Annotated in this window: 814 protein-coding genes, 9 tRNA genes, 1 other RNA gene and 5 pseudogenes (2 of these 829 cut by a window edge); 409 read left to right on the forward strand and 420 right to left on the reverse strand. The window is 64.7% G+C overall.

Features of this window, described 5'->3' with window-relative positions; translation table 11 throughout:
* From ACEN98_RS04600 to ACEN98_RS04620, 5 genes are all read right to left on the reverse strand, one after another.
* A protein-coding gene (locus tag ACEN98_RS04600) for a DUF6861 domain-containing protein (protein WP_413381851.1) crosses the window boundary here: on the reverse strand, positions 1-263 show its 5' end (the start). 1,162 nt of this gene lie to the left of the window's left edge; only the first 263 of its 1,425 coding nucleotides appear in the window; the start codon lies at positions 261-263; its stop codon lies beyond the left edge, outside the window.
* Positions 264-463: 200 nt separating this feature from the next.
* Positions 464-1,326 (reverse strand): IS5 family transposase gene (locus ACEN98_RS04605; protein WP_413381855.1). Its coding sequence is split into 2 segments (ribosomal slippage): positions 464-984 and positions 984-1,326, totalling 864 coding nucleotides; the frame shifts between segments, so codons are not numbered across the junction.
* A gap of 306 nt (positions 1,327-1,632) precedes the next feature.
* Positions 1,633-2,181, reverse strand: a complete 549-nt coding sequence (locus ACEN98_RS04610) for a DUF2726 domain-containing protein (protein WP_413381858.1) — start codon at positions 2,179-2,181, stop codon at positions 1,633-1,635.
* Positions 2,182-2,191: 10 nt separating this feature from the next.
* Positions 2,192-3,946, reverse strand: a complete 1,755-nt coding sequence (locus ACEN98_RS04615) for a methyltransferase domain-containing protein (RefSeq protein ID WP_413381861.1) — start codon at positions 3,944-3,946, stop codon at positions 2,192-2,194.
* Between the two features lie 468 nt (positions 3,947-4,414).
* Positions 4,415-4,499, reverse strand: a tRNA-Leu gene (locus ACEN98_RS04620).
* Positions 4,500-4,639: 140 nt separating this feature from the next.
* On the opposite strand from ACEN98_RS04620, the gene ACEN98_RS04625 reads away from it, so the two are divergent.
* Complete coding sequence (locus tag ACEN98_RS04625; protein ID WP_413381864.1) at positions 4,640-6,598, forward strand: APC family permease; 1,959 nt, start codon at positions 4,640-4,642, stop codon at positions 6,596-6,598.
* Positions 6,599-6,604: 6 nt separating this feature from the next.
* On the opposite strand, the gene ACEN98_RS04630 is transcribed toward ACEN98_RS04625, so the two are convergent.
* The gene (locus ACEN98_RS04630) at positions 6,605-6,976 is read right to left on the reverse strand and encodes a hypothetical protein (protein WP_413381867.1); all 372 of its coding nucleotides are present in this window, start codon (positions 6,974-6,976) and stop codon (positions 6,605-6,607) included.
* Between the two features lie 386 nt (positions 6,977-7,362).
* Here ACEN98_RS04630 and ACEN98_RS04635 point away from each other — a divergent pair, with 386 nt between their 5' ends.
* Entirely contained in the window at positions 7,363-7,968 is a 606-nt protein-coding gene (locus tag ACEN98_RS04635) for an FxDxF family PEP-CTERM protein (RefSeq protein ID WP_413381871.1), read from the forward strand.
* 4 nt (positions 7,969-7,972) lie between these two features.
* On the opposite strand, the gene ACEN98_RS04640 is transcribed toward ACEN98_RS04635, so the two are convergent.
* The 6 genes from ACEN98_RS04640 to hutC all read right to left on the reverse strand — a co-directional run bounded on the left by ACEN98_RS04640 (position 7,973) and on the right by hutC (position 13,496).
* Positions 7,973-9,733, reverse strand: a complete 1,761-nt coding sequence (locus ACEN98_RS04640) for an ArnT family glycosyltransferase (protein WP_413381874.1) — start codon at positions 9,731-9,733, stop codon at positions 7,973-7,975.
* A gap of 180 nt (positions 9,734-9,913) precedes the next feature.
* Positions 9,914-10,183, reverse strand: a complete 270-nt coding sequence (locus ACEN98_RS04645) for a type B 50S ribosomal protein L31 (RefSeq protein WP_056124537.1) — start codon at positions 10,181-10,183, stop codon at positions 9,914-9,916.
* Positions 10,184-10,347: 164 nt separating this feature from the next.
* Entirely contained in the window at positions 10,348-10,644 is a 297-nt protein-coding gene (locus ACEN98_RS04650) for a hypothetical protein (RefSeq protein ID WP_413381877.1), read from the reverse strand.
* A 124-nt stretch (positions 10,645-10,768) separates the two neighbouring features.
* Positions 10,769-12,031, reverse strand: a complete 1,263-nt coding sequence (gene rho, locus ACEN98_RS04655) for a transcription termination factor Rho (RefSeq protein WP_413343042.1) — start codon at positions 12,029-12,031, stop codon at positions 10,769-10,771.
* 138 nt (positions 12,032-12,169) lie between these two features.
* A complete protein-coding gene (trxA, locus tag ACEN98_RS04660; RefSeq protein WP_036236119.1) occupies positions 12,170-12,496 on the reverse strand; it encodes a thioredoxin TrxA in 327 nt (108 codons plus the stop codon).
* Between the two features lie 280 nt (positions 12,497-12,776).
* Positions 12,777-13,496, reverse strand: a complete 720-nt coding sequence (gene hutC / locus ACEN98_RS04665; protein WP_413381880.1) for a histidine utilization repressor — start codon at positions 13,494-13,496, stop codon at positions 12,777-12,779.
* 130 nt (positions 13,497-13,626) lie between these two features.
* On the opposite strand from hutC, the gene ada reads away from it, so the two are divergent.
* Both ada and ACEN98_RS04675 read left to right on the forward strand, forming a co-directional pair.
* Positions 13,627-14,709: a bifunctional DNA-binding transcriptional regulator/O6-methylguanine-DNA methyltransferase Ada gene (gene ada / locus ACEN98_RS04670; protein ID WP_413381883.1), complete on the forward strand. Its 1,083-nt coding sequence runs from the start codon at positions 13,627-13,629 to the stop codon at positions 14,707-14,709.
* Positions 14,706-15,392 (forward strand): 2OG-Fe(II) oxygenase, encoded by a 687-nt coding sequence (locus ACEN98_RS04675; protein ID WP_413381886.1) that lies wholly within the window; start codon positions 14,706-14,708, stop codon positions 15,390-15,392. Before ada ends, ACEN98_RS04675 begins: the two co-directional genes overlap by 4 nt.
* A gap of 82 nt (positions 15,393-15,474) precedes the next feature.
* Here the strand turns inward: ACEN98_RS04675 and ACEN98_RS04680 are convergent, their stop codons facing one another.
* Positions 15,475-16,176, reverse strand: a complete 702-nt coding sequence (locus ACEN98_RS04680; RefSeq protein WP_413381889.1) for a transposase — start codon at positions 16,174-16,176, stop codon at positions 15,475-15,477.
* A gap of 262 nt (positions 16,177-16,438) precedes the next feature.
* Here ACEN98_RS04680 and ACEN98_RS04685 point away from each other — a divergent pair, with 262 nt between their 5' ends.
* Positions 16,439-16,939 carry a hypothetical protein gene (locus tag ACEN98_RS04685; RefSeq protein ID WP_413381891.1) on the forward strand — a complete coding sequence of 167 codons (501 nt, stop codon included), beginning with the start codon at positions 16,439-16,441 and terminating at the stop codon, positions 16,937-16,939.
* A gap of 9 nt (positions 16,940-16,948) precedes the next feature.
* On the opposite strand, the gene ACEN98_RS04690 is transcribed toward ACEN98_RS04685, so the two are convergent.
* Positions 16,949-17,587, reverse strand: a complete 639-nt coding sequence (locus tag ACEN98_RS04690) for a glutathione S-transferase family protein (protein WP_413381894.1) — start codon at positions 17,585-17,587, stop codon at positions 16,949-16,951.
* 171 nt (positions 17,588-17,758) lie between these two features.
* Here ACEN98_RS04690 and ACEN98_RS04695 point away from each other — a divergent pair, with 171 nt between their 5' ends.
* From ACEN98_RS04695 to ACEN98_RS04735, 9 genes are read left to right on the forward strand one after another with little or no spacing between them, the layout of a single operon-like run.
* Positions 17,759-19,429, forward strand: a complete 1,671-nt coding sequence (locus ACEN98_RS04695) for an amidohydrolase (RefSeq protein WP_413381897.1) — start codon at positions 17,759-17,761, stop codon at positions 19,427-19,429.
* Positions 19,426-20,079: a hypothetical protein gene (locus ACEN98_RS04700; protein ID WP_413381900.1), complete on the forward strand. Its 654-nt coding sequence runs from the start codon at positions 19,426-19,428 to the stop codon at positions 20,077-20,079. The genes ACEN98_RS04695 and ACEN98_RS04700 overlap by 4 nt, the downstream gene beginning before the upstream one ends.
* 55 nt (positions 20,080-20,134) lie before the next feature.
* Entirely contained in the window at positions 20,135-21,841 is a 1,707-nt protein-coding gene (hutU, locus tag ACEN98_RS04705; RefSeq protein WP_413381903.1) for a urocanate hydratase, read from the forward strand.
* A 17-nt stretch (positions 21,842-21,858) separates the two neighbouring features.
* Entirely contained in the window at positions 21,859-23,403 is a 1,545-nt protein-coding gene (gene hutH, locus ACEN98_RS04710) for a histidine ammonia-lyase (protein ID WP_413381906.1), read from the forward strand.
* A 13-nt stretch (positions 23,404-23,416) separates the two neighbouring features.
* A complete protein-coding gene (gene hutG / locus ACEN98_RS04715) occupies positions 23,417-24,217 on the forward strand; it encodes an N-formylglutamate deformylase (RefSeq protein ID WP_413381909.1) in 801 nt (266 codons plus the stop codon).
* Positions 24,214-25,575, forward strand: coding sequence for a formimidoylglutamate deiminase (locus tag ACEN98_RS04720; protein ID WP_413381912.1), 1,362 nt, complete (start codon positions 24,214-24,216; stop codon positions 25,573-25,575). The genes hutG and ACEN98_RS04720 overlap by 4 nt, the downstream gene beginning before the upstream one ends.
* A 25-nt stretch (positions 25,576-25,600) precedes the next feature.
* Complete coding sequence (locus ACEN98_RS04725; RefSeq protein WP_413381915.1) at positions 25,601-26,218, forward strand: HutD family protein; 618 nt, start codon at positions 25,601-25,603, stop codon at positions 26,216-26,218.
* A complete protein-coding gene (gene hutI / locus ACEN98_RS04730) occupies positions 26,211-27,422 on the forward strand; it encodes an imidazolonepropionase (RefSeq protein ID WP_413381919.1) in 1,212 nt (403 codons plus the stop codon). The genes ACEN98_RS04725 and hutI overlap by 8 nt, the downstream gene beginning before the upstream one ends.
* Positions 27,423-27,452: 30 nt before the next feature.
* A complete protein-coding gene (locus ACEN98_RS04735) occupies positions 27,453-28,955 on the forward strand; it encodes a glycine betaine ABC transporter substrate-binding protein (protein WP_413381922.1) in 1,503 nt (500 codons plus the stop codon).
* Here the strand turns inward: ACEN98_RS04735 and ACEN98_RS04740 are convergent.
* The 6 genes from ACEN98_RS04740 to ACEN98_RS04765 all read right to left on the reverse strand — a co-directional run bounded on the left by ACEN98_RS04740 (position 28,943) and on the right by ACEN98_RS04765 (position 32,739).
* A complete protein-coding gene (locus tag ACEN98_RS04740; protein WP_371767179.1) occupies positions 28,943-29,110 on the reverse strand; it encodes a hypothetical protein in 168 nt (55 codons plus the stop codon). The genes ACEN98_RS04735 and ACEN98_RS04740 overlap by 13 nt on opposite strands.
* Before the next feature lie 243 nt (positions 29,111-29,353).
* On the reverse strand, positions 29,354-29,845 hold the full coding sequence (locus ACEN98_RS04745; RefSeq protein WP_413340336.1) for an N-acetyltransferase family protein: 492 nt from the start codon (positions 29,843-29,845) through the stop codon (positions 29,354-29,356).
* Complete coding sequence (locus ACEN98_RS04750) at positions 29,842-30,783, reverse strand: DMT family transporter (RefSeq protein ID WP_413381925.1); 942 nt, start codon at positions 30,781-30,783, stop codon at positions 29,842-29,844. Before ACEN98_RS04750 ends, ACEN98_RS04745 begins: the two co-directional genes overlap by 4 nt.
* Positions 30,784-30,831: 48 nt before the next feature.
* Positions 30,832-31,287 carry a glycine zipper 2TM domain-containing protein gene (locus tag ACEN98_RS04755; RefSeq protein WP_036236083.1) on the reverse strand — a complete coding sequence of 152 codons (456 nt, stop codon included), beginning with the start codon at positions 31,285-31,287 and terminating at the stop codon, positions 30,832-30,834.
* 14 nt (positions 31,288-31,301) lie between these two features.
* Complete coding sequence (locus ACEN98_RS04760; protein WP_413381928.1) at positions 31,302-31,733, reverse strand: DUF962 domain-containing protein; 432 nt, start codon at positions 31,731-31,733, stop codon at positions 31,302-31,304.
* Between the two features lie 43 nt (positions 31,734-31,776).
* Positions 31,777-32,739 (reverse strand): LysR substrate-binding domain-containing protein, encoded by a 963-nt coding sequence (locus ACEN98_RS04765; protein WP_413381931.1) that lies wholly within the window; start codon positions 32,737-32,739, stop codon positions 31,777-31,779.
* 157 nt (positions 32,740-32,896) lie between these two features.
* Between ACEN98_RS04765 and ACEN98_RS04770 the strand changes: the two genes are divergently transcribed.
* The 6 genes from ACEN98_RS04770 to ACEN98_RS04795 all read left to right on the forward strand — a co-directional run bounded on the left by ACEN98_RS04770 (position 32,897) and on the right by ACEN98_RS04795 (position 40,659).
* Positions 32,897-33,112: a hypothetical protein gene (locus ACEN98_RS04770; protein WP_413340342.1), complete on the forward strand. Its 216-nt coding sequence runs from the start codon at positions 32,897-32,899 to the stop codon at positions 33,110-33,112.
* Positions 33,113-33,114: 2 nt separating this feature from the next.
* The gene (locus ACEN98_RS04775) at positions 33,115-33,969 is read left to right on the forward strand and encodes an alpha/beta hydrolase (protein WP_413340344.1); all 855 of its coding nucleotides are present in this window, start codon (positions 33,115-33,117) and stop codon (positions 33,967-33,969) included.
* A gap of 139 nt (positions 33,970-34,108) precedes the next feature.
* Positions 34,109-35,320, forward strand: coding sequence for an efflux RND transporter periplasmic adaptor subunit (locus tag ACEN98_RS04780; RefSeq protein WP_413381934.1), 1,212 nt, complete (start codon positions 34,109-34,111; stop codon positions 35,318-35,320).
* Positions 35,321-35,347: 27 nt separating this feature from the next.
* A complete protein-coding gene (locus ACEN98_RS04785; RefSeq protein WP_413381938.1) occupies positions 35,348-38,560 on the forward strand; it encodes an efflux RND transporter permease subunit in 3,213 nt (1,070 codons plus the stop codon).
* A 1-nt stretch (position 38,561) separates the two neighbouring features.
* On the forward strand, positions 38,562-40,067 hold the full coding sequence (locus ACEN98_RS04790; protein ID WP_413381941.1) for an efflux transporter outer membrane subunit: 1,506 nt from the start codon (positions 38,562-38,564) through the stop codon (positions 40,065-40,067).
* A 100-nt stretch (positions 40,068-40,167) separates the two neighbouring features.
* Positions 40,168-40,659 carry a DNA-deoxyinosine glycosylase gene (locus tag ACEN98_RS04795; RefSeq protein ID WP_413381944.1) on the forward strand — a complete coding sequence of 164 codons (492 nt, stop codon included), beginning with the start codon at positions 40,168-40,170 and terminating at the stop codon, positions 40,657-40,659.
* A gap of 5 nt (positions 40,660-40,664) precedes the next feature.
* Here ACEN98_RS04795 and ACEN98_RS04800 read toward each other — a convergent pair whose 3' ends face one another.
* From ACEN98_RS04800 to ACEN98_RS04810, 3 genes are all read right to left on the reverse strand, one after another.
* Entirely contained in the window at positions 40,665-41,150 is a 486-nt protein-coding gene (locus ACEN98_RS04800; RefSeq protein ID WP_413381947.1) for an RICIN domain-containing protein, read from the reverse strand.
* A gap of 397 nt (positions 41,151-41,547) precedes the next feature.
* Complete coding sequence (locus tag ACEN98_RS04805) at positions 41,548-41,865, reverse strand: CcdB family protein (protein WP_413381949.1); 318 nt, start codon at positions 41,863-41,865, stop codon at positions 41,548-41,550.
* On the reverse strand, positions 41,865-42,122 hold the full coding sequence (locus tag ACEN98_RS04810; protein ID WP_413381952.1) for a type II toxin-antitoxin system CcdA family antitoxin: 258 nt from the start codon (positions 42,120-42,122) through the stop codon (positions 41,865-41,867). Before ACEN98_RS04810 ends, ACEN98_RS04805 begins: the two co-directional genes overlap by 1 nt.
* Before the next feature lie 285 nt (positions 42,123-42,407).
* On the opposite strand from ACEN98_RS04810, the gene infA reads away from it, so the two are divergent.
* Positions 42,408-42,671 carry a translation initiation factor IF-1 gene (gene infA / locus ACEN98_RS04815; RefSeq protein WP_413381955.1) on the forward strand — a complete coding sequence of 88 codons (264 nt, stop codon included), beginning with the start codon at positions 42,408-42,410 and terminating at the stop codon, positions 42,669-42,671.
* A gap of 49 nt (positions 42,672-42,720) precedes the next feature.
* Here the strand turns inward: infA and ACEN98_RS04820 are convergent, their stop codons facing one another.
* Both ACEN98_RS04820 and ACEN98_RS04825 read right to left on the reverse strand, forming a co-directional pair.
* A complete protein-coding gene (locus tag ACEN98_RS04820) occupies positions 42,721-43,899 on the reverse strand; it encodes a tetratricopeptide repeat protein (RefSeq protein ID WP_413381958.1) in 1,179 nt (392 codons plus the stop codon).
* Positions 43,900-43,981: 82 nt separating this feature from the next.
* A complete protein-coding gene (locus ACEN98_RS04825; protein ID WP_413381961.1) occupies positions 43,982-44,854 on the reverse strand; it encodes an HDOD domain-containing protein in 873 nt (290 codons plus the stop codon).
* 150 nt (positions 44,855-45,004) lie between these two features.
* On the opposite strand from ACEN98_RS04825, the gene ACEN98_RS04830 reads away from it, so the two are divergent.
* Complete coding sequence (locus tag ACEN98_RS04830; protein WP_413337818.1) at positions 45,005-45,574, forward strand: DNA-3-methyladenine glycosylase; 570 nt, start codon at positions 45,005-45,007, stop codon at positions 45,572-45,574.
* Between the two features lie 4 nt (positions 45,575-45,578).
* On the opposite strand, the gene ACEN98_RS04835 is transcribed toward ACEN98_RS04830, so the two are convergent.
* Both ACEN98_RS04835 and ACEN98_RS04840 read right to left on the reverse strand, forming a co-directional pair.
* Complete coding sequence (locus tag ACEN98_RS04835) at positions 45,579-47,261, reverse strand: methyl-accepting chemotaxis protein (RefSeq protein ID WP_413381964.1); 1,683 nt, start codon at positions 47,259-47,261, stop codon at positions 45,579-45,581.
* An 80-nt stretch (positions 47,262-47,341) separates the two neighbouring features.
* A complete protein-coding gene (locus ACEN98_RS04840) occupies positions 47,342-47,800 on the reverse strand; it encodes a cache domain-containing protein (RefSeq protein ID WP_413342364.1) in 459 nt (152 codons plus the stop codon).
* Between the two features lie 297 nt (positions 47,801-48,097).
* On the opposite strand from ACEN98_RS04840, the gene ACEN98_RS04845 reads away from it, so the two are divergent.
* The 3 genes from ACEN98_RS04845 to ACEN98_RS04855 are packed head-to-tail and all read left to right on the forward strand — an operon-like array spanning position 48,098 to position 51,648.
* A complete protein-coding gene (locus tag ACEN98_RS04845; protein ID WP_413381967.1) occupies positions 48,098-49,504 on the forward strand; it encodes a KamA family radical SAM protein in 1,407 nt (468 codons plus the stop codon).
* A 16-nt stretch (positions 49,505-49,520) separates the two neighbouring features.
* Positions 49,521-50,828, forward strand: coding sequence for an MFS transporter (locus ACEN98_RS04850; protein WP_413381970.1), 1,308 nt, complete (start codon positions 49,521-49,523; stop codon positions 50,826-50,828).
* On the forward strand, positions 50,797-51,648 hold the full coding sequence (locus ACEN98_RS04855) for a fumarylacetoacetate hydrolase family protein (protein WP_413381973.1): 852 nt from the start codon (positions 50,797-50,799) through the stop codon (positions 51,646-51,648). The genes ACEN98_RS04850 and ACEN98_RS04855 overlap by 32 nt, the downstream gene beginning before the upstream one ends.
* Positions 51,649-51,741: 93 nt before the next feature.
* Here ACEN98_RS04855 and ACEN98_RS04860 read toward each other — a convergent pair whose 3' ends face one another.
* On the reverse strand, positions 51,742-53,076 hold the full coding sequence (locus ACEN98_RS04860; protein ID WP_413381976.1) for an aspartate aminotransferase family protein: 1,335 nt from the start codon (positions 53,074-53,076) through the stop codon (positions 51,742-51,744).
* Positions 53,077-53,168: 92 nt separating this feature from the next.
* Between ACEN98_RS04860 and ACEN98_RS04865 the strand changes: the two genes are divergently transcribed.
* The 7 genes from ACEN98_RS04865 to ACEN98_RS04895 all read left to right on the forward strand — a co-directional run bounded on the left by ACEN98_RS04865 (position 53,169) and on the right by ACEN98_RS04895 (position 60,578).
* Positions 53,169-53,723 carry a carboxymuconolactone decarboxylase family protein gene (locus ACEN98_RS04865; RefSeq protein WP_413381979.1) on the forward strand — a complete coding sequence of 185 codons (555 nt, stop codon included), beginning with the start codon at positions 53,169-53,171 and terminating at the stop codon, positions 53,721-53,723.
* Between the two features lie 117 nt (positions 53,724-53,840).
* On the forward strand, positions 53,841-54,404 hold the full coding sequence (locus tag ACEN98_RS04870) for a transcriptional regulator (protein WP_413381982.1): 564 nt from the start codon (positions 53,841-53,843) through the stop codon (positions 54,402-54,404).
* An 8-nt stretch (positions 54,405-54,412) separates the two neighbouring features.
* Entirely contained in the window at positions 54,413-55,444 is a 1,032-nt protein-coding gene (locus ACEN98_RS04875; RefSeq protein WP_413381984.1) for a sensor histidine kinase, read from the forward strand.
* Positions 55,441-56,178, forward strand: coding sequence for a LytR/AlgR family response regulator transcription factor (locus ACEN98_RS04880; RefSeq protein ID WP_413381988.1), 738 nt, complete (start codon positions 55,441-55,443; stop codon positions 56,176-56,178). Before ACEN98_RS04875 ends, ACEN98_RS04880 begins: the two co-directional genes overlap by 4 nt.
* A gap of 25 nt (positions 56,179-56,203) precedes the next feature.
* The gene (locus ACEN98_RS04885; protein ID WP_413381990.1) at positions 56,204-57,229 is read left to right on the forward strand and encodes a S41 family peptidase; all 1,026 of its coding nucleotides are present in this window, start codon (positions 56,204-56,206) and stop codon (positions 57,227-57,229) included.
* A gap of 191 nt (positions 57,230-57,420) precedes the next feature.
* Positions 57,421-59,121: a tetratricopeptide repeat protein gene (locus ACEN98_RS04890; RefSeq protein ID WP_413381993.1), complete on the forward strand. Its 1,701-nt coding sequence runs from the start codon at positions 57,421-57,423 to the stop codon at positions 59,119-59,121.
* Between the two features lie 179 nt (positions 59,122-59,300).
* A complete protein-coding gene (locus ACEN98_RS04895) occupies positions 59,301-60,578 on the forward strand; it encodes an MFS transporter (protein WP_413381997.1) in 1,278 nt (425 codons plus the stop codon).
* Positions 60,579-60,583: 5 nt separating this feature from the next.
* On the opposite strand, the gene ACEN98_RS04900 is transcribed toward ACEN98_RS04895, so the two are convergent.
* Genes ACEN98_RS04900 through yjgA form a run of 4 tightly spaced genes read right to left on the reverse strand, consistent with a single transcriptional unit; the run spans position 60,584 to position 62,658 of the window.
* Positions 60,584-60,781, reverse strand: a complete 198-nt coding sequence (locus tag ACEN98_RS04900; RefSeq protein ID WP_105376471.1) for a hypothetical protein — start codon at positions 60,779-60,781, stop codon at positions 60,584-60,586.
* A 2-nt stretch (positions 60,782-60,783) separates the two neighbouring features.
* Positions 60,784-61,452, reverse strand: coding sequence for an alpha/beta hydrolase (locus tag ACEN98_RS04905; RefSeq protein WP_413381999.1), 669 nt, complete (start codon positions 61,450-61,452; stop codon positions 60,784-60,786).
* The gene (gene mog, locus ACEN98_RS04910; protein WP_413382002.1) at positions 61,449-62,069 is read right to left on the reverse strand and encodes a molybdopterin adenylyltransferase; all 621 of its coding nucleotides are present in this window, start codon (positions 62,067-62,069) and stop codon (positions 61,449-61,451) included. The genes ACEN98_RS04905 and mog overlap by 4 nt, the downstream gene beginning before the upstream one ends.
* On the reverse strand, positions 62,053-62,658 hold the full coding sequence (yjgA, locus tag ACEN98_RS04915) for a ribosome biogenesis factor YjgA (protein WP_413382005.1): 606 nt from the start codon (positions 62,656-62,658) through the stop codon (positions 62,053-62,055). The genes mog and yjgA overlap by 17 nt, the downstream gene beginning before the upstream one ends.
* 93 nt (positions 62,659-62,751) lie before the next feature.
* Between yjgA and pmbA the strand changes: the two genes are divergently transcribed.
* The 3 genes from pmbA to nfsB all read left to right on the forward strand — a co-directional run bounded on the left by pmbA (position 62,752) and on the right by nfsB (position 65,914).
* Positions 62,752-64,104 (forward strand): metalloprotease PmbA, encoded by a 1,353-nt coding sequence (pmbA, locus tag ACEN98_RS04920; RefSeq protein WP_413382008.1) that lies wholly within the window; start codon positions 62,752-62,754, stop codon positions 64,102-64,104.
* Positions 64,105-64,195: 91 nt separating this feature from the next.
* Positions 64,196-65,200, forward strand: a complete 1,005-nt coding sequence (locus ACEN98_RS04925; protein WP_413382011.1) for a DUF4214 domain-containing protein — start codon at positions 64,196-64,198, stop codon at positions 65,198-65,200.
* Positions 65,201-65,260: 60 nt separating this feature from the next.
* The gene (gene nfsB, locus ACEN98_RS04930) at positions 65,261-65,914 is read left to right on the forward strand and encodes an oxygen-insensitive NAD(P)H nitroreductase (protein ID WP_413382014.1); all 654 of its coding nucleotides are present in this window, start codon (positions 65,261-65,263) and stop codon (positions 65,912-65,914) included.
* A gap of 30 nt (positions 65,915-65,944) precedes the next feature.
* Here the strand turns inward: nfsB and ACEN98_RS04935 are convergent, their stop codons facing one another.
* Positions 65,945-67,081 carry a M14-type cytosolic carboxypeptidase gene (locus tag ACEN98_RS04935; protein ID WP_413382017.1) on the reverse strand — a complete coding sequence of 379 codons (1,137 nt, stop codon included), beginning with the start codon at positions 67,079-67,081 and terminating at the stop codon, positions 65,945-65,947.
* Positions 67,082-67,187: 106 nt separating this feature from the next.
* On the opposite strand from ACEN98_RS04935, the gene ACEN98_RS04940 reads away from it, so the two are divergent.
* Complete coding sequence (locus ACEN98_RS04940; RefSeq protein ID WP_413382019.1) at positions 67,188-67,442, forward strand: DUF2442 domain-containing protein; 255 nt, start codon at positions 67,188-67,190, stop codon at positions 67,440-67,442.
* A gap of 104 nt (positions 67,443-67,546) precedes the next feature.
* Here the strand turns inward: ACEN98_RS04940 and paaX are convergent, their stop codons facing one another.
* Positions 67,547-68,476 carry a phenylacetic acid degradation operon negative regulatory protein PaaX gene (paaX, locus tag ACEN98_RS04945; RefSeq protein WP_413382021.1) on the reverse strand — a complete coding sequence of 310 codons (930 nt, stop codon included), beginning with the start codon at positions 68,474-68,476 and terminating at the stop codon, positions 67,547-67,549.
* Positions 68,477-68,578: 102 nt separating this feature from the next.
* On the opposite strand from paaX, the gene paaA reads away from it, so the two are divergent.
* The 13 genes from paaA to ACEN98_RS05010 all read left to right on the forward strand — a co-directional run bounded on the left by paaA (position 68,579) and on the right by ACEN98_RS05010 (position 81,150).
* Positions 68,579-69,568, forward strand: a complete 990-nt coding sequence (paaA, locus tag ACEN98_RS04950) for a 1,2-phenylacetyl-CoA epoxidase subunit PaaA (RefSeq protein WP_413382024.1) — start codon at positions 68,579-68,581, stop codon at positions 69,566-69,568.
* Between the two features lie 110 nt (positions 69,569-69,678).
* Positions 69,679-69,963 (forward strand): 1,2-phenylacetyl-CoA epoxidase subunit PaaB, encoded by a 285-nt coding sequence (gene paaB / locus ACEN98_RS04955; protein WP_056124395.1) that lies wholly within the window; start codon positions 69,679-69,681, stop codon positions 69,961-69,963.
* A gap of 8 nt (positions 69,964-69,971) precedes the next feature.
* Positions 69,972-70,727 carry a 1,2-phenylacetyl-CoA epoxidase subunit PaaC gene (paaC, locus tag ACEN98_RS04960; protein ID WP_413382028.1) on the forward strand — a complete coding sequence of 252 codons (756 nt, stop codon included), beginning with the start codon at positions 69,972-69,974 and terminating at the stop codon, positions 70,725-70,727.
* The gene (gene paaD / locus ACEN98_RS04965; RefSeq protein ID WP_413382031.1) at positions 70,727-71,254 is read left to right on the forward strand and encodes a 1,2-phenylacetyl-CoA epoxidase subunit PaaD; all 528 of its coding nucleotides are present in this window, start codon (positions 70,727-70,729) and stop codon (positions 71,252-71,254) included. Before paaC ends, paaD begins: the two co-directional genes overlap by 1 nt.
* A gap of 7 nt (positions 71,255-71,261) precedes the next feature.
* Positions 71,262-72,341: a 1,2-phenylacetyl-CoA epoxidase subunit PaaE gene (paaE, locus tag ACEN98_RS04970; protein ID WP_413382034.1), complete on the forward strand. Its 1,080-nt coding sequence runs from the start codon at positions 71,262-71,264 to the stop codon at positions 72,339-72,341.
* Positions 72,342-72,476: 135 nt separating this feature from the next.
* Positions 72,477-73,268, forward strand: coding sequence for a 2-(1,2-epoxy-1,2-dihydrophenyl)acetyl-CoA isomerase PaaG (paaG, locus tag ACEN98_RS04975; RefSeq protein ID WP_413382037.1), 792 nt, complete (start codon positions 72,477-72,479; stop codon positions 73,266-73,268).
* A gap of 2 nt (positions 73,269-73,270) precedes the next feature.
* Positions 73,271-74,761, forward strand: coding sequence for a 3-hydroxyacyl-CoA dehydrogenase PaaH (paaH, locus tag ACEN98_RS04980; RefSeq protein WP_413382041.1), 1,491 nt, complete (start codon positions 73,271-73,273; stop codon positions 74,759-74,761).
* Positions 74,751-75,182, forward strand: coding sequence for a hydroxyphenylacetyl-CoA thioesterase PaaI (paaI, locus tag ACEN98_RS04985; protein WP_413382044.1), 432 nt, complete (start codon positions 74,751-74,753; stop codon positions 75,180-75,182). Before paaH ends, paaI begins: the two co-directional genes overlap by 11 nt.
* 15 nt (positions 75,183-75,197) lie before the next feature.
* Positions 75,198-76,508, forward strand: coding sequence for a phenylacetate--CoA ligase PaaK (gene paaK / locus ACEN98_RS04990; RefSeq protein WP_413382047.1), 1,311 nt, complete (start codon positions 75,198-75,200; stop codon positions 76,506-76,508).
* 10 nt (positions 76,509-76,518) lie between these two features.
* Entirely contained in the window at positions 76,519-77,724 is a 1,206-nt protein-coding gene (gene pcaF, locus ACEN98_RS04995) for a 3-oxoadipyl-CoA thiolase (RefSeq protein ID WP_413382050.1), read from the forward strand.
* A 1-nt stretch (position 77,725) separates the two neighbouring features.
* Positions 77,726-78,319: a phenylacetic acid degradation protein PaaY gene (gene paaY / locus ACEN98_RS05000; protein ID WP_413382053.1), complete on the forward strand. Its 594-nt coding sequence runs from the start codon at positions 77,726-77,728 to the stop codon at positions 78,317-78,319.
* 146 nt (positions 78,320-78,465) lie between these two features.
* A complete protein-coding gene (gene paaZ / locus ACEN98_RS05005; RefSeq protein WP_413382056.1) occupies positions 78,466-80,511 on the forward strand; it encodes a phenylacetic acid degradation bifunctional protein PaaZ in 2,046 nt (681 codons plus the stop codon).
* A 45-nt stretch (positions 80,512-80,556) separates the two neighbouring features.
* Entirely contained in the window at positions 80,557-81,150 is a 594-nt protein-coding gene (locus tag ACEN98_RS05010) for a cupin domain-containing protein (RefSeq protein WP_413382059.1), read from the forward strand.
* A gap of 15 nt (positions 81,151-81,165) precedes the next feature.
* Here the strand turns inward: ACEN98_RS05010 and ACEN98_RS05015 are convergent, their stop codons facing one another.
* From ACEN98_RS05015 to argH, 3 genes are all read right to left on the reverse strand, one after another.
* On the reverse strand, positions 81,166-81,837 hold the full coding sequence (locus ACEN98_RS05015; protein ID WP_413382061.1) for an HAD-IA family hydrolase: 672 nt from the start codon (positions 81,835-81,837) through the stop codon (positions 81,166-81,168).
* A gap of 16 nt (positions 81,838-81,853) precedes the next feature.
* Positions 81,854-82,093 carry a hypothetical protein gene (locus ACEN98_RS05020; protein ID WP_413382063.1) on the reverse strand — a complete coding sequence of 80 codons (240 nt, stop codon included), beginning with the start codon at positions 82,091-82,093 and terminating at the stop codon, positions 81,854-81,856.
* Between the two features lie 92 nt (positions 82,094-82,185).
* Positions 82,186-83,580 carry an argininosuccinate lyase gene (argH, locus tag ACEN98_RS05025; protein ID WP_413382066.1) on the reverse strand — a complete coding sequence of 465 codons (1,395 nt, stop codon included), beginning with the start codon at positions 83,578-83,580 and terminating at the stop codon, positions 82,186-82,188.
* Between the two features lie 309 nt (positions 83,581-83,889).
* Here argH and ACEN98_RS05030 point away from each other — a divergent pair, with 309 nt between their 5' ends.
* The 3 genes from ACEN98_RS05030 (at position 83,890) to ACEN98_RS05040 (ending at position 85,862) form a co-directional block, all read left to right on the forward strand.
* Positions 83,890-84,036 (forward strand): hypothetical protein, encoded by a 147-nt coding sequence (locus ACEN98_RS05030; protein WP_413382069.1) that lies wholly within the window; start codon positions 83,890-83,892, stop codon positions 84,034-84,036.
* A gap of 94 nt (positions 84,037-84,130) precedes the next feature.
* Entirely contained in the window at positions 84,131-84,574 is a 444-nt protein-coding gene (locus ACEN98_RS05035; protein WP_413339232.1) for a GNAT family N-acetyltransferase, read from the forward strand.
* Between the two features lie 82 nt (positions 84,575-84,656).
* Positions 84,657-85,862: a cyanophycinase gene (locus tag ACEN98_RS05040; protein ID WP_413339230.1), complete on the forward strand. Its 1,206-nt coding sequence runs from the start codon at positions 84,657-84,659 to the stop codon at positions 85,860-85,862.
* Here ACEN98_RS05040 and ftrA read toward each other — a convergent pair.
* Positions 85,831-86,814: a transcriptional regulator FtrA gene (ftrA, locus tag ACEN98_RS05045; RefSeq protein ID WP_413382072.1), complete on the reverse strand. Its 984-nt coding sequence runs from the start codon at positions 86,812-86,814 to the stop codon at positions 85,831-85,833. The two genes, ACEN98_RS05040 and ftrA, sit on opposite strands and share 32 nt — an antisense overlap.
* Positions 86,815-86,903: 89 nt before the next feature.
* Between ftrA and ACEN98_RS05050 the strand changes: the two genes are divergently transcribed.
* The 4 genes from ACEN98_RS05050 (at position 86,904) to ACEN98_RS05065 (ending at position 90,085) form a co-directional block, all read left to right on the forward strand.
* Positions 86,904-87,302, forward strand: coding sequence for a rhodanese-like domain-containing protein (locus tag ACEN98_RS05050; protein ID WP_413339226.1), 399 nt, complete (start codon positions 86,904-86,906; stop codon positions 87,300-87,302).
* Positions 87,303-87,389: 87 nt separating this feature from the next.
* The gene (locus ACEN98_RS05055) at positions 87,390-88,802 is read left to right on the forward strand and encodes a M64 family metallopeptidase (protein WP_413382076.1); all 1,413 of its coding nucleotides are present in this window, start codon (positions 87,390-87,392) and stop codon (positions 88,800-88,802) included.
* An 85-nt stretch (positions 88,803-88,887) separates the two neighbouring features.
* Positions 88,888-89,400, forward strand: a complete 513-nt coding sequence (locus tag ACEN98_RS05060) for a hypothetical protein (RefSeq protein WP_413382079.1) — start codon at positions 88,888-88,890, stop codon at positions 89,398-89,400.
* 154 nt (positions 89,401-89,554) lie between these two features.
* Positions 89,555-90,085: a hypothetical protein gene (locus ACEN98_RS05065; protein ID WP_413339221.1), complete on the forward strand. Its 531-nt coding sequence runs from the start codon at positions 89,555-89,557 to the stop codon at positions 90,083-90,085.
* 49 nt (positions 90,086-90,134) lie between these two features.
* Here ACEN98_RS05065 and parC read toward each other — a convergent pair whose 3' ends face one another.
* On the reverse strand, positions 90,135-92,474 hold the full coding sequence (gene parC, locus ACEN98_RS05070; protein WP_413382082.1) for a DNA topoisomerase IV subunit A: 2,340 nt from the start codon (positions 92,472-92,474) through the stop codon (positions 90,135-90,137).
* 113 nt (positions 92,475-92,587) lie between these two features.
* A complete protein-coding gene (locus ACEN98_RS05075; RefSeq protein ID WP_413382085.1) occupies positions 92,588-94,588 on the reverse strand; it encodes a DNA topoisomerase IV subunit B in 2,001 nt (666 codons plus the stop codon).
* A 295-nt stretch (positions 94,589-94,883) separates the two neighbouring features.
* Here ACEN98_RS05075 and ACEN98_RS05080 point away from each other — a divergent pair, with 295 nt between their 5' ends.
* Positions 94,884-95,852, forward strand: coding sequence for a gamma-glutamyl-gamma-aminobutyrate hydrolase family protein (locus tag ACEN98_RS05080; RefSeq protein WP_413382088.1), 969 nt, complete (start codon positions 94,884-94,886; stop codon positions 95,850-95,852).
* 11 nt (positions 95,853-95,863) lie between these two features.
* Here the strand turns inward: ACEN98_RS05080 and ACEN98_RS05085 are convergent, their stop codons facing one another.
* Positions 95,864-96,316 (reverse strand): Lrp/AsnC family transcriptional regulator, encoded by a 453-nt coding sequence (locus ACEN98_RS05085; protein ID WP_413382091.1) that lies wholly within the window; start codon positions 96,314-96,316, stop codon positions 95,864-95,866.
* Between the two features lie 81 nt (positions 96,317-96,397).
* On the opposite strand from ACEN98_RS05085, the gene ACEN98_RS05090 reads away from it, so the two are divergent.
* On the forward strand, positions 96,398-97,015 hold the full coding sequence (locus tag ACEN98_RS05090) for a LysE family translocator (protein ID WP_413382094.1): 618 nt from the start codon (positions 96,398-96,400) through the stop codon (positions 97,013-97,015).
* A gap of 78 nt (positions 97,016-97,093) precedes the next feature.
* On the forward strand, positions 97,094-97,444 hold the full coding sequence (locus tag ACEN98_RS05095) for a hypothetical protein (RefSeq protein WP_413382097.1): 351 nt from the start codon (positions 97,094-97,096) through the stop codon (positions 97,442-97,444).
* 1 nt (position 97,445) lies between these two features.
* Here the strand turns inward: ACEN98_RS05095 and ACEN98_RS05100 are convergent, their stop codons facing one another.
* Positions 97,446-98,120, reverse strand: a complete 675-nt coding sequence (locus ACEN98_RS05100) for an ArsR/SmtB family transcription factor (RefSeq protein WP_413382100.1) — start codon at positions 98,118-98,120, stop codon at positions 97,446-97,448.
* Positions 98,121-98,193: 73 nt separating this feature from the next.
* On the opposite strand from ACEN98_RS05100, the gene ACEN98_RS05105 reads away from it, so the two are divergent.
* Together ACEN98_RS05105 and ACEN98_RS05110 are read left to right on the forward strand one after the other, a co-directional pair.
* Positions 98,194-98,499, forward strand: coding sequence for an NIPSNAP family protein (locus tag ACEN98_RS05105; RefSeq protein ID WP_413382103.1), 306 nt, complete (start codon positions 98,194-98,196; stop codon positions 98,497-98,499).
* Positions 98,496-98,828, forward strand: coding sequence for an antibiotic biosynthesis monooxygenase family protein (locus tag ACEN98_RS05110; protein WP_413382106.1), 333 nt, complete (start codon positions 98,496-98,498; stop codon positions 98,826-98,828). Before ACEN98_RS05105 ends, ACEN98_RS05110 begins: the two co-directional genes overlap by 4 nt.
* Here ACEN98_RS05110 and ACEN98_RS05115 read toward each other — a convergent pair.
* The 6 genes from ACEN98_RS05115 to ACEN98_RS05140 all read right to left on the reverse strand — a co-directional run bounded on the left by ACEN98_RS05115 (position 98,818) and on the right by ACEN98_RS05140 (position 104,472).
* Positions 98,818-99,264: an SRPBCC family protein gene (locus tag ACEN98_RS05115; protein WP_413382109.1), complete on the reverse strand. Its 447-nt coding sequence runs from the start codon at positions 99,262-99,264 to the stop codon at positions 98,818-98,820. The two genes, ACEN98_RS05110 and ACEN98_RS05115, sit on opposite strands and share 11 nt — an antisense overlap.
* Before the next feature lie 89 nt (positions 99,265-99,353).
* A complete protein-coding gene (locus ACEN98_RS05120; RefSeq protein ID WP_413339187.1) occupies positions 99,354-100,472 on the reverse strand; it encodes a YbdK family carboxylate-amine ligase in 1,119 nt (372 codons plus the stop codon).
* The gene (locus ACEN98_RS05125; RefSeq protein ID WP_413382112.1) at positions 100,462-101,652 is read right to left on the reverse strand and encodes a cation:proton antiporter; all 1,191 of its coding nucleotides are present in this window, start codon (positions 101,650-101,652) and stop codon (positions 100,462-100,464) included. The genes ACEN98_RS05120 and ACEN98_RS05125 overlap by 11 nt, the downstream gene beginning before the upstream one ends.
* 193 nt (positions 101,653-101,845) lie before the next feature.
* Positions 101,846-103,015, reverse strand: a complete 1,170-nt coding sequence (locus ACEN98_RS05130; protein WP_413382115.1) for a vWA domain-containing protein — start codon at positions 103,013-103,015, stop codon at positions 101,846-101,848.
* Positions 103,016-103,024: 9 nt separating this feature from the next.
* Positions 103,025-103,621 (reverse strand): GNAT family N-acetyltransferase, encoded by a 597-nt coding sequence (locus ACEN98_RS05135; protein WP_413382118.1) that lies wholly within the window; start codon positions 103,619-103,621, stop codon positions 103,025-103,027.
* Positions 103,618-104,472, reverse strand: a complete 855-nt coding sequence (locus tag ACEN98_RS05140; RefSeq protein WP_413382121.1) for an AAA family ATPase — start codon at positions 104,470-104,472, stop codon at positions 103,618-103,620. Before ACEN98_RS05140 ends, ACEN98_RS05135 begins: the two co-directional genes overlap by 4 nt.
* 229 nt (positions 104,473-104,701) lie before the next feature.
* Between ACEN98_RS05140 and ACEN98_RS05145 the strand changes: the two genes are divergently transcribed.
* From ACEN98_RS05145 to ACEN98_RS05155, 3 genes are all read left to right on the forward strand, one after another.
* Positions 104,702-105,040 carry a c-type cytochrome gene (locus tag ACEN98_RS05145; RefSeq protein ID WP_413382124.1) on the forward strand — a complete coding sequence of 113 codons (339 nt, stop codon included), beginning with the start codon at positions 104,702-104,704 and terminating at the stop codon, positions 105,038-105,040.
* Between the two features lie 10 nt (positions 105,041-105,050).
* Entirely contained in the window at positions 105,051-105,407 is a 357-nt protein-coding gene (locus ACEN98_RS05150) for a c-type cytochrome (RefSeq protein WP_413382127.1), read from the forward strand.
* Between the two features lie 94 nt (positions 105,408-105,501).
* On the forward strand, positions 105,502-107,007 hold the full coding sequence (locus ACEN98_RS05155; RefSeq protein WP_413382130.1) for a SulP family inorganic anion transporter: 1,506 nt from the start codon (positions 105,502-105,504) through the stop codon (positions 107,005-107,007).
* A gap of 117 nt (positions 107,008-107,124) precedes the next feature.
* On the opposite strand, the gene ACEN98_RS05160 is transcribed toward ACEN98_RS05155, so the two are convergent.
* From ACEN98_RS05160 to ACEN98_RS05170, 3 genes are all read right to left on the reverse strand, one after another.
* Complete coding sequence (locus tag ACEN98_RS05160; protein ID WP_036238314.1) at positions 107,125-107,550, reverse strand: DUF1841 family protein; 426 nt, start codon at positions 107,548-107,550, stop codon at positions 107,125-107,127.
* 71 nt (positions 107,551-107,621) lie between these two features.
* The gene (locus ACEN98_RS05165; RefSeq protein ID WP_413382133.1) at positions 107,622-109,166 is read right to left on the reverse strand and encodes a retroviral-like aspartic protease family protein; all 1,545 of its coding nucleotides are present in this window, start codon (positions 109,164-109,166) and stop codon (positions 107,622-107,624) included.
* A 134-nt stretch (positions 109,167-109,300) separates the two neighbouring features.
* Positions 109,301-109,990: an RNA pyrophosphohydrolase gene (locus tag ACEN98_RS05170; RefSeq protein WP_413339204.1), complete on the reverse strand. Its 690-nt coding sequence runs from the start codon at positions 109,988-109,990 to the stop codon at positions 109,301-109,303.
* Positions 109,991-110,199: 209 nt separating this feature from the next.
* Between ACEN98_RS05170 and ACEN98_RS05175 the strand changes: the two genes are divergently transcribed.
* Together ACEN98_RS05175 and ACEN98_RS05180 are read left to right on the forward strand one after the other, a co-directional pair.
* Entirely contained in the window at positions 110,200-111,933 is a 1,734-nt protein-coding gene (locus ACEN98_RS05175; protein WP_413382136.1) for a proline--tRNA ligase, read from the forward strand.
* Entirely contained in the window at positions 111,933-112,583 is a 651-nt protein-coding gene (locus ACEN98_RS05180; RefSeq protein ID WP_413382139.1) for a lytic transglycosylase domain-containing protein, read from the forward strand. The genes ACEN98_RS05175 and ACEN98_RS05180 overlap by 1 nt, the downstream gene beginning before the upstream one ends.
* 103 nt (positions 112,584-112,686) lie before the next feature.
* Here the strand turns inward: ACEN98_RS05180 and ACEN98_RS05185 are convergent, their stop codons facing one another.
* The 3 genes from ACEN98_RS05185 to ffh all read right to left on the reverse strand — a co-directional run bounded on the left by ACEN98_RS05185 (position 112,687) and on the right by ffh (position 115,712).
* The gene (locus tag ACEN98_RS05185; RefSeq protein WP_413382142.1) at positions 112,687-113,580 is read right to left on the reverse strand and encodes a LysR substrate-binding domain-containing protein; all 894 of its coding nucleotides are present in this window, start codon (positions 113,578-113,580) and stop codon (positions 112,687-112,689) included.
* Between the two features lie 125 nt (positions 113,581-113,705).
* Positions 113,706-114,110, reverse strand: coding sequence for an SWIB/MDM2 domain-containing protein (locus tag ACEN98_RS05190; protein ID WP_160409423.1), 405 nt, complete (start codon positions 114,108-114,110; stop codon positions 113,706-113,708).
* A 234-nt stretch (positions 114,111-114,344) separates the two neighbouring features.
* Positions 114,345-115,712, reverse strand: a complete 1,368-nt coding sequence (gene ffh, locus ACEN98_RS05195) for a signal recognition particle protein (protein WP_413344018.1) — start codon at positions 115,710-115,712, stop codon at positions 114,345-114,347.
* A 253-nt stretch (positions 115,713-115,965) separates the two neighbouring features.
* Between ffh and ACEN98_RS05200 the strand changes: the two genes are divergently transcribed.
* From ACEN98_RS05200 to ACEN98_RS05240, 9 genes are all read left to right on the forward strand, one after another.
* Positions 115,966-116,940 (forward strand): ABC transporter substrate-binding protein, encoded by a 975-nt coding sequence (locus ACEN98_RS05200; protein WP_413382146.1) that lies wholly within the window; start codon positions 115,966-115,968, stop codon positions 116,938-116,940.
* Positions 116,941-117,042: 102 nt separating this feature from the next.
* Entirely contained in the window at positions 117,043-117,879 is an 837-nt protein-coding gene (locus ACEN98_RS05205) for an ABC transporter permease (protein WP_413382150.1), read from the forward strand.
* Position 117,880: 1 nt separating this feature from the next.
* On the forward strand, positions 117,881-118,675 hold the full coding sequence (locus tag ACEN98_RS05210) for an ABC transporter ATP-binding protein (protein ID WP_413382153.1): 795 nt from the start codon (positions 117,881-117,883) through the stop codon (positions 118,673-118,675).
* Between the two features lie 174 nt (positions 118,676-118,849).
* A complete protein-coding gene (locus ACEN98_RS05215) occupies positions 118,850-119,653 on the forward strand; it encodes an inner membrane protein YpjD (protein WP_056124239.1) in 804 nt (267 codons plus the stop codon).
* A complete protein-coding gene (locus ACEN98_RS05220) occupies positions 119,650-119,955 on the forward strand; it encodes a PP0621 family protein (protein ID WP_413344304.1) in 306 nt (101 codons plus the stop codon). The genes ACEN98_RS05215 and ACEN98_RS05220 overlap by 4 nt, the downstream gene beginning before the upstream one ends.
* 8 nt (positions 119,956-119,963) lie before the next feature.
* A complete protein-coding gene (locus tag ACEN98_RS05225) occupies positions 119,964-121,649 on the forward strand; it encodes a two-component system sensor histidine kinase NtrB (protein WP_413382156.1) in 1,686 nt (561 codons plus the stop codon).
* A 17-nt stretch (positions 121,650-121,666) separates the two neighbouring features.
* A complete protein-coding gene (locus ACEN98_RS05230) occupies positions 121,667-123,097 on the forward strand; it encodes a sigma-54-dependent transcriptional regulator (protein ID WP_413382159.1) in 1,431 nt (476 codons plus the stop codon).
* A gap of 450 nt (positions 123,098-123,547) precedes the next feature.
* Entirely contained in the window at positions 123,548-126,460 is a 2,913-nt protein-coding gene (locus tag ACEN98_RS05235) for a ribonucleoside-diphosphate reductase subunit alpha (protein WP_413382162.1), read from the forward strand.
* Between the two features lie 89 nt (positions 126,461-126,549).
* Entirely contained in the window at positions 126,550-127,653 is a 1,104-nt protein-coding gene (locus tag ACEN98_RS05240; RefSeq protein ID WP_413382165.1) for a ribonucleotide-diphosphate reductase subunit beta, read from the forward strand.
* Between the two features lie 61 nt (positions 127,654-127,714).
* Here the strand turns inward: ACEN98_RS05240 and ACEN98_RS05245 are convergent, their stop codons facing one another.
* Entirely contained in the window at positions 127,715-128,428 is a 714-nt protein-coding gene (locus ACEN98_RS05245) for a DUF6445 family protein (RefSeq protein WP_413382168.1), read from the reverse strand.
* Between the two features lie 402 nt (positions 128,429-128,830).
* Here ACEN98_RS05245 and ACEN98_RS05250 point away from each other — a divergent pair, with 402 nt between their 5' ends.
* From ACEN98_RS05250 to ACEN98_RS05305, 12 genes are all read left to right on the forward strand, one after another.
* Positions 128,831-131,578 (forward strand): type VI secretion system Vgr family protein, encoded by a 2,748-nt coding sequence (locus ACEN98_RS05250; protein WP_413382171.1) that lies wholly within the window; start codon positions 128,831-128,833, stop codon positions 131,576-131,578.
* 13 nt (positions 131,579-131,591) lie between these two features.
* A complete protein-coding gene (locus ACEN98_RS05255; RefSeq protein ID WP_413382174.1) occupies positions 131,592-132,734 on the forward strand; it encodes an esterase/lipase family protein in 1,143 nt (380 codons plus the stop codon).
* A 9-nt stretch (positions 132,735-132,743) separates the two neighbouring features.
* A complete protein-coding gene (locus ACEN98_RS05260) occupies positions 132,744-133,316 on the forward strand; it encodes a hypothetical protein (protein ID WP_413382177.1) in 573 nt (190 codons plus the stop codon).
* Positions 133,313-134,716: a T6SS immunity protein Tli4 family protein gene (locus tag ACEN98_RS05265; RefSeq protein WP_413382179.1), complete on the forward strand. Its 1,404-nt coding sequence runs from the start codon at positions 133,313-133,315 to the stop codon at positions 134,714-134,716. The genes ACEN98_RS05260 and ACEN98_RS05265 overlap by 4 nt, the downstream gene beginning before the upstream one ends.
* A gap of 3 nt (positions 134,717-134,719) precedes the next feature.
* Positions 134,720-134,986, forward strand: a complete 267-nt coding sequence (locus ACEN98_RS05270; RefSeq protein ID WP_413382182.1) for a PAAR domain-containing protein — start codon at positions 134,720-134,722, stop codon at positions 134,984-134,986.
* Positions 134,987-135,090: 104 nt separating this feature from the next.
* Positions 135,091-136,161: a T6SS immunity protein Tli4 family protein gene (locus ACEN98_RS05275; protein ID WP_413382185.1), complete on the forward strand. Its 1,071-nt coding sequence runs from the start codon at positions 135,091-135,093 to the stop codon at positions 136,159-136,161.
* Positions 136,162-136,163: 2 nt separating this feature from the next.
* Positions 136,164-137,210, forward strand: coding sequence for a T6SS immunity protein Tli4 family protein (locus tag ACEN98_RS05280; RefSeq protein ID WP_413382188.1), 1,047 nt, complete (start codon positions 136,164-136,166; stop codon positions 137,208-137,210).
* Between the two features lie 14 nt (positions 137,211-137,224).
* Positions 137,225-137,905 (forward strand): peptidoglycan editing factor PgeF, encoded by a 681-nt coding sequence (gene pgeF, locus ACEN98_RS05285; protein WP_413382191.1) that lies wholly within the window; start codon positions 137,225-137,227, stop codon positions 137,903-137,905.
* Positions 137,906-138,057: 152 nt separating this feature from the next.
* A complete protein-coding gene (locus ACEN98_RS05290) occupies positions 138,058-139,323 on the forward strand; it encodes a glycosyltransferase family 4 protein (RefSeq protein WP_413382193.1) in 1,266 nt (421 codons plus the stop codon).
* On the forward strand, positions 139,320-140,975 hold the full coding sequence (locus ACEN98_RS05295) for a glycosyltransferase family 4 protein (protein ID WP_413382196.1): 1,656 nt from the start codon (positions 139,320-139,322) through the stop codon (positions 140,973-140,975). Before ACEN98_RS05290 ends, ACEN98_RS05295 begins: the two co-directional genes overlap by 4 nt.
* Positions 140,976-141,682: 707 nt before the next feature.
* Positions 141,683-143,038, forward strand: a complete 1,356-nt coding sequence (locus ACEN98_RS05300; protein ID WP_413382199.1) for a transcriptional regulator — start codon at positions 141,683-141,685, stop codon at positions 143,036-143,038.
* Between the two features lie 76 nt (positions 143,039-143,114).
* The gene (locus tag ACEN98_RS05305; RefSeq protein ID WP_413382202.1) at positions 143,115-143,642 is read left to right on the forward strand and encodes a YggT family protein; all 528 of its coding nucleotides are present in this window, start codon (positions 143,115-143,117) and stop codon (positions 143,640-143,642) included.
* A 227-nt stretch (positions 143,643-143,869) separates the two neighbouring features.
* On the opposite strand, the gene ACEN98_RS05310 is transcribed toward ACEN98_RS05305, so the two are convergent.
* The 8 genes from ACEN98_RS05310 to ACEN98_RS05345 all read right to left on the reverse strand — a co-directional run bounded on the left by ACEN98_RS05310 (position 143,870) and on the right by ACEN98_RS05345 (position 150,925).
* Positions 143,870-144,808: a carbohydrate kinase family protein gene (locus ACEN98_RS05310; RefSeq protein ID WP_413382205.1), complete on the reverse strand. Its 939-nt coding sequence runs from the start codon at positions 144,806-144,808 to the stop codon at positions 143,870-143,872.
* Positions 144,809-144,816: 8 nt separating this feature from the next.
* Positions 144,817-146,235, reverse strand: a complete 1,419-nt coding sequence (locus tag ACEN98_RS05315) for a DUF3426 domain-containing protein (RefSeq protein ID WP_413382207.1) — start codon at positions 146,233-146,235, stop codon at positions 144,817-144,819.
* 3 nt (positions 146,236-146,238) lie between these two features.
* A complete protein-coding gene (gene prmA, locus ACEN98_RS05320) occupies positions 146,239-147,189 on the reverse strand; it encodes a 50S ribosomal protein L11 methyltransferase (protein WP_413385949.1) in 951 nt (316 codons plus the stop codon).
* Positions 147,189-148,580: an acetyl-CoA carboxylase biotin carboxylase subunit gene (gene accC, locus ACEN98_RS05325; protein WP_413382210.1), complete on the reverse strand. Its 1,392-nt coding sequence runs from the start codon at positions 148,578-148,580 to the stop codon at positions 147,189-147,191. The genes prmA and accC overlap by 1 nt, the downstream gene beginning before the upstream one ends.
* A 73-nt stretch (positions 148,581-148,653) precedes the next feature.
* On the reverse strand, positions 148,654-149,118 hold the full coding sequence (gene accB / locus ACEN98_RS05330) for an acetyl-CoA carboxylase biotin carboxyl carrier protein (RefSeq protein WP_413382213.1): 465 nt from the start codon (positions 149,116-149,118) through the stop codon (positions 148,654-148,656).
* An 86-nt stretch (positions 149,119-149,204) separates the two neighbouring features.
* Positions 149,205-149,642, reverse strand: coding sequence for a type II 3-dehydroquinate dehydratase (aroQ, locus tag ACEN98_RS05335; protein WP_413338106.1), 438 nt, complete (start codon positions 149,640-149,642; stop codon positions 149,205-149,207).
* Between the two features lie 106 nt (positions 149,643-149,748).
* The gene (locus ACEN98_RS05340; RefSeq protein WP_413382216.1) at positions 149,749-150,303 is read right to left on the reverse strand and encodes a redoxin domain-containing protein; all 555 of its coding nucleotides are present in this window, start codon (positions 150,301-150,303) and stop codon (positions 149,749-149,751) included.
* The gene (locus ACEN98_RS05345; RefSeq protein ID WP_413385950.1) at positions 150,296-150,925 is read right to left on the reverse strand and encodes a hypothetical protein; all 630 of its coding nucleotides are present in this window, start codon (positions 150,923-150,925) and stop codon (positions 150,296-150,298) included. The genes ACEN98_RS05340 and ACEN98_RS05345 overlap by 8 nt, the downstream gene beginning before the upstream one ends.
* A 121-nt stretch (positions 150,926-151,046) precedes the next feature.
* Between ACEN98_RS05345 and mpl the strand changes: the two genes are divergently transcribed.
* From mpl to corA, 8 genes are all read left to right on the forward strand, one after another.
* Entirely contained in the window at positions 151,047-152,381 is a 1,335-nt protein-coding gene (gene mpl / locus ACEN98_RS05350) for a UDP-N-acetylmuramate:L-alanyl-gamma-D-glutamyl-meso-diaminopimelate ligase (RefSeq protein WP_413385951.1), read from the forward strand.
* Positions 152,378-153,034, forward strand: coding sequence for a YqiA/YcfP family alpha/beta fold hydrolase (locus ACEN98_RS05355; protein ID WP_413382218.1), 657 nt, complete (start codon positions 152,378-152,380; stop codon positions 153,032-153,034). Before mpl ends, ACEN98_RS05355 begins: the two co-directional genes overlap by 4 nt.
* Positions 153,031-153,624: a chorismate--pyruvate lyase family protein gene (locus ACEN98_RS05360; protein ID WP_413382221.1), complete on the forward strand. Its 594-nt coding sequence runs from the start codon at positions 153,031-153,033 to the stop codon at positions 153,622-153,624. Before ACEN98_RS05355 ends, ACEN98_RS05360 begins: the two co-directional genes overlap by 4 nt.
* A complete protein-coding gene (locus tag ACEN98_RS05365; protein WP_413382224.1) occupies positions 153,621-155,669 on the forward strand; it encodes a ribonuclease catalytic domain-containing protein in 2,049 nt (682 codons plus the stop codon). Before ACEN98_RS05360 ends, ACEN98_RS05365 begins: the two co-directional genes overlap by 4 nt.
* Positions 155,670-155,853: 184 nt before the next feature.
* Complete coding sequence (locus ACEN98_RS05370; protein ID WP_413338113.1) at positions 155,854-156,705, forward strand: TonB family protein; 852 nt, start codon at positions 155,854-155,856, stop codon at positions 156,703-156,705.
* A gap of 11 nt (positions 156,706-156,716) precedes the next feature.
* Entirely contained in the window at positions 156,717-157,538 is an 822-nt protein-coding gene (gene aroE, locus ACEN98_RS05375; RefSeq protein ID WP_413382227.1) for a shikimate dehydrogenase, read from the forward strand.
* Positions 157,535-158,275, forward strand: a complete 741-nt coding sequence (mtgA, locus tag ACEN98_RS05380; RefSeq protein WP_413382229.1) for a monofunctional biosynthetic peptidoglycan transglycosylase — start codon at positions 157,535-157,537, stop codon at positions 158,273-158,275. The genes aroE and mtgA overlap by 4 nt, the downstream gene beginning before the upstream one ends.
* Positions 158,276-158,467: 192 nt before the next feature.
* Positions 158,468-159,433, forward strand: coding sequence for a magnesium/cobalt transporter CorA (gene corA / locus ACEN98_RS05385; protein WP_413382232.1), 966 nt, complete (start codon positions 158,468-158,470; stop codon positions 159,431-159,433).
* Position 159,434: 1 nt separating this feature from the next.
* Here corA and ACEN98_RS05390 read toward each other — a convergent pair whose 3' ends face one another.
* From ACEN98_RS05390 to thiD, 5 genes and pseudogenes are all read right to left on the reverse strand, one after another.
* Complete coding sequence (locus ACEN98_RS05390) at positions 159,435-159,920, reverse strand: heme-degrading domain-containing protein (RefSeq protein WP_413338086.1); 486 nt, start codon at positions 159,918-159,920, stop codon at positions 159,435-159,437.
* A 169-nt stretch (positions 159,921-160,089) separates the two neighbouring features.
* The gene (locus ACEN98_RS05395) at positions 160,090-160,503 is read right to left on the reverse strand and encodes a hypothetical protein (RefSeq protein ID WP_413338084.1); all 414 of its coding nucleotides are present in this window, start codon (positions 160,501-160,503) and stop codon (positions 160,090-160,092) included.
* A gap of 92 nt (positions 160,504-160,595) precedes the next feature.
* A pseudogene (locus tag ACEN98_RS05400) lies at positions 160,596-161,873 on the reverse strand (NRAMP family divalent metal transporter).
* A 16-nt stretch (positions 161,874-161,889) separates the two neighbouring features.
* On the reverse strand, positions 161,890-163,191 hold the full coding sequence (gene hemL, locus ACEN98_RS05405; RefSeq protein WP_413382235.1) for a glutamate-1-semialdehyde 2,1-aminomutase: 1,302 nt from the start codon (positions 163,189-163,191) through the stop codon (positions 161,890-161,892).
* Positions 163,192-163,230: 39 nt separating this feature from the next.
* Complete coding sequence (thiD, locus tag ACEN98_RS05410) at positions 163,231-164,052, reverse strand: bifunctional hydroxymethylpyrimidine kinase/phosphomethylpyrimidine kinase (RefSeq protein WP_413382238.1); 822 nt, start codon at positions 164,050-164,052, stop codon at positions 163,231-163,233.
* A 94-nt stretch (positions 164,053-164,146) separates the two neighbouring features.
* Between thiD and ACEN98_RS05415 the strand changes: the two genes are divergently transcribed.
* The 6 genes from ACEN98_RS05415 (at position 164,147) to ACEN98_RS05440 (ending at position 173,606) form a co-directional block, all read left to right on the forward strand.
* Positions 164,147-164,299, forward strand: a complete 153-nt coding sequence (locus ACEN98_RS05415) for a rubredoxin (RefSeq protein ID WP_029755924.1) — start codon at positions 164,147-164,149, stop codon at positions 164,297-164,299.
* A gap of 161 nt (positions 164,300-164,460) precedes the next feature.
* Positions 164,461-164,862, forward strand: a complete 402-nt coding sequence (locus ACEN98_RS05420) for a response regulator (protein WP_413382241.1) — start codon at positions 164,461-164,463, stop codon at positions 164,860-164,862.
* A 22-nt stretch (positions 164,863-164,884) separates the two neighbouring features.
* A complete protein-coding gene (locus tag ACEN98_RS05425; RefSeq protein WP_413382244.1) occupies positions 164,885-165,253 on the forward strand; it encodes a response regulator in 369 nt (122 codons plus the stop codon).
* A 1-nt stretch (position 165,254) separates the two neighbouring features.
* On the forward strand, positions 165,255-165,731 hold the full coding sequence (locus tag ACEN98_RS05430; protein WP_413382247.1) for a chemotaxis protein CheW: 477 nt from the start codon (positions 165,255-165,257) through the stop codon (positions 165,729-165,731).
* A gap of 107 nt (positions 165,732-165,838) precedes the next feature.
* Positions 165,839-168,181, forward strand: a complete 2,343-nt coding sequence (locus tag ACEN98_RS05435) for a methyl-accepting chemotaxis protein (protein ID WP_413382250.1) — start codon at positions 165,839-165,841, stop codon at positions 168,179-168,181.
* A gap of 19 nt (positions 168,182-168,200) precedes the next feature.
* Positions 168,201-173,606 (forward strand): Hpt domain-containing protein, encoded by a 5,406-nt coding sequence (locus ACEN98_RS05440; RefSeq protein WP_413382253.1) that lies wholly within the window; start codon positions 168,201-168,203, stop codon positions 173,604-173,606.
* An 89-nt stretch (positions 173,607-173,695) separates the two neighbouring features.
* Here the strand turns inward: ACEN98_RS05440 and ACEN98_RS05445 are convergent, their stop codons facing one another.
* The gene (locus ACEN98_RS05445; protein ID WP_413382255.1) at positions 173,696-175,144 is read right to left on the reverse strand and encodes a cryptochrome/photolyase family protein; all 1,449 of its coding nucleotides are present in this window, start codon (positions 175,142-175,144) and stop codon (positions 173,696-173,698) included.
* A gap of 220 nt (positions 175,145-175,364) precedes the next feature.
* Here ACEN98_RS05445 and ACEN98_RS05450 point away from each other — a divergent pair, with 220 nt between their 5' ends.
* The 6 genes from ACEN98_RS05450 to ACEN98_RS05475 all read left to right on the forward strand — a co-directional run bounded on the left by ACEN98_RS05450 (position 175,365) and on the right by ACEN98_RS05475 (position 180,000).
* Positions 175,365-175,979, forward strand: a complete 615-nt coding sequence (locus ACEN98_RS05450) for a YqgE/AlgH family protein (RefSeq protein ID WP_229482057.1) — start codon at positions 175,365-175,367, stop codon at positions 175,977-175,979.
* Positions 175,980-176,081: 102 nt separating this feature from the next.
* On the forward strand, positions 176,082-176,477 hold the full coding sequence (ruvX, locus tag ACEN98_RS05455; protein ID WP_025511860.1) for a Holliday junction resolvase RuvX: 396 nt from the start codon (positions 176,082-176,084) through the stop codon (positions 176,475-176,477).
* On the forward strand, positions 176,461-176,997 hold the full coding sequence (gene pyrR / locus ACEN98_RS05460; protein ID WP_413382258.1) for a bifunctional pyr operon transcriptional regulator/uracil phosphoribosyltransferase PyrR: 537 nt from the start codon (positions 176,461-176,463) through the stop codon (positions 176,995-176,997). Before ruvX ends, pyrR begins: the two co-directional genes overlap by 17 nt.
* The gene (locus ACEN98_RS05465; protein WP_025511864.1) at positions 176,990-177,955 is read left to right on the forward strand and encodes an aspartate carbamoyltransferase catalytic subunit; all 966 of its coding nucleotides are present in this window, start codon (positions 176,990-176,992) and stop codon (positions 177,953-177,955) included. Before pyrR ends, ACEN98_RS05465 begins: the two co-directional genes overlap by 8 nt.
* Complete coding sequence (locus tag ACEN98_RS05470; RefSeq protein WP_413382263.1) at positions 177,952-179,238, forward strand: dihydroorotase; 1,287 nt, start codon at positions 177,952-177,954, stop codon at positions 179,236-179,238. Before ACEN98_RS05465 ends, ACEN98_RS05470 begins: the two co-directional genes overlap by 4 nt.
* Positions 179,239-180,000: a lysophospholipid acyltransferase family protein gene (locus tag ACEN98_RS05475; protein WP_413382266.1), complete on the forward strand. Its 762-nt coding sequence runs from the start codon at positions 179,239-179,241 to the stop codon at positions 179,998-180,000.
* Between the two features lie 118 nt (positions 180,001-180,118).
* On the opposite strand, the gene ACEN98_RS05480 is transcribed toward ACEN98_RS05475, so the two are convergent.
* Positions 180,119-180,964 (reverse strand): symmetrical bis(5'-nucleosyl)-tetraphosphatase, encoded by an 846-nt coding sequence (locus tag ACEN98_RS05480; protein ID WP_413382269.1) that lies wholly within the window; start codon positions 180,962-180,964, stop codon positions 180,119-180,121.
* Positions 180,965-181,196: 232 nt separating this feature from the next.
* Between ACEN98_RS05480 and ACEN98_RS05485 the strand changes: the two genes are divergently transcribed.
* The 6 genes from ACEN98_RS05485 (at position 181,197) to ACEN98_RS05510 (ending at position 187,119) form a co-directional block, all read left to right on the forward strand.
* Entirely contained in the window at positions 181,197-182,291 is a 1,095-nt protein-coding gene (locus tag ACEN98_RS05485) for a glycosyltransferase family 4 protein (protein ID WP_413337415.1), read from the forward strand.
* A gap of 86 nt (positions 182,292-182,377) precedes the next feature.
* A complete protein-coding gene (locus ACEN98_RS05490) occupies positions 182,378-182,704 on the forward strand; it encodes an H-NS family nucleoid-associated regulatory protein (RefSeq protein WP_056130024.1) in 327 nt (108 codons plus the stop codon).
* A gap of 198 nt (positions 182,705-182,902) precedes the next feature.
* Positions 182,903-184,285 (forward strand): phosphomannomutase/phosphoglucomutase, encoded by a 1,383-nt coding sequence (locus tag ACEN98_RS05495; protein ID WP_413382272.1) that lies wholly within the window; start codon positions 182,903-182,905, stop codon positions 184,283-184,285.
* Positions 184,285-185,256 carry a lipopolysaccharide heptosyltransferase I gene (waaC, locus tag ACEN98_RS05500; RefSeq protein ID WP_413382275.1) on the forward strand — a complete coding sequence of 324 codons (972 nt, stop codon included), beginning with the start codon at positions 184,285-184,287 and terminating at the stop codon, positions 185,254-185,256. The genes ACEN98_RS05495 and waaC overlap by 1 nt, the downstream gene beginning before the upstream one ends.
* The gene (waaA, locus tag ACEN98_RS05505) at positions 185,256-186,518 is read left to right on the forward strand and encodes a lipid IV(A) 3-deoxy-D-manno-octulosonic acid transferase (protein ID WP_413382278.1); all 1,263 of its coding nucleotides are present in this window, start codon (positions 185,256-185,258) and stop codon (positions 186,516-186,518) included. Before waaC ends, waaA begins: the two co-directional genes overlap by 1 nt.
* A gap of 103 nt (positions 186,519-186,621) precedes the next feature.
* Positions 186,622-187,119 (forward strand): YcxB family protein, encoded by a 498-nt coding sequence (locus tag ACEN98_RS05510; RefSeq protein ID WP_413382281.1) that lies wholly within the window; start codon positions 186,622-186,624, stop codon positions 187,117-187,119.
* Positions 187,120-187,175: 56 nt separating this feature from the next.
* Here the strand turns inward: ACEN98_RS05510 and ACEN98_RS05515 are convergent, their stop codons facing one another.
* From ACEN98_RS05515 to ACEN98_RS05545, 7 genes are all read right to left on the reverse strand, one after another.
* Positions 187,176-188,099 carry a M48 family metallopeptidase gene (locus ACEN98_RS05515; protein WP_413382283.1) on the reverse strand — a complete coding sequence of 308 codons (924 nt, stop codon included), beginning with the start codon at positions 188,097-188,099 and terminating at the stop codon, positions 187,176-187,178.
* Between the two features lie 44 nt (positions 188,100-188,143).
* Positions 188,144-188,926 carry a lysophospholipid acyltransferase family protein gene (locus ACEN98_RS05520; protein WP_413382286.1) on the reverse strand — a complete coding sequence of 261 codons (783 nt, stop codon included), beginning with the start codon at positions 188,924-188,926 and terminating at the stop codon, positions 188,144-188,146.
* On the reverse strand, positions 188,923-189,480 hold the full coding sequence (gene gmhB, locus ACEN98_RS05525) for a D-glycero-beta-D-manno-heptose 1,7-bisphosphate 7-phosphatase (RefSeq protein WP_413382288.1): 558 nt from the start codon (positions 189,478-189,480) through the stop codon (positions 188,923-188,925). Before gmhB ends, ACEN98_RS05520 begins: the two co-directional genes overlap by 4 nt.
* Before the next feature lie 5 nt (positions 189,481-189,485).
* A complete protein-coding gene (glyS, locus tag ACEN98_RS05530) occupies positions 189,486-191,582 on the reverse strand; it encodes a glycine--tRNA ligase subunit beta (protein ID WP_413382291.1) in 2,097 nt (698 codons plus the stop codon).
* A 19-nt stretch (positions 191,583-191,601) separates the two neighbouring features.
* A complete protein-coding gene (gene glyQ, locus ACEN98_RS05535) occupies positions 191,602-192,513 on the reverse strand; it encodes a glycine--tRNA ligase subunit alpha (RefSeq protein WP_413337406.1) in 912 nt (303 codons plus the stop codon).
* Positions 192,514-192,612: 99 nt separating this feature from the next.
* The gene (gene lnt / locus ACEN98_RS05540) at positions 192,613-194,190 is read right to left on the reverse strand and encodes an apolipoprotein N-acyltransferase (protein WP_413382294.1); all 1,578 of its coding nucleotides are present in this window, start codon (positions 194,188-194,190) and stop codon (positions 192,613-192,615) included.
* Between the two features lie 16 nt (positions 194,191-194,206).
* Positions 194,207-195,085, reverse strand: a complete 879-nt coding sequence (locus ACEN98_RS05545) for an HlyC/CorC family transporter (RefSeq protein ID WP_259450082.1) — start codon at positions 195,083-195,085, stop codon at positions 194,207-194,209.
* A gap of 153 nt (positions 195,086-195,238) precedes the next feature.
* Between ACEN98_RS05545 and ACEN98_RS05550 the strand changes: the two genes are divergently transcribed.
* Positions 195,239-195,688, forward strand: a complete 450-nt coding sequence (locus tag ACEN98_RS05550) for a (2Fe-2S)-binding protein (protein ID WP_413382297.1) — start codon at positions 195,239-195,241, stop codon at positions 195,686-195,688.
* A gap of 163 nt (positions 195,689-195,851) precedes the next feature.
* Positions 195,852-198,098: a molybdopterin cofactor-binding domain-containing protein gene (locus tag ACEN98_RS05555; RefSeq protein WP_413382300.1), complete on the forward strand. Its 2,247-nt coding sequence runs from the start codon at positions 195,852-195,854 to the stop codon at positions 198,096-198,098.
* Between the two features lie 103 nt (positions 198,099-198,201).
* On the opposite strand, the gene ybeY is transcribed toward ACEN98_RS05555, so the two are convergent.
* From ybeY to miaB, 3 genes are read right to left on the reverse strand one after another with little or no spacing between them, the layout of a single operon-like run.
* A complete protein-coding gene (gene ybeY / locus ACEN98_RS05560; RefSeq protein WP_413382304.1) occupies positions 198,202-198,672 on the reverse strand; it encodes an rRNA maturation RNase YbeY in 471 nt (156 codons plus the stop codon).
* The gene (locus tag ACEN98_RS05565) at positions 198,653-199,747 is read right to left on the reverse strand and encodes a PhoH family protein (protein WP_413382307.1); all 1,095 of its coding nucleotides are present in this window, start codon (positions 199,745-199,747) and stop codon (positions 198,653-198,655) included. Before ACEN98_RS05565 ends, ybeY begins: the two co-directional genes overlap by 20 nt.
* Positions 199,744-201,105: a tRNA (N6-isopentenyl adenosine(37)-C2)-methylthiotransferase MiaB gene (gene miaB / locus ACEN98_RS05570; protein WP_413382310.1), complete on the reverse strand. Its 1,362-nt coding sequence runs from the start codon at positions 201,103-201,105 to the stop codon at positions 199,744-199,746. The genes ACEN98_RS05565 and miaB overlap by 4 nt, the downstream gene beginning before the upstream one ends.
* A 687-nt stretch (positions 201,106-201,792) precedes the next feature.
* Between miaB and ACEN98_RS05575 the strand changes: the two are divergent.
* A pseudogene (locus ACEN98_RS05575) lies at positions 201,793-202,104 on the forward strand (hypothetical protein); the annotation flags it as partial.
* A 218-nt stretch (positions 202,105-202,322) separates the two neighbouring features.
* Here the strand turns inward: ACEN98_RS05575 and ACEN98_RS05580 are convergent.
* The gene (locus ACEN98_RS05580) at positions 202,323-203,165 is read right to left on the reverse strand and encodes an HDOD domain-containing protein (RefSeq protein WP_413382313.1); all 843 of its coding nucleotides are present in this window, start codon (positions 203,163-203,165) and stop codon (positions 202,323-202,325) included.
* On the reverse strand, positions 203,162-203,494 hold the full coding sequence (locus tag ACEN98_RS05585) for a hypothetical protein (RefSeq protein WP_413382316.1): 333 nt from the start codon (positions 203,492-203,494) through the stop codon (positions 203,162-203,164). The genes ACEN98_RS05580 and ACEN98_RS05585 overlap by 4 nt, the downstream gene beginning before the upstream one ends.
* Positions 203,495-203,631: 137 nt before the next feature.
* Here ACEN98_RS05585 and ACEN98_RS05590 point away from each other — a divergent pair, with 137 nt between their 5' ends.
* Positions 203,632-204,183: a DUF1697 domain-containing protein gene (locus ACEN98_RS05590; protein ID WP_056130069.1), complete on the forward strand. Its 552-nt coding sequence runs from the start codon at positions 203,632-203,634 to the stop codon at positions 204,181-204,183.
* A 79-nt stretch (positions 204,184-204,262) separates the two neighbouring features.
* Here ACEN98_RS05590 and ACEN98_RS05595 read toward each other — a convergent pair whose 3' ends face one another.
* Positions 204,263-204,535: a hypothetical protein gene (locus ACEN98_RS05595; RefSeq protein WP_413337396.1), complete on the reverse strand. Its 273-nt coding sequence runs from the start codon at positions 204,533-204,535 to the stop codon at positions 204,263-204,265.
* A gap of 510 nt (positions 204,536-205,045) precedes the next feature.
* Between ACEN98_RS05595 and ACEN98_RS05600 the strand changes: the two genes are divergently transcribed.
* On the forward strand, positions 205,046-207,010 hold the full coding sequence (locus ACEN98_RS05600; protein WP_413382319.1) for an AAA family ATPase: 1,965 nt from the start codon (positions 205,046-205,048) through the stop codon (positions 207,008-207,010).
* 202 nt (positions 207,011-207,212) lie between these two features.
* Here the strand turns inward: ACEN98_RS05600 and ACEN98_RS05605 are convergent, their stop codons facing one another.
* Positions 207,213-207,842 (reverse strand): glutaminyl-peptide cyclotransferase, encoded by a 630-nt coding sequence (locus ACEN98_RS05605; RefSeq protein WP_413382323.1) that lies wholly within the window; start codon positions 207,840-207,842, stop codon positions 207,213-207,215.
* Between the two features lie 9 nt (positions 207,843-207,851).
* Positions 207,852-209,072: a helix-turn-helix domain-containing protein gene (locus tag ACEN98_RS05610; protein WP_413382326.1), complete on the reverse strand. Its 1,221-nt coding sequence runs from the start codon at positions 209,070-209,072 to the stop codon at positions 207,852-207,854.
* Positions 209,073-209,157: 85 nt separating this feature from the next.
* Here ACEN98_RS05610 and ACEN98_RS05615 point away from each other — a divergent pair, with 85 nt between their 5' ends.
* Both ACEN98_RS05615 and ACEN98_RS05620 read left to right on the forward strand, forming a co-directional pair.
* Positions 209,158-209,928, forward strand: a complete 771-nt coding sequence (locus ACEN98_RS05615) for a DUF899 domain-containing protein (protein ID WP_413382329.1) — start codon at positions 209,158-209,160, stop codon at positions 209,926-209,928.
* A gap of 2 nt (positions 209,929-209,930) precedes the next feature.
* Positions 209,931-210,515, forward strand: coding sequence for a DUF2182 domain-containing protein (locus ACEN98_RS05620; protein WP_413382332.1), 585 nt, complete (start codon positions 209,931-209,933; stop codon positions 210,513-210,515).
* On the opposite strand, the gene ybaL is transcribed toward ACEN98_RS05620, so the two are convergent.
* Both ybaL and ACEN98_RS05630 read right to left on the reverse strand, forming a co-directional pair.
* Positions 210,492-212,183, reverse strand: a complete 1,692-nt coding sequence (ybaL, locus tag ACEN98_RS05625; protein WP_413382335.1) for a YbaL family putative K(+) efflux transporter — start codon at positions 212,181-212,183, stop codon at positions 210,492-210,494. The two genes, ACEN98_RS05620 and ybaL, sit on opposite strands and share 24 nt — an antisense overlap.
* Before the next feature lie 126 nt (positions 212,184-212,309).
* The gene (locus tag ACEN98_RS05630; RefSeq protein WP_413341208.1) at positions 212,310-212,945 is read right to left on the reverse strand and encodes a TetR/AcrR family transcriptional regulator; all 636 of its coding nucleotides are present in this window, start codon (positions 212,943-212,945) and stop codon (positions 212,310-212,312) included.
* A gap of 94 nt (positions 212,946-213,039) precedes the next feature.
* Here ACEN98_RS05630 and ACEN98_RS05635 point away from each other — a divergent pair, with 94 nt between their 5' ends.
* From ACEN98_RS05635 to ACEN98_RS05655, 5 genes are read left to right on the forward strand one after another with little or no spacing between them, the layout of a single operon-like run.
* Positions 213,040-214,221 carry a lipid-transfer protein gene (locus ACEN98_RS05635; protein ID WP_413382338.1) on the forward strand — a complete coding sequence of 394 codons (1,182 nt, stop codon included), beginning with the start codon at positions 213,040-213,042 and terminating at the stop codon, positions 214,219-214,221.
* Positions 214,222-214,231: 10 nt separating this feature from the next.
* The gene (locus ACEN98_RS05640; protein WP_413382341.1) at positions 214,232-215,353 is read left to right on the forward strand and encodes an acyl-CoA dehydrogenase family protein; all 1,122 of its coding nucleotides are present in this window, start codon (positions 214,232-214,234) and stop codon (positions 215,351-215,353) included.
* Complete coding sequence (locus ACEN98_RS05645; protein ID WP_413382344.1) at positions 215,353-216,513, forward strand: CaiB/BaiF CoA transferase family protein; 1,161 nt, start codon at positions 215,353-215,355, stop codon at positions 216,511-216,513. The genes ACEN98_RS05640 and ACEN98_RS05645 overlap by 1 nt, the downstream gene beginning before the upstream one ends.
* Positions 216,514-216,541: 28 nt before the next feature.
* Positions 216,542-217,813: a DUF445 domain-containing protein gene (locus tag ACEN98_RS05650; RefSeq protein WP_413385952.1), complete on the forward strand. Its 1,272-nt coding sequence runs from the start codon at positions 216,542-216,544 to the stop codon at positions 217,811-217,813.
* Positions 217,814-217,825: 12 nt separating this feature from the next.
* Entirely contained in the window at positions 217,826-218,152 is a 327-nt protein-coding gene (locus ACEN98_RS05655) for a putative signal transducing protein (protein WP_413382347.1), read from the forward strand.
* 3 nt (positions 218,153-218,155) lie between these two features.
* Here the strand turns inward: ACEN98_RS05655 and ACEN98_RS05660 are convergent, their stop codons facing one another.
* Positions 218,156-219,325 (reverse strand): mandelate racemase/muconate lactonizing enzyme family protein, encoded by a 1,170-nt coding sequence (locus ACEN98_RS05660; protein ID WP_413382349.1) that lies wholly within the window; start codon positions 219,323-219,325, stop codon positions 218,156-218,158.
* 92 nt (positions 219,326-219,417) lie between these two features.
* Between ACEN98_RS05660 and ACEN98_RS05665 the strand changes: the two genes are divergently transcribed.
* Positions 219,418-220,317, forward strand: coding sequence for a LysR substrate-binding domain-containing protein (locus ACEN98_RS05665; RefSeq protein ID WP_413385953.1), 900 nt, complete (start codon positions 219,418-219,420; stop codon positions 220,315-220,317).
* A 52-nt stretch (positions 220,318-220,369) separates the two neighbouring features.
* Here ACEN98_RS05665 and ACEN98_RS05670 read toward each other — a convergent pair.
* From ACEN98_RS05670 to ACEN98_RS05690, 5 genes are all read right to left on the reverse strand, one after another.
* A tRNA-Met gene (locus ACEN98_RS05670) sits at positions 220,370-220,446 on the reverse strand.
* A gap of 79 nt (positions 220,447-220,525) precedes the next feature.
* Positions 220,526-220,602 (reverse strand) — tRNA-Met (locus tag ACEN98_RS05675).
* A gap of 86 nt (positions 220,603-220,688) precedes the next feature.
* Positions 220,689-221,642, reverse strand: a complete 954-nt coding sequence (gene miaA / locus ACEN98_RS05680; protein ID WP_413382352.1) for a tRNA (adenosine(37)-N6)-dimethylallyltransferase MiaA — start codon at positions 221,640-221,642, stop codon at positions 220,689-220,691.
* Between the two features lie 8 nt (positions 221,643-221,650).
* Entirely contained in the window at positions 221,651-223,624 is a 1,974-nt protein-coding gene (mutL, locus tag ACEN98_RS05685) for a DNA mismatch repair endonuclease MutL (RefSeq protein WP_413382355.1), read from the reverse strand.
* Positions 223,625-223,762: 138 nt separating this feature from the next.
* Positions 223,763-224,683, reverse strand: a complete 921-nt coding sequence (locus ACEN98_RS05690; RefSeq protein WP_413382358.1) for a peptidylprolyl isomerase — start codon at positions 224,681-224,683, stop codon at positions 223,763-223,765.
* Positions 224,684-224,864: 181 nt separating this feature from the next.
* Between ACEN98_RS05690 and ACEN98_RS05695 the strand changes: the two genes are divergently transcribed.
* Positions 224,865-225,509 carry a VTT domain-containing protein gene (locus tag ACEN98_RS05695; protein ID WP_056130107.1) on the forward strand — a complete coding sequence of 215 codons (645 nt, stop codon included), beginning with the start codon at positions 224,865-224,867 and terminating at the stop codon, positions 225,507-225,509.
* Between the two features lie 135 nt (positions 225,510-225,644).
* Here ACEN98_RS05695 and ACEN98_RS05700 read toward each other — a convergent pair whose 3' ends face one another.
* Complete coding sequence (locus ACEN98_RS05700) at positions 225,645-226,049, reverse strand: hypothetical protein (RefSeq protein WP_413382361.1); 405 nt, start codon at positions 226,047-226,049, stop codon at positions 225,645-225,647.
* 6 nt (positions 226,050-226,055) lie between these two features.
* On the opposite strand from ACEN98_RS05700, the gene ACEN98_RS05705 reads away from it, so the two are divergent.
* Positions 226,056-226,724: a carbonic anhydrase gene (locus ACEN98_RS05705; RefSeq protein ID WP_413382364.1), complete on the forward strand. Its 669-nt coding sequence runs from the start codon at positions 226,056-226,058 to the stop codon at positions 226,722-226,724.
* 12 nt (positions 226,725-226,736) lie between these two features.
* Here the strand turns inward: ACEN98_RS05705 and ACEN98_RS05710 are convergent, their stop codons facing one another.
* The 4 genes from ACEN98_RS05710 to tsaE form a co-directional block, all read right to left on the reverse strand.
* Positions 226,737-226,967, reverse strand: coding sequence for a hypothetical protein (locus ACEN98_RS05710; RefSeq protein ID WP_413382367.1), 231 nt, complete (start codon positions 226,965-226,967; stop codon positions 226,737-226,739).
* 105 nt (positions 226,968-227,072) lie between these two features.
* Entirely contained in the window at positions 227,073-227,906 is an 834-nt protein-coding gene (locus ACEN98_RS05715) for a D-hexose-6-phosphate mutarotase (protein ID WP_413382370.1), read from the reverse strand.
* A 37-nt stretch (positions 227,907-227,943) separates the two neighbouring features.
* The gene (locus ACEN98_RS05720) at positions 227,944-229,359 is read right to left on the reverse strand and encodes an N-acetylmuramoyl-L-alanine amidase (RefSeq protein WP_413382373.1); all 1,416 of its coding nucleotides are present in this window, start codon (positions 229,357-229,359) and stop codon (positions 227,944-227,946) included.
* Positions 229,323-229,811, reverse strand: coding sequence for a tRNA (adenosine(37)-N6)-threonylcarbamoyltransferase complex ATPase subunit type 1 TsaE (tsaE, locus tag ACEN98_RS05725; protein ID WP_413382376.1), 489 nt, complete (start codon positions 229,809-229,811; stop codon positions 229,323-229,325). The genes ACEN98_RS05720 and tsaE overlap by 37 nt, the downstream gene beginning before the upstream one ends.
* 31 nt (positions 229,812-229,842) lie before the next feature.
* Here tsaE and queG point away from each other — a divergent pair, with 31 nt between their 5' ends.
* Positions 229,843-230,946, forward strand: coding sequence for a tRNA epoxyqueuosine(34) reductase QueG (gene queG / locus ACEN98_RS05730; RefSeq protein WP_413382379.1), 1,104 nt, complete (start codon positions 229,843-229,845; stop codon positions 230,944-230,946).
* Here the strand turns inward: queG and ACEN98_RS05735 are convergent.
* The 3 genes from ACEN98_RS05735 to ACEN98_RS05745 all read right to left on the reverse strand — a co-directional run bounded on the left by ACEN98_RS05735 (position 230,943) and on the right by ACEN98_RS05745 (position 234,055).
* The gene (locus tag ACEN98_RS05735; protein ID WP_413382382.1) at positions 230,943-231,296 is read right to left on the reverse strand and encodes a DUF3052 family protein; all 354 of its coding nucleotides are present in this window, start codon (positions 231,294-231,296) and stop codon (positions 230,943-230,945) included. The genes queG and ACEN98_RS05735 overlap by 4 nt on opposite strands.
* Before the next feature lie 140 nt (positions 231,297-231,436).
* A complete protein-coding gene (locus ACEN98_RS05740; protein ID WP_413340077.1) occupies positions 231,437-232,030 on the reverse strand; it encodes a response regulator transcription factor in 594 nt (197 codons plus the stop codon).
* Between the two features lie 30 nt (positions 232,031-232,060).
* Positions 232,061-234,055, reverse strand: a complete 1,995-nt coding sequence (locus ACEN98_RS05745) for an ATP-binding protein (RefSeq protein ID WP_413382385.1) — start codon at positions 234,053-234,055, stop codon at positions 232,061-232,063.
* Positions 234,056-234,319: 264 nt separating this feature from the next.
* Here ACEN98_RS05745 and ACEN98_RS05750 point away from each other — a divergent pair, with 264 nt between their 5' ends.
* The 4 genes from ACEN98_RS05750 (at position 234,320) to ACEN98_RS05765 (ending at position 237,427) form a co-directional block, all read left to right on the forward strand.
* Positions 234,320-235,339, forward strand: a complete 1,020-nt coding sequence (locus tag ACEN98_RS05750; protein WP_413382388.1) for a TRAP transporter substrate-binding protein — start codon at positions 234,320-234,322, stop codon at positions 235,337-235,339.
* A gap of 423 nt (positions 235,340-235,762) precedes the next feature.
* Positions 235,763-236,293: a methylated-DNA--[protein]-cysteine S-methyltransferase gene (locus ACEN98_RS05755; RefSeq protein ID WP_413340082.1), complete on the forward strand. Its 531-nt coding sequence runs from the start codon at positions 235,763-235,765 to the stop codon at positions 236,291-236,293.
* Positions 236,266-237,171: a site-specific tyrosine recombinase XerD gene (gene xerD / locus ACEN98_RS05760; RefSeq protein ID WP_413382391.1), complete on the forward strand. Its 906-nt coding sequence runs from the start codon at positions 236,266-236,268 to the stop codon at positions 237,169-237,171. The genes ACEN98_RS05755 and xerD overlap by 28 nt, the downstream gene beginning before the upstream one ends.
* 73 nt (positions 237,172-237,244) lie before the next feature.
* Positions 237,245-237,427 carry a hypothetical protein gene (locus ACEN98_RS05765; protein ID WP_413382394.1) on the forward strand — a complete coding sequence of 61 codons (183 nt, stop codon included), beginning with the start codon at positions 237,245-237,247 and terminating at the stop codon, positions 237,425-237,427.
* A 71-nt stretch (positions 237,428-237,498) separates the two neighbouring features.
* Here the strand turns inward: ACEN98_RS05765 and ACEN98_RS05770 are convergent, their stop codons facing one another.
* The 3 genes from ACEN98_RS05770 to ACEN98_RS05780 all read right to left on the reverse strand — a co-directional run bounded on the left by ACEN98_RS05770 (position 237,499) and on the right by ACEN98_RS05780 (position 243,074).
* The gene (locus tag ACEN98_RS05770; RefSeq protein WP_413382397.1) at positions 237,499-240,600 is read right to left on the reverse strand and encodes an efflux RND transporter permease subunit; all 3,102 of its coding nucleotides are present in this window, start codon (positions 240,598-240,600) and stop codon (positions 237,499-237,501) included.
* A 3-nt stretch (positions 240,601-240,603) separates the two neighbouring features.
* A complete protein-coding gene (locus ACEN98_RS05775; RefSeq protein WP_413382400.1) occupies positions 240,604-241,791 on the reverse strand; it encodes an efflux RND transporter periplasmic adaptor subunit in 1,188 nt (395 codons plus the stop codon).
* A 311-nt stretch (positions 241,792-242,102) separates the two neighbouring features.
* Entirely contained in the window at positions 242,103-243,074 is a 972-nt protein-coding gene (locus tag ACEN98_RS05780; protein ID WP_413382403.1) for an endonuclease/exonuclease/phosphatase family protein, read from the reverse strand.
* Positions 243,075-243,112: 38 nt separating this feature from the next.
* Between ACEN98_RS05780 and ybaK the strand changes: the two genes are divergently transcribed.
* The 3 genes from ybaK (at position 243,113) to ACEN98_RS05795 (ending at position 245,162) form a co-directional block, all read left to right on the forward strand.
* Positions 243,113-243,604 (forward strand): Cys-tRNA(Pro) deacylase, encoded by a 492-nt coding sequence (gene ybaK, locus ACEN98_RS05785; RefSeq protein WP_371768992.1) that lies wholly within the window; start codon positions 243,113-243,115, stop codon positions 243,602-243,604.
* A gap of 75 nt (positions 243,605-243,679) precedes the next feature.
* The gene (gene plsY, locus ACEN98_RS05790; protein ID WP_056130155.1) at positions 243,680-244,321 is read left to right on the forward strand and encodes a glycerol-3-phosphate 1-O-acyltransferase PlsY; all 642 of its coding nucleotides are present in this window, start codon (positions 243,680-243,682) and stop codon (positions 244,319-244,321) included.
* Between the two features lie 172 nt (positions 244,322-244,493).
* Positions 244,494-245,162 carry a DsbA family oxidoreductase gene (locus ACEN98_RS05795; protein WP_413343727.1) on the forward strand — a complete coding sequence of 223 codons (669 nt, stop codon included), beginning with the start codon at positions 244,494-244,496 and terminating at the stop codon, positions 245,160-245,162.
* A 7-nt stretch (positions 245,163-245,169) separates the two neighbouring features.
* Here ACEN98_RS05795 and ACEN98_RS05800 read toward each other — a convergent pair whose 3' ends face one another.
* From ACEN98_RS05800 to ACEN98_RS05810, 3 genes are all read right to left on the reverse strand, one after another.
* Entirely contained in the window at positions 245,170-246,015 is an 846-nt protein-coding gene (locus ACEN98_RS05800) for an endonuclease/exonuclease/phosphatase family protein (RefSeq protein ID WP_413382407.1), read from the reverse strand.
* Positions 246,016-246,123: 108 nt separating this feature from the next.
* Entirely contained in the window at positions 246,124-246,825 is a 702-nt protein-coding gene (locus ACEN98_RS05805) for a tetratricopeptide repeat protein (RefSeq protein WP_413382410.1), read from the reverse strand.
* A gap of 6 nt (positions 246,826-246,831) precedes the next feature.
* Positions 246,832-248,943, reverse strand: coding sequence for a bifunctional 2',3'-cyclic-nucleotide 2'-phosphodiesterase/3'-nucleotidase (locus ACEN98_RS05810; protein WP_413385954.1), 2,112 nt, complete (start codon positions 248,941-248,943; stop codon positions 246,832-246,834).
* A 317-nt stretch (positions 248,944-249,260) separates the two neighbouring features.
* On the opposite strand from ACEN98_RS05810, the gene ACEN98_RS05815 reads away from it, so the two are divergent.
* Genes ACEN98_RS05815 through ACEN98_RS05825 form a run of 3 tightly spaced genes read left to right on the forward strand, consistent with a single transcriptional unit; the run spans position 249,261 to position 252,164 of the window.
* On the forward strand, positions 249,261-250,493 hold the full coding sequence (locus ACEN98_RS05815) for a CmpA/NrtA family ABC transporter substrate-binding protein (protein WP_413382413.1): 1,233 nt from the start codon (positions 249,261-249,263) through the stop codon (positions 250,491-250,493).
* A 13-nt stretch (positions 250,494-250,506) separates the two neighbouring features.
* Positions 250,507-251,361, forward strand: coding sequence for a nitrate ABC transporter permease (ntrB, locus tag ACEN98_RS05820; protein WP_413382416.1), 855 nt, complete (start codon positions 250,507-250,509; stop codon positions 251,359-251,361).
* Entirely contained in the window at positions 251,358-252,164 is an 807-nt protein-coding gene (locus ACEN98_RS05825) for an ABC transporter ATP-binding protein (RefSeq protein ID WP_413382418.1), read from the forward strand. Before ntrB ends, ACEN98_RS05825 begins: the two co-directional genes overlap by 4 nt.
* 98 nt (positions 252,165-252,262) lie before the next feature.
* On the opposite strand, the gene tsaD is transcribed toward ACEN98_RS05825, so the two are convergent.
* Positions 252,263-253,300 carry a tRNA (adenosine(37)-N6)-threonylcarbamoyltransferase complex transferase subunit TsaD gene (gene tsaD, locus ACEN98_RS05830; RefSeq protein WP_413382421.1) on the reverse strand — a complete coding sequence of 346 codons (1,038 nt, stop codon included), beginning with the start codon at positions 253,298-253,300 and terminating at the stop codon, positions 252,263-252,265.
* Between the two features lie 91 nt (positions 253,301-253,391).
* Positions 253,392-254,453, reverse strand: coding sequence for a 3-deoxy-7-phosphoheptulonate synthase (locus ACEN98_RS05835; protein ID WP_413382424.1), 1,062 nt, complete (start codon positions 254,451-254,453; stop codon positions 253,392-253,394).
* Positions 254,454-254,551: 98 nt separating this feature from the next.
* Between ACEN98_RS05835 and ybiB the strand changes: the two genes are divergently transcribed.
* From ybiB to ACEN98_RS05910, 15 genes are all read left to right on the forward strand, one after another.
* The gene (gene ybiB / locus ACEN98_RS05840) at positions 254,552-255,526 is read left to right on the forward strand and encodes a DNA-binding protein YbiB (protein ID WP_413382426.1); all 975 of its coding nucleotides are present in this window, start codon (positions 254,552-254,554) and stop codon (positions 255,524-255,526) included.
* Between the two features lie 147 nt (positions 255,527-255,673).
* Positions 255,674-256,885: an NAD(P)/FAD-dependent oxidoreductase gene (locus ACEN98_RS05845; RefSeq protein ID WP_413382429.1), complete on the forward strand. Its 1,212-nt coding sequence runs from the start codon at positions 255,674-255,676 to the stop codon at positions 256,883-256,885.
* Between the two features lie 106 nt (positions 256,886-256,991).
* Positions 256,992-257,204 (forward strand): 30S ribosomal protein S21, encoded by a 213-nt coding sequence (gene rpsU / locus ACEN98_RS05850; protein ID WP_005665410.1) that lies wholly within the window; start codon positions 256,992-256,994, stop codon positions 257,202-257,204.
* A 129-nt stretch (positions 257,205-257,333) separates the two neighbouring features.
* Positions 257,334-257,783 (forward strand): GatB/YqeY domain-containing protein, encoded by a 450-nt coding sequence (locus ACEN98_RS05855; protein WP_413337597.1) that lies wholly within the window; start codon positions 257,334-257,336, stop codon positions 257,781-257,783.
* Positions 257,784-257,934: 151 nt separating this feature from the next.
* Positions 257,935-259,737 carry a DNA primase gene (dnaG, locus tag ACEN98_RS05860; protein ID WP_413382432.1) on the forward strand — a complete coding sequence of 601 codons (1,803 nt, stop codon included), beginning with the start codon at positions 257,935-257,937 and terminating at the stop codon, positions 259,735-259,737.
* 269 nt (positions 259,738-260,006) lie between these two features.
* A complete protein-coding gene (rpoD, locus tag ACEN98_RS05865) occupies positions 260,007-262,217 on the forward strand; it encodes an RNA polymerase sigma factor RpoD (RefSeq protein ID WP_413337599.1) in 2,211 nt (736 codons plus the stop codon).
* Between the two features lie 99 nt (positions 262,218-262,316).
* Positions 262,317-262,395 (forward strand) — tRNA-Ile (locus ACEN98_RS05870).
* Between the two features lie 736 nt (positions 262,396-263,131).
* Positions 263,132-264,046, forward strand: coding sequence for a WYL domain-containing protein (locus ACEN98_RS05875; protein ID WP_413382435.1), 915 nt, complete (start codon positions 263,132-263,134; stop codon positions 264,044-264,046).
* A 10-nt stretch (positions 264,047-264,056) separates the two neighbouring features.
* On the forward strand, positions 264,057-264,512 hold the full coding sequence (gene brxF, locus ACEN98_RS05880) for a BREX-3 system P-loop-containing protein BrxF (RefSeq protein ID WP_413382438.1): 456 nt from the start codon (positions 264,057-264,059) through the stop codon (positions 264,510-264,512).
* Between the two features lie 22 nt (positions 264,513-264,534).
* Positions 264,535-268,275 carry a DUF6079 family protein gene (locus ACEN98_RS05885; RefSeq protein ID WP_413382441.1) on the forward strand — a complete coding sequence of 1,247 codons (3,741 nt, stop codon included), beginning with the start codon at positions 264,535-264,537 and terminating at the stop codon, positions 268,273-268,275.
* A 49-nt stretch (positions 268,276-268,324) separates the two neighbouring features.
* Positions 268,325-268,747 (forward strand): hypothetical protein, encoded by a 423-nt coding sequence (locus ACEN98_RS05890; protein ID WP_413382444.1) that lies wholly within the window; start codon positions 268,325-268,327, stop codon positions 268,745-268,747.
* Between the two features lie 96 nt (positions 268,748-268,843).
* A complete protein-coding gene (locus tag ACEN98_RS05895; RefSeq protein WP_413382447.1) occupies positions 268,844-271,621 on the forward strand; it encodes a DNA methyltransferase in 2,778 nt (925 codons plus the stop codon).
* A gap of 2 nt (positions 271,622-271,623) precedes the next feature.
* The gene (locus tag ACEN98_RS05900) at positions 271,624-274,446 is read left to right on the forward strand and encodes a DEAD/DEAH box helicase (RefSeq protein WP_413382450.1); all 2,823 of its coding nucleotides are present in this window, start codon (positions 271,624-271,626) and stop codon (positions 274,444-274,446) included.
* A gap of 2 nt (positions 274,447-274,448) precedes the next feature.
* Complete coding sequence (pglZ, locus tag ACEN98_RS05905; RefSeq protein WP_413382453.1) at positions 274,449-276,476, forward strand: BREX-3 system phosphatase PglZ; 2,028 nt, start codon at positions 274,449-274,451, stop codon at positions 276,474-276,476.
* Positions 276,473-277,195: a hypothetical protein gene (locus ACEN98_RS05910; protein WP_413382456.1), complete on the forward strand. Its 723-nt coding sequence runs from the start codon at positions 276,473-276,475 to the stop codon at positions 277,193-277,195. Before pglZ ends, ACEN98_RS05910 begins: the two co-directional genes overlap by 4 nt.
* A gap of 869 nt (positions 277,196-278,064) precedes the next feature.
* Here ACEN98_RS05910 and ACEN98_RS05915 read toward each other — a convergent pair.
* Positions 278,065-278,508, reverse strand: coding sequence for a hypothetical protein (locus ACEN98_RS05915; protein ID WP_413382460.1), 444 nt, complete (start codon positions 278,506-278,508; stop codon positions 278,065-278,067).
* 14 nt (positions 278,509-278,522) lie between these two features.
* A complete protein-coding gene (locus ACEN98_RS05920) occupies positions 278,523-279,530 on the reverse strand; it encodes a hypothetical protein (protein WP_413382463.1) in 1,008 nt (335 codons plus the stop codon).
* 923 nt (positions 279,531-280,453) lie between these two features.
* Here ACEN98_RS05920 and ACEN98_RS05925 point away from each other — a divergent pair.
* On the forward strand, positions 280,454-280,606 hold the full coding sequence (locus tag ACEN98_RS05925) for a hypothetical protein (RefSeq protein WP_413382466.1): 153 nt from the start codon (positions 280,454-280,456) through the stop codon (positions 280,604-280,606).
* Positions 280,607-280,677: 71 nt separating this feature from the next.
* Here ACEN98_RS05925 and istB read toward each other — a convergent pair whose 3' ends face one another.
* Together istB and istA are read right to left on the reverse strand one after the other, a co-directional pair.
* Complete coding sequence (gene istB / locus ACEN98_RS05930; RefSeq protein WP_413382469.1) at positions 280,678-281,463, reverse strand: IS21-like element helper ATPase IstB; 786 nt, start codon at positions 281,461-281,463, stop codon at positions 280,678-280,680.
* Positions 281,460-282,518 carry an IS21 family transposase gene (gene istA / locus ACEN98_RS05935; RefSeq protein WP_413385955.1) on the reverse strand — a complete coding sequence of 353 codons (1,059 nt, stop codon included), beginning with the start codon at positions 282,516-282,518 and terminating at the stop codon, positions 281,460-281,462. Before istA ends, istB begins: the two co-directional genes overlap by 4 nt.
* A gap of 10 nt (positions 282,519-282,528) precedes the next feature.
* Between istA and ACEN98_RS05940 the strand changes: the two genes are divergently transcribed.
* Positions 282,529-283,728: a hypothetical protein gene (locus tag ACEN98_RS05940; RefSeq protein WP_413382472.1), complete on the forward strand. Its 1,200-nt coding sequence runs from the start codon at positions 282,529-282,531 to the stop codon at positions 283,726-283,728.
* A 17-nt stretch (positions 283,729-283,745) separates the two neighbouring features.
* Positions 283,746-284,288 (forward strand): hypothetical protein, encoded by a 543-nt coding sequence (locus ACEN98_RS05945; RefSeq protein WP_413382474.1) that lies wholly within the window; start codon positions 283,746-283,748, stop codon positions 284,286-284,288.
* Positions 284,289-284,456: 168 nt separating this feature from the next.
* Here ACEN98_RS05945 and ACEN98_RS05950 read toward each other — a convergent pair whose 3' ends face one another.
* A complete protein-coding gene (locus ACEN98_RS05950; RefSeq protein ID WP_413382477.1) occupies positions 284,457-286,118 on the reverse strand; it encodes a hypothetical protein in 1,662 nt (553 codons plus the stop codon).
* A gap of 410 nt (positions 286,119-286,528) precedes the next feature.
* The gene (locus tag ACEN98_RS05955; RefSeq protein ID WP_413382480.1) at positions 286,529-286,858 is read right to left on the reverse strand and encodes a hypothetical protein; all 330 of its coding nucleotides are present in this window, start codon (positions 286,856-286,858) and stop codon (positions 286,529-286,531) included.
* Positions 286,859-286,993: 135 nt separating this feature from the next.
* Here ACEN98_RS05955 and ACEN98_RS05960 point away from each other — a divergent pair, with 135 nt between their 5' ends.
* Entirely contained in the window at positions 286,994-287,197 is a 204-nt protein-coding gene (locus ACEN98_RS05960; RefSeq protein WP_413382482.1) for a helix-turn-helix domain-containing protein, read from the forward strand.
* 234 nt (positions 287,198-287,431) lie between these two features.
* On the opposite strand, the gene ACEN98_RS05965 is transcribed toward ACEN98_RS05960, so the two are convergent.
* Both ACEN98_RS05965 and ACEN98_RS05970 read right to left on the reverse strand, forming a co-directional pair.
* Positions 287,432-288,496 carry a hypothetical protein gene (locus ACEN98_RS05965; protein ID WP_413382485.1) on the reverse strand — a complete coding sequence of 355 codons (1,065 nt, stop codon included), beginning with the start codon at positions 288,494-288,496 and terminating at the stop codon, positions 287,432-287,434.
* 2 nt (positions 288,497-288,498) lie between these two features.
* Complete coding sequence (locus ACEN98_RS05970; RefSeq protein WP_413382488.1) at positions 288,499-289,029, reverse strand: hypothetical protein; 531 nt, start codon at positions 289,027-289,029, stop codon at positions 288,499-288,501.
* A 509-nt stretch (positions 289,030-289,538) separates the two neighbouring features.
* Here ACEN98_RS05970 and ACEN98_RS05975 point away from each other — a divergent pair.
* The 5 genes from ACEN98_RS05975 to ACEN98_RS05995 all read left to right on the forward strand — a co-directional run bounded on the left by ACEN98_RS05975 (position 289,539) and on the right by ACEN98_RS05995 (position 295,289).
* Entirely contained in the window at positions 289,539-290,453 is a 915-nt protein-coding gene (locus ACEN98_RS05975) for a hypothetical protein (protein ID WP_413382491.1), read from the forward strand.
* 1,263 nt (positions 290,454-291,716) lie between these two features.
* The gene (locus tag ACEN98_RS05980) at positions 291,717-292,127 is read left to right on the forward strand and encodes an Hcp family type VI secretion system effector (protein ID WP_413382494.1); all 411 of its coding nucleotides are present in this window, start codon (positions 291,717-291,719) and stop codon (positions 292,125-292,127) included.
* 38 nt (positions 292,128-292,165) lie between these two features.
* A protein-coding gene (locus tag ACEN98_RS05985; protein ID WP_413382497.1) for an IS3 family transposase occupies positions 292,166-293,280 on the forward strand; the annotation gives its coding sequence in 2 pieces (ribosomal slippage) (positions 292,166-292,412 and positions 292,412-293,280; 1,116 coding nt in all).
* A 35-nt stretch (positions 293,281-293,315) separates the two neighbouring features.
* Entirely contained in the window at positions 293,316-294,575 is a 1,260-nt protein-coding gene (locus ACEN98_RS05990; protein ID WP_156133736.1) for an IS256 family transposase, read from the forward strand.
* A gap of 363 nt (positions 294,576-294,938) precedes the next feature.
* Positions 294,939-295,289 carry a hypothetical protein gene (locus ACEN98_RS05995; protein WP_413382499.1) on the forward strand — a complete coding sequence of 117 codons (351 nt, stop codon included), beginning with the start codon at positions 294,939-294,941 and terminating at the stop codon, positions 295,287-295,289.
* A gap of 50 nt (positions 295,290-295,339) precedes the next feature.
* On the opposite strand, the gene ACEN98_RS06000 is transcribed toward ACEN98_RS05995, so the two are convergent.
* From ACEN98_RS06000 to zorA, 6 genes are all read right to left on the reverse strand, one after another.
* Positions 295,340-295,822 carry a hypothetical protein gene (locus ACEN98_RS06000; protein WP_413382502.1) on the reverse strand — a complete coding sequence of 161 codons (483 nt, stop codon included), beginning with the start codon at positions 295,820-295,822 and terminating at the stop codon, positions 295,340-295,342.
* Positions 295,823-295,882: 60 nt separating this feature from the next.
* A complete protein-coding gene (locus ACEN98_RS06005; RefSeq protein ID WP_413382505.1) occupies positions 295,883-296,938 on the reverse strand; it encodes a hypothetical protein in 1,056 nt (351 codons plus the stop codon).
* Positions 296,928-299,990, reverse strand: coding sequence for a DEAD/DEAH box helicase (locus tag ACEN98_RS06010; RefSeq protein WP_413382507.1), 3,063 nt, complete (start codon positions 299,988-299,990; stop codon positions 296,928-296,930). Before ACEN98_RS06010 ends, ACEN98_RS06005 begins: the two co-directional genes overlap by 11 nt.
* A gap of 233 nt (positions 299,991-300,223) precedes the next feature.
* Positions 300,224-301,996, reverse strand: coding sequence for an EH signature domain-containing protein (locus ACEN98_RS06015; protein ID WP_413382510.1), 1,773 nt, complete (start codon positions 301,994-301,996; stop codon positions 300,224-300,226).
* Positions 301,993-302,721, reverse strand: a complete 729-nt coding sequence (zorB1, locus tag ACEN98_RS06020; protein ID WP_413382513.1) for a type I Zorya anti-phage system protein ZorB1 — start codon at positions 302,719-302,721, stop codon at positions 301,993-301,995. Before zorB1 ends, ACEN98_RS06015 begins: the two co-directional genes overlap by 4 nt.
* 3 nt (positions 302,722-302,724) lie before the next feature.
* Positions 302,725-305,130, reverse strand: a complete 2,406-nt coding sequence (gene zorA, locus ACEN98_RS06025) for an anti-phage ZorAB system protein ZorA (RefSeq protein ID WP_413382516.1) — start codon at positions 305,128-305,130, stop codon at positions 302,725-302,727.
* 499 nt (positions 305,131-305,629) lie between these two features.
* Here zorA and ACEN98_RS06030 point away from each other — a divergent pair, with 499 nt between their 5' ends.
* Together ACEN98_RS06030 and ACEN98_RS06035 are read left to right on the forward strand one after the other, a co-directional pair.
* Positions 305,630-308,113: an AAA family ATPase gene (locus ACEN98_RS06030; protein WP_413382518.1), complete on the forward strand. Its 2,484-nt coding sequence runs from the start codon at positions 305,630-305,632 to the stop codon at positions 308,111-308,113.
* On the forward strand, positions 308,110-309,396 hold the full coding sequence (locus tag ACEN98_RS06035) for an McrC family protein (protein ID WP_413382521.1): 1,287 nt from the start codon (positions 308,110-308,112) through the stop codon (positions 309,394-309,396). The genes ACEN98_RS06030 and ACEN98_RS06035 overlap by 4 nt, the downstream gene beginning before the upstream one ends.
* Before the next feature lie 64 nt (positions 309,397-309,460).
* Here ACEN98_RS06035 and ACEN98_RS06040 read toward each other — a convergent pair whose 3' ends face one another.
* Entirely contained in the window at positions 309,461-310,432 is a 972-nt protein-coding gene (locus tag ACEN98_RS06040; RefSeq protein WP_413382524.1) for a tyrosine-type recombinase/integrase, read from the reverse strand.
* Between the two features lie 653 nt (positions 310,433-311,085).
* Positions 311,086-311,382, reverse strand: a complete 297-nt coding sequence (locus ACEN98_RS06045; RefSeq protein WP_413382527.1) for a hypothetical protein — start codon at positions 311,380-311,382, stop codon at positions 311,086-311,088.
* A 165-nt stretch (positions 311,383-311,547) separates the two neighbouring features.
* On the opposite strand from ACEN98_RS06045, the gene ACEN98_RS06050 reads away from it, so the two are divergent.
* The 6 genes from ACEN98_RS06050 (at position 311,548) to ACEN98_RS06075 (ending at position 320,404) form a co-directional block, all read left to right on the forward strand.
* On the forward strand, positions 311,548-312,624 hold the full coding sequence (locus tag ACEN98_RS06050; RefSeq protein ID WP_413382529.1) for a hypothetical protein: 1,077 nt from the start codon (positions 311,548-311,550) through the stop codon (positions 312,622-312,624).
* Positions 312,625-313,303: 679 nt separating this feature from the next.
* The gene (locus tag ACEN98_RS06055) at positions 313,304-314,500 is read left to right on the forward strand and encodes an AAA family ATPase (RefSeq protein WP_413382532.1); all 1,197 of its coding nucleotides are present in this window, start codon (positions 313,304-313,306) and stop codon (positions 314,498-314,500) included.
* A 59-nt stretch (positions 314,501-314,559) separates the two neighbouring features.
* Complete coding sequence (locus tag ACEN98_RS06060; protein WP_413382535.1) at positions 314,560-316,926, forward strand: S8 family peptidase; 2,367 nt, start codon at positions 314,560-314,562, stop codon at positions 316,924-316,926.
* Positions 316,927-317,045: 119 nt separating this feature from the next.
* A complete protein-coding gene (locus tag ACEN98_RS06065; RefSeq protein ID WP_413382538.1) occupies positions 317,046-318,053 on the forward strand; it encodes a caspase family protein in 1,008 nt (335 codons plus the stop codon).
* The gene (locus ACEN98_RS06070) at positions 318,050-319,321 is read left to right on the forward strand and encodes a hypothetical protein (RefSeq protein WP_413382541.1); all 1,272 of its coding nucleotides are present in this window, start codon (positions 318,050-318,052) and stop codon (positions 319,319-319,321) included. The genes ACEN98_RS06065 and ACEN98_RS06070 overlap by 4 nt, the downstream gene beginning before the upstream one ends.
* Positions 319,322-319,333: 12 nt before the next feature.
* Positions 319,334-320,404: a ComEC/Rec2 family competence protein gene (locus ACEN98_RS06075; protein WP_413382544.1), complete on the forward strand. Its 1,071-nt coding sequence runs from the start codon at positions 319,334-319,336 to the stop codon at positions 320,402-320,404.
* Positions 320,405-320,493: 89 nt separating this feature from the next.
* Here the strand turns inward: ACEN98_RS06075 and ACEN98_RS06080 are convergent, their stop codons facing one another.
* From ACEN98_RS06080 to ACEN98_RS06095, 4 genes are all read right to left on the reverse strand, one after another.
* A complete protein-coding gene (locus tag ACEN98_RS06080; RefSeq protein WP_413382547.1) occupies positions 320,494-321,816 on the reverse strand; it encodes a tyrosine-type recombinase/integrase in 1,323 nt (440 codons plus the stop codon).
* A 288-nt stretch (positions 321,817-322,104) separates the two neighbouring features.
* Positions 322,105-322,887, reverse strand: a complete 783-nt coding sequence (locus ACEN98_RS06085; protein WP_413382550.1) for a hypothetical protein — start codon at positions 322,885-322,887, stop codon at positions 322,105-322,107.
* Between the two features lie 183 nt (positions 322,888-323,070).
* Entirely contained in the window at positions 323,071-324,465 is a 1,395-nt protein-coding gene (locus ACEN98_RS06090) for an FAD-containing oxidoreductase (RefSeq protein WP_413382553.1), read from the reverse strand.
* Between the two features lie 101 nt (positions 324,466-324,566).
* The gene (locus ACEN98_RS06095; RefSeq protein ID WP_413382556.1) at positions 324,567-325,532 is read right to left on the reverse strand and encodes a helix-turn-helix transcriptional regulator; all 966 of its coding nucleotides are present in this window, start codon (positions 325,530-325,532) and stop codon (positions 324,567-324,569) included.
* 79 nt (positions 325,533-325,611) lie between these two features.
* Here ACEN98_RS06095 and ACEN98_RS06100 point away from each other — a divergent pair, with 79 nt between their 5' ends.
* Together ACEN98_RS06100 and ACEN98_RS06105 are read left to right on the forward strand one after the other, a co-directional pair.
* On the forward strand, positions 325,612-326,289 hold the full coding sequence (locus ACEN98_RS06100; protein WP_413382559.1) for an NIPSNAP family protein: 678 nt from the start codon (positions 325,612-325,614) through the stop codon (positions 326,287-326,289).
* Positions 326,290-326,299: 10 nt separating this feature from the next.
* The gene (locus tag ACEN98_RS06105) at positions 326,300-326,764 is read left to right on the forward strand and encodes a DUF1579 domain-containing protein (RefSeq protein WP_413382562.1); all 465 of its coding nucleotides are present in this window, start codon (positions 326,300-326,302) and stop codon (positions 326,762-326,764) included.
* Here ACEN98_RS06105 and ACEN98_RS06110 read toward each other — a convergent pair.
* A complete protein-coding gene (locus tag ACEN98_RS06110) occupies positions 326,736-326,954 on the reverse strand; it encodes a hypothetical protein (protein WP_413382565.1) in 219 nt (72 codons plus the stop codon). The two genes, ACEN98_RS06105 and ACEN98_RS06110, sit on opposite strands and share 29 nt — an antisense overlap.
* A gap of 105 nt (positions 326,955-327,059) precedes the next feature.
* Between ACEN98_RS06110 and ACEN98_RS06115 the strand changes: the two genes are divergently transcribed.
* Positions 327,060-328,418 carry a GGDEF domain-containing protein gene (locus tag ACEN98_RS06115; RefSeq protein WP_413382568.1) on the forward strand — a complete coding sequence of 453 codons (1,359 nt, stop codon included), beginning with the start codon at positions 327,060-327,062 and terminating at the stop codon, positions 328,416-328,418.
* Positions 328,419-328,510: 92 nt separating this feature from the next.
* Here ACEN98_RS06115 and ACEN98_RS06120 read toward each other — a convergent pair whose 3' ends face one another.
* A complete protein-coding gene (locus ACEN98_RS06120; protein WP_413382571.1) occupies positions 328,511-328,681 on the reverse strand; it encodes a hypothetical protein in 171 nt (56 codons plus the stop codon).
* A 96-nt stretch (positions 328,682-328,777) separates the two neighbouring features.
* Between ACEN98_RS06120 and ACEN98_RS06125 the strand changes: the two genes are divergently transcribed.
* Positions 328,778-329,794 (forward strand): GGDEF domain-containing protein, encoded by a 1,017-nt coding sequence (locus ACEN98_RS06125; protein ID WP_413382573.1) that lies wholly within the window; start codon positions 328,778-328,780, stop codon positions 329,792-329,794.
* A gap of 14 nt (positions 329,795-329,808) precedes the next feature.
* Here ACEN98_RS06125 and ACEN98_RS06130 read toward each other — a convergent pair whose 3' ends face one another.
* The 4 genes from ACEN98_RS06130 to ACEN98_RS06145 form a co-directional block, all read right to left on the reverse strand.
* The gene (locus ACEN98_RS06130; RefSeq protein ID WP_413382576.1) at positions 329,809-330,390 is read right to left on the reverse strand and encodes a DJ-1/PfpI family protein; all 582 of its coding nucleotides are present in this window, start codon (positions 330,388-330,390) and stop codon (positions 329,809-329,811) included.
* 172 nt (positions 330,391-330,562) lie between these two features.
* Complete coding sequence (locus ACEN98_RS06135; protein ID WP_413382579.1) at positions 330,563-332,428, reverse strand: putative bifunctional diguanylate cyclase/phosphodiesterase; 1,866 nt, start codon at positions 332,426-332,428, stop codon at positions 330,563-330,565.
* Positions 332,425-332,913: a YfiR family protein gene (locus ACEN98_RS06140; RefSeq protein ID WP_413382582.1), complete on the reverse strand. Its 489-nt coding sequence runs from the start codon at positions 332,911-332,913 to the stop codon at positions 332,425-332,427. The genes ACEN98_RS06135 and ACEN98_RS06140 overlap by 4 nt, the downstream gene beginning before the upstream one ends.
* A 2-nt stretch (positions 332,914-332,915) precedes the next feature.
* Positions 332,916-334,925, reverse strand: a complete 2,010-nt coding sequence (locus ACEN98_RS06145) for a TonB-dependent receptor plug domain-containing protein (protein ID WP_413382585.1) — start codon at positions 334,923-334,925, stop codon at positions 332,916-332,918.
* A 283-nt stretch (positions 334,926-335,208) separates the two neighbouring features.
* On the opposite strand from ACEN98_RS06145, the gene ACEN98_RS06150 reads away from it, so the two are divergent.
* Positions 335,209-335,655 carry a glycine zipper 2TM domain-containing protein gene (locus tag ACEN98_RS06150; protein WP_413382588.1) on the forward strand — a complete coding sequence of 149 codons (447 nt, stop codon included), beginning with the start codon at positions 335,209-335,211 and terminating at the stop codon, positions 335,653-335,655.
* Positions 335,656-335,691: 36 nt separating this feature from the next.
* Here ACEN98_RS06150 and ACEN98_RS06155 read toward each other — a convergent pair whose 3' ends face one another.
* Positions 335,692-336,978, reverse strand: coding sequence for a cytochrome P450 (locus ACEN98_RS06155; RefSeq protein WP_413382591.1), 1,287 nt, complete (start codon positions 336,976-336,978; stop codon positions 335,692-335,694).
* A gap of 38 nt (positions 336,979-337,016) precedes the next feature.
* Positions 337,017-339,302, reverse strand: a complete 2,286-nt coding sequence (locus tag ACEN98_RS06160) for a CHASE domain-containing protein (protein ID WP_413382594.1) — start codon at positions 339,300-339,302, stop codon at positions 337,017-337,019.
* A gap of 151 nt (positions 339,303-339,453) precedes the next feature.
* Here ACEN98_RS06160 and ACEN98_RS06165 point away from each other — a divergent pair, with 151 nt between their 5' ends.
* Both ACEN98_RS06165 and ACEN98_RS06170 read left to right on the forward strand, forming a co-directional pair.
* Complete coding sequence (locus tag ACEN98_RS06165; protein WP_413382597.1) at positions 339,454-339,927, forward strand: hypothetical protein; 474 nt, start codon at positions 339,454-339,456, stop codon at positions 339,925-339,927.
* A gap of 53 nt (positions 339,928-339,980) precedes the next feature.
* Positions 339,981-340,598: an LON peptidase substrate-binding domain-containing protein gene (locus ACEN98_RS06170; protein WP_413382600.1), complete on the forward strand. Its 618-nt coding sequence runs from the start codon at positions 339,981-339,983 to the stop codon at positions 340,596-340,598.
* Positions 340,599-340,742: 144 nt separating this feature from the next.
* On the opposite strand, the gene ACEN98_RS06175 is transcribed toward ACEN98_RS06170, so the two are convergent.
* Positions 340,743-341,360, reverse strand: coding sequence for an EF-hand domain-containing protein (locus ACEN98_RS06175; protein WP_413382603.1), 618 nt, complete (start codon positions 341,358-341,360; stop codon positions 340,743-340,745).
* Between the two features lie 286 nt (positions 341,361-341,646).
* Here ACEN98_RS06175 and ACEN98_RS06180 point away from each other — a divergent pair, with 286 nt between their 5' ends.
* The gene (locus ACEN98_RS06180; RefSeq protein ID WP_413382606.1) at positions 341,647-343,098 is read left to right on the forward strand and encodes a DEAD/DEAH box helicase; all 1,452 of its coding nucleotides are present in this window, start codon (positions 341,647-341,649) and stop codon (positions 343,096-343,098) included.
* 72 nt (positions 343,099-343,170) lie between these two features.
* Here the strand turns inward: ACEN98_RS06180 and ACEN98_RS06185 are convergent, their stop codons facing one another.
* The 9 genes from ACEN98_RS06185 to ACEN98_RS06225 form a co-directional block, all read right to left on the reverse strand.
* Complete coding sequence (locus tag ACEN98_RS06185; protein WP_413382609.1) at positions 343,171-344,841, reverse strand: histidine kinase famiy protein; 1,671 nt, start codon at positions 344,839-344,841, stop codon at positions 343,171-343,173.
* Between the two features lie 91 nt (positions 344,842-344,932).
* Positions 344,933-348,688: a glycosyltransferase gene (locus ACEN98_RS06190; protein ID WP_413382612.1), complete on the reverse strand. Its 3,756-nt coding sequence runs from the start codon at positions 348,686-348,688 to the stop codon at positions 344,933-344,935.
* Positions 348,672-349,979, reverse strand: coding sequence for a class I SAM-dependent methyltransferase (locus tag ACEN98_RS06195; RefSeq protein ID WP_413382614.1), 1,308 nt, complete (start codon positions 349,977-349,979; stop codon positions 348,672-348,674). Before ACEN98_RS06195 ends, ACEN98_RS06190 begins: the two co-directional genes overlap by 17 nt.
* Positions 349,976-351,196 (reverse strand): ABC transporter ATP-binding protein, encoded by a 1,221-nt coding sequence (locus tag ACEN98_RS06200; protein ID WP_413382617.1) that lies wholly within the window; start codon positions 351,194-351,196, stop codon positions 349,976-349,978. The genes ACEN98_RS06195 and ACEN98_RS06200 overlap by 4 nt, the downstream gene beginning before the upstream one ends.
* Positions 351,196-351,996: an ABC transporter permease gene (locus tag ACEN98_RS06205; protein ID WP_413343391.1), complete on the reverse strand. Its 801-nt coding sequence runs from the start codon at positions 351,994-351,996 to the stop codon at positions 351,196-351,198. The genes ACEN98_RS06200 and ACEN98_RS06205 overlap by 1 nt, the downstream gene beginning before the upstream one ends.
* Before the next feature lie 101 nt (positions 351,997-352,097).
* Complete coding sequence (locus ACEN98_RS06210; protein WP_413343389.1) at positions 352,098-352,877, reverse strand: Crp/Fnr family transcriptional regulator; 780 nt, start codon at positions 352,875-352,877, stop codon at positions 352,098-352,100.
* A 7-nt stretch (positions 352,878-352,884) separates the two neighbouring features.
* Positions 352,885-353,211, reverse strand: a complete 327-nt coding sequence (locus ACEN98_RS06215) for a VanZ family protein (protein WP_413343387.1) — start codon at positions 353,209-353,211, stop codon at positions 352,885-352,887.
* Between the two features lie 33 nt (positions 353,212-353,244).
* Positions 353,245-354,513, reverse strand: coding sequence for a tetratricopeptide repeat protein (locus tag ACEN98_RS06220; RefSeq protein WP_413382621.1), 1,269 nt, complete (start codon positions 354,511-354,513; stop codon positions 353,245-353,247).
* Positions 354,510-356,345, reverse strand: a complete 1,836-nt coding sequence (locus ACEN98_RS06225; RefSeq protein WP_413382624.1) for a CHASE2 domain-containing protein — start codon at positions 356,343-356,345, stop codon at positions 354,510-354,512. Before ACEN98_RS06225 ends, ACEN98_RS06220 begins: the two co-directional genes overlap by 4 nt.
* A 171-nt stretch (positions 356,346-356,516) precedes the next feature.
* On the opposite strand from ACEN98_RS06225, the gene ACEN98_RS06230 reads away from it, so the two are divergent.
* The 6 genes from ACEN98_RS06230 (at position 356,517) to ACEN98_RS06255 (ending at position 366,575) form a co-directional block, all read left to right on the forward strand.
* Positions 356,517-357,845, forward strand: a complete 1,329-nt coding sequence (locus ACEN98_RS06230; RefSeq protein WP_413382627.1) for a FecR domain-containing protein — start codon at positions 356,517-356,519, stop codon at positions 357,843-357,845.
* 220 nt (positions 357,846-358,065) lie between these two features.
* Entirely contained in the window at positions 358,066-360,771 is a 2,706-nt protein-coding gene (locus tag ACEN98_RS06235; RefSeq protein WP_413382630.1) for a DUF4214 domain-containing protein, read from the forward strand.
* Positions 360,772-361,142: 371 nt separating this feature from the next.
* On the forward strand, positions 361,143-362,945 hold the full coding sequence (locus ACEN98_RS06240) for a type I secretion system permease/ATPase (RefSeq protein WP_413382633.1): 1,803 nt from the start codon (positions 361,143-361,145) through the stop codon (positions 362,943-362,945).
* Complete coding sequence (locus tag ACEN98_RS06245) at positions 362,945-364,327, forward strand: HlyD family type I secretion periplasmic adaptor subunit (RefSeq protein WP_413382637.1); 1,383 nt, start codon at positions 362,945-362,947, stop codon at positions 364,325-364,327. The genes ACEN98_RS06240 and ACEN98_RS06245 overlap by 1 nt, the downstream gene beginning before the upstream one ends.
* 2 nt (positions 364,328-364,329) lie before the next feature.
* Positions 364,330-365,667 carry a TolC family outer membrane protein gene (locus ACEN98_RS06250; protein ID WP_413382640.1) on the forward strand — a complete coding sequence of 446 codons (1,338 nt, stop codon included), beginning with the start codon at positions 364,330-364,332 and terminating at the stop codon, positions 365,665-365,667.
* A gap of 338 nt (positions 365,668-366,005) precedes the next feature.
* Positions 366,006-366,575 carry a DUF4214 domain-containing protein gene (locus ACEN98_RS06255; RefSeq protein WP_413382643.1) on the forward strand — a complete coding sequence of 190 codons (570 nt, stop codon included), beginning with the start codon at positions 366,006-366,008 and terminating at the stop codon, positions 366,573-366,575.
* An 88-nt stretch (positions 366,576-366,663) separates the two neighbouring features.
* On the opposite strand, the gene ACEN98_RS06260 is transcribed toward ACEN98_RS06255, so the two are convergent.
* Positions 366,664-367,536, reverse strand: coding sequence for a sulfurtransferase (locus tag ACEN98_RS06260; RefSeq protein ID WP_413382646.1), 873 nt, complete (start codon positions 367,534-367,536; stop codon positions 366,664-366,666).
* Positions 367,537-367,747: 211 nt separating this feature from the next.
* On the opposite strand from ACEN98_RS06260, the gene ACEN98_RS06265 reads away from it, so the two are divergent.
* On the forward strand, positions 367,748-368,626 hold the full coding sequence (locus ACEN98_RS06265) for a MipA/OmpV family protein (protein WP_413382649.1): 879 nt from the start codon (positions 367,748-367,750) through the stop codon (positions 368,624-368,626).
* A gap of 282 nt (positions 368,627-368,908) precedes the next feature.
* The gene (gene dnaE / locus ACEN98_RS06270) at positions 368,909-372,403 is read left to right on the forward strand and encodes a DNA polymerase III subunit alpha (RefSeq protein WP_413382652.1); all 3,495 of its coding nucleotides are present in this window, start codon (positions 368,909-368,911) and stop codon (positions 372,401-372,403) included.
* Between the two features lie 49 nt (positions 372,404-372,452).
* On the opposite strand, the gene ACEN98_RS06275 is transcribed toward dnaE, so the two are convergent.
* On the reverse strand, positions 372,453-372,869 hold the full coding sequence (locus ACEN98_RS06275) for a hypothetical protein (protein ID WP_413382655.1): 417 nt from the start codon (positions 372,867-372,869) through the stop codon (positions 372,453-372,455).
* A gap of 312 nt (positions 372,870-373,181) precedes the next feature.
* Between ACEN98_RS06275 and ACEN98_RS06280 the strand changes: the two genes are divergently transcribed.
* Entirely contained in the window at positions 373,182-374,723 is a 1,542-nt protein-coding gene (locus ACEN98_RS06280; RefSeq protein WP_413382658.1) for a methyl-accepting chemotaxis protein, read from the forward strand.
* Here the strand turns inward: ACEN98_RS06280 and ACEN98_RS06285 are convergent.
* Positions 374,674-375,483, reverse strand: a complete 810-nt coding sequence (locus tag ACEN98_RS06285) for a glycosyltransferase family 2 protein (RefSeq protein ID WP_413382661.1) — start codon at positions 375,481-375,483, stop codon at positions 374,674-374,676. The genes ACEN98_RS06280 and ACEN98_RS06285 overlap by 50 nt on opposite strands.
* Before the next feature lie 124 nt (positions 375,484-375,607).
* Here ACEN98_RS06285 and ACEN98_RS06290 point away from each other — a divergent pair, with 124 nt between their 5' ends.
* From ACEN98_RS06290 to waaF, 3 genes are read left to right on the forward strand one after another with little or no spacing between them, the layout of a single operon-like run.
* Positions 375,608-376,849 carry an O-antigen ligase family protein gene (locus tag ACEN98_RS06290; RefSeq protein ID WP_413382664.1) on the forward strand — a complete coding sequence of 414 codons (1,242 nt, stop codon included), beginning with the start codon at positions 375,608-375,610 and terminating at the stop codon, positions 376,847-376,849.
* The gene (gene msbA / locus ACEN98_RS06295) at positions 376,842-378,572 is read left to right on the forward strand and encodes a lipid A export permease/ATP-binding protein MsbA (RefSeq protein WP_413382667.1); all 1,731 of its coding nucleotides are present in this window, start codon (positions 376,842-376,844) and stop codon (positions 378,570-378,572) included. Before ACEN98_RS06290 ends, msbA begins: the two co-directional genes overlap by 8 nt.
* Positions 378,569-379,627: a lipopolysaccharide heptosyltransferase II gene (gene waaF / locus ACEN98_RS06300; RefSeq protein ID WP_413382670.1), complete on the forward strand. Its 1,059-nt coding sequence runs from the start codon at positions 378,569-378,571 to the stop codon at positions 379,625-379,627. Before msbA ends, waaF begins: the two co-directional genes overlap by 4 nt.
* 31 nt (positions 379,628-379,658) lie before the next feature.
* Here waaF and ACEN98_RS06305 read toward each other — a convergent pair whose 3' ends face one another.
* Both ACEN98_RS06305 and ACEN98_RS06310 read right to left on the reverse strand, forming a co-directional pair.
* On the reverse strand, positions 379,659-380,615 hold the full coding sequence (locus ACEN98_RS06305) for a VirK/YbjX family protein (protein ID WP_413382672.1): 957 nt from the start codon (positions 380,613-380,615) through the stop codon (positions 379,659-379,661).
* Positions 380,616-380,763: 148 nt separating this feature from the next.
* Positions 380,764-383,016 carry a family 1 glycosylhydrolase gene (locus ACEN98_RS06310; RefSeq protein ID WP_413382675.1) on the reverse strand — a complete coding sequence of 751 codons (2,253 nt, stop codon included), beginning with the start codon at positions 383,014-383,016 and terminating at the stop codon, positions 380,764-380,766.
* A gap of 179 nt (positions 383,017-383,195) precedes the next feature.
* Here ACEN98_RS06310 and ACEN98_RS06315 point away from each other — a divergent pair, with 179 nt between their 5' ends.
* Complete coding sequence (locus ACEN98_RS06315) at positions 383,196-383,432, forward strand: hypothetical protein (protein ID WP_413382678.1); 237 nt, start codon at positions 383,196-383,198, stop codon at positions 383,430-383,432.
* Between the two features lie 249 nt (positions 383,433-383,681).
* Here ACEN98_RS06315 and ACEN98_RS06320 read toward each other — a convergent pair whose 3' ends face one another.
* Positions 383,682-385,190, reverse strand: a complete 1,509-nt coding sequence (locus tag ACEN98_RS06320) for a class I adenylate-forming enzyme family protein (protein WP_413382681.1) — start codon at positions 385,188-385,190, stop codon at positions 383,682-383,684.
* A 63-nt stretch (positions 385,191-385,253) separates the two neighbouring features.
* Here ACEN98_RS06320 and ACEN98_RS06325 point away from each other — a divergent pair, with 63 nt between their 5' ends.
* From ACEN98_RS06325 to ACEN98_RS06350, 6 genes are read left to right on the forward strand one after another with little or no spacing between them, the layout of a single operon-like run.
* Entirely contained in the window at positions 385,254-386,981 is a 1,728-nt protein-coding gene (locus ACEN98_RS06325) for an NAD(P)H-dependent oxidoreductase subunit E (RefSeq protein ID WP_413382684.1), read from the forward strand.
* Positions 386,978-389,776, forward strand: coding sequence for a formate dehydrogenase subunit alpha (gene fdhF, locus ACEN98_RS06330; protein ID WP_413382687.1), 2,799 nt, complete (start codon positions 386,978-386,980; stop codon positions 389,774-389,776). The genes ACEN98_RS06325 and fdhF overlap by 4 nt, the downstream gene beginning before the upstream one ends.
* Complete coding sequence (locus ACEN98_RS06335) at positions 389,773-390,639, forward strand: formate dehydrogenase accessory sulfurtransferase FdhD (protein WP_413382690.1); 867 nt, start codon at positions 389,773-389,775, stop codon at positions 390,637-390,639. The genes fdhF and ACEN98_RS06335 overlap by 4 nt, the downstream gene beginning before the upstream one ends.
* The gene (locus ACEN98_RS06340; protein WP_413337389.1) at positions 390,636-391,346 is read left to right on the forward strand and encodes an ABC transporter permease; all 711 of its coding nucleotides are present in this window, start codon (positions 390,636-390,638) and stop codon (positions 391,344-391,346) included. The genes ACEN98_RS06335 and ACEN98_RS06340 overlap by 4 nt, the downstream gene beginning before the upstream one ends.
* Entirely contained in the window at positions 391,343-392,086 is a 744-nt protein-coding gene (locus ACEN98_RS06345; protein WP_413382693.1) for an energy-coupling factor ABC transporter ATP-binding protein, read from the forward strand. The genes ACEN98_RS06340 and ACEN98_RS06345 overlap by 4 nt, the downstream gene beginning before the upstream one ends.
* Before the next feature lie 8 nt (positions 392,087-392,094).
* Positions 392,095-392,904 (forward strand): extracellular solute-binding protein, encoded by an 810-nt coding sequence (locus ACEN98_RS06350; protein WP_413382696.1) that lies wholly within the window; start codon positions 392,095-392,097, stop codon positions 392,902-392,904.
* Positions 392,905-393,039: 135 nt separating this feature from the next.
* Here ACEN98_RS06350 and ACEN98_RS06355 read toward each other — a convergent pair whose 3' ends face one another.
* The 8 genes from ACEN98_RS06355 to hemF form a co-directional block, all read right to left on the reverse strand.
* On the reverse strand, positions 393,040-394,143 hold the full coding sequence (locus tag ACEN98_RS06355; RefSeq protein ID WP_413337386.1) for a glycosyltransferase family 9 protein: 1,104 nt from the start codon (positions 394,141-394,143) through the stop codon (positions 393,040-393,042).
* Between the two features lie 355 nt (positions 394,144-394,498).
* Positions 394,499-397,345, reverse strand: a complete 2,847-nt coding sequence (gene galA / locus ACEN98_RS06360; RefSeq protein WP_413382699.1) for a beta-galactosidase GalA — start codon at positions 397,343-397,345, stop codon at positions 394,499-394,501.
* A gap of 75 nt (positions 397,346-397,420) precedes the next feature.
* Positions 397,421-398,896, reverse strand: coding sequence for a ribonuclease G (gene rng / locus ACEN98_RS06365; protein WP_056328307.1), 1,476 nt, complete (start codon positions 398,894-398,896; stop codon positions 397,421-397,423).
* A 90-nt stretch (positions 398,897-398,986) separates the two neighbouring features.
* A complete protein-coding gene (locus tag ACEN98_RS06370; protein WP_413337384.1) occupies positions 398,987-399,607 on the reverse strand; it encodes a Maf family protein in 621 nt (206 codons plus the stop codon).
* Positions 399,608-399,611: 4 nt separating this feature from the next.
* The gene (gene rlmH, locus ACEN98_RS06375; RefSeq protein WP_413382702.1) at positions 399,612-400,082 is read right to left on the reverse strand and encodes a 23S rRNA (pseudouridine(1915)-N(3))-methyltransferase RlmH; all 471 of its coding nucleotides are present in this window, start codon (positions 400,080-400,082) and stop codon (positions 399,612-399,614) included.
* Positions 400,083-400,088: 6 nt separating this feature from the next.
* Positions 400,089-400,775: a ribosome silencing factor gene (gene rsfS / locus ACEN98_RS06380; RefSeq protein WP_413337383.1), complete on the reverse strand. Its 687-nt coding sequence runs from the start codon at positions 400,773-400,775 to the stop codon at positions 400,089-400,091.
* Positions 400,775-401,434, reverse strand: coding sequence for a nicotinate-nucleotide adenylyltransferase (locus tag ACEN98_RS06385; RefSeq protein ID WP_413382705.1), 660 nt, complete (start codon positions 401,432-401,434; stop codon positions 400,775-400,777). The genes rsfS and ACEN98_RS06385 overlap by 1 nt, the downstream gene beginning before the upstream one ends.
* Positions 401,431-402,342 carry an oxygen-dependent coproporphyrinogen oxidase gene (hemF, locus tag ACEN98_RS06390; protein WP_413337382.1) on the reverse strand — a complete coding sequence of 304 codons (912 nt, stop codon included), beginning with the start codon at positions 402,340-402,342 and terminating at the stop codon, positions 401,431-401,433. The genes ACEN98_RS06385 and hemF overlap by 4 nt, the downstream gene beginning before the upstream one ends.
* A 456-nt stretch (positions 402,343-402,798) precedes the next feature.
* Between hemF and ACEN98_RS06395 the strand changes: the two genes are divergently transcribed.
* From ACEN98_RS06395 to ACEN98_RS06405, 3 genes are all read left to right on the forward strand, one after another.
* Positions 402,799-405,171: a dockerin gene (locus tag ACEN98_RS06395; protein WP_413382708.1), complete on the forward strand. Its 2,373-nt coding sequence runs from the start codon at positions 402,799-402,801 to the stop codon at positions 405,169-405,171.
* 60 nt (positions 405,172-405,231) lie between these two features.
* Complete coding sequence (locus ACEN98_RS06400; protein WP_413382710.1) at positions 405,232-405,816, forward strand: VPLPA-CTERM sorting domain-containing protein; 585 nt, start codon at positions 405,232-405,234, stop codon at positions 405,814-405,816.
* 120 nt (positions 405,817-405,936) lie between these two features.
* Positions 405,937-406,230, forward strand: coding sequence for a GIY-YIG nuclease family protein (locus tag ACEN98_RS06405; protein WP_413382713.1), 294 nt, complete (start codon positions 405,937-405,939; stop codon positions 406,228-406,230).
* A gap of 108 nt (positions 406,231-406,338) precedes the next feature.
* On the opposite strand, the gene purD is transcribed toward ACEN98_RS06405, so the two are convergent.
* From purD to ACEN98_RS06420, 3 genes are all read right to left on the reverse strand, one after another.
* Positions 406,339-407,610, reverse strand: a complete 1,272-nt coding sequence (gene purD, locus ACEN98_RS06410) for a phosphoribosylamine--glycine ligase (protein WP_413337379.1) — start codon at positions 407,608-407,610, stop codon at positions 406,339-406,341.
* A gap of 16 nt (positions 407,611-407,626) precedes the next feature.
* Positions 407,627-408,352, reverse strand: coding sequence for a YebC/PmpR family DNA-binding transcriptional regulator (locus ACEN98_RS06415; protein ID WP_413382716.1), 726 nt, complete (start codon positions 408,350-408,352; stop codon positions 407,627-407,629).
* A 104-nt stretch (positions 408,353-408,456) separates the two neighbouring features.
* Positions 408,457-409,227 carry a DUF2182 domain-containing protein gene (locus ACEN98_RS06420; RefSeq protein ID WP_413382719.1) on the reverse strand — a complete coding sequence of 257 codons (771 nt, stop codon included), beginning with the start codon at positions 409,225-409,227 and terminating at the stop codon, positions 408,457-408,459.
* Between the two features lie 167 nt (positions 409,228-409,394).
* Here ACEN98_RS06420 and ACEN98_RS06425 point away from each other — a divergent pair, with 167 nt between their 5' ends.
* Genes ACEN98_RS06425 through ACEN98_RS06440 form a run of 4 tightly spaced genes read left to right on the forward strand, consistent with a single transcriptional unit; the run spans position 409,395 to position 411,866 of the window.
* Positions 409,395-410,321: a DMT family transporter gene (locus tag ACEN98_RS06425; RefSeq protein WP_413382722.1), complete on the forward strand. Its 927-nt coding sequence runs from the start codon at positions 409,395-409,397 to the stop codon at positions 410,319-410,321.
* A gap of 21 nt (positions 410,322-410,342) precedes the next feature.
* Complete coding sequence (locus tag ACEN98_RS06430; RefSeq protein WP_056130395.1) at positions 410,343-410,723, forward strand: methylglyoxal synthase; 381 nt, start codon at positions 410,343-410,345, stop codon at positions 410,721-410,723.
* A gap of 19 nt (positions 410,724-410,742) precedes the next feature.
* On the forward strand, positions 410,743-411,723 hold the full coding sequence (locus ACEN98_RS06435) for a quinone oxidoreductase family protein (protein ID WP_413382725.1): 981 nt from the start codon (positions 410,743-410,745) through the stop codon (positions 411,721-411,723).
* Positions 411,720-411,866, forward strand: a complete 147-nt coding sequence (locus ACEN98_RS06440) for a hypothetical protein (protein ID WP_200948778.1) — start codon at positions 411,720-411,722, stop codon at positions 411,864-411,866. Before ACEN98_RS06435 ends, ACEN98_RS06440 begins: the two co-directional genes overlap by 4 nt.
* Positions 411,867-411,965: 99 nt before the next feature.
* On the opposite strand, the gene ACEN98_RS06445 is transcribed toward ACEN98_RS06440, so the two are convergent.
* Positions 411,966-412,604, reverse strand: a complete 639-nt coding sequence (locus ACEN98_RS06445) for a DUF4136 domain-containing protein (protein WP_413382728.1) — start codon at positions 412,602-412,604, stop codon at positions 411,966-411,968.
* Positions 412,605-412,820: 216 nt separating this feature from the next.
* Between ACEN98_RS06445 and pepN the strand changes: the two genes are divergently transcribed.
* The 3 genes from pepN to ACEN98_RS06460 all read left to right on the forward strand — a co-directional run bounded on the left by pepN (position 412,821) and on the right by ACEN98_RS06460 (position 416,879).
* On the forward strand, positions 412,821-415,478 hold the full coding sequence (gene pepN, locus ACEN98_RS06450) for an aminopeptidase N (protein ID WP_413382731.1): 2,658 nt from the start codon (positions 412,821-412,823) through the stop codon (positions 415,476-415,478).
* A 145-nt stretch (positions 415,479-415,623) separates the two neighbouring features.
* Positions 415,624-416,625 (forward strand): class 1 fructose-bisphosphatase, encoded by a 1,002-nt coding sequence (locus ACEN98_RS06455; protein WP_413382734.1) that lies wholly within the window; start codon positions 415,624-415,626, stop codon positions 416,623-416,625.
* 178 nt (positions 416,626-416,803) lie between these two features.
* A tRNA-Thr gene (locus ACEN98_RS06460) sits at positions 416,804-416,879 on the forward strand.
* A 159-nt stretch (positions 416,880-417,038) separates the two neighbouring features.
* Here ACEN98_RS06460 and ACEN98_RS06465 read toward each other — a convergent pair.
* The 3 genes from ACEN98_RS06465 to ACEN98_RS06475 are packed head-to-tail and all read right to left on the reverse strand — an operon-like array spanning position 417,039 to position 418,436.
* Entirely contained in the window at positions 417,039-417,416 is a 378-nt protein-coding gene (locus tag ACEN98_RS06465) for a hypothetical protein (RefSeq protein ID WP_413382737.1), read from the reverse strand.
* The gene (locus ACEN98_RS06470; RefSeq protein ID WP_413382740.1) at positions 417,413-417,934 is read right to left on the reverse strand and encodes a penicillin-insensitive murein endopeptidase; all 522 of its coding nucleotides are present in this window, start codon (positions 417,932-417,934) and stop codon (positions 417,413-417,415) included. Before ACEN98_RS06470 ends, ACEN98_RS06465 begins: the two co-directional genes overlap by 4 nt.
* 10 nt (positions 417,935-417,944) lie before the next feature.
* The gene (locus ACEN98_RS06475) at positions 417,945-418,436 is read right to left on the reverse strand and encodes an Hcp family type VI secretion system effector (protein WP_413382743.1); all 492 of its coding nucleotides are present in this window, start codon (positions 418,434-418,436) and stop codon (positions 417,945-417,947) included.
* 271 nt (positions 418,437-418,707) lie between these two features.
* Here ACEN98_RS06475 and ACEN98_RS06480 point away from each other — a divergent pair, with 271 nt between their 5' ends.
* From ACEN98_RS06480 to ACEN98_RS06490, 3 genes are all read left to right on the forward strand, one after another.
* Positions 418,708-419,715 carry an MBOAT family O-acyltransferase gene (locus tag ACEN98_RS06480; RefSeq protein ID WP_413382745.1) on the forward strand — a complete coding sequence of 336 codons (1,008 nt, stop codon included), beginning with the start codon at positions 418,708-418,710 and terminating at the stop codon, positions 419,713-419,715.
* A 15-nt stretch (positions 419,716-419,730) separates the two neighbouring features.
* Entirely contained in the window at positions 419,731-421,011 is a 1,281-nt protein-coding gene (locus ACEN98_RS06485; protein ID WP_413382748.1) for a hypothetical protein, read from the forward strand.
* A 225-nt stretch (positions 421,012-421,236) separates the two neighbouring features.
* Complete coding sequence (locus ACEN98_RS06490; RefSeq protein ID WP_413382751.1) at positions 421,237-421,998, forward strand: hypothetical protein; 762 nt, start codon at positions 421,237-421,239, stop codon at positions 421,996-421,998.
* Here the strand turns inward: ACEN98_RS06490 and ACEN98_RS06495 are convergent.
* Genes ACEN98_RS06495 through ACEN98_RS06510 form a run of 4 tightly spaced genes read right to left on the reverse strand, consistent with a single transcriptional unit; the run spans position 421,995 to position 427,291 of the window.
* Positions 421,995-422,609 carry a PEP-CTERM sorting domain-containing protein gene (locus ACEN98_RS06495; RefSeq protein WP_413382754.1) on the reverse strand — a complete coding sequence of 205 codons (615 nt, stop codon included), beginning with the start codon at positions 422,607-422,609 and terminating at the stop codon, positions 421,995-421,997. The two genes, ACEN98_RS06490 and ACEN98_RS06495, sit on opposite strands and share 4 nt — an antisense overlap.
* Before the next feature lie 50 nt (positions 422,610-422,659).
* Positions 422,660-425,776, reverse strand: coding sequence for an efflux RND transporter permease subunit (locus ACEN98_RS06500; RefSeq protein WP_413382757.1), 3,117 nt, complete (start codon positions 425,774-425,776; stop codon positions 422,660-422,662).
* Between the two features lie 10 nt (positions 425,777-425,786).
* A complete protein-coding gene (locus ACEN98_RS06505; RefSeq protein ID WP_413382760.1) occupies positions 425,787-426,935 on the reverse strand; it encodes an efflux RND transporter periplasmic adaptor subunit in 1,149 nt (382 codons plus the stop codon).
* Positions 426,936-426,940: 5 nt separating this feature from the next.
* Positions 426,941-427,291 (reverse strand): DUF3147 family protein, encoded by a 351-nt coding sequence (locus tag ACEN98_RS06510; RefSeq protein WP_413382763.1) that lies wholly within the window; start codon positions 427,289-427,291, stop codon positions 426,941-426,943.
* Positions 427,292-427,460: 169 nt separating this feature from the next.
* Here ACEN98_RS06510 and ACEN98_RS06515 point away from each other — a divergent pair, with 169 nt between their 5' ends.
* Entirely contained in the window at positions 427,461-428,942 is a 1,482-nt protein-coding gene (locus tag ACEN98_RS06515) for a DUF1800 domain-containing protein (RefSeq protein WP_413382766.1), read from the forward strand.
* 17 nt (positions 428,943-428,959) lie between these two features.
* Positions 428,960-430,204 (forward strand): DUF1501 domain-containing protein, encoded by a 1,245-nt coding sequence (locus ACEN98_RS06520; RefSeq protein WP_413382769.1) that lies wholly within the window; start codon positions 428,960-428,962, stop codon positions 430,202-430,204.
* Positions 430,205-430,458: 254 nt separating this feature from the next.
* On the opposite strand, the gene ACEN98_RS06525 is transcribed toward ACEN98_RS06520, so the two are convergent.
* The 5 genes from ACEN98_RS06525 to lplT all read right to left on the reverse strand — a co-directional run bounded on the left by ACEN98_RS06525 (position 430,459) and on the right by lplT (position 437,515).
* Complete coding sequence (locus ACEN98_RS06525; protein ID WP_413382772.1) at positions 430,459-431,211, reverse strand: 2OG-Fe dioxygenase family protein; 753 nt, start codon at positions 431,209-431,211, stop codon at positions 430,459-430,461.
* Positions 431,212-431,252: 41 nt separating this feature from the next.
* Positions 431,253-433,241 (reverse strand): TonB-dependent receptor, encoded by a 1,989-nt coding sequence (locus ACEN98_RS06530; protein ID WP_413382775.1) that lies wholly within the window; start codon positions 433,239-433,241, stop codon positions 431,253-431,255.
* A complete protein-coding gene (locus ACEN98_RS06535; protein WP_413382778.1) occupies positions 433,241-433,726 on the reverse strand; it encodes a DUF6702 family protein in 486 nt (161 codons plus the stop codon). The genes ACEN98_RS06530 and ACEN98_RS06535 overlap by 1 nt, the downstream gene beginning before the upstream one ends.
* Before the next feature lie 58 nt (positions 433,727-433,784).
* Complete coding sequence (locus ACEN98_RS06540; protein WP_413382781.1) at positions 433,785-436,127, reverse strand: M1 family metallopeptidase; 2,343 nt, start codon at positions 436,125-436,127, stop codon at positions 433,785-433,787.
* A 173-nt stretch (positions 436,128-436,300) separates the two neighbouring features.
* The gene (gene lplT, locus ACEN98_RS06545) at positions 436,301-437,515 is read right to left on the reverse strand and encodes a lysophospholipid transporter LplT (RefSeq protein ID WP_413382783.1); all 1,215 of its coding nucleotides are present in this window, start codon (positions 437,513-437,515) and stop codon (positions 436,301-436,303) included.
* A 142-nt stretch (positions 437,516-437,657) separates the two neighbouring features.
* On the opposite strand from lplT, the gene ACEN98_RS06550 reads away from it, so the two are divergent.
* Complete coding sequence (locus ACEN98_RS06550; protein ID WP_413382786.1) at positions 437,658-438,863, forward strand: diguanylate cyclase; 1,206 nt, start codon at positions 437,658-437,660, stop codon at positions 438,861-438,863.
* A 16-nt stretch (positions 438,864-438,879) separates the two neighbouring features.
* On the opposite strand, the gene ACEN98_RS06555 is transcribed toward ACEN98_RS06550, so the two are convergent.
* From ACEN98_RS06555 to ACEN98_RS06575, 5 genes are all read right to left on the reverse strand, one after another.
* The gene (locus ACEN98_RS06555; RefSeq protein ID WP_413382789.1) at positions 438,880-440,154 is read right to left on the reverse strand and encodes a glucan 1,4-alpha-maltotetraohydrolase domain-containing protein; all 1,275 of its coding nucleotides are present in this window, start codon (positions 440,152-440,154) and stop codon (positions 438,880-438,882) included.
* Between the two features lie 187 nt (positions 440,155-440,341).
* A complete protein-coding gene (locus ACEN98_RS06560) occupies positions 440,342-441,205 on the reverse strand; it encodes an NmrA family NAD(P)-binding protein (RefSeq protein ID WP_413382792.1) in 864 nt (287 codons plus the stop codon).
* A 448-nt stretch (positions 441,206-441,653) separates the two neighbouring features.
* Positions 441,654-441,812, reverse strand: coding sequence for a hypothetical protein (locus ACEN98_RS06565; protein WP_413382795.1), 159 nt, complete (start codon positions 441,810-441,812; stop codon positions 441,654-441,656).
* A gap of 48 nt (positions 441,813-441,860) precedes the next feature.
* A complete protein-coding gene (locus ACEN98_RS06570; protein WP_413382798.1) occupies positions 441,861-442,700 on the reverse strand; it encodes a phytanoyl-CoA dioxygenase family protein in 840 nt (279 codons plus the stop codon).
* A 35-nt stretch (positions 442,701-442,735) separates the two neighbouring features.
* Positions 442,736-443,773 (reverse strand): hypothetical protein, encoded by a 1,038-nt coding sequence (locus ACEN98_RS06575; RefSeq protein WP_413382801.1) that lies wholly within the window; start codon positions 443,771-443,773, stop codon positions 442,736-442,738.
* Positions 443,774-443,873: 100 nt separating this feature from the next.
* On the opposite strand from ACEN98_RS06575, the gene ACEN98_RS06580 reads away from it, so the two are divergent.
* The 6 genes from ACEN98_RS06580 to ACEN98_RS06605 all read left to right on the forward strand — a co-directional run bounded on the left by ACEN98_RS06580 (position 443,874) and on the right by ACEN98_RS06605 (position 452,589).
* Positions 443,874-444,365 carry a DUF3828 domain-containing protein gene (locus tag ACEN98_RS06580; RefSeq protein ID WP_413382804.1) on the forward strand — a complete coding sequence of 164 codons (492 nt, stop codon included), beginning with the start codon at positions 443,874-443,876 and terminating at the stop codon, positions 444,363-444,365.
* Positions 444,366-444,500: 135 nt separating this feature from the next.
* Positions 444,501-446,009, forward strand: a complete 1,509-nt coding sequence (locus ACEN98_RS06585) for a hypothetical protein (protein WP_413382806.1) — start codon at positions 444,501-444,503, stop codon at positions 446,007-446,009.
* Positions 446,006-447,487 (forward strand): hypothetical protein, encoded by a 1,482-nt coding sequence (locus ACEN98_RS06590; protein WP_413382808.1) that lies wholly within the window; start codon positions 446,006-446,008, stop codon positions 447,485-447,487. Before ACEN98_RS06585 ends, ACEN98_RS06590 begins: the two co-directional genes overlap by 4 nt.
* 20 nt (positions 447,488-447,507) lie before the next feature.
* Positions 447,508-447,981 (forward strand): hypothetical protein, encoded by a 474-nt coding sequence (locus ACEN98_RS06595; RefSeq protein WP_413343842.1) that lies wholly within the window; start codon positions 447,508-447,510, stop codon positions 447,979-447,981.
* An 18-nt stretch (positions 447,982-447,999) separates the two neighbouring features.
* The gene (locus ACEN98_RS06600; protein ID WP_413382810.1) at positions 448,000-451,725 is read left to right on the forward strand and encodes a tubulin-like doman-containing protein; all 3,726 of its coding nucleotides are present in this window, start codon (positions 448,000-448,002) and stop codon (positions 451,723-451,725) included.
* Positions 451,726-451,734: 9 nt separating this feature from the next.
* Complete coding sequence (locus ACEN98_RS06605; protein ID WP_413382812.1) at positions 451,735-452,589, forward strand: hypothetical protein; 855 nt, start codon at positions 451,735-451,737, stop codon at positions 452,587-452,589.
* Positions 452,590-452,595: 6 nt separating this feature from the next.
* On the opposite strand, the gene ACEN98_RS06610 is transcribed toward ACEN98_RS06605, so the two are convergent.
* Positions 452,596-454,383 carry an FAD-dependent oxidoreductase gene (locus ACEN98_RS06610; protein WP_413382814.1) on the reverse strand — a complete coding sequence of 596 codons (1,788 nt, stop codon included), beginning with the start codon at positions 454,381-454,383 and terminating at the stop codon, positions 452,596-452,598.
* A gap of 102 nt (positions 454,384-454,485) precedes the next feature.
* Positions 454,486-454,905, reverse strand: a complete 420-nt coding sequence (locus tag ACEN98_RS06615) for a PACE efflux transporter (RefSeq protein ID WP_413382816.1) — start codon at positions 454,903-454,905, stop codon at positions 454,486-454,488.
* Positions 454,906-454,994: 89 nt separating this feature from the next.
* On the opposite strand from ACEN98_RS06615, the gene ACEN98_RS06620 reads away from it, so the two are divergent.
* From ACEN98_RS06620 to ACEN98_RS06635, 4 genes are read left to right on the forward strand one after another with little or no spacing between them, the layout of a single operon-like run.
* The gene (locus tag ACEN98_RS06620; protein WP_413382818.1) at positions 454,995-455,882 is read left to right on the forward strand and encodes a LysR family transcriptional regulator; all 888 of its coding nucleotides are present in this window, start codon (positions 454,995-454,997) and stop codon (positions 455,880-455,882) included.
* A 60-nt stretch (positions 455,883-455,942) separates the two neighbouring features.
* Positions 455,943-457,352, forward strand: coding sequence for a metallophosphoesterase (locus ACEN98_RS06625; RefSeq protein WP_413382820.1), 1,410 nt, complete (start codon positions 455,943-455,945; stop codon positions 457,350-457,352).
* Complete coding sequence (locus ACEN98_RS06630) at positions 457,342-458,595, forward strand: cytochrome-c peroxidase (RefSeq protein ID WP_413382822.1); 1,254 nt, start codon at positions 457,342-457,344, stop codon at positions 458,593-458,595. The genes ACEN98_RS06625 and ACEN98_RS06630 overlap by 11 nt, the downstream gene beginning before the upstream one ends.
* On the forward strand, positions 458,592-458,945 hold the full coding sequence (locus tag ACEN98_RS06635; RefSeq protein ID WP_413382824.1) for a hypothetical protein: 354 nt from the start codon (positions 458,592-458,594) through the stop codon (positions 458,943-458,945). The genes ACEN98_RS06630 and ACEN98_RS06635 overlap by 4 nt, the downstream gene beginning before the upstream one ends.
* 104 nt (positions 458,946-459,049) lie before the next feature.
* On the opposite strand, the gene ACEN98_RS06640 is transcribed toward ACEN98_RS06635, so the two are convergent.
* The 4 genes from ACEN98_RS06640 to ACEN98_RS06655 form a co-directional block, all read right to left on the reverse strand.
* Positions 459,050-461,035, reverse strand: coding sequence for a diguanylate cyclase (locus ACEN98_RS06640; RefSeq protein WP_413382826.1), 1,986 nt, complete (start codon positions 461,033-461,035; stop codon positions 459,050-459,052).
* 300 nt (positions 461,036-461,335) lie between these two features.
* Entirely contained in the window at positions 461,336-463,138 is a 1,803-nt protein-coding gene (locus ACEN98_RS06645; RefSeq protein ID WP_413382828.1) for an ABC transporter ATP-binding protein, read from the reverse strand.
* Entirely contained in the window at positions 463,128-464,879 is a 1,752-nt protein-coding gene (locus ACEN98_RS06650; protein ID WP_413382830.1) for an ABC transporter ATP-binding protein, read from the reverse strand. The genes ACEN98_RS06645 and ACEN98_RS06650 overlap by 11 nt, the downstream gene beginning before the upstream one ends.
* 148 nt (positions 464,880-465,027) lie before the next feature.
* Positions 465,028-465,882 (reverse strand): phasin family protein, encoded by an 855-nt coding sequence (locus ACEN98_RS06655; RefSeq protein ID WP_413382832.1) that lies wholly within the window; start codon positions 465,880-465,882, stop codon positions 465,028-465,030.
* A 210-nt stretch (positions 465,883-466,092) separates the two neighbouring features.
* Here ACEN98_RS06655 and ACEN98_RS06660 point away from each other — a divergent pair, with 210 nt between their 5' ends.
* From ACEN98_RS06660 to ACEN98_RS06670, 3 genes are all read left to right on the forward strand, one after another.
* A complete protein-coding gene (locus ACEN98_RS06660) occupies positions 466,093-467,382 on the forward strand; it encodes an amidohydrolase family protein (protein WP_413382834.1) in 1,290 nt (429 codons plus the stop codon).
* Positions 467,383-467,512: 130 nt separating this feature from the next.
* On the forward strand, positions 467,513-468,043 hold the full coding sequence (locus ACEN98_RS06665; protein ID WP_413382836.1) for an N-acetyltransferase family protein: 531 nt from the start codon (positions 467,513-467,515) through the stop codon (positions 468,041-468,043).
* Positions 468,043-468,555 carry a GNAT family N-acetyltransferase gene (locus ACEN98_RS06670; RefSeq protein WP_413337657.1) on the forward strand — a complete coding sequence of 171 codons (513 nt, stop codon included), beginning with the start codon at positions 468,043-468,045 and terminating at the stop codon, positions 468,553-468,555. The genes ACEN98_RS06665 and ACEN98_RS06670 overlap by 1 nt, the downstream gene beginning before the upstream one ends.
* A 6-nt stretch (positions 468,556-468,561) precedes the next feature.
* On the opposite strand, the gene ACEN98_RS06675 is transcribed toward ACEN98_RS06670, so the two are convergent.
* The 3 genes from ACEN98_RS06675 to ACEN98_RS06685 are packed head-to-tail and all read right to left on the reverse strand — an operon-like array spanning position 468,562 to position 474,424.
* Positions 468,562-469,638: an alpha/beta hydrolase gene (locus ACEN98_RS06675; protein WP_413382838.1), complete on the reverse strand. Its 1,077-nt coding sequence runs from the start codon at positions 469,636-469,638 to the stop codon at positions 468,562-468,564.
* Positions 469,638-472,574, reverse strand: a complete 2,937-nt coding sequence (locus ACEN98_RS06680) for an esterase (protein WP_413382840.1) — start codon at positions 472,572-472,574, stop codon at positions 469,638-469,640. Before ACEN98_RS06680 ends, ACEN98_RS06675 begins: the two co-directional genes overlap by 1 nt.
* An 8-nt stretch (positions 472,575-472,582) precedes the next feature.
* Entirely contained in the window at positions 472,583-474,424 is a 1,842-nt protein-coding gene (locus ACEN98_RS06685; RefSeq protein ID WP_413382842.1) for a glycoside hydrolase family 13 protein, read from the reverse strand.
* A gap of 525 nt (positions 474,425-474,949) precedes the next feature.
* Between ACEN98_RS06685 and ACEN98_RS06690 the strand changes: the two genes are divergently transcribed.
* The 8 genes from ACEN98_RS06690 (at position 474,950) to ACEN98_RS06725 (ending at position 492,484) form a co-directional block, all read left to right on the forward strand.
* A complete protein-coding gene (locus tag ACEN98_RS06690; RefSeq protein ID WP_413382844.1) occupies positions 474,950-477,817 on the forward strand; it encodes a TonB-dependent receptor in 2,868 nt (955 codons plus the stop codon).
* Between the two features lie 201 nt (positions 477,818-478,018).
* Complete coding sequence (locus ACEN98_RS06695; protein ID WP_413382846.1) at positions 478,019-479,530, forward strand: tryptophan halogenase family protein; 1,512 nt, start codon at positions 478,019-478,021, stop codon at positions 479,528-479,530.
* Between the two features lie 258 nt (positions 479,531-479,788).
* Positions 479,789-482,449 (forward strand): TonB-dependent receptor, encoded by a 2,661-nt coding sequence (locus ACEN98_RS06700; RefSeq protein ID WP_413382848.1) that lies wholly within the window; start codon positions 479,789-479,791, stop codon positions 482,447-482,449.
* 349 nt (positions 482,450-482,798) lie between these two features.
* Positions 482,799-485,609: a TonB-dependent receptor gene (locus ACEN98_RS06705; RefSeq protein ID WP_413382850.1), complete on the forward strand. Its 2,811-nt coding sequence runs from the start codon at positions 482,799-482,801 to the stop codon at positions 485,607-485,609.
* A 124-nt stretch (positions 485,610-485,733) separates the two neighbouring features.
* On the forward strand, positions 485,734-487,491 hold the full coding sequence (locus ACEN98_RS06710) for a DEAD/DEAH box helicase (protein WP_413382852.1): 1,758 nt from the start codon (positions 485,734-485,736) through the stop codon (positions 487,489-487,491).
* Positions 487,492-487,691: 200 nt separating this feature from the next.
* Positions 487,692-489,029, forward strand: a complete 1,338-nt coding sequence (locus ACEN98_RS06715) for an MFS transporter (protein WP_413382854.1) — start codon at positions 487,692-487,694, stop codon at positions 489,027-489,029.
* 69 nt (positions 489,030-489,098) lie between these two features.
* Positions 489,099-490,739 (forward strand): alpha-D-glucose phosphate-specific phosphoglucomutase, encoded by a 1,641-nt coding sequence (locus tag ACEN98_RS06720; protein ID WP_413382856.1) that lies wholly within the window; start codon positions 489,099-489,101, stop codon positions 490,737-490,739.
* A 62-nt stretch (positions 490,740-490,801) separates the two neighbouring features.
* Positions 490,802-492,484, forward strand: coding sequence for an alpha-amylase family glycosyl hydrolase (locus ACEN98_RS06725; RefSeq protein WP_413382857.1), 1,683 nt, complete (start codon positions 490,802-490,804; stop codon positions 492,482-492,484).
* A 126-nt stretch (positions 492,485-492,610) separates the two neighbouring features.
* On the opposite strand, the gene ACEN98_RS06730 is transcribed toward ACEN98_RS06725, so the two are convergent.
* Both ACEN98_RS06730 and ACEN98_RS06735 read right to left on the reverse strand, forming a co-directional pair.
* Positions 492,611-493,210: a response regulator transcription factor gene (locus tag ACEN98_RS06730; RefSeq protein ID WP_413382859.1), complete on the reverse strand. Its 600-nt coding sequence runs from the start codon at positions 493,208-493,210 to the stop codon at positions 492,611-492,613.
* Positions 493,207-495,315: a sensor histidine kinase gene (locus ACEN98_RS06735; RefSeq protein ID WP_413382861.1), complete on the reverse strand. Its 2,109-nt coding sequence runs from the start codon at positions 495,313-495,315 to the stop codon at positions 493,207-493,209. The genes ACEN98_RS06730 and ACEN98_RS06735 overlap by 4 nt, the downstream gene beginning before the upstream one ends.
* A 134-nt stretch (positions 495,316-495,449) precedes the next feature.
* Here ACEN98_RS06735 and ACEN98_RS06740 point away from each other — a divergent pair, with 134 nt between their 5' ends.
* The 3 genes from ACEN98_RS06740 (at position 495,450) to ACEN98_RS06750 (ending at position 499,693) form a co-directional block, all read left to right on the forward strand.
* The gene (locus ACEN98_RS06740) at positions 495,450-496,802 is read left to right on the forward strand and encodes an MFS transporter (RefSeq protein ID WP_413382863.1); all 1,353 of its coding nucleotides are present in this window, start codon (positions 495,450-495,452) and stop codon (positions 496,800-496,802) included.
* A gap of 151 nt (positions 496,803-496,953) precedes the next feature.
* Entirely contained in the window at positions 496,954-498,822 is a 1,869-nt protein-coding gene (locus ACEN98_RS06745) for a glucokinase (protein ID WP_413382865.1), read from the forward strand.
* Positions 498,823-498,889: 67 nt separating this feature from the next.
* Positions 498,890-499,693: a DMT family transporter gene (locus ACEN98_RS06750; RefSeq protein WP_413385956.1), complete on the forward strand. Its 804-nt coding sequence runs from the start codon at positions 498,890-498,892 to the stop codon at positions 499,691-499,693.
* Positions 499,694-499,794: 101 nt separating this feature from the next.
* Here the strand turns inward: ACEN98_RS06750 and fabF are convergent, their stop codons facing one another.
* Complete coding sequence (gene fabF, locus ACEN98_RS06755) at positions 499,795-501,063, reverse strand: beta-ketoacyl-ACP synthase II (RefSeq protein WP_413382867.1); 1,269 nt, start codon at positions 501,061-501,063, stop codon at positions 499,795-499,797.
* A gap of 128 nt (positions 501,064-501,191) precedes the next feature.
* Between fabF and ACEN98_RS06760 the strand changes: the two genes are divergently transcribed.
* Positions 501,192-502,202 carry an AraC family transcriptional regulator ligand-binding domain-containing protein gene (locus ACEN98_RS06760; protein ID WP_413382869.1) on the forward strand — a complete coding sequence of 337 codons (1,011 nt, stop codon included), beginning with the start codon at positions 501,192-501,194 and terminating at the stop codon, positions 502,200-502,202.
* On the opposite strand, the gene ACEN98_RS06765 is transcribed toward ACEN98_RS06760, so the two are convergent.
* The 3 genes from ACEN98_RS06765 to ACEN98_RS06775 all read right to left on the reverse strand — a co-directional run bounded on the left by ACEN98_RS06765 (position 502,190) and on the right by ACEN98_RS06775 (position 507,566).
* Entirely contained in the window at positions 502,190-503,680 is a 1,491-nt protein-coding gene (locus tag ACEN98_RS06765; RefSeq protein WP_413382871.1) for a pectinesterase family protein, read from the reverse strand. The genes ACEN98_RS06760 and ACEN98_RS06765 overlap by 13 nt on opposite strands.
* Before the next feature lie 84 nt (positions 503,681-503,764).
* Entirely contained in the window at positions 503,765-504,787 is a 1,023-nt protein-coding gene (gene ahr / locus ACEN98_RS06770) for an NADPH-dependent aldehyde reductase Ahr (protein ID WP_413382873.1), read from the reverse strand.
* 64 nt (positions 504,788-504,851) lie between these two features.
* On the reverse strand, positions 504,852-507,566 hold the full coding sequence (locus ACEN98_RS06775; protein WP_413382875.1) for an alpha-1,6-glucosidase domain-containing protein: 2,715 nt from the start codon (positions 507,564-507,566) through the stop codon (positions 504,852-504,854).
* Between the two features lie 198 nt (positions 507,567-507,764).
* Here ACEN98_RS06775 and ACEN98_RS06780 point away from each other — a divergent pair, with 198 nt between their 5' ends.
* Positions 507,765-509,393, forward strand: a complete 1,629-nt coding sequence (locus ACEN98_RS06780; protein ID WP_413382877.1) for an alpha-amylase family glycosyl hydrolase — start codon at positions 507,765-507,767, stop codon at positions 509,391-509,393.
* Entirely contained in the window at positions 509,393-511,255 is a 1,863-nt protein-coding gene (gene glk / locus ACEN98_RS06785; protein ID WP_413382879.1) for a glucokinase, read from the forward strand. The genes ACEN98_RS06780 and glk overlap by 1 nt, the downstream gene beginning before the upstream one ends.
* A 124-nt stretch (positions 511,256-511,379) precedes the next feature.
* Here glk and ACEN98_RS06790 read toward each other — a convergent pair whose 3' ends face one another.
* Positions 511,380-512,597 (reverse strand): MFS transporter, encoded by a 1,218-nt coding sequence (locus ACEN98_RS06790; protein WP_413382881.1) that lies wholly within the window; start codon positions 512,595-512,597, stop codon positions 511,380-511,382.
* Positions 512,598-512,672: 75 nt separating this feature from the next.
* Between ACEN98_RS06790 and ACEN98_RS06795 the strand changes: the two genes are divergently transcribed.
* Together ACEN98_RS06795 and ACEN98_RS06800 are read left to right on the forward strand one after the other, a co-directional pair.
* Positions 512,673-513,467 carry an AraC family transcriptional regulator gene (locus ACEN98_RS06795; RefSeq protein WP_413382883.1) on the forward strand — a complete coding sequence of 265 codons (795 nt, stop codon included), beginning with the start codon at positions 512,673-512,675 and terminating at the stop codon, positions 513,465-513,467.
* 184 nt (positions 513,468-513,651) lie between these two features.
* A complete protein-coding gene (locus ACEN98_RS06800) occupies positions 513,652-514,368 on the forward strand; it encodes an IS1595 family transposase (RefSeq protein ID WP_413382885.1) in 717 nt (238 codons plus the stop codon).
* A gap of 33 nt (positions 514,369-514,401) precedes the next feature.
* Here ACEN98_RS06800 and ACEN98_RS06805 read toward each other — a convergent pair whose 3' ends face one another.
* The 3 genes from ACEN98_RS06805 to ACEN98_RS06815 all read right to left on the reverse strand — a co-directional run bounded on the left by ACEN98_RS06805 (position 514,402) and on the right by ACEN98_RS06815 (position 516,875).
* On the reverse strand, positions 514,402-515,391 hold the full coding sequence (locus ACEN98_RS06805) for a hypothetical protein (protein ID WP_413382887.1): 990 nt from the start codon (positions 515,389-515,391) through the stop codon (positions 514,402-514,404).
* Positions 515,392-515,452: 61 nt separating this feature from the next.
* Positions 515,453-515,902, reverse strand: coding sequence for a hypothetical protein (locus ACEN98_RS06810; protein ID WP_413382889.1), 450 nt, complete (start codon positions 515,900-515,902; stop codon positions 515,453-515,455).
* Positions 515,903-515,972: 70 nt separating this feature from the next.
* Positions 515,973-516,875 (reverse strand): LysR family transcriptional regulator, encoded by a 903-nt coding sequence (locus tag ACEN98_RS06815; protein WP_413382891.1) that lies wholly within the window; start codon positions 516,873-516,875, stop codon positions 515,973-515,975.
* A 147-nt stretch (positions 516,876-517,022) separates the two neighbouring features.
* Here ACEN98_RS06815 and ACEN98_RS06820 point away from each other — a divergent pair, with 147 nt between their 5' ends.
* Positions 517,023-518,414, forward strand: a complete 1,392-nt coding sequence (locus tag ACEN98_RS06820; RefSeq protein WP_413382893.1) for an amidohydrolase family protein — start codon at positions 517,023-517,025, stop codon at positions 518,412-518,414.
* A gap of 22 nt (positions 518,415-518,436) precedes the next feature.
* On the opposite strand, the gene ACEN98_RS06825 is transcribed toward ACEN98_RS06820, so the two are convergent.
* Positions 518,437-520,116, reverse strand: a complete 1,680-nt coding sequence (locus ACEN98_RS06825; RefSeq protein ID WP_413382895.1) for a serine hydrolase — start codon at positions 520,114-520,116, stop codon at positions 518,437-518,439.
* Between the two features lie 192 nt (positions 520,117-520,308).
* Between ACEN98_RS06825 and ACEN98_RS06830 the strand changes: the two genes are divergently transcribed.
* Positions 520,309-522,429: a TonB-dependent receptor plug domain-containing protein gene (locus ACEN98_RS06830; protein WP_413382897.1), complete on the forward strand. Its 2,121-nt coding sequence runs from the start codon at positions 520,309-520,311 to the stop codon at positions 522,427-522,429.
* A gap of 4 nt (positions 522,430-522,433) precedes the next feature.
* Here ACEN98_RS06830 and ACEN98_RS06835 read toward each other — a convergent pair whose 3' ends face one another.
* The 3 genes from ACEN98_RS06835 to groES all read right to left on the reverse strand — a co-directional run bounded on the left by ACEN98_RS06835 (position 522,434) and on the right by groES (position 524,991).
* Positions 522,434-522,868 (reverse strand): hypothetical protein, encoded by a 435-nt coding sequence (locus tag ACEN98_RS06835; protein WP_413382899.1) that lies wholly within the window; start codon positions 522,866-522,868, stop codon positions 522,434-522,436.
* Between the two features lie 147 nt (positions 522,869-523,015).
* Positions 523,016-524,662, reverse strand: coding sequence for a chaperonin GroEL (gene groL / locus ACEN98_RS06840; RefSeq protein ID WP_413382901.1), 1,647 nt, complete (start codon positions 524,660-524,662; stop codon positions 523,016-523,018).
* A 38-nt stretch (positions 524,663-524,700) separates the two neighbouring features.
* Entirely contained in the window at positions 524,701-524,991 is a 291-nt protein-coding gene (groES, locus tag ACEN98_RS06845) for a co-chaperone GroES (RefSeq protein ID WP_413382903.1), read from the reverse strand.
* A 364-nt stretch (positions 524,992-525,355) separates the two neighbouring features.
* On the opposite strand from groES, the gene ACEN98_RS06850 reads away from it, so the two are divergent.
* The 4 genes from ACEN98_RS06850 (at position 525,356) to ACEN98_RS06865 (ending at position 526,654) form a co-directional block, all read left to right on the forward strand.
* Positions 525,356-525,586 (forward strand): hypothetical protein, encoded by a 231-nt coding sequence (locus ACEN98_RS06850; protein ID WP_056130612.1) that lies wholly within the window; start codon positions 525,356-525,358, stop codon positions 525,584-525,586.
* Positions 525,583-525,894 (forward strand): cell division protein ZapA, encoded by a 312-nt coding sequence (locus ACEN98_RS06855; RefSeq protein WP_056130616.1) that lies wholly within the window; start codon positions 525,583-525,585, stop codon positions 525,892-525,894. Before ACEN98_RS06850 ends, ACEN98_RS06855 begins: the two co-directional genes overlap by 4 nt.
* Positions 525,895-525,938: 44 nt before the next feature.
* Positions 525,939-526,119: non-coding RNA, 6S RNA (gene ssrS / locus ACEN98_RS06860), on the forward strand.
* 70 nt (positions 526,120-526,189) lie between these two features.
* On the forward strand, positions 526,190-526,654 hold the full coding sequence (locus tag ACEN98_RS06865) for an EVE domain-containing protein (protein WP_413382905.1): 465 nt from the start codon (positions 526,190-526,192) through the stop codon (positions 526,652-526,654).
* A gap of 113 nt (positions 526,655-526,767) precedes the next feature.
* Here ACEN98_RS06865 and ACEN98_RS06870 read toward each other — a convergent pair whose 3' ends face one another.
* The 3 genes from ACEN98_RS06870 to ACEN98_RS06880 all read right to left on the reverse strand — a co-directional run bounded on the left by ACEN98_RS06870 (position 526,768) and on the right by ACEN98_RS06880 (position 529,901).
* Complete coding sequence (locus ACEN98_RS06870) at positions 526,768-528,093, reverse strand: ISNCY family transposase (protein WP_413382907.1); 1,326 nt, start codon at positions 528,091-528,093, stop codon at positions 526,768-526,770.
* Positions 528,094-528,198: 105 nt separating this feature from the next.
* Positions 528,199-529,011 carry a prolipoprotein diacylglyceryl transferase gene (gene lgt, locus ACEN98_RS06875; protein ID WP_413382909.1) on the reverse strand — a complete coding sequence of 271 codons (813 nt, stop codon included), beginning with the start codon at positions 529,009-529,011 and terminating at the stop codon, positions 528,199-528,201.
* Positions 529,012-529,013: 2 nt separating this feature from the next.
* On the reverse strand, positions 529,014-529,901 hold the full coding sequence (locus ACEN98_RS06880) for a LysR family transcriptional regulator (RefSeq protein ID WP_413382911.1): 888 nt from the start codon (positions 529,899-529,901) through the stop codon (positions 529,014-529,016).
* A 116-nt stretch (positions 529,902-530,017) separates the two neighbouring features.
* On the opposite strand from ACEN98_RS06880, the gene ilvD reads away from it, so the two are divergent.
* The gene (gene ilvD / locus ACEN98_RS06885) at positions 530,018-531,691 is read left to right on the forward strand and encodes a dihydroxy-acid dehydratase (protein ID WP_413382913.1); all 1,674 of its coding nucleotides are present in this window, start codon (positions 530,018-530,020) and stop codon (positions 531,689-531,691) included.
* Positions 531,692-531,917: 226 nt separating this feature from the next.
* Here ilvD and ACEN98_RS06890 read toward each other — a convergent pair whose 3' ends face one another.
* Positions 531,918-532,142: a TIGR04438 family Trp-rich protein gene (locus ACEN98_RS06890; protein ID WP_413340530.1), complete on the reverse strand. Its 225-nt coding sequence runs from the start codon at positions 532,140-532,142 to the stop codon at positions 531,918-531,920.
* A gap of 175 nt (positions 532,143-532,317) precedes the next feature.
* Here ACEN98_RS06890 and ACEN98_RS06895 point away from each other — a divergent pair, with 175 nt between their 5' ends.
* The gene (locus ACEN98_RS06895; protein ID WP_259449906.1) at positions 532,318-532,632 is read left to right on the forward strand and encodes a c-type cytochrome; all 315 of its coding nucleotides are present in this window, start codon (positions 532,318-532,320) and stop codon (positions 532,630-532,632) included.
* A 106-nt stretch (positions 532,633-532,738) separates the two neighbouring features.
* Here ACEN98_RS06895 and ACEN98_RS06900 read toward each other — a convergent pair whose 3' ends face one another.
* From ACEN98_RS06900 to folD, 6 genes are all read right to left on the reverse strand, one after another.
* The gene (locus ACEN98_RS06900; RefSeq protein WP_413340526.1) at positions 532,739-533,875 is read right to left on the reverse strand and encodes a branched-chain amino acid ABC transporter substrate-binding protein; all 1,137 of its coding nucleotides are present in this window, start codon (positions 533,873-533,875) and stop codon (positions 532,739-532,741) included.
* A 91-nt stretch (positions 533,876-533,966) separates the two neighbouring features.
* The gene (locus ACEN98_RS06905) at positions 533,967-534,350 is read right to left on the reverse strand and encodes a hypothetical protein (RefSeq protein ID WP_413382915.1); all 384 of its coding nucleotides are present in this window, start codon (positions 534,348-534,350) and stop codon (positions 533,967-533,969) included.
* Positions 534,347-534,772 (reverse strand): DNA polymerase III subunit chi, encoded by a 426-nt coding sequence (locus tag ACEN98_RS06910; protein WP_413385957.1) that lies wholly within the window; start codon positions 534,770-534,772, stop codon positions 534,347-534,349. The genes ACEN98_RS06905 and ACEN98_RS06910 overlap by 4 nt, the downstream gene beginning before the upstream one ends.
* Before the next feature lie 14 nt (positions 534,773-534,786).
* Positions 534,787-535,413, reverse strand: a complete 627-nt coding sequence (locus ACEN98_RS06915; protein WP_413382917.1) for a DUF4124 domain-containing protein — start codon at positions 535,411-535,413, stop codon at positions 534,787-534,789.
* 5 nt (positions 535,414-535,418) lie between these two features.
* The gene (locus ACEN98_RS06920) at positions 535,419-537,521 is read right to left on the reverse strand and encodes a M3 family metallopeptidase (RefSeq protein WP_413382919.1); all 2,103 of its coding nucleotides are present in this window, start codon (positions 537,519-537,521) and stop codon (positions 535,419-535,421) included.
* A gap of 145 nt (positions 537,522-537,666) precedes the next feature.
* A complete protein-coding gene (gene folD, locus ACEN98_RS06925) occupies positions 537,667-538,524 on the reverse strand; it encodes a bifunctional methylenetetrahydrofolate dehydrogenase/methenyltetrahydrofolate cyclohydrolase FolD (protein ID WP_413382921.1) in 858 nt (285 codons plus the stop codon).
* A 295-nt stretch (positions 538,525-538,819) separates the two neighbouring features.
* Between folD and aceE the strand changes: the two genes are divergently transcribed.
* The 3 genes from aceE (at position 538,820) to lpdA (ending at position 544,809) form a co-directional block, all read left to right on the forward strand.
* On the forward strand, positions 538,820-541,516 hold the full coding sequence (gene aceE / locus ACEN98_RS06930; RefSeq protein WP_413382923.1) for a pyruvate dehydrogenase (acetyl-transferring), homodimeric type: 2,697 nt from the start codon (positions 538,820-538,822) through the stop codon (positions 541,514-541,516).
* Positions 541,517-541,656: 140 nt separating this feature from the next.
* Positions 541,657-542,982, forward strand: coding sequence for a dihydrolipoyllysine-residue acetyltransferase (gene aceF / locus ACEN98_RS06935; RefSeq protein ID WP_413382925.1), 1,326 nt, complete (start codon positions 541,657-541,659; stop codon positions 542,980-542,982).
* A 9-nt stretch (positions 542,983-542,991) separates the two neighbouring features.
* Entirely contained in the window at positions 542,992-544,809 is a 1,818-nt protein-coding gene (gene lpdA / locus ACEN98_RS06940) for a dihydrolipoyl dehydrogenase (RefSeq protein WP_413382927.1), read from the forward strand.
* Positions 544,810-544,860: 51 nt separating this feature from the next.
* Here the strand turns inward: lpdA and ACEN98_RS06945 are convergent, their stop codons facing one another.
* Together ACEN98_RS06945 and ACEN98_RS06950 are read right to left on the reverse strand one after the other, a co-directional pair.
* On the reverse strand, positions 544,861-545,898 hold the full coding sequence (locus ACEN98_RS06945; RefSeq protein WP_413382929.1) for a S41 family peptidase: 1,038 nt from the start codon (positions 545,896-545,898) through the stop codon (positions 544,861-544,863).
* A 234-nt stretch (positions 545,899-546,132) separates the two neighbouring features.
* Positions 546,133-548,511 carry an alginate lyase family protein gene (locus ACEN98_RS06950; protein WP_413382931.1) on the reverse strand — a complete coding sequence of 793 codons (2,379 nt, stop codon included), beginning with the start codon at positions 548,509-548,511 and terminating at the stop codon, positions 546,133-546,135.
* 478 nt (positions 548,512-548,989) lie between these two features.
* Between ACEN98_RS06950 and ACEN98_RS06955 the strand changes: the two genes are divergently transcribed.
* Positions 548,990-550,639 carry a tetratricopeptide repeat protein gene (locus tag ACEN98_RS06955; RefSeq protein ID WP_413382933.1) on the forward strand — a complete coding sequence of 550 codons (1,650 nt, stop codon included), beginning with the start codon at positions 548,990-548,992 and terminating at the stop codon, positions 550,637-550,639.
* 87 nt (positions 550,640-550,726) lie between these two features.
* Here ACEN98_RS06955 and ACEN98_RS06960 read toward each other — a convergent pair whose 3' ends face one another.
* Both ACEN98_RS06960 and ACEN98_RS06965 read right to left on the reverse strand, forming a co-directional pair.
* Complete coding sequence (locus tag ACEN98_RS06960) at positions 550,727-551,173, reverse strand: potassium channel family protein (RefSeq protein ID WP_413382935.1); 447 nt, start codon at positions 551,171-551,173, stop codon at positions 550,727-550,729.
* A 118-nt stretch (positions 551,174-551,291) separates the two neighbouring features.
* The gene (locus ACEN98_RS06965; protein WP_413382937.1) at positions 551,292-553,709 is read right to left on the reverse strand and encodes an alginate lyase family protein; all 2,418 of its coding nucleotides are present in this window, start codon (positions 553,707-553,709) and stop codon (positions 551,292-551,294) included.
* A gap of 352 nt (positions 553,710-554,061) precedes the next feature.
* Here ACEN98_RS06965 and ACEN98_RS06970 point away from each other — a divergent pair, with 352 nt between their 5' ends.
* From ACEN98_RS06970 to ACEN98_RS06980, 3 genes are all read left to right on the forward strand, one after another.
* Positions 554,062-554,940: an NAD(P)-dependent oxidoreductase gene (locus tag ACEN98_RS06970; protein WP_413382939.1), complete on the forward strand. Its 879-nt coding sequence runs from the start codon at positions 554,062-554,064 to the stop codon at positions 554,938-554,940.
* A 176-nt stretch (positions 554,941-555,116) separates the two neighbouring features.
* Entirely contained in the window at positions 555,117-555,764 is a 648-nt protein-coding gene (locus tag ACEN98_RS06975; protein ID WP_413382941.1) for a CCXG family PEP-CTERM protein, read from the forward strand.
* 86 nt (positions 555,765-555,850) lie between these two features.
* Positions 555,851-557,173, forward strand: a complete 1,323-nt coding sequence (locus ACEN98_RS06980; RefSeq protein WP_413382943.1) for an amidohydrolase family protein — start codon at positions 555,851-555,853, stop codon at positions 557,171-557,173.
* Here ACEN98_RS06980 and aqpZ (ACEN98_RS06985) read toward each other — a convergent pair whose 3' ends face one another.
* Positions 557,174-557,920 (reverse strand): aquaporin Z, encoded by a 747-nt coding sequence (aqpZ, locus tag ACEN98_RS06985; protein WP_413382945.1) that lies wholly within the window; start codon positions 557,918-557,920, stop codon positions 557,174-557,176.
* Positions 557,921-558,054: 134 nt separating this feature from the next.
* Positions 558,055-558,783 (reverse strand): aquaporin Z, encoded by a 729-nt coding sequence (gene aqpZ, locus ACEN98_RS06990; RefSeq protein ID WP_413382947.1) that lies wholly within the window; start codon positions 558,781-558,783, stop codon positions 558,055-558,057.
* A 158-nt stretch (positions 558,784-558,941) separates the two neighbouring features.
* Between aqpZ (ACEN98_RS06990) and ACEN98_RS06995 the strand changes: the two genes are divergently transcribed.
* The gene (locus tag ACEN98_RS06995; RefSeq protein WP_413382949.1) at positions 558,942-560,555 is read left to right on the forward strand and encodes a DUF4139 domain-containing protein; all 1,614 of its coding nucleotides are present in this window, start codon (positions 558,942-558,944) and stop codon (positions 560,553-560,555) included.
* Here the strand turns inward: ACEN98_RS06995 and ACEN98_RS07000 are convergent, their stop codons facing one another.
* The 8 genes from ACEN98_RS07000 to ACEN98_RS07035 form a co-directional block, all read right to left on the reverse strand.
* The gene (locus tag ACEN98_RS07000; RefSeq protein WP_413382951.1) at positions 560,556-564,116 is read right to left on the reverse strand and encodes a pectinesterase family protein; all 3,561 of its coding nucleotides are present in this window, start codon (positions 564,114-564,116) and stop codon (positions 560,556-560,558) included.
* A 25-nt stretch (positions 564,117-564,141) separates the two neighbouring features.
* Positions 564,142-564,687: a PEP-CTERM sorting domain-containing protein gene (locus tag ACEN98_RS07005; RefSeq protein WP_413382953.1), complete on the reverse strand. Its 546-nt coding sequence runs from the start codon at positions 564,685-564,687 to the stop codon at positions 564,142-564,144.
* Between the two features lie 309 nt (positions 564,688-564,996).
* A complete protein-coding gene (locus ACEN98_RS07010; RefSeq protein WP_413382955.1) occupies positions 564,997-567,231 on the reverse strand; it encodes an NADP-dependent isocitrate dehydrogenase in 2,235 nt (744 codons plus the stop codon).
* A 249-nt stretch (positions 567,232-567,480) separates the two neighbouring features.
* Complete coding sequence (locus ACEN98_RS07015) at positions 567,481-568,269, reverse strand: LytR/AlgR family response regulator transcription factor (RefSeq protein WP_413385958.1); 789 nt, start codon at positions 568,267-568,269, stop codon at positions 567,481-567,483.
* Between the two features lie 29 nt (positions 568,270-568,298).
* Positions 568,299-569,408, reverse strand: a complete 1,110-nt coding sequence (locus tag ACEN98_RS07020) for a sensor histidine kinase (RefSeq protein WP_413382957.1) — start codon at positions 569,406-569,408, stop codon at positions 568,299-568,301.
* Between the two features lie 12 nt (positions 569,409-569,420).
* Entirely contained in the window at positions 569,421-569,726 is a 306-nt protein-coding gene (locus tag ACEN98_RS07025; RefSeq protein ID WP_413382959.1) for a hypothetical protein, read from the reverse strand.
* Positions 569,727-569,918: 192 nt separating this feature from the next.
* Positions 569,919-570,104, reverse strand: a complete 186-nt coding sequence (locus ACEN98_RS07030) for a hypothetical protein (protein ID WP_413382961.1) — start codon at positions 570,102-570,104, stop codon at positions 569,919-569,921.
* A 134-nt stretch (positions 570,105-570,238) separates the two neighbouring features.
* Positions 570,239-570,892, reverse strand: coding sequence for a TetR/AcrR family transcriptional regulator (locus ACEN98_RS07035; protein ID WP_413382963.1), 654 nt, complete (start codon positions 570,890-570,892; stop codon positions 570,239-570,241).
* 123 nt (positions 570,893-571,015) lie between these two features.
* Here ACEN98_RS07035 and ACEN98_RS07040 point away from each other — a divergent pair, with 123 nt between their 5' ends.
* The 5 genes from ACEN98_RS07040 (at position 571,016) to ACEN98_RS07060 (ending at position 579,005) form a co-directional block, all read left to right on the forward strand.
* Complete coding sequence (locus tag ACEN98_RS07040) at positions 571,016-572,152, forward strand: HlyD family secretion protein (protein ID WP_413382965.1); 1,137 nt, start codon at positions 571,016-571,018, stop codon at positions 572,150-572,152.
* Positions 572,153-572,165: 13 nt separating this feature from the next.
* Positions 572,166-573,776 carry a DHA2 family efflux MFS transporter permease subunit gene (locus tag ACEN98_RS07045; RefSeq protein ID WP_413382967.1) on the forward strand — a complete coding sequence of 537 codons (1,611 nt, stop codon included), beginning with the start codon at positions 572,166-572,168 and terminating at the stop codon, positions 573,774-573,776.
* A gap of 20 nt (positions 573,777-573,796) precedes the next feature.
* Entirely contained in the window at positions 573,797-575,251 is a 1,455-nt protein-coding gene (locus ACEN98_RS07050) for an efflux transporter outer membrane subunit (protein WP_413382968.1), read from the forward strand.
* 168 nt (positions 575,252-575,419) lie between these two features.
* A complete protein-coding gene (locus tag ACEN98_RS07055; RefSeq protein WP_413382970.1) occupies positions 575,420-577,132 on the forward strand; it encodes a dipeptidyl-peptidase 3 family protein in 1,713 nt (570 codons plus the stop codon).
* 232 nt (positions 577,133-577,364) lie between these two features.
* The gene (locus ACEN98_RS07060) at positions 577,365-579,005 is read left to right on the forward strand and encodes a methyl-accepting chemotaxis protein (protein WP_413382972.1); all 1,641 of its coding nucleotides are present in this window, start codon (positions 577,365-577,367) and stop codon (positions 579,003-579,005) included.
* On the opposite strand, the gene ACEN98_RS07065 is transcribed toward ACEN98_RS07060, so the two are convergent.
* Positions 579,006-580,028, reverse strand: coding sequence for an NADP-dependent oxidoreductase (locus tag ACEN98_RS07065; protein WP_413385959.1), 1,023 nt, complete (start codon positions 580,026-580,028; stop codon positions 579,006-579,008). It abuts the gene before it with no gap.
* Positions 580,024-581,289, reverse strand: a complete 1,266-nt coding sequence (locus ACEN98_RS07070) for an MFS transporter (RefSeq protein ID WP_413382974.1) — start codon at positions 581,287-581,289, stop codon at positions 580,024-580,026. The genes ACEN98_RS07065 and ACEN98_RS07070 overlap by 5 nt, the downstream gene beginning before the upstream one ends.
* Positions 581,290-581,367: 78 nt before the next feature.
* Between ACEN98_RS07070 and ACEN98_RS07075 the strand changes: the two genes are divergently transcribed.
* The 4 genes from ACEN98_RS07075 to ACEN98_RS07090 all read left to right on the forward strand — a co-directional run bounded on the left by ACEN98_RS07075 (position 581,368) and on the right by ACEN98_RS07090 (position 585,339).
* Complete coding sequence (locus tag ACEN98_RS07075; protein WP_413382976.1) at positions 581,368-582,327, forward strand: AraC family transcriptional regulator; 960 nt, start codon at positions 581,368-581,370, stop codon at positions 582,325-582,327.
* Positions 582,328-582,433: 106 nt separating this feature from the next.
* The gene (locus ACEN98_RS07080; RefSeq protein ID WP_413382978.1) at positions 582,434-583,123 is read left to right on the forward strand and encodes a hypothetical protein; all 690 of its coding nucleotides are present in this window, start codon (positions 582,434-582,436) and stop codon (positions 583,121-583,123) included.
* A 216-nt stretch (positions 583,124-583,339) separates the two neighbouring features.
* The gene (locus ACEN98_RS07085; RefSeq protein ID WP_413382980.1) at positions 583,340-584,371 is read left to right on the forward strand and encodes a BON domain-containing protein; all 1,032 of its coding nucleotides are present in this window, start codon (positions 583,340-583,342) and stop codon (positions 584,369-584,371) included.
* A gap of 131 nt (positions 584,372-584,502) precedes the next feature.
* Complete coding sequence (locus ACEN98_RS07090) at positions 584,503-585,339, forward strand: HDOD domain-containing protein (protein ID WP_413343510.1); 837 nt, start codon at positions 584,503-584,505, stop codon at positions 585,337-585,339.
* Between the two features lie 6 nt (positions 585,340-585,345).
* On the opposite strand, the gene ACEN98_RS07095 is transcribed toward ACEN98_RS07090, so the two are convergent.
* From ACEN98_RS07095 to ACEN98_RS07115, 5 genes are all read right to left on the reverse strand, one after another.
* On the reverse strand, positions 585,346-586,152 hold the full coding sequence (locus ACEN98_RS07095) for a helix-turn-helix domain-containing protein (protein ID WP_371769137.1): 807 nt from the start codon (positions 586,150-586,152) through the stop codon (positions 585,346-585,348).
* Positions 586,153-586,200: 48 nt separating this feature from the next.
* Positions 586,201-586,923 carry a DUF4198 domain-containing protein gene (locus tag ACEN98_RS07100; RefSeq protein WP_413382982.1) on the reverse strand — a complete coding sequence of 241 codons (723 nt, stop codon included), beginning with the start codon at positions 586,921-586,923 and terminating at the stop codon, positions 586,201-586,203.
* Positions 586,924-586,955: 32 nt separating this feature from the next.
* A complete protein-coding gene (locus ACEN98_RS07105; protein ID WP_413382984.1) occupies positions 586,956-588,098 on the reverse strand; it encodes a DUF4331 family protein in 1,143 nt (380 codons plus the stop codon).
* On the reverse strand, positions 588,095-588,889 hold the full coding sequence (locus ACEN98_RS07110; RefSeq protein ID WP_413382986.1) for an isocitrate lyase/PEP mutase family protein: 795 nt from the start codon (positions 588,887-588,889) through the stop codon (positions 588,095-588,097). Before ACEN98_RS07110 ends, ACEN98_RS07105 begins: the two co-directional genes overlap by 4 nt.
* A gap of 92 nt (positions 588,890-588,981) precedes the next feature.
* Complete coding sequence (locus tag ACEN98_RS07115; RefSeq protein ID WP_413382988.1) at positions 588,982-589,890, reverse strand: LysR family transcriptional regulator; 909 nt, start codon at positions 589,888-589,890, stop codon at positions 588,982-588,984.
* 105 nt (positions 589,891-589,995) lie between these two features.
* On the opposite strand from ACEN98_RS07115, the gene ACEN98_RS07120 reads away from it, so the two are divergent.
* Together ACEN98_RS07120 and ACEN98_RS07125 are read left to right on the forward strand one after the other, a co-directional pair.
* On the forward strand, positions 589,996-590,550 hold the full coding sequence (locus ACEN98_RS07120) for a cysteine hydrolase family protein (protein ID WP_413382990.1): 555 nt from the start codon (positions 589,996-589,998) through the stop codon (positions 590,548-590,550).
* Between the two features lie 73 nt (positions 590,551-590,623).
* Positions 590,624-591,571, forward strand: a complete 948-nt coding sequence (locus ACEN98_RS07125; protein ID WP_413382992.1) for a choice-of-anchor A family protein — start codon at positions 590,624-590,626, stop codon at positions 591,569-591,571.
* A 131-nt stretch (positions 591,572-591,702) separates the two neighbouring features.
* Here ACEN98_RS07125 and ACEN98_RS07130 read toward each other — a convergent pair whose 3' ends face one another.
* Positions 591,703-592,872, reverse strand: coding sequence for an MFS transporter (locus tag ACEN98_RS07130; protein ID WP_413339646.1), 1,170 nt, complete (start codon positions 592,870-592,872; stop codon positions 591,703-591,705).
* A 103-nt stretch (positions 592,873-592,975) separates the two neighbouring features.
* Positions 592,976-593,590 carry an IMPACT family protein gene (locus tag ACEN98_RS07135; RefSeq protein ID WP_413382994.1) on the reverse strand — a complete coding sequence of 205 codons (615 nt, stop codon included), beginning with the start codon at positions 593,588-593,590 and terminating at the stop codon, positions 592,976-592,978.
* A gap of 128 nt (positions 593,591-593,718) precedes the next feature.
* Between ACEN98_RS07135 and ACEN98_RS07140 the strand changes: the two genes are divergently transcribed.
* Positions 593,719-595,560, forward strand: coding sequence for a glycoside hydrolase family 13 protein (locus tag ACEN98_RS07140; protein WP_413382996.1), 1,842 nt, complete (start codon positions 593,719-593,721; stop codon positions 595,558-595,560).
* 7 nt (positions 595,561-595,567) lie between these two features.
* On the opposite strand, the gene ACEN98_RS07145 is transcribed toward ACEN98_RS07140, so the two are convergent.
* From ACEN98_RS07145 to ACEN98_RS07160, 4 genes are all read right to left on the reverse strand, one after another.
* Positions 595,568-597,640: a putative bifunctional diguanylate cyclase/phosphodiesterase gene (locus ACEN98_RS07145; protein ID WP_413382998.1), complete on the reverse strand. Its 2,073-nt coding sequence runs from the start codon at positions 597,638-597,640 to the stop codon at positions 595,568-595,570.
* 15 nt (positions 597,641-597,655) lie between these two features.
* Complete coding sequence (locus ACEN98_RS07150) at positions 597,656-598,186, reverse strand: YfiR family protein (protein WP_413383000.1); 531 nt, start codon at positions 598,184-598,186, stop codon at positions 597,656-597,658.
* 2 nt (positions 598,187-598,188) lie between these two features.
* Positions 598,189-600,213 (reverse strand): TonB-dependent receptor plug domain-containing protein, encoded by a 2,025-nt coding sequence (locus ACEN98_RS07155; protein ID WP_413383002.1) that lies wholly within the window; start codon positions 600,211-600,213, stop codon positions 598,189-598,191.
* Positions 600,214-600,407: 194 nt separating this feature from the next.
* Positions 600,408-600,483: transfer RNA gene (locus ACEN98_RS07160), tRNA-Lys, on the reverse strand.
* 162 nt (positions 600,484-600,645) lie between these two features.
* Here ACEN98_RS07160 and ACEN98_RS07165 point away from each other — a divergent pair.
* Both ACEN98_RS07165 and ACEN98_RS07170 read left to right on the forward strand, forming a co-directional pair.
* Positions 600,646-601,629, forward strand: coding sequence for a diguanylate cyclase (locus ACEN98_RS07165; protein ID WP_413383004.1), 984 nt, complete (start codon positions 600,646-600,648; stop codon positions 601,627-601,629).
* Between the two features lie 248 nt (positions 601,630-601,877).
* Positions 601,878-602,315 carry a hypothetical protein gene (locus ACEN98_RS07170; RefSeq protein WP_413383006.1) on the forward strand — a complete coding sequence of 146 codons (438 nt, stop codon included), beginning with the start codon at positions 601,878-601,880 and terminating at the stop codon, positions 602,313-602,315.
* Positions 602,316-602,327: 12 nt separating this feature from the next.
* On the opposite strand, the gene ACEN98_RS07175 is transcribed toward ACEN98_RS07170, so the two are convergent.
* Positions 602,328-602,807 (reverse strand): MarR family winged helix-turn-helix transcriptional regulator, encoded by a 480-nt coding sequence (locus ACEN98_RS07175; RefSeq protein WP_413383008.1) that lies wholly within the window; start codon positions 602,805-602,807, stop codon positions 602,328-602,330.
* Positions 602,808-602,877: 70 nt separating this feature from the next.
* Between ACEN98_RS07175 and ACEN98_RS07180 the strand changes: the two genes are divergently transcribed.
* Positions 602,878-604,374, forward strand: a complete 1,497-nt coding sequence (locus tag ACEN98_RS07180; protein WP_413383010.1) for an FAD-dependent oxidoreductase — start codon at positions 602,878-602,880, stop codon at positions 604,372-604,374.
* Here ACEN98_RS07180 and ACEN98_RS07185 read toward each other — a convergent pair.
* The 7 genes from ACEN98_RS07185 to tssI all read right to left on the reverse strand — a co-directional run bounded on the left by ACEN98_RS07185 (position 604,347) and on the right by tssI (position 613,605).
* On the reverse strand, positions 604,347-605,732 hold the full coding sequence (locus tag ACEN98_RS07185; RefSeq protein ID WP_413383012.1) for a hypothetical protein: 1,386 nt from the start codon (positions 605,730-605,732) through the stop codon (positions 604,347-604,349). The genes ACEN98_RS07180 and ACEN98_RS07185 overlap by 28 nt on opposite strands.
* Positions 605,729-606,301: a TetR/AcrR family transcriptional regulator gene (locus ACEN98_RS07190; protein ID WP_056130846.1), complete on the reverse strand. Its 573-nt coding sequence runs from the start codon at positions 606,299-606,301 to the stop codon at positions 605,729-605,731. Before ACEN98_RS07190 ends, ACEN98_RS07185 begins: the two co-directional genes overlap by 4 nt.
* A gap of 46 nt (positions 606,302-606,347) precedes the next feature.
* A complete protein-coding gene (locus tag ACEN98_RS07195; RefSeq protein WP_413383014.1) occupies positions 606,348-606,929 on the reverse strand; it encodes an energy transducer TonB in 582 nt (193 codons plus the stop codon).
* Positions 606,930-607,179: 250 nt separating this feature from the next.
* Positions 607,180-607,255, reverse strand: a tRNA-Lys gene (locus ACEN98_RS07200).
* A 657-nt stretch (positions 607,256-607,912) separates the two neighbouring features.
* A complete protein-coding gene (locus ACEN98_RS07205; RefSeq protein WP_413383016.1) occupies positions 607,913-608,167 on the reverse strand; it encodes a PAAR domain-containing protein in 255 nt (84 codons plus the stop codon).
* A 141-nt stretch (positions 608,168-608,308) separates the two neighbouring features.
* A complete protein-coding gene (locus ACEN98_RS07210) occupies positions 608,309-608,938 on the reverse strand; it encodes a hypothetical protein (RefSeq protein WP_413383018.1) in 630 nt (209 codons plus the stop codon).
* Positions 608,939-609,048: 110 nt separating this feature from the next.
* Positions 609,049-613,605 carry a type VI secretion system tip protein TssI/VgrG gene (tssI, locus tag ACEN98_RS07215; protein ID WP_413383020.1) on the reverse strand — a complete coding sequence of 1,519 codons (4,557 nt, stop codon included), beginning with the start codon at positions 613,603-613,605 and terminating at the stop codon, positions 609,049-609,051.
* Positions 613,606-613,772: 167 nt separating this feature from the next.
* Here tssI and ACEN98_RS07220 point away from each other — a divergent pair, with 167 nt between their 5' ends.
* Positions 613,773-614,096, forward strand: a complete 324-nt coding sequence (locus ACEN98_RS07220; RefSeq protein ID WP_413383022.1) for a tyrosine-type recombinase/integrase — start codon at positions 613,773-613,775, stop codon at positions 614,094-614,096.
* Positions 614,097-614,175: 79 nt separating this feature from the next.
* On the opposite strand, the gene ACEN98_RS07225 is transcribed toward ACEN98_RS07220, so the two are convergent.
* From ACEN98_RS07225 to ACEN98_RS07275, 11 genes are all read right to left on the reverse strand, one after another.
* Positions 614,176-614,251, reverse strand: a tRNA-Lys gene (locus ACEN98_RS07225).
* 55 nt (positions 614,252-614,306) lie between these two features.
* Positions 614,307-616,079, reverse strand: a complete 1,773-nt coding sequence (locus ACEN98_RS07230; protein ID WP_413383024.1) for a GspE/PulE family protein — start codon at positions 616,077-616,079, stop codon at positions 614,307-614,309.
* A gap of 1 nt (position 616,080) precedes the next feature.
* Positions 616,081-616,869, reverse strand: a complete 789-nt coding sequence (locus tag ACEN98_RS07235; protein ID WP_413383026.1) for a spermidine synthase — start codon at positions 616,867-616,869, stop codon at positions 616,081-616,083.
* A 72-nt stretch (positions 616,870-616,941) separates the two neighbouring features.
* Positions 616,942-617,724, reverse strand: a complete 783-nt coding sequence (locus tag ACEN98_RS07240; RefSeq protein ID WP_413383028.1) for a hypothetical protein — start codon at positions 617,722-617,724, stop codon at positions 616,942-616,944.
* Positions 617,721-618,572 carry a hypothetical protein gene (locus ACEN98_RS07245; RefSeq protein WP_413383030.1) on the reverse strand — a complete coding sequence of 284 codons (852 nt, stop codon included), beginning with the start codon at positions 618,570-618,572 and terminating at the stop codon, positions 617,721-617,723. The genes ACEN98_RS07240 and ACEN98_RS07245 overlap by 4 nt, the downstream gene beginning before the upstream one ends.
* Positions 618,573-618,712: 140 nt before the next feature.
* Entirely contained in the window at positions 618,713-619,600 is an 888-nt protein-coding gene (locus tag ACEN98_RS07250; protein ID WP_413383031.1) for a hypothetical protein, read from the reverse strand.
* A gap of 3 nt (positions 619,601-619,603) precedes the next feature.
* Positions 619,604-619,963 (reverse strand): hypothetical protein, encoded by a 360-nt coding sequence (locus tag ACEN98_RS07255; RefSeq protein WP_413383033.1) that lies wholly within the window; start codon positions 619,961-619,963, stop codon positions 619,604-619,606.
* 15 nt (positions 619,964-619,978) lie between these two features.
* The gene (traN, locus tag ACEN98_RS07260; RefSeq protein ID WP_413383035.1) at positions 619,979-621,436 is read right to left on the reverse strand and encodes a conjugal transfer protein TraN; all 1,458 of its coding nucleotides are present in this window, start codon (positions 621,434-621,436) and stop codon (positions 619,979-619,981) included.
* Complete coding sequence (locus ACEN98_RS07265; RefSeq protein WP_413383037.1) at positions 621,436-622,998, reverse strand: hypothetical protein; 1,563 nt, start codon at positions 622,996-622,998, stop codon at positions 621,436-621,438. Before ACEN98_RS07265 ends, traN begins: the two co-directional genes overlap by 1 nt.
* On the reverse strand, positions 622,995-623,519 hold the full coding sequence (locus ACEN98_RS07270) for a hypothetical protein (protein WP_413383039.1): 525 nt from the start codon (positions 623,517-623,519) through the stop codon (positions 622,995-622,997). The genes ACEN98_RS07265 and ACEN98_RS07270 overlap by 4 nt, the downstream gene beginning before the upstream one ends.
* Complete coding sequence (locus ACEN98_RS07275) at positions 623,516-624,673, reverse strand: hypothetical protein (protein ID WP_413383041.1); 1,158 nt, start codon at positions 624,671-624,673, stop codon at positions 623,516-623,518. Before ACEN98_RS07275 ends, ACEN98_RS07270 begins: the two co-directional genes overlap by 4 nt.
* 173 nt (positions 624,674-624,846) lie before the next feature.
* Between ACEN98_RS07275 and ACEN98_RS07280 the strand changes: the two genes are divergently transcribed.
* The 3 genes from ACEN98_RS07280 (at position 624,847) to ACEN98_RS07290 (ending at position 627,664) form a co-directional block, all read left to right on the forward strand.
* Positions 624,847-626,313, forward strand: coding sequence for a GspE/PulE family protein (locus tag ACEN98_RS07280; RefSeq protein ID WP_413383043.1), 1,467 nt, complete (start codon positions 624,847-624,849; stop codon positions 626,311-626,313).
* Positions 626,310-626,945: a thiol-disulfide isomerase gene (locus tag ACEN98_RS07285; RefSeq protein ID WP_413383045.1), complete on the forward strand. Its 636-nt coding sequence runs from the start codon at positions 626,310-626,312 to the stop codon at positions 626,943-626,945. Before ACEN98_RS07280 ends, ACEN98_RS07285 begins: the two co-directional genes overlap by 4 nt.
* A gap of 308 nt (positions 626,946-627,253) precedes the next feature.
* Positions 627,254-627,664 (forward strand): hypothetical protein, encoded by a 411-nt coding sequence (locus ACEN98_RS07290; RefSeq protein WP_413383047.1) that lies wholly within the window; start codon positions 627,254-627,256, stop codon positions 627,662-627,664.
* A gap of 5 nt (positions 627,665-627,669) precedes the next feature.
* Here ACEN98_RS07290 and ACEN98_RS07295 read toward each other — a convergent pair whose 3' ends face one another.
* The 30 genes from ACEN98_RS07295 to ACEN98_RS07440 all read right to left on the reverse strand — a co-directional run bounded on the left by ACEN98_RS07295 (position 627,670) and on the right by ACEN98_RS07440 (position 654,310).
* Entirely contained in the window at positions 627,670-628,245 is a 576-nt protein-coding gene (locus ACEN98_RS07295) for a M48 family metalloprotease (protein ID WP_413383049.1), read from the reverse strand.
* 274 nt (positions 628,246-628,519) lie between these two features.
* Entirely contained in the window at positions 628,520-629,056 is a 537-nt protein-coding gene (locus tag ACEN98_RS07300) for a hypothetical protein (RefSeq protein WP_413383051.1), read from the reverse strand.
* Entirely contained in the window at positions 629,053-629,442 is a 390-nt protein-coding gene (locus ACEN98_RS07305) for a hypothetical protein (protein WP_413383053.1), read from the reverse strand. The genes ACEN98_RS07300 and ACEN98_RS07305 overlap by 4 nt, the downstream gene beginning before the upstream one ends.
* Before the next feature lie 15 nt (positions 629,443-629,457).
* On the reverse strand, positions 629,458-632,973 hold the full coding sequence (locus ACEN98_RS07310) for a conjugal transfer protein TraG N-terminal domain-containing protein (protein WP_413383055.1): 3,516 nt from the start codon (positions 632,971-632,973) through the stop codon (positions 629,458-629,460).
* 15 nt (positions 632,974-632,988) lie between these two features.
* Positions 632,989-633,150 carry a hypothetical protein gene (locus ACEN98_RS07315; RefSeq protein WP_413383057.1) on the reverse strand — a complete coding sequence of 54 codons (162 nt, stop codon included), beginning with the start codon at positions 633,148-633,150 and terminating at the stop codon, positions 632,989-632,991.
* Between the two features lie 41 nt (positions 633,151-633,191).
* Positions 633,192-633,683: a hypothetical protein gene (locus tag ACEN98_RS07320; RefSeq protein ID WP_413383059.1), complete on the reverse strand. Its 492-nt coding sequence runs from the start codon at positions 633,681-633,683 to the stop codon at positions 633,192-633,194.
* A gap of 18 nt (positions 633,684-633,701) precedes the next feature.
* Positions 633,702-637,316 (reverse strand): conjugal transfer protein TraG N-terminal domain-containing protein, encoded by a 3,615-nt coding sequence (locus tag ACEN98_RS07325; RefSeq protein ID WP_413383061.1) that lies wholly within the window; start codon positions 637,314-637,316, stop codon positions 633,702-633,704.
* A 4-nt stretch (positions 637,317-637,320) separates the two neighbouring features.
* Positions 637,321-638,817: a conjugal transfer protein TraH gene (locus ACEN98_RS07330; RefSeq protein ID WP_413383063.1), complete on the reverse strand. Its 1,497-nt coding sequence runs from the start codon at positions 638,815-638,817 to the stop codon at positions 637,321-637,323.
* A 7-nt stretch (positions 638,818-638,824) separates the two neighbouring features.
* Positions 638,825-639,769, reverse strand: coding sequence for a conjugal transfer protein TraF (gene traF, locus ACEN98_RS07335; RefSeq protein ID WP_413383065.1), 945 nt, complete (start codon positions 639,767-639,769; stop codon positions 638,825-638,827).
* Between the two features lies 1 nt (position 639,770).
* Positions 639,771-640,295, reverse strand: coding sequence for a signal peptidase I (gene lepB, locus ACEN98_RS07340; protein WP_413383067.1), 525 nt, complete (start codon positions 640,293-640,295; stop codon positions 639,771-639,773).
* Positions 640,292-640,450 (reverse strand): hypothetical protein, encoded by a 159-nt coding sequence (locus ACEN98_RS07345; RefSeq protein ID WP_413383069.1) that lies wholly within the window; start codon positions 640,448-640,450, stop codon positions 640,292-640,294. The genes lepB and ACEN98_RS07345 overlap by 4 nt, the downstream gene beginning before the upstream one ends.
* The gene (locus ACEN98_RS07350; protein ID WP_413383071.1) at positions 640,447-640,824 is read right to left on the reverse strand and encodes a hypothetical protein; all 378 of its coding nucleotides are present in this window, start codon (positions 640,822-640,824) and stop codon (positions 640,447-640,449) included. The genes ACEN98_RS07345 and ACEN98_RS07350 overlap by 4 nt, the downstream gene beginning before the upstream one ends.
* Positions 640,817-643,402, reverse strand: a complete 2,586-nt coding sequence (locus ACEN98_RS07355) for a TraC family protein (RefSeq protein WP_413383073.1) — start codon at positions 643,400-643,402, stop codon at positions 640,817-640,819. The genes ACEN98_RS07350 and ACEN98_RS07355 overlap by 8 nt, the downstream gene beginning before the upstream one ends.
* A gap of 58 nt (positions 643,403-643,460) precedes the next feature.
* A complete protein-coding gene (locus ACEN98_RS07360; RefSeq protein ID WP_413383075.1) occupies positions 643,461-643,862 on the reverse strand; it encodes a hypothetical protein in 402 nt (133 codons plus the stop codon).
* 5 nt (positions 643,863-643,867) lie between these two features.
* On the reverse strand, positions 643,868-644,533 hold the full coding sequence (locus tag ACEN98_RS07365; RefSeq protein ID WP_413383077.1) for a TraV family lipoprotein: 666 nt from the start codon (positions 644,531-644,533) through the stop codon (positions 643,868-643,870).
* Positions 644,533-645,870: a TraB/VirB10 family protein gene (locus tag ACEN98_RS07370; protein ID WP_413383079.1), complete on the reverse strand. Its 1,338-nt coding sequence runs from the start codon at positions 645,868-645,870 to the stop codon at positions 644,533-644,535. The genes ACEN98_RS07365 and ACEN98_RS07370 overlap by 1 nt, the downstream gene beginning before the upstream one ends.
* A 1-nt stretch (position 645,871) precedes the next feature.
* A complete protein-coding gene (locus ACEN98_RS07375; protein ID WP_413383081.1) occupies positions 645,872-646,795 on the reverse strand; it encodes a type-F conjugative transfer system secretin TraK in 924 nt (307 codons plus the stop codon).
* An 8-nt stretch (positions 646,796-646,803) separates the two neighbouring features.
* On the reverse strand, positions 646,804-647,400 hold the full coding sequence (locus ACEN98_RS07380; protein ID WP_413383083.1) for a TraE/TraK family type IV conjugative transfer system protein: 597 nt from the start codon (positions 647,398-647,400) through the stop codon (positions 646,804-646,806).
* A 13-nt stretch (positions 647,401-647,413) separates the two neighbouring features.
* Entirely contained in the window at positions 647,414-647,836 is a 423-nt protein-coding gene (locus ACEN98_RS07385; protein WP_413383085.1) for a hypothetical protein, read from the reverse strand.
* Complete coding sequence (locus tag ACEN98_RS07390) at positions 647,833-648,279, reverse strand: hypothetical protein (protein WP_413383087.1); 447 nt, start codon at positions 648,277-648,279, stop codon at positions 647,833-647,835. Before ACEN98_RS07390 ends, ACEN98_RS07385 begins: the two co-directional genes overlap by 4 nt.
* Positions 648,280-648,349: 70 nt before the next feature.
* The gene (trbC, locus tag ACEN98_RS07395) at positions 648,350-648,868 is read right to left on the reverse strand and encodes a type-F conjugative transfer system pilin assembly protein TrbC (RefSeq protein WP_413383089.1); all 519 of its coding nucleotides are present in this window, start codon (positions 648,866-648,868) and stop codon (positions 648,350-648,352) included.
* A complete protein-coding gene (locus ACEN98_RS07400; RefSeq protein ID WP_413383091.1) occupies positions 648,843-649,865 on the reverse strand; it encodes a TraU family protein in 1,023 nt (340 codons plus the stop codon). Before ACEN98_RS07400 ends, trbC begins: the two co-directional genes overlap by 26 nt.
* Before the next feature lie 8 nt (positions 649,866-649,873).
* Positions 649,874-650,527: a conjugal transfer protein gene (locus ACEN98_RS07405; RefSeq protein WP_413383093.1), complete on the reverse strand. Its 654-nt coding sequence runs from the start codon at positions 650,525-650,527 to the stop codon at positions 649,874-649,876.
* On the reverse strand, positions 650,524-650,988 hold the full coding sequence (locus ACEN98_RS07410; RefSeq protein ID WP_413383095.1) for a lytic transglycosylase domain-containing protein: 465 nt from the start codon (positions 650,986-650,988) through the stop codon (positions 650,524-650,526). Before ACEN98_RS07410 ends, ACEN98_RS07405 begins: the two co-directional genes overlap by 4 nt.
* Complete coding sequence (locus tag ACEN98_RS07415; protein ID WP_413383097.1) at positions 650,973-651,212, reverse strand: hypothetical protein; 240 nt, start codon at positions 651,210-651,212, stop codon at positions 650,973-650,975. Before ACEN98_RS07415 ends, ACEN98_RS07410 begins: the two co-directional genes overlap by 16 nt.
* Before the next feature lie 9 nt (positions 651,213-651,221).
* Positions 651,222-651,746 (reverse strand): hypothetical protein, encoded by a 525-nt coding sequence (locus ACEN98_RS07420; protein ID WP_413383099.1) that lies wholly within the window; start codon positions 651,744-651,746, stop codon positions 651,222-651,224.
* Positions 651,743-652,432: a DsbC family protein gene (locus tag ACEN98_RS07425; RefSeq protein ID WP_413383101.1), complete on the reverse strand. Its 690-nt coding sequence runs from the start codon at positions 652,430-652,432 to the stop codon at positions 651,743-651,745. The genes ACEN98_RS07420 and ACEN98_RS07425 overlap by 4 nt, the downstream gene beginning before the upstream one ends.
* An 8-nt stretch (positions 652,433-652,440) precedes the next feature.
* The gene (locus ACEN98_RS07430; RefSeq protein ID WP_413383103.1) at positions 652,441-653,061 is read right to left on the reverse strand and encodes a hypothetical protein; all 621 of its coding nucleotides are present in this window, start codon (positions 653,059-653,061) and stop codon (positions 652,441-652,443) included.
* Positions 653,062-653,068: 7 nt separating this feature from the next.
* On the reverse strand, positions 653,069-653,398 hold the full coding sequence (locus ACEN98_RS07435; RefSeq protein ID WP_413383105.1) for a DUF5658 family protein: 330 nt from the start codon (positions 653,396-653,398) through the stop codon (positions 653,069-653,071).
* A 390-nt stretch (positions 653,399-653,788) separates the two neighbouring features.
* A complete protein-coding gene (locus ACEN98_RS07440; protein ID WP_413337047.1) occupies positions 653,789-654,310 on the reverse strand; it encodes a glycine zipper 2TM domain-containing protein in 522 nt (173 codons plus the stop codon).
* A 388-nt stretch (positions 654,311-654,698) separates the two neighbouring features.
* Between ACEN98_RS07440 and ACEN98_RS07445 the strand changes: the two genes are divergently transcribed.
* The 5 genes from ACEN98_RS07445 to ACEN98_RS07465 all read left to right on the forward strand — a co-directional run bounded on the left by ACEN98_RS07445 (position 654,699) and on the right by ACEN98_RS07465 (position 659,853).
* Positions 654,699-655,148 carry a barstar family protein gene (locus tag ACEN98_RS07445; RefSeq protein ID WP_049809485.1) on the forward strand — a complete coding sequence of 150 codons (450 nt, stop codon included), beginning with the start codon at positions 654,699-654,701 and terminating at the stop codon, positions 655,146-655,148.
* Positions 655,149-655,212: 64 nt separating this feature from the next.
* Positions 655,213-655,824, forward strand: coding sequence for a phosphoribosylglycinamide formyltransferase (purN, locus tag ACEN98_RS07450; protein ID WP_056136065.1), 612 nt, complete (start codon positions 655,213-655,215; stop codon positions 655,822-655,824).
* A gap of 18 nt (positions 655,825-655,842) precedes the next feature.
* Positions 655,843-657,144 carry an RsmB/NOP family class I SAM-dependent RNA methyltransferase gene (locus tag ACEN98_RS07455; RefSeq protein WP_413383107.1) on the forward strand — a complete coding sequence of 434 codons (1,302 nt, stop codon included), beginning with the start codon at positions 655,843-655,845 and terminating at the stop codon, positions 657,142-657,144.
* Between the two features lie 9 nt (positions 657,145-657,153).
* Positions 657,154-658,491, forward strand: coding sequence for a mechanosensitive ion channel family protein (locus ACEN98_RS07460; RefSeq protein ID WP_413383109.1), 1,338 nt, complete (start codon positions 657,154-657,156; stop codon positions 658,489-658,491).
* A 150-nt stretch (positions 658,492-658,641) separates the two neighbouring features.
* Positions 658,642-659,853: a fatty acid desaturase gene (locus ACEN98_RS07465; RefSeq protein ID WP_413383111.1), complete on the forward strand. Its 1,212-nt coding sequence runs from the start codon at positions 658,642-658,644 to the stop codon at positions 659,851-659,853.
* Here ACEN98_RS07465 and ACEN98_RS07470 read toward each other — a convergent pair.
* Complete coding sequence (locus ACEN98_RS07470; protein ID WP_413383113.1) at positions 659,844-660,161, reverse strand: hypothetical protein; 318 nt, start codon at positions 660,159-660,161, stop codon at positions 659,844-659,846. The genes ACEN98_RS07465 and ACEN98_RS07470 overlap by 10 nt on opposite strands.
* Before the next feature lie 185 nt (positions 660,162-660,346).
* Here ACEN98_RS07470 and ACEN98_RS07475 point away from each other — a divergent pair.
* Positions 660,347-661,209, forward strand: a protein-coding gene (locus ACEN98_RS07475; RefSeq protein ID WP_413381855.1) for an IS5 family transposase whose coding sequence is annotated in 2 segments (ribosomal slippage) — positions 660,347-660,689 and positions 660,689-661,209 — 864 coding nt in all. Because the reading frame shifts where the segments join, the coding sequence is not laid out codon by codon here.
* Positions 661,210-661,226: 17 nt separating this feature from the next.
* Here the strand turns inward: ACEN98_RS07475 and ACEN98_RS07480 are convergent.
* From ACEN98_RS07480 to radC, 6 genes are all read right to left on the reverse strand, one after another.
* Positions 661,227-661,505, reverse strand: coding sequence for a hypothetical protein (locus ACEN98_RS07480; RefSeq protein WP_413383115.1), 279 nt, complete (start codon positions 661,503-661,505; stop codon positions 661,227-661,229).
* A 144-nt stretch (positions 661,506-661,649) separates the two neighbouring features.
* A complete protein-coding gene (locus ACEN98_RS07485) occupies positions 661,650-662,774 on the reverse strand; it encodes a hypothetical protein (RefSeq protein ID WP_413383117.1) in 1,125 nt (374 codons plus the stop codon).
* Positions 662,775-662,911: 137 nt separating this feature from the next.
* The gene (rpmG, locus tag ACEN98_RS07490) at positions 662,912-663,079 is read right to left on the reverse strand and encodes a 50S ribosomal protein L33 (protein ID WP_029755886.1); all 168 of its coding nucleotides are present in this window, start codon (positions 663,077-663,079) and stop codon (positions 662,912-662,914) included.
* 13 nt (positions 663,080-663,092) lie between these two features.
* Entirely contained in the window at positions 663,093-663,329 is a 237-nt protein-coding gene (gene rpmB, locus ACEN98_RS07495; protein ID WP_025511730.1) for a 50S ribosomal protein L28, read from the reverse strand.
* Positions 663,330-663,487: 158 nt separating this feature from the next.
* The gene (locus ACEN98_RS07500; RefSeq protein WP_413383119.1) at positions 663,488-664,027 is read right to left on the reverse strand and encodes an NADPH-dependent FMN reductase; all 540 of its coding nucleotides are present in this window, start codon (positions 664,025-664,027) and stop codon (positions 663,488-663,490) included.
* A gap of 34 nt (positions 664,028-664,061) precedes the next feature.
* Entirely contained in the window at positions 664,062-664,736 is a 675-nt protein-coding gene (radC, locus tag ACEN98_RS07505; protein ID WP_413383121.1) for a RadC family protein, read from the reverse strand.
* Between the two features lie 1,202 nt (positions 664,737-665,938).
* On the opposite strand from radC, the gene ltrA reads away from it, so the two are divergent.
* From ltrA to ACEN98_RS07545, 8 genes are all read left to right on the forward strand, one after another.
* The gene (gene ltrA, locus ACEN98_RS07510; RefSeq protein ID WP_413383123.1) at positions 665,939-667,642 is read left to right on the forward strand and encodes a group II intron reverse transcriptase/maturase; all 1,704 of its coding nucleotides are present in this window, start codon (positions 665,939-665,941) and stop codon (positions 667,640-667,642) included.
* A gap of 114 nt (positions 667,643-667,756) precedes the next feature.
* The gene (locus tag ACEN98_RS07515) at positions 667,757-668,212 is read left to right on the forward strand and encodes an FKBP-type peptidyl-prolyl cis-trans isomerase (protein WP_025511734.1); all 456 of its coding nucleotides are present in this window, start codon (positions 667,757-667,759) and stop codon (positions 668,210-668,212) included.
* 19 nt (positions 668,213-668,231) lie between these two features.
* Positions 668,232-669,176 carry a 4-hydroxy-3-methylbut-2-enyl diphosphate reductase gene (gene ispH, locus ACEN98_RS07520; protein WP_413383125.1) on the forward strand — a complete coding sequence of 315 codons (945 nt, stop codon included), beginning with the start codon at positions 668,232-668,234 and terminating at the stop codon, positions 669,174-669,176.
* A 20-nt stretch (positions 669,177-669,196) separates the two neighbouring features.
* Positions 669,197-669,739 (forward strand): adenine phosphoribosyltransferase, encoded by a 543-nt coding sequence (locus tag ACEN98_RS07525; protein ID WP_413337036.1) that lies wholly within the window; start codon positions 669,197-669,199, stop codon positions 669,737-669,739.
* 108 nt (positions 669,740-669,847) lie between these two features.
* Positions 669,848-670,777: a branched-chain amino acid ABC transporter permease gene (locus ACEN98_RS07530; protein WP_413383127.1), complete on the forward strand. Its 930-nt coding sequence runs from the start codon at positions 669,848-669,850 to the stop codon at positions 670,775-670,777.
* Positions 670,778-670,788: 11 nt separating this feature from the next.
* A complete protein-coding gene (locus tag ACEN98_RS07535) occupies positions 670,789-671,994 on the forward strand; it encodes an ABC transporter permease subunit (protein ID WP_413383129.1) in 1,206 nt (401 codons plus the stop codon).
* Complete coding sequence (locus ACEN98_RS07540; protein ID WP_413383130.1) at positions 671,991-672,758, forward strand: ABC transporter ATP-binding protein; 768 nt, start codon at positions 671,991-671,993, stop codon at positions 672,756-672,758. The genes ACEN98_RS07535 and ACEN98_RS07540 overlap by 4 nt, the downstream gene beginning before the upstream one ends.
* On the forward strand, positions 672,758-673,480 hold the full coding sequence (locus tag ACEN98_RS07545) for an ABC transporter ATP-binding protein (protein ID WP_413383132.1): 723 nt from the start codon (positions 672,758-672,760) through the stop codon (positions 673,478-673,480). Before ACEN98_RS07540 ends, ACEN98_RS07545 begins: the two co-directional genes overlap by 1 nt.
* 118 nt (positions 673,481-673,598) lie before the next feature.
* On the opposite strand, the gene phaP is transcribed toward ACEN98_RS07545, so the two are convergent.
* Positions 673,599-674,174, reverse strand: a complete 576-nt coding sequence (gene phaP / locus ACEN98_RS07550; protein WP_036239861.1) for a TIGR01841 family phasin — start codon at positions 674,172-674,174, stop codon at positions 673,599-673,601.
* Between the two features lie 324 nt (positions 674,175-674,498).
* Here phaP and ACEN98_RS07555 point away from each other — a divergent pair, with 324 nt between their 5' ends.
* From ACEN98_RS07555 to pbpG, 3 genes are all read left to right on the forward strand, one after another.
* Positions 674,499-675,359: a DMT family transporter gene (locus ACEN98_RS07555; protein WP_413383133.1), complete on the forward strand. Its 861-nt coding sequence runs from the start codon at positions 674,499-674,501 to the stop codon at positions 675,357-675,359.
* Between the two features lie 11 nt (positions 675,360-675,370).
* A complete protein-coding gene (locus ACEN98_RS07560) occupies positions 675,371-676,066 on the forward strand; it encodes a nitroreductase (protein WP_413337031.1) in 696 nt (231 codons plus the stop codon).
* A gap of 180 nt (positions 676,067-676,246) precedes the next feature.
* Positions 676,247-677,383, forward strand: coding sequence for a D-alanyl-D-alanine endopeptidase (gene pbpG, locus ACEN98_RS07565; RefSeq protein ID WP_413383135.1), 1,137 nt, complete (start codon positions 676,247-676,249; stop codon positions 677,381-677,383).
* 3 nt (positions 677,384-677,386) lie between these two features.
* Here the strand turns inward: pbpG and ACEN98_RS07570 are convergent, their stop codons facing one another.
* Positions 677,387-678,175: an IclR family transcriptional regulator gene (locus tag ACEN98_RS07570; protein ID WP_056136110.1), complete on the reverse strand. Its 789-nt coding sequence runs from the start codon at positions 678,173-678,175 to the stop codon at positions 677,387-677,389.
* Positions 678,176-678,301: 126 nt separating this feature from the next.
* On the opposite strand from ACEN98_RS07570, the gene ACEN98_RS07575 reads away from it, so the two are divergent.
* From ACEN98_RS07575 to ACEN98_RS07605, 7 genes are all read left to right on the forward strand, one after another.
* Positions 678,302-678,688, forward strand: a complete 387-nt coding sequence (locus tag ACEN98_RS07575; RefSeq protein WP_413383137.1) for a diacylglycerol kinase — start codon at positions 678,302-678,304, stop codon at positions 678,686-678,688.
* Between the two features lie 28 nt (positions 678,689-678,716).
* Positions 678,717-679,355 carry a peroxiredoxin gene (locus tag ACEN98_RS07580; protein WP_413337028.1) on the forward strand — a complete coding sequence of 213 codons (639 nt, stop codon included), beginning with the start codon at positions 678,717-678,719 and terminating at the stop codon, positions 679,353-679,355.
* Between the two features lie 161 nt (positions 679,356-679,516).
* A complete protein-coding gene (locus ACEN98_RS07585) occupies positions 679,517-680,290 on the forward strand; it encodes a sulfite exporter TauE/SafE family protein (protein WP_413383138.1) in 774 nt (257 codons plus the stop codon).
* Positions 680,291-680,438: 148 nt separating this feature from the next.
* Positions 680,439-681,281, forward strand: a complete 843-nt coding sequence (cysT, locus tag ACEN98_RS07590; protein ID WP_413383140.1) for a sulfate ABC transporter permease subunit CysT — start codon at positions 680,439-680,441, stop codon at positions 681,279-681,281.
* Position 681,282: 1 nt separating this feature from the next.
* Entirely contained in the window at positions 681,283-682,197 is a 915-nt protein-coding gene (cysW, locus tag ACEN98_RS07595; RefSeq protein ID WP_413383142.1) for a sulfate ABC transporter permease subunit CysW, read from the forward strand.
* A gap of 3 nt (positions 682,198-682,200) precedes the next feature.
* Complete coding sequence (locus ACEN98_RS07600; protein ID WP_413337024.1) at positions 682,201-683,274, forward strand: sulfate/molybdate ABC transporter ATP-binding protein; 1,074 nt, start codon at positions 682,201-682,203, stop codon at positions 683,272-683,274.
* Positions 683,271-684,203: a CysB family HTH-type transcriptional regulator gene (locus tag ACEN98_RS07605; RefSeq protein ID WP_413383144.1), complete on the forward strand. Its 933-nt coding sequence runs from the start codon at positions 683,271-683,273 to the stop codon at positions 684,201-684,203. Before ACEN98_RS07600 ends, ACEN98_RS07605 begins: the two co-directional genes overlap by 4 nt.
* A gap of 125 nt (positions 684,204-684,328) precedes the next feature.
* Here the strand turns inward: ACEN98_RS07605 and ACEN98_RS07610 are convergent, their stop codons facing one another.
* The 4 genes from ACEN98_RS07610 to ACEN98_RS07625 all read right to left on the reverse strand — a co-directional run bounded on the left by ACEN98_RS07610 (position 684,329) and on the right by ACEN98_RS07625 (position 687,551).
* Complete coding sequence (locus ACEN98_RS07610; RefSeq protein WP_413383146.1) at positions 684,329-685,372, reverse strand: quinone-dependent dihydroorotate dehydrogenase; 1,044 nt, start codon at positions 685,370-685,372, stop codon at positions 684,329-684,331.
* A gap of 67 nt (positions 685,373-685,439) precedes the next feature.
* Positions 685,440-686,168 (reverse strand): arginyltransferase, encoded by a 729-nt coding sequence (locus ACEN98_RS07615; RefSeq protein WP_413337021.1) that lies wholly within the window; start codon positions 686,166-686,168, stop codon positions 685,440-685,442.
* Between the two features lie 61 nt (positions 686,169-686,229).
* Positions 686,230-686,952 (reverse strand): leucyl/phenylalanyl-tRNA--protein transferase, encoded by a 723-nt coding sequence (aat, locus tag ACEN98_RS07620; protein ID WP_413383148.1) that lies wholly within the window; start codon positions 686,950-686,952, stop codon positions 686,230-686,232.
* A gap of 14 nt (positions 686,953-686,966) precedes the next feature.
* A complete protein-coding gene (locus ACEN98_RS07625) occupies positions 686,967-687,551 on the reverse strand; it encodes an NUDIX hydrolase (protein WP_413383150.1) in 585 nt (194 codons plus the stop codon).
* A 172-nt stretch (positions 687,552-687,723) separates the two neighbouring features.
* Between ACEN98_RS07625 and ACEN98_RS07630 the strand changes: the two genes are divergently transcribed.
* Positions 687,724-687,800, forward strand: a tRNA-Met gene (locus tag ACEN98_RS07630).
* Positions 687,801-687,948: 148 nt separating this feature from the next.
* A complete protein-coding gene (locus ACEN98_RS07635; RefSeq protein WP_413383152.1) occupies positions 687,949-688,371 on the forward strand; it encodes a T6SS immunity protein Tdi1 domain-containing protein in 423 nt (140 codons plus the stop codon).
* A gap of 3 nt (positions 688,372-688,374) precedes the next feature.
* Here the strand turns inward: ACEN98_RS07635 and ACEN98_RS07640 are convergent, their stop codons facing one another.
* The 18 genes from ACEN98_RS07640 to ACEN98_RS07725 all read right to left on the reverse strand — a co-directional run bounded on the left by ACEN98_RS07640 (position 688,375) and on the right by ACEN98_RS07725 (position 707,849).
* Complete coding sequence (locus tag ACEN98_RS07640) at positions 688,375-688,503, reverse strand: hypothetical protein (RefSeq protein WP_413383154.1); 129 nt, start codon at positions 688,501-688,503, stop codon at positions 688,375-688,377.
* Positions 688,504-688,587: 84 nt separating this feature from the next.
* Complete coding sequence (locus ACEN98_RS07645; RefSeq protein WP_413383156.1) at positions 688,588-688,791, reverse strand: hypothetical protein; 204 nt, start codon at positions 688,789-688,791, stop codon at positions 688,588-688,590.
* A 78-nt stretch (positions 688,792-688,869) separates the two neighbouring features.
* On the reverse strand, positions 688,870-689,748 hold the full coding sequence (locus ACEN98_RS07650) for a DNA-3-methyladenine glycosylase family protein (RefSeq protein WP_413383158.1): 879 nt from the start codon (positions 689,746-689,748) through the stop codon (positions 688,870-688,872).
* On the reverse strand, positions 689,745-690,653 hold the full coding sequence (locus ACEN98_RS07655) for a DMT family transporter (RefSeq protein ID WP_413383160.1): 909 nt from the start codon (positions 690,651-690,653) through the stop codon (positions 689,745-689,747). Before ACEN98_RS07655 ends, ACEN98_RS07650 begins: the two co-directional genes overlap by 4 nt.
* 264 nt (positions 690,654-690,917) lie before the next feature.
* Positions 690,918-692,015, reverse strand: a complete 1,098-nt coding sequence (locus ACEN98_RS07660; protein WP_413383162.1) for a M48 family metalloprotease — start codon at positions 692,013-692,015, stop codon at positions 690,918-690,920.
* Between the two features lie 14 nt (positions 692,016-692,029).
* Positions 692,030-692,479, reverse strand: coding sequence for a dUTP diphosphatase (gene dut, locus ACEN98_RS07665; protein ID WP_258848851.1), 450 nt, complete (start codon positions 692,477-692,479; stop codon positions 692,030-692,032).
* A 25-nt stretch (positions 692,480-692,504) separates the two neighbouring features.
* Complete coding sequence (gene coaBC / locus ACEN98_RS07670; protein ID WP_413385960.1) at positions 692,505-693,725, reverse strand: bifunctional phosphopantothenoylcysteine decarboxylase/phosphopantothenate--cysteine ligase CoaBC; 1,221 nt, start codon at positions 693,723-693,725, stop codon at positions 692,505-692,507.
* A 19-nt stretch (positions 693,726-693,744) separates the two neighbouring features.
* Positions 693,745-694,266, reverse strand: coding sequence for a signal peptidase II (gene lspA, locus ACEN98_RS07675; protein WP_413338381.1), 522 nt, complete (start codon positions 694,264-694,266; stop codon positions 693,745-693,747).
* Positions 694,267-694,319: 53 nt separating this feature from the next.
* On the reverse strand, positions 694,320-697,208 hold the full coding sequence (gene ileS, locus ACEN98_RS07680) for an isoleucine--tRNA ligase (protein WP_413383165.1): 2,889 nt from the start codon (positions 697,206-697,208) through the stop codon (positions 694,320-694,322).
* Positions 697,209-697,301: 93 nt separating this feature from the next.
* Complete coding sequence (locus ACEN98_RS07685; protein ID WP_413383167.1) at positions 697,302-698,273, reverse strand: bifunctional riboflavin kinase/FAD synthetase; 972 nt, start codon at positions 698,271-698,273, stop codon at positions 697,302-697,304.
* A gap of 164 nt (positions 698,274-698,437) precedes the next feature.
* On the reverse strand, positions 698,438-699,670 hold the full coding sequence (locus ACEN98_RS07690; protein ID WP_413383169.1) for a hypothetical protein: 1,233 nt from the start codon (positions 699,668-699,670) through the stop codon (positions 698,438-698,440).
* 69 nt (positions 699,671-699,739) lie between these two features.
* The gene (locus ACEN98_RS07695; protein ID WP_200948779.1) at positions 699,740-700,171 is read right to left on the reverse strand and encodes an ExbD/TolR family protein; all 432 of its coding nucleotides are present in this window, start codon (positions 700,169-700,171) and stop codon (positions 699,740-699,742) included.
* Positions 700,172-700,252: 81 nt separating this feature from the next.
* Positions 700,253-700,681 (reverse strand): ExbD/TolR family protein, encoded by a 429-nt coding sequence (locus tag ACEN98_RS07700; RefSeq protein ID WP_371767846.1) that lies wholly within the window; start codon positions 700,679-700,681, stop codon positions 700,253-700,255.
* A 3-nt stretch (positions 700,682-700,684) separates the two neighbouring features.
* On the reverse strand, positions 700,685-701,617 hold the full coding sequence (locus ACEN98_RS07705; protein WP_200948780.1) for a MotA/TolQ/ExbB proton channel family protein: 933 nt from the start codon (positions 701,615-701,617) through the stop codon (positions 700,685-700,687).
* Positions 701,618-701,701: 84 nt separating this feature from the next.
* Complete coding sequence (locus tag ACEN98_RS07710; protein WP_413383171.1) at positions 701,702-702,364, reverse strand: energy transducer TonB; 663 nt, start codon at positions 702,362-702,364, stop codon at positions 701,702-701,704.
* Positions 702,365-702,933: 569 nt separating this feature from the next.
* The gene (locus ACEN98_RS07715; RefSeq protein WP_025511494.1) at positions 702,934-704,460 is read right to left on the reverse strand and encodes a SpoVR family protein; all 1,527 of its coding nucleotides are present in this window, start codon (positions 704,458-704,460) and stop codon (positions 702,934-702,936) included.
* 11 nt (positions 704,461-704,471) lie between these two features.
* Positions 704,472-705,743: a YeaH/YhbH family protein gene (locus ACEN98_RS07720; protein WP_413338370.1), complete on the reverse strand. Its 1,272-nt coding sequence runs from the start codon at positions 705,741-705,743 to the stop codon at positions 704,472-704,474.
* Between the two features lie 183 nt (positions 705,744-705,926).
* Positions 705,927-707,849, reverse strand: a complete 1,923-nt coding sequence (locus ACEN98_RS07725) for a PrkA family serine protein kinase (RefSeq protein WP_036233941.1) — start codon at positions 707,847-707,849, stop codon at positions 705,927-705,929.
* A 742-nt stretch (positions 707,850-708,591) separates the two neighbouring features.
* Here ACEN98_RS07725 and ACEN98_RS07730 point away from each other — a divergent pair.
* From ACEN98_RS07730 to ACEN98_RS07750, 5 genes are all read left to right on the forward strand, one after another.
* Positions 708,592-709,608, forward strand: a complete 1,017-nt coding sequence (locus tag ACEN98_RS07730) for an adenosine deaminase (protein WP_413383173.1) — start codon at positions 708,592-708,594, stop codon at positions 709,606-709,608.
* A 5-nt stretch (positions 709,609-709,613) separates the two neighbouring features.
* Positions 709,614-712,145: an ABC transporter permease gene (locus tag ACEN98_RS07735; RefSeq protein WP_413383175.1), complete on the forward strand. Its 2,532-nt coding sequence runs from the start codon at positions 709,614-709,616 to the stop codon at positions 712,143-712,145.
* Positions 712,146-712,182: 37 nt separating this feature from the next.
* The gene (locus tag ACEN98_RS07740) at positions 712,183-712,611 is read left to right on the forward strand and encodes a group II truncated hemoglobin (protein ID WP_413383177.1); all 429 of its coding nucleotides are present in this window, start codon (positions 712,183-712,185) and stop codon (positions 712,609-712,611) included.
* A 1-nt stretch (position 712,612) separates the two neighbouring features.
* Positions 712,613-713,938: a DNA recombination protein RmuC gene (gene rmuC / locus ACEN98_RS07745; protein ID WP_413383179.1), complete on the forward strand. Its 1,326-nt coding sequence runs from the start codon at positions 712,613-712,615 to the stop codon at positions 713,936-713,938.
* Positions 713,939-714,052: 114 nt separating this feature from the next.
* The gene (locus tag ACEN98_RS07750) at positions 714,053-714,592 is read left to right on the forward strand and encodes an REP-associated tyrosine transposase (protein ID WP_413383181.1); all 540 of its coding nucleotides are present in this window, start codon (positions 714,053-714,055) and stop codon (positions 714,590-714,592) included.
* Between the two features lie 79 nt (positions 714,593-714,671).
* Here the strand turns inward: ACEN98_RS07750 and glp are convergent, their stop codons facing one another.
* The 4 genes from glp to ACEN98_RS07770 form a co-directional block, all read right to left on the reverse strand.
* Positions 714,672-716,540, reverse strand: a complete 1,869-nt coding sequence (gene glp / locus ACEN98_RS07755) for a gephyrin-like molybdotransferase Glp (protein ID WP_413383183.1) — start codon at positions 716,538-716,540, stop codon at positions 714,672-714,674.
* A 4-nt stretch (positions 716,541-716,544) separates the two neighbouring features.
* A complete protein-coding gene (gene moaA / locus ACEN98_RS07760; protein ID WP_413383185.1) occupies positions 716,545-717,663 on the reverse strand; it encodes a GTP 3',8-cyclase MoaA in 1,119 nt (372 codons plus the stop codon).
* Positions 717,656-719,017: a chromate efflux transporter gene (chrA, locus tag ACEN98_RS07765; protein ID WP_413383187.1), complete on the reverse strand. Its 1,362-nt coding sequence runs from the start codon at positions 719,015-719,017 to the stop codon at positions 717,656-717,658. The genes moaA and chrA overlap by 8 nt, the downstream gene beginning before the upstream one ends.
* A 240-nt stretch (positions 719,018-719,257) precedes the next feature.
* On the reverse strand, positions 719,258-722,437 hold the full coding sequence (locus ACEN98_RS07770) for an Rne/Rng family ribonuclease (protein WP_413383189.1): 3,180 nt from the start codon (positions 722,435-722,437) through the stop codon (positions 719,258-719,260).
* Between the two features lie 829 nt (positions 722,438-723,266).
* Here ACEN98_RS07770 and ACEN98_RS07775 point away from each other — a divergent pair.
* Genes ACEN98_RS07775 through ACEN98_RS07790 form a run of 4 tightly spaced genes read left to right on the forward strand, consistent with a single transcriptional unit; the run spans position 723,267 to position 726,393 of the window.
* Positions 723,267-724,283, forward strand: coding sequence for an RluA family pseudouridine synthase (locus ACEN98_RS07775; RefSeq protein ID WP_413385961.1), 1,017 nt, complete (start codon positions 723,267-723,269; stop codon positions 724,281-724,283).
* A gap of 38 nt (positions 724,284-724,321) precedes the next feature.
* Positions 724,322-724,981, forward strand: coding sequence for an HAD-IIIA family hydrolase (locus ACEN98_RS07780; RefSeq protein WP_413383191.1), 660 nt, complete (start codon positions 724,322-724,324; stop codon positions 724,979-724,981).
* The gene (locus tag ACEN98_RS07785) at positions 724,978-725,376 is read left to right on the forward strand and encodes a Rieske (2Fe-2S) protein (protein ID WP_413383193.1); all 399 of its coding nucleotides are present in this window, start codon (positions 724,978-724,980) and stop codon (positions 725,374-725,376) included. Before ACEN98_RS07780 ends, ACEN98_RS07785 begins: the two co-directional genes overlap by 4 nt.
* 15 nt (positions 725,377-725,391) lie before the next feature.
* Entirely contained in the window at positions 725,392-726,393 is a 1,002-nt protein-coding gene (locus tag ACEN98_RS07790) for a S49 family peptidase (protein ID WP_413383195.1), read from the forward strand.
* Between the two features lie 223 nt (positions 726,394-726,616).
* Here the strand turns inward: ACEN98_RS07790 and ACEN98_RS07795 are convergent, their stop codons facing one another.
* Positions 726,617-727,045: a hypothetical protein gene (locus tag ACEN98_RS07795; protein ID WP_413383197.1), complete on the reverse strand. Its 429-nt coding sequence runs from the start codon at positions 727,043-727,045 to the stop codon at positions 726,617-726,619.
* Positions 727,046-727,264: 219 nt separating this feature from the next.
* Between ACEN98_RS07795 and ACEN98_RS07800 the strand changes: the two genes are divergently transcribed.
* The gene (locus ACEN98_RS07800; RefSeq protein ID WP_413383199.1) at positions 727,265-727,981 is read left to right on the forward strand and encodes a pseudouridine synthase; all 717 of its coding nucleotides are present in this window, start codon (positions 727,265-727,267) and stop codon (positions 727,979-727,981) included.
* Between the two features lie 169 nt (positions 727,982-728,150).
* Positions 728,151-729,155, forward strand: coding sequence for a phospholipase A (locus ACEN98_RS07805; RefSeq protein WP_413383201.1), 1,005 nt, complete (start codon positions 728,151-728,153; stop codon positions 729,153-729,155).
* Positions 729,156-729,438: 283 nt separating this feature from the next.
* Here the strand turns inward: ACEN98_RS07805 and ACEN98_RS07810 are convergent.
* Positions 729,439-729,555, reverse strand: a pseudogene (locus ACEN98_RS07810) (IS21 family transposase); the annotation flags it as partial.
* 90 nt (positions 729,556-729,645) lie between these two features.
* Here ACEN98_RS07810 and ACEN98_RS07815 point away from each other — a divergent pair.
* Positions 729,646-730,319 (forward strand): annotated as a pseudogene (locus ACEN98_RS07815) (IS3 family transposase); the annotation flags it as partial.
* Between the two features lie 376 nt (positions 730,320-730,695).
* Positions 730,696-731,739: an acyltransferase family protein gene (locus tag ACEN98_RS07820; protein ID WP_413383203.1), complete on the forward strand. Its 1,044-nt coding sequence runs from the start codon at positions 730,696-730,698 to the stop codon at positions 731,737-731,739.
* Between the two features lie 241 nt (positions 731,740-731,980).
* Here ACEN98_RS07820 and ACEN98_RS07825 read toward each other — a convergent pair whose 3' ends face one another.
* Positions 731,981-734,218 (reverse strand): tail fiber domain-containing protein, encoded by a 2,238-nt coding sequence (locus tag ACEN98_RS07825; protein WP_413383205.1) that lies wholly within the window; start codon positions 734,216-734,218, stop codon positions 731,981-731,983.
* A 710-nt stretch (positions 734,219-734,928) separates the two neighbouring features.
* On the opposite strand from ACEN98_RS07825, the gene ACEN98_RS07830 reads away from it, so the two are divergent.
* The 26 genes from ACEN98_RS07830 to rfbC all read left to right on the forward strand — a co-directional run bounded on the left by ACEN98_RS07830 (position 734,929) and on the right by rfbC (position 765,391).
* Positions 734,929-737,322, forward strand: a complete 2,394-nt coding sequence (locus tag ACEN98_RS07830) for an SLBB domain-containing protein (protein ID WP_413383207.1) — start codon at positions 734,929-734,931, stop codon at positions 737,320-737,322.
* 94 nt (positions 737,323-737,416) lie between these two features.
* A complete protein-coding gene (locus ACEN98_RS07835) occupies positions 737,417-738,427 on the forward strand; it encodes an NAD-dependent 4,6-dehydratase LegB (RefSeq protein ID WP_413383209.1) in 1,011 nt (336 codons plus the stop codon).
* Between the two features lie 7 nt (positions 738,428-738,434).
* Positions 738,435-739,601: a LegC family aminotransferase gene (locus ACEN98_RS07840; protein ID WP_413383211.1), complete on the forward strand. Its 1,167-nt coding sequence runs from the start codon at positions 738,435-738,437 to the stop codon at positions 739,599-739,601.
* On the forward strand, positions 739,598-740,752 hold the full coding sequence (neuC, locus tag ACEN98_RS07845; RefSeq protein ID WP_413383213.1) for a UDP-N-acetylglucosamine 2-epimerase: 1,155 nt from the start codon (positions 739,598-739,600) through the stop codon (positions 740,750-740,752). Before ACEN98_RS07840 ends, neuC begins: the two co-directional genes overlap by 4 nt.
* Positions 740,753-740,760: 8 nt before the next feature.
* Positions 740,761-741,837: an N-acetylneuraminate synthase gene (gene neuB, locus ACEN98_RS07850; RefSeq protein ID WP_413383215.1), complete on the forward strand. Its 1,077-nt coding sequence runs from the start codon at positions 740,761-740,763 to the stop codon at positions 741,835-741,837.
* Positions 741,834-742,484 carry an acetyltransferase gene (locus ACEN98_RS07855; RefSeq protein ID WP_413383217.1) on the forward strand — a complete coding sequence of 217 codons (651 nt, stop codon included), beginning with the start codon at positions 741,834-741,836 and terminating at the stop codon, positions 742,482-742,484. The genes neuB and ACEN98_RS07855 overlap by 4 nt, the downstream gene beginning before the upstream one ends.
* Positions 742,481-743,530 (forward strand): nucleotidyltransferase family protein, encoded by a 1,050-nt coding sequence (locus ACEN98_RS07860; RefSeq protein WP_413383219.1) that lies wholly within the window; start codon positions 742,481-742,483, stop codon positions 743,528-743,530. Before ACEN98_RS07855 ends, ACEN98_RS07860 begins: the two co-directional genes overlap by 4 nt.
* A 397-nt stretch (positions 743,531-743,927) precedes the next feature.
* Positions 743,928-744,623, forward strand: a complete 696-nt coding sequence (locus ACEN98_RS07865; protein WP_413383221.1) for a cytidylyltransferase domain-containing protein — start codon at positions 743,928-743,930, stop codon at positions 744,621-744,623.
* Between the two features lie 231 nt (positions 744,624-744,854).
* Positions 744,855-746,063 (forward strand): Wzz/FepE/Etk N-terminal domain-containing protein, encoded by a 1,209-nt coding sequence (locus ACEN98_RS07870; protein WP_413383223.1) that lies wholly within the window; start codon positions 744,855-744,857, stop codon positions 746,061-746,063.
* Positions 746,064-746,153: 90 nt separating this feature from the next.
* On the forward strand, positions 746,154-747,449 hold the full coding sequence (locus ACEN98_RS07875; RefSeq protein ID WP_413383225.1) for a nucleotide sugar dehydrogenase: 1,296 nt from the start codon (positions 746,154-746,156) through the stop codon (positions 747,447-747,449).
* Positions 747,450-747,454: 5 nt separating this feature from the next.
* Positions 747,455-748,513 (forward strand): Gfo/Idh/MocA family protein, encoded by a 1,059-nt coding sequence (locus tag ACEN98_RS07880; protein WP_413383227.1) that lies wholly within the window; start codon positions 747,455-747,457, stop codon positions 748,511-748,513.
* 59 nt (positions 748,514-748,572) lie between these two features.
* Positions 748,573-749,154: an acyltransferase gene (locus ACEN98_RS07885; protein WP_413383229.1), complete on the forward strand. Its 582-nt coding sequence runs from the start codon at positions 748,573-748,575 to the stop codon at positions 749,152-749,154.
* Positions 749,151-750,254, forward strand: a complete 1,104-nt coding sequence (locus tag ACEN98_RS07890) for a DegT/DnrJ/EryC1/StrS family aminotransferase (protein WP_413383231.1) — start codon at positions 749,151-749,153, stop codon at positions 750,252-750,254. The genes ACEN98_RS07885 and ACEN98_RS07890 overlap by 4 nt, the downstream gene beginning before the upstream one ends.
* On the forward strand, positions 750,251-751,522 hold the full coding sequence (locus ACEN98_RS07895; RefSeq protein ID WP_413383233.1) for a lipopolysaccharide biosynthesis protein: 1,272 nt from the start codon (positions 750,251-750,253) through the stop codon (positions 751,520-751,522). The genes ACEN98_RS07890 and ACEN98_RS07895 overlap by 4 nt, the downstream gene beginning before the upstream one ends.
* Before the next feature lie 25 nt (positions 751,523-751,547).
* A complete protein-coding gene (locus ACEN98_RS07900; protein WP_413383235.1) occupies positions 751,548-753,011 on the forward strand; it encodes a hypothetical protein in 1,464 nt (487 codons plus the stop codon).
* Positions 753,012-753,032: 21 nt separating this feature from the next.
* Positions 753,033-753,644: an imidazole glycerol phosphate synthase subunit HisH gene (gene hisH / locus ACEN98_RS07905; RefSeq protein WP_413383237.1), complete on the forward strand. Its 612-nt coding sequence runs from the start codon at positions 753,033-753,035 to the stop codon at positions 753,642-753,644.
* On the forward strand, positions 753,641-754,408 hold the full coding sequence (locus tag ACEN98_RS07910) for an AglZ/HisF2 family acetamidino modification protein (protein ID WP_413383239.1): 768 nt from the start codon (positions 753,641-753,643) through the stop codon (positions 754,406-754,408). The genes hisH and ACEN98_RS07910 overlap by 4 nt, the downstream gene beginning before the upstream one ends.
* Positions 754,405-755,526 (forward strand): N-acetyl sugar amidotransferase, encoded by a 1,122-nt coding sequence (locus ACEN98_RS07915; protein WP_413383241.1) that lies wholly within the window; start codon positions 754,405-754,407, stop codon positions 755,524-755,526. Before ACEN98_RS07910 ends, ACEN98_RS07915 begins: the two co-directional genes overlap by 4 nt.
* Positions 755,527-755,528: 2 nt before the next feature.
* Positions 755,529-756,587: a hypothetical protein gene (locus ACEN98_RS07920; protein WP_413383243.1), complete on the forward strand. Its 1,059-nt coding sequence runs from the start codon at positions 755,529-755,531 to the stop codon at positions 756,585-756,587.
* On the forward strand, positions 756,584-757,708 hold the full coding sequence (locus ACEN98_RS07925; RefSeq protein ID WP_413383245.1) for a glycosyltransferase: 1,125 nt from the start codon (positions 756,584-756,586) through the stop codon (positions 757,706-757,708). Before ACEN98_RS07920 ends, ACEN98_RS07925 begins: the two co-directional genes overlap by 4 nt.
* A 68-nt stretch (positions 757,709-757,776) precedes the next feature.
* Complete coding sequence (locus ACEN98_RS07930) at positions 757,777-758,922, forward strand: glycosyltransferase family 4 protein (RefSeq protein ID WP_413383247.1); 1,146 nt, start codon at positions 757,777-757,779, stop codon at positions 758,920-758,922.
* A 182-nt stretch (positions 758,923-759,104) separates the two neighbouring features.
* Complete coding sequence (locus ACEN98_RS07935) at positions 759,105-761,897, forward strand: YjbH domain-containing protein (RefSeq protein WP_413383249.1); 2,793 nt, start codon at positions 759,105-759,107, stop codon at positions 761,895-761,897.
* Between the two features lie 100 nt (positions 761,898-761,997).
* Complete coding sequence (gene rfbB, locus ACEN98_RS07940) at positions 761,998-763,056, forward strand: dTDP-glucose 4,6-dehydratase (RefSeq protein ID WP_413383251.1); 1,059 nt, start codon at positions 761,998-762,000, stop codon at positions 763,054-763,056.
* A complete protein-coding gene (gene rfbD, locus ACEN98_RS07945) occupies positions 763,057-763,944 on the forward strand; it encodes a dTDP-4-dehydrorhamnose reductase (RefSeq protein ID WP_413383253.1) in 888 nt (295 codons plus the stop codon).
* Between the two features lie 18 nt (positions 763,945-763,962).
* A complete protein-coding gene (gene rfbA, locus ACEN98_RS07950) occupies positions 763,963-764,832 on the forward strand; it encodes a glucose-1-phosphate thymidylyltransferase RfbA (protein ID WP_413385962.1) in 870 nt (289 codons plus the stop codon).
* A 7-nt stretch (positions 764,833-764,839) separates the two neighbouring features.
* A complete protein-coding gene (rfbC, locus tag ACEN98_RS07955; RefSeq protein WP_056328472.1) occupies positions 764,840-765,391 on the forward strand; it encodes a dTDP-4-dehydrorhamnose 3,5-epimerase in 552 nt (183 codons plus the stop codon).
* Between the two features lie 226 nt (positions 765,392-765,617).
* Here rfbC and ACEN98_RS07960 read toward each other — a convergent pair whose 3' ends face one another.
* A complete protein-coding gene (locus ACEN98_RS07960) occupies positions 765,618-765,938 on the reverse strand; it encodes a hypothetical protein (RefSeq protein WP_413383255.1) in 321 nt (106 codons plus the stop codon).
* A gap of 342 nt (positions 765,939-766,280) precedes the next feature.
* Here ACEN98_RS07960 and flhB point away from each other — a divergent pair, with 342 nt between their 5' ends.
* From flhB to ACEN98_RS07975, 3 genes are all read left to right on the forward strand, one after another.
* Positions 766,281-767,465 (forward strand): flagellar biosynthesis protein FlhB, encoded by a 1,185-nt coding sequence (gene flhB, locus ACEN98_RS07965; RefSeq protein WP_413383257.1) that lies wholly within the window; start codon positions 766,281-766,283, stop codon positions 767,463-767,465.
* A gap of 256 nt (positions 767,466-767,721) precedes the next feature.
* Positions 767,722-769,851: a flagellar biosynthesis protein FlhA gene (gene flhA, locus ACEN98_RS07970; RefSeq protein ID WP_413383259.1), complete on the forward strand. Its 2,130-nt coding sequence runs from the start codon at positions 767,722-767,724 to the stop codon at positions 769,849-769,851.
* A gap of 242 nt (positions 769,852-770,093) precedes the next feature.
* On the forward strand, positions 770,094-771,248 hold the full coding sequence (locus ACEN98_RS07975; RefSeq protein WP_413383261.1) for an MraY family glycosyltransferase: 1,155 nt from the start codon (positions 770,094-770,096) through the stop codon (positions 771,246-771,248).
* A 74-nt stretch (positions 771,249-771,322) separates the two neighbouring features.
* Here ACEN98_RS07975 and ACEN98_RS07980 read toward each other — a convergent pair whose 3' ends face one another.
* Positions 771,323-771,562 (reverse strand): hypothetical protein, encoded by a 240-nt coding sequence (locus ACEN98_RS07980; RefSeq protein ID WP_413383263.1) that lies wholly within the window; start codon positions 771,560-771,562, stop codon positions 771,323-771,325.
* Positions 771,563-772,008: 446 nt separating this feature from the next.
* Between ACEN98_RS07980 and flhF the strand changes: the two genes are divergently transcribed.
* From flhF to ACEN98_RS08010, 6 genes are all read left to right on the forward strand, one after another.
* Complete coding sequence (gene flhF / locus ACEN98_RS07985; protein WP_413383265.1) at positions 772,009-773,460, forward strand: flagellar biosynthesis protein FlhF; 1,452 nt, start codon at positions 772,009-772,011, stop codon at positions 773,458-773,460.
* Complete coding sequence (locus tag ACEN98_RS07990; RefSeq protein ID WP_413383267.1) at positions 773,453-774,337, forward strand: MinD/ParA family protein; 885 nt, start codon at positions 773,453-773,455, stop codon at positions 774,335-774,337. Before flhF ends, ACEN98_RS07990 begins: the two co-directional genes overlap by 8 nt.
* A 30-nt stretch (positions 774,338-774,367) precedes the next feature.
* Positions 774,368-775,087 carry an RNA polymerase sigma factor FliA gene (locus ACEN98_RS07995; RefSeq protein ID WP_413383269.1) on the forward strand — a complete coding sequence of 240 codons (720 nt, stop codon included), beginning with the start codon at positions 774,368-774,370 and terminating at the stop codon, positions 775,085-775,087.
* Positions 775,078-775,821 carry a flagellar motor protein gene (locus ACEN98_RS08000; RefSeq protein WP_413383271.1) on the forward strand — a complete coding sequence of 248 codons (744 nt, stop codon included), beginning with the start codon at positions 775,078-775,080 and terminating at the stop codon, positions 775,819-775,821. The genes ACEN98_RS07995 and ACEN98_RS08000 overlap by 10 nt, the downstream gene beginning before the upstream one ends.
* A gap of 9 nt (positions 775,822-775,830) precedes the next feature.
* Positions 775,831-776,565 carry a flagellar motor protein MotD gene (gene motD / locus ACEN98_RS08005; RefSeq protein ID WP_413383273.1) on the forward strand — a complete coding sequence of 245 codons (735 nt, stop codon included), beginning with the start codon at positions 775,831-775,833 and terminating at the stop codon, positions 776,563-776,565.
* A gap of 182 nt (positions 776,566-776,747) precedes the next feature.
* Entirely contained in the window at positions 776,748-777,149 is a 402-nt protein-coding gene (locus ACEN98_RS08010; RefSeq protein ID WP_413383275.1) for a hypothetical protein, read from the forward strand.
* Here the strand turns inward: ACEN98_RS08010 and ACEN98_RS08015 are convergent.
* The gene (locus tag ACEN98_RS08015) at positions 777,146-778,192 is read right to left on the reverse strand and encodes a M35 family metallo-endopeptidase (RefSeq protein ID WP_413383277.1); all 1,047 of its coding nucleotides are present in this window, start codon (positions 778,190-778,192) and stop codon (positions 777,146-777,148) included. The two genes, ACEN98_RS08010 and ACEN98_RS08015, sit on opposite strands and share 4 nt — an antisense overlap.
* A gap of 349 nt (positions 778,193-778,541) precedes the next feature.
* On the opposite strand from ACEN98_RS08015, the gene ACEN98_RS08020 reads away from it, so the two are divergent.
* Entirely contained in the window at positions 778,542-781,010 is a 2,469-nt protein-coding gene (locus ACEN98_RS08020; protein WP_413383279.1) for an EAL domain-containing protein, read from the forward strand.
* Positions 781,007-781,171: a hypothetical protein gene (locus tag ACEN98_RS08025; RefSeq protein WP_413383280.1), complete on the forward strand. Its 165-nt coding sequence runs from the start codon at positions 781,007-781,009 to the stop codon at positions 781,169-781,171. Before ACEN98_RS08020 ends, ACEN98_RS08025 begins: the two co-directional genes overlap by 4 nt.
* 11 nt (positions 781,172-781,182) lie before the next feature.
* On the opposite strand, the gene ACEN98_RS08030 is transcribed toward ACEN98_RS08025, so the two are convergent.
* The 3 genes from ACEN98_RS08030 to flgA form a co-directional block, all read right to left on the reverse strand.
* Entirely contained in the window at positions 781,183-781,653 is a 471-nt protein-coding gene (locus ACEN98_RS08030) for a flagella synthesis protein FlgN (RefSeq protein ID WP_413383282.1), read from the reverse strand.
* 7 nt (positions 781,654-781,660) lie between these two features.
* On the reverse strand, positions 781,661-781,966 hold the full coding sequence (flgM, locus tag ACEN98_RS08035) for a flagellar biosynthesis anti-sigma factor FlgM (RefSeq protein WP_413345134.1): 306 nt from the start codon (positions 781,964-781,966) through the stop codon (positions 781,661-781,663).
* 261 nt (positions 781,967-782,227) lie between these two features.
* Positions 782,228-782,929 carry a flagellar basal body P-ring formation chaperone FlgA gene (gene flgA / locus ACEN98_RS08040; RefSeq protein WP_413383284.1) on the reverse strand — a complete coding sequence of 234 codons (702 nt, stop codon included), beginning with the start codon at positions 782,927-782,929 and terminating at the stop codon, positions 782,228-782,230.
* A 164-nt stretch (positions 782,930-783,093) separates the two neighbouring features.
* Between flgA and flgB the strand changes: the two genes are divergently transcribed.
* The 11 genes from flgB (at position 783,094) to flgL (ending at position 794,230) form a co-directional block, all read left to right on the forward strand.
* Positions 783,094-783,522, forward strand: coding sequence for a flagellar basal body rod protein FlgB (flgB, locus tag ACEN98_RS08045; protein WP_413383286.1), 429 nt, complete (start codon positions 783,094-783,096; stop codon positions 783,520-783,522).
* Positions 783,523-783,524: 2 nt separating this feature from the next.
* Positions 783,525-783,923 carry a flagellar basal body rod protein FlgC gene (gene flgC / locus ACEN98_RS08050; RefSeq protein ID WP_036233823.1) on the forward strand — a complete coding sequence of 133 codons (399 nt, stop codon included), beginning with the start codon at positions 783,525-783,527 and terminating at the stop codon, positions 783,921-783,923.
* Between the two features lie 28 nt (positions 783,924-783,951).
* Positions 783,952-784,659, forward strand: a complete 708-nt coding sequence (locus ACEN98_RS08055) for a flagellar hook assembly protein FlgD (protein WP_413383288.1) — start codon at positions 783,952-783,954, stop codon at positions 784,657-784,659.
* Between the two features lie 43 nt (positions 784,660-784,702).
* Positions 784,703-786,250, forward strand: a complete 1,548-nt coding sequence (locus ACEN98_RS08060) for a flagellar hook protein FlgE (RefSeq protein ID WP_413383290.1) — start codon at positions 784,703-784,705, stop codon at positions 786,248-786,250.
* Between the two features lie 126 nt (positions 786,251-786,376).
* Positions 786,377-787,117 carry a flagellar basal-body rod protein FlgF gene (flgF, locus tag ACEN98_RS08065; RefSeq protein WP_413342351.1) on the forward strand — a complete coding sequence of 247 codons (741 nt, stop codon included), beginning with the start codon at positions 786,377-786,379 and terminating at the stop codon, positions 787,115-787,117.
* Between the two features lie 103 nt (positions 787,118-787,220).
* Positions 787,221-788,003: a flagellar basal-body rod protein FlgG gene (gene flgG, locus ACEN98_RS08070; RefSeq protein WP_413342349.1), complete on the forward strand. Its 783-nt coding sequence runs from the start codon at positions 787,221-787,223 to the stop codon at positions 788,001-788,003.
* A complete protein-coding gene (locus ACEN98_RS08075; protein WP_413383292.1) occupies positions 788,000-788,689 on the forward strand; it encodes a flagellar basal body L-ring protein FlgH in 690 nt (229 codons plus the stop codon). Before flgG ends, ACEN98_RS08075 begins: the two co-directional genes overlap by 4 nt.
* Positions 788,690-788,800: 111 nt before the next feature.
* A complete protein-coding gene (locus ACEN98_RS08080) occupies positions 788,801-789,907 on the forward strand; it encodes a flagellar basal body P-ring protein FlgI (protein WP_413383294.1) in 1,107 nt (368 codons plus the stop codon).
* Positions 789,908-789,921: 14 nt separating this feature from the next.
* Complete coding sequence (gene flgJ / locus ACEN98_RS08085; protein WP_413383296.1) at positions 789,922-790,881, forward strand: flagellar assembly peptidoglycan hydrolase FlgJ; 960 nt, start codon at positions 789,922-789,924, stop codon at positions 790,879-790,881.
* A gap of 153 nt (positions 790,882-791,034) precedes the next feature.
* Positions 791,035-792,984, forward strand: a complete 1,950-nt coding sequence (gene flgK, locus ACEN98_RS08090) for a flagellar hook-associated protein FlgK (protein ID WP_413383298.1) — start codon at positions 791,035-791,037, stop codon at positions 792,982-792,984.
* Positions 792,985-793,000: 16 nt separating this feature from the next.
* The gene (gene flgL / locus ACEN98_RS08095) at positions 793,001-794,230 is read left to right on the forward strand and encodes a flagellar hook-associated protein FlgL (RefSeq protein ID WP_413383300.1); all 1,230 of its coding nucleotides are present in this window, start codon (positions 793,001-793,003) and stop codon (positions 794,228-794,230) included.
* Between the two features lie 38 nt (positions 794,231-794,268).
* Here flgL and fliR read toward each other — a convergent pair whose 3' ends face one another.
* From fliR to fliF, 13 genes are all read right to left on the reverse strand, one after another.
* Complete coding sequence (fliR, locus tag ACEN98_RS08100; RefSeq protein WP_413383302.1) at positions 794,269-795,090, reverse strand: flagellar biosynthetic protein FliR; 822 nt, start codon at positions 795,088-795,090, stop codon at positions 794,269-794,271.
* A gap of 94 nt (positions 795,091-795,184) precedes the next feature.
* A complete protein-coding gene (gene fliQ / locus ACEN98_RS08105) occupies positions 795,185-795,454 on the reverse strand; it encodes a flagellar biosynthesis protein FliQ (protein WP_056136270.1) in 270 nt (89 codons plus the stop codon).
* Positions 795,455-795,464: 10 nt separating this feature from the next.
* Positions 795,465-796,208 carry a flagellar type III secretion system pore protein FliP gene (fliP, locus tag ACEN98_RS08110; protein ID WP_413342992.1) on the reverse strand — a complete coding sequence of 248 codons (744 nt, stop codon included), beginning with the start codon at positions 796,206-796,208 and terminating at the stop codon, positions 795,465-795,467.
* Complete coding sequence (gene fliO / locus ACEN98_RS08115) at positions 796,208-797,017, reverse strand: flagellar biosynthetic protein FliO (protein WP_413383304.1); 810 nt, start codon at positions 797,015-797,017, stop codon at positions 796,208-796,210. Before fliO ends, fliP begins: the two co-directional genes overlap by 1 nt.
* Positions 797,014-797,439 (reverse strand): flagellar motor switch protein FliN, encoded by a 426-nt coding sequence (gene fliN / locus ACEN98_RS08120; RefSeq protein ID WP_413344683.1) that lies wholly within the window; start codon positions 797,437-797,439, stop codon positions 797,014-797,016. Before fliN ends, fliO begins: the two co-directional genes overlap by 4 nt.
* A gap of 18 nt (positions 797,440-797,457) precedes the next feature.
* Positions 797,458-798,441 carry a flagellar motor switch protein FliM gene (fliM, locus tag ACEN98_RS08125; protein WP_056136276.1) on the reverse strand — a complete coding sequence of 328 codons (984 nt, stop codon included), beginning with the start codon at positions 798,439-798,441 and terminating at the stop codon, positions 797,458-797,460.
* A gap of 30 nt (positions 798,442-798,471) precedes the next feature.
* Complete coding sequence (gene fliL / locus ACEN98_RS08130; RefSeq protein ID WP_413383306.1) at positions 798,472-799,011, reverse strand: flagellar basal body-associated protein FliL; 540 nt, start codon at positions 799,009-799,011, stop codon at positions 798,472-798,474.
* Positions 799,012-799,237: 226 nt separating this feature from the next.
* On the reverse strand, positions 799,238-800,527 hold the full coding sequence (locus tag ACEN98_RS08135; RefSeq protein WP_413383308.1) for a flagellar hook-length control protein FliK: 1,290 nt from the start codon (positions 800,525-800,527) through the stop codon (positions 799,238-799,240).
* Positions 800,528-800,557: 30 nt separating this feature from the next.
* Positions 800,558-800,998, reverse strand: a complete 441-nt coding sequence (gene fliJ / locus ACEN98_RS08140; RefSeq protein ID WP_413383310.1) for a flagellar export protein FliJ — start codon at positions 800,996-800,998, stop codon at positions 800,558-800,560.
* A gap of 36 nt (positions 800,999-801,034) precedes the next feature.
* The gene (gene fliI, locus ACEN98_RS08145) at positions 801,035-802,423 is read right to left on the reverse strand and encodes a flagellar protein export ATPase FliI (RefSeq protein WP_056136284.1); all 1,389 of its coding nucleotides are present in this window, start codon (positions 802,421-802,423) and stop codon (positions 801,035-801,037) included.
* Positions 802,420-803,100 carry a flagellar assembly protein FliH gene (locus tag ACEN98_RS08150; protein ID WP_413383312.1) on the reverse strand — a complete coding sequence of 227 codons (681 nt, stop codon included), beginning with the start codon at positions 803,098-803,100 and terminating at the stop codon, positions 802,420-802,422. Before ACEN98_RS08150 ends, fliI begins: the two co-directional genes overlap by 4 nt.
* A gap of 44 nt (positions 803,101-803,144) precedes the next feature.
* Positions 803,145-804,155, reverse strand: a complete 1,011-nt coding sequence (gene fliG / locus ACEN98_RS08155; protein WP_413383314.1) for a flagellar motor switch protein FliG — start codon at positions 804,153-804,155, stop codon at positions 803,145-803,147.
* A complete protein-coding gene (gene fliF / locus ACEN98_RS08160; RefSeq protein WP_413383316.1) occupies positions 804,155-805,840 on the reverse strand; it encodes a flagellar basal-body MS-ring/collar protein FliF in 1,686 nt (561 codons plus the stop codon). The genes fliG and fliF overlap by 1 nt, the downstream gene beginning before the upstream one ends.
* Before the next feature lie 168 nt (positions 805,841-806,008).
* Between fliF and fliE the strand changes: the two genes are divergently transcribed.
* On the forward strand, positions 806,009-806,395 hold the full coding sequence (gene fliE / locus ACEN98_RS08165; protein WP_413343704.1) for a flagellar hook-basal body complex protein FliE: 387 nt from the start codon (positions 806,009-806,011) through the stop codon (positions 806,393-806,395).
* Positions 806,396-806,398: 3 nt separating this feature from the next.
* Here the strand turns inward: fliE and ACEN98_RS08170 are convergent, their stop codons facing one another.
* The 15 genes from ACEN98_RS08170 to ACEN98_RS08240 all read right to left on the reverse strand — a co-directional run bounded on the left by ACEN98_RS08170 (position 806,399) and on the right by ACEN98_RS08240 (position 820,543).
* Positions 806,399-806,704 carry a plastocyanin/azurin family copper-binding protein gene (locus ACEN98_RS08170; protein ID WP_413383318.1) on the reverse strand — a complete coding sequence of 102 codons (306 nt, stop codon included), beginning with the start codon at positions 806,702-806,704 and terminating at the stop codon, positions 806,399-806,401.
* The gene (locus ACEN98_RS08175) at positions 806,701-807,216 is read right to left on the reverse strand and encodes a DUF4142 domain-containing protein (RefSeq protein WP_413383320.1); all 516 of its coding nucleotides are present in this window, start codon (positions 807,214-807,216) and stop codon (positions 806,701-806,703) included. The genes ACEN98_RS08170 and ACEN98_RS08175 overlap by 4 nt, the downstream gene beginning before the upstream one ends.
* Positions 807,217-807,294: 78 nt before the next feature.
* A complete protein-coding gene (locus tag ACEN98_RS08180; RefSeq protein WP_413383322.1) occupies positions 807,295-807,987 on the reverse strand; it encodes an RNA polymerase sigma factor in 693 nt (230 codons plus the stop codon).
* 109 nt (positions 807,988-808,096) lie between these two features.
* Positions 808,097-808,855, reverse strand: a complete 759-nt coding sequence (locus tag ACEN98_RS08185) for a flagellar brake protein (RefSeq protein WP_413383324.1) — start codon at positions 808,853-808,855, stop codon at positions 808,097-808,099.
* Positions 808,839-809,204, reverse strand: coding sequence for an EscU/YscU/HrcU family type III secretion system export apparatus switch protein (locus ACEN98_RS08190; RefSeq protein WP_413385963.1), 366 nt, complete (start codon positions 809,202-809,204; stop codon positions 808,839-808,841). Before ACEN98_RS08190 ends, ACEN98_RS08185 begins: the two co-directional genes overlap by 17 nt.
* Positions 809,191-810,297, reverse strand: coding sequence for a flagellar hook-length control protein FliK (locus ACEN98_RS08195; RefSeq protein WP_413383326.1), 1,107 nt, complete (start codon positions 810,295-810,297; stop codon positions 809,191-809,193). Before ACEN98_RS08195 ends, ACEN98_RS08190 begins: the two co-directional genes overlap by 14 nt.
* An 8-nt stretch (positions 810,298-810,305) precedes the next feature.
* Entirely contained in the window at positions 810,306-810,629 is a 324-nt protein-coding gene (locus tag ACEN98_RS08200; protein ID WP_413383328.1) for a flagellar protein FliT, read from the reverse strand.
* Between the two features lie 14 nt (positions 810,630-810,643).
* On the reverse strand, positions 810,644-811,102 hold the full coding sequence (gene fliS / locus ACEN98_RS08205) for a flagellar export chaperone FliS (protein ID WP_413383330.1): 459 nt from the start codon (positions 811,100-811,102) through the stop codon (positions 810,644-810,646).
* 21 nt (positions 811,103-811,123) lie between these two features.
* The gene (gene fliD, locus ACEN98_RS08210; protein ID WP_413383332.1) at positions 811,124-813,769 is read right to left on the reverse strand and encodes a flagellar filament capping protein FliD; all 2,646 of its coding nucleotides are present in this window, start codon (positions 813,767-813,769) and stop codon (positions 811,124-811,126) included.
* Positions 813,770-813,955: 186 nt separating this feature from the next.
* Positions 813,956-814,309 (reverse strand): flagellar protein FlaG, encoded by a 354-nt coding sequence (locus ACEN98_RS08215; RefSeq protein WP_413340502.1) that lies wholly within the window; start codon positions 814,307-814,309, stop codon positions 813,956-813,958.
* A gap of 87 nt (positions 814,310-814,396) precedes the next feature.
* Positions 814,397-815,842 carry a flagellin gene (locus ACEN98_RS08220; RefSeq protein ID WP_413383334.1) on the reverse strand — a complete coding sequence of 482 codons (1,446 nt, stop codon included), beginning with the start codon at positions 815,840-815,842 and terminating at the stop codon, positions 814,397-814,399.
* Between the two features lie 251 nt (positions 815,843-816,093).
* Positions 816,094-817,671 (reverse strand): GGDEF domain-containing protein, encoded by a 1,578-nt coding sequence (locus ACEN98_RS08225; RefSeq protein ID WP_413383335.1) that lies wholly within the window; start codon positions 817,669-817,671, stop codon positions 816,094-816,096.
* 121 nt (positions 817,672-817,792) lie between these two features.
* Complete coding sequence (locus ACEN98_RS08230; protein WP_413383337.1) at positions 817,793-818,440, reverse strand: response regulator; 648 nt, start codon at positions 818,438-818,440, stop codon at positions 817,793-817,795.
* Positions 818,437-819,915 carry an ATP-binding protein gene (locus ACEN98_RS08235; protein ID WP_413383339.1) on the reverse strand — a complete coding sequence of 493 codons (1,479 nt, stop codon included), beginning with the start codon at positions 819,913-819,915 and terminating at the stop codon, positions 818,437-818,439. Before ACEN98_RS08235 ends, ACEN98_RS08230 begins: the two co-directional genes overlap by 4 nt.
* Positions 819,916-819,922: 7 nt before the next feature.
* Positions 819,923-820,543, reverse strand: coding sequence for a hypothetical protein (locus tag ACEN98_RS08240; protein ID WP_413383341.1), 621 nt, complete (start codon positions 820,541-820,543; stop codon positions 819,923-819,925).
* 71 nt (positions 820,544-820,614) lie between these two features.
* Here ACEN98_RS08240 and greB point away from each other — a divergent pair, with 71 nt between their 5' ends.
* Both greB and ACEN98_RS08250 read left to right on the forward strand, forming a co-directional pair.
* Complete coding sequence (gene greB / locus ACEN98_RS08245) at positions 820,615-821,181, forward strand: transcription elongation factor GreB (RefSeq protein WP_413383343.1); 567 nt, start codon at positions 820,615-820,617, stop codon at positions 821,179-821,181.
* A 76-nt stretch (positions 821,182-821,257) separates the two neighbouring features.
* Entirely contained in the window at positions 821,258-821,923 is a 666-nt protein-coding gene (locus ACEN98_RS08250; RefSeq protein ID WP_413383345.1) for a biliverdin-producing heme oxygenase, read from the forward strand.
* A gap of 13 nt (positions 821,924-821,936) precedes the next feature.
* Here the strand turns inward: ACEN98_RS08250 and ACEN98_RS08255 are convergent, their stop codons facing one another.
* A complete protein-coding gene (locus ACEN98_RS08255) occupies positions 821,937-822,527 on the reverse strand; it encodes a hypothetical protein (protein ID WP_413383347.1) in 591 nt (196 codons plus the stop codon).
* A 432-nt stretch (positions 822,528-822,959) separates the two neighbouring features.
* On the opposite strand from ACEN98_RS08255, the gene ACEN98_RS08260 reads away from it, so the two are divergent.
* From ACEN98_RS08260 to ACEN98_RS08280, 5 genes are read left to right on the forward strand one after another with little or no spacing between them, the layout of a single operon-like run.
* Entirely contained in the window at positions 822,960-823,976 is a 1,017-nt protein-coding gene (locus ACEN98_RS08260; RefSeq protein WP_413383349.1) for an SGNH/GDSL hydrolase family protein, read from the forward strand.
* A gap of 9 nt (positions 823,977-823,985) precedes the next feature.
* The gene (locus tag ACEN98_RS08265) at positions 823,986-825,848 is read left to right on the forward strand and encodes a carbamoyltransferase (protein ID WP_413383351.1); all 1,863 of its coding nucleotides are present in this window, start codon (positions 823,986-823,988) and stop codon (positions 825,846-825,848) included.
* Complete coding sequence (locus ACEN98_RS08270; protein WP_413383353.1) at positions 825,835-826,203, forward strand: hypothetical protein; 369 nt, start codon at positions 825,835-825,837, stop codon at positions 826,201-826,203. Before ACEN98_RS08265 ends, ACEN98_RS08270 begins: the two co-directional genes overlap by 14 nt.
* Before the next feature lie 10 nt (positions 826,204-826,213).
* A complete protein-coding gene (locus ACEN98_RS08275; protein ID WP_413383355.1) occupies positions 826,214-826,438 on the forward strand; it encodes a hypothetical protein in 225 nt (74 codons plus the stop codon).
* Entirely contained in the window at positions 826,374-826,763 is a 390-nt protein-coding gene (locus tag ACEN98_RS08280; protein ID WP_413383357.1) for a hypothetical protein, read from the forward strand. Before ACEN98_RS08275 ends, ACEN98_RS08280 begins: the two co-directional genes overlap by 65 nt.
* Before the next feature lie 153 nt (positions 826,764-826,916).
* On the opposite strand, the gene ACEN98_RS08285 is transcribed toward ACEN98_RS08280, so the two are convergent.
* From ACEN98_RS08285 to ACEN98_RS08300, 4 genes are all read right to left on the reverse strand, one after another.
* Positions 826,917-829,163 carry a RelA/SpoT family protein gene (locus ACEN98_RS08285; protein WP_413383359.1) on the reverse strand — a complete coding sequence of 749 codons (2,247 nt, stop codon included), beginning with the start codon at positions 829,161-829,163 and terminating at the stop codon, positions 826,917-826,919.
* Positions 829,164-829,305: 142 nt separating this feature from the next.
* On the reverse strand, positions 829,306-829,509 hold the full coding sequence (gene rpoZ, locus ACEN98_RS08290) for a DNA-directed RNA polymerase subunit omega (protein WP_056443456.1): 204 nt from the start codon (positions 829,507-829,509) through the stop codon (positions 829,306-829,308).
* Positions 829,510-829,703: 194 nt separating this feature from the next.
* Positions 829,704-830,339 carry a guanylate kinase gene (gmk, locus tag ACEN98_RS08295; RefSeq protein ID WP_413383361.1) on the reverse strand — a complete coding sequence of 212 codons (636 nt, stop codon included), beginning with the start codon at positions 830,337-830,339 and terminating at the stop codon, positions 829,704-829,706.
* 153 nt (positions 830,340-830,492) lie between these two features.
* On the reverse strand, positions 830,493-831,380 hold the full coding sequence (locus ACEN98_RS08300) for a YicC/YloC family endoribonuclease (protein ID WP_413383363.1): 888 nt from the start codon (positions 831,378-831,380) through the stop codon (positions 830,493-830,495).
* A gap of 173 nt (positions 831,381-831,553) precedes the next feature.
* On the opposite strand from ACEN98_RS08300, the gene ACEN98_RS08305 reads away from it, so the two are divergent.
* From ACEN98_RS08305 to rph, 3 genes are read left to right on the forward strand one after another with little or no spacing between them, the layout of a single operon-like run.
* Complete coding sequence (locus tag ACEN98_RS08305; protein WP_413383365.1) at positions 831,554-832,540, forward strand: serine/threonine protein kinase; 987 nt, start codon at positions 831,554-831,556, stop codon at positions 832,538-832,540.
* Positions 832,541-832,549: 9 nt separating this feature from the next.
* Positions 832,550-833,479 carry a PP2C family protein-serine/threonine phosphatase gene (locus ACEN98_RS08310; RefSeq protein ID WP_413383366.1) on the forward strand — a complete coding sequence of 310 codons (930 nt, stop codon included), beginning with the start codon at positions 832,550-832,552 and terminating at the stop codon, positions 833,477-833,479.
* 29 nt (positions 833,480-833,508) lie between these two features.
* On the forward strand, positions 833,509-834,243 hold the full coding sequence (rph, locus tag ACEN98_RS08315) for a ribonuclease PH (RefSeq protein WP_413383368.1): 735 nt from the start codon (positions 833,509-833,511) through the stop codon (positions 834,241-834,243).
* Between the two features lie 229 nt (positions 834,244-834,472).
* Here rph and ACEN98_RS08320 read toward each other — a convergent pair whose 3' ends face one another.
* From ACEN98_RS08320 to ACEN98_RS08330, 3 genes are read right to left on the reverse strand one after another with little or no spacing between them, the layout of a single operon-like run.
* Entirely contained in the window at positions 834,473-835,039 is a 567-nt protein-coding gene (locus ACEN98_RS08320) for a DUF4337 domain-containing protein (protein WP_413383370.1), read from the reverse strand.
* Between the two features lie 3 nt (positions 835,040-835,042).
* Complete coding sequence (locus ACEN98_RS08325) at positions 835,043-836,341, reverse strand: nitrate/sulfonate/bicarbonate ABC transporter ATP-binding protein (protein ID WP_413383372.1); 1,299 nt, start codon at positions 836,339-836,341, stop codon at positions 835,043-835,045.
* Between the two features lie 13 nt (positions 836,342-836,354).
* A complete protein-coding gene (locus ACEN98_RS08330; RefSeq protein WP_413383374.1) occupies positions 836,355-838,088 on the reverse strand; it encodes an ABC transporter permease in 1,734 nt (577 codons plus the stop codon).
* A 351-nt stretch (positions 838,089-838,439) separates the two neighbouring features.
* Here ACEN98_RS08330 and ACEN98_RS08335 point away from each other — a divergent pair, with 351 nt between their 5' ends.
* From ACEN98_RS08335 to ACEN98_RS08370, 8 genes are all read left to right on the forward strand, one after another.
* Positions 838,440-839,144 carry a response regulator transcription factor gene (locus ACEN98_RS08335; RefSeq protein ID WP_413383376.1) on the forward strand — a complete coding sequence of 235 codons (705 nt, stop codon included), beginning with the start codon at positions 838,440-838,442 and terminating at the stop codon, positions 839,142-839,144.
* On the forward strand, positions 839,125-840,501 hold the full coding sequence (locus tag ACEN98_RS08340) for a sensor histidine kinase (protein ID WP_413383378.1): 1,377 nt from the start codon (positions 839,125-839,127) through the stop codon (positions 840,499-840,501). Before ACEN98_RS08335 ends, ACEN98_RS08340 begins: the two co-directional genes overlap by 20 nt.
* 69 nt (positions 840,502-840,570) lie before the next feature.
* Positions 840,571-841,164 carry an RdgB/HAM1 family non-canonical purine NTP pyrophosphatase gene (rdgB, locus tag ACEN98_RS08345; RefSeq protein WP_413343858.1) on the forward strand — a complete coding sequence of 198 codons (594 nt, stop codon included), beginning with the start codon at positions 840,571-840,573 and terminating at the stop codon, positions 841,162-841,164.
* On the forward strand, positions 841,161-842,393 hold the full coding sequence (gene hemW / locus ACEN98_RS08350; protein WP_413343856.1) for a radical SAM family heme chaperone HemW: 1,233 nt from the start codon (positions 841,161-841,163) through the stop codon (positions 842,391-842,393). The genes rdgB and hemW overlap by 4 nt, the downstream gene beginning before the upstream one ends.
* A 64-nt stretch (positions 842,394-842,457) precedes the next feature.
* Complete coding sequence (locus ACEN98_RS08355) at positions 842,458-843,051, forward strand: transglutaminase-like domain-containing protein (protein WP_413383380.1); 594 nt, start codon at positions 842,458-842,460, stop codon at positions 843,049-843,051.
* Between the two features lie 31 nt (positions 843,052-843,082).
* Complete coding sequence (locus ACEN98_RS08360) at positions 843,083-843,475, forward strand: VOC family protein (RefSeq protein ID WP_413383382.1); 393 nt, start codon at positions 843,083-843,085, stop codon at positions 843,473-843,475.
* Between the two features lie 93 nt (positions 843,476-843,568).
* On the forward strand, positions 843,569-843,934 hold the full coding sequence (locus ACEN98_RS08365) for a response regulator (RefSeq protein WP_413383384.1): 366 nt from the start codon (positions 843,569-843,571) through the stop codon (positions 843,932-843,934).
* 81 nt (positions 843,935-844,015) lie between these two features.
* A complete protein-coding gene (locus ACEN98_RS08370) occupies positions 844,016-844,744 on the forward strand; it encodes an aquaporin (protein WP_413383386.1) in 729 nt (242 codons plus the stop codon).
* On the opposite strand, the gene ACEN98_RS08375 is transcribed toward ACEN98_RS08370, so the two are convergent.
* From ACEN98_RS08375 to ACEN98_RS08390, 4 genes are all read right to left on the reverse strand, one after another.
* Positions 844,713-845,543: a M28 family peptidase gene (locus tag ACEN98_RS08375; protein WP_413383388.1), complete on the reverse strand. Its 831-nt coding sequence runs from the start codon at positions 845,541-845,543 to the stop codon at positions 844,713-844,715. The genes ACEN98_RS08370 and ACEN98_RS08375 overlap by 32 nt on opposite strands.
* Before the next feature lie 309 nt (positions 845,544-845,852).
* The gene (locus tag ACEN98_RS08380) at positions 845,853-847,268 is read right to left on the reverse strand and encodes an efflux transporter outer membrane subunit (RefSeq protein WP_413383390.1); all 1,416 of its coding nucleotides are present in this window, start codon (positions 847,266-847,268) and stop codon (positions 845,853-845,855) included.
* Between the two features lie 8 nt (positions 847,269-847,276).
* The gene (locus ACEN98_RS08385) at positions 847,277-850,432 is read right to left on the reverse strand and encodes an efflux RND transporter permease subunit (protein ID WP_413383392.1); all 3,156 of its coding nucleotides are present in this window, start codon (positions 850,430-850,432) and stop codon (positions 847,277-847,279) included.
* 30 nt (positions 850,433-850,462) lie between these two features.
* On the reverse strand, positions 850,463-851,698 hold the full coding sequence (locus ACEN98_RS08390) for an efflux RND transporter periplasmic adaptor subunit (RefSeq protein ID WP_413383394.1): 1,236 nt from the start codon (positions 851,696-851,698) through the stop codon (positions 850,463-850,465).
* A gap of 157 nt (positions 851,699-851,855) precedes the next feature.
* On the opposite strand from ACEN98_RS08390, the gene ACEN98_RS08395 reads away from it, so the two are divergent.
* Complete coding sequence (locus tag ACEN98_RS08395; RefSeq protein WP_413383396.1) at positions 851,856-852,479, forward strand: TetR family transcriptional regulator; 624 nt, start codon at positions 851,856-851,858, stop codon at positions 852,477-852,479.
* A gap of 72 nt (positions 852,480-852,551) precedes the next feature.
* Here the strand turns inward: ACEN98_RS08395 and ACEN98_RS08400 are convergent, their stop codons facing one another.
* Positions 852,552-852,794, reverse strand: a complete 243-nt coding sequence (locus tag ACEN98_RS08400) for a PAAR domain-containing protein (protein ID WP_413383398.1) — start codon at positions 852,792-852,794, stop codon at positions 852,552-852,554.
* 101 nt (positions 852,795-852,895) lie between these two features.
* Positions 852,896-853,381, reverse strand: coding sequence for a hypothetical protein (locus ACEN98_RS08405; RefSeq protein WP_413383400.1), 486 nt, complete (start codon positions 853,379-853,381; stop codon positions 852,896-852,898).
* 223 nt (positions 853,382-853,604) lie between these two features.
* Here ACEN98_RS08405 and ACEN98_RS08410 point away from each other — a divergent pair, with 223 nt between their 5' ends.
* Entirely contained in the window at positions 853,605-853,784 is a 180-nt protein-coding gene (locus ACEN98_RS08410; protein ID WP_413385964.1) for a hypothetical protein, read from the forward strand.
* An 89-nt stretch (positions 853,785-853,873) separates the two neighbouring features.
* Here the strand turns inward: ACEN98_RS08410 and ACEN98_RS08415 are convergent, their stop codons facing one another.
* The 8 genes from ACEN98_RS08415 to tssE all read right to left on the reverse strand — a co-directional run bounded on the left by ACEN98_RS08415 (position 853,874) and on the right by tssE (position 862,396).
* Positions 853,874-854,152, reverse strand: coding sequence for a PAAR domain-containing protein (locus ACEN98_RS08415; RefSeq protein WP_413383402.1), 279 nt, complete (start codon positions 854,150-854,152; stop codon positions 853,874-853,876).
* A gap of 5 nt (positions 854,153-854,157) precedes the next feature.
* Complete coding sequence (locus ACEN98_RS08420) at positions 854,158-854,823, reverse strand: hypothetical protein (protein ID WP_413383404.1); 666 nt, start codon at positions 854,821-854,823, stop codon at positions 854,158-854,160.
* 98 nt (positions 854,824-854,921) lie between these two features.
* On the reverse strand, positions 854,922-855,530 hold the full coding sequence (locus ACEN98_RS08425) for a hypothetical protein (protein ID WP_413383406.1): 609 nt from the start codon (positions 855,528-855,530) through the stop codon (positions 854,922-854,924).
* The gene (locus ACEN98_RS08430) at positions 855,527-856,132 is read right to left on the reverse strand and encodes a hypothetical protein (protein ID WP_413383408.1); all 606 of its coding nucleotides are present in this window, start codon (positions 856,130-856,132) and stop codon (positions 855,527-855,529) included. The genes ACEN98_RS08425 and ACEN98_RS08430 overlap by 4 nt, the downstream gene beginning before the upstream one ends.
* A gap of 251 nt (positions 856,133-856,383) precedes the next feature.
* Positions 856,384-859,038, reverse strand: a complete 2,655-nt coding sequence (locus ACEN98_RS08435; protein ID WP_413383410.1) for a type VI secretion system Vgr family protein — start codon at positions 859,036-859,038, stop codon at positions 856,384-856,386.
* A gap of 66 nt (positions 859,039-859,104) precedes the next feature.
* Complete coding sequence (gene tssG, locus ACEN98_RS08440) at positions 859,105-860,160, reverse strand: type VI secretion system baseplate subunit TssG (RefSeq protein WP_413383412.1); 1,056 nt, start codon at positions 860,158-860,160, stop codon at positions 859,105-859,107.
* Positions 860,124-861,938, reverse strand: coding sequence for a type VI secretion system baseplate subunit TssF (gene tssF / locus ACEN98_RS08445; RefSeq protein WP_413383414.1), 1,815 nt, complete (start codon positions 861,936-861,938; stop codon positions 860,124-860,126). Before tssF ends, tssG begins: the two co-directional genes overlap by 37 nt.
* An 11-nt stretch (positions 861,939-861,949) precedes the next feature.
* Positions 861,950-862,396: a type VI secretion system baseplate subunit TssE gene (gene tssE, locus ACEN98_RS08450; protein WP_413383416.1), complete on the reverse strand. Its 447-nt coding sequence runs from the start codon at positions 862,394-862,396 to the stop codon at positions 861,950-861,952.
* Between the two features lie 123 nt (positions 862,397-862,519).
* Here tssE and tssK point away from each other — a divergent pair, with 123 nt between their 5' ends.
* Together tssK and ACEN98_RS08460 are read left to right on the forward strand one after the other, a co-directional pair.
* On the forward strand, positions 862,520-863,854 hold the full coding sequence (gene tssK / locus ACEN98_RS08455) for a type VI secretion system baseplate subunit TssK (RefSeq protein ID WP_413383418.1): 1,335 nt from the start codon (positions 862,520-862,522) through the stop codon (positions 863,852-863,854).
* 123 nt (positions 863,855-863,977) lie between these two features.
* Positions 863,978-864,163: pseudogene (locus ACEN98_RS08460) on the forward strand (hypothetical protein); the annotation flags it as partial.
* Between the two features lie 51 nt (positions 864,164-864,214).
* On the opposite strand, the gene tal reads toward ACEN98_RS08460, so the two are convergent.
* Positions 864,215-865,144 carry a transaldolase gene (gene tal, locus ACEN98_RS08465; RefSeq protein ID WP_413338635.1) on the reverse strand — a complete coding sequence of 310 codons (930 nt, stop codon included), beginning with the start codon at positions 865,142-865,144 and terminating at the stop codon, positions 864,215-864,217.
* Positions 865,145-865,279: 135 nt separating this feature from the next.
* Complete coding sequence (locus ACEN98_RS08470; RefSeq protein ID WP_413383420.1) at positions 865,280-865,777, reverse strand: GAF domain-containing protein; 498 nt, start codon at positions 865,775-865,777, stop codon at positions 865,280-865,282.
* Between the two features lie 113 nt (positions 865,778-865,890).
* Between ACEN98_RS08470 and ACEN98_RS08475 the strand changes: the two genes are divergently transcribed.
* Positions 865,891-866,457: a TetR/AcrR family transcriptional regulator gene (locus ACEN98_RS08475; protein ID WP_413383422.1), complete on the forward strand. Its 567-nt coding sequence runs from the start codon at positions 865,891-865,893 to the stop codon at positions 866,455-866,457.
* Positions 866,458-866,465: 8 nt separating this feature from the next.
* Positions 866,466-867,755, forward strand: coding sequence for an MFS transporter (locus ACEN98_RS08480; protein WP_413383424.1), 1,290 nt, complete (start codon positions 866,466-866,468; stop codon positions 867,753-867,755).
* Here the strand turns inward: ACEN98_RS08480 and ACEN98_RS08485 are convergent.
* On the reverse strand, positions 867,752-870,208 hold the full coding sequence (locus ACEN98_RS08485) for a glycosyl hydrolase family 95 catalytic domain-containing protein (protein WP_413385965.1): 2,457 nt from the start codon (positions 870,206-870,208) through the stop codon (positions 867,752-867,754). The genes ACEN98_RS08480 and ACEN98_RS08485 overlap by 4 nt on opposite strands.
* Positions 870,209-870,313: 105 nt before the next feature.
* Positions 870,314-870,697: a winged helix-turn-helix transcriptional regulator gene (locus ACEN98_RS08490; RefSeq protein ID WP_413383426.1), complete on the reverse strand. Its 384-nt coding sequence runs from the start codon at positions 870,695-870,697 to the stop codon at positions 870,314-870,316.
* Between the two features lie 141 nt (positions 870,698-870,838).
* Between ACEN98_RS08490 and ACEN98_RS08495 the strand changes: the two genes are divergently transcribed.
* A complete protein-coding gene (locus ACEN98_RS08495; RefSeq protein WP_413383428.1) occupies positions 870,839-871,450 on the forward strand; it encodes an NAD(P)-dependent oxidoreductase in 612 nt (203 codons plus the stop codon).
* A 1-nt stretch (position 871,451) separates the two neighbouring features.
* Here the strand turns inward: ACEN98_RS08495 and ACEN98_RS08500 are convergent, their stop codons facing one another.
* From ACEN98_RS08500 to pgi, 5 genes are all read right to left on the reverse strand, one after another.
* Complete coding sequence (locus tag ACEN98_RS08500) at positions 871,452-872,024, reverse strand: YdeI/OmpD-associated family protein (protein ID WP_413383430.1); 573 nt, start codon at positions 872,022-872,024, stop codon at positions 871,452-871,454.
* Positions 872,025-872,034: 10 nt separating this feature from the next.
* Positions 872,035-872,889 carry an SIS domain-containing protein gene (locus ACEN98_RS08505; RefSeq protein WP_056136401.1) on the reverse strand — a complete coding sequence of 285 codons (855 nt, stop codon included), beginning with the start codon at positions 872,887-872,889 and terminating at the stop codon, positions 872,035-872,037.
* A gap of 9 nt (positions 872,890-872,898) precedes the next feature.
* Positions 872,899-874,368: a glucose-6-phosphate dehydrogenase gene (gene zwf / locus ACEN98_RS08510; RefSeq protein ID WP_413383432.1), complete on the reverse strand. Its 1,470-nt coding sequence runs from the start codon at positions 874,366-874,368 to the stop codon at positions 872,899-872,901.
* Positions 874,369-874,581: 213 nt separating this feature from the next.
* A complete protein-coding gene (locus tag ACEN98_RS08515) occupies positions 874,582-875,478 on the reverse strand; it encodes an SMP-30/gluconolactonase/LRE family protein (RefSeq protein WP_413383434.1) in 897 nt (298 codons plus the stop codon).
* Positions 875,479-875,487: 9 nt separating this feature from the next.
* Positions 875,488-877,128 carry a glucose-6-phosphate isomerase gene (gene pgi / locus ACEN98_RS08520; RefSeq protein ID WP_413383435.1) on the reverse strand — a complete coding sequence of 547 codons (1,641 nt, stop codon included), beginning with the start codon at positions 877,126-877,128 and terminating at the stop codon, positions 875,488-875,490.
* A gap of 189 nt (positions 877,129-877,317) precedes the next feature.
* Here pgi and edd point away from each other — a divergent pair, with 189 nt between their 5' ends.
* From edd to ACEN98_RS08540, 4 genes are all read left to right on the forward strand, one after another.
* On the forward strand, positions 877,318-879,234 hold the full coding sequence (gene edd, locus ACEN98_RS08525; RefSeq protein ID WP_413383437.1) for a phosphogluconate dehydratase: 1,917 nt from the start codon (positions 877,318-877,320) through the stop codon (positions 879,232-879,234).
* Between the two features lie 29 nt (positions 879,235-879,263).
* Positions 879,264-879,887 carry a bifunctional 4-hydroxy-2-oxoglutarate aldolase/2-dehydro-3-deoxy-phosphogluconate aldolase gene (gene eda, locus ACEN98_RS08530; protein WP_413339066.1) on the forward strand — a complete coding sequence of 208 codons (624 nt, stop codon included), beginning with the start codon at positions 879,264-879,266 and terminating at the stop codon, positions 879,885-879,887.
* Between the two features lie 53 nt (positions 879,888-879,940).
* Positions 879,941-880,459, forward strand: a complete 519-nt coding sequence (locus tag ACEN98_RS08535) for a Rhs element Vgr protein (RefSeq protein ID WP_413383439.1) — start codon at positions 879,941-879,943, stop codon at positions 880,457-880,459.
* Between the two features lie 70 nt (positions 880,460-880,529).
* Positions 880,530-881,015, forward strand: a complete 486-nt coding sequence (locus ACEN98_RS08540; RefSeq protein WP_413383441.1) for a hypothetical protein — start codon at positions 880,530-880,532, stop codon at positions 881,013-881,015.
* Positions 881,016-881,065: 50 nt separating this feature from the next.
* Here ACEN98_RS08540 and ACEN98_RS08545 read toward each other — a convergent pair whose 3' ends face one another.
* From ACEN98_RS08545 to ACEN98_RS08560, 4 genes are all read right to left on the reverse strand, one after another.
* The gene (locus ACEN98_RS08545) at positions 881,066-882,091 is read right to left on the reverse strand and encodes a flagellin (protein WP_413383443.1); all 1,026 of its coding nucleotides are present in this window, start codon (positions 882,089-882,091) and stop codon (positions 881,066-881,068) included.
* A gap of 66 nt (positions 882,092-882,157) precedes the next feature.
* Positions 882,158-882,757: a gamma carbonic anhydrase family protein gene (locus ACEN98_RS08550; RefSeq protein WP_413383445.1), complete on the reverse strand. Its 600-nt coding sequence runs from the start codon at positions 882,755-882,757 to the stop codon at positions 882,158-882,160.
* A 25-nt stretch (positions 882,758-882,782) separates the two neighbouring features.
* Positions 882,783-883,148 (reverse strand): VOC family protein, encoded by a 366-nt coding sequence (locus ACEN98_RS08555; protein ID WP_413383447.1) that lies wholly within the window; start codon positions 883,146-883,148, stop codon positions 882,783-882,785.
* A 28-nt stretch (positions 883,149-883,176) separates the two neighbouring features.
* The gene (locus ACEN98_RS08560) at positions 883,177-884,691 is read right to left on the reverse strand and encodes a chlorophyllase/cutinase-like alpha/beta fold protein (RefSeq protein ID WP_413383449.1); all 1,515 of its coding nucleotides are present in this window, start codon (positions 884,689-884,691) and stop codon (positions 883,177-883,179) included.
* 116 nt (positions 884,692-884,807) lie between these two features.
* On the opposite strand from ACEN98_RS08560, the gene rpiA reads away from it, so the two are divergent.
* Positions 884,808-885,485, forward strand: coding sequence for a ribose-5-phosphate isomerase RpiA (gene rpiA / locus ACEN98_RS08565; protein WP_413383451.1), 678 nt, complete (start codon positions 884,808-884,810; stop codon positions 885,483-885,485).
* Between the two features lie 2 nt (positions 885,486-885,487).
* Positions 885,488-885,802 (forward strand): hypothetical protein, encoded by a 315-nt coding sequence (locus tag ACEN98_RS08570; RefSeq protein WP_413383453.1) that lies wholly within the window; start codon positions 885,488-885,490, stop codon positions 885,800-885,802.
* An 85-nt stretch (positions 885,803-885,887) separates the two neighbouring features.
* On the opposite strand, the gene ACEN98_RS08575 is transcribed toward ACEN98_RS08570, so the two are convergent.
* Positions 885,888-886,160: an oxidative damage protection protein gene (locus ACEN98_RS08575; protein ID WP_056136429.1), complete on the reverse strand. Its 273-nt coding sequence runs from the start codon at positions 886,158-886,160 to the stop codon at positions 885,888-885,890.
* Positions 886,161-886,361: 201 nt separating this feature from the next.
* Positions 886,362-887,675 carry an amino-acid N-acetyltransferase gene (gene argA, locus ACEN98_RS08580; RefSeq protein ID WP_413339064.1) on the reverse strand — a complete coding sequence of 438 codons (1,314 nt, stop codon included), beginning with the start codon at positions 887,673-887,675 and terminating at the stop codon, positions 886,362-886,364.
* 54 nt (positions 887,676-887,729) lie between these two features.
* Between argA and hrpA the strand changes: the two genes are divergently transcribed.
* Positions 887,730-891,863: an ATP-dependent RNA helicase HrpA gene (hrpA, locus tag ACEN98_RS08585; protein WP_413383455.1), complete on the forward strand. Its 4,134-nt coding sequence runs from the start codon at positions 887,730-887,732 to the stop codon at positions 891,861-891,863.
* Between the two features lie 116 nt (positions 891,864-891,979).
* Positions 891,980-892,432, forward strand: coding sequence for a DUF2214 family protein (locus tag ACEN98_RS08590; RefSeq protein WP_413383457.1), 453 nt, complete (start codon positions 891,980-891,982; stop codon positions 892,430-892,432).
* A 3-nt stretch (positions 892,433-892,435) separates the two neighbouring features.
* On the opposite strand, the gene ACEN98_RS08595 is transcribed toward ACEN98_RS08590, so the two are convergent.
* Positions 892,436-892,945, reverse strand: a complete 510-nt coding sequence (locus ACEN98_RS08595) for a DUF6622 family protein (protein WP_413383459.1) — start codon at positions 892,943-892,945, stop codon at positions 892,436-892,438.
* Positions 892,946-893,151: 206 nt separating this feature from the next.
* On the opposite strand from ACEN98_RS08595, the gene ACEN98_RS08600 reads away from it, so the two are divergent.
* From ACEN98_RS08600 to ACEN98_RS08615, 4 genes are all read left to right on the forward strand, one after another.
* On the forward strand, positions 893,152-894,000 hold the full coding sequence (locus ACEN98_RS08600) for an intradiol ring-cleavage dioxygenase (RefSeq protein WP_413383461.1): 849 nt from the start codon (positions 893,152-893,154) through the stop codon (positions 893,998-894,000).
* A gap of 106 nt (positions 894,001-894,106) precedes the next feature.
* Positions 894,107-894,343 (forward strand): hypothetical protein, encoded by a 237-nt coding sequence (locus tag ACEN98_RS08605; protein ID WP_413383463.1) that lies wholly within the window; start codon positions 894,107-894,109, stop codon positions 894,341-894,343.
* A gap of 12 nt (positions 894,344-894,355) precedes the next feature.
* A complete protein-coding gene (locus ACEN98_RS08610) occupies positions 894,356-895,156 on the forward strand; it encodes a hypothetical protein (RefSeq protein WP_413383465.1) in 801 nt (266 codons plus the stop codon).
* Positions 895,153-896,091, forward strand: a complete 939-nt coding sequence (locus ACEN98_RS08615) for a hypothetical protein (protein ID WP_413383467.1) — start codon at positions 895,153-895,155, stop codon at positions 896,089-896,091. Before ACEN98_RS08610 ends, ACEN98_RS08615 begins: the two co-directional genes overlap by 4 nt.
* Here the strand turns inward: ACEN98_RS08615 and ACEN98_RS08620 are convergent.
* Positions 896,021-896,989 (reverse strand): helix-turn-helix domain-containing protein, encoded by a 969-nt coding sequence (locus ACEN98_RS08620; protein WP_413383469.1) that lies wholly within the window; start codon positions 896,987-896,989, stop codon positions 896,021-896,023. The two genes, ACEN98_RS08615 and ACEN98_RS08620, sit on opposite strands and share 71 nt — an antisense overlap.
* Before the next feature lie 101 nt (positions 896,990-897,090).
* Between ACEN98_RS08620 and ACEN98_RS08625 the strand changes: the two genes are divergently transcribed.
* Positions 897,091-898,002, forward strand: coding sequence for a DMT family transporter (locus ACEN98_RS08625; protein WP_413383471.1), 912 nt, complete (start codon positions 897,091-897,093; stop codon positions 898,000-898,002).
* Here ACEN98_RS08625 and udk read toward each other — a convergent pair.
* A complete protein-coding gene (gene udk, locus ACEN98_RS08630) occupies positions 897,977-898,618 on the reverse strand; it encodes a uridine kinase (RefSeq protein WP_413383473.1) in 642 nt (213 codons plus the stop codon). The two genes, ACEN98_RS08625 and udk, sit on opposite strands and share 26 nt — an antisense overlap.
* A 267-nt stretch (positions 898,619-898,885) precedes the next feature.
* Between udk and ACEN98_RS08635 the strand changes: the two genes are divergently transcribed.
* On the forward strand, positions 898,886-899,428 hold the full coding sequence (locus tag ACEN98_RS08635) for a hypothetical protein (RefSeq protein WP_413383475.1): 543 nt from the start codon (positions 898,886-898,888) through the stop codon (positions 899,426-899,428).
* Positions 899,429-899,527: 99 nt separating this feature from the next.
* Here ACEN98_RS08635 and ACEN98_RS08640 read toward each other — a convergent pair whose 3' ends face one another.
* The 4 genes from ACEN98_RS08640 to ACEN98_RS08655 all read right to left on the reverse strand — a co-directional run bounded on the left by ACEN98_RS08640 (position 899,528) and on the right by ACEN98_RS08655 (position 902,009).
* Positions 899,528-900,166 carry a hypothetical protein gene (locus ACEN98_RS08640; RefSeq protein ID WP_413383476.1) on the reverse strand — a complete coding sequence of 213 codons (639 nt, stop codon included), beginning with the start codon at positions 900,164-900,166 and terminating at the stop codon, positions 899,528-899,530.
* A complete protein-coding gene (locus ACEN98_RS08645) occupies positions 900,166-900,666 on the reverse strand; it encodes a hypothetical protein (protein WP_413383478.1) in 501 nt (166 codons plus the stop codon). Before ACEN98_RS08645 ends, ACEN98_RS08640 begins: the two co-directional genes overlap by 1 nt.
* 86 nt (positions 900,667-900,752) lie before the next feature.
* Positions 900,753-901,169: a secondary thiamine-phosphate synthase enzyme YjbQ gene (locus ACEN98_RS08650; protein WP_413383480.1), complete on the reverse strand. Its 417-nt coding sequence runs from the start codon at positions 901,167-901,169 to the stop codon at positions 900,753-900,755.
* Positions 901,170-901,208: 39 nt separating this feature from the next.
* Complete coding sequence (locus tag ACEN98_RS08655; protein ID WP_413383482.1) at positions 901,209-902,009, reverse strand: HDOD domain-containing protein; 801 nt, start codon at positions 902,007-902,009, stop codon at positions 901,209-901,211.
* A 224-nt stretch (positions 902,010-902,233) separates the two neighbouring features.
* On the opposite strand from ACEN98_RS08655, the gene ACEN98_RS08660 reads away from it, so the two are divergent.
* Entirely contained in the window at positions 902,234-902,671 is a 438-nt protein-coding gene (locus ACEN98_RS08660) for an FKBP-type peptidyl-prolyl cis-trans isomerase (RefSeq protein WP_413383484.1), read from the forward strand.
* A gap of 144 nt (positions 902,672-902,815) precedes the next feature.
* On the opposite strand, the gene ACEN98_RS08665 is transcribed toward ACEN98_RS08660, so the two are convergent.
* Positions 902,816-903,736 carry an alpha/beta hydrolase gene (locus ACEN98_RS08665; RefSeq protein WP_413383486.1) on the reverse strand — a complete coding sequence of 307 codons (921 nt, stop codon included), beginning with the start codon at positions 903,734-903,736 and terminating at the stop codon, positions 902,816-902,818.
* Positions 903,737-903,755: 19 nt separating this feature from the next.
* Positions 903,756-906,419: a glycoside hydrolase family 3 C-terminal domain-containing protein gene (locus ACEN98_RS08670; RefSeq protein ID WP_413383488.1), complete on the reverse strand. Its 2,664-nt coding sequence runs from the start codon at positions 906,417-906,419 to the stop codon at positions 903,756-903,758.
* Between the two features lie 405 nt (positions 906,420-906,824).
* Here ACEN98_RS08670 and ACEN98_RS08675 point away from each other — a divergent pair, with 405 nt between their 5' ends.
* On the forward strand, positions 906,825-908,906 hold the full coding sequence (locus tag ACEN98_RS08675) for a diguanylate cyclase (protein ID WP_413383490.1): 2,082 nt from the start codon (positions 906,825-906,827) through the stop codon (positions 908,904-908,906).
* Positions 908,907-908,910: 4 nt separating this feature from the next.
* On the opposite strand, the gene ACEN98_RS08680 is transcribed toward ACEN98_RS08675, so the two are convergent.
* From ACEN98_RS08680 to ACEN98_RS08690, 3 genes are all read right to left on the reverse strand, one after another.
* Positions 908,911-909,390 (reverse strand): VOC family protein, encoded by a 480-nt coding sequence (locus ACEN98_RS08680; protein WP_413340857.1) that lies wholly within the window; start codon positions 909,388-909,390, stop codon positions 908,911-908,913.
* Positions 909,391-909,463: 73 nt separating this feature from the next.
* The gene (locus tag ACEN98_RS08685) at positions 909,464-910,954 is read right to left on the reverse strand and encodes an MDR family MFS transporter (protein ID WP_413383492.1); all 1,491 of its coding nucleotides are present in this window, start codon (positions 910,952-910,954) and stop codon (positions 909,464-909,466) included.
* Complete coding sequence (locus tag ACEN98_RS08690; protein WP_413383494.1) at positions 910,944-911,390, reverse strand: MarR family winged helix-turn-helix transcriptional regulator; 447 nt, start codon at positions 911,388-911,390, stop codon at positions 910,944-910,946. Before ACEN98_RS08690 ends, ACEN98_RS08685 begins: the two co-directional genes overlap by 11 nt.
* 116 nt (positions 911,391-911,506) lie before the next feature.
* Here ACEN98_RS08690 and ACEN98_RS08695 point away from each other — a divergent pair, with 116 nt between their 5' ends.
* Positions 911,507-911,875 carry a DUF6404 family protein gene (locus ACEN98_RS08695; protein ID WP_413383496.1) on the forward strand — a complete coding sequence of 123 codons (369 nt, stop codon included), beginning with the start codon at positions 911,507-911,509 and terminating at the stop codon, positions 911,873-911,875.
* A 173-nt stretch (positions 911,876-912,048) separates the two neighbouring features.
* Here the strand turns inward: ACEN98_RS08695 and ACEN98_RS08700 are convergent, their stop codons facing one another.
* Together ACEN98_RS08700 and ACEN98_RS08705 are read right to left on the reverse strand one after the other, a co-directional pair.
* Positions 912,049-913,269, reverse strand: coding sequence for a glycosyltransferase family 9 protein (locus tag ACEN98_RS08700; protein WP_413383498.1), 1,221 nt, complete (start codon positions 913,267-913,269; stop codon positions 912,049-912,051).
* 265 nt (positions 913,270-913,534) lie between these two features.
* Complete coding sequence (locus ACEN98_RS08705) at positions 913,535-914,188, reverse strand: PRC-barrel domain-containing protein (RefSeq protein WP_413383500.1); 654 nt, start codon at positions 914,186-914,188, stop codon at positions 913,535-913,537.
* A gap of 296 nt (positions 914,189-914,484) precedes the next feature.
* Here ACEN98_RS08705 and ACEN98_RS08710 point away from each other — a divergent pair, with 296 nt between their 5' ends.
* Positions 914,485-914,859: a lysozyme inhibitor LprI family protein gene (locus ACEN98_RS08710; protein ID WP_413383502.1), complete on the forward strand. Its 375-nt coding sequence runs from the start codon at positions 914,485-914,487 to the stop codon at positions 914,857-914,859.
* Positions 914,860-914,871: 12 nt separating this feature from the next.
* Here the strand turns inward: ACEN98_RS08710 and yghU are convergent, their stop codons facing one another.
* From yghU to ACEN98_RS08740, 6 genes are all read right to left on the reverse strand, one after another.
* On the reverse strand, positions 914,872-915,729 hold the full coding sequence (gene yghU, locus ACEN98_RS08715; RefSeq protein WP_413383504.1) for a glutathione-dependent disulfide-bond oxidoreductase: 858 nt from the start codon (positions 915,727-915,729) through the stop codon (positions 914,872-914,874).
* A gap of 81 nt (positions 915,730-915,810) precedes the next feature.
* A complete protein-coding gene (locus ACEN98_RS08720) occupies positions 915,811-918,591 on the reverse strand; it encodes an Hsp70 family protein (RefSeq protein ID WP_413383506.1) in 2,781 nt (926 codons plus the stop codon).
* Positions 918,588-920,447 carry an Hsp70 family protein gene (locus ACEN98_RS08725; RefSeq protein WP_413383508.1) on the reverse strand — a complete coding sequence of 620 codons (1,860 nt, stop codon included), beginning with the start codon at positions 920,445-920,447 and terminating at the stop codon, positions 918,588-918,590. Before ACEN98_RS08725 ends, ACEN98_RS08720 begins: the two co-directional genes overlap by 4 nt.
* Positions 920,444-921,016 (reverse strand): DUF2760 domain-containing protein, encoded by a 573-nt coding sequence (locus ACEN98_RS08730; RefSeq protein WP_413383510.1) that lies wholly within the window; start codon positions 921,014-921,016, stop codon positions 920,444-920,446. The genes ACEN98_RS08725 and ACEN98_RS08730 overlap by 4 nt, the downstream gene beginning before the upstream one ends.
* A gap of 48 nt (positions 921,017-921,064) precedes the next feature.
* Positions 921,065-921,502, reverse strand: a complete 438-nt coding sequence (hepT, locus tag ACEN98_RS08735) for a type VII toxin-antitoxin system HepT family RNase toxin (RefSeq protein ID WP_413341960.1) — start codon at positions 921,500-921,502, stop codon at positions 921,065-921,067.
* 48 nt (positions 921,503-921,550) lie between these two features.
* Positions 921,551-922,746, reverse strand: the 3' portion of a protein-coding gene (locus tag ACEN98_RS08740) for a putative Na+/H+ antiporter (protein ID WP_413383512.1). Its footprint extends 58 nt past the window's final position; the window shows 1,196 of its 1,254 coding nt (coding positions 59-1,254); its start codon lies beyond the right edge, outside the window — the gene reads right to left on this strand; its stop codon occupies positions 921,551-921,553.

Genomic DNA, 922,746 nt, shown 5'->3' on the forward strand with positions numbered 1-922,746 from the left:
GACGCGATCATCGACAAGTCGATACCAACGAGGCGCTCGACGATCATGCGCTGCGCCAGCGGCCCCGAATCGTGCAGCGCCTTGCGCACACGGTTTACGCGGCCGAGCTGGTCGTAGCCCCACGCGCCGCCCAGGTGAGCCGAGGTGCCGGCGGCCCGCCCCATGCTGTCGTACTGTTCGCCGTGACTAGGATAGCCACCGCTCCACGTCAACTGGTCTTCTTTTCGCTTCAGATCGTTCCAGACACGTGACACTTCCTGCATCGTCAGTCCCCTTGCGCACATCGTCCGATATCGCCTACTGCACGTCGCCCGTAGTCGCAGCTGTCGTCGACAGAACTACGACAGCGCTGACTCGGTCGAGTTGCCGCCCGGCATGATATCCGAATGCCCCGGCTACCCGCGCTCGATAGACGAGGACCTTAGGCTCGCCGGTATGGGTGCTAGGGCGTGTCTGACTGACCTCAGAGCAGCCATAAAACAATTGTCGCCACAAGCACGGCGGTGAAGAAGTTATGGCCGCGTTTATCGTATCGCGTTGCGACGGCGCGGAAGTCTTTTAATCGGTTGATGGCGCGCTCGACGACGTTACGCCCCTTGTACGCTTCAGCGTCGAAGCGCGGTGGCGATCCGCCCCGACGCCCTTTGCGCAGCCGGTTTTTCTGTGCATCGAGTCGTTCCGGGCAGACGCAGCGAATTCCCCGCTGCTGGATCTCTCGCCGATAATGACGCGCGCCATATGCCCGGTCGACACGTAGGCACGTCGGGCGTTTGCGCGGACGCCCTCGTCCCGATCGGGGCACGGAGATGGCATCAAGGACGGTGCCGATGTTCGCCGCGTCGCTGCATTGCCCGGCTGTGACTACGAAAGATAAAGGCAAGCCATGCCCGTCTACGCAGAGATGGATTTTGCTGGTGAGGCCACCACGCGAATGTCCCAGCCACTCGTCAGTTACATCCCCCTTTTTTCTGACGAAGGAAGCGTCTTCCGGGCGCCGGCCGCACTTCGTTGCGCCTTCACATGGGTCGCGTCAAGCGCAGCGCCATCCCAGTCGATGCGGCCAGACGCATCCGCTGCCGCTTGCATGATCTTGAGAAGGCGGTGCCATGTACCGTTGCGCGACCAGCGCACAAACCTGTCGTAGCAGGTCTGCCAGGGACCGTAGCGAGGCGGAATGTCGCGCCAGGGCGCGCCAGTTCGCAATCGCCACAAGATCCCGTTGATCACATGTCGATGCCCGACATACGCATGACCGTGACGTGGATTGGGCGGCAAATGTGGCTCCAGCTGCCGCCATTGCTGTTCAGTTAGATCAGTTCGGCTCATCGCCATCTGACCAACCAAACAAAATTTCGTTCACTCAGTCAGACAGACCCTAGAGCCCATATTCGTGTCATCAATTTATTTGAAGCGATACCGGTCGGGAATGGAGGGGGGGCCTGCATCAGGAAGAGCATCTTTACAAGCGATGCTAAGGAAGCGATACGTACAAATTTCGTCGCGACGAAATCCAGATGTTCGCCATAACCGCGCTGCAGCTTCAAGCCGCTGTTGTTCGAAGTGAAGTAGCGACTGGCATCGCGGCGGCCCGGACCACAAATTTCGTCATGACGAAATCGGTGCGCGGGCGGACTATTGCTGTGTGAGCGACGTAGCACTGGCAGGTAAGGCATCCTGACCGGTGTGTTCGGTCGTGGCCTTGCCTGCTTCGGTTACCGTGGGGCCGAGAATCATATTCCGGATGGCGTCGACTTTTGGCTTGTTTCTCGCCTGGAAGCCGACGGTCCGTATGCCCGCCTGTTCGAGTCGCGCGTCCCGCAGTTCATCCTTTGCGCGAGAGTGCGTTTTGTCGTCCAGCTCGACGACCGCGACGACCTCGCAGCGTCGGGTACAGACAACGTAATCGACGCGCTGTTGGGCGATCCGCAATCGGTCGCCATGCGCTGTTCGCTTGTCGCTACTCGCCGTGTCGAGCAGGGCTGACATCGCGACCTGCGGAAAAATGTAATGGTCGGGAAGTGCTACGACGAGCCGGCCGAAGAACTCCTCCTCGTTATCGGTCATGAATTTGCGGCGGCGGTACGCACCGGTGCGGCCTTTTCCCTTCGCCGTCTTCAACTGCACTGCGAAGAGTCCCGCTAGAAGAACGGCAAGGATGACGATGACGAAGATAATTTTCATATGTGCGAACTCATTCGATAGTCGGTTGCTGCATTGATGGAAGGCTTGCGGCCGCAGCCCGGTTGCGACCGGCAGCATTGGCGGGCTCCCAAGGGCGCAGTCCCTGATCCTTGCTCAGCCTGATGCGATGGACTTTCATCGCGTCGATGACGTCGGCCGGCTCCGGCGTGGCCACGAGAATCGGCAGCGTCTGCGACGCCTCGAGGAAGAACTGGCGCCGTAGACCGTCGCCATGACTCAGGAAGGCGTCGTTCCACCAGCTGCTGATGGTGTCGCTGGCACGTTCCAGCGCGGCCTGGGTGACGAGCCGGTTCGACTTCTGGATGTTGACCTGCCGTGACGCCGGCATCAGGTTCCATGCGTCGCCGCACGGCCAGGCGGCGAATGGGAAGCAGTGGTCGACGTCGTACTCGTCGCGCAGGCGCGCACCGGACCAGACGCAATACACAGGTTTTCCGGCCGCGCGCATGCGATCGACCGCCGCCCTGGCGAAGCTGGTGTCGCGTGCGGGATCGACCCATGCGAGCAGCGAGTGGGCGAGGGCGCGAACGTCCGGTCGACCGTCGTTGCAGTAGGACTCGATCAGCCTGACCCACTCCGACACGAGCACGGGCTCGATCCACACGTTGTAATGCGTGAGCGCATGCCAGATCTCGAGTGGGATGCGGAAGTCGCCGAGACTCCACAGGAAGGCTTCGTCGATCTGCAGCGACGAGGGCGTCGGCACCATGCGGCGCCGCGTGACGTCGAAGATCGGCTTGTCGCTCGCGGGCCAGCGCAGGTAGTTCGCGGGCATGTTGCGGATCACCTGCGAAATCTCGGAAAGACTCTGGTGCAGGTGCTTCGCCGTTTGGTCGCCGAACACGGAGCCGATCCGCAGTTCGACCGCGGTCACGGACCGCAGCGAGGTGAAGCTGTTGGTGACGAAACCGGGGCCGGTCCTCTGCGGCATCTGGGGCAGGGGGTGTTCGATCAGGGGCTTGTACATGCGCAGCCAAAAGAGCGATACAAGACCCAACGGCACGACCACGGATTCCGCGTCGTAGCGGGCCAGCCCCGCCGCGGTATCCACGATGCGGGCCAGTACGCGCAGCAGCGCGATCTTGTACGTCGACGACTTTTCGTCCACGAGGATCAGGTGCCGCAGCAGGGGCAGGGCACCCAGGCCGTCGTCGGGGAGCCCCAGCACGACGTTCGTCCACGACACTTCGCTTCGTCCCAGCTTGTCCTGGCTGACGCTGGCGTGGACGATGCGTAGCCCGAATTGCTGGGCAAGGCCGGCCAGTTCCAGTAGCGAGACCTCGTGCATCGCGCGTTCGGTGTCGGGCGCACCGAGCCGGAGACTGATCGCGATGCGTCCTTTCGGCGCCAGCAGCGTCGCCAGCTTGCGCAACGCGCGCTGGCGATCCGACGGAGGAATGTGCATCCAGACGGCGGACAGCAGGATGAGATCGAAGCTCAAGCCGAGGCGGCGCACGTTCGCGAGGCCAGGCAGGCTGTCGGACAGCCATTGGATCCGGCTCGACGTGTGTTTTGCGCGCGCGTGGGCGAGCATGGCTTCGGATGGCTCGACGGCCACGACGTCGTATCCCTTTGCCGCGAGCCACGCCGCGTCCCGGCCGGAACCTGCGCCGATATCGAGGACCGTGCTGCCCGGCGCCGGCAGTATGCCGATCAGGTCCGCGTGGACGTCCTCAAAAGACAGCGACTCGTATTGAGTAACCAGCCGAGTTGCGTGCTGTTCGTAATAGGGGATAGCTGACATCGACTGTTGCCGTTGCTGTTGAGCTAATTGCTATTGTAATGCGGAGCTGTTCAATATCTATATTTTTGTTTCAAATGGGCAACCTTTGGCAAGGTTGGCAGGACAAATTCCGTCATGACGAAATCCCGCCTCTTTGCGCGACGCCGGTCGAGGTTTTGTATGGGGTGGTGAGATAAACCTCCAGGCCGACCAAATTCTTGAGCTGGCACGATCCAAGGGCGTGCCGAGTACACGCGCTGTGGGCTGCGCCGGCGTATCGCTCGCACTACTCGCGTCGCTGACCGATGAAGGCCGGCTGCTCGAGCTGGTTCGCGGCTTATGTGCTTTGCCCGACAGCGCAACATCCGCCTACGACAAAAACGATGGCTGGTGATGGACGAGCTCAAACTTCGGCGCACAAAAAAACCGCGTTCCCAGAGGGAGAAACGCGGTTTCTTGTACTTTGCGGGACTACTACGGATGAGTAGGTGGTGCCTCCGGCCGGAATCGAACCGGCACGCCTTTCGGCGCTTGATTTTGAGTCAAGTGCGTCTACCAATTCCGCCACAGAGGCTGCAAGCGCAGGCGCGCATATTAGCACATGGAACGCAAAACTGACCAGAGTGCGTGCGCCCGAAGTGGGCGCAGGGGGCGTTCCGGCGTATGATCTTGCCTACCTGAGCAAACGCGCCGTCCGGCAAGGCGGCCTGTACGATGAAGAATAAGAAAATACGCGAGATCATCCTCGGCAAGCCGCTCGACCCCATGAAGAGCGAGACGCGTCACTCGATGGCCCTGGTCGCCTTCCTTGCCTGGGTCGGGCTCGGGGCGGACGGCCTGTCCTCCTCGTCGTACGGTCCGGAAGAAACCTTTCGCGCGCTCGGCGCCCACACCCACCTCGGCCTGTACATGGCCGCCGCCACCGCCGTCACCGTCTTCATCATCGCGCTCGCCTACAACCAGGTGATCGAACTGTTCCCGACCGGGGGCGGCGGCTACCGCGTGGCCACCAAGCTCGTCGGGCCGTATCTCGGCCTCGTGTCCGGCGCCGCCCTGATCCTCGACTACGTGCTGACCATCGCGATCTCGATCGCGTCCGGCGTCGATGCGCTCGCGTCGTTCCTGCCGCTCGGCTTCCAGCCCTATAAACTCTGGGCCGAGGCGTTCTTCATCGGCCTCCTGATCGTGATGAACCTGCGCGGGCTGAAGGAGGCGATCCAGATCCTGCTGCCGATCTTCCTCGGCTTCGTCGCCACCCACCTCGTGCTGATCGTGTACGGCATCGTCGCGCATGCATCGCACCTTCCGCAACTGGTACCGAACACGATGGCCGAGACGGGGTCGCTGGCCGGCGAGATCGGCTGGGCCGGCGTGGCCGGCATGCTGCTGCTCGCGTACTCGCAGGGCGGTGGTACCTATACGGGCCTCGAGGCCGTGTCGAACAACGTCAACCTGCTGGCCGAGCCGCGCGTCCGCACAGGCAAGATGACGATGTTCTACATGGCGCTGTCGCTGGCCGTCACGGCCGGCGGCATCATCCTGCTGTACCTGTTGTGGGATGCGCAGCCGACCGCGGGCGAGACGCTGAACGCGACCACCTTCCGCCGCATCATCGCCAGCATGGGCCTGGGCGGTGAGCTCGTGAACCAGATCGTGCTGGCCGTCGTCCTCGCGTTCGAGGCCGGACTCCTGTTCGTGGCGGCCAATACCGGCTTCCTCGGCGGGCCGTCCGTGCTGTCGAACATGGCGGGCGATTCGTGGGTGCCGCACCAGTTCCGCTACCTGTCCACGCGCCTCGTCACGCAGAACGGCATCCTCGTGATGGGCATCGCCGCGCTGGCGATCCTGTTCTGGACGCGCGGCCAGGTCACGCTGCTCGTCGTGCTGTATTCGATCTCCGTGTTCCTCACGTTCGCGATCTCGCTGTTCGGCCTGTGTTTGTACTGGTGGCGTCATCGCAAGGACGCGCGCTGGATCCGGCGCTTCCTGCTGTCGCTGACGGGCTTCATCATCTGCGCCGGCATCCTCGCCGTGCTGCTCGTCGAACGTTTTACGCAGGGCGGCTGGGCCACGGCGCTGATCATCGCGGCCATCGCGGGCCTGTGCATCTTCATCCGCAACCACTACCGCGAAACCAAGCGTGCCATCCGTTCCGTCGACCGCGTGTTCGCCAACCAGCCGTTCGGTCCGGTGAAGGAAGCCGTCGATCCGGAACCGGATGCGCAGACGGCCGTCTTCATCGTCGGTAACTCGCGCGGCGGCGGCCTGCACGCGCTGCTGTGGGTGCTGCGCATGTTCCCCGGCCACTTCAAGAATTTCCTGTTCGTGAACGCGCGCACGGTCGACGCCCACGCCTATGGCGGCGAGGGTGCGCTCGAGAAGATGCGGAAGGATGCGGCGCGGACGCTGGAATACTTCGTCGATTTCTGCCAGAGCCACGGGATGGCGTCGGCGTCTTACATCGGCTTCGGCACGGATGCGGTGGAAGAGGTGACCCGCATGTGCGAGCAGATCAACCGCGAGTATCCGAACTCGATTTTCTTCACCAGTAAATTGATCTTCGCATCCGATAACTGGTTCACGCGGCTGCTGCACAACCAGGCGTCGCTGGCGGTGCAGCGCCGGCTGCACCTGGAAGGCTTGCAGATGGTGATCCTGCCAATGAAGGTGTGAGGCGGGTCAGCAGCTGAGCTGCCGGCGCAGCGCGTGCAGCGTGCGCACGGGGCCGGCGACTTCGAGCATGTGGTCGCGCACCGTCACCGTGATCTCGGCGTTCTTTCCTGCGGGCCAGCGTGCTGCGCGCATGCGGTAGCGCACGGTGCCGGGGCCGCGTTCGGCCGGCGCGTAGCCGAGACTTTCCATCGCATCGTCCAGGGTGCCGACCAGGTGGCAGGCCGAAAAGCGGGTCGTGACCTCGAAGCGGCCAAGGAGCGTGGGCGCGATCGCCGGCAGCAGGCCGCCCAGCAGTACCGGCACGACGATGTAGCCGAGCGGCGCCGTCGGATCGATGAGGTGGAAGGCGAAGGCCAGCGCGGGCAGGCCCAGCACCATGCTCAGCAGGAGAAGTAGCCGGCGTGGCGCGGGGAGGGGGAGGTGGGGCGATGCGCTCCCTTCCGGACGCGCTCGATTTCGGAAAACGTCACGCTTTTCATGTCGCACTCCTTACGTTCAACGACGGCAGGGACCGATTACAAACCCCATTTTGATCAAGCGCCCCCGGGGCGGATTGACCTTCCTCAAATTCGCCTTTTCCGAGAAGAATTGTTCTGGAATAAAAGGTTCCTGGTCGAAAAATTATTTTCTATTCAGAAATGATAGAAATTTGTGCGAGATCTAACGGTTAATCAGGCTTTCGGAACTTAAGCTGTTCCGACGGATCGGTGTAAAGACACCTGCTCCTGGATAGCGAGTCCGATTAATCTCTCAACGGAACTATCATGAAACTCAAATCTCTCGTTCTGGCCACGGTCGCGGGCGCGGCCCTGATGGCGCAAGGCGCGGGGGCGGCGACGGTCAACCGCACGGCCCCGGTCGTCACGACGGACGATGGCCTGGGCGGCTTCAACGCGCATTTCGGCGACACGTTCGCGCAGTCGACCACCGGCAGCACCTTCACCGACGTCTTCACGTTCGACGTCGGCACACCGTTCGACGCGGCCGCCTCGCTGACGTCGTCCTACCTGAACACGCCGCAGACGAAGGACCTGCTGATCACGGGCTTGTCTCTTTACCGCTACGATCCGGTCACGAAGGCCATGCTGGGGAGCGCCATCGCGGGCATCGATCTGACGGGTTCGGGTGCCGATGCGCCGGATTCGTGGGCGCTGTCGGGCTTTGGGCTGACGAGCGGTTCCTACGCGATCCAGGTGAATGGCGAGGTGCGCGGTGTCGGGGGCGGGGTGTTCGGGGCGGATCTGACGATCTCGCCGGTGCCGGAGCCGCAGGCCTGGGGCATGCTGCTGGCCGGCCTGGGCGTGTTGACGACGCTGGCATGGCGCCGGCGCCAGCCCGCGCGCGCGCGCGCGGACGTGCGGCGCCGCTGAGCGCTCAGCGCACGCGCCGGTACAGGCGGAAGCGTTCGTCGCGGTCGGACGGGCGGCGACCTTCCCACAGCAGCGTCCAGTCGCGGCCGTGGAACGGCAGCGCCGCACCGCCGCGCACGAGCGCGCCGTTCTGCATCGCGCCCGACTGGGCAGGCACCTTCTGGCCGACGCTGTCCTGCAGCAGCAGATAGCTGCACGCGCCGCCGTCGACGGGGGCGAACGGCAAGTGGCCGAAGTAGGCGAACGACGCACGCTGGGGCGCGCCGACGTTCGTGTCGATGCAGTCCGCGCCGGCCGGCAGGCGCGCGGCGATCTGCTGGGCCACGCTGGCGTAGCTCTTGCCGTAGTTCAGGTCCGGCAGGAACAGCGTCATCAGCAGCACCCACAGCAGGATCAGGCCGCCCGACGACAGCACCACGGCCCGCCACAGCACGGAAGGCTGGCGCGACAGGCGCCAGTGCACGAGGAAGATCCAGCCGACCGTCGTCGCGGCCGCGACGAGGAAGGCGACGATGCCGAATTCCGGCTTGAAGCCCGGAACCAGCTTGAGGGCGTTCTTGGCGAATTGCGCGGGCCAGCCCGTCAGCTTGGCGATCCAGAACACCCAGACGAGGCCGCCCAGCAGCGTCAGCACCATCACGGAGAACCAGTCGATCGCATTGATCGCGCCGCGCTTCATCGTCGGCAGGCCGAACGCGGCCATCAGCGCCATCGGCGGCAGCAGCTTCAGCAGGTCGCCGCTTTCGGGAATCGGGTCGCACAGGATCACGAGCGTCAGCACGCCGACGAAGCAGGTCGGCAGGATGATGTGCAGCAGCCCGTGCTGGCGGCGCCAGGCCCAGGCGGTCCAGGCGGCGAACGGCCACGCCGGCCAGAAATACCAGATGCCGACGCGGAAGAAGGCCTTGATCGCATGCCAGCCTGGCACGCTCAGCTGCTCGGCATTCCAGGCCAGCCAGCCGCCGACTGGCGACAGGCCGTACGGATGCGCCAGCGTGGCCGGGATGGCCCATACGAGCGTGATGAGCAGCGCGGTGCCCGCGGCCTGGCCGAGATGGCGCAGCAGGGAGGCCGACGGCAGCTTGAGGAAGCGGATGCACAGGTACAGGGCGGCGAGCAGGGCCAGCGGCGGCGCGAAGCCGCGCGTCAAGGTGAGCAGGCCGAGCGCTGCGCCGACGTACACGGCGTTGCGCGGCGTGCTGTCCTCGATATAGCGCACCGAGCGGAACAGGAACCAGGACAGCAGCGCGCCCTGCAGGGTGACGGCCAGCGTCTCGTGGCTGTGCAGCAGCAGGCCCAGGCAGCCGAGGTAGATCAGGACGGCTGTGTCGGCCAGCGTGCGGCCGTAATCGTCCGGCTCGGGCTGCCCGCCGAAGGCCAGGCGCAGCGGCTGGGCTTCCGAACGCCGGCCGAGGTGGAATGCCGTGTGCCACAGCGATACCGTGCCGAGCGCGAAGATGCCGATGGTCGAGATGCGCGCGCCGAGCACGTCGCCCAGGAGCCAGCCGAACAGTTTGATGCACAGTGCGCCGAGCCAGAACGCCAGCGGCCCTTCCTCGGGCGCGGGCAGGCCGGCGATGTGCGGCATCAGCCAGTCCTGGATGCCGCCGTGCGCCATCGTCCACATGATGCCGAAGCTGGCGGCATCATCCTTCCACGGGTCACGCCCGATCAGGCCCGGCAGGATGTACAACAGGCCGAGTGCGTACAAAGCCCAGCGTGGCAGCGCGAGGGTGGCGGCGGCGGGTAGGCGGACGGGTTTCATCGATAGCGCGCGAAGTAATGCAATAAATTAATGTCGCGTAGTATAAGGGGACCGTGGCAAAGCGTCGCGGGTGGTATTGCTACGAGGCGTAACGTGGGTGGGCAACGACGAAAAAAAAGGAAGCCCCTGGGCTTCCTTTGGGGAGGCCCGAAGGCTTCCCGGATGTTCGCTCGTCGGGAATTAGCCGTTGGCGACGCTGGTCTTCGAACCGACCGAGCCGAACTTCTGGCGGAATTTTTCAACGCGGCCAGCGGTGTCGACGATCTTGTGCTTGCCGGTAAAGAACGGGTGCGATTCAGCGGACACCTCGATCTTGACCAGCGGGTAGTCTTTACCTTCGAAATTGATGGTTTCGCGGGTAGAGATGGTCGAACGGGTGATGAATTTGAAATCGCAGGACAGGTCGTGGAACACGACTTCGCGGTAATCCGGATGGATATCGGTCTTCATGGTTTTGCCTTGGTTAGGTTGGTAGCCAAACGGCACTTCGTCGGTCGACCTGCTTCTTGACCCGATTGCCGATCACTTGCCAGGGTTGGATACGGAACCGGCGATTATAAGCCAGCCCTGCGCCCAAGGCAACCGGCGCTGTTGCTGCACCGTTTCGGCACCGTTCAGGCGCCGTGCAGGCGCGACATCATGGTGAGGATCATGCCGCCGAAACCGAGGCCGAAGCCGATGAGCATCGTGATGGCGGTTGCCGCCATCCACTTGCTCAGGTGGGTCGATTCGCCATGGATGTCGGCCTTGAGTTCGGCCTTCAGTTCCGACAGGTCTGCTTTGTTGGGTAACATGGTCAGCGTGGTGTCGACGCGGGTTTCGAGAACCGTCAGCTGGCGGTCGAGCACGACGTCCTTGTCGTGCCGCGCCGGGACGTCGCGTAATTCGTTGAAGATCATCTTGGCCTCCATGGTTGTCTTGGTGCGGATTTTCCGCGCCCGTACCACCCTCGGCTTGACCTAGATGAATCGTACCGCATAAAGCAGAAAAGGCGAGTACGACTCGCCTTTTCCGTTCGATGCCAGGGCTGGAGGATCAGCCGCCGCGACGCATCAGGTCGAAGAATTCGACGTTGGTCTTGGTCGCGCGCATCTTGTCGAGGATGAACTCCATCGCCTCGATCTCGTCCATCGAGTACAGCAGCTTACGCAGGATCCAGATCTTCTGCAGCTGGTCCGGCTTGATCAGCAGTTCCTCGCGGCGGGTGCCCGACTTGTTCAGGTTGATCGCCGGGTAGACGCGCTTCTCGGCCAGGCGGCGCTCGAGGTGGACTTCCATGTTGCCGGTGCCCTTGAATTCCTCGTAAATCACGTCGTCCATGCGCGAGCCGGTCTCGATCAGCGCGGTCGCGACGATCGTCAGCGAGCCGCCTTCCTCGACGTTACGCGCGGCGCCGAAGAAACGCTTCGGACGCTGCAGCGCGTTGGCGTCGACGCCGCCGGTCAGCACCTTGCCCGAGGCCGGGATCACGGTGTTGTAGGCGCGTGCCAGGCGGGTGATCGAGTCCAGCAGGATCACGACGTCTTTCTTCATCTCGACGAGGCGCTTGGCCTTCTCCAGCACCATCTCCGCGACCTGCACGTGACGGGTGGCCGGTTCGTCGAAGGTCGACGCGACGACTTCGCCGCGCACCGAGCGCTGCATCTCCGTCACTTCCTCGGGACGTTCGTCGATCAGGAGGACGATCAGCGTGCAGTCCGGGTGGTTGGCGGTGATCGCGTGGGCGATGTGCTGCAGCATGACCGACTTGCCCGACTTCGGCGAAGCGACCAGTAGGCCGCGCTGGCCCTTGCCGATCGGCGAGATCAGGTCGACGATGCGGCCGGTGATGTTTTCCGCGCCGTTCATGTCGCGCTCGAGGCGCAGCGGCTCGTTCGGATGCAGCGGCGTCAGGTTCTCGAACAGGATGCGGTGTTTCGAGGCTTCCGGCGATTCGCCATTGACCTTGTCTACCTTCACCAGCGCGAAGTAGCGCTCGCCATCCTTCGGCGTGCGGACCTCGCCTTCGATCGAGTCACCCGTATGCAGGTTGAAACGGCGGATCTGCGATGGCGAGATGTAGATGTCGTCGGTGGAAGCCATGTAGCTCGCATCCGGCGAACGCAGGAAACCGAACCCGTCCGGCAACACTTCGAGCGCACCGTCGCCGAAAATCTGTTCGCCCTGTTTCGCGCGCTTCTTGAGGATCGCGAACATCAGTTCTTGTTTGCGCAGGCGAGCTGCGTTGTCGATATCCAGGCTGATCGCCATCTCCAGAAGGGCGGAGACGTGCATTGCCTTCAGTTCAGATAAGTGCATGTGTCGGGTGTCCCGTGACGGGAAAGTAAAGGTAGGGGAGGGAACTGCGTGGGTTAATCAAAGGGATAGGATCGGAATCGATCGCCTACCCGGTCCGGAACAGGCGGCAGTGCGGGCGCGCTGCCGCCACCTATGGTATCAGATGTTGCTATCGATGAAAGCAGTCAGCTGGCCTTTTGCCATCGCGCCGACTTTCTGGGCCGCTGCGACACCGTTCTTGAACAGGATCAGCGTGGGGATGCCGCGGATGCCGAACTTGGCCGGAACGGCCTGGTTCGCATCGACGTCCATCTTCGCGATCAGCAGCTTGCCGTCGTATTCTTTCGCGACTTCTTCCAGGATCGGCGCGATCATCTTGCAGGGGCCGCACCACTCGGCCCAGAAGTCGACCAGGACCGGGCGCTCCGATTTGAGCACGTCGGTTTCGAAAGATGCATCGCTGATGTGTTTGATGTTTTCGCTCATGTTTTCCTCAAGAGAGGTAAGTAATTAACGCCTGCAGGTCTTTCGGACTCTCGTCGATCCTGCTCGGTAGTGTCAGCCGGTTCCCGTACTTGTCAGACTGGCTTGCTGCACAAAGGTGGTGCCAATGTGTGCAATATTCAATAGTGGAAGAGCTGCAAGAGGATGTCAGGCGGGGTTTAATCGGAATAATAACCGATTTTTTTGGAACGTGTTCGTGAGCTTTGTACAAAATCCCAACATGCTCAAGGTTCCTGATTGACCTCACCAATTATCACCACAATCAGCCGACGCTGCCCGTGAATTTATATAAATGTCCCGGGTGCCACATTGTCACGACCGAGGCCACCCGGCCGCCCGACGTCGTGCGGCGCTTGAGCACGAGGCACGACGTGCCGGGTGCGACACCGAGCATCTCCGCCACTTCGCGCGGCGCCGGCAGCGCTTCGATGCTGTACGTGGCACCCTGCAGCGGCGCCGCTTCCATCAGGTGCTCGTTGGGCGTGATGCGCGCGAAGTCCTGGTCCAGGTAGGCGGGCGCGCAGGCCGGATTGACCCAGCGGTCCTCGACCTGGATCGGCTGGCCGTTCTCGTCGTGGATGATCAGCGAATGGAACAGCGGCGTGCCGGGTTCCAGCTCGAACTGGCGCGCCAGCGTCTCGCCCGCCGGGCTGTGTTCCAGCAGGCGCGGATGGCTCGCATGCACGTGGCCGCGCGCGCGCACCTCGTCGGCGATGTTGCGGATCTCGACCAGCGTCGCCTGGTACTTCTGCGGCGCGACGTAGGTGCCCGAACCCTGGCGGCGCGTGAGCACCTGTTCCGCCGTCAGCTCGCGCACGGCGCGGTTGACGGTCATGCGCGAGACGCCGAACTGGCGCACGAGCGCCTGCTCGGACGGCACCAGGTCGCCTTCCTTCCAGCGGCCCGACGCGATCTCACCGAGCAGATAATCCTTGATACGCTGGAAAATGGGCGTGCTGTCTTGCGCGATCTGTTCGTCCAAACTACTCTCCGGAATCTGTCACCTCGTCGGGGAGGCGACATTCTAGCATCGCGAATTCGAAAGCAAGACCCGAAGTGTTTGCCGGAACGCCCGCGCTTACGATGGGGCCATCGAGAATCTGGAGACCGAGATGAACACCGCCACCCTCCCCCAATCCGCTGCCGCCTGGCGCACCGACGACGAGCGCTGGGCCGCCGTGGTCGCCCGCGCGCGCGAAGCCGACGGCCAGTTTTATTATTCCGTGCGCAGCACGGGTGTGTACTGCCGGCCCTCGTGCCCGTCGCGCACGCCGCGCCGCGCCAACGTCGCTTTCCACGCGACGCCGCACGATGCCGAGGCGGCGGGTTTTCGCGCCTGCCTGCGCTGCCGCCCGGACGCGCCGCCGCTGGCCGAACGCCAGGCCGAGGCCGTGGCGAAGGCGTGCCGTCTGATCGAGGCCGCCGAGGAAGAACCGGACCTCGCCAGCCTGGCCGAGGCCTGCGGCATGAGCCGCTTCCACTTCCATCGCATCTTCAAGGCGCACACGGGCATCACGCCGAAGGCCTATGCGGCGGCGCGCCGGGCCGAGCGCTTGAAGCAGGGGCTGGCGCAGGCGGGCAGCGTCACCGCGGCCGCCTACGACGCCGGCTTCAATTCCAGCGGCCGCTTCTATGCCGCGTCGTCCGGCGTGCTGGGCATGACGCCGAAACGCTATCGCGCGGGCGGCGGCGGGGAAGCGATCCGCTTCGCCGTGGCGGCGTGCTCGCTGGGCGCGCTGCTCGTCGCCGCGACCGACAAGGGCATCTGCTGCATCCTGCTGGGCGACGATCCGGACGCCCTCGTGCGCGACCTGCAGGACCGCTTTCCGAAGGCCGAGCTGATCGGCGCCGAACCCGGCTTCGAACGCACGGTGGCGCAGGTCGTCGCCTTCGTCGAGGCGCCGCGTCTCGGGCTCGACCTGCCGCTCGACGTGCGCGGCACCGCGTTCCAGCAGCGCGTGTGGCAGGCGCTGCGCCAGATCCCGGCGGGGCAGACGGTCGGCTACGCCGAACTGGCCGCGCGCCTCGGCATGCCGCAGGGCGCGCGCGCCATCGCCGGGGCCTGCGCCGCCAATCCGGTGGCGGTGGCGATTCCGTGCCATCGCGTGGTGCGCAACGACGGCTCGATCTCCGGCTACCGCTGGGGCGTCGAACGCAAGCAGGCGCTGCTCAAGCGCGAGGCCGAGGCATCATGAGTATCGACTGGGACCGCGTCGCCGACGACCTCGACGCCTTCGGCTGCGCCGTGCTGCCGTCCCTGCTGGATGCGGACCAGTGCGCGGCGTATGCGGCCGGCTATGGCGACGACGCGCGATTCCGCAGCCGCGTCGTGATGGAGCGGCACGGCTTCGGGCGCGGAGAATATCGCTATTACGCATATCCGCTGCCGCCCGGGCTTTCGGACCTGCGCACGGCGCTGTACCCGCCGCTGGCGCGCATCGCCAACCGCTGGCAGGCGGCGCTCGGGCTGGAGGAGCGCTACCCGGACGCGCACGGCGATTACCTCGCGCGCTGCCACGCGGCCGGCCAGTTGCGGCCGACACCCCTGCTGCTGCAATACGGTGCGGGCGACTACAACTGCCTGCACCAGGACCTGTACGGCGATTTCGTCTTCCCGTTGCAGGTGGCCGTACTGCTGTCGCGCCCCGGCGTCGATTTCGGCGGCGGCGAATTCGTCTTGACGGAACAACGGCCGCGCATGCAGTCGCGCGTCGAAGTGGTGCCGCTGGGGCAGGGCGATGCCGTCGTCTTCCCCGTGCACACGCGCCCCGTCAACGGCACGCGCGGCATCTACCGCGTCAACATGCGCCACGGCGTCAGCCGCGTGCGCAGCGGGCACCGGCATACGCTCGGGATCATCTTCCACGACGCTAGTTGAGAACCGGGGTCAGAGCCCGATTTTTGCGTAAAAATTCGGGGTCAGAGCACATTTCCGGCCAAATTCGGGGTCAGAGCACATTTCAGGACAATTGTTTATCGCCGGTGCGCGGTCTTCCAAGACGTCGCTGCACCGGCGGTCGCCCTGACGCATGCGTGATCTCCTCAAGGAACGATGCCGGACCAAGTGGCCGGCTGCTGTTGCTCGCATGTCGGATCTCTGCGAGCAATTGTTCGGTCAAGTCTTCAAGGAACAAGTGGCGATAGGCCGCGCGCCGGTCGACGTCGTGCGCGCCCAAGCTGGCATAGACCACGTGCGGCGTCACCAGTGGATCGTCGGCACCCAGTGCGTTCGCGTGATAGCTCGACCAGGGGTAAGCCTCCGGAGCCTTCACCATCCGTGCCCGCACCGGATTCAGTTCGATGTAGCGCTGGCAGACCAACAGGTATTGTTCGGTGTCGACGAGACAGGAGCGGAATCTGCCTTCCCACAACGTCCCGCTGCGTCCGTGCCGACGATTGAAATACTGGACGTAATGCTGGCCGAGCCGCCGCATGAGGTCGCTTGGGCCGGTACGGCCGCCTGTCGACAGCAGCAAGTGGACGTGATTGGTCATGAGCACGTAGGCGTGGATATGGCAGGCGGATTCGGCCGCGTACTTGCGTAGCAGCGTCAAGTAGACCAGATAGTCAGCGGTGCCCGTAAAGCAGGGGGCGCGATTGTTCCCACGCTGGATGATGTGAAGCGGCACCGCGGGCAGGATCAGGCGTTTATGTCGTGACATGGCAGGGGTATTTGAGTGAAAGTCACGACCTTAGCCAAGACGTATTCGCAGCCATGGATACGGCTCAATTGAACGCATGCCGTTGTAGCAAAAAGTGCTCTGACCCCGAATTTCAGGAAAAATGTGCTCTGACCCAGAATTTATGAAATGTGCTAAGGGAAGTAGAATTTTTATCAGATGTTTGGCATGCATACGTTTCCGTCGTAGCATCGAGGAACCTGCACCTCAGCAGGCTTACAACGATAATCCAACGGAGACAACCATGAGCGTATCGCGTCGCCTGTTCCTGGCCGCCCTCGGCGTGGCCAGCGTGTCCGGCGGGAGCCTGGCCCGGGCCGGGGACCTGCCGCACCCCCTTGTCATTTACGATGACGAATTGAAGAACGGTTTCCAGAACTGGAGCTGGGCGAAGACGCAGTTGTCGGTGCCGGTCGGGAACGGCAAGCCGATCCGCGTCGAAGGCGAGCCGTGGAGCGCGCTCGCCCTGCACCACGAACCGTTTTCCACCGAGGGCTACAACAAGCTGACCTTCGTCATCAACGGCGGCATGAACGGCGGCCAGACCCTGATGGTCAAGGCCATGGCCGACGGCAAGGCGATCGAGGCCGACTTCGCCATCCAGCTGAAGGCGAAGACGTGGGCCGCCGTCGAAGTGCCGCTGAAGGACATCAACGCGGCCGGCAAGACCATCGACACCCTCATCTGGCAGGGCCAGGGCGCCGCCTACCCGGGGTACTACATCACGCGCATCCAGCTCGAGTAAGCCCGCCCTTCACGGCAGCTCGCCGCCCGCAAACGGATCGATCGAGTACGGGTACACGGTGCCCAGGAATCCCGGTTGTGCACGCACGTGGGCGATCCACCCGACGATGCCGGGATAGTCGGCCAGCGCCAGCCCGGCCTCGTCGGCCCGGTGGACGTACGCAAACAGCGACATGTCGGCGATCGTGTACGCGGCGCCCGCGATGAACGGGCGCTGCGTCAGTTCGCGGTCGAGGATCGCCAGCGCCTTGTCCGCGACGCGGCGCAGGCGGTCGACCAGCGCCGGCGCGCGCCGCGCCAGCTTGCCCGTCAGCGTCCAGTGGCGCAGCGTCGCGATCGACGCCACGTGGTCCTGTTCGAACGCCAGCCATTGCTGCACCTTCGCCCCGCCGAACGGATCGGAAGGCAGATACGGCGTGCCGTGCGCCAGGTACGTCAGGATGGCGTTCGATTCGGCCAGCGTGCGGCCGTCGGACAGGCGCAGCGCGGGCACGGCGCCGGTCGGATTCAGCGCGAGGAAGTCGGGCCGCTGGCCTTCGCCTTCGAAGATGCGCACGATCTCCGTGCGATAGGGGATGTCGAGATGGTTCAGCAGCAGGCGGACTTTCCAGGCGTTCTGCGAGGGCAGGTAATCGTACAGGGTGAGCATCGTTATCTCCGGTGAAAAAACACGATTGGACCACCGCGTAAAACGCCGCACCCTCCGGTTCTTGCGATCGAACTACAGGCCCGCGATTGACCACAATGTAAATTTCTATACACTCTGTTTCTTGCTATTGAGCCGTACCCCGGTTCATCCACAACGACAACGGAGACCCCGATGCGCCCCCGCCACAAGCAACTCAGGCACACCCTGATCGCCCTGGCCTTCGCCACCGCCACGGCCCACGCCACCACCGTCATCGACAACGCCAACGGCTACACGCTGAACGCGAAGGGCGACGTCGTCCAGTTCGCGTCGCTCGCGTTCGATGACGCCGGCCGCATCCTCGCCGTCGGCACCGCCGCCGATGTCGCCGCGAAGGCTCCGCAGGCAAAGCACGTCGACATGGCCGGCCGCACCGTGCTGCCGGGCCTCATCGATGCGCACGGCCACGTGTTCGGCCTGGGCGAGATGCTGACGCAGCTCGACCTGTCGGCCACGACGTCGCTGCCGCAGGCGCTGGCCGCCATCGGCGACTACGCGCGTGCCGACGCCAAGGCCGCGTGGGTGCGCGGGCGCGGCTGGAACCAGGAGAACTGGAAGCTGGGTCGCTTCCCGACCGCACAGGAACTCGATGGCGTCGTGGCCGACCGGCCCGCGTGGCTGGAACGCGTCGACGGCCACGCCGGCTGGGCCAACGGCCGCGCGCTGGCGCTGGCCGGCATCACGGACCAGACGCCGGACCCCGTCGGCGGCAAGATCGTGCGCGACGCCGCCGGCCATGCGACGGGCGTGCTGGTCGATGCGGCGCAGGCGATGATCCAGAAGGTGCTGCCGCAGCCGACGGAACAGGAAGCGCGCACGATGCTCGACCGCGCGCTGGGCACGATGGCCAGCGTCGGCCTCACGAGCGCGCACGACGCGGGGATCGGCATCGCCGAGGATCGGCTGTACCGCGATTACGCGGACCACGGCAAGCTGACGGCGCGCATCTACGCGATGGTCAAAGGCACCGGCGCCGACTTCGACCGGTTGGCGCGAAACGGCCCGCTGGACACGTACGGCCACGACATGTACGCGCTGCGTGCCGTGAAACTGTACGCCGACGGCGCGCTGGGCAGCCGCGGCGCGGCGCTGCTGGCGCCGTACACGGACGATCCGCATTCGCACGGCCTGCTGTTCCATTCGAACGGCGAGATCGACGCGATGATCGCCAAGGCCATGAAGAAGGGCTACCAGGTCAACGTGCACGCGATCGGCGATGCCGGCAACCGCCAGATCCTCGACATCTTCGCGAAGGAGATCCCGGCCAACCGCGGCCAGGCGCTGCGCCACCGCATCGAGCATGCCCAGGTCGTGACCCCGGCCGACATCCCGCGCTTCAAGAGCATCGGCATCATCCCGTCGATGCAGCCGACGCACGCGACGTCCGACAAGAACATGGCCGAGCAGCGCATCGGCCCCGAGCGCATCAAGGGCGCGTACGCGTGGCGCACGTTCCTCGCGCAGGGTTCGCGCATCGCGTGCGGTTCGGATTTCCCGGTCGAGGCGCCGAACCCGTTCTTCGGCATCCACGCGGCCGTCACGCGCCAGGACGCAAGCGGCAATCCGATCGCCGGCTGGTATCCCGAGCAGGAGATGTCGCTGAAAGAAGCCTTCCGCTGCTTCACGCTCGACGCGGCCTACGCGGGCCACCAGGAAAAAACGCAGGGCTCCCTCGAAGCGGGCAAGTACGCGGACTTCATCGTCATCGACCGCGACCTTTTCAAAATCTCCCCGTACGACATCCACAAGATCGGCGTCCTCGAGACGTGGGTCGGCGGCCAACAGGTATATCGCAAACCATGATGAAAGCTCTCGTCGCCGCTCTCGCATTCGTGGCCGTTTCCCCGGCCTGGGCGCAGTCTTATGCCCGCATGGTCGTCATCGTCTCCAAGCCTGGCCAGGCCGAGGCGTTTGAAAAAGGCTACGAGCGCCACCTGCAATGGCACAAGGGCGTGCAGGACCCGTGGACGTGGTACGGCTGGACCTTCGTGCTGGGCAACCGCATCAACCGCTTCATGGACGGCACGTTCGGCCACGCGGCCGCCGACTTCGACGCGGCCGTGCAGCCCGCGGCCGACGCCGCCGACAACAACGTGAACGTGGTGCCATACGCCGACTTCGTCAGCCACGGCATCTACCAGCGCATGGACGCGATGAGTGCGGGCGAGCCGCTGCCGGACGCGTCGCCGTTCCTGAGCCTGACGACTTACCACATCCGTCCCGGCCAGGAGGCGGCGTTCGAGCAGGCGGTGGCGCGCGCGCGCGGCACGGCGCGCCAGACGTGGTACAGGCTGCAGGCCGGCGGCGAGGCCCCGGCCTACGTGCTGATGCGCGCCGTGGCGTCGTTCGGTGCGGCTGCAACGCTGGGGACGCCGTACACTTTGTCCGGCCTCGTCGACCGGGTCGATAACGAATTGCTGCGCTACCGTCCGAACCTCAGTTATCGCCCTTGACGAGGTTGTATAGACAACTTAGACTTCCTGGAAAACTTATGTCGAGGAGTCCGTCATGACCACAGCCTCTCCCGCCGGAGATCCGCGTTTCGATCCCACCCGCGTCATCCGCGCCCCGCGCGGCAGCGAGCTCACATGTAAGAGCTGGCTGACCGAGGCGGCCTACCGCATGCTGCAGAACAACCTGGATGCCGAGGTGGCGGAAAACCCGCAAGGCCTCGTCGTCTATGGCGGCATCGGCCGCGCGGCGCGCGACTGGGCCTGCTTCGACCAGATCCTGGCGTCGCTGCGCGATCTCGACGACGACCAGACGCTGCTGATCCAGTCCGGCAAGCCGGTCGGCGTGTTCCAGACGCATCCCGACGCCCCGCGCGTGCTGCTCGCGAACTCGAACCTCGTGCCGAAATGGGCGACGTGGGAGCATTTCAACGAGCTCGATCGCAAAGGGCTGTTCATGTACGGCCAGATGACGGCCGGCAGCTGGATCTACATCGGCACCCAGGGCATCGTGCAGGGCACGTACGAGACGTTCGCCGAGGCGGGCCGCCAGCACTTCGGCGGCGATATGTCCGGGCGCTGGATCCTGACCGCGGGCCTGGGCGGCATGGGCGGCGCGCAGCCGCTGGCCGCGACGTTCGCCGGCGCCGTGTCGCTGAACGTGGAATGCCAGCAGAGCAGCATCGACTTCCGCCTGCGCACCCGCTATCTCGACAGGCAGGCGAAGGACATCGACGAGGCCCTGGCCATGATCCGCGCGCACACGGAACGCAAGGAAGCCATCTCCATCGGCCTGCTCGGCAACGCGGCCGACGTGCTGCCGGAACTCGTGCGCCGCGCCAAAGAGGGCGGCCTCGTGCCGGACCTGGTGACGGACCAGACGTCCGCCCACGACCTGATCCACGGCTACCTGCCGCGCGGCTGGACCGTCGAGCAGTGGCTCGCGGCCCAGCGCGACCCGGCGCAGCACGCGGCCCTGAAGCAGGCGGCGGCCGAATCCTGCGCCGTGCACGTGCAGGCGATTCTCGACTTCAAGGCGATGGGATCGTACGCCGTCGACTACGGCAACAACATCCGCCAGGTCGCGTTCGACCAGGGCGTGAAAAACGCGTTCGACTTCCCCGGCTTCGTGCCCGCGTACATCCGCCCGCAGTTCTGCGAGGGCCGCGGTCCGTTCCGCTGGGTGGCGCTGTCCGGCGACCCGGAAGACATTTATAAAACCGACGCGAAGATCAAGGAGTTGTTCCCGCAGCACACGCGCGTGCACCGCTGGCTCGACATGGCGCGCGACCGCATCGCGTTCCAGGGCCTGCCCGCGCGCATCTGCTGGCTGGGCCTCGGCGAGCGCCACCTGGCCGGCCTCGCGTTCAACGAGATGGTCCGCACGGGAGAATTGAAAGCGCCGGTCGTGATCGGACGCGACCACCTGGACACCGGTTCCGTCGCGAGCCCGAACCGCGAGACGGAAGCGATGCGCGACGGCACCGACGCCGTCTCCGACTGGCCCCTGCTGAACGCCATGCTGAACACGGCCGGCGGCGCGACGTGGGTGTCGCTGCACCACGGCGGCGGCGTCGGCATGGGGTATTCGCAGCATGCGGGCGTCGTCATCGTGGCGGACGGCACGGAGGCTGCGGATAAGCGCCTGGCCCGCGTCCTCGTCAACGATTGCGCGTCCGGCGTGATGCGCCATGCGGATGCCGGCTACGAACTCGCGATCGAGACGGCCAAGCGCTTCGGCCTGCGCCTCCCGATGATCAAGTAAGACGGAATCGAACCACCATGACTCAAGACCACCACGAACTGACCCTGAATCCGGGCGCCTTGTCCCTGAACGACCTGCGCGCCGTCTGGGGCGCGCACGGCCCGCTCACGCTTGCGCCGGCCGCATATGCCGCCATCGAGACGTCGGCCGCCACCGTCCAGGCCATCGTCGCCAAGGGCGATCCGGCCTACGGCATCAACACGGGCTTCGGCATCCTGGCCAAGCGCCACATCCCGCAGGCCCAGCTCGAACAGCTGCAGCAGAACCTGATCCTGTCGCATGCCGTCGGCACCGGAGAACTCCTGCCGGACAACGTGGTGCGCTTGATCCTGCTGACCAAGATCGGCAGCCTGGGGCGCGGTTATTCCGGCGTGCGGCCGCTGATCGTCGATACGCTGATCGCCCTGTACAACGCCGGCATCATGCCCGCGATCCCGTCGCAGGGGTCCGTCGGCGCGTCCGGCGACCTCGCACCGCTGGCGCACATGACGCTCGCGATGCTGGGCGTCGGCCAGGTGCGCATGCGCGGCGAATTGATGGAGGCGCGCGCCGCGCTGGCCGCGGCCGGCATCGAACCGGTCGTTCTCGCGGCGAAGGAAGGCCTCGCGCTGATCAATGGCACGCAGGTGTCGACGGCGCTCGCGTTGAACGGCCTGTTCCTCGCCGAGCGGCTGCTGGAAGCGGCGATGGTGTCCGGCGCGCTGTCGCTGGATGCCGCGCGCGGCAGCGACGCCCCGTTCGACCCGCGCGTGCATGAAGTGCGCGGCCAGCCGGGCCAGATCGCGGCGGCGAAGATTTATCGCCAGCTGGTCGCGGGCAGCGCGATCCGCGCGTCACACCTCGTCGGCGACGAGCGCGTGCAGGACCCGTACAGCCTGCGCTGCCAGCCGCAGGTGATGGGCGCCGTGATGGACCTCATCGCCCAGGCCGGCCGGACACTCCTCATCGAATCCAATGCCGTCACGGACAACCCGCTCGTGTTCCCGGACTCCGGCGAAGTCATTTCCGGTGGGAATTTCCATGCGGAACCCGTCGCATTCGCGGCCGACACGCTGGCGCTGGCCATCGCCGAAATCGGCGCGCTGGCCGAGCGCCGCATCGCGCTGCTGATCGATTCGACGCTGTCCGGCCTGCCGCCGTTCCTCGTGCGCGAGCCGGGCGTCAATTCCGGCTTCATGATCGCGCACGTGACGGCGGCCGCGCTGGCGTCGGAAAACAAGTCGCTGGCGCATCCGGCCAGCGTCGACAGCCTGCCCACGTCCGCCAACCAGGAAGACCACGTCAGCATGGCGACATTCGCGGCGCGCCGTCTCGGCCAGATGGCGCACAATACGGGTGTCATCGTCGGCATCGAATTGCTGGCGGCGGCGCAGGGGATCGAATTCCACCGCCCGCTGACGAGCTCCAGCCACCTGGAACATGTCCACGCAAAATTGCGCGAGCACGTGCCAGCGTTCGACGAAGACCGGTTCTTCGCGCCGGACATCGAGGCGGCGCGCCGGATGGTGATGGAAGGCGAACTGTCGGCGGCGTGCAAGGACTTGTTCGCCGCACTGCACTGATCGGGGAGTCACGATGGATTTCAGGTTCAAGCCGGGTTCCGTGCCGCTGCTGCTGTCGATGCCGCATGCGGGCACCGACATTCCCGACGACATCGCGGCGGACATGGCGCCGTGCGCGCTGGTGCGGGCCGACACGGACTGGCACCTGCCCGACCTGTACGCCTTCGCCGACAGCATCGGCGCCTCCACGTTGTCCGCGCGCTGGTCGCGCTACGTCATCGACCTGAACCGGCCGCCCGAGGACACGAATCTGTACCCGGGCCAGGATACGACGCGCCTGTGCCCCGTCGACACGTTCGCCCGCGAACGGTTATACCAGGACGGCCGCGAGCCGGACGCCGACGAGATCGAGCGCCGCCTGGACCTGTACTGGCGCCCATACCACCAGCAACTGCGCGCGGAACTCGACCGCCTGCTCGCGCTGCACGGGCAGGTGGTGCTGTGGGATGCGCATTCGATCGCGTCCGTCGTGCCGCGCTTCTTCGACGGCCGCCTGCCCGACCTGAACTTCGGCACGGCCGACGGCCGGTCATGCTCGCTGCAGCTGCAGGGCGAGATGATGCGCGTGGCCGGCTCCCAGGACCTGTTTACCTTCGTCTTCAACGGCCGCTTCAAGGGCGGCCACATCACGCGCTTCTACGGCGATCCGGCCGCGGGCGTGCATGCGATCCAGCTCGAAATGTGCCAGTGCCTGTACATGGATGAGGCGCCGCCGTTCGAATATCAACCCGACGCCGCCGGCAAGGTGCAGCCCCTGTTGCGCGAGCTGCTGGAATCGGCAGTCGCGTGGGCGAGGGCAGGGGGGCACGCGTGAACGCTTTATTCGCGCGCCACGCGCTGCTGGCCGGCGGCTGGGAGCAGGACGTGCTGCTCGAATGGGACGTGCGCGGCGACCTGACGAAGGTCGCGCCGGAGGCGTCGCCGCCGCTCGGCGTGGCGCGCGTCGATTACGTCCTGCCCGGCATGATCAACCTGCATTCGCACGCGTTCCAGCGCGCCATCGGCGGATTGACCGAACGGGCGGGAAGTGGTCCTGACAGCTTCTGGACGTGGCGCGACCTGATGTACCGCGTCGCCAACCGCATCACACCGGAGCAGATGGAATCGGTGGCCGCGCAGCTGTATGCGGAATGCCTGCGCCACGGCTACACGGCGGTCTGCGAATTTCATTACGTGCAGCGCGCGCCGGGCGGCCATCCGTATGGCCATCCGGCCGAGACGGCGCAGCGCATCGCCCAGGCCGCGCGCGAATCCGGCATCGGCCTGACCCTGCTGCCCGTGATGTACGCGTACGCGGGTTTCAACGACACGCCGTTGCGCGAGGACCAGGAACGCTTCCGCACGGATCCCGCGCAGGTGCTGCGCATCGTCGAAGCGCTGGAACCCTTGCGCGGGCCGCAGCTGGAAGTGGGCGCGGCGCCGCATTCGCTGCGCGCCGTATCGGCCAGCCAGCTGCGCGAACTGGCGCAGGCGCTGCCGGCAGGCCGGCCGCTGCACATCCACATCGCCGAGCAGCAGCTCGAAGTGGCGCAGTGCGTGGAGGCGACCGGCATGCGCCCGGTGGATTACCTGATGGAGCAGGTGGACGTCGACGCGCGCTGGTGCCTCGTGCACGCGACGCATCTGTCGGACGGAGAACGGGACCGCATCGCGGCCAGCGGCGCCGTCGCGGGCCTGTGCCCGACGACGGAAGCAAACCTGGGCGACGGCCTGTTCCCGTTGTCTCCCTACATCGCCGCCGGCGGGCGCTTCGGCATCGGCAGCGACAGCCACGTGTCGCAAAGTCCCGTGGAAGAACTGCGGTGGCTCGAATACGGCCAGCGTCTCCGCTACCTGCGCCGCAATATCGCCGTTCATGGCGAGGAGCGCGACGTCGGCGCCTTCCTGTGGCGGCAGGCGCTGGCGGGCGGTGCCCAGGCGGCGGGGCGCCGTCTCGGCGTGCTCGCGCAGGGCCGGCGCGCCGACCTGCTCGTGCTGGACAGCGCGCACCCGAACCTGGACGGCGTGCCGCCGCACGAGGTATTGGGCCGCTTCCTGTTCAGCGGCAACGACAACCTCGTGCGCGACGTGCTCGCCGGCGGCCACTGGGTGGTGCAGGGTGGCCGCCACAAGGCGCAGGAAGCGATCGCGCAGCGCTACAAGGCCGCAGCGCGTACACTGCACGCACATTGATGCCAACGACGAAGGGAAGCAAGCCATGACGATGCTGATTCCGTATGCGAACCTCGAACCGGTGTCGTGGAAGAACGGCGGCGGCAGCACGACCGAAATCGCCGTGTTCCCACCGGACGCCAGCTTCGACGACTTCGACTGGCGCGTGAGCCTCGCCACCATCGCGAACGACGGCCCGTTCTCCATGTTCCCCGGCGTCGAGCGCACGCTGGTGCTCGTCGACGGTCCCGGCATGACGCTCGACATCGACGGCACGCCCACGCTGCTGTCGAAGGGCGAACCGGTCGCCGCGTTCGACGGCGAGTCGCGCGTGGAGGCCAAGCTGAACCGCGGCGCCAGCACCGACTTCAACGTGATGACCCGGACCGATCGCTGCTGGCACCGCTTCGGCCGCCGCCGGCTCGACGGCGATTCCACGTTCGTCGCGCGCGCCGACGTCACCGTGCTGTTCCTGGCCGAAGGCGACAGCCTGGAACTCTGCAGCGACGACCAGCGCATCAACCTCGTGCGCTTCGACGCCGTCGTGCTCGACCCGGACACGAAGTGGAAGCTGCGCGCGGAGCAGGGCGCCATCTTCATCGTCGACATCCATTACTACGACGACGAGGATGACCTCGACAACGAGGACGGCATGTATGAGTGAAGCCGTCGACGTCCTGTACGCGAATGCGCGCGTCGCGACGTTGGCGGATGGCTATGGGATCATCGACGATGGCGCGGTCGCCGTGCGTGACGGCCGTATCGCGTGGGTGGGGCCGCGTGCCGAGGCGCCGCCGGCCTCCATCACGCACGATTGCAACGGCCTGTGGCTGACGCCCGGCCTCGTCGACTGCCACACGCACGTCGTCCACGCGGGCAACCGCAGCGACGAGTGGGAAGCGCGCCTGAACGGCGCCACCTACGAAGACATCGCGCGGGCCGGTGGCGGCATCATGTCGACCGTGCGCGCCACCCGGGCGGCATCGGAGGACGACTTATTGAAAGCCAGCCTGCCGCGCATTCGTGCCTTGCTGGCCGAAGGCGTGACGACGCTGGAAATCAAGTCCGGCTACGGCCTCGATCTCGAATCCGAAGCGAAGATGCTGCGCGTGGCGCGCCGCGTGGGCGAACTGCTGCCGGTGACGGTCCGCACGACCTTCCTCGGCGCGCACGCGCTGCCGCCCGAGTACGCGGGCCGCGCGGACGACTACATCGACATGCTGTGCAGCGGGATGCTGCCGGCGCTGGCGGCGCAGGGTCTCGTGGATGCGGTCGACGCGTTCTGCGAGCGCATCGGCTTTTCGCACGACCAGACGGCGCGCGTGTTCGACGTCGCACGGCGTCTCGGCCTGCCCGTGAAGCTGCATGCGGAGCAACTGTCCGACCAGGGCGGCGCGGCGCTCGTGGCGCGCTATGGCGGGCTGTCGGCCGATCACCTGGAGTGGCTGTCGGACGAGGGCGTGGCCGCGATGGCGCGCGCGGGTACCGTCGCCGTGCTGCTGCCGGGTGCGTATTACTTCCTGCGCGAGACGCGCAGGCCGCCGCTGGCGCAACTGCGCGCCGCGGGCGTGCCGCTGGCCGTCGCCACCGACTGCAACCCGGGCACGTCGCCGATGACGTCGCTGCTGCTCGCGATGAACATGGCGTGCACGCTGTGGCGCCTGACGCCGCTGGAAGCCTTGCGGGGCGTGACCGTCAACGCGGCGCGCGCGCTGGGCCTGCTTGAGACCGGCACCCTGGCGCCGGGCCAGCGGGCCGACTTCGCGTTGTGGGACATCGCCCGGCCGGCCGACCTGGCATATGCGATCGGCGCGAATCCGTGCCGGGGCGTCGTCCATGCCGGCGTGTGGCGCGATCGGGTATCCTGACGTCTCATCCACAACGCCACCGGAAACCGCATGCTGAGATTCGCCATGCTGGTGCTCGCCTGCGCCGGCATCCTGTCGTCCGCCCATGCGGAAGAGCCCCTGCGCGTGGGCTCCAAGCGCTTCACCGAGTCGTACATCCTGGGCGAGATCCTCACCCAGACCGCGGCGCGCGTCGCGCCGGCCGAACACAAGCAAGGCCTGGGCAACACGGCCATCGTGCTGGGCGCGCTGCGCTCGGGTGCCATCGACGTCTACCCGGAATACCTGGGCACCATCGACCTGGAAATCCTCAAGAATGCGCAGCCGACGTCGCTCGACGCGATGCGCGCGGCGCTGCGTCCGCTGGGCCTGGGCGTGGCCGTGCCGCTGGGCTTTTCCAACGGCTACGCGCTGGCCGTGCGTGGCGATGCGGATGTGCGCCGCCTGTCCGACCTGGCGGCGCATCCAGACATAAAAATCGGGCTGTCGCATGAATTTCTTGGCCGCGCTGACGGCTGGCCAGGGCTCGCCCGGCGCTACGGCCTCGCGCAGCAACCGCGCGGCCTCGATCACGGTATCGCGTACGAGGCGCTGGCGCAGCGCCAGGTCGACGCCATCGACATCTATTCGACGGACGCCAAGATCCGCCAGTACGGCCTGCGCGTGCTGGACGACGACAGGCAGTATTTTCCGCGCTATGACGCCGTGCTGCTGTACCGGCTCGACGTGCCGCAGCGGTTTCCGCAGGCGTGGCGTGCCATCGAGAAATTGGAAGGCACGATCAGGGTGAACGACATGATCGCGATGAACGCGGCGGCCGAACTCGACGGTCAGAGCTTCGCAAGCATTGCGAAGTCGTGGCTGGGTAGGGTGGACGGCACAGCCGTTCACCCTACAAACTCCGCGATCATCGTGCGCGACGGTCTGCTTACCAAAACTTTCGGCAACGGCTTCATGAACCTTGCACGCCAGCACCTGCTGCTGGTCGTGCTGGCCGTCCTGCTCGGCAGCGTCGCCGGCATACCGCTCGGCATCGTGGCCGCACTGGTGCCGCGCCTGCGCCAGGCCGTGCTGGCCGTGGCGGGCGTCCTGCAGACCGTGCCGTCGCTGGCACTGCTCGCGATCCTGATCCCATTGCTCGGCCGCATCGGCACCGTTCCCGCGCTCGTCGCCCTGTGCGCGTATGCGCTGCTGCCCATCGTGCGCAATACGTGCACGGGGCTGCTGCAGGTGCCGTCCGGCCTGCGCACGGCGGCGCTGGCGCTGGGGCTGACGCGGCGGCAATCGCTGGTCGAGGTCGAGTTGCCGCTGGCCATGCCGACGATCCTCGCCGGCGTGAAAACGGCGGCCGTGATGAGCGTCGGCACGGCCACCATCGCCGCCTTCATCGGCGCCGGCGGCTTCGGCGAACGCATCACGACGGGCCTCGCGCTGAACGACAACGACATGCTGCTGGCGGGCGCGATCCCGGCCGCGTTGCTGGCCTTGCTGACCCAGGCGGCGTTCGAGCTGTGCGAGCGTGTTCTGGCGCAGCGCCGGCGCTACAGCGATTGAAGTTTGGAACGGGTCGTGGAGATCGCGCGGTGCAGGATGCGTTCCGCGTGGAAGTCGTTTTCGCGCTGGACGGCGATGGCGTGCAGGCTGCGGGTATAGGTGTCTATCCGGGAGCGGAGCCAAACCCGGTAGACCCATCGGGTGATCGTTTTCATGTCCATGTCCTCGTGAATGATCACATTGTCCCGCTCGACGCGTTCTTGCATTTGTGATCACTCAATCGAGTTCGGCCCACAAACCCCAGCTTTTTGTTACCGAGGTAAGCATTTGTAAGGAACCTGCACACGCCGCGGTCGGGAGACTATATTGAAGCCACTGGATTCAAGTCTCCCCTCCCCATCGACGAATGGGTTCACCCGCGGCGCTGCGAGCAGCCCGCGGGTTTTTTCTTGCCTGAATCAGCCCTGGGCCAGCGCTTCCAGCGGCGCGCCCGTGACGCGGCAGATGCGCCAGTCCGGCATGACCTCGGCACCCATCGATTGATAGAAATTGATTGCCGGCGTGTTCCAGTCCAGTACGGACCATTCGAAGCGGCCGCAGCCGCGATCGACGGCAAGGCGCGCGAGATGCTTCAACATGCGGCTGCCATAACCCTTGCCGCGATGCGATTGGCGCACGTACAGATCTTCCAGATACAGCCCACGCTTGGTGAGGAACGTCGAGAAATTGTGGAAGAACAGGGCGAACGTGACGACTTCGCCATCCGCTTCGCCAACGATGGCTTCGCAGGCCGGCTGCGGGCCGAACAGGCCTTCGTGCAATTTCTCTTCCGTCGCCACGACAAGGTGCTCGAGCTTTTCGAACACGGCCAGCTCGACGATCATCGATTGGATGTGGGGGACGTCGGCCGGCGTGGCGGGGCGGATCGCGAAGGTGGTATCAAGAGTCATGGCGTCGTTTCGATGCAATCGTTGAGGTTGACGGAAGCGGCTGGCCTGGCCGCAGGGGAACGTAATGCCCAGGCGACACTGCCCAGGCAGACGGCCATGCCCAGCCATTCGGTCAGGCCGGGGCGGTAGTGCTCGAGCCTGATCGACAGCAGCACGGAGATCACGGGCGTGATCACGCCGATGTACACGGCCTTGTTCGAGCCGATGCGGTTGATCAGCGTGAAGTAGCAGATGAAGGCGACGACCGAGCCGAAGATGGACAGGTGCAGCAGGCCCAGCACGTAGCTGGCCGTGCGCGGGATGATGAAGGCCTGGCCGGTCGCGAGGCACCACGCGGCGACCATGCATGTGCCCCAGAACATCGACCAGCCCGTCGTCAGCACGAGGTTGTTCGATTCCTCGCGCACCTTGCCGACGACGATGCTGCCCGCCGAGCTGGCGATCGACGCGGCGATGCCGAGCACGAGGCCGAGGGTGAAATGGCCTTGCCCGCCCTGGCCCAGGTGGCGCAGCTCGGTGCCGATCGCATGCCAGAACAGCAGCGTGACGCCGGCGATGGCCGCCGCGCCGGCGCCCCACGTGCGGCGCGGGATCGGCGTGCCGAACGCGATGCGGGCACAGATCGGCGTCCAGAACACCATCAGCGCGAACAGCACGGCGACGAGCGCCGACACGACATATTGTTCGGCGTTGTACGTGCAGACGTACGACACGCAGAACGTAAAGAATCCTTGCAGCAGGGTCCAGCGCTGGACGCGCCAGGGCAGCCGCAGCCTGTCGCCGCGCAGCAGGCAGACCGCGAACAGCGTCAGCGACGCGAGCGCGAAGCGGTAGACGACCGACACCGCGGGCGGGACTTCACCCAGCTCGAGCGTGATCGCGAAGAATGTCGATCCCCAGATCAGGGACGCAATGGTGAAGAGGACGTAGGAGGGCATCGCGAAAGTATATCGCGATCGCTCTACTGTCGTGGCCGGTGGTAAATGTCAGTGCGTCACGCGCGTCGTGTACCCGTTGCTGAGCAAACGTACGCGTTCTCCCGGCCGGAACATCTCGTCGGCCGCCTGCGTGATGGAACGCAGTTCGCCGTTGTCGAGCTTGACGGTGATTTCGAAACCGGGCCGGTTGTTGGCCTGGTTCTCGACGCGGTTGCCGATGATGCCGCCCGCGACGGCGCCCAGGATGCCGACCGCGGCCGAGCCGTTGCCGCCGCCGACCTGCGAACCGCCCAGGCCGCCCAGCGCGGCGCCGGCCATCGTGCCGACGCCGGATTCCGGATTCGCGATCGTCACGTTGCGGACGGATTCCACGGTGCCCATGCGCACCGATTGTTCATTCATCGTCTGGTAGCTGCTGTAGACGCTGCCCGAATTCGACGGGCCCGCGCAGGCGGCGAGCAGGGCGGTCAGCGGGACGAGGGCGAGGATGGCGATGCGTTTCATATTCACTCCAACAATTAATAAGCGACATGGAGGCGACGATACAAAAAACCAAGCACGAACAGCGGACCGATCAGCAGGAAGCGCACGTCGTCGAAGAACGACGGTTTCTTGCCCTCGATCTTGTGCCCGATGAATTGGCCGATCCACGCAACGACGAAGATCGCGATCGACAGCGGCAGCACGGTGAACGGCGGCATCAGCGCGAGCAGCGCCAGCATCACGGCGCTCATCAACAGCATGCCGAATGCGAACGGCGGCGACAGCCGGAAGTAATACACGAGTGCCGCAAGCACCGCCACGACGGCGACGACCGGGTGGATGCTCCACAGGATGCCCAGCAGGGTGAACACGATCACGGGCACGCACACAATATGGATCAGCTCGTTGGTCGGATTGCGGTGGCTGTCGCTGTACTGGTCGAGCAGCACGTCGATGGTCCGGGGCATCGTGGTCTCCTGTCCTGTGGTGCTTTCGATTCTACACCCGTGATTACGCCGCGGCCGGGACAGGCGCGGAGGCGGCAGCAAATGAGCGTGGCAACGCGCCCATGTGCATGTACGGATTCGCGGCGAACAGCTCGGCCACCCATTCGACGAACACGCGCACCTTCGCGGACAGGTGGCGGTTCTGCGGATACACGACGTGGATCGGCAGCGGATCGCTGCGCCAGTCCGCCAGCACCTGCACCATGCGCCCCGTCGCCACGTGCTTGTCGAGCAGGTAGTCCGTCATCTGGATGATGCCGAGGCCCGCCAGTCCCGCTTCCACGTACGCGTTGGAATCGTTCAGCGCGATCACGCCGCGCATGGGCACCTCGATCCGTTCGTCGCCGCGGTTGAAATCCCAGTCGAAGATCTTGCCCGTCTTGGCCGAGAAGTAATTCACGCAGCGGTGGCGCTCGAGGTCGCGCGGATGCTGGGGCATGCCGTGGCGTGCGATGTACGCGGGCGACGCCGCCGTCAGGAAGTTGACGACGCCCACGCGCCGCGCGATCAGGCTCGTGTCGCCCAGGGCGCCGCCGCGCACGGCGCAGTCGACGCCTTCCTCGACCAGGTCCACGGGACGGTCGGAACTGCCCAGTTCCAGCATGATGTCGGGATAGCGCTCGAAGAAGTCGGGCAGGGCGGGCACGAGGATCTCGCTCGACAGCCCCGTCGGCGTATCGACCCGCAGCCGGCCGCTGGGCGACAGGCGCGTGCGCGACAGCGATTCCTCGGCGTCGCGCACGTCGGACAGAATGCGCAGGCAGCGCTCGTAATAGGCGGCACCGTCCGTCGTCACCGTCACCTGGCGCGTGGTCCGGTGCAGCAGCTTGGCCGACAGCGCCGCCTCGAGCGCCTGCACGAGCGTCGACACCGTCGCCTTGGGCAGGTTCATCATCTCGGCTGCCCGGGTGAAGCTGCCGGCGTCCACGACCTGCACGAAAACTTCCATCGCTTGTAACTTGTTCATACTAGATCGGCATCATATAAACGGTGAGAATGCGTGATTGTTCAAAAATCTGAACAATGGATTCGTAATTGAGCTATTTATTAGATTCTAGTCGAAGTTTATAGTGTCGGTACGGTAGCTGATAGTTTCGATATTTGACACACCCAAGGAGAGGATCATGAAAGCGCATCGCGATGGAATCGCGGCAGTGTTCGGGCTGGTACTCGGCGTAGTGGCCATGGCAGGCACGGTACTCACGGACGAGTACGCGCATGCGGCCGGTGCCGAGGCACGCGGATACGATGCGTTGTTCCACGTCGTCGCCACGGGCGAACAATGCGATGCGACCGCGATCCCGTCCGTGCTGGTAGCGTCCAATGAGGTAAGCCGGTGAGCGTGGCACGCAAAGCCGACGACGGCCATACGCTGGCGGTCCGCGACCTGCAAGTCGTGGGCGCGGAAGGACCGCTGGCGGCCCGCCTGTACAAGGCTGCCGTCGACGGCAAGCGCGATGTGCTGATCGTGTTCTTCCATGGCGGCGGCTTCGTCGACGGCGACCTGGAAGACGCGGATCCGTTCCTGCGCCACCTGTCCGAGGCGAGCGGCTATCCGGTCGTGCTGTCGTCGACCTATACGCTGGCGACGGTGAAGCCGTTCCCGGCCGCCGCGGAAGATGCGCATGCCGTGCTGCTGTGGGCAAAGAAGAACAAGACGAAGCTCGGCTGGACCGGCAAGCGCATGCTGGTCGCGGGCATCGAGGCCGGCGCGAACCTCGCCGCCGTGTGCACCCTGATGGCGCGCGACCGGGGTGCGCCGCGGCTGGCCGGCCAGATCCTCTTGATGCCGATGCTGGACCCGGGCCTGTCGACCTGCTCGATGCGCGAGATGCCGACCTGCCCCGACAAGGCGAAGGTGTTCGACGAATGCGCCGCGGCCTACCGGGGCTATCTGCCGCACGCGGCGGACCGCAGCCATCCGTATGCCTCGCCGCTGCAGTCGAGCCGTTTGAAGAACCTGCCGCCGGCCCTGATCCTGTCGATCGAGGACGACCCGCTGCGCGACGAAGCGGAAGCCTACGGCGGCAAACTGATCCAGTCGGGCGTGCCGACGACGGTCAGACGCCTGCAGGCGGCGCAACGCCTGCAGGAGCCGAATGCGCGAGATACGTGTGCCTGTCGGGGCCATGCATTGAGCGAGATTGCCAACTTCATTGCCGGACTCGACGAGGAAGACGAACCGGCCAGCTGTTGACCTCGTAGTTCACCAGATTTACCACCAACGATAAAGACGTGCCCGCGAGGCACGGGAGACCTGTCTTTTCCTGCAAAAGCCTGGAAAGGACCGTTTTCGTCCAATCATTAAAAGCTAGTTAATAACCGGAGGGCTAACCATGAAAACGATTCAACAATTCCAGATGGCCGTGCGACCCGTCGTGCTGGCGCTGGGCGCAGCCGGCGTTGCGGCCCTGATTGCGGGCTGCTCGGATGCAACCGGCAAGGCAGCCGAGGCGCAAACCCAGGCGCAGGCAGGTCCGCCCGTGTCGGCGGCCGCCGTGCTCGAAAAGCCGGTGGCCGAAACGCAGGAATTCTCGGGCCGTCTCGAAGCCATCGAGCGGGTCGAGATCCGTCCGCGCGTGTCGGGCTACATCACCGCCGTCAACTTCAAGCCGGGTGCGGAAGTGAAAAAGGGCGACGTGCTGTTCGTGATCGATCCGCGTCCGTACCAGGCCGAAGCCGAGCGCGCCGTCGCGGCCGCCAAATCGGCCCGCGCCAAGGCCGACCTGGCCCGTACGGAACTGGCCCGCGCCGAGCGCCTGCTGGGCGACAAGGCGATCGCGCAGCGCGAATACGACGCGAGCCTGTCGAGCCAGAAGGAACTCGACGCCGCCGCCCGCGCCGCCGAAGCCCAGGCCGAAGCTGCCCGCCTGAACCTGTCGTACACCCGCGTGATCTCGCCGATCAACGGCCGCGTGTCGAAGGCCGAGATCACCCTCGGCAACCTGGTCGATGCATCGGCCGTGCTGACGTCCGTCGTGTCGCTGGACCGCATCTACGCGAGCTTCGACGGCGACGAAGAGACCTATCTGCGCGTCGCCAAGCAGGCGCACGACGGCCAGTCGGTGCCGGTGAAGGTGGGCCTCGTCAACGAGGAAGGCTACCCGCACGAGGGCAAGCTGGAATTCGTCGACAACCAGCTCGACTCGCAGACCGGTTCCGTGCGCATGCGCGCCACGTTCGAGAACAAGGACCGCAGCATGGCGCCCGGCCTGTTCGCTCGCGTGCAGATCGGCGGCGGCGAAGCCAAGCCCGCGCTGCTGATCACGGACCGCGCCATCGGCACGGACCAGAGCCACAAGTTCGTGTTCGTCGTGGGCGCGGACGGCAAGGCCGAGTACCGCGAAGTGAAGCTCGGCCCCGTCGTCGACGGCCTGCGCGTGGTGCGCGCCGGCCTGAAGCCGGGCGAGAAGATCGTCGTCAACGGCCTGCAGCGCGTGCGTCCGGGTGCGCCCATCACGGCGCAGACCGTGCCGATGGTCGCATCGCTGGCGCCTGCGAAAGCGCCCGGCAAGGACGCGAAGCTGGCCATGGCAGACACGAAGTAATCCCATAAGACCGAGGGACAAGAACAAATGAACATCTCACGCTTTTTCGTCGACAAGCCGATCTTCGCGGCCGTGCTGTCGGTGCTGGTCTTCGTGGCCGGCCTCATCTCGATCTTCGAGTTGCCGATCTCCGAGTACCCGGACGTCGTGCCGCCCTCCGTGGTGGTGCGCGCCCAGTACCCGGGCGCCAACCCGAAGGTGATCGCGGAAACCGTCGCGACGCCGCTGGAGCAGGAAATCAACGGCGTCGAAAACATGCTGTACATGACGTCGCAGAACACCTCCGACGGCGCGCTGATGCTGACGGTGACTTTTAAAATCGGCACCAACGTGGAGCAGGCCGAGACGGCCGTGCAGAACCGCGTCCAGCGCGCGCTCCCGCGCCTGCCGGACGAGGTGCGCCAGATCGGCGTCACTACCGTCAAGAGCTCGCCCAACATCACGATGGTGGTCCACCTGCGCTCGCCGGATGGCCGCTATGACGACCTCTATCTGCGCAACTACGCCACGCTGAACGTCAAGGACGAACTCGCGCGCATCAACGGCATGGGCGAAGTCCAGCTGTTCGGTTCGGGCGACTACGCGATGCGCGTCTGGCTCGACCCGCAAAAGGTCGCGGCACGCAACCTGACCGCCAGCGACGTCGTGAACGCGATCCGCGAGCAGAACGTGCAGGTGGCGGCCGGTGTCGTCGGCCAGGGGCCGTCGAAAGGCGCGGACTTCCAGCTGACCGTCAACACGCAGGGCCGCCTGCAGTCGGTCGAGGAGTTCGGCAACATCGTCATCAAGACCAATGCCGACGGCGCGACCACGCTGCTGAAGGACGTCGCGCGCCTCGAAATGGGCTCGAACTCGTACGCCCTGCGCGCGCTGCTGGACAACCAGTCGGCCGTGGCGATCCCCATCTTCCAGGCGCCAAACGCCAACGCGCTGCAACTGTCGTCCGACGTGCGCGCCAAGATGAAGGAGCTGTCGAAAGATTTCCCGGAAGGCGTCGAATACAGCATTGTGTACGACCCGACCCAATTCGTGCGTGAGTCGATCAACTCGGTGATCCACACGCTGATCGAAGCCGTGATCCTGGTGGCCATCGTCGTCATCGTGTTCCTGCAGACGTGGCGCGCCTCGGTGATCCCGCTGCTGGCCGTGCCGGTGTCCGTCGTCGGCACGTTCGCGGTGATGCTCGCCTGCGGCTTCTCGATCAACACGCTGTCGCTGTTCGGCCTCGTGCTCGCCATCGGTATCGTGGTGGACGACGCGATCGTCGTGGTGGAGAACGTCGAGCGCAACATCGCGAACGGCCTGAATCCGCACGACGCGACCGTGCAGGCGATGAAGGAAGTCTCCGGCCCGATCATCGCGATCGCCCTGGTGCTGTGCGCCGTGTTCATCCCGATCGCGTTCGTCTCGGGCCTGACCGGCCAGTTCTACCGCCAGTTCGCGCTGACCATCGCCATCTCGACCGTGATCTCCGCATTCTCGTCGCTGACGCTGGCCCCGGCGCTGTCGGCCGCGCTGCTGCAATCGCACAATGCGCCGAAGGACCGCCTGACCCGCATGATGGACGCCGTGTTCGGCCGCTTCTTCGCCGGCTTCAACCGCTTCTTCGGCCGCTCGTCGCATGCCTATGAAGGCGGCGTGAAGGGCGTCCTGAAGCGCAAGAGCGCCACGCTGGGCGTGTACGTGCTGCTCGCCATCGCCGGTATCTTCATGTTCAAGGCGGTGCCTCCGGGCTTCGTGCCGGCGCAGGACAAGGCTTACCTGATCGGCTTCGCGCAGTTGCCGGACGCCGCCTCGCTGGACCGCACGGACGCCGTCATCCGCAAGATGTCGGACGTCGCCAAGCAGATCCCGGGCGTGGAATCGTCGGTCGCGTTCCCGGGCCTGTCGATCAACGGCTTCACCAACGCCCCGAACGCCGGCATCGTGTTCACCACGCTGAAACCGTTCGACGAACGCAAAGGCAAGGAGCAGAGCGCCGACGCGATCGCCGCCGAGATCAACAAGCGCATGGGCGCCATCGAAGACGCATTCGTGATGGTGCTGTCGCCCCCGCCGGTGAACGGCCTGGGTACGACGGGCGGCTTCAAGATGATGATCGAAGACCGCGCGGGCGTCGGCTACGACGAGCTGTATAAAGCCGTGCAGGCCGTGCAGGCCAAGGCGTGGACCGACAAGCGCCTGCAAGGCGTGTTCTCGGGCTACCAGATCAACGTGCCGCAGCTGTTCGCCGACGTCGACCGCGTGAAAGCGAAGCAGCTGGGCGTGCCGCTGGCCGAGATCAACCAGACCTTGCAGATCAACCTCGGCTCGCTGTACGTGAACGACTTCAACCAGTTCGGCCGCACGTACCAGGTGCGCGTGCAGGCGGATGCGCAGTTCCGTTCGCAGCGCGAGCAGATCGCGCAGCTGAAGGTCCGCAACGACAAGGGCGAGATGATCCCGCTGTCCTCGCTCATGAAGGTCAAGGACACGTATGGTCCGGATCGCGTGCAGCGCTACAACGGCTACGTCGCCGCCGAGCTGAATGGCGGCCCGGCACCGGGCGTGTCGTCGGGCCAGGCGCAGGCCGCGATGGAAGAAATCGTCAAGGCCACGCTGCCGAAAGGCATCTCGTACGAATGGACCGACCTGACGTACCAGGACATCCTGGCCGGTAACACCATGCTGTACGTGTTCCCGCTGTGCGTGCTGCTCGTGTTCCTCGTGCTCGCCGCGCAGTACGAAAGCTGGACCCTGCCGCTGGCCGTGATCCTTATCGTGCCGATGTCGATCCTGTGCGCCCTCATCGGCGTCAAGCTCACCGGCGGCGACAACAACGTGTTCACGCAGATCGCCCTGTTCGTGCTGGTGGGTTTGGCATCGAAGAATGCGATCCTGATCGTGGAATTCGCGCTGGAGCTGGAACACCATGGCCGCAGCATCGTGGCCGCCGCGCTGGAAGCCTGCCGCCTGCGTCTGCGTCCGATCCTGATGACGTCGATCGCGTTCATCATGGGCGTGGTGCCGCTGGTGCTGTCGCACGGTGCCGGCGCCGAGATGCGCCACGCGATGGGCGTCGCCGTGTTCGCCGGCATGCTGGGCGTGACGTTCTTCGGCCTGTTCCTGACGCCGGTGTTCTACGTCCTGCTGCGCACGCTGGCCAAGCGTTTCGAGAAGCCGAAGCATGCCCACGCCCACGACACGGCGCCGAATACCGTCGTCGATGGCGACCGTGCACCGGCCCTGGAAGGAAACTGATATGAAAACGATGATTGCAAGGGGCGTGGCCCCGCTGATGGCGGCCCTGCTGCTGACGGCGTGCGCCGCCCCGGAATTCAAGCAACCGGGCATCACGACGCCGACGGCGTTCAAGGAGTCGCAAACGGTGCCTGCCGGCGCAGCCAATGACGTGCGCAGCGCCGCCGACGGCACCACGTGGACGGTCGGCCGTCCGGCCGAAGCCCAGCCGCGCGGCGAATGGTGGCGCGCCTTCCACGACGAGACGCTGAATGGCCTCATCGCGGAAGCGACGGCCAACAACCAGAGCCTGACGGTGGCCGCCGCCCGCGTGAAGCAGGCCCGCGCCATCGCCGGCATCGCCGAAGCGGACCGCATCCCGCAGGTGGGCGTGGGTGTCGGCGCGCAGCGTGAACGCCTGTCGCCGCTGGAAGCGTCGCTGCCGAAGGGTTCTCCCGTCGCGCCGGCGAATGTCTATAGCGCGCGGCTGTCGGCCAGCTACGAAGTCGACCTGTTCGGCCGCGTGTCGTCCAACGTGGCGGCCGCCCGCGGCGACGCCGGCGCGGTGGAAGCGACGTACCGCTCCGTGCTGCTGTCGCTGCAGGCCGACGTGGCGCAGACCTATTTCCGCCTCCGCTCGCTGGATGCGGAAATCGCGACCGTCAACCACACGGTGCAGCTGCGCGAAGAGAGCGTCCGTGTGACGGGCCGCCGCTTCGACGCGGGCGATATCGGCGAGTTCGACCTGTCGCGGGCGAAGACGGAACTGGCGACGGCGCGTTCGGAAGCCATCGGCCTGCAGCGCCAGCGCGCCGCGGCGGAGCACGCGCTGGCCGTCCTGCTGGGCAAGCCGGCGTCGAACTTCACCGCGCCGTCGGCGCCGCTGTCGGATGTCGCCGCGCTGCCGGTGATCCCGGCCGGCCTGCCGTCTACGCTGCTGGAACGCCGTCCCGACATCGCCAGCGCCCAGCGCTCGATGGAGGCGGCGAACGCCCGCATCGGCGTGGCACGTTCCGCGATGTTCCCGGCGCTGAACCTGTCGGCGGGCGCCGGCGGCGTCGGCACGAGCTTCGCCGAGGTGTTCAAGTGGAGCAGCCGTTCGTGGCTGCTGGGCGCCGCGCTGTCGATGCCGCTGATCGACGGTGGCCGCAACCGCAACAACGTCGTGCGCAGCGAGGCCGCGCTGGAAGAAGCGGTAGGCGCCTACCGTCAGAGCGTCCTGACCGCGTTCGCCGAGGTCGAGGACAACCTGGCCGGCCTGCGCATCCTGGCGGGGCAGAGCGCCGAGATCGAGGCGGGCGTGGTCTCCGCCCGCCGCTCGGCCGACCTGGCGCAGAAGCTGTACGACGCGGGCCGCGGCAGCTACCTCGAACTGCTGGACGCGCAGCGCAACCTGGCGATCGTCGAGCGCAACGCCGTGCAGCTGCGCGGCGACCGTGCGATCACCACCGTGGCGCTGATCCGCGCGCTGGGTGGCGGCTGGGATGCCGCTGCCCGCGCGGACGATACCGCGCAGGCGCGCAACTGAAGACGAAGTCCCTGGCCTTACTGTGATTCCGGTAATGCCCTTTGCGGCGGTACGTGCGAGCGTATCGCCGCTTTTTTCGTGCGCGGGCTAGAATCGCCGCATGACCGATTCTTCCCCGCTCGCGGGCCTCGCCCCCGTCATCGCTTCCGACACGCGCATCCTCATCCTGGGCAGCTTCCCGGGCGCCGCATCGCTGGCGGCGCAGCAGTATTACGCGCATCCTCGTAACCAGTTCTGGAAACTGGTCGGCACGCTGGTCGGCGAAGACCTCTATTCACTGCCGTATGCGGACCGCCTGCCGCGTCTCCTCGCGCATCGCTTCGGCCTGTGGGACGTACTGGCCGCGTGCGAGCGCGAAGGCAGTCTCGATTCCGCGATCCGCAATCCGGCGGCCAATGACTTCGAACGCCTGCACCGGTTGTGTCCGGAGCTGGAAACGGTCGGGTTCAATGGGCAGACGTCGGGCAAGTTCGCGCCGCAGTTCGCGGCGCGGGGCTATCGGACCGTCGTGCTGCCGTCATCGTCGCCGGCGCACATGGCGCTGACGTTCGACCAGAAGCTGGCAAGCTGGAGGCGGTTGCTTGGCGATTGAACCCGTCAGCGAAAACCGCGCCTGCTCCAGTACTGGCCCGAATAATTGCCGCATGCTGCAAGGTGTACGCGGCCGCTGCCATCGTTGACGATGTCCAGGCATTTGCCCAGGCCCGTGAACTGGTTCCACAAACGCACGCCCGGACCGGGGCCGGTCTGGTCCATGTGCCACTGCTGGCCCGTCACGTTGGCGCAGGATGCCATGCGCACCTGGTCGTTGGTACCGTCGTTGACCACGTCCAGGCACATGTCCGCGCCGGTAAAGCGCGTCCGCAGGCGCACGAAGCTGTTCTCGGCGTCGGGCGCAATCTCCCACATCTGGCCCGAATAGCGGCCGCAGCGAGTCATGCGCAACTGATCATGGTCGCCCGCGTTGACGATATCGAGGCAGTTGGTGCGTCCCGTAAAGTCGGTGTGCAGGGTCACGGTGGGCGAGTTTGCGCTGACGCATTGGGAAACGGCAGCGAGCAAGAGGGGCAGCAGTCGTCGCATTGTCTTCTCTTGAGTAAATAGATCGATGCTGGTCGAGCAAGGCCACCATATGATTCCTTTCTGATTCTGAAATCGATCGGCGTCTCGCTAGCGCTTTCGCTATTGTTCGAACAGTTCAACACCCGAGCTTATCACGTCGGGTTCTTGCAATTTATCACTCTTTATTGCACATTTCGGCTTCCTGCCCGGCAGGTGTTCGCACAGGCCCGCTTCCTGGCTACCGTGGATGAGCTTTCGATGGCTGCCGAGCGAGTGACCGAACAGCCGGCGACCAGCCGACCTTGCCAAGCACAACGTTGCCGCGATGAGCCACATGCATGACATCTCCCGATCAAGAGCCTGCGCACGAGTCTGCGAGGGTTCCATGGTGATGTCAATCGCCGATCATTCCGCACGCTTAGTACGAGCCGAACACCCGGTCCAGCGCGGCCTGGATCTCGAATCGATAGTCCTGGGCGGAGCCCACCCTGACCTTGAGCTCACTCGACGGGATGGCACCCAGCTGTGGCGTATCGAGCAAATACTCTTTCCCGTCGATAGTGATGAGCGGGAACAGGTCGGAGGGGAGGGTAAGCTTTGCAAAGCCGGCCAGGTGCCGCAGCGGTATGACGATCCTCGTTGCCAGTCCGCTGATCACATTGCTCTGCACTTCGACCAGATAAGGAATGTTCGCTTTGTTCCTGCCCGGATTGTCGTAGATATCGAACCGTGCCATCAGAACGCACGCCATTCCTGCAATGCCACGCCTTCGGTTTCAACGAGGCTGTTATAGGCTGCAAGGAAGTTGGCATGCTGTTCATTCCACTGCTGTTCCTTGCGCTTTTGTATTTCTTCGCGCAGTGCCTGTTCACACAGCTGGGAAATATTGATGCCAAAATTTTTGGCATCCAGATACACGTCCATGGCCAAGCTGATATTGGTCGCTTTCTTGCTCGGAATTTTCTCTAAAGGCGAGGAATGTGCAAGTTTCATGATGGATCCAATGCGCATGAAAAATGTTAGCAATGATGCGCATTTTACTCCTGCCGGGCGACCATGTCTTGATTGCCGTCGCCCGAAATGCCCTTTTTTTCTGAAGCAACGTCCCCATATCCGTTCCATCCCCATTCACGGCGCCACGAACCAGGCTGGCGCCGCTTTTTCCCGACCCCAGCAGGCAATGCGTGACCAGCGTCCCGAGGATGACGCTGCGATAGCTATTTCGCCATCCCGGGCGCATGCCATACGAAGGGGCGGGATCACATTGAAAGGAAACCCATGAAAGAAGATCTGATCGAAATGAATGGCAAGGTTACCGAAGTGCTGCCGGAGATGCGTTTCCGCGTGAACCTCGAAAACGGTCACCAGCTGGTCGCGTACACGTCCGGCCGGATGAAGAAGAACCACATCCGCATCATCGCCGGCGACCGCGTCACGCTGGAGATGTCGCCGTATGACCTGAACAAGGGCCGCATCGTGTTCCGCCATCTCGAAACCCGCGGCACCCCCGCGCCGTCGGCCGCGCGCCAGCGCCGCCGCTGAGCGGCGGGCGAAAGCAACCCAACGGCCGCCGACGCGGCCGTTTTTCGTTCTAGTAGATGCGGACGCTGTTCGCGCTCTGGCGTTTCAGGTGCGCCAGCTTGGCGGAGTACAGCTGGCGATTGTCCGACTTCGTGCTCGTGTCGATCGCCAGCGCGAGCTGTTCGCGCGCTTCTGTTGCCTCGCCCAGCTGCAGCAGCGTCACCGCCAGCCAGAAGTGGAACTCGTCGTAGTAGGGCGCGCGTTTGATTTCGCGTTCGAACAGTTTGCGCGCGGCGTCGTAGTCGCCCGCCTTGAGCGCGACCATGCCCTTGTCGAAGTACTGGAACGGCGGGACCGGCTCGATGCTGGCCACGCGCCGCGCCATCTCGGCCGCTTCGGCCGTGCGGCCCGTCGCGGCCAGCAGGGGGCCCAGGTTCTGCATCACGACGAGGCTTTCCGGTTCGCGTTCGAGGGCCGTGCGCAAGGCCCGTTCGGCCATGACGAGGTCGCCATGGCGCTGGTAGATGACGCCCAGCGTGTTGTAGGCGATCGCGTTCGGCGGATTGGTCGCCACCGCGGCGCGTGCCCACCAGTAGGCGTCGTCGATCTTGCCCTGCACGAGCGACTCGGCGGCGCGGTTGTTGAGGTACAGCGCGACGATGTCTTCTTCTTCCAGCAGGCGCGTATGGAAGCGGCTCGCTTCCGGCGGCGGCAGGAAGTCGACGACCAGTTCGTGCTCCGACGTTTCGTCGTACAGCAGGCCGTTGCGCTTGCGGTGGCCGAGCGCGATGTTGACGTGCGACGCCACGAGATAGATGCCGCCGTCGCGGCTCCAGGTCTCGTCCGCGAGCACGCTGCGAAAGCGCACCGTCATGCCCAGTTCGCGCGCGAAGGCGGCCGTCATGACGACGAGCGAGAGGCAGTTGCCGGCGCGCGCCTCGTACGTTTCGGCCGCCGTGCGGGTGCGGCTGGAATCGTATTCGAGCTTCAGGTCGGTCTTGCTGTACAGCGCGTCGATCAGGCCCCGTTCCAGCCCCTTGCTGCGCAGAAGCGCTTCGAAGGCGGGACTGTGCAGGTAGGCCTGCATGGCGGGGCTCAGCGTGAACAGGTTGTGTGCGCCGATGGTCTCGGACGGCGGCTTGAACGACGCGTCGGCGAACAGCGGCGGCGGGGCGGATAGTTGCGGTGTGCTGGCGCAGCCGCCCAGCAGCAGGGGTAATACGATCAGCAGGGACGCCAGGCGTTTCATGTCTCCTCCTCGGCCGGCGGTTCGTCGATTCTAGGTCTTGTGAATCAAGTATCTGCCCGTCCGGGGCGGAAGTAAAGACGCGCTACTGGTCGTCGTGGAAGGCTTCGTGCAGTTCGTCGAGCAGCTCGGCCGTTTCCTCGTCGGAGAGGCCCAGGTAGGCGAGCGCGCGCGCGCCGCCCTTGTTCCATTCGAGCGATTCGGCGTCGCCCTGGTATTTGCGGATCGCGCTTTCGGCCAGCAGCGACAGCGCGACGAGCGAACGCACCGTCGACGTCGTGTTGACGTCGTCCAGGACCGCGTAATCGTGATGGTGCAGGATGGACCACGCGACGTCTTCCGACAGGCCCCAGTTGCGCGCCAGCAGGGTGCCGATGGCCGTGTGGCTCGTGTTGTGGCGCTCTTCTTCCAGCGCCGTGAACGGACGGTCCGTCTCCAGCGACGCCGCGGCATAGGTGCGCGCGTAGTCGGGGAAGCGGTCCATCAGCAGCGGCACGCCGGTATCGCAGAACAGGCCGAACGTGTGCGCCACATCGGCCTCGCCAATGCGCAGGCGGCGCGACAGGAACACCATCGCCTCGGCGCGGCGGCTCGACACTTCCCAGAAGCTGGCGAGCGCCGCGCTGTTGGCCGGGATCGCCCGGCGCGCGAGCAGGCCCGTCATCAGCGACGCGACCTGGTTAATGCCGAGGAACAGGATTGCCTGCTCGATCGACTTGGCCTTGCGCCGGCCCCCGAAGATGGATGAATTGGCAAGTTTCAGCAGCGCGCCCGACATGCCGACGTCGTTGGCGACGATGCGGCCGATGGCGGCCGGGCTCGGATCGGACGACGCGAGCTCCCGTTGCAGGTCGGCGAGCAGGCTGGGACGCGGCGGGATCCGGATCGACTTGATCAGGGCGTCGACGGGATCCTCGGCGAAGGCGCTTGGGCGCGCCAGGGCAGCTGCTGTACTCATGACGGGAAGGGAACAAAATGATGCTGCACGGAAATCCATGCGAAGTTTGTCACTATAAACCAGTGCCGTTGAAGTTGCAGCAAAGTATTGCTTTTGTGTAGCGAAACCGACAGTGCGACCTGTCAAATCTTAACAATATAGAATTGCTCCATGTCCTCAACCATCCTTGCCGACATTGATTTTCTAGCACCCTCGCATCTGGTGGCGCGCCAGCTGATCGGCGTCACGGTGCTCGTCGACGGCGTCGGCGGCCGCATCGTCGAGACGGAGGCCTATGACGGCGAAGATCCCGCCTCGCACAGCTATTCCGGCCCCACCGACCGCAACTTCGCGATGTTCGGCCCGCCGGCCCACGCCTACGTCTACCGCTCGTACGGCATCCACTGGTGCCTGAACTTTGTCTGCCGGGAAGAGGGGCATGGCGCCGGGGTGCTGATCCGCGCGCTCGAACCCGTGACGGGCATCGAGACGATGGTCGAGCGGCGCGGCACGCGCGACCACTGGCTGTTGTGTTCCGGCCCCGGCAAGCTGTGCCAGGCACTGGGCGTGACGCGCGACCTGAACGGCCGCTCGCTGGCCGCGGCGCCGTTCGAACTGGCGCCGGCACCCGCCGGCATCGACGTGGTCAGTGGGCCGCGCATCGGGATTTCGAAAGCCGTCGACGTGCCCTGGCGGTTCGGCCTGGCCGGGTCGCGCTGGGTCAGCAAGCCGTTCCGCTGAACGGTCAGCGGCCGTTGGCGGCCCGCCTCGGTCGTGGCGCTTCTTCCTCGTCCCGCGTCGCACGATGCGCGAGCGCGGGCCGGACGCGCATCGGGCTGTCCGCGGCACGCCGTTCGATCGGGGCGGGTGCATCGTCCTGAGCATCCTCGATGCGGAAGATAGCCACGGCGCGTGCCAGGTTGACGGTCTGCTCGTGCAGGCTGGCCGCCGCCGCCGCGGCCTGTTCGACGAGCGCGGCGTTCTGCTGCGTCATGTCGTCCATCTGGCCGACGGCGAGATTGACTTCGGCGATGCCTTCGGCCTGCTCGCTGCTGGCGGCGCTGATGCGGTTGATGATGTCGTTCACCTGCCGCACCGACGCGACCACGCTGCCCATGCTCGAGCCCGCCTCGTTGACGGAAGCGCTGCCGTTGTCGATGATCGCCACCGAATCGGCGATCAGCGCCTTGATCTCCTTGGCGGCCGATGCGGAGCGCTGCGCGAGCGTGCGCACCTCGCTGGCCACGACGGCGAAGCCGCGTCCCTGCTCGCCGGCGCGCGCCGCTTCGACGGCGGCGTTCAGCGCGAGCAGATTGGTCTGGAACGAGATGCCGTCGATGACGCCGGTGATCTCGACGATCTTGCGCGAGCTGGCGCGGATCGACTCCATCGTGGCGACGGCGCGGTCGACGGCCTGGCCGCCGCCGGCCGCCAGCCGCGCCGCCTCGGCCGCGAGTTGCGTCGCCAGGCGCGCGTTGTCCGCATTGCCCTTGACGGCCTGGGTCAGCGTCTCCATCGCGCTCGCGGTCTGCTGCAGGGAACCGGCCTGCAGCTCGGTGCGGGTCGACAGGTCCAGGTTGCCGCTGGCGATTTCCTTCGATGCCGTGTCGATCGAGCGCACGGAATCGAGCACGCTGCGCAGCGTCGTGTTCAGGTTGGCGATGGTCTGGTCGAGCGCGCGCGCCGTATCGGCGATTTCGTCGCGGCCGTCGTTGTGGACGCTCGCGCACAGGCGGCCTTCGGCCAGTTCGCCCATGACGGCCGAGATGGTCCCGATGTCACGCAGCATGGCGCGGCGCACGAACATGGTGACGGCCAGCGACGCGGCGATCGACAGCAGCACCAGCATGGCCATCCACGTACCCAGGTTGTGGAATTCCGTGCGCGCGGCCGCATAGGCCTGTTCGCTGAGCGTCTTTTCCAGCGCGGCCAGTTGGGCCAGCTGCTGGTTCAGCACCATGAATTCCTTTTCCGCCTTCTGCATCGAGTTGGTGGCGATCGACTGGTCGACCTGCGCCATCTCGATGGTCTCCTGCACCGCCTTGCGGTAGGCCGCCAGCGCGGCCAGCGACGCGTCGACGGGCTTGCGTTCCGCGCCGTCGGTCGTGCGCGCGAGTTCCTGCAACTGCGCCTGCACGGCGGCGTGGCGCTTGCCGATGTCGGCGATCAGCGCGTCGAGGCGGTTCTTGGCGAAGCTGCCGTTGATCCAGGCCAGCAGTTGATAAGCGTTGGCGTGGACGTACTTGGCGTCGCCGGCCACGTCGGCCACGTTTTTCAGGCGCGCCGCGCGGACCTGCACCATGTTTTCCAGCGACGCGTTCTGGCGCACCATCCCGTACCAGGCGGCACCGGACAGCATCAAGAGCAGCACCAGCACCATGCCGGGCGCCAGCAGCAGCTTCGGACCGATCCTCAGTTTTTTCAGCATGTTGCGCTCCCGCTTAAAAAAGAACGCGGGCATGCCGCCCGCTCGAACACCGAACGCGGGCATGCCGCCGCGTGCACGTCCTATTGCTTCTTGTATAGCCCGGCCTCGAGCACGACGCCGTCGACGAGCAGGATGTACGTCGTCTTCGGCTCGATCTTGCCCGTGGTCGGATTCTTGTACTGGTAGTCGACCCAGCCCTTGCCCTTGGCGGCGGCCAGTTCGATGATCTCGCGGCGGTATTTCTTGCCGTTCGCATCGGGCACGTCCGTCAAATCCTTGCCGACGATCGACGGGTTGTACGGGTGAGCCAGCACGATGCCGGTCTTGACGTCGCGCATGTCGATGTACAGCGAGCCCTGGACGAATTCCGGGTCCTTGGCCGTGATGCGTTTCATGACTTCTTCCTTGCCCTTGGCCTTGACCATCGAGGCGCCGCGCTCGGCCATGGCGATCGCATCTTTCTCGGTCGGTTCGGCCGCCAGCGCGCCGGCGCAGGACAGGGTCAGGGCGGTAGCGACTACGGTTGCGGTCAGCTTCATAGGATGTCCTTTCGGGAAGGGGAAAGAGATAGGTCTGAATGTTGCCTATTTGCATTTCGTACTCTACGCCGCGGCCCCAGCCGGGTTGTTGTGCTAACGCAAGTAGCGCCCGATGTGCCGCCGCAACGGCAACGCTGATCTTTCGCAGTGCATGTGGAAATCAGTGAGAAACGGAATCAGAACTTGACTCGGGGCAACTCAAAGGCAAGTCCGTCTCCCTACCATCGGTTCCTGTCGGCAATTATTTCCGTGCGTCACCTTTTGCTGCCGCCAACCACTTCCCTCAGGAGAAATCCCGTGACCCTCGACGCAACCCCCGCCAAGTTCAAGCCCTATACCCGCCAGTCGATCCAGAACGCCCGCCAATGGCAATGGCTGAGCCCGGATCTGCAGGAAGCCGTGCAGGTGGTGTCCCACGTGCTGCCTTTCCGCACGAACGAATACGTGATGGAGCAGTTGATCGACTGGAGCAATGTTCCGGACGATCCAATCTATCGCCTGACGTTCCCCCACCGCGACATGCTGCCCGCGCGCGAATACGAGCAGCTGCGCGACCTCGTGCTGGTCAAGAAGGACGACGCCGCGATCGCGCAGCTCGTGCACCAGATCCGCATGCGCATGAATCCGCACCCGGCCGGGCAGATGACGCACAACGTGCCGCGCGTGAACGACGCGCCGCTCAAGGGCCTGCAGCACAAGTACAAGGAGACCGTGCTGTTCTTCCCCAGCGCGGGCCAGACGTGCCACGCCTATTGCACCTTCTGCTTCCGCTGGCCGCAGTTCGTGGGCATGGAAGAGATGAAGTTCGATGCGCGCGAGTCCACGGAACTGGTGTCCTACCTCGGCACGCATCCAGACGTGACGGACGTCCTGATCACGGGCGGCGATCCGATGATCATGAATACGCGCTCGCTGGCCGAGTTCATCGAACCGCTGCTGGCGCCCGAGCTGGCGCATATCCAGAACATCCGGATCGGCACCAAGTCGGTCGCATACTGGCCGCAGCGCTACGTGTCGGACAAGGACAGCGACGACCTGATGCGCCTGTTCGAGAAAGTCGTCAAGGCCGGCAAGAACCTCGCGCTGATGGGGCATTACAACCACGCCGTCGAGCTGCGCCAGCCGGTGGCCCAGCAGGCCGTCAAGCGCATCGTCGGCACGGGCGCGACCTTGCGCATGCAGGGGCCGCTGATCCGCCACATCAACGAAGACCCGAACAGCTGGGCCGAACTGTGGACGACGGGCGTGCGCCTGGGCGCGATCCCTTACTACATGTTCGTCGAACGGGATACCGGTCCGCGCGAGTACTTCGCGCTGCCGCTGGCGCGCGCGCACGAGATCTTCCAGTCCGCGTACAGCATGGTGTCGGGCCTGTCGCGCACCGTGCGCGGGCCGTCGATGAGCGCGTTCCCGGGCAAGGTCGTGATCGACGGCGTCGTCACCATCAACGGCGAAAAGCTGTTCGCGCTGCAGTTCCTGCAGGCGCGCAATCCGGACTGGGTGCGCCGGCCGTTCTTCGCGAAATACGACCCCGACGCCACCTGGCTCGATCACCTGAAGCCGGCGTTCGGCCGCAAGAAATTCTTCTTCGAGGGCGGCGAGGACGATCACGACACCTTCGGTGCGGCGGGCCGCGTGATCCCGATCCAGGCTGTCCACGCGCAGGACCGGCGTGCCAGCGACAGCCAACCCGACGCGGCCTGACCCGCAGGAGACGTCCATGGAAACCGACCAGAGCCAGTCGCGCCTCAACGGGGTGGCAGTGTTTTTCTACGTGTTCCTGCCGTTCGCGCTGGGGCATTACCTGTCCTCGCTGCTGCGCAACGTGAATGCCGTGCTGGCACCGCATCTGGTCGGCGCGCTCGCGCTGACGCCGGGCCAGCTCGGCCTCCTCACCAGCGCGTTCTTCTTTGCGTTCGCCCTCGTCCAGCTCCCGGTCGGGATCGCGCTCGACCGCTACGGTCCGCGCAAGGTGCAGGTGCTGCTGCTGATGCTGGCGGCGACGGGCGCGCTGCTGTTCGCCACCGGCCGCTCGTTCGGCCAGCTGGTGCTGGCGCGCGCCATCATCGGCTGCGGCCTGGGCGGATGCTTCATGTCGGCCGTGAAGGCGATCTCCACCTGGATCTCGCCCACGCGCCTGCCGTCCGTGCAGGGCTACCTGATCGCCGTGGGCGGCCTGGGTGCGGCCTCCGCCACCATGCCGGTCCGCATGCTGCTGCAGCACACGGACTGGCGCGGCCTGTTCATGCTGCTGGCCGCGTTGACGGCGTGCAGCGGCCTGCTGATCTGGCTCGTCACGCCCAGGTCGAAGGCACCCGGCGGCGCGCTGCCGACCGTGCGCTCGGTGCTGGACGTGTACCGCGCGCCCGCGTTCCGCGCGACGATTTCGCTGGTGCTCGTGCCGCATGCGATCTTCTTCGGCATCCAGGGCCTGTGGATCGGGCGCTGGCTGTCCGACGTGGCCCGGTTTCCGGACGCCGCCGTCGCCTACCTGCTGTACATGGGCATGGCGTCGGTGATCTTCGGCGCCATCGCGGTCGGCATGATCACGGAATGGGCTGGGCGGCGCGGCATCGAGGCGCTGGACGTGGCCGCCGTCGGCGTGTTCCTCTTCATCGTCGTGCAGGTGGTCATCGTATTGAACTGGCGACCCAGCCTGCAGCTGCTGTCGGTGCTGTTCACGCTCGTGGGGACGATCACCGGCATCGAATACGCGATCGTGGCCCAGAGCCTGCCGCGCACGCTGACGGGACGCGCGGCGACGTGCCTGAACCTCCTGATCTTCATCGGCGCATTCCTCGTGCAGGCGGGGTTCGGGCTGATCGTCGGCCTGTGGCGTCCCGACACTGCGGGCCACTTTCCGGCGCTCGCCTACCGCGTCGCATTCGGCGTGCTGGTGGCGCTGCAGATGCCTGGCCTGCTCGGCTACTTCCACGACTTCCTTCGGCGCCGTCAAGTAAAATGCGGCATCGCTTTGCTCACCCAGAAGGAAGAATATGAGATTGGTTCGTTACGGTCGCCCAGGTAAGGAAAAACCGGGCCTGTTCGACGAAGAAGGCCGCCTGCGCGACCTGTCCGGCGTCATCGAGGACATCGACGCGTCGGTGCTGTCGGAAAAGGCGTTGCGCAAGCTCGCCAAGGTCGACTGGAAAACGCTGCCGGTCGTCCGCGGCAACCCCCGCTTCGGCGTGCCGGTCAAGGGCGTCGGCAAGTTCATCGGCATCGGCATGAATTACTCCGACCACGCGGCCGAAGTCGGGGCCTTGACCCCGAAGGAACCGATCATGTTCATGAAGGCGACGTCCTGCCTGAACGGCCCGGACGATCCCATCCAGCTGCCGAAAGGCTCGAAAAAGACCGACTGGGAAGTCGAGCTGGGCGTCGTCATCGGCACCCGCGCGCAATACGTCGACGAGAAGGATGCGCTGAAATACGTGGCCGGCTATTGCGTCGTCAACGACGTCTCGGAACGCGCCTACCAGTTCGAACTCGGCTCGCAGTGGGATAAAGGCAAAGGCTGCGACACCTTCGGCCCCGTCGGCCCGTTCCTCGTCACCAAGGACGAGATCTTCGACGTGCAGGACCTCGACCTGTACCTCGACCTGAACGGCAAGCGCGTGCAGACCGGGAATACGTCGAAGATGATCTTCACGGTCGCGCAAATCGTCAGCTATCTGTCGCGCTTCATGACCCTGGAGCCGGGCGACATCATCACGACGGGCACGCCGCCGGGCGTGGGCCTCGGCCGCAGCCCGCAGCGCTTCCTCAAGAAGGGCGACAAGCTGCGTCTCGGGATTGCGGGGCTGGGCGAGCAGCAACAGGAAGTGATCGCGTATCCGAAAGGCTGATACGTGTGAAACGTCGTCCCCGCGGAGGCGGGGACCCAAGTTCGTGGCCAAGCCTGGAACTTGGGCCCCTGCCTTCGCAGGGGCGACGTTGTTTTAGATTGCCACTGCTTTTAAAGCCCCCTCCACTGATTCTTTCAGTCTGCCCACGATCTCGCCCAGGTCGCCCTGCGTGACGACGAACGGCGGCGCCAGCAGCACATGATCCCCGTGGCGGCCATCGATCGTGCCGCCCATCGGATACACCAGCAACCCGTTCTCCATCGCGCGCGCCTTGATCGCCGCGTGCAGTTTCAGTTCCGGCTCGAACGGCGACTTCGTCTCGCGCTCGCGCACCAGTTCCAGCGCCAGGAACAGCCCGCGGCCGCGGATGTCGCCCACGTGCGGGTGGTCTTCGAATTCCTCGTCCAGCATCGCCCGCAGCTGCGCGCCGCGCAGGCGCACCTGGGTGAGCAGATCGTCGCGCTCGATCACCTGCTGGACGGCAAGGGCCGCCGCCGCCGCGACCGGATGCCCGATGTAGGTGTGCCCGTGCAGGAAGGCGCCGCTGCCGGCGCGCAGGCGCTCGATGATGGCGCCGTTCACGAGCACCGCGCCGATCGGCTGGTAACCCGCGCCCAGGCCTTTCGCCACGGCGATCAGGTCGGGCGCCACGCCGTCCTGCTCGATCGCGTACATCGTGCCCGTGCGGCCCATCCCGCACATGACTTCGTCGGCGATGAACAGGATGCCGTACTTGTCGCACAGCGCACGCACGCCGCGGAAGTAGCCGGGCGTGGGCGGGATCGCGCCGCCGGTCGCACCCACGACGGGTTCGGCGCAGAATGCGATCACGCGGTCCGGGCCGGCCTGCAGGATCGCCGCTTCCAGTTCGTCCAGCAGCATGGCCGTGTACTGGTCGACGGTCTGGTCCTCGACGCGGCCGCGGTATTCGTAGCAGGCCGACACCCGCTCGACGTCGATCAGCAGCGGGGCGAAGGGCTGGCGGCGCCATTCGTTGCCGCCCACGGCCAGCGCGCCCAGCGTATTCCCGTGGTAGCTCTGGCGCCGGGCGATGAACAGCGAGCGTTGCGGCTCTCCACCTTCGACGCAGTACTGGCGCGCGAGTTTGAGCGCGGTCTCCATCGCTTCCGAACCGCCCGACACGAGGTAGACGCCCGCGATGCCGGCCGGCGCGTTCGCCACGAGGCGGTCGGCCAGCTGCTCCGCCACCTCGGTCGTGAAGAACGCGGTGTGGGCGTAGGCACACTGGTCGATCTGGCGGTGCATGGCGGCGATCACGTCCGGATGGCCATGCCCGAGCGACGACACGGCCGCGCCGCCGCTCGCGTCCAGGTAGCTGCGCCCGTGGCTGTCGTACAAATAGACGCCCGCGCCGCCGACCGCGACGGGCGGCGTCTGGCGCAGGCTGCGATGCAGGATATGCGTCATTGGAAGCTCCCCAAAAAGTTGACGTTTGACAATAAGCGGGAACCGTCGGGATTCTTTTGATTTTTGCCTCAAGGCATGCGAATATTTTCGTCATGACAGACCGCCTCCGCCCGATTCCGCCCGAAGACTGGACCGACGCCCAGCGCGCCGCGGCCCAGGAGATCATCCATGGTCCGCGCGGTGCGCTGTACGGCCCGTTCGTGCCGCTGCTGCGCAGTCCCGAGCTGATGGGCCATGCGCAGCGGGTCGGCGAGTACCTGCGCTACCGCAGCGCCATCGGCGTGCGGCTGTCCGAGCTGGCGATCCTCGTCACGGCGCGCGAATGGGACCAGCAGGTCGAGTGGGCGATCCACGCGCCGATCGCGCAGCAGGTGGGTGTGCCGCCGGACGTCATTGCCGCCATCGCCCGGCGCGAGCGGCCGGCCGCGATGCTCGTCGACGAAGCCGTCGTGTACGACTTCTGCCTCGAACTGCACCGTCACAAGCGCGTGTCGGACCGCGTCTACGACGACGCGCTGGCCCTGTTCGGCGAGCAGGGCGTCGTCGACCTGATGGGCGTGAACGGCTACTACACATTCCTCGCGATGGTGATGAACACGGCGCGCACGGAAGCGCCGGCGTCGAGTGCGCCGCCGCTGCCCGAATAGCTCGTCGGCCCCTGGCCGCGCCTGTCCCGGCGCGGCGGCCGTCCGTCGCATGGCCCCGCGTGTCGATCGCGCCGACGGCATAGTGACGGCACCCGACCACTCGTGAAAGACTTGCCGATGAAACCGCATTACATCCTTGCCGCCGCGGCGGCCGCCACGACAATCCTCGCGCTGGCAGCGACGCCCGCGCCGCTGCCGCCGAGCTGGCACATGACCGGCGATAATCCCGACAAATTCGCGGCCGGCGTCGATACATCCCCGGAAGGGCGTGGCGCCAAGTTCTTGCGCAGTAAGACGAACGATCCCGACGCGTGGGCAGGACTGATCCAGACCGTCCAGGCGCAGCGTTACCTCGGCCAGCGCGTGCGTTTCCGGGCGCGCCTGCGCACTCAGGAGATGAGCAAGTGGGGCGGATTATGGATGAGTGTCAACGCCTCCGACGGCAAAACCCTGGCCTTCTTTAACACGCACGACAATCCGGTCAAGGGCACCACGGACTGGCAGGAGCGCAGCATCGTGCTGGACGTGCCGGCCGACGCGGGCGCGATCTCCTTCGGTGCCATCGGCGCGGGGACGGGCCAGGTGTGGATGGAGCCGGTCGCATTCGAGACCGTCGGCCGCGAGGTCCCGGTCGACCAGATGCCGCCACAGGCCGCCATCCCGACCACGCCGACCTTGTGAGCGAATCGATGACCGACGACGACTGCGCCCGCGCCATCCGCCGCCTGTACGGCTGCTCATGGCGCCAGGGGCTGCTCAGCCTCCTGTGCCTGGCGCTCGTCGCGGGCGCCGCGCTGCTGCTGCGGCGCTACGCCTTGCTCGCGTTGTTCGGTGCGATCATGGCGCCGGGTTTCGTGACGTGCGCGCTGCTGCTGGTCGCCGCGCGCCGGCTCGGCTGGACCGGGGCCATGATCCTGCTGCCGGCCGCGACCGGCGCCGGCGCGTGGGCCGTGCTGCCGGCATACCGGCACGTGCTCGCGGCGTGGGACGTGCAAGCGCTGCCCGACCAGCAACTGCTGGCCTGCGTCTTCGGCGTGAACGTGGCCGTGCTCGGATTGCCGCTGTGGTTCGCCCGCACCCGCGCCCGCGCGCAGCAGTTGGCCGACCTGCGCAACGCGGCGCTGGCGGCCGAGCTGAAAGCGCTGCAGGCCCAGGTCGAACCGCACTTCCTGTACAACACGCTCGCCAACACGCGGTATCTCGCGCGCCACCAGCCGCCGCGCGCCGTCGAGATGCTGGAACACCTGATCGCCTACCTGCATAGCGCGCTGCCGGACATGCGCAGCCAGGCGTCCACGCTGGGCCGCGAATTCGAACTGGCCGGCCACTACCTGGCGCTGATGGCGATCCGCTTCGGCGAGCGGCTGCAATACCGGCTCGATTGCCCATCCGACCTGGCGGCCGTGTCGATGCCGCCGCTGCTCCTGATGACGCTCGTGGAAAACGCCGTGCGCCACGGCGTCGAGCCGAAGCCGGGCACCGTGCGCATCGCCGTGACTGCCGGCCGCGAGCACGGCGTGTTGACCATCGTCGTCGCCGACGACGGCGCCGGCATCGGCGAGACCACGCTGGGCAGCGGCGTCGGCCTGCGCAACCTGCGCGAGCGCCTGCAAGCGTTGTATGGCGCGCGCGCCGGCTTCGTCCTGCGCCGCGGCGACGGCGGCCTGACGGAAGCGGTGCTGACGCTGCCGGCGACCGCCGCGCTGGAGGTGATGGCATGACGGCGCCGCGCATCCTCGTCGCCGACGACGAACCGCTGTTGCGCGCGGAACTCGTCGAAGCGCTGGAACGTTTGTGGCCGGACGCGCAGCTCGTCGCCGCGCAGGATGGCGTCGAGGCGCTGCGCCTGGGCCGCGAATGGATGCCGGACGTGGCCTTCCTCGACATCCGCATGCCGGGCCTGGACGGCCTGGAACTGGCGCGCGTGTTCGGTGCGCGGACGCACGTCGTGTTCGTGACGGCCTACGGCGAACATGCGCTCGCCGCCTTCGACGAAGGGGCCGTGGACTACGTGGTCAAGCCCATCGCGCTGGAACGTCTCGCGCGCGCGGTCGAGCGCGTGCGCGCGCGCCTGGCGTCGCCGCCGCCGGACCTCACACACCTCGTGTCGCGCTTGCGGCCCGCCCCCAGGGCGCCCGCGTGGCTGCAGGCCACGGTCGGCAACACGATCCACTTCATCGACCTGGCCGACGTCGTCTATTTCTGCGCCGACGCCAAGTACACGCGCGTCGTGACGGACGGACTCGAAGCCCATATCCGCCTGAGCCTGAAGGAACTGGCCGATTCGCTCGATCCCGCCGCCTTCTGGCAGATCCACCGCGGCTACATGGTGGCCGTGCGGCGCATCGCGAGCGCCGCGCGCGCCGAGGATGGCGCCTTGTGGGTGCACCTGCGCGGTCATCCCGCGCGACTGCCGGTCAGCCAGCGTTTTCAATATCTGTTCCGCGGCATGTAGCCGCCTCATTGAACAAGGAGACACCATGAATCGCAACATGTTGCGGGCGGCCGTTTGCGCCCTGTCGTTTGTCGCATCCGGCGCCGCAGGCGCCTCGGAGACCATGCCCCTGGCCCTGGCGCGCGATGTGACCACGCGGGCCATCGAGCTGGTCGAGAGCAAGGGCCTGTATCCGTTGCGGCAGGAAGACTATGCGCAGGCGAAGCAGCGTTTGCTGGCGCTCGTCGACGACAAGGCGCAAGGCGTCGACCGGGCCGACCTGTATGCACGCATCAACGGACTGCTCGCTACGCTGGACACAGACAAACATTCCTTCGTGATGCCGCCCGTGGCGCCGGGACAGTTCGCCGGCGCCGCGCCGGCCCGCCCGCGTGTGCCGATGTTCCAGCTCGTCGCGACGACCCGGGGCACGGTGTTGCGCTTCGTGCCGCCGCCCATCACGGCCTCCACGCCCGAGGCCATGTCGGCCTACGTGCAAGGCGTGTATGACGAGGCGGTTGCGCTTCCCGGTAGCCGTGGGGCGTGCGCCCTCGTCGTCGACCTGAGTGAACAGACGGGCGGCAATGGATGGCCGCCGCTCATCGCGATGTATCCGCTGTTCGGCGACGCGAACAAGGCGCGCTGGGTGGAGCGCGACGGCAACCCGATTCCGTTGGTGCACCGCGGGTACCTTGAATCGAAGGCCGGTCACGATGCGCCCGGCCACGTGAATCCGTTTGCCTCCTTCGCTACGGATCCGCTGGCCGTGCTGGTCGGCGCGAAGACGGCAAGCGCCGGCGAGATGCTGCTCGTCGCGTTGATGGGAGAGGCAAGGGTGCGGACGTTCGGACAAACGTCGTACGGGATGTCGACGGCGAACATGACGTATACGCTGCCGGACGGCGCGCTGTTCGTGTTGACGCAGGCGCGCTCCGCGCTGGCCGACGGTCCGGTCTTCCGCGGCGGCATCGCGCCCATGCAGCCGGCGCCGAAGGGGGAAACGGCGGACGTGTCGCTCAAGACGGCTGCGGAATGGGCGGCAGCGAACTCGCCGCGCTGCGCGCCGAAGTAAGCCGGCTTGCGCCAGCGCTGGCGACCAGGTGGTGTTCGAGCTCGATGCACCAGTGAGTCAGCGTCTCGTCGTCGAGATGGTCTTTCTTTGCCATTGTTCAGCCTGGCACTTTCATCAGCCGCAGCGTATGCACTGTTTCGTCCGCCGTGGCATCGTTTATCGCTACTGGTCCGTAATATGCGGAGGAACGAATGACCATACCCAAGTACGCATTCTCCCTGCTCGTGGCAATCGCGTTCGTGCCGGTTGGTGCATCCGCGAACGAATCGCCCAAGGTCGTCGTCAAGGGCAAACACGATCCCTCCACGGTTGTCGTCAAAGGCGTACGCGATCCATCGTCATGGTTCCGGATCGAGAGTCAGCATCTGATCGTCTATTCGAACGACGATCCGGATGACGTCATTGAGCTGGTCAATAATATCGAACGGCTCGACTATCTTCTACGCTTGTACCTAAAGCCATTCCTGGACAGGCAGGAGACAATGCCCAAGCTTACGTTGTATTTCCAGAATCCGGTGAACTGGCCATTGGAGATCGGCGAGCATTCTCCATCCGCCGTCGGCATGGTCAACAGTTGCGTATCTGCAACGCAAGCTTTCACATACGAAGTAGGAAAAAGCTGGAAGCTCAATAATTCATCGCTGCTTCGCGCGGACGATGATTACACACTGATGGCAAATCTGTGGTTGTATGCAGAGAACTTCCTGTACCGCCATACCCGAATTCGGGCGCCTACGTGGTTTATCGTCGGCTTTCAAGCGTATTTCGCAGGTGTGCGATTCACCGATACCCAAATGGCAATAGGGCGTGATGCGGGCACCTCATACAATTGGGTACAAATGATCGACGAGGGAAAGGCAGGCGCGCGCCTTTCTTTCGACCAGGTATTCAATTTCAAAAGCCCATCCAAGTCTTACAAGGTCGGCACGGCCGACTATTTCGAACAATATGAATTCATGGGACGCGCTTTCAATCTTGTGCACTATATGCTCTCGTCGGAGGAAAACCGCAACAAGACTGCGAAATACCTCGACCTGGTCAATAACGGAAGCGATTCCGCCGAGGCGTTTGCCGAGGTATTCGGCCTTTCGGGCCGCGATCTCGATGCGGCAATGTTGCGATACCGGCGCGGGTCGCTAAAAATCCTTCAGGTCGATGTGCCAGAATTGCCTAGAGGTAACATAGATTTCACCCGTCTGAGCCGTATCGAGGGCGAGTTCGTAATCGACAACGCCTTGCTGAAGACTTGCCCGACACCCGCCGACGGCAGGAAGCTGCTGGAGCGTTTGAAGCTTACGGCCCCCAAGGCATCCGCCGTCGGTCTCGCCCAAATTACCTTGAGTCGTGCCCAGGTCGAGTGGGGCAATCCGCGGGAGGCCATCGGCTACCTGTCGCGGGCCGTGGAGGACGATCCCTACAATCCTGAGCCACATTATCTGTTGGGGTTGGCGTATGCGAAGCTGGCAGAGCGCGCAGGCCCGAACAAGCAGGATTTGCTGGAGTCGGCACGGGCGGGCTTGACGCAGGCCGCCGTTCTGGCGCCCGACGCGCCCGAGATATCGTATGCGCTATTCCGCGTTGGGCTCATGGGCGCGAGCCCGACACGAAAAGATATTGTCAAGGGAACCGAAGCCTGGCATCACGGTCATGACGTTACCGCATTCGCGCGCGCGGCAGCGCTTGCCTATGCCTGGTTGGGCAATGCCGCCGATGCCTATCAGACATTCAATACGTTGGTGAGGAGCGAGCGGGACCGCGACACCGCCGCATGGGCAGCAAGCTGGCTGGCCAAGCTGGAAAAGGGCGTGACGCAGGACGAACTGCTGGCGGCGATGCGCAGCGAAAATCCGGCGCTTCCCAACTTCAGGTCGTGGATATCCGACAGTCGCTAGCAAACCAAAGGTCGTCATGCTGGCTTGCACGCGCTCGCACCGCCTGCCCAGCTTTTCCGTATAGGGCTGCAAAAACCGGTCGGGCTATTTTAATAACCACGAGAAGTCCCTCAATGACGAATTATTTCAGGCGCTCAGGTTCACGCTCCAGGCTTGCCTTCTGGGTACCCTCGATATATATGACGATGGGTTTTCCGAATATTTTCGTCGCATCGGCGGCGGCCATCATGTATCGCAACTTGGGCATGACTACGGAGCAGGTGGTGATATATACAAGCCAGCTTTATCTGCCTTGGGTCTTGAAGCCGATCTGGGCGCCATTGCTCGAGTCATTTGGCACGAAAAGACGATGGGTATTGGCAATGCAGTTCATCCTGATGACTGCGTTCGGGCTTGCCGCGATTTCACTCAGCGGAACCTATGCGGTCCCTCTCACGCTTTGTTTTTTCTGGATCATCGGGTTTGCATCGGCAACACAAGACATCGCCATCGACGGTATCTTCATGAGTGCCACGAATTCCGCTGAGCAGGCTCGTTATGCGGGGGTGCAAAACCTTTGCTGGAATATCGGAGCGGTAATCGCGTCCGGCATCGTGGTCTCTCTGAGTGGAGTGCTTAAAAAGAATTACTCATTGAGCTGGCCGGACTGCTGGATGATGGTGCTTCTGATCTGTTCCCTGTTTATCGGCATATCGGCAATCTGGCATGCGACGACTCTTCCGCATACGCGAGCTACCGCCAGGTCCGATTACAGTTTTTTCGACGCATTCAAATCCTCCGGGCGCGCCTGGCACACGTTTGTCGCAAAGCCAAAAATATGGACGATGCTTTTCGTCGTTTTCATGTATCGCCTCGCGGAAGGATTTTTGGAAAAGATCAGTCCACTCTTCCTGCTCGACAGCAGGAAGTTGGGAGGGCTGGGTCTTGATAATCAAACGCTGGGCACGATAAATGGAACGTTCGGCACGGTCGCATTCATCGCCGGGACGATTTTGGCGAGTTTCGTGGTCAGCAAGATGACATTGCGCCGCTCATTTTTTATCCTGGCATTGTCGCTCAATGTGCCGCACCTGACGTACTATTGGCTCAGCATGGACTTGCCGTCGAGTCTTGCCGCGATTTCCGGCGCGGTTTTACTGGAAAAATTCGGTTACGGGATAGGTTCGGTCGGGCACATGTTGTACATGGTGCAGCAGGTTTCGCCAGGGCGTTTTCAAATGTCGCATTACGCATTTGCGACCAGCGTCATGGCATTGTGCAAATGCGTAACGGGATGGGTCAGCGGGCCGGTGTTTACGGCCTTCCACCAAAATTATCAAACCTTCTTTATTTTCGTACTGGTGATGTCGATTCCACCGGTGCTTGTCGCTTATTTTGCGCCGTTCTCGCTTGGCGAGGCTCGACCGGCGTCCTTGCACGAATCTGTCCCTGCCGCAGCCAATCCGGGCCCCCAGTAGAGTGCTTACGCCAGCGCTTCCTTCGCCGCCTGTTCCGGCGTGAGGCCTTCGTAGAACATGTCGGTGAACCACTCGACCTGTTCCTCGATGTGTTCCTGCGCCTGTTTCTGCGTGGCGCCGCCGGCGACGAGGTGGTGTTCGACCTCGATGCACCAGTGGATCAGCGCCAGCGTCTCGTCGTCGAGTTGCTCTTTCTTTGCCATGGTCAGCCCAGTACTTTCTTCAGCCACGCGGAGATGTGCTGGACTTCTTCCAGGCACAGCGTGTGCTGCATGGTGTATTCGTGCCATTCGAGCTGGTAGCCCAGCGAGACGAGCAGGTCGCGCGACGCTTCCGCGCGATTGAACGGCACCACGTTGTCGTAGCGGCCGTGGGCCATGAAGATCGGCGTGGACTTGCTGGCGTCGGTGCGTTCGGTCGCCACGTTGGCCGACAGCGGCACGTAGCCGGACAGGCACAGCAGGCCGGCCAGCGGTTCCGGATGGCGCAGGCCCGTCTGGATGGCCATCGCGCAGCCCTGCGAGAAGCCGGCGAGGATGATGCGCGAGGCGGGAATGCCGCGCGCTTTTTCGCGCTCGATGAAGGCTTCGATCTGTTTCTGCGAGGCGCGCAGGCCGTTCTCGTCCTCGCGCCGCCCGAGTTCCAGGCCCGTGATGTCGTACCAGGAGCGCATCACGTAGCCGTTGCTGATGGTCACCGGCATCGTGTTCGCGTGCGGGAAGATGAAGCGGATGCCGGGCAGGCCGTCGAGGTCCAGTTCGCTCACGATCGGCACGAAGTCGTTGCCGTCCGCGCCCAGGCCGTGCATCCAGATGATGGCGATGGCCGGGTTGTCGTTGGTCTCGATCTGGATGTGTTCGAGCAGGTCGCTCATGCGGTGTCCTTTGGTCGTTGCGCCGACTTCGGCCGGAAGGCCTTGCAGACGGCCGGGTCGGTCTCGGCGTATGGGCCGCCGATCAGGTCGATGCAATACGGGACGGCCGCGAAGATGCCGCCGACGATGCTTTGACCGTCCGCATCCTTCAAGCCTTCCAGCGTTTCCTTGATCGACTTCGGCTGGCCCGGCAGGTTCATGATCAGGGCGGCGTGGTCGGGAGTCTCGCGGATCACGGCCGTCTGGCGCGACAGGATCGCGGTCGGCACGAAGTGCAGGCTGATCTGGCGCATCTGCTCGCCGAAGCCGGGCATCTCCTTCGTGCCCACGGCGACGGTCGCTTCCGGCGTGACGTCGCGCCGGGCGGGGCCCGTGCCGCCCGTCGTGAGCACGAGGTGGCAGCGCACGGTGTCGACCAGCTCGACGAGCGTCTGCTCGATGCTGGCGCGGTCGTCCGGGATCAGGCGCGTCTCGACGCGGAACGGGGTGACGAGGGCGGCTTCCAGCCACTCGCGCAGCGCGGGTATGCCCTTGTCTTCATAGACGCCGCCGCTGGCGCGGTCCGAGACCGACACCAGGCCGACGACCAGTTCTTCGACTTTATTGTCCAGACTCATCGTCTTCGTCCTCGTCCCCGGAGGCTTCATCGGCAGGCGCGGCTTTCGGCGCCTTCGCCAGGTCATTCAGGATCTGGAAGATTTCGCGGTAGGCCTTGGGCGGCTTGTTCTCGGCCTGTTCCTTGCGCGCATTGCGGATCAGCGTGCGCAGGTGCTGCACGTCCAGGTCCGGATGTTCTTCCAGCAGCTGGGTGAGGGCCTTGTCGTCGGCCAGCAGCTTGTCGCGGCGGCGCTCCAGCGCGTGCAGCGCGGCGGCCTCGGCCTTCGACGTGCCCTTCCAGCTTTCGATGGTGCGCTGGATGACGGCGACCTCTTCCTCGTCGAGCGAGCGCATCAGCTTGCCGACGAATTGCAGCTGGCGGCGCCGGCCCTCGTGGTTCGTGATGGTCTGGCACATGAGGATGGCGTCGCGGACTTCGTCCGGCATCGGGACGCGCTTCACGCGGTCGCGCGGCGCCTCGATGAGTTGTTCGCCGAGCTTCTGCAGCTCGTTACTCTGGCGCTTGAGTTCGGACTTGGAAGGGCGGTCGTATTCCTGGTCGAACTCGTCGGAGCGGAAGCCGACGGAGCCGCGGTTGGCATTTGGCATGATGATCTAGATTCGGCAGGCACGAAGCCGGCCGGTAAAAACAGTAAACGGCTGCTATGATAACTGTTTTAGGGCTCGCTACGAAAAACGCACATGACCGATACCGTCTTCACCCATACCCAGGATCAGCTCAAGCAGCTTGCACAGGACGTGCTTGCCATTGCCAAGGAAACGGGCGCCAGCGATGCGTCGGTCGAGATCAGCGAGGGTAGCGGGCTGGCGGTGACGGTCCGCAAGGGCCAGATCGAGACCATCGAGCAGAACAAGGACAAGGGCATCGGCGTGACCGTCTACTGCGGCCAGCGCCGGGGGCACGCCAATACGTCCGACTTCTCGCGCGATTCGCTGCGCGCCACCGTCGAGGCGGCGTACAACATCGCCCGCTTCACGGCCGAGGACCCGGCCGCCGGCCTGCCGGATGCCGACCTGCTGGAAACCAACCCGCGCGACCTGCGCCTGTGTTACCCGTGGGATATCAGCGCCGAGGACGCCGTCGCGATCGCGCAGCGCTGCGAGGCGGCCGCGTTCGCCGTCGACAAGCGCGTCACCAACAGCGAGGGCGCCAGCGTCTACGTGCAGCAGTCGCACTTCGTGGCGGCCAACTCGCTCGGCTTCTGCGCCGGCTACCCGTTCTCGCGCCACACGCTGTCCGTCGCGCCGATCGCGGGCAAGGGCGCCCACATGCAGCGCGACGACTGGTATTCGTCGGCGCGCGATCCGAACAAACTGGGCGATCCGGAAAAGATCGGCCGCTACGCCGCCGAACGCGCCCTCGCGCGCCTGAACGCGCGCAAGCTCGACACCCGCACGTGCCCCGTGCTGTTCGAGGCGCCGCTGGCCGCCGGCCTGCTGGGCGCGTTCGTCCAGGCCACCTCGGGCGGCGCCCTGTACCGCAAGTCGAGCTTCCTGCTCGATTCGCTGGGCAGCAGCATCTTCCCGTCCCACATCCAGATCGTCGAAGACCCGCACCTGATCGGCGGCGTGGGCTCGGCCCCGTTCGATGAAGAAGGCGTGCGCACCCAGCGCCGCAAGGTCGTCAGCGACGGCGTGCTGCAAGGCTATTTCCTGTCGTCTTACTCGGCCCGCAAGCTGGGCATGCAGACGACGGGCAATGCCGGCGGCTCGCACAACCTGGAAATCATCTCCAAGGAAACGAAGATCGCCGACGACTTCGAAGGCATGCTGCGCAAGATGGGGACCGGCCTGCTCGTCACGGAACTGATGGGGCAGGGCACGAACTACGTCACGGGCGATTATTCGCGCGGCGCGTCCGGCTACTGGGTCGAGAACGGCGTCATCCAGTACCCGGTCGAAGAGATCACCATCGCGGGCAACATGAAGGACATGTTCCAGGCCATCGTCGGCGTCGGCAACGACGTGCTCACGCGCGGGAACAAGTCGACGGGCTCCATCCTGATCGAGCAGATGGTGGTCGCGGGCAATTGATTTCACATTCCCCATGAGGTCGTGACAATCTATTGCAAAAACGTCATAACCATGTGTTACATTGACGTCTTTCTATGTCACGGGAGACGTCATGGCAACACTCCAGACCTTCGGCCCGCACCTCGACCTGATCGGCAGCACGGCCGTGCAATGGAAAATCATCTCGACCTCGTCCAGCAGCGTCATTCTGGAAAACGGGCTCCAGCACCTGTCCATCCTGGGTAACTTCGCGATCGGCCCGGCCGGCGACGTGAGCGGCACCGCGACGGCGGTGAACCTGGTCCAGCTGGGCTACTCCGGCCTGCCGGTGTTCCAGGCGACGGACCTGACCATCGATGGCGGGAAGTTCCTGGACACGGTCCTCGAGGCCACCACCGACACGCAGATTTATACGGCGCTGCTGGCCGGCTCCGACACCATCACGGGCAGCGCCGGCAAGGATATTCTGAAAGGCTTCGCGGGCAGCGACGTCATCCGGGCCGGCGGCGGCGACGACCGCATCGGCGCCGATGCGGGCAGCGACGTGATCGACGGCGGCGCCGGTTTCGACACCGTCGCCTACCAGGGCGCCTACGCCGACTACCGGATCGAACGCACGGGCGACGCGTGGACGATCGCGGACCTGAAGGGCACCGGCGGCATCGACACGCTGACAGGCGTCGAACGCGTGTATTTCGACGACAAGGACGTCGCGCTCATCAGCGTCGACAACACGGGCGGCCAGCTGTTCCGCTTGTACCAGGCGGCATTCGGCCGCAATCCGGACGAGCCGGGCCTGGATTTCTGGACGCAGCAGATCGATGGCGGGGGCGCGACCCTGGCGGGGATCACCGGCGCCTTCCTCGCATCGGCGGAATACCAGAAGCTGTACGGTGGCCTCTCCAACCGCGACCTCGTGGTCAAGTATTACGAGCACATCCTGCACCGCGCGCCGGACCAGGCCGGGCTGGATTTCTGGACGGACGCCCTGGACCGCAAGATCGCCACCCGTGGCGAGGTCCTTGCCGGCATCAGCGAGAGTCCGGAAAACGTGGACCTGAGCGTGCAGCTGATCGGCAATGGTCTTGTGTTCGACACGCCCATCATGACCATGTGACGCACGCGTTTTTCGGGTTCCTGCAATAATGTGCAGATACGCATTTTTGAAAGGAACCCGATGGACATTCTTGCCGCCGCCCGCAAGCGCTACACCGCCAAGGCCTACGACCCGACCCGCCGCGTCCCCGAAGAGACGATGCAGCAGATTTATGAAGTGCTGCGCACGAGCCCCTCGTCGGTGAATTCGCAGCCCTGGCACTTCATCGTCGCCAGCACGCCGGAAGCGAAGGCGCGCCTGGCCAGGGGCGTGCAGGGTCCGTACAGCTACAACGAAGCGAAGATCCTGAACGCGTCGCACGTGATCCTGTTCTGCACGCGCGTCGACGCCGAAGGCGGCCACCTGGAGCGCCTGCTCGAGCAGGAACAGCGCGACGGCCGCTTCAAGGACGATGCCGCCAAGGCTGGCCAGGCCAAGGGCCGCCAGGGCTACGTCAACCTGCACCGCTACACGCTGAAGGACCTGCCGCAGTGGTTCGAGAAGCAGGCCTATATCGCGCTGGGCAACGCCATGCTGGCCGCTGCCGCGCTCGGCGTGGACACGACCCCGATGGAAGGCCTCGACCCGGCCGCGCTGGACGCGGAGCTGGGCCTGCACGAGAAGGGCCTGTCCAGCCTCGTCCTGCTGAGCTTCGGCTACCACGCCGACAGCGATTTCAACGCAAGCCTGCCGAAATCGCGCCTGGCGCAGGAACAGGTGTTTACTTTCCTGTAAGAGCAATAACGGGGGCTTGTGCCCCGTTGCTTATTCTTCCAGCCGACGGACCGCCTGCAGCACCGGCTGCAGCACCGCGGCGCCGAGGCGCGCGCTGCGGGCACCGTCCCAGCCGACCTGCGGATCCGGGTCGTTGGCATTGTCCTTGAACGGCAGTTCCAGGGTCAGCGACAGGCAGCCGAACGCGTGCGTGACGTACGGCGAGCCCATCGTCAGCACCTCGTCCGTGTACGGCTCCTTCGGGTAGCCGTGGACGTCCTGGAAGTCCGGGCTGGCGATCATGAAGGCGTCCGAGAATGCCTTCTGCGCGGCGGCCTGTGCGGCCGTAAAGGTCGGCAGGGCATCGCTGCCGGCGATGAAGACGTAGGGCAGGCCTTCGTCGCCATGCACGTCGAGGAACAGGTCGACGCCCGTCTCTTCCATCTTCTTGCGGACCAGGAACACTTCCGGGCTGCGTTCCAGCGACGGATTCAGCCATTCGCGGTTCAGGTTGGCGCCGGCCGCGTTCGTGCGCAAATTGCCGCGCACGGACCCGTCCGGGTTCATGTTCGGCACGACGTAGAACACGGTTTCTTTCAGCAGCTGGCGGCCGAACGGGTGGGCCGGGTCGAGCAGGGCGTCGAGCATGCCTTCGACGAACCATTCCGCCATCGTCTCGCCCGGGTGCTGGCGCGCGATGACCCAGACTTTCTTCTTGCTCGCCGCCTCGTCGCCGATCACGAGCATGTTCAGGTCGCGGCCGTCGACGGTCGAGCCGAGGTCCAGCATGCGCACGTGTTCGGACAGCTGGGCGCGGTCGAGCAGCTCCAGGTGGCGTTCCCACGAATACGGCTCGAAATAGGCGTAGTAGACGCTGTCCATCGCGGGCGTGTGCTCGATCGTGAGCACCTGGCCGTCGAAGCTGGTCGGCACGCGGAACCAGTTGACGCGGTCGTAGCTGGCCATCGCGTGATAGTCTTCCCAGCCCTTCGGATACGCGGACTTGCCCGCGTTGAGCAGGCGGATCGTGCACGGCTGCGCCTGCGCGCCCTGCAGGCGGAAGTAGAACCACTGCGTGATGTCGGCGTGGGAGTCCTTGCGGATGTTCAGGTCGATGGCGTTCGCGCTCGTGGCGTTCACGATATCGATGGCGCCAGCGTCGAACTGGCTGCTGATCTTGATAGACATGGTGCGTCCTGATGTTGTTGGGTGTGAGCCGGCATGATACCGCTTAAGGGATGATGACCAAGGGTTTGTTACTGTTCCTGCTTGGCCTCATCGAGGGGGAGGGAACATGATGAACATCCGTGTGGCGCGGCCGGAAATCACGACCATCGACCGGCGCGGCTTCTGGCTGCGCTGGCGCGACGAAGAGCTCTATGTGCCGTTCGCGCTGTTCCCCTGGTTCGAGCACGCCACCGTGGCGCAGCTGTGCCATATCCAACCCCTGGGCGGGGAATGCCTGTACTGGCCGGGGCTCGACCTGGAACTGGCGCTGGACCGCATCCGCCATCCGATGGCGGCGGCGCAGTTTGCGCTGGATTGTTGAGTTACCTCGTCGTTCCCGGACTGGCCGTCCACCTTGGCGGGAACCCAGGTTCAGCGTCTCGGTGACGCAAAATTGGGCCCCCGCCTGCGCGGGGGCGACGTTGCTCAATGCTGCAGTCCGCCGAACCGCTCGGCCAGCCCCGCATCCGCCGCCGGCGCGGCCGCATCCTCGCGCCGCAGCACGTCCATCAGATGCCGTTCGGCCGGTGCCCACACGAGGCGGTAGATCGCCTGCGCCAGCGCATACGCCTCCGACCCCGGCCACGGTTGCGGCAGCAGCGCGAGCGGCAGCATCGGATCGTGCAGCTGGACGCGGCGGTACGCATGGATCAGCAGGGTACGCACGCTAAAGGCATGCTGCGGGTCCGGTTCGGGCTCGCCGCGCAGCAGGTCGAGCAGCGGCGTGAAGTGATCGATGAAGCGCCGGTAGCCCGCCGCGACGGCGGACAAATCCCACCCTTCGCGCACCAGTTCGGCCAGCGGCCGCGCGCCGACGCCCGGCAGTTCCGTCGCGGCGCAGACGAAGATCTTGCCGCCGCCTTCCACGCGCCGCAGCACCTCGGCCACGCCGTCCGGGTCGGCCGCCGGATGCGCCAGCAGGCCCGGCGCCAGCATGGCGAACCCTTCCCATTCGAGTTCCTTGCGCACGGCCGCGCGCAGGGCGGTGTCGATGCTGCCGTTGGGGGCGAGCAGGAGGGTCCAGCGGCCGTCCCAGTCGACGCCGGGCGGCGCGTAGATGCGGCGGTTGGCGCGCGCGAAGCGGGGCGCGGCGTCGGGCTGCAGCGCATAGCTGCTGCGCCGGCCTTCGCGGTTCGCGACGAGCCAGCCTTCCTGCACGAGGCGGAACACGCTCGTGCGCACGAGCCGGTCCGTGACGCCGAGCGGCGCCACCAGCTCGATCAGGCTGCCCAGCCACAGACGGCCGCCATGCGGCGCGATGGCGTCGCCGAAGATCGTCATCACGAGCGATTTGGAGCGTGGCGGGTCGTTCTCGAGGAAGTGGTTGATCCACTCGTGGCTGCTGGGCTGGGTCATGGTGGGCGATTTTACCGCGTCTCAATATGATTCAAAATTTCGCTATACATCGTGATTAGTGTATCGTATTATGAATCGACACAGAACCCAGGGAGACAAGCCATGTATGCCCAGATGGTGGAAACCGGCCTGAAACAGGTCCAGACCCGCGCCGACATGAGCGAGGAAGAGCAGGCGTTCCAGGCGCGCATCGACGCCGGCGTGAAGATCGAAGCCAAGGACTGGATGCCCGAGGCGTACCGCAAGACGCTGATCCGCCAGATTTCCCAGCACGCGCATTCCGAGATCGTCGGCCAGCTGCCGGAGGGTAACTGGGTGACGCGCGCGCCCACGCTGAAGCGCAAATCGATTTTGCTGGCCAAGATCCAGGACGAGGCCGGCCACGGGCTGTATTTGTACAGCGCGGCCGAGACGCTGGGCGTGTCGCGCGACGAACTGCTGGCCGCGCTGCACTCGGGCAAGGCCAAGTACTCGAGCATCTTCAATTACCCGACCCTGACCTGGGCCGACATCGGCGCCATCGGCTGGCTGGTGGACGGCTCCGCGATCATCAACCAGATCCCGCTGTGCCGCTGCTCGTACGGTCCGTATGCCCGCGCGATGATCCGCGTGTGCAAGGAAGAGTCGTTCCACGCGCGCCAGGGCTACGACATCATGATGAAGCTCGCGCAGGGCACCCCCGAGCAGAAGGCGATGGCGCAGGATGCCCTCAATCGCTGGTGGTGGCCTTCCCTGATGATGTTCGGCCCGTCCGACGCGGAATCCGTCAACAGTGCCCAGTCGACCGCCTGGCGCATCAAGCTGTTCTCGAACGACGAGCTGCGCCAGCGCATGGTCGACCAGACCGTGCCCCAGGCCGAATTCCTCGGTCTCACCATTCCCGATCCGAACCTCAAGTGGAACGAGGAACGGGGCCATTACGACTTCGGCGAGATCGACTGGGACGAGTTTTATAACGTCCTCAAGGGCAACGGGCCGTGCAACAAGGACCGGCTGCGCACGCGCGTGAAGGCGTACGAGGATGGCGCATGGTTCCGCGAGGCGCTCGTCGCGCACGCGGACAAGCAGGCCGCAAAGAAGGCCGCCGCATAACAATTCACCTCCGTCATTCCCGCGCACGCGGGAATCCATACTGAGCATCCGAAGCCGATTCAGCATGGATCCCCGCTTCCGCGGGGACGACGGCTCTAATGGAGACAGCAATGAGCAAGGAATGGCCTCTGTGGGAAGTCTTCATCCGCAGCCAGCACGGCCTCGCCCACAAGCACGTGGGCAGCCTGCACGCGCCGGATGCCGGGATGGCGATCAACAACGCGCGCGACGTCTACACGCGCCGCAACGAAGGCGTGTCGATCTGGGTGGTGAAGGCCGCCGACATCGTCGCGTCCAGTCCGGCCGACAAGGACGCGCTGTTCGAGCCGTCGAACAGCAAGGTCTACCGCCACCCGACGTTCTTCCCGATGCCGGAAGACGTCAAGAACCTGTGAGCGGCGTCATGGACGGGAACAAGTTCGAATACCTCCTGCGCCAGGGCGACAATGCCTTGATCCTGTCGCAGCAGTTGTCGCAGCTGTGCGGCAAGGGCCCGGCGCTGGAAGAAGACATGGCGCTGACCAACGTCGCCCTCGACCTGCTGGGCCAGACCCGCATGTGGCTCACGTATGCGGGCGAGATCGAAGGCCACGGCCGCGACGAGGACCGCCTCGCCTACCTGCGCGACACCCGCGACTTCCGCAACTGCCTGCTCGTCGAACAGCCGAACGGCGACTACGCGCAGACGCTGACGCGCCAGTTCCTGTTCGATACGTGGCACTACTTCCTGATGCGCGGCCTGTTGTCGTCCAGCGACCGCCGCATCGGAGAGATCGCGGAAAAATCGATCAAGGAAGTGACGTACCACCTGCGCCGCAGCGGCGACCTCGTCGTGCGCCTGGGCGACGGCACGGAGGTCAGCCACCGCAAGATGCAGGACGCGCTCGACGAACTATGGACCTACGCCGGCGAGATGTTCATCTACGACGACGTCGACCAGGCCATGGTCGCGCAGGGCGTCGCGCCGGCCGCGGAACCGCTGCGCGACGCATTCCTGGCCCACGTGGCCGAGGTGCTGATTGAGGCGACGCTGACGATGCCGCCCGCGGATGCCTATGTCCAGCGCGGCGGCAAGCAGGGCCGGCACACGGAGCGCCTCGGCTACATCCTCGCCGAGATGCAGTTCCTGCAGCGCGCCTACCCGGGCGTGGAATGGTGATGACCGCGGCCGCATCACCGATCACGGCCGGCCAGGTCTGGTCCTGGCTGGGCGAGGTCCCGGATCCGGAGATTCCCGTGATCTCCGTCGTGGACCTGGGCATCGTGCGCGATGTGACGGTGGCCGACGACGGCGAATGCGTCGTCACGATCACCCCGACGTATTCCGGCTGCCCCGCGATGGAAGTCATCGCCGAGGACATCGGCAAGGCCTTGCGTGCACGCGGCGTGGACCGCCTGCGCATCGTCACCCGGTTGTCGCCCGCATGGACGACGGACTGGATGAGCGATGCCGGCAAGGCCGCGCTGAAGGGCTACGGCATCGCGCCGCCGGTGCAGCAGGTGATCGACATCAGCGGCCTGGCGCGCGGCGTGAAGCGCCATGCGATCCAGCAGCCCGACGTGGCCTGCCCGCGCTGCGGTTCGATGCACACCCGTCTCACCAGCCAGTTCGGCTCGACCCCATGCAAGGCGCTGTACCAGTGCCTCGATTGCCGCGAGCCGTTCGACTACTTCAAATGCCATTGAGGCCCACATGAGCAAGTTCTACCCATTGACCGTGGCGCACGTGAAGCAGGAGACGCGCGACGCGATCGCCGTCACGTTCGACGTCCCGCCGCCGCTGCGCGAGGCCTTCCGCTACCGCCAGGGCCAGCATCTGACAGTGCGCGCGATGATCGACGGCGAGGACGTGCGCCGCTCCTATTCGATCTGCTCGGCCGTGCAGGACGACCGCCTGCGCGTCGCCATCAAGCGCGTGCAAGGCGGCCTGTTCTCGACCTGGGCCAACGAGTGCATCCGGCCCGGCGTCACGCTCGACGTGATGCCGCCGGAAGGCCGCTTCAACCTGCCGCTGGAACCCGAGAGCCGCCGCCACTACCTGGCCTTCGCGGCCGGCAGCGGCATCACGCCGATCCTTTCCATCGTCAAGACGACCCTGATCGCCGAGCCGCACAGCCGCTTCACGGTGTTGTACGGGAACCGCGCGTCGTCGTCCGTGATCTTCCGCGACGAGCTGGCCGAGCTGAAGGACCAATACCTGGAACGCCTGAACCTCGTCTACGTGATGAGCCGCGAGCAGCAGGACATCGAGCTGTTCAACGGCCGCATCACGCAGGACAAATGCCGCCAGCTGTTCCAGCGCTGGCTGCGCGTGGAAGACGTCGACTACGCGTTCATCTGCGGTCCGGAAGACATGATGCATGGCGTGTCCGCCGCGCTGCAGGAAGCGGGCATGCCGAAGGAGCGCATCCGCATCGAGCTGTTCGCCGCCGGCGCCGCGCAAGAGCCGCGCAAGCCGCGCCGCCAGGCCGCCGGCGAGACGCAGCACCACACGGAAGTGACCGTGATCATGGACGGCAACCATGCCACCTTCACGATGGACCGCGACAAGGAATCGCTCCTCGACGCCGGCCTGCGCGCAGGCATCGACATGCGCTACTCGTGCAAGGGCGGCGTGTGCTCGACGTGCCGCTGCAAGGTGCGCGAGGGGCAGGTCGACATGGACGTCAACTACGCGCTGGAAGACTACGAGGTCGCGCGCGGCTTCGTGCTGAGCTGCCAGAGCTTCCCGGTGACGGACAAGATTGTCGTCGATTTCGACGTGGTCGAATAAACACCCCTCCGTCGTTCCCTGCATTGCCGGAAACGACTCCCCGCGAAGGCGGGGACCCATGCTGAATCGGCGTCGGATGCTCAGTATGGATTCCCGCCTGCGCGGGAATGACGGAATTGAGAACGAGGAGACACCATGACCTACGAATCCATCCTGTTCACGATCGGGCAGGGCATCGCCACGCTGACCCTGAACCGCCCCGAACGCCTGAACAGTTTTACCCAGGCGATGCACCTGGAAGTGCGCGACGCCCTGAAGCGCGTGGCGGAAGACAAGACCGTGCGCGTGCTGCTGCTGACGGGCGCCGGCCGTGGCTTCTGCGCCGGCCAGGACCTGAACGACCGCGCCGTGGAGCCGGGCGCGCCGGGCGTCGACCTGGGCGAATCCGTCGAAAAATTCTATGCCCCGCTCGTGCTCACGCTGAAAAGCCTGCCACTGCCCGTGATCTGCGCCGTCAACGGCGTGGCCGCGGGCGCCGGCGCCAACCTGGCGCTCGCGTGCGACATCGTGCTGGCGGCACAGTCGGCATCGTTCATCGAAGCGTTCTGCAAATTGGGCCTGATCCCGGACACGGGCGGCACGTGGGCCTTGCCCCGGCTGCTCGGTCCCGCGCGTGCCATGGGTCTCGCCCTGCTGGGCGACAAGCTGCCGGCCGAGAAGGCCGAACAATGGGGCCTGATCTGGCGCTGTGTACCGGACGAGTCGCTGATGGACGAGGCGCTGGCACTGGCCCGCCACTTCGCCACGGCGCCGACGAAGGGTCTCGCATTCACGAAGCGGGCGATGCAGGAAAGCTGGGGCAATACGCTGGAACAGCAGCTGCAACTGGAAGCGGAGATGATGCGCGAACTGGGCTACAGCCATGATTACCGCGAAGGCGTCGCCGCGTTCGTCGCCAAGCGCCAGCCCGCGTTCAAGGGAGAGTAAGCATGGCCCAGGCATTGGAGAAAAACAGCGTCGTCGCCGTCGTCGGAAGCGGCGCGATGGGTTCCGGCATCGCCCAGGTGGCGGCCGTCGCCGGGCACACCGTGCGGCTGTTCGATACGCGCCCGGAGGCCGTCGAAAAGGCCGTCGCCGGGATCGGCAAGTCCCTCGCGCGGCTCGTCGAAAAAGGCCGCATGGGCGCGGCGGAAGCGGATCTCGCGCGCGCGCGCATCCACGCGATGCGCGCGCTCGATGAAGCGAAGGATGCCGCGCTGGTGGTCGAAGCCGTCGTGGAGGATCTCGACGCCAAGCGTGCGCTGTTCGCCGACCTGGAAGGCATCGTCGGGCCGGACTGCATCCTCGCCACGAACACGTCGTCGATCTCCGTCACGGCCATCGGCGCACAACTGAAACGCCCGGAGCGCCTCGTCGGCATGCACTTCTTCAATCCGGTCCCGCTGATGGCGCTGGTCGAAGTGATCTCCGGTGTCGCCACCGACAAGGCCGCCGCCGATACCGTCCATGCGACGGCCGCCGCCTGGGGCAAGAGCCCTGTGCACGCGAAGTCCACGCCGGGCTTCATCGTCAACCGCGTGGCGCGCCCGTATTATGCGGAGGCGCTGCGCCTGCTGCTGGAACGGGCTGCCGATCCGGCCACGATCGATGCCGTGATGCGCGACTGCGGCGGGTTCCGCATGGGCCCCTTCGAGCTGATGGACCTGATCGGCCACGACGTCAATTATTCGGTCACGCAATCCGTGTTCAACGCCTATTACGGCGACCCGCGCTTCGCGCCGTCCGTCGTGCAGCAGGAGCTGGTGAATGCCGGTTTCCTGGGGCGCAAGACGGGCCGCGGCTTCTACCGCTACGGCGATGACGTGGCGCCGCCGCAGGCACAGGCGGAGCCCGCGCAGCAAGGCGCCGAACACGCAACGCTTGGCGGCGCCGATCCGGTGACCCAAGCCCTGAAAGCGCGCCTGCACGTGGCCGAGGGCCCCGCCACGATCTTCCTGACCGACGGCCGCAGCGCCACGCAGCGTGCGGCGGATGAAGGCCGCCCGGACACGATCCTGTTCGACCTGCTGCTCGACCCGGCCAAGGCCACGCGCATCGCGCTGGCCCGCGCCGACCAGTGCAGCGCCGCCGCGTGGAACGCCGCCGTCGCCCTGTTCCAGCAGGCCGGCTTCACGGTGACGCGCCTCGACGACGTGCCGGGCATGGCCGTGATGCGCACCGTCGCCATGCTGGCCAACGAAGCGCTCGATGCCGTCAACCAGGGCGTGTGCTCGGCGGCGGCCGTCGACATCGCGATGCAGAAGGGCGTGAATTACCCGCGCGGTCCGCTGGCGTGGGCCGATGCGATCGGCCTGCGTCACGTGTTCACCGTGCTGGCCAACCTCGGCGCGACGTATGGCGAGGACCGCTACCGCGTGTCGCCGCTGCTGCGCCGCAAGCTCGCCGCCAACCCCGCCGGAGCGCGCATCCATGCCCAATGATCCGCAAGCGCTGGCCGAACTGGCCGGCAAGACGATGTATGAACGCGATGCGGCCAGCCAGGCGCTGGGCATGACGCTCGACGCCATCCGCCCCGGCTATGCGCGCATGCGCATGCGGGTGCGCGAGGACATGCTGAACGGCCACGGTACCTGCCACGGCGGCTACATCTTCATGCTGGCCGACAGCGCGTTCGCATTCGCGTGCAATTCGCACAATTTGAATACCGTGGGTGCCGGCTGCACGATCGACTACCTCGCGCCTGGTCGCGCGGGCGACGTGCTCGTGGCCGAAGCGGTCGAGCAGGCGCTGGCCGGCAAGACGGGTGTCTACGACGTCGTCGTGACGGACCAGGACGGGCGCAAGGTCGCGCTGTTCCGCGGAAAGTCGCACCGCGTCGCGGGCCACGTCGTGGATATGTAAACGGAGGAGACAACGATGGTGCAACGCATTCCGCAACCGGGCGAGCTGGATCCGATCGAGCGCGCCAGCCGCGCCGAACTGCAGGCCCTGCAACTGGAACGGCTGAAGTGGAGCCTGAGGCACGCCTACGACAACGTGCCGCACTACCGCCGCGCGTTCGACGAGGCGGGCGTGCATCCGGACGACCTGAAAACGCTGGCCGACCTGGCGAAATTCCCGTTCACGGACAAGAAGACGCTGCGCGACAATTATCCGTTCGGCCTGTTCGCCGTGCCGCGCGAGCAGGTCGTGCGCGTGCACGCGTCGTCCGGCACGACGGGCAAGCCGACCGTCGTCGGCTACACGCAGCGTGACATCGACACGTGGGCCGGCGTCGTCGCACGCTCGATCCGCGCCGCGGGCGGGCGGCCCGGCGACATGGTGCACATCGCCTACGGCTATGGCCTGTTCACGGGCGGCCTCGGTGCCCACTACGGCGCCGAGCGTCTCGGCTGCACGGTCGTGCCGATGTCGGGCGGGCAGACGGAAAAGCAGGTCCAGCTGATCCAGGACTTCAAGCCTTCGATCATCATGGTGACGCCGTCGTACATGCTGAACATCGTCGAGGAATTCAGGCGCCAGGGCCTCGATCCGGCCGCGTCGTCGCTCAAGGTCGGCATTTTCGGCGCCGAGCCGTGGACGGACGCCATGCGCCGCGAGATCGAGGAACGCGCCGGCATCGACGCCGTCGACATCTATGGCCTGTCGGAAGTGATGGGGCCCGGCGTCGCCAGCGAATGCATCGAAAGCAAGGATGGCCCCGTGATCTGGGAGGATCACTTCTACCCCGAGATCATCGACCCGGACACGGGCGAGGTGCTGCCGGACGGGGAAGAGGGCGAGCTCGTGTTCACGTCGCTGACGAAGGAAGCGCTGCCGATCATCCGCTACCGCACGCGCGATCTCACGAAACTACTGCCGCCCACGGCACGCTCGATGCGCCGCATGGGCCGCATCAACGGCCGCTCGGACGACATGCTGATCATCCGCGGCGTGAACGTGTTCCCCAGCCAGGTCGAGGAACAGATCCTGCAGATGCCGGCGCTGGCGCCGCACTACCAGCTCGTCGTCACGCGCGACGGCCACCTCGACGCGCTGGCCGTCCATTGCGAGCTGCGCGAAGAAGGTGCGGACAGCGTGGATGCGCTGGCGCGCGAGCTGCAGCACCGCATCAAGACGTATATTGGCGTGACGACGACCGTCACCCTGCTGCCCGCGCAAGGCATCGAACGCTCGCTGACGGGCAAGGCGCGCCGCGTGGTCGACAAGCGGCCCAAGAACAACTGAGGAGATTTTCATGACTGACGCATTCATCGTCGACGCCATCCGCACCCCGTTCGGCCGCTTCGGCGGCGCCCTGTCCGGCGTGCGTGCGGACGACCTGGCCGCGCTGCCGATCGCCGCGCTCATCGCCCGCAATCCAGGTGTGGACTGGGCGCAGGTCGACGACGTCCTGTACGGCTGCGCGAACGGCGCCGGCGAGGACAACCGCAATGTCGCGCGCATGGCCGCGCTGCTCGCGGGCCTGCCGCCGTCTGTGCCGGGTTCCACGATCAACCGCCTGTGCGGCTCCAGCCTGGATGCCGTCGGCAGCGCCGCGCGCGCGATCCGCGCGGGCGAGGCGAACCTGGTCATTGCCGGTGGCGTGGAAAGCATGACGCGCGCGCCGTTCGTGATGGCCAAGGCGGACAGCGCGTTTTCGCGCACGGCGAAGATCGAGGACACGACGATCGGCTGGCGCTTCGTGAACCCGAAGATGAAGGCGCAATACGGCATCGACTCGATGCCCGAGACGGCGGAAAACGTGGCGCGCGACTTCGGCATCGCGCGCGGCGACCAGGATGCGTTCGCGCTGCGCAGCCAGCAGCGCTGGGCGGCGGCGCAGGCGGCCGGCGTGTTCAAGGACGAGATCGTGCCCGTGACCTTGCATGACAAGAAAGGTAATGCGCGTGTATTCGACACGGACGAGCACCCGCGCCCGGAAACAACCCTGGAATCGCTGGCCCGTCTGAAAGGCGTCGTGACGCCGGACGGCACGGTCACGGCGGGCAACGCGTCCGGCGTCAACGACGGCGCCTGTGCCGTGCTGGTGGCATCCGGTGCGGCTATCGATGAATTCGGGCTGACGCCGCGTGCCCGCATCGTCGGCATGACCACGGTGGGCCTGGCGCCGCGCATCATGGGCTTCGGCCCCGCGCCCGCGACGAAGAAACTGCTGGCCATGACGGGCCTGAGCATCGGCCAGATGGATGTGATCGAACTGAACGAAGCGTTCGCGTCGCAGGGCCTGGCCGTGCTGCGCGACCTGGGGCTGCCGGACGACGCGGCGCACGTGAACCCGAACGGCGGCGCGATCGCCATCGGCCATCCGCTGGGCGCATCGGGCGCGCGGCTCGTCACGGCGGCCGTCAACCAGTTGCACCGCACGGGCGGGCGTTATGCGCTGTGCACGATGTGCATTGGTGTGGGTCAAGGCATCGCATTGATCTTGGAACGGGTGTGAGATGGTAAAGGTCTATGAAATCGACGGACTGCGTCCCGTCGTGCACCCGACGGCGTACGTGCACCCGACGGCGGTGCTGATCGGCGACGTGATCGTCGGTCCGCGCTGCTATGTCGGGCCGCTGGCGTCGCTGCGCGGCGACTTCGGGCGGCTGATCCTGGAAGAGGGCGCGAACGTGCAGGACACGTGCGTGATGCATGGCTTTCCGGAAGACGACACGGTCGTCGAAGTGGACGGCCACATCGGCCACGGCGCCGTGCTGCACGGCTGCCGCGTGGGAAGGAACGCGATGGTCGGGATGAATGCGGTCGTGATGGACAAGGCCGTCGTCGGCGCGGAATCCATCGTGGGCGCGGCGGCGTTCGTGAAGGCGGGCATGGCGATCCCGCCGCGCAGCCTCGTGCTGGGCGCGCCGGCGAAGATCGTGCGGGCCGTGTCGGACGAGGAGATCGCGTGGAAGAGCTATGGCACGCGGCAGTACCACGATTTGAACGTGCGGTCGATGCGCACGATGCGGGAAGTCGAGGCGCTGACGGAAGTGGAACCGGACCGGCAACGTATCGTGTTCGACGAGCCGCACAAGCCGAAAAAGTAGCCGCGTCGACGCACGCAGACTTGGGCCCCTGCCTGCGCAGGGGCGACGGTTTGAGGCCAATGCCAAATGATACGTCGTCCCCGCGCAGGCGGGGATCCAATTTACGTACCGAAGTCGCATAACGAGATGAAGTGAGGAGACAAGACATGACCCCCACCCTGCAAAGCCTGATCGCCGGCCGCTGGCTCGGCACCGAAGCGCACCAGCCGCTGCACAGCGCCCTGGACAACCAACTGATCTACCACACCCACGCCGACAGTATCGACTTCGGCGAAGCCGTCACGTATGCCCGCAAGACGGGCGTGCGGGCGCTGATGCAGATGGACTTCCAGAAGCGCGCCCAGCGCCTGAAAGCGCTGGCGGCTTACCTGATGGAGCGGAAGGAAGAACTGTACGAGGTCTCGCACCTGACGGGCGCCACGCGGCCGGACAGCTGGGTGGACGTGGAAGGCGGCATCGGCACGCTGTTCGCGTATGCCGGCATCGGCGGGCGCGAACTGCCGTCGTCGAACGTGCTGCACGAAGGGCCGGCCATGGCGCTCGGCAAGCGCGGCGGCTTCGCGGGCACGCACATCCTCGTGCCGCGCGGCGGCGTCGCCGTCCACATCAACGCTTTCAATTTCCCGATCTGGGGCCTGCTGGAGAAATTCGCGCCGAGCTTCCTCGCCGCGATGCCCTGCATCGCCAAGCCGGCCACCGCCACCAGCTATCTCACGCATGCGGTGGTCAAGATGATGATGGAGTCGGAACTGCTGCCGGAGGGCTGCCTGCAGCTCGTCATCGGCTCGACGGGCGATTTGCTGGACCGCCTGAACGGCTTCGATGCCGTGACGTTCACGGGTTCCGCCGACACGGCCGCCAAGCTGCGCGGCAATGCGAACCTGATCCGCGAATCCGTGCCGTTCACGGCGGAGGCGGATTCGCTGAACGCCGCCATCCTCGCGCCGGACGTCACGCCCGATGACGAGGAACTGGACCTGTTCGTCAAGGAAGTGGCGCGCGAGATGACGGGCAAGGCGGGCCAGAAGTGCACGGCGATCCGCCGCGTGATCGTGCCCGAGCACCTGGCGGACGTCGTCGGCGAGCGCCTGCGCGTGCGCCTCGCGAAGATCGTCGTCGGCAATCCGAAGGTCGAGGGCGTGCGCATGGGGGCATTGGCGTCGCTGGACCAGCAGCGCGACGTCAGCGAGCGCGTCGAGATGCTTGCGCGCGGCAACGAGGTGCTGTTCAGCGCCCGCGACGGTTTCAATCCCGTCGGCGAAGGCGTTGCTGCCGGCGCGTTCTTCGCGCCCACCCTGCTGCTGTGCCGCAACGGCATGACCAGCGACGCCGTGCACGACATCGAGGCGTTCGGCCCCGTCAGCACGATGATGACCTACCGCGACATCGACGAAGCGCTGGCGCTGGCCGCGCGCGGCAAGGGCAGCCTCGTGACCACGCTGGTGACGAAGGACCCGGCCATCGCGGCGCATGCGGTGCCCGTCGCGGCGGCGTCGCACGGCCGCGTGCACATCCTCGACCGCGTCGCGGCCGTGGACTCCACAGGCCACGGCTCGCCGTTGCCGATGCTCAAGCATGGCGGCCCGGGCCGCGCTGGCGGCGGTGAGGAACTCGGCGGTATCCGCGCGGTCAAACACTTCCTGCAGCGGGCGGCGGTGCAAGGTTCGCCGACGATGCTGGCGGCCGTCACGGGCGAATACGTGCGCGGCGCGGCCGTCAAGGAATCGGAGGTGCACCCGTTCCGGCGCTATTTCGAAGACCTGGAGATCGGCCACTCGCTGCTGACGCACCGCCGGACGGTCAGCGAGGCGGACATCGTCAACTTCGGCGGCGTCTCGGGCGATTATTTCTACATGCACTTCGACGAGATCGCGGCCAAGGACACGCAGTTCGGCAAGCGCATCGCGCACGGCTACTTCGTGCTGTCGGCGGCGGCGGGCCTGTTCGTGTCGCCGGCGCCCGGCCCCGTGCTGGCGAACTATGGCCTGGACAACCTGCGCTTCGTGGCGCCGGTGGCGATCGGCGACACGATCCGCGCGCGCCTCACCTGCAAGCGCAAGGTCGACCGCAACCGCAAGGACGACCAGGGGCGCGGGCAGGGCGTGGTGGCGTGGGACGTCCAGGTGACGAATCAGAACGACGAACTCGTCGCAAGTTACGATATCCTGACGCTGGTGCAAAAACGCGGCTGAGGAAGGGCCAAGGCCGCGCGCAAACCTGATAAGGAGTGATGATCCATGTCGCGGCTAGACCTGAGCAGTATTCCCGTGCTGACCGGTACCGGGTATCCCGATCCCTTTGCCGAAGCCGTCAACGGCCGCAGCAGACAGGCGCTGGGCGATGCCGGCGGCCTGACGCAGTTTGGCGTCAACCTCGTCGAGCTGTTGCCCGGCGCCGCCTCCTCGCAGCGCCACTGGCACAGCCACGAGGACGAATTCGTGATGGTCGTCTCCGGCGAGCTGACGCTCGTCACGGACGAAGGCGAGACCCTGATGCGCGCGGGCGATTGCGCGGCCTTCCCGGCCGGGCGGCCGAACGGCCACCAGCTCATCAACCGGGGGTGGGGCAATGCGCTGTTCCTGTGCGTCGGCTCGCGCATTCCCGAGGATAAGGCCGAGTATCCGGACATCGACCTCATGTACGACGGCAAGACCGACAGCTATTCCCACCGCGATGGCACGCCGTATCCCAAGCGTGACACGCGTACGTCGTCCATGCCGGCTGCGGCGCAAGGCGCAGCCATCGAAACGGACGAAAAGACGCTGGACCCGCGGGTGTTCCGGGCCGACCACGGGGAGCAGGCCGGCATTGCGCCGGACGAGCCCCGCTAGCAGCGCCTGTCGCCGTTACGCCCGGCGTTGCACGCGCAGCAGGCCGTCGGCCGTCGTCACGGCGCGCAGGTCCGCATAGTCGAGGACTGCCGTGACATCCGTGTCGAGCGGATGCGCGTGGGTGACCGTCACGACGATGCTGTCCATGCCGGCAGCCGCGGCCGAACGCAGGCCGGCCAGCGTGTCTTCGAACACGAGGCAGTCTTCCGGCTTCACGCCCAGCTTGCGCGCGCCCAGCAGGAATGGATCGGGCGCGGGCTTGCCCCGTTCGACATCCTCGGCGGCCACCAGCACGGCCGGCAGCGGCAGGCCGGCCGCGGCGATGCGCGCTTCGGCCAGCGCCCGCGGCGCGGACGTGACGATGGCCCAGCGTTCGGCCGGCAGGCTCGCGATGAAGGCGGCGGCGCCCTCGATGGCTTCGATCCCGGCCACGTCCTCGATCTCCGCGCGCGTGATGAACGCGGCTTCCGCTACCGGATCGACGCCGGGCAGTTCCAGCGCGCGGATGGTTTCCTCGGTGCGCTTGCCGTGGATGGTGGGCAGGAAGGCGGCCACGTCGAGCCCGTGGCTGGCGGCCCAGTCGCCCCAGACCCGCTCGGCGGCCTTGATGGAAGTGAGGATGGTGCCGTCCATGTCGAACAGGAAGGCGGAAAAATCGCGTTGGGGCAGGGCTGGCGTTGCAGTCATGGATCTTTCTTGTAGGTTACTGTCGGCGCGAATGGATCTTGCGGGCGTAGCGGTCGTGGACGTGCTGGCTGATAAAGGTCGACAGCCCGCGGCCGGCCCTGGCCAGGTCCTGCATCCGCGCGATGTTGGCGGCGCCGGCGCTGTCTTCCGTGTAGAGATAGCGGTCGCCGTTCCTGAACTGGACGATGATCTGGCCGGCGTCGATGTCGTAGGCGACGACGCCGGATTCGCGGTTCTGGTTGCCGTAGCGTTGCATGCTGCCCTCCCAACATGTTGGGTGGGCACCCCGTGCCCACGCGTGACGCCAACATAACGCAAACGTCACGCGTGGGCCGAGGGCCGCCCACTCTACGCCAATTGTGCCCGGACACGGGCAACGGCCGCGCGCACCTGGTTCGGCGCCGTGCCGCCCACGTGGTCGCGCGCCGCGACGGAACCTTCCAGGGTCAGCACGGCGAACACGTCCTGCTCGATCAGCGGCGAGAACTCGCGCAGGCGCTCCAGCGACATCTCCGACAGGTCGCATTTGGCGTCGTCGCACGCGCGCACGGCATGCGCCACGGCTTCGTGGGCGTCGCGGAACGGCAGGCCCTTCTTGACGAGGTAGTCGGCCAGGTCGGTCGCCGTCGCATAGCCCTGCAGGGCGGCCGCGCGCATGTTGTCGGGCTTGACCGTGATGCCGGAGGCCATGTCGGTGAAGATGCGCAGGGTGTCCAGCACGGTGTCGACGGTGTCGAACAGCGGTTCCTTGTCTTCCTGGTTGTCCTTGTTGTACGCGAGCGGCTGGCCCTTCATCAGGGTCAGCAGGCCCATCAGGTGACCGTAGACACGGCCCGTCTTGCCGCGCGCCAGTTCCGGCACGTCCGGGTTCTTTTTCTGCGGCATGATCGACGAGCCGGTGCAGAAGCGGTCGGCGATGTCGATGAAGCCGATACGCGGGCTCATCCACGTCACGAGCTCTTCCGACATGCGCGAGATGTGCATCATCAAGACCGATGCGGCTGCCGTGAACTCGATGGCGAAATCGCGATCAGACACAGCGTCGAGCGAATTGTGGCAGACGTCTTCGAAACCGAGGGTCTTGGCCACGCGCAGGCGGTCGATGGGGAAGGTGGTGCCCGCCAGGGCGGCGGCACCCAGCGGCAGGCGGTTCACGCGGCGGCGCGTGTCGGCCATGCGCTCGGCGTCGCGGCCGAACATTTCCACATAGGCCAGCAGGTGGTGGCCGAAGGTCACCGGCTGCGCCACCTGCAGGTGCGTAAAGCCCGGCATGATGGTGTCCGCGTTGCGTTCCGCCAGGTCGGTCAGGGCGCCGCGCAGGCCTTTCAGCAGGGCGAGGATGTCGTCGATGGCGGCGCGCATGTACAGGCGGATGTCGGTCGCCACCTGGTCGTTGCGGGAACGGCCCGTATGCAGGCGCTTGCCGGCATCGCCGACCAGTTCCGTCAGGCGTTTTTCGATATTCAGGTGCACGTCTTCCAGGTCGAGCAGCCACTCGAACTGGCCGGCTTCGATCTCGCTGCGGATCTGCGCCATGCCGCGCTCGATCTCGGCGCGGTCTGCGGCACTGATGATGCCCTGGGCAGCCAGCATCTCGGCGTGGGCGAGCGAACCCTGGATGTCGAACAGGGCCAGGCGCTTGTCGAAGAAGACGGACGCGGTGTAGCGCTTGACGAGGTCGGAGACGGGTTCGGAGAAGCGGGCCGACCAGGCTTCCGCTTTTTTGGCAAATTGATCAGTCATGATGGGAGACGGGTGACGGGATGTTCTTGGATTTCCTGATTATAAACTGTGCAGACTTACGCCCGGCGATTGCGCCCCGGTGACTTGCATCCGCAATTGTCCGATGATGTCGTTGTGCTTGGCACCCATGACATAACGACGGGATACGGACATGGCGGCACGACACGGGATGGGTTGGATGGCGGCGATGGCGATCGTGGGCGGGGCGTATGCTCGGCAACAGGCGACTGGGACCGGATGCGCTCGCTGTTCGCAGCACGGAGACGTGCGGCCAGATCGTCCACGTGTTCAGTACGTACGAATCGCGGCATGCGCGGGGACGCCGAACCGTTCCAGCGCGGCATCAACAGCATCCAGCTGTACCACGACGGCAAGCGCTGGTGGATCGTGAGCCTGCTGTGGCGCGCCGAGGACGCGTGGGTGCGCCTGCCGGAGCGCTATTTGCCCAGGCGCTGAACGGTTCATGCACGCACGATTGGCGGAAACGTCCATGCGGACCGGAACGGGGATAGAATTGGTTTTTTTACCAGATTGACGGTTTGGCGTGTCCATGATTCCAACCACCAACGATTCCAGTTTCCAGGTCAGCACGGACCGGACGCGGCTCGATATTCCGATGATCTACCGCTTCCTCAGCGAGCAGTCGACCTGGGCCGTCGGCATCTCGCGTACCGTGGTCGAGCGCTCGATCGAGAATTCGCTGTGCTTCGGCGGCTACCTCGACGGCCGCCAGATCGCGTTCGCGCGGGTCATCACCGACTATGCGACGATGGCGCACTTGTGCGACGTCTTCGTCGTGCCCGAGTACCGCGGGCGCGGCTATGCGAAGCAGCTGATCCGTATCGTCATGGAGCATCCGAGCCTGCAGCGCATGCGCCGGTTCACCCTCAACACGAACGACGCGCACAGCCTGTTTGCCCGCTTCGGCTTTGCGCCGTCCGAGCGTCCGGACACGCTGATGGAGCGCTACTACCCGAACATATATCTTTCCTGACCGGACGCAACACGCTGCCGGTCCTCTACAATCAGGCTTACTGTTTGTCGAAGTCGGGAAGGGTTTTATGGTTCGGTCTGCGTTGCGTCTTTTCCTGGCCGTGCTGCTGCTGGCCGGCGCGCCCTGGTGCGCCGCCGCCGATGCGGCGGTACAGCCCAAGGGATCCCTCGTCATCATCGGCGGCAATCTGCGACCCGCGAATGGTCCCGTATGGGAACGCATCATCCAGCTCGCGGGCGGGAAGGGGGCGCGCATCGCCGTGTTCGCGTCCGCGTCGGGCACGCCGGAACGGTCCGGCAAGAGCCTCGTCGAGCGCCTCAACAGCTATGGCGCCAAGGCATTTTTCGTCCCCGTCGCGGTCAAGCTGTCCGGCAGCAATTACCAGGCGGCGGCCGACGACCGGGGCCTGGCCGAAGCCGTGCGCAACGCGAACGGCGCGTTCTTCGCGGGCGGCGACCAGAGCCGGATCACGCGCGCACTGCGCCACGAGGACGGCAGCAATACCCGCGTCCTCGATGCCCTGTGGGACATGTACCGGCGCGGCGGCGTGATCGCCGGCTCCAGCGCCGGGGCCGCCATCATGAGCAGCACGATGTTCGGCCGGCCCCGCACGGTGCTGGCCACGCTCAAGCTGGGCGTGGAAGAGGGCGAGGAAATCACGGACGGGCTCGGCTTCGTCGGCGACGACGTCTTCATCGACCAGCACCTGCTCGTGCGCGGCCGCTTCGCGCGCATGTTGCCCGCCATGCTCAAGAAGGGCTACAAGCTGGGCCTGGGCATCGACGAGGACACGGCGATGGTGGTGCTGCCCAGCCGCGACGTCGAGGTGATCGGCTACAAGGGCGCGCTCGTGCTCGACCTGTCGAACGCGATCGTGCACGAGGGCGCGTTCAACGTGACCAACGTGCGCGTCAGCTACCTCGACAACGGCGACCACTTCAATATCGTCACGCGCGAATGCACGCCGTCCGACGACAAGGCCGACAACAAGCTCGACCCGTCGCGGCCGTACTACCGCGAACCGCTGTTCACCGCCGATATCCTCGGCAACAGCACCGTCGTCGACCTGATGAGCAAGCTGATCGACAGCGACCAGCCGGACGCGATCGGCATCACGCTCGGCAGTCCGAACGGCGTCCAGCCCGACCTCGGCTTCGAATTCCGTTTTACACGTACGGACGACAGCGTCGGCTACCAGTCGTCGTCGATGGAATCCTATTCGATCTATAACGTGCGGCTGGACATCCGGCCGATCCTCATCCGCCGTCCGCTGTACCAGTACAAGTAACCTGGCCAGGCGGGCGCTTGCGGTAGCGCCCGGGCGATGCCAGCCCGTGCGCGCGAAAATGCCGGCGCAGCGATTCGGCCGAGCCGAGCCCGGCCAGGTCCGCGATCGCATCGATGGCGAGTTGTGGCCGTGATTCCAGCAACTGCGCGGCGAGTGCGACCCGCTCGCGCACGAGCCAGCCGAGCGGCGCGAGGCCCGTTCTTTCCTTGAAGCGGCGCTGGAAGGTGCGCGTCCCCAGGCGCGCCTCGGCCGCCATCGATGCCACCGTATGCTCGGCCCGGATGGTTTCGCGCACGCGGTCCATCAGGCGGGCGATGGTATCCACGCCGGCGTCGGGCACCGGACGCGCGACGCGCTGCGCCTGGTCGCCGTCGCGGTGCGCCGGGATCACGAGACGTTGCGCGACAAGGTTGGCGACCTCGGCCCCGAAGTCGGTGCGCACGAGGTGCAGCAGCATGTCGAGGCCGGCCGCGGAACCGGCTGACGTGACGATGTTGCCGGATTCGACGTACAACGCGTCCGGATCGATCTCGATGGTCGGAAAGCGGGCGAGCATGTCGTCCAGGTAGTGCCAGTGCGTGGTTACCCGCAGGCCGTCGAGCAGGCCGGCGTACGCCAGCACGTAGGCGCCCGTGCAGATCGTGCATAGACGCGCACCGCGTGCGTGCGCCGCGCGCAGGGCGTCGGTCAGGGCGGGCGGCGGCACCTCGTACCGGTCGCGCCAGCCGGGAATGACGATCGTGTCCGCGTGCGCGAGGGCGTCGAGACCGTGCGGCACCTGCACCGTCAGGCCGCCCCTGGCGCGCAGTGGACCCGGCTCGATGGCGCACACCGTATGGCTGTACCAATGCACGCCCAGCTCCGGACGCTCCAGGGCGAACAGCTCGATGGCGCAGGCGAATTCGAAAGTGCACAGGCCGTCGTAGGCGATGATGGAGACGTGATGGGACATGGCGCGATGTTACCAATTTCTGTCGCGCAAGGCACTGCCGCCAGCGCGCCGGCGCTGCGACACTAGCGTCTCTTACACAGGAGAGACCCATGACTTCATCCGTATCCGCCATCCCAGCCGCATCCGGCGACCGGGCCATGGACCACTTCGGTACCGCATTCGAATTCGAGACGGACTGCTGGGACGTGCACGACGCGATCGCCAGCGGCACGCAGGATTTCGTCCTGTTCGACGTGCGCAGCCCTGAGCTGTACGCGCGGGGCCATGTGCCGCAGGCGATTAACATGCCGCACGGGAAAATTGTTGAAGCGAAGCTGCGCGATTATCCGCTGGACACCTTGTTCGTCGTCTATTGCGCCGGCCCCCATTGCAATGGCGCGCACCGCGCCGCGTACCGGCTGGCGAAGCTGGGGCGACCCGTCAAGTTGATGATCGGCGGGATCACGGGCTGGATAGACGAAGGCTTCGAGCTGGTCCAGGCAGCTTGATCGTTAATTGTCAGAAAGCCAAACCTGCGCTAGATTGCAAGTTTTAGGGCTTGCTGAAGAGCCTGCCAAACTGACGACGGAGCGCACATGATTCGATCGCTGTTATCTCTGCTGGCCGCCTGCGCCTTCCCCGCACTGGCCATCGCCGCCCAGCCCGCCACCGTCCGCGTCGACTACATCCACAGCGGCAACGCCCTGTCCGAACAGTACGCCATCGAGCGCGTGCTGATCGAACCGCTGCCGTGGCCCGGCGACATGTCGCGGCCGTTCGACGACACCAACCGCGGCAACAACCGCGTCGAGGTGGCGGATGCGAAGACGGGAGACTTGCTGTATTCGCGCGACTTTTCCACCGTGTTCGGCGAGTGGAAGACGACGGAAGAGGCCAATAAACTCAGCCGCGGGTTCCATGAGTCCGTGCGCTTTCCGAAGCCCGACCGCCCCGTGCGCGTGCGCATCCTGAAGCGCGACGAGCGCAACCAGTTTTCCGTCGCGTGGAGCGTCGATGTCGACACGGATGCGCAGGACGTCGTGCGCGCACAGGGGCCGGCGCCGGCCACGCCGATTCCGATCCGCGTGAGCGGACCGTCGCCGCGCAAGGTCGACCTGCTCGTGCTGGGCGACGGTTATACGCAGGCCGAGATGCCGAAGTTCGAAGCCGCGGTGCGCCGCCTCGCGCAGCATTTGTTCGAGGTGTCGCCGTTCAAGGAGCGCGCGAACGATTTCAACGTGTGGGCGCTGGCGGTGCCGACGCGGGAATCGGGCGTGTCGCGGCCGTCGACGGGCATGCATCACGCGTCCGCGCTGGGCACGCGCTACGACATCTTCGGCAGCGAGCGCTATGTGCTCACGCTGGACAACCGTGCGCTGCGCGACATCGCGCAGTACGCGCCGTACGAATTCATCGAGATCCTCGTCAACAACGACACGTATGGCGGCGGCGGCATCTTCGGCCAGTTCAGCACGGCGGCTGCGAACAACGACTGGGCGGACTATCTGTTCGTGCACGAGTTCGGCCACCACTTCGCCGGGCTGGCCGACGAGTACTACACGTCGCCCGTCGCGTACCAGTCCAGCGGCGCGCGCATGGAGCCGTGGGAACCGAACGTGACGGCGTTGCGCGATCCGGCCCGCCTGAAGTGGAAGCAATACGTGCAGGCCGGCACGCCGTTGCCGACGCCGTGGCCCAAGGCCGAGTATGAAGCGTATTCGCGCGAGTACCAGAAAAAGCGGGCCGCGCTGCGGGCGGCCAACCGGCCGGAGTCGGAGATGAACGCGCTGTTCCGCGAAGACCTGGCGCACTCGAACGCCCTGTTTGCGCAGGCCAGGTACCGCAAGGCGATCGGCGCGTTCGAGGGCGCGAACTACGAAGCGACCGGCTATTACCGTCCGGCCATGCAATGCATCATGTTCGACCGCAGCGGCGAGTTCTGCCCCGTCTGCCAGGACGGCATCAGCGACATCATCGACCTGTACGCGGGCCGGCCTGCCAAAAAGTAGCACCGGCGGGTGCGCTGCCGAACAGAGTCACCCGGGCGGCGCACCTATCCTCGTTTCGACTACTCACCTACGAAACGGGATCATCATGAACAAATTCCTCCCCACCCTCGTGTGTGCCCTGCTGGCGTCGTCGGCCTGGGCCCAGACCACGGCCAATACGGCGCCGATCGGCCAGGCCGTCTCCGGCCACAACACCACGGCCGCCGGCGTGTCCGGCACGGGCCTGCGCACGGACGGCACGGCGAACACCGGTTCCGCACATGGCGCCACGGGCCGCCAGGCCGCCGGCGTCAACAGTGCCGGCCAGGTCGTCGGCAAGAGCACGGCCGTCATCAATCCCGCGCCGGCCAAGGCCGACAGCGTCAACGCCCAGGCCACCAACACGACGGCACCCAACAACACCGACACCGATGCGGCCGCTACCGGCGGGCGCGGCAAGGCCGGCACGAAGGCCGAAAGCGAAGTCATGAAGGCGAATGCAAGGGCCGTGAAAGAGCCGCCGGGCAGCCGCATGAAAACGCAGGCCGCTGTGAAGGCAAGCAAGAAAAAACATGCTGAATCGAAACGCAAGGGCGCCGAGAAGGCGGCCGAGCGCTGAAAAATCTTGTCACAAATTGGATGATGACCAGTATGTACTGCGTGCGCTGGCGAACAGAGCGAAAGTTGTCCAAAGCATATTCTGAAGCCCTGACTTAACAAAAACATATCGGCGCGTCACGGCGCGCCCCACCATAATCTTCAGGAGAACTACGATGAATAAACTGCTCGCCACCCTGATCGCCGGCCTGTTCGCTACCTCGGTCTACGCCCAGACCACGACCGCACCGGCGACCCCGGTCACGACGACCACCGACACCACCATGGGCCAGAGCGGCACGGCTGGTACGACCTCGACCGGCAATGCGGATGCCGACAAGAAGATCGCCAAGGCCAACGAGAAGGAAGCCAAGGAGATGTCGAAGCAGGACGAGAAGATCGACAAGGCCGTCGGCCAGGCCAACGAGAAGAAGGCCAAGGCCCACGACAAGGCCGAGAAGAAGGTTGCCAAGGCTCACGAGAAGGTCGCCAAGGCTGATCCGGAAGACAAGGCCAAGGCTGCTGCCAAGGCCGAGGAAAAGACCGCCGAAGCCAATTACGACGCCCAGAAGACCATGATCAAGGCCGACGAAAAGGCCCAGAAGAAGATCGTGGACGCCAACGCCGATAAAGCCAAGGCCCACGCCAAGGCCAATGAAAAGCGTGCCGAAGCCACCGCCGAGGCACACAAGGACGCCGCCAAGTAATCGGATGCGCCCATGAAAAAACGGACCCGCGGGTCCGTTTTTTTTATCCTCAACCGCCGTCCGTCTGGCGCATCGCGAGGTCTTTCGCCTTCAGCTTGGCCGACAACGGCTTGCCCTTGTTGGCCCGCTTGCCGAAGTGCGGCTCCAGGCCGGACGCGAACAACTCCACCGTGCGCGGCTTGTCGCCGGCCCAGGTGCCGACCACGTTCAGGCCTTTCTGGCTGATCGGCTGCACGGCCAGCAGCTTTTCCTTCGGCTCGAGGCCCATCAGGATCACGCCGCGGCCGCCGTTCTGCAGCACCTTCATTTCGTCGATGCCGAACACCAGCACGCGGCCCTTCTCGGACAGGCAGGCGATGGCGCCCGCATTGTCCGATACGACGCGCGGCGCCAGCGGCACGGCGCCGTCGTCCAGCGTGATAAACGATTTACCACCTTTCAGGCGCGTGATCATGTCGCCGGCTTTCGTGATGAAACCGAAGCCGGTCGTCGTCGCGAGCAGCAGGCGCGTCTCGGCCGGCCCCACGTAGTAGTACAGGATGCGTCCGCCGCCCGACAGGTCGACGAGCGTCGTGATGGGCACGCCGTCGCCGCGCGCGCCGGGCAGAGCGGCCACGGGCACGGAATACACCTTGCCGTTGTCGCCGACGCACAGCAGCGTGTCGACCGTGCGGCACTCGAACGCGCCGTACAGCGAATCGCCCGCCTTGAACGTGAACTGGGCCGGATCGTGGCCGACACCGGTACGCGCGCGCACCCAGCCCTTTTCGGACACGATGACGGTCACCGGCTCGTCGATGATCTTCTGCTCGGCCACGGCCTTCTGCGCTTCCTCGATCAGCGTGCGGCGGTCGTCGCCGTACTGTTTCGAGTCCGCCTCGATCTCGCGGATGATCAGGCGCTTCATCGAGTTCGGGTTATCGAGGATGTCTTCCAGCTTTTCCTTCTCGCCGCGCAGCTCGGCGAGCTCCTGCTGGATCTTGATCGCTTCCAGGCGCGCCAGCTGGCGCAGGCGGATCTCGAGGATGTCCTCGGCCTGGCGTTCCGACAGGCGGAAACGCTCGATCAGCGCGGCCTTCGGATCGTCCGAATTGCGGATGATGTGGATGACCTCGTCGATGTTCAGCAGGACGGTTTCGCGGCCTTCCAGGATGTGGATGCGGTCGTTGACCTTGCCCAGCCTGAATTCCGTGCGGCGGCGGACCGTGACGAAGCGGTACTCGATCCATTCCTGCAGGATCTCGGTGAGACCCTTCTGGCGCGGACGGCCGTCGCCGCCGATCATCACAAGGTTGATCGGTGCCGACGTTTCCAGCGACGTGTGCGCCAGCAGCATCAGCATGAATTCGGTCTGGTCCTGGTTCTTCGACTTCGGCTCGAACACGAGGCGCACCGGCGCTTCGCGGCCCGATTCGTCGCGCACGGCGTCCAGGGCGCCGAGGATCGTCTGCTTCAAGGTCAGCTGCTCGGGCAGCAGGGTCTTCTTGCCGACCTTGATCTTCGGGTTCGTGAGTTCCTCGATCTCTTCCAGCACGCGCTGCGACGACACGCCCGGCGGCAGTTCCGTGACGACGGCCTGCCACTGGCCGCGCGCCAGTTCCTCGATCTTCCAGCGCGCGCGCACCTTCATCGAGCCACGGCCCGATGCGTACATGTCGGCGATGCTTGACGCCGGGGTGATGATCTGGCCGCCGCCCGGATAGTCCGGACCGGGCATGAGGGTCATCAGCTCGGCGTGCGTGATCTTCGGATTGCGGATCATCGCGACGGCGGCGGAAGCCACTTCACGCAGGTTGTGCGACGGGATCTCGGTGGCCATGCCGACCGCGATGCCGGACGCGCCGTTCAGCAGCAGCATCGGCAGGCGCGCTGGCAGCGTGCGCGGTTCCTCGCTGGAACCGTCGTAGTTCGGCTGGAAGTCGACGGTGCCCATGTCGATTTCGTCGAGCAGCAGGCGCGAGACGGGTGTCAGACGGGCTTCCGTGTAACGCATCGCGGCGGCGCCGTCGCCGTCGCGCGAGCCGAAGTTGCCCTGGCCGTCGATCAGCGGATAGCGCAGGGAGAAATCCTGGGCCATGCGCACGAGGGCGTCGTAGACCGACTGGTCGCCGTGCGGGTGCAGCTTACCGAGCACGTCGCCGACGACGGTCGCGGACTTGCGCGGCTTCGCGGTCGGGCCGAGACCCAGTTCGTTCATCGAGTACAGGATGCGGCGCTGGACGGGCTTCTGGCCGTCCGAGACGTCCGGCAGCGCGCGGCCTTTCACGACCGAGACGGCATAGTCCAGGTACGCGCGCTCGGCGAAAGTCGAGAGGGTCAGCGTCTCGGCGTCATCGCCGCCGCCGCCGCCGGGGGGAGTGGTTTGTTCGAAGAGGCTTGCTTGCGTCATGATCTTGTATGTTCGATTCTTTTCGGGCTACGTCGCGTGGGCTCGGGGAGCCCACCCTACGGCGTTGCAGGTAACGTAGGGTGGGCACCCCGTGCCCACGCGCTACGCGCACATCAGATGTCGGCTTCCGTCTCGTTCCCGTGCTCCTCGAGCCACGCGCGACGGGCGGCAGCTTCGCCTTTACCCATCAGCATGTTGAAGCGCGCCGACGATTCGGCCAGGCCGTAGTCGCCGAAGGCCACCGGCAGCAGGCGGCGGGTGTCCGGGTTCATCGTCGTTTCCCACAGCTGCTCGGCGTTCATCTCGCCCAGGCCCTTGAAGCGGGAGATGCTCCACACGCCTTCCTTCAGGCCTTCTTTTTTCAGCTTGTCCTCGATGGCGAGCAGTTCGCCGTCGTCCAGCGCGTACAGCTTCTGGATCGGCTTTTTCCCGCGCGCCGGCACGTCCACGCGGTACAGCGGCGGGCGCGCGACGCATACGTGGCCGTTCTTGAAGAGGGCAGGGAAATGCTTGAAGAAGAGGGTCAGCAGCAGGACCTGGATGTGCGAGCCGTCGACGTCCGCATCGGAGAGGATGCAGATCTTCCCGTAGCGCAGGCCGGACAGGTCCGGGCTGTCGTCCGGGCCGTGCGGATCGACGCCGATCGCCACCGCGATGTCGTGGATCTCGTTGTTGGCGAACAGGCGGTCGCGGTCCGTTTCCCACGTGTTCAGCACCTTGCCGCGCAGCGGCAGGATCGCCTGGAATTCCTTGTCGCGGCCCATCTTGGCGGAACCGCCCGCCGAATCGCCCTCGACGAGGAACAGCTCGTTGCGCGTGATGTCCGTCGATTCGCAGTCGGTCAGCTTGCCCGGCAAAACGGCCACGCCGGACGACTTCTTCTTCTCGACTTTTTGCAGCGAACGGAGACGCGATTGCGCCTGCTTGATGACGAGTTCCGCCAGCTTGCGGCCGTATTCGACGTGCTGGTTCAGCCACAGTTCGAGCGGCGGCTTGGTGAACGACGACACGAGTTTCACCGCGTCGCGCGAGTTCAGGCGTTCCTTCGTCTGGCCCTGGAATTGCGGGTCCAGCACTTTCGCGGACAGCACGAACGAGACGCGCGCGAACACGTCTTCCGGCAGCAGCTTGACGCCCTTCGGCAGCAGCGAGTGCATCTCGACGAAGCCCTTCACGGCGCCGAACAGGCCGTCGCGCAGGCCGGACTCGTGCGTGCCGCCGCTGACCGTCGGGATCAGGTTGACATAGGATTCGCGCACCACCGAACCTTCCTCGGTCCAGGCCACGACCCACGCCGCGCCTTCGCCCTCGGCAAAGCCTTCATCGCCGGCGGCGGCGTACTGCGCGCCTTCGAACAGCGGGATCACGGTCTGGCCGCCGCCGGCCGTCTGCGCCAGCGCTTCCGTCAGGTAGCCGCGCAGGCCTTCGTCGTAGCGCCAGGTCTGCTTGTCGCCGGTCTTGGCGTTCGTCAGCGTGACGGTCACGCCCGGCAGCAGCACGGCTTTCGAGCGCAGCAGGCGCTGCAGCTCGGTCATCGGGATGTTCGGCGAATCGAAGTATTTACCGTCCGGCCAGGCGGTGACGCGCGTGCCGTTCTTCTTGCCGCCGCGCTCGAACGGTTCGGAGGTCAGCGGCTCGATGACGTCGCCGTCGGCGAACACGAGCTTGTGCACGCCGTTGCCGTCGTCGTCCTTGCGCCACACCGTGATTTCCAGGCGCTTCGACAGTGCGTTCGTGACGGACACGCCGACGCCGTGCAGGCCGCCCGAGAACGCGTAGGCGCCACCGGAGCCCTTGTCGAACTTGCCGCCGGCGTGCAGGCGGGTGAACACGATCTCGACGGTCGAGACGCCTTCTTCCGGATGCAGGCCGACCGGGATGCCGCGGCCGTCGTCCTCGACGGTGATGGAACCGTCCGCGTTCATCGTCACGTCGATGTTCTTGCAGTGGCCGCCCAGCGCCTCGTCCGAGGCGTTGTCGATCACTTCCTGGATAATGTGCAGCGGATTCTCGGTGCGTGTGTACATGCCCGGACGCTGCTTGACGGGCTCCAATCCTTTCAGGACGCGGATGGATGATTCGCTGTAATCGGGTGCGGGTTTCTTGGTGGCCATGCTTGATCTTCAATCATTCGAATGCTGCGCATTCTATCTTGTCGCGCGGAAAATAAGCGACTTCACGCGGTGGGTTCTACAGGACGGGACGCGGCGTGCGGCCAAAACAACTGTATGAAAATACAGTATTTTTGCCTGTTAAGCGCAAGTTTGCAAGTGTTCGTTGCACGGATTGCCAAGTCGGCGGCATCCCGGCATCCTGTGCATATGCGGGTGGGTGCGGAGATTTCATTACTAAAACGATATTTTTCTTAAAACGAATCGTGCGCGACCGTCGCAAGGATATATTGAGATCATGGCTGAGGACAATGACAAGCACGCTAATGAACCAGCGGACGCCGGACCGCCGCCGAGGGTGCCGGACCGGCGAGCGGGCGGCAATGCGTCGCGCTACCTCCGTACCGACGACACGCCGTTGAACTTGGCCGGCCGCGTATTGCGCTCGCGCTGGCGTGCGCTGACCGACAAGTTCAACCGCGACTTCATGCGGCGCACGCTGCGCATTGGCGTCTCCGCCCGCATCTTCCATCCGGAAGAGGGCGCGAAAGGCCTGCGCAGCAAGAACTTGCAATACCTTGAGGAATCGATCGCGCAATGGGTGATGTCGCGCGACGTGCTCGTGTTCATGGTCCCGACTGTCAATACGAACGGGCTGCTGCACCCCAGCAACATCACGATGCGTCATTACGCGCGCCACCTGGACGGCCTCGTGCTGCAGGGCGGGGCGGACGTGTCGCCGATGACGTATTCCGAAACGCCGACGCGGCCCGAATGGAACGGCGACCGCGCGCGCGACGTGTATGAACTGGAACTGCTGCACGAATTCGTCGACGCGGGCAAGCCCGTGCTGGGCATCTGCCGCGGTTGCCAGCTGATCAACGTCGCGTTCGGCGGCACCTTGCACCAGGATATCGTCTCGAACGTGCCCGGCGCCCTGCCGCACGTGCACGACATCTACGACGCGCACCGGCACGCCATCATGTTTCCGCATGGATCGTCGCTGCGCAAGATGTTTCCCCAGCACGAACGCGCCGTCGTGAACTCGATCCACCACCAGGCCGTCAAGGACCTGGGCCGCGATATCCACGTGGAGGCGATGTCCGAGCCGGACGGCGTCATCGAAGCGATCCGCTACCAGCGTGCGCCATTCGTGATGGGCTTGCAATGGCATCCGGAATTCCACCGCGCCACGGGCGGCGACCTGCTCGACTGCACGCCGGTGCTGGATGAATTCCTGCGGGCCGCGCGCGAGACCCGCCTATGAGCCGCCTCTGATCACAGCGGCAGGGGCCGCCCCTGCACGACGCTCTTCATCACGAGCGTCGACGTCAGCCGCAGCACGTTCGGCAACGTCGACAGGCTGTCGTCCCACAGTTTCTGGTACGCCGCCAGGTCCGTCGTGATGACGTTCAGAATGTAGTCCGGGTCGCCGAACAGGCGCTGCGCCTGGATGATTTCGGGAACGCCGGGCACGGCGACTTCGAAGGCACGTACGCTCTCCCGGTCGGTGGCGCGCAAGGTGACGAACACGATGGCCGCGAAATTCAGTCCGACGGCCGCCGGATCGATCGTCGCCCGGTAGTCGGCGATGATCCCCGCGTCTTCCAGTGCGCGCACGCGCCGGTGGCACGGCGACAGGCTCAAGCCGATGCGTTCCGCCAGGTCGGTGAGAGAAAGTCGTCCGTCTTTCTGTAGTTCCGCAAGAATCTTTCGATCGTAATCGTCCATGAGAAAGATGTTGCCTGATATGGGCGACTTTTGACAAGACTCTGGAAGCACATTTCTGGCGCGGCGCAGTACGCTGTCGTCATGAATACACATACCCTCCTGCTGTTTTCCGCCACCGTCCTGCCGCTCGTGTGCACGCCCGGCCCGGACATCCTGTTCATTGCGTCGCAAGCGATGTCCGGCGGCACACCGGCCGGACTGCGCGCCACGACGGGCGTGCTGCTCGGCTACTGCGTCCATTCCTTTCTCGTCGCGCTCGGCCTCGCGGCCGTCGTGGCGGCGTCACCCGTCCTGTTCGAGGTGATCCGCTGGGCCGGTATCACATACCTGGTCTACCTGGCCTCGAAGATGATCCGGGCGGCGCTGCGTTCCGGCGAGCTCGTCGTACCGAAGGGGCGGGTAACGAACCAGCTCGCCAAGGGTTTTCTTACGTCCCTGCTCAATCCGAAGGGAATGATGGTGTACGTGGCCATCCTGCCCCAGTTCATGGACCGGCACGGCGGCAACACGACGCTGCAGGCGGTCGTCCTGTCGGCGGCCTTCATGTTCTGGTGCGCGGTCGTGTACGCCTCGCTGTGCCTTGCGCTGGGCCGGGCAGGACAGCGCCGCCTGAGCGACACCCGGCGCCGGGTGATCGACGGCTCGGCCGGTGGCATGGTCCTGGTTGCGGCCGGGTTCATGGCGCTGGTCCGGCAATGAGCAGATTGCGCTTGCGTTCATCTTCGTCCCGATCCATAATCTAAACGAGAATCATTCTCATTTATGCGAGGAGTCTTTATGGACGACGATCTGCTGGACGAACTGAACACGCCGGACGGGCGGCGCACCACGCGCCACGAACTGCTCGTGGCGGCGCTGCTGCACCTGATGTCGCAATACACCGTGAACAATGCGGATGCCTGCGACCGCGCGAGCGGCGATGGGCCGTGCGTGAAACTGGCCTCGGTGATCGAGCGCCACCTGAATGCGCTGGCGCGCCTGCCGGATGCCGATCCGGTGCTGCGCGCCACCTGCGAGCAGCTGAGCGTGAAATGGGCGGGCCTCGTCGACCGCGGCCTGCCGGCGCCCGTCAAGCGCCCGCTGCTGGCGCGGATCCTGGGGCCGGGCCGGCCCTCGCTGGCGACCTGACTCAGTCCAGCCAGGCCCTGAGCGCCGCCTCGCCGTCCGCGCTGAACGCGAGCACGCGCGATTCCGGCACGCGGCGCGCCCAGCCCAGTTGCTGGAAACGCTCCAGCAGCGCCGTCCCGAGGGCGCCGGCCAGGTGATGGCGGCGCTCGCTCCAGTCCAGGCAATGGCGGCACAACGGCCGCCGTGTGGCGGAGGGCAGTGGATCGATGCCGATGGCCGCGATCAGTGCGCGGCCATGGTCGGTCAGGGTGACGCCGCCGGCATCCAGCGCGAACGCGCCGCGCCGGGCCAGGCTTTCGTAGACGAGCACCCCGAGTTCGCCGGCGAGATGGTCGTAGCAGACCCGCGCCTTGCGCAGCGCCGGTTCGCGCGGACTGGAACGCACGCGCACGGATCCTGTGCCGAACGCGATGCCCATCATGGATTCGAGCAGGTGCGCGACGTCGGCGTCGGCGATGCGGAAATAACGGTGCCGCCCCTGCGCCTCCACGGCGAGCAGGCCCGCCTCGCGCAGCTTGGCGAGGTGCGTGCTGATCGTCTGGCGCGTGACGCCGGCGGCGTCGGCCAGTTCCGTCGCCGTCAGCGCCATGCCGCTCATCAGCACGTTCAGCACTTCGGCGCGCGCCTGGTCGCCGATCAGTGCGGCGATGTTCGCGATATTCGGTCCGTCTCTCATGGTTCGATCTTAGCCGAAGCATCGGGGGAGGGCCAGTGACTACCATGGGGCTTCAACGTTACGAGGAGCCATCATGCCCATCACCTGTTTCATCCGCTACGAGATCGACCCCATCCAGCGCGACGCTTTCCGCACGTATTCCGAAAACTGGGGCCGCATCATCCCGCGGCTGGGTGGCCGCCTGCTCGGCTATTTCCTGCCGCACGAGGGCACCAATTACGAGGCGTGGGGTCTCGTCGGCTTCGACAGCCTGGCCGATTACGAAGCCTACCGGCTGCGCCTGAAGAAAGACGACGAAGCGGTGGCGAACTTCCAGTTTGCGCGCGAAAAGCGCTTCATCCTGCGCGAGGAGCGCACGTTCCTGGAAAACGTCGCATGATCGCCGTGATCTTCGAAGTGGAGCCGGCGCCCGGCAAGCGCCAGGATTACCTGGATGCGGCCGCCGCGCTGCGTCCCGAACTGGAAGCGATCGACGGCTTCATCTCCGTCGAACGTTTCGCATCGCTGGCGCGGCCGGAGAGGATGTTGTCGCTGTCGTTCTGGCGCGACGAGGACGCCGTGAAACGCTGGCGCACCTTGCCCGCGCACCGTGCCATGCAGGCGGCGGGGCGGGCCGGCCTCTTTGCCGATTACCGCCTGCGCGTGGCCGCCGTCGTGCGCGACTATGGATTGCACGAGCGGGAAGAAGCGCCGCCAGTTACTCCTTGATTTCGGGCTCGACCAGTTGGGCCAGCAGCTGCAGCGATTCCTGCCAGCCGAGGTAGCACATCTCGGCGGGAATCGCGGCCGGGATGCCTTCCTGCTTGACCTTGATGTCGACCCCGCAGAACACCTCGCGCAGCTGCACGGTCGTCTGCATGCGGCCGGGCAGGTTGGGATCGTTGAATTCGGCCGTGTAGACGAGGCGCTTGCCCGGTTCCAGTTCCAGGTATTCGCCGCCGAACGAGTGGCTGCCGTCCGTCGTGAAATTCGTGAAGGACATCCGGTAGCGGCCGCCGACGCGGGCGTCCTGCTCGTGCACGGTGCAGGTGAAGCCGTGCGGCGGCAGCCATTTGGCGACGGCGGCCGGCGTGATAAAGGCGCGGTAGACGCGGTCGGCGGTGGATTTCAGGACGCGGTGCAGTTCTACAGTATTCGTGGACATGATCGGTCTCCTTGGCGTAAGTGGCAGAGGACATCCCTCTGATCCTACGACGAACGGGCGGCCCGCGGATCGACACGCGGATAAAAAAATTATCGTCCGCGGAAGCGCCGGATCGCCGCGTCGACCATGCCCTCCGCGCTGCCCTGGCGTTCGTACTGCCCGCGCAGGAAACTCGCGTCGCCGCCGTCGCTGGCCGCCGCGGCCAGGTGCGGCAGCGCGTCCAGGCTGCCCAGCGCCTGCGCATGCGGTTCCATCAGGTCCAGCGTGGCGATGATGTCCTCACGCAGCGGGAGTTGTTCATAGGTCTTCGGATGCGTGATCACGCCGTCGAGCCCGAAGCGGCTGGCCTGGAAGCGGTTGTAGTTGTAGACGAGGTAGTCGTCTTCCAGCGGCGGCGCTTCCTTCCGTTCGAGCAGGTGGCGGCACAGCGCCTGCAGGTAGGCCGCGAGCGCGGCGGCCCGTTCGACCGTGAGCGGCGTGTCGCACACGCGCAGCTCGATCGTGCCGTATTCCGGCTTCGGTCTCAGGTCCCAGTAAAAATCCTTCATGCTCCTGATGATGCGCGTGCGCTCCATCTTGGCGAAGTAGACGTCGGCGAAGTCCGCCCAGCTGAGCGTGAACGGCGCGCGGCCGCTCAGGGGGAAGGCCGAGACCGAATTCAGGCGCGCCGAATCGAAGCCGCTGTCGTGGCCCTGCACGAACGGCGACGATGCGGACAGGGCGATGAAGTGCGGGATGTAGCGCGACAGGGCGTGCAGCAGGAACAGCGCGTCGTCGCCGCTGGCGCAGCCGATGTGCACGTGCTGCCCGAACACGGTGAACTGCTTGGCGAGATAGCCGTACAGCGCCGACAATTCCTGGTAGCGCGGCTTGGCCGAGATGCGCTGTTCGGACCAGTGCTGGAACGGATGCGTGCCCCCGCCGGCGATGCCGATGTTCAGTACGTCGCTGGCGGCGACCAGCGTATCGCGGATCTCGAGCAACTCGGCCAGCAGCGTGCGGTAGTTCGTCTGCACGCTCGAATTTATCTCGATCATGCTTTCCGTGATCTCGGGCGTGACGTTGCCGGGGAACGGCTTGCGCTTCAGCAGGTGCATCAGGTCGGGGCTGGCCGGCGTGAGGTCGAAGTCGGACAGGCTGACGAGCTGCAGTTCCAGCTCCACGCCGAACGTCAGCGGTGCCGAGGTGGCGAAGGGTTCAAGCGGCATGGTTGACCTCCGGCGCTTCGCGCGCCCACACGAGGGCGCGTTGCAGGATGATGGGACCGAATACTTCGAGCAGCATCGTCACGGCGGCCACGGCGCGCAATTCTTCGACGACCTGCACGCCGGCGTGGCGCGCATGCTCGATCAGGAGGATCACGAACACGGACAACGGCGTCAATGCCACGCCCGTCAGCGCACCCTTGCGCCACGAGATGCCGGACAAATGTGCGAACGCCGTCACGCCGGCCGTCTTGGCGAGCAGGCGCACGAGCACGAGGGCGACGGCAAGCAGAGCGCCGGCCCACACGCGGCGCCAGTCGAGCGTCGAGGCGGCGAACACGAACAGCACGACGGTGAGCAGTTCGCCCAGCGCGCCGAAATTGCGCTGCGCCTGGCTGAACGCGACGCGGCGGTGGCGCGCCGTCAGTCCGAACGCGAGCGCCGCGACGACGGGCGACAGGCCCAGTGCGTACGTGATCGCGACGAGCAGGATCACGGCCAGCGCGAAGGCGACGGTGGCGTCCTGCGCCAGCTTGCCCAGCAGACGCAGGATGCCAGGCACGACCAGGCCGAACACGGCGCCCGTGAAGGCCGAGACGCCCAGCACGACGAGGCTGTTCCACAGCGCGTCGCCGACGTCCTCGAACGTGCGGAAGATCCACAGGCCGACGGTGGCGTTGAACGCGAACACGGCCAGCACGCAGTTCAGCGCACACAGGTGCAGTGCCCGTTCCGTCACCTGGCCCGAGCTTTTCTGTTCGTTGATCACGCGGACGACGGTCGCGGGCGACGTCGCCATCGACAGCGACGCGAGCATCAGCCGGTCGATCAGCGCCGCGCCGAACGCATTCGCGACGAGGTAGACGCCGACGAACGTCAGGCCCGCTTCGACGAGGCCCGTGACGCCGATCCACGGATTCGTGCGCAGCCAGCGCAGGTTGATGCGGTAGCCCAGCTCGAACAGGATCAGGCCGAACCCGACGTCGGCCAGCAGCAGCGTCGTGCCGCCTTCCGGCAGCGGCAGTATGCCCAGCTGGGGCGCGGCCAGGATGAAGCCGACGAGGCCATAGAAACTGATGCGCGGCAGGCCGGTCCAGCGCTGCCCGAATTCGCCGACCAGCCAGGCCAGCGTGATCGCGAAGGGCCAGGCGAGACTCGTGAGGACAGACAGGAATTCCTGCATACCGGCTCCTTTGTCAAAATGTTACAACCTGCGACCGATTCTACAAGAGCGATTTGTCCGCACGATTACGTGTAGGAATACGCCGTGCGCAATTCAAACGCCGCGCGTGGGCACGGGGTGCCCACCCTACGATGTTCACATTGCCGTAGGGGGGCACTCCCCGCCCAGCTTTGCGTGAAGGATCGCCGTCCGGTTATTTGCTCAACAAACGCATCGCCCGTTCCAGGCCGTCGATCGTCACGGGGAACATGCGGTTGCCCATGATCTGCCGGATGACGGCGATCGATTGCCGGTACTGCCACAGGTGCTCGGGTTCCGGATTCAGCCACGCGAATTTCGGGAAGGCGTGGCAGAACCGGGCGAGCCATTCCGCGCCCGCTTCCTCGTTGGCGTATTCGACGGAGCCGCCCGGCGCGAGGATTTCGTAGGGGCTCATCGTCGCGTCGCCGACGAAGATCAGGCGCGTGTCGGCCGGGTAGGTGCGCAGCACGTCCCATGTCGGAAAGCGCTCGGCGTGGCGGCGGCGGTTGTTCTTCCACAGGTGGTCGTAGACGCAGTTGTGGAAATAGTAGAACTCCATGTGCTTGAACTCGGCCTTCGCCGCCGAGAACAGCTCTTCGGTGCGCTCGATGTGGTCGTCCATCGTGCCGCCCACGTCCAGCAGCATCAGCACCTTGATGCGGTTGCGCCGCTCCGGCTGCATCCTGATGTCGAGCCAGCCCGCGTTGTTGGCGGTCGAGCGGATCGTCTCGTCCAGCGCCAGTTCGTCCGGCGCGCCCTGGCGCGCGAAGCGGCGCAGGCGGCGCAATGCCACCTTGATGTTGCGGATGCCCAGTTCGCGCTCGCCGTCGTAGTCGCGGTACGTGCGCTGGTCCCACACTTTGACGGCGCTGCGGTTGCCCCCTTTGCCGCCGATCCGGATACCCTCGGGGTTCGTGCCGCCGTTGCCGAACGGGGACGTGCCGCCGGTGCCGATCCATTTATTACCGCCTTCGTGCCGCTCCTTCTGTTCCTTCAGCAGTTCCCGCAGCCGCGACATCAGCTTGTCGTAGCCGAGCTTCTGCAGCTCCGCCTTCTGCTCCGGAGTCAGCTCGCGCTCCAGGCGTTTCCAAAGCCAGTCGAGTGGAATATCCGCTTTGGTGTCGAACACCGTCTCGATGCCCTTGAAAAAGGCGCCGAACGCGCGGTCGAACTTGTCGAAATGGGCTTCGTCCTTCACCAGCGTCAGGCGCGCGAGATAGTAAAACTCGTCGAGCGACGGCGCGATCACCTGCTTCTGCAGCGCTTCCAGCAGCGTGAGGAATTCCTTGATCGTGACGGGGACCTTCGCGTCGCGCAGGGTGAAGAAGAAGTCGATCAGCATCGCGCTTCCCTATTCCGCGTGGCGCGCGTGGCGGCTCAGTTTGTAATGCAGGTGCGACTTGATCTCAAGCCACTCGCCGCGCACGATGCTGTACATGACCGTGTCGCGCACGGTCCCGTCGCGGCGCGGCGCATGGTGGCGCAGCACGCCATCCTTCTTGGCGCCCAATCTCTCGATGGCGGCCTGCGACGCATAATTGAAATTATCGGTGCGCAGGCCGACGACGGCGCAGCCCAGCGTGTCGAACGCGTGCGACAGCAGCAGGAGCTTGCAGCTCGTGTTGACGTGGCTGCGCTGGCGGCTCTTCGCGTACCACGTGTAGCCGATCTCGACGCGGTCGATCGCGGGCATGATGTCGTGGTAGCTGGTCGTGCCGATCACGGTGTCGCTGGACGCGTCGACGACGGCGAAGGCGACCCGGTTCGGCGTCTCCAGGCCCATGCGGATATAGGCTTCCGTGTCCTGCGGTTCCGGCACGGAGGTGATGCGCAGGTTCCACAGTTCGCCGTCGGCGGCTGCGGCGCGCAGGCCGTCGAGGTGGTGCGGCCCGAGCGGCTCCAGGCGCACGCCATTGAATTCCAGGGTGACGGGAGCGACCTGGATCATCGGTTGTGCCTCGCCATCGCCACCAGGCGCTCGAACAGGCTCACGTCCTGCTCGTTCTTGAGCAGGGCGCCCGCGAGCGGCGGCACGATCGTCTTGCCGTCCTGGCTGCGCAGGACCTCGGCCGGGATGTCCTCGGCCAGCAGGAGCTTCAGCCAGTCGAGGAATTCCGACGTCGACGGCTTCTTCTTCAGGCCCGGCACGTCGCGCAGCTCATAAAAACCCTGCAGCGCGGCGGCCAGCAGGTCGGCCTTCAGCGTGGGGTAGTGGACCTTGACGATCTCCGCCATCGTGTCGCGGTCGGGGAATTTGATGTAGTGGAAGAAGCAGCGGCGCAGGAAGGCGTCCGGCAAATCCTTCTCGTTGTTCGACGTGATGATGACGAGGGGACGGTGCTTCGCCACGACCATCTCGCGCGTCTCGTACACGAAGAACTCCATGCGGTCCAGTTCGCGCAGCAGGTCGTTCGGGAATTCGATGTCGGCCTTGTCGATCTCGTCGATCAGCAGCACGACCGGCTCCGGCGCCGTGAACGCCTGCCACAGCACGCCCTTGACGATGTAGTTGTGGATGTCGCGCACGCGCTCGTCGCCCAGCTGCGAATCGCGCAGGCGCGAGACGGCGTCGTATTCGTACAGGCCCTGCTGGGCCTTGGTCGTCGATTTGATGTGCCACTGCAGCAGGGGCATGTCCAGCGCGGCCGCGACCTCTTCGGCCAACATCGTCTTGCCGGTGCCGGGTTCGCCCTTGATCAGCAGGGGCCGGGCGAGGGTGAGGGCGGCGTTGACCGCCAGTTTCAGGTCGGCGGTGGCGACATAGTTGTCGCTGCCTTCGAAGCGTCGGGGTGCGTGCATGGGCCTGGGCAGATCATATGGAAATGCTATCGAGTATATGCCAGAACGCCGTGGCGGGCAGGCCGTCCATGCTGCGCTGCCCAATGGACTCGACTATATTCTTCGGATAGAATCGATTGGATCGTGGCAAAAATGCCATTGCAGTTGCAGTACCGGGGGTCTAGAAAACCTGCTGCCGCCGCACGGGTCGCAAGGCGCCCTATCGATTCAACCCAACGATAGGTCATCCATGAAAATTTCAACAGCATTACTCGTGCTGGCAGCCGGCGCCTCGATGGCCGGCACGGCCGGCGCAGCCGACATCGTCGGCAATCCGAAGGCAGCACCCAACAAGATCGAGCAGTGTATCGGCTGCCACGGCATCCCCGAGTACAAGGGCACGTTCCCTGAAGTCTATCGCGTACCGAAGATCGGCGGCCAGTCGGCGAAGTACATCGAAGCCGCGCTCCATGCCTATAAAAAAGGCGACCGCAACCACCCGTCCATGCGGGGTATCGCGGCCAGCCTGTCCGACCAGGACATCGCCGATATCGCCGCGTATTATTCGCAACAAACCCCGTCCAAGTAAGGAGCGCGCCATGAATAAACTGATCGTCGCGCTGACCCTGGGCGCCGCCTCGCTGGTCCTGTCCGGCCAGGCGCTGGCTTCGGGCAATGCCGCCAACGGCGCCGAACTGGCGAAGAAATACAACTGCGCGTCCTGCCACGGCGCCGACTACAAGACCCCGATCGATCCCAGCTATCCGAAGCTGGCCGGCCAGCATGCCGACTACCTCGTGCATGCGCTGACCGCGTACAAGCGCGGCACCAAAGCCGCCAACGGTCGCAACAACCCGATCATGGCCGGCATGGCCCAGCCGTTGTCGGATCGCGACATGGCCGACATCGCTGCCTACCTGGAAAGTCTGCCTGCGGCGCTCGTCACGAAGCGCTGATCCGGACGGGCCGTTACAATAACGGCCCATCCGGATTGTCCGGAATCCCTCCTGCCGCGTGCCGGCCGGAGGGATTTGTCTTTTGGAGCCCGCCTTGTCCGACGTATCCCCCTCCCACATCAAGACCAATGTATTGAGCGGCCTGACGGTCGCGCTGGCGCTGGTTCCCGAGGCCATCGCCTTCGCCCTCGTGGCCCACGTGTCGCCGCTGACCGGCCTGTATGCCGCCGTGCTGGTCTCGTTCATCACCTCCGCGTTCGGCGGCCGGCCCGGCATGATTTCCGGCGCGGCCGGCGCGCTGGCCGTCGTCATGGTCGCGCTGGTCGTCCGGCACGGCGCGCAATACCTGTTCGCCGCCATCGTGCTGATGGGTGTGCTGCAAATGCTGTTCGCGGCCGCGCGGCTCGGTAAATTCATCCGCATGGTGCCGCATCCCGTGATGCTGGGCTTCGTCAACGGCCTGGCCATCGTGATCTTCGTCGCGCAGTTCGAGCACTTCAAGACGGGCGGCGGCTGGATGGCCGGCCCGCAGCTGTGGACGATGCTGGGCCTCGTCGCGCTGACGATGGCGATCATCTACGTCACGCCGCGCCTCACGAAGGCCGTGCCGGCCACGCTGGTCGGCATCCTCGCCGTCGCGCTGCTCGCGCACGTCATGGGCATCGAAACCAAGACCGTGGGCGACCTCGGCTCCATCGCGGGCGGCCTGCCGGCATTCCGCGTGCCGGACGTGCCGTTCGACCTGCAGACCCTGAAAATCGTGTTCCCGTACTCGCTCGTGCTGGCGGGCGTGGGCCTGATCGAGACGCTGTTGACGCTCACGCTGATCGATGAGATCACGGACACCCGCGGCCAGCCGAACCGCGAAAGCCTGGCCCAGGGTGTCGCGAACGTCGTCACCGGCTTCTTCGGCGGCATGGGCGGCTGTGCGATGATCGGCCAGAGCATGATCAACGTGGGCAACGGCGCGCGCGGCCGCCTGTCGGGCATCTGCGCGTCGCTGTTCCTGCTGTCGTTCATTCTGTTCGGCGCGAGCGTGATCGAGCGGATTCCGCTGGCCGCGCTGATCGGCGTGATGTTCGTCGTGTGCGAAAAGACGTTCGAGTGGGGCACGTTCCGCCTGTTCGGCAAGGTGCCGCGCGCCGATGCGCTCGTGATCGTGCTGGTGGCGGGCGTGACGCTCGTCTTCAACCTGGCGACCGCCGTCCTGGTGGGCGTGGTCGTGTCGGCGCTGGTGTTCGCGTGGCAGCACGCGAAGCAGATCCGCGTCGCGACCGCGCAGGACGCGCACGGCTGGAAAGTCTATGAACTGGAGGGCACGCTGTTCTTCGCGTCGGTGGCCGGCTTCCAGGCGCTGTTCACGCCGAAGGACGACCCGCAGGACGTCGTCGTCGAGTTCCGCCGCGCGCGTGTGGCGGACCACTCGGCGATCCAGGCCATCGACGGCCTGGCGGAACGCTACCGCGCCCTCGGCAAGCGCCTGCATCTGCGCCACCTGAGTCCGGACTGCCGCGCGCTGCTCGAGCGCGCGAAGGACATGATCGAGGTGAACCTGCCGGAAGACCCGCGCTATCGGGTCGCCGACGACAAGCTCGATTAAAAACGTCTCCCGAGCTGCTGCGCGTTGCGCTGCCGGCCTGCGATGCTCGCCGTACCACCGTACGGCTGCGCTTCTCGACCGGCATCGCCGCCGCTCGCGACGCTCGTGAGAGGTTTTTTAGCGCACGCGTTTGCGCACGCACTCCACGTACGCGTCGGTATCCGGCTGCGTGCCGTGGCGCTGCGCCGACCAGATCATCTCGCCGAGACACTCCATGATGCCGTGGTGCGCCTCGTGCTCGCCCACGCGCGCGGCCAGCGCCTCGTAGGCGGCGCGGATGCCGCGCGGCTGGTCGATCGACACCTGTTCCGTGATCGACAGATGCATCGACAGGTGCAGGAATGGATTCGGCTTGCCACCTTCGACGGAATAGTCGCGCGCCACCGCCGCATCGGCATCCGTCAGCTCGTCGTGGTATTCGGGATGCTGTTCGATCCAGTCGGCGGCGATGGCGTCCATCGGGGTCAGGATCTCGCCGGCGCGGCGCTTGCGCAAGGCTTCGCAGAAAAAGCGGCGGACATCGTTGGAGGAGGGGGTGAACATGGAGAAAACCGTCGGAAAACCAGGAGGAAGGGCGTCATTGTAGCGCGATGGCGCACACCCTGCCGGCGCGGTCACGGTGCCGGCTTGGGCGCGGCCGCGGGCGTGCAGTTCGCACGCAGCGTGTCCTTGAGCGCACTCGCTTCGGCCGCGTCGCCGCGCGCGGCATGCCACTCCGCCATGTACGTCTGGGCCATGCACGTGCGCGCATGCGCGAGCTTCGCGTCCTTGCCGGCTTCTTCCAGCAGGCGCGCCGCGTTGGTCTTGCCGAGGTAGAAGTCGGCGATCGGCGCGGGCCAGTCGTCTTCCTTCTGCTGTTTCAGTGCCGCTTCCAGTTCGGTCTTCGCCAGGTCCGCCTCGCCGTGGCGCACGCGGGCGATGTACAGCCACAGCGGGCCGAGACGGTCGGCCGGCAGCAGGTCGAGCGCGTGGCGCAGTTGCGGGATCGCCGTGTCCAGCTGCCCGGCCAGCATCTGCCGGCGGCCGCGCAGCAGGCTGGCGTTCGGTTGGCCCCCATTGGCTGCCATGTCGAGCCAGACGCCGGCCTGGAGCGGATCGCGCGGTACGCCGCGGCCGGTGTTGTAGATCTGGGCCAGCGCGTACTGGGCGTCCGCATTGCCGGCGTCGGCCTCGGCGCGCATCCAGGGTTCCAGTCCCGTGCCGCGCGTGAACACGTCGCCGCCCAGGTAGGCGATGTACAGTTTTTCCTGGCTCATCGCGAACAGCACGCGGTGGGTGCGCAGGAAGTCCTGGCCGAGGTACACGTCGGCCGTGCGCGAGCCCTGCGAATCGATGACGCCCAGTTCGACGTTGCTGATGGTCTCCTGGCCGATCTGCATGCTCTTGACCGGCGCGATCCAGTGCGGCGCGCGGTCGGAGCCGATCCCGCCGGCGTCGCCCATGCGGACCGCGCCCGGGCCATTGACGTCGATGCCGGCCTTTTTGGCGGCGTCCAGCATCATGAAGCTGCGGTGCGCGCCGGAGTCGATCAGCGCGTCCATCTCCTTGCCGTTCACGACGACCGTGAAATGCGGATTCGGGCTGCGGCTGAAGTTGCGCCCGAACGGCAGCACGACGGTGTCTTCCTTCCACAGGAGCAGCTCCGCCTTGCGGCATTCGAGCGGACGGTAGAATTTCATCCGCTTCGCGCGCAGGTCGAGCTCGAGGTCCGTCTGCAGCAGGAACGGGGCGCCGACGATGGCGTCGAAGGCCGGCGTGCCCGCGGTGCTGCCGATTACGGTCAGTTCGGGACGGCGGCCGGCGTGCGCCGGACCGATGGCGAAGTCCTTCAGCCGCACCCCGTACAGGCGCGACAGGCCGCCGATGCCTTCGACGTACCGCCCCGTCATGGACAGGTTCAGGTCGCGCCGGGTCGCGGCGTTCATCGTCATGTGGGTCTGGTCGGAGCCGGTGTCGATCAGCATCGTGGCCGGGGTGCCGTTGATCGTGCCGTCGACCGCGGGCGCCAGGCTCGCGCCGACGTAGCGGATGGGCAGGCTGCCCACTTCCACGTAGGTGCATTTGGGCGGGGTGTCCTCGGCGTGGACACGTGCGGACGAGCACAGCGCGGCCAGCAGGAGGGGAAGGGCACGGAAAATCGGCAAAGTCGGCATCATCATGGCGATGATTCTACTTCGCAATTTTGCAAAAATTACATTACCAAAATGTAAAAAAGGCAAAGGCAACCGCTTGCACGGCTGCTTTGCCTTTGTTGTGTTGCTTCCGGGCTACTTGCGCAGATCACTCCCGCAGGTCATTCTTTCCTTGTCACACCCTGTTGCGCCAACACCATCTTGGAGCTGCCGGCCGCGTCGGCGATGGCCTTGCTGGCTGCCGCCACCGCCTTGCTGGCATTGGCGCCACTCGCCACGGCCTTGTTACCGCCATTGCCGTTGCCATTGCCCCCCTGGGCGCGCCGCTCGTGCGGCTGGCGCAGGTAGCGCGAGCTGTGGCGGCGTTCGCCGTTCGCGGGCCACGTGATGAAACGCGACAGTTCCTGCAAGGCGCGCTGGTACACGTCGCGCTTGAATTCGATGACCACGTCCAGCGGGACCCAGTAATCGTGCCAGCGCCAGGCATCGAACTCGGGATGGTCGGTCAGGCGCAGGTTGACGTCGTTGTCGCGTGCCACCATGCGCAGCAGGAACCAGATCTGCTTCTGGCCGCGGTAGTGACCGCGCACTTCGCGCTTGATGAAGTGATCGGGCACTTCATAGCGCAGCCAGTCGCGGGTCCGGCCCACGATCTTGACGTGCTCCTGGCGCAGGCCGATTTCTTCCTCGAGCTCGCGGTACATCGCCTGTTCCGGCGTCTCGCCGTATTTGATACCCCCTTGCGGAAATTGCCAAGAATGCTCACGCACCCGCTTGCCCCACCACACTTCGTTGTTGGCGTTCAGCAGGATGATGCCGACGTTGGGGCGAAACCCTTCACGATCGAGCATAATTCACCTCGAAACTTTCTGCCGGCTGATCCCTCTTACTTACGTTTTTACCTAGCAATCCAGATACGTCTGTCGCGCAACCTGCACAGGAACAACAGCATGCACCACGTGTTTCGGATCCATTTGTATAAAGATTGGATGCATCAGCCAGCTAATCCTTTAAAATTAGGTCGATTATAACCCTCTCTTTTTAAAAAGAATTCACCGATATGCGCGCCTCACGATTTTTTATTTCAACGCTCAAAGAAGCGCCCTCCGACGCCGAGATCGTCAGCCATAAACTGATGATGCGCGCCGGGATGATCAAGCGACTCGGCTCCGGCATCTACACGTACATGCCGCTGGGCCTGCGTGTCATTCGCAAGGTCGAGGGCATCATCCGCGAAGAGATGAACAAGGCGGGCGCGATCGAACTCCTGATGCCGCTGGTGCAGCCGGCCGAGCTGTGGCAGGAGACGGGCCGCTGGGACAAGATGGGGCCGGAACTGCTGCGTCTCAAGGACCGCCACGGCCGCGACTTCGCGCTGCAGCCGACGTCGGAAGAAGTCGTGACCGACGTCGTGCGCACCGAAGTCAAGTCGTACCGCCAGCTGCCGTTGAACTTTTATCACATCCAGACCAAGTTCCGCGACGAGCGCCGTCCCCGCTTCGGCCTGATGCGCGGCCGCGAGTTCACGATGAAGGACGCCTATTCCTTCGACCGTGACGTCGAAGGCATGCAGAAGTCCTACGAGACGATGTTCAACGCCTACGTCAGCATCTTCAACCGCTTCGGCCTGAAGTTCCGCGCGGTGGCGGCCGACAACGGCGCCATCGGCGGCACGGGCTCGCACGAATTCCACGTCATCGCCAGCACCGGCGAGGACGCGCTGGTCTACTGCCCGAACTCGGACTTCGCGGCCAACATGGAAGCGGCCGAGGCGCTGCCGCTGATCGCCCAGCGCGGCGCCGCGACGCAGCCGCTGACGAAGGTTTCCACGCCGAAGACGACCAAGTGCGAAGACGTGGCCAAGCTGCTCGGCATTGGCCTGGACCAGACCGTCAAGTCGATCGCGCTGACGGTCGAGAAGGACGTCGACGGCAGGCAGGTCAGGGAAAACTGGCTGCTGCTGCTGCGCGGCGACCATGAACTGAACGAAGTCAAGGTCACGAAAGTGCCGGGCCTGAAGGACTTCCGCTTCGCCAGCGAAGCCGAGATCCAGGAAGCCTACGGCACCGTGCCGGGCTACCTCGGCCCCATCGGTACGAAGCAGCCGGTCAACATCGTGGCCGACCGTACCGTCGCCAACATGGCCGATTTCGTGTGCGGCGCGAACGAAGCCGAATACCACCTGACCGGCGCCAACTGGGGCCGCGACGTGGCCGAACCGCTCGTCGCCGACCTGCGCAACGTCGTCGAAGGCGATGCGTCGCCGGACGGCAAGGGCACGCTCGCGATCGAGCGCGGCATCGAAGTGGGCCACGTGTTCCAGCTGGGTACCGCGTACTCCGCCGCGATGAACTGCGTCTACCTGGACGAGAAGGGCCAGCCGGCCCCGATGCAGATGGGTTGCTACGGCATCGGCGTGACCCGCATCCTGGGCGCCGCCATCGAACAGAACTTCGACGACAAGGGCATCATCTGGCCGGACGCCATCGCGCCGTTCGAACTGGTGCTGTGCCCGATGGGCTATGACCGCAGCGATCTGGTGAAGACCGAGACCGATCGCCTGTATGCCGAGCTGCAGGCGGCCGGCGTGGACGTCATCGTCGACGACCGCGGCTTGCGTCCGGGCGCCATGTTCGCCGACTGGGAACTGGTCGGCGTGCCGCACCGCGTCGTGATCGGCGAGCGCGGCCTCAAGGAAGGCAACCTGGAATACCAGGGCCGCCGCGAGCTTGACGCGACCGCCGTCCCGGCTGCGGACATGGTCGGCTTCATCAAGGGCAAGCTGGGCAAGTGATGGCACGACGGTTGATGGTCCGGGCGGCAGCCCGGTTCGGCCCGGTCTTGCTCGCCGCTGCACTGATGAGCAGCGGCGCGGCGCAGGCCGGCAACCAGAAAGAAGAAGCGCTCGCCGATTCGGTCCGGCTGGCGCTCGAAAACGCCATCCGCGACGGCCGGCCGCCCAAGCCGGCCTTCCGCGACGAGGTCGCGCGCGTGCGCTATCAGCAATGGTTCGACGCGATGTCGGCGCGCCTCAAGCGCCGCCTGCCGGACGACCAGACGCGCACGGAATTCCTCGAAATCGCGTGGTACGAAGCGACGCGCGCGGGCCTCGATCCGGGGCTCGTGCTGGGCCTGATCCAGGTCGAATCGGCGTACCGCAAGTACGCCGTGTCGATGGTCGGCGCGCGCGGCTACATGCAGGTGATGCCGTTCTGGACGAAGGTGATCGGCGATTCGAACCGCCGCGCGCTGTTCGACATGCAGACGAATTTGCGCTATGGCTGCTCGATCCTGCGCATGTACATCGACATGGAAGGGGGCAACCTGTACCTCGCCCTCGGCCGCTACAACGGCAGCCGCGGCAAGCCCGAGTATCCGAATGCGGTGCTGGCGGCGTGGAAGAACTGGGAGTTCAAGCAGGACGTGATGGTGTCCAGCCGCTGAACGCGGAGACCCTTGGTGGGCTCGGGGAGCCCACCCTACTGCATCGTCTCAATCGTAGGGTGGGGTGATTGATGCCGGGGGCATCGATCACGTGCCCACCAATTCATGCGCGGATTTCCTCGATCAGCTGCTGCGCGTGGCGCGGCAACCCCTCGAAGCTGCGCATGCACAGCGACAGCTGGCGCACCGCCCACGCGTCGGCCAGCTCCAGTACGGCGAGGTCCATCGTGCGCGCGCAGCGCCGCGCGGCCGGTTCGGACACCAGGCCGATCCCGACCCCGCTCTCCACCATCCGGCACACGGCGTCGAAGCTGCGCAGGCGCACGCGCGCGCGCAAGGTGCGGCCCGCGCGTTCGGCCAGCTGCGTCAGATAGCGGAACAGGGCGCTGTCGCCCGTCAGCGTGACGTGGTCGAAATCGACGAGCCGCGCGAACGTCACGGCTTGCCCCTCCTGCGTGACGAGCGTGCGCGCCATGGCCGGCTGCGCGACCGCGACGATGCGGTCGGTGCAGAACGGGAAGGTCTCGAGGCCGGACAGGTCGACCGTGTCGGCCACGATGCCGAGGTCCGCGCCGCCTTCGCGCACCGCGCGCGCGATGTCGCTGGAGGTGCGTTCTTCCAGGTCGATGTCGACGTCCGGATGGCGTGCCATGAAGCCGGCCAGCCGCTCCGGCAGGTACTCCGACAGCGCCGCCGTATTGCACAGCAGCCGGATCTGGCCCTTGAGGCCCGCCGCATGCTCGCCCAGTTCCGCGCGCAGGCGCGCCAGTTGCTGGAACACGAGACGGGCGTGGCGCTGCAGGGCGAGGCCCGCAGCCGTCGGCTGCACGCCGCGCCGGCCGCGCACGAGCAGGGGTACGCCCAGCGTCTCTTCCATGTGCTGGATGCGTTCGCTCGCGGACGCCAGCGCCAGGTGCGCGCGCCGGCTGCCGGCCGTGATGCTGCCGGCATCCAGCACGTGCAGGAACAGTTGCAGGTCGGTCAGGTCGAATCTCATGTGGGACGTCATGCTAAGCGGTAGGGTGGGCGGCCCTCCGCCCACGCGGATGCTACGGCAAAACAAAAAGCCCCGGCTCGCCGGGGCTTTTCGTATGGGGCCATGGGGCAGCCAGCCAGATGTTCTTATTTGAGGTGATCCGAGATCAGCTTGGTCATTTCGAACATCGACACCTGCGCCTTGCCACCGAAGACGGCTTTCAGCTTGTCGTCGGCGTTGATCATGCGGCGGTTGGCCGCGTCCTGCAGGTTTTGCGCCTTGATGTAGTCCCAGACTTTCTTGGTCACTTCCGTGCGCGGCAGCGGTTTCGCGCCGACGACGGCGGCCAGCGTTGCCGATGGGGTCATCTCTTTCATGAAAGCGGCGTTGGGCTTGCGTGCCGCGGCAGGCTTCTTTGCTGCGGCGGTTGCTTTCGGTGCTGCTGCTTTGGCAGGAGCTGCTGCCTTTTTCGCTGCCGGCTTCGCCGCCGCAGCAGGCTTGGCAGCGGCTTTTTTAGCGGGCGCTGCGGTGGTTTTTTTGGCTGTTGCCATCTTCGAGCCTCCTAAACGGAACACATGGAAATTTGCGCTTGAGCGCACCGGGCTTATATTGGTAGGGTTTTAGTGTTCGTGCAAGTCTTTTTCGAAATTTTTTCACTCTTACAAGCCCTAAAATAGCCCGTTGTGTTACCCGGGTCTCTCTAGAGCGAAAAAACGGACATCCCAAGCACAAAAAAGCCGTGCGGGACGGTGGTCGCGCACGGCTTTTTAGAGATGGATCAAGGATCAGCGCATACCGGGCATCATGCCCTTCATCCCGCGCATCATCTTCATCAGGCCGCCGCCCTTGAGCTTCTTCATCATCGTGTTCATCTGCTCGTACTGGGTCAGCATGCGGTTCACTTCCTGCACCTGCACGCCGGCGCCGGCCGCGATGCGGCGCTTGCGGTTGGCCTTGATCAGTTCCGGCTTGGCGCGTTCCGCCGGCGTCATCGAGTCGATGATGCCGCACATGCGGCGCACCTGTTTCTCGGCCTGGTCCATGTTGGCACCGTTCGCGGCCTGCTGGAACTGGGCCGGCAGCTTGTCGAGCAGGCCCGCCATGCCGCCCATCTTCTTCATCTGCGCGAGCTGGGCGCGGAAGTCGTTCATGTCGAACTTGCCGCCCGACTTGATCTTGTTGGCCATGTCGGCCGCGGCCTTCATGTCCACGCCCTTGCGCGCTTCCTCGACCAGCGCGAGGATGTCGCCCATGCCCAGCACGCGGTTGGCCATGCGGGCCGGATCGAACGCTTCCAGGCCGTCCAGCTTTTCCGAGACGCCGGCGAACTTGATCGGCTTGCCCGTCACGTGGCGCACGGACAGTGCCGCGCCCCCGCGCGAGTCGCCGTCGAGCTTCGTCAGGATCACGCCGGTCAGCGGCAGCGCGTCGTTGAAGGCTTTCGCGGTGTTGATCGCATCCTGGCCGACCATGGCGTCGACGACGAACAGCGTCTCGATCGGATTCGCGGCCGCGTGCACGGCGGCGATCTCCTGCATCATCGCCTCGTCGATGGCCAGGCGACCGGCCGTGTCGATGATGACGACGTCGTGATAGTGCTTCTTCGCCCAGTCGATCGCGTTCTTCGCGATGTCGACCGGCTTGTCGCTGGCGGTGGACGGGAAGAAGTCGGCGCCGACCTGCTTCGTCACCGATTCCAGCTGCGCGATTGCGGCGGGGCGGTAGACGTCGGCGGAGACGGTCAGGACCTTTTTCTTCTTCTCTTCCTTGAGGTACTTCGCGAGCTTGCCGGTGGTGGTCGTTTTACCGACACCCTGCAGGCCGGCCATCAGGATCACGGCCGGCGGCTGCTGCGCGAACGACAGCTGCGACGCGTCCGGACCGAGGTCGGCGCCCATCAGCGCGCCCAGTTCCTTCTGCACGACGCCGACGAGGGCCTGACCCGGCGACAGCGAGCCGATCACTTCCTCGCCCAGCGCCTTTTCTTTCACTTTGGCGATGAATTCGCGCACGGCCGGCAGCGCGACGTCGGCCTCGAGCAGGGCCAGGCGCACTTCGCGCAGCATTTCTGCGGTGTTCGCCTCCGTGAGGCGGGCCTCGCCACGCATCGTCTTGACGACCTTGGCAAGGCGTTGTGTCAGGTTATCCAGCATCGTTCTACCTTCTGTACTGATATATATAAGTGGCGGCGGCGCGCAATCCGCCATTTTACCCCATGTCGGGGCGCGTTTTCCCCCGTCAAGACCCCAATTCAGCCATTCGCAACGCGTCCAGTCAACCTGGCGATTTGATTCTTGGTAAAACCTGATTGGACGGTTTGACAATGTATTGCTTCGAGTTTATGTTCCTGAGGCGTCACGCAGTTCATTCCAATAAAAGTTTCACCCCCAATCGGAGAGACAGGCAATGAAAGCACACGTGTTCGGCAAGACCCTCGCCATCGCCGCGCTGCTGGCCGCGAGCGGCGCCCAGGCGCAGGACGTGGTCCGCCTCGGCAACCTCAAGTTCGCGCACTACGGCGCGGTGTCATACATCAAGGAGATCGCGCCCAAGTGCGGGATCAAGGTCGAGGAACGCATCTTCGCGAAGGGCCTGGACGTGATGCAGGCCATTATCGCGGGTGAACTCGACGTCGGCACGACGGCGTCCGAGGCCGCGATCTCGGGCCGCGCCGGCGGTGCCCCGATCTACGTCGTGGCCGGCTTCGCGAAAGGCGGCGCCCGGCTCGTCGCGCGCGCGGACGCCAACGTCAAGGGCGTGAAGGACCTGAAGGGCAAGAAGGTGGGCGTGACGCGCGGCGGCATCCAGGAAGTGCTCCTGATGGCCGAGTTGCACAAGGCCGGCCTCAGCGCCGACCCGGCGCCCGGCAAGGACGTGCAGATCGTCTACCTGGCGTACGCCGACCTCAACCAGGCGCTGCTGGGCAAGAACATCGACGCCATGATGCAGTCCGAACCCCAGTCGTCGCAGGCGATCAACAAGGGCTTCGGCGTCGAGGTCCTGAAACCGTACGACACGCCGATCGGCGAACCGGTGCGGACGATGGTGATGACGGAAAAGTTCTACAACACGAAGCGCCCCGTGGCCGAGAAATTCATGCGCTGCTTCGTCATGGCCACGAGCGCCTTCATCCGTGACCGCGCGCTGGCCGAGAAATACGTGCGCGAAGTCGTGTTCAAGGGCCAGATCACGAAGGACGACTTCGACGACGCGATCAGCAATTCGCCCTACACCTACGACATCACGCCGGAGCACATCCAGACCACGACCGACATCATGGTCAAGACGGGTGTCGGCCGGATGGCGAAGCCGCCGGTGGCGAAGGACTGGGTCAAGACCGATTTGCTGGATGAGGCCAAGAAAAGCCTGAACATCAAATAATCGTTGGGTGGACATCTTCGCGTGGGCCCGGGGGGGCCCCCCCACCCTACGGCGGATACGTAGGGTGGGCGGCCCTCCGCCCACGCGTAACAAGGAGCGGAGATGATGAAGCGCAGGTGGCAGGACATCGCGATCGGCCTGGTCGTGCCGGTCGTCGCGATCGCGATCTGGCAGTGGGTCGCCAGCATGGGATGGGTCAACGAGCACGTTCTGCCGTCCCCGCTGCAGGTCTGGCGGAAATGGATCGCGTACCTGCTGCCGCTGCAGGACTTCGCCACCTGGCGCGAGGCCAACGGCGGCGGGGGAAAGCTGGCGTGGATGCTGTCCGGCGAATTGATCACCGACGCCATCGGCAGCATGTACCGCGTGATCGTCGGCTTCCTCGTCGGCGCCGCGCTGGCGCTGCCGATCGGCCTCGCCATGGGCGCGAGCCGCATCGCGCATGCCTGGCTGAATCCGTTGTTCCAGCTGCTGCGCCCCATTCCGCCGATCGCCTACATCCCGATGTCGATGCTGTGGTTCGGCCTCGGCAACCCGCCGGCCTTCTTCCTGATCGCGCTGGGCGCCTTCTTCCCCGTGCTGATGAATACCATCGCGGGCGTGCGCCAGGTCGACGGCATCTATTTGCGCGCGGCGCGCAACCTGGGCGCGAGCGGGCCGACGATGTTCCTGCGCGTGATCCTGCCGGCGGCCGTGCCGTACATCCTGACCGGCATGCGCATCGGCATCGGCACGGCGTTCATCGTCGTGATCGTGGCCGAGATGATCGCCGTGAACAACGGGCTCGGTTTCCGCATCTCGGAGGCGCGCGAGTACTTCTGGTCGGACAAGATCATCGCCGGCATGATCACGATCGGCCTGCTCGGTCTCGCCATCGACGTCGGCATGAACAAGCTGAACAACCATCTGCTGCGCTGGCACCGCGGCCTGGAGCATTGAGATGACCGCGCATATCGTGATCGACAGCGTCAGTAAAGTATTCGACGGCGACGGCCGCCGCATGGTCGCCCTGCAGGACATCAGTCTCGAGATCCCTCACGGCCAGTTCGTCTGCCTGCTGGGGCCTTCCGGCTGCGGCAAGTCGACCCTGCTGAACGCCGTCGCCGGCTTCGCGCCGCCGACGACCGGCCGCGTGCTGGCCGACGGCGTGCCGGTCGCCGGCCCCGGGCCGGAGCGGGGCATGGTGTTCCAGGAATATGCGCTGTTCCCGTGGATGACGGTGGAGCAGAACGTCGGCTTCGGCCTGGAGATCAAGGGCATGGCGCGCGCGCAGATCGCGGCGCGCGTGGGCGAGCTCCTGAAACTGCTGTCGCTGGAGGATTTCGCGAAGCGCTATCCGAAGGACCTGTCCGGCGGCATGCGCCAGCGCGTGGCGATCGCGCGCGTGCTGGCGCTGGATTCGCCGATCCTGCTGATGGACGAACCGTTCGGCGCGCTCGACGCCCTCACGCGGCGCAACCTGCAGGACGAGCTGCTGCGCCTGTGGGCCGAATTGAAGAAGACGGTCATCTTCGTCACGCACAGCATCGAGGAAGCGATCTACCTGGCCGACCGCATCGTCGTGATGACGTACCGGCCGGGCACGATCAAGCGCGACATCCTCGTCGACCTGCCGCGCCTGCGCGATCCGGCGGCGCCCGAGTTCAATGCGCTCAAGCGCGAACTGGGGCTGATGGTGATGGAGGAGCAGCAGCGGCACCATGAAGCGGAAATCAAGGCGGCAACCGTCGACTAACCCCGTCGTTCCCGCGGAAGCGGGAACCCATACTGAGTTTCCGAAGTTGCACTGTGCGCGTTAACGCAGAGCGAATTCAGAATGGATTCCCGCCTTCGCGGGAATGACGTGCGACTGCGCTTACTCTTCTGACAACCTAACCTTGCCCTTTCCGGATGGTGTAGACTCGCGCGTATGCAACTTACCCTATTCATCGCCGCGGCAATCCTGTACGCGGTATGTGCCCTGCTGCCGTCGCGGCAGGGCTCGGCCATTTCGGCCGTGACCGCCGTGGCCTGGGCCGTGCACGGTGCCGCGCTGTGGCCGGATATCGTGTCGAACGGCACCTTACGGGTCGGCTTCGCCTTCATGCTGTCGGCCGCGCTGTGGATTTCCGTCGCCGCCTACTGGATCGAAAACCGCAATTTCGCGCTGGACGGCATGCGCCGCATGGTCATGCCGTGCGCGGCCGTCGCGGCGATCCTGCCGCCGCTGTTCCCCGGCAACCTGATGCCCGTGCAGGACCAGTCGCCCGCGTTCGGCTGGCACGTCGCGGTTGCCGTGTCCGCGTACAGCACGCTCACGATCGCCGCCTTCCACGCCGTGCTGATGGCGCTGCAGGAGGCGCGGCTGCACACGAAGAGCGCAAAGAAGGGCTGGTTTACCGGCGCGCTCGACCAGCTGCCGGCGCTGCTGACGATGGAGCGGCTGCTGTTCCGCATGATCGGCATCGGTTTCGTGCTGCTCAGTTTGACCGTCCTGTCGGGCATCGTGTTCTCCGAACAGCTGTTCGGCCGCGCGCTGCGCTGGGATCACAAGAACTTTTTCGCGCTGCTGTCGTGGGTGCTCTTCGCCGCGCTGCTGGCCGGACGCCGCTGGCGCGGCTGGCGCGGCAAGACCGCGCTTCGCTTCACGCTGGCGGGATTCGCCACGCTGGCGCTGGCTTACGTCGGCAGCCGGTTCGTTTTCGAAGTCGTTCTGCACCGGGGGTTCGTATGACGCGACTGCTTTTCTGGATTGCGCTCGTCATCCTCGTGGTGGCCGCCATCCGCAGCAAACTGCGCGCCGCGATGACGCGCGCACAAGGCCCCGCCGTAAATCCGGCCTCCGGGCCGGCACCGGCGTCCGCCGGCGGCGAAGCAAAGGCCAAGGCGTGGAGCCGCGTCGAGGACCAGTCCGAGACGATGCTGTGCTGCGCCCATTGCGGCATCTATTTCCCGGCGTCGGAAGCCGTGCGGGCCGATGGCCGCGACTATTGCGGCACGGCGCACGCGCGCGAGGCGCACCAGCAGGCCCGGTAAGCCGCCGCATGGCGAGCCGGCTTTCCCTTTCCGCCGAGTCGCGCTCGACGTTCTGGCGCTCGCTGCAAACGCTCACGGTCACGCGCATCGTGATCGCGTTCGTGCTGCTGCTGTACCTGTCGATCGACGTGCGGCGCGGCCGCGTCGACGGCACCGCGTATGCCGAGACGTGCATCGCCTACGTGCTGGCCGCGCTGATGTTCGCGGTCGTCGCCCAGCGCTGGCGCCGGCGCTTCCTGTGGCAGTTGTCGGCCCAGGTCCTCGTCGACATCGTCGCGATCTCGCTGCTGTACCTCGCCGCCGGCGGCATGCGCAGCGGCCTCGCGCTGCTGTACCTGTTCCCGCTCGCGGGCGCCGCGATCCTCGCGCCGCTGGTGCTGGCCCTGTTCTCGGCCGCGCTGGCCACGCTGTTCGTGCTGGGCGAGAGCACATGGGGGATCTTCATGCGCGCGGACGACCCGCCGCTGACCCAGGCCGGGCTCACCGGCGCCGCGTTCTTCGCGGTGGTGCTGGTGGTGAACCGCCTGGCCGCGCGCCTCATCAAGCAGGAAGAGCTGGCCGCGCGGCACGGCGCCGACCTGCGCATCCAGCAGGCGATCTACCGCATCGTCGTCGACGACGTGGACGACGGCATCCTCGTGCTGGGGAGCGACGGCACCGTCTTCGGCGGCAATCCGGCGGCGCGCCGCATGCTCGGGCTGGAGACGCCGCCGGGCGAGGACGGCAACACGTTTCGATTGACCGACCTGGCGGCGCTGGAACCCGTGGCGCAGCGTTTCACGGACTGGGCCGGCCGCCGCATGGACGCGCCGGCGACCGGCGGCTTCGTCACCGTCAAGCGCTGGCACGAGACGGACGGCCCGGTGCGCGGCCGCCTCGACCAGCCGGTGCACCTGAAGCTGCGCTTCGCGCGCGTGGACACGCCGCAGGGCACGGCCGAACGCAGCCTCGTGTTCCTGCAGGACGTGAGCGCCATCGAAAACCAGGCGCAGCAACTCAAGCTCGCATCGATGGGACGCCTGACGGCCAGCATCGCGCACGAGGTGCGGAATCCGCTGTCGGCGATCGGCCACGCGACGTCGCTGCTGGCGGAAGACCTGCACGGTCCGGCGGAAACGCGCCTGCTGCGCATCGTGAACGACAACGTGGCGCGCGTGAACCGCATGGTCGAGGACATCCTGAAGCTGTCGCGCAAGGTGCAACCGAACGGCACGCCCGTCGCGCTGGACGACTTCCTGCCCGAGCTGCGCGCCGAGTTCACGGAAATGCACGGCATGGCCGGTGATATAGTGTGGGTGGGCGATGCGGGCGGCCGGTCCGTGCGGTTCGACGGACTGCATCTGCGCGAAGTGCTCGTGAACCTGCTCGGCAATGCGATCCGCTACGCGAGCGGCAAGCCGGCCAGCATCCGCGTGGTCCCCGTGCCCGACGCGACGGGCCGCATGGAATTGCACGTGCAGGACGACGGTCCGGGCATTACGCCGGACGTGCGGGCGCATTTGTTCGAACCGTTCTACACGACGTCGAGCAAGGGCACGGGCCTCGGCCTGTACCTGGCGCGCGAGCTGTGCCTGAACAACGGCGCAATGCTCGACTACGAATACCGCACCGAGGACGTGCGGCCCGGCGCGGGCGCCGGCGGCACGGGCGAGGCCAGCGGCCGCTTCGTGATCACGTTCGGTGCAACTATCTAATGTCACGGAAAGAAGGCATGAGCTCACCCCGCATCCTGGTGGTCGACGACGAACCCGACCTGCGCGAGCTGCTCGAGATCACCCTGCTCAAGATGGGGCTCGACGTCGACAGCGCCGCGACCGTCCGCGAGGCGCGTGCGCTGCTGGGACAAAAGCCGTTTGCGCTGGTGTTGACCGACATGCGCCTGCCCGACGGCCTGGGCCTGGAACTCGTGCGCGAGGTCGCGGCCCATCATAAATGCACGCCCATCGCCGTCATTACCGCCTACGGCAGCGCCGAGAATGCCGTCGTCGCGCTGAAGGCCGGCGCATTCGACTACGTGTCGAAGCCCGTCGTGCTGGACGATTTGCGCGCGATGGTGCGCGCGGCCTTGAAACTGTCCGACCCCGCGACGGCACCGGCCGCCAGCCAGGCCGAGGGCACGTCGCGCCTGATCGGGCAATCGTCCGCGATGCAGGCGCTGCGCGCGCAGATCGCGCGGCTGGCGCGGTCGCAGGCGCCGATCGCGATCAACGGCGAATCCGGCAGCGGCAAGGAACTGGCCGCGCGCGAGATCCACACGCAGAGCGCGCGCGCGGGCAAGCCGTTCGTCGCCGTGAACTGCGGCGCGATCCCGGAGGCGCTGATGGAGGCCGAGTTCTTCGGCTACCGCAAGGGCGCGTTCACGGGCGCGAACGACGAGCGCGACGGCTTCTTCCAGGCCGCCAACGGCGGCACGCTGATGCTCGACGAGGTGGCGGACCTGCCGCTCGCGATGCAGGTCAAACTGCTGCGCGCGATCCAGGAGCGGCGCGTGCGCAAGATCGGCGCGACGGTCGAGGAACCGGTCGACGTGCGCATCATCAGCGCCACGCACAAGGATCTCGCCAGGTGCGTGGAAAACGGCAGCTTCCGCCAGGACCTGTTCTACCGCCTGAACGTGATCGAACTCACGCTGCCGCCGCTGCGCGAACGGCTGGACGATTTGCCGCTGCTGGTCGATGCCATCCTCGTGCGCCTGGCCGGGCCGGGCGGGGCGCGACTGGGGCCCGGCGTGCTGGACGCGCTGCGCGGCTACGCGTTCCCGGGCAACGTGCGCGAGCTGGAAAACGTGCTGGAGCGCGCGCTCGCGTTTGCCGACGACGGCGTGATCGAAGTCGGCGACCTGCTGCTGAAAGGGGCGAAGCTGGGCGATGCGGCCGTCGTGCCGCAGCCGCCGCAGATGCCGGCGAGCGCGGCACTGGAGCCGACATCGGAGCTGGAGCGGGCCGCGCCACCGCCGCTCGCGCACGACGCGCTGCCGAGCAACCTGCCGGACTACCTGAGCCAGGTCGAACGCGACATCATCCTGCGCGCGCTGAACCAGACCCAGTTCAACCGCACGCAGGCCGCGAGCCTGCTCGGCATCAGTGTCCGGCAGCTGCGCTACCAGATGCAGAAACTGGATATCCACGCGCCGGAACCTTGAGGTTGAACTGTGAAGCGGCGTGGTCTTTTCGCCAACGCAGCAACGCGAAACGGGCCGATTTTGCACGATTAATAAGCACACGAATTCGCGCTACAAATTCAATGTTAGTGCTTACTTCGCCGTGGAGGCTTCAAGTATCGGCACTGATCGATGTCAAGAAAAAAATCTTACTGACAGAGCTCATAAAAATCGCGGACATCGACTACAATTAGGTCTGTAAGGCCGTTGTCTACTACATCTAGTGGTCAACGGCCTTAATGCCGAACAGGCTGAGTAGGAGCGCGAAGCTTTTTTTCTCAATATTGCCGCTCCTATTTTTTATCGGCAGAAAGTTATCGAGTTGCCAATTTTAATGAGTTGGCAGCGTTCCCTGGATTCACTCCGAGGGGTCCATATCTACCTAATTCGTGAAGGCGATGGCAGTCTGTGACGCCAATGCTGGGAGGCTCAATGCAAACATCTTCGGACATTTCCATCAATACCGTCGCGGCAGCTACGACGGCCGGCAAGAGCGCGGACGAACTGGTCGCGGGCAGCGACTACCGCATCATCCGCCGTAACGGCGCCGTGGTGCCGTTCGCGCCGAGCAAGATCGCCGTCGCGATGACCAAGGCGTTCCTGGCCGTCAACGGCGAGCAGGGCCGCGAGTCGGCACGCATCCGCGAGCTGGTCGCGCAACTGACGAACAACGTGGTCGCGGCCCTCGTGCGCCGCCAGCCGAACGGCGGTACCTTCCACATCGAGGATGTGCAGGACCAGGTGGAACTGTCCCTGATGCGCTCGGGCGAGCACGACGTCGCGCGCGAATACGTGCTGTACCGTGCCAAGCGCATGGAAGAGCGCCGCGCCGCCAAGGAAGCCGCCGGCACGACGCAGATCACCGCCCCGCAGATCCACGTGGTCGACGGCGGCGCGCGCCGCCTGCTGGACATGAACGAAGTGTCGGCCCTGATCAACGCCGCCTGCGCCGGCCTGGAAAAGCACGTCGACGCCGACGCGATCCTGGCCGAGACCATGAAGAACCTGTACGACGGCGTGCCCGTCGAGGAACTGCACAAGTCGGCCGTGCTGGCCGCGCGCGCACTGATGGAAAAGGATCCGGCCTACAGCCAGGTCACCGCGCGCATCCTGCTGCACTCGATCCGCAAGGAGATCTTCGGCAAGGACGTGCCGCAGGCCGGCGCCGCCGCCGAATACGTCACCTACTTCCCGCAATACATCGCCAAGGGCATCGACGCCGAGCTGCTGGACGAGGAACTGGGCAAATTCGACCTGCAGAAGCTGGCCAAGGCCATCGTCGCCGACCGCGACCTGCAGTTCGGCTACATCGGCCTGCAGACCCTGTACGACCGCTACTTCCTGCACATCCGCGAAACCCGCATCGAGATGCCGCAGGCGTTCTACATGCGCGTCGCGATGGGCCTGGCCCTGCGTGAAGAAAACCGCGAAGCGCGCGCCATCGAGTTCTACAACCTGCTGTCGACGTTCGACTTCATGAGCTCGACCCCGACCCTGTTCAACTCGGGCACCCGCCGCTCGCAGCTGTCGTCGTGCTACCTGACCACCGTCGCCGACGACCTGGAAGGCATCTACGACGCCATCAAGGAAAACGCGCTGCTGTCGAAATTCGCCGGTGGCCTGGGCAACGACTGGACGCCGGTGCGTGCGCTGGGCTCGCGCATCAAGGGCACGAACGGCAAGTCGCAGGGCGTCGTGCCGTTCCTGAAGGTCGCGAACGACACCGCCGTCGCCGTCAACCAGGGCGGCAAGCGCAAGGGCGCCGTCTGCGCCTACCTGGAAACGTGGCACCTGGACATCGAGGAATTCCTCGACCTGCGCAAGAACACGGGCGACGACCGCCGCCGCACGCACGACATGAACACCGCGAACTGGATTCCGGACCTGTTCATGAAGCGCGTGATGGAAAAGGGCGAGTGGACCCTGTTCTCGCCGTCGGAAGCCCCGGACCTGCACGACAAGGTCGGCCGCGCGTTCGAGGAAGCCTACCTGAAGTACGAAGAGAAGGCCGCCCGCGGCGAGATGACCGTGCACAAGAAAGTGCAGGCGCTCGACCTGTGGCGCAAGATGCTGTCGATGCTGTTCGAAACGGGCCACCCGTGGATCACGTTCAAGGATCCGTGCAACATCCGCTCGCCGCAGCAGCACGTCGGCGTCGTGCACTCGTCGAACCTGTGCACCGAGATCACGCTGAACACGAACGAAGACGAAATCGCCGTCTGCAACCTGGGTTCCGTGAACCTGCCGGCCCACATGAAGGGCGACGGCCTGGACGTGGTCAAGCTGCAGAAGACGATCCGCACCGCGATGCGCATGCTCGACAACGTCATCGACATCAACTACTACGCCGTCGACAAGGCGAAGAACTCGAACCTGCGCCACCGTCCGGTCGGCCTGGGCATCATGGGCTTCCAGGACTGCCTGCACATGATGCGTGTGCCGTTCGCCTCTAGCAAGGCCGTGGAATTCGCCGACCGCTCGATGGAAGCCGTCTGCTACTACGCCTACCTGGCGTCGACCGAGCTGGCCGAGGAACGCGGCCGCTACCAGTCGTACGAAGGTTCGCTGTGGGACCGCGGCATCCTGCCGCAGGACTCGATCAGGCTGCTGGCCGAAGAGCGCGGCGGCTACCTCGAGCAGGATACGTCGGAATCGATGGACTGGAGCATCGTCCGCAATCGCATCAAACAGTTCGGCATGCGCAACTCGAACTGCGTGGCGATCGCCCCGACCGCGACCATCTCGAACATCATCGGCGTGTCGGCCTGCATCGAGCCGACGTTCCAGAACCTGTATGTGAAGTCGAACCTGTCGGGCGAGTTCACCGAGATCAACGCCTGCCTGGTGCGCGACCTGAAGGCGCGCGGCCTGTGGGACGAGGTCATGATCAACGACCTGAAATACTTCGACGGCTCGCTGTCGCGCATCGATCGCGTCCCGCAAGACCTGCGCGACATCTACGCCACGGCGTTCGAAGTCGAGCCGAAGTGGCTGGTGGAAGCCGCGTCGCGCCGCCAGAAGTGGATCGACCAGGCCCAGTCGCTGAACATCTACATGGCCGGCGCCTCCGGTAAAAAGCTGGACGAGACCTATAAACTGGCCTGGCTGCGCGGCCTGAAGACGACCTACTACCTGCGCACGATCGCCGCGACGCACATGGAGAAGTCGACCACCCGTACCGGCGCCCTGAACGCCGTGGCGGTCGACGGTGGACTGTCCGGCGGGGCGCCGGCCGCAGCACCGGCGGCCGCTCCGGCAGCAAGCGCACCGGACGTCGTGGACGGCGCGGCCTGCTACCTGCGGCCGGGCGATGCGGGCTTCGACGAGTGCGAAGCCTGCCAATAATCGGTCAATACCGACTGAAACCCTAACGTAACCACATCGCCCGGCCTCCCGGGCGATGCCGCTAAAAGAATTCAAGAAGGAAAAACATCATGGCTCTCTCCTGGGACGATGAACCGGCCGCCGCACCGGCCCCCGCCGCCGCCGTCAATCCTGAAGCCAGCGCCGCCGCCGTCGCCAAGCGCGTGAACGCGGACGACAAGCGCATCATCAACGCCAAGACCGACGTCAACCAGCTGGTCCCGTTCAAATATAAATGGGCGTGGGACAAATACCTGGCCGGCTGCGCGAACCACTGGATGCCGCAGGAAGTGAACATGCAGCGCGACATCGAACTGTGGAAGAACCCGAACGGCCTGACCGAAGACGAGCGCCGCATCGTCAAGCGCAACCTGGGCTTCTTCGTGACCGCCGACTCGCTGGCGGCCAACAACATCGTGCTGGGCACCTACCGCCACATCACGGCGCCGGAATGCCGCCAGTACCTGCTGCGCCAGGCGTTCGAAGAGGCGATCCACACGCACGCCTACCAGTACATCGTGGAATCGCTGGGTCTGGACGAGAAGGAAATCTTCAACGCCTACAACGAGATCCCGTCGATCCGCGACAAGGACCAGTTCCTGATCCCGTTCATCGAAGTCATCAACGATCCGACGTTCCACACCGGCACGCTGGAAAACGACCAGAAGCTGCTGCGCTCGATCATCGTGTTTGCTTGCCTGATGGAAGGCCTGTTCTTCTACGTCGGCTTCACGCAGATCCTCGCGCTGGGCCGCCAGAACAAGATGACGGGTGCCGCCGAGCAGTACCAGTACATCCTGCGCGACGAATCCATGCACTGCAACTTCGGCATCGACCTGATCAACACGATCAAGATGGAAAACCCGCAGCTGTGGACGCCGGAATTCCGCGAAGAGATCAAGCAGCTGTTCCTGCAAGCCGTCGACCTGGAATACCGCTACGCCGAAGACACGATGCCGCGCGGCGTGCTGGGCCTGAATGCAGCGATGTTCAAGGGCTACCTGCGCTTCATCGCGAACCGCCGCGCCGTCCAGATCGGCTTGGATGCGCTGTTCCCGAACGAGGAAAACCCGTTCCCGTGGATGAGCGAGATGATCGACCTGAAGAAGGAGCGCAACTTCTTCGAGACGCGCGTGACCGAGTACCAGACCGGTGGTGCGCTGAACTGGGATTGATCCCGCAACGCCCTCGACGAAGCCCGCCGCCCGGCGGGCTTTTTTATTTGGGCAATACCATTCAGCCCGCCGCCATGCGCAGCTGGAAGAACGCATTCGCCGTCAGCCGCCCCGTGCGCGGGTCGCCCGTCATCAGCTCGGGCATGTGGATATGCCCCGAGTGGAAGATGCTCCCGTTATAGAAGATCGCCCGGTTGTAGCGCGGTTCGACCGTCAGCACTTTTTCGAACCAGCGGCTCGACGCGATCGCGAAGGTCGGCGGCACGTCCGCCAGCGCCGCGCCGGCCCGTTCGTGGCGCCGCAGCTCGTGTTCCAGGGCCGTGATCTCGTGCTCAGCGACCTTCGGCTTGAAGAAGCTGGTGCCGCCGAAGCGCTCGTCCTTGAACAGGTACAGCACCATCGCGCCCACGCCGACACCCGCGGGCAGGCCGGTGAAGTCGCGGTGCGGCAGGCGCTGGCCCGGCAGCAGGTCCGCGGGACGGCGCGTCACGAGCGACAGCCGGCTCTTGAGGTCGAGGATCCGGCGTGCCCCGAGCGCTGTGCGTGCGTGCTGCAGGAAGCTGTCCTTCACGCGCGCCGCGAAGGTGCCGCCGAGCGGCAGTTCGGGACCCGGATAGTAGTTGCCCGCCAGGTCCTGGAAATTCATGCGGTTGTTCGCCGCGAAGTCGACCAGCGCCTCCGGCTCCAGCATGAAGTCGTCGACGATGACGCAGTGGTGGCCGTCGAAGATCGGTACGGTGCTGACGCGCGGCCGCGGGTTGAGGAGGGGAAGCATTGTATCGGTTCGCGGTGTGGGCAAAAAGGAGCGCCCATGGTAGCGATGGCGCCGCTTCGTGTAAATCGATTGGCCCGTATTTTTCAAAGATGTAATCCATTTAATCGGGCTGCGCGATTATTCACGAATTTCGGCCTGTTTTTCGTTTTCGAATAATCGCGAATTATTTCAATTCACTGGATTTTGTTGTTCGCGAAGTAAATGTTTATGCGCAGATGCAATAGCGGTTGCAATCGATTTGTCTTGAAGAATCAACGGGTTGGCGATCGGGTCGAGTAATCCTTCAAATGTGAATTGTGCACATGGACAGAATCCGATAATTCGCAATAACATATATGGTTGAGTTGGTTCGTCCAATTCAATGTATTAATCAATCCGATCGTGCCTGGCAAGGATATTTGCATGAACCTCAAGGATCTCATTGAAGCATTCGCCGGCCTCTCCGAGGCGAATCGTCCCATCCGTTTACGACTGTCGCAAGAGCGGCACGTGCTCGACGATGTCCTGCTGGTCAAGCGTGTCACCGGCAATGAAACGATGTGTGGCGGACTGGAATACCGGCTCCTGTGCGTATCGACGCATGCCGGGCTGCGCCTCAAGGAATTCATCACACTGCCCGTCGAACTCCAGTTCGTGACGGACCGCGGCGATGTGCGCGCCGTCTGCGGTATCGTGGCGCAAGCGGCGGCGGGTCAGAGCGATGGCGGCCTGGTGACGTACGAACTGGTGGTGCGCGACGCCCTGGCGTTGATGGAGCACCGGACCAATACCCGCGTCTTCCGTAACCGGAACGAACTGGATATCACGGAGGTCATTCTCGACGAGTGGCGCCAGAATAATCCGGTGCTGGCAAAAGCGTTCGACGTCGATTGGTCGCACGTCACCGGCACGTATCCGGCTCGCGAATTCACCATGCAGCACAACGAATCCGATGCCGACTTCTTGCGGCGCTTGTGGAAACGGCGCGGCATCGCATGGTGCATGCGGCCCGGACGGGCAAGTCAGGCGGACGACCAGGAAACGCCGGCCCATTCTCTCGTGCTGTTCGACGACGCTTTCACGCTGCCGCAGAATGCCGCCGGCACGGTGCGTTATCACCGCGACGCCGGTACGGAAAAAAGCGACACCGTCATCACCTGGAATGCCGTGCGCACGCTCAGACCGGGCAATGTCTCACGCCAGAGTTGGGATTATCTGCAATCCCGTCCGATGACGAGCAATACGTCGTCGCGCATCGACCAGGGGAAGGCGGGTAACCAGTTCGCAGCCAGCCTCGACGACTACCTGATCGACATGCCGCATGCGGGCGAGGACGGTGACGATTACCGCAAGCTCGGCGAATTGCGCATGAAGCGCCACGAATACGAATCCAAGTGTTTTTATGGCGAAGGCAGCGTGCGAGCGCTTTGCGTCGGCGAATGGGTCGCTTTGACCGGGCATCCCGAGATCGATACACATCCCGAGAACGAACGCGAATTCGTCGTGACCCGGCTCGAGGTCGATGCGGAAAACAATCTGCCCAAGACCATCGATGACCAGGTCCGGCGGCTGTTTGCCCTCAGCCGCTGGGACGATGGACCTTCTGCCGACGCGCTTCTGCAAGCCAGTATGGAGCGCGGCATGCGTTACACGAACCGTTTTTCGTGCGTACGCCGCGGCATTCCGATCGTGCCCGCGTTCGATCCCCGGACCGATTTGCCGCGACCGCGCCTGCAAAGCGCGCGCGTCGTCGGGCCGGCGGGCGAAGAGGTGCATTGCGACGAACATGGCCGGGTCAAGGTGCGCTTTCCCGGCACCCGGCCGGAAGACCACGGCCATGCGCAGGACGCCGGTGCCAGCGACAGCGACCGCGACTCCGCCTGGGTCCGCGTGGCGAGCACGTGGGCCAGTAACCAGTGGGGTACCATCACGCTGCCTCGCGTCGGCGACGAAGTCATCGTCGATTTCCTGGGCGGCGACCCCGACAAGCCTATCATCGTGGCGCAAGTGTATGGCGGCACGGCGCCGCCGCCGTCGTTCACCCACACGGGCACACTGCCCGGCAATAAATACCTTGCCGGGATCAAGAGCAAGGAAGTGCAGGGGACCCGCTACAACCAGCTGCGGCTGGACGATACGCCGGGCGAGATCAACGCGCAGCTGTCTTCGGAGCACGGTCACAGCGAGCTCAACCTGGGTTGGCTCACGCATCCTCGCAGCGAGGGCAAGGGCGAGGCACGCGGCGAAGGCGCGGAACTGCGCAGCGACCATGCCGTCGCGGTGCGCGGTGCCAAGGGTGTCCTGATCAGTGCCGACGCCCGTACGCAAGCCGGCGGCAAGCAACTCGATCGCGCCGAACTGGTCGGATTGATGGAAGTGCTGCAGGGCGTGCAACGCCAGCTGTCCGAACTGTCGTCGACGCATCACGCGGACGACACGGACGATCACGAACTGAAGCAATTGCTGGGTCACCTGAAACAATGGGAAGCGGGCAGCAATACCGCGAGCGGCACCGCGGACGGCGGCGGCCAGCCTGTCGTCGCACTGTCCGCACCGGCCGGCATGGCGATGGCGAGCCAGAACAATATCGCGCTCGGCGCGCAGACGCACGTCGACGTGGTCAGCGTCGGCAATACCCAGTTCTCCATCGGCAAGCGGCTACTGGCGCGCGTCTCGGAAAGCATCAGCCTGTTCGCACATCGCCTGGGGATCAAGCTGATCGCCGCCAGCGGCAAGCTGGAACTGCAGACGCATGGCGACGACATCGAGCTCACGTCGGCCAAGCGCATCGTGCTGACGGCCGCCGACGAGATCGTGCTGCAGGCGCCGAAGGTGCGCTTCGTGGCGCAGGGTGCGCAGGTGGACATCGGCGGCGGCGCCATCACGCAGCAGAGCAGCGGGGCGCACACGATCAAGTCGTCGACGTTTGCGCACGTGGGGCCCGGAGGCGGCGCGCCGCCGGGCGTGGAACTTCCCGTCAGCACGTTGAAAACGGACGAAAAATTCGTGCTCGCCCGCCGCGGCAGCGGACGCCCGCACGCGAACCAACGCTACCGGATCGAGTTGGACGACGGCCGCACCATTGAAGGCGTCACCGATCAGAACGGACATACCGAACTGGCCCAGGACATGGCGCTCAAGATCGCGCGCCTGACCCTTTTGAAAGAGTAATGGAAGAGTACGTATGAGTGATACCGATACCGCCACCCGCCTGGTCGGCACCGGCTGGGATGAACACGGCAACGATACCGCGCAGTCTGTCCTTACGGGTACCAATCTGAAGGTTCGCGCGTTGTGCCTGACGACGCCGGATCTTGTCGTGCCTATTTTGTTTGTGCCGGGCATTATGGGGACGCGGCTTAAAATGAAGAACAGGGATGCATCAGCTTGGTTTCCGCCAGAGAATACTTGGGAAGGCCTTGTCACGGTGCTCAAGCATATGTTCAAGTCCGCAGCCGACCGTCAAAAAGTCCTTGATCCAAATAATACCGAGGTCGACGAGGATGGGCCGGCGCGCCCTGATGAGTCCAGCAAGGCCCTGTTGGCGATTGCCCCAGGCGCCACCGATGCCGAGCGCGCAAAGTGGCGTGGCTGGGGACAGTTGTATGGTAAGAGCTATGGCGGAATTCTTTCATTGCTAGAAAAGAGCCTCGCGCTCATTTTCGATCCTGCCAGTCAAGGCAAACAGCTTACAGCGACATGGAAAACACTTGTGATGGACAAGCAGGATCCAGCAAAGCTCGGTGCGCAGAAACCATTTACGCCGTTGCAGGAAGTTCATCTGCGCGACGCCGCCGACGTTCTTTATCCAGTACACGCCGTCGGGTACAACTGGCTCCGAAGTAACAAGGAATCTGGCGAACATTTAGCTCGGGAAATTGAGCGCATTACCGGTCATTACCGCAGCAAGGGAAAGATCTGCGATAAGGTCATCATTGTCACTCATAGTATGGGTGGTCTCGTCGGGCGAGCATGTGCGCAAGTTCCAGGCATGGCTGATCGTATCCTCGGTATTGTGCATGGCGTCATGCCTGCAATCGGTGCGCCGGCAACGTACAAGCGTATTCGAGCCGGATTCGAAAGCGTCGAGCAAGTTTTGTTGGGTCGGGACGCTGCTGAATGTACGGCCGTTATGGCCAATGCGCCGGGGCCACTGGAGTTGTTGCCTACGGCCCAGTATAAAACGCAATCCGAAAAAGGATTGAGGCATTGGCTCCGGGCGAGTTATGTAAAAACCAATATGCAAGGGGTGGTCGAGGAGGTCGATACGTTTTTGGGCGAGTCAGATCCTTACGCGGATATTTATTTGAATAATACCGGAAGCTGATGGAAGTTGGTGAGGGAAGATCTTATCGATCCGGCGGGAAGAAGAGAGAGGGAGGCAGCTGCTCGTAAAGGTAGAGAGGCCGTTGAACAGGATCCTGATTATTCTGATTTCATAAAATTTCGACACAATATGCGTGCAGCACAGGATCTTCAAAATATGATTGAAGATAAATATCACTCAAACACGTATGCTTATTACGCTGCTGATCCTAAACGGTTATCATGGAATGAAGTTAACTGGAGGAGCGAAAAAATCATCGACGGAGATTTTAAGGCGGCATTAATCGCCGACGACGATTTGAATGGCACGGTACAGCTCTCCTTTAAAGAGACAAACAAATACGGCCTGAAGATCCAAAAGGCTCAAGGCCCTGGTGACGGGACTGTGCCAGCGGAATCTGGATCCGCCCCGACGCCACATGTAGTACAGATCTTTCGGCATGAAGGTAAAGAGAAGGGCCATGAAAGCTATGATCACCAAGACTCATACAAGGCGGAACTGGCGCAGGCGGTAACATTGTATTCCATAATTAAGATTGTGGCCGAGTCAAACTGGTTGAAACAAAATTTAAGTAAAACATGAAAGCTTCATATCTCTCGCTAGCTATTTTCGTTGCGGCATTTTGTCTAGGGTATAATACTTGTCGAGCTGAGCTCATCCAATCTCAATTGTTGAATATGAATCAAAATCCCAGCATTATTTCCTCTACATCAATCTCTACTTTCTGTGCAGGGCGTTTTTTGATTGGCGTGCCTGCTGGATCGACGCTGAGCGGAGGAAACTATAAATATGATTTTATGGAAATCGAGCCGACGAAAGTCATGACGCTTGATGAATTTGAAAAAAACTTGAGCAAATCAGAGCTAGATCTTAGGTCGGTAAAAAATAAAATTACAAAACAAGACATGCTGCTTCAGTCTTTGCGATCGGAAGGAAATGCCAGAATATTGACTTCATGGGCGGCTGACTTCGGTACGGATGTCATCAGAATAGATGGGTATCGTTGGATTAATGGTGGCCGATTTCAGTTCAAACTTGACGTTGCTGCGGATAGGCAAGAATCAGGTATAAATCGTATGCGGGATGCTCTTTCGCGCTTGCATGTTCGGCCCGACTCCGAGATTCCTGCCGAGGCCGGCTATTGCTTTGCAGGTGGTTTTATTTCAAACCCGCGATGGCGCAATGAAGAAGCGGGCATAGACTTCCGCGTTTCCGGGCATCCGGATACCGTCGTTTCGGTCTGGTTCTACCCACTCTCTAGCTTTAAACACGACAAGCCGTTGCTGGAACGCCTGAGCGGTATGACGCAAGTACTCGGCAACCTCGCCACTTCTGTACATGTGCTACGCAAAGGCGACCGGCAGATCGGCCCTTATAAAGGACAGGAGTATCTAGCGTCTGCACCTAACAGTGGAGGTATGCGTGGACATGCGTTTGTCTGGGAAACCCAAGGCGAGGGCACGCTGGAGACACCTGCCATCAAGATTGAGTTATCGACCGGTCATTCGGATCGTAAAGGCAATCCCCAAAAAACAAGCCTCACTGACGAACAGGCAATGAAGCTATGGGACGACATTCTCAACAGCTTCCGTTTGCGTCCTACAGGCGACGCAATAAAGACGAGTGATGTCGTCCCTGAACCGTCTCCGCACCTTCCGCTCGGAGAGCTCGTCGCGACTGGTGGCACATGCCCACAAACGGGCTGGTGGCAAGCGAGCGAGGCCGGCGAGATCGAAGGCGGCGCCCGTCAGTATTTCAGGGCCGGAGAAACGATGCCGCAGGTGACGATGTTGGGCGAATCGTCGTTGTGGCAAAAGCTCAAAGGAGCGCGCCCTTCGTATCGTACGGCGACCGTGTGGAAACTGGTCGATTACGACTCCGAGGCGCCAAAGGCGCAGTCGATCGCGCAGGCCACACCAGACAACGCAAGTTCCGACGCACATGGCCTGGGTGACGAATCGTCGCATCAAAACAAGGGGTGACCGATGCCCAATGTGATTCGTCTTGGCGATCCCACGTCGCACGGCGGCAAGGTCGTGAGCGTGAGTGCGCAACATTTCACGGTCGACGGTATTCCGGTGGCCCGCGTTGGAGACCTGTGCAGTTGTCCGATCGCGGGACATACCGTTTGCACCATTGCCGAAGGCGACCCGCATCATGTCATCGATGGTATCGCGGTCGCTTATGAAGGACATAAGACGACTTGCGGCGCCACGCTAATTGCCACGATCGGGAACTTCAGCGGTCAATAGATCGCCCTTATCGATTATCGCGAGGGGAACGCAGCCTGGCCGGCATCTCCCTACCAGCATCAGGCCGCCCGGTCCGGCTGGCTGAAACACGACGTACTCGAATCATGTCCATCCATCGTTCTTTGTTGGCCGCACTCGCGACGGCCTCGTGCGCAGCACTTGGCGCCTGCACGGCCTTATTCGGCAATTCCAGCTCATCGACCATGACACATCACAGCGCTGCTGCCTCCACGTTCTGCATGGGACGCTACCTGATCGACGTGCCTGCCGGGTCCACGCTCAGCGGGGGCAACTATAAGTATGACTTCATCCGTATCGAGCCGGTCAAAGCCATGACCAGTGAAGAGTTCGAGAACGAGGTGGGCAAGCGCGAGTCGGACCTCAGCTCTGCAAAAAACAAAAAGACACGACAGAGCATGCTGCTCCAGTCTGTGCAGTCGGAAAATGGCGCGAGGGTATTGGCCTCATGGAAAAGCGACGCTAGCGCAGCGCAGATTAGAGTGACAGGCTATCGTTGGATCAACGGTACCCGATACTTGTTCGAAGACGACGTCGGGGGCAGCAAGCAGGAGCAAGGCATAAGCGGCATGCAGGACGCTCTGTCCCGCCTTCGGCACCGCGCCGACACCGATATTCCCGTCGACCCCGGCTTCTGCTTTGCCGGCGGCTTCATCGCCAACACGCATTGGCAGAACGAAGAGGCGAGCCTGGACATCGACATCGCCGGCCACCCCGATGTCTTCGTGTCGGTCTGGATCTACCCGCTCGCCAGCCACAAGCACGACAAGCCCCTGCTCGACCGGATGGGCGGCATGGCGCAATTCCTCGGCAGCCTCGCCACGTCGGTGCGCGTGCTGCGCAAGGGTGACCGCCAGGTCGGTCCATACCCGGGCCAGGAACACCTCGCTACGGCACCCGGCAGCAACGGCATGCGCGGCCACGCCTTCGTGTGGGAGACCCAGGGCGATGGCACGCTGGACACGCCCGCCATCAAGATCGAGCTGACGACCGGCCATCACGACGGGAAGGGCAATCAGCAAAAAACTAGCCTCACCGACCAGGAAGCGATGAAACTGTGGGACGACCTCCTCAATAGCTTTCGCTTGCGTCCTGCCGGCAATGCGGTGAAGACGAGCGACACCCTTCACGGGGCGGTTGAAACACGACATTCCTGATCATGCCCATCCATCGTTCTTTATTGGCCGCACTCGCGACGGCCTCGTGCGCGGCACTTGGCGCCTGCACGGCCGTACCCGGCAATTCCAGTTCATCGACCATGACACATCACAGTGCTGCTACCTCCACGTTCTGCATGGGACGCTTCCTGATCGACGTGCCTGTCGGGTCCACGCTCAGTGGGGGCAACTATAAGTATGACTTCATCCGGATCGAGCCAGTCAAGGCCATGACCAATGAAGAGTTCGAGAAGGAGGTGGGCAAGCGCGAGTCGGACCTCAGGTCTGCAAAAAACAAAAAGACACAACAGAGCATGCTGCTCCAGGCCGTCCAGCACGAGAACGGTACCAGGATGCTGGCGTCCTGGGAGGTCGATGCCAGTACCGCCGAGATCAGGATCTGGGGATACCGCTGGATTAACGGTCATCGGTTCCTGCTCCGGGATAACGTCGATGACGATAAACAGGAACTTGGCGTGAATCGCGTGCAAGAGGCTCTCTCCCGACTACGCCCGCGCGCCGACACCGACACCGACACCGACATTCCCGTCGACCCCGGTTTCTGCTTCGCCGGCGGCTTCATCGCCAACCCCCGCTGGCGGAACGAAGAGGCGAGCCTGGACATCGACATCGCCGGCCACCCCGACGCCTTCGTGTCGGTCTGGATCTACCCGCTCGCCAGCCACAAGCACGACAAGCCCCTGCTCGACCGGATGGGCGGCATGGCGCAGTTCCTCGGCAACCTGGCGACGTCGGTGCGCGTGCTGCGCAAGGGCGACCGCCAGGTCGGTCCGTACCCGGGCCAGGAATACCTCGCTACGGCACCCGGCAGCAACGGCATGCGCAGCCACGCCTTCGTGTGGGAGACCCAGGGCGATGGCACGCTGGCCACGCCGGCTATCAAGATCGAGCTGACGACCGGCTATCATGACGGGAAGGGCAACCAGCAAAAGACGAGCCTCACCGACCAGGAAGCGATGAAACTGTGGGACGATGTCCTGAACAGCTTCCGCCTCCGTCCTGTCTCGCAGCCCGTACCACCCGCCTGATCGACTGTCGCTCCATGCTCACATCACCGCTCCTCGACCATCCCGCCATCGTGCACGGCTTCGGCACGCGCCATGACGACATGGCCGCGCTGCTGCCCGACTACTGGCCGCACCGTCCGATCCAGCACGAGCGCCACGGCACGCGCATCGCGGTCGCGACGGCGGCGAACGAGGACTGCGGCGAGGCCGACGGCATGTTCACCGATCGGCCCGGCCTGTTGCTGGCCATCGCCACCGCCGATTGCGTGCCGGTGCTGCTGGCGCGGCGCGACGGGCGCGAAGTGGCCGCGCTGCACGCGGGATGGCGCGGCGCGCTGGGCGGCATCGTCGCTGCGTTCGCGGACCTCGTGCGTGCGCGCGGCGGCGATCCTGGCGACTGGATCGCGGCGCTGGGGCCGGCCGCGCGCGCGTGCTGCTACGAAGTGGGCCAGGAGGTGATCGACGGTTTCGTCGAGCGCTGGGACCTCGCGCCCGGCGTCGTCGCACCGCGGCCGCGCCGGCTCGACCTGTCCGCGATCGTGCGCCGCCAGCTCGAACGCGCGGGCGTGCAGGCCGTGGCGGCACGGGACGAGTGCACGATGTGCCACACGCGCGCCGATGGACGCTGGACCTTCCACAGCTACCGCCGCGACCGCGCAACGCGCACGCCCGTGGTCGATGTGCACTGGTCCGCGATCGCGATCGCGCACCGTTAGTCCGTACCTTCAACGACACGTTGATGCCATCTTGCGTGGTCCAACGCACGCATTCTTCACGATTTTGCGCGTGCGTCGCGCCACGACGTGAAGTCTGAGGCTATCATGCGTTCAATTCCAACTTGTCGTCGTCGTCACGCGAACCGAACGTCATGACCCGAGTCCTCTTCATTCACCAGAATCTGCCGGGCCAGTTCCGCCGGCTGATGCGGTATCTGCAGACGCGGCCCGACTTCGACGTCGTCGCGATCGGCGAAGAGACCGCGGTGCGGCGCGAGAGCGCGGGACCGAAGGTGCGGACGATCGGCTACGCCAGACCGGACGGTCCGGGCGAGAAGACCCATCACTACCTGCGCCACTTCGAAGGCTGCGTGCGCCGCGGCCAGGCCGTCGCGCGCACGTGCGTGGCGCTGAAGCAGGAAGGCTTCGCGCCCGACGTCGTCGTGTGCCACCCCGGCTGGGGCGAGGGCCTGTTCGTCAAGGACGTGTTCCCGCAGGCGCGCCTCGTCGTGTTCTGCGAGTTCTGGTGGGCGGCAAGCGGGTTGGACGTCGGCTTCGATCCCGAGTATCCGGTGAGCTTCGACGACCGCCTGCGCATCCGCATCAAGAACTCCGTGCTGATGCAGTCGCTGCTCGCGGCCGACGACGGCGTCGCGCCCACGGCGTGGCAGCGCGGCGTGCACCCGCCCGAACTGCGCGGCAAGATCCGCGAAGTCCACGAGGGCATCGACACGCAGCAACTGAGCCCCGACCCGCACGCGCGGCTGGAACTGCCCGGCGGCGCCGTCCTCACGCGCGCGCAGCCGGTGCTGACGTTCGTCGCGCGCAACCTCGAGCCCTACCGCGGCTTCCACGTCTTCATGCGCAGCCTGCCACGGCTGCTGGCCGGGAATCCGGCGCTGCAGGTCGTCGTCATCGGCGGCGACGGCGTCAGCTACGGCCGCCGTCCGCCGCAGGGCCATGCGAGCTACCGCGACGCGCTCAAGGCCGAGCTGGACGGCGGCGGCGAGACCGTCGACTGGTCGCGCGTGCACTTCCTCGGCAAGGTGCCGTACGCCATGTACCGCAGCGCGCTGCAGGTCTCGAGCCTCCATGTGTACCTGACGTATCCGTTCGTGCTGTCCTGGTCGATGCTGGAGGCGATGGCCGTCGGCGTGCCGGTGCTGGGCTCGGATACGGCGCCGGTGCGGGAAGTGATCCGCGACGGCGAGAACGGGTTCCTGACGCCGTTCTTCGACACGGCGCTGCTCGCCGACCGCGCGCTCGACCTCATCGCGCGCCGCGACGAGATCGCACCTGTCGGCCTGGCCGGACGCGAGACGGTGCGCACGCGCTACGATTTCGAAACGGTGGGCCTGCCGGTCTACCTCGACCTGCTCAAGCCGCTGCCCGGGCCGGTGGAAGAGGAGGCCGCATGACGGACCGCTTCGCCTTCCACTACGCCCCCGACGGCTACTCGACGGCAGGCCCGCACCTGATGGGCCGCCAGGCCGCCGGCGCCGGACTGCTGCGTGCGATCGCGACGGCGCCCGGCCTCGAGTCGGTCGGCTGCTTCGCCGGCGGCCAGGCCCACGCAGCCGAAGGCGAGCGCCTGCTGCGCGAGTCCGGCTACAAGGGCCAGGTCGACCGGATCGCGCAGGGCCGCCCGCAGGACCTGGAGCGCTACGGCACGCTGTACCACCCCGCGCCCGGCATCGAGCGTCTCGCGTGGCGCCGCCAGGGACTCGGCGAGCGCCGCTACAGCCTGTGCGGTATCACGCACACGACGGCCAGCCACGCCGTGATGACGAGCCTCGCCAACCTGCTGGTGGCGCCCGTGCGCAGCTGGGATGCCGTGATCTGCACGTCGCGCGTCGTGCGCGACAGCGTGCGCCGCGTGCTGGAGCGCCAGGCCGAGTATTTGAGTGCGCGCCTCGGCGCCCAGCGCTTCGAACTGCCGCAGCTGCCCCTGATTCCGCTCGGCGTGCACGCGGCCGACTTCGACGTCGACGCATCCCGCCGCGCCACCGTGCGCCGGCGCCTGGGGATCGAGGACGGCGGCGTCGCGTTCCTGTTCCTCGGCCATTTGTCGTTCCACGCGAAGGCGCATCCGCAACCGATGTTCGCGGCGCTCGAGGCGGCCGCGCAGGACGGCAAGCCCGTGCACCTGGTGCTGTGCGGGTGGTTTGCCGACGAGGCCACCGACAAGGCCTTCCACGAGGCGGCCGCGCAACTGTGCCCGTCCGTGACGCTGTCGGTGCTGGACGGCCGCGTGGCCGCGAACCAGCTCGACGCGCTGGCCGCCGCCGACGTCTTCATCTCGCTCGCGGACAACGTCCAGGAGACCTTCGGCCTCGCGCTGCTGGAAGCGATGGCGGCGGGCCTGGCGTGCATCGTCAGCGACTGGAACGGCTACCGCGACACCGTGCGCGACGGCGTGGACGGCTACCGCATCCCGACCGTGATGCCGGATGCGGGTGCGGGCCTCGATCTCGCGCAGCGTTACGACGATGGCGTGGACAGCTACGACACGTACTGTGGCCACACGAGCCAGGCGGTCGCGGTGGATGGACCGGCCCTCGCGCAGGCCTGCGCGCGCCTCGCGGGCGATGCCGCGCTGCGGCGCGAACTGGGCGAGAACGCACGCCGGCGCGTGCGCGCGGAATTCGATTGGGCCGTCGTGTTCGGGGGCTACCGCGCGTTGTGGCGCGAGCTCCACGAACGGCGCCGCGCCGATGCGGCACTGGGTCCCGCGCTGCCGGCAGTCGTGCCGGACCGGCTCGATCCGTTCGAGTTGTTCGCCACGTACCCGACGATGCGGATCACGCCGGCATCGATGGTGGAACTCGCGCCGGACGCATCGCTCGCGCTGCTGCGCCAATATCGCGAGCTCGCGATCAACCGCTTCGCGCACGCGTCGCTGCCGACGCTGGAAGAGTTTGGACAGATCTTCGGATCGATCGAATCGCGGCCCATGCAGGTCGACGAGCTGCTCGACGCGCTCGGACCGTGCGACCGGCCGACTTTGCTGCGCGGACTCGCGTGGCTGTGCAAGATGGACTTGCTGCGTATCACTGCAGCGGAGGACTGATTTCGAATATCGCCTTTATATAAAGGCTTTATGCGAAATCGTAGTAACGTAATGCACGTTGTTATGTGCGCTTGTTTTTGGAGACCGAGCAAGACGAGGAAGGAATCAAACGTTATCGCAGCGATCGTTTCGGTTGAGGTTATCGCTGGTTCGCCTGTAAAAGACATGAAAAATACTGTGTGCGGGTTGCGCACTGACAAGGTTTTCGTGTACTTTACGTGATTGAATTTGTCAAAACGTGAAGACGCCGATTTTCGAGGCGTTCAACGGGAAACAAACCGATCATAAATGGGACGCTGATTCATTCAGTATGCACGTAAGCTTAGCGAAAAGAACAAGCCGCATTGCCTGATAAACGTCGGGTATGGCGGCTTTTTCTTTTCGCGGCCAGCGGGCTGCGATGTGGACAGCGCAGTGAGCCATCGGACTTTAGTCGTTTAGGTCGTCGGCGACGACGATTAGCCGAGGTGCCGCAGTGAGCGATTGAGCGACTACTGTATGAAAACACAGTATAGCGTAAATCGGCGATGAATGCCCGGATGTTTTACGGGTTTTATCGAATCGCCGCGGCAGTTCGGCTGGTGCCGGATTCATTGACGCAAACATAGCGTTTGCGCCGATGAATAATTCGCCCGACCAAGCAGACCGGGTTGGACGGGTTCAAACCATGTAGCGTAATTTCTCATCGCAGAGAAGGAGAACAGAAAATGGCAACCGCCGCGAAAAAACCAGCAGCAAAGCCGGCTGCAAAAGCCGCCACCAAACCGGCCGCAAAGGCAGCAGCAGATAAACCCGCAACCAAAATCGTAGCCGCTAAAGCCGCTGCGAAGCCGGCTGCAAAGAAAGCCGCAGCAACCAAAGCTCCGGCTAAATCGGCAGCAACCAAAACCGCCGCCAAGTCGACCGCCGCCGCCAAACCGGCAGCAAAGAAAGCCGCAGCAACCAAGACCGCCGCCGCCAAACCGGCAGCAAAGAAAGCTGCTGCAACCAAGACCGCAGCAACCAAGTCGACCGTTACCAAGTCGGCTGCAACCAAGACCGCCGCCAAGTCGACCTCCGCCGCCAAACCGGCAGCGAAGAAGACTGCAGCCAAGTCGACCACCGCCGCCAAGCCGGCAGCGAAGAAGACCGCAGCCAAGTCGACCGCGACCAAAGCCGCAGCCAAACCGGCAGCGAAGAAGACTGCAGCCAAGTCGACCGCCGCCGCTAAACCGGCTGCAAAGAAGACCGCCGCCAAGTCGACCGCTGCCGCTAAACCGGCTGCCAAGAAGACTGCCGCCAAGTCGGCTGCTGCCGCCAAACCGGCTGCCAAGAAAGCAGCAGGCAAGACCGCTGCCAAGTCGACCGCTGCCGCCAAACCGGCTGCCAAGAAAGCAGCAGGCAAGACCGCCGCCAAGTCGACCGCTGCCGCTAAACCGGCTGCGAAGAAGACGGCTGCCAAGTCGACTGCCGCCAAGTCGACCGCTGCCGCCAAACCGGCTGCGAAGAAAGCAGCAGGCAAGACCGCCGCCAAGTCGACCGCCGCCGCTAAACCGGCTGCGAAGAAGACCGCTGCCAAGTCGACCGCCGCCAAGTCGACCGCTGCCGCCAAGCCGGCTGCAACCAAGACCGCCGCCAAGCCGACGACCGCCGCCAAGCCGGCTGCGAAGAAGACTGCAGCCACCAAGACCGCAGCCACCAAGACCGCAGCCACCAAGACCGCAGCCACCAAGACCGCAGCCACCAAGGCCGCCGCTCCCGCCGCCAAAAGCGAAGCCAAGCCGGCAGTGAAGAAGGCCGCCGCCAAGCCGGCCGCCAAGGCTGAAGCGAAGCCGGAGGCTGCTGCTGCTGCGAAGAAGCCGGCCGCCAAGAAGGCCGCAAGCAAGACCGCGGCCAAGGCGGAAGCCAAGCCGGAAGCCAAGGCCGAGTCGAAAGCTGAAACCAAGGCCGACACCAAGGCCGAGACGAAAGCCGAAGCCAAGACCGACGGCAAGGACAGCGGCGCCGCTGCAGCCCCGGCACCGGCCGCCAAGTCGGTGATCGCACCGGCAGCATGGCCGTTCCCGACCAGCAGCCGTCCGTAAGCCATTCCTGCCTGGTTCAGGCAAAATACCGCTGTGTGAGCTTTCACACAGCGGTTTTTTTTTTCAAGGAGTCCTCGTGCTGCCCATTCTCAAATTGATCGTCGATACCGCGGCCGGTGTGCTGGGGGGCGTCTTGCTGCTGCGTTTCTGGATGCAGGTGACCCGCGTGCGTCCGCCGGCGTCCGTCGCGCAATTTACGTTCACGTTGTCCGACTGGCTCGTGCGCCCGCTGCGCCGCATCGTGCCGGGCATGGGTGGTTACGACTGGGCCAGCCTGCTGGGCGCGTTCCTCGTCGTGCTGGCGGCATCGTCGATCCTGCTGCTGGCGGGGACGAGCGGCCAGGCCGTCGTGCTGATTGCCGTGGTCCGCCTGCTCGACTGGATCCTGTACGGCTTCATGGGCCTGTTGATCATCGAGGTGATCTTCAGCTGGGTCAATCCGCATGCGCCGCTGGCGCCGTTCGTCCACGCGCTCAACGACCCGCTGCTGCGCCCGCTGCGCCGCGTGATCCCGCCGGTCGGCGGCCTCGATCTGTCGGTGCTCGTGGCATTCATCCTGATCCAGATCGCGCAATATCTGCTGCGCCAGGTGTTTTTGGTGTGACCGCTAAAAACCTACTGCGCGTTGCAGGGCCGGCCTGCGATGCTCGCTGTACGTCAGTACAGCTGCGCTTCTCGGCCACCCCTGCTGCCGCTCGCGACGGTTTTTAACGGTCATTTGGCGTTTCGAGAAAAGCCGAACAGGGCCGTTTGGTGACCAAACGCATGCAGCCCCAAAACAAAGCGCGCCGGTCCCGCGAGGGACGGCGCGCTTTTCATTGGCCCGACGCTTTAGAAGCGGTAGCCGAAGGCCGCTTCGAACTTGTCGGCGATCTCCTGCTGCGTGAAGCTGTGGTTCTGGCCGCCCTGGTGGGCGATCTTGATGGAACCCAGCAGGCTCGCCAGGCGGCCCGTCGTGGGCCAGTCGAGGTCATTGGCGATGCCGAACAGCAGGCCGGCGCGGTAGGCGTCGCCGCAGCCCGTCGGATCGACGACGCTGGCCGCCGGCACGGCCGGGATCTTGTGGTGCTCGCCGCCGGCGTAGATGTCCGAACCGGCTTCCCCGCGCGTGACGATGAGCGCGTCCAGGCGCGCGGCGATGTCCTGCAGGGGCAGGCCCGTGCGGTCCATCACCATCTCGAATTCGTAGTCGTTGCAGGCGAGGTAGCTGGCCTGGCCGATGAACGTCAGCAGCTCGTCGCCGCTGAACATCGGCAGCTGCTGGCCCGGGTCGAAGATGAACGGCACGCCCCGTTCCGCGCAGTCGCGCGCATGCTTGATCATGCCGTCGCGGCCGTCCGGCGCGACGATCGCGACGCGCAGCGGTAGGAAGTCGGCCAGGCTGTTCTCGTGCGAGAACTGCATCGCGCCCGGGTGGAAGGCGTTGATCTGGTTGCCGTCCAGGTCGGCCGTGACGAAGCACTGGGCCGTGTACGCGTTCTCGATGGTGCGGATCGCGTTGGTGGCGAGGCCCTGCTGCTCCATGCGGTCGAGGTAGTCGCCGCCGTCCTGGCCGATGGTGCCCATGATGAGCGGCTCGCCGCCCAGCAGCTTCAGGTTGTAGGCGATGTTGACGGCGCAGCCGCCGTATTCCGTGCGCAGCGTGGGCACGAGGAACGAGACGTTCACGCGGTGCAGCTGGTCGGCCAGCAGGGTTTCGCCGAAACGGCCGTGGTATTGCATGATCTTGTCGAAGGCGATCGAGCCGCAGATCAGCGAGGTCTTGGTCATTGGAAGCCTCAAGGATAGAAAACGAAAGTGTGATAACCGGACGGCTGCAGGCCGTCCAGCGTGAAATGGAGCGTGACCGGCTGTTCCGAGTGTGGGCCGAAACCGTTCGCCGGCGGCGTGCCGCGCGGCAGATAGTCGGCGGGCGCCAGCACCCGGCGCAGCACCGGCTTGTCGCCGGCGTCGGTCAGCTCGAGTTCGATGCTGGGCCAGGCCAGCACGAGATTGCCCTGGTTGCGCAGCAGCGTATTCAGCGCGTACGTGTTCGGTCCCAGCGTCGTCAGTTCGCCCGTCTCGATGACGAGGTTCTCGGCCTGCGCGGGCAGCTCCACGCGGCAGCCCAGCACGGCGCATGCGCCCGCCAGGGCCGGCTTCAGGCCCGGATGCTGCGCGGCCAGCGTGTTGCGGAAGCCCAGCACCGCCTGGGCCAGCAGCAGGAGCAGCAGCACGACGGCGCCCGCGGCCATCAGCATGCGCTGCGTGCGGCCCATGCGTTCCTGGCGGCGGCTGCGCTTGACGAATTCGGGCTCGTCGGCGTCGGCGTCGAGCGCGAGGCGCAGCTTCGGCGGTTCGATCTTCGTCGGCGTCAACCTGGAGCGGCGTGCGCGCGCGTCGGACGCACGCGCCGCCTTGCTGCGCGTCGGTTTCACCACGGGCGGGATCATCGCCGGTGCCGGCGCGGGCGGTTCGCTCGCGGCCGATGCGCGCAGCGGCAGGAAGGGCGGGGCGTCGGATGCCGGCGCGGGCGCGGGCGCGGGCGCGGGCGGTTCCGGTGCGGGCTCGGGCTGCGGTTCAGGCTGCGGTTCGGGCGATGCGGCGACCGGCTCCGGCTCCGGTTCGTAATCCGGCAGCGGCTGGGCGACGATTTCCTCGGTCACCGGCAGGTCGAAACCCGGTTCGATGCGGTCGGCGGGCGCGTAGGCGCTCGCCGGCGGCGGTTCGGCGACGGTGTCTTCCGCGGGCTCCGGCTCCGGCTCCGGCTCCGGCTCCGGCTCCGGCTCCGGCTCGGGCTCTGGCTCCGGCTCGGGCTCGGGCTCCGGCGCCGCGTGGACAACCGGTTCCAGTTGCGGTTCGACGCGGTCCGCGGGGGTGTAGTCCGCCGCAACCGGCGCCGCTTCCTTCGCTTCCTCGGCCTCGGGCGCGCGCCGCCACACCTGCGCGCGCGGGGGCTCGGGCACGTCGTCGGCAGGCTTCGGCAGGATGCCGAGCGGATCGAAGGTGTGGTCGAAGTCGAGGGTGTAGACGGGCAGCGCGTCGTCTTCCTGGACGGGCGCCGGCGCTGCCGGCTTGTCCAGGTCGATCAGGTGGGCGTTGCCGTCAAAGATGCGCTGGCAAGACCCGCAGCGGACGATGCCGCCGCGGAGCTTGAGTTGGTCCGCGGCGACGCGGAACGTGGTGTGGCAATGCGGGCACTGGGTGGCGAGCGCCATGCCTTATTTGCTGCCGTCGGTGGCACGTGCCCCAGGTGCATTTTCTGCGCCGAGCTGCCCGTGAAGAGCGACCCAGCCGTCCTGCTCGGCCCAGACGCCCAGCTTGATGAAAGGTGCGTACGCGGCGGCCACTTCCTCGGCCTGGCGCGCCAGCACGCCCGACAGGATCAGCGAACCGCCCTCGGCCACGCGGCTTGAGAGCATCGGCGCCATCAGCTTCAATGGGCTCGACAGGATGTTCGCGACGACGATGTCGAAACGTTCGTTGCCGTGCCTTGATGCGACGAAGTCGTCCGGCACGTAGAAATCGATCTCGCAGCGGTTGCGTTCCGCGTTCAGCCTGGCGGATTCGATGGCCTGCTCGTCGATGTCGACGCCGGTGACGCCAGCCGCGCCGAGCTTCTTCGCGACCATCGCGAGGATGCCCGAGCCGCAGCCGTAGTCCAGCACCGATTTGCCGGGCGCCGGGTGGGCTTCCAGCCATTCCATGCACAGGCGCGTGGTCGGATGGCTGCCCGTGCCGAATGCGAGGCCCGGGTCGACTTCGAGGATCAGCGCGTCGGGATCCGGGGCTTCGTGCCAGCTCGGCACGACCCAGATGTTCTTGCCGATGTGGATCGGCTCGAACTGCGATTGCGTGAGACGTACCCAGTCGGCGTCCGCGACGGGACGCGTCGTGAATGCAGGCGCCTGCCGCAGGCCGATGGCCGCCGCAGCCTCGGCCACGATCGCGGCCTGGTCGGCATCCTCGTCCGTCAGCGCGACGACGCGGCTGTGGTCCCAGGCGGCTTCCTTGGGCACCATGCCCGGTTCGCCGAACAGGGGCTTCTCGTCTTCCGTGCCTTCGTCCGCGTCTTCCACCGAGACCGACAGCGCGCCCGCCTCCATCAGGGCATCGGAGAGCCCTTCGGCGTGCTCGCGTGCGATCTCGATGACAACTTCAGTCCAGCCCATCATTCAACCTCGGCTTTGGCGCCGATCGCGCCATCCTTCGGCAGGTCCGGCTTGTGGGCCAGCTTCTGCTCCAGGTAGTGGATGTTGGTGCCGCCTTCGATGAAGCGGGCGTCGACCATCAGTTCGCGGTGCAGCGGGATGTTGGTCAGGATACCCTCGACGACCATTTCCGACAACGCGATCTGCATGCGGCGGATCGCCTGGTCGCGCGTGGCGCCATAGGCAATCACTTTACCGACCATCGAATCGTAGTGCGGCGGGACGTAATAGCCGGCGTACGCGTGCGAATCGACGCGGATGCCGGGGCCGCCCGGCGGGTGCCAGCTGGTGATGCGGCCCGGCGACGGGGTGAACTTGAACGGGTCTTCCGCGTTGATGCGGCACTCGATCGCGTGCCCCGACAGCATGATGTCGCGCTGGCGGAAGCGCAGCTTTTCGCCGCAGGCGATGCGGATCTGTTCCTGCACGATGTCGATGCCGGTGATCATTTCCGTAACCGGGTGTTCGACTTGCACGCGGGTGTTCATCTCGATGAAGTAGAACTCGCCGTTCTCGTACAGGAATTCGAACGTGCCGGCGCCGCGGTAGCCGATCTTGCGGCAGGCTTCGGCACAGCGGTCGCCGATCTTTTCGATCAGCTTGCGCGGGATGCCCGGCGCCGGCGCTTCTTCGATCACCTTCTGGTGGCGGCGCTGCATCGAGCAGTCGCGCTCGCCCAGCCAGACGGCCTGCTTGTGCTCGTCGGCGAGGATCTGGATTTCCACGTGGCGCGGATTCTCCAGGTATTTCTCCATATAGACTTCCGGATTGCCGAACGCGGTGCCGGCTTCCGTCTTGGTCATCGCGACGGCGTTCAGCAGCGCGGCTTCCGTGTGCACGACGCGCATGCCGCGGCCGCCACCGCCGCCGGCGGCCTTGATGATGACCGGGTAGCCGACGCGGCGCGCGATCTGGATGATCTCTTTCGGGTCGTCGGGCAGGGCGCCGTCCGAGCCGGGCACGCATGGCACGCCGGCGCGGATCATCGCCTGCTTGGCCGAGACCTTGTCGCCCATCAGGCGGATCGATTCGGGACGGGGGCCGATGAAGACGAAGCCCGATTTTTCGACGCGTTCGGCGAAGTCGGCGTTTTCCGACAGGAAGCCGTAGCCGGGGTGGATCGCTTCGGCGTCCGTGACTTCCGCTGCGCTGATGATCGCCGGCATGCTCAGATAGCTTTGCGCGGACGCTGCCGGGCCGATACAGACGGACTCGTCTGCCAGCTTCACGTACTTGGCGTCCTTGTCCGCCTCGGAGTGCACGACGACCGTCTTGATGCCCATCTCGCGGCAGGCGCGCTGGATACGCAACGCGATTTCACCACGGTTGGCGATAAGAATTTTTTCAAACATGGTAAGTTCGGTGTTTCTTTGAGTGCCGGCAGCGTGCCGGGAGGGCGCGGTCGGACGACCGCGCCGGAGACGTTTAGCCGATCACGAACAGCGGCTGGCCGAATTCGACGGGCTGGCCGTTTTCCACCAGGATCTTGGTGACGGTGCCGGACAGGTCGGCATCGATTTCATTCAGGAGCTTCATCGCTTCGATGATGCACAGGGTGTCGCCTTCCTTCACGGTAGCGCCCACTTCGACGAACGCCGGGGCGCCCGGTGCCGAGGAACGGTAGAACGTGCCGACCATCGGCGACTTGACGACGTGGCCAGTCGGTTCGGCCGGTGCGGCCGGGGCTGCTGCGGGCGCGGCTGCCGGTGCCTGGACGGCCGGTGCCGCGTATTGCTGGACGCCTTGCTGCGGCACCATGACCATCTGATTCTGCGGGATTGCCGACGACTTGACGATGCGGACCTTGCTTTCGCCTTCGGTCACTTCGAGTTCGGCGATATCCGACTCGGCGACGAGGTCGATCAGTGTCTTGAGTTTTCTTAGATCCATGTAAAACCCCTTGGAATTATTTGTTTAAGAGCATACTGCGCGTCGGCGGTAGGTACTTATGCGCGAATGCGTGAAGTTGACGTAGATTAACGTTGTTTCAGCGCGAAGTCGATGGCAAAGCGATATCCATCCGCTCCTAGCCCGCAGATCGTGCCCAGCGCGATCGCCGACAGGAAAGAGTGGTGCCGGAATTCCTCGCGCTTGTAAATATTAGAGATGTGCACTTCCACGAACGGAATGTCCACCCCGGCCAGCGCATCGCGCAGCGCCACGCTGGTATGGGTCAAACCGCCCGGGTTGATGACGATCGCGTCCACGCTTTCCTGGCGGGCGGCGTGAATGCGGTCGATCAGCGCGCCTTCATGGTTGCTTTGGAAACAGACGATCTCCGCCCCGGCTTCCCGTGCCTGGGCGGTGGCGGCCTGCTCGATGTCGGCCAGCGTCGTCGCGCCGTACACCGCAGGCTCACGTGTCCCCAACAAATTCAAATTAGGGCCATTGAGCAGCAGTAGCTTTTTCGCCATATTCAACCGTCTGTTTGCCCGAAAGACAGGCATTTTGCCGCCAACGTTACGTGTTGGCAAGCGATAAAAAGAAGTCGGAAAATAAGTGAACGACCGTTCGCTGGAACTACAACTTGGCCAGGTCGGCGCGCACCTGATCGAACTTCAGACGGCCCAGGTAGGTCTTGCGGACCTGCCCATCTGCCCCGATCAGCACCGTAAATGGCAGCCCGCCGTTCGCGTTGCCGAGGCCGCGCGCGAGGTCGGTGCCACCCATGCCGCCTACGTACAATGGGTAGGAAATCTTGATTTTGCGGGCAAACTCGGCGAGGTTCGTGGGGGAATCGATGCCGATGCCGATCACATTGAAGGTCTTGCCGCCGTCCTTGGCCGCCAGTTCCGACAATTCCGGCATTTCCGACACGCACGGTGCGCACCACGACGCCCAGAAGTTGACGAGCAGCGGCTTGCCCTTCCACCGGGCGAGCGGCTGTGGCTTGCCGGCCAGGTCGTTCAGCGAAGTCGCATACAGATTCGTCACCGCCGTGTGCGGCCTTCCGTCCGTGGGTGTATAGGTCGTCGTCAGCGGACCCTTGGCATCCTGCTTCACGCCGGCGATGGCACCGAGAACCGTAAAGGCGGCGGCCAGGATCACATAACCGGCCAGGTGTTTCTTATTCATCGTGTTCGAGAGAGTCGTTGTTCGTCAGGGTGCGGAGCGTGGCAGTATCGGCGCGCTGCAGGCTGCCGTCCGCGCGGGTTTTCAGCGCACCGCGTAAATCGTTCATATCATAAAGCTCGGCGTGCACCATTTCCTTTTGCCACATGAAGCTTACCGTTTCTACCGGATCGTAGCGTCCCCCTTTGAAGTGGGGAGTTTCCGATATCTCGATATTGACATTGCGATTCAACAGCCAGATTTCGACTTCCTTGGCGCTGTCGGCAAATAATTGCAGGTGGATGTCGTCATGTTCGCCCGCCGTTCCGTTCAAGACCGCACCGGTAATATACGGACGGAACTCGGCCAATTGGTCCATCACTTCCAGCGCCGTACTGCGCATGTGTTGCAGGCGCGCGGCCTGGGCCGGGCCGTGGAACAATGCCTGGTAGCGGCGCACCTCGTCTTCGACTTGCAGATTATCCGGCAGGTAATTAGGAGAAGGGCGGTCGACGCCGAGCACCTGGCGCGCCGCCTTCGTCTTGGCCGTCGAGTAATCGGCCCCATCCTGGGCGATCATGCGGGCGGCCGTCGCGGCGATGCGTGCGCGCACCTGTTGGAGGTCGTCGTTTGAATTGGGCATCATGTCGAGATCATACTCTTGAAAGGAAAATGGCATCGCGTCGGGTAGAATCGCGTATTCGCCATTACAGAGATCCCTTCGGCACGTCATGCACATCCATATCCTCGGCATCTGCGGCACCTTCATGGGCGGCCTCGCGGTGCTGGCCAAAGAGGCCGGCCACCGCGTCACCGGGTGCGACGCCAACGTCTACCCTCCGATGAGCACCCAGCTCGAAGCCCAGGGCATCGAGCTGATCCAGGGTTACGGGCCCGAACAGGTGAGCCTGAACCCGGACCTGTACGTCGTTGGCAACGTGATGACGCGCGGTAATCCGCTCGTCGAGGAGATCCTGAACCGCGGCTTGCCGTACGTATCTGGCCCGCAATGGATTGGCGACCACATTCTCCGTAATAAATGGGTGCTCGCCGTCGCGGGCACGCACGGCAAGACGACGACCACGTCGATGCTGGCGTGGATCCTGGAAGACGCCGGTTATTCGCCGGGATTCCTGATCGGCGGCGTGCCGCTGAACTTCGGCGTGTCGGCCCGCCTGTCGGGCGAAACGGATTCGGATTTCTTCGTGATCGAGGCGGACGAGTACGACACGGCCTTCTTCGACAAGCGTTCGAAGTTCGTGCACTACCACGCCAAGACCGCGGTATTGAACAACCTCGAATACGATCACGCCGACATCTTCCCCGATATCGGCGCCATCGAGACCCAGTTCCACCACCTCGTGCGCACCGTGCCCGGTGTCGGGCGCATCGTCGTGAACGGCGACGAAGCGTCGCTGGCGCGCGTGCTGAAGCGCGGCTGCTGGAGCGAAAAGGAAAGTTTCGGCTCGGCCGAAGGCGTGGACTGGAGCCTCGTCGAACATCCGGGCGGTTCCAGCTTCGACGTGTTCTTCAAGGGCGACAAGCAGGGCACCGTCCACTGGGAACTGACCGGCCACCACAACCGCAGCAACGCGATGGCCGCCATCGCGGCCGCGCGCCACGTGGGCGTGCCGCCCGCGCAGGCGATCGAGTCGCTCGCGCGCTTCCAGAACGTCAAGCGGCGCATGGAAGTGCGCGGCGTCGTCAACGGCGTGACGGTGTACGACGACTTCGCGCACCATCCGACGGCGATCGCGACGACCGTCGGCGGCCTGCGCCAGAAGATCGGCACAAGTGGCCGCATCCTGGCCGTGCTGGAACCCCGCTCGAACACGATGAAGCTGGGCGCGATGAAGGATGCGCTGCCGGGCAGCCTGAAGGATGCGGACCTCGTGTTCGGCTTCGGCAGCCAGCAGGCGCTGGGCTGGTCGCTGGCCGACGCCTTGAAACCGCTGGGCGCCAACGCGCACAGCTTCGACCAGCTCGACTACATGGTGCAGGCGATCGTCCAGGCCGCGCAGCCGGGCGACCACATCCTCGTGATGAGCAACGGCGGCTTCGGCGGCGTGCACCAGAAGCTGCTGGAGGCGATGGCGGCATGAGCGGGACAGCAGGCTTTTCCGCAGGCGCCCGCGCGGGCGCGCGCGTCCACCTCCTCTATCTCCACGGCTTCCGCTCTTCCCCTCGCTCGTTCAAGGCGCGCGTGGTACAGCAGCGGATGGAAGCAGCCGGCCGCGCCGGCAACCTGATCTGCCCGCAACTGCCGGCCTCGCCGAAGGCCGCCATGGACCTCGTCCTCACGCTGGTCGAACGCTATTCGGACAATCTCGCGATCATCGGTTCGTCGCTGGGCGGCTTCTACGCCACCTGGCTGGCGGAACGCTTCGGCTGCCGCGCTGCGCTGATCAATCCGGCCGTCGATCCCTTGAAAGACCTCGACAAACACGTCGGCATCACGACCGAATGGCATACGGGCGAGCCGTTCGAATTCAAGCGCGACTACATCGACGAACTGGCCGCATTGAAGGTCGGCGCCATCACCCGGCCGGCGCGCTATTTCCTGCTGGCCGCCACGGGCGACGAGGTGTTGGACTACCGCGACATGGTTGCGCATTACGCGGGCGCGCACCAGCACGTCATCCAGGGCAGCGACCACGCGGTGTCGGAATTCGAGCAGTATGTCGATGAGGTGCTGGCGTTCTGCCTGACGGATAATCCAGACGAAGGCGACGCCGGATCGGACCATCGTCAGTGAGGCCCGCGTCGCTGCGCCGGGCCCGCTGGCTGGCGCATCCGGACGGTACGGGCGCGCCGGCCGTCATGCGCGACTGGCTGACGACGCCGGGTTCGCTGACGGCGCGCCTGATCGCGCACAGCCGGCATTTCCGGGTACAGAAACTGCGCCAGGCGGGCAACGTCTGCCTGGCGGACGAGGCCGACGCGATCGGTCTGGCGCGGCCCCGGCGCGTGTGGGAACGCGAAGTGCTGCTGCGCTGCGACGGGCAACCGGTCGTGTACGGCCACACCGTCGTGCCGATGAGTGCGAGCGCGAGCGACTGGCCCCTGTTTTCGGCGCTGGGCGAACGTTCGCTCGGCACCACGCTGTTTTACGATCCTCGGGTCACGCGCGGGGCGCTCGAATTCGCGCGGCTGCGTCCCGGCCATCCGCTGGTGGCGCGCGTGCATGCCGCGCTCGGCCGGAACGGGCCGGCGCGCGACACTTATTTTGCGCGGCGCTGCGTGTACCGCCGCCGCCAGGGACTGCTGCTGGTCACCGAGGTCTTCCTGCCCGAGGTGCTCGATCTCGAGGCGACCGCATTTAATATGAATACGAATACAAAATGAACTTATTTTTCGAAGAGTCCGGCGATTTCAAGGTCGGCACCGTGCTGTCGCAGGCGGGCGAGGCCTACCAGGTCGAAATGCCGAGCGGGAAGCGTACGAAGGTCAAGGCGCGCGACGTGATGCTGCAGTTCGACAAGCCGGACCCCGCGACCTTGCTGGAACAGGCGAAGGCCGTCGCGGCGGACGTCGATCTGGAATTCCTGTGGGAAGTCGCGGGCCAGGAAGAATTCGGATTCGCGGAACTGGGCGCCGAGTACTTCGGCCACGCGCCGCTGCCGTTCGAAGCGGCCGGCCTCGTGCTGGCGCTGCACGGCGCGCCGATCTATTTCTACAAGAAGGGCCGCGGCCGCTACAAGGCGGCGCCGGAACAATCGCTGCGCGCGGCGCTGGCCGGCATCGAAAAGAAGAAGCAACAGGCCATCGTGCAGGCTGCGTATGTCGAGGAACTGAAGGCCGGCACGCTGCCGCAGGCGATGCAGCCGCTCGTCCAGCAACTGCTGTTCAAGCCGGACAAGAACAGCATCGAATACAAGGCGCTCGAAACGGCCGCCGACGAGCTGCAGACGACGGCCCCGCGCCTGATGCTGTCCACGGGCGGCATCGCGTCGGCGAAAGAGCTGCACATGGGCCGCTTCCTGTTCGAACACTTCCCGCGCGGCGCCGGCTTCCCGCCCGTCGCCGTGCCGACCCCGCCCGCCGACCTGCCGCTGGCGAACGTGGCCGCGTTCTCGATCGACGATGTGACGACCACCGAGATCGACGACGCGTTCTCCGTCGAAAAGCTGGACGACGGCACCGTCCGCGTGGGCATCCACATCGCGGCGCCGGGCCTGGGCATCCGTCCGGACGACGCCATCGACAAGATCGCCCGCGCGCGCATGTCGACCGTGTATATGCCGGGCGACAAGATCACGATGCTGCCGGACGACGTCGTCGACGCCTACACGCTGGCCGAGGGCAACGACTGCCCGGCGCTGTCGCTGTATGCCGTGCTGGATCCGGCCACGTGGACCGTGCTCTCGACGACGACCCGCGCCGAGCGCGTGCCCATCAAGAACAACCTGCGCCACAACGACCTCGACGACGTCGTCAACGAGGAGACGCTGAACAACGGCGAAGGCGACTACCCGCACAAGACGGAACTGGGCCTGCTGTGGCAATGGGCGCTGCAGCTGGAGGCGGGCCGCATGAAGAAGCGCGAGGCGTTTGGCCTGAAGCCGGAGCAGGCGAACCGCGTCGACTTCAATTTCTACGTCGAGGACGACGTCGTCACGATCGTGCGCCGCAAGCGCGGCGCGCCGCTGGACAAGATCGTGGCCGAGCTGATGATCTTCGCGAACAGCACGTGGGGCAAGCTGCTGCACGACTGTGGCGTGCCGGGCATCTACCGCTCGCAGGGCCCGGGCGCCGGCGGCTGGGCCGCCAAGATGCAGGTGCGCATGGTGACGCACGCGGCGCCGCACCAGGGCCTCGGCGTCGATCAATATGCGTGGTCGACGTCGCCGCTGCGCCGCTATACGGACCTCGTGAACCAGTGGCAGATCCTCGCGTGCGCCAGCAATGGCGTGACGGCGCCGCTCGTCGCCCCGTTCAAGCACCGCGATGCCACGCTGTTCTCGATCGTCTCCGCGTTCGACGCCGCGTACTCGGCCTATAACGACTTCCAGCAGAACATGGAGCGTTACTGGTGCCTGCGCTGGCTGGCGCAGGAAAACGCCAGGCAGGTCGAGGCCGTCGTGCTGAAGGACGAGGTGTTGCGCCTCGTCGAGATCCCGCTCGTGATCCGCCTGCCGGGCATGCCGCAGGCGGCGCGCGGCGCGCAGGTCCGCCTGGACATCGTGCGCTGGGACGAGGTCGACCTGGCGCTGGAGGCGCGCCTGCTCGAAGTCGCGGCCGTGGCGCCGGAGGCGGCCGAGGAGCTGGGCCTGGACGAGGAAGAAGACACGGGCGAGGCGGCGGCAGCGGAAGCGGCCGAGGCCGAGGGCGCGGTGGCCGTCACCGATCCGGAAACGCAGACCGACGTCACGGGCGAGCAGGCCGCGTGATGTGTGACTGATACCGATCGTTGACACGTCGACAAGATCCTGTTGCGTTAGTGGTGACTTCAGCGGTCGGGTCTTTCCGCAAGGCTCGCAAATCGGCCGGCCTGCACGGTAGAATGGGGAGTTCCATGACCCCAACCGTCCCACCCCGCAGCGCGTGAACACCCTCCGACACAACCGCCCCCTGATGATCGCCATCACCTGCTCGGTGCTGGCGCACGCCTCCCTGCTGGCGGTCCGTTTCGCCGCGCCGGACGCGTTCCGGCTGCAGCCGGCCGATCCGGGCCTGGAGGTCATCCTGGTCAACGCGAAGCATGCGCGTGCCCCCGTCAAGGCGGACGCGCTGGCCCAGGCCAACCTGGACGGCGGCGGCAATGCCGATGCCGGCCGCGCCCAGTCGCCCCTGCCGGACCTGCGCAAGGTCGAGAATGGCGACAGTATCAAGGCCCTGCAACGCCGCATCGCGGAACTGGAACAGCAGCAGAAAAGCGTGCTGACGAAGATGCGCCAGTCGCAGTTCAACAGCGCCCCCGTGGCCGAACAGACGAAGCCCGACCCCAGCCGCACGGGCGAGGACAACCTCGACTCCACCAAGGCGATCGCGCGCATGACGGCCGAGATCACCCAGCGCATCGCCGACGAGAACAAGCGCCCGAAAAAGACGTTCATCAGCCCCAGCACGCGCGAGGTCGGCTACGCCATGTACTACAAGGCGATGCAGAAGCGCGTGGAGGAGGTCGGCACCTTGAACTTCCCGCAGCAGAACGGCAAGAAGCTGTACGGCGAGCTGGTCGTCTACATCCCGATCTTCCAGGACGGCACGCTGTACGAAAAAGAAGGCGGGCCGCGCATCGAACGCAGTTCCGGCAATCCGGCGCTGGACAAGGCCGCGCTGGCGATCGTCCGCCGCGCCGCGCCGTTCGGCAAGTTCCCGGCCAATATGCGTTCGACCGACAAGGACGACCTCTGGATCGTCGTCACCCGCTTCAAATTCACCCGCGAAGAAAAACTGCAGGCCGAACTGCGCGGCGAAGGATAACAGGAGACTTCATGACGGATAAATATTGCGTGATCGGCAACCCGATCGCCCACAGCAAATCGCCGGACATCCACGCCGCCTTCGCGGCCGCGACCGGCCAGGACATCTCGTACGTGCGCTGCCTGGCGCCGCTCGACGGTTTTGCGGACACGGTCCGCGACCTCGTCGCGCAAGGCTACCGCGGCGCCAACGTGACGCTCCCGTTCAAGCTGGAAGCGGCCGCGCTGGCCACCCGGCTGGAAGCGCGGGCGCGCCTGGCCGGTGCCGTCAACACGCTGCGCTTCGAAAATGGCGAGATCGTCGGCGACAACACGGACGGTCCGGGCCTCGTCGCGGACATCGTCAGGAACGCCGGCGTGCCGCTCACCGGCAAGCGCGTCCTGCTGCTGGGCGCGGGCGGCGCGGCGCGCGGCGTCATCCTGCCGTTTTTGAACGAGAAGCCGGAAGCGATCGTGATCGCCAACCGCACGCGCGCGACGGCCGATGCGCTCGTGTCCCACTTTGCCGATCACGTGGCTTGCCCGGGGCAGATCAGCGCCTGCGGGTTTGCCGACATCGAGGGTGCGTTCGACGTCGTCGTCAACGCGACGTCGGCCAGCCTGTCGGCCGACCTGCCGCCCGTGCCCGCGTCGGCCTTCCGCGCGGGGACGCTGGCGCTGGACATGATGTACGGGAAGGAGCCGACGCCGTTCATGGCGTTCGCGGCCTCTCACGGCGCGACCGTGCGCGATGGCCTCGGCATGCTGGTCGAGCAGGCGGCGGAAGCATTCTTCACGTGGCGCGGCGTGCGGCCGGAGACGTCGGCCCTGCTGGCCCGCATGCGCGCATCATGAGCGGCATCGGCACGCTCAAGGCGGGCGCGCCCGCGCGCGCAAAAACCGGCGGGCGGCGCTGGCTGAAATGGATCGTCCTCGGGCCGCTGCTGCTCGTCGTCCTGCTGCAGCTGTATTTCTTTGCGATGGTGTGCTGGTGGACGCAGTTCAACCCGTCGTCCACAAGCATGATGCGCCAGCAGTTGTCGGCGCTGCGCGAGCAGAATCCGAACGCGAAGCTGGAGCAGGTGTGGGTGCCGTACGCGCGCATCTCGAACAACCTCAAGCGCGCCGTGATCGCGTCCGAGGATTCCAATTTCGTCGACCACGACGGCGTCGACTGGGACGCGCTGGAAAAGGCGTACGAGCGCAACAACAAGAAGCACCGGGTCGTGGGCGGCGGCTCGACGATCACCCAGCAGCTGGCCAAGAATTTGTTCCTGTCCGGCTCGCGCAACTACCTGCGCAAGGGCCAGGAACTGGTCATCGCCTACATGCTGGAAGCGGTGATGGACAAGGAACGCATCCTCGAGATCTACCTGAACGTCGTCGAATTCGGCCGCGGCGTGTTCGGCGCCGAAGCCGCGGCGCGCCACTATTTCCGCATCCCGGCCGCGAACCTGAACGCCGCCCAGGCCGCCCGCCTCGCGGTGATGCTGCCGAACCCGCGCTATTACGACCGCCACCGCGACACCAACTACCTGGCGCGCCGCACGGCCATCATCCAGCGCCGCATGAACGCAGCGGAATTGCCCTGAACCGGGGTCAGAGCCCGGATTTTGGCAATAACTCAAGAGCATGCTGAATCGGACAACGCATTGCCGACAAGTTTGCTCAGGATATTTCCAAAAATCGGGCTCTGACCCCGGTTTCATCTGCTTTAGGCTGGCCGCCCTCAGGGCTTACAGGTACACTTGCGCTGTTTCCGAATCCGGCCGAGAAAGCAGCGCATGATCAATGTATTTGTCCTACAAAATGGCCGACTGAACCAGATACCCATCGCGTCGCGCGCCGATCTGGAGAACGCGCCTGCCGTCTGGGTCGACCTGCTCGACCCGACCGACGAGGAGCGCGCCTGGGTCAAGACGACCTATGACGTGATCCTGCCCGGCGAGGACGAAGTCCAGGACATCGAGGCGTCCGCGCGCTACTACGAAGCGGAAAACGGCGACCTGCACCTGCGCACCGACTTCCTGCGCGAGGAAGAGGACGGCCCGTCGCGCATCGTGACGGTCGCGTTCATCCTGGCCAAGAAGATCCTGTTCTCGGTCCACACGGACGACCTGCCCGTGTTCCGCCTCGTGCGCCTGCGCGCGCGCTCGCGGCCCGGGTCGATCGAGGACTACATGGACGTGCTGCTGGACCTGTACGCGACCGACGCCGAGTACTCGGCCGATGCGCTGGAAGGCATCTACGAGAGCCTGGAAGACGTCAGCCAGCGCGTGCTGCAGAAGGAATTCACCGACCAGGACGCGGCCTCCGCGCTGAATGCGATCGCCCACGAGGAAGACTTGAACGGCCGCATCCGCCGCAACATGATGGACACGCGCCGCGCCGTCAGCTTCCTGATGCGTGGCCGATTGCTGAACGCGGAACAGTTCGAGGAGGCGCGCCAGATCCTGCGCGACATCGAATCGCTCGATGGCCACACGTCGTTCCTGTTCGACAAGATCAACTTCCTGATGGACGCCACCGTCGGCTTCATCAACATCAACCAGAACAAGATCATCAAGATCTTCTCGGTGGCCTCGGTCGCGTTCCTGCCGCCGACCCTGATCGCCAGCATCTACGGCATGAACTTCGAATTCCTGCCGGAACTGCACTGGAAGTTCGGCTACGGCTGGTCGCTGGGCCTGATGGTCGTCAGCGCGATCGCCCCGTTCCTCTACTTCCGGCACCGGGGCTGGCTGAAATAAGTTACAGCGCGACGTCGTCCGCCTTCAAATACCACTTCAGCGCGCGCACGACCATCGCATGGTCGTCCACGCCCGCGAGGCCGGACACGGTGATCGTGCCGACCTGGCCCGTCCCCTTGATGACGATCGGGAACGAGCCGCCGTGCGCGGCATAGTCCTTCGAGTCGAACGTGGGCAGGTTGTCGAAGTCGCGGCCCGCGTTGACGGCTTCCGTGTGCACGAAGAACGACGCGTGACCCGTGCGGTTCACGAGGTTGCTCTTGCGGCGGATCCAGTCGACGTTGTTCGGGCTCGTGCCCGCCATCGCATAAAAGAACAGCGGATTGCGGTTGATCGTGATGTCGATCGTGACGGCGACCTTGTCCGCCTTCGCCTGCTCGACGATCCTGTTGCCGATCGCGAGCGCCGCGTCGTTGTCGAAGGACGTGAACTGCAGCGCCTGCTCCTGGCGGCGGATGGTGTCGAGCGATACGGTTTTCTTGTCCATGCTGGTTCCTGGGTTGGTCGTTGCGGCGCCGGCGGTGCCGGCGAACAAAGCGCTTGCCGCGATCAGTACGGCGCAGGAACAGGGAATAATGCGGCGGATGATACGCACAGCCATGTCGTTGCCTCTCTCCGGTTTTATTATCCGGAAAGTATAACCGGAGAGCGGCTCGTTATTGCTTCAGATTCACGAACAGATTCGCGGCGAACGCGAGGATGGCCAGCGCGGCGATGATTTCCGCGATCACCAACGCCGGCGCGAAGGCCATGTGACCCAGCAGCAGCATGGAGAGCGCGACCATCATCACGGGCAATGCGAGGTTCAGCAGCCAGAAGTGCAGGCGCGCGAGGCGGCTCTCGCCCGCCTTCGGGAACACGCTGTAGATCAGGCCGGCGAGCGCCAGTGTCGTCCAGCCCAGCAGGTTGACGTGGGCGTGCACGGGGCGCAAGGTGAAATTCTGGCTGGCGCCCATGGCGATGCCCAGCGAGATCCCGAAGATGAGGTAGAGGACGGCCAGCTTGATCCAGATGATGCCTGCGCGCGAGAACTGCGGTTGCGGCAGGGGAGTAACGGTCGTGGTTTGCATGGTGGGGCTCCTGATGGATGGTCGATGTGGACCGCATCGTACATACGGTCGCCGCGCCCGTGCAGCCCCACGCGTGGGGGACGATCGACCGGTCACATCGTTGCAAACATGGCCACGACGGCCACCAGCATCACCGCCACGCCGATCCAGCCGATCACGGTATGGCGTGTGGATAACGTGTAGCCGCCCATGATCTTGCGGTTATGCGCGAGCAGCATCATGACGGCCATGATCGGCACGGCGATGACGCCGTTGATCTGCGCGGACAGCACCAGCGCGGCGATCGGGTCGACCGGGGCGAAGTCGAGCGCGACGCCGCCCAGCGTGGCCAGCGCGATGATGCCGTAGAACTCGCGCGCCTCGACGACCTTCAGGTCCATGCCGTTGCGCCAGCGGAAGCTCTCGGTGACGGCATATGCAGCCGATCCCGCCAGCACGGGCACGGCGAGCATGCCCGTGCCGACGATGCCCAGCGCGAACGCGAGGAACGCGAACTCGCCCGCCACCGGCCGCAGCGCCTCGGCCGCCTGCGCGGACGACTGGATGTCCGTGATGCCGTGCGCGCCCAAGGTGACGGCCGTCGTCAGCATGATGAAGAAGGCGACGAGGTTGGAAAAGCCCATGCCGATCAAGGTGTCGGCCTTGATGCGCCTGAGTTGCGCGGCGGCGTCGCGCGGGCGCGTGCGCAGGGCGCGCGCGTGGTGGTCGTTGCGGATCTCCTCGACTTCCTGCGACGCCTACCAGAAGAAGAGGTAGGGGCTGATCGTCGTGCCGAACACGGCGACGATGAGGGCGACGGCATCCTTCGTGAAGGCGAAATGGGGCCACACGGTGCGCGCAAGGACTTCCGTCCACGGCATGTGCACGGCGAACGCCGTCGCGACGTAGGCCAGCAGGCCCAGGGTCAGCCATTTCAGGTAGCGCACGTAGGTGGCATACGGCAAAAAGACCTGCAGCGCGAGGCACAGCAGGCCGAAGCCGAGCGCATACAGGTGGCTGGAGCCGGTGCCCGTCACGAGGCGCAGCGCCTCGCCCATCGCGGCGATGTCGGCCGCGATGTTGATGACGTTGGCAACGAGCAGCAGCGCGACGATGGCGTACAGGAGCCAGGGCGAATACGCGCGGCGGATGTTGGCCGCGAGCCCGCGCCCCGTCACGCGCCCGATGCGTGCCGACACGAGCTGGATGCCGACCATGAACGGGTAGGTCAGCACCAGCGTCCACAGCGTGTTGAAGCCGAATTGCGCGCCGGCCTGCGAATACGTCGCGATGCCGGACGGGTCGTCGTCGGCCGCGCCCGTGATCAGGCCGGGGCCGAGCGATTTCAGCGTGGCGTTGTCGGTGAGGCGGCGGAACAGCTTGAACGGCATGTCGGGCCGGGCGCGGTCACGCCAGGCGGGCAAACACGCGGCGGGCCGCTTCGACCGTCTCGGCGATCACGGCATCGTCGTGCGTGGCCGAGACAAAACCTGCTTCGAACATCGCGGGCGCGAAGTACACGCCTTCGTCCAGCATGCCGTGGAAGAAGCGGTTGAAGCGCTCCTTGTCGCCGGCCATCATCTGGCCGTAGCTGGACGGGATCGTGTCGGCGAAATACAGGCCGAACATGCCGCCGACGCTGTCCGCGCAGAACGCGATACCGGCTTCCTTCGCGGCCGCCGTCAGGCCGTCGACCAGTTTCTTCGTCTGCGCCGTCAGGTGCTCGTAGAAGCCCGGCTGCTGGATCAGCTTCAGCGTGGTCATGCCGGCGGCGACGGCGACCGGGTTGCCGGACAGCGTGCCCGCCTGGTAGACGGGGCCGATCGGCGCCATCTTCTGCATCAGGTCCGCGCGGCCGCCGAACGCGGCGACCGGCATGCCGCCGCCGATCACTTTGCCGAGCGCGGTCAGGTCCGGCACGATGCCGTACAGCGCCTGCGCGCCACCGATGCCGACGCGGAAGCCCGACATCACTTCGTCGAAGATCAGCACGGCGCCATATTCCGTGCACAGTTCGCGCATGCGCTGCAGGAATTCCGGCGTCGCGCGGATCAGGTTCATGTTGCCGGCGACGGCTTCCACGATCACGCAGGCGATGGTGTCGCCCATCGACTGGAACGCATCTTCCAACTGCGGGATGTTGTTGTAGTCGAGGACGATGGTGTGCTTGACGAAGTCTTCCGGCACGCCGGCCGACGTCGGGTTGCCGAACGTGAGCAGGCCCGAACCGGCTTTGACCAGCAGGGAATCGGCGTGGCCGTGGTAGCAGCCTTCGAACTTGACGATCTTGTCGCGGCCGGTGGCGCCGCGTGCGAGGCGCAGCGCGCTCATCGTCGCTTCCGTGCCGGACGAGACGAGGCGCACCTGCTCGATCGACGGCACGAGGCGGCAGATTTCCTCGGCGATCTCGATCTCGCCCTCGGTCGGCGCGCCGAACGACAGGCCGCGCGCGGCCGCGTCCTGCACGGCTTTCACCACGTCCGGATGGGTGTGGCCGACGATGGCCGGGCCCCAGGAGCCGATGTAGTCGATGTAGCGCTTGCCGTCCGCGTCCCAGAAATACGGCCCCTCGGCCCGCGTGATGAAGCGTGGCGTGCCGCCGACGGAGCGGAAGGCGCGCACGGGCGAGTTCACGCCGCCCGGCGTGGTCTGCTGGGCGCGGGCGAACAGGATGTCGTTTTTCGAAGTGGTGTCGGACGTGGCGGTCATGGTTGTCTGGATGAATCCCGGGCGCAGGCGCCGGCGGGGTTAGCAGGCCGCGCCGGGAGCGCGGAAGATCTTGTTCGGGATGAGCCGGCCCATGCCGAAGCGGCAGGCATGGACGAGGGCGCCGGTGAGGTAGTCCTGGGCCCCGGGCAGGGCGTCCGCCGCGCCATCGCCGCGCGCCATCCGCGCCACCAAAGCGGCCGACAACGTGTTGCCGGCGCCGACGAACGGGCCGGGCAGGAGCTGCGCCCAGGGCAGGGCGGTGGCCAGGCCGTCCGGCTCGTACAACTCGTTGCAGCGGCTGCCGTCGCCGCCGCCGACGCCCGTCACGAGCACGTGGCCGCAGCCGAGGCCCGTCAGCTCGGCCGCGTCCTCGGCGACGGTGGCGATGCTGCCCGGGTCGCGCCAGCAGTCGGCCAGGCGCGCCAGTTCCGGCTGCGACAGCATGAAGACGCTGGCCTGCGGGACGAGCAGTTGATGAATGAGGGTCAGCATGTCGTCGTCGCGCGGGCCGCAATCGGGCAGCGACGACGTGAACGGGTCGAGCACGAGCGGCACGTCGGCATAGTCGGACACGATCTCCGCCACCGCCGCGATCTGCTCCAGGCTGGCCAGGGTGCCGACCTTGATGGCGGCCACGGGCATGTCCTCGAGCAGCATGCGCGCCTGTTCCACGACGAGCGAGTGGTCGGTCGGCTGGATGTCGTCCACGCGCGCGGAATCCGCCACGAGCAAACCCGTCACGACCGAGAGGGCGTGGCAGCCATGCATGGCGAAGACGGTCACGTCGGACTGGATGCCCAGCGCCCCGACCGGGTCGGCGGGCCCGAACGTGAGGATGAGTGGAGACGTTTGGTTTTGCACAGCGGGTAGAATACTATACCTTTCCCTGTCATTTTATCTGAACCGAAAAGAGGAAATCGAAGTGAGTACTGAAACACAGGTGTACCAGACGTGGATGTGCCTGATCTGCGGCTGGGTCTACGACGAGGCCGCCGGCGCACCGGACGACGGCATTGCGCCGGGCACCCGCTGGGCCGACGTGCCTATGAACTGGACGTGCCCGGAATGCGGCGCGCGCAAGGACGACTTCGAAATGACCGCGATCTGAGCGGTTCATTGTCGATTCATCAACGTGAAATAACGTCCCGCCAATGTTTCGTGTCATCCCGTCAATGAGTCGTCATACGGCAAGTTGACGTAACGCAACACTTCATGCACAAGCCGCAGCCCCTATGCTATCTTGCGGGTTCATGCTGAAGTGAAACGAATATGACGACGCAACCGACAGGCCTGACGATCATGGTGATCGACGACAGCAGCACGATCCGTCGGTCCGCCGAAATCTTCCTGACGCAGGCCGGCTACCGCGTGGTACTGGCCGAAGACGGCTTCGACGCGCTGGCCAAGATCAACGACCATCAGCCGTCCCTGGTGTTCTGCGACATCCTGATGCCGCGCCTGGACGGCTACCAGACCTGCGCGCTGATCAAGAAGAGCGCGAAATTCCATGCCACGCCGGTCATCATGCTGTCCTCCAAGGACGGCCTGTTCGACCGTGCGCGCGGCGCGATGGTCGGATCGAGCGCCTACCTGACCAAACCTTTTTCCAAGGACAGCCTGCTGGCGGCCGTGCGCGACCATGCGCAGGGCCGGACCGACGCGGCTGCCTGATTCCAACGTTGCGGAGCCCACCGTGGCCATACAAAAAATCCTGATCGTCGACGATTCCCCGACCGAACGTTACTACCTGACCGACATCCTCGTGCGCAACGGCTTCACCGTCACCACCGCCGACAACGGCGAGGAGGCGCTGGCCAAGATCCGCGCCGAGCGTCCGGAACTGATCCTGATGGACGTGGTGATGCCAGGCGCGAACGGCTTCCAGGTGACGCGCTCGATCGCGCGCGATCCGGAGCTGGCGTCCGTCCCCGTCATCATCTGCAGCAGCAAGAACCAGGAAACCGACCGCATCTGGGGCATGCGCCAGGGCGCGAAGGATTATTTCGTCAAGCCCGTCGATCCGGCCAGGCTGCTGGCCACGATCGCCACGCTCGGCGCCTGAGATGGACGTCAGCGACGCCGCCGGACAGAAGGGCGCGGCCCGGCGCGCGCGCCTGCGCCAGTACCAGGAACAGCTGCTCGAGCGCATGCAGGCCGCGCGCACGAGCAGCGGCGCGCGCGCGCACCAGCTGGGCGTGGAGATCGGCGGCGTGCGCTACCTGCTCGACCTCGTCGAAGCGGGCGAGATCGTGCCGCTGCCGCCGCTGGCCGCCGTGCCGCTCACGCAGCCCTGGTATCTCGGCCTCGCGAACGTGCGCGGCAACCTGCTGGGCGTCGTCGACCTGGCGCGCTATCTCGATCCGGAGGCGGCGCCAACGCCCGGCACGCGGCTCGTGACGTTCGGACCCGCCCTCGGCTTTCCGTGCGCGCTGCTCGTGGCGAAGGTCGTCGGCCTGCGCGAGGCGGGCGGCCAGGATTGGACCCCGCTGTCGCTGGCCGCCCTCGCCCGCGAGGAACGCTTCCTGCAGGTCGCACGGTAGGGTGGGCGGCGCTCCGCCCACGCGTGACGTTCGCGGTTTGTTGGCGTTGCGCGCGGGCACGGTGCGCCCACCGAACAGGTTGTAAGAATTTTTGTACTGGAGCTCGCATGGGATTCGTATCCAAACTGTCGATGAATTTCTTCCCCAAGGACGGGGGCGGCGACGCGCAGGCGTCCGGCACGGTGCTGGCGTCGCCCGACACGCAGTTCGGCCCCGGCACGGTACCCGCCGGCCCGGTCAGCGGCACGCCATCGACGGGTTCCGCCGATGACGCCGCGCGGCGCCTCGGCCAGCTCGCCCGGCGCAAGCGCCGCCATGCGGAGGAAGCTGCCAGCGGAACGGCCGGTGGCGACGACGACCTGCGCCTGCCGCTCATCGGCCATCTGTCCCTGCCGCGCCAGCTGCGCATCCTGCTCGTCGCCTTCGGCATCGGCATCCTGCTCACGCTGCTGTCGCTGTGGCGCAATGCCGGCAGTGGCGCGATCGCCAGCGGCCAGACCCAGATCGCCAGCGAAGCGCTGATGCACTCGCAGCGCGTGGGCAAGGCCGCGCCGAACGCGATGCAGGGCGTGCCGGACGCGTTCACGCAGCTGCAGGACAGCCGCATCGCCCTGTCGCACGACCTCGACCTGCTGGCCCGCGGCGGCGACTTCAACGGCAACGCGATTCCCGCATCGTCGGGCGACCTGGCCGCGCAGCTGGCCGCCGTGCGCAAGAAGTGGAACGTGTCCGACGCGGCCGCCGCCAGCATCCTCAAGATGAAGCCGGAGCTGGTCGCCTTCGACAAGAACCTGAAGCAGCTCGACGTGCTGGCGCCGGACATGCTGGCGCTGACGGAAGATATCCTCACCGAACGCACGGCGCGCGGCGGCAGCGCACGCGAACTGGCGGCGCTGGGCCGCATGATGATGCTGACGCAGCGCCTGTCGCGCAGCGCCAGCGAATTCCTCACGTCGGGCGGCATCCGTCCCGAGACCGCGTTCCAGATGGGCCGCGACACGACCACGTTCCGCGCCACCGTCGACGGCCTGCTGAACGGCAGCGCCGCGCTGGGCCTGGCCCCGCTGCGCGACCCGGAGCTGCGCGCCAAGCTGGAAGAAGTGCGGTCGAAATTCGACATCTGCCAGAAGCTGATCTCCACCTTCCTGGATAAACTGTCCGACATGACGGCCGCCAAGGCCGCCGAGCAGACGATCTTCCGCGACAACGAGACGCTGCGCCGCCAGCTGACCGGCCTGCAGGCATCGTACCGCGCCGGCGCGGGCAGCACGGACATGTGGCTGTGGGTGCTCGTGGCGGCATCGATCTTCACCCTCGTCACGGCGGGCAGCATCTCGCGCGTGATGCTGCAGGATTCGCGCAACCGCACCCGCGGCGCCGACGCGCGCCGCCAGGAAGCGGAGGCGATGCGCCTGCTGGCCCAGGCCAAGGAAGAGGAAGCGAAGGCCACCAACGACCAGAACCAGGCCGCGATCCTGCGCCTGATGAACGAATTGCAGGAAGTGGCGGACGGCGACCTGACGGTCTATGCCACCGTCTCGGAAGACATCACGGGCGCCATCGCCGACTCCGTCAACTACACGGTGGAAGAGCTGCGCGGCCTCGTCGTGCGCGTGATCGATACGGCGGAACAGGTGACGCAGGCGTCGAACGACGCGCAGCAGGTGTCGAGCCGGCTGCTCGTCGCGGCGGGCCAGCAGGCGCGCGAGATCCAGGACACGTCGGCCACGATGCTGCGCATGGCCGGCGAGATCACGGACGTGTCCAGCTCCGCGAAGGAGTCGGCCGAGGTGGCGCGCCAGTCGGTGGCGGCGGCGGAGCAGGGCGCGACGGCGGTGCAGAACGCCATCCGCGGCATGGGCGAGATCCGCGAGCAGATCCAGGAAACCTCCAAGCGCATCAAGCGCCTGGGCGAATCGTCGCAGGAGATCGGCGAGATCACCGAACTCATTTCCGACATCACGGAGCAGACCAACGTGCTGGCGCTGAACGCCGCGATCCAGGCCGCGTCGGCCGGCGAGGCGGGACGCGGCTTCTCGGTCGTGGCGGAAGAAGTGCAGCGGCTGGCGGAACGGTCGGCCGAAGCGGCCAAGCAGATCGGCGCGCTGGTGCGCACCATCCAGACCGACACGCACGACGCCGTGGCGGCAATGGAAAAGTCGACGCAGGGCGTCGTCGAGGGCGCGCGCACGACCGACGCGGCCGGCGCCGCGCTGGCCGACATCTCGCGCGTGTCGAACCGCCTGGCGGAGCTGATCCAGGGGATGGCGGTCGCCGCGGGCTTGCAGGCGACGTCCGCGAACGGCGTGGCGCATAATATGCAGCACATCCTCGCGATCACCGAACAGGCACAGGGCGGCACGCAGCAGACCGCGCAGTCGATCCGGCAGCTGGCGGCGCTCGCGCAGGAACTGAAGAATTCGGTGTCGCGCTTCCGCGTCGCCGCCTGAGCATCTCACTTTTGCCCACATGACCCAGTTTTCGCACGCATCCGCCGCACCGCCTTTCGACACCGGCCCCCTGTCCTGGGTCATCGGTGAAATCCGCGATGCCCTCGGGCGTTCCGCCAAGGCGTTGCAGGATGCGGCTGGCCGCACGCCGGAAGCGCAGCCCACGCTGCTGCTGCATGCCAAGTCGCACCTGCACCAGGCCCACGGGGCACTGCAGATGGTCGACGTGGCCGGCGTCGAACGCCTGAGCGAGGCGGCCGAACAGGTCATCGACCGCTTCAAGGATGGCACGCTGGCGCTCGAGCTTGAGCGTGCCGGCGCCGTGGGCGAGGCGTATCGGGCGCTGGTCGAATACCTGGAAGAGTTGCTGGACGGCGCGGCGCCGCAGCCCGTGCGCCTGTTCCCGTACTACCGCGCGCTGCAGGAGTTATCGGGCGTAGAAAGGGTGCACCCGGGCCAGATGCTCGTGCTGGATCTCGCCCCGGCGCTGTTGCCGGCTGGCGGCGCCGGCCCGATGCCGGACTACGCCGCGACCCGCGCCGCATTCGAAAAGGTGCTGCTGCCGTTCCTGCGCAGCCAGGACGTCGACGCCCAGCGCGCCCAGGCGGCCGCGATGCGCGATGCGCTGGCGGGCGTCGTCGACGGCCAGCCGCAGGCGGAAAATCATGCGTTCTGGCTGGCGCTGCAGGCCGTCGCCGACCTCGTCGCGACCGGCCAGGTGGCGCCCGACCTGTATGTAAAGCAGCTGTTCGGCCAGATCAACCTGCAGCTGCGCCGCCAGGCGCAGGGCCATACGGAGCTGCCGGAAGCGCTGCTGCGCGACGCGCTGTTCTTCATCTCGGCCGCGCCCGAGCCGACGCCCGAGGCGCGCCAGCTGCGCGACGCTTACCACGTCGGCGGCCAGGTGCCGGCCGATTACCTGGAACGCCGCTACGGCAAGGTCGATCCGGAGGTGCTGAAGGATGCCAAGGAAGCGCTGATCGAGACCAAGCAGGGCTGGGACCGCGTCGCCACGGAAGGCGGCGACGCGCCGGGCGGCGGGGTCAACGAGGCGCTGGCGAAGCTGGCCGGCGCCAGCGAGAAGCTGGGCGCGCCGCAGCTCGCGCACCTGCTGCGCGAACTGGGGCAGGCCGCCAGCGAATCGATGGCGGGCGGCCGCAGCGACCAGTTCAGCCTCGAGATGGCCGAGGCCATGCTGTTCGTCGAGCACGGCCTGGACCAGGTGCGCCAGCTGCCCGAGGACTTCGGCCAGCACGCGGAAGCGGTCGGCCAGCGCCTGCTCGCGCTCGCGCACGGCGAGACCCCGCCGGACGCGCCGGTGTGGCACGGCGAGATGGCGCGCGAGCTGCAGCAGGGCCAGACCGTCGCGGTGCTGGCGGGCGAGATCCGCACGGGCCTGCGCCAGGTCGAGAAACTCATCGACGACTACTACGAAGACCCGGCACGCATTGCGTCCCTGGAACAGGTCGACCCGCTGCTGCACCAGCTGCAGGGCGCGCTGGCCATCCTCGACCAGGAGCAGGCCACGCAAGCCGTCGGCCACGTGCGCGCCCAGGTACGCGCGCTGATCGAAACGCCGCCGGATGCCGCGGCGCGCGGCGCCGTGCTGGACAACCTGGCGCGCAACATCGGCGCGCTCGGCTTCTTCACGGACGCGCTGGCGCAGAACGTCGACGGCGCGCGCCGGCGCTACCGCTTCGACGCGGCCGCGGGCCTGTTCCACGAGCTGCCGCTCGAAGCACAGGCCGAAGCACAGGCGCCTTCGGAGCCGCAGGCTGCGCCGGAGACGGCACCGGATGCCGTCGACGCCGAACTGCTGGAGATCTTCATCGGCGAGGCGCGCGAAGTGCTGGACGTCGTCGGCACCGCATTGCCGGCCGCCGAAGCGAATCCGGCCGACCAGGACACGCTGACCCGCCTGCGCCGCGGCTTCCACACGCTCAAGGGCAGCAGCCGCATGGTGAACCTCGAGCAGTTCGCCGCGGCGGCAGCGGCCATCGAAAAGGTCATGAACCTGTGGCTGGCCGAGGCGCGCGCCGCCATGCCGGACCTGCTGGCACTGCTCGCGCAGGCGCATGCGGAGCTGGGCGCGTGGGTCGACGAACTCGCGGCCGGCGGATCGCGGCGCGATGGCGCGGCGCTCGTGCAGGCAGCCCAGCGCGTGCAGGAGGGTGGGCCGTTCGCGCTGGCGGACGCGCCGGCGCCGCTCGTGTCGACGCCGGAGGTGCCTGCGGTCGATGCGCCGGCCGAGCTGGCACCGGAAACGGTCGGCGCGCTCGATGCCGTGCCCGCCGCATCCGAGCCGCCGCCGGAACCGGTCGAACCGGCCGCCGGCTTCGACGTCGCACCGGACGAGGCGCCCGCGCCGCTGCCGGCCCTGTCCACGGACGAGCTGCCGGACAACGTGCTCGCGTTCCCCGTGTCGGAAGCGAACGTGCGGCACGTGGGCGACCTCGAGATCCCGCTCCCGCTGTACAACATCTACCTCGGCGAGACCGAGGAACTGGTGCGCACGCTGGCCGAGGACTTCGCCGGCTGGCGCGCGGAACCGCTGCGCGCCGTGTCGGCGCAGGCCATGAAGGCGGCGCACACACTGGGCGGCACGTCGGCCACCGTCGGCTTCAACGCGCTGCGCGAACTGGCCGCGGCGCTGGAAGAAGCGCTGCAGGTGGCCGTCCCGCCGCTGGACGGCGCCCAGTTCGACCTGCTGGACGAAACGGTCGAGCGCGTGCGCATCATGCTGCAGGTGTTCGCGCTGGGCGAGCTGGCGCCCGCGCAGCCGGAACTGCTGGCGCGCCTGGAAGCGCTGCGCGATGAGCTGGGCCGCCAGCGCGCCGACGCCGTCATCGCCGACGCCGAGCCGGAACTGGCGCAGCGCCTGGACGCGCTGTTCGCCGCCACGTATGCCAGCATCCTGGCGGATCCGCCGCTCGTCACCGGTACGCCGGCGCTGCCCGCCAGCACGGAACTGGCGCCGCGCACGCCGGCACCCCACCAGGAAGATCCGGCCGTGAGCGCCGTCGACGATCTGTTCGATGCCTATTTCGACGATCCGTTCGCCGCGCCCACGCTGGAGCAGGCCGAACCCGCGCCCGCACCGGTCGAAGCGGACGAGGTCATCGACGTCGATGCGCTGTTCGACATCCCGGTGCCCGAACCCGTCGCGGAACCGGAAGCGGACGCGGTGCTGGCCGCGGAGCCGGTATTCGTCGACGACCTCGACCCGGACCTGCTGCCCGTCTTCATGGAAGAAGCGGCGGACCTGCTGCCGCAGATCGGCAACGGCCTGCGCCAGTGGCAGCAGAACCCGGCCGACGTGGCCGTCGCGCAAGGCCTGCTGCGCGCCCTGCACACGGTGAAGGGCAGCGCGCGCATGGCCGGCGCGATGCGCCTCGGCCAGCACACGCATGCGCTGGAAACGCAGATCGAGAACATGCTGCACGCCGGGACGACGAATCCGGCCGCCTTTGACGAACTGCTGGCCAACTACGACCAGGCGCAGCTGCTGTTCGAGCAGCTGCAGCAACCGGGCGCGCCGGTGCTCCAACCTGCTCCGGCACCGGAACCCGCGCAGCCGGCGCCGCCCGCCGACGAGCAGGCCGCCCGTGCGCCGCTCGTGCGCGTGCGCGCCGATATCCTCGACCGCCTCGTCAACCAGGCCGGCGAGGTGTCGATCACGCGCTCGAAGCTGGAGACGCAGGTCGGCACGCTGAAGGGCATGCTGGCCGAGTTTTCCGACAACCTCGCCAACCTGCGGCGCCAGCTGCGCGAGGTGGAGATGCAGGCGGAATCGCAGATCGCGTCGCGCCTGTCGATCGCGGGCGAGCGCGAATTCGACCCGCTCGAATTCGACCGCTTCACGCGCCTGCAGGAGCTGACGCGCATGATGGCGGAGAGCGTGAACGACGTCGGTTCGTTCCACGACGGCCTGGCGCGCACGGTGGAGGCGGCGGCCGACGACCTGGCCGCGCAGTCGCGCCTGACGCGCGAGCTGCAGCGCGACCTGATGCGGGTGCGGATGGTGCCGTTCGCGAGCCTCTCGGAGCGCCTGTTCCGCGTCGCCCGCCAGACCGCCAAGGAAATGGACAAGCGCGTCAACCTGGACATCCGCGGCGGCGGCGTCGAGATCGACCGCAGCGTGCTGGAACGCATGGCCGCGCCGTTCGAACACCTGCTGCGCAACGCCATCGTGCACGGCATCGAGCCGCGCGGCCAGCGCCTGGCGGCCGGCAAGCCGGAGACGGGCGAACTGCTCGTGCAGGTGAGCCAGCAGGGCAACGAAGTCGAGATCCGTTTCGCCGACGATGGCGCAGGCCTCGACCTGGGCCGCATCCGCGCCAAGGCGGCGTCCATCGGGCTGCTGGCCGACGGCGAGGACGTGTCCGACCAGGACGCGGCCGAGCTGGTGTTCGAGCCGGGCTTCTCGACGGCGGACACGCTGACCGAACTGGCCGGCCGCGGCGTCGGCATGGACGTCGTGCGCTCGGAAGCGCGCGCGCTGGGCGGCCGCGTCGACGTCGAGACGACGCCGGGCCGCGGCGCCGCCTTCGCCATCCACCTGCCGCTCACGCTGGCCGTCACGCAGGTCGTGCTCGTCGCCAGCGGCCCGCGCACGCATGCGCTGCCGGCCGTGCTGGTCGAGCAGGTGCTGCAGGTGCGCGAGGCCGACCTCGATGCGGCCTTCGCCGCCGGGGCGATCAACGTCCACGGCGAGAGCGTCCCGCTGCACTACCTGCCTACGCTGCTGCACGAACCGGGCGGCGCATGGCAAAAAAGCGGCGGCCAGCGCTCGTCGCCGGTGCTGGTCCTCAGGAGCGGCAACACGCGCGTCGCCGTGCGGGTGGACGAGGTGCTGGGCAACCGCGAGGTCGTCATCAAGAACATCGGGCCGCAGCTGGCGCGCATGCCGGGCATCGCCGGCGCCACCGTGCTCGGGTCGGGCGAGATCGTGCTGATCCTCGATCCGGTGCAGCTCGCCGGCTCGGGCGCGCGTCCCGGCCATGTCGCGAATACATCGGCAACCGCGCCGGCACCGGCGCCGGCCGCGCGCATCGCGACCATCATGGTCGTCGACGATTCGCTCACCGTGCGCAAGGTCACCCAGCGCCTGCTGGAGCGCGAGGGCTATCGCGTGCTGCTGGCCAAGGACGGCGTCGACGCGCTCGAGCAGATGCGGGAGACGCGTCCGGACCTGATGCTGGTCGATATCGAGATGCCGCGCATGGACGGCTTCGACCTCACGCGCCACGTGCGCGGGGATGCCGCCACTTCGGCGCTGCCGATCATCATGATCACGTCGCGCACGGCGGACAAGCACCGCAACGTGGCGCTGGGGCTTGGTGTCGATGCCTATTTCGGCAAGCCGTATCAGGAGGATGCGTTGCTGGCGGCGATTACGGGGTTGCTCGAAACTCGTAACACATGAACGTCGCCCCCGCGGAGGCGGGGGCCCAATTTGCACGCGTTTCGGCCGCGCATGCAGAACTTGGATCCCCGCCTCCGCGGGGATGACGTTTACAGGTCACGGATCGCCTTGAAGCGCGCGAGTGTTTTCTCTCTCGCTGCTTCGTGGTCCACCACCGGCACCGGATAATCCTTCCCGAGCACGACGCCGGCCTTCTGTAAAACCTCCGGCTGCGCCAGCCACGGCGCATGAATGGCCGCCCCGCTCAAGCCGGCCAGCTGCGGCAGGTACTGCCGGATGAACTCTCCATCCGGATCGAACCGTTTCGACTGCGTGACGGGATTGAAGATGCGGAACCACGGCTGCGCATCGCATCCCGTCGACGCCGCCCACTGCCAGCCGCCGTTGTTCGACGCCAGTTCGTAATCGTTCAGCTTCAGCGCGAACCAGCGCTCGCCGCGGCGCCAATCGATGCCGAGGTCCTTGGTCAAAAAGCTGGCCGTCACCATGCGCAGGCGGTTGTGCATGAACCCCGTGCGTTCCAGCTGCAGCATTGCGGCGTCGACGAGCGGATAGCCCGTGCGGCCCGCGCACCACGCGTCGAACAGCGCATCCGCTTCCGCACCGTCGTCCCACGCGACGGCGCCGAAGGCCGCCTTGAACGACTGCGTGACGACGCGCGGATGGCGTGCCAGGATCATCATGTAGAACTCGCGCCAGATCAGTTCCGCCAGCCACACGGGCGCCCCTGGACCGCCCGTGCCGTCCACGATCCGTGCCTGCAGCATCGCGACGAGGCGGCGCACCGACAGCGTGCCGAAACGCAGGTGGATCGACAGGTGCGACGTGGCGTCCAGCGCCGGGTAGTCCCGGTCGTGGTCGTAGCGCGCGAGGCGCTGCCCGAATTGCGCCAGCAGCGCCCCCGCGCCCGTCATGCCCGGATGCGCGATGGGTGCCGCGTTCGGGACGAAACCGAGATCCGCGAGCGCGGGCAGGGCGTGGTCCGCGGGCGGGGGCGCGAGCGCGCCCGCGTGCGGTGCCGTCTCGTACGGCCGCAGCGCCTCCGGCTCGCGCGCGAGGCGTTTCAGCCACGCGTTCTTGTACGGCGTAAAAACCGAATAGGGGCCGCCGGCCAGCGTCAATACTTCATCCTGTTCGAAGATGACTTGATCCTTGAACGTCTGCAGGCTGCGGCCGGCCGCGCGCAGGGCATCCTGCACGGCGCGGTCGCGGGCGATGGCCTGCGGTTCGACATCGCGGTTGGTAAATACGGATTCCGCGTCGAGCGCGTCGGCCAATTCCGGAATCACCTGCGTGGCGCGCCCGTGCCGCACGATGAGATAACCTCCCATTGCATGCAGGCGCGCATCCAGCTCGCGCACGCTGTCGAGCAGAAATTGAACGCGCCGGTCGTCGGACGGCAGGCCGGCCAGGATGTCCGTATCGAACACGAACACGCCAACCACCCGGCGTGAGGAGAGCAGGGCGTGATGCAGCGCGGCATGGTCGTCCACGCGCAAATCGCGCCGGAACCAGACGAGCGAGTTTCTCAGAGTCATCTTCTGTGTGTTGAGTCAATGCAGTCCAGAATTTTACTGTCTACCATCTCTCAGGTTTGCCCCGCCGAGCGGCTTCCGTGGCCGGTCGGGCAATTCGGTGTAAACTAGCGAAAAGTCCAGCTTTTCAGCTTCAGGTACCGCGGTAAACCCGGAGAGTGAGCCAACAGAGAGTATGAGCATGAAAAAAAGTAAGGTCGGCAAGCCTCTAACCATGCCCGGGATGCCCCAGGAAGATACGCCTCTCCTCGGCACGTTGAGCGCATCCACGTCCCAGCTGAACCTGGCTAATCATTTCCTGATTGCCATGCCGTCCATGAATGACCCGATCTTCGGCGGCACTGTCGTGTATATCTGCGAGCACAACGAGAAGGGCGTACTCGGCGTCGTCATCAACAAGCCCACCGACATGACCATGGACGTGCTGTTCGACCGCATCGACCTGAAAGTGGCGGAAGGGCTGCGCGCCAGCGTCGAGGACGAGCCTATCATGTTCGGCGGCCCGGTCCAGGACGACCGCGGCTTCGTGCTGCATTCGCCCGGCGGCCGCTATTCCTCGTCGCTGAGCGTCACCGACGACGTCGCGTTCACGACGTCGATCGACGTACTGGAAGCCGTCGCCAACGGCACCGGCCCGCGCCGCATGCTCGTCTCGATCGGCTATGCGGGGTGGAGTCCGGGCCAGCTGGAAGAAGAGATTGCCCGCAACGGCTGGCTCACGGTGAGCGCCGACGCGCGCGTGCTGTTCGACCTGCCGATCGAGGAGCGCTACAACGCGGCCATCAAGCTGCTGGGGATCGATCCCCTCATGCTCGCATCGGAGGCAGGTCATGCCTGATGCGGTGGTAGGGTGGGCACCACTGTGCCCACGCGAACGCCAACCGAGCGCAGACGTCACGCGTGGGCACGAGGTGCCCGCCCTACGGAGCGACAAGCGGTAATGGTCGACATCGTTCTAGGCTTCGACTTCGGCATCAAGCGCATCGGCATCGCCATGGGGAATACCCTGACGGGACAGGCGCAACCGCTGTCCGTCATCAAGGCGGTCGACAATGCGACTCGCTTCAAGGTCATCGGCGACCTGATCGAACAATGGCGCCCCGCGCGCCTCGTCGTGGGCGAGCCGCGCCATCCGGACGGCGCGGAGCACGACATGACCCTGCGTGCGCGCCGCTTCGCGAATCAACTGAACGGCCGCTTCAACCTGCCCGTCGAACTCGTCGACGAGCGCTACTCGTCGGCCGTCATTCCCGCCAAGCGCGGCGAGATCATCGACGCCAAGGCCGCCGCCATCATTTTGCAACAATACTTTGACGATCATGCCAACTCATATTAACGACGCGGACAGGACAGACAACTTCGATGCCGAGGCCCTGTACCGCGACCTGCTCGCGCAGGTGCGCGCGGGTCTTACGGGCGTGCCCGATGCCGCCATCGTCGGCATCCACTCGGGCGGCGCCTGGCTCGCGGAACGTCTCGCGGCCGACCTGGGCCTGCAATCGCGCCTGGGCTTCATCGACGTCTCGTTCTACCGCGACGACTATGCCCGCAAGGGCCTGCATCCGGACGTGAAGCCGACCCGGATCGAATTCAACGTCGACGGCGCGACCATCGTGCTCGTCGACGACGTGCTGTACACCGGCCGCACGGTGCGCGCTGCCATCAACGTGCTGTTCGACTTTGGCCGTCCGCAGCGTATCATGCTGGCCGCGCTGGCGGACCGCGGCGGCCGCGAACTGCCGGTGGCGGCCGATTTCGTCGGCGCGCACGCACAGCTTGCCCCTGGCCGCTCGCTCGCGCTGGCCCGCGCAGCAAACGGCCAACTTTCGCTCACGATCGAAGACGACAATGCATAACCCGCAACTGAACAAGAACGGCGAACTGCAGCACCTCCTTACCATCGAGGGACTGCCCAAGGCCATCATCAACCACATCCTCGACACCGCCTCGAGCTTCGTGAGCATCTCCGACCGCGAGGTCAAGAAGGTGCCGCTGATGCGCGGGAAAAGCGTCTTCAACCTGTTCTTCGAAAATTCGACGCGCACGCGCACGACGTTCGAGATCGCGTCGAAGCGCCTGTCGGCCGACGTCATCAACCTGAACATCGCCGCCTCGTCGACGAGCAAGGGCGAATCGCTGCTGGACACGATCGACAACCTGTCGGCCATGCACGCCGACATGTTCGTCGTGCGCCACGCGCAGTCGGGCGCGCCGTACCTGATCGCCAAGCACCTGAACGATACGAAGCAGAACCACGTGCACGTGGTGAACGCGGGCGACGGCCGCCACGCGCACCCGACGCAGGGCCTGCTCGACATGTACACGATCCGCCACTACAAGAAGGATTTCACGAACCTGCGCGTGGCCATCGTCGGCGACATCCTGCACAGCCGCGTGGCCCGTTCGGACATCCACGCGCTGACGACGCTGGGCGTGCCGGAAGTGCGCGCCATCGGCCCGCACACGCTGCTGCCGGGCGGCCTGGAACAGATGGGCGTGCGCGTGTTCACGAACATGGACGAGGGCCTGAAGGACGTCGACGTGATCATCATGCTGCGCCTGCAGAACGAGCGCATGTCGGGCGCGCTGCTGCCGTCGGCCGGCGAGTATTTCAAGAGCTACGGCCTGACGCCGGAGCGCCTGGCGCTCGCGAAACCGGACGCCATCGTGATGCACCCGGGCCCGATGAACCGCGGCGTGGAGATCGACTCGGCCGTGGCGGACGGCGCCCAGGCCGTGATCCTGCCCCAGGTCACCTTCGGTATCGCGGTCCGCATGGCGGTTATGAGTATTTTGGCTGGAAGTCACGCATGACGAATTTACATATCAAGAACGGGCGCCTGATCGACCCGGCGGCCGGCCTCGACGCCGTCCAGGACCTGTACATCGCCGACGGCAAGGTCGCCGGCATCGGCAACGCCCCCGCGGGCTTCACGGCCGCGCGCACGATCGACGCCGCGGGCCTCGTCGTCGCGCCGGGCCTCGTCGACCTCTCCGCCCGCCTGCGCGAACCGGGCTACGAATACAAGGCCACGCTGGAATCGGAAATGCAGGCCGCGGTGCAGGGCGGCGTGACGACGCTCGTGTGCCCGCCCGACACCGACCCCGTGCTGGACGAGCCGGGTCTCGTCGAAATGCTCAAGCACCGCGCGCGCCTGCTGAACCAGGCCAACGTGCATCCGCTGGGCGCGCTGACGGTCGGTTTGAAGGGCAAGGCGCTGACCGAGATGGCCGAGCTGACGGAAGCCGGCTGCATCGGCTTCGCGCAGGCCGAGGAACCGATCACGGACACCACCGTGCTGCTGCGCGCCATGCAGTACGCGAAGACGTTCGGCTACACCGTGTGGCTGCGCCCGCAGGATCCGTTCATCGGCCGCGGCGGCATCGCCCACAGCGGCCCGCTGGCGTCGCGCCTGGGCCTGTCCGGCGTGCCGGTGATGTCCGAGACCATCGCGCTGCACACGATCTTCGAACTGATGCGCGCCTCCGGTGCGCGCGTGCACCTGTGCCGCATCTCGTCGGCCGCCGCGCTGGACCTGATCCGCGCCGCCAAGAAGGAAGGCTTGCCGGTCACGTGCGACGTCGGCGTGCACCACCTGCACATGACGGATGCCGACATCGGCTTCTTCGATTCCAACGCGCGCCTCACGCCGCCGCTGCGCAGCCAGCGCGACCGCGACGCGATCCGCGCGGCCGTCCAGGACGGCACCGTGGACGCCGTCTGCTCGGACCACACCCCGGTCGACGACGACGAGAAGCTGCTGCCGTTCGCCGAGGCGTCGCCCGGCGCCACCGGCCTGGAACTGCTGCTGGCGCTGATGCTGAAATGGGCGGCGGAGCAGGGCAACGACGCGAAGGCGCTTATGACCGCGCTGGCGAAGATCACGAGCGATCCGGCACGCATGGCGGGCCTGTCCGCCGGCACGCTGGCACAGGGCGCAAGCGCGGACGTCGTGCTGTTCGATCCGGACACGCGCTGGACCGTCAACGCGGCCGCCCTCGCGAGCCAGGGCAAGCACACGCCGTTCCTCGGCTACGAACTGGCGGGCCAGGTGAAGGCGACGATCGTCGCCGGCCACGTCGCGTTCGAACGCTGATTGAAGATCCGGCTTGCGTGGCGCCTCGCGCGCCTCGTCCTCCACCTCGTCCAGGGCCTGGCCACCTGCGCCCTCGTGTTCCCGTGGGCGGGCGATGCCCTGCGCGAGCGCCTGATCCAGCGCTGGTCGGCGCGCCTGCTGGGCATCTGCCGCGTGCGCCTCGAGCGCGTGCCGGGCGAGGACTCGCTGGCGCACGCGCTCATCGTCGCGAACCACATCTCGTGGCTCGACATCTTCGTCATCAATGCCGTGCACCCTTGCCGCTTCGTGGCCAAGGCCGAGATCCGCGCCTGGCCCGTCGTCGGCTGGCTCGTCGCGCAGGCGGGCACGGTGTTCATCGCGCGCGGCAACCGGCGCGACCTGCGCCACATTTTCAAGGGCCTCGTGGAAGCCCTCGGCCAGCGCCGCCGCGTGGCGTTCTTCCCGGAGGGGACGACGGCCAGCCAGGGCACGGTGCTGCCGTTCCACGCGAATCTGTTCGAAGCCGCCGTCGACGCCGCGGTGCCCGTGCAGCCGGTTGCGCTGGCTTACGTCGATGCGTTCGGCGCGTGGCATCCGGCCGTCGACTACACGGGCGAGACGACGTTCGTCGACAGCATCGTGCGCATCATGAAAGGCGAGCCGATCGTCGCGCGGCTGGCCTGCCTGGCGCCGATCCCGGCGGCGGGCGCGCACCGGCGCGAGCTGGCGCAGGCGGCGCATGATGCGATCGCGGGGGCGCTGGGGCAGGGCGCAACCTCCGGCGATCAGATAACCCGTTAGCCTAAAGACCGGCATTGCCGGAAATGACTTCCCGCGCAGGCGGGAATCCAAGTTCGAGCGTATCGAAACGCATGCAAAATTGGGTCCCCGCCTGCGCGGGGACGACGTTGTGTTCGCCTTACTTCTTCCCGCCGTGCACCCGATACTCGGGACAATCCACCTGCAACATCGACCGGTCATCCAGGCACACGGCCGTCAGCTTGCCACCCCACACGCAGCCGCTGTCCAGTCCCACGAGATTCGGCCGCAGCACGAGCCCGAGCGCCGACCAGTGTCCGAACACGACGGTGACATCGAGCGTGCGGCGGTTGGGCAGGTCGAACCAGGGCTGCAGGTCCGTGCCTTCCGGCCCCTTGTCGCTTTCCTTGTGATGGAAATCCATGCGGCCGTCCGGCCAGCACAGGCGCATGCGCGTGAGCGCGTTGACGATGCAGCGCAGGCGGGCGATGCCCGTCAGGCCGTCGTCCCAGCGGTCCGGCTCGTTGCCGTACATCTGGCCGAGGAAGTCGGTCCAATGGTCGCCGCGCAGGACAGCCTCGACTTCCGCCGCCAGCGCCATCGTCTGCGCGGCCGTCCACTGCGGCGCCACTCCGGCATGTACCAGCAGGTGGGCATCGACGAACATGGCGAGCGGGCGGCGGCGCAGCCAGTCGATCAATGCATCGCGGTCGGGCGCGGCGAGGATCTCGTCCAGCGTGTCGGACCGGCTCATTTTCTGGGCGCCGACGGCCACGGCCAGCAGGTGCAGGTCGTGGTTGCCGAGCAGGGCGTCGACACGGCCATCGCTCGTTTCCGCCAGCGCCTTCATGCGGCGCAGCGCGCCCAGCGAATCGGGGCCGCGGTTGATCAGGTCGCCGACGAACAGGATGCGCGTACCTGGTCCCGCCGTCGCGTCGATTCGGTCCAGCAGCAGGCCGGCTTCATGGGCGCACCCTTGCAGGTCGCCGATTACATAGGTTTTCATCTCGCTCACATTCGATTTTGCAGGATCGATACTAATCGATTCTTCCGGGTTTCGTACGGCGGCCACAGCCGACGGAATTACCGATTGTAAATTGTCTTGCCCCTCAGTCAAAGTTCCGGTATTTCGTAATTCCTCGATCGGACGACAGTCTGCGCGCGTACACTGCCGAGGTCCGGTTTGCCAGCGACTATTCCGGTACAATCCCGCACGATTGCATTTAAAAAATAATAAAATGTTTTCCTTCATCGTAAGTTTTGTCGTGTCCGCGCTGCTGACGCTCCTCGTCGTCAAGCATTCGAAATTGCACGGCCCCGCACTCGACAATAATTTCGACGGCGTGCAGAAGGTCCATCTGCATGCGGTGGCGCGGATTGGCGGATTGCCGATCTTCCTCGCGGTGGCCCTGACCGCCGGCATTTCCGTATGGCGGGTGCCCGGTCTCGGTTATTGGCTGGTCTCGCTGCTGGGATGTTCGGGGATCGCATTCGCCGGCGGTATCGTCGAGGACTATACGGGGAAGGTGCGTCCGTCGCGCCGCCTGATATTGACGATGGTCGCCGCGTTCCTCGGCTATCTCGTGCTGGACGCGAAGATCGCGCGTCTCGATATGCCTTTCGTGAGCTGGAACCTCGATTCGCTGTGGCTGATATTGCCGCTGACCGTACTGGCCGTTGCGGGCATTGCGAACGCGGTGAATATCATCGACGGGTTCAATGGCCTGGCCAGCGTCGTCACGATCTTCATGCTGCTGTCGCTCGCTTACGTGGGCTGGCAGGTGGGCGACATGTTCGTGCTGGTGTCCGCGCTGACGGTTGCGGGTGCAACGGCCGGTTTCCTCGTCTGGAATTATCCCGTCGGCCTCATCTTCCTCGGCGACGGCGGCGCTTATTTCATCGGATTCATGCTGGGCGAACTGGCCCTGCTGCTCGTGATGCGCAATCCCCAGGTATCGACGTGGTATGCCGTCTTGCTGCTGATTTATCCGGCATTCGAAACCATATTTTCCGTTTACCGCCGAATGTTTGTGCGTGGGAAATCTCCTACCATGCCAGATGGAATCCACCTGCACAGCCTGATTTTCCGGCGTATCGTGCAATGGACCGTCGGTCGCAAAGAAGCCCGCGCGCTGATGAAAAGGAATGCGCGTACTTCGCCATACCTGTGGCTGTTTTCCCTCACTGCCGTTATCCCTGCAACCGTGTTCTCGCAGAATACGGGAATTTTGATATTCTTCTGTCTGTTGTTCATTATCAGCTACGTATGGTTGTACGCGCGTATCGTGAGATTCAAGTCGCCGCGCTGGCTGATTTGGCACAAAAAACACTGAAGAAATTTCAGTTGTAGTATATTGCGAGCATTGGTGATTATTCGATAAAATCCCTTACACCTAGACTCTACATATAAGGAATCAAGATGGATCTGTCTAATTTGTCCTTGGGCGATTTGCGCAACCTGCAGGAGCAGATCAAGCAGGAAATGAAAAAACGCGAGGTGCAGGAAGTGCAAAAGGCGCGTGAACAGATCATGGCCATCGCACAGAGCGTCGGCGTACCTTTGAAAGACCTGATCAGCGCCAGCGGCCGTGGCGGCAAATCGGCGGGTGCGAATGCCGGTTCCGTCGCCGTCCGTTATCGCAATCCGGACAATGCCTCGCAACAGTGGACCGGTCGCGGCCGCCAGCCGAAATGGGTCAAGGAATGGGTCGAAGGCGGTAAATCGATGGACAAACTGCGCGTCTGATTCCGTTTCATATCGTTCCGAGTGCGCACGTTCTGTGCGCCTCATCGCGCTTGTTTGCGCATCCAGTACACCGGTAATCCGGCCCCGGCGGCCCGGCTTGCCGTTACAATATCCCTTTTTTCCAATCCCGACCCAACCGGCGTTCGGAATGCCCGTGCGCGTGCATTCCGTTGCCCCGTCCAGCAAGGTAGATAATCCATGGTTTCTCTCTCGAAAACGATCTTCAAGGCTTATGACATCCGCGGCGTCATCGGCAGCACGCTCGATGCGGGGATCGCACGCCGCATCGGCCAGGCGTTCGGCGCCGCCGCGCTGGCCAAGGGAGAACGCACCGTGATCATCGGCCGCGACGGCCGCCTGTCCGGCCCGGAGCTGGCCAAGGCGTTGGCCGAAGGCCTGCAGGCCGCCGGCGTGGATGTCGTCGACCTGGGGATGGTTGCCACGCCGATGGTGTATTTCGCCACCAACGTGCTGGGTGCGCGCTCGGGCATCATGGTCACCGGCAGCCACAACCCGCCTGACTACAACGGCTTCAAGATGGTGCTGGCGGGCGAGGCGATCTACGGCGACGCCATCCAGGCTTTGTACCAGGCCATCGAACGCGACGACTTCCAGCCGGCCGCCCAGCAAGGTAATTACTCGACGCACGACATCAAGGCCGCCTACGTCGAACGCATCGTCGGCGACGTCAAGATCGCGCGTCCGATCAAGATCGCGGTCGACTGCGGCAATGGCGTGGCCGGCATGGTCGCCGGCGACCTGTTCCGCGCGATGGGCTGCGACGTGATCGAACTGTTCTGCGACGTGGACGGCCACTTCCCGAACCACCACCCGGATCCGGCGCACCCGGAAAACCTGCAGGACCTGATCGAATGCCTGAAGACGACGGACGCCGAGATCGGCCTCGCGTTCGACGGCGACGGCGACCGCCTGGGCGTCGTCACGAAGGATGGCCAGATCATCTTCCCGGACCGCCAGATGATGCTGTTCTCGCAGGACGTCCTGTCGCGCAATCCGGGCGCCGAGATCCTGTACGACGTGAAGTGCACGCGCCACCTGGGTCCGTGGATCGAGCAGCACGGCGGCCGTCCGCTGATGTGGAAGACGGGCCACTCGCTCGTCAAGGCCAAGCTGAAGGAAACGGGCGCGCCGCTGGGCGGCGAGATGAGCGGCCATATCTTCTGGAAGGACCGCTGGTACGGCTTCGACGATGGCCTGTACACGGGCGCGCGCCTGCTCGAGATCCTCACGCGCGAAACCGACCCGTCGGCGCTCCTCAACGGCCTGCCGATCGCGTCCAGCACGCCCGAACTGCACCTGCACCTGCAGGAAGGCGAGAACTTCGCGCTGATCGACAAGCTGCGCGCCGAAGCGGAATTCCCGGGCGCGGACCGCATTGTCGACATCGACGGCCTGCGCGTGGAATACCCGGACGGCTTCGGCCTGGCGCGCGGCTCGAACACGACGCCCGTCGTCGTGCTGCGTTTCGAGGGCGAGAATCCGGAAGCTCTTGAGCGCATTCAGCGTGATTTCGCGCGTGTGATCCTGGCCGCCAAGCCAAACGCCAAGCTGCCGTTCTGATGAAGATCCTGCTGGTGCGGGTGTCGTCGCTGGGCGACGTCCTGCACAATCTCCCGATCGTGGCCGACATCCGGCGCCACTTTCCGGATGCCCAGGTCGACTGGGTGGTGGAAGAGGGCTACGTCAGCCTCGTGAAGCTCAACCCGTACGTGCGCAAGGTGATCCCGTTCGCGCTGCGGCGCTGGCGCAAGGGACTCGGCCAGGCGGCCGTGCGCGCGGAGCTGCGCGGCTTTTTCCGCGACCTGCGCGCCGAGCAGTACGACTACGTGTTCGACACGCAGGGCCTGATCAAGACGGGCATCGTGATGGCCTGTGCCCGCGGCAGCCAGAAGATCGGCCTGGCCAACGGCACCGAGGATTCGGGCTACGAAGGCGTCTCGCGCATCTTCCACAGCCGCAGCATCGCCGTCGAACCGCGCACGCATGCGGTGGCGCGCGGACGCCAGGTCGTGGCCGCGGCGCTCGGCTATGCCGTCGACACGCCGCCCGATTTCGGCCTGCCGGCACCCGACGGGGAGGCGCGTCCCGCCTGGATGCCGGCGGACGACTACGCCGTGTTCTTCCACGGGACCGCGCGCGACGCGAAAAAATGGCCGACGGCGCACTGGATCGCGCTTGGCCAGACGCTCGCGCCGATGACGATCCTGCTGCCGTGGGGCGCGCCCCGCGAGAAGGAAGACGCCGAACGCCTGGCGGCCGCGCTGCCGAACGCGCGCGTGCTGCCGAAACTGTCGATGATGGATGCGGTGGAGCTGGCGCGCCACGCGGCCCTGGCCGTCGGCGTCGACACGGGCCTCACGCACATCGCCGCCGCCTTCGTGCGGCCGACGGTCGAGATCTATGCCGATTCGCCGCGCTGGAAGACCGAGGGCAACTGGTCGCCGCGCATCGTCAATCTGGGCGACACCGGTGCGCCGCCGTCGGTCGCCGAGGTCGTGGCGGCCGCGCGGCGCCTGCTGGAGAGCCGCTGATGCGCGTGCTGTACTCGCTGATGTGGTGGCTGGCGCTGCCGCTCGTGCTGGGCCGCCTGTGGTGGCGTGGGCGCCGTGAACCCGGCTACCGCACGCACATCGGCGAGCGTCTCGGCTTCTACGGCCGTCGACTCGAGCGCCGCCCGACCATCATGGTGCACGCCGTCTCGGTCGGCGAGACGCGCGCGGCAGAACCGCTGGTCGAGGCCCTGCTGGCCGCGCGCCCCGACGCGCGCATCCTGCTCACGCACATGACGCCCACCGGCCGCGCCACGGGAAAAGCGTTGTTCGGCAAGCATGGCGACCGCGTGATCCAGTCGTTCCTCCCGTACGACACCGGCTTCATGGTCGGCCGCTTCCTGCGCCATTTCGAGCCCGCGATCTGCATCCTGATGGAGACGGAAGTGTGGCCGAACCTGATCCACGGCTGCGCGCGACACGGCGTGCCGGTGGCGCTCGTGAATGCGCGCCTGTCCGAAAAATCGCTGCGCCGCGGCCGCAGGATCGGCACGCTGATGACGGATGCCGCCCGCGCGATCACGCTGGTGGCCGCGCAGACGGATGCGGACGCCGAACGCATCGTGTCGCTGGGTGCCCCGAAGGTCGCCGTCACGGGCAGCATCAAGTTCGACGTCGTGCCGCCGCAGGCCGCGCTGGACACGGGCGCGATGCTGCGCGCGCGCTTCGCGAACCGCCCCGTGCTGCTGTGCGCGTCCACCCGCGAAGGCGAAGAGGCCCTCATCCTCGGCGCGTACAAGGCCCTGGACCAGCGCCCGGCGAACATGCTGCTCGTGCTGGTGCCCCGTCATCCGCAGCGCTTCGACGAGGTGGCGCGCATGGTCGAGGAACGCGGATTGAGCCTCGCACGTCGATCAAGACTGCCGGAACACGTGGACACCGACGTGCTGCTGGGCGATTCGATGGGCGAGATGTTCGCCTATTACGCCGCATGCGACTGCGCCTTCATCGGCGGCAGCCTGCTGCCGCTGGGCGGCCAGAACCTGATCGAAGCGTGCGCGCTGGGACGTCCGGTGCTGGTCGGCGAACACACCTTCAACTTCCTGCAGGCGACCGAGGAAGCCGTCGCCGCGGGCGCCGCGCTGCGCCTGCCCGATGCGCCGGCGTTGCTGCGCGCGGCCGCCGGCCTGCTCGATGACGACGGCCGCCGCGCCGCCATGGGCGCCCACGCCCAGGCTTTCGCGGCCCGCCATCGCGGCGCAACAGTGCGCACTGTTGAACTCTTGCAACAAATTATCGCTTAGCTTTTGTTACCATTCTCTTTAGATTAGAAAACGAAAGGGGATGCACATGTTGTGGTCAAATCGCTCGCGAGCGGCCGGCCACTCGGATGGCGGGGCCGCGCTTTTGGACCAGCCTGACGCCGCGGATCTCGGTGCCGACGCGATGCCGGCAGCCACGATCCCGGTCGTGCATCCGCCGGCAGAACGTTACCGTCTTCATTTCTGGGTGCGTTACTCGTTCGCCGAGTACGTGCGCTTCATGTGGGAGCATGGCGGTTACCTGATCCGGCGCCGCCATATCCGCTGGCCGATGGGCGTCTATTTGCGCCTGAAAAGCACGCTGTCGGCGGCCACGCACTTCGTGCTGCTGCAGCGCGGGAAGCGCACCTACGAATTCCAGATCGACCAGCACGGCATCGTGCGCACCAGCGACACGGGCGTGAGCCTGATCGACTGGAGCGACGTGGAGCGCATCCGCACGTATTCGAACGGCTTCATGATGATCCTGAAGCGGGGCACCCTGCCCATTCCGTTCCGGTGCCTGAACAAGGACGAGGTCAGCGCGATGCGCGGGATCGTCGAGGCGCGTGCAGCGGGCGAATTGCAGTTCCGCGCCTCATAAACTACGATTTGCCGATGCCGTAGGGTGGGCACCCCGTGCCCACCATCGCGTCCCGGTTACTCGTCCGGGAACAGCACCGGCATCTCCACCGACCGCTTCTTGAGCGCCGCCTTGGCGCCGTCATAATCCGGAAACACCTCGCCCACGACGGCCCAGAAGGCCGGGCTGTGGTTCATCTCGCGCAGGTGCGCCAGTTCGTGCACGACCACGTAGTCCAGCAGCGCGAGCGGATAGTGCACCAGCTTCCAGTTCAACCGGATGTTCCCGGCCACCGTGCACGAGCCCCAGCGCGTGCCGGCCGACGAGATCGCGAACGCGTTGTACGTCACGCCCACGCGCGGCGCGTACAGGTCGAGGCGTTCGCCGAAGATCCGCTTCGCCTCGTCCTGGAACCACAGCTTCACGCGCTCGCGGATCTGCCACGTCTCCAGTCCCGGCGTCACGCCGAGGTGCAGGGTGCGCGTATCGGCATCGTGGACGCAGTGGCTGCGCGCGGCCGGTTCCAGGCGCAGGGTGATGTCGGTGCCGAGGTAGGGCAGTTGCGCGCCATCGACCCAATCCACGGGCGGACGTTCGGCGCGCAGCGCGCGGCGCTCGCCCCGTTCGAACAGCTTGGTGAGGATCCAGCGCTGCTTGGCGCGGATGGCGCGCTCGATGTCGTCCAGCGGCGCGCGGTTCGGCGACGTCACGAACAGGCCGTCGTCGCAGACCATGAAGCCGTGCGAGCGGCGCGCGGAGCGGCGCAGGACGTAGTGCACGGTGTGCGATCCGAGCTGGATCTTGCGCAGCGGCGGGTCGTTCGGACCGACGGGCGGGATGGGCAAGGTGCGGGTCGGCACCGGCGGTGCCTTGAACAACGGGGCCGGCGGCACGGGTCTGGCCGCCGGCGTGGGCGCGGGTGTGGGCGAGGGCTCGAGCGCCGCGACGAGTTCCTGGGCAAACAGCTCCAGCTGGTTCGCGTCGATCTTGGGGGAGGTCATGGTGGGCGGCTTCGATGATGCTTGGTTCTGCGCGCCCAATTCGTTCAAGTACCTGAATAGGCGTGGGGCGAAATGACGCGCATTTCCGATTCTATCCAATTTTCGACCTCTTGCATCAGACTGTCGGCAGTGTGGTTTTCCGGCGATATCGGCTTGCCGATCGAGACGGTGATGAGGCCCGGCCGCTTGATGAACGAGTTCTTGGGCCAGCACTCACCTGAATTATGCGCGATCGGCACGACCATCGCACGAGTTTCTATCGCGAGGCGCGTACCGCCGCTTTTGTACTGTCCTTTCTGGCCGACGGGGATGCGCGTCCCTTCGGGGAACATGATGATCGACTGGCCGTCGGCGAGGCGCGCCTTGCCGATCTTGACGACGTGGGCAAAGGCGCGCTTGCCCTTGCTGCGGTCGATCGGGATCATGCGCAGCAGCGCCATGCCCCAGCCGAAGAAGGGGATGTAGAGGATCTCCTTCTTGAAGACGTAGACGAGCGGGCGCTTCATGTTGGGCAGCATGAAGATGGTCTCCCATGCCGACTGGTGCTTCGACAGCAGGATCGCCGGTTGGTCCGGCAGGTTCTCGTAGCCTTTCACCTGGTAGCGGATGCCGCAGATGACGCGCGCGCACCAGATGATGAAGACGTTCCAGCGCGAGGTGACCCAGAAGCGCGTCTTGTACGGGAACGGCGCCGCGAGGAAGCAGACGCACGCCCACACGACGGTGGCGACGATCATGACGATCGTGAACAACAGGGAACGCAGGAACAGGGCGGCGGTACGCAAAGGCGTGGTCTCCAGGTCTGGGGTGGCGGTGGTAACGATCATGCGTTTGCAGGCGCGGACGTGGTTTTGAGGAAGGCATCGACCATGGCGGCGAGGTCGGGGAAGACCTGCGTGCCGGGCGGCAGGCCGCCCGTCTCCAGGGTCTTCTCGCCCTTGCCGGTCAGGACCAGGTAGGGCACGCAGCCGCTGATGAAGCCGGCCTGCAGGTCGCGCAGCGAATCGCCGACGGTCGGCACGCCTTTCAGGCTGAGTTTGAAGCGCTTGCTGATCTCCTCGAACATCCCGTTCTTCGGCTTGCGGCAGTCGCAGTGGTCGATGGCCGCGTGCGGGCAGAAGAAGATCGCGTCGATGTCCGCGCCGACCAGCTGGGCGCTCGCGTGCATCTTCTGGTGGATCGCGTTCAGGGTCGCGATGTCGAACAGTTCGCGCGCGATGCCCGACTGGTTCGATGCGATGACGACACGGTAGCCGGCCTGGTTCAGGCGCGCGATCGCTTCGAGCGACCCCGGGATCGGGATCCACTCGGCGGGCGACTTGATGAACTCGGGGGAGTCATGGTTGATGACCCCGTCCCGGTCGAGGATGATCAGCTTCATTGCGCTTACGCCGCCAGTTTCGAGATGTCGGCCACGCGGTTCATCATGCGGTGCAGGATGGACAGCAGGGCCAGGCGGTTGTTGCGCAGGGCGACATCGTCGGCCATCACCATCACGTCGTTGAAGAACGCATCGACGTCGTCGCGCAGTTGCGCGAGCGTCTTCAGGGTGCCCGTGAAGTCGCCGCGCTCGAACGCCGCATCGACGTCAGGCTGCACGCGCAGCACGCTTGCATACAGCGTCTTCTCCGCGGCATCCTGCAGCAGGGCCGGATCGACGTTTCCTGCCTGGGCCAGCGCCTCTTCGTTCTTCTTGAGGATGTTCGAGATGCGCTTGTTGGCGGCAGCCAGCGACGCGCTTTCCGGCAGTGCGGCGAAGGCCTGCACGGCTTCCAGGCGCTGCACGACGTCGTCCACGCGGTCCGGGTTCTGCGCCAGCACGGCTTCCACCTCGTTCGGCGCGAAGCCGCGGTCGCGCAGCAGGCCGCGCAGGCGGTCCAGCATGAAGGCCGTGACTTCCGCCGTCGGGTCCTTGAACGTCGGCATGTAGTCGAACACGCCGGCGGCATCCGTCAAGAGGTCGGACAGCGCGAGCGGCAGGCGCTTCTCGACCAGCATGCGCATCACGCCCAGCGCGTGGCGGCGCAGCGCGAACGGGTCTTTCTCGCCGGTCGGCTGCAGGCCGATCGACCAGATGCCGACGAGGGTTTCCAGTTTGTCGGCCAGCGCGACGGCCAGGCCGGTGTTCGTCGTCGGCAGCGCGTCGCCCGAGAAGCGCGGCTGGTAATGCTCGGACGCGGCCAGTGCCACTTCCTCGTGCTCGCCGTCGTTGCGGGCGTAATACGTGCCCATGATGCCTTGCAGTTCGGGGAACTCGCCGACCATGTCGGTCAGCAGGTCGGCCTTCGCCAGCTGCGCGCCGCGTTCGGCCAGCAGCACGTCGTAGCCGAGGCGGCGGGCAATGGCGCCGGCCAGGCGCGTGACGCGCTGCGTGCGCTCGGCCTGCGTGCCCAGCTTGTTGTGGTAGACGACGTTCGCCAGCAGCGGCAGGCGCGATTCCAGCGACTTCTTCTTGTCCTGCTCGAAGAAGAATTTTGCATCCGACAGGCGCGGGCGCACTACGCGCTCGTTGCCGCCGATGATGGCGGACGGGTCGTCGGTCGCGAGGTTCGAGACGATCAGGAAGCGCGAGCGCAGCTTGCCGTTCGTATCCGTCAGCGCGAAGTACTTCTGGTTCGTCTGCATCGTCAGGATCAGGCATTCCTGCGGTACGGACAAGAACACGTCTTCGAACTGGCATTCGTAGACGACGGGCCATTCGACCAGCGCCGCCACTTCATCCAGCAGGGATTCCGGCATCAGCACCTGGTCGCCGCCGGCCTTGGCCAGCAGCTGGGTGCGGATCGATTCCTTGCGTTCCTCGGCATTGGCGACGACCTTGCCGAAGACCTTGAGCAGTTCGTTGTAGGCGTCCGCATGGCCGATATCGAAGGCGTGGCCGTTCGACAGGAAGCGGTGGCCGAGCGTGCTGCGGCCGGCCTTGAGGCCCAGCAGTGACAGCGGCACGATGGTCTCGCCGTGCAGCGCCAGCAGCGTGTGCACGGGGCGCACGAACTGCACGGTGGCGCCGTCCGGACGCTGGTAGCTCATCACCTTCGGGATCGGCAGCTTGGCGACCGTCTCTTCCAGCACCGGCTGCAGGCCCTCGGCCAGGCCCACGCCCGGCGCGGTGTACGTGTAGAAGAAGCTCTCGGCCTTGCCGTCCTGGGCGCGTTCGAGGTCGCTGACTTTGAGGTCGGGGAAGCCGAGGGCGGCCAGTTTCTTGGCCAGCGGCGCAGTCGGGTTGCCGTCCTTGTCGAGGGCGACGGTCACCGGCAGGATCTTCTCGCGGATGGTCTTGTCGGCCGACGTGGCGCGCACGTTGGTGATCGAGACGGCCAGGCGGCGCGGCGTGGCGTAGGTGGTGACGACGCTGTCGGCGTCCAGGAAATCACGGGCCTTCAGGCCGTTCGCGATACCGTTGGCGAAAGCGGCGCCCAGTTTCACGAGCGCCTTCGGTGGCAGCTCTTCGGTCTGCAGTTCGACGAGTAATGTCTGATTCATGGTGATGTGATTTCTGTTCTCAGGCCGCTTGTTCAACCTTGGGGAGCATCGGGAAGCCCAGCTTCTCGCGCGAGTCGTAATAGGCCTGGGCGACGAGGCGCGACAGGGTGCGCACGCGGCCGATGTAGGCGGCGCGCTCGGTGACGGAGATCGCGCCGCGCGCATCCAGCAGGTTGAAGCTGTGCGAGGCCTTCATGATCTGCTCGTACGCGGGCAGCGTGAGCGCCAGTTCGATCAGGCGCTTGGCTTCGCTCTCGTGGTTATTGAAGGCCTGGAACAGCAGGTCCGTGTTCGAGTGTTCGAAGTTGTAGGTCGACTGCTCGACTTCGTTCTGGTGGAAGACGTCGCCGTACGACAGCGATTTTTTCTCGCCGTTCTCTTCCCACTCGGTCCACACGAGGTCGTACACGTTCTCGACGCCCTGCAGGTACATCGCCAGGCGCTCGATGCCGTACGTGATCTCGCCCAGCACCGGCTTGCAATCGAGGCCGCCGACCTGCTGGAAGTACGTGAACTGGGTAACTTCCATGCCGTTCAGCCAGACTTCCCAGCCGAGGCCCCAGGCGCCGAGGGTCGGGCTTTCCCAGTCGTCCTCGACGAAGCGCACGTCGTTCTTTTTCAGGTCCAGGCCCAGCGCTTCCAGGGAACCCAGGTACAGGTCCAGGATGTTTTCCGGCGCCGGCTTCAGCACGACCTGGTACTGGTAATAGTGCTGCAGGCGGTTCGGGTTCTCGCCGTAGCGGCCATCCTTCGGGCGGCGCGACGGCTGCACGTAGGCGGCGCGCCACGGTTCCGGTCCGATCGCGCGCAGGAAGGTGCCAGTGTGGAAGGTGCCCGCGCCGACTTCCATGTCGTACGGCTGGAGCAGGGCGCAACCCTGCTTGTCCCAGTAGGTTTGCAAGGTCAGAATGATTTGTTGGAATGTGAGCATCTTGTTGGCTTCGCGCGCACGGGGCGCGAACACGGTGAGTTTGCTAAAACACCAATTCTAGCGGGTTTTACGGAATGGCTTGAGGAATCGCTCGCTATTTTAGCCGGTCGTCCGCCGTTGCCGTCCGGCGAGCCAGGCGCCGGCCAGCAGCAAAGCGCCCAGCGCGAGGAACAGCAGGTTGCCGAAGCGGATGTACGGCGTGCTGCCGGCCATGCCCTGCACCGTCGCCGCCAGCGTACCCTGGCTGTAGAACGGCAGCAACGCGGCGACATTGCCGCGGCCGTCGATGACGGCGGTGGCGCCGTTGTTCGTGGCGCGCAGCATCGGGCGGCCCGTCTCGAGACTGCGCATGCGCGAGATCTGCAGGTGCTGCGGAATGGCGGTCGACTCGCCGTACCATGCCAGGTTCGACACGTTCAGCAGCACGGTGGCCGGCTGCGCCTGCGACCGCAGGTTCTTCGCGATTTCTTCGCCGAACACGTCTTCGTAGCAGACGTTGGGCAGCACCAGCTGGTCCTTGACGGCGAACGGCGCCTGCACGTCCGGGCCGCGCGTGAAATCGCCCAGCGGGATCTGCATCAGGTCCGTGAACCAGCGGAAGCCCGTCGGGATGAATTCGCCGAACGGCACCAGGTGGTTCTTGTCGTAGCGGTAGGACTGCCCCTGCGGGCCGATGCCCGCCACGCTGTTCGCGTACACGGTCATGCTGTCGGCCAGCGGGATCCCGAACAGGAACGCGCTGCCGGTCTTTGCCGCATAGTCGCGGAAGGTCTGCAGGTACTCGGGCGGGAGCTGGTTCGGGAACACGGGGATCGCCGTCTCCGGCGCCGCGATCAGGTCGGCCGGCGCGGCCGTCATCATGTCGCGGTAGCGCGCGAGGATCATGCCCAGGTGCTCGGCGCTGAATTTTTCGTCCTGGCGGATGTTCCCCTGCACGAGACGCACGCTGAGCGGCTTGCCGGCAGGTGCGGTCCACGCGACGTGCTTCAGGCCCCAGCCGGCCAGCAGCAGCGCGGCGAACAGGCCCATGGCGGGCAGCCGGCGGCGCTGGGTCAGCATCACGAGGCACGCCGAGCACACCGCGACCAGCACGCCGATGCCGTACACGCCGAGGATCGGCGCGAAGCCGGCGAGGGGCGCCGTCACGTGCGCATAGCCGGACGCCGCCCAGGGAAAACCGGTAAAGACCCAGCCGCGCATCCATTCGGAGACGCCCCAGCAGGCGGGGAACACGAGCAGCAGGAACGCGGGGACGGGCAGCGACCAGCGCTTGCGCAGCCACGACGACACGCCCGCCGCGAACGCGCCGAACAGGCCCATGTAAAGGCCCAGCAGGGCGATGGCGATGGCGGACAGCGGCGCGGCGAGGCCGCCGAAGCGGTTCAGCGCAATATACAGCCAGTGCATGCCGGCCACGGACCAGCCGAAGCCGAATGCCCAGCCGAGGAACACGGCCCGCTTTACGGAACTGCCCATGCCGACCTGGTAGAACAAATAGGCGAGCGACAGGAATTGGACAGGCCACCAGCCGAACGGTTCGAACGAGAACAGGCTCAGGGCGCCGGCCAGCGCCGCGACGGCGAGGCCGGTAACGCTCGGCCGCGTGCCGCGCAGCGCGGGATCGGGCGCCACGGCGGGCTTGCGGCGGCGCCGCAGGTTCAGGCTGGATTCAATCAATGCTGGGGGCCCCGCGTCAATCGTGTTCGTCGTCGACGGCCGGGAGTTTTTCCACCAGCAGCACGTGGATCTGGCGCGCATCGGCGCGCAGCACTTCGAAGCGCAGGTTCTCGAGGTCGAACACCTCGCCCTTGTGCGGCATGCGGCCGAGGTGGCTGGCCACGAGGCCGCCGATGGTGTCGACGTCGTCCTCGGGCAGGTCGACGCCGATCTCTTCGTTGAACTGCTCGATCTCCGTCAGCGCCTTCACGCGCCAGCGCGAGCCGTGCTGGCCTTCCTTGATGGAGAGGATGTTGTCTTCTTCCTCGTCGAAGTCGTACTCGTCCTCGATGTCGCCGACGATCTGTTCCAGCACGTCCTCGATGGTGATCAGGCCGGCCACGCCGCTGTATTCGTCGACGACGATCGCCATGTGGTTGTGGTTCGCGCGGAAGTCGCGCAGCAGCACGTTCAGGCGTTTCGATTCCGGGATGAAGATCGCCGGGCGCAGCATGTCGCGCACGTCGAACGATTCTTCCGCGTAGTAGCGCAGCAGGTCCTTGGCGAGCAGGATGCCGACCACCTTGTCGCGCTCGCCCTCGATGGCGGGGAAGCGCGAGTGCGCCGTTTCCAGCACGATGGGCAGCCATTCCTCGATCGGCTTGGTGATGTCGATCACGTCCATCTGGGAGCGCGGAATCATGATGTCGCGCACCGACAGGTCGGACACCTGGAACACGCCCTCGATCATGGAGAGCGCGTCGGCGTCGATGAGGTTGCGTTCGTGGGCGTCGTGCAGAACTTCGAGCAGTTCGGCGCGGTTTTCGGGCTCGGGGGAAATCAGTGCGGTCAACCGTTCGAACAGCGACCGGTGGGTTTTAACGTCCGAACGGACGTCAGCAGGGTGCTCGGGCATAGTTGGCGTGAAGCCGTTGTTGCGATGGGCCATAGGATACACCAAAAGCCGGAATGCCTGATTTTTATGCAGACATCCACGTTCGAGCAGCCGTGCGCCATTGCTGTTAGGCTTCGCCCTATAGTTGCTCATTCGCTAAGGAAAGGAATCGCCATGCCCGCCTTGAACGTCAACGGCACCACCACCAACCTCGATGTCCCCGACGACATGCCCCTGCTGTGGGCCCTGCGCGACGTGATGGGGCTCACCGGCACGAAGTTCGGCTGCGGCGTCGCCCTGTGCGGCGCCTGCACCGTGCACCTGGACGGCCAGGCCATCCGCTCGTGCGTGACCCCCGTGTCGGCCGCGGCCGGCAAGAAGATCACGACCATCGAGGCGATCGGCAACGACCCGGTCGGGGCGAAGGTGCAGGACGCGTGGCGCAAGATCGACGTCGTCCAGTGCGGGTATTGCCAGTCGGGCCAGATCATGTCCGCCACCGCGCTGCTGCACGCGACACCGAAGCCGGGCGACGCCGACATCGACAACGCCATGGCCGGCAATATCTGCCGCTGCGGCACCTATAACCGCATTCGCAAGGCGATCAAGATCGCATCGTCGTGAGGGGAGCCTCGCAAACCTACTGCGCGTTGCATTTCGGCCGGGCCGCGTAGGCCTGCGATGCTCGCTGTACCTCAGTACAGCTGCGCTTCTCGGCCCGAACTGCCGCCGCTCGCTACGGTTTTCGAGGCCCCCGAAGCGCCCGGGTATGAAAAGAGGATTTTATATGGACGAAATGACTAAAACCTCCGTCTCGAACAAACGCCGCCAGTTGCTGAAAGCGGGCGGCGTGGCCGGTGGCGGCCTGCTGTTCGGCTTCTCGCTGTTCGGCTGTACGAAACAGGGCGACGCGCCGGCCAACGACCGCAAGGAACCGCCGTCCGAGAAGGCCGTCGGCCAGGCGTCGACCGCGATGACGAACGAGCAGCCGGGCCTCGCGCACGACGCGTTCATCCGCATCGACCGCGAAGGCATCGTGACCCTCATCATCCACAAGGTCGAGATGGGGCAGGGCACGTTCACCTCGCTGCCGCAGCTGCTGGCCGAGGAACTGGGTGCCGATCTGTCGAAAGTGAAGCTGGAGCAGGCGCCCGCGAACAATTCGCTGTACGCGGACGCTCTTTTGGGCGGCCAGGTGACGGGCGGCTCGACCTCGATCCGCGCGACCTACAAACCGCTGCGCGAAGCGGGTGCCAAAGTCCGCACGGTGCTCGTGCAGGCCGCCGCGAAGAACTGGAACGTCGAGCCGGGCGACCTGAAAGTCGTGGGCGGGACGATCCGCCACGAGGCGTCGAACCGGCAGGTGCACTTCGGCGAAGTCGCGGAAGCCGCGTCGAAGCTGACGTTCCCGGCCGAGGTCAAGCTGAAGGATCCGGCCCAGTTCACGCTGGTCGGCAAGCCGATCAAGCGCCTCGATTCGCCCGCGAAGGTGAACGGTTCCGCGCAGTTCGGCATCGACGCGCGCCTGCCCAACATGGGGATCGCGGCCGTGGCGGCGTCGCCCGTCCTGGGCGGCAAGGTCGCCGCCGTCGACGAGCAGAAGGCCATGGCCGTGAAAGGCGTGCGCCAGGTGTTGCGCATCGAAGGGGCGGTGGCCGTCGTGGCCGACCACTTCTGGGCCGCGAAACAGGGCCTCCTTGCGGCGGCGCCGCGCTTCGACGACGGTCCGAACGCCAACGTCAGCACGGCCGGCATCGTCGCGGACATGATGAAGGTGTCGCAGAACACGGGCGCCATCGCCGCCGACAAGGGCGATGCCCTGAAGGCGCTGGACTCCGGGCCGGGGCGGCGCATCGACGTCATCTACGAAGTCCCGTTCCTCGCGCACGCGACGATGGAACCGATGAACTGCACGGTCGACCTGAAAACCGACGGCTGCGACATCTGGGTCGGCACGCAGGTCCCGGCGCTGGCGCAGGGCGCGGCCGCGAAGATCACGGGCCTGCCGCTCGAGAAGGTCCGCGTCCATAACCACTACATCGGCGGCGGCTTCGGGCGCCGGCTGGAAGTCGACAACGTGATCCAGGCCGTGGAATTCGCCAAGCTGGCCAAGGGGCCGCTGAAGATCGTCTGGACCCGCGAGGAAGACATCCAGCACGACATGTACCGCCCCTATTACGTCGACCGCATGTCGGCGCGTATCGACGACAAGGGCATGCCCGTGGCGTGGTTCCACCGCGTGACCGGGTCGTCGATCATGGCGCGCTTCGCGCCGCCGATGGTCAAGAACGGCGTCGACCCGGATGCGGTGGAAGCGGCGGCCGACATCCAGTATTCGATCCCGGCGATCCGCGTCGAATACGTGCGGCACGAGCCGCCGGGCCTCGCGACCGCGTTCTGGCGCGGGGTCGGCCCCACGCACAACGTGTTCGTCGTCGAGAGCTTCATCGACGAGCTGGCGTACGCGAGCAAGACGGACCCCGTCGCGTTCCGCCGTGCGCTGCTGCAGAAATCGCCGCGCACGCTGGCCGTGCTGAACCTGGCGGCCGAGAAGGCCGGCTGGGGCAAACCGCTGAAACCGATCGCGGGCCGCAAGCTGGGACGGGGCGTGTCGACGCAGTTCGCGTTCGGCAGCTACATGGCGCAGGTGGCGGAAGTGTCCGTCGGGCCGGACGGCGACGTGCGCGTGCACCGCGTCGTGTGCGCGGTCGACTGCGGCCAGAACGTCAATCCCGACACCATCGTCGCGCAGATGGAGGGCGGCATCGTGTTCGGCGCCAGCGCGGCGCTGTGGGACGAGGTGACGGTCGAGAAGGGGCGGGTGCAGCAGTCGAACTTCTCCGACTACCGCGTGATGCGCATGCCGGAATCGCCGGCGGTGGAAGTCTATATCGTGAACAGCCACGACGATCCGGGCGGGATCGGCGAACCGGGGACCGCGGGGATCGCGCCGGCGCTGGCGAATGCGGTGTTTGCGGCGACCGGGAAGCGGGTGAGAAAGTTGCCGATTGCGGAACAGCTCAAGAAGGCCTGAACGTTCCGCGACCTAAAACAACGTCGTCCCCGCGCAGGCGGGGATCCAAGTTTGCCGGCAGATCGTGCAGATTGGGTTCCCGCCTTCGCGGGAACGACGATGATTAGTTCTCCGCGTAAGGATCCGGATACCCGAGCGCTTCCATGATGTCGCGCTCGAGCTGTTCCATCTCCTCGGCTTCCTCGTCCGTCTCGTGGTCGAAGCCCTGCGCGTGCAGCACCCCGTGCACGACGAGGTGCGCGGCGTGTTCCTCGACCGTCTTCTTCTGCTCGTCCGCTTCGCGCTGCAGCACGTCCGTGCACAGGACGATGTCGGCCTGCGTCGGCTCGTCGTCGGCGATTTCCGCGCCCTCGTTGTACGCGAAGGTGAGCACGTTGGTGGCGTAGTCCTTGCCGCGGTATTCGCGGTTCAGGGTCTGGCCTTCCTCGGCGTCGACGAAGCGGATCGCCAGCTCGGCCGGGCCGAGGAGGGCGCCGCGCACCCAGCGCTCCACCAGTTCGGGCGTGATATCCGCTTCGAGGCGGGTGTCGGGGTACTGGACGTCCAGTTCGAGGTTATGCTTTTTTTCTTGCATGGCGGGTAGCGGCTGGTTTGGTCAAAGTGCCCGGGAGTGCGCCGAGTTCCTGCATCGACGCGGCCTTCTCGTAGGCGTCGACGATGCGGGCCACCATCGGGTGGCGCACGACGTCGGCGCTGGAGAACTGGGTAAACGCGATGCCGCGCACGTCCTTCAAGACGTGCATGGCGTCGACGAGGCCGCTGCGCTGCGTCTTGTGCAGGTCGACCTGGGTGACGTCGCCCGTGACGACGGCCTTGCTGCCGAAGCCGATGCGGGTCAGGAACATCTTCATCTGTTCGGCCGTCGTGTTCTGGGCCTCATCGAGGATCACGAACGCGTGATTCAGGGTGCGGCCGCGCATGAACGCGAGCGGCGCGATCTCGATCACCTGTTTCTCGAACAGCTTCTGCGTGCGGTCGAAGCCGAGCAGGTCGTACAGCGCGTCGTACAGCGGGCGCAGGTACGGGTCGACCTTCTGCGCGAAGTCGCCCGGGAGGAAGCCCAGGCGCTCGCCCGCTTCCACTGCCGGACGCGTCAGGATGATGCGCTTGACGGCGTCGCGTTCGAGGGCGTCGACGGCGCAGGCGACGGCGAGATAGGTCTTGCCGGTGCCGGCCGGGCCGATGCCGAAGCTGATGTCGTGCTCGAGCACGGCCTTCAGGTACTGGATCTGGTGCGGCGTGCGGCCGCGCAGGTCGTGGCGCCGCGTCTTGAGCATCGGGCTGACCAGTTCCTCGTCGTCGACCTCGTCGGCTTCCTCCGTGACGGAGGCGCCGGGTTCCTTCGGGGGCGGCGCTTCGGCCTCCGCGGACATGGGCTTCAGCCCGGCGCGCTGTTCGACCAGCGCCAGCTGCACCTCCTCGATCGGCACGACCTTGTCGGCCACCGCGTAGAAGCGTTCGAGCAGCTCGACGGCGCGTTCGGCATTGGTCCCGCTGACGATGAATTTCTCGCCGCGCCGGAAAATGGTCACGTCGAGGGCGGCCGAGATCTGGCGCAGGTTTTCGTCGAGCGGGCCGCATAGGTGGGCGAGCCGCGTGTTATCGAGCGGCTCGGGGAAGAAGTACGAAGGCTGGGTAGGCGTTTTCAACTGGCTTTGGCAATCGTATCAATGCGGGCGACCAGGTCGCCGCGCAGGGTGTAATCCAGGCTGTCGGTGATGCGCACGTCGACCAGCTGGCCGATGAGCGCATCGCTGTCGTCGCCCGGGAAGAAGTTGACGACGCGGTTGTTCTCGGACCGCCCCTGGAGTTCTCCGCCGCCTTTTTTGGACGGGCCCTCCACCAGGATGCGCTGCACGGTGCCGACCATGCTTGCGCTGGTCTTGCGGGTGTTGGCGTCGATCTGCGCCTGCAGGCGTTGCAGGCGCGCGAGCTTGACCTCGTGCGGGGTGTCGTCCGCCAGGTTGGCGGCCGGGGTGCCGGGGCGCTTGCTGAAGATGAAGGAAAAGCTGTTGTCGAAGCCGACATCTTCGACGAGCTTCATCATCGCTTCGAAATCGGCGTCCGTCTCGCCCGGGAAGCCGACGATGAAGTCGGACGAGATCGAGATGTCGGGCCGCACCGCCTTGATGCGGCGGATGATCGATTTGTATTCCAGGCCCGTGTAGCCGCGCTTCATCGCCTGCAGGATGCGGTCGGAGCCGTGCTGCACGGGCAGGTACAGGTGGTTGACCAGCTGCGGAATCTTCGCGTACGCGTCGATCAGGCGCTGGGTGAATTCCTTCGGATGGCTGGTGACGAAGCGCAGGCGCTCGATGCCGGGGATCTCGGCCACGTATTCCAGCAGCAGCGCAAAATCGGCGATTTCGCCCGACTCCATCGCGCCGCGGTAGGCGTTCACGTTCTGCCCCAGCAGCATGATTTCCTTGACGCCCTGCGCGGCCAGGCCGGCGACTTCCGTCAGCACGTCCTCGAAGCGGCGCGAGACTTCCTCGCCGCGGGTGTACGGCACCACGCAGTAGCTGCAGTATTTGCTGCAGCCTTCCATGATCGACACGTAGGCGACCGGACCCTCGACCTTGGCCGGGGGCAGGTGGTCGAACTTTTCGATCTCCGGGAAGCTGATGTCGACCTGGGCCGCGCCCGTGTGGCGGCGCAGCTGGATCATCTGCGGCAGGCGGTGCAAGGTCTGCGGGCCGAACACCATGTCCACGTGCGGCGCGCGCTTGACGATGGCTTCGCCTTCCTGCGACGCCACGCAGCCGCCCACGCCGATGATCAGGTCGGGCTTGGCGCGCTTGAGTTCCTTCAGTCGGCCGAGGTCGGAAAACACCTTTTCCTGCGCTTTTTCGCGCACGGAGCAGGTGTTGAACAGGATCACGTCGGCATCGTCCGGCGTGTCGGTACGTACGAGCCCATCGGACGCGCCCAGCACGTCCGCCATCTTGTCCGAGTCGTACTCGTTCATTTGGCAACCGAAGGTCTTGATGAATACTTTTTTCTGCATGGAATGCTTCTAAGTGCTGATGCTTTGACAAGTGGAATGCAGTTTACCGTAAATCGGAAACACGCCGAAAAAGCGGTGCGTGGGGCCGTGCGCGTCGACATTCGGTGCTGCGCGGAATTCAAGTTTTTCCGATGGCAATATTTCTACAGTCGGTTACATTGTTAAATCTTGAATTTTTCTTTCTAGCTGTTATCTTTAAAGTTGCCGATTCGACTTGAATTAGTTTCTTCTTGTAAATCAAGGAGATCGTGTAGCTCGGCAATTGCAAAATTAGTCCAAAAAAACACTTGCGTGCGCCACAATTTGTCACCATGTGCTGAAATGACTATGTGACAAGCTTTCCACAGGTTAGCTTGATTTCGGCCAATGAATTTCGTGCTCAGGTCGAGTGTGAACCCGACATATGAGTTTGATAATTTGTCCGAAAGACAAGTGCATGTGGGAAGCGGGGAGTGCAAAAACCGCAGCGGCGACGGCAGTTCGGTCGCGGCGCCCGGACAGGGTTCCAACGCTGCATTCGTTTTTCGCTTCCCGCCAAGGGAGCGCACGCGGTCCGGAGATGCGCCGGCCGATATGTCAGGTGGATGCCTGGTCAGTCGGTCTCGCAATCCGGGAACTTATGTTGATGAAACTTAGTCATTAAACACGGTTCGTAAGAGAACTATTTTAACCATTTACGAGGTCATCATGGCACATCACGCTTTGTCATCACAGGAAAGCTACAACCCGAACCATCTGCTGGACATTCTGCTGGGCAAGATGCAGCTGAAGAACGACGCTGCGCTGTCGCGCATGCTGGAAGTCGCTCCGCCGGTGATCAGCAAGATCCGTCACCACCGCCTGCCGGTCGGCGCCTCGCTGCTGATCCGCATGCACGAAGTGACCGGCATGAGCATCCGCGACCTGCGTGACCTGATGGGCGATCGCCGCACCAAATATCGCCTGTCGGATGCCCAGGGCCGCCCGAAGCCTGAGGAAAAAGCTGCACAGCAAGCTGCTCTGCAGGCTGCGCAACAGCAACAAGCTCAGTCGCAAGCTCAGCAAGGCCAGCCAGCGCAATCGAACGACGCATCGTCTTCGACAAAGCCGTCGGGCAACTATGCGCACTGATGCCGCAGGCATGACAGCCGGTCCTGTCATGCCTTCGGACAGACCCGGCAGCGAAGCAACCCTTCGCTGCCGTCACGATCGATCATCCTGGGCTTGATCGGCCCTTTTCAAGCCATCAGGATGGTCGACATTTCGCCGAACTGCAGTTCCGTTTCGCGGAACAGGTGCAGATAGGCTTCTTCATTCAATCCCATCGCATCCCAGGCCACGCTCGATACGCGCGGCACCAGTTCCTCGTCGTCGCCGGCCAGGTCGAGTGCGTGCACGATGGCGTTGGCCACGTGCACGATCGTTGCCAGGAACCCCGCGCCGTGGATGTCGGGCGCGTGGTGGTAGGCGATCGCCTGGCGCATGGTGCTCGAGAAATTCCAGTGGTCGGCCAGCGCGACCCCCGCGTCGACGTGGTCGATACCGAGGACCGCCTGTTCGGCGTCCTGCCAGTCGCCGCCGTGTTGCGCGTGCCAGGCCACGACCTGGGCATAGGCGTCCGGATGACCGGTCACCAGGACGAGCCGGCCGATGTCATGCAGCAGACCGGCCGTGAAGGCGATGTCCTGGTTGAAACGCATCCGGCGCGCCAACGCACGGGCGCACGCGGCCGTGGCGATCGAATGGCGCCAGAACGCCTTGTCGTGGAAGCCCTCGCAGCGTCCGCTCGGGAAGCAACCCGTGATGGCGGCCGCCGTGATCAGGTTGCGCGTCGTCTGGAAGCCGAGGAACGTGATGGCTTGCTGGATCGTCGTGACCTTCACTTGCAGGCCATACGTCGAGGAATTGGCTAGGCGCAACGTTTTTGCCGTCAAGGCCTGGTCGTACGACACTTTTTTTGCCAGCACCGAGATGTCGATGTCTTCCTGCTCTATGCTGCTGAGCAATTCCATGACGACGGCGGGCAGCGACGGCAAGTCTTGCACGCCGGCGGCCAGTTGTTCGGGTGTCAGGCGGTTCATGGGTTCACCTCGCGCTGCAGGCGGTAGTCTTCCACGTAGCGCCGCAGGATCCCGGTGGCCCAGTCGCCGAGGTCGTCGCGGTCGTGCTTGCGGAAGATGTGATCGAGCCGTGCCTGGACCGCTTCCGGATCGATGGGCGGCGGTTCGGGTGTCGCCTGGAGGATCGGCAACATGTCGATGCCATGCCGTCCCAGCGACGCCAGCATGGATTCGGTCAGCACAATGCCCTGTGCCAGTAACACATTGCCTTTCCCGTCGCGCACGACGTCGGACAACACCATGCCCGGTCGGGTCTCGGCCAGCGGCGTCAGGTGGAAAGGCCCGCTCATGCTTCCCTCATTTAATTTAATTTTTACAATGGATTGAATATTACCATCCGGTAAGGAGGGTGTGAGCGCCCGCGGGCCCCGGTGTTGTACGCCGGTGTCTTAATGCTTATCTAATTCGGGCGCCGTACCATGCCTGGATGACCAGAAAACGCTACATTGTTTTATTAAGAGGCGTAAATGTCGGGCGGGCGAAACGCATCGCCATGGCCGACCTGCGCAAGCTGATCGCGGATCTCGGCTACGAGCACGTGCGAAGTCTCCTCAACAGTGGCAACGTCGTGTTCACCGGTCCCGCCAAGCCCCACGACACGGTCGCGGCCGAAATCGAGGAAGCGCTCGTGCTCAAGCTCGGTGTCGCATCCCGCACCGTCGTGCTCAGTTGCGACGACCTCGATGCGATCATTGCTTCCAATCCCTTGCTCGACCAGGCAACGGACCATTCCCGCCTGCTGACGTTCATTCTCGCCGGACCCCATTCGCGCGAGGCAGTCGAAACGCTGTGCGGCCAGGACTGGCGGCCGGGGGCGATGGCGCTGGGCGAGCGCGCGGCCTATGTCTGGTGCCCGGAGGGCATTCTCGACAGCCCGGTCGTGGCCGCACTGGGCAAGAAACTGGGCGATGCGACGACAACGCGCAATTGGGCGACGTTGAGCAAACTCCATACGCTGTGCCAGGAATTGCCGGCCTGAGCTGCAAACCAAGAAAAACGGCGCCTTGCGGCGCCGTCGATCAACATTTCCGCGTCATGCGGAAAAGTCTTTCTTTTCCTTATTTGAATTTCTCGCTGCTGTCACGGCTGGCCCGGTAACCGATCAGGATCAGGCCGACCAGCATCATGGCAAACACTTCCGGTTCCGGAAGTTCGGACATCGAAGGGGAAGGCGGCGCCACCACTTCGTTGTGATTTACCGTCGACAGATCGGTCACGCCCCGCATGCGCAGCACGGCGTGACTGTTGTCGAGGTCAATGGCGGCAGCCTGGACGGCGCCACCCATCAAGAGACTGAGCGTTGCGGCAAGTGCGTATCGTTTCACGGTCATTCCTTATCCATGCATCGTCTGACTGTGGGGTACGTAACCCGCATGACCGTTGGCGGCGTCATGCGGATGATCCCAGCATAGCAAAAATGCGCCATGCATTGCGTCCGTTACGTGCCGTTAAAGCACGATAAACAGATGGCAAAATTAATCATTTTTAAATAAAACAAATGCAATCAATTAATCGATTGGCTATTGATAAAACGCTAAATACGAGACAACTTATTGCGATTTATTTATTGAATGTATGGGATGGACAATGAAATCCGATGTCAATTTGATCAGCCGTGTTGCGATTCAAAATTTTTTCACCGCACGGTATACACGTCGCTTTTCTTTGCGAGTATAGTCTCCATATCCCCATTGCCTTCGGGCATCAAAACAATATCAAACGCACACGTTTGAATACCCCGCGGTCCCCGCACCGCCGCCTTTCGCGTCCATTCGGCACTCCGGAAGGCACGTAATAACACATGCCGTATCACGCACCTTCGACCTTGTAAGAGTACCGATATGCCCAATTTTGCTCGACTTCAAATTGCTTTTAAGAATGTTTATGTCCGGATTCTGACCGCCGTACTGCTCGGCGTGCTGACGGGCTGGGCAATCTACAAGGCCGATATCCCGCAAGATCCGTCGCCGGTCGTCTACTCGCAGAATATCTCCGAGATCACCCAGCTGGCCGCCCAGAAGGATCGTCTCGACTACCTGCTCGTCGCGAAGCCGCTGTCGGATTCGCCGCGCTATATCTATAAGTACAAGGATGCGCCGCAGCTGCACGTGGTGAAGGTGCCGAGCACGTCGCACCTGTCGCTGGAGCGCGAAGTGCTGCTGAAGAACGCGATCCCGTACTCCATTGCCAAGGATGAATACCTGGCGTCGCACAAGGCCGTCCTGCAGGACGAAGGCGAAGGCGTCGGCGCCGACATCCTCGACTTCCTGAAGCGTCACGCGCTCGACATCACCGTGCTGCTGGTGATCCTGTACGCCATGAAATTCGGTATCCCGGGCATGGGCATGAGCAGCCAGATGATCACGCCGGACAAGCTGAAGGGCAGCCTGGACGACCTGATCGGCATGGAAGACATCAAGCAGGAAGTGCTGCACCTGGAAGACATGATCCGCAACCGCGAGTTGTACAAAGAGCACAACATCGACAAGCCGTTCAACGTCATGCTGACGGGGCCTGCCGGTACCGGTAAAACCAAGCTGGTGGGCTACCTGGCCAAGCGCCTCGACATCCCGCTGATCCAGGCGTCCGGCTCGGCGCTGGAATCCGGCTACGTCGGCGGCGGTTCGAAGGCGCTGAACGCCCTGTACCGCAAGGCGTCGGGCAAGGGCCGCTGCATCATCTTCCTGGATGAAGCGCAAAGCCTGTTCATGCCGCGCGGCCGCAGCGAAAAGAAATGGGAAGACGACACCGCCAACACCCTGCTGGGCCTGCTGGACGGCGTCAAGAGCGACAAGGGCCAGGGCGTGATCTGGGTCGTCGCATCGAACTTCGACGATGCGTCGACGGACATGGACGAAGCCATGCTGCGCCGCTTCTCCGTGAAGATCAATTTCCGCCTGCCGAACAAGGGCGAGCGCAAGGAACTCCTGCGCAGCTTCCTGTCGCGCAAGAAAGAAGGTCTCGTGGACTGGAACGACCTCGACCTGGACCAGGTCGCGGAAATCACCCAGAACCTGAGCCCGGCGCTGCTGGAGACCGTGGTCGAGCGCGCGTCGATGATTTCGATCCAGGAAAAGGCGATCATCAATACCGATTTGCTGTTCCGTGCCTACGAGCGTGCCACGATCGGCCTGACCGACCGTGCCACGACGGCCGAGAAGCTCAAGCAGCGCGAGCGCATCGCCGTGCACGAACTGGGCCACTTCTTCATGCAGATCGACCCGTTCCTGCGCGCCGGCATGAGCCTGAGCGAGGTCAAGGAAAAGTCGCATCTGCTGAAGATCAGCACGGAAGCGGTGTCCAAGATCGGTGCGCTGGGTTATGTGCTGCAGTCCGGTGAGGACATGTCGCTGCGCACGCTGGAAGAACTGGAGCGCGACGTGATCGGCCTGTACGGCGGCGTCGCGGCGGAGGAATTGTTCTACGGCGCACGCGGTATCTCGGTGGGTAGCCAGAACGACATCGAAAAGATCACGAAGATGCTGAGCCTGATGGTTGGCCGCCTGTCGATGTATTCGCGCGCCAAGATCGACTACAGCCAGCTGCAGAACGACGCGTCGGGTGAGCACACGCTGCGCCAGGTCGAGGAGAAATCGGACGAGCTCTATAACTACACGCTGAATTCGATCCGCGACTACGAAGAGGTGATCGTGTCGATCAAGGACACGCTGCTGGACCAGTACGTGCTGTCGAAGGATGCCGTGTTCGCCCTGCTGGAAGAGCACCAGGACGCGCTGATGGCCGGCCTGAACGCGCCGCGTCACGCCAGCCTCAAGCTGTGCGCCGAAGAGGCAGCAGTGGCCTGAAAAGTTTTGGTGGTAGGGCACCTCGAAAAACCGTCGCGAGCGGCAGCAGATTTTGTTGAGAAGCGCAGCGGTACGAGAGTACAGCGAGCATCGCAGACGGAATCTGCAACGCGTGGCAGGTTTTTCGACGTGCCCGGTTGTTTGATGGTCTTGAGGTGATACTCAAGTTAATGCGGCGGACAGCGATGTCCGCCGTTTTTTTTTATTCGGGCTTTTGCACGACGCGGATCTTGCCGCTGCCTCCACCGCCGCAATAAAAACGGTCGATGCCGTCGGACTCGAGACCGGATACCAGCACGCCGGGCGGCATGTCGACGGTTTGCAGCACGTCGCCCGTGCGCGGATCGACCCGGCGCAGATCGCTCTGTTCGTTTTCCCAGGTCGCGTGCCACAGCTCGCCGTTCAGCCACGTCACCCCCGTGACGAAGCGCTTCGATTCGATCGTGTGCAGGATCGCGCCGGTCTCCGGATCGAGGCGGTGGATCTTGCGCGCGCGGTGCTGGCCGATCCACAGCGAGCCTTCGGCCCACGTAAGGCCCGCGCCGCCGCCTTCCGGCGTCGGGATGCTCGACAGGACCGTGCCTGTAGCCGGGTCGATCTTCTGGATGCGGCTGTCCGCGATCTGGTACAGGTAGCGGCCGTCGAAGGCCGTGCCTGCATGCGCCTGGACGGCCAGTGAGCGGCGCAGTTCGCCGCTGGCCGGATCGACGGCATTCACGTGGTCGCCGGACGCGAACCACAGTTGCTTGCCGTCGAAGGAGACGCCGTGCACGCCGGGCTTGTTGTCGTAGGGTCCGTATTCGCGGACGATGTGGGCGGTTGTCGTTTTCATACGGTCATTCTAGGGAACGCCGAGTGCGGCCGGGAGTAACAAAGTTGTCGCGAAACCGGGCAGCGGCAGCATCGACCAGCGGCGCGCGCGGCCCTGGCCGAACGCCTGGATCTTGCCGCTTCCCGCCAGCGCTTCCAGCGAACGCTGGATGGTGCGCTGGCTCGTGCCCAGTGCCAGCGCGAGCGCGGAACTGGACCACGCCTCGCCGTCCGCCAGCAGGGCCAGCACGGACGCGTGGTCGTCGTCGCCGGGCCGGACGAGCACGGCGACGTCGTGGCCATCGTGCGGCACCAGTTGAAAACCGCGCGGCGTGGCGCGCACGCCGGCGACGCCGCGCAGTAACGTCCGCAGCCGGCCCATCTCGACGCGCAGGCGGGTGCGGTGCGTCTCGTCCGGATGGCGGATGCGGAAGGCGGCCAGGATCAACGTGTCGCGCGCGGCATCCTGCGGCCAGGCCTCGGCCAGCGTGCCGACCAGCGCGAACAGGACCGGGCGCCGGGCCAGCGGGATCGCCGTGCCGAGGTGGTGCACGGCGTTCAAACAGCCGTCGACGACCAGTGCCGTGGACGACATCAGCCGCTCCACCTCGTCGAGCAGTACGTCGCGCGGGCCTTCCGGCGTGACGAGCCGCGCCGCCGGCGCATCGAGCAGGCGCGCGGCCCATTCGATCTCGGCGCCCAGCGCGGCGATGCCGGCGGCGCGCGCGTGGGCGTCCGCGCGGGCGAGCGCCGCGCGCGCCGCGTGGGCGCGCATGCGGCGCATCGCGATGCCGGCCGCGGTGAGCTCGTGCGCGGCACGCAGGGCGCGCGGCAGGCCGGCCGGGTCGAGCGCGGCCAGACGCTGCTCGGCGTCAATGAGGCGGCCCGTCAGCAGCAGGCGGCGGATCTCCAGGTAGCGGGCATGCGCGGCGTTGGCGTGGTCGCCATGCGCGTCCAGCGTGCGCTGCGCGTCGGCGAGCAGCGCCGTGCAGGCATCGAGGTCGCGCACGGCGAGCGCGATCTCGGCCTCGGCGAGCAGGCAGCGGGCGCGCGCCACGGCTTCGTTCGTGCCGAAACCGCGGGCGGCGCGGCGCACCAGCTGGCGGGCGCGCGCGAGATCGCCCAGCTGCGCCATCGCGATGCCGCGCAATGCGAGCGCGGGCGCGTCGTCACGCAGGGCGACGCGGGAGAGGGCGCCGAGCGGGTCGCCGTGTGCCAGCGCCAGGGCCGCCGCCGTGATCATCGAGTCCATTGGAATCGCGCCAAATTTGTCACTCTCGCAGGGTGGTAGGTCGTCCCTAATATAGCACCGCACCTTCAACCAACAGGAGAAAGCGATGAGCACTCATCAAGCGGGAACCCGGGACGAATGGCTGGCCGCACGGCTGCGGCTGTGGGAAGCGGAGCGCGAGCTCACGCACCGCAGCGACGAGCTGGCGCGCCAGCGGCAAGCGTTACCCTGGGTCCGCATCGACAAGGATTACCGCTTCGAGACCGAAGCGGGCAACGTGGCGCTGGCCGACCTGTTCCAGGGCCGGTCGCAACTGCTCGTCTACCATTTCATGTTCGGGGTCGACTATACGGCGGGCTGCCCATCCTGCTCGGCGATCGCCGACGGCTTCAATGGCATCGCCACGCACCTGGCCAATCACGACGTGCTTTTGACGTCCGTGTCGCGTGCGCCGCAGGCGAAGCTGCAGGCCTACAGGAGGCGCATGGGATGGACGTTTCCGTGGGCGACATCGCTGCCGGGCGAGGCTGACTTCAACGCCGATTTCAACGTCTGGTTCTCGGAGACGCAGCAGCGCGAAGGCGGCATCGAGTACAACTACCGCCGCGAGCCGCCGCTGCCGCTGCCGCTGCGGGACGGCACCGGCCCCGCGGCGCTGCAGGCCGTATCGACCGGCACCGACCTCGCCACCTACACGCGCGAGCGTCCGGGCCTGAGCGCCTTCGTGCAGGAAGACGGCGTCGTGTACCACACGTATTCGACGTACGCGCGCGGCCTCGACGCGCTGTGGGGCATGTACCCATGGCTGGACCGGGCACCGAAAGGCCGCAACGAAAAAGGCGTCTGGTGGCGGCGGCACGACGAGTATCCCGTGTGATCATGGGACAGATCCCGATGCCCGGCCGGTGGAGCATGGCGGCGATGTGGTTGCCGGTGTGCGGCCAGTCGTGGTTCGGCGCCGCCGCCGGTTTCATCGGGATGTGGGCCGCGATGATGGTGCCGATGATGCTGCCGCTCGCCGTGGCGCCGTTGCTGAACTACCGCGCCACGCTGGCCGGGGAGGGAAGGGCGTTCCTGCTCACGGCGATCGCCGGCCTGGCCTGGGCCGTGACGTGGATGGCCTCTGGACTGCCCGTGTACCTGGCCGGTGCGGCCGTCGCGCGGGCGCTGCTGGCCATGCCCGCGCTGGCGCGCATGATGCCGGCGATGGCCGCGGTGGCCGGCGTGGTGGGCGCCGTCTGGCATCTGGCAGCGTGGCGCCGCCAGCCGGTGCATCCGGGGCCGCCCGGGCGGCCCGTCTGTGCCGCGGCGTTGCGGCACGGCGCGTGCCTGGGAGCGCATTGTGTCAGGCGGTGCTCGGGCCTGACTGTCGCGCTGCTGGCTGCCGGCATCATGGAGCGCAGCACGATGGTCTGCGCAGTCGTCCTCGTGGCCGCGGAATCAGTGCGCCTGCGCGAGCGCTAACCCATCCAGCACGTGTCGCGTCATGCTGCGCGCCAGTTCGTGTTCGCCGACGAGCACCGTGCCGCCCGTCTCTTCGCGCAGCAGGCGCGCCTCTTCCTCGTTGTGCGTGCGGACCACGCAGCGGATCTCGGGATTCAGCGCCTTGGCCGTTTCGACCATCGCGCGCACGTGGAAGGTGTCCGGCGTCGCGATCACGAGCATCGAAGCGCGCGCGATGTGGGCCTGGATCAGCACCGCCGGTTCCGCCGCGTTGCCCGCCACGGCCGGCTGGTCGCGCTTGCGCAGCTGGTCGACGATGTCGCGGTTCTGTTCCGCGACGACGTAGTGGATGCCTTCGCGGTCCAGCTCTTGCGCGATGCGCTTGCCCACGCGGCCGTAGCCGACCAGCACGACCTGGCCCGTCAGGCGCTCGTGCGTGACCGTCGTCGGCAGCTCGGCCAGCGGGTCGGGCGAGCGCGCCATCTTGCGCGCGTGGTCGGATTTCGCCAGCACCCAGTTCTGCAGCGGGCCGACCAGCTTGAACATCAGCGGGTTCACGGCGATCGAGATGATGGCGCCCGCGAGGATCAGGTTCTGGCCCATCTCCGGCAGCAGGCCGAGCGAGATGCCGAGGGCGGCCAGGATGAACGAGAATTCGCCGATCTGCGCGAGGCTCGCCGAGACCGTGATCGCCGTGTTGAGCGGATAGCGCAGCGCCAGCACGAGGAAGAACGCGGCGAGCGATTTGCCGACCAGGATGATGGCGACGACGCCCAGCACTTCCAGTGGGCTCTCCACGAGCACGCGCGGGTCGAACAGCATGCCGACGGAGACGAAGAACAGCACGGAGAATGCGTCGCGCAGCGGCAGCGTCTCTTCCGCCGCGCGGTGGCTCAGCTCCGATTCGCGCAGCACCATGCCGGCGAAGAAGGCGCCCAGCGCGAACGACACGCCGAACAGGTGCGACGACCCGTAGGCGATGCCGACGGCCGCCGCGATCACGGCCAGGGTAAACAGCTCGCGCGAGCCGGTCTTCGCCACGCGCCACAGGAACCACGGGAACAGCTTGCGGCCCACGAGCAGCATGAACGCGATGAAGGCGCCCACCTGCAGCAGCGTCTTGCCGAGCGAGAGCCACAATGAGCCGCCTTCGCCCTTGCCGCCCAGCGGCCCCGCGAGCGCGGGCAGCAGCACGAGCACGAGCACCGTCACGAGGTCTTCCACGACGAGCCAGCCGACCGCGATGCGGCCGTTGAAGGAATCGAGTTCACCCCGGTCTTCCAGCGCGCGCAGCAGTACCACGGTGCTCGCGACCGACAGCGCGAGGCCGAACACGAGGCCGGCCCCGAGATCCCAGCCCCACAGGTGCGTGAGGCCGATGCCGAGCAGGGTCGCCACCGAGATCTGCAGCACGGCGCCGGGCAGGGCGATGCCTTTCACTTCGAGCAGGTCGTCCAGCGAAAAATGCAGCCCGACCCCGAACATCAGCAGCATCACGCCGATCTCGGCCAGCTGCGACGCGAGATGCACGTCGGCGACGAAGCCGGGCGTGGCGGGGCCGATGATGACGCCGGCAGCCAGATACCCGACCAGGGCCGGCAGGCGCAAGCGCACGGCCAGCATGCCGAACAGCAGGCCGAGACCGAGGGCGGCGGCGATGGTAGTGATCAGGCTGATGTCGTGCTGCATCCGGACTCCTTATTCGGTAGGGTCGGCGGCCCGCCGCCCACGCGCATGCGTGCGCAATCGCGCCGTCCGCGTGGGCACGGTGTGCCCACCCTGCGCAGTATACGCGACACGACGAATGAAGGAGGCTTACGGCACCGTGGCGAGATTCAGCAACGCCTTGCGCACCGCCGCCCGCACGGCCATGAATTGTTCGCGCCGCGATTCGCGATCGAGCCGAAAAAGCATCAATCCTTCGATCTGCGCCACCATCAGGATCGCGCGCTGCATGTACTCGTCGTCGGAGATGGCCGGGTTCAGCCCGCGGATCAGGTTGTAGACCGTCTTGCGCTCGCGCCCCAGCATGCGGTCCATCAGGCTCGACGCGAACGCGTTGCGCGACGCCAGTGCCCAGATCTCGAAGAACAGCGCGTGCGTGACCGGGTCCGTGATCTCTTCCAGGAACATGTCGGTCGTCGACAGGAACTGGTCCAGGCGCGGGCGGTCGCGCATCTCGGCCGAGATGCGGTCCATCTTGGCCTGGAATTCGTCCATCGTGGACAGCAGCGCCGCCTCCAGCAGGACGTCCTTGCTGTTGTAATAGTGCTGGACGTTCGACAGCGTCATGCCCGCCTCGGCCGCCACCTTGCGCATCGACAGTCCGGCATAGCCGTCCTCCGCGAGCAGCCGGCGCGCGGCCTGCAGGATCGCGTGCACGCGCTCCCACCCTTTTTCGGTCGTGAGGGAGGGTTTGTTGCGCAGGGTCTGGTCGATCGTTGCTTTCATGCCCGGCATTATCGCACGGCATGCTTTGAGAAGCAGGTCGGCTGACCTATAATCCGTCGGATAGGTCGGCTGACCTAATAAACAGGAGGCGACGATGAGCCGCAAAGTCCATGTGACCGGCGTGGGGATGATCCCGTTCGCCAAACCGGGGGCGAGCGCCCCGTACCACGAGATGGGAACCCTGGCCGCGCGCGCCGCGCTGGAGGATGCGGGCATCGGCTGGGAGGACGTCGAGCAGGCCTATGCCGGCTACGTCTACGGCGATTCCACCTGCGGCCAGAAGGCGCTGTACGGCGTGGGCATGACGGGTATCCCGATCGTCAACGTCAACAACAACTGCTCGACCGGCTCCACGGCCTTGTACCTCGCGCGCCAGGCCGTGCAGGGCGGGGCGGCCGACTGCGTGCTCGTGCTGGGCTTCGAGCAGATGAGCCCCGGCGCGCTGGCGTCCGTGTTCACCGACCGGCCCGCGCCGTTCGACGATTTCGACGCCGTCACCGACCGCCTCGTCGGCAAGCCCGAGATCCCGCTCGCGCTGCGCTACTTCGGCGGCGCCGGCCTCGCGCACATGGAAAAATACGGCACGCCGCTGGAGGCGTTCGCGCGCATCCGCGCCAAGGCCAGCCGCCATGCGGCGAACAATCCGCTGGCGCTGTTCCGCAAGGAGGTCAGCATGCAGGACGTGCTCGACGCGCCCGCGATCTGGCCCGGCGTGATGACGCGCCTGATGGCCTGCCCGCCCACGTGCGGCGCCGCGGCGGCCGTGCTGGTGTCCGAAGACTTTGCGAAGAAGCGGGGCCTGCGCGCCGACGTCCACATCGCCGCGCAGGCGATGACGACGGACCGTCCCGGCACGTTCGATTCGGACGACATGATGCGCCTCGTCGGCTACGACATGAGCCGGGAAGCGGCGCAGAAGGTCTACGCGCAGGCGGGCATCGCACCGGAGGACCTGGACGTCGTCGAACTGCACGACTGCTTTGCCCACAACGAGTTGATCACGTACGAGGCGCTGGGCTTGTGCCCGGAAGGCGGCGCCGATAAATTCATCCGCGACGGCGACAACACGTATGGCGGCAAGGTCGTCACGAATCCGTCCGGCGGCCTGCTGTCGAAGGGGCATCCGCTCGGTGCGACGGGCCTTGCCCAATGCTTCGAGCTGACGCACCAGTTGCGCGGCACGGCGGGCGCGCGCCAGGTCGAGGGCGCGCGCACGGCGCTGCAGCACAACCTGGGCTTGGGCGGCGCGTGCGTCGTCACGCTGTATCAAGTGTGAGGGGCGGGCGATGACGACGGAACTCGATACCTTCCGCGCCGCCGTGCGCCGCTTCGTGGCCGCGGAGGTCGCGCCGCACCAGCAGCGCTGGCGCGAGCAGCGGCACGTCGACCGCGCGCTGTGGAGAAAGGCCGGCGAACTCGGTCTGCTGCTCGCGGACGTCCCCGACGACTTCGGCGGCTCGGGCGGCACGTTCGCCCACCAGGCCGTGGTGTTCGAGGAACTGGCGTTGGCCGGCGACACCGCGTTCGGCCTGCACGTGCACGCGATCGTCGCGCACTACCTGCTGAACCACGGGACGGAAGAACAGAAATACAAATACCTGCCGCGCCTCGCGACCGGGGACATCATCGCCGCGATCGCGATGTCCGAACCGGGCGCCGGGTCCGACCTGAAAGGCATCCGCACGACGGCCGTGCGATCGGACCTGGGCTACCGGCTGAACGGGTCCAAGACCTTCATTTCGAACGGCTATCTCGCCGACCTGGTCCTCGTCGTCGCCAGGACCGACCCGGCCGCGGGCGCGAAGGGCATCTCGCTGATGCTGCTGGAGACGGCGAACAATCCGGGCTTCCGCGTCGGCCGCATCCTGGAGAAGATGGGGCAGAAGGGCCAGGACACGTGCGAACTGTTCTTCGACGATGCCATCGTCGCGCTGCAGAACGTGCTCGGTGGCGAGGAAGGGCGCGGCTTCGCCCAGCTGATGACGGAGCTGCCGTACGAGCGCACGATCGTCGGCGTGGCGGGCGTCGCGTGCATCGAGCGTGCGCTGGACCTGACGATCGCGCACGCGCGCGCGCGCCGCGCGTTCGGCCAGGCGCTCATCGACATGCAGAACACGCGCTTCGTGCTCGCCGAGTGCAAGACCGAGGCGACGGTGGCGCGCGTGTTCATCGACCGCTGCGTCGACGACCTCGTCGCCGGCCGTATGGACACGGTGCGCGCGTCGATGGCCAAGTACTGGATCACGGACCTACAGTGCAAGATCGTCGACCGTTGCCTGCAGCTGTTCGGGGGCTACGGCTACATGCTCGACTACCCCATCACGCAGATGTACCTGGACGCGCGCGTGCAGCGCATCTATGGCGGGGCGAACGAGATCATGAAAGAAATCATCGCCCGCTCGCTGTGATGAACAACGGACCTCATGGACCTCTCGCAGGGCTGCGCGTGATCGAACTGGTCGGCATCGGCCCGTGCCCGTTCGCCGCCATGATGCTGGCCGACATGGGCGCGGACGTGATCCGCATCGACCGCCAACCGGATCCTTCCGCGCCGAATCCGTACCCGACGCTGGGCACGAAATACGACGTGATGGCGCGCGGCCGCCGTTCGCTGGCGCTGGACCTGAAGCACCCGCGTGCACGCCAGCTGCTGCTCGACCTCGTGACGAAGGCCGATGCGCTCGTGGAAGGCTTCCGGCCCGGCGTGATGGAGAGACTCGGTCTCGGTCCGGACTTGTGCATGGAGCGCAATCCCCGGCTCGTGTACGGCCGCGTCACCGGCTGGGGGCAGACCGGCCCGCTGGCGCCGGCGGCCGGGCATGACCTGAACTACGTGGCGCTGTCCGGCATGCTGCATGCGATGGGCGACGCCGACCGGCCGCCGTCTCCACCATTGAACCTCGTCGGCGACTTCGGCGGCGGCGGCATGATGCTGGCGTTCGGCGTCGTCTGCGCCATGCTGGAAGCGCGGATATCGGGTCGCGGCCAGGTCGTCGATGCCGCGATGACGGACGGCGCCGCGCTGCTGGGCGCCATGATGTACGGCCTGCGCGCGCACGGCTCGTGGTCGGCCGCGCGCGGCGCGAATTTCATCGACGGCGGCGCGCCGTTCTACGCCACGTATGGCTGCGCGGACGGGAAGTTCATCGCGGTGGGCGCCATCGAGCCGCGGTTCTACGCGCGGCTGCTGGCGTTGACGGGCGCGTCGGATCCGGCATTCGCGCGGCAATGGGATCGCGAAGACTGGCCTGCGCTGAAGGAAAAATTCGCGGCGCTGTTCGCCACGCGCCCGCGCGACGCGTGGTGCGCGCTGCTGGAGGGGACGGACGTGTGCTTCGCGCCCGTGCTCGACATGGACGAGGCCCCGCGCCACCCGCACAACGCCGCGCGCAAGACCTTCGTCGATGTCGACGGCGTCACCCAGCCGGCGCCCGCGCCGCGCTTTTCGCGCACGCCGGGCCAGGCCGGGATGGTGGCCGCGCCGGGGCAGGACGGGGCCGCCATCCTGGCCGACTGGGGCTGGACGGAAGACGCCATCGCCACGCTGCGGCGCGACAATATCGTCTAGGCTGGGCTACGATGGCGGCATGGATACCATGCCTTCCAAGGAACTTGAATTGCGCCAGTCCAAGCGCCTGGCGCTGGGCTTTTTCATCGGCGCCGCCGTGCTGTTCGTCGTCGCCCTTCTGCTGTCCGCCCGCTGGCCCGGCAACTGGTGGATCGGGCTGCTGAAGGCGTTCGCGGAAGCCGCGATGGTCGGCGCGCTGGCCGACTGGTTCGCCGTCGTCGCGCTGTTCAAGCGGATCCCGATCCCGTTCGTGTCGCGCCACACGGAGATCATCCCCGCCAACAAGGAGCGCATCGCGGATAATCTCGCCGCGTTCGTGCGCGACAAATTCCTCGACACGGATTCGATCGTGCGCCTGATCCAGCGCCACGACCCGGCGCAGAAGGTCGCGGATTGGCTGACGAAGCCGGAGAACACGGAACGCCTGGGCGACACGCTCGTGCGCGTGGCCGGCTTCGCGCTCGACGTCATCGAGGACGCGGCCGTGCAGGATTTCATCCGGCGTGCGGTGCACGGTGTGGTCAAGAGCGTCGACCTGTCGCAGGCGGCGGGCACGATCCTGGAAAGCCTCACGCGCGACGGCCGCCACCAGCAGATCCTCGACGAGGGGATCGATCAACTGGCGAACCTGCTGGCGAATCCGGAGACGCAGGATTTCATCGCGCAGGGCATCGTCGACTGGCTGCGCGACGAGTACGCGTTCATGGAAAAGATGCTGCCGTCGGAACTCATCGGCCGCAAGGGCGCGGACATCTCCGTGCGGCTCGCGGCCGGCATCCTCAAGCGCGTGAGCGAAGACCCCGAGCACCCGCTGCGGCGCCGCTTCGACGTCTTCACGCACGATTTCATCGAACGGATGAAGACCGACCCGGCCTTCATCGAAAAGGGCGAGGACATCAAGCGCCACCTGATCGGCGACGCCACCGTGAACGGCTACATCGGTTCGCTGTGGGGCGACCTGAAAGGCTGGATCAAGGCCGACCTGCACAAGGAGGACTCCGTGCTGCGGCGCCGGATCGTCGCGACGGGCGCGTGGATCGGCAGGACGCTCGCCGAGGATCCGGTACTACGCACGGCGCTGAACGAGAACCTGGAACTGGCGGCGCGCGGCGCCGCGCCGGAATTCGCTGGCTTCCTGACGCGCCACATCGCCGACACGGTGAAACACTGGGATAGTGGCGAGATGTCGCACCAGGTCGAAATCAACATCGGCAAGGACTTGCAATACATCCGCATCAACGGCACCATCGTGGGCGGATTGATCGGCGTCGTGCTGTACCTGTTGTCCGCGCTGGCCTGAAAGGAGCTCGTCATGCATGCATCGAACGAACCGTTGGACGGACTGCTGACCGGCGTCCCCGAACTGGCACGCCTGCCGGGCCGCGACCTGGTGGAGGTGGCGCGCTACCTGATCCCGCTGGAAGCGAACCTCGTGCAGGGTTGCCTCGTCGCCTCCGGCATCCCGGCCGTGCTGGCCGACGCCCACCTCGTGCAGACGGACATGCTGCTGGCGCCCGCGCTGGGCGGCGTGCGCATCCTCGTCCCGGAAGACCACCTGCAGCAGGCGCAGGCCGTGCTGGAGGCGTTTGCGCGCGGGGAGTTCGAACTCGGCGAGGATGCGGACGTGAGCGGCGGCTGATTTCTACGCTCCGGACAGGTGACGCATCACCCGGATCAGGTCGGCCTTGCCTTCGAACCCGATGCCCGGCAGGTCCGGCATCGTGACGAAGCCGTCTTCCACGCGCACGCCGTCGGGGAAGCCGCCGAACGGCTGGAACAGGTCCGGATACGACTCGTTGCCGCCCAGGCCCAGGCCGGCCGCGATGTTCAGCGACATCTGGTGGCCGCCGTGCGGGATGCAGCGCGTGCGTGACCAGCCGTGCTGGCGCAGCATGTCGAGCGTGCGCAGGTATTCCACCAAACCGTAGGAGAGGGCGCAATCGAACTGCAGCCAGTCGCGGTCCGGCCGCATGCCGCCGTAGCGGACCAGGTTGCGCGCGTCCTGCATCGAGAACAGGTTTTCGCCCGTCGCCATCGGCTTGTCGTAGTAGTTGCGCAGGGTGGCCTGCAGTTCGAAGTCGAGCGGGTCGCCCGCTTCCTCGTACCAGAACAGGTCGTAGCGCGACAGCGCCTTGGCGTAGGCGATGGCCGTGTCGAGGTCGAAGCGGCCGTTGGCGTCCACGGCCAGTTTCTGCCCGTTCTTCAGGACGGACAGCACGGCGTCGATGCGGCGCAGGTCCTCGTCCAGCGGCGCGCCGCCGATCTTCATCTTGACGACGTTGTAGCCGCGCTCGATGTAGCCGCGCATCTCGTCCTTCAGCTTGTCGAGATCCTTGCCGGGATAGTAGTAGCCGCCGGCGGCGTACACGAACACGTTGCGGTGCGGGCGCCCGTCGCCGTAGCGGTCGGCCAGCAGCTGGAACAGCGGCTTGTCCGCGATCTTCGCGACGGCGTCCCACACGGCCATGTCGATGGTGCCGATGGCGACGGAGCGCTCGCCATGGCCGCCCGGTTTTTCGTTGGTGAACATCGCGTCCCAGATCCGGTGCGGATCGAGGTTGTCGCCCGCGTCGTCCAGCAGCGATGCCGGATTGGCCTCGAGGATGCGCGGGATGAAGCGCTCGCGCATCAACTTGCCCTGGCCGTAGCGGCCGTTCGAATTGAAGCCGTAGCCGACGACGGGCTTGCCGTCGCGGACCACGTCCGTGATGACGGCCACGAGACTCAGGGTCATCTTGCTGAAGTCGATGTAGGCATTGCGGATGGGAGAGCTGATGGGGAGTGTCTGTTCGCGGATCTCGACGATTCTCATGGCGGCCTCGCTGGCGTGTTGTTCAAGCGTGCAGGGTAAGTCCGCGCGGCCCTCTTATAATTCGCCGGGTGTGAATTGATTATTGAATGACGGTGAATACTGACGGCGCCTCCGAAATGGAATTCTTCGTGCTGGTCGCGCGCCACGGCTCGCTGGCCGCGGCCGCCCGCGCCCTCGACCTCACGCCGCCGGCCGCAACGAAACGCCTGGCGCAGATGGAGGCGCGGCTGGGCGTGCGCCTCGTCAACCGCACGACGCGGCGGCTGTCGCTGACGAGCGAAGGCGAGACCTATCTCGCGCACGCGACGCGCATCCTGGCAGCGATCCGTGAGATGGAAGACGCGGTCGCGAGCAACCGCACCGCGCCGCGCGGCCTGTTGCGCGTGAATGCGAGCCTCGGGTTCGGCCGCACGACCATCGCGCCCATCGTCTCGGCTTTCGCCAAGCGTCATCCGCAGGTCGAGGTGCAGCTGGACGTGACGGACCGCCCCGTCGACCTCGTGGAAAGCGGCTACGACCTCGCCATCCGCTTCGGTGCGCTGCCGGATAAACGGCTGGCCGCGCGCCGCGTGCTGTCGAACCGGCGCTTCCTGTGCGCGTCGCCGCGCTACCTCCAGCAGCATGGCGAGCCGCAATCGCTGGCGGATTTATCTCGCCACCGCTGCATCCTGCACCGCCAGAACGACGACGCGTACGGCATCTGGCGTTTCAACGAGGGCGAGGACAGCGAGGTGGTGAAGGTGCACGGCGCGCTGTCGAGCAACGACGGCGACATCGTGCTGGGCTGGGCGCTGGATGGTCACGGCATCCTGATCCGGTCGGAGTGGGACCTCGCCAAATACGTCAAAAGCGGCCGGTTGCGTATCGTGCTGCCGCAGTACACCTTGCCGGCGGCCGATTTGTTCGTCTACTACCTCAACCGCAAGAACCAGGCGGCGCGCACGCGGGCGTTCATCGATTTCCTGGTCGAGCAACTGGGCGAGATGGGGTAGGCCGGAAATGGAAAAAGCCGCCGGCTCTTGCGAGCCGGCGGCTTTCCGAATCTGGTGGTGATAGGTGGACTTGAACCACCGACCCTAGCATTATGAATGCTATGCTCTAACCAACTGAGCTATATCACCAGCTGCATCACTGCTGAAACAAACACTTTTAAAGCAAAATGGCTCAGCCTTGAGTGCCAAGCCATTCCGCTTGAATCCTTGGTGGTGATAGGTGGACTTGAACCACCGACCCTAGCATTATGAATGCTATGCTCTAACCAACTGAGCTATATCACCAGAACGGGGTGCATTATGCCGTTCGGCCCCGGAAGTGTCAAGGCTACCCGCTCCGGATCACCCTGTCCAGCCTCGCACGAATCGTCTCACCCTCGCAACGTGGCCAGATGATCAAGCATCCGGCGCGCCGGATCCGGCCCCAGGCAATCGATCACGATCCGCTCCGGCATCGAGCGCAGCCAGGTCAGCTGGCGCTTGGCCAGCTGGCGCGTGGCGACGATGCCCGTCTCGCGCAGCTGGGCGCGGTCGATCATGCCGTCGAGGTATTCCCACGCCTGGCGGTAGCCCACGCAGCGCATCGACGGCAGGTTCGGGTTCAAATCGCCGCGCGCGCGCAGGCCCGCGACCTCGGCCACGATGCCGCTGTCGTCGCGCTTGCCCAGCATCTGGTCGAAGCGCAGCGCGATGCGCTCGTGCAGCACGGCGCGGTCCGATGGCTCCAGTGCGAACGGTACGAGGTCGAACGGCAGTTCCTGCTTCTCGCGGCGCGCGAGCAGGGCGGACATCGGCTTGCCCGACAATTCATGGATCTCCAGCGCGCGGTTGATGCGCTGGGCGTCGTTCGGCGCGAGGCGGTCCGCGGTGACCGGATCGACCTCGCGCAGCTTCGCGTGCATGCCGGGCCACCCGATGCGCGCGGCCTCCGCGTCGAGGCGCGCGCGCACGTCGGCATCGGCCGTGGGCAGGTCGTCCAGGCCGTCGTTCAGGCCCTTGAAGTACATCATCGTGCCGCCGACGAGCAGCGGCAGCCGGCCGCGCGCCTGGATCTCGGCCACGAGCCGGATCGCGTCGGCGCGGAACTGGGCGACCGAATAGGCGTCGAGCGGATCGATGATGTCGATGAGGTGATGGGGCGCGCTCGCGAGTTCCTCGGCCGACGGTTTTGCCGTGCCGATGTCCATGCCGCGGTAGACGAGGGCGGAGTCGACCGAGATGATCTCGACCGGGATTTCCTTGGCGATGGTGAGCGCCGCTGCCGTCTTGCCGGACGCGGTCGGGCCCATGATGGCTACCGCCAGCGGTTTGTGTTGCGATGTCATCTGAGGCTTTACTGGCCGCGCAGGAACAGCTTGTCGAGCGCGGCGATTTCGAGTTGGACCCAGGTCGGGCGGCCGTGGTTGCACTGGTCGGCGCGTTCCGTCGCTTCCATCTGGCGCAGCAGGGCGTTCATCTCGGGCTGCGTGAGGATGCGGTTCGCGCGCACGGCCGTGTGGCAGGCGAGGGTGCCGAGCAGTTCGTTGCGGCGCTCGATCAGCACGCGCGAGCCGCCGAATTCGCGCACGTCGCGCAGCACGTCGCGCGCGAGCGTTTGCGCGTCGGCGTTCTTGAGAAGCGTCGGGACGGCGCGCACGGCGAGCGTCGTCGGCGACACGGCCGCGATGTCGAAGCCGAGCGCCTTCAGCGTCTCGTGTTCTTCCTGCGCGGTGCCCACTTCGATGGCGTCGGCGAAGAACGTCACGGGGATCAGCATCTGCTGGACCTGCATCTGCTCGCCGCCGGCCTGGGCGTCGAGCGCGTTCTTCAGCTGTTCGTACAGGATGCGTTCGTGCGCGGCGTGCATGTCGACGAGGACCAGCCCTTTGCGGTTCTGCGCCAGCACGTAGATGCCGTGCAGCTGGGCCAGCGCGAAGCCGAGCGGGAAGTCGTCGTCGGACGCGGGCCTGGTCGTTTCCGGCAGCGGCGCTTCCTGCACGCCGGGCGGTTGCGATGAAGGCGTGGGCGCGCCGGTGAACAGCGCGCCATAGTCCGCGGTGCGTTGCGGGACGCCGGCGCCCGTCGGCGCATCCCAGCGGCTGCCGGGCGGGAACGGGGACGGCGAGAACGTCGAGGAGGCGCGCGAGCCGCCGCCGCCACCGCCGCCGCCGCCCGAGCCCGAGGTCCAGGCGGGCGATGCCAGCTGCGACCCGAACGACGTCTGCTCGTGCGGACGGCGCCAGGACGGCGTGTCGCCCAGCGACGTGGACGACGGCGCGATCTCGGCGGCGCTCACGGGTGCGGGCGTATCGCCGTGCGCGGTCGCCGACGTCTTGGCCAGCGCGCGCTGCACGGCGTGGAACACGAACTGGTGGACGGCGCGGCTGTCGCGGAAGCGCACTTCGATCTTCGACGGATGCACGTTCACGTCGACCATCGCCGGGTCGAGTTCGAGCGCGAGCACGTAGGACGGGAAGCGGTCGCCGTGCAGCACGTCCTCGTACGCGGCTTTCACGGCGTGGACGAGCAGCTTGTCGCGCACGAAGCGGCCGTTGACATAAAAATACTGGCTGTCGGCGCGCGCCTTCGATGCCGTCGGCAGGCCGACGTAGCCGTGCAGGCGCAGCGGGCCGGCGCTTTCGTCGAGCTGCAGGCGGGCCTCGGCGAAGTCGCCGCCGAGGATCTGCGCGCTGCGCTTGGCCGACTCGCTCGTGTTCCAGTGGTCGATCGTGCGGCCGTTGTGGGTCAGGCTGAACGACACGTCCGGCCGCGCCAGCGCGATGCGGCGCACGACTTCGGCGCAGTGGCCGTATTCGGTCTGCTCGGATTTCAGGAACTTGCGGCGCGCGGGCGTATTGAAATACAGGTCCTGCACGTCGATGGTCGTGCCGAACGGACCGGACGACGGCGACACCGTGCCCTGGTGCGAGCCGACGATCTCCCACGCATGCGCGGCGCCGTGCGTGCGCGACGTGATCTTGACGGCGGCGACGGACGCGATCGACGCGAGCGCCTCGCCGCGGAAGCCGAGCGTGTTCACGTTCTCGAGGTCGGTCAGCGACGCGATCTTCGACGTCGCGTGACGGGCCAGCGCGAGCGGCAATTCCTCGGGCGGGATGCCGCGGCCGTTATCGGTAATGGCGATGCGCTTGACGCCGCCTTCCTCGAGCCGGACCGTGACCTGCGTGGCGCCGGCGTCGAGCGCGTTTTCCAGCAACTCCTTCACCACGGCGGACGGCCGCTCGACGACCTCGCCGGCGGCGATCTGCGAGATGAGCTGGTCGGGAAGCTGCTGGATGGGGCGGTGGGTGGGGGCCGGGGCGTTCATCCGTAAATTATAGCTCGCGGCAAGCCCCGAAACCGGTGGCGTTTGATTTTTCCCAAACCGGGGTCAGAGCCCGATTTGAGGACATTGATTGACAAAATGTCTTTAAAGAAGTTGCCAATAACCGGGCTCTGACCCCGGTTATTTTTGTTCCCGCACGGGAATCGGCGCCGCGCACAGGTCGAGATGACCGGCCGCGACCTTGGTCCACGGGCCGCCGCGGTTGCGCTGGGCGTCCAGGACGCTCTGGTAGACCGCGCTCTCGGTGCGCATCACTTCGAAACGGCTGCGCTGGTCCGCCGGGACGTCGGCCGCCACCTTAACCGATGCGATCGGCACGTTCATCTCCGGCTTGTCGTAGAACCCCATCGGCGCGGGGCCGCGCGGCAGGGCGGATAGTTGCGGCATGCCGGAGATCACGCGGCCCACCACCGTGACGTTGCGGTCGAGATGGCGCGCCGGACCGATGACGGCATACAGCGTCGTGCCGCCGCCGCTGTCGGCATCGTTGTCGCGGCCCACGCCGACCATGCCGTAACAGTGCGCCAGCCAGGTCTCGCCCGTCTTCGGATCGCGGCCAACGGGAAAGCCGTTCGAATGGCCGACCTGGGGCGCGTAGCCGTCGATGTCCTTCATGCGCGTGAAATGGGTGTCGTTCCTGAGGGGGACCGTAAATTCCGCCTTCAGCGTCTTCTGCGCACCTTTGACCGGACGGGCGTTGTCGTTGTCTTCATTCGGATCGGCCCATTGCACGACCCAGTTGTCCTGCACGCGCACGACGGCCAGCCCGTCGAAATAATGCTCGCGCACGAGGGCCTTGATGTTCTTCACGTGGTTCGGCGCGAACGTCGGCGCCAGTTCGATGACGACGCGGCCAAACGGGAGTTCCATGTACAGCGTGTTGTCCGGGTCGAGGGGCCGCCAGTCGGACGGTTTCGATGCCTTGACGATGTCGGCCACGCCGGGCTTCGGCGGGAGTTCCCTGGCGCCGGCCGTCGCCGCGAAGAGGGCGCAGGTGGCGGCGAGAATCGTGTGCCGGAAGGGGAAATAGGCCTTCTTCAATGTCGTCTCCTTGCCGCTTGTGGCGGGCCGGGGTCGTGGGTGGTGTGATGACAATTGTAATCTGGAAAATAATAGAATTAAAACATTTTGCCGATGAAGAAAATTCGCGGTGAAGATGAGCCGGCGGCCATTTTCGGGGTCGGACTGATGGTATGATTCGGCGCTACCATTTAGGAAAATTATGGATCTGATGCAATTCTTCGACATGATTCTTCATGTCGATAAGACCCTAGGAACATTGCTGGCGCAATACGGGGTGTATGTGTATGCCGTGCTGTTCGCCATCGTGTTCTGCGAAACCGGCCTCGTGGTTCTGTTCTTCTTCCCCGGTGATACCCTCCTGTTCATTGCCGGCGCCTTCTGCGCCACCGGCGAGATGAGTTATGCCTTGCTGACGCTCCTGTTGATCGTGGCGGCGGTGACGGGCAATACCCTCAACTATTACATCGGCGGGGCGATCGGGCATCGCGTGTTCACGCACGATTACCGCTGGCTGAACAAGGACGCCCTGCATCGCACCCACGAATTCTTCGAACGCCATGGCGGCAAGACGATCATCCTGGCCCGCTTCGTGCCCGTCGTGCGCACGTTCGCACCGTTCGTCGCGGGCATCTCGGACATGACCCATGCCCGGTTCCAGATGTACAACGTCACGGGCGCCGTGGCCTGGGTCGTCAGCCTGGTGACCGGCGGTTACTTCTTCGGCAATATCCCGGTGATCCGCGATCACCTGACGATCATCGTGCTGGTGGGTGTCGGCGCGGCCGTCGTGCCGCTGGCGCTGGGCGGGCTGTACAAGGTCGGACGGCGCATGATGAGCCGCTGAAGCCCGACAATGCGATCACATGAAACGCGCCGCATGACGGCGCGTTTTTTATTTGCGGCGGCTATTGATGCACGGAATTGTTCCTCAGGCTCAAGTTTACTGTCGGTCACGCCGATAAGGCAGGAGAGAGCAACACTACTGGATTCCCATGCGTACCCTGATCGCCCTGTTCGCTTGCAGCTGCGTCGCCCTGAGCGCAAGCGCCGCGAACGATCCCGCCGCCGCAGCGGCAGCCAGGCTGGCGGCTTCCGTGTCCCGTCCGGCCTCTGCCATGGTGCCGGCCGCGACGAAAAAGGCCGAGCCCGCCGAAAAGAAAGCCGAACCGAAAGCCGAACCGGCCGCGAGCGCCAGCGCGGCCAGCGAGGAAGATGCCGAGGTCGAGCTGTCGGCCAAGATTGCCCAGCGCCTGGCCGCGCTGCGCGAGCGCCAGCAGGCCCGCGCGACGGCCGCCGCGCGCGCGAAAAAGCTCGCCGATGCGAAGCGCAGGCAGGAGGAGCAGGCCGCCGCCGCGCGGCGGCCGTCGCCGCCGCGCCGAAGCACGGCACCGTGTGGTCGTATGAGGGCGAGCTGGGCCCGGCGAACTGGTCGAAGATCAATGTCGACTGGGCCAAGTGCGGCACCGGCAACCGGCAGTCGCCGATCGACTTGCGCGACGGCATCAAGGTCAATCTCGAACAGATCAGCTTCGATTACCACCCGTCGTCGTTCAGCGAGGTCAACAACGGCCACACGATCCAGGTGACGGTGGGCGGCGGCAATTTCATCACGGTCGGCAACACCGTGTACGAATTACAGCAATTTCACTTCCACCGTCCGTCGGAAGAAAAGATCAACGGCAAGGGCACGGAGATGGTCATCCACCTCGTGCACAAGAGCGCCGAAGGCAAGATCGCGATCATCGCCGTGCTCCTGGAGCGCGGCCAGCCGCACCGCCTGATGCAGACGATCTGGGACAACCTGCCGCTGGAAAAATTCGACACCGTCTCGCCCTCGATCGTGATCGACCCGACCGACGCGCTGCCGGAGCGGCGCGAGTATTTCACCTACATGGGCTCGCTGACGGAACCGCCGTGCACGGAAGGCGTGCTGTGGATGGTGTTCAAGCAGCCGATGCAGGCGTCGCCGGCGCAGATGGCCCTGTTCTCGCGCCTGTATCCGCTGAACGCGCGGCCGGTCCAGTCGACCGCGGGCCGCTTGATCAAGGAATCGAACTGAGCGCCAGCGTGCTCAACGCCAGCGGCGGCCACCGCCACGGTGCCCATGCCAGCCACGGCCGCCACGATCGTATTCGTGATAGCTGAAGTCCAGCGAGACGGGCGGTCCGACATATGCGGGGCCGTAGCCGCCTGGATAATAGGGCGCGTCATAGGCCGCATAAGGCGGCGCATAGACGGCGCAGCCAGACAGGGCGGACCCCGCCGCCAGCACGAGTGCCAGCCGTTTCACCAATGTATTCATTGTGTGTCCTCCCATGCGTGTAGCCTGTAGTTTAGGCCGCATGGCGAGGCGCACCGCGCATTTTTTGCTACAAAATGAAACGCCGGCACATGCCGGCGTTGTCGTTCATCCTGCCTGGACGACGGCCCGGTACGTCCCGCGCCAGATCCCGCCCGGCTCCAGTTGCTGCGGTCGGGCGGCCGCATCCCCCAGCAGGGCAGGTTCGATGCAGACGAAGCGGCGGTATTCCTCGTCTTCCATGTCGGACAGCGCCGCCGCGTCGGCCGCGCCCGGGTTCCACACGACGGCGTCGTTGAAGCCCGTCTGCTCCAGCGTCACCTTGTCCGCGCCCGTGTCGAACGTGATCGCGCCCGCGATGCGTTCGAACACCTGGTCGAGCTTGTCGGTGATGGCGAGCGTCTCCGCCTGCACGCCGTCGATGCGCACGGCTTCCACGTCTTCGACGAGGTGGTACGTGTGCAGCGCGGCGGCGAACGGGAAGGTCTGCGTGCCGGTGTTGCGCACGTCGAGCGACATGTCCAGTTGCGCGCCGCGCACGGCCACGCGCAGCAGCAGTTCGAAGGCGTACGGCCACGCGGCTGCCACTTGCTGCGGCAAGTCCGAGGCACTCAGTCCCAGCACCGCGAACGCGGCACCATCCGCTTCGCCCTGGTCGAGGACGCGCCAGGTCGACACGCGCGCGAAGCCGTGGCGCAGGCCGGTGCCGCGTTCGGCGAATTGGGGAAAGATGACGGGCACGCCGCCGCGGATCGCCTTCTGGCCGTCCAGCGCGGACAGGCTGCTCATGAACAGGCGTTCCTGCGCGGGCCCGCCGGCCGTGGTGACGGCTTTCCACGACACCAGGTGGGCGCCGTACAACGTGATGGTCGCCTCGGCGCCGTCCGGCGCGCGAAGTTGCAGGGCGGGCAATTGCCCGAAGTTGATGGTCGTTGCGCTCACGAGAATCCTCCTCAGGGGGACGCCCGCGGGCGTCCCATTAAGTCATGCGGCTCTTTGCCAGCGGCGGATTGTACGCGAAGTAGCGCTTGATGCCTTTCGTGATCGCGTCGGCCAGCTGGTTCTGGTAGGCATCATCCTTCAGCCGCGCTTCCTCTTCCGGGTTGGAGATGAATGCGGTCTCGACGAGGATCGAGGGGATGTCCGGTGCCTTCAGCACGGCAAAACCGGCCTGTTCGACGACGCCGCGGTGCAGGCGGTTGATGCCGCCGATTTCCGTCAGCACGGCCTTGCCGAGCTTCATGCTGTCGTTGATCTGGGCCGTCTGCGACAGGTCCATCAGCACGCTCGCCAGCTGCCTGTCGTGGCTGGCGAGATTCACGCCGCCGATCAGGTCGGCCTTGTTCTGGTCGGCCGCCAGCCAGCGCGCCGCGCTCGAGCTGGCGCCTTTTTCCGACAGCACGAACACGGACGAGCCGCGCGCCGTCGGTTCGACGAACGCGTCGGCGTGGATCGACACGAACAGGTCGGCCTGCACCTTCCGCGCCTTTTCCACGCGCTGGCCGAGGGGGACGAAAAAGTCGGCGTCGCGCGTCAACATCACGCGCGTGTTCGGCAAGTCTTCCAGCTTGGCCTTCAGGCGCTTCGCCACCGCGAGCACGATGTCCTTCTCGTGCACGCCCGTGGTACCGGTCGCGCCGGGATCCTCGCCGCCGTGGCCGGGGTCGAGCGCGATGGTGACCATGCGCGCCACCTTTTGTCCCGGCGCGGCCTTGGCGGGCGCGTGCGGCTGGGCCGGTTGCGGCGTCGTCGGCTGCGGCTGTGCGGGCGTGGAACCGGCGCGGGCGGCATCCGCTTCCAGCTTGGCGATGGCGTCCGGACCGGCCTGGCCGACCGTCGGCTCGCCCGGCTGCACGGCCGGGGTCGGCGTGGCGGGGGCCGCGTCCGTCGTCCAGTTTTCCTTGGCGATCATGGTCGCGAGCGGGTCGACTGGCTTGACGGGATACAGGTCGAAGATCAGGCGGTGGTGATAGCCGGCGATGGGCGCCAGGTTGAACACCTGCGGCTTGACCTCTTCCTTCAGGTCGAACACGAGGCGCACGACGTTGGGCCGGTTCTGGCCCACGCGCACCTGCTTGATGTACGGGTCGTTCGATTCGATCTTGGCGACGAGGCTTTTCAGCGTGTCGTTCAGCGCGAGGCCGTCGATGTCGACGACGAGGCGCGGCGGATCCGGCACCATGAAGTGCGTCGTCTTCAGCTCGCCGTCGTTTTCCAAGGTGACGCGGGTGTACTCGTCGGCCGGCCACACGCGCACGGCCATGATCTGGGCGGCAGATGCCGTCAGCGGGGCGACGACGGACAGCAGCAGCGTACCGCCGGCCTTGAGGATCGTGCGTCGTTTCGGGGAACCTGGAATCAGGGCGTCGGGGGGTAGTGCAGGCGTTCGAGGCATAGCAGGCCCAAGTCGGACAACGCCTGCAATTCTACCTCACGCCCGCGACCGCTGACCTTAAGCAACACTTTAACGTCGGGTGGCGGCAACACCGGTTCTCCCTTTTCCGGCCATTCGACGATGCAAATGTTGTTACCATCGAAATCTTCGCGGAACCCCGCGTCGAGGAATTCCTCGGGGCTGGACATGCGGTACAGGTCGTAGTGGATCAGGTTGACTTGTCGGCCATCCAGCTCGATGCGGTACGGCTCCGACAGCGTATAGGTCGGGCTCTTGACGGCGCCCTTGTGGCCGGCCGCGTGCAGCAGGGCGCGCGTGAGCGCCGTCTTGCCGGCGCCGAGGTCGCCGTGCAGGTAGATCACGAGGCCCGGGCTCAGCGCGCGAGAGAGGGCGGCGCCCAGGGCCTGCGTGGCCGATTCGTCGGGAAGATAGGCTGTAAGTTGCTGCTGCATCGAATAAAATATGAGGTTTGTAGGTCCGCCAATGTCCGCCCAGCTTCCCGTCCAGCCCGATCTTCCCGCACTCGCCCAGGCCATCAAGGCATGGGGCGCGGAACTGGGCTTTGCCGACGTGCGCATCGCCGACATCGACCTGGCCGGCCACGAAGCGGGCCTGCAGGCCTGGCTGGACGCCGGCCACCACGGCGAGATGGATTATATGGCAAGCCACGGCATGAAGCGCGCCCGCCCGGCCGAGCTGGTGCCGGGCACGGTGCGCGTGATCAGCGCGCGCATGGATTACCTGCCGATGGAGACGCCGCCCGACTGGCGTACGCGCGAGCGCCTGCGCCAGGACGACCCGCAGGCGGCCGTCGTCTCGATCTATGCGCGCGGCCGCGATTATCACAAGGTGTTGCGCAACCGGCTGCAAGCCCTGGCCGAGAAGGTCAAGGCGGCCGTCGGCGAGTACGGCTACCGCGTGTTCACGGATTCCGCACCGGTGATGGAGCTGCCGCTGGCGCAGAAGGCCGGCCTCGGCTGGCGCGGCAAGCACACGCTCTTGCTGAGCCGCGAGGCCGGCTCAACGTTCTTCATCGGCGAGATCCTCGTCGACCTGCCGCTGCCCGTCGACGAGCCGACCGGCGCGCATTGCGGCCAGTGCAGCGCCTGCATCGATGCCTGCCCGACGGGCGCGATCCTCGGCCCGGGCCGGCTGGATGCGCGCCGCTGCATTTCCTATCTGACCATCGAGTTGAAGGGCGCGATCCCGGAAGAATTCCGTCCGCTGATCGGCAACCGCATCTACGGCTGCGACGATTGCCAGCTGGCCTGCCCGTGGAACAAGTTCGCGCAGCGGGCGACCGTGCCGGATTTCGATGAGCGGAATGGCCTCGGCACGGCGGGGCTCATCGAGCTGTTCGGGTGGAGCGAGATTGACTTCAACCGCCGCCTCGAAGGCAGTCCGATCCGCCGTATCGGGCACGAGCGCTGGCTGCGCAATTTGGCGGTCGGACTCGGTAATGCTGCAACTGAGGCGGTCGCGTCAGATGCGATCGTCGCCGCGCTGCGCGCCCGCGCGGACCATCCATCCGCGCTCGTGCGCGAACACGTCGCGTGGGCTCTCGCGCGCCACGGTGAGGCTGTCTAGAGTTCGATCCGCTTCATGCGCAGCGCGGACCAGTCGCCGTCGATGGAAATCATGGCGACGCCCGTGATGCCGTTTTCCTTGGCATACGCATTGATCGAATCGCGGTTGATGTCGGTGGCCTTGGAGGCGGTCTGTTTCAGATAGGCGACCCAGAGCGAGCCCTTGTCGCCCATGCGTTCCTTGGCGATCGGGAAATATTGTTCGAGTTCCTTGCGGTTCATCGCGAACAGCAACACGACGTCTACCTTCTCCTGATCCGGCTTGATCAGGTTGGGCGGCATCTGCGACACCATGCCGGGGTGGACGTTCCCGTTCAGGATCAGCATCGATTTCGCGGTCCTCAAGAACATTTTGTCGGCTATCGTCTTCTCGCTCATCTGCGTTCCCTAAAGAATGTTTCGACGTGGTGAGTTCGACCACTCCATGTTCAGGCTGATTTTACAAGCGAACCCCGCGCGGCACAGGACGCGCGGCCTGCCGTGCGCAGGTATTACTTCAGCAACCCGGCCAGCTCGACGGCCGTCTTGACCTGCATCTTGTCGAAGATATGCGCCCGGTGCACCTCGACCGTACGCATGCTGATGCCGAGCTTGTCGGCGACGACCTTGTTCATGTTGCCGGCGAGGATGAGATCGAGGACTTCCCGCTCGCGGGCCGACAGGGTGGCCAGCCGGGCATGGATGGCGTCGCGCGACGCGGCCTTGCGCGAGGCGGCGAGTGCTTCCTCGACGCGGTCCATCAGCTGGTTGTCGTTGAACGGTTTTTCGAAGAAGTCGAAGGCGCCGCGCTTGAGGGAATCGACGGCCATCGGCACGTCGCCGTGGCCGGTCAGGAAGATCACGGGCAGGCGCGCCAGCAGGCCGCGCGCCACCAGCTGGTCGAATACGGCGATGCCGTTCATGCCCGGCATGCGCACGTCCAGCAGGACGCAGTCGCCGTGTGCCGCATCCGCGGCGAACCGGTCGCCGAGCGCGTCGAGGAAGGCCTGGCCGCCCGCATAGCCGCGTGCCGGCAGTCCGCGCGATTGCGCCAGCCATTCGAGGGCGTCGCGGATCACGTCTTCGTCGTCGACGATGTGCAGCATGCAGGTCTCCTTTTTTTGATGTATTGTAATTCACCGTTCGGTGACGGGTGCTTCCTGCGCCTGCTGCAACGTAAACGTAAACACGGTGCCGCCGCCCGGATTGTCCGCGTGGGTGAGGGTGCCGCCGTGGAACTCGATCGCGGTACGGCAGATCGACAGGCCCATGCCCATGCCTTCGGCCTTCGTCGAAAAGAACGGCGAGAACAGGCGCTCCGCCACTTCCGGCGGGATGCCGTGGCCGTTGTCGATCACCGATATGGCCACCTGGCCCTGTTCGCCCGTGTGCGCAGCGATCCTCAACACACGCCGCTCGGGATCGACGGCCTGCATCGCCTCGATGGCATTGCGCGTGAGATTGAGAAGCACCTGCTCGATCAGCACGCGGTCCGCGAGCACGGGCGGCAGGTCGTCCGGCACGTCCACCTGCAGCGCGACATAGCTCTGGCGCGCCTGCAGTTCGACGAGGGCGCGGATGCCGTCGACGACGTTGGGAATGCCGACCGTCTCGCGGCGCGGTTCGCGCTTCTTCACGAATTCGTGCACGCTGCGGATGATCTGGCCGGCCCGGCGCGCCTGCGTGTTGGCCTGTTCCAGCGCACGTTTCAGCATGCCGGTGTCGAGCGGCGCCGCCGGGGTCTCGCGCGCGAGCACGTTCAGCGCGCCCGCCGTGTAGCTGGAGATGGCGGCCAGCGGCTGGTTCAGTTCGTGCGCCAGCATCGACGAGATCTCGCCCATCGTCGCCAGGCGCGCGCTCGTCTCGAGCTTTTCCTGCTGCTGGCGATTCAGTTCTTCCGCGCGCTTGCGGTCCGTGATGTCGAGGATGGAACTCATCCAGCCCGTGTGGTGGCCGTGCGCGTCGACGAGGGGCGCCTCGAACACGAGCACGGGCACGCGCGCGCCGTCCGAGCGCTGGAACACGGTCTCGAACTGCGGCGTGGCCTGGCCCGACAGCACTTTGCGGAAGCGGCCTTCGTATTCCGCCATCGCTTCCGGCGCCCAGTACGGCATCGGCGGCGTCTTGCCCAGCAGGTCTTCTGCGGGATAACCGACCATGCGGCAGAACGCCGGGTTGACGTAGGTGACGCGGCCTTCCAGGTCGCGCGCGCGCAGGCCCGTCAGCAGCGAATCTTCCATCGCGGTGCGGAAGGCCATCTGCTGGCGCAGCGCGTTTTCCGCCGCGATCGTGCGTGCGATGTGGCGCCACAGCGCGACGAGCGAAATGACGAGGCCCAGCGCCAGCACGATCACGGAGCCGACCAGCAGGTTCGGCAGCAGCTTCGGCGCGGCCTTGACGCTGTCGGTGGCGAGGACGATCTGCGAGCCGGGCAGGTCGAGCGCGCGCTTGTGCGTGTAGACGCCGCGGCCCGGCCCGCCCGCCGCGCGCTGCGCCACGACGTGGTCGTCGCGGTCGAGCAGGGACAAGGCATTGTCCTGGGCGAACCACCACGGCACGTTCTCGTCCAGCAAGGTCTGCAGGTTGTACGTGGCGACGAGGCTGCCCATGTATTTGCCGGCGTGGATCAGCGGCAGGTGGAAGTCGATCAGGCCATGCACGAGGCCGGTGGCACCGTATGGCTCGCTGTAGCGTCCCAGGCGCGTGCTGCGCGACATGGCGGCGGCATCGCGCGACGATTGCGTGAGCCCTTCGGGCGGCAGCTCCATGCCGCGGCTTGCCTTGACCTGGCCCTGCGCGTCGTACCAGATGATGCGCTGGAGTTCGTGGCCGTTCTTGAACATCTGCGCGAAGCGGGCCTGCAGGGCGGCCGGCGGCGGCGTCTCGATAACGAGATCGTTGCCCAGCGCGGCCAGCGCTTCCTCGCTGCGCGCGAGTTCGAAGCGCAAGGTCTGCTCGACCCACAACGTATCTGCGATCAATTGTTCCTGCCGCTCGTTGCTTTCCATCTGGCGCGCCTGCCAGGGCAGCCACAGCAGGACGAGCAGGAACAGCAGCACCAGCAATACGGGCACGAGCCAGCGCCACGGGCCTTGCTTGACGGGGCGGGGCAGGGTGAATGGACTTTTCATGTGATAACGTTTCATCTTTTGCCGACGACTGTCTGTGTCGGAAACCTCGAAAAACCGTCGCGAGCGGCGGCAATGTTGTTTGAGAAGCGCAGCTGTACGAGTAGTACAGCCGGTCCGCCGTAGCGGAGCATCGCAGAACAACAGCGCAACGCGCAGCAGGTTTTTCGACGTTTCCCGTCGTGGTTTTCCACGATAGCGGTACGACCCGCAAAGCGGCACACTGGCGGTCGGTATCCGAATATACACCGCGGGAACATGAAATTTATGCGCATCAAAGCCTTGCTGGCCGCGCTTGCTGTCGTGACTGGCGCCGGCGCCCACGCCCAGGCCCCGATCATCATCAAGTTCAGCCACGTCGTGTCGCCTGACGCGCCCAAGGGCCTGGCGGCCGAACGCTTCCGCGTGCTGGCGGAACAGCGGACGCACGGCCGGGTGAAGGTCGAAGTCTATCCCAACAGCCAGCTCTACAAGGACAAGGAAGAGCTGGAAGCCCTGCAGCTGGGTGCCGTGCAGATGCTGGCGCCGTCGCTCGCCAAGTTCGCGCCGCTCGGCGTGAAGGAATTCGAGGCGTTCGACCTGCCGTATATCTTCCCGACCAAGGCGGCGCTGTATGCCGTGACGGAAGGGCCGATCGGCAAGAGCCTGCTGCAAAAACTGGAGTCGAAGGGCATCACGGGCCTGGCTTACTGGGACAACGGTTTTAAAGTGATGTCGGCCAATCGTCCACTGCACACCCCGGCGGATTTCCGCGGCCTGCGCATGCGCATCCAGGGCTCCAAGGTGCTCGACGTGCAGATGCGCGCGCTCGGCGCGGTGCCCCAGGTGCTGGCGTTTTCCGAAGTCTATCCCGCCCTGCAGGCCCATATCGTGGACGGCACCGAGAATCCGCCGTCGAATATGTACACGCAGAAGATGCACGAGGTGCAGAAGTACGTGACGGTGTCGAACCACGGCTACCTGGGCTATGCCGTCATCGTCAACAAGAAATTCTGGGACGGCCTGCCGCGCGACATCCGGACGGAGCTGGAGCAGGCGATGCGCGAAGCGACGGCATTCGAAAAGACCATCGCCCAGCGCGACAACGACGCGGCCCTCGAAGCGATCCGCAAGACCGGCAAGACGAAGATCTATACGTTGACGCCGCAGGAACAGGCCGACTGGCGGCGCGCCCTGCTGCCCGTGCAGAAGCAGGTGGAAGGGCGGATCGGCAAGGATCTGATCGATGCGATCAACCGTACGACGTCCCGCGCGACTGCGCCCATCACGACAGCCCAGGCCAGGTGAGAATCGCCCCTATTCGGTGCGGGTAAAACGTGTTAGTTGCCTGTAATCAATGAAACATCGGCACTAGCATTTTTATGACATGTCATGGGGGCTTATGACCGAAATATATTTCGTGAATGTATATAAAAAACTACGCTTTTCTTATGCGGTTGCGTTATGATGGGGCACCTTTCGGCACCAACCTGGTGCGGACAAGCGAACCGAATACGATTTGGGAGAGGGAAAAGAAAGCGGTAAATACAAACTTTACCGTAAAACAGTTAGGAGGAGACACACGTTTTATATGATGCAGCCGGCAATGACCAGGCAGCCGAAAACGTGACCATATTAGAAACGCACCCACGGGTGCGTTTTTTTTTGCCTCGGTTTGGTGGACCTTGGGCGGGCCTTGCGAACGCGCTCGCCGGGTCTTACACTGCATCGATGAGCACACAACAAGGCAGCGAGATTTTCAGCGCCATCATCGCGGCGCCGTTTGGAGCGATGGGCATCCGTACCGAAGACGGGCGGTTGCGCGAACTGGTCTACCTGCCGCCGCATTACCACGAAAAATCGGCGCAGGATGCCGTCGCCGAGCAGGCCGCCGTCCAGGTGGCGCGCTATTTCGAGGATCCCGATTTCCGCTTCGACCTGCCGCTGAAGGAAGCCGGCAGCGCATTCCAGCGGCGCGTGTGGGACACCATTTGCGCGATCCCGCGCGGCAGCGTCCGTACGTACGGCCAGATCGCCAAGCAGCTGGAATCGGCCCCGCGCGCCGTCGGCCAGGCCTGCGGCGCCAACTGGTTCCCGCTCGTGATCCCGTGCCATCGCGTGACGGCGTCCGGCGGCCTGGGCGGTTTTTCCAGCAGCGACGACGAACACGGATTCCAGCTCGGAATCAAGCGCTGGCTGCTGCGCCACGAAGGCGCGCTGGCGCTCGAGATGCCATGGCAGCAGCAGTCAATCTTTCCCTGATCGACGCGTTCTGCGACACGCTCTGGCTCGAGCACGGATTGGCGAAGAATTCCCTCGACGCCTACCGGCGCGACCTGCGCCTGTTCGCGCGCTGGCTCGACGTCAAGCGGCCGGAGCGGAGCGACCTGTACGCCGTCGAACCGCAGGACATCGCCGCCTATTTCGCCGAACGCCACGAAGACACGAAGCCCAGCTCGGCCAACCGCCGGCTGTCGGTGCTGAAGCGCTTTTACCAGCTCGCGCTGCGCGACCGCCGCATCGCCGCCGACCCGTGCCTGAGGATGGCATCCGCGAAGCAGCCGCAGCGTTTCGTCCATACGCTCACCGAAGCCCAGGTCGATGCGCTGCTCGCGGCGCCGGACGTCGCGACGCCGCTGGGCCTGCGCGAGCGCACGATGCTCGAACTGATGTATGCCAGCGGCCTGCGCGTGTCGGAACTCGTCGCGCTGAAGCTGGTCGAACTGAGCCTGAACGATGGCGTCCTGAGGGTTACCGGCAAAGGGAGCAAGACCCGGCTCGTGCCGTTTGGCGAACAGGCGCGGCACTGGCTGGACCGTTACCTGAAAGAGGCGCGCGGCATCATCCTCGACGGCCAGGTCGACGACGCGCTGTTCGTGACGGGCCGCGGCGGCCCGATGACGCGTCAGATGTTCTGGGTCGTCATCAAGAAGCATGCGGCGAAGGCTGGCATCACGGCACCGTTGTCGCCCCACACGCTGCGTCACGCGTTCGCAACACACTTGCTGAACCACGGCGCCGATCTCCGCGTGGTGCAGTTGCTGCTGGGGCATTCCGACATTTCCACGACCCAGATCTACACCCACGTCGCGCGCGAGCGCCTGAAGCACCTCCACGCGCGGCACCACCCGCGTGGTTAATTCTCAAGACGATGTGGGATGACTGGTCCATAATGGACTAGTACGACCTTTCCAACGATAGCAAGAGGTGAGCATGGCCAAGACGAATTTCCAGTACGAAAAACGCCAGCGGGAGTTGGAGAAGAAACGCAAGGCGGACGAAAAGGCGCGCAAGAAGCAGGAAGCCAAGCAGCACAAGGGTGAAGGCGGGGAGGATGGGCCAGCCCTGGATGAGGATTCCGGCGAGGAAGCGCAGCAGGAGCACAACCCCGCGTAGGGTGGGCACTCCGTGCCCACGCGTACGTCGCCGAACCGCATACGTCACGCGTGGGCGGAGGGCCGCCCACCCTACGGCGTTACGGCGGCCTCTTCCTCCTCGTGACCTTTCTTGAACCACGCCGCCACTCGCTTGCCCAGGCTGTCGAGATAGGTGTATGCCACCGGCACGACGACCAGGGTGAGCAGGGTCGACGTGATCACGCCCCCGATCACCGCACGTCCCATCGGCGCCTGCGTTTCTCCGCCTTCGCCCATGCCGATTGCCATCGGCAGCATGCCGAAGATCATCGCGAGCGTCGTCATCAGGATCGGGCGCAGGCGCACCTGGCCCGCTTCCATCAGCGCGTCGAACTGTGACCGGCCTTCGCGCTGGCCGTGGTTCGCGAAGTCCACCAGCAGGATCGCGTTCTTCGTCACGAGACCCATCAGCATCACGACGCCGATGATGGAAAAGATGTTCAGCGTCGTCTTCGTGATGAGCAGCGCGACCAGCACGCCGATCAGCGAGAGCGGCAGCGACACCATGATCGCGATCGGCTGCAGGAAGCTGCCGAACTGCGAGGCCAGCACGAGGTAGATGAAGATCACGGCAATGCCCAGGGCGACGCCGAAGCCGGCCATCGTCTCGTCCATCTGCTGGGCGTCGCCGCCGACGTCGAAGCGCACGCCGTCCGGCAGCTGCATGGCTTTCATTTCCTTGTTCACGTCGCCCATCACGTCGCCCAGCGGACGGCCTTCGAGGCCCGCGAAGACCGCCACGCGGCGCTGCAGCGCCTGGCGCTTGAGCATCTGCGGGCTCGTCGACGGGATGAATTGCACGACCTGGCGCAGCGGGACCATGACCGGGTTGCCCATCGCGTCACGCTTGCTCGATGCCACCGACAGGTCGGCCAGGTCGGCCACCTTTTCGCGGCCCGACTTCGGTAGCTGCACGTTGACTTCGTAGTTCTGGCCATCCGGCGCGAGCCAGCGGTTGGTCTGGTCGCCGGCGACGAACGGACGCAGCGCCGTGCCGATCTGCTGCACGGTGAGCCCGAGGTCGGACGCCAGCTCGTGGTTGATCTTGACGATGGTCGCCGGGTTCGCGCCTTCCTGGCTGTACTCGATGTCGGCGATGCCGCGGATCTTGCGCATCTTGTCCATCAGCGTGTGGGCGACCGCGTCCAGCTTCGCCTCGTCATTGCCGAGGATGGCGATGTAGATCGGGCGCTGGCCCACCGTCAGCGAGATGCCGGCGATCTTTTCCAGGCGGTCGCGGATGACTTTTTCCATCGCCTGCTGCGAGCGGCGGTGCGTCTTGTGCACGTCCGTCAGCTTCAGGTGCACTTCCGAGTAATTGCGGCCTTCCCACGAACCGACGATGGTCGAGACGCTTTCGATTTCCTTGAACTCGGCCAGCGCCGCCTCGGCCTGGCGCAGTTTCGCATCCGAGTAGTCCAGGCTGGAACCGATCGGCGTCTTCAGGCGCATGTGGATGTAGCCGTCGTCGACCTGCGGCACGAATTCGCCGCCGATCTTCGGCACCAGCATCAGGCTGGCCGCAAACAGGACGACCGCGAGCAGCAGCGTGGATTTGCGCCAGTCCAGCGCCAGCGCCAGCACCTTCGCGTACACGTCGTGCAGCCACTCGATGCCGTGCTCGATGCGCGCCATCAGGCGGCCCAGCCACGGCACGTACTTGAAGCGGCCCTTCACGGGATCGGGCCACACGGACGACAGCATCGGGTCGAGCGTGAAGCTGACGAACAGCGACACCAGCACGGCCACGGCGACGGTGATCCCGAACTGCAGGAAGAAGCGGCCGATGATGCCCTTCATGAATGCGATCGGCACGAACACGGCGACGATGGCGAACGTCGTCGCCATCACGGCGACGCCGATCTCGTTGGTGCCGTCTTCCGCGGCGCGCACGTGGTCCTTGCCCATGCCGAGGTGGCGCACGATGTTTTCGCGCACGACGATGGCGTCGTCGATCAGCAGGCCGATGCACAGCGACAGCGCCATCAGGGTGAGGAAGTTCAGCGTAAAGCCGAAGTACTTCATCGCGATGAAGCTGGCCAGCACCGAGATCGGCAGCGTCAGGCCCGTGATGATGGTGCTGCGCCACGAGTGCAGGAAGAAGAACACGATCACCATGGTCAGCAGCGCACCTTCGAGGATGGTGTCCTTGACGTTGTCGAGCTGGCCCTGCACGTTCTTCGCCTTGTCGTCCAGGATGCGGAACTGCACGTCCTTCGGCAGCGTCGTCTTCATCGCCTCGATGGCGGCCTTGACGCCGGTGCCCACCTGCACGGTGTTGGCGTCCTGGATCTTCGCGATCTCCAGCGTGATCGAACGCTCGCCGTTCACGCGCGAGATCGACTGTTCCTCGGCGGCGCCGTCGGAGATGTCGGCCACCTGGCTCAGGTAGATCGGGCCGCCCGTGCGGTTGGCGACGACGATGCGCCGGAAGTCGGCCGCTTCCTTCATCTTGCCTTCGATGCGCACGAGGTTCTCGCGCGCGCCGTGGCTGATGCGGCCGGCCGGCAGGTTGGCGTTGGTCGTCGCGATCGCGTTCATCACCTCGTCGATGCCGACGTTGAGGCTCTTCAGCTGGTCGGGGCGGATGTCGATCAGCACCTGGCGGTCCTGCTTGCCGTTGACGCGGATCTGGCCCACGCCGGCCACGGCCTGCAGGCGCTTGACGATCACCTGGTCGGTCAGCATCGTCAGGTCGCGCAGGCTGCGCTCCTTCGACGTCAGCGCCAGCAGGACCACGGGCTGCGTGTTCTCGCCTTCCTCGCGGTACACGATGGGTTCTTTCACCTCGCGCGGGAAGCCGCCGCGGACGGTGCTGATGCGGTCGCGCAGGTCCTGCACGGCGCGGTCCATATCGACCGTCAGCTGGAATTCGATGCCGACGCCGGAGCGGCCTTCCCACGACGTGCTGCGGATCGTCTTGATGCCGCCGACGGTGTTCGCCGCTTCCTCGAGCGGGCGCGTCACGTCATTCTCGACCTGCTCGGGCGAGGCGCCGGGATACGCGGTCTCGATGAAGACGGCCGGGATCTCGACGTTCGGCATGCTCTCGACGCCCAGGCCGCGGTACGCGAACAGGCCGAGCACCATCAGGCCCACCATCACCATCGTGGCGAAGACGGGGTATTTGATACTGGTACGGGTGATCCACATGGCTCAGCCTTTCGCGTCCGGCAGTTTGACCTTGCTGCCCGGCTTGATGCCGTCCAGCGGCACGGCCAGCACCGTCATGCCGGCGTCGACGCCTTCCAGCGCTTCGACGACGCCTTCGTCCTGGTTGCGCAGGCCCAGCTTCACGGGCTGCGCGACGACCTTGCCGTCAGCGATGCGGTAGACGACGTCGCGGCCATTGTCCTGGCGGATGGCGCCGATCGGCAGCAGCGGATGCGCGGCCGACTTGTCGGTGACGATGGTGCCCTTGGCGAACATGCCGGCGCGCAGCACGGCGTCGGGATTCGCCACGTCCACGTACACGATCATGGCGCGCGAGCCCGCCTCGGTGGCCGGGTTGATGCGCGCGACCTTGCCCGTGAAGTTGCGGCCGTCGAAACCGTCGACCTTGAACTGCACGTCCTGGCCGACCCGGATGCGGGGGATGTCGGACGCGGGCACCTGGGCGTCCAGCGTCAGGTGCTTCAGGTCGACGATCGAGAACACGGGGCTGTCCGGCGCCAGCTTTTCGCCCGCCTGCGCGTGGCGCCTGCTGACGACGCCTTCGATCGGCGCGTGGATCGTCGTATCGGCCAGCGCGATGCGCGCGAGGTCCAGCTGGGCGCGCGCCGAGTCGACGGCGGCCTGCGCCAGGTCGACGGCGTTCGCGGACGTGTCGTACGCGTTCTGCGCAATGAAATTCTGCTTCAGCAGCGACGCGCTGTTGCTCATGTTTTTCTTCGCCATCGCCAGGCGCGCCTGCGCGTCCGCCAGCATGGCCTGCTGCTGCGCCACGCGGGCGCGCGCCTCGGCAGGGTCGAGCTGCGCGATCACCTGGCCGGCCTTGACGTCCATGCCTTCCTGCACGGCGGTCGACAGTACGATGCCCGACACCTTCGACTTGACGGTGGCCTGCGCCAGCGGCATGAGCGAACCGGTGACGGGCAACGTGACGGCCAGCGGGCGCGCCTCGATGCGGGCGATGTCGCGCACCGACAGCTCGTGCACGGGCACCGCCGCCGGTGCCGGCGCGGCCGTCGGCGCGGGGGCCGCGGCGCGGTGGGTCAGCGCATACGCGCCGGCGCCCGCCAGCGCGACGGCGAGCAGCGACAGCGCAATGACCTTGGCGCGGCGGCGCGGCGCCGGTTTCTTGGCGGGCTGGTCGGCGGACAAAGGCAGGGACTCGATCTTCATGGTTATTCTTTATGTGGTGGTGAGCGCGAGCGGAATGGAGAGCGCACGTGCTCCGTCCTGCCAGGCAGGATGGAGCTCCCAGCGCATGACGGCATGGTAGGTTTGTCGATGACGAACCGCTATCGGAATGCGACGAGCGGTGCAAAAGGGACGCTGAACTGCGAAAAATCCGGGGCGGACGTGCGGATGGCAGAAAGACACCCGATACTCAAACAACGTCATCCCCGCGCAGGCGGGGATCCAAGTTCGCCAGCGTTATCGCGACGCATGCAAACTTGGGTTCCCGCCTTCGCGGGAACGACGGGCGGGCGTCAGCCGTCCCCTGTCGGCGTCCCGGCCTGCTCGAACAGCCGCAGCCGCGCCAGCACCTGCCCGTGATCCGACGCCTCCGGCAACCCGAGATCGAGGTGGTCGTTCAGGTACACGACGTCGATGACCTCGCCCACCGCTCCCGGCAGCCCCGCATTGAATTCCGCCGACACGAGGATGTGGTCGATCGTGGAATGGTACCCATCATGGACGTTGGAAAAACCGACGTGCCGCAGATGGTCCTGGCGGCCCTGCAGCTGGCAGGCATCATATAAACGGTCGCCGCTGGGCGCGCCGAGGCCCAGCACGATGCCGGTCGTGACCGCGTCGGCCACGTCGTTGAAGTCGCCCAGCACGACGCGCGGACGGTGGTGCGTGCGGCCGATGTCGGTCAGCAGCACGCGCAGCGCGGCCGCTTCCGTGCCGCGCCGGATCAGCGAGCGCAGCGACGCCAGCGCGTACAGTTGCGGGTCGTCGCCCGTGTCGCCCGCGCGGTAGTCGGGGCGGCGCGATTTCAGATGCACGACCACCACGTCGGCGACGAGATCCGGCGTCAGCTCGATCGCCGCGTGCAGCGGGGCGCGGGTAAAACGTTCGGGGTCCCGGTTGCCGGGCGGCATCGCGATCCCGGGCGGGAAATAGGGCAGCTGGCGCGGGGCGTCCGCGAGGGGCAGGCGCGAGGCAAGGGCGACGCTGGGCGTGAGCTTCTCGGCGTCCGGGTCGGGATCGAAGCCGACGTGGATGGCGTCGCGGAAGCGCCGCGTGCGCGACAGCGCCTCGGCCAGCGCGGCCTGGGAGAACACTTCCTGGAAGCCGATCACGTCGGCGCCGAGCATGTCGATCTGGTGCGCGGTCCAGGCGATCTTCGCTTCGTATTCCTCGGGGGTGCTCGGTTCCAGGTTGTCGTACAGCCTGGCGCCCGGCGGGGCGAGGTTACACACGTTGAAGGTGGCAAAGCGAATCTCTTGCTGCATAATAAGCAACTCCTCCGTTTGCATTTAGCGTAACACGCATGGCCAAGAAAGAGCATATCTCCGAAACCCCGGCGACACAGTTCCTGCGCAAGCATGGGGTCGCCTTCACGGAGCACCCTTATGAATACGAGGAACACGGCGGTACGGCCGTGTCGTCGCGCGAGCTGGGCGTGGAAGAGCACGCCGTCGTGAAAACCCTCGTGATGCAGGACGAGGCGGCCAAGCCGCTGATCGTGCTGATGCATGGCGACTGCAAGGTCTCGACGAAGAACCTGGCCCGCGCCATCCCCTGCAAATCCGTCGAACCGTGCAAGCCGGACGTCGCCCAGCGCCATTCCGGCTACCTGGTCGGCGGGACGTCGCCGTTCGGCGTGCGCAAGGCGATGCCGGTCTATGTCGAGGAAAGCATCCTGCAGCTGGACAAGATCTATATCAATGGCGGACGGCGCGGTTTCCTGGTCGGGATCGCGCCGGCCGCGCTGGTGGACGTGCTGAAAGCCCGGCCGGTCAACTGCGCGCTGGCCGACTGACTATCGTCGGGCTCGGCCGATGGTGTATATTTCACGCGCGCCAGATTCCTGGCCGGGGATTATGAAAAGAGACTCATGTACACAATTCTGTTCACCATCGCAGCCTATTTGATCGGCTCGATTTCCTTCGCCGTCGTCGCGAGCCGCCTGTTCGGCCTCGCCGACCCGCGTACCTATGGCTCGAAGAACCCGGGCGCCACCAACGTCCTGCGCTCGGGCAGCAAGAAGGCGGCCATCGCGACGCTCGTCGGCGACTGCGCCAAGGGCTGGCTGGCCGTGTGGCTCGCGGTCCAGTTCGGCGAACGCTTCGGCGTCGAGGACGGCGGCGTGGCGCTGGTCGCCATCGCAGTCTTCCTGGGCCATCTGTGGCCGGTGTTCTTCCGCTTCGTCGGCGGCAAGGGCGTGGCGACCGCGCTGGGCGTGCTGCTGGGCCTGAATGTCTGGCTCGGCCTGGCGACGCTGGTCACGTGGCTCGTCGTCGCGTATGCGTTCCGCTACTCGTCGCTGGCCGCGCTCGTGGCCGCGATCTTCGCGCCGTTCTATTACGGACTGCTGTTCGGCGCGGACGAAAAACTGTTCGCCGTCATCGCGATGAGCCTGCTGCTCCTCTACCGCCACAGCAGCAACATCGGCAATCTCATGGCCGGCAAGGAATCGAAGATCGGCAGCAAATCGAAGGGCGCCGCGACCGCCAAACCGGCAGTCAAAAAGAAATAAACCAAAACCGGGGTCAGAGCCCGGTTTTTGGAAATTGCTCCGAACACTATTTGCCGAATTTGTTTGGCGCGCTGCTCCCTTTCGTTCGATGTGTCACCATATGCCATCCGCTGCAAAAACGATGTAGCGTCAGTGAATACAATATGAAAGGCGGTGAAACGTGAGCAAGCAGATGAGAATCGATTTCGTGTCGGATGTGTCGTGTCCGTGGTGCGTGATCGGCCTGAAATCGCTCGAACAGGCACTGGAGCGGGTGGGCGGCGACATTACGGTCGACATGCACTTCCAGCCGTTCGAGCTGAACCCGGGCATGGGTCCGGAAGGCCAGGACATCTTCGAACACATCACCGAGAAATACGGCTCCACCCCCGCCCAGCAGGAACAGTCGCGCGAGATGATCCGCCAGCGCGGCGAGGCCGTCGGCTTCACGTTCGACATGAGCAAACGCGGCCGCATCTACAACACCTTCGACGCGCACCGCCTGCTGCACTGGGCGGAAGGCCAGGGCCGCCAGCAGGCGCTGAAGGAAAAGCTGTTCGAGGCGTATTTCACGCTGGGCGAGAACCCGGGCGCGCACGACGTGCTGCTGCGCGCGGCGGGCGAGGTCGGCCTCGACGTGGAGGCCGCGCGCCAGGTGCTGGCATCCAACGCATATGCGGATGAGGTGCGCCAGCTCGAGTACTACTGGCAGCGTGCCGGTATCCGCTCGGTGCCGGCGATCGTGATCAACCAGCGCCACCTGATCTCCGGCGGCCAGCCGCCCGAGGTGTTCGAGCAGGCGCTGCGCCAGATCGCACAGCAGGACGAGGAGCTCGAGCAGGACGAGGAACCGGCCGCCTGAGCGGTTCTCAGTTCAGATCGAGCACGATGGGCTGGTGGTCCGAGGCCGACGTCTCGGACTGCACGCTCATGTCGGCCACGCGTCCCGCCAGGTCTTCCGTGACGAAGAAATAATCGTAGCAGTCGGGCTTTTCCGGCCATTTGAAGCCATGCAGGCCCGCCGTCGGGGCGCGCGGGATGTCGCCGTGATGCACGCGCCAGGCGTCGACGAGGCCCAGCGCACCGCTTGATGCGGGTGCCAGCAGGGCGCGATAGTCTTCCGAATCCGGACCAAGATTGAAATCGCCGCAGTAGATCGCCGTGCCGGGCCTAAAGCCGAGCTGGAACGGCGGCTCGAGCGCGGGTTCCGGCTGGTAGACGGCGGCGCGGGCGCACGCTTCCTCGTGCAGTTCGCGGATGCGGGCGATCTGCGCGCGGCGCTGCATGGGCGAATAGTATTCGAGGTGGGTCGTCAGCACGCGCAGCTTGCCGCCGGGCGCTTCCAGCACGGTTTCGATCATCCCGCGCGGCATGCCGGCCGGGTGTTCCGGATCGACGGGCCAGGGCAGCATGTGGCGCTGCGCCTGGGTGATGCGGTATTTGGACAGCAGGAGATTGCCGAACTGGCGGGGCAGGTTGTTCCGGTAGATTTCGCTCGGCGCCTGCTCGATCATGTGGTACCCGCCGAATGCGCCGGCCAGTTGCTTGAACTGGCTCGCGCTGGCGCTGCCCTCCAGTTCGGGATGGTTGGCGGCCACTTCCTGCAGGCAGATCACGTCGGGATTCAGCTTGCGCAGCACATCGATGATTGCGTGGATCCGGATGCGCCCGTCCCTCCCACAGCCCCAGTGAATATTCCAGCTAACCACGCGCATTCGATACCTCCGTAAAACTCAACTGCCAGAGTTTGCCATTCTTTGGAGAATGACGGTCACACGGTAGGATCGATGTCAAGGTTACAAGTTCACCTGATTGGGGCCGTTTTAGAAACGGCGGGCGTTGCTGCGCCGGTGTTCCGCGCCTTCCTTCAGCAGCTGGTCCGCCTCCGCGGCATCCTTGGCCGTGAGGTCGTCACCCGTCTGCTTGACGAGCGCCAGTTCCTGGATCGCGGCCGGGTATTCGCGGTCGGCCGCGCGTTCCAGCAGGTCGCGCGCGCGGCGTGGATCGGCCGGCACGCCGTCGCCGTCCTTATACGCGTTCGACAACAGGAACATCGCATGCGCATCGCCCGCCTGGGCCGCCACGCCGAGCCAGTGCGCGGCAGCCGTTTTATCCTGCGGGATGCCGTCGCCGTTCTTCAACAGCAGCGCGAGCTTCAGCGCGGCCTTCGGGTGCCCTTGCTGCGCGGCCTGGCGGTACCACTGCGCGGCCTGGGCGTTCGTACCCGGGCGGTCGCGTTGCAGCTCCCCGAGTTGATGGGCGGCTTCCGCGTCGCCCTGGCGTGCCGCGCGCAGGAACAGGGCGCGCGCCTGGTCGTCGCGATGGCGCTTCCGGTACAGCAGCGCGAGCTCGCGCTCGGCCACCGGCATGCCGTCGGCGGCCCAGTCCCGCAGGCGCTGCTCGGCGGCGTCATCGCCGCGCTGGGTCGCGGCCATCGACACGGCCTCGATCTCGGCCGGCAGCGGCGCGCGTCCGCAGCCGGCGAGGAGGGCGAGCACCAGCGCGGAGGCGAGTCGGCGCTTCATGCCGGCTTACTTCGACAGGTCGATCGCATATTTCGCGAACCCGCTCGCGTCCAGCCCGCCCTCGGCCGTGACGCTGGCGAGACCCGCGGCCTGCGCCAGCGCCAGGTGGCCCGGCGCCGAGCGCAGGATCACGGGGCCGGCGGTCGCCGTCTTGACGAAGCGCCAGCTGCGCGCGCCGCCGTTCGCGGCCAAGGTGACCTTGCCGGTGGCCGCGCCGATCTTCTGCAGGTAGTTGCTGACGACGGCCTGGTTCGCGTCCGGCGACTTGATGATCGTCTTGCTGCCGTCGATGCCGGGGAAGTTGCCGCCGCCGCCCGCGCGGTAGTCGTTGGTGGCGACGATGAAGTCGTCCGTCTCCGCCACCGGCTTGCCCTGGTACGTCAGGTTGACGATGCGGCTGCCGGCCGGCTTCGTCACGTCGATCTGGTATTGCAGCGCGTTGTTCTCGGCGTAGAACACGTCGTAGTTGTAGATCGTGCCGTACGACGGGACGAGGTCCTGCTCGGCGGTCGCTGCCGGATCGATGCGCGCGAACTGCTTCGCGGCCGTCTCCAGCCAGTTCTTCAGGTCCGATCCCTTGATCTTCACGGCCTGCAGGTTGTTGTTGCTGTACAGGTAAAGGTCGCCCGGGTTGCGGACTTGCAGGCCAAAGGGCGCCGCCGGCGTCGCGCCCGGTGCCACGTCCGTGAAGTCCGACGGCCCGTTGCGGCCCGCCTTGAACGGCGCGCTGCACGAGATCACGGGGATGTTGTTATAGCTCGCCAGCGTGGCATCCGTGCTCGTCGCGATGGCGTTCTTCACATAGTCGATCTGCGCCTGGTTCACGAGCTGGATCGCCGACACGTCGCCGACGAGCGCGAAGTACGACGACATCTCGAAATCCGTCGCCACGCCCAGCGGCTGCTTCGCATACGCGATCGTGGCCTGGTGCTCGGTCTGCACGGCAGCCGCGATGGCCGGGTCGGCCGCGACGCTGGTCGTGCCGTCCTTGTACTTGTAGCCGCGCGATTCGACCGTCGTCCGCGCCGGCTGCACGACCCACTTGCCGCCCTGGTACGCGAGCGTCAGCTTGACGATGCCGAGGCGCCGCCCCCAGCTCTGCGCCATGACGGTCGGCACGCCGTTGACGAAGCCGTTCACCGCATCGACCCTGGCCGATGCGGGGATCGCCGCGAACGACGGATCCAGCGCCGCGGCGCCCGTCTCTTTCCCCTTCGGGAAGATGAGGTGCGAGTGGCCGATCAGCAGGGCGTCGATGCCGGTCGTGCTGAGGTGATAGCTCTGGTTTTCCATCTTCGGGCTGTACGTGCTCGTGTCCAGGCCCCCGTGCGACAGCGCGACGACGAGGTCCGCGCCCTTGCCGCGCATCTCCGGCACGTATTGCTGCGCCGCTTCCACGGCGCCGCCCACGGCCACCTTGCCGGTCAGGTTCTTCTGGTCCCAGTCGAGGATCTGCGGCGGCACGAAGCTCATCACGCCCACGTTGACGGTGACCGGCATCGTCTCGCCGTTCGGCTTCGTCGCCGTGAAGTTGCGCGCGAGGATGCGGTACGGGTCGTAGATCGTCTTGTTCGTGGCGACCGCGGTCACGTTCGACAGCACGAGCGGGAAGTTCGGCCCGCCGCAGGTGCCGGCCGGCTTGGAGACGCCCGGGATGCCGAAGTCGGTGTTCGTGACCTGGCTGAGGAACGGCAGGCCGTAGTTGAATTCGTGGTTGCCCAGGCCGCCCGCATCGTATTTCAGCGCGTTCATCGCCTTGTGCACGGCCAGCGTGTCGGCGCACTTCACGGGCGCGGTGACGGCCTGCAGGTCGGCCAGCAGGGTGCCCTGGATGACGTCGCCGTCGTCGAACAGCAGGTTGTTCGGATTCTCCGCGCGCGCCTGCTGGATCAGCGTGGCCGTACGGTCGAGGCCCAGGGTCGCGTCGTCGGCCAGCGAGTAATAGTTGTAGCCCAGGACGTTCGAGTGGATGTCGGTGGTCTCGAGCAGGGCGAGGGACACGGTGGTGCCTTCGGGGATGACGTTGGCGGGCGTGGATGGCTCGCCGCAGCCGGTGAGGCCGGCGGCAACCAAAGGGCTAGCAAATGCGGCGAGCAATGCGTGATTGCGTTTCAAGATGTTGGTCCGGTTGTGATGGAAACCGGCCGCACTCTATCTTGATGGGATGACAACGGTATGACAGGCATGCGCCACGCCGGCGCACGCCGCACGGTTCCGGACGCGCATGCGCCGCCGTCTGGCAAACCCGTGCGGACCGTTGCACGCAATCGGTGTGCGGCCCCGTTTTTCATGGTGCGTCGGCACAACGACGGTGCCGACGCACCAATTTGCGTGTTGGCACGGCAATTGCTGTATTGACCATGAGGGCGCCGGAGCTGGCCACTCCGCCGCCGCAGCGTTGTCTCTTCTTTCGATTGCCTTCTACAAGGACCAACATGACCGATACAACCAATCCGACCCGCCGCCGCCTGCTGGCCGCCGGTGCCACGGCCTCGCTCACCGGACTCGTCTCCGGCGGGGTCTTCGCCGCCGGCTCCGACAAGCCCGAGAAGACCGAAGTGAAGGTCGGCTTCATTCCCCTGACCGATTGCGCCTCCGTGGTGATGGCGTCCGTGCTGGGCTTCGACAAGAAGTACGGCATCAGGATTGTCCCCAGCAAGGAATCGTCGTGGGCCAGCGTGCGCGACAAGCTGGTCAACGGCGAACTGGATGCCGCCCACGTGCTGTATGGCCTGATCTACGGTGTGCAGATGGGTATCGGCGGTCCGAAGAAGGACATGGCGGTGCTGATGAGCCTGAACCAGAACGGCCAGGCCATCACCCTGTCGAAGAAATTGGCCGACGCCAGAGCCGTGGACGGCCCGTCGCTGGCGAAGGTGATGAGCACGGACAAGCGCGAGTACAGCTTCGCCCAGACCTTCCCGACCGGCACCCACGCGATGTGGCTGTACTACTGGCTGGCCAGCTACGGCATCAACCCGATGAAGGACGCCAAGGTGATCACGGTGCCGCCGCCGCAGATGGTGGCGAACATGCGCGTCGGGAACATGGACGGCTTCTGCGTGGGCGAACCGTGGAACCATCGCGCCATCGTCGACGGCGTCGGCATCACGGCCGCAACCACCCAGGACATCTGGAAAGACCACCCGGAAAAGACCCTCGGCACGTCGCTCGAATGGGTCAAGAAATACCCGAACACGGCGCGCGCCCTGGTGGCCGCCGTGCTGGAGGCCAGCCGCTGGATCGATGCGAACATGTCCAACAAGGTCAAGATGGCCGAGACGATCGCCGACAAATCCTATGTCAACACCTCGGTGGACGTGATCAACCAGCGCATCCTGGGCCGCTACCAGAACGGCCTGGGCAAGACGTGGGACGACCCGAACTCCATGAAGTTCTACAACGACGGCACGGTCAACTTCCCGTACCTGTCGGACGGCATGTGGTTCATGACCCAGCACCGCCGCTGGGGCCTGCTCAAATCCGATCCGGACTACCTGGCCGTGGCGTCGAGCGTCAACCAGGTCGCGCTGTACCGCGAGGCGGCCGCCATGGCGAAGGCCGACGTGCCGAAGTCGCCGATGCGGTCCGCGAAGCTCATCGACGGCGTGGTGTGGGACGGGAAGAACCCGGCCGCGTATGCCGCCGCTTTCAAGATCAAGGTCTGAACCGGAGGACATCATGAATACCGTCGTGAATTCGACAGCGGGCGCGCACGCCGTGCCTGCCCGGCGTGCCCTGGCGCTGCGTGTGCCGAACGGCCGCGCGCTGTTGCTGGCAGTGCTGCCGCCGGTGCTGGGTCTCGCCATGCTGGTGCTGGTATGGCAGCTCGTCTCCGCGAACAACAGCAACTTCCCGTCGCCCTTCGTCACGTGGCAGGCGGCCGTCCAGCTGTTCGCCGACCCGTTCTACAGCAACGGGCCGAACGACCAGGGCATCGGCTGGAACATCCTCGCGTCGCTCGAGCGGGTGGCGCTGGGCTTCGGCCTCGCCGCGGCGGCGGGCATCCCGCTCGGCTTCCTGATCGGCCGCTCGCGCTTCCTGGCCGGCATGTGCAATCCCATCGTCAGCCTGCTGCGCCCCGTGTCGCCGCTGGCCTGGCTGCCCATCGGCCTGCTCGTGTTCAAGGCCGCGAACCCGGCCGCCATCTGGGCCATCTTCATCTGCTCGATCTGGCCGATGATCATCAACACGGCCGTCGGCGTGCAGCGCGTGCCGCAGGACTACATGAACGTGGCGAGGGTGCTGAACCTGTCGGAGTGGAAGGTCTTCACGAAGATCCTGCTGCCCGCGGTGCTGCCGTACATGCTGACCGGCGTGCGCCTGGCGATCGGCACGGCGTGGCTGGTGATCGTCGCGGCCGAGATGCTGACCGGCGGCGTGGGCATCGGCTTCTGGGTGTGGGACGAGTGGAACAACCTGAACGTGCCGCACATCCTCATCGCCATCGTCGTCATCGGCGTGGTCGGGCTGGTGCTGGAGCAGGCGCTGGTCGCACTGGCCCGCGCCGTCACCTACGAAGAGAGTGGATCATGAGCGAACCGAAATTCATCGAAGTGCAGCAGGTCGAGATGCTGTTCGACACCCGCAAGGGCCGCTTCCACGCGCTCACCGACGTCAACCTGAAGGTGGCGCGGGGCGAGTTCATCACGCTGATCGGCCACTCCGGCTGCGGCAAGTCCACGTTGCTGAACCTGCTGGCGGGCCTGACGCGCGCCAGCGAGGGCGTGTTGATCTGCGCCGGCCGCGAGATCGCCGGACCGGCGCCGGAGCGCGCGGTCGTGTTCCAGAACCATTCGCTGCTGCCGTGGCTGACCTGTTTCGAGAACGTCTACCTGGCCGTCGAGCGCGTGTTCGGCGCCCGCGAAGGGAAGGAGCAACTGCGTACCCGCACGGCCGATGCGCTGGCGCTGGTGGGCCTGACGCACGCGGCGCAGAAGCGGCCCAGCGAGATCTCGGGCGGCATGAAGCAGCGCGTCGGCATTGCCCGCGCGCTGTCGACGGAACCGAAGGTGCTGCTGATGGACGAGCCGTTCGGCGCCCTCGACGCGCTGACCCGCGCGCACTTGCAGGACGAGTTGCTGCGCATCGTCGCCCAGACGGAGTCCACGGTCGTGATGGTCACGCACGACGTGGACGAGGCGGTGCTGCTGTCGGACCGCATCGTGATGATGACGAACGGCCCGGCCGCGACCATCGGCGAGATCGTGGACGTGCGCCTGCCGCGGCCGCGCGAGCGCGTCGCGCTGGCGCACGATGCGCTGTACAACGAGTATCGGACCCGGGTGCTGGAGTTCCTGTATCACCGGCAGGCGAGGCCGGCGAAGGAAGCGGCCTGACGGATGAAGCATGGCGGGCTCGGGGAGCCCACCCTACGGCAGGTCGTGTATTGTAGTAGGGTGGGCACCCCGTGCCCATGGCTACACTGTGCGTCGAATCAGGCCGGCTCGATTTCGTCCAGCGGCCAGCGCGGGCGCACGTTGAATGCGTAGTCGCGCTGCGCCGCGTCCGGATTGCGCTCCAGGCGCAGCGCGCCCGCGAACGCGATCATCGCGCCGTTGTCGGTGCAGAATTCGAGTTCGGGGTAGTAGACCTTGAAGCGCTTCTTCGCGGCCGCCTCGTTCAGCGACGCGCGCAGCTGGCGGTTCGCGCCCACGCCGCCTGCGATCACGAGGCGTTTCAATCCGGTGTGCTTCAGCGCGAGCACGCACTTCGCCGTCAGCACGTCGACGATGGCATCGACGAAGCCGCGCGCGATGTTGGCCTTGTCCTGCTCGCACACGTTCGCGATGTCGCTTGCGTTGTTCTTCACGACGGTCAGCACGGCCGTCTTGAGGCCCGAGAAGCTGAAGTTGAAGTCTTTCGAGTGCAGCATCGGGCGCGGGAGTTTATACGCTTCCGGATCGCCGAATTCCGCCAGGCGCGAAATGGCCGGGCCACCCGGGTAGCCGAGGCCCAGCAGCTTGGCCGATTTGTCGAACGCTTCGCCGGCCGCGTCGTCCAGCGTCTCGCCCAGCAGGGTGTAGCGGCCGACGCCATCGACGCGCATCAGCTGCGTGTGGCCGCCAGAGACGAGGAGGGCGACGAACGGGAATTCCGGCCGCTCGGTCGCGAGCAGCGGCGACAGCAGGTGGCCTTCCAGGTGGTGCACGCCCAGCACGGGTTTATCCAGCGCCAGCGCGAGGCTGCAGGCGACGGACGATCCCACCAGCAGCGCGCCCGCGAGGCCGGGGCCCTGCGTGTAGGCGATGGCGTCGATGCGTTCCATCGGCAGGCCGGCCTTCGCGAGCACCTGTTCCAGCAGCGGCAGCGCGCGCCGGATGTGGTCGCGCGACGCCAGTTCCGGCACCACGCCGCCGTATTCCTCGTGCATCGCGACCTGCGAGTGCAGTGCGTGGGACAGCAGGCCGCGCTCCGTGTCGTACAGAGCCAGGCCGGTTTCATCGCAGGAGGATTCGACGCCGAGGACAATCATGGGCAAGCAAGGAACAGTGTGAGGTAGACAAGATCGGCGCGCCGGGGCGGCGCGCAATCTGCCATTGTACCTGCATTGGCCCGCCAGGGCATCACGGCCGCTCCAGCAATTCCTTGTGTGCGTTGCGCAGCATGGTCTCGGTATCGTCCCAGGCGATGCAGCCGTCGGTGACGGAGCAGCCGTACTTCAGCTGCGACAGATCGCTCGGAATCGGCTGGCTGCCGCCGACGATGTTCGATTCGATCATCACGCCGACGAGCGACTGGTTGCCGTGCCTGATCTGCTGGATCACGTCCGACATGACGAGCGGCTGCAGCTCCGGCTTTTTATAGCTGTTGGCGTGCGAGCAGTCGACGACGAGGTTCGCGGGCAGGCCGGCCTTCTTGAGCGCCTGCTCGGCGATCGCGACCGAGACCGAGTCGTAGTTCGGACGGCCGCCGCCGCCGCGCAGCACGACGTGGCCGTAGGCGTTGCCGCGGGTGCGCACGATCGACACGCCGCCCTGGCCGTTGATGCCCAGGAAGGAGTGCGGGCTGGACGAGGACAGCACGGCGTTGATGGCGATGCTGACGTCGCCGTCGGTGCCGTTCTTGAAGCCGACCGGCGTGGAGAGGCCCGACGACATCTCGCGGTGCGTCTGCGATTCGGTCGTGCGTGCGCCGATCGCGGTCCACGCGATCAGGTCGCCCAGGTATTGCGGCGAGATCGGGTCGAGCGCTTCGGTGGCCGTCGGCAGGCCCAGTTCGCACACGTCGAGCAGGAACTGGCGCGCGCGCTCCATGCCGACGTCCACGCGGAACGAGTCGTCCATGAACGGATCGTTGATATAGCCCTTCCAGCCGGTCGTGGTGCGCGGCTTTTCGAAATACACGCGCATCACGAGCACCATCGTGTCTTCCACCTCGGCCTGCAGCGCCTTCAGGCGGCGCGCATAGTCGAGGCCCGCGACCGGATCGTGGATCGAGCAGGGGCCGACGACCACGAACAGGCGCTTGTCCTTGCGGTCGAGGATGTTGCGCAGGGTCTCGCGGCCCTTCATCACGGTGGTGAAGGCCTTGTCCGTCAGCGGCAGCTTTTTATGCAGCTCGCTCGGCGTCGGCATGGTCGCGAACGAGGTGACGTTGGTGTTTTCGATATCGGGCGTGATCAGCATGGCAATCGTATTTATTCCAGAGGGGATCGTTGAGTCTAGCCTGAAATCTTACACCGTGCATCCTCCTGCTCAAAAATGTTGCATGGTATCCTGTCATCATGGACACGACCAACACCTCCCAAAATCCCTTCCCGGCGGCCCGCTTCATCAAGGAGATCGGCCGCGGCGTAAAAGGCGCGCGCAGCATGTCGCGCGAGGATGCGAAACTGCTCTACGCCGCCATGCTCGACGGGCGGGTGTCCGACCTGGAACTGGGCGGCATCCTGCTCGCGATGCGCATCAAGGGCGAGTCCGTCGAAGAAATCGCCGGCTTCATGGACGCGGCGGAAAGCTCGTTCGCACCGCTGCCCGCGCCGCCCGGCGATTTCTCGCCCGTGCTGATCCCCAGCTACAACGGCGCGCGCAAGCTGGCCAACCTGACGCCGCTGCTGGCGCTGCTCCTCGCGCGCGCGGGCGTGCCGGTGCTCGTGCACGGCGTGCAGGAAGACCCGGGCCGCGTGACGACGGCCGAGATCTTCGCCGAGATGGGCATCGGCCCGAGCGGCTCCACGGCCGACATGCTGGACGCCTTCGCCGCCGGCCGCCCGTGCTTCATGCCGATCGAGTTATTGGCGCCGGAACTGGCGCACCAGTTGTCGCTGCGCCGCATCCTCGGCGTGCGTAATTCCACGCATACGATCGTCAAGATCCTGCAGCCGTTCGAAGGCCCGGCGCTGCGCCTCGTGTCGTACACGCACCCGGAATACCTGGCGATGCTGACCGAGTATTTCGAAACGGCCGCCCCGCACAAACGCGGCGACGCGTTCCTCATGCGCGGCACGGAAGGGGAGACGGTGGCGAACGCCAACCGCGCCCAGGAAATCAACTGGTTCCACGCCGGACAAAAGACGCTGCTGGTCGAACGCGACGCGCCGACCGACGAGCTGGCGCCCGCACCGGAAGGCCGCGACGCCGCGGCGACCGCCGACTGGATCGGGCGTGCGCTGCGCGGTGAACAGCCCGTGCCGCCGCCGATCGCGGCGCAGGTGGCACAGTGCGTGCAGGTGGCGCGGGCGTTACGTATCGCCGCGTAATCCTCCGTTGGGTGGGCATTTGGGGCGGGGGGCAAATGAAACGTGCCCACGCGTAACGCCAACGTACCGCACAGATATTCGCGTGGGCACAGGGTGCCCACCCTACCGTACAATCATGCCTTTTTGCGCGCGATAAACGGGATAGGCATGGCAAAACACTACGACGTGGCGATCATCGGCGCCGGTGCCGCCGGCATGATGTGCGCCGCCACCGCGGCCCAGCGCGGCAAGCGCGTCCTGCTGGTCGACCACGCCGGCAAGCTGGCGGAAAAAATCCGCATCTCGGGCGGCGGGCGCTGCAACTTCACCAACATCAACGCCGGCCCGCAGAATTTCCTGTCCGAGAATCCGCATTTCTGCCGCAGCGCGCTGTCGCGCTACACCCCGCAGGATTTCCTCGCGCTCGTCAAGAAGCATCGCATCGCGTACCACGAAAAACACCGCGGCCAGCTGTTCTGTGACGACTCGTCCGAACAGATCATCGCCATGCTGAAGGCGGAGTGCGACGCGGGCGGCGTGCAGTGGCGCATGCCGTGCAAGGTGGCCGGCGTCACGAAGAACGCGGAAGGATTCCGCATCGACACGGATGGCGAGCCCATCCTCGCGAGCAATGTCGTGGTCGCAACGGGCGGCCTGTCGATCCCGAAGATCGGCGCGACGGATCTCGGCTATCGCATCGCGAAGCATTTCGATCTGAAAATTGTCGAGACGCGCCCGGGCCTCGTGCCGCTCACGTTCGACGGTCCCAGCTGGCAACCGTTCGTGCCGCTGGCCGGCATCGCGCTGGAAGTGGACGTGACGACGGGATCGAAGAAGGGCCGGAACGCGAAGTACGGCTATTTCCGCGAAGACTTATTGTTCACGCACCGCGGCCTGTCCGGCCCGGCCATCCTGCAAATCTCCAGCTACTGGCAGCCGGGCACGCCCATCGTACTGAATCTGCTGCCGGAAATGGATGTGGCGGAAGAGCTGATTGCCATGAAGACGACGGTGAAAAAACAGCTGGGCAATATCTTGTCGCAATGGCTGCCGACGCGCCTCGCCGAAGGCCTGCTGACCGGCAATGGCCTCGCACCGGATGCGCGCTTGCCGGACATGGCCGACGCGAAATTGCGCAAGCTGGGCGATGCGATCAACCGCTGGGCCATCGTCCCGACCGGTTCGGAAGGCTATAAAAAGGCCGAGGTGACCCTGGGTGGCGTCGATACGCGCGAACTGTCGCAGCAGACGATGATGGCGAACACTGTCCCGGGCCTGTATTTCATCGGCGAGACGGTCGACGTGACGGGTTGGCTCGGCGGCTATAACTTCCAGTGGGCATGGGCTTCCGGCGTCGCGGCGGGCGGGGCAATCGAGTAAAAAAGCAGCCATGTGGCAACTTTGCACACTGATGAAAAACTTCGCACAGAAGTTGAAAAGCTGTTAGAATTTCGTTCTTCCCTAAATCCAACGGTTTCATTTTTACATGACCACTATCCGCCTTAAAGAAAACGAGCCGTTCGAAGTCGCTATGCGTCGCTTCAAGCGCACTATCGAAAAAACCGGTCTGCTGACTGAACTGCGCGCACGCGAGTTCTACGAGAAGCCGACCGCAGAGCGCAAGCGCAAGCTGGCCGCTGCCGTGAAGCGTCACTACAAGCGCATCCGCAGCCAGCAACTGCCGAAGAAGCTGTACTGATTTATATTCACGCTTTCCCCGGTGACGGCCACTGCCAGTCCCGGCGTTGCAAAGCCTGAATTCGACGAAGCCCGCTCCGGTTGTGCCGCAGCGGGTTTTTGCCTTTTGTCCCTATCGAACGGAGTATCCATGAGCTTGAAAGACCAAATCACCGACGACATGAAAGCCGCCATGCGCGCCAAGGACAGCGAGCGTCTTACCACGGTCCGTCTCCTGATCGCCGAGATCAAGCGGAAAGAAGTGGACGAACGCATCGAGCTGGACGATGCGCAGGTGGTGGCCGTCGTCGAAAAGATGATCAAGCAGCGCAAGGATTCGATCACCCAGTTCGAAAATGGCGGCCGCCAGGATCTGGCCGACAAGGAAAAGTCGGAACTGGCCGTGCTGTCGGCCTACATGCCGGCCGGCCTGTCGGATGAGGAAGTCGCCGCCGAAGTGGCCGCAGCCGTCGCCGCATCGGGCGCCGCCGGTCCGCAGGACATGGGCAAGGTGATGGGCATCCTGAAACCGAAACTGGCCGGCCGCGCCGACATGACGGCCGTCTCGGCCCAGGTCAAGAAAGCGCTCGCAGGCGGCTGATGCCTGGTGGCACGGCTGCGGCACCGCCGCCACGGCCGTGTCTGTTTTTGATGCACCGGAGCGGCAACGCCATGTTGCATTGTTGCAAATCAACTTGTAACGAGCCCTGCGGTATAGTCTGACCTGAGACAAATACTGTTAGTTAGATCAAGTGATTCCGCAATCATTCATTACCGATCTGCTCAACCGCGTTGACATTGTCGACGTGGTGGGGCGTTACGTGCAGCTGAAAAAGGGCGGCGCCAATTACATGGGGCTTTGTCCGTTTCACAACGAGAAATCCCCCAGCTTCACCGTCAGCCCGACCAAGCAGTTCTATCACTGCTTCGGCTGCGGCGCCCACGGCACCGCCATCGGCTTCATGATCGAATACTCGGGCATGGGCTTCGTCGACGCCGTCAAGGACCTCGCACAAAGCGTGGGCATGATCGTGCCCCAGGAGGACGACAAGATCCCGCCGGCCCAGCGCGCCGCCCAGCAGGCACAGACCCTGGCGCTGACGGACGCGCTGAACCAGGCCTGCGACTTCTACCGCGCCCAGCTGCGCACGGCGCCGAACGCCATCGCCTATCTGAAAGGCCGCGGCCTGACGGGAGAGGTCGCCGCCCGCTTCGGCCTCGGCTATGCGCCGGGCGGTTGGGACAATCTGCGTTCCGTCTTCCGCGACTACGATGCGCTGGCGCTCGTCGAATCCGGCCTCGTCATCGACAAGGTCGACGAAGATGGCAACAACAAGAAGCGGTACGACCGTTTTCGTGAACGGATCATGTTCCCGATCCGGAACACGAAAGGGCAGGTGATCGGCTTCGGCGGCCGCGTGATGGACGGTGGCGAACCCAAATACCTGAACTCGCCGGAAACCCCGCTGTTCCAGAAGGGACATGAACTGTACGGCCTGTTCGAGGCGCGCCAGGCGATCCGCGACGCCGGCTACGTGCTGGTGACCGAAGGTTATATGGACGTCGTCGCGCTGGCCCAGCTCGGCTTTCCGCAAGCCGTCGCGACGCTCGGCACGGCGTGTACCAGTACCCACGTGCAAAAGCTGCTGCGCCAGACGGACAACGTCATCTTCAGCTTCGACGGCGACAAGGCCGGCCGCCGCGCCGCCCGCCGCGCGCTGGAAGCGTGTCTGCCGCAAGTGACGGACAACAAGACGATCAGGTTCCTGTTCTTGCCGCAAGAGCATGATCCGGACAGCTATGTGCGCGAATTCGGCGGGGACGCATTCGCCCAGGAAATCAACGAGGCGATGCCGCTGTCGCAATTCCTGTTGCGCGAGGTTACGACGGAGCATGATCTCGACACGCCGGAAGGCCGGGCGCGCGTCCAGTTCGACGCGAAACCGCTGCTGCAGGCGATGACGCCGTCGGCCTTGCGCCTGCAGATCGTGCGCGGCCTGGCGAACCTGACGGAGTCAACGCCGGCGGAGATCGAAACGTTGTTTGAATTGTCCAAGCCGGTGGCGGTGGCCAGGAAGGCGCCGCCGCGCCAGGGGCGTCCGGAACCGGTCGGCCTGGAATTGCAGATGTCGCGCATCCTGGTGTCGCATCCGGCGCTGGCGGTGGGCCTGGACGAGTCGGCCTTGCGCGCCTTCGACCACTTCGGCACCGAGCAGGCCGAACGCCTGCGCCAGCTCGTGGCGATGGCGCAGGCGTTGGGACCGAACGGTACGTTCGCCGCGTTGTCCGAGCAATTGAAGGAAGCGAGTTCGGAGTACGACAACCTGATCGCATCGATCGCGGTCGAACCCGAATCGGATATCGACGCGGACCGCGTGTGGCTGACGAGTGCTGTGAGGCAAGTCAAGATGGACGTGCTGAAACAGGAGTTGAACCAGTTGTTTTCTTCCGGATTGACCCCAGATCAGGTGAGTGCCCGCTATCGCGAAATCACAGCTCAGCAGGACCTCTTGGCCCGGGAGGCAGCGAACGACACCCCTGCGAAATTCACCTGATCGGGGAGGGTTGCCGAGGCGCCGTTCTTGACTGGAAAGAACAGGGGCGCGTGCTATAATAAAACGCTAACTATTGCAAGCATTGAAACGATTTTTCGTGACAATTCAGGCGAGGTGTTTCAGTTAGTGGGGCAAACAGTATGTGCCTGCAGCGTGATGTAAGGTAACAAAACTTTATCTTTAACCATCGTAAAGTGGTCGTTGTGACTTCGAAAGCGCCTGTGCCAACCAAGAAACCCGAAACCAAAGTGGCTACCAAATCCACCAGAATGTCCGCTAAAGTGGACAATTCGCAAGACAAGGCGGAAGCTCGCGTTGCGGGTGTCGCCCCAGTCAACCAGACGACCGATGCGGAAGCCCTCGCCGCAATCGATACGTCGGGCTACGTGCTGCCGGCCGTCAAGGTGCCAGGCCGCCGTGGCCGCAAGCCCAAGGAATTCACGCCCGAGAACGATGAAGTCGCCGCCCTGAACGCGGTCGAGCGCGCCGAGCTGAAAGCGGTCGACAAGGCCAAGGCCAAGGACCGCAAGGCCAAGGAAAAAGCGCTGCTGAAAGATGCGTTCTCGTCGGACACGGAAGCGAGCGAAGAGGAACTGGAAATCCGCCGCCAGAAGCTCAAGGCCCTGATCAAGTCGGGCAAGGAGCGCGGCTTCCTCACGTATTCCGAGATCAACGACCATCTGCCGGACAACATCGTCGATCCGGAAGCGATCGAAGGCATCATCGGCACGTTCAACGACATGGGCATTGCCGTCTACGAGCACGCGCCCGATGCCGAAACGCTGCTGCTGTCCGATAACGTCGCCACCGTCACCAGCGATGACGAAGCCGAGGCCGCCGCCGAAGCGGCGCTGTCGACCGTCGACTCCGATTTCGGCCGCACGACGGACCCCGTGCGCATGTACATGCGCGAGATGGGCTCGGTCGAACTGCTGACCCGCGAAGGCGAGATCGAGATCGCCAAGCGCATTGAAGACGGCCTGCGCGACATGATCCAGGCGATCTCCGCCTGCCCGGTGACGATCGCCGAGATCATCGACGCCGCCCGCCGCATCGAGCAGGACGAGATCAAGATCGACGAAATCGTCGACGGCATGGTCGACCCGGAAGAGGACGAAGCGACGTCCCCGGCGGCCGTCGCTCCGGCGTCGACCGAGTCCGACGACGATGAGGACGACGACGAGGAAGAGGAAGAAGAGGAAGAGGAAGAAGAGGCGAACGCGGGTTCCGGCGCGGCCGGCTATTCCGCCGAACAGCTCGAGCAGCTGAAGAACTCGGCTCTCGACAAATTCCGCGAAATCGAACAGCAGTTCGACAAGATGCGCAAGGCCTACGAGAAGCAGGGCTATAACTCCGACGGCTACGTCAAGGCCCAGGAAGCGATCTCGAACGAACTGCTCGGCATCCGCTTCACGGCCAAGGTCGTCGAGAAGCTGTGCGACACCCTGCGCGGCCAGGTCGACGAAGTGCGCCACATCGAGAAGCAGATCCTGGACGTGGCCGTGAACCGCTGCGGCATGCCGCGCGCCCACTTCATCAAGGTCTTCCCGGGCAACGAGACGAACCTCGACTGGGTCGACGGCGAAGTGAACGCCGGCCACGCGTACAGCGCGATCCTCGGCCGCAATATCCCGACGATCAAGGAGTTACAGCAACGCCTGATCGACCTGCAAGCCCGCGTCGTCCTGCCGCTGCCGGACCTGCGCAACATCAACCGCCAGATGGCGGCCGGTGAAATGAAGGCGCGCAAGGCCAAGCGCGAAATGACGGAAGCTAACCTGCGTCTCGTCATCTCGATCGCGAAGAAATACACGAACCGCGGCCTGCAATTCCTCGACCTGATCCAGGAAGGCAATATCGGCCTGATGAAGGCGGTGGACAAGTTCGAATACCGTCGCGGCTATAAATTCTCGACGTATGCAACGTGGTGGATCCGCCAGGCCATTACCCGCTCGATCGCGGACCAGGCGCGCACGATCCGTATTCCGGTGCACATGATCGAAACGATCAACAAGATGAACCGGATCTCGCGCCAGATCCTGCAGGAAACGGGCGCCGAGCCGGATCCGGCCACCCTCGCGATCAAGATGGAAATGCCGGAAGATAAGATCCGGAAGATCATGAAGATCGCGAAAGAGCCGATCTCGATGGAAACGCCGATCGGTGACGACGACGATTCGCATCTTGGCGACTTTATCGAGGACAACAACACGCTGGCGCCTTCGGACGCGGCGCTGCACGCCTCGATGCGCGGTGTGGTCAAGGACGTGCTCGACTCGCTGACGCCGCGCGAAGCGAAGGTGCTGCGCATGCGCTTCGGCATCGAAATGTCGACCGACCACACGCTGGAAGAGGTCGGCAAGCAATTCGACGTGACGCGCGAACGCATCCGCCAGATCGAAGCGAAAGCGCTGCGCAAGCTGCGCCACCCGTCGCGTTCCGACAAGCTGAAGAGCTTCCTCGAGAACAACAGCGGCTGAGGCTTGACGGACCTACGCTAACACAATATCCTCTCGCCACTTCGGCCGCTTCGCGACCACAAGTGGCGAGTTTTTAGCGTCTTCGGATGTACCAGTTTCGGGCCTCTAGCTCATGCCTGGTTAGAGCAGCGGACTCATAATCCGTTGGTGCCCGGTTCGACTCCGGGGAGGCCTACCAAAATATCCTCAAAAAATCAGGGGCTTATATGATGGTCATTGCGGCCCCTGATTCCCTTTCTGTGTAACGCGCTGAGCTGTGTAACGGCTGTGTAAGTAAATTCTTTCAACTAAGCAGCTCGCGGTGTGGCAATTCGACCGGTCGACGATGCTTCCCAGGCCCATCAGCCGGTGCTTACTGGCGTTGGCCGACGCTTACCACAATCTTTAAACATCTAGCGGAAGGCGTCCGTGAGCCCAACGCCTTATCGGCCATGGCGTAACACAAGTTCGCCAAGTCGACTAATCCCCGGGCTCGGGCTTCTGGCATAGCTTCCCGAAGCGTTGTGCTTAGAAGCTCTACCAAGTGTTCGTCGTTCAGGCCGTCGCCTGTGGCGTGGCCGCCTAAATCGCGCAACGAGTCGGCGAAAGCATCGTCGCTCATGTCGGTCAAGTCGAGTGGCATAGAGACCCTTCTAAAGCAAATAGTGATTTGATTGTAGAACGTCAATCTTCTGGCGCAAGCCGCTTTTAAATCGCATGAGCCTGGGTCCTAATGGATACCCAGCATCCGCATGATTTGTGATTGAAGACGCAAGTAATTCGGCGTTGGGCCGGTTGAAACTAGTTTCGTCGAACGCGTATCATTATGCGACGTATATTGGATCAAAAAAATCTCATGGACGTACTTTTGAGCAAGCCATATACTTTAGGAAATAACTATACAGTGGCCCGCGCAATGGGTACCTGGTCCAAAGATGTCAACCGAAGTACTTGCACAATTAACTCAGCCACAACGTGATCGCCTCTCGTTCGTGGAATTGCGCGTGCGCTTCATCGGGGAGATACGCCGCCAGGACTTAGTCGCCCGATTTGGAATACAATCTTCCGCCGCATCTAGGGATCTGGCTCTATACAAGAAGATTGCCTCCGACAACATTGATTACGACTCCAAGGGCAAGTTCTACGTTCAAGGGGCAAGATTTCAGCCAGTCTTCGACTTCCCCGCAGAGCGGGTGCTTTCGTGGCTTACCCAGGGCTTTGGTGATGGCGAGCCGATGCCGCTCAAAGCATGGGTACTTAGCGAAAGCCCATCCCGACTTATACATCCGGATCTGGATGTTGTGGCAAGCGTGACCCGTGCAATCCATCAGAAATGTCCGCTCGCCATTGAGTACATCTCCATGTCCAGTGGTTGCACTGAGCGGGAGATCGTCCCGTTCGCCTTGATCGACAACGGACTTCGTTGGCACGTCCGTGCCTTCGACCGGAAGTCCCAGGAGTTCCGGGATTTCGTCATCATCCGGATCAAGCGCGCCGCGGTTCTGAAGGGGCAGCCCGTGACGCTCCACGAGATGAGCGATCAAGATATTCAGTGGACTAGGATCGTAGAACTGGAGTTGGTGCCGCACCCGGATCAATGCCGGCCGGAGATTACCGAAATGGATTACGGCATGCGCGACGGTGTGCTGCGGATGAAGCTGCGGGCCGCCACGGCCGGATACATCCTGCGCAAATGGAGTGTGGACTGCTCTCCAGACCACAGCCTACGCGGGCATGAGTATCGGCTTTGGTTGAAAGACCCCCTTGCCATCTACGGTGTGCGTAATGCCGTGCTGGCGCCGGGTTACCGCTCCCCCGACCAACAGCGGCTCGAATCCGAGTCGGACTGAGGGAATACGCATGCTCGCAAAACTCCAACAGCTCATCGGCGAAATCGATGACCTCAATAGCAAGTTGATCCTACTGGTCGGTCCCAGCCGCAGTGGCAAAACCCAACTGCTCCGCCAGCTCGGCGCTAAGCTCAACATCGAGCCACTCAACGTCGGCCTGCAGCTGGGGCGCCGTTTGGCCGCCACGCCAAACAGTGAGCGAGGCTTCTCCGCCGGTGAACTCCTGCGGGAGATTGCGGACAAGGAGCGAACTGAAGCCCCGCTGCTGCTCGACAACCTGGAGTTGTTGTTCGAGCCAAGCTTGCAGATTAATCCGCTTGACCTCGTCAGGCGGCTGGCTCATTCCAAGCGCGTCGTGGCAGTCTGGCCGGGTGAACTACGCGCGGATCGTTTGGGGTATGCGGACATGAGCCACCCAGAACATCGTGACTACAGCGGCGACGGCGTAGTCGTACTCGAAATTTGAAGCTACGGGAAAAGAAAATCATATGACCAAGAACATGAAATATAGAGATCTGATCCAGTTCGAGCAGATAGAGTCAGTTATTCAGCTGCTCGATGCGGGGCGCCCGGACGAGGCGCAGAAGCTCGTCGCGACTTACGTGATCTCCGACGACATGGCCGAGCGAATCTCCAAGCTCATGGTTCCCCAGCTCAGTTTCGATGAGTCGGTCGATCACAAGGGCGTACTCATCGTCGGCAACTACGGCACTGGTAAGTCGCACTTGATGTCGGTGCTGTCGCTGGTGGCCGAAGATGCTGCTTACGCGCCGATGATCCGCCACCCCAAGGTGGCTGAGGCGGTTGCCCCGATCGCTGGCCGCTTCAAGGTGCTGCGCATCGAGGTGGGCGGACTGCAAATGCCGCTGCGCCAGATCATTACCCTGCAGCTTGAGCGTTTCCTCGAAAAGCTCGGTGTCGACTACACATTTCCGACGGCCGACAAGGAGCTCAATAACAAGGACTCCTTCGAGGAGATGATGACGGCCTTCGGCGAGAAATTTCCGGGCCAGGGCGTGCTGCTAGTGGTCGACGAGTTCCTGGAGTACCTGCAGTCCCGCCGCGACCACGAGCTGGTCCAGGACCTGGCCATCCTCCGTCAGATCGGCGAAGTTACCAAACACCTGAAGTTTCGCTTCGTGGCTGGCGTGCAGGAGGCGATTTTCGACAGCGTGCGCTTCCAGCACGTTGCCGACAGCATGCGCCGCGTCAACGAGCGCTTCACCCAGATCCTGATCGACCGCCAGGATGTCAGCTTCGTCGTCTCTGCGCGTCTGCTCAAGAAGACTGCCGACCAGCAGAACAAGATCCGCGAATACCTCACGCCGTTCGCCAAGTTCTACGGCTCCATGAACGAGCGCATGGATGAGTACGTGCGACTGTTCCCGGTTCACCCGGACTACCTTAAGACCTTCGAGCAGGTCCACTTCACTGAGAAGCGTGGCGCGCTCAAGACCATTGAGGCCGCCATGCTGGCCATCCTCGACCTGGAAGTGCCCGCCGACAAGCCGCTGTTCATCAGCTATGAGAGCTTCTGGAACACCATAAAGGCGAACTCGGTCCTACGCGCTGACCCCAACATCAAGGAAGTCATGCGCGTCTCCGAAGTGCTGGAGTCCCGCGTGCAGCAGGCCTTCACGCGCCCGGCCTACAGAGCCATGGCGTTGCGCGTCATCAACGCGTTGGCCGTCCACCGCTTGACCACGGGCGGCGACATCCATGTACCCATTGGCCCCACGGCTGCCGAACTGCGAGACGCTTTGTGTCTGTTCCAGCCGGGCGTGGATGACATGCCGGGCGATCCGGCCGAGAACCTGCTGTCGATGGTCCAGACCGTGATGCGGGAAGTGCTGAAGACTGTCAACGGCCAGTTCATCTCTAAGGCGCCGGACACCGAGCAGTACTACCTCGACCTCAAGAAGGACATCGACTACGACGCGCAGATCGAAAAACGCGCCGAAGCCCTGTCCGACGACGCACTCGACCGCGCCTATTACAGCGCCGTCAAAGCGCTGATGGAGTGCAGCGACGACCTGCGCTACCCCGGCTTCCAGATTTGGCAGTACCAGCTCGAATGGCAGGAGCGCCGCGTCGAACGCATGGGCTACCTGTTCTTCGGGGCGCCGAACGATCGGCCCACGGCGCAGCCCGAACGTGACTTCTACGTCTACTTCATCCAGCCCTTCGACAAGCCGAAGTTCGCCGACAATAGCCTGTCGGACGAGGTCTTCTTCCGGCTCACCGGGCTGGACGACGATCTCAAGCGACACTTGTCGTCCTACGCGGCGGCGCTTGATCTGGCATCCACCGCCAGTGGCGGCGCCAAGGCAATCTACCTCTCCAAGGCACAGGACTTTCTGCGCGCCATGAGCAAGTGGCTGCAGGAAAAGCAGATGACCGCCTTCGAGGTCACCTACCAGGGCAAGAAAAAGAACCTGCAGGAGTGGGCCAAAGGCGTGTCGCTGCGTGACCGGGCGCGGCTGGGTACGGACGAACGCATCAACTTCCGCGACGTGGTGAACGTCATTTCAGGCTTGGTACTGGGCCAGCGTTTTGTCGATCTCTCGCCGGAATACCCTACTTTCTCGGTGCTGGTCACCGAGGCCAATCGCAAGCAACTGATCGGCAACGCGCTGCGCGCCCTGGCCGGTGGCACTCGCACCAAGGACGCGCTCGCGGTACTCGATGCGCTGGAGTTGCTCGATGGCGACCGCGTCGATCCGGCCAACTCCCGTTACGCGCAGGAAGTACTGAACCGGCTTAAGGCCAAGGGCCACGGCCAGGTGCTCAACCGCAGCGAACTGCTGTCGGGCACGTCTGACGTCGAGTATTTCGCGCCGATCAAGTACCGGCTGGAACCGGATATGCTGGTCACTGTGCTGGGCGGGCTGGTCTACTCCGGCGACATCGTGCTGTCGATCACTGGCGATAAGATCGACTCGGGCAAACTGACCCAACTGGCGGAACGCTCGCTGGAAGAACTCAAGCAGTTCAAACATGTTGAAGCGCCCAAGGAGATCAACCTCGCGGTACTGCGCGCCCTGTTCGAACTGTTCGACCTGCCGTCCGGCCTGGCTCAGAAGGCCAGCCAGGGTGATACCGAGCCGGTCATCAAACTGCAGGAGAAAGTCAGCGCGCTGGTGCCGCGCGTGCTCAAGGCCGGCTCCGATCTGCAGCAAGGCAAGCTGGGCTTCTGGGGCCAGAACCTGCTGCGCGAGGAAGAAGCCAAAGACTGGCACGCTCGGCTGGATGCGCTGAAAAAGTTCACCGAGTCGCTGACGCCGTACAACACCGTCGGCAAGCTCAAGAACCTACGCGTCACGCAGGAGGATTTGGACGGCCAGAAGAAGAATCTGGAGATCCTGGCCGCCGTCGAGCGTCTGCTCGAATTAGTGGTGGAGCTCGGCAGTACGGCGTCCTACCTCTCGCAGGCCGAAATTGTACTGCCCACCGAACACCCGTGGGTAAAGCAGGCCGAAGCCGCCCGCAAGGCACTACAGGAGAAGCTGAGCCAAGACCGCACCGCCGAGCACGCCGCTGAATACCGGCAGACGCTTAACCAGCTCAAGAAGGATTACATCACCGCCTACATCGCCAGCCACAGCAAGGCGCGGCTGGGTGTGGCCGAAGACAAGACCCTCAACGCCCTGCGCAAGGACGACCGCCTACTGGCGCTGCGCGTGTTGGCAGGCGTATCGCTGATGCCCACCAGCCAACTCACTGCCTTCGAGGACTCGCTCAACGGCCTGAAGAGCTGTTCCTCGCTGGATGAGCCCACCTTGATCACGGCCGCCATCTGCCCGCACTGCCAGTTCCGCCCCTCTGCCGAGCAGTTGGAGCTGATCCCAGCGGCCAACCGCTTGCACAAGCTGGACGATGACCTCGATCAGTTGGTGGGTAACTGGCAGCAAACCATGCTAGAGAACCTGGAAGACCCGTTCACGCAGGACAGCTTGAGTCTGTTGCCGCCCGCGTCCAAAAAGCTGATCGACGCTTTCCTGACCTCGCGCAACCTGCCGGACCCAATGACCACCGAGTTCGTCAATGCCGTGCAGGAGGCGCTGTCAGGGCTGGAGAAGATCGCGGTCAAGGGAGACGAGATCAAGCAGGCGCTGCTGCAAGGCGGCTCGCCAGCCGCGCCCGACGATCTGCGCAAGCGCTTCGACACCTTTATGAACGAGCGCTGCAAGGGCAAAGACGCCTCCAAGCTGCGGTTCGTCATTGAATAGCAATTGCAAACCATAGACCGGATTAGTGCAAGAAGATCGAGGAGAAAGAATGTTAGTCAATACAGCGACCTATCTGTGGATCGAAGCCGGAGACATGTCTGGCGGCTCAAGAAATCAAATCGAATTTTCAGATGACCTTGCCAAATTCTTTGATGATCAAGCTCGTTCATCAGCGAAAGTGTTTATTGCCTACGACAAAGAGACGAAGGCGTTTTGCCCCTTCACAAACAGAGCGCAGGATTATGGTCAATGGGCCAATATCTGGCGACTTGGACTGATTACTAAGGCAAAGGGTGGGGTTGATTATCAGGGGCGCGTTATCTTTCTCGAGAGGCGAAAGATCGGGAAGTCATATGTCTATGTTATTTTTGTGGACGAAGTAAATTCGGAAAAGCACAAAGAATGGAAGGCAAAGTCGGTCGTCAAAGGAATTACTAGTGGGGCCGAGGGGAGAGCATATGGTTATTTTTAAGGTTGAAAGTTCTCAGTTCAAAAATATGATCAACGTACGACAGTTTGAAGCAATGAGAAGACCAATCCGTAACGACATGAATCCGCGAGCCTATCGATGAACAATCTTTTTGAGAACAGTCCCGAGACAAAAAGCGGCTCCATTGAATGCCTAGGCCTAGAGTTTTCGAGTGACCAAGCTCGGCGCGAATACTTTAGGGCGATTTTGGCGGAGAAACTGAAAGATCATGAATTCCGAAAGATCCAAGGATTCCCCCAAGGCACGGATGAAGCCATTTTGGCGATGTCAGACCCTCCGTATTACACTGCGTGTCCGAACCCGTTCCTCGAAGACTTCGTGCGCCACTACGGCAAGCCTTACGATCCGCACGTGAACTATAGTCGCGAGCCTGAAACTATCGATGTATCAGTTGGCAAGACTGATCCGATATATCAGGCACATGCGTATCACACGAAGGTACCCCACTTAGCAATCGTGCCATCGATCTTGCACTTTACTAACCCCGGGGACCTTGTGCTCGATGCGTTCGCCGGCTCGGGAATGACAGGAGTAGCCGCTCAGTGGTGTGGAGCAGCTGCGTCGGTTTATCGGCACGAGCTTGAAACTGAATGGAAAAAACGAGGCAAGGAAGCTCCAAAATGGGGGGCACGTCGAGTAATTCTGAACGATCTATCACCAGCGGCTACGTTCATTTCCGCGAATTACAACATTCCGTTTGATGTCATTGTCTTTTCGGAAGAAGTAAAGAAGATATTTAGGGAAGTTGAGCAAGAGATTGGGTGGATGTACGAAACGCTGCATTCCGACAATGTCACAAAGGCGCGCGTAGAGTTCACCATTTGGAGTGAGGTTTTCAGCTGTGCATCCTGCTCGGGCGAAATAATTTTTACCGATGCGGCAATGGATGAAACAAAGGCTCGGGTTGCAAATATGCTTGCGTGCCCGCATTGCGGAGCTACATCGACAAAGGAGCAAATGGAGCTTACATTTGAATCCTTCTTAGATAGTTCGACGGGCAAGGTCGAGAAAAGACCAAAGCGCTTGCCAACACTCATCAATTACAAAGTCGGCAAGACGACTTTTACGAAGCGCCCCGATACTGCGGATCTCGCGCTTCTAGAAACGATTAAGGGTTTACCGCTGCCGGACGAGGTGCCAACCACCGTATTGCCGGACTGCCAGATGACCAGAGTCGGCAGGATGCGGACGACAAATACGATTGCAACTCACTATATGTTCCTGCCTCGTGCTGCTCAAGTACTTGGCCTTTTATGGAAAAAGGCAAAGGCCAATCCTGATGCGCGGATGCGTCAGGCACTGCTCTTTTTTGTTGAACAGGCGATATGGACAACTTCAGTGATGAATCGATTCCAGCCGCAAGGATTTAAGCAGGTCAATAAATACTTGCCCGGGGTGTTTTACGTGCCGTCTCAGATTTGCGAAGTGTCCCCTTGGTATGCGATAGGAGCACGTGGAGACCGCATTGCAAAGGTGTTCGCAAAATTTAACAGGGCCGCTGGAGCGGCGTGCGTCACAACAGGTACTGCTGCCAACTTGAGCATACCTTCTAACAGCATCGACTATATATTCACAGACCCGCCGTTTGGGGAAAATATTTACTACGCTGACTTAAATATTCTCGTCGAATCATGGCATGGCGTGACCACCGATGCCACCCCAGAAGCGATCGTCGACCGCGTGCGCGAAAAGGGAGTACCGGAGTACCAGCATTTGATGAAGAGCTGCTTTGCTGAGTACTACCGGGTGCTCAAGCCAGGCCGCTGGATAACCATCATTTTTTCCAACAGCCGAGCTGCAGTTTGGAATGCCATTCAGGTATCTCTCCAGCAGGTTGGTTTCGTGGTTGCAGAAGTTACCGCATTGGATAAGAAATTGGGAAGCTTCCAGCAAGTTACGTCTCCGAATGCAGTCAAACAGGATTTGATTATTTCAGCATACAAGCCAAATGGAGGCCTAGAAGATCGCTTCAACCGAAATGGGGCGACCGTCGAATCAGTATGGGACTTTGTTCAGACGCACCTCAAGCAACTGCCAGCAGTAAAGGTCTCAAATGGCTACCCGCAGGAGTTGTTGAACATTGTGGAGCGGGATCCGCGCCGCATCTATGACCGCATGGCATCCTGGTTCATCCGCCATGGCGCAATGGTGCCAATCTCAACGCCGGAGTTTTTGGGTGAGCTGCCAGTTCGTTTTCGCGAGATGGACGGTATGGTATTCCTACCCGACCAACTGGCCGAATACGAGAAGGCTCGGTCGCGCATTCCCCAAGTTAAGCAGGCGGAGTTGTTCGTGTCCGATGAGCGCAGTGCCATAGACTGGCTCACCAACTTCCTGCTCAAGCGCCCATCAACTCGGTCGGAGATTCACCCCGAGTACATTCCGCAGATCGGGTCGGCCAAGCGCAAGGGCGAGATCATTCCAGAGTTGGATCAGCTGCTTGACGACAACTTCTTGCGCTACGACGGTACTGACGAGGTGCCGAGCCAAATTCATAGCTACCTCTCGACCAACTACAAAGATCTGCGCGGCCTAGAGAAGAACAGTCCGGCGCTAGTGGCCAAGGCCAAGGATCGCTGGTATGTGCCGGACCCGAACAAAGTACAAGACCTGGAGAAGAAGCGCGAGAAGGGGCTACTTAAGGAATTCGAAGTCTATCGGTCGTTCACAGGTCGCAAGATCAAGGAGTCGCGTCTGGAGGTGCTGCGTGCTGGCTTCCGCGCTGCGTGGGCCGCTAAGGATTACAAGTCCATCATCAGTATCGCCAACAAGCTGCCACAGGAAACGCTGCAAGAGGACGAGAAGCTGCTCACCCTCTATGACCTCGCGCTGACCCGTACCGAAGACGGGATCTGAGTATGGTCGGCGGCGGGTTCACCATTGGCGGCTGGTGTTGGTTCACTCGGCAGGCATCGCCCTGCCGGGTGATCGAGCGCCAGGACGTGTGGGGCGAGGTGGCCTACCGCGTGTGGCTACCAGCCAAAGACGCGGTGGTGCGCGCTCGCTCGGTAGATTTGGCCTCGCTGGAAAGCGTGCGCCCAAGCGTGGAGCAGATTCTGCACACCACGGCGGCGGCCAAGCTGCTGGATGCGTTGGAGGACAACCTGCTGCTGGCGCCCATCCAGTCTAGCGTGGTGCCACTGCCGCACCAACTCTATGCACTGAACCGCGCCATTAGCCGCGACCGCATTCGCTACCTGCTGGCCGATGAGGTGGGCCTCGGTAAAACGATCGAGGCCGGCTTGGTCCTGCGCGAACTGAAATTGCGCGGCCGGGTGAAGCGCATCTTGGTGGTGGCGCCCAAGGGTCTCGTGCGCCAGTGGCAGGCCGAAATGCGCCTGCACTTTGGTGAGAAGTTCCAGTTCATCGAGCCGTCCGAGCTGGCAGCCTTCCGTCAATGGCGCAGCGGCGGGGCGGGCGAGGAGGAGAACCTGTGGCGCATGCACGACCAGGTGATCTGCTCGCTGGACTCAGTGAAGCCGATGGAGAGTCGGCGCGGCTGGAGCCTTGAGCAACTGAACACCTACAACCGCGAGCGCTTCGAGGACCTGATTTCGGCGTCGTGGGATCTGGTCATCATCGACGAGGCCCACCGCATGGGTGGCAGCACCGAGCAGGTGGCCCGCTATAAGCTGGGCGCCGCGCTGGCGGACGCCTCGCCCTATCTCTTGCTGTTGTCGGCCACGCCGCACCAAGGTAAGACCGACCAGTTCATGCGCCTGATGCAGTTGCTCGACCGGGAAGCGTTCCCAGACGAAGGCAGCGTCAGCCGCGACCGGGTGCGTCCATTCGTGATTCGCACCGAGAAGCGGTCATCAATCAACGCCGAGGGCCAGCCGCTGTTCAAGCCCCGTGTCACCCGGCTGCAGGCGGTGGCGTGGCAGGCACGGCACGGCTCGCAACAGCGCCTATACGAGGCGGTGACCGACTATGTGCGCCACGGCTACAACCAAGCAATGGCGGCCAAGCAGCGCCACATCGGCTTCCTGATGATCCTGATGCAGCGGCTGGTGACCTCAAGTACGGCAGCTATCCGCGCCACGCTGGAGAAGCGCCAAGCCCTGCTCGATACACCACAGCTGCAGGCGAGCCTGTTCGAGAACACCAGCCAGGACGAGTGGGCCGATCTCGATGGCCAGTCGCAAGTAGATCTCGCCATGCAGTCCAGTGGCTGGGAGCTGGAGAGATCCGAAGTCGAGATGCTGCTGGAGCTGGCGCGTGAGACCGAGGCTGCTGGCACGGACGCCAAGGCCGAGGCGCTGCTGGAACTGATCTACAAGCTCCAGCAAGAGGAAGGCGACCCGGTGCTGAAGGTGCTGATCTTCACCGAGTTCGTGCCGACGCAAGCGATGCTGGCCAATTACCTGGAAAGCCGGGGTTTCTCGGTGGCGACGCTCAACGGCAGCATGGACCTAGAAGCGCGCACGCGGGCACAACAAGCGTTCTCCAATGATGTTCGCGTATTGATTTCGACGGATGCCGGCGGCGAAGGTCTGAACTTGCAGTTCTGCCATGTCATCGTAAACTTCGATATGCCGTGGAACCCGATGCGAATTGAGCAGCGCATTGGCCGGGTAGACCGTATCGGACAGAAGCACGTGGTGCGTGCCATCAACTTCGTGCTTGAGGACACGGTGGAACACCGTGTGCGTCAGGTGCTAGAGACCAAGCTCGAGGTTATCGCGCAGGAGTTTGGCGTCGACAAGGCGGCTGACGTGATGGACTCAGTCGAGGCCGACCCGATCTTCGACGAATTGTTTGTGCACGGGCTGCAGAACCCGGATGCGATCGAGCAGGAATGCGACTCCGTGGTGTCGCAACTGCGGTCCACGCTGGCGGAGTCGAAGAACAACAGCGATCTGCTTACCACCGAGCATGAACTGGATGCCGACGATGCTCGCAGGTGGCGTGACCATCCGGTGCAGTTCTGGCTAGAGCGCGCCATCACTAGCGGGTTGGCAGCGCGCGGCGGCTTAGCAGCCAAGGTTGGCAAGGCGTGGCGGGTGAAGTGGGCAGACGGCAGCGAGTCGGCACAGGCTTGTTTTGACGCCCGTACGGCAGATGAGAACCCGGAGTTCGAGTGGGTCACGATGGAAGACCCACGCGCCCGGGCTGTGATCAGTGAGCTGCCACGCTTTGTCGCAGGCCAGCCACTGCCGGTGATCCGCGTGACCGGGCTGCCGGATTCAGTACGCGGCATCTGGTCGCTGTGGGAGATCAGCCTAGTGGCGGATGGCTTGAGCAGGAAGCGCTTTCTGCCCGTGTTCATCAACGAGGGGGGGCGCCCCTTTGTGCCGACAGCCAAGCGCGTATGGGATCTGCTGCTAACTGAAGCCGTGGATGTGCACGCCGTGACTGGTGCAGAGGAGTCGGTAAAGTGGTTTGAAGCATCCCATGCCGCTGCCAGTACCCAGGGTGAACGGATCTTCACCGAACTGCTGACCGAACACCGCGCCCGGCTGAAGGAAGAACGCGAACGTGCGGTGTACGCCTTTGATGCCAGATGCCAGGCGATCGGGCGAATCGGCCTGCCCACCGTGCGTGAGCACCGGCGCAAGCGACTGCAGCAGGAACACGATGCACGCATGGCCGTCATCGATGACATGGAAGCCAGCGTGCCGGACTTGAATGCCGTGATTATGGTTCGGGTCTCCGGCGACGCTGTGCCTGGAGGACAGTAGGAATGAGTTTGTGGACAGAACGCATCCTGAGCCACTTCACGGCCGATCTCACCCGGCTGTGGGTAGCATGCGACCCTGATGATGTGTTGCTCGACGAGAAGCTGCTAACCGAGCTGCGCGCTCGCGGATTTGAGCTGATGCTGTACGAGGACCCATTTGCTTTCCGCGCCGAATACGAGGAGCGATACCGTGCGGCATGGGATCGAGGTGAGCCGGGGCCAGCACCCTCGTTGGTTCTGCATCTGCGCAGTGCCGACGCGAATGCCTTGCCGTGGGACATCGTGCATCACGGTCGTGTGGTACGTCTCAGCCTTGCAGAGCTATTCCCGAAGCTGACCTACAGCGCGGTACAGCAAGTCGAGCCAGAGCATTTTGCCGGGCTGTTTCATGCGCATGAGACCGAACTGCAGTCAGCGCGCGGCGGGAATGAGTCGAAGGACTTCATTCTTGAACACGTCTATCAGTTTGTACCGAGGTCCATCCGGACACAGGTCGATTTCTGGCGTGAGCTGCTCCGATTGCACTTTGCGAACCGATCGTTGCCACTAACGTTTGCCCAGCACGCGGCGAGCATCATCCAAGGCAAAGAGCTGTTTAAGAGCTATTCTGTTGCTACATGGCTGGCATCCAAAGGTATGCTTCTACGGGTGGTGCAAGGGGCGTGGTATCGCTATCTGGAAACCCTAGGACTTGATGGTATTCGGGCAGGTGAGGCGCCATCACTGGACTATGAGACGAAGATCGAGATTCCGTTCGAGCATACTGATCTGCAGGTGTTGGTCGACTCTATGTTCCTCGATGGCTCGTTGCAGCCGTTGGCGGTGCATAGCGTCCCGAAACACGTGCCAAGTTGGGTCAAGGCTGGTATCGTCCAGGACCCTGCGGCATTGCAGGCGTTAGTGCTAAAAGGTATCAATGGATTGAGCGATGCCATCCCGACCGCAACATCGTCGTACAAAGACTGGAGCGACTTCGCCAAGCGCTACGGAGAGATATTGTCCAGAGTGCATGCTTTGGCCAACACGAACGACAGCTACTACCTGCCTTTAAGTGCGTCACAGATAAGCGACCGTATCAAGAAGCTGCAGAGCGAGTCGGACGAGCGATTACAGGCATGGATCGCCGATAAACATTATGCCGATCTGATTTTACAGCCGGTGACGAAGGGCCCGGTGATGGTGCACCACGTGCCGCGCTTCTTGCGCCATCGCCGATCAGCAGGAGAAACCAAAGTTGCTTTGCTGGTGTTCGATGGACTTGCCTTCGATCAGTGGGTGCAGATCCGCGACCGACTTGTCTCCACCACCAAGCGCTTTTCCTTCGATGAAGGGGCTGTATTCGCATGGCTTCCAACGGTCACATCAGTGTCGCGCCAGGCGCTGTTCTCGGGCCTAAAACCTCGCGAGTTCGATGACTCCATTGACCGGACCGACAAGGAAGAATCCTTGTGGAAAACGTTTTGGCAGAATGAAGGCGTCACCTCGAATGAGGTGATGTACCGACGCGCGCTGCGCCAAATTGATCAACTTGACACGCTTGAAGCAGACTTGGCCAACCGCCGCCCGAAAGTGGTGGGCCTGGTCATCGATGAGGTGGATGACCGGCTCCACAAGGAACGGTCCAAGAAAGACGTAGCGATGTGGATCGGGAACTGGTTAGCGACCGGTTTCGTGGATCGGCTGTTCTCGCTGCTGCTGGACAAGGGATATCACATCTATCTCACGGCGGACCACGGTAATGTGGAGTCTATTGGCGTCGGCAGGCCCAACCAAGGTGTCATTGCGGAGACGCGGGGCGAGCGCGTGCGGGTTTATCGGAGCGAACCGTTGCTGGCCGATTCCGCTGCAGCCTATCCCAACACCGTAAGGTTAGACATCGCTGGACTACCCGCGAACTTTATGCCTTTATTCGCAGGTGGACGAACCGCCTTTGTGCCGGATGGCGAGCAGGTGGTAGTCCACGGCGGGGTGTCGATCGAAGAGTTGATCGTGCCCTTTGTGAAAGTCAGTTATGTGATTGATACCGAATGAATTCATCAGCCCCAAAAATTGGCTTTGATCGGTTCATTCAGCTTGATTGGGCGGCTGCGGCATTGAATATTCGTGCAGGCGTGGCTGGGCTAGATGATCTGAATGCGCTGCTTGAGGCAGCAGAGCTTGGCGCGGAAGCCAAGAAAAAAACTCGGACGGTACTCAATCGGCTGTGGCTTGAGCCGCGAGCCGAACTGGTTGATTATGCAGATCGCGCCGCGGCCATTCACAAGGATCAGCCGGATGTTCCGGTCGCGGTGCTTTGCTGGGGCATGTCTGTGGCAGCGTACCCGTTTTTTGGCAAGGTCGCCGAGTTGGTGGGCCGCCTGTCCGCTATTCAGGGTGACTGCGCATCTGCCGAAGTGCATCGCCGCATGAGCGAGACTTACGGAGAGCGCGAAGGCACTCGGCGCATGACCAACATGGTTATCCAGAGCCAGGCGAGCTGGGGAGCCGTCGAACGGGTCGAGAAGAGCAAACGGGTTATCCGGCTCGCGCCAACAGCGATCGACAACGACGAACTCACGGCATGGCTGATCGAAGCGGCCGTGCGCTACGCCGGAAAACCTGTTGCGGTGCCCAGCTTGCAGTCGCTACCTGTGCTGTTCCCGTTTACCATGACGCGACCTTTGGCTTATGTGGCATCGAACAGTGCAAACCTGAGCCTTCGGTCGGAAGGGCCGAGTAGCCATTTTGTTGCATTGCGCGCCAGCTATTGAGAAACGACATGCGTACAAGAACAGGGAGCACAAGCGTGTAAGCAAAATGGCTCGTCGATGCGGGGTACCTTGAAGTTTTACATAGACCAGAAGCGCTGCGTTTCGGTCGATGCCGGCAATCGAACGATTGCCGGCTCAACGAATGTCTTTTCAAGAACAGGCCGGCCATTAAGCTACTTGGGAGCCTCCCCCAGTATGCGTGTCCTTGTGTAGCCTTACTTCCGATTGACAACGTGAAACTAGTCCGAGGCGACCAAACCGATCAACGGTTCTTGACAGCCGAGAGTTCCGACGTGCAATATTCTGGACAATCTGCTCGGCGGGAGGGAGTTTCTTCGTACCGGGTCATCGAATTAACACCTTGCCGTTGGTGCTCCATTGCAACATCTATATACCTTCGAAACGAAAGAAGAGGCCGAAGAGGCTCTAGCAAAGTTATTGGGGCCGAAGCGATTGGCTAGTGATCGAGACGGTACTGAAGTCATATACAAGTTGTTTGGTGACATGACCTGGAGAAATCTCTACGCTTTGGGTCTGCATAATCTTCCTGAGTTGAAAAGTATTTTATCGCAGCGGGACTCTGGAGGCGCCTATAATAAAAACCGACACCGCGAAATTATCGTCGCACTCGAAAACATTTCGCGAGTGCTCGGACTGACGATTCCTGCGCATTGGCGATGACGGCTGACGTACGAGTAAGTAAATGGCCAAATTCCAAGTGGCGGGCACCGGCCGCGATTCGGGCCGGGCGCGCAAAAAAGCCTATTAAGAGCGGCTAACAAAACCCGCAGGGGTAGCATCGTGGATTCGCTCTAAGCTAACTGGTGGTCAACCAGTGTTGGAATTTGTCGACCACCAGGTTGTCTTGCCTAAGCTTGGAGCCACCGATTAATGGATGACGACGAAGCGGCTACCTCCTCGGAAGCAGAATCACTCCGACCAATCATTTCTGCAGGAGCTGGATCACTACGCGTAAGCAGGGGCGCGGGCACGTCGTGATGCTGGAGGGTGCCTCCAGCATTGACGGTTCGATCTACTTCGAGCTGGTTGGCGACGCGCACGATCGTTCCTGTGTGCGCAGTCCGCGACCTCAGCCACGTCGAGATCGCGTCAATCTGCTGTTCCACATCCCCAGCCGGATGCCCTGTCTCAGCGATGTATCTTTCAAGGGCCAGGCGCACGAGTTTCCCACGTTCGCGTACCGGCGTCATCGCCAGCAGCGTGTGAACATCCGGCGCCTCCTGAAAAGTTAGGCTGATCCGAACCGTGATCTCGGTGCCGATTTTTGGCGGCTTTTCCAGTTGTCCTGCCATGAGCGCTTCCGGCATCACGACTGACGTAGGGACAGTAAGCCGAGGCGGCAGAAGCCTTCCGCCACCATCATCCGCGGCTCGTCGGTGGAAACAGCATTGGGGTACCGTTGTTTCAGCCCGTCGAGAAGCAGCTCGGCGCCGCCACCGCCAACGATGATCCCGTCCAGTACTGCAGCCTTCTGGCCAAACACCCGGTTGGCCTCATCCATCACCACTGCTTCAAAGCCAGCTTTCGCTTGGCGCAGCAGGTGGGAAACATCGACCCGCTCGCCGAAGTGCTTGATGCCGCCGCTACGCACCGCTGCTTCTACCACGTCCAGGGACGTCGGCAGCTTAGCCTGCGCCAGTGCGCTGGACATGCCGTCGTAGACCAAGTGCATTCCCGCACACGACACGGCCGCGTATTCCATCATTGCTCCCCGATCGGAAAGGGCAAAGTCGGTCGTGTAATGCCCGATCTCGATTACGCCCCAAGCCTCGTTGTCGAGGTCTCGCTGCGGGTGCGGGCTACCGTTACTTTGGATCGAGAGCCACTGCAGCGGCGCGTCCGCTTGGCTCTGGACCATCACTCTGAGTGTTTGGCCTGGCAGGAGCCGCGGCGTGAGCAAGTCCGCGATGCGGCTGCGAAGCGTGTCGCGCTGCGGTCCAACGAATTTCGCCGGCAAGCCCATCACCAGATGAACCCGGGCGGGAGGATTGCCGAAGGCCTGCATGGTCTTCCGCCATGCCCCCAGTACCAGTGCGTCGTGCTGCGGACTCTCGATCCAGTCCGCATTTTGCCCCGTATAGACTTCGGAGCGGCCTTGTCGCAGGGCGGTCTCGCCGAAGAAGTATCGACGGCCGTCCAACTCGACAGTCTCGAGCTCGGCTTTCTGTCGGGTTTGTTCGTTCGTCAGCGCGATGGCCGGCATCACGACGGTCGGGATCTCGAACGAGAAGCGCTTGTCGGGCGACGCCAGCGAGGTTGCGCGTACTTTGAACATTGAATGGCCGCCGTCAATTGCGATCGAGAGGTTTTCCACTGATGACTCCAGGTAGTTTAAAAATTCAAAGGTAACGGAGAAGTCGGCGTGCGCAACTCAGGTTCAGATTTGCGACACCGCGCTGCAATCGGAACCTGAAATTCGTCCGTGTCGGAAAATCAGGTTCAAAATTGCGCCGTCACTACCTATCAGCGCTTGCGGAAGTTAGGCGACTCGTCGGCAAAAGTCCCCTGTTGATATGCTAGTTGCCCTGTGGTAAGCTTTGCGCGTCGGTCACCGGCAATGCCCCGTTCCTAGTAGTTGTTCTGTCCCATGAGAGAGAACAGCTTTTGCAAAGCCAGCTTTTTGGCACAGTCTCGCTATTGCTCTCGATAGCGGGCACCCATCCCAATCTAAAAAATCGGCTCTTACCTGGCTAAAGTCTCGTCGCGAGACTACACAGACAGGTACAGAGTGATCCTGAAAGCGTGTCGCCATCAGTGTTCTAGCGCAATGGCAGGGAAAACTCGATCACAGATCGAATTCCCTAGCCGAGCCGTTAGCGCCTTCGGCCGCCTCACCAGCCATCTCCACAGCCGCTCTTCGCTCCCGAGCGCGCTTCTTCCACATCGCAACTGCAACCATCGTGATCGGGTTAGTTACCCCTTAGGCCGCATGTGCTTTCTGGCACGGCACCTATGAACATCACGCCAGCTCCACTGGTCTCTCCACAAAAAGAGGCGCGCATCCTCAAGGCCCGGACTTGCTCCGGGAATGCGCAGCGAGAAACCGCTTCAACGTTCAGTTCTCTTCTTCGGAAGAGAGACCGATTACCGCGAGGGTTCGGCGCATCAGTGGTTGGCAGTAAGGCCCACTGACGCGAAACCGGTTTATTTAAGACGGGAGCCTTACCTCCGCCAGCTCAGCATGTCGCGCTTCCGCCTGTGGCGATAAGAGGTATCGATGATTTTTGTGAGGGATATATGTGGCAGCAGGAAGTGAACGACGTGATGAAGTCGGCCGGTCCCTATCGGGTCAACGGCAAGCCGGCGTCCGAACGGACCCAGACGCTCACGAAAGAGGTTGTGTATGCAGCGATACGGTTGCTGCACGAGCTCGGTGTCAACGGCGATTGAAAACTGATACAGATTTCGTCATGCCAGCGATTTAAAACTGATACACCGCCGTCGCCGAACACCGTCCGTGTTCAGCCCAGTTCTGCAACGTCGTTCCCCCTCATCATTCCGGCCTGTCGCTGGTGTTTCAAGCGATAGCTTTCCCCTGCAATCGGCACGATATGCGCATGGTGCAGCAACCGGTCGAGCAGGGCCGCAGTCAGCGTCGTGTCCTGCGCGAAGGTCGTGTCCCATTGCCCGAACGGCAGGTTGCTGGTCACGACCAGGCTGCTGCGCTCGTACATGGCCGCGATCACCTGGAAGAACAAATTGGCCTGTTCCCGGTTCATCGGCAAGTAGCCGATCTCGTCGATGATCAGGAGCCGATATGCCTTGATCGCGCGGTGCATCACCGCCTTCAGATTGTTCTGCGTGTGCGCCGTCGTCAACGCCAGCAACAGGTCGGCTGCCGTCGTGAAGCGCGTCTTGATGCCGGCCTGCGTGGCCTTGTAACCGAGGGCCATTGCCAAGTGCGTCTTGCCCACGCCGCTGGGGCCGACCAGTACCACGTTTTCATGCCGTTCGACGAAGCCCAGGCCGGCCAACTCCTCGACCTGGCTGCGTTTGACGCCCTTGGCAAAGTCGTAGTTGAACTCATCCAGCGTCTTCACTGCCGGGAATCCGGCCAGCCGGGTCAGCGTGCTTTGCTTGCGCACATTGCGTCCAGCTACTTCCTCCCTCAGCAAGCCTTCCAGGAAGTCGCTGTAGGCCGTTCCCTGCTTGGCTGCCTTCTGGGTTGCGGCGCTGTAGCCCTGCGCCACGAACGGCAGGTTCAGGCTCTCGCACAGCGCCGCGATCCGCTCATGCTGCAGATTCATGCCACCACTCCTTCCGATACCCGCATCAGCAGCGCGTCGTAGACCTGCAGCGGATGCTGTACCGGAGAAGGTTGCGCGATCCGCTCCACCACTGCCGCCGGCCGTGGTGCCGCAGGCGCCGTTACTGCCGGTTGCGGCCGGGCTGCCGCAATGTCTGCCCGCCACGGTGCTGGCAGTGGCTGCAGGTGCTCCGACTCCCGCTTCAACGCCGCGGCTGGCGGCTCCCCGGTGGTGCCGTGGATGCGTGCATTGGCCACTTCTTGCAACCAGTGAGCCACTTCCACGTTGGCCGTTACGACATCAAGCTTCTGGCCGCTCTGCGCCAGCCGGCTCACCAGCGGCACGTAGAACGAACGGCGCAGATAACCGTTGAAGCGTTCGACCTTGCCCTTGGTCTTGGCACGGTACGGCTGGCACAGCTTGATCACAAAGCCGCTATGCCTGGCATAGTCCAGGAAGCCGGCATGGAAGCGGTGCTCGCCTTCGCCGTAAGCGTCGCGCTCCAGTACCACCGTCTTCATGTTGTCGTACAGGACCCGCCGCGTCACGCCACCGAAGGCAGCGAAAGCGCGCTCGTGGCAAGCGATCAGGGTTTCCACCTTCATGTTGCTGACGAACTCCACATAGCTGGCCCGGCTAAAGCCGAGCGTGGCGCAAAATGCATACAGCGGCGCGCTGCCCTTGCGGAACTCGACCCAGTCCACCTGCAGCTGCTCGCCCATCGCCGTCTCGAAACGCACCACCGGATCTACCGGCGGCGTCGGGCGCAGCGTGCGCATGAAGGCGCGCAGCTGGCTCATGCCGCCTTCGTAGCCGCGCGCTGCGATCTCACGGTACAGCACCGTGGCTGGAATCGTATCGGGCTGGGCGGCCTGCTGCCGATCCCTCAGATACCGCTCGAATTGCGCCAGCTTCGTCTGGCGCTTGACCTTGCGCTCGTACTTCGGCACGGCCTCCAGAGCCAGATGCCGGCGCACCGTGTTCACTGCGCAGCCGACTTCAGCGGCAATCTGCCGAAGGCTCAACCCATGCTTCTTCAGTAGCTTGACTTCCACGTACACCTCTTTGGGTTTCAAGGCCGCTCCGCAAAGCGGCCATCTTCTCAAATCGGTGTATCAGTTTTCAATCGCTGCCTGTATCAGTTTACAACCGCTGCTGACACTCGGTTACAAGATTCAAGATCCCAGGAACCTGGGGGAACGCCATATCCAAGTGCTCGTCAAGCATTGGTGGTATTGCCAGCACAAGAAACCCAAAACCATTCAGAACGATTTGTCGCGCTTGCGCGTGTTCTGCGCCATGCTCGGCAAGCCCGGCATGGTCGGCTCAGTCCATAAGTATTTGCCGGGCGTGGATCCGGAACTGCTGAAGGTACGTTCAGCTGCGCAAGCCACGAAGTCCTGGTCCGGGAACGGCATTGACCTGGTAGCGAAGTTTCGCGAAGTCGACGAGCGCGAACCGTGCCTCGGGCTGATGTTGCGCCTCGAGCTGGGCTTTGGACTGCGGCGCGAAGAGGTCCTGAAATGCAATCCACACGTCCAAGACTTTGGCCAATACCTGCAGGTCTTCCCGGGCATGGGGAAGGGCGGCCGTTGGCGAAACATTCCCATCGCGTCGACCGCCCAGCGCGAGCTCCTGGATTACGTCAAAGCTCGTGTACCAAAGAACAAACCCCTTGGGTGGGAATACACCCGGGCAGGCGGGGCGGCCAGCCTGGAACAGAACATTCGCCGCTACGAGAATTTGATGACCTCGTTTGGCTTTACCAAAGCCGACGCCGGCGTGACCGGACACGGGTTGCGCGCGCAGTTTGCCGAGAACCACGCGCTCTTGCTTGGAATGATGCCGCCCACGATGGGCGGCGACGCAGGGCAACTGGATCGTGCGGATCTGGGTGTCCTGAAGGTGAAGGTGGCCCAAGCGTTGGGACATAACCGTCCCTCCGTGACCACTGCCTACATTGGTTCGTTCAAGGCTGATGGACGCGACGTGGCGGACGACCATGGTCTTGAAACGATTCAGAAAGCGCTGCGACTTCTCGAGATCGTCGGATTGCCAGCGGTTCCCATGGAACGGATGAGCGACTGCAAATTAATTCGAAACGCAGTGGCCTCTCTTGGCCTGGCCCCGTCTGAAGAACAAATTCACATGCTGTGGGCAAAGAACTCTCGCCGCAATGGCGTGGAGTGGATGACTCCAGAGCATGAGATTCCGCTCGTTTTGCGCGCCTCGGCAGAGGCCCTGCTAAACGATTTTTCGTTGTAAACCAGAGGAGAAATAGATTGGACTGTAATAAAAAAGCGGCTGTCGACCATGCGGCCTTCAAGCATTTTAAAGAACGATGCCCCGCCGTGCGCATGGATTCGTATCCTGTTCCTGGGGGACTGTTGAATGAATCTATTTATGAAGGAATGAAGGGGAATGAAAGGCTGCGGGGCGCAGATTTTGAGTTTGCGGCGCGCGGTGTGGTTTTGGCGCTCTCAAGCCATGAGTGCATCTTACGCCTGTTCAATTGGCTGTATGATTGCCATCCGATTCGGCATCACACATATGCTCCTAACGATGACGGTATCGTTTTCCCTATGTCAATTATTTGTTTCAGGGCAGAGGGTGAGCGTCAGATCGCTTCGCTCAGATCTTGGCTGGGCGAAATTTTTATGCCGGTGGTTTGGCCCGAACTGATCCTCGAAGGGATGAGGATCATCGCGGAGTGCAAGGCACGTGTTTCGAATGCAGAATCGCTTGAGGAACTCGTTGCAGATCGGTCTTATTTGGGCGGGGATCCGACGTCGCTCTCGTTCTATAAGACCAGACAAATCGGATAGATACATGGATATGCGGCCTGCTGTTAAAGCGCCTGATGACTTGACACGCAGGCCGGCTTTCATGAGGCCGGAACCATACCCTGGCCTGTGACAGTAGGAATTGGGCGGCCGCGTGTCCTATTTAAACTGCCATGTGATCGGCTCCGTTACTCGCAGTAACGGGGCCCTTCATCCGAGAGCGGTTGTTTCCACGTGTGCCGCAGCACTGAGGCGACCAATCGAAGACGCACGCGCGAGGTCTCGCTTTGCCGTTAGGGCAGGGACAACGCATTGGTTCGCTGCGAATGCAACAAGACTGTTGACCGTTGACCTGGCCGTGTCGTCTGCGGCCGCCATCGCGATTACGGTCCGTTTGCCATCCCGTCCAAACGCGACTGAGACAATATCTGCTACCCAAACACGCAGCGTCGCGCCTTCCACCCGCGTCAATGTTGAGCTTGACTGAACATTACTGCGGAATCGGTTGCCGACGCTGATCCGCGACGTCTGGAAGACGCCCGAGGTCTCGATCCACACAAGACGCGACCTGAACTCGATCCGCGACCACAGCAGGTGCCCGATCCGGAAACTCAGTGCCGCCACCATTCCAAGCGCCATGATGACCAAGATGGATCGGCTAATCTCCGTGGCTGACATTTTCGCGAACTGTTCAGTAGCTCGGGCCGCAGTCCATCCACAAAAAGCTGCCATCGCTATTCCCCAGGCGCCAAGGACCAGAAGCATGCGGGCATAGGGCACGTGGACTGCTTCGGCCCAGCTCGAAAGCTGCGACGAGTTCATTGGGGCCGGCTGCGTCTCCTCCAGGATGAGACCGCTGAATGAACCGCGTTCTCCTCGGGAGACATCCGGTGGCACGTTGGCATACGCGCGGTTCGGAATGGCGCGTTCCCACGCGCTTTGGAAATCACGGCTGATCGCAGCCCACAGCTGCCCCGGTGGACAATTCATAGCGATCGTCGTCTGTTCGCATGACACGTCCGTGCTGCGTGCGCTGCCGAGATGGCAGAGAGTGGCCGCGAAGAACAGGCCGGAACTGATCATCGAACCGCCCAGCAGCAGGGCTGACGGTATCCACATCGGGGCAATCGACACGTGAGGCGTGACACGCGGGAGCAGGACGGGGGCCATGATTGAGAACACGACCAGGCCAACCAGCTTCGTCAGTGCTCTGTCTCCAGTTTCCGCAACGGGAGTATCGTGGCGGTCGCTCGGACTTAAACGGTCGGGGGCCATGAATGGTGTCAGAAGAGACAGACCGCTCATCGGCAGGTACAGCCAGGACGCAAAGCCCTCACACGAGGTGCCAGCGAAGACCAAATACGAAACCAGCAACGACGCGAGCAGGGCGCCCATTGCGATCAAGGCGCGAAAGTGCTGGACCGCAGCGGCTCGCACCTCCGTCGGCGACGTTACCAGGTCCTTGACGAGGGAACAGAGGAGGCTCTCAAGGGCGCCCCTGGGCTCGGGGAATTCGATTGCTCGGTGGCGAAGCGTTTCCAGGACCTTGTCGGCTCCCTCGCCCATGCCTTTATCGGTTACGGCAAGCTCGCCAGCCAAGCCGAGAGGGAATTTGCGACCGAGGTAGAAGCGCACTTGAGAAAGTGCCTGAATGAGCAGTTTGACGGCAAGACCCAGTACGAGCACCGCTACAGCGACCACGATCAAGGCAACTCTGTCCTCGTGGACCATGAAAAATTCTCGTGCATGAATGACGGATGCAATGCCGCCGGCGAGAGCGGCGGCTGCCCCGATGGCCAGAAAAACGTTTTCAAACCGATAGGGGTTTGGGTATTTGGTGAACGTATCGTCCCGGTTGAATTCAAAGCTCAAGGATGGGTCCTTTAGGAAGTGGGAGTTTCAAGATCAGTAGATCATGCTTGCGCTGCGCGCAACTTTGTGAGGCAGTCGAGCAAGCCGGGCAGGGATTGCTGTTTTCAAACCCTGCCCTACATCCGAGCTCGTGTTATTGGTCGCCCTTCTTATTGCGGTTCCACCGCGACCTGATGCCGCGGGCTATCGCCGACGTGATGGAACGGATGAGACGAACTACGGCGACATATGGTGCGAAGAAGTCGCGGAAGTCTTCGATTGCTACTTTCTTGAAGCGGTCAATGATTTCTTTGATCATGAGATGTAAATGTAATTTGAGATGCCTGTCTTAAGTCAGGGTTTTCTGTTAATTTGGTAGTTCTTTTTTGAGCGCATCGCTATGTATTTCCTTTTTCTCCTATATCTAAGGGCTAGCGATGGGAGTGGTTGCCGGTAACGCTGGCCGCCTTTCGGATGCCTGCTGCCAATCCTTCAGAACGAATAATTTCAGTTACGCGGTTCACCTCCAGCCTAAAGTCGGAGATGAAGAGCGCGATGGCGTGATGGCGCGAGTGAAAGGAAAACGTGATCTCTTCCAGCGTCTTTTTCGGTCTGACCAGCTGGTGAATACGCTGGTTTATTTTCCACCACAGCACCCGGCCGTCACCTTTGCCATTAAGGCTTGCCTTCACGGAGCGTGGGTCGTGCTCTGCCCAATTCATGGTAAAAATGGTTTCATTCGAGATCATCTTGGTCTTCATTGGATTGCGCCTTTGATGTGTTGTTGAATAACGCTTGGTCACTACGAGATCAATCTTAAATGCAGAACTTCTCGACGCAAGTCGAGGTCGTTTCCTCTTGTCGTGATAAAGATTGAGGCATCTTGGAAAAGACCAATGGAAGATCAAATGGAAGATCAAGAAAGACTTTTGCTTACGGAACGCGAAGCGGCACAACTGCTCGCGATGAGCACTCACTTTCTCCGTCGAGATCGTATTTCGAACAGCTCGGTAGGAATTCCTTACCTGCGGATTGGCGCGGCAGTCCGCTATCGTCGTTCCGATTTAGAGGGGTGGATAGAACGAAATATTAAAGTGTAGTTGCTCCAGCGAGACGGCCCACCGATGTTGAGACGGGGCACCGGTACCGGCTAAACATGATAGCGCCGCCTGTGCATAGACAGTTCACGGCAGTTGCAACGTAAGTTGTGCAGCTATGAACCTACGCAGCAAGTTTGGACTCATTTGTTTGGTGCCAGCATGTCGCCGATGAACACGCGGGCGGGCATTCCGACTGTTCGGTGGCCTTTGCACTTATTGATTTCAATGTTCGTGCTAGGCGCAATGCTGCTGGCCAAGCGTTAATCGCTTTTCTAGCCAACGGTCGTACTGCAGCTTCTCGCCTCGATTGAGAAACCTTCGGGTTGAGGGATCGAAGGTCGTTTTTTGATTTGTGCCGAGTTGCGCGATATAGATTGGTATAAACGCTTCCCGTTCGCTATCCGATAACATCTGCATGGCTTTGCGACCGGCCGCGCGGGTTTCGTTCGTGCTCTTGTCAATATCGTGTTTTCGAATAAATTCGGATGCTTGATCAATCGCTGTTGAAACTTTTGGATTGGACAGTAGTTTGCTTACTCTTAATGGATACGGATCTCCGCACGATTCCTCGACCTTCATGACTGCACCTCGCACCTTTTCTTCGCCATGTTGTTCCAACAATGAGTTTGCTAACTCACGATCATCGTCAGTCCAGCAGTGCACCCCACCTGGTTCGATCGTACGTCTTTTTCTGTTCACCGCGCTGTAGCGATACCCTGGATGGCTTGCATTCAAACTTTTGAGGGAGCGCGAATCCGAAATTTTTTCGGAAATGTTTCTGCTGCTTTTTTTAAAATTCTGAATACTCTCTGTACTAGAGCGCGGAATTTCGCTCTCTTGTGCGTTGGATTTATCGCCCAAGACAGCGCAGTCTTGCGTTCCGGTGCGCGCTGTAGCGCGTTCCGCATGAGCCCATTCTCTTGCAAATTCGCACAAGCGATCCAGGTTGATCATGTATTCGAGACGACGCTGCCAACGGCAGCGCCTTTCGCTAAGAATGCCGAGTTTTCGCAAAATCTTCCGTGCTGTCTCTTGTTGTGATCGGGTAAGGCCGGTCTCATATTCGAAACTCTGTTCGATTGCGCTTTGAGGAGGGAGCATCCGGTTGTCCTGATCGCGTTCGGCCAATAGCTTCTTAAACCACCATCGTCCAGCCCCGGCGTGTCGTTGTGCAAATAGCGCTTGCGCCAACCACGCTGCTGTCGGCTGTCCTAATTCCCTGGCCCAGTCGGAGCGCACGGCCACTACCTTCTTGCCTTCGTTACTCAGGTCCGCATATTTCTCGTCGCGCCATGCCATGATTAGCGGCCCTCCTCGAGAGAGAGCTCAAATTGTTTCGAGGTCACTTGTTCTTCTCGCAGTTCCTGAAGAATCTGTCGTATACGGCGCGAGGTGACTCCGAGAAGACGAGCAAGGTCCGAGCTCGACTTGCCGCTCGCAAACTGCGCGACCGAGAGGATTTTGGCCACACCAGGCTGGTCACGAGTGGACGGGCACGCTGGTTCGCTGTCGTCGTCGGCCGGAACGCTCAGATTCTCGATGAGCGCACGGGTGCTTTCATCGAGAGCGTCGACACGGTCGAGTGAAATAGCGAAGGTGTGGGCACCCAGTTGCCGGCGCAGTCTTTTCTCCAAATGGCCGAATAGGAACTGGGGTAGGAGGCCCTTGGATGGGTCAAACTCGGCGCCTTTTTCCATGCAGATGAGGCTGAGCTCCTGCCTAACATCCTCGCGGGAAAGGCCATACTTTGCGGCTTTCGCGTTGATCTGAGCAGCGTGTGCTCGCGGGAACGTGACCGCAAGCTGGCGTAATTCGTCTGGGGTAAGGGACATATCTTCCTCGTCGACTATGGGCGTCCAGGCTCAAAACGGGACTACAGGTATGTGCGACTAGAAGAGGAAAACTCATCTTCAGCCCGGTCGCACTGCGGGTAATTTGTTGTGCGTTCGAGCAGATAACCAAGCCGTGGAGCCGATCACGGGCGATTACGCTAGGCGCAGGAAAATTTGAAGGAAGAGTTTTCGCGGCAGACGAATTGCCGAGGATGACGACGATGAGGGCCTACTCGTAGTGGGAGAGTGGCTCAAGGGATTATTGCGATGACGCGCGGACGAGGCCCATGGATGGCCCGAGGCGGTCGAGTCGAAGATTGTTGCGAAGGCCAGGTGCCTGGCGAAGGGGGCATTGCCGCTGAGCGGCGCAAGCATGGTAACACATAAATTTTCTGGAGCGCAATGTATCTTGCTGCGGCGCACTTTGGCGGCGTCTAGCGCTCCCATGCAGGCACTGGCAAACTGATACCCTCGATATCTTGGATGCTCGTTCCAAAAGGAGAAAGTGTATGGCGAGATTAGGCTTTGATCGCGAAAGCGGGTTAGTGTACGAGGGCAGGGGAGCTCCAACCCATCCCGTGTGGCCTACGCCAGCGCTAACGCAAGCCACGTTGATTACAACACCTGCCGATCTTGCCAAGATACCAGGCAGTTTCGAGAGCAACCCGTTTGCATGGATGTTTGTCGAAACTTCATTTGATCCAGTGAGCCGCATTCGTCGAGGTCGTATCTTTCAAAACTTCGGCAACGTGAGCTGGGAGAGAGTACTGGTCGAGCCACATCCAGCGCTCTTCTCGGAGACCAAGAAAGCAGCAGAGCAAGGTGGACGTGTTTCCAAGGAGCTCTCTGTCTACATCGAGTGTACTGATTTGTTGAGGCAGCCCGACAAGGGGCAAGGGCTTCAGCTAGCCCTCGGTCATAGTGATGCGTCTTCGCTTTGGCGAATTCTGCAAACGGAACGGCTTGCGGCGAGTGATGTAATGATCACTTTGCGCGCAGAATCAGCGTATAACATCATGCCAGAAATCGACAAATCCAAAATCCATCCTGATAGCGTTTCAGGCGTGAAATCCGCCGTGAACAGGGTGTTAGACGCAGCCTACCGTGAGTTACCTACCTCGGTTGTCGACCAGTGTCGTAATGCAGCCACGGTCTTGGTGTCGCGGTGGATGCAAGTCCAAACTGGCAGCTCAGTGCCAGTGGAACAGGATCTTGGCGCCTGGATCAAGACGGTCAGGTCTCATTTCGGAGAAGGGGAGATGGTCGCCCTTCGCTCAGCGCTGGAGACCATAAACCGGCTGCATCCGCGGGGAAAGGACAACGAAGCCAGTCGCTATCAACTTCGATCGGTTACGGAGTCAGACGCAGAATTCGCCGTGCAGGCACTTGGGTTCGTTATTCGCGAGATCAGGTGGGCCGTATAACAGGTGAGACAGCTCTGGCGCTGTATTCACGGGGCCAAATCTGGCTGGACCCAGATTTGGCCTGGGATTGTCGTCGCGTTCAGAACGGTCTCAGTGAGAACAATCAGATGGCTGCACTCAGCGATAAAGTTGCAGCAATGCATTGATGGTTGTTGACATGTAATTTTTTCTGCTCTACCATTTAGGCTCGCTCTGCGGAACTTTACTTAAGCCTTCATTTTTCTAAAGTGAAGCATCCCTGCAAATTGCCTACCACTGTCGGTGGGCTACAAGTCTCGCCTTCTGGCGTAGCGCTCTTCTTTTCGCCCTCGTTGGCCTACCGGTTTCTGCTCTCAGCAAGCGGGATGACGGATCGGCCGAATCACTCATCGCGACGGTTTGCTCTGCAAGGCAATAGTTCAAGCTCGTTGTCGTTTCCAAGTCATCGAAGACAAAAGTACTGATCGGTAGCACCGAGGCAGTCGGCCAGGACGACGGCGGGCCGACTGCCGACATCATATCCCTGCGACAAAAGAGAAATAAATCCGTGCTAGCGCCACGGATGACCTGTCTGTCGGCAGGAAGCGCTACGCCGGACAGCGAGAGAGTTCAGGCTTGGCGGCTGGTAGCCGGGCCATCGGTGCCAAAGGCACCTCGGTATCGTCGTAATGCCAAGTGAGGGCGGCGATACGAAACCGATGTTTTGACGTTGGGATCCCTCATCCCGGCACTTTTGGGTATGTATTCGTGCGACATCGTTCTGACCTTTGGAGGTGGAACGGTCGCTGGACGTTGAATTCCGGGAGCGATAAATGAATCAGCAACAGCAGGGCGCTGCACAGCATGAGCATCAAGGGTATTCCTCTCACTGGGCAGGCTTTACGTCGCTTGAGCTCGAACGGCGAACCCACGTGGATACCGCATGCGCGGCCTATCATCTGGGGCGAAAACCGCAGACGCTGCGGGTATGGGCATCTTCTGAGACGGGGCCTCTGCGGCCAGTTCGTGTCAACGGTCGGCTGGCTTGGCCGGTAGCGGATATCCGTCGAGTTCTCCGGGCTTGAAGCCGCAATTTGGGCGGGCGGCAGTGTTAGCCGAGGTTCGAGACACATGAGCCCGCCCAACTTCGCTTCTGCTGGACGCCATGGATACAGCACATGTGCTCCAGGTACTCGAGCTTGTACATAGTTGCCCCTAACGGCATGAGTCCCTTGCGCACAGCCAACTTGCTCTAGCCCATGCAGGGTCAGAATGAGGGGAACCCCAACCTCGTGGAGAGCAGGCATGGCATCTGATGTCTATTTGCAAATTGATGGCGTCAACGGCGAATCGAACGACGACAAGCACAAGGGATGGATCGAGGTAGAGGCCGTCGATTGGGGCGTCATCCAGCCGACCGCTGGCACCATGTCAACCGCTGGCGGCCACACGATCGGACGCGCTGTCTTCGATGCGCTTCGGATTACGAAGGCAGTCGATCTCGCTTCTCCAAAGCTGATGGAACTGGCGGCCCAGGGCAAGACGATCCCGAAAGCCAAGCTCGAATTCTTCCGCGCGGACGGCTCCGGCCCACTCAAGTATTACGAAGTCACCCTGGAAAACGTGCTGGTGTCCAGCAATAGAAAATCCTACGGTGGGTCCGGCCTCGTGGCCGATCAGTTCACGCTGCACTTTGAATCGCCACGACTATCGTAGACACTCCTGAGCCATAATGTTGGGCACAAGGAGAAGGTATGAGTGGAAAGCGGTACACTGAGGAATTCAAGATCGCAGCGGTCAAGCAGGTGGCGGAGCGCGGTCACCCGGCGAGCGAAGTGGCGGCGCGTCTGGGGGTGAGCATTCATAGCCTGTACACTTGGACGAAGCGCTACGGTGTGCCCGAAGAGGAGCGCAACGCCGTGGATTCCCAAGCCGATGAAATGCGGCGCCTGAAGGCCGAGTTGAAGCGCGTCACGGAGGAGCGCGACATCTTGAAAAAGGCCGCGGTGTACTTTGCCAAGACGTCCGGGTAAGGTACACCTTCATTGCTGAGTTTCAGGACCAATTCCCGGTACGGCGGCTGTGCAAGGTGCTCGGTGTGCATCCCAGTGGTTTTTATGCTTGGCGTCTGAACCCCGAAAGCAGGCGCGCCAAAGAGGACAGGCGGCTACTGGTTCCTATCAAGGAGTCGTGGCTGGAAAGCGGCAGCGTGTACGGTTACCGCAAGGTCAGCGATGACTTACGCGAGCTGGGTGAACAATGCGGTATCAATCGCGTTCATCGCCTGATGCGATCGGCCGGGATACGCTCACAAACCGGCTACGCCAAGCGCAAGTACAAACGCGGCGGTACACCTTCGTTGGTGGCGCCAAACCATTTACAGCGCCAGTTCGACGTGCAGGAGCCCAATCGGGTTTGGGTGACGGACATCACGTATATCCGGACGTATGAAGGCTGGCTCTATCTGGCAGTCGTACTTGACCTGTTCTCGCGCCAGGTGGTCGGCTGGTCGATGAGTTCGCGCATCGATCGTGAGCTCGCGATGAACGCACTTTTAATGGCTGTCTGGCGTCGACAACCCAAGAATATGGTGATGGTGCATTCCGATCAAGGCAGTCAATTCAGCAGCTACGATTGGCGCGACTTCCTGGACGCGCACAACCTGCAGCAAAGCATGAGCCGGCGCGGTAACTGCCACGATAACGCCGTTGCAGAGAGCTTCTTCCAGCTGCTCAAGCGGGAACGAATTCGGCGTAAAACGTATGGCACCCGTGAAGAGGCAAAGCAGGATGTCTTCGACTATATCGAGATGTTCTACAATCCGAAGCGACGGAGCCTGTCAGATTTTCTGTGTGGCATGAGGTCATGAGATGATACCGATAAGGATTCACGATGACCGAAGTAATGAGCCCTACCAAGAAGCCCAAGAAACCGAAAGCGCCCAAGCTGTTTCCGGATGAACTGATCGATCAACTGCTGGCCCAGGTCCAGAACAAGGACGCCGAGTCGATTCTTGGCGAATCGGGCTTGGCCGGCCAACTCAAGAAGCAGTTGGCCGAGCGCATGCTCAATGCCGAGCTGACGCATCATCTCGATACGGAAAACAAACAGGGCAAGGCCGGCAACCACCGCAACGGCAGCAGTTCCAAAACCGTCCTGACGCCGGGTGGCGAGCTCGAACTGGACATTCCTCGCGATCGACAGGCCACGTTCGAGCCGCAACTGGTCGCCAAGTACCAGCGTCGCCTGCCGGGCTTTGACGATCAGGTGATCAGCATGTACGCGCGCGGAATGAGTGTGCGCGAGATCCAGGGGCACCTGCAGCAGCTGTACGGTTTGAACGTGTCTCCCGACCTGATTTCGACGATCACCGACGAGGTATTGTCGGAGGTCGAGCAATGGCAACAGCGCCCGCTGGAGCCGATGTATCCGATCGTGTATTTCGACGCGCTGCGGCTGAAAATCCGTGACGAAGGCACCGTCAAGAACAAGGCGGTGTACCTGGCGTTGGGCATCAAGGCCGACGGCAAGAAGGAAGTGCTGGGCCTTTGGATCGAACAGACCGAAGGCGCCAAATTCTGGCTCAAGGTTTTTAACGAACTGAAGAATCGTGGTTTGGACGATGTGCTGATTGCTGTCGTGGATGGCCTGCGCGGCTTCCCGGAAGCGATCGAAGCCGTTTATCCTCAGGCCCAGATCCAGACCTGCATCGTGCACCTGATCCGCAATTCGCTCAGCCTGGCCAGTTGGAAGGATCGCAAGTCTCTGGCTGCCGCGCTTAAGCCGGTCTATCAGGCTGTTACAGCAGACGCGGCCGCAGCGGCCCTGCAGGAATTTGCGCAAGGCGAGTGGGGCCAGAAGTTCCCGACGGTGACAGCCATGTGGCAGCGTCAATGGGAACAGGTGATCCCTTTCTTTGCCTACCCACCAGCCGTACGAAAAATCATCTATACGACCAATGCCATCGAAAGCATGCACATGCAGCTTCGGAAGATCGTCAAAAATCGCGGGCACTTTCCGACCGACGAGGCAGCCAGCAAGCTGCTCTACCTGGCCTTGCGCAACATCGAGAAAGACTGGAAGATGCCACCCATCACGTGGAAGCAGGCGGCCAACCAATTCGCTATCCTGTTCGGCGAACGATTTACGAATGCGCTGTACTGAGATTTTTTAAACCGACCTCAGCACACAAAATTCCTGACACCTCCAAGCGACGGCACAGCTTCAGCAATGACCTGTCACCGGTCGAGTACGAAAAGCAGTATTTTCAGCGGCTGTCGAGTGTCTAGAAAACTCGCGGCGATTCAAAACGGTGAATGCTCAGCAAAACGCGTCACTTCACTGGTTAGTTTCTGAGCTCACCTCGACTTTCGGAATACCAATGACTGAGATATTCAGGCACCCGGTCGTCTCTCGCAAGAACCCCACTGAAGCTGAAAGCGCGCTATGGTAATTGCCTCACTCATCTTTGCCGTGACAGCAAGCGCGTCCGTAGCTACGGACGATGGTTCAGGTACCGAACCGAAAATGCGCCAGACACATCTTCCGCCCATCAGTACCGTCACTGTCCGGAACAGCGGCGCGACGTCCCCAGCTGCAGGTGAACAGGTGGAGCAGTGCACAGATTTTAAGCTCAGCTATCAGGAAATCCGTGAGTACATCGGCAAAGCTGCCGAAGTCGCCGAGCACGATTACTTTCATATGCTCGACTGGTCACCCTGCTACGCGAGCGGGGAGGTCACGTTCAAGAACGGCGTCACGGGTGTCTGGGCAATCCAGCAGTATCGCGCTGGCTCGCTTAAGCTGAGCAATGGCCGAACCTTATATCTGTACTGCCCGCAATGCCAAGCTAAAGCGTTCCCGTCTGCGGATGAATAATCAGGCCATTGGTGGCTCGCGCATGGCCCGTATGACTCACGCCAATCTTCTCACGCTGACAAGTCGGCGAAGGCGGTCAAAAAGCGGTGCAGTCCAAGCAGAGTATCGACTTTGACTTGCCACCCGTACGCAGTCGGCGTCTTACCGCCATGCAGACGTTTTGGGAAGCGCGTCATGTTGGAGTGGAAGCGGTGCCCACCACTCACCGCATGTGCGCCGTCCATACGGGACAACGATTCGCGGGAATGTTTCGGATGTACGCAGAGATTGATGTTATTTAAGTTTGCTCGCGTCTTCTCGACATACAGAACGATTCCAGCCGGGGCAACGAATTCCGCCAATTTGACGGTTTCCTTCGTCAGTTCGTAACCCGCGTCTTGCGCCAGAGCGTATATCGCGGACAGCGCCGCTAGGAGGTCCTCATCAGGTCCATAAGTAGACGATGGCTTACTTTTCGAATTTTGTGTCTTGTTCACAGTATTTTTAAATTCATCTTCAGCTTCGACCTGTCTTCCTAAAACGGAGGAGGTCACTGTTGGCGCCGAAACCCCCCAACAATGGTAAGGCTCGCTCCTGGCAAGCGACAGATCCGATTATGAAGTGAAATACTTCATCAGCTCACTCGTCGTGGCGCCGCCCCGCGCTTCCATGACCTCGATTTGCTTGATCGGGATGTTCGCTTTCTCCAACTCTCCGACGCGACCGGGACGGGGACGAACCACTTGACCCAACTTATCGCCTTCGCGCCAGATGACCACGAACAAAGGATCGCCATGCAGTTCGCGATTGATCCTCACTCGTCCCGCGAAGAGACCGGCGGCGCCGTCTTTTCCATGGATCGCATTGTCTAACGAGGCATGCATGTTGACCCGGCGCCAGTTCGTCTTAGTGTGCACGGCGCGGTAGCGGATGCGCTCGATTGAACTGATCTCGTTCTCGTCGCGCAGAGAGGGCGGCACAGGCTGGAGTTGGGCCCACCTCGGTTCGGGTTTAGATTTGTCCGCGCCTGGAGTGATATCGGCCAATGTGGAATGGAACACCCCGGTATCGACGAAGGTCAACAGATCCTTGTATTCGTGCCCGTGTTCAGCGGTGTGATTGGGCATCTGCCGCTTGGTCAGGCAACCACGGGGCGTCGCGAAGCTGTCGATCCGCCGCTTTGGCACTTCATGCCATCCGATGTTAAATGCGCCGAGCTTCGAGAAAAAGCACAGGGAGCTGTAAGGCAAGTGGTCATGGATCCACCATGCCATGGCGGTCCAACTTCCTCCAAGCGCGATGTAGTCGGCTAGAACTGGCACCACGATGCACGCGGTGGCCCCGTAATGACCGTTGCCATCAGGGTAATCCCAGATATGCTCAGCGTAGTTCTTTTCATTGCTGGCGCAATTGAGGTCGTTTCGATTGCCGAAGGCGTTCACCTCGGGGGAGCGGTACCCGGACCTAATATGAAGCCGCCCGAATCGCATCTGCAACGGCTCGAGCAGCTCGGTGCACAGTTCTCGCCCGACGCGCAACGCGAGGTCGGGGCGATCGGGCACATTGCGCAGCTGGTGCCAGTTGGCGATTTCGCTGTACAGGAATTCGCGCATATAAAAATTGCGCGATAAGCGTTCCCGCCCAAGCGCCTCGAGCGTTTCATAATTCATGGTGCGATTCCTCGAGCGGGGCCGAAGAGCGGTTGGGCGCCAAATAGGCCGCGAACTCATTGATCTCGATCTCACCGGTACCGTTGAGCATGTCGGTCGCCAGTCCGCGTTTGCGACTCAGCAAGTGATCCAGGGTTTGCTCGAAGGTCACTATCCCATCGGCGACAACGGTCGGGTAGTAGACGTGCACATCGCGCTTCTGGCCGATCCGGTAGGCACGATCAGTGGCCTGGTCTTCCTTCGCGGGGTTCCACGGCCGCGTGAAATGAATGACGTGATTCGCCGCCTGCACGTTGACGCCGAACCCGACTGCGGTGGTCGATAGGATGATGACGCCGAAGCCCGGCGCCTCTTGGAACGCATCGATCAACTTTTGTCGGTTGGGGCCGCGCTCGCTGGTCGAATTGGTGTCGCCGTTGATAATAGTGGCAGTGAAACCGAATTCGTCCAGGATGGCGAACTGCAGGGCCCTTTGGATGTCCCTCAGTTCCGTGAAGATGATCGCCTTTTCCGCGCGTGCCTGGATAGCCCTCAACTTTTCCAAGGTCCAGTGCAACTTGGGCGAAACGTCGAGGGAGTCGCCTTCCGGGCGCAACGCATGGGGGTGGGCACAGATCATTTTCAGCTTGTGAAGCAGACCCAGCATGGCGGCGCCCTGTTGGCCGAGATGTTCTTGCATCGCGCGCTGATCATTATAAAAGCCGATCTCGCTACGGTAGAGACGCAATTGCAAGGCGCTCATACAGAGCGACTTGCAAGCCACGTCCTCGATCTTGGCCGGCAAGTCCTTTGCTACATCCTGCTTGGTCCGGCGCAGCAGTTGCGGCTCGATGAGCGTACGTAATTCGTTAAGCGCGGCCTCGTCCTGCTGTTCCTTAGTTTCGATTGGGCGGCGGAATTTAGCTCCGAACTCGTTGAGCGACCCGAGCAAGCCTGGCTGGATCCAGTCATATAGACACCACAGGTCGGTGAGCGAGTTTTCGACGGGGGTCCCGGTACACGCGATCCGGAATCGTGCTTGTAGCGCCTTGGTTGCTTGCGTCACCCTGGCAGCCGGGTTCTTGATCTTCTGCGCTTCGTCACAGATGACAACACCCCATTGCTGGCGCGCGATCGAAAACTCCTGATCGCGCAGGGTTTCATAGGTGGTCAGCACGATGCGCTTGTTGCGACGCCATCCGAAACGCAACAAGTTCTGGATGCCATGCGCACGAACGTCCTGCGGTATCTCGCCCTTGGACAAGCGTGCCTCCTGCAGCGACCGACCATACAGTTTCAAGACTTCCTCACCGATGCGTGGGTGCAGAAAGTTGCGCATTTCGCGCTCCCAGTTGTCGAGCAGGGACACAGGGGCCACTATCAACACTGGCGGGCCGTCAGGAGTGCTCTCCATGCACCAGGCGATGAACGTCAATAACTGAAGGGTCTTACCGAGGCCCATGTCGTCCGCCAGGACACAACCGGAGGTCAGATGCGGCGACAAGCTGTACAAATGCTGGAGCCAGGCCACGCCCTGCAGTTGGTGCTCGCGCAACGATGTCGAGGGCAGCAGCGAGTTTGGTATCTCAGGATCGGCTGCTAGGCCCTGTCGAATGATCTCGCCACGATCGCGCTGATAATCGAGCTCCTCAATATTGCCCGCCACGAGCAGTACATCACGCTCATTGGATTCCTTAGGGGCACCGGGCGCCCGCTGTTTGAAACGCTCCCCCCACAGGGTGGCGATGCGACGTGCCGTCAGCAGTTCGATGTCCAGCTCAGGGCCGGGCAGGCGGGCGGTGGACTGGCGATTGGCCGAGGCGCTCTCGATGTTCGCCACAAATTGCTCGTAATGGCCGCGGTTCGAAGTCTCCCATCGGCTGAGCAATTCTCCGTCCAGGCCCAACTGACTCAATAACTCGGCCGGAAGCCAGTTCTCTGACTTGCCCTTTTGCAGATAGGGCGACACCACCTTTTCAGCGCGACCGATACCGATCACGCGATCACCATATTGTGAAAGGTCGAGAACATCACCCAACTCCCGACCCTCGGCCTCCGCGCTCCAGCGCTGTTGCATCTCCTCCAAGCGCGTCAAGTCGTTGGAACCGAAGCCAGCCATTTCTAGCTCGAATCCCTTCCAGAAAGCGCAAGCCAATCCGGCCAGGAGCTTGGTACCAACTTCGGCCACGAATTGCCCCATCGTGACTGGATCCTTGAGATCCAATTCAACGGGGGCCGAGGTTTCGCTGGGTGCAGTCAGCACTAATATGACCGTGGCGATCCGGCCATCCTGTTCAAGAACAGGCTTGAGTGCAAAGTGATAAAAATGGATGCCCGCCCGTTCCAAAGAAGCATCGTACTCGTCTGGGTCGAGCACCCTCCCGGCTTCCGGCCCGAGATACGCGAACGGATTCTTTAGAAATAGGGACGCGTTACCGCCGGCGACGCGGCGCGCTGGCATCGCGCGTACTTCGCTGAGCACCGACTTCACGTCCGGGGGAATCAGGATATGCGTCACACCACCGTCGGCTTGCGCGATGACGTAGCGGTCCGGTACCTGCTGTTGGCGCTCGAACGATGCCAGCCATCCTTCCGGCTGTTCTTCGAAAGTGGGCGTGACTTCGACAACTTGCTCGTCACCGACCAAGCGACGACATAGATCCAGTTTTAGCGACTCTGGTCGCACGACGACCGTGCGGTCCAAGAAGCCATCCATGCGCGCGTTGGCGCGCTTCGCGAGCTTGCGAATCTTCGCCCAGCCGAGTTGATTGGTTTTCTCACACGGGACCGCTTTTTGGTCACGGTGCAGCTCCTGCACGGCACGCAGGAGCTTCCACGTGGTTTCCGGCATGAGCCAACGCTCGTCATCTAGAACGAACACCGCGCCGTCACGTGACAGCACGCCGCGAATGGGCACACCGTCCGCGCTTTCCCAGCCTTGAATCGTGATGGAGAACGCTGGGTCGGAGAGGCTCCCGGAACTCGTCAGTGTCGGTCGCAGAACGCGGATGCCTGGAAGACCGAGCAGCTCGATACTCGCCTGATGATCCGCCGAGTTCAGTACTTCATACACTTGCTCCCAGGGTAGCAGCCAATTGTCGACCAAGGGCGTAATGAAACCCTCCTCGTCCAATTGTCTGAGGTAGGCGAGGGTAGCGCGGTCGTCGGCTGAGGCGATGCTCAGGCCATCGTCGGAAACGCATGGGTATAGCACGCCCTCGGTCTCGAAAACAGGGGAGAATGTAGGGGCGAACGGAGCCGGCTCGGCGGGGTGTGGCGCGCGACCACGCAGCTTATTCCAAAAACTCACTTGATCCAAAATCCTCTATCGGCGTTGAAACTCATGTTCAGGCGTGCAAGCTCACGTCCGAGGCGAGAACTCGGATTTCGCTCAAGGACCCAGAATGCTCCACCCTTGTCGATGTTGTTTTGTACCTCGACACGATAGGCTCGCGCCAGAGCACCGGCCACCTTGACAACACTGAGCGTGGACGTGTCGGCAGACACAGGCGGGGGCGCCGCCGTTGTCGGCTTGGTTTGCTGCACCACCGGAACCGGGCGCGTTGGCGTGGACGCTGGCGCGGCAAGAGGGGGAGGCGTTAGGGCCGTGTTCGTCGTGTCGAAGCGCGCGCGATAGTTATCGACTTGGACCGCGGACGCGGTTACCGTCGTGCCAGGATAGATGCTGCGTCGTGCCAGAAACTGGTTCGCCTTCCACTGCCACGCGTTCATGTGCAGGATGCGGTTGTCCGACCAGGTCTGCTTGTTGTAGATGACCTTCTTGAGACTGTTCGTCGACAGCTCACGCGCTGAAGGATCAAAGGGCAGCTCCTGTTCAGCGTAGGCATAACATGCGTTTCCCGTGCCAGAGAATTCAACGAAGTACTGGTCCTGGATCCGCATGATGAAGCCGTTGTTGTGGCTCGGCCCCCCGATCAACTTGCCATAGCGTCCCGCGTTCTTCGTACGGAAATTGCGAAACTCGGGATCGGGATTGGCGACGGCATCCGCCCCCAACAGGATACGCGTGTAGACAATTTGATCGAGGAAATCCTTCCAATAGTGCAGTCGCGCTTCATCGACTTGGCCGGCTCCCTGCAATAGGCTGAAGAAGTGCTCCAGGTCTTCCTTAGCGAACCAGCGCAACACCATGGCTCGGACTGGCGTGTCTACCATAGCCCAGCGGGTGGCCGAACGTAGTTGGGGATTGCCCCAGCGTGTGAAGGATTCGTTCTTCAGCAGTTCGTGGACCTCGTTGCGCTGCGCCGATTGACAGTAGCGCGTTAGGAGCGCCGCCAGCAGGTCGTCCGCATACAAGGGCCGCGCGCGCAGGAATTGCAACATGCTCGGTATCGCTGCGAAAAAATCGACGTCGTCGGTCCCGTTCAGATGGTCTATCTGATGGGCGATGACCCGTCGCCACAACCAGCTCGACTCCGGGATCGGTAGCCCTCGGGTGAGTTGATCGTGTTCGTCCACTGAACCGTGGAACACAACTTGACGTAGCGAGCGCCCGGCGTGATCGCCGAACATGTCGCGATGGCGTTCAATGAGTTGCGACCAGAGCTTGGGGCGCTTGAGCCCATCCAGCAGGATTGTTGCCGTCTCCACGATCCGCTCTCGTAGGCGAAGCCAGTTTCGCTTCTCCGATTGCGGATCGAGATCATATGCCAGATAGCTGTGCAAGAGACCGAACCACGCCTTACGAGGCACATCATGCTGGGCGATCCAGTCATCGGTATAAGCGATGACCGAGTCAAAAAGCCGTTGTTCATGGATCGGCTTGCCACACGCTCCGCAGTCGTCGCACAACCCCCACGTGATCAAGGTCCACTCGCGTCGAGAAAGATCCGTCTCTCCACGACGCAAGCGCGCCAAGGCATTGATCCGTTGTTGGCGATCGGGTTCCCGCGGCGCCCCCTGCTCGAACAGCAGGGCGACCCGATCGGCTTCGGCCTCCAGCTTTTTGGGCTCCGATATATGGAAGAGAAGCCCTTCGCTATCCCTCCCGAAGCGCCGCAATGACGCCTCTAACTGGCGGGCGACGGACGTAAAGAGATCGACTCGCTCCGGATTCATGGCAACAGACATTTTTCCGGCCCAGTAGCGGCAAATGAAACCGGTCGTACGGCACTCGCAGGATCCTTGAGACCATAGAACTGCAAGCGTAGCTCGACACGCCTGCTCGCTTCCTTACTGTCCTTAGCATTGTTGAAGGACACCCCACCGGCGAGGAACAGTTCACGGACCTGCTGCTTCTGTTCCCGGGTCAAACCTGTGGTTGCGGCGAACCGGTCATCCAACATAGTACACATGACCCATTCCGAGCGTTGTAGGCTCAAGTGTAAGTTATATAGGTAGGATCCATCGGTATCCGTAAAACCTTCGATCAAGACCTGTTTGAACCATCGTTTGCCTTCGTCGCTGAGTGCCGCGTCGATCACCAATGGTACGACTTGACGCAGGGCTGTCTGACCATCTGGTCCGAGCTTGTAGTCGTTGTAACCGAAGCGTCCCGCTTCTCCAAAGTTGATCCGGTTATCACGGCAGTCGACCACGATGTTCGGATTCAAACCCTTAGCTTTAATTTGGAGCCGTTGACAAAGATGGGCGATATCTGCGGCCCGTGCCTTCTCCCCCTGTTCGACTTCCGCGATCCGTTTGGTCATCATCACCAGTGACGCGACCATCACGACCAGGAACAAGATCATCAGGGCCGTCATCAGATCGGCGTACGAGATCCAAAACGGCTTCTCGCCCTCGGATTTAGGACGCTGAGCGGCCGCTGCACGCATGCCAAACATCGCTTACCCCTTGACCGTACGGGTCGCCAATTTGCCCATCGCCTCGGACAGATCCTCGACGTATTCCTTGACGTCCTCGACGCCGCCAGCGAGATGTTGGATTGCCTTATCCAGCTGCGTGTCGAGTGAGCCCATGGTCTTTTGTAGACTGCGTTCCATCCCATGACCGAAGTCGTCGAACGTGCGTCCGACGGCTGATGAGATCTTTTCCAGGTATTCCTCGGTTTCGCGATTCACTGTGTGGATCTGTTCGCTCAAGCGCATCAGGTCGGCTACCGCTTTTTCGCGCAGTGAGGCTTCCTGTTGAGCCGTTTCGATGACCGACTGTAGGGCGCTCATGTTCTGGACCGATACATCGCGCGCGGCGCGATAGTCCGCCACCACGGTGGTCAGTTCGTGCATGGAACCAGCGATCTCGGAGGCGCTAGAACGCAGGGCGGTGACCATATCCGTACTCGAACGCAACGCGTCGTGGACTTGACCGCCTGCAGTATCGAAACGCTCGGCGGCCAGACGCATCTTGTCAGCACCCACTTGCATACCCTGCAGACTACGTTCGGTTTGCCCACCAAGGGCATCAATGGTGTGCTTCATCGCATGACGCTCTCGTTCGACCAACTCGACCAGAGAGCTCACCTGACCGCTCAATTCATTCAATACCGAAGTCGACGCCTCCTGGAAGCGTTGCAGTGCAGCCTGCGCTTGCTGATCCATGTCTTGGCGGCCCTTGTCCAGACTAGCGAACATGGAGCCGACCTGGTTGCCCAAGTCGGTCATGACGGACCCCGTCTGTTGCTGGAATTGTTCCAACGCGACCTGGGTACGCTGATCCATACTTTCACGACCTTTCTCCATGGTGGTGAACATGTGGTCGATACGTGCCGTGATACCTTCCGAGGCCGTCGTCACGCTATGCAAGCCATCTTCCTGTGCACGCGTGATCGATTGTCCGACGCCATTGACCATCGCTTGCATTTGCTCCTCGAGTTGACGCACCGTGCCAGCGATCTGCGCGACCGTGTCACTTTGTCCGCGGCCCACGCTGTTTTGCAATTGTTGGACGAACACGTCCATCTGTTCGGTCATTTTTTGCTGACGTGCTTCGGCGTCGACGAACATGCGCTCGAGTTGAGCGGCGATCTTGCCGCCGGCCTCGACCCCTTGATTGCCTAACGATTCCACCGCGGCTTGCAAGCTAAGCACCATATTGTTCATTGAGCTCTGCATTAGCTCTTGGTTGCTATGCATGTCCTGCAGGGTCTTGGCGAGCTGTTGGGAAATCGCTTCGTTAGACGCCATGCTGGCGTTGCGCAGGTCGTTCACCAATGCCGCGATGCCGCTTTGCATCTGCTGCATGCTGCTGACCGACTGCTCGAGCATCGCAGACATTCCCTGGAATTGTTGACCAAACGTTCCCTCGAGCTTAGCCATGAACGCGACCAGAACTTCCTGCAGCATCGAACCCACCATCTTCGATTGATCACCGCTTGCCGCCGATACCGAATCCGCGATTTTTTCTAGCGGACTGCGCAGGCTCGCCTCAATGCTTTGACTGATCTGGTTCGCCATATGGCTGCCGGACTCCCGATAGCTGCCGCTCAAGGTTTCTGCTAGCCGCACACTTTCACGTACCTGTGTATCGACCAGGTTCTGCAGCATTTCGCGTAGGTCAGTCACCAGGCTATCCTTAAGCATGCGCGTTTGAACGGAGCTCTCCTGGCTGGTGCGTACCAGTTCCGCGAGATATTCTTCGCCGACGCCAGCATCGAACAGGCGGTCGATCGCGTCCGAGAGCTCCTCGAGATGGGCATAGCAGATACGCAGCCATTTCTTTTCGAGGTGGGTCACCACCATGGCGCAGACGATCGCTGTTAATGACCCGACGAAGGCGAACAACACGTCATGCAGCAGACCACTAACGCTCTGCTGGACCTTTTCCGGTGCACCGGGATCGAATTCATACAAGCCGAGCATCAAGCCCAGGAAGGTTCCGATGATTCCGAGCCCCGTCAAAATGCCCGGCAGATGCCTGAAGTATTCGGTACGCAGTGGCGTGTCGACGATGCTTTGCGACGAAAAATAATGCGACGACGGGACGGTTGCGCGGGTCCGAGTAATCTTGCGCTCGCCGTCTTCGTCACCAAACTGATCGTGGAGTGTCTCTTGGAATTCGCTCCAATGATGGGCGAACGCCGTGTCGTTGAATACTTTGTCGGCCGCGCCCCGCCTCACAGCGGGGGCCGACTCGCGAATTTTTTTGATCTCGTTTGTTGCACGCGTAAGCGAACGCGCCAACGTACCGGCTGGGAGACGATATTGTCGGAGAAACTGGACGATTAAGCAGACAAGAAAAGTGATGACGATCGCTGGCGCGACCAGTTTGATTGGGTCTTGGAGGAGGGCGGACATGGTAAAAGCGGACTGTACCGCTGAGTAACTGTTGCACGAAGAATATTTTACTTGTGTACATTACTCTAAGTTAAGTCCTTCGGCTGACGAATTTTTGCAACACGGATATACTTTTTATAGCATTTATAAAAGCTCGACGGTTTTGTGAGAGTTGGTGAGATTTTTAACCTGAGACGTTCGCGAATTATTTTGACGCGTCGAGGCAGCTCAAGGAACGACAAAATGAAAGGCCGTAGCTACCCATTCAAGTAGGTGGCACCGATTGTTAGCCATCGGCGGATGTGAAAGGCAAAAGTAATGATGCTAGCTTCAGTAGCTGTCTAGTAACTAGAAAAGTCGTTGCGGATATGCAAACTCTGATGCGCGACTAGCCGGCTGGACCTCTTGCCGGTGCACAGCTGTCCAGCATCCCTACATCAAGCGTTTAGCTATACAAATTTAAATTCACCGTGGAATGAAAATATCAAACTTAGAAGCCGATAAGCTCTGGGATAGTTTTTTGGAACGCTGGCCCATAGAAAAGCTGGCCAGGATGACTCTGGAGAAGTACAGCAAGGCGGGGGATGCCGATTGTTTTACTTATGGCTGGCTTGAGCAGAAGACCGAACAACTCGGATCTATCTGGGGCGGTTCCGCCTTTAAATTCGGCGTCTATTCGCGCAAGAACCAGAGCGACAAGCCGGGCGGCGCGGGTAGGGCGTATTCGACCGATTATGGTTGGTATGCAAAATACGGCAGAACTGCGGAAGAGGCGTTCGAGCGTGTGCGCGAGCTGGTCTGTGAGGTAGCGCAGGCCGCCCGCGCTGGCGACCTGGAAGCCGTCCAGCGGGTCGACCTGGGCACGACAATCAAATGGAAGCTCGCCTTCCTGTATCAGGACCGGTCGTCCCCGACCGTGCTGCCGGTGTACAGTGGCGACCATCTTGCGGCCTATCTCGAGCGGACTTCGAAACGCAATATAGCGGACCTGCAGAAGGCGGTGATGGCGAGGCGAGGAGATGCCGGTTTGTTCCAGTTTGGCGCGGAGGTCTGGGACAGTGCGCAGGCGACGCTGGCCGCGATGAGTCTGCGGGCGGAGGACGCACTGGCTTATCTGCAGGAAAATCCGGAGAGGTTCCAGCCGATCAAGGAGCGGACCGATAAAGTCGCAGGCTTCATGACGAGTGAAGGGCGCAATGTGGCGCTCGCACTCGATACGAAGGGCGCCAAACTCTGGCTGGAACCCGGAGCGTGGCTGGACAAGGTCGCGGCGCAGCTGAAAGACATCGAGCACTACGCCGTCGGCCGCTCGCGAAGCCACCATCTTGACGCGAATGCCCCCAGGCTTGCGCGGGAGTGGCCGGCGATTTACCTGACCGTGCCCACCCGTGCCGCACTGCTTGCATTGTTCGACGCCTATGACACGCCCGAATCGCCCACGATTGACATCATGAATTCTCAATCCTCCTTCGAAGACGTACAAATTCCGCTGAATCAGATCCTGTACGGACCTCCGGGCACGGGCAAAACCCACGCGACCATCCGCGAAACGCTACGTGTTTTGGACCCGGCATTTCTCGCGGCACACGAGTCGGAGCCAGCCATGCTGAAGGGACGTTTCGACGCCCTGAACGCATCGGAACAGGTCCACTTCGTTACTTTCCATCAGAGTTTCAGTTACGAGGATTTCGTCGAGGGGCTCCGTGCGACGGTCAACGACGACAAGCAGGTCGAATATGTGATCGAGCCGGGCGTATTCAAACGCGTCTGCGACGGCGCCCGCACACAGGGTGTGCAGGCTGGCGTGGGGATTCGCAGCAATCCGCGTATCTGGAAGATCTCGATCAATGGCAGCGGTTCGAGCCCGGAGAAAACCTACTGCCTCAATCATGGTGAAGCGCGCATCGGCTGGGGTAACACGGGCGATCTGAAGATCGGCGAGAAAAACGCTTATTACAAAGGGCTTGGCACGGGAGAGCAGGGAACTCTCGCCTACTTCGCCAACGAGATCGTGCCCGGGGACATTCTGCTCGTGCTGCACACTGCGGAACAATTTTGTGCGGTGGGGGTTGTGACCGGAGACTACCGCTACGACGATGAGGCGCCGGGAGGCGTTCGCGACGATTATCAACACGTTCGTCCCGTCACTTGGCTGTACCGCGACCTTGCGCTATCGATCCTTCCGCTGAATGACAACAAGCAGCTGACACAGAAGACGGTGTACCCGCTCGACCGCATTACCTGGGGCGATTTGCTGTCCTATCTGGAGCAGGCGGGCGCAAAGCCTGTCCAGCAGGCCAACGCCAAGAATGAGCGCAAGCCCCATGTGCTGATCATCGACGAAATCAACCGCGGCAATATTTCGCGCATCTTCGGAGAACTCATTACGCTGATTGAACCCAGCAAGCGGATGGGCAAGCCGGATGCGTTAACCGTCGTGCTGCCGTACTCGAAAAAGCCGTTCAGTGTGCCGGACAACGTCTATTTGATCGGCACCATGAACACCGCAGACCGCTCGCTGGCCGGACTGGACATCGCGCTGCGCCGGCGTTTCACGTTCAGGGAAATGGCACCGGACCCAGAGCTGCTGATGAAGACGGAGGTCGAGGGCGTGAACATCGGTGTCATGCTGCGCGTGATGAACGAACGGATCGAGGTCTTGCTGGACCGTGACCACTGCCTCGGACATGCCTACTTCATATCCCTGCGTGAGAGAACGAATCCTTCTCTGGCCGAACTTTCCTTCATTTTCAGGCAGCAGATACTGCCTTTGCTGCAGGAGTATTTTTTCGAGGACTGGGAGCGTATCGCCTGGGTCCTGAACGACCAGGCCAAGAAGAACTCCGATCTGGCCTTCGTCGTGAGGGCTTCGGACGACCTTACCAAGCTGTTTGGCGCGGGGGCGGCGGCCAACCTGAGGAATGCCGACAAGCGCTGGCGTATCAATCACAAGGCCTTTGACAGGATTGAAAGCTATCTCGCCATTATCGGAGACGCGGCGTGAAGACGGTGGTCGTGCGGGAATACGCACGGCTGACCACGGACGACGTCCCTGCTTCGCTTGACCAAGCCACCGTCACGCCCTCGGCGTTCGAATGGTTGTGCAATCTAGCGGCGGGATTCAGCCGCTCGGACGCGTCCTTGCTACACCTGGAAACCCGGCGCTGGCTGCGTCTCGACAGCCATGTGGGCGTTATACAGACGCCTTGCGGCACCCTGCTGGAAATCCTGCCCAAGCATACGCCGCTCACCGATGAGGCGACGGCAGCCAAGGCACGCGCGCTGCTGGTCAAGATGCTCACGGAAGCGCTCGATCTGCCCGTGCGCACCGCAGAGGCGGCCGACATCGCGATGTTTCGCCATCCGCTGTTGGAGTGGGTCATGCGGCGCTTCGTCTTCGCGCTCGACGATCTTGTCAAGCGCGGGCTGCGTTTCGATTACCAGCGGGTGGAGGAAGAGGAGCGTTACCTGCGCGGCCAGCTGAATGTCGTCAGGCAGATGCGTCAGCCTCCCGGGCGGGGGCACATATTCAACATCCGCCATGACCTATTTCTGCCCGACAGGCCGGAGAACCGGTTGCTTAAATCGGCGCTGATGCGCGTATGCCAGACCACCGCCCAGCCGGACACTTGGCGGCTGGCGCACGAGCTGGCCGGTCTGTTCGCCGACATGCCGCACAGCGTCGACACGCGGGCCGATTTCCGGGCGTGGCGCAAAGATCGCCTGATGGCGCACTACGCGGCGGTCCGGCCATGGTGCGAGTTGGTTCTGGGTGAGCACATGCCGCTGGCGGTACGCGGCGCGGTCAATGGCATCAGCCTGCTGTTCCCGATGGAGAAGCTGTTCGAACGCTACGTGGAGGTGCGGCTTTCCAAGCAACTGCCGCGGCCCTACCGGCTGAAAGCCCAGGCGCGTAGCGAATCGCTGTGCGTCCACGATGGCGCGGACATGTTTCAGCTGCGCCCCGACTTTCTGGTGCACGACGGAGACAAGACCATGTTGGTGATGGACGCGAAGTGGAAGTTGCTCACGGTCGCGGACAGAGACAACAAGTATGGCCTGAGCCAGAGCGATTTTTATCAGATGTTTGCGTACGGCCACAAATATCTGGGTGGGGCGGGGGATATGGTCCTGATCTATCCGAAGACAGCGGAGCTCGACCGTCCCTTGCCGAGGTTCGATTTTTCTCCGGACCTCAAAATGTGGGTTGCACCTTTCGATCTTGAGGCTGGCCATTTGAAATGGCCGGTCGAGTTAACGATGGTTGAAAATGGCCTGTGCCAATAAAAGGCTAGGCACGAGAGGTCGGTCTTGCAAGAGCCAGCCGTAATCATTACGTGCTGATCCTATCTCAATATATAACTTTGAATGTCGGGCTGTCTTCGGGGCGGCTCTTGCGTCGGTCATAAACGCGTGTGGTCGAGATGTTCGCATGGCCGAGCCATTCTTGGACCTTTGCGATGTCAGCGCCGTTGTCGAGCGCGTTGGTGGCGGCCGTCGCGCGCAGCGCGTGGGGGCCAAAGCCGGCGACGGCGATCTGCAGCGACTTGGCGTAGCTGGTCAGCATCTTGTAGACGCCATCAGGCGTAATTGACGCAGTGCGGCTACGTGCATTATTGCTTATTGGACGGAACAGTGCACTGTTTGCGTCATCGCTATGGCCAGCGACCTCGAGGTATGCCGCGATCGCTCCGGCCGCGCCCGGGTGCAGTGGCACGTAACGAATTTTGCTGCCCTTGCCACGTACCTGTAGGTGCTTGACGCCGCGGCGCTCCTGGATGTCGGCCACGCGCAATGCGCACAGCTCGGCGCGGCGCAGGCCGTGGTATAGCAGGGTGGCAAGGATCGCGCGATCGCGCTGGCCGCGCAGAGTGGAGGCGTCGGCCACATTCAACAACGCGCGCGCTTGGTGGTCTCCGATCGCCGGAGTCTTGCCTTCTGCGCTGTCCATCCTCGGGCGTTTCACTCCCTCGACCGGATTGCCGGTGACCGCGTTGGAGTCACACAAGTAGTCGAACAGCGACGACAGCGCGGCCAGCTTACGGCGGATCGTCGCACCGCTCAGGGCACGCCGCTCAAGATCGCGCCGCCAGGCCAGAACATGGCCGCGGCTGACACTCCGGAACTGAGCCGGATCCTGGATGCTGGTAAAGGTCATGAACTCGCGCAGATCGCTTTCATACGCACGGCGCGTGCGTGGATTGTCGATGTTGGCGAACCAGGCGACCGCTGGCGGCACTTCGGCCAACTGCTGGAACTGGATGGGTGTGAGGCTGCCCGATGGGGCGGGCTGGGACACGGTCAGGGGGAGCTTCGATGGCAACTGAACACCTTTATTAAAAATTCAGCATTCCGTTCGGGCGAGCTGGGATTGCGCAGCCAGGTGATAACGGTAAGTTGGTCGTCCCGATGAGGGCGACAAAGCCACCTTCAGCTGCCGCCGCCGAAATACCCGGGCGGGAGCTTGCGAGCGCTGTGTTGACACCCTGCTTCTGGAATCTATGCCTCACATTATGTCGTCACGAACTGGGCATGCAACTGCAGGTTTTCTTCATCGCCGTCGAGGTCCGCTGCTCGGCGCTCGAGTTGGCCGGCTTCGCTCACATCGAGCTCGGCCTTACTAGCGATAACGCTTTTTATCAATAGTAAAAATTCCCTTGACGGAAAATTCGCTAACTTGAAGCAGCCACAACGGCTCCAGGCGATACTTTGCCAGTGGACTAGGAACTGGCGATCATAAGGGGGCGGTACGGTCACTACTAGATCGGCGTATCGCTCAAACGTGAGGGCCACCGGAACAGTACCGTTGATGTACCGAACCTATCTGGCGGACAAGGGGCTTGTGCTACCGCTTTGATTACCGACTGTAAGCGCAGGTCACTCGGCTACAATGAATACTGGCTGTGAAATGTGGCGAGCACGTAACTGAAAAGTATGCGCTCGCCGACTTGGCCGAAAACTGGTGAGTCACCACACTTATGCAGGCTCACCAGGCTGGCCGGACTGGCCGGACTGGCCGAACTGATCGGACTGATCGGACTGGAGGGGCGAGCCGACAATACCCCCCATCGCCTTTTTGGAGATGAGCATCTTCTCCGAACCAAGTTGTTGCAACTTGAGGTAGCCACGAACGTCGGGAGCAAAGATTTTTACCTTCGCGCCGGGTTGTTCGTTGATGATCCTGGCAATTGTCGCAGGCTGATAGCCTTCTTCATCTAATTGCCGAATGCGTTGAAAATTTACTTCGCGAAACACTGGGGACAATAGTGGCATAGTTTTCTCCTTAAAAAATAGGATGTACATCGTTGAGCGCAATGGGATTGCTTGGGCGCCATCTAAGATTAGTCGCTTTTCCTGTCGTGCGCGACAACATGCGGGGTAGCACCCCGATTGGGATTGACATTGAGATCAGTTGAATATACGGACTCCGATTTGTGGGTGAAGGACGAGCTTGAACGCTTGTTCTGGATCGAGATCGCGAAGCGAAAAGCAAGACTTGTCGATGTTGAAGCGTTCGAGTTAATGCTGGCACTGTGGCAAGACGTGATGACTTGGTGCGAATGCCATGAGAACGAGCTCGAAGAGCCATTCAGTGATGGGGTTGATGCTTTTTGGGATAAGATGCAGTTCGGTCGCTTCAGTTGGCCTTTTCTATGGCATCCGAAGCGGCTGGAGCTTTTAGACGAAGTTACAGCGCTATTTGCTGAACGTGGCCGAGAAGTGGTAGCGCGTCTTCCCTGTTATCAGGGCTTTTTTCTGGCCGATTTTGCGGTCGTGACGAACCTTGTAGAGCTTCATGACTGGTGGCAATTCATTAGTTCCGGTAGAGGGCGAAAGTACCTGCACTCGAAAGGTTTATACAGCAGCCGCGGTGAGCCACATCCGGTCGCCGCAACCGAGGAGATACGCTTTGTCGGAGCCGAACTGCCGGCTATTTCGTTTGGGGAAATGATAACTACTACCATATCGGTCTCGAATCCCGTACGCATCCCGCGCCGCTTGAAATTTGAAGCGATACGCACTTTGATTGCAGACGAGCGTAATGTCATCGTGGATGGCGAGCGTCTGAATGGCCGAATGCTATTGGACTTCGATTTGTCCAAACCCATGCCGTCGATGCGCGAAATTGAGTATGCAGTGCGCGCAGCGTTTAACGCCGAGCGGTTGAAGCGTTGGGACGCCATGTTGGCCAGCGGTATTATCACCGATCCTACAATGCTAGACGAGACCGAGTTTCGTACACAGGACATGACAAAATTACTTCTGCCGCCTATAGAGGAGCATAAGCTGATGCTAGCTGTGACTAGCGCACGGCCGATAATCGTCGGCTTGCATTGCTGGGATTTAGTGCAGGCCGGATTAAGCAAAAACGCGGCCGCGAGGAAGGCTATGGACGAGCTGTGTTCCCCATCCGGGGACCCAGATCTCACCATGCGTCGAGCGCTCAACGGGCTGGCCGGAATCCAAAGACGGATCGATGAGTATGATCCGTCGTTGCTGCCTTGGAATCGTTAGTATCCTATGGCTCCATAGGGATAGGGTACTTCGCTCGGATGCGCAACTGAAGGCTAAGCTACCGTCTTCGACCCCGGCCATGTTCAGAGCATAACTCTCTTCCGATAACAACCAAGAACTCACCCGGCAGTCCGCAGCAACTTTCTCTACAGTGAGCGTCAGTAAGCAAGGACACTGCGGAATAATGCTTTCGCTCTAGCAATGACATTGCCTACGCATCATTTCGGTGCTAGGAAGGCATGCGTCGAGTCGTCATCGTGCTGCACTAATCTCACCACGGCGTCGTCGCGGTCCGCTACCAGGTCCTTGTCATCAGCTCAGTGGAGTTGTTCAAGCAACCATAGTTTTGATGGGAAGTTGGCCTCGTGTACGCGCTAGGAGAGCCGAGGAAGCGCGAATTCCTTGGGGCACATCGGCCCAAAATTCCGCGTCTGCTGCCCAAGGAGTGCAGCACTTTGAGGTCCGCTATGCCTTGTTGCGTCCTTTGGCCTACTCCCAACGGCTGAGCGTTGCTAACTTGACCAGTAAACCGTGAATGATGAGAGTCAAGCATGCTGTGCCAGGAGGCTTGACGCGCATTCCATCCACTATTTTTGCATAAATAACGCGAATTTTTGCATTAAAAACTGTTGTTATTGCATTTAAAATCAGCTATTCTACTGTTTTATGAGATAAGCTGATGAAAATGGACCATTTCCCAATTGTACTTGCACTCCTGCGAGCCGCTTCGCGGGACGGGAGTCCGGCAGTGACTCAGCACGCTGAGCGACTACGCGAAGCCTTGAGCAACGCTGGGGCGGACAAAGAAGCGCAAGCGATTCAGCAGGTTCTAGACAGCTCACGCGAGTCAAGCGCAGCAAAATTGGTGCCTTCTCGCGTAGTTAGATCCCGGGCAATTTCGGGCGGAGAGGCATTAACCGCAAGCACCCATCCTCCTGTGGACAAGGAGACAAGTGCGCCGCTCGCTGAGATATTGTTCGCAGATCGGCTCGCGGAGCTTCCCCCGCCAATTCTTAATGACCGATTAAAACGTGCTGTGGAGCATCTGACCACGCAGTGGGCAGGTGCAGATCAACTGCAGGCCGCAGGAATAAAGGTTCCCCGTACGGCACTTTTTTTTGGCGCCCCTGGTACTGGCAAGACTCGTCTTGCACTATGGGCAGCCGCTGAACTTGGGCTACCTGTAGTTCTTGCTCGACTCGATGGACTAACAAGTTCATATCTGGGCACTACTGCACGTAATATTCGTACGCTTTTTGATTTCGCGAATCGTTACCGGTGTCTCCTATTATTGGATGAATTTGACGGTATCGCAAAGCTTCGTGATGACCCTCAAGAACTCGGCGAGGTTAAGCGCGTGGTTAACGCCGTTCTTCAGGCGATGGATGTTAGGACATCTATAGGCCTAACTGTTGCGATTACCAATCATGAAGGCCTGCTCGATCCAGCAGTATGGAGGCGTTTCGATGCGCGGCTCGATATTGGACTTCCAGATGCAGCGACACGAGCAAAGATAATTGAGCGCTATACCGCTGGTTTCGACGTGCAATCAGGATCAGTAAAGGTCCTAACTTGGCTAACAGAGGGGAATAGTGGCTCCGAGATCGAAACAATGTGTGACTTCATTAAGCGACATATGACGTTGCATGCAGAACAGCACCCTTCTGTAATACAATCGGTTCAACTCTTCCTCGATTTGTCAGCTACAAGTAGCTCATCGACCGCTCGGGAAGCGCTTTTACGCGACGATGCGTTTTGGGTTACGGAGGCACTTGCATATCGAGACATTAAGATCGTACAAGCTGATATTGCAGAGGCTCTTCAAACTACTCAATCGAAAGTAAGTCGCATACTTAAATCCGTAGAACGGACTTAACTAACAGAATAAAAATGGCAAACAATCCGGTCCAAGTCGTCCTTAAGACTAGCCAGTACATGAAGCAACCAGAAGGTGGAGGCGGTGGCGGGGCAAAAGATTTTTTTGCAGATCGCGACGTAGAGTTTGCGCGACACAAGCATCGGTTGCTCAAGCAGGTCGATTCAATTCGCACAACTCTCTCAGGTTCGAATTTCGACGCGGTCGGCTATGTCAAGGTACGGCTTCAATCGGCTGCTTTGGCGAAGTCGCATCGACCTATGGAGGCGCTTTTCAAACCCCAGAGCTCGCCACTAGTTGGAACTGGAGCGTTAGGCGAACTATATTTTGAGGTTACTCCGTCAGTCCTGGCTAAAGTTGCAGGGAAAATCGACAATGCCGAAGATACGGTTACTAAGCGAGACAGCCACAACAAACTAAAAGTAAGTTCTGCAAGGTCTGAGGTCGGCGCAATTGAAGACATACTGCTGCCGACTCGTAGGGATAAACGTGCGTTTGAAATGAACCAGGCGGTACAGCATTTTAAGCATAAGCCTGGTGCACGATATTTTGCTGTGGAGTTGTTTGTCGATGAATCGACTTTGGCCGAAGATGAGAATGATCGTACTGAGGCATACAAAGCGCTGCGCAAGTTTCGTAGAGAACTTCGGGGCCTGTCCCCTGATCTAGCGATCTGGTCGTCTGGCGACAAATGGAAAGATTTGCACCTTACTGTTGTCCAGTTCCCAGCTGAAATCGTGGAGGGAACAAAATTCGAGACGCTACTGGAGACGACTCTAGAGTTCTTAGACAGTTCAGCGCTAGTCCGTAGATATTCGTTGGGAGCAGCAGTTAGCCGCGGCACGCAGTCGACTCGGCTAACACCCCATGCTACGGCAAGAACAAAAATTGTTCTCCCGCAGCCGCAGCCTGAGCAAACTTATCCTGTTGTGGGTATCGTGGACGCGGGCGTAAGCCGTGATCGCTCAATTGCAGCATGGTCTGCGGGTATGGTGGACTATATGCGCGAGCCTGATAGCGAACGCGACCATGGTACTTTTATTGCAGGATTATTAGTCAATGGTGCTGGTTTTAATCCCAATCAGCAAATTGAGGAGGATGCGTGCAAGTTCTTCGACTACGATTTGTACACAGAAGACAAAGCTAAGTTCGAAGGCAACTTTGAGAAAGGCTTCATTGATATGTTGCTTCAACTTGACGCAGAGCTGAGTCAGTCGAAGCCAGATAACCTACGTGTCATAAATTTGAGTTTGAACCCAGAGCTTATGACCGATCAAAATGGATATAGTCCATATGCAGCTCTTCTAGACCAAATCGCCGATAAACATGACGTAATCTTTGTTATTTCGGCAGGTAATTTAGATGGCGCGCAAGTGCGCAATCGATGGCCAGACGAAGCAACACCTGCTTTGCAGCAGCTCGCTTCGTACCGTCAGCTCGGCGCAGATCGAATTTATGTCCCTGGTGAAACCGCACGAAATATAACAGTGGGTGCCCTCGAGCCAATGGATTCATCTGGACGAACGAGGCCAGCTCCGTACACTCGTCGGGGACCGGCAACGTCCGCAGGAATTAAGCCAGATTTTGCGCACATTGGTGGGTGTACCGCTGGGAACACCCCGCTTGTTTCCATTGATAATGTCTGCGCACGCATGGAAGATGAAGGAACGAGTTTTGCTGCGCCGTTAGTCGCCAAAACATTGGCATTGCTTGATCACCGGACTGAAGGGAAACAACCGCGGGAATTGTTGATGGCACTCATGTATCATTTTGCGCGGATGCCGAGGTTGCTTGATCACAAACTCTTGAAGGATGTGTGTAAAGATTTCGCTGGTTTTGGCATGCCTGCCACAGTTGACGATATGCTCGCGACTGACGACAACACAATTACGTTGATATTCAAAGATACTTTGCCGCTTGGCCGAGAGCTTTCCTTTGATTTTGTTTGGCCTGAGGTTTTGATTAAAAATGGACGGACACGGGGCAATGTGGAACTGACCATCGCCTATTCGCCACCACTAGATCGTCTACATCAAGCTGAATTTGCGCGAGTGAATATTGACGCATATTTGCGCCAGGAAATTGTTAGCGAGGATGGTGAGGCTTCTTTTCATGGACGTCTTAAAGCCGACCATTCAGGAAAACTCGAAAAAAACCTAATTGCTCACGGAGCAAAGTGGTGGCCAGTCAAGCATTACAGTAAGCCTTTTAAACGATTAGAAGGGACAAGTAACTGGCGACTAGTGGTTGATTCAATAACTCGTGCTGGTGCTTTGTATCCAAAAGAGGGTGTGCAATTCGCTGTTGTGCTGACTATTTCTGATCCTGATAAAGAGGAACCTGTCTTTGCAAGTGCTCGAAGAGCACTTATTCAACAAGGTGTGAGCTTGGTTGACGTTAGAACCTCAGCAAGGGTGAGGACTTAATGACAACATTTAGGCTAGATGATAGTGAAGGGCCAGGCACGCATGTATTTATAATCGGAGTGGGGGCATATCCACATTTGAAGGATGGGATAGGGCAAACGCATCCAAAGCACCGAGAAATGAAGCAGCTTACTTCTCCGCCAAAATCTGCTATGGCAATGCTGGAGTGGTTTGACAGAACGCTTAATAATCCTCAAGCTCCGCTCAAGTCTATTGAGGTGTTGATTTCGGAGCCGCAAGCGTCAACATACACCGATGCGAATGGATTGGTCGCGGAAATAGCGGCGGCAACATGGAATAATTTCGAAGCTTCGGTACAAGCTTGGTTTGAGCGTGCTAATGCAGATTCCAGCAACGTCGCGATTTTCTACTTCTGTGGGCACGGAATTGGCGATGGCATCAATACCTATCTACTTATGGAGGACACAGGATCTAAAAAGGATCTTTTGATGAGCGCGCTGCATTTAAGCGCATTCAGGATCGCCATGGGGGCATGTAAAGCTCAGAAGCAAGTTTATTTGATAGATGCCTGTCGTACCGTCGATTTGGCAACAGTGTTTACGCCCCATATGCCAGCGCAGTCTGGATTGGAGCCTGGAAACGTATTCGAAGTCTTTGAAGGATCGAATCCAGTCTTGTACTCTGCCCGCCAAGGTGAGCAAGCTTTCGGCGAACCCGAAAACGTAAGCGACTTCACTAAAGCGTTACTTGAAGGGCTGACCCGCTGTGCCGTATTTAGACCTAATGGCAAGCATTGGGCCGTTTCGCCTCAAGAGCTTCAAAAAGCGATCGCTGCACTGATGGACGATTTTAGCGGCAAGCCTCAATGTCCAGCTGACGGAATTGTCGGAACGGGTTTTCAAATACATGTTCTTTCTGGACCTCCAGAGGTTGTAGTACATGTGTCGCTTGATAACGAAAAGGCGAATGCATCTGCTGAGATTAGTTATACCACCAAAGAGAGGCGCGGCACCCGCATGGACAAAGCACACCCGTGGAGGACCTTCATCCCTTGTGGACAATGCTTCGTCGAAGCGCAGTTTGCACCGTCAAGCAAATTTAGTGCTGTAACATTAGAGACAACTCTTTATCCCCCCTTCCAAAACATTTTGCTGGAGGTTCAATGAATCCTGAAATCTGTTTTGAGAGTTCCTCAAGCGGCTTACTTGAACCTGCTCGCGAATTCCTATGCTCGATATGGCCACTCTATCCCGAGGAAGAGCAATTATCACTGGGAGATCCGATCTTTTCTAATCGTACGGTATTGGTTGGTACTAATCTTCCAGAAAGCGAAGAGTCGGTGCTTGAGTTGCCCAAGGCTGGTACTTACGTCGTTGAACTCAGATATCCAAATGGCGCATCATTACGATCTACTATCGTTGTCGTTGAAGGTGAGCGGTATCGATATTTGGTCCCGACTTCTAAGCAACAGGTGTTTAAAAAATCATCACCGCCGCCAAGCCCAAACGGGGTTCCTCGGGTACTAAGTGCTGCGCTTAAGTCTGTAGGACTTCAGGCTCCTGATTTAGAAATCAAATCGGTGCCTCAAAAAAATGTTATTCCGCTTAAAAACTTGCGTGAGTTCGTTACGGAAATTGACAGCTCTTCTCGAGAAAATGAAATCGTAGCGCGAGTTCTAACTGCTGATCTAACTTTCTCAATGGTTCTGCCGAATGGTGTAGTTCACAGCTTTAGGAACGGTTATGATCGCAAATGGCTTGTGATTTCAAGCCGTGGGAAAAGCCAAACTTTGGTGGCATATCCATTCGGTTGGGCGGGAAGGGATGGTGACGCATTCAGCTTGTCTATGAATCGCGTGGCGGAAGATGGCGTCGAGGCGACGAAGTGGTCGGTCTTTCTGAAACTGATGGATCCGGTTTACGGGTCACTGGTTGAGCATTTAACACGACGTGATGTTCAATCTAGCGTTGGAATTTCACAAAGTCTGCGTGGGCAAGCTACGTCAGCATTGTATGAGAAAGAGGACAACCCTTTCGCTGCTGTAGCTGCCGCTTACCTTTTTGCTCTAAATCGCAGTGATCTGGAGTCAGGTAGAGAGTGGATGGAAAACCTTTGCAATCGGTTTGAATGGCTCCCGGACGGACCCATTGCACTTGGATGGAAATTGCTGCGTAATGGGGGGCGTAATACTGAGACCTGGCGTGAAGCGCGTAATCTGTTTATTGCATCACTTGGGCGTGGGCTGCCTTACTATACAGTTGGGCTCCATATTCTTGTTGAGGCGCTTACGACGCTCCTAATGGCGGACCCATCAGACAAAGAGGTTGAAGGAATGCTTACGGACATGAGGGCGGTTGATGTCGCTTGTGTTAGAGACGAGCCTTTTATTACATTCCAAGTGCAAAAGTTCTTGGGATTGCCAGTGAAATACTAAAAGAGGATTCCAATGTTGTCAGTAAGTTCATTGCCGGCTAGTTACGGTGATTGTTTGTGGATTGAATATGGCTCCCAAGCTGAGCCAAGTGTAATCCTCATTGATGCAGGGCCAACAGTGCCGACTGCTCTCAAAAAAAGATTGACAGACCTTGCAGAGCGCAAAGGTGTGCTTGAACTGGTAGTGGTAACTCACGTCGATGCGGATCATATCGGAGGCATGTTGACGCTTCTTCGAGAAGGATTTTATGGTGTTCCGATTCGAGATTTCTGGTTTAACGGATTTCGACATTTGCCAGGACCAGAGACCTTCGGTGAAAAGCAAGGTGAGACCCTAACTGGTCTACTACTGAGCAACAGCGTGGCGTGGAACGTTGACCGTAAGAATGATGGCTTTATGGTCGATGATGGTAAGGAACAGGTTATAAATCTCCCAGGTGGGGCTAAGATTGCCCTCTTGTCCCCAGATGCTAATCAGCTCGCGAGGTTGAAAACCGAATGGATTAAGGTTTGTGGTGAGGCAGATTTGTATGGCCACATTGAGGAACAGAAAATTTATTTTGGAAAGGAAGGTCGAGAAGGGTTTGGTGGAGCAGGTATTTTGAATGTTGGACAATTGGCTAACGAAGATTTTGAAGAAGATACCGCTGTGGCCAATGGGAGTAGCATTGCGTTCGTAGTAGAGTACGATGGTGCTCGAGTCTTATTCGGGGCCGACGCTTTTCCGTCGCGTTTACTTTCGTCTCTTGAAGATCATTATGGTAGTGCTCCTTATCATTTTGATCTAGTGAAAGTTCCTCACCATGGTAGTGAGAATAATGTCTCAATAGATTTCGTTAAGGCTCTTGATTGCCCTCGCTACCTATTTAGTAGTAATGGATCTCGCTACAAACATCCATCAAGGCAAGCAGTGGCGCGGGTTGTTAAATACGGTAAAAATCCTAATCTAATATTTAATTATCGTACAGAATTTAATGCCATTTGGGATGAGGCAATTCTCAAGCACATTCACGATTTCTCAACAACATTTGGTGATGAATCTGGTGTTACCATTAAGATCGATAAGCCAGCTAGTGACATTTAGTCGGCACGTACCCAATACTCGTAAGAGTGGCCGTAGACTTCTGGTGAATTCATGTGAATCAGCCTAAGGACGAGATCTCCGCGCTGTATCTACGCCGTGATGGCATGTAGCCTGGCCATTGAATTCGTAAAATCGACGCTTGCTTGCTCAAGAATCCATACTTCTAGCTTTTCATGGTGGATTCGAAGTAAATCTAGGGGACGATTCGTATAGTGCTTCTCAACCGTAGCACTGGGCTTATGCCCTTGAATTTGGGCAATCACACCAGCAGGAAGGTCGAGCCATTCCGACAGTGACTTGAACGATCGCCGCAGCCCGTGCAGGGTTAGCCCGTCGATGCCAGCAACCGTACACACCGATTTGAGCTGATAATTTGGACTGGTGATATGTCCACCTTTCGTACTCGAGAACACCCAGTCATTGCGCCGGGGTAGGGAAGCAAGAAGGGTTGCTACGTATGGAGTCAGCGGAATCTCGCGCTCGCCCTCTACCTTGTCCCTGATCGTAAGCCCCTTCCATCGAACGTTCAGATCGTCCCAGCGCATTGCCATGATTTCTCCCGGCCTCGCTCCAGTGAGAAGCAGCGTCTGCAGGTAAGCCGCCATCACCGGGTTTCCAAGACTACGGACTGCCGCAAACCATGCTGCCAGCTGTTCCCGCTGTAGCGAGTCACGTTTGACGCCAGGCTTGCCCAAGACCTCCCGAGCCCTCTTGCTGCGGGCAGCATTGGCGGTAACGGCGCTGCCGTAGACAGGATGTTCCATGCACCAGTTCAGAAACGCCTTGAGCATACGGTGCGCAAGTCTTGCACTTGTCGGCCTTTTGGCCGCCTCGACCTTTGCCCACGCCTCGATTCGTTCTGGTACGAGATCGACAAGGCGAACATGGGCGAGAGCCGCGAGTGGGCCAGGTTCCGTCACCTTCTTCTTGCTTCGCGTCCGCGGTTCCCCACCTTCCTTGATGAGTTTGAAGTGGTCAGCGCGGTGGCGCTCGCCCCAGTGCGGCGTCCGGTCCGCAACGTACGTTTCCCAAATTGTCTTCAAGGTGAGAGCGTCTCGTGCTGCCGCATGTTTCGCAGCCTCTTCAGCTGCAGCCTTCTCGGCTGCAGCCGCCTTCATGGCCTCGATTTCGTCTTGCTTGACTTGGCGCGGATCCTTACCGCTGTCGACGATAGTTTGCAGCCTCCTGGCCTCGCTCTCGGCCTGTTCGATCGTCCAGGCCTTGGGCGAACCGATGGTCATGCGAATTGTCTTGCCAGCCAAGGTTGATTGAAAGATGAATGCTTTGGCTCCGGTGCTGGTGGCGCGCAGCGCAAGCTGATGTACTGTCGCGTGCCACAGGAACGACTGCGATTTCCCGTCCTCGCACCTGAACGCTTCGATGCGGCCTGCTGTTAGTTTTACTCTCGACATTCGTTGCTATGCTCTTGTCCGTTCATGAGGTCCATGTAACGGCTGTGTAAGTGAATTTTGAGTATATCAATGAACTCCCATCAACACCAAGAGGCATTGAAAAAATCATAAGCCTATGATTTTTCAGGGTTTTGTCGAAATCTTCAACATTGATCAACACGCCTGAATAGCGATTTCTGCGGACTCATAATCCGTTGGTGCCCGGTTCGACTCCGGGGAGGCCTACCAAAAACCCGCAATGAATCAGGGGCTTGCGCAACATCCGCCAAGCCCCTGATTTTTTTGGTCTCAATGCCCCAGCAGCATCTTCGCCACCGGTAACCACGCCGGCCACAGATATAGGCTGACGTGCGTGACCTGCCAGCCAAAACTCCAGACCAGACCCATCACGTAGGCTGGATGCAACCGCCCGCGGGTCAGCAGGTCGTGCACACCGATGCCGAGCGCGAGCACGTCGTTGGTCAGATGCAGGATCAGGAACGTCGCCCAGAAACTCTGCCCCCAGTAGCCGAACGGGTAGGCGGCGCTGATCGTACCGCCCAGCCAGCGCGCAAAGCCCGCTGTGCTCAGTTGCAGGATCGCCAGCATCATCAGGCGCTTGTGTGCCGCCACCCGCCTGCGGAAAACGATGCCCGCCACGCTCAGGCCAACGAAACCAATCAAATCGCCCAGTTGCACGCTCAGGAATGCCGGATCGCTGTGCGGCGTGCCGAACTTCAGGTTTTGGATCGTATAAGCCGTCAGCGGGCCGACGATGGCGAGCACGCCCACACCGAATGCCATCGCGATGCCCAGGCGCCGGTGCAGGGCGGGCTTCCCTGCGCGAACGAGCAGGATTTGCGCGGTGAACGCGACCAGCCATGTGGCGAACACGGCGGAATGCACGTGCAGGATCACGGGGTAGGGCGGGTCATTGTTCGCGATATGCTGCGCGATCTCACGACCGAAGCCGAGCAGCATCCCGATCCAGATCAGCGTGATATAGATGAGAAAGAGCGAACCGTCGGCAGGGTGGGTGGGTGCGAATTCCAGGCGTGTCCGTAGCGGTTTTGCGGCTGCATCCGAAAACATCGTGCGTCCTCGTTCAACGAAAGTTGAAAGGAGTCTGGCCGACCAGCTGTTCGAGTGGCAATTACGAAAACGCCCAGGAGCGTCAACATTTTTGAGGCAACTTATGCATGAAAAATGCGACGCCATCTCGGCAGCATACCTATGCCGATTTGCGTCAACGGTTCGGCGCAGCGGCGCCGCGCGTCAGCCGCCGCCCGGGTGCGGCGCGTCCAGTTCGCCGGCGATCGTGGGAATCAGCTCGGATACGGTCGGGTGGATCGCCACCACGTGGGTCAGCTGCCGGCAGGTCATCCCGGCAGACATTGCAGCCAGCACCATGTGCACGGCCTCGTCGCCGCCGGGGCCGAGGATGGCGGCCCCGAGGATCTCGTCCGTCTGCCCATCCGCGATGATCCGCATCGAGCCCTGGGCCTCGCCTTTTTCGACGGCGCGTCCCACGCGCGTCATGGGCCGCTTCCCGACGCGAACGGTGCGGCCCTGCGCCAGCGCCTGTTCCTCGGTCATGCCGACGCGTCCAAGGGGCGGATCGATATACAGTGCATAGACGGGGATGCGGTCGTTCACCGAGCGCGACTCGCCGTCCAGCAGGTTGGCGGCGACGATCTCGTAGTCGTTGTAGGCCGTGTGCGTGAAGGCGCCGCGCCCGTTGCAGTCGCCCAGCGCCCAGATGCCCGGGACGTTCGTACGCAACTGCTCGTCGACCTCGATATGGCCGTGCGGACCGGTGCGCACGCCGGCCTTGTCGAGGCCCAGGTCGTCCGTGTTCGGCACGCGGCCGGCCGCCACGAGGATGTGGCTGCCGACGGTCTGTTCCTTGCCGCCATGCGTGATCACCGCGCCGCCTTCCGGATGCGGGCGTACCTCGATGCATTCCGCGTCCAGCCTGAACGCGATGCCCTCGGCTTCGAGGATGGCGCGGATCTCGTCCGAGACGTCGCTGTCCTCGCGCGGCATGAGGCGCGCGCCGCGTTCCACCACCGTCACCTGCGAACCGAAACGGCGGAACATCTGCGCGAATTCCAGTCCGATGTAGCTGCCGCCGATGACGACCAGGTGGCGTGGCAGTTCGCGCAGCGTCACCATGTCGCTGCTGCTGAGCCAATCGATGTCCCCGAGTCCTTCGATGTTCGACGCCGAAGCGCGGCCGCCCACGTCGATGAAGATCCTGTCCGCCTCCAGAAGACGGTCGCCTGCCCGCACCGTGCGCGCGCTCTCGAAGCGCGCATGGCCGTGGATCAGCGTGCAGCCGGGCAGCCCGGTGATCCAGCGCTCGAGTCCCGCGCGGCTCTTGCCGACGATGGCGCGGGTCCGGTCGTTCACGGCCGCCATGTCGACCACGGGCGCGCCCGCGATCGTCACGCCGTATTCGCCGGCCCGCGCGGCCAGGCGGGCGACGCGGGCGCTCGCCACCATCGCCTTGGTGGGCGTGCAGCCGACGTTTACACAGGTGCCGCCCACGGCACGGCGTTCGATGACGGCAACGGTCATGCCGGCCGTTCCCAGGCGGTTGGCCAGGGCGGACGCCGCCTGGCCCACGCCGATGATCACTGCGTCGAATCGTTCGGTGACGGCTGGCATGGCTGCTCTCCTTGTCGACGCCGGCGCGGGTGTCCGGCCGGGCGTTCTATTGTAGGACGTTCGGCCGGGCGGCCGGCACTGGCCGGATTGCGGGGTGCATATCAGCAGCCATACATCTCCGACTGGCACCGCAACCTGGAAACGATCGCTTCCCTGAGCCTGGCCGGCCCCGTCACCTCCACCTCCGGCGCCAGGCGCAGCAACTGGCCGGCCCCATGCTCGACCGACTCGACCGGAATCCGCAACGCGACCCGCCCATCCCGCCGCCGCGACGGCCGCGCGTCCGCCACGGCACGGGCAACGGCGGTATTCAGGTAACGCAGACTCTTGAGCCCGGCCGGCGTCGCCAGCACGTCCGCATGGTCCGTATAAAGCTCGGCCTCGAAGCGCGCGACGGACTCCGCCCAGTAGCGCGCCAGGTCGAACCGCGCCGGCCGTTTTGCGCGCTGCTCCAGCATCGCCGCGCGTTTCACGTTCGAGATCCGGTACGTGCGCGGCTTGCCGTCCGCCGCGGCGACGAGGTACCACGCACCCGCCTTCAGCACGAGCCCCAGCGGATGCACGACCCGCTCGACCTCGTCGCGCCAGCTCTCGTAGCTCATGCTCAGTTGCCTCTCCGACCAGAGTGCTTCGGCGACGACTGCCAGGCACGGCACCGCATCCGCCTCGCGATACCAGTCGACCGGGTCGAGGTGAAAGCGCGACTGCATCTTCTGCGCTTCCGAGCGCGACGATTCCGGCAGCGACGTCAGCAACTTGAGTTGCGCGCCCTGCAGCGGCTTGTCGAGGCCGAGGTCGGCTGCCGGGCCGGCCAGGCCGCTGAGGAAGACGACTTGCGCTTCGGCCGGGGTCAGGCCGGTCAGTCGCGTGTTCCAGCCGTCGAGCAGCCGGAAGCCGCCGGTGCGGCCCCGTTCGGCGTAGATCGGCACACCGGCGGCGGTGAGCTGGTCGATGTCGCGGTGCAGCGTGCGCACGGAGATTTCCAGCGCCTCGGCGAGCGCGGCGGCGCTCATGGGGCCGCGTGTCTCAAGCATCATTTGGATGGAAAGCAGGCGGCTGGCGCGCATGGTCGGGCGGAATATATGACATCAGGTGGCAGATATTCTATTCGATACTGCCTGCATTGATACCAACGAGGAGCCCGCCATGCCACCGACACATCCCCAGGTCGTCGAACTGCGCCAGTACACGCTGCACCCGCGAAAGCGCGATGCGCTGATCGAGCTGTTCGACCGTGAATTCGTCGAGTCCCAGGAAGCGGAAGGCATGAGCGTGATGGGCCAGTTCCGCGATCTGGATGATCCGGACCGCTTCGTCTGGCTGCGTGGTTTTGCCGACATGCCGTCGCGTGCACGCGGCCTGCAAGGCTTCTACGGCGGTCCGGTCTGGGCGGCCCATCGCGACGCGGCGAACGCGACCATGATCGATTCCGACGACGTCCTGCTGCTGCGCCCGGCGTGGCACGGCGCCGGTCTCGCGCATGATCCCGCACGCAGGGCAGGGGGCGCGGACGGCTTCGTGGACATCACCGTGTTCACCCTGAACGATGTCGCGGGCCCGGCACTGCTCGACGTCTGCCGCGAGCGCATGACGTGCGTTCTGCAAAGGGACGGGGCGCTGGCGCAAGGCTGGTATGTCACCGAACCGAGCCCGAACAATTTCCCGCGCCTGCCCGTGCGTGAAGGCGAGCACGTGCTCGTCAGCGTGGCCGTGTTCAAGGAGCCGATCGAACGGAACGTGACGCCGGCCCTGTCGCAGTGGCTCAAACAGCCGCCCCATTCCATGAAACTCGCGCCGACAGTCCGTTCGGCCATCCATGCATAAGGATCCCACCATGAACGATTTCGATTTCCTCGTCGGCCACTGGACAGTCCGCCATCGGCGTCTCAAGGAACGCCTCGTCGGATGCACCGAATGGGAAGAGTTTAGCGGGACATGTTCCCTGCGACCGCTATTGGACGGCCAGGCGAACGTCGACGACAACGTGCTGGAAACGCCGTCAGGCACCTATCGTGCGGCCTCGATCCGCGCCTATGATCCGGCGACGGATCAGTGGTCGATCTGGTGGCTCGACAGCCGCCAGCCCCATGACCTGGGCGTCCCGGTCGTGGGCGCGTTCAAGGACGGCACCGGTACCTTCTTTGCCGACGACACCCTGGACAGCCAACCGATCCGCGTACGCTTCCTTTGGACGGACATCACGGCCGCGAGCGCCCGCTGGCAGCAGGCGTTCTCGAAGGATGGCGGCGCGACGTGGGAAACGAATTGGGTCATGAAGTTCGAGCGCGCCGTTTCTTGAACGTTCCGCGCAGCAGGCCGTCCGCGACGCCGTCCCCGGCAAACGCGCGCTCGCCCGCCGACGCACCGTCCGGCAGCCGCCGCGCATCGGTCTTGTTCGGCCATGCGGGACGGCCGGGGTTCGGTGTCGGGACGGTGTTCAAATTGGGGTTATTCCGCGTCAGCAGGACGACGTCCAATTTGTTCGCCATTCGCATTAACTGATACCGATTGGCAACACTGCTTTTCAGTTTTATTGCATGCACCTAAATGGTGAGGTATCTTGCTGTATCGCAAGAATCTCTAAGAAACTCACCATGTCGGTGCCCCCCACTGAAACCTCGCTGCAGCCCTTGGTCCGGCTCCTCGGCTATGCCCGCTATGTCTTCGCGGGCTTGCTGCTCATCACGGTCATCCTGCTCGTATGGCAGCGCTATGGCATGGAAAAGGTCGTCGAGTTGACCGGCGATCACGTTCCGCTGTGGGTAGAGGATGACCGGTCGGGCGGTGGCGCTTCCGTGGCCTCGCTCGAGCGCAAAGGGCAGGACCTCATCGTGCACTGCCATATCGCGTCGAAGAGCCCATGGCCGTACTGTAAGTTGAGTTTCAATTTCCTCAAGGGGGAGAAGGGCATGGACATGTCCCGTTTCGACTTCTTGACCATCGAGGGGCGATATGCCGGGCCGGGGGCGTCGAAATTCGGCCTGGTGCTTGCGGATATCGAAGAAGGGCTGACCCACCTCGACCAGTGGCAAACCTACAAGATCAACCAGATCGATGCGCTCGACCTGCCGCCCGATGGCAAAGTCTTCGTGATACCGATCAAGTGGTTTGGCGTGGCGCAGTGGTGGAAGGACATGGCGAAGCCGACGCTGGCGCATTCCGCGGTCAATGTCGACAACGTCGCGCGCGCGGAATTGATGATCAATGGCGGCGGCAAGGAAGGCGAGCACGTCTTCACCCTGCACGCCCTGCGCCTGCACGGCAAGATGATCAGCCGCGACACGCTGCTGATGTGGATCGTGGCCGCATGGGTATCGTGCGCCGTCGGCTGGCTCGCGATCCTCACGCTGTCGCTGCGCTCGCAACTGCGGGACAGCCGGGCGGCCGTCGCGCTGCTCAGGACGGTCAACAAGGCGCTCGAACTTGAAGCGCGCGACCTGGCCGGGCAGGTGCACATCGATCCGCTCACGGGCGTGCTGAACCGGCAAGGCCTGCGTGCGGCGCTGATGAGCACGTCGAGCCTGCTGGCCGATCCGATGGCCGTGATCTTCATCGACATCGACCACTTCAAATCGATCAACGACACGCATGGCCACGACGTGGGCGACGATGTCCTGCGCAAGTTCGCCAACGTCATCGCGTCCGGTATCCGTTCGTCCGACCGCCTCGTGCGCTGGGGCGGCGAGGAATTCCTCATCGTCTGTCCGGTGACCAACGTGCACCAGGGACGGACTCTCGCGGAAAACCTGCGCCGTGCGCTGCACCAGCAGGCGTGGCCGGCGGATCTGCATGTCACAGCCTCGTTCGGCGTGGCGCAGCATCACGAGCGCGATGAAGTCGGTGTCGTCATCAAGCACGCCGACGAAGAGCTGTATCGCGCCAAGCAGGGCGGCCGCGACCGCGTTTGCGCCTATGTTCCGGCCGACATGATCGCTAACGCCGCGGCGGCCTGACGTCATAGCGTATAACGATTATGTCCGCGTCCATCGCCTCGCTTCAGCCGTTAGCCCGTATCGTCGGCTATGCCCGTTACGTGTTCGGCGGGCTATTGCTGCTGACGATCGTTCTGCTCACCTGGCAGCGCGTCGGCATGGAGGAGGTGGTCGAGCTGACCGGCGATCATTTCCAGGTCTGGATCGAGGATGATCGCAGCAGCGGCGAAGGCGGCGCTTCGGTCGGGGTGATCGAAAAGAAAGGGCGCGACCTGGTCGTGCATTGTCATGTCGTCCCGAAGTACGGATGGCCATATTGCAAACTCACGTTCAATCTTCTCAAGGGGAATGTGGGTATGGACATGTCAACGTTCGATTACATGACCATTGACGGACACTATTCCGGCACCGGGAACCCGGACTTCAGTATGGCCCTGGCCCAGGTCGAGAAAGGGTTGACGCGGCTCGACCAGTGGGAGACCTTCAAGGTCCACCAGGTCGATAAACTCGATTTGCCGGCCGACGGCGAGTTACGCATTCCGCTCAAATGGTTCGCTGTGGCACCCTGGTGGAAGGACATGGTCAAGCCGTCGATGGAGCACGCGGCCGTCAATGTCGACAATATCGCGCGCGTCGAGTTGCTGATCAGGGGCGACGGCAAGGACGGCGTGCATGTGTTCACGTTGCGCCGACTGCAGTTGCACGGCAAGGTGATCGCCCTGAATACATTGCTGATGGGGCTGGTGAGCGCCTGGGTCCTGTGCGCCGTCGGCTGGCTGGTGGCCGTCACGCTGTCGTTGCGTACGGAATTGAAGGACCGGGAGGCGGCCATCGCCTTGCTCAAGGAGGTCAACAAGGCGCTCGAGCTCGAGGCCCGCGACCTGGCCGGGCAGGCGCACATCGATCCGCTCACGGGCGCGCTGAACCGGCAGGGCCTGCGGGCGGCGCTGATGAGTACGTCGAGCCTGCTGGCCGATCCGATGGCCGTGATCTTCATCGACATCGACCACTTCAAATCGATCAACGACACGCATGGCCACGACGTGGGCGACGATGTCCTGCGCAAGTTTGCCAGCGTCATCGCGTCCGGCATCCGTTCGTCGGACCGCCTCGTGCGCTGGGGCGGCGAGGAATTCCTCATCGTCTGTCCGGTGACCAACGTGCACCAGGGACGGACTCTCGCGGAAAACCTGCGCCGCAGGCTGCACCAGCAGGCGTGGCCGGTTGGCCTGCGCGTCACGGCATCGTTCGGCGTGGCACAGCACCACGAGCGCGACGCGGTCGGCGTCGTCATCAAGCACGCCGACGAGGAATTGTATCGGGCCAAGCGGGGCGGCCGCGACCGCGTGTGCGCCCATATTCCAGACGAAACGACCGCGCCCGCCGAGGCGGCCTGACGTTACCGCCCGAACTACAGCGTTATGTCGGTCCCGAGCCGTTTGAGGATCTGCGCGATCCATTGCGGATGCGCGGGCCAGGCCGGGGCGGTGACGAAGTTGCCGTCCGTGACGGCCTGGTCGACCGGGATGTCGGCATATTCGCCGCCGGCCAGCTTGACCTCCGGCGCGCAGGCGGGATAGGCCGACACGCGCTTGCCGCGGATGACGTCGGCGGCTGCCAGCAGCTGGGCGCCGTGGCAGACGGCGGCGATCGGCTTGTCGGCGTGCGCAAAGCCCCGCACCAGCGCGATCACCTGCGGATCGAGGCGCAGGTATTCCGGCGCGCGGCCGCCCGCGATGACGAGGGCGTCGTAGTCGTCCGCGCTCGCTTCGGCGAAATCGGCGTTCAGCGCGAACTGGTGGCCGGGCTTTTCCGTGTAGGTCTGGTCGCCTTCGAAATCGTGGATCGCGGTCTTGACCTTGTCGCCCTTCTTCTTGCCGGGGCAGACGGCGTGCACCGTGTGGCCTACCGCCAGCAGCGCCTGGAACGGCACCATGGTTTCGTAATCTTCCGCAAAATCGCCGGTCAACAACAGGATCTTTTTCGCTGCCATCGTGTGTTCTCCTTGAAGAGGTTCCCCTGGACTTGCCTCGACAAGATACCATCGTCGCGCGGGCGCCGTAAGGCTTGATGTTCGGCACGGTTTGTTGCCGGAAGCGGACCCGCACCAAGGGAGCTCGCTCCGCGCCCGATCGTGGACGGGCCGGCGCCGGATTGAAAGCGGCTCAGGCCGCCGGCACGCATTCCTCGAGCACGCGCGCACGCAGGGCCGCCAGCGGCAGCGGGCGCGCCAGCAGGTAACCCTGCACGTAGTCGCAGCCGGCCTCGCGCAGCCATTCGAACTGCTCGGGTTCCTCGACGCCCTCGGCGACCACGGTCAGCCTGAAGCCGTGGGCGAGGGCGATCACGGCGCCGGCGATCGTCGTGCCCGACGTGGGCAGCAGGCGGACGAAGCTGCGGTCGATCTTGAGGTGGTTGATCGGGAAGGTCTGCAGGTAGGCGAGCGACGAATAGCCGGTGCCGAAGTCGTCGATCGACAGGCGTACGCCCAGCGCGCGCACGTTGTGCATGAATTCGACGGCGCCGTCCAGGTCTTCCATCAGCATGCTTTCCGTGAGCTCCAGCTCGAGCCGGTCCGCGGGCAGGCCCGTGTGCGCCAGCGTGCTTTCGACGACGCGGATGAAATCCTTGTCGCGCAGCTGGCGCGCGGAGACGTTGACGGCCATGCTGAGCCACGTGCCGGTCTGGCGGTACAGCGCGACGGCGTCGCGGCAGGCGCGGTCCAGCACCCACTTGCCGACTTCGACGATCAGGCCGCTTTCCTCGGCGATGGGGATGAATTCCGCCGGCGAGATATAACCCTGATCCGGATGCGGCCAGCGCAGCAGCGCTTCCACGCCGACCATCTTGCGCGAGCCGCAGGCGTATTGCGGCTGGTAGCACAGTTCCAGCAGGCCGGCCTCGAGGTGGCGCCGCAGGTCGCGTTCCAGGCGCGCGCGCCGCTGCGTGGCGAGGATCATGTCGCGCTCGAACAGGACCACGTTGTCGCGGCCCTTGCCCTTGGCGCGGTACAGGGCGGCGTCGGCGTTGCTGAGCAGTTCGCTCATCGTGTGCGCGTCGTCCGGGAACACGCAGGCGCCGATGCTGGCGGTGGGCATCACTTCGATCCCCTCGACCTGCAGCGGCTGGCGCAGCGCGGCCACGATGCGCTGGCCCGCGCGTTCCAGCTCGGCCGCATCGTCGAGCGGGGCGACGATGACGGCGAATTCGTCGCCGCCGATGCGGCCGATGCGGTCGCTGGGGCGCGCCGTCGCGCGTAGCCGGCTTGCCACCTGTTGCAGCAGGCGGTCGCCGGCGGCGTGGCCGGCGGTGTCGTTGACGACCTTGAAGTTGTCGAGGTCGATCAAGAGCAGGCCGATGCGGCCGCCGCCCTCGGTGCGCATGGCGATTTCGAGCTCCAGCGCTTCGTAGGTGCAGCGGCGGTTCGGCAGGTCGGTCACGGTGTCCGTGTAGGCCAGGTGCTTCAGCTGCGATTCGGCGCGGCGCATGCGGGCCTTGGTGCGGCGCGTGAGCATGGACGTCGTCACCAGCGCGCCCAGCGAGGCCAGGGCCAGCAGGGCGCCGTAGCGCAGCAGGCCGTTGCGGATGCCGACCGTGTCGGCCGTCAGTACGACCCGGCCCAGCGCCATGCCGCGGTAGCGGACGGGCCGCGCCACCGAGAGCGGCGTGAACAGCGTCCAGTCGCGCAGCAGCGACGGCGTATCGTCGACGGCACCGTTGCGGTAGGCGGCGAATTCGACGTCCTGGCGGTCGTACACCGTGGCGGCGGCGAGGAACGACGAGTGGCGGAACGAACGCAGCATCTCGTGCGCCGCGTCCTGGTCGTGGAACATCAATGTGGCCGCAACGTTGTCGGCGATGATCGCGGCCTGCACGGTGAGGTCGTCGGTGAGGTTGCGGCGCAGCGCGACGAACTGGTAAGCGAGCAGGATGCAGCAGGCCACGCCGAGCGCGGCGGCCGCGGCCAGCAGCTGGCCCATGCCGAGCATGCGGCTCAGTTCTCCGGGGCGGCGTGCCGTCGTCGGGTTCATAACACGTTCCTCGCCAGGCGCAGCAGGTGGGAAGAAAAGCGCAGGCCGCTCTTCGCCGCTTCCTGCGTGTCGATGTCGAAGCGGATGTGTTCATCGTCCTCGACGAGCGTGATGGCGGCCTTGCCGCCGGCGCCGTCGCGCACGACGAGCACGCCCGCCGCCAACGCGGCCGGCCGCTCCATCGAGCGCGCCAGCACGGCGATGTCGCAGTGCGCGGCTTTCGGATGCGCCAGGTCCGTCACGGTCCAGGGGCGGTCGTTGACCGGCTTGCCGTTCAGGGCGCTCAGCGCGGACCACAGCGGATTGTCCGGATTCACGCACACGAACAGCGGCCCCTTGGCGGCGGCATCCGGCCAGGTCGTGAACATTGCGAAGTTGAAGATGTACGCCGCCTTCATGTCCTTGCCCTCGACCTGGGCGCGGCAGACGCCGGCCGCCAGGCCCAGGCCGGTTGCAATCGCCAGGATAGCGAGGGCGCGGATCATCGTCAGAACCGCCAGTCGAGTTTCGCGGCCAGCGTGCGGCCTTCGCGCGCGAGCGCGGTCTGCACGAAGGCGGGGCCGGCCACGTCGGCATAGCGCTTGCCGGTGGCGTTGTAGGCGCTGAGCGACAGCTCGGTGCGCGGCAGCAGCCGCAGCGCGGAGAGCGTGACGTTGGCGACGCAGTAGCCGCCGGCCGCGCCCTGGTCGGCCAGGCGCTTGCCGCTGCACTGCAGCTCGGCGCCGACGCGGCCGCCGCGCCAGCCCAGCGGCGCCGTGAGGTTGGCCTTGGCCAGGTGGCGTGGCGAATCGATCAGGGGCACGCCGCCGGTGCCGCGCGCCAGCTGCCAGGAATAGCTGGCGCGCAGGCGTACGGCGCCGAAGTCGCGGTCGAGCGCGGCTTCCAGGCCGCGGGCATCGGCATGGTCGATGTTGCGGAAGATGAGCATGCCCGTGCCCGGCTCGATCTGCTGGCTGATCAGGTCGTCCACCGCGTAGCGGAACAGGGACAGCGTGGCGTGGCCGCCGCCTGCCAGGACGTGTTCCAGCACCAGCTCGCGCGTCGCGATCTTTTCCGGGCGCAGGTTCGGGTTGGGGAGCAGGCCGCCTGCCATCTCCGGCAGCGCGTAATACATCTCGTAGGCGTTGGGCGCGCGGAAGGCGCTGCCCGCGATCAGCTTGACGGTGTCGGACCGCGTCGCCTTGTACACGACGGCCACGCGCGGGCTGAAGCGATGCATGTCCGGGTCTTCGCGGTCGTCGTAGCGCACGCCGGCGTTGACGAGGAAGCCGGCCGGCAGGCGGATCTCGTCTTCCACGAACACGGCGCGGCGCATCGCGTCGCGGTGGTCCTGCAGCAGCAATTCGTAGGGCTGCTGGTTGTAGTTGTACTGGTCGCGGTGCGCGTCGCGTCCCAGCTCGGCGCCGATCACGATCTTCTGGCCCGGCAGGTTCGTCAGCGTCGCGTGCGCGCTGGCTTCGTACCAGCGCGCGTGGGCGCCGTCGACGTTCTGGCGGACCACGCCCTCGATGTCCGGATACCAGCCTGGCCCCTCGTAATCGGCCTGGCCCGACTGCAGCTGGACCGCCAGCGCCAGCGCGGGCGCGAGCTGGCGGTTCCACGCGAGGCCGATGATCGTCTGCGTGTCGCGGGTCTGGTTCGGCGTATTGAACACGGCGCCGAAGGATCCCGTCGGGATCCCCTTGGTGCGCGCGACGTGGCTGGCCGTGAGCGTCACGCCGCCAAAGCTGCCCTTGGCGAGGAAGTTCTGGGCGCGGTCCCAGTCGAGGTGGCGGGCGATGCCGTTGTTGGTCTCGGGGGCGTCGAACTCCGGGTAGTACAGGTCGCGGCCCGCGCGGTTGAAGGCGCTGGCGGACAGCAGCAGGTCGGCGCCGTTCTGGCCGTGCCAGCCGTAGCTGGTGCGGGCCTTGCGCTCGCCCTGGCCGGCCGCGGTGACGGCGCCCTGGACGCCGGACAGGCCGCTGCCGTCGCGCGTGACGACGTTGATCACGCCGAACAGCGCGTTCGAGCCATACACGGCCGAGCCGGGACCGGGCACGAATTCGATGCGCTTGACCATGTCCATGTCGATCAGGCCCGCGGTGCCGATGAGGGCCTGGTCGTACACGGCGTCGTTGATGCGCATGCCGTCGACCAGCAGCAGGAAGCGGCTGTTGTAGTCGCCCGGACGCAGGAAGCCGCGCGCGCCCAGGTACGTGTAGTTGCGGTCGTCCGTCACGTACAGGCCGGGCAGCGTGGCCAGCGCGTCGGCCAGCGTGCGCCAGCCATGGTCGCGGATGTCGGAGGCGATGAGCACGACCGCGGACGATGGTGCGTCGCTGATCGGCTGGGCGAATTTCGATGCGGCCGTGACGACCCGCATCTGCATCAGTTCCTCGAGGGGGATCGTACTCAGCGCACGGATGTCGCCGGTTTCCATGTCGGCGCCGGCGAGCGCGACGGTGGGCCAGGCCAGCACGGCGGTGCAGACGATGACGGACAGGGTGCGTGACGACATGGACGTGGACATGGGATGACAAAGGCCTGCGGTAACAGCCCGTCTTCTGTAAATTGTTTCAAATAATCACATGTCAGTACTATAGAGAAACTTTCGCGGCGTGGCACCGAAAAGTTGCATCGAAAAGACAGAATAACGCATTTATGGCAAGCATCATTCCATATTGCACCAAAAATGGGCGGTTACACTCACTTGCAATTGATACTGTTTCACTCTTTCCACATTGGCGCATGACCGTTACTCTGTACACATATTTGTTACAACGATATGTAAGGGGAACACCATGCAAGCATTTGCTATCCGTCACACCGCCCGTGCCGCCCTCGTCGCCGCGGTCCTCGCCGCGCCATTTGCAGCCCAGGCCGCACCCGACCACCATCCGCGCGCCGAAGCGCAATGCCGCAACTGCGCCACGGTCGTCTCGAACCATACGTACAAACGTGAACCCGAGCGCGCCAGCGGCGTCGGCGGCGTGGGCGGTGCGGTCGTCGGCGGCCTGCTGGGCAACCAGGTAGGCAGCGGCCGCGGCCGCACCCTGGCCACGGTGGCGGGCGCGGTGGGCGGCGCCTATGCGGGCAACCGCATCGAGCGCAACATGAAGGCGGAAACCTATACGGACGTGCGCGTGAAGATGGCGGCCGGCGGGTACCGCACCTTCACGGAGAAGGGCGTGCCGCGGTTCCGCAATGGCGAGCGCGTGCGCGTGCTGGATGGACGCTTGGTGCGCTGACCGCCGTCATTCCCGCTTTCGCGGGGACGACGTTGCTTAGGGCCGCGTGGTCCTCACGTTCTTGATCACGAACCCGCTCGCCGGCAACGTCGGAATCCTGCGCATGCCGACCGTCAGGTCCTGCGGCGGCACGTCGTAGGCGATCTCGCCGGCGAACAACTGCAGCGCCGACTTCACCAGGTCGCCCGTCACGAATTCGCCCGGGCAGCGGTGGCCCGAGTAATGGTCGCCGCCGCCGTGCGGTACGAAATCGAAACCGCTGCTCTGCCGGCGGTCGAAGCGCTCCGGCCGGAACACCTCGGGGTCGCCCCAGATCGCGGGGTGGTGGTTCGTGCCGTACAGGTCGAACAACACCCACGTCCCCTTTTTCACATGCATCCCGTGCCAGTCGAAGGCGTGCAGGGCGCGGCCGCCCATCGCCGGGATGAACGGGTAGTAGCGCCGCACTTCCTGCATGAACCACGTCGTGTACGCGTCGTCGCCCGCCGCGATGCGCGCGCGTGATTCCGGATGGTCGTGCAGCGCCAGCAGGCCGAACACGATGTAGCGCGCCACGGCCACCGTCGGGCGCAGCAGGTTGATGAGTTCCACGCCCGCGTGCTTGCGGTGCATGGGTTCCCCGTCGGCGTCGCGGTGGCGTGCGATCACGTTCAGCGGACTGTCGAACGCCGGCTGGACCTGGCCGGCGCGCACGGCGTCGACGAGGGCGCGGGCCCATTGCTCGGTGCGGGCACGCGCGAGGTGGCCGCGCCAGTTGCGCGGGCCGGCCGAACCGGCGCCCGCGATCATCCGCGCGAATTCGCGCGTGCGCTCCCGCGCGTCCTCCGCGCTGACCGGAATCCCGGCCCAGTGGCACACGGCGCGGCACAGCACTTCCTGCGCGGCCTCGTGCACGACGACCTGCGAGTTGCCCGTCCACTGCGCGAAGCGCGTGCGCCATTCGGCCGCGGCCAGGCCGACGAGGCGCTGCCGCTCCAGGGGGCTGAACAACGACATCAGCATGGCCTTGCGCTTCTTGTGCGCCTCGCCGTCCAGCGCCATGACGCTGCCGAAGTCCTGCAGCAGGGCCATCGTCGTCGCCGGCAGCGCGTGGCGGCGCGTGAAGCGGCCGGGTTGATAAAACATGCGGCCCGCGTCCTCGCCGCGCACGCACAGCACGCGCCGCAGCATCAGGCGGGTCGCGAACATGTCGCTGTCCAGCGCGGCGTAACGGCGCGGCATGAACTCGTAGCCTTGCGCCAGAAAGGCGATCGAGTTGTCGAAACCCGGGGCGCGCGGTGCGGCGTCGAGGGCGTCGGCGTGGTGGTGGTCGGTATTGCTCAAGACTTCTCCTGCGGTGGTGATACCAGATACTCGGTGCGTCAGTGCGGCACGGGCACGAAGGCGGGATCGGGCGTGTCCTGCAGCGCGCGCGGCAGGTAGATGGTCACGGTCGTGCCTTCTCCCTCCCGGCTCGCCAGCCGGATATGGCCGCCGCTCTGCTTGACGAAGCCGTGCGCCATCGACAGGCCCAGGCCCGTGCCCTTGCCCTCGGGCTTGGTCGTGAAGAACGGTTCGAACGCTCGCTCGATCACGTCGGGCGGCATGCCGCTGCCCGTGTCGCTGACGGCGATCGTGACGAATTCGCCGGGGCGGATGCCGGGGTAGGCCAGCTGGTCGGCCGGATCGACCGTGATGTTGGACAGCGTGATGGTGACGGTGCCGCCGCCCTCCATTGCATCGCGCGCGTTGATCACGAGGTTCAGCAGCACGTTTTCCAGCTGGTTCGGATCGACGAGGACGTTCCACAGGTCGGGTGCGATGGTCAACCGGATCGCGACGCTGTCGCCGACGGCGCGGTGCAGCAGCGCGTCCATGCGCTCGATGAGCTGGGCCAGGTTGACGACGCTCGGGTGCAGCGGCTGGCGCCGCGCGAAGGCGAGCAGCTGGGCGGCCAGCTTCTTGCCCCGTTCGACGGCGTCGAGGATGTTCAGCAGGCGCTTGCGGCCGTTGTCGTCGCTGCGCAGCATCAGCTGGACGTTGGCGCTGATGATGTGCAGGATGTTGTTGAAGTCGTGCGCCACGCCGCCGGTCAGCTTGCCGACGGCTTCCAGCTTCTGTGAGCGCAGCAGCGCGGCGCGCGCTTCCTCCAGGCCTTGCTGGCGCTGGCGCTCGCGTTCCGCCGTTTCCTTGCGCGGGCGGATGTCGCGCACGAACGCCGTGATGCCGTAGCCGTGCTTCGTCGCCAGCGGCGTCATCGCGACCTCCACCGGGATCGCGTGGCCGTCGCGCGTCAGCGCCGTCGTTTCCGTCGGGCCCGTCAGCATCGCGCAGGTGCCGCTCTGGGCGAACTGCACCAGGCAGTCCCGCCACGCCGCGCGCCCGGACGCCGGGACCAGGAGGTCGAGCACGTCGTGCCCCACCGCTTCGTCCTCGCGCCAGCCGAACAGTTTGCAGGCCTGCAGGTTCCAGTCCGTGATGCGGCCGTCGGGTGCGATGGCGATGAAGGCGTCGTACGCCGTCTGCAGGATCAGGCGCACGCGCTCGCGTTCGGCGTCGATGCGGTCGCGCGAGGCGCGCAGTTCCACCGTCATCCCCTGTGCCAGCTGCAGCGCGCGGCGGCGTTCGGAGGCCAGCAGCCAGACGACGAGCGCCAACAGCATGCCCAGGCCGATGCCCGTCAGCGCGATCGCGACGGTCGTGCGGCGCTCCAGCGATGCCTCGAAACGGGGCATCGAGTGGATGGCGACGGTCCATGTGCGGCCGGCGCTGTCGACCGTCGTCTGGTAGCTCAGCAGCGGCTTGCGGCCGGCGGGGCCGGCGCCGGACGACCGGTAGAGCAGGGCGTCCGCGGTGGGCGCCAGGCCATCGTAGATCTCGACGAGCAGATCGTCCGCGTGCTCGCCCCCCAGGCCGCGCATCAGGTCGTTCATCCGGAACGGCGCGTACACCCAGCCGATGATGGCGGCGCGCCGGGCGTCGAGCGAGTCGTGCACGAGGCCGGCCTCGTACACCGGCATGTACATCAGGAAGCCGGGCTGGCCGCCGTTGCCGCCTTCCTGCACCAGCACGACCTTGCCGGTGGCGGCCGCATGGCCGGTATCGCGCGCCTGCACCATCGCCGCGCGCCGCACCGGCTCGCTGAACATGTCGTAGCCGAACGCACGCAGGTTGCGTCCCGAGAACGGTTCGATGCGCGTGATCGACGTGATCACGGGGCGCAGCCCGGGCGGTTTGATCGCATAGTCGCGAAAGCCTTCGGCACGCATCGCGGCGACGTGCGTGTCGAGCCGACCGGGCGGGACGATCGCGGCGATGCCCAGCGCCTCGATGCCGGGGAAGTGTTCGTTCAGGCGCAGCAGGTCGTAGTACTCGGCGAATGCACCGCGGTCGATCTCGACCGAGCCGCGCAGGAAGCCGCTCGTGGCCAGCAGCACTTCCTCGTAGACGTCCATGCGCCGGTCGATGCTCGCCGCCATGTCGCGTGCGCGGAAATTGAAATTGCCGGCCAGTTCCGCCGCCGCGGTCCGCTGCGCATTGCCGGCCACCATATAGGTCACGATCAGCGCGGCGAGAAACGCGAGCGCGGCCAGGAGCAGGGGAAGGTGGACCGGGCTGCGCGGCGACGGGCGGGGGGCTGGAACGGGCGATGGGTCTGGACGCGGCATGAATGCAGTACGCTGTACTCGACAAGGGAAAAGGTGGCAATGGTCCATTGCCGGCAGGGCAAGCGTGCCGTCATGACAGGATACGCGGGTGCCCACGAAATCGGCGCACAACAGGGCGCGTACCGTCCGGCTACAATGAGCGTTTTACGCCATGCCGATGCCTTTCCACTTCTCCACGATGAGCCTGCTGCAGCGCGTGCGCCGGGGGGCCGCGCTGGCCCTCGTCGCCGTCCTCCTGTGGGCCGCGCTCGCGCCCGTGCGCTACCCGACGCGCGAGCGCACGTTCGTGTTCCCGCGCGGCGCGGCCATCCTGCGCGGGGAGGATGCCGGCCTGGTGCCGGCCGAGGTGCAGCTGACGCTGGGCGTGCGCGACGTCCTGCTGCTGCACAACCGCGACATCGCGCCGCACGTGTTCGGGCAGGTGCTCGTGCTGCCGGGCCACGCGTTCCGCCTGCCGTTCGAGCAGGCCGGCGACTACGTGTACGCCTGCGACGCGGCGCCCGGCCATGCCGTCACGGTGCGCGTGGGCAATCATCCCGATCCCGGCTGGGCGCGCCTCGGGTGGCGCCTGCGTGCCCTGGCCGAGGCCGTCCGCACCCTGCCGATCGTCGCGCCGGACGACTGACGGGACGTGCAATCGTGCTCCGTCCCGCGCGGCGAATCTGTCATGATGCGCGCATGGCCACGATCACGTTACCCCTGTTCCCGCTCAGTACGGTCCTGTTTCCGGATGGCGTGCTGCCGCTACAGATCTTTGAGGTACGCTACCTCGACATGATCAGCCATTGCCTGACGGAAGACGAGCCGTTCGGCGTCGTGCTGCTGACGCATGGCCAGGAGGTGCGTACCCCGCAGGGCCCGGAAAAGTTCGCGTCCGCAGGCACGCTGGCCTCCGTGCAGGACACGACGGCCTCCACGCCGGGGCTGCTGCAGGTGGTGTGCCGCGGCGGCGCGCGTTTTAATGTCCTGGAAAGCGAACGCCGCACGAACGGCCTGTGGATGGCCGAGGCGGAATTGCTGGAAGACGATCACATCGTGCGCATCCCGTCCGACCTGAAAGGCGCGGCCGATGCGCTCGACCGCGTGCTGGCGTCACTGCACGACGTGCCGCAGAGCCGCTGGCCCGTGCAGCCGCCGTTCCGCCTGGACGATTGCGGCTGGGTGGCCAACCGCTGGTGCGAGCTGCTGCCGCTGCCCAATCACCAGAAGCAGAGCATGCTCATGCTGGACAATCCGATGATCCGGCTGGAGCTGCTGCATGACGTGCTCGACGAGCACGGCTTGATCACGTCCTGATTGTTCACGCGTTATAAAACGTCGCCATTCCCGGACTGGCCCTCCGCCTTGGCGGGAACCCAATTTTGCGTGCACTGCGACGATGCGTGCGAATTGGATCCCCGCCTGCGCGGGGATGACGTTGGGTAAGGTGCGCAGTGATTCTTAGGCCGCGACGCTGACGGCGCTGCTGGTCGAGGACGTGTCGCCGTCGTCCGAATACGCCTTCAACAACTGCAGCGCATGGGCGAATTCGCGCATCGGGTCGCGCTCGTGGTGCGGTTTGGCCGTCTGGCCGCTGTCCGATTCGCCGGCCCGCTTCGTCTCGTACGCCGCCTGTTCCTGGGCGCTGACGGTACCGTCGCCGTTGGTGTCGGCCGGCTCGGTCGAGTCGCCGGTGCTGCCGGTGCTGCTCGTGCTGCCGCCCGCGCCGCCCGCGCCGCCCGCGCCGCCCGCACCGCCCGGCGGCGGACCGGGCGGGGGACCGTCCGGCCGCATGCCGCCGCCGTTCACGCGCGACGCGTCGAACTGGGCGTTGAGCTGGTCGGACAGCTTCGTCATCGCATCCGTGAGCTCGCTCTTGGTGACCTTGCCGTCGCCATCGCCGTCGAGGGCGCTGAACGCGTCGTCGATGTCGCCCGACTGCATGCCGCCGCCATCGTCCGTCGCCGAGAGCGCGCTCTGCAGGTCGGTCTTCTCGATATAGCCCCGGTTCTTCGTATCGAGTTTGGAAAAGACGGAATCGGCCCACGTCGACAGGCCACCGCTGATGCTCGCTACCATGCTGAATCCTTTATTTAATGAACTATTTATTCAAAGAATTATCGGTCCGGTAAGCGATTTAAAGCTGTAAAGGCGCGTAAAGGTAGGTAAAAACACGGATTTCATATACAGGGGGTAGGATTTGAGGTAACCTTGAGCGCGATTTAGATTCTCTACGTCAGCCTAAGCCGCCGCTCCCGGCCAAGCCCGCGCGAGGCGCGTCCCGTCACCCCGGTTTACCCGCGTTGGCCCAGCCTGGGCTGCAGCCCGGCCGTAGAACGCAACGATTCATTGCCCGAAAGAAAACATGTCTGAAACACCGACCACTATTGAAGCTGGCGGCGCGCCGACCGTGCGCTTCGCCGATTTCGGCCTCGCGCCTGAGATCCAGCGTGCGCTGTCGGACCAGGGCTATGTCCATCCGACCCCGATCCAGGCCCAGGCGATCCCCATCGTCCTGCAGGGCCGCGACGTCATGGGCGCGGCCCAGACCGGCACCGGCAAGACGGCGAGCTTCTCGCTGCCGATCATCCAGTTGCTGCTGCCGCATGCCAACACGAGCATGTCGCCCGCGCGCCATGCCGTGCGCGCCCTCGTGCTGACGCCGACGCGCGAACTGGCGATCCAGGTTGCCGAGAACGTCAAGGCCTATGCCCAGCACACGCCGCTGCGCTCCACCGTCGTCTTCGGCGGCATGGACATGAAGCCGCAGACCGAGATCCTGCGCCGCGGCGTCGAGATCGTCATCGCCACGCCGGGCCGCCTGCTCGACCACGTGGAGCAGAAGAACATCAGCCTGGCCCAGGTCCAGATGCTCGTGATGGACGAAGCCGACCGCATGCTCGACATGGGCTTCCTGCCCGACCTGCAGCGCATCATCAACCTGCTGCCGAAGAAGCGCCAGAACCTGATGTTCTCGGCCACGTTCTCGCCGGAGATCAAGAAGCTGGCGTCCAGCTTCCTGAACGACCCGCTGACGATCGAAGTCGCGCGCAGCAACGCCACCAACACCTCGATCACCCAGGTGCTGTACAAGGTCGACGAGGAGCAGAAGCGCAACGTCGTCGAGCACCTGATCCGCGCGCGCGACCTGAAGCAGGTTCTCGTGTTCTCGAACACCAAGATCGGCGCGTCGCGCCTGGCACGCTACCTCGAGCAGGCCGGCATCAAGGCCTCCGCCATCCACGGCGACAAGACGCAGCAGGAGCGCATCGCCGCGCTGGACGCGTTCAAGAACGGCGACATCGACGTGCTCGTCGCGACCGACGTCGCGGCCCGCGGCCTCGACATCACCGACCTGCCGTGCGTGATCAACTACGACCTGCCGTACAACGCGGAAGATTACGTGCACCGCATCGGCCGCACGGGCCGCGCCGGCGCCACGGGCGATGCGCTGTCCGTGTATTCGGACAAGGACGAGCGCCTGCTGGTTGACATCGAGAAGCTGATCAAGCAGACCATCACGCGCGGCGAACTGACGGGCATCTCCCCGTCGCGCGGCGTCGAGCGCAGCGAGCGCCCGGGCGACCGCCGTGGCGGCCGCCGCGAATCGGACAGCCCGCGCGCCGAGCGCACGGAACGCCCCGACCGCGCCCCGCGCAGCTACGGTGCGCCGCGCCGCGAAAAGATCGATCCGTGGTTCCTCAAGCCGTACGAACCGGCGGCGGCCCCGCGCAAGGAAACGCCCGCGGCACCGGCCGCATCGGGCAAGCCGAAGCCCAAGCTGGCGGCGCTGCTGGGCGGACTTCCGAAGCCGTAGGGTGGACACCCCGTGCCCACGCGTGACGCTAGCACATCGCGAACGTCACGCGTGGGCGGAGGGCCGCCCACCCTACGCCAACGCCGCCTCCACCCGCTCCAGCAGGTCGCCATGCTTGTACGGCTTGGCGAGGATATTCAGCCGCTGGCCTTGCCCATGTCCCGGTAATTCGTCCATGTAGCCCGTCGTGACGAGCACCGGCAGGCGCGGGCGCAGCCGGCGCGCTTCGTCGATCAGCTGCAGGCCGCTCATCCCGCCCGGCATGATCACGTCCGTGAACAGCAGGTCCACCCGCGCACCCTCGCGCAGCAGGTCCAGCGCCTTCTCGCCGCTGGCGGCCGTCAGCACCGAATAACCGGCCATGCCCAGCACGCTCTCGGCCAGTTCGCGCACGTCGTCATTGTCTTCCACCACGAGCACGCTGGGCCGGCTGCCCGCCATGGCGTCCGCTTCCGGCGTCGTGGTCTCCTGGTCCGGGCCCGCGCCGGCACCGTCCTGGCCATTGTCGGCCACGGGGAAGATCATGCGCACCGTCGTGCCTTCGCCCGGCTTGCTGTCGATTTCCAGGCGGCCGTGCGACTGCTGCACGAAGCCGTGCACCATCGCCAGGCCGAGCCCCGTGCCCGGTCCCTTGGTCGTGAAGAAGGGCTCCGTCGCGCGCCGCAGCACCTCGGGCGGCATGCCGATGCCCTTGTCGACCACGCACAGGTCGACATAGGAGATGCGCTCCTCGCCGCGCACGATGGCGGTACCGACCGTCACCTGGCCGCCGTCCGGCATGGCGTCGCGCGCGTTGATCAGCACGTTCAGCAGGGCCATCTCCAGGTGCGTCGGATCGAGGTGGCACAGCGGCAGGCCGGGACGCAGGTCGAGCCGCAGGTCGACCTTGTCGCCCAGGGTGCGCACGAGCATCTCGGAGAATTCCACGACGAGGGTATTGAGGTTGACGGCCTTGGGTTCCAGCCGCTGCTTGCGCGCGAACGTCAGCAGCTGCTGGGTGAGTTTGCCGGCCCGCATGGCCGCGCGCTGCGCCCGTTCCAGCGCGGCGCGCGCCGCGTCGGGTTTCTCGAGGCTGATCAGCGCGACTTCCAGGTTGCCGTTGATGACTTGCAGCAGGTTGTTGAAGTCGTGCGCCATGCCGGCCGTCAGCTGGCCGATCGCTTCCATCTTCTGCGCCTGCAGGTGCGATTCCTGGCTCGTGCGGCGCTCCGTGATGTCCATCTGCGACGCGAAGAAGTACAGCAGCTGGCCGTCCTGGTCGAAGATCGGGCCGATGAACAGGGCGTTCCAGAACGGCGTGCCGTCGGCCTTGTAGTTCAGGATGTCGACGGCGACGGCGCGCTGCTCGGCGACCGCCTTGCGCACCTCGTCCACCGTGTGGCGGTCGGTCTGCGGACCCTGCAGGAGGCGGCAGTTGCGGCCGACGACGTCGTCTTCCTTGTACTGCGTGAGGTCGAGGAAGGCGCCGTTGCAGAACACGATCGGGTTGTCCGGCTGGCGCGGATCCGTGATAACCATCGGCATGCGCGTCATCTCGACGGCGGCGAAGAAGATGTTGCCGCGGTCGTCCAGGCCGTCGCGCTTGATGTAGGTGGCCTGCCAGTGGTTGACGCCGGGGGTGCCCATGGGCTCGTAGGCGTTGCCTTCGACCTCACCCGCGGCGGGTACGCCGTAGCTCTGGCCGCCGCCCTGCACGTCGACGTTCTTGTTGCGCGTATCTTCTTTTTTGGGACCGAGGACCATACGATTTCGCCACATGAAGGCTTGGGATGCCGTTCATTTTGGCGGGGCGACGGTCGGCGCTCTGTACGGATGCGCACAGAGCGCCGCGGCCTCAGGCGGACGGCGCGGACAGCAGCGCCAGCACGGCTTGCGCCTGTTCGCGCCAGGTCATCCACGTCATGCCTTGCGACGCCGGATGGCGCCCCTCGGCATGCAGCGCGAGCCAGGCGCGCACAGCGTCGGCCAGCGCCGCGCCGTCCAGGCCCGAGAAGTAATACGCATGCTCGCCCGCCACTTCGCGGAACACGGGCAGGTCGCGCGCCAGCAGCGGCAGGCCGTGATGCGCCGCCTCGATCAGCGGCAGGCCGAAGCCTTCGCCCTCGCTGGGGAACAGCAGGCAGGTGCTGGCCAGGTAGACTTGCTGCAGCGTGTCGTCGTCGATGCCGTCCAGCCACAGCAGGCGGCGGCCCAGTTCCGGGCTGCCGCGCAGGCGTTCCATGATGCGGGGCAGTGTGCGGCGGTCGGCGTCGGCCAGCGGCTTCCAGCCTTCGCGCCCCACGATCACGAGGTTCACGTCCGCCCCCGCGGCCCACAGCTGCTCGAAGGCCTCGATGGCCTGCAGGTGGCCCTTGCGCGGCTCGATCGTGCCCACCATCAGGAAGCTCGGACGCGATGCCACCTGCGCTGCGACCTGTTCCGCGACCGGCGACCGCGGCGCCCCGTGCGGCTTTTCCAGTTCCAGGTCGGCGCCCAGGTGCAGCGCCGTCAGCAGCTGGCCCGGCCGGCGCGCCGTGTCGCGCGTCGCCAGCCATTGGGCGAGGTCGTCGCACACCGCGTGCGAGATGCAGATCAGGCGGTCCGCCTCGCCCGCCACGCAGTCGAGGAACGCCGCGTGCGTGACGTCGGCATGGGGCGGGAAGAATTCCGGCCGCAGCACGGGCAGCAGGTCGTACACCGTGAAGTTGATGGAGACGCCGCGCGCGCGCCAGGCGGCATACAAACCGCTGCGCGCGGCCGTCATCGCGGCATGCGGCGAATGGTCGGCGCAGTAATAAATGTCGCCGGCCAGCACGTCCACGACGGGGTCCGGGCCCTGCAGCACCAGGTCGATGCCGAGCAGGCGCGCCGCGTAGTTGCGCGCGTAGCGGTATTGCGGGTGGCTGCCGCTCTCGTCAAGGTACACCGGTTCGACGCGCCAGCCGATCGCGCGCATCCTGAGCAGTTCCTGCAACTGGTTGCGCACGACGCGCTCGATGCCCGTCTTGAGATCGTGGCGCGCGATCGTCGTCACGTCCAGCAGCAGCTGGCGCGGCTGCAGCGGGTCGGGCGCGCGCGCGATGCAGCGCGCGAGACGCTGCAGCAGGGCGTCGTCGTCGTCGAGGCCGGGCGTCGCCAGCAGCGCGCGCAGCAGCGCGGGACGGCCGTGGCGCTGTTTCTGCGCATCGCGCGCGAGGGCCGCCTTGTACATCAGGCCCACACGTTCCGGGCTGTTGCGTGTGCCCATCAGCGCGAAGCCGGCGGCGCCCAGCGCAAGGCGGCGCGCGTCGTCGGCGCGTAGCGTTTCCAGCGCGGCGACGAGTTCATTTTGTTCAAACACGTCCGGCAGCATCCACACGGCGTCGTGCGGGAATTCCGCCATCGCGCCGTTGGCGTTGATGATCACGGGCAGGCCGTAGATCATGCAGTCGAGGACCGTGCCCGACGTCTCGCCGCGCGAGCTGGTGCGCAGCTGCACGCCGAGGTCGGCGGCCTGCAGCCAGCGGAAATAATCGTCGTCCGACGTCCAGCCGGAGATGCGCACGCGTTCGCCGGCATGGGCGGCGGCGATGGTGTCCGTCATCTGGCGGCCGTAGTCGCCGCCGTGGTTGGCGCCGACGAACACGAGGTGGCAGCTGGTGTCGCCGTGCAGGCTGGACGCGAGCCAGGCCTGCAGCAGTTCCAGGCAGTGCTTGGTGGGCGCGACGAAGCCGAAGTTACAGACGACGAAGGCGTCGTCCGCGATGCCGAGCGCGCGCCGCGCCTGCATGCGGTCGTTCTCGGCCGGCACCGCGCGGGGCAGCTGCGCCGGGCTCCAGTCGGCGCCGGCCTCCGGGCCGTACCACTCGCGCGCGAGCTGGCGCGCGTAGTCGGAGTGGACGATCACGTGCGACGCGTCCTGCAGGATCTCCAGGTTGCACGGGTAGTCCTGCTTGGCGCGTTCGAGGCCGTCCGGCGCCATGCTGGCCTGCACGGCCGCGTAGCCGTGCGAGTGGAGCAGGCTGCGCGTCCACACGTCCGGCATCGCGCCCGTGACCTGCTCGTACGAGAGCATGCCGCTCAGGAAGAAGTCGTGCAGCACGACGACACCAGGATGGCGCTGCAGCAGCGGCATCATGTGGCTGTGGAACGGGCTGTTGCCGAACTGGTAGACGATGTGCCGGTAGCGGTCCGGATGCGCGTCGAGCCATGCGGGCGGATGCCGCGGCAGGTGCGCGAGTTCCGGCGGCAGCGCCACCTCCGCCTGGTGGACGATCAGTTCCACGTCGAAGTGGGGCAGCAGCGTGGGCAGCACGCGCACGGCGTAGTCGGCGACGCCCGTGCGTTCCGGCGGCAGCGGCGACAGGAAGGCGATGCGCGGCTTGTCGGGCGCGTCTTGCGCCGGCGCCGGCGCGGCCGCATGCGCTTCCAGCGCGGCGATCGCGCGGCGGGCGCTGTTGTCCCAGCTGAACTTGCGGGTCTGGACGGCGCCGTGCTCGCGCAGGCGCGCCTGCAGCGCCGGATCGTCGAGCACCTGGCGGATGCGCGCCGCGATGGCGGCCGGGTCGCGCGGGTCGAACAGCGCTTCCGGGTTGCCGATCACTTCCGGGACGCTGGTGCTGTCGGCGCCGATCACGAGTGCGCCGCACGCCATCGCTTCCAGCGCGGGCAGGCCGAAGCCTTCATGCAGCGACGGGAACACGAACAGGGCGGCGCCGCGGTACAGGTCGATCAGGTCGGCGTCGCTCACGTAACCCGTCAGGACCATCTCGTCCGGCGCGAGGCCGTGGCGGCGCGCGAGGTCGCGCAGGCGCTGGCGCTCGCCGTCGTTGATCTTGCCGGCGATGAGCAGCTGGTGCGCGGCGCGCTGCACGGGCGGCAGCATGCCGTAGGCGGCGACGAGGCCGTCGATGTTCTTGCGCGCGTCGAAGCCGCCCGGCGCGCACATCAGGTAGGCGCGGCGGATGCCGAAGCGCGTGCGCAGCGCGGCCGCGTGCGCCGCATCGAGCGCGGCGGGGCAAAAGGTCTCGTCCACGGCCGTCGAGATCGAGACGACGCGCGCCGGATCGAGGCCCAGCGCGTCGATGGCTTCCTGGCGCGAGTAGTCGGAAATCGCCAGCAGCAGGCCGGCCTGGCGCAGCGAGGCGATCTTGCGCTCGTAGTAGTGGCGCTGTTCCGGCTGGGCCAGGTATTTGTCCGGGTTGAGGAACGGGATCAGGTCGTACAGGACGGCCGCGGTGGACGCGCCGTCCGCCAGGCGGCCGATCGAGACGACGGCGTCGTCCACATAGCCTTCGAACAGGCTGGTGACGAGCACGGCGTCCGGGCGCAGCTGGGCGATCGCGTGTTCGCGCAGCAGCTCGGACGCGCGCGCGCGGGGGCCGTTGTGCGGATGCGATTCGGCCGTCGGGCCGACGATGTCGAACACGCAGATGCGCTGCGGCGGCACGAGGCCGGCAAATGCCTGGCGGATGTCGTCGATGGCGTTGCCCAGGGCGGCGTTCAGCACGAGCCAGACCTCGTGGCTGCCGGCATTGCGCGCCACGCCCAGCGCCAGCGCGAGCGAATAGCGGCCGATGCCGCGGTAGCGGCTTTCGGACTGGGCGCCCTGGAGATCAATGACGATCCGCATCGTTCATCCTTGCTTGTTCCTGTTTCAGTTGGCGCAGCTGGCGGTACGCGCGCGCGGCGCGCGGCGACAGCTCGCCCGGTTCGTCGTCCAGCCGCACGCGCGCGGCGCCGCTGTTGTCCAGCATGAGCGTGTACAGGCGGGCTTCCAGCGCCGGCACCTTGCGCAGCACGGCGCGCGCGGCGCGCTTCATGCCCGGACGGCGCAGCACGGCGCCGCCGGCGCTGCGCACCAGGCCCTTTACGCGCGTCTTGATGCCGCTGCCGATGCGGCCTTCGCGCTGCGCGCTGCGCAGGCGGAGGGCGAGCGTCATCGCGCGCCGCAGCGGTTCGGTGATGCGCCACGAGGTGCTCGACAACAGGTCGACGACGCGCTGCGACATCTCGGCCGCATGCGCCTCGGCCCGGCCGATGCGCTCGTCCAGCCGCGCCAGCGCGTGGTGCAGTTCCTGCGCCTGTGCCTGGGCGCTCGCCAGCTGCTGCGCGAGGTCGGTGCCGTGCCGTTCGACGCGGGCGAGGATGTGGTGGATCTCGGCGTCGCGGCCGGCCAGCTGGTCTTCGTAGCGCAGCGCGAGCTGGCCCAGCGTGATGCCCCAGCGGGCGGAGAAGGCGTCGTCGAAGCGGGCCAGCGCGTCCGGGTCGGCGGCCTTCTGTGCGACCACGGCGTAGTCGGGGCTGACGCCTTCGAGCACGTTGATCAGGCCCACCGGCGCGCCCGTGCGCAGTTGCGGATCTTCCTGCAGGCGCACGATGCGCTGGCGCGCGAAGCCCGCGTGTTCGGCCGCGAAGCCAAGCAGGCCAGGGGGCAGCGGGTGCAGGTGCGAAGGATCGAGATAGAAGCTGGTGGCGCCGACCGTCAGGTTTTCCGGGTTCGGCGTCTCCATGACGAGCAGGCCGCCCGGACGCAGCGCGCGCAGCGCTTCGGCGATCAGTTCGCGCACGAGGTCGAACGGCAGGTGCTCGACGAGGTGGAAGGCCGAGACGAGCGCCAGGCTGGCGTCCGGCTGGGCGCGCAGCGCGGCCAGCGCGTCGCCGTGCTGCGCGGCGAGGCCGCGTTCGCGGCACGCGGCCAGCATGCCCTCGTCGAGGTCCACGCCGCGCGCATCGAAGCCGCTTTCGCCCAGCAGCTCCAGCCATTCGCCGCGGCCGCAGCCCAGGTCGAGCGCGACGGCCGGCGCATCCGCCTGCAGCAGCGGATCGGTGAAGGGAGCGTAGGCGCGCAGCCGCTCCTTGATGGTGTCGCGCGAACCGCGGTAGCGGTCTTCGAAGGCGCGGTAGAACGATGTCTGGCTCATCGCCGGATCTCCACTTGCGGCTCCAGCCAACTGCTGCCCACGAACTCGCGCCGGTTCATGTTCATGACCATGAAGATGGCCGCCAGGTCGCGCCATTCGTAGTTGTCGGCCAGATGGGTTTCGTTGCTCGTCAGGGCGGTGGTGATCGAATAGCTGCCCGGTCCCAGGTTGAGCGGGAAGCGGAAGCGGTAGTCGATGGTTTCGCCGGCCGCGAGGTCCGTCAGCGGGTGGTCGAGGAAGTGCGTGTTGGTGCCGAAGATCTGCTGGCCCAGGCGGTCCTTGATCATGTAGCCCAGCACGAGGCGCGGCAGCGGCTTGTTCACGCGCACGCGGATGCGCAGGGTGGCCGGCACGCCCACGTTCAGCACTTCCAGCACCCGGCCTTCCTCGTTTTCCAGCGCGACGTCGACGACGTTCGCGTGGCCGTTGCCGGACGTGGTCTGGACGCGGCCTTCCGGCGTGCGCACCTGTTCCACCGTCGTGCCTTCGCGCTCGGCGATCAGCGCGTTGTAGTAGTCCATCACTTCCTCGGGCGTGCCCTGCTTGGCCAGGCGCCCGCCGTCGAGCAGGATCGCGCGGTCGCAGATCGACTGCATCGCGGCGCGGTCGTGGCTGACGATCAGCAGGGTCGTGCCCTGCTTGCGGAATTCGCGGATGCGGTCGAAGCTCTTGTGCTGGAAGTAGGCGTCGCCGACGGACAGCGCCTCGTCGACGATCAGCACGTCCGGCCGGCGCACGGTGGCCACGCTGAACGCGAGGCGCATCTGCATGCCGGACGAGTACACGCGCACGGGCTGGTCGATGTAGTCGCCGATCTCGGCGAACGCCTCGATCTGCGGCATCAGTTCCTCGAGCTCGTGCACGCCGAGGCCCAGCAGCTGGCCCGCCATGAAGACGTTCTGGCGGCCCGTGAAATCGGGGTGGAAGCCCATCCCCAGTTCGAGCAGCGCGGCCACGCGGCCGCTGATCGCCACGCCGCCCGTGGTCGGCTGCGTCGTGCCGGTGATCAGCTTGAGCAGCGTGCTCTTGCCGGCGCCGTTGATGCCGATGATGCCCACGGCGTCGCCCGGCGCCAGTTCGAAGTTGATGTCCTGCAGGACCCACTTCAGCTTGTGGCGCGGCTGGTTGCCGGGCAGGATCCATTCGGCCAGCCGGCTCCAGCGGTTGCCGTACTGTTTATAGGCCTTGCCCAGGTTTTCGACTCGGATCGCGCCCATCACAGTTCATCCACCATTTCGCCCGCGCGCTTGCGGAACAGGTGCATCCCCAGCGCGCAGAACAGCAGCGCGAGCACCGTGACCGGCAGCAGGCCTTTCCAATGCGGCAGCCGGCCGTCCAGCAGGATGCCCTGGCAGGCCTGCACGACGGCCGCCATCGGGTTCCAGGCCAGCAGCGGACGGATGTCCTGGGGCAGGGCCGTGGCAGGATAGACGACCGGCGTGAACCAGAACCAGAACTGGAGCACGATCGCGAAGAACTGGCCGACGTCGCGGAAGAACACGTTCAGCACGCCCAGGATCATGGCCAGGCCGATCGCGAACAGCACCAGCACGCCGAGCACGGGCACCAGCGCCAGGTACTGCCAGCCGGGGAACGAGCCGCTGACGGCGAGGAAGACGGTGAACAGGCCGAAGATGATCGCGAAATTGACCAGCGCGTTGAGCACGACGACGATCGGCAGGCAGATGCGGGGAAACTGCAGCTTCTTGATCAGGTTGGCGTTTTCGAGGAAGACGTTCTGGCCGCGCGACGTGATCTCGGCGAACAGGCCCCACGTGAGCACGCCCGCGCACAGGTAGATGCTGTACGCGAAGTGGCCGGTGCTGCCCTGCAGGCGCGTGCCCATCACCTGCGAAAAGATGACGGTGTACACGACGATCATCGCGAGGGGATTCAGGATGGTCCACGCGGCGCCCAGCAGGGAATTGCGGTACTTGGCCTGGAATTCGCGGCGCACGCTACCCGCGATGAAGCCGCGATAGCGCCAGACGCCACCCAGCATGGAACGGGAAATCATAGGGAGACGAAAGGAGGAAAACCGGATGGTAAGTTGTTGATTATAACATGTTGCAGGTCGCTAATTTACGTCTTACCAATTGTTACGAATGCCGGCGAACGTCAGCCGTCGATGAGCTTTTGCAGCGCGTCCGGCTTGACGATGATGATGCGGTGCGTGCCTTTTTCGATGATGCCCTGCTGGGCCAGCGTGAGCAGGGCGCGGGTCACCGTTTCGCGGCTCGTGTTGATCATGTTGGCGATGTCCTGGTGCGTCGGCAGGTTTTCCACGACCTGCACGTTGCCGTCCTTTTGCTCCTTCAGCAGGTTGAGGAACGTGTAGATGCGGCGCGACGTGTTGTGGATGCTGAGCAGGGCGCGGAATTCCGAGTCGCGCTGCACTTTCTCGGCCAAAAAGCGCAGCATCTGGTTCGCAACCGGCGGCGAGTGGGAAAACAGGTACAGCGCCGTCGCGCGCGGCAGCAATGCCACCAGCACGGACGACAGCGCCACGACGGACGCCGAGCGCATCGAGCCGTTGATGACGGCGATTTCGCCGAAGAAGTCGCCCGGTTGCAGCAGGCGCAGGCCGATCGCCCGGCCGTCTTCCGTGACGTCGACGACTTGCAGCGAGCCCGTCAGCAGGAACAACAGGCTGTCGCCGGCCGCGCCTTTTTGCAGCACGATCTCGCGCTTGGCGTACTGGCGGATGCGCAGGTCGGACTTCACCCGCTGCATGTGCTCCTCGCTGAGGTTGGCCAGCAGCGGGATCTTGCGCAGGTGGATGTGCACGTTGACTTCCTGCGGCGCCGGTTCGTTGGCGGCCGCGGCCGGATCCGGCACCAGCTCCTTCGGGACGATGTCGTTGTCCGTCTCGTTCTTACGTTTGCTCGACGATGTCATTCGCGTCTCAGATCACTTGTAACAGTCCGAAAACCAGGGCGGCGGCCAGGATGCCTGCCGTGTTGGCGCCCATGTCGCGCCAGCAGAAACTGCGTCCGGGCACCATTTTTTGCAGCAATTCGATCGCCAGTCCCGCCACCAGCAACCCCAGCAGCCAGACCGCGCGCCGGGGCCATGCGGGTTCGATATGCAGCGCGAGCGCGCTCAGTCCGGCAAACGCGATGAAGTGCAGTAGTTTGTCGTGTGGCAATAACGGCAGCCAGCGCGCCGGCAGCAGGCAGCCAAGGACAACCGCGGCTGCGGCAGCCAGGAAGACGATCAGTTCCCAGGACATATCGGTCGATTGCTTGTACACCGAATCCCGGCGTCAGAAATTATCCCATCGCAGACTTAGCTGCAGAGCCCGACTATTATATTGGAACAGCGAGATGTTCTCGCGATTGAACGTGCCGCGCCATTCCAGCACCAGGCTGGTGTGCGGCCGCAGCAGCCACTGGCCGGCGGCACGTACCGTCGTCGTGTCCTGCCGCCGGCGCTTGTCGATCAGGTTGGGGGAATAGATCTCGCTGCTTTGCCACATCTGGTGGCTCAGTCCTGCTTCCAGGCCCAGGCGGCTGGTCACCTCGCCGGACCATTGCAGGTTGCCGAACCAGCCCTTGCGGTCGCCGCCGGGACGGTCCGCCGCGCTGGCGTCGTGCAGCCGGGTCAGCGTGGCCTGGGTCAGGCCGAATTCGCTGCGATAGCCGAAGATGCCGCCGATTTCCACCGTGTTGCCGTCGTAGGCCGGGCGTGTCGGATACGCGACATGGCTGTAGTTCGCCATGGCCGCGAACTCGACCCCGGGTGCCAGCCGCGCCGGCGGCGGCGCCAGGCGCGCCTGGATCTGCTGCTGGCGCTGGTACAGGGTGCCGTCGAGCGTCACGTAGCCGGTCGCCGCGGTGCCGCGCAGCCGCCAGGCGAACGGTTTCCACGTGTGTTCGACGGCGGCCAGCACGGAGGCGGTGTCTTGCGCGCGGACGCTGTCGTGCCGGCGCGTGTAAGCCTGGACGATGACGTCGCCGTCCGCCTCGCCGAGCGGTCGCAGCCAGGACGCGGCCAGCTGGCTGAAATCGTCGGCCCGGGGCAGGGAGGACGGGTCGAGCTGGTATTCCGTCCGGGTGCTGCCCGTCCCGATCGTGAAACGCGGATCGCTCGCGCCCTGGTTGACGTTGTCGTCGTGCCCGCGCGTGGCGGCCAGCAGCCAGACGCCGCCCCTGCGCACCGGCGCCTTGCCGCAGCCGGTGGCGCGGTAGCGCGCGATCACGTCCTCGATGCCCGCCGGCACGGCCATGCGCTGTTCGAGGCTGGAAAACAGGCGTTCCGCCTCCGCCGCGTTGCCCAGTTCGCACTGGCTGATGGCGAGGTCGAGCCACGCGCCGGCATGGCGCGGTTCGCGCTCGAGGACGCGCTGCAGCAGGGCGGCGGCTTCCTCGAGGCGGCCTTCGCCCAGGGCCAGCAGCGCCGCGGCGTACAGGTCGCCCGGCCGGGCCGGCTCGGCGGCGATGGCGAGCGGCGCTTGCTGGGCGCGAACCGTGCCGGCGGCAAGACACGACGACAGCGCCGCGGCCAGCGCGGCGCACATGGACAGGCGCCTCATGCGTTGCGCTCCAGCGTATAGATGCGGAGCGACCGCTCCTTGCCGCGCAGCTGGCGCTCGCCCAGCGGCAGCAGGCGGTGGCGGCGCGCCCGCGACGCCGTGCCTTCGCCGATGATCACGTCGTGCGGGTAGTCGCGTGCGGCCTGTTCCAGGCGCGCGGCCGTGTTCACGCTGTCGCCCACCGCCGTATAGATGCTGCGCGCGGCCGTGCCATAGTCGCCGGCCATCGCGGTGCCGCTTTCGATGCCGATGCGCACGCGCAGCGCCGGCTTGCCGTTGGCGACGCGTAGCGCGGAGAAGCGCGCCACTTCGCGCAGGATGCTGGCGGCGGCGTCCAGGGCGAGATCGGCGTGGTCGTCGTCCGGCAGGGGTGCGCCCCAGAACGCGACGAGGCCGTCGCCCGTGTATTTGTCGAGCGTGCCGCGGTGTTCCAGCACGGGGCGCGTCAGGCAGTCGAGGAATTCGGTTGTCAGGCGCGACGCGTCTTCCAGCGACAGCGACTCGACCTGGCCCGTATAGCCTTCCATGTCCGCCACGAGGGTCGTCACCTCGAGCCGGCGCGGCGCGAGCGGGTCCTGCAGGTCGCTGCGCAGCAGTTCGTCGACGACGGCGCCGGCCACGTATTGGCGCAGCGTCCCCAGCAGCTGGCGCGAACGGCGCTGCGCCAGTTCCCATTGAAACGGCACCGCGACGGCGAGCAGGTACAGGCAGCAGAACAGCGGCGCCGCCGGCGCGAAGACGGGATCGCGCGGCGCCAGCAGCCAAACGACGCCGAGCCACACGAACGCGCTCGCGCCCAGCAGCAACGCATTGGCGGCCGCGGCCATGCGGGGCAGCGTATAGCCCGTCAGCAAGACGACCGCCAGCGTGAAGGCGAACGCGATGGCGCGGCCGGGCAGCGGCGCGGGGGCGCGACCCTGCTGGCGGTCCAGCAGCGACGTCAGCATCGACGCGTGGACCAGCAGGCCGGCGCTGGAGGCGCCCAGCGGCGTGGAAATGCGGTCGCCCAGGCTCAGCGAGGACGAGCCGATCAGCACCAGCCGGTCGCGCGCCATGTCGGGCGGCATCCGGCCCGCGAGCACGTCGCGCGCCTTGACGACGTCGTACGCCGACCAGGCGCGGGAATAGGGGATGCGCTCCACTGGGCGCACCGGCGGCACGGCGGCTGTCGCGGCGCCGCAACATTCGAGTAAGGCGAGCGAGAGCGTAGGATAGACTTGGCCCTGGTACATGGTCCGCATCGGCAGGCGGCGCAAGGTGCCGTCCGCGTCGGGCAGCACGCCGATGTTGCCGGCGTGACGCGCCAGTGCGAATGTCGCGTGGTTGGCCAGGTAGCCGTGCGCGCTCGGGGTGCCGTCCGCCGCCCGGGCGGGCAGGCCGCCGATCAGCCGGCCGCTCGCGAGGGGCGCGGCGTCGTGCAGGTAGTCGAACATCTGGGCCAGCACGACGGGGCCGTGGCTCGCCAGCATGGCAAGGCGCATGTCGCCGGACGTATCGGCCGGTTTCTCGAGCAGGATGTCCAGTGCGACGCCGCGGGCGCCGTCCGCCAGCACCAGTTCGACCAGGTCGGCGATGCGCGCGCGGGGCCACGGCCACGGCAGCTGCGCGACGCTGCTTTCGTCGATGTCGATCACGAGCACGCGCCGTTCCGGTGCCGTTTTCGCCTGCAACTGGATGGTTTTGTCGCGCAACCATTCGTTGGCCGCGGCCGTGAAAGCGGGGCCGTCATGCCACTGCAGCCAGCCCCCGATGGCCAGGGCCACGAGCGCGATCAGGCCGCGCAGGACGCCTGTATCGCGCAAGGTGGTACGCAGGAAACCGGGGAATCTCATCAATAAAGAAGACGAAGGGCGCAGGACGCTGGCGAATGTCGAAGTATAACTGCTTGTTAGTCTGGAATTATATGTTGCTTGAACCAATCCTCAGTGCAACAATCGTTACTTGTGACGACGGTCACAGACTTTAGCATTTGCGTCAGGACAATGCTAGTTATGGAGGACTCTATGCTGAAAAAACTCGCCCTGGCCGCCGGCCTGATGTGGTCGCTTGTCGACATGGCGTACGCCGCCGAGGCCGGGCGTGTGGTATTTACTGCCGGACAGGCCCAGGTCGGCCGCCACGCCGCCGCCCTGGATACCGCGGTGGGCGAGGGCGACGAACTGTCGACCGGCGCCGACGGCTATATCTATATGAAGACCGTCGACAACGGTTTCCTGATCCTGCGCCCGAACAGTACGGCGCGCGTCGTCACGTATTCGATCGACAAGGCCGATCCGTCGAAGACGCAGGTCAAGCTCGAGCTCCTGCAGGGAGTGGCGCGGGCGATTTCCGGCCAGGGCGTCAAGCAGGCGCGGCAGAATTTCCGCTTCAACACGCCCGTCGCCGCGATCGGCGTGCGCGGGACCGACTTCACCGTGTACACCGACCAGCAGACCACCCGCGTGACCGTGCTGTCCGGCGGCGTCGTGATGAGCGGCTTCGGCGCCAACTGCACGGCCGCGGGCACGGGCCCCTGCGAGGGCCGCAGCGCACGCGAGCTGTTTGCCGCCCAGGCGGGCTTGCTGCTGCAGGTGGAGCGCGGCACCAGCGTGCCGCAACTGCTGCAGAACCCGGCACTGGCGCCGGACCAGACGGAAAAGCCGCGCAGCGACGAACCCGCCGCCAAGCAGGCGCTGTCGGCGACGCCGGCGGCCCAGGTCAACCTCGATCCGCAGCGCTCGGAGCAGTCGTTGAACAGCGCGCGTCCGGTGACGCCGCCGCCGGCGTCGAACAACCCGCCGCCGGTCGTCACGCCGCCGCCCGTCGTGATCAACGACCCGGCGCCGCCGAAACCGTTGCCGCCGTCGCCGTCGGAGATCTTCTGGGGCCGCTGGCAGACGCTCGCCGGCCTGCCGGCGCAACCGGGGCGTATCGGCGATCCGGATGTGGAAATTGCCACGTATTACGCGCCGTATGCCATTACCCGCGTAAAGAATACGGAGCTCGTACTTCCGAGGGACGGCACGGCCGCATTCAAATTGATGAGTGGCGAAGCGATCATGTCGAATAGCATCGGCGACCGCCCTGCCAATATCCAGTCGGGGCAGTTGAGTATGGACTTTTCCAAAAGAACGTTTTCGACGTCATTGGACGTGAGAGCGGGAAATGATCGTGCCGACGTCATCGGCAACGGCGTGATTACCGACAAGGGGATGCTGTATGAGGGAATCGGCTCGCCCACCATCATCCGCGGCTATCTGGGCGGTTCGAACGCCGAACAGGCGGGTTATATCTTCAAGAATTCCGCCACGCCCGGTATTACCGTCAGCGGCGCCACGCTGTGGGGACGCTGAAAATACCGCCAATTGCGTGGAAATCCGTGAGTATCGGAAATAACGTGTAAATAAATTGTATTAATGAAGTAAAAATTCGTAGCTTTGTGATGGCTGTCACAACGTTACTTTGGTGGTCTGGCAATATACTTCGCAGTTCTGCAAATAGCGTTCCGTATCTCGGCACGCGAACCGGTAGCAGACTTCGGTTTAAACCACAATCTTTAAAGGATTTCACATCATGGCAGCACAAGACTACACCAGCGTAGTGCAGCAACTGTACGTTTCGTACTTCGGCCGTCCGGCCGACTACTATGGCCTGCAGAATTTCTCGGCAGCCCTCGACAAGATGGGTGCAGACACGGACTTTGCTAAGGTGCAAGCTGCTGTGCAGGCCGACAAGGCAGGCACCACCGAACTGTCGAAACTGGTGAACAGCTTCAACGCGTCGCCGGAATCGGTTGCCCTGTACGGCAACGACAACAGCCAAATCGGCATCGGCAAATTCGTCAACGCCATCTACCAGAACGTCCTGGGCCGTGACGCCGACAAATCCGGCTTCGACTTCTGGGTCAACGCCATCACCACCGGCGAACTGACCAAGGCCAACGCCGCCGCCGCCATCACCCAGGCAGCACTGACCAACACGTCGGATCAGGGCAAGCTGGACGCACTGACCGTGCAGCACAAGCTGGCCGTCGCCACCGCCTTCACGACCGCACTGGACACCCCGGCCGAGATCACCTCGTTCGCCGGCGACGCAGCCGCTGCAGCCGCACGTGCGCTGCTGCTGGGCGTGAACAGCAGCACCGACGTGACCGCATACCAGGCCAACATCAACGACACCATCGAAAAGCTGGGTAACGTCGTCAATGGCCAGACCTTCTCCGTGACCACCGGCATCGACACGCTGGTCGGCACGAGCGGCAACGACGTGTTCAATTCGCTGAACATCGCAGCTGACGGCCACACCCTGTCTGACACCCTGAGCCAGTTCGACTCGATCGACGGCGGCGCAGGCAAGGACACGCTGAACATCTACACCGACGGTACCAACAACGCTTCGATCCAGGCCAACACCACGATCAAGAACATCGAAACCGTCAACATCTTCAATACCGGCGCTGCTGCTACCGGCCTGACCGACGCTTCGCAATACGCTGGCGTGACCGCCCTGTGGCAAACCGGCAATGCTGCCGACGTCACCAAGCTGGATGCAACCACGACCGCTGGTTTCCACAACCTGGCTGTCGTTGTTGGTGGCGTGACCGTCACTGCTGCCGACGCGGCTACTAGCGCAACCGTCGCCCTGGACAAGGCAGCGGAAGGCGCAAACCTGAACGTGGCTTCGACCGGTTCGGGCAAGCTGGCTTCGGTCATCGTGGGCGGCACCGTCGTCAAAGGCAACATCAATCTGGACATCACCGGTGGTAAGGACGTCCAGTCGCTGATGGTCAACACCGCTGTTGCCGCCAACCTGACGGTCAACAACAACGGCACCGGCAAAGTAGTTACTGCGGTCGATGCCAGCGCAAGCACCGGCGCCATCACCTACGTCGCTGCGGACACCGTTGCCAACATCAAGACCGGTTCGGGCAACGATGACGTGACCTTGGCCACCGTCACTGTCAAGGACAAAACCAACGCCACCGTCAATACCGGCGCAGGCAACGACACCATCACCGTCGACGCAAAGGGCGACGGCATCGTGACGATCACCGCTGGCGATGGCAACGACACCGTAAAAGTCATCGGCCGCAACACCGGCGCGCTGAACGTCGACCTGGGCGCAGGCAACGACACCTTCACCTCGACCGTGGCTATCGGCGCGAACGACAAGATCGACGCCGGCGCAGGTACCGACACCCTGCTGCTGAATCTGGTCGGTTCGGCCAACGTGGGCGCCTTCAGCAACTTCGACGCATTCGACGCCAAAGGCCTGAGCAAAGCCCTGGACATCGACATCCTGTCGCTGAAGAACACCGTGACCGAAATCGTCGCCAGCGGCGACGTCGGCCTCGGCGCTTCTCTGGAGAACGTGGGTGCAGGCGTGGGCTACCGCGTCACCGGCAATACCGCCGGTAATGTGCTGACCATCAACCAGAAAGTCGCTGGCGACCTGACCGTGACGCTGGACATCGACGAATCGGGCGATGCCAAGACCACGACCGCTGCCGATGCTCATGCAGCCGTGAACGCCAAAAACGCCACTGGCGTGAAAGTCGTGTTCGACTCGTCGTTCGTCGACGCATCGAAAGCTGCAGGCGACAACGCCGCTGCACTGAACCTGACCGCTGGCGCAGCGAAGACCATCGCTGTCACCTCGGGCGGCGCCAACGCCGAAAACCACCTGGCGCTGACCGCCAGCGACGCGCTGACCTCGCTGACCGTCACCGGTGCAAGCAAACTGGTGATCGACTCGATCGCCAGCGCAGGCAAGCTGGCATTGATCGACGCATCGGCTGCAACCGGTGGCCTGACCGCCTCGCTGGCTAACGTCGACGGCGGCGGCACCATCAAGCTGGGCACGGGCGCTGACATCATCACCATCACCAACGCTTCGACTGGTAATGGTGTCGAGTCGATCTCGGGCTTCGAGAAGACCGCCGCCGCTGCCGTGGGTTCGGACGCGGACGCCGCGAAGGCCGCAATCGCCGCCGCCGACGTGCTGTCGTTCGCTGGTAAGGTTGCTACCGACGGCGGCCAGATCTCGCACGGCGTGCTGAGCTTCACCGGCGCGGGCCCGTCGACCCTGGATGCTGCTATCGGCCTGGCCAACACGGCCGCTGCGGGTGCTGGTACGGCTGTCGTGTTCGAATACCTGGGTAACTCCTACGTGTTCGTGCAAGGCGACGTCGCCGCCGACACCGTGGTCCAGCTGGCTGGCATCACCGGCATCAAGAACTTCGCCGAAGACGGTTCGACCGACCACTTCTTCATCGTCTAATCGATGCTTCGGCTGCCATCCGCTCCGGCGGATGGCACTGAATGACAAGGGCAGGGCGGGTTCGGCGGAACGGTTGTCGCGACTTCTGTAGTGCTGTCGAATGCGGAGCATATCTGCTGGGTGTCGGCCGGATGGATAACACGCACCGGTCCCGGAGCCAACCATGTCCTTCAGGGGCCATGCTGCAAAGCGTGGCCCTTTGTGTTTTGTCTGTTGTTACCAACGTAGCGGCCCAACCTCTCCGAGATTTAATCAAATGCGTTATTAAAATGTGATCCTCGTCACATTTTCTCGATCTTTTAGGCGATAATGTCGCGTCTGCTTGATATTGGATATTTCCATCCATCAAGTACCTCAACGACGGCCTGAAGATGAACAATAAACAATCCCAACCCAAGAACGAGATCGAGCTCGCGCTACGCAGCTTCAAGAGCACCTTCGTGACCGTGGGCACGTTCAGTGCCATCACGAACCTGTTGGCCCTCGTGCCTTCGCTGTACATGCTGCAGGTCTACGACCGCGTGCTGGCGAGCCGCAACGGGGTCACGCTGCTCATGCTCACCTTGATCATGCTCGGCGGCTTCCTGCTGCTCTCGGCGCTGGAAATGATGCGCAGCTTCGTGCTCGTGCGCGTGGGCGCCAAGTTCGACATGATGCTGAACAAGCGCGTCTACACGGCGGCCTTCGAGCAGAATCTCAAGAAGGCGGGCGGCAACGCCGGGCAGGCGCTCAACGACCTGACGAACCTGCGCCAGTTCCTGACCGGTAACGCGCTGTTCGCGTTCTTCGACGCGCCGTGGTTCCCGATCTACCTGATCGTCATCTTCTTCTTCGAGCCCTGGCTCGGCCTGTTCGCGCTGTGCGGTACCGCCGTGCTGATCGTGCTGGCCGTCGTCAACGAAAAACTGTCGCGCGCGCCGCTCAGCGAAGCCAACACCATGGCGATCATGGCCGGCACGCTGGCGACCAACAACCTGCGCAACGCCGAAGTCATCGAATCGATGGGCATGCTGCCCAACCTGATGAGCCGCTGGTTCAAGCTGCACAGTCGCTTCCTGAACCTGCAGGCGGACGCCAGCCAGAAGGCCGGCGTCGTCGGCGCCATCACCAAGTTCGTCCAGTCCTCGCTGACGTCCGGTGTGCTCGGTTTCGGCGCGCTGCTGGCGATCGACGGCCGCATCACCCCGGGCATGATGATCGCCGCGTCCATCCTCGTGGGCCGCGCGCTGGCGCCGGTGCAGCAGGTGATCGCGGTGTGGAAATCGTGGGCGAGCACCCGCAGCGCCTATGGCCGCCTGGCCGAGCTGCTGAACGGTAATCCGGAGCGCAGCGCCGGCATGGAATTGCCGAAGCCGCAAGGCATCCTGACGGTCGAAGGCGTCACCGCGGCGCCGCCGGGCGCGGCGCAAGCCGTCGTGCGCGGCCTGTCGTTCGCCATCGCGCCGGGCGACGCGCTCGGCGTGGTCGGCCCGTCCGGCTCCGGCAAGTCGACGCTGGCGCGGCTGCTGGTGGGCGTCTGGCCGGCTGCGGGCGGCAAGGTGCGCCTCGACGGCGCCGACATCTACAGCTGGAACAAGGGCGAACTGGGCCCGAACATCGGCTATCTGCCGCAAGACATCGAACTGTTCGGCGGGACCGTCAGCGACAACATCGCCCGCTTCGGCGAAGTCGATCCGGAAAAAGTGGTCGAGGCCGCCAAGCGTGCGGGCGTGCACGACATGATCCTGCACCTGCCGAAAGGCTACGATACGCCGCTGGGCGACGCCGGCGCCGGCCTGTCCGGCGGCCAGAAGCAGCGCCTGGGCCTGGCCCGCGCCATGTACGGCGATCCGGCGCTGATCGTCCTCGACGAACCGAATTCGAATCTCGACGAGATCGGCGAACAGGCGCTCGTGCAGGCCGTGCTCGACCTGCGCCGGCGCGGCAAGACGATCGTCCTGATCACGCACCGCACCAGCATCATCGGCGCCACCAGCAAGCTGCTCGTGATGCGCGACGGCGTCGGCCAGATGTTCGGCCCGACCGACCAGGTGCTGGCCGCCCTCCAGGAAGCGAACCAGAAGGCGGCGCAACAGCAGGCCGCCGCCCAGCAGCAGGCCGCCCAGCAGGCCGCGCAGGCGCGTGCCCAGGCCATGCAGCAGGCGCCCGCAACGACGGAACAAGGAAGCAAATAATGAAGCTCGTGAAACACAACGATGCGCACAAGGAAGCGGGCAAGCCCGCGGCCACCGAAGTCATCACCCATGACGTCGAGCCGTTGACCGTCAACACCGACGCGCGCGCCTATGCGCGCCTGGGCTGGCTCATCGTCCTGCTCGGCGTCGTCGGCTTCCTGCTGTGGGCCGCTTTCGCGCCGCTCGACAAGGGTGTGCCGATGTCCGGCACGGTCGCCAAGGAATCGAACCGCAAGGCGGTGCAGCACCAGACCGGCGGCACCATCCAGGAAATCCTCGTCAGGGATGGCGACGTCGTGAAGGCGGGGCAGGTGCTCGTCCGCATGAACGGCGTGACCGCCAAGGCGGGCTACGACATCACCGAGGCCCAGTACCTCAACGCGCGCGCCACCGAGGCGCGCCTGCTGGCCGAGCAGGCCGGCGCGAAGACGATCCGCTTCCCGGACGAGCTGACGAAGCGCGCCGGCGATCCGCGCGTGGCCGAGACGATGACCCTGCAAACCCAGCTGCTGGCCTCGCGCCAGGCGTCGCTGCAGAGCGAGCTGGGCGGCGTGGACGAGAACATCGCCGGCCTGAAGTTGCAGATCCAGGGCCTGCAGGAAGGCCGCGAGAGCAAGAAGGCCCAGATGGGCTTCCTCAAGGAACAGCTCGCGGGCATGCGCGACCTGGCGAAGGATGGCTACGTCGCCCGCAACCGCCTGCTGGACCTGGAGCGCACCTATGCCCAGCTGCAGGGCGAGATCTCGGAAGACATCGGCAACATCGGCCGCGCCCAGCGCCAGGTGATGGAACTGACCCTGCGCAAGGCGCAGCGCGTGCAGGACTACCAGAAGGAAGTGCGCACCCAGCTGAGCGAGACGCAGAAAGAGGCCGAAGCCCAGGGCGCGCGCATGAGCGCCCAGCAATTCGAACTGTCGAACGTCGACGTCAAGGCGCCGGTCGACGGCACCGTCGTCAACCTCGCCGTGTTCACCAACGGCGGCGTCGTGCCGCCGGGCTTCAAGATGATGGACATCGTGCCGGCCGACGACCCGCTGATCGTCGAGGGCCAGCTGGCCGTCAACCTGGTCGACAAGGTGCACAAGGGCCTGCCGACCGAGCTGATCTTCTCGGCCTTCAATGCCAACCGCACGCCGCGCATCCCGGGCGAGGTCGAGACGGTGTCCGCCGACCGCAGCGTCGACGAGCACACGGGCGTCCCGTACTACAAGGTACGCGTGAAGGTGACGCCGGAAGGCGCGAAGATGATCGCCGCCCACCACATGGCCATCCGCCCCGGCATGCCGGCGGAACTGTTCGTCAAGACGGGCGAGCGCACGATGATGAGCTACCTGCTCAAGCCGGTCTTCGACCGTGCCCATTCGTCGATGAGCGAGGAATGACGATGGCGCGAGCGATCAGGACGGCCGTGGCCGCGGCCGCACTGCTGGCGCTGGCCGCCGGCAACGCGGGCGCGATCAGCCTGCAGCAGGCCTACGAGGCGGCACTGAAGAACGATCCGCAGTACCGCATGCATTACTTCGAGAAGGAATCGGCGAAGGAAAACGAGATTCTCGGGCGGTCGAACCTGCTGCCGCAGGTGTCGGCCAGCTATTCGGCGAACCGCAACGTGGCGGACCTCGACCAGTATTCGTCGCAGTACAACATGTGGTTCCCGAGTCATCCGCGCTACATCAGCCGGTCGTCCGCCATCCAGGTGCGCCAGCCGATCCTGAACCTGGACGGTGTCGTGCGCTACCGCCAGGGCAAGGTCCAGGCGAAGCAGGGCGCCCAGCAGTTCGAGGCGGATACGAACGACGTGATCCTGCGCGTCGTCGGCGCCTATGCCGATGCCCTGTTCGCCGAAGACCAGGTGGAGCTCGCGCGCGTGCAGCGCGACATGTACCAGGAACAGATGAAGGTCAACGCGCGCCTGTTCGAAAAAGGCGAGGGCACCAAGACCGACATGCTCGAGACCAAGGCGCGGTTCGACCTCGCCGAAGCCCAGCTGGTGGAAACGCAGGATAACGCCCAGGCCATGCGCGACACGCTGGCCGGCGTGATCGGCATGGAACCCGGCACGCTCGACAAGCTCGGGACGAATTTCCACTTCCAGCCGCTGAAGCCCGCGTCGATGGACGAGTGGCGCAGCATCGCGCTCGCGCACAATCCGCAACTGCTGTCCGCACGCCTCGGCGTCGAGAACGCGCGCCTGGAGATCCAGCGCAACAAGGCGGGCCACGCGCCGCGCGTGGATTTCATTGCGGCGTACAGCAAGGACGACTCGGCGTCTCTGCAGACTTACCAGCAGAACTCCGTGAACCGCACGATCGGCGTGCAGGTGAACATCCCGATCTACCAGGGCGGCGCCATCAGCGCGCAGACGCGCCAGGCCGCCGACAACTGGAACCGTGCCCAGTCCGACCTGGACAACCGCACGAACCAGGTGCTGGTCGAACTGCGCAAGGCGTACGACCTCGTGCAGAACAGCGTGGCCAAGGTCACGGCGCTGGAAAAGGCCGTCGCGTCCGGCAAGGAGCTGATGGTCGCCACCGAGCAGAGCATCAAGGGCGGCGTGCGCATCAATCTCGACCTGCTGAATGCCCAGCAACAGTTGTACTCGAGCCAGCGCGATCTCGCGCAGGCGCGCTATTCCTACCTGCTCGGCCTGCTGCGCCTGCGCGCGGCGGCCGGCACGCTCGGCGACAGCGACGTGCGCGAAGTGGCGGCGTATTTCCGTTGACACGCTCGTCGCCAGGCATGCACGAGGCCCGCTGCGTTCCGCGCAGCGGGCCTTTTATTTCCAGGAAGGCAAACTAGGTTTGGAACCTCGGTAGGGTGGGCGGCCTCCGCCCACGCGAACGCTTGCCATTCGCCGGCGCGCGTGGGCACGGGGTGCCCACCCTACCTGCTATCCAAGAAGTAACAATTGCGTCTTGGAATGTGAGCGATTACTTCTCTTAAGAAATAGTATCCATGAGGAACGCAGTCCGTTGCGCCTGAGTTTGGTGCGCCTCCCGTCCATCAATTCATGTAGCATGAATTCACAACCGTTAGATGGAGGCAGCGATGGCTGACAATGTGAGTGAGATTCAGAAGCTGTACGTGGAGTATTTCGGACGACCCGCGGATCCGGAAGGCTTGAACTTCTGGGTCAGCGCCATGAACCAGGATCCGAACGTGATCACGCAGATCCAGCACGACTTCGCGACGTCGGCTGAATACCAGGCGAATTACGGCGGCAAGAGCAACCACGACGTGGTGGAAGCGGTGTACCACAACATGTTCGGCCGCGAAGGCGATGCGGAAGGCGTGAAATTCTGGACCGACGCCCTCGACAACCACATCCTCAGCATCGAGCACGTGGTCAGCGAGATGGTCAAGGCGGCGCAGACGGCGCACAATGCCGACAGTATCGTGTTCAACGGCCGCCTCGCCGTCGCCGTCGAGTACACGAACCACCTCGACACTGCGGCCGAGATCTCGGCCTACATGGGGCCGAAGGCGTTCGACATCTCGTCGGGCCTGATCGACTCGATCGTCGACCTCGCCAGCGCCGCCATGGCGCGCGACCCGGGCGTCATCGATGCCAATATCGCCCAGATCGTGGGCAGCGCACAGGGCGTCGAAGCCCCGCACTTCGTGGCTTGAACCGGGTGTGGATGGCACGCACTCTGCGCAAGACGCGCTCGTGAACCGAAACGTGCCGGCTCCCGCTGCAGTATCGAGCGGGAGTTTTTTATTGCGCGGCCGCGGCGTCCCCGGCGGCGGATTCGACCGTTGCCTTGCCACCCGCGCAATGCGGGCACGATTTGCCGACCACATACTCCGGCGCCAGCTGCTGCCGCGGCGTCACGACGGCGCGGCACGCGAAGCATTGCACGGTTTCCGTCGGTTCCAGCTTCGGATTGAGGGCGGTACGGTAGTCGAACACGAAGCAGTCGCCCGTGTAGTGGTCGCCGCCCACTTCCTCGAAATACTTCAGGATGCCGCCGTCGAGTTGATAAACGCGGTCGTAGCCGATGTTCTGCATGTGGATCGCGGCTTTTTCGCAACGGATGCCACCCGTGCAGAACGTCACGACGGTCTTGCCCTTGAGCTCGTCCTTGTGTTTCTCGACGACTTCCGGGAATTCGCTGAACTTGTCGATGCGGTAGTCGAGCGTGTTGTCGAACGTGCCGACGTCGACTTCGAACGCGTTGCGAGTTTCCATCATGACGACCGGGACGCCGTCGTCGTCATGGCCCTGGTCGAGCCAGCGCTTGAGCGTCTTCGGCGCCACGGAGGGCGCGCGGCCCAGTTCCGGCTTGATCAGCGGCATGCGCATCGTGATGATTTCCTTCTTGATGCGAACCAGCATGCGGCGGTGCGACTGTTCGGTCGACACGCTTTCCTTCCACTCCAGGTCGGCCAGGCGGGCGTCGCTGCGCACCCAGGCGAGGTACTGGTCGATCTCCGCGCGCGGGCCGGAGACGAACATGTTAATGCCCTCCGGCGTCAGCAGGACGGTGCCCTTCAGGCCCAGCTCGTTGCACTTCGCCTGGTATTGCGGGCGCAATTCTTCGAGGTTGTCGAGGGTGACGAACTTGTAGGCGGCGATATTGACGTGCATGATCGTTAAAGCGGAGGAGCGTGGAATGAAGCCCTCTATTATAAGCCAGCCGCAGTGCCATGCGTGGCGACAGCACCACAGACAGCATGCTGCCCCGCTTGGCTCGACAGTTAACCTTTATAAAAGTTCGCTGGCGCATATGAGCCGCCGCAAACAGCCGTATTGACGTCTCCCCTTAGGATGGTTTGCATCTTTCAACGAGGGGTGAATCATGACGAAGCCAACGTTGTTCAAGGCCGGTCTCGCAGTCACCGGCGCCCTCCTGTTCGCGGCGCACGCGGGCGCGCAGGAAGTGATCCCGGTCGAGTTCCCGCAGGAAGTGAATATGGTGGGAGCGGGGGCGTTCGGGTTGCCGGACTTCCCCGGCTCCGAGGACTACCATCCCGAAGGCGCGGGTTTCCTGCACGCGAACTTCGGCAATGGCATGTGGTTGCGCGTGATCGGGCCCGAGGTCAGACTGAACGTGCTGCCGTCCGATATGAACCTGCCGGAGACGTTTGCCCAGCTGAAGAGCCTGCGGGCCGGCTTCCTCTACCGGGCACGGCCGACGCGCGACACGGACGTCGACGATGCCGTCGTGCGCCAGATGCGCCGGATCCCGGCCGCGTCCGAGCTCGGCATCTTTGCCAGCTACGACATGCCGATGGCCGGCGACCCGCTGCACAAGATCGTGTTCAGCGGCGACGTCGCGTGGAACACGAACAACCTGTACACGGGCGCCACGGGCAGCATCAAGGCGACGTATTTTTATCCGTTTCCACAAGGCATCGCCGGGCGGCCGGTGCTTGGCTCGGCCGGTTTCAGCCTGTTTTTCGCGAGCGACCATTTCGCGGACCGGTATTTCGGCATCAACGGTGCGGATCTCGCCGCGTTCCCGGAGCGGGGCGGCACGCCGTACCGGGCCGAGGGCGGGCTGATGTCGATCCGGGTCCCGTTCCAGCTGTCGTCGCAGTTCGACCGGCACTGGGGCGTGACCCTGGCCGGGCGCTATGAGCGGCTGCTGGGGGATGCGAAGGACAGCCCGATCGTGGACCGGCGCGGGAGTTCGAACCAGTGGGTGTTCGGCGGGGCCATCAATTATGCGTTTTAGCGGCCTTCCGCGTGGGCACGGAGGGCCACTCCGCTACTTCCGCGTGGGCACGGGGTGCCCACTCTGCTACTTCCGCGTGGGCACGGGGTGCCCACCCTACTACTTTCGCGTGGGCACGGGGGGCCAACCTGCTACGGGTCCGTAGGGTGGGCGGCCCTCCGCCCACGCGCACGCCCACGGCATGTCGACGTCACGCCGAGATCAAGCGCGGAACGCTTGTCAAGACCATCACCGTGCCTGGATGCAACCCTCCGATTCGGCCGTCCGAGGTAAAATGACAGGATGACTTCCCCGATCTTCACCCACCTCCGCGTCCATACCGAATACTCGATCGTCGACGGCCTCGTCCGTATTGACGACCTCGTGGCTGCCGCCGTCAAGGACCAGCAGCCGGCGGTGGGTGTCACCGACCTGGCCAACGCCTTTTGCCTCGTGCGCTTCTATAAAGCGGCGCGCGGCAAGGGCGTCAAGCCGATCGTCGGGGTCGATGCGTGGATCACGAACGACGAAAACCGCGACAAGCCGTTCCGCCTGCTCATCCTGTGCAAGAACAAGACGGGCTATCTGCAGCTGTGCGAACTGCTGTCCAAGGCGTGGCTCACGAACCAGTACAAGGGGCGGGCCGAGATGCGCGTCGAGTGGCTGGAAGCGCTCGCGACGTCGGTCTCCACGCTGGAGCCGGACGTGCCGCAATCGAATGGCCTGATCGTCCTGTCGGGCGCGCAGTTCGGCGACATCGGCCAGGCCATCGACAACGGCGACCTGGACAAGGCCGAGGCGTGCGCGCGCCGCTGGGCGCAGATCTTCCCGGGGCACTTCTACGTGGAGATCCAGCGCGCCGGCCAGCCGAACCAGGAACAGCAGGTGCGCCATTCGGTGGCGCTGGCGAACCGGCTCGGGCTGCCCGTCGTCGCGACGCACCCGGTGCAATTCATCAGCAAGGACGAGTTCATCGCCCACGAAGCGCGCGTCTGTATCGCCGAGGGCGAGATGCTGGCCAACGCCAAGCGCGTGCGCCGCTTCAATGAAGGCATGTGCTTCAAGTCGCAGGCCGAGATGGCGGAACTGTTCAAGGATCTGCCGGGTGCCTTGGCCAACTCGGTGGAGATCGCCAAGCGCTGCAACGTCACGCTGACGCTCGGCAAGCCGCAGTTGCCGAACTTCCCGACGCCGGGCATGACGATCGACGAATTCCTCGTCGCGGAAACGAAGAAGGGCCTGGAAGAGCGCCTCGTCGAGCTGTACCCGGATCCGGTGCAGCGCGAGAAGGAGCGCCCGCGCTACGAAGCGCGCCTGGAGTTCGAGAACAACACCATCATCAAGATGAAGTTCCCGGGCTACTTCCTCATCGTGGCGGAGTTCATCCAGTGGGGCAAGAACAACGGCGTGCCGATCGGTCCCGGCCGCGGCTCCGGTGCGGGTTCGCTCGTCGCGTACGCGCTCAAGATCACCGACCTCGATCCGCTGAAATACAACCTGCTGTTCGAACGTTTCCTGAACCCGGAACGCGTCTCGATGCCCGACTTCGACATCGACTTCTGCCAGGAAAAGCGAGAGCTGGTGATCCAGCACGTGAAGGACCTGTACGGCCGTGACGCCGTGTCGCAGATCGCCACGTTCGGTACGATGGCGGCGAAAGGCGCGATCCGCGACGTGGGCCGCGTGCTCGACTTCGGCTATAACTTCTGCGACGGCATCTCGAAGCTGATCCCGTTCAAGCCGGGCAAGCAGGTGTCCATCGCCGAGGCGATCGAAGAAGAACCGATGCTGAAGGAGCGCCTCGAAAACGAAGAAGAAGTGAAGCAGCTGCTCGATCTCGCGCAGCAGGTCGAAGGCATCACCCGCAATATCGGCATGCACGCGGGCGGCGTGCTGATCGCCCCCGGCAAGCTGACGGACTTCTGCCCGCTGTACACGCAGGGCGGCGATGCCGGCGTCGTGTCGCAGTACGACAAGGACGACGTGGAGGCGGCCGGCCTCGTGAAGTTCGACTTCCTGGGCCTGACCACCTTGACCATCCTCGACCGCGCCGTCAACTACATCCGCTCGCTCGATCCTGCCGACAAGGATTTCGAGCTGTCCAAGCTGCCGCTGACGGACCGGCCGACCTATAAACTGCTGACCGACGCGAAGACCGTCGCCGTGTTCCAGCTTGAAAGCCGCGGCATGCAGGGCATGCTGAAGGATGCGCGTCCCGACCGCTTCGAGGACATCATCGCGCTCGTGGCGCTGTACCGTCCGGGCCCGATGGATCTGATCCCGGACTTCTGCAAACGGAAACACGGCGAAAAGTTCGATTACCCGGACCCGCGCACGGAGTCGATCCTGTCCGAGACCTACGGCATCATGGTCTACCAGGAGCAGGTGATGCAGATGGCGCAGATCGTCGGCGGCTACTCGCTGGGCGGCGCGGACATGCTGCGCCGCGCGATGGGCAAGAAGAAGGCCGAGGAAATGGCCGAGCACCGCGCGATCTTCCGCGCCGGCGCCGCGAAGGACGGCCTGACGACGGAAAAGGCCGACGAGATCTTCGACCTGATGGAGAAGTTCGCGGGCTACGGCTTCAACAAGTCGCACGCGGCCGCGTACGCGCTGCTGTCGTATCACACGGCGTACCTGAAGGTCCACCACACCGCCGCGTTCATGGCAGCCAACATGTCGCTGGCCATGGAAGACACGGACAAGATCAAGATCCTCGTCGAGGACTCGATCGACATGTGCGGCCTGACGATCCTGCCGCCGGACGTCAACGAATCGCAGTTCCGCTTCACGCCGGAAGGCCCGCCGCCGTCCGTCACGGGCAAGCCGGTGAAAAACATCCGCTATGGCCTGGGCGGCGTGAAGGGCGCGGGGCAGGGCGCGATCGAGGCGATCATCGCCGCGCGTGAAGCGGGCGGCAGGTTCAAGGACCTGTTCGACTTCTGCAAGCGCGTCGACCGCAAGCAGATCAACCGCCGCACGATCGAGTCGCTGATCCGCGCGGGCGCGATGGACTGCTTCGGCATCGACCGCGCGGTGCTGCTGGCATCGGTCGCCTTCGCGATGGAAGCGGCGGGACAGGCCGCCGCCGCCGCCAACCAGGTCAGCCTGTTCGGCGGCGACGATTCCGACCTCGTCGCGCCGCCCGACTACGTGAAGGCGACGCCGTGGACGGACCGCCAGAAGCTGGCCGAGGAAAAGACCGCGCTGGGCTATTACCTGTCCGGTCACATGTTCGATTCGTACGCGCAGGAAGTGCGCCGGTTCGCCAAGACCAAGCTGAAGGACCTGGAACCGTCGCGCGACCCGCGCATGCTGTGCGGCGTGATCACGGGCGTGCGCACGCAGCTCACGCAGCGCGGCAAGATCCTCATCGTGTCGCTGGACGATAAGTCCGGCGTCGTCGAGGTCACCATCTACAACGAGCTGTTCGAACAGCACAAGAACATCTTCCGCGAGGACGAGTTCCTGCTCGTCGTGGGTAAAGTGTCGGAAGACCGCTTCAACGGCGGCCTGCGCATCACGGCGGAAAAGGTGTTCGACATCGCGACGGCGCGCATCCAGTACGGCCACAAGGTGGAGATGGACGTGGCCTGCACGATCGCGCCGGCGAAGCTGGCCGAGATCCTGCAGCCTTACCGTCACGAGAACGGGCTGCCGGTCAGCCTGCGCGTGACGCCGCAGGGCATCCCGTGCACCTTGCAGCTGGGCGACGCCTGGCGCGTGGCGCCGTCGGACGAACTGAAATACGCGCTCGAGCTGCACCTTGGCGCGAAGGAAGTGGCGGTCGAGTACTGAGGCCGTCATGCGTCGAACGGCGGGCGCCCGTGCCCGCCATCGACCTCCTCTATTTTCGGAGGACGACGATGCCGGCCCGTTGCCTGGAAAACAGCACCGTGCGCGCGCCCACGAGCGCGCGCATGCCCGGGATGCGCATCACCTTGCCGAGCAGGCCGCGCAGCTCGCGCCGGTACAGCGCGATGTAGAGATACTGGGCGTGCGGATGCACGGACCAGCCCGTGAAGCCAGCCTTCTTCGCGCCGCGGATGATTTTCGCGGGATCCATGTCGCGCTCCGTCGTGCCGAATTCCTGCATGATGGCCGCCGAGCGCCGCCCGTGGCCCAGCCCCGGTTCCGACGTGATGCAGATGCCGCCGGGCTTCAGCACGCGGGTCCAGCCTGTGCCGCAGCCCTTGTCCAGCAGGCGGCCGCCTTCCGGCATCAGGCCCATCATGGCGCCGAGTTGCCCGCCGTGGGTCGCCATGTGCAGTCGTGAAATCGAAAAAGTCGCTGTTCTAATGGATGCCTTGCCGAAGCCATGTGTGCATATGGCAAGTTAATTTGCTAACAGGTGTTGCGCCGCCGCCGCGTCCGACTAAAAGTGACCGCTAACATTCATTACCGTTTTAACTGAGCCATTGTGTTTGAGTGTGGTCATTGGTAAATATTGATCTACGGATATTTTCCGTGTTTACCGCGTCAGGAGACGGCGCCGATCAATATGAAAATTACATTTCGTCGTAAACTCTTCCTCCCCTTGTTACTCAGCTGGGTTTGTCTTCTTGCCGTGTTCACGGTGAACGCGCTGCAAAGCCGCGCATTGCGCCTCGAGGAGCGCAAGATCCAGTTATCGAACGCCAGCGAGATCGCCGCGTCCATCGCCAAGGAGTACGCGGCCCTCGCCGCCGCCGGCAAATTGTCCCTCGACGATGCGAAACAGCAGGCGCTGGCCCGGACCCGGGCGCTGCGCTTCGGCGCCAACGGCTACTTCACGGTCTACGACGACAAGTCCGTGCTGATGCATCCGATCAAGCCGGAACTAATCGGTTCCCCGCTCGGCAATGTCGTCGACTCGAACGGCCATAACCCTTATTCGGACGGCATGGCCGCGGCGCAGGCGAACGGCGCGGGTTTCATCGAATACTTGTGGGCCAAGCCGGGCTCGGACAAGCCGGTACCCAAGCTCACCCATGTCCAGGCGTATCGGCCCTGGGGTTGGTATTTCATGAACGGCCTGTACATCGACGACCTCGATCACGCCTTCTATGCCCAGCTGGCTGGCGCAGCCGCCTGGCTGGCCGTGATCGGCGCGCTGCTCACGGGCCTCGTCTGGATGATCGTGCGCAGCGTCGAGCGTTCGATCGGCGGCGATCCGGAAGACGCTGTCGCGGTGGCGCAGCGCATCGCGTCCGGCGACCTCGGCATGGATGTACCCGTGCGGGCCGGTGCCGAGGCGAGCCTGATGGCGGCCATGAAACGCATGCGCGACGCGCTGGCCGGCATCGTCGCCGACGTGCGCTCGGGCACGGACCTGATCGCCACGGCATCGCGCGAGATCGCCAGCGGCAACCTGGATCTGTCGAGCCGCACGGAAGAACAGGCCAGCTCGCTCGAAGAGACGGCCGCGTCGATGGAAGAGCTGACGTCGACCGTGAAGAACAGCGCCGAGAACGCGCGCGAAGCGAGCCGGCTGGCCGATTCCGCCGCCGAAGTGGCGGGCCGCGGCGGCGTCGTCGTCGCGCGCGTGGTCGATACGATGGCGTCGATCAACGCGTCGTCCAGCAAGATCGTCGACATCATCGGTGTCATCGACGGCATCGCGTTCCAGACGAATATCCTCGCGCTGAATGCCGCGGTCGAGGCGGCTAGAGCCGGCGAGCAGGGCCGGGGCTTTGCCGTCGTGGCGAGCGAAGTGCGCAACCTGGCCCAGCGTTCCGCCACGGCCGCCAGGGAAATCAAGGCCCTGATCGGCGATTCCGTCGCGCGCGTGGACGATGGTGCGAAGCTCGTGGAGGAAGCGGGCGCGACGATGCAGGAGATCGTCGCGAGCGTGAACAAGGTCAGCACGATGATCGGTGCAATCAGCAGCGCCACGCAGGAGCAGGGCGAGGGCATCGAGCACATCAACCGGGCCATCGCCCAGATGGACCAGGTGACCCAGCAGAACGCCTCGCTCGTCGAGGAAGCGGCGGCCGCGTCGGAAGCGATGCAGGAGCAGGCCGCGAAGCTGGCCCAGGTGGTCAGCGTGTTCCGCGTGGACGCGGCGCCCGTGGAGACCCGCTTGGCCGCTACGGCGCCGGCCGCGCGTGCTCGCGCAACCCGATCGTTGCCTGCGTAATCTTGTTGGCAGCGCGTTCGAGGACGACCTTGCGGTTGCAGGTCTCCTGGTCGCGCTGCGCCTCGCGGTGCCACAGGTGGAATACCTCGGTGGCAAAGGCGCCGTCCTTGCGGCGCACGCCCGCGTGGAACAGCCGCACGACGAGGTCGGAATCTTCATGGCCCCAGCCCGTGAAGCTCTCGTCGAAGCCGTTCACCTTCTCCAGGTCGCTGCGCCAGACCCCCAGGTTGCAGCTCTTGATACGCCGCCAGGTGAATTTGCGCGACGTGCGGCCCAGGTCGGGCCAGCGCAGCCCCAGCGGCTGCAGCGTCTTGTTCAGGTCGCCCCGCAGCCGCCATCCCAGCCGGGTCAGCGGCGCCGTGGCGCCTACATCGATCCCGTCGTCCAGCACCCGGCGCGTCAGCGCTTCCGACATCAGGATGCGGCTGCCCGACACGAGGCACGCGGGCTCGGCCAGCATTCGATGGCGCGCGATGAAATCGCGTTGGGGGATACAGTCGCCGTCCAGGAAGATGATGTAGTCGCCCGTCGCGGCCAGCGTGCCGCGGTTGCGCGCCATCGCGGCGCGAAAACCCTGGTCGGGTTGCCAGACGTGGCGCAGAAGCACCGGTGACGCCGCCGCCAGCCGCTCCACGCAGGCACGCGTGTTGGCAGTCGAGCCATCATCAGCGATAATGATTTCGAAATTCTTGTCGTTCTGCATAAAACATGCCCGCACCACCGCCTCCAGCGCGTCTGGCCGGTTATAGGTGGTGATCACGACCGAGATTGTCTGTGCGTGAAGCATAAGGTCCAGTGTACACTCCCATATTTTGGGCACGTCGCTAAACCTCGACGGTTTTACGAGGTGCCATCAGGGGCAAGAGTATCCCACAAGAACATCGATGAACAGCAATCCGACGAACACGAGGGAGCCGATGCGGGTCTGGATCGGCACCCTGGCCTTCCTGTTACCCTTTTTGAGCCTCGTCACCTCGTTCGGTGTGAATCTTGCGAGTTTCCTGTTCCTGGCCAGCGCTTTGATATTCTTCAAACCGAGCCGGGATGCGCTCGTGCGCCACTGGCCGCAGGTACGCTGGGTCGTGCTAGCCTTCCTGCTGCACTTCCTGTTCGTGCTCGCCTGCGCGCTGCTGCGCGGCGAACGGCTCAGCGTGCAGGAAAAGCCGCTGCGCATGCTCCTGTCGGTGAGCGCGCTGGTCCTCGTCGTGGCCATGCGCGCGCCGCGCCGGGCGCTGTGGTGGGGCGCGAGCGCAGGCGCCGTGGCGGCGCTGCCGTTCATCGCCTGGCAGCGTCTCGTGCTGCACATCGACCGGCCGGGCGGATTCGTCAATTCGATCACGTTCGGCGACTTGGCGATGCTGCTGGGGCTGCTGTCGCTGGCCGGCGCGATCGACATGCGCGAGCGCCCGCGCGATGCGGTGCTGGCCGGCGCCGGCGCGCTGGCGGGACTCGCCGCGTCCGTGCTGACGGGCACCCGCGGCAGTTGGGCAGCGGTGGTGCTGGCGCTGCTGGTGCTGGGGCGCCACGTGCGCGGGATCGACAGCCGCCGGGTGCGCGCGCTGCTGGCCGGCGGCGTGGCCGTGCTGGCCGCGGCCTGGTTCACGCCGGCGCTGGGCGTGCAGGAGCGCTTCGCCCAGGGCATCAGCGACGCCCGCATCTGGTACGAGGGCGGCACCGTGTGGACGAACGTCGGCACCCGGCTGGAGTTGTGGAAGGGTGCCATCATGCTGATCCGCGAACATCCGGTGCTGGGCATGGGTTTCGATGCCTGCCGCGTCCGCCTGGCGGAATATGCGCAGGCCGGCCGGCTCGATCCGTTGGTGCTCCAGCTGCCGCACCTGCATAATGACGTGTTGCAGGCCCTGGCGACGGGCGGCGTCGTCGGTTTCGTCCTCTGGGCCGCCACGCTGGTTGCGCCCCTGCGGTTCTTCCTGCGCCGGCTCGGCCAGGATGCGCGCGGACCGCAGTTCGCGGTCGCGCTGGGCGGAGCGTTCGTGGTGCTGGGCTATGTCGGCTTCGGGCTGACGGAAGTGATTTTCTGGTCTATGAAGGGCAGTCTGTTCTATGCGCTCATGGTGTTTCTGCTCATGGGCTTCTGCCTGAATGCGAAAGAAAAAATTGGATAACAGTGTCATCATCAAGCGCCTGTGGGCGATCCTGAAACCCTATCGCGGGCGCGCCTTCCTGTCGCTGCTCGCGATGGCGTTGACGGCCGCCACCCAGCCGTTGCTGGGCGAGGCCCTGAAGCTGCTGATGGACATGGGCTTCAAGAACAAGGTGCCGTTCAGCCTGTGGTGGATCCCTGGCGTGCTGGTGTCGATCTTCGTCCTGCGCGGCATCGGCACGTTCGCCACCGCCTATTACAACAACTGGGTGCTGTCGCGCGTGCTGAACGACTTGCGCGCGCAGGCGTTCGCGCGGCTGCTGCGCCTGCCGGTCGCGCGCTTCCACGAAGAGTCGACCGGCAAGGTGATCAACACCGTCGTCGGCGACGTGCGCCAGGTCGTGGACATGATCCAGTCCGTGTTCATCTCGTTCGTGCGCGACGTGCTCGTCGTGATCGGCCTGCTCGGCTCGCTGCTGTGGCTGAACTGGATGCTGACCCTCGTCGCGATCGTCGTCGTGCCGCTCACTGCCGTGATCGTGCGCACCACCAGCCGCCGCCTGCGCCAGCTGAACCGCGAGAACCAGCGCGTGACGGCCGAGATGACGCAGGTCGTCGAGGAAGCGGCGCGCGGCCACCAGGTGATCCGCGTGTTCTCCGGCGAGCAGTACGAAAACCGCCGCTTCTACGAGCGCAGCGAAGCGCTGCGCGGCTTCTCGCAACGCATGACGGTGGCGTTCGCGGCGACCACGCCCGTGACCCAGATCGCCACGTCGCTGGCGTTGTCGGTCGTCGTGGTGCTGGCGCTGCGGGCCGACATGACGGTCGGCGAGTTCACCCAGTTCGTCACCCTGATGCTGATGCTGCTCACGCCGCTGAAGGCGCTGGCCGAAGTGAACGGCCCGATGCAGCGCGGGATCGCCGCGGCGGAAACCGTGTTCGCCCTGATCGACGCGCCGGTGGAACACGATCCGGGCACGCGCACCATCGCGCGCGCGCAGGGCCACGTGCGCTTCGAGCACGTGAAGTTCCGCTATCCGAACGCGCAGTCGCTCGCGCTGGACGACGTGTCGCTGGAAGTCAAGCCGGGCCAGACCGTCGCGCTGGTCGGCATGTCGGGCGGCGGCAAGTCCACGTTCGTGAACCTCGTCACGCGCTTCTACGAACCGGAATCCGGCCGCATCCTGCTGGACGGCATCCCGTACCAGGACATCCAGCTGCCGTCGCTGCGCGCCCAGCTGGCGCTCGTCAGCCAGAACGTCGTGCTGTTCGACGACACCCTGCGGGCCAACATCGCGTACGGCGTCGAGCACGTGGACGAGGCGCGCCTCGCGGCGGCCATCCACGCCGCGCACCTGGACGACGTCGTCGCGCGCCTGCCGGAAGGCGTCGACACGATGATCGGCGAAAACGGCATGCGCCTGTCGGGCGGCCAGCGCCAGCGCGTGGCCATCGCGCGCGCCATCTACAAGGATGCGCCGATCCTGATCCTGGACGAGGCCACGTCGGCGCTGGACAACGAATCGGAACGCGCCGTGCAGGCCGCCCTCGACACCCTGATGGCCGGCCGCACCACGTTCGTGATCGCGCACCGCCTGTCGACCATCGAAGGCGCCGACCTGATCGTCGTGATGGAACATGGCCGCATCGTCGAGCAGGGCACGCATGACGAATTGCTGTCCCGCGGCGGCATGTACGCCAACCTGTATCGGTTGCAGTTCTCGGCGCTGGTGGAAGAAACATGACGGAGAAAGATCGCACCCTCGTCATCTCGCCGAACTGGATCGGCGACGCCGTGATGGCCCAGCCCCTGCTGCGCCTGCTCAAGCAGGCCCACCCGGAGCGCGCCATCGACGTGCTCGCGCCGCCGCAAGTGGTGCCCGTGTGGCGCCGCATCCAGGAGGCGGACGACATCCTGGTGACGCCGTTCCGCCACCGCGCGCTGCAGCTGGGCGAACGGTGGCGCTATGCACGGATCCTGAAGGAGCGCGGCTACAGCGACGCCTACGTCTTGCCCAACACCCTGAAATACGCGCTGATCCCGTGGCTCGCGCGCATCCCGCGCCGCGTGGGCTACAAGGGAGAAATGCGCTACGGGATGGTCAACGTGATGCACCACGACGACAAGCCGCGCCGCTCGATGGTGCCATTCTACGCGGCCCTCGCGCGCGAGCCCGAGGTCCGGCTGCCGGGCAAGCTGGTGCGGCCCTACCTCGTCGTCGGCGGGGAAGAAACGGAACAGGTCGGCAAGCGTTTCGGCGTGGACTTGTCCCGTCCCCTGGTCGCGTTCGCGCCCGGTGCCGAGTTCGGCATCGCCAAGCGCTGGCCGCCTGCGTACTACGGCGCGCTGGCCGCGAAGGTCGTCGACGCCGTGCCGGGCGTGCAGGTGGTGCTGCTCGGTTCGCCGAACGACCGCGAGACGTGCGACCAGGTCCTGCGGCATGTCGCGGGTGCGGCCGGCGCCGCGGTGCGCAACCTGGCCGGCCAGACGTCGCTCGACGACGCCATCGCGCTGCTGGCGCGGGCGAGCGCCGTCGTCTCCAACGATTCCGGCCTGCTGCACATCGCCTCGGCGCTGAACCGGCCGGTCGTCGCCTTGTACGGCTCGACGGATCCGGATTACGCGCCGCCGCTGTCGGAGGTGGCGCGGACGGTGTCGCTGCGCCTGGCATGCTCGCCATGCCGCAAGCGCGAGTGCCCGCTCGGGCACCACGATTGCATGAACAAGATGAGCGTGGAGAGGGTGTGGAGCGAGCTGGTGCCGATTCTGGTGCCGGTGCGGAATGGTGCCGTAGCCTGAACTGGGCCCCTGCCTGCGCAGGGGCGACGGTTCATCGGCCGCGTAATCCTTCGCATACCTGGTCGGCGATGCTGCTGACCACGTCGTGCCGCTTGCGCGCCTCCGACCGCTTCTTCGACGGGATGCTGTCCAGGTCCGGCGCCGCCACCGGCGCGCAGTCGAGTTCCCAGTCGCCGTCGGCCCGCCTGCGCGCGCCCAGTTCTACCCACAGCTGGTCATAGTCGGCCAGCACGCGGCCGTTGCGGATCGCCTTGTAGATCACGCGGTTGCGGTTCGACACCATCACCATCCGTTCGCACCCGTAGCCGTGGCCCAGCTGGCGCACCAGCGTCGCCATCAGCTGCTTCGGGCGGATGCCGTGCAGCTCGCGCGTGGCCGTGCGGATCGCCTCGCGTGCATCCTCCGTCTTGCCGCCCTGGATGCAGCCGATGCTGACGGCCGGGCGGCCGTCGCGCGGCGCCACCGTGAACGCCACCGTGTACAAGGCCTTGTCATCCTGGGTCAGTTGCAGCACCAGTTCGCCCTCGCGGTCGAACATGTTCACGGTGCGCAGCTGGACCTGGTAGGACAGGCCGCTTTTCCCCGCCGCTTCGGCCAGCACGACGGGCCCCAGGCTGGCGCGCGCCAGCACCTGGCCCAGGCCGCGCTGGAACATGAAGTCGTAATGCGCGCGGATCGCCTCCAGGCGCGTGCGGGCATCCAGCACGTGGCTGATGTACGGACGGTAGACCTTGTACAGGAAGCGCGGGCAATTGCGCACGTATTCCGAGAATGCCGGATGTGCGTTGAGCAGGTGCAGCCACCGCGGCGTCTGGCGCGGATGCAGCGCGGCGCGCATGCAGATCTTGGCGTATTCGCGGGTGGACTTGAAGCCCGCCAGGTGCGGCGGAACGGCGGAGCGCAACGTGACGGCGGGGAAGGCAAGCGGGCGGTAGCCTGCATACATACCGGACACCGCGGGTAGCGGCCGGCGAGGGAAGTCGGACATGTGAGTCACACCAAGGTTGCGTAAAGTAACGCTAAGTAACGTAGTGTAACTAAAGAAATTCCGACGGTAAATACATATTGATCACATTTAATGTAGCGGTAACACGACCGCACGCCGGGGCGCGCGGTCGTGTTTCAGCGCGCGTGGATCAGCTGGCGTAATGCGCCGGTTCGACGTCGTCCGCCCGTTTCGACAGCAGCTCGCGCTCGCGCAGGTAGCGGGCCAGCGCATCGTCGAACGATGGCAGCAACAGGCCGCGCTCGCTGCTCATCGCGCTGTTGCGGGGACGGGCGGCGCGCAGGCCGAGTTCGCCGGTCGTGCGTTCTTCCAGCCGGCCGTCGTCGACGCCGGCCGCGGCACACGCCTGGCGCGCCAGGTCGGCCCAGCTCATCGCGGCGCCGTTGGTGAGGTGCCAGAGGCCGCATTCGCGGTCGATCAGCAGGTCGAGGCAGGTATTCACCAGGTCGGGCACGTACGTCGGCGACACGATCTGGTCGGCCGCCGCGGCGAACGGCCGGCCCGCGTCGAGCGCGTCGAGGGCCTGCGTCACGAAATTGTGTTCGTCCCACGGACCGAAGAACGCGCTCGTGCGGATGACGAGGGCCTGCGGGTCGGAATCGAGCACGCGCCGTTCCGCGTCCGCCTTGCTGCGGCCGTACACGCCCAGCGGCGCCACCTTGTCGGACTCCACGTACGGGCGGTCGAGCGTGCCGTCGAACACGAGGTCGCTGGAGAACGTCATGAAGCGCAGCGCATGCCGGATGGCGGCCAGCGCCAGCACGGTCGGGCCGTGCGCGTTTTCGCGCATGCAGCGGTCGACGTCGCCCTCGGCATCGTCCACGCGCACGTAGCCGCCCGCGTTGACGATGGCCCAAGGCTTGAAGCGCACGATCGCCGCCTCGACGGAGGCCGGATCGGCGATGTCCATCTCCTGGCGCGTGAGCACGTGGTAGGCGAGGTTGCGGCGCTCGCAGATGCGGGCGAAGGCGCGGCCCAGCGTGCCCGTCGCGCCCGTGATCAGGATCGGCTGCGGGAACGTGGAGCGGAACGCGCCGCGTTCGGCGATGTCGGCGACGGCGGTGCGGGTCGCCACCGGCTTCGCGAGGAAGCGGCCCGGACGGCGCCACCAGCCCTGGCCCTGCAGCACCGGATGCGCCAGCGGCCGGCCGCTGGCCAGTTCGCGCATCAGGTTCGCGACCGCGGTCGGGCGCGGCTGCGGACCGCGCACGTCGAACGGACCGGGCTCGTAATAGCCCTTGCATTCGGTGACGAGGCAGTTCCAGTCGAACGAGCCGAGCAGGGCCCACACGGTGACGGCGCGGATGTCGGCGCCGCCCTGCTGGACCTTCTTGGCGGCGTTCCAGATCTCCACGAGCCAGCGCAATTGATCTTCACGGTTGGCATCGATGTGCGCCTCGGTGACGGCGACCGGCAGGCCGTAGCGGTCCCATGTTTCCTGCAGCAGCGGCCCGATGCCGGGCGTCGGCGTGGCCAGCACGCGCGGGCATTCGATGTCGGCGTGGGGGACGCCGCGGTAATGGGTGCGGTGGCTTTCCGGATAGCGCTCGACGCGGTGGTCGAGCCAGCGCTCGCTGGTGATGTAGTAGTTGACGCCGATGATGTCCGGCGGGCAGTTGTTTTCCTTGAACCACAGCAGCTCGTCGGCGCCGGCGCCGTTCTCGAGCAGGTAGTCCCACAGCGCGTGGCCGGGGTCGATCTTCCCGCACAACATGTCCCACGCCAGCCAGCGGCGTTCGTTGAAGAAATTCGCGATCTCCGCCATCTCGGGCGTGCCATAGGTGCGCGACAAGTCGTCGGTCTGGACGAGCTTCGCGTTCGGGTTCACTTCGCGGATCGCGCGCATCGACAGCACGACGGCGCGGCACTGGTTGATGAGGGCGCGGATGAAGCCATCTTCGCTCGTGTCATGCGGATACCAGACGCCGTTGAGGCCGGAAAAGCGCGCGGTCGTGCACGGTTCGTTGACGGGAGTCCAGTACTCGACCCAGGGGTAGCGGCGCGCGACGGCGCCGGCGTATTCCGCCAGTTTCTCGGCGAAGTCGGGGGACATCAGGCTCGTGTGGCGCGGGCCGCTGCCGTGGTGGACGAGGCCGACGATGGGCGTCACGCCCAGTTGCTGCAGCACGGGCAGGCGTTCGTCGGACCACGACCAGTCGGCGGAGTCGATGCCGTCGGGCGCGGTGCGTTCCCACAGCACGGGGTAGCGGATGGCGCGGATGCCGAGTGAAGCGAACCGCTCCAGGTCCTGAAGCCGTTCGGCATGTCCGTTGCGTTCCATTTGGGAGAAGTACTGATCGCGTACGCGGTTGACGGTGCATTCGAGGCCGCCCCAGAGCTGGAGCGGCGAGCTTGCTGGCTGGATATGGTTGTTGAGATTCATGTGCATGTCCTGCTGTTGATCCAAGACGTAAGCCTAGACGCCGATGCCGGCTTCTTGTGTGGGATGGCGAACATATAGACCGGATTTAGGACAAGTCCTACGTACTATCGGTCTTTGCTATGACTCCCGTCTTGACATGCCGACCGTGCGCCCACACGATGCGGACAGGAGGGCACACGATGTACATGGTCTACTGGACGATCGAAGAAGATGGGCACCCGGCCCCGCATGCGCAGCCGTTCGACACGACCGCGATGGTCGAGGCGATGCGCTTCATGGAAGACCTGCGGCGGCGCCAGCGCGAGGGCGAGCGCATCCGCTTCGTGACGATGTGTTCCGAGCATCCGGACGTCGTCGGGCATCCGGGCGTGGACGTGACGGGGCCGGGGTATGACTGGAAGAAGCGGCGGCGGTAACTGTTGGACGTTGGCCTATGGACGTCGTCCCTGCGGAGGCAGGGACCCAAGTGTTGCGGGCGCAGCCGCGGGACATGCACATTGGGTCCCCGCCTGCGCGCACTAGTGGCCGGAATATTGTTTTCAAAAACCGTCAGAAATAGCATCGTCATTCCCGCGCAAGCGGGAATGACGGTTTTTCCCTATGGCGGGCCTATTTTCGACGGTAAAAATTATTCCGGACAGCAGTGCGCCTGCGCGGGGGCGACGTTACAGGCTGGCGGCTTGTTCCTTCAGTACATGCTTGAGCACCTTGCCGTTAGCCGCCGCCGGCAGGGCCGCCATCATGACGATGCGGGCCGGCCGTTTATAGGGCGCCAGCCGTTCCGCCGCCCATGCGCGCAGCTCGTCCACGGACGGCGTGCGGCGCGGATCCGGCTGCACGAACGCGACGATCTCTTCGTTGCCGTCGGCGGCCGGGCGGCCCACGACGGCCGACTGCGTCACACAAGGGTGCGCGTTCAGCACGGTCTCCACTTCCAGCGGATAGACGTTGAAGCCGGACCGGATGATCAACTCTTTTGTGCGGCCGACGATGAACAGCGCGCCGTCCGGATCCTGGCGCGCCATGTCGCCCGTGTTCAGCCAGCCATCGGGACGCAGCACCGCGGCCGTCGCTTCCGGATTGCGGTAATAGCCGCGCATCAGGTTCGGCCCGCGCACCCATAATTCTCCCGCCGCGCCATCGACGATATCCGCGCCTGCCTTGTCCACGACGCGCACCTCGACGCCGGGAATCGGCAGGCCGACGGACGTGTCGGACCGCGGCGCGTCCAGCCGAGTCTGGCTGACCGTGGGCGCCGCCTCGGACAGGCCATAGCCATTGTGCAGCGGCACGCCCAGCAGGCGCTCGACGGCCGCCTTCAGCACCGGATCGAGGGGCGAGCCGCCGGCGTAGGCGAAGCGCAGCCGCGTCGCGAGCGGGGCACTGTCGCCGACGTGCTCCAGCAGCCGCGCATACATCGCGGGCACGCCCTGCACGATGGAGAGTCCGGCGTCGCGGATGGCCGCCAGCATTGCCTCGGGCGTGAAGCGGGGCGTCAGGTGCAGGCAGGCGCCCGCGCTGAGCGTGCCCAGCATCACCGACGTCAGGCCGTACACGTGCGAGATCGGCAGCACGCCCCACGCCTTGTCGGCCGGGGTCAGGCCGCGCAGCCGGCTCGACACGGCGGCCACGAACAGCAGGCTGCGGTGGCTCAGCATCACGCCCTTCGGCGTGCCGGTCGTGCCCGTCGTATAGAGCAGGGCGGCGACATCTGCATCCTGTTCGGGCGTACAGTCGTCGTTCAGGGGGCCCACCATCAGGCCGTCGTCGAACGACGCGGCCGCGCGGGCCGCATGCGCCTCCGCTTCCGGCGACACGGCCGCCGTGTACACCGCGAGGCGCGCGCGCGCGTGATCCCGGATCGCGTCCAACTCGGGCGCCGTCAGGCGCGGGTTGACGTTGACGATCCAAGCGCCCACGGCTGCGGCGGCGAAGATGAGTGCGATCTGGTCCGCGCAGTTTTCGCTGGCCAGCAGCACGCGGTCGCCGGGACGCACGCCGCGCGCGCGCAACTGGTCCGCGCGGCGGTCGACGAGGGCGGCCAGCTCGCGGTACGTGAGCGTGCGGCCGGCGTCGACCAGGGCCGGGGCGTTTGGCGTGTGGGCAGCCGCGTTGCGCAGGATGGCGTCGATGCGTGCGGGGAGCGAGGCCAGCAGGGAGTGAATGTCGATCATGGCGGCACCCGTGGAGTTTCCAACGGTATATTATTTCAGAAATTCATCCGCACAGGAGGAGACATGGCAGAACCCATGGTACCCGCGGCCGGCAAGACGGTGATCCCGATCGCGGTCCAGGGCCCAAGCCGCCAGCGCAAGCGCGAGGCGCCGAAGGGCCGCCGTGCCGGCCCGCAGGCGCTCGCCGACGTGCAGGCGGTGCTGGGGGATGCGCCTCGGCGGCGCGACCTGCTGATCGAGCACCTGCACAAGATCCAGGACCGCTACGGCGCCTTGTCCGCCGCGCACCTGGCCGCGCTGGCGCAGGAGCTCAAGCTGGCGCAGTCCGAGGTCTACGAGGTGGCCACGTTCTACCACCACTTCGACGTGCTGCGCGACGGCGAGGCTGCGCCGCCCACGCTCACCGTGCGCGTGTGCGCGGGCCTGTCGTGCGAACTGGCCGGCGCGCGCGATTTGTTGAATCGCCTGCCCGCGATTCTCGGCACCGACGTGCGCGTGCTGGCCGCGCCGTGCATCGGCCGCTGCGACAAGGCGCCCGCGGCCCTCGTCGGCCAGCGGCCCGTCACCCATGCGAGCGCCGAGTCGGTGCTGGCCGCCGTCAGCGCGCGTGCGACCACCGACGTGCACACGGGCCACCTCGACTACGACGCCTACCGCGACGCCGGCGGCTACCGGCTGCTGCGTGCGTGCACGGAATGGCGGTTCGATCCGGAAAGCGTGATCGTGACCTTGATGGCGTCCGGCCTGCGCGGCCTGGGCGGCGCCGGTTTTCCGGCCGGGCGCAAGTGGCGCATCGTCAGGAACGAGCCGGGCCCGCGCCTCATGGCCGTCAACATCGACGAGGGCGAGCCGGGCACGTTCAAGGACCGGCATTACCTCGAGCGCGACCCGCACCGCTTCCTGGAAGGCGCCCTCGTCGCCGCGTGGGCCGTGGGCATCGAGACGATCTACCTGTACCTGCGCGACGAATACCACGGCCTGCGCGCCATGCTGGAGCGGGAGCTCGACCGGCTGCGCGCCGATCCGCCGGTGCCCGACCTGCCGGACATCGTCCTGCGGCGCGGCGCCGGCGCGTACATCTGCGGCGAGGAATCCGCGATGATCGAATCGATCGAGGGCAAGCGGGGCATGCCGCGCCTGCGCCCGCCGTACGTCGCGCAGATCGGCCTGTTCGGGCGCCCCACGCTGGAACACAATATGGAAACGCTGTACTGGGTGCGCGACATCGTCGAGCGCGGCGCGGAATGGTTCACGAACCGGGGCCGCCACGGGCGGAAGGGGCTGCGCTCGTTTTCCGTGTCCGGCCGCGTGCGCGAGCCGGGCGTGAAGCTGGCGCCGGCCGGCATCACGATGCAGGAACTGTTGAACGAATACTGCGGCGGCATGCAGGAGGGACATACGTTCTATGCCTACCTGCCGGGTGGCGCGTCGGGCGGCATCCTGCCGGCCTCGATGGCCGACGTTCCGCTCGATTTCGACACGCTGCAGCGCCATGGCTGCTTCATCGGTTCGGCCGCCGTCGTCGTGCTGTCCGACCGCGACACGGCCCGCGCCGCCGCGCTGAACACGGTGCGCTTCTTCCGCGACGAATCGTGCGGCCAGTGCACGCCGTGCCGCGCCGGCACCGCGAAGGCCGTCGCGCTGATGGAGCGGGCGACGTGGGACACCGCGCTGCTGGCCGAGCTGTCGCAGGTGATGCGCGACGCGTCGATCTGCGGCCTGGGCCAGGCGGCGCCGAATCCGTTCGACTGCGTCATCAGGTATTTTCCGCATGAGCTGGGGGGATCATGAGCGTGACGTTCGAACTCGACGGCCGGGAAGTCGAAGCGCAACCGTTCGAGACGATCTTCGAGACCGCGGCCCGCGCCGGCATCGCCCTGCCGCACCTGTGCCACAAGGACGGGCTGGAGCCGGCCGGTAACTGCCGCGCGTGCGTCGTGGAAGTCGACGGCAAACGCACGCTGGCGCCGTCGTGCTGCCGCCATCCGGTGGCCGGCATGAAGGTGCGTACGGACAGCGAGCGCGCCGTCGCCGCACGCAGGATGGTGCTGGAGCTGCTGCTGTCCGATTTGCCGGGTACGGTCCGCACTGCGCCCCGCACGCGCGACGACGAGGTCGCGCAGTGGGCAAATAAGCTGGGCGTGGGCACGCCGCGCTTTCCCGCCACGCGCGCGCTGCCGCCGGCGGACGCGAGCCATGCCGCGATCGAGGTGAACCTCGACGCCTGCATCCAGTGCACGCGCTGCGTGCGTGCGTGCCGCGACGAGCAGGTCAACGACGTGATCGGCCTCGCCGGACGCGGAGAAAACGCGCGCATCGTGTTCGACCAGGGCGATGCGATGGGCGCGTCCACGTGCGTCGCGTGCGGCGAATGCGTGCAGGCGTGTCCGACGGGGGCGTTGGCGCCGGCGCGCGGCGCGGCACTCGTCGTGCCCGACAAGCAGGTCGATTCCGTGTGCCCGTACTGCGGCGTAGGCTGCCAGCTGACGTACCACGTGAAGGACAACCGCATCGTGCGCGTGGAGGGCCGCGACGGTCCCGCCAACCACGGCCGCCTGTGCGTGAAGGGGCGCTACGGCTACGACTACGCGCACCATCCGCAGCGGCTCACCAGGCCGCTGATCCGCCGCGAAGGCGTGCCGAAACGCGGCGACTTCACGATGGACCCGGACCGCGTGCTGGACGTATTCCGCGAGGCGACGTGGGACGAAGCGCTCGAAGCGGCCGGCGGCGGCCTCGCGCGCATCCGCGACGCGCACGGCGGGCGCGCGCTGGCCGGCTTCGGCTCGGCCAAGGGCAGCAACGAGGAAGCGTACCTGTTCCAGAAGCTCGTGCGCACGGGCTTCGGCAGCAACAACGTCGACCATTGCACGCGGCTGTGCCACGCGTCGTCCGTCGCCGCGCTGCTGGAAGGGATAGGCTCGGGCGCCGTGTCGAACCCCGTGATGGACGTGACGCGCGCGGAGGTCGTGCTGGTCATCGGCGCCAACCCGACCGTCAACCATCCCGTCGCGGCCACGTGGATGAAGAACGCAGCGAAAATGGGGACAAAGCTCGTGGTCGCGGACCCGCGCCGCTCCGACCTCGCGCGCCACGCGCACCGCTTCCTGCAGTTCAAGCCCGACACGGACGTCGCGCTGCTCAACGCCATGATGCACACGATCGTGGAAGAGAACCTCGTCGACCCGGCGTTCATCGCCGACCGCACGAGCGGCTACGACGCGCTGGCCGCGAACGTGGCGCACTACAGCCCCGAAGCGATGGCGCCCATCTGCGGCATCGCCGCGGAGACGATCCGCTACGTGGCGCGGCTGTATGCGACATCGAAGGGATCGATGATCCTGTGGGGCATGGGCGTGTCGCAGCACGTGCACGGCACGGACAATGCGCGCTGCCTGATCGCGCTCGCGCTGATGACGGGCCAGATCGGCCGTCCCGGCACGGGCCTGCATCCGCTGCGCGGCCAGAACAACGTGCAGGGCGCGTCGGATGCGGGCCTCATCCCGATGATGTATCCGGATTACCGCCGCGTCGACGATGCACGGGCGCAGGCGAAGTTCGAGGCCGCATGGGGACGGAAGCTGGACGCCAAAGCCGGCCTGACGGTCGTCGAGATCATGGACGACATCCTGGCAGGCGGGATCAAAGGGATGTACATCATGGGCGAGAACCCGGCCATGTCCGACCCGGATGCGAACCACGCGCGCGAGGCGCTGGCGGCACTGGAACACCTCGTCGTGCAAGACATCTTCCTGACGGAGACGGCATACCTGGCCGACGTGATCCTGCCCGCATCGAGCTTCGCCGAAAAGACCGGCAGCTTCACGAACACGGACCGCGTCGTGCAGCTGGGCCGCCAGGCGCTGGACCCGCCGGGCGATGCGCGCCAGGACCTGTGGATCATCCAGCAGATGGCGCACCGCCTCGGGCTGGACTGGGCATATGCCGGACCGGCCGCCGTGTTCGACGAGATGCGGACCCTCATGCCCAGCATCGCCGGCATCACGTGGGACCGGCTGGAACATGACGGTGCCGTCACGTACCCGTGCCATGCGGCGGGCGATCCGGGCGAACCCGTCGTGTTCACGCGCGAGTTTCCGCGCGAAGGCGGCCGCGCGCGCTTCGTCCCGGCCGACATCATCCCGGCCGACGAGCGTCCCGACACCGAGTACCCGGTCGTGCTGATCACGGGCCGCCAGCTCGAGCACTGGCACACGGGCAGCATGACGCGCCGTGCCGGCGTGCTGGACGCGCTGGAGCCGGACCCCGTCGCGCTCGTGCATCCGCTCGACCTGGAAGCGCTCGGGGGGCGGCCGGGCGACGTGATCACGATCGCGTCGCGCCGCGGCGAGGTCGCGTTGTATGCGCGAGCCGACGACGGCACGCCGCGCGGCGCCGTGTTCGTCCCGTTCTGTTACTACGAGGCGGCCATCAACCGGCTGACGAATGCCGCCCTGGACCCATACGGCAAGATCCCTGAATTCAAGTATTGCGCCGTGCGCGTGCGGCTGGGCGGCGAGGTCGTGCACCCCGGTTCCTACGGTGGCGGCCAGATTTTGGGGGACGTGGCAGAATTGCAGACATGACATCTTTTTATCGTCCCCAACTGTCCCAGGCCAGCGCCGGGCTCACGCATCCCGTGACGGCCATCGATGAGCGCGGGCGCCGCGAGACGCTCTACATTCCGGCCGAGCGCCCGCTGACGGTCTACGTGGACAAGCGCGAACTCGTCACGCTGATGACCCTGGGCGCGGCGCCGGAAGCGCTGACGCTGGGCTACCTGCGCAACCAGCGCCTCGTGCGGTCGCTGGACGACATCGTGTCCGTGCAGGTCGACTGGTCCGTGGACGCCGTGGCCGTCGTCACGCGCGGCGGCATCCAGGACGTGGCGGCGCGCACGGCCAGGAAAGTCGTCACGACGGGCTGCGGGCAGGGCTCCGTGTTCGGCGGCCTGATGGACGAGGTCGACCGCATCGAGCTGCCGCCCGACGCGCGCCTGCGCCAGTCCGTCGTGCACCGCATCGTCGAGACGGTGCGGACCCAACAATCCGTGTACAAGCAGGCCGGCTCCGTGCACGGCTGCGCGCTGTTCACGAGCGACGGCGACCTGCTGTGGTTCATCGAGGACGTGGGCCGCCACAATGCCGTCGACGCCATCGCCGGCCTGATGTGGCTCGAGGGGATGGACGGCGCCGACAAGGTGTTCTACACGACCGGGCGGCTGACGTCCGAAATGGTCATCAAGGGAGCGCAGATGGGCATCCCGTTCCTGCTGTCGCGCTCCGGCACGACGCAGATGGGCCATGCGGTGGCGGAGCAGGTCGGCATGTCGCTGCTTGCGCGCTGCAGCGGCCATCACTTCCTGCTGCTGTCCGGCGCGGAGCGTCTCGTGTTCGAGCCGGACTGGCTCGCCGCGCTGGAGACGGCGCGCACGTTGCGAACGGCATGAATGCGATTGCCGACGCCGTCGCACGCGCGTTCACGCTGCTGTTCACGGGGGATCCCGACCTGTGGCGCATCGTCTGGGTGTCGCTCAAGACGAGCATCGTCGGCCTGCTGCTGGCCACGCCGCCCGCGATCCTGATCGGCTACGTCGTCGCCATGCGCAAGTTCCGCGGGCGGCGCATCGTCATCTGGCTGGCGCAGGCGGCGCTGTCGCTGCCGACCGTCCTGATCGGCCTCCTGCTGTACCTGCTGCTGTCGCGCCACGGGCCGCTGGGCGGCCTGCAATGGCTGTTCTCGCAGCCCGGCATCGTGTTCGGCCAGTGCGTCGTCGCGCTGCCCGTGCTGCTCGCCTTTACGCTGGCGGCCGTGCAGGGGCTCGATGCGCGCTATGCCGAGACCGCGATCGCGCTCGGCGCGTCGCCCATGCAGGTGATGGTGCGCGTGCTGCACGAGGCGCGGTTCGGCGTGATGGCGGCCGTGCTGTCCGGCTTCGGCCGCGTGATCTCGGAAGTGGGCTGCGCGCTGATGGTGGGCGGGAACATCGAAGGCGAGACCCGCACGATCACGACGGCGATCGCGCTGGAGACGAGCAAGGGCGAGTTCGCGCAGGGCATCGCGCTCGGCATCGTGCTCGTGTCGATTGCGTTGCTGATGAACGGCGCGCTGATGCTGCTGCAGGGCGACGCCCACACGGTCCGGGAGCGCGCATGAGCATCAGCATCCATTCGCAGATTTCGGCGGCCGTCTACGAGAACGAGAACGAGTCACGGCTCGCCTCGCAGCGCGACGAGCGCCGCAAGGCCTTGCTGGGCGTGCGCGGCCTGCGCAAGCGCCACGGCGACCGGCTGCTGTTCGACATCGACCGGCTCGAGATCGCCACGCACAGCGCCTACGTGCTGACGGGGATGAACGGCGCCGGCAAGAGCACCTTGCTGCGCGTGCTGGGCGGCCTGGAGCGGGCCGAGATCGACAGCCTGCGCTTCGCCGGCGAGGACGTCCTGCGCGTGCACCCGTATCCGCGCGCACTGCGCCGGGCCATCGTCTACGTGCACCAGCACCCGATCCTGTTCTCGACGAGCGTGGCCGACAACATCGGCTACGGCCTCGTCGTGCGCGGCGAAAACCCGGAGGCCGTGCGTCCCGTCGTGGAGGAGGCGATGGCCTGGGCCGGCGTGGCGCACCTGCGCGACACGGACCCGACCCGGCTGTCGGGCGGCGAAAAGCAGCGCGTGGCGCTCGCGCGTGCAAAAGTGCTGGCGCCGCGCCTGCTGTTGCTGGACGAGCCGACGGCCAACCTGGACGGCGCCGCGCGCGAACAGGTGATCGCCTTGATCCCGACCATGATCGAAGCGGGGAGCAGCGTCATCATCGCCTGCCACGACCGCGACCTGATCAACCTGCCCGGCGTGCAGCGGCTTAAGCTGCGCGACGGGCATCTCGAATACCGCTAGGAGAATCGATGCAGCGCCGTTCCATCCTCATCATCATCGCCGGCCTGGCGGTCGCGACGCCATTCGCGCATGCACAGTCCGACAAGGTGCTGCGACTGTCGACCACCACCAGCACCGAGAACTCGGGCCTGCTGGGCTACCTGCTGCCCGCGTTCGAGGCGAAGACTAGCATCAGGGTCAACGTGATCTCGGTGGGCACCGGCAAGGCGCTGGAGCTGGGCAAGAACGGCGACGTCGACGTGACGCTCGTGCATGCGCGGGCGCTGGAAGACAAATTCGTGGCCGAGGGCTGGGGGATCGACCGTCACGACGTCATGTACAACGACTTCATTGTCGCGGGACCGGTCGCCGACCCGGCGGGGGTGAAGGGCAGCCGCGACGTCATCGCGGCCTTCAGGAAGATCGCGGCGGCCAACGTGAAATTCATTTCGCGCGGCGACAATTCCGGCACGGACGTGATGGAGAAAGGCTACTGGCGGCAGGCCGGTACGAAGCCGGCCGGCAGCAACTACGTCAACGCCGGCCTGGGCATGGGCGAGGTGCTGAACATGGCGGCGGAGATGGGCGCGTACACGCTGACGGACCGCGCGACGTATGGCGCCTATCAAGCGAAGACGGGGCTGGCCATCCTCGTCGAGGGCGACAAGCGGATGTTCAATCCGTACGGGATCATTGCCGTCAATCCGGAGAAGCACAAGGGGATCAACTACAAGGGCGCGAAGGCGCTGATCGAGTGGATCACGTCCCCGGAGGGGCAGGCGAAGATTGCCTCGTTCAAGCCGGCGGGCGAGCAACTGTTCTTCCCGTCGGCTAAGTGAAATTGGGCCCCTGCCTTCGCAGGGGCGACGTGCGGACTGTAGCGGTAAAGCCAGCACGTCGTCCCCGCGAAGGCGGGGACCCAAGTTCGTCGAGCAGCCGTAGAGTGGGCACCCCGTGCCCACCGTGCTTGAAGATCACGCCAGCGCGTGCATCACCGCATCGACCGGAATCGCCTTGACCCAATCGCGTCGCTGGTCCGCCGTGATGACGGTGGAGTTGGCCTTGTCGACCGGGGCCCATTCCGGCGTCTTCTGGCGCATCAGCGCGACGACCGGCACGCCGACGGCATTCGCCAGGTGCATCACGGCCGTCTCGACCGACACGATCAGGTCGCACTGCGCCAGCATCGCGGGCAGCTGGAAGAAGTTTTCGTTGGCGCTGAACAGTTCCGTGCGGTCGAGCTGGCGGCGCGCCAGCATGGCCTTCACGTTGTCCACTTCCTGCGGCACCGCGTTGACGATGAAGCACGCGTCGCGCCATTCCGGCTGGGCGCGCATCGTCGTGATCAGTTCGGCCACGCGCTCGACGGGCCAGCAGCGCTTGCGCGTCTTGGCGAACGGGTTGATGAAGACGAGCTTGCCGCGGCGGCCGTCGAAGCCCCATTCATGCAGGCGCGCCTTCGCACCCTCGACGAACTGCCCGGGAATGTGCACGAACGGGATGCGCCCGGCCGGCGGAATGTCCACGCCGGCCAGCTGGCGGAACCAGTCCGCATGCACGTCGCTGATGTGCGGCGCGCTCGCGCGGTCGGCCACGTCCGGGTCGAGGCTGGCGTCCAGCTTGCGGTAGCTGAACCAGTGGATCAGGCCTTGCAGGCCGTGCGGCTTCTTCAGGCCGAGCACGAAGCCGTCCGGACTGATCTCGCGCGCGAGGTCGGCGTAGAAGTGCGGACGCAGGGTGCCGAGCGAGACGACGATCGGGTAGTGTTCCTGTTGCGCTTCCCGGATGGAAGCCTGGAACAGCTCCGGCGAATAATTCTGCTTGTAGACCTTCCCGATGAAGTCGCAGGCGTCGAGCCAGTCGTACAGGACGTTCTTTTTCAGGTGCGGCCACTGCGAGGCGTCGCTCGTGCGCCGCACTTCGTCCACCCACAGGTGCAGTTTCAGGTGCGGGTAGGCGCGCGCGAACGCCTGGAAGCAGTTCTGCAAATAGGTGTAGTCGCCCAACGCCAGGTGGGCGATGAACAGGATCTTGTCCGATTTCTTCAGCAGATCGGTAGGAATGAGAGGTACGTTCATTGTCTCTTACGGGTCGCCTGCCAGTTGTTGTCCGACGCCGCCAGCGGTATATCAGGGTCTGCGATTCAGCAGCGCTAACCGGTCGGCTGGCTGCGCATCTGCTGGTGAGGATGCACACTACCGCCAACTCTCGAAATCTTCAACAAATTGTCTCGAATTGTAGTCCAAACCGGGACACTGCGTTGCCCCTGACCATATTTTTGGACGCATTGTCCTGTGCGAGCAACATGAACTGAACAGGATGACAAATCCTTGTCCTGGAGACGGCGAAACTGGCGTATTAAATTAACATCAGCGCGCCGTGCCGTCGGCACTGCGCGCTGGATTCTACGCCATGCGAACTCGCGCTGGTGATTTAGACGGACAACAGGCGCACGACGCCGCTCAGGCCGTGCGGTTGCCCGGCCGTCAACGGGCATAGCACGCTCAGGCGGGAGACCGCCTCGCCGGTCGGGAAGGCGACGCGCAGCGGCCCGGGAGCGCCGGTGGTTTTTTCTGCGACTTTCCTGCCGTCGATGAAAACCTGACACGGGCCCGTGACCTCGAGGAGTTCCAGCCTGCCGCCGTGCTTGCGCACGCGGGCGAAGGCCCGGACGTCGGTGGCGTACAGCATGTAGCCGGTCTGCTCGGCCGCTTTGGCGCGGGTGCCGGGCGTGATCCATCCCCACGAATTCATGTCGGTGCCGGCGGGGCGCAGGTTGGGATCGATCGGCGTCGAACTCGGCGGCGATGAGCGCCAGCCATCGAGGATCTGTACGGGCGCAGACGTGGCCTGGTACGGCCACGGCCGGGCCGTGCGCACCTCGACGTCGAGCACCGCTGGTTCGAGACCGGGCGCGCTGGCGCGCAGCCTGAGGATGCCCGCGCTGCCTTCGCGGGTCTGCACGATCACCTGGGCCAGTCCGTTGAACAGGGCGCGCGTGTCGCCCTTTTCGCTGCTGGTGTCGTTCGGGTTGCCGTTGCCCAGGCCGATGATGTCGGCGCCCTCGGCCCGGAACACGATCTGGTGCTGCGCCAGCGGCACGTGGCGGCCCTTCGCATCGAGCGCTTCGACCTGGATGGGCTGGGCGTCGAGGCCGTCGCCCAGCATGAACCGGCGGTCCGGAGTGAGCTTCAGCGCGACCGGCGCGCCGGTGGTCTCGACCTCGAACCGCTTGGCCACCTTGCCGCCGCGATAGCCCACGGCGGCCAGCTTGCCGGGCGCATACGGCACCTGCCAGCGGTTCATCTCGTAGATGTCGCCCTTCTGGCGCCCTTGCGAGCGGCCGTTCAGGAACACTTCGACTTCATCCATGTTGTGGAACGCCATCACGGTGATGGGCTGGCCTTCCTTGCCGGCCCAGTTCCAGTGCGGCGCCAGCCGCAGCACCGGTTCCTTGCGCCACTGGGCCTGGTGCAGCCAGAAGGCGTCCTTCGCGAAGCCGCACAGGTCCATGATGCCGAAGAACGACGAATTCGACGGCCATTCGTGCGGCGTGGGTTCGCCGTGGTAGTCGAAGCCGGTCCACACGAACGCCCCGGCCACGAACGGCCGCTCGGCCACGGCTTTCCAGCCGATCCGGTGCGTCGAACCCCAGGAGGACGCGTCGTCGTCGTAGCCGGCGAAGATGTGCTTGTCGGGGACGGTCACGTATTCGCCGCGCGTCTGGAAGGCCGAGGTGTCTTCGGACGACGTCATCGGCACGGTCGGGAAGGCCTGGTGGAAAGCGTCGTAGGCCTGGTACTGGTAATTGAAGCCGACGACGTCGACGGCCTGCGCCGCGTTGGCGGGCTCGAACTGGCCGGCGTTCATGGCGGCCGTGGTGGGACGCGACGTGTCGAGCGCACGCACGGCGGCGACCATGCGGCGCACCATCTCGTAGCCCTGCTCGGTGCCCTGGACCGGTTCTTCGTTGAACACCGACCACAGGATGATGGACGGGTGGTTGCGGTGGCAGCGCACCAGCCAGGTCAGCTCGTCGATGTGCTCCGGCGACGGGTTGAACACGCGGTTTTCATCCATCACGAGGAAGCCCAGCTCGTCGCACAGCGCGTAGAAACGCTTGTCCTGGGCATTGTGCGAGCAGCGGATCGCATTGACCCCCAGTTCCTTGAGGCGGCGCATGCGGTAGTCGAGCAGGCCGTAAGGCACGGCCACGCCGACCCCGGCATGGTCCTGGTGGATGCACACGCCTTGCAGCTTGACGTGCCTGTCGTTGAGGAAGAAGCCCTGCCCGGGGTCGAAGCGCTGGGTGCGGAAGCCGCAACGGGTGACGACTTCGTCGAGCAGCCTGCCGTCCTGCAGCACGCGGGTACGCACGCTGTACAGGTTGCGTTCTTCCAGGCTCCACAGCCTCGGCGCGGCCACGCGCATGCTGCCGGTGACGACCTGGCGCGCCAGCACGCCGACGTCGGCCGGGGCGCTGAAGCTGGCCACTGCCTTGCCGTCGGCGTCGACGAGGACGCTCTCGACCCGCACCCGCTGCGCGCTCTTGCGGATGTTGTACAAGGTCACTTCGAGCGGAATGGTCCATTGGCCGTCGGCGTACACCGGATGGGCGAACACGCCGTCGGTGATGATGTGCACCTGTTCGCGCTTGACGAGCCACGTGTTGCGGTAGATGCCGGCGCCTTCGTACCACCAGCCCTGCATGGCGTCGGCATCGGCGCGGATCACCAGCGAGTTGAGCGCGTCGCCGTAGGTGGCGAACGGGGTCAGGTCGATGTAGAGCGAGCTGTAGCCGCTCCACGTGTGCGCCACCTGCGTGCCGTTGAACCAGACGGTGGCGAGGGTCGCGATGCCGTCGAGCTGCAGTTCGATGTGCTTGCCGTGGTCCGCCTCGTCCAGGCGGATCAGCGTGCGGTACCAGCCGATGCCGCGCTTGCGGTAGCCCTGCGCCACGTTGGCGTTCTGCTCGGGCACCTGCGCGCTGGCGAAGTCGTGCGGCAGCGCGACGCTGTCCCATTCGGAATCGTCGAAGCCGGGCGCGGCCGCGCCGCCGGCATTGCCGGCCTTGGCGTTGGCATAGGTCCAGCCATGGCCCCGGATGACCGGAAACGCGATGTCGCCTTCATGGAAGCGCCAGCCCTTGTTGAGCGACACCACCGTGCGCCCGGGCGCGGGGCGCGCCTCGCTGGTTGCCGCGTAGGCGGCGGACTGGCCGAAGACCGAGGTGGTGGCGAGCGCACCGGCGCTCTTGAGGAAATTGCGTCTGTTAAGCATCCTGCAACCCTATCAAGGGCGGCAGCGGTTGTCGACTATGGAAAAACCCGATGCCGCTTATGATTTTCGGCAGCGTTACATCAGGATCACGTCGTACTGTTCCTGGTGATAGCCGCGCTCGACCTGCAGCGAGATCCGCTTGCCGATGAAGTCGCCGAGCATGGCCAGGTGCTGCGACTCTTCCTCGAGGAACAGGTCGACCACTTCCTGCGACGCGACGATGCGGAATTCGCGCGGGTTGAACTGCTTGGCTTCGCGCAGCAGTTCGCGCAGGATCTCGTAGCAGATCGTCCGGCTCGTCTTGACTTGTCCCTTGCCGCCGCAGGCGGGGCAGGGCTCGCACAGGATGTGGGCCAGCGATTCGCGCGTGCGCTTTCTCGTCATTTCGACGAGGCCCAGCGCCGAGAACCCGCTCACGGACACCTTCGTGCGGTCGCGCGACAGGGTCTTCTTGAGCTCCGCGAGCACGGCGTTGCGGTGCTCGGTGTTCTCCATGTCGATGAAGTCGAGGATGATGATGCCGCCCAGGTTGCGCAGCCGCAGCTGGCGCGCGATGGCATGTGCCGCTTCCAGGTTCGTCTTGAAGATCGTGTCGGCGAAATTGCGCCCGCCGACGAAGCCGCCCGTGTTGACGTCGATGGTCGTCATCGCCTCGGTCTGGTCGACGATCAGGTAGCCGCCCGATTTCAGGTCCACGCGCCGGCCCAGCGCGCGCAGGATCTCTTCCTCGACGCCGTACAGGTCGAACAGCGGGCGCTCGCCCGTGTAGTGCTGCAGGCGCGACAGCACGCTCGGCGTGTACACCTGGGCGAATTCGACGAGTTTCAGGTAGTTCTCGCGCGAGTCGACGAGGATCGCGGCCGTCTCGTCGTGCACGAAGTCGCGCAGCACGCGCTGGGCCAGGCTCAGGTCCTGGTACAGCAGGCTCGTCGCGGGACGCGTGCGCGCGCCCGTCATGATGGCGCCCCACGTCTTGCGCAGGTAGTCGACGTCGGCGGCGAGGTCGGCGTCGGACGCGTCCTCGGCCTGCGTACGCACGATATAGCCGCCTTTTTCGTCCGGCGGCAGCAGGCCCGCGAGGCGCGCGCGCAAGGCTTCGCGCTCGGATTCCTTCTCGATCTTCTGCGAGATGCCGATGTGTTTGTCCTGCGGCAGATAGACGAGCATGCGGCCCGCGATCGAGATCTGCGTCGACAGGCGCGCGCCCTTCGTGCCGATCGGGTCCTTGATCACCTGGACGGTCAGCACCTGGCCGTCGAACAGGATCTTTTCGATGGGCGTTGGAGGGGCGCTGCTGCTGCCGTTCGCGCCGTCGTGCGGCCTGGCCTCCCAGATGTCGGCCACGTGCAGGAACGCGGCGCGTTCGAGGCCGATGTCGATGAAGGCCGACTGCATGCCTGGGAGTACCCGCACGACCTTGCCGAGATAGACGTTGCCCGCGAGACCGCGGGTGAGCGTACGCTCGATGTGCAGCTCTTGTACGGCACCCTGAACCACCAGCGCGACGCGCGTTTCCTGGGGGGTGATGTTGATCAGGATGTCTTCAGTCATGAGGCTGGGTTCTAATTGTTGTCTCTGGTCACATCATACACGTAGGGTGGACACCCCGTGCCCACGCGTGACGTATGCGATCCGTTGGCGTTACAGGGCGCTGACGCCCGCTTTCTGCAATAACTGCGCCGTCTCGAACACGGGCAAGCCCATGATGCCGGAATGGCTGCCTTCGATGTGCTCGATGAACAGGGCGGCGAGGCCCTGGATGCCATAGGCGCCGGCCTTGTCGTAGGGTTCCGGCGTCGCGCAATAGGCGCGGATCGCTGCCGGCGTGAGCTGGGCGAAGCGCACGTTCGACACCTGCGTCACCTGCTCGAACACGTCCGTGTAGTGCAGCGCGACCGACGTCAGCACCTGGTGCGTGCGGCCCGACAGGCGTTCCAGCATCGCATGCGCTTCCTTCGGATCGGCCGGCTTGCCGAGGATCTCGCCGTCGATGGTGACGGTCGTGTCGGCCGACAGCACGGGGCGCAGCGGCATGCGGCGCAGGTGCAGCACGTTCCACGCGAACGCGCCTTTTTCGCGCGCCACCCGGGCCACGTAGTCCACGGCGGGCTCGCCCGCGAACATGTCTTCGCTGACGTCGATGCCGCGGGCCGGATCGGAGCGCAGGCTGAGGATGTCGAAATCGATGCCGACCTGGCGCAGCAGTTCGCGGCGGCGCGGGCTCTTCGAGGCGAGGTAGATTTTCTTGTCGGTCTGTTTCATCGGCTCATACCCGATGGTAGGGGTGGTTCTGGGTGATGGACCAGGCACGATATAACTGTTCTGCCAGCATCACGCGCACGATACCGTGCGGCAGCGTCATGCTGGAGATGCGGATCAGACCGTCCGCGCGTGCCTTGAGTTCCGGATCGAGGCCGTCGGCCCCGCCGATCAGGAAGGCACAATCGCGCCCGTCCTGCTGCCAGGCCTCCAACGCTTGCGACAGGCCCACGCTGGTGAGATCCTTGCCGCGCTCGTCGAGGGCGACGATGCGCACGCCTTTCGGCAGCACGGCCTCGATGCGCTCGCGTTCGAGTGCCATCGCGGTGGCCGCCGTCTTGCTGCCGGACCGTTCGACCGGTTTCACTTCCTTCAGCACGATACGCAGCTCCGGCGGCATCCGCTTCGCGTATTCCGCGAAGCCGGTCTCGATCCAGGCCGGCATCTTGTGGCCGACCGCGACGATGAACAACTGCATCGCAGTTTATTCTTCGGTTTTCTTGATGCGGCGGATGACTTTCTTGGCCGGTGCGTCGCCCTCGGCCGCGGCTTTCGTCGCGCGCTTCGGTGCGGCAGCAGCCTTGGCCGCCTTGGCGGCTTTCGCGTCCGCGGCAGCGGTCTTGGACACGGCAACCTTCACGGTGCCGCCTGTCGGGATCTTCTTGGCGGCAGGTTTCCTGGCGGCCGGCTTGGCGTCAGCCGACTTCTTCGCGGCCGGCTTGCGCTCGCGCACCGGTTTCGCGTCTTCCTGCTCCTGGTTCGCGGCCAGGTGCTTCGACTTGGTCTTCGGTGCGGCCGCGTCCTGGCCTTCGGCCGTCGACTTGCGCTTGGCGGCGCCCAGTTTCACGGGCTTGTCGCCCCAGATTTCTTCCAGGCGGTAGTACTGGCGGATGGCCGGCTGCATGATGTGCACGATCATGTCGCCCAGGTCGACGAGGACCCATTCACCCGTGTCTTCGCCTTCCAGCCCGACCACGTCGCCGCCTGCTTCCTTGACCTTGTCGCGCACCGAGGCGGCCAGCGCCTTGGTCTGGCGATTCGACGTGCCCGACACGACCGCGATACGGTCGAACAGGCTGGTCAGGTGCGTCGTGTCGAACAGAACGATGTCCTGGCCCTTGACGTCTTCGAGGGCGTCGACGACGAGCGTTTGCAGTTTCTTGATATCCATTAGTTTTTGTACAAGTTATGTTGTTGAATATAGTCTAGCACTTGCGGCGCAACGAGCGCGCTTATGTCAGTACGGGGTTCGGCGTGCAGGGCTGCGCGCACCTGCGTGGCCGAAATGTCGATGGCCAGCGTGTGCGCCAGGCACACCTTGCCCGCCGGGCTGGCGCGCACGTCGTCGAACGACGCGCGCCGCTGCGCCAGTTCGGCTGCCACGGCGGGCGGCAGCGCCGCATCGTCGAGCCGGTAGCCGGGGCGGGCGGCGACGCCGAAATTGGCCAGCGCGAACAGGTCGCGCCAGTCGCGCCAGGTGTCCAGCTTCTGCAACTGGTCGGCGCCCATCAGGAACACGATGGACGTATCCGGCCCGAGCTCGGCGCGCAGGCCGCGCAGGGTTTCGACCGTGTACGTGGCGCCATGACGGTCGATTTCGCGGGTATCGATCGTCACCGGCGCGACGCTCCCCGCAAACGCCAGCTTCAGCATGGCCACGCGGTCGGCGTCGCCCGCTTCCAGGCCACTCTTCTTTTGCCACGGCTGGCCGGCGGGCAGCACGCGCAATTCGTCCGGGTGGAGCTGGCGCGCGAACAACTCGGCCAGCGCGACGTGGCCGTGGTGCACCGGGTCGAAACTGCCGCCCAGCAGAGCAACACATCGCGTCACGGGGCGAGCCAATCCCGGTGCGGCAGGAAGTCGGTGGTCAGCTTGTCTTCCGGGCTGCCCGGCTCCGGATGCCAGTCGTAGCGCCATTTGACGATCGGCGGCATCGACATCAGGATCGCTTCCGTCCGGCCGCCCGACTGCAGGCCGAACAGGGTGCCGCGGTCCCACACGAGGTTGAACTCGACGTAGCGGCCGCGCCGGTACGCCTGGAAATCGCGCTCGCGTTCGCCGTACGGCTGGTCCTTGCGGCGTTGCAGGATCGGCAGGTAGGCATCGAGGAAGCCGTTGCCGACGCTCTGCACCATCGCATACGACTGCTCGAACCCGAGTTCGTTGAAGTCGTCGAAGAAGATGCCGCCGACGCCGCGCGCTTCCTTGCGGTGCTTGATATAGAAATAATCGTCGCACCAGCGCTTGAAGCGCGGATGCAGTTCGTCGCCGAACGGCGCCAGCGCGTCGTGGCAGACCTGGTGGAAGTGGCGCGCGTCATCCATGTCGCCGTAATAGGGCGTCAGGTCCATGCCGCCGCCGAACCACCAGACGGGATCCTTGCCCTCGGCCGTCGCTTCGAAAAAGCGCACGTTCATATGCACGGTGGGTGCGTACGGATTGTGCGGGTGCAGCACGAGCGACACGCCCATCGCTTCCCAGGCGCGTCCCGCGAGCTCCGGCCGCGCGGCCATTGCCGACGCCGGCAGGCTGGCGCCGCGCACGTGCGAAAAATTCACGCCGCCGCGCTCGATCACATTTCCGCCTTCGATGAGGCGCGATACGCCGCCGCCACCTTCGGCCCGTTCCCACGTGTCGCGCAAGAAGGACTTGCCGTCGACGTCTTCCAGCGCTTGCACGATGCGCGCCTGGAGGTCGAGCAGCCAGGCCTTGACGGCGGCCGGATTAATTGTAGCCATGTGGAAATGTGAGAGAAAAAAAGCGAACGGGGATTGTACACTGATGAACTGGATCGTGACAGGCACCCGCCAACACCGTTTCCAACACCCCTCCGGCGCGAATAAAAATCCTGCGCAAATCTCTATAATTTTCTGCACTTTTCCAGCTTTTTTCGTTACGAATGCAAGAAACGCGTACGTATTGCTAATAGTCTAGGTCGAAAGAAACCGATTTCACGCCAGCCGCATAGGCCGGTGTCGGAACGAGTTAATAACGAAAACGACGGAGACCTTCATGGAACACACGATCCCTCTTCGGCCGCGACCTTGACGCGGTCCGCGCCCGGGCGGTAACGCCACCAGTCATTCCCCATCCATCATTTCGATCGTGACGGACCGTCTTCGGCCGTGCCCGGCGGGGTGGTGCATCGCAGCAAACGACCGGCAGCAACGGTTCAACTTTCTCGGAGTCCAAGTATGAAGAAGCAATATCTTGCGCTGGCCTGCGCTGTGGCGGGCCTGGTGGCAGCGTGCGGTGGCGGTAGCAGCCCGTCCTCGCAATCGCCTTCCTTTGCCGCCATGATCGGCAGCGCGTCCGGCGGCGGCGCAAACGTTGCGACGACGGGTAGCCGATGGCAGAGTGTCAAGTACGGCGGTAGCGGCTACGTGACCGGGCTGATCTTCCACCCGACCAGCCCGAACGTGCTGTATGCGCGCACCGACATGGGCGGGGTCTACCGCAGGGATACGGCCACTTCCGGCTGGACGCCGATCACGGACAGCTTCGGCATCCGCGAAGAATTCTATAACGGGGCCGAAAGCGTGGCCCTGGATCCAACCGACGACAAGCGCGTGTACCTCGTCACGGGCATGTACGACTGGTCGGGACCCAACGCCCGCCTGTATATTTCCACCGACCGCGGCGACAACTGGACGCACGTGGACCTGCCGTTCCGCGCCGGTTCCAACGATCCGGGCCGCGCCATCGGCGAGCGCCTGATGGTCGATCCGAACCAGCCGTCGGTCCTGTACTACGGTTCGCGCACGTCGGGCCTGTGGAAGAGCTCGGACTACGGCCAGACCTGGAACCAGGTCACGTCGCTGACGTCGTTCCAGTATCCGGGCGACCAGATCGGTTCCCTGCCGGGCCGTACCTCGGGCGGCATCGAGAGCGTGCTGTTCGACACCTCGACCACGGGCGCGGGCACGGCCACGCAGACCATCTACACGGCGGTGGCCCCGGATTACGCCGCCGCGGCCGGCCTGACCGCCAACCTGTACAAGTCGACCGACGGCGGCGCGACCTGGACCGGTATCGCGACGCCGGTCACGGGCTACTATATTCCGCACATGGTGCGTGCCAAGGACGGCATCATCTACGTGGCGTTCACCAGGGACATGGGCCCCGGCGCCGGCGGCCCGGCCCGCCTGTACAAGTTCGACGGTACGAACTGGACGCTGCTGAAGAGCTACGATACGGAGCAATGGGTGAACTTCGGCATGGGCGGCCTGTCGGTCTCCGGTTCCGGCCCGACCACCCGTATCGCGCTGGGCGTGTCGAACTCGTGGGGTAACTGGCAGGGCCAGCCGGTCGTGCAGGTGTCGGACGACGCCGGCCTGACCTGGCGCGAGATCGCGTCGATGACCCCGCACACCCCGTCCGACGTGGACTTCTCCGGCTGGGTGGACGACGTCGAGATCGATCCGAACAACCCCGACCACATCCTGCACGTGTTCGGCGGCGGCATCTGGGAGACGAAGACCGCATCGGCCACCACGCCCACGTGGAACCTGGACGTGACCAACCTCGAGGAAACCGCGACGATCAGCCTGACGACCCCGCCGAAGGGCGCCAACTATGCGCTGCTGCGCAGCTCGGGCGACATCGGCACGCATGTGCAGACCGAGGTGCTGAAGAAACCGACGCGCGGCCCGCTCGGCTACTTCAGCAACGGCCACTCCGCCGACACGGCCTGGTCGAATCCGGCCTACATCGCGGCGGTCGGCACCGGCGGCTGGGTCCAGAACAACCCGCGCGGCGCCTACTCGACCGACTCCGGCGTGACCTGGACGCCGTTCGCCAGCAAGCACCCGGACGCGGCATCGAACGACCACCAGGGCGGCGAGGAAACGATCGCCGTGACGGCGCCGGGCAAGGCCGTGTGGGCGCCATCCGGTGCGCGTCCGGCGTACACGACCGACAACGGCGCCACCTGGACGTACACGAACCTGCCGGACCTGCCTGCGGTGGGCATCGGCCGCGGCTACCGCGTCGTCGCCGACCGCAAGAACCCGAACAAGGTCTATGCGTTCAACTCGGGCGGCGCATGGTGGAACCAGTGGTCGGACACGTCGCACTTCTGGTACTCGAACGACGGCGGCCACACCTTCACCGAGAGCACGACGTTCGTGAGCGCGGGCGCGCGGGTGGCGGCGTTCTACCAGTCGTCGATCGCCGTCAATCCGAATGCCGAAGGCGATGTCTGGGTGGTCGACGGTTTCAGCATCCTGCACTCGACCGACTCGGGCGCAACCTGGACGAAGCTGGACGTGACGGCGCCGGACTGGGGCAGCAACGAGACGTGGAGCTACCCGCAGGTGTACGGCGCGACGTCCATCGCGCTGGGCAAGGCGCCCGCCGGTGCGACGTACTCGTCCTCGATCTACATCGTCGGCATCATCAACAACGTGTGGGGCGTGTACCGCTCGGATGACGGTGCCAAGACCTGGCGCCGGATCAACGACGACAAGCACCAGTACGCCGGCATCAGCAACCTGGCGGCCGACCAGACCGTACCTGGACGCGTCTATGCCGCCGGCGCGGGCCGCGGCGTGTTCTTCACCTACTGATGATGGCAATGCCGGCGCCCGCGATGGCGCCGGCGGTATCGAATATTTTCGGAGACTTTCATGAAATTCAAATCCATTCTCGCCGCCGTCGCCTTCATGGCAGCAGGCAGCGCCGGCGCCACCGTCCTGAACTTCGATGGCCTGACCGAGATGATGTACGGCGACGGTTTCCCGCTGGCCGCCAGCATGACGTACAACGGCCCGAACCTGACCTATGTGGAATCGGGCTTCCAGGTCACGCTGAACGCGCCGGGCGCGGACGCGGACGCGGCCCACGTCGGCGACGGCACGTACGAGCCGTCGACGTACAACTGGCACGACGGCATGGAAAACGGCTGGGACACGTTCGTCACGCTGACCCGCGTGGGCGGCGGCAAGTTCAACCTGAACAGCTTCGACTACTTCATGGATTGGAGCGACGTGTCGGCCGACGGCGTGTCGGTCGGTTCGATCCAGGACTCGGGTACGTGGAGCACGGTCCTGACCGGCATCACCGAACTGCGCATCGGCTCGGGTGCCTACAACCAGATCGACAACGTCAACGTGGAAGCGGCCGCGCCGAGCGGTTCGGTGCCGCTGCCGGGGACGCTGGCGCTGATGCTGGGGGGACTGGCCGCGGGTGGCGTGGCGCGTCGCCGGAAATAACGTCGTTCCCGCGGAGGCGGGAACCTAATTTCGCCTTCGAAGTCGATTTTCTTGCGACTTCTCAGCATCACATCGAGTCCTCGACCCGACCATGCCGTTTTCGGAACCGGGGACTCGAACATGGACAAGTCGAGCTACGTCTATATGCTCGCAAGCGAACCTTACGGGACGTTATACGTCGGTGTAACGTCCGATCTTGTCAAACGCGTTTGGCAACATCGCCAGGGTTTCGTCGGTGGATTCACGAAAGACCACGGTACGAAACACCTCGTCTGGTACGAGGTACACGCCGATATCATGCAGGCCATTACGCGCGAAAAGCAGATCAAGCGATGGCGGCGGGATTGGAAGGTCAATCTCATCCAGGGGATGAATGCCGGTTGGCGGGATCTCTACGATGAGATTTGCAGGTAAGTTACGAAAACTTGGATCCCCGCCTGCGCGGGGACGACGTGTTCAATGTGTTGGCCTCAAAACCGTCGTCCCTGCGAAGGCAGGGACCCAATTTCGCTAAAGCAGCGCTTACGCCTGCTTGATCCCACGCCACCCGATGTCGCGCCGATACTGCGCACCATTGAAGTGGATCTTCTCGACGGTCTCGTACGCCTGCTTCTGCGCCATCTTGACGCTGTCGCCCAGGCCGACGACGCACAGCACGCGGCCGCCCGACGTCTGCAGCGTGCCGCCCACGATCTGGGTGCCGGCGTGGAAGGTGACGCATTCCGGCGTTTCGGCCGGGATGCCGTCGATGATGTCGCCCTTGGCCGGCGCGTCCGGATAGCCGGCCGCCGCCATCACGACGCCCACCGCCGTGCGGCGGTCCCATTCCAGTTCCACCTTGTCCAGGGTGCTGTTGCAGGCGTGTTCGAGCACCGTCACGAAGTCGCTCTTCAGGCGCGTCATGATCGGCTGCGTTTCCGGGTCGCCCATGCGGCAGTTGAATTCGATGACCTTCGGCACGCCGGCCGCGTCGATCATCAGGCCCGCGTACAGGAAGCCGCTGTACGGGATGCCGTCCTTGGCCATGCCCTGGATGGTCGGGTTGATGATCTCGCGCATCACGCGCGCGTGGATCGACGGCGTGACGACCGGTGCCGGCGAGTATGCGCCCATGCCGCCCGTGTTCGGGCCCTGGTCGTGGTCCTTCAGGCGCTTGTGGTCTTGCGACGTGGCCAGGGCGATGACGTTCTTGCCATCGCACATGACGATGAAGCTGGCTTCTTCGCCGGCGAGGAATTCCTCGATGACGATGCGTGCGCCCGCGTCGCCGAAGCGGTTGCCCGACAACATGTCGTCGGCCGCCTGGTGCGCTTCTTCCAGCGTCATCGCGACGACGACGCCCTTGCCGGCGGCGAGGCCGTCGGCCTTGATGACGATCGGTGCGCCCTGGGCGTCGATGTAGGCGTGGGCCTGGGCGACGTCGGTGAACGTCTGGTACTGCGCCGTCGGGATGCCGTGGCGGTGCATGAAGGCTTTCGCGAAGTCCTTCGAGCTTTCCAGCTGGGCCGCTTCCCTGGTCGGGCCGAAGACCTTCAGGCCGCGCGCGCGGAACAGGTTGACGATGCCGGCCGCCAGCGGCTGTTCCGGCCCGACCAGCGTCAGGTTGACGTGTTCCGCGACGACGAAGTCGGCCAGCGCGGCCGGGTCGGTGATGTCGATGTTGATCAGGCGCGCATCGCGCGCGGTACCGCCATTGCCCGGTGCGACGTAGACCATCTGGACGCGATCGGATTGGGCCAGTTTCCAGGCCAGGGCATGTTCACGGCCGCCAGAGCCGACTACCAGGATTTTCATGGATTGCTTTCGCTGCTTACTCTTCAATGACTGCGTTCGTATAGACTTCCTGCACGTCGTCCAGGTTTTCCAGGGCGTCGAGCAGTTTCTGCATCTTGAGCGCGTCTTCGCCGGTGAACACCGTCTCGGTGTCCGGCTTCATGATGACTTCGGCGGAATCGGCCTTGAAGCCGGACTTTTCCAGGGCTTCCTTGACGCCGGCAAAGGCGTTCGGGTCGCACAGCACTTCGAAGCCGCCTTCGTCGTCCGGGATGACGTCGTCGGCACCGGCTTCCAGCGCCGCTTCCATCAGCTTGTCTTCTTCGACGCCGGGTGCGAACAGGAACTGGCCCGTGTGCTTGAACATGAACGCGACGGAGCCTTCGGTCCCCATATTGCCGCCGAACTTGCTGAACGCGTGGCGGACTTCGGCCACCGTGCGTACGCGGTTGTCGGTCATGCAGTCGACGATGATCGCCGCGCCGCCGATACCATAGCCTTCGTAGCGGATTTCTTCGTAGTTGACGCCTTCCAGGCCGCCCGAACCGCGCTGCACGGCGCGGTTGACGTTATCCTTCGGCATATTGGCGTCGGCCGCTTTTTCGATGGCGAGGCGCAGGCGCGGGTTGGTGTTGGCGTCGCCGCCGCCCATGCGGGCCGCGACGGTGATTTCCTTGATCAGTCGGGTCCAGATCTTGCCGCGCTTGGCATCAGTGGCGGCTTTCTTGTGCTTGATGTTGGCCCATTTGCTGTGTCCAGCCATGTCGAGTCTTCCTTAGACAGGGAACCTCGGCAAACTGCAATCTTCGAGGTCCCGGGTATTGATAATCCTCGACATTTTATCATAGCGCATCCGTCTAAATACTGTCAGGGAAACAACAACGCCGTGCCTAGTCCGACCAGCCCGAGCCCCGTCGCGCACGCCACCACGTGCCCGCCGGGCAGCAGTTTTTCGGCGAGGATCAGCGCGATGAGCCCGGCGATGACGGGCAGGTTCAGCACGCCCGCCGGCAGCACGAGCGCGAGCAGCAGCCAGCAGCAGCCCGTGCAATACCGCGCATCCGCGACGCCCATGCGGAACGCGCCCCACATCCCGCGGCGCCAGTGTGTCAGGACGAACGCCAGCGGCGCGCGGCAGTTGTCGAGGCACACGTGCTTGGCGGGCGTCCACTGGTAGACGCCGGCCGCGACGAGGGCGAGGGCGCCGACCGTCGGGTGCGCGATGGCCATCGTCTCGTCGAGCCCGCCGGCGTCGTGCAGCTGCCAGTCGGCCAGTGTCGCGGCGAGGGCGCAGCAGGCCCAGACGAACAGATAGCCCAACATGAACAGGAACGTGGACGGATAGACCCAGCGCTCGCGCACGAGCCGCTTCACGCGGGCGTACAGCAGCACGGACGGCGCGGCCGCCGGCAGCATCATCGCGGCGATGACGACGGTCCATAGCGCCAGCAGGCGCGCGAGGTCGTCCTCGTGGTACGGCCCGACCCGGAAATGGGCCGCGTTACCCGTCCCCAGCGGCGACAGGCGACCGACGCGAAACAGCAGAAACGCCCAGCACAGCGCCGCGAGCAGCACGAGCAGGGTCAGGACGACGGTGCGGTCGGCACCGGGGCGGCCGACGCCGCTGGCGCGGCTCATCGGGGGCGCGCTCCGGCCGGTTGCGCGGTTGCGTGGTGTGCCATGGACATCTCCCGAAAAGTTGAGCTGTGATGCGGTTGAGTATCGACAGCGATTGGACCGCATCCGGCCGGCTGCGTTCGGAGGCGTCCTCAGCCGGCTATGCGGATTCCCCGTACAATCGTCGGATGAGTAAAACCGCAGCCGACTTACCTGTTGTACCGACCATACGCCCGGCCGCGCTGGGCGGCCTGGCGATCGCCATCGGCGGTGCCGTTCTGTTTTCCACGAAGGCCATCGTCGCCAAACTGCTGTACCGCTACCACATCGACGCCGTCACATTGATCGCGTTCAGAATGCTGTTCTCGCTTCCGGTGTTTGCGGCCGTGGCGGTGTGGAAGATGCGGACCGAGCCGCCGCTCGCCGTGCGCGACCGCTGGCGCCTCGCCGGACTGGGCCTGATCGGCTACTACCTGTCGAGCTACCTCGATTTCCTCGGCCTGCAATACATCTCGGTGGGCCTGGAGCGCCTGATCCTGTTCCTCACGCCGACGTTCGTCCTCCTGATCACGGCGCTCGTCTTCAAGCGCCGCATCGGCCGCGCGGAGTGGATCGCGCTCGCGCTGTCGTACTGCGGCATCGTGCTCGTGTTCGCGCACGACCTGAAGGGCGGCGGGGGGAGCACGGTCACGGGCTCGCTGCTCGTGCTCGGTTCGGCGGCGTGCTACGCGGCCTACCTGCTCGGCACGGGCGAGATGGTGCGCCGCATCGGTTCGCTGCGCCTCGTCGCGTACGCGATGTGCGTGTCGAGCGCCGCGTGCATCGCGCAGTTCTTCATCCTGCGGCCCGCCAGCATGCTGGTGCAGCCGCTGCCGGTTTACGGGCTCTCGCTCGTGAATGGGATATTCTGTACCATCTTCCCCGTCTTCATGACGATGGCGGCGGTCCAGCGCATCGGTGCGACGACGGCATCCCAGGCCGGCATGATCGGTCCGGTGTCGACGCTGTTCCTGGGCTGGGCGCTGCTGGGAGAACCGATCACGACCGTGCAACTGGCCGGAACGGGCCTGGTGCTGGGCGGGATCTATTTGCTGTCGAAGAAAAAAACACCCTGACAAACCGAAACGGAACGGAACATGAAACCTCGCATCGCCCTGATCGCCCACGACAAGAAAAAAGACGACATGATCGCCCTCGCCGCCGAGTACGTGGATTTCCTGCGCGGCTGCACGCTGTCGGCCACCGGCACCACGGGCGGCCGCCTGATCAACGAGCTGGGCCTGGAGGTGACGCGCATGCATTCCGGTCCCGTCGGCGGCGACCTGCAGATCGGCGCCCAGCTGGTCGAGGGCGAGATCGACTGCGTGATCTTCCTGCGCGACCCGATGACCCCGCAGCCGCACGAACCGGACATCAACGCGCTGGTCCGCGCCTGCGACGTCCACAACATCCCGTGCGCGACGAACGTGGCGAGCGCCCATCTCGTGCTGTCGCAGCTGCAGTCGAAGGCCGACTGATTCCCGGGGGAGAGCGGCCATGACGACGGCAAAGGCGATCCGCTTCGCGCGCACCGGCGGGCCCGAGGTGCTGGAATACGTCGACGTCGAGGTCGGCGAGCCCGGCCCCGGCGAGGCACGCGTGCGCAACCACGCGATCGGCGTGAATTTCATCGACACGTATTTCCGCTCCGGCCTGTACCCGCTCGACCTGCCGAACGGCCTCGGCCAGGAAGCGGCGGGCGTCGTCGAGGCGGTGGGCGAGGGCGTCACGCACGTGAAACCGGGCGACCGCGTGGCGTACGCGGCGCGCCCGAACGGCGCCTACAGCCAGCTGCGGGTGATGCCGGCCGACGTGCTCGTGCATCTGCCGGACGCCATCCCGTTCGAGACGGGCGCCGCGATGATGCTGCAGGGCCTGACCGTGCAATACCTCCTCAAGCAGACTTATGCCGTGCAGCCGGGCGAGACGATCCTGTTCCACGCGGCGGCCGGCGGCGTCGGCCTGATCGCGTGCCAATGGGCGCGTGCGCTGGGCGTGAACCTCATCGGCACGGTGGGGTCAAACGAGAAAGCGGCGCTGGCGCGGCAGCGTGGGGCGGCGCATGTCATCAACTATCGTGACGAGGATGTCGTGCAGCGCGTACTGGAGATCACGAACGGAGCAAAGGTGCCGGTCGTCTACGATTCGGTCGGCAAGGACATGTTCACGCGCTCGCTGGACTGCCTGCGGCCGCGCGGGCTGATGGTCAGCTTCGGCAATTCGTCGGGACCGGTGGCGCCGTTCTCGCTGAACGAATTGTCGGCGCGCGGCTCGCTCTACATCACGCGGCCGACCCTGCAGTCGTATGCGGCCACGCGCGCGCAGCGGGAGGCGATGGCGGCCGACCTGTTCGACGTGGTGGCGAGCGGTAAAGTGAGCATCGACATCCACCAGCGTTTTCCCCTCGCCGACGCGGCCCAGGCCCACATCGCCCTCGAAGGGCGCCGCACGACGGGCAAGACCATTTTGCTGCCATGAGAGAATTTAGCGACGACAACGAACCGCCGATCGATCCGCAACCGGCGGCGGAGCCGCACTTCGGGCGCTTGCTCGTGGTGCTGATGCTGGCGGTGCTCTTGATTATCGGGATTACGTTCCTGTCGGAAGCGTACCTGGGATGAAACCAACGTCGTCCCCGCGCAGGCGGGGACCCAAGTTTGCATGAACGCACAGGAAATTGGACCCCCGCCTTCGCGGGGGCGACGGTAATTTTGCGGCACTTAGCCGTTCTGCCGGGGCTCCTGCTTCAACTCGATCACGCGCGACCCGCCATTCGGTCCCGGGAACCCTTCGAACGCGCTCTGCACGAGGGCCGGCATCACGGCCGGGGTCGACATCTGCCGGCTCACGTTGCGCACCGTGACGTCGAACAGGCGCTTGCCGTCCGCGGCCGAGGCGATCGACAGCTGCAGTTGGCGGTGGTAGCGGTGTTCTTCCTGCACATCGTACGCTGGTACCGGGCCCCAGAACGGATCGTAGAACGGGCTGTACCAGCCGCCCCAGTAGCGCCGGCGCCAGCCCATGTAGGCGAAACGGGGCGAGTAGTACGTCGGCGCGAAGGTCGGGTACAGCACCTGCGTGGGCACGTCGATGGTCGAGAAGCGCATCGATACCTTCAGCGCGGGCGCCCCCTGCGCCTCGTGGAAACCGAGGCGGGCGAGCTGGGCGCGCACGAGGTTTTCGTAGCTCTGCAGCTCGAGCGTGTTGTCCTGCGGAGGCGGCGTCTCGAACGCATAGCTCTTGTCGGGCAGCTGGGCGGGCCACTGGTTGAAGGTGGTGACGTCACTGCGGATCGTCGTCGCGCAGCCGCCCAGCAACAGGCTCAGCGATGCGACCGCCGTGATCATGGTACGTTTCATGACGAGCTCCATCTATTCGGTTCCCGATGTGTCGGGTTTCAATTCCTGTAATCGGTCTTGTTCAGGAGTACATCTTATTCCTGATGCGTGATGTACGTCGATACATTTACGCGTGGTTACTACCTGTACATGGCGATACATTCGAAAGGTACGGATCGTGGTGTAAAGCTGTTGGTAAAATAAGCATCCCACCAACGGCTTTGCGGACTCCCGACCATGCGCACCGATACGCCCCAGACTATCTACCGGAAGGATTACACTGCCCCCAGCTACCTGGTTGATACCGTCGAACTCGGCTTCGACCTCGACCCGGCCCGTACCGTCGTCGCCAACCGGATGACGGTGCGCCGCAACCCTGCCAGCGCGCAGCGCGAAATCGAGCTGTACGGCGAAGACATCGAACTGGTGACCTTGCGCCTGAACGGCCGCACGCTGGCCGAGGGGGATTACGTGATCGAAGGCACCCTGCTGCGCATCCCCAACGCCCCGGAAGAAGCGACGCTGGAAATCGAGACCATCTGCGTTCCGGAGAGCAATACTACCCTCAGCGGCCTGTACACGTCCAATGGCAGCTTCTATACGCAGTGCGAAGCCGAGGGTTTTCGTCGGATCACGTATTTTCCAGACCGCCCGGACGTGATGGCGCGCTTCACCGTCATGCTGCGCGCCGACAAGGACAAGTACCCGGTGCTGCTGTCGAACGGTAACCTGATCGAGGAAGGCGACCTTCCCGACGGCCGCCACTACGCGCTGTGGGAAGACCCGTTCAAGAAGCCGTCGTACCTGTTTGCCCTCGTCGCCGCGCGCCTCGTCTGCCAGGAAGAGAATTTCGAACTGGCCGACGGCCGCACCGCGCTGCTGCAGGTCTGGGTGGAAGAGGGCAACCTCGACAAGACGGACTACGCGCTGCAGTCGCTGAAGCACAGCATCCGCTGGGACGAGCAGCGCTGGAACCTGGAACTCGACCTGGACCGCTTCATGATCGTCGCCGTGGGCGACTTCAACATGGGCGCGATGGAAAACAAGGGCCTGAACATCTTCAACACGAAGTTCGTGCTGGCCAATCCGCGCGTCGCGACGGACGTCGACTTCCAGGGCATCGAGGCCGTCGTCGGCCACGAATACTTCCACAACTGGACGGGCAACCGCGTCACGTGCCGCGACTGGTTCCAGCTGTCGCTGAAGGAAGGCCTGACCGTGTTCCGCGACCAGGAATTTTCGGCCGACATGATCGGCACGAACACGGGCCGCGCCGTCACCCGCATCGACCAGGTGCGCACCCTGCGCCAGGCCCAGTTTCCGGAAGACGCGGGCCCGATGGCCCACCCGGTCCGTCCCGACTCCTTCGTCGAGATCAATAATTTTTATACCGTCACCGTCTACGAAAAGGGCGCCGAGGTCGTGCGCATGTACCAGACCCTGCTGGGCCGCGAAGGCTTCCGCAAGGGCATGGACCTGTACTTCCAGCGCCACGACGAGCAGGCCGTCACGTGCGACGATTTCCGCCTGGCGATGGCCGATGCCAACGGCCGCGACCTGACGCAGTTCGAGCGCTGGTACAGCCAGGCCGGCACGCCGGTCGTGCAGGCCGAAACGCGCTGGGACGAACAGGCGCAGACCTACACCCTGCGCCTGGTCCAGTCGTGCCCGCCGACGCCGGGCCAGGCCGAGAAACTGCCGTTCCACATCCCGGTCGCCGTCGGCCTGCTGGGCCGGGACGGCCGCGACCTGCCGCTGACCATCGACGGCAAGGACCATGGGACGACGGCCGTGCTGGAGCTGACGGAAGCGGACCAGACCTTCGTCTTCACGGGCGTGATGGAACAGCCTACGCCGTCGATCCTGCGCGATTTTTCCGCCCCGGTGATCCTGAAGCATGGCTACAGCGACGCCGAACTGGTGCACCTGTTCAGCCATGACAGCGACCCCGTCAACCGCTGGGAAGCGGGCCAGCGCCTCGCGATGAGCCGCCTGCTGAAGCTGGCCGGGCAGGTGGCCGGCGCCGGCAACGTCGTCGACCGGCTCGACCTGGACGACACGTTCGTCGACGCCATGCGCAAGATCCTCGTGGACGACACGCTCGATCCGTCCTTCCGCGAGCAGGCGCTGCTGCTGCCGACGGAATCGATGATCGCCGACCAGCTGGACGTCGTCGACCCGCTCGCCATCCACCTGGCGCGCCAGTTCGTCCGCGCCGACATCGGCGCGCGCCTGCGCACCGAGCTGCTGGCCCAGTACGACGCCAACCAGACGCCGGGCGAGTACAGCCCGGATGCCGGGTCGATCGGCAAGCGCGCCCTGAAGAACCTCGCGCTGGCCTATCTGAATGCCGCGCCGGACGAGGCGAGCCTGGCCCTCGCGCAGAAACAGTTCGACGGCGCGACGAACATGACGGACCGCGTGGCCGCGCTGTCGGCCCTCGTGCATGCGCGCGCGCCCGCGGCGGCGGATGCGCTGCAGCGCTTCTACGACGAGTTCCAGGGTGAAGCGCTGGTCGTGGACAAATGGTTCGCGATGCAGGCCGCGGCCCCGACGACCGACGTCAACCGCGTACGCGAATTGATGACGCACAAGGCCTTCACGCTGCGTAACCCGAACCGTGCGCGCAGCCTGGTGTCTACGTTCTGTGCCGGCAATGCGGTGGGCTTCCATGCGCCGGACGGCAGCGGCTACGCATTCTGGGCCGAGCAGGTGATCGCGCTGGACGCGCTGAACCCGCAGGTCGCCAGCCGCCTTGCCCGCGCGATGGACCGCTGGCGCCGCTACACGCCGGACCTGCAGGCCCACATGAAGCGGGCGCTGCAGCAGGTCGCGGGGCAGGCGAAGCTGTCGAACGACGTGCGCGAAGTGGTCAGCAAGGCGCTCGCGAATTGATGGGATGCAGGGTGGGCACGGGGTGCCCACCCTACGGTTGTTTTTGTCGCGATCGTGAATACATGACGGACCGTAGGGTGGGAGGCCTCCGCCCACCATGGCGCAACCACCGCAATAACGAATTTCCACAAACCAAAGGAAGTCCATGAAACGTGTCAGCCTGACGCAATACCTCGTCGAGGAACAGCGTCTCCACAACAATATCCCGGCATCGCTGCGCCTCCTGATCGAGGTGGTGGCCCGCGCCTGCAAGACCATTTCCCACTCGGTCGGCAAGGGCGCGCTCGGCGACATCCTCGGCAGCGCGAACACGGAGAACATCCAGGGCGAGGTGCAGAAGAAGCTCGACGTGATCTCCAACGAGATCCTGCTCGAAGCCAATGAATGGGGCGGCCACCTGGCGGCGATGGCATCGGAAGAAATGGAATCCATCCACCCGATCCCGAACCGCTATCCGATGGGCGAATACATGCTGCTGTTCGATCCGCTGGACGGCTCGTCGAACATCGACGTCAACGTCTCCATCGGCACCATCTTCTCCGTGCTGAAGGCGCCGGAAGGCATGACGGCCCCGACCGAAGCCGACTTCATGCAGGCCGGCAGCAAGCAGGTCGCGGCCGGCTATGCCGTGTACGGCCCGCAGACGATGCTGGTGCTGACCACGGGCGCGGGCGTCAACTGCTTCACGCTGGACCGCGAGATGGGTTCCTGGGTCCTCACGCAGAAGAACCTGCAGATCCCGGAAGAGACGAAGGAATTCGCCATCAACATGTCGAACCAGCGCCACTGGTATCCGCCCGTCACGCGCTATGTCGACGAAATGTTGGCTGGTAAAACCGGCCCGCGCGGCAAGGATTTCAACATGCGCTGGATCGCCTCGATGGTGGCCGACGTGCACCGCATCCTGAACCGCGGCGGCATCTTCATGTACCCGGCCGACCAGCGCGACCCGTCGCAGCCGGGCAAGCTGCGCCTGATGTACGAAGCGAACCCGATGGCCTTCATCGTCGAGCAGGCGGGCGGCGCCGCGACGGACGGCAAACAGCGCATCCTCGACATCGCGCCGCAGAAACTGCACCAGCGCGTGCCCGTGTTCCTGGGCTCGAAGAGCGAGGTGGAACGCGTGACGAGCTACCACCAGGAATAATTTTCAGCGTGTCCGCATAAAATTGCCGAGCCGGACTAGCAAGTTTGCGGAGTTGTTGTTAGAATGCGGGCTCCTTCGCGCTGCAGCTCATCTGATGAGCGAAGCGCGCGAGACCTCGGGTCGCCAACAGTCTGATGGCAGGTAGCACGGACACAGGTTAAACGGTTGTTCCGGTTTAGCCGCTGTAGCTCAGTCGGTAGAGCAGCGCATTCGTAATGCGAAGGTCACCAGTTCGATTCCGGTCAGCGGCACCAAAATTCAGCAGTAAGATCAAAGGGTTACAGGCGAAAGCGTGTAACCCTTTTTTCTTTTCGGCGCCACTCTCGGGCTTGTGTAACCGCTGTGTAAGCCGCGTGCACCTATACTGTTGGCCAAGGTGGATACGAAGTTGATCCACCAAACCCGACATGCGATCAGCAGATCGACCCGTTCGTGCTCTTGCCTGTTGGTACGTCAAGACCAAAATAGCAAGAATATCCCTCCTTCTCGGTGTAGGTGCAGGAGAGGTCGCCTTTGTTCCTCTCTCGGTAATCCTCGGCACCGCTACAAGGGGTCTTTGTGTCTGGCCCAATCTGGTCGAACAGCCCCTTCGCGAGTGGCCCCTTGAACATGAACGCCACCTTCTGGTCCTTTTTCGTTGGGGGCATCATGTCACCCAGCTCGCCGCCGTACACTTGGTAGTCGCCCTTCAGCGGCTTCGGGCGGCCGTCCCAGGCTTCCGGCTTCTCGGCGGCCTGGGCTAGCGTGTACAGGGCAAAGGCCGCGACGATGAACACCGCGCGCGCGCTCATGATGCGTACCTCGGCCAGAGCTCAACGTGGAAGTGGTCGTTGTGGTTTATGACAGTCTTCACGCGCGCGGGACCTAGCGCTTTTTGCGCCACCTCGTCATTGAAAAAAACGATCCTCGTCCACGGGTGATCTAGGAACAGACGAATCAGCGTGACCGTGGCCTCCTGGTCGTACACCTTGTCCTTGTAGTTGCAGCGAGCGCCTTGGCCCGTCACGTAGTCTTTGCGCACCGGGCGGCAGTCCATCTCGATACCGAGCTGGTGCGTTTTGTGTCCGTCGAACGGCTCGCCTCCGTCGATGCTGATGTTCCCGATCCCGAACTTCCGGTCACACATGGCTTGCCACTCTCGTTCGATCTGGAAAATGAAACTGAGCATGTTGGGGTGGGCGTACTGCGCCAGATGGCCGGTGCCAGGCACTTGGTGCAGGTTCCCGTACACGTAGTAGCCCGCATCCTCGGGCGCTTGCGGCAGCATGAAGTAGCCGCGCTGGTCTTTCGGTTGAATCGGGATCGCCATGGCGAGTTCCTTAAGCGCACTTCTTGGCAGCAAGGTCCCAGCCACCGGAGGTGCTGCCACTGGCGCCCCCGCTGATCTTCTGCTGGGTATAAGTCCACTTGACCTTGGAAAAGCACAGTCCTATCTCGTCCTGGACCAGGCCGCCGTCACGCATTACCTGATCCATATGGGAGATCATGACGTTGTCCAGCTCGATCTGATAGTACTTCACCGGTTTGCCGTCACCGTCGGCTCGCATGAATTCCAGCCTGGCTTTCGGGATCGTTTTACCTGTCGAGCAGTGCTGCATCAGGACAGGTGATGCAAGGTCAGCCAGCTTGGTGAGAGACAACGTACGGTGTTCGCTGTGCCCGGCCGTATGGCCGCCGGCAGTCGATACGCTGGTGCTCCTGGGTTGCGTTACGCCCCAATGAGCGGAGGCGATCTCGATCCAGCCCTGATGCGCAAAATCGGCCGATTCTCCTTTGATGCCATCAATTTGCAAATATGCATCGATTGCCATGTCTGATCTCCGATGAGTTGAGTGCATCGAACATTCTTCTGTAGTCAGTCGTGTCGACGGTTGGGACGGCGCAATCGATTGGCGAGATAGGTTTGCTGCTTTGTGTTATTGCAAGCATGTCTTTCTGCCTTGGTCGCGCCGTTTTGCTTGTTGTCAGCCTGCCTCATCCTGTATTGATGACAAGGAAACGATGCTATATTGCCGGGATGGCCAAGATGAGACCGTCCGGCCTGACGCCGCCCCAGCCGTTTTTCCTACCCGACCGGTCGCGATGCTCTTTAATTCCTTCACGTTCCTGCTCCTGTTCCTGCCCGGCACCGCGATCGGCTACTTCCTGCTGGCACGCAGGATTCACGTCCAGGCCGCCGCTTGGCTGGCGCTCGCGTCGCTGACGTTTTATGGCTGGTGGAGCTATTACTACATTCCGCTGCTGCTGGGCTCCATCGTCTTCAACTACTGGATCGGGCAGCGCATCGGGCACGCGGCCGGTCCGGCGCGAAGGCGGTGGCGGCCGGCGGCCGTGGCCACCGACCTGGGCCTGCTCGCCTATTACAAGTACGCCAACATCGTCGATTTCTGGCGCCGTTGGCACATGACCCTGTCGCGCTTCCTGCGCGACTACCTGTACGTGCCGCTGGGCGGCAACCGCAAGGGACCCGTGCGCCGCTACGTCAACCTGATGACGACGATGCTGCTGGGCGGCCTGTGGCATGGCGCGGGCATGAACTTCGTCATCTGGGGCGCGCTGCACGGCATCTATCTCGTGATCAACCACGGCTGGAATGCGGTGGCCGACAGGCTGCGCCTGCCGCGCGGCCGCGCCTGGGCCGTGTTCAGCTGGGCGCTGACGTTCGCGGCCGTGTGCGTGGCGTGGGTGTTCTTCCGCGCCACCAGCTTCGACAAGGCGATGACGATCCTGCACGGCATGGCCGGCCTCGACGGCATCGGCCTGCCGGCGTCGATCGGCCTGCAGCTCGGACCGCTGAAGGCGCTGCTCGAGCAATGGGGCGTGACGTTCTACCTGGGCGGCGGGTCGCGCTTCATCGAGACGTGGCAATGGGTCGTCATCGGCGGCTTCATCGCGTTCTGCCTGCCCAATACCCAGCAGATCATGGGCCGCTACGAAGCGGCGCTCGGCACGATGGCCGGGCCGCGCCTGGCCGCCCGCTGGCAGCTCTGGCAGCCGTCGCGGCGCTGGAGCTTGTATATCGGGGCGATCCTGCTCGGCAGCCTGCTGTCGCTCAGCCGTCCCGCCGAATTCCTGTATTTCCAGTTCTAAGTCCGGGGGAGCCCAATGGAACAGATCCAACGCTACGACGACGAGGCCCCGGTCCTGGTGGGAGCGCCGGCGACCGCCGCGGCGCAAGCCCCGGTGTCCTACAAACGCTTCACCGCATGGTGCGCGACGGTCGTCGCTGCCGGCGTGCTGCTGGTGACGGGCTTCGTGGCCGTCATCGACCCCTACCACCTGTACGGGTTCGTCGACAGCCCGGCACTGAACCACGTGAAGCCGTTGCCGGAACAGTACCGCGAGCAGATCAAGCTGGCCCAGGCCACGGCCGTGCGGCCCGACCTGATCCTGCTGGGAAATTCGCGCGTCGAAGTCGGCCTCGATCCGGACAGCCCGCAGGTGAGCGCGCATGGCCGCACGGCGTACAACATGGGGCTCTCGGGCACGAGCCTGACCACCTCCGAGCGCATGTACGTGCAGCTGCGCGAGAGCGCGGCGCCGGCCGCGATGGCCGTGATCGGCGTCGAGTTCCTGGATTTCCTCGTCAAGCCGGACGAAGCCCCGGCGCCGCCTGCGTCCAGCGGACCGTTGCCGTGGCAATGGCGGTTCGATACGCTGTTCTCGATCAAGTCCGTGTCCGACGCGCTGCGTACCGTGCGCCTGCAGAAGGCGGCCGATCCGGAGACCATGACGGGGCGCGGTCAGACCCCGCTGCGCAACTACCACCAGTTCGCGCGCCAGGAGGGCTATTACGCGATCTTCCAGCAAAAGGCCGGGGACAACGCGAAGAACCTCGTGCGCAAGCCGCACAACCTGTTCGTTGCCGGCACGAACCGTTCGGAAAGCATCGACCGCCTGCGCACGCTGCTGGACACGATGGCGCGCGACCGCACCGAGGTACACCTGGTGATCTACCCGTACCACGCGCAGTTGATGGCCATGTTCGAGGAAGCCGGCCTGCAATCCACCATGGACGACTGGAAGCAGCTGCTGGTGCGCGAGGCGGACGCCGTGCGCGCCCGCTATCCGAATGCCCGCATCAACGTGTGGGACTTCAGCGGCTATGGCGGCATGCGCTGCGAACGCATCCCGGCCCCCGGCGACGCGCATACGGCGACGCGCTGGTACTGGGAAGCCGGCCACTTCAAGTCGACGCTGGGCGAGCGCATCCTGCAGCGCATCCTCGGCGGCGAAACGGCGTTCGGCTTCCGCCTCGGCGCGGACACGCTGGCCGCCAACCGCCAGCGCATCGCCGCCGAGCGCGCGCAATGCGCCGGTGACTATCCGCAAGTCTTTGCCGGTGCGCGCGACCTCGTCGCGCACGCCCGCGCGTCGGCGCCCTGAGCGTCCCGCTCTCTTCCGTCCTGCGCTTTGTTATATAGCGCACAGTCCGGATCGACTAAAAGTTATATTTTTTTTATTGAGACACCGCATTGCGTCGGTGTCGCTCCGACATCGCGCTTGGGCGCGACGTGAAGGACCGCCTATCGGTCGAACTTTTGAACGGATGCACGGTCAAGAAGATCGGTTATCTCCGCATTGGTCAAAATCTTACAAGAGGAATTCATCATGGATAATCAGAAGTCGAGCGAAGCAAAAGGCAGCAACCTGGGTTCGGGCAACCAGGGCAAGGACAGCAACCTGCCGAACGCCAGCGGCTCGGGCAATATGGGCAGCGCGGCCGGTTCGGGCAGCCTGAACAAGAGCAGCCAGCAGAGCCAGGGCAAGGACCAGCAGAGCTCGACAACCGGCAGCAGCACCGGCGGCGCCACCGCGTCCAGCACCGGCGCCGTGGGCGGCACCAGCAATGCCGGCAGCGCATCGTCGTCGGGTCCGGGTTCCATGGGTTCGATGAGCGCCTCTGGCTCCAGCGCCAGCGGCACGAACTCGAGCATCGGCGGCAGCTCGCTGGGTTCGAGCAGCAGCGGCAGCCAGAACAGCCAGAGCGCCGCCACCGGCTCGGGCATGGGTGGCGATTCGAAGGACCTGGGTGCGCAAGTGAATGCCCGCGCGCAAGGCCTGCACGATTCAATCGACAAGGCCGCCGACGCCGCCAAGCCGATGGTCGACAAGGCCGTCAACAGCGTGCAGCCGGTCGTCGACCGCCTGGCCTCCAGCGCCCACGCCGGCGTCGACAAGCTGCAGGGCGTGCTGAGCGGCGCCTCGCTGAACCTGGGCCAGCGCCAGCAACAGCTGACCGACGCCTATGGCCAGTGGAAGGAAGCCAGCTTCGAGTACGTGCGCCAGAAACCGGGCACCGCCATCGCCATCGCCGCAGCCGCCGGCTTCGTGCTGGCCAAGCTGCTGGGAGGCCGCAACCGCGACTATTAATTACGCCGTCGTTCCCGCGCAATTACGCCGTCGTTCCCGCCTCCACGGTAACGACGGAAGATGGCCGCAAGCACCAACAACCCACCCCCCAGCATCATCCACGCCCCCGGCTCCGGCACGGGCGACACCGGCGTGATGGTCAGCGTCGTCCCCGCGCCGAAAAAGTAATAGTCGTCCACCGGGTAATCGTGTCCGTAACTCGACCTGGCCACGTACCGGTCGCCGCTCACGAACTCTTCCGTGTGATATTCCAGCTGCGTCGCGTCGTTGTCACGCCAGCTCGCGGTGATGTCGAGGGCATCGCCGCCGGGGCGGAAGGAGAAGACGTCGAGCTGGCAGTCATGGTCGACGGTCCCCCCGCCGCATCCGGCGAAGTCGCCGGACCACAGCCGCATGTTCATCCACAGCGAATCCAGCTCGGATTCATGGATGACACCGTCCCCGTCGGCGTCCTCGCCGACGATCCTGCCCGTGACGGCCACGTCGGTGCGCAGCACGCCGGAATCGTGGAGGTCGTAGAAGCCGCGGTATTCGAAGTCCCACGCCGACGGTGCGGCGTGGGCGGCAGTGCACAGCAGCAGGGCACCACCCAGCAGGGTTGGGATCTTCATCGCGCAAGCCTAGACCGATGGCGCCGCCTGCGGCGCCACCTTGCCTGCGTTCATTTCACCACGGTTTCCCGGCTCGGCACCGGCGGATGCGGATGCCGCCGCAGCCGCTGCGCCAGGCGTCCGAACCAGTGCTCGATGTCGTCGACGTAGGTGAACACGGCCGGCACGACCAGCAGGCTCAGCAAGGTCGACGTGATCAGGCCGCCGATCACCGCGACCGCCATCGGCGAGCGGAAGCTCGGGTCGCCCGACAGGCCCAGCGCCAGCGGCAGCATGCCGGCGCCCATCGCGATCGTCGTCATGACGATCGGGCGGCTTCGCTTGTGGCAGGCGTCGACGAGCGCGTCGAAGCGGTTCATGCCGGCCTTGCGCGCGAGGATCGCGTAGTCGACGAGCAGGATCGAGTTCTTCGTCACGATCCCCATCAGCATGATCAGGCCGATCATCGTCGGCATCGACAGCGCGTTACGCGTGAGCAGCAGCGCGACGAACGCGCCGCCGATCGACAGCGGCAGCGCCGCAAGAATCGTCACCGGCTGCAGGAAGTCCGTGAACAGCAGCACCAGCACGCCGTAGATGCACAGCACGCCGATCAGCATCGCGAGGCCGAAGCTGGCGAACAGGTTCTGCATCTCCTGCGCGTCGCCCAGTTCCGCGATCGACACGTTCGGCGGCAACTCCTTCAGCGCGGGCAGGGCGCGCGCTTCCGCGTTCACCTCGCCCAGCGAGCGGCCGTTGAGCTCCACTTCCAGCGTCACGTTGCGGCTGCGGTTCAGGCGGTCGATCTGCGCCGGGCCGCTTTCCATCGTGATGGTCGCCACGTTCGCCAGCAGCACCGGGCCGTTCTTGCCGGGCACCGTCAGGCGGCCGATGGCATCCAGGTCCGCGCGCACGGTGTCCGGCAGTTTTACGCGGATCGGCACCTGGCGCTCCGACACGTTCATCTTCGACAGTACCTGGTCGTAGTCGCCGGCGGTGGCCACGCGCACGGTCTCGCCGATGCTCGCCGCCGTCACGCCCAGGTCCGCGGCGCGCGCAAAATCGGGGCGCACGATGATTTCCGGGCGCACGAGCGACGCGCTGGAACTGACGTTGCCGACGCCAGGCAGCGTGCGCAGTTCGCGCTCGGCGCGGCGGGCGGCGGCCGTCAGCGCAACCGGATCCTCGCTGCGCAGCACGAGCTGCATCTTGACGCCCGTGTCGGGCGGGCCGACCGTGAAGCGGGCGCCGGGGACGTCGGCCAGGCGCGCGCGCAGCGCCGATTCGACGGCCGACAGTTTTTCCTTGCGGTCCGCGCGCGCGACGGTGGTCACCGTCAGCACGGCGCGCCGCGCTTCGGCCGCCGCGCCGGGCGCGAACGCGTCGCCGCTGGAACCGCCGCCGATCGAGCTGAACACGCCCTTGACGTTCGGCGTGCCCATCGCCACTTGGCGCACCCGTTCCGCGACGGCGCGCGTCTCCGCCAGGGTGGACCCGGGCGGCAGCTCGACGTTGATCTGCGTTTGCGAGCGGTCGGCGGGCGGTACGAAGCCGGTCGGCAGCAGCGGCACGAGCGAGATCGAGCCGACGAAGAACAGCGCGGCCGCGATCATCGTCAGGCCGCGGTGGCGCAGGCACCACTGCATCGTGCGCATGTAGCGGCGCATGATCGCGCCGTCGCGCTCCTCCGCGTGCGGCAGCGGTTTCAGGAGATACGCGGCCATCATCGGCGTCAGCAGGCGCGCGACGAGCAACGACGCGAGGATCGCCAGCACGGCCGTCCAGCCGAACTGCTTGAAGAATTTGCCGGGGATGCCGCTCATGAACGCGGTCGGCAGGAACACGGCGACGAGCGAGAACGTCGTTGCGATCACGGCCATGCCGATTTCGTCGGCCGCTTCCAGCGCGGCCTGCATCGGCGTTTTCCCCATGCGCAGGTGGCGCGAGATGTTCTCGATCTCGACGATCGCATCGTCCACGAGCACGCCGACGACGAGCGCCAGCGACAGCAGCGTGACCATGTTCAGCGTGTAGCCGAACAGGTATTGGCCGAGGAACGCGGGGATCACGGACAGCGGCAGCGCGGCCGCCGCGACGAGCGTCGCGCGCCAGTCGCGCAGGAACCACCACACGACCAGCACCGCGAGCACGGCGCCCTCGTACAGCATTTCCATCGACGCGTCGAAGTTGTCCTCGACGGGCGCCGCGTTGTCGATCGTTTCGCGCAGCACGACGTTGCCGTGCTTTTGCTGCAGCTCGGCGACGGCCTTGCGCACGCCGTTCGCGACGTCCATCTCGCCAGCGCCGCGCGTGCGGAAGATTTCGAAGGCGACGACCGGTTTGCCGTCCTGCTCCGCGATGGCGCGCGGCTCGGCGACCGTGTCGGACACCGTCGCGATCTCGTTCAGGCGCACGTGGCGGCCGTCCGGCAGCGGGATCTCCATGCGCGCCAGTTCCTGCGCCGTCTGCACGGTCGCCAGCGTGCGCACGGATTGCTCGGCGCCGCTCACGTCGCCGCGGCCGCCCGGTTCCTCGCGCTGCACGTTGCGCAGCAGGCGCGAGACGTCCAGTGCCGACACGCGCAGCGCGGCCATCTTCTGGTCGTCGAGCTCCACGCGCACTTCGCGGTAGACGCCGCCCACGCGCTTGACCGCGCCGACGCCCGGCACGCTGAGCAGGCGTTTGGACACCGTGTTGTCGACGAACCAGCTCAGGTCGGGCGCGTCGAGCGCCGGCTTGCCGTGCGCGTCGGCCGCCTGCGCCGTGAACGTGAGCACGACGCGGCCCGCGGTCGTCGTCTTCGTCACGCTCGGGTCGCGCATCTCCGCGGGCAGGTCGGCGCGCACGCGCGAGACGGCGTCGCGCACGTCGTTGACGGCGTCCGACAGGTCTTTCTCGAGGATGAACTCGACGGTGATCGTGGCCACGCCGTCCAGCACGCGCGCATAGATGTTCTTGACGCCCTGGAGGGTCGCGACCGAGTCCTCGATCTTGCGTGCCACCTCCGTCTCCAGCTGCGCCGGCGCGGCGCCGTCGAGCGTCGCGACGACGGTGACGATGGGCAGTTCGATGTCCGGGAAGTCCTGCACCTTGTTCGCCTTGAACGCCAGGATGCCGGCGAAGGTGAGGAGGGCGAACAGCATGATCGCCGGGATCGGGTTGCGGATCGAGAGCGCGGAAAAATTCATGACCGTGCCCTCAACGCGCCGCCAGCGCCGCCGGCGCGGACGCCGGCGCGTTGCGTACCAGATCGCCATCGTTGAGGAAGCCGGCGCCGCTCGTGACGACCAGCGCGTCCGCGGGCAGGCCGTCCGTCACTTCGACGCGGTCGTCGAGCCGGCGGCCCGTCGTGACTTTCAACTGGCTCACGCGGCCGTCCGCATTCAGGCGGAATACGTACGCGAAGCCGTCGCGCACGGCGACGGCCTGCTGCGGCACCGTCAGCGCGGCCGACTCCCCCAGCGCGAACTGGCCGCTGGCGAACATGCCGGCCTTCAGCGGCGCATTGGCCGACAGCGCCGGCGGCAGGTCGACGTAGACGAGGGCGACGCGACTCTGCGCATCGACGGTCGGCGCGACCGTGCGCACGCGGCCCTGCACCCTGGTGCCGCCGGCCGCCTGCACGACGGCCTTCTGGCCCGGCTTGATGCGCGGGAGCTCGGCGGCCGTCACCTCGGCGCGCCATTCCAGGCGGCCCTGGCGGATCATGCGGAACATCTCCGCGCCCACGCCGGCGACGGCGCCCACGGTGGCGTTGCGCGCGGAGATCACGCCGGCATCCGGCGCGACGATCTTCGTGTACTTCAGGCGCAGCTGTTGTTGTGCCAGCGTCGCCTTCGCGGACGCCACGCGCGCGGCGGCCGTGCGCTCGGCCGTCATGTATTGCGTGATCTGCTGTTCGCTGAGCGCGCCCGAGCTTTGCAGGGCGCGCGCCCGCTTCGCATCGGCGCGGGCGGCGGACGCATTCGCCTCCGCTTCCTGGACGGCGGCTTTCGCCTGCGCGACGTCCGCCTCGACCGGCGCCGAATCGAACACGGCGAGCACCTCGCCCTTCTTGACGACGTCGCCCACGTTGACCTTCACCTCCTGCAGGCGCAGACCGTTCGACTCGCTGCCGATCACGGCTTCCTGCCACGCGGCGACGTTGCCGTTGGCGGCAAAGCTGAGCGGCAGGCGCGATTGCTCCGGCTTCGCCGTCGTGACGGTCAGCGCGGGGCGCGGGGCCGCCGCCTTCTTGTCGTCGGCGGCATTGCTGGAGACGAGGACGCCCACGGTGCTGGCCAGGATGGCGGCGATGGAGACGGCGAGGGCGGGCCGGGACATGCGGCGGAGTTGGGCGGGAGTCATGGCGTTCAAAGTAGATGGATGCCGAAGCGTTTCAGCAGAAGGGCGAACAGGAGTATGCTGGCCACCGTGATCGCGATCCCCGCGCCCAGCGCCGGCCAGAAGCCGAGGCGCGCCAGCAGCCACGGGAAGGCGGCGAACATGGGGAGTGTCGGGATCACGTACCACAGCGTGTACCAGGCGTGGTTGGCGATCTTTTCCTGGGGCTGGCGCTCGACGTGCAGCCAGATCAGCGTCAGCACGGTCACGAGCGGCAGGGACGCGACCAGGCCGCCGAGGCGGTCGGAGCGCGCGGCAGCTTCCGACACCAGGACGACGACGGCGGCGCTGATCAGGTATTTCAAGACGATCCAGGACATGGCGGAACCAGAAGTCAAACTGCGACAGTGTAACAAAGCACACTCGAGGACGCCTGTTCCGTACGGTCCCGGCTGTCATGTTCCGTTACAAATCCTTACCACTGAAACGTCGCGTCGATATTCCCGCTCATCCATTCGCGGTTAAATGGCGGCCAACATGGAGCTCAACATGATCCGACGCGCATCGCTTGTCCTGCTGGCCGCCTTGATGGCGACGGGGGCTGCATCGGCGGCCGATGGCGCATCTGGCCCCGATGCGCAGGCGCTGCATGTGCTCAACCGCCTGGCGTACGGCCCGCGTCCCGGCGACGTCGAGCGTGTGGCAAACATGGGCGTGCAGCGCTGGATCGACCAGCAGCTGCACGCGGAGACGATCCCGCTGCCGGCCGACCTGAACGCACGCCTGGCCGCACTGGACACCGTGAACCGCAGCGCCGGCGAATCGCTGGCCGAGTTCCTGGAACTGCGGCGCGCCGTGCGGATGGACGACGAGGGCGCGAAACAGCGCCGGCGCGAGGCCGAGATGCGCGTGGCGCGCCAGGCCGCGGAAGCCCGGCTGCTGCGCGCCGTCGAGAGCCCGCGCCAGCTGGAAGAAGTCATGGTCGACTTCTGGTACAACCATTTCAACGTCTTCGCGGGCAAAGGAATCGACCGCGCACTGGTGACGAGCTACGAACGCGACGCGATCCGCCCGCACGCGCTCGGCTCCTTCCGCGCGCTGCTGGGCGCGACTGCGAAGCATCCGGCGCTGCTGTTCTACCTCGATAACGTCGTGTCGTCGGCGCCGCGCCCGGAAGCGAAGGGTAAGGCGCGGGGGCTGAACGAAAACTATGCGCGCGAACTGATGGAGTTGCACACGCTGGGCGCGGACGGCGGCTACACGCAGCGCGACGTGACGGAGCTGGCGCGCATGCTGACCGGGTGGACGTTCGACCAGAAGCGTCTCGCGCGCACGGGCGAGACATTCCGCTTCGACGCCGGCCGCCACGATGCCGGCACCAAGACGTGGCTGGGCCGCGCGATCGCGCCGGCCGGCCAGCAGGAAGGGGAGTATGCGCTGGACGTGCTGGCCATGCACCCCGCCACCGCGCGCCACGTGAGCCGCGAGCTGGCGCAGTACTTCGTCAGCGACGAGCCGCCACCAAGCCTCGTCGACCGCATGGCGGCCACGTGGCAGAAGTCGCAGGGCGACATCCGCGCCGTGCTGGCGACGCTGTTCGCGAGCCGCGAATTCATGGACGCGGGGAGCGTCGGCGCGAAGTTCAAGACGCCGTACCAGTTCGTGGTATCGGCCCTGCGGGCGAGCGGTATGCAGGTGGCGAACGTGGGGCCGCTCGTGAATACGATGAGCCAGCTGGGCATGCCGTTGTACGGCTGCCAGACGCCGGACGGGTACAAGAACACGCAGGACGCGTGGCTGAACCCGGACGCGCTGACGCGGCGCATCGCCTTCGCGAGCGCGCTGGCCGGCGGCAAACTGCCGCTGGCGACGGTGCCGGCCGATGCGCCGCCGGCGCCGCTCGATCCGGTCCGGCTGCAGGCGACGCTGGCCGGATCGATCTCGCCGCGCACGCTGGGCATCGTCCAGCGCAACCCGGACAACCTGCGGGCTGCCATGCTGCTCGGCAGCCCCGATTTCATGCAGCGCTGATTCCATCGGAGGAGCTCATGCGACGCAGGCATTTTCTCAACGCGCTGGGTGCCGGCCTCCTGCTGCCCGCCGGCCGCGGCGCGTGGGCCGTGAGCGCACCGGCCGCCGGCCCCACGAACAAAAAACTCATCGTCGTGATGCTGCGCGGCGCCGTCGACGGCCTGAACGTCGTGGCGCCCGTCGGCGACGGGAACTACCTGCGGCTGCGGCCCACGATCGGCCTCGCGGCGCCCGGCATGGCGGGCGGCGCGCTGGACCTGGACGGCTACTTCGGCCTGCATCCCGCGCTGGCCGGCCTGCAGCCGCTGTGGGCCGCGCGCAAGCTCGCGTTCGTGCACGCCAGCGGTTCGCCGGACGCGACGCGTTCCCACTTCGACGCGCAGGACTACATGGAATCCGCGACACCGGGCCGCAAGAACACGCCGGACGGCTGGATGAACCGCCTCGTGGCCGCGCTGCCCGGTCCGCAGTCGCCCAGCCGGCTGCTGGGCATCGGCCCGGTGCTGCCGCGCATCCTGTCCGGCCACGCGGCTGCGGTGAACCTGCCGAACGTCGCGGCCGCCGCGCGCGCGGACCTGCTCGACCGGCCGGCCGTCAAGGCCGCGTTCGACGAACTGTATGCGAACCACCCCCGCTTCGGGCGCGCGTACGCGGAGGGGCGCAATGCCCACCGCGAAGTCATGGATGCCCTGGAACAGAACCAAATGAGCCGCGAGATGCAGGCCGCCGACCGCGGCGCCCCGCTGCCGAACGGTTTTCCCGACGATGCCGCCCGCCTGGCGGGCCTGATGCGCAACGACCCGAAGATCCAGCTGGCGTTCGTCGCGCTGGGCGGCTGGGACACGCACGCGAACCAGGGCGCCGCGACCGGCCAGCTCGCGAACCGGCTCGCACCGCTGGGGCAGGGCCTGGCCGTGCTGGCCGAGCGCCTTGGCCCATTGTTCGACGACACGGTCGTCGTCGTGATGTCCGAATTCGGCCGCACGGCACGCGAGAACGGCAACGGCGGCACCGACCACGGCCACGGCAATGTGATGTGGGTCATGGGCGGCAAGGTGCGCGGCGGTAAGGTGTATGGCGACTGGGATGGCGTCGGCGACACGAAACTGAACGAGGGGCGCGATTTGCCGGTTACGACCGACTTTCGTTCGGTGTTAGCGCAAATATCTGAAGAACATTTAATGTTAGGCGACAAGCGTCTGGAACAGGTCTTTCCCGCAATGCCGCAAAAACGTGCTGGATTCCGTATCGTTGGTGCCTGAGTCTCTACTCTAGAGGCTGCCCTCTACATATAGTAGTTCTACCGTATTGCGGTGCACAAAAATTAGGGCTATAGTTGCACCTGTCTCCTCCAGTTTTTCTCCGAAAACCTGGATTCAGCCCGCACCGCAAGGTCGCGGGCTTTTTTTTATCAGAAATTGTCCGACGCTAACATTTGTGGGCGCATGCAATGGCGCATGCCTTTCTTTTGTTCAGTCGGGAAGCGCGGCGCGAACGGCCGCGCGCGCGGGATGGCTCAGGCGCCGGTCGTCTCGGCGTCGTCGCCTTGGAAGGCGCCGGCGCGCCAGGTCAGCACGAGCGTGTCGCGGTGGCCGTCGGCGCCGATGGGCTGGATCGGCGTCGATTCGTGGATGACGGCAGCGTCGTCCAGCAGCAGCAGCGTCCACGGTTCCGTCATCGTGAAGCGCTGGCCTTTCGGGCCGTCCGCCTCGAACACGCGCGTCTCGCCACCCTTGATGTTCTCGCGCCCGATCAGGATGACGGCAACGAAGTCGACGCCGTCGCGGTGCGCGCCTTCCGGCGTGGGGCGGCCGATGCCGTCGGCGGTATCGATGCGGAACTGGTGCGCTTCGACGTACCAGGTCTGCCGGCCTTTCACCTGCGAGCACACGGCGCCCAGCGCGCGCAGTAGCTTCGGCCAGGCCGGCTGCTCGACGGTGGACGGTTCGATGGGGACGAACAGGCGGTGCATGCCGCCGTGCAGGGCGTTGTACTCGACCGGTTGCCAGTGCGCGCGGTGCGGGCTTTGCGTGAGGGTCTCGCCGCTGTCGACGAAGCACGAATGGCGGCGCCGGCGATAGCGCCCACCGTCTTTCAGGTAATTGTCGAGTTCCAGGCGGTTCCAGCTCGGCGCCAGCGCCTTCAGCTCAGCGAGCGAACATCCGGCCAGTTGCGCCACGTCGGCCGGGCGCAGCAGCGCATAGCCGTCGCCGCGCAGCGCATCGGCGATGCGGGCCGGGTCGGTATAAGGTGGTTGCGGTGTTGTCATCCCGGTAGCCTAGCACTTTTTGTGCGCGGCCGTGCCGGCCATCACCAGTTCCTGACGAGCGTCAGCCGGAACGAGCGCGCCTCGATCGGGTGGAAATGCACGTCCTCGCGCGGCACCGTTTCGCCGCGCAGCTGCGACGCATAGTAGTAGTCGATCGCGGACGCGCGCCGGTTCGCCAGGTTGAACCCTTCCAGTTCCAGCCGCAGGTCGCGGCTCACGCGAAAGCCGAGGCGGCCGTTCAGGGTCGTGCTGGCGCGCGAGCGCACGCTGTCGTCTTCGACGAGGGGACGCGGCCCGAAGTACCGCAGGCGCAGTGCGCCTTCCCATGGGCCGACCTGGCTCACCGTCAGCGCGAGCTGGGCGACGCCCTCGATCGCCTCGGGGATGCGGTCCTGCCCCGGCGCGACGCCGCGCGAGCGCGCATGCGCGTAAGCGGCGTCGAAGTCGACCGACAACCATTTATACGGTTTATAGTAATTCGAGAACTCGATGCCGATGCGGCGGCTGGGCGGCCCGGCCTCGGTCGTCCCTTCGTCGCCCACGTACGTCAGCTCGGAATCGAAGTCCAGGCGGTACAGGGAGAGGGCCGTCTGCATCGTCGGGATGGCTTCGGTGCGCAGGCCCAGCTCCATGCCGCGCGAGCGCACGAGGCCGGGCGCCGCGAGCGTCCCGCGCGCATCGTTGCTGTGGAAGCCTTCGCCGTAGTTCACGTAGAACTCGGCTCGGCGCCAAGGGCCGAACACGACGTTGGCGGACGGGCTGGCCAGCGAGTCGCTGCCGTCGACGCCGCCGGTGCGCACGCGGAAGCGGTAATCGTCCGCGCGCACGCCCACCGTCGAGCGCAGCCACGGGTTCCAGCGCGTGGCGTTCTCGATGAAGGCGCCAAGACTCGTCTCGACGATGTGGTCCGCGCGCGTCACGGACAAGGTCTTGCGCGCGGCCGTGCGATACAGGCCGTTGAAGATGTTGTCGTTCTGCGCTTCCAGGCCGACGGTGATGTCCGACGTCGACGTCCCGCCCCGGTGCACGTGCCAGCTGTGCGTGGCATTGACGCCGCTCGTCACGCGCCGGTCCGGCTGGGCGAACTGGTCGCCGTTGACCGGGTCGTTCATGAAGTACGTGAAGTCGGACCACAGGTCGAGCTGGTTGCGGATGACGTAAGCGCTGACCTTCGACGCCGAATCCTGGCCCGTGCGGCGCCATACGCCCGACAGGCTGAAGCGCTTCGCTGCGCCGCCGTCGGTGGCGTCGATCGCGTCGAAGCGGCCAAGCTGGCCGGCGGCCACGGCGCGCTCGGGAATCTGGTCCGTCGCATTCCACCGGCCCCGGTACGCCATCGCCGTCACGCTCCAGCCGTTGTTCGCATAGCCGCGGCTGTAGCGCAGCACGCCGTTCAGCTTCTGGTAATCGTCCGGGTGCATGTACGGGCCGTCGTTGTGCAGGGCTTCCAGCGCATACGTCAGCACGCCGTCGTCGATCTCCTTCGATGCCGCCAGCGCCGTGCGCGCGTAGCCGTCCTGGCCGATGCTGATGGTGGCCACGTTGCGCGCGAGGCGGTTCGCGTACGTGATCGATGCACTGCCGGCCGACGCGAAATCGCCTTCACTGGCCGAGTACGGGCCCTTCTTGTAGTCGAGGCGCGCCGTCAGTTCCGGGATCAGGAAGTTCAGGTCGGTCCAGCCCTGGCCGTGCGCGTGGCTGCGCTGGTTGACGGGCATGTCGTCCAGGTACGTGGCCAGGTCCGTGCCGTGGTCGAGGTTGAAGCCGCGCAGGAAGAACTGGTTCGCCTTGCCTTCGCCGCTGTGCTGGCTGACGATCAGGCCCGGCGCCGCTTCCAGCAGTTCGCCGGGCCGGTACACGGTGCGCATCGCCAGTTCCTTCTGGTTGACGGTGCCGGCGCTGGCGGCATCCGCGATGCCCAGCTGGCTCGTGCGCGCGCCCTCGACGAGCACGCGCTGGATGACGGGATCGTCCGCCCACGCGCAGGCGGGAACGAAGGCGGCGGCAAGCAGCAGGGCGATCGGGCGCATCAGTGGACGGGGAGTTCGGTGCGGCTGCTGGTGAAGCCGAACGTACGCAGGCTGCCGCTCGCCGTCAGGTTCGCGGTGTTCTGCTGGTCGGGCAGGAAGTCGCTCAGCACGGCATCGTGGATCGTCTCGACGTTCACCACAGGCGTGCGCACCGCTTCCTGGAACACGACGACGCTGTCCGTGTCGACCGTCACGCCGACCCAGTTCAGCGGCAGGCGGCGGCCGTCCCTGTCGGCCAGCCAGAACTGCTTTTCCACGTACTTGCGCAGCACGGCCTGGTCCTCGGGATCGGACAGGTCGAACTGGCGCTGGTACAGTTCCGTCAGCAGCGCCTCCACGTCGTGCGCCATGTACGTGTGCACGACTTCCGTGCTGCCCGTGCGCTCGTTGTAGCTGATGTCGGTGATGCCGGCGTGGAAGCGGTGCGCGGAGGCGTGCAGGCATACGCACGCGCACAGCAGGACGAGGATGCGACGCAAATTCATTCGATACCTTCTTATGCATGCGGTTTGTTGACATCCGCGTGGGCACGGGGTGCCCACTCTACTTCTTGAGCTTCTCGTTGAAGTCTCTCATCAGGTTGTTCTTGTCATGCTCGGTCTTGTACAACTCCAGGCGCGACGGCATCGCCTTGCGCGGCCAGCTGTTGTTGCCGGTGTCCGTGTCGGCTGTCTCCCAGTACGGGTCCTGCGTCAGCGCGACCATTGGCTCGTCCGTGATGATCAGCTTCGTGATCTTGGTGGGAGTGTAGCGCCACACCTCGGCCGGGATGCGCTCGATGGTCTTTTTCCCGCTCTGCAGGGTGATCTCCAGCACGAGAGGCGTCACGAGGCCGCCCAGGTTGCTGAAGTCGACGAGGTACAGATGCTTGCCTTCCTTGAGCAGTTTCTTCTCCCAGTCTTCCAGGTCGCCGATCGCCTCGTTGTACTTGTTGCGGTCGTGGTTCGTGACCGTGAACTCGTCATGCTCGTTGTAGAAGTCCTTCAGTTCCGGATGCGCGTCGACGCGGCGCGGCAGGGTGCCCTTGTTGCGCTGGTCCGTGATCGAGATCGGTTCCGCATCGCGTTGCGCCTTCTTCCACGCTTTCTCGATCTCGGGATCCTTCGTGCCGACCGTGTATTCGCTGATGCCGTCGACGCTCACGTCCACGTGGTCGGTCGTGTAGAACCAGCCGCGCCAGAACCAGTCGAGGTCCGTGCCCGACGCATCCTCCATCGTGCGGAAGAAATCGGACGGCGTCGGACGCTTGAACTTCCAGCGCTGCGCGTATTCGCGGAAGGCGAAGTCGAACAGCTCGCGGCCCAGCACCGTCTCGCGCAGGACGATCAGCGCGGCCGTCGGTTTCGCGTACGCGTTGTAGCCGAGGGCGGCGATGGATTCCGAGTTCGTCATGATCGGCACCTGGTTGGTGCTCTTCATGTAGTCGACGATGGCGCGCGGTTCGCCGCGCGACTGCGGGTAATGCTCTTCCCACGCCTGTTCGGCCAGGTATTGCAGGAAGCTGTTCAGGCCCTCGTCCATCCACGTCCACTGGCGCTCGTCCGAGTTGACGATCATCGGGAAGTAGTTGTGGCCCACTTCATGGATCACGACGCTGATCAGGCCATACTTGGTGCGGCTGGAGTACGTGAGCTCGCCCGTCGTCTTGTCCTTCGTCGGACGCGGGCCGTTAAAGCAGATCATCGGATATTCCATGCCGCCCACCGGACCGTTCACGGAAATCGCGACGGGATACGGATAGTCGAAGGAATACTTGTTGTACTCGGCGATCGTGTGGATCACGGCGGCCGTCGAGTATTTTTCCCACAGCGGATTGCCTTCCTTCGGGTAGAACGACTGCGCGAGCACATTGGTCGCGTCCTTCTTGAAGCCCTGCGCGTCCCAGATGAACTTGCGGCTCGACGCCCACGCGAAATCGCGCACGTTCTTCGCGCGGAAGCGCCACGTTTTCGTGCCGCCGGCGCGGGTCTGTTCGCGCGCCTCGGCCTCGGCCTGCGTGGCGATGACGACGGGCCTGGTCGCCGTGCGCGCCTGCTCCAGGCGCTGGCGCTGGGCGGTGGTCAACACGTCGCCCGGGTTCTGCAGCTCGCCGGTGGCGGCCACGATGTGGTCGGCGGGGACGGTCAACTGCACGTCGTAGTCGCCGAATTCCAGCGTGAATTCGCCGGTGCCGAGGAATTGCTTGTGCTGCCAGCCCGTTACATCGTAGTACGCGGCCATGCGCGGGAACCACTGGGCGATCTCGAACAGGTCGTTCTTGTCTTCGTCGAACTTCTCGTAGCCGGAGCGGCCGCCGAGCACCTTCTGCTCGTTGATGTTGTAGCTCCAGTCGATCGAGAACGCGACCTTCGCGCCCGGCTTCAGGGGCTGCCGCAGGTCGATGCGCATCATCGTGCGGTTGATGACGACGTGCAGAGGGCGGCCGCCCGCATCCTTCACGGCGGCGATTTTAAAACCGCCGTCGAACGTGCTCTTTTCCAGCACGGAGCGCAGCGCGTCGAATTTATAGCCGTCTTCCGGCCCGCGCGCCTTGGCCCAGGCGTCGCGCGAGGGGACGGTCGCCGTCATGCGCGCGTCGGAATCGCGTTTATAGATGTTCTGGTCGAGCTGGATCCACAGGTAGGACAGCGTGTCGGGCGAATTATTGTGATACGTGATCGTCTCGGTGCCGCTGATGGCGCGCCGGCTTTCGTCCAGCGTGGCGCGGATCGCATAGTCGGCGCGCTGCTGCCAGTACGCGTGTCCCGGGGCGCCGGAGGCGGTGCGGATCGTGGTCGGGGTGGGCAGCAATTCGTCGAGCTGGCGGAATTTGTCGTCGAAAGGTTCCGCCGCGATTGCCGCCATGCTGAGGCATAGCGCCGCCAGGCCGATCGGGAAACGTATCATATTTACCCTGCATTCATGGTTGAAAGAAGGAAAATATTCTAGTCTTGACGTTCCGCCATTACTGTATTTGATGTGTAACAAGACTGATACATACGGATGGGCGTGGCGCGTGCGATACGGTCGGACACGCGGACACATGAACGGACACCAGGCGGACACCGCCGGCGGACAGGTCAGTCGATCCGCGCCGCCGCCATCCCGCGCAAGACCAGCGTGACGAGCACGATCAGGAGGCCCAGCAGCACGAGCACGGTATCGAGCCGCAGCTGCGCCTGCAGGGCCAGCGCATAGGTGGACGTCATCAGGAGGATGGCGAGGTTCTCGTTGAAGTTCTGCACGGCGATCGACTGGCCGGCAGGCATCAGGCGGTGGCCGCGGTGCTGCAGGATCGCGTTCATCGGCACGACGAACAGGCCGGCCAGGATGCCGATCGCGAGCAGCAGCGGCAGCGCCACCGCGACGGAATGCACCCACACCATCGCGCACAGCCCGCCGCCCATCACGGCCCCCAGCGGCATCACGGACAGGGAACGCACGAGCGGCACGGCCTTGCCGGCGACGGCGGCGCCCACCGCGACGCCGAGCGCGAACACGCCCTGCAGCGCCGCGGCACGGTCCAGCGTGAGACCGAGCACGTTCTGCGCCCACGTCAGCAAGAGCACCTGCAGCACCATGCCGCTGCCCCAGAACAGCGACGTGACCCCCAGCGAGATGCGGCCTTCGCGGTCCTGCCACAGCGTCCGGTTGCAGCGATAAAAATCGGCGAGCAGCGCGGGCAAGGGACGGCGCGCGTCGGCCGGGCGGGCGCCGGCGTGCATCACGGGCAGGTTCAACAGCGTCGCCAGCAAATACGTCATGACGATCACGGCAACCGCCATGCCGACGGGCGTGGCCCGCCATGGCAAGGTCAGGTGCAGCAGCCACGCGATCGTCTGCGGATTGGCGGAAAGGGCGCCGCCCAGCACCGTGCCGAGGATCATGGCGAGCACGGTCGTGCCCTCGATCCAGCCGTTGGCCGCCACGAGGCGGCGCGGCGGCAGCACCTCGGCCAGGATGCCGTACTTGGCGGGCGAGTATGCGGAGGCGCCGAGCCCCACGATGCCGTAGGCGAGCAGGGGATTGGCCTTGGCCAGGATCAGCGAGCAGCCGAGCATCTTGACGGTGTTCGTCAGCAGCATCACGCGGCCCTTGGGAAAGCGGTCGGCGAAGGCGCCGGCGAACGGCGCCAGCACGATGTACGACAGGACGAAACCCATCTTCAGCATCGGCGTCATCCACTGCGGGAACGACAGCGTGGCGACCAGCGACACGCACAGGATGAACAGCGCGCTGTCCGCCAGCGACGAAAAGAACTGGGCGCCGACGATGGCGAAGAATGCGGCATTCATGGAAGCGGTATATCACAGCCGTCCCGGAGGCCGGATTCGCTTGCTGTAAATACAGAAACTTTGCAATTGCGACAATTGGTTAGATTTGCATATAAACAATAGTTTTATACTTAAGAAATTATCTATACAGGTTGGATGGCGCTTGGACGCTTTCACACTCATCGTGGCCGCCGCGCTGGCGGCATTGACCATGGCTGCCAGCATGGGGCTGCTGTACCTCGCCAGCGCGCGCCAGGCCTGCCTCGTCGACTGGACGGTCGCCGCTGCGTTATTCGCACTGAGCAACGGGCTGGGCGCCATCGGCCTGCACCAGCAGGCGGGCGCCATTCTGTTCATCGCCTGCGTCAACGCGCTCCACATCGGCGGCCATTTCGGCATGCTGGCCGGGGTGCGGCGCCACCTGCACCTGGCGCCCGGCTGGCGCTGGGGCGTGCTGCTGATGGTCGCCGTGCTGGCGGCGCATGCGCTGATGTTCGCGCGCGGCGCGCCGCTGTACCGGCTCGTGCTGTTCACACCGTTCGTCGGCGCGCTCAATCTCGGCGCCGCGTGGCTGCTGTGGCGCCGCAGCGAGCGCGAGGCGTGCGCGGCGCATACGCCGCTGATCGTGCTGCAGGTGCTGTCCGCACTGCAGCAGGTCGCGCGCATGGCGATCATGCTCGTGTACGACGGCCACCCGCCGGGCTTCCTGGGCGGCGATTTCTTCCGCACGTCCGGCGCGCTGGCGATACTGGTGTACATGTCGCTGGCGACGATGTGCTGCGCGCTGATCGTCAGCCACCAGCAGACATTGGCGTTGCGCCGCGCCTCGCTGACGGACGTGCTGACCGGCTGGCTGAACCGGCGCGCCCTGCACGACGTGGCCACGCGCGACTTCCGCCGCTGCCGCCGCAACGGTTCGACCATGTTCTTCATCACGTTCGACATCGACCACTTCAAGCCCATCAACGACCGCTACGGCCACGGCGTGGGGGACGCGGCGATCTGCCACGTGACGGCACTGTCGGCGCGGGTGCTGCGCGGGTACGATGCGCTGTTCCGCATCGGCGGGGAAGAGTTCGCGGTACTGGTCGTCGGCGAACATGCGGGGAACGTGGGCACCATGGCCGAACGCCTGCGCGAGGCCGTGGTGGCGGCGCCGCTGACCGTCGAGGGGACGCCGGTCCCGATGACCGTCAGCGTGGGCGTGGCCGCGCTGGATGCGCACGACCAGAAATGGGAAGACATCCTGAGCCGCGCGGACGTGGCGCTGTACCACGCCAAGCAGAACGGCCGCAACCGCGTCAGCGTGCATGGCCGCGATGTCATCGGCCGCGGCCAGGCGGCGCGGCTGCAGGCGGTGGTGGCCTGAGCCGCTTCGTGCACTTTTATTTCATCCAGACGGCGTAGTTGTTACCCGACGTCTGCAACGTCCAGCCGGCACCCGGGCTCCAGCTGTTCGGGCCGATCTTCATCGCCAGCTGGTGCGTCGTGCCGGTGATGATGGCTGCGTACAGGCCTTGCGTCGCCTGCTGGATCGTGACCGCCGACGTCGAATTCACGCCCGCATTCTTGCGCGCCGCCATCAGCGCCGCGATCTGCGTCTTGAGATTCCAGTTGTAGATGTGCGGGTAGAACACGGTCGGGATGCCCGGATGCGACAGGATGTAGGCATACCCTTCCAGCACCGAACCGCAGGGCACCGGCCACAGGTTCTGGCCCGTGCCGCAGCTTTCGGCCGGGCCGGTGTCGTGGTTGTCGACGAACGTCACCGACATCGCCGGCCACCAGCCGATGGCGCCCTGCGGCTTGCCGTCGGTCGCCTTCAGGCGCCAGTAATTGCCGTTGGCGAGGGCGTCGTTGAGGATGCCCTTGGTCGTGAAGTCGAACGCGCCGCAGCTGTTGCTGGTGCCGTTGATCCAGTCCATGATCGCCTGCCGGTTCGCGTTCAGGTTGTTCAGGTCGAACGAATCCGGCCACATCTCGCCGACGCAGAAATCGGGTGCGAACGCGTTCGAATACTGGCCCGCGTAGCTCGCCGAAAAGCCCTTCACGTAGTCGAAACGCAGGCCCGAGAAGCCGACCGGCTTCAGCGTGTAATTCAGCCAGTTGATGATGCCGTTCTGGACTTCGCCCACGTTCTTGTGGTCGAGGTCGCGCCCGGCGGAAAAGCCCTGGCCCGTGTCGGCGTTGCCGAGGCCGCAGTTGCACTCGTCGCCGTTGACGATGGAATAGGTGGTCCAGTTCGGGTTCGTGAAGTCGGACCAGCCGGTGGTGCCCACGCGGTGGTTGACGACAACGTCGACGATGGATTTGACGCCCTTGCTCTTGAATGCGCTCACGACGTTCGTCAGCTCGGCCGCGCTGCCATATTTGGAATCGAGCTTGTTCAGCTGGCGCGGCAGATAGCCTTCCTTGGCGCTCGAATCCGACGGCGGCGGGAACCACACGTGGGTGAATCCCATCGCGCTCAAGTCGCCGACCTTGTTCAGCAGGGTGTTGTACCAGTCCGGGCCGGTGTAATTGGCCGAGTTCCAGTGGAAACCCTGCAGGACGATGGCCGTGCTGCCGCCGGCCTGCTGGGTGGGGGTGGCGGCCCCTGCCGGGGCCATGGACGTGATCATGCCCGCCGCCAGCAGGGCGACGATGGTGCTCTTCTTCATGCTTCTCCTCCGATGTGATACGGGTAAGGTCCCGGCGAACAACGGAGGTCGTGCAAAAGTCCGTTGCTCAGTCAGGTACTTTTACTACGTATCGGGCGATCATTCTGTGATGTTTTCGTGCCCGACGGGGGAGATTCTTAGCTATACGTATTTTCGTGTCAATCTAATTTGCATGAACTGTGTAGTTTTAATACTTTCGATTTGCGCTTTCGCAAATGAATTCCTCGAGCGTCGTCGCGCCGCGGACGGGGTCGTCCGGCCAGCGGTCCTGCTCGTCCAGCACGGTCCCGGTCATGCACGTATAGCTGCGCGCCGCTTCCGCCGAAAAGCCGAGCTGGCGGAACGTCTGCTCCCAGGCGTGGCGCGGGACGACCTCGACGTCGACGGGGCGGCCGAGTGCCCGCGCGAACGCGTCGGCGACGTCGCGCGGCGTGTAGCGGCGCGGGCCTTCGATGTAGAGGGTCTCGGTCCGGTCCGCGGGCTCCATCAGCCGCTGCGCGGCGGCTTCGCCCAGGTCGCACGGCGCGACCATCGGGATGGCGGCATCCTCCGGAAAGAAGCTGGGCAGCTTGCCGCGGTGGCGCACCGTGTCGAGCATCTCGGTCCAGTTGCTCATGTAGTAGGCGCCGCGATTGACGGCGACGGGAACGGCCTGCGCCCGCAGCTTTTCCTCGAATTCGAACAGCACGGTGAGGTCGCCGCACGGCTCGCCGGCGCGCGCGCCGAACGTCGAGACGGCGATGGCCTTGCGCAAACCGGAGCCCGTCACCGCGTCGACGATGGCGGCGGCGTTCGCGCGCTCGACGGCGTCCGTGTCGGTGAACGGCGCAGCCGGTGGATTCAGCAGCAGCGCGGTGGTGCCCGTACGCAGGATGGCGCGCAGCGCGGGCACGTCGCGCACGTCCGCGACGGCGACTTTCGCACCGGCATCGCGCAGCCCGGCCGCATGGCCGGCATTGCGCGTGACGACCGTGACGGGTTCGCCCCGGCGCAGCAGTGCGCGGGCCGTGGCCGAGCCGACGTGGCCGGTGCCTCCGATGATGATGTGCATGACGATCTCCTTTCGTAACCGTAGAAAGGAAGATCTTAAGAGGGAGTCCTGACAGTTTTTGTCAGGAGCGACAGAAGGTCAGCGGCCGATCATCAGGTGGGGCGCGGTTTTCTGTTCGTACGTCGGTGAGCTTCGCCGACGAACGTATCCTCAGCTATATTTTGCTTTACTTGGGCTGACGTAATCGGGGAATCAGGCGTGCCCGCGGTCGTTTCGTGCAGTCGCACGATCTTGTGTAATTCGTCGTCCAGTGCGGCAGCCCTCAAGTTGAGTGCCCGAATGTAGCTGGAAAGTTCTTCCTGCTTCGCGAGGGCATTATGGATGGCCTTTGAAAACTCCGTGTCATGGTGCGTCGTGATTATTCGGTCACTGACTCTTCAGTTCCTTATTGCGCATGGCCAGGTTGAGCACGTCGCGCCGGATGAACTCGACGGTCTCCGCAAGCGGCTCATCGACCGCGTTTCGAATCGCTTCCGAAGGCGTAGAGCAGATCGTATTCGAACACACAGTCGTTCGGCCGGAAGCCATTCCGCACCACATCGGAGAAGCTTGCCTGCGCCGCTTCCAGCCACTCGCCTTCGTGAAAAATCTCGATATGACAGTCCATGCCCGGCTTGTGCTTTAAAAGTGCATTAAAAGATACTGGAAGAGTATATCAATCGAAGCCACGTACGGGAAAATCCGCATCCCGCTGGATCCAGTTGCGCGGCGAATACGCAGTGCGCGCATCCGTCACGTGCAAGGTAAACGCGTGCCGCGAGACAGGCGACCGGTTCGGTGCGCTGTAGTGCGGCAGCAGCCCATGGAAGCAGACGAGATCCCCGGCCTTGGCCACCAGCGGCACGGCCGTGCTGTCGTCCGGCCACGGCGTGCCGTCCAGTTTTTCCATCGCGATGGCGTCGCCGTCGCGCAGGAAACGCTCGCGCAGCGGGCCGCAGTGGCCGCCCGGTTCGACCCACAGGCAGCCGTTCTCGATGGTCGCGTCTTCCAGCGCGAACCAGAACGTCGTCACGCTGATCGGCGTGGAATCGAAGAACGTCGCGTCCTGGTGCCAGCGCACTTCGCCGCCGATGCCGGGCTGCTTGAAGATGTACATCGATTGCCAGATCTGCGGCTGTTCGAGGCCCAGGTCGCGCGCGACGGCCGCCAGCTTCGCATCGTGCGTAAACGCCTTGAACACGGGGTCGAGGTCGTGCATGGCGTGGCCGATCTTGTTGATCGACAGGGCCTTGGCCTGCTTCAGCCGGCCGTCCGGGCCGAAGGCTTCCTCTTCGAAGAAGCAGCGGATCGTGTTGTCCGAGCCGAGGAACCAGGCGTCGCTGGCTCTCGCCTGGTCGCGCGTGGTGAAGATGGCGCGCGACTCCGCTGGGTCGAACGCGTCGACGATGTCGCCGGCGCGTGCGCGCAGGCGCGCGATCTCGTCGGGCGCTTTGAAATTCGGGATGACGATGTAGCCGTCGCGCCGGTACCGGTCGCGTTGTTCGGGAGTGAGCATGGCTTGGTCCTTCGACTAGACCATGCCATTGTAGATCAGGCGGCCACCGTCCACGCACCGTCCGCATACACGCGCTCGTCGTCCAGGTACACCGCGTCCGTCACGACGAACACGTCGATGTGGTAGCGCGCATCCTTGCGCTTGAACCCCGGTTTCGCATACACGCCATGCTTGGCGCCCAGCGACAGGTGGATGCCGCACATGCGCTCGTACGTGCCGATGTCGTCCACGCGGCGCTCGCGCGTGAAGGCGCGGTTCATGCCGAAGCCGAGTTCGCGCACCCAGACTTCGCCCTCGTCGCGGCGGATGATGTCGAGGACTTCCTGGAACGCCGGCGTGACGTTCTCCGTGCCGACCACGCGGCCCTTCTCGATGACGAGCGTGATCGGTGACTCGGGCCGGTTGACGAGGTAGGACGTGTCGCCGAACACGTGGACTTGCGCGCGCCCGCTGACGGCTTCCAGGTCGCGCGCTTCCGTGAACACTTCGCCGATCGGGAACTGGCCGCCGACATTGTGCATCGCGCTGTAGTCGCCCACGTTCAGCTTGGCGCTCTCCAGCGGCGAATCGAATACGAGGACGTCGCCGCCGCCATGCACCTCGGCACGGCGGGCACGGTCGATGCGGGCCTTCAGCGCATGGCCCACGCCGCGGAAGTAGGCGGGATCGTAGGCCAGCGCCTCGATGTAGTGCCCGCCCTGCGCGCCCGGCATGCGCGACAGGTGCACGTGCTCGATCACCTTCAGGCCCAGCTTGAAGAGTTCCACGCGCAGACGGAAGCCGTCGAGGCGGAAGTTCGTCGACTGCACCAGGACGACGAGATCCTGCGGCGCCAGCGTGCGGAACGTCGCGAGCACCTCGTCGGGGGCCACCGTGTCGAAGTCGACGAAAGAAGCGTCCGGCAGGTTCGCGCGGTACGCGGCGACGAGGGCGCGGGCCAGGGCCGTGCGGGTGTCGAAGACGACCAGCGCGCGCCGCTCGGACGTGTGTTCGAGCGCGATCGCGAGCACGTCGCGCAGGTGCGCGGTGGCGGAGTCGATGGCGGCGGCGGGCAGGGCGTCGGTGGTCGTCATGGCATGGGTGAAGGGGAAGACAACCCGGCATTATACCCTTGCGGCAGGTCACGATCAGGCCGGCCGGAATGCTGCACAGTCTGGCTGTCAGGAGCCCATCATGTTGATTCGTAAAGGAAATTTCCTAAAGCTCATTCTGTTTGGCGTGCTGCTGGTTTGTCTCTCGGCGCATGCGGCGGCGTTGCGCGCACCGGAGACCGTGGCCGCGGAATTCTATGGCTGGTACCTGCAGACGCTCGACGCCGACCAGGATCCCCTGAGCGACCGCTACGACCGCCTGAATGCATACGTCGCGAAGCCCCTCGTCGACCAGCTGGTGAAACGCCTGCAGGAGCAAAAGACGGCGGCCGGCGACTACTTCCTGCAAGCGCCGCGCATCCAGGGCGCATGGCTGCGGGGGCGCGTGCAGGCCGTCACCCTGCGCCGCCAGGCGCGCAGCGCCGACGTCCTCGTCACCCTCGACGGCGACGGCGACGCGAAACATGAAGTGGTGCTGACGATGGTGCTGGACAACGGCACCTGGAAGATCCGCCACGTGAACCGCGCGGCACTCGATGCTGCCGAAAGTTCCACTTCCCGCGCCGCTATTTGATCCCTGAAGCACAGCCACGCGCTACTCCGTGAACAGGGCGCCGTCGGCTTGATCCCGGCGCTATGATTTCAAAACGATAACGGTCCCGACGTTGGGGGGACCGTCGAACTTTTGACGATCAGACGGTGGGAGCGCATGGCATACCGATGGGAAACGCCGGCCAGTATCTGGCTGGAGGATGAGCGCAACGGACAGTTCGAGCTCGTGTCCAGCGACGGGCTGGGCCGGATCGACTGGCAGGCCGCCGCGCGCGGCCGCCTGGCCGATTGCGCGCACCTGCTCGGCGCCTCGCTGCCGCGGTCCTGCGACCACGCCGCCATCTATCCCGAGGGGTTCGCGTTCTGTCCCACGTGCGGCCGCCCGCTCGACCGCCTCGGCGTCGCGCCCGAGCGCCATCCCGACTGGTGGGGGCCGTATGCGGATGCGCTGCTGCCCCGGCACGTGCCGCATGGCCTGCCCGTGACGTCGCTGGCGCTGGGCGACAGCCTCGAAGAGCGGCCTCCCGCGCCGGAAGTCGGCCGCTTCGACGCCGCCATGCCGCCGCCGCCGAACGCCCATTGCGTATTCGCAGCCGCCACCTTCGGCTTTCCCGAACAGCGCCTGCTCGCGCTGGCGCCGGGGCGGGGCGTGCTGCAATACTGGGATCCGCTGGCGGAAGTCTGGCACGTGCTGTTGCCGGAAGAGGGCGCGGCCGACCTCGCGTTCGGCGCATCCGATTACGGCTGGCTGCCCACGTCGCATCTGCAGGTGCCCGCGCGCCGCGGCGACGTGGCGCTCGTGCCGACCGCGCGCGGCCTGTACCGCCTCGCCATCAATCCGGTCAGCGAGACCTGCCGCACGGAGGCCGTGCTGGCCGCGCCGGTCGTCGCGGCGCCCGGCCTGATGCGGCGCCAGCTGGGCGTCCTCGTGCGCAATCCGGGCGGCACGCTGGGCCTGTGCGGGCTCGGCGCCGACCTGTCGCCCGGGCCGCAATTCGATTGCGGCGCGTTGCCGCTGACCGGCTGGACGCGGCCCATCGGCTACGACGGCCAGCTGTTCTGGCTGCACGGCGAGGGCCAGCTCGCGTGGCGGCCCGGCGAGGCGCCGCGCTGGCTCGCGTGGCCGGACACGTGGCTGCCCAGCCTCGACCTCGGCGGCCCGACGTTGAGCCGCGACGGCCGCATGTGGCTGATCGGGCATGACGGCTTGTCGTATTCGTTCCTCGAACTGGGCGCAGAACGAGTACAAGCGCGCCCGCAGCGCGAACCGATCGACGGCGCGCGCCTCGGCTTCGCCAACCTGCTGTTCCGGCGCGGCCATCCCGTCGTCGACGAACCGTGGTCCGGCGAGCACGTCGAGGACCAGCACGAGGACGATTCCCTCGTCCTGCCGCTGCTGCGCAGCTTCAACAATAACCGCAGCCAGCCCAGCGGGCTCGTGCTGCGCTTCCACAAATACACCGGCCGTGCCGAAGACGCGCTGGCCAACCGCGTGATCGCCCGCACCACGGTGGAGTGGATCGGCCGGCGCAACGTGATCCTGGACGAAGTGGCGCGCCTCGCGCGGCCGCTCGAGTGCGTGCCCTTCGTCTACGCCAACCGCCTGTGGCTGCACCACCCAGACTGGAACCGGATCCGCGGCTGGAATCTGGAAGCGCCGACGTGAGGGCCTTCGTCCTTTTCCTCGCGCTGTGCGGCGTGATGCCCGCCTGGGCCGTGCCGCAAGTGGCTCAGGTTATTCTGGTGCAGAATTCCGGCTGGATGGAGCCGTTCTACACGGACCCGCAATCGCAGTTCAAGCCGCTGGTCGCGGCGCTCGCGGGCAATGTCGCGCAGCCGGGCGACGCGCTCGTGCTGGCCGCGTTCAACCAGTCGCTGCCCGGCGCGCCGTCGCCGCGCGCGCTGCTGTCCGAGCAGGTGACGAAGGACACGCCCGCGCACGTGCGGGCCGCGCTGGCGGGGCTGCAAATGGCCCGCAAACCCGGCGGCACGGCGCTCGCCGACACCGACCTGGGCGAGGCCGTGGAGACGACCGTCACCAAAGTCCTGGGCGGGAAGGCGGGCCTCGTCTGGCTCGTGACGAACAACCGCAACAGCCCGAACAACGACCAGGCGACCGCGCAGCGCAACCGCGAGTTCTATGCGCTGATCCACAAGGGCGCCGCGATCACGAAGGCGCTCGCCTTCCCGCTGCGGATGCCCGTGCAGGGCCAGCACTACCACGCGAACGGCCTGATGGTGTACGTGTTCGCGGTCGGTCCGGAGGGTGCGCGCGCCCTCGACGCGATGCTCGCGGCGGGACGCGTGCAGCGCGTGATCACCGAACCGCCCGCGCGCCTGAAACCGCTCGACCGCGACACGGTGCGCCTCGTGCCGCGCAAGGTCGAGAACGCACCCGGCGTCGAGTTCTCGATGGATGCGGCGGGCCGCCTGCGCGCGGACGTGTCGCCCGCCGCGCGCACGCCCAGCGCGACGATCCAGTGGCAGCTGCAGAACACGATGTATCCGTACACGATCGCGGGGGCGACGATCTCCGCGCGCTCCATGCTCGGCGGCGAGAACCGCCCGATCGCGCTGAAGACGAATACCGTCACGCGGCTGGCGCCGGGCCGCGCGGAGCCGCTCGCATCGACGGTGCAGCTGCCCGTCGCGCAGCTGCCGGGCAAATGGTCGATGGCGGCGCTGAAATCGGCCGGCTCCGCGTACGTGCTGCCGGGCCGGATCGAACTGCACCTGCAGGGCCAGCGGCTGGAACTGTCGCAGGCGTTCCGCGAGCGCATGGCGGCGCTGTTCCCGGGCGATCCGCTGCCGGACATCTTCACGCCGCCGGCCGACATCCAGGCCTCGACGGCCGTGCTGCCCGTCGAGGTGCATGTCCATTACGGCTCGGGGCCGCTCGTCGCCTTGCTGGCCGGCGGCCTCGCGCTGCTGGCCGCCGGCGCGGGCGCCGCGTATGCGTACGGCCGGCCGCGCCGGGTGCAGCTCGTCGTGGAAGACGAATTGCGCACCGTGCACACGCGGGCGGGCGCCACGCAACCGATCTACGACAAGGCGGGCAATGAAGTGGCCCGCCTGAAGACGACCTTGTTCGGCCACCAGTTGCTGGACCTGCGCGAAGGCGCGCAGGTGCGGCTCGGCCGATGAACCCACGGGAACCCTCCACCATGCAGAACGACCAGACCAAGCCCGCCCCCGACACCGCCGGCACCGACCCGGGCTTCAAACTCCCCGGCCAGACGGCGACCACGCCGCAGGACAGCCTGCCGAAGACGACGCCCGACACCGCGACGCAGCCCGTCGAGATCGCGCCCGGCGGCGCCACCAACACGAGCGCGGCGCCGCTGCGCGACACGGCCGGGCGCGACATGGCGATCGGCGCCGTCGCCTTCGTCGTGCTGCTGGTGATTTACTTCTTCGTGCGCAACGCCTACGTGCACCACCTCGTCGTCAAGCGCGTGGCGCCGTCGGCGGCCGGGAGCGCGGGCTGGCTGCTGTTCGTCGGCATGGGCTTCCTGTCGGCCGCCGTCGTGCTGGCAATCGTCAACGCGAGCAGATACCTGACGCCCGCCATCACCGGACCGCTGGTCGTCGTCGGCGTCGTCACGCTGGTCGCGGCCTTCTTCGTCGGCCGCCGCTGACCTTTCAAAGAGAACACCATGGCAGATTTTCCCGATCCCGCATCCCTGGGCAACAAGGCAGAGTTAAAAGTCGACCTGCGTCCGACGCTGTTCATCGGCGCCGGCGGCACCGGCATGGAAGTCATGATGCGCATCCGCCGCCGCATCCTCGCGGCCGTATGGAACCGCCGGCATCCGACCCGCGTCGAATCCATCGCCGACTTCCCCGTCGCGCGCTTCCTCCATTTCGACCTCGATGCGAACGCCGTCATCGACGAGGGCAAGTCGCAGCGTACGGACCCGTGGTTCGAGCTTGTGAAGTTGTCCGATGAAGAGCGCCTCGTCGAACCGCTCGACCTGCCGCAGTACCACGAGTCGGACGACAGCCTCGCGCGCTTCCCGCTGATCGAAAACTGGATGCCGCTGCGCCCGAAGAAACTGCGCTCGCTGGGCATCGATCCGTCCAAGGGCGCGGGCCAGATCCGCGCGCTCGCGCGGCTGTACCTGTTCGACAAATACCCGAAGCTGCGCGGCCGCATCAAGGGCGCGTTGAATTTCCTGAGCAGTAACGCGGGCATCGAGCGCAAGGAGAATTACCAGCGCCTCGGCCTGCAGGTCGACACGTCGAAATTCCGCATCGTCGTCATCGCGTCCAACGCGGGCGGCACGGGTGCCGGCAGCGCCATCGACCTGGGCTGGATCGCCAAGGCCGTCGCGCGCCAGGAAGTGTCGGACAGCCAGGTCGACCTCGTGATGTTCCTGCCGTCCGGCTATGCGAAGGCGAACAAGGAGCGCACGGAGGCGAACGCGTACGCCACGTTGATGGAGCTGGAGACGAGCATGCGCGACATGAACGCGCGCGTGCAGTGGATGGAACCGGACAGCATCGTCGGCCGCGGCACGCCGTTCGACGACGTGTACTTCGTCGACACGGCGAACCTCGCGAACAAGGCGACGCAGGACGTGAAGGACGTGTACCAGATGGTGGCCGACACGCTGTTCGAGGATTTCGCGTCGGCCGACTTCGCCAACCGCAAGCGCTCCGTCGCCGTCAACCAGCAGCAGCACAAGCTCGGGCCGTACAACCCGCGCGTGCCGGAGCAGCGCTTCGGCGACATGCGCCTGTCGTACTCGAAGGTGTATTCCGCGTTCGGCCAGTCCGTGCTCGACACGCAGCAAAGCCTGCGCGAAGACATCCGCGCCTACGAACTGGCGGCGCTGATGGTGAAGGCGTTCTTCGGCCTCGTCGCGGCCGATGGGAGTGCCGCGCGGCGCGCGACCGACCAGGAACGGGACGCGTTCATGCGCGAGCAGATGGGCATGGCCGAGCATCCGTTCACGGAATTCCCCGATTTTAAAAAGGGCACCGTCGACGTCACGCCGTTCCCGGAATATGCGCTGACGGACATGCTCCTGCTGGACAAGGACCAGCGCTCGCTGCTGGAGCGCGTCGAGAGCAAGGTGCAGCTGGAGATGGACCGCATCATGGCCTCGTACGACCTCAAGCTGTGGCGGGAAAAGGTCGTCGAGCTGCTACCGAACCTGGAACGCGACGCCATCCGCGAGGCCGGCGCCACGGCAGAGACGAGCGAGGACCGCATCAAGCGGCATACGGGCGAGCTGCTCGCGCAACTGCGCCTGAACGTGCGCGGCCGGTTGTACATGCTGCTGGACGACCGCAAGCAGGGCGGCCTCGAATTCGTGCTGTCGCTGCTGGAGCAGGTGAAGGCGCGGCTCGCGCAGCGCGACCTGGCCAGCGTCCAGCGCAACGGCAAGCGCTACCGCGACGTGCGCGACGCGCTGCGCACGCGCCAGGTCGAGGAATCGCTGAACCACCTGACGCAGGCCGCGGGCCGGCTGTTCGGCAAGGATGCGCAGGCGAGAGAGATCATGAACCACCTGAAGCGCGATATCGCCGACTACCTGCGCTTCCACCTGCTCGCCGTCGCGGCGGGACAATCCATCGAGGTGATGCAAAGCCTGTCGTCCTGGCTCGGCGAACCGCAGGCGCCGGACGAACACGGCCAGGTGCGCTGGAGCGGCGTCGCCGGCGAATTCCAGGAAGGGCGGCGCAACGTGGGCGCGATGCTGGCCGCGGTCGACCAGCGCATCGGCCAGCTCCGTGCCGACGCGCGCCAGGAACACGCCACCTACATCAAGCTGGCGAGCGACGTCCTGCCGGAACCGGTGCGCCTGACGGGCGACGTGAGCGCGTGGAGCGAAGAGGTGCTGCTGGAATTCGGCGGCTCCGCGCGGCTGTTCCCGCAATTGGGCGACGAGAGGCTGCGTGCCGACCTGCTGTTAAAACTGTTCCGGCGCGCGCAGCTGCAGCTGTCGGGCGAGCAGGCCGTCGCCGAGCTGCCGGACCCGCTCGTGGAACGCCTGGGCGCGATGTCGCCGCAAGAGCGGCATCGCATCTTCTCCGAGTGGATCAAGAGCGCCATGCCATGGATTAACGCGCGCTTCTCGGCCGAGTTCACGCCCAGCGCGGACCAGTTCAAGTGCTTCATCGGCGTGGGCGATCCGGCCGCGTGGCGCAGGCTGGAAGGGGAAATCCGCGCCGCCGTGCCGACTGGGTTCTTCCACGGCGACCTCGTGTCCGTCGTGAACACGGGCGTGCCGGGACGTGCGGTGTGCTATATCGAGCTGTCCGGCTACCCGATGACGGTGCTGCGCGGCCTGCCGACGTGGCGCGCCAGCTACCAGATCGAAAACCCGAAGATTCCGACGCACCTGCATTTCGATTCGACGCGTTTCCGCCACCCGATCTCGCCGTCGATGGACGAGCTGAATCGCCTGGCCGACGACTACGAATTCTTCCTGGCTGCCGTCGCGCTGGGCGTCCTGCGCCGCAAGCAGGACGCGGGCGACCGCGAGGCCGCGTTCCAGCCGCGCGGCCAATACCTGTTCGAGGTCGAGCAGGGCTCGGGCGAATGGCTCCAGATCGGCAACGAGTACGCGATCCGCTCCAACGGCCTGCCGCCGTACTACCGCGAGCAGGTGATCGCGGCGACGCGCCAGCGCCTGGCTGCGATGGGCCCGCACCAGCTGGCGCTGCTGGCCGCGCTGATGCGCCACTACCAACTGCGCGTGTACGAGCCGAAGCTGGAAGTGGACGAAACGGGCGCGCAACTGCCGTCGCCTTCGCTGCCGTACATCACGGCGCGGCGCCTGTACGACCAGTGGATGCGGCGGGCCGTCGGCATCGACCCGGCGCTGTCGCCCGCGCAGGTGGAGGCGGCGCTCGCGCAGCTCGACACGTGGACGGAGACCGTGCCCGATTCGGCGTCCGACGCGTACGCGTGGGAAGTCGAACGCCCCACGGACAAGCGCGTGATCCGGCCCGAGTTCCTGTCGGCCGACGCGCGCGCCGCGCAGGCGCTGGAACGGCGTGCGGCGATGCCGGTCATGCCGTCCGCGCAGTTCGCGCCGGCCGCGCCCACCGTCGTCGCACCGACGCCGGGCGCCCCGGATGCAGTGCCTTCGCCAGGCCTCGGGCCGGCCGCGTACGTCGTCGGCGCGACACCGATCCCCGTGCGCTACAAGCTGTTCGTCGGCGGCGTGCAGCGCGGACCGTTCGCGCTGGACGAGGTCGTGCAGCAGCTCACGCGCGGCGAGATCGACACGGGCACGCGCATCTGGAACATGCAGTGGAATCCGCGCGCGGACAAGTGGAAGACCGTGGCCGACATCCCGGAACTGATGGCGGCCGCCGGCGCCGCGATTCCCGATCCGGACGACGACGGCATTCCGGACCCCGAATAAGGACGCACCGTGCAGGACGAAGCAATCTACCGCTGCATCAACACCGCCTGCGCACGCGGCATGCCGCGCCGCGTGCAGTACTGCCCGTATTGCGGGACGGCCCAGCAGGCGGGCGCACCGCCGCCACCGCAGGACGATGGACGTGTACGCCGCGATGCCGCCGATAACGTTACAACTGCCGCTGCCGCGGCAGCCGGGGCGGAGGCCGTCGCCGGATTGTCGGGCTGGTCGGATGCGCCGGATACCGTGCAGGAGGCGCCACCGCAGCCGCCGCCGAAGCCGACGCCGTCCGCGACGGCCTTCGGCCACGGCGGCCGCCCGGTCGAGGCCCATACCGCGCCGCCGCCGGAGCGGGGCCGCGGCATCCCGTGGTCGCCGCACCCGACGCCGCCGCCTTCGCCGGCACCGGCGGGCCGCCAGCCGATCCGTCTGCGCTGGTGGATCGTCGCGCTGGCCGTTCTGTGGGGCGTGTGGCTGTGGGCCAAGCCGTCGGCGAAGAAGATCGACAAACGCATCGACGGCGCCATCGCGCTGGCGCAGGCCTGCCAGGGCAAGCAGGCGCAGGCCGAGCTGATCGCGCTGCGCAGCAGCCGCGCCACGCCGCAGCAGCTGGAACGCCTGCAGCGCGAACTGAACGAGGCGTCCAGCGCGTGCACGCGCAAGCGCCAGCGCGCGAGCGCGTGGGCGGAGGCGCGCGGTCCGATCGAATCTTCGCTGGCGTCGGGCAGCGTCGAGCGGGCGCGCACGCGCCTGCAGGCGTTCACCAAGCGCTGGGGCGAGGACGACAACACGCGCGCGCTCAAGGCGCGCATCGACGCCGCGCGCGCCGAGCATCCGCTGGCTATTCCGCCAGACGCGCAGTAACGGGAGTCACGCGTTGCGTGTAAATCCGTCCTCGCTCCAGGCTTCGCTGCCCACGCCGTGGCGCACGAAGAACAGGCCATCCGGATCGTACTTGCGCTTGACCTGCGCGAGCCGCGGATAGTTGGCGCCCCAGAAGGCGTCCTGCCAGCCGGCCTGGAAATAATCGCTTTCGGAGACATAGGAACCGGCCTTCGGCGCCACCGCGAGCAGCGCGTCCATCGCCCGGCCGATCGCCTGCGCGCGGGTGCGCCCGCGGACCGCATCGACGGCGCCGCCGGGCATGCCGGGGAAGCGCGGCCCGTCGCCGCCCGCGATGATCGCGAGCGCGAACGCGTCCAGCACGGCGGGGTTGGTCGCGGTGTCGCGCGCCGCATCGATGTCCGCCTGCGGCGCGCCGGCCAGGCCCTTGTTGAAGTGCAGGCCCACGCTCCAGTGCCGGCTCGCCTGGAACAGCGCGTCGGCGAGGCCGGCCTGGCGTTTCGGATCGAGCAGCCCGGCCGGCAGCCACGCCGACTTGTAGCCGTGGATGAACCAGCCCTCCTGGTCTGTGTCGCCCTTCCAGATCACGTGGTGCGCGGGCGCGCCCGGACGCGGATCGGCGACCATGAAGCCGGGCGCGTGTTCGCGGAAGAACGCCGCGTCCCACATATGCCGCGCGGGCAGGGCCAGCACCTGGAACGGCTTCTCGAACGTGTAGCCGGGATGCGCGCGCAGCCAGTCGAGCAGCGGCGCCCACGTGCGGGAGGCAGCAGCTTCGTCGAGGTCCTGGAACACCATCGAGACGTCGACGGTGTTGTCGCCGTGGATGCCGATCTGTTCGCCCCAGTGCGGATTGAACAGGTCCTTCGCATAGAACTCGACCAGCTTGCCGACCAGCGCACGGAATGCGGCATCGTCGGCCGCGCGCATCTTGCAGAAGACGGCGCCGAACGTGGCCGGCAGCTCGCGGGTGCGCAAGGTGAGGCGCGTGACGATGCCCACGCTGCCGCCACCGCCGCCTTTCAGGGCCCAGAACAGGTCCGCGTTCGTGCACGCGTTGGCGATGCGGACCTGGCCGTCGGCCGTCACGACTTCCGCCTCCAGCAGGCCGGCCGCCGCCGTGCCGTAGCGCTTGGAAAAGCTGCCGAAGCCGCCGCTTTGCACGAGCCCCGCCACGCCGACGGTCGTGCAGCCGCCGCCCTGGACGTAGCGGCCGCCGCGCGTCGTCACCGCATCGTAGGCGTCGATCCACATGGCGCCCGCGCCCACCGTGACGGCCGGCTGCGGCGCGGCCCCGCAGTTGCGCGCGACGAAGGCGGGTTCCAGGCGGACGTCGTTCATGTGCCGGGTCCAGACGAGCAGCGAATCGGGCGCGTCGGACGTGCCCTGGTAACTGTGCCCGCCGCCCTTGACGACGAGGCGCAGGTCGTGGGTGCGCGCGAAGTTCACGGCCGCGGCGACGTCGGCCGGCGTGCGCGCCGCGACGGCGTACGCGCTGGGCTGCGAGGACCAGGCGTCCAGCCAGCCGCTCGTGTGCGTGAAGTTCGGCTGGTCGCCCATCTCGAAACCGTTTTTCAGCCGCGCCAGCGCGGCCACGCACGAGGGCGCATCCGCGCTTGCGGCGCAGCCGGCGAACGGCGCGTCGAGCTTGACGAGGCGGCCGCCCACGCCGCGTTTCAGGTCGTCCCACGCGGCGGCGGACGGCCACAGCGGATCGCCCGGCCGCACGCGCCGCCGCAGCGGTGCGGCGGCCGTGGCGCCTGCGAATGCGAACGGCAGCGTCGCCGCGGCCTTGAGAAGGAATCGTCGTTTCACGGTGTCTCCTGACTGGATCGAATGCCGGTCAGGCTACGCCGGCATGCACGCGCGGGCGAGCGGAATGTGGCGAACCGGGAGACGGCCGGGGCGAACCGGACGTCAGGCCGCCGCCTTCGGCAATCCGAACACGAGGTCGAACGCCCAGTTGAACGCGAAGCTGTAGAGGACGAAGAACGCGACGAGGCCGATGTCGAGCAGGAAGGCGTCGACGAGCGACGTGTCCAGCGCCCACGCGAACATCGGCACGATGGCGAGCACGAGGCCGCCCTCGAAGCCGATGGCGTGGACGACGCGGCGCAGCAGGCTGCGGCCGCGCGTGGCTTGCCGCGCTTCCCACGCTTCGAACAGCGTGTTGTAGACGAGGTTCCAGACGACGGCCGTCGCCGACGCGAGGACGGACGCGATGCCGGCGGCGCCCGCGTCATGGTCCGCGAGGCCGGCCAGGCCGGCCGTCGTGCTCGCGATGGCGATGGCTTCGTACAGTGTGACGTAGACAATCTTGCGTTTGATGCCCTGCATGGTGTTGCGCTTTCCAATCTCGATGGCGTCAGGATATGTCGGTCGAGTTGATGTATAAAGTCAGGATCTTTCAACTTTATTGACAGGTCATGGCATTCACCAGCGACAGCGTGCGTATCTTCCTGGCCGTGCTCGACCACGGCTCCTTCTCGGCGGCGGCCCGTGCGCTGGGACGCGTGCCGTCGGCCGTCAGCATGGCCATCGCCCAGCTCGAGGCGGAGCTGGATTTGATCCTGTTCGACCGGTCGGGACGCGACCCGCGTCCGACGCACGCCGCGCGGGCGCTGGAGCCGCGCGCGCGCCACGTCGCCAGCGAAATGCGGCGGCTGCAGGCGGACGCGCTTGCGCTGCACGGCGGGCTGGAACGGCGGCTGACCCTGGCCGTCGTGCCGGAACTGATCGCGGGCCGCTGGAGCGTGCCGCTGGCCGTGCTGGCGCGCGAATTTCCGTCGCTCGAAGTGGAAGTGCTGTCGGCGCCGCAGGCGGATGCGCTGCGCCTGCTGCACGACGGCGGCGTGCAGCTTGCCCTCGTGTTCGAGCGCGAGCGGCTGGACGACCGCGAGGCGTTCCAGGAAGTGGGCAGCGAACTGCTCGTCGCGGTCGTGGCGCCCGGCCATCCGCTGCTGACGGGCGGCGCGCCGCGGCTGGAAGACCTGATCGACCAGCGCCAGATCGTCGTCGCGGGCCGCGATGGCGCGGGCAGGGATCCGCGCTTCGTGCACGCGCGCGACGTGTGGCGCGTGGACAGCTACCTCGCCACCCTGAACCTCGTGCAGGCGGGCCTCGGCTGGGCGTATCTGCCGCGCGCGCTCGCGCAGCCGCTGGTGGCGGCCGGGAGCCTCGTGGAGATCGGCTTCGACAACATCAGCAATGCGCTGCGCCTGTGGGTCGACGTCGTGTGGTCGCGCGAGCGGCCGCTGGGCCTGGGCGCGCAACGTTACGTGGACCTGATGCGCGAGGACTGGCGGATGTCATAGCCGGGTCATATTGAGTCCCTATCGTGTTGCGATTTCAATCACGCACGAAGGGACACCCAGATGATCGGATCGAACGGCCGGGCGCTCGGCGCCATCGCGCTGGCGAGTCTGCTGGCGGCATGCGGCTCGACGCACATCGACGAGGCGACGAAGGACGGCTACGTGAAATACGCGTGGGTCGTGATGGGCGACGGCGGCAAGCCGGTCGCGCGCGCGGCCACCACGTACGGCACGTGCCCGGTGATCACGGTCGACGGCGCCGATACGCGCATGACCCTGCGCGCGGCCGCAGGCACGCCGGCGCAGCGCACGACGGCGAGCGCCGCCGCGGATTCGAAACCGTCCGCGTTCCCGCTCAACGTCTGCGAGGCGGCGGTGGCGGCGGATGCGAAAGAGGCGCACGTCGGCAGCAGGGCGCTGCCGCTGCCGAAGGCGGCGCCGCAACGCATCGTCATCCTGGCCGACACGGGCTGCCGTTTGAAGAAGGCCGACAACGCCTGGCAGTCGTGCAACGACGCCGACGCGTGGCCGCTCGCGCAGATCGCCGCCACGGCCGCGAAGCTGCGGCCGGACCTCGTCATGCACATCGGCGATTACCATTACCGCGAAAACGCCTGCCCGTCCGACATTGCCGGCTGCAAGGACAGCCCGTGGGGCTATGGCTGGGACACGTGGGAAGCGGACCTGTTCAAGCCGGCCGCGCCGCTGCTGGCCGCGGCGCCGTGGATCGTCGTGCGCGGCAACCACGAGGAATGCGCGCGCGCCGGCCAGGGCTGGTTCCGCCTGCTCGACACGCAGGCCTACGGCGCGAAGCGCACCTGCGACGATCCGGCCAACGACGCCATCGCCAACTACACGGCGCCGTATGCCGTGCCGCTCGGGAGCGACACGCAGGTGATCGTGTTCGATTCCGCCAAGGCGGGCAAGGCGGCGCTCGCGACGAACGATCCGCAATTCCTCGCCTATCAGGACGAGTTCAAGACGGTCGCCCAGCTGGCCGGCAAGGCGAAGACGACGAGCCTGTTCGTCAACCACCACCCGATCCTCGGCTACGCGCCGCTCGCGGGCGGCGCGCCGGCGGGCGGCAATGCGGCGCTGCTGTCGGTGATGCGGCAGCTGAACGCGACCGCGTACTATCCGGCCGGCGTATCGCTCGCGATCCACGGCCACGTGCACGACTTCCAGGCGATCAGCTTCGCATCGAACCACCCGGCCACGTTCGTCAGCGGGAACGGCGGCGACAACCTCGACGTCGCGCTGCCCGACCCGTTCCCGGCCGACCTGCCGCCGGCGCCGGGCGTGACGGTCGACCGCATCACGCACGGCAATACGTTCGGCTTCATGCTGATGGAGCGCGCGGGCAGCGGCTGGACCTACAAGGCCTACACGAAGACGGGCACCTTGATGGCCACGTGCGCGCTGGCCAACAACCGCCTCAATTGCGACAAGGCGGGCTTCCTTGCGGGGTAAGTCAGTGATCGTCGCAGGCGTGCTGGCGGCATCCATCGCATTCGCCGGCACGCCGCAACTGCCCGCGATGCCCGGCGTGGCCGGCCCGTTCTCGCCCGCGCCCGCGCGCGTGGCGCTGGGCCGGCAGGTGTTCTTCGACACGCGCCTGTCCGAGCCGGCCGGCACGAGCTGCGCGAGCTGCCATGATCCCGCCCAGGGCTTCGCGGGCAACCACGGCTCGCGCATCGGCGTGGCGCTGGGCAGCCGGCCGGATCTCGTCGGCAGGCGCAACGTGCCGTCCGTGCTGTACGCCGCCTACGTGCCGCCGCTGTTCTTCTACCAGGACGACGACGCACTCGCGCCCACGCCGTTCGGCGGCCTGTTCACGGACGGCCGCGTAGACTCCCCGGCGGAACTGGTGCGCCATCCGCTGCTCGATCCGCTCGAGATGCACAACCGCAGCGACGCCGATATCGCCCGCAAGCTGCGCACGGCGCCGTACGCGGACGGTTTCAAACGGACCTTCGGCCCTGACGTATTCAGGACGACGGCCAGCACGCTGGCCGCGCTCGGCGCCGCGATGGACGCGTTCCTGCAAAGCCGCGACATGTCGCCGTTCTCGTCGCGCTACGACGCCTGGGTGCAGGGCAAGGCAAAGCTCACGGCGGAAGAATTGCGCGGCCTGAAACTGTTCAAGGACCCGGACCGCGGCAACTGCGCGAGCTGCCACAAGTTCAACGAGACGTCGACCAATCCGGCCCGCTCGCTGTTCACGGATTTCGGCTACGATGCGCTCGCCGTGCCCCGTAACCGGGCCATTCCGGCCAACCGCGACCCGCGCCACTTCGACGAGGGCCTGTGCGCCACGGGGCGTGCAAAAGGATGGAAGGAGCCCGGGCAGTGGTGCGGCTACTTCCGCACGCCGAGCCTGCGCAACGTGGCTGCGCGCGAGCGCTACATGCACAACGGCGTCTTTTCCGACCTGCGCGACGCCGTCGCGTTCTACGCCACCCGCTCGATCGAGCCGGAACGCTGGTACGGGAACGGCCGTCAATTCGACGACGTGGCGCCGCGCCACCTCGGCAACGTCAACGTGGCTACCATGCCGTACAACCGCCGCAAGGGGATGAAGCCGGCGCTCGACGATGCGGACATCGACGCCATCGTCGCGTTCCTGCGTACGCTGACGGATGCGCCGTTCGAAGCGTCCGCCGCGGCGCGTGGTGCAGGTGTATATTCGGCAACAAAGGAGGGTGCAAGATGAAACGGATATCCATCATCGGCGCGCTGCTGGCGGGCTGTCTCCTGGCGGCGTGCAACCGTGGTACGGACGACGTGGGCCCCGCCCAGCAGGCCGGCAAGGCCATCGACGACGCGGGCGCCCGCGCGCAGGCGAGGGTCGACGAGGCCGGCGCCCGCGTGCAGGAAAAGCTCGATCACGTGAACGACAAGATCGAGCGGATCAACGAGAAGGTCGAGGACAAGGTCCAGGCCCAGGTCCAGAAGGCCGACCAGGCCGTGCGCGAGGCGCGCGCGGGCGCGAAGGAAGCAACGGAGCGGGTCGGGGAGAAGGTCGAGGAGGCCGGGGAGAAGATGCAGCAGGCGGCGAAGTAAACACGTAGCCTAAACCTCGTCGTTCCCGCGAAGGCGGGAACCCAAGTACGCCGCGTCGACGCCAGGGAACTTGGGCCCCCGCCTGCGCGGGGGTGACGGTGTTTTTACGACGCCATCCGTAACTCCGGCACGTGCCCCGTCACGATCGATAGATCGACGAGCCCCGCGCGCCACGCCTTCTCGATGTCGTGCTCGACCTCGTCCAGCGCCGCCGGAGCGAGGCCGGACACGCCGCACACGCCGTACGCGCGGTTGCGGCCGTGGCCTTTGGCCAGGTACAGCGCCATGTCGACGATGTTGATCGCGCGTTCCCACGAGATGGGAGTGCCTGGCACGAGCGGGAACGGCGCGAAGCCGATCGATACGTTGACGGAGAGGCGCGTGCCCTGGTAGTCGATCGTGCGTGCCGGGATGCCGGCCAGCAGGCGGCGCGCCACCTCGTCGAGGCTGTTTCGCGGCACGGCCGGAAGGAAGGCGAGGAATTCCTCGCCGCCCCAGCGCACGATCATGTCGGTCTCGCGCAGGATCTCGCGCAGCGCGTCCGCGATCTCGCGCAGCACGGCGTCGCCGGCGCCGTGGCCGTACGTGTCGTTGATGTGCTTGAAGTGGTCGACGTCGAGCAGGAACATCGCGCTGACCATGTCCTCGCCGCTCGTGCCGCCGTTGTTGCTCATGCCCCGGCGCCCGATGTCCTGGTGCGAGCGCATGAATTCCTGGAAGTGGCGGCGGTTGTACAGCGCCGTCAGCGGGTCGCGCGCGCTCTGCTGCTTGAGTTCATGGTTCTTGACCTCGAGCTGGGCGTTGGCGTGCCGCACCTTGCGGTACAGGATGCCGACGATGACCGACGCGAGCGCGAACACGAGCGCCAGCAGCCACCAGATGCGCTGCTGCAGGCGGCGGTTGTCGATTTCGGTCGACTTGACCTGGTTTTCCTGGCGCAGCATCTCGATCTGGCGCTGGCGCTTGTCGGCCTCGTATTTTTCCTGCAGCTCCATCATCGCCTTCTGGCGGCGCGTCTCGAACAATTCGTTCGACAGCGCGCGCTCGCGGTGATACGCGGCCAGCGCGCCGGGCAGGTCGCCGGCGCGTTCCAGCGCGTCGCCGTATTCGACGAGGACACCCTGCTGGTCGGGCTTGTTGCCGGAGCGCTGGTACCAGTCCATGCCCTGCTCGATGTGCTTCTTGCCCTCCGCCAAGCGGCCCATGCCGAGATAGGCCTGGCCCACGTTGACGCGGGCCGTGGCGGCGAGGGCGTCGTCGTGCAGCTTCTGCGCCTGTTCCAGCGCCTGCTGCGCGTACGCGAGCGCGCGGCGCCAGTCCTGCTGCTTCAGGTACGAGTCGGCCAGGTTGACGAGCGTGTTGGCGATCATCGCGTCGGCGCCGATGCGGCGTTCCAGCGCGAGCGCCGACAGCAGGGCCTTCGTGCCCCGTTCCATGTCGCCGCTGTTGGCGGCAAGGATGTATTCCGTCGTCTTGAAGATCGCCAGGCGGCCCGGCGAATCGATCGCCTCCGCCAGCTGTTCCGCTTCGCCGATCGCCTCGAACCCCTTGTCGAATTCGCGCATCTGGTTGTACAGGTAGGCCAGCGACTTGAGCGCGACGGCGATCTGCAGCTTGTTGCCGCTCTGGCGCGCAAGCGTCACGGCGCCCTGCATCTTGGTCAGCGCGACGGGGAAGTTGCCTTCCTCGGCGAACGATTCCCCCGACGAGATCAGCACGAGGATGCGCAGGTCGACGTCGGGGCTGTGGGCGGCGAGGCGTTCGGCTTCCCACACCAGCTGGTGCGACTGGCTCATTTCGTTCAGGCCGAACAGGGCATAGGCCTTGGAGAGCAGGGCGCGCGCGACGAGGCTGTCGTCGTGCGCCTGGCGGCCCAGTTGCAGCGCCTGTTCGCACAGCTGGACGGCTTCCACGTGCTTGCCGAGGCGGTGGCTCAGGTCGCAGGACAGCGTGAGCAGGCGGGCGTGTTCGGCGGGCGTGCGGCGCGCCTGGGCGGCGAGGCCGGCCAGCAGCGGCACCGCGTGCTGGGGCGTGACGCGGATGATTTCCCCGAGTTCGGCAAAGCGCGCACGCACAGGTTCGTCCGGCATAGCGGCCGCCGGCGTGCTTCCGGAAACGAGCAATAGCAGGGCCAGCAGCGCACGGCTGCGTCGGTGCTGCGCTGCACGAGATAGACCTGCCAATATGCCTCCCGAGGAAGTGTGGTCCCTTAATTTAGGACATCTGCATATACAATTATAGGCTCTTGCAATTGAGAAATATCAATTAATGGAACGATTATGCGGAAAAGACACAGGTTTCGTATTCAAGAAGCCGCGTCGTCACAAAAATAGTGTTTAACTAACAAAATTTCTGCAGCGGCAACGATATCAAGGAGGTAAACAACGCGGTCAAACGCTCAGTTGTTGCAGCAAATACAGCCGCTGGTACAGGCCGCCTTCAATGCGCATCAGGTCGTCGTGGCTGCCCGATTCGCTGATGCGGCCGTGGTTCAGCACGACGATGCGGTCGGCGTCGCGGATCGTCGACAGCCGGTGCGCGATGGCGATGATCGTGACCTGGCCGCGCAACTCGTCCAGCGCCTGTTGCACGATCTGCTCCGTCTGGCTGTCGATGCGCGACGTGGCCTCGTCCAGCAGCAGGATGCGCGGCCGGCCGGCGAGGGCGCGCGCGATCGCGATCAGCTGCTTCTGGCCGGACGACAGGCGCGAGCCGCCTTCGCCCAGCGGCGTGTCGTAGCCCTGTTCCAGCCGCGCGATGAACTCGTGCGCATGCGCGGCGCGCGCGGCCGCCTCGATGGCTGCCTGCGACAGGCCGCGGCCCATGTCGATGTTCTCGCGTGCCGACGCCGCCAGCAGGAACGGATCCTGCGGCACGAGGCCGACCTCCGCGCGGAAACGCTCGTTGCCGATCGTCGCCAGCGGCTCGCCGAACAGGGTGATGGTGCCTTGCTCGACATTGTAATAACGCAGCAGCAGCGACAGCAGCGTCGACTTGCCGCTGCCCGTGTGCCCGACGATGCCGAAGAACGCACCCTGCGGGATGTCCAATGACAGGTCGTGCAGCACGGTCTGGCCCGCCACGTAGGCGAACGAGAGGCCGCGCACGCGCACGGCGGGGACGTCGGCCGCGACGGGCTTGCGTGCGGACACGACGCGCCCGGCGGCATGCTCGGCAGCACCCGCTTCGTCGAGCAGCGCGGCCACGCGCGCCGTGGCGACGACGGCCTGCTGCAGGCCCGAGAACTGCATCGTGATCTGGATGAGCGGTTCCACGACGCGCGCGATGTAGCTGATGAACGCGTACAGCACGCCCACTTCGACGGCATTCATGCTGCGCTGGCCGAAACTGTAGATGACGACGGCCAGCAGGACCACGTTGAGGAAATCGAGCGCGGGCCGCAGCAGGAAGGCGTTGGCGCGCAGCTCGGCCACGCGGGCCGTGTAGTGCTGGTCGTTGGTGTGGGCGAAGCGCTGGCCGAAGCGGTGCTGCGCATTGTTCGCCTGCAGCACGCTCATGCCGCCGATGGATTCCGCCATCTGGCCGTTGATGTCGCTGCGCAGCGCGCGCGCGCGCGTGACCGCCGGCGCGGACAGCCGCTGGTACAGCCACACGATGCCCAGGACCGCGGGCACGAGCGCCAGCACGATCACCATCAGGCGCCAGTCCAGCCACGCCATCGCGATGGACGTGCCGACGAGGACGATGCTGGAATCGAGGATCACGAACAGCACCTGGATGTACAGGGTTTTCACCGCCTCGGTGTCGTTGGTGACGCGGCTCACGAGCTGGCCCGTGATGGCGCGGTCGAAGAACGCCATCGGCAGGCGCAGCACGTGGCCATAGACCCATTCGCGCAGGCGCTGCACGGCGCGCATCGCCATGCCGGACAGGCGCACGAGCTGCAAAAAGCGCAGCCACGACGCGGCCATTCCCGTGACGACGACGCCGGCCAGCAGCCACCCCATGCGCGTCCAGTCGAGGTGGTGCGGCAGCAGGTGGTCGTCGATCAGCTTCTTGCCCAGCAGGGGACCGACCACTTCCAGGCCGGCCGCGAGGATCAGCCACAGCGTGGCCCAGCCGAGGTGGGCGCGGTCCGGATGGGCGGCGCGGCGCAGCAGGCTTGTCGCCTGGCGCGCCTGCGCCGCAGTTACACTCTTGTTCGCGCTTTTCTTGACGTCTTCAGATGGCATCGAGGCTGGCCTCCAGTTGCTGGTAGCGCCACTGGCTGGCATACCAGCCGTCCAGGGCGAGCAGTTCGTCGTGCGTGCCGCGCTCCACGATGCGGCCTTCGCGCAGTACGACGATCAGGTCCGCGTTCACGACGGCCGACAGGCGGTGGCTCGCGATGATCGCCGACAGTTCCGGGCGTTCGCGCCGCACGTCGTTCAAATGGTCGAGGATGTTCGTTTCCGTGCCCGTGTCGACGGCGGACAGCGCGTCGTCGAGCAGCAGGAGGGCGCTTGTGCCCAGCAGCGCGCGCGCGATCGCCACGCGCTGGCGCTGCCCACCCGACAGCGTGATGCCCTTCTCGCCGACGGGCGTGTCGTAGCCGTCCGGGAAGCGGAGGATGTCGTCGTGGATCGCGGCCATCTTCGCCGCCTGTTCGATCTCCGCGCGCGATGCGCCCGGGTGGCCCAGGGCGATGTTTTCCGCGATCGATGCGGAGAACAGGAACGATTCCTGCGGCACCCAGCTGATGTGCGCGCGCAGCGTGGCAAGCGTGTATTCGTCGAGTGCGTGGCCGCCCCACGTCACGCGGCCGTGCTGCGGCGTGGCCTGGCGCAGCAGCACGCGCAGCAGCGTGGACTTGCCCGCGCCCGTGGCGCCCACGAGGCCCAGCGTCTTGCCCGGTTCCAGGCGCAGCGAGACGTCGTCCAGCGCGGCGCGCGCGTCGTCGCTGTAATGGAAGCGGACATGGTCCAGCACGAGCGGGCCGCGCGCGAGCGTCTCCAGCGTCCCGCGGTCGTCGACGGTCAGCGGCGCATCGAGCAGCGGCTGCAGGCGCGCGAGGGCGGCGCGTCCGCGCTCGATCAGCGACAGCACCCAGCCCGCGGCGAACATCGGCCAGATCAGCTGGCCGAGGTACATGGTAAAACTCGTGAGGCTGCCGATCGTGATCTGGCCCTGCCACACGAGATAGCCGCCGAGGCCCAGCGTGAGGCCGGTGGCGGCGGTGAGCGTGAGGCCGACGGCCGGTTCGTACGCCGCTTCCCATTTCTGCGCGGCGAGGCTCGCGTCGGCGGCGCGCGCGGCCAGTTGCGCGAACTGGTCGGCGCTGCGCTGTTCCAGGCCGAGGGCGCGCAGGGTGCGCACGCCGGACAGCGTCTCCTGCACGTGGTCGTTCAGCGCGGAGAAGCGCTTCAGCGAATCCGTCGACGCCGTGTGGATGTGGCTCGAGATGCGCCAGAACGCCAGCGCCATCAACGGGAACGGCAGCAGGGCGATCGTCGTCAGGCGCCAGTCGACGCCGAGGAACATGATGCCCAGCACCATGACGAGCGTGAGCGTGCCGTCGAATCCGGCCAGCATCGCTTCGCCGGCCGCCTGCTCGATGGCGTCGATGTCGTTGGTGCCGAGCGCCATCAGGTCGCCCGTGCGCTGGCGCTGGAAGAAGGCGGGGCCTTGCGCGGACAGGCGGTCGTACAACTTCGTGCGCAGTTCCACGCCGAGCCGGTAGGACGCGGAATACAGGCGCAGGCGCCACGCCACGCGCAGTCCATAGATCGCGAGGCCGAGGCCGAGCAGTTGCGCGATCTGGATGAGCAGGTCATGGCCGCCGAGGCGGTGCGCGGCGAGGCCGTCGATCATCGCGCCGACCTTGCGCGGCACGAGCACGGTGCACAGGGCCACGCCGAACAGCATCACCGCCGATGACGCATAGGAACGCCAGTGCCGGCGCACGAAGCCGCCGATCAGCTTTGCCAAACCCATTGAAGATCCTGTTCTTGTTGTTGGTGAGTGAAAAAAGAAAAAGCGGGCCAAGGCCCGCTAATTTACTATTTTTGACGCACTCTTGCTGGTAGGGTGGGCACCCCGTGCCCACGCGTGACGCATGCATTAGGCGAACGTGCCCACCATATTATTTCTTGCGCTGCGAGCGCGAGGTCTTGCCGCCGTGCGTCACGACGCGCAGCGGCGGCGTGCTCTCGGTCGGCGTGACGATCGGCAGTTCCACGTGCGGACCTGCTTCCAGCGGCACGGTCGATGCGATCGGATGCTCGGCGGCGGCCGGCTTCGGTGCGACCTTGTTCAGCGCTTTCGCGAGCGGCTTGGCCCTGGCGGGCGGCACCTCGTCGGCGATGGCCGTTTCGACCGGATCGGCGGCCGGCGCTTCCGGTTCCGCGGACACCGCTTCGGTCACGGTGGTCGTGATCGGTTCGGGCGCCTGCGGTTCGGTCTGGGGCTCGGCCTGCGGCGCGGCCGCTTCGTCGGCGCGGCCGATGGCCTGGGCACCTGCATCCAGCGCCGCTTCGGCCAGCGCGCAGCCGGTATCGACGGCGGCGCTGACGATCTCGCTGTTCACGGTGGCCGCATCGGCCGTCGCGATGGCTGCCTGCTCCATGAACTGGGGCACGGACGTCGGGATGTTCGCGGTCGCGGCGGGCACCAGTTGCAGCGGCTGCTGCGTGCTCCAGCTGCGCTCGTGCGTGCCGGCGGCAATGCCCAGCAGCTCGCGGCCGTAGGAAAAGAATTGCTGCCACTGGCCCTGGGCCGTGGTGCCGATGGCCAGGAAATCGCGCGGGTTGGTAATTTCGAGCAATTGCTTGAAGGTTCCCGTAGCTTGTTCGACCGACGCGCGGGAGGTCTTCATGTTGAGCGCAATCAGCTGTTCGGCGCTGTCGATCGCGCGCTGGCTCAATGCCCGGAACACGTCGAGCTGTGCTTCCCATTGGGACTTGCGGACGGCGGACAACTGTTCGGAGAATGAAGTCATCTGGGTTCCTTGTCTTTCAGGTTGTAACCATTCGGTTTATGACGCACTGCAATAAGTCTAGTGTAAAGGGGTTCATGCGGGATGAAAAGGGAATTCTATGTTGTTTTTGCAAGGAAATCTTGCGGTGCAGCATTGAGGTTTGATATATATCATTGACAAGATGATCAGCGTGGTAATCTGATGAGGTCCCAACCATCAGGAGCCCCGCGCATGGATCTCGTTCTCCGCAACGCCACCCTGGCCGATGGCCGGAAGGTCGACATCGCCGTCGCAGGCGGCACCATCGCTGCCGTCGAGCCCGCCTTGCCGCAACGGGGCGCGCGCGAGATCGACGTCGGCGGCGACCTCGTGACGCCGCCGTTTGTCGACGCCCATTTCCACATGGACGCGACGCTCAGCTATGGCCTGCCGCGCGTGAACGAATCGGGCACCTTGCTGGAAGGCATCGCGCTGTGGGGCGAGCTGAAGCCGCAGCTGGCGCAAGAGGCGCTCGTCGAACGCGCGTTGCAGTATTGCGACTGGGCCGTGGCGCGCGGCCTGCTGGCGATCCGCAGCCACGTCGACGTGTGCGACGACCGCCTGCTGGCCGTGGAGGCGCTGCTCGACGTCAAGCGCAAGGTCGCACCTTACATCGATTTGCAACTCGTCGCGTTCCCGCAGGACGGCCTGCTGCGCAGCAAGACCGCTTTCGACAATCTCAAGCGCGCCATCCGGATGGGCGTGGAAGTCGTCGGCGGCATCCCGCATTTCGAACGGACGATGGCCGACGGCGCCGAGTCCGTGCGCCTGCTGTGCGAATTCGCGGCGGAGCAGGGGCTGATGGTCGACATGCATTGCGACGAAAGCGACGATCCCTTGTCGCGCCACATCGAGACCCTTGCCGCGGAGACGCTGCGCCTCGGCCTGCAGGGCAGGGTCGCCGGCTCGCATCTCACGTCGATGCACTCGATGGACAACTATTATGTGAGCAAGCTGCTGCCGCTGATGGCGGAATCCGGCGTCGCCGCGATCGCGAATCCCCTCATCAACATCACCCTGCAGGGCCGCCACGACACGTACCCGAAACGCCGGGGCATGACGCGCGTGCCGGAATTGCTGGCGGCCGGCGTGCCGGTGGCGTTCGGCCACGATTGCGTGATGGATCCGTGGTACGGCCTCGGTTCCGGCGACATGCTGGAAGTCGCGCACATGGGCCTGCACGTCGCGCAGATGACGGGCCAGGCCGCGATGCGACTGTGCTTCCAGGCCGTCACGGAAACGCCCGCGCGCATCCTCGGCCTGCCGGGCTATGGCATCGCGCCGGGCTGCCGCGCGGACCTCGTCTGGCTCGACGCGGGCGACCCCGTCGAGGCCATCCGCCTGCGCGCCGCGCGCCGGCTCGTGCTGCGTGCCGGCGAAGTGATCAGCGAGGCGCCGCCGGCGCGCGCGCGCCTGCGCCTGCCGGGCCGGCCGGCGTCGGTTGATTTCCGATTGGAACGATTGAAGCGGGCGGAGCAGTAACGGGCGGCACGAAGTCTTTCCTACCTTTATTCAGCGGAAATTTTCTACGTCCGGTTACCGGATCGGCATCCGTGCAGCCGAATCCCAAGGTAGAATCTTGCGCTTTCGATACGTCCCAGCAGGTCACGCAGTGAAAGATATCCAGATTCGTCCCGCTACTGAAACTGATTTCAATGCTATGTGGACCATTTTCCAGGCGCACGCGGCCGAGGGTGAAACCTATGCCCAGGACGCGGACACGAGTCGCGAAGACACCTACGATTACTGGTTCGCAGCCGAGGCGTCGACCTATGTCGCGGTGCGCGGCGAGGAGCGGATCCTCGGGATGTACAAGCTGCAGCCGAACCACGTGGGACGCGGGGCGCATGTCGCCAATGCGTCGTACATGGTCAGTCCGAACGCGCAGGGCGTCGGCGTGGGTCATTTGCTCGGCGAGCACAGTATCGGCGAGGCCCGCCGCAAGGGCTACCTGGCCATGCAGTTCAACTTCGTCGTCAGCACGAACAATCCCGCGATCCACCTGTGGAAGCGGCTCGGCTTTTCCATCGTCGGCACCTTGCCGAAGGCGTACCGCCACCGCCGGCTCGGCTATGTCGATGCGTACGTGATGTACAAGCTGCTGGAAGACCCCGCGCGCTGGCCGCTGCCGGAAGAAGACTGATGCCGGTGGATATCCTCGCGACCCCGCGCCTGCGCCTGCGCACCGCCGACCGCGACGACGCCGACTTTTATCTTGCGCTCGTCAACGATCCCGGCTTCCTGGAGCATATCGGCGACCGCGGCATCCGCACGCGCGAGGATGCCGTGCAGGCCCTGCTCGACGGCCCGATCGCGATGCAGGCCACGCGCGGCCACTCGCTGTACGTCGTCGAACTGAAGGACAGCGGCACGCCCATCGGCATGTGCGGCCTGATCAGGCGCGAGACGCTGGACGGCGTCGACATCGGCTACGCCTACCTGGCGCGTTACTGCGGCCGCGGCTATGCGTACGAGGCCGGCATGGCCGTGCTGGCGCTCGCGCCCGCGCTGGGCCTCAAGCGCGTGCTGGCCATCACGTCGCCCAACAACCTCGCGTCCAACGGCCTGCTGCGCAAGATGGGCATGCGGTACGAACGGTTCGTCCACCTCGTGCCGGGCGACGCCGGCAGCAATTTATACAGCATGGAATTCTGATTCCGGTCACTGCCGGGTCGAACCCCACGGGAAGAACCAGGTCAGCGGCTTGTCCACGCGCGCGGCCCACGAGGCCTCGTTGTGGCGCGCGCCCTCGGCCTTGTAGAACATCAGGTCTTCGTTGTCGCGATAACCCTTGGCCAGCATGGCGTCGCGCATCTTCGCCGTGTCGTCCAGGCCGTCGTCGCGCGTGCCGGCGTCGAGGTAGAACTTCACGGGCACGCGGTCCGGCACCTTCGCCAGCAGCGCCCCGTTGTTCCACCAGAACGAGCTGGAGACGCCGCCCGCCTTCGAGAAGATGTCCGGGTGGCGCTGCGCGATCAGCACCGAGGCGATGCCGCCCAGCGACGAGCCCATGATCGCCGTCGTTTCCTTGCCGGGCAGGGTGCGGTACGTGCGGTCGACGTACGGCTTCACCGTCTCGACGATGAACGCGTCGTAGGCATTCAGCTTGCCCCCGCCGTATTTCGGGTCGCAGCAGGGCGTGTATTCGGGGATGCGGTCCGGCGTGTTGTCGATGCCGACGACGATCACCTCGTCCATCACGCCCGTCGCCACGAGACGGTTGACCGTCTCGTCGATGCCCCATTCGACGCCGTACGATGCCGTCTTCGCATCGAACAGGTTCTGGCCGTCGTGCATGTACAGCACGGGGTAGCGCTTCGCCGCGTTCTCGCCGTAGCTGGGCGGGAGATAGATGCGCAGGGCGCGCTTGTTGTCCAGTTGCGGCGACGCGAAATCCTTCACGATCGTCACCTTGCCGAACGGCGGGCCGAAGAACGGGTAGATGTCGACCGTGCCGCCCGCCGCCAGTTTATAGACGCCACCGATCGACACCTTGTCCGCGCCCAGCGTGGGCTTCATCTGGATGTCGCCCAGCGCGTCCGGCCACGTGAACGTCCACACGTTCAGCGGGCCGCCTTCCGGCTTCGCGGGCACGCCCTGCGACCAGCCGGCGGCGCCCTTGTCGGCGCGGATCTGGATCGTGTCCTTGCCCGCGGCGTAGTGGATGCGCACGGTGGTGGCGTGGGCCTGCGCCAGCATGAGGCCCGCCGCTGCGGCGGCGATTGCGATTCGTTTCATCATTTCGTTCCGTTGGTACGCAGCAGCCGCACGCCGTAGATGTCGAAGCGGTTCGACGGACCGTCGACGCCGCCGGCCGCGCTGAAGCTGCGGTTGCTGTCCAGATAACTCATGTTGTAGAAGTCGCTCATCTCGATCCGGTACGCGACGTTCGCCTTCAGGCGCGCCGCCAGCGGGGTCGAATACACGGTCGGGGTGTTCGCCTTCTCGATGCGCGCGTGCGGCAGTTGCACGACGCCTTGGGCGACGATGCGTCCCGACTCATCCTTGAGCGCCAGCCATTTTACGCCACCGCTGATGCCCAGGTTGATCTGGTTGGCGCCGTTGTGATAGCGGACCTGCACGGCGTAGTCGCCCGCTTGCGGGACGCGCACGTCGCGCACGTCGAGGCGGTCGGCCGGCTGGCCCCAGTTGGCGCGATGTGCTTCGGCGAAGCGCGCATTGCCCGGTGCGATGGCCACGCGGGAGTCTACGCGCGGGTCGGTGGCGGCGATCGCCACGCTGGCGCCTGCGCAGCGCGGCACGCTGTGGTGGCTGCGGTTGCCGGACGACGTGTATTGCGCTTCGGCGGCGTAGCATGCCGCGGCGCTGTTCTCGCGGTCGGTCCATGGGCCGGCGCTGAGATTCGACGCCACCAGCTTGCCGTCGCGGTAGATGTTGTACGTGATGCCCGCCTGCTGGTCGGCCGGCACGATCGTCACCGTCGTCGTCCCGCCCGCGCGCGCGACGCCATCGATACGCGGCTCGCGCGGGCCGAACACGGTCGGCGTTTCCGCGTACGGATCGGCGCTCACGCGGCGGATGGCCGTGGTGCCGTCGACCAGCTTGCCCAGCTGGACCTCGATGTCGCTGTGCGCATCCAGCGCGCTCCACGGGATGCTGCTGCCGGCCGGCTTGCCGTCGACGAGGATGCGCTCGACGGCGTAATAACCGCTGGTGCCGGCCGCCGGCACGGGCGGCAGCCGCAGTTTCACATTGACGGCGCGGCCCTGCAAACGCAGGTTGTACAGCGCGATGTTGTCGCCCGCCGCGAACACGCCGCCGCGCAGCTTCGCCGTGACGAACGGCTTCACCTCGATGCCTTCACGTGTCGTGGAAACGCCGAACACGTCGCGGATCACCATGCCGAGATAGCCGCCGACGGACCACAGCTGGCGCTTCGAATTGATGACGGGGCCGATCAGGTTCGGATGCGCCTCGTCCAGCAGCAGCGGCTGGCCGGACAGCCACTCCAGGTTTTCCATGTTCGACATATTCAGCGCCGCGCCCCGCATCAGCGTGTCGTACGCGGCATCGGCTACCGCGACGTTGCGGCCCGCGATCGCGGCGCGCAGGCCGTACGCGGTGACGAACGGCCACATCGCGCGGTTGTGGTAGACGGGCAGGTCCTGCTGCTGCGGCCAGATGACGGGCGCGCCCATCGGGCCGTGCGGATAGCTGGCGAGGATTTTCTGCGCCCGCGCGCCGTCCGCGACGCCGGTGATGATCGCGAGCGACTGTCCCAGCCAGTCGAACTTGTGCAGCGGCGCGCCGTCGAAGTGCGGGGCCGTGAGGCTGCTGTACATGCCGGCGTCGTCGAGCCACAGGCGCGTGTTGATCGCGCGCTTCAGGTCGCGCGCCCACCCCTCGTAGCGCGTGGCGCGGCGAATGTCAGCCCGATCCCCGTGTTCGCGGGCCAGTTGTGCTGCGAGCGTCAGCGCCTTGTAGTGGCCGACGTTGGTCGACAGCGCTTTCGAACTGGCCATCGATGCCAGGTCGTCGGTGATCCATTTCGCGTACGTCTGGTCGCGCCAGTCGAGGAACGATTCCTCGCCCGTGTACAGGCCCGTCGTCTTGTCGAACGCGGCGATGCGGTCGTTCTCGATCGTGTTCGCCAGCGCCTGCAGCGCCTTCGTCGCGAACGCCGCGCGCTCGCTGGCCGGCAGCGTCTTGAGGACTTCTTCGGCCGCGAAGGCCCACGTGATGCGGTCCGTGCTGACGGGCCAGCTGCCGCCGCTGCCCGTGTCCTGCACGATCTGCAGGCCGTCGGGCGTGCCCGCGACCTGCGGCGCCTTCGGCACACCGGCGCGCCAGCCGGACAGTTTGAACAGCAGCGAATTGCGCACGCGTTGCGGATCGAGCATGGCGAGACCGAGGTCGGCTGCGTACGACAGGTCGCGCGTCCACACGTAATGCCATTTCTCGCCCGTCTCGAAGCAGTCGCACGGGATCGCGGCGCCGCCGTTGTAGTTCCCGTCGCGGATCTCCTTCACGGAGTCCAGCTTCATCTCGTGGCCGGCCAGCGCGAACAGCGCGTCGAACGCGAGGTTGCCGCTGCGGACGACGGGCAGCGTGGCGTCTTCCTCGTACGTCGTCGCTTGCGGGCCCGGGTCGCGCAACTGCATCGTCGTCGAATGCGCATAGCTGCGCAGCGGCGCCTGCGGATCGCGCACGGAGAAGCGCGCCGATTCTTCCTTGCCGTCCCAGGTGGGGAAGGTCAGGGTGGCCGTCGCGCCCGCGCCCGCGTGCGGATCGGCGGCCGCCGCGGCCGCGGGCGTCTCGACCTGCGTCACCGTCAGCACGGGGCGCTTCGGGTCCGACACGTCGACGCGGAAGCGGAACGTGGTCGTCGTCTTCGTGAACAGATAGTCTTCCGGCCCCGCTTCCGTCGCGAGCGGATAGGCGTCGCCCAGCTTGACGCTGACGCTGGCGGCCGGATTCGCGACCCATTCCGCGGCCCAGTCCTTGCTGCCGATCTTGAAGGCGTGGTTGCCGGGGCTGACGAGGATGTCGGCCTGATAAATTCCTTTGCCCTGATGGACCAGGACGTTGTCCGTGCCCCAGCCGTTGAAGGCGCCGCGCACATAGATGTCGTAACGCAGCGGCGCGGCTTCGGCCGCGATGGCGGCGACGGATTGGGCGAAGAGGGCGGCGGCGAGAACGGTGTGCTTGATCATGGCAGGATTCAGAGTTCGAGGATGACAACGGATTTCGCGGGCAGGCGGATTTCCTTGCCCAGGTCGAAACGCTTGCCGGTCAAGACGTCGGTCCCGGCCGCAACCCCGGACAGCATCTCATGGAAGCGCCCGGCGGGCAGCACGGCTTCCTTCCCATTCGCATTGAACGCGACCATGACCTTCTTCTTGCCGCTCGGTTTCCCGTCATAGCGGAAGTAGACCCACGTATTGTTCTGAGGCCCGTACTGCATCAGCTTCCCGTCGTGCACGACGGCCGCGCCCTTGCGCCAGTTGACGAGCTTCTTCACGAACGCCTGCGCCTCGCGCTGGCGCGGCGTGAGGCCGGCCCCGGTGAAGGCGTTGACCTTGTCGCCGGCCCAGCCGCCGGGAAAGTCGCGGCGGTAGCTGCTGTCGTCGCGGCGGTCGACGGTGCTCGTCATCAGGAGCTCGTCGCCCACGTAGAAATGCGGGATGCGGGGCATCGTCATGATGAACGCGAGGTCCATCTTCCAGCGCTCGACGTCTTCGCCGACGACGCTGTACAAACGCGCCATGTCGTGGTTCCCCTCGAACAGCACGAGGTTCGACGCGTCCGGATAGAGATAGTCCAGCGACAGCATCTCGTACACGTCGTTGAAGACGTTCTCGTTCTTGCCGCCGGCGAGGGCCGTGCGCATCGCCTCCGTCAGCGGGAAGTCCATCATGCTGGGCATCGAGGTGGGAGCGCGCTGCCAGTGCGCGACGACGGGCGGCAGCTTGCTCCATTCCTCGCCCACCATGTTCAGGTGCGGATACTCGCCCAGCACGCGCTGCGTGTATTGCGCGAGGAAGCCGCCGTCCGAATAGCCGAACGTGTCGATGCGCAGGCCGGACAGGCCCGCGTACTCGATCCACCAGATGCTGTTCTGGATGAGGTAATTGGCGACGAACGGGTTGGTTTGGTTCATGTCGGGCATGCCGGGGCTGAACCAGCCGGTCGTGAAGTTGCTGGCGTCTTCCTGCGCCGCGTACGGGTCCTGCACGGCCGTCCGGTGGTGCATCGTCGCGACGAAACGGCCGTCGTTGTGGTTGATCCAGTCCGGCGTCGGCAAGTCCTTCATCCACCAGTGATGCAGGCCGATGTGCGACAGCACGACGTCCTGGATCACGCCGATGCCGTGCTTCTTCGCTTCGTTCGACAGGCGCACGTAGTCCTCGTTGCTGCCGTAGCGCGGGTCGATCCGGTAGTGGTCCGTCGCCGCATAGCCGTGGTAGGACGCGGCCGGCATGTCGTTTTCGACGAGGGGCGTGGGCCACAGCTGCGTGAAGCCCATGCCCGCGATGTAGTCGAGGTGGTCGATGATGCCCTGGATGTCGCCGCCGTGGCGGCCGTGGCCGAGCTTGCGGTCGAGTTTATCCGCGAGGGCGGGCACGCTGTCGTTCGAAGGATCGCCGTTGGCGAAGCGGTCCGGCATCAACTGGTAGATCGCGTCGGCTTTCCCGAAACCGTTGCGCCCGGCCGAGCCGGATGCCCGCGCCAGCAGGCGGTAGATGTGGCGGGTCGGACGCGCGCCGCGGAAATCGATCGCGACGTCGCCTGGCTGCGCGTCGGAGGCGATGTCCAGGTCGATGAACAGGTAGTTGCGGTTGGCCACGCGGGTGACGGCCGCGATGCGCACCCCGGGGTAGGCGATGGCCGGTTCCAGGTCCGCGATGGCGGGGCCGTGCACCATCAGTTGCAGGCGGTGGTCGTGCATGCCCGTCCACCAGAACGGCGGGTCCATGTGGTCGATGACGGCCGGTGCGGCGGTTGCGCCGGTAAGGAAGAGGCTGCCGAGCAGCAGGACGGCGAGGCGGGGCGAAATGCGCAATGTGGTCTCCGGAGCGTAGTCGGACTACAGCGATTTACTCAGCTTGTTGCCTAGGAGTAATGCGCTTATTACATTATTGCTCGGAGAATACTACAGACACTTGAGCGCAGCAACGCAACCAACCTACCGAGTCTCTAGTTTTGCTACACGGTTTTGCGAGCGACGGGCAAGTACGAATGTGGGTAAATCCCAACATTCCGTAAAACTACTACGCGAGTTTGCCTCAAAAAGGTGCAAAACACTCCTAAATTGATGTTCGGAAATCGATTTGTAGCGCGACTACAATGCCCGCATGCTTATTCTGTAGCTCGAATACAACGAGAAAAGTCGTTTTTTAGTCGATTTGGCGTAAAACTCCTACATTCCCGTAATCGAAGGCAACTCACGTTGACAGTGCATCTAGTTTTAATACAGAATCCTTGACAGAACGTACGTACTTATAAACGTTTGCTTTTTGGCTCCCGGAGCGGGCTCAAGCTGCCGTCGTCGGGAAAAACAATGAGATCTGATGATTTGAGGGGACAAATGAAGATTTTTAATGGCAAGCACGCGCGTAACATCAATGGCGCACTTGTGTTCAAGCTGAGCCCGGTTGCCGCCGGTTGCGCCGTGTTCCTGTCGGCGCTCGGCACCAACGTCTACGCCCAGGACGCCACCGTCTCGCAAGCCGCCCAGGCGACGGACGCCAACGGCAACCCGGTCAGCACGGTGACCGTGACCGGTATCCGCCGCGGCATCGAGGCGGCCATCTCCATCAAGAAGAATTCCAACTCCATCGTCGAAGCGATCTCGGCGGAAGACATCGGCAAGCTGCCGGATGCCACCGTGGCCGAATCGATCTCGCGCCTGCCGGGCGTGACCGCGCAGCGCGACAAGTCGTCGGGCCGTGCGTCCGCGATCTCCGTCCGCGGCCTGTCGCCGGACTTCAACGGCACGCTGCTGAACGGCCGCGAGCAGGCGTCGGCGGGCGACAGCCGCGGCGTCAAGTTCGACCTGTACCCGGCCGAAATGCTGGGCACCATCACGATCTACAAATCGCCGGACGCCAGCCTGATGGGCCAGGGCATCGCCTCGACCATCGACCAGCGCACCGTGATGCCGCTGGACTTCGGCAAGCGCACCGTTGCCGTCGGCTACAAGGCCATGCGCTTCGGCGAGCACAACAACGGCCTGGGCACCGGTACCGGCTACCGCTCCACGCTGACCTACATCGACCAGTTCGCCAACCGCACGATCGGCGTGGCCCTGGGCGCCGTGAAGTTCAACGACACGGGCGCCGAACAGTTCCAGGCCGACGGCTGGGGCGGCGGCGCGGGTTCGGCCACGTACAACGGCCAGACCGTCAAGGTCCCGAACGGCTTCAAGACCGACGTCCAGCGCGACCCGCAGACCAACAAGGGCGTGATGGGCATCCTGCAATTCCGCCCGAATAAGGACTTCGTCACCACCGTCGACCTGTTCCACTCGAAGAACACCGACAACACCAAGAAGACCGGCCTGGAAGGCTCCGTCTGCGGCAGCACCGGTTCGTACGACCCGAACGGCGTGCTGACCAACGCCACCATCGTCGACGGCGTGGCCACCTCGGGCACCTGCACGAACTTCAAGGGCGACGTCCGCAACCACATCGAAGCCGTCACCGACACGCTGAATTCGTGGGGCATCAACAGCCGCCTGCGCCGCGAAGGCTGGACCGTCACCGGCGACATCGCCGGCTCCAAGGTCACGCACGATTCGAACCGCTACGAGACGACGGCGGGCCAGCCGGGCGACGCGACGAACCTGTCCACCATCTCCTGGACCGGCTACAACGGCAAGGACAACCTGGCGCCGACCTACACGACGTCGCTGAACTACGCCGACCGCGGCCAGGTCGTCCTGACCGACCACGCGGGCTGGGGTGGCGGCCTGACCGGCAACCCGCAGGCCGGCTACGTCGCCGTGGGCACGACCACCGACGAGATCAAGTCGTACCGCCTGTCCGCCAAGCATGACATGGAACTGGGTCCGCTGACGGCCGTCGAATTCGGCGTCAACCGCACCAACCGCAACAAGGGCCGCGACCAGAACGAAGGCAACCTGGTCGTCGGTACCGGCCCGTACGGCTCGGCACCGGTGCCGGGTACGGACGTCCTGGTGACGCCGCAGTCGGGCATCCCGGTCGTCGCGTGGAACCCGCTCGGTTCGCTCGGCACGGTCTACCAGCTGCTGCCGAAGGTCGACCAGCCGATCCAGACGGACAAGAACTGGGATGTGTCGGAGAAGGTCTCGACCGGTTACCTGATGGGTAACCTGGAAGGCGAGCTGTTCGGCCTGTCCTACCGCGGCAACATCGGCGCGCAGTACATCCACACGAACCAGAGCTCGACCGGTACCGTGGTCGACACGAGCAAGTGCGCCGGCGTCGCCGGGCAGGCTTGCCCGGCCTACGTCGTGCGGGGTCACCACTCGTACAACGACTTCCTGCCGAGCCTGAACCTGGGCTTCGAACTGCCGTACGACCAGATGTTCCGTGTCGGCCTGGGCAAGACGCTGTCGCGCACCAAGATGAGCGACCTGCGTCCGGGCGGCGGCGTGAGCCTGAACACGTCGTTCCACGACGGCCCGATCCTGTCGGGCAGCGCCGGCAACCCGAACCTGGAACCGTTCCGTGCGAAGGCGCTGGACCTGTCGTGGGAAAAGTACTTCACCGTCAACGGTGCCAAGGGCTATGTCGCCGTCGCCGGCTTCTACAAGAAGCTCGACACCTACGTGCTGACCGTCCCCAAGACCGTCGACTTCGCGACGAGCGGCCTGCTGAGCGCCAAGACCCCGCTGCCGGCGTCGGGTCCGAACGCCGGTTCGACCGTCGGTATCCTGAACACCCCGGTCAACGGCACGGGCGGCAACATCAAGGGTATCGAGCTGACCGCGTCGCTGCCGTTCGCCATGTTGTCGAAGTACCTGAGCGGCTTCGGCGTCGAGGTCAACCACTCGAGCACCCTGAGCTCGGTGAACCTGCTGACGACGGGCCTGACCGTGATCGACACGGGCGGCGTCGCGACGATCCCGCTGCCGGGCCTGTCGCGCCAGGTGACCAACCTGCGCCTGTACTACGAAGCGCATGGCTTCCGCGCGTCGATCGCCGCCAAGCACCGCAGCGACTTCCTGGGCGAGATCAGCGACTTCCAGGACAACAACCAGCTGACCTTCATCCGTGGCAACACGACGGTCGACGGCCAGCTGACGTACGAGTTCGGCGACAACACGATGCTGAAAGGCCTGTCGCTGACGGCCGCGGTGAACAACTGGACGAACTCGCCGTTCATCCGTTACGCCGCGAACCCGAGCGAGATCGCCGAGAAGATCACGTTCGGCCGTACGTACAGCCTGGGCGCGAGCTACAAGTTCTAATCCGGTACAAGTTCTACTCCGTTATCCGGCTGTCGTCCGTAGGGTGAGCACCCCGTGCCCACGTACCGCGTGCGGCGCGCAAACGTCCGCGTGGGCGGGGGCCGCCCACCCTACGGTATCCTGTCGACGCCGACAGTTAATTGAAACACCCCTGCCGGCCCTGGTCAGCGGGGGTGTTTTTTCATGATCGCGAGACCGAGCATGCAAGTACCTCATCTGAACACCATCGTCATCGTCGGCGGCGGCACCGCCGGCTGGATGACCGCCACCGCCCTGGCCACCGCGCTGCGCGGCCGCTACCGCATCCGCCTCGTCGAGTCCGACGAGATCGGCATCGTCGGCGTCGGCGAAGCCACCATTCCGATGATCCAGCGTTTCAATACCGTCGCCGGCATCGACGAAGCCGAGTTCTTGAAAGCCACCAACGGCACCTTCAAGCTCGGCGTCGAGTTCGTCAACTGGGGCCGCCTGGGCGACCGCTACACGCACGGCTTCGGGCGCCTGGGCCAGGACCTGTGGATGGTCGGCTTCGAGCAGTACTGGCACAAGATGCGCGCGCTGGGCCAGGCGCGCGACCTGGCCGATTACTCGATCACGCGCGCCGCCGCGCGCGCGAACAAGTTCATGCTGCCGCGCGCGGACCTGGGCAATTCGCCGCTGGCCGAGATCACCTACGCCTACCACTTCGACGCCGGCCTGTACGCGCGCCACCTGCGCAAGTTGTCGGAAGCGCGCGGCGTGGAGCGCACCGAGGGGAAAATCGTGCGCGTGACGCAGCGCGCGCACGACGGCCACGTGGACGCCGTCGTGATGGAAAACGGCGAGCGCATCGAGGGCGACCTGTTCATCGACTGCTCGGGCTTCCGCGGCCTCCTGATCGAACAGACCCTGAAGGCGGGCTACGAGGACTGGAGCCATTGGCTGCCGTGCGACCGCGCCCTGGCCGTGCCGTGCGAATCCGTGCCCGCGCTCACGCCGTACACGCGCGCGACCGCCCACAAGTCGGGCTGGCAGTGGCGCATCCCGCTGCAGAACCGCATCGGCAACGGCCACGTCTACTGCAGCCGCTACATCAGCGACGACGAGGCGGCGCACGTGCTGCTGTCCAACCTCGACGGCAAGCCGCTCGCCGACCCGCGCCCGATCCGCTTCACGACGGGCATGCGCAAGAAGGCGTGGGACAAGAACGTGGTGGCGATCGGCCTGTCGAGCGGTTTCCTGGAGCCGATCGAATCGACGAGCATCCACATGATCCAGGACTCGATCCAGCGCCTGCTGGACTACTTCCCGGACCAGGGCTTCAGCGCGGCGGACGTCGAGGCGTTCAACCGCCTGTCGCGCTTCCACTACGAGCGCATCCGCGACTTCATCATCCTGCACTACTACGCCAACCAGCGCGACGACGCCGCGTTCTGGCAGGAATGCGCGCGCATGGAGATTCCGGCCACCCTGCGCGACAAGATCGACCTGTTCCGCACGCACGGCCGCCTGCGCCGCGTTGACGGCGAACTGTTCACGGAAGTCGGGTGGCTGCAGGTGCTCGTCGGGCAGAACATCCATCCGCAAGCGTATCACCCGCTGGTCGACGTGCAGTCGGAAGAGGGCATCCGCGAGTACATGGAAGGCGTGGCGGACGTGATCCGGCAATGCGTCGATTTCATGCCCGATCATGCGGCGTTCATCGACGGGTATGCCAAGGCACCGAAGATGTAAGTGTTTTCATCTGGAAATTTGTACCCGAACTACATTTATAAGAAGTATGTATTTACTAGAACTGCTTCTAAAATGTCTTTTTCTGGTGCATCTTGTGGGTGAAAACCACAATCTCTTCACTTAAATCTCTGTCTCGTTGACATGTAATCTAGTTTTAATACAGAATCGGTTCCGAACGTTCGAGCCCGTGGCCGGCGCACGCTTCGGCAAAAGGCTGACGTTCCTCTTATAAGCACACTGATTCTGTCGAGGGGACATATGAAGATTTCGAAGGGCGGTCAGCCCGTATTCCAACTGAGCCCGGTCGCCGTGGGTTGCGCCATGTTCCTGGCGCTCGCGGGCGCCCAGGCATCCGCGCAGACGCAGGCGGCCGACGGCGTCCAGGCGGCGCCGGTCAACACCGTCACCGTCACGGGCATCCGCCGCAGCATCGAGGACGCGATCGCCGTCAAGCGCGATGCGACCAGCATCGTCGAGACCATCTCCGCCGAGGACATCGGCAAGCTGCCCGACATCAGCATCGCCGAATCGCTGGCGCGCCTGCCGGGCCTGTCGGCGCAGCGCGTCAACGGCCAGGCGCAGCAGATCAGCATCCGCGGCACGTCGGGCGACCTGTCGACCGCGCTGCTGAACGGCCGCGAGCAGGTCAGCACGAGTGCGAACCGCACGGTCGAGTACGACCAGTATCCGTCCGAGCTGATCAACGCCGTCACCGTGTATAAAACGTCGGACGCATCGCTCGTCGGCCAGGGCCTGTCCGGTACGGTCAACCTGCAGACGATCAAGCCGCTGTCGCTGCGCGAGCGCGTCGTCACGCTGAACGTGCGCGGCGAGAAGAACAGCCAGGGCAAGCTCAGCACCGGCTCGAAGGACAAGGGCAGCCGCATCAGCGCATCCTACGTCGACCAGTTCCTGGGCCGCACGCTCGGCGTGGCGGTCGGCTACGCACGCGCCGACAAGCCGAACGAGTCGAAGCAATTCGAGACCTGGGACTGGGTCGACAATACGTCGTCCGTGCCGGGCAAGACCGTCAAGGTTCCGAAAGGCATCAAGTCGCTGGCGCAGACCGGCAACCAGGTGCGCGACGGCCTGATGGGCGTCGTGGAATGGCATCCGATCCGCGAATTCACGTCGACGATCGACGCGTACCACTCGCGCTTCAAGCTCGATGAAGACCGCCGCGGCATGGAAGTGCAGCTGACCGACGACGGCAACGTCTCGTTCACGCCGGGCACCATCAACGGCAACGGCGTCATGACGGCCGGTACCGCCAACAACGTGAACCCGGTGGTGCGCAACAACCACTACCGCCAGAACGACACGCTGACGGCCTACGGCTGGAACAACAAGTACATCGCGGGCGACTGGACCTTCGTCGCGGACCTGAGCCACTCGCAGGCCGACCACAAGGAAGAACTCGACGAGATCAACACCGGCCTCGCGGCGCGCCAGACGATGACGTTCGACTACGCGAACGGCACCATCCCGAACATCGGCCTGACCGGCGTGTACGACAACCCGGCGCTGCTGGCCATCGGCGGCCAGTACGGCGACGGCTACGTCAACGCGCCGCACCTGAAGGACAAGCTGAACTCGTTCCGCCTCAGCGCCGAATACCGCTTCGACAGCAAGCTGTTCAACAGCATCGAATTCGGTGTCAACGCGTCCAAGCGCGACAAGCGGAAGCAGCACCTCGAGACCGGCTTCACCAAGCTGGGCACGGGCGCCATCGCCGCCGGTGCCGTCAACGGCTCGCAGTCGCTGTACGCGCTGCCCGATACGCTGAGCTGGGATATCCCGGCCGTGCTGGCGCAGAACTTCGGTCCGTACACGCCGGCCGTGCTGGTGCCGTGGGGCGCGACCAAGAACTGGACCATCACCGAGAAGGTCCAGACCGGCTACGCCAAGCTGAACATCGACACCGAACTGATGTCGATGCCGCTGCGCGGCAACGTCGGCATCCAGGCCGTGCACACCGACCAGAGCTCGACCGCCAAGACGCTGCGCGCCTGGCCGTTCGCCGACCTGGTGCCGCTCACCGACGGCAAGAAGTACAACGACTACCTGCCGAGCATCAACCTGATCTGGAGCCTGCCGGAACAGCAGATCATCCGCTTCGGCGCCAACAAGACCCTGGCGCGTCCGCGCCTCGACGAGTTGAACGCGTCGCGTGAAGTCGGCCTGACGCACCAGAGCACCGGTACGCCTTACGGCAACGGCGGCAATGCGCAGCTGGATCCGTGGCGTGCGAACGCGGTCGACCTGTCGTGGGAAAAATACTTCGGCAACAAGGGTTATGTGCAGGTGGCGGGCTTCTACAAAGACCTGAAGTCCTACATCTACACCGTCACCGAGCCGCGCGACTTCTCCGAGTACCAGCTGCAGGGCGCGACCAGCAATACCGGCACGATGACCCAGCCGAAGAACGGCAACGGCGGCAAGCTGCAAGGCCTGGAACTGGCCGCGTCGGTGCCGCTGGACATGTTCACCCCGGTGCTCTCGGGCTTCGGCATCACGGCCAACGCGGCGTTCACGACGAGCGAGATCTCGATCAAGAACCAGAGCTTCGGCGACATGAGCATCCCGCTGCCGGGCCTGTCGAAGCGCGTGTTCAACGTGACGGCCTACTATGAGAACGACGGCTTCTCGGCCCGCGTGGCGCAGCGCTACCGCAGCGACTACGTGGCCGAGATCGGCGGCGTCGGCGGCGCGACCGAGCTGACGTTCACGAAGCCGGACCGCGTCGTCGACCTGCAGCTCGGCTACGACTTCAAGCAGGTCAAGGGCCTGTCCGTGCTGTTCCAGGTGAACAACCTGACCGACACGGCGTTCCAGACCTACTCGGGTTCGACGGACCGTCCGCGCGGCTACACGAAGTACGGTCGCCAGATGCTGTTCGGCTTCAATTACAAGCTGTAATCGGTCGGGGGCGCCCAGCCTCCGATGCAGTCTCCATGCCCCTTGCCGTTGTTGCGGCAAGGGGCATTTTGTTTGTGGCGCAGAGGAGGATGGCCTTCCATGGCTGCGTCATGAATGTATTTTTGCTACAACAAGTGCCTTCAAATTTCCTTCATAAAAAGCGCGCTTCTCGCTATTTGTTGGAAAACTACATTTTTTGATTGGCATTCCGTCTACGTTAATTTCAGAATCGACCTCGCTGTTTGAACGCTGAAGCCGGCCGTGCTTCAGCACTAATCACATCAAAGACTCGAGGGGATACATGAAGATTCTGTGTAGCAAACATACGGTGGGAGAACATGCAACGTGCGTGTTCAAACCGAGTCCGGTCGCCGCCGGTTGTGCCGTATTCCTGTCGGTGCTGGGCGCCAACGTCCAGGCACAGGATGCGGTACAGGCACTGGATGCCAACGGCAACCCGATCAGCCAGGTGACCGTGACGGGCATCCGGCGCGGCATCGAAGCGGCCATCTCGATCAAGAAGAATTCCAACTCCATCGTCGAGGCGATCTCGGCGGAAGACATCGGCAAACTGCCGGACGCGACCGTCGCCGAGTCCGTCTCCCGCCTGCCGGGTGTGACGACCCAGCGCGACGCCCGCACGGGCCGCGCGGCGTCGATCTCCGTGCGCGGCATGTCGCCGGACTTCAACGGCACCCTGCTGAACGGCCGCGAACAGGCGTCCGCGAGCGACAGCCGCGGCGTCCGTTTCGACCTGTACCCGGCCGAGATGCTGGGCACGATCACCGTGTACAAATCGCTGGACGCCACCCTGATGGGGCAGGGCATCGCCTCGACCATCGACCAGCGCACCGTGCTGCCGCTGGACTTCGCCAGGCGCACGGTCGCCGCCAGCTACCGGGCACAACGCACCGGCGCGCACAACGAGGACCTGGGCAGCGCCAGCGGCTACCGTACGTCGCTCGCCTATATCGACCAGTTCGCCAACCGGACGGTCGGCGTGGCCCTGGGCGTCGTGAAGTTCAACGACAACGGTCCCGAGCAGATCAACGACGACGGCTGGGGCGGCACGACGGGCACGGCGACGTACAACGGCCAGGCCGTGACGGTGCCGAACGGCTTGCGGACGGACGTGATCCACAACCCGAACACCAATAAAGGCATGATGGGCATCCTGCAATATCGTCCGAGCAAGGACTTCCTGACGACCATCGACCTGTTTCACTCGAAGAACACCGACAGTCCCAAGCGCACCGGTTTCGAAGGGTCGACCTGTGGCAGCACGGGTGGATATGACCCGGTGGGCGTGCTGAGCAACGCGAACATCGTCGATGGCGTGGCCGTGTCCGGCACCTGTTCGAATTTCAAGGGCGACATCCGCAACAACACCGAGGTCGCGGTGGACACGCTGAATTCCTGGGGCATCAACAGCCGCCTGCGCCGCGGCGACTGGACCTTCACCGGCGACGTGTCCGGGTCGCGGGTCAGGCACGACTTCACGCGCTACGAGACGACGGCCGGCCTCGTCGGCAACACGCCCAACGCCGACCTGGACAGCATTTCGTGGACCGGCTTCGACGGCCGGAGCAATCTGTCCGCGCTGTACAAGACCGCCCTCAGCTATACCGACCGTAGCCGCATGCTCCTGACCGACGTCGACGGCTGGGGCGGCGGCCTGACGGGCACCCAGCAGTCCGGCTACGTGGCCATCGGCGCCACGATCGACGAGATCAAGGCGGCACGCTTCAGCGTCCGGCATGACGTGGAGCTGGGACCGCTTACCGGCATCGAATTCGGTCTCAACCGCACCAATCGCACCAAGAGCCGCGACACGGACGAGGGCAGCCTGCTCATCGGCACGGGCCCGTACGGCGCGGCGTCCATGCCGGGCAACGAGACGGTCGTGACGCGCCAGTCGGGCATCCCGGTCGCGTCGTGGAACCCGCTGGGGTCGCTCGGCTCCATCTACCACCAGCTGGCGAAGGTCGACCAGGTGATCCAGACCGACAAGAACTGGCACATCTCGGAACAGGTCTCGACCGCGTACGTGATGGGATCCCTGGAAGGCGAGCTGTTCGGCCTGCCGTACCGCGGCAACGCCGGTGCCCAGTACATCCACACGAACCAGGGCTCGACGGGCCTCATCGTCGACAACGGGCGTTGCGCCGGCGTCGCCGGCCAGGCCTGCCCGGCCTACACGATTGCCGGCCACCATTCGTACAACGACTTCCTGCCGAGCCTGAACCTGAACGTCGAACTGCCGGCCGACCAGGTGCTGCGCCTGGGCATCGGCAAGACCCTGTCGCGCCCGAACATGAGCGACATGCGCCCGGGCGGCGGCGTGGGACTGGATGCGACGAACCCCGCGGGGCCGATCCTGGCCGGCGGTTCCGGCAACCCGAAGCTGGAACCGTTCCGTGCGAAGTCGTTCGACCTGTCGTACGAAAAATACTTCGAAGCGAACGGCGCCAAGGGCTACGTGGCGCTGGCCGGCTTCTACAAGAAGCTCGACACCTATATCCTGCGGGCGCCGCAGCGTGTCGACTACGCGTCGACCGGCTTCCTCGTTTCCGGGATCCCGCTGCCGGCGACCGGTCCGAACGCCGGGTCGACGGTCGGCATCCTGACCACGCCGAGCAACGGTTCGGGCGGCAACATCAAGGGGCTGGAACTGACGGCGTCGCTGCCGTTCGCGATGCTGACCCGCTACCTGGGCGGCTTCGGCGTCGAGGCCAGCTATTCGAGCACCCTGAGCTCGGTGACCTTGCCGCGCAGCGGCATCACGGTGATCAGCAACGGCAACATCAACGCCATTCCGCTGCCGGGCCTGTCGCACACGGTGACGAACATGCGCGTCTACTACGAAAAGGCCGGCTTCCGCGCATCCATTGCAGCCCGCAAGCGTGGCGACTTCGTGGGCGACATCCACGACTACAAGGACGACGCGAGCCTCACCTACATCAAGGGCAACACGACGGTGGACGGGCAGCTCACGTACGACTTCGGCGACACGACCATGCTGAAGGGCCTGTCGCTCACGGCGGCGGTAAACAACTGGACCAATTCGCCGTACATCCGCTACAACGGGGACCCGAGCAGCGTGGTGGAAAACGTCCGGTTCGGCCGTACCTACAGCCTGGGGGCAAGCTACAAGTTCTGACCCGGCAGGCGTTGTTTCATGCGCGGATGTCGCTGCCGGGCGTCATCCGCGTGAAATTCTGGCAGCGGGGGAGGGCCCAAAGTAGTAAACTGTAGGATTGCTTACGATTTTTGAATATTCCTCCATGCAAGACACACAGCTCCCGACCTTCGCCGACCTCGACATCCCCGCACCCATCCTCAAGGCACTGAAGGAGGTCGGCTACGAGACGCCATCTCCGATCCAGGCGGCCACCATTCCCCTCCTGATGGAGGGACGCGACGTGCTGGGGCAGGCGCAGACGGGCACTGGCAAGACGGCCGCCTTCGCGCTGCCCGTGCTGTCGCGCATCGACGTCAAGAACCCGGCCGTGCAGGCCCTCGTGCTCGCGCCCACGCGCGAGCTCGCGATCCAGGTCGCCGAAGCCTTCCAGAGCTATGCCGCGCACCTGAAGAATTTCCACGTGCTGCCGATCTACGGCGGCCAGAGCTACGGCCCGCAACTGTCGGCATTGCGCCGCGGCGTGCAGGTCGTCGTCGGCACGCCGGGCCGCGTCATCGACCACCTCGACAAGGGCTCGCTCGACATCTCGCAGCTGAAGACCCTCGTGCTGGACGAAGCGGACGAGATGCTGCGCATGGGCTTCATCGACGACGTCGAGCGTATCCTGCAGGAGACCCCGCAAGGACGCCAGACGGCGCTGTTCTCGGCCACGATGCCGCAGCAGATCAAGCGCATCGCCAAGACCTACCTGAACGAGCCGAGCGAGGTGACGGTCGCCGCCAAGACCACGACGGCCACCAACATCACCCAGCGCTACTGGCTCGTCGCGGGCATGCAGAAGCTGGATGCCCTCACGCGCATCCTGGAAGCGGAGCCGTTCGACGGCATGATCGTCTTCGCGCGCACGAAGCTCGGCACCGAGGAACTGGCGTCCAAGCTGCAGGCGCGCGGGTTCGCGGCGGCCGCCATCAACGGCGACATGGCCCAGCAACAGCGCGAGCGCACGATCGAGCAGCTCAAGAACGGCAAGATCGACATCCTCGTCGCCACCGACGTCGCCGCGCGCGGCCTGGACGTGGAGCGCATCAGCCACGTGATCAACTACGACGTGCCGTCCGATCCGGAAAGCTACACGCACCGCATCGGCCGCACGGGCCGTGCCGGCCGCAGCGGCGACGCGATCCTGTTCATCACGCCGCGCGAGCGCGGCCTGCTGAAGGCGATCGAACGCGCCACGCGCCAGCCGGTGGCGCCGCTTACGCTGCCCACCATCAAGGCCGTCAACGAAGTGCGCATCACGAGGTTCAAGGAGCAGATCGGCGAGACGCTGGCCGCGGGCGGCCTGGAGGTGTTCCGTTCCCTGATCGAGGACTTCGAACGCGAGCAGAACGTGCCCGCGATCGACATCGCGGCCGCGCTGGCCAAGCTGTATCGCGGCGACGAACCGCTGCTGCTGGAAAAGCCCGATCGCGAGCCGAAGCCCGAGTTCCGCGAACGTGAGGAGCGTCCGGCACGTCCTACGCGCGCGACCTTCGCCGACGAGCGTCCGGCGCGCGCGGGCAGGGAAGGATTCAAGAAGGAACGCGTCGAGCGCGCGCCGGAGCCGGGCATGGCCACGTACCGTATCGAGGTAGGCCACTTCCACGGCGTCAAGCCGGGCAACATCGTGGGCGCCATCGCCAACGAAGGCGGCGTGCCGTCGAAGGAAATCGGCCGCATCGAGATCTACGACGACTTCAGCACGCTCGACATGCCGGCCGACCTGCCCAAGGACCTGCTCGACCATCTGAAGAAAGTGTGGGTGGCGGGCCAGCAGCTGGGCATCACGCGCGACGGCCAGGAACCGCCGGAGCAAAAGCCGGCGAAGCGCAAGTTCGCCGACAAGAAACCCCGCAAGTAAAACACCGGGGTCAGAGCCCGATTTTTGGCAATTGCTCAAAAACGGGCTCTGACCCCGAAGTGTCGATCTGTTGTTTGACTACATTTTCTGTGGCTTCCCTTTAGATTACGGGCTGTTATCGCATTGACACCCAGAAAACCCCATGTTACTTTGCTACATGTAGCAGCCTGGCAGGAGTCCAGGCGCGTAAGGGGACACAGATGGAAATGCAAACACATGCACTCAAGCCGCGGCTGACGTTCTGGCAGCTGTGGAACATGAGCTTCGGCTTCTTCGGCATCCAGTTCGGCTTGGCGTTGCAGAACGTGAACACGAGCCGGATCTTCGCCACGCTGGGCACCTCGATGGACGACCTGGCGCTCGTCTGGCTCGCGGCGCCCGTCACGGGCCTGCTCGTGCAGCCGGTGATCGGTTACCTCAGCGATAACACGTGGCACCCGCGTTGGGGCCGCCGCCGTCCGTTCTTCTTCCTCGGCGCCGTGCTGGCCGCAACGGCCCTGTTCCTGATGCCGAATTCCGTCGCCGTCTGGATGGCCGTCGCCATGCTGTGGCTGATGGATGCCTCGATCAATATTTCGATGGAGCCGTTCCGCGCCTTCGTCGGCGACAAGCTCGACACGTCGCAGCAGACCGCCGGCTTCGCGATGCAAACCTTCCTGATCGGCTGCGGCGCCGTGATCGCATCGCTGCTGCCGATCGTCTTCACGAACTACCTCGGCGTCTCCAACGTGCCCGTCGACGGCGGGGTGCCGGATTCGGTACGTTACTCGTTCTACGTCGGCGGCGCCGCGTTCCTGCTGGCCGTGACGTGGACCGTGTTCACGTCGACCGAACTGCCGCCGCCGGACCTCGACCGCTTCGAAGCCCAGCGCAAGCATTCGCGCAGCTTTAGCGTCGCGCTGCGCGAGATCATGGGCGGCTTCGCGCACATGCCGAAGACGATGGTGCAGCTGGCGTTCGTCCAGTTCTTCTCGTGGATCGCGCTGTTCGCGCTGTGGATCTATACCGGTCCCGGGATCGCCGACAACGTCTACAACACGACGGATCCGCTGTCGCCGGGCTACCAGGACGCGGGCAACTGGGTCGGCGTGATGTTCGCCGTCTACAACGGCATGTCCGCCCTGGCCGCGTTCGTGCTGCCCGTGCTGGCACGCCGCACGAGCCGCAAGGCGTGCCACGCCGTCTGCCTCGCGATCGGAGGCCTGTCGCTGGCCAGCGTGTTCTTCATCCACGACAAGCATCTGCTGCTGATCCCGATGCTGGGCGTGGGCGTGGCGTGGGCAAGCATCCTCACGATGCCGTATGCGATCCTGGTCGCCGCGCTGCCGCCGAACCGCATGGGCTATTACATGGGCCTGTTCAACTTCTTCATCGTGATTCCGCAGATCGTCAGCGGCCTCGTGCTCGGCTGGTTCACGAAGCATATGTTCGGCAACCACGCGGTACTTACGCTGGTGCTGGGCGGCGTGTCGATGGTCATCGCGGCCGTGCTGGCGCTGTTCGTCACCGACCGGGCGGAACGCGCCGCGCACCGATAGCGGCGCCATCGTCGGGACGAGTGTCGTATCCTTACGGGTTTGACAACAAACCCCCGACAGGAGCTAGACATGACAATTCAGACGATCGCGACGACCCCGTTTGCCGGGCAACGCCCCGGCACGTCCGGGCTGCGCAAGAAGGTGACGGAGTTCCAGCAGCCCGGCTACCTGGAAAACTTCGTCGAGGCCATCTTCCTGACGCTGGGCGCGCTGGGTAATGTGCAGGGCCGCACCCTGGTCCTCGGCGGCGACGGCCGCTATTTCAACCGCGAAGCCATCCAGACCATCCTGCGCATGGCGGCCGCCCACGGCGTGGGCCGCGTGCTCGTGGGCCGCGGCGGCATCCTGTCCACGCCCGCGGTCAGCTGCGTGATCCGCAAGCGCGCCGCGCTCGGCGGCATCGTCCTCTCGGCCAGCCACAATCCCGGCGGTCCCGACGGCGACTTCGGCATCAAGTACAACATCGACAACGGCGGCCCGGCACCCGAGAAGATCACCGACGCGATCTACGAACACACGAAGACGCTGACGTCCTACCGCATCAGCGACGCCGGCCCGGTCGACCTGGACAAGATCGGCAGCATCCGCCTCGAAGACATGGAAGTCGAGGTGATCGATTCCGTGGCCGACTACGCCGAGCTGATGGCCGGCCTGTTCGATTTCGATGCCATCCGCGCCCTGTTCCAGCGCGGCTTCACGATGCGCTTCGACGGCATGCACGCCGTCTCCGGCCCGTACGCGAAGGCCATCATCGAAGGCATGCTGGGCGCGCCCGCGGGCACCGTCGTCAACGCCGAGCCGTTGGAAGATTTCGGCGGCCACCACCCGGACCCGAATCCCGTCAACGCGGCCGAGCTGATCGCGCTGATGGACGGCCCGGACGCACCGGACTTCGGCGCCGCATCGGACGGCGACGGCGACCGCAACATGATCGTCGGCCGCAAGCTCGCGGTGTCGCCGTCGGACAGCCTCGCCATCATCGCCGCCAATGCGACCGCCGCACCGGGCTACCGCGACGGCATCAAGGGCATCGCACGTTCGATGCCGACGTCGCAGGCCGCGGACCGCGTGGCGGCCGCGCTGGGCGTCTCCTGCTTCGAGACCCCGACCGGCTGGAAGTACTTCGGCAACCTGCTCGACGCGGGTCTCGCCACCTTGTGCGGCGAAGAGAGCTACGGCACGGGCTCGATGCACATCCGCGAAAAGGATGGCGTGTGGGCCGTGCTGTTCTGGCTGAACCTGATCGCCGCGACGGGCAAGTCCGTGGGCGAGATCGTGCAGGAACACTGGGCCCGCTTCGGCCGCAACTATTATTCGCGCCACGACTACGAGGCCGTGGACGCCGCCGCCGCCAACGCGATGATGGACGACTTGCGCGGCAAGCTCGCATCGCTGGCAGGGCAGACGCTGGGCGACTTCCGCGTCCAGCTCGCCGACGATTTCACCTACACCGACCCGGTCGACAACTCCGTGTCTTCTCGCCAGGGCGTACGCATCGTCATGACGGACGGCTCGCGCATCGTGCTGCGCCTGTCCGGCACCGGCACGGAAGGCGCCACCGTGCGCCTGTACCTGGAACGCTACGAGGCCGACCCGGCCCGCCACAACTTCGACACCCAGCAGGCGCTGGCGCCGCTCATCGCCATCGCGGAGCAGGTGTCGCGACTGAAGGAGCGGACGGGCCGCGAGCAGCCGAGCGTGATTACGTAACCCCGAACCCGTCGTCCCCGCCTCCGCGGGACGACGTTTATCACCACTAACAGGACATCCGCATGAAACTACCCGTTCTCGCCGCCTCCCTGATGCTCGCCTTCGGTGCAGCCTCGGCCGCGCCCGACCTGTCGCCGGTCAAGGGCAAGCCGTTCACCTGGGATAACGCGACCGTCTACTTCATCGTGATCGACCGCTTCAACAACGCCGATCCGTCGAACGACCACGCCTACGGCCGCAAGAACATTGCTGCCGTCGCGCGCGGCTTCATGGGCGGCGACCTGGCCGGCATCACGGCCAAGATCAAGGAAGGGTATTTCACGGACCTGGGCGTGGACGCGCTCTGGATCTCGCCGCCGGTCGAGCAGATCCACGCGTCGACCGACGAGGGCACGGGCGTCAGCTACGGCTTCCACGGCTACTGGGCGCGCGACTTCACGGCCGTCGACGCCAACGCCGGCACAGCGAAGGACGTGCGCGACCTCGTCGAGGCGGCACATGCGCGCGGCATCCGCGTGCTGCTCGACGTCGTGATGAACCATACCGGTCCAGTCACGCCTGAAGACACGGTGTGGCCGGCCGACTGGGTGCGCACGTCGCCGACCTGTACCTTCAAGGACGTCAAGGGCACGGTCGATTGCACGCTCGTGAAGAACCTGCCGGACTTCCGCACCGACAGCAATGCGAACGTCGACCTGCCGCCGTTCCTCGTCGCGAAGTGGAAGAAGGAAGGGCGCTACGAGCGCGAAACGAAGGAGCTGGACGACTTCTTCAAGCGCACGGGCTACCCGCGCGCGCCGCGCTACTACCTGATGAAATGGCACGCCGACTGGGTGCGCAAGTACGGCTTCGACGGCTTCCGCGGCGACACCGTCAAGCACACGGAACCCGGCGTGTGGAAAGACCTCAAGAAGGTCGCGAGCCAGGCCTACGAGGACTGGAAGCGGACACCGGCCGGCAAGGAGGGCATCGAGAAGATCGGCAACCAGCCATTCTTCATGGTGGCCGAAGCGTACGGCCACCCGATCGCGGACGGCCGCCCGTTCGCCTACGACGACGGTACGAAGGTCGACTATTACGACAACGGCTTCGACAGCATGATCAACTTCGCGCTGCCGGGCGACGCAACCCAGAGCTACGAGACGCTGTTCTCCAAGTACTCGGGCCTGCTGAACGGTCCCTTGACCGGCGTGACGGTCCTGAACTACCTCGACTCGCACGACGACGGCCACCCGTTCGACGCCATGCGCGCGCACCCGTTCGAGGAAGCGAACAAGCTGCTGCTGGCACCGGGCCAGGCGCAGGTCTATTACGGCGACGAGACGGCGCGCGTGCTGAAGATCGAGGGCGCAACCGGCGATGCGAACCTGCGCTCCTTCATGAACTGGGACCAGTTGAAGAACAACGCCCACGTCGGGCTGCACGGCGTGGCCGAGGTGCGCGACTACTGGGCGCGCCTGGGGCGCTTCCGCCACGCGCATCCGGCCGTGGGCGCGGGCGTGCACCAGATGATCGCGTCCAGCCCGTACACGTTCAAGCGCACGTACGAGAAGAACGGCGTCTCCGACCGCGTCGTCGTCGCCCTCGACCTGCCGCAGGACCGTACGGTGGCCATCCCCGTGACCGGCGTGTTCGGCGACGGGCAGACGGTGCGCGATGCGTACACGGGCAAGACGGCCGTCGTCTCGGGCGGCAAGGTGCAGTTCGATACGCGCGCACCGGTGGCGCTGATTTCGCAGGATTAATCGGGGCGTCACGCGTGGGCGGGGGCCGCCCACCCTACGTGCAACCCAGCGGTAGGGTGGGCACCCTGTGCCCACGCGTGAGGTTTGCCGATTGCCGGCGTCACACGTGGGCGGGGGCCGCCCACCCTACCCCAGCCACGGGTGGGCGGCCAGCCACCGTCCCAACTCGTTATCGTTCGCGCACTGCAGCTTGCTGAAGATGTTCGCCCGGTGCGTCTCCACCGACCGCGGCCCGCATGGCGGCACGAGCAGCCGCGCGATTTCCTTGTTCGGCTGGCCGAGCCCCACGAGCCGCGCGACTTCCCGTTCGCGCGGCGTCAGCTCGGCCCACAGCCGCAGCGCGTTGGCCCGTGCGCGTGCTTCCGCGATGGCGGCCGGCAGTTTGTCGAGCAGGTGCTGCGTGTCCGGCTTTTCCACCCAGTCCCACGCGCCCTGGCGCACGGATTCCAGCGCGGTCGGGATGTCGCCGTGGCCGGACAGGAACAGCGTGACGAGCGGGCTGTGCGCCGCGCGCAGGCGGTCGAACACGGCCAGGCCGCTCATGCCGCCCAGGCGCAGGTCGAGGATCAGGCAGCCCGGCTGGCGCATGTCGACGGCGTCCAGGAACGCTTCTCCCGATTCGAACGCCTGCACGGCGAGTCCTTGCGAGAACAGCAGCAACAGCAGGGAGCGGCGCAGGGCTTCGTCGTCGTCGACGACATAGAGCGTGAGTGGGATGTCTTTCATGGCGCGATCGGAAGCGTGAAGGAAAAGGCGGCGCCGCCGGCGGCAGGGTTCTCGACGGACATGGAACCGCCGTGGGCCTCGACGATGGTGCGGCAGATGTTCAGCCCGAGCCCCAGGCCGTCGGGGCGGGTGGTGAAGAACGGCGCGAAGATCTGCTCCAGCTGTTCGGGCGGGATGCCCGGGCCCGCGTCGGTGACGGTGACGCGCACGCCCTGGTCCACGCGCCGGCTCGCGACGTCGATGCGCCCGCGCGGGCGATCCTGCATGGCATGCATCGCGTTGTGGATCAGGTTCACGAGCACCTGTTCGAGCAGGACGCGGTCGCCGCGCACGAGCGTGTCACCGGCGTCCAGCGACAGCTGCAGCGCGATCCCGGCCTGCTGCAATTCCGGCTTGAGCAACTCCACCGCATGCGCGATGACGCCATCGACCGCAAGGTTTTCGTAATGCCCCCGCTTGGGATTGATGAACGCGCGCACCCGCTTGACGATCTCGCTGGCGCGCTTGCTCTGTTCGACGATCTCGTCGAGCGCGCCGGCCAGCATGTCGGGCGGCGCGGACTGCGCGGCGAGGGCGCGCGCCGCGACGGCGAAGTTCGACAGCGCCATCAGCGGCTGATTGAGTTCGTGCGCGAGCGTGGACGCCATCTCGCCCACGCTCGCGAGGCGCGCGCTGCGCTGCAGGCGCACTTCCTGGTCGCGTTGGCGGGCCTCGGCCTGCTTCTGCGCCGTGATGTCGACGACGGAACTCATCCAGCCGCGGTGCACGCCCTGCGCGTCCACGAGCGGCGCCGTGTAGACCATCGTGATCACGTCGTGGCCGTCCTTGTGGCGGATGCGCGATTCGAAGCCGTGCGGGGCGGCGCGGCCCTGCAGCGCGTCGGCGCTTTCGCGCTCGTGTTTTTCGTGGTCGTCCGGATGCCAGTAGGGATACGGCGGCCGGCGGCCCAGCAACTCGTCCGCGCTGTAGCCCACCATCGCGCACAGGGCCGGATTCACGTAGATGATGGTGCCCTCCGGGTCGCGCGCGCGCATGCCCACGAGGAGCGAATCCTCCATCGCCTTGCGGAACGCGTGCGCTTCTTCCAGGTCGCGGGTGCGCTCCTCGACCCGGCGTTCCAGTTCGATGCGGGCCGAGCGCTGCTCGCGGAAGCGCTTTTCGCGCAGGCGCCAGTACAGCACGCCGAGCAGCAGCAGCGCGACGGCCAGTGCGGCCAGCATCAGCGCCAGCTGGCGCGCCTGCACGACTTCCTTCATGTCCGTCGTGACGGTCAGCGTCCAGCCCAGTTCCGGCAGCGGCGTGTCCAGCGCAAGCAGGTCCAGGCGGCGGCCGCCGACGGTCGTGTGCACGACGAAGCCGGGCGACGCCCCGCGCGACTCCGTCTGCCACGGCAACACGTAGAACCGTTCGCGGTTGCCGTACTGGCGGTGTTCGGCGATCCAGTGCAGGTCGGCGGCGGACACGGGCCGGATCGCGTGGAACAGCCAGTCCGGCACGGCGGAGAGAAAGACGATGCCGCGGCTGTCGCGCAGCACCACCGGGTCGGCGCCGCGCATCCATGTGGCCTGGAGCGGCTCCAGGCTGATCTTCACGACGACGACGCCCAGGATGGCACCATGCGCGCGCACGGGTTCCGCGATGAACAGGCCGGACTGGCCCGTCGTGAGGCCGAGGCCATAGAAAATGCCGCGCCGGCCCTGCACGGCATCCTCGAAGTACGGCCGCTGGCGGTAGGACTGGCCGACGAAGCTGGACGGCAGGTTCCAGTTGCTGGCCGCGAGCGTGAGGCCTGCGCGGTCGACGAGAAACAGCGCGGCGGCGCCCGTCGTCGCCTGCAGGTCGGCGAAATAATCGTTCACGCGCGCCTGCAGCGCCCCGTCGCGCGGGGTGCGCAGCAGGTCTTGCACGTCCGGGTGGCGGGCCGCCGCGTGCGGCAGGAAGTCGTGCTTCTCGACGAGGCCGCGCAGCCCCAGCACGTGCGCGGCCGCGGCCTGGCGCAAGCCTTCCGTCTTGGTCTGCAGCTCGTGGCGCTCGGCCCAGTTCCCCGACGCCGCGATGACGGCGAGCGCACCGGCGCCGATGAGGAGGTTGAGCAGTTTGGCCATGACGCCAACGATAGCAGTTGCGCGGCCTTTAGAAAACCGCCTCCGTAGTTTTACGGAGGAGGGCGCGCCGGAAGTTGCGGATGTGCGCGCGGCCCTCGGCTGGGATAGTGGGCATACCAAAAGAGGAGACAACCATGAACACCATCACATCCAAGGCCGGCGCCCAGGCAGCCGCCGGCGCCGGCGAACGCATTTCCGGCGCGCGCCTGAAGGCCATCTTCATCGGCTCGGCCGGCAACCTCGTCGAGTGGTTCGATTTCTACTGCTACTCGGCCTTCGCGCTGTACTTCGCGAGCTCGTTCTTCCCCAAGCAGGACCCGACGGCGCAGATGATGTCGACGGCGGGCATCTTCGCGCTGGGCTTCTTCGTGCGCCCGATCGGCGGCATCCTGTTCGGCCACATCGGCGACCGCCTCGGCCGCAAGACGGCGCTGATGACGTCCGTGCTGCTGATGTGCTTCGGCTCCCTCCTGATCGCCTGCGCGCCGACGTATGCCGCGGCCGGCATCCTGTCGCCGTGCATCCTGCTGCTGGCGCGCCTGCTGCAGGGCCTGAGCCTCGGCGGCGAATACGGCGCCAGCGCGACGTACCTGTCGGAGATGGCGGACTCGAAGCACCGCGGCTTCTACAGCAGCTTCCAGTACGTGACGCTGATCGGCGGCCAACTGCTGGCGCTGATCCTGCTGCTCGTGCTGCAGAATTTCCTGCTCGACGCCGGGCAGCTGCGTGCCTGGGGCTGGCGCATCCCGTTCTTCACCGGCGCCTGCCTCGCGCTGCTGGCCCTGCGCATGCGTCACAACCTGCCGGAAACCGGATCGTTCGAGGCCGCGCGCAAGGAAGCCAAAAAAAGCGCCAAGCCGATGGGCGGCCTGAAGCAGCTGGCCCAGCACCCGCGCGAAGTGCTGCTGGTGATCGGCCTGACGATGGGCGGCACGCTCGCGTTCTACGTCTACACGACCTATATGCAGAAATTCCTGCGCCTGTCCGTCGGCCTGACCGACTCGCAGACGACCGCCGTCTCGGCCGCGTCGCTGCTGTTCGCGATGTGCCTGCAGCCCCTGTACGGCGCGCTGTCGGACCGCATCGGCCGCAAGCCGCTGCTCATCGGCTTCGCGCTGCTGGGCACCCTGTTCACCGTGCCACTGTTGACCGGCATCCGCCACGCCAGCGGCCCGTGGCAAGCGTTCGGCCTGATCGCCTGCGCCTGGATGATCGTGTCCGGCTACACCTCGATCAACGCACTGGTCAAAGCCGAGCTGTTCCCGGCCTCGATCCGCGCCACCGGCGTCGGCGTGCCATATGCATTCGCCGTCTCCGTGTTCGGCGGCACGGCCGAGTACCTGGCGCTGTGGTTCAAATCCGTCAGCCTGGAAAGCGGCTTTTACTGGTACACGACGGCCGTCATCGCCTGCACGCTGGTCGTCTGCTGGTTCATGCGCGATACCGGCGCGCTGTCGAAGATCGACGCGGAAGCGCGCGGCCAATAAGCGCCGGCGTTGTCGATGTGGAAAGAGCGGCCCTGCGGGGCCGCTTATTTCGTTGTAACCACCCGAATCGGGTCGGAATCGCTTTTTGGTGCATTTCAATCAATGGTATCCTACGCGCAATAGAGGAGACCTTCGCGAGAAGAGCAACACCATGACGCTTGAGCCCGACACCGAACAGAAGCACACCCGCGCCGCGTATTCCGACGGTCCGCGCCTGCTGGCCGACATCGGCGCGACCCATGCGCGCTTTGCCCTGGAGATCGCGCCGGGCGTGCTGCGCAACGTGGCCGTGCTGCTGTGCGACGACTATCCGGGCATCGTCCCGCTGCTGAACGCCTACCTGGCCCAGACCCAGGCCCAGAGCGGCCATGTCCGTATCACCCACGCGGCGTTCGCGCTCGCGAACCCGATCAGCGGCGACTTCATCCGCATGACCAACCGCGACTGGCAGTTCTCGACGGAAGAGGTGCGCCGCACGCTCGGCCTGACGACGCTGCTGATCGTGAACGACTTCACGGCGCTGGCGATGGCGCTGCCTGGCTTCAAGCCGGAAGACCTGCTGCAGATCGGCGGCGGCAAGCCGATCGCGAATGCGGTGGCCGGCGTGCTCGGTCCGGGCACCGGCCTGGGCGTGTCCGGCGTGATCCCGACAGTGGACGGCTTCGTCACCCTCGGCAGCGAGGGCGGCCACGTCAACTTCGCGCCGGCCGACGAGCGCGAATTCGCGATCCTGCAATACGCCTGGCGCGAATGGCAGCACGTCTCGAACGAGCGCCTGATCTCCGGCCCCGGCATGGAAATCATCTATCGCGCGCTCGCGCTGCGCAACGGCGTGGAAGCGCCACAGCGTGATGCGGCCGCGATCATGGCGGCCGCATTGGACCAGAAGGATCCGCTGTGCCTGGAAGTGCTGGAATGCTTCGCCGGCATGCTGGGCGGCGCGGCCGCGAACCTGGCCGTCACGCTGGGCGCGTTCGGCGGCATCTTCATCGGCGGCGGCATCGTGCCGCGCATGGCCGAGTGGTTCAAGACGTCGCCGTTCCGCACGCGCTTCGAAGCGAAGGGGCGCTTCTCCAGCTACCTCGCGCAGATCCCGACGTACGTGATCATGATGCCGACGCCGGCGCTGTACGGCGTGTCGAGCATCCTGTCGGAACACCTGCGCAACCGCAGCGGCGCGAACACGCTGATGGAACGCGTGCAGCACCTGCAGGCGGAACTGTCGCCGGCCGAGCAGCGCGTGGCGCAGCTCGTGATCGAGCATCCGCGCAAGGTCCTGTCCGAGCCGATCGCCGAGATCGCGAAGCTGGCCGACGTCAGCCAGCCGACCGTGATCCGCTTCTGCCGTTCGCTGGGCTTCGCGGGCCTCGCCGACTTCAAGCTGAAGTTCGCGGGCAGCCTGACGGGCACGATCCCCGTGCGCCACAGCCAGGTGCGCATGACCGACAGCACGCACGACCTGTCGGCGAAAGTCATCGACAACACGGTGTCCGCGATCCTTAAATTCCGCGACCAGCTGGACGTGAATTCGATCGACCGCGCCATCGACATCCTGCGCAAGGCGAAGCGCGTCGAGTTCTACGCGATGGGCAATTCGCGCGTCGTGGCGCTGGACGGCCAGCACAAATTCTTCCGCTTCCGCATCCCGACGTCGTCGTACGGCGACGCGCATTTGTTCGCGCTGGCGGCCGAACTGCTCGGACCGGGCGACGTCGTCGTCGCCATCTCGACGACGGGCCAGCTGCCGGAACTGCTGGACGCCGTCGACGTCGCGCGGGCCGCCGGTGCCGACGTCATCGCCATCACGAGCAGCAAGTCCCAGCTGGCGCGCAAGGCGAGCGTGTGCCTCGCCGTCGACCACAGCGAGGACAGCACGACGTTCCTGTCGATGATCTCGCGCATCCTCCAACTGCTCCTCATCGACATCATGGCCGTCGGCATTTCGCTCGGCCCGGCCGGTGAAGCGGCGGAGGGCGACAGCGAACGCCGCCGCCTGCTCATTTCCCACCTCGACATCTGACTTGGACCGTCCTGGCGCGCGCAGATCGAAGGAACCGGCCGCCACGATCGCCTTGACGGCATTGGCGATGGCCGCGTTCGCGGCCAACTCGCTGCTGTGCCGCATCGCGCTGCGTGACACGCATATCGATCCCGCGACCTTCGGCGCCATCCGCGTGACGTCCGGCGCGCTCGTGCTGGCGCTCGCGATGCGCGTGCGTGCGCGTCCGGCGGCAAAGCCGGACTGGCGCGCCGCCACCATGCTGTTCGCCTACGTGGCCGCGTTCTCGTTCGCCTATCTCACCTTGCCGGCAGGGACCGGCGCGCTGATCCTGTTCGGCGCCGTCCAGCTGACCATGTTCGCCGTGGGCCTCGCGGGCGGCGAGCGGTTCGCGCCGCGCGGCTGGGCGGGCCTCGCGCTCGCGCTGGCCGGCTTCATCGTCCTCGTATTGCCCGGCGTGGCCGCGCCGCCCTTGACGGGCGCCGCGCTGATGGCCGTCGCGGGCATCGCGTGGGGCGCGTACTCGCTGCGCGGGCGCGGCGTGCCCGACCCGCTCGCGGCCACGGCATCGAACTTCCTGCGCGCCACGCCGCTGGCGTTGGCGCTTGGCCTGATGTGCGCGGCACGCGCGCAGGCGGATGCGGCCGGCGTGCTGCTCGCGATCGCATCCGGCGCGCTCACGTCGGGGCTCGGCTACGTGATCTGGTATGCGGCGCTGCGCGGGCTGTCGGCACTGCAGGCCGCGAGCGTGCAACTGTCCGTGCCCGTGATCGCGGCCGTCGGCGGCACGTTGTGGCTCGATGAAGCGTTCACGACGCGGCTGCTGGTGGCCGTCGTGGCGATCCTGGGCGGGATTGCGCTCGTGCTGACGGACAGGGCGCGCAAACGTTAGTCCTGCAGCCCAAAAACGTCATTCCCGCGGAGGCGGGAATCCAAGTTTGCCGGCGTGGTCACGCAAGCGGAATCGGGTTCCTGCCTTCGCAGGGACGACGACTAGCGCCGCCGGAACAGCAGGCTCGCGTTGACGCCGCCGAACCCGAACCCGTTCGAGATCGCATACTCCGTCGCGATCTTGCGCGCCGCGCCCGCAACGATGTCGACGCCTTCCGCGGCCGCATCCGGCTGCACGAAGTTGAGGGTCGGCGGCGCCACCTGGTCGCGCAGCGCGAGCACGGTGAAGATGGCTTCCACGCCGCCGGCCGCGCCGAGCAAATGGCCGGTCGCGGACTTGGTGGCCGAGACGGCGGGGCCCCGGCCCGCGCCGAAGATGGTCTTGATGGCGGCCAGTTCGCTCGCGTCGCCCACCGGCGTCGACGTCGCGTGCGCGTTCAGGTGGCCGATGAGATCGGGCGCCACGCCCGCCTGCCGGATCGCGAGCGCCATCGCGCGCCGTCCGCCGTCGCCGTCTTCCGGCGGCGACGTCATGTGGTACGCGTCGGCGCTCGTGCCGTAGCCGACCAGTTCCGCGATCGGCACGGCGCCGCGGCGCAGCGCGTGCTCCAGGTCTTCGATGACGAGGATGCCGGCGCCTTCGCCCATCACGAAGCCGTCGCGCGCCGCGTCGAACGGACGGGATGCCTGCGTGGGATCGTCGTTGAAGCTCGTGGACATCGTCCGGGCGGCGGCGAAGGCGCCGAAGCTGACCCGGTCGATGCAGGCCTCCGCGCCGCCGCACACGGCGACGTCGGCCTCGCCGGCGCGGATCAGGCGCGCGGCATCGCCGATGGCCTGGGCGCTCGCGGCGCATGCCGTCACGGGCGCGCCCAGCGGGCCGCGCAAGCCGTGGCGGATCGAGATGTGCCCGGCCGCCATATTGGCGAGGAAGCTCGGCACGGTGAACGGCGACAGGCGGCGCGGGCCGCGGCCGTCCGTGGTCCGCACGGCTTCCACGACGGCGCCGAAGCCGCCGATGCCGGACGCCACGACGGTGGCCGTGCGTTCGCGCTCGTCGTCCGTCTGCGGCTGCCAGCCCGCCTGCTGCAAGGCTTCCCTGGCAGCGGCGAGGGCGAACATGCTGAACCGGTCCATCTTCTTCTGGTCCTTCGGTTCCACGACGCGGTCGGGATCGAAACCCCACGGGCGGTCTTCCGCCAACGCGGGCACGACGCCGGCGACCTTGGCCGCGATCCCTTCCGTGATCTCCTCGGACAGGCCGGCCAGGCCGGACTCGCCGCTCAACAGGCGCGCCCACGCGGCCTCGACGCCACATCCCAACGGCGATACCAGGCCCATGCCGGTCACGACGATACGTTTCGCAGTCATTCCATGCTCCCCAACGGTTTGCAAAATGCGCCATATGACGCAGAATTCAAGCGCCAGTATAGGGAGGTGGCGTCGTAAAAGTTGGTGGATCGCGCCAATCAATATGCAAAACGCGCCATAATCATGGGATGATCACCCTCTCTGCCCACTTCCTGCACGGGATGCTGCACGCGATACGCACCCGGCATGGCGCCGACGTCGCGGCCCAGGCGCTCGCCGGCGCCGCCATTCCGCCATCGTTGCTCGACCAGCCCGACGCGCGGCTCACGCGCCAGCAATACGTCGCGCTGTACCGGACGATCGCGGCGACGCTCGACGACGAGATGCTGGGCCTGTGGTCGCGGCCGATCCGGGGCGGGACGCTGAAATACCTGATGCTCAGCCTCCTGGATGCGCCGACGGTGCTGGTCGCGCTGAACCGCCTCGTGCGCTTCTGGAACCTGCTGCTGGACGACTACCGGCTGCAGATCTCGACGAAGAACGACCTGGTGCGGCTGGCGCTGGTGGAGCGGGCGCCGGGGACGCCCGTCACGCCGCTGGCCCACGAGCTGATGATGAAGCTGATCCACGGGATCGCATCGTGGCTGCTCGGCCGGGAGCTCGGCCTGCACCGCGTCGAATTCCGTTTCCCCCGCCCGCGGCACGCGGAAGACCATGCGCTCCTGTTTCCCGGCGAAGTGCGCTTCGATGCGGACGTGACGGGCATCGAGTTCGCCTACCAGGATTGCGCGGAACAGTTCAGGCGCGAGAAGCACGAGTTGTGGGCATTCCTGAAACGCGCGCCGGAAGACTGGACGTTCAGCGCGGGCCAGCGCGGCACCCTGATGGCCAGGACGCGCGCGTATCTCGAGCAGCACATCGCGCAGCCGGTGACGATCCAGGATCTCGCGCAGGCGCTGCACGTCTCCGTGCGCACGCTCAACCGGCGCTTCGCGGAAGAGGGCACGCGCTTCCAGCTGGTGAAGGACGGCCTGCGGCGCGACATCGCCGTCCACCGGCTCGCCAATTCGAACACGGGCGTGGCGGCGCTGGCGTTCGACCTGGGCTTCGCCGACGCCACCGGTTTTTGCCGCGCCTTCAAGCAGTGGACGGGCAGCAGTCCGACCGATTACCGCAAGGGGAGCCGTCAGGGCGAGTGAGGCGTCCAGCCGCCCAGCACCCAGGCCGGATCGCGGTAGTGCGCGATCGTGTCCGCGTCGCGGTCCTTGTCGAGCCGGCGCGATGCCGGATGCCGCTTGCCGACGTCCACCGGCTTGCCGTCCGCCGCGCGGCTGTTGAATTCCAGGAACCGCACGTGCGACGCATCGCCGTCGACGGGGCCCCAGCCTTCCGGCGCGATGCCGATCAGGGTCGCATCCAGCAGCACCGCTTCCGCATACGGATAATTGCGGCCCTTGTTGTCGGGCAGGCGCGCCAGCGCAGTCTCGCCGCCGGTCGCACGGAACGTGCAGTGGTCGAACACGTTGCCGTGATTCGCCTGCGTATTCCGGATCCACATGAACGCGCCGCGCGAGGCGATCTCGCAGTGGCGGAAGTACGCGGGACCGCGGCCGAGGATCGTGTCGCCGGTGCCCGTCAGGCGGATGTTCTCGAAGTACGCGCTGCCGTTCGTCTGCAGCGCGTCGCCCGCGCCTTCGATCGTCACGTTCTTCACGATCGTGCGCTCGCCGTTGAGCAGCAGGCCTTCCGCCTGGCCGTTCGCCGTCGTCGCGATGGTCAGGTTCTCCAGCACCATGCCGCGCACATGGTCGAGCGCGAACGCCGCGCGCCGCGACGGGAACGTGCCCGGCAACTCGTTCGTGCCGACGTTCGGCGGATGCGGATTGAACACCTCGTTGTTCGCGTAATGGATGCGTACGCCGTCGCGGCTCTCGCCTTGTACGGTGACGTCGTGCTTGTTGCGGGCGTAGACGATCTCCTCGTAGTCGCCGTTCTTCACGAAGATCGTGACGCGGCCGGCGTGCCGGTCCGGTACCCAGTCGAGCGCGCCCTGCACGGTGTCGAAATCGCCGCTGCCGTCCGCCGCCACGGTCACGCGGCGCGCATCCGCGGCCGGCGCACGGGCCTTCGTCGTGAAGCGCCAGTCGTCGACGCCCTTGAAGCTGCCGTCGGCCACCGTCAGCACGCCCGGGTCGATCCGCACGTAATACGTCTTCCCGTAGCGGAGCAGGTTATGGTGCGGGGTGATCGTGGCCGCGTTGCCGTGCACGATCACGGGATAAAAATGAAAGCCGTCCGTGAAGCCGCCGATGATCGTCAGCTGGTAGTTGCCCGCGGCAGGCTGGACGCCCGGTGCGGACGGCGTGCCCGGCGTCGTGTCGGCATTGGTCCGGCGCGGCCCGCCGTAGTCGTAACTCGTGGCGAGGTAGGGCGGATACGGGCCGGGCGCGCGTTCGGTGGGGCCGGGCGGGATGCCCAGGTCCAGTTCGTCGACGAGCTTGTCGTCGGCCGCGTCGTAGATGCGGATCCTGCCGGCGTGGCCGATCGTCGGCGGGCTGGCGAAGCGGAGTACCAGATGCGTGTCCGGATTGACGTCGGTGGCGCCGTTCGATGGAAACCGGGTGGCGGCACCGGCCGGGGTGCAGAGGGCGAGGACGGCGAGGAACGCGAGTTTCATGGTCTCCGTGGTGGGCAGCCTGTCGTCGGACCATTGTAGAGCGGCTGGACCAATGTTGCAATCGGTCCAGCCGCGCTGTCGTCGTCAGGCGAAATCCGCGTCCAGCACGATCCGGTAGCTCGCCTTGCCGGCACGCAGATGGTCCATCGCCTCGTTCACGCGGCGCATCGGGAAGTGCTCGACCTTCGGCGCGACGTGGTGGTGGGTCGCGAAGCGCAGCATCGTGTCGATCTGGGCGCGGCTGCCCGTCGGCGACGCGGAGATGGCGCGCTGGCCCATGATCAGGCTCATGACCTGCACGGGCACGGGCTGCAGCACGGCGCCGAGGAAGTGCAGGCGGCCGCCGGGCGCGAGCAGGGCGATGACGGCGTCCCAGTCGAGCGGCGCGTTGGCCGTGATGAATACGAAGTCGAAGCTGCCGGCCAGGCGCTGCATGTCGGCGTCGGACCGGCTCGAGGCCGTGTGGTGGGCGCCGAAGCTCAGCGCTTCCTGCACCTTGCTGGGCGAGGACGTGAACGCCGTCACGTCGCAGCCCCAGGCGTGGGTGAACATCAGCGCCATGTGACCGAGGCCGCCGATGCCGAACACCGCCACGCGCGCCGTCGGCGGCACGTGCAGCTGCAGCAGCGGCGCGAACACGGTGATGCCGCCGCACAGCAGCGGTCCGGCGTTCTGCGCCGCCAGCGCGCCGGGAATCGGGATGGTCCAGATCCAGTGGGCGCGCACGCGGTCGGCAAAGGCGCCGTGGTGGCCGACGATGGTCGCCTGCACGCTGGCGCACAAGTGAAAATCGCCGCGGAGGCAGGCCGCGCAGTGCTGGCAGCTGCGCACGTTCCAGCCCACGCCCACGCGCTGGCCGATGGTGAGGCCCTTGGCCGCGGCGATGGCGCCGAGCGCGGCCACGCGGCCGATGGCTTCGTGGCCGGGCACGAACGGGTACGCGGTGATGCCCCACTCGTTGTCCAGCATGGAGAGGTCGGAATGGCAGACGCCGCAATGCTCGACCTCGACTTCCACGTCTTCCGGTCCCAGCGGGCCCGGGTCATATGCGAACGGTGCCAAAGGGCCGCCGGCGGACTGGGCGGCCCATGCGCGAATATTGCTCATGCCAGTGCTCCCGTGTTGAGGACGAAAAAATACTAGCACCGGCAGCGCGACGGGCGCGCGCTCTTCACTCCTCGACGAACACGACAGCCGTGCGCGGCGGCACCGAGAACGCGCCCGTCGCGGCATCGAACGTCGCCTGCGTGGCCCGTTTGTCGGCCACGTGTTCGGACAGGAACACGGGGTGCAAGCGCATGCGCTTGCCGATGGCCTCCGGATCCGCCACCGTGTGCCCGACCTTGTCCACGTTGATGACGTAGGTGATGCCGGCGAACCCGGCGCCGGCCAGGCCGCGGCCGTCCAGGTGCGCGGCGACCACCGTCGGGACCTGCGCGCTGCCCGTGTTGAAGAAGCGCAGGCGCTGGCGGATAGCGGCCGCCGTCGGCAGCCGGAACAGCGTGGAGCTGGCGCGGATGGCGAGCAGGTCGCGGAACGCGTCGCGCGTGAAGGCGATGTCGGCGGGCGCCGGCTTGATGGCGGCGTCGGCCAGCAGGGGCTGCAGCAGTGGCCAGTCGCGGCCGTTGTCGTCCGCGGGCGGCAGGCCGGTGCCGAAGTGATTGTCGCGGTAGGTCCAGTCGATGCGGTTGAACCAGTCGCCCGAATTGAAGCTGTTGCGGTCCAGCGATTTCGAGCGCAGCACGTCGATGCCCGCGTGGTAGTACGCGACGCCCTGCGCGAAGGCGTCGACCGCCATGCCCAGCACCTGAACGCGCGCCCGTTCCCGGCTCGTCGTCGAGACAGGGAGCTTGAACACGTCGATGTCGAACAGCGTCTGGTTGTCGTGGTTCTCGACGTAGTTTACGACCTCGCCCGGCTCGCTCGCATAGCCGGCCGGCTGGCCGTTGTAGTCGATGGCTTCCAGCCGCACGGTCTTGTCGTCGAACGTGTGCAGCGGATACGAACGGAGCGAGCCCGCGAGCCCCGCGCGCACCAGGTCCGCGGCTTTCAACAGGTCGGCGGCGGGGCGCGTGCCGGCATGTGCGTTCGGATCGTAGACGAGGCCATTAATCCAGCCCTGGCGGCCGAACATCGCCTCGCCCGAATCGCCCGCGGAACCGCCGCGCACGGCGTCACGCAGGCGGTCGTTGAACGTGCCGATGCCGCTGCCGTTCAGCGACAGCTGCGACGCCTGCATGAAGCGGGCGCCGTCCGCCACTTCGCCGAAGTTCCAGCCTTCGCCGATCAGCTGGACGTTGCGGCCCGCGGCTGCGTTGACTTTTTTCTGCAGGTCTTCCATGACGGCGCGCGGCTGGTGGCCCATCAGGTCGAAGCGGAACGAATCGATCCTGTATTCCTTCGCCCACAGCGCGACGGAATCGATCATCAGCTTGCCCATCATGCGGTGTTCCGTCGCCGTGTTGTCGCAGCACGTCGAGCGTTCGATCGCGCCGCTCGCGTCCAGGCGGTGGTAGTAGCCGGGCACGACGCGGTCGAGGACGGATCTCTCGTTCTGCCCCGCGATGAACGTATGGTTGTAGACGACGTCCATGCCGACGCGCAGGCCCGTCCTGTGCAGGCTTTGCACCATCTGGCGGAACTCGACGATGCGGCGCGCGCCGTCGGCCGGATCGGTCGCGTAGCTGCCTTCCGGCGCGTTGTAGTGGAACGGGTCGTAGCCCCAGTTGAAGCAGTCCGTCTCCGCCGTGCGTTTTATCAGTGCCTGCTGCGTGTCGCCGTCCGGCGTGCCGGCCGGTTGCGGCACGGCGCACGCCGTCTCGGGCACGCTGCCGATGTCGTACACGGGCAGCAGGTGGATGTCCGTCAGGCCGCTGCGCGCCAGTGCCGCGAGATGCTTCATGCCGTCCGAACCGGTATCGGTGAACGCGAGGTATTTGCCGCGATGCGCGACCGGCACGCTCGCGTCGTCGCGCGAAAAGTCGCGCACGTGCAGTTCGTACACGACCATGTCGGTCTGGTGTTTCACCGTCTGCGGCGCAGGTGTCGTGTCCCAGCCGGCCGGCTTCAGGCGCGGCGCGTCCAGGCGTGCGATGTAGCTGCGCTTCGAATCCGTCGTCAGGCTGATCGAATACGGATCGGTGACGAGGTTGCGCACGATGCCCGCATCGACCGGCACGTCGACCGCGTACTTGTAATACTTGCCGGTCAAATCGCCCGGCAGCGCGGCGCGCCATGCGCCCGTGCGGCGGTCGAATTCCATCTGGTAGACCGCGCGCACGCCGCCCGTGCCGCCGTCGTACACGCAGACGGCAGCCTGCTGCGCGGTCGGTGCCCACACCGCGAAGCGCGTGCGCCCGCTGCCCACGTCCACGCCCAGTCGCGGCAGGTCGGCGGCAGCGGCGTACAAATCGTCCAGCGCGCCGGCCGCCTGGATGCGCGTGGCGTCCAGCACGCGGCCCGCCGCATCCTCGCGCACGAGCACGAGCTGGCCGCGGTGCAGGTCGGGCAGCCTGGTCGCATCGGCATCGCCCACCCGCAGCACCGGGCCCGGGGCCAGGTAGGTAAAACCGGGCGGCACGGGGCCGGAGAACAGGTCGGGACGGATCGCGCCGTCCGCACCGGTCACCAGTTCGCCCTTCGGCGCCGCGATCGTGCCGCGCGCCGCGTGATACAGCTTGACGTTGCCGGCGGGCGCGCTGCCCGGCCACTGGATCGTCCTGCCGTCGAGCCAGACGGCGCGCGCGTCGTATTGCGCGGCGGCCGGATGCAGGACGGTCTCGAAGGTTTTGCTGTCGCAGGCGTCCGGGCCGATGGCGGCGTGGGCGCCGGTGGCGGCCAGGCAGGAGAGCAGGGCGCCGGCGGCGCGGAGAGTCGTTCGGGTCATGATGGCAGGTGTTTTGTTGACGCGACAGGCTAACACTTGTTGATGTAGTTTGACTACCGATTCGTGGTGATTATTTTTGTGCGAAATATTGTAAGTCAATGATTTAAATGAAGATTTGCTATAGACGTCGATTTTTGCGCCGATTGTCATCGAGGATTTCATCCTGTATATTGCGTAAAATTACTGGAGAGACACCACATGACCACTTCCTCGCACGACAAGAATCCGTGGTGGCGCGAAGCCATCATCTACCAGGTTTATCCGCGCAGCTATCTCGATACGAATGGCGACGGCGTGGGCGACCTGCCGGGCATCACCGCCAAGCTGGATTACATCGCCAGCCTGGGCGTGGACATCGTCTGGCTGTCGCCGTTCTTCAAGTCGCCGATGAAGGACTTCGGCTACGATATCGCCGACTACTGCGACGTCGACCCGCTGTTCGGCACCCTGCTTGACTTCGACGCGCTCGTCGCGAAGGCGCACAGCCTCGGCCTGAAGATCATGATCGACCAGGTAATGGCGCACACGGCCGAGAACCATCCGTGGTTCGTCGAGAGCCGCTCGAGCCGCGACAATCCGAAGGCCGACTGGTATGTGTGGTCCGATCCTCTCCCGGACGGCAACCCGCCCAACAACTGGCTGTCCGTATTCGGGGGCCCGGCGTGGCAGTGGGACAGCCGCCGCAAGCAGTACTACATGCACAACTTCCTCGTGAACCAGCCGCAGGTGAACTTCCATAATCCGGCGGTGCAGCAGGCGCACCTGGATTCGCTGCGCTTCTGGCTCGAGCGGGGCGTCGACGGCGTGCGCATGGACGCCTGCAACTTCCACTTCCACGACCGTACACTCCAAAGCAATCCGCCGGCCCTCGTGCGCGACACGTCGACCGTCACGGACGTGAACCCGTACGGCATGCAGGCGCACATCCACGACAAGACCCAGCCCGAGAACATCGCGTTCCTGCAAAGGCTGCGCAAGCTGCTGGACGAATACGGCGCCGTCGCGATCGGCGAAGTGGGCGCGGACGATTCGCTGGCCGTGATGGCCGACTACACGTCGGGCGGCGACAAGCTGCACATGGCCTACAGCTTCAACCTGCTCACGCCCCAGTTCTCCAGCCGCCATATCCGCCGCCAGGTCGAGGAGTTCAATGCGCGGGTGAAGGATGGCTGGGCGTCGTGGTCGGTCGGTAACCACGACAGCATTCGCGTCGCCACGCGCTGGTCGGCAGGCGAATGGACCCCCGCACTGTCCAAACTTGTGCTGGCATTGCAGCTGTCGCTGAAAGGCACGCCGTGCCTGTACCAGGGCGACGAACTGGCGTTGCCGGAAGCGGACGTGCCTTACGAGCTGCTGCAGGACCCGTACGGCATCACGTTCTGGCCGGAGTTCAAGGGCCGCGACGGCTGCCGCACGCCGATGCCGTGGACGAGCGCAACGCCGAACGCCGGCTTCACCACCGGCAAGCCGTGGCTGCCGGTGCCGCCGGAGCACGTGGCGCTGGCCGAAGAGGGCCAGGACAAGGACCCGCAATCGACGCTGAACTTCGCGCGCAACATCATCCAGTGGCGCCGCGGCCTGCCGCAACTGACGCGCGGCGACATCGCGTTCTTCGACGTGCCGGAACAGGCGCTGGCGCTGCGCCGCGACGAGGAAGGCTTCCCGTCGGTGCTGGCCGTGTTCAACGTGACCAATGCGCCGCTGACGTTCGACTGGCCGGCAGCCGCCGGGGCGAAGAAGCTGGAAGGCCACGGCCTGTCCGGCGACGTGAACGGCACGACCGTCACGCTGCCACCGTACGGCGGCTGGTTCGGTACAATCGCATAATGGAAGAACAACCAGACAATACACGTACGGCGTTCGCCGACGGCCCGCGCCTGCTGGCCGACATCGGCGCGACGCACGCGCGCTTCGCGCTGCAGACCGCACCCGGCACGTACCGCTCGGTGCGCGTGCTGAAGTGCGACGACTATTCGGGCATCGTCCCGATGCTGCGTTTCTACCTCGCCGAACACGCGGACACGCGCCTGCACCACGGCGCGCTCGCGCTCGCGAACCCCGTCGACGGCGACTACGTGCGCATGACGAACCGGCCGTGGGAATTCTCCACGGACGCCGTGCGCCGCGAGCTCGGGTTGGACACGCTGTTGATCGTGAACGACTTCACGGCGCTGGCGATGGCGATCCCCGGGCTGAAGGAATCGGACCTGATGCAGGTCGGTCCCGGCAAACCCGTGCCGGGCGCCGTGCTGGGCGTGCTCGGACCGGGCACGGGCCTGGGCGTCTCCGGCGGCATTCCGACCGTCGACGGCTTCGTCACGCTCGGCAGCGAGGGCGGCCACGTCAACTTCGCACCCAGCGACGAGCGCGAGTTCGCGATCCTGCAGACCGCGTGGCGGGAATGGAGCCACGTGTCGAACGAGCGCCTGATCTCCGGCCCCGGCATGGAGATCATCCATCGCGCGCTCGCCGAGCGTAACAAAGTGGAGGCGCCCGCGCGCACGTCCGCCGAGATCATCGCCGGTGCGCTCGACGACGATGATCCGCTGTGCCTGGAAGTGCTGGAATGCTTCTGCGGCATGCTGGGCGGCGCCGCGGCGAACCTGGCGGTGACCCTGGGTGCGTTCGGCGGCATCTTCATCGGCGGCGGCATCGTGCCGCGCCTGGGCGAGTGGTTCAGGACGTCGCCGTTCCGCACCCGCTTCGAAGCGAAGGGCCGCTTTTCGAGCTACCTGTCCGACATCCCGACGTACGTGATCTCGACGCCGCACGTGGCATTCGACGGTGTCGCGAACATCCTGTCCGAACACCTGCGCGGCCGCAGCGGCGGCAACACGCTGATGGACCGCATCCACAAGCTGCGCCCGGAACTGACGCCGGCCGAGCAGCGCGTGGCGGCCCTCGTGCTGGAGCAGCCGCGCCTCGTGCTGAACGAACCGATCGCCGGCATTGCGAAGCTGGCGGACGTGAGCCAGCCGACCGTGATCCGCTTCTGCCGCTCGCTCGGTTTCCTCGGCCTCGCCGACTTCAAGCTGAAGTTCGCGAGCAGCCTGACGGGGTCGATTCCCGTGCGCCACAGCCAGGTGCGCGGCAGCGACAGCACGCACGATCTGTCCGCAAAGGTCATCGACAACACGATCTCGGCGATCCTGCAGTTCCGCGACCAGCTGGACGTGCGCGCCATCGACCGCGCGATCGAACTGGTGAGCCGCGCGAAGCGGGTGGAGTTCTACGCGATGGGGAATTCGCGCGTGGTGGCGCTGGACGGCCAGCACAAGTTCTTCCGCTTCCGCATCCCGACCGCGCTGTACGGCGACTCGCATTTGTTCAAGCTGGCGGCCGAGCTGCTGGGGCCCGGCGACGTCGTCGTCGCGATCTCGAACTCGGGCCGCCTGCCGGACCTGCTGTCGGCCGTCGAGGCGGCGCGCGCGGCGGGTGCCGACGTCATCGCGATCTGCAATAGCCAGTCGCCGCTCGCGCGCCGCGCGGACGTGCTGCTGGCGGTGGACCACGCGGAGGACAGCACGCACTTCCTCGCGATGATCTCGCGGATCCTGCAACTGCTCCTCATCGACATCATGGCGGTCGGGATCTCGGTCGACGTCCATCATGCGCGGGCGTTGCCGCCGGCGGCGACGGAAGGCGAAGGGGAAGGGCGCAGGGCGCTGATCTCGCACCTCGATAGCTAACGCATGTAATTGGTGGGCTCGGGGAGCCCACCCTACGGCAGCAAACGCGTAGTAATTGGTGGGCTCGGGGAGCCCACCCTACGGCAGCAAACACGTAGGGTGGGCACCCCGTGCCCACGATGCGTCACCGGCGCGCTTCGATCTTCGGCAAAAACGCCGCCAGTATCCCCAGCAACGGCAGGAACGACGCGATCCGATACACCGTCTCGATCCCGGATACGTCGGCCAGGTGCCCCATGGCCGCGGCCCCGATGCCGCTGACGCCGAACATCAATCCAAAGAAGATCCCGGCGATCATGCCGACCTTGCCCGGCACGAGCTCCTGCGCGAACACGACGATCGCGGAGAACGCGGACGACATCACGAGCCCGATCACCACCGACAGCACGCCGGTCCAGAACAGGTCTGCATACGGCAGCGCCAGCGTGAACGGCGCGGCGCCGAGGATCGACACCCAGATCACGCGCTTGCGGCCGATGCGGTCGCCGATCGGGCCGCCCGCGAACGTGCCTGCCGCCACGGCCGCGAGGAACACGAACAGGTACAGTTGCGCGGTGCCGACGGGGACGTGGAATTTCTCGATCAGGTAGAACGTGTAATAGCTCGACAGGCTCGCCATGTAGACGTATTTCGAGAACACGAGCATGGCCAGCACGGCCAGCGCGCGGATGACGGTCGCGCGCGGCAGCGTCGAACCGGCATGCGCGCCGGCCTTGCGCGTGATCGTCTTGAGGTGGCTGCCGTACCAGCGCGCGACGCCCACGAGCACGATCACGGCGACGAGGATGAACAGCATGAACCACGCGATGCGGCCCTGGCCGCGGCCCACGATGATGGCGGCGGCCAGCAGCGGGCCGAATGCGGAGCCGAGGTTGCCGCCGACCTGGAACAGCGACTGCGCGAAGCCGAAGCGTCCGCCGGACGCGAGCCGCGCCACGCGCGAGGCTTCCGGGTGGAAGGTCGACGAGCCGACGCCGATCATGCCCGCGGCCAGCAGCAGCATCGGAAACGTGCCGGCGACGGCCAGCAGCGCGACGCCGGCCAGGGTCACGCACATCCCGGCCGGCAGCAGGAACGGGATCGGGCGCTTGTCGGTGGCCAGGCCGATCCACGGCTGCAGCAGCGACGCCGTGCACTGGAACGTCAGCGTGATCAGGCCGACTTGCGTGAAGCTGAGCGCGAACTGCTCTTTCAATAGCGGGTAGATCGACGGCAGCACGGCCTGCACGCAATCGTTCAGCAGGTGCACGAAGGCGACGGAAAACAGGATCTGGAGGACGGTCCCGGGCGCGGCGCTGGCCGGCCCGGACGCCGTGACGGAAGGCGAAGTGGGCGTGGTCATGGTGGTTTTTCCGATGAATGGCGGTCCAGTGTAATATCGGTAATTTAAGCGCATATTCCATTTATCATCGCCCAAGTGACAATCACGCCTTCTCCCCGCTACCGCCAGAAGTTCCGCAAGCTGCCGCGCAGCGTGACGGCCGTGCCGTCCGAAGTGCAGCACGGCGAACTGGTCGAAGCCCACAGCCATCCGTGGGTGCAGCTGCTGTACGCCAGCGAAGGCGTGATGCGGGTGCGCACGGCGCTGGGCGTGTGGATCATCCCGCCGCGCCGCGCACTCCTCATCGCGCCCGGCATCGTGCACGAGCTGACGATGCTCAGCCGGGTCAATATGCGGACGCTGTACATCGAGAAGGAGGCGGCCGGCGGCCTCGTCGACGGCTGCAAGGTGCTGGAAGTGAGTCCGCTGCTGCGCGAGCTGATCCTGGCGCTGTCGGCGGAGCCCGTCGACTATCCGCCCGGCGGGCGCGGCGAGGCGCTGGCGCGGCTGATTTTGTCGGAGCTGGAGGCCATGGAGACGGTACCGATCGCCGTCCCGTGGCCGCGCGACCGCCGGTTGCAGGCCCTGTGCGCGGACATCATGGCGCATCCCGCCAGCCAGCGCCGGCTCGACGACCACGCGCTCGACGCGGGCGCCAGCGCGCGCACGCTGATCCGGCTGTTCCCGCGCGAGACGGGCCTGCACTACCGCCAGTGGGTGCAGCAGGTGCACCTGGCGCACGCATTCGAAATGCTGGCGCGCGGCGAGAGCGTGGGCAGGATCGCGGAGGCACTCGGCTATGCGAGCCCGAGCGCGTTCACGAGCATGTTCCGCAAGCTGCTCGGCAAGACGCCGCAGCATTACCTGGCAGAGTGGCGGGCGCGGGTGTGAAGCGATGAGGGGGAGGCGCCGCCGACCGGGGGAGGAGTGGCGCCACCGTCCGCGCGAACGGGCGGTGACGCTGCACGGTCAGCGGCAGCGTCCACGATAGACGCGTTGACGGGGGCCGGTTTGAGTTCGGTCAACGATGACGACCTCGCGTCGCGTGCCGGTTCCACATCGAACGCGTTGGCGCGTGTCCCGGGATCTTCCGTTCGGCCGTGCTCGTTGGCTGCGCAAGAAGGAATGCTGGCTGCCGCATCTGCAATGCGTGCTCGACTCCAGAACCGTGCGCGACGCGGCGCGCATCGTCAACGTGCACCGGACGACCAGCTTCCGGTGGCGCCACCGGTTCGTGCCAGGCGCGATGCGCGACCGGCCGAACACGCTGTCGATCATCGTCGAAGCGGACGAGACGTACCGCCTCGAGTCGCAAAAGGGTTCGCGCAGCCTGACGCGCCCGGCGAGAAAGCGCGGCGGCGTGGCAACACGGCGCGGCATCGACGGGGAGCACGACTGCCTGCTCGTCGCACGCGATCGCAGCGGCCGAGCGCTGGATTTCCATACGGGGCGAGGCCCGGTGCCGGTGGCGCAATTGCACGAGTGCCTGAAGCCCGTGCTGCCTGGCGACACTCTGCTGATCAGCGACGGGGCCACGGCCTACGAGTGCTTTGCGGCCCAGACCGGCATCACGCACGAGGCCGTCAACGTGAAGGCCGGCGAACGGGCGCGCGGCGCCATCCATATCCAGAATGTGAACAGCTGGCACAGCCGTTTCAAGAACTGGCTGGTGCGGTTCCGTGGCGTGGCAAGCCGCTACCTGATCAATTACTCTGGATGGCAGCGCGTGCTGGACGACCGTCGCCTGACGACGCCGGCGCAGTTGCTGTGCGCTGCGGCCCAGTCCGGCTAAACGGCCGGGTTACCGAATTATCGCGAACACAGCCTATTTTTTGCGCTGGCGCCGCGCGGGGATCGATCGGCATCCATCCAGTGTCGGGTAGGTATCGACCCATCCGACCACCCACTGGACCAGCTGTATTTTCGAATAGTTGCACTGAAAGTTCGAAGTGGGCATGGCATCGAGCGGGTCATTGAATTCGTTGTACTCGAGGTTGAAGACCTTCCCTTCCGGTATCGGCACGAGATCGGGGGCGACCACGGTGTCGGGTGCGTTCTTCAGGCGCACGGGGTCGCTGGTGACGAAGCGGGCCCGGCTGGAATGCGTATCGCGCCGGGGCAGGTAAAACAGGTTCATGGGCTTGTGCAGCACGTCCGCAAAGCGCTCGGGCCGGTCGAAGCGCATCATGTCGGCCGGAACGCGCAGGTCGGCTGCGCTCGACTGGCACGCGGGGTCCATGTCGACAAAGATCCACGTAGAACTCTCGTCCTCGACCACGAGCATCGGCAGCGTCGGCTTCGACCTCTGCCTGCACCAGGGTTCGTGGAACCAGATGTCGATGGAATCCATGTCCCCGCGACGCTCAGGCCGAGCACGTTTTGCGTTGGCGGCGGCGTCGTAATCGATGAATGCCACGTTGGGGAAAAAGTCGTTGGGCTTCTCCGCACTTCTGTTTTCTTCCCATCGTCCTACTACGCGCCGGGTCGTGCCGCTGTATGCGGATAACACCGGTTTGAAGCCCGGTAAATCCTCTCTCAAGCGTCGATTCACCGCATCGTGGTGCACCACGATTGGTTGCCAGTCGGGTTTGGAGCCGCGTTCGACGACCACGTATTGCGCATGACAGGTTTCCTGGTCGCCGTCGAGGGAGCGGTAGCAGTCGAAGTAGCGTTGCAGGTCGGCGCCGTTCGAATAGCTGTGCAATGGCCCATTTGGGAGATAAAAATACTTCTCGTCCGTGTTGCGGGTCGGGATCGGGATGCATCCCTGCAGGAGTGCGGCAAGGCAGAGAATGAATGCCAGTCGGATTTTCATGCCGTTTTTGCAATAAAAATGCAAATCCTAGCCGAAGTAGTCCACTCAGTCCATTGTTCTGTCAGCGCGACTGCAGTTCGACGTTGCGGATATTGCGCCGCCATTCGGCCAGCGATTGCACGGAATCATTGTCCAGGTCTTCAACGAGGATGTCGTCGCCCTCGTACGACACGAGGAAGCTGGCGCGGCGGTGCACGTTCTGCTTGCGGTCTTCCACGAAGCTCAGCTGATAGTACTTTTTTCCTTCGATGACGCGCGGGGTCGGATCGTCCTCGATGACGGCCCCGTGCGCCGCGCCGTGCGCGCGCCGTTCGATCTGCTCCGACCACGTCTTGAGTTCCGGCAGCGCCATCAGCACGGCGATCGCCTGGTCGCGCGTGCGCGTGGGCGCGGCCGGCGCCTGGACGGCGGCCGGCTTCGGCGGCGGCGCCGGTTTTTCGCCCTTGCAGGCGGCCAGCGCGGCCAGGGCGAAGAGGGCGGCGCTCAGCAGGCGGAACGAACGTGCGGACATGGCGGTTATCGAAAGGTAAAGAACCAGTCTAAACCAACTGGTGTTGCCCGGCAACTTGGAACGCCTGGCTTCACTTCAGCCCGGCGTTGCTGAACAGCTCGGTCGTCCAGTCCGTGAACGCTCGCATCGCCGGAGAGAGAAAGCGGTGATGGGGATAGAGAAGTGATACCGGGACGGGCGCTGGCCGCCTGTCGGCCAGCACCTCGACCAATTCTCCTGCTTGCAAATGGTCCGTCACCAGAATCTCGGCCAGCTGCATCAAGCCGAGGCCGTCGAGGCACAGCTTGATGTACAGGCCGGTCTCGTTGACCGCTACCGTGCCGGGGACCGGAACAGCGATGCCGACCCCGTCCTCAACGAAATGCAGCGCGCTCCCCCGTCGCGTCGTGCTGGAAAAGTAGTGGACCGCCTGGTGTCGCTGCAAATCCTCCAGATCCACGGGAATACCCTTTTCATCCAGGTAGGATGGCGCCGCGCAGGTGATCCAAGGCAGCTCGCCCAAGCGATGGGCGACCAGCGTCGAGTCACTGAGGCTGCCGGTACGGATGACGCAATCGACGCCCTCCTGGATCAAGTCCACCTGGCGATCATTTACGCCGATCATCAGGTAGATATCCGGATACCGCCGCTGGAATTGTTCCAGCTGCGGCAGGATCAGGGCATGTGCAATACCGCCCGGCATATCCACGCGCAGTCGTCCTTGCGGACGCTCGGCAGGACCGTGCAGACTGGATTCCGTGTCGTCGATCAGGTCGAGTATTTCGCGGCAGCGGTAAAAGTACCGCTCACCTTCCGGTGTCAGGCTGAGGTTTCTCGTGGAACGGTTCAGCAGGCGTGTCTGCAAATGTTTTTCGAGCCTCTTGATGATGCTGGTGACCGATGATGCCGGTAAGCCGAGGGTCTCCGCCGCGCGCACAAAACTCCTGCTTTCGACCACGCGCAGGAATACCTGCATTGCTTGTACACGATCCATGTTTCGGCGAGGCCCTCGTTTTGAAAAGCGGACTATACCTCAGAATTATTCGACTTTTTTGCACGCTGAAAACGCTCGTGCCTACTTTTTCCGCATGCGTGTTCTCTCTAGACTAAGGAATCGTCACCACAGAAGGAAGACATCGACATGCCCGATCAACACCGTCAAATACTGGCTCCCTTGCCAGCCGCCTCCTCCCGAATCCTGGTTCGCGGTGCGACTGTCATCAGCATGGACAGCGAGGTCGGTAATCTGCCCCAGGGAGACATCCTCATCGTCGACGGTGCCGTTGCCGCCGTCGGCTTGCACCTCGAAGCAGAAGGCGCCGAGGTGATCGATGCGGCCAACATGATCGCTATCCCGGGCATGGTGGACACCCACCGCCATTCGTGGGAAGGGCAGCTGCGTCGGATAAACTCGAATGCGGCATCGCTCGAGGACTATTGCAACGCTACGCATTTCTCCTTCGCCAAATATTACCGGCCACGTGACATTTATGTCGGCAACATGATCACAGCACTGAGCTGTATCGATGCGGGTATCACGACCGTCATCGACAACTCGCACAATAGTCGCACTGCGGCGCACTCCGACGCAGCGGTCGAAGCGCTGCTCGATACGGGCATTCGCGCAGTCCACGCGGCAGGCGCGCCCGTCTCGGGTACATGGGACACGGCGCACTGGCAAGGAAACCTCGCCCGCCTGCAAGACAAGTATTTCAAGAACCATCCGGATGGGCTGGTAACGCTGGCGATGATGGCGCAGCTCGAACCGGATCAATGGGCGGTCGCACGCGAACTGGGCATTCCGATCGTCACGGAGTTTTTTGGGGGCGGCATGGCAGCCGAGCTCGACGATTTGCATCGGAAAAACCTGCTCGGTCCGGACAATATCTTCAATCACTGCACTTGCCTGCCTGACGCCGGCTGGAAAATCCTGCGGGAGGCAGGCGTGCGCGTGAATGTATGCCCACGTTCCGATGCCCACTATGGCATCGAGGACGGCATGTATGCATGGCAGGCGGCGTTACATCATGGTATTCGGCCGGGCTTAAGCGTCGATAACGAAACGTCGTACAGCGGCGATATGTTCATGGAAATGCGCGTGGCCTTTTACTTGCAGCGGGTGATTGGCGCAAGCCGGCGTCTCGGTGGTCACCACCATGCGGAGGCGCCAACCAACGCCTTTCGATTGCTGGAGGCAGCCACGATCGACGGCGCCGCATGTGCTGGCCTGGGGCACCGTATCGGCAGCTTGACGCCCGGCAAGCAAGCAGACGTCGTACTGATTCGTGCCGATGATCTCAACTTGTATCCAGTCAATAATGCCATTGGTACTGTCGTACATGCTGCTGAACGCAGCAATATCGATACTGTCATCATTGGCGGACGCATCCGCAAGCGTGGTGGCGTTGTGCTTGGCGTTGATCGAGAAAAATTACGGTCGGTGATCGACGAATCGTGCACGCATCTGTTCAATGCCGCGGGTTATCAACCAGATCCGTTCGCCGAATCGTTCGCGCCGATTCACCTTGCGTAAGCGGAGCGTTCATATCTCCCGGTCAACGTGACCCGGTCAACGCGACCCGTCTGAACTGAACGTTGCGTGCTCTCTCCGTACTGATCGTGAACCCGGTGCAGCCATCGGCGCTGCACTGGTACTTGATCGTGCCAAAGCCCGTGGCATAGTCGCGTTCGCCGTTGAAACCGAGCGTGACCGTGCCGCCCGGGTAGGTCAGCACGAGGTCGCCGTCCCTGCCTGCGATCGAATACAGGACGTGCAGCTCGTCGCTGTAGAAATCGCCTTCGAGCCGCTGCAACTCCGCTGCGGAAGGCAGGGGACGCGCGGTACGCATGGCGGGAACATCCTGCTGGCCCCAGTGCAGGACGCCGCCCGCGACGATGCCATCCTTGCCGGGCGGATCGAAGCTGAAGCGGGCATCGGTCGCCCTGGCAAAGAAATCGCGCTCGCCATAGGCAAACACGGGCATTTTCGGGAAGCCCATGCCGAGCGCCATCAGCCGCCCGTTCTCCTTGGTGAAGGTGATCCCGGATTGCGGCGACGTCGCGTAAAAGCCGACCAGCGCATCCAGCCGCGCTGGGTCGAGCTGGACTTCCTTCAACGTCTTCGCGGGCGCCACGGGCGCGGCCGGCGCCGCGCCGGGTACGCGGTCGAGGGCCATGTCGGCGATCCTGCGCACGGTCTGGTACGTATCGATGTCGGCCGTGTTGGCGAGCACCACGACCGACAGACGCTGGTCGGGAAAACGCCAAAGCTGGGTGCTGTAGCCGCCGATCGTGCCGCCATGCTCGACGAGCCGCAAGGCGCGGTAGTTGTGGACAAACAGGCCGGAGGCGTACCCGATCGGCTTGCCGTCATTGAGCACGCCGGTGACCTGCATCTGCCTGACCACGTCCATTCCGCCGACGCGTCCGTCGTAGAAATTGCGATCCCATAGGGCCAGGTCGCCCAGCGTCGTCAGCACGCCGCCGTCGCCGACCGGCGAGATGTTGACCGGCGCGAACTGGTAGCCCCCGGTGTCGCCGGGCACGTACGACAGGACACGGCCGGGCACGAGGGTACGGTAGTCCTGCTGGAACAACGTGTGCGTCATGCCGAGCGGGACGAAGATGCGTTCGCGTGCAAATTCGGCAAACGGTTTGCCGGCCACGTGCTCCACGATCCGCGCGAGCAGCACGTAGCCGGTGTTCGAGTAATCCCATTCCTGGCCGGGTTCGAAGTTGAGTGTGCGCTGGCGCCTGATCAACGCCAGCGCCTTGTCCTCGGCGATCACGTCGCCCGGGCGCAGGCCCGCCATGGCCATCAAGTCGAAGTAATCGCGCAATCCGCTCGTGTGGTGCAACAGGTGGCGAATGGTGATCTTCTTGCCGAAGTCCGGCACGTCGGGCAGGTACCTATGAACGTCGTCGTCGAGCGACAGCTTGCCGTCGTGTGCCAGCAGGTGGATGGCAAGCGCGGTGAACTGCTTGGACATCGAGCCGATGAAGAAGGCGGCGGACGGCGACATCGGCACGCCGCGTTCGATGTCGGCCATCCCGTAACGCTTCGTCAGTACCACCTTGCCGTCGCGGATCACCCCGACCACGGCGCCGGGCACGGCCGGCCGGTTCCACTGGGCGAACAGCGCGTCGATCTGCCGTTCCGGCGACGTGGCGGGGCCGGCGATGCCGGTCAGCGGCAGCGCGGCCAGCAAGGCCGCAAGCAGTGCAAATCGTTTCACGTGTCGTTCCTCCGTGCCAATGTGGTAAGGGAAGTATGGCAGATGCTGAACAAAAACGGACGAGAGTGGCAATAATTTTTTCTTATTGTCGGAATTAATGATTGCTACCAATTGGAAGTAAACATTGCGCATTATTGGAATTTAATGCTACAGTCCGGCTGTCATATTGAACAATCAACCAGCCGGGGTCCCATGTCGCCACGCCGCACCATCCTTGCCTCCCTGATCGTGTCGGCCTCCGCCCTGGCGCAGGACACCCCGCCCGCGCAAGTCGACGTGCGCGGCAAAGCGACCGACTACGACCCACGCCGCGACGACACCGCGGCCCGCATCGTCGTCCGCCACGAGGACCTCGTGAAATACGGCGACACGAACCTGCTCGACGTCCTCAAGCGGATACCGGGTGTGACGGTGAACGGTGCCGCCGGGCGCGGCGGCGAGGTGCGGCTGCAGGGACTGGGCAACGGCTATACGCAGGTGCTCGTCGACGGCGAACGTGTGCCGCCCGGCGTCGCGTTCGACACGCTGGCGCCCGATGCCGTCGAGCGCATCGAGGTGCGGCGCGCGGCCAGTGCGGACCTGCCGACCCAGGCCATCGCGGGCACCATCAACATCGTGCTGAAGAAGGTCGTCCGGACCCGGGAGCGCGAGTTCAAGGCCGGTATCGAAGCGGGCCGCGACACGCGCAGCCCGAATGCGAGCCTGCGCGTGGCGGACAAGCGCGACCGGTTCTCGTATTCGCTCGCGCTGGAGGCGATGCGCAACGACTTCGATGGCGACGTGCCCGCACGCGAGGAAGGATTCGACGCGGCCGGCCGCCCGACCTTGCTGCGCACGACGGCCAGCCGGGAACAAGGTCACCTGGCGACGCTGAGCCTCGTGCCCCGGCTCGCGTGGACATTGGACGGCGGCGACACGCTCGCGCTGGAGGGACTCGCGACATTGAACCGCTTCCGCGTCGGCGTCCGTTCTCCGGTGACGACATGGCTGGGCGAGGCGGCGCCGTATCCGCGCCAGGACATCCGCATGAGCAACGACATGGGCTCGGTGCGCGCGGCGCTCGAGTGGGTGCACCGCTTCGAAGGCGGGGGCCAGCTGGAGACGAAGTTCAATGCCTCCGGCGGCCACACGGACAATGGCAGCGACCGCGATGCGGGCGGCAATCCGGCCGTCGGATCACTCCGCCGCGACATCGACTCGACGGGCCATGACCGCGACGTCGGCACGACCGGCAAGGCGACCTTGCCGCTGTGGGAAGGCCACGCGCTGGCCGTCGGCTGGGACGCAGGCCGCGCGCACCGCGAGGACGCCCGCCGCGAACGCGATCCGACGCAACCATCGCTCGTCATCCCGCACGGCGACGAGCGCTACACGGGCACCGTCACACGTTTGGCCTTGTACGCACAGGACGAGTGGCAGGTAACGCCCGCCTGGTCGGCCTATCTCGGCACGCGCTGGGAGGGCGTGCGCATCCGTGCCGACGGCGCCGGCTTCGGCAGCGCGCGGTCGTGGTCGAGCGTGTTCAGTCCCATCGTCCAGACGCTGTATCAATTGCCGGGGAAGCGCAACGACCGTGTGCGCCTCGCTGTCGCGCGCACGTACAAGGCGCCCGGCATGGAGGCGCTGCTGCCGCACCGCTACACAACCGTGAACAACAGCCAGGTCGAGCCGGACGTGCGGGGCAACCCGAACCTGAAGCCGGAACTGGCGCTCGCCATCGATGCGGCCTATGAACGCGAATGGGCACCGGGCGCGCTGTTCTCGGTGAGCGCATCGCAGCGCCGCATCGACGACACCACGCGCAACCTGGTCCGCTTCGATGCGGCCGCAGGCCGTTGGGTGTCGCAGCCGGAAAACGTGGGCAGCGCGACGACGCGCACGCTCCAACTCGAAACGCATTTCCCGGTGCGGACGCTGGAACTGCGCGGCGACGTCGCGCGCAACTGGTCGCACGTGGATGGCGTGCGCGGCCCGGACAACCGGCTCAACCAGCAGGTGCCGCTGTCCGCCAACCTTGGCGCCGACTGGCGGCGCAACCGGTTCTCGGCCGGTGTCAACTTCGCGTTTCGCCAGGGCGGCACGGTGCGCGTTTCCACGAACCAGATGGTGTACCTGCACGCGCAGCGTGACCTCGACATCTACGCGGCCTGGAAACTGGGCGCGGGATCGACACTGCGCGTGACGGCCGTGAACGTGCTCGGCTCGGACTTCGTCAACGACAGCAGCTACGCGACGCTGGACGGCGTGCTGCGCAACCGTATCGTCAACGTACGCCGCCCCAGTGTGCGCGCGGCGTTCGAGGCCCGGTTCTGAGCCGTCAGCCTGCGACCCGCAGCCCGTGCTCGTCGCACCAGCGGCGCAGCGCGGTCTGCGTTTCCTCGGTGCGGAAGCGCTGCCACGACTCGGTGGCGCCGCGCTCGTCGAGCAGGCGCTCGAAGCCGTCGGTGTCTTCGGCGCGGACGAGGTCGCGGATCGCCGCCTGGTCGCCCGCGAGGTGCGTGGCGGCGAAGCGGAACACGAGCTGGTCGCCGATGCCGAGCGTGCTCGCGGGCGGCACGGCCACGTAGTCGCTATCTTCCGTGCTCCTGCCGGCGCCCGCGTCGGCCGGCATTGGCGCTTCCTCGTCCATGTAGTCGTCGTTGAGCAAATGGATCATGCCCGTCGCGCGCGCGACGAGGGCCGTGGCGCGGCCTTCGCCATCGTCGACGACGAGGGCCGCGTGTTCGAGTTCGTCCAGGTTCACTGCCGCCATGGTGCCTCCGCTTTGCAAGTCGATGCCGCCAGTATGCAGCGGCTGCGGTTCAAGGCTCGCACGGTTAGTCCGGACAAAAGAAAAAGCCCGCAGGGCGCGAACCCTGCGGGCTTCCGGTGCGACGTAGTACGGCGCGGGGACCGGTTATTACATCATGCCGTCCATGCCCATGCCGCCCATGCCGCCCATGCCACCCATGCCGCCAGCGGCCGGCTTGTCTTCGACGACTTCCGAGACCATGCAGTCGGTGGTCAGCATCAGGCCGGCGATCGACGCTGCGTTCTGCAGGGCCGAGCGGGTGACCTTGGCCGGATCCAGCACGCCCATTTCGACCATGTCGCCATAGGTGCCGTTCGAGGCGTTGTAGCCGTAGTTGCCCTGGCCGTTGATGACGGCGGCGACGACGACCGACGGCTCTTCACCGGCGTTCTGGACGATCATGCGCAGCGGCTCTTCCATTGCGCGCAGGACGATCTTGATGCCGGCTTCCTGGTCCGGGTTGTCGCCCTTGACCTGCAGTGCGGCGCGGGCGCGCAGCAGGGCCACGCCACCGCCCGGGACGATGCCTTCTTCGACGGCAGCGCGGGTGGCGTGCAGCGCGTCTTCCACGCGTGCTTTCTTCTCTTTCATTTCGACTTCGGTCGCGGCACCGACGCGGATCACGGCAACACCGCCGGCCAGCTTGGCCACGCGCTCCTGCAGCTTCTCACGGTCGTAGTCCGAGGTCGCTTCTTCGATCTGGATGCGGATCTGCTTGACGCGCGCTTCGATCGCTTCGGCGGCACCGGCGCCATCGATGATGATGGTGTTTTCCTTGCCGACTTCGATACGCTTGGCCTGGCCCAGTTCGTTCAGCGTGACCTTTTCCAGGGTCAGGCCGACTTCTTCCGCGATCACCTGGCCGCCGGTCAGGATGGCGATGTCTTCCAGCATGGCCTTGCGACGGTCGCCGAAGCCCGGGGCTTTCACTGCAACGGTCTTCAGGATGCCGCGGATGTTGTTGACGACCAGGGTCGCCAGCGCTTCGCCTTCGATGTCTTCGGCGACGATGACCAGCGGACGGCCAGCCTTGGCGACTTGCTCCAGCACCGGCAGCAGGTCACGGATGTTCGAGATCTTCTTGTCGCACAGCAGGACGAACGGATTCTCGTGAACGGCAACCTGCTTGTCCGGGTTGTTGATGAAGTACGGCGACAGGTAGCCGCGGTCGAACTGCATGCCTTCCACGATGTCCAGCTCGTCGTTCAGCGACTTGCCGTCTTCGACGGTGATGACGCCTTCCTTGCCGACTTTTTCCATCGCCTCGGCGATGCGCTCGCCGACGGACGAATCCGAGTTGGCCGAGATGGTACCGACTTGCGCGATCTCTTTCGAGGTCGTGGTCGGCTTGGCGATCTTCTTCAGTTCTTCGACGGTGGCGGCGACGGCCTTGTCGATGCCGCGCTTCAGGTCCATCGGGTTCATGCCGGCGGCAACGAACTTCATGCCTTCGCGGACGATGGCTTGCGCCAGCACGGTCGCGGTGGTGGTGCCGTCACCGGCGTTGTCGCTGGTCTTCGATGCGACTTCCTTCACCATCTGCGCGCCCATGTTCATGAGCTTGTCTTTCAGTTCGATCTCTTTGGCGACCGAGACACCGTCCTTGGTGACGGTCGGGGCGCCGAACGAACGTTCCAGCACGACGTTGCGGCCTTTCGGGCCCAGGGTGACCTTGACTGCGTTGGCCAGGATATTGACACCCTCGACCATCTTGGCGCGTGCTACGTCGCCGAACACTACATCTTTAGCTGCCATATTTGATTCTCCGATTTTTCAGGAAGTTATTGGACGAATTACTGGGCCACGACGGCCATGATGTCTTCTTCGCGCATGACCAGCAGCTCTTCGCCGTTGACCTTGACGGCCTGGCCCGAGTACTTGCCGAACAGGACGCGGTCGCCGACTTTCACTTCCAGCGCACGGACGTTGCCGTTCTCCTGCACTTTGCCGTTGCCAACGGCCAGCACTTCACCTTGGTCCGGCTTCTCGGCCGCCGCATCGGGGATGATCAGGCCGGATGCAGTCTTGGTTTCCTGGTCGAGACGCTTCACGATCACGCGATCGTGCAATGGGCGAAGGTTCATGCAAAACTCCTTTTAGTTGGTTTGACGAGCTATCCAGGGACCGCAGCCAGCCATCCTCGGGATCGACTCACTGCGGCGTAGAAAGGTTTGTTAGCACTCTCTACTAACGAGTGCTAATTATAGGGACGATAATTTGGCATTTCAAGCCACAGCGTTCGGGTTTTAACGGAATTTTTTGCGGTTTCGCAACCGATTCGGACGGGCCGGGACAATACGGAAGGCGCGCCGCCGGATGCGCGACCGGGCGGCGGTTGATGAATGCATAAGCACATGAGGGTAACATCGAACGTCCGCGACAGGGCGCACGATCGCACGGGAGCGCGCGCCTGTTGACGAAAAATTCAAGACGATCCTATAGTTACGGATGATTTCCGAATTCCAAGACCTCTCCGATAAGATCGACCGGCTCGCCCAGTTGACCCAGGCGCTGCGCAGCGAGAACTATTTGCTGCGCCAGGCGAACGCCTTGCTCAGCGCGGAAAACGTCGACTTCAAGAACCGGCTGATCGCGGCCCAGCAGCGCGTCGAAGCCCTGCTGGCGCACCTCGAACCCGCGCCCGAAACGACGACCGACGACGCCGAGGCCCCGCAATGATCCAACTGGACGTAACCATCATGGGCTTGCCGTATCGCCTGGCGTGCCGCGACGGCGAAGAGAAGACGCTGCGCGAAGCCGTGGCCTATCTCGACGGCAAAATGTGTGCATTGCGCGACTCGGGCAAGGTCAAGGGCACGGACCGCATCGCCGTGATGGCGGCGCTGTCGGTGGCCGCCGAATTCCTGTCCGTGAAAGCGCCGCAGGGACCCTTGGCGGACCTGACGATCCTGGAAGTCAAGCAGAAACTCGAGGCGATGCACACGGTGTTGGATGCCGCACTCTCGGCCGACCAAAACCTGGCCTGAGCCTAAAAACGTTTGACATGCCCGGCCATCGTAGTAAACTGCCGTCTACCCTGCGGTGTTCGAGATTTGCCATATATTCCTTGAACCATTCTTTCGCATAGGTTGTGGAACATGTTTGGTGGGCGCGATCGTCGCTAGTTCGACGAACCCGAAATTGAACTGACTACGACCACCTTGAGCCATCAGGTTCGGGATGCCGGCAAAAACGGCACAGGCGGGGATATATTCCGAAGCGGTTGCGTACGATAAGTTCGCAGCCGCTTTTTCATTTGTGCTGACGAATGGAGACCCGCGCATGCGCTACTGGTTGATGAAATCCGAACCCGATGAAGTGAGTTTCGCCGACGTCCTCAAGGCGCCCGGCAAGACGGTCGCCTGGTTCGGCGTGCGCAACTACCAGGCCCGCAATTTCATGCGCGACCAGATGGAGGTCGGCGACGGCGTCCTGTTCTATCACTCCAGTTGCGCGGTGCCGGGCGTGGCGGGCATCGCGAAGGTGGCCAGCGGCGCGTATCCCGATGCGTCGCAGTTCGACCCTTCCAGCCATTATTTCGATCCAAAGGCGACGCGCGAGCAGCCGCGCTGGATCTCCGTCGACGTGACGGCGGTGACGGAAGGGCGTTATCTGCCGCTGACCGAGATGCGCGGGGTGGCGGCGCTGGAAGACATGGTGCTGCTGCAGAAGGGCAGCAGGTTGTCCATTTCACCGGTCACGAAAGGGCAGTGGGACAAGGTGCTGGAGATGATGGGCGTTGCGTGACGCTTGGTGGGCTCGGGGAGCCCACCCTACGATGATCGGAGTCGTAGGGTGTGTAAAGGCAAAGTTAAAATGTCCGCTTTCAGCAAAGTAGAAATGTCCGCTTTTTGGGGCGTTCAAATGCGCTTTTGAGCGGACATTTTCTTTGCCGCCGTCACACCCTGTGCGATGACGGTAGCAGGTTGGTCATGGCGGTAGTTACGATTGCGCGCCTTCTTGTCGAGGGTGTGATGAATAGTTTTGCTATCGACATAAGTCACGTTGGCCCGGTCAGGCTGCTCGATAGCGGTGTATGCGAGTACGTGACTGTCTGCCCGAATCTCAACTCGGCCATCGGCATACGTATGGATATTGATGGACTGCCCGATCAGCTGACGTAACGCTGGCTTGTCTTCGAGGCGATAGAGCCGCTTGCCATGCTGCAGGGTGAGTTTGGCAGTGAGCTTACGGTGGTCGCACAGTGACAGAATCAGCGCCAGATCCTCGTCGGGACGCAGTGGCGCATGGACGTCGAGCGAGCTGCGCGGAACCCGGGAGAAGGTCGCGTTGTAACGTTGAATGAAGTCGCCACTCCAGACGTTGGCGGCTTCGATGTCACTGATGCCGTCCAATCGCAGGGCCTTGACCAGCCGGTCTTGCAAAGTACGGTTGAGACGTTCCACGCGGCCTTTGGCTTGCGGGGAATTCGCACAGATCAGTTCGATGCCGAGTTCGTCGAGCGCACGCTGGAACTGGGTCTTCGTACGACTCGTTGCCGACGGCGAGCGGAACACCGCTGCTCGGTCAGCATAGAAGGCTTGCGGCTTGCCATGCTGTTCGATGTATCGCCGAGTGGCCGCGAAATAGCTGGCGGTCGTTTCAGTCTCCGCGAAGTGCAGATGCAGGATCTTTCCCGTCGCGTCGTCGACATAAACCAGCAAGGTACAAGCGTTGTCGCGCTTTTCAAACCAGTGATGACGGCTACCGTCTATCTGGACCAACTCGCCGACGCAAGGCCGTCGTTCCCGCGGCTGGTACAAGCGTGCACTTCGGGCCGCTTTCGGAATCCATAAGCCGGCCTCAATCATCAAGTTGCGTAAAGTTTCCTTCGATAGGCACAAGTCGTGCCGCTCCCGCAACTGCTCGCACGCCAGCGTCGGCCCAAAATCGGCATAGCGCTCGCGCACCAGCTGCAATGCCTTTTGCGCCAACTCGGGCGCAAGCCGATTATTGCTCGGCTTGCCCCTGTGCCTGGAGATCATTCCACGTTCGCCGTCTTCGTCAAATCGCTTTTGCAGCCGTCGAACCTGCCGCGTCGTGATTCCCAACCGCTTCGCTGCAATGACCGCCGTGATCTCACCTTTGGCACAAGCCGCGATGATATCGGCGCGCTCCAACTCTTCCATCGTAATGCTCCCGACTTTGCCCACACTCGACTCCAAACCGTTCGGAATCGACAGCATGAACTATCTAGCAAAAGCGGACATTTCTACTTTGCTAGAAGCGGACATTACAACTTTGCTCTTACAGGGTGGGCACCCCGTGCCCACGCGGACGTTCGCAGATGGTCAGGCGTGCACGGCCCGCTTGTTCGCACCGGAATACGCCCACCCCAACATAATGAGCCCCGCCACGATCATCGGCAGCGACAACACCTGCCCCGACGTGATCGGCAACCCCATCACATGCGTCTCCCAATCGGGCACGCGGAAATACTCCGTGAAGAAACGCGCGCAGCCATACAGCAGCGTGTAGAGCGCACCGACGGCGAGGCGCGGCCGCGGCTTGCGCGCGAACAGCCACATGATCACGAAGACGAGGATGCCGTCGACGAGCATCTGGTACAGCGGCGATGGATGGCGCAGCCCTTCCACGCCCGGCCACAGCATCGCCCACGGCAGGTTCGGATCGGCCAGGCGACCCGGCAGCTCCGCGTTGATGAAATTACCGAGACGGCCGCACGCATAGCCGATGGGGACCATGGGCGCGATGAAATCGTACACGTCGAGCAGGTTGCGGCCGCGCTTCCTGGCCCACAGCGCCATCGCGATCAGCACGCCGAGGAAGCCGCCGTGGTACGACATGCCGCCGTGCCACGTCATGAAGATCTCGGCCGGGTGCGAGAAATAATAGTCCGGGCGGTAGAACAGCACTTCGCCGAGGCGTCCGCCGATCACCACGCCCAGCATCCCGTAGAACAGCATGTCGTCGAGGTCGGTGTTGGTCCAGCCCTGCGCCTGCACGTGGGCCTGCGTCTTGATGCGGACGCGGCCGAGCAGGATGAACAGGGCGAAGGCGACCACGTACATGATCCCGTACCAGTGGATGTCGACGGGGCCGATGCTGAAGGCGACCGGGTTCGGTTGCGGGTGAACGAGCATAATTAAATTGTCCTCAGTAGTTCCAGGAAGCCCTTGAGCACCGGCGAAGGATTATCGCGGCGCCATGCGATGCCGGTCTCGACCAGCGGGGTCGGGTCGGCGAGGGCACGGTATTCTACGCCCGGCCGCATCAGGTTCGACACGGATTGTGGCACAAGTGCCAACCCCATGCCTGCGGAGACCAGACTCACGATCGTTTGCATCTGGATCGCCTGCTGGCCGATGGCCGGCGTGATGCCGGCTTCACGGAAGCAGGACAGGATCGCGTCGTGCAGCGCGGGCGAGATCTCGCGCGGAAAAATAATCAATGGCAGGGCGGGCAGGTGGCGCAGCGCGACCGGCCCCTTCTTGCGCAGCAGTCCCGCGGGCGCGCACAGGATCAGCGGCTCGTCCAGCACCTTCATGTAATCGAGCTCGGCGCGTGCGCGGTCGGGCAGCGGGGGGATCAGGAGGCCGGCGTCGATGCGGCCGCGCAGCAGTTCGTCCACCTGCACATCCGATGTCGCTTCCTGCAACGACAGCTGCACGCCCGGATAGCGTTCGCTGTAGCGGCGCAGGAACGGCGGCAGCACGCTGTAGTCGGCCGAGGTGATGAACGCGAGCGCCAGCCGGCCCGCTGCCCCGCTGGCAGCGCGCCGCGCCAGTTCGGGCAGCAGGGCGGCCTCGTTCAGGATGCGGCGGGCTTCGGGCAGCAGGGCGCTCCCGGCCGGCGTCAGCGCGACCGTGCGGCGGTTGCGCAGGAACAGCGCGGTGCCGAGGCCGTCCTCCAGCGCGGCGATCGCCTGCGACAGCGGCGGCTGCGTCATGTGCAGGCGCGCGGCGGCGCGGCCGAAGTGCAGTTCCTCGGCCACGGTGACGAAGTAGCGCAGCAGGCGCGTTTCGATGTTCATCGTATGGGGGGCGTGTCTGTGATTCGCGCAGCATATCAGAAGCACGCGTGACCGCCCATTTGACGCGAGCCGGTCCGCGCGGCATGCTGGGAAAATCGTCCCATCAGGAGCCGACCATGCCTTACAACCGCCGTTCCCGCCACGTGACCGAAGGCGTCGCCCGCAGCCCGAACCGCTCGATGTATTACGCGATGGGCTATCGCAAGGAGGATTTCGACAAGCCGATGATCGGCGTCGCCAACGGCCATTCCACGATCACGCCCTGCAACTCGGGCCTGCAGAAACTGGCCGACGTGGCCATCGCGACCATCCGCGATGCCGGTGCGAATCCGCAGGTGTTCGGCACTCCCACCATTTCCGACGGCATGTCGATGGGGACGGAGGGCATGAAGTTCTCGCTGATTTCGCGCGAGGTGATCGCCGACTGCATCGAGACGTGCGTCAACGGCCAGTGGATGGACGGCGTCGTCGTGATCGGCGGCTGCGACAAGAACATGCCGGGCGGGATGATCGCGCTGGCGCGCACGAACGTCCCCGGCATCTACGTGTACGGCGGCACGATCAGGCCGGGGCACTGGAAGGGCAAGGACCTGACGATCGTGTCGGCGTTCGAGGCCGTCGGCGAATTCACGGCGGGGCGCATGAGCCAGGAGGATTTCGACGGCATCGAGCGCAATGCCTGCCCGTCGTCCGGGTCGTGCGGCGGCATGTACACGGCGAACACGATGTCGTCGTCGTTCGAGGCACTCGGGATGTCGCTGCTGTACTCGTCGACGATGGCCAATCCGGACGACGAGAAGGTGGGATCGGCGGCGGAGTCGGCGCGCGTGCTCGTGGAAGCCGTCAAGCGCGACCTGAAGCCGCGCGACATCATCACGAGACGATCGATCGAGAACGCGGTGGCGGTGATCATGGCGACCGGCGGCTCGACGAACGCCGTGCTGCACTACCTCGCCATCGCGCACGCGGCCGAGGTGGAATGGACGATCGACGATTTCGAGAGAGTGCGCCGCAAGGTGCCCGTGATCTGCAACCTGAAGCCGTCGGGCGAATACGTCGCGACGGACCTGCACCAGGCGGGCGGCATCCCGCAGGTGATGAAGCTGCTGCTGGACGCGGGCCTGCTGCACGGCGATTGCATCACCATCACGGGCCGCACGCTGGCGGAGGAACTGGCGAACGTGCCGTCCGTGCCGCCGGCAGGGCAGGACGTCATCCGTCCGCTGGACCGGGCGTTGTACAGCGAAGGGCACCTGGCGATCCTGAAGGGGAATCTGTCGCCGGAAGGCTGCGTGGCCAAGATCACGGGCCTGAAGAATCCCGTGATCACGGGGCCGGCGCGCGTGTTCGACGACGAGTACAGTGCGATGGACACGATCCTCGCGAACAAGATCAACCCGGGCGACGTGCTCGTGCTGCGCTACCTGGGCCCGCGCGGCGGCCCCGGCATGCCGGAGATGCTGGCGCCGACCGCGGCGCTGATCGGCAAGGGACTCGGCGAATCCGTCGGGCTGGTCACGGACGGTCGCTTTTCCGGCGGGACGTGGGGCATGGTCGTGGGCCATGTGGCGCCGGAAGCGTTCGAGGGCGGCACGATCGCGCTCGTGCAGGAAGGGGATTCGATCACGATCGACGCGCACCGGCAGCTGATCCAGCTGAACGTGCCGGACGACGAGATCGCCCGCCGGCGCGCGGCGTGGGTGCGGCCGGCGCCGCGTTATACGCGTGGGGTGCTGGCCAAGTTTGCGGCGCTTGCGCAGCCGGCGAGCAAGGGGGCGGTGACCTGCTGAGCATCCGAAGTCGGAGCGCGTTGAGCCGTCGTCCCCGCGTAGGCGGGGACTCAATTTCTCATGAGCTGGCGATACGCGTGCAACTTGGGCCCCCGCCTTCGCGGGGGCGACGTTGACATGTTCGTATGCATTGACACGTTCGTACGTTCATACGCTCGGAGAACATGTCATATACGCCACATGGCCTGTTCGCCAACAAAGCACGCGTGTTAAGCTGCCGGGCGCCTTATTTGCGCTTGCCGAAGCTCTGCTTGACGCGCTCCTTGCGCCGCTTTTCGTCGAGGTCGTGGGCCTTGCGCTTGTCGAGGCCCAGCATCTTTTCGATGAACTCGAACCAGATGAAACCGGCGACCATCAGGCCGACGATCCACCACCAGGACAGTTCGGCGAAGCGCCAGACCTCGAAATAGCGCAGGACGACGAGGACGAGGATCAGCAGGATCAGGGGCATAACGGAATTCCTTTCGAGCGGCCATGTTACAACAGTGCTGCTGATAAGCAACGGAATACTGCCATCTGGTCAACGACAATCTGTATCATCCGTTACCAGGTATGTCCAAGCCGCTATGCGCTGGGAAACACGATAGAATTCGAATTAAAGAAATGCCCCCAACTGGAGAGAGTCGATGAAACGTACCATGATGTTGTTCGCTGCAGTCTCTGCCCTGGCTTCGACCGGCGCCTTCGCGCAAGACGCGGCCGCCCTGGCGAAGGCCAAGAATTGCATGGCTTGCCACTCCGTGCAAACCAAGCTGGTCGGCCCGGCCTACAAGGACGTCGCCGCCAAATACGCAGGCCAGAAAGATGCCGAAGGCAAGCTGGTTGCCAAGGTCCTGAAGGGTGGTTCGGGTGTCTGGGGTCCGGTCCCGATGCCGGCCAACCCGCAGGTCAGCGAAGCGGAAGCGCACACGCTGGTCAAGTGGGTCCTGGCGCAGAAATAATTCGCGGCAGGGTGGGCTCACCGAGCCCACGCGTGACGTTCGCGTCATGTTGGCTAAAAGCGCGCCATGTTTTGCAGGCGCGCTTTTTTATTGCGAGGAAAACGAACTAGCGGATGACGTCCAGTTTGGTCCGCTTGCCGCCCTTGTAGGTGAACAGGGTCAGCGCGCCATCCTTGATGTCGCCGTTCGCATCGAACTGGATCGTCCCGGTCACGCCCTCGTACTTGATGTTCTTGAGGACCGGCAGGTATTTGGCGGGATCGGCCGATTTCGCGTTCTGCATCGCCGTCGCCATCACCATCACGGAATCGTAGACGTACGGCGCGTACAGCTGCACGTCCATGTTGAACTTCTTCTTGTAGCGCGCGCGGAAGTCTTCCATGACTTTTTCCTGCGGACCTTTCACGCCGCCCGCTTCCGCGCAATAGACCTTGCCTTCGCCGAGGCCGTCGCCGGCCAGGCGGCCCAGCGCGTCCGTGCACATGCCGTCGCCGCCCATGAACACGGCCGTGATGCCGAGCGCCTTCATCTGCTTGAGCATTGGGCCCGCGACGGAATCCATGCCGCCGAAGAAGATCAGGTCCGGCTTCTTGGCCTTGATCGACGTGAGGATCGCCGTGTAGTCGGTGGCCGTGGCGCTCGTGAATTCGCGGCCGACGACCTTGATGCCCGGTTTTTTCAGGCCCTTCGCGAACTCGTCCGCGACGCCCTGGCCGTACGTCGTGCGGTCGTCGATGATGGCGATGTTCTTTGCGTGCAGCGTGTCGATCGCGTACTTGCTCAGCGTGCTGCCCAGCTTGGCGTCGCTGGCGACGACGCGGAATGCGCCCGGGAAGTGCTGGCGCGTGTAGACGGGGGCCGTCGTGGCGGGCGAGATCTGCACGATGCCGGCGTCGTTGTAGATTTTCGACGCGGGCACGGTGGTGCCGGAATTCAGGTGGCCGATCACGCCGTTGACTTTCGCATCGACGAGCTTCTGCGCCACCGCCGTGCCCTGCTTGGGATCGGCGCCGTCGTCTTCGGAGATCAGTTGCAGTGTGACCTTCTGGCCGTTCAGCGTGACGCCCTTCGCGTTGAGCTCGTCGATCGCCATGCGTGCGGCGTTCTCGTTGTCCTTGCCGAGGTGGGCGCTGGGGCCGGAGATCGGCGCCACGTGGCCGATCTTGACCACTTGCTGCGCGCTCGCCGTGCCCGCGAAGGCGAGGGCGATGGCGAAGGGAATGAGTTTCGTAGTGACCTGCATGTTCTCTCCAGGAAGAATGTTATGTGCGCCGAGCAAAGTTACTCTAATTTACGCTGCGCGCAAAGCGTTCTAATGGCGAGAGCGATAGCGTTCAGTCGCGCGAGCGCAGGTGCGTGAGTTCCTGCGCGACGGCGCGCGCGACGACCTGCTCGACCGTCACCTGCAGACCGTCGCGCAATTCCGTCGCGAGCCGCGTCACCACGTGGTCCAGCACGGGCGCCATGCTGCTGCGGACCTGGTCTTCCAGCACCAGTTCGACGCGGTCCTGCAACCGGTCGAGCACGCGCGCGACGAGGCGTTCCTCGAGGGCGCGCCAGGCGTCGTCGTCGAGCTCGCGCCGGGTGGGCTGCTCCGGTTCCGGCTGTGCTTCCACGGCCGGTGCCGCCGCGCTTTCGGGCACGACCTCGGGCACGACCTCGGCCACGACCTCGGTGAGGACGGGGATGCTTTCGTCGTTGAAGGGAATATCGCTCATGATTGCCCCGCCACGAAGTGGGTCAACGGATAGGACTGCTTCTTGTAGGCGACGTAGCGCGCGCGGCCGGCGGCGGCGTCTTCCTCGTCCGTCGAGATGATTTCGAACACGCGCGCGAACTGCTCGAAGCCGGCCGGCGTGCGGCGCGTCAGGTTCACGAGCATGTCGCGGTGCGGCAGCTCGACGCGTTCGTCGGCGGTGACGATCACCGGCGTCTCCGACGCGAGGGGATCGCCCGCCATCACGTGCGGGATGAAGTCGGTGCCGGACAGCGTCCACAGCGCCTCGTTCAGGGCTTCCGCCTGCGCGGGGCTGTCGGCCAGCAGGACGAGCTTCGCGCGCGCCGCGTACGCCTTGCGCGCGAGGCGGCAGACGTAGCTGAGCTTGTCGGGGATGTTGGTGTGGAAGTCGATCCGGGTCATGGGAGTCGGAGTCATCAGAACTGGAAATCCGGTGGCGTTTTCTTCGGCTGCGGCTGCTGGCGCGGTTGTTGCCGTTCCGCCTGCGCGGCGGCGGCATCGGGCGCCTTCGCCTCCGGCAATCGTGGCGGAGGCGAAGGCAGGTTCGCCGGCGCGGCTGCTTCGGCGCTCCCGGTCTGGTAACCCGGCGGCAGCATCGTCTTGCGTGGATACGACGCCGCATCGAGCGCGTCGTTCCACGCGCCTGCCGCGAAGCCCGTCACCTGGCGGGTGCCGACGGCGAGCAGCGGCAGCTCGTCCTTGCCACCGGCGCGCTGCAGCTGCTCGCGGTCTTGCGCCGTGTTCACGGTCTTTTCCGCGAACGGGATGCCGCGCGCGCGCAGCAGGGCGCGGCCCTGGTCGCAGGCGTCGCAGCCGGCCGTCGTGTACAGGGTCACCGGATGGAGCCGAACGGCGCGCGCCAGCTCGTACGGCAGCGACGGACTCGTTACCGGTTGGCTGTCCGGACGCAGCACCTGGGCCGCTACTTTCGGTGGAGGCGTATCGCTGTAATGCGTGACGCCGGCCGCATCCTTCCACTTGTACGTCTGGCCCTGCGCGGCGGCAGTGGCGGCGACGAGTGCGAATGCGGCGGCGGCACGCATGTGACTCAGGCCTGCATCCCGTTGTGGCGCAGCAGCGCGTCGATCTTCGGTTCGCGGCCGCGGAAGGCCTTGAACGATTCGAGCGCCGGGCGCGAGCCGCCCACGGCCAGGATCTCGCGGTGGAAGCGCTTGCCCGTCTCGTCGAGCAGCGAACCGCCGCCCGCTTCGACGGCTTCCTCGAACGCGGCATACGCGTCCGCCGACAGCACCTCGGCCCACTTGTAGCTGTAATAGCCGGCCGCGTAACCGCCCGCGAAGATGTGGCCGAACGAATGCTGGAAGCGGTTGAACGACGGCGGGATCAGCACGGCGAACCTGGTGCGTACCTCGTCGACCAGTTCCTGCACGGTCTTCTGGCTGGTCGGGTCGAAGTCGTAGTGCAGGTGCATGTCGATCAGCGAGAACTCGACCTGGCGCAGCGTCTGCATGCCGGACTGGAAGTTCTTCGCCGCGAGCATCTTGTCGTACAGCGCGCGCGGCAGCGGCTCGCCCGTCTTCACGTGCGCCGTCATGCCTTGCAGGACGTCCCACTCCCAGCAGAAGTTTTCCATGAACTGCGACGGCAGCTCGACGGCATCCCATTCCACGCCCGAGATGCCGGACACCGACAGCTCGTCGACTTCCGTCAGCATGTGGTGCAGGCCGTGGCCGAATTCGTGGAACAGCGTCGTCACTTCATCGTGCGTGAACAGCGACGGCTGCAGCTTGCCGTCGACCTCCGCCGGCGGCGTGAAGTTGCAGGTCAGGTACGCGATCGGCGTCTGCACGATGCCGCCCGTGGTGAGCCTGCGCCCGCGCGCGTCGTCCATCCACGCGCCCTGGCCTTTGCCCGGACGCGCGTACAGGTCGAGGTAGAACTGGCCGATGAGTTGACCGTTCTTCTCGATGCGGAAGAAACGCACGTCTGGATGCCAGACCGGCGCGTCGTCCGGAGAAATCGTCACGTCGAACAGCTTCGAGATCAGGCCGAACAGGCCGGCGACGACCTTCGGCTCCGGGAAGTATTCCTTCACTTCCTGCGCGGAGAACGCGTAGCGCTTCTCGCGCAGCTTTTCCGACGCATAGGTCACGTCCCACGCCTGCATGTCGGCGATGCCCAGTTCGTCCTTCGCGAACGCGCGCAGCTCGGCCAGGTCCTTCTCGGCGTATGGACGGGCGCGGCGGGCGAGGTCTTCCAGGAACTCGATCACGTGTTCCGGCGTCTCGGCCATCTTCGGTTCGAGCGAGACGTGGGCGAAGCTCTGGAAGTCGAGCAGCTTCGCCTCCTCGTCGCGCAGTTTCAGCAGCTGGGCGATGTTGCCCGTGTTGTCCCACTTTTCCAGCTCGGAGAACACGGCGCCCATCTCGGATGCCTTGGTGGCGTTGGCGCGGTAGATCTGTTCGCGCAGCTCGCGCTTGTCGGCGAATTGCAGGATCGGGAAGTAGGACGGGAAGTGCAGGCTGAATTGCCAGCCGGTCTTGCCGTCGCGCTCCGCCGCGGCGCGCGCGGCCGCCTTGACGTCGTCCGGCAGGCCGGACAGGTCGGCTTCGTCGGCGACGAGCAGTTTGTAGTCGTTGGTCGCGTCCAGCACGTTTTCCGAGAAGCGCGTGGACAGTTTCGCCTGCTCTTCCTGGATCTCGGCGAAGCGTTCCTTCTGTTTCTCCGGCAACTCGGCGCCGCCCAGGCGGAAGTCGCGCAGGGCGTTCTCGACGATGCGCTTGCGGGCCGGCGCCAGGTTCGCGAAGTCGGCGCTCGCGCGCAGCTGCTTGTATTTGTCGAACAGCGCCTCGTTCTGGCCCAGCTCCGTCCAGAACTCGGTGATCTTCGGCTGGTTCTCGTTGTAGGTGGCACGCAGCTCGGGCGTGTCCATCACGTGGTTCAGGTGGTTGACCACGCCCCAGGCACGGCCCAGGCGTTCCGTCGCTTCCTCGAGCGGGACGACGAAATTGTCCCACGTGACCGCGCCTTGCGCGGGTGCTTCGGCCTGGGCCACGGCGGTGCGTGCTTCGGCGATCAGTTGCTCGATCGCCGGCGTCACATGCTCGGGACGGATCAGGTCGAATCGCGGCAGGCCCGAAAAATCGAGAAGGGGATTCGCGAGGAGGGGATTGGTCGTTTCGGTCGTCATGTCAGAGTCCTTATATTCAATCTCACCGCCATCTTACTACCTGGGCCTACCGTGCGTTACGCCGACGCATACGTCGCGTGGGCACAGGTGCCCACCCTACGATGGTTGCCGGTTGGGTGGGCTCCCCGAGCCCACGCGGACGCATTCAGCCGCGTTTCGCGACGCGTTCGGCCGACTCCAGCGTATTCATGAGCAGCATGGTGATGGTCATCGGACCCACGCCACCCGGCACCGGCGTGACGTGGCCGGCGACTTCCTTGACGCTGTCGAAGTCGACGTCGCCGCACAGCTTGCCTTCGTCGTTGCGGTTGATGCCCACGTCGATGACGATGGCGCCCGGCTTGACCATGTCGCCCGTCAGCGTGTTGCGGCGGCCGACGGCGGCCACGACGACGTCCGCCTGGCGGGTGTGGTAGCCCAGGTCCGGCGTACCGCTATGGCAGATGGTGACGGTGGCATTCTGTTGCAAGAGCAGCAGCGCCATCGGCTTGCCGACCGTGTTGCTGCGGCCGATCACGACGGCATGCTTGCCGCGCAGGTTCACGCCGGTCGTCTCGATCAGCTTCATGCAGCCGTACGGGGTGCACGGGCGGAAGCCTTCCAGGCCGGCCATCAGTTCGCCGGCGGACAGCACGGAATAGCCGTCCACGTCCTTGCTGGTGGCGATGGCTTCGATGACTTTCGTTGCGTCGATGTGCTTCGGCAGCGGCATCTGCACGAGGATGCCGTGGATGGCCGGATCCGCGTTCAGGGCGGCGATGCGGTCGAGCAGGGCCTGCTCGGAGAAATCGGCCTCGTACTTTTCCAGCACGGAGTGGAAGCCCACGTCGCCGCAGGCCTTGACCTTGTTGCGCACGTAGACGTGGCTCGCCGGATCGTCGCCGACGATGATCACGGCCAGGCCGGGCTGGTGGCCGGCAGCGGTGAGGGCGGCGGTGCGGACGGCGATGTCGGCGCGCAGTTGTTGGGAAAGTTTGACTCCATCGATCAATTGGGCGGTCATGGCGGGGGCTCGTGTGCTGGACAAAAACGAAATTATAAGCGCCCACGAGGGTATCGCGCGCCGCCCGGAGGCGTTCGTTGTCATATTTATCGACGTGCCTGTGTCGGGCGGAACCCATATTTCATGCGTCCGACATGGCTTTCATCTCACATTATGAAATTGAATATCATATTTTGAAAATTGAGTGTTCCACTGGTAGAATCGACACGCTTTATTCAAGGGATAGTCTTTTCGCCACCAAACGTCCGGGATAAACGGGATCGGGTGGGGCACCACACTCAAGGAGACGTAGCAAATGTCAGCTCAACTCGACCAGTTGACGGCACAAGCCGCCAACGACCCGGACACGCTCGAGACCAAGGAATGGCTCGACGCGCTTGAAGCGGTCATCGAATTCGAAGGTACCGATCGCGCGCACTACCTGCTGGAGCGCCTGGTCGATCTGGCGCGCCGCCGCGGCGCCCACGTTCCGTTCTCGAGCAACACCGCCTACGTGAACACGATTCCGGCCCACCTGGAAGCGCACTGCCCCGGCAACCTGGAATACGAAGAGCGCCTGCGCTCGTGGATGCGCTGGAACGCCATGGCGATGGTCGTCAAGGCCAACCGCCTCGACGGCGACCTCGGTGGCCACATCTCGTCGTTCGCCTCGCTGGCCAACATGCTGGGCATCGGCTTCAACCACTTCTGGCACGCCGAGACCGAAGACCACGGCGGCGACCTGCTGTACATCCAGGGCCACTCGTCGCCGGGCATCTACGCCCGCGCCTTCCTGGAAGGCCGCCTCTCCGAAGAGCAACTGCTGAACTTCCGCCAGGAAGTCGACGGCAAGGGCCTGTCGTCGTACCCGCACCCGAAACTGATGCCGGACTTCTGGCAGTTCCCGACCGTGTCGATGGGCCTGGGCCCGATCATGGCGATCTACCAGGCACGCTTCCTGAAGTACCTGGAAGCCCGCGGCATCGCCAAGACCGACAACCGCAAGGTCTGGGTCTTCTGCGGCGATGGCGAGATGGACGAGCCGGAATCGATGGGCGCGATCGGCATGGCCGCGCGCGAAAAGCTCGACAACCTCGTCATGGTCGTCAACTGCAACCTGCAGCGCCTGGACGGCCCGGTGCGCGGCAACGGCAAGATCATCCAGGAACTGGAAGCGGACTTCCGCGGCGCCGGCTGGAACGTCGTCAAGGTCATCTGGGGCCCGGGCTGGGACGCCCTGCTGGCCAAGGACAAGGACGGCATCCTGCAGCGCGTGATGATGGAAACCGTCGACGGCGAATACCAGAACTACAAGGCGAAAGACGGCGCGTACGTGCGCAAGCACTTCTTCGGCAAGCACCCCGAGCTGCTGAAGATGGTCGCGAACATGACCGACGACGACATCTGGCGCCTGACCCGCGGCGGCCACGATCCGCACAAGATCTACGCGGCCTTCAAGAACGCCCAGGAAAACAAGGGCACCCCGACCGTGCTGCTCGTGAAGACCGTCAAGGGCTTCGGCATGGGCAAGTCGGGCGAGGCGCGCAACACGGCGCACCAGACCAAGAAACTGGACGACGAAGCCATCCGCGAAATGCGCGACCGCTTCGCCATCCCGATCCCGGACGACAAGCTGGCCGACATCCCGTTCTTCAAGCCGTCCGACGACGCGCCTGAAATGAAATACCTGCACGAGCGCCGCAAGGCCCTCGGCGGCTACCTGCCGCAGCGCCGCCAGCAGGCCGACGAGAAGCTGCCGGTCCCGCCGCTGTCGAGCTTCAAGGCCGTCACCGACCCGACCGCCGCCGGCCGCGAGATCTCGACGACGCAAGCCTATGTGCGTACGCTGACCGCGCTGCTGAAGGATCCGGCCATCGGCCAGCGCATCGTCCCGATCCTCGTCGACGAATCGCGTACGTTCGGCATGGAAGGCCTGTTCCGCCAGATCGGTATCTTCAACCAGCAGGGCCAGTTGTACGAGCCGGTCGACAAGGACCAGGTGATGTACTACCGCGAAGACAAGGCGGGCCAGATCCTGCAAGAGGGTATCAACGAAGCGGGCGGCATGTGCTCGTGGATCGCCGCGGCGACGTCGTACTCGACGAACAACCGCGTGATGATCCCGTTCTACACGTACTACTCGATGTTCGGCCTGCAGCGCGTGGGCGACCTGGCCTGGCTGGCCGGCGACATCCGTGCCCGCGGCTTCCTGATGGCCGGTACCGCCGGCCGCACGACGCTGAACGGCGAAGGCCTGCAGCACGAAGATGGTCACAGCCACATCTTCGCGGCGACCATCCCGACCTGCGTCCCGTACGACCCGACCTACGCGCACGAAGTGGCGGTGATCATCCAGAACGGCCTGCACCGCATGGTGGAGAAGCAGGAGGATGTGTTCTACTACATCACCATCATGAACGAGAACTACGAGCAGCCGGGCCTGAAGCCGGGTACGGAAGAGGGCATCATCAAGGGCATGTACCTGCTGCAGGAAGGCGATAAAGACGCCAAGCAGCGCGTGCAGCTGATGGGCTCCGGCACCATCCTGCGCGAGTCCGTGTTCGCCGCCGAACTGCTGAAGAACGACTGGGGCGTCGCCGCCGACGTGTGGTCGTGCCCGTCGCTGACGCTGCTGGCCCGCGACGGCCAGGACGCCGACCGCTGGAACCTGACGCACCCGCTCGATGCGCCGCGCGTGCCGTACGTGACCCAGCTGCTGCAGGGTTCCGAAGGCCCGATCGTCGCGACGACCGACTACATGCGCCTGTTCGCCGAGCAGATCCGCGCGTACATCCCGAGCGGCCGCACGTACAAGGTCCTGGGCACCGACGGCTTCGGCCGCTCGGACAGCCGCGCCAAGCTGCGCGAGTTCTTCGAGGTGAACCGTTACTACATCACGGTCGCCGCGCTGAAGTCGCTGGCCGAAGAAGGCAAGATCGACGCGAAGGTGGTGGCGGACGCGATCGCCAAGTACGGCATCGATCCGAACAAGCCGAATCCTGTGACCCAGTAATGCTCTGGCGCGTACGCGCTAAAGTACGTCGTCCCCGCGCAGGCGGGGACCCAATTTCCGATGGTCCGCCACGAAATTGGGCCCCTGCCTTCGCAGGGGCGACGGATGAGCTAACGATAAGAATACGGAGCTAACACACTATGAGCATTGTGGAAGTCAAAGTCCCCGACATCGGTGACTTCAAGGAAGTCGAAATCATCGAGCTGATGGTCAAGCCGGGCGACACGATCAAGGTCGACCAGTCGTTGATCACGGTCGAATCGGACAAGGCCAGCATGGAGATCCCGTCGAGCCATGCGGGCGTCGTGAAGGAGATGAAGGTCAAGGTCGGCGACAAGGTCGGCGAAGGTTCGCTCGTGCTGCTGCTCGAGGAAGCCGCGGGCGGCGCGGAAGCTGCTCCGGCCCCGGCACCTGCCGCCGCACCGGCACCGGCGCCTGCTGCCGCCGCACCGGCTCCGGCTCCGGCACCTGCCGCCGCGCCGGCACCGGCACCGGCCGCCGCACCGGCCGCCGCCTCCGCCGCGCCTGCCGCGAGCTTCGCCTCGGCCCACGCCTCGCCGTCCGTGCGCAAGTTTGCGCGCGAACTGGGCGTCGACCTGAACAAGGTGAAGGGTTCCGGTCCGAAGGGCCGCATCACCCAGGAAGACGTGCAGGGCTTCGTCAAGTCGGCACTGGCCGCAGGCCCGACGGCCGCGCCGGCCGCAGCCGGCGGTGGCGCAGGCCTGAACCTGCTGCCGTGGCCGTCGCTGGACTTCTCCAAGTTCGGCGAGACCGAAGCGCAGCCGCTGTCGCGCATCAAGAAGATCTCCGGCCCGAACCTGCACCGCAACTGGGTCATGATCCCGCACGTGACGCAGTTCGAAGAAGCCGACGTCACCGACCTGGAAGACCTGCGCGTCGAATCGAATGCCGCGTATGCCAAGGCCAAGTCGCCGGTCAAGCTGACCATGCTGGCGTTCGTGATCAAGGCCTCCGTCGCCGCGCTGAAGAAGTTCCCGAACTTTAACGCGTCGCTGGACGAAGCCAACGGCCAGCTGATCCTCAAGAAGTACTACAACATCGGCTTCGCGGCCGACACGCCGAACGGCCTCGTCGTCCCGGTCATCAAGGACGCCGACAAGAAGTCCGTGTCGCAGATCGCCACCGAGATGGGCGAGCTGTCCGCACAGGCGCGCGAAGGCAAGCTGTCGCCGGCGAACATGCAGGGCGCGACCTTCACGATCTCGTCGCTGGGTGGCCTGGGCGGTACCGCGTTCACCCCGATCATCAACGCGCCGGAAGTCGCGATCCTGGGCCTGTCCAAGTCCTCGATGAAGCCGGTGTGGGATGGCAAAGCTTTCCAGCCGCGCCTGATGCTGCCGCTGTCGCTGTCGTTCGATCACCGCGTGATCGACGGCGCCGCCGGCGCCCGCTTCACGACCTACCTGGCCGACGTCCTGGCCGACCTGCGCAAGACGCTGCTGTAAGGAGAGCCCATGAGCACCGTTGAAGTCAAAGTCCCGAATATCGGCGATTTCAAGGAAGTCGAAATCATCGAGCTGATGGTCAAGCCCGGCGACACCATCAAGGTCGACCAGTCGCTGGTCACTGTCGAATCGGACAAGGCCAGCATGGAGATCCCGTCGACCCACGCCGGCGTCGTGCAGGAACTGAAGGTCAAGGTCGGCGACAAGGTGAGCGAAGGCTCGCTGCTGCTGACCGTCGACGATGCCGGCGCGGGCGCAGCTGCTGCACCCGCCGCAGCCCCGGCACCCGCCGCGGCCGAGCAGGCACCGGCCAACAAGCCGGCCGATTCGTATGCTCCAGCCCACCCGACCCCGTCGGCACCGGCAGCCCCCATTCCGAACGCGGCCAGCTACACCGGCCCGGTCGACGTCGAATGCGAGATGATGGTGCTGGGCGCCGGCCCCGGCGGCTACTCGGCCGCCTTCCGCTCGGCCGACCTGGGCATGAACACCGTCCTCGTCGAGAAGTACGCGACGCTGGGCGGCGTGTGCCTGAACGTGGGCTGCATCCCGTCCAAGGCGCTGCTGCACGTGGCGCACATCATGGACGAGACGGCGCACATGGCCGATCTCGGCGTGTCGTTCGCCAAGCCGGACGTCGACATCGACAAGCTGCGCGCGTACAAGGACAAAGTCATCAAGACGATGACGGGCGGCCTGGCCGGCATGGCCAAGGCGCGCAAGGTCAACGTCGTCCAGGGCGTGGGTAAATTCCTGAGCCCGAACCACATCGAAGTGACGGCTGCCGACGGCGCGAAGAAGGTCGTCGCGTTCCAGAAGGCGATCATCGCGGCCGGTTCGGCTGTGGTAAAACTGCCGTTCGTGCCGGAAGATCCGCGCATCGTCGACTCCACCGGCGCGCTGGAACTGCGCCAGGTGCCGAAGCGCATGCTCGTCATCGGCGGCGGCATCATCGGCCTGGAAATGGCGACCGTGTACTCGACGCTGGGTGCGCGCATCGACGTCGTCGAGATGATGGATGGCCTGATGCAGGGTGCGGACCGCGAGGCCGTCAAGGTCTGGCAGAAGTTCAACGCATCCCGCTTCGACAACATCATGTTGAAGACCAAGACCGTCGGCGTGGAAGCGCTGCCGGAAGGGATCAAGGTCACGTTCGAAGCCGCCGAGGCGGGCCAGCCGGCACCGGAAGCGCAGGTCTACGACCTCGTGCTGGTGGCCGTGGGCCGCAGCCCGAACGGCAAGAAGATCGGCGCGGAAGCGGCCGGTGTGGCGGTCACCGACCGCGGCTTCATCCCGGTCGACGGCCAGATGCGCACGAACGTCCCGCACATCTTCGCCATCGGCGACCTGGTGGGCCAGCCGATGCTGGCACACAAGGCCGTGCATGAAGCCCACGTCGCCGCGGAAGCCGCGCACGGCGAGAAGGCCTACTTCGATGCGAAGGTGATCCCGTCGGTCGCGTACACCGATCCGGAAGTGGCATGGGTCGGCCTGACGGAAGACGAAGCGAAAGCCAAGGGCATCAAGGTCGAGAAGGGCCACTTCCCGTGGGCCGCATCGGGCCGCGCCGTCGCCAACGGCCGCTCGGAAGGCTTCACGAAGCTGCTGTTCGACGCCGAGACTCACCGCATCATCGGCGGCACGATCGTCGGCACGAGCGCCGGCGACATGATCGGCGAAGTCGCGCTGGCCATCGAGATGGGCGCGGACGGCGTGGACATCGGCAAGACGATCCATCCGCACCCGACCCTCGGCGAGTCGATCGGCATGGCGGCGGAGGCCTACGAAGGCGTCTGCACCGACCTGCCGCCGCCGCGCAAGCGTTGATGTAAGCGTTGTACGTCGTAAAGGAACCGGGGCCGTGTGCCCCGGTTTTTTTTACGGTCGATTTGTTCCGTCAAGCCGGCGTTGCAGCATGTCCTTTGCCACGGCAAGCGCGTTGTCCGGCGTCGCCGCGACATCCGGTGCGACGCCCACGCCTTCCCAGTTGGTGTGGGTAATGGGACTGATGGTGCGCGCACTGGGTATCGCGGCGAAAAAATGGTCGCCGAGGCGGAAGGGACGTGTCGGGTGGGCGCCGCCCCAGGTCCGTTCGCCGATCAGCGTGGCGCGTTTCAGCGCCTGCATCGTGTAGGCGAAGTCTTCGCCGGCCGACATCGTGCCGGGACCCGTCAGGATCAGGACCGGCTTCTTGCCGCCATAGCGCTTGCCGTCCAGCTGATCGACCGACCAATGCTGCGTGGCGACCCCGGTATCGCGGTCCCAGATGTCGTTGAGGCGCGTACGCTCGTCGACGAAATAGCTGACCAGTAGAGCCACCCCGTCCGGTGTGCCGCCGTGGTTGTTGCGCAGGTCGATGATCAGACCATCGGTATCGGCGAGCTTGTCCATCGCAGCCGCATATCTTGGGGCCACGAGGAAAGGCGGCGGGAAGCCGGAAAGGTCGAGGTAGCCGATCCTGGGGCTCAGGCGATCGACTTTTTCCACGCCGAGGCTGGACGCGAGGATACGCTGGCGCACATCAGGGGGCGCGATCCGCTCCCACTCGGCCAGCGTCGTGGGGCGCGGCCCGACTTCACGGTCGGGCGGCACCAGCCCAGGGTCGAATCCCACGAACAAATGCTTGTCATGAAGGACCTCGGCAAGGTCGGCCGTGAGCTGTTTTGCCAGTTGTTCGCCATCCGTGATCCCATCGTACTTGCCCTCGCGCTGGCGCTGCTGCAGGACCGTCCCGACCTGCCTGGCCTTGTCGGGAAAGACGTAGTGATCGTTCAGCTTTGCCACGAGCGCATCGATCGCTTGCACGCGCATCGCCCTGTCGACGGCAACCTTGGGCGGCGGCTCGGGCGTGGCGGCATGGGCGCCGAGCGTGGTCAGCAGCAGGAAGCACGGTACGACGATCCATCTCTTTTTCATCATTTTTCCTTTGGCAGGGAGTAGGAAACGATTTATTCACGGTATCAGCAATAAAGCGAAATCAGAGTAGCATAAAAACTACAACAGAATGGTAATATCTTTGACAAGTAATCAGCCTGCATATTGACTTGCACTACCGGGCGATCGGCGAAAGCGACCGCATGACGCTCAAGTTCGTGAAGCCATGAAAAACCGGGGCACGCGTGCCCCGGTTTTTTTACGCCGGTCGAATCGTTACGGCTTGGCCGCGTACAGTCCGATTTCGGACAGCGTCGTAAAGGTGCTGTCGCCGTTATTGGAAGTGATGTTGAGCCGGTACCAGCGATAGGCGCCCGGGCTCGCGATCGTGTAGCTCTTCTGCTGGATGCGGGAGGCGAACGCCTGCCCGCTCTGCGTGTCGAGCGTCGTCCAGTTCACGCCGTCGTTGGAACCCTGGAACTGCCAGTCCTTCGGATCGCGCGGCACCAGGTCGGTGGAGCTGATGACCGTGTAGCGCTGGACCGTCTCCGTGTGGCCGAGGTCATACTGCAGCCAACCCATCACGCCCTTGTAGAACCAGTACGACCCCGAGTTCTGGTCGAAGACGTACTTCGCGTTGCCCGGGTTGTTCGCACTGTCGTTGGGCGTGCCCCCGGTGGCGACGTTCGCCAGCGGATGCACGGGCGTGACGCTGTCCTCCGGAGAATTGGCGCTCGTGCCGGCCGCGTTCGTCGCCGTGACGGTGTAGTAGTAGGTCGTGCCGTTGGTCACCGACGTGTCGATGTAGCTGCCGCCCGTGACGTTGGCCGCGATGGTCGTGTAGGGGCCGCCGCTGGACGTGGCGCGCAGCACCGCGTAGCCGGTGGCGCCGGACGACTGCTGCCAGCGCAGCGGGACGGCGCCGTCGCCCGGCTCGGCCAGCAGCGTGGCGGGCGCTTGGGGAATGGCGGCGGGCGCGCCGCCGTCGCCGCCCGTGATTTGCACGTTGCTGAAGGTGGAGGTATTCAGCGTGCCGTTGGCAACCGAGGCGACCACCAGGCCGGCATAGATCGTGTCCGGCAGCGGGCCGTCGATGCGGCCGACGTCGGTGGCGGCCCAGTTGGTCCCGTCGGGAGACAAGTAACCCGTGATCATGTTGCCGATGCGCTCGAGCTTCACCCAGTAAGAGGCGGTGGAGCTTGCAATGGGGAGCACCTTGTTTCCGTAGTTATTGCCGCCGTAAACAGCGAGATTCTGCATGTTCTGTTCGGCCTGGATCCGGTTGGTAATGGCCATCCAGGCGCGCGGCGCACCCTTCGCAAGGCTCGTGCGCATCATGACGCCGGCTTTCGCGGACGGGCTGGTGTTCTGGAGCGACTCCACTTTCGCGATGATGGCGCCGTCTCCGGTGAGCGCCTGGTACGCGAAGTGGCAGCTATCGTTCCCGCCCCAGATCTCGGCGCCTCCCCCTTTCACGGTCCATTTGCCGTCGGCGTAGGTGGCCGAGCCGGCCGGGGCGGCCCCCCCGATGTCCGCGTCGGCAAAGCCCGAGGTGATCGAGCTGGTGGCGGGAATGGACAACGCCGGCGGGGGCGTCGCCGTCGACGTGTCGACGTCCTTCAGGAACACGAAGCTGCCGCTGTCCACCGGCATCCACTGGCGCCGCTGCGCGATGAACGGTGCCTGCATGCCCTTGCGGTTGACGTAGGCGTTGTAAATCTGGTTGAGCACGATGTTCCCGCCTCCCCAGCCGTTCCACCCGCGGTTCGTGTTGTCGGCGGTGTAGTAGGCGTCGGTGGTGCCGAACGGGAGGAAGGGGGTGGGCTCGAGCTCGTTCACCCGCGCGAAATATTCGCCGGCCGCCAGCAGGCGGTTGTCGAAATCGGAATAGACGTCGATGCCTTGCTTCCACAGCGCCTCGGCGAGCATGACCAGCGATTTCAGCTGTCCGTGGGCATGCCCCTGGTCGCGCAGGGAGTCGCCGAGCATGCCGATGTCGTTGGAACTGCGCAGGCCGATGTGGGCGAGCGTGCGGGTCTGGGCGACGACCCGGTCCAGGAGCTCGGTGTCGTCGTTGAAGATGGCCATCAGACCGAGCGCGTTCAGGGCCAGCGCGCCCTTGTTGGCGGCGCCGAACATGTTCTCGCCATACGGATTCGATGCCGGAATCAGGACATTGGCGAAATATGCCTTGACCGTGGCCGTGTCGGCCTCCGTCCAGTCCGGCCAGGTGCCGCGCAGGATATCCGCGCCGCCCACGAACATGTAGGCATAATCGCCCAGGTCGAGCATCGATTCGCGGCCCGCGAACCCGGTCTGGACGGTCGCCCACTGCATCAGGATGTCGTGTGCCTTCTTCGCGTAGTCCTTGTTGCCGGTGAAATACCACATCCGCGACAGGTTCCAGATCGCGACCATGTCGTTGCGCCATGGCCAGAGATTCACGTCGGGGGCGCGGCTCACGGTCGCGTACGGACCCGCCATGACGTAGGTGAGCCTGGCCTTGCCGTCGTTCGCCAGCTGGTCGTAGGCGGACTTCCACGGCTGCCTGCCTTGGGCGACGTATGACTTGAGCGTCATGAGATCGGCGGCGGTGAGGGGCGTGCCCGGGTGCGTGAAACCGGTGACCTGCGCCACGCCGTCACCCGGGAGCATGGCGGTGCTCAACATGAGCAGCGCAGCGGTCAGACTGGTTCGAGCAAACATCCTGGAGTTTTTTTTCATCGGTAGCCTTCATTAATGAACATCCAAACGGCGCGCCGATGGCGCGCCCCGACAATGTCACGTTCAAGGGCATACCGGGCGTCCCCGTCGCCTTGCCCGCAGCCTCGCCGCGAGGCGAGGCGAGGCGAAGTGTTTTGTTCGAGCGTCAAACTATTAAATTATCGCAGTCATATTGCCGTACGGCAATAGATTTACGTATGTATATGGATGAATGTGGCATTAATTTAACATTAACGCCGACTGGCATGCAGTTCATCTTGCAGTCGTGTGTCTTGTCGTGGGAATGTGCGCATTTCTACCGGCCGGCCATCTGCTATGTTGGTTGTCGCTGTCCGTCCCCACTCAAAAAAGAAAGACGCGCATGGCCAACTGCAAACACGTCGTTTCCTTGCTCGCGGCAATCGCGCTCATGCCTGCGCATGCATCCGGGAGCGAGCCCGCGAAGGTTGTCGTCAGGGGCAGGCACGATCCGTCCACGGTCGTCGTCAAGGGTGTGCGCGATCCGTCGGCATGGTTCCGGATCGAGAGCCAGCACCTGATCGTGTATTCGAACGACGACCCGGATGACGTCATCGAACTGGTCAACAATCTGGAGCGGCTCGACGCCGTGCTGCGCCTGTACCTGAAGCCGTTCCTGGACGGGCGGGAGGCGCTGCCCAAGCTCACGCTGTACTTCCAGGCCCGGCCGGACCTGCCGCCGGAGATCGGCGCGGTCGACGGCTCCACCACCAGCCTGACCAGCCGCTGCGCATCCGGGACGCTCGCGTTCACGTTCGGCCAGGCGAAGAGCTGGAAGCTGGACAATGCGTCGCTGCTTCGTCCGGAAGACGATTACACGCTGATGACGAACTTCGTCGTGTACGCGGACACGTTCCTGTACCGCCATACCCGCATCCGCGCGCCCGCATGGTTCCTTACCGGCTTCGATGCGTATTTCGGCGGCATGCGCTTCACCGACGACCAGATGCTGGTCGGCCGCGATGCGGGCACCTCCTACAACCTGCTACAGGAGATCGACGAGGGCCGGACCAGGCGGCTGCGGTTCGACGACGTCCTGCACGACCGAACGGTGCCCGGGATGTTCAAGGTCGGCACGAACGGGTATTACCGGCAATGGGAATTTCTCGCCCGCTCGTTCAACCTCGTGCACTACATGCTGTCGTCCGAGGAGAACCGCAATAAGATGGGTAAGTATCTCGAACGGGTCAACGAAGGCAGCGATTCCGCCGACGCGTTTGCCGACGTCTTCGGCTTGTCGGGACAAGAGCTCGACGTCGCGATGTGGCGTTACCGCCAGGCGTCCATGAAAATCCTGCAGGTCGAGGTGCCCGACCTGCCCCGGGCCCATATCGAATTCACCCGCCTGAGCCGCATCGAGGCCGGGTTCGTGCTCGACAACGCCGCGCTGAAGACGTGTCCCGCGCCCGCCGCCGGCAAGACCTTGCTGGCGCGCGTGCAGCAGAAGGCGGCGCAGGCGCCCGCCGTCGATTTCGCCCAGATCACGCTCGCCCGTGCCCAGGTCGAATGGGGCGATCCGCTCGATGCCATCGCCTACCTGACGCGCGCCGTCGGGAACGATCCGTACGACCCCGAGCCGCAGTATCTGCTGGGCCTCGCTCATGCGAAGCTGGCGGACCGCGCTGGCCCCGACAGGCAGGACCAGCTGGCGGCGGCGCGCGCGAGCCTGACCGAAGCCGCCCTGCTGGCGCCGGAAGCGCCCGACGTGTCGTATGCGCTGTTCCGCATCGCGCTCATGGACACGGCGCCGGCCGACAAGGAGATCGGCAGGGCGATCGACGCATGGCGCCACGGGCACGACGTCGTCGCGTTCGCGCGCGCGGCCGCGCTGGCCCATGCATGGCTGGGCGATGCCGCCGGCGCGTACCAGGTGTTCAATACGCTGGCGCGCAACAAGTGGGATCCGGAAAACGCCGCGTGGGCCACGCGCTGGCTCGCCAGACTGGAGAAGGGCGTGCCGCGGGATGAACTACTGGTGGCGATGCGCGGCGAGCGGACGGCGGTGCCCGGCGCCCTGTCGTGGATGCACGATCGCCGCTAAGTGTGTAACAGCGCATCACCCCGGCGGCACGACAGTCTTTATGCTTGTCGTCTTGCGACTCGCCCATGATGCCGTTGATTTGCAGAATCAATGCTTTGGCCGGCGACGCCCGGTGTCATCCCACAACCGCTCCATCGACAAATACGTGTACGACGCCGTCCACCCGATCAGCAGCATCCCGTTCAGCGCCTGCATGCCCGCCAGCAGGCGCAGGTCGCCGTGCGGCAGCACGTCGCCGTAGCCCAGCGTCGTGTAGGTCTCGGCCGAAAAATACAGGCAGCGCGTGAACGGCAGCGGGCCGGGGTCGCCCATGTGGCCGACGCCGAAGCGCGTCGCCAGCAGGTAGTAGGCGAGGCCGTACAGCAGGATTTCGATGAAGTGCGCGCCGAACGCGCCGACGATCACGAACACGAGCCGCATGCGCGGCGGGATGCGCAATGCGGGCAGCGCGGCCGTCATCAGGCGCAGCACCTCGTAGTGGATCACGGTCGTGGCGATCAGCAGGAACGCGCAGGCGGTGATGGCGATGCCCATGCTCGGACTTTCCGGGACGATGTTCGATGCAAGGGAGCATAGCAAAGGTCGGCGCTACGCGATGAAAAGACCGGGACTGCGCGTCCCGGTCTTCTTTAAGCAGGACGCCTGCCGCGTCTCACGGCTTCGCCGCAAACAGCCCGAGCTCCGACAGCGCCGTCGAGGCGGTATCGCCATTATTGGCCGTGATGTTGAGCCGGTACCAGCGATACGCGCCTCCCCCCGCGACCGGGTAGCTTTTCGGCTGGAGACGGTTGGCGAACACCTGGTTGCTTTGCGCGTCGAGCGTCGTCCAGCCGACGCCGTCGTTGGAGCCCTGGAACTGCCAGTCCTTCGGATCGCGCGGGGCCATGTCGCTGGCGCTGATGACGGTGTAGCGCAGGACTGTCTCCGTGTGGCCCAGGTCGTACTTCAGCCACCCGGTCGGGGCCCCGTAGAGCCATTTCGTCGCCGAGTTCCGGTCGAAGGCCAGTCCGGCGTTGGCCGCGTTGTTGGCGCCGTCGGTGGCACTGCCGCCGGTGGCCACGTTCGTCAGCGGATGCACCGGCGTGACGCTGTCCTCGGGAGAATTGGCGCTCGTGCCGGCGCTGTTGGCCGCCGTGACGGTGTAGTAGTAGGTCATGCCGTTGCTCACCGAATTATCCGTGTAGCTGCCGTCCGTGACGCCCGAAGCGATGGTCGTGTAGGGGCCGCCGCTGAACGTGGCGCGCTTGACCGTGTAACTGGTGGCACCGAAGGACTGTTGCCAGCGCAGCGGAACGGCCCCGTCGCCGGGTTCGGCCAGCAGCGTGGCGGGCGCGGCCGGGATGACGGCCGGCGCGCCACCATTCCCGCCCGTGACCTGGACGTTGCTGAAGGTGGAGGTGTTCAGCGTGCCGTTGGCATGCGAGACGACCGCCAGGCCGGCATAGATCGTGGCGGGCAGCGTGCCGTCGATGCGGCCGACGTCGGTGGCGGCCCAGTTGGTGCCGTCGGGCGACACGTAGCCGGTGATCATGTTGCCGATGCGCTCGAGCTTCACCCAGTAAGAGGGCACGGTGTTCGCGATGGGCAGGGCCTTGTTGCCATAGTTCGTGCCGCCGTAAACAGAGAGGTTCGGCATGTTCTGTTCGACCTTGACCTGGTTCGTCACGAGCATCGTGGCGCGCGGCGCTCCCTGGGCCAGGCCGGTGCGCATCATCACGCCCGCCTTGGCGTACGGGCTGGTGTTCTGGATCGTCTCGACTTTCGCGATGATCGCGCCGTCGCCGGTGAGGGCCTTGTAGGCGAAGTGGCCGCCATCGGCCGTGCCCCAGCTGTCGGCGCCTGCGCCCACCACGGTCCATTTACCGTTGGCGTACGAGGACGTGCCGGCCGGGGTGCTGTTTCCGATATCGATATCATTCAAGCCCGAAGTGATCGAGGCCGTCGCGGGAATGGCGAGCGCCGGCGCGGGCGCGGCCGTCGAGGTGTCGACCTCCTTCATGAACATGAAGCTGGTGCTGTCCACCGGCATCCACAGGCGCCGCTGCGCGATGTAGGGGGCAGGCCTGCCCTTGCGGACCGCGTAGGCGCCATGGATCACATTGAGCGCGATGTTCCCGCCGCCCCATCCGCGGTTCGTGTTGTCGGCGATGTAGTAGGCGTCGGTGGTGCCGAACGGGAGGAACGGCGTCGGCGCGAGCTCGTTCACCCGTGCGAAATATTCGCCTGCCGCCAGCAGGCGCTCGTCGAGATCGGCATAGACGTCGATACCCTGTTTCCACAGCGCTTCGGCGAGCATGGACAGCGACAACAGCTGGCCATGGGCGTGCCCCTGGTCGCGCAAGGAATCGCCGAGCATGCCGATGTCGTTGGAACTGCGCAGGCCGATGTGGGCGAGGGTGCGCGTCTGGGCAACGACCTGGTTCAGCAACGCGGTGTCGTCATTGAAGATGGCCATCAATCCGAGCGCGTTCAGGGCCAGCGCGCCCTTGTTGGCGGCGCCGAACATGTTTTCGCCGTAAGGGTTCGACGCCGGAATCAGGACATTGGCGAAATATGCCTTGACCGTGGCCGTGTCGCTGGCCGTCCAGCCCGACCAGGTGCCGCGCAGGATGTCCGCGCCGCCCACGAACCTGTAAGCGTAGTCGCCCAGGTCGAGCATCGACTCGCCGCCCGAGAACGCCGTCTGGTTGGTCGCCCACGCGATCAGGATATCGTGCGCTTTCTTCGCGTAGGCGTCGTTGCCGGTGAAATACCACATCCGCGACAGATTCCAGACAGCGATCATGTCGTTACGCCATGGCCAGAGATTCACGTCGGGGCTGCGGCTCACGGTCGCGAACGGACCCGCCATGACGTAGGTGGACTGCGATTTGCCATCGGCCTTCAATTGGTCATAGCCGGACTTCCATGGCTGCCTGCCCTGGTCGACGTAGGACTTGAGCGTCGCGAGATCGGACACGGTGAGCGGCGCGCCCGGATGCGTGAAACCGATGACCTGCGCCGCGCCATGACCCGGCAGCGCGGCGGTGCTTGCCAGGAACAGTGTCGCGAGGATGTGTCGGATGCCCATAAACTCTTCTCCAGAACTGATTTTCATCGGTACCCCTTCATGAGTGAACATCATTAACCGGCGACACCTCAGCCTCGCGACATCGTGCGCCGGGACTGTCACGTTCAAGGGCGTACCGGGCGTCCCCGTCGCCTTGCCCGTGGTCTCGCAAAACTGCGAGATATTGATTGAGCAACAACATCTATATGGCTGAGTTATGGTGGATATGTATATAGAGTTATAATGGTTAACGATAACATAAACAGGCGTGGAGATTGTTCTGTTGAACGCGCGTGTTGCGACGTCGTCAGCCTCATGCTGGTTTAATATCGGTTTGGCCCATAGCGGGCAGACACTCGAATAAGGAACACGCATGAGCATCGCATTCATCGGCCTGGGCAGCATGGGCCACCACATGGCGGCCAACCTGCTGAAGTCCGGCCAGCCCGTCCACGTCTGGAACCGCAGCCCCGCACCCGTGCAGGCGCTGGCGGCGCTTGGCGCGAAGCCGGCCGCGACGCCCGCCGAGTGCGGCATCGCCGACGTCGTCTTCACCATGCTCGCGGACGACGACGCGACGCGCGCCGTGCTGCTGGACGGCGGCGTGCTGGCCGCGATGGCGCCCGGCAGCATCCACGTCAATATGTCCACCGTCTCCGTCGCGTTCGCGCGCGAGATGGCGGCGCTGCACGTCGAGCGCGGCGTCGGCTATGTCGCCGCGCCGGTGCTGGGCCGCGTGGACGTCGCGGCAGCGGGCAACCTGAACATCCTCGCCGGCGGCAGCGACGAATTGATCGCGCGCGTGCAGCCCCTGTTCGACCTGATGGGACAAAAGACGTGGCGCTTCGGCAGCGAGCCGGAACAGGCGAATGCGATCAAGCTCGCGTGCAACCTGATGCTCGCCTGCGCGATCGAAGCGACGGGCGAGGGCGCCGCGCTGGCGCGTGCCCACGGCGTGCCGGCCGCGGATTTCATTGACCTCGTCACCAGCACGCTGTTCGCCGGTTCGCCCGTGTACAAGGGCTATGGCGGAATGATCGCCGGGGAGCGCTATTCGCCGGCCGGCTTCAAACTGTCGCTGGGCCTGAAGGATGTGCGCCTCGCGCTGGAGGCGGGGCAGGGCAAGGGCTTGCCGCTGGCATTCGGCGAGACGTTGAAGTCGACCCTGCAGGATGCCGTCGCGCAGGGCGATGCCGATCTCGATCTGGCCGCGCTGGGCAAGCACGCGGCGCGGCGGGGCGGATTGAACTGATCACAAAAAGTTCGCGGCAACCGATTGGCAGCGTGGCGTCATGGACGAAGGCCGGTCATGTTGCGTCGTATTGACGCTAAGTAATAAATAAACAACAAAGATTCCTTTTTGTAATGACAAAGTTCTTTTTGGAATGATATATTGATCTAAGTTAGACAAAATTAAGGAAATCTGCGATGAACGCGCGCTCCCGACTCGCCCTTGCCCTGCTTGCCAGCTTCGCCCTCAATGCCAACGCCAGCGTCATTACCGTACAGGTGGCGACCACGTCGCCCGCGGCACAGGCAAACGCGGCTGCATACAAGCTGGCCGTGGATGCCGCCATCGCCAATCCCGCCGCGTACAAGGGCAGCAAGTCCGTCGCAGTGTACGACAACCTGGCGGTCAAGAACTACTTCGGCGGGATCAGCAATTACGCCTTCGAGTCCACGATCGATTTCGGCGTCACCGCAGCGCAGGCCGGCACGTGGAACTTCCGCACCGGCGTCGATTTCGGCTTCGGCGGCGCCCTGTTCGTCGACGGCGTTGCCCTCGCCTACAACACGCACGACATGTGGTGGGCCAACACCTACGGCGCGGCGAACGGCAGCCTGCAGGGCGCGCTCAATCTTGCGGCGGGCAACCACGTCCTGAAGATCTACGGCATCGAAGACTGCTGCGACGGCGCCATGCAGGCCCAGTTCAAGGCCGCGAATGCCGCCGCCTACGCCACGTTCGCCAGCACCGACCAGCTGAACGCCGTGCCGGAACCGGCCGGCATCGCGACGTTCGGCCTGGGTGCCGGCGCCATCGCCTTCATTCGTCGCCGCCGCAAGCAGGCGTGATATGCCGCGGTGCGGCATGCGATCACGTTGTTAATGGGAGTCCCTGGGCGTAACATCGGCGCTTTCCTACCGATGAGCTGCCCACAATGACAATACCAACCCGCATCCTCACCGCCGTCCTCTCCCTCCTGGCCATTAACGCCTGCGCGGCCGACGCCGCACCGGCGACCTCACACACCGTCGTCCTGCGCGCCGCGCGCATGTTCGACGGCGCCAGCGGCAAGCTCGTCGAGCATCCCCAGCTGACCATCGTCGGTAACAAGATCGTCCGCATCGCACAAGTCGACAAGGCGGACGTGCCGGTCGGCGCCGAGGTCATCGACCTGGGCGACGCGACCCTGCTGCCGGGCTTCATCGACGCCCACGTGCACCTGTCCGGCCAGGGCAGCGACAACTGGTACGGCGACTTCTTCGACAACATGATGCGCTTCCCGGCGGAGCAGGCGCTGTACGGCGCCTATTACGCGCGCATCACGCTCGAGGCGGGTTTCACGTCCGTACGCGACGTCGGCTCGACGGACTGGGTCGCGCTTGGCCTGCGCAACGCCATCGACGCGGGCAAGGTGCCGGGGCCGCGCATGCTCGTGTCGAACTATGCGGTCGGCTCCACCGGCGGCCATGCGGACCAGGACCCGATTCCGCCGCATAAACTGCCGCTGGCCGGGCCGCTGCAGGGCGTGTGCAACGGGCCGGAAGAGTGTCGCGCCGCAGTGCGCTACCAGATCAAGTACGGCGCCAACGTCATCAAGTTCATGCCGTCGGGCGGCGTGCTGTCGCTGTCGGATCCCGTCGATGCACCGGAGCTGTCGCAGGACGAAATGAATGCCGTGATCGGCGAGTCGCACGCGTGGGGCCGCAAGGTCGCGGCGCATGCGCATGGCGACAAGGCGGCGAAGATGGCGGTGGCGGCCGGCGTCGATTCGATCGAGCACGGCAGCTTCATCGAGGACGACACGCTGCGCGCGATGAAGGCGAAAAACGTCTATCTCGTGCCGACGATCTCCGCCATCGCGCACGTCGAGGAAAAGATCGCCACTTTCCCGCCCGTGATCGCGGAAAAGGGCCGCGCCGCCGCGGCGCACCTGCGCCAGACGTTCCGCCACGCCGTGCAGATCGGCGTGCCGATCGCGCTCGGGACGGACGCCGGCGTCGGCGCGCACGGCACGAATGCGCGCGAATTCCGCTACATGGTCGAGAACGGGCTGACGCCCGCGCAGTCGCTGCTGGCCGGTACCGCCAACGCGGCTCGCCTGCTGGGCACGTTTGAGCGCGTCGGCACGCTGGAAGCGGGCAAGCTGGCGGACGTGGTGGCCGTTCCCGGCAATCCCATCGCCGACATCACGGTCACCGAGCGGCCGGTGTTCGTGATGAAGGATGGGATCGTCGTACGCAGGAACGCCGCACGCTGATCAGCGATGGGCCGGCCGCAGCCCTACGTCCGGCTGGCCCTCCACCGCAGGCTCGGACACCTCGCGTTCCAGCACGGCGCGGTACAACATGCCGGCCAATGCACCGCCCAGCAGCGGCGCGAGCCAGAACAGCCACAACTGCGCGAGCGCCCAGGTGCCGGCGAACAGCGCGGGCCCCGTGCTGCGGGCAGGATTGACGGACGTGTTGGTCACGGGGATGCTGATCAGGTGGATCAGCGTCAGCGCCAGCCCGATCGCGAGGCCGGCAAACCCGACCGGCGCCCGCGTGTGCGTCGCGCCGAGAATGATCAGTACGAACATGAACGTCATGACCACTTCGGTGATCAGCGCCGACCCCAGCGAGTAGTTGTCGGGCGAGTGCGCGCCATAGCCGTTGGCGGCGAAGCCGGCCGCCGCATCGAAGCCCGGCTTGCCGCTCGCGATGGCGTACAGGACGGCCGCCGCTGCGATTGCCCCGGCCACCTGCACGAGGATGTACGGGCCGATCTGGCGGGCGGGGAAGCGGCCGCCCGCCCAGAGACCGACGGTCACGGCCGGATTGAAGTGGCCGCCGGAGACCGGACCGAGCGCGTAGGCGCCTGTCAGCACGGTAAGCCCGAAGGCAAGCGCGACGCCGGTGAAGCCGATGCCGACGTCAGGGAATGTGGCGGCCAGCACGGCGCTGCCGCAGCCGCCCAGCACGAGCCAGAATGTGCCGATGAATTCGGCGAGACATTTACGATACATGGCAACCTCCCGAGATGAGGGCGCCACGTCACCGCGCCCGCGGGGCGTGACGCTTTCACCATTCTAGGTGCCGCGCGGCGGGCCGCCAGAAAAATCGTGCAGCAGCCCGCCTGTGCGCCGTGTGCGTCCGGCGTTCAGGTGCGGACCGGACGTCCTTCCACCGCCGGCTCGGTTTCGTCGCGTTCGAGCAGGATGCGGTACACCGCGCCGGCCAGCACGCCGCCCACCAGCGGCGCGAGCCAGAACAGCCACAGTTGCGCGACCGCCCAGCCGCCGACGAACAGCGCCTGGCCCGTGCTGCGGGCCGGGTTGACGGACGTGTTGGTGACGGGGATGCTGACGAGGTGGATGAGCGTCAGCGCCAGCCCGATCGCGAGACCGGCAAAGCCCACGGGCGCACGGGTATGCGTCGCGCCGAGGATGATCAGCACGAACATGAACGTCATCACGAGTTCCGTGACGAGGGCCGCGCCGAGCGAATAGCCGCCCGGCGAGTGTTCGCCATAGCCGTTCGACGCGAAGCCGCCCGCGAGGTCGAAGCCCGGCTTGCCGCTCGCGATCGCATACAGCACTGCTGCTGCCGCGATCGCGCCGCATACCTGCACGACGATGTACGGAACGATATTGCGCGCCGGGAAGCGGCCGCCCGCCCACAGGCCGACCGTGACGGCCGGATTGAAATGGCCGCCCGAGACGGGACCGAACGCATAAGCGCCGGTCAGCACGGTCAGGCCGAAGGCGAGCGAGACGCCCGCGAGGCCGATGCCGACGTCGGCGAATTTGGCGGCCAGCACGGCGCTGCCACAGCCGCCCAGCACGAGCCAGAACGTGCCGAGGAATTCGGCGAAACATTTACGAAACATGGTGTGATCTCCCGGAGAGTGAAGTGCGCGACTTGTCGCAAAAGAAATTGTACAACAACAACGTTGTCATAAGATGATAGTTGACATCGTTACATTTCGCGGCTTTTCCCACGGCGCCATTTGCTAAGCTCGGCGGGTTCAATCCCGAAGGAAACATCATGGAATTCAAGCAGGCATGGCCAGTCGGACTGGCATTCGCGATGACGACCGCCGCAGTGACGACCGCCGCGGTAGCGACCGCCGCGGCAACCGAAGCCCCCATCCAGAGCGTCACCTTGTACCCCGGCAGCGCCACGGTGGAGCGCGTCGCGCAGGTGGCGGCCGGCGCGACGCAGGTCGAGATCACGGGCCTGCCCGCCAACTTCGACAAGGACACCGTCCGGCTGCAGGCGGATGCCGGGATCCAGGTCGGGCAGGTCGTCACGCGCGACCAGGCGCGGGCCGACAGCCCGAGCGCGCGCGAGGCGGACCTCGAGGCGAAGGTACAGGCGCTGCAGGACCAGGTCGCCGCGATCGATGCGGACATCAAGTCGGCCCAGATCGTGCAAGGCTATCTCGAGAAGTTGGGCACGGGCGGCGACAAGCCCGCGCCGGTCGATGCGAAGAACCTGGCCGGCACGCTGGACGCGATCCGCAAGGGCGCCTTCGATGCGCTCGAGCGCGTGCGCAACGACGAGACGAAGAAGCGCGCGTTGACGAAGCAGCTCGACGCGGCCCAGCGCGAGCTCGCGCAGGCGCGCGCCGGCGCGCGTGCCGGCCGGACGATCACGGTGCAGGTGGCGGCCCGGCAGGGCGGAAAGATCGTGCTGACTTACCAGGTCAACCGCGCGGGCTGGAAGCCGGCGTACCGCGCCGCGCTGGATTCGAGCGCGTCCACCATCGACCTGGAACGGATGGCGACCATTTCGCAAAAGACGGGCGAGGACTGGACCAATGTGAAGCTGCGCCTGTCGACCGGTCAGCCGAGCCTCGTCGTGTCCGCGCCCGATCCGATGCCGTGGCTGCTGGATTACCAGCCGCCCACCGAGAATATCGTCGCCCCCACCACTGCCATGTTCCGCGCCATGCCGGCACCGGCACCCGCGGCGCCCCCGTCACCGCCCGCCGCCAGGGCGGACGATTACATCGCCCCCATCCTGGAATCGCAGGGAAATTTCACGACCGAGTTCGAGGTGCCGGCCCGCGTCACCCTGGCATCGGACGGCCGCGAGATCGCCGTCAGCCTGTCGCGGCAGACCCTGAAGGCGGAGCAGCGCGTCCTGGTCGCGCCGCGGAGCGGCAATGATGCGGCGGTCCTGACGGCGCAGGCGGCGCGGCCCGACGGCGTCTGGCTGCCCGGCCAGGTACAGCTGCAGCGCGACGGCACCTATGTCGGCGCGCTGCGCTGGGACCCGCAGGCGGGCGAGCGCTTCCGGCTGGCGTTCGGGCGCGACCCGCTCGTGCGCGTGAAGGTCGAGGACCGCGACCGCAAGTCGGGCCAGACGGGCTTCTTCAACGGCGCCAACCAGCGCCGCATCGCGCAGACGTATGTCGTGACGAGCACCCATCGCCAGCCGATCGACGTGCTGGTGCTCGAACCGACGCCCGTCAGCGAATCGGACAAGGTGACCGTCAAGACGGCCCTGCGTCCGGAGCCGGACGTCCGCGACTGGGAGCAGCGGCGCGGACTGGTCGGCTGGACGCGCACGCTGAAGCCGAACGAGACGGCCAGGTTCGACGTCGACTACGTCATCGATTATCCGAAAGAGGGCTACGTGCAGGGCTTGCCCTGATCACGGCTGCGGGTTCCACCCCGCGCCGCCGCCGTAGGCCGCAAAGACCCTGGCGCGCGTCGCGAAACGGTTCGCCACGTCCGCATCGGACAGCACGTAGCCGCCCACGCGCGTGCGCAGGTCGAGCGGCGTGCCGGCCAGCGTCGTGCTGCCGTACTCGCGCCAGCCCGCGTCCGCGCTCGCCACGGCCGGATTCGGCGCCGGCTGGTTATTGACACCCTGGCCCGCCCAGCCGGCCGGCGCCACGTGGGCATCCATCCGGCAGTTCACGAAGGCGACGTTGTCCCACGTGCCCGTCGTGCCGGGGCTGCGCGCCAGATACGTCGCGCCGGCCGGCACGTCGCCGTGGTTCGGGCCGGGGCCGGGGCCGTGCGTCAGCGCGCTGTTCAGGAAGACGTAGCCGATGTCCGTCGCCACGGGCACGCGCGCCTGCAGCACGTAGCCGCCGCTCGATGCGTTCGCACTGTCGCCCACGCTGCGGATCTCGCTGTTCTCGAACAGGGCCGCGTGGCTGCCGCCCCAGATGAAGTCGACGTTGCCCGCGACGAGCGTGTCGTAGAACCACGCCCAGCCCTTCAGGTTCAGCGTGTCCTGCTCGCTCGTGAAGTTCGCGTGCTTCGCGACGAGGCGCGTGTCGCTGTTGAAGTACAGCGTCTCCGCCTGGCCCGAGATCGAGGCCGAACGGAGCGTCGTGTTGTCGATCGTGAGCGTGTCGAGCACCAGCATGTCCGCGTTCTCGACCAGCATCACCGCGCGTCCTCCCGCCGGCGAGCCGGCGACCGTCGGCGCCTGGCTCGACCCGGTGCCCGGGTTCAGCGTCTCGTTGTTCGTGTAGCGGATCACGACGCCGTCGCGGCTCTCTCCCTTCAGCGTGACGTTGTCCTTGCCGTTCAGGTACAGCAGCTCGTCGTAGGTGCCGTTCTTCACGGCGATCGTCACCGGCGCCGTCTTCGCGAAGTTCTGCATCGCGTAGTTCAGCGCGCCCTGCACGGTGCGGAAATCGGCGCTGCCGTCGTCGTCCACGGTGACGTTGCTCGAGGTCGGCGCGGCCGCCTTCGTCGTGAACGACCAGCCACCGAGCTTGCCGATGCCGACGAACGGCAGGCCGCCCAGCGTGGTATTCGTGAACACGCCGTCGGCGATTGCGACATAGTATTCCGTGCCCCAGGCGAGCTTGCCCGAGTGCGGCGCGATGCGTACCGTGTCGCCGTCGATGCGGATCGGCGCCGTGTTCACGCGCCGCACGAGCGCCTGGCCGGGGTAGCCCAGTGCATCCGTTTCGCCGCTCGTGCGGATCACGTCGACCAGGGCATCGTCGGCCTTGCCGAAGATGCGGATGCTGCCGTTGGCGCCCAGCGTGGGCGGGCTGTCGAACGTCAGTGTCAACACCGTGTCGACGTTGACGGCGCCCGCCTGCGCGGCCGGGCTGCTGGCGCCCTGCAGCGGATACGTCTGGGTCGGCTGGACGAATTGGGCGCCGATGGTCGCCGCGATCGTGCGCGTGAGGCCCGGTTCGGAGCCGCTCGTGAACACGATGCTGGCGGCGCCGGCGGACAGCGGCGTCAGGGTGACCGTGTTGCCGTTCATGTTCGCGCTGACCACGGCCGGATTGCTGGACGCGACGGTAAAACTGTCGGCCGTGCCGTCTGCCGTGACGGCGGTGACGGCGACATGCAAAGGCGCGTCGCCCGCTTCGGCCGTGTAAGTCGTCGCGGCCGGATCGAGCGTCAACTGCACGGGTTTCTGGCGCGGGTCGCCCACGCGCACGTCGTCGACCTGGAACGATTTATTGGCCGTGTACAGGCCGATCAGGCCGCGCTGCGCGAACGACGCGTCGGTCACGCTGCCGAGGTTCTTCCCGTCCAGGTAGACCGTGAGCGTGGTGCCGATCATCTCGAAACGGACCGTGTAGAACTGGGCATCCATCGCGATCGGCATCTTGACCTGTTTCGGGCGGCTGAGCGTCCCGTTCAGCATGCGCGCGATCTCGACCTGGGTGCTCGTCGTGCTGTTCTGGACGTTCAGGCCCGCGCCATACCAGTTGGCCGCATCGACGTAGCGCGCGACGAGGTACAGCTGTTTGTTGCCGGTCGTGCCGTTGGCCATCGGGCGGATGCGCGCTTCCACGTAATAGTCGTTCGATGGTACGCCGCCGAACGCGTCCGGCTTCACGAGCGCGAGCACGCCGCCCGTCGTCGCGGCCGTGTACTGCAGCACCTTGCTGGCGCTGCCCGCGGCTTCTTCCGTCACGCCGAACGTGCCGTTCGGGCCGGAGGTCGGCGTAGATAAGGGCAGCAAATTCCACTTGGCCGTGCTGCCGGACTGGAAATCGTCGCAGAAGTACAGGCCGGTGGCGGGGCAGTTCAGGGTGGGCCCCGTGTCGATGGTGGTTTTACCTGTGCCGGTGATCGCCGTCGCCAGCTTGCCGCCACCGGCCTGCGCCAGCGCATTCGCCTTGACCAGCGCGGCGGGGCGGGGTGTGTAGGCATACGGCGGGGTCCACGTCGTCGCGCTGGACACGGCGCATGCACCCAGCGCCGCGCCGTTCAGCAGGGAGCCGGTGTCCTTGAAGGTGCCGGCCGTGGCGTCGCCGGGATTCCTCACCACGCTGTCGCAGCCGCTGGCGCCCGCGATCTCGAACACGTTCGCGTTCGACAGGATCTTCGCATTCGCGCCGGGGCCCACGCTGTAGCTGTTCTTGTACACGTCGGCCGTCTTGCTGCCCACGTAGTAGTTGTTGAAGAGGTGGACCTGGCCGAAACGCACGCGCGGCGCACGCGACTGGATCGCGCGGAACACGTTGTTGCTGAAGGTGACGCGCAGCTTGCCTTCGTCCGCCGTGGCGGTAGGACTGGAGCCGACCAGGTTGTTCTTGTCGTGCTCGCCGAACACGTTGTACGACACGGTCACGTAGTCGGACGCGTTGGTGATGTCGACGGCGCCGTCGTGGCACTGCTTCACGTGGCCGTTCTCGATCGGCAGGAAGTTGTCCGTGACCGGCGCGTCGGTGAACGAGTTGTGGTCGATCCACACGTGGTCCGAGCCGGAGATGCCGATGGCGTCATAGGCCGCGTTCCAGTTGCCGGTCGATCCGTCCGTCGGGTCCCACACGGGGCCGACGTCGCACGGGTTCTGGATCTTGAGGTTGCGGATGATGATCTGGCTGACGTTCGACAGGATGATGTGGCCGTTGACGAGGCCCGAATTCGCGCCGTCGCCGATCAGGGTCGTGTTGTTCTTGAGGCGGATCGCGCCGCGCGCCGACTGGTCGGCGGTGCTCGTGTACGGCTTCCCATCGGTCATGTCGACGAGGCCGGACAGCTTGATGATCTTGGGCGTCGTGCCGCCGTTGGCGATGGCCGCGAGCAGCTGCGCGCGGTTCGTCACGGTGTAGATCTGGTCGGTGGTGGCGTTGGCGCCGGCGATGGTGCCGCCGCCCTGGCTCGCCCAGCCGTCGGGCGGCGCGATGGCGCGGGCCGGATCGGTGGCGGCGGTGGCGCCATTGACGGTAAGGCAGAGCGCGGCGAGCGCGAGCGCCGCCCCGATACGTGCGTATCTCATGGATGTCTCCTTGGCAGACGGTGGCTCAGGCGCGGCGGCGGCTGAATGCGAGGCCGGCGGCGCCGGCCAGCAGCAGGGCGGGGACCGCGGGTTCGGGGACGTCCGCGGCACCGATCCGCGCCGTGATCGAACCGTAGTCGCCATGCCACGCGAGCCCGCCCAGGTCGACGGCGATGGTGTGGCCGTCGACGATGCTCAAACCGGGCACGCCGTCGGCCGCGCCGCCGTCCAGCAGCGTGAAGCTCGCGATGGCGGCGGGGAGCGTCGCGCCGAAGTCGAAGGTCAGCTCGTAGTCGCCGGTGGGGACGGGCATGTTCTCGTAGATCGTGAGCATGCCGTCCTTGGCGAAATCGAAGCCGAACAGGAAGTCGGCCGTGAGGAATTCGACGCCGCTGTCGGTCGGGTCGAGCGTGCTGGTGTTGCTGCCGGGTTCCTGGACGAACAGGTGGTCGAGTCCGAGGACGTCGGCCGCGCTGCCGTTGTAGGTGGCGGTGATGCGGGCGTCTTGCAGGGAAAGCGGTGCTGCCTGTGCCTGGCCGCTGGCAAGGGCTGCCAGGACCAGGGTCTCCAAGATTGTAGTCGTTTTCATTGTTATTCCCGATGAGCCATGGCGGTGCCTGGCCGGATGCCGGGCCGCCAGGTCGGGAAATGTTAGCACGGGAACATTTAAATTGGTCGGGCCAGTTGAATTAAATTTGGACCGGAGATGAAATTGGCTTGGCCAATTTAGACAGGTGCGTCGTGGGCTCGGGGAGCCCCCCCCTACGTGTTGGCGGCACCGTAGGATGGGCACCCCGTGCCCACCAACAAGCAAAAACCCCGGCCCGCATGACGCGGAACCGGGGTTTTTTCATCGGTGCTCACGCACCGTGCGGTGCTATCAGGCGCCGACGCTTTCCAGTGCCTTGTTGAACGTCGCGCTCGGACGCATCACGGCCTTGACCTTGGCATTGTCCGGCTTGTAGTAGCCGCCGATGTCGACCGGCTTGCCCTGGATCTCGATCAGCTCGGCCACGATCTTCTGCTCGTTCTCGGCCAGTTGCTTGGCGAGCGGCGCGAAGTAGGCGGCCAGTTCGGCGTCTTCCGTTTGCGCGGCCAGTTCCTGAGCCCAGAACATCGACAGGTAGAACTGGCTGCCGCGGTTGTCGAGTTCACCGGTCTTCGGCGACGGCGACTTGCGGTTGTCCAGCAGCTTGCCGGTGGCGGCGTCCAGCGTCTTGGCCAGCAGCTTGGCTTTCGCGTTGCCGGTCTTCAGGCCCAGGTCTTCGAGGCTGACGGCCAGCGCGAGGAATTCGCCCAGCGAGTCCCAGCGCAGGTGGTTTTCCTCGGTCAGCTGCTGCACGTGCTTCGGTGCCGAACCGCCGGCGCCCGTCTCGTACATGCCGCCGCCGGCCATCAGCGGGACGATCGACAGCATCTTGGCGCTGGTGCCCAGTTCCAGGATCGGGAACAGGTCGGTCAGGTAGTCGCGCAGGATGTTGCCGGTCACCGAGATGGTGTCCAGGCCGCGCCATGCGCGCTCCAGCGTGAAGCGCATCGCGCGCACCTGCGACATGATCTGGATGTCCAGGCCTTCCGTGTCGTGATCCTTCAGGTACGTCTTGACCTTCTTGATCAGTTCATTCTCGTGCGGACGGTACGGATCGAGCCAGAACACGGCCGGCATGCCCGAGTTGCGGGCGCGGGTGACGGCCAGCTTGACCCAGTCGCGGATCGGCGCGTCCTTCACCTGGCACATGCGCCAGATGTCGCCCTTCTCGACGTTCTGCGACAGCAGCACTTCGCCCGTCGCCAGGTCGGTGATGTTGGCGACGCCGTCTTCCTGCACTTCGAAGGTCTTGTCGTGCGAGCCGTATTCCTCGGCCTGCTGGGCCATCAGGCCGACGTTCGGGACGGTGCCCATCGTGCGCGGGTCGAAGGCGCCATGCCATTTGCAGAAGTTGATGATCTCCTGGTAGATGCGGGCGAACGTCGATTCCGGGATCACGGCCTTGACTTCCTTCAGGCGGCCGTCGGCGCCGTACATCTTGCCGCCGGCGCGGATCATTGCCGGCATCGATGCGTCGACGATCACGTCGTTCGGCGAGTGGAAGTTGGTGATGCCCTTGGCCGAGTCGACCATCGCCAGCGCCGGGCGATGTTCCTGGCACGCGTGGATGTCGCGGATGATTTCTTCGCGCTGCGAATCCGGCAGCTTGGCGATCTTGTTGTACAGGTCGGCCATGCCGTTGTTGACGTTCACGCCCAGTGCCGCCAGCGTCTCGCCGTGCTTCTCGAAGGCTTCCTTGTAGAAGGTGCGGACCGCGTGGCCGAACACGATCGGGTGCGAGACCTTCATCATGGTCGCCTTCACGTGCAGCGAGAACATCACGCCGGTCTTGTGCGCGTCTTCGATTTGCTGTTCGTAGAACTCGAGCAGGGCCTTGCGGCTCATGAACATCGAGTCGATGATCTCGCCGTCCAGCAGGGAGACCTTCGGTTTCAGCACGATGGTCTCGCCGCTCTTGGTGACCAGTTCCATCTTGACGTCGCGCGCGCGGTCGAGCGTCATCGACTTTTCGCCGTGGTAGAAGTCGCCGTGGGTCATGTGCGACACGTGCGTGCGCGACGCCTGCGACCATTCGCCCATCGAGTGCGGGTTCTTGCGGGCGTATTCCTTGACGGCCTTCGGCGCGCGGCGGTCCGAGTTACCTTCGCGCAGGACTGGGTTCACGGACGAGCCGATGCACTTGCCGTAGCGGGCCTTGATCTCTTTTTCCTCGTCCGTCTTCGGATCGGCCGGGTAGTCCGGGAGGTTGTAGCCCTTGCCCTGCAGTTCCTTGATGGCTGCCTGCAGCTGGCCCACCGATGCCGAGATGTTCGGCAGCTTGATGATGTTGGCGTCCGGTTGCAGCGTCTTCTTGCCGAGTTCCGACAGCGTGTCCGGCACGCGCTGGTCCGGCGGCAGGCGGTCGGCGAAGACCGCCAGGATACGCGCCGCGACGGAGATGTCGCTCTCTTCGATGCGGATGCCGGCGGGTTTGGCAAACGTCTCGACGACGGGCAGGAAGGCGTGGGTGGCCAGCAGGGGCGCCTCGTCGGTTAGGGTATAGATGATGGTCTGATCACTGCTCATACGCTGGTTCCTCGATGTGCGGGAGGGTTTGGAGTTCTAATACTAAAAAAACATCGGCTGTCCGGGCCACGCGCCAATGGTGGTGAACAGATCGAGGATCATACTCCGTCAAACATCGATCCGGCGGCCACAAACGTCGTATGTTGCCTTACGACTAAGTCTTATATAAGACATAGGACAGCCGCTATTATGCACGACCTTTTCGCAAAGGCGAAGCAGATCGTGAAAGGCCTTTTCGTAATGCGGGATTTACATCTGGCGGAACAGGTCGGCGTAGTTGCGGCTGACGACCAGTTGTTCGTCGCGGCCCTTCAGTTTCACCAGCAGCCGGCCGCGGAAGTCGGTGCGCGTGCCGGCCACGTGGCGCGCCGCGACGATCACGCCGCGGTGGATCTGCCAGAACTGCTGCGGGTCGAGCTGGTCGCGCAGCTGGCGCATCGGCGTGCGGATCAGGTGCTCGCCGTCGGCCACGAACACGCTCGTGTACTTGTCGTTGCTCTGGAAGTAAATGACTTCGTCGATGGCGATCAGCCGCGTTTCCTGGCCCTGCGCGGCGCGGATCCACTGCAGCGGCGCGGCCGGCGCGGGCGCGGCGGCGGGCGTGGAGGGCGCCATGCCGAGCTGGCGCAGCAGGCCGGCCAGCATGTCGGCCGATGGCGCCGCCGGTGCGGGGGCGGACAGCGCTTCCTTCAGGCGCAGGGCGGTGCGCTGCAGCCGCTCCAGGCGGATGGGTTTCAATAAATAATCGAACGCGGCGTGCTCGAAGGCCTGCAGCGCATACGCCTCGTGCGCGGTCGTGAACACGACGCGCGGCGCATTCTTCTCATCGACGAGGCGGGCCGCGAGATCGAGGCCGTTCAGGCCGGGCATCTGGATGTCGAGGAACAGGATGTCGGGCGCCAGCTCGTCCACGAGGCGCAGCGCTTCGATGCCGTTGCCGGCGCGGCCGGCGATGCGCAGTTCCGGCCATGCGATCGCCAGTTGTTCTTCGAGATAGGCCAGCAGGTGCGGTTCGTCGTCGGCAAGCAGGGCGCGGATGGGGTCGATGATGGCACCTCGGTAAAACGTTATGCAGGCAGGATCAGACGCGAGATGACGCCTCCGTCTTGATTTTCGAGCAATTGTACTTGAGCAAGATTCCCATGCAAGGTGCGCAGGCGCTCGCGCAAATTCGACAGGCCCACGCCGCCGCCCGGGCGGCGCGCTGCCGCCGTCAAGCCCGCCCCGTCGTCGGCCACTTCCACGCACCAACCCGCATCCGTCCGGCGCGCCCGCACGACGATCGTGCCGCCATCCACCTTCGGCTCGATGCCGTGCATGACGGCGTTTTCCACCAGCGGCTGGATCAGCATGGGCGCGATGGCGGCGGCGCGGCAGGCGTCGTCCACGTCGATGCGGTAGCGCAGCCGGGCGCCCATGCGGACCGTCAGCAGGTCGAGGTAGGCGCGCGCGAGGTCGATCTCGGCGCCCAGCGTGGCGTGCTCCGCGCGGCTGGCCGACAGGCTCGCGCGCAGGAAATCGATCAGGCGCTCGAGCATGTGGCGGGCCCGGACCGGATCGGAACCGATCAGGCTCACGACGTTGGCCAGCGTGTTGTACAGGAAGTGCGGTTCGATCTGGGCCTGCAGGGTGCGCAGCTGCGCTTCCGCGAGCAGGCGCGCGGCCTCGGCGATTTGCTCCTGCTGGCGCGCCGCCTCGATCTCGCGCGCGACGCGGCGCTCGCCGGCCGTGAGCACGCCGGCCATCAGCAGCGCGACCACGATGGCGCCCGGCAGGTAGCGCGCCATCAGGCCCGTGTGCAGCAGTGCGTCGAAGGTGCTGCGTCCGCCGAGCACGGCGTCCGTGACGGCCAAGCCGAGCAGGGCGCAACACGCCGTCAGCAGCACCCTGGCGGCCCGCATCGCCGTGCTGTTCCGTCCGGGCGCGACGCGGCGCAGCAGGTGCACCACGCCGTGGATGAGGAAGCCGATCACGTTCGACGCGAACAGCATTTCGGTCAGCAGCGTGGCGACCGGCGCGCGGCTGCCGAACAGCAGGGCCACGCACGTCAGCGCGACGCCGACGATGCCGTTCCACACGAACGTGTAGACGAGGTTGCGCAGCGGCGAAGGGCGCCAGCGCCGGAAGGGCGCGAACCATTCCAGCGGGTGCATCGAGGGCGTGGCGGGTGTGGTCATGGTGTTCCTGTCTCAAGCAGCCTGAAAGTTACCATGGAAGCAATGCGGCGTGCGATAAGGCAGCCGGGCCTGCGCCACCGGGGCCCCTCGGCCACGCGCGTCGTGGAACACGAGCGTCGTGCCGGCCTTGTCGGCCTTCGCCTGCTCCGCGCGGACCGGGTGCTTGAGGAAGGCGTCGGCGTTGCCGTACAGGGCGACCATGACCTGGCCCGACGTCGACTTGACATTGTCGACGTGGACGACGAGATCGGCGGCATGCGTAACCTGCGCGGCGAACGGAGTGGCGAGGGCCAGGGTCGGCAGGGCGGTGCGGATCATGATGGGCTCCAGTGTCGTTGTTGGTAAACGCACTGTAGCCAGGGGCGTCATCGCGCGGGGGGCGATGCGACGATATGCGGTGGAGGGGCGTGAAATGCGGCGTTGTGTCGCGAAACGTAGGGCGGGCTCCCCGAGCCCGCGCGTAACGCCAACAAACCGCATGCGTCACGCGTGGGCACGTGCCCACCCCATTCAGCGATATGCAGTCCAGGCCTGCGGAATCTCGATACTGCCGCTCTGTGCGGCATCCGCATACGCGCGCATCTCGGCGACGACGGCCTCGAGCTGCTCATTGCTCGGGTTGGCGAGGAAGCCCTTCATGCGCTCGTGCAGCGCGGCCTGCTGGTCGCGCCATTCGTAACGGGACGACTTGCTCATGCACCCTCCTTGCGGCGAACTGCCGTCTTGCTATTTGTATTGTTGTTCATGACATCCTCCTTCAAAGACCACAGGCTACTTGTTCCCACCGATTAGGTCGGTGCGATGACGCACATTGTCTTTGCTAAAAGGAATTAAGTTCTTTGCGGCAGGATGCTGTAATAAAACAATTCGAGCCGGCCTTCGAGGTCGCGCTTCGCCTTTTCCTGGTCGACGACGTGCTGCGGGCGCATGAGGTTCATGAACATTTCGCCCGTGATGGTGCTCATCAGGTGGCAGGGCAACAGGTCGAGCGGCAGGCCGGGACGCAGTTGAGCGCGGATGTCCGGGCGGGCGAAGAAGCGGGCCAGCATCTCGCGCGTCATGCGCGGGCCGCTGTTCCAGAATGCCTCGGCCAGTTCCGGATTCGTCGGCGCCTCGGCCAGCACGATGCGCTGCAGGTCGATCGCTTCCTGCGACGTGATCAGTGCGTACATCTGGTGCGCGAAGTTGTCGATGATGTCGCGCAGCGGACGGGTATCCGTCTCCATCGGCTGGCTGCGGAAGAAGCGGTGGCGCTTGGCGGCCAGCACGGCGGCCAGCAGGCCTTCCTTGCCGCCGAATTTCACATAGATCGTGCGCACCGCGACGTGCGCCGCGCGGGCGATCGATTCGAGGCTCGTCTTCGTATAGCCATTCTTGAGAAACAGGGTGCCCGCGATATGCAGCAACTCCTGCGTGCGCGCCTCGACGTCGGCGGCCTTGGGCCGGCCCGCGCCCTTGCCGGGGCATTCGGATGCGTCATGCATATGTTTGTCCATGGGCTCCATGCTAGTGGAATCTCTAATGAAATGCAACCGTTTCATTTCTTGACTTTGGCAAAAACTTGTCGAATAATGCGATGGACTAATTTCATTTCTTTCGGAGCTAACATGCCTGATACGCAAACCACGGTCGACCACAAGCCGGCCGCAGCCGTCCCACCGGCACCGGCCAACGCCGCCAAGGGGCCTCCGAAGCGCGTGCTGATCGTGGTGGGCCTGATCGCCGCCGCCGCGCTGGCCGCCGGCGGCCGCATGTGGTACCGCAGCCATAACTTCGTCGAGACCGAAAATGCCTACGTCACGGGCCACGTGCACCCGGTGTCGTCGCGCATCCCGGGCGTGGTGACCAAGGTGCTGTTCGAGGATAACCAGGTCATCAAGGCCGGCGACGTGCTGGCCGAGCTGGACCCGGCCGACCAGGGCGTGAAGGTCGAGCAGATCCAGGCCCAGATCGCCAGCGTGCAGCAGCAGATCGTGCAGGCCGACGCCGCCATCCAGCAGGCCAGGGCGCAGGCCTCGGCCGCCCGGGCGCAGGTCGTGCAGGCCCAGGCCAACCTCGTGCGCGCCAAACAGGACGCCGAGCGCTACGGCCAGCTGTACAACACGCAGATGAAGGCTGTCTCGAAAGCGGAAGTCGATGCCGCCACGGCCGCCCGCGCGGGTGCCACGGCCGACGTCACGGCCCGCCGCGACAACGCCAGCGCCGCCCAGGCCCAGATCGCCGCCGCCACGTCGGCCCGTGGCGTGCTCGAGGCGCAGGTGAAAGTGCTGGAGGCGCAGCTGAAGGACGCCCGGCAGCAGCTCGGCTACAACCGCATCGTGTCGCCGGTGTCCGGCCGCATCGGCAAGCGCAGCGTGGAAGTCGGCGCGCGCGTGCAGCCGGGCCAGCAGCTGGCCGCCATCGTGCAGGACGACGTGTGGGTCGTCGCCAACTTCAAGGAAACGCAGCTGCCGGGCATCGTGCCGGGCCAGCAGGTCAGCATCGAAGTGGACGCGCTGCCGAAGCACGAACTGGTCGGCCGCGTGGACAGCTTCGCGCCGGCGTCGGGCAACCAGTTCGCGCTGCTGCCGGCCGATAACGCGACCGGCAACTTCACCAAGATCGTCCAGCGCGTGCCCGTGAAGATCACGTTCGCGCCGGAAGACCTCAAGAAGTACGCGGGCCGCCTCGTGCCGGGCATGTCGACTGTCGTCGAGATCGACCTGCGCCAAAAGGCGACGCAACAGCAAGCTGCCGCCAAATAACCGAGGAACCGTGATGTCCACGACGATCACCAAACCGATGGCGCCGCACGCGCCGCCGGGAGCACCTGCAAATGGTGCGCGCATCGACGCGCGCACGTGGATCGCGGTGCTGGCCGGCATGCTGGGCGCCTTCATGGCGGTGCTCGACATCCAGATCACCAACTCTTCGCTGCGCGACATCCTCGGTACGCTGTCGGCCACGCAGGAAGAGGGCTCGTGGATCTCGACCGCCTACCTGTGCGCCGAGATCGTGGTGATCCCGATGACGGCGCTGTTCGTGCGCGCCCTCGGCCAGCGCCGCTACCTGATGCTCACGACGGCGCTGTTCCTCGTGTTCTCCACGCTGTGCGGCGCGGCCTGGAGCCTGTCCAGCATGATCGTGTTCCGCATGATGCAGGGCTTCACGGGCGGCGCGCTGATCCCGATGGCGATGACCCTCGTGATGACGCGCCTGCCCCCGGCCAAGCGCGCGGTCGGCATGGCGATGTTCGGCCTGACCGCCACCCTGGCGCCCGCGATGGGCCCCACGCTGGGCGGCTACCTGACCGAGTTGTACGGCTGGCCGTCGATCTTCTACATCAACTGGGTGCCGGGCGTGCTCCTGATCGCCGGCATGTACTGGGGCATCGACCGCGAGCCCATGGACCTGAAGGCGCTGGTCAAGGCCGACTGGCTCGGCATCGCGTTCATGGCGGTGGGCCTCGCGAGCCTGACGATCTTCCTGGAAGAGGGCAATTCGAAGGACTGGTTCGAGTCCGGCTTCATCATCACGTTCGCGTCGCTGGCGCTGGTCGGTATCCTCGGCTGGATCGTGATCGGCTTTTCGCGGCCGGAGCCGTTCGTCAACCTGCGCCTGTACGGCCAGCGCAACTTCCTCGTCGCGACGGTGCTGTCGGCCGTGATCGGCATGGGCCTGTACGGCTCGTCGTTCCTGCTGCCGCTGTTCCTGGGACAGATCGCGGGCTACTCGCCGATGCAGATCGGTGAAGTGATCGCGTGGGTCGGCCTGCCGCAGCTGTTCGTGATGCCGTTCGTGGCGCGCCTGTCGCAGAAGATCGACAACCGCATCCTGTGCTCGTTCGGCCTCGGCCTGTTCGGTGTGTCGTGCCTGATGAACGCGTACATGGATGCCAGCACGGGCTACGACCAGCTGATGCTGTCGCAGATCATCCGCGCGCTGGGCCAGCCGTTCGTGATGCTGACGCTGTCGAACTTCGCCATGGCCGGCATCCCGCCGAAGGACATGACGTCGGCATCGAGCCTGTTCAACATGACCCGCAACCTGGGCGGCTCGGTCGGCATCGCCCTGCTGGCAACGGCCCTGACGAACCGCGAGCACTTCCACTCGGAGCGCCTGGGCGAGTCGGTCTCGCTCGTATCCGCCGCCACGCAGGCCCGCCTCGACGCGCTGACGCAATCGTTCCTCGCCAAGGGCTTCGACCCGGCGACGGCGGCCCAGCAGGCCATCGGCGCCATCGACCGCATCGTGCGGCGCGAGTCGTTCGTGATGGCCTACAACGACGGCTTCTTCATCGTCGGCATGATCCTGCTCGTGGCGATCATTCCGCTGTGGTTCTCGGACAAGCTCAAGTCGCCCAGCGGCGGCGGTGGCGGTGGCCACTGAACCCAATAAATGGATAAAGTATGAAAACTGTTTATATCAAATCTGCCGTCGCGCTGGCCGTGGCTGTGCTGCTGTCCGCCTGCGGCACCGTCGGCAAGGATTTCGTCGCGCCGAAGAGCATCGATACGCCGGCCTTCCGCCACGCCGCGGCCGAACCTTCGGACCGGGCGGCACGCCTGCCGGCCGCATGGTGGACCGTGTTCGGCGACAAGGAGCTGGACCAGCTGGAACAACGCGCCCTGCGCGACAACCCGAACGTGCGCGCCGCCGCGCAGCGCCTCGTGCAGGCGCAGGCGCAGCTGGGCGTGACGCGCGCCAGCCAGTTGCCGACCGTCGGCGTCTCCGCCGGCGTATCGAACTCGCGCACGTCGGCCGAAACGCCGATGGGCGTGACGTTCGGCGGCCGTTCGATCAAGGGCAACGAATTCAGCGTCGGCGCCAATTTCTCGTACGAGCTGGATCTGTGGGGCCGCGTGCGCCGCGCCGTGGAAGCGGCCGACGCCCAGGCGCTCGCCGCGCAGGACGACCGCGACGGCGTCATGCTGATGCTGTCCGGCCAGGTCGCGACGACGTACTGGCAGCTGCGCGGCCTCGATGCCGATATCGCCATCCTGAACGATGCGCTGGCCACGCGCCGCGAATCGCAGCAGCTGATCGAGGCGCGCTTCAACGCGGGCCTGTCCAATGAACTGGACGTCTCGCGCACCCGCATCGAGCGCGCCAACGCCGAGGCGGACATCCAGGAAGCCCAGCGCCAGCGCAACACGCTGGAACACGCGCTGGCCGTGCTGGTCGGTGCGTCGCCGAGCGAGCCTGTCGTGGCCCCGGCCGCGGGCACCGCGCTGCCGCAACCGCCCGCGATCCCGGTCGGCCTGCCGGCGAGCCTGCTGGGCCAGCGTCCGGACCTCGCCGCGAGCGTCGCCACCCTGAAGGCGTTCAATGCGCAGGTGGGCGTGGCGGAAGGCGCGTACTATCCGAGCCTGTCGCTGACGGGGAATTTCGGCTATGCGTCCGAGACGCTGAGCAACCTGGCCAAGGGTAGCGCGCGCCAGTTCTCGTTCGGACCGCTCGCGCTGTCGCTGCCGGTGTTCGAGGGCGGCCGTATCGAGGCCAACGTGAAGCTGGCCAGGGCGCGCTACGACGAAGCCGTCGCGAACCACGAAGGCCGCCTGCTGACGGCGCTGCGCGAAGTGGAAGATGCGCTGTCGGACGTGCAGCAGCGCCAGAAGCAGGGCGACGTGCAGGTGCAGGCGCAGCAGGCCGCCGCGCGCGCGGTGCAGGTGGCGCAGGCGCGCTTCGACCGCGGCGTGTCGACGTATCTCGACGTTACCGACGCGCAGCGTTCCGCGCTGGCCGCCGACCGCGCGGCTGCGCAGATCCGGACGCAGCGGCTGCTGGCCGCGGTGTCCGTCGCGCGGGCGCTGGGTGGCGGATGGACGCAGGCCGCGCCCGAAGCGACCGTGGCGTCGCGCTGATGACATTGGGTCCCTGCCTTCGCAGGGACGACGAGTTCATACGTTGCGTGTGAGCCGTCGCCCCTGCGCAGGCGGGATAGTGCCCCCGGCACTATCCCGCCAAGTTTTCATGCATCACCCCTGAAGAGGATTACAATCCCCCGATTGTCAACCTCACAAGGGACCCCAATGAAGCATCTCCTCGCCCCCCTGGCGCTGGCCGCAGCGACCCTGTGCGCCACCGTCCACGCCGCCCCCGCCACCGCGCCGCAACTGCAGACGATGGCCAAGCGCTTCGCCCCCGTCGACCTGACGGCCGACACGGCAAAACTGTCCACCGGCGACCGCGTCGCCATCGCCAGATTGATCGAAGCGGCGAAGATCGTCGACACGCTGCAGCTGCGCCAGCGCTGGTCCGGCAACGAGGCGCTGTGGGCCGCGCTGCAGAAGGACACGACGCCGCTGGGCAAGGCCCGCCGCGACTACTTCTGGCTGAACAAGGGCCCGTGGTCGATCATCGACGGCAACGCATCCTTCATGCCCGCGGAATGCGCCGGCATCAGGATCCCCGCCGAGAAGCCGGCCGGCGCGAACTTTTATCCGGAAGGCGCGAGCAAGCAGGAACTCGAGGCGTGGATGAACGGCCTGCCGGCCGCCGACAAGGAACAGGCCCAGTGGTTCTTCACCGTGATCCGCAAGGACAAGGCAGGCAAATTCACCATCGTGAAGTACTCGGACGAGTACCGTAGCGAGCTGCAAAAACTGTCGAAACTGCTGAAGGAAGCCGCGAACGCCACCGACAACGCGTCGCTGAAAAAATTCCTGAACCTGCGCGCCGACGCCTTCCTGTCGAACGACTACCTCGCCTCCGATTTCGCGTGGATGGACCTGGATTCCCCGGTCGACGTCACCATCGGCCCGTACGAGACGTACAACGACGAACTGTTCGGCTACAAGGCCGCGTTCGAAGCGTACGTGAACGTGCGCGACCAGAAGGAGACGGAGAAGCTGAACTTTTTCGGCAAGCACATGCAGGAGCTGGAAAACAACCTGCCGCTCGATGCCAAATACCGCAATCCGAAGGTCGGGGCGATCGCGCCGATGGTCGTGGTGAACCAGGTCTACGGCGCCGGCGACGGCAACATGGGCGTGCAGACGGCCGCCTACAACCTGCCGAACGACGAGCGCATCATCCGCCAGCGCGGCTCCAAGCGCGTGATGCTGAAGAACGTCCAGGAAGCCAAGTTCGAGGCGACCCTGACGCCGATCTCGAAGCTCGTGCTGCGTCCGGCCGACCAGGAGGACCTCGATTTCGACTCGTTCTTCACGCACATCCTCGCGCACGAGATCATGCACGGCCTGGGCCCGCACGCGACGACGCAGAACGGCCAGCCATCCACGCCGCGCCAGGACCTGAAGGATGCCTACTCGACCATCGAGGAAGCGAAGGCCGACGTCACCGGCCTGTGGGCGCTCACCTATATGATGGACAAGGGCCAGCTGAAGGCGTCGCTGGGGCAGGGCACGGCTGCCGAGCGCAAGCTGTACAACACCTACCTCGCATCGGCATTCCGCACGCTGCACTTCGGCCTGACGGATTCGCACGCGCGCGGCATGGCCATCCAGATGAACTATCTGCTCGACAAGGGCGGCTTCGTGTCGCACGGCGACGGCACGTTCTCCGTCGACTTCGCGAAGATCAAGGGCGCGGTGGCGGACCTCGACCGCGAGTTCCTGACGATCGAAGCGACGGGGGATTACGCCCGCGCGCAGGATCTCATGAAGCGCTATGTCGTCATCCGTCCGGACGTGCAGAAGGCGCTGGACAAGATGAAGGCCGTGCCGAACGATATCCGGCCGGCGTTCGTGACGGCGGCGAAGCTGGTGCCCGCGCACCGCTGATTACACCGTCATACCGTCATCCCCGCGCAAGCGGGGATCCATACTGAGCCGAACAGGATACTCAGTATGGCTTCCCGCTTTCGCGGGAACGACGTCGCTATTTTCGGCAATAAAACCCTGCCAAAGGGCAGGTATTAGACCTGCCCCAACATCAAATTTGGCATTTGTGTGCTATATTTGGAATCGTTTCCTTTTGGAAATATTTATTCCGATCCCACCACGCGAGCACACAATGACAACCACTGGACTCACGATCGGCAAACGACTGGCTTTCGGTTTCGGCAGCGTCCTCGCCCTCATGGCGGTGCTGGCCGGCCTCGCCATCCACCGCGTCGGCCAGATCGACGACATCCTCATCCGCATCAACGACGTCAACAGCGTCAAGCAACGCTATGCGATCAATTTCCGCGGCAGCGTGCACGACCGCTCGATCGCCATCCGCGACGTCGTGCTGGCTTCCACGGCCCCGACGGCCCAGCGCCACGCCGACCTGATCAAGAAACTGGACGACGACTACCAGCGCTCGGCCGCGCCGCTCGACCGGCTGTTCGCGGCGCGCAGCGACATCCTGCCGGAAGAAAAGCAGGCGCTGGCCGCCATCAAGGACGTCGAGCGCCGCACGCAGCCGCTGATCGCGCAACTCATCGCCCTGCGCCAGGCCGACAACACGGCCGAAGCGACGGCATTGCTGGACAAGCAGGCCGGCCCCGCCTTCGTCGACTGGCTCGCCAGCGTCAACCGCCTCATCGACCTGGAGGAAAAGCTGAACAACGACGCGGCCGCGCAGGCGCGCGCGCTGTCGCACAGTTTCTTTGCCTGGATGCTCGCGATACTCGCCGTCGCCGCCGCTGCCGGCACGGCCGCGGCCTGGTTCATCAGCCACGGCCTGCTGCGCCAGCTGGGCGGCCAGCCGGACTACGCCGTCGAGATCGCGGGCGCCATCGCGGCCGGCGACCTGTCCGTACCGATCGAGACCCGTGCCGAGGACCGTTCCAGCCTGCTGTACGCGATGAAAGGCATGCGCGACAGCCTCGTGAACATCGTCAGCCAGGTGCGCGCGGGCACGCTCACGATCGCCAATGCGTCGACGGAAATCGCGGCCGGCAACCAGGACCTGTCCGAGCGCAGCGAGCGCCAGGCCGGCACGCTGGAAGAGACGGCGTCGTCGATGGAAGAATTGACGGGCACCGTGCGCCAGAACGCGGACAACGCACGCCAGGCGAACACCCTCGCCGAGTCGGCATCGGGCGTGGCCCAGCGCGGCGGCGCCGTCGTGGCGCAGGTCGTGCAGACGATGGCGTCGATCAACGAGTCGTCGAAGCAGATCGCCGAGATCATCGGCGTCATCGACGGCATCGCGTTCCAGACGAATATCCTCGCGCTGAACGCGGCCGTCGAGGCGGCCCGTGCGGGCGAGCAGGGGCGGGGCTTCGCCGTGGTCGCGGGCGAGGTGCGCAGCCTGGCGCAACGTTCGGCCGCGGCCGCGAAGGAAATCAAGACGCTGATCAGCGATTCCGTCGCCAAGGTCGACGACGGCGCCAAGCTCGTCGACGAGGCGGGCAGCACGATGGAAGAAATCGTCACGAGCGTCAAGCGCGTGACGGACATCATGGCCGAGATCAGCCATGCGAGCCAGGAGCAGAGCGCCGGCATCGAACAGGTCAACCGCGCCATCGGCCAGATGGACGAAGCGACGCAGCAGAACGCGGCGCTCGTCGAACAGGCCGGCGCCGCGGCGTCCGCGTTGCAGGACGAAGCCGCGAACCTCGCGCGCCTCGTCAGCATTTTCAAGCTGGATGCGCAGGCGGCGCGGCCGTCCGCGAGCCTGGCCGTCGTGCCGGCCGCGCGCCAGGGGCGTATCGCCGCCGCGTGATCAAACCCGCACGACGAGCTTGCCGAAGTTCCGCCCCTGCAGCAGGCCAATGAACGCTGCGGGGGCGTTTTCCAGCCCGTCGACGACGTCTTCCTTCACCTTGATCCTGCCGGCCGCCAGCCAGCCGGCCATGTCGTCGCGGAAGGCGTCGAAGCGCGTCCCGTAGTGATCCAGGATGATGAAGCCCTGCATGCGGATGCGTTTCGACAGCAGGGTCGCCATCCACGTGGCGAGACGGTCCGGGCCTTCGGCAGCGCCGCCGTTGTAGTGCGAAATGAAGCCGCACACGGGCACGCGCGCGTTCACGTTCAACAGCGGCCGCACGGCATCGAACACGGCGCCGCCCACGTTCTCGAAATACACGTCGATCCCGTCCGGGCAGGCCGCCGCCAGCAGTTCGGCGAAGCGCGGATCGCGATGGTCCACGCACGCATCGAAACCCAGTTCTTCCACCGCGTACCGGCATTTGTCCGGACCACCGGCGATGCCGACGACGCGCGCACCCTTGATCTTCGCGATCTGGCCCACCACCGCGCCGACCGCACCGGTGGCCGCCGCGACGACCACGGTCTCGCCGGGCTGCGGCATGCCGATGTCGAGCAGCCCGACGTACGCCGTGAAGCCGGGCATGCCGAGCGTGCCCAGCGCCAGCGACGGGCGCGCCAGGTCGTCCACGGGCATCAGGCCGCTGCCGTCGGACAGCGCATACTCTTGCCAGCCCGCGGCGCCGACGACGAGGTCGCCGGCCTTGTAGTCCGGATGGCGCGATTCGACGACGCGGCTGACCGTGCCGCCGACCATCGTCGCGCCCAGCGGCACCGGATCGGCATAGCCAGGGCCGACTTGCTCCATCAGGTTGCGCATGTACGGGTCGAGCGACAGCCATTCGGTACGCAGCAGCACCTGGCCGTCCCGCGGCACCGGAACGGGTGTGTCTTCGAGACGGAAATTCGTCGGAGTCGGAACGCCTTGCGGATGGGCGGCAAGGACGATACGGCGATTCGTCATGGTGGTCTCCTTAATTGGATGCGGGGCGCGGGCCGTAGCGCACGACGAGCAGTGCGCCGAGCGTGAGCGCGACGGTGGAGAAAATCGGACCGCCCGGCGCGCCGATCCGGTCGACGAGGATGCCGCCGCCGACGGCGCCGCTGGCGATGGCAATCTGGAATGCGGCGACGAGCAGCCCGCCCGCGCCCTCGGCCTGGTCCGGCGCGGCGCGCACGATCCACGTCTGGAAGCCTATCGGGAAGGCGCCGAACGCGAAGCCCCATGCCGCGATCGCCGCGATGGTCACGGGGACCGACGTGCCCGCGACCCACAGCGTGGCGGCCAGCAGCGCGATCAGGGCGGCGCCGGCCACGATGGCGAGGCGCTCGCTGCGCTCGGCCAGGAAGCCGCCGGCGATATTGCCGAAGAAGCCCGCGATACCGTACGCGAGCAGGGTCGCGGAAATCGCACTGACCGACAGGTGCGTGACCTGTTCCATGAACGGGCGGATGTAGGTGAAGCCGGCAAAGTGCCCGGAAATCACGAGCAGCACGGCGAGCAGCGCGACGCGCACGTTGGTCCGGCCCAGCAGTTCGAACAGGACTTTGACGTTCGGGTTGTCCTTCGGCGGCAGCGCGGGGATGGTGACGCATTGCGCGGCCAGGGTGAAGACGCTGACGACGCCGGCCGCCACGAAGGCGCTGCGCCAGCCCCACAGGTCGCCCATGTACGCGCCGACCGGCGCCGCGCACACGGTGGCGACGGAGACGCCGGTGAGGATGAGCGACATGGCCCGTGCAAACAGGTGCTCCGGGACAAGGCGCATCGCGAGCGCGGCGGCCATCGACCAGAAGCCGCCGAGGCCGATGCCCAGCAACGCCCGCGCCGCGATCAGCACCGGCAGGCTGTGCGCCGTCGCGGCGAGCGCGTTGGACAGCACCAGCAGCGACGTCAGCGCGAGGATCACCCGCTTGCGGTCGAGGTTCCGCGTGAGGACGGGGATGGTCAGCGCGGCCGCGGCGCCCACCGCCGCGGTGGCGGTGACGGCCTGGCCGGCGGCGCCGTCGGACACGCCGAGGTCGGCGGCCATCGCCGTCAGCAGGCTGGCCGGCAGGAACTCGGCCGTCACGAGACCGAACACGCCCAGCGTCAGGCTGGCGATGCCGCCCCAGTTCGCGTCTTTCGCCTGGGCCGCGACGCGCGGTGGCGCGACATGCGCGTCCGCGACATGCGCGTCTGCGACATGCGCGTCTGCGACATGCGCCTCCGCGACGTCGATGCAGGTGGATTCATTCATCGGATACCTCGGGATATTGTGGAAATGGCAGTGTAGGGCTAAGATTCTGGACTTTCCATGCCATTCAATCCGAATCTCATGACCATTCGTCCAAACAGGGATCCGAAGACCGGCCAGGACGCCCTGACCGAAATCCTCCTCGGCCTGCGCCTCGACGGCGTCGAATACGGCCGCTGCGTGATGCGCGAGCCGTGGGCCGTCGCGTTCCCCGCCAAGCGGGAGGCGAGCTTTCACTTCGTCGCGCAAGGCAGCTGCTGGATGCACACGGCCACGAAGGGTTGGCTGCAGCTGAATCCGGGCGACGCCGTGCTGCTGCCGCACGGTACGGCGCACGTCATGGCCAGCAGCCCGGACCTGCCGGCGGTGGAGATCGACTCGCTGGCGCGCAAGGCCGTGTCGGAAAACCTGTATCTCGTGAGCGGCGCGGGTGCGCAGGATGCGGCGGCGGAGCAGGTCCTGTTCTGCGGCGCGATGCGGTTCAATCTCGACCCGCTGCACCCGCTGCTGGCGATGATGCCCGAGGCGATGCGCGCCGCCGACCTGGGCCAGCGCGACCCGGCCGTGCACGCGATGCTGGAAGCGATGGAACGCGAAGTCGCGCTCGACCGCATCGGCGCCTGCGGCATCCTCGCGCGGCTGGCGGACGTGCTGGCCGCGAGCATCATCCGCGCGTGGGTCGAATGCGCGTGCAGCGATGCGAGCGGGTGGATCGCGGCCGTGCGCTGTCCGCAGATCGGACGCGTGCTGGCGGCGATCCACCGCCAGCCGGAGCGCGACTGGTCGGTGAGCGAACTGGCCGGCGTGATGGGCGCCTCGCGGTCCAGCTTCATCGACAAGTTTTCCAGCGCCGTCGGCGAAACGCCGGCCAAGTACGTGGCCAAGGTCAAGATGTTCCAGGCGCGGCACTGGATCGCGCGCGACGGCATGCGCGTGGCGACCGTCGCGAACCGGCTCGGCTACGACTCCGAGGCGTCGTTCAGCCGCGCTTTCAAACGCGTCATCGGGCATCCGCCCAGCGAGGCGCGCGTGGCCGGATAGGCAAGATTACGCTTTTAAACAGGCGCAAAAATATTGCTGAAAAAGGGGCTTCAACCGGATTTAAAATTGCCGTTAGGCATTTTAAATATCCAACGGGAAGTCCTCCATGTCCAAAGCCGTCCTCGCCGCAGCGCTGCTGTGCGCAACCCTTCCCGCCGCCGCCGCCGACCTCACGCCGCTGGAGCAGCGCTGGCTCGGCGCCGCGCTTCCCGTCCTCGCGTACTCGCGCAGCCTGAACCTGCCCATCGATGTCGTCGTCCAGCCGCAGGCGGGCCCGAACGACGTCCCGATGGCGATGGGCTTCGCGGGCGGGCGCTGCAAGCTCGTGCTGTCGCTGCGCGGCAATCCGGATGCCGAGCGCCAGCTCGACGGCGTGCCGGCGGCCGGGCAGGGCGAATTGATCGAGGCGATGGCGGCCCACGAGATCGGCCATTGCTGGCGCTATGCGCAGGGCGCGTGGCATGCGCTGCCGGCCGGTTTCGTCGAGGTGAACGAAGAGACGGCGGACGATCCGTCGCTGCTGGCGGCATCGAAGGCGATGCGCGAAACCCGCCGCGAGGAAGGCTATGCCGACCTGGTGGCGCTGGCCTGGACGCACGCCCGTCACCCCGGCGACTATGGCCGCATCTACGCGTGGCTGGAAAAGCTCAGGCACGACCAGCCGGTCGCGCGCAACGGCCACGATACCCGCGCGTGGGTGCGCCTCGCGCGCGACGGCGCGCGCTTCGGCAGTGCCGGCAAGCCGTTCGAGGACGCGGCGCCGTTGTGGCGCGAGGGGCTGCTGAGCGACGACTAAGCCCCAACTCGTCATTCCCGCGCAGGCGGGAATCCAAGTCCTTAAGCTACGGCCGCAAAACTTGGCGGGATAGCGCCGGTGGGGCTATCCCGCCTCCGCGGGGGCGACGTTGACTGCATTTATGGTTTGTCCGACAAGTGTACGGTGCCGCACAGAGGTCCCTGGCGTGCGGGCGTTAAATCTGGCTGTCACAACAAACAACACAGGGACAAGACCATGAAAACGCTGATTGCGACCTTGCTCGCGACGGCTGCAGGCGCGAGCTTCGCCGCGGCACCGACTGCGGCACTCAACCACGACCCGGCGACCTACCGCAATCTCACCCAGAAAGCGGAGTCGGAATACCGGGCGGCGACAGCGAAATGCGACGCCCGGAGCGGCAGCGACAAGGACATCTGCATGGCCGAAGCCCGGCTGGCGCGCACCCGCACCGAAGCCGATGCACTGTCCAGGTACAACAACACGGCAGCCGGCCGCGCCCGCACGCGCACCAACGTCGCCGACGCCGAGTACGACCTGGCCAAGGCGAAGTGCGACGCGAAGAGCGGCGCCGACAAGGACAGCTGCATGGATAACGCGACATCCGTGCACACGGCCGCGCTGGCCGACGCCAAGGCCGACCGCGCAGGCACGACGAGCAGCGGCGCCAGCGGCGGCGGCAGCCAGGCTTCCGGCGGCGGCCTCGTGACCAGCACCGACACGCGCGACCCGGCCAAGGCGGCCGCCGTCGACAAGTGTGCGCAGATGGGCGCCGATGCGAAGACGGGCTGCCTCGTCGAAACGAAACCGTCGGCCGTGCGCGACACCGCCGCGGATGCCGCATCAAAGACGCGCGACACTGCCGCGACCGCGGGCGACAAAGTGAAGGCCGCGGCCGCGACAGTTGCTGAAAAGACGAAGGAAGTCGCGCACTCGGCCGTCGAGAAGACGAAGGAGGCCGGTTCGACCGTTGCCCAGAAGACCGACAACGCAATGGACCGTGCCGGCGACCAGACGGCCGACAAGACCCGCAATGCCGCCGGCAAGACCCGCGTGGCCGCCTCCGATACCGCCATCACCACCAAGGTGAAGGCCGGCCTCGTCAAGGAACCGAACCTCGATTCGCTCGGCATCCATGTCGAGACGGAAAAGGGCGTCGTGATGCTCAGCGGCTTCGTGAATTCGAAGGAACAGGCCGACAAGGCCGTGAAAGTCGCGAAGGGCGTCGACGGCGTAGCCAGCGTCAAGAGCGCCATCAAGGTCAAATAAGCCATACCACTTTCTGCCCCTCTGCGGCCCGCCGAAGTTGGCGGGCCGTTTTTTTTGCTGATCTACCACAAGTTGTCACGAAGCGGCCGGAAACGCATTTACGTTGGATACGGCACGGTATAATCGCGGCCGTGAACAGACTCGAAGCTTTTGGAACCATCGCCGCCCAGGCGGCGCGCGGTGAGATTTCCTTCCCGACCAGCGTGAACGCGGTGCTGCGCCTGCAGCACGCGCTCAACGATCCCGATTGCCACCTGGAGGACGCGATCCGCCTCGTGCTGGGCGAGCCGCAGCTGGCGGCGCGCACGGTGGCGCTGGCCAATTCCTCGACGTTCAACACGAGCGGGCGTCCCGTCACCAACGTGCGCTCGGCCGTGACGCGGGTCGGCTACCGCAACCTGCAGATGCTCGTCGCCAGCCTCGTCGTGCGCCAGTTCGGCGCCCGCATCGAGGATCCGGACCTGCGCGCCAAGGCCGAGCAGCTGTGGGAACACACGGTGCAGGTGGCCGCGCTGGCCCACGTGTTCGCGCACCACGTCACCTTCGTCAATCCGGACACGGCGATGTTCGCCGGCATCGTCCACGAGGTCGGCGGCTTTTACCTGCTGTCGCGCGCCGACGGCTTCCCGGGCCTGCTGGACGACGATCCGGAAAAATGGGCCGAGCTGTGCGAGGACGTCGTCACGCGCGAAGTGGCGCGCAAGCTGGCGCTGCCCGATCCGGTCGCCGAGGCGATCTTCGAGCTGCGCGGCGCCTGGCTGCACATGCCGCCCGCTTCGCTGCTCGACACGCTGCTGCTGGCGAACATGTACGCCAGCGTGCCGTCGCCGCTCGGCACGGCGCGCGCGCCCTTGCCCGAACACAGCGAGAGCGCGCTCGACTACCTGCTGGACGAGGAGACCCTCCAGCGCATGATCGAGGAAGCGTCGGAGATCGCCGCGTCGATGGGCGGCGCGCTGCTCGTCTGACGGACGTCAGCCGCCGAGCTGGCGGCAGAACTGCGCCGTCGCCTCGTCCATCGGAAAGCACGATTCGATGTGCAGCCCGTCGATGGTGACGTCGCGCGGCGTGCCGAACGTCGTGATCGTCGAAAAGAAGCTCAGCGTCACGCCGCGGTGACGGAATTCGGTCGTCAGCAGCGGCGCCGGCGGCGTATCGAGGTCGCGCAGCCGCCAGCGCGACGGCACGTTCGGATACGCGAGGATCTCGTCCAGCAGCGCCCGCGCCTTCGTATCCGTCGGCGACCCCGCGACCAGTGCGTGCAGGTGGCCGATCAGCGTGCCGCCCACGTCGTCCCAGTTCGCCAGCGCGCCCCGCAGGTCGTCCGGATCGAACACGGCGCGCAGCATGTTCGCGTGCCTGCTCGCCCGCCCGTCGAGCACGAAACCGTTCACGCGCTGCGCCGCCTGGTTCGTCGCGAGGATGTCCCAGTGCCGGTTCATGAGGAACGCGGGATACGGTTCCTGCTGGCGCAGGATGAAATCGATCGCCTGGTTGATGCGGCCCATGGCCGGCGTGTCGAGCCCCGTCTCGGGATAGCTCGGCGCATAACCGCCCGCGCGCAGCAGCGCGTTACGTTCGCGCAGCGGCATGTCCAGCACGTCGGCCAGGCGCATCAGCAGCGTCCTGCTGGGCTGCGCCTTGCCCGTTTCGATGCAGCTGAGGTGGCGGGCGGAGATGTTCGCGTCCAGCGACAGGTCGAGCTGGCTCAGGCGCCGCGCCGCGCGCCATTCGCGCAGGAGCAGGCCGACGGGGACGGGGGCGAGGTCGAGAGGCGTCATCCGCCGATGATAACCCGGCCGCGCGGCGCCGGGCCATGACGTCCGAGGTCATGGGTCGATCCCGAAGGACAGGCTCGAAAAGATCGTGTCGTAGTCGATGCCTTCGTCACCGTCCAGCGGCGTGGTCCACACGACGTTCAGCAGCCAGTGGCCCGGCGGCGGACGATGCAGCCGCACGAGGCCTTCGCCATCCGTGACCTGCGCGGCGACGGGCTGCGCGTCGTGGTCGAGGTCCGTCAGTTTTACTAGTGCGCGCCGCAACGGACAGCCTTTGAACATGACTTGCGCCGTCAGCATGCCGCCGTCCGACGGCGATGTCATCAACACGATTTCCAGCGGCAGGCCGAGGCGCTTCGTGGCCAGGTCCTGGCTGCCTTCGCCGGGCGCGCCGGCCTGCACGAGCGCCTTCGCCACGCGCCGGTAACGTTCGAAGACATCGCGTCCGCGCGCGGCCGCCGCGGGCCACAAACCCTCTTCCCGCACGTAGGCGTCGAACCGGTCGGCCGGCAGATGGCTCAGCGCGTCCGCGTCCGTTTCCAGTACCAGCAGATGCAGGCCCGGCTCCGCGGGCGCGAGCCTGCCGTCGTTGCGCAGGTCGATGACCTCGCCGGCCGGCGTCCATGCGGCGAAGCGCTGGATGCGGCGCGACGGGATCATCGACGTGCGGCGCGCGTCGCCGTGGCCCACCTGCATGCTCAAGGCGGTGCTGGCGCCCACCGACACGACGAAGCTGTCCGGATTGACCCAGAAGTCGTGGGCGCGGGCGTTCATGCACAGGCACAGGATGAGGAATAAGCACACCCTCATAGGAACGGGAACACCGTGTCCGAGTGCGCCTGGTCGTCCGCGCGCACGCCGTCCGTGACGGCATCGTTCATGCCGCCGGCGAGTAGCGAGCGGTACACGTTCACTGCGTCGTAATGGAGTGTCCGGCCGCCGCAGTCATGCAGTCCGAGTTCCACGCCGAACAGCTGCGTGCACGCGGCGACCGCGCTGTCGACCCACAGCCGGTCGTCGGCCAGCAACCGGGCCAGCGGCAGGTAGCGCTGCCCGGGCGGCGCGGCGGCGTCGATCATGAGCTGGTTGCCGCAGCGGCCGTCGTAGCCGTCGTACAGCGCGAGCGACTTCGCGATGACGGGCACGAATTCGGCCGCCGTCTCCGGTGTCGCCGCGTTGTAGCGGAGCTTGTAGGCGTCGGCGTCCTCGTCGCTGCCCAGGTGCGCGAGCAGGCCGTTGCCCGTCAGCGGCCGGCCCATGCGGTCGATGCGGACGTCGTCGACGAGCGTATCGGCCCACACGGCCAGCACGGGGCCGCCACGGTTGACGAGGCCGAGGTCGACCTCGAGCACGATCGCCATCGGCGTCCAGCCCGCGAGGAAGTTGCGCGCCGGGCCGCCGTCCGTGTGGCGCCACTGGTCGAGGATCGCCGCCGTCTGCGCCGGCGTGTACGCGGGACAGCCCGCCGCATCGCGCGGCACGCGAGGGAGCGTCGCCGCGGCCAGGTCGAACGCGGCGCGCGAACCCTTCACGTTGTTGAAGAACGGGTCGTCGCGCAGGCCCGCGAACAGCCGGCTGCGGCCGCTCGCGCTCGCGAGTCCCGCCAGCCGGCCCGGGTCGCCCTGGATGGTTTCGTCGCGGCCGATCAGGCAGTCCGCCTGCGTCTTCGACGCGAAGTGGCACACGATGTCGGTGCGCGCCGTCGTGTCGGGAAAGCGCGGGCCGCTGTCGATGTGGAACGCATATTCCGCATTCCTGTCGAGCGCGTGGCCGACGATGGTCATCACGAGATTCAGCCGGCGGCCGTCGGCCGAGGTCCACGCGTAGATGTCGCCGATGTCCACGCGCGGGTCCGCGATGACCTTCGGCGAATCCAGGTGGTCGGATGCCGACGTGAATGCGGAGGACAGCATGAGCGCCGCCGCGAGCGCGAGCCGGGCCGGCATCATGCGGCGACGCCGCGCGCGGCGTCTTCCAGTGCGCGCATCGCCTGCAGGTACGGACCGGGGCCGTGGCTCAGGCGCGCGACGCCGAGGGCGCGCAACGTGGCCAGGGGCGGCGTGCCGGCGGCGGCCATCAGGTTGACGGGCAGGGGCGATGCCTGCACGAGCCGTTCGATCAGCGCCGCATCGACGAGGCCCGGCACGAACAGGCCATCCGCGCCGTGCGCGGCGTACACGCGGGCGCGCGCCAGGGTGGCGTCGAGCAGCGCGTCGTCGTGCTCAAAGGGTGCCGTGAGCAGGAAGCCGTCCGTACGGGCGTTGATGAAGAGCGGGACGTCGAGCCTGTCGGCGGCGTTGCGTGCCGCTTGCAGGCGCAGGGCCTGTTCGCCGGGATCGCGCAGGCCGCCGGCGGCGATGCCGTCTTCGAGGTTGCAGCCGACGGCGCCGGCGCGGATCGCTTGCGCGACGGTGTCGGCGACCTCGGTCGGCGTGGCGCCGTAGCCGCGTTCCAGGTCGACGGTCACGGGCAAGGCGACGGCGCGGGCGATGCGTGCGATGTTGGCAATGGCCAGGTCACGGGGCACGTGTTCGCCGTCCTCGTAACCGTTGGCGGCGGCGACGGCCCAGCTGGCGGTGGCGATGGCCTGGGCGCCGGCGGCGGCGATGGCCTTGGCGCTGCCGGCATCCCAGCAGTTGAAGAGGACGAGCGGCGCGCCCGGCGTGTGCAATGCGCGCAGTGCGTGGGCTTTGCGGACCTGGGCTTTGAGGACCTGGGCCTTGAGGATCTGGTCGGACATGGTGGTCTCCTGCGTTGTTGGAGACCACAGTGTGGCGATCGAACGCGGCGCGCTCAATCACGTGCGAGGTCATGCCGGCATGACCTCCGAGGTCATGGACAATGCAGGATGCCCGCCTGGTACGCGCGCGTGGCCGCCAGCAGCCGGCGGTCGCGCAGCACGTCCAGCACGGCTTTCACACGCGCGTTGCGCATGGCCTCGCGCGCTCCCGCCAGGGCGAACTGGCGGCGTGCGGGGATCGGCAGCGGCAGCACGCGCACCTCGTCCGGCTCGGGATACGTCGCGAGGCGCGGCAGGATCGACCAGCCCATGCCGCGCGCCACCATCGCCGCGATGCTCGTGTCGTTGCCCAGCGTGCGCTCGGCCGTGGCGACCAGGCCGGCCGCGCGGCAGCGCGCGAGGATCGCATCCGCGCCCGAGCAGCCGAGGCGGATGAACGGCAGGCCGTCCAGCTGGCCCCACGTCACGGGCAGCGTGAATGCGCGCGCGGCCGGGACGACGAGCACGTAGTCGTCGGCCACGTACGGGTGGACGACGAAGCCGTCTTCCACGGGCAGCTGGGCGATGCCGACGTCCGCGCGGCCCGCACGTAGCGCGGCGACGACTTCCAGGCGGTCGTTGCAAGAATCGTCGATGTCGAGCACGAGTCGCGGATGGCGGGCCGCCAGCGCTTCGGCGACATATGGCAGCAGGTGCGTGCCGATGCTGCGGAAGCACGCGATGCGCACCCGGCCTTCGATGGCGCCGTCGTCACGCACGCTGGCGCGCAGGGCGTCTTCGAGCCGCAGCATCGCCCGGGCCTTGTCCAGCACGCGCAGGCCGGCTTCGGTGGGCAGCGAGCCGTCACGCGCACGCGCCAGCAGGCGCGTATCCAGTTCGCGTTCCAGCTCCGCGATCGCATGGCTGATGCGCGACTGCGTGCACCCGAGTTCCGCCGCAGCCGCGCTGAAGCTGCCGTGGTCCGCCACCGCGACGAGCATGTGAAGTTGGCTGAGCTTCATGGGCCATCGAAATCTGTCATGGATGAACCGGCAATTATCCGGCATTTCGGTAGCGTCATGGAGACGTGGCGGCGACCATGTGGTTTTTCATGAAAGGACACACCCATGCACACCTTCGCCAATGCCGCCCTGGTCATCATCGACGTCCAGCAGGGCTTCCTCGACCCGCGCTGGGGTCAACGCAACAACCGGGAGGCCGAGCGCAACATCGCCGCGCTGCTGGCCGCGTGGCGCAAAGGGGGACGGCCGCTGTTCCACGTCCAGCATGGTTCGCGCAGCGAACAGGGCGCGTTCCATCCGGGCACGCCGGGCCACGCGTTCAAGCCGGAAGCGCGGCCGCTGCCGGGCGAGATCGTCATTCCGAAGGATGTGAACAGCGCCTTCATCGGCACGGACCTGGAAGCGCGGTTGCGCGCGGGCGGTATCGAGACGGTCGTGCTGTGCGGCCTGACGACGGACCACTGCGTGTCGACGACGGCGCGCATGGCCGGCAATCTCGGTTTTCAAACGTTCCTCGTCGAGGATGCCTGCGCGACGCACGAGCGCACGGGGCCGGATGGCACGTGGTTCAGCGCGGAGCAGATGCATGCGACGGCGGTGGCGAGCCTGCATGGCGAATTTGCCACGGTGACGAGCACGGCGGCCATGCTGCGGGAATAAGAGGAAAAATTCTAGCGAAACTGCCGGAAACGATGATACTGTAGAGAATCATACATTTCTATTGAGAAATATCATGCGCATTGCCCCGTTTGCCCTCGCCATCGCCGTCCTCGGTTCCGGTTCCGCCCACGCGACCGTGCTGAATTTGATGGCGCCGGTCGGCGGCGCGAACCTGTATGCGATCCACGACTTCACGGCGCCGTCCAGCGACGTCGAAGGCGCGGTCGTGGCCGGGGGCAATGTGACGGTGTCCAGCTATTCGATCAACCATAACGGCAAGAACGCATTCGGCAAGGACGGCTATGCGCTGGTCGCGGGCGGGAACCTGTCGTTGACGGGTGGTTCGATCGAGAACGGCAAGGCGTATGTGGGCGGCACGAGTGCGCTGACGTGGGCCGCGACGCCGCAGATGGCGACGAGCAATCCGGTCGACTTCAAGGCGGCGGCCGGCTATTACACGGGCGTGGCCGATGCGCTGTCCGACCTCGACGCAACGGGCGCGGTGACACGTCTATGGAGCGGCGTGCAGGTGACGGGCAGCGGGAAGGGCGGCGTCGACATTTTCAACGTGTCGTCCGACCTGTTCGCGAATTCCAGCAGCTGGACCCTCGACAAGCTGGTACCCGGCGAGACGCTCGTCTTCAACGTGAGCGGCAGCGCGGGCACCTTCAACAACGGCGGCATCAGCTTCGAGCCGCTCGCCGGCTACAACGTGCTGTTCAACTTCTACGAAGCGCAGACGATCGACGTGCGCGGCGTGATAGGCAGCGTGCTGGCGCCGTATGCGACGCAGACGGCGAACTGGGGCGTCATCAATGGGAACGTGATCGTCGATACCTGGTCGTCCACCGTGCAGGTCAATTCGAATCATTACTTCAATCCGGTCGATATCGCCGGATTGAAGTTCGACCAGGGCGGCGATGCGGCGTCGGCCCATGTGCCGGAGCCGGGCAGTATCGCGCTGGTCCTGGCAGGATTACTCGCTGCAGGCGCGACGAGAAGGAAACGCCGGCAGGACTGAGATCGTTTGATCCGTCGTTCCCGCGCAGGCGGGAACCCAAGTTTTACGCGTATCGACATGCGTGCAAAATTGGATCCCCGCCTGCGCGGGGATGACGTGCCTATTTTGCAGGTACGTGTTCATGTCGTCGGTCAGGCCGGCACCGCCACCGCGCCCCGCCGGCCATGCGCGCGCATCGCGAGCGCCAGCACGACGCCGGACAGCGCGAGGCTCGCCGCCACCCATTGCGGAGACGCATACGAATAGCCCAGCGTCAGCGGAATCCCGCCGAGGAACGCGCCCAGCGCATTGCCGATATTGAAGCCGGACTGGCCCAGCGACGAGCCCAGCATCTCCGCTTCGCGCGAGTGCTCGATCAGCAGCATCTGGATCGGCGGGCCCAGTGCCAGCGCGTTCGCGCCGACGGCAAACGCCAGCACCATCATCGCCGGCTGCGACGACGCCAGCAGCGCGTTCATGCACAGCAGCGCAACCATCGTGATCAGGAGGATGATGATCGCGGTCAGCGGCGGGACGCGGTCCGCCAGCTTGCCGCCCACGTTCACGCCGACCGTCATGCCGACGCCCACCGCCGTCATGATCAGCGGGATCGTATTCGCGTGGAAGTGCGTCACGTCCGTCAGCAGCGGGGCGATGTAGCTGAGCCAGGCGAAGAAGCCGCCCGTGCCGATCGACGTGATGCCCAGCGCGAGCCACAGGTTCGGCTTGCGGAAGATCTTCAGGTCCTGGCGCAGCCCTGCGCCCGGCGTCGCCTCGAAATACGGGATCAGCTTGTGCAGCATGATCATCGTCGCGAGGCCGATCACGGCCACGATCAGGAACACGAAGCGCCAGCTCATGTTGTGGCCGAGCCAGGTGCCGGCGGGCACGCCCAGCACGTTCGCGATGGTCAGGCCGGAGAACATGCTGGCGAGCGCGGCCGCTTCCTTGCCCTTGTCCGCGAGACGCGTGGCGACGACGGCGCCCACGCCGAAGAAGGCACCGTGGGGCAGGCCGGCCAGGAAGCGGAACAGCAGCATCGTGTGGAAGTTCGGCGCGAAGGCCGAGAGCGCGTTGAATGCCGTGAACATCAGCATGAACCAGATCAGCACGCTGCGCGGCGGGCGGTGCGACAGCATGCTGACGAGCGTCGGCGCGCCGACGACCACGCCGACCGCATACGCCGAAATCAGATAGCCCGCTTGGGGAATGGAAATGTCCAGGCCGGTCGCGATATCGGGCAGGATGCCCATCATGACGAATTCCGTCATGCCGATACCGAAACCGCCCAGGGCCAGGGGCGCCAGGCTTTTCTTGATCATGTGTGTAGTCTTTGCTGGAGGAAGCCGGACATTATGGCGGCTCGCTTCAGGCGAGTCCGCTTTCGAGTCGTGATGTCCGGTATAGCCTCACATGATAGCGGTATCAGGCCGAGTCTGCTTGCGGGTCGTCGTTTTCCGCGAGCCAATGAATGCGGCCATTGCCCGCCTCGCTCAACCGGGCAATGAGTGCGGCGGCCTTGTCGTCCGGCAGGTGGAAGGCGAATGAGACAACATCCGCATGCTGGACGGCGTCCAGCGTGGCGCCGGCGGTGTCCAGTTCGCGGCGAATGAGACCTTCGAGCGGGTAGGGCGCGTCGCAGCGCAGGTGGCGCTGGCGGATGATGGCGATTTTCTGCGCACCCAGCAGCGCCTGGGCGACGCTGTCCGTGTAGGCGCGCACGAGGCCGCCCGCGCCCAGCTTGATGCCGCCGAAATAGCGCACGACGGTCGCCAGTACGCCTTCCAGATCCTGGTGGCGCAGCACGTCCAGCATGGGACGGCCCGCCGTGCCGCTGGGCTCCCCATCGTCGACGGCGGCCGATTGCCCGCCCGCCAGCAGCGCCCAGCACACGTGCGCGGCGCCCGGATGCGCCGCCTTGAGCCCCGCGACGATCTTCTGCGCCCCGGCCCGGTCGGGCATCGGCTGGACGCAGGCGATGAAGCGGCTTTTCTTGATGATCAGTTCGTGGTGGACGGGGGTGAGGATGGTCTGCGGCATGGGGCCAACAGCTTACTGTATTTCCGCGCAGATCGCATGTGGAAGTAAAACTACATGTTGTCTATAGGGAGTGCCTTGAAGTCGCCGATTTGTGATGTTACTTTACTACAAATCAACTTGGAGACCTCATGAAGAAGCTTGTTCTTGCCATCTCGGCCTGGTTGCCCGCCCTGTGGGCCGGCGCCGCGCCCTACGCCATCCAGCATGTGGAACCGATGAACTGGTGGGTCGGTATGAAGTCGTCGGACTTGCAGGTGATGGTGCATGGCGAGAAAATCGCCGAGCTGGAGCCGGCGCTGGCTTACCCCGGCGTGCGCGTCGCCGGCGTCGAGCGCACGGACAATCCGAACTTCCTGTTCGTGAACCTGAAGATCGGGGCGACGACGAAGCCCGGCGAACTGGAACTGCAGTTCAAGCGCGGCAAGGACGTGGTGACGACCGTGCCGTACCGCCTGGAAGCGCGCCGCAAGGATTCGGCGCAGCGGCGCGGCTTTGATTCCGGCGACGCCGTCTACCTGATCGTGCCCGACCGCTTTGCGAACGGGAACCCGGCCAACGACGATGCGGGCATGCGCGAAAAGAGCGATCGGCGCAATCCGGACGGGCGCCATGGCGGCGACCTGGCGGGCATGCGGGCGCAGCTCGATTACATCCGCAAGCTCGGATTCACGATGGTCTGGCCCACGCCGCTGCTGGAAAACAACCAGCAGGCGTATTCGTACCACGGCTATGCGCTGACCGATTACTACAAGATCGATCCGCGCTTCGGCAGCAACGAGGACTACCGCAACTACGTGGCCGCGGCCAACGCGCGCGGCATCGGCGTGATCCAGGACATCGTCGTGAACCACATCGGCACGGGCCACTGGTGGATGCGGGACATGCCGTCGTCCGACTGGATCAACCACGGCAGGACGTTCGTCAAGACCAACAACCAGCACACGGTGGCGCAGGACATCCACGCGGCGCCGGAAGAGAAGGCGCGCTTCGTCGACGGCTGGTTCGATACGTCGATGCCGGACGTGAACCAGAAAAACAAGCTGGTGGCCCGCTACCTGATCCAGAACACGCTGTGGTGGATCGAGTACGCGAACCTGTCCGGCATCCGCGAAGACACGTATTCGTATGCCGATCCGGCCTTCCTGAACGACTGGAACCGCGCCGTGCACGCGGAATACCCGCACCTGAACGTCGTCGGCGAGGAGATGGACGACCGCCCGTACATGGTCGCGTACTGGCAGAAGGGCGTCGTCAACCGCGACGGCTTCCGTTCCGAACTGCCGTCCGTGATGGACTTTCCGCTCGTCGACACGGCCCCGAAAGCGCTGACGGCGCCGGAAGACAGCGGCCAGGGCCTCATCAGGATCTACGAGACCATCGCGGCCGACTACCTGTATGCGGACCCGCTGAAGCTGATGGTCTTTCCGGATAACCACGACCGTCCGCGCGTGCTGGCGCAGGTGGACGGCAATATCGACCTCGTGAAGACGGACCTGATCCTGATGGCGACGACGCGCGGCATTCCGCAGATGTTTTATGGGACCGAGATGCTGATCCAGGGGCCGAAGGAGCGCACCGACGGCGTCCTGCGCGCGGACATGCCGGGCGGCTGGGCGGGCGACCAGGTCGATGCGTTCGCGGGCACGGGCCTGACGGACGCCCAGCGCGGCATGCAGCACCTCGTGCGCACGCTGTTCAACTGGCGCAAGACCAGTTCCGCCGTCAAGACCGGCAAGCTGACGCACTACATCCCCGGCGATGGCCACTACGTCTACTTCCGCCACGACGGCAGGCAGACGGTGATGGTCGTGCTGAACAAGAATCCGCAGGACACGCAGCTGGACCTGTCGCGCTTCGCCGGCATGGTGAAGGATGCGCGCCAGGGCCGCAACGTGCTGACCGGCGCCGCCGTCGACCTGCACGCGCCGCTGGCGCTGCCGGCCATGACGTCCGTCGTCATCGAGTGGTGAGCGGGACTCAGTCGACGGCGCAGGCGCCCGCGCCCGAGCGCGCGAGCATCTGCCCGATCTGCGCGGCGGCGCACGGCCGGCCGTACAGGTAGCCCTGCGACTTGTCGCAGCCGTGCGCGCGCAGGAAATCGTGCTGTTCCTGCGTCTCGATGCCTTCGGCCACGATCTCCATCCTGAGACTCCGGGCCATCGCGATGATGGCGCGCGTGATGGCCGCGTCTTCCGGATCCTGCGGCAGGCCGCGCACGAAGCTGCGGTCCACCTTCAGCGCGCGCACGGGGAAGGTCTTCAGGTAGCTCATCGACGAATAGCCCGTGCCGAAGTCGTCGATCGCGAGCTGGATGCCGGCGTCCGTCAGCGCGTGCAGGCGGTCGACGATGTCGGTGGAGGCGTCCATCAGCATGCTCTCCGTCAGTTCCAGTTCGAGCCAGCACGGATCGACGTCGGCTTCGCGCAGGGTCGCCAGCACGGCCGCGACGAGGTTGTTTTCCTTGAGCTGGCGGCCCGACAGGTTGACGGCCACGCGCAGCGGATGGCCTTCCGCGTGCCACCGCTTCAGGTCGCGGCACGCTTCGCGCAGCACCCATTCGCCGATCGGCACGATGAGGCCCGTGTCCTCCGCGATGGGGATGAAGTCGTTGGGGCTGACCATGCCCAGTTGCGGATGGATCCAGCGGATCAGCGCTTCGACGCCGACGATGTCGCCCGTCTTGAGGTCGACCTGCGGCTGGTAGTGCAGCACGAACTCGTCGCGTTCCAGCGCGCGCCGCAGGTTGTTGTCCAGCTTGAAGCGTTTATGGGCATCGTCGCGCATGCTGGGCGTGAACATGCGCCACGCGTTCTTGCCGCCGTTCTTCGCGTAGTACATCGCGGTGTCGGCGTATTTCAGCAGCGCGTGCATGTCGGTCGCGTCGTCCGGATACACGCTGATGCCGATGGACGCGCCGATGTGGATGTCGTGGCCGTGGATGTGGATCGGGTCGGCCAGCTTGAGCAGGCATTTTTCCGCGATCAGCGACGCGACCCCGACCTGGCTCACGTTCTCGAGGATGATGCCGAATTCGTCGCCGCCGATGCGCGACAGCACGTCGCCGAAGCGCAGCGTCTCCGACAGCCGGCGCGACACGAGGCGCAGCAGCTCGTCGCCGATGTCGTGGCCGAGCGTGTCGTTGACGGTCTTGAAGTTGTCCAGGTCGATGAACATCAGGATCGTGCGCTCGTCGAACTTGCGGGCGCGCGCGAGGACCGATTCCAGCCGCTCGTTGAAGAAGTGCCGGTTGTTGAGCTGCGTGACGGGATCGTAGTGCGCCAGCCGGTCCAGCTTGACCTCGATGCGCTTGCGTTCGTTGATCTCCGCTTCCAGTTCCAGTTCGCGCTTCTGGATGCGGTCCAGCATGCCGTTGAACGTGCGCGCCAGCAGGCCGATGTCCGCCGCCTGCGACACCTCGGCGCGCAGCGAATAATCGCCCTGGCGCGAGATCTGCTCGCTCACCGCCGACAGCGCGCGGATCGGGGCCGTGAAATAGCGCTGCAGGCGCGACAGCGCATAGTACGAGAGGCTGAGCAGGGCCAGCGTCATCGGCAGCGCCAGCGCGAGGTACAGCGCGAGCTGGCGGTACACGCTCGTCACGCTGCTGCGCACGACCACGGTGCCCAGCAGGCGGCTGCCGACCTGGATGCGGCGCGTGACGCTGACGCCGCGGACATCCACCACCGTCTCGCGCGCACGCGGGTCGTGCGCGGCGGGCGGCGACTGCGGATCGCGCACGAAGTTGACGAACGCCTTGCCTTTCGCGTCATAGGCGACGGCCGATTGCACGTCCGGCGCGACGCGCAGCGCGGACAGGATGTCGCCGGCCGCCTCGGCGTCGGCGAAGGCCATGGCCGCCGTCAGGTTCTCGCCCACCATCGTCGCCTGCGACTGCGTCTGGCGCACCAGCGCGGCCGTGAAGAAGTACAGCTGGATGCCGATCAGGAACAGCGTCGACAGCAGCATCACGCCGCCGCTCGTGACGAGGTAGGTCCATTTGAGCTTGGTGCTCAGTGCCTGCCGGTTGATCCATTCGATGAGTTGTTCCATGCGGGCCGTCCGGGTCTAATAAATGGCGCGCGCCAGCCGCAGCACCTTGGAGCTGAGCACGACGCCGGCACCGCGCGCCGCGGCGCCATTGAATTCGAAGGCGATGCGCCGGTCGTCCAGCACCAGTTCGAGCATCACGCCCTTGCGCGCGGCGCCGCGCGTATCGGCGATCGTCAGCACGCCGGCCGCGCGGGCGCTGTCCGCGAGCGCCGTCATGTCGTCGGACTCCGACGCGCTGATGTACAGGATGTGGCATTGCATCAGCGCCTCCGGACCCGAGTGCGGATACACGATGGACAGGCGCGCATTCCCGAGCGGCTTGCCTTCGAGCGTGGCGAGCGCGCTGCCGAACGGATCGCGCCCCAGCACGCACAGGCGCACGACGCCGTTCATGTTCGGCAGGGTGCTGAACTGCGCGATGTTGTAGATGAACGCCGCCTTCGCCGCGTATTCGTCGGCCGCCTGGGGTTGGGCTTGAGCCTGCGCGGCCGCCTGCAGCAGCAGGCAGGCCAGGAGCAGGAGGCGCGCGAGGCTGGGCCGCATCATCGTCAGAACCTGACAGTGGCCATGAAACGCAGCGTGCGCCCGTCCTGTCCGATCGCGTCGAGGTGGCGCGGCGGCGTGCCGTTGTCGTAGTGTTCCTCGCTGGCGGAATCGGCATGGCGTTTGGCGAAGACGTTGAGCACGCCCGCGGACAGCTCCACGTGCGAGCCCAGGGTGCCGACGAGATTCAGGTCGACGAGGCCGAAGCCGCCCACCTCGCCGCCGCGCACCGTGCGGCGCCGGCTCGTGTAGCGGTACTCGGCGTGCGCGCGCAAGTGGTCGCCGAGCGGCGGCAGCGCGACATTCAGCTTGAACAGCCGGCGCGGCGAATTGGGCAGCCATGCGCCACCGGCGTCGTTGCGCGCCGACTGCACGTTCGCGCTGCCCTTGAGGGCGCTGCCGTCCTCGCGCAGCCATTCCGCTTCCACTTCGACGCCCGTGGCGCGGGCGGCCTCGATGTTCGAAAAGACCAGCATGCCGTTGACCGGATCGGTGGCCAGCGCCAGCATGTCGCGCATGCGGTACTGGAAGACGGAGGCGGTGGCGCGGAAGCGGTCGGTCGGAAAATATTCCGCGATCAGTTCATAGGTCTTGATGCGCTCCGAGCGCAGCGCCGGATTCGCCCGGAAGTCGAACGTGTAATAGCGCTCGTAGGCGTTGGCGGAGCGGAAGGCCGTGCCGTACAAGGCCTTGAGCGTGACCTGGCTCGCCGTCTTGTAGAGCAGGGCCACGCGCGGATTCGTCGTGGCGCCGCCTTCGGAATCGTAGTCGTGGCGCACGCCCGTGTTCAGGATGAGCTTCTCGCCGAGCCGCATCTCGTCCTGCAGGTAGACCGCGGTCTGCCGCTTGGGATGGGCGACGTCGAGATTGAGCTGGTACGGATCGACGTCGTAGTTCGCCATCTGCCGCTTGCTGTCGCGCGTGTATTCCGCGCCGGCGATGAGCTTGTGGCCGCGTAGCGCGCTGCTGATCACGCGCACCTCCGCGCCGCTGCTGAGGCTCTCGGCCGTATCGATGCCGGGCGTCGGGCCCTCGCTTGCGGACCCGGTCACGTTGAGGGTCTGGTAGCGGTAGCGGGCGACGCTCACGCCGGCGAACAGGTCGAGCGTCTCCGAGACGGCGCGGTGCCAGGACAGGGCGGCGCCCGCGTATTCGTCCAGCGACCAGCTGCGCGGATCGTTGAACTGCTGGCCGTAGGACGCCGTCGGAATGCCTTTTGTGCGGCTGCCGAAATAGGCCTCGGCCACGACGCCGCCCGCGCTCAGTTTCGCGAACAGCCGGCGATAGCGGTCGTAGTCGATCCCGGTGGCGACGCCGTGGTTGCTGGCCGCGTCGTCGTATTCGGGAAAGTACACGTCGCGCCCCGGACTGTCGTACACCGACGCGCCCAGCAGCAGCTCGGTGCCGCCCGGCGTCCCGCCGCCGTACGTGTTGCGCACTTCACGGCCGCGGCCCGTGAACCGGCCCACGCTGACGGTCTGCCCCTTGAGGGCCCCGCCGCTTTTCGTGAGCACGTTCACCACGCCGAAGAACGCGCTGCTGCCGTAGATGGCGGAACCGGGACCCGGCACGAATTCGACGCGGTCGATGAGGGCCAGGTCGATCGGGAACTCGGTGCCGATGGCACCCTGGTCGTAGACGACGTCGTTCAGGCGCCGGCCGTCGATCAGGACCAGCAGCCGTGTGTTCAGGTCGCCCGGATTGCCCAGGCCGCGGATGTTCGCGTAGTTGTAGTTGCGGTCGTAGGACACCGTCATGCCGGGCACGCTCTGCAGGATCTCCGCGAGCGTGCGGTAGCCGCGCTGGCGGATGTCCTCGGCCGTGATCACGGTGACGGACGACGGTGCCTCGCTGATCTTCTGCGGAATCTTCGACGCCGTGACGACCTCGAGGTTGAGCAATTGTTCGAGGGGCAGGGCGTTCAGATCGGGACCTTGCTGCGCCAGTGCGCCGGCCTGGAAGCCAGCCGCCAGGAGGCCGATCGCACGCGACAGATGACGGGACGGAGACGTTTCCTTGTTCGGCAACATGGCAGGTCCTTGGGGGAATGCTTGGCAGAGCGCCCGAGCGGCCCAGTGTAAGGACATGCAATACCGAATTGTTGACTAGAACCAATTAATTGGCCGGTGCAACTAATTCCGAGGGGAGGGATAGGAAGAATCTGACAGAGAAGCGGAAAAGCAAAAAGCCCATGAACCGAAGTTCATGGGCTTTCTGGTGTTCGTGGTAGGCCGTGCTGGGCTCGAACCAGCGACCAACGGATTAAAAGTCCGCTGCTCTACCAACTGAGCTAACGACCCGACGGGCAGCATTATAGCGGCTCATCGGCACACGGCCAAGTGCTTTCGTGAAAATTGGCAACAATTGTTGAAGTGGCCAGGCAAATATCGGTCGTGCGACGGCCTCTCGAAATGCCGCACAGGCATTGATTTCCGGTATGATCAGTTGATTTTCAGATATTAATGCGTGCCGTGATCCCGACCGACTCCGATACCGCCACCGACCTTTCCCTGCGCGCCCTGAATCTCGTCAACAGCGGGATCATCGTGCTGGACGCCCACCACAAGATCGTGCTCTGGAACGGTTGGATGGTGCCGCGTTCCGCCCGCGCCGCCGCGCGCGTGCGCGAGCGCTCGCTGTTCGAGGTGTTCCCCGAACTGCGCGGTTCGCGCGTCGAAGCGGCCGTGCTGGCCGCATTGGCACCCTCGGCCGATGGCGCGAGCACGACCATCCCGCAGGCGGAAAGCCGGGCTCCATTCCCGCTGCGCGAGGCGGGCAGCTTCGACGGCCCGCGCATCGACCAGGCCGTGACGGTGACGCCGTTCCGCGATGGCGAGCAGCGCTATTGCATGATCGAGATCCGCGACGTCAGCGGCGCCGTGGAACGCGAAAAGCGTCTCCTCGACCACGCGGAATCGCTGCGCGCGCGATCGTACGTCGACGGCCTGACCGGCATCGCCAACCGCCGCTACTTCGACGTTGCGCTGGACCGCGAACTGCGCCGCGCGCAACGCGTGAAGGGCGAGCTGTCGCTGCTGCTGATCGACATCGATTCCTTCAAGGCCTACAACGACCATTTCGGCCACCAGCAGGGCGACGCCTGCCTGTCCACCGTGGCCCAAGCCCTCGCTGCCAAACTCAAGCGCCCGGCCGACGTGGCGGCACGCTATGGTGGCGAGGAATTCGCGGCGATCCTGCCGGACACGTCGCTCGAGCAGGCCAGGCTGCACGCCAACGCGATTCGCGAACACGTCGCCGGACTGGCGCTGCCGCACGCACCCGCGGCCCACTGGCCGATGGTCACGCTGAGCATCGGTGTCGCAAGCTTTGACCGTGAACGCCTGCATGAGGTTCCCGCACTGATCGAGGCCGCGGACAAGGCCTTGTATGCGGCAAAGCGTGGTGGCCGCAACCGTGTCGTGGTAGACGGCGACGTATCCGGCTGACGGGTCATTCAGCACGTCGCCATGACGTGCATATCGGATCACGCAGCCACGCATAGCGATACGGGATCCCGCCCGTCGTCGGCGCACGCGTGTCATTTCTCGTCGATCTGATTTAGCGTAAATACAGACTGTTTCGTGATGCGGCCCTTGCCGCCCTTGTGGCTGCCAACCGGCGCCCTAGACTGAATTGCCGCCGCCGGCAAAGACCCGTACCGCGGCATTGTCCATCACGATCCGAAGGAGACATCATGCGTCCGCTTCCCTTGGCACTTTCCGCATCCCTGCTGTTGTTCGCGCCCGGTGCCGGCGCGCAGTCGGGGAATTATCCGATCAATGACGACGCGCCGATCTCGCGCGTCGAGGTGACCGCGCAGCCGCGCCCGGCATTCCGCATCTGGGACTACCAGGTCGAGGAGGTCAGCGGCGCGTACGCGTTGTCGAACGGCTGGCGCCTGAACGTGAAGCCGGCGCGCGACGGCATCGTCGCCCAGATCGACAAACAGCGTCCGATGCGCCTCATCGCGCAATCGCCCGACCGCTTCGTTTCGCGCGACGGCAACGTGATCATGGAATTCAACAAGGGCGACACCCGCGAAGACATGATGATGAGCTATGTGCCGAGCGACGTTACCGATCCGCGCCTCGCGCAGATAATCGTGGTGACGGCGAAGATGGCGCAGCGCTGAGGCGCCGGCCGCTCAGCCCGCGTCGCCGGGCGGGGCCGGCGGCTGGTCGATCGCATCGGCCAGCCTGCGCATCAGCCGCACCAGGTTGTCGAAATCCTCCTGGTCCCACGACGCGAAGACGGCGCGGGCCATCTTGTCGCGCGCGGCGTCGAGCGCGTCCGTCATGGCCTTGCCCTTGGGGGTGATCGAGGCCAGGCGGACCCGCGCATCCGCGTCGGAAGCGCGCCGTTCCACGAGGCCCAGGCTGTCCAGCTTGGCCACCTGGCGGCTGACGGTGGTGTAGTCGCGTCCCGACCGTTCGGCCAGCTCGACGACGCCGATCGGCCCCAGCCGTTCGATCCCGACCAGCAGCGGAAACAGTGCGCGGTCCAGCCGGACGCCGGCCTGGCGGATGAGTTCCTCGTCGCGTTGCGGCCGGTTCATCGCGCTGACGATGCTGATCAGCGACGTGTGCAATTCACGCAGCCGCGCCGATATATGTGTATCTTGCACATTATTTTTCGTTGCCATATACTCCTCTCCAGTTATGTGCATTTTACACATAAGACACTGGGAGAGCGACATGGACTTCGATACCGATGTACTGATTTGCGGCGCGGGTGCCGCCGGCCTGACCCTGGCCCTTGACCTGGCGCGGCGGAGCGTCCCGTTCCGGCTGGTCGAGCGGCAGGACACGCCATTCCACGGCTCGCGCGGCAAGGGCATCCAGCCGCGCACGCTGGAAGTCTTCGAGGACCTCGGCATCGTCGACCGGGCGGTGGCGCTGGGTGGGCCGTATCCGCCCCAGCGCATCCACGCCGCGGACGGCAGCCATGCCGATGTCCCGATCGCCGCGGAGCAGGCGGCGACGCCGGCGGAGCCCTACGCCACGCCGCTGATGCTGCCGCAATCCCTGACCGAGCAGGTGATGCGCGAACGCCTGCTCGAGCTGGGGCGGCGGGTCGAATGTGGGCTTGCGCTCACGGGCCTGGAGCAGGACGCGGATGGCGTCACGGTCACGCTCGCGGGCCGCGGCGGCGAGTCGCGCCTGCGCGCGCGCTACGTCGTCGGCACGGACGGCGGGCGCAGCACGGTACGCCATCTGCTCGGCATCGGCTTCCCCGGCAAGACGCTGGGCGTGCGGGCGCTGGTGGCGGACGTCGCCTTGACGGGACTTGCGCGCGACGCCTGGCATCGCTTCAACGGGGACGACATGGCGCGCCGGCTCGAGGTGTGTCCGCTCGCGGGAACGGACCTGTTCCAGATCCAGGCGCCGGTTCCGCCGGAGGGCGACGTCGACCTGTCGGCGCAGGCTCTCGATGCGTTGGTCAGGGACCGGACCGGCCGCGACGACGTACACGTGGGCAGCGTGTCCTGGGCCTCGACGTACACGATGAACGCGCGCCTGGCCGACCGCTATCGCGCGGGACGCGTCTTCCTTGCCGGCGACGCCGCCCACACGCATCCGCCCACGGGCGGGCAGGGATTGAACACCAGCGTGCAGGATGCGCACAACCTCGGCTGGAAGCTGGCAGCCGTGCTCGCAGGCGCGCCGGACGATCTGCTGGATACGTACGAGGCGGAGCGCCGCCCCGTCGCCGCCGCGATGCTGCAGCTGTCCACGGCGCTGCTGGACGCCGCGCGCCGCGGCGGAGAAATGCGCCGCGGGCGCGAAACGCGGCAGCTCGACCTGGCGTACCCCGATTCGCCCCTGGCGTTCGCGCAGCCGGCCCGTGCACACGGTGTGCGGGCCGGCGCGCGGGCGCCGGACGCCGTCGTGCTGGGTGCGGGCGGGCAATCCACCCGGCTCTTCACGTTGTTCGCGGGGCCGCACTGGACCATGCTCGGCCGGGACGTGCCGCCCGGCGTGGCGGAGGCGTTGCGGCGCGCGGGCCTGCGCGTGCACCTGTTCGGTGCGCGCGGCGACGTGGTGGACGTGCATGACCAGGTCGAGGCGGCCTATGGACTGCAGCCCGGCGAACTCGTGCTGGTGCGTCCGGACGGCTACGTCGGCGCCACCGCCGGCTCCGCCCACGTCGACGCGCTCGATATCTACATGCGGCGTGCCGGCCTGTCCTGAACACGCCGCCAGCGCCAGGCCAGCAGCGCCAGCAACACCAGCCACGCCGCCACGGTGATCTGGGCGAACACGTCGCCGATGCGGCTGTAGACCGTGCCGCCGCGCCCCGTCGGCAGGTCGCCCACGAGCATGCCCGGGGCGTGCACGGTGCGGCGTTCGGCGACGATGCGGCCGTGCGCATCGCTCAGCGTCATCAGGCCTTGCGAGGCCGAGCGCGCGACGGCGAATCCGTTTTCGACGCCGCGCACGACGGCCATGCGGCCGTGCAGGTAGGCGTCGCGGTCGAAGTCCCACGCGGGCACCAGCATCAGGCCGACGTCGCGCCGGCCGTACAGGCGCAGGTCCTGGGCGAAATCCATGTCCTTGCAGATCGCGATGCCGGCATGCACGTCGCCGAGCCGCGTCACCAGTTCGCCGGTGCCCCGCACGTAGTCCGCTTCGTAGCCTGGCACCATGCGCTTCTTCAGGTAGGTGTCGACGGGCGCGCCGGGCCGGTACAGTGCGGCGATGTTCAGCCGGCCGCCCTGCGGCGCGGGCCCGTCGAGACCGGCGACGACGCTGCTTCCCGCCGGCGGCGCGAGGACCGTGCCGGCCGCGAGGATTTTTTCCGGCACGACGATGGCCGCCGGCGCGTGCGCGGCCGCCGCGGCGATCTGGCGCGCGAACGCGGCCGCGACTTCCGGTGCGGCCTCGGGGCGATTCAACACGCGGCCGGCGTAACGGTCGTCGCTCAGCAGCGCGATGCGCACGGCCGGCCCGGCCGGCTGCGCCAGCTGCCACACGCCGTAGGCCAGCGCCGCAAGCGCGGGCACCGACCATGCGAGGGTCCCGGACAGGTCGCGCGGCTTCACGTACAGGACGGCGAGCCCGGCGGGAATGACGGCCGCAAGGAAGGAGAGGCCGGCCACGCCGGCCAGCGATGCCGTCTGCAGCAGCGGCACGACGTCGACCAGCGTGTAGCCGAGGGCGAAGAAGCTGCCGTTCGGCGACACGAGGCTGTGCAGGTAATCGATGGCGGCGAGCATCGCGGCGAATCCGAGCGGGGCCACGCCGGCCGGAAAGCGCCGATACAGGGCGCGCATGAACAGGGCCGCGAGCATGAACACGAGCGCCTGGGCGACCGCGAGGCCATACACCATCGGCAGGAGCTGGCCATAGAACCACATGGGACCCGCCTCGGCCATCCATGCCGGCACGAACAGCAGGAGGGCGACGTCCCGTGGGCGCGGCGCGCGCAGGGCCATCACCAGCAGCGGCACGAACGCCGCGAGCGCCAGCCAGCCGAACTGTCCCGTGTCGCGGCTGATTGCCAGCACGGCGCCGCACAGCAGCGCGGTAAGGATGTGCCATCGTGTCATTCCTGTTCTCCCTTCAGGTAGATGCGCGCCGCCGAGCGCAGGCACAGCGCCGTGAATTCGGTCCGCGACAGGTTGAACCGTCCGGAGCGGTGCAGGTCCACGAGTCCCTGCAGCACGCCCCACACGCCCATCGCCAGTTCCAGCGGCGGCCCGGCACGCACGAGTCCCGCCGCCTGGCCCTCCGCGAGGCGCTGCGCGAAGCCGCCGATGACCGGAGAGCGCCCCGCTTCGAAGTCTTCCGGGTAGATGCGTTCGGCGCGTGTCTTGAGCACGAAGGCGGCGTCGAACAGCGCCGGTTCGTCCAGCGCGAAATCGACGAAGGCCGTCGCGAGGGCGTCGAATCCGGCCAGCAGCGGCAGGCCGGCGAACATCTGGACACGGCGTTGCCACATCTCGAGCGCATGGGCGCCCACGGCCTGCAACAGGGCGGCCTTGTCCGCGAAGTGGCGGTACACGGCCATCGGCGTGATGCCGGCTTTCTGGCCGACGGCGCGCAGGCTCAGGCCGTCCAGTCCCTTTGCTTCGAGTTCGCTGATGGCGATTGCGAGAATGCGTTCTTTCGTGGTCATGTATACACTGTATACATTTTTTTATCGCAACGCAAGGGATAGGACGTCACCGGTTTACCCACGAAAACCGGAAGGGTTCCCACGACGGGACCGGGACCTTGTCGATCGTGGCCGCCACGAAATGGCATTTGCGCGCAGTGGCCAGCGCGGTCCGGTCGAGGATGGGTTCGCCGCTCGAGCGGGCGACGCGCGCATCCGTCACCCAGCCATCGACGTTGATCAGCACCGCCAGGATGACATCGCCGGCGACCCGGCGCTCTTCGGCGAACCGCGGCAGCCGCGGGCGTTCGCAGTTATCGGGATTCACGACGGCCCGCACCTTGACGGGAATGTGTCCGCCGCCGCCGCCGCCGGCTCCGTCGCCCTGGTCGCCCGCCCCGGCGGTGCCCGTGCCGTCAGGCTTGCCGCCGGCCAGTTCCACCGGCAAGGGAATAGCGACGATGGTGGCCGCCACTTCCGTGCGCGGCACGACCTCGATGTCGCGGGGCGGCGGCGCGGCGGTTTCCCGTGCCGGCGGCCGGGGCTTGTTCTTGCGCCGCGGCGGCAGCGGGGGAGATGGAGGCGGCTCGACGACCTGCGGCGCGACGTTGGACAGCAGCATGACGGTGTACGGCGTCTGCGGAAGCACGATGCGATCGGCGGTCACGAAAACGAACAGGACCAGCGCGTGGAGGGCGGCGACGAAGGCAATCCGGGGCAGCGCGCGCCTCGCGCGGTCGAATGCGATGGACGTTGGCACGAAATCCCCCTCTGCGACGGCGGCTATCTATGTTATGGCAACAATGTCATGTTGCCAATGCGCTGGGCATGGAGTGGATCTGAAAAACCCTGGAAAACAAAAAGCCCACGGACCAGGCCGTGGGCTTTCTGAGTATTCGTGGTAGGCCGTGCTGGGCTCGAACCAGCGACCAACGGATTAAAAGTCCGCTGCTCTACCAACTGAGCTAACGACCCGAAGAGGCCGCATTATAGCGGCTCGGCCGCCGTCCGGCTAGCGTCCGCGCCGGTCCGGCCGTACGGGCGGCGTCGCGGCGGTGATCGCGAAGCTGCCCAGGACGAAGGCGGCGGCAAACGCGGCGGCAAGCAGGGTCGACAAGGTACGCATGATGACTCCCGGCGAATGGCGGATGCGATGTTACCAAGTATAAGTAGCAGGGGATGCTGATTGGTTGCTGAAGGACAACAGGATATTCTGAAAGGCAAAACAAAAACGCTAAGCTCGTGAAAGCTGGCGTTTTCGCTGAATCTTGGTAGGCCGTGCTGGGCTCGAACCAGCGACCAACGGATTAAAAGTCACTGGGTCGGCACGGATAACCTTTATTAATCAATGACTTGCAACGCTTGTTAGATGCGATAACCAGTCAGCCAAAGGGGAGGGATGGTAACTTATCAGGAGGGACGTCACAAGTACGTCACATAGTGAGGCATGCACCTTACGGCTGGACAGCAGGCGCTGTACAACGTGAATAATTGAGGACATTCCTCTAATCGGCCAGGCTCGACGCCTATCGAGCTCGGGCGGCGAACTCATGTGAATACCGCCTGTGCGGCCCATACTCTTGGGCGACAGCCGCAGACGTTGCAAGCACGGACATCTGCTCAGCGGTCAAATCACAATGACGCTATCAATTTTGCGCCGCATTCGGTCACGTCTCCGTCATAGGCATAGGACTTGCCTTCATGTCGCGCACCTGCTCCATCAGGTTTGATTGCAAAGTTACCTTTACACTTTGGGCACTGTGTCATGTCAGACTGAAGTGCTGCGATCACACCCATCACAGTTGTGTCCGAGGATGCGCTGATGACCTGGCCACCGTGATCGGTTTTGTCGTTGAGGCGAATGACGCCACGTCCTTGATGTTTCATTTGTGAATTCTATTCGTTTATCGCTGCAGCTCGAAATTTAAACGCGAATGGCTTGCGGATGCAATCCCTATCTTTATTTGATTATATAAATCAAAAGATTTTGACCAATACCAGTGCATGATCTTGAATTCAGGCGTGAGACTAATAAGATGTGGTATAAATCTTTATCTGTTCAATTGTTGCTGATTCGCTTTTTCCATTTAGGTGTAGGTCGATCATGCTGCCGGGGCCAAATATCCCGCTAGGGAACTCGCAGCTTCTTAATCCACAGCTCAGATTCCGACGAGTGTCGATGTTCGATTGAACCTCCCAGAATTTCGTTTCTTTATCAATTCCGAATCCATCTATTTCTAGATAGCCGGTGAAAGGGTGGCGTGCTAGCCAGTCGGCCTTTGGTGTGTTATCAGGCGTTCCATCAGGATATGGCGTTCTTGTTTCCGTAAGTAAACGCTCAGGAATGCTTAAATTAATAGTAATAGTGCTGACGCTAAGTTTATTTTCCCAGCTTGTAGATGCCGTGAGTCCTAAATCTTCCCATACACACCATTCGGTTCCGGTCTCGTCACAATGTGGCTTTCTCTTAAGTATATTTTTCCATGTTGTTAACGGACGACCGAATTCTAGAAGTTTCCCGTCAAAAAAGATACTTGATTCCTTTATAAGGATTTCCGGTTTTGCGTATCTTTTCACACGCCGGGCAGGTGGAGGGACTTTTATAGCACCTGTCGCCAGCGCAGCTTGACGTTGGACTTCGTTCCACCGATCTAACATCGTAGGTCCTATTTCTTTCGTGGAAGGTGATTGGCCACGAGGCTCTACGCCTTTGGATATGGTGGTGAACAAAGATAGCACAAGTATTGATCCACTAAGGATTATTTTATTCATTTTTTAATTTGATTCTTTTCGTTGAAAAGCACGGTAAAATTTTTATTTATGTAATCCCAAGATTCTTGATTTGTTTTTTTGGCGTTGTTTATAGAGTCGAGAATTTCCTTTTTATGTGCTTTTTCGAGCGCCTCCCACTCTGTAGCAGACTCTCCCCGTTTCACCTCCTGCGGATGTCTTTTTGCCCAATCTGCTACTAATTTGTCTTGCCAATTCGTATCGAATGGATGAGCCAGAAAACCTCGAGCGATCAGTGCTGGGTCGGCTGTTGCGTCTCCTTTCCACCAATGGGCAGCAACGGCTGATCCAACTTTTTTCACCGCTTCTTTCGCCAATTCGGCTGCTAGGGTGTGGAATGGATGATTGTCATGGTCTTTTGCTAGTTGAGAATGTGTTGGATTAGTCGATCCGTTTGTATTAGGGTCGCCTGCGCGGACGATTTGTTGATCGTCAACGCTATTTCCAACAAGGTGAAGCAAGGTGCTGTAGACGAAGTTATAAATATTGGAGATCAATCCAACAGTGTAAAAAGGGATTGCTTCGATGTATTTAAATGCCGGTTTTTCTGCAAGCCAATCTCTTCCTCCTAGAAAATATTCATAAGCCTTCAATACGCGTGGATCACTATGCGCACGCAGTAAGATAAGTATGATTCGATCTGCTTTCGTGCGCTCACCAGGTTCGGTTGGTTTGAACTTCCATTCAACCTTGAATAATATATCTGCGATAGTTCCTGCTGTGCTGGCAATAACGTCATCAGAATCAAACATCCCAGTAACGACGGGAAGACTATGCTTCCCAGGTGCGGATGATGTCCATGGGAGAACATGAACGTGTCCCACTTTCCTTAAGCTAAGTTCGACAAAATTACTGTGCGCGAAGTAATCTTCAAGTACATGAAGTGCTGCGCCAAAGTGTCTGTATCCCTCCGGCCCTGGGCCAGCGGTTAGCGCCTTGTTTATCTCGCTAGACATGTATGCGGCGGAAGAATCGATATACCTCTTCATTGATTTTTGCGGATCTATCGAAGTATATTCTATGGAAGCTATCGGCTGGAAATCTTTGTCGATTGCATGCGGATCAGACGCGTTAGTGGAGTTGTTGGTTGGATTGTCGATATGTTCTACAGGACGGTACACTCCTAACATGGAAGGAGTTACTTTGAAAATATTTTTTTGCTCTGGACTTTTGACAAATTCGGCTTCGGCAAAAATGTCTACTAGCTCTGTTAGCTCTTGGCGAGAAAACGCTGCGGGAAAATTTCGTGGTGCTTCAGGCATTCGGACGATAGAAGGATCGAGTAATTGTGAGTAATCGCGCAACCAGTTTCCGAAGTAAATCTGCTTGATTATATTTTTTTCTTGAAAATGTATAGAGGCTTCAAATAAGGCATGCTCGATCGACTGATGGCCGAACGACGAAGTTGGTCGTTCTTGATTGTGTTCACCCATGCCTGCGCCAAAAAATTCGATATTGCCATTCTTGCCTTCGTTACGCTGTGCATCCTCGTTTTGGGATTTTTGTATGGCTTGCTGTACCGCGTGGTAATCGACTTTAAGTTCGCCGTTAAAAGTGGGGGAGCGATAACTTGCATATGGTGTGGAGCTGCTATTGCAAAAATCAAAAAAGGCAATGTTATAGGCGAATTTCGCACCCTCATCGCCTTCTGCGTCTGGCGCAATTGCGGAAGTGCCGTCCGGATTTTTCTCAGCCAAATCGCTACGTAGTACTAAATCAATATAGTGGCCAAATTCATGTAGTAGCGCGGTCAGCAGTTCCCATGAGTCGTCGTTACCCGCTGCAGCGCGATCAGCAGCCGCCCGATGTACCAGAATTTCACGTGTTTCGTTGTCGAATGAAGCCGGATAATGGCAACTCATCATTACCTTAATGGTCGGTTGTTTGAGTGAACCATTTTTCAGTCCTTCGTATAGCTTGATATAGGTTTCTGCAGGGATGTCGTAGCCAAATATAGGCGCCAAAAACATAACGAATTCGGCGTGTGTAAAGTTTTTTGCTACCTGCTTGATCTGATTAAATGCAAACGAACTTTCGAGGTGTCGATCGGTTTCTACAACTGCATTGGCGTTGGGAGCGAGCGAGAAAGCTTGTCTTTTCTTGTTAGGCTCAACAGCGACACTTTTCGAAGGCAAGGTCTCAAGATTGCCGTGGAAAAGAACAGGCGATGAAGTGAAGAACTGCGTTTGATCGCTGATTTCGAGCATGTGATTAGCGCCCTGCAGCCTCACCCCTTTCTTGCCCCTGATCGTCACCCAGTCCGACTCGCTCAAGAGCGCAAGCACCTTGTTGGCGATGATCTCCACGTCGTCCTCTTGCGCCTGTACGGACACCTTGCCGCCGGCGGCGATCAGCTTCATCCCAGCCTTGTGCACGAACAGCCGGAAGGTCTTGCCGATGCTTGCGAACACTCCTTCAGTGCTAGCAATCGATAAACTTTTGCCACTGGTAATGGCCGTATGACGGCTGCTGGCGATGTGAGTGGACTGTGCAGAGCTCAGCTCGATACCTGCCGGACTGGCGACGACCAGATGTGGTTCGGCCAACTCTTTGAACTTTCCTGTGCCGCATCCCTGGATGCCTTGGCTCTGGGATTTAAGGTCCTTAACCGTATCCTCTTGCTGAAGTTCTTGCTTGTCCTGCGCGCCGTAGTGCTGTGCTAACCCGACCAGTTGTTCCTGTAAGTCCGCTGCGATCGATAGCCGCTTAATCGTTTCGCCCATATCCTTGATATGGGATGCGGCGTTCGGCCGTGTTTCCGTCGTTATAAGCATGCCTTGGCCAGCACGCGCCACGCCCCAGGCATTGGTCGCGATTTCCCAGCCTTCGCCACGTGCATCTTTGCGCCCGCTAGTGTCTTCGATGCGCGTAATATGTCCAAGCGACAGCTGGCTGCACTGATGATCGCTCTTCAACTGCGCCTGGATCTTGCCTGGGGTGTCGTCCAGCACCAGATGGTTGCCACGCCCACTCGCTTCGCCCGCCCGCAGTTCGCGGCTGCGCAGACCACTCAGGGGCTGTTGCTCCGGCAGCTGCCACGGCGGCATGTGCGTGTAGTTGTACAGCACACCAAGGATCAGCGGATGGTCGATATTCCCGTTCACGAAGACCACGCCCACTTCCTCGCCGACCCGCGGCAGGCGAATAAGCCCGAACTCGACACCGGCGCCCGGCGACATTACGCGCAGCCAGGGCGAGCTGTTCTCGTCGTATTTGCCGAGCCGGTCCCAGTGGAACTGGACCTTGACCCGCCCATAGCCATCGGTATGGATCTCGGCGCCGGCCGGCCCGACCACGATGGCGGTCTGGATGCCGTGATAGGTGCACGGCTGGCTGTTGTAGTGACGGCCCGGGCGCCACTGGATATCCTTGCGCACGCAGTGAAACGAGTTCTCGTAGTTCGATGGCGCGCCCGGCCCGGCCTGGTAATTGTTGCTGGCTTCGTGGTCGACGGAGAGGATCAGGTAGTCGCGATCACGGATGCTGGGCTGGGCCGGCTCGCCGCGCTTGGGAACGCGCAGCTCGGCGCTGAAGTGGTCGGCAAGCTTGAAGCACCGGCCCGGCTGGGCGGTACGATCGTTGCCGCGGGCTCCGAAGCTTTGCGTGTTCGCGTCGCGCTCGCCCATGCGCTGCTGCGCGAGCTGTTCGCCCTCGTCATGGGTGCGAAAACCGTACGATCCGGTGTATTCGTAGATTTCGTAGGGGAAGACGTCACCCTGGTTATTCAGGGACTCGGCGGTCGAGCGCTGCGCGACCGGGTTCTTGTAATCGAAGCTGGCCAGAGTCGTCTGGCCTGATCCGAGGCGACGCACGGGACTCCATTCGCGGATGCCGTCCTCTTCGAGCGAGCCCGCTTTGTCGCGGAACGGAATTTCGCCAGAATCGTCGATCCCGGTCGGATCGATGGGTTGCGCGAGCGTGCTCCTGTCGCTGAGCCAGAGCGTGTGCCCATCCGCCCGGTGCTCGTACCAGTAGTGCAGCCCGAGTTCCTCCCAGCGGCGGTGCAGGTGGTTGTAGTCGGTTTCGTCATACTGGTTCGCGCAGGTCATGCGCGGGTACTCAGCGACGATGACCGGATTCCAGTCGGCCTGGCGGTAGTGGGCAAAGGTCAGCTCGGTCAATTCGATGGCGCTCTTGCCGTGGAACGACCGGTTGTCCTTGCGCAGCTTGGCGAATGCCAGCCATGGCTCGAGGACCATGTGGTAGAACGCGAAGCCGCCGTCGGTGCGAAGGAAACGGAATTCAGTGACATAGCCGTTGAAGTAGCGCAGCGAGCCGTCTTTGCGCACGAGCGAGATCGTGACCATCCTGGCCATCATCGCCTTCAGCGGAATCTGCGCGTCGTCCGACAGGAGTTCGACCTCGAAGCGGAAGCACCGCGAGACTTCCTCGTGCGCCTTGAGCCGGTTCGGCAGGAGAATGCGATCCGGACCGTCGTTGTAGGGGAATTCCAGACGCATCAGGCGGTCGTGCTGCGCATCGTGACTGAACGCCGACAGCGCAGCTCCCGCCGCGATCGCTTGGCTTTCGCCCATGTGTTACCTCCGATGGGTTATCAGGTATCAGATTTTCCATCGGCTAAGGTAACCAACCGCTTTTCGGGAGACCTTGATTTTAAGTAATTAGGAACTGAGCTGTTGTCCCGATGGGCAGCGACATTGCAGCGAACTTTCGCCACGCATGCTGATTTTGCTCAGCTTGATTGATCTCAAGGCGAGCTGACGAGCGGGTCCTACATTTTTCCTTTGGTTGCCAGCAGGGGCAGCCGATCAGGTACGTGAACACGAAGGCCTCGCGCAATGCGCTGAAGCGGGCCAGCATAACGGACTTCCGCTGGCATGACCTACGGCACACCTGGGCCAGTTGGCGGATCCAAAACGGCACGCCGTTGTACGACGTGCAGGAGATGGGCGGCTGGAAGTCAGCCGCAATGGTGCGGCGGTACGCGCACTTGGCGCCGGCACACATGGCGCGGCACGCGGCGGTAGTAGACGGACTGCTGCGCGTCACAAGTACCGCACAGTAGGTAGAAGAGCGGACTGCCGCAGATACAAAAAAAGGCGTCACGATTACTCGTAACGCCTTGATTTGATACCGCAAATTCTTGGTAGGCCGTGCTGGGCTCGAACCAGCGACCAACGGATTAAAAGTCCGCTGCTCTACCAACTGAGCTAACGACCCGAAGAAGGCACGCATTATAGCGGGCCGTTTTGATTTACGCCAGAGCTAACGTAAATCAGTGCGCCACGGTGGACTTCAGCACTTCCTCCGCCGTCGTCACGCCTTCGGCCACCTTGTAGGCACCGGCGATGCGCAGCGGCTTCATGCCGTCGGCCACGCTTTGCTGGCGCAGCGCGGCCAGGTCAGTCTTTTCCTGCAGCAGTTGCGAGAAGGTTTCCGTCACCGTGACGAGTTCGTACAGGCCCGTGCGGCCGCGGAATCCCGTGTGGCGGCATTCCGGACAGCCGATCGGCCGGTACACGGTCGTCGGCTTCGGCAGGTTCCAGGTGCCGCCCAGGGCCTGCCAGACGTCGTCCGACAGTTCGCCGTCCGCGGCCTTGCAGTGCGGGCACAGCGTGCGCACGAGGCGCTGGGCCATGATGCCGATCAGGGTCGCTTCCAGCAGGTAGTAGGGCACGCCCAGTTCCAGCAGGCGCATGACGGCGGACGGGGCGTCGTTCGTGTGCAAGGTCGACAGCACGAGGTGGCCCGTCAGCGCGGCCTGGATCGCCATCTCGGCCGTCTCCAGGTCGCGGATCTCGCCGACCATGATGATGTCCGGGTCCTGCCGCATCAGCGCGCGCACGCCGTCGGCGAACGACAGGTCGATGCCCGGCTGCACTTGCATCTGGTTGAACGACGGCTCGACCATCTCGATCGGGTCTTCGACCGTGCACACGTTGACTTCGCTCGTGGCGAGCGCCTTCAGCGTGGTGTACAGCGTCGTCGTCTTGCCGGAGCCGGTCGGGCCCGTGACGAGGATGATGCCGTGCGCGCGCTGCGTCAGCGCATCCCAGCGTGCCGCGTCGTCGGGCGGGAAGCCCAGTTCCGGCAGCGTCTTGACGACGACTTCCGGGTCGAAGATGCGCATCACGAGTTTTTCGCCGAACGCCGTCGGCATCGTGGACAGGCGCAGCTCGACTTCCTGGCCGTCGTTCGTGCGCGTCTTGATGCGGCCGTCCTGCGGGCGGCGTTTTTCGATGACGTCCATGCGGCCCAGCAGCTTGATGCGGGCCGTCATGGCGATCATCACGACGGCCGGCACCTGGTACACCTGGTGCAGCACGCCGTCGATGCGGAAGCGGATCGCGCCGGCGTCGCGCTTCGGCTCCAGGTGGATGTCGGACGCGCGCTGCTCGAACGCGTAACTCCACAGCCAGTCGACGATGTTGACGATGTGCTGGTCGTTCGCGTCGACCTGTTTATTCGTCTTGCCCAGTTCGACCAGTTGCTCGAAGTTGTTGCGCAGCGCGAGGTCCTGGCCGCTGGACTTGTTCGCGTCGCGAATGGATTTCGCGAGGCTGAAGAATTGCGAGATGTATTGCGCGATGTCGAGCGGATTCGCGATCACGAGCTCGATGCGGCGGCGCGAGAGGCGCGCGATCTCATCCTGCCATTCGGTGCGGAACGGATCGGCCGTCGCCACGACCAGCGTGCCCGGTCCCAGTTCCACCGGCAGGATATTGAAACGCGCCGCATAGCTGGCCGACATCACGTCCGCGACCTTGGTGAAATCGATCTTGAGCGGATCGATGCGGAAGAAGGGCAGGCCGACCTTGCCGGCGCACCATTCGCTGAGCACGTCCAGCGTGAGCAGTTTATGGGGAGCCTTTGCCGACACGATCTTGCACTGCGCGACCGCCGTCAACGGGTGCATCGACCCGACCGCATTCTTGAGGAGGCTTTGCGCCTGGGCGAAGTGCGGCTTGACGGTCGATTTCTCGACGATGCCGTCGGCCAGCAACCACGAAAAAATGGTTTGCAGGTCGAGGGCTTTGGGCTTTTGCATGTTAGTTCGCGGCGGGAGCAAGCATGCCCTTGACCCAGGACTTGGCCGGCAGCTTCGTCGCCGCCACGATCTGCGCGGCACGTGCGGCGAGGCGGTCCTTGTCGAGATCCGGTTTCGTCTTGAAGCACAGCGCGACGACGTTGCCGTCGTGGACCTCCGGCAGGCAGATCACGTGGGCGAACGCGAAGCGCATCGCCTTGATGTTCTTCGCGAAGCTGGGGTGGTCGCCGAACAGGTTGACGGTCATGACGCCGCGGTCCGTCAGGCAGGCGTCGCAGGCCCGGTAGAACTCGGGCGTGTCGAGCACGGGGCCGCGCGCGGTGGCGTCGTACAGGTCGCACTGCAGGGCATCGATCGTGTCGTGGTTGGCCTCGTCGAGCACGAAGTCCATCGCGTCCATCTCGCGTACGCGCAGGCGTTCGTCTTCCGGCGGCAGTTTGAACATCGAATGACAGATCGCGATCACGGAGGGATTCAGTTCCACCGCGGTTACCTGCGCCTGCGGGAACTGGCGATATGAGAACTTGGTCAAAGCCGCTGCGCCCAGGCCAAGCTGGACGATGGCGTGCGGGTCGTCGATGAACAGCATCCAGGCCATCATCTGCTGAGCGTACTCGAGTTCAGGCCAGTCCGGCTTGCGGATGCGCATGGCACCTTGCACCCATTCGGTACCGAAATGGAGGTAGCGCACACCGTCCTGCTCGGACAGGGTGACGGGCGCAAACTTGGGCTTGCGGGCGGGACGGCGCGACGATTCGGCCTGTTCGATGGATTTGCGTTTGATGAGCATAGGATGAGCGAAGGAATCATCCTATTATCGGGGGCGGGAATCCGCAGCGCAAGAAGCGCCGTGCAACCGGGCTCAGCATCCCGGATTGGTCGGGTCCCAGAAATAAAAGTGGCCGGCGGGCGTCCAGGGGCGGTGAGGCCGCAGTGTCGAAGACAGGAACAGCGACATCTCCAGATAATCCTCGCGGGTCTGGGGGCGGACGACCAGGTCCGGCTTGCCGTCGCCGTCCAGGTCGCCGATCCAGACGATGAAATCGTCGATCGGAAGGGGCGTGCCGAGCTCGTCGCCCGACAGGACGGCCAGCGTGCGTTCGATGCCATCGAAGCGCATCCGCCATGTCACGCTGGGGAAGGACGGGCAATTGACCGTATTGCAAAACGTGGCGGGGACCTGCCGGACATCCGCGCGGATCTCGAGCGGCACGCCGTCGATCGACACCCGGCGGACGGCCGTTTCGACCCCGGCGCCGGTGACCGTCGCGCCCGCGGCCTGGAAGCGGTGGTTGACGTACCAGGTACGCACCGGCCCCGCCTCGAGCGAAGGGAGTCCGCGGACGAGAAACAGGGCGGGCCTGGACGCATCGGTCTTCGCGATGAAGCCCGACGCCGACGTGCCGTCGCTGGTCGGGACACTGGCCCGCTCGATCCGTAGCCGGGCCGGCTGCAGCGTGCAGTCCCGCTCGCAGTACATCGCCCGATACTGCCCGGCAGGGAAGTCCGGGCGCGCCGTGAATGCATAGCCTGCGGCAGTCGCATGGACCAGGTGAATCCGGGGCGGAGATACCGGCCGGGCGGGTGCGCACACGACGGCGAGCAGTGCCGCCATCGCGCCCAGGAGGCGGCGTGTGGGCATCATGCCACGCAGGCGTGCGGCGCCTGGACCGTCGAGTGTCTTGCCCTGTGCGCGGCGCCCGCCACCGTCTCTCCGTGCGGCGCGACCGCGATACCGGTGACCACGTCCAGGTGGGGCAGTCCCGTGCGCATGTCCGCGAAGACGACGATTCTTCCCGCCCGGCTCACCAGCCGGCTGGACACGATGGCCGCGGCCAGCGTATCACCGTCGATGCCGACAAGATATTCGTCGGCGCCCAGGCGCAGGAGCAGGTCGCCGGGGCGGATCGACTGCTCGACGGCGCGCCCGAGTGACTGCATGGCTACCTCCGCGACAGCCGCGCCGTCGCAGCGTTCCAGTGCCTCGCGGTTCGCGAGCCTGACGAGAACGACGCATCCTGTCGCGTCCGGCAAGGGAGTATTGCTATCGGGCGGACACCGTTCGGCGGCGCGCGCCGCGTCGTCCGCGCGCTGCTGCGGCACCGCGCACAGGTCGCGGACGATGCGTTGCGCGAACCGGGGCGACAGCTCGGCCAACTGCAGCACGCGTGGCCGGTCGAGCAGGAGGATCACGCTGTCCGTCTCTGCCTGGATCGCCGGCACTGCGCCCGTCTCCGCCAGCATCCGACGGAGATCGGGCAGGGCGCCGCGGCCGTGCCGGGTGACGATTCCATCTTCCGTGACCTGCAGCGTACCGGACAGTGCCAGCGCGGCCAGGAACTGGCCCGAGCGCGACCTCTCCAGGGCTTCGCCTGCGCCAAGCATGATGACCGGCGCGTCTCGCAGGGCGTCGGCGCACGGCGCCATATCGTCCGGCACGCCCACCTCGGCCAGGATGCGGGACGACCATGCCGTGGCCGTAGCGTGTTTCATGTGCCTCATTTGATGATGGCGATGCCGATGAAAATGAACAGGATGATGAAGGCGGCCCAATTCATGAACCGCGCGCCGCGGGCGGCGGCCTGGCGGAATGTTCCCGAATCGTTGTCGTTCATGGTGGACTTTCGTTGCCGTTACTGGCCGGCGCAACCGGGCTTGGCCTTGCATTCTTCCCAGATCGCAAGGCGCGTTTCGTAGTTTTTCGCGCGGGCGGCGGCGATGGCCTCTTCCGTTGTGTCGACGCCCGCGGTCGTGGCAATGGCCTGGGCTAGCGCGGCCAGTTCCTGTTCCGCGGTCTTTGGCTGGCGGTAACCGATGACGATTTCACCCACGTGACCGTAATTGTCACGGACCTTGCGCACGTCGACCTGCGTGAAGCCGCTGAAGTCGTATTCGGGCAGCGGAATCGGGATCAGGGCCGGCACGAGCGTGTCCATTCCGCCCGTCAGCTTGGCAATGTCAGGATAAAGACTGAAATAGTTGGTGACATCCACCCTGTCCGCGCCGAGCTTGTTCACGCCGACGGCCGCGACGGCGAGCGTGGCGAGCAGGTTGACGTTGTCCCTTGTTTGCAGGCGATCGGTGAGGGTGGCGGGATCGCCCTGTTTCGAGGCCCAGGCCTTGTACAGGCCGTTCTGCGTTGCCATGAACGTGGCCATTTGCGGCGGATCGATCCTGAAGGCGCGATCGATGAAATACATGATGTTCGGGCCCGACTGGAACCCTTTCGCAGCACTCAGCTTCGTCACCTCTTCGGACAGCGGCGTGATGATCTTTCCGTTCCAGGGCAGCAGCGCGCTGGGGCGGGGCGTGATTTTAGCCCCGCTGGCGTCGACGTATTGATAGCCGAACTTCTTGATGCGCAGCGCTTGCAACGGCGCGTCCACAGTTTTTTTGTTGGGATCCCAAAGATCGGCGGGCCGCACTACGATGACGTGCGTATCGCCGACGTCGAGGTGAACCGGTTCCGCCATGACGGTCGACGACAGGACGGCGGCAAGGAGGGGAACGAATGGACGCATGGGTTAACCCTTCAGGTGGAGTTTGGTTCGGATCGTTTCGCAGGCGGCGGCCTGTCTGGCGAAGGCGCCGATTTTTGCTGTCTCATTTGCAAGATTACCTGAACACGATGCGAGCGAATCATTCTTTGCTGAAAGTGTTGCGTTGGCGTTGTCGACCTGCGCTTTCAGGCGCCCGATCTCGGTGCGCGCCGCAGCCAGTTCACTGACCATCTTTCCGGCCTGCGCAACATATTGCTGTTTTTGCCATGCGATGACGCCGGCGAGTGCTGCACAGCAGGCGAGTGCCAGGACGGCAAGGACGGCAAGCCACGGGCGGCGGGGTTGTTGCAGGACGATTCCCGGAAACGCATCAAAGATTTTCATCGGATTCCTTTCGGTTCATGGCTGGGTTGGCGGGGCGGCGGCCGGCGCGGCGCCGGTCGGGTAGGCGAGTCCGTTGCCCGGGTTCTGGGCGCTGCCTGAGCTCGTGTTCTGCATGATCGGCGCGTAGTTGCCCTTGACGTTATTCGGCAGGCCGTTCCGTGCCTGCTCCATGAGCTGGCCGGTGAACTCGCTGAAGTCGATCCGGGTGAAGTCGAGGCTGCTTACCTGCTCGGGGGTGAGACCGGTACAGTCGGAGATGTTCAACCCCATCTGGGTCTTGCCCTGGATGTTGATGATCTTGGCCAGCACGGAATTGAACGAGCAATAGCGCTCCCTGTGCTCGACACATTGGAGCAGCGCCGTCTTGCTGCATTCCTCGCTCAGGAAGACCGTCAGGTTCGCGCCCTTGTGCATCTGGAAGACCTGTTCGTCCTGGCTGCACTGGGCGAGTTTCATCATGTACTGGAGCGCGAGCGACAAGGCGAACGAATACGGGTCGAAGGCGACGAATCCCTCGCCCGCTTGCAGGCCGAAGGTGCCGCTCAAGTCCATCGTCGACGAGGCCAGGTTGGCACCTTCGAAGGTGCCGGTCCCGTACGTGAAACCGTATGCGCTCAACGTGAACCCGTTGGCCGCGAAATTCGTGCCGATGGCGGTCGTGAAGCCTTCCGCCGCATCCAGCTGCACGACGTGGGACGCGTTTTCGACCGCCGCGATCAGGCCCGACGAAAAATACTGGACGTTCTGGTACATCGCGTCGAAGACGTAGGGTGAGGCCGTGTCGATCAGCTTTTCGCCGGCATACTTGGCGACGCTGAAGGCGGCCTCGCCCGCGATCTTGGACATGAAACCCCGGTTCGACACGGCGCCGGGCGTACCGGAACAGCAGTTGCGCAAGCCGAAATAGCCTTTCGTGCAGGACTCCGGCACGCCATTGAAAATGGTGTGGCCCGGCTGGGCGTAGACCTGGGTTTCGCGGGCGACTTCCATCGCCAGCGCGGCCTTGGCGAACGTGTTGTTCTGGTTGGCCGGCGCCGTCATCAAGCTCGTGTCGAACAGGGCCCCCGAGCACTCCAGTGTCGTGCTCGTCTGGGCCGCGCTCGTCATGCATTTGTACGTGTAGTTCCAGGACGTGCATGCGCCCGTTTCGGGCTTGTGGTCCGTGCACACGCTATTGACGACGGCGCAGGCGGCGTTGTTCTCGTAAGGTGTGCAGCTGTTGGTCGGCGTCGGCACGTCGCAGGCGAATTCGTACGAGTACTTCCAGCATGCTTGCGGGATCGACAGCGCGCCGGCCGGAAGCGTCGCGCCGGCGAGGCAGACCACGTTACCGTCCGTGAGCGTCTTGCAGGGCGTGGCGTCGATGCAGGTCTGCGATCCGGGAACGAGGCTGCAGGCACCGGGGGCATAGGTATCGGCCAGTGCAGGCGCGGAGAGCATCTGGAGGGCCGCGGCGATCAGGTAGCGGCGCATCACGGTGCTCCCAGCCTGATCCCTGCGCTTTGCTCGTAGGGCGTGCAGTTGTCGATCCAGTTTGTCTGCGTCAGCACGGTCTTGCACTGGCTGCCGACAGGTGTGGTGCCGCCCGGGCAGGAGTAGTGTAGCGCGGCGTCGCTCGACGAACTCGCCACGCACATCGCGCCGTTGAGTGTTTGGCCGGTCGGGCAGTGGTAATTCGCCGCCGCCGGACTGCTGCTGCTGGAGACGCACTGGTCGCCGGACAACGTGCCGGTGGCGCAGCTGTAGACCGGCGTGGCCGGACCGTTCGAATCGATGATGCAATTCGATCCCGACAACACACCTTGCGTGCACTGGTAATTGATCGTGGCCGTCGTCGTGGTGACGCAACTGCTGCCCGAGACGGTCCCGCCGGACGGACAGGAAGCGGTGCCCACGGCCGGCCCCGTACAGATATAGCCGATGATGGAGCCCATGTAGTTGCACGTGGCGCCCGCGACCGGCGCCCCGGCACCGAACCGGCAGGTATTGTTGCCCACGTCGACCGAGCCGGGCCAGCAGGTGTACGTGATGGTCGCCGTATACGAGTTGACGCACTGGCTGCCGCTGAGCGTGCCCGTCGCGCAGGAATACGTCGAGGTCGCGGGCACGGTCGACTGTCCCATGCAACTGGTCCCCGACAAGGTTGCGCCGCTGGGACAGGTGTACGTCAGCGCGGCAGGATCAGACGTGCTGCTCATGCAGAGCGTCCCGGACAGCGTCCCGCTTGGACACGAGTACATCACCGATGCCGGGACGGACGTCGTCCGCACGCAGTAGGCGCCCTGCAGCGTCCCTTCCGTGCACGAATACACCGGTGTGGCCGCTGAATACGTGGTCGTGACCGCGACGGCCAGCTCGCGGGTGCACACGTGGGAGTCCGTCGAAATCGTCTTCGAGCAATTGTTCGTTTCGTACTCGGCCGGCTTGGTGATAACCGGCGTGGACACGCAGTTCTGTGTGATCGCGGAGGACGCATTGGCTTGTGCATCACGGCTCAGCTGGAAGATCGGATCGCTGGTGGTGATGGCGTTCCGGAACCCGAAATTCGACTGGCCGCCGCCGTAGGTGTCGGTGCAGTTGCTTCCGGTCCCGACGATAGCGCCGGCACTGCCCACGACCTGCTGCTGCGAGTTGCTGAGCGGGATGCAATCGTTGTTCATGAACTTGACGGCGGCGCACTCCTGGTCCGCGATCGGATCGCCGATGGGGACGTAGTTGCGGCACGCCTGGATCCTGGCATTGCCCAGGCCCGACAAGGCCCCTTGCGCCCCCGAGGTGCCGAACAGCGGCGAGGTGGACAACGGTGAAGAAAAGGCGCCGAGGCCGGCCGGCATGCTGCCCGGCATCGTGGTGCCGCTGGACGACCAGGCCGCTGCATTGACTCCGGCCGGGTTGACGATCTGGCCGGCCGACTGCGGCATGATCGACTCCGCAAACGCCTTGCCGTCGGTCAGGGTTTGCGCGTTCTGCGCGACGGCACCGGTGTGGACGGCGCCCGCGAGCAGCAGTGCCGGGAACAAGTGCCGCGTATTCAATGTCCGCTCTCGTTCGTCGTGCGGCGGGCCTGGTACCGCGCCCTGAATTGCTCCGCGGTCAGGCCGCCACTGGCGAGCGCATGCGCAATCGCCGCCTTGACTTCGGCCGTGTCGACCGGTGCCGTCCCGTCCGGGCAGGACGCGTCCGCTGCGACGAGGCCGGGCGTGCCCTTGCATGCGCGCTGTGGCGGCGTGCCGTCTTCGCAGATGTTCACCTGGCCGCCGAACTGCCCCCAGAACGTGTTGCTCGATTTCTGGTACAGGCCGTAGCCGACCCGGCCGCATGCCGGTTGCGCCACGAAGCGCGCGACACGGACGAACTCGACCGTGATATCGCCCCGGCTGCCTGACGCCGCCCGGATATGCCGGGCCACGCGTTCGGCCTGTTGCGACGGCGGCAGCGGCGCGGTCGCGCGGCCTACGCGCAGTGCCTGCACCAACGGACTGTCGGGCGCGATCTGCGCGCCTGCCGCCGCCGGCAGCAGCAGGAGGGCGAGCACCCGGATGGACAAGCGCATCATCGTGACTCCTTCATGACGGGTTCATACAAATCGACATCGCCCTGGCTGAACGGCAGATAGGGGACGCTCTGGAATTGACGGAAGCGGTTGGCCCGGCGCGATTGCTCCAGCAGCCGCCGCTCGGCGGCGGCAAACGTCGCGATGTCCCGCACGGCACGTTCCGCTTCCTGGCCGCCCGACTGGGGCACCGTGTTGGCGTAGCAGGTCCTGGCAAGCGCCGGCAGGTCCGGTGTGCCGGTACGCCCGCCGAGCTGGTTGACCAAGCGGTATTTGCAGTAGAGATGGGCGCGATCCGGACCGGCTCGCTGGGTGATGTCCTCGAGCCAGCGGTAGCCGTCCGGCACGCCGGTCGCGAGCGAATCGCGCAGCATCCTGATCCGCTCTGCGACGGGGCGTTCGTAGCCGTACGCCGCGTTGGGAATATTGGCCAGGGCGGACTGGCAGAATTTACCCAGCCGCAGTGCGAGGTCGATCTCGCCGCAGCGGTATTCGATGAAGGTGGCCAGTCCGCACACCCGCCCGGAGGCTTCCACGCCGGCATCCACGGCCTGGTGCGCCAACTCGCGCGCCGCATCGGCATCGGGCTGCTGGCCCTTGCCCACCCAGGCCATGTGCGCCAGGTTCAGGATGGCCGGCTGGTAGCGGCGCGAGGCGGCGGCGGCGTAGTAGTCGCGCGCCAGCGGCAGGTTGCGCGGCGCGCCGAACAGGCCGTATTCGTACACGAAGCCGCTGAAGTTCTGCGCCTCCGGCACGCCCTGGCGGCTGAGCTGCAACAGCTTTTTCAGCACGGCGTTGCGGTCGTTGCCCGTGCGGCTGGGGAGGGTGCGGATCAGGGAGACGATTTCCGGGCCCTGCGCGGACACGACCGCAAAACTGCCGTACTTGAGGGAATTGCCAAACTGGTCGAGCGCGGGCAATGACTTCCTGACCCGGTCGAGCACCGACTCGTCGACGGCGGCCTGGGTGGCGCGGTTCGACTGCGTCAGCGCCGACGACAGCTGTTCCACGCGCCCCGATGCGAGGAGCTGGCGGTTCCATTGCATCTCCGGCGTGTCCGGCGCCGCTGCCGGCGGGCTCTCCGCGCGGCTGCCCGGCGCCACGGCCACGGCAAGCGTAACCATGGCGGCGCCGGCGGCCGGCCGGGCGCGGTGCATGACATGTCGGCGAACGTGGTCCATGAGCATGGGTAGGTCTGGAAAGTCAATTTATATTAAGAATTATACCCTTGATAACGTTTAATGTTAATTTAAATTGACTTTTTTTATGCGCGTGCGTACGATCGCTCATGCAGTTATGTCAACATTTCCCTGTGGCGGCAGCCGCACTTATGATCGAATTCACCCTACCCGAGTACCCCGAGCTGTTCAGCGACCGCCTGGACGAGGACGAGCGGCTGGCGCTGATGCCCATCACGACCGGTTCGAACCGTACCGTGGAGTGCGTCCTGCTCCGGGTGTTCGCGTTCGCCGTCGCCAACAAGGCGTCCGACGTGCACATCTCCGGCCATGAACTGCAGGGCCTGACCGTCCAGATCAGCATCCGGACGCCGGTCGGCATGGTGAACTTTCGCTACGATAAGGACAGGAACGGCAAGCATTTCCGCACCAAGCTGTTCGAACTGACGAACACGCCGCAGGGCGGCAGCACGCCCGACCTGCTGTCGACGCGCTTCTCGCTCCGTTTTCCCGCGTGGTGGGCCGCAAGCCAGGGGCTCGTCGAGGCCCGGGGCGAAGCCTATGACATCGACGTCCGGGTCGAGTACGCGCGGACCTTCGATGGCTGGAAGTTCACCAGCCGGATCATTAACCAGCAGACGGCACCGAGCCTGGAGCAGCTCGGCCTTCCCTACGCGCTCGAGTCCGTGATACGGCGCGTGATCTGCGAACCGAGCGGCCTGGTCCTGGCGACGGGACCCACCGGTTCGGGCAAGTCGACGCTGCTGAACGCGATGATCCGCTACCTGATCAACGGGCAGAATGCGGTCGTCACGATCGAGAATCCGGTCGAATACCGGCTGCGCGGGCCCGGGCCGATCACGCAGATCCAGGTGCACGGCGAAGTCACGTTCGCCAAGGCGCTGCGCTCGGTGCTGCGGCAGGACCCCGACATCATCCTGATCGGCGAGATCCGTGACGTGGAGACGATGGAGGTGGCGCTCGACGCCGCCTCGACGGGGCACCTCGTGCTGTCGACCTTGCACGCCAACAGTGCGACCGACGCCGCGTCGCGCGCACTGGACCTGCTGCCCGACCGCACCCGCGACGCGGTGCGTCTCGCCGAGTCGTTGAAGCTGATCATGGCGCAGCGCCTCGTCTACCGCTTCGAGTCCGAGCCGGCGCCGCGGACCCTCGGCACCTACGAGCAGTCCTGGCTCGAGGACAATGGCCTGGAGGTCGTGCGGCCGCTGCAGGAAACGGTCTCCCAGACGCGGCTCGGCAAGTCGGCCCTGATCGAAGCGATCGAGATCGATTATCCGATCAGCCAGGTCATCCGGGGCGACCGGTTCGACTCCGACGCGATGTACCGGCTGGCGTCGCAGCAGCTGCACTACGAAACGCTCGTGATGGCCGGCGTGCGCGCGGTCGAGGAGGGCTACGCGAAGCTAGGTGATTGCAGGACGAAGCTGGAAACCAACCGGTCGGCGGGGGCCGCGCCGCCGCTGCGCACCACGCTGGCTCGCCGTTACGGCCTGACGTACAGCGACGTGGCACGCGGCATCGACCAGTTCGTCGCAGACCAGGAGATGAGCAGGGGAACCAGCCTGGATGACGTATTCGAAAGGATGTTCAGATGATGAAACGACTTTTACCTGCCCTGGTCGTCGTGTTGCCCCTTGCCGTGCAGGCGGCGCCGCCGGCCCCCGCCCTCGCGGACCAGATGCGTCCCTACCAGCAGGTCAAGACCGTCGAAGGCGATGAATTCCGGGTGCGGGCATTCTTTTCGCCGGGCTGCAATTTTTCCAAGCAATACTTCCCGTTTTTCGTGAACCTGTCGAAAACGCTGCCCCGGGACAAGCAGTTCGCGTTCACCCCTGTCGTGAACAAGGCGGACGGCCTCACGTATGCGTTCGCGTTCGCGGCGGTCCAGCGCTTTTATCCACGGTACGTGAATAATTTTGTCGAGGCGTCGCTGCGCGGGGTCCAGGACATGGGCCTGTCGACGCGGAACTGGTTCGGTCTCGAACGCATCGGGCGGGCAGCGGGCATTCCCGTGCCGCTGGGACGCCTTGTCGAGGATAATCTGCCAGTCCTGCAACGGGACGTGGCAGATCTGACGCTGCTGCAGTCGAAACTGAAGATCACCAACACGCCGAGCGTCGCCGTGGCCGGCACCTATATCGTCACCCCCGAGTTCGCCGCCGGCGACAGCAATCAGTTTAGCAATCTCGTCAACGCCGTCATCTCGATGACCACGTTGCACGAGTGACATAGCCCGTACCCCCATTACACCACGTCATTCCGACCGGCCTGTTCCAGGCCCGGCGGTGTCCCATGCCGCGCGTGCATATAGTGTAACAAATATTAACATTTCCGTGATGATCCCTCAGGGTAATTTTCGTCTAGAATCTATCGGAATCTCTCTGGTTTGGTAAAATGGACAACAGTAGCGTTTTTTCAATCTGTAGATTGTTGCTACACCGAGCATTAGTTACCTGATATATTTGTCTACTTGTTTTCAAATTACCGTTTTGTAATCTTTCCTGTGATGCCCAACCGTCATTACCTTCACAAATCATGCTAAGAACCGATCAGAAAGCAGCGATTCGTCAAGGTTTCGATATGGGCTTCTCCGACACACGCATTGCCCGCAGCGTTCCCGATGTGAACCACATGCAGGTGTACAACTACCGGCACAAGCTGCAGATTCCCACCAATGCCATCGTCAACCGGCGTTACGACATCTGGACGGAACTCATCTACAAGGGCGTGAGCATCGGCCAGATCGCGCGGATGTACGACGTCACGGAAAAGAGCATCAAGGTCCTGCTCTGGAAAAACCGGGATATTTCGCTGGTCGAGGCCAAGGCCAAGGTCATGAAACTGCGTGAAGAAAACCAGTTGCTCGAGCTGGGAGATGGCATTCCGTGTCTCGGCGACCTCGGCTTGCCGTTCAGTCCCATCGCACCTGAAGACAAGGCCGCGTAGGGCACTCACTTGCCGCAGACTTCCCGCAACCGTACGGCCGGATGCGGGTGGTGGTCGCCTTCCTCCTGATAGCCCTTCAGGAATTCATCCCAATGATGCGCAACGGTCTCGCGCATCGCATCGCACCCCGTCACGCGCACGGCGATCCGGTCCGCATCGATTTCGCGGCCTTCGGCGGCCTCGCTCGTCCACCGTGTCCAGAAGCGGTAGGCATCGAGACGTGCGATATGGCCGAGTTCGTGCGCCAGGATGAAGCGGACGTCGTTATCGGTGAACTTTGCCGGATCGAGCATCTCCGGCGAGATGACGATCACGGCATTCCCCGAGAATGCGCCCACCGACGCCGGTGCGGCGCCGATGACGAACGTCGGCTTGACATCGACCCGCAGGCGCCGGGCGTAATCGTGAAACTGCGCCGCAATGAATTGCTCGCGCACGGTAACTTCCGGCATCCCGGGGCCCAGCTTCCGATAGACCTGGTACGGCCAGTCGTACAGCATGATCAGCAGGACCGCCGAATACAACGTATTGGCGAGCTTGCCCGTGAAGCGGGGTGGTTGTCGGGTGAACGCGAAAGCCAAGGTGGGTCAGGCCCCGATGGGGCGAGCCAGAACCGGTTTTCTGGATTCGCGCAGTGTCGCCATTATTTCTTGCGCTTCATCGTCTGCCCCTCCAAGGCGCACGCGGCGCCATGATAGGCGGAGCTCCCCTTGCCCTCGGTAATTATTACACGCTCCCAATTGGCGTCGAATCCGGCTTGCAGGGCGCATTGTTCCCCACCTTCGGTCTTGACATGCAATTGCAGCTGAACATGCGAGGAAACGTATTCTCAAAGTACATCCTGGGGTCAGGGTTTTATTTGCGATGCCGAAGCTTTCTTCCCGCAGTCTCCATTTCCTGGAACAGCACATCGGGCGTGAAAACCTCGCCAGTCAGGCTGATATTTCCCGCATCCAGATCGCGGACTTTGCCATGACTGGTTTCCCAGGCCTCGACAAGCCATGCCGATGCCGTGCCACCGGAAAAACGGGCCAACACGCCGGCGGGATGCCCGTCACGGGTCTGGACCGGGCGCACAGCGGAAAACGCGGGCCGCTTTGCAAGCCCGGGCGGCTTCAGGTTCTTCGATGTACTGCCTTCGACCAGAACCGGTTTGTGGGATGCCGAGTCGTCCACGATGGCGCACAAGGAATTCCGCTTGATGCATGCGCTGAGCAGATCGAAATGAACTTTATCCTGAGGCGAAATTTTGCCATCCAGATCCTGAAAGGAATAGTTCAATTTTTTCTCGGCGCCTTCACAAGGATTCTCCTTGGCGCCGGCGCACAAGGCATGGGTGGCGAGGCTGAGCGGGACGGCAAGCAAGATTGTTTTGGCCAGCATCGCCATCATTTCTTGCGCTTCACTGTCTGTCCCTCCCAGCTACACGCGGCGCCGTGATAGGCGGCGCACCCCTTGCCCTCGGTAATTTTCACGCGCTCCCAATTGGCGTCGAATTTCGCTTGCAGGACGCATTGTTCTCCACCCTCGGCCTTGACGTAGGGCTTGATCACGAGTGTCGTGTCGTTCATGGTGCCGATGCCTGATATCGTGCCGGAGCAGCTACCCTGCGTGACTGTCGCCGAGGCAGCCACGACGCCTTTCTCGCCATCGAGGACGATAGTCTTCAATTCCGTTGTCTTCGACGAGAAATCGCCTTCCGCCAGCATGTACTGGGCATAGGAATTCGACACTACCGTGGCCACGGCAACAAACCCGAACAGAATCCTCTTTATCATTGTTTGCCTTGCTGATTAATTTCCATATTTCGCCCTGTATAACGCGCGCGCTTCGTCCGCAAAGCGGTTGCCGTCAGCCATCGCGGCCCCCATGCGATTGTACGCGTCCTGTAACGTGATTTTACCGTCCTTGTAGAGGGCAGCGTTTCCCGCGATGACTTTCTGGCCCAGTACGGTGCGTACTTGTGCATGCGGATTTTTTGCCAGGGCTTTTAGAAACGTCGGGCCCGCCCCGGAGCCGAGATTATGCAAGGCATAGACATTGGCATCGTCATTGGTGCCGCCCAATTTACGCCCTCGCTCCACGTTCGCTTTCGTAAACTCGGCCAGCAGTGCAGCCTGAAGTTCCTCGTTTTTTCGATAAGCGGCTGCGCTCCTGTTATCGAGATTCTCGGCGTCGGCGATGCCGTATTTCTGTCCGTAGCGTTTTAACGTATCCGTCCAGCTATCATCCGTAAACTGCCCATAACCATATGCACTGGAGATAGCCTTCACCCCGTCGAATTGACGGACCGTGTTTTTTTCTTCGTCTTTTGCAATGGGCCGTGCATCCGATCTGAATTGGCTTTCGAACCGGGCGATCCGGGCCATGACACCGGGGTCGACACCGGCCGCATGTGCTGCATCCACGAGGCGGTGCTTTGCCCGGTCCCAATGTTGATTCAGCCTGACCTCATTCGCTTTAGGTCGATGGGTCTTTCCCTGCGCGGTTTTTGCCCGCTGTGTTGGCGGAGCGTTTGGCCTGCTGCGCTCGGCATGCCCGGAGGCGGCGCCATGCGCGTGCGGGTCGCGTGGCGCTTCGTGCATCCCGTTTGCAGCGGGCGGTAACCTGTTGCCACGGATGACCACCCGCGACATGGTCAGGTCGTCCGCTGTGATGTCCGGTGTCGGCGCATGCGCGGCGGCGTCGCGGTTTTGATAAGCATACGCATCCGCATAGACGCGTCCGTCGGGATCGGCATCGTTCATGACTTCGCCGTCGCCATTCCATGACGCGATGACCGAACCTCGTTGCCCGCCCAACGACGCTGTCAGTTCCCCGGCCTTCAGCATGGCTTTTATGTCGTAGCCGGCGAACGCGTCGTTTGCCGTGGCCGGATCGGTGGATAGGAGCCTCGCATGATCGTCCGCGCTGCTCGCGGGACGGATCAATGGTGCTGCCTCGGCAACGCCTCCCGCCGGACGCGTCTCAGGGGCAGCCACCTGTCCGGCCAGCATGGCGCTGCTGGTGCCGAGCAGGTATTGATGCGCCCGCATGCGGTCTTCCGGCGCCGCCTGCCCGTCCGTCGCCATCGACAGCGCGGCCCGGTGGCGCGCCAACGCCTCGCCGCCTTCGCCGGTATCCTGGCGAGCCTGCTCGAGATAGCGGCGGGCAGCCGGCAGGTTGCCGAACGCGTGGCCCTCGTTGAGCTGGAACTGGCGGAACGCCGGGTTCGTCCGCATCTGGTGCGCGATGTCGGCGCCACCGATTCTCGCGCTCAGCGCCGGCAGCCCCGCAGACTTCCGCACCGCTTCGCCGGCGGCGTCCGACGCCGATGCCGACGTCGACAAGGTATCCGCATACTGCTTCTGGATGCCGGCCGACCGGTGCAGCGCGCGTGCCTCGGCCGCGTCGGGACGCGCATCGCCGTCGCCCCGCATGACGCTGTCGACGCTGTGCGCCAGGGATCGCGATTGCGCCAGCGGATTGCCGTCGGCGGCGCCCTGCGCCTGGAACGCTGTCCGCACGGCGTTGCCGGTCGCCGCCGACACCCCGACCTTGCCGAAGTCGCCCGTGGCGAACGCATCCTTCCAGCCCGCCAGGTTGTCCGCGCCGTCCGACAGCGCCTGCATCTTCAGCTGCGCCGATGCGATACCCTGCGCCGCGTCGTGGCGCATGCCGCCGAACTGCGTGCCCGGGGCGAACGGCGGCGCACCGATCGATGCCTGCCCGGCCATGGCCACGCTGCTGCCCGTCGCGGCGGGGACGTTGCCGGCGGGCGGCGGATCGGCAGGTTTGGGGTCTTCCTTGCGGCCAGAACCCATCGACTCGCCCAGCCGGACGAGGGCGGCCGATTGACCGAGCGCGAAGATGGTCGACATCAGGATCGGCAGCGTGGCCATCAGGTGGCTCGCGGTGCCGATCTGCAGCGAGAAATTCTTGTAGACCTCGACCGCGTTCGACTGGTTGATCACGCCGCCCTGCGCCAGCGCGCGCAGGAAGCCCGACACCGAGATGTACATCATCCCGTTGATCAGTTCGGCGCCGACGTTCATGATCAGCAGCGGCCAGACGATCATGTGTGCGGCGACCTTCATGTTGCGTGCGGCGCCGGTGCCGGAAAACATCATGAACAGCACGAGCACGGGGCCCAGGCCGATGATGACGGCCGTGATCTGGTTGGCGAATGCGCCGGCATACATGAGGGCATCGAAGCCGTTGGCGGCGGCCTGGATGTTGTTGCGTTCGATCTCGTTCGACTGCACGGCCATCGCCAGGCACGTGCTCTTGTTCGTGCCGTCGGCGCGCAGGCATTCCAGGTCGTTCCTGACGAGCTCTGCAAACAGCAGGTTGATGAGCTCGACGTCCGTCTGCGCGCCCGTGCCGCCCGTGATCGAGTCGGCCGAGCGCACCGCGGCATACGCGGCCGCGATCCCGTCGATGGTGTAGTCGCCGGCGGCATTCGGCTGGTCGGCCGCGTTCACGGCACCCTGGACGACGCGCTTGAACTGGTCGGAATTCAGCGCCGTGTCGATGTCCTGGCCGACCTGTGCGGCGGCGTCGGCACAGGTGGCGATGTGGTTGCTGCCGACCTTGATGTCGGTGACGAAGGCACTCGTGTTCTGGGCCGCCTCGGCCAGCAGCACGCCGATCGACGTGCGCTGCGCGCCGAGTGGGGTCCAGACGGTAATCGGTGCCGGCCCCGCCTGGGCGGCGGGCAGGTTGCCGGCGAACAGGACGTGGTTCGCGATGTCCGCGTAGTTCACGCCGGCGTCGGCATTCAGGCAGGTGCCCAGCAGCGAGTTCACTTCGGACGCGATGCCGCCCAGCCGCAGGATGGCGATGCGGGATGTCAGCAGTGTCTTGAGCGGGTTGATGAAACCCTGCTGCTTGGCCGAGATCGCGTCGTAGTCGGTGCCGGTCGACTGCATGGCCGTGTGCAGCTTGTCGCCGACGATCTTCGAGATCAGGCTCGCCGTCGCGGGCACGACGGAGATGAGCACGGGCACGTTGGCGACCGTGGTCGTGGCGCCGGCCAAGCCACTCTCGACCGTGACGGTCGACTTCATCGACGAACTGGTCAGGCAGATGGCAAGGCAGAACGGGATGATGAGCGCGAACGCGCGCCTGGCCAGGTCCGGGCCCACGCCGCCCGCGGCCGCGCCCGCACCGGCGACGGCCGTCATGGAGAACAGCGACCACGTGGCGGCCATGAGCGCGAAGCCCCAGATGGTCGCGTTCTCGCGGCATATCATCGCCACGGCGTTCAGGATCGCGTAGAGCGTCGTGAGGTCGCCGTTGGCCGTGTAGATGACCTGGTTCGGGAACATGCACTTGCCTGCTCGTCACTGCGTGCTGCGCGCCCACCAGCACAGCAGCAGCACGAGGACCGCAAGACCGGCGGCGATCCACGCATATTTTTCCTTCCTGCTGATCTTGTGCGCAGCGAGGGCCGCGTAGGGATTATTGTGGCGATCGGCAGGCTGTTGATGGTTCTCGTTGCGCATGGCTGGCTCCTTCAAAGCTGAGAAAATAACGACGCCCGGTATCAGGGTTCGAATGCCGTGCGGCAGAAATAGAATTCGTCCTTGATCGAACTTTTCGCTGCTTCCTTCCAAAGCTGTTCCCGGCTGCGTTTCGGATCTTCCCAGTTGATCTGGAACCCGGCCCAGAACGTCTTGCACAAGTCATCGGCGCCCGTGCTCTGATGCGGTTTGGAGCAGTAAATCAGCGGCACGGTCTCGAACGCGAATTTGTCGATGGTGCCTTTTTGCAGGTAGGGAAGCCTGCGGTATTCGATCGCACAGCGGAACCCTTCGCTGCGCAACTGGTCGACCGCAGCTTGCGCGGCTTTTCCCTTGAATGGATGGGCGGCGGCGAAATCGTTTTCGATCTCGATTAGCTTGTCGGATTGCCTGAGCGTTGCGTCCCACATCTCGTCGATCGCCTTTGCCGACCGCGCCTGGGCATACGCTGCGGAGCAGACGACGGCCAGCGACAGACAGCAAACGAAACGGGGGATTGATGTTTTCTTCTTCAATGCGTCACCACCATATGTTCAGAAACTGAGGTTGGAAGTTGGAAGCGGCGGCCGATAGCCGGGAATCAGCCCCTTCAAGGACCAGACTTTCGTGTCGTAGATGTCGTTGATATCCAGATTTTTGTATTTGGAGGAATCGCCCGAAGTCGAGGCGTAGTCCGTCATGATGTCGCGTGCCGCCTGCATGCCCCGGGTGGTGAAGTCTAGCGCACCGCCGGTCGATATCCCGAGGAACCTGCTCGCTTCCTCGACCGAGCCTTCGGGCGTGATCGGGTCGCGCGTGAACGGCGACGGCAACTCGGCGGACGGCGACAATACTTGCATGCTCGGCGCCATCAGGTTATTCACCACCTTCCTGAAATTGAGTTCCATGCGTTCGTTCTGTTTCGGCGCCAGTCCGCCGGAGCCGTGGCCATACCGTTCCTCGGCATCGTGAAAGTCTCGCACTTCGCCGTCGGTCATCGACCGGGCACTGGCCACGGCCTGGTTGACGGTCGACATGACGCCGGCCCGTTGGGCACCGGTCAGTTTTACGCCGCCAACCGTTTCGAACGCGCGGATCAACGCGCCCGCGGCCGCCTTGGTCTGGTCTTCCGAGATGTAATCCGGATTGCTGCCGTGCAGGCCATGGCCCATGGGTGCCTTGTACGTGACCGCCACCCCATTGACCATGTGCGAGTGGAAAATGGAGTCGACGAGGCCATGCATGGCGATGCCCACGCGAGCGTCGTCGTTGCGATATTTCGCGATTTCTTTCTGATAAAAAGCGAGATTCTCGGCAACCGGTTTTCCGTTGAGTGCATGGATGGCGCGCTCGCTGAATTCGCCCGCCTCGGCGGGGGCATACCCCTTCGAAAGCATGCTGCGCACGCCGTTCGTATAACCGTCGAGAGCGGCCACCTGGTCGGGAAACTGGGAAAACGCCGCGATGGCCTGGATGCGCTCGGGAGACAATCCCACCATTTTTCCGATCATGAGCGGCAGATAATAATGACCGCCCCACTGGGCCGTATGCAGCATTTGCGGTTCATTGCCTTCCATGGCGTAGCCCAGGCCGTCGAGCACCTCCGCAGCCCCGGGCATCGCGGATTCCGGCGCGCCGCCTGGCGCAGCGTTTCCCGGCTCCATCGTCTCCGGCTGCACGAAGAAGCGTGTGCCGCCAGGCAGGTGCAGGCCGCCCTGATGCAACTCGTTCCCGCTGTAGGTCTGCAGGACGCCGGCATCGTCGTCCGCTCCGCTCGCGGGACGGATCAATGGCGCTGCCTCGGCAACGCCTCCCGCCGGACGCGTCTCAGGGGCAGCCACCTGTCCGGCCAGCATGGCGCTGCTGGTGCCGAGCAGGTATTGATGCGCCCGCATGCGGTCTTCCGGCGCCGCCTGCCCGTCCGTCGCCATCGACAGCGCGGCCCGGTGGCGCGCCAACGCCTCGCCGCCTTCGCCGGTATCCTGGCGAGCCTGCTCGAGATAGCGGCGGGCAGCCGGCAGGTTGCCGAACGCGTGGCCCTCGTTGAGCTGGAACTGGCGGAACGCCGGGTTCGTCCGCATCTGGTGCGCGATGTCGGCGCCACCGATTCTCGCGCTCAGCGCCGGCAGCCCCGCAGACTTCCGCACCGCTTCGCCGGCGGCGTCCGACGCCGATGCCGACGTCGACAAGGTATCCGCATACTGCTTCTGGATGCCGGCCGACCGGTGCAGCGCGCGTGCCTCGGCCGCGTCGGGACGCGCATCGCCGTCGCCCCGCATGACGCTGTCGACGCTGTGCGCCAGGGATCGCGATTGCGCCAGCGGATTGCCGTCGGCGGCGCCCTGCGCCTGGAACGCTGTCCGCACGGCGTTGCCGGTCGCCGCCGACACCCCGACCTTGCCGAAGTCGCCCGTGGCGAACGCATCCTTCCAGCCCGCCAGGTTGTCCGCGCCGTCCGACAGCGCCTGCATCTTCAGCTGCGCCGATGCGATACCCTGCGCCGCGTCGTGGCGCATGCCGCCGAACTGCGTGCCCGGGGCAAACGGCGGCGCACCGATCGATGCCTGCCCGGCCATGGCCACGCTGCTGCCCGTCGCGGCGGGCGCGTTGCCGGCGGGCGGCGGATCAACAGGCTTCGGGTCTTCCTTGCGGCCAGAACCCATCGACTCGCCCAGCCTGACGAGGGCGGCCGACTGGCCGAGCGCGAAGATGGTCGACATCAGGATCGGCAGCGTGGCCATCAGGTGGCTCGCGGTGCCGATCTGCAGCGAGAAATTCTTGTAGACCTCGACCGCGTTCGACTGGTTGATGACGCCGCCCTGCGCCAGCGCGCGCAGGAAGCCCGACACCGAGATGTACATCATCCCGTTGATCAGTTCGGCGCCGACATTCATGATCAGCAGCGGCCACACGATCATGTGTGCGGCGACCTTCATGTTGCGCGCGGCCCCGGCGCCGGAAAACATCATGAACAGCACGAGCACGGGGCCCAGGCCGATGATGACGGCCGTGATCTGGTTGGCGAATGCGCCGGCATACATGAGGGCATCGAAGCCGTTGGCGGCGGCCTGGATGTTGTTGCGTTCGATCTCGTTCGACTGCACGGCCATCGCCAGGCACGTGCTCTTGTTCGTGCCGTCGGCGCGCAGGCATTCCAGGTCGTTCCTGACGAGCTCTGCAAACAGCAGGTTGATGAGCTCGACGTCCGTCTGCGCGCCCGTGCCGCCCGTGATCGAGTCGGCCGAGCGCACCGCGGCATACGCGGCCGCGATCCCGTCGATGGTGTAGTCGCCGGCGGCATTCGGCTGGTCGGCCGCGTTCACGGCACCCTGGACGACGCGCTTGAACTGGTCGGAATTCAGCGCCGTGTCGATGTCCTGGCCGACCTGTGCGGCGGCGTCGGCACAGGTGGCGATGTGGTTGCTGCCGACCTTGATGTCGGTGACGAAGGCACTCGTGTTCTGGGCCGCCTCGGCCAGCAGCACGCCGATCGACGTGCGCTGCGCGCCGAGTGGGGTCCAGACGGTAATCGGTGCCGGCCCCGCCTGGGCGGCGGGCAGGTTGCCGGCGAACAGGACGTGGTTCGCGATGTCCGCGTAGTTCACGCCGGCGTCGGCATTCAGGCAGGTGCCCAGCAGCGAGTTCACTTCGGACGCGATGCCGCCCAGCCGCAGGATGGCGATGCGGGATGTCAGCAGTGTCTTGAGCGGGTTGATGAAACCCTGCTGCTTGGCCGAGATCGCGTCGTAGTCGGTGCCGGTCGACTGCATGGCCGTGTGCAGCTTGTCGCCGACGATCTTCGAGATCAGGCTCGCCGTCGCGGGCACGACGGAGATGAGCACGGGCACGTTGGCGACCGTGGTCGTGGCGCCGGCCAAGCCACTCTCGACCGTGACGGTCGACTTCATCGACGAACTGGTCAGGCAGATGGCAAGGCAGAACGGGATGATGAGCGCGAACGCGCGCCTGGCCAGGTCCGGGCCCACGCCGCCCGCGGCCGCGCCCGCACCGGCGACGGCCGTCATGGAGAACAGCGACCACGTGGCGGCCATGAGCGCGAAGCCCCAGATGGTCGCGTTCTCGCGGCATATCATCGCCACGGCGTTCAGGATCGCGTAGAGCGTCGTGAGGTCGCCGTTGGCCGTGTAGATGACCTGGTTCGGGAACATGCGCTTACTTGTTCGTCGTGCCGGACAGGATGGCTGCCTGGTTCAGCAGCGTGGCGATTTCCAGGACGGAGCGGTCGTGGTCGCAATCGTGCTGCCGCTGCATGAAGTCGACACGCAGGCGTTCCGTCGCCTTCCGGGACTCGTCCGTCAACTTGTAGGAATTGTTGTTGCCGACCGCGGCCGCCGCCCGGTACAGCGCCGTGCCCAGTTGCGCCGCCACGCAGTTGCGGATGCCGACCCGCATCCTGCGCGCCATGCTCTTGCGCGCTTCCGGGTTGCTGCTTTTCTGGAGGAGGGCGATGATCGGATAGTTCGCCTGGTGCAGGAACTTCATCTGGTCCGACGAGAACTGGCCGCTGGCGCCGCCGTTGATGATCCCGACGATCGAGTTCGACGCGACGGACGTGTCGTCGGCGGAGCCGAACAGCATGCGGTTGATCCAGCCGTCGATGCCCTCGTAGTTGAAGTCCGTCTCCTGGACACTGGTGCAGATCTGGTGATCGAACCCGCCGTTCGTGGGTGTCGTGCCTGCCGGGTCGCGGCATTGGTAGAGGTGGAGCGGAACGTCCGGACGGGTCGATCCCGTTCCGCCGCCCGTCACGAAATCGTTGAGCGTGATGGTCGCGTTCCCGTGGCAATCGATGCGGGGGATGGCAGGAATACTGTGCGCGAGAGGGATGCTCTGGGTCGTATCCGCCGTGCCAGCGGGATTGAACGTATGGCAGGGGATGCCGGCGATCTCGTACCCGAGCAGCGACATCAGGATCTTGTTGTTCAACGAATTCGGGTCGCTCGAATCGTCCACGCTGCCGTCGATGTTGGGCAGGCCGAGCAGGCCCAGGACGGAACTCGACCCGGAAGCAACGATTGCCTTGGCGATCTGGTTGCCGACCTGCGCGTTCCCTTCCGCCGATTGTGAGAGGAACTGCGCCGTGTTCGCATTGAACGCCTTGAGGCCGGCCGCCATGTCGGTGAACATGGATTTCATGGTCGATCCCACCAGGCCGCTCCCGTCGGTCGCGCTGGCGATGGCGCTCTCGGCCGGTTGGATCAGCAGGTGCGCCATGCCGCAGGAATTCTTGGCCAGGTTGTTCATGTTCTGCAGCAGGCCCTGGAACTGGTCCATCAGCTGGCTGAGCGACGGCGAGATGGCGCTGATCGCGGCCTTGAACGCGAGGCCCGCCGCGTTCGAGGCGACGCTGCGGAAAATCCCGATGAGTTCCTGGCCGTTGAGGAACGTGAAACTGCCGCCGTACAGGTCGACGTGTCCGCACCCTGCGCTCAGCCGCGGCGGATCGAACGACACGATGTTGGCGTTCTGTACCGGCGCACGCATCGAATACCCGCCGCCGTAGATGCCGACCCGGTCCCGGGTCGTGAACGTGCCGGGCGCCGTCGTGTTCGACATGAACATGGAGTTCAGGTCGGCCATGATGCCGGCGTGCGCGGTGGCGCACAGAAGGAACAGGGACAATGCGGTCAGGGCAGGGCGTACTTTCATGATGGGCTCACTGATATTGTTTCTGCAGAAGCGGCTGAAGCTTGCGTTTGATGGCGGCGGGATCCTTCGCGTCGAGCTGCAAGGTGCGCAGGTCCTCGGTCGAGGCCACGCCGCGGTCCCAGACGGCGAGGTCGCGCATCGTGTCGCGCGACAGACTGCCGGTCGAATAGCCGGAATACGCGATCTGTTTCACCAGTTCGTCCTGCGCATAGAAGCCCTGCGCGATCACGCGGTACTGGTTCTCGTCCTTGCCGTCCCGGTAGCCATGGGGGCGATGCACGTAGACGATGGATGGCGTGAGTTTCAGGTCGAGCTTGCGGAACAAGCCGTTGTCCTTGACGATCGGACCGTTGTAGCCCTGCGGCCGGGTGCCGTCGAGCGACACGATGAGGACCTCCATGCCGAACCGCGCCCGCAGCGCACTCACGACCGGCACCTGCATCGCGCAGAACCTGCACGTGCCTTCGACGAACATCACGAGGCCGCCGACGGCCGCCAGTTCGCGCGCGGCCTGCTCCTGGGCATTGCGGTTCGCCGCGCGCACCGACTGCGCGCCGGCGCTCGCATAGGGAATCCTGTTGTTTTCGTTGAGCAGCGGGTCGGCGTTCGTGACCTCGGTGACCTTCTCCGAGAACCGCTGCGACTTATCCATCGTGATGCGCCGGACGTACAGGTAGGCCGCGACGTTGTCGTCGGTCGGATCGTCGATGGCGCGTTCCTCGAGGACCTTGTAGTTCTCCCGTAGCCAGCTCACGGTAACCTTGCGCTCCTCCTGCTTTTGCGGGGGCGGCGGCGCGGGCGGCCGCGCGTCGGGCCGCTTCGTCTCCTTGCCCTTCACGACGTAGGGCTGGTAGTGCAGGAAGGCGTCGCCGTACGCGTCGTCCACGCGGACGTCCTGCGCGTGCGCGGTGCAGGCGGTGGAAAGCAGCAGAGTCAGGATCAGGTCACGCATGTCAGTAAATGCGATAGCCCTTGCCGGCGACGACGTCGCGCGGCAGGTAGCCCCAGTAACGGGAATCGTTCGACAGCCGCGCCGTGCCGATCATGAAGTAGCGGCCGGGCGGGATCACGTCCTCGCGCTCGAAATCGGCCGGCTTGCGCCGGTACAGCACGGCATCGTCGAGGCCCTCGGTCACGAGCCTGCCGTTGATGAAGACGCGTCCGGCGCGGATGCTGAGCCGATCGCCCGGCACGCCGGCGACGCGCTTGAGGACGAACTCTTCGCTCACGTACGACAGCGCGCCGGTCGCCGTCGCCTTCCAGAAGAGGTAGTCGCCGCGCTCGATCGTCGCGGGCGGGCGGTGCACCAGCAGGGCGAGATGGAGTTCGGGCAGGCAGTTCACGGCGTGCGGATCCCAGGACAGGCTGACGAATGCGCGGCCGTGGCCGAGATGCAGCGCGGCCGCGCACGCGACTCCGGTCGCGACCGCGGCCCACAGCCGCGCGGGAGTAACGGCAGCGCGCGGTGGCCGTCTCATACCAGCTTCCTCCAGCAGGTTTTCTGCATCTCCGGCTTGTGCCCGCGGCAGGCCGGCGCGCCGGTGCCGTCCGCGATCGCCATGGCGCCGTCGACCGCGAGGCGCGCACACACGACGGCCACGAGCACGATGGCCAGGCGACTGGCGCGGCTCATTTGCCCGGCCCCTTGCGCGCGACGGCCGCCGCCAGTTCCGCGGTGATGTCGCGGGTGCCGGCGGGCAGGGCGGCGATCGTCATGTTCCCGTACTCGTCGCGGCCGCCATCGATGACCACATAACCCTGTTCCGTGTAGCCCCGCATGACCTGGACGATCGGTTGCGTGATATCCGCCTTGAGCGCCTGCGCGTCGGTGCTGTCGCGTTCCAGGACGGCCTGCAGGATGACGGCGTTCTTGTCCGCCACGAGGTACTTGCCGTTCGGCGTCGTGCCGTTGAGTTTGCCGCCGGCGTAGAAGCACACCGCGCACAGGCCGGCGGTGGCGAGCAGTTGCACGCCCAGCGGGACGGTCTTGCGGTGCGCGTCAGCCATTCAGGATCTCCTCGAGTTCCTGGCGGATCTCGGCATCGCTCAGGTGCTCGGAGCGGAGCTGGGCGACGATGTCCTTGAGCCACTTGCCGCGCTTGCCGCGCGCGTCGCTGATCACCATGTTGACGGCGTCGGCGGCCGGCACGCCGCTGCGCATCAGCTGGAACACGACGTCGCGATCGGCGCCGTCGGTCGAGAACAGGGCGGCGGTGAACCGGTCGACGTACAGGCGCACGACTTCATACGTGCTCTCGCCGCAGATCAGGATCTCGGAGCAGATCCCCTTCTGCGTCTTCACGTCCTTGATCAGCTTGTTGAAATAGGCATCGCCAGCGAACTTGGTCATGACGCCCTCGGCGACGATCTTGTCGATTTCCTCTGGTTCCTGCTCCATTACCAGCTTCCACACGGACTGGCTGAGGATCACTTCGCCGGTGGGATTCGACGCCAGGTCGCGGGGGCTCTGGGTGATCACCCAGATCGAGCCCTGGTCCTTGCGCGCCTTGCGGTACAGGCCTTCCATCACGGCGGCGGCCCCCTGGTCCTTCAGCAGCTGCCACGCCTCGTCCAGCATGATCAGCTTGCGGCCGCTGAGTTTCTTCATCTGGCGCATGATGGTGTTCATCACGAAGAACAGGACGCACTGCTTGAGGTGCTCGTCGCCGTCCAGGCCTGACAGCTCGAACACCGTGAACTGGTTGTTCGCCGCCAGGTTCGATTCGCCGAGGAAGTAGCCGCCCCGCGTGGGGGAATCGACGAAGTTGCGCAGGCGCGGCACGAGGTTGCACGCGGCCAGCTGCACTTCGCTCTTGAACTTGCTGTCGTCCGTGTTCTGCTTGATCGTCTCTAGCGCGTCGATGACCGTGTTGATGTCGGCCTTGCCGCGCGACCGCCCGTATGCCGCCTTCACCGCTTCGCTGACGGCGATCCGCGCGCCGGCCTCGATCTCTTCGTTGAAATAGGCCGCCTTCAGGATCAGGGCCGTGATGTCCGGATGCTGTTCGAGGAAGTCTTCCTCGCTGAGTCCCGTGAACGGATTCAGCGACGGCGGCGTGGCCGAGTCGAGCGTGAATTCGATGAAGTCGCCGCCGACGCTCTCGCAGAACTTCTTGGCCGAGCGACCGTTGTCGAACAGCGACACCCGCGTGCCGGAGGCCAGCTCGTTGGCGATCATGTACTGCATCTTGAATGACTTGCCGACGCCGCTGGCCGCCGCGAGGATGCCGTTCTTGTTCTTGTTTGACAGGAAGGGGTCGAAGTAATACGCCGAGCCGCGCCGGGTGAGATACACGGAACCCATGCGGTCGCGCGCCGCGCTGGCGTTGCCGCGGTAGTCGCCGAAGATGGGCATCAGCTTGGCTGCCACGCTGGCCGGGACCAGGGCTTCGGTATCGAGCTTCTCGGCGATCTTCGTCGAGTAGTTCAGGGGCAGCGACTGGACGAACCGCACGCCGATCGTGTCGGTCACGTCGCGTGCGTCGAAGTCGAGGTTGTTCATCGTGGTCTTGAAGTCGGAACGGGCCTGCGCCAGTTCCTGCTTGTCATGCGAGAACACGAACGCGGTGATGCTCGCGAACGTAAGTTTGTTGGTGCCGTCCTTGCACGTCTGCTGCAGGTACACCAGGTCGCTGGCGATCTCCGCGCCGTTTTCGGCGCCAAGGGAAAACCACAGGTTGTTGTCGGTCCGGTTGCGCGACTTGATCGCCCTGGCGATGCGCTCGAGCTCCTTGCGCTGGTTCGCCACGCGCACCGTCGCATTCAGGATGAACGGCGTCTTCACGCGCACGCCGCCACCGTCCTTGGTCGCGCCGCCGTTCAGGGGCGCGCCGATCAGGAGGTTCGCCACGCCGTGCGCGATCATCGGCGGCAGCGCCTTGGGCACGACGGCCGCGCAATACAGCCGCTTGTTGAACACGGCGTATTCGTCCGCCGAGAAGTCGAACACCTCGTCCGGGCCGAACACCTGGTGGCGCAGTTCCATCACGTCGTCGAGCGGCAGCTCCTTGCGCCTGTCGTAGATGTTCACGCATTGCCGATAGATCGCAAGCACCTCGGACGGGGTGCGCGCCTGCACGTCGAGGAAGCCACACGCCTTGAGGCCGGCGAGGAATTCGTTCTGGGCGACGAGCGCCAGCTCGAGGGTCGTGTCGTTGACGAGGTTCACCGGCGTCATGAACGACATGATGAGGGATTTGCGGTTGACCGCCGGCATATCGGCCAGCGCGCCGATGCGCTTCGCGTTTTCGTACAGGCGGGCCTGCCGTTGCATCAGCTCCTGCAGGAGCCGGTTGCCGGAGGCCTTGCCCCGGACCAGGTTGTACGGAACGTCGTGGTCGGGGATGTTGAGCAGACTGATCTGCAGCAGTGCGTCGTCCGGCGCACTCTTGTAGATGTTCTGGATGAGCCCGGCGAACTCGGTCCCGCCGCCCGACAGCGGACTCATTTCGTAGCAGCGTCCGACATAGATGCTGTCGCCCTCGGGCTTCGTGACGATCAGGTTGCTCTCGCGCGCATACGACTCCAGGTACACGAAGCCGCTGCTGACTTGCGTCGGGATATCGGGACGGTTAACGACGATCATGGTTCGGTTCCCAGGGATGACATGGCGGAAGCTCCGCCATGTCCGGTTACGGAAAGACTTACTCGGCCACCACGACGCTCGGCACGGCCGGGGCTGCCACTTGCGCCTGCGCGATCAGTTGCATCTGCGCGGCGTTCGGCATGCTGGTCGACACAGTGGTCAGGAAGCCGGGGCCGACCAGCGCGATGGCCAGCACGCCCAGGATCAGGCCGATCGTCTTGTAGCCGCCGCCATGCGCCAGCTGCCAAACGGCCGCCACCAGGACCACGAGGGCCAGCATGATGGTCCAGGTGCTTTTCAGCATGTTCTGCAGCATGGTGACGACCGCGTCGAACGCGCCGGCGGTCAGCGCCGAACCGCCGTTCATCGCGGCGACACTGGCGAGGAGGGCGAGCGGCGCGCCGACGGCGACCAGCAGGCATCCGGCGCGTTGCGGGGTGAGGTCTTTCAGGAATTTCATAGCGATTACCTTTCTGTCTTCAGAACATTGACGCCACCACTTTGCGGTCCAGCGGGTGACATGGCTGACCCTGCCGTGCCATCGGCGGGGCCGTCTGGCTGGGCGAGATTCGTTTGCTGTGCAAGCGGCACGTCGGCGTCCGCCTCCACGGGGGTGCTGTTTCTTGGACGGTGCGGATAGGCACCGGCGGCACGCGCGCCCTGGCCGGCCTCGAAGCCGGTCCAGCGCGAGCCCCGGACTTCGCGGTAGACGATCATGTCGTCCTGCAGGCTGTCGTTCTCGTCCACGAAGCGCTTGATGAAGACGCGCTGCACGACGGGCGCCTTGCGCACCGGCAGGCCGGCAACCGGATCGCCCCCGCCATGCAGGCGCTGGTGCGGGAGCAGGGCCGCGCCCGCCGCGGGCAGCGTGTCCGCCGCCTGCGGCGCCGGTCCGTCGGGCGCGATGCCTGTGGCCCGGTCGTAGTCGCTCATCCGGAATTCCTTGTCGAAGCGGCTTTCTGGCAGCGGTCCGTTGGTGCTCTTTTCCAGCGCCTTGAACGACCGGCAGTATGCCGACGGGTTTTCCTTGCGATTGCAGTCGAAGCTGCTTTCGCCGATGGGGTTGAAACTGCAGCCGGCGACGGCGGTGGCGAGCGCGGCCGCGGCCAGGATCTTGATCGAATGGTTCATCAGTTCGTCTTTCTCATCGGATTGAGCTCGACCGTTTCCTGCAGAATCCAGGTGACGCGCGTGCCGGCATTCACCTCGATGACGGGAAACATTTCCTTGGCATAGTCGAGATAGAACCTGGCCAGCGCCTTGCTCGCTTCGTTGACGCCGCCGCCAAGCGCGCTGCCGGCGACGAGGCTCGGGTTCGGCCACTGGATGCCCTGGCGGTCGCCGCTCTGCATGTTCTGGTTGTAGCCGGGCAGGGCGGTCGGGCTGAACGCGGTGCCGAGGCCGGACGCCACGCCCGCGAGCGCGGTCTTCGCCAGCAGCGAGCCCTGCTTGGTCACCACGCGGCCGGAGATGCCCTGGATGCCGTCCAGGTCCACGCCGTAGGCCTTGATCTTCGCCTCGTACACGTTGCCGCGCTTGTCGACGCACGACATCACGTTCGAGATGACGTTGGCCCGTTCGCTCGACAGGATCGCGATCCCCGTGCCACTGATGAAGCAGTCGTTGAAGTCGGACACGCGCCAGCCGTTCGGCAGGATGGCATCGCCTTTCAGCCGGCTCACGAACGGCGCGCCGACGTTGTTGGCCGACAGGACCGTGCCGCTGGCCGCACCGCCGGACGAGTTCGATCTCGCGTTGATACCGGTCAGCATGACGCTTTCGAGCGCGGTGTTCGTCGGTATCGTCAGCGTCGGCGTGTCGTCCGCGGTGTGGCGCGCCGGCCGGGCCTCGCTGTCCCAGACCTTCATGGCCGTCCTGCGCAGCTTCACGGCGTCGTGTTCCGGCGGCAGCGCGGCATCGGCGTACGGACTGGTCGCGCCGCCCTTGTCCTTCCCGGCCGTGCCCGGCTGGCCGAAATCGACGGGCGCCGGCAGGTTTTCGTACGGCGCCGCGGCGGACGCCGGACCCGTGGCGCCGGCACCGCCGGCTTGTGCCGCGGAGGCCGCCGGCAGCGCGGCGCGGCCTTCGATCTGCGCCATGCGTTCGTTCATCCGGCGCAGCTGTTCGTCCATCGACTTCGATTGATCGTGGGCTTCCTTCGCGTCGGTGCGGGCCTTGTCGAGCGAGGCCAGCAGATCCTCGAGGCCCTGGTTGCGGTTCGACGAGGGCAGCGCGCTGAACGTGTTGCCGCTGTTCGGCAGCGTCCCGCCGTGCTCGGCGTTGGCTTTCGCCGTCGCCGTGGCGACCCGGCGCACCTGCTCCTCCTGCATGCTCTGTTCGCGCTCGCGCGAGTTCACCACCATCAGGATGCCCCCGCCCACGATGATGGCCCCGATCGCGTACTTGAACTTGGGGTCCATCTCCATCCATTGCTGCCTGTACTTCGCGATCACGCCCGTGTCCGACATGTCAGCCTCCCGATGCCTTGCGGGTCAGCACGATCACCCTCGTGTGCTCGCTGGGCGCAATGACCGGCCTGGGGAAGATCGAGATGGCGAGCACGTTCTCGCCGTCGAATTCCTTTTCCTGCAGCGCCGCCCGGTTCGGGCCGGGATTGGCGACGTCGTACACGTAGATGTCCTTGTCGGCCGACGAGTACATCCGCTGCGGCGTGACGACCAGGCCGTTCAGCGCGATGGGGCCGGCCGCGATGTCCGACTGCGAGTACCCCTGTGGCGCGGCGCCGAGGGCCACGTCTTCCATCACGCCCTGAATAGCCGCGACGTAGTCGCCGCCCTTGACGGGCCGCCGTTCGCCGGACTGCAGGCTGGCGTCGCGCACGAGGATCGTCTGCGCGGGAATGTCTTTGGGCACCAGCTGCAGTCCCAGCACGGACGGGCCGTCCGGCTGCTCGAAATACACCTGCACGGCGCGCTTCACGCCTTCCTTGAACTGAACATAGACGTTGTTGCTGGTCGGCCGCTTGTCGACCATGAGCTCCTCGGTGCCGACGACCTTGGTGTTCGGCCACGGCAGCTGGATCCGGTTCTGGTCGCTGACGCTCACGTACACGGTCTGCGAGCCGCCGTTCGTGACCTCGACGATGCGTGCGCGGGTGAAATCGAGCGCGTGCGCGTCGGCGCCGGCGATCTTCATCACGCCCGGCAGGACGACTTCCGGCGCGCGGGTGTCCTTGATGGCCGCGTCGGGATGCACGGCAAGACGGTCGGCCTTCGGCGCCGCAGGGGTCTTCAGCGTCGCCTTGACCTTGCGTACCGGGAACTCGGCCGACGCCGTCGTGCGCACGGGGACGGGCGCGAAGGTCGCGCTCGCGGTCTGCTGCGCCTGCGCCGGGATGGCCGCTGCGCCTAGCAGCAGCAGGGAAATGGGCATCGGGTATTTCATCGTTTCTGCGCCTCCAGCCACGCGCTGTTGTGTGCACTGTCGCCGCGGTAGGACGTGACGTCGTCGATCACGGGACGGTAGTTGTCGATGTGAAGCGCGTATTCGAACACGTAGGGTTCGGCCGTGTCCTTGGCCGCGTTCACGGTATGCACGTCGCCGAGCACGAAGTGCTTGTTGATCTTCGGGTCGTACTCGTGCGAGCGGAGCACGAAGTAATAGGAGCCGAGCTCGCGCTGGTCGGCCAGCAGCCGGGCCTTGGTCTCCACTTCGGCGCTGAGCTTCGTGTACATCGCCGGTGCCAGGAACGCCTGCAGGAAATTCTTCTGGTACTCGACGTTCGCGGGATTCACCTGGGTCAGGTTGCTGGTCACGGCGACCAGGATGGCGCGCTGCGCGCCGATGTCCATCGTCGTCTTCTGGATCTCGCTGCTGGCCGGCATGCCCGGCGTCTGCAGGATGACGATCTTGCTCTGGCTGAACAGGACCGCGGTCAGGATCAGCGCGATGGCGACGAGGCCCACGTTCGACGTGATGACGAAGTTCACGGTCTTCTGCAGGCCGGCGATCGAGATGCTTCGTTGTTGAATGTCCATGTTTCCAGTTCCTTCAAGTCACGACTTCATTCGTGTCGTCGGCGCTGTGTGGTATCCGCAGGCCGGCGTCGGCGCGCGCGGAGCGGGCGTCGTCGCGGACGACGGCGACGATCTGCAGCGCCGCGGGGTTGACGATCCTGCTGTCGCCGATGAACAGCTTCTTCTTGCGGTTGAACGCGGCCGAATAGCCTGCCAGGCCGACCCGGTACAGCAGGACCTGCAGGTGCCCCGGCAGGTTGTTGCTCTTCCACTGGATGTACGCTTTGGTGAGGAGGTACCCCAGCACGGGGATGCCGATGTAGGCCACCCAGCCGAATATGCCGCCGGCGACCATCGCGGCGAATACGGAGCCGATCAGCAGCCATGCATCCCCCAGTTGCGCGCCAGCGAACGCCACGTCGGCCTTGCCGTGCTTCGGTACGCGTTCCACGCTCATTGCAGGCCTCCGTCGCGATGGCAGACGAGATGGTCGCGCCAGTCGGCGGCGCTGCTGCTGGCCAGCTCGGGCACGCAGATTTCATCGGCGCGCACGACCACTTTGGGCCAGTCGAGCGAGGCGGTCGCGCGGTAGTGCCGCGTGCGCGCGGTCGTGACGCGGCGCTTGAGCTGCTCCGCCAGCGCCTGGTCGCGGTAGGCGAGCAGGGCGGCTTCTTCCTCGGCGGAGAAGAACACATAGGCCTGGCGTTGCGGCGCACCCACGAGGACGGCCTGCGTGCGCAGGCGGCCGTCGGGGACCGGTGCGCCGTACACGTATTCGCCGCCGTCCACCGGCTCGATGACAGCGGCGCCGCTTGCATAGGGCGCGCGTTCCACGAAAGCGGCCGGGGCGGCGCCTGCGTGAACGCACGACATGGCGAGGATGAACACAACGGGTTTCATAGGCATTGTCTTGCTGAATTTGTAATAATTTTAATTTTAATTTACTTTAAAGTCAATCAAAATTAAACTTTTACTGCGTCGCGAAAGCCTGGGTGTAGGCTGCGGCCGCGTACCGTCGCACGGCGGCGACCTTCGACTGCTGCGCGAAGAACTTGAGCGCGTTCGCCACGCTCATTTCGCCCGTCACCTTGCTGTAGTCGGCGGGCGCGGTGCCGGGACCGACCGTCACCACGAAGCTCGGCACGGCGTCGACCCGGTAGCGTTCGAACATGAGCGGGTTGATCTGCCAGCGCGCGCCGGCCTGCCCGCAGCAGGCCGCGTTGATGTGCGCCACGCGCCGGCGGGTGGCGTCGAGGTCGTCCCAGAACCCGTTGAGGACCAGCGTGAAACCGGCGCGGCGGGCGTCCCGGGACAGCGGGATCAGGGTGGTGTCGGGCAGGCGGCCCGAGACGAACACGTAGCCGCCGGGCTGGCTGGCCGCACCGGTGGCGCGCATGCTCTCGAACAGGCCCTGCGCGCCGGCCGCTGAGGCCAGCGTGCAGCAGAGCGCGGCGCACAGCGCTTCACATAGGCGAATAGACGGGCGCACAGCAGTCCTTCTTACGGAAAATAAAGTAGCCATAGTCCTTGTCCTGCGGCCGTGCCGCGCCTTTTTCCTGGAGCACCAGGGGGCGGCCGAACGGCGTGCACATGTTGTCGGGGAAGGGGAACACGCGGTTCGTCTTGTACTGCCGCTTGTCCATCAGGAATTCCGGTACGCCCAGCGCGCCGCACGACCGCAGCGCATCGGCGCCGGCGGTCGACTGCTGCACGCCGGTCGCATGGAGCTTGGCGAACAGCCGCGCCGTCAGCAGGTGGGTGACCTGTTCCGGGGTGTTGGCCGTGGCCACGTTGCCGGTCACCGGGTACAGCGGCCCCCAGGCGCCGGCCACCCAGAACAGCGACGCGATCGGGAAGCCGAACGTGGCCGCGATCGAGTCCGGCGCTTCGGCCGCGATCGAGGGAATGCCGGCGAAGGCGTACCCGTATGGCGTGAGGATCATCGCGAGCGCGTCGTCGTTCCAGGTCGGATCTGCCCAGCTGATGAACGGGGCGTCGAATCCGCGCTGGTCCAGGCACGGGGAATCGGAAATCACGCCCAGCGCCGTCAGGACCGGATTGACGTACTCGTTGATGTGCAAGAATGCGCCCCTGCCCCCCAGGCCGGACGATGCCGGGGTGCGCTTCATGGTCCCGTATTCCATCTCGTTGTAGGGCGGCGAGATGTCGACGCCGCCCAGCAGCGGCATGCAGCCGGGCTTGTTGGTGACGTCGACCATGAAGACCGGTTCCCAGAAGCTTACGGGGGTGCCGGCCGTGAGCGAGCCCAGGCACAGGCACGTCGCCGACCCGCCTGCGCCGCTGTCGTAGTCGTCGCCGGACACGCCGAAGTTGACCAGGTTGCCCGCCAGGCTGATGGGAAACATGCAGTCGTAGCAGACCTCGGTGATCAGGTTGGGAAACTTGCCGGTGCAGACCGGACCGATGCCGGGCTCGGCGTTCGTGGCCGGGGCCAGGAAGGCGCCGGCCACCAGCAGTATTGCCATCCATCGTTTCATTTTCGTATCCCGAAGTCGATGCGCAGCTGGCTGCCCTGCTGGGTGAGCTTCGCCGGCACGCTGCGCAGTTCGATGCCGTACAGGCGCTGCAGTTGATTGATGATCAGCTTGCGCTGGTCGAAATAGAACGGCACCGTCGGTGCGCCGTTCCACATGACGTTCCTGAACCGCACCCGCAGGTCGTAGGGGGAGCCCGCCGTCAGGACGATCTTGAGCCGCTCGCGTTGTCCCGCCGCGAGCGCGTACCGGATCTGTTCCTCGTCGCGCCCGTCGATGAACACGAGGCCCGTCGTGAGCGGCTGGATCTTCAGCGGTTCGATGACCGTGCCGCGCCGGACGACGATGCGGCCGGTCTCGTCGCGGTAATCCTGCGGCATCACGAAGCGCAGGTCGTGCAGCTCCGTGCGGTAGCGTGCATCGCTCGGCACCCCGAGCGGCGCCGGATGCTTGATGGCCTCGATGGTTCTGGCGCGGTAGTCGTTCCAGAAGCGGGCCAGATCGCCGTTGGCCTCCCTGGCGCGGATGCGGTTCTTCATTTGCGTGCGCGCGTCGCGGTCGACGGGGCCCGTCCGGCCACTCACGCCGAGGTCTTCGGCGCGCGCGAGGGCCGCGACGGCGAGCAGCAGCACGGTGCACAGGAGGCGCGTCATTCGTTCCCCCGGACGGCCATTGCATGGGCGCGCTGGAGCCGCTCGAACCGGCGCCGCACGGCGGCGATGTAGCGGGCCTGGGCGGCATGGTTGTCGGACGCCGGCCCGGTGTTGTAGATACCGACGGCGCGCCAGGTCGGGCCGACCAGCGCGACATAGCGCGCGAAAATCCAGGCGCCCACGAACACGCTGCCGCAGTCCGTCATGAGGTCCCGGCGCGTGACCCCGTACCGCGCCAGTTCGGGCAGGTGGACCGAGTTGACCTGCATTTTCCCGAGCGCGCGATTGCCGTCCGCGAGGACCGGTCCGAGCGCGTCCGCCCGGTTGCCGGATTCCTGCTCGGCCATCGCGCGCAGCAGGTCGGCGTTGTGGCCAAAACGCGCCGCGGCGCGGTCGAAGCAGTCGGCGCGGACCGAGGCGGCGGCCAGCGCAAGCATGGCGGCGATCAGCTGGCGAGCCATGAGCCGAGCATCCTGCGCAGGAAAGCCTTCAGCCAGTACACGGCCTGGAGAAGGATGGAGAGCGCGACCAGGTAGATGCCGCCCGATACGAGCAGCGGCGCGAACGGTCCCAGGTCGCTTGCGGTGAACGTGACGAAGAAGCCGAGCAGGAACAGCGCGATCGACGCCAGGTGGTACATGCTGTAGCGCGATTCGTTCAGGATGATGCCGAGGACGTTTTTCATGAAAGCCTCCTACGCTTGCGTGCAGGCCAGCACCGCGCGCGCGCCGCGCATGAGTTGCTCCTGCTGCGCGAGTGCCGACTGGATGTTGGCGAGATTGTTCTTCTTGGCGTGGGCCATCAGCATCTCGGCGCGCATGACGAGGGTCATCGCGCGCGCGACCACCTCCGCGCGCGCGGCCGGCGTCATGTGATGGGCCTGCGCCTGCAGGTCGACGCCACGCCCCGCGTTGGCGAGTTCCAGCGCCATCTGCGCATAGGAGCCCGCCTTCGCGGCGAACGGATCGGAGATGCCGAGCGAAAGCAGCAGATCGGTTTCGCGGCGCACGCCGAGCGCGGAGCGGTTCACGCCATCGGCGTTGCGGTTGATGATCTCGTGCATCTGGTCGTTCAGCGACGCCAGCGCGGTGCCGAGCAATTCGCGGTCGCGCGCCTCGGCGACCTCGTCGAAGGTCGACGCGACGAGCGCGAGCGCGCCCGCGGCAGCCGGGGCGGGCGCCGTCACGCGCCGGCGCGTGAGCCAGGCGAGGGCCCTCATTTTTTTGCCAGCGCCGCCAGGCGCGCCTCGATGGCCGGCGCCGGCAAGGCACCGGGGATGATGGACCCGTCCTCGAGCACGATGGCCGGCGTGCCGAACACCTGGTATTTCGCCGCCAGCGCGGCATTGCGCTCGAGCGGATTCGCGCACGACTTGTCGGCCGGCTTGACGCCGCGCAGCAGGTAGCCGTTCCAGGCCGCGCCGGCATCGGGGGCGCACCAGATGCTTTCCGCGATGGCCGCGGCATTCGGATGCAGGCCGGTCAACGGAAGGGGCAGCACGAACACGGAGACGTCCTGCAGCTTGCCCAGCTCGCCCTGCAACTGGCGGCAGTACGGGCAATCCGGATCGGAAAACACGACGAGACGGCGGCGGCCCGTGCCGATCCGGATCGCGTCCGCTTCGCGCAGGTCCGACATGCTGAATTTGGGTCGGTTCGCGTCGCGCAGGGCACTGGTCAGGGACCGGTTCGCCTTCAGGTCGACGACGTCGCCGTTGATCAGGATGGACAGGTCGTCATTGATGTAGACAACCTCGTTGCCCCGGACGACCGAATAGAAGTTGCCGAAGGCTTTCTTTACGACGGCATTCTTGGTCTCGGGGTATTTCGCGTGCAAATCCTGCATGAAATCCGCGCGCGCCTGGGTGCAGCAGGCCAGCAGGGCGGCAAGGGCGAGTGTGCGCATGGGGAACCTCAATTGGCTAGCGCGACGTCGATGCCGGTCGCGCCAGCCGGGCGCTCCAGTTCCAGCGCGACGTCGGCCGTGGTGAAAGGAAGGGGTGGATGGGCGTAGGCGTCGCCACCGATGACGGTGTCGGCGCCGGGCGCGTCGTGCCAGTGCACGGCGAGTGCGGGGTACGCACGCGCCGCACCCGAGCGGTTGGTCAGCCGGAACGCGATCTTCACGGTCCCGGCAGCGGTCGCCACGGCCGAGAAACCCGTGATCGTGACCGCGTCCGCGCCGGCGTCCGCGGCGCGCGCGGGGGCGGCCGGTGCAGTCGCCACCGGGATGACCGGGCCGGCGCTGGCCGGCACGGCGGCGCGCGAACCGGGGCGCTGCAGCAGGGCGAGCCCCGCGACCGCGACGAGCACGGTGCCGCCGATGGCGATGCACATCCGCTGCGCGTGCCACGCCGGCCCGGGCCGGGCTGCGTCCGGCGTCGCATCTATGGTCTCGCCGGGTCCGTCGTCGTCGAGTACCGCGTCGCGGTATTTGTAGACGTCGACGCCACACGCCGGGCAGGCATGGCGGACTTGTTCATCGCTGAAAACGATGGCGGCCTCGTGGCCGGCCGAGCAACGGAAGGTCGGCATGGGTCCTCTACGAGTAATTGTTGACGATGACCGTGACGTATACGGCGCAGACGGGGACGAGCGAGATCGATGGCCAGAACGTCCGCTCGAAGTTGCTCACGACGAGGTAATACACCGCGATGACGGTCGCCGCGAACATCTTGAAGAGCACGACCGCGGGGGCCAGGCCCAGGTGGCCGGTGAGCCAGAGAATGAGCGGATTGGTCTCGGACCGTCCGGCGGCATATGCACACATCGTGCTGTGCAGGTCGAATACCTGAAGCAGGACCAGGACGATGCACAGGCACGCCAGCAGCCGGCGTTCGGCAACTCGTACGGACAGATCGTGTGTTGTCAAAATTTCCTCGCGTAACCAGCATATCGGTGGCGGTACGAGAAAAGTTTAATTTCGATTGATAAAAAAATCAATCAAAATTAAGAAAATAGATTTTTTTGCATGTGATTCGCGCAGGTTGGTGCGTCATTGGAAGGTTGGCTCAGCGAGGAGCCGTCGGGCTGCTTGGTTGTACAGACGCAATTCTATAGGCCCACATAAAAAAAATGCAACATATATGTTGCATTTTTAATCATTCATTTTAACAATTTATATTTCAATAGGTAAATTATTGTTGGTGCGGATCGGGTCGGGCCGGCACCAAAGCAAACGCCCGGCGCAAGGGCCGGGCGTTCTGGAGCGATGAACCGACGGTGCGGAGAAGGGAGGCGTCCCCCGGCACCGGAAGATGTATTACTGATACTGGTCCGGTTCGACCGACACGCGCAGGCGCACACGGTTGCCCGGGTCGCGGTTCATGACCGTCGTGTAGGTGTGGCCGCGGTAATCGTAGGTCACGTCGTAGCCGTTCGTGCGCTCCTGGATGGAGTCGACGGTGCGGCAGCGCTGCACGGCCTGTTCCTGCACTTGCGGGCCGTAGTTGCGGCCGTTATTGTCGACGTTGTCGCCGACCATGCCGCCCGCGATCGCACCGGCCGCGGCAGCCGCGACGCGACCGTTGCCGCCACCCACCTGGCTGCCCAGCAGGGCGCCGGCGATGCCGCCGATAACGGTGCCGGCCTGGCTGCGCTGTTGCGGCACCTGGGCCTGCACGTAATCGGTACGGCATTCCTGGCGCGGCGTACGCACCTGCTCGATGCGCGGCTGGACGCGCGTCACGCGGCCGAAGTCCTCGAAATCGCCGGCCTGTGCCTGGGCCAGCGGCAGGGCGCACACGCCCAGGGCGGAGAGAATCAGTTTGGCTTTGACGTTCATGCTCATACCTCGTTTTGGTGGTGCTGCTGATCTGTTGGTATCGAAAGGCGTTTCGCCCACCACTGAATCTTAGCGCTGGTTGGCCCGTGTTTCCGATCCGTGTGGCAACAAAATGTAACAGCAGGTATACGCGCCAAAACGCCCGGTTCAGAGGAGAAAAGCGTGGAAAAAGCGCCAACAATGGATGAAAAAACTCGTCTTTTTTTACAAATATGAGCGGCTCGTCCATATTCGGGTTGATTCGCTTACCACAAAACGTTACCCTTAGGAGACTTAGGGTTTTATTGGCGCGTGGAAATCAGACCAGGAGAAAGCGAACAACCCCGCCGCTTCCGCAAACCACCGCGCGCTGGAGCAGCAGAACCAGACTGGGTGACTTGAGGAAAAAATGAGTTTGTTGATGAGAGTACCGCCGAATCTTGTGCAGTCCATCCGCGCTTACCGTGCACCGGAGCTGCAGAAGGAGGCGATGCGCCTTGGTCATCATTTTCTCTATGCCCTGTGCACGAATGCGCTGACGAAGCAGCAGGTCTGTGCCCGCATCGGCGAGCAATTCTTCTTCCCCAAACCCTGCAGCAAGAATTTCGACGCGCTGCGCAACTGTCTCACCGAAGTCATCGCCGAGGCCGGACCGCAGCCGGGCTTCATCGCCGTGCTGGATCAATTGCCGAATACACAAAAATTCGACAAGGAAGCACGCGAAACCCTGCTCGACGTCTTCCGCGACGCGGCCGAGTTCTGGGCTGAGAAAAAAGTTCCGTTCCGCGTATTTTATTCCTTCGAAGAGCCGCAATCGCCCCAACCCGTGGGGTGGGTGGGGCCCCACGCGTTCAAGTAAGCGCGGCGTTGCCGTCATTTCCTTCCTTGGGTCCGCCCATCGGCTCGGGTTACAATGCGCGCTTATGAAAAATATCGTGATCCTTATTTCTGGCCGCGGCAGCAACATGGAAGCCATCGTGCGCGCGCAGCAGGCCGAAGCCTGGCCGGCCCGTATCGCCGCCGTGATCAGCAATAAGCCGGACGCCAAGGGCCTGGCATTTGCCGCGTCCCACGGCATTCCGACCGCCGTCGTCCCCAACAAGGAATTCCCGACCCGCGAAGCGTTCGACGCCGCCCTGCAGGAAACGATCGACCGGTTCAATCCGGACCTCGTCGTGCTGGCCGGCTTCATGCGCATCCTGACGGCGCCGTTCGTCGAACACTACGCGGGCCGCATGCTGAACATCCATCCGTCGCTGCTGCCGCTGTTCCCCGGACTGCACACGCACCGGCAGGCGCTGGACGCGGGCGTGGCGGAACACGGCGCGACCGTGCATTTCGTCACCGCCGAGCTGGACCACGGTCCGGCCGTGATCCAGGCGCGCATCCCCGTGCTGCCGGGCGATACGGAAGACAGCCTGGCCGAACGCCTGCTGGCCGAGGAACACGTCATATATCCGAAAGCGGTGCGCCTGTTCATCGAAGACAGGCTCAGCATCGAAAACGGCGAGGTCCGGATCGCCGTGACTCCCTGAATCCACCAAGGAACACCCATGAGATTGCCACCCGCGATACTCGGCAATGCTGAAGAGGTATTGCGCGAGATCCTGCGCTTTACTTCCCCTGCCGACGTCACCCTGTCGCGCTACTTCAAGGACCACCCCCGTCTCGGCGGACGCGAACGCGGCGCCATCGCCGAATGCGTCTATGCCGTCCTGCGTCATAAATCGTTCTTCACCGATTTCGCCGGTACCGGCGCGTCGATGCGCCGCCTCACGGTGCTCGGCATGGCCGAAGCCATCGGCGCCGACTCGCTGGGCGGCCTGTCGGAAGACGAAATGGCCCTGCTGACGCGCATCAAGGAGATCGACCGTTCGCTGCTGCCGCCGAAGAAACTGGCGAACCTGCCCGACTGGCTGTACGACAAATTCGTCGCCCAGTACGGCGAGGAAGAGACGCTGGCGCTGGCCGCCGTGCTGAACACGCCGGCGCCGCTGGACCTGCGCGTGAACTCGCTGAAGACCGACCGCGACAAGGTCATCGCCGAACTGGCGACGGCACCGATCGCCGCCGAACCGACGCCGTACTCGGCGCTGGGCCTGCGCATCTGGAAGAAGCCGACGCTGCAGAACCTGCCGCTGTTCAAGGAAGGCGCGATCGAAGTGCAGGACGAGGGCAGCCAGGTGCTGGCCCAGCTGCTGGGCGCGCGCCGCGGCGAGATGGTCGTCGACTTTTGCGCCGGTGCCGGCGGCAAGACGCTGGCCATCGGCGCCATCATGCGCAGCACGGGCCGCCTGTACGCGTTCGACGTGTCGGAAAAGCGCCTGACCAAGCTGAAGCCGAGGCTGGCGCGCAGCGGACTGTCGAACGTGCATCCGGTCGTCATCGCGCACGAACGTGACGCCAAAGTGAAGCGTTTGGCCGGCAAGATCGACCGCGTGCTCGTCGACGCGCCGTGCTCCGGCATGGGCACCCTGCGCCGCAATCCGGACGTGAAATGGCGTCAGCAGCCGCAAGATATCGTCGAATTGACGGAAAAACAGGCATCGATCCTGGACGGCGCCGCGCGCCTCGTGAAATTCGGCGGCCGCCTCGTCTACGCGACCTGCAGCCTGCTGGATGAAGAAAACACGGGCATCGTGCAGGGCTTCCTCGCCACGCACCCGGATTTCGAGCTGGTGCCGATGCACAAGGTCCTGGCCGAGCAGCGCATCCCGCTGGAGATGGGCGATTACCTCAAGATGCTGCCGCACAAGCACGGTACGGACGGCTTCTTCGCCGCCGTGCTGGAGCGCAAGGCCGCGCCCGCCAAGGCCGCTGCCGACGAGCCCGACGAAGACGCTGCTTCGGAGTAATTGGGGCCGATGCCGCTGACCAACCTGATCGACGACCTGTTGGATGACCTGAGCCGCCCCGGCATGCCGTGGCAGGTCGGGTCCATCGTCGCTTCGATCCTGTTCGGCTGGCTCAGCGCGCAACTGGTCCGCGTGTGGTGGCGCCGCCGCCGCGGCGAGGACGGCAGCCTGCTGCACACGGGCGTGGAAAGTTTTACGCGCGTCGTGGCGCCGCTGCTCGTCGTCGGGTTGCTGTACCTGGCGCAGGTGGTGCTAACCAAAACCCACTTCCACACGAACATCGTCAAGGTGGCGATCCCCGTGTTCTGGTCGCTGGCCGCCATCCGCCTCGTGTTCTACCTGCTGCGCCGCGTGTTCGCGCGCCGCGGACAGCTGGGGCAGGCGCTCGTCACATTCGAAAAGATCTTCGCGCTCGTCGCGTGGCTCGCGGTGGCGTTGTACATCACGGGCCTGTGGCCGGATATCTTCGATTTCCTCGACAGCTACAAGATCCAGTTCGGTCCGAAAAAATCCAGCAGCGTGACCCTCGCCGACATCGCGCAGGCCGTCGCGTCCGTCGTCGTGATGCTGATGCTGGCCCTGTGGGCCGGCGCCGCGCTGGAAGAGCGGCTGATGGGCGTGCACGCGCTGCACAGCTCGCTGCGGGTGGCGCTGGCGCGTCTGGGCCGCGCGCTGATGATCGTCGGCGCCGTGCTGCTGAGCCTGAACCTGGTCGGCATCGATTTGACCGTGCTGTCCGTGTTTGGCGGCGCCCTGGGCGTCGGCCTCGGTCTCGGCATGCAGAGAATCGCCAGCAACTACGTGTCCGGCTTCATCATCCTGCTCGAACGGAGCCTGTCCATCGGCGACATGATCACGGTCAGCACGTTCACGGGAAAGGTCACCCAGATCAACACGCGCTACACCGTGTTGCAGGGCCTGGACGGCGTCGAGACCGTGTTGCCGAACGAGTTACTCATTTCCGGCCCCGTGCAGAACCAGTCGCTGACGACGCGCAGGGTGCGCGCGTCGACGAAGATCACGGTTGCCTACGGTTCCGACCTGGAGCAGGTGATGCCGTTGCTGGTGGCGCAGGCCGTCGGCACGCCGCGCGTGCTGGAAAATCCGGCGCCCGGCATTTCGCTGTCGCGCTTCGGTCCGGACGGCTACGAGCTCGACCTGGGTTTCTGGATCGCCGATCCGGAGAACGGGCAGGGCGGTGTCGTTTCGGAAATCAATAAAAAGGTGTATGCCCTGGTGCAGTCCGGTACCGTCAAACTGGGCTTTCCATCTGTTGATACCCGCCTCCTCGACTCCCATATAGCATCGGTTGTGGCGCGGATCACGCAGCCGGCGCAGAATTCTTAGCCGGGTGCGCGTCGATTGCGTCACGGCGTGCCGTGCGGCACCGGTTACGCGTAAAATGCATCTTTGCGTCATGCACGAAAGCGTGACACTCTTGTCATAGTGACTGTTTCATAGAAAGAACAGCATCCTCTCATCCTTAGTGGAGTATCGATGAATTTTCTCAGCAACATCCTGCACGCCGTGCTGTCCTTCCTGGATGGCGGTCTGTTCGACCTGTCGGTCTGGCAGATGGTCGTGTACACGCTGGTCGTCACGCACATCACGATCGCCGGCGTGACGATTTACCTGCACCGCCACCAGGCGCACCGCGCGCTGGACCTGCACCCGATCGTGAGTCACTTCTTCCGCTTCTGGCTGTGGCTGACCACGGGCCAGGTAACCAAGGAATGGGCTGCGGTGCACCGCAAGCACCATGCCAAGTGCGAGACGGTGGACGACCCGCATAGCCCGGTGACGCGCGGCATCAAGGAAGTGTTGCTGCGTGGCGCGGAGCTGTATCGCGCCGAAACGAAGAACCAGGAAACGCTGGACAAGTACGGCCACGGCTGCCCGAACGACTGGATGGAGAACAACCTGTACACGAAGTACAGCTGGCTGGGCGTGTCGATGCTGCTGCCGCTGAGCGTCGCGCTGTTCGGCGTCGCCGGCATTACGATCTGGGCCGTGCAGATGCTGTGGATCCCGATCACGGCGGCCGGCATCATCAACGGCATCGGCCACTACTGGGGCTACCGCAACTACGACTGCAATGATGCGGCCCGGAACATCATGCCGTGGGGCATCCTCATCGGTGGTGAAGAGCTGCACAACAACCACCACACGTTCGCCACGTCGGCCAAGCTGTCGAGCAAGTGGTACGAGTTCGACATCGGCTGGGCCTACATCCGCATGATGGAAACGGTGGGCCTGGCCAAGGTCAAGAAGACCATTCCGAAGCCGAAACTGCAAAAGAACAAGCTGGAAGCCGACTTCGACACCCTGCAGGCCGTCATCGCCAACCGCTACGACGTGATGGCGAAATATGCCAAGTCCGTCAAGTACGCGTTCCGCGAAGAAGTGGAACACCTGAAGCAAAAGGCCGAGCTGGAATCCCGCTTCCTGAAGAGCTCGCGCAAGCTGATGCAGCGCGAACCGGCCAAGCTGCAGGCGCCGCAACAGGCCCAGCTGGTCGAACTGTTCCAGCACAGCAAAGCCCTGGAAACGATGCACCAGATGCGCGTGGAACTGGGCGCGATCTGGGAGCGCTCGCACTCGACCCGCGACCAGCTGCTGCACCAACTGCAGGACTGGTGCACCCGCGCCGAAGCGTCGGGTATCAAGGCGCTGCAAGAGTTTTCGATGCGCCTGCGCAGCTATGCGTAAGCAGGCATGACATGGCCGGCATGGCCGGCCCATGACGAACACCCCTCGTGCAGGGGTGTTTTCTTTTCCGGGGCCCGATCGGCGGCAGTGCCTGAAATGGCTGGTGCATCGAACGGCGCGCGCGTATGATCGCCGAAAGGGAGGGTATCGGCGTCAATCGGGCGTGTCCTGCCAAGTCCGGAGAACCTGTCATGATAGAACGTCAACGCCGTTCCGACGAAGCGACCGCAAACGCCGTCGCGCGCGGCCTGAATATCCTTTACGTCCGTAACGCGGACCTCGCCCAACGCTACATGGAACACAAACACGTTCCACTCCAGGTTATCCACCGGGTACTGACCCGCCCTGACTTGCGCCGCCGGCTCAGCCCGGAGCAATCGGTTTCGGAAGCCATCACGCCTTCGCCGCCGGACGAGTCCGGGCGATAGGCCGCGCCCGCACTAGGGTCTGTCTGACTGAGTGAACGAAATTTTGTTTGGTTGGTCAGATGGCGATGAGCCGAACTGATCTAACTGAACAGCAATGGCGGCAGCTGGAGCCACATTTGCCGCCCAATCCACGTCACGGTCATGCGTATGTCGGGCATCGACATGTGATCAACGGGATCTTGTGGCGATTGCGAACTGGCGCGCCCTGGCGCGACATTCCGCCTCGCTACGGTCCCTGGCAGACCTGCTACGACAGGTTTGTGCGCTGGTCGCGCAACGGTACATGGCACCGCCTTCTCAAGATCATGCAAGCGGCAGCGGATGCGTCTGGCCGCATCGACTGGGATGGCGCTGCGCTTGACGCGACCCATGTGAAGGCGCAACGAAGTGCGGCCGGCGCCCGGAAGACGCTTCCTTCGTCAGAAAAAAGGGGGATGTAACTGACGAGTGGCTGGGACATTCGCGTGGTGGCCTCACCAGCAAAATCCATCTCTGCGTAGACGGGCATGGCTTGCCTTTATCTTTCGTAGTCACAGCCGGGCAATGCAGCGACGCGGCGAACATCGGCACCGTCCTTGATGCCATCTCCGTGCCCCGATCGGGACGAGGGCGTCCGCGCAAACGCCCGACGTGCCTACGTGTCGACCGGGCATATGGCGCGCGTCATTATCGGCGAGAGATCCAGCAGCGGGGAATTCGCTGCGTCTGCCCGGAACGACTCGATGCACAGAAAAACCGGCTGCGCAAAGGGCGTCGGGGCGGATCGCCACCGCGCTTCGACGCTGAAGCGTACAAGGGGCGTAACGTCGTCGAGCGCGCCATCAACCGATTAAAAGACTTCCGCGCCGTCGCAACGCGATACGATAAACGCGGCCATAACTTCTTCACCGCCGTGCTTGTGGCGACAATTGTTTTATGGCTGCTCTGAGGTCAGTCAGACACGCCCTAGGTGGCGTGCTGTCCAGACTCGGGCGACAGCAGCTCGGCGTCGGCGTCTTCCCGCGCGGTGGCATGTTCGGCCCGCATGCTGTCGTCGATCGACTGGCGCTCCTCGGCGGCCAGCTCGGGCGGATCCAGCATGTCCGCCAGCATGGCGGCGAGTTCAGGCGTGTCCCACGGGGTGCCGCTGCGTTCCTTGATGTGGATATAGTGCCGGATTTCGCTGTCCTGCTCGGACGTGAGCGGCAATCCGCGAAAGGTATTGGAAGGTCTGGATTCTTTCATGATGCTCTCGATTCATATCCCGTTTCCGGGCCTGGCCCGAGGGCGCTCTATGCGCGTCATCGAGATGGCATGGGGCGGTGCTGGTGGTCATTCGACTCTACGCGCATCCGTCACGGGCGGGCGCACGGCAGTTCGGCGTGACGATCAGCGGCAGAACGCTACCGGCGGATAGCCGCAAGCGATCATCGTTCCGACGTCCGGATTTGCCAGGTAATCCAGGTGCGCCGTCACCGGGTTTTCGATCAAGCCCAGCCACGTGCTGTCGTTCGACACGAGCACGTCGGCGACAGCCACGTCCGGCGCCGCGTAGCGGGCGGGCAGCAGGCGGTAGGACAGCAAATCGTTCGGATCGGTGAAGGCGACGACGGCTAGGCGCTGCAGGGTGTCCGCGCGGCGGTTGGGCTGGCGCCGGCGCAGTTCCAGGAAGCGCTGCAAGGCGTCGGCCACCCGCATGTCCTGCGTGGCGATCGCCCGCTGTGCCGCCGCCGACTGCTCGGCCAGGCCCAGGATGGGCAACTGGTTGCCGGCCATGAACAGCAGTCCCAGCCGGCGTGCCGCCTGCTGGCCCAGCGCCCGCGTCTGCGGTTGCCACGATTCCAGCATGGCGCTCAGGGCGTCGAACAGCATCTTGCTGCCCAGGCTTTCCGCGACGACGACGAGCGGTGCCTCGCTGTCGGGATCCTGCTCGAGCACCTGCGCGATCGTCCGCACCATCGCATCGCGGATCGCGACGTGGCTTTCGCCCTGGTAGATGACGGCGTCGGACAGGCAATCGTTCAGCAGGTTGTCCTTGACGTAGCCGTTCAGCGAGGCGCGCTTCGGCTTGCAGGCGCCGGCCGCGGTGCAATCCGTCGGCTTGCCCGTCATGTCGACGTCGAGCTGGTGCTTCAGGCCGGCCGTCAGCGGCGACCAGACCAGGGCGTGGAAGCGGACCGTGCCGCCGGCGAGCCTGCGCGTGCGCTCGACGACTTCCACGCGCGGCGCCGCCGTGGTGCTGGCAGGTGCCGGCGCGTGCGCTTCGACGATGCCCGTGATGCGGTCGATCTGGCGCTCGGCCCAGGCCGTGTCGTGGGTGCACATGCCGTGGACGAGGAGCACATCGACGGGGCGCGTGCCGGCTTCCGCAACGCTGCTGGCAATGCCGGGAAAGGTCGCGCTGCCATGCACGACGACGGGAGGGCGGTAGGGCGTGGAGCACGCCGCGAGGCCGGCAAGGGCGGCCAGGACAGGCAGGAGCGACAGTCGGGTAGGCCACAGATGGTGCCACATAAGGCGATTCTCCAGCGAAGGTGGACGATCGACTATAACGACGCGGGAGAGTGGATCAAATGACCCCAATCAATGGCTTAGAAAAACAAAAAAGCCGCGCGCGGTGAAGCGGGCGGCTTTCTTTGAAGAGAACCAGATTACTTGATCTTGGTTTCTTTGTAGACCACGTGCTTGCGAGCTTTCGGGTCGAATTTGGTGATTTCCATCTTCGCCGGCATCGTGCGCTTGTTCTTGGTCGTGGTGTAGAAGTGACCGGTACCTGCGGTCGATTCCAGTTTGATCTTGTCGCGGCCAGTTTTTGCCATGATGACTCCCTAATTAGATTTTCTCGCCGCGGGCGCGCATATCGGCCAGCACAGCGTCGATGCCGAGCTTGTCGATGACGCGCAGGCCGGCGTTCGAAATACGCAGGGAGACCCAGCGGTTTTCGGATTCTACGAAGATGCGGCGGTTCTGCAGGTTCGGCAGAAAACGACGCTTGGTTTTGTTGTTGGCGTGGGAGACGTTGTTGCCAACCATCGGACCCTTGCCAGTAACTTGGCAAACACGTGCCATAGCGCACTCCTTGAATAAACTTCCACAATCGGAAAAACGAGAGTATAGCTCGAAAACCGTCGAGTAATCAACAACTTGCGGAAAAAAATTGTTAATCGATAAATCGACGACATTTAACAATCGTGAAGTTTCGCAATGTTTGCTTCGTAAGGGCTTGTTTACACACTGTTATTCGCGCGTCCGACGTGTGCAACGAGCGCCCGCAGGGCGGCCGTGATCGGCGCCGCGAAGCGTGGTTCCGACGCAATCCGGTCCGGATCGACGCGGGAGCCGATGACGGGAATGCGCAGGCAGGCGTCGAGGACGAGGTCGGCCGACATCGTGCGCAGCGTCTCTTTCAGCGCCTCGTCGGCATGAAACGATTGATACGACGGATTCAGCACGGCGACCGGCTTCCCCGCGAACGGCGCGTGGTTCACGACCCAGTCCAACGTGTTCTTGATGGTGCCCGTGACCCCATGCGCGTACTCGGGGCTGGCGATGAGGAGGGCGTCGGCCGCCGTGATCGCCTCCTGCAGCGCGCGCACGCCGGCAGGGATCTCGGTGCGCTCGGGATTGAACAGCGGGAAATCCAGGTGGTGTTCGAAGAGGTGGACGGCGACACCGTCGGGCGCGAGGTCGCGGCAGGCGCGCAGCAGGCCGCCGCTCATCGAACGGGTGCGCTGGCTGCCGCAGAGGGCGAGGATACGGATGGGCATGAGAGCATCTTAGCTCAGATGAGCTCAGATGAGCTCAGATCTGCCCATGCTCCGCGAAGGAATGGATGAGCGGCCCGGCCACGATGAAATGGTCGAGCACGCGGATGTCCACGAGACTGAGCGCCTTGACCAGGGCGCCCGTGAGGCGCAGGTCGGCCTCGCTCGGCTCTGGCACGCCGGACGGGTGATTGTGCGCGAGGATCACGCTGGCCGCGTTGTAGTCCAGCGCCTCGATGACGACTTCGCGCGGATACACGCTGGTCTGCGTGAGCGTGCCGCGGAACAGTTCGCGGTCGGCGATCAGGCGGTTCTTGACGTCCAGGAACAGGACGACGAACGATTCGTGACGCTGGCCGCCCAGCTTCATGCGCAGGTAGCGCTTGACGAGCTCGGGCGAGCCGAACGCCTCTCCCGCCTGCAATTGTTCGGCGATGGCGCGGCGGGCCAGTTCCATCACGGCCTGCAATTGCGCATATTTCGCCATGCCGAGGCCGTGCACCTCGGTACAATCGTCCAGCGTCGCGCCGAACAGGCCGTGCAGCGAGCCGAAGTGTCGGAGAATGTCGCGGCCCAACTCGACCGCGCTCTTGCCGCGCACGCCCACGCGCAGCAGCAGCGCCAGCAGTTCCGGATCCGACAACGCCTGCGCGCCCTCGCGCACGAGCCGTTCGCGCGGCCGGGTCTGCTCCGGCCAGTCTTCGATTCCCATCCGACCCTCCATGCAAGATCGTCCATTATTCGCGCGACGGGAACAGGGTGGTTTGGGCATGCGCAAGCCCGTGATCGTGACGTTTTTGCAAGTGCAACAGATCGGCGACAGAAATCGCACCGGCTGAGGCGGGACGGGCACAGGTGGCTTACAATAGCGGTTTGCGTGCGACACGTTGTCGCGATCGCCGCCTTTGCGGCAGTTAGTTGAAGCTGTATCCATCCTGCAAGCCAATCGGTAAACTCTTGATTTGATTGATGAAATCACATCGAAGCTGGCATCAAAACACCGAGGGCTCCCTAGTTGCGTCCGCAATTTCGGGAAAATCAAACAATTACCTTGTTAAAAGTTCAGGTCTAACCCGTCCAGATCAGCGATTTTTTGCTGATCCTGACGCCGCGAGGACCGCTCTATCGCTCTAAAAGGGCTCGCAATGTGTTGTTTCTCTACGACAAGTTCCAAAGCAACTCAAAACAATCTAGAGCCTCGGCGTTTCTTGCTGAGGGATTCAGGACAAGGCATCTCTTGTCTTGTTTGCAGCGTGGAACAGCAAGATCGTGCAAGTTCTGCGATGCCTTGTCACGCCCCTGTCCCGTCCTGTGGACGAGCGGGAGCCGTGACCGGGTGTACGACCGCCCGTCACCTAATTGGACATGCGTTTCCGGTAACGGAAAGGTGTGAAGCTCCGATGACAATGTAACCCCCGTGTAAACGGCGTTCTACCGCGCGAGCGTGAGAGCGGAGACTGCCAGCAGAAAGGCGGTAAGGGGCTAGGTGAGGCTGCATGGGTAACGTAATGTGAACTGACGCTTGAACCCTCGTGACTATTGACAGGCCCAATCTGCTGGTGGCCTGAACCAAAAGGTGTGTGGTTGGATGTCCCTGTGCAAACTGGGGATACGTCGTCTTTGAACCACCGGGGGATAGTCGGACCCTAAACAGTCATGTACGGCGCAACAAGGCCGTGCTGGTATCGCAGGGAACGTGGTAAGCCCGACTCGCCGCCCGTCTCGGAACACTGGGGAAGGCAAGCAACCCGTAAGGGAAGCCCATGGCGGAGCGGGTATGGGAGGATGGAAAAAGCGAATGCCGGCCTGTAATGGGTTGGATAGGGATTCAGAATTTGTCCCGGCGTGAAAGCGCGCAGACTTCCATCTGGTGCAATAGTCGTCAGCGGCTACATAGACAAACGAGGTTCAGCAATGGGAGTAATCGAGTGCAAAGCAATCGGTTCTGCGTCCTCGCTCGTCCCAACTGAATGGGCTGCCATCGATTGGCAGCGCGTTCAAAGGAACGTGAGAGTCATGCAGATCCGTCTGACGAAGGCTACAGAGGAAGGCAACTGGCGCAGGGTGAAATCCCTGCAACGGTGGCTGACCCGCTCGTTCAGTGCGAAAGCGCTGGCAGTAAAACGAGTGACCGAGAATCAAGGTAAGCGTACCGCGGGTGTCGACCAGCAGTTATGGGATACACCTTCGCAGAAGTTTGCGGCAATTGCGCAGTTGCAGAAGCGCCGATATCGGCCCTTGCCACTACGGAGGGTCTATATTCCCAAGTCCAATGGGAAGGAACGTCCACTGGGCATTCCGACCATGAAGGATCGAGCCATGCAAGCGTTGCACCTGCTGGCTCTCGATCCGGTACTTGAAACGGTGAGCGACCCGAACTCCTACGGATTTCGGAAGAATCGCTCGACGGCGGATGCGATGTCTCAAATCTTTCTCCAGACGTGTCGAAGAACTTCGGCGCAATGGGTGCTGGATGCGGATATCGAAGGCTTCTTTGACAACATCAATCACAACTGGCTGATCGACCATGTTTGCATGGACAAAACGATCCTTCGGAAGTGGTTGAAGTCCGGAGTCATCAATCGGGCGCAGTTTCTGGCAATCACAGCGGGAACGCCGCAGGGCGGCATCATCAGCCCTGCACTGGCAAATTGGACGCTGAACGGATTAGAGGTGCAGTTGGTTGAACACCTCGGTTCAAAATTCGGCAAGTCAAAGATCGAAAAACTCAAAATCGGTGTCGTGCGATACGCGGACGATTTCGTGGTAACCGGCGGTTCGGAAGAATTGCTGGAGACAGAAATCAGGCCATGGCTCGAAGCATTCCTTGCAGCTCGGGGATTGCGACTGTCCCGGGCCAAGACGAGTATCGTGCACATTGATCAAGGTTTTGACTTCCTGGGGTGGAATTTCCGGAAATATCAGGGAAAACTGCTGATCAAACCAAGTAAGAAAAACGCAAACGCGTTCTATGAAAAGTTGAGGAAGACGATCGGAGAACGTCTGATGGTGAAGCAGGAGGATCTGATCCGAATGCTGAATCCGATGCTACGGGGCTGGGCGCAGTACCACAGTCCCGTCGTTGCCAAACAGGCTTACTCGCGCATGGAGTCGCTGCTGACTTGGCGGCTCCTGCGGTGGGCCAAACGCAGGCATCCGAACAAGAACCTCGGCTGGATTCGCAAGAGATATTGGCGATCGGCTGGTGATCGAAATTGGGTGTTTGCGGCGGACGTTGTCACGAAAGAGGGCAGCAAAGAGGTGATGGAACTGTACTCGCTGGCGGGGACAGCCATCGAGCGTCACAAGAAGATCAAGGGGGAATTTCATCCCTACGATCCGCAATGGGAAGCCTACGGTGAAGCCCTGCGGCAGGAGCGCATGTTGAAGAACATGCGCTACCGAAAGCAATGGGCAACGTTGTACATGGAACAACGCGGCTTGTGTGCGTTGTGCGGATACGAGATGGACATGGAGACCGGATGGCATGACCATCACATCGTTTACCGTGTGGCCGGCGGCAGCGATGCCCCTGAAAATCGCGTATTATTGCACCCAAATTGCCATACTCAAGTACACAGCCTTAATTTACAAGTCGTCAAGCCGGCTCCTGCATAGGAGCTTTTATTACGCTTGAGCCGTGTGCGGTGAAAGCCGCACGCACGGTTCTTAGGGGGGAGGGGTTCTGGTAACAGGCCCTTCCTACCCAACACGTCAACCGAACACGCAACAATGTCCTCCACTAACGCTCCCGTCGTCACCGAATCGTCGTACCTGACCCTCCATTACCGTCTTGCCACCGCCGACGGCAAGGACATCGTCACGACCTTCGGCAGCACCCCGGCCACCCTGCTGCTGGGCCAGGGCCAGCTCGCACCGTTCCTGGAGCAGCGCCTGCTCGGCCTGGCCGAAGGCACGCACACGACGTTCGACCTGACCGCCGCTGAAGGATTCGGGGAGCGCAATCCCGACCTGATCCAGGTCGTGACGAAAAAGACCCTGGACGAGAACTCGGAACCGGATGCCGATTACCAGGTCGGCGACCTCGTCGACTTCCGCGCGCCGGGCGGCGGCCGCTTTGCCGGCGTGCTGCGCGAGATGCGCGCCAACGACGCCGTGTTCGACTTCAACCACCCGCTGGCCGGCCAGCCGCTGAAGTTCGAAGTCCAGCTGATTTCCGTACTCTGACCACAGCCATCACCGAACCATGGACAACGAGATCCTGTTAGCCCAGCCGCGCGGCTTTTGCGCCGGCGTCGACCGTGCGATCGAGATCGTCGAGCGTGCCCTGCAGCAGTTCGGCGCGCCCATCTACGTGCGCCACGAAATCGTCCACAACGCCTACGTCGTCAACGACCTGCGCAACAAGGGCGCCATCTTCATCGAAGACCTGGACGACGTCCCGGCCGGCAATACGCTCGTGTTTTCCGCGCACGGCGTGTCGAAGGCCGTGCGCGAGGAAGCCGAATCGCGCGGCCTGAAGGTCTATGACGCCACCTGCCCGCTGGTCACCAAGGTGCACGTGGAAGTGGCCAAGATGCGCAAGCAGGGCGCCGAAATCGTCATGATCGGCCACGCCGGCCACCCGGAAGTCGAGGGCACGATGGGCCAGGCGGAAGAGGGCATGCACCTCGTCGAGACGGTCGACGATGTGGCGAAACTGAACGTCGGCAATCCCGACCTGCTGGCCTATGTGTCGCAGACGACCCTGTCCGTCGACGACACCGCGGAGATCATCGCCGCGCTGAAGGCCCGTTTCCCGAACATCGTGGAGCCGAAGAAGGGCGACATCTGCTACGCGACGACGAACCGCCAGGAAGCCGTGAAATTCATGGCGCCGCAGGTGGAAGTCGTGATCGTCGTCGGCAGCCCGAACAGCTCGAACTCCAACCGCCTGCGCGAGGTGGCGGAAAAGAAGGGCACGCCGGCCTACATGGTCGACAACGCCGCCGGCATCGATCCGGCCTGGATCGCCGGCAGGCAGCGCATCGGCGTCACGGCCGGCGCGTCGGCCCCGGAAGTGCTCGTGCAAGCCGTCATCGAGCGCCTGAAAGACCTGGGTGCCGCCAGCGTGCGCGCGCTCGAGGGCGTCGAAGAGCACGTCACGTTCCCGCTGCCCAAGGGCCTGGACGGCGGCAAGGCCGCAGCCTGAATCACCCCCGGTTTGATCCAATGAACGTATTCGACCTGCGCCCGCGCTCGCCCTCCGGTTTCGACACCATCCCGCTGGAATTCTTCCAGGATTACCCGGAACCGGGCGTGAATTTCATCGACGTGGGCTGCGTCTTCGACAACCCGACCCACTGGCAGCTCGCCATCGACGCGCTGACCGAACGCACGGCCCACCTCGACGTCGACTTCCTCCTCGCGATGGACGCGCGCGGCTTCATGCTCGCGGGCGCGCTCGCGTACCAGCGCGGCATCGGCTTCGCGATGGCGCGCAAACCGGGCAAGCTGCCGGGCGCCGCGATCGGCATCGATTACCGCCGCGAGTACGGCAGCGCCACGATCGAGATCCAGCCGGAGCGCATCAAGGGCCAGCGCGTGCTGATCGTCGACGACGTGCTGGCGACCGGCGGCACGATCGAGGCGGCGGCCACGCTGCTGCGCCGCATCGGCAAGGATGTCGTCGGTGCTGCCGCCCTGTTCGACGTCGCGTTTTTCAAGGACAAACGCAACCTGACCATGCCGGTGGTGACCCTGCGCGACGTGTAAATCCCGGCAACGCATCTGTTATGATGACGCTCGGAATTATGTTGCTTGGCTAGCGGCACTCGTACCACGGGTGCCGTTTTTGTTAGTTCGAAAGGAAACCACACAAGCATGGAAACTTTTGTCCAACAGATCCTGAACGGGCTGGTGCTGGGCAGCATGTATGCGCTCGTCGCACTCGGCTACACGATGGTCTACGGCGTGCTCAACCTCATCAACTTCGCCCACGGCGACGTGCTGATGATCGGCGCCATGGTCGGCCTGTCGATCCTGAAACTGCTGGACGGCGTCTTTCCCGGCCTGCCCGGCGGCGTGCAGCTCGCCATCGCCATCGTCGGCGCGATCCCCATCACGATGCTCGTGAACGTCCTCATCGAACGCATCGCCTACCGCCGCCTGCGCAACGCGCCGCGCCTGGCCCCGCTGATCACCGCGATCGGCGTGTCGATCCTGCTGCAGACCTTCGCCATGATGATCTGGGGCCGCAGCCCGCTGCCGTTCCCGCAACTGCTGTCGTCCGACCCGGTCAATGTCGGTGGCGCCGTGATCTCGCACACGCAGATCTTGCTGCTCGTGCTGGCCGCCGCCGCGATGGTCGGCCTCGTGTTCCTCGTCGAAAAGACCCGCATGGGCCGCGCGATGCGCGCCGTCGCCGAGAATCCGCGGGTGGCCGGGTTGATGGGCGTGGACTCCAACCGCGTCATCGTCGCCACGTTTGCCATCGGCGCCGCGCTGGCGGCCGTCGCCGGCGTGATGTGGGGCGCGAATTACGCATCGATCCAGTTCGCGATGGGCACCGTGCCGGGCATGAAGGCGTTCTCTGCCGCCGTGCTGGGCGGCATCGGCAATATCTACGGCGCCATGATCGGCGGGATCGTCCTCGGCATCATCGAGAGCCTCGGTGCCGGCTACATCGGTGACCTGACCGGCGGCTTCCTCGGCAGCCATTACCAGGACATCTTCGCGTTCATCGTGCTGATCCTCGTGCTGACCGTGCGTCCGTCCGGCATCATGGGCGAGCGCGTGGCCGACCGCGCGTGAGGAGATCACCCATGTCTCTCCTGACTTTCGACACCGTCCACAAACCGCGGCAATCGTACGCCAGCATGGCCGTGCTGCTGGCCGTGATGCTCATCTTCCCATTCGTCGCCGCCCAGTTCGGCAACTCGTGGGTGCGCATCCTCGACATGGCGCTGCTGTACATCATGCTGGCGCTGGGCCTGAACATCGTCGTCGGCTTCGCCGGCCTGCTCGACCTGGGCTATATCGCGTTCTTCGCCGTCGGGGCGTACCTGACGGGCCTGCTCGCGTCGCCGCAGTTCGCCGCGCTGCTGGAATCCATTGTGAACTACCACCCCGAACTGCAGGACGCCATCGTGCGCACCTTCGGCGAGGACGTGCGCACCAACGGCATCCACCTGTCCGTCTGGTTCGTCGTGCCGCTGGCGGGGCTGACGGCCGCGCTGTTCGGCGCGCTGCTGGGCGCCCCGACGCTGAAGCTGCGCGGCGACTACCTCGCCATCGTCACGCTGGGCTTCGGCGAGATCATCCGGATCTTCATGAACAACCTGAACGATCCGATCAATTTCACCAACGGTCCGCAAGGCATCAACCTGATCGATCCGGTCCGCATCTTCGGCGTGTCGCTGGCCGGCGAGGCGGGGTCGCGCGCGACGGTGTACGTCGGCGGCTACGGCATCCCGTCCGTCAACGCCTATTACTTCCTGTTCCTGCTGCTGTGCATCGTGACGATCTTCATGACGAGCCGGTTGCAGCATTCGCGCCTGGGCCGTGCGTGGGTCGCGATCCGCGAAGACGAGATCGCCGCGAAGGCGATGGGCATCAACACCCGCAACGTCAAATTGCTCGCGTTCTCGATGGGCGCGTCGTTCGGCGGCGTGGCGGGCGCCATGTTCGCGGCCTTCCAGGGTTTTGTCTCTCCAGAATCGTTCTCGCTGACGGAATCCATCGCCGTGCTGGCGATGGTCGTACTGGGCGGCATCGGCCATATCCCCGGCGTCGTGATGGGCGGCGTGCTGCTGGCCGCGTTGCCGGAAGTGCTGCGCCACATCGTCGAACCGGCGCAGCAGGCGCTGTTCGGTAAGGTCGTCATCGAGGCCGAGGTGCTGCGCCAGCTGCTGTACGGCCTGGCCATGGTCTTGATCATGCTGAACCGTCCGGCGGGCCTGTGGCCGTCGCCGGTCAAGGAAGACCGCCCCAATGCGGCCATCGCCAAAGAGGAAGAGAGCGAGGCATGAGCGACATCCTGCTGAACATCTCCGGCGTCAACAAACGCTTCGGTGGCCTGCAAGCCCTGACGGACGTCGGCATCAAGATCATGAAAGGCCAGATCTATGGCCTGATCGGCCCGAACGGCGCCGGCAAGACGACCTTCTTCAACGTGATCACGGGCCTGTATCAACCGGACACGGGCACGTTCCAGCTGGACGGCAAGCCGTATTCGCCGTCGGCGCCGCATGCCGTCGCCAAGGCCGGCATCGCGCGCACGTTCCAGAACATCCGCCTGTTCGGTGAAATGTCCGCGCTGGAAAACGTGATGGTGGGACGCCACGTGCGCACGCACCAGGGCGTGTTCGGTGCCATCTTCCGCCACGGCGCCGCGCGCCGGGAAGAGGCCGCGATCCGCGCCCGCGCGCAAGAGTTGCTGGACTTCGTCGGCATCGGGCAGTTTTCCCAGCGCACGGCGCGCTTCCTGTCGTACGGCGACCAGCGCCGCCTGGAGATCGCCCGCGCGCTGGCGACGGAACCGAAGCTGCTCGCGCTGGACGAGCCCGCGGCCGGCATGAATGCGACGGAAAAGGTCGCGCTGCGCGAGTTGCTGGTCAAGATCCAGGGCGCGGGCGTCACGATCCTGCTGATCGAACACGACGTGAAACTCATGATGGGGCTGTGCGACCGCATTTCGGTGCTGGAGTACGGCAAGCTGATCGCGGAAGGGCTGCCGGCCGAGATCCAGAAGAACCAGGCCGTCATCGAAGCCTATCTCGGAGGTGCCCACTGATGGTCGATCATGTTCTGAAAATTTCCGGCCTGAAGGTGGCGTACGGCGGCATCAAGGCCGTCAAAGGGATCGACCTGGAAGTCAACCGCGGCGAACTCGTCACGCTGATCGGCGCAAACGGCGCGGGCAAGACGACGACCTTGAAAGCGATCACGGGCACGCTGCCGCCGTGCAAGGTGGAAGGCACGATCGCCTATCTCGGCCAGCCGCTGAATGCGAATAAGTCGTTCAAGCTCGTCGAGCAGAAGCTCGCGATGGTGCCGGAAGGCCGCGGCGTGTTCACGCGCATGACCATCCACGAAAACCTGCTGATGGGCGCGTACACGCGCAACGACAAGGCTGCCATCGAGGACGACATCGAGAAGTGGTACACCGTGTTCCCGCGCCTGAAGGAGCGCTCCAGCCAGCTGGCCGGCACGTTGTCCGGCGGCGAGCAGCAGATGCTGGCGATGGCGCGCGCGCTGATGTGCCATCCCACGCTGCTGTTGCTGGACGAGCCGTCGATGGGTCTTGCGCCGATCATGGTCGAGAAGATCTTCGAGGTGATCCGCGACGTGTCGAAGCAGGGCATCACTGTCCTGCTCGTGGAACAGAACGCGAAGCTGGCGCTGCAGGCGGCGCACCGCGCCTACGTGATGGAGTCGGGCGCGATCACCATGACGGGGAATGCGCAGGACATGCTGCATGATCCGCGGGTACAGGCGGCGTATCTGGGAGAATAAATGGCGGGCACGGGGTGCCCACGCGTGAGGCCAACAAAACAAACGGCCCGGAACCGCTTGCGCGGTCCGGGCCGTTCGGCTTCCGTGAGAGGGGGAAGCAGCGGTGTGATCTTACAGCTTAGGCAGCAGCAGCCGAGTTGGCGGCAGCGCCAGCCTTGCGGGTGGCTTGCGTGAACTGCGACACGGCGGCGTTCAGGTTCGATTCGATCGCCTCGACGGCCTGCTTGGTCGTCTTGGTGAACTGCTCGTAGCCGGCGTTGGCGTTGCTGATGGCGGTTTTCAGGGCCGAGACATAGGTCTCCGAACCGGCCGGGGCGTTCTTGGTCACTTCGTCGACCAGCGAGATCACCTTGCGGTTGACTTCGGCGAACTGGCTTTCGGCGGCTTTCGAGAATTCGGCGCCGGTGTCGGCGGCGATCGATGCCACCTGGCGGCTGTAGGCCAGGGCTTTTTCAGCAGCCGGTTGGGCTTGCGAAGCCGACACGGCGAAGAATTCCTGGGCATCCTTGACAGCCAGCAGCTGGCGCGTGGTTGCCGACGAGTCTTCGATGGCGGCCTTGACGGTGTTGATGTTCAGGTCCACCAGCTTTTCCACGCCTTCGAAAGTCTTGGAGGTCAGGGCCGAAAACAGGGCGAACTGGGATTCGAGGTTGGCTTTGGTCGCGTTCGAAAACTGCTCAGGGAATGCAAACATATGGTTCTCCAGTAATGGATCGTTATGAACTTTTGCTTTTCAGGTGTCTTGGGACACCTGCATGGACCAGTGAAGCGATGAAACAAGGAAAAACCTGGCACTGCTTGATAATGCGCGTTGATTGTGCGCCGCAACATGAAGCCATTTTTCCCGGTTTTCGATTATGCGTCAAGCACTTTTGATGCGTCGCACAATTCAACCGCACTCTCTTGAGTAAGATCAATAGATACAAACGTTTGCATGGTTTTTGTTTGCGCCGTTACAACACTTTAGTGCTTTGCAGCAAGCGCAAACGGGTAAGGTCAGCCATGTTAGACTTGCCAAATGATCATTCGACCGATGCCGCTGTTTTTCGTTGTTCTCTGGAGCACCGGTTTCATCGCCGCGAAATACGGCTTGCCGTATGCGCCGCCGATGTCCTTCCTCATCCTGCGCTGCCTGGGTGCCGTCCTGATCTTGTTGCCCGTCGTGCTGTTGACGGGTGCCGCCTGGCCACGCGGGCGCATCCGTCACGTGGCGGTGGCCGGGCTGCTGCTGCAGGCGGGCTACCTGGGCGGCGTGTGGGGCGCGATCAAGCTTGGCATGCCGGCCGGGCTGTCCGCGCTGATCGTGGGCATGCAGCCGATCCTGACGGCCATCGCCGCGCCATTGATCGGCGAAAAGGTCCGCCCGCGCCAATGGCTGGGGCTGGGCCTCGGGTTGTGCGGCGTCGGCCTCGTCGTGGCCGCGAAGATCCACCTGAACGGTTTGGCGCCGGCCGCGATCGCGCTGTGCGTGCTGGCCCTGCTGTCGATCACGGCGGGCACGATGTACCAGAAGCGCTTCTGTCCGACATTCGACCTGCGCACCGGCACGGTGATCCAGTACGCGACGTCCGCGCTCGCGCTGCTGCCGTTTGCCGTACTGCTGGAAGGCTTCGGCCCGCACATGGAGAATATCCAGTGGACGCCACAATTTCTTGGGGCGCTGCTGTGGGCGATCCTGGCGCTGTCGATCGGCGCCATCTTCCTGCTGTTCCGCCTCATCAGCCGCAACGACGCGACCCGCGTGACGAGTCTGCTGTACCTGACGCCGCCCACCACCGCCCTGATGGCCTGGCTGATGTTCGGCGAGAAGCTCAGCATGCTCGGCCTGGCCGGCATGGTCGTCGCGGTGCTGGGCGTCGCATTCGTCGTCAAAAAATAAAAGGAGAGTGCATGATCACGAGCGCACAACAACAGGCGGTGGACGCCGCCATCACCTCGCGGCGTTCGATCCGCGCGTACCTGGAGACGCCGGTCGCGCGCGAGGATATCGAAGCCATCCTGGAAGTGGCGGCGCGCGCGCCGTCCGGCACGAACACGCAGCCGTGGAAAGTCCACGTGCTGACGGGCGCCGCCAAGGAACGCCTGTCCGGCCGCATCCTGGCCGCCTACGCGGACCCGGCGCAGAGCCGCGAGCACGTCGAGGAATACGCGTACTACCCGCGCGAGTGGGTGTCGCCGTTCGTCGACCGGCGCCGCAAGGTCGGCTGGGATTTATATGCGCTGCTGGGCCTCACGCGCGACAACAAGGCCGGCATGGCGGCCCAGCACGGCCGCAACTACCGCTTCTTCGACGCCCCCGTCGGCATGATCTTCACCATCGACCGCATCATGGAGCAGGGCTCCTGGCTCGACTACGGCATGTTCCTGCAGAACATCATGGTCGCCGCGCGCGGCCGCGGCCTCGACACGTGCCCGCAGGCCGCGTTCACGCAATTCCACCGCATCATTTCCGACGAGCTCGGTCTGCCCGAAAACGAGATGGTCGTGTGCGGCATGGCGCTCGGATTTGCCGATCCGGACAAGGTGGAAAATACGTTGGTCACGGAACGCGAACCGGTGCCGTCCTTTGCCCGTTTCCTGGACTAGCACGCTATACTTGCCTTCGCAAGCTATTGAAAAATCAAGAGATTTCTACAACGCATCTCATTTTGCGTTGTAGGAAAAAATGGGCGTAGATGGTACAGTCGTCGGGTGCGCACTTGCGCTCCCCACGTCATCCGCTACACTGCATTCAGTGCTCTTCAGTTCGCGTTCAAGGATTTTCAGATGCTTAAGCTCGCGTTGGCAGCCGCCATTTCCATGATGTTCGTGCTCGAACCCGCCGCGGCCGCGACCAAGCACAAGGGGCATGCGGCCGCGACGAAGCGCGTCAAGGCCAAGCGCACCAACCTGGCCAAGGTCATCGCCGACGACAACCGCCAGCGCATGGTGCGCCGCATCGAGATGGTCCATGGCAAGCGCCGCGTCGTCGTCAAGCGCGTCCGCCGCGCCGCGCCGGCCGTCGCCATGCTCAGCGCGGGCGACATCGCGGGCCTGAGCCGCACGCATGATCCGCTCGACCTGCGCTCGAACGTCGCGTACGTGCTGGACCAGCAGAGCTCGGAAGTGCTGTTCGAAAAGAATGCCGCCGTCGCGCTGCCGATCGCTTCCATTACCAAGCTGATGACGGGCCTGCTCGTCGTCGAGGCCCGGCAAGACCTGGACGAAGTGCTGACGATTACCGAGGCCGACGTCGACCGTCACAAATTCACCAGCTCGCGTCTGCCCGTCGGTGCGCGCATGACGCGCGGTAACCTGCTGCATATCGCACTGATGAGCTCGGAGAACCGCGCCGCCGCCGCGCTGGGCCGCAATTATCCGGGCGGGATCAATGCCTTCGTCGACGCGATGAATGCGAAGGCGCGCGAACTCGGCATGAACGACACGCATTACGTGGATTCGAGCGGCCTGTCGAGCCAGAACATTTCCAGCGCGCGCGACCTGGCCAAGCTTGTCAAAGTGGCGCACCAGGAGCCGCTGCTGCGCCAGTACACGACGGATCCGAACTACGTCGTCCAGGCGAGCGGCCGGGCGCTGCAGTACCACAACACCAACTACCTCGTCGCGTCGCCCGACTGGAACATCGGCCTGCAGAAGACGGGATTCATCAACGAAGCGGGGCGCTGCCTCGTGATGCAGGCCATGATCCAGGGCCGCAACGTGATCATGGTGTTCCTCGATTCGAAGGGCAAGCAGTCGCGTACCGCGGATGCGGGCCGCATGCGCCGCTGGCTCGAAGCGCTCAAGCCGGCCGCCTTGCCGGCCAATATGTCGCCCACTGCAGCCGCAGGTGTGCCCGTGACCGTGTCGGCGACGGTGCCGGCGTCGGTGTCCGCCGGGACGGCGGCGCCGGTCGTTCAGTAACGGTCAGCTCGTCCCACCGACACGGTGGCCGAGGGTCGCGGAAATCTGCGCCGCCGTGTTCACCAGATCTTCCAGCCAGTCGTCCTGCAGGCGGTCCGCCGGCGCCGAAATCGACAGTCCTGCGACCAGCTTGCCGCTGTCGTCATGGATGCCGGCGGCCATGCAGCGCACGCCCAGTTCCAGTTCCTCGTTGTCGCGCGCATAGCCGCGGGCGCGCACGAGCGACAGTTCGCGTTCCAGGCGCGTCAGGTCCGTGATCGAGTTCTTGTTGTGGCCCGCGAGGCCCGTGCGCGTGGCATAGGCGCGGATCGCCTTCGGCTCGTCGATCGACAGGAACAGCTTGCCGGTCGACGTCAGGTGCAGCGGACCACGGCCGCCGATCGCGCGCACGACCTGCATGCCGGAGCGCTCGGAGAAGGCGCGGTCGATGTAGACGATCTCGTCGCCCTGGCGCACCGACAGGTTGACCGTCTGCTTGGTCTTGTTGTGCAGCGCCCGCATCAGGTCGACGGCCGCTTCGCGCACGGACAGCCGGCTCTTGACCACGTTGCCCAGTTCGAGCAGCCGCATGCCGAGGCGGTAGGTGCCCGGTTCCACGCGGTCGACGAAACGCGTCACGACCATGTCGTTCAGGATGCGGTGCGCCGTCGACGGGTGCAGGCCCGAAACCTTCGACAACTCTTTCAGGCTCACGGGGTCGGGATAACTGGCCAGTACGTCGAGCAACGCCACCATGCGCTCGATGACCTGGATGGAAGTCTTGGCCGGTTCAGGGGTTTCCAGTTTCGTCATGTGGTTGGTGCAGTGCGGTATATTTCTCTACTTTATACCATAATGTGAAAATATTAGGTAATGATGTTGCGCGTGGACCGAGCTGTGTGCGCATAATGGCGTTTCTGTACAGATTGTCGAACATACATGGATCAACCGAGCAGCGAGTTCAAGAGTAAGGGCGGCCTGGGCCGTATTGCGGGCGCGTTCCGCTATTCGATGGAGGGCTTCCAGACCGCCTGGAAGAACGAGCACGCGTTCCGGCAGGAGGTGATGGTCGCGGTGCCGCTCACCGTCGTCGCGCTGCTGCTGAAGGTTTCGGCGTTCCAGAAGCTGGCGCTGATCGCCGTGCTCGGGCTCGTGCTGCTCGTGGAGCTGATCAATGCGGCCATCGAGGCCGTCGTCGACCGCGTGTCGCTCGAGCGCCATCCGCTGTCCAAGGCCGCCAAGGACCTGGGCAGCGCGGCGGTGGCGCTGGCGATCACGATGGCGGGCGCGACCTGGGCCGTCGTCCTGTACAACCGTTTTTTATGACGTACCCTCTCACACTAAGGAGAACAAGATGACTTTACGCCTGGGCGACACGGCTCCGGATTTCGAACAGGATTCCACCATCGGCCGCATCCGCTTCCACGAGTGGGCGGGCGATTCGTGGGTGGTGCTGTTCTCGCACCCGGCCGACTTCACGCCGGTGTGCACCACGGAGCTGGGCCTGACCGCGAAACTGAAGCCGGAATTCGACAAGCGCAACGTCAAGGCGATCGCGCTGTCCGTCGACCCGGCCGAGCAGCACAAGGCATGGATCAAGGATATCGAGGAGACCCAGCAGACCGTCGTCGGCTTCCCGATCATCGCCGATGCCGACAAGTCGGTCTCGCAGCTGTACGACATGATCCACCCGAACCAGTCGGCCACCGCGACCGTGCGTTCGCTGTTCGTGATCGATCCGGCCAAGAAAGTCCGCCTGACCATCACCTACCCGATGAGCACCGGCCGCAACTTCGACGAAGTGCTGCGCGTGATCGACGCCCTGCAGCTGACCGACGGCTACACCGTCGCGACGCCGGGCAACTGGAAGGATGGCGATGACGTGATCATCCCGCTGACCATTCAGGATCCGGAGCAGCTCAAGCAGAAATATCCGAAGGGTTTCAATGCGCCGAAGCCGTATCTCCGTCTGACCCCGCAGCCGAACAAATAATCGGCGTACGCGGTATGCATGGTGGGCACGGGGTGCCCACCTACGGCCCGAATGACGCGTAACGCTTGCATTAACGCATAGCCCGCATAAGCAAATAAGGAACGTGTTGTTTGTTTTGCGGCTGAGGACCATTACCCTTGGAGCCATTCTGGGGGTAAAGCATGTCCATTCAATACATTTTGTCGGGATTCGCCGTTGGCTTGCTGGTCGGCATGACCGGGGTCGGCGGCGGTTCGCTGATGACGCCGCTGTTGACGCTGCTGTTCGGCGTCACGCCATCCGTCGCCGTCGGCACCGACCTCGCCTTCGCCTCGATCACCAAGACCGCCGGCACCGTCACCCACCGTTCGCGCGGCACCGTGCACTGGGACATCGTCGGCCGCCTGTGCCTTGGCGCGCTGCCGGCCGCGCTCGTCGCCACGCTCGCCCTGCAATATTTCGGTCCGCTCAATGCATCCATCGGCAAGGTGATCCGCTATTCGATCGCCGTGTCCGTGCTGCTGACCGTCGTCGCGATCCTGTTCCGCGGCAAGATGCTCGCCTGGGTCAACGCCAAGCCGTCGCGCCAGCTGCAGGGCCGCAGCCTCGTCGCTGCCACGGTCGTGTCCGGCGCGGTGCTGGGCACGCTCGTGACGATCTCGTCGATCGGCGCCGGTGCGATCGGCGCCACCTTGCTCGTCATGCTGTACCCGCACCTGACGCCCGCCGAGGTGGCCGGCACCGACATCGCCTATGCCGTGCCGTTGACCGCGATCGCCGCGTTCGGCCACTGGTGGCTGGGCTCGATCAACTGGGCGCTGTTGTCGGCGCTGCTGATCGGCTCGCTGCCCGGCATCACGATCGGCTCATGGGCGGCCCGGGCCGTGCCCGAGAAAGTGCTGAGAGGATTGCTGGCGATGACGCTGGCGGGAGTGGCGGTCAAGCTGCTCCACTGACGAGAAAGGCGCCGCGAGGCGCCTTTCCTGCTTTTTGGATCTTGCTAATGCGGGAAACGTCTATGCAAATGAGGAATGCTTCGTTTGTAATATGTCTTTCCAGTGAGATTATTTCGTTCCGTTAGAAGAAATTGTAATAAGGCGTAAGATGACCACTTTACTATCGCGAAACAGCGCCAACCGGGTGCTTCCCGGCTTTGGGCTCTCGCTCGGGTTCACGATTTTCTATCTGGCGCTGCTGGTGCTGATCCCGCTGTCGGCCATCTTCCTGAAGACGTTCACGATGAGCTGGGACGCGTTCGTGAGCGCCGTGACGTCGCCGCGCGTGATGGCGTCGTACCGCCTGAGCTTCGGCGCCGCACTGATCGGCGCCGCCATCAATGTCGTGTTCGGCGGCATCGTCGCGTGGGTGCTCGTGCGTTACCAGTTCCCCGGCAAGCGCTTCGTCGATGCGCTGGTCGACCTGCCGTTCGCGCTGCCGACCGCGGTCGCCGGCATCACCCTGACGGCGCTGTATTCGTCCAACGGCTGGATCGGCAAGCACCTGGAACCGCTCGGCATCAAGGTCGCGTTCACGCCGCTGGGCGTCGTCATCGCGCTGACCTTCATCGGCCTGCCGTTCGTCGTGCGCACGGTGCAGCCGGTGCTGGAAGACGCGGAGCGCGAACTGGAAGAGGCCGCCGCGAGCCTGGGCGCCGGCCCGTGGCAGACCTTCACCCGCGTGATCCTGCCGAGTGTCGTGCCGGCGCTGCTGACGGGCTTTGCCCTCGCGTTCGCCCGCGCCACCGGCGAATACGGTTCCGTCATCTTCATCGCCGGCAACATGCCGATGGTCTCCGAGATCACGCCGCTGTTCATCATCACCAAGCTGGAGCAGTACGACTACACGGGCGCCACGGCCATTGCCGTCGTGATGCTGCTCGTGTCGTTCATGCTCCTGCTGGCCATCAACCTGCTGCAGGCCTGGGCGCGCAAGCGTGCGGGCAAATAATATGAGTGCCGTTCTCGACGATCACCTGAAAGACAAGGCTGCCGCGGTGGCGAATGCGCCGCGCAAGGCCACCAATACGCTGGAGCCAAGCTGGGTGCGCTACGCGCTGATCGCCGTCGCGCTGATCTTCCTCACGCTGTTCCTGTTCGTGCCGCTCGTGGCCGTGTTCACCGAAGCCCTGAAGAAGGGCTGGGATGTGTACAAGGAGTCCGTGCTCGACCCGGACGCGCTGTCCGCCATCAAGCTGACGTTCATCGCCGCCGGCATCGCCGTGCCGCTGAACCTCGTGTTCGGCGTGGCGGCCGCGTGGACGATCGCCAAGTTCGACTTCCCCGGCAAGAGCATCCTGCTGTCGCTGATCGACCTGCCGTTCTCGGTCTCGCCCGTGATCGCGGGCCTGATCTATGTGCTGCTGTTCGGCTCGCAGGGCTGGTTCGGCCCGTGGCTGATGGACCACGACATCAAGATCCTGTTCGCCGTCCCCGGCATCGTGCTGGCGACCGTCTTCGTCACGTTCCCGTTCGTCGCCCGCGAACTGATCCCGCTGATGCAGGCGCAGGGCAGCGAAGAGGAAGAGGCGGCCCTCGTGCTGGGTGCGTCCGGCTGGAAGACCTTCTTCAAGGTCACGCTCCCGAACATCAAGTGGGGCCTGCTGTACGGCGTGATCCTGTGTAACGCCCGGGCGATGGGCGAGTTCGGCGCCGTGTCGGTCGTCTCCGGCCACATCCGCGGCGAGACGAACACGATGCCGCTACAGGTCGAGATCCTCTACAACGAATACAACTTCACGGCCGCGTTCGCGATCGCGTCGCTGCTGGCACTGCTGGCCCTCGTGACCCTGGCGGTGAAAACCTTTATCGAATGGCGCATGCACCAGGCACAGAAAGCCAGCGTGCAGGACCACACCACGGAGTAAGACATGACGATCGAAGTCCAACACATCCGCAAGCAGTTCGGCCAGTTCACGGCCCTGGACGACGTGTCGCTGAAGTTTGCCGACGGCGAGCTGACGGCGCTGCTGGGCCCGTCAGGCTGCGGCAAGACGACGCTGTTGCGCATCATCGCCGGCCTCGAATTCCCCGACGCGGGCCGCGTGCTGCTCGACGGCGACGACGCCTCGAACCGTCACGTGCGCGAGCGCCAGGTCGGCTTCGTGTTCCAGCATTACGCGCTGTTCAAGCACATGACCGTGTTCGAGAACGTCGCCTTTGGCCTGCGCGTGAAGCCGCGCAAGGAGCGCCCGTCGGAAGCGGTGATTCGCGAGAAAGTGAAGAAGCTGCTGGAGCTCGTGCAGCTGGACTGGATCGCCGACCGCTATCCGCCGCAGTTGTCCGGCGGCCAGCGCCAGCGCATTGCCCTGGCGCGTGCCCTCGCGGTGGAACCCCGCGTGCTGCTGCTGGACGAACCGTTCGGCGCGCTCGATGCGAAAGTGCGCAAGGAACTGCGCCGCTGGCTGCGCCAGCTGCACGACGAGCTGCACGTGACGTCGATCTTCGTCACCCACGACCAGGAAGAGGCGCTCGAAGTGGCGGACCAGGTCGTCCTGATGAACAAGGGCCACATCGAGCAGCTGGGTACGCCCAGCGACGTGTACAACCATCCGGCGTCGCCATTCGTCTACGGCTTCCTGGGCAACGTCAACCTGTTCCATGGCCGCGTGAACGACGGCGTGCTGGCCAGCGGCGACGCCACGTTCCACGCGCCGCAGTTCGCGGACGTGAAGAACGGCGAAGGCATCGCCTACGTCCGTCCCCACGACCTCGACGTCGAGCGCTATGTCGCGGGCGGGGAGGGCGTCGCCGTGAAGCTGCGCCGCGCGCACGCGATCGGCCCGCTGGCCCAGCTGGACCTGGAGCGCGCCGACAATGCCCAGATCATCGAAGCCGTCATCCCCAACGAGCGCTACCGCGAACTGGGACTGCGCGACGGCGAGACGCTGCTGGTGAAACCCAGGCGCATGCACGTATTCGTCGACCAAGGAGAAGGCATTTGAATTTCCAACAGCTGCGTTCGGTGCGCGAAGCCGCGCGCCGCAATTTCAATCTGACGGACGTGGCCAACGCCCTGTTCACGTCGCAGCCGGGCGTGTCGCGCCAGATCCGCGAGCTGGAGGACGAACTGGGCGTCGTCATCTTCGAGCGCAACGGCAAGCGCCTGACCGGGCTCACGGATCCGGGCAAGGGCATCCTGAAGATCATCGAGCGCCTGCTCGTCGAAGCGGAGAACCTGCAGCAGGCCAGCAGCGAATACGCCGCGCAGGACAGCGGCACGCTCACGGTCGCCGTCACCCACACGCAGGCGCGCTACGCGCTGCCGCAGGTGGTGCAGGCGTTCCGCACGACGTTCCCGAACGTGCGCATCGCCCTGCAGCAGAGCGCGCCGGATCACATCGCGGAATGGGTGTTGTCGGGCCGCGCCGACATCGGTATCGCGACGGAAGGCCTGTCCACGTTCCCCGACCTCGTGTCGTTCCCGTGCTACCGCTGGAGCCACCTCGTCGTCGTACCGGATGGGCATCCGCTGCTGCAGCGGTCGCCCATCAAGCTGTCCGACCTGGCCGAATTCCCGCTGATCACGTACGACGTGGGCTTTACCGGCCGCAGCCACATCGACGCGGCGTTCGCCGCCGCCGGCGTGAGCCCGGACATCATGCTGACGGCGATGGACTCGGACGTCATCAAGCAGTACGTGTCGCTGGGGATGGGTGTCGGTATCGTCGCTTCGATGGCATTCGACCACGGCCGCGACCGCGGGCTGCGCGCGATCGAGTCGTCGCATTTGTTCGCGCCGAACGTGACGCGTCTTGCGGTGCGCCGCGGTGCCTACCTGCGCGCGTATGCCTACGACTTCATCGAGCGCTTCGCCCAGGGTTTCACGAAGTCGGATATCGAGAAGGCGCTGCATCCGGTTGTAGCGGATTAAAAGCCGCTACACACAATCGAACGCAACATAAAACAACGTCGTCGCTGCGAAGGCAGGGACCCAAGTCTGCTCGCGCAGCCGGCACGCAAAATTGGGTTCCCGCCTTCGCGGGAACGACGTTCTCTTTAGCGCTGCCCACGCAACGCGTCGGCGCACTCGCGCACGAGCGCGGGACCCCGGTAGATCAGGCCGCTGTACAACTGCACGAGCTGGGCACCCGCATCGATCTTGGCCTTCGCATCGCGTCCGCTCAGGATGCCGCCCACGCCGATGATCGGCACGGCGTTGCCGACTTCCGCCTTCAGCGCACGGATCACGATGGTCGACTGTTCGAACACGGGCGCGCCCGACAGGCCGCCCTGTTCGGCCGCATGGCGCATGCCTTCCACGTCGCGGCGGGCCAGCGTGGTATTGGTGGCGATCACGCCGTCGATGCCGTGGCGGACGAGGGCGCCGCCGATGTTGCGGATCTGGTCGCCATCGACGTCCGGCGCGATCTTCAGCGCCAGCGGCACATAGTGGCCGTACTTGTCGGCCAGGCGCGACTGTTCTTCCTTCAGCTGCGACAGCAGGGCATCCAGTTCGGATGCGCCCTGCAGCTGGCGCAGGTTCTTCGTGTTCGGCGACGAGATGTTGACGGTGACATAGCTGGCGTACGGATACACCTTTTGCAGGCATGCGACGTAATCGTCGGCCGCGCGCTCGATGGGCGTGTCGGCGTTCTTGCCGATGTTCAGGCCCAGCACGCCCTGGCGTTCCTGGTAGAAGCGCGACGCCTGGACGTTGGCGACGAAGGCGTCGACGCCGCCGTTGTTGAAGCCCATGCGGTTGATGATGCCGCGCGCGGCCGGCAGGCGGAACATGCGCGGGCGCGGGTTGCCGGGCTGGGCGCGCGGCGTCACGGTGCCGATTTCGATGGAGCCGAAGCCGAGCGCGGCCAGGCCGTCGATGTAGGCGCCGTCCTTGTCCAGGCCGGCAGCCAGGCCGACCGGGTTCGGGAACGTGATGCCCATGACCGTGCGCGGATCGGGCTTCGGTTTGCGGACAATGCCCGTCAACCCCAGCGCGGCGGCGCGGCGCAGGGCGGGGAGCGTGACGTTGTGGGCCGTTTCGGGGTCGAGGGAGAACAGCAGCGGGCGGGCGAGGGCGTACAGGAGATTATCGGACATGGTCGGCTATCGAGAATTCGCGACATTTTACCTTGTGTGGCAGCAATACCGCATGTCCTTGGGGGTTTCAACGATCCAGAACACCCCATGCGCCGTCAATACGGGCTTCCAACGGCCTGAAATTGATCTTGTACGCCATCTTCGGGCTCTGCTCGATCCAGTAACCGAGGTAGACGTAGGGCAGGCCCAGTTCGCGCGCCTGGCCGATCTGCCACATCACGTTGTACGTGCCGAACGACGCACCGGCCACGTCCGGGTCGAAGAACGTGTAGACGGACGACAGGCCGTCCGACAGCACGTCGATGATCGACACCATGCGGAGCAGCCCGTCCGGTTCGCGGAATTCCACGAGGCGCGTGTTGACGCGGCTCTGCAGCAGGAATTGCGCGTACTGGTCGCGGCTGTCCTGGTCCATGCCGCCGCCCACGTGGCGCGTGGTCTGGTAGCGCAGGTACAGCGCATAGTGCTCGTCGGAGAACGACAGGTTGGCCACCATCGCCGTCAGGTCCTCGTGACGCTTCCATGCGCGCCGCTGGCTGCGATTGGGCGTGAAGCGCTCGGCGGCGACGCGCACCGGGATGCAGGCCCGGCAGCCGTCGCAATAGGGACGGTAGGTGAAGATGCCGCTGCGGCGGAAACCGTTGCGCACGAGTTCCGAATACACGTCCGCATTGATCAGGTGCGACGGCGTGGCGACCTGCGAGCGGGCCTGGCGTGCGTCGAGGTAGCTGCAAGGATACGGTGCCGTCGTATAGAACTGCAGCGTGGAAAATGGCAGATCATTCAGGTGCGTCATGCAAAGCTCTCGGAACGACGTGTGTTGAACCCATTGTAGCCAAAGACGGCGCCGCGCACCGTTAGGCCGTCAACGGTGGCGCGACTTCCCAACGTTCGATCGGCGGTTCCTGGATCGCCTGGCGCAGGTGCTGCAGGAAATCCCGGCGCGGGATCGGCACCGCGCCCAGCGAGGCCAGGTGGCCCGTCTCCTGCTGGCAGTCGACCATGTTCACGCCGTGGCTGCGCAAGAAGGCGACGAGGTACGCGAGCGCGACCTTCGACGCATCCGACACGCGCGCGAACATCGATTCGCCGTAGAACATGCGGCCGATGCACACGCCATAGGCACCGCCGACCAGTTCGCCGTCCAGCCAGACCTCGGACGAGTGCGCATACCCCATGCGGTGCAGGCCCGTGTAGCCGGCGATGATGTCTTCCGAGATCCACGTGCCCGGCCCGTCCTTGCGGGGCGCGGCGCAGGCGCGCATCACCGCTTCGAAGGCGCCGTCGAAGCGCACGACCCACGGCCCGCCGGCCTGGCGGCTGCGCTCGATCTTGCGCAGTGTTTTCTTCAGGCTGTCGCTGACCTTGAAGCGGTCGGTGTACAGCACCATGCGCGGGTCGGTGCTCCACCAGAGGATCGGCTGGCCCTCGGAAAACCAGGGGAAGATGCCGTTCCGGTACGCCTGCAGCAGGCGCTGCGGCGAGAGGTCCGCGCCGGCTGCGAGCAGGCCCGGCGCGTCGGTCGTCAACGCTTCGGACACGTCGGGGAACGGCGTATGGGCCTCGAGCCAGGGAATCATCGTCGTACGCCCTGTCAGTCGGGTTGGACGGGCGCCCGCATCGGACCCGCGATGTCGCGGGTGTGGAATCCATAGGTGCCGCCGGCCTCGCGCATCTGCGCGCGGTCGGCGAAGAACAGTTCGAGCGTCGTGCGGATCGTGGGGAAGGCCAGATCGGCCCACGGGATCTCGGCTTCGCTGAACAATTGCACGTCCAGGCTTTCGATGCCCGGTGCAAAGTCCAGGTCGACGAGGCGCGCCAGATAGAACATATGGACCTGGTGCACGTGCACGACGTTCAGCAGGGTGAACAGATTGCCCAGCTCGATGTTGGCGCCCGCTTCCTCTTCCGTCTCGCGCGCGGCGGCCGCGCTCGTGGTCTCGCCGTTTTCCATGAAACCGGCCGGCAGCGTCCAGTAGCCGTAGCGCGGCTCGATGGCGCGCTTGCACAGCAGGACCTTCAGTTCGCCGTCCTGTTCCCACACGGGGATCGAGCCGATCACCATCTTGGGGTTCTGGTAGTGGATCGTGCCGCAATGGGTGCACACGTAACGCGGACGGTTGTCGCCTTCGGGGATGGCCACCGTGACCGGGTGGGCGCACTCGGAGCAGAATTTCATAGGAAGCAGATAAATTAAGTTGCCCTTACTTTACCACTGTATTGGGAGCGACTGGGCCGCAATCCGCCCGCGACGCGCGCCTCGGCGGAGGCGGCTTATGCTGCGATCCGGGCGGGCCGGAGAACTGCGATTGCCTAAAGTGTGGAAGGTGCGTATAATACGAATCATCAGACGCGGGGTGGAGCAGTCTGGCAGCTCGTCGGGCTCATAACCCGAAGGTCACAGGTTCAAATCCTGTCCCCGCAACCAGATTCCAAAGCCGCTGATCCTGTTCCGGATCAGCGGCTTTTTCGTTTTGGGTCGCCCTTTCGACTCGCCTCAAGCGTGCCCGCGATCCCCGCAACATCCGCCGCCCAGCCCGGTCGAAGTCTCCGGATGCGTTAATGCGGAGTGAACGATGATTACTGTGGAAGACATCAACGACGCGTGGGGCTGGACCGGCCTCCACGCGGTCGAGGTGCTGGGCGAGAACGCCTTCGGCAACCTGATCGTCCGCGACGAGGACGGCATGTACTGGCGCCTGTCGCCGCAAGACCTGCGCTGCGAACCGGTGGCCGAGGACCGCGCCGCCCTCGACGCCCTGTCGTACAACCAGGAATTCCTCGACGGCTGGTACATGCACGACCAGGTGCGCCTCGCGGAGACCACGCTGGGCCCGCTGACGGCCGGACGCAAGTATTGTCTGAAAATACCCAGTGCGCTGGGCGGGCACTACGGGCGCGACAACCTGGCCATGGTGCCCTTGCCCGAACTGATCCGGTTCGCCGGCGAGGGCGCGCAGCAGTTCGACGGGCTGCCGCGCTGGCAGGACTATCACTAGGACCTAGAACCGCCGCAGCAGGCCGACCTGGAACAGGTCGCGGTCGTTCGTCTTGCGGAACGTCTTGATGCGGTTGAAGTTGACGATGGCGCGCGTGCGCGCGGACAGCGCGTCACGGGCTGCTCGTACCACAGCTGCGCCGCGGCGCCGCGCCGGTCGACCCGCGCGCCGTCGTCGCCTTCGAACAGGAATTTGGTGCCGATGCCCCAGCGGTCCTCATACTGCCTGCTCGCGTCCGGCGCGGACTTCGAACGTGCGTCCGCGCATCCACTGGTAGCCGGTCGCGTTGCCGCCGTAGATGCGGCCGTTGCCGAATGCCAGCGACAGATAGGCGCCGCGGTCGGCGGGATCTTGCGTGCCGGCGTGGGCCAGGGCGGCGTGGACCAGCAGCACCGCCGCCATGCATGTCCGTGCTTTCATGATGCGCTCCGCTTGTTTCAGGCTACGAGCAGTCTGGACAAGCGGAGGGGCCGCGCCTTGTGGCGGCACAAAGCGGCGTCAGCCGGTGGGCTGGTTCAGGCTGGCCCAGAGGTAGGCCGCGGCCATCGTGCGGTGCGGGCGGTAGGCTTCGAGAAATTCTTCGGCCTCGCGCATGCCGGGCCGCTCGCCGCCCGTCAGCCGGCCGATGGCGTTGCGCACGGCCACGTCGCCGTGCAGCGAACAGTCGGCGTAGCCCCAGCCGCGCAGCAGCGCATAGTTGATGGTCCACGGGCCGATGCCCTTGACCGCGAGCAGGCGCTCGCTCACGCCGGCCGGTTCATCCGTGCGGTCCAGCGGCAGCGTGCCGTCGGCCACGAGACGGGCGAAGCGCAACAAGGTCTCCGCCTTCGCGCCGGAAAATTTACGGCTGGTCAGTTGTTCGATGTCGAGACGGGCCACGTCGGCCGCTTCCGGATAACACCAGAGGCCGCTCGAATGCGCGCGTCCCGCCAGGCCGATGAACGTGCGGCGCAGGGAAATGGCGAACGGCAGGTTGATCTGCTGGCCGATGATGGCCCACGTCAGCGCTTCGAACACGGTGGCCGACTGGATCACGCGCAGGCCAGGCTGGCGCGCGACGACGGGGCCGAGCAGCGGATCGGCGCGCACGGCCTGTTCGAACGGCGCGGGGTCGATGCGCAGGCCCAGCATGTTCACGAGGGCGTCCTGGACCGCAGCCTCCGAGGTGGCGCCGTCGCTGTCGACGACGCACTCGGCACGGTCCGCGTGCAGCGCGATGTCGAGCAGCGTCGGCACGCCGTCCAGCAGCACGCCCTTGCGGATACGTCGCGCCTGCGCATCGACGATTTCGGCCAGCGCATCGGCATCGCGGCCGTGGAACGTGTACGCGTCCGCGTGGCGATAGCCGGCCGGCAGCGCGATCGTGTGGCGGCTCATTTGCTGCTCATTTTGGTGGAGACCGGCACGGGCGCATCGCGGCCGAAGCGCGGGACGAAACCCGTGACGAACGCGGTGCCGACCAGCGTGATGGCCGAGCCCACGATCGTGTACCAGCCGATCGCCTCGCCGAGGAACAGCGCGCCCCACAGGATGCCGAAGACGGGGCTCAGGAACGTGACCGTCAGGGCGGACGTCGTGCCGACTTCCTCGATCAATTTGAAATACAGGATGTACGCGATGCCGCTGCACAGCACGCCCAGTGCGATCACGGCGCCGACGATGCCGACGGTCGGCGCGCCGGCCGGCGGGAACAGGGGCAGGGCGGGCAGCACCATCAGCGCGGACGTCCACATCGTGCCGTGCGCGTTGGCGAACGGCTCCACGCTTTGCGCTGTGCGCGCATACAGGCTCGCGACGCTGTAGCTCAACGCGGCCACCAGCGCGGCGGCGACGGCGAGGCCGGCGCCGGGGCGGCTCGTCGCGTGGTCGAAGCCGACGAGCAGAGCCACGCCGACGGTGCCCAGCACGAGGCCCAGCGCCGTGCGGGCGCGGATCGCCTGGCGTCCCCACACGGCGCCGAGCAGCGCGCCCCACATCGGCGCGGTGGCGTTCAGCACGGCCAGCACGGACGCCGGCAAGGTGCGCGCCGCGAACGCGAACAGCAGGAACGGGAACGCGGAGTTGAAGAAGCCGAGGATGAAGTAATGCTTCCAGTGCGCGCGCATGTCGAGGCGCTTCTTGAGCACGACGCCGACGATGGCGAGGAACAGCGCCGCGAACAGCACGCGGAATTCGATGAGCACCGCGGGGCCGAGCGTCGGCGCGCTGATGCGCATGAAGAGGAAGGAGCCGCCCCAGATGGAGGCAAGCACGATGAGGCGCAGCAGGTTGGCAGTGTTCATGGTTCCCGGGAGGATAGACGCAGGGGCTTCCCCGGCCTTCCCGTTTCTTGCGCTTGAATTGCGCGACGGGGCAGGGGAATTGGTAATGATACAAAAAGCGTGGAGGTGTTGCTGGCGGCCGGCTGATTTGCGGCTGGTTGAACGCGTGGGCACGTGGTGCCCACCCTACGTTGGCGTTACAGGTAGGGTGGGCTCCCCGAGCCCACGCGGATATGAAAAGGACCGCAAACGCGGTCCTTGTTGATGACGCTTAGCCGTTGGCGCTCACGGCACCAGCGGCTTCTTCGCCGCCCGCCTGGCCTTGACCTCGGCGATCGCTTTCTCCACCGCGGACAGGCGCTGCGGCAGCGCCGGATGATTGGCGCTGTAGCCGTTCAACACGCTGGGCGGATAGCTCTCGGCCAGGCGGTTCCAGAACGCGGGCGCGTCCTTGACGTCGTAGCCGGCGCGCGCGGCCAGGTAGATGCCGAGGCGGTCGGCGGCGGCGTCCGCGTCGGCCGGCATGGCCTTGATGCCGCCGCTGCCGATCAGCATCGACGTGTCGGGCGTGATGCTCTTCAGGTTGTCGATGATGCTGCCGATCGTCGCGCTGTTGCGTTGCGAGGACGGGTGGCCAAGCATGTTGTGGGCCATCGTCTTGGCCAGCACGAAGGCCAGTTCGTCGTCGTCGTGCGTAAAGTTGATCATGCCGCGCGTGACGAGTACGCGGCTGCCGTCGCCGTACGCGTTGACGTTGTCCGCGTTGCCCAGTTCGATCGCGAAGGCGCAGGCGCGCGTGACGGGAATGGTCAGCTGGCGCTCGCTGCGGCGGCGCTCGATCGTCATCGGCAGGCTCGCCTGCGATGCGAGGATCTTGCCGAACAGCGCGCCCGCCTGGGACAGCGCATGCTCTCCGGCCGGCAGCGGCTTGCCGGCGGCGGCGAGCAGCACGTCGCCCTCCTGCAGGCCGGCGCGCGCGGCGCCGCTGCCGGCCAGCACGTCGGTCACCTGCAGGCGTTCGTCCATGCCGAAGGCGACGTGCGCGGCTTCGTTGTATTCGCCTGGATAGGACCAGCGGTTCTTCGCCGTGAAGCCGAGGAGGTTGCGCGCCTGGCCCTTGCACAATTCGGCATTCTGGATCAGTAGCGGCGCCGCGACCTTGTACAGGCGCTCCTGCAGGGCCGCCATCTTCGTCAGGGTGTCCGCGGCGGCGGCCATCTGCGGGCTCAGGGCCGGAGCTTCGACGGGGCGTTCGGTGACGCGCGGCGTGGCCGACGGTTGACGCGGTGCCTGCGTGGCGCAGGCCGACAGCAGCAGGGCTGCGGTGATGCCCAGCGCGGTCGTCCTGAAACCCGCGGGGCGCTGACGAAGATGTCCGGTCATGTGCTCCTCATAGTTTATTGTTTGCCGGTGGAGCCGAATCCTCCTGCGCCCCGGTCGCTCGTTGCGAAATCCTCCACGACGTTGAAGCCCACCTGCATGACAGGCACCACGATCAGCTGCGCCAGGCGGTCCATCGGCTGCAGGGTGAACGTGGCCTGGCCGCGATTCCAGGTCGAGACCATCAGCTGGCCCTGGTAATCGGAGTCGATCAAGCCTACCAGATTCCCCAGAACAATGCCGTTCTTATGGCCGAGTCCACTACGGGGCAGGATCATCGCCGCATAGCCCGGATCGCCGATGTGGATGGCGAGGCCGGTCGGCACCAGCACCGTCTCGCCGGGGGCGATGGTCATGGGCGCCTCGATGCAGGCACGCAGGTCGAGGCCGGCGCTGCCGGCGGTGGCATAGGCCGGCAGGAAGTCCTTCATGCGCGGGTCGAGGATTTTCAGGTCGATATTCTTCATGGAGTGCTTGTGTGGTACGGGTGAATCAGGCCAGCAGCGAACGTTGTTCCAGACGCTTGGCAATTTCGGAAACGAGCTGACGCGCCAGTTCCAGCTTGGTCGCGCGCGGGAGCACCGTGTGGCCGCTTTCGTCGAACAGCACGATCGCATTCTCATCCTGCCCGAACGTCTGCGGGCCGATATTGCCCACGAGCAGAGGAATGCCTTTTTTCTCGCGTTTCACCGCGCCGTATTCGATCAGGTTTTCCGATTCGGCCGCGAAGCCGACGCAATACGGCCAGCCGTTCAGCGACGTGGTCGCGGCGACGGTCGCGAGGATGTCCGGGTTCTGCGCGAAGTGAAGTTGCGGGGCGTCGCCGCTGCCGTCCTTCTTGATCTTCTGGGCGCTGGCATTGTCCACGCGCCAGTCGGCGACGGCCGCCACGCCCACGAAGATGTGCTGGCCGGAGACGGCGGCCATGACGGCGTCCAGCATCTGGCGCGCGCTCTGCACGTCGATGCGGCGCACGCCATGCGGGGTGGGCAGCGACGTCGGTCCGGAGACGAGCGTGACGTCCGCGCCGGCCTCGCGCGCGGCGCGCGCGATCGCATAGCCCATCTTCCCGGATGAGAGGTTCGTGATGCCGCGCACGGGGTCGATCGCTTCATACGTCGGACCGGCCGTGATCAGCACGCGTTTTCCCGCCAGGAGCTTCGGCTGGAACGACGCGACGAGTTCCTCGAGCAGTTCGTCCGGTTCGAGCATGCGGCCCATGCCCGTCTCGCCGCAGGCCTGCGAGCCGGCGGCCGGGCCCAGGATGCGGACGCCGTCGTCGCGCAGCTGCGCGACGTTGCGCTGCGTGGGCGCCTTTTCCCACATCTCGACGTTCATCGCCGGTGCGACGAGCAGCGGCACGTGGTGCGGGCGCGCGAGGCACAGGGTCGACAGCAGGTCGTCGGTGGCGCCGTGCGCGAGCTTGAACAGGAAGTCGGCCGAGCAGGGCGCGACGAGGATGGCGTCGGCATCGCGCGTGAGGTCGATGTGCGCCATGTTGTTGGGGATGCGGCCATCCCACTGGTCCGTGAACACGCCGCGGCCGGACAGCGCCTGCATCGTCACGGTGCCGATGAAATGGGTGGCCGCCTCGGTCATCACGACCTGCACGTGCGCACCCTGTTTGGTGAGGGCGCGGCACAGTTCCGCGGCCTTGTAGCAGGCCACGCCGCCGGACAGGCCTAGGACGATCTTCTTGCCCTTCAGGTCCATGCTCATGGTTCCTCCGTGCTCAGTGTTTGTTCACGCGGCGCAGCTCATCGATGATGAACAGGAAGGCGCCGATCGTGATCGCGGTGTCCGCGATATTAAAAGCCGGGAAGTGGCCGACGCCGCGCCAGTAGAAGTCGAGGAAGTCGATCACGTGGCCGTAGGCGACGCGGTCGACGAGGTTGCCGAGGGCGCCGCCCATGATCAGCGCGAGGGCCCAGCAGAACATGCGCTGGCCCGCGTGCTTGCGCAGCAGGTAGATGATGAAGCCGACGGCCGCGATGGCGATGCCGGCGAACAGGTAGCGCTGCCAGCCGCCCTGGTCGGACAGGAAGCTGAATGCGGCCCCCTTGTTATACGCGAGGACCAGGTTGAAGAAGCTCGTGATGGACTTCTCTTCGCCGTGCATGAAGGTGCGCGTGATGGTGATCTTGCTGATCTGGTCGAGCAGGATGACGATGAAGGCGATGCCGAGCCACGGCGTCAGGCTGCCGCCCGAGCGCGACGAGACGGCGGAGAATGTTGGTTTTTTTTTGCTGGCCATGTCGATGGTCGTAAAGGTAAAACCCCGGGCACGCGGCCCGGGGCGCTGGTACGTCAGGCGAAGCGGCGCTGTTCCCCGCTGCCGAACAGGTTGCTCGTGCAGCGGCCGCACAGGCCCGGATGCGCGTGGTCATGGCCCACGTCGCGGCGGTAGTGCCAGCAGCGCTCGCACTTGGCGGCCGCGGACGGCGTCACGGTGACGGCTTCCTCCGCGGCGTCGGCGACCTGTTCGACGGTCGCCTGCGACGTGATGAACACGAACTTCAGGTCGTCGTCCAGGCTGGCCAGCGTCGCGTACTTGTCGCCGGCCGCCCTGAGCGCCAGTTCCGCCTGCAGCGACGAGCCGATCGCGCCGGATGCGCGCACTTCTTCCAGCTGCTTGGTGACGTCGGCACGGACGGCGCGCAGCAGCGCGTACTTGTCCAGCAGCGCGGTGCCGTCCGCGATCGCCGGGAAGGTCCACAAGGTCTGCGTGAAGATGGTCTCGTCGCTGTCCTTGTAGGCCTGCTCGCCCGCGAACACGGCCCACGCTTCCTCCGCGGTGAACGACAGGATCGGCGCCATGATGCGCAGCAGAGAATGCGCGATGTGCCACAGCGCGGTCTGCGCCGAGCGGCGCGCGTGCGAGTTCACGCCCGTCGTGTACAGGCGGTCCTTCAGGATGTCGAGGTAGAAGCCGCCCAGGTCTTCCGAGCAGAAGTTCTGCAGGCGCGCGACGACCGGGTGGAATTCGTAGCGTTCGAAGTGCTTGGCCACGTCATCCTGCAGGCGCGCGGTCTCGGCCAACGCGTAGCGGTCGATCTCGAGCAGCTCGGTCGCCGGCACGGCGTTCTTGACCGGATCGAAGTCCGACGTGTTCGCGAGCAGGAAGCGCAGCGTGTTGCGGATGCGGCGATATGCCTCCGTCACGCGCTTCAGGATCTCTTCGGACAGCGCCAGTTCGCCCGTATAGTCGGTCGACGCGACCCACAGGCGCAGGATGTCGGCGCCCAGCGTGTCGCTGATCTTTTGCGGCGACAGCACGTTGCCGAGCGATTTCGACATCTTGCGGCCATGTTCGTCCACGGTGAAGCCGTGCGTGAGCAGCGCCTTGTACGGCGGACGGCCATTCAGCATCGACGACGTCAGCAGCGACGAGTGGAACCAGCCGCGGTGCTGGTCCGAGCCTTCCAGGTACAGGTCGGCCGGGAAGTGCGACTGCGCCGCGTGCGAGCCGCGCAGCACGGTCTGGTGCGTCGTGCCCGAGTCGAACCACACGTCCAGCGTGTCGCGGTTCTTTTCGTACATCGCGGCTTCATCGCCCAGCAGGTCGCGCGGGTCGAGCTTGTGCCAGGCGTCGATGCCGCCCTGTTCGATCAGCCTGGCCACCTGCTCCAGCAGCTCCGGCGTGCGCGGGTGCAGGTCGCCGGTTTCCTTGTGCAGGAAGAAGGCCATCGGGACGCCCCACTGGCGCTGGCGCGACAGGGTCCAGTCCGGACGGTTGGCGATCATGCCCTGCAGGCGCGCCTGGCCCCAGTCGGGGAAGAACTGCGTCTCGGCGATGCCGGCCAGCGCGGATTCGCGCAAGGTCGGGCCGCCGTCCTTCGGCTTGACGTCCATGCCGGCGAACCACTGGCTCGTCGCGCGGTAGACGATCGGCGTCTTGTGGCGCCAGCAGTGCATGTAGCTGTGGTCGAACATCTTCAGCTCGAACAGGGCGCCGGCTTCGGACAGGGCGTTGCAGATCGGCTTCGATGCTTCCCAGATCGTCATGCCGCCGAACAGCGGCAGCGTGCTGGCGAAGCGGCCGTCGCCCATCACGGGCTTCAGGATCTCGTCGTCCTTCATGCCGTGCGCCTTGCAGGACTGGAAGTCTTCCAGGCCATAGGCCGGCGCGGAGTGGACGACGCCGGTGCCGCTGTCGGTCGTCACGTACTCGGCCAGGTAGACGGGCGACGTGCGGTCGTAGAACGGATCGGCCGCGTGCAGCGGGTGCTTGAAGCGGAGGCCGCCCAGCTTGTCGCCGGTCGTCGTCGCGACGATCCCGCCTTCCAGCTTGTAGCGCTGCAGGACGCTTTCGGCCAGGTCGTTCGCCACGATCAGCAGGATCGGTTGGCCGTTGCGATCGGCTTTCACGAGCGCGTACGTCACTTCCGGATGCACGTTCAGCGCCTGGTTCGACGGGATCGTCCACGGGGTCGTCGTCCAGATCACGATGAAGCCGTCGCCCGCGGGCAGCGCGTCCAGGCCGAACGCCTGCGCGACCTTGTCCGGTTCCGCGAACGGGAAGCCGACGTCGATCGCGGGGTCGCGCTTGTCCTGGTATTCCACTTCCGCCTCGGCCAGTGCCGAGCCGCAGTCGAAGCACCAGTTCACGGGCTTCAGGCCGCGGTAGACGTAACCCTTGTCGAGCATCGTGCCGAGGGCGCGCAGCTCGTCGGCCTCGTTACTGAAGTTCATCGTCAGGTACGGATTGTCCCATTCGCCCAGCACGCCCAGGCGGATGAAGCCGGCGCGCTGGCGGTCGACCTGCTCGAGCGCGTAGGCGCGGGCCTTTTGCAGCACCTCGGCCGTCGGCAGGTTCTTGCCGAACTGTTTTTCGATCTGGATCTCGATCGGCATGCCGTGGCAGTCCCAGCCTGGCACGTACGGCGCGTCGAAGCCGGCGATGGTGCGCGATTTGACGACCATGTCCTTGAGGATCTTGTTGACCGAGTGGCCCAGGTGGATGTCGCCATTCGCGTACGGCGGACCGTCGTGCAGGACGAATCGGGGACGGCCGGCGGCCGCCTTGCGGACGCGTTCGTAGATCTTCTTGTCCTGCCATTGCTTGACCCAGCCCGGCTCGCGCTTGGCGAGGTCGCCGCGCATCGGGAAGGGGGTGTCGGTCATGTTGACCGGGTATTTGCTCTCCGGCTTCTTGTTGCCTTGTTGGCCTTTCTGGCCTTGCTTGGTATCGGACATGGTGATTTCTAAAGTGGACTGCTGTTATTCGTGATGACGGGACGGCAGGCTGTTATGCCGTCCTTGGCGTCGTCGGGACTGCAAAAGTCCCGGTCAAATTCGGTCGGTGGCCGTGAGGGCGCCGGCGCGCCGGGCGAACCAGGCGCGTGCCTGCTGGGCGTCGCGCTCGATGGCGACCGTCAGTGTGGGGAGGTCGACGTATTTTTCTTCGTCGCGCAGCTTGGTGAGGAATTCCACGCGCACGAGCTTGCCGTAACAGGGCTGGTTCCAGTCGAAGACATGGACTTCCAGCAGCATGCGGCCAGCGTCCTCGACGGTCGGACGCACGCCGAGGCTGGCGACGGCCGGCAGCGGCTGGTCGGCCAGGCCGTGCACCTGTACGACGAAGATGCCGGCCAGGGCGGGGCGGTGGGCGACCCGCAGGTTCAGCGTGGGGAAGCCCAGCGTGCGGCCCAGTTTCTGGCCGTGGATCACGTGGCCGGACATCGAATACGGGTGGCCCAGCAGGGCGCGCGTGGCGTCGAAATCGGCGGCCGCGAGCGCGGCGCGCACGGCCGAGGACGAGATCCGGGTGGAGTCGTGCAGCACGGCCGGCAGGCTGTGCACTTCGAAGCCGTAGCGCTGGCCGGCTTCGGCCAGCAGGGCGACGTTGCCGGCGCGGCGGGCACCGTAGCAAAAGTCGTCGCCGACCATCAGCCATTTCACGTGCAGGCCGTCGACCAGCACGCGCCGCGTGAATTCGTCCGGCGACATCGAGGCGAAGTGCTCGTTGAAGTGTTCGACGATGACGCGGTCGACGCCGGCGTGTTCCAGCGATTCCAGCTTGTCGCGCAGGTTGGCGATGCGGGCCGGCGCCTTCGACAGGTCGCCGCTGCGCTGCGCAAAATATTCGCGGGGATGAGGTTCGAACGTCATCACGGCGGCTTCCAGCCCGAGCTTGCGGGCGCTCGCGGTCACGTGGGCCAGCAGCGCCTGGTGCCCGCGGTGGACACCGTCGAAGTTGCCGATCGTGAGCGCGCAGGGCGCGCGTGCCCTGTCGTTGGGAAGTCCGCGAAATACCTTCATTGGATGGTTCGTGCTTCTAGGCGAAATACCAGATTATACGGCAAAGGGCATGTTGCACAGCGCAACGCCTTTGCCGCGGCGGATGAGGTAGCGTTGCCCCGAATAAAAAAAGCGCAGCCTGCGTGACGCAGACTGCGCTTTTTGTTCAGCCCGGGGCAGGGCGATCAGCCGGAGATCGGCTTGTTGATCGCCATGATGAAGTAACGGGCCACTTCCGCCGTGCCATCGGTACCGCGGACGGTCTTGAGCGTGTTGATGGCTTGCTGCTTCTTGCCGGCGACGGCATACGCTTCGCCCAGGTGCAGCTTGACGTCTTCCGGATGCTTCAGGTCCTTGGCTTTCGACGCTGCTTCCAGCATCTTCAGGCCCTTGTCGGCCTGGCCGGACTGGACCAGTGCGTAACCCAGCGATGCGAGGCCGTCGTTGTCGGCGTCCTTGACCAGCTGCGCTTCGGTCGCGGCCAGGTTCTTGTTCTGGTCGGCCAGGCTCTTTTCGGCCAGGTCCTTCAGGCGCTGGTGACGCGCGGCGTCCGGGCCGGTGCCCAGTGCGCCTGCCTTGTAGCCCTTGTCGATGACCTTCAGGGCTTCAGCCGGCGCGCCGGCCTGCAGCACGAGCTGGGCCATTTCCATGTATTCGCTCGGCTTCTTCAGCAGGCCGTTGGCCAGCTTCAGGCGGTAGATGTCCACGGAGAGGCGGCCCGAGAAGCCCGGCTTGCTCTGCACGCGGTTCAGCAGGTCGGTCCAGTACTGGGCCTTCGGATAGTTGGCGGCCAGTTTCTCGATGGTGTTGACGTAGCCGGCCTTGTCGTTCTTCTTGAGCTGGATGTTGGCCAGCATGCCCAACTGGTCTTCGCTCAGGCGGCCGTTCTTCTCGGCCGTGCGCAGTTCATTCTCCAGTGCCTGGATGTTGCCCTGCTTGTAATAGTTCTGCATCAGGTAGGCGCGCAGCTTCGGATCGTCGCGCTCCTTCAGCTGGCGTTCGATGGCGGCGTTGGCCTTGCCCAGGTCGCCCGCGCGCATGTAGATGCCGATCAGGCCTTCCGAGAACTGGGCTTTTTCGGTCGCACTCAGCTTGCCGGAACCGATCAGGTATTCGAAGGACTTGGCGGCCGTGTCGTAATCGCCGGCGGCCGAAGCGGCACCGGCACGGGTGCGTTCGATCAGGTACGTCTCGTTGGCCGACTTGCCTCCGACCTTGTCGAGGTCGCGCAGCTTTGCCAGGGCTTCCTTGTTCTTGCCCGACTTCATGAGTTGTTGGGCTTCCTGCAGCGGCTTGCCGATTTCGGGACGGAGGACCTCCGCGGCGTAGACCGGGGCCAGGCCGACCACCGGAGCGGCGGCGGTGAATCCGAGGGCGGCCGCTACGAGGCCGAGGTGTGCGAGGCGGAATTTAGCCATTATCGAAATTCTCTCATTCAAAATAGACACGGCAGGGAAACCCTGCCGTGTTCATTATAGCCAAAGCGATTACTGGAACTGTTCGTTACCGACCATACCGATCTTGGTGACACCAAGACGCTGGGCCGATGCCATCACGCCAGCGACAACCTTGTACTCGACCAGCTTGTTCGGACGCAGGTGCACTTCCGGCTGATCAGCTTGGGCTGCCACATTGGCGAGCTTCGCTTCCAGGGTGGCACGATCCGGGACGGGCTGGTTGTCCCAGAGGACGGTACCGTCGAAGTCCACGTCGATCGTGATCACTACCGGTTCCTTGGTCGGCGGCGGCGGATTGCCAACCGGCATGTTCAAGTTAACCGAATGGTTTTGCTTTGGAATGGTGATGATCATCATGATGATCAGCACCAGCATGACGTCGATCAGCGGCGTCATGTTCATTTCCATCATCGGTTCCGGATCTGCTCCTTTAGCTCCGGACGAACCAACGTTCATACCCATGGTGTTTCCTTTCAAATCTTGGGAAACCAGCGTGACAGCGGTCGAAACCGCTATCACGCTGGCGGGTTGCGTCCTGGTGGATCAGCCCTTATCAGGCGGTTCGGTGATGAAACCGACCTTCTGAATCCCGGCACGCTGGGCCGTGTACAACACCTTGCCGATGAATTCGTAGCGCGTTTGCTGGTCGCCACGAATCTTCACTTCCGGCTGGGGCACTTTCACCGATTCCTTGGCCAGGAAATCGAACAGTTCGTCGGTGTTGGCCAGGTGCTTCTGGTTCCAGTACATCTCGCCATCTTTGTTGACGACGATGTTCACGTCTTCCGGCGTGGTTTTGACAACCTGGTTGGTCTCGATCGGCAGGTTAATCTTCTGCAGGTGGAGGACAACCGGGCTGGTGATCAGGAAGATGATCAGGAGAACCAGCATCACGTCCACGAGGGGCGTGGTGTTGATCTCTGACATCACTGCATCTTCATCTCCGCTATCGGAGCCAACACTCATGCCCATGGTTTAGCCAACCTTTTTAGCAGCGGCGCCTTGAGCACGTGCAGCTTCGGAGGTGTGCATTGCGCCCGAGATCAGGACCGAGTGCACGTCTGCGCTGAACGAACGGACGTCTTCCATTGCGGTCTTGTTACGACGGACCAGCCAGTTGTAGCCCAGAACGGCCGGAACTGCAACGAACAGACCGAATGCGGTCATGATCAGTGCTTCACCCACCGGACCTGCCACTTTGTCGATCGACGCGTTACCGGTCATACCGATGTTGGTCAGTGCGTTGTAGATACCCCAGACGGTACCGAACAGACCGATGAACGGCGAGGTCGAGCCGACGGTTGCCAGGAACGACAGGCCATCCTGCAGACGCGACTGGACTTTGTCCACGGCGCGCTGGATCTGCATGGTCACCCAGGTCGACAGGTCGATCTGCTCGAGCAGGGCGCCGTCGTGGTGCTGGGTTGCCTTGGTGCCGGTTTCAGCGATGAAGCGGAACGGCGAGCCTTCGGTCAGTTGAGCCGAGCCGGCAGCGATCGACGGTGCTTTCCAGAATTTCTGGTTGGTTTCCTTCGACTGCTTGAAGATCTTCATCTGGTCCAGCAGCTTGGTGACGATGATGTACCAGGAACCCATCGACATGATGGCCAGGATGATCAGGGTCATACGCGAGACGACGCCGCCTTCCCACACAGCCTGGATACCGAACGGGTTCTCGACTTCTTCTTTCTTGGCTTCGCCGCCAGCTGCCGGAGCCGCTGCCGGTGCCGAAGCGGCAGCGTCGGCTGCCGGTGCTGCTGCGTCAGCCGCCGGTGCCGCTGCCGGTGCGCTCGCTGCTGCCGAGGCCGGAGCGTCGGCGAAGGCCGGAGCGGACACCAGTGCCGATGCCGCAGTGACCGAGAACAGGAGAGCCGCTACGGTAGCGGACAAACGGGTATTCTTAAACATGCTTCCTCCAAAAATTTAAAATGAACAGTTCGCTGAACTAATAACAACGAAAATCATGCTTTTGAGACGATACGCTGTCTCTGGTTATTCCAGCGTCCAGACGTACTGAACCGGCTGCCAGGACTCGATGGCCTGGCCGTTCTCAGTTGCCGGCTTGAACCGGCACTTGCCCAGTGCCACCTGAGCAGCCTTATCCAGGTCGCGGAAGCCGCTGGACTTCGTGACCTTGGAATCCTTCACACCACCGTCCGAACCAATCAGGAACGAGATGGTCGACACACCCGTTTCTTCGTTACGCAGCGACGACTTCGGATATTCCGGCTTCGAGCACGTATTGAAGTCTGCGACTGCCGGGGTGCGGGCCGGACCGGCCGGCTTGGCTACCGGTGCCGGTGTCGGAGGCGCCGGCGGTGCCTTCACGATTTCGGTCGTCGCCGGTTTCGCCTGCGTCGTGTTAGCGATCACATTTTGCTGCGGCGGCGGGGTTTGCACTTGCACTTCCACCGGCGGGATGAACGGCGGAGGCGGCGCTTTCATTTCCGGCGGCGGCGGCGGGGGCGGCGTCTCCGGAGGTGGCGGCGGTTTTACGTCTTCAATGATCTTGGTCTCCACTGCCTCGGCCATCTTGCTGACCATGCGTTTGCCGAGACCAGTAACGATCCCGTAAGCAACGACCAGGTGCAAGACGATGACAACGGCGATACCAGTCAAATTCTTCCCGGGGTTCTTCTCATGCGAAAAATTCATCCTGCTTTCTCCAATACCAACCTTTTTTTGTTGCTACTAAACCCACAAAACACGACAAAAAGCTAAGAGCCGCATCCGGGACATCGGCGAATTATACCTACGAATTCTTTTTTGCACATACATTTTTACGCCCTCAAAGAGAGCCTATTTGTCTGTAAAAACAGGCAAAGAAAGTGATCAATAAAGAAGGGGCGCGGGTATGCCGATGGAGGTGGAAGTTAGTTGTTTTGCAATGTTGAGCGGACCCCTTTCATAATGTGTGGAAGATAAGGCTGCTGCCCTCGAAACGCCGAATTTTCCATGCCTATTTTGCAGCTCAGCAAATATAATAAGAAATTATCATGGCGTTTCTGCCAACTATATCGAAGTTCCAAGCGCGAGGGCGTACTGTTGAAGCGGTTTTGACCCCGGATAAAAGGGGCCAGTCATAACAAGTCCTTATGTCGATACAGGCACTTGATATGGCTCATTCGCCACGTCAGATGTTAGTTGAACTACATCACAAGGGGAAGATGATGTCAACAGGATGGAAGAAAAAATGCCCGCGCCGAGTAGCGCGGGCCGGAAGGTCAGTAACGCGCGCGCTTCTCGCGACGGCACTCCAGGCTGCTCACGACACGCCCGGATGGGTCAACGGTCTCGAGGCGCACATCGAAGCCCCATAGCCGTGCGACGTGCTTCAGGACCTCATGCGCCTGCTGGTTCAGGGGGCGGCGCTGGAACTGGGTGTGACGCAGCGTCAGCGCACGGTCGTCCCGCGTGTTGACTTGCCAGACCTGGATGTTCGGCTCGCGGTTGCCGATATTGTACTGATCGGCAAGTTGCTGGCGGACGTAGCGGTATCCGGCCTCGTCGTGGATGGCCGAAATCGTCAGCTTGTCGCTGCGGTCGTCGTCCAGCACGGCGAAGAAGTGGAATTCCCGGATCAGCTTGGGCGACAGGTACTGGGCGATGAAGCTCTCGTCCTTGAAATTGCGCATCGCAAAGTCGAGCGTCTTGAGCCAGTCGCTGCCCGCGATGTCCGGGAACCAGGCCTTGTCCTCGTCCGTCGGCTCTTCGCAGATGCGCTTGATGTCCGTCATCATCGCAAACCCGAGGGCATACGGATTAATGCCATTGTAATAGGGGCTCGTGGCCGGCGGCTGGTAAACGACGTTCGTATGGCTCTGCAGGAATTCCAGCATGAACCCGTCGCCGACGATCCCTTCTTTATAGAGCTCCTGCAGGATCGTGTAGTGCCAGAAGGTCGCCCAGCCTTCGTTCATGACCTGGGTCTGGCGCTGCGGGTAGAAATACTGTGAGATCTTGCGCGTGATCCGCACGAGCTCGCGCTGCCACGGTTCGAGCAGCGGGGCGTACTTCTCGATAAAGTAGAGGAGGTTTTCCTCGGGCTCGGGCGGGAAGCGGGGCGGCGGCTGGTCCTTGATCTGTTCCTCGCGCCGCGGCAAGGTGCGCCACAGCTCGTTGACCTGCGACTGCATGTATTCCTCGCGCTCTTTCTGGCGCGCCGCTTCCTGGGCGACCGACAGCTTGGCCGGCCGTTTGTACCGGTCCACGCCATAGTTCTGGATCGCGTGGCAGGAATCGAGCAATTCCTCGACGGCGTCGATGCCGTGCCGCTGTTCGCACTCGGCAATATAGTTCTTCGCAAAGACCATGTAGTCGACGATGGCGTCGGCATCGGTCCAGGTCCGGAACAGGTAATTGCCTTTAAAGAAGGAATTGTGGCCATATGCCGCGTGCGCGATCACGAGCGCCTGCATCGTCAGGCTGTTTTCCTCCATCAGATAGGCGATGCAGGGATTCGAGTTGATGACGATTTCGTAGGCGAGGCCCATCTGGCCCCGTTTATAACTCTTTTCCGTCGTCAGGAAATGCTTGCCGAACGACCAGTGGTTGTACGAGACGGGCATGCCGACGGACGTGTACGCGTCCATCATCTGTTCGGCCGTGATGATCTCGAGCTGATTGGGATAGGTGTCCAGGCCGAACTTCCTGGCCACCCGGCGGATTTCCTCGTGCGCCTGTTCGATCAGGTCGAACGTCCATTCCGACTGCTCGGGCAGGGCGCGCGGGTTGTTGGGATCTCTTGGCATAGCGGGCCTCGCTACTTGGGCTGCTTCTTGAACAATTCGCGGAACACCGGATAGATGTCCGCCGGCGTCACGATCTTCTGCATGGCGAAGTTCTGGTGATCGGCCGCCACCTCGGCGTACTGCTCCCACAGGTTCTGGGGCGGGCCGTCGGTGATCTCGACATACGTGTAGTACTGGACCATGGGCATGATCGCGTTGGTCAGGATCTGCTTGCACAGCACGGAGTCGTTGTCCCAGTTGTCGCCGTCCGAGGCCTGGGCCACGTAGCTGTTCCAGTCGCCGTTGCTGTAGCGTTCCGTGATGACCTTGTTCAGCAGGTGCAGCGCCGACGACACGACCGTGCCGCCCGATTCGCGCGAGTGGAAGAACTCGTTTTCGTCGACCTCGGCCGCCGCCGTGTGGTGGCGGATGAAGACGACGTCGATGTGTTCGTAGACCCGCTTGAGGAACAGGTACAGCAGGATGAAGAAGCGCTTGGCGGTGTCCTTGCGGCTTTCATCCATCGATCCGGACACGTCCATGATGCAGAACATGACGGCTGCCGTGGACGGTTTCGGGATCTTGATGCGGTTGCTGTAGCGCAGGTCGATCGGGTCGATGAACGGGATCGCCAGCAGGCGCGTGTGCAGGTGATGGATCTTGTGCTTCAGTTCGATCACCTGCGGATCGTCGTCCTCCGCACCCTGTTCGCGCAGGTCGCGCAACTGGTGCTCGAGCGCCGTCAACTGCTTGCGGGACGGACCGCCCACCGCGATGCGCCGGCCGAGCGCGCCGCGCAGGGAGCGCAGCACGTGGATATTCGACGGCGTGCCGGAGATGTTGTAGCCGGCGCGCTGGTTCTTGTATTCGACGACCTGGGTCAACTGCGTCTTGACCATGTTCGGCAGCTCGAGGTCTTCGAAGAAGTAATTCATGAATTCTTCGCGGGACAGCTCGAAGATGAAATCGTCTTCGGTCGTCTGCTCGCTGTTGCCCGCACGGCCGCGTCCGGCGCCGCCGCCACCGCCGCGGGGGCGGTTGATCGTGTCGCCTTTCTGGTATTCCGTGTTGCCGGGGTTGACGGTCTCCCACACGCCGCCATGGGCGTGTCCGAAATGCGGCTCGCTCACGTCCTTGACGGGAATCGAGACCTTCTCGCCATTCTCTACGTCGGTGATCGAGCGACCCTTGATCGCCCGGCCCACCGCATCCTTGATTTGCGCCTTATAGCGGCGCAAGAAGCGTTCGCGGTTGACCGCAGACTTGTTCTTGCCCTGCAAGCGTCGGTCGATGAGGTAAGTCAAAACAGGCCTCCTGCTGAAAGTCGCGGCGGGCCGGATTTCTTCCCGGTCCTTACATAATATAACGCGCCGCGTCGTCACGTGGTTGGCGTCGCGGATTCCGGTGACCGGCTGCGTGCCGGTCGACCGGTCCTGCCCGGCGGGCGCTCCACCGCCCGCCCCACGCTCCTGGTTTTGCGATGGCCTTTACGAGGACTTCCTTACGCGTAAGTACCACTCGCAGAGCAGGCGGACCTGCTTGGGCGTATAGCCTTTTTCGACCATACGGGCCACGAAGTCGGCATGCTTGGTCGCATCTTCCGCGCTGGCTTTCGCGTTGAACGAAATCACCGGGAGCAGTTCCTCGGTATTCGAGAACATTTTCTTCTCGATCACGGTGCGGAACTTCTCATAGCTGGTCCACGCAGGATTCTTGCCGCCGTTCGTCGCCCGCGCGCGCAGCGCGAAGTTGACGATTTCGTTGCGGAAATCCTTCGGGTTCGAAATGCCGGCCGGTTTCTCGATCTTCTCGAGCTCGGCGTTCAACGTTTCGCGGTCGAAGCTTTCGCCCGTGTCCGGATCGCGGAATTCCTGGTCCTGGATCCAGAAGTCGGCAAACGTGACGTAGCGGTCGAAGATGTTCTGGCCGTACTCGGAATAGCTTTCCAGGTAGGCCGTCTGGATCTCCTTGCCGATGAAGTCGACGTAGCGGTTCGCCAGGTGTTCCTTGATATAGGACATGTAGCGCTGCTCGGTCTCGCCCGGGAACTGTTCCCGTTCGATCTGCTGCTCCAGCACGTACAGCAGGTGCACCGGGTTCGCCGCCACTTCGGTGTTGTCGAAGTTGAAGACCTTGGACAGGATCTTGAACGCGAAGCGGGTCGACAGGCCGTTCATGCCTTCGTCCACGCCGGCGTAGTCGACATATTCGTGCAGCGACTTGGCCTTCGGATCGGTGTCCTTCAGGTTCTCGCCGTCGTACACCAGCATCTTCGAATAGATGCTCGAGTTTTCCGGGTCCTTCAGGCGCGACAGGATCGCGAACTGGGCCATCATGCGCAGCGTGCCCGGGGCGCAGGGGGCCTTGTCGAGCGAGGAATTGCGCAGCAGCTTGTCGTAGATCTTGACCTCGTCCGACACGCGCAGGCAGTACGGCACCTTGACGATATAGATACGGTCGAGGAATGCCTCGTTGTTGCGGTTGTTGCGGAAGGTTTTCCACTCGGATTCGTTCGAGTGCGCCAGGATGATGCCTTCGAACGGGATCGCGCCGAAGCCCTCGGTGCCCTTGTAGTTGCCTTCCTGCGTGGCCGTCAGCAGCGGGTGCAGGACCTTGATGGGCGCCTTGAACATCTCGACGAATTCCATCAGGCCCTGGTTCGCCAGGCACAGGCCGCCCGAGTAGCTGTAGGCGTCCGGATCGTCCTGGGCATAGTCTTCGAGCTTGCGGATGTCGACCTTGCCGACCAGCGAGGAAATGTCCTGGTTGTTTTCGTCGCCCGGTTCCGTCTTCGAGATCGCGATCTGCTTCAGGATGGACGGATAGCGTTTGACAACGCGGAACTTGCTGATGTCGCCGCCGTATTCATGCAGCCGCTTGACTGCCCACGGACTCGGCACCGCACGCAGGAAGCGGCGCGGGATGCCGTAGTCCTCTTCGAGGATGGCGCCGTCCTCGTCCTCGTTGAACAGGCCGAGCGGCGATTCGTTCACCGGCGAGCCTTTCAGCGCGTAGAACGGCACCTGTTCCATCAGGTGCTTGAGTTTTTCCGCGATCGACGATTTACCGCCACCGACCGGCCCCAGCAGATAAAGAATCTGCTTGCGCTCTTCCAGGCCCTGGGCCGCATGGCGGAAATAGGAAACGACCTGTTCGATCACTTCCTCCATGCCGTAGAACTCGCGGAATGCGGGATATACCTTGATGACCTTGTTGGCGAAGATGCGCGAGAGGCGCGGGTCGAGGCGGGTGTCGACCAGGGTGGGTTCGCCGATTGCGGCCAGCATGCGCTCGGGAGCGCTGGCGTAAGTCAGGGGATCTTTTTTGCAAAGCTGAAGGTACTCAGACAGGGAGTATTCCTCTTCCCGGGTACGCTCATAGCGGGCTGCGTAGTTATCAAAAATGGTCATGTGAATGTCCTCTAATGTGCTAACACTGATCACGTCTGGCGGCTGACTGAGACTGCCGCCCAAGCCCGGTCTTGGCAGGTGGGACGTCGAAAACCTGCTGCGCGTTGCATTTTTGTCCTGCGATGCTCGCTGTACCAGCGTACAGCTGCGCTTCTCGAACAAAACTGCTGCCGCTCGCGGCGGTTTTCGAGATCCCCCAAAGCGTTCTTGTTGGGGTCGCCGTCTGGATTTGGAGGTCAGAAGATCTGACACAAAACGAAGGGCGATGTTCTTGTTCTCATCCGGTTTTGACCGGAGCCTCGTGGTACCCGCCGTTGTGGATCCAGGCGGGTGGCGAGGCCCCTCGCCGGTTTGTTAGCGCCCGCTGAGAGCGTCTTCTTACGCTTATGAAATTTATTATCTGCCTATTAGTTCTCGAAGTCAAAACAGTGTCGTGCACGTGTATCCGGCCTTTCCAAGTCCTTGTAACGAATAAGGAAATAACCTTTTTTAAGATCATTGCGAACCACGCCTTTACACCTTTTTTGGTATTTCGGACATGGTTTCCAACCAAGACTTTTGATCCCGTCAGCCACGATCATGTTTATTAATCGTTAAGTAAATAGTGCACCATCTTGCTAAGCAGTGGCGCACGCGTATCGTGTATGGACATATCAGGAATTCTTCAGTGAAATGAGAGGGTTGCATCGATGCGCTACACTGGCTGCCTGATTCCATTCCACCGATTCAACGCGGAGATCCCATGCTGAACGAACAGCTGCGCCATATGTTGCAGGCGATGCCGAAAGCAGAATTGCACATCCACATCGAAGGCTCGCTCGAGCCCGAGCTGATTTTTGAGCTCGCGCAAAGAAATGGTGTGTCTCTTCCGTATGCATCGGTCGAAGCGTTGCGTCAAGCGTACGCTTTCACCGATCTACAGTCGTTCCTGGATATATATTACGCAGGCGCAAGTGTTCTGCTGACCGAGCAGGACTTTTATGACATGACGATGGCCTACTTGCGCCGTGCCGCCGCGGACAACGTCCGCCATGCGGAGATCTTCTTCGACCCGCAGACCCACACGGCGCGCGGCGTGCCGTTCCAGACCGTCGTCGACGGCATCTGGCGCGCCTGCCAGGACGGGCCGATCAGCGCCACCCTGATCATGTGCTTCCTGCGCCACCTGTCCGAGGAAGAAGCCATTGCCACGCTGGAAGAAGCGCTGCCGTTTCGCGACAAGATCATCGGCGTGGGCCTCGACTCGTCCGAGGTGGGCCACCCGCCGGAAAAATTCGCGCGCGTGTTCGAGCGCGCCCGCAACCTCGGCCTGCACCTCGTCGCGCACGCGGGCGAGGAGGGGCCGCCGGCGTACATCGAGAGTGCGCTCGACGTGCTCAACGTGGAGCGCATCGACCACGGTGTGCGCTGCCTCGAGGATGCCGACCTGACGGCGCGCCTGGTGCGCGAACAGATGGCGCTGACCGTGTGTCCGCTGTCGAACATCAAGCTGCGCGTGTTCGACGTGATGGGCGACAGCAACCTGCGCCGCCTGCTCGACGAAGGCCTCGCCGCCACCGTGAATTCCGACGACCCGGCCTATTTCGGCGGCTATATCAACGACAATTACCTGGCCGCGTTCGACGCACTGCCGCTCGGCGTGAATCACGCGCGCCAACTGGCGAAGAACAGCTTCGCCGCCGCCTTCCTCGAGCCCGAGCGCAAGCGCGCGTACCTGGCCGAAGTGGACGCCTTCTTCGACGCCGCACAGGCCGCGTAACCGCCATGCTGATCCAATCCCTGCGCATGACCGCACGCGACTGGCGTGCCGGCGAATTGCGGTTCCTGCTGGTGGCGCTGGTGGTCGCCGTGTCGGCGCTGGCGGCCGTCGGCTTCTTCGTCGACCGCATGCGCGCGGGCCTGAACCGCGACGCGCGCCAGCTGCTGGGCGCCGACCTGCTCGTCAACGCCGACCAGCCGCTGCGCCAGGACTGGCGCGACGAAGCGGCGCGGCGCGGCCTGCTGCTGGCCGACACGGTGACGTTCCCCAGCATGGCGCAGTCCGGGCAGGGCGATGCGTCGCAGGCGCTGCTGGCGTCGGTGAAGGCCGTGTCGACGACTTATCCGCTGCGCGGCGCCATGCGCGTGACGACGAGCACGCTCGATGCGAGCGAAGCCCTCGGCGACATCACGCACGACACCCCCGCGCCGGGCACGGTATGGGTCGACGTCAACCTGCTGCCGCCGCTGCGGATCAAGGTCGGCTCGACGATCCAGCTCGGCGACAAGCCTTTCAAGGTCGCGCGCCTGATCGCGTCGGAGCCGGACCGCGGCGCCTCGTTCGCCAATTTCGCGCCGCGCGTGATGCTGGCGCTGTCCGACCTGAAAGCGACTGGCCTCGTCGACAACTATGCGCGCGTCACGTACCGCATGCAGGTGGCGGCGAAGTCGCCGAACGACCAGGCCGCGATCGCCGGCTACGAGCGCTGGCTGCGCGGCCGGATCGCGGCGGACAACGTGCGCGGCGTGCGCATCGAGACGCTGGAAAACGGCCGTCCCGAAATGCGCTCGACGATCGACCGCGCCGAGCGCTTCCTGTCGCTCGTCGGCCTGCTGTCGGCAATGCTGGCCGCGGTGGCCGTCGCGATGGCCGCGCGCCGATTCATGCAGCGCCACCTCGACGCCTGCGCGATGCTGCGCTGCCTCGGCATGACGCAGAACGAGGTCGGCGCGCTGTTCCTCATCGAGTTCGTCATCGTCGGCCTCGCGGGCAGCGTGCTCGGGGTGCTGGTCGGCTTCGGCGCGCACTTCGTGCTGCTCGAGATGGTGAAAGGCCTGGTTCCCACCGAGCTGCCGCCCGTGTCGCTGCTGCCCGCGCTGCAGGGCATCGCCACCGGCATGCTGCTGCTCGTGGGCTTCGCGCTGCCGCCCGTGCTCCAGCTGCGCAACGTGCCGCACAACCGCGTGATCCGGCGCGAGCAGGCGGCACCGAAGCCGCTCGCGCTGGCCACGTACGGCTTGGGCGCGGCCGTCTTCGTCGGGCTGCTGCTGTGGCAGGCCGGCGACCTGCAGCTCGCGCTGCTCACGGCCGGCGGCTTCGTCGGCGCGTTCGGCCTGTTCGCGCTCGTCGGCTGGCTCGCGCTGCTGTCGCTGCGCCGCCTGCGCGGCGCGTTCCGCCACCAGGCGTGGCGCTTCGCCATCACGTCGCTGCAGCGGCGGCCCGGCGCGACGGTCGTGCAGATCGTGTCGCTGTCGCTGGGCCTGATGGCGCTGCTCGTGCTGACCGTCGTGCGCGGCGACCTGATGTCCGCGTGGCGCACGGCGACGCCGCCCGATGCGCCGAACCGCTTCATCATCAACATCCAGCCCGACCAGCGCGACGGTGTCGCCCGCACGATCCGCGCGGCCGGCGTGCCCGACCCGACCTTGTATCCGATGATCCGCGGCCGGCTCGTCGCCGTGAACGGCAACGCGGTGACCGCGACCACGTACACGGACGAGCGGGCGAAAGGCCTCGCGGAGCGTGAATTCAACCTGTCCTCGACGGCGGACCTGCCGGCGACGAACGAGATCGTGGCGGGCCGCTGGTACCGCGACGCGCCGGGCGTGGCCGAAGCCTCGGTCGAGCAGGGCCTCGCGAACACGCTGCGCCTGAAGCTGGGCGACACGATGCGCTTCGACATGGGCGGCCAGATCGTCGACGCGCAGATCACGAGCCTGCGCAAGCTGGAATGGGGATCGATGCGGGCGAACTTCTTCGTCATCATCAACCCGGCCGCGATGAAGGATGCGCCGACGACGTACATGACAGCGTTCCACCTGGCCGCGCGCGGCATCGGCCTGGCCAACACGCTGACGCGCGCGTGGCCGAATCTCACCGTCATCGACGTCAGCGGCATCATCCGGCAGGTGCAGGAAGTGCTGGACCAGGTCGTCGTGGCGGTGGAATTCCTGTTCATGTTCACGCTGGCCTCGGGCGTGCTGGTGCTGTACGCGGCGCTGATGGGATCGCAGGCCGAGCGCACGCGCGAAGCGGGCCTGCTGCGCGCGCTGGGCGCCACGCGCGGCCAGCTGGCGCAGGCGCAGCGTATCGAGTTCATGCTGGTCGGCGGCCTGTCCGGGTTGCTGGCGGCATCGGGCGCGGCGGCGCTGGGCTGGGCGTTGGCCAGGTACCAGTTCAAGTTCCCGTGGACGTTCGATCCGACCGTGTGGGGCGCGGGGCTGGTCGTGGGCGCCGTGTGCGCGCTCGTCGGCGGCTGGCTCGGCCTGCGCAATGTGTTGCGGCAGCCACCGTTGCAGACACTCAGGGAAGCTTGACGTTCCAGTGGTGCGTGCGTTGCGCTATCATGGACGGATGTCCGATACCAACGCACCCCAAGAGTCCCAGGACGCGCAGGAAGAGACGCGCAGCCTGTACGAGATCATCGGCGGCGAAACCCGCCTGCGCGAACTGGTCGACCGTTTCTACGACCTGATGCAACTGGAGCCGGATTTCGCCGGCATCCACGCGATGCACCCCGTCCCCAATGACAGCTCGCGCGAGAAGCTGTTCATGTTCCTGTCCGGCTGGATGGGCGGGCCGAACCTCTTTATCGAACGCTACGGCCACCCGATGCTGCGCGCGCGCCACCTGCCGTTCGCCATCGGCACGTCCGAGCGCGACCAGTGGCTGCGCTGCATGGCGATGGCGCTGGAAGATCTCGGCTACGACTACGAATTGCGCCTCGCGCTGATGCAGTCGTTCTACCAGACCGCCGACTGGATGCGGAACCGTCCGCATTAATATGCCAACGCTTGAATTCATCGTGCTCGCCGTGGCGCTGCTGGCCGTGCTCGGCCTGCAGGTCGTTCTCTTGAGTCGCGCGCGCCGCGGCGGCGATGAGCGCCACGCCTTCGAACGCCTGGAGCGCGAGCTGCGCCAGGAATTGCAGACCAGCGCCCAGTCCACGCGCCAGGAACTGGCCGCGCATCTCGCGCAGAACCAGGCCGCCACCGTGCAGCAGCTGGACGGCATGCGCCAGCAGATCCAGTTGAATTCGCAGGGCGGGCGCGAGGAACAGGCGCGCGCGCTCAAGCGCTTTTCCGACACCTTGAACGGCGCGCTCGCGAACCTGACGGAATCGAACGCGCAGCGCATGCTGGAGATCCGCGCGACGCTCGAGGCCAAGATCCGCGACCTGCAGAACGATAACGCCAGGCGCCTGGAAGAGATGCGCCAGACCGTCGACGAAAAGCTGCACGCGACGCTGGAGACACGCCTCACGGAATCGTTCCGGCAAGTGTCCGACCGGCTGGAAAAGGTGCACCAGGGCCTGGGCGAGATGCAGCAGCTGGCCGTTGGCGTGGGCGACCTGAAACGCGTGCTCGTCAACGTGAAGACGCGGGGCACGTGGGGCGAGGTGCAGCTGGAGATGCTGCTCGAGCAGATCCTCACGGTCGACCAGTACGCGAAAAACGTCGAGACCGTGCGCGGTTCGAACGCGCGCGTGGAATTCGCGATCAAGCTGCCGGGCTCAATCGACGGCGGTCCTCCGCTGTGGCTGCCCATCGACGCCAAGTTCCCCAAGGAGCAGTACGAACGCCTGCTGGAAGCGGCCGAGCAGGGCGATGCCGACGGTGTCGCGCGCTCGGGCGCGGAGCTGGAGCGCGCCGTGCGCGGCGAAGCGAAGACCATCTGCGAAAAATACGTGGCCCCGCCGGCGACGACGGATTTCGCCATCCTGTTCCTGCCGACCGAGGGCCTGTACGCGGAAGTGATGCGCCGCCCGGGGCTGGCCGACGACCTGCAGCGCACCTTGCGCGTGACGATCGCGGGGCCGTCGACGCTGGCGGCGCTGCTCAACAGCCTTCAAATGGGCTTCCGCACGCTGGCGCTGGAAAAACGCTCGTCGGAAGTGTGGCAGGTGCTGGGCGCCGTGAAGACGGAATTCGGCAAGTTCGGCGACGTGCTGGCGCAGACCAAGCTCACGCTGGAACGCGCCGCGAAGAACATCGAAAGCGCCGAGGTGCGCAGCCGGCAGATGGCGCGCAAGCTCAAGTCGGTGGAGGCGTTGCCGAGCGAGGCGGCGCAACTGATGTTGGGCGGGCAAAGCGTGGACAACGACGATTGAATCGTGGGCACGGGGTGTCCACTCTACGATTATCGTTGGGTGGGCACCCCGTGCCCACGCGTACGTTTGATCGACCGCCGGCATGGCTGTTGATCCGTGGCGTACGATGGGGTGATGACCTACTATCGACGAACCCGAATCGGCAATACGTTCTTCTTTACGCTCGTCACCTATCACCGACGCCCCATTCTGTGCCACCCAACGATTCGACGATCGTTACGTCGCGCGATCGATGACGTGCGCAAAACCCGTCCGTTTTCGATCGATGGCTGGGTGTTGATGCCTGACCATCTCCACTGTATCTGGACCCAACCTGCGGGCGACTCCGATTTTTCTACGCGCTGGTCACTGATCAAACGATCCGTTTCACGCTTCTCATCGGATGTCGCGCTTGATCCAGACTCGCGTAGCGCTTCCAAACGCAAGCATCGCGAATCAACGATCTGGCAACGCCGGTTCTGGGAGCATCTCATCCGCGACGATGTCGATTTCGAGCGGCATCTCGATTACATCCATTACAACCCGGTGCGGCATGGATATGTGGCGCGTGCGGCCGATTGGCCGTATTCGACGATCCATCGGTACGTACGTCATGGCGTATATCCGATCGATTGGGCGGGTGGACCGGATCCCGGATGGGGCGATTTCGAGTAGGGTGGGCTCCCCGAGCCCACGCGTGACGTATGCGGTTTGATGGCGTTTCGCGTGGGCTCGGGGAGCCCACCCAACGGCGTTAGATCAGGCCCTCGAACAACAACACGTCGACCATGTCGCCGGCCTGCACCGTACCTTGTTCGTCATGCAGTACCACCATGCAATTCGCCTCCGACATCGACCGCAGGATCCCCGACCCCTGCGCCCCCGTGATCGCGACGGTCGGCTGGCCATCCGCGCCGCGGGCCAGGATGCCGCGCTGGTATTCCGTGCGGCCCGGTTTCTTGCGGATCGTCGCGGCCGAGCGGGCGCGCACCAGTTCCAGTGGCGCCTCGGCCCCCATCATGCGCAGCAGCGCCTCACGCGCGAAGAAGTAGAACGACACCATCACCGCCACCGGATTGCCCGGCAGCCCGAACAGGAAGGCGCTGCGGCCGTTCGAGGCGATGCGGCCGAAGGCCAGCGGGCGGCCCGGGCGCATGCCGATCTTCCAGAACGTCACGTCGCCCAGGCGCGCCATGATCTGCTTCGTGTAGTCGGCGGCGCCGACGGAGACGCCGCCGGAGGTGATGATGGCGTCCGCGTTCTCGCACGCGTCGCGCAACGCCTGTTCGAGCGCCTGCGGATCGTCGCGCACGACGCCCATGTCGATCAGGTCGCAGCCCAGGCGCTGCAGCATGCCGTAGATCGTGTAGCGGTTGCTGTCGTAGACGCAGCCTTCGTCCAGCGGCTGGCCGATCGAGCGCAGCTCGTCGCCGGTCGAGAAGAACGCCACGCGCAGGCGGCGCTGCACGGGGACTTCCGCCACGCCCAGCGACGCGAGCAGCCCGAGGTCGGCCGGACGCACGATCTTGCCGGCGCGTAGCGCGGCGCTGCCGGCCTTCAGGTCTTCGCCGGCCAGGCGGCGGTTGTCGCCGGTGCGGATGGTGCCGGGTGCGATGACCATCGTGTCGCCCTCGACGCTGACGAATTCCTGCGGCACGACGCTGTCGCAGCCGGCCGGCATGACGCCACCCGTCATGATGCGCACGCATTCGCCCGCTTGCGGGCTGCCGTCGAACGCGCGGCCGGCGTACGCGGTGCCGATCACGCGCAGGCGCGCGGGCGCGTCGGCCGAGAGGTCCGATCCGCGCAGCGCGTAGCCGTCCATCGCCGAGTTGTCGTGGGCCGGCACGTTGATCGGAGAAATGATGTCGGCCGCGAGCACGCGGCCCAGCGCGGCGCGCAGCGCCACCATCTCCGTCGCGCGCACGGGCGTGACGAATTCGCGGATGATGCGCTGGGCGTCGCGCACGGGCAGGGCGTCCGGGTCGTATGCGGACAGGCAGCTCACCACGTCGGCCAGGCGCGGCACTTTCAAGGGTTCGAGTTCGCGCAATTCGTCGAGCGTGTTGATGTTGCGGAAGGCGTCGGCGTCGTCGAACAGCACCTCGGTGACCTTGATCTGCGGGTACCAGCCGTCCATGCGGCGCCCGCCGCCATCGAGGTAGGCCGACAGCACGGGCTCCAGGCCGGCCTTCAGCAGGCAGAACACGGGATGCACCTGGCGCCGGCCGTTTTCTTCGGTGACGGCGACGGCGAGATCGGCACCGGCCGCGCGCAGGCCCTCGTGCAGGCGCTCCGCGAGGTCGGCCGGCAGGAACGGCGAATCGCACGGCGCCGTGAGCAGGTAAGTCGTCGCGCAGCGGCGCAGGCCTGCCTGCAGGCCGGCGAGCGGACCCGCGTAGTCCCGCGTATCGTCCGGCCAGACCGGTACGCCGTACGCGGCATACGTATCGAGGTTGCGGTTGGCGTTGATGGCGACCGTCGCCACCTGCGGTTCGAGGCGCGCCAGCACGTGCGCGGCCATGGTCGTGCCGCCGAAGGGCTGCAGGCCCTTGTCGACGTGGCCCATGCGCGTGCCGCGGCCGCCGGCGAGAATCAGGCCGCTGATGGATTCCTTGTTCATATTATTATCCGCCGATGTAGGACATTTCGATTTTCTGTGCGCTGGCCGCGCGCGGGGAGAGGCCCGCCGTGTTGACGGTGCGCGTTTCGGAATAGCGGTCGGCGCGCGCGCGCCAGAGCCGGGCGATGGCCGTCTGCATCTCCTGGTCCGTGCGCCCGCCGCGCAGCAGCTCGCGCAGGTCGTGGCCGCGCGTCGCGAACAAACACGTGTACAGCTTGCCCTCGGTGGACAGGCGGATGCGCGAACAATCGCTGCAGAAGGCCTGCGTGACGCTGGAGATCATGCCGACTTCGCCCCCGCCGTCGACATAGCGCCAGCGCTGCGCCGTCTCGCCCGCGTAATTGGCGCCGATCGGTTCCAGCGGCATCTCGGCCGAGATGCGGCGCACGACTTCGCTCGACGGCACGACTTCCGTCATGTTCCAGCCGTTCGACGCGCCCACGTCCATGTATTCGATGAAGCGCAGGATCGCCGGCGTGCCCTTGAAGTGGCGCGCCATCGGCAGGATCTGGCCGTCGTTCATGCCGCCCTTGACGACCATGTTGACCTTGATGGGGCCGAGGCCGGCGGCGTGGGCGGCGTCGATGCCGGCCAGGACATCGGCCACGGCGAAGTCGACATCGTTCATGCGCTTGAACACCGCGTCGTCGATGGCGTCGAGCGAGACGGTCACGCGGTCCAGGCCCGCGTCCTTCAAGGTCTGCGCCTTGCGCGCCAGCAGCGAGCCGTTGGTCGTGAGCGTGAGGTCGAGCGGGCGGCCGGACGGCGTCTCGATGGCGCGCAGCTGTTCGACCAGGCGCTCCAGGTTCTTGCGCAGCAGCGGCTCGCCGCCCGTCAGGCGGATCTTTTCGACGCCATGGGCCACGAACAGCCGCGCCACGCGCGCGATCTCTTCGAAATTGAGCAGCGCCGCGTGGGGCAGGTAGGCGTAATCCTTGTCGAAGACTTCCTTCGGCATGCAGTACACGCAGCGGAAGTTGCAACGGTCCGTGACGGAGATGCGCAGGTCGTGCAGGGGCCGCCCGAGGGCGTCGGCGAGCAGGCCGGTCGGTGTCTCCAGCGTGTCGGGGACGGCCAGCGCGGGCGCGCGCGCGTCGGCCACCATGATGATTTTTTCAGCCATGCCAATACGATAGCAGAAGGCCGGCCAGGGCGCAGGCGAGGATGGTCTTGATCGTCCCGGTTCTGTAGCGCAATAACGCCACCGCGGCGGCCGTGCCGATGGCGATCGCGTCCCAGCGCGGCGCGCCGTGGTCGAGGAAGACGTGGGCGCCGAAGAACACGGCCAGGCTCGCGATGACGCCGACGACGGCCGCCGAGATCGCCGTCAGCGGCGCCGTCAGCCGCACGTCGCCGCGCGTGGACTCGACCAGCGGTCCGCCGGCGAGGATGAACACGAATGACGGTAAAAACGTGAAGAACGTCACCACACAAGCCGCGACCATGCCGGCCAGGAAGCGGGCGTCCGACCCGAACAGCGCGTGGGTCCAGCCGCCGACGAAGCCGACGAACGCGACGATCATGATCAGGGGCCCGGGCGTCGTCTCGCCCAGCGCGAGACCGTCGATCATCTGGCCGGCGTCGAGCCAGTGATACTGTTCGACGGCGTGCTGCACGACGTAGGGCAGCACGGCATACGCGCCGCCGAACGTCAGCAGCGCCATCTTGCCGAAGAACGCGCCCATGCGCGGTAGTTCGCCGTCCGGTCCGTAGACGAGGGCCAGTCCCGCCCAGCCTGCCAGTCCGAGCGCGCAGCCGGCCACGCCGACAGTCGCCAGGCGCCGCCAGGTGAAGCGCGCGTGGGCCGGCGTCGGCGTCGTGTCGTCGATCAGTGCCGCCGGATGCGGGCCGCCGCCGGCCGCAGTGGCGTGGGCGTTGCCCGGGTCGAACAGCGCGGGCCGCAACCGGCCGCCGACGAACCCCACCACGGCCGCGCCGAGCACGATCAGGGGGAACGGCACGCCCAGCAGGTCGATGCCGATGAACGCGGCGAGCGCGACGCCGACCAGCAAGCCATTGCGAAGCGTCCGGCTGCCGATGCGCCACGCGGCGGCCAGCACGATCGCGACGACGGCCGGCTTGATGCCCGCCATGATCCCGGCGATGGCGGGCACCTGGCCCCACGTCATGTAGATCCACGACAGCGCGATCAGGACGACCAGCGACGGCAGCACGAACAGCACCCCGGCCGCGATCCCGCCCGGCACGCGGTGCAGCAGCCAGCCGATGTAGATGGCCAGCTGCGTCGCTTCCGGTCCCGGCAGCAGCATGCAGTAATTCAGCGCGTGCAGGAACCGCCGCTCGGAAATCCAGCGGCGGCGTTCGACGAGCTCGGCATGCATCATGGCGATCTGCCCGGCCGGGCCGCCGAAGCTGATGAAACCCAGCTTGAGCCAGTAGCGCAGGGCGGTGCGGAAGGAAACGGGAGCGGGCGGGGCGGACAAGGCGGTGGGCGAACGAATGGATGAGTTGCCCATCTTACACGCATCACGCGGGTGGACGATGGTTCCCTGAGCCCACGCGTGATGCCGGCGTAATGCAAACGCCCGCGTGGGCACGGGGTGCCCACCCTACGAACATATCGATATCGTAGGGTGGGCACCCCGTGCCCACAACACGTTTGCGGATCGCATGCCCACTCTACGATCCAAGCCCAATTTGCCTTTCTAGAAAAAAAGGAAGCCCGCAGGCTTCCTTTTTACGGCGACACGTTCAGTTTATTGACGCGTATCCACCTGGATCAGCGGCTCGTTGACCGGCGGCGGCGCCGGCTTGCGCGTGCGGCGCGGACGTGCCGGCGGCTCCGCCTGCGCGGCCGCTTCCTGGGCGGCGCGCAGCTTTGCCGGATCCGTCGACGCCAGCGTCAGGCCGGCCTTCTCCAGCACCTCGTTCAGGTCGGCCGGCGCGGCGGCCACGGGGGCCGGTGCGACGACTGGGGCAACCGGTGCCGCTTGCGCGACGACAGGCTGTTCAGCCTCGGCAGGCGCCGGTGCCGGTGCCGGAGCCGGAGCCGGAGCAGCGGCCGGGGCTTCGACAGGCGTTTCGACCGGCTGGGCGCCAACATCGGCCTCGGCCTCGGCCTTGTCGGCCACGGCAGCGGCAACCGACTCGGACGTCGGGAACGGCCACGGCGTCTGGGCGGCCGGCGCCGCCTCGACGACGGGCTCGGCCGGTGCAGCAGCCTGCGCAGCCGCAGCCGCAGCGGCCTGCTCGGCATGGACGCGGGCAGCTTCCGCCTGCTCGGCAGCAGCCTTCTCGGCCGCGGCTTTCACGGCTGCAGCCTTGACCGATTCCGAGGTCGGGAACGGCCACGGACCCAGGGCAACCGCCTTGGCCGGTTTTGCTTCAGGCTTGGCTTTCGCAGCCTTCGCTTCGGCCTGGACCTTGGCGGCTTCTTCGTCGGCCACCGGCGTGAAAGCCGGGGCTTCGCCTTCGACGACGTCCTGCTCGGCGCCCTCGACCTGGTCGCGGTCGCGACGGTTGCGGTTACGGCCGCCGCGACGGCGACGGCGGCGCGGCTCGTCGCCGTGCGCGTCGGTGTCCAGTTCGTCGCCATCCGGGCCTGCGGTCGCTTCCGCCACGTTCGCCGTCACCGGCTTCAGTGCTTCCGGGATCTCCGGCTCGCCGGCCAGCGTGATGGCCGCCTGGGCCGCCACGGCCTGGGCCGCGTTCAGCTCCTCGGTCTTGGCTTCCACCGGGGCGCGCTCGGCGCGTTCGGTGCGTTCCGTACGCTCGGCACCTTCACGCGGCGGGCGCGGCTGGCGCGGTGCGCGTTCCGGACGTTCGCCACGCTCCGGACGCTCGCCGCGTTCGGCACGTTCCGCGCGCGGGGCCTGCGGTTGTGCATCCGCCGTGACGGCGGCCTGTTCGCGCGGCTCGCGGGCTTCGCGCGGTTGACGCGGCTGGCGCGGCGGACGTGCCGGCTTGCCTTCGGCCTCGACCGGCTTGGCGCCTTCCACGGCGGCGTTCACATCGCGTTCCTCGCGCTCGGCGCGGTTGCGGCCGTTGCCGCCGGCGGTGGCGTTGCGGCCGCCGCGGGCATTGCGCTGGCCACGGTTGCCACGCTCGCCGCGTTCGCCGGCGGCCGGTGCCGCTTCAGCGGGCTTGGGCGGGGCGACCGGTGCGGGCGGCGGCGCGATCGGGGCCGGACGGCCGAAGAAGAAGTTGCGCAGCTTGGCCAGGAAACCTTCCTGGGCCGGCGGCGTCCAGGCGGCAGCGGCGGGCGCGGCGGCAGGTGCCGGGGCAGGTGCCTCGACCGGCTTGGCCGGCTGGCGGTCGACCATCGGTGCCGGCTGGGCCGGGGTGATCGTCTTGACGACGGCTTCCTGGCGCGGCTTGGCTTCTTCCTTCTGGCGCTTGGCGAACGCCATGTCGGTGTCGGCCGACTCGGCCATCGTGTAGCTGGCGGCGTCGTCGTCCAGGCGCGGATCGTCGTGCTTGATGCGCTCGAGCTTGTAGTGCGGGGTTTCCAGGTGCTTGTTCGGGACCAGGATGACCGTGATGCGGTGGCGCGTCTCGATCTTGAGGACTTCGCCGCGCTTTTCGTTCAGCAGGAAAGCGGCGACGTCGACCGGGACCTGGACGTGGATCGCGGCCGAGTTCTCCTTCATCGCCTCTTCCTGGATGATGCGCAGCACCTGCAGGGCGGACGATTCGGTATCGCGGATGTGGCCGGTGCCCGAGCAGCGCGGGCAGGTCACGTGCGAACCTTCCGACAGCGACGGACGCAGGCGCTGGCGCGACAGTTCCATCAGGCCGAAGCGGGAGATCTTGCCCATCTGGACGCGTGCACGGTCGTGGTGCAGGGCATCCTTCAGGCGCTGTTCCACTTCGCGCTGGTTCTTGGCGACTTCCATGTCGATGAAGTCGATGACGATCAGGCCGCCCAGGTCGCGCAGGCGCAGCTGGCGGGCCACTTCGTCGGCCGCTTCCAGGTTCGTGTTGAACGCGGTGGTCTCGATGTCCGAGCCGCGCGTGGCGCGGGCCGAGTTGACGTCGATGGAGACGAGGGCCTCGGTGTGGTCGATCACGATCGCGCCGCCCGACGGCAGCGGGACGGTGCGCGAGTACGCGGTCTCGATCTGGTGCTCGATCTGGAAACGGGAGAACAGCGGCACGTCGTCCGTGTAGCGCTTCACACGGTGCGCCATGTCGGGCATCACGTGGCTCATGAACTGCTGGGCCTGGTCGAAGATCTCGTCGGTGTCGATCAGGACTTCGCCGATGTCGGGCTGGAAGTAGTCGCGGATCGCGCGGATGACCAGCGACGATTCTTGATAGATCAGGAACGGACCCGGGGCCGACTTGCCGGCGCCTTCGATCGCGCGCCACAGCTGCATCAGGTAATTCAAGTCCCACTGGAGTTCTTCGACGTTGCGGCCGATGCCGGCGGTGCGGGCGATGACCGACATGCCCTGCGGCAGGTCCAGCTTGTCCATCGTCTCGCGCAGTTCCTGGCGCTCCTCGCCTTCGACGCGGCGCGACACGCCGCCGCCGCGCGGATTGTTCGGCATCAGGACCAGGTAGCGGCCGGCCAGCGAAATGAACGAGGTCAGGGCCGCGCCCTTGTTGCCGCGTTCTTCCTTTTCGACCTGGACCATGATTTCCTGGCCTTCGCGCAGGGCTTCCTTGATCGTGCAATTGCGGACGTCGACGCCGTCGCGGAAATAAGAGCGGGCAACTTCTTTGAAGGGGAGGAAACCGTGGCGCTCTTCGCCGTAGCTGACGAAACAGGCTTCAAGAGAGGGTTCGATGCGGGTGATGACGCCTTTGTAGATGTTCGACTTTCGCTGTTCGCGACCGGCGGTCTCGATATCGATGTCGATCAGTTTCTGGCCATCGACGATCGCTACGCGCAGCTCCTCCTGCTGGGTAGCGTTAAACAACATACGTTTCATTTTTATAAACTCCGCGACCCGTGGGCCGTTTCATGCCGTCTTTATGCAAGAGCGGCGAAAGTACAGGGATGTACGCGGTGAAGGGAGTGTTGGCGGTGGTATGCCCGGGGTGTGGCACGGTATTGCCGGCCACAGGGCGCAGTGGCGTCGAACGACATTGCCTCGCGCACGAGCGTCCTCGCCGGCCCGGGCGGCCCGATCGGGGCGGCACAGGGGCAGGCAAGCGGTGCGACACAGCCAGATCTTCAGTGGGCGCGCATGCCGGGGAGCCGAAGGGTGCTGCCGAAACGGGCGCTCCGGGGCGTGAAGACCGCGGTGCGTGCTGCGCACCTGCTTGATCTTCCCGGATGACTGTCTCCAACAACACTGCTACAGCTCACGACGGTCTAGCGGCTCCTTACTTCGGGTCGGGCGAACGGCAAGCGTTATCGACGCCATCACCCGGCAAGCCGACCCTGCGGCCGGCTTGCCGGTACTTATCCTTACAATTCCAAACAATCCAATCCTGCATCCTGTGCGGCTACCCGGTTGCAACTGCGGTGCAACCCAGGTCCGCACAGGAATGTGCGTACACGTCTAGAAATCCTTGAAATCCGCCGCTGCGCTTTCGCATTGTCGCTGCGATGCCGCGACACTACTGCCGCTTGCGACGGTTTGGGGATTCCGTTTTTTTCCATCGAATTTGCATTTTGGCGGGGCCGATGGAGACGCCCCTGTGTAAAATATCGTTTTAATTCTTACACCTGCAGAGGTTTGACCGCCGCCTGTCGATTATATATTCAAAATGAAGGACTTAGAGAGAATTTCTGGGAAGACAGAGCGAATGACCATGCAAAACGATGTTGTTCCCCCTTCATCACAGACAGATAGCCGCCCCCCTGCCACTGCTCAGTTTGTCACAATCACCGAGGAAGAAGCAGGCCAGCGCATCGATAATTACCTGCTGCGCGTCTGCAAGGGTGTCCCAAAAAGCCATATCTACCGCATTCTCCGCTCCGGCGAAGTGCGCGTGAACAAAGGCCGCATCGATCAGTTGTACCGCCTGGTAACGGGCGACATCGTCCGCATCCCGCCTGTCCGCATCGCCGAGAAGGCCGCGGGCAGCGCCCCTGTGCCGGGCGCGGAATTTGCCATCGTGCACGAGGACAGCCACCTGCTCGTCATCGACAAGCCGGCCGGCGTGGCCGTGCACGGCGGTTCGGGCGTGTCGTATGGCGTCATCGAGCAATTGCGCGCAGCCCGGCCGGATGCCAAATTCCTGGAACTGGTGCACCGCCTGGACCGTGAAACGTCCGGCTTGCTGTTGCTTGCCAAGAAACGCTCCGCGTTGACTAACCTGCACGAGCAAATGCGCGACGGCACAACCGACAAGCGCTACCTGACGATGGTGGCCGGCGACTGGCGCAATCCGCGCCAGCACGTGAAGCTGCCGCTGCACAAATACACGACGCCGGACGGCGAGCGCCGCGTCGTCGTGCAGGCGGGCGGCCAGGAAGCGCATACGGTATTCAACCTGCTGCGCAAATGGCCGGCGTTCGCGCTGCTGGAAGCGGAACTCAAGACGGGGCGCACGCACCAGATCCGCGTGCACCTGGCCTCGAGCGGCTTCCCGATCCTCGGTGATGAGAAATACGGCGATTTTGCGCTCAACAAGCAGCTTCAGAAGGCAAATGATGCACGCGGTGCCTTGCGCCGCATGTTCCTGCACGCGTACCAGATCACGTTCCAGCACCCCGACACGGGCAAGCCGCTCACCCTGAAGGCGCCGTTGCCGGCGGAATGCGAGCGTTTCTTGGTAAGCTTGGGGCCAGCGCAGGAACTCAAAACACGCAGCACCCATCGATAACGCGGAATGAGGAGCCGGCGCCACGAGCGCCGGGAGACATGGCAAGAAAGCAATTCGATCTGATTGTCTTCGATTGGGACGGCACGCTGATGGACAGCACCGCCACCATCGTCAAATGTATACAGTCTGCAGCCAAGGACCTGGGCCTGGCTGTTCCGAGCGACGCCGCAGCGTCGCACGTGATCGGCCTCGGCCTGGGCGAAGCCATGCAGGCCGTCATGCCGAACATCGAGCCGGCCCTGTATCCGCGCATGGTCGAACGCTATCGCTACCACTTCCTGACGAAAGACCACGAACTGGTCCTGTTCCAGGGCGTGCGGGCGATGCTTGACGAGCTTTCCCAGGAGGGCTATTTCCTCGCAGTGGCGACCGGCAAGAGCCGGGTCGGCCTGAACCGCGCCCTGAACGCGGCGGGGCTGCTGTCCGTGTTCGATGCGACCCGTTGCGCCGACGAGACATTTTCCAAACCGCACCCGGCAATGTTGCAAGAATTGACAAGGGAACTCGGCCAGGACATGCGGCGCACCGTTATGATCGGCGACACAACGCATGACTTGCTTATGGCAAATAATGCCGGCGCCGCCGGCATCGCCGTCGAGTATGGCGCCCATCCAGTCCAGCAGTTGCAGGCATGCCATCCGGTTTTCACGGCAAAGAACGTGCCCGAATTGCATCAGTGGCTGGTCGAGAACGCATGAGCGATACCGAAGACGTCTACATTTGCGATTCTGAGACCGTCGAGGACGGCGGCAAGGGCGTCCGTTTCCCCGTATTGGCATTCGGTGACGATGCCACCGGTTTCGTCGTACGCTTCGGCGGCAGGATCTACGCCTACCTGAACCGTTGCGCCCACGTGCCGATCGAACTGGACTGGTTCAAGGGCGAATTCTTCGAATCGAGCAAGCTTTATCTCATGTGTTCGACGCATGGCGCCATCTATTTGCCCGAGAGCGGGGCCTGCGCAGGCGGTCCTTGCCGTGGCGGCAAACTGCGGCCGATTACCGTGCGGGAAGCCGATAACCGGATTTATTGGCAACCGGACCAGCATATCCGTCCGCCGGCATCCGGCCAGTCCGGTAGCCAGATGGGGTAACCACACCAGGTAACTATGAGCGACAACACCAGGAACGACAATCCGAACGACAACCGAACGGCCGCACCGCCGACCTTCAGCAACTGGGAACGCGAGACCCTGGAACGCCTCGTCTTTGCCACCGTGCGCGAGCAGCGGGCCGCGCGCCGCTGGGGCATCTTCTTCAAGATGTCCTTTCTTCTGGTGGCATTTTTCGCGATCTGGGCGTATTTCGACTTCAACTTCGGCAGTTCGGACATCGAGGCGCTGGGCCGCCACACCGCGCTGATCGAGATCGACGGCGCCATCGAGGACGAAGGCAGCGGTGCCGCCGATACCGTCATCCCGTCGCTGAACAAGGCATTTTCCGATCCGGGCTCGGCAGCCATCGTCCTGCGCATCAACAGCCCAGGCGGCAGTCCCGTGCAGGCGGGCATCATCGTCGACGAAATCCAGCGCCTCAAGAAGGGATATCCGAACAAGCCCCTGTACGTGGTCGTGGACGAGATCTGCGCATCGGGCGGCTATTACATCGCAGCGGCGGCCGACAAGATCTACGTCAACAAGGCCAGTATCGTCGGGTCGGTCGGCGTCTTGATGGACGGCTTTGGCTTCACCGGCCTGATGGACAAGCTCGGCATCGAGCGCCGCCTGCTGACGGCGGGCGAGAACAAGGGCTTCCTCGATCCGTTCAGCCCGCAGTCCGACAAGCAGAAGCAGCATGCGCTCGAGATGCTGAACGAAATCCATGAGCAATTCATTGCCGTCGTGCGTGCCGGACGCGGCAAGCGCCTGAAGGAAAATCCGGAAATCTTTTCCGGCCTTTACTGGACCGGGGCCAAGGCGGTCGAGATGGGCCTCGCGGATGGCTTCGGCACCGTGGACACGGTTGCACGCGATGTCGTGAAGGCGGAAGACATCATCGATTACACGGCGCACGAGGGCTTGCCGGAGCGTGTGCTGAAGAAATTTGGCGCGTCGGTCGGCGCCGGTGCGGTGCATTCGATGTACCGGGGTGCCGTACCCAGCTTGCGCTGAGCACGGGCATCGGGCGACTGATATGTCTCAATATTGGGCTTGAAACTTACAAACGGTGGGCTATAGTTGGTGTGTAGCTGTTTCGGCGCGAGCGACAAGAAACCAGCCTGTTCTTGGCGTTGCTGGAACCGCTTCAGACCCGCATCCGTGCGGTTTCGAGAGAATTCAATTCCTCAAGCTGGAGTCCCAATCGGGAAGGAAACGACGGCGTACGCCGTCGTTTTCATTTTGGGCGTTCGTCGTCGGGCGCGCCTGGAATCGATTTCACATTTGCTAACGATGTGGCTGACGACCGTGACGTCGAGCGCGGGCCGCCATGCACGACCACTTTCCGGCTCAGGAGTGCGCCCTCGTCCGCTTGCTGCGATGTCTCGGCGATAACGCTATCAAGACTGCCCGGCTCAGGCTGGTGAAAGCCGCCTGACTCCAGCCAGGCCTGAAAACGGCGCTGAGCCTGCTCATACCATACGGCGCGCATCGGCAGCTGGTGTTCAAAACAATGTACATGCGGGATGTCGCCACCGCGCGTCCAGCGCGCCAGCGCAAGCCGAGTCGGGAAAATCGCGGCGTATTCAAGGGCCACCTTCGTCCCGCTGCTTGTGGCCGAGGATGAAGACGGGGTGCTATGGTTCTGCTTTTTTTCGATCTGCACGTTTGCCTCGTGGTTTGGGGGTTAATCCGATGTGCCGGATGGTGCGGCCCACCCTTAGTCCTACACTCAGTAACTGTAGGTCGATTCCTAATCAGGTTTCAGTGTATCAACGGGACATAGTCAATTCTTGAGATGTGTCAAACGAATTCTTGCTTCGAGTTGAAACCCCTGGGTTGCTGAACTTTGACGCTTGCAATCCTTCTGCTACAGTCTCGCCCCATGAGTAAACTATCCCTCGACCGCGTGCTCCAGTCGCAAGGCTTCGGTACACGCAAATATTGCCGGGCCCTGATCGAAGACGGCGACGTGGCCATCAACGGCGAAGTCCACGACAAGTACAAGACCCTCGTGGAGACGGACGGCCTGGTGCTGACCGTGTTCGACGAAGAATGGGTCTATCGCGAACACGTCTACATCGCCTTGTATAAACCCTCCAACTTCGAGTGCTCCCGCAAGCCGAGCCACCATCCGGGCGTGCTGACCTTGTTGCCGGAACAATTTACCTGGCGCGACGTCCAGCCTGTCGGCCGACTCGATCATGACACGACGGGCCTGCTGCTGATGTCGGACGACGGCCCGTTCATCCACGCCCAGTCTTCACCCAAGCGGCACATCCCGAAGGTGTACCAGGCGACCACCCAGGAGCCGGTCACCCAGGCGCTCGTCGACCAGCTCCTGTCGGGCGTGCAATTGCACGATGAGCCCGCGCCGCTGGCGGCCCAGTCCTGCGTACAGCGGGGCGATCATCAGCTGGAGATCGTGCTGGAGCAGGGTAAATATCATCAGGTCAAGCGCATGCTGGCTGCGGCGGGCAACCATTGCGCCGCGTTGCATCGCTCGCAGATCGGCGGGCTGACGCTCGAGTCGCTGGGTTTGCAGGAAGGGGAGTGGTGTTATCTGGAGCAGGCGCAGCTGGATGTGCTGGTGCCGGGCTGATGCGGTGATGCGCGGCGGCGCGCATTATCGTGCTGCCGTGCGACATTCCATGCGGATTTCCGCGACACTCGTCATCGACTCTTGTCGCTGTTTAACCCCGACGATGCCGATGCCCGCAAGAAATCACCGCCTCTTCCTCCTGCTTACCTTCCTCGCGATACATCCGGCCATGGCTCAGCAGACCGATCCGGGTCTGGCCGATTGCGCGCGCGTGACCGATGCCGCCCAGCGGCTGGCGTGCTATGACCGGCTGGCCGGCGTCGCGCCCGTGCCTGCGGCCGCACCGGCACCGACGATCCAGAATGCGGACGTGGTCAATGCCCGGGTCGCCGACGCGCCGCCCGTTCCGGCCGCAGTCGACGCTTCGCCCGGCACCATGCGAGATTTCAGCCTGGCCGATCATTGGGAACTGGACCAGGAACACAAGCGTGGCGTCTTCAATTTCCGTCCGCATCAGGTGAACTACCTGATGTTCACCCGCACCGCGCATCCCAACAACGAACCCTACCGGCCGTTCCGCCGCATCGCCGACCTGACGAGCGACCTCGCGCACTCGGAACTCGTGTTCCAGCTGGGATTCAAGATGAAGCTCGTCGAAAATGCTTTCGCCAAGCCCGTCGATCTGTGGTTTGGCTATACCCAGAACAGCTTCTGGCAAGCCGGCAATCACGAGGCGTCCAGCCCCTTCCGCGAGACGAACTATCAACCCGAGCTGATGGCCGTCACTCCACTGCATTTCAGTATATTCGGGATGAATGCGCGCTTTCTTAATCTCGGTCTGGTGCACCAGTCGAACGGCCAGACCTCGACATTGTCGCGCAGCTGGAACCGGGTCTATGCGCAGGTCGGACTGGAGCGGGCAGGGTGGACCGTACTGGGGCGTGTCTGGAAACGCGTCAACGAGGCGGCGGCCAACGACGACAACCGCGACATCGTCGATTACATGGGGCGCGGGGATGTTGTCGTGACCTACCGCAGCAATGGCAACGATTACTCGGCCCTATTGCGGCGCAATTTTTCCACCGAGCGTGGTGCTGTCCAGCTCAGCTGGGCGTTTCCGCTGGCGGGGCACATCAAGGGGTATGCACATCTGTTTTCGGGGTATGGGCAGAGCCTGATCGATTACAATTATTACCAGAACACCGTGGGGCTGGGGTTGCTCGGTACGTTCTGAGCGGGTGGACTACAACGGCGGCCCGATCTCCATTGAACCAGCCATGAAACTCTCCACCCTCAAGGACAATACGCGCGCCGGCCAGCTCGCTGTCGTCGCGCGATCTTAAGACCGCCCACATCGCAGACTGCAGCGCGCCAACTCTGGAGGCGGGACTGGACGACTGGAACTTCATTGCGCCATAGCTGGCCGCACTGTACGCTAACCTGGACGCCGGCCGTGCCCATCGGACTTTCGATTTCGACCTCGGCTGTGGCATGGCACCGCTGCCGCGCCTTACTAGAGCCAAATGACTGCGCACCGTATTCACTGCGCATCCGACCTCGGCGGCGATCCGCCGCAGACTCAGGCCTTGCCTCTTCAATACCTCCATTTCCATGTACACCTCGTTGGGTATCAAGGCCGCTCCGCAAAGCGACCATGGTCTCAGACCGGCGTATCAATTTTCAATCGCTGGGGTGTATCAATTTACATCCGCTGCTGACAGCAGGCAGGCATGGCGCCCGGACCGGGACGAGCAAACCGCATCCACGGCATAAGGTCTATCCGTATCTGCTGCGCGGGGTGGCGGTCGCGCGGCCGAGCCAGGCGGGGAGCACGGATTTGACCCATATCCGGCTGGCGCGGGTTTTTGCCTACCTGGTGGCGATCATGGACTGGTACTCGCGTCGGATCCTGGCCTGGCGCATCAGCAACAGCATGGATGCGTCGTTCTGTGTGGACTGCCTGGAAGACGCCTTGCGTCACCACGGCAAGCCAGAGGTATTCAACAGCGACCAGGGCTCGCAATTCACCAGCGATGCCTTCATCGGCGTACTCAAACGCGAAGGCGCGGCGATCAGCATGGATGGGCGCGGGCGGGCGCTGGACAACATTTTCGTCGAGCGCCTGTGGCGCAACGTGATGTACGAGAACGTGTACCTGAAGGGCTACGCCAACATGGCCGAGCTGACAGTCGGTCTGGCGCAGTATTTTGCGTTCTACAACGTCGAACGTCCGCATCAGGCCCTGGGGTACGAGACGCCGAATCATGTTCACCGTGCCGGTGTCGGAGGCGGTGCGTTGATCGTCGACAAGTTCGGCGACGCCGACCAGGAGCTGGAAAAAGATAGCAGTACAAGGCAGCGCCGGGCAGCTGCTGAGGTGGAAACGGACACAGCTTAAATTAGCCGGCTGAGTGTCTTGACTGACGGGTCCACTTTAGTGGAGAAAAAAGCTGCCTGAAACCCGAGATTTAGACTCTCACCGATTCAACCAGGTGTTTCAAATTCATTGACGTGCTCTGGATCGAGTAGAAAGTGGCTCGCCTAGGTAAGGGGGCGGGATATCCGATCGTCCCCATAAGGATTGGCATTGGCGAACAAGCCGTTGCCGAAGGACTTGTCGACCATGAGAACGCGGTGGGGGAGGCGGATAACGACACTTTTTCACCTGAGATTGACAATGCATGGACACAACAGTTTGTGGCTGAGTCGAACCGAAAAGTTGCGGTTCGTATGTAAGTCGGATATAAGACTGTTGGTCACATTTAAGACGAACTATGAAAACGGCAACTGTAGCTGGCTCCAGCGCGACAAACATTATCTCCGACAGAATTGAAGGGTTTGACTTTCTACGAGGCATCTGTGCGATCGCAGTAGCGTGTTATCATATCTTCAACTGGCGCGACGGCATCATGTTGAACGGAATTGGCCGCTACGGGGTGTATGTATTTTTTGTGCTTAGCGGGGCGAGCATGTACGTCGCCTACAACCGCAAGTTCGCGCAAGGGTATGATGCTGGCAAATTTATCACATTGCGTTTCCTGCGACTGGCGCCATTGCTCAGTCTAGTGCTGGTGTTTACGGTTTGCGTAGCCTTGGCGAAGAAACAGCCGGTCGGCTATCTTCTCGGAGATGCGCTACTGAATATCTCGTTCACGTTTGGCTTGGGCAATCCGGGCGCTACCTCTGCAATTACCGGAGGGTGGTCACTGGGCATTGAGTTTGTATTCTATCTAGTATTTCCGTTAATGCTCGCGGTCACCAGAAGCCGTGCCTGGCTATTGGTACTGGTGCTTTCGTTCGTAGTGCAGCAGGTGTTTATCAACCGGACCCTTGGCGGTGCATCGCTTGCCTCGAATTGGGTTTCGTACGCACAGCCGTTGAGCTTCGTTTTTTACTTCGTTGCAGGCTGCTGTATCGGTCGCTTGATCGAGTCAGGAACAATCCGCTATTCGCCGTTGTGGATCATCGGCTTCGTTGCAGCGGGCGTGCCGCTACTGTCGATTCATGTCGAAGATAACTTGGTGGGTCTGTATGGCATCGTGCTGTGTCTGTCCGCTGTCATTCTTTCCCTATGCTCGGGCGGCCTGCCGATGGTGGGTGGCGTATCGGCTGTAGCCGATACGCTTGGCCGGTTGAGTTACGGTGTGTACCTCATCCATCCTCTTATTTTCGGTGTCGTAAATCGAATTCTGGCGAAACAATCGACGATCGTTATAGCAGTGACAACCATCTTGGTGAGCTCGGTCGTAGCCTTGATCCTGGAGCGCTACTACGAAGCGCCGGTCCGGGGGCGCATCAGGAAGGCGATGGGCGTTTGAAAACGCGGGAAATCGCTGCCTTTGGTCTACTCGACCTGCGAAATGCGGTGCTGGTATTGCAATAAGCGTTTTGATGCTGCCGACGAGGCCGTAGAATGTCTGAGACAAAGTCGGATACCATTGCTTGTTCTTCATCGGCATCGTCGGCGTGACGCACCGTTTTCCCCATCCTTGAATATCGCTTTGTATCGGTTGGCCGAGGGCGGGAATGACCGTAATTTTTTTCGATGGCCTTAGAAAATCAAATAGAAAGGCGCGAACGCAGGTAGGCGCATTCCAAGGCGAGTGCTTCCTCGTAGCGGATGCCATAACGGCTGCCGGCCGTGCGAACTATGCGCATTTCGTCGGTTTCGTATAATTCGCCGGATTTAGTTCCGTCGTCTGCTGCGCCCTCTCGCTCAGCCAGTACGGGGCGTGCGTAATCATCCCACTCGTCGTAGCAGAGCAGGCCAATGTCAAACGGGTCGATACCGCGTGCCTCAAATGCTTCCTTGACACGCTGCGCCACGACGCCGATGTGCCAGCGTGCACCATCACCCTTGAGCGCGACCGCATCCTTGAACTTATATCGATAGAACTGGACCTCTGCCCAAGCTTCCAGCCATGCAGTCGGAATAGGTTCGATGTGCTCCTTGTCGCGTTCGTCGGACGTGTTGATTGTACCCGTGCCGGAAAAGATCTCCTTCCAGCGGAAGCCGGCGTCACCGATCGTCATCGAGTTGTCCTGGCGCGGTATCAATCCCTTGGAAGTTAATGACGCGATTTCGCCTCCCGCCGCAGTGTTCCAGCCGTGGTAGTCAGCCACATGAATGAGCGCCGCACCCGCGCCATATGCAGACAAGTAATTTCTGCCGGTCCTTGTAAAGCTGATCTCGGCGCCATTGGAATTATGCTTGACATTCCCCTGGGTACCGAAGAAAGTTTTCGACCCATCGGCCGCCCAACGTTCTTTGCCAGCGCCGTTGATTTGCAGTTCGCACGTCTTTTGGCTGGAACCGTCCGGATCGGCCACCAGGTCAACAAAGCCGGGGTAAGCCATCGATAGACGGGCCGGTGCGCCCGCCATCTTGGCAATGTTCACGGCGTTCGGAAGGATGCGAATCATCATGTATTCGGACGGAGTTGGGGGGCGGTTGTGAGCGAAGCCAATCAGCGATACCGCGGCAGGTGTCGTTGCAATGGGACCGATAGCAGGCCCTGAGCTCTCGCCATAGCCGCCGATTAGGCGAATGTTCGCAGCATGGAGTTTAGCCGGAACATAATTCAGCATGGTTCCGGTCCAAAGTTCCCACCAGCAGCTGATGAAATCGATCTCGGTTGCGGCTTGAATGTAGATCGAATCCTTACCACGGAGGAATTTGCAGTTTTCAAAAGTGGTTCGTGTAGTGCGATTGTTGGCGCCAGTTGGATCCGGTCGAAACCATACGTCATGGACACTGCCCTTGTTCGTCATGACATTTTCAAAGCGGTGGTAAAATCCTCCGGAATCGGAGCCGCCTACGGTCGGACCCGGCTGCAGCATAATTTGATGTGCGCAGTTCTCGATAAATACGTCGCGTACTGTCTGGTAGGATTGGCTGGTGAACGTCGTAGTCTGCTCGATACTTTGTGGAACGCTCCCGTAGCCAATGGTCGATGCTGCACCATTGCCGTCAATCTGCAAATCGCGCACGCTCGAAAATAACCGTGCGTTCCGGACTACGATCATCGACGATGAGTAAGCCCGGAGAATGGTTCCAGCGCCTTCCCCTTCAATGATGATGCCGTTTCGCGTTGACGTGGCGCCGCCAATGCTGGGAATGAGAATTCCATCCTTGAAGCCATCTGAGCCGGGCTTGCCTTCAAGTCGGTAACCGCCGAGAGGCAGAAATAGTCGTCCACCACCACGTTTCACCAAATGGTCCATCGCTTTGGAGAAAGCGCCGGTCATGTCTGAACTGAAAGTGTAGGCCTTTGCATCGGCGCGCTGCGCATCGGTCATGAAGTCAGTGATGCTGATGTGTTCCATTAACTTTTCTCGAACCGTGCGTGCAACTGCGCCGATGCCGGCTTGTATGAAACCGATCAGTGAGGCGCCGACTGGCTGTCCAAGACGGTTTTGAAGCGCGGCCGTCAAGTCGTCGCTGTAATTTTCGAGCGTATCGACCGTGTTCCCGCGGGCGTCCTTAAGGACGATTTTGTAATTGCCAGTCCAGAAAATGAACGCAGAACCTGTCGAGTCCAGTATGACGGGATTCGCGTTTGGAATTGTCCTGGCAGCATCTTTAAAAGTCGGCTTTGGAGTTGATGTGCCGGGTGCATAGGTGTAGAGCTTACCGTTCGCGAGCGGTAGTGCAGTTCCCGGAAAGAAATACTGCTGCTTGCCAATTGACGTTGGGGTCGTTATGGTCTCCCCTGACGAAGTTTTGGCGAAAAGGCCTGCAACCGCACTTGCGCCGATGAGCAGTGCGCGCCGCGGCCTGTTGAAAATACCTACCATTGTTTGCTCCTTTGAAATTGCAAGAAAGTTTAACGGCCTCGTGTAAAATTACTGCGCACGATCTTCTTTTTGCCAAAATATTTGAATGGTATGGGTAGATCTGCACAAAGTTGACCGGCATCCTATCGGAGATTTTGTCCCTCAGCATGTCAAGAAATCATGAATAGTTGATTTTATCCTCAAGACGCTGTCTTGCTCGCGTTCAATCAACGGTAGGCGGTTGTATGGTCTAAGAGGCCATGATTGGACAGACGAGAAAGGGGATGTGCCCGATGTTTTCTCAATAGCAATATTTCATGCTTTATACGTCGGCAATCTCTACGTCCGGCACCGTTAGTTGCCCTTAAACGGGTTTTGCGGCTACTGCTATATTTTCGAGTTCGTCGCCAATGGGTTGTATTGACGAATGAAACATATCCTTTCCTAATAAATTCTCAATCTACCAGAGTAATTATTCTTTTAAAAATCACGAAAATTCACGAATTTGTCACATGGCGAAGAGTGAAGATGTATAAATGCAATGACTTCTTATAATTTCTGACAATTTATTTCCATATTGCAATCATTCTATGATGTACATGCTGAATTTTTATTGGGTAAGCCAAGATGCTAACAGTCAACCATATAACAAAGTCTTTTACTCGCTCGTTACCCTAAGGTAAAATGGCAGACTGTTCGCGATGCATCTAGTCCACCCCTCTCGATAACCAATGTTCAAGTTCACCAAGAGTTTTATGGCCGTGGCGCTGGCCGTGGCTTCTATTGACGCGTCCGCCCAAACTGCCCTCAACAAGTCTGACCTGTTCGGCCAGCAAGGCACCGATGACAGCACGACAATGACGGCGCCTGTAGCTACCGCGCCGAATCTGGTGACGACGTCAGCGAGGAAAGTTATTATCACGAATTCGCCGACCGGTCAGGCAGCCGAGGCTGCAGTCGAAGCCCGGGACTCGTCTGTTGCCGGAAAACGCAACGGCACCGGCACCGGCAGCGAGATGGGACTGCAACCTGGCGTCGAAAGACAAAAAAACGAGAAGGTTCGGGAGCTCAGCGAATTCCAAAAATTTATTTCTGACAATATCGGCCAGGTTCTACCGATCTTCGGGTCCGAGTTTTTTGTCAATACGGCTTCCACGTTCGCGCCGATCATGAATTCTCCGGTCCCTAACGATTATCCGCTCGGTCCGGGTGACGAGTTGATGATCCGCGGCTGGGGTACGATCGACATCGATTATCGTGCGACCATTGACCGGAACGGCACGATCAATATCCCGACCGTCGGCTCGGTGGCACTGGCCGGTGTAAAGGCAGGGAATGCTGAAAATGTCATCCGTGCTGCGATCGCCAGGCTGTACAAGGGGGTGACCGTCAATGTCAATTTCGGCCAGTTGCGAGCTATTACCATTTACGTGGTTGGCCAGGCGAACCGTCCGGGCACGTATACCGTGTCGAGTCTGTCGACCCTGGTGACTGCTCTGTTTGCCAGTGGCGGTCCGAACGCGAACGGCAGTATGCGGCGTGTGCAGGTCAAACGTGGGGGCATGGTTGCGGCCGAGCTCGACCTCTACTCGTTCATCGCCAAAGGCGACAAATCCGCAGATATCAAACTCCTCGATGGCGACACCATTTATATCCCGCCTGCGGGCGGGTTCGTGGCGCTTGTCGGCAAGGTCAACACCCCTGCGATCTACGAGCTGAAGAACGGTAACGAGACAGTCGAATCCATGCTCGACTATGCCGGCGGCTTGCCAGTGGTGGCTGATCCGCGTCGTGCGTTCCTGGAGCGCATCGATCCGAACAAGAGCCGTCCACGCAGCGTGGAAGAGTTTGCGTTGAGCGGTGACGGGCTGAAGCGCTCGCTGAAGAGTGGCGACGTGTTGAACGTGACATCCATCACCCCGGACTTCTCGAACGCCGTGATTCTGCGCGGTAACGTCGACCAGCCAGTGCGCGCACCGTTCAAGCAGGGTATGCGTATCACGGATTTGATTCCGACCCGGGAATACCTGATCACCCGCAGCTCAATCAAACGGCAGAACAATGCCATCGAGACCGGCAACGACGAAAAGGACACGACCGAAGATGTCAACAGCATCGCTGCACATATCGGTGGACTTATCGATGCCGTCAACTGGGACTATGCCGTCGTCGAACGCGTGAATCGCTCGGACCTGAGCGTCCAGTTGGTCCCGTTTAACCTTGGCAATGTATTCGCCAACCCCAACGGGCCTGACAATCTTCAGTTACAGCCTGGCGATACTGTGACGATCTTCTCCCAGAGCGATGTGGCTGTGCCAATGGACAGGCGCCAGGTGTTCGTTCGCGTTGAGGGCGAAGTGAGGGTGCCTGGCGTGTACCAGATGACGGCAGGTGATACCCTGCAAAACCTGATTGCGAAAGCTGGCGGTCCGACCTCAAATGCGTACATGTTCGGTACCGCGTTCTATCGCGAAGAAGTTCGGAAGGAGCAGCAAGCGAATCTGAAGCGCGCGGCGGATCGTCTCGAAGCACAAATGCGCAGCGAAGAATCGACGCAAGCCGCGAACTTGCGTGCGATGAGTTCGACCGATGCGGCAGCGGCCACGGCGCAACTTGAAGCCGAGCGCAAGATTGCTCAGGAGCGTATTTCGCGTTTCCGCAACCTTCAGCCGTCCGGCCGCATTGCGTTTGGGCTGGACCCCAATGATCGCTCGTTCGCACATTTGCCGCAAGTCGCTTTGAAGAATGGCGACCGTCTGGTTGTGCCTTCGAAGCCGGCCTTTGTCCATGTGTTCGGCGCGGTCAACGTCGAGGCTTCTCCGCTGTGGAAACCGAATACTCGCGTCAACGATTACCTCAAATTGGCGGGCACGGCGGTCGATGCCGACTTGGATAACGTATTCGTGCTGCGCGTCGACGGCACCGTTGTGTCGTCGGCTTCGCAGGGCTGGTTCTTCGGCAAGATCGGCGGCGTCGAAGTCATGCCAGGCGACACGATTGTGGTGCCGGAAAAGTTCGATCGCCAGACGGCGTGGAGCAAATTTACTCAAGGTGCGCGTGAATGGACTCAGATCCTGGCTAACTTCGGCCTCGGGGCTGCGGCGGTCAAGACGTTGCGTGACTAACACATCGTTTATGGGCAACTCGATCCGTTGCCGAAATTTTATGTGCGATTCCGATAATACGTCGGTATGCGAAAACCCTTCTATTGTTTAAATTATGAAACTGGCGAATAAACGAATCCTTATCACCGGTGCCGATGGTTTTATCGGTTCTCATCTTACTGAGCACTTGGTGCGTAGCGGCGCAAACGTACGCGCTTTCGTCCAATACAACAGCTTCAACTCGTGGGGATGGCTCGACGACTCGGAAGAACAAGTAAAGAAGTCGCTCGATGTGTTTGCTGGCGACATCCGCGATCCGCATGGCGTACGTACGGCAATGAAGGGGGTGGATGTGGTGCTGCATCTCGCGGCCTTGATCGCGATCCCGTATTCGTACCATTCGCCCGATACGTATGTGGATACTAACGTCAAGGGAACTTTGAACGTGGTGCAAGCCGCGCGTGAACTGGGCATCGAGCGCGTCGTTCATACATCGACAAGCGAAGTGTATGGCACGGCCCGCTTTGTTCCCATCACCGAGGAGCATCCGCTTCAAGGGCAGTCGCCATATTCGGCAAGCAAGATTGGAGCGGACCAGATCGCGCAGAGCTTCTTCCATTCGTTCGACACTCCGGTCGCCACGATCCGTCCGTTCAATACCTATGGCCCACGCCAGTCCGCGCGCGCGGTAATCCCGACTATCATTACCCAGGTGGCATCCGGCGCAAGCGAGATCAAACTGGGCGCCGTGCATCCGACCCGCGACTTCAACTATGTGCAAGATACGGTGCGGGGCTTTGTCGCGGTGGCCGAAAGTGATGCTGCTATTGGCAAGGTGATTAACATCGGCAGCAATTACGAAATTTCGGTGGGCGATACCGCGAAGCTGATAGCCGATCTGATGGGGCGTGAAGTCGAGTTCTACACCGACGAGCAACGCTTGCGTCCGGCCGGCAGCGAAGTTGAACGCCTGTGGGCGGATAACAGCCGTGCCAAGGCACTGACTGGCTGGGAACCCCGCTTCCCGGGCGTGGACGGCCTCAAGGTGGGTCTCAAGGAAACCATCGACTGGTTCACCAAGCCGGGAAACTTGGCACGCTATAAAGCTGGTATTTACAACATCTGAGGTCGAAATGCAGCTTGCCGATTCCATCGCCGAACGTATCCGTGGCGTAACAGGTGTTCCACGTACAGCGCTGCACGAGCCTGCCTTAAACGGTAACGAACTTGCTTACGTGACCGAGTGCATCCAGACTGGTTGGGTTTCCTCCGTCGGTAGTTTTGTGGACCGGTTCGAACGGGACTTGGCGGATTATACGGGCGCACGCCATGCGGTGGTCGTTAGCAACGGCACTTCCGGCCTACAGGTGGCATTGCTGCTTGCTGGCGTGATGGCGGGCGATGAAGTACTGGTGCCGACGCTATCTTTCGTCGCCACCGCCAACGCGGTGAGTCACTGCGGAGCTCATCCGCACTTTGTCGATAGCAATTACACGACCCTCGGACTTGATGCCGAAGCGCTTGACGCCTACCTACGCGACACCGCACAAGTGCGCGACGGCATTTGCATCAATCGCCGCACCGGTAGACGCATCGCTGCGGTGGTGCCGATGCACACGTTCGGACATCCAGTCGACATGGCTAAGCTCCTGGAGGTGGCGCAGCATTTTGCGATCGAGATCGTGGAAGACGCCGCGGAGTCGCTGGGCAGCTTTATCGGCGATCGACATACCGGGCTGTTTGGCCGCTGTGCGATGCTCAGCTTTAACGGAAACAAAGTGGTGACCACCGGCGGCGGCGGCGCCATCATCACCGACGACAGCGCCTTGGCCAAGCGGGCCAAGCACCTGACGACCACCGCGAAGTTGCCGCATGCCTGGGAGTACGGTCATGACGAGGTCGCCTTCAACTACCGCATGCCGAACTTGAACGCTGCCCTTGGTTGCGCTCAATTGGAGCGTCTCGATGCCTTCCTGGAGGCCAAGCGCGAGCTGGCGGGGCGCTATGAACAGGCGTTCAAGGACATTCCCCAAGTGGAGCTCTTCACCGAGCGCGCCGGGACACACGCCAATTATTGGTTGCAAACCCTGCTGCTTAAGCCCGAGCACGCGGACGAACGCGATGCAGTGCTGCGTGCGACTAACGACGCCGGCCAGATGACCCGTCCGGTATGGCGGCTCCTCCACACGTTGCCGATGTACGCGCACTGCGAAGCGATGCCGACCCCTGTTGCGGCCGATCTGGCGCGCCGCATCATCAATATTCCCAGCGGTCCGCAGTTGGTTGCAGGTGCATTGTGACGGAACGAAAGAAGATTGCGGTCGTTACAGGTAGCCGGGCCGAGTACGGACTGCTCTACTGGGTTTTGCGCGACCTGCAGGCCGCGCCCGACCTCGAATTGCAATTGATCGTCACCGGCATGCACATGGCGCCGGAGTTCGGGATGACGGTGCGCCAGATCGAGCAAGATGGGTTTCCGATCGCACGTCGCGTTGAAATGCTGTTGTCGAGCGATACCCCGGGCGGCGTTGCGAAATCGATGGCACTGGGACTTATTGGGATGTCGGACGCGATCGAAAGCTGTCGCCCGGACGTGATGCTTGTGCTGGGTGATCGTTTCGAGATCCTGGCCGCAGCCCAGGCGGCAATGTTGCATAACGTGCCGCTCGCGCATATCGCAGGCGGCGATACGACCGAGGGAGCATTCGACGAATCGATCCGCCATGCGATCACGAAGATGGCTCACCTGCACCTCGTGACTAACGAACTCTCGGCGCGCCGCGTGCGGCAATTGGGTGAGGATCCAGCCTCGGTGCAGGTCGTCGGTAGTCCCGGCCTGGATCATTTGCACCGGCTGCCGCTGCTGGACCGCGCCGCACTCGAAGCCGCCTTGGGCGTGGCGCTCGGGCAGCGTAACCTTCTAGTCACGTTTCATCCGGTCACATTGGAGCCGGAAGAGGGCGTTCGTCAACAGGAGGAACTGCTGACGGCGCTCGCAACGCTGCCGCTGGATACGGTGATCTGGTGTACCCGGCCGAACGCCGACACCGGCGGACGCAGCCTGGCGCAGGCGCTGGATCAATGGGCTGCCGGCCGCGTAAACGTCCATGTATTTTCGTCGCTTGGGCAATTGCGTTACCTGAGCCTCATGGCATGCGTCAATGCGGTTGTCGGCAACTCGTCCAGCGGCCTGTATGAGGCGCCGTCGTTCAAGGTTCCGACGGTGAACATTGGAGACCGCCAGCGTGGCCGCACCGCCCCCGATTCTGTGATCCAATGTGAGCCGGAGCGTGGCGCGATTGCCGCCGCACTTGAGCAGGCCCGGAGCATGGATTGCTCGGCCGTCCTCAATCCGTATGGTGACGGGCACTCGGCGCCGCGTATTGTTGCCGCCGTGCGGGCATTGGCCACCGCTAACACCTCGTTGAAGAAGACTTTCCACCTGTTGTGAAATCTATCGTGCATAAACCCGTATTCATCATCGCCGAAGCGGGAGTGAACCACAATGGTTCGCTCGACCTGGCCCTTCAGCTCGTGGACGTTGCCGCCGATGCAGGCGCCGATGCTGTAAAATTTCAGACGTTTAAGGCAGAGGCCCTCGTAACCGCCCAGGCGGCGAAGGCGGACTATCAGGTCAACAACACCAAGGAAGAAGGCTCGCAACTGGACATGTTGCGCCGCCTGGAGCTGTCGCCGGCCGATCACGAGCAGGTTCTTGCCCACTGTAGCAAACGCGGCATCCGCTTCATGTCCACTGCGTTCGACGCGGACAGTCTTGCAATGCTAGCGCCGCTGGGAATGCCCGCCATTAAAATTCCGTCGGGTGACATCACCTGTGCGCCCATGCTTCTGGCAGCTGCGAGGTTGCGCCAGCCGCTGATCGTATCGACCGGCATGTCGACACTCGCCGACATCGAGTACGCGCTGGGTGTGATCGCTTTCGGTCTCACGAGCAACGAAGCCCCGCGTAGTCGGCGCGACTTCGAAGCAGCTTACTGCAGCGATGGCGGTCGTGCGGCGCTCGACGAGTTCGTTACACTGCTGCATTGCGTGACCGAATACCCGGCGCCGGCCGCAAGCGTAAACTTGCGTACGATGGATACGATGGCCGCCGCGTTCGGCCTGCCCGTCGGTTATTCGGACCATACCCTTGGCCTTGAAGTATCGATTGCGGCCGTTGCGCGTGGCGCTTGCGTCATCGAAAAACATTTCACGCTCGACCGGGCCTTGCCAGGGCCGGATCATCTCGCCTCGCTGGAACCCGGCGAACTCCGCCAACTGGTGGCGTCCATCCGCAATGTCGAGTTGGCCCTGGGCTCGCCCATCAAGCAGCCGCGGGGACAGGAAGTGCCGAACCGTGCGATTGCCCGCCGCAGCGTGGTCGCGGCACGGCCGATCGCTATGGGCGAAATAATCCGCGACGACATGCTCGGTGCCAAGCGGCCCGGTAGTGGCATTACACCGCTGGATACCTGGGAACTGATCGGTCGCACCGCCAACCGCGACTACGCACTGGACGAGCTGATCGAACCATGAACCTGCCGGTGATCGTCATCGGGGCCGGTGGCCATGCCACCGTGGTCGCGGATGCATTGCTCGCATCTGGACGCCAGGTGCTGGGCCTGACCGATCCGGAACCCGCGCGTCATGGCCGCCACATCTGCGGCATTCCCGTCCTCGGGGACGACTCGATTCTGAAAAACTACAGTCCTGCCCAAGTCGAGCTCGCGAATGGGCTCGGCAGCCTTGGAGGTGAAGCGATGTCGTTGCGTCGCCGCGTACAGGAGAAACTGGAGGCAGCGGGGTGGCAATTCTGTAATGTGCGGCATCCGGCTGCCATCGTATCGCCGTTCGCACGCGTCGACGCCACCGCGCAACTCATGGCCGGATGTGTCGTACAACCGGGCGCCATCGTAGGTAAGGGCGTCATCGTCAACACGGCTGCGGTGGTCGAGCATGACGTCACGGTCGGCGCTTGGAGTCACATCGCCCCGTGCGCCGTGGTGTGTGGCGATGCCCGCGTCGACGAGGCATGTCACGTGGGCGCGGGCGCGGTGGTGCGCCAGGGAGTTGCGCTTGGCCCGGTCACACTCGCCGGCGCAGGGGCAGTCGTCATCAAGAGTTTTGCCGGGAATGGGACCCTCGTTGGTGTTCCCGCACGACCAATCGAAGGATCAGAATGAAGAGTTGGGAAAAAGCGCTTATCGCTCCGTCCACTACCGTGCGCTCCGCGCTCGAAACCATTAACCAAGTAGGGTGCCAGATCGCGCTTGTCGTCGACGAATCGCGCCGCCTGCTCGGCACCGTCAGCGACGGCGACGTCCGCCGGGCGTTGCTGAACGGTAAGACATTGGCCGCACTGGTTTCCGAAGTCATGCACACCAAGCCGACCACGGTAAACGACCATGATAGCCGTCATGCACGGTTATCGAAAATGCGCAGAAGCGTACTCCACCAGTTGCCCGTCATTAATAGCGAAGGCATCGTGGTCGGGCTTGATACCGTGGACGACTTTCTCACCGTGCCGCAGCGGGAGGAGTCGGTGGTCATCATGGCTGGTGGCTTGGGGAGCCGCTTACGCGAGTTGACGGAAAATACGCCCAAACCCATGCTGCGCGTCGGTTCTCGCCCATTGTTGGAGACGATCGTACGTGCTTACGCAGACCAAGGTTTTTGTGATTTTTATCTTGCAGTTAACTACAAGGCCGAACAAATTGAAGCGCATTTTGGCGACGGCTCCGAGCTGGGGGTGCGTGTGCATTACCTCCGTGAAAACAAACGGATGGGGACCGCAGGTGCGTTGAGCCTCCTTCCTGAACGGCCGACACGGCCTTTCGTGGTAACGAATGCCGACCTGCTTACAAAGGAAAATTTTGCCTTCATGGTCGACCAGCATATCGAAGCCGGCGCGGATGGAACCATGGGCGTGCGCGAGTATGATATGCAGGTGCCATTCGGCGTGGTAGTGGAGCGTGACGGGAAAATTCAGTCAATCCAAGAAAAGCCGCTACAGCGCTTCACCGTCAGCTCAGGCATGTACGTACTGTCACCCCAAGCCTTGGACTTGGTACCCAATGATCAATTTTTCGATATGCCATCCCTATTCGATGCAATGATTGCCAAAGGGATGTTGACTCGTTGCCATCGAATCAACGGCTACTGGCTCGATATTGGTCGTTTGCCCGACTTCGAACAAGCAAACCGTGATTTCGATGAAATATTTCTTTGATTCAACACGACCGACTGCCCAATGTGCTGGCGAACAGAACTACAAAGAGGCGAGGTAGGTACTTAACCACTTGCTTCCACGAATGGGCGCGTTATAGAATCGCTGATTGTCCAAATTGAACCCACTGTGTACGGGTAACTCGACCAATTCGTATTTGGACATGATTTGTTTTCTGAGTAAAGCCATTCACATATTAATAGCGCTTTCAACATCGAATCCGGCCGGACAGCAATGTTGATTGAATCGGCGCTTGTCGAACGATCGATCCGGCGAAGTAACTCTGTACTCTTTACGACGCGAGGAGAAAACCTTCGTGTTAGTGCCTGGTCCCGGGAGCACAGTTTGCGCGTTCCGAAACACAAGCGTCCTGAATAACGCTGGCCTATTGAATTATCCAATGCTTTGCATTCCAAAAGAAGAGGTTCTGGCACTCATACCCGCCCGCGGGGGATCGAAAGGCTTGCCAAGGAAGAACGTCCTTGTGGCCGGGGGGCGTCCACTCATCGGGTGGACGATCGCAGCCGCGCAGGGATCGCAAGTAGTCGGTACGACCGTCCTCACGTCCGATGACGAAGAAATCATGACAGCGGCGCGGGCCTGCGGGTGCGCCGTGCCATTCCGGCGCCCGGAACATTTGGCATCGGATACGGCCTCCACGATGGATGTCGTGTTTCACGCGCTTGACCAACTGCCGCAGTTCGAATATTTGGTATTGCTGCAGCCGACTTCGCCGTTGCGTACCGCGACCGATATCGACGCCGCTTTCGACTTGATGATCCGTTGCAACGCGCCGTCCTGCGTTTCAGTTGCCGATGTCGAACAGTCGCCGTATTGGATGTACCGGGTCGGCGAGGATGATCGGCTGGACGCCGTGCTGCCGCCGCCGGAAGGGATAACACGCAGGCAGGACTTGCCGCCGGTGTACACGCTGAATGGTGCGATCTACATCGCGCGGATCGACTGGTTGCGGCACGTGCGTAGTTTTGTCAGCGCCGAAACTGTGGGCTACAGGATGCCGATAGAACGCTCGATCGATATCGATACTCGTGAAGATTTCGATAAGTTTCGTAATATTGTTGAACGAAAAATGTAATAAATGTACTTGCCGGTTTAATTGGTCTGATATCAATTCCGTATGAGCGGGTTGGAAAACTGATCGAAAGTACGCAGATTGAGGAATTGCATGTCATCGGTAATTTATTGGTGGGTGCCGAGACCTCAAACTCACGAAAAATTGACTTGACCCTGACGCCGGTCTTGGGTAGTCCGAATGCTGGCGGCGGGAATTTGAAACAACCAGAGTATGATTAGGCGGTAGCTTAATATGGATGAGAAGCAACAATCAGGTACGTATTCGCGTGCGAATGATATGCAGGATGAGGTGAAGGTCGTCGACCTATTGATCGTGCTCGCAAAGCACAAACGCCTCTTGCTTGGCTTGCCGATTGTCGGGGCGGTCCTGGCTGCGGTAGTGGCAATGATATTGCCACCGGTTTATCGTGCGAATGCAACCTTGCTGCCGCCGCAAAGCTCGACGTCGGCTGCGGGGGCACTGCTGTCGCAGTTGGGGGGAGCCGCCACCCTGCTTTCCGGTGCAGCGGGTATCAAGAACCCGAGCGACGTCTATATTGGCATGCTCAAGAGCCGTACGGTCAGCGACAAACTGGTCAAGCGTTTCGACCTGCTCAAAGCCTACGAAACCGAGTCCCCCGAGAAGGCACGTATGCGCCTGAGCGGGAATACAAATGTCACTGCGGACAAGAGTGGTTTGATCATCATCGAAGTGGATGACCGCAATCGCGAGCGTTCGGCGCAAATAGCCAATGCCTATGTCGAGGAACTCATGAATCTTACTAAGGTTCTGGCAGTCACGGATGCGGCGCAACGGCGGCTGTTCTTTGAACGCCAGCTAGCCCAGGCAAAGAATAATCTGGCCAGCGCCGAAATGCACTTGAAGCAAGTACTGGACGCGCACGGCATGGTGAGTGTCGATGTCCAGACTCAAGCCCTTCTTACGACCGTCGCGCAGCTGCGCGCCAAGATTGCCGCCAAAGAGATCGAGCTCAATTCCATGCAAGCGTTCATTACGCCGAATAACGTCGAGTACAAGCGAACGGAAGAGGAACTGCGCAGCCTGAAGGCCCAGCTTAACCAAATGGAAAACGGACGGTCGGATGGTGCACGGAATCAGACGCCCGGCGGCCTGGAAAACATCCAGGCTTTGCGCGACGTGAAGTATTTCCAGATGTTGTATGAACTGCTCGCCAAGCAGTACGAGGTCGCTCGCCTCGACGAGGCCAGTAACTCGTCCGTTATCCAAGTGCTCGACATGGCAGTTGTGCCGGAAATGCGTGCGGCTCCGAAACGCACCGTGATTGTATTGATATCGACAGTGCTGGCGCTGGTTGTCGCTGTTGTGGTGGCGTTTATCAAAGAAGGTCTGGAGCGTGTGCGGCGGAACGCGGGAGGCAACGGCGACTGGGAGAAGCTAGCTGCCCACCTGCGGTTTCGGAAGACAGCACATCAGAAATGAGGCGGCACGCGGCGCGCTTGCAAGAATGCAAAGCCGTTAGCTTGGTGGCGCTATTGGAATCAAAAGCTTTCAAATTAATGCGGAGTTGTTGTGGATCTTGGTGAAAAAGCGATTGCAGTGATCGGTCTTGGCTACGTTGGCCTCCCGCTGGCGGTCGAGTTCGGCAAAAAGCGAAAAGTGGTCGGATTCGATATCAACAAGGCACGAATCGATGAACTGCGCTCAGGCAAAGACAGTACGCTCGAGGTGGCGCCGGAAGATCTGGCCGTTGCAACCCAACTGGAGTACAGCAACGATTTGCAGGACTTGACTTCGTGCGACGTTTTCATCGTCACCGTGCCGACCCCCATCGATAAGGCGAATCGTCCGGACCTGCTCCCGCTTGTCAAGGCAAGCGAAACGGTGGGGAAGGTGTTGCGCGCCGGTGCGGTCGTCATCTATGAATCGACCGTTTACCCAGGCTGTACCGAAGAAATTTGTGTGCCCGTACTCGAAAAAATGTCAGGACTGCGCTACAACCGCGACTTTTTCTGTGGTTACAGCCCTGAACGTATCAACCCCGGCGACAAGGTCAACACGCTCACGAAGATCCGCAAGATCACCAGCGGCTCGACGCCGGAGGTGGCGCAGGCGGTGGACCGCCTGTACGGCTCGATCATCACGGCAGGTACTTTCCCGGCCGCCAGCCTCAAGGTGGCGGAAGCGGCAAAAGTCATCGAGAATACCCAGCGCGACCTGAATATCGCACTCGTCAACGAATTGTCCGTGATCTTCGACCGGCTCGACATTGATACCCTCGACGTGTTGGAAGCCGCTGGCAGCAAGTGGAACTTCCTGCCGTTCCGGCCAGGGATGGTCGGGGGCCATTGTATCGGTGTCGACCCGTATTACCTGACCCACAAGGCCGAGGAAGTCGGTTATCACCCGCAGGTGATTCTTGCCGGCCGCCGGATTAACGACAACATGGCGCGCTATGCTGCACGCAACGTGATTCGCCTGATGCTGCGTAACGGTATCGACGTCGCCCGCAGCACGGTCGGCGTGCTTGGCATGACCTTCAAGGAGAACTGCCCGGATATCCGCAACAGCAAGATCGCCGACCTCGTCAGGGAATTGCAGAACTGGGGCGTGAACGTGATCGTTACCGATCCCTGGGCCAGCGCGGAAGAGGTCGAGCACGAGTATGGCATCCGCTTGGGTACCGTCAGTGCCGACGCGCCTGTCGATGCCGTGGTGGTGGCTGTCGGCCACGATCAGTATCGTGGCCTCACGCCGGCACAGCTGCGCCCGCTGTGCCGCGGCGCAAAGCCGGTGCTGGCGGACCTGAAATCCTTGTATCCGCGCGCCGACGCCGTCGACGCGGGATTTACCATTTTCCGACTTTGACTATTATGCATAACTATCCCAAGATCACCGGACGCAAGATTCGCGTTGCACTGGTCGGTTGCGGCAGGATCGCCGCTAACCATTTTGCCGCCATCGAAAAACACGCCGAGAGGATCGAAATCGTCGACGTGTGCGATGTGGATCCGGTAGCGCTTGCGCAGGCCGTGCAGCGTACCGGCGCAGCCGGCCACGCAAGTCTCGACACCATGCTCGCCAGCACGCAGGCTGACATGGTTATCCTGACGACGCCCAGCGGCCTGCACCCGGAACAGACGATCCAGGTGGCCGCCACTGGACGGCATGTGATGACGGAAAAACCGATGGCCACGCGCTGGCACGACGGCTTGCGCATGGTGAAGGCGTGCGATGACGCCAACGTGCGCTTGTTCGTGGTCAAGCAGAATCGCCGCAACGCGACGCTGCAGTTGCTCAAGCGTGCGATGGACAAGGGCCGTTTCGGCCGCATCTTCTCGGTGTCGGTCAACGTGTTCTGGACGCGTCCGCAGGAGTACTACGACAGCGCAAAGTGGCGTGGCACCTGGGAATTCGACGGTGGCGCTTTCATGAACCAGGCCAGCCACTACATCGATTTGCTCGATTGGCTGATCGGTCCGGTCGAGAGCGTGATGGCCTATACCGCTACGCTGGCGCGCAACATCGAGGTGGAAGACAGCGGCGTGGCCGCTCTGCGCTGGCGCAGCGGCGCGATGGGGACGCTCAACGTGACGATGCTCACCTATCCGAAGAATATGGAGGGTTCGATCACCATCTTGGGCGAGAAGGGGACGGTGCGGATCGGCGGCGTTGCCGTCAACGAAATTCAGCGCTGGGAGTTCGCGGACCACGACGAGGACGATGAACTGCTCAAGAACGCAAGTTACGAGACCACGTCGGTATACGGGTTCGGACATCCGCTGTACTACGACAACGTGATCGAGTGCCTGCGCGGCGAAGCGGAAGCGGAAACGGATGGCCGCGAGGGCCTGAAGTCACTCGAACTGCTCATCGCGATGTACCTGTCTTCGCGCGACGGCAAGCGCGTCGCTCTGCCGCTCGAATACTAAAATATTGATTTCGTGGCGCGCACGCTGCGCGTCGACGTACGACATGCCGAGGAGGCGATATGCAATTTACTGTACATCCAACTGCCATCGTGGACGAAGGCGCCCAAATCGGGGAGGGTACGCGTGTATGGCATTGGGTCCATATCTGCGGCGGTGCCCGAATCGGGAACGGCAGTTCATTCGGCCAGAACGTATTTGTCGGTAACGACGTCGTCATTGGCAATAACGTCAAGGTCCAGAACAACGTCAGCATCTATGACGCAGTCACGCTGGAGGATGACGTATTTTGCGGTCCGAGCATGGTGTTTACCAACGTTTACAACCCACGCTCCGCAGTGAATCGCAAGAACGAATACCGGCGGACCGTGGTGAAGAAGGGGGCGACGCTGGGCGCCAACTGCACGATCGTATGCGGTACCACCATCGGCGAACATGCGTTTGTCGCCGCAGGCGCGGTCGTGAACCGTGACGTCAAACCGTATGCGTTGATGGCAGGCGTTCCGGCACGGCAGATCGGCTGGATGGGCGAGTCCGGCGAGCGCCTGGATCTTCCATTGAGCGGAAATGCGCGGTGCACCTGCCCAGTTTCCGGTAATTCCTATGTGCTGGCAGACAGCGTTGTAACCCGAGAGGCAAAATGATTCCATTTATCGACCTGAAATTGCAGTACCAGACCCTGAAACCGCAAATCCAGGAGCGTATCAATCGTGTGCTGGACCATGGCCAATACATCATGGGGCCGGAGGTCCGTGAACTGGAGCAGCAGCTCGAACAGTACACAGGCGCGCGTCATTGCATCACCGTGGCGAGCGGTACCGAGGCATTGCTGATCTCCTTGATGGCCTTGGGCGTCGGCCGCGGCGACGAGGTCGTGACGACGCCGTTCACGTTCGTCGCAACGGCGGAAGTCATCGCCCTGCTCGGCGCAACGCCGGTCTATGTCGACGTCGATCCGAACACCTGCAACATCGACGTCGCAAAACTCGAGGCGGCGCTCACGGAGCGTACCAAGGCCATTATTCCGGTAAGCCTATATGGGCAGCCGGCGGACATGGACGAGATCAACGCGCTGGCGGCCGCGCACGGCAACATTCCGGTGATCGAGGATGCCGCGCAAAGCTTCGGCGCAACCTACAAGGGGAAGCGCAGCTGCCATCTCTCCACGGTCGGATGCACCAGCTTTTTCCCGAGCAAACCGCTCGGCTGCTACGGTGACGGCGGCGCGATCTTCACGGACGACGATGAGCTCGCCCGTGCGTTCCGTGAAATCCGCGTGCACGGGCAAAGCCAGCGCTACGTGCACACCCGTATCGGTGTCGGCGGTCGGATGGACACGATTCAGTGTGCGGTCGTGTTGGCCAAGCTCGAACGCTTCGAGTGGGAGATCGAGCGTCGGCTACATATCGGCCGCCGCTACGACGAATTGCTCGACCAGTGCGGCATCGCGCGCGTGGCGCAACGCGCCGACCGTACCAGCGTGTATGGCCAGTACACCGTCATGGTGGACGACCGTGCACAAGTGCAGGAAGCGCTGAAGGAAGCCGGAATCCCGACCGCTGTTCATTATCCGGTGCCGCTAAATGAACAGCCGGCATATAAGGCGTTGTCGAATGGACCGCAGACCCTGGCCGCGGCCGCGCTCGCCCAACGTGTGATGAGCCTGCCGATGGGACCGGACCTGGATGAGCAGGTGCAGCTGAGGATCGTCGACGTGCTGGCAGGAACGCGCGCCGTCCGATGAAGCCGTTCAAGAAGCTTGGCGGGAACGCAGGTATCTACTTGGGCGCGAACGTGCTCAACGCCGGTGTTCCTTTCCTGCTGCTTCCCCTACTGACCCGGATTTTGTCGCCTGCCGACTACGGCGCCATCGCGATGTTTGCCATTGTACTGAGCATCATGGGCGCCTTTACCGGACTGAGCGTACATGGCGCGATCTCGGTGCGGTATTTCCAGATGGAGAAAGAACGTCTGGCAGAGTACGTCGGCGCCTGCATGGCGATCCTGGCGGTGAGCACGGCACTCGTCTTCATCACGGTCCTGCTGTGCGCGCAGCCGGTGACTGAACTGAGCGGACTGCCTTTGGATTGGGTGCTGGTCGCGATCGTCCTGTCGGGCCTGCAGTTCATCGCCAATATCCGGCTTGTGCTGTATCAGGTGAGTGGCCAAGCTAACCGGTATGGCGCATTCCAGATCGGACAGACCGTGCTGAATGCGACGTTGTCGCTCATTCTGGTGCTCTCGGTCGGATTGGCATGGCAGGGCAGGCTGATCGGCCAGGCCACGGCAGTGGCGCTGTTCGGCGTTGCTGCAGCCTATCTATTGTACAAGGATGGTTTGCTGCTGCGTCCGCATAACCTCAAACTGCTGGCCGGTGACGCGCTGCGCTTTGGCGTGCCGATGATACCGCACACGTTAGGTGCGTTGCTGATCGTCGCCGTCGACCGGATCGTCATCACCAAGGTGCTGGGGCTTGCGACGGCCGGAATTTATATGGTTGCGCTCCAGATGGGGCAGGTGGTGGGCCTGTTGACCGACTCCTTCAACAAGGCCTACGCACCCTGGCTGATGAAGCGACTGGCAGACAAGGACAACGTGCCGCGCAGGGCGATCGTACGCGGGACGTACGTTTATTTCGTGGTGGTGGTGAGTGTCGCGTTGGCGATCGGTGCCGCGGCGCCATGGTTCCTTCCTTTGTTGGTCGGGAACTCGTTCGCACCTGCCGCGCAGCTGATCATCTACACGACGCTGGGGTTTGCCTTCAGCGGATGTTATTACATGGTTACCAACTACATCTTTTTCGAGTCAAAAACCGCGCTGCTGGCAATGGTGACTGCGGTCGTCGGGCTTCTGAACGTACCGCTCACCATTGAATTGGTCAAGGCGAACGGTGCTGCCGGTGCCGGCATGGCTTTCATGTTGACGCAGTTTGCCAGTTTCGCGGGCACGTGGTGGCTCGCCCATCGCACGCATCCGATGCCATGGCTGCGCGCTATCGTAGGCACCGCTTGACGCGGTTGCCGCAACAAATTTCGTGATGCAAGAAGAATTGTCGCTTCGCCAGGTATTGGCCATCGAGGATACGCCCGGCCTCGAAGAATTTGTTTGCCCGGACACGGGCATTGTCTTATGGGCACTGATCAGGTCGGTCTTCATACGGACGATCATGTCCGACCGGCTCTACGGTACGGCACTCGAGTCCCAGAGTGGACACCGTGGCGCGCTGGGCGGTGCCTCCAAGGTCACGAAGGCTACGCGGATCGCGCGTGCCTTTCTCCATAATGCCATCACGCCCATCGGCGCAAGCCCGGTCGTCGTGATGTCGTCCGGTGCGCGCGTCGCCTGGCATGATGACCATTACTTCAATTGTCTGGGTGAATACTTTGTGGACAGTGCGCCTCAGTCGACGCTTCTGATCGAAGAAATGTTCAAGTGGCGGTGGCCATTCCCGCGCCAGCGCCGCAAAATCCTGCTACATACCCCGTTGCGCGTGACGGGTGCGCTGAGCGGCCGGCGCAACGCCGCCCGCTACCGTCCCGATAGCGAGGCATTGGTAGAACTTGCCTTTGCACGTGCCAAGACCTTATTGGACTACAAAGCCACCGATGCCCAAAAAGCATGGTTGGTACGGTTGTGCAGCACGGCGGGCGGCTCGCTCGCTACCCGCGTCGACAGTTACCGCCGCATTCTTACCCGTGCGGGCGCCAAGCTGCTGGTGAAGGAAGAGGCATGTTATGGCGGTCCCGATAACGCAAGTGCCATGATCGCGGCGCGACAGTTAGGGATTGCAACAGCCGAATACCAACATGGCTCAATTTCCGCTGGCCATAACGTGTACAATTTTGGTGCAGCACTAATGGAGAGCGCTGCGTTCCGTAAGACCTTGCCGGATTACTTTCTTTCCTACGGACCGTGGTGGTCAAGCCAAGTCAATGCGCCGGTAAAACATGTCTCGATCGGCAGTCCGCACCGCGACACCGTGGTTGACGCGGGTAAGACCGCGGCGGACAGCCGCAATGTCCTCATATTAGGCGACGGCATCGAAACCGCGCACTATCTGTCGATGGCCAGCGCGCTGGCCAAGCAGCTTGCCGGTCGCCTCGATGTCGTGTTTCGCCCGCATCCTTTGGAACGTGCCGCAGTGATTGCCGCGCATCCGGACTATGTAGCGGGGGCCGTCATGATCGACCGCAATCAGGATATTTACCAATCGTTCAAGACCAGTTGCGCGGTCGTCAGTGAGGTGTCGACCGGACTGTTCGAAGCAGTCGGCCTAGTAAAGAGTATTTTTATTTGGGATACGCCGAAATCGCGTTTCGCGTACCCATCACATCCATTTTTCAGGTTCCAGACAGTCGACCAACTGGCAGAGGCCGTCATCGCCGGTAGCGGCGCCATGGACGCCGCGCGGAACGAGCAGATCTGGAGTGCCTGCTGGCGCACCAGATACCGGGATTTCCTGGCTGCCGTGGGCGCGATCCAATCGCACGGTGGCGACTAATTTCATGATGAAGAGTTATTGATGATCGTCATTATTGACTACGGCGTAGGTAACGTCGGATCTGTTTTGAACATGTTGCGCAAAGTCGGGGCTCGGGCGCGTATCAGCGCCGACAAGGCCGATATCGAAGCAGCGGACAAGCTGATCTTGCCTGGCGTTGGCCATTTCGGTCGCGGCATGAGCAAGCTGAATGAAACCGGCTTGGTGTCCACCATAACCGACCAGGTCATGAAACATGGCAAACCGGTACTCGGTATCTGCCTGGGCATGCAAATGATGACGCGCGGGAGCGAAGAGAGCGACGCGCCCGGCTTGGGATGGGTTGATGCCTACACCCATCGATTCCCGGACAAGCCCGGGCTGCGCGTCCCGCACATGGGGTGGAACGTCGTGCGTCCGCACGGTTCGGCGAAACTGTTCGCGGCCCTCGGCCAGGAAGAGGCGGAGCGGTTTTACTTCGTGCACAGCTATTTCGTCCGTCCGGCCGATCCTGCCCACGTGGCCGCATCGTGCGACTACGGCGTGGACTTTGCAGCTGCGTTCGAAGTCAACAATATTTTTGGTGTTCAGTTCCATCCTGAAAAGAGCCATTTGTTTGGCATGGAAATGTTCCGTAGATTTATCGCGTTATGACGACAGTATTCAACCGAGTAATTCCTTGTCTTTTGTTGCAGGATGGTGGCTTGGTCAAGACCCAGCAATTTCGTCGGCCCCGTTATGTGGGCGACCCGATCAACGCCGTCCGGATCTTCAATGACAAGTATGTCGACGAACTTGTCTTCCTTGACATCGACGCCTCCCGTACCGGTGCCGAGCCGAACTACGACCTAATCCAGCGTATTGCCGGCGAATGCTTTATGCCGCTCTGCTATGGTGGCGGCATACGCACGCTGGACCATGCGCGTCGCATCGTGGCCATGGGTGTCGAGAAAATCGCGGTCAACAGCATGGCCATCGATAACACGGCGTTGTTGTCGGCCATGTCGGCGGAGCTGGGCGCAAGCAGCGTGGTGGCTGGAATCGATGTAAAGCGTGATTTTTTCGGTCGCAATCGTGTATTTCATCCCGGCAAACGCCGGCTAACCCGGCTCGATCCGGTCGAACACGCCAAGGCATTGGTGCGAGCGGGCGCCGGCGAAATTTTCCTTAACAGCGTGGACCGCGACGGGCAGGGCACAGGGTTCGATAACGACCTGATCGCGCACGTGTCGGCTGCCGTCAACGTGCCGGTCATCGCCTGCGGCGGTGCGGGTGGCCTGGCCGATATGCGTACGGCGGTACAGAGTGGTGCGTCGGCTGCGGCGGCCGGCAGCCTGTTCGTATTCTATGGTCCGCACCGTGCGGTGCTCATCAATTATCCGGCTTACGCCTCGGTGCGCGAGCTGTTTTCGAAATGACTACTCAGATTCAGGAATGCAAGCGGTGCCTCATCGATGCGAATGCGGCCGATGTCGTGTTTGATGCTGATGGAAACTGCAATTACTGCACCAATATGCTGGCCAAGCTGGCGGCCTATCAACCTGCCAGTCCCGACGTGCTTGAAGCCAAGCTGCAGCAATTCATTGACGCTGTCAAGCGCGAAGGCGCCGGCAAGCAATATGACTGCATCGTGGGGATCAGCGGCGGTGCAGACAGTGCCTATGCGCTTTACCTCGCAAAAAAACACGGCCTGCGACCGCTGGCCGTGCACATGGATAATGGCTGGAATTCCGAGCTCGCCGTCAACAATATCGAGAATCTCGTGCGCAAGCTCGGCGTGGACCTCTACACCCATGTGGTCGAGTGGCGCGAATATCGGGCATTGCAGCAGGCCTTCTTCGATGCCGATGTGATCGACGTTGAATTGTTGTACGACAACGCAATGTTGGCCGTGAACTACGGTCTTGCCAAGCGCTACGGCATCAAATACATCCTCTCTGGAAGCAACACGACCACGGAAGGCATGCGCGTACCGCGCAACTACAACTGGAATAAATACGACCGCAAGAACATCTTCGCTATCGCGCGCCGCAACAAGACCCGTGTGCGCAGCCTGCCGACGATCGGTGTGGCCGGTTTTGTGTACCACCGCCTGTTGCGTGGCACGAAATGGGTGCCATTCCTCGACTATATCGACTACAACAAGCAATCCTGTATCGATTTGCTGGTCAAGGAACTCGGCTATCGTCCTTATCCCTACAAGCACTATGAGTCGATTTTTACGCGGTTTTATCAGGGCTATCTGCTTCCGAAAAAATTCGGCATCGATAAAAGACGCCTACATTTCTCTTCCCTCATCTGCTCGGGTCAAATGACACGCGATTATGCGAGTGAGTTGTTGCAACACAGCCCCTATCCCGATCCGGACGACCTTGATGCCGACATCGATTACTTCCTGAAAAAGATGGGGTGGAGCCAGGGCGACCTCGACGAGTACCTGCGTCGAGCACCGCGCGCGCATGACACCTATGCAAGCGAAGCTCATTGGTACGCGAAATTACAGTCATTACAACAACGTTACATTCCCGGCCGATAATTATGGGTAGCGTCAGGATCAGCCACCTTGTCCTCGGTACCGCCTTCATCCTGCTGGCGTTCATCCTGTGGGCCACCAGTGATGCGTTGTTCGCCGCGCATACGAACGGACTCATCTATTATTTCTCGTCCGATGGCGGGGAGTATTTCCGTCTGTACGACATGCTTTATGCGGACGTCGAGCTCCTGGACAGTCCGACCTTGTTCATGGTCGGTTCGCCGATCCTCATGCTGAAGCTGGCGGAAGGCAACCTGTGGATTGTACAACTCGTCAACCTAACGGTAATGGCCTGCACGTTGTGGACCGCAGTTGATTGCCTGCCGGATTTCCGTAGTCGCATCAGGTTCGTCATCGGGACACTGCTGTTCCCTTATTTCCTGTTCGGATTCCTTGCCTTGAACAAGGAAGTGTACGCCATGAGTTCTGCAATCATGCTGTGTGTTTATTACTCGGCAGGGAAAAGGCGGCATCTGTTCCTGGCATTATTGCTTGGAGGAATAGCGCGCTACTATATGCTGTTGAGTATCCTCTTCGTGATTGTCGCCGTTCCCCGCGCGAAGCCCGTGCGCTATTGGGTCGTCATTGGTGCCGCACTGGCTATTTCGTTCCTGGGGCCGATCGTAAAATCGTTGATTCCTTCGTATTCGAAGGACGAGGTGCTTGATGTGGCCGGACTGACCGGCGTCATATTTACCGCGATGATCGATCATGGCGCGTATTTCATTGCCTACCCGATCAAGTATTTGTTCTTGCTGCCGCAACGACTGTACAGCTGGTTCATCGATCCGACGCGTAAAAGCAACACAATGGAGGCATGCGTGTCGCTCATCACTATGTTCGTGATGTTCCGCATCGCTCTCCTTGTCCCAAGCCGGCGTTTTCGGAGCTCGCCGCTGTTCAGGTACATCGTTATCGGAGCGATTGCGCCTTTGCCCATGATGTGGAGTGATATCATGCACTGGCGTTATTTTTCGTTCGTTTATTTCTTTTATCTCTTTGCACTCGTTCAATACCGGACCGTCTCGCCAAAGGCCGAACCGAACGACGGCCTGAAAACATGAGAAAACTCGGTCATATAGTCATCGTTTCGCCTTCCTATGGGGGAGCGGAAAAGCGCTTCTTCGACATCTTCACCGCACTGGTGCGCAGCAAGCATTCAATCCGGTTCGTTGCGCCATCAGGCCTGATCAAAAAGCTACAGGCGGATTATCCTGAACGCAGCGATATTTTTCCCTCAATGATTCCGGTGCCGCTCGCAGGCTGGAGCCGGCTCGGGTTTATCCGGAGTTTTCGCCGCGTGTTGCGAACAATTCCAAAAGGATCGCACTTCCATTACCCTTTGAATTGCCTGTGGCCGCTCCATTTTTTGCGTGGCGACAAGATTTCGATGTCCGTAGTGGATTGTACGACGGTTCCGACGATCTTTTCGCGGAAACAAGCGGACGTGTGGCATAGGCTTTCGTTCGCTTTCGTCGAGCGTATTGATGTGCTGAGTCCTGCAGTTTTCAAGGCGACCCTTAAGCCGTGGTTGCACGACCGGATTCGACTGACGCCCGGCGGCACCTATCTGGTACCTCCAGCATATGGTGCATCGGCCAAGCTTCCCCAGATAGCGTTCCTCGGACGCCTCGTGCCCGGCAAGGGTGTGGAAGACTTGCTACGCGTGCTCCCTGAATTGTGGCAACAATTGCAGACGCGCTTCGGGACCGTGTGCCGATTCAAGATCGCAGGATATGGGGCACTGGAAACGATGGTTGCGCAAAACGTGGTACGACTACGTGAATCTGGTATCCCGGTCGAATTTGCGGGATATCAGGAAGCTACGCCACTCCTGGCTGAGTCCGTGCTCGTGTTGTCACTCCAAGAAGTGACGAATTTTCCATCTCGCGTCGTGCCTGAAGCATTGTTGGCTGGTTGTGCCGTCATCGTCCGCAATACTGGCGATTCCCGTGAATTCGGTACCGGACTGCCGGGGCTCGAATATTGCAATGCAGAACTTGATGCTGCCGAACTGGCAGAACTGATATCAAAGTATGTAGCAAAAGTGATTTGGGACGCCGATTTTCAGAAAACGATCCGTGCCGAGGCTATCAAGCGATTCTCATCGCCCGAATATATCGACTATTTTGCGACAATCATCCTCGATGCACCTGCCCAAGCAAGCGAGGCGCGCGTAGAATAGTTGCCCTAGACAAAAACACTGCGATAGGTTGTGTAATTGTGGTAATTATCAAGCAAGGTGCCGGGCAAATGAGAAGCGAGAATCAAACTATTAGGTACCGGATTGGCGTTATTGCCAATACTGTGTTCTCATTAATTAACTTTCGTGGTCCGTTAATTAAGGCGATGAGCAAACGTGGTATGACCGTATATGCGTTCGCTCCAGATTACGATGAACGGACGCGCGAGGCCGTCCGCGCGCTGGGTGCGACGCCGGTCGATTATTCGCTGGCGCGTGCGGGAATGAATCCGTTCCGTGATTTTGCCGACCTGCTGAAGCTCGCGCGCCAGCTGCGCGAGTTGGAGCTCGATGCCTCCTTCAGCTATTTCATCAAGCCGGTCATTTACGGAACCTTGGCGGCTTGCCTCGCCGGCATCCCGCGCAGGGTTGCGATGATCGAAGGCGTGGGCTACGTGTTCACCGAAGGCGAGCGCTTCGGCTTACGACGGCGTGTGTTAAGGACGCTGGTCGTCCAGCTGTATAAGGTGGCGCTGAAGCAGACGCAACGGGTCTTCATGCTCAATCCCGACGACCGCAAGATGTTTGTCGAACTGGGAATGGTGGACCCGGGCAAGGTACGCCTGCTGAACGGCATCGGCGTCGACCTCGACCAATTTATCGTCGAGGAAACCTCTGCGGAAACGGTATCGTTCATCCTGATTGCACGGCTCTTGAAGGAAAAAGGCGTCTACGACTACATTGAGGCGGCCCGGATCGTGCGCCGCCAGTACCCGCGCGTTCGCTTTACACTGCTGGGAAGCGTCGATCTGAATCCCGGCTCCATCAGCCAGGAAGAGGTGCGCGCCTGGGTCGACGAAGAATTGATCGAATGGCCGGGCCATGTCCATGATGTCAAGCCCTGGATCGCCCAGGCTAGTGTGTTCGTCCTGCCCTCGTATCGGGAGGGTTTGCCTCGTAGCACTCAGGAAGTCATGGCCATGGGCAAGCCTGTCATCACGACCGACGTGCCGGGCTGCCGCGAAACTGTCGAAGATGGAGTCAACGGCTTTAAAGTACCGGTGCGCGACCCCGCGGCCCTGGCCGAGGCGATGCTCACCTTTATTCGATCGCCCCATCTAGTCGCACCGATGGGCCGGGCCAGCAGGCGCAAGGCGGAGCAGACGTTCGACGTGCATAAGATCAATGCTGAGATCCTAGAGGCAATGGGAATTTGAACACTGAGGGGTTATTGGATACTTTGGCATCAGCGCTCGCACCCTGTTCCGGCACAAGCATTGCTTGCGCCGGCTCCATTTCGCCCGGTATATTTCCACGCATTAACTATCGAATGTCAGTCAATTCCTAAGTGTCAAAACAAATCAAATTAACGTTGAAGTACTCTTGGTATGGATGGTTGATGCTGGGTGCCAGCGCATTCGCTTCGACGCCAGGCGTCCAAGGTCAGTCCGGTTATGTGAACATGCCAAGTGCTTGGGTTGAGTCGGATGGTACGGTTACGACCGGCTACGGTTACGACCAGCCCTACGGTAGCTTCTGGATCAGTTCGACCGTGCTGCCTTTCCTGCAAGTGACTGGGCGTTATGTATCGATTACCGGCATTCCCGGCTTTTCGAGCGTGCGTGATCAATATGGCAGTGGTTATGGTCGCTACAAGGATAAGGTCGTTGACGCCAAACTGCGGATACTGAGCGATTCGGGCTGGCTCCCGGAAGTGGCCGTCGGTGCCACTGATCTGCTGGGCACCGAGTTGTTCAAGGGGCAGTATGTCGTAGCCAGCAAAGTTTTCGGCAGCGCCAAGAATGTTGAAGCCAGCATCGGCTACGGACATCGCCGCCCTGACGGGGTATTTGCGGGTATACGTTGGGCGCCCCTGGCTGCGCCCGGTTGGGCCGTCGTGGCCGAGTACGATGCCAACGACTACAAGAAGGACTTTCAGGCGTCCCGCACTGCTGCAGGCAAACGCGAAAAAGGCCCCGCCGTCGGCCTCGAATACCGCTGGGGCTGGCTCGGCGCCCAGGTCGCCCGGCATCGCGACCATTTCAGTGCCAACGCCTATCTCAGCATCCCGTTCGGCGAACGCGAATTCGTCCCCAAGCTGTACGAACCTGCCCCGTTCGACCCGAAGCAGGCGCCGCCGCGCGTCACGGGCGAGGAATGGCAGCAGCAGCCCAGCCATGGCGCGGCGCTCGTGCAGGCGCTGATCAAGCAGGATTTCAAGAACGTCCGCGTCACGTTCGAAGACGGCACGCTGAAGCTGTCGTTGACGAACAGTCGCATCTCCAATCTCGGCCGCGCGGTCGGCCGTGCGGCGCGTACCGCGCTTGCCTTTGCGCCGCAAGGCACGCGCCGGATGCAAATCGCGTACACGAAACTGGAACAGCCCATCGCGACGTATGAATTTACCGATCTGCAGAGTCTGACGGACTATTTGACCGGGTTGTCGAATCGCGAGGCCTTCCTGCAGACCGTCATCGTGCGTTATGCCCAGCCGAGCGATCAGATCGGAGAGGACCAGCACGGCATGCTGGCTGCCGTCGCGAACGAGGGCGCCTTGCAGGTCCAGGTCGGTCAGGACGGCAACACAGTCCAGCTGGCATCGGAAGACCGCGAGGCGAACCGCTTCAAGGTGTATCCCAAGGTGTCGATGTTCTTCAACGACCCGAGCGGCGCCTTGCGCTACGAACTGTGGGCTGCAGGTACCTATGACCGTCGCCTGGCCCCGGGCCTGTTCCTGAACAGCGATTTCAAGCTCACGGTGTACGAGACCGTGTCGGGCGTCACGCAGGCGTCCAACAGCCTGCTGCCCCACGTGCGCTCGGACATCGCCGACTACAAGCGCGGCGGTCGTTTCAAGCTGAACCGGTTGATGCTCAACAAGTACATGATGCCGTCCGAACGGGTGTACGCGCGCGTCTCCGGCGGTCTGTACGAAGAGATGTTCCGCGGCATCGGCGGCCAGGTGTTGTACCTGCCGAAGGACAGCCGCTGGGCCGCCGACGTGAACGTCGACGCCCTGCAGCAGCGCGGCGTGAAAGGGTGGTTCGACAAGCGCGACTACCAGACCGTCAGCGGCTTCGCGTCCCTGCATTACAAGTTGCCGTACGACGTCACCGCGACGGCCCGCGCCGGCCGCTTCCTCGCCAAGGACAACGGCGTGCGCATGGAGTTCAAGCGGCGCTTCCCGTCCGGTGTGGAAATCGGCGCCTGGTACACGAAGACGAGCGGCAAGGACATCACGAACCCGGGCTCGCCGTCGAACCCGTACAACGACAAGGGTATCTTCCTGTCGGTGCCGCTGAACATCATGCTGCTGTCCGACACGCAGACCACCGCAGGCGTGGCCCTGTCGCCATGGACGCGCGACGTCGGCCAGATGGTGGCGAGCCCGGGCGACCTGTACGACCTCGTCGAGCAGCCGCGCCGCGACATGAACACGTTCGACGGTCTCGGCAACTTCGCCGAGCGGCGCGACGAACAGAACCTCCCGGCCGTGAATCCGCCCGTGGACGCCATGCCGAACCCGTGGCCGCTGTTCCGCATGCGCGTGGAACAATCCGTCAAGTCGACGCCGACGCTGCCGCAATGGGGCAACGGCGCCATCATCGGCGGCGGCGCGATCCTGGCCAGCGCACTGCTCGACAAGCCGGTCGATCGTTTCATGAAGAAGCACCAGGGCTCCAGCGTCGCGCGGGCCTGGAACAATATTGGCAAGGCGACGCCGGTCGTCCTGGCAGGCGCCGCGGCCGGGGCCGTCGCGTTTGGCGATGCGCGCATGCAGAACATTGGTATCATCTCGCTCGAATCGGTCGTCGGGGCCGCGGCCCTGTCGATCGGGGCGAAGCATCTCGCCGGGCGTGCCCGGCCGATCGACGGGAAGGGACAGTGGGGCAAGGCCGCGGACAAGTCGAATGCGTCGTTCCCGTCCAATCACGCCAGCGTGGCGTTCGCGGCAGTGACGCCGTTCGCCCAGGAATACGATGCCCCGTGGCTGTACGGCCTGGCCGCCGCCGGCTCGCTGGGCCGCACGGCGGGACGCCAGCACTGGGTCTCCGACGTCGTGGCCGGCGGCGTCCTCGGCATGGCCGTGGGCGGCTGGCTGTGGCAGGCGCAGCGCGACAATGTGCGTTCGAGCTTCGCCGTGACGCCAGGCACGAATTCCGTTAGCGTGGCGTGGTTCGGGACTTATTGATAAAATGTAATCTTTGATCGCGCGGTGGCACCGGATATCCGGGCCGGCCAACCTGGCGCTCGACCGGCCCGTGCGGATCTGTCAACCGGGGAGTGACTATATGATTTTGACGACAGGCGGCGCCGGCTTCATCGGCAGTAATTTCGTGCTGGACTGGTGCGGCTTGACCGACGAGCCGGTCATCAACCTCGACAAGCTGACGTATGCCGGCAACCTCGAGAACCTGGCCAGCCTGCGCGACAACCCCAGGCACATCTTCGTGCAGGGCGACATCGGCGACGTGGACCTCGTGCGGCGCCTGCTGCAGGAACACCAGCCGCGCGCCGTCGTGAATTTCGCGGCCGAGAGCCACGTGGACCGCAGCATCCACGGCCCGGGCGAATTCATCCAGACGAACATCGTCGGCACGTTCCACCTGCTCGAAGCCGTGCGCGAATACTGGAGCGCGCTGCCGGACGACCGCAAGGCCGCGTTCCGCTTCCTGCACGTGTCGACCGACGAAGTCTACGGCTCGCTCGGCAAGGACGACCCCGCGTTCCGCGAGACGAACCGTTACGAACCGAACAGCCCGTATTCCGCCAGCAAGGCGGCCAGCGACCACCTCGTGCGCGCGTATCACCACACGTATGGCCTGCCGGTGCTGACCACCAATTGCTCGAACAACTATGGTCCTTACCACTTCCCGGAAAAGCTGATCCCGCTGTGCATCCACAATGCACTGGCCGGCAAGCCGCTGCCGATCTACGGCGACGGCCAGCAGATCCGCGACTGGCTGTACGTGAAGGATCACTGCTCGGCCATCCGCCGCGTGCTCGAAGGGGGCCAGCTGGGCGAGGTCTACAACGTCGGCGGCTGGAACGAGAAGGCCAACCTCGACGTCGTCAAGACGCTGTGCGCGATCCTCGACGAACTGAGCCCGCGCGCGGACGGCCAGTCGTACGCGACCCAGATCACCTTCGTTACCGACCGCCCCGGCCATGACCGCCGCTACGCGATCGATGCAACCAGGCTCGAGCGCGAGCTGGGCTGGAAGCCGGCCGAGACGTTCGAGACGGGCATCCGCAAGACGGTGCAGTGGTACCTCGACAACCAGGAATGGGTGCAGCACGTGACGAGCGGCAGCTACCGCGCCTGGGTCGGCCAACAATACGGTGCTTGAATGAAGATTCTCCTGACCGGCAAGAACGGCCAGCTCGGCTTCGAACTGCAGCGCGCGCTGGCGCCGCTCGGCGAAGTCATCGCCGTCGGCACGCAGGATTGCAACCTGGCCGACGCCGACGCGCTGCGCGCGCTGGTGCGCCGCGTCGCGCCGGACGTGATCGTCAATCCGGCGGCGTACACGGCCGTCGACAAGGCCGAGTCCGACGAAGCGGCGGCCCGTGCCGTCAACGCCGTCGCCCCGGCCATCCTGGGCGAGGAGGGCGCGAAGCTGGGCGCGCTCGTGCTGCATTATTCGACGGACTACGTGTTCGACGGCACGAAGCAGGGCGCCTATACGGAAAACGATGCGCCGGCGCCGCAGAGCGTCTACGGCCGCACGAAGCTGGAGGGCGAACAAGGCCTGGCGGCCGCCAATCCGCGCCACCTGATCCTGCGCACGAGCTGGGTCGTAGGCGCGCACGGCGGCAATTTCGCCAAGACGATGCTGCGCCTGGCGGGCGAGCGCGACAAGCTCACCGTCGTCGCCGACCAGTTCGGCGCCCCGACGCCGGCCGCGCTGCTGGCCGACCTCAGCGCCCACCTCGTGCGCGAGCATGCGCGCACGCGCGGCACCGGCTTCCCCTATGGCACGTATCACGTCGCGGCGGGTGGCGAGACGAGCTGGCACGGCTATGCGCAATTCGTGATCGGCGAGGCGCTGGCGGCCGGAAAAAATCTCAAAACCAGTGTGGATGCCGTGGCGCCGCTGGCCACCGAGCAGTATCCGACGCCGGCCAGACGCCCCCTCAATTCGCGGCTCGATACGAGCCGCTTCCGCACGACGTTCGACCTGCGCCTGCCGCCGTGGCAGGAAGGCGTGCGCCACGTGCTCCGGCAAATCCTGTAAGAGGCAGCCATGTCCCAAATCAAGCGTAAAGGCATCATCCTGGCCGGCGGTTCCGGCACTCGGCTGTATCCGGTGACCCAGGCCGTCAGCAAGCAGCTGATGCCGGTCTACGACAAGCCGATGATCTACTACCCGCTCAGCACCTTGATGCTGACCGGCATCCGCGAGGTGCTCGTTATCAGCACGCCCCAGGACACGCCCCGTTTTGCCGACCTGCTTGGCGACGGCAGCCGCTGGGGCATGAGCATCCAGTATGCCGTCCAGCCGTCGCCGGACGGCCTGGCCCAGGCCTTCATCATCGGCAAGGATTTCGTGGGCAACGACCCGAGCGCGCTCGTCCTGGGCGACAACATCTTTTACGGTCACGACCTTGTAAAACAACTGCACAGCGCCAACGAGCGCACCGACAGCGCCACCGTGTTCGCCTACCACGTGCAGGATCCCGAGCGCTACGGCGTGGTCGAGTTCGATGCGGACCACCGTGCCCTGAGCATCGAGGAAAAGCCGAAGGCGCCGAAATCGTCGTATGCCGTGACCGGCCTGTACTTCTACGACAACGACGTGTGTAACGTGGCGGCCGACATCAAGCCGTCGGCGCGCGGCGAGCTGGAGATCACCGACGTCAACCGCTGCTACCTCGAGCGCGACAAGCTGAACGTCGAGATCATGGGCCGCGGCTTTGCCTGGCTCGACACCGGCACGCACGACAGCCTGCTGGAGGCGGCCAGCTTCATCGCGACCTTGCAGAAGCGGCAGGGCCTGCAGGTGGCGTGCCCGGAAGAGATCGCCTACCGCCAGGGCTGGATCGACGCCGCCGCGCTGCAGAAGCTCGCCGCACCGCTGGCCAAGAACGGCTACGGCAATTATCTTTTGAACCTGTTGAAATAGTCCGCCCATGCCATATACCGTTACCCCGACCGCCATTCCAGACGTCCTGATGCTGGAGCCGAAAGTCTTCGGCGACGCGCGCGGCTTCTTTTACGAAAGCTTCAATGCGCGCGACTTTGCCCAGGCCACCGGCGTCGACGCCCAGTTCGTGCAGGACAACCATAGCAAGTCGGCCAAGGGTGTATTACGCGGATTGCATTACCAGATCCAGCATGCCCAGGGCAAGCTGGTGCGGGTGGTGCGGGGCAGCGTGTTCGATGTCGCGGTCGATCTGCGCAAGTCGTCACCGACTTTCGGCCGCTGGGTGGGCGTGGAGCTGAGCGGGGACAATCATCGCCAGCTGTGGGTGCCGCCGGGCTTCGCGCACGGTTTCGTCGTCCTGAGCGAATCCGCCGAATTCCTGTACAAGACGACGGATTACTGGTATCCGGAGCATGAGCGCAGCCTGTCGTGGAACGATCCGGCCATCGGCATCGGCTGGCCCATCGATTTCGTGCCGCAGCTGGCGGCCAAGGACCAGGCCGGGAAACTGCTCGCGCAAGCCGAAGTGTTCGACTGAGCGCGGGGCAGTACCTGCCAAAGAAAACGGCCGCTGTTGCGGCCGTTTTCCTTGCAGTGCCCAAACCGGAACGCGCACGCGTTCCAGATCGTAGGGTGGGCGGCCTCCGCCCACGCATAACATCAACGCGACTCGTACGTCACGACTCGTACGTCACGCGTGGGCACGGGGTGCCCACCCTACGGGTTCTTCTGAACTGAACGGCATTACGCTGTTCCGGCGTGGATCAGTGGTGCGTCGTGGTCGAGTGGTTCGTGGTCGAACCGTTGTCCGACGAAGCGACGGCCACGGCGGCGACAGCGGCGCCAATCGCGGCCACGGTGCCGACCGACAGACCAGCGATCGCGGTCGTGCCCATGAAGCCCGTACCCGTTGCGGCGGTGCCCGCGGTACCGGCAGCGGAGCCGGTGCCTGCGGCGGAGCCCGAGGCGGTGCCAGTCTGGCCGGTAGCGGCAGTGTTACCCGCGTTGGCGGTTGCGGCTTCTTGAGCCAGGACCTGGGCCGACAGCAGGCTCAGAATGGCGGTCGTGACGAGAAATTTCTTCATTTCGTATCCTTTGTTCGATTAACGGGGCACCTGCGCATGGCAATGTTGCTTGACTCATTATATAGCAAGCCAACATTGCTTTGATTCATCAAATGCCGGTTTTATGGCTAGCTCAGCCGAAAATGTCATCTTTTTTCGACATAAGCAATTTGCAATTTTGACAGATAGTGGAACACATTCCTATCACTTTTACCGAGTGTGTTGTGTGTTCACATTGGTATGCCCGTAGAAGAATGCACATCGTAAACACGATATGCAGGCTGTTTGCCGTCCTTCTTTTTCTCTAGGTCTGCGGCAACATCTGGAATAATGCCAGCCTGAACCAAAGTAACGGAGTGCGGGATGGCGGAAGACAGCGACGCGGAACGGACCGAACCAGCGTCAGAGAAGCGGCTGAGGCAGGCGCGCGAAGACGGCGACATTCCCCGTTCGCGCGAAGTTGCGACTTTTACCGTTTTGATGACGGCCGGCGCCGGCATGTGGATGCTGGGCGGCGGGCTCGTCAACACGCTGTCGTCCGTGCTGGAGCGCGGGCTGTCGCTCGACCGCGAGCAGATCTACAACCCGAACGTGCTGGTCGAACGCATTCTCGCCGACGTGGTTCGCGTGCTGCTGGCCTGCCTGCCGCTGGCGGGCGCCATCATGCTCATGATGCTGGCGGCGCCCCTGCTGATCGGCGGCTGGAATTTCAGCGCCAAGGCGTTCACGCCCAATTTCGGCAAACTCAATCCGATGCGCGGCCTGGGCAACATGGTGTCGACCAATGCGCTCGTCGAGCTGCTGAAGGCCGTCGCCAAGACGCTGCTCGTCGGCGCGGTCGGGTGGTTCGTCGTGATGAGCCAGAAGGATGCCGTGATCGGCCTCGTCGTCGAACCGTTCGGTACGGCCGCGCCGCACCTGGGCAGCATCCTCGCCAAGGCATTCCTGACCATGGTCGGCGCGCTGGGCGCCATCGCCATCCTCGACGGTCCGTACCAGATGTGGCATTACGCCGACAAGCTCAAGATGACGCGCCAGGAAGTGATCCAGGAATCGAAGGAATCGGACGGCAACCCGCAGATCAAGGGCAAGATCCGCCAGATGCAGCGCGAGATGGCGCAGAAGCGCATGATGTCCAACGTCCCGACCGCCGACGTGGTCGTGACCAACCCGACCCACTTCGCCGTCGCGCTCAAGTACGCGGACGGGCAGCGGGGCGCGCCGCGCGTCGTGGCCAAGGGTACCGACGAGGTCGCGGCGAAGATCCGCGAGATCGCGAAGGAAAACAAGGTCGCGCTGCTGGAGGCGCCGGCCCTGGCGCGTGCGCTGTACAAGCACACGGAAATCGACGACGAGATCCCGGAAGCGCTGTACTCGGCCGTGGCCGAAGTGCTGGCCTACGTCTTCCAGCTGCGCGCCTACAGCAAGGGCACGCTCGACCAGTATCCGGACCGTCCGAAGAAACTGCCGGTTCCGCCGGAAATGGACCCGTTCAACCCCGCGTCGCAGAAGCCGGGTACCGATGCGGGAGCCGGTACGCCGCACTGATCACGCCGGCACATCGCATGCGTCACGCGTGGGCGGAGGACCGCCCACCCTACGGCCGGCATGGTGCCCCCAGGGTGGGCACCCCGTGCCCACGCGAACGCCAGCACGCTAGGGTGGTCACCCCGTGCCCACGCGAAAGCCAGCGTGACGCGAACGCCGCCCACCCACGAATTGCGAGGTTATTCCCCGTCTCCTTCCCGCATAGTTTCCGTGGGGCATCAGCAATAATGGCGTATCCCTGAATGATGGAGTACGCATGAACGGTTTCAGATTGCCAGCCTGGCTGCAACAGATCGGTGCCCGCAGCAACGCGCTGGCGGCGCCGATCCTGATCATCCTGCTGCTGGTAATGATGATCCTGCCGTTGCCGGCATTCGCGCTCGACCTGTTCTTCAGCTTCAACATCGCGATGTCCGTGATCGTGCTGCTGACCGCGTTGTACACGGTCAAGCCGCTCGATTTCATGGCGTTCCCGGCCGTGCTGCTCGTGACGACCATGCTGCGCCTGTCGCTGAACGTCGCGTCCACGCGCGTCGTGCTGACCGAGGGCCACACGGGCGGCGCCGCGGCCGGCAAGGTGATCGAGGCATTCGGCCACTTCCTGATCGGCGGCAACTACACGGTCGGTCTCGTCGTCTTCATCATTCTCACCATTATCAACTTCACGGTCGTGACCAAGGGTGCGGGCCGTATCGCCGAGGTGGGCGCGCGCTTCGCCCTCGACGCGATGCCCGGCAAGCAGATGGCGATCGACGCCGACCTGAACGCCGGCCTGATCGGCGAAGAGGATGCCAAGCGCCGCCGCTCCGAAGTGTCGATGGAAGCCGAGTTCTACGGCGCCATGGACGGTGCGTCGAAATACGTGCGCGGCGACGCCGTGGCCGGCATCCTCGTCACCGTGATCAACGTCGTCGGCGGCCTGATCGTCGGCATGGTCCAGCACGACATGGCCTTTGGCGACGCCGTCAAGAACTACACGCTGCTCGCCATCGGTGACGGCCTCGTCGCGCAGATCCCGTCGCTGATCATCTCGATCGCGGCCGGTATGGTCGTGTCGCGCGTGGCCAGCGACAAGGACGTGGGTTCGCAAGTCGTCAGCCAGCTGTTCGCGAAACCGGAAGTGCTGTACATCACGGGCGGCATCATCGGCGGCATGGGCCTGATCCCGGGCATGCCGAACCTCGTGTTCCTGCTGCTGGGCAGCACGCTGTTCGGTGGCGCCTATCTGCTGGAAAAGCGCCGCAAGAACATGCCGCCGGAAGAATTGCAGCGCGCGGGCGGCGGTGCGGGCCCGGCAGGCTCGCCCGGCGGAGGCGCCGCCGCGGCCACCACGCCCGCGGAGCAGGAAGAGGCGAGTTGGCAGGACGTCATGCCGGTCGACACGCTCGGACTGGAAGTGGGCTACCGCCTGATTCCGCTCGTCGACAAGGCGCAGAACGGCGAACTGCTGAAGCGCATCAAGGGCATCCGCAAGAAGTTCGCGCAGGAAGTCGGCTTCCTGGCGCCGCCGGTGCACATCCGCGACAACCTGGAGCTGAAACCGTCGGCCTACCGCATCACGCTGAAGGGCGTCGAAGTGGGCAGCGGCGAGGCGATGAACGGCCAGTACCTGGCGATCAACCCGGGCATGGCGAGCGGCACCCTGCCGGGCCTCGTGACGACGGACCCCGCGTTCGGCCTGCCGGCCATCTGGATCGACGCCGCGCTGAAGGACGACGCGCAGAGCATGGGCTATACCGTCGTCGACGCCGGCACCGTCGTCGCCACGCACCTGAACCACCTGATCACGACGCACGCGTCGGAACTGCTGGGCCGCATGGAAGTGCAGGCGCTGCTCGACCACCTGGCCAAGGATGCACCGAAACTGGTCGAAGACCTGGTGCCGAAGGTCGTGTCGCTGTCGACGTTGCAGAAAGTGCTGCAGAACCTGTTGCAGGAAGGCGTGCACATCCGCGACATGCGCACGATCATCGAGACGCTGTCCGAGCATGCGGGCAGCACGAACGATCCAAACGACTTGACCGCGCTGGTGCGTGTGTCGCTGGGCCGCGCCATCGTGCAGCAATTGTTCCCGGGCACGAACGAACTGTCCGTGATGACCCTGGACAACCGCCTCGAACGCCTGCTCGTGCAGGCCCTGAACGCCGGCGGCGACGGCACGGGCATCGAGCCTGGCCTGGCGGACACGATCGTCCAGCAGGCTGCCAATGCTGCGCAGCAACAAGAGGCGATGGGACTGACGCCGGTGCTCCTCGTGCCGGGGCCGCTGCGGACGCTGTTGTCGCGGTTCCTGCGTCGGGCGTTGCCGCAGCTCAAGGTCTTGTCACACTCGGAAATTCCCGAATCCAAGACAATTCGTGTCACGAGCCTCGTTGGCGCGAATTGATTGGCGTAAGGAAATTTGTTGGGATTCTTTCGAGGCCGCAGCGCAACAATCGCTTCGCCAATAGTGCCAAAAGTCGATTGGTAGAGTTGATTTATGCTAACATCCTTGCGCTCTAACGCTTAGCGCGCTCAAGAAATCAGTCTGAGTAGACCGGTTCACCCAGCCGAATCGGTCAGTACCCCTCAATCGTCATTTGCCCAACACGCTGCAAAGACAGTCTGCGAATGTACAGGAAGTAAAAGATGCCGGAATACCAGTTTGTATTACTTGGGTTGACCGCATGGGTGGCGAGTTTCGTCATCAGCCAACTCATCGTCCGTTCTCAAAAGTGGCATGGACGCCTGACGCACGACCACGACCTGGGCGGCGTGCAAAAGGTCCATACCACCGCCGTGCCGCGTATCGGCGGCCTGGCCGTGATAGGCGGCATCCTGCTCGGCCTCGTGCTGTTCCAGCAGATCTTTCCGGGCCAGGTGAGCACCGGCCGCGCATCGCGCATCTATCTGCTGCTCGGCGCCAGCCTGCCGGCCTTCCTGGCGGGCCTGATCGAGGACTTCACCAAGCGCGTGTCGGTCCGCGTGCGGCTTGTCGCCACCGCGCTGAGCGCACTGGTCGCAAGTCTTGCACTGGGCGCCACTGTCGGCGAACTGGACATCTGGGGCCTGGATGCGCTGCTGACGATCGCGCCGCTGGCGATCGTTGCCACCGCAGTGTTCGTGGCAGGCGGTTCCAACGCCATCAACATCATCGACGGTTTCAACGGCCTGTCGGGCAGTACGATCATCATCATGGCGATCGGCCTGGCCGCCGTCGGGCTGCAGGTCGGCGACAGCTTCGTTGCCGTGCTCGGTGCGCTGTGCGCGGGCGCCACGCTGGGCTTCCTGATGCTGAACTATCCGTCCGGGAAAATGTTCCTCGGCGATGGCGGGGCGTATTTCCTCGGTTTCTGGGTGTCGGAAATGGCGGTCCTGCTGCTGGTGCGTCATCCGGAGCTGAGCGCCTGGCAAATTCTCGCTATTTGCGGTTATCCGATCATCGAAGTGCTGTTCAGCATCTATCGCCGCAAGTTCGTCCGCAAGGTCAGCCCCGGCGCGCCGGATGCATTGCACCTGCACGGGCTCGTGTTCCGCCGTCTCGTTTTCAAATATGTGCGCCGTGACGCCGCTCGTCCCTGGAAGCGCAACGCGATGGTGCCGTGCTTCATGGCGCCGGCGGTGGCGGCTTGTGTGGCGGTCAGCGTCTGTTTCGGCCAGTCGACCCCGGCGGCCGTGGCGATCGTGGTTGCCCAGGTCGTGTTGTATATCGCGGTATATGGCCGTCTCGTGCGTGGACGCTGGACGGTGCGGCGCAGTGACAGGGCGGAGCAGGCCCTCGACGTTGGAATTGAAGTGCGCTGAGAAATTGGTGCTGCTAAATTACAAGGACCGCGGTTTCACATTGAGACCGCGGTTTTTTTACGTCCTGAACAGTGTCAGCGAGCCCGTGTCCTGATCCACCAGTCATTGAACCACATCGCAAACTGGAAGAGCAGACCCGTGGCAAAGAGGAAGTCGGCGGTTCGCCCGACCTTCAGGGCCGCGGCGAGCACCCCTGCAATGAGAAATACGGTACGGAAGATGGGAATACAGCGGTCCAGCACCTCGCATACATGAACGAGGGCGGCTTCAGCACCGGGGGTGCCGGGTTGGCGCTTCGGTATTCTCAGTTTCATCTGTTGGCCTTTCGATGTAAGCCAAGTACACGGTGTTTACGCAGTCTAGCACGACCATAAAATTCGTTGTTACATTTGAACACAATTTGCGATCAAGACACTGATTCGTTCTGTTCTATTACGCTTGTCATGTCAAAATTGCCACAAATATTAAAAGTTGAACAATTGACTGTTTGAGAATTGTCTCATAGATGAGAGATTGTGCCCGTACCGATGATCTTGTTGCTGTGTTCCAATTCTCTCACCATTGTATTTACGTGGCAATTAACTTCTCTGGCGATCGGTGCAGGTGTGCCATCCGCGCCGCGTGGATGAAATAAGCGCCTTTCCCCGTCCTGTTCCCGCGATGGTTTCCTACCGGCATCGTCAATAATCCTCACTGTGAATGGGCGACTGTGCCCGCATGACCGGATAGCGAACCAAGCCAGCAAGAGCGGAGAACAACGATGAACGTGAAGAAATTTACAGCGGCGACTTCCCGCGAGGCCCTGCGCAAAGTGCGCGAGGCCCTGGGGCCGGACGCGGTCATCCTGTCGAACCGCCCGGTCGATGGCGTGGTCGAAATCCTGGCACTGGACAACGACGACGTCGCGTCGCTGGCTTCCCCGGCACCGGAATCGGAAATGGCCGCGCCGCGCCCGAACCTGCGCATCCAGGAACCGACGTTCGACGACTTCGAGCCGGCTCCCGCCCCGGCCCCGGCACCGCGCCCGGCAGCCCGTCCGGCACCGCGCGCTTTCCAGGAAGCCCCGGCCGCGCGCCAGCCGATGAATTCGCTGTACGACCTTGACGAGCCCGCCGCACCGGCCGTGGCACCGACCTACGCCAACCGCCGCGCCCCGCAAGCGGCGGACGTTCCGGCCTTCGACATGTCCGCGATGACCGCGATGATGTCGGCCGCGATCGCCCAGGCGAAGGAATCCGCCGCCGCCGAAATGCACGGCATGATGAACGAGATCCGCGCCATGCGCGGCATGATGGAATCGCAGCTGGCCGAGCTGTCGTGGGGCACCACCCAGCAGCGCGAACCGCAGAAGGCCGCCGTGCTGCGCGAGATGCTGGCCGCCGGCTTCTCGGCGAGCCTGTCGCGCTACCTGGTCGACAAGCTGCCGGCCGGCAAGGATGCCGCCGAATCGCTGCGTTGGGTCAAGACGGTCCTGGCACGCAACATCACGACGATGGCCGACGAGGATGCGATCCTCGACCGCGGCGGCGTGTTCGCGCTGGTCGGCCCGACCGGCGTCGGCAAGACGACGACGACCGCCAAGCTGGCGGCCCGCTGCGTGATGCGCCACGGCCCGGAAAAGCTGGCGCTGATCACGACGGACGCCTACCGTATCGGCGGCCACGAGCAACTGCGCATCTACGGCAAGATCCTGGGCGTGATGGTGCACTCGGTGAAGGACGAGGCCGACCTGCGCATCGCCCTGAAGGAACTGCGCAACAAGCACACCGTGCTGATCGACACGATCGGCATGTCGCAGCGCGACCAGATGGTGACGGAGCAGGTCGCCATGCTGACGGAGTCGGGCGCCGACGTGAAGCGCCTGCTGTGCCTGAACGCGACGTCGACGAACGAGACGCTGAACGAAGTCGTGCGCGCCTACCAGGGCACGGGCCTCGCTGGCGCCATTATGACCAAGATGGACGAAGCCGCCTCGATCGGCAACGTGCTGGACGTGCTCGTGCGCCAGAAGCTGAACCTGCACTACATCTCCAACGGCCAGCGCGTGCCGGAAGACCTGCACCTGGCCGACCGCGCGATGCTCGTCGACCGCGCCTTCCGCACCAGGCGCGACGCCGCCGCCCAGATCGCCGACGCCGACCTGCCGCTGATGATGGGCGGCCTCGGCAACCTGAACAACGACCGTTCGCTGCGCGAGGTGTACGTTGGCTAGTTTCGACTTCGACCAGGCGGAGGGCCTGCGCCGGATGCTGGCCGGCCCCAAGCCGCGCATCGTGACCTTCCTCTCCGCGACGCCCCACGACGACAAGGGCGCCATGCTCGTCAACCTGGGCGCTTCGCTGGCCCAGTCCGGCAATGACGTGATGATCGTCGACGCCTGCACGCGCGACTACGGCGTGGCCCAGCGTCTCGGCGTCGACCGTGGCCCGAGCCTGCTGCAGGTCGCGCGCCAGGAATGCGCGCTGAACCAGGTGATCCACCCGGTGCCGCAAGGCTTTTCCGTGGTGAAGATGGCACATGAACTCGTCGTCCCCGCGCAGGCGGGGACCCAAGTTTCTTCGAGCAGCCGGGTACGCCAGCAAAATTGGGCTCCCGCCTACGCGGGAGCGACGGATGAGATGCGGCGTCTGGCCAAAACCTTCGACGTTCTGGTCCAGCAATCGTCCGGCAGCATCATCATGGTCGACGGCGAATTTTCCGACGATGGCACCTTCCCCGTGCCGATCATGGCCTCGTCCGAGATCGTCGTGCAGGTGTCGACGAGCGCCACGTCGATCACGAACGCATATGCGCTGATCAAGCGTTTGTCGCAGCATCTCGGCCGCCGCCCGTTCGGTATTCTTGTCACGGGCGCCACCGAAGCCGAGGCGAAGGTGGTATACGATAATATGTCATCTGCGGCAACTCGTTACTTGGCGGTAACGCTGACCTCGATGGGCTCCGTACCGGCGGACGAGTACCTGCACCGCGCCGCGCGCCTCGGGCGCGCCGTGGTCGACGCATTCCCGCTGGCCGGCGCTTCGGTGGCGTTCCGCCGCCTGGCCGGGCGCTTTGCGCGCACCGGCATGCAGCAGGGACGGGCCGCCTGAAGCGGCGAAGAATAATTAATTACTGGAACCATGTACACGGTCAAAGGGAAAGCGGACAAAAACTCTCTGCTGACGGAGCACATGCCGTTGGTGAAGCGTCTCGCCCACCAGATGAAGGCCAAGCTCCCGCCGTCCGTCGAAGTCGATGACCTGGTACAGGCCGGCATGATGGGCCTGCTCGATGCGATCAACCGCTACGAGGAGAACCACGGCGCGCAGTTCGAGACCTATGCGGTGCTGCGCATCCGCGGTGCGATGCTGGACGAGCTGCGCAGCAGCGACTGGATGCCGCGCTCCACGCGCGCCAACATGCGCAAGGTCGAGTCGGCCATGGCCGCGCTGCAACAGCAACTGGGCCGTCCGCCCAGCGAATCGGAGGTCGCGAAGTCGCTCAAGCTGTCGCTGGGCGATTACCAGGACCTGCTGGGCGATTCCGGCGGCCACCAGCTCGTGTACTACGAAGACTTCCACGACGACGACGGCGGCGACGGCTTCCTCGACCGCTATGCCGTGGACGACGACGATCCGCTGAAGAGCCTGCTCGACACGGACTTCCGCCAGACCGTCATCGACGCCATCGACGCGTTGCCGCCGCGCGAGAAGATGCTGATGGGCCTGTACTACGAAGAAGAACTCAACCTCAAGGAAATCGGCGCCGTGATGGGCGTGTCGGAATCGCGCGTTTCGCAGCTGCACACCCAGGCCGTGGCGCGCCTGCGCACGTATCTGCGGGAGCGCTCGTGGACCTGACCAGCCTGCTCGGTCTTGCGCTGGCGCTGGCCGGCATCTTCGTCGGGCACACGCTCGACGGCGGCAAGTTTTCCTCGCTGTTCCAGCCCGCCGCGTTCGCCATCGTCGTCGTCGGCACGTTCGGCGCCGTGCTGCTGCAGACGAAGTCGCAAGCCTTCGTGCGCGGCGTGCGCATGCTGCGCTGGGTGTTCGTCACCCCGCCGGACCGGCGCCATGCGCTGGCCCGCGAAATCCATTTGTGGAGCCTGTCCGCGCGGCGCGACGGGCTTTTGTCGCTCGAGCAGTACATGGCCAAGGCCGACCCGTTCATCCAGAAGGGCCTGCGCCTCGTCGTCGACGGCATCCAGCCCGACAAGCTGCGCAGCCTGATGCACACGGAAATCAACAACTACGAATTCCGCGAACGCCAGGCCGCGCGCATCTGGGAATCGGCGGCCGGCTATGCACCCACCGTCGGCATCCTCGGCGCCGTGCTGGGCCTGATCCACGTGATGGAAAACCTGTCGGACCCGTCGAAACTCGGCGCCGGCATCGCCGTCGCGTTCGTGTCGACCGTGTACGGCGTGGGTCTCGCGAACCTGTTCTTTTACCCGGTCGGCAACAAGATCAAGGGCATCGTCAGCGAGCGCGTGGCCCAGTACGAAATCCTCGCCGACGTCTTCCACGACATCGCCACCGGCGACTACACGCGCGTGCTCGACGAGCGCGTGGCGTGCCTGCTGGCCGAACACTGATCCGGAACCATGGCGCGCCGCAAGAAGTACGAGCAGGACAACGAGAACCACGAACGCTGGCTGATTTCCTACGCCGACTTCATCACGTTGCTGTTCGCGTTCTTCGTCGTCATGTACGCGGTGTCCGTGGTTAATATCGGCAAGTACACGGTGCTGTCGGAAGCGCTGGGCGACGCGTTCGGCGGCCGCGGCGCGGCGAACAAGTCGAATACGATGGTCGAGGTCGAGGCATTGCCGCTGTCGGCCATCCTCGCCCACAAGCGTGCGGAAGCGGCCAAGCGCGACCGCGAGCGCCTCGAGCTCCTGGCGCAGAAGCTGGACAGCATCCTCAAACCCCTCGTCAACACCGGCAAGATGCGCGTCACGCAGACGGCGCGCGGCGTCACGCTCGAGATCAATGCGAGTGCCCTGTTCGACGAGGGCGATGCCACCCTGACGCCCACCGCGCAGGAGACGCTGCGCACCGTCGCTGGCCTGCTGAAGGACGATCCGCACGGCATCGAAGTGGAAGGTTTCACGGACAACACGCCGATCGGCAACCCGGCGTTCGCATCGAACTGGGAATTGTCGGCCGTGCGCGCCACGACCGTCGTGCGCCTGTTCGCGGCGAACGGCGTCGCCGAGGAACGCCTGGCCGCCGTCGGACGCGGTGCCAACCGGCCCATCGCCTCGAACGACGACCCCGCCGGACGCGCGCGCAACCGGCGGGTGGCCGTCACGATCCTGTCCGGCGCATCAGCCTGAGTTTTCGCCATCTATCGTAGGGTGGGCGGGGCTGCAAGGCCGGGGGCCTTACATCCGCCCACGCGCGACGCGTGCGATGTGTTGGCGTACGCCTGGGCACGGCGTGCCCACCCGACGAATCCACCGGGGCGCGGTAAAATGGTTTGAACGCGACAGCACTGTCGCTCGAACGAGGAGACCGGATGAACCTGCACGCAAGCCTGAGCGTCGACGCGCGGCACGACAAGGTATGGATCACCTTCAAGGCGGAAAACCGCGGCGAGCGCCGGGTCTGGCTGCCGCGCGCGCTGACCGATGATCCCCGGCCCGGCGGCCGCGTGTTCGACGTGCGCGTGCATCCGGGCGGCGCGCCCATCGCCTACGTGGGCGCCAACGCCGCGCGCGGCGGCGCCGACTGGTTCGAGCTCCCGCCGCACTCGGCTCACACGCACACGGTCGACATCACGGCCGACTACGCCTTCCGGCCCGGCGACCACACGTATGAACTGCGCTACGCCGGCCTGGCCCTGGCCGACATCCACCATCCCGAAGCCACCACGCCGCTCGTCACCGAACCCGTGCTGTTTCGCCACATTGCCCCTTAACGCCTGCGTACGTTACGGCGCGGCGTGTTCTCGCCGAAGTATTCGTGCGAATCGGCATTGTCGATCGCGCGGTCGGGATTGCTGCCCGCCAGCGCGCCCGCCGCGGCCTGGCCGTAGACCCAGTCGTCCGTCCCGGCCACCACCGTGAAATGGCTCATCTCGTGCAGCAGCGTGCCGGCCCTGGAATCCGTGCCCGTCATGGGCGCGGTCCAGAACGCCTTGCACACGTGGATCGTGTACGGCCGGTTCGGATAGACAAAGGCATACCACGGCTGGGTGCACGCGCAGTCGACCGCGATGGGCCGCGTGGCGAAGGCGTCGCGGATGGCCTCGAAGTGGCGGGACACGGTGGCCGCGCGCGCCTCGTCCAACGGACCGAACCATCCCGTGTAGCGGTCCGCCAGCGCGCCGGCCCGCAGGTAGGCATCGCCATCCTGCACCATCGATTGGGCGGCCTGGACGCTGGAGGCGATGCTCTCCTGCTGTGCGTTCGAGCAGTGATCGAACGTGAGTCCGCTGCCGGCGGGCGTGCTCCGGGTGACGGGTTCATCGCTGGACTCCGGCATGCCGCGCGGCAGCCGGCCATCGATCCAGACCGACGCCGCGAGCGGGGCAGCCGCCGCCTGCAGACGGTCGGCGCGGTAGCGGATGGTGTACGCGCCCGTGATGTCCATCCGGTAGAGCGCGGACAATTCCACGCGGCTGCTGCGCGCCGCACCGGGTGCAAGCGCGATGAGATCGGCGGACGTGGGCGGCGCCCGCTTCACCTGGATGCCGAGATAGGTGACGGGCAGGCCGTCGCGCGTGACGTCGAACAGCGGCGCCTGCACGCCCGCGAACGGCGTCTGCCACTTCGGCAGGGTCTGCCAGGTGCGCGACGTGTTGCGGATCGTCACCGTCACGACGATGTCCTGGCTGCCCGCCACGCTTTGCCGCGCGGGCGTCAACTCGACGACGAGGCCGCCTTGCGGCGCAGCCTGGCCGGCGCCGCTTAGCAGCAAGGCCGACAGCAGTGCGGCGATCCGGTATGCGTTGCCGTTCATGGAGCCTCCAGATGCAATCAAAACCTTTCTTGTACCGCGGCACCGAAATCCCGATCTTGCAAATTCACAGTATTTATCGCCGCGAGACCGCCCCGTTAGCGTTCAATTTGGTACATTGATGCAACATATTGACCGTTGATGTAAGTATTGCTCGATCTACATTTAATAAACTGCTATCATCTATTGATTCTCTGGATACGAAAGTTTCAACAGGGAATCTTCCGTCCAAGCCGGCGCGGCCTTGCCCACGGCGTCAATCGCTTCAGCACATGAATATCGAGCACGACAGCCAGGGATCCCGCGTGAGCGGACTTCGTACGCACGGCCGGCCAACTGCGGGCAGGGCGGCATGAGGCGGCACGCGCGCAAGATTCCGTCCACGGTACGGCTGTCCATCCTCACCACCCTGCTGGCGCTGTTCATGGCCTGGCTCGCGCTCGGCAACGCGGCGCGGCTGCCGTGGGATCCGCGCTGGTACCTGACGGCGCACACGGCGATGGAAGTGTTTTCCGTCGTCGTGGCGATGCTCGTGTTTGCCACGGGCTGGCACGGCATCGGCCGCGACATGCCGATCCGCGTGGCCCTGCTGTCGCCGAGCGCACTGGCCGTCGGCCTGCTCGACATCGGCCACCTGATGTCGGTCCACGGCATGCCCGGCGTGGCGGGGCCGGGGTCGGTCGGATACGGCATCGAATTCTCTCTGCTCGCGCGCGTCGTCAGTGCCGCGGCGCTGCTCGTCGCCGCGTTCGCGCCGCGCGAGCGCACGGTCGGCCGGCGCGTGCGCGGCTGGGCGCTGCTGGCGGCGCTGGGCATCGTCGCGCTCGGCTTCTGGCTGGCCGTGGCCGATCCGCTGGCGCTGCCGGCGACGTATGTGGAAGGGCGGGGGCTGACGTCGTTCAAGATCGGTTGCGAGCTGGTGCTGATCGTGCTGAATGCCGTCGCCGCGCTGTTCCTGCTGCGCCGCGCACTCGTCACCCGCCTGCGCACCGACCGCTACCTGGCCGCCACGGCGGCCGTGATGGCCCTGGGCGGCGTCAGTTTCGCGCTGTACGTCCGGCCGGACGACGTCGTGAACATGGGCGGCCATGTGTACAAGGTGATCGCCTACCTGTGCCTGCACCGTGCGATCTGGGTGGCGGCCGTGCAGGCGCCGTATCTGCGGCTGCAGCGGTCGGAGCGGTCGCTGGCCGAGAGCGAGGCCAGCTTCCGCAGCCTGATGGAATGCGCGCCGGACGCGATCCTGCTCGTCGGCGCGGAAGAGCGCATCACGATGATGAATGCGCGCGCGGAAAACCTGTTCGGCGTGTCGCGCGAGACGGCCGCCGGCCTGCCGCTGGACGTGCTGGTGCCCGCCGCCGCCGGCGACGCCGAGCTGGATTGCCGCCGCCTGTACGGCGCCGCCTTCCCGGCCGAGGTGCGCCGCGCCGGCATGCCGGGCGGCCAGCAGGTGGCGATCGTGCGCGATTTGTCGGAGCGGCGCCGGCTCGAGCGCGCGCTCGTCGAGCAGCTCACCCACGACGCGCTGACGGGCCTGCCGAACCGCAACCGCATCCTCGAGACGCTGGACGAGGCCATCGCCGCCGCGCGCCAGGACGGGCGCACGCTCGCCGTGCTCGTGTTCGACCTGCACGAATTTCGCAAGATCAACAGCGGCTACGGCTATGGCGGCGGCGACGATGTGTTGCGCGAATGCGTCGTGCGCCTGTCGTGCCTGCTGGCCGGCGGCGACATGCTGGCGCGCCAGGGCGGCAACGAATTCATCGTCGTGCAAAAACAGTCAGGCGAGACCGCCGCCGCGGCGCTGGCCGCCCGGCTGCTGGAGTCGATGCGCAAGCCGTTCCTGCTCGACGCCCAGCGCGTGTTCCTGGCCGCCAGCGTCGGCATCGCACTGCCGCCCGCAAACGGCTGCGGCGCGCACGAATTGCTGCAGATGGCGCAGGTGGCGATGGCCGCCGCGCGCGCGGAAGGGCCCGCGCGCTACCGTTTCCATACGGACGCGATGGCGCAGGCGATCCGCGAGCGGGTCGACCTGGAAGCGCTGCTGCGCCATGGCATCGAACGGAACCAGTTCGCGCTGCAGTATCAACCGCGCGTCGACCTGGCCAGCGGCACGGTGATCGGCGTGGAAGCCCTCGTGCGCTGGCGCCATCCCGTACTCGGTCTCGTGCCGCCGGCGCGCTTCATTCCGCTCGCCGAGGAGACGGGCCTGATCGACGATCTCGACATGTGGGTGCTGGACGAAGCCTGCGCGCGCGCGGCCGCGTGGCGCGCGCAGGGATTGCCGCCGCTGCGCGTGTCGATCAACCTGTCGGCACGCCAGTTCCAGCAGGCCGGCCTGGCGCGGCGCGTCCAGGCCGCGCTGGAACGCAGCAGTTTGCCGCCGGCCGGCCTGGAGATCGAGATCACGGAGTCCACGGTCATGCGCGACACGGACGAGGCGACGAGCGTGCTGCGGTCGCTGAAGGCGCTCGGCGTCGCGCTGTCGATCGACGACTTCGGCACCGGCTATTCGTCACTCAGCTACCTGAGGCGCTTCCCCATCGATGTGCTGAAGATCGACCGCTCGTTCGTCAGCGACGTGACGACCGACCCGAACGACGCGGCCATCGCGTGCGCCATCATCGCGCTGGCGCATACGCTGAACCTGGAGGCGGTGGCGGAAGGTGTCGAGACGGCCGAGCAGGCGGCTTTCCTGCGCGAGAATGGCTGCGATGAAATCCAGGGCTATTACTTCAGCCCGCCGGTGTGGCCGGAGCAGATCGAAGCGATGCTCGAAGGTAGGGTGGGCGCCCCTGCGCCCACGCGCACGCTGGCGTGACGCGAACGTCACGCGTGGGCACGTTCGTATGCGAGGCCCCCGGCCTCACATACCCCACCCCACTAGCCTATTACTTCAGCCCGCCGGTGTGGCCGGAGCAGATCGAAGCGATGCTCGAAGGTAGGGTGGGCGCCCCCGCGCCCACGCGCACGCTGGCGTGACGCGAACGTCACTAGCCGACCACGAACCGCCGCGACGGACCCGTCGACATCGTCTGGCCGGCCGGTCCGTACACGCCGGCGCCGGCGGTCCCGGGGCCGCGCAATTCGCTCAAGGCCGCCTGGGTCTGGCCCAGCTGGCGGTTGACGATCATGCCATTGACGCGGTTGAGTTCCTTCGCCTCGCGGGTGAGTTCCAGCAGGCGGTTCCAGGCGTCGCGATATTCGGCGTTGCCGCCCACCGCCAGCCAGGGCTCCATGCCGGCCTCGCCGGCGGGAAAGCCGGCGGCGCCGAGGGCCTTGTGGCGCACGCGCGACAGGGTCGCGGCACGCTGCGCCAACTGCAGCTTGTTGGGGGTGATGGTCGAGAGGCCATCCGCATCCGCACTGATCAGGAACTGTTGCTCGGTTTTCATCAGCTCCACGATGGAACCGATCACTTGCTGTTCGTCGCGCAGGGTTGCGCCAGGGGATGCAATGGCCATTGGTTATCTATTGTTTGCGGGAATGCAGCAGATCGCGCACCGTATCCAACAGGCCGTCCGCCACTTTCTCGGAATTCACATGAAACTGGCCATCCGCGATGGCCGCCTTGATGCGTTCGACCTTCTTGCTGTCGAACACTTGACTGGTGCTGCCGGCCGCGAGGGCCTGGCCTTGCGAGGACAGGCGCACGGTGTCGGCCGCTGCGGGCGTGACCGATTTCGCGGCGGCCGCGTCGCTGCTCTTCGCAGTCGTCGCCGGCGTGTTGTTGGCCTGGACGCTCGTGTTGTTCTTGAGTGTATCGTTGATTTTCACAGCATCATCCTTCTCAGGTCGGAGCAGAAAGCCCGGGATCTGCCTCAGTAACGGCGCCCATGCCAAAAACTTTAGGAAATGTCGAAAAACCTGCTGCGCGTTGCATATTTGGTTTGCGATGCTCGCTGTACTTTTCGTACAGCTGCGCTTCTCAACCAAATCTGCGGCCGCTCGCGACGGTTTTCGAGATTTCCGACCGGGGACATCAAAGAAAGTGCGGACGCAAGCCACACTTTCAACGATCCTGCTCCCTTGCTGTCATCAAAACGCCACTTCGACCATCCCGCCGTCCCGCGCCGTGCCGCTCACGACCGAGCCGGATGGCGTGCGCACCTGCACGATCTGGCCGTCGCTGGCGTTGCCGATGGCCTTGCCTTCGGCTGATACTGAAAATCCATTTCCACCAGTAACCAAACGTACGGCCTGGCCTTGCTGCACGACGGGCCGGCTGCGCAGCGTGTCCTGGCGCAACGGCGTGCCGGCCACCAGCGACACGGTCGGGGTGCGGCCGATCGCCTGGGCCATGTCCGTGATGATGCCGTTCGGCATGGCGGCAATGTCGCCTTTCATCAACACGAGCTGGCTCTGCTCGATCGGCTGGCCCTGGGCCAGCGGCAGCGCGGCGGCCACGTAGTCGGCCTGCACGTTCACCTGCGCCTGCACGTAGAGCGTCCAGTTCGACGGTGCCGTGCAGCGTACGCCCACGGTCGTCTTGCCCCAGGCGCGCGCGCCCGGCTGCAGGAACGCTTCCGGTGCGGGGCAGGCGGCCAGCGCCGTGCGGGCGTCGATCGCGCCCACTTTCACCGTCACGGTGCCGGGCAGGCCGGCCGTCTGCGTCCGCAGGAATTGCTCGACGACGGTGCGCAGCGTGTTGACGTTTTGGCGGCCGGCAGCGGGCGCCGTCTGCGCGTGCGCCAGCGCGGCGGAGCCGATGAGCAGGGCGGTAATGAGCGTGCGTTTCATGAGTAAGTGAGCGATACGGTTTTTTGCGACGGTGCCATCTTAGGTCCCGCACGCCGCCATCGAATCGCCGAATAGCCGGGTTTTGGGTCGCTTTATTGCCCGATTGGAAGAGTCCGCCGGTCCGTATGATCCATCCTGTCCACCACCCCATGCCTGGAGTAATCATGATCGGCAAACTCGACGAGTACCTGCGTTTCAATGAAACCGCGCTGAGCCTGCGCTCGCAGCGCCAGGAATTGCTCGCCTCGAACATCGCCAACGCGGACACGCCGAACTTCAAGGCGCGCGACATCGATTTCTCCAGCGCGCTGCAGGGTGCGCTGGCCCGCGCGACGAACGCGAGGCCGCTGAACACGACGGCCGCCGCCCATTATCCGAACGGCCAGGCGGCCGCCGACGGCAAGACGCTGGGCGACGGCGCCACGCCCGTGCTGTACCGCACGGTGACGCAGGGCGCGGTCGACGGCAACACGGTCGACATGGACACCGAACGCACCCAGTTCGCCGACAACGCGCTGCGCTACGAAGCCGGCATCACGATGATTAACCAGCAGATCCGCAACATGCTCGCGGCCATCCAGGGAGGCCAGTAATCATGTCCTTATTTAATGTCTTCAACGTGGCCGGCTCGGCGATGAGCGCCCAGGCCCAGCGCCTGAACACGACGGCCAGCAACCTCGCCAACGCCGACAGCGCGACGAGCGCCACGGGCGAAGCCTACCGCGCCAAGCAGGTCGTGTTCGAGGCCGTCCCGATGGACAGCGGCACGGGCGTCAAGGTGCGCGAAGTGGTCGAGGATGCGTCGCCCCTGAAGCAGGTGTACGACCCCAAGAATCCCCTCGCCGACGACAAGGGCTATGTGTCGATGCCCAACGTGAACGTGGTCGACGAGATGGTCAACATGCTGTCGGCGTCGCGCTCGTACCAGACGAACGTCGAGACCATGAACGCGGCCAAGACCATGCTGCTCAAGACACTGACCCTCGGCCAGTAATCCGATCCACTCTTTCTGACACGCTCCCATGGCGACCGTAACCGATACCACCAGCACCCCCATCACCGACCTGATGTCGACGATGAACGCGAAGAAGCCGACCAGCACGGACGGCGTCTCCGCGGACACGGACAAGTTCATGACCCTGCTGGTGACCCAGCTGCAGAACCAGGATCCGCTGAACCCGATGGACAACGCCCAGATGACGAGCCAGCTCGCGCAGCTGCAGACCGTGACGGGCGTGAACAAGCTGAATACGACCCTGGAATCGCTGCAGTCCAGCTACAAGAGCTCGGAAGCGATGCAGGCGACGGGGCTGATCGGCCACGGCGTGCTCGTCGAAGGCAGCGGCGTCACGCTGTCGAGCGGCAAGGCGATCCTGGGTGCCGAACTGGCCACCGATGCCGACAATGTCAAGATCGTCATCAGCGATGCCAAGGGCAACGAAGTGGACACGATCGACATGGGCGCGCAGAAGGCCGGCGTCATGCCGCTCGCGTGGGACGGCGTGCCCGATCCGAAAAAGCTGGACAGCAACGGCAAGCCCGTCACGCTGGCCGACGGCAATTACACGTTCAAGGTCGTGGCGACGCGCGCCGGCGCCAACCTGACCGACGCGAAAGGCCTGTCGTTCGACAGCGTCGCCAGTGTCACCACCAACAGCGCCGATGGCGTCAAGCTGAACCTGTCCGGCAAGGGCGCGCTTACGCTGGCCGACATCAAGCAAGTCCTCTAAGCGCGGTCGGTACCGCGAAACGAACGAATAACAGGAGCACAACATGTCCTTCCAACAAGGCCTGAGCGGCTTGAACGGCGCAGCGAAATCGCTGGACGTCATCGGCAACAACATCGCCAACTCGAGCACCGTCGGTTTCAAGGGTTCGAACACGCAATTCGCGGACGTCTACGCCCGCTCGCTGAACGGCGCGGGCGCGACCCAGGCCGGTATCGGCGTGAGCGTGGCGGCCATCGCCCAGCAGTTCACCCAGGGTAATATCGAGACGACGGCCAACCCGCTCGACATCGCCATCAACGGCGCCGGCTTCTTCCGCACCGAGATTTCGGGCACCGTCCAGTACACCCGCAACGGCCAGTTCTCGCTGGACAAGAACGGCTACATCGTCACGCCGCAGGGCGCCAACGTGACGGGCTATGGCGTCAGCCCGAACGGCCAGATCCTGGCCAGCACGCCGAAACCGCTGCAGATCAGCACGGCCGACATGAAGCCGGTCGCGACGACCAAGGTCGATACGTCGATCAACCTCGACTCGCGCGAAGCCGCGCCGACCCTCCCGTTCAATGCCAACGACGCCACCACGTACAACAAACAGGTGCCCGTGAGCGTGTACGACACCTTGGGCAACGAGCACACGTTGTCGCTGTTTTATGTAAAGAGGCCGCCGGCCAATCCGGGCTCGGGGCCGTCGGGAATCTGGGACGTGTACGCTGGCGCCGACGGCACCGAGATGGCCAACGTCATGGCGGCGAAGGCGTCCTCGAGCGACCCGGCCGCACAAGCCGCGCGAGACACGTGGCTTGCCGCGACGAAAGCGGCGCCGCCGGACCCGGCCGCCATCGCACAAGCGCTGTCCGGCTATGCTGCCGCGGCCTCCGCCGCCGTCAGCGCCGCTGCCAGCGCGGCTGGTGCTACGCCGGCCACCGTCACTGCGATCCAGACGGCCGCCACTGACGCGGGTGGCACGGCCGGCTATACCCCGGACCAGGTCGACAAGGACATTGCCGCCGCCGTGTCGGTGACGCCGGTCGCAATCGGCACGCTGAAGTTCGATTCGAACGGCGCGCTGTCGGCCGCGCTGATGTCGCCGCAGACGCTGCCGCTGGCCGTGGACTTCCCGGTCTATCCGGCGACGGGCGCCAAGGAAACCCTGTCGATCAAGCTCGGCTTCAACGGCAGCACCCAGTATGGCTCCGACACCAGCGAAAAACTGACCACGCAGGACGGCTACAAGCCGGGCCACCTGCAGCGCTTCGCTGCCGGTGCCGACGGCACCCTGCTGGGCCAGTACAGCAACGGCCAGACCAAGGCGCTGGGCCAGGTCGTCCTCGCGAATTTCACGAACGCGGGCGGGCTGGAACCGATCGGCAACAACTCGTGGGCCGAAACGTCGGCCTCCGGCACGCCGCTGCTGGGCACGGCGGGCACGGGCGGCTTCGGCGTGCTGCAGTCGTCGGCGACGGAAAGCTCGAACGTCGACCTGACGGCCGAACTGGTCAACATGATCACGGCCCAACGCGTCTACCAGGCCAATGCCCAGACGATCAAGACGCAGGACTCGGTGCTGCAGACGCTGGTGAACCTGCGCTAACGCATGACACTGAGTTAACGCATGAACGTCGCCCCTGCGCAGGCAGGGGCCCAAGTTTGCGTGCACGCATGCAGAACTTGGATCCTCGCCTTCGCGGGGACGACGTGCGAACGGAGAAGAGAATTCATGGACCGCCTGATCTACACCGCCGCCTCCGGCGCCAAGCACATCCTGGAACAGCAGGCCACGACGTCGAACAACCTGGCCAACCTGTCCACGACGGGCTTCCGCGCCCAGCTGGATACGTTCCGCGCCGTGCCCGTCGTCAGCGAAGGCTTGCCCACGCGCGCATTCGTCGTCGACAACACGGTCGGCGCGGATTTCACGGCGGGCCCGCTGCAGGTGACGGGGCGCGATCTCGACGTGGCCATCAAGGGCCAGGGCTGGATCGCCGTGCAGATGCAGGACGGCACCGAAGCCTATACGCGCAACGGTTCGCTGCAGATCAGCCCCAACGGCATCCTGCAAACCGCGAACGGCCAGACGGTGATGGGCGAGGGTGGTCCGATCGCGATTCCGCCGAACACGACGGTCTCCGTCGGCAAGGACGGTTCGATCGCGTCGCTGACGACGGACACCGTGCCGGCCACGTCCACCATCGTCGGCCGCCTGAAACTCGTCAATCCGGACCAGAAACAGCTCGTGCGCGGCGACGATGGCTTGTTCCGCCAGCAGGACGGCACCCCGGCGCAGGCCGACCCGGCCGTGACGGTGACGAGCGGCGCGCTGGAAGGCAGTAACGTCTCCGCCGTCGACTCGATGGTGAACATGATCTCTTTGGCACGTTCTCTCGAGACACAGATGAGCCTGTTGAAGAACGCGGAGAATAACGCGGCGAAAGCGACGCAGATCCTCGCTTTGACTTGATTTCTTCTGGGACATAATTTCATGGTGGGTGACGGGTTTGCCGTCGCCGTGTAGGGGCCCCTGAAAACCGTCGAAGGTTTGCAGGCGCCCATAGGAGAACACCATGATCCGTTCGCTTTACATCGCGAAAACTGGCCTGGAAGCGCAGCAGACCAACCTCGACGTCGTCACCAACAACCTCGCCAACGTCAGCACGAACGGCTTCAAGAAGTCGCGTGCCGTGTTCGAGGATTTGTTGTATCAAAACGTGCGCCAGCCCGGCGCGCAATCCTCGCAACAGACGCAGCTGCCGTCCGGCCTGCAGATCGGTACCGGTGTGCGCGCCGTCGCCACCGAGCGCCTGCACACGCAGGGCAACCCCCAGCAGACCGGCAACTCGAAGGACGTGATGATCAACGGCTCGGGCTTCTTCCAGGTCCTGATGCCGGACGGGACCACGGCCTACACCCGCGACGGCTCGTTCCAGACCGATAACAACGGCCAGCTCGTCACCTCCAGCGGCTATGTGTTGCAACCGCCCATCACCGTGCCCAGCAACGCGCTGACGATGACCGTCGGCCGCGATGGCACCGTGTCCGTCACGACGCCGGGCACCGTGGCGCCCACGCAGATCGGCTCGATCCAGGTGGCGAACTTCGTCAACCCGGCCGGCCTGGAATCGCTGGGCGAGAACCTGTATGCCGAGACCGGCTCGTCCGGCACCGCGCAGGCCAGCACCCCGGGCACGAACGGCGCCGGCGTGCTGATGCAGGGCTATGTCGAAACGTCCAACGTGAACGTCGTCGAAGAGATGGTCAACATGATCCAGACGCAGCGCGCGTACGAGATCAACAGCAAGGCCATCACCACGTCCGACCAGATGCTGGCAAAGATTTCCCAGTTATGAAAACGGTGAGTAAAAATTGGATCCCCGCCTTCGCGGGGACGACGACCGCCGCCGTGGCGACGCTCGCCATGGCGCTGGCCGGCTGCGCAGCCACCCCGACGTCGATCGTCAAGGGCCCGACGTCGGTGCGCCCGATGCTGGCCGATGGCGGCACGCCGACCGAAGGCGCGATCTACAATTCCAACACGTTCCGCCCGATGTTCGAAGACCGCCGCGCGCGCCACATCGGCGACGTGCTCACGGTCAGCATCGTCGAGAAGACGGCCGCCAACAAGAGCGGCGCCAGCACCGGCAACAAGTCGGGCAGCGCCGAGCTCAGCGTGCCCGGTCCGCTGCAGGGCCGCCTGGGCGGCAACCTCGCCACGAGCAGCGGCATCAAGTATGCCGACGGCGACACCCAGACCGCGTCGAACGCCTTCACGGGCACGATCGGCGTGACGGTGTCCGAAGTCCTGCCGAACGGTAACCTGATCGTCGTCGGCGAGAAGCAGATCGCCATGAACAAGGGCGTCGAATTCATCCGCTTCTCCGGCATGGTGAATCCGGATTCGATCCAGGCCGGCAATATCGTGCAGTCGACGCTGGTCGCCGATGCCCGTGTCGAATACCGCACCAACAGCCAGATCGACCGCGCCGAGATGACCTCGATGATGTCGCGCTTCTTCCAGTCCCTGTTGCCATTTTAACTATTCGTAACGATTCGGGGTCAGAGCCCGGTTTACACGGGTGGGCTCTGACCCCGACTGACTACTGACCCCGACTGACTACGGGTGGGCTCTGACCCCGACTGACTAAATATGAACTTCAAAATCATCGCCCTCTGCGCCGCACTGCTTGGTCCCCTGATGGCCACCACCGCCCACGCCGAGCGCCTGAAAGACCTCGCCAGCATCGGCGGCGTGCGCCAGAACCAGTTGTCCGGCTACGGCCTCGTCGTCGGTCTCGACGGCACCGGCGACCAGACGACGCAGACTCCGTTCACCGTGCAGTCGATCACGGCGATGCTGCAGCAGAAGGGCATCAGCCTGCCGCCCGGCGCGCAGCTGCAGCTGAAGAACGTGGCGGCCGTGATGGTGACGGCCTCGCTGCCGGCATTCGCGCAGCCGGGCCAGACGATCGACGTGACCGTCTCGTCGATGGGTAACGCGAAGAGCCTGCGCGGCGGCACGCTCCTCATGACGCCGCTGCAGGGCGCGGATGGCCAGGTGTACGGCATGGCCCAGGGCAACGTGCTCGTCGGCGGCGCGGGTGCGTCGGGCGGCGGTGCGCAGGTGCAGGTCAATCAACTGGCCGTCGGCCGCATCTCGGGCGGTGCCACGGTCGAGCGCGCCGTCGCGTCGAACCTCGGTGCCGACAACCAGGTCAAGCTGGAACTGAACACGACGGACTTCGCCACCGCCAGCCGCGTCGTCGAAGCCGTCAACGACAAGTTCGGCCCGGGCATCGCCACGGCACTGGACGGCCGCGTGATCCGCGTGCGCGTGCCGTCGTCGAGCGACCAGCGCGTCACCTTTCTCGGCATCCTGGAAGGTATGGACGTCAAGCCGGCCGAAGCGGCCGCGAAGGTTATCCTCAATGCACGCACGGGCTCCGTCGTCATGAACCGCTCCGTCACGCTGGACCCGTGCGCGATTTCGCACGGTAACCTGTCCGTCAGCATCGGCGCGGACACGCAGGTGAGCCAGCCGAACCCCGGTTCGCTGGGCCGCACCGTCGTCACCCAGACGCCGCAGGTGTCCGTCAAGAAGGACGCCGGCAAGGTCATCATGCTGAACGGCGGCGTGTCGCTGGCCGAAGTCGTCAAGGCGATGAACGCCATCGGCGCCACGCCGCAAGACCTGCTCGCGATCCTGCAGGCCCTGAAGGCGGCCGGTTCGCTGCGCGCCGAACTCGAAATCATCTGACCAGCGAGGCCACCATGCTCGGTTCCACTTCCGACCTGTCCAGTAAATTTGCGCTCGACGCCAACAGCCTCGGCGACCTCAAGCAGTCGGCGAAAGCCGGCTCGCCGGAAGCGCTGAAGGGGGCCGCCACGCAGTTCGAATCCATGTTCGTCAACATGATGATGAAGAGCATGCGCGACGCGACACCGCAGGACGGCATGACGGACAGCCAGGAAACGAAGACGTTCACGGGCATGCTGGACCAGCAGATGAGCCAGAAAATGGCCAAGCGCGGCATCGGCCTGGCCGAGGTGCTCGTGCGCCAGCTGACCGTGCAGCAAAAGGGCCAGCAGCTCATGCAGGACATGAACAAGCAGGCGCTGGGCATCGGCGGCGAACGGCAGGCGGGTGCCGCCGGCGGCGCCGCCGCGCTGCGCATGCAGGCCGATGCGGACACGATGCCGACCGACCGCGTGGCCAGGACGGGCGCGGCCGGCGTGACGGGCGCCGCGCGCGGCACGGACAACGCCAACAAGCCGGCGCACGTGCGCGCGTTCCAGGAAAAGCTGGCCGACGCCGCCGAGGAAGCGGAACAGGCCACGGGCGTGCCCGCGAAATTCATGATGGGCCAGGCCGCGCTCGAAACGGGTTGGGGCCGCCGCGTGATCCGCAACGCGGACGGCACCTCGAGCAACAACCTGTTCGGCATCAAGGCCGGCCCGGGCTGGAAGGGCAAGGTGGCGACGGCTGTCACGACGGAATACATCAACGGCAAGCCGCACACGCGCGTGGAGAAATTCCGCGCCTACGATTCGCATGCGGACGCGTTCAAGGATTACGCCCGCTTGCTGAGCAATAACCCGCGCTACGAAAAAGTGCTGGCGCACGGCGGCGACGCGGCCGCGTTCGCGCACGGCCTGCAACGCGCCGGCTATGCGACCGATCCGCAATACGCGGCCAAGCTGTCGCGCATCATCAAGCACTCGCTGGCGTAGGTAGGGTGGGTACCCTGCGCCCGCCATGCGTTACCACGACGCATGCTTCTGGTGGGCTCGGGGAGCCCACGCTACGGATAGTTCTTGATAGGACGACAAGAATAAAGTTTTGGCGGAACTTGCCGTCAATGACATAGCAGAAAGAAAACCACCATGTCCCTCCTCAGCATCGGCAAAACCGGTTTGTACGCCGCCCAGGCAGGCCTGGCGACGACCGGCAACAACATCACCAACGCCAACGTGGCCGGCTACAGCCGCCAGGTGGTGGTGCAGGCGACTGCGATCTCGATGGGGGGCTCCAACGGCTACATCGGCACCGGCACGGAGGTCGCCCAGGTCAAGCGCTATTCGGACGATTTCCTCAACGCCCAGGTGCGCACGGCCCAGGCGGCGAGCAGCGGGCTGGACGCCTACCAGGCGCAGGTGCAGCAGATCGACAACCTGCTGGCCGACACGACGTCCGGCCTGTCGCCGGCGCTGCAGGACTTCTTTTCGGCCGTGCAGAACCTCACGGGCGACGGCGCGGGCGTGTCGTCGCGCGGCTCGTTCATGACGTCGGCCGACACGCTGGCCGCCCGCTTCCAGAGCATGACCGGCCGCCTGGAGGAAATCCGCAAGGGCGTCAACACCCAGCTGACCGCGAGCGTCACGACGATCAACACGTATGCCAAGCAGATCGCCCAGCTGAACGACAAGATCGGCCAGCTGACGGAGGCCGGCGGGCTGAACCCGCCGAACGACCTGCTGGACAAGCGCGACCAGCTGATCATGGACCTGAACAAGCAGGTCAAGGCCACCGTCGTGCCGGGCGATAACTACAGCCTGACCGTGTCGATCGGCAACGGCCAGCCGCTCGTCGTCGGCGTGAACGCCTTCGAACTGGCGGCCACGAATTCGCCGACCGACCAGACGCGCGTGACGATCGGTTACGTCACCCACGGCAAGGTCACGCCGATGGCCGAGAGCGCGCTCACGGGCGGCGAACTGGGCGCCGTGCTGCAGTTCCGCAGCCAGTCGCTGGACCTGGCGCAGAACTCGCTGGGCCGCGTCGCGATCGCCCTGGCCACGACGATGAACGACCAGAACAAGCTCGGCCTGGACGGCAACGGCAACCCGGGCGGCGACATTTTCTCCATCGCGCCGGCCGACGTGACCAAGAACATCAACAACAACCAGACGAGCACGACGGCGATCAAGGCCACGGTCGTGGACGCCACGCAGCTCACGACGAGCAACTACAAGGTCGACTTCGACGGCACGAACTACAACGTGTACCGCCTGTCGGACAACAGGAAGACGGTGATCTCGCCGTACCCGCAGACCCAGGCGCAGGTCATCGACGGCCTCGCGTTCGACATCCAGGGCGTCGCCGACAAGGGCGACAACTTCCTCGTGCGCCCGACGCAGAACGGCGCCGCCAACTTCAAGCTGGCGCTGACGGACGGCGCGCAGATCGCGGCCGCCGCGCCGATCGCCACGAGCGTCCCGCTGACCAACAGCGGCACGGGCAAGATCAGCGCGGGGGCGGTCGACAAGAATTACCTCGGCGCGCCGCTGACCGGCAAGGTCACGCTCGCCTTCGACAGCACGACGGGCACGCTGTCCGGTTTCCCGGCCGGACAAACCGTCACCATGACGGGAAAGACCGGGACGACGACGTACCCGGCCGGCGCCGCCCCGCTCTTCGAGGACGGCGCCAGCTACACGGTGGCCGGCATGAGCTTCACCATGAACGGCAAGCCGGGCAATGGCGACACCTTCACCATCGAGCCGAACACGGGCCTGGGCGACACGCGCAACGCGGGCCTGATGGGCGATTTGCAATCGAAGAACATCCTCGACGGCGGCAAGGCCACGTACCAGTCGGCCTATGCCACGCTGGTGTCCACGATCGGCAACAAGACGCGCGAAGTGCAGGCCAATGCGGAAGCCGCGGCGGCCCAGCTGACGCAGGCGGAGGCCGCCGCCAACAACGTCTCCGGCGTCAACCTCGACGAAGAGGCCGCCAACCTGCTCAAGTACCAGCAGGCTTACCAGGCGTCGGGGAAGGTGATGCAGATCGCCGACACGATCTTCAACGCGCTGTTGCAGATCGGCCATTGATTAACGGAGCCACGCCATGACCTTACGCATCAGCACCAACGCGATCTACCAGGCCGGCACCACGCAGATCAACACGCTGCAGAGCCAGATGGCCAAGACGCAAATGCAGCTGTCGACCAACAAGCGCATGCTGACGGCCGCCGACGATCCGATCGGCTCGGCCAAGGCGCTCGAACTAACGCAGTCGCAATCGATGAACACGCAGTTCGGCACCAACCGCACGAACGCGAAGTCGTCGCTGTCGCTGGTCGACAAGACGCTCACCGACGTCTCGAACCAGATCCAGGACATCCAGACGCTGATCGTCACCGCCGGCAACGGCGGCTACACGCAGAGCGACCGCGAGGCGCTGGCCATCGAACTGGAAGGGCGCATGGCCGACCTGCTCGGCTCGGCCAACACGACGGACGGCGCGGGCACCTATCTGTTCTCCGGCTACAAGACGACCACGCAACCGTTCACGCAGACTCCGACGGGCGCGACTTACCAGGGCGACCAGGGCCAGCGCATGCTGCAGGTGGGGTCGGCGCGCAAGATGGCGATCAGCGAAAGCGGCAGCGCCATTTTCGAAGCGAACGTCACCGGCAACGGCACCTTCGTCACGCAGGCCGCCGCCACGAACACGGGCGCGGGCATCATCTCGCCGGGCGCCGTGACGGACGCGACCAAGCTGACGGGCCACGATTACGCGATCGCCTTCCAGGTCGCGGGCACGCCGGCCGTGACGACGTACACGGTGACGGACAACTCGACGTCGCCCGGCACCGCCGTGCTGAGCAACCAGCCCTACACGGCGGGCGCCTCGATCGCCTTCGATGGCGTCTCGTTCGACATCAAGGGCGCCCCGGCGAACGGCGACGCGTTCACCGTGCAGCCGAGCCAGAAGCAGTCCGTGTTCACGACGATCAACGACCTGATCCAGACGCTGCGCAGCCCGTCCGACGGCTCGGCGGGCAAGGCCGCGCTGGCGAACAAGCTGAACACGGCCAGCCTGAACATGAAGAACGCACTGGACAACGTGCTGTCCGTGCAAGCCTCGGTGGGCGCGCGCCTGAAGGAAGTCGACTCGCTGGACAGCACGGGCGACGACCTCAACATCCAGTACCAGACCACGCTGAGCGACCTGCAGGACCTGGACATGGTCAAGGCGGTGTCGCTGTACACCCAGCAGCAGCAAACGCTGCAGGCGGCCCAGGTGTCGTTCAAGACGATGTCGGGCCTGTCTCTCTTCAACTACATTTCTTAGAACCGGGGTCAGAGCCCGGTTTTTGGCAATTTCCCCAATTAACGCGGGGCGGCGGGTGGTGGTGGCTGCCCCGGCCGTTGGCCGCCCACGCGCGGGATCTTGCGGCCCGCCTCGATCCCCTGGTTGAACAGGTTCTGCAGCGGCGTGCCGAGGTACGGCAGCGTGAGGCTGATGATGAGGAAGCCGGCGCCCAGCGTGATCGGGAAGCCGATGCCGAACAGGTTCAGCTGCGGCGCCGCGCGCGTCAGGATGGCCAGCGCGATGTTGGTGATGAGCATGGCGGCAACGATCGGCATCGCGATCTGCAGGCCGGCCGAGAACACGCGGCTGCCCCAGCGCACCATTTCCAGCGGCGCGGACAGCGACATCGGCGTGGCCGAGATCGGCAGCGTGAAGAAGCTCTCCGCAAGCGCCTCGATCAGCACCAAATGGGCATTCATGGCGAGGAACGCCATCGTCGCGACGAGGGCGAGGAACTGGCTGATGGCCGACGAGCGCCCGGCCGAGCTGGGATCGAAGAACGTGGCGAACGAAAAGCCCATCGTCGAGCTGGCGACCTCGCCCGCGAATTCGACGGCGGCGAACACGAGGCGCATCGCAAACCCCATCGCCACGCCGATGAGCAGTTCCTGCGCGATGATCAGGATGCCCGCCCACGACGTCGGATCGACGGCTGGAACGGGCGGGAGCGTGGGGCCGATGATCGCGGCCAGCAGCACGCCGAGCGTCGTCTTGATGAGGATGGGGACGGCCGTGTTGCCGAACACGGGCGCGACCGCGACGAGCCCGAGGATGCGCGTCAGCGGCCACAGGAGGCCGCCGATCCACGCATAGAGTTCGGTAGTGGTGAAGGAAATCATGCCGGGGTTTCGGGTAGGGTGGGCGCCCCGTGCCCACGCGTGACGCCCGCGTGGCCCGCGGCCGTCTTCGAAGCCGGGTCCACGCGCGGCGCCATTACCCGATCATCTGCGGGATGCCGCTGAACAGGGTGCGCATGTAGTCGGTCATGACCGTGATCATCCACGGCCCCGCGAGCACGAGCGCGATGAAGACGCCGATCAGCTTGGGGATGAAGGACAGGGTCTGTTCGTTGATCTGCGTGGCGGCCTGGAAGATGCTGACGACGAGGCCGATGACGAGCGCGACGAGCAGCAGCGGCGCCGACACCATCAGCGTGACTTCCATGGCCGTGCGGCCCATCGCGATGACGCTTTCCGGAGTCATATCGTCCTCCCTAGTAAAAACTCTGGGACAACGAGCCCAGCAGCAACTGCCAGCCGTCGACGAGCACGAACAGCATCAGCTTGAACGGCAGCGAGATCACGGCCGGCGACATCATCATCATACCCATCGACATGAGCACGGACGCGACGACCATGTCGATGATGAGGAACGGGATGAAGATGGCGAAGCCGATCTGGAACGCGGTCTTCAGCTCGCTCGTGATGAAGGCGGGGATCAAGACGCGCAGCGGCACGTCTTCCGGGCCCTGCAGCGCGGGCGTGCGCGAGATTTTCACGAACAGGGCGAGGTCGGACTGGCGCGTCTGCTTCAGCATGAAGCCCTTCAGCGGCGCCGCGGCCTTGTCCATCGCCTCGCCCATCTGGATGCGGTTTTCCTGCAGCGGCACGTACGCTTCGGTGTAGACGCGGTCGAACGTGGGGCCCATCACGAACAGCGTGAGGAACAGGGCGAGGCCCACCATCACCTGGTTCGGCGGCGCCGTCTGCGTGCCGAGCGCCTGGCGCAACAGGGAGAGCACGATGATGATGCGCGTAAAACTCGTCATCATCAGCAGCGCCGCGGGGATGAAGGTCAGTGCCGTCATCAAGAGCAGCGTCTGCACCGGCAGGGAATAGGCGGTGCCGCCGCCCGGGGCCGGGCTCGTCGTGAAAGCGGGGATGGCGGGCGCCGCCACCGCCGCCGCCAGCGGCAGGGCGATCAGCCCCGTCGCCAGCAGGAGTCGTTTATTGAGCATCACTTGCGTTTGTCGATCGTTTGTTTGAGCCAGTCGGCGAAGCTGTGCGCGGCGGGCCCCGTATTTTCTTGCGGAGCAAGCGCGGCGTTCGTACCGCCGTTGTCGCCATTCTGCCCGTCCTGGCGCGGCATGGTCGCCAGCGCGTTGATGCGGCCGGGTGATGCACCGACCACGATCCATTCATTGCCCACTTCGACGACCACGATGCGCTCGCGGCCGCCGAGGTTCAGCGAGCCGACGACGCGCAGGTTCGCGTTGCCGCCGCCGACCTTCGGGCCGTAGCGCTTGAGGAACCAGGCAAGAGCGCCCAGCACGGCCAGCACGAGGACCAGCGCCAACAGGGTCTGCAGCAGGCTGCCCGTCGACGTGCCCGCAGGCATCGTGACCGGAGGGACGGTGGCACCGGGCGCGGCAGGGCGCGGTGCGACGACGTCGGGGGTGGCGGTCACTGCCGGGGCGGTGATGTCGGGCTGGACGGCGGGCTGGACGGCGGGCGTCTGCGTGGGAACGGCGGCGGGCGCCGCGGCGGAGGGCGCGCCGGTACCGGCCATGGCCCGCGGTTGTGCCTTCGCGGGGGCCGTGGGCGCAGTCGTTCGTGGAACTTGCTGGGGCGTCTGTTGTGCCGGTGCCGGTGCCGGTGCCGGTGCCGCCGCCGCCGCAGGTTCGGCCACGACGGGTGCAGGTGCCTGCGCAGCTGCCGCCGGCGCGGCATCGGCCGACCGTCCCGCTGCCTGCCCGGTCCCCGGCTGGGCCGCGCAGGCGGCCAGCGGCAGGGCGAGGGCGAAGGTGGTCAGCAGGCGTGCCGTCATTTGTTGAGTTTGCGGATGCGCTCCGACGGGGTGATGATGTCGGTGAGGCGGATACCGAACTTGTCGTTCACGACCACCACCTCGCCCTGGGCGATCAGGCAGCCGTTGACGAGCACGTCCATCGGCTCACCCGCCAGGCCATCCAGTTCGACCACGGAACCCTGCGCGAGTTGCAGCAGGTTCTTGATGGCGATCTTGGTGCGGCCCAGTTCCACCGTCAGCTGGACGGGGATGTCGAGGATGAAGTCGATGTCGTTCGGGGTGTCCGGACGGGGGCCCTTGTTCGAGAAATCCTTGAACACGGCGGCCGAGGCCGCCTGCTGCTGGTTCGCCAGTGCGGCGGCTTCCGCAGCTGCCTGCTCGGCGATCGCGGCGCCCCAGTCGTCGTCGAGGCTGTCTTGGTCGTCTTGAGTGTCGGACATGTTTCTCTCCTGTGTTGCTTACTTGTTGAAGGTTTCGCTGTTTGCCAGCAATTTCTCGACCTTCAGTGCATATTGTCCGTTGAACACGCCGTAGCTGCAGTCCATGACGGGCACGCCGTCCACGGTGGCCTGGAGCGTTTCCGGAACGGAGATCGGGATCACGTCGCCGACCTTCATGTTCAGGATTTCGTCGAAATTGGCCTTGCCGTGGCCCAGCACGGCCACCAGTTCCACTTCCGCCACCTGGATCTGCTGCGTCAGCAGGCGGATCCAGCGCTTGTCGACTTCCAGCGCCTCGCCCTGGATGCTCGACGTCAGCGCGTCGCGGATCGGTTCGACCATCGAATAGGGCATGCAGAAGTGGATCTGGCCCGACACCGAGCCGAGCTCGATGGTGAAAGTGCACGATACCACGACTTCGTTCGGGGTGGCGATGTTCGCGAACTGCGTGTTCATCTCCGAGCGGATGTACTCGAATTCGATCGGGTACACCGGTTCCCACGACTTGGCATACGCCTCGAACACGATGTCGAGGATGCGCATGATGATGCGCTGCTCGGTCTGCGTGAAATCGCGGCCTTCCACGCGCGTGTGGAAGCGGCCGTCGCCGCCGAACAGGTTGTCCACGAGCAGGAACACGAGGCCCGGATCGAACACCATCAGCGCCGTGCCGCGCAGCGGCTTCATGTGGACGAGGTTCAGGTTGGTCGGCACGACCAGGTTACGGATGAACTCGCTGTACTTCGACACGCGCACGGACCCCACCGACACTTCGGCGGAGCGGCGCAAGAAGTTGAACAGGCCGACGCGCAGATACCTGGCGAAACGCTCGTTGATGATCTCGAGCGTCGGCATGCGGCCGCGGACGATCCGCTCCTGCGTTGCCAGGTTATACGTGCGGACTCCCGAGGTGTCTTCAGGCGCCGCGACGTCGTCCTGATCGCCGTTGACCCCTTTGAGGAGGGCATCGACTTCTTCCTGTGAGAGAAAATTATCGGCCATGATGCTGCGTTTACCGTAATGACTTCTGCTTTACTGGATGATAAAGGAAGTGAACAGAACGTCGGTCACTTGCTGTTCGTCGCCGTGCGGCATGAAGGGCTCGCTGACCGCCGCGAGGATCTCGCCGGCCAGCTGCTGCTTGCCTTCCACCGTGCTGATCTCGGACGCCTTCTTGCCCGACAACAGCAGCAGCACGCGGCTGCGCACCTTGGCCATGTTGGCCTTGATGAGCTCGACCTGCTCCGGTCCCTCGACCTGCAGGGTGAACGCGACCTGCAGATACTGGTCGCCATGTTCCGGCTGCAGGTTGACCGTGAAGGGTTCGACGGCCACGTATTCCGGCGGCGCCTCGTCGTTCTTCTTGTTCTTGCTGCTCGAGTGTTCCTTCCTGGCCGGCCCGGCCGCCGCTTCCGCGCTGCTGCCGTGCATGAAGTACCAGCCGGCACCGCCGCCCAGGCCGAGCACGACCACGGCCGCGCCGATCATGATGAGCAGCTTGCCTTTACCGCCGCTGGCCGCCGGTGCCGCATCCGCTTTCGGATCGGCTTTGATTTTTGGATTCGCTTTCAAGAGTCTTCGGTCCCACTGTTGGATCGTCCCGTCATTATGTCATTATCGGGAAAAAGTGAGCAGCGGCAACGGTCGAAAAGAGGGAGGAACCTGGGGTATCTCGTTGTTTCTTGACGGATTTGTTGTCGAGGCTATATTCAAACGTTGGGTGGCCACTCCTGTGCCCACGCGAACGCCGGCATGATGCAGACGTCACGCGTGGGCACGGGGGGGAGGGGTCCCCACCTTACGCGAACGTATCGACCATGCCGCGGTCACGAATGATGCGCGTGGCGGGCCGGACGGTTGCTTCACCCGCCGTGCCGTTCTCGCCATTGCCGCCGTTGCGGCGGCCGTTGTTGCCCCTGCCGAAACCGCTCGATGCCATCGCCTGGTCCTGCTGCGCCTGGCCGCCGTTCGACATGCCCGCGTTGACGGTCGCATTGCCCAGCGCGATGCCGCTCTCGCCCATCATTTCCTGCAAACGGGGCAGGGCGTTTTCCAGCGCCTGGCGGACTTCCAGCTGGTTCGACGAGAACGTCACGTCGGCCTGGCCGTTGGAGACGGACAGCACCACCTGCAGCGGACCCAGGTCCGGCGGATTCAGGGTCAGCGACGCGGTCTGGTCCTCGGCGCCGACCATGTAGATGACCTTCTGGCCGACCTGGTCGTTCCACGCATCCGTGCCGACGTGGGCCGACAGCTCTTCGCTGGCGGCCGCGGCGGCCTGGGCCGCTTCCAGCATGGCCGGCTGCAGCTGGGCGGCCGCGACGGTCGCCACCGGTGCCTGTTCCTTCCGGGCGAGCAGCGCGGCGTCGCGCGCCTGCTGCAGGCTGAATTCGGCGGCGTCCAGCTGCGGCTTGACCTCCGCCTTGACATTGCCCAGCGTGGCGCGCGGGTCGGCCGAGGCCGCCGCTTTGTCCGCGCCGAGGTCGGCACCGGCGGCCGCGAGGGCCGGGTTCTTGATCGACGTGGCCGAGAAGATCTTCGCGCCGGCCGCATCGACGCCGGCTTCCCTGGCCACGGACTTCATCGCGGCCTGCAGCGCGGCCAGCTGGCCCGCGTCCGTGCGCTTGCCCTTGCCGGACAGCGCGTCGAAGGCCTGGGCCGCGGCCGTCGTCTTGCCCGCGTCCGCGCCCGGCTTGTGCAGGCTGGCCATCAGCGCGAGCATGGCGCTGGCCGGGTCGCCCGCCTTGGCCGTGCTGTCGTCATCCGACTTGTCGTCGTCGTCCTTGCCGGCATCGTCCTTCGCGTCGGCGCCGTCCGTCTTGCTGTCGGCCGGCTTCGCGGCCTGCTGCGGCGCGGCGTCGTCGTGTTGCGCGGGTTTCTCGGCTTCGGCCGGCTTGGCCTCCTGCTTCGCGGCGGGCGCGGGGGCGGGCGCCGGGGCCGGCATGGACGCGAAGGTGTTGCGCTCCAGTTCGCCGCTCAGCAGGGCGCTGAACTGGCTGCCGTCGCTGCCGCCGTTGCCCGGGGTGTTCGGACGCTGGTTGATGCCGTTGGCCGTGTTGAGCTGCGGGTTAAAGGAAGTCGTGGTCATGTCGCTAGTCGCTCAGGTTAAAGGCGCCGGTCAGCGCCTGGCGCGGACTGTCCGGGCCGCGTGGTCGTCCATCATTTTCTGGTCGCGCTTGTTTTCGATCGCAAGCGCCTCGGCGGCCGCGCGCTCGTTCAGGGTCCGGTACGACAGGCGCTTGCGCTCGCTTTCCTGCCAGCCCTTCTTTTCCATGTCGGCCTTGACATGCGCATGCTTCAGCACTTCGCGCTGGCCGTCGATCGCCTGTTCCAGCTTGCCGAGGAAGGCGACGAAATTCTGGTACGCGAACGGGGTGATGCCTGCCATTTGCGCCGCGTCGAGCCGGTTCGCATAGTCGTCGCGGTAGCCGAGCAGCATCTGCAGCTTCTGCTCGCCCTCGTCGACGGCCTTCAGCGCCGCGCCCAGGCGCTTCGCGCAGGCGTCGGACTCGCGCTGGGCGAGGTCGATCAGGGTGTCGAGTGCGGATGCGGTGGCCATGGTAGATCAAGTATACCGATGAGCTTGACGGACCAATCAGCCGAACAGCGAGGTCAATTCCCCCAAGCTCTGCAACATGCCCACGTTGTCGTGGATTTCCTGGCACAGGAAGGCCTCGATCCGTTCGTGCAAGGCAATGGCCTTGTCCAGCACCGGGTCCGTGCCGGGCGCATAGGCGCCCACGCTGATCAGGTCGCGCGAGCGTTCGTAGCGCGAATACAGTTGCTTCAAGGTGCGCGCGGCCTGCTGGTGCTCGCGCGACGTGATGCCGTGCATCGCGCGCGAGATCGATTGTTCGATGTCGATGGCGGGGTAGTGGCCCGCCTCGGCCAATTTGCGGTTCAGCACGATGTGGCCGTCGAGGATACCGCGCGCCGCGTCGGCGATCGGGTCCTGCTGGTCGTCGCCTTCCGACAGCACGGTATAGAACGCCGTGATCGAGCCGCCGCCCGCCTGGCCGTTGCCCGCGCGTTCCACCAGCACGGGCAGTTTCGCGAACACCGACGGCGGATAGCCTTTCGTGGCCGGCGGTTCGCCGATGGCGAGGGCGATCTCGCGCTGGGCCATCGCGTAGCGCGTGAGCGAATCCATGATCAGGAGGACGTTCCGGCCCTCGTCGCGGAAGTGCTCGGCGATGGCGGTCGCGTAGGCGGCGCCCTGCAGGCGCATCAGCGGCGGCGAGTCGGCCGGCGCGGCCACGACGGCCGAGCGGGCCAGGCCTTCCTCGCCCAGGATCTGCTCGATGAATTCCTTCACCTCGCGGCCCCGTTCGCCGATCAGGCCGACGACGATCACGTCCGCCGTCGTGTAGCGCGCGATCATGCCCAGCAGCACGGATTTGCCGACGCCGGTACCGGCGAACAGGCCGAGACGCTGGCCGCGGCCTACCGTCAGCATCGAATTGATGGCGCGTACGCCCACGTCCAGCGTTTCCGAGATCGGTACGCGGTCGAGCGGGTTGATGGGGCGCGCGTTGAGCGGGCCCATGTGTTCCGTGGAGACGGGACCCTTGCCGTCCAGCGGCCGGCCGGCGCCGTCGACGACGCGGCCCAGCAGGCCCCAGCCGACGGGCAGGTGGCGCGCACGGTCCATCGGCCGGCGGCGCGGATGCGTCACCGTGCCGGGCTTCGGCATGCTCGCTTCGATCGGGAAGACGCGCGAGCCGGGCACGACGCCTTCGACGTCCGACTGCGGCATCAAGAATAAACGTTCGCCCTCGAAGCCGACGACTTCCGCTTCGATGCGGGCACCGGACGCAACCGGAATCATGCAGGCGGCGCCGACCGCGAGCTTCAGGCCGACGCATTCCATCACGAGGCCGGCCACGCGCGTGACGCGGCCCGACACCTGCATCGGCTCGACCAGATCGACCACGTTGGCGCAGTCGTTCAGGTAAGCCTTCCAGCGGCCGGTATGGGTGTTCATTCCAGCCAGTCCAGGTCCTTGCCGAGCGCGTGCGTCAGGCGCTGCCAGCGCGCGCCGATCTGGGCGTCGATCTGGTTGCTGGCCGTGTCCACGCGGCAGCCGCCACGGGACACTCCCTCGTCTTCGACGATGCGCCAGCCGTTCTTGTCCAGCTCGTGGCCGATGCCGCTCTTGACGATCAGCGCGTCTTCCGGATGCAGCATCAAGAGGGCCGGTTGTTGCAGGTTCGGCAGGTAGTCGATGGCTTCGCGCACGACGGGGATGATCAGGTCCGGCTTCACGTCGAATGCCGTGCGGACCATGCCGCGCGCGAGGTGCAGCGCGAGTTCCAGCACGTCGTTGGAGATGGCTTCATCGGCTTGTGTGACGGCATCGCCGAACGTCGTGGCGAGCTGGCGCAGGTGTTCCAGTTCCTCGGCCGCTTCGGCACGGCCCAGCGCAAGGCCTTCCTCGTAACCGGCGGCGTGGCCTTCGGCCTGGCCCGCTTCGAGACCTTCCGCATAGCCTTCGTCGCGCGCGGCGGCGCGGAGCGCTTCGAGCTCTTGCGCGGTCGGCAGCTGGATCATGGGCTCCGACTGGGGCGGCGGCTCGTACGCGCGCGCGGCGGCCGCGGCAGCGGCAGCCTCCGCTTCGCGCTGGGCACGGACGCTGGGACGCTCGTCGCCGAACGACGTCATTTCCCAGCGTTGATATGCAGACTGAAACTCTTTTGAGATGGCCATCAGACGAACGAATCCTCACCTTTGCCGCCCAGCACGATCTGACCTTCGTCGGCGAGACGCCGGACGATTTGCAGGATCTGCTTCTGCTGGGTTTCCACTTCGGACAGGCGCACGGGACCTTTCGATTCCAGGTCTTCGCGCATCATTTCCGCCGCACGTTGCGACATGTTTTTGAAGATTTTATCGCGCAAGTCCTGCGACGCGCCTTTCAGCGCGATGATCAGCATCTCCGACTGCACTTCACGCAACAGCAACTGGATGCCGCGGTCGTCGATGTCGATGATGTTGTCGAACACGAACATCTCGTCCATGATCTTCTGCGCCATGTCGTTGTCGTAGTTCTTGATGTTCTCCATGACGGAACTTTCCTGCTCGCCGCTCATGAAGTTCAGGATCTCGGCCGCGGTGCGCACGCCGCCCAGCGATGACTTCTTGATGTTCTCGTTGCCGGACAGGAGCTTGGTCAGCACGTCGTTCAGCTCGCGCAGGGCGGCCGGCTGCACGCCGTCCAGGGTGGCGATACGGAGCACGACGTCGTTGCGCAGGCGGTCCGTGAAATGGGCCAGCACTTCGCAGGCCTGGTCGCGTTCGAGGTGCACGAGGATCGTCGCGATGATCTGCGGGTGCTCGTTGCGGATCAGTTCGGCGACGGACGGCGAATCCATCCACTTCAGGCTTTCGATGCCCGAGGCGTCCTTGCCGCCCAGGATGCGGTTCAGCAGCACGGCGGCCTTGTCGTCGCCGAGGGCCTTGGTCAGCACCTGGCGGATGTATTCGTCGGAATCGAGGCCGACGGTCGACTGCAGGTCCACGCGCTCGCGGAATTCGCCCAGCACGCTCAAGACTTCCTCGTGCTGCACGGCCTTCATCTGCGCCATGGCGGCGCCCAGCTTGAGCACTTCGCGCGGGCCGAGGAATTTCATCACTTCGGCCGCTTCCGATTCGCCCAGGGCCAGCATCAGGATGGCTGCCTTGGTCGTGCTTTCCTTGTCCTTGTCCTTGTCGCTCATTACTCGGTCCCCAGCCATTCCTTGATCACGTTGGCCACGATGCGCGGATCGTTCTTGGCCATGTCTTTTGCCATTTCCAGGTTGCTCTTGTAGACCTGGACCTTCTGCTGTTCTTCCTCTTCACGCTGGATGCGGGCTTCTTCGTCCGGGTCCGGCTCCGGTTCCGGCTCCGGCTCTTCCGGTTCCGGTTCGGGCGGGATCGCCACGGCTTCGTCGAACTTCTTGATCGCCGGCTTGAGCAGCGGCCGCACGAAGCGGAACCACAGGAAGGCCAGCACGAGGGCGATGAAGACGTAGCGTGCGATGTCCTTCGCCAGCGGCAGGTTGGCGGGATCCTTCCACCAGTCCGGCGCCTGCTCTTCCGGCTTGTCGACGCCGTCGAACGGGGCGTTCGTCACGTTCAGCGTGTCGCCGCGCGCCTGGCTGTAGCCCATCGCCTGCTTGACCAGTTCGTTGATCTGCGCGACTTCGGCGGCGCTGAGCGGCTTGACGACGACCTTGCCCGTCTTCGGATCGACGGTGCGGCGGTAGTTCACCACCACGCCGACCGTCAGGCGCTTGATGCCGCCCATCGGTTTCTGTTCGTAGCGGATGGTCTTGTCGACTTCGTAATTGGTCGTGGAATCCTTGCGGCTCGGGCCGGTGCTCGCCTGGGCCTGGGCAGGCTGGGCGCCGCCGTCCAGCGGTGCGGTCGCCACGCCCGGCGGCTGGTTCGACAGCGCGCCCGGAATGCCCGACGGGTTGGTGCTGCCCGGACCGGACTGCTCGGACGTCTGCTGGCTGCGGATCGCCTGCGGCTCCGGCGGCGAATTCGGCTTGTACATCTCGGCCGCGGTGTCGGTCTGGGCGAAGTCGACTTCGGCCGTCGCTTCGGCGCGCACGTTGTTCTGGCCGACGAGCGGGGCGATGATCGACTGGACCTGCTTGACGATGTTCTGCTGCAGCGCTTCGACGTACTTCAGCTGGTTCGGGTCGAGCTGCTTGCCGTTCTTGTTGGCGCTGTCCGACAGCAAGGTGCCGTTCTGGTCGACGACGGTCACGTTGGCCGGCGTCAGTTCCGGGATCGACGACGCCACAAGGTGCACGATCGCGCTGACTTGCGCCTGGTCGAGGGCGCGGCCCGGCTGCAGGTTCAGGAGGACCGATGCGGTCGGCTTCTGCTGGTCGCGCACGAACACGGACGGCTTCGGCAGCGCCAGGTGCACGCGGGCCGAGCTGACGGCGGACAGCGACTGGATCGAGTTGGCCAGCTCACCCTCCAGCGAGCGCTGGTAGTTGACCTGCTCGACGAATTGCGACGTGCCCAGCTTCTGGTTCTCCAGCAGCTCGAAGCCGACGTTGCCGGCGCGCGGCAGGCCCTGCTGGGCCAGCTTCAGGCGCAGGTCGTGGATGCGGTCGGCCGGCACGAGGATCGCGCTGCCGCTGTCCGAGAATTTGTACTTGACCCCCATCTGGTCGAGCGAGGCGGTGATGGCGCCGCCGTCCTTGTCGGTGTAGTTGGAGAACAGCACCTTGTATTCCGGCGCCGACGTCCACAGCCACAATGCCGCGACGATGGCCACCACGCCGGCGATGGCGCCGCCGATGACGATGCGTTTACCGTTCGTCGTCTGCCAGAACTTCGGCTTCTCGTCGGCCGGGGTTGCGATGTCGCTGTCGAGGAGTTCTTCCGCTGTCGTTGCCATGTTGGGGGGAGGGAATGGGTGTATGAACGCCATTATGGAGCCGTACGGCAACATTCAAACCCCGGAATAAGGCCCTGTTTACCGTGCTGCTCGAAGGCAATCGTTGCCCGGGCGCTGATATTCTGACAGCCTGAATCGATTTGTTTGACAGGCACTGGGAGAACGGACATGAACATCGGCGGCATCGACAGCAGCCGGATCGAAGCGATGATGGCGCAGCTGAAGTCGGCGGCACAGAAGCCGGCCGGCCCGGCGTCGCCGGCGGAGGCGCTCGGCGGGCTGGGCGGCATCGGCAAGCTGGGCGCTCCCGATGCGGCCGAATCGTCGACCAGGGTCAGCTTCTCGGATGCGCTGCAGGCGTCGCTGCAGAACGTCAGCAATTCCCAGATCCAGGCGGACGAGATGGGCAAGAAGTTCGCCGCCGGCGACGATTCCGTGAGCCTGTCCGACACGATGATCGCCATGCAGAAAGCGAGCATCAACTTCCAGGCCACGGTGCAGGTGCGCAACAAGCTGGTGTCGGCTTATCACGACATCATGAACATGCAGGTGTGACGATCACTTGACCTCGACGCGCCCCTGCATCACCGGATGCAGCGTGCAGAGATAGTCGAACGACATCTTCGCTGGCACCACCCAGCGCCAGGTCTTCCCGGGCTGCAGGTCGCCCGACTTGACGCCGGCCGCCGTCACGTTGTGGACGAACATGTCGCGGTTCTCCCACACGATCGTATCTCCCTTCCTGACCTGCACAACCTGCGGCGTGAACTTCATGCCGTCGATGACGACGTGGTGTTCCGCCGCGCCGGCCATGAGGGGCAGCGCACACGACGCGGCGAACAGCGTGGCAAATGCGGTCTTCACTTGAGTTCGGCCTGGATGTGCTTGGCATGCTCCAGGTGCGCCACGAACGCCGGGCGGACCTTGACGAGCAGGGCCTTCAGCTCGGCATTCGAGGCGTTCGGGATCAGCGTCTTGTCGAGTGCGCCAAGCACGGTCTCGTGGTACGTCACCTCGTTGTCGACATAGGCCTTGTCGAACGCCTTGCCGGACAGGGCGGCCAGCCGGGTGCGCGTCGCCGCGCCGTCCTTCGTCAGGCTCTTGCTGGTGTCGTTGTCCTCGGGCGTCACGTGCAGTTTCTGCACCAGCGCGACGGCCTGCTGGTTGACGCCCGCGTGGTCGGCCACCATGCGCTGGGCGAAGGCGCGCACGTCCTTGTTCTGCGTTTTCGTCTCGGCCTGCTTGCCGGCGTCGATATCGACCGTATTGGCGGCGACGACGATGGCGGCGATCTGCGCATCGTTCGGGCCGGCCGCGTGGGCGGTGGCGCTCAGGGCGAGCAGGGCGGACAGCAGCAGCGGGGCGGATTTGTTCATGGCGGACTCCTTGAATGAATGGTTTAGGTGAAACAATCCATTCGATGCACGCTTTGGCGCGCGCGTTCCCGTTTCGTGTCAGGTGGACGGTTCCGCGTCCAGCCTGCGCCGGACCGCGTCGACGATCCGGTCGCAGCGCGCGCCGTCGAACCCGAACGCATCCTCGATCGCGAAATCGATCTCGCGCGCGAGCGCCTCGCGCAGCATGGCCCGCGCGCGGAAATAACGGGTGCGCACGGTCGCTGCGGGAATGTCGAGCGTGGCCGCCGTCTCTTCCACGGTCAATTCCTCCACCGCACGCAGCATGAACACCGTGCGGAAGGCGGCCGGGAGCTTGTCGATGCCCGTTTCGATCAGGCGCCGCGTCTGGGCGCGCAGCGCGGCCAATTCCGGCTGCGCCGGCTCGTCCAGCCGGTCGCGGGGCAGGATCGCATCGTCCGAACCGAAATCCGCGCCCAGTTCGATGACGTCGGCGAGCCGCCCGGTCTTACGCTGGCGCATCAGCGCGGCATTGACGACGATGCGGGTGAGCCAGGTGCCGAGCGCCGACTCGCCGCGAAAGCCGGGCAGGGCGCGATAGGCCTGCAGATAGGCATCCTGGAGCGCATCCTCGGCTTCCGCATCGTCGCGCAGGACGCTGCGCGCGACGCGGTACAGGCGGCGGTTGTAGCGCCGCATCAAATCGGAGAACGCGTCGCGGTCGCCGGCGCGGATACGGCGCAGCAGCGCGTCGTCGTCGAGGGAAGAGGGGGGCGGTGCGGCGGCCTGCATGGGATCTCCTGGTCGTATGCCTGACGATTGGATGCAGGCCGGCGGACCGGCGTTCCGAAGTTTTAATCAATTTCCCAAAACCGGGCTCTGACCCCGGTTTTGGGAAATTTTATGCCAGGCCAGCCAGGCGGGCGTTGCGCTCGCGTTCCAGCTTGGTGATGTAGCGTTGCACGGCGGCCAGGTTGCCGCGCGAGATGTCGACGAACTGGCAGCCGAGGCGGCGGCTCGTTTTGTTGTTGAGCAGCGTCATGTCGATCGAGTTGCGGACTTGCAACGAGCAGGTCACCGGCCCGATTTCGGGCAGGTCGATGCGGCAGTTCGGGAAGGTGTCGCCGATGGTCGTGCCGAGCTGCAGCTTGCTGTCGTGGATCGCGACACCGCCACAGCTGATGTCGGCCAGCGGGAACACGGCGGTGCCGCCGCCCAGATCGGCCGGCAGGGGGATCGTCGCACGCACGGGATTCGTCACCGGCGTCGGCATGCGGTAGAACTCGCGCCGCTGCAGGCGGATCAGGCTCGCGGGAATCGCGGCGGCCAGCGCGGTGCCGCCTTCGAATTGCACTTCGCGCAGGTTGTCCAGGCCGAACACGATGCGGATCTTGTCCAGCGATGTGTCGCACCGTACCGTGCCGGCCGCCACGATGCGCGTGTTCTGCTCGGGGTTGACGGAGCGGTCGATGACGACGGTGCCCGCATCCGGATCGACGGCCAGCAGCGACGTGACGCAGACGTCCGCCTCGCCCTTGATCAGCATGCGGATCAGCTGGTTCTTTTCGGCGATCTGGCGCAGCAGGGCCACGATCTCCCTGGGCGACTCGACTTCGTAGTCGTGCCAGGCTTCTAATTCGGCGTCAGTGATTGCTTGCATCTGTGTCAACCGGAGTGCTTTCTTGGGGTGGGAGGTGGCGTGCCGTGTCCGGTGCGGGCGGTGGTGTCTGCCCGGAAACTTGCGCGGATTCAATATAATAGAGCCAGGCCAATAGTTCGGCAATGGCGCGGTAGAGGGCCGGCGGGATCTGGCGGTCGAGGTCGACTTTCATCAGCAACGCCACCAGTTCCTTCGATTCGTGCACGAACACGCCGGCCTCTTGCGCGCGGCCGATGATCTGTTCGGCGACGAGACCCTTGCCCTTCGCGACGACCTTCGGCGCGGCATCGCCGGCGCCGTACGCGAGCGCCACGGCGCTCTGGCGGCGCGTCGGCTTATCGTTGTCCATCGTCATGGACGGTGAGCGTGGAGAGCGGCGTGCCGGCCGCGTCGAGCGCGTCGGCCAGGCGCGCGCGGTGCGCATCCAGCAAGCCTTTGACCGATTCGTCCTGGGCGTCGAGGCGGATGTGCAACTGGCCGCCGGACAGCACGACGCGCGCCGCCACCTCGCCCAACGCGCCGAAGCGCAGGCGCAGGCTGCTCTGCCACGTGCCGCCGTTCTCATCCTCGCCGCCGTCCTGGCGGCCGGACGCGTCCCGTTCGACGTCCCATTGCATGTCGCGGCCCGGCCACAACTGGCCCTGCCAGGCGGCGCGGCCCTGTTCGTGTGCGTTCAGCTGCAGGTTGATGAACTGGGCCGTGTTCGGATCGGTGGGCGGCGGCATGCCGCGCGCCTGCGGCTCGGCCGCGAGGTCGGCGCGGGGGCGGGCGCCTTCGGCCCATTCGGCCACGTGCGATTCGTAGAACAGGCCGCTCTTGCCGAGGCCGTCCTTCAGTGCCTGCGCGATGGCGCCGGCGTCCAGCGACGGCCCGCCCAGCAGCGGCGTGCGGCCGACCGCGGCGGTGGCTCGTGTGTCCGCTTTCTGCGCGGCCGCGATGACGTCGCCCAGCATCTTGCCAGCCGTGCTGATCGACGTGCTGGCGCCGTCGGCCGCGCCGCCCGGCAGTTGTGCGAGACCGCGCGCGCCGGCGAGCAGGGCGGCCGTGCGCGTGAGCGCGGCGGCATCCTTGCCTTCGAGATAAGCGAGCGTAGACTCCTGCGGGCTGGCGCCTTCCGGCAGCGGCGGGCCGGCTTCGGCGAAGGCGGGGGCGCCCTGGCCCGTCCGGACCTGGAACGTGGGGCGAGGCGCGACCGTCACGAGGGTCAGCGGCACCTGCGTGCCGACCTGCGCGCCCTGGGGCAGCGGCATGCGCGCCGCCATGTCGTTGATGCGCACGACGAAGCTGCCGTCGGGCAGTTTCGCCAACACGTCGGCTGCCATCGACTGGCCGACGAGGTTGGCGAGCGCGCGCGCAAAGGCCTGCTGGCGCGGGTCGCCGACGGGTAAGGCGGGACGGGCTGCCGCGACCGGGGTCAGCGAGACGCTATCGCGCGGCAGCATCGTTCAGGTCAGACGCCGTAGGCGCGCGCGACGCGGCGTTCGACGGTCTTGTTCGAGATCATGGCCTGCAGCTTCGCCATCCACGGCTGGGTCAGGTCGCGGATCTTGCGGTCGGAATCGAGCATCTTGCGGATGGCGTTGACCTTGCGCACGCGTTCCTGGCCGGCCAGCGCCGTGTCGCCGTTGTCCTTCAGCTGGCGCACGCAGGCGGCGCACTGGTGTTCGAGCTGGAGCAGGCGGTCCCAGTCGGCCGCGGTGGCGGCGGCCAGCATCTGGTCGGTGATGCCGACCATGGCTTCGTACAGCGAGGCGATTTCGGTATTCGTCATCATCGTCGTGGCTCCGATCATGCGCTCGCCAGGGTCGAGGCCTTCGGCATGGCCGTGGGCGCAGCGACCTGCTGCGGCGGCTGGACCTTGTCGCCGATTTCCACCCACGCGCCGCGCAGGTCGGCCAGCAGGCCGTGCACTTCGTCGATGATGGTCACGTCGTTCTTCAGGTTCGCGTGCAGCAGGCGCCGGCTCATGTAGTCGTACAGGGCGTCCAGGTTGGCCGCGATCTCGCCGCCGGCGTTCTTGTCGAGCGAGGCGCGCAGGCCGTTGTCGATGATCGAGATGGCTTTCGAGATGGCCGAACCCTTGGCGGCGATGTTGCCGGCGGCGATGTTCGTCTTGGCGCCGAGCAGTGCGACGAGGGCGCCGTCGTACAGCATGACGATCAGCTTGTGCGGCGAGGCCGACGTGATGCCGGTCTCGAGGCTCACGTTGTGATAGGCGTTGACGCCGCGTTTCATCGTTCCAAACATGGTGGTTCTCCAAAAATCCAGTTATCGGTTGGCCGCGAGGGCTGCCAACTGCTGCGTCAGATAGCTTTGGGTGCTCTGCATCGACTGCAGCATCGTGTCGAGCGAGGTAAATTGTTTTCGATACATGGCTTCCAGCTGGGTCAGGTGATCGCTGAAGGCGTCGCGCTGCTTGGCCACTGCCTTGATGCTGGCGTTCAGGCCGTCGGTCTTGCTGTTGAGTACGCTGCCCGAGCCGGTGAAGCTCGCGGCGAGGTTCGTCAACTGGTAGGCATAGCCTTGCGAAAAGGTCACGGTGCCGCGGTCGCCGGTGGTGCCGGTCTTGACCGTGAGCTGGATGCCGGCTGCCGGCGAACCGTCGGCCGCCGTCAGCGACTGGCCGTTGCCGGTCGCGGCGACGTTGCCGATGGTGCCTTCGATGTCGGTGCCGACGGCCGGCGTGGCGCCGCCGAAGAGGTCGCTGACGGCCGTGCCCGTGACGCCCGCGATCGAGATGTTCGACGTCGAGCCGTACTTGCTGGATGAGATCGACAGGTGGCCGGTGCCGTCCACCGAGGTCTCGACCGCGTCGCCGGCGCCCGCGAACGTGGCGTTGCCGTTGATGGCGGCGCGCAGCATCGACGCGAGCTGGTCGTTCGCATAGATGCCGGCCGGGATCGTGATGTTCTGGACTTTCGAATCCGTGGCCGGATCCGTCTGGTTCAGCGTGATGGTCCAGGTGGTGTTCGAGGCGATCGTCGTCGAGCCGGACAGGGGATTGGCGCCGGTCAGCGTGCCCTGCGTGGCCATGTGCGTGATGTTCACGGCATACTCGCCCGGCTTGGTGGCCGCCGTCGATTTGTCGAACGTGATGTTGCCGTCGCTGGCCGCGCCGACGGCCGCGAACAGGCCGCTGATGTCGCTGAAATTGCTGGACATGGCCTTGTTCAGCTTGGTCGAGTCGAGCGCCAGGCTGCCGTCCTTCTGGAACGAGACGCCGATCTGGCTGAGGTTCGACAGGCTGCTGTCCAGGCCTTCGACCTTGGTGCCCAGCGCGCGCCGCAATTGGGTCTGGATCGAACGGACGGCCGAATCGCCCTGCAGCACGCCGCCCGTCTTGGTGTCGGCGTTGTAGCTCGAGAGACCGGAAATCGTCTTGTTCAGGTCGTTGTAGGCCTTGACGAAGCCGTTGATGGCATCCGTCACCGCGCTCTTGTTCTGCGACACGGTCAGCGTCGTGCTGCCGGTCGTGGACAGGTCCAGGCTCACGCCCTGGATGATGTCTTCCACCGTCGTGTCGGCACTGCTGACCGCGATGCCGTTCATGGTCAGCTTGCTGTCCTGCGCGCCGCTCGTCTGCGTGAGGGCCTGCGTGCCGTTCGGATCATAGGCCAGCAGGCTGGCGAGGCCGGCGTTGACGGGGCCGCCGTCGGCGCCATCCACGGTGATCTTCATGGCCGACTTCTCGCCCGTCTTGTTCGACGTGATCACGAGGTGGTACGGGTTGTCGCTGCCGTCCGAGACGATGGTGGCGGTGACGCCCACGTTGGCCTTGTTGATGGCGTCGCGGATGCCCTGCAGGGTCTGGTCCTTCGTGTCCAGCGTCACGGTGCCGCTGGCCTGGGCGCCGTCCTGGGTGAACCCGGCGCCGATGTAGCTGCCGGCGCTGCCCGCCGTGAGGCCGGCCGCGCCCGGATTGTTGCCGCCGACAAGAATCTGGCTGCCGTCTTTCGAACTCAGCGTGATGCCCGCCGTGGCGGTCGTGTCCGAGCCCGCGTTGGCCGCGCCGGGGGCGAGGCCGATGCCGCCCGTGACGGTGCCGCTGACGGCTTCCGCGACGTTGATGTTGGAGCCGTCGGCCGCGAAGAACTGCAGGTCGTGGGTGGCGGCCGAGCCGGTGAACGTGATGTTGGCGGCGGCCAGCTGGTTCTTGACGTTGTTGGTGCCGAGCGCGGTGTCGAGCGACGCGGCCGTGACGGTGGTGCTGCCGTCCGAACTGGCCAGCTGGACGCCGCCCACGGTCAGCGCATAGTTGCCGCCGGTGCCGACGACCACGTCGCCGAAGGTGCCGAACATCGTGGCCGAGGTGGACGTGATGCCGGCCTTGGCCGTGACGCCCGTCGTATCCGTTTCGTCGTTGATGGCCGAGGCGAGGTCGCGCGCGCTGCGCGTCGTGCCGTTCGTGCTGATCGCGGTGCCGTTGATAGTCAGCGAGCCGGTCGCGATGCCGGACGCTGCGCTGGCCAGGCTCAGCGCGGCGCCGGCCACGCCGAACGTGCCGCCGCCGATGCTGCCGAACTGGAACGTGAGCGTCGTCTTGGCGCCGTCGCCGATCTGCGCCGTATTGCTGGCCTGGCCGCCCGTCATGAGGCTTTGCGCCTGCGCGAGCTGGCTGACGTTGATCTTGTACTTGCCGGGCACGGCGCCGGCGCCTGGAGTGGCCGTCAGGAGATCCTTGTTGCTGGACGTGCTGCTCAGCGCGCTGAAGGTATTGGCCGAGTTCAGCGTCGTCAGCGCACCCTGGAAGACGCCGACTGCCGCACTGACCTTGCCGTACGCCTGCAGCTTGGTCTGGTAGTCAGTCGTTTTCTTGTCGTAATTGTCGAGCGGCGCCGATTCGGCCGACATCAGCTTGCTGACGAGACCGTTGACGTCGAGGCCGGAGCCGATACCAGGTGAGCTGATTCCCACTTGTTTCTCCTGTGAAAGCGATAATGTAAGTCATTATCGACAGAAGCAAACCGTACTTGAGAGTGGGAAATGTGCGTTATTTCCGTGCCAGAACAATTTGGTAGGAAAAATGCAATAAAGAAAGGGAATAGGGCAGGAAGCGCGGGCCGCGGGCCCACGCTTCACGGTGAAGCGCACATTGAGCGCTCAGGCCGTCTGGTTGATGAGGAGGCCCTGCTGCATCTTGTCGATCGACTTGGCGATCTGCAGCGCTTCCTTCGAAGGGATCTGACGGACGACCTCCTTCGTGCTCTGGTCGATGACCTTGACCACGATGTCCTTGCTGTCCTCGTCGATCGTGAATTGCAGGCTTTGCGACGAACCCAGCATGGCGTCGTTCATCTTCCTGACAGCGGCCGACACATCCTCGCGCGACGGCTTGGCGGCGTCCGCAAGCTTGCTCTTGCCGGCCGACTCCGTCTCACCCGTTGGCGTCGCCGGCTGGGCCGGACGATCCTCCACTCGGGGAGAAACAGGTGAACCCACTGGTTGTATGTTCATGATGAATTCCCTAGCAAAAATTCCCCGGCTGAATTTCTCCAGCCGAGGAATCACTTTACACCGCTATCGGTGGCTTATTGCGACTGATTAGCCACGCAGCAGCGACAGGACACCGTTCGGCAGCGAGTTGGCCTGGGCCAGCATCGAGGTGCCGGCCTGCTGCAGGATCTGGCCGCGGGTCATGTTCGCGGTTTCCGAAGCGAAGTCGGTGTCGACGATGCGGCTGCGCGATGCCGACAGGTTCTCGGTCGACGACTGCAGGTTCGAAATCGCCGAGCTGAAGCGCGACTGCAGTGCGCCGAGCTGGGCGCGCTGGTCGTTGACCTTGGCCAGGGCGGCATCGGCGATCTTGATTGCCTGCTGGGCGTTGGCGAAGCTGCCGACGTCGATATCCGACACTTTTTTCAGGTCCGACGAGGCTGCCAGACCGAAGCCGCTGGTGTCGGTGGCCGAGAAGCTTTCGCTCGAGTCGAGCGTGATCGTGCCCTTGGCGATGCTCGGCGTGCCGACGACCGCCGACACCGCGGCGAACGCACCCGCGGCGCCATCGCTGTCGTAGGCGGCGATCTTGCCGTCCGCGGCCGTATCCAGTTCGGTCAGCTTGATATCGTTGCCGCTGGCGTTGGTCAGCTTCAGGCCCTTCGCGTCCGCATCATACGATGCCGTCACGCCCGTCTTTGCACTCTGCGCGTTGAACGCGCTGATTGCCGCCGCGTAGTCGTCCGCCGTGCCGGAGCCGGAACCGATCTTGAACGCCACATTGATGTCGGTCGAATTGTCGGACCCCAGCGCCAGCGTGTAGGCGACGCCAGCCGTGCCCTGGAACCCCACGCTGGTGGTTGCAGTCGCGGTCACGCCGGAATCGGCGGACTTGTTGTTGATGGCGGCGGCCGCATCCTTGGCGGTGCTGTTCGCGGAGATGTCGACCTCTGCCGTGCCCTGGCTGCCGTTGATGACCATTGCCTTTAGACCGCCGACGATCGCGCCGGTATCGATCTGGCCGTCGGTGGTCGTCGTGTTATTGCCATAGACGGACGTGCTGAAATTCGAGCCGGTCATCGAGATCAGCTGGTTGGCGTTGGCGCCGACCTGGAAGTTGGCGGTGCCCATCGAGCCGTCCAGCAGCTTGGTGCCGTTGAATTCGGTGGTGCTGGCGATGCGGTTCAGTTCCGAGGTGAGCTGCGACACTTCGGTCTGCAGGGCTTTACGGTCGCTGGCCGAGTTCGACGAGTTCGAGGATTGCACGGCCAGTTCGCGGATACGCTGCAGCATGTCGCCCGAGCTCGACAGGGCGCCTTCGGCCGTCTGGGCCATCGACACGCCGTCGTTCGCGTTGCGGGTCGCCTGGTTCATGCCACGGATCTGCGAATTCATACGGTCCGAAATTGCCAGACCGGCGGCATCGTCTTTGGCGCTGTTGATGCGCAGGCCCGACGACAGGCGCTGGATCGAGGTGTTGAGCGAAGATTGCGAGGTGGACAGGTTACGCTGAGCGTTCAGGGATGCAACGTTGGTATTGATAACGGACGACATGGTGTCTCTCCAGACTTGGTCTTGCAGGGTGTGGCGACGTGCCACTCATGATCACTTTGGTCTGCCACGCTGTTCCGTGACATTCAAACCGCTGTTGATGCTGGTAACGGTGCTCTACGGAAAAAGTTTAGAGGGCGAGAGCGAAAAAAATCGACATTTTTGTGTCGCCGCTGGAAGCGGGCCTGCCTTGGCGGCGACGAATTCGGGAACTTTAGGGCAAAAAAAAATTTATTTTTCCGTGGCCGGGCTTGTCAGTCAGCCACCATCACGCGGTTCTTGCCGCTCTGCTTGGCCTGGTACATGGCCTTGTCCGCGCGCGCCATCAGGCTGGCCTGCTCCTCGTTCGGATGGCGCAAGGCCACGCCGCACGAGAACGTGATCAGCATCTTCTCGTTTTCGTGCAGGAAGAAATGCTTCGTCAGCTCGCGCTGCACGCGCACCATCGCGGCCGATGCCGCTTCGACATTCGTTTCTGGCAACAGGATGAGGAATTCCTCGCCGCCGAAGCGGGCGATCACGTCCATCGAGCGCAAGGTGTCCCGCACGACTTTCACGAGGTGGCGCAGGGCGTTGTCGCCCGCGAGGTGGCCGTAGGTGTCGTTGAGCTTCTTGAAATTGTCCAGGTCGAGCAGGGCCACGCACAGCGGCGTGCCGCGGCGGTCGGCGCGCGCGCTTTCGCGCTCGAACACGTCGTCCAGGCCGCGCCGGTTGAGACTGCCCGTCAACTGGTCCTCGCGCACCAGTTCGCTCATGTGCTGCAGCTTCGCTTCCAGATCCTTGATGCGCGCCTCCGCTTCCTGCACCTCCTGGTGCGCGGCCAGCATGCGGTCGCGCGAGGCCATCGCCTCGGCCTGCACGATTTTCGTTTCGCGCAGCACTTCTTCCAGCACCACGTTGAGTTCCTCGATATTGCCGGCACCGCGGATGCGCTCGGAAAAGCCGCCGATCTTTTCGTGGAAATCGCCCGTCGACGCGGCCACGGAACCGAGGCGGTCGATGAACGTCATCATCATGTTCTTGACGGTCGCCTTGACGTCCGCGATGCCGTGTTTCAGCTGCCCCTGCTTGTAGATGACATCCTTCAGGCTGCGCGTCGCGTCTTCCAGCGCGCGGTGGTCGAGCGGACCGGCGATCAGGTCCTGCACGGCGGCGATCTGGCCGCGCATCCAGCTGTCGTCGTCCAGCAGTTCGGATACGTTTTCCAGCAGCAGCTTAAACAGGCGCAGCAGCAGTTCCTGCTGTTCGGCCGTGTCGCCGCTCTTCAGTTCGATCTGGTAACACAGGTCTTTCAGGCGCGTCGCGATTTCCTGCAGCGCTTCCTCGCTGTGCGCGGCCTTGACGGCGGCGCCCAGCGATTCCGCTTCGCCCGACAGGTTCGGCGTGCCCGCCAGCAGCGACGCGACGGCGAACGTCAGCGTGCGGCTGAGCAGGTCGCGCAGCAGCTTGGCTTCGCCGTTCTCCACGCCCAGCGACAGCGCGGGGTGCGTGTGGCGGCGCAGGTGTTTCTCGGCCAACTGGGACAGCGTGCGCGCATAGCCGTCCCAGTCGCGCTGCTTGACGGCGCGGTTGAAGCGGGCGCCGAACTCGGCCAGCTCGCCGGGCGTGTCGGCCAGCCTGTGGGCGAAGCCGGACAACACGTTTTCCGCGCCCGGGTCTGCGGGTGGGGACGGTGGCGGCAGGACGTCGACGCCGGCGATCTCGTTATAGATCTCGCGGTAGGCGTCCGGCGTCGGCGCGATGCGCCGCGTGGCGAGCCGGCGGAACGCTTCGCGCGCGATTTCCGCCGGGTTCAGGCCGGGAATCCCCGGCGGGCGTGGTGGACTGGACATTTTGGACGTTGCAATATGGAATTCTTATTGTCGTCATGGTAAGCCGCTGCCAAAAAATCAAATCGCGGATAAAACGCGGAATTACCACTCAGTCTTTACGACTGTATTGACGAAGCGCAAATCAGTCAATGAGCTGGTTGCGGATGGCGTAGTGGGTCAGTTCGGCACTGGTCTTGAGTTTCATTTTGGCCAGCAGGCGCGAGCGGTACTCGCTGATCGTCTTCACCGACAGCGAGAGTTCGCGCGCGATCTCGCTGACGGTCTTGCCGGAGGCGATCATGGTGAGGGTCTGGTATTCGCGGTCGGACAGCGCTTCGTGCACGGGCGCGTCGTGGTTCTCGCCGAGCTGGGCCGCCAGCACCTGGGCCAGTTGCGCGCTGACGTAGCGCTGGCCGCCGGCCACCTGGCGGATCGCGTTGACGAGTTCCTTCGGCGCGCTCTGCTTGGTCAGATACCCGGCCGCGCCCGCCTTCAGCGAGCGGATCGCGTACTGGTCTTCGCGGTGCATGGACAGCATCAGCACGGCCAGGTCCGGTTGTTCGCCCTTGATCTGCTTGAGCACTTCGATGCCGTTGCGGTCGGGCAGGGAGATGTCGAGCAACACCACGTTGCAGCGCGATTTGCGGAACAGCTTGACGGCGTCGAGACCGGTCTCGGCTTCGCCCGCGACAACGATGTCGCGCTGTTCGGCGAGGATTTGTTTCAGGCCTTCACGCACGATGGCGTGGTCGTCTGCAATAAAAACGCGGATGCTGGCTTTTTCTGTCATGCTCGGGTGGTTTCGCTGCGTCCGGCCGCGGGGGCGGCCAGCCTGATCTTGACGACGACCATCGTGCCGCCTCCAGGTGCCTGCGACAGGGTGAGCGTGCCGCCCAGCGCCCGGGCGCGTTCGCTCATGCCGCGCAGGCCGAACGACTGGGGCTTCAGGCGGTCGGCGGGCGTGATGCCGCGGCCATTATCGCAGATGCCGAGCGTCAGGTGCTGGCGCTGGCGGCGCAGGCTGACCGTCACGCGCGTGGCGCCCGCGTGTTTCGCGATATTCGTCAGTGCTTCCTGGAAGATGCGGAACAGCGCGGTCGCCTGGTCCGGATCGAGGTCGATTTCCTTGTCGGCGCTGCGGAACACGCAGGCGATGCCCATCTGCTTTTCGAATTCGCGCGCCTGCCACTCGAGCGCGGCGACGAGGCCCAGGTCGAGCGTGCTGGGACGCAGGTCCAGCGAGATGCGGTGCACGGCCTCGATCGTGCGGTCGACGAGGTCGTCCAGGTAATCCGCCTTGTCGCGCAGGGCCGGATCGTCCGGCAGGCGCGCCGCAAGCATCGACAGCGCCATCTTGATCGCGGTGAGATTGCCGCCCAGGTCGTCGTGGATCTCGCGCGCGATGCGGGCCCGTTCCTGTTCCTTGACCTGCTGGATGTGGTCCGTCAGCTCGGCCAGCCGCGCACGCGACCGCCGGGTTTCTTCCTGTTCCAGCTTGCTCGCGGTGATGTTGGTCATGATGCCGTCCCACTGGACACCGCCACCGTCCAGCGGCAGGGGCGTCGCGCGCAGGCTGATCCATTTGACGTCGTTCCACGCCTCCACGCAGATGCGGCCTTCCCAGTTCCACGCGGCCAGCGCCGTCCTCGACGCCTCCATCGCATCCTGGTAACCCTTGCGGTCCTCCGGCAGGATCAGGCCCAAGAAGCGCTCGGGGTCCTGTTGCAGTTCCGACACCGACAGGCCCAGCAGCGCCGTGCACCCCTCGCTCAAATACGGGTACGCCATCGTGCCGTCCGCATGCAGCACGAACTGGTAGACGAGCCCGGGCGTGTGGTTGACGACGGCGTTGAAGCGCGCCTGGTATTGCTCGAGCGCCATGCCGGCCGCCAGTTCCAGCGACAGGTCGTCGCCGATCGCGACGATCAGCGACCGGCCGTCGCGCACGACGCGCAGGAAGCACAGCTTGATCGGATACGTGGTCCCGTCGGCGCGACGATGGCGTGTGCGCAGGCTGACCTGGTCGCCGATCTCCTGGCCCAGCGAGCCGATGAGCGCAACGAGTTCGCCGCGGTCGAGCTGGGGCGCCAGGTCGAGCGGCGTCATGCCGCACAAGGCCTTGAGCTCATGGCCGAGGTTGCGGCGCGCGGCCTGGTTGACGTCGACGAGGCGCAGCGTGTCGGCGTCGAACAGATAGATTTCCGTGGTGGACGCCTGCATCGCGGGCGCGAGGATGGGGGCAGGGGTCGAGGTGTCCGGGCTCATGGTCATGTCATTGGTCTGTCGGTTGGCGCCGGCGCGCACGCCATTGGACCACGAACCGGCGCAGCACCCGCACGAGGCGGCTGGCATGGCGGCCACCTGCGTCGGCCGGCCTTGCGCGCAGCCGGCGCAGCCGGCGCAGCAGGCGCCGGTAGCCGAGCCGCAGGCCGCGCGCCGCCCGGCTGGCCAGATGGCACGCGTGGCTCGTGCGCCAGTAGTCGAGGCAACGGGTCTTGGCGCCCATGAACCAGCCGTGGCAGCGCGCGAACCAGCCGACCGCCAGCAAGGTCGGCAGGGTCAGCACATAGATCCGCGCCACGACGGCCGCGCCGCCCACCTTCGCCACCACGATGGTCGCGATGCCGGACAACGCGTGGCCATGGGCGATCGCGAGCAGGGCCAGCAGCTTGACCGGAAACAGCAGCAGGCCGGGCAGCACGAAGGCGCACAGGGCGGCGTACGGCGGCAGGGTGCGCACGCGGACTTCCAGCGCCGCCAGCGCCGGCCAGCGCGCGAGCGCCCGCGTGAGGCGCATGCCGGTATCCCAGCACCATTCCTCGACGAGCAGCACCACGGCCGCCAGGTACACCAGCGGCGCGAACATCCGGCTGCGTGGAAGGGCTCGTGTCATGGCCTCATGATACGGGAAACGAGAACGGCACAGGGGCGCGCGCGCGTTGTCGAAGGCGCTACAATAGACGCATGAACAAGGCATTTGTAAAAGAGTCCGATAACGACGACGATGACGAGGCCCTGGCGCTCGCCCAGGCGATACCCGCCGGGTCCAAGAACTACATCACCCCGGCCGGCCACAAGGCCATCAAGGACGAGCTGCTGCAGCTGATCGACGTCGACCGTCCGGAAGTCGTGCGCGTCGTGCACTGGGCCGCGTCCAATGGCGACCGTTCGGAAAACGGCGACTACATCTACGGCAAGCGCCGCCTGCGCGAAATCGACCGGCGCATCCGCTTCCTCACCAAGCGCCTGGATTCCGCCTTCGTCGTGGACCCGTCCGTCCACTACGGCAACGACCAGGTGTTCTTCGGCGCCACCGTCACCTATGTCAACAAGGCGGGCGACGAGCATACCGTCACCATCGTCGGCATCGACGAACTGGACCCGCTGAAAGGCAAGATCAGCTGGGTCTCGCCGGTGGCGCGCGCACTGACCAAGGCGCGCGAAGGCGACGTCGTCACATTGCATACGCCGCAAGGCAATGACGAGCTGGAAATCCTGAGCGTCGAGTACCCGGAGCCTGTCGCGGACTGATCCGGCTGGTGGCACGGGGCGCGCGGCGCGATGGTGCCGCCGCTGATAAGATGGCGGTTTCTGCGTCCCGCATCCCATGACCCGTTCCACCGACGTTGCGTCCGAAGCCGATCCGCTGGCCGACCTGCGCGCGGCCACCGCCACCCGCCACGCGGCCCTCGATGCCGGCCTGCCGATCGGCGCTCCCGGCGCCTCCCTGCACGACTACACCGCCCATCTGGTCCTGTTGCGGACCTGGCTCGTGCCCCTGCACGCCTGGCTGGCCGGATTCGCGGATGGCCCGCCATTCGAACACGCAACACGCCTGGCCCGGATCGACGCCGATCTCGCCGAGGCGGGGCACGCGTTGTCGACTACGCCGGCGGGCACCGGCACGGATGGCGCCGCCTGGCCGGCAACGGCAAGCCCCGCCTACCGCTGGGGCGTGCACTACGTCATCGAAGGCTCGCAACTGGGCGGTGCCGTGTTGTACGAGCGCCTGCGCGAACGCCTGGCGCCGCACGGGCTGCGCTACCTGAAGGGCGACGACGCCGGCCCCGGCCCCCGCTGGCGCGTCTTCATGCAGGCACTGCGCGCCAGCGTGCGTACGCCGGGCGAGATCGCGGACGCCTGCGCGGGCGCGTGCGCGGCCTTCGACCGGATACTCGGACTGCGCAGCGATCCGCGTACCGGTCTTGCGCATCCGGCATTGCCGCCTGCAGCCCCGGCGGAACCGCCGCCGGCACGCGCCGGCACTGCCTGAGCCGCCTGGACGCTCATTCGATGGCTTCGGCCAGCCGCAGCATCCACGCCTTGCCGTGGTCCTGGCCGCCGTCGGCGAGCACGTCCTGTGCCACGCTCAGCGTAAAGACCTTGGCATCCGTGAACCAGCGCAGCTCGGAGACGGCCTGGCCCGTCGGCGCGCGCCGGATCGCGAACTGGGCCGGGCAGCGGGCAGTGCCGTGCCGCACGGAGGCATTCATCAGCTCGCGCACGCCGAGGACGCCGCCGCCTTCGGCCACGTAGGCCCACTCGTGCAGCATGACGAGCACACCGTCGGGACGCCGGTACACGCGCTTCACGCTGCTCCATGGGCCGTCCAGGCCCGGTCCCTCGGGCACCACGCCCACCAGCGTGTAGCCGGCGAGATCGCTGGCCGCGACATCCGCAGGCGGCACTGTTGCATGCGCAATGAAGCGATCCAGCGCGCCATCCGGCGGCAGCGCCCGCCCGTCGGCGCTTTCCAGGTCATGCGCTTCCTCGGACGTCATGTCGCCGTAAAGTACGCCGTCGCCCGCGCGCAGGCGCCTCATTTCGTCGTCGACCGCGCGCCGTAATTGCGGCGGCAGCGATGCCAGATCGACCAATTTGGCTTTTCCGGGTTCAATTTGCGGTACGGGATCGGCCGCGTCCGCTTTTTTATGGCTCTCCGCGCCGGCGTGAACAGTCAATAAGAAATAGCCGATCAGAAAAACCATAAGGTATCGGATCAATAACGCACTGTGTTCAGCGATCGGTGGCCGTATGCTCATTTCCGTTTCCAATAATAATTTTCCAAATCGACACGTCATTTTCTACGCCTCGGTACGATGGTTCGGCCGATTGAATATGCGGGATCGCGTCCTGTTCCGGTTTGTGCCACGCCAATAGTGTGTATCTGGTTTCCGGGGTTAAATAATTCCCAAGAATTAATATGTCGATAGAAAGTAAATGCATAGAATCCGGAAAGTTGAGGTTGCATAAAAATCCTCATATTTAAATAACGCATCATTATTTCGATCCGAAAAGAAAATGAGGAAATGATGAGGCAACTTTACGAATATCACCCTGTCGTCGGCTATCGCTACATTCCCCGTCTGCGGGTGCGGATCCCGCATGAAGGCGGCGGATATCTCATCCAGGTCAACGAACAGGGATTCCGCGCCGACCGCCCCTTCGTGCGGGCACGTACGCCCGGGCACCGGCGGGTCCTCGTGTTCGGCGATTCGTTCACGGCGGGCGATGCCGTGCCCAACCGCCAGCGCTATACCGAGCTGCTGGAGGCGCGGCTGCCCGGCGCCGGCACGCCGCCCGTCGAGGTCTACAACTTCGGCATGTCGTCGACGGGGACCGACCAGCAATACCTCATCTGGCGCGAATTCGCCCGCGACATCGAGCACGACCTCGTCGTGATCGCCGTCTTCGTCGAAAACATCCGGCGCGTTGCCGCACAATTCCGTCCGCACCACGACGAGCACGGCGTCGAGCGCCTGTATGCCAAGCCGTATTTCCGGATCGAGAACGGCACGCTGCAGGTGTGCCAGGTGCCGCCGCGGCGCGAACCGTACGAGGAACACGAGCTGGACGCCGCGCAGGCCGCCGCCGTGGACCATGGAGGACGTTTCCTCATGCTGCGCAGGATGGTGACGAAGCTGGGCATGCGCGACATGGTCCAGCACCTCACGCAATACCAGCCGCTGCCGCACTACGACTCGCCCGCCAGCCCGGCCTGGTGCCTGATGCGCGCGATCCTGGCGCAGTGGATCCGGGCGCTCGACGGGCCCGTCCTGCTGATGCCGCTGCCGTTGCCGCAGCACCTCGACGAAACGTGCGATGCCGCGCCTTACCAGGCCCGCTTCGCGGAACTGGCCGCCGACGTCGGCTGCCGCCTGCACGACCCGCTGCCCGACCTGCTGCGCATCGCGCCCGCCACGCGGCGCCGGCTGCGCTGGGAGAAGGACATCCATTTCACGCCGGCCGGCCACGACGCGCTCGCGCGTTCGCTCCAGCCCGTCATCGCGGGCATGCTGGGCGCAGGCCTGGCCCGCGCCAGCTGAGGAGGCGACATGGGCAAGACCATCCTGGGCATCGCCGGCTATTACCATGACGCGGCGGCGGCGCTGGTGCACGACGGCGAGATCGTCGCGGCCGCGCAGGAAGAGCGTTTCACGCGCCGCAAGCACGACCCGTCGTTTCCCGTCAACGCCATCAATTACTGTCTCGAAGAAGGCTTCGTCGATGCGGCCGACCTCGATGCGATCGTCTTCTACGACAATCCGCTGCTGACGTTCGACCGCGTCGTGCAGAACGCCTGCGCCGGCGCCCGGCACGGCGATGCCGCGGGCGCGCGCGACCTGTTCGTCCAGGCAGCGGGCGCGGTATTGGGCGACAAGATCTGGGTGAACGAGCACGTGCGCCAGACGCTCGGCACGCTCGGGCGCGCCGGCCGCGTGCTGTTCGCCGAGCACCACATGGCACACGCCGCCAGCGCCTTCTATCCGGCGCCGTTCGACAGCGCCGCCGTGCTCACGATCGACGGCGTCGGCGAATGGGCCACGACCACCCTCGGCACGGGCCACGGCCGGAAACTGGAACTGTTCGCCGAGATCGACTACCCGCATTCGCTGGGACTGCTGTACAGCGCGTTCACGAGCTTCTGCGGCTTCAAGGTCAATTCCGGCGAGTACAAGCTGATGGGGCTGGCGCCTTACGGCCGGCCGCGCTACGCCGGCCGGATCCGCGAACACCTGATCGACGTCCGGACCGATGGCTCGTACCGGCTGGATATGAATTACTTCGGCTGGCTGGACGGCATGGCGATGCCCGGTCCGCGCTTCGCCGACCTGTTCGACGGCCCGGCGCGCCTGCCCGAGACGCCGATCACGCGGCGCGAGATGGACCTCGCGGCCAGCATCCAGCAGGTGACCGAAGAGATCGTGCTCAGGACGGCGCGCCACCTGCGCCGCCTGAGCGGGGAGCGCAACCTCGTGCTGGCGGGCGGCGTGGCGCTGAACTGCGTTGCCAACGGCAAGCTGGCCGCGGCCGGGATCTTCGACGATATCTGGATCCAGCCGGCCGCGGGCGACGCGGGCGGCGCGCTCGGCGCGGCCCTGCTGGCGCACCACATGGCGTTCGAGGCCCCGCGCCGGCGCACGGACGGGGCGGGCGACGCCCAGCGCGGCAGCTATCTCGGGCCCCGCTATTCGAGCGAGGAAATCCTCGCCTTCCTCGACCGCAAGGGTTATCCGTACCGGCGCATCGAGCACCGAGAAGAACGTCTGGCCCTCGTCGCGGAGGCGCTGGCGGCGGGCAGGATCGTCGGCTGGTTGTCGGGGCGGATGGAATTCGGGCCGCGCGCGCTGGGCGCCCGATCGATCCTCGGCGACCCGCGCAACCCGCGCACGCAGGCGACGATGAACCTGAAAATCAAGTTCCGCGAATCGTTCCGCCCGTTCGCCCCGGCCGTGCTGCGCGAGCGCTGCGCCGAGTACTTCGACTTCGACGGCGACAGCCCGTACATGCTGATGGTGGCGCCGGTGAACGCGACGCGCCGCCGGCCGATGGACATGCGGGCATTCGATGCGGGCGACGACGACATGATGGCGGTCATCAACCAGTCGCGCAGCGACGTCCCGGCCGTCACGCACGTCGATTACTCGGCGAGGATCCAGACGGTCGACAGGGACAGCCACCCCGAGTTCCGCGCCCTGATCGAAGCGTTCGAAAACCTGACGGGCTGTCCGCTGCTCGTGAACACGTCGTTCAACGTGCGGGGCGAGCCGATCGTGTGCAGCCCGCAGGACGCGTACCGCTGCTTCATGCGCACGGAGATGGATTTGCTGGTGCTGGAAGACGTCGTGCTGTGGCGCCGCGAGCAGCCGCCGTTGCCGGATGACGAAGACTGGAGGAAGACCTATGAGCTCGATTGACGACAAGGCACTGCGAGCGGGGTTGCGTACCCTTGCGGCCCCGCTGTTCGATGCCCTGACCGCCCACTGCGCGCCCGGCCAGGCACCGTTCCCGCTGGGCCCGAATCCGCGCCTCGCCAGCTATTACACGCAGCGCACGCACACGACAATGGACTTCGACGATTTCCTCGTGCCGTCATGCCTGGACGCCGAGGGGTTCGGCGCGCGCCTCGCGGCGCACTGGCGCGCGCACGGGCATCCGGAGCTCGCCGCGCACGCGCCGCAGGTGGCCGAGGCGGCGCGGGCCCTGCATGCGCTGTACGTGGCGGCGCGGCCGCAGGCGGAACTGTCGCCCTATGTCTACCAGATGTTCTGAGTAGCGGCGTATGGGCAACCTCGATGTGGATATGGCGGCCGTGGCGCTGGCGCAAGCGCTGCCGCCAGGCTTTATCGCCGTGCCGGCCACCACGCTACCCGGCGGCGTCGAGGTCCCGGCATTCGCCGTGGCGCGCTGGCTGGCCGCTGCCACGCCCCCAGGCGGCTTGCATGGCATCGCCCGATCCGCTCGAGCGGCGCTGGTTCGTGCTGTCGAACGGCGAGCGCATCATTGATGCGGCGGGCAATGCGTTCAGCTGGGTGTTCGACGACGTGCAGGGCAACGCGGAAGGCATCGTCGCGCGCACGTTCCCGACAGGCTCGCCCACCCTGGCGACGGCGCCCGGCGCGCCGATGCGGCAGGGGATGGGCTGGTGGCCGCGGGCGCGCCGCAGCTGGTGGGGTAGGGCACTGGCGCGCGGCGGCAGCTGGTGGGGTAGGGCACTGGCGCGCGGCGGCAGCTGGTCGTCGCAGGAAGGGGCGGGGATCTTTACCGTCGTCGACGGGCGGCCGCAGGCGGTGCGGGCGTACGTCGGGTTCCGCTGTACGCTGCCGTCGTAAAAGCCGAGGCCTCACGGGTACGCATCGTGGGCTCGGGGAGCCCACCCTACGCAAGTTGCCAGCCGTTGGGTGGGGTATGTGAGGCCGGGGGCCTCGCATACGAACGTGCCCACGCGTGACGTGCGCGGTCCGCCGGCGTAACGCGTCCGGGAATTACGCCCGCTCGCGCTCCACGCGGTTGACGCCGGCCACGCGGCGCAGGTTGCGGATCAGGTGCGCCAGGTGCACGCGATCCTTGACCTGGATCGTGAAGCGCAGCTGGGTCAGCATGTGTTCGTCGTCCTCGTCCATGCCGACATACGTGATGTTGGCGTCGGACTCGCCGATCTCGGCGGCGACGCGGGCCAGGATGCCCTTTTCGTTGTTGATCAGCAGGCGGATGCGGCAGTCGAAACGGCGGTTCAGTTCGCTGCCCCACTGGACCGGAATCCAGCGGTCCGGTTCCTTCAGGCGCAGGCGGTTCGCCTGCGAGCAGTCGGCCGTGTGCACGACGAGGCCCTGGTCGCGGCGCAGCTGGCCGATGATGTGGTCGCCCGGGATCGGCTGGCAGCACGGTGCCAGCTGCACGGCCACGCCTTCGCTGCCGTAGATCGTCACCGGATCCAGCTCGGCGCCGTGGCTCGGCTGCGCGGGGACGGACGCGACATCGCCGCCCAGCAGGCTCACGATGTGGCGCGCCACGAGGGCGGGCATGCGCTTGCCGATGCCGATGTCGGCGTAGACCTCGTCCATCGACTTGGCCGACGATTCCGCCAGCAGGCGTTCGATCATCGAAGGCAGAAGTTCGGTCTTGATGCCCAGCTGGCCTAGCGCCTGGCCCAGCAGTTCCTGGCCCAGTTCGACGGATTCGTTCAGGTTGATGGTGCGCAGGTGGTGGCGGATCGCCGAACGCGCCTTGCCCGTGCGGACAAAGCTCAGCCACGTCGGGCTGGGGCGCGAGTCGGGATCGGTCTCGATCTCGACGATGTCGCCGTTGTGCAGTTCCGTGCGCAGCGATGCGGGTTCGTGGTTGATCTTCACGCCCACGGTGTGGTCGCCGATGCCGGTGTGGATGCTGTAGGCGAAGTCCAGCGGCGTCGCGCCGCGCGGCAGGGCGATGATCTTCGACTTGGGCGTGAACACGTAGACGGAGTCCGGGAACAGGTCGACCTTCACGTGCTCGAGGAATTCGGCGGAGTCGCCCGTCTGCTGCTGGATGTCGAGCAGCGATTGCAGCCACGCGTGGGTGCGTTGCTGCAGGTCGGTCATGTTCTGGTCGCCCGTCTTGTACAGCCAGTGCGCGGCCACGCCGGATTCCGCCGTGCGGTGCATTTCCTGGGTGCGGATCTGGAATTCGACCGGGGTGCCGTACGGACCAATCAGGGTGGTGTGCAGCGACTGGTAGCCGTTGATCTTGCGGATCGCGATGTAGTCCTTGAACTTGCCGGGCATGGGCTTGTACAGCGCGTGCAGGGCGCCGAGCGCCACGTAGCAGTTCGGGACCGTGTCGACGACGACGCGGAAGCCGTACACATCCAACACCTGCGAGAACGACAGGTGCTTGCTGCGCATCTTTTTATAGATGCCGTACAGGGTCTTTTCGCGGCCGTAGACTTCGGCCGGCAGGCCGGCGACGGACAGTTGGTTCTTGACGGCGTCGAGAATCTTCCTGACCACTTCGCGGCGGTTGCCGCGCGCGGCCTTGATCGCCTTCGACAGCGTGCGGTAGCGCAGCGGGTACAGGTGCGAGAACGACAGGTCCTGCAGTTCGCGGTAGATGTCGTTCAGGCCGAGGCGGTGCGCGATCGGGACGTAGACTTCCATCGTCTCGCCCGCGATGCGGCGCTTCTTGGCCGGCGCCATCACGCCCAGCGTGCGCATATTGTGCAGGCGGTCGGCGAGCTTGATCAGGATGACGCGCACGTCCGACGCCATCGCCAGCAGCATCTTGCGGAAGTTTTCCGCCTGCGCTTCGACGACGCTCTGGAACTCGATCTTTTCCAGCTTCGACAGGCCGTCGACGAGGTCGGCGACCTGCGGGCCGAAGCGCTCCAGCAGTTCCTCTTTCTTGACGTCCTGGTCCTCGATCACGTCGTGCAGCAGCGCGGCCATGATCGCCTGGGCGTCCAGCTTCCAGTCGGCGCAGATCTCGGCCACGGCGATCGGGTGCGAGATGTACGGCTCGCCCGACTTGCGGACCTGGCCGAGGTGCATCTCGTCCGAGAAGCGGTAGGCTTCCTTGACGCGCTTGAGTTCGACGGGGGTGAGGTATTCGGCCAGCTTGCCGGCCAGGTGCGTGATCGACGCGACGCCGGGAGCGGGCGCCGGTTCGGCTTCCTGCGGTTTGTTGGCCGGCCGGCCGGGCCGGCCCGCCTTGTTGTTGGTGCCCGAGTGGAGGGAGTCCGGTGAGGATAAGCTCATACGTAATGACAATCAGCCGCAGTATGGAAACAGCATAACAGAATCACGGGCTGGGATCAGTCGAGGTCAGAGCCCACCCGATAAATTCGGGCTCCGACCCCAAGAGCGTATGGACCGCATATAAGCTCAGGCACCGCCCGACTTACATCGGGACTTTTTTCAGCATTTCCAGGCCGACTTTGCCGGCAGCGATTTCACGCAGCGCGACGACGGTCGGCTTGTCCTTGGCTTCGACTTTCGGGGTGTGGCCTTGCAGCAGTTGGCGGGCGCGATAGGTCGCGGCCAGGGTCAGCTGGAAACGGTTCGGGATGTTTTTCAGGCAATCTTCGATGGTGATGCGGGCCATATGGTGCTCCTAGGGATCAGATAACTATTCGGTCGGGCTGTTCAAAGCGACTTCGATGCGGCAGACAATATGCGAATGTTCTGTCTAGTCAGTCGGGGTCAGAGCCCAAGCGCGAAAACCGGGCTCTGACCCCGAACATCAATCTCAGTCGGGGTCAGAGCCCAAGCGCGAAAACCGGGCTCTGACCCCGAACATCAAGAAGAATGGATTCCCAACTGGGCAAAGAGCGAGGCGTTGCGGGCGGCCTGTTGGGCGAAGCGCGAACGTGTCGCTTTGACAATCGCCTGCAGCTCGGACAGGGCGACGTTGAACTCTTCGTTGATGATAGCATACTCGAACTCGGGAGCGTGAGCGATCTCGCCGCCCGCGGCCAGCAGGCGTCGCGTGATGATGTGCGGCTCGTCCGTGCCGCGCTTGTGCAGGCGCTCTTCCAGTGCCGCGATCGACGGCGGCAGGATGAAGATGCCGGCCGCGTCCGGGAACTGCTTCTTCACCTGGCGCGCGCCCTGCCAGTCGATTTCCAGCAGGATGTCCGTGCCCGTCTTCATTTCCTGTTCCACGGTCAGGCGGCTCGTGCCGTAGTAATTGCCATGCACCTCGGCCCATTCCAGGAATTCGCCGCGGTCGGCGCGGGCGACGAAATCCTCGGCGGTGGTGAAGTGGTATTCGCGGCCGTCCTCTTCGCCCGGGCGCGGCGGGCGCGTCGTCGTCGAGATCGACAGCTTGATGCCCGGTTCCAGCGCCAGCAGCGCATTGACCAGGGTCGACTTGCCGGCGCCGGACGGGGCGGCGACGACGAACAGGCTGCCGGAGAAAGCGGAGGTGAGCATGGTGGATTCCTTTGTTACGTGTTAATTCGATGGTAATGCATAGAACGCCGGGATGGGTTCCCCCATCCAGGCGTTCGACACGACCTGGAGGCCGTGATTGTTTAGTCAGTCGGGGTCAGAGCCCACCCGTGAAAACCGGGCTCTGACCCACGATTATTCAAGATTCTGTACCTGTTCCCGCATCTGCTCGATGAGCAGCTTGAGCTCCATCGACGCATCGGCCAGCTCCTTGACGGAAGCCTTGGCGCCCAGCGTATTCGCTTCGCGGTTCAGTTCCTGCATCATGAAGTCGAGGCGCTTGCCGACCTGGCCGCCCTTCTTGAGGATGTGGCGGGTCTCGTTCAGGTGGGCCGTCAGGCGCGACAATTCTTCCGACACGTCGATGCGGATGCCGTACAAAGTGACTTCCTGGCGGATCCGCTCGAACACTTCCTGGCGCGTGAGCACTTGCGGGTTGCCGTGGCCGGCCAGGCCCAGCGCGTCCTGCATGCGCTCGATGGCCTTTTGCTGGAACTGGGCGATGACCTGCGGGATCAGCGGGGTAATGCGCTTGACGATGGCTTCCATCGCCTCGATGCGCGAGACCAGCATCGCTTCCAGCGCCGCGCCTTCGCGCTTGCGGCTGTCGACGAAGGCGGCGATCGTCTTCGCGGCGAGGGCGGCGACGTCGGCCTGCAGCGACTCCTGGCCGATCTGCGCTTCTTCGATCACGCCCGGCCAGCGCAGCAATTCCGCGACCGTCATCAGCGGGGCGGACACGAAGTGGCGCGTGACCTCGGTCTGCAGCCGCGCGAGGTCGGCCAGCAGCGTCTGGTTCAGGGCCTGGGAGCCGGTCGTGGCCTTGCGGCCGAACGACAGCCGCACCTCGACCTTGCCGCGCGTGATGGCCGCCATGATGGCGGAGCGCAGGTCCGGTTCCAGCGCGCGCAGCTCGTCGTTGATGCGGAACTGGAGGTCGAGAAAGCGCGAGTTGACGCTCTTGATCTCGATCGTCAGGGTGCCGGCAGCGCCTTCGCTTGTGGCGACCGCATAACCTGTCATGCTAGAAATGCTCAATGGAGTCCCCGATTTCCGGGAATTCGCAAAGCCGCTTGTCCGGCCGCGGCGCGGTGCGGGTGGCGCCGCGCGCTGTGGTTTTGCGAGATTCCCTTATTCTTTACAAAGCGGTGATTTATCCACACAATCGCCGTGTTTAGCAAGGAATACTTTCCCAAATGGCTGCCCAGAATAATGCTCCCCTGCCCGATGGGCTGGAAATTGGCGGATATCGCATTGTAAAGAAAATTGCGTCCGGCGGGTTCAGTATTGTTTATCTTGCATATGATGGCGACGGCAACGCCGTGGCGATCAAGGAATACCTGCCCAGCGCCCTTGCGCTGCGGGCGCCGGGCGAGCTGGCGCCCGTGATCGCGAAGGCCAACCTGCCCGTGTTCCGCATCGGCTTGAAATGCTTCTTCGAAGAGGGGCGGGCGCTGGCGCGCATCATTCATCCGAATGTCGTGCGGGTGTTAAATTTTTTCCGCGCCAATGACACGGTTTATATGGTGATGGCCTATGAATCGGGCCACTCGCTGCAGGAAGTCGCCGCGCGCCTGGTCGCGAAAGGCAGCCGCGCCGGCGAACCGTTCATCCGCCAGGTCTTCAACGGCGTCTGCGCCGGCCTGCGCGACGTCCACGCGAACAAGCTGCTGCACCTCGATCTCAAGCCGGCCAACATCTACCTGCGCACGGACGGCTCGCCCCTGCTGCTCGACTTCGGCGCCGCGCGCCAGACCATCCACACGGACGCGCCCACGCTGGCGCCCATGTACACGCCCGGCTTCGCGGCGCCCGAGTTGTATGCGAAGGGAAGCGCGCTCGGGCCGTGGACGGACATCTACAGCATCGGCGCCGCCATGTTTGCGTGCATGGCGGGCGCGCCGCCGCAGCCGGCCGACCAGCGCCGCGCGGCCGATACGGTGGGCGAACAGATCGCGAAGCTGGAGGGCGCCTACACGCCGGGCCTCGTGGCGATGGTGAAGGCGTGCCTCGCCCTCGATCCGCTGGCGCGGCCGCAGAGCGTGTTCGCCGTGCAGAAGGTGCTGCAGGCGGGTCTTCCTGCGACGCCGGCGGCGCTGCCGCCCGAGACCGAAGATGCGGCGCCGGCTTCCGGCTGGCGCGGCCTCGTCGAACGCATCGGCTTCGGCCGCGGACGCGCCTGAGGAACCATCATGCAATTCTCCGTCTACCAGCAAAGCCACATCGGCGGCCGCAAACTCAACCAGGACCGCATGGGCTACCTGTACACGCGCGACGCGCTGCTGCTGGTGCTGGCGGACGGCATGGGCGGCCATCTGCGCGGCGAGGTCGCGGCCACGATCGCCCTGCAAAGCATTGCCACGCGCTTCAAGGCGCAGGCGACGCCGTACGTGCGCAAGCCAGAGCGCTTCCTGCAGGAGGCCCTGCAGCAGGCCCACGAGGACATCCTGCGCTACACGCGCGAGAAAGCGATGCCGGACAGCCCGCGCACGACGATCGTCGCCTGCCTCGTGCAGCACAACAGCGCCGTCTGGGCCCATTGCGGCGACTCGCGCCTGTACTGGCTGCGCCGCGGCCAGGTCCTCGGGCGCACGCGCGACCATTCGCACATCGAGTACCTGATCGCGAAAGGGCAGGCCGATGCGAGCGAGCGCGCCACGCACCCGGACCGCAACAAGCTGTACAACTGCCTGGGCGCGTCGACGCCGCCGAAGGTCGAGCTGTCGCGCGCGTCCGGCCTGGAACCGGGCGACGTCCTGCTGCTGTGTTCCGACGGCCTGTGGTCCATGCTGCCCGACACCGAGATCGCGCACCGCCTGTCCGCGCAGCCGATCACGCAGGCGGTGCCGGCGATGATCGCGATGGCCACCGCCATCGCCGGCAGCCGCGGCGACAACACGACGGCCCTCGCCATCCAGTGGCAGGGCGCAGGGACGCCGGCCGCCGCGGGTGATCCGAGCGTCGTCTCGACGCAGATGGTGCCCGACGGCGAAGTCACGAGCCGTATCGATGCTCCAGCGGCGGCGCCGGCACCGGACGACCCGTTCGACGAGGACGACATCGAGAAGGCCATCGCGGAGATCCGCGATGCCATCGAGAAGTCGTCGCACATATTGAAATAAATCGAAATAACCAACCACGAAGGACATCCATGACCCAAACCCTCCGCCCCAGCGGCCGTGCCGTCGACCAGCTGCGCGCCATCCGCATCACCCGCCAGTACACGAAGCACGCCGAAGGTTCCGTGCTGATCGAATGCGGCGACACGAAGGTGATCTGCACCGCCAGCATCGAGGAAAAAGTGCCGGGCTTCCTGAAGGGCAAGGGGCAGGGCTGGCTGACCGCGGAATACGGCATGCTGCCGCGCTCCACGCACACGCGCATGGACCGCGAGGCGGCGCGCGGCAAGCAGTCCGGCCGCACGCAGGAAATCCAGCGCCTGATCGGCCGCTCGCTGCGCGCCGCGTTCGACCTGGAAGCGTTCGGCGAACGCACGCTGCACCTGGATTGCGACGTGATCCAGGCCGACGGCGGCACGCGCACCGCGTCGATCACGGGCGCGATGGTGGCGGCCTATGACGCGTTCTCTAAGCTCGTGACGGCGGGCCTGGTCCCGGCCGTGCCGGTCAAGCATTTCGTCGCCGCGATCTCGGTGGGCGTCGTGGGCGGCGTGCCCGTGCTGGACCTGGACTACATCGAGGATTCGGGCTGCGACACCGACATGAACGTCGTGATGACGGAGGCCGGGCACTTCGTCGAGGTGCAGGGCACGGCCGAGGGCGAGGCCTTCGACCGGGCGGGGATGAACCGCCTGCTCGACCTCGCGGAGCAGGGGATCCGCGAGTTGGTGGGCCTGCAAAAGCAGGCGCTCGGCCTGGCAGTTTGATCGCCGTAGGGTGGGCTCCCTGAGCCCACGCGTAGCGCATGCGGTTTGCCAGCGTTACGCGTGGGCGGAGGCCGCCCACCCTACGAGAGCAGCCCGGTTATCGCGAGTTGGTGGGCCTGCAAAAGCAGGCGCTCGGCCTGGCAGTTTGATCGCCGTAGGGTGGGCTCCCTGAGCCCACGCGTAGCGCATGCGGTTTGCCAGCGTTGCGCGTGGGCGGAGGCCGCCCACCCTACGAGAGCAGCCCGGTTAGCCAGCTCGGATGAAAGGGTAATCCACCCAGGCCGGCCACGCCATAAAACACGCCGATCGCCGTCGGCACCAGCGCCGCGAGATACAGCCAGCGCTGGCGCGTCAGCGTCGTGACGGCCAGCAGCGACAGGGCCAGCGCCAGCGCCGCGTCGGACAGGTCGAACTGGTCGTCGCGGTAGTTCAGCGCATCGTACGTGTCCTGGTCCTGCTTGGCCTGCGCCAGCACCTCGTTCTTCTTTTGCGCCTGGTCGTGTTCCAGCTTTTCCAGATCCGCGATCGCGGCCGTGTAGCCAGCCTGCTCGCCGGACGGGCGGCCGGCAGCGGCCAGGCGCACCTGGAGCAGGGTCGTATGCGCCTGTTCCTGGCGCAGGTTGCGGGCCTGGTAGAAGGCCCAGTGGTCGATCTTGTCGGCCTGTGCCTGCTGCATCGCCTGCACGATGTTGTCGTCCTTGACCTTGCAGACGCCCATGAAGGACGCCAGCAGCGCCACGGTCAGCGCGACCTTGCGGTCGAGCTTCGAGTCGCCGGTGATCTCGATGCCTTCCATCCGTCACTCCTTCGCGTTGCCGGTAACCGGCAGTTTCAGCCGGCCCGTGTGATAGTCGTATTCATAGAGTTCGCCGTAGCGGCCCCATTCGATCGCCACTTCCAGCATGCGCTTGGCCTGGTCCGCTTCCAGCGTGTCTTCCAGCAGGTCGATGAACGGATCTTCCGGCAGCGCGCCGCCCGGCTCGTCCTCCAGCTGGCGCCGGATGCGCGCGGCCAGCGGCACGTTCTTCGACAGCTGCTGGCCGAACAGCGTCTGGCGCAGCGCCTGGTCGGCCTGGGCATAGCGCAGGCCCAGGCCGGTCAGCGCGATGTCGCCGCGCTCGACGTGCGCGAGGCCCAGCAGGTTCAATGCCTCGTAGGTCGGGAACAGTTCCTCGTCCGGCAGCCCGGTGTCTTCCGACAGCTGCGGCAGGTCGGCGCGGCCGTCGTACGGGGCGCCCGCGAGCAGGTCCAGCACGCTCTCCATGCGGCCCACGTCCGTGTCCGGCAGGCGGTAGTCGATGGCGGCCGGACGCGCCGTCGCGGGCGCTGCGGCGGGACGCATCGTCATCAGGCCATAGACCTCGTCGACGAGCGCGCGCACTTCCGGCGCGTCCGCATTGCGCGGGCGCGGCAGGTCGATGCGGATCTCGTGGCGCACGCGGCCCGGATCGCTCGACAGGATGATGATGCGGTCCGCCATCATGACGGCTTCCTCGATGTTGTGCGACACGATCAGGATGCCGCGCGTGGGGATCCGTTTGCCGTCCCACAGGTCGAGGATGTCGCCCCGCAGCGTCTCGCCCGTCAGCACGTCGAGCGCGGAGAAGGCTTCGTCCATCAGCAGCACGTCCGGGTGCGTGACGAGCGCGCGCGCGATGCCCACGCGCTGGCGCATGCCGCCCGACAGCTCGCGCGGCAGCGCGCTGCCGAAGCCGGAGAGGCCGATCAGGTCGAGCATCGCGTCCGCCCGCTCGCGCCGCGCGGCGGGCGCGACACCCTGCGCTTCGAGCCCCAGCTCCACGTTCTGCTGCACCGTCAGCCAGGGGAACAGCGCGAACGATTGAAAGACCATCGCGACGCCGGACAGCGGCCCGCGGATGGGACGTCCGCGGTATTCGACCTTGCCCGCGTCGGCCGGCACGAGGCCCGCCACGATGCGCAGCAACGTCGATTTGCCGGAGCCGGATTTGCCCAGCAGCGCGACGATCTCGCCATCCGCCAGCGTGAAGTCGACGCCTTCGAGCACGGTGCGCGGGGCGCCGTCGGCGCTGCGGAAGGCCTTTTGCACGGCCTGCAGTTCGATCAGTTTGTCGGTCATCTTGTAGTCCCTTTCAGCGGCTGCGGTCTTCGGCCAGCAGGTACAGCCGGCGCCAGAAGAATCGGTTCAATACCATGACGAATACGCACATCACCCCGATGCCGAGGGCGATGCGGTGGAAGTCGCCGGCGTCCGTCATCTGCTTGATGTAGCTGCCCAGGCCATCGGCCACGAGCGACGTCTTGCCCCACGTGACGTATTCCGCCACGATGCTCGCGTTCCACGAGCCGCCGCTGGCGGTGATCGCGCCTGTGACGAAGCTCGGGAACACGGCCGGCAGGTACACGCGCTTCCATTTCAGCCAGCCGGTGAGTCCCAGGTTGTCGGCCGCGAGCCGCAATTCGTTCGGCAGCGTGGACGCGCCCGCGACCACGTTGAACAGGATGTACCACTGGGTGCCGAACACCATCAATGGGCTGAGCCAGATGTTCGGGTTCAGGCGCAGGTGCACGAGCGCGTACACGACGATCGGAAACATCAGGTTCACGGGGAACGCGGCGAGGAATTGCGCGAGGGCCTGCACGGCCTGGGCGTAGCGGGGACGCAGCCCGATCCACACGGCGACCGGCACCCACACGAGCGATGCGAGGCCGATCAGCAGCATCACCCGCACGAGCGTGATGCAGCCAAGGCCCACGACGCGCAGCGCCTCGCCCCATCCGACCTCCGCGTGGATGAACAGGATGAAGCGCCATGCGCCCAGCAGCGCGAGCGCGAGGACGATGCCGTCGATCGCGCGCGCGGACAGCGTGAAGCGGGAAACGCGCGGCGCCGCGTCGACGGGTTCCGGCGTGCCGAACCAGCCGAGCGTGCGCGCGAGCGCCGCCCACATGCGGTCGGTGAGGGCGCGGATCCACACGCTGCGGCGGCCCCAGTCCAGCACCCACGATTGCTGCGCATATTCTCCCTGCGATTCCTCGAAGCGGAATTTGTCGGCCCACGCCAGCAGGGGACGGAAGAACAGCTGGTCGTACAGCAGGATGCCGGCGAACATGGCGGCGATGGCCCACGCGATGGCGCCGCCGTTCTTCTGTTCGATGGCGACGGCGATGTAGGCGCCGATGCCGGGCAGCTTGATGTCCTGGCCCGCCACCGAGATCGCCTCGGCGGCGACGAGGAAGAACCAGCCGCCGGACATCGACATCATCATGTTCCACAGCAGCGCGGGCAGCGCGTACGGCAGTTCCAGGCGCCAGAAGCGCTGCCACGGCGACAGCCGGAACACGCGCGCCGCTTCCGCCAGTTCGGGCGGGATCGTCTTCATCGACTGGTACAGGCTGAACGCCATGTTCCACGCCTGCGACGTGAAGATCGCGAACACGGCGGCGCACTCGACGCCCAGCAGATTGCCGGGGAAGAGGGCGATGAACGGCGCGATGGCGATGGCCTGGAAGCCCAGGATCGGCACCGACTGCAGCACGTCCAGCAGCGGCACCATGATCTTTTCCGCGCTCTTCCAGCGCGTGGCGACGACGGCGAACGCGAACGTGAACAGCAGCGCGGCACCCAACGCGCTGAACATGCGCAGGATCGTGCGCAGCAGGTAGTACGGGAGGACCGCCGGATCGAGCGAGATCGGCGTCGGCTGGCCCAGCACGAACGGGCGCGCCATCTGCATCGCGCCGTACGCGGCCAGCGCCAGCACGACGAGGACGAGCGGCAGCAGCGCCCAGTCCCAGCGGTTCGGCGTGGTCGCGAGGAACGAGCGGCCGTTTCGTCCAGGGTATAACAGGGAACTACGAAACATCGGTATCTCCGTCGGTGAACGGCATACCTTTCATTCGCGCTTGGTGATTCGTGTGTCGTGGATACCATCATCCCCCCTGGGGCGAGATGACGGCAGGAGGAGAACCTGCGTTATCTTGCCGGGGCGGGACCGGCATTCAGCCGGCAACAACTGCCACTCGAACAAGTGCCCATGAAAGGGACTCCATGAAATGAAAACGGTCGGATTTTACGTTGCAGCGCATCAATACGGCATTACGATCTGGTAATGTGCCACTACGTGTCGACATTACCTGATCGTAATTTTTAGGCCCCGTCACTCGCCTATACTGCACCGCAGCGCTATAGTCCACTTAACACCAAGAGTCGAATCATGCCGAACTGCCTCGTGATCGAAGACGATACCGAAACCCGCGACTACCTCTGTAGCGGGTTGCGCGCGGCCGGCTATGCCGTGCAGGCGGAAACGAATGGCGAAGCGGGCAACCGCCGCCTGCAGGAGACGCGCTGGGACGTCGTCGTCCTCGACCGGATGCTGCCCGGCCAGGTCGACGGCCTGGGCATCCTCGAACAGATGCGCGCGCGCGGCGACGGCACGCCGGTGCTGATCCTGTCCGCGCTGAACAGCGTCGACGAGCGCGTGCGCGGCCTGCGCGCGGGCAGCGACGACTATCTGACCAAGCCGTTCGTCATGTCGGAACTGCTGGCGCGCGTGGAAAACCTCAGCCGCCGCAACAGCTGGTCGCGCGAAGCCACCGTGCTGCAGGTGGCCGATTTGCAGCTCGACGTGCGCACGATGCGCGTCACGCGCCAGGGCACGACGATCACGCTGCAGCCGCGCGAATTCCGCCTGCTCGAATACCTCATGCGCCACGAGGGCCAGATCGTCACCCGCACGATGCTGCTGGAAGGCGTGTGGGAATACCACTTCGATCCGCAGACGAACGTCATCGACGTGCAGATCAGCCGCCTGCGCAGCAAGATCGACAAGGATTTCAGCCCCGCCCTGATCCACACCGTGCGCGGTGCCGGCTATGTGCTGAGCGCCGCGCCGACCTATGGCCCGTCCGCCCGCTAGCAGCCGGTTCGGCCTGCGCGGCTCGATCGCGTTCCGGCTGGCGGTCGGCTACGGCCTGCTCCTGGCCGCATCGATGGCGACCCTGTCCGCCATCGTCTATTTCGGCACGGTGGGCGTGTTCGAGCACTCGATCGACAACAAGATCATGGCCGTGGAAACGCACCTGGCCGATGCGTGGGTCCGCGACGGCCGCGCCGGTCTCGTACGCGAAATCGACGCCCAGCTGCACGACCTGATCGACACCGATACCGAGGTGGTCGGCCTCGTCGACATGAAGGGCCGCCTCCTGGCCGGCAATCTGGGGCGCTGGTCCGGCGAGCTGCCGGCGGCCGGCGAGCTGGCGTTCGGGCAGATGGAACGGAGCGGTACGCCCGTCTCCGTGCGCGTGATCGCGACGCGGCTGGACGACGGCAGCCGGCTCGTCGTCGGCCGCGACCTGATCGAACTCGACGCCATCCGCAGCGTCGTCGAGCGCGCGCTGCTCGTCAGCGGCGCCGTGTCGATCCTGCTCGCGTTCTTCGGCGCCCAGATCTTCCGCTCGCGCCTGGAAGCGCGCATCGGCCGCATCCGCCGCACGACGGCGCGCATCGCGGCGGGCGAGCTGTCCAGCCGCATCGTCGTGATGGGCAACGACGAATTCGCGCGCCTGGCCGACGACATCAACCGCATGCTCGACCGCATCGAAGCGCTGATGGAAGGCGTGCGTCACGTATCGAATTCGATCGCGCACGACCTGCGCACGCCGCTGTCGCGCGTGCGCTCGCGGCTCGACCGCGCGCTGCAGGCCTCGGCCGAGCCGCACGCGCTCGTCGCCGACGCGCGCCTGGCCATCGAAGACATCGACAGCGTCATTTCGCTGTTCGACAAGCTGCTGCAGATCGCCGCGCTGGAATCCGGCGTGCGTGCGGGCACCTTCGAAAAACTCGACCTGGCCGCCATCGCGCACGACATGACGGAATTGTACGAAGCGGCCGCGGAAGAGCAGGGCGTCGCGCTGCGCTTCGCGGGCACGCCGACGATCATTCGCGGCGACCGCGACCTGCTGGCCAGCGCACTGGCCAGCCTGATCGACAACGCCATCAAGTACGGCCGCACCGGCGGCCGGGTGGACGTGGAAGTGGCCACCGTCGACGGCGCGCCGGCATTGACCGTGCGCGATTACGGCCAGGGCGTGCCGCTCGAGGACATGGACAAGCTCACGCGCCGCTTCTACCGCGTGGACCAGAGCCGCCACCTGCCGGGCAACGGCCTGGGGCTGTCCATCGTCACCGCCATCACCCAGCTGCACGAGGGTACGCTCGCGCTGCGCCGCCTCGAACCGGGGTTCGAGGCGAGCATGGTGTTCCCGCGGGCCTAGCGTGCCCGGCTGCGCGTATCGCGGGATGAGCGGTAAAATACGCAGTTCTTCGTCCAGACCGAGACAGCAATGACCCAACGCCTCATCCTTGCCTCCAACAACGCGGGCAAGCTCAAGGAATTCGCCCAGTTACTGGGCCCGATCGGCTTCGAACTGCATCCGCAGGGCGAGTTCAACGTCCCCGAAGCGGAAGAACCGTTCGGCACCTTCGTCGAGAACGCGCTGCAGAAGGCCCGCCACGCGGCGCGCCTCACCGGCCTGCCGGCCCTCGCCGACGATTCCGGCGTGTGCGTGAACGCCTTCGGCGGCGCGCCGGGCGTGCTTTCCGCGCGTTTTGCCGGCGAGCCGAAGTCGGACGCCCGCAATAACGAGAAGCTGATCGCCGACCTGGCGGCGCACGCCGACAAATCGGCGTATTACTACTGCGTGCTCGTGTACGTGCGCCACCCCGACGATCCGCAACCGGTGATCGCGGACGGCGTCTGGCGCGGCCAGATCGTCGACACGCCGCGCGGCGCGGGCGGCTTCGGCTACGATCCGCACTTCCTGCTGCCGGAATTCGGCCGCACGGCCGCCGAGCTGGCGCCGGAAGAAAAGAACGCCGTCTCGCACCGCGGCCAGGCGCTGCGCGCGCTCGTCGACAAGCTCGGGAAACTGAAATGATTCCGATCAAGCCCGTCGGGCCGGCGGCCACGCCTCGCAACGCGGCGTCAGCCGCGCTGCAATACCTGCAACCGGGCGCGCTGAACCTGACGGCGCTGCCGCCGCTGGCGCTGTACATCCACTGGCCGTGGTGCGTGCGCAAATGCCCGTACTGCGACTTCAATTCGCACGAGTCGAAGGAACCGATTCCCGAACAGGCTTACCTGGACGCGCTGCGCGCGGACCTGGAACAATCGCTGCCGCTGATCTGGGGCCGCAAGATCCACACGGTGTTCATCGGCGGCGGCACGCCCAGCCTGATCTCGGCGGCGGGGCTGGACCGGCTGATGTCGGACCTCCGCACCCTGCTGCCGCTCGATCTCGACGCCGAGATCACGATGGAAGCGAATCCCGGCACGTTCGAGGCGGAGAAATTCAAGGCCTTCCGCGCCAGCGGGATCAACCGCCTGTCGATCGGCATCCAGAGCTTCGACAGCAGGCATTTGCAGGCGCTGGGCCGCATCCACGACGCCGAGGAAGCCATCCGGGCCGTCGGGATCGCCCAGGCCAACTTCGACAATTTCAACCTCGACCTGATGTATGCGCTGCCGGGGCAGACGCTGGCGGAGGCGCAGGCCGACATCGACATGGCGCTGTCGTTCGCGCCGCCGCATCTGTCGCTGTACCACCTGACGATGGAACCGAACACGGTGTTCGCGAAGTACCCGCCCGAGCTGCCGGGCGACGACGAGAGCGCCGACATCCAGGACATGATCGCCGGGCGCACGGCCGCCGCCGGCTATGAACACTACGAGGTCTCGGCGTATGCGAAGCCGGGCCACCGCGCGCGCCACAACCTGAATTATTGGAAGTTCGGCGACTACCTCGGCATCGGCGCGGGCGCGCATTCGAAGCTGTCGTTCCCGCACCGCGTGCTGCGCCAGGCGCGCTACAAGCAGCCGGCGTCGTTCATGGAAGCGGCAGGGAAGGGCAATGCGGTCGCCGAGGAACACGAGCTCGCGCGCGCCGACCTGGGCTTCGAATTCATGCTCAACGCGCTGCGCCTGACGGAAGGGTTCGACCCGAACCTGTTCGGCGAACGCACGGGCATGCCGATCAACGCGATCGAGAAGGCCTTGAACGAGGCCGAAGCGAAGGGCCTGATCTACCGCGACTTCCGCGTGATCCGGCCGACGGAACTGGGGCAGCGCTTCCTCAACGATCTTCAGGAGATGTTCCTGGCCGAGTGACAAAGAGCGCATTTTGGAAACGGCATGGTCTGCTAAGGTGCCGGCTTCGACACACGCACAGACCATGACGCCTCCTTTCATGCAACGCTATCTCGCCGCCAGCACCCACATCGATTTCGACACGCCGGACGTCCTCGCCACCGCCCGCCGGCTGGCCGAAGGCGCGACTTCCGAAGCGGACGTCGTGCGCGCCTGCTTCGAATTCGTGCGCGACACGATCCGCCACAGCGTGGATTTCAAAGCGAATCCCGTCACGTGCAAGGCGTCCGACGTGCTGCGCCACGGGACGGGCTATTGCTATGCGAAGAGCCATCTGCTCGCCGCCCTGCTGCGCGCGAACGGCATCCCGGCGGGGCTGTGCTACCAGCGCCTGTCGGTCGGCGACAGCGGGGCGCCGTACTGCCTGCACGGCCTGAATGCCGTGTACCTGAAGGACGTCGGCTGGTACCGCATCGATGCCCGGGGCAACAAGCCCGGCGTCGACGCGCGCTTCGAACCGCCCGTGGAAAAGCTCGCGTTCGCGACGCGCACACGCGAGGAACGCATGCTGCCGGAGATCTGGGCCGAGCCGCTGCCCGTCGTCGTCGAGACGCTGGAATGCTACGATACGTGGGACCAGGTGCTGGCGAACCTGCCGGACGTCGTGCTCCTGGATTGACCGCGGCATCCATCTTAAGGAAAGGACAAGCATGTTCAGTCACATCATGATCGGTTCCAACGACCTCGATCGTTCGAAGCGTTTTTACGACGCCGTGCTGGGCGTCCTCGGCGTGGGCGAGCCGTTCCCCAACACGAACCTGACGGGCCAGCGCCGGCTGTTCTATCGCCACGACGGGGGCTCGTTCTGCATCACCGAGCCGATCGACGGCGCCGAAGCAACGTGCGCGAACGGCGCCACGATCGGCTTCAAATGCGCGTCGCCCGAACAGGTCCACGCGTTCCACGACACGGCGGTCGCCCAGGGCGGCACGTCGATCGAGGCGCCGCCTGGCCTGCGCGAGAGCAGCCTGGGGCCGCTGTATCTCGCCTACGTGCGCGATCCGGACGGTCACAAGCTGTGCGCGCTGTTCCGTCCCAAATAGGCGTTGGATAACGGCGCGAAACGTGCCGGGCATCCCCGAGGCCGTGTGTTACAGTCTTGCTTGCATAAGTTTCAATGAAAGGCAAGCTGGCCGATGCCACCCGCACCGCCACGCATCCTCGTCGTGGATGACGAAGAAGCCATCCTGTACGTATTCGAGCGCTACCTGAGCATCGCCGGTTATCGCGTGTCCGTCGCCGACAACGGGCGCGACGCCGTCCGCTTCGGCGAGGCCGGCCCGATCGACCTGCTGATCACGGATTTCCGCATGCCGGGCATGAACGGCATCGAAGTGATCCACGCCCTGCGCGGCCTGCAGCCCGAACTGCCGGCCCTTGTCATCTCGGGCAATCCCATCGAGGCCGGCACGATGCCGCCGGGCGTACGCTTCCTGTCGAAGCCCGTGTCGATGTCCGACCTGCTCGACATCATTCCCTCCCTGATCCAGCAGCCAGTCTAGGCCGGTCCTGCGTCTTCGTATCGGCTGAACAGACCGGAACGGCGGTACTGCGGGGTGGGGCGCTCCCTCACAATACGTGCCATGAAGCACTTCGACCAACTTGTGCGCCGCCTCGTCGCCGAGGGGCTCGGCACCGCCCTGCTGCTGGCCGTCGTCGTCGGCTCCGCCGTCAAGGGCGACCGGCTGGCGGGCGGCAATGCGGCCATCGCGCTGCTCGTCAATTCGATCGCGTCCGGCTGCGGCCTCGTCGTGCTGATCCTCGCGTTCGGCGCCGTTTCGGGCGCGCACCTGAATCCCGTCGTCACCCTGTCCGAAGCCTGGCAGCGCAACCTGCCGGGCGCGCTCGTGCTGCCGTACCTGGCCGCGCAGGTGGCCGGCGCGTTCGCCGGCGTGGCGCTCGCGCATTCGATGTTCGGCGAACCCGTGTTCGCAGCCGCGACGCAGGCGCGCACGGGCGCCGGGCTGTGGTGGAGCGAAGGCGTCGCCACGTTCGGCCTGCTGGCCACGATCATCGGCTGCGCGCGCACGCGGCCCGGCGCCACACCGTATGCGGCGGCCCTGTTCATCGTCGCGGGGTACTGGTTCACGGCGTCGTCGTCGTTCGCCAATCCCGCCCTCACGCTGGCGCGCGCGGCGACGGGCACGTGCGCCGGCATCCGGCTCGCGGACGTGCCGGGCTACGTGCTGGCCCAGCTGGCCGGCGCGGCGGCGGCGACCGTCATCTTCGGCTGGCTGTATCCGCGCGCACGGCAGGAGACCACGGCGGACGCGCCGGGTCTTATCCGCGCTGTCCGGCAGCCAGCGCCGTGAGCGTGCGCGCGAGGCCGCTCACCACGCGCGCCATGCCGGCAAAGACGACCTGCTCGGGCGGCTCGTCCGTATCCGGCGCGGCATTGTCCGCCTGGCGGAACGGGAAGCGCGTGAACGACGTGTCGGTGAGGACGAGGGCGGGCAGGCCGGCGCCGGGATGGTGCCACCCGGCGCGGTCGGACAGGGTCACGCCCTGCATGTAGGCGGGCGTCGCGAGGCCGTGCGCCGGGCCGGCCGCGACGCTCTGGAATGCGGACAGCGCGTCCTGCACCTCGCGCGACGATGCCAGGCTGCCCACGTAGGCGATGAAGCTGCCCGGACGCTCGGCGGACGGGAGGGCGTCGTCGACGCCCGGAAGCGCGGCGGCTTTCGGCGCGAGGAAGAACACGAAGCGGATCTCGGTACCGCTGCTCGGGCGCACACTCGCCAGCAGGCGCGCCAGTTCCAGCACGGCCGCCGTTCCGGGCGCGCCGTCTTCGGCGCCGTCATCGCGGGCGCCGACGATGAACGTGCGCGCCGCTTTTTCGCCCGGGGGCACGCTGGCCAGCACGGCTTCGATGCGGCGTTCGTGGCCGGCCCCGCCGCGGTCCCGCACGGCGTAGCCGGCCGCCTGCAGCACGTTGCCGATGTAGGTGGCGTCCTGCGGGCCGCCCACGAGCGCCATCACGTGCGCGCGCAGGCGCATGGCCAAAGGCGGTTCCGGCATGGCGGCGCCGGGGTTCACGGTCATCGTCGCCAGCACCACGAGCAGGACGATGGCGACGATGGCTTTCCAGTGTGCACGAAAAAAATGTCGCATGGCGTGGGGCGCGGCGCAAGGGGCGACCGTGCCGGACAGGCCGGGCTCGGCGCGCGTTGCGGTCCTGGCGGACGCCGTCCGGCGACGGCTGCCGGGGCCGCCCGTGCATGCAATGGAAAACCGGGGCCGGCCTGCGATTTCATGATACCGAAATCGCGGCCGGCCCCGGTCGGGATCGTGCCAATGGCGCGCGGCAATAACTTTGCCTGCGCTTGAAACGTCATCCCCGCGCAGGCGGGGATCCAAGTTCATGCGCTGCGGTGGCGCGTGCAGATTGGGTTCCCGCCTGCGCGGGAACGACGGGCTAACTCAGCGTGCCGCCGTCGCCGGCCCCGCTTCGCTCCAGCCGCCCCCCAGCACGCGGTACAGCGTGACCTGGTTCTGCAGGCGCAGCAGGTTGGCCTGGATGGCCTGCTGCTGCGCGGTGAACAGCGAGCGCTGGGCGTCCAGCAGGTCCAGGTAGCTCGCGGTGCCGTTGCGGTAGCGGAGGTCGGACAGGTTGAAGCGGTCCGTCTCGGCGGCCGCCACGGCCTGCTGGGCGCGCAGCTGTTCGCTGTACGTGGCCTGGCCGGCCAGTGCGTCCGCCACTTCGCGGAACGCGGTCTGGATCGACTTTTCGTACTGCGCGACGGCGATGTCGCGCTGGGCACGGGCGCTCTCGACGCCGGCGCGGGTGCGGCCGAAGTCGAACAGCGGCAGGATCGCCTGCGGCGCAAACGTCCAGCCGAACGTACCGCTCTTGAACAGGCCGGAGAGCTCGGAACTGGCCGTGCCCGCGCTGCCCGTCAAGGTGATGCGCGGGAAGTAGTTCGCGCGCGCCGCGCCGATGTTGGCGTTGGCCGCGATCAGCTGCTGCTCGGCCGAACGGATGTCCGGACGGGTCGCCAGCAGGTCGGACGGCATCCCGGCCGGGAGGTCCGGCAGGTTCGTCGTCGCGAGCGTGGCGCCGGTCGGCAGGTTGCCGGGGATCGTCTGGCCGATCAGCAAGGTGAGCAGGTTCAGGTCCTGCGCGCGCTGGCGCTGGGCCTGGGCCAGCGTGGTGCGCGCCTGTTCGACGAGCGACACGGCCTGCTGCAGGTCGAGCTTGGACGAGACGCCGTTCTCGAAGCGCAGGTTGGTCAGGCGCAGCGATTCCTCGCGCGTCTTCAGGGTCTGCTGCGTCAGGGACAGCAATTCCTCGTCCGCGAGGAACGTCAGGTACGTGTTGGCGACCTGCGCGATCAGGCTGATCTGCGCCGTCTTGCGCGCCTCCTCGGTGGCGAGGAATTGCGCCAGCGCGGCGTCGGACAGGTTGCGCACGCGGCTGAAGAAGTCCAGCTCGAACGCCGACACCGAGAGGCCGGCCTGGTACACGCTGCTGATCGGCTGGTCCTTGCCCGTCGTCTGGCGCTGGCCCGTGATGCCGGCGTTAATGGCCGGGAACTGGTTCGAGCGCTGGATCTGGTACTGCGCCCGTGCCGCCTCGATGTTGAGGATGGCAACGCGCAGGTCGCGGTTGTTTTCCAGGGCCAGCGTGATCAGCTGCTGCAGGCGCGGATCGGTGAAGAAGCGCTGCCACGCGATGGCGGCGGGCGCCTCGCTCGCGACGGCGTTGCCGCTGTTGACGGTGCCTTCCACGGTCGGGAAGGCACCCGCCACCGGCGCTTGCGGCCGCTCGTACTTGGGCGCCAGGTTCACGCAGCCGGCCAGTACCAGGGCCAGGGCCAGGGGAGTGAGTCGTTTCATGTTGTTCATCAGATTTTCGAGTCGATGACAGTGTTTTCTTCTTCGTGCGCGTACTTCTTGCGCTGGCGTTCGCTGCCCTTGAAGAATCCGCGGATGACGACGAAGAACACGGGCACGAAGAACACGCCCAGTGCCGTCGCGGTCAACATGCCGCCCATCACGCCCGTACCGATCGCGCGCTGCGACGCGGCGCCGGCGCCGCTGGCGACCACCAGCGGCAGCACGCCGAGGATGAACGCGAGCGACGTCATGATGATCGGACGGAAGCGCAGGTGCGCCGCCTGCAGCGCCGCTTCGAACGGCGACTTGCCCTGCGCCTGCAGGTCCTTCGCGAATTCCACGATCAGGATCGCGTTCTTCGCGGCCAGGCCGATGATGGTGATCAGGCCCACCTTGAAGTACACGTCGTTGGACAGCCCGCGCATCGATGCCGCGAGCAGCGAACCGAGCACGCCCAGCGGCACGACGAGCAGCACGGCCACCGGGATCGACCAGCTTTCGTACAGCGCGGCCAGCGCCAGGAACACGGCCAGCAGCGCGAAGCCGATCAGCACGAACACGGTCGAACCGGCGAGGATTTCCTCGCGCGACTGGCCGGTCCATTCATACGCGAAGCCGGCCGGCAGCTTGGCGGCCAGCGCCTGCATCTCGTCGAGCGCCTGGCCGGTCGAATAGCCCTGGGCGGCATCGCCCGTGATGCTCATCGACGAATAGCCGTTGTAGCGCGAGGTCTGCATCGGACCCGTGATCCATTGGGTCGTCGCGAACGCGGACAGCGGCACCGGCTGGCCCTTCGTGTTCAGGGCGTTGATGCGCAGCAGGTCTTCCGGCTGCATGCGCTCCGGCGCGTCGGCCTGCACGATCACGCGCTGCAGGCGGCCGGCGTTCGGGAAGTCGTTCACGTACGCGGAACCGAGCGACGTCGACAGCGCCGTGTTGATGGCGCCGAACGTCACGCCCAGGGCCTGCGCCTTGTCGCGGTCGATGTTCAGCTTTAGCTGCGGCGCATCTTCGAGGCCTTCCGGACGGATGCCCGTCAGCACCTTGCTCTGCATCGCCATGCCGAGAAGCTGGTTACGCGCCTGGAGCAGGGCGGCGTGGCCGAGGCCGCCGCGGTCCTGCAGGCGGAACGAGAAGCCGGTGCCGCGGCCCAGTTCCGGGATCGGCGGCGGGCTCACGACGAAGATGAACGAGTCGCGCAGCGCCATCATGTGGCCCGTGATGCGGCCCGCGAGATCCTGCGCGCTCTGGCCCTTGCCCTTGCGCTCGTCCCACGATTTCAGCGGGATGAACGCGAGGCCCATGTTCTGGCCCTGGCCCGTGAACGAGAAGCCCGTCACGGCGACCATGTCGGCCACTTCCGGCTGCTTCAGCACATAGTCTTCCAGCGCGTGCAGGACGACGTTGGTGCGGTTGGCGGTGGCGCCCGGCGGCAGCTGGATGTTGGCGATGATGTAGCCCTGGTCTTCGTTCGGCAGGAACGAGTTCGGCAGGCGCGCGAACATCAGGCCGACGATGCCGACCAGCAGGACGAACACGACCAGCGCGCGGCCGGAACGCTTGAGCATCTTGCCGACGATGCCTTCGTAGCGCTTGGCGCCCGTCGTGAACGTGCGATTGAACCAGCCGAAGAAGCCTTTCTTCTCCATGTGGTGGCCCGCTTCCACGGGCTTGAGCAGGTGCGCGCACAGTGCCGGCGTGAGGGACAGCGCCATGAACGCCGAGAAGCCGATCGACGACACCATCACGATCGAGAACTGGCGGTAGATGTTGCCGACCGCGCCCTGGAAGAACGCCAGCGGCACGAACACGGACATCAGCACGACGGTCACGCCGATGATGGCGCCGGAGATCTGGCCCATCGCCTTGCGCGTGGCCTGCAGCGGGGGCAAGCCTTCCTCGGACATGATGCGTTCGACGTTTTCCACCACCACGATCGCATCGTCGACGACGATACCGATCACGAGGACCATGCCGAACATCGTCAGCACGTTGATCGAGAAGCCCATCGCGAGGAGTGTCGCGAAGGAGCCCAGCAGGGCGACCGGGACGACGATGGTCGGGATGATCGTGTAGCGGAAGTTCTGCAGGAACACAAACATCACGATGAACACGAGGATCACGGCCTCGATCAGGGTTTCCACCACCTGGCTGATCGAGATCTGGATGAATTTCGTGCTGTCGTAGGGGATCGAGTACTTCATGCCTTTCGGGAAGTACTTCTGCAGCTGGTTCATGCGTGCCTTGATCAGCTTCGCGGTTTCCAGCGCGTTACCGGTCGGCGACAGCTGCACGCCGATACCCGTCGACGGCTTGCCGTTCAGGCGGGTCGACGTGGCGTAGGCCTGGCCGCCGATCTCGATGCGGGCGACATCCTTCAGGCGCACGGTGGAGCCGTCCGGATTCGCGCGCAGCACGATGTTGCCGAACTGCTCGACGGTGGCCAGCTGGCCCGTGACGACGACGGTCGCGGTGATCTGCTGGCCCTTGGCCACGGGCAGGTCGCCGATCGTGCCGGATGCCACCTGGGCGTTCTGCTGGCGGATCGCGGTGTTGACGTCATCCGGCGACAGGTTGAAGCCGACCAGCTTGGCCGGGTCGATCCAGATGCGCATCGCCTTCTCGGTACCGAACAACTGCGCCTGGCCGACGCCCTTGATCCGCTGGATCTCCGGCAGTACGTTGCGCGACGCGTAGTCGCCCAGCGCGACGGTGTCCCAGGACGGGTCGTCGGACGAGAGAATCGTGAACAGCAGGAAGTTCGAACGGGCCTTGTCGACGCGCACGCCTTGCTGGGTCACCGCGGCCGGCAGGCGCGGGGTCGCGCGCGCGAGGCGGTTCTGGACGTCGACCTGGGCCAGGTCGGGATTGGTGCCGGTCTCGAAGCTGATCGTGATGGAGCCGGTGCCGTTGGCCTGGCTGGTCGACTCCATGTAGATCATGCCTTCGGCACCGTTCATCTCGCGTTCGATGACGGAGATGACGGAATCTTCCAGCGTTTGCGCGGAAGCGCCCGGGTATGCGACGCTGACGACGATCGACGGCGGCGCCACGGTCGGATATTGCGCGATCGGCAGCTGCTTGATGGCGACGCCGCCAAGCACCATGATGAACAGCGCGATCACCCAGGCAAAAATGGGGCGGTCAATAAAAAAACGTGCCATTGTGGTTCCTGTTTATCTAGCCTTGCCTGCTTACTTGCCGGCGGGCGCGGCGGACGCCTGCGCATTGGCCGCGGCCGGAGCTGCCGGGGCGCCAATCGGCGTCCAGGGCACCGGCTGCACCGGCGTACCCGGCGGCAGCATCTGCAGCTTCTGGAAGCCGTCCACCATCACGCGCTCGCCTTCCTTGAGGCCATCCGTGACGACCCAGTTCTCGCCGTTCTGCGAACCGATTTTCACCGTGCGCGGGGTCGGCTTGTTGTCCGCGCCGATCACGGTCAGCGTATCGCCGTTCGGGCCGCCGCGGGTGACGGCCTGCTGCGGCACCAGGATGCCGTTCGGCAGCTCGGCCTGCGCCAGGCGCACGCGCACGTACTGGCCCGGCAGCAGGGCGTTGTCCGGGTTCGCCGCCTGGGCGCGCAAGGTGACCTGGCCGCTCGTCGGGTCGACGGTGATGTCCGAGAACAGCAGCTTGCCCTTCGTCGGCAGCACGGTGCCGTCGTCCGCGACGACGGTCACGGGTACGCTGCCGCCGAGGCCCTTGTCGCCGGCGTTCTTGCGCAGGCGCTGCAGTTCGGCGGCGGATTGGGTGATGTTCAGGTAGACGTTGTCGGTCTGCTGGATCAGCGCCATCTGCGTCGCTTCGGTGGCGGAGACGAGCGCGCCTTCCGTCACGAGCGCGCGGCCGATGCGGCCCGAGATCGGGGCGTACACGTTCGCGTAGTCGGCGTTGATCTTGGCGATGCGCACCTGGGCCCTGGCCGAATTGACGTCCGCCTCGGCCTGCTTCTGGGCGGCGACGGCGTTCGTGAATTCCTGCTTGCTGACGGCCTGCGCCTCGACGAGCGGCTTGTAGCGCTCGACCGTGGCGGAGGTCGACGTCAGGTTCGCCTGGGCACGGCCGAGCGCGGCCTGGGCAGCGTTCAGCTGGGCCTGGTAGGGCTCCGGATCGATCTGGAACAGCGACTGGCCCTGCTTGACCAAGCTGCCCTCGGTGAACAGGCGCTTCAGCACGACGCCGTTGACGCGGGCGCGGACTTCGGCCGTGCGGATTGCCTCGACGCGGGCCGGCAGTTCGGTCTCGAGTGCGACCGGCTGGATCTTCGTGGTGATGACGCCGACCTGGGGAGGCGGCATCTTGGCGCCAGCGGCGCCTGGACCGGCCTGGGCGTTATCCTTGGAGCCGCAGGCCGACAGCATGGCCACGGCGACCAGGGTGCACGCGGCGATCCTGGACAGGGTGAGGGAGGAGGAGTTGGCAGAGCGCATTCAATGCTTCCTTCTTGTGGAAAAAAGAATAAAACCGTCCTGCGACACTTCTTCGGCACAACAGGCGGTTTTACTACTGACTTTTGGGAAAACCCCGATATACTATCACGAGTGTATGTTTAATGTTTCCTACCTATAAAAACGGAGAGTCAGGCGGATGGCCCGCAGAACCAAGGAAGAAGCGGCAGCGACCCGCGACAGCATTTTGGATGCTGCTGAAAAATTGTTCGTCGAACAGGGTGTTTCTCGTACAACGTTGCAGCATATCGCAACCGCGGCCGGTGTGACGCGCGGCGCCATTTATTGGCACTTTGACGACAAGGGCGCATTGTTCAACGCGATGATGGAGCGGGCGATCCTGCCGCTGGAGGCGGAGATGCAGGTGCTTGACCAGGTGGAGTCGGACGACCCGCTGGTCGACCTGCGCAACCACATGCTGGCGGTGCTGGACCGGACGGTCAACGATCCGGGGGCGCGGCGCGTGTTCGAGATCGCCACGCTGAAGGTGGAGTTCGTGGGCGAGATGGATGCGGTGCGGCAGCGGCGCAAGGACAATATGGCCAACTGGAAGAGCCGTGCCGAGCGCCGCATCCGGCTCGCCATCGACAAGGGGCTCATCTCGCGCGACATCGATGCGGCCCGCGTGGCGCTGGGGCTATGGACCATGATCGATGGGCTGATTCGCAACTGGATGTTCGATCCGCAGGATTTCGATTTGCTGGCGTTGGGGAAGTGTGTGATTGATCCGTATCTGGAGGGGTTGCGGGCGGGACGCGGCTAGCCCTAACGTTCTTTAGAGTAGCTATCGCGTGTCTGCTTGCGTGGTGGGCCGTCCTTCACGGCCTAGTCGACCTCATAATGATGTCATCAGTCGTGCGCCGCACTCCGTCACATTTCCGTCGTAGGCATACGGCTTACCCTCGTGCCGTGCGCCTGCGCCACCGGGCTTGATCGCAAAGTTACCCTTGCACTTCGGGCACTTCGGGCACTGCGTCATGTCGTCCTGAAGTGCCGCGACCATGCACATTACGGTTGTGCCTGAGGATGCACTGATGACTTGGCCGCCGTGGTCGGTTTTGTCGTCGATGCGGATCACACCACGTCCGTTATGTATCACGTCAATTTCCTTACTTGGCTTATTCCAGACTAACTGGAAAACTATTGGGTTGTCCATTTGGAGCGGTAAAGAAAAAAATATTAGTTATCAGCGTCCGACCAGCAAGGTCGTTTCTCTAATGGAACTTTTGATTCATCAAAACTTGAAATCTCCCGCATGGTTTTGGCGTCGTAAAGGATTTCCCGCCCTGCAAAGTGCCTCCCGCCGCAGTCAATGGCTATTTGACTTCCATTCATCCAGAACCAATAATCTCGAATGAAAGGCATGCATTTAAGTGAGCTACGGTTTCCATTGTGATAAATTATTAACTCTTCAGAGCCGGCCCCATCATCACCTTCTGCTGTCCAAGTATTCATAACGAGCCAGGCCACGGTTTCCCTGTTGGCTGCTAGTTTTAATAGGTTGGCATTTCCTTTGTTCGTTATTTGTGTGTCCCGCCCATGTTCGTTAATTATATGCACGTTTCGTTTGCTGTCGAGATAAACCTTCCTTAATGTTTCTCCGCAAGCGTTTGTCGCGGGGATGCAGGTTGTCAAGAAAACGATAAATCGGAGTGCATCGTTCATTATGCGATCCTAAATATTTAACGGCGTGCTGTGTACGATTGATCCCGCTTTTTAACCAATCCTTTACTATTTTTTCGCCTGACCCGAGAAAATTGTCAATGTGATATAAGCGTATGCTTCCTCCCGAATCATCGCCCACTCTTTCTCCTGGTTCCTTAATACTTACTTTGGATTTTACCTGGCCAACTGGAAGAGCCGCGCCGGGCGCCGCATCGGCCTCGCCATCGACAAGGGACTGATTTCTCGCGACGTGAATCCGACTCAGGTTGCGCTGGGGTTGTGGACCCTGATCGATGAGATGGTTCGCAAGTGGATGTTTTATCCGCAGGATTTCAATTTGCAGGCGTTGGGGAAGTGTGTGATTGATCCGTATCTGGAGGGGTTGCGGAGCGGCGACGTGTAGAGTGGCTCGAAGTGCTTGCGCACCGATGATTAGGCGACTGAGGATTCGACAAAACCATCGAGCTCAGGCCATAAGCTGTATTGGTCCATTCAACCTGCACTGGCACGGCGCGTGCCGATCAATTTACATCCGCATTCAGTCACGCAGTCTTCCACCGCCACCGCCACGCCGCCCACTGAAATGGTGGGGTGAGCGGTGACGATCTTGTTTACTCCATGCGGTTTGCCGCCCGGGTAGTACAGCGGACACTCCACCAGATCGCCTAGTCTAGCGATGGGTTTTCCGTCCACATCGTGCAACGGCGAGCCGCTGATGACCTTCCCGCCGTGGTCGGTCTGGTCTCCAACCACGATAATTTTTAGCAGCATTCTGTTTAGTCCTCGGGGTGGATTACATATTCTTTCTGGCAGAAAGATTGCGCTTGTATATACTCCGGGAAAAGAATTAGGTTTTTCCCGTCAGTCCAAAGCCGGTATGAGCTGTTCTTTAAGTAAAAATCGCATCGTTTGTCATCGTTCTTCAGTATTTCCTTACTGTGTTCGAGCATGGTTTCAGCCATTTCCTCGTCCAAATCAATTAAATCCTTGTTCGTCGATGTGCTGGTAACGAGTTTTGCTTTTGAGTAGGCTTGCGTAAGTAGGCTTCTGGCTGGTATGAGATTTCCAGTTGGGAGTGAGAACACACGAGCCTCCTTCTCGATATCGGGAGACCCCGCGCATACTGTTGACTTGGCAAAAACAACACTAAGGTATTTTCTAGAGAGAAGAACTTTTTCAAGAGTTAATTCATATCCCCATGGGCGACCTTGGGCGGCAGAGCCGCATTGTTTCGCTTCGCTGCTGAACGCGGCAGAAGTAGTCATCAAGGCAGCATTGACTTTCCGGACTCCGTCCTTGTTCATTCCATTGATTTGATTGAAGGAAATCTTTTGAATTGAGGTGTTGTGGATTGGTCTTTTATTGCTTACTTTGTATTGAAAAGGTATAGTTGCCTGTTCTTGAGATACAGCGATTGATAATGCTAAGTCTGTTGCAATCATATGTGCCTTTGACGATGCTGTGTGGTATTTGGCTGACAAATTTTTGTGGTTGCACAGGATGTTTTTATCATCTCTGAAAGTTATGCTAGCCGGTATAATTATTTAACGTCTTTTACTCGAAATTTCCAAACGTTCTCCGGCTCGATAAATTCAAGCGTTACTGAATGTCCAGTAGGGACAAATTTGTCTTTGTCGATAACATATTCGTCTAGTGTGACACCTGACGGTAGATCTACTCCAGGTGGGTAGATGTAATCTGCATTATTGAATAGCGGACGCTTAAAGGCATCTAGTCGTACAGCCAAGCAAGAGGCAAACAAACTCGGCAATTTATAGGCAATAACTTGATGTTTCGATCGCATTTCCATCAAATACACCGACCAATGACGAACCGCGGTACCACTTGATGCAGAGGACTGGCCTTCGACGCAAGCGAACGGAAAATGTTCGTACGCTTTCACGTCAGACCCGAGGTCATCATTTACTGTGAACTCCCCAGGAAATGCTCTGGCCCGCGCTAAGTCGATCCGCTTTCCTTGCCAGGACACTACAGTATTACGTGAGCCTGAAAAGTGAAACGGCGTTGTTGTCGTAAACAGGCTGTTCTGCGTTGCGTAATACGCCTCATATCCATCGTACACGGTTTGTGACCAAGCTGATAAGGGCCAGTAAACGATGCCAGCAAACATCAAGAACGGCTTTTTCATCGGTACGCCTTTCCGCCGGAAGTGGTCAGGTAATCGGAATCGTGGAGCCAGAATATTGTTTTTCCATGTGCAGCAGTGGACCGCCAGACCGCGCTAAAGCGGCCACGTTCTTTAGAATTCACTTCCTCACCAGTTCTTCGATTCCGAACTTTCCAATATAATATTCGCTCAAAAAGCTTTTCTTCGACGCTGAATATGTTATGGCTTGGATCGCCGAAACGGAAGCCGTCCTTGACTTTTGGGTGATTCGCGTAATTTGTCTTGAAGTCAAGACCGTCCCACCAATAAGCTCCATTCGAAGGATCGGGGCCGTCTTTGGTCCACGCCTTGACGGCAGCCTCCAGCGCTAGCTTCATCCCCGAGTCTTGGGCGATCTCATCGGTATTTTTGGTTTTCATGAACCGTTCATAACGCCTATTCTTGCCATTGATTGCATATGTGTAGTTTGGGTCGGCCTGGATCAGTTCGTCTACGGTCTTTTTGCCCCAAGCGCGAGCACGGTTCGATACGGCAAATGCAATTCCCGAAATCTCATCAGGATCGTTTAAAGTCGAAGCTTCGCCATAAGCGATGGCAGCAAGTCTTTTGATGTTGGGCTCCATGCCACTCATGCTTGCTCTCTCCGAATATTGTTTAATGCGTGATTTACTGCAGCGCCCGTTGTTTTGATTTGCTTGATATTGAATAATGGCATATCAGAATGGCCCTCTTGAGTATGGCGAGTAGTCGAGGTGTCGCGATGTTGCAGATACGCGTAGGCAACCGCGATCAGGCTAGGCTTGCATAGGCTTGAATTTTCTTGACGATCGGGCGGGTTTTTGGAGAGATAACATTTCTTTTATCGCTTGCATTCTTATTTCTGGCTAATCCAGGATGTGTGCCTGATTTCCTGATCAACCGGAAATCCAGGCGTGCGTCCGGTTTCGTCAAGAATGCCTTCGATTAATTTTTCCTCCATGCTGTCTATCCGGTAGCTAAAGCCGGATACTGGTTTGCCATTCGAGTCCTCGAACGAAAAGTACTGTTCTAATTCTTTAGCATCATGATCGCCTGCCTGGACAGACTGTGCGCTTAGTGTTGGAATATCCAGGTTCTTCGCTGCCGAGAACCTGTGACTTGTAGCGTGTGCGATGAAAGTCCCGTTGGTTCCATGCTCGATACCGCACGTGGCAAATTTTGCGTAACTACCGCCACCATTAATGACAATTTCTTCCTTGGCGCTGATGGTGATACGGTTGGCCGTATGTGATATCTCCAGCTTAGCCAGCAACTTAATGTTATCTGAGAGGGCCTGTATATCGATGTCGCCTGCTGCGGCAACCATCTTCATACCTGCTTTCTGAACAAACAAGCGGAAAGCTTCCCGAATGCTGGCGAAGATGTTCATGTTCGAGACCAGGGAAATGCTTTTCCCGGTTGTGATGGCCGCGTGCCCGTTGCTGGCAATGTGGGTGTCTGTGGCTGCCGTGGTCACAATTCCTGCGGCGCTTGCGAGCACTAAATGTGGTGTAACCATTTCTGGAAACCGGTTTTTGTTAGAAGATGTGCCTTCAATCGCTTCGTTTTGTGACTGCAAAATCGATACGATTTCATTCTGATTGATATTGGCCTCGTGAGTTCCATTCTTTTGGGCGACCTCGGCCAATAGTTGGTGTTGTTCGACAGCTATTGCGAGACGACGTGAAGCTTCGTCCATGTCCTTGATTGGTCCGCGAGCTGCACGCCTTGCTTCAGTTGTTAACAGTAAACCTTTGGCAGCGCGAGCAACCCCATGGCCGTCGGTACGTAGTTCCCACCCTTCGCCACGCTCATCCTTGCGGCCGCCGTTATCTTCAATGCGAGAAATATGTCCGAGCGACAGCTGACTACACTGATGATCGCTTTTCAACTGCGCCTGGATCTTGCCAGCAGTATCGTCAAGGATCAGGTGATTACCTCGCCCACTGCCTTCGCCTGATTGCAACTCCCGACTCCGCAACCCGCTCAAAGCCTGCTGCTCAGGCAACCGCCACGGCGGCATGTGCGTAAAGTTGTACAACGCCCCAAGAATCACCGGATGATCGATGTTCCCATTGAGGAAGACCACCGTCACTTCCTCACCAACCCTCGGCAATCGAATATTCCCGAATTCGCTCCCGGCCCCAGGCGACATCACGCGCAGCCATGGCGAACTGTTCTCGTCATAATTGCCCAGCCTGTCCCAATGAAACTGCACCTTGACCCGCCCGTATCCATCGGTGTGGATCTCCGAACCGTCAGGCCCGACGACGATCGCCGTCTGGATACCGGGGTAGGTGCACGGGCGGCTGTTGTAGTGCCGGCCCGGACGCCACTGGATATCCTTGCGCATGCACCGGAACGAATTCTCGTAATGCGACGGTGCGCCCGGCCCGGCCTGGTAGTTGTTGCTGGCTTCGTGGTCGACGCTCAGGATCAGGTAGTCGCGGTCGCGTATGCTGGGCTGGGCCGGCTCGCCGCGCTTGGGAACGCGCAACTCGGCGCTGAAATGGCCGCCGAGCTTGAAGCACCGGCCCGGCTGGGCAGTGCGATCGTTACCCCGGGCTTCGAAATACTGCGTGTTCGCATCGCGCTCGCCCATGCGCTGCTGTGCGATCCGTTCGCCCTCGTCGTGGGTCCGGAAACCGTACGAACCGGAATTCTCGTAGATCTCGTACGGGAAGACGTCGCCCTGGTCATTGAGTGACTCGGCGGTCGACCGCTGCACGATCGGGTTCTTGTAATCGAAACTGGCCAGGGTCGTCTGGCCGGAACCGATGCGACGAACGGGACTCCATTCCCGAATGCCGTCGTCTTCGAGCGAACCGGCTTTGTCGCGGAACGGAATTTCTCCGGAATCGTCGATCCCGGCCGGATCGATGGGTTGCGCGAGCGTGCTCCTGTCGCTGAGCCAGAGCGTATGCCCATCGGCCCGGTGCTCGTACCAGTAGTGCAGCCCAAGATCTTCCCAGCGGCGGTGCAGATGGTTGTAGTCGGTTTCGTCGTACTGGTTGGCGCAGGTCATGCGCGGGTAGTCGCCGACGATGGCCGCATGCCAGTCGGCCTGGCGGTAATGGGCAAAAGTGAGCTCAGTCAATTCGATGACGCTCTTGCCGTGGAACGACACGTTGTCCTTGCGCAGCTTGGCGAATGCCAGCCATGGTTCGAGCACCATGCGATAGAACGCGAAACCGCCGTCGGCGCGCAAGAATTGGAATTCGGTGACGTAGCCGTTGAAGTAGCGCAGCGAGCCGTCTTCGCGCACGATGGAAATCGTCACCATCCTGCCCATCATCGCCTTCAAGGGAATCCGTGCGTCGTCCGACAGGAGTTCGACCTCATAGCGGAAGCAGCGGCAGATTTCTTCGTGCGCGCGCAATCGATTCGGCAGGAGAATGGGATCAGGCCCGTCCCCCCGGGGGAATGCCAGGCGCATCAAGCGGTCGTGCTGCGCATTGAGACTGAACACCGACAGCGCAGCGCCTGCCGCGATCGCTTGACTCCCATCCATGCAATGCCTCCAATGGTTTGTCAGGTTTCTGATTTCCGCCGGTTAAGGTACTCAACCGAATGGCCGCTAACTTTGATTGGCAGCAAGAAGCTGAAGGGCCGCCCGAATCTCCGGCCGGCTCGCCTTGCCTTCCGTACCGGTCAGGAATGAATTCCATCCAAGACGTCGCCGATCCTGCCCTTTGGTCCTCAAGGTCAGCGGTTTGAGACACGGCTTGCTCAGCAAAAGCCTGACTTCATATTGGACGGCGGGCACGGCAAACAGGCTGACCATTTCTTTCAATGCCGCGTGAGCCCGCCCATGCGGCAGGAATGCATTTGCCTGCTCCTCATCCAGGGGGCCGATATGCAGGCGGACGCGCAGATCGTTTCGCCAGGTGCGCCCACCCAGCGCGGCGCCATGGCCGAGGGTGGGATCGGTGACGCCAAGCGTGCTGCGGATCCCGGCCCGTATCGGATCCCAGGCGCCGACGAATTCTTCGACGCGCACGGGCACGCCAAAGTACTCGCCGAGAACACGTTCCACGGTCGAAGCGGCAATCGGGCGTGTCCTGAGCAAGCCGGCGTAGAAGGCGGCGACTTCCGCTGGAATCGATGCGAAGGGCCGGTCCGGTCCGAAACTCGTGGGCCGAAGACCGCCCAATGCGGCCAGGAGCGGAAGCAGATCGTCCCGGGCGCGCGTGTCCAGGCCATGCTCGACCCGGTATTTTCCCCATGCCTCGTAGAAGAGGCCGATGGCCCGGTTCGAAAACAGGTCGATGAACGGCTTCCAGCTTTCGTCGGCGGCCGCGCCCGTCCTGGCGGCTGCCCGTTCGGTGTCATGCAGCGGCAATGTGCCGCTCGCGCCCAGCAATCCGATGAATCCGGGGGTGATGTGAATGCGGGGCGTGCCGGCAGCGCCGATTGATTCGACCTGCATGCTTTCGATCTCGCTTGCCGGAAAAGCCAGCGATACGCTGTTTTGAAAGCGCAGCACCTGGTTGAACGCCTGGGGGTACGGAATACCCTGTCGGCGCAGCATCCGTACAAGGATGTTCAGCAGTTGTGCGAAGCTGTACCGGTACGGCGCCGCGAGCAGGCGCTCGATCACGACAACGGCATGCTCCCACTTCGTGGTTTGCATCGGAACAGCTCCTCTCCGGTTTGGTGTGACAGGATCACCACCTCGATAAAACTGTTCATCTGGACATACAGCGCGAAGAACTGGTCGATGACCTGCACGAACAGGTGCAGGCCGGCGCCGACGAAGGCCTCTTCGTCGATCGTCAGGTGCACTTCGGTCCCGTGTGCCAGTGAGGCTCCGCGCTTGTGCCTGATCCACGCCGTCGTCTCGGCATGTTCGAGGCCGACGACGCCGGCGATCTGGCGCCGCGAGACTGCGGACCCGGTGAAGTCGTACAGCGCGAGCATCTCGCGCAGGCCGTCGGCCCCTTCCAGCGCCAGGGCGCGGTGGTTGAGCGTCAGGTGGGAGATGAGGCGCCAATGGGCACCCTGGCCGTTTGCCAGGCGATGGGGACGCGTGGGCCTGCGCAGGAAACGTATCCTCCCGCCCTGCGCCGCGCCGGGTATCGTCAGGTCGCCGTCGGTCGACCCGCATTTCAACAGGCAGGGCAGGTCGCGGTTGGTGCAGGTGAGGTCGATCGACAGCGTCGTCTGCTCGACGTCGAGCGGCTCGCCGTGGCTATCGACGAGCGCGATGACTTTTTCATGGCCCGGGCTGGTGACCGCCAGCGTGTCGTCATGGCGCAGTATCCAGTAGCGGCCCTTGTGCGCATCGCTCTCGCCATGGCGCAGCGCATAGAACGGACGGAATTCGATGGGGGCGATGTCCTTGCCGCGCTGCCGCACCATGTGGACCCGGTCGACCGAATACACTTCGTACCCGGATGCATGCGCGGGATGGGCAAGGACCGGGTATTCCGCGGTGCGCTGCGTGTATCCGACCGGGACCCCCGGCTGCCTGAACAGATTGACGACCGGGGTGCAGCCGGTGAGCAGGCTTTGTGCCGACAGGCCCGCGAGCATCCTGGCCTGGTCCGATCCCGGCGCGATGCCCGCCAGCGCGAGGTGCAGCGTGAAGCCAGTGCAGTCCGATGGCAGCCGGGCGCGGAGCGCGGCGAGGTCGATGTCGAAGAAGTTGAATTTTTCCGGGAACGCGAAATACTCCGCGAGGAGCCGGTAGGCACGGTGCGAGCGGGCGTCGAACGGGATCAGGGCGTCGTCGTCGCCAAACCCGACCGCCGACACCGGTATCGCGCCGAGCGGCATCCAGGCGCCATTCGCGCCCGCCTGGACGTACGCCGATGCCGTGCGCATGAACAGCGCATCGCGCAGCGCCGCGCAGAACGACGCGTCGCCGTCGAGATATACCCGCATGCGCGCAGGGGTAGCGGCTGGAACTTGGGCCGCGAATTCGATGCCGATCGCCGCCGACACGCCCGGCGCGACCGAGGTCGACGACGGCGCGCGGATCACCGCATCGAAGCGGGCGGACGCGATGGCGACCGGGGATGGCGCGACATCGTATGCGGTCTGAAATTTGCAGTGCACGCCGCGGACCGGTGCCGATTCGAGCAGCGTCCCGCGCGGCACTGTTCCGGCGCCGCCGGCGGCCGGAAGGAAGCGCACGATCGCGCACGACGGAAACGGCCTCAGATAATGCGGAAACAGGAGGTTGAGCAGCGCTTCCGTAAATTGCGGATAGGCGTCGTCCAGGCGCTTCGACACCCGCGCGCACAGCAGGGCGACGGACTGGATCAGGCGTTCGACATGCGGATCGTCGCACGCCTCGCCGCCGAGCTGCAGCTTGGCCGCGACTTTCGGATAGCGCTCGGCGTATTCGCGGCACAGCTGCCGCATGGTGACGAGCTCGCGTTCGTATTGCGCAAACAGTTCGTCCATGATGTGTGTGCCTAGGGAGCGTTACGCACGCTCTGGATCGAATAGCGTTGGAGCGACGGCTGGAACACGGCGTTGAAAAGCATCGGATCGGCTACCGGCGCGTTTTTCAGTTGGGCGGTGATCACGAAGTCGACCCGGTTGATGGCGCCTTTCCTCGGCTGCAGCGTCGCCGTCACCTTGTGCAGCCTCGGTTCGTGCCGCTCGATGGCCAGCCGGACCGCGGTGCAGATGCGTTTCTGGTCCGTGTCGCTCGTCATGCACATGCCGGCGAAATCGATCAGGCCGTAGTTCACGATGGATCCGCTGACTTCGGGATAGCCGGCCAGCGTATCGGGCAGCAGGGCGGAACGGGTGTTGAGGAGCGCTTCCAGATCGCGTGTAATGCTCTCCTTCCACGTGTGCAAGGCGTCGTCATCGGCATCCAGACGGTCGAACAAACCTGGCGTGAAACTCTGCATGCTGGTTTCCTTTAAAGCCGCCATTATTCCCCTCTTGCTGAGAATAAAGTTGCGCCCTCTCAACAGACCGATGCGCAATGCCCGCCATGCTTTCTTGAGCAAATTTTGAACGGGGAGGCAACGATGAGCTTGGGCGCGAAGATCTTGTGGTCCGAGGGGTTGACGCTGGGACCCCAGCATTTCCAGAGGCAGGACCTGTATCACGAGACGCGGTTGCTCAGGATGGCGTCGGCGCTCAATCCGCATTTCTGGGGCGCCCGTCTACTGGAGTGGAACAGGGATGCGCTGGGCCACAACCTGCTCGAAGCCCAGGCCATGTCGCTGATCTTCCCGGACGGGGCGGTCTATGAGGCACCTGCGACGGACTTGTTGCCGGTTCCGGTCGACCTGACCCAGCTGCCCCAGGACATCAATACGTTCACGATGTATGCCGCGCTTCCGACCATTCGGCCGCATGGCGCGAATGCGGAGGAAGGCGGCCGCTACGCGCTGGCCGAGTCGGAGACGTCCGACCTGTTCAGCGACGCGGTGCCGATCGACGTGCCGTTCCTGAAGAAGCGGGCCCGGCTCGTTTCGCATGCCGAGCCGCGCGATGGCCACGTCAGTTTTCCCGTGCTGCGCATCCATCGCGATCCGCGCGGCGGTTTCGAGGTCGATCCGACGTTTGTCCCGCCGTGCGTGGCGATCGGTGCTGCCCGTCCGCTCCAGCAACTGCTCGACGGCCTGATGAGCGCATTGACCGCGAAGATCGTGTCCCTTCATGCCGCGCACCGGAAGACGAACGCGTCCACCTTCGAGGTCCACGCCGGCGACATCACGTCCTGGTGGATGCTGAACGTCATCAGCACCGCGAACGCATCCCTGCAGCACTGCGCGCGTTCCCGCGTACAGCATCCGGAGGCGCTGTACGAGAAGCTGCTCGCGCTTGCGGGCGGCCTGATGACCTTTTCGGACAGGTACGCGACGTCGGACTTGCCGGCCTACGACCACGCGGATCCCGGCGTCACGTTCGCGCAGCTCGATGCGGTGATCCGGGACCTCGTCGATACCGTCATCTCGGCCAGGTATTTCACGATTCCGCTCGTGGCCGAGGACAATCGCCGCACGCATTTCAGAGGTGCGCTCGATCCGGCGAAGCTGACCCAGGACACGCAGCTTTGCCTGGCCGTGAGCGCCGACATGCCGGCGCTCGAGCTGGTGTCCGCCGTGCCGATCCGGTTCAAGATCGGATCGCCCGACGACATCGAACGCATCGTCGCGTCGGCCCTTCCCGGCATCGCGCTGACGCACATGCCGCAGGTGCCGGCCGCCGTGCCGGTCCGTCCCGATACGTATTACTTCTCGGTGTCGACCAGGAACGGCCTCTACGACAATGCGTTGAAAGCGGAAGCGATCGCGATCTATGCCCCGGCCGGGATGCGTGACCTGAACATCGAACTGATCGCGTTCACGCAGTGATCCCGGCCCTCATCGGCCTTTCGTACGCGGGTGCAGCCGCGCAAAGCTGATGCAAGCACCCAGCAGCGCGATGCCCGCCGCCGCGGCGAGGGCATACGTGGCGCCATGCTGCTGACGCGCTGCGGCATCGAGCAGGTGAACCGGGCCATCACGCAGATGGACACGGTGACCCAGCAGAACGCGGGACTCGTGCAGCAGGCGGCCCATACGGCCCAGAGCCTGCAGGAACAGGCGGCCGTGCTGGGGCAGCTGGTCAGCGTGTTCCGTCTCGACGCGGTCGAGGCGCCGCGCCTGATGCTCACGCGTTAAACAAAAACGGCAGCCCGCGGGCTGCCGTTTGACTTGCGCGGTCCGTGCGGATCAGCGCATCTCTTCGATCATCTTCTTCAGCTTGCCGGAGTCGGCGCAGAACGCGCGGATGCCTTCGGCCAGCTTCTCGGTCGCCATCGCGTCTTCGTTCAGCATGAAGCGGAACGTCTTTTCGTCGAGGGCGATCTTCTCGATGTCGGCATTCGCGTCCGCCACCAGCTTGCGCTCGACGGCGCCTTCGGTGTCGGCCAGCTTCTGCAGCAGGTCCGGCGAGATGGTCAGCAGGTCGCAGCCGGCCAGTTCCAGGATCTGCGACGTGTTGCGGAAGCTCGCGCCCATCACCTCGGTCTTGTAGCCGAACTTGCGGTAGTACTGGTAGATGCGCTTGACCGACTGCACGCCCGGATCGTCCGCGCCCTGGTAGTCGGTGCCCGTGGATTTCTTGTACCAGTCGTAGATGCGGCCGACGAACGGCGAGATCAGTTGCACGCCCGCTTCGGCGCAGGCGACGGCCTGGCACAGCGAGAACAGCAGCGTGAGGTTGCAGCGGATGCCGTCCTTCTCGAGGATCTCGGCGGCGCGGATGCCTTCCCACGTCGATGCGATCTTGATCAGCACGCGCGAGCGCTGGATGCCGGCCGCTTCGTACAGGGCGATCAGTTCGCGGCCCTTGGCGACCGTCGCTTCCGTGTCGAACGACAGGGCGGCGTCGATTTCGGTCGAGACGCGGCCCGGCACGAACTTCAGGATCTCGGTGCCGAACGCGATCAGCAGGCGGTCGACGATTTCCTCGGTCGACGCGTTCGGGAAGTCGGCGATGGTCTTTTCCAGCAGCGGACGGTATTCCGGCTTCTGGACGGCCTTCAGGATCAGCGACGGATTCGTCGTCGCGTCCTGCGGCGCGTAGGCCTTGATCGATTGGAAGTCGCCGGTGTCGGCCACCACGGTGGTGTACTGCTTGAGCTGTTCGAGTTGGTTCATGATGCGGCAGGAAAGAGGAGTAGACGGCTATTGTACCAATCGTCGGGCCTGTGTTGGTGGGCACGGGGTGCCCACCCTACGGCATATTGGATCGTAGGGCGGGCTCCCCGAGCCCGCGTGTGACGTCCGCGTCATTCAACAGTCGGTCGCCTCGAGAAACGCCGCCACCATGGCCTCCAGCCCGGCCTTGTCCTCGCCGGAAAAGCGGTCGAGCAGCGGGCTGTCGATATCGAACACGCCCACCAGCCTGCCGTTCTTGACGAGCGGGATAACGATTTCCGAATTCGACGCCGAATCGCACGCGATGTGGCCCGGGAACGCGTGCACGTCCGGCACGACGATGGTTTCGCGCTTGACGGCCGTCGTGCCGCACACGCCGCGGCCGAACGGGATGCGGGCGCACGCCGGCTTGCCCTGGAACGGGCCGACGAGCAGGTCCTGGCCGTCGCCCGATTTCGCGGGCACGGTGAGGTAGAAACCGGCCCAGTTCAGGTCGGCGAGCGTGTCGTAGACGAGTGCCGAGAACTGCGACGCGTTGGCGATGAGGTCGCGCTCGCCCTCGAGGACGCTGGCGACCTGGCGTACCAGCAGGTCGTAGTCGGGGCGGGTGCTGCGTTCGGGATTGATGTGCATGGCGGACGATGCTGCGTTGTCGAAAGTGCGTATTTTACGGCAGTAAAAATAGATTGTGATTGACATCTATTTTGGAAAATGGATTATGATTGACATCCATTTTGGAGGAAACCATGCGAGTCAATCGAATCCAGGCGGAGGAAAACCGCCAGGCCGTCATCGACGCCGCCAGCCGCCTGTTCCGCGAACGGGGCTTCGACGGCGTCGGCCTCGCCGAGCTGATGGCCGCGGCCGGCCTCACGCACGGCGCGTTCTATAAACAGTTCAAGTCCAAGGACGACCTGATCGCCCAGGCCTGCGACCGCGCGCTGGAGACCGGCATCGACGGCTGGCGGCGCGCGGCGGCGGACGCCGGGGAGAGCGCCTACGCGGCCCTCGTACGCCGCTACCTGACGCCGGGCCACCGCGGCCGCGTGGGCACCGGCTGCGTCATCGCCTCGCTCGGCCCGGACGCGGCCCGCCACGGCCCGGAACTGCCGCGCCATTTCGAGGCCGGCGTCAAGACCTTCGTCGACATCCTCGGTGATGCCATGCGCAGGAAAAACGCCGACGCGACGCCGGACGACGCGCTGGCCGCATTCGCCACGATGGTCGGCGCGCTCGTGCTGGCGCGGTCCGTCGACGACGACGCGTTTGCCCACCGCATCCTCGACGCGGCCACGGCCCGTCTTCTCGACTAAGGACGTCCATGCTTTCCACAAATCTCGCCCAGTGGATGGGCCGCCGCGGCCTGCACTACGGCTGGCTCGTCGCCGCCATCACCTTCCTGACGGCGCTGTCGTCGTCCGCCGCCCTCGGCCTGCCGGGCGCGCTGCTGAAACCCCTGAGCCATGAATTCGGCTGGACCGTCGACCAGATCTCGTCCGCGCTCGCCGTCCGTTTCGCCCTGTTCGGCCTGATGGGACCCTTTTCCGCGCTGCTGATGGAGCGCTTCGGCCTGCGCAACGTGATGGTGACGGCGCTCGCGGTCATCGCGGCCGGCCTCGGTCTCGTGCGCCAGATGACGGACTTCTGGCACCTCGTGCTGCTGCTGGGCGTGATGCTGGGGATCGGTTCCGGCATGACGGCCCTGGTCCTCAACGCCGTGGTCGCCAACCGCTGGTTCGAACAGCGCCGCGGCCTCGTGATGGGATTATTGACCGCCAGCTCGGCGACGGGGCAGCTCGTGTTCCTCCCCGTCGGCACGTGGCTGATCGAGCATGGCGGCTGGCGCCTGGCGCTGCTGCCCGTGATGGCCAGCTGCGCGCTCGTGGCGATTCTCGCGCTGCTGTTCGTGCGCGACCATCCGCAGGAACTGGGGCTCGCACCCTATGGCGGCGACACGACCGTCAAACCCGTCGTGCCGGCGCGCGCACCGGTCTCGATCCGCACGCCGTTCACCACGCTGGCCAGCGTGCGCGCCGACCGCGTGTTCTGGGTATTGTTCGGCAGTTTCTTCATCTGCGGCCTGTCGACGAATGGCCTGATCCAGACCCACTTCATTTCGCTGTGCGGCGACGCGGGCCTGGGCGCCGTCCCGGCCGCGTCCGTGCTGGCGATGATGGGCACGTTCGACCTCGTGGGCACGATCCTGTCCGGCTGGCTGTCCGACCGCTACGACAGCCGCTATCTGCTGTGCTGGTACTACGGCATGCGCGGGCTGTCGCTCGCGTGGCTGCCGTCGGCCGACTTCACGCTCACGGGCCTGACGTTGTTCGCCATGTTCTATGGCCTCGACTGGATCGCGACCGTGCCGCCGACCGTGAAGCTGGCCGCGCAGGCCTGGGGCAAGCGCGCGCCGATGATCTTCGGCTGGGTCTTCGCCGGCCACCAGCTCGGGGCGGCCGTGGCGGCCTACGGCGCGGGCCGCATCCGCACGATCGCGTTCACGTATTCGCCGGCCGTGTACACGGCGGCCGCGGCGTGCGGCGTCGCCGCGCTGATCGTGCTGCTGGCGCGGCGCCGCGCTTCCGCCCCCGTCCCGGTGGCGGTCAACTAAGTGAGCGCGACGCGCGCGCGGCCGGACGCGTCGAGCTTGACGGTCACGAGGCGCTCGCCGATCCGCACCTTCGCCGACTGTCCCGGCTTGCCGCGCAGCGCGACGCGCGTGGCACGGCCGCCGGCCCAGTCCAGGTCGACCTCGATGCCGCCGCGTGCCCGAATGCCGTGCACGGCACCTTCCGGCCACGCGCGCGGCAGCGCGGGCAGGATGCGGATCTCGCCGCCCCACGATTGCACGAGCATTTCCAGGATCGCAGCCGTGCCGCCGAAATTGCCGTCGATCTGGAACGGCGGGTGCGAATCGAACATGTTCGGGTAGGTGCGCTGCCGGTCCAGCAGGCCGCGCAGGATGCCGTAGGCGCGCTCGCCGTCGCCCATGCGCGTCCACAGCGCCAGGCGCCATGCCGTGGCCCAGCCGGTGGACAGGTCGCCGCGCGTGTTCAGCGTCGTCTTGGCAGCCTGGATCAGCTCCGGCGTGTCGCGCACGTTGATCTGCTCGCTGGGATAGACGGCGTACAGGTGCGACACGTGGCGGTGATGCTGTTCCGGCGCCTGGCCGTCCCAGTCATCCAGCCACTCCTGCAACTGGCCCTGGGCGCCGACGCGGTCCGGCGCCAGGCGTGCCCGTTTCGCTTCCACCGTCTTGCGGAAGTCCGCGTCCGGATCGCCCACGCGCTCGTGCGCGGCCAGCGTCCACGCGAACAGGTCGCGCACGATCTGGCGGTCCATCGCCGGACCCGCGCACACGGCCACGTCCGGATGGTGCGTGTTTTCCGGCGAGATCGACGGCGACGTCACGAGGCCGCGGCCTTGCGGGTCCTCGACGAGCACGTCGACGAAGAACTGCGAGGCGCCCTTCAGCAGCGGGTAGATGCGGGCCAGGAACGCATCGTCCGGGGTGTACTCGTAGTGGTCCCACAGCGTCTTGCACATCCACGCGCCGCCGCAGGGCCACATGCCCCAGTTCGGGCCGTCGATGGGCGCCGCCGCGCGCCACAGGTCGGTATTGTGATGCGCGACCCAGCCGCGGGCGCCGTAGCTGTCGCGCGCGACGTCGGCGCCGTTCACGGCCAGCTCCTCGACCATCCTCACGACCGGCTCCACGCATTCGCCCAGGTTGGCCGCTTCCGCCGGCCAGTAGTTCATCTCCGTGTTGATGTTGATGGTGTACTTGCCGCCCCACGGCGGGTAGATGCCCTCGTTCCAGATGCCCTGCAGGTTGGCGGGCTGGCTGCCGGGCCGCGACGACGAGATCAGCAGATAGCGGCCGTATTGCAGGTACAGCGCGGACAGCCCCGCGAGCGCGGCGTCGTCCGTCCGCGGGACGGCGGCGATGCGCGCATCGGTGGGGATCGCGGCGCCGGCGTCGGCGCGGCCGATGCGCAGCGACAGGCGCGAGAACAGTGCGCGGTGCGCCTTGACGTGGTCGGCGCGCAGGCGTGCATATGGCTTGCGCGCGGCGGCGTCCAGGCGCGTGCGCACGGCCTGCACCGGGTCGCCGCTCGTGTCGCGGAAGTTGACGAAACTGGTGGCGGCGCCGATGAGCAGCGTGACCTCGCGCGCACCGCGCACGCGCAGGCGGCCGCCTTCGACGTCGACCTTGCCGTCGCCCATGGCCTGCACGCGCACGGCGTAGCGCAGCACGCCCTTGACGCCGGCGGCGTCCGCGTTGCGGCCTTCGACCAGCAGGGCGCGCGGACCGTCCGCGCGGATCGCCAGGCTGGCCGGCCGCTTCGATTCTTCCAGGTCTTCCTTCACGTCCCAGGGCGCACCCGTGGCGGCCGAGGGGTCGTCTGCGGACTTGCCGTCGTAATTGGCCTTGCCGTAATCGACCTGGCGCGGGTGGCGGTAGCCGACGTCGAAATCCAGCGTGCCGCCGCCGCTTGCCTGCAGGTGCAGCACGATCACCTGGTCGGGCGCGCTCGCGAACGTCTCGCGCAGGTGGCGCGCGCCGCCGCTCGTGAAGCGCGTCGTGGCGATGGCGGTGTCGAGGTCGAGCGAGCGGCGATACGCAGCCGCCGGGGTGAGTCCATGGAAGTCCAGCAGCAGGTCGCCGGCGGCCCCGTACGGCATCTGCGTGGCCGGCTTCGAGATCAGCGATTTTGCCACCAGGTCGCGCGCCTCGATGAAGCGGCCCTCGTCGATCAGCGCGCGCACGCGCGGCAGCGCGGTCTTGAATCCGGGATTGTCGAAGCGGTACGGACCGCCGGCCCACAGCGTGTCTTCGTTCAGTTGCAGGCGCTCCTGCAGCGGGCGGCCGTACACCATCGCGCCGAGCCGCCCATTGCCGACGGGGAGGGCCTCCACCCATGGACCGGCGGGGCGCTCGTACCACAACGCCAGTTGTTCCTTGTTGCCCTCCGTGCGTGCCACGACGGTGGCGCCGGCCGGGCCGGGGTACGCCGCCGCGAGGCCCAGCGTCGCGAGCACGCGCCGCCGGGCGGGATTCATCTTCGTCACTGCCGTCTCCTTGTCATGGTGCTGATCGCACGATCCTAACAGTTTGATGACAGGGAATGTATAGCGATAACACTCAGCGGTATGACGATTTTTGCGTCAACGCGGGACAGTCCCTTTGTATTCACGCCGCGCCTCGCACACGTGGCGGTGGTGCTCGTCGGCCCAGGCGACGAGGCCCTTCATCGGCACGAGGAAGGAGTGACCCAGCGGCGTGAGGTCGTACTCGACCCGCGGCGGCACTTCCGGATAGACGGTGCGGCGCACGAAGCCGTCCTCCTCCAGGCGCTTCAGCGTCTGCGACAGCATCTGCTTGGAGATGTCGCCCAGCGCGCGCATCAATTCGTTGAAACGCTTCGTGCCGCCCTCGAGCGCATCGAGCACGAGGATGCTCCACTGGTCGCCGATGCGGTCCAGCACGTCGCGGATGGGGCAGGGTTGGTCGAAGGGGCGGTCGGTGGCGAGCAGGGTGGTCTTGGACATGGCGTGTTCACGGGTAATGGTCAGTTTCCGCTGACCTGATCATGCCGTTCTGACTTCTTGTGCGGCATATGCAGGCTGGCATAAGATGATTCTACGGTCTCGATTTTAGACCTATCCTCAACCACAGACCAAAGGAATTCCATGGCACGCATCGCTCTCATCGGCGCCACCGGCAACGTCGGCACGCGCATCCTGAACGAACTCGTTTCGCGCAACCACCAGGTCACGGCCATCGCCCGCGATCCTTCGAAAGTCCCGGCGCGCGCCGGCGTCACGGCGGCGCGCGGCGACGCCGCCGATCCGGCCGGCCTGGCCGACGTGCTGAAGGGCCACGACGCCGTGGTCAGTTCCTTGCGCTTCCTCGGCACCGATCCGCAAGCGCTGATCGGTGCCGTGCGCGCGTCCGGCGTAAAACGTTATCTCGTCGTGGGCGGCGCCGGCAGCCTGTTCGTCGCACCGGGCAAGCGCCTCGTCGACCAGCCCGATTTCCCGGCCGCGTACAAGGACGAGGCGACGAAGGGCGCCGATTTCCTGGATGCGCTGCGCGGCGTGACCGACCTCGATTGGACCTTCATCTCGCCGTCCGCGCTGTTCGTGGCGGGCGAGCGTACCGGTAAATTCCGCCTCGCCAAGGACGAGCTGCTGGTGAGCGAGAAGGGCAGCACGATCTCGTACGAAGACTACGCCGTCGCGCTGGCCGACGAGATCGAAAAACCGGCGCACGTGCGCGAGCGGTTCACGGTCGGCTACTGATTTATTTCCACACGTCGAGCCGCCGGCCTTCGGCACACGCCGCGATGAGCCGGTCGAGCCGTGCGGCCCGCGTCTCCGGCTTCTTCGCGCTCGTCACGACGTGGATCATGCGCTTGCGGGCACCGGGCGGGCACGCTTCGAAAAACGCCCACGCGGCCTTGTGGCGCCGGAAGCGGGCAAGGTCCTCGGGCGCCAGTTCGGCGGGCGTCTCGCGCTCGTGCGAATACACGCGCGAGCGGTCTTCCGAACGTTGCGCGAACGCCGCTTCGCCGGCCGGCGTCATGAGGCCCAGTGCGCGCAGTTTCGTCACCTTGTCGATGTTCACCGCGCTCCAGATCGAGCCGGTTTTACGCGGCGTGAAGCGGATCGTGTAGGTGGCGTCGTCGACGCGCTTGCGCACGCCGTCGATCCAGCCGTAGCACAGCGCCTGGTCCACCGACTCGGACCAGGTCATGCACGGCGTGCCCGTGCCGACCTTGTGGAAGCCCACGAGCAGTTCTTTCGCGTCGTGGGCGTGGGCCGCGAGCCAGGCGCGGAAGTCTTCTGCTTTCTCGAAGAAGACGGGGGAAGACATGAGATGAACGTCAGCCGATGAAGGAGTCGAACTGCAGGTCGAATTCCTGCAGCGCCTTCTGCGCGTTCTGCATCTTCTTGCGGAACTCCGGACCGCGCTGCAGCGCGAGGCCGACCGCGAGCACGTCGATCACGACGAGGTACGCCAGGCGCGCCGAGATCGGCGTGTACGGATCGGTCGCGAACACGAGGTCGATCGGGATCAGCAGGCTCGCCATGTCCGCGAGCGGCGTGCCGGACGGCGCCAGCACGATCACTTCGGCGCCGCCGCGGCGCGCCAGTTTCGCGGAGCGCGTCAGCGACGGGTTGTTGCCGCGCTGGGAGATCGCGACGAGCGCGTCGCCCTCGCGCAGCAGCGCGGCCGCGATGGCGTGGATCGCCGGGTCGGTGTACGCGACGGTCGGCACGCCCGAGCGGAAGAATTTATGCTGCGCGTCGGCCGCGACGAAGCCGGATGTGCCCTGGCCGTAGAACTCGATCTTGTTGGCGCGCGACAGGATGTCGAGCGCCTTCTGGATCAGTTCCGGTTTCAGGTTGTTGCGCAGGTCGAGCAGGGTGTTGATCGAGCGGCTGCAGATCTTGTTGACGAGGTCCGCGGCCAGGTCGTCCTGCGCCGGCTGCTCGCTGGCGCCGGGCAGCGCCAGCGCGAGGCCTTGCGCGAGCTTCAGCTTGAACTCGTGCCAGCCGTCGTAGCCGAGCGTGCGGCAGAAGCGCACGACCGTCGGCTCGGACACCTGCGCGCTGCGCGCCAGCGCCGTGATGTTCTGGCTCACGGTGGCGCTGGGCGCGGCCAGCACGGCGAGCGCCACCTTGCGCTCGGACTTGGACAGCGAGTCGAGCTGGGTACGGATCGAATCGAGCAGCACGGTAATTCCTCAGTCTTCCGGCAGCGCCTCTTCGCGCCACTGCAGGCCGTCGCGGCCGATCAGCGCGGAAGACGAGGCCGGGCCCCACGTGCCGGACGTGTACGGGACCGGCGTCGTGTCGTCCTGCTCCCAGTATTCGAGGATCGGCTCGACCCATTCCCACGCGGCTTCCAGTTCGTCGCCGCGCATGAACAGGGTCAGCTGGCCGCGCAGGACGTCCAGCAGCAGGCGCTCGTACGCTTCCATGCGCGGGGACTTGAACTGTTCGCGGAAATCGAGTTCGAGTTCGGCCTGCTTCAGGCGCATGGAGTCGCCCGGCGTCTTGGCCATCAGGTTCATCGACAGGCCTTCGTCCGGCTGCAGGCGGATCACGAGGCTGTTCGGCTGGAAGCTCGACGTCGGCTGGTTGAAGATCGAATGGGGGATCGGCTTGAAGCGCACGACGATCTCCGCGAGGCGGTCGGCCATGCGCTTGCCGGTGCGCAGGTAGAACGGCACGCCGGCCCAGCGCCACGTGTCGATCTCGGCCTTCATTGCGACGAAGGTTTCCGTTTTGGATTGCTTGGGCGCGCCCGGTTCGTCGCGGTAGCCCGGCACGGCCTGGCCGTCGACATAACCCGAGCGGTACTGGCCGCGCACGATGTTCTGCGACAGCGTCGTCGGCGTGAAGCGCTTCAGCGAGCGCAGCACCTGCAGCTTGGCGTCGCGCACGGCGTCCGGCGCGATCGACGTCGGCGGTTCCATCGCGACGATACACAGCAGCTGCAGCAGGTGGTTCTGCAGCATGTCGCGCAGCGCGCCCGAGTTGTCGTAATAGCCCAGGCGGTTGCCCACGCCGATCTTTTCCGCGATGGTGATCTGCACGTCGGAAATCCACTCGCGGCGCCACAGCGGCTCGAACAGGATGTTGCCGAAGCGCAGGGCCAGCAGGTTCTGCACGGTTTCCTTGCCGAGGTAGTGGTCGATCCGGTAGATCTGCGATTCGGCGAACACCTTGCCGACGTCGGCGTTGATCTGCTTGGCCGATGCCAGGTCGCGGCCCAGCGGCTTTTCCAGCACGACGCGCGAATTCGCCGTGGCCAGGCCGACGGCGGCCAGGTTTTCGCAGATCGTCGCGAACAGCTGCGGTGGCGTCGCGAGGTAGTACACGCGCGTGAGCGAAGAATCCTTGCGCAGCGCTTCCGCCAGCGCCGCATAGGTCGCCACGTTGCCCGCGTCGACGGCGACGTAGGTGATGCGGTCCAGGAACGTCTGCCATGCGCCGGCATCGACGTTTTCCTTCACGTGCGTTTTCGCATTGGTTTCCACCATCTCGATGAACGCTTCCTGCGACATCTCGTCACGGCCGACGCAGATGATACGCGCCGTCGCGGGCAGGTCGTTGCACACGTCACGGGCATACATCGCCGGCAGCAGCTTGCGCATCGCGAGGTCGCCGCTGCCGCCGAAGAAAACGAGATCGAAATCGGAAAGTGCCATGGTGTCTGTCGAGGAGTGAAATGCTGTAAATTTACTACACGAATATGGATAGCGCAAGAAATTTTACTACGCAAATGCGTGCAGTGGCAGGTAATGGTGCCACATCCGTGGCGGTGTGGGTGCGACGGAGAAAAGGTGGGCACGGGGTGCCCACCCTACGGCAGCAAGTATCGTAGGGTGGGCTCCCCGAGCCCACGATGCGCAGCCGTCAAATCAGCCGCGGTATTCGGCCTGCTCGACGCCAGGCACGTCGACGGTAAACGCCAGCACCTTGCCGCTGTGCGGATACTTCGCCAGCTCGTCGTTCGAGCGGCCCTTGCTGGCGCTGGTGACGAACAGCGTGCGCAGATCGGGGCCGCCGAACGCGACGGACGTCGGGCAGCGCACCGGCAGCTCGATTTCCTGCAGCAGCTCACCGGTCGGCGACAGCTTGACGATGCGGCCGCCTTCGAACATCGCGGACCAGTAATTGCCTTCGCTGTCCACCGCCGCGCCGTCCGGACGGCCGCCGTAGTCGGCCGCCTTCTTGTCGTCGGAGAAGGTGACGAGGTTGCGGCGGTTCGATGCCGTGCCCGTCTTGACGTCGTAGTCGTACGCGTCGACGCGGTGGCTCGTCGTGTCCGAGTGGTACATCGTCTTGCCGTCCGGGCTGAACGACAGGCCGTTCGAGTTCGTCATGCCGCCGGCCCAGGCGAGGCGCAACTCGCCCTTGTCCAGCACGTACATCTCGGCCTTCTGCTGGTCGCGCGGCTCGTACATCGTGCCGACCCAGAAGCGGCCCGCCGGGTCCGTGCGTCCGTCGTTGAAGCGGACGATGGACGTGTCGTACGGCGCGGCCACGATGTCGTCGATGTCGCCCGTCGTCGTGTTCAGGTAGACGAAGCCGGCGCGCGTGGCCAGCACGAGGTTGTTGTCCTGGTCGACGGCGATGGCGGACGGCTCGGTGTCCGTGTTCCAGCGCGAGTACTTGCCGCTCGACGGATGCAGGCGGTGCACCGACTTGCCGTCGATGTCGACCCAGTACAGCGCGGACTCGACCGCATGCCAGACGGCCGATTCGCCGACCAGCATCCGTTCGTCATGCACGATGTGGAATTTTTCGGTCTTCATGGCACCTCCTCAGACGGCCGCTTTGGCGCGGGCGATCAGGCCGTTGGTCGAACCGTCGTGCTGCGCCGGTTGCGCCTCGCCGTTCAGCTCCGCCTCGATCTTCTTGGCCAGCACCTTGCCCAGTTCCACGCCCCACTGGTCGTAGCTGTTCACGTCCCAGATCGCGCCCTGCACGAACACCTTGTGCTCGTACAGCGCGATCAGCGCGCCCAGCGTGGCCGGCGTCAGGTACTCCATCAGGATCGTGTTGCTCGGACGGTTGCCCGGGAAGGTCTTGTGCGGCACGAGGCGTTCGATCTCGGCGGCGTCTTGTCCGGCGAGATCCTGGCGCACCTCGTCCGCCGTCTTGCCCTTCATGAAGGCTTCCGACTGCGCGAAGCAGTTCGCGAGCAGCGCGGCGTGGTGGTTCTGGAATTCGTGCGCGGGACGCAGCGCGGCGATGAAGTCCATCGGCGTGACGTCCGTGCCCTGGTGCAGCAGCTGGAAATAGGCGTGCTGGCCGTTCGTGCCCACGTCGCCCCAGATCACCGGGCCGGTTGCGTAGTCGGTGATGGTGTCGCCGGCGCGCGTGACGCGCTTGCCGTTGCTTTCCATGTCGAGCTGCTGCAGGTAGGCGGGGAAGCGGTTCAGGTCCTGGTGGTACGGCGCGATCGACACCGACGGGCAGCCGAGGAATTCGCGGTTCCAGAAGCCGACGAGGGCCAGGATCATCGGCAAATTCTGCTCGATGGGCGCGGTGCGGAAGTGCTCGTCCAGCGCGTGCGCGCCCGCGAGGAAGTCGGCGAAATAGCCGTAGCCGACGCACAGCGCGACCGGCAGGCCGATCGCCGACCAGACCGAATAGCGGCCGCCGACCCAGTCCCAGAACGGGAACATGTTGTCCGGATCGATGCCGAACTTCTTGATGGCTTCGACATTGGTCGACACGGCGACGAAATGCCTGGCGAGCGCCTCTTCCGATGCGTTCTTGAGGAACCAGCTGCGCGCCGTGTTCGCGTTCATCATCGTCTCGGCCGTCGTGAACGTCTTCGACGCGATGATGAACAGCGTCGTTTCCGGATTCACGCGCGACAGCGCGGCGTCCATGTCGTGGCCGTCGACGTTGGAGACGAAGTGCATGGTCAGGCGCGGATGGGCGAACTGGCGCAGCGCCAGGCAGACCATCTTCGGGCCGAGGTCGGAACCGCCGATGCCGATGTTGACGATGTCCGTGATTTCCTTGCCGGTGTGGCCCAGCCACGAACCGTTGCGCACGGCGTCGCTGAACGTCTTGACGCGGGCGAGGACGGCGTGCACGTCGGCCGTGATGTCCTGGCCGTCCACCGTGATCTGCTTGTCCTTCGGCGCGCGCAGGGCGGTATGCAGCACGGCGCGTTGTTCGGTCAGGTTGATCTTGTCGCCGGCGAACATCGCGTCGCGCAGCTGCTCGACGCCGCGCTCGCGCGCCAGGTTTGCCAGCAGTGCAAGCGTGCGCCCGTCCAAACGGTTTTTTGAATAGTCTAGGAACAGCCCGGCGGCGTCAAGCGAGAGGCGCTCGAAGCGCTGCGGGTCTTGCGCGAACAGGTCGCGCATCTGCCATTGCCGGGCGTCCTGGGCGTGGGTCTGGAGGGCCTGGTAACTGGTGGTGCTGGTCAGGGGTGGTTGGCGCATGGTGATGGACGGTATGATGTCATTTTGTGCAGGTTAGCGAATCATACAGGAAGCGGGCGTAAATTCACTACAAAAAATCGCCACACAGTGCGAGTCTCCCGTGTTCACCTTTCTTCGCTCATTGATTAGTGAGCGGGAATCTCCATTTCGTAGTAAAATTTCAGAAATCTAATTCACAAGGAACAGATCATGGCGCTGCACCCCGTAGTAGAACAGGTCACCAACCGGATCATCAAGCGTAGCCGGCCCTCGCGCCAGGCGTATCTCGCGCATCTCGACGCCGCGCGCGTCAAGGGCGTGCAGCGCAGCGTGCTGGCGTGCACGAACCTGGCACACGGGTTTGCCGCCTTCCCGGCCAACGACAAGCTCAAGCTGCGCGAGGCCAAGCAGCCGTCCGTGGCGATCGTTTCCTCGTACAACGACATGCTGTCGGCGCACCAGCCGTACGAAGCCTATCCGAAGGTCATCAAGGACGCCGTGCGTGAAGTCGGCGCCGTGGCGCAGTTCGCCGGCGGCGTGCCCGCCATGTGCGACGGCGTCACGCAGGGCCAGCCGGGCATGGAACTGTCGCTGTTCTCGCGCGACACCATCGCCATGTCGACCGCCATCGCGTTGTCGCACAATATGTTCGACGCCAGCCTGTACCTGGGCATCTGCGACAAGATCGTCCCGGGCCTGCTGATCGGCGCGCTGCACTTCGGCCACATCCCGGGCATCTTCGTGCCGGGCGGCCCGATGGCGACCGGTATCTCGAACAAGGAAAAGGCCGCCGTGCGCCAGCGCTACGCGAAGGGCGAGGCCACGCGCGAAGAACTGCTGGAAGGCGAGGCCAAGGCCTACCACAGCGCCGGTACGTGTACCTTCTACGGTACCGCTAACAGCAACCAGATGCTGATGGAGATGATGGGCCTGCACCTGCCGGGCGCCGCCTTCGTCCATCCGGACACCCCGCTGCGCGAGGCGCTGACCCGCGCCGCGGCCCAGCATGCGGTCAAGATCTCGCAGCAGGGCGGCGAGTACATGCCGATCGGCCACATCGTCGACGAGAAGTGCATCGTCAACGCCATCGCCGCGCTGCACGCGACGGGCGGCTCCACGAACCACACGCTGCACCTCGTCGCCATCGCGCGCGCGGCCGGCATCATCATCGACTGGAACGACTTCGACGAGCTGTCGAAAGTGGTGCCGCTGCTGACGCGCGTGTACCCGAACGGCGACGCCGACGTGAACTACTTCCAGGCCGCCGGCGGCCCGACCTTCGTCATCCGCGAACTGCTGGACGCCGGCCTCGTGCACGACGACGTCAACACCATCCTCGGCCGCGGCCTGCGCAACCACTGCAAGGAACCGTTCCTGGACGGCGACAAGGTCGTGTGGCGCGACCTGCCGGAACAGAGCGGCGACGAGTCCGTGCTGCGCAAGCATACGAACCCGTTCAGCGACAATGGCGGCCTGATCCTCGTGCAGGGCAACCTGGGCCGCGCCGTGATGAAGATCTCGGCGGTCAAGAAGGATCACCACATCGTCGAGGCGCCCGCGCTGACGTTCGATTCGCAGGAAGATTTCATGCACGCCTACAAGGCCGGCAAGCTGAACCGCGACTTCGTCGCCGTGCTGCGCTTCCAGGGCCCGCGCGCCAACGGCATGCCGGAACTGCACGCGCTGACGCCGGCACTGGCCAACCTGCAGGACTCCGGCTTCCACGTCGCGCTGGTGACGGACGGCCGCATGTCGGGCGCATCCGGTAAAGTCCCGGCCGCGATCCACGTGTCGCCGGAAATCCTGGCCGGCGGCCCGCTGGGTCTCGTGCGCGACGGCGACATCATCCGCGTCGACGCGACCCAAGGCACGCTGGAAGCCCTGGTGCCGGCCGACGTGTGGGCATCGCGCAAGATGGCGACCGCGGACCTGAGCTCCAGCCACATCGGCATGGGCCGCGAACTGTTCGACGTGTTCCGCAAATCGGTCAGCGCGGCCGAAGAGGGCGCCGCCCACTTCCCGCTGCCGTCGCCGATCGAGACGACCGTGCCCCTGCACGAAGGCACCGACAGCGGCGAGATCATGCCCGGTTCGGACGAAGATTTCCTGTTCCGCAAATCCAAATAAACAAAGTGAGCGCAACGATGAGTAACGAAATGACCCTGCTGGACATCATGAAATCCGCCGTCGTGATCCCCGTGATCGCGATCGACGACCCGGACCATGCGGTCCCCCTCGCCAAGGCGCTGGTCGCCGGCGGCATCCGCGTGCTCGAAGTCACGCTGCGCACCAGGCACGGCCTGGAGGCGATCCGCGCGATGGCCCAGGTGGAAGGCGCGATCGTCGGCGTCGGCACGCTGACGCAGCCGGAAGAATTCGCCGCGTCGCGCGATGCGGGCGCCGTGTTCGGCGTGTCGCCGGGCCTGACGCCGTCGCTGATCGAGGCAGCGAAGAAGAGCGGCCTGCCGCTGCTGCCGGGCTGCATGACGCCGTCCGAAGTGATGGTGGCGCGCGAAGCCGGCTTCAAGCAGCTGAAACTGTTCCCGGCCGTGCCGGCGGGCGGCGTCGGCATGCTGAAGGGTATCGGCGGCCCGCTGCCGGACGTGACCTTCTGCCCGACGGGCGGCATCTCGATCGAGACGGCGCCGCAATTCCTCGCGCTGAAGAACGTCGCCTGCGTGGGCGGCTCCTGGCTGACCCCGGCGGACGCGATGAAGGCCGGCGACTGGGGCCTGATCACCGAGCTGGCGAAAGCCGCATCCGCACTGAAAGCGGCCTGATCCGGAATATGCGGCGGCGCCTCGTCCGGGGCCTGACCCCGGCCGAAATACGCATGGCGTCGCTGCTGTTCGGCGGCGCCATCGATGCGTCGCGCGTGCGCGTGCACGGGCGCCGCTACCTGCCGCTGGTGCAGCCGAAAAACTGCGCCATGACGCCCAACGGCAGCATGTATTTCCACCCCTCCTGTTTCCTGCCCGATTATGGCGCGGGCGATCCGCACACGATCCACTGGTTCATGCACGAGATGGTGCACGTGTGGCAGCACCAGCTGGGCTACCCGGTCCGGTTGCGCGGCGCCTTCCGCATCGGCCTGTCGTACCGCTACGAACTGCGTCCGGGCGCGCGCCTGTCCGACTACAACATGGAAGCCCAGGGCGACTTGCTCGCGGATTATTTTGCGCTGAAATACATGCGCAACCCGCGCATCATGCGCCAGCGCCGGTATGCCCACCAGCTCGACTTGTACGAACAGGTGCTGGCCCGCTTCCTCGCCGACCCGCGCGACCCGGACAACCTGCCGCGCGGCAGCGCACGCCGCTTCGCGCGGATGGTAGCGTCTGTCTCCGCCTGAGCTTGCGTAGCCTCAAAATCTGACGGTGCTGCCGTCGTAGGCTTTCGCCTTGCGCTCCGTCGAGGTCATCATGTCCGTCCCTTATCGCATCCCCGTGCTGCTGTGTGCCTGCTGCCTGGCCGCGCCGGCGTGCGCCCGCGTCGGCGCGGCCGAGGTGCGCGAAGGCCCGCGTGGCGGCCCGTGCTTCACCATCACCCCGCGCGAGGAACGCCTGGGCACGCCGGAATTCCGGTCGATCGTCGTGTGGGAGGGAACACGCCCGGTGTGGAAGATGACGATGCCGAAGGAGCGCACGTTCCCCCTCACGTTCGGCATGTGCGTGCCGTACGGCGGCAAGGTGGCGTCGCTGCCGCGCACGACGCCCGCGCCGCTGGCGCCGGGGCGGATCTACAGCCTGCGCATCGAGGCGCAGCCGGGCAAGGGCAGCGCCGCGTCCAGCTACGAAGCCAGGTTCTGCCTTGCGCGGCAGCATGACGGCAGTGCGGTCGTGCACCAGATCTGGAATGGCGACAGGGAAGGGCCGCGCATGTACGGGTGTTTGCCGCCGGGCGATTGACGCCGTCGTCAGCGGCCGGCGTCTTGCGGCGTCGGCTGGTACGGGCGCCGCTACTGCAGCAGCGCCATCACCATCGAGGCCAGGCTGTTGGTCTGCTTCAGCATGGCCGTGCTGGACTGCATGAGCATCTGGTTCGCCGTCATGTCCGACGACTCCGTCGCGACATCGACGTCCATGATGCGGCCGGTGGCGGCCTGCGTATTGGTCGAGACGTTCGCCAGGTTGTTGTAGACGTGGTCCAGGCGGTTCGCGACCGCGCCCAGTCCGGACCGCAGCGCCGACACGGCGTCGAGGGCGTCGCCCAGCTTGCCGATCGTCGCGGCCGGATCGGCGAAGAGCGTCATCGTGCCATGGACCGTGATCGTGCCGCCGAAACCGTCGGGGACATTCGTCGTCGTGGGGATCACGATGTCGGCGAGGGTGTGGCCCGGCGTTGTGTTGGTGGTCGAGCTGTCGCCCGCGAAACGGGTGACGATGGTAACCACCGTATTCCCGCTGCCGTCGAGCGAGGTGATGTCGCTGGTCGTCGCGGCCTGCAGCAGGAGGTCGACGTTGTGCAGTTGCGGCGAGAAATCGGCATGCATCGTTTCCGCACTGTCCGCGCCGATCTGGAACGAGAGGCCCGCCGTATCCCCGAGTTTTCCGCCCGACGTCGCGGAGGTGTTCATCAGCGTGGTGCCGCCGAAGCCAGTGTTGCTGAAGATGTTCGACAGTTCGTCCGTCAGTGAATCGTATTCCGCCTGCAGGGCGTCCCTGTCGGCGCTCGACGACGAGGTATCGCCGGCCTGGGTCGCCAGGTCCTTCATGCGGATGAGGATGTCGTTGACTTCGTTCAGCGCCCCGTCGGCGGTTTGCAGCAGCGAGATCGAATTCTGCGTGTTGCGCATGGCCACGGTCATGCCGCTGCTTTGCGCTTTCAGGCGCGTGGCGATTTGCAGGCCGGCGGCGTCGTCCTGCGCCGAATTGACGCGGTAGCCGGTCGACAGGCGCGTCATCGACGTCGACAGCCAGGCCTGGGTGCGGCCCATGACCTTCAATGCGGACAGCGATGCGAAATTGGTGTGAAGACTCAGCATTTATGAAACAGTCAATGATCTCCTGTTAATAGGGCGACCGGATTCCGCTTCGTATTAAATATTGAATCAATATTCTTTCGATTTTGCAGTTTTCGACGTTTCTGCTTCAGGGGCGGCGGGCGCGCGGTGCTCAGTGGATCCGTTCAGGTAATTGTCCTTGATGCGCACATAATGCTCGGCCGAATAGCGCAGGTACGCGATCTCGGCCTCGGACAGCGCCCGCACCTTGACGACGGGCCGGCCCATGTACAGGAAGCCGCTTTCCAGCGTCCTGTTCGGCGGGACGAGACTGCCGGCGCCGACCATGACGCGGTCCTCGACGACCACGTCGTCCATCACGATGGTGCCCATGCCGATGAGGCATTCGTTCCCGATGCGGCAGCCGTGCAGGATGACGGCGTGGCCGATGGTGACGTAGTCGCCGATGACGAGCGGCGAGCCGTCCGGCCTGGCGGGCGTCTTGTGGGACACGTGGCCCATCGTCAGGTCCTGGACGTTGGTGCAGCGGCCGATCACGATGTCGTTGACGTCGCCGCGCAGCACGGCGTTGCACCAGATCGAGCTGTCCGCGCCGAGGCGGACGCTGCCGATGACCTGGGCCGAGGCGTGCACGTAGACGCGCTCGGCAAGCTGCGGAGAGGTGTCGAGGTAGTTCGAGAGCGGCATGGTGAAGTCTTTTAACGGTGGGTGATCAGGCCGGCGGTTCCCACAGCTCGACCTTGTTGCCTTCGGGATCGATGACCCAGCCGAACTTGCCGTATTCGCCGTCGTCCGTCCTGTCGAGCACATTGCAGCCTTCGGCGCGCAGGGCCTGCAGCAGGGCGGCGAGGTTGTCGACGCGATAGTTGATCATGAACGGGGCCCGGCCCGGCGCGAACTGGTCGCTGTCCGCAGGGAACACGGACCAGGCGGTGGCGCCCTTGGGGTCGGTCCAGTCGAACGCGGCGCCGCCCCACGGCTGGACGTCGATGCCCAGGTGGCGCTGGTACCAGGCGCCCAGCGCGGCCGGGTCTTGCGCCTGGAAGAAGATGCCGCCGATGCCGGTCACGCGTTTCATGTCAGTCTCCGCCGTCGTCAAAGAATGATTACTGCGCCCCCAGCGCCCCCAGCCGTTCGCGCGCATGCGCCTGCCCCGGTTCCAGCGCCAGCGCCTGCCGGTAATTCGCGATGGCAGCGTCGCGCTCGCCGGCCGCCTCGTATGCCTGGCCGAGGCCGTCGTAGAGGAAGTCGAAGCGTTCCGGATACAGTTTGACGCCCAGCCGGAACACGTGCATGGCATCCGCGGCGCGCCGCTCGCGCAGCAGCTTCATGCCCCAGTCGTGGGCTTGCAGCGGGTCGAGGGCGAGGTCGGGATTCTGTGCGTGCAGGCGGTCGTAGATGGTGGCGATGTGCTCGAAGCCCTGCTGGCCCAGTTGCTCGAGGAACGTGTCCAGTGTCGGCGGCGCGCCCGTGGCGCGGCGTACCGCGAACGAGACGAAGCCGGCCGGCGGACGGTTCGCGGCGACGGCGTCGTCCAGTTGGCGGCGGGCCGGGGCATCGTTGCGCAGGCGGGCGTCGAGGAAGCGTTCCACCATGCGCGCCATCGCGCCGTAGGCCTGGGCCGATTGCGCGCGCGTGCGCTGGCCAAAGGCGGCGTCCGGCGCCATGCGCAGCGACCACGACGAGAAATCCATGTGGCTCGCGGCGTCCAGCGTGGCGAGATACACGTCGGCATAGCGCATGCGCCCCAGCAGTTCGGAGCCGATCGCGCCTTCGTCCTGCAGGCGCGTCATGTACAGCAGCGGGATGCCCAGGCGTTCCGGCGTGACGTAGCCCGCGGCGCGCGGGCCGCCGTTTATGTAGTCGTACGCGGCGCGCAGCGAGCCGTCCAGCGTGACGAGCGCGCGGATGCGGTCGTCGCGGGCCGCGGCCAGCACGCTTGCCAGGCTGCCCCAGCTGTGGCCGACGACGGCGATGCGGTTCGTATCCGCCTGCGCCAGCGTCTGGACGTAGCCGACGAGGAAGCCGATGTCGTCCGCCTGCGCTTCGGCGCCCTCCAGGCTCGCGGTCATCCTGTGCGAGCGCGGACCCAGCGACGGCGTCGCGATCACGATGTAGCCGTGGCTCGCGAGGTATTCGCACAGGTCGGTGTTCTCGATGGCGTAGGCACTGTGGCTCGGCGCGTAGATCACGACGGGGAATTTACCGGGGCGCTCGGGCGCGTCCCGAAGGGCGCGCACGGGGCTGGCCAGGTCGCGCTGGACCTGCGGGGTGCGCGTTTCGACGAGCGCGTCGGTGGCGCGGCGCACCTGGTCCGGCATGCGGCTGAATTCCTCTTCCGTCGCCACGGTCGTCACGTAGTCGCGGTAGGTCAGCGCGCCGCCCGTGCCGATGGCCGGATACCAGATCAGCGTCTGCAGCGGCCGCGACCGGTCGCCGCTCGTCGCCTGCGCCGTGACGGGACTGCGCGGATGCTGGTAGACGCGCGCCCGGTCGTACTGCTGGCGGACGTGGAAGCCGACGCGGTACGGGCCGGGCGGGGTGGACGGCGTGAAGTCGGCGGCCGTCGCGGTGGGCGCGAGGACGAAGGCGAGCAGCAGGGTGGTCAGTGTCCGGAGCATGGGTCGTCGGCGGGTGTTTCTTTGGTTGCAAGATTATATGCTGAATTGGCATGATATTTGGCGCGACATGTGAATCCGTTAAAATGTCGGATTCTTCTTCACACCCTTCCAACATCATGACTCAGGACGAACTCAAGCAGGCAGTGGCGCGCGCCGCCATCGAATACGTGGTCGACGGCGAAATCATCGGCGTCGGCACCGGCTCCACCGCCAACTTCTTCATCGACGAACTCGGCAAGATCAAGTCGCGCATCAAGGGCGCGGTGGCGTCGTCGGAAGCGACGGCGACGCGCCTGCGCGGCCACGGCATCGAGGTGTTCGACCTGAACGACATCGAATCGATCTCCGTCTACGTCGACGGCGCCGACGAGATCAACGCCACCGGCGCCATGATCAAGGGCGGCGGCGCGGCATTGACGCGCGAAAAGATCGTTGCCTCCGTATCGGGCAAGTTCGTGTGCATCGCCGACGGCTCCAAGCTGGTCGAGACGCTGGGACAATTCCCGCTGCCGGTCGAGGTGGTGCCGATGGCCGCGAACGCCGTCAGCCGCAAGCTGACCGCGCTGGGTGGCCAGCCGCGCCTGCGCACCAAGCCGGGCAGCACGGACGCGTTCGTCACCGACAACGGCGGCTACATCCTGGACGTGGCCGGCCTGTCGATCACGGATGCGGTGGCGCTGGAATCGGAGATCAACCAGATCGTCGGCGTGATCGCCGTCGGCCTGTTCGCCCGCCGCGGCGCCGACGTCTGCCTGCTGGGCACGGGCGAAGGCGTCAAGAAGCTGACGTTCTGAGCATGAACCGCCTGGCGCTCATTTGCGCGGCCGTCGCGGTGCTGGGCGGCTGCTCCACGTTCCACCGGCAGATGCCGGCCGCACCAGCCGCATCTGTGGCTGCGGCCGATACCGCGCCGGCCATCGAGACGATTCCGTTCCGCATGGGCGTGTCGTCGGCGACCGTCGAGAAGATGGCGAAGCAGCAAGGGTGCACGGGCGGGCAGGGTGCCGGGCTCATCACGGAGCCGGGGCCGGTCGAGGTCTATCGCATGCGCTGCGACGGCGGGAAGGTTTTCATGGCGCGCTGCGAGCTGCGCCAGTGCAGGCAGATGTAACGTAGGGTGGGTGGCCCTCCGCCCACGCGTGACGTATGCGAATTGTTGACGTTACGCGTGGGCACGGGGTGCCCACCCGACGGAATCAGGCGGACGGCGGTACGTAGCCGGCAGCCTCGTCGGCACCTTCGCCGAAGAAATGGCGTTCCATTTGCGTGGCCAGGTATTTGCGGGCGCGCGCATCGGCCATGTTCAGGCGGTTTTCGTTGATGAGCATCGTCTGGTGCTTCAGCCAGCCATCCCAGGCTTCCTTCGACACGCTTTCATAAATGCGCTTGCCCAGTTCGCCCGGGTACGGCGGGAAGGCCAGGCCTTCGGCTTCCTTGTTCAGTTTGATGCAGTGGACGGTGCGGGCCATGTTCTTGCTCCTGGTTCGGTATCGGAAAACGTGATTATAAGGCCAGGTTGGAAAAGCTACAGACGTTGACTTCGTCATTCCCGCGAAAGCGGGAATCCACGCCGAGGCCCAAGATTCGGTAATTCGGAGGCGATGCGAAGTGTCCAAGAGCTCGACTTTGGATCTTCAGCATGGGTCCCCGCTTTCGCGGGGACGACGGTTTTACAGCTGCTTGATCAGGATTTGCGACCTGCGTTGCCAGTTGTACATGTGCGCCCGATCCTTGGGCAGGTCGTCGACGGTCGCCGGCACGAACCCGCGCTTCTTGAACCAGTGCGACGTGCGCGTGGTCAGCACGAACAGCTTGGACATGCCGGCCGCGCGGGCGCGGTTTTCCATGTGTTTTAGAATGCGCTCGCCGTCGCCCTGGGTCTGCGCGTCCTGGCTCACCGTCAGGCAGGCCATTTCCGCCATCTTCGATTCCGGGAACGGGTAGAGCGCGGCGCAGCCGAAGATGACGCCGTCGTGCTCGATCACGGAGAATTGTTCGATTTCGCGTTCGATCAGCTCGCGCGGACGCTTGACCAGCGTGCCGTCCGCTTCGAGCGGTTCGATGAGCTTGATAATTCCGCCGACGTCCTCAATTGTGGCCTGGCGCAGGCTCTCCAGGTTGTCGTGCGTGATCATCGTGCCCACGCCGTCGTGGGTGAACAGTTCCAGCAGCGCGGAGCCGTCCGTCGAGAACGGGACGATGTGGGCGCGGTCGACGCCGCTGTTGCACGCCTTGATCGCGTGCTGCAGGTAGAACGACGCGTCGTTCGGCAGGAAGCCCGCCTGCAGCACGGCTTCGGCCTGGTGCGACGACAGTTCGCGGATGTCGCCGCCGCCGGCGTCCTTCATCAGCGGCGTCTCCGTGATGAAGATGAGCTTTTCGGCATGCAGGGCGATGGCGGCGGATACCGCCACGTCTTCCATCGTCAGGTTGAACACCTCGCCGGTCGGCGAGAAGCCCAGCGGCGACAGCAGGACGATGTTGTCCTCGGTCTCCAGGATGGGCTGGATCTTGGCGGCGGCGACCTTGCGCGTTACGCCCGTCAGCTCGTGGTCGACGCCGTCGATCACGCCGAGCGGGCGCGCGGTGACGAAGTTGCCGGAAACGATGCTGATGTGCGCATTCGACATCGGCGTGTTGGGCAAGCCCTGGCTGAACGCGCCCTCGATGTCCAGGCGCAGTTCGCCGGCGGCTTCCTTGGCGCATTCCATCGCCGCGCTGTCGGTGACGCGCACGCCGTTGTGGAAGCGGCCCGCGACGTTACGCAGCGCGAGCTGTTCGGCGACCTGCGGCCGCGACCCGTGCACCAGCACGACGCGGATGCCGAGTCCGACCAGCAGTGACAGGTCCTGCGCCAGCACGGGCAGGGCGCCGGCCGACACCAGTTCACCGGGGAAAGCGACGACGAAGGTCTTGCCGCCGAATGCGTGAATATACGGCGCGACGGAGCGCAGCCACTGGACGAATTGGGTAGGGTTTTCCATTTGCCGCATTATAATTCGCTGCGCGACTTGCGCACCAAATCCTCGTAAAAATCAATGTCTGAACAGAGTAACAAGCCTGCGCCCAAGCCGGCGCGCGCCGCATCCCCCGACCGTTCCTCGCAACCGCCGCGCGGCGACGCCCGTCGCGGTCCGCGCCCGCCTGCGCGCGAGGGCGCGCTCGCGAACGCGCTCGCGCAGGCGCAGGTGCGTCCGTCGCCAGGCTCCACCTTGCGTGCGGACGCTCCTGCGCAGGGCCGTCCGGCCAAGCCGCGCGAAGGCACCCAACGTTCACGCGAGGAGCGCCCCGCGCGCAAGGACGCGGTGCGCAATCCGCTCCCCCCGATCACCTTCCCGGAAGACCTCCCTGTCTCGGGCCGCCGCGCCGAAATCGCGAAGGCGCTGATGGAGAACCAGGTGGTGATCGTGTCCGGCGAAACCGGCTCGGGCAAGACGACGCAGCTGCCGAAGATCTGCCTGGAGCTGGGTCGCGGCGAAAAGGGCATGATCGGCCACACGCAGCCGCGCCGCATCGCCGCGTCGTCGACCGCGAAGCGCATCGCGTTCGAACTCGGTTCGCCGCTGGGCGAGCACGTCGGCTACAAGGTCCGCTTCAACGACACGCTGTCGTCCGGCGCCTGGGTCAAGCTGATGACGGACGGTATCCTGCTGGCCGAAACCCAGACCGACCCGCTGCTCAAGGCCTACGACACGATCATCATCGACGAGGCGCACGAACGCAGCCTGAACATCGACTTCCTGCTCGGCTACCTGAAGGAGATCCTGCCGCGCCGGCCGGACCTGAAGGTGATCATCACGTCCGCGACGATCGACGCCGACCGCTTCGCGCGCCACTTCGGCACGCCGGAAAAGCCGGCGCCCGTCATCGAAGTGTCAGGGCGCTTGTACAAGGTCGAGGTGCGTTACCGCCCCGTCGAACGCGACCAGGAATTCGCACCCGCCGCCGACGGTAAATCGATGTCGAAAGCGCAGGCCGCGCGCGACAAGCGCGACCTGATGGATGCCGTCGTCGACGGCGTCGACGAATTGTGCCGCCTGGGTCAAGGCGACGTGCTCGTGTTCCTGCCGGGCGAGCGCGAGATCCGCGACTGCGCCGAGGCGCTCCGAAAACACCATCCGCCGCACGTGGAAATCCTGCCGTTGTTCGCGCGACTCTCCGTCGAAGAACAGGACCGCGTGTTCCGCACGACGAACGCGCGCCGCATCGTCCTCGCGACGAACGTGGCCGAGACGTCGCTGACGGTGCCCGGCATCCGCTACGTCGTCGACGCCGGCCTGGCGCGCGTAAAACGCTACAGCTACCGCAACAAGGTCGAGCAGCTGCAGGTCGAGGCGATCTCGCAGGCCGCCGCCAACCAGCGCGCGGGCCGTTGCGGCCGCGTCGCGGACGGCGTCTGCATCCGTTTGTACGAGGAAGACGATTTCCTGCAGCGACCGAAATTCACGGACCCGGAGATCCTGCGCTCGTCGCTGGCGGCCGTCATCCTGCGCATGAAGTCCCTGCACCTGACGGACGTGGAGACCTTCCCGTTCGTCGAACCGCCGCAGGGCCGCGCCATCGCCGACGGCTACCAGCTGCTGCAGGAACTGGGCGCCGTCGACGACGCCAACGAACTCACGGCGATGGGCCGCAAGCTGGCCAAGCTGCCGCTCGACCCCCGCGTGGGCCGCATGATCCTGGCAGCCGTCGATAACGTGTGCCTGACCGAGATGCTGATCATCGCATCCGCGCTGTCCGTGCAGGACCCGCGCGACCGGCCGATGGAATACCAGCAGCAGGCCGACGAGAAGCACAAGAAGTTCGCCGACGAAAAGAGCGAATTTTTGAGCTTCCTGAAGATCTGGCGCTGGTTCGAGCAAGCCATCGAGCACAAGAAGACCAACCGCCAGCTGCAGGACAACTGCCGCGAGAACTTCCTGTCGCAGGTGCGCCTGCGCGAGTGGCGCGACGTGCACTCGCAACTGCTCACGATCGTGAAGGAGCAGGGCTGGCGCCTGAACGACGCCCCGGCCACGTACGAACAGCTGCACATGGCGCTGCTGACCGGTTTGCTCGGCAATATCGGCTACAAGATGGAAGACGAGGGTGGACAAACCGGCGGCGCCTATCTTGGCGCGCGCGGCATCAAGTTCCACATCTGGCCCGGTTCCACGCTCGGCAAGAAGGCCGGCAAATGGATCATGGCGGCGGAACTGGTCGAGACGACGCGCCTGTACGCGCGCTGCATCGCCCAGATCCAGCCGGAGTGGGTCGAGAAGATCGGCGGCCACCTGCTGAAAAAATCGTGGGGCGAGCCGCGCTGGGAAAAGCGCACGGCGCAGGTCACGGCGAGCGAGCGCGCGACGCTGTACGGCATCGTCGTCTACAGCCAGCGCCGCATCAACTACGCGCAGCACAATCCAGCCGAGGCCCGCGAGATCTTTATCCGCGACGCGCTGGTCGGCGGCGATTACGAGACGCGTTCGCCGTTCTTCGCGCACAACCACAAGCTGATCAAGGAAATCGAGAACCTCGAACACAAGTCGCGCCGCCTGGACGTGCTCGTGGACGACCAGTTGATCCATGCGTTCTACGATAGCGAGATCCCGTCGGACGTGGTGAACGGTGCGGGTTTCGAGAAGTGGTACAAGGACGCGTCGCGCGACAACCCGAAGTTGCTGTACCTGAACCGCGAAGAACTGATGCGCCACGAAGCGGCGGGCGTCACGACGGAGCTGTTCCCGAAGACGATGAACGTCACCGGCATCGAGATGGGCCTGTCGTACCACTTCGAACCGGGCAGCCCGCGCGACGGCGTGACCCTGGCCGTGCCGCTGTTCGCGCTGAACCAGATCCCGCGCGAGCGCGCGGACTGGCTCGTGCCGGGCATGCTGAAGGAAAAAGTGCAGCTGCTATTGAAGTCCCTGCCGCAGAAGCTGCGCCGCCACTGCGTGCCGCTGCCGGAGTACGCCGCGCGCTTCTTCGAGCGCAACGAGGACCCCGTGCGCTTCGGCCGCGGGGACCTGATCGACGCGCTGATCGCGGACATCCACGCGCAGACGGGCGTGCGCGTGATGACGACGGACTTCAAGCTGGAGACCTTGCCGGCCCACCTCTTCATGAACTTCAAGGTGGTCGACGAACACGGCCGCCAGCTGGACATGGGCCGCAACCTGGCCACGTTGCAGGCCGAGTTGGGCGGCCAGGCGCGCCAGAGTTTCCAGCGCATGGCGGAGACGACGCCGGCCGCCGGGCAGTCAAGCGCCAAGCCGCTGGCCGCGCCAGCCGCGCCGGCAGCGGCGAAAGGCAAGCCCGCACCGGCCGCACCCGCCGCGCCGACCGCCCACACGAACATCACCGGCTGGACGTTCGGCGAGCTGCCGGAACTGCTGGAGATCACGCAGGGGAAGATCACGCTGATCGGCTTCCCCGCGCTCGTGGACAAGGGCACGTACTGCGACCTGGAAGTCTTCGACGACCCGAACGTGGCGGCGCGCACGCACCGCATCGGCCTGCGCCGCCTGTTCGCGCTGCAGTTCAAGGACCAGCTGAAATTCGCGGAAAAGAACGTGCCGGGCCTGCAGCAGATGGGCATGCAGTTCATGTCGGTAGGTACGCCGGAAGAGCTGCGCGAGCAGATCGTCAACAAGGCCATCGAGATCGCCTGTTTGCAGGACCCGCTGCCGCATGACGCCGCCTCGTTCAACAAGCGCAAGGACGAGGGCAAGGGCCGCATCGGCCTGCTGATCAACGAGACGGCGCGCCTCGCCGGCCAGATCCTCGCGGAGTTCCACGGCCTGCCGAAGCGCCTGCAAGGCCTGCCGCCGGCCGTCGCGAGCGACATGCAGGCGCAGTTGCAGGGCCTCGTGCACAAGCGCTTCATCGCGGAGACGGAGTACAGCCAGCTGGCGCACTTCCCGCGCTACCTGAAGGCGATGAACGTGCGCCTGGAAAAACTGCGCGGCAATCCGGCGCGCGACGCGCAGCTGATGGCGGAGTGGCAGACGGCGGCGACGCAGTTCCAGCGCACGGTGAAGAACCAGCCGCTGAAGAACCTCGACCCGCGCATGATCGAGTTCCGCTGGATGCTGGAAGAACTGCGCGTGTCGCTGTTCGCGCAGGAGCTGCGTACGCCGATGCCGGTGTCTTCCAAGCGCCTGCAGAAAGTGTGGGAGTCGATGCTGCGCTAGTCAACACCGGGGTCAGAGCCTGATTTTTGGAAATTGCCCAAAATCGGGCTCTGACCCCGAAGTTTGACCCCGAAGTTTGCTACAGTTGACATCTCATCACTGCCAACGACTTTGCCATGACCGACCTCGTGCTCGCCATCGTCCACCACCTGATCGTATTCGGCATCGCGTCCGCCCTGGCCGCCGAACTGGCGCTGATGCGGCCCGCCGCGATGTCGCCGCAGACCGTGCGCCTGCTGGGGCGCTTCGACGCGGCGTATGGCGTGATGGCGCTGGCGATCCTGATCGTCGGCTTCCTGCGCGTGGCGTATGGCGCGAAGGGTGCCGCGTTCTACATGCACAACCCGATGTTCTGGGCCAAGATCGCGGCCTTCGCCGCCGTGGGCCTCATCTCAATCAAGCCCACGTTGCGCATCCTCGCCTGGCAAAAACGGGCGAAGGCGGATGCGGCGTTCGTGCCGGCGCTGGACGAAGTCACCGCGCTGCGCCGGACGATGCTGCTGGAGATCCACGTGTTCGCCCTGATCCCGGTCTTCGCGGCAATGATGGCGCGCGGCGTCGGGTACTGATTCTCAGGCGGCTGCCGCGCCGGCCGGCAGCATGCGCACGGACGCCATGTCGCCCACCAGCCGGCCGATGAACCAGCCGTTGAAGACGCCGAACAGGCTGCACACGATGCAGGCGAACAGCGTGTCCTGACGCAGCTGCGGCGCGACGGCCAGCGTCACCGACGCCACGTACTTCGTGAAGAACACGGCCATCATCATGACGAGCGGCAGGCGGCTGCCGCGCACGCGCACATGGCCCGGCACCGTGCTTGCCGCGATGCGCTCCGAACCCGCCAGCCCCGCCGCCAGCGCCATGCCGGCGGCAGCCGCCGCCCACGCGGCCAGCGCCCATCCACCGAGACCGAATTTCGTGCCGATGTCCTGCAGCGACAGCAGCAGCATCACGGCCGGGATCATGACGAGCTTGCGGACTTCCACGTCGCGGTCGCGCATGGCGGCCATGCCGCGGTAGACGAGGAAGGCGAGGATCGTCCAGACGTACAGCGGGGTGTGGGTCAGGATCTGGATCAGCATGGTCGGCTCCATCAAGTGCGTTAAGTTGATGCCACTGTGCCAGCGCCCCCGCATGCCCGTGCGCTCATGCGACGACATGTTGCGATCGCGGCGCGAAATGCGGCTGGGCGGCGCGAAATGCAGCGTCTTTACACAGCTTTACGGTGGTTGACCGCGCTTAACGTTTCCCCATCCGACAATGCGCCTTCCGTAACCCAGGGGGACACATGGATCATTCACACCACAGCCTTGCCGAAGACCTCGAGCGCATGCTCGCCACCCAGGCCAGCCGGCGCCAGTCGCTGCGCTGGCTGTTCGCGTCCGCGGCCGCCGTGCCGCTCGCGAGTTGCGGTGGGGGCGGCGGATCGTCCGGCGATATCGTGGCGTCATCGACGACGTCGACGGGCAGCACCACCACCACCACCGGCACCTGTTCCGTCATTCCGGAGGAGACGGGCGGCCCGTACCCGGGCGACGGCACCAACGGCAACGGCAACGGCATCGCGAACGCGCTGGCGCTGTCCGGCATCGTGCGCAGCGACATCCGCACGAGCGTTTCTCCCGGCAGCAAGACGGCGGCCGGCATCCCGACGACCCTGAAACTGCAGATCGTGAACGTGGGCGCGAGCTGCGCCAGCGCGGCCGGCGCCGCGGTCTACCTGTGGCACTGCGACCGCGACGGCAATTACTCGATGTACGCGAGCGGCCTGACGAGCGAGAACTACCTGCGCGGCGTGCAGGAGGCGGACAGCACGGGCAGCGTGACGTTCACGACGATCTTCCCGGGCTGCTACTCGGGCCGCATGCCGCACATCCACTTCGAGGTCTACCCGAGTCTCGCGAAGGCGACGAGCGCCGCCAACCGCGTCAAGACCTCGCAGTTCACGTTCCCGATGGCGACCCTGAACGAAGCCTATGCGACGACGGCATACAGCACCAGCTCGCGCAACCTGGCCTCGATGAGCTATGCGACGGACAACGTGTTCAGCGACGGCACATCGCTGCAAATGGCGTCCGTGAGCGGGGATGCGGTGAATGGGTATGTCGTCACGCTGACGATCGGGGTGTCGTTGTGATGGCGGTAAGACGCCTTGGGAGGTGTATAAAAATCTCTTAAAAAATTCTTACAATGTGATATTCTCATTCTTATTCATCGCTTACAACGATTTTGGATGGGGAAAAATGACATTGTCGGTGAAGGCAATTTCGGATGAAATTTCGGAGCACATGCGACGGCAGTCGCTCGATGTCCTGACCATGCGTTGGCCGAGGTTCTACGAGTTTTGCGAACGTGACCGGATCAAAGAGAGCTTCATCGACGCGCTGGTGGCGCAATTGAGAATGGAAAGCATCCTGCTGGTGCGCGGACACGCCGTCGTCGCCTTCGTGAAGGATTTCGACTTTTCTCCTATGCGTTGATCGGCATCGAACATGGATTTTTCGCACTTCGAGACAAGGTCGTGTCCAGCCGTGCTCTGGTATGACCTCGCTGCGGATGGCCGGCACGACGAACCGGCTGTCATCTTCGTGAAAAAAGCGGTGCCGGCGGGTGGACGGGATGACGCAACCGATCTGGTAGTCGTGTCGGGGGCGCTGGTCCAGCGCGACGCGGAAGCCCGGGCTGTCCGGCTCTCCGCGCGGTATGTCGGACCGGTGTTGCGCATTGCGGTATGCCGGGTCGAGCGGGACGATGACACCGGGCCGGACACGGTGAGTTCGGCCCTACTCGCCGCTTTCGACGCCGTGTTCATGGTCGGCCCGTCCGATAGCGCGCAATTCGTGCGCCGGCTGGTACGTGCGCTGACGGTGCCGGATGATTCGCCGGCATGGATCGGCTGCGAATGGCGCGACGTGCGGCATGTCGTCGCAGCGGCAGGCACGCCGCGCCGCGCGCGCTACGGCTTCGGCACGTCCACTGCGGCAGACGCCGGTGCCGGCCGGGCGGACGCCGCGTGCGCCGCGGCGATCGCGCAGCTGGAACCGCACTGCGGCGGCGCGACCGGCGTGTGTGTCGTCGTGACGACGGCCGGGCCGGCCTTGCCGGGCAAGGAAGCGTTGGACGTGATCATCCGGCTGCGTGCGTTCCTGCCACCTTCAACCACGATCACCCAGTGCATCGGATGCGACGACACGCTGGCGCCCGGGACGCTGGACGTGAGCGTATTCGCGTTCGGTACGGACGCCCTGGATGTCTCGACATCGACCCACCACCAGGAGACCACCTGCACATGAGCACCGGCTATCGATTGGCAAGAGCCGCCTTCCACCTTCATCTCGCCGGCGACGAGAAGGTGTCGGTCAAACTGTTGCGTGAGCTTGATGCCGCGAGCCATGCCCAGGCGTCGCTGGTCGACGCGTTCATCCGGCTCAAGCATGTCCGCAAGTTCAAGGACCCGGCCGCCATCTTGGCTGCGTTCAGGAAGGCCGGTGAGCTGGGCGTCCCGTACGGAACTTTTTACGCCGGGCTGTGCTATGCGAATGGCTACGGCACACGGCAAAACCGCAGGACGGCCGAACGGCGTTACCGCGACGGGGCGGACCAGGGATGCATCAGCGCCCTGTTCGCGCTGGGGAAAATGTATGGTCGGGGAGAGGGTGTCGACACGGATCTTCCGCTGGCATTGCAGTTCTTCGAGCGGGCGGCGACGTCGCGCGTTCCTTATCGCGGCCCTGGCGCCAGCGGCAGGTGCGACACGGTCCTGGATCTCGTCCATTCTCACGAGCGGAACGTGAAGCGGTTGGCAATGGAGCAACTGGGCGAGCTCTACTGGGACGAATCGTTCGGCGTGCCACAGGATGTCAAGGAGGCGCGCTACTGGTTCCGTCGCGCCGCGGACGAAGGGTCGGCGAACGCGAAACGTATTCTCAGGAAGCTGCCACCTGCGCCGCCTCCGCGCAAGACGATCATCGCGGGGCCGCTACCATCGCCGATCGAGGATAAAGGCGTCAAGGTGCACGATATGGACAGCGCCGAGGCTTACCTGCGCGGCCAGAAGCACGTCAGCGCCACGCAGCCCGACTACAGGCTGGCAGCGCGCCATTTTTTCATTGCCGAGCAATTGGGGCACCGGGACGCGAAGCGGGAGGGAGAGGCGATCAAGGCGGTCGTTGGCGAGCGGGCGTACAGCCTGTTCTTTGCAGGCTGGAATGCGACGTGTCCGCCGTAAGGAAACCGGTTCCTGGCGCCATGGCCTGCCGATAGCGCCGCGGCGACGTGCCCGTCGCGGCCCGGAAGCGATGGCCGAAATGCGACAGGTCCGCATAGCCGCACAGGTCGGCGACCTGCTGCAAGGGCAGGGCGGTGGTCTTCAACAGCGTGCGGGCCTGCTCGAGGCGGCGCTGGGCGATCCAGGCCGACGGCGGCATGCCGAACGAGACGCGGAACATGCGCGCCAGATGAAACTCCGACAGGCAGGCCACCTGCGCCAGCGTGCCGAGCGTGATGGGTTGCGTCAGGTTCGCGTCGATGTAGTCGGCGAGGCGGCGGCGCAGCAGCGGCGCGAGGCCGCCCTTGAGCCGCAGTTCGCGCCGCGGCACGCCTTGTGAGCGCAGCAGTTCGCTCAGCGTGTCGTGGGTGATCTCGTTGGCGCGCAGCAGATTGTCGGTGTCTTCCCACGGCGTCGCGATCAGCGACTGGCACAGGCGCAGCAGGGCGGGGCTTTCGAAATACGTGCGGTCGGCGAGCGTGATCTCGCGCGGTTCGCGGTCCAGCTCCACCACGGCGCGGCGCGTGAAATGCGCCGGCATGAAGTACACGTGCAGCAGGCGCAGATGGTCGCGCACCACCCATTCCGATTCGTGGTCGTCCGGCAGCGTGCACAGGCGCAGCGGCGCGCCGTACTGCCTGTGCATGCCGCTGCGTTCCGTGCGGTAGCCGCCGCCCAGGTAGCAGGAGAGGGTGTGGTGGCCGGGCCGGTCGTACACGGTCAGCGCTTCACGGGTGTCGCGCTGCCAGATCGCCGCGGCCATGCCGTCGCCCAGCCACACGAAGCGTTCGAGCGTGGCGTCGGTGCCGCACATGGTGTCGAAGACGGCGTGCGAGATGGGAGCGGGACGGGAGTGCATGCGAAAAAGTCTAGCATTCTTCCGCAGCCTGGTCCGACAGGGCGTCGGAAAAGCGCAAGACCAGACAAGTCGGCGCCGGCGGCCGCGCCCATCATGGCAGCATGAATATCTTCCTTTACCTGCTCACCGTCGTCATCTGGGGCACCACCTGGATCGCGATCAAGTTCCAGCTCGGCGTCGTCCCGGCCCCGGTGTCGATCGCCTACCGTTTCTGGATCGCCGCCGCCGTGCTGTTCCTGTTCCTGCTCGCCACGCGCCGGCAGGCGTGGCCGCCGCGCCAGGCGTGGCGTTATCTGCTCGCGCAGGGCATCGCCCTGTTCTGCTGTAATTTCCTGTGCTTTTATTACGCCAGCCAGTGGGTGCCCAGCGGCCTCGTGGCCGTGGTCTTTTCGACGGCGCCGATCTGGAACGCGGTCAACCTGCGCCTGTTCATGGGGCGTCCGATCCGGCGCCAGGTGCTGGTCGGTTCCTTGCTCGGCTTGTGCGGCATCGCGCTGCTGTTCCTGCCGCAGATGCAGGGGCACTGGAACGATCACGGCATGCTGCTGGGCCTGGGCCTGTCACTGCTGGGCACCGTGTGCTTTTCGACGGGGAATCTGCTGTCGAGCCGGATGCAGGCGCTCGGCCTGACGCCGCTGCTGACCAATACCTGGGCCATGCTGATCGGCTCGACCATCGTGGGCGGCGGCGCATGGTTGCTGGGCATGCCGTTCACGCTGGATGCCAGCCCGCGCTACCTCGGCGCGCTGTTCTACCTCGCCGTCCCCGGTTCCGTCATCGCATTCACGGCGTACCTGGTGCTGGTCGGCCGCATCGGGCCGGACCGCGCGGCCTACTCGACGGTGCTGTTTCCCGTCGTCGCGTTGAGCGTGTCGACTGTGCTCGAGGGCTATCACTGGACGTTGCCGGCCGTCGGCGGCGTCGTGCTGGTCCTCGGCGGTAACCTGCTGGCCTTCAGGAAGCCGGCTGTCACTGCGGCGCCAGGGATCAGGAACGTTTCAACTTGCCGATGACGCTCGCCACCTTGGTGGTGATGACGTCGACCGCGGGGTCGTTCGCGCCGTGGGGGAGGATGACGTCGGCGTGGCGCTTGGTCGGCTCGATGAACTGCTTGTGCATCGGGCGGACCGTTTCCAGGTACTGGTTGACGATGCTGTCCATCGTGCGGCCGCGTTCCGCGATATCGCGCTGCATGCGGCGGATGAAGCGGACGTCGGCCGCGGTGTCGACGAAGATCTTCAGCGACATCATGTCGCGCAGGTCCGCGTCGTACAAGGCGAACAGGCCCTCGATCACGATGACCGGGGCCGGTTTCACGGGGATGGTTTTCGTGGAGCGGTTGTCGATCGTGAAGTCGTACTCGGGCATTTCGATCGATTCGCCGTTGCGCAGCGCCTGCACGTGCTGGACCAGCAGCGGCCAGTCGAACGCGTGCGGGTGATCATAATTCTGCTTGCGGCGGACTTCCGGAGCGAGGTCGGACTGGTCGCGGTAGTAATCGTCCTGCATCACGACCGAGACCATCTCGGTGCCGAACGACGCCAGCACCTGCTGGGTCACCGTCGACTTGCCGCTGCCGCTGCCGCCGGCGACGCCAATGACGAACGGCTGGAAAGGAATCTGGTTCATCCCTGCATGATACCCGGACTGACTGGGCCGGTGCGACCGGCTTCCCCCATCATCTTCCGCACCAAGTCATCATTGTATTGACGATGACTCATTTCTGTTGCAACGTCGCAACCGTTACGAAATGATCTGTCGGGAAATTGTACTCTTGGTCGAAATCGCTCGACCGTTAAACGAATCTCGTGGATGATTAACATTATGTAGGAATGATCCTACGTTGAATAAATGTTAAGCATACGCAGTGAATCACGCACTGCAAGCGAGGTAAAAATGGCGAATTTCCAAAGTACGTCGACGGCCGGTTCCGATCTCGTCAGACGGCCGAGCTGGGTCGTACCGGCCCGTGGAAGCTGGCAGGGCGTTGCCGCTTGCGCGATCGTGCTTGCCGAGGACACGGGCCGCGTGCTCGTCAAGCAATGTATCCCTGCGGACGGTGCGGGCCCCGAGTGGGGTACCTGGACGGCGGACGTCCCGGCCGGGCAGTCGCCGTTGCAGGTCGCGATCAACACGATCGCCGAGCGCTGCGCGTATGAAGGCGATCTCGCGTTGAGCCGGCTGACGCCGTTTTCCGATGCGCGCTTCTTCGTGCAGCACAACTACGTGGCTGTCGTACCGCAGGAGTTCGAACCGCGCATGGGCGATGGATGCCTGGGGTATCAATGGCGCGAGCTGGACCGGCTGCCCCAGCCGTTGTCGCCGGCGCTGGCCCATTTGCTCGACAGGTCGGGCAGCGACGTGCGCGCCATGGCCAATCTGTACAAGGGCATCCACGGTCTGGCCGGCACGTTCGACCCGCTGCGGTTCGAGGACTGAGCGATTCGCTGCCCCGGCGACGCAGATCGTAATGTTGCCTGGGGCGGGACTTCCAGCCCGACAAGCCTTGAGGGTGCCGGGTTCGATCTGCAAAAGGCGTCAATGGGCACGCAGGTGCTCCACGTTGTCGGGCCAAAGGCAAAACTGCGGCGTTTCGCGGGCGGCGTCCGCCCCCGTCGGGCCGAACCGGAGTGCGCCGCCCTGGATCGTCCCGGCGGCGGCGACCACCCGGCCCTCCCATGTCTTGCGCTGTGCTGCCTGTCCGGGCGTATCGGGGAGGGGATTGTCCGATCCCGACGCGGGCCGGATCACGACCAGGTCGCCGGGCAGGATGGGTTTGCCCAGAGCGTCCACGGGTGGAATGATCTTGCCGAAGCGCCAGCAAGGCTCATGCGGCGCCGCAAAGGATCGTGCGGGCGGCGGGGGCGGCGCGAGCGCCAGTTCGACCAGGCCGAGCAGGATGGTGCCGACGCAGTTCAGGACGATCAGGACCGGATACGCCTCGGCCCAGCGGGCACCCCTGGACGCACCAGAATGTGCTATCGGCGCCAGCACGAGCAAAACGAAGGACGCCAGCGCCGACACCCCGAGGATGTCCAGGATGCGCTCCAGTGTCGGCCAGTTGTCGGGCCTCGGGCTGCCCGCTTGCCCCGCGATGATCCCCCAAATGATGAACAGCGCGGGGAACCACGCGAGTTGGAGCGTGATCGCCCATTTGAATCTGCCCGGCGCGGACATCAGCGGGTGATGGCAGCGACAAGGCGGTTCGCGCGTTGAGCCGATTGCGCATCCGCTGCCGGAAAATGCAGCCCGAGCCACAGGACCCGTGGCGGCTTGTCGTCCGCCGTGAGATCGACTTCGTAATACACGGGCTTGCCATCTCTGGCTGTGGAGGCGTACTGGAACTGGACGGATTTCTGGACGCTGAACAGAACGTTCTTGCGCGGCGGTACTTGCAGCCGGATGGTTTTTCCTTCCAGCCTCTGTGCCATCTGCTGCATCGTCGAGAATCCGCCGACAGTGTCATCGATCCGCTTCAGGGTCTGCGCGGTCGCCGCGGTATCCTTCGTCACTTCCGGTGAGAACAGGACGGCGGCCTCCTGGAAGTGCTGGTGCCGGAGCGCGGCGACGAATTGACCTGCGACCGCGGCGCGGCTTGCGTCATCGGTCGCATTTGCGTGGGAAGCCAGTGAGGCGCAGAGCGCGAGGGCGCCGAAGGCCGCTGAACGGAATCGCATGGTCGATGGGGGTGTCGTTGACGAGCTTGCAGGATACGCGTTTTCACTCGCAACAATTCCTCGGAATCTCACCGGCATGCCGTGACTCAGTCCCCCAGCACCGTCACGACGACCTTGCGCCGATGCTCCGCCACCCGATGCTCCCACAAATACATCCCCTGCCACGTCCCGAGCATCAGCCGCCCGTCGCCGACGGGCACCGTCACGAACGTGGACGTCAGCATCGCGCGCGCATGCGCCGCCATGTCGTCCGGTCCTTCCGTATCGTGGTGGTACGCGGGATCACCGTCCGGCACCAGGCGCCGGATGATGGTCTCCAGGTCGTGGCGCACGTCGGGGTCGGCGTTTTCCGTGATCAGGAGTGAACAGCTCGTGTGCTGCACGAACACGTGCGCGAGGCCGCAGCGGATGCCCGAGCGGGCGACGACGTCGGCGACGGCCGCGGTGATGTCGCGGCTGCCGCGGCCGAACGTGTTGAATTCGAGGGTGGACTGATAGGACATGGTCGGCTCCTTGCAGATCCGACCATGCTACACGATCGTTCAGGGCTCGGCCGAGAACGACGCATGCGACGGGAAGCGCACCGTCATCCATTCGCGCGACAGGCGCAGCGTGTCGACCACTTCGGCCGGCAGGGTGTCGAGGATCGCGGGGTCGTCGCTGGGCGTGTCGGCCAGCAGGCTGGCCAGGTGGATGATGCCGCCCAGCTGGCAGAACGGGTGCCCCGCCATCGGGTCGGACGAGTTCTCCAGCGCGCGCACGATCTTGTCGGGGAAGTTCCAGCGCCGGCCCAGTTCCGCCGTGATCTCGCCTTCCGACAGGCCCAGCAGGCGCTGCTCGCGTTCCCAGCGGCCGCCCGGCAGGTGCGGCAACTGCTCGATCTCGGCGAAGGCCGTCGGGTCCACCTGGTAGATCAGCAGTTCGCCCAGGCGCAGCATCATGCCGGCCAGCCAGGCTTCGCTGCCGTCCAGGCCGATGCCGCCCGCGAGCCATTTCGCGTAGCCGGCGCAGGCCATGCTGCTTTTCCAGAACTCGTCGGAATCCAGGCCGGGCAGGGCGGGAAAGGCGTCGGCGAAGCACGTGGCCAGCGCCAGCGTGCGGATGTGGGCCATGCCCGCGAGGGAGATCGCGTCGTCGAGCGAGCTGACGTTGCGGCGCGAACCGAAGCGGGCGCTGTTCGCCAGGCGCATCAGCTTGGCCGTCAGGGCCGGGTCGCGCGCGATGATCGTCGCGACCTTCCTGGCGGATGCGTCGTCGTCGTCGAGGGTTTCGATCAGGGCGTGGGCCACTGCGGAGATCGTGGGCAGTTTGACGTCGTCAAACAATGTCGTGAGGCGGATCATGGGCATCTTTCGTCATCGAGCGTCGTCGGTCCGACGCGACCGATCCAGTGTACGCCGCGCTGTTGTTGCCCTATCGAATTATTTCGTCTTGACGGGCAATCTGTTGCTGATGCGCCTGCTCAGAACATCAATCTTGAATTTGTAACAAAGAAAAACAAATGTAAAGGCAATCCAGGCATGGACATGGGGTATGGTTGCAGGTTCTTCTAATAACGCGAGACACCATGAACCTGAAGCCTGCCCTTGCCTGCACCGCCATCCTTGTCGCCGTCCTGAGCCTTGCCGGTTGCGGCGGCGGCGGGTCGTCGTCCAGCGCCGTCGTCGTGGCCAATCCGTCCCAGTTCAGCGCGACGGACGTCGTGCTGGGCACCGGTACCGAAGCGACCACCGGCAAGACGGTCACCGTGACCTATACCGGCTGGCTGTACAGCGACACGGCGACGGACCACAAGGGCAGGCAGTTCGACACCGGCACGTACTCGTTCACGCTCGGGGCGAACCAGGCGATCGCCGGCTTCGACCAGGGCGTGACGGGCATGAAGGTGGGCGGCAAGCGCACCTTGCTGGTTCCATCCAGTCTGGGCTACGGGGCGAGCGGGAAAGGCGCGATTCCCGCGAATGCCGGGCTCGTGTTCGATGTGGCGCTGACGGCGGTACAGTAAGCGGAGCCGCAGGAGTCACGGTAAGTCAGTGTTTATCACGTCGTCCCCGCGCAGGCGGGGAACCAAGTTATTAGACGTGCCGCAGCGCTGGCAAAATTGGACCCCCGCCTCCGCGGGGGCGACGTAGTCAAGGGCGCGAGTCCGTCACGCCTTCGGCTTCAGGTAGCCGTGCATGCCCAGCCACCGCGCGAACGCATCGAACCATCCGGTGCTGGTGGTCGTCTTCTGGTACATGCCGAAGCCGTGTCCACCCTGTTCGAACAGGTGGAATTCGACGGGCCGCTTGGCCGCGCGCCAGCTGTCGACGAGGCCGAAGCCGCCGTTGCCGAACAGCGGATCGTCCGCCGCCAGCCCGATGAACAGCGGCGGCGCGTCGGCCGGCACCTTGACGGCGGCGAGCGGGCCGTAGATGTCGCCGATGAACGCGGGCTTCGCGTCCTGGCCGTACAGCGTCGTCGCCATCGTCAGCATCGCGCCGGCGGAAAAGCCCAGCATGCCGATGCGGTCCGGATCCACGTGCCACGTGCCCGCCCGCGCGCGCACGAGCGCGAACGCGGCGCGCGCGTCGGCGACCTGCGGCGCCAGCGTCACCGCCGGATTGTCGGTCGGCGGACGGTTCGGGCGGGAGGCACCCGAAAACATCTTCGCCATCTCGTCCGCGAACGCATCCATGTCCTGCGGCGTCTGGTTCAGGCGGTACTTCAGCACGAACGCGGCGACGCCCTTGTCGGCCAGCGCCTTCGCCACGTCCCAGCCCTCGTTGTTCATCGACAGCGTACGGAAGCCGCCGCCCGGCGCGACGATCACGGCGGCGCCCGTCGCCTTCGCGGGGTCGGGCAGGAACGGCGTCAGGGTCGCGACCGTGACGTTGCGCGCGAAGACGCTGCCGTACTGGCTGTGCCAGCTCTCCTGCGCTTTCGCACCCGGCAGCGGGCCGGTGTTCAGCACGATGGCGTTCGGTTGCGCGGGCGCCGCGATGGGCGTCATCTTGTCGTTCTGCGCGTGAACGGGTGCCGCGAGCGCATAGGCGATGACGGTGGCAATCAACAGTCTGGTCTTCATCATGTAGTCTCCTTTGTTATGGTTATTGCGCCAGCACGACGGTCTGTTTCAAGGTCAGCGTGCCGTCCTGCTGCGCCACGCCGGTGCCCGGCTGGCCGGAACCCACGCTCAGCTTGTACTGGCCGGGCGTGAGCTGGCGGACGCCGTCCCGCGTGACGAAACTGAGGTCGCGCGGCGACAGCGTGAAGCTGATCTTGCGCCGCTCGCCGGCCTTCAGCGGCACGCGCTGGAAGCCGCGCAGCGCGACACGCGGTGCGCCCTCGAACGCGGGCGGCGTCAGGTACAACTGCGCCACTTCGTCACCGTCGCGCTTGCCCGTGTTGGCGACTTCCGTCGTGACGACGATGCCGTTCTCGGGCGCCCCGGCGACCGGTTCGATGCGCAGCGGCGCATAGCCGAACGTCGTGTACGAGAGACCGGCGCCGAACGGATACACGGGCGTGCCGGCGTAGTAGCGGTAGGTGCGGCCCTGCATCGAGTAATCGTCGAACGGCGGCAGGTCGTCGATGCTGCGGTAGAAGGTGAGGGGCAGGCGTCCGCCCGGATCGGTGCGGCCCGTCAGCACGTCGGCGATGGCGGCGCCGCCGGACTGGCCCGGATACCACGCTTCCAGGATCGCGGCCGCATTGTCCTTCGCCCACGACAGGTCGATGGCGCTGCCGTTCATCACGACGACGACGAGCGGCTTGCCCAGCGCCTTCGCCCGGGCCAAGAGGGCGCGCTGCTCGGCCGGCAGGTCCAGCGACGTTTTGTCGCCGCCGGCGAAGCCCTCGACCTTGATGGCCATCTCTTCGCCTTCCAGGTCCGACGTCAGGCCGACGACGGCGACGATCACGTCCGCATCCGCGGTGCCGGCCTTGAGGTCCTGCTCGGGCGCCGTCGAGATGCGTTTCCAGAACAGGCCGGGCACGCCCGTGGACCCCGTCTCGGCCTGGAAGCGCAGCGGATAGCGCTGGCCTTTCTCGAGGCGCACGTCGGTGAGCTTCAGCGGTTCGCCCCATTGCGAATAGGTCGACGCCTGCACGGCGGGCTTGCCGCCGACCGTCAGTTCGCCCTTCACGCCCGTCACGCCGAGGCGGTACGTGCCCGTCTCGGGTGCGACGAGCGCGCCGGTCCACACGACCTTGTGCTTGTCCGCCACGTCCTTGAACTGGAGCGCGTGCGATTCCAGGCCCTTTTCCGTGCGGACGAGCACCGGCTTCGTATCGCTGCCGTTGATGTATTCGGCGCGCAGGCCGGGCTTGCCGTCCGGCGTGAGCAGCGCGCTGGCCGGGACCGGGTCGCCGTCCGTGATGGAGGCGGCGGCCGGCACGAGCGTCACGCGCGCCTGCGGCAGCACGCGGCGCAGGCCGTCGACGACCGAGACAGGCGGCGCGGACTGCGTCGACGAATAATTCCCACGCAGGACGCGCGTGGCGTCGGCCAGCGGGCCGATCACGGCGACTTTTACGCCCGGCTTCAAAGGCAGCGTGCCGTCGTTCTTCAGCAGCACGAGGCTCTTGTTCGCGGCCTGCAGCGCGAGGTCGCGGTGCGCGGGCGTGTCGATCGCGGAGGCCGGCGTCTGGTTCGGCTTGCGCTGCGCGAGGCCCGCGAGGTCGCCGTTGCGGTAGCGCGCGGAGAACAGGCGGACGAGCGCCGTGTCGATGTCGCCCATGGAGATCAGGCCGCGCTTCCACGCTTCGCGGTAGCGCTCGCCGAGGCCCTTCGCGTCGCCCAGGGTCTTCGTGTTGCACTCGTTGTCCGTGCCGGCCTTCAGCGCGACGGCGGCCGCCGCGGCGGGATCGGGCGCGTACTTGTGGTGCTCGTCGATGTCCGTGACGGCATCGCAGTCGGACACGACATAGCCCTTGAAGCCCCACGCGCCGCGCAGGTGCTCCTTCAGCAGCAGGTCGCTGCCGCAGGCCGGCTGGCCGTTGATGCGGTTGTAGGCGCACATGATCGATCCGGCCTTCGCATCGACGATGGCGGCGCGGAAGGCGGGCAGATACGTGTCCTCGAGGTCGTGGCGCGACACGAACACGTCGGCCACGTGGCGCGTCGATTCCGGCCCGCTGTGCACGGCGAAGTGCTTCGGCGTGGCGACGACGTCCGGCAGGTCCGGGTTCGGTCCCTGGATGCCCTGGATGAACGCGACGCCCAGTTGCGCCGTCAGATACGGGTCTTCGCCATACGTCTCCTGGCCCCGGCCCCAGCGCGGGTCGCGGAAGATGTTGATGTTCGGCGACCACGTGTCGAGTCCCGTGCCGATCCTGCCCAGGTGGCCCGTCTGGCGGCCCAGCGTGTGCAGCGCGCGCACTTCCGTGCTGATCGCGGACGCGACCTTGTGCACGAGCGGCGCGTCGAACGTCGCGGCGAGGCCGATGGGTTCGGGGAAGTTCGTCGTGGGCAGCGGTCCCAGCGCGCCGTGCAGCGATTCGGTCCACCAGTTATAGGCGGGAATGCCGAGGCGGGGCACGGCGGGTGCGACGTTGAGCAACTGGTCGATCTTCTCGTCCAGCGTCATCTGCGCGACCAGGGCGCGGGCGCGGGCGTCCGCATCCGTGCGTGCTTCAGGGGATGTGGTGGTGGTCTGTGCCGCGGCCGGCATCGCCGCGGCGAGGATCAGGGCGCCGCACAGGGCGGTGCGCTTGATGCCTCTCGATAAGTCTCCTGCTTGACCAATTCGTTTGGTCTTATCTTTTTGCATAGGGGTACCTTAAAAGGTCATGCCATCGGATAGGCTCCGTACATGATAGATGAGTGAGAAATGATTGCGATAACAAGAGGTGCCCGGCTCATCGACGGCGTTCGATCGCTGCCGCAACCGTGGGTCGATCACGGGTGCGGGAAGGAAGGAACGCGCACATTGAGCCGGACGAGGTCCAATGTAGTGGAGGAATTGTTCGGAAGCCAATAACTTTTTGGTGAGAACCGATATCGGAATGGATATTGGTCGCGGCAGGTGTTCGACTGTTACGTAACATTAATGTTATACGCGAACATATTCACAATGTTGTGCTCGCGCATCGCTCATATTGTTTCGTTGAGGAAAGTCAAAGTTGAGTCCATAATGGCCTCAACAGAAGTATTGACTTCCAGCCGGCGCATCGTCATGCCATTTCCTCACCGCCTCGTCTCCTTCCTGCTCGTGACCACCACGGCGCTCGGGCCGGTTGCGCACGCCGGTACCCCGGCCGCCGATCCCAGGGCGGAAGTGAACGCGATCTGGGACCTCGCGCAGGACTCCCCGCGCGCGGCGCTCGACCGGGTACAGGCCGCGCGCCGCGACCTGGGGCCGGATGCGCCCTACGACGCCAGGCAGATGCTGTTGCGCACGGAAGTGCGGCTCAGGGAAGACCTGGGCCAGCAGGACTCGGCCTATACGCTGGAACGCGAATCGCTGCAACTGGCGCAGGCCAGGGGCGATACGGCGGGCGTGGCGCTGGCCATGCTGGGCCAGGTGCGCGAGCTGCTCGAGGCCCATCGGCTGGACGATGCCCAGGCGCTGCTCGACAGGATCGTGGCCCAGGCGCCGAAGGACACGGCGCTGACGTTCAAGGTGTCGGCCGAGCGCACGCAGGGCGATATCCTGAACCTGCGCGCCCGGCTGGACGAGGCGCTGGCGGCCTACCTGCGCGGGCTGCGGCTGTTGCAGGGCAAGCCCGGCGAAAGCGGCAGGCGCGCCGTGATGTACGCCCGGATCGCCCAGGTATACGCCAATGCCGACAATCCCGCCAAGGCGATCGAGAATGCCGACCTGGGGCTGGCGGAAAAGAAGATGTCGCTGCGGTCGCTCGCGTCGCTGCAGTTCACCCGCGCCATCGCGCTGGTCAGGATCGGCCGCGACCGCGAAGGCATCGCCGCGTTCGAGAATGCGCTGGCGACGGCGGTGCGCGCGGGATTGCAGGGCATGGAAGCGGCGGCCCGCGGCAATATCGCGGACTACTATCTGCAGCACCACGACTACGTGCGCGCGGAAGCGGAGTCGCGCAAGGCGCTGGTCGTGTCGGAAAAGGGCAGCGACCAGAACGTCATCCAGATGGCGCGCGCCAATCTCGGGTTCGCGCTGATGGGGCAGGGCCGCATAGCCGAGGGCCTGCCCTGGGTCGACGGCGTCATCGCGCACCTGCGCAAGGACAAGCTCATCGGCGACCTCGAGGCGATGCTGGACGAGAAGGGCCGCATGCTGGAGCGCGCGGGTCAGTACCAGCAGGCGCTGGCGATCGTGCGCGAGCAGCAGTCGCTGCAACAGCAGAGCGCCCGCGCCGCGCGCGACCGCGCGATCGCGACGCTGCAGGAAGAATTCGACGCCCACCGCCGCAGCCAGCAGATCACCCTGCTGCAGCGCGAGAACCGGCTGAAGGATGCGGAGCTGAACAACCGCCGCACGGTGCAGCTCGCGACGACGTTCGGCGCCGTGCTGACGGTGCTGGCGGGCGCCGTCGTGACGGTCCTGTACCGGCGCACGGCGCGCAGCAACGCGCGGCTGAAGGAATTGAACGTGCAGCTCGAATTCGGTTCGACGCACGACGCGCTGACGGGCCTGCACAATCGCCGCTCGCTGACGAACCGGATGAGCGTCCGCAAGGACGACCGCCGGCACCCGGTGCCCGGCGCCGTCGACTGCTTCGTCCTGATGGACATCGACCATTTTAAAAGCATCAACGACCGCTGGGGCCATGGCGCGGGCGACGCGGTCCTCGTCGACGTCGCGCGCCGCCTCGCCGCGGCCGTGCGCGACACCGACATGGTGGTGCGCTGGGGCGGCGAGGAATTCATGATCCACGCGCCCGCCATGGACCCGGCCAGCGTCGCCGGCATGGCGGAGCGGATCCTGGATGCGATCGGCGCCAGGCCCGTCGACGCGGGCACGTGCACGATCCCGGTGACGCTCACCGCGGGGATCGTCGCGCTGCCGGGCGCCGGCGCCGCGTTCGACTGGCCGTGCGCCGTGCGCCTGGCCGACTGGGCGCTGTATCAGGGCAAGGCGCAGGGCCGCAACCAGGCCCGCATCGTCACGCGGCTGTACGCACCGGCGGACACCGTGATGGCGGCGCTCGACCGCGACGGCGCGGACGTCGCCGTGCTGCTGGCGCTGGAGGACGTGCACGGCCCGCGCCAGGTGGTGGAACGGGCGCCGCCGCCCAGGCGCGACACGGGCGGCGGCACCCTGCACGCCATGGTGCGCGCGTGACCGGTTAGCCGCGCCGCGCCGCCTCGATCGCGGCGACGTCGATCTTCTTCATCTCCATCATCGCGTTGAACGCGCGCTTGGCCGCGGCGCGGTCGGTGCCCGTAAACGCTTCCATCAGCACGCGCGGCGTGATCTGCCACGACACGCCCCACCGGTCGCGGCACCAGCCGCACGCGTTCTCCTCGCCGCCGTTGCCGACGATCGCATTCCATAGGCGGTCCGTCTCTTCCTGGTCCTCGGTCGAGACCTGGAACGAGAACGCGTCGGTGTGCCTGGGACCGGGACCGCCGTTCAGGCCGAGGCACGGGATGCCCATCACGGTGAACTCCACCGTCAGGACACTGCCTTCCTGGCCGGCCGGATAATCGCCGGGCGCGCGGTGGACGGCGCCGACGGCACTGTCGGGGAATGTCTGCGCATAGAACGTCGCCGCATCCAGGGCATCGTTGTCGTACCACAGGCAAATCGTGTTCTTGTTGATCATCTCGTCTCCCTTCGTGGTCTGGAAATGGAGCGGACACGATAGCACGATGCCCGGCTCGCCGGCATGTGGCGGTTCATCGCTCGGCCTGCGCGGGATGCCCCGTCAGCGGCAGCTCCGGCAGGAACAACAGCGCGATGAGCCCCGCCAGCACGATCAGCGCACCGGCGCCGAAGATGTTGGCGATGGCGTGGCGGTACACGTCCACCGTCAGCGCCTGCGCGGCGGGCAGCGCAGCTGCCGCGCCATGCGCGCTCGCGCGTGCGACGTCCGCGATGCCGTGCGCGTGCACCTGGTGCGCGAGGATGGCGCCGGAGCCCGTCACGCCGAGCAGCCCGCCGAGCGAGCGGAAGAACGTCAGCATCGCCGTGCCCACGCCGCGCCGCGGGACGGGCAGCGCGTTCTGCACGGCGATCGTCATGTTGGGCATCACGAGGCCCAGGCCCGCGCCCAGCATGAAGATCGCGGGCTCGATGATCCAGTAGCCGCGCGCCGTGTCCATGCCCCACGCGAGGACCGCGAACGCCAGCACCGCGGCCGACAATCCCGCCACCTGGACGGCCTTGTACTTGCCCGAGCGCGACAGCACGCGGCCGTTCAGCGTGGACGACGCGATCATCCCGACCATCATCGCCACCGTCATCATGCCCGAATGCGCGGGGCTGCTGCCCATCACGAGCTGGAAGAACAGCGGGAAGAACACGCTCGCGCCCATCAGGCCCATGAACGTCAGCGCCATCACGATGCTGGCGATGTTGAAGACGCGGCTGTGGAACAGGTCCGGCGGCAGCACGGGTTCGGCCGCGCGGCGCAGGTGCACCATCAGCCAGCCGCCCGGCACGACGGTCAATGCCGCGCACACCTGCACCTGCACCGAATCCCACGCCCATTCCGTGCCGCCCAGCGCGAGGATCAGCAGCAGCGCCGTGATGGTCGTGGTGAGCAGCACGGAGCCGAGGTAGTCGATGCGGTGCGCGTGCGTCTGCACGGGCTTGCGCAGCGAGCGCGCGATGGCGTGGAAGGCGACCGCGCCGACGGGCAGGTTGATGAAGAAGATCCAGTGCCACGACAGCAGGTCCGTCATCATCCCGCCCAGCACGGGACCGAGCACGCTGGTGACCGCGAACACGATGGCGATCGAGCCCTGGCGCCGCGCCCGTTCCTTCGGCGGCACGAGGTCGCCGATGATGATCTGCGCCAGCGGCATGAAGCCGCCGGAACCCATGCCCTGGATGGCGCGGAACGCGATCAGCTGCGTCATGCTCTGCGCGAAGCCGCACAGCACGGAGCCCAGCAGGAAGGTCGCGAGCGCCGTGAAGATCATCGGACGCCGGCCGTACTGGTCGGCCAGCTTGCCGTACAGCGGCATCGTGGCGGTGGAGGCGAGCACGTACGCCGTCACGACCCACGACAAATGGTTCATGCCGCCCAGGTCGCCCACGATGCGGGGCAGGGCGGTGGCGACGATGCTCTGGTCGAGCGCCCCGAGGCCCAGCACGGCCATCAGGGCCAGGTAGACGGAACGGATTTCGTGGGCGTCGGCGAACGCGGGGGATTCAATCTTCATGGTCGGCGAGGAAGTTGAGGGCGTCGATGGCGCCGGCGAGCGCGGTCATCTGGTCGGGCGACAGGCGGGCGATGCGTTGCGACAGCCAGTCGTGGCGGCGGTCGCGCAACTGGTGCAGCGCTTTGTGGCCGGCCGGGCTGACGTGCAGGCCGCTCCTGCGCCGGTCGTGTTCCTGGGCGGCGCGCTCGACGAGGCCGGCCGTTTCCAGGGCCTTGACCTGGCCGCTCATCGTCGGGCTGCGCACCTGCTGCATGCGCGCGAGCTCGGCCACGCCGATGCCGGGGTGTTCATGGATCATGTGCAGGAGCATCGCCTGCATCAGCGACAGGCTTTGTTCCTGGCGCTCGGTGTCGCGCCGCATCTGGCGCACGAGGCCCTTGAGGGCCGTGCGCAGGTCTTCGGACAGGCGTTCGACGGGTTGGTCGTAGTTGGGCATGAGTAATATAGGTAGGCTACCTAACTATATTACGCGCATCGCACCGCGCATGCAAATGGTGTCTTGGTGACAATGCACGCATTTTTTCGGCGACACATTTGATAAAGTGGCGCACTATGCATTTTCGAGCCCAACTGGACCGTTCCCTCGCCATGCTGTCCGCGCGCGGCCTGGCGCGTCGTCACGCCGCGCCGCCGCTGTTCCGGCTGCTGTGGAAACTCGGCGTCCGCCTCCGCCCGCCGCACTTCCTCGGCTTCGCCCACATCGCCGGAGTCTATGGTACGTGGTTCACGTGCGCATGGGGCATGTTCATGTGGCTGCTGGTGTGGTCGCAGCAGGGACTGGACTTCCTGGGCGTGGCGCTCAGGTCTTGCGGCGCAGGCGCGGCGTTCGGCTTGATGATGGCGTGGTTTTATACGCGCGAACGCAGGGAATTCGCGTTGCCGGCCTGGGAATCGTTCGGCCGGGACGAACAGACAGGCTGAACGGGGGACACATGCAGACGCCGCCGAGGGCGTCAACCTGATCGAGGTCCGCTGGGCAAGGTGACGAGCGTGCGCATCGATCCGGACACGGCCATGCTGGAGCGGACACTGCAGCGCATCGCGGCCAAGGCACCGCGGAGGCGCTGGCCGCGCCCATCATCTCCTGAAGCGGCTTACAGCGTCTGCCAGGCCAGCGCGGCCATCACTTCGTCCACGCCGATCTTGTCGACCCAGTCGTCACGCCGCGCGACCGTAATCACGGTGCTGTTGTGCTTGTCGATGGGGGCCCATTCCGGATTTTTTTGACGCATCAGCGCGATCACGGGGACGTGCACCGCATTCGCCAGATGCATGACGGCCGTCTCGACGGAGACGATCAGCTTGCACAGGCTGAGGATGGCCGGCAGCTGGAAGAAATTGTCTTCGGCACTGAACAGATGGGTGCGCGCGAGGTCGTGGCGGGCGAACAGGGCACGGGCGCGCGCCAGGTCTTCCGGGACGACGTTGACGATGAAGCCGGCGTCGTGCCACGCGGCGTCGCGCTGCATCGTGCGGATCAGTTCGATGACCCGCTCCAGCGGCCACGAGCGCTCGACCGATTTCGAGTACGCATTCAGGAACACGACCTTGGGCGCCGTCACGCCGGTGCCGCCGAATCCCCAGGCGGCGAACTGGCCGCGCGCGTAGTCCATCCAGCGGTCGGGGATGGACAGCACGGGATAGCGTGCGGCCGGCGGGATCGTGATGCCGAACAGCTGCGTGAACCAGTCGGCGTAGATGTCACTGATGTGCTGGTCCGGATGCGATGCCGTGCTGTACGCGGAAATGAAGGCGTCCAGCTTGCGGTAGGCGAGGTGCTTCGGCAGGTCGTAGGGCCGCACGCGCTTCTTCTGGCCCACGACGAAGCCGTGCGGGCTGATCTTGCGGGCCAGGCCCGCGTACTTGTGCCGGTCCAGCACGGCGAGCGACACGACGATCGGGTAATCCTGCTGCTTTGCTTCCTGCAGCGAGGCCTTGTACAGCGCCGGGCTGTAGGTTTCGTTGTAGACCTTGTCGAAGCAGGGGCACTCGGCCAGCCAGTCGTACAGCGCGTATTTCTTCAGGTGCGGCCAGTCCGCGGCCCGGCGCGTGCGGCGGCGCTCGTCGACCCACAGGTCGATCTTCAGGTGCGGGAAGGCGCGCGCGAAGGCGCTGAAGCAGCTTTGCAGGTAAGTGAAATCGCCCAGCGCCAAGTGGGCGATGAACAGGATCCTGTCGGCACGCGCGAGCAGCGCGCGGTCGACCAATGCCGTGCGGGCGGCCGAGTCGGCCAGCCAGTCCGTGTCGAATGCGCCCGGCTGTGCGTGGCCACCCCAGCTGTCCAGTTTCAGCGTCTGTTCACTCGAGATCTTCATAGCAAAATTGTAGAGGGCGAATGGCCGGGGTAAAACAGTCGGTGCTGTAAAGTTCGGTAAAGCTTGTATTAAGAATTACCAGACCAGGATGACGTCCGTGTTGCATGCCGGGGTAATGGGAAATGGCTGATTAGTAAATATTGCGTCCCGCCAGTCTGCCAGATTGCATGGCAAAACGATGCACTGTTGAGGTTACAAGTTGTAACGACATGTGTCGCCGGCCGCACCACCGGCCGTTGGCGGGCCGATGGCGCGTGGTCCAGCGTCAGCCCAGGTTGCTGCCGCGGATCTTGCTCAGGTCCGTGTCGCCGCCGGCGGTGCCGGGCCGTGGATCGAGGCTCCCGCCGGCGCCGCCGCCGGGCATGGCACTGCCCGCGCCCGCGCCCATATCGGACGAGCCAGCGTGCCCGGCGCCCATCGAGCCCATGCCGGCACCCGCGCCCGTGCTGGCGCCAGCGCCGCCGCCGACCATGCCGCGCATCGCCACGTTCGGTCCCATGCTGGGCGCGCCGGAACGCATCGGGTCGGTGCCGTAGAAGCTGTGGATGTGCTGGGCCCATTGCGCGTCAGCCATGTCGGGCCAGGCATCCTTGTCGAAGCCGGGGGCGTTCTGCAGGCGTTCCTTCTCGATATCGAGCACGAAGCGCTTGTTGACGGTGTCCAGGTGCAGGGCCTGCCAGGGCACGGCGAACAGCTTGTCGCCCATGCCCAGGAAGCCGCCGAAGGACAGCACGGCGTAGGCGACCTGGCCGGTCTGCATGTCGAGCATGATTTCCTTGATGTCGCCCAGGTCCTGGTCGGCGGCGTTGACGACGCTGTCGCCGATCAGGGTGTCGGCGCCCATCAGCGCGGGGCCTGGGCCGGCATGTCGTCCAGTGGCCTTGTACATGCCATATTTGTCGCGATCTGCGTAACTCATCTTTCTTCCTCCCGATGTCGATGATTGCAGGGCTGTCGGTGTGCGGTACCCATCAAGGGTAGATGGGCCTCCCCGTACGCGTTTGCGTCCACTCAATCGTGCGCCAACGCGGTACGCGCCGACGTCCCGATCCTAGTCCCGATCCGCATTGCCGCGCGCCCGCTAGATGCCAGGAAAAAGACATCTGGCACAGGCCGAAAAGTAGCGCTGCGTAATGCTTGGTGAGAATTAGGTGCCGCCTGCTCGACTATCATGCTGGACTTGTTCATGATCAATGTTCCGAACACGAAGGAGGCATGATGAAACGTTGGATGTTGGCGGTACTGATGTGCGCGGCGGGCGCCGCGCAGGCGAATTCGGCGTGCGACAAGCCGAAGAAGGATTTCGACGGCCTGTATTGCCTGAACAAGGTGTACCAGGAAGCGGACAATGAGCTCAACAGCACGTACGGCAAGCTGGCCGGCAAGCTCGATGCGGACGGCAGGAAGCGTCTCAAAACGGGCCAGCTGCAATGGATAGCTGAACGCAACGACAACTGCTCGCGCCACGAGGGCAGCGCGTTCTACGTGAACCTCGAGTGCGCGACCGGCACGACCGTCCGCCGCGCCCAGTTCCTGCAGGACCGGCTGCGCGAGTGCGTGAGCGCGGGCTGTCAGAACAGCAAGCTGTAAGCGCGCCGGCCGTCAGTCCAGGTCGGAAGCGTCGTGGCGCTCCAGCACCTGTTCTTCGGGCTTGCCGCGCACGCGGTTGACCTTGCGCCCGCGGATCACGGGCGGCCGCGCGCCGACCTCGTCCGCCCAGCGGCGCACCTGCTGGTACTGGTGCACGGCAAGGAATTCGCCGGCATCGTACAGCTCGCCCAGCACGAGGCCGCCGTACCACGGCCAGATCGCCATGTCGGCGATCGTGTATTCGTCGCCCGCGACGAAGCGGCGCCCGGCCAGCAGGCGGTCGAGCACGTCCAGCTGGCGCTTCGTTTCCATCGCATAGCGGTTGATCGGGTATTCCAGCTTTTCCGGGGCGTACGCATAGAAATGGCCGAAGCCGCCGCCGACGAACGGCGCCGAGCCCATCTGCCACATCAGCCAGTTGAAGGTCTCGGTGCGGGCCGGGATGTCCTTCGGCAGGAAGGCGCCGAATTTTTCCGCCAGGTAGACGAGGATAGCCCCGGACTCGAACACGCGCACGGGCTCCGGTCCGCTGCGGTCGACGAGCGCCGGGATCTTGGAATTCGGGTTGATCTCGACGAAGCCGCTGCCGAACTGGGCGCCTTCGTTGATGCGGATGAGCCAGGCGTCGTATTCCGCACCGGCGTGGCCCGCGGCCAGCAGCTCCTCGAGCATGATCGTGACCTTTTGCCCGTTCGGCGTGCCCAGCGAATACAGTTGCAGCGGATGCTTGCCCACCGGCAGTTCCAGCTCGTGGGTCTTGCCCGCCACGGGACGGTTGATGCTGGCGAAGGCACCGCCCGAGGGCGTCGCCGGGGACCAGACCCGGGGCGGGACGTAGGTGGACGTGAACGGGTTCGTGGGGTCGGACATTGCACTTCTCCTTCTGGGACTCGGTAGGAGAGGCGATGATGCCCGAAAAGCCGGCTTCGTGCTGGAAGCGGGCGCGCCGTCTCAGCGCAGCAGTTTCAACCCCGGCGGCAGCGCATCGCCGAACATGCGCGTGCTGCTTTCCTGGTCCAGTTCGACGACCTCGCGCACCTGCGCGGACCAGCTGGCCGGCGCCCCCGCGGACGCGAGCCGTTGCAGCACCTGGGCGCGCAAGTCCTCGCCGATGTCGCGCGTGCGGTCGCCCGTCTTGCGCGCGAGGTGGGCGGCGGCGAAGCCGGCCGGCTCGATCCGTTTCCAGTCGAGCAGCATGAGCTCCGTCAGCCAGCGTTCGGCGGCCTCGGGCGGCGCCACTTCGTGCGCGCTGCCGTGCAGCGGCGTGCGGGCGCCCACGCGCGCGAGCGCCCACAAATAGCGCGCGTATGTGGCCGCCGCCTTCGCATCGGGCTTGGGCGTGACGGGGATGCCCATGATGCGGCCGACCATCCAGTCCCCGATCTCGGCCTTGTACGCGGCCGGGATCCGTTCCAGCGACGCGCCCAGGCGCAGCATGTCGTCCTCGCTGCCGTCGACGAGCGTGGCGGGACGCCTGGCGCGGTCGCCCGGATCGGCCTGCAGGTTGAACGCGAAGTCGTCGAGCAGGCGCAGCTGCGCTTCCGTGGAGAGTCCGCCGGCGACGCGCCGCCACAGGGTCCACCATTCGGCGCGGACCTGGCTGTCCTTGACGTACTGGGCGCCGGCCGGGAACAGGGCCCACAACTGCTGGATTCTCCAGTCGTCGAGCGGATCGCCGAAGCCGGGCCGCAGGCACCAGCCGGCCAGGTTCAGCCACACGCGTTCGTGCTCGGCCGAGCGGCGCCGGCCTTTCGCGCGTTCCATCAGGGCGTCGAACAGGCGGCGCAGCAGCGGGGTCTCCCACCGTTCGCGGCCGCCCAGCACGTGTTCCAGCGCGCCGCGCAACTGGCGCACTTCGCGCACCTCCACCTGCTGGTTGCGCGCGCCGAAGATGCGGTCGATGCGCTTGATGGCCTCGTCGAGTTGCGGATGCGCGACCTCTGGCGCTTCCTCTTCGCCGCGCAATTGAAACTCCAGGCGCCAGCGCTGGCCGCTGCCATCCTCGGCTACGCAGAACATCTCCAGCGTGCCGAGCTCGGACAGCGCGGCCGCCAGTTGCACGGGAATGGACGCCGTCTTCGCATCCTGCGCGCGCAGCACGGTGGCGATGGCCGGCAGCCGCACGACGTCGGCGGGATCGAGGTCGACGAGATCGCCCGCCGCGGCCGTAGCGGCGATGGCGGAGACGAGGTGGAAGCGCACGGGCCGGCCCACGCGCAGGGCGAAGCTGCGTTCGGCCAGCGTGATCTCGGCGCCGGCGCGGGCGCCGCGCGGCAGCACGCAGACGGCGCGCAGACGTTCGCCTTCCTCAAGGATCAGGTAATAACTGCGCGCCGAGCCGCTCTCGATGGCGGGCGCGAGCCCGGCCCGCGCGAGCGAATACGCGACGGCGCCGCGCGCGACGGCGACGTCCGGATCGGCATTGTGCAGCACGCGCACGGCGTCCCCGCGCCACGCGGACAGCACGTCGGCGAGCCGCTGCGCCAGCGCTTCTCCGCGGAACACGCCGCCGTTCAGCAGCAGGGTATCCGGCACGGGCAGGCGATCGTCATCGGGGATGCCCAGCGCCTCGCGCGCCGCCTGCGCGTGCTGGCGCAGGAAGCCCGCCAGATGGCGCGTGATGGCCGGGTCGCTCGCATACGGCAGGCCGAATTCGACGATGCCGGCGCGGGCGCGCTGCGGACCTTCCCGCGTGTCGTTTAAAGGGAAAAAACCGTCCAGCACGATGCGGTCGACGTCCGCCTTGGCGATCGTCGCGGAGCGGCTGGCGCCGATGAGGCGCGAGCCGCTGCCGAGCAAGGTGACGGTCACTTCATCCGGCGCGTCCGGCGCCAGCAACTGTTCCTTCGCGGCGCGGCAGCGTTCCGTCAGTTGCGCGAGGCGGCCGGCCGACAGGCGCTGGCTTTCGCCCAGGCGCGATTCGGCCAGGTGGGCGAGCGCGAGGTCCATGTTGTCGCCGCCGAGGATCAGGTGGTTGCCCACGCCGATGCGCGACAGTGCCGGTTCTCCATCCTTCAGCTCGACCTTCACCAGCGTGAAGTCGGTGGTGCCGCCGCCCACGTCGGCCACGAGTACCAGCTTCGCGTCCGCGAGGTCGGGGCCCAAGGTGGTGCGGTGGCGCTGCAGCCAGTCGTACAGCGCGGCCTGCGGTTCTTCCAGCAGGCGCACGTCGGGCAGGCCGGCGAGGCGCGCCGCTTCCAGCGTGAGGGCGCGCGCGCCTTCGTCGAACGAGGCGGGGATCGTGAGGACGATCTGCTGCCGCTCCAGCGGCTGGGTGGGGTGCTGCGTATTCCACGCCGCGCGCAGATGGGCGAGATAGCTGGCGCTCGCGGCCAGCGGCGAGACTTTCGGCACGTCGTCCGGCGCGCCCCACGGCAGGATGGGCGCCGTGCGGTCCACGCCCGGATGCGACAGCCAGCTTTTCGCGGAGGCCACGAGCCGGCCCGGCGACGCCGCGCCAAGACTCCGCGCGAGGCGGCCGATGGCGACGCGCGCCACGCCGCCCACGTCCGGCTGTTGCCAGGGCAGTTGCAGCGCATCCGCCGCGAGTTCGCCCTCGAGCGGGTGGTAGCGGCTCGACGGCAGCAGCGGCGCCGTGCCCACTTCGCCGGGTGCCACCAGCTGCGGAATATCGAACGTGGCGACCTGGCCGGACCCCGCGTCGGCATACGCCAGCACCGTGTTGGTGGTGCCGAGGTCGATGCCGACGAGGGCTGGTTTGGTGCGGGTCACTGCTCGCTGCTGCGGACGTCGAACTCGACCTTCCAGCGCTGGCCTTCACGGGCCACGGCCACCAGTTCCAGCGTGCCCGCTTCCGTCGCCACGGCATGCAGCTTCACCTGCACGACGTCGCCCGGCGTGCGGCCTTCCGCCGGCAGCGTCGCCTGGATCTCGTTCAATTCCTGCAGCTCGTCCGGGCTCCAGGACTCCAGCACGGTGCCGATATGGTCTTGCCGGCGCACGGTGGAGCCGAAGAAGCGGAAGTGCACGGGCTCGCCCACGACGAGGCCGAATTCCTGGCCCGGCAATTCCAGCTCGCTGCCTTCTTCCATGCCGAACGGCGCCACGCACAGCGCTTCCAGCGGCGGTTCGAAGCCGGGGATCGCGGGCATCGAGGACTCGACGCCGACGTAGTACGACCGGGCCGTGCCGCCGCGGATGCGCACGCCGCCGCCACGGCGCGCATAGCCGTAGTAGGCGGCGCCGCGCGCGACGGCGAGATCCAGGTCCGCGCCTTCCAGCATGCGGGCCGGTTCGGCGCCTTCCATGTACAGCCAGTCGTTGATGGTGTCCATCACGCGCCTGGCGAGGATGTCCGACTTGAACACGCCGCCGTTGAACAGCACGGCGCTCGGGTGCAGGAAGGTGTGCTCGGCATTCACCTTGCCGTTGAAGCCTTCCAGCTCCGCCGTCGCGCCGGCCTGGCGGCCGAGGAAGGCGGCGAGGTGGCGCGTGATGGCGGCGTCCTGCGCATACGGCAGGCCCACTTGCGTGAGGCCGGCGCGCGTGCGCGTCGCGGGACGTGCGGACGCTTCCACGCGCGGGAAGAAGCCGTCCGTGATGAACGTGGTGACTTCGTCGCGCGTCAGCTCCGTGCGGATCGAACCGCCGATCAGCTTCGAGCCGCGGCTCGGCACGACGATCGGCCACGTGGTCGCGTTGGCGTCCGCCAGCAGGTGTTCCTTGGCGCCGCGGCAGGCGTAGGTGAGGGCGCGCATCTGCCAGGCGTCCAGCTGCGTGCCGTTCGCCTGCAGCTTGCGTGCGACGAGGTGGGCCAGCGCGAGGTCCATGTTGTCGCCGCCCAGCAGGATGTGGTCGCCGACGGCGACGCGGTGCGGTTCCAGGTTGCCGTCGCGTTCGAGGATGGCGATCAGCGAGAAGTCGCTCGTACCGCCGCCCACGTCGACGACCAGCACGATGTCGCCGGCTTTCACTTGCTTGCGCCAGCCGCCGCCGCTGCCTTCGATCCAGCTGTACAGCGCGGCCTGCGGTTCTTCCAGCAAGGTCGGGTTGCCGTAGCCGGCGTTGCGCGCGGCCTCCGCCGTCAGCTCGCGCGCGGCCGGGTCGAACGACGCCGGGATCGTCACGGTGACGGCCTGCTGTTCGAACGGCGCGTCCGGATGCGTCGCGTTCCACGCGGCTTTCAGGTGCTCGAGGTAGCGGGTCGATGCGGCCAGCGGCGACACGCGTTCGACTTCTTCCGGCGCGTCGGTCGGCAGGATGGCGGCGCGGCGGTCGACGCTAGGGTGGCTCAGCCAGCTCTTGGCCGACGACACGAGGCGGATCGGCGTGCCGGCGCCGCGGCTGCGTGCCATTTCACCCACGACGGGCGCGGCCTGGCCGTTCGTCCACGGCAGCGCCAGTTCGCCCGGCGCCAGTTCGTCCGGGTGCGGCAGGTACAGGAACGACGGCAGCAGCGGCAGCGCCTCGACGGTGCCGGGCGCGCTCAGTTGCGGGATGCCCAGCACGCCCTGGTCGGCCTTCTCGCCGTCGCTGGCCTGCAGGTCGACGTACGACAGCGCGTTGTGCGTCGTGCCGAGGTCGATGCCGATCGCGTAGCGGGCGTCGTTGGTCTGGATGTCGCTCACAGTTCCACCTCCGCCGGGGCGATGACGCTGGCGTCGTGTTTATCCGCCAGCTGCGGCAGGCGCACGTCGCGGGCGCGCCAGCCGCGGTGCGACAGGGTGCCGGTGAACGGCGCCTTGCCGACGACGTTGCCGGTCAGGCGCACGCTGGCGGCGTCGAAGCCTTCCGGCAGCGTGATGCGCGTGCCTTCCAGCTCGCCGCGCACGGGTTCGATGGTGAAGTGCTCGCGCAGCACGCGCGCGCAGCCTTCGTGCACGAGACGGGCGGCGGCGCCGATGTCGGCGTCCGCATAGACCGTGATGTTTTCGTTGGCGAAGTCGATCAGGCGGGCTTCGCGCTGCAGGAGGCCCAGCAATTGCAGGGCCGCGTCCGGCGTGGCGATGCGTAACGGGGCGGGCGCCGGCGCGGGCTTCGGTGCAGGCGCCGGTGCGGGAGCAGGTGCGGCGATCGGGCCGACCTGGTCGTCGCGCACGCGCGCGGCGAACTCGGCGTCGCCCAGGGTCTTGAAGAAGGCGCCGAAGGCAAGGGACAGCCGGCTCCAGAAGGATGGCAGGTTGGTCGGTTGGCTCATGTTCTTGTGGTGTCTGGTGCGTGGTTCAGAAAGGGCGCATGATACCAGTTAGACAGCATCTGGTTCGGGTTCGCCGCCCGCCGCACCCGCGAGCAGCGCACGTGCATACACGTCGAAATCGTCCAGTCCCCGCTTGATGATGGTCACCAGCGCGGGCAGCGGCGCGGCCTGGTGGTCCCATTCGGCGCGGCAGAATTCGCCCGTGCGCTTGAGGTCCTCGGCCAGTGCCGGCTCGATCCAGCCGTTGTCGGCCAGCAGGGTGATGACGTCGCGCTCGTCGTGCGCCGGGCCCAGGCCGCGGTCGGCCAGCACGTAATCGCCCATCTCGACGGCCGCTTCCCAGGCGCGGATCACGTTCAGGGTCGCCGCGTCCTGGCGCGTGATGTCGCCGACGAAGGTGGTCGGGTCCTTTTCGTATTCGTCGCGGGCACGCTTGCAGCAGCGCTCGATGGTGCCCGTCTTGCTGACCAGCAGGTCGTGATCCATGTTGTTCCCTCGCTGCGGGACGTGGAGGGTCCCGTTCCAGCTAATACGTTACAACAAGAACAACACAGCCGCCGCACAAGTGGGCGCAAGCGCGCCCAGGAGCAGGCCCACGGCCCCGATCGACTCGTCGTTGAAGCCGCGCCGCAGCAGGGCGACGCCGGCCGGATTCGGCGCATTGGCGATGACGGTCAGGCCGCCGCCCGCCACCGCGCCCGCCACCAGCATGTATTGCGCGCGCTCGGACAGCCCGGCGATCAGCGAGCCGAGGTAGGTCAGCGCGGCGTTGTCCGTGATCGCGGTGAGGCCCAGCGCGCCGAAGAACAGGGCAGTGGGTTGGAGTTTCGCGACGATGGGCTGCAGCCACCATTGCTGCATCCCGCCCAGCACGACGAGGCCGGCGAGGAAGAAGCCGACCAGCAGGCCTTCCTTCAGGATCAGCGGGTTCTGGTAGCGCGGGTAGGCCTGGGTGATGCCGAGGAATAGTAAAAAAATGCCGGTGAACAGCACGGGATGGTGGGCCAACAGGACAATCGCCGTCAGCACGCCCAGGTGGGTGAGCGTGACAAGAACCGGCATGCGCACGGGCGCCTCGCCCTCGATCGAGATGTCGAACGGGCGCAGGTGCGGGCGCAGCAGATACGTCACGACGCTGGCATTGGCCACGACGGCGATGACGGCGCGCCAGCCGAAGTGCGCCAGCATGTGGACGCTGTCCCAGCCCCACGCGCCGGCCACCATCAGCACGGGCGGCGCGGCATACGACGTCAGCGTGCCGCCGATCGACACGTTGACGAACAGGACGCCCAGCGCCCCGTATTTCAACCATTCCGGCATGCCGGGGCGGAACACGGACGGGGCCAGCATCAGCGCGGCGATCGTCATCGCGGCCGGTTCCGTGATCAGGGAGCCGACCAGCGGCACGAGCGCGAGGCCGAGCCACGTCTGCGCGACTTCCGTGCGCAGCGGCAGCAGCCGCGCGAGCAGGCGCACGAGCGCGCGCGCCGCCTCCAGCACGGGTCGCGACGCGGCCACCACCATCACGACGAACACGAACAGCGGCTCCGTGTAATGGCGCGATTCGGCGTAGTCGATGGCGGCGGCGCTGCCGTCGACGAAGGCCAGCGCGAGCATCAGCACGAAGGCCCAGAAGCCGAAGACGACCTCCACCTCGCCCAGCAGGTGGAACAGCCCGGCGTGGCGCGGATGGCGGTGCGCCAGGCCTTCGAAGAGACGGGTGGCGAACG

It is taken from the genome of Massilia sp. CT11-137 (assembly GCF_047302885.1).
Lineage (GTDB): Bacteria > Pseudomonadota > Gammaproteobacteria > Burkholderiales > Burkholderiaceae_D > Telluria > Telluria orientalis.

Coding starts and splice junctions, on each gene's coding strand:
- ACEN98_RS04610 (WP_413381858.1), bottom strand. CDS start 2,181: ATGAAAATTATCTTCGTCATCGTCATCCTTGCCGTTCTTCTAGCGGGA.
- ACEN98_RS04615 (WP_413381861.1), bottom strand. CDS start 3,946: ATGTCAGCTATCCCCTATTACGAACAGCACGCAACTCGGCTGGTTACT.
- ACEN98_RS04625 (WP_413381864.1), top strand. CDS start 4,640: ATGAAGAATAAGAAAATACGCGAGATCATCCTCGGCAAGCCGCTCGAC.
- ACEN98_RS04630 (WP_413381867.1), bottom strand. CDS start 6,976: ATGGTGCTGGGCCTGCCCGCGCTGGCCTTCGCCTTCCACCTCATCGAT.
- ACEN98_RS04635 (WP_413381871.1), top strand. CDS start 7,363: ATGAAACTCAAATCTCTCGTTCTGGCCACGGTCGCGGGCGCGGCCCTG.
- ACEN98_RS04640 (WP_413381874.1), bottom strand. CDS start 9,733: ATGAAACCCGTCCGCCTACCCGCCGCCGCCACCCTCGCGCTGCCACGC.
- ACEN98_RS04645 (WP_056124537.1), bottom strand. CDS start 10,183: ATGAAGACCGATATCCATCCGGATTACCGCGAAGTCGTGTTCCACGAC.
- ACEN98_RS04650 (WP_413381877.1), bottom strand. CDS start 10,644: ATGGAGGCCAAGATGATCTTCAACGAATTACGCGACGTCCCGGCGCGG.
- rho (WP_413343042.1), bottom strand. CDS start 12,031: ATGCACTTATCTGAACTGAAGGCAATGCACGTCTCCGCCCTTCTGGAG.
- trxA (WP_036236119.1), bottom strand. CDS start 12,496: ATGAGCGAAAACATCAAACACATCAGCGATGCATCTTTCGAAACCGAC.
- ada (WP_413381883.1), top strand. CDS start 13,627: ATGAACACCGCCACCCTCCCCCAATCCGCTGCCGCCTGGCGCACCGAC.
- ACEN98_RS04675 (WP_413381886.1), top strand. CDS start 14,706: ATGAGTATCGACTGGGACCGCGTCGCCGACGACCTCGACGCCTTCGGC.
- ACEN98_RS04680 (WP_413381889.1), bottom strand. CDS start 16,176: ATGTCACGACATAAACGCCTGATCCTGCCCGCGGTGCCGCTTCACATC.
- ACEN98_RS04685 (WP_413381891.1), top strand. CDS start 16,439: ATGAGCGTATCGCGTCGCCTGTTCCTGGCCGCCCTCGGCGTGGCCAGC.
- ACEN98_RS04690 (WP_413381894.1), bottom strand. CDS start 17,587: ATGCTCACCCTGTACGATTACCTGCCCTCGCAGAACGCCTGGAAAGTC.
- ACEN98_RS04695 (WP_413381897.1), top strand. CDS start 17,759: ATGCGCCCCCGCCACAAGCAACTCAGGCACACCCTGATCGCCCTGGCC.
- ACEN98_RS04700 (WP_413381900.1), top strand. CDS start 19,426: ATGATGAAAGCTCTCGTCGCCGCTCTCGCATTCGTGGCCGTTTCCCCG.
- hutU (WP_413381903.1), top strand. CDS start 20,135: ATGACCACAGCCTCTCCCGCCGGAGATCCGCGTTTCGATCCCACCCGC.
- hutH (WP_413381906.1), top strand. CDS start 21,859: ATGACTCAAGACCACCACGAACTGACCCTGAATCCGGGCGCCTTGTCC.
- hutG (WP_413381909.1), top strand. CDS start 23,417: ATGGATTTCAGGTTCAAGCCGGGTTCCGTGCCGCTGCTGCTGTCGATG.
- ACEN98_RS04725 (WP_413381915.1), top strand. CDS start 25,601: ATGACGATGCTGATTCCGTATGCGAACCTCGAACCGGTGTCGTGGAAG.
- hutI (WP_413381919.1), top strand. CDS start 26,211: ATGAGTGAAGCCGTCGACGTCCTGTACGCGAATGCGCGCGTCGCGACG.
- ACEN98_RS04735 (WP_413381922.1), top strand. CDS start 27,453: ATGCTGAGATTCGCCATGCTGGTGCTCGCCTGCGCCGGCATCCTGTCG.
- ACEN98_RS04740 (WP_371767179.1), bottom strand. CDS start 29,110: ATGAAAACGATCACCCGATGGGTCTACCGGGTTTGGCTCCGCTCCCGG.
- ACEN98_RS04745 (WP_413340336.1), bottom strand. CDS start 29,845: ATGACTCTTGATACCACCTTCGCGATCCGCCCCGCCACGCCGGCCGAC.
- ACEN98_RS04750 (WP_413381925.1), bottom strand. CDS start 30,783: ATGCCCTCCTACGTCCTCTTCACCATTGCGTCCCTGATCTGGGGATCG.
- ACEN98_RS04755 (WP_036236083.1), bottom strand. CDS start 31,287: ATGAAACGCATCGCCATCCTCGCCCTCGTCCCGCTGACCGCCCTGCTC.
- ACEN98_RS04760 (WP_413381928.1), bottom strand. CDS start 31,733: ATGCCCCGGACCATCGACGTGCTGCTCGACCAGTACAGCGACAGCCAC.
- ACEN98_RS04765 (WP_413381931.1), bottom strand. CDS start 32,739: ATGAACAAGTTACAAGCGATGGAAGTTTTCGTGCAGGTCGTGGACGCC.
- ACEN98_RS04770 (WP_413340342.1), top strand. CDS start 32,897: ATGAAAGCGCATCGCGATGGAATCGCGGCAGTGTTCGGGCTGGTACTC.
- ACEN98_RS04780 (WP_413381934.1), top strand. CDS start 34,109: ATGAAAACGATTCAACAATTCCAGATGGCCGTGCGACCCGTCGTGCTG.
- ACEN98_RS04785 (WP_413381938.1), top strand. CDS start 35,348: ATGAACATCTCACGCTTTTTCGTCGACAAGCCGATCTTCGCGGCCGTG.
- ACEN98_RS04790 (WP_413381941.1), top strand. CDS start 38,562: ATGAAAACGATGATTGCAAGGGGCGTGGCCCCGCTGATGGCGGCCCTG.
- ACEN98_RS04795 (WP_413381944.1), top strand. CDS start 40,168: ATGACCGATTCTTCCCCGCTCGCGGGCCTCGCCCCCGTCATCGCTTCC.
- ACEN98_RS04800 (WP_413381947.1), bottom strand. CDS start 41,150: ATGCGACGACTGCTGCCCCTCTTGCTCGCTGCCGTTTCCCAATGCGTC.
- ACEN98_RS04805 (WP_413381949.1), bottom strand. CDS start 41,865: ATGGCACGGTTCGATATCTACGACAATCCGGGCAGGAACAAAGCGAAC.
- ACEN98_RS04810 (WP_413381952.1), bottom strand. CDS start 42,122: ATGAAACTTGCACATTCCTCGCCTTTAGAGAAAATTCCGAGCAAGAAA.
- infA (WP_413381955.1), top strand. CDS start 42,408: ATGAAAGAAGATCTGATCGAAATGAATGGCAAGGTTACCGAAGTGCTG.
- ACEN98_RS04820 (WP_413381958.1), bottom strand. CDS start 43,899: ATGAAACGCCTGGCGTCCCTGCTGATCGTATTACCCCTGCTGCTGGGC.
- ACEN98_RS04825 (WP_413381961.1), bottom strand. CDS start 44,854: ATGAGTACAGCAGCTGCCCTGGCGCGCCCAAGCGCCTTCGCCGAGGAT.
- ACEN98_RS04830 (WP_413337818.1), top strand. CDS start 45,005: ATGTCCTCAACCATCCTTGCCGACATTGATTTTCTAGCACCCTCGCAT.
- ACEN98_RS04835 (WP_413381964.1), bottom strand. CDS start 47,261: ATGCTGAAAAAACTGAGGATCGGTCCGAAGCTGCTGCTGGCGCCCGGC.
- ACEN98_RS04840 (WP_413342364.1), bottom strand. CDS start 47,800: ATGAAGCTGACCGCAACCGTAGTCGCTACCGCCCTGACCCTGTCCTGC.
- ACEN98_RS04850 (WP_413381970.1), top strand. CDS start 49,521: ATGGAAACCGACCAGAGCCAGTCGCGCCTCAACGGGGTGGCAGTGTTT.
- ACEN98_RS04855 (WP_413381973.1), top strand. CDS start 50,797: ATGAGATTGGTTCGTTACGGTCGCCCAGGTAAGGAAAAACCGGGCCTG.
- ACEN98_RS04860 (WP_413381976.1), bottom strand. CDS start 53,076: ATGACGCATATCCTGCATCGCAGCCTGCGCCAGACGCCGCCCGTCGCG.
- ACEN98_RS04865 (WP_413381979.1), top strand. CDS start 53,169: ATGACAGACCGCCTCCGCCCGATTCCGCCCGAAGACTGGACCGACGCC.
- ACEN98_RS04870 (WP_413381982.1), top strand. CDS start 53,841: ATGAAACCGCATTACATCCTTGCCGCCGCGGCGGCCGCCACGACAATC.
- ACEN98_RS04875 (WP_413381984.1), top strand. CDS start 54,413: ATGACCGACGACGACTGCGCCCGCGCCATCCGCCGCCTGTACGGCTGC.
- ACEN98_RS04880 (WP_413381988.1), top strand. CDS start 55,441: ATGACGGCGCCGCGCATCCTCGTCGCCGACGACGAACCGCTGTTGCGC.
- ACEN98_RS04885 (WP_413381990.1), top strand. CDS start 56,204: ATGAATCGCAACATGTTGCGGGCGGCCGTTTGCGCCCTGTCGTTTGTC.
- ACEN98_RS04890 (WP_413381993.1), top strand. CDS start 57,421: ATGACCATACCCAAGTACGCATTCTCCCTGCTCGTGGCAATCGCGTTC.
- ACEN98_RS04895 (WP_413381997.1), top strand. CDS start 59,301: ATGACGATGGGTTTTCCGAATATTTTCGTCGCATCGGCGGCGGCCATC.
- ACEN98_RS04900 (WP_105376471.1), bottom strand. CDS start 60,781: ATGGCAAAGAAAGAGCAACTCGACGACGAGACGCTGGCGCTGATCCAC.
- ACEN98_RS04905 (WP_413381999.1), bottom strand. CDS start 61,452: ATGAGCGACCTGCTCGAACACATCCAGATCGAGACCAACGACAACCCG.
- mog (WP_413382002.1), bottom strand. CDS start 62,069: ATGAGTCTGGACAATAAAGTCGAAGAACTGGTCGTCGGCCTGGTGTCG.
- yjgA (WP_413382005.1), bottom strand. CDS start 62,658: ATGCCAAATGCCAACCGCGGCTCCGTCGGCTTCCGCTCCGACGAGTTC.
- pmbA (WP_413382008.1), top strand. CDS start 62,752: ATGACCGATACCGTCTTCACCCATACCCAGGATCAGCTCAAGCAGCTT.
- ACEN98_RS04925 (WP_413382011.1), top strand. CDS start 64,196: ATGGCAACACTCCAGACCTTCGGCCCGCACCTCGACCTGATCGGCAGC.
- nfsB (WP_413382014.1), top strand. CDS start 65,261: ATGGACATTCTTGCCGCCGCCCGCAAGCGCTACACCGCCAAGGCCTAC.
- ACEN98_RS04935 (WP_413382017.1), bottom strand. CDS start 67,081: ATGTCTATCAAGATCAGCAGCCAGTTCGACGCTGGCGCCATCGATATC.
- ACEN98_RS04940 (WP_413382019.1), top strand. CDS start 67,188: ATGATGAACATCCGTGTGGCGCGGCCGGAAATCACGACCATCGACCGG.
- paaX (WP_413382021.1), bottom strand. CDS start 68,476: ATGACCCAGCCCAGCAGCCACGAGTGGATCAACCACTTCCTCGAGAAC.
- paaA (WP_413382024.1), top strand. CDS start 68,579: ATGTATGCCCAGATGGTGGAAACCGGCCTGAAACAGGTCCAGACCCGC.
- paaB (WP_056124395.1), top strand. CDS start 69,679: ATGAGCAAGGAATGGCCTCTGTGGGAAGTCTTCATCCGCAGCCAGCAC.
- paaC (WP_413382028.1), top strand. CDS start 69,972: ATGGACGGGAACAAGTTCGAATACCTCCTGCGCCAGGGCGACAATGCC.
- paaD (WP_413382031.1), top strand. CDS start 70,727: ATGACCGCGGCCGCATCACCGATCACGGCCGGCCAGGTCTGGTCCTGG.
- paaE (WP_413382034.1), top strand. CDS start 71,262: ATGAGCAAGTTCTACCCATTGACCGTGGCGCACGTGAAGCAGGAGACG.
- paaG (WP_413382037.1), top strand. CDS start 72,477: ATGACCTACGAATCCATCCTGTTCACGATCGGGCAGGGCATCGCCACG.
- paaH (WP_413382041.1), top strand. CDS start 73,271: ATGGCCCAGGCATTGGAGAAAAACAGCGTCGTCGCCGTCGTCGGAAGC.
- paaI (WP_413382044.1), top strand. CDS start 74,751: ATGCCCAATGATCCGCAAGCGCTGGCCGAACTGGCCGGCAAGACGATG.
- paaK (WP_413382047.1), top strand. CDS start 75,198: ATGGTGCAACGCATTCCGCAACCGGGCGAGCTGGATCCGATCGAGCGC.
- pcaF (WP_413382050.1), top strand. CDS start 76,519: ATGACTGACGCATTCATCGTCGACGCCATCCGCACCCCGTTCGGCCGC.
- paaY (WP_413382053.1), top strand. CDS start 77,726: ATGGTAAAGGTCTATGAAATCGACGGACTGCGTCCCGTCGTGCACCCG.
- paaZ (WP_413382056.1), top strand. CDS start 78,466: ATGACCCCCACCCTGCAAAGCCTGATCGCCGGCCGCTGGCTCGGCACC.
- ACEN98_RS05010 (WP_413382059.1), top strand. CDS start 80,557: ATGTCGCGGCTAGACCTGAGCAGTATTCCCGTGCTGACCGGTACCGGG.
- ACEN98_RS05015 (WP_413382061.1), bottom strand. CDS start 81,837: ATGACTGCAACGCCAGCCCTGCCCCAACGCGATTTTTCCGCCTTCCTG.
- ACEN98_RS05020 (WP_413382063.1), bottom strand. CDS start 82,093: ATGCAACGCTACGGCAACCAGAACCGCGAATCCGGCGTCGTCGCCTAC.
- argH (WP_413382066.1), bottom strand. CDS start 83,580: ATGACTGATCAATTTGCCAAAAAAGCGGAAGCCTGGTCGGCCCGCTTC.
- ACEN98_RS05030 (WP_413382069.1), top strand. CDS start 83,890: ATGCGCGGGGACGCCGAACCGTTCCAGCGCGGCATCAACAGCATCCAG.
- ACEN98_RS05035 (WP_413339232.1), top strand. CDS start 84,131: ATGATTCCAACCACCAACGATTCCAGTTTCCAGGTCAGCACGGACCGG.
- ftrA (WP_413382072.1), bottom strand. CDS start 86,814: ATGTCCCATCACGTCTCCATCATCGCCTACGACGGCCTGTGCACTTTC.
- ACEN98_RS05050 (WP_413339226.1), top strand. CDS start 86,904: ATGACTTCATCCGTATCCGCCATCCCAGCCGCATCCGGCGACCGGGCC.
- ACEN98_RS05055 (WP_413382076.1), top strand. CDS start 87,390: ATGATTCGATCGCTGTTATCTCTGCTGGCCGCCTGCGCCTTCCCCGCA.
- ACEN98_RS05060 (WP_413382079.1), top strand. CDS start 88,888: ATGAACAAATTCCTCCCCACCCTCGTGTGTGCCCTGCTGGCGTCGTCG.
- ACEN98_RS05065 (WP_413339221.1), top strand. CDS start 89,555: ATGAATAAACTGCTCGCCACCCTGATCGCCGGCCTGTTCGCTACCTCG.
- parC (WP_413382082.1), bottom strand. CDS start 92,474: ATGACGCAAGCAAGCCTCTTCGAACAAACCACTCCCCCCGGCGGCGGC.
- ACEN98_RS05075 (WP_413382085.1), bottom strand. CDS start 94,588: ATGGCCACCAAGAAACCCGCACCCGATTACAGCGAATCATCCATCCGC.
- ACEN98_RS05080 (WP_413382088.1), top strand. CDS start 94,884: ATGGCTGAGGACAATGACAAGCACGCTAATGAACCAGCGGACGCCGGA.
- ACEN98_RS05085 (WP_413382091.1), bottom strand. CDS start 96,316: ATGGACGATTACGATCGAAAGATTCTTGCGGAACTACAGAAAGACGGA.
- ACEN98_RS05090 (WP_413382094.1), top strand. CDS start 96,398: ATGAATACACATACCCTCCTGCTGTTTTCCGCCACCGTCCTGCCGCTC.
- ACEN98_RS05095 (WP_413382097.1), top strand. CDS start 97,094: ATGGACGACGATCTGCTGGACGAACTGAACACGCCGGACGGGCGGCGC.
- ACEN98_RS05100 (WP_413382100.1), bottom strand. CDS start 98,120: ATGAGAGACGGACCGAATATCGCGAACATCGCCGCACTGATCGGCGAC.
- ACEN98_RS05105 (WP_413382103.1), top strand. CDS start 98,194: ATGCCCATCACCTGTTTCATCCGCTACGAGATCGACCCCATCCAGCGC.
- ACEN98_RS05110 (WP_413382106.1), top strand. CDS start 98,496: ATGATCGCCGTGATCTTCGAAGTGGAGCCGGCGCCCGGCAAGCGCCAG.
- ACEN98_RS05115 (WP_413382109.1), bottom strand. CDS start 99,264: ATGTCCACGAATACTGTAGAACTGCACCGCGTCCTGAAATCCACCGCC.
- ACEN98_RS05120 (WP_413339187.1), bottom strand. CDS start 100,472: ATGCCGCTTGAACCCTTCGCCACCTCGGCACCGCTGACGTTCGGCGTG.
- ACEN98_RS05125 (WP_413382112.1), bottom strand. CDS start 101,652: ATGCAGGAATTCCTGTCTGTCCTCACGAGTCTCGCCTGGCCCTTCGCG.
- ACEN98_RS05130 (WP_413382115.1), bottom strand. CDS start 103,015: ATGCTGATCGACTTCTTCTTCACCCTGCGCGACGCGAAGGTCCCCGTC.
- ACEN98_RS05135 (WP_413382118.1), bottom strand. CDS start 103,621: ATGATCCAGGTCGCTCCCGTCACCCTGGAATTCAATGGCGTGCGCCTG.
- ACEN98_RS05140 (WP_413382121.1), bottom strand. CDS start 104,472: ATGCACGCACCCCGACGCTTCGAAGGCAGCGACAACTATGTCGCCACC.
- ACEN98_RS05145 (WP_413382124.1), top strand. CDS start 104,702: ATGAAAATTTCAACAGCATTACTCGTGCTGGCAGCCGGCGCCTCGATG.
- ACEN98_RS05150 (WP_413382127.1), top strand. CDS start 105,051: ATGAATAAACTGATCGTCGCGCTGACCCTGGGCGCCGCCTCGCTGGTC.
- ACEN98_RS05160 (WP_036238314.1), bottom strand. CDS start 107,550: ATGTTCACCCCCTCCTCCAACGATGTCCGCCGCTTTTTCTGCGAAGCC.
- ACEN98_RS05165 (WP_413382133.1), bottom strand. CDS start 109,166: ATGATGATGCCGACTTTGCCGATTTTCCGTGCCCTTCCCCTCCTGCTG.
- ACEN98_RS05170 (WP_413339204.1), bottom strand. CDS start 109,990: ATGCTCGATCGTGAAGGGTTTCGCCCCAACGTCGGCATCATCCTGCTG.
- ACEN98_RS05175 (WP_413382136.1), top strand. CDS start 110,200: ATGCGCGCCTCACGATTTTTTATTTCAACGCTCAAAGAAGCGCCCTCC.
- ACEN98_RS05180 (WP_413382139.1), top strand. CDS start 111,933: ATGGCACGACGGTTGATGGTCCGGGCGGCAGCCCGGTTCGGCCCGGTC.
- ACEN98_RS05185 (WP_413382142.1), bottom strand. CDS start 113,580: ATGAGATTCGACCTGACCGACCTGCAACTGTTCCTGCACGTGCTGGAT.
- ACEN98_RS05190 (WP_160409423.1), bottom strand. CDS start 114,110: ATGGCAACAGCCAAAAAAACCACCGCAGCGCCCGCTAAAAAAGCCGCT.
- ffh (WP_413344018.1), bottom strand. CDS start 115,712: ATGCTGGATAACCTGACACAACGCCTTGCCAAGGTCGTCAAGACGATG.
- ACEN98_RS05200 (WP_413382146.1), top strand. CDS start 115,966: ATGAAAGCACACGTGTTCGGCAAGACCCTCGCCATCGCCGCGCTGCTG.
- ACEN98_RS05205 (WP_413382150.1), top strand. CDS start 117,043: ATGATGAAGCGCAGGTGGCAGGACATCGCGATCGGCCTGGTCGTGCCG.
- ACEN98_RS05210 (WP_413382153.1), top strand. CDS start 117,881: ATGACCGCGCATATCGTGATCGACAGCGTCAGTAAAGTATTCGACGGC.
- ACEN98_RS05215 (WP_056124239.1), top strand. CDS start 118,850: ATGCAACTTACCCTATTCATCGCCGCGGCAATCCTGTACGCGGTATGT.
- ACEN98_RS05220 (WP_413344304.1), top strand. CDS start 119,650: ATGACGCGACTGCTTTTCTGGATTGCGCTCGTCATCCTCGTGGTGGCC.
- ACEN98_RS05225 (WP_413382156.1), top strand. CDS start 119,964: ATGGCGAGCCGGCTTTCCCTTTCCGCCGAGTCGCGCTCGACGTTCTGG.
- ACEN98_RS05230 (WP_413382159.1), top strand. CDS start 121,667: ATGAGCTCACCCCGCATCCTGGTGGTCGACGACGAACCCGACCTGCGC.
- ACEN98_RS05235 (WP_413382162.1), top strand. CDS start 123,548: ATGCAAACATCTTCGGACATTTCCATCAATACCGTCGCGGCAGCTACG.
- ACEN98_RS05240 (WP_413382165.1), top strand. CDS start 126,550: ATGGCTCTCTCCTGGGACGATGAACCGGCCGCCGCACCGGCCCCCGCC.
- ACEN98_RS05245 (WP_413382168.1), bottom strand. CDS start 128,428: ATGCTTCCCCTCCTCAACCCGCGGCCGCGCGTCAGCACCGTACCGATC.
- ACEN98_RS05250 (WP_413382171.1), top strand. CDS start 128,831: ATGAACCTCAAGGATCTCATTGAAGCATTCGCCGGCCTCTCCGAGGCG.
- ACEN98_RS05255 (WP_413382174.1), top strand. CDS start 131,592: ATGAGTGATACCGATACCGCCACCCGCCTGGTCGGCACCGGCTGGGAT.
- ACEN98_RS05265 (WP_413382179.1), top strand. CDS start 133,313: ATGAAAGCTTCATATCTCTCGCTAGCTATTTTCGTTGCGGCATTTTGT.
- ACEN98_RS05270 (WP_413382182.1), top strand. CDS start 134,720: ATGCCCAATGTGATTCGTCTTGGCGATCCCACGTCGCACGGCGGCAAG.
- ACEN98_RS05275 (WP_413382185.1), top strand. CDS start 135,091: ATGTCCATCCATCGTTCTTTGTTGGCCGCACTCGCGACGGCCTCGTGC.
- ACEN98_RS05280 (WP_413382188.1), top strand. CDS start 136,164: ATGCCCATCCATCGTTCTTTATTGGCCGCACTCGCGACGGCCTCGTGC.
- pgeF (WP_413382191.1), top strand. CDS start 137,225: ATGCTCACATCACCGCTCCTCGACCATCCCGCCATCGTGCACGGCTTC.
- ACEN98_RS05290 (WP_413382193.1), top strand. CDS start 138,058: ATGACCCGAGTCCTCTTCATTCACCAGAATCTGCCGGGCCAGTTCCGC.
- ACEN98_RS05295 (WP_413382196.1), top strand. CDS start 139,320: ATGACGGACCGCTTCGCCTTCCACTACGCCCCCGACGGCTACTCGACG.
- ACEN98_RS05300 (WP_413382199.1), top strand. CDS start 141,683: ATGGCAACCGCCGCGAAAAAACCAGCAGCAAAGCCGGCTGCAAAAGCC.
- ACEN98_RS05310 (WP_413382205.1), bottom strand. CDS start 144,808: ATGACCAAGACCTCGCTGATCTGCGGCTCGATCGCCTTCGACAAGATC.
- ACEN98_RS05315 (WP_413382207.1), bottom strand. CDS start 146,235: ATGGCGCTCGCCACCCAGTGCCCGCATTGCCACACCACGTTCCGCGTC.
- prmA (WP_413385949.1), bottom strand. CDS start 147,189: ATGGGCTGGACTGAAGTTGTCATCGAGATCGCACGCGAGCACGCCGAA.
- accC (WP_413382210.1), bottom strand. CDS start 148,580: ATGTTTGAAAAAATTCTTATCGCCAACCGTGGTGAAATCGCGTTGCGT.
- accB (WP_413382213.1), bottom strand. CDS start 149,118: ATGGATCTAAGAAAACTCAAGACACTGATCGACCTCGTCGCCGAGTCG.
- aroQ (WP_413338106.1), bottom strand. CDS start 149,642: ATGGCGAAAAAGCTACTGCTGCTCAATGGCCCTAATTTGAATTTGTTG.
- ACEN98_RS05340 (WP_413382216.1), bottom strand. CDS start 150,303: ATGAATAAGAAACACCTGGCCGGTTATGTGATCCTGGCCGCCGCCTTT.
- ACEN98_RS05345 (WP_413385950.1), bottom strand. CDS start 150,925: ATGATGCCCAATTCAAACGACGACCTCCAACAGGTGCGCGCACGCATC.
- mpl (WP_413385951.1), top strand. CDS start 151,047: ATGGGCGGCCTCGCGGTGCTGGCCAAAGAGGCCGGCCACCGCGTCACC.
- ACEN98_RS05355 (WP_413382218.1), top strand. CDS start 152,378: ATGAGCGGGACAGCAGGCTTTTCCGCAGGCGCCCGCGCGGGCGCGCGC.
- ACEN98_RS05365 (WP_413382224.1), top strand. CDS start 153,621: ATGAACTTATTTTTCGAAGAGTCCGGCGATTTCAAGGTCGGCACCGTG.
- ACEN98_RS05370 (WP_413338113.1), top strand. CDS start 155,854: ATGATCGCCATCACCTGCTCGGTGCTGGCGCACGCCTCCCTGCTGGCG.
- aroE (WP_413382227.1), top strand. CDS start 156,717: ATGACGGATAAATATTGCGTGATCGGCAACCCGATCGCCCACAGCAAA.
- mtgA (WP_413382229.1), top strand. CDS start 157,535: ATGAGCGGCATCGGCACGCTCAAGGCGGGCGCGCCCGCGCGCGCAAAA.
- corA (WP_413382232.1), top strand. CDS start 158,468: ATGATCAATGTATTTGTCCTACAAAATGGCCGACTGAACCAGATACCC.
- ACEN98_RS05390 (WP_413338086.1), bottom strand. CDS start 159,920: ATGGACAAGAAAACCGTATCGCTCGACACCATCCGCCGCCAGGAGCAG.
- ACEN98_RS05395 (WP_413338084.1), bottom strand. CDS start 160,503: ATGCAAACCACGACCGTTACTCCCCTGCCGCAACCGCAGTTCTCGCGC.
- hemL (WP_413382235.1), bottom strand. CDS start 163,191: ATGACCGCCACGTCCGACACCACTTCGAAAAACGACATCCTGTTCGCC.
- ACEN98_RS05415 (WP_029755924.1), top strand. CDS start 164,147: ATGTGCCTGATCTGCGGCTGGGTCTACGACGAGGCCGCCGGCGCACCG.
- ACEN98_RS05420 (WP_413382241.1), top strand. CDS start 164,461: ATGACGACGCAACCGACAGGCCTGACGATCATGGTGATCGACGACAGC.
- ACEN98_RS05430 (WP_413382247.1), top strand. CDS start 165,255: ATGGACGTCAGCGACGCCGCCGGACAGAAGGGCGCGGCCCGGCGCGCG.
- ACEN98_RS05435 (WP_413382250.1), top strand. CDS start 165,839: ATGGGATTCGTATCCAAACTGTCGATGAATTTCTTCCCCAAGGACGGG.
- ACEN98_RS05440 (WP_413382253.1), top strand. CDS start 168,201: ATGACCCAGTTTTCGCACGCATCCGCCGCACCGCCTTTCGACACCGGC.
- ACEN98_RS05445 (WP_413382255.1), bottom strand. CDS start 175,144: ATGACTCTGAGAAACTCGCTCGTCTGGTTCCGGCGCGATTTGCGCGTG.
- ACEN98_RS05450 (WP_229482057.1), top strand. CDS start 175,365: ATGCCCCAGGAAGATACGCCTCTCCTCGGCACGTTGAGCGCATCCACG.
- ruvX (WP_025511860.1), top strand. CDS start 176,082: ATGGTCGACATCGTTCTAGGCTTCGACTTCGGCATCAAGCGCATCGGC.
- pyrR (WP_413382258.1), top strand. CDS start 176,461: ATGCCAACTCATATTAACGACGCGGACAGGACAGACAACTTCGATGCC.
- ACEN98_RS05465 (WP_025511864.1), top strand. CDS start 176,990: ATGCATAACCCGCAACTGAACAAGAACGGCGAACTGCAGCACCTCCTT.
- ACEN98_RS05470 (WP_413382263.1), top strand. CDS start 177,952: ATGACGAATTTACATATCAAGAACGGGCGCCTGATCGACCCGGCGGCC.
- ACEN98_RS05480 (WP_413382269.1), bottom strand. CDS start 180,964: ATGAAAACCTATGTAATCGGCGACCTGCAAGGGTGCGCCCATGAAGCC.
- ACEN98_RS05485 (WP_413337415.1), top strand. CDS start 181,197: ATGTTTTCCTTCATCGTAAGTTTTGTCGTGTCCGCGCTGCTGACGCTC.
- ACEN98_RS05490 (WP_056130024.1), top strand. CDS start 182,378: ATGGATCTGTCTAATTTGTCCTTGGGCGATTTGCGCAACCTGCAGGAG.
- ACEN98_RS05495 (WP_413382272.1), top strand. CDS start 182,903: ATGGTTTCTCTCTCGAAAACGATCTTCAAGGCTTATGACATCCGCGGC.
- waaC (WP_413382275.1), top strand. CDS start 184,285: ATGAAGATCCTGCTGGTGCGGGTGTCGTCGCTGGGCGACGTCCTGCAC.
- waaA (WP_413382278.1), top strand. CDS start 185,256: ATGCGCGTGCTGTACTCGCTGATGTGGTGGCTGGCGCTGCCGCTCGTG.
- ACEN98_RS05515 (WP_413382283.1), bottom strand. CDS start 188,099: ATGACCTCCCCCAAGATCGACGCGAACCAGCTGGAGCTGTTTGCCCAG.
- ACEN98_RS05520 (WP_413382286.1), bottom strand. CDS start 188,926: ATGATCGTTACCACCGCCACCCCAGACCTGGAGACCACGCCTTTGCGT.
- gmhB (WP_413382288.1), bottom strand. CDS start 189,480: ATGAAGCTGATCATCCTCGACCGGGACGGGGTCATCAACCATGACTCC.
- glyS (WP_413382291.1), bottom strand. CDS start 191,582: ATGAATCAGACATTACTCGTCGAACTGCAGACCGAAGAGCTGCCACCG.
- glyQ (WP_413337406.1), bottom strand. CDS start 192,513: ATGCTCACATTCCAACAAATCATTCTGACCTTGCAAACCTACTGGGAC.
- ACEN98_RS05545 (WP_259450082.1), bottom strand. CDS start 195,085: ATGCCCGAGCACCCTGCTGACGTCCGTTCGGACGTTAAAACCCACCGG.
- ACEN98_RS05550 (WP_413382297.1), top strand. CDS start 195,239: ATGCCCGCCTTGAACGTCAACGGCACCACCACCAACCTCGATGTCCCC.
- ACEN98_RS05555 (WP_413382300.1), top strand. CDS start 195,852: ATGGACGAAATGACTAAAACCTCCGTCTCGAACAAACGCCGCCAGTTG.
- ybeY (WP_413382304.1), bottom strand. CDS start 198,672: ATGCAAGAAAAAAAGCATAACCTCGAACTGGACGTCCAGTACCCCGAC.
- miaB (WP_413382310.1), bottom strand. CDS start 201,105: ATGCAGAAAAAAGTATTCATCAAGACCTTCGGTTGCCAAATGAACGAG.
- ACEN98_RS05580 (WP_413382313.1), bottom strand. CDS start 203,165: ATGAACCGCCTGACACCCGAACAACTGGCCGCCGGCGTGCAAGACTTG.
- ACEN98_RS05585 (WP_413382316.1), bottom strand. CDS start 203,494: ATGAGCGGGCCTTTCCACCTGACGCCGCTGGCCGAGACCCGACCGGGC.
- ACEN98_RS05590 (WP_056130069.1), top strand. CDS start 203,632: ATGACCAGAAAACGCTACATTGTTTTATTAAGAGGCGTAAATGTCGGG.
- ACEN98_RS05595 (WP_413337396.1), bottom strand. CDS start 204,535: ATGACCGTGAAACGATACGCACTTGCCGCAACGCTCAGTCTCTTGATG.
- ACEN98_RS05600 (WP_413382319.1), top strand. CDS start 205,046: ATGCCCAATTTTGCTCGACTTCAAATTGCTTTTAAGAATGTTTATGTC.
- ACEN98_RS05605 (WP_413382323.1), bottom strand. CDS start 207,842: ATGAAAACGACAACCGCCCACATCGTCCGCGAATACGGACCCTACGAC.
- ACEN98_RS05610 (WP_413382326.1), bottom strand. CDS start 209,072: ATGGACTCGATGATCACGGCGGCGGCCCTGGCGCTGGCACACGGCGAC.
- ACEN98_RS05615 (WP_413382329.1), top strand. CDS start 209,158: ATGAGCACTCATCAAGCGGGAACCCGGGACGAATGGCTGGCCGCACGG.
- ACEN98_RS05620 (WP_413382332.1), top strand. CDS start 209,931: ATGGGACAGATCCCGATGCCCGGCCGGTGGAGCATGGCGGCGATGTGG.
- ybaL (WP_413382335.1), bottom strand. CDS start 212,183: ATGCAGCACGACATCAGCCTGATCACTACCATCGCCGCCGCCCTCGGT.
- ACEN98_RS05630 (WP_413341208.1), bottom strand. CDS start 212,945: ATGAAAGCAACGATCGACCAGACCCTGCGCAACAAACCCTCCCTCACG.
- ACEN98_RS05635 (WP_413382338.1), top strand. CDS start 213,040: ATGAGCCGCAAAGTCCATGTGACCGGCGTGGGGATGATCCCGTTCGCC.
- ACEN98_RS05640 (WP_413382341.1), top strand. CDS start 214,232: ATGACGACGGAACTCGATACCTTCCGCGCCGCCGTGCGCCGCTTCGTG.
- ACEN98_RS05645 (WP_413382344.1), top strand. CDS start 215,353: ATGAACAACGGACCTCATGGACCTCTCGCAGGGCTGCGCGTGATCGAA.
- ACEN98_RS05650 (WP_413385952.1), top strand. CDS start 216,542: ATGCCTTCCAAGGAACTTGAATTGCGCCAGTCCAAGCGCCTGGCGCTG.
- ACEN98_RS05655 (WP_413382347.1), top strand. CDS start 217,826: ATGCATGCATCGAACGAACCGTTGGACGGACTGCTGACCGGCGTCCCC.
- ACEN98_RS05660 (WP_413382349.1), bottom strand. CDS start 219,325: ATGAGAATCGTCGAGATCCGCGAACAGACACTCCCCATCAGCTCTCCC.
- miaA (WP_413382352.1), bottom strand. CDS start 221,642: ATGACATCGCAACACAAACCGCTGGCGGTAGCCATCATGGGCCCGACC.
- mutL (WP_413382355.1), bottom strand. CDS start 223,624: ATGAACGCCCCGGCCCCCACCCACCGCCCCATCCAGCAGCTTCCCGAC.
- ACEN98_RS05695 (WP_056130107.1), top strand. CDS start 224,865: ATGGATCTGATGCAATTCTTCGACATGATTCTTCATGTCGATAAGACC.
- ACEN98_RS05710 (WP_413382367.1), bottom strand. CDS start 226,967: ATGAATACATTGGTGAAACGGCTGGCACTCGTGCTGGCGGCGGGGTCC.
- ACEN98_RS05720 (WP_413382373.1), bottom strand. CDS start 229,359: ATGCCTCGAACGCCTGCACTACCCCCCGACGCCCTGATTCCAGGTTCC.
- tsaE (WP_413382376.1), bottom strand. CDS start 229,811: ATGCAGCAGCAACTTACAGCCTATCTTCCCGACGAATCGGCCACGCAG.
- queG (WP_413382379.1), top strand. CDS start 229,843: ATGTCCGCCCAGCTTCCCGTCCAGCCCGATCTTCCCGCACTCGCCCAG.
- ACEN98_RS05735 (WP_413382382.1), bottom strand. CDS start 231,296: ATGTTCTTGAGGACCGCGAAATCGATGCTGATCCTGAACGGGAACGTC.
- ACEN98_RS05740 (WP_413340077.1), bottom strand. CDS start 232,030: ATGCTGCACATCGTCGACGACGAAGACGTGATCCGCGACGCCCTCGAA.
- ACEN98_RS05745 (WP_413382385.1), bottom strand. CDS start 234,055: ATGAAAAGTCCATTCACCCTGCCCCGCCCCGTCAAGCAAGGCCCGTGG.
- ACEN98_RS05750 (WP_413382388.1), top strand. CDS start 234,320: ATGCGCATCAAAGCCTTGCTGGCCGCGCTTGCTGTCGTGACTGGCGCC.
- ACEN98_RS05755 (WP_413340082.1), top strand. CDS start 235,763: ATGAGCACACAACAAGGCAGCGAGATTTTCAGCGCCATCATCGCGGCG.
- xerD (WP_413382391.1), top strand. CDS start 236,266: ATGGCAGCAGCAGTCAATCTTTCCCTGATCGACGCGTTCTGCGACACG.
- ACEN98_RS05765 (WP_413382394.1), top strand. CDS start 237,245: ATGGCCAAGACGAATTTCCAGTACGAAAAACGCCAGCGGGAGTTGGAG.
- ACEN98_RS05770 (WP_413382397.1), bottom strand. CDS start 240,600: ATGTGGATCACCCGTACCAGTATCAAATACCCCGTCTTCGCCACGATG.
- ACEN98_RS05775 (WP_413382400.1), bottom strand. CDS start 241,791: ATGAAGATCGAGTCCCTGCCTTTGTCCGCCGACCAGCCCGCCAAGAAA.
- ACEN98_RS05780 (WP_413382403.1), bottom strand. CDS start 243,074: ATGCAGCAAGAGATTCGCTTTGCCACCTTCAACGTGTGTAACCTCGCC.
- ybaK (WP_371768992.1), top strand. CDS start 243,113: ATGGCCAAGAAAGAGCATATCTCCGAAACCCCGGCGACACAGTTCCTG.
- plsY (WP_056130155.1), top strand. CDS start 243,680: ATGTACACAATTCTGTTCACCATCGCAGCCTATTTGATCGGCTCGATT.
- ACEN98_RS05795 (WP_413343727.1), top strand. CDS start 244,494: ATGAGAATCGATTTCGTGTCGGATGTGTCGTGTCCGTGGTGCGTGATC.
- ACEN98_RS05800 (WP_413382407.1), bottom strand. CDS start 246,015: ATGCGCGTGGTTAGCTGGAATATTCACTGGGGCTGTGGGAGGGACGGG.
- ACEN98_RS05805 (WP_413382410.1), bottom strand. CDS start 246,825: ATGAAGCGCCGACTCGCCTCCGCGCTGGTGCTCGCCCTCCTCGCCGGC.
- ACEN98_RS05815 (WP_413382413.1), top strand. CDS start 249,261: ATGACCGATACAACCAATCCGACCCGCCGCCGCCTGCTGGCCGCCGGT.
- ntrB (WP_413382416.1), top strand. CDS start 250,507: ATGAATACCGTCGTGAATTCGACAGCGGGCGCGCACGCCGTGCCTGCC.
- ACEN98_RS05825 (WP_413382418.1), top strand. CDS start 251,358: ATGAGCGAACCGAAATTCATCGAAGTGCAGCAGGTCGAGATGCTGTTC.
- tsaD (WP_413382421.1), bottom strand. CDS start 253,300: ATGATTGTCCTCGGCGTCGAATCCTCCTGCGATGAAACCGGCCTGGCT.
- ACEN98_RS05835 (WP_413382424.1), bottom strand. CDS start 254,453: ATGCTGATCACGCCCGATATCGAAAACACCAACGTCACCTCGTTCGCG.
- ybiB (WP_413382426.1), top strand. CDS start 254,552: ATGGACACGACCAACACCTCCCAAAATCCCTTCCCGGCGGCCCGCTTC.
- ACEN98_RS05845 (WP_413382429.1), top strand. CDS start 255,674: ATGGCAAAACACTACGACGTGGCGATCATCGGCGCCGGTGCCGCCGGC.
- rpsU (WP_005665410.1), top strand. CDS start 256,992: ATGACCACTATCCGCCTTAAAGAAAACGAGCCGTTCGAAGTCGCTATG.
- ACEN98_RS05855 (WP_413337597.1), top strand. CDS start 257,334: ATGAGCTTGAAAGACCAAATCACCGACGACATGAAAGCCGCCATGCGC.
- rpoD (WP_413337599.1), top strand. CDS start 260,007: ATGTCCGCTAAAGTGGACAATTCGCAAGACAAGGCGGAAGCTCGCGTT.
- ACEN98_RS05875 (WP_413382435.1), top strand. CDS start 263,132: ATGTCAACCGAAGTACTTGCACAATTAACTCAGCCACAACGTGATCGC.
- brxF (WP_413382438.1), top strand. CDS start 264,057: ATGCTCGCAAAACTCCAACAGCTCATCGGCGAAATCGATGACCTCAAT.
- ACEN98_RS05885 (WP_413382441.1), top strand. CDS start 264,535: ATGACCAAGAACATGAAATATAGAGATCTGATCCAGTTCGAGCAGATA.
- ACEN98_RS05890 (WP_413382444.1), top strand. CDS start 268,325: ATGTTAGTCAATACAGCGACCTATCTGTGGATCGAAGCCGGAGACATG.
- ACEN98_RS05895 (WP_413382447.1), top strand. CDS start 268,844: ATGAACAATCTTTTTGAGAACAGTCCCGAGACAAAAAGCGGCTCCATT.
- ACEN98_RS05900 (WP_413382450.1), top strand. CDS start 271,624: ATGGTCGGCGGCGGGTTCACCATTGGCGGCTGGTGTTGGTTCACTCGG.
- pglZ (WP_413382453.1), top strand. CDS start 274,449: ATGAGTTTGTGGACAGAACGCATCCTGAGCCACTTCACGGCCGATCTC.
- ACEN98_RS05910 (WP_413382456.1), top strand. CDS start 276,473: ATGAATTCATCAGCCCCAAAAATTGGCTTTGATCGGTTCATTCAGCTT.
- ACEN98_RS05915 (WP_413382460.1), bottom strand. CDS start 278,508: ATGGCAGGACAACTGGAAAAGCCGCCAAAAATCGGCACCGAGATCACG.
- ACEN98_RS05925 (WP_413382466.1), top strand. CDS start 280,454: ATGTGGCAGCAGGAAGTGAACGACGTGATGAAGTCGGCCGGTCCCTAT.
- istB (WP_413382469.1), bottom strand. CDS start 281,463: ATGAATCTGCAGCATGAGCGGATCGCGGCGCTGTGCGAGAGCCTGAAC.
- ACEN98_RS05955 (WP_413382480.1), bottom strand. CDS start 286,858: ATGAAGACCAAGATGATCTCGAATGAAACCATTTTTACCATGAATTGG.
- ACEN98_RS05960 (WP_413382482.1), top strand. CDS start 286,994: ATGGAAGATCAAATGGAAGATCAAGAAAGACTTTTGCTTACGGAACGC.
- ACEN98_RS05965 (WP_413382485.1), bottom strand. CDS start 288,496: ATGGCATGGCGCGACGAGAAATATGCGGACCTGAGTAACGAAGGCAAG.
- ACEN98_RS05970 (WP_413382488.1), bottom strand. CDS start 289,029: ATGTCCCTTACCCCAGACGAATTACGCCAGCTTGCGGTCACGTTCCCG.
- ACEN98_RS05975 (WP_413382491.1), top strand. CDS start 289,539: ATGGCGAGATTAGGCTTTGATCGCGAAAGCGGGTTAGTGTACGAGGGC.
- ACEN98_RS05980 (WP_413382494.1), top strand. CDS start 291,717: ATGGCATCTGATGTCTATTTGCAAATTGATGGCGTCAACGGCGAATCG.
- ACEN98_RS05990 (WP_156133736.1), top strand. CDS start 293,316: ATGAGCCCTACCAAGAAGCCCAAGAAACCGAAAGCGCCCAAGCTGTTT.
- ACEN98_RS05995 (WP_413382499.1), top strand. CDS start 294,939: ATGCGCCAGACACATCTTCCGCCCATCAGTACCGTCACTGTCCGGAAC.
- ACEN98_RS06005 (WP_413382505.1), bottom strand. CDS start 296,938: ATGAATTATGAAACGCTCGAGGCGCTTGGGCGGGAACGCTTATCGCGC.
- ACEN98_RS06015 (WP_413382510.1), bottom strand. CDS start 301,996: ATGAATCCGGAGCGAGTCGATCTCTTTACGTCCGTCGCCCGCCAGTTA.
- zorB1 (WP_413382513.1), bottom strand. CDS start 302,721: ATGTTTGGCATGCGTGCAGCGGCCGCTCAGCGTCCTAAATCCGAGGGC.
- zorA (WP_413382516.1), bottom strand. CDS start 305,130: ATGTCCGCCCTCCTCCAAGACCCAATCAAACTGGTCGCGCCAGCGATC.
- ACEN98_RS06045 (WP_413382527.1), bottom strand. CDS start 311,382: ATGCCACTATTGTCCCCAGTGTTTCGCGAAGTAAATTTTCAACGCATT.
- ACEN98_RS06055 (WP_413382532.1), top strand. CDS start 313,304: ATGAAAATGGACCATTTCCCAATTGTACTTGCACTCCTGCGAGCCGCT.
- ACEN98_RS06060 (WP_413382535.1), top strand. CDS start 314,560: ATGAAGCAACCAGAAGGTGGAGGCGGTGGCGGGGCAAAAGATTTTTTT.
- ACEN98_RS06065 (WP_413382538.1), top strand. CDS start 317,046: ATGAAGCAGCTTACTTCTCCGCCAAAATCTGCTATGGCAATGCTGGAG.
- ACEN98_RS06070 (WP_413382541.1), top strand. CDS start 318,050: ATGAATCCTGAAATCTGTTTTGAGAGTTCCTCAAGCGGCTTACTTGAA.
- ACEN98_RS06075 (WP_413382544.1), top strand. CDS start 319,334: ATGTTGTCAGTAAGTTCATTGCCGGCTAGTTACGGTGATTGTTTGTGG.
- ACEN98_RS06080 (WP_413382547.1), bottom strand. CDS start 321,816: ATGTCGAGAGTAAAACTAACAGCAGGCCGCATCGAAGCGTTCAGGTGC.
- ACEN98_RS06085 (WP_413382550.1), bottom strand. CDS start 322,887: ATGTTTTCGGATGCAGCCGCAAAACCGCTACGGACACGCCTGGAATTC.
- ACEN98_RS06090 (WP_413382553.1), bottom strand. CDS start 324,465: ATGCCAGCCGTCACCGAACGATTCGACGCAGTGATCATCGGCGTGGGC.
- ACEN98_RS06095 (WP_413382556.1), bottom strand. CDS start 325,532: ATGCGCGCCAGCCGCCTGCTTTCCATCCAAATGATGCTTGAGACACGC.
- ACEN98_RS06100 (WP_413382559.1), top strand. CDS start 325,612: ATGCCACCGACACATCCCCAGGTCGTCGAACTGCGCCAGTACACGCTG.
- ACEN98_RS06105 (WP_413382562.1), top strand. CDS start 326,300: ATGAACGATTTCGATTTCCTCGTCGGCCACTGGACAGTCCGCCATCGG.
- ACEN98_RS06110 (WP_413382565.1), bottom strand. CDS start 326,954: ATGGCGAACAAATTGGACGTCGTCCTGCTGACGCGGAATAACCCCAAT.
- ACEN98_RS06115 (WP_413382568.1), top strand. CDS start 327,060: ATGTCGGTGCCCCCCACTGAAACCTCGCTGCAGCCCTTGGTCCGGCTC.
- ACEN98_RS06120 (WP_413382571.1), bottom strand. CDS start 328,681: ATGCACGACCAGGTCGCGCCCTTTCTTTTCGATCACCCCGACCGAAGC.
- ACEN98_RS06125 (WP_413382573.1), top strand. CDS start 328,778: ATGACCATTGACGGACACTATTCCGGCACCGGGAACCCGGACTTCAGT.
- ACEN98_RS06130 (WP_413382576.1), bottom strand. CDS start 330,390: ATGGCAGCGAAAAAGATCCTGTTGTTGACCGGCGATTTTGCGGAAGAT.
- ACEN98_RS06135 (WP_413382579.1), bottom strand. CDS start 332,428: ATGAACCCGACGACGGCACGCCGCCCCGGAGAACTGAGCCGCATGCTC.
- ACEN98_RS06140 (WP_413382582.1), bottom strand. CDS start 332,913: ATGATCCGCGCCCTCGCTATCCTGGCGATTGCAACCGGCCTGGGCCTG.
- ACEN98_RS06145 (WP_413382585.1), bottom strand. CDS start 334,925: ATGTCGTCACGCACCCTGTCCGTCATCGTCTGCACCGCCGTGCTGGCC.
- ACEN98_RS06150 (WP_413382588.1), top strand. CDS start 335,209: ATGCAAGCATTTGCTATCCGTCACACCGCCCGTGCCGCCCTCGTCGCC.
- ACEN98_RS06160 (WP_413382594.1), bottom strand. CDS start 339,302: ATGCCGCGTCCAGACCCATCGCCCGTTCCAGCCCCCCGCCCGTCGCCG.
- ACEN98_RS06165 (WP_413382597.1), top strand. CDS start 339,454: ATGCCGATGCCTTTCCACTTCTCCACGATGAGCCTGCTGCAGCGCGTG.
- ACEN98_RS06170 (WP_413382600.1), top strand. CDS start 339,981: ATGGCCACGATCACGTTACCCCTGTTCCCGCTCAGTACGGTCCTGTTT.
- ACEN98_RS06175 (WP_413382603.1), bottom strand. CDS start 341,360: ATGGTAGCGAGCATCAGCGGTGGCCTGTCGACGTGGGCCGATTCCGTC.
- ACEN98_RS06180 (WP_413382606.1), top strand. CDS start 341,647: ATGTCTGAAACACCGACCACTATTGAAGCTGGCGGCGCGCCGACCGTG.
- ACEN98_RS06185 (WP_413382609.1), bottom strand. CDS start 344,841: ATGGTCCTCGGTCCCAAAAAAGAAGATACGCGCAACAAGAACGTCGAC.
- ACEN98_RS06190 (WP_413382612.1), bottom strand. CDS start 348,688: ATGCGGATCGTCATTGATCTCCAGGGCGCCCAGTCCGAAAGCCGCTAC.
- ACEN98_RS06195 (WP_413382614.1), bottom strand. CDS start 349,979: ATGAGCCAGACATCGTTCTACCGCGCCTTCGAAGACCGCTACCGCGGT.
- ACEN98_RS06200 (WP_413382617.1), bottom strand. CDS start 351,196: ATGGGCGCGATCCGAGTCGAAAACCTGGGCAAGGCCTATAAACAGTAC.
- ACEN98_RS06205 (WP_413343391.1), bottom strand. CDS start 351,996: ATGATTTCCCGTTCCATGCTGGGTGGCGTCTGGCGCTATCGCGGCTTC.
- ACEN98_RS06210 (WP_413343389.1), bottom strand. CDS start 352,877: ATGACATCGTCGAGCAAACGTAAGAACGAGACGGACAACGACATCGTC.
- ACEN98_RS06215 (WP_413343387.1), bottom strand. CDS start 353,211: ATGTCCTGGGAACTGATCGTCTTCCTGGCTGCCGCAGCCGCGGTTGTC.
- ACEN98_RS06220 (WP_413382621.1), bottom strand. CDS start 354,513: ATGAGGCGCCTGTCCATGTGCGCCGCGCTGGCCGCGGCGCTGTCGTCG.
- ACEN98_RS06225 (WP_413382624.1), bottom strand. CDS start 356,345: ATGAGATTCCCCGGTTTCCTGCGTACCACCTTGCGCGATACAGGCGTC.
- ACEN98_RS06230 (WP_413382627.1), top strand. CDS start 356,517: ATGCTGAAAAAACTCGCCCTGGCCGCCGGCCTGATGTGGTCGCTTGTC.
- ACEN98_RS06235 (WP_413382630.1), top strand. CDS start 358,066: ATGGCAGCACAAGACTACACCAGCGTAGTGCAGCAACTGTACGTTTCG.
- ACEN98_RS06240 (WP_413382633.1), top strand. CDS start 361,143: ATGAACAATAAACAATCCCAACCCAAGAACGAGATCGAGCTCGCGCTA.
- ACEN98_RS06245 (WP_413382637.1), top strand. CDS start 362,945: ATGAAGCTCGTGAAACACAACGATGCGCACAAGGAAGCGGGCAAGCCC.
- ACEN98_RS06250 (WP_413382640.1), top strand. CDS start 364,330: ATGGCGCGAGCGATCAGGACGGCCGTGGCCGCGGCCGCACTGCTGGCG.
- ACEN98_RS06260 (WP_413382646.1), bottom strand. CDS start 367,536: ATGCACGTCAATATCGCCGCCTACAAGTTCGTCACCCTCGACAACCTC.
- ACEN98_RS06265 (WP_413382649.1), top strand. CDS start 367,748: ATGACGAAGCCAACGTTGTTCAAGGCCGGTCTCGCAGTCACCGGCGCC.
- dnaE (WP_413382652.1), top strand. CDS start 368,909: ATGACTTCCCCGATCTTCACCCACCTCCGCGTCCATACCGAATACTCG.
- ACEN98_RS06275 (WP_413382655.1), bottom strand. CDS start 372,869: ATGGCGACCCACGGCGGGCAACTCGGCGCCATGATGGGCCTGATGCCG.
- ACEN98_RS06290 (WP_413382664.1), top strand. CDS start 375,608: ATGAACAGCAATCCGACGAACACGAGGGAGCCGATGCGGGTCTGGATC.
- waaF (WP_413382670.1), top strand. CDS start 378,569: ATGACGGAGAAAGATCGCACCCTCGTCATCTCGCCGAACTGGATCGGC.
- ACEN98_RS06305 (WP_413382672.1), bottom strand. CDS start 380,615: ATGTCCGACTTCCCTCGCCGGCCGCTACCCGCGGTGTCCGGTATGTAT.
- ACEN98_RS06310 (WP_413382675.1), bottom strand. CDS start 383,016: ATGAATCTCAACAACCATATCCAGCCAGCAAGCTCGCCGCTCCAGCTC.
- ACEN98_RS06315 (WP_413382678.1), top strand. CDS start 383,196: ATGTACATGGTCTACTGGACGATCGAAGAAGATGGGCACCCGGCCCCG.
- ACEN98_RS06320 (WP_413382681.1), bottom strand. CDS start 385,190: ATGATCGACATTCACTCCCTGCTGGCCTCGCTCCCCGCACGCATCGAC.
- ACEN98_RS06325 (WP_413382684.1), top strand. CDS start 385,254: ATGGCAGAACCCATGGTACCCGCGGCCGGCAAGACGGTGATCCCGATC.
- fdhF (WP_413382687.1), top strand. CDS start 386,978: ATGAGCGTGACGTTCGAACTCGACGGCCGGGAAGTCGAAGCGCAACCG.
- ACEN98_RS06335 (WP_413382690.1), top strand. CDS start 389,773: ATGACATCTTTTTATCGTCCCCAACTGTCCCAGGCCAGCGCCGGGCTC.
- ACEN98_RS06340 (WP_413337389.1), top strand. CDS start 390,636: ATGAATGCGATTGCCGACGCCGTCGCACGCGCGTTCACGCTGCTGTTC.
- ACEN98_RS06345 (WP_413382693.1), top strand. CDS start 391,343: ATGAGCATCAGCATCCATTCGCAGATTTCGGCGGCCGTCTACGAGAAC.
- ACEN98_RS06350 (WP_413382696.1), top strand. CDS start 392,095: ATGCAGCGCCGTTCCATCCTCATCATCATCGCCGGCCTGGCGGTCGCG.
- ACEN98_RS06355 (WP_413337386.1), bottom strand. CDS start 394,143: ATGAACGTACCTCTCATTCCTACCGATCTGCTGAAGAAATCGGACAAG.
- galA (WP_413382699.1), bottom strand. CDS start 397,345: ATGCTTAACAGACGCAATTTCCTCAAGAGCGCCGGTGCGCTCGCCACC.
- rng (WP_056328307.1), bottom strand. CDS start 398,896: ATGACTGAAGACATCCTGATCAACATCACCCCCCAGGAAACGCGCGTC.
- ACEN98_RS06370 (WP_413337384.1), bottom strand. CDS start 399,607: ATGAAACAGACCGACAAGAAAATCTACCTCGCCTCGAAGAGCCCGCGC.
- rlmH (WP_413382702.1), bottom strand. CDS start 400,082: ATGCAGTTGTTCATCGTCGCGGTCGGCCACAAGATGCCGGCCTGGATC.
- rsfS (WP_413337383.1), bottom strand. CDS start 400,775: ATGGATATCAAGAAACTGCAAACGCTCGTCGTCGACGCCCTCGAAGAC.
- hemF (WP_413337382.1), bottom strand. CDS start 402,342: ATGGCTACAATTAATCCGGCCGCCGTCAAGGCCTGGCTGCTCGACCTC.
- ACEN98_RS06395 (WP_413382708.1), top strand. CDS start 402,799: ATGAAGAAGCAATATCTTGCGCTGGCCTGCGCTGTGGCGGGCCTGGTG.
- ACEN98_RS06400 (WP_413382710.1), top strand. CDS start 405,232: ATGAAATTCAAATCCATTCTCGCCGCCGTCGCCTTCATGGCAGCAGGC.
- ACEN98_RS06405 (WP_413382713.1), top strand. CDS start 405,937: ATGGACAAGTCGAGCTACGTCTATATGCTCGCAAGCGAACCTTACGGG.
- purD (WP_413337379.1), bottom strand. CDS start 407,610: ATGAAAATCCTGGTAGTCGGCTCTGGCGGCCGTGAACATGCCCTGGCC.
- ACEN98_RS06415 (WP_413382716.1), bottom strand. CDS start 408,352: ATGGCTGGACACAGCAAATGGGCCAACATCAAGCACAAGAAAGCCGCC.
- ACEN98_RS06420 (WP_413382719.1), bottom strand. CDS start 409,227: ATGAGCCGCGCCAGCGGCGTCGGCCGCCCCGGTGCCGACCGCACCGTC.
- ACEN98_RS06425 (WP_413382722.1), top strand. CDS start 409,395: ATGAGTAAAACCGCAGCCGACTTACCTGTTGTACCGACCATACGCCCG.
- ACEN98_RS06430 (WP_056130395.1), top strand. CDS start 410,343: ATGAAACCTCGCATCGCCCTGATCGCCCACGACAAGAAAAAAGACGAC.
- ACEN98_RS06435 (WP_413382725.1), top strand. CDS start 410,743: ATGACGACGGCAAAGGCGATCCGCTTCGCGCGCACCGGCGGGCCCGAG.
- ACEN98_RS06440 (WP_200948778.1), top strand. CDS start 411,720: ATGAGAGAATTTAGCGACGACAACGAACCGCCGATCGATCCGCAACCG.
- ACEN98_RS06445 (WP_413382728.1), bottom strand. CDS start 412,604: ATGAAACGTACCATGATCACGGCGGTCGCATCGCTGAGCCTGTTGCTG.
- pepN (WP_413382731.1), top strand. CDS start 412,821: ATGCGCACCGATACGCCCCAGACTATCTACCGGAAGGATTACACTGCC.
- ACEN98_RS06455 (WP_413382734.1), top strand. CDS start 415,624: ATGAAACGTGTCAGCCTGACGCAATACCTCGTCGAGGAACAGCGTCTC.
- ACEN98_RS06465 (WP_413382737.1), bottom strand. CDS start 417,416: ATGAGCGCGCGCGCGGTGTTCATCGTCGCGGCCTTTGCCCTGTACACG.
- ACEN98_RS06470 (WP_413382740.1), bottom strand. CDS start 417,934: ATGGCGATCCCGATTCAACCGAAAGACCAGCGCGGCTACTTCATGCTG.
- ACEN98_RS06475 (WP_413382743.1), bottom strand. CDS start 418,436: ATGGCAATCGATGCATATTTGCAAATTGATGGCATCAAAGGAGAATCG.
- ACEN98_RS06480 (WP_413382745.1), top strand. CDS start 418,708: ATGCTCTTTAATTCCTTCACGTTCCTGCTCCTGTTCCTGCCCGGCACC.
- ACEN98_RS06485 (WP_413382748.1), top strand. CDS start 419,731: ATGGAACAGATCCAACGCTACGACGACGAGGCCCCGGTCCTGGTGGGA.
- ACEN98_RS06490 (WP_413382751.1), top strand. CDS start 421,237: ATGGATAATCAGAAGTCGAGCGAAGCAAAAGGCAGCAACCTGGGTTCG.
- ACEN98_RS06495 (WP_413382754.1), bottom strand. CDS start 422,609: ATGAAGATCCCAACCCTGCTGGGTGGTGCCCTGCTGCTGTGCACTGCC.
- ACEN98_RS06500 (WP_413382757.1), bottom strand. CDS start 425,776: ATGAATTTTTCCGCGCTCTCGATCCGCAACCCGATCCCGGCGATCATG.
- ACEN98_RS06505 (WP_413382760.1), bottom strand. CDS start 426,935: ATGACTCCCGCCCAACTCCGCCGCATGTCCCGGCCCGCCCTCGCCGTC.
- ACEN98_RS06510 (WP_413382763.1), bottom strand. CDS start 427,291: ATGTCCTGGATCGTCTTGAAATACCTGATCAGCGCCGCCGTCGTCGTC.
- ACEN98_RS06515 (WP_413382766.1), top strand. CDS start 427,461: ATGATCCGACGCGCATCGCTTGTCCTGCTGGCCGCCTTGATGGCGACG.
- ACEN98_RS06520 (WP_413382769.1), top strand. CDS start 428,960: ATGCGACGCAGGCATTTTCTCAACGCGCTGGGTGCCGGCCTCCTGCTG.
- ACEN98_RS06525 (WP_413382772.1), bottom strand. CDS start 431,211: ATGACAACACCGCAACCACCTTATACCGACCCGGCCCGCATCGCCGAT.
- ACEN98_RS06530 (WP_413382775.1), bottom strand. CDS start 433,241: ATGCGCCCGATCGCCCTGCTGCTTGCCGCCGCCTTCGTTCCCGCCTGC.
- ACEN98_RS06535 (WP_413382778.1), bottom strand. CDS start 433,726: ATGAATTTGCGTCGCATCCTCGTCCTGCTGTGCGCGTGCGTATGCCTG.
- ACEN98_RS06540 (WP_413382781.1), bottom strand. CDS start 436,127: ATGATACGTTTCCCGATCGGCCTGGCGGCGCTATGCCTCAGCATGGCG.
- lplT (WP_413382783.1), bottom strand. CDS start 437,515: ATGAATGCCGCATTCTTCGCCATCGTCGGCGCCCAGTTCTTTTCGTCG.
- ACEN98_RS06555 (WP_413382789.1), bottom strand. CDS start 440,154: ATGAAGAAGAGCACCATCGTCGCCCTGCTGGCGGCGGGCATGATCACG.
- ACEN98_RS06560 (WP_413382792.1), bottom strand. CDS start 441,205: ATGCACATCATCATCGGAGGCACCGGCCACGTCGGCTCGGCCACGGCC.
- ACEN98_RS06565 (WP_413382795.1), bottom strand. CDS start 441,812: ATGGACTGTCATATCGAGATTTTTCACGAAGGCGAGTGGCTGGAAGCG.
- ACEN98_RS06570 (WP_413382798.1), bottom strand. CDS start 442,700: ATGCTCACTCCCGAACAACGCGACCGGTACCGGCGCGACGGCTACATC.
- ACEN98_RS06575 (WP_413382801.1), bottom strand. CDS start 443,773: ATGACGACCACCGACGCCCTGCCCGCCGCCGCCATCGACTCCGCCACC.
- ACEN98_RS06580 (WP_413382804.1), top strand. CDS start 443,874: ATGTTGATTCGTAAAGGAAATTTCCTAAAGCTCATTCTGTTTGGCGTG.
- ACEN98_RS06585 (WP_413382806.1), top strand. CDS start 444,501: ATGGCATACCGATGGGAAACGCCGGCCAGTATCTGGCTGGAGGATGAG.
- ACEN98_RS06595 (WP_413343842.1), top strand. CDS start 447,508: ATGCAGAACGACCAGACCAAGCCCGCCCCCGACACCGCCGGCACCGAC.
- ACEN98_RS06600 (WP_413382810.1), top strand. CDS start 448,000: ATGGCAGATTTTCCCGATCCCGCATCCCTGGGCAACAAGGCAGAGTTA.
- ACEN98_RS06615 (WP_413382816.1), bottom strand. CDS start 454,905: ATGCAGGGCATCAAACGCAAGATTGTCTACGTCACACTGTACGAAGCC.
- ACEN98_RS06620 (WP_413382818.1), top strand. CDS start 454,995: ATGGCATTCACCAGCGACAGCGTGCGTATCTTCCTGGCCGTGCTCGAC.
- ACEN98_RS06625 (WP_413382820.1), top strand. CDS start 455,943: ATGATCGGATCGAACGGCCGGGCGCTCGGCGCCATCGCGCTGGCGAGT.
- ACEN98_RS06635 (WP_413382824.1), top strand. CDS start 458,592: ATGAAACGGATATCCATCATCGGCGCGCTGCTGGCGGGCTGTCTCCTG.
- ACEN98_RS06640 (WP_413382826.1), bottom strand. CDS start 461,035: ATGCCGGACGAACCTGTGCGTGCGCGCTTTGCCGAACTCGGGGAAATC.
- ACEN98_RS06645 (WP_413382828.1), bottom strand. CDS start 463,138: ATGCCATCTGAAGACGTCAAGAAAAGCGCGAACAAGAGTGTAACTGCG.
- ACEN98_RS06650 (WP_413382830.1), bottom strand. CDS start 464,879: ATGGGTTTGGCAAAGCTGATCGGCGGCTTCGTGCGCCGGCACTGGCGT.
- ACEN98_RS06655 (WP_413382832.1), bottom strand. CDS start 465,882: ATGACTTCATTCTCCGAACAGTTGTCCGCCGTCCGCAAGTCCCAATGG.
- ACEN98_RS06660 (WP_413382834.1), top strand. CDS start 466,093: ATGGATCTCGTTCTCCGCAACGCCACCCTGGCCGATGGCCGGAAGGTC.
- ACEN98_RS06670 (WP_413337657.1), top strand. CDS start 468,043: ATGCCGGTGGATATCCTCGCGACCCCGCGCCTGCGCCTGCGCACCGCC.
- ACEN98_RS06675 (WP_413382838.1), bottom strand. CDS start 469,638: ATGAAACGAATCGCAATCGCCGCCGCAGCGGCGGGCCTCATGCTGGCG.
- ACEN98_RS06680 (WP_413382840.1), bottom strand. CDS start 472,574: ATGATCAAGCACACCGTTCTCGCCGCCGCCCTCTTCGCCCAATCCGTC.
- ACEN98_RS06690 (WP_413382844.1), top strand. CDS start 474,950: ATGAAGATTTTTAATGGCAAGCACGCGCGTAACATCAATGGCGCACTT.
- ACEN98_RS06695 (WP_413382846.1), top strand. CDS start 478,019: ATGCAAGTACCTCATCTGAACACCATCGTCATCGTCGGCGGCGGCACC.
- ACEN98_RS06700 (WP_413382848.1), top strand. CDS start 479,789: ATGAAGATTTCGAAGGGCGGTCAGCCCGTATTCCAACTGAGCCCGGTC.
- ACEN98_RS06710 (WP_413382852.1), top strand. CDS start 485,734: ATGCAAGACACACAGCTCCCGACCTTCGCCGACCTCGACATCCCCGCA.
- ACEN98_RS06715 (WP_413382854.1), top strand. CDS start 487,692: ATGGAAATGCAAACACATGCACTCAAGCCGCGGCTGACGTTCTGGCAG.
- ACEN98_RS06720 (WP_413382856.1), top strand. CDS start 489,099: ATGACAATTCAGACGATCGCGACGACCCCGTTTGCCGGGCAACGCCCC.
- ACEN98_RS06725 (WP_413382857.1), top strand. CDS start 490,802: ATGAAACTACCCGTTCTCGCCGCCTCCCTGATGCTCGCCTTCGGTGCA.
- ACEN98_RS06730 (WP_413382859.1), bottom strand. CDS start 493,210: ATGAAAGACATCCCACTCACGCTCTATGTCGTCGACGACGACGAAGCC.
- ACEN98_RS06735 (WP_413382861.1), bottom strand. CDS start 495,315: ATGGCCAAACTGCTCAACCTCCTCATCGGCGCCGGTGCGCTCGCCGTC.
- ACEN98_RS06740 (WP_413382863.1), top strand. CDS start 495,450: ATGAACACCATCACATCCAAGGCCGGCGCCCAGGCAGCCGCCGGCGCC.
- ACEN98_RS06745 (WP_413382865.1), top strand. CDS start 496,954: ATGACGCTTGAGCCCGACACCGAACAGAAGCACACCCGCGCCGCGTAT.
- ACEN98_RS06750 (WP_413385956.1), top strand. CDS start 498,890: ATGGCCGCGTTCGCGGCCAACTCGCTGCTGTGCCGCATCGCGCTGCGT.
- fabF (WP_413382867.1), bottom strand. CDS start 501,063: ATGACTGCGAAACGTATCGTCGTGACCGGCATGGGCCTGGTATCGCCG.
- ACEN98_RS06760 (WP_413382869.1), top strand. CDS start 501,192: ATGATCACCCTCTCTGCCCACTTCCTGCACGGGATGCTGCACGCGATA.
- ACEN98_RS06765 (WP_413382871.1), bottom strand. CDS start 503,680: ATGAAACTCGCGTTCCTCGCCGTCCTCGCCCTCTGCACCCCGGCCGGT.
- ahr (WP_413382873.1), bottom strand. CDS start 504,787: ATGAGCAATATTCGCGCATGGGCCGCCCAGTCCGCCGGCGGCCCTTTG.
- ACEN98_RS06775 (WP_413382875.1), bottom strand. CDS start 507,566: ATGACCCGAACGACTCTCCGCGCCGCCGGCGCCCTGCTCTCCTGCCTG.
- ACEN98_RS06780 (WP_413382877.1), top strand. CDS start 507,765: ATGACCACTTCCTCGCACGACAAGAATCCGTGGTGGCGCGAAGCCATC.
- glk (WP_413382879.1), top strand. CDS start 509,393: ATGGAAGAACAACCAGACAATACACGTACGGCGTTCGCCGACGGCCCG.
- ACEN98_RS06790 (WP_413382881.1), bottom strand. CDS start 512,597: ATGACCACGCCCACTTCGCCTTCCGTCACGGCGTCCGGGCCGGCCAGC.
- ACEN98_RS06805 (WP_413382887.1), bottom strand. CDS start 515,391: ATGAAAATCCGACTGGCATTCATTCTCTGCCTTGCCGCACTCCTGCAG.
- ACEN98_RS06810 (WP_413382889.1), bottom strand. CDS start 515,902: ATGTCCGCACGTTCGTTCCGCCTGCTGAGCGCCGCCCTCTTCGCCCTG.
- ACEN98_RS06815 (WP_413382891.1), bottom strand. CDS start 516,875: ATGGATCGTGTACAAGCAATGCAGGTATTCCTGCGCGTGGTCGAAAGC.
- ACEN98_RS06820 (WP_413382893.1), top strand. CDS start 517,023: ATGCCCGATCAACACCGTCAAATACTGGCTCCCTTGCCAGCCGCCTCC.
- ACEN98_RS06830 (WP_413382897.1), top strand. CDS start 520,309: ATGTCGCCACGCCGCACCATCCTTGCCTCCCTGATCGTGTCGGCCTCC.
- ACEN98_RS06835 (WP_413382899.1), bottom strand. CDS start 522,868: ATGGCGGCAGTGAACCTGGACGAACTCGAACACGCGGCCCTCGTCGTC.
- groL (WP_413382901.1), bottom strand. CDS start 524,662: ATGGCAGCTAAAGATGTAGTGTTCGGCGACGTAGCACGCGCCAAGATG.
- groES (WP_413382903.1), bottom strand. CDS start 524,991: ATGAACCTTCGCCCATTGCACGATCGCGTGATCGTGAAGCGTCTCGAC.
- ACEN98_RS06850 (WP_056130612.1), top strand. CDS start 525,356: ATGATTTCCGAATTCCAAGACCTCTCCGATAAGATCGACCGGCTCGCC.
- ACEN98_RS06855 (WP_056130616.1), top strand. CDS start 525,583: ATGATCCAACTGGACGTAACCATCATGGGCTTGCCGTATCGCCTGGCG.
- ACEN98_RS06865 (WP_413382905.1), top strand. CDS start 526,190: ATGCGCTACTGGTTGATGAAATCCGAACCCGATGAAGTGAGTTTCGCC.
- ACEN98_RS06870 (WP_413382907.1), bottom strand. CDS start 528,093: ATGCTGTCGATTCCGAACGGTTTGGAGTCGAGTGTGGGCAAAGTCGGG.
- lgt (WP_413382909.1), bottom strand. CDS start 529,011: ATGCTCGTTCACCCGCAACCGAACCCGGTCGCCTTCAGCATCGGCCCC.
- ACEN98_RS06880 (WP_413382911.1), bottom strand. CDS start 529,901: ATGAACATCGAAACGCGCCTGCTGCGCTACTTCGTCACCGTGGCCGAG.
- ilvD (WP_413382913.1), top strand. CDS start 530,018: ATGCCTTACAACCGCCGTTCCCGCCACGTGACCGAAGGCGTCGCCCGC.
- ACEN98_RS06890 (WP_413340530.1), bottom strand. CDS start 532,142: ATGCCCCTGATCCTGCTGATCCTCGTCCTCGTCGTCCTGCGCTATTTC.
- ACEN98_RS06895 (WP_259449906.1), top strand. CDS start 532,318: ATGAAACGTACCATGATGTTGTTCGCTGCAGTCTCTGCCCTGGCTTCG.
- ACEN98_RS06900 (WP_413340526.1), bottom strand. CDS start 533,875: ATGCAGGTCACTACGAAACTCATTCCCTTCGCCATCGCCCTCGCCTTC.
- ACEN98_RS06905 (WP_413382915.1), bottom strand. CDS start 534,350: ATGAGCGATATTCCCTTCAACGACGAAAGCATCCCCGTCCTCACCGAG.
- ACEN98_RS06910 (WP_413385957.1), bottom strand. CDS start 534,772: ATGACCCGGATCGACTTCCACACCAACATCCCCGACAAGCTCAGCTAC.
- ACEN98_RS06915 (WP_413382917.1), bottom strand. CDS start 535,413: ATGCGTGCCGCCGCCGCATTCGCACTCGTCGCCGCCACTGCCGCCGCG.
- ACEN98_RS06920 (WP_413382919.1), bottom strand. CDS start 537,521: ATGACGACCGAAACGACCAATCCCCTCCTCGCGAATCCCCTTCTCGAT.
- folD (WP_413382921.1), bottom strand. CDS start 538,524: ATGACCGCCCAATTGATCGATGGAGTCAAACTTTCCCAACAACTGCGC.
- aceE (WP_413382923.1), top strand. CDS start 538,820: ATGTCAGCTCAACTCGACCAGTTGACGGCACAAGCCGCCAACGACCCG.
- aceF (WP_413382925.1), top strand. CDS start 541,657: ATGAGCATTGTGGAAGTCAAAGTCCCCGACATCGGTGACTTCAAGGAA.
- lpdA (WP_413382927.1), top strand. CDS start 542,992: ATGAGCACCGTTGAAGTCAAAGTCCCGAATATCGGCGATTTCAAGGAA.
- ACEN98_RS06945 (WP_413382929.1), bottom strand. CDS start 545,898: ATGAAAAAGAGATGGATCGTCGTACCGTGCTTCCTGCTGCTGACCACG.
- ACEN98_RS06950 (WP_413382931.1), bottom strand. CDS start 548,511: ATGCTCCCGGGTGACGGCGTGGCGCAGGTCACCGGTTTCACGCACCCG.
- ACEN98_RS06955 (WP_413382933.1), top strand. CDS start 548,990: ATGCCTGCGCATGCATCCGGGAGCGAGCCCGCGAAGGTTGTCGTCAGG.
- ACEN98_RS06960 (WP_413382935.1), bottom strand. CDS start 551,173: ATGGGCATCGCCATCACCGCCTGCGCGTTCCTGCTGATCGCCACGACC.
- ACEN98_RS06965 (WP_413382937.1), bottom strand. CDS start 553,709: ATGGGCATCCGACACATCCTCGCGACACTGTTCCTGGCAAGCACCGCC.
- ACEN98_RS06970 (WP_413382939.1), top strand. CDS start 554,062: ATGAGCATCGCATTCATCGGCCTGGGCAGCATGGGCCACCACATGGCG.
- ACEN98_RS06975 (WP_413382941.1), top strand. CDS start 555,117: ATGAACGCGCGCTCCCGACTCGCCCTTGCCCTGCTTGCCAGCTTCGCC.
- ACEN98_RS06980 (WP_413382943.1), top strand. CDS start 555,851: ATGACAATACCAACCCGCATCCTCACCGCCGTCCTCTCCCTCCTGGCC.
- aqpZ (WP_413382945.1), bottom strand. CDS start 557,920: ATGTATCGTAAATGTCTCGCCGAATTCATCGGCACATTCTGGCTCGTG.
- aqpZ (WP_413382947.1), bottom strand. CDS start 558,783: ATGTTTCGTAAATGTTTCGCCGAATTCCTCGGCACGTTCTGGCTCGTG.
- ACEN98_RS06995 (WP_413382949.1), top strand. CDS start 558,942: ATGGAATTCAAGCAGGCATGGCCAGTCGGACTGGCATTCGCGATGACG.
- ACEN98_RS07000 (WP_413382951.1), bottom strand. CDS start 564,116: ATGAGATACGCACGTATCGGGGCGGCGCTCGCGCTCGCCGCGCTCTGC.
- ACEN98_RS07010 (WP_413382955.1), bottom strand. CDS start 567,231: ATGAGCAGTGATCAGACCATCATCTATACCCTAACCGACGAGGCGCCC.
- ACEN98_RS07020 (WP_413382957.1), bottom strand. CDS start 569,408: ATGACCACACCCGCCACGCCCTCGATGCACCCGCTGGAATGGTTCGCG.
- ACEN98_RS07025 (WP_413382959.1), bottom strand. CDS start 569,726: ATGATCCGCACCGCCCTGCCGACCCTGGCCCTCGCCACTCCGTTCGCC.
- ACEN98_RS07030 (WP_413382961.1), bottom strand. CDS start 570,104: ATGAGCAAGTCGTCCCGTTACGAATGGCGCGACCAGCAGGCCGCGCTG.
- ACEN98_RS07035 (WP_413382963.1), bottom strand. CDS start 570,892: ATGCATGACGCATCCGAATGCCCCGGCAAGGGCGCGGGCCGGCCCAAG.
- ACEN98_RS07040 (WP_413382965.1), top strand. CDS start 571,016: ATGCCTGATACGCAAACCACGGTCGACCACAAGCCGGCCGCAGCCGTC.
- ACEN98_RS07045 (WP_413382967.1), top strand. CDS start 572,166: ATGTCCACGACGATCACCAAACCGATGGCGCCGCACGCGCCGCCGGGA.
- ACEN98_RS07050 (WP_413382968.1), top strand. CDS start 573,797: ATGAAAACTGTTTATATCAAATCTGCCGTCGCGCTGGCCGTGGCTGTG.
- ACEN98_RS07055 (WP_413382970.1), top strand. CDS start 575,420: ATGAAGCATCTCCTCGCCCCCCTGGCGCTGGCCGCAGCGACCCTGTGC.
- ACEN98_RS07060 (WP_413382972.1), top strand. CDS start 577,365: ATGACAACCACTGGACTCACGATCGGCAAACGACTGGCTTTCGGTTTC.
- ACEN98_RS07070 (WP_413382974.1), bottom strand. CDS start 581,289: ATGAATGAATCCACCTGCATCGACGTCGCGGAGGCGCATGTCGCAGAC.
- ACEN98_RS07075 (WP_413382976.1), top strand. CDS start 581,368: ATGACCATTCGTCCAAACAGGGATCCGAAGACCGGCCAGGACGCCCTG.
- ACEN98_RS07080 (WP_413382978.1), top strand. CDS start 582,434: ATGTCCAAAGCCGTCCTCGCCGCAGCGCTGCTGTGCGCAACCCTTCCC.
- ACEN98_RS07085 (WP_413382980.1), top strand. CDS start 583,340: ATGAAAACGCTGATTGCGACCTTGCTCGCGACGGCTGCAGGCGCGAGC.
- ACEN98_RS07095 (WP_371769137.1), bottom strand. CDS start 586,152: ATGACGCCTCTCGACCTCGCCCCCGTCCCCGTCGGCCTGCTCCTGCGC.
- ACEN98_RS07100 (WP_413382982.1), bottom strand. CDS start 586,923: ATGAACGCCCGCGCCCACGACTTCTGGGTCAATCCGGACAGCTTCGTC.
- ACEN98_RS07105 (WP_413382984.1), bottom strand. CDS start 588,098: ATGATGCCGGCCCGGCTCGCGCTCGCGGCGGCGCTCATGCTGTCCTCC.
- ACEN98_RS07110 (WP_413382986.1), bottom strand. CDS start 588,889: ATGTCCGACCAGATCCTCAAGGCCCAGGTCCTCAAAGCCCAGGTCCGC.
- ACEN98_RS07115 (WP_413382988.1), bottom strand. CDS start 589,890: ATGAAGCTCAGCCAACTTCACATGCTCGTCGCGGTGGCGGACCACGGC.
- ACEN98_RS07120 (WP_413382990.1), top strand. CDS start 589,996: ATGCACACCTTCGCCAATGCCGCCCTGGTCATCATCGACGTCCAGCAG.
- ACEN98_RS07125 (WP_413382992.1), top strand. CDS start 590,624: ATGCGCATTGCCCCGTTTGCCCTCGCCATCGCCGTCCTCGGTTCCGGT.
- ACEN98_RS07130 (WP_413339646.1), bottom strand. CDS start 592,872: ATGATCAAGAAAAGCCTGGCGCCCCTGGCCCTGGGCGGTTTCGGTATC.
- ACEN98_RS07135 (WP_413382994.1), bottom strand. CDS start 593,590: ATGCCGCAGACCATCCTCACCCCCGTCCACCACGAACTGATCATCAAG.
- ACEN98_RS07140 (WP_413382996.1), top strand. CDS start 593,719: ATGAAGAAGCTTGTTCTTGCCATCTCGGCCTGGTTGCCCGCCCTGTGG.
- ACEN98_RS07145 (WP_413382998.1), bottom strand. CDS start 597,640: ATGGAACAACTCATCGAATGGATCAACCGGCAGGCACTGAGCACCAAG.
- ACEN98_RS07150 (WP_413383000.1), bottom strand. CDS start 598,186: ATGATGCGGCCCAGCCTCGCGCGCCTCCTGCTCCTGGCCTGCCTGCTG.
- ACEN98_RS07155 (WP_413383002.1), bottom strand. CDS start 600,213: ATGTTGCCGAACAAGGAAACGTCTCCGTCCCGTCATCTGTCGCGTGCG.
- ACEN98_RS07165 (WP_413383004.1), top strand. CDS start 600,646: ATGCGTGCCGTGATCCCGACCGACTCCGATACCGCCACCGACCTTTCC.
- ACEN98_RS07170 (WP_413383006.1), top strand. CDS start 601,878: ATGCGTCCGCTTCCCTTGGCACTTTCCGCATCCCTGCTGTTGTTCGCG.
- ACEN98_RS07180 (WP_413383010.1), top strand. CDS start 602,878: ATGGACTTCGATACCGATGTACTGATTTGCGGCGCGGGTGCCGCCGGC.
- ACEN98_RS07185 (WP_413383012.1), bottom strand. CDS start 605,732: ATGACACGATGGCACATCCTTACCGCGCTGCTGTGCGGCGCCGTGCTG.
- ACEN98_RS07190 (WP_056130846.1), bottom strand. CDS start 606,301: ATGACCACGAAAGAACGCATTCTCGCAATCGCCATCAGCGAACTCGAA.
- ACEN98_RS07205 (WP_413383016.1), bottom strand. CDS start 608,167: ATGAAACATCAAGGACGTGGCGTCATTCGCCTCAACGACAAAACCGAT.
- ACEN98_RS07210 (WP_413383018.1), bottom strand. CDS start 608,938: ATGTTAGATCGGTGGAACGAAGTCCAACGTCAAGCTGCGCTGGCGACA.
- tssI (WP_413383020.1), bottom strand. CDS start 613,605: ATGGGCGAAAGCCAAGCGATCGCGGCGGGAGCTGCGCTGTCGGCGTTC.
- ACEN98_RS07230 (WP_413383024.1), bottom strand. CDS start 616,079: ATGCAAAAGCCCAAAGCCCTCGACCTGCAAACCATTTTTTCGTGGTTG.
- ACEN98_RS07235 (WP_413383026.1), bottom strand. CDS start 616,869: ATGCTCATCAAACGCAAATCCATCGAACAGGCCGAATCGTCGCGCCGT.
- ACEN98_RS07240 (WP_413383028.1), bottom strand. CDS start 617,724: ATGATGCCCACACGCCGCCTCCTGGGCGCGATGGCGGCACTGCTCGCC.
- ACEN98_RS07245 (WP_413383030.1), bottom strand. CDS start 618,572: ATGAAACACGCTACGGCCACGGCATGGTCGTCCCGCATCCTGGCCGAG.
- ACEN98_RS07250 (WP_413383031.1), bottom strand. CDS start 619,600: ATGCGTCCATTCGTTCCCCTCCTTGCCGCCGTCCTGTCGTCGACCGTC.
- ACEN98_RS07255 (WP_413383033.1), bottom strand. CDS start 619,963: ATGAAAATCTTTGATGCGTTTCCGGGAATCGTCCTGCAACAACCCCGC.
- traN (WP_413383035.1), bottom strand. CDS start 621,436: ATGCGCCGCTACCTGATCGCCGCGGCCCTCCAGATGCTCTCCGCGCCT.
- ACEN98_RS07270 (WP_413383039.1), bottom strand. CDS start 623,519: ATGATGCGCTTGTCCATCCGGGTGCTCGCCCTCCTGCTGCTGCCGGCG.
- ACEN98_RS07275 (WP_413383041.1), bottom strand. CDS start 624,673: ATGCACCGCGCCCGGCCGGCCGCCGGCGCCGCCATGGTTACGCTTGCC.
- ACEN98_RS07280 (WP_413383043.1), top strand. CDS start 624,847: ATGATCGAATTCACCCTACCCGAGTACCCCGAGCTGTTCAGCGACCGC.
- ACEN98_RS07285 (WP_413383045.1), top strand. CDS start 626,310: ATGATGAAACGACTTTTACCTGCCCTGGTCGTCGTGTTGCCCCTTGCC.
- ACEN98_RS07290 (WP_413383047.1), top strand. CDS start 627,254: ATGCTAAGAACCGATCAGAAAGCAGCGATTCGTCAAGGTTTCGATATG.
- ACEN98_RS07300 (WP_413383051.1), bottom strand. CDS start 629,056: ATGATGGCGATGCTGGCCAAAACAATCTTGCTTGCCGTCCCGCTCAGC.
- ACEN98_RS07305 (WP_413383053.1), bottom strand. CDS start 629,442: ATGATAAAGAGGATTCTGTTCGGGTTTGTTGCCGTGGCCACGGTAGTG.
- ACEN98_RS07310 (WP_413383055.1), bottom strand. CDS start 632,973: ATGTTCCCGAACCAGGTCATCTACACGGCCAACGGCGACCTCACGACG.
- ACEN98_RS07315 (WP_413383057.1), bottom strand. CDS start 633,150: ATGCGCAACGAGAACCATCAACAGCCTGCCGATCGCCACAATAATCCC.
- ACEN98_RS07325 (WP_413383061.1), bottom strand. CDS start 637,316: ATGTTCCCGAACCAGGTCATCTACACGGCCAACGGCGACCTCACGACG.
- ACEN98_RS07330 (WP_413383063.1), bottom strand. CDS start 638,817: ATGAAAGTACGCCCTGCCCTGACCGCATTGTCCCTGTTCCTTCTGTGC.
- traF (WP_413383065.1), bottom strand. CDS start 639,769: ATGCGTGACCTGATCCTGACTCTGCTGCTTTCCACCGCCTGCACCGCG.
- lepB (WP_413383067.1), bottom strand. CDS start 640,295: ATGAGACGGCCACCGCGCGCTGCCGTTACTCCCGCGCGGCTGTGGGCC.
- ACEN98_RS07345 (WP_413383069.1), bottom strand. CDS start 640,450: ATGAGCCGCGCCAGTCGCCTGGCCATCGTGCTCGTGGCCGTCGTGTGT.
- ACEN98_RS07350 (WP_413383071.1), bottom strand. CDS start 640,824: ATGGCTGACGCGCACCGCAAGACCGTCCCGCTGGGCGTGCAACTGCTC.
- ACEN98_RS07355 (WP_413383073.1), bottom strand. CDS start 643,402: ATGATCGTCGTTAACCGTCCCGATATCCCGACGCAAGTCAGCAGCGGC.
- ACEN98_RS07360 (WP_413383075.1), bottom strand. CDS start 643,862: ATGAAATTCCTGAAAGACCTCACCCCGCAACGCGCCGGATGCCTGCTG.
- ACEN98_RS07365 (WP_413383077.1), bottom strand. CDS start 644,533: ATGAACCATTCGATCAAGATCCTGGCCGCGGCCGCGCTCGCCACCGCC.
- ACEN98_RS07370 (WP_413383079.1), bottom strand. CDS start 645,870: ATGTCGGACACGGGCGTGATCGCGAAGTACAGGCAGCAATGGATGGAG.
- ACEN98_RS07375 (WP_413383081.1), bottom strand. CDS start 646,795: ATGCCCATTTCCCTGCTGCTGCTAGGCGCAGCGGCCATCCCGGCGCAG.
- ACEN98_RS07380 (WP_413383083.1), bottom strand. CDS start 647,400: ATGGACATTCAACAACGAAGCATCTCGATCGCCGGCCTGCAGAAGACC.
- ACEN98_RS07385 (WP_413383085.1), bottom strand. CDS start 647,836: ATGAGCGTGGAACGCGTACCGAAGCACGGCAAGGCCGACGTGGCGTTC.
- ACEN98_RS07390 (WP_413383087.1), bottom strand. CDS start 648,279: ATGAAACCCGTTGTGTTCATCCTCGCCATGTCGTGCGTTCACGCAGGC.
- ACEN98_RS07400 (WP_413383091.1), bottom strand. CDS start 649,865: ATGGCAATACTGCTGGTGGCCGGCGCCTTCCTGGCCCCGGCCACGAAC.
- ACEN98_RS07405 (WP_413383093.1), bottom strand. CDS start 650,527: ATGACGCGCCTCCTGTGCACCGTGCTGCTGCTCGCCGTCGCGGCCCTC.
- ACEN98_RS07410 (WP_413383095.1), bottom strand. CDS start 650,988: ATGGCTCGCCAGCTGATCGCCGCCATGCTTGCGCTGGCCGCCGCCTCG.
- ACEN98_RS07415 (WP_413383097.1), bottom strand. CDS start 651,212: ATGAAAAACGTCCTCGGCATCATCCTGAACGAATCGCGCTACAGCATG.
- ACEN98_RS07420 (WP_413383099.1), bottom strand. CDS start 651,746: ATGAGGGCCCTCGCCTGGCTCACGCGCCGGCGCGTGACGGCGCCCGCC.
- ACEN98_RS07425 (WP_413383101.1), bottom strand. CDS start 652,432: ATGCGCACACTCGCCCTTGCCGCCCTGCTGGCCTGCTGCACCCAGGCG.
- ACEN98_RS07430 (WP_413383103.1), bottom strand. CDS start 653,061: ATGCCGACCTTCCGTTGCTCGGCCGGCCACGAGGCCGCCATCGTTTTC.
- ACEN98_RS07440 (WP_413337047.1), bottom strand. CDS start 654,310: ATGAACGTCAAAGCCAAACTGATTCTCTCCGCCCTGGGCGTGTGCGCC.
- ACEN98_RS07445 (WP_049809485.1), top strand. CDS start 654,699: ATGAGTTTGTTGATGAGAGTACCGCCGAATCTTGTGCAGTCCATCCGC.
- purN (WP_056136065.1), top strand. CDS start 655,213: ATGAAAAATATCGTGATCCTTATTTCTGGCCGCGGCAGCAACATGGAA.
- ACEN98_RS07455 (WP_413383107.1), top strand. CDS start 655,843: ATGAGATTGCCACCCGCGATACTCGGCAATGCTGAAGAGGTATTGCGC.
- ACEN98_RS07460 (WP_413383109.1), top strand. CDS start 657,154: ATGCCGCTGACCAACCTGATCGACGACCTGTTGGATGACCTGAGCCGC.
- ACEN98_RS07465 (WP_413383111.1), top strand. CDS start 658,642: ATGAATTTTCTCAGCAACATCCTGCACGCCGTGCTGTCCTTCCTGGAT.
- ACEN98_RS07480 (WP_413383115.1), bottom strand. CDS start 661,505: ATGAAAGAATCCAGACCTTCCAATACCTTTCGCGGATTGCCGCTCACG.
- ACEN98_RS07485 (WP_413383117.1), bottom strand. CDS start 662,774: ATGTGGCACCATCTGTGGCCTACCCGACTGTCGCTCCTGCCTGTCCTG.
- rpmG (WP_029755886.1), bottom strand. CDS start 663,079: ATGGCAAAAACTGGCCGCGACAAGATCAAACTGGAATCGACCGCAGGT.
- rpmB (WP_025511730.1), bottom strand. CDS start 663,329: ATGGCACGTGTTTGCCAAGTTACTGGCAAGGGTCCGATGGTTGGCAAC.
- ACEN98_RS07500 (WP_413383119.1), bottom strand. CDS start 664,027: ATGCCCATCCGTATCCTCGCCCTCTGCGGCAGCCAGCGCACCCGTTCG.
- radC (WP_413383121.1), bottom strand. CDS start 664,736: ATGGGAATCGAAGACTGGCCGGAGCAGACCCGGCCGCGCGAACGGCTC.
- ltrA (WP_413383123.1), top strand. CDS start 665,939: ATGGGAGTAATCGAGTGCAAAGCAATCGGTTCTGCGTCCTCGCTCGTC.
- ACEN98_RS07515 (WP_025511734.1), top strand. CDS start 667,757: ATGTCCTCCACTAACGCTCCCGTCGTCACCGAATCGTCGTACCTGACC.
- ispH (WP_413383125.1), top strand. CDS start 668,232: ATGGACAACGAGATCCTGTTAGCCCAGCCGCGCGGCTTTTGCGCCGGC.
- ACEN98_RS07525 (WP_413337036.1), top strand. CDS start 669,197: ATGAACGTATTCGACCTGCGCCCGCGCTCGCCCTCCGGTTTCGACACC.
- ACEN98_RS07530 (WP_413383127.1), top strand. CDS start 669,848: ATGGAAACTTTTGTCCAACAGATCCTGAACGGGCTGGTGCTGGGCAGC.
- ACEN98_RS07535 (WP_413383129.1), top strand. CDS start 670,789: ATGTCTCTCCTGACTTTCGACACCGTCCACAAACCGCGGCAATCGTAC.
- ACEN98_RS07540 (WP_413383130.1), top strand. CDS start 671,991: ATGAGCGACATCCTGCTGAACATCTCCGGCGTCAACAAACGCTTCGGT.
- ACEN98_RS07545 (WP_413383132.1), top strand. CDS start 672,758: ATGGTCGATCATGTTCTGAAAATTTCCGGCCTGAAGGTGGCGTACGGC.
- phaP (WP_036239861.1), bottom strand. CDS start 674,174: ATGTTTGCATTCCCTGAGCAGTTTTCGAACGCGACCAAAGCCAACCTC.
- ACEN98_RS07555 (WP_413383133.1), top strand. CDS start 674,499: ATGATCATTCGACCGATGCCGCTGTTTTTCGTTGTTCTCTGGAGCACC.
- ACEN98_RS07560 (WP_413337031.1), top strand. CDS start 675,371: ATGATCACGAGCGCACAACAACAGGCGGTGGACGCCGCCATCACCTCG.
- pbpG (WP_413383135.1), top strand. CDS start 676,247: ATGCTTAAGCTCGCGTTGGCAGCCGCCATTTCCATGATGTTCGTGCTC.
- ACEN98_RS07570 (WP_056136110.1), bottom strand. CDS start 678,175: ATGACGAAACTGGAAACCCCTGAACCGGCCAAGACTTCCATCCAGGTC.
- ACEN98_RS07575 (WP_413383137.1), top strand. CDS start 678,302: ATGGATCAACCGAGCAGCGAGTTCAAGAGTAAGGGCGGCCTGGGCCGT.
- ACEN98_RS07580 (WP_413337028.1), top strand. CDS start 678,717: ATGACTTTACGCCTGGGCGACACGGCTCCGGATTTCGAACAGGATTCC.
- ACEN98_RS07585 (WP_413383138.1), top strand. CDS start 679,517: ATGTCCATTCAATACATTTTGTCGGGATTCGCCGTTGGCTTGCTGGTC.
- cysT (WP_413383140.1), top strand. CDS start 680,439: ATGACCACTTTACTATCGCGAAACAGCGCCAACCGGGTGCTTCCCGGC.
- cysW (WP_413383142.1), top strand. CDS start 681,283: ATGAGTGCCGTTCTCGACGATCACCTGAAAGACAAGGCTGCCGCGGTG.
- ACEN98_RS07600 (WP_413337024.1), top strand. CDS start 682,201: ATGACGATCGAAGTCCAACACATCCGCAAGCAGTTCGGCCAGTTCACG.
- ACEN98_RS07610 (WP_413383146.1), bottom strand. CDS start 685,372: ATGTCCGATAATCTCCTGTACGCCCTCGCCCGCCCGCTGCTGTTCTCC.
- ACEN98_RS07615 (WP_413337021.1), bottom strand. CDS start 686,168: ATGACGCACCTGAATGATCTGCCATTTTCCACGCTGCAGTTCTATACG.
- aat (WP_413383148.1), bottom strand. CDS start 686,952: ATGATTCCCTGGCTCGAGGCCCATACGCCGTTCCCCGACGTGTCCGAA.
- ACEN98_RS07625 (WP_413383150.1), bottom strand. CDS start 687,551: ATGAAATTCTGCTCCGAGTGCGCCCACCCGGTCACGGTGGCCATCCCC.
- ACEN98_RS07635 (WP_413383152.1), top strand. CDS start 687,949: ATGATTACTGTGGAAGACATCAACGACGCGTGGGGCTGGACCGGCCTC.
- ACEN98_RS07645 (WP_413383156.1), bottom strand. CDS start 688,791: ATGAAAGCACGGACATGCATGGCGGCGGTGCTGCTGGTCCACGCCGCC.
- ACEN98_RS07650 (WP_413383158.1), bottom strand. CDS start 689,748: ATGAGCCGCCACACGATCGCGCTGCCGGCCGGCTATCGCCACGCGGAC.
- ACEN98_RS07655 (WP_413383160.1), bottom strand. CDS start 690,653: ATGAACACTGCCAACCTGCTGCGCCTCATCGTGCTTGCCTCCATCTGG.
- ACEN98_RS07660 (WP_413383162.1), bottom strand. CDS start 692,015: ATGACCGGACATCTTCGTCAGCGCCCCGCGGGTTTCAGGACGACCGCG.
- dut (WP_258848851.1), bottom strand. CDS start 692,479: ATGAAGAATATCGACCTGAAAATCCTCGACCCGCGCATGAAGGACTTC.
- coaBC (WP_413385960.1), bottom strand. CDS start 693,725: ATGGACCTGAAGGGCAAGAAGATCGTCCTAGGCCTGTCCGGCGGCGTG.
- lspA (WP_413338381.1), bottom strand. CDS start 694,266: ATGGCCAGCAAAAAAAAACCAACATTCTCCGCCGTCTCGTCGCGCTCG.
- ileS (WP_413383165.1), bottom strand. CDS start 697,208: ATGTCCGATACCAAGCAAGGCCAGAAAGGCCAACAAGGCAACAAGAAG.
- ACEN98_RS07685 (WP_413383167.1), bottom strand. CDS start 698,273: ATGAAGGTATTTCGCGGACTTCCCAACGACAGGGCACGCGCGCCCTGC.
- ACEN98_RS07690 (WP_413383169.1), bottom strand. CDS start 699,670: ATGGCTAAATTCCGCCTCGCACACCTCGGCCTCGTAGCGGCCGCCCTC.
- ACEN98_RS07695 (WP_200948779.1), bottom strand. CDS start 700,171: ATGGGTATGAACGTTGGTTCGTCCGGAGCTAAAGGAGCAGATCCGGAA.
- ACEN98_RS07700 (WP_371767846.1), bottom strand. CDS start 700,681: ATGGGCATGAGTGTTGGCTCCGATAGCGGAGATGAAGATGCAGTGATG.
- ACEN98_RS07705 (WP_200948780.1), bottom strand. CDS start 701,617: ATGTTTAAGAATACCCGTTTGTCCGCTACCGTAGCGGCTCTCCTGTTC.
- ACEN98_RS07710 (WP_413383171.1), bottom strand. CDS start 702,364: ATGAATTTTTCGCATGAGAAGAACCCCGGGAAGAATTTGACTGGTATC.
- ACEN98_RS07715 (WP_025511494.1), bottom strand. CDS start 704,460: ATGCCAAGAGATCCCAACAACCCGCGCGCCCTGCCCGAGCAGTCGGAA.
- ACEN98_RS07725 (WP_036233941.1), bottom strand. CDS start 707,849: ATGACCATTTTTGATAACTACGCAGCCCGCTATGAGCGTACCCGGGAA.
- ACEN98_RS07730 (WP_413383173.1), top strand. CDS start 708,592: ATGCTGAACGAACAGCTGCGCCATATGTTGCAGGCGATGCCGAAAGCA.
- ACEN98_RS07735 (WP_413383175.1), top strand. CDS start 709,614: ATGCTGATCCAATCCCTGCGCATGACCGCACGCGACTGGCGTGCCGGC.
- ACEN98_RS07740 (WP_413383177.1), top strand. CDS start 712,183: ATGTCCGATACCAACGCACCCCAAGAGTCCCAGGACGCGCAGGAAGAG.
- rmuC (WP_413383179.1), top strand. CDS start 712,613: ATGCCAACGCTTGAATTCATCGTGCTCGCCGTGGCGCTGCTGGCCGTG.
- ACEN98_RS07750 (WP_413383181.1), top strand. CDS start 714,053: ATGACCTACTATCGACGAACCCGAATCGGCAATACGTTCTTCTTTACG.
- glp (WP_413383183.1), bottom strand. CDS start 716,540: ATGAACAAGGAATCCATCAGCGGCCTGATTCTCGCCGGCGGCCGCGGC.
- moaA (WP_413383185.1), bottom strand. CDS start 717,663: ATGGCTGAAAAAATCATCATGGTGGCCGACGCGCGCGCGCCCGCGCTG.
- chrA (WP_413383187.1), bottom strand. CDS start 719,017: ATGGGCAACTCATCCATTCGTTCGCCCACCGCCTTGTCCGCCCCGCCC.
- ACEN98_RS07770 (WP_413383189.1), bottom strand. CDS start 722,437: ATGAAACGTATGTTGTTTAACGCTACCCAGCAGGAGGAGCTGCGCGTA.
- ACEN98_RS07775 (WP_413385961.1), top strand. CDS start 723,267: ATGCAAAACGATGTTGTTCCCCCTTCATCACAGACAGATAGCCGCCCC.
- ACEN98_RS07780 (WP_413383191.1), top strand. CDS start 724,322: ATGGCAAGAAAGCAATTCGATCTGATTGTCTTCGATTGGGACGGCACG.
- ACEN98_RS07785 (WP_413383193.1), top strand. CDS start 724,978: ATGAGCGATACCGAAGACGTCTACATTTGCGATTCTGAGACCGTCGAG.
- ACEN98_RS07790 (WP_413383195.1), top strand. CDS start 725,392: ATGAGCGACAACACCAGGAACGACAATCCGAACGACAACCGAACGGCC.
- ACEN98_RS07800 (WP_413383199.1), top strand. CDS start 727,265: ATGAGTAAACTATCCCTCGACCGCGTGCTCCAGTCGCAAGGCTTCGGT.
- ACEN98_RS07805 (WP_413383201.1), top strand. CDS start 728,151: ATGGCTCAGCAGACCGATCCGGGTCTGGCCGATTGCGCGCGCGTGACC.
- ACEN98_RS07820 (WP_413383203.1), top strand. CDS start 730,696: ATGAAAACGGCAACTGTAGCTGGCTCCAGCGCGACAAACATTATCTCC.
- ACEN98_RS07825 (WP_413383205.1), bottom strand. CDS start 734,218: ATGGTAGGTATTTTCAACAGGCCGCGGCGCGCACTGCTCATCGGCGCA.
- ACEN98_RS07830 (WP_413383207.1), top strand. CDS start 734,929: ATGTTCAAGTTCACCAAGAGTTTTATGGCCGTGGCGCTGGCCGTGGCT.
- ACEN98_RS07835 (WP_413383209.1), top strand. CDS start 737,417: ATGAAACTGGCGAATAAACGAATCCTTATCACCGGTGCCGATGGTTTT.
- ACEN98_RS07840 (WP_413383211.1), top strand. CDS start 738,435: ATGCAGCTTGCCGATTCCATCGCCGAACGTATCCGTGGCGTAACAGGT.
- ACEN98_RS07855 (WP_413383217.1), top strand. CDS start 741,834: ATGAACCTGCCGGTGATCGTCATCGGGGCCGGTGGCCATGCCACCGTG.
- ACEN98_RS07860 (WP_413383219.1), top strand. CDS start 742,481: ATGAAGAGTTGGGAAAAAGCGCTTATCGCTCCGTCCACTACCGTGCGC.
- ACEN98_RS07865 (WP_413383221.1), top strand. CDS start 743,928: ATGCTTTGCATTCCAAAAGAAGAGGTTCTGGCACTCATACCCGCCCGC.
- ACEN98_RS07870 (WP_413383223.1), top strand. CDS start 744,855: ATGGATGAGAAGCAACAATCAGGTACGTATTCGCGTGCGAATGATATG.
- ACEN98_RS07880 (WP_413383227.1), top strand. CDS start 747,455: ATGCATAACTATCCCAAGATCACCGGACGCAAGATTCGCGTTGCACTG.
- ACEN98_RS07885 (WP_413383229.1), top strand. CDS start 748,573: ATGCAATTTACTGTACATCCAACTGCCATCGTGGACGAAGGCGCCCAA.
- ACEN98_RS07890 (WP_413383231.1), top strand. CDS start 749,151: ATGATTCCATTTATCGACCTGAAATTGCAGTACCAGACCCTGAAACCG.
- ACEN98_RS07895 (WP_413383233.1), top strand. CDS start 750,251: ATGAAGCCGTTCAAGAAGCTTGGCGGGAACGCAGGTATCTACTTGGGC.
- ACEN98_RS07900 (WP_413383235.1), top strand. CDS start 751,548: ATGCAAGAAGAATTGTCGCTTCGCCAGGTATTGGCCATCGAGGATACG.
- hisH (WP_413383237.1), top strand. CDS start 753,033: ATGATCGTCATTATTGACTACGGCGTAGGTAACGTCGGATCTGTTTTG.
- ACEN98_RS07910 (WP_413383239.1), top strand. CDS start 753,641: ATGACGACAGTATTCAACCGAGTAATTCCTTGTCTTTTGTTGCAGGAT.
- ACEN98_RS07915 (WP_413383241.1), top strand. CDS start 754,405: ATGACTACTCAGATTCAGGAATGCAAGCGGTGCCTCATCGATGCGAAT.
- ACEN98_RS07920 (WP_413383243.1), top strand. CDS start 755,529: ATGGGTAGCGTCAGGATCAGCCACCTTGTCCTCGGTACCGCCTTCATC.
- ACEN98_RS07925 (WP_413383245.1), top strand. CDS start 756,584: ATGAGAAAACTCGGTCATATAGTCATCGTTTCGCCTTCCTATGGGGGA.
- ACEN98_RS07930 (WP_413383247.1), top strand. CDS start 757,777: ATGAGAAGCGAGAATCAAACTATTAGGTACCGGATTGGCGTTATTGCC.
- ACEN98_RS07935 (WP_413383249.1), top strand. CDS start 759,105: ATGCTGGGTGCCAGCGCATTCGCTTCGACGCCAGGCGTCCAAGGTCAG.
- rfbB (WP_413383251.1), top strand. CDS start 761,998: ATGATTTTGACGACAGGCGGCGCCGGCTTCATCGGCAGTAATTTCGTG.
- rfbD (WP_413383253.1), top strand. CDS start 763,057: ATGAAGATTCTCCTGACCGGCAAGAACGGCCAGCTCGGCTTCGAACTG.
- rfbC (WP_056328472.1), top strand. CDS start 764,840: ATGCCATATACCGTTACCCCGACCGCCATTCCAGACGTCCTGATGCTG.
- ACEN98_RS07960 (WP_413383255.1), bottom strand. CDS start 765,938: ATGAAGAAATTTCTCGTCACGACCGCCATTCTGAGCCTGCTGTCGGCC.
- flhB (WP_413383257.1), top strand. CDS start 766,281: ATGGCGGAAGACAGCGACGCGGAACGGACCGAACCAGCGTCAGAGAAG.
- flhA (WP_413383259.1), top strand. CDS start 767,722: ATGAACGGTTTCAGATTGCCAGCCTGGCTGCAACAGATCGGTGCCCGC.
- ACEN98_RS07975 (WP_413383261.1), top strand. CDS start 770,094: ATGCCGGAATACCAGTTTGTATTACTTGGGTTGACCGCATGGGTGGCG.
- ACEN98_RS07980 (WP_413383263.1), bottom strand. CDS start 771,562: ATGAAACTGAGAATACCGAAGCGCCAACCCGGCACCCCCGGTGCTGAA.
- flhF (WP_413383265.1), top strand. CDS start 772,009: ATGAACGTGAAGAAATTTACAGCGGCGACTTCCCGCGAGGCCCTGCGC.
- ACEN98_RS07995 (WP_413383269.1), top strand. CDS start 774,368: ATGTACACGGTCAAAGGGAAAGCGGACAAAAACTCTCTGCTGACGGAG.
- motD (WP_413383273.1), top strand. CDS start 775,831: ATGGCGCGCCGCAAGAAGTACGAGCAGGACAACGAGAACCACGAACGC.
- ACEN98_RS08010 (WP_413383275.1), top strand. CDS start 776,748: ATGAACCTGCACGCAAGCCTGAGCGTCGACGCGCGGCACGACAAGGTA.
- ACEN98_RS08015 (WP_413383277.1), bottom strand. CDS start 778,192: ATGAACGGCAACGCATACCGGATCGCCGCACTGCTGTCGGCCTTGCTG.
- ACEN98_RS08020 (WP_413383279.1), top strand. CDS start 778,542: ATGAGGCGGCACGCGCGCAAGATTCCGTCCACGGTACGGCTGTCCATC.
- ACEN98_RS08030 (WP_413383282.1), bottom strand. CDS start 781,653: ATGGCCATTGCATCCCCTGGCGCAACCCTGCGCGACGAACAGCAAGTG.
- flgA (WP_413383284.1), bottom strand. CDS start 782,929: ATGAAACGCACGCTCATTACCGCCCTGCTCATCGGCTCCGCCGCGCTG.
- flgB (WP_413383286.1), top strand. CDS start 783,094: ATGATCGGCAAACTCGACGAGTACCTGCGTTTCAATGAAACCGCGCTG.
- flgC (WP_036233823.1), top strand. CDS start 783,525: ATGTCCTTATTTAATGTCTTCAACGTGGCCGGCTCGGCGATGAGCGCC.
- ACEN98_RS08055 (WP_413383288.1), top strand. CDS start 783,952: ATGGCGACCGTAACCGATACCACCAGCACCCCCATCACCGACCTGATG.
- ACEN98_RS08060 (WP_413383290.1), top strand. CDS start 784,703: ATGTCCTTCCAACAAGGCCTGAGCGGCTTGAACGGCGCAGCGAAATCG.
- flgF (WP_413342351.1), top strand. CDS start 786,377: ATGGACCGCCTGATCTACACCGCCGCCTCCGGCGCCAAGCACATCCTG.
- flgG (WP_413342349.1), top strand. CDS start 787,221: ATGATCCGTTCGCTTTACATCGCGAAAACTGGCCTGGAAGCGCAGCAG.
- ACEN98_RS08075 (WP_413383292.1), top strand. CDS start 788,000: ATGAAAACGGTGAGTAAAAATTGGATCCCCGCCTTCGCGGGGACGACG.
- ACEN98_RS08080 (WP_413383294.1), top strand. CDS start 788,801: ATGAACTTCAAAATCATCGCCCTCTGCGCCGCACTGCTTGGTCCCCTG.
- flgJ (WP_413383296.1), top strand. CDS start 789,922: ATGCTCGGTTCCACTTCCGACCTGTCCAGTAAATTTGCGCTCGACGCC.
- flgK (WP_413383298.1), top strand. CDS start 791,035: ATGTCCCTCCTCAGCATCGGCAAAACCGGTTTGTACGCCGCCCAGGCA.
- flgL (WP_413383300.1), top strand. CDS start 793,001: ATGACCTTACGCATCAGCACCAACGCGATCTACCAGGCCGGCACCACG.
- fliR (WP_413383302.1), bottom strand. CDS start 795,090: ATGATTTCCTTCACCACTACCGAACTCTATGCGTGGATCGGCGGCCTC.
- fliQ (WP_056136270.1), bottom strand. CDS start 795,454: ATGACTCCGGAAAGCGTCATCGCGATGGGCCGCACGGCCATGGAAGTC.
- fliP (WP_413342992.1), bottom strand. CDS start 796,208: ATGCTCAATAAACGACTCCTGCTGGCGACGGGGCTGATCGCCCTGCCG.
- fliO (WP_413383304.1), bottom strand. CDS start 797,017: ATGACGGCACGCCTGCTGACCACCTTCGCCCTCGCCCTGCCGCTGGCC.
- fliN (WP_413344683.1), bottom strand. CDS start 797,439: ATGTCCGACACTCAAGACGACCAAGACAGCCTCGACGACGACTGGGGC.
- fliM (WP_056136276.1), bottom strand. CDS start 798,441: ATGGCCGATAATTTTCTCTCACAGGAAGAAGTCGATGCCCTCCTCAAA.
- ACEN98_RS08135 (WP_413383308.1), bottom strand. CDS start 800,527: ATGACCACGACTTCCTTTAACCCGCAGCTCAACACGGCCAACGGCATC.
- fliJ (WP_413383310.1), bottom strand. CDS start 800,998: ATGGCCACCGCATCCGCACTCGACACCCTGATCGACCTCGCCCAGCGC.
- fliI (WP_056136284.1), bottom strand. CDS start 802,423: ATGAACACCCATACCGGCCGCTGGAAGGCTTACCTGAACGACTGCGCC.
- ACEN98_RS08150 (WP_413383312.1), bottom strand. CDS start 803,100: ATGACGTCGTTCGGCGACGAGCGTCCCAGCGTCCGTGCCCAGCGCGAA.
- fliG (WP_413383314.1), bottom strand. CDS start 804,155: ATGAGCGACAAGGACAAGGACAAGGAAAGCACGACCAAGGCAGCCATC.
- fliF (WP_413383316.1), bottom strand. CDS start 805,840: ATGGCAACGACAGCGGAAGAACTCCTCGACAGCGACATCGCAACCCCG.
- fliE (WP_413343704.1), top strand. CDS start 806,009: ATGAACATCGGCGGCATCGACAGCAGCCGGATCGAAGCGATGATGGCG.
- ACEN98_RS08175 (WP_413383320.1), bottom strand. CDS start 807,216: ATGAACAAATCCGCCCCGCTGCTGCTGTCCGCCCTGCTCGCCCTGAGC.
- ACEN98_RS08180 (WP_413383322.1), bottom strand. CDS start 807,987: ATGCAGGCCGCCGCACCGCCCCCCTCTTCCCTCGACGACGACGCGCTG.
- ACEN98_RS08185 (WP_413383324.1), bottom strand. CDS start 808,855: ATGCAAGCAATCACTGACGCCGAATTAGAAGCCTGGCACGACTACGAA.
- ACEN98_RS08190 (WP_413385963.1), bottom strand. CDS start 809,204: ATGGACAACGATAAGCCGACGCGCCGCCAGAGCGCCGTGGCGCTCGCG.
- ACEN98_RS08195 (WP_413383326.1), bottom strand. CDS start 810,297: ATGCTGCCGCGCGATAGCGTCTCGCTGACCCCGGTCGCGGCAGCCCGT.
- ACEN98_RS08200 (WP_413383328.1), bottom strand. CDS start 810,629: ATGATGACGAATACCGAAATCGCCTCGCTGTACGAAGCCATGGTCGGC.
- fliS (WP_413383330.1), bottom strand. CDS start 811,102: ATGTTTGGAACGATGAAACGCGGCGTCAACGCCTATCACAACGTGAGC.
- ACEN98_RS08215 (WP_413340502.1), bottom strand. CDS start 814,309: ATGAACATACAACCAGTGGGTTCACCTGTTTCTCCCCGAGTGGAGGAT.
- ACEN98_RS08220 (WP_413383334.1), bottom strand. CDS start 815,842: ATGTCGTCCGTTATCAATACCAACGTTGCATCCCTGAACGCTCAGCGT.
- ACEN98_RS08225 (WP_413383335.1), bottom strand. CDS start 817,671: ATGTCCAGTCCACCACGCCCGCCGGGGATTCCCGGCCTGAACCCGGCG.
- ACEN98_RS08230 (WP_413383337.1), bottom strand. CDS start 818,440: ATGACAGAAAAAGCCAGCATCCGCGTTTTTATTGCAGACGACCACGCC.
- ACEN98_RS08235 (WP_413383339.1), bottom strand. CDS start 819,915: ATGAGCCCGGACACCTCGACCCCTGCCCCCATCCTCGCGCCCGCGATG.
- ACEN98_RS08240 (WP_413383341.1), bottom strand. CDS start 820,543: ATGACACGAGCCCTTCCACGCAGCCGGATGTTCGCGCCGCTGGTGTAC.
- greB (WP_413383343.1), top strand. CDS start 820,615: ATGAACAAGGCATTTGTAAAAGAGTCCGATAACGACGACGATGACGAG.
- ACEN98_RS08250 (WP_413383345.1), top strand. CDS start 821,258: ATGACCCGTTCCACCGACGTTGCGTCCGAAGCCGATCCGCTGGCCGAC.
- ACEN98_RS08260 (WP_413383349.1), top strand. CDS start 822,960: ATGATGAGGCAACTTTACGAATATCACCCTGTCGTCGGCTATCGCTAC.
- ACEN98_RS08265 (WP_413383351.1), top strand. CDS start 823,986: ATGGGCAAGACCATCCTGGGCATCGCCGGCTATTACCATGACGCGGCG.
- ACEN98_RS08270 (WP_413383353.1), top strand. CDS start 825,835: ATGAGCTCGATTGACGACAAGGCACTGCGAGCGGGGTTGCGTACCCTT.
- ACEN98_RS08275 (WP_413383355.1), top strand. CDS start 826,214: ATGGGCAACCTCGATGTGGATATGGCGGCCGTGGCGCTGGCGCAAGCG.
- ACEN98_RS08280 (WP_413383357.1), top strand. CDS start 826,374: ATGGCATCGCCCGATCCGCTCGAGCGGCGCTGGTTCGTGCTGTCGAAC.
- ACEN98_RS08285 (WP_413383359.1), bottom strand. CDS start 829,163: ATGAGCTTATCCTCACCGGACTCCCTCCACTCGGGCACCAACAACAAG.
- rpoZ (WP_056443456.1), bottom strand. CDS start 829,509: ATGGCCCGCATCACCATCGAAGATTGCCTGAAAAACATCCCGAACCGT.
- gmk (WP_413383361.1), bottom strand. CDS start 830,339: ATGCTCACCTCCGCTTTCTCCGGCAGCCTGTTCGTCGTCGCCGCCCCG.
- ACEN98_RS08300 (WP_413383363.1), bottom strand. CDS start 831,380: ATGACAGGTTATGCGGTCGCCACAAGCGAAGGCGCTGCCGGCACCCTG.
- ACEN98_RS08305 (WP_413383365.1), top strand. CDS start 831,554: ATGGCTGCCCAGAATAATGCTCCCCTGCCCGATGGGCTGGAAATTGGC.
- ACEN98_RS08310 (WP_413383366.1), top strand. CDS start 832,550: ATGCAATTCTCCGTCTACCAGCAAAGCCACATCGGCGGCCGCAAACTC.
- rph (WP_413383368.1), top strand. CDS start 833,509: ATGACCCAAACCCTCCGCCCCAGCGGCCGTGCCGTCGACCAGCTGCGC.
- ACEN98_RS08320 (WP_413383370.1), bottom strand. CDS start 835,039: ATGGAAGGCATCGAGATCACCGGCGACTCGAAGCTCGACCGCAAGGTC.
- ACEN98_RS08325 (WP_413383372.1), bottom strand. CDS start 836,341: ATGACCGACAAACTGATCGAACTGCAGGCCGTGCAAAAGGCCTTCCGC.
- ACEN98_RS08330 (WP_413383374.1), bottom strand. CDS start 838,088: ATGTTTCGTAGTTCCCTGTTATACCCTGGACGAAACGGCCGCTCGTTC.
- ACEN98_RS08335 (WP_413383376.1), top strand. CDS start 838,440: ATGCCGAACTGCCTCGTGATCGAAGACGATACCGAAACCCGCGACTAC.
- ACEN98_RS08340 (WP_413383378.1), top strand. CDS start 839,125: ATGGCCCGTCCGCCCGCTAGCAGCCGGTTCGGCCTGCGCGGCTCGATC.
- rdgB (WP_413343858.1), top strand. CDS start 840,571: ATGACCCAACGCCTCATCCTTGCCTCCAACAACGCGGGCAAGCTCAAG.
- hemW (WP_413343856.1), top strand. CDS start 841,161: ATGATTCCGATCAAGCCCGTCGGGCCGGCGGCCACGCCTCGCAACGCG.
- ACEN98_RS08355 (WP_413383380.1), top strand. CDS start 842,458: ATGACGCCTCCTTTCATGCAACGCTATCTCGCCGCCAGCACCCACATC.
- ACEN98_RS08360 (WP_413383382.1), top strand. CDS start 843,083: ATGTTCAGTCACATCATGATCGGTTCCAACGACCTCGATCGTTCGAAG.
- ACEN98_RS08365 (WP_413383384.1), top strand. CDS start 843,569: ATGCCACCCGCACCGCCACGCATCCTCGTCGTGGATGACGAAGAAGCC.
- ACEN98_RS08370 (WP_413383386.1), top strand. CDS start 844,016: ATGAAGCACTTCGACCAACTTGTGCGCCGCCTCGTCGCCGAGGGGCTC.
- ACEN98_RS08375 (WP_413383388.1), bottom strand. CDS start 845,543: ATGCGACATTTTTTTCGTGCACACTGGAAAGCCATCGTCGCCATCGTC.
- ACEN98_RS08380 (WP_413383390.1), bottom strand. CDS start 847,268: ATGAAACGACTCACTCCCCTGGCCCTGGCCCTGGTACTGGCCGGCTGC.
- ACEN98_RS08385 (WP_413383392.1), bottom strand. CDS start 850,432: ATGGCACGTTTTTTTATTGACCGCCCCATTTTTGCCTGGGTGATCGCG.
- ACEN98_RS08390 (WP_413383394.1), bottom strand. CDS start 851,698: ATGCGCTCTGCCAACTCCTCCTCCCTCACCCTGTCCAGGATCGCCGCG.
- ACEN98_RS08395 (WP_413383396.1), top strand. CDS start 851,856: ATGGCCCGCAGAACCAAGGAAGAAGCGGCAGCGACCCGCGACAGCATT.
- ACEN98_RS08405 (WP_413383400.1), bottom strand. CDS start 853,381: ATGAACGATGCACTCCGATTTATCGTTTTCTTGACAACCTGCATCCCC.
- ACEN98_RS08415 (WP_413383402.1), bottom strand. CDS start 854,152: ATGCTGCTAAAAATTATCGTGGTTGGAGACCAGACCGACCACGGCGGG.
- ACEN98_RS08420 (WP_413383404.1), bottom strand. CDS start 854,823: ATGATTGCAACAGACTTAGCATTATCAATCGCTGTATCTCAAGAACAG.
- ACEN98_RS08425 (WP_413383406.1), bottom strand. CDS start 855,530: ATGAAAAAGCCGTTCTTGATGTTTGCTGGCATCGTTTACTGGCCCTTA.
- ACEN98_RS08430 (WP_413383408.1), bottom strand. CDS start 856,132: ATGGAGCCCAACATCAAAAGACTTGCTGCCATCGCTTATGGCGAAGCT.
- ACEN98_RS08435 (WP_413383410.1), bottom strand. CDS start 859,038: ATGGATGGGAGTCAAGCGATCGCGGCAGGCGCTGCGCTGTCGGTGTTC.
- tssG (WP_413383412.1), bottom strand. CDS start 860,160: ATGCAAACCACGAAGTGGGAGCATGCCGTTGTCGTGATCGAGCGCCTG.
- tssF (WP_413383414.1), bottom strand. CDS start 861,938: ATGGACGAACTGTTTGCGCAATACGAACGCGAGCTCGTCACCATGCGG.
- tssE (WP_413383416.1), bottom strand. CDS start 862,396: ATGCAGAGTTTCACGCCAGGTTTGTTCGACCGTCTGGATGCCGATGAC.
- tssK (WP_413383418.1), top strand. CDS start 862,520: ATGAGCTTGGGCGCGAAGATCTTGTGGTCCGAGGGGTTGACGCTGGGA.
- tal (WP_413338635.1), bottom strand. CDS start 865,144: ATGAACCAACTCGAACAGCTCAAGCAGTACACCACCGTGGTGGCCGAC.
- ACEN98_RS08470 (WP_413383420.1), bottom strand. CDS start 865,777: ATGCACATCAATCCCGAACGCAGCACCCGCCCCGACTACGACCTGCTG.
- ACEN98_RS08475 (WP_413383422.1), top strand. CDS start 865,891: ATGCGAGTCAATCGAATCCAGGCGGAGGAAAACCGCCAGGCCGTCATC.
- ACEN98_RS08480 (WP_413383424.1), top strand. CDS start 866,466: ATGCTTTCCACAAATCTCGCCCAGTGGATGGGCCGCCGCGGCCTGCAC.
- ACEN98_RS08485 (WP_413385965.1), bottom strand. CDS start 870,208: ATGAATCCCGCCCGGCGGCGCGTGCTCGCGACGCTGGGCCTCGCGGCG.
- ACEN98_RS08490 (WP_413383426.1), bottom strand. CDS start 870,697: ATGTCCAAGACCACCCTGCTCGCCACCGACCGCCCCTTCGACCAACCC.
- ACEN98_RS08495 (WP_413383428.1), top strand. CDS start 870,839: ATGGCACGCATCGCTCTCATCGGCGCCACCGGCAACGTCGGCACGCGC.
- ACEN98_RS08500 (WP_413383430.1), bottom strand. CDS start 872,024: ATGTCTTCCCCCGTCTTCTTCGAGAAAGCAGAAGACTTCCGCGCCTGG.
- zwf (WP_413383432.1), bottom strand. CDS start 874,368: ATGGCACTTTCCGATTTCGATCTCGTTTTCTTCGGCGGCAGCGGCGAC.
- ACEN98_RS08515 (WP_413383434.1), bottom strand. CDS start 875,478: ATGAAGACCGAAAAATTCCACATCGTGCATGACGAACGGATGCTGGTC.
- pgi (WP_413383435.1), bottom strand. CDS start 877,128: ATGCGCCAACCACCCCTGACCAGCACCACCAGTTACCAGGCCCTCCAG.
- edd (WP_413383437.1), top strand. CDS start 877,318: ATGGCGCTGCACCCCGTAGTAGAACAGGTCACCAACCGGATCATCAAG.
- eda (WP_413339066.1), top strand. CDS start 879,264: ATGACCCTGCTGGACATCATGAAATCCGCCGTCGTGATCCCCGTGATC.
- ACEN98_RS08535 (WP_413383439.1), top strand. CDS start 879,941: ATGGCGTCGCTGCTGTTCGGCGGCGCCATCGATGCGTCGCGCGTGCGC.
- ACEN98_RS08540 (WP_413383441.1), top strand. CDS start 880,530: ATGTCCGTCCCTTATCGCATCCCCGTGCTGCTGTGTGCCTGCTGCCTG.
- ACEN98_RS08545 (WP_413383443.1), bottom strand. CDS start 882,091: ATGCTGAGTCTTCACACCAATTTCGCATCGCTGTCCGCATTGAAGGTC.
- ACEN98_RS08550 (WP_413383445.1), bottom strand. CDS start 882,757: ATGCCGCTCTCGAACTACCTCGACACCTCTCCGCAGCTTGCCGAGCGC.
- ACEN98_RS08555 (WP_413383447.1), bottom strand. CDS start 883,148: ATGAAACGCGTGACCGGCATCGGCGGCATCTTCTTCCAGGCGCAAGAC.
- ACEN98_RS08560 (WP_413383449.1), bottom strand. CDS start 884,691: ATGCTCCGGACACTGACCACCCTGCTGCTCGCCTTCGTCCTCGCGCCC.
- rpiA (WP_413383451.1), top strand. CDS start 884,808: ATGACTCAGGACGAACTCAAGCAGGCAGTGGCGCGCGCCGCCATCGAA.
- ACEN98_RS08570 (WP_413383453.1), top strand. CDS start 885,488: ATGAACCGCCTGGCGCTCATTTGCGCGGCCGTCGCGGTGCTGGGCGGC.
- ACEN98_RS08575 (WP_056136429.1), bottom strand. CDS start 886,160: ATGGCCCGCACCGTCCACTGCATCAAACTGAACAAGGAAGCCGAAGGC.
- argA (WP_413339064.1), bottom strand. CDS start 887,675: ATGGAAAACCCTACCCAATTCGTCCAGTGGCTGCGCTCCGTCGCGCCG.
- hrpA (WP_413383455.1), top strand. CDS start 887,730: ATGTCTGAACAGAGTAACAAGCCTGCGCCCAAGCCGGCGCGCGCCGCA.
- ACEN98_RS08590 (WP_413383457.1), top strand. CDS start 891,980: ATGACCGACCTCGTGCTCGCCATCGTCCACCACCTGATCGTATTCGGC.
- ACEN98_RS08595 (WP_413383459.1), bottom strand. CDS start 892,945: ATGCTGATCCAGATCCTGACCCACACCCCGCTGTACGTCTGGACGATC.
- ACEN98_RS08600 (WP_413383461.1), top strand. CDS start 893,152: ATGGATCATTCACACCACAGCCTTGCCGAAGACCTCGAGCGCATGCTC.
- ACEN98_RS08605 (WP_413383463.1), top strand. CDS start 894,107: ATGACATTGTCGGTGAAGGCAATTTCGGATGAAATTTCGGAGCACATG.
- ACEN98_RS08610 (WP_413383465.1), top strand. CDS start 894,356: ATGGATTTTTCGCACTTCGAGACAAGGTCGTGTCCAGCCGTGCTCTGG.
- ACEN98_RS08615 (WP_413383467.1), top strand. CDS start 895,153: ATGAGCACCGGCTATCGATTGGCAAGAGCCGCCTTCCACCTTCATCTC.
- ACEN98_RS08620 (WP_413383469.1), bottom strand. CDS start 896,989: ATGCACTCCCGTCCCGCTCCCATCTCGCACGCCGTCTTCGACACCATG.
- ACEN98_RS08625 (WP_413383471.1), top strand. CDS start 897,091: ATGAATATCTTCCTTTACCTGCTCACCGTCGTCATCTGGGGCACCACC.
- udk (WP_413383473.1), bottom strand. CDS start 898,618: ATGAACCAGATTCCTTTCCAGCCGTTCGTCATTGGCGTCGCCGGCGGC.
- ACEN98_RS08635 (WP_413383475.1), top strand. CDS start 898,886: ATGGCGAATTTCCAAAGTACGTCGACGGCCGGTTCCGATCTCGTCAGA.
- ACEN98_RS08640 (WP_413383476.1), bottom strand. CDS start 900,166: ATGTCCGCGCCGGGCAGATTCAAATGGGCGATCACGCTCCAACTCGCG.
- ACEN98_RS08645 (WP_413383478.1), bottom strand. CDS start 900,666: ATGCGATTCCGTTCAGCGGCCTTCGGCGCCCTCGCGCTCTGCGCCTCA.
- ACEN98_RS08650 (WP_413383480.1), bottom strand. CDS start 901,169: ATGTCCTATCAGTCCACCCTCGAATTCAACACGTTCGGCCGCGGCAGC.
- ACEN98_RS08655 (WP_413383482.1), bottom strand. CDS start 902,009: ATGATCCGCCTCACGACATTGTTTGACGACGTCAAACTGCCCACGATC.
- ACEN98_RS08660 (WP_413383484.1), top strand. CDS start 902,234: ATGAACCTGAAGCCTGCCCTTGCCTGCACCGCCATCCTTGTCGCCGTC.
- ACEN98_RS08665 (WP_413383486.1), bottom strand. CDS start 903,736: ATGATGAAGACCAGACTGTTGATTGCCACCGTCATCGCCTATGCGCTC.
- ACEN98_RS08670 (WP_413383488.1), bottom strand. CDS start 906,419: ATGCAAAAAGATAAGACCAAACGAATTGGTCAAGCAGGAGACTTATCG.
- ACEN98_RS08675 (WP_413383490.1), top strand. CDS start 906,825: ATGCCATTTCCTCACCGCCTCGTCTCCTTCCTGCTCGTGACCACCACG.
- ACEN98_RS08680 (WP_413340857.1), bottom strand. CDS start 909,390: ATGATCAACAAGAACACGATTTGCCTGTGGTACGACAACGATGCCCTG.
- ACEN98_RS08685 (WP_413383492.1), bottom strand. CDS start 910,954: ATGAAGATTGAATCCCCCGCGTTCGCCGACGCCCACGAAATCCGTTCC.
- ACEN98_RS08690 (WP_413383494.1), bottom strand. CDS start 911,390: ATGCCCAACTACGACCAACCCGTCGAACGCCTGTCCGAAGACCTGCGC.
- ACEN98_RS08695 (WP_413383496.1), top strand. CDS start 911,507: ATGCATTTTCGAGCCCAACTGGACCGTTCCCTCGCCATGCTGTCCGCG.
- ACEN98_RS08700 (WP_413383498.1), bottom strand. CDS start 913,269: ATGAAGATCTCGAGTGAACAGACGCTGAAACTGGACAGCTGGGGTGGC.
- ACEN98_RS08705 (WP_413383500.1), bottom strand. CDS start 914,188: ATGAGTTACGCAGATCGCGACAAATATGGCATGTACAAGGCCACTGGA.
- ACEN98_RS08710 (WP_413383502.1), top strand. CDS start 914,485: ATGATGAAACGTTGGATGTTGGCGGTACTGATGTGCGCGGCGGGCGCC.
- yghU (WP_413383504.1), bottom strand. CDS start 915,729: ATGTCCGACCCCACGAACCCGTTCACGTCCACCTACGTCCCGCCCCGG.
- ACEN98_RS08730 (WP_413383510.1), bottom strand. CDS start 921,016: ATGAGCCAACCGACCAACCTGCCATCCTTCTGGAGCCGGCTGTCCCTT.
- hepT (WP_413341960.1), bottom strand. CDS start 921,502: ATGGATCACGACCTGCTGGTCAGCAAGACGGGCACCATCGAGCGCTGC.